Here is a 914,038-nt window from a genome sequence, read left to right on the forward strand (position 1 = left end):
CCGAGCACGCCACCGGGTTTGAGCACCTTGAAAAAGGCCTGGAACATCAGCGGCGCGGTGTCCGCCAGCACCCAGTTGTGCACGTTGCGAAAGGTCAACACGGTGTCCGCCGAGCCGGGTTGGCCGAAGGCCGGGGCTTTTGGGTCGAACTCAAGCACCCGGGCCTTGGCGTACTGCTCGGGAGCGGCGGCGAATTTGGCTTTCAGCTTCTCTTCATTCTTGCGCGCGTAATCACTGACCGTCGGTGCCTGGACGGCCGCGATGTACTGGCCATGGTCCTTGAGCAGCGGCGCGAGCAGTTCGCTGTACCAGCCGTTGCCGGGCGTGATTTCAACGACCGTCTGATTCGGCCCCAGGCCAAAGAACTGCAGGCCCTGCTGCGGATGACGATAGACATCGCGCGCGACGTTCTCCGGTGCGCGCCAACTGCCGGCCAATACCTTGGCGTACTGCTCGGCAGAGACGGTCGGCGTGGCGGAGTGGGCAAAAACAGGGGCGAGCAGAGCGGTCAGCGTCAAAGCCAGAAGAGCGGGTTTCATGGGGCGTCCTGAGCGAAGTCGAAGTCGACAGCGAGGCTAGCACGCAGCGTTCAGGGGCCGATCAAACTTTATCGAAGGTAGACCTGACCAACGGTTCTAAGCCCATGGCGATCATCGGTTTGCTGCGCGCATAACGGCTCAAGCGTTCGACCATGGCGTAGGGCATCGCTGGATCGAAGGTGAAGCCACGGCGCTCATAGAACCCGCGCAGGTCCGGATGGCAGAACAGCCACACCGGCAGCTCGACATCCTTGACCGCTGCAGCGATCAAGGCGGCGGCGACACCCTGTTCGCGACAGGCCGGATCGACAAACAAACCGGTCAGCCAATGCCCGCCGGCCACCGGGCGCAGGCATAGCGCCGCGATGATCTGGTCACGCCGGGCAACCCACAATTGTGCTTCGCGCACGGCTTTCATCGATGACTGGTGGGCGCGATAAAACTTGTTCATCAACGGCCATAACGGCTCATCGAGTCGGGAGTAATGGGTGCTTGGCATGGGACTAAACTGTTGGAGGGCAAGCGCGCGATTATAAAAGAACGCGCCCACCGGGAAAGGTGTATACCTGATCTCACATCCCTCGCGAGTGGAGTACGCATCATGTCCAAAGGTATGGAAGCAAAAAAAGAGCTGAAGAAAAAACCGGCAAAAACCGCCATTGAAAAACGCGCCGACAAGAAGGCCAAGAAACTGAACGTGTTCGGCCATTGATCCCCAGCACCTTGCGATCCCTGTAGGAGCTGCCGCAGGCTGCGATCTTTTGATCTTGCTTTTCAGCGATGCTGAAAAGGTCAAAAGATCGCAGCCTTCGGCAGCTCCTACACCGCTCAGCGTTGAAGCAACAAAATAATCTGCAAGAAATCCCGGCGTCGTTGCACAGAAGGGGACTGGTCCCCGATCCGAGCAACGCCATGCCCCATTATTTCGATGAAGCCCACCGAACAGAAATCGAAACCCTGCGCCAGCGCCTGACCGCCCGCACCGAGTGGCCGACCTGGTTGCTGTTGATCTGCGTATACAGCGCCTGGTTCACCATCGTTCTGAACAGCCAGGCACTGGGCCTGTGGTGGAGCACCCTGCTGTTGATTCCCGTGGTGGTGCTGTGGCTGTCGGTACAGCACGAGTTGCTGCACGGCCACCCGACCCGCTGGACTGCGCTGAACAAAGTCCTCGGCTACGCGCCGTTCGCCGTGTGGTATCCCTACACCCTGTATCGCGACAGCCATTTGCTGCATCACCGCGACGAAGACCTGACCCTCCCCGGTCGCGATCCGGAAAGCCGCTATCTGAGCATCGAGCAATGGCAGGGCAGTTCGTTGTTCGAACAGGGCTTGCACTGGCTGAACAAAACCGTGCTCGGTCGGTTCGCCATCGGTGCGCCGCTGGCCTTGCTGGGGCTGGCCCGGGAAGAACTGCAACGACTCAAGAGCGGCGAGCGGCAGGCCTGGCTGATGTGGCTCAGCCATGGCGCGCTGACCCTGTTGATGCTGCTGTTCATCGCGCGCTACAGCCTGGTGCCGGTGTGGCATTACCTGTTGCTGATCAGCGTCCCGGCACTGTCGATTGCGATGATTCGTTCCTACTATGAACACCGCCCCCACGCCGCGCCGGAACAGCGCACCGTACTCAACGAAGCGGCATGGCCCTGGCGCTGGTTGTTCCTCAACCTCAACCTGCATCTGGTGCATCACGATTTGCCGGGGTTGCCCTGGTACGACTTGCCCCGTGCCTATCAAGCGCGTCGCGAGCAATGGCTGGCGCGCAGTGGCGGGTTTCTGGTGCAGGGTTACGGGCAGTTGTGGCGGGAGAATGGCGTGAAGGCAATCGACAGCCCTCGGCATCCGTTTCATTGATTGCAAACACATTCCCCTGTAGGAGCGAGCCTGCTCGCGATGGCGTCAGGTCAGTCGACATCACTAGTGTCTGACGCGACGCTATCGCGAGCAGGCTCGCTCCTACAGGGAGATCTTCGTTGTATGGGAAAACCGTGATGACTCAACACCTCGCCGAACTGCTGATGTACGTCGCCCCCGAACCCATCCGCCAGGCTAACGAACGCTGGCTGGCGCTCATTCTCGAACGACTGGGCGCCACACGCCGCGACGCCGAGGGTTTGTCCTTGATGGACCTCTGGCTGTCACCGCACCTGCTGCTGACGCAAACCTGCGGCTATCCGTTGATGACCGCGCTGCGTGGCAAAGTCCGGGTGCTGGGACGCCCACGCTATGAACTGCCGGACAGCAGCGCCGGCAACCATTGCAGCCTGCTGCTCAGTCGCGCGGACGATCAGCGACGAACCCTCGCGGATTTTCAAGGCAGCCGAGGCGTGATCAATGGCGAGGATTCCAACAGCGGCATGAACCTGCTGCGTCAGCGCCTGGCGCCTTTGCAACGAGACGGCCGGTTCTTCACCCAGGTCGGCATCAGCGGCGGCCACCGCGAAAGCCTGCGTTGGTTGCGTGAAGACCTCGCCGACCTGGCGGCCATCGACAGCGTGACCTTCGCCTATCTCGCCCGTGATGCCGCAGAGGAGGTGGCCGGGTTGCGGGTGGTTGAGCGCAGTGCCATCAGCCCGACCTTGCCGTACATCACTGCTGCCAGTGTGAGTGATGAGCAGGCACAAGAGATTCGGCGGGTGATGAACCAGACCTTGGGCGAACTGCCGGAGGTGGCGCAGGTGCTTGGCTTGCGGGAGGTGTTGGCGGCCAGTGAAAGCGATTACCAGATCGTTGTGGATTACCAGCAACAAGCGCAAGCGTTGCGTTGGGTTTCGAAAGGTTGCAGTGACTGGACCATTTATCGCGGGCAACACAAACTTATATTCCATTAGTGAATATAAAAATGAATTTTAAATATTATTAATGAATAAGGCTCCTTGCTAGGATCGCGCCACCGGACGACCGGACATTCAGCGACCCTAACCTTTGGAGCCTCTATGTCCGGCACCGACTTTTCCCATTGCAATGACGTGGGCGGTTTGTTCCGCGCCCATTACCCCTGGCTGTGCGCCCGCTTGCGCCAGTACCTGGGCAGCGCTTGCAGCGTCGAAGACATCGCCGCCGACGCCTTCGTGCAATTGCTCGAAACCCCCGACCTGACATCGATCCGCGAACCGCGCGCCTTGCTCACCACCATCGCCCGGCGCCTGGTCTTTCAGTTGTGGCGCCGGCGCGATCTGGAGCGCCGGCACCTGGATCACCTGCAACAGCTGGATCAACCCACGGCACCGTCCCCCGAAGAACTGGCGCAACTGACCCAGGCCCTGCATGGCCTCGACCGCACATTGGCGCGCCTGCCGGGCAAGGTCAGGGCGACCTTTCTGCTGTCGCGGGTCGACGGCCTGACCTATCCGCAAATCGCCGCCGAGCTGGGCATTTCCCCGCGTTCGGTCAGCGTCTACATGACCCGTTCCGCGGCCTTGTGCGCCCGGCACAGCGCCAATCAGTTTTTGAACAACCCACTACAGAACAAGAGGTCCGCATGAAATCCATCAAAACCCTGCTCGGCAGTTCGCTGCTGGCCCTGAGCCTGATCGCTGGCCAGGCACCGGCAACGGAAAAAACCGCGCCCATCCACTTTGGCGACCTCACCTGGGAAAGCGGCAACCTCATCACCGAGATCCTGCGGCTGATCGTCGAGAAAGGTTACGGCTACCCCACCGATACCTTGCCGGGCAGCACGGTCAGCCTCGAAGCGGCGCTGGCCAAAAACGATATTCAAGTGATCGGCGAAGAGTGGGCCGGTCGCAGCCCGGCATGGGTCAAGGCCGCCGCCGAAGGCAAGGTGTTCGGCCTGGGTGATACGGTCAAGGGCGCGACCGAGGGCTGGTGGGTGCCGGAGTATGTGATCAAGGGCGACCCGGAGCGCGGCATCAAGCCGCTGGCGCCGGAGCTGAAATCCGTGGCCGACCTGACGAAGTACAAGGACGTGTTCCGCGACCCCGAAGACCCGAGCCGCGGGCGCTTCCTCAACAGCCCTACCGGCTGGACCTCGGAAATCGTCAACAGCCAGAAACTCAAGGCTTACGGCCTGACGCAAAGCTTCGTCAACTTCCGCACCGGTTCCGGCGCGGCGCTGGATGCCGAGGTGGCTTCTTCGATTCGTCGCGGCAAACCAGTGTTGTTCTACTACTGGTCGCCGACGCCGTTGCTGGGGCGCTTCAAGCTGGTGAAGCTGGAAGAACCGCCGTTCGATGCCGAAGCCTGGAAAACCCTGGCCGACGCCACCAACCCGAACCCCAGGGGCACCCGCTCGATGCCGGCCAGCCTGGCCATCGGCGTGTCCGCACCGTTCAAGACGCAGTACCCGGAGCTGGTGACGTTCTTCGAGAAGGTCGACCTGCCGATCGATCTGCTGAACCAGACCCTGGGGCAGATGAGCGAAAAGCGGCAGAAACCCCGTGAAGTGGCCGAAGCGTTCTTGCGTGAGCAGCCGCAGGTGTGGAAAGGCTGGGTGCCCGGGGAAGTGGCCAGCAAGGTGAGTGCAAGTCTGTAGTTCTGTGGTGCCTGTCAGATAGCTTTCGCGGGCAAGCCCGCTCCCACAGGATTTCCGAGGACCTGTGGGAGTGAGCCTGCTCGCGATTGGCCCAAAGCCTCCCCCCCTCCCCACGGCTGACGCCGTCTTCATATTCATTCTCAAACACTCATCCTAGAGCGATTTTGGATCCAACCGCTGAACCGATTTTGTCCTCAATACTGGCCGACTAGTGGCCTTGCTTAGCCATTACGCCTGTCTATGCTGATTCGTAACTAACTATGTCGGCCGCAATCGAGTGAATGGGATTGCGGCCACAAGAGTGCGCATATCAAGGCACCGACACTGAGCAAAATGGAGAGGTACGGAAAATGGAATTCGCTCATGAGCACGTTAGGGCTCGCCCGGTTCCGGGCTATCAAGAGACGGATGTCTTGATGAGGAAGTCGCGACAGGGACCCTCCGATTGAACATCAATTAATTACCTGACAAGTCCTTCCTTTGGAGGGGCGCGCGTACCTGTTCCTGGGAACGAAGTGGTGGATGTGAAAGACCCGTTACTTTCATTAGTCAAAAGACCGCGCTTGGGGTGATACGACCATGTTTAACCTGCATAACAAGGCTGACTTGCTGGAAATCGAACGCTCCGGCTGCGCGCTGGCCGAGGCCAATGCCAAGTTGGCGGCTATCGGTCGTTCGATGGCAATGATTGAGTTCACCCCCGAAGGCATCGTCATCGATGCCAATGAAAATTTTTGCAGGACCATGGGTTACAGCGCCGACGAAGTGCGCGGCAAGCATCACCGGATTTTCTGCGAGGAAGCGTTCTACCGCAGCGAGGAGTACGCCAAGTTGTGGCGTGATCTGGCGCGGGGCGAAGCGCTCAGCGGCACCTTTTTGCGCTTGAACAAGAGTGGCAGGGAGATCTGGCTCGAAGCCAGCTACATGCCGGTGCTTGGCCCTGACCGGCAAGTGCGCAGCGTGATCAAGGTGGCCACGGACATCACTGCCAGGGTCAACAAGGAACATGAAAACGAGGCCCGGCTCGCGGCCATCGGCCGCTCCATGGCGGTGATCGAGTTCACCCCGGACGGCAAGGTCATCACCGCCAACGAAAACTTCCTCAAGACCATGCACTACTCGCTCAACGAAGTGGTCGGGCAGCACCACAGCCTGTTCTGTCACCGGGCCGAAGCCGAGTCGACGAACTACAAGGCGTTTTGGGCCTCGCTCAACCGCGGCGAATACCACTCGCACCGTTTCGAGCGCAAAGACAAGCATGGGCATACGGTGTTCCTGGAAGCGTCCTACAACCCGTTGTTCGACGCCAAGGGCCGGCTGTACAAGGTGGTGAAGTTCGCCAGCGACATCACCAGCCAGATGACCACCCTGCAAACCGCTGCGGAGTCGGCCCATAGCACCTCGGTGCAAAACGACGTCTGCGCCCGCAAGGGCTCGGAAGTGGTGCAGCAAACGGTGCAGATCATCCAGGATATTTCCAGGGACCTGAATGAAGCCGCGCTGAGCATCGATGCGGTGAGCAAACAATCGGAGATCATCGGCACCATCGTGCAGACCATTCGCGGCATCGCCGATCAGACCAACCTGCTGGCGCTCAACGCCGCCATCGAAGCGGCCCGGGCCGGGGAGCACGGTCGAGGCTTTGCGGTGGTCGCCGATGAAGTGCGCAGCCTCGCCGCGCGCACGAGCCAGGCGACGGTGGAAATCGTCGATGTGGTGCGCAAGAACCACGATTTGTCGGTGAGTGCGGTGACGAGCATGCAGTCGAGTCTGAGCCGAACCGGGCTCGGGGTGGAACTGGCGAACGAGGCGGGGGAGGTGATCCTGGAGATTCAACAGGGCTCGCGGCATGTGGTGGATGCGATCAGCCAGTTCAACTCCACGTTACAGCTAAACTGAGCCTGTCTCAGAACCTGTGGGAGCGAGCCTGCTCGCGATGGTGTGTCAGCCGACATCAATGTTGCTGATCCACCATCGCGAGCAGGCTCGCTCCCACAAGGGTTCTGTACTACAAGGTCAGAGCGAAGCCAGGAATTTATCCACCACCTGAGCCTTGCCCTGATCGACGTCCTTTTGCGCTTTCTCGGCCTCTGCCATCTCTCGCTTGTCTTCCATGCGCTTGGCGATTTCCTCACCGATCGCCTGTTGCTTCTCCGGCGGCATCTTGTCGACTTCTTCCTGAGTCAGTCCCATTTCCTCGAGGATCGAATCGCGCATGCGCTGTTCCGGGGACTTGCTCATGTATTCCTTGAACTCGGAAGTGGCCGAGCCGTCCTTGATCCGATCCTTGACGTCATCCGGCAGTGGCGCATTGACGGCCTGCAGGTTCACGCGGGTCTTGGCGAATGCCTCGTCGACGTTGTCGCTGATGCGCGTGGCTTCGCTGACCTGTTGCGTGGCCTGCCCGGTGGCAGATTCCTGAACCTGAGACGCGGCCTGGGTGTTTTGCGCCTGCACGTTGTTTTGCAGAGCCTGGGTCAGGACGCTTTGCAGGCCGGCGGCAGCCTCGGCGGTGGGATCTTCACCGGGACGCTTGGGAAGTGGTGTAACCAGGTTTGTTTTTGCACTGACCAACATGATGAAAGCCCTTGTAGGTGATTGCGGTGCAGGGCTTTGAGCAAAGACTGTGCCTGGAAACAAAACTACATAAAAATCAGCCAGTTATCGCTTTTTTAACGAGCTCTCAAGTCAAAGAGGGGCAAACGCTTGCCGACGGACGGCAAAGGTTGCAGCGTTCAAGGCAGGCCATTGCAGCAATGTTTGAGAAAACCGGGCTGGGGTGCCAGGCGCTTGAAGTACTCATCGATGGCCGGGTAGTCGGAACGCTCCATCGGCGTCATCAGCCAGCGGTTGACCGACAGCCCGATGACAATGTCGGCCAGGGTGAACCTGGACCCGGCGACGTAGGCCTTGGTGGTCGCCAGTTGATGTTCGAGGATGCCCATTTTCTGGTTCCAGCCACGCACGCCGACTTCTATGCGATGCGGATCCTGGAACTCCGGGTCCTTGCGCACCAGCGCCATGAAGGCGTAGTTCCAGGAGGCGTTGAGGTCGGTGGCCTGCCAGTCGATCCACTGGTCCACCCGGGCACGGGCGGCCGGGTCGGTGGGCAGCAACTCGGCGTGGTGATGATGGTGCTTGCCGGCCAGGTAGCGGCAGATGGTATTGGACTCCCACAGCGGACCATTCTCATCGATGATCACCGGCACCTGGGCGTTGGGGTTGAAGCGCAGGAACTCGGGGCTGTGGGTCGAGGCAAAACCGCTGCCCCAATCCTCGCGCTCGTAAGTCAGGCCCAGGGCCTCGCAGGTCCACAGTACCTTGCGGACGTTGATCGACGAGGCTTTACCGAGGATTTTCAGTACATGTTCCATTGAACTGCTCCATTGCGAAGGGCCTACATGCAGTTAATTGTAGGAGCTGCCGCAGGCTGCGATGTGATCGTTCCCACGCACTGCGTGGGAATGCCTCAACGGACGCTCCGCGTTCGGCTCTGGATTGGGACGCGGAGCGTCCCCGGCTGCATTCCCACGCGGAACATGGGAACGAACAGAGCCTGCGACAGAGCCTACGTACTCTCCCGCACCTTCAACTCAAACCCCATGTCCTGCACCGGTTTGGCCACCGTGTTACCGGCCATCAGCGTCAGCATCTGCTCCGCCGCGCGACGGCCGATGGCTTCGCGCGGGGTGCTGATGCTGCTCAGGCGCGGCACCATGTGGGCCGAGGCGGGCAGGTCGTTGAAACCGAGAATCGCCACCTGTTCAGGGATCTTGATGCCGCAGCGCAGGGCTTCGAGCAGGGCGCCCTGGGCCAGGTCGTCGTTGCCGAAGAAGATCGCGTCGACATCCGGGTGATTGGCGATCATCTGCAGGAACAGCTCGCCGCCCAGGCCGACCGACGACGGGCGCGGTGTCAGCACTTCCAGGGCCGGGTCATACAGACCGGCCTTTTGCAGGGCGCGGCGGAAACCCTCACCGCGCAGCAATGTGCGCTGGTCCAGCTGCGCGCCGATGTAGGCCAGGCGCTTGCGGCCACGGGACAGCAGATGTTCGGCCGCCGTCTCGCCGGCAGCCAACTGCGAAAAGCCGACGCAATTCAAGCCCGCGGCGCTGTCCAGCTCCATCATGTACACGCATGGGATGTTGCTTGCTTCGATCATCCGCCGCGAACTTTCGGTGCGGTCGAAGCCGGTGAGCAGCAAGCCGCGAGGCTGATAGGCCATGTAGTTGCGCAGCAGGTTTTCTTCTTCATCGCGCGAATAGTGGAAGTTGCCGATCAGCACTTCGAAGCCCTTGGGGCGCAAAACCTGATGAATGGCTTCCAGGGTGTCGATGAACAGCAGGTTGGACAGCGAGGGCACCAAAACCACCACCGAATGGCCCTGGGCCGAGGCCAGGGCGCGGGCGGCGGAGTTGACCACGTAATTGAGTTCGCGGGCCGCGTTCTGCACTTTTTCCACAAGTTCCGTGGCCACCGTGCTCACGCCCCGCAAGGCTCGGGAGGCGGTGATCGGGCTGACGCCGGCGAGGCGCGCGACTTCGTTCAGGGTAGGGCGGCCAGTGGTGCGCGTATTTTTATCGTTCTTGGTTGAGGTCATCGACGGCTTGCCAAACAAAATACAAGGCACTAAGGTAGCGCTGTCTCGATGCAGCTGCAAATGCGTGAGCGAGGGTTTGCCTGATCCTCGCTTTTTGGCGTTGGGAACAAACATGCTGCAACCCACAAAATGACAAGAAAGGCGTCGGCAACTCCTGCTTTTGGTCTAGTGTCATAACTGGCAAAGGTAGCGCTGTCTGCGCGCTGAGGTGTTACATGAATCATCCCATCACCGCCCTGGTCATCATGGGCGTTGCCGGTTGCGGCAAGACGTGCGTCAGCGAGGCCCTGTGCCAGCTCAGCGGCGCCACTGCCATTGAAGGCGACTCTTTCCACCCTGCCGCCAATATCGAAAAGATGAGCGCGGGTATCCCCCTGAACGACGAAGACCGTGCCGGCTGGCTCGACAGCCTGTGCGATGAACTGCGCCGCATCGATGCCCTGGGCCAGCGCCCGGTGCTGACCTGCTCGGCCCTCAAGCACATTTACCGCGAGCGCCTGCGCAGTGCCTTGCCGGGCCTGGGCTTCGTGTTCCTGGAACTGACCCCTGAAGTGGCTGCGGACCGGGTTTCCCATCGTCCCGGCCATTTCATGCCGTCGACCCTGATCGACAGCCAGTTCGCCACCCTCGAATCCCCCGTCGGCGAGCCCTTGACCCTGGCTCTCGATGCGTCGACCCACAGCGTCGATCAGTTGGCGGTGCAAGCACACCACTGGTGGCTCGAGCACGGCCTGAAACGCGCCGGTTAAATTTTGCTTCAAGAGATAGCGCTGTCCTTATGGCTTTCGAATTACCCGCTTTAATAACAACAACAACCAGGAGACACCCCTAATGTTTGGCATGTCCCACGAGACGTTCCTGCTGCTCGACGCAGTGGTCACGGTGATCGGGCTTATCGTCCTGATCACCAAGTTCAAGTTTCACCCCTTCATTGCCCTGATCATTGCCGCCGCCTTCCTCGGGCTGACCTCCGGCATGCCGATCGGCACCATCATCAAGGCCTTCCAGGACGGCTTCGGCGGCGTGCTCGGTTTCGTCGGGATCATCCTCGCGCTGGGCACCATGCTCGGCAAAATGATGGCCGAGTCGGGCGGGGCGGATCAGATCGCCCAGACCCTGATCCGCGCCTTCGGCAAGGACAAGGTGCAGTGGGCGATGATGTTCGCCGCGTTCCTGGTGGGCATCCCGCTGTTCTTCGAAATCGGCTTCGTGCTGCTGATCCCGCTGGTGTTCATCGTCGCCCGGCGCACCGGCGTGTCGATCATCAAGATCGGTATCCCGCTGCTGGCCGGCCTGTCCGCCGTGCACGGCCTGGTGCCACCGCACCCGGGCCCGCTGCTGGCGATCGGCGTGTTCGGCGCCGACATCGGCAAGACCATTCTCTACGGCCTGATCGTGGCACTGCCAACGGCGATCATTGCCGGTCCGATCTTCGGTACCTTCATTGCCAAGCACATCCCCGGTCATCCGAACCAGGAACTGGTGGATCAACTGGCCCGTGAGTCGGATTCCGGCGATCTGCCAAGCTTCGGCATCACCCTGGTCACCGTGCTGTCGCCGGTGTTCCTGATGCTGCTCAAGACCTTTGCCGACGTGGTACTGCCGGACGGCAACTTCTTCCGCACCTTCATGGACCTGATCGGTCACCCGATCTCGGCATTGCTGCTGGCGTTGCTGCTGTCGCTGTACACCTTCGGCTACAAGCAGGGCATCGGCTCCCAGCAGATGCTCAAGTGGCTGGATGCGAGCCTGGCGCCAACCGCCGCGATCATCCTGATCATCGGTGCCGGCGGTGGCTTCAAGCAGATGCTGGTGACCAGCGGCGTGGGCGACGTGATCGGTCATATGGCTGTTGCCGCACAAATTTCGCCGATCCTGCTGGCCTGGCTGGTGGCTGCGGTAATCCGTATCGCTACCGGTTCGGCGACCGTGGCAACCATTACCGGCGCGGGCATCGTGGTGCCAGTTGTCGGGATGATTCCGGGCGTTAACCGCGAACTGCTGGTGCTGGCCACCGGTGCCGGTTCCCTGATCCTGTCCCACGTCAACGACGCCGGTTTCTGGCTGGTCAAGCAGTACTTCAACATGACCGTGGCAGAGACCTTCAAGACCTGGACGGCGATGGAGACCATTCTGTCGGTGGTGGGTCTGGGCTTTATTCTGTTGTTGTCGTTGTTCGTTTAACGACATTCGGCAGGCACAAAAAAACCGCAGCGATGCGGTTTTTTTGTGGGTGATGATCCCAGCATGAACGAGATCCATTGTGGGAGCGAGCCTGCTCGCGAAGAGGGCTTCACTTTCAACGAAGATGTTGAATGTGAGTGCGCATTCGCGAGCAGGCTCGCTCCCACAGTGTTTTGTGCTAAGCGCTGGTTTTCGGCGCCAACCCATCCGCCCGGAACATCCCGCGAATCCCGCGCACGGCCTGGCGAATCCGGTCCTGGTTTTCGATCAGGGCGAAGCGCACGTGGTCATCGCCGTACTCACCGAAACCCACGCCCGGCGAGACGCAGACCTTGGCTTCGGCCAGCAGTTTCTTGGCGAACTCCAGCGAGCCCAGGTGGGCATAGGCCTCGGGAATCTTGGCCCAGACATACATGGACGCCTTTGGGTTCTCGACCATCCAGCCCAGTTCATGCAGGCCCTTGACCAGCACGTTGCGCCGCTGCCGGTATTGCTCGGCGATGTCGCGCACGCATTGCTGGTCGCCTTCCAGCGCGGCAATCGCCGCGACCTGCAGCGGAGTGAAGGTGCCGTAGTCGTGGTAGCTCTTGATCCGCGCCAGGGCGTTGACCAGTTCCGGGTTGCCGACCATGAAACCGATGCGCCAGCCCGCCATGTTGTAGCTCTTGGACAGGGTGAAAAACTCCACCGCGATGTCCTTGGCGCCCGGCACCTGCATGATCGACGGGGCTTTCCAGCCGTCGTAGACGATGTCGGCGTAAGCCAGGTCATGCACCACCAGCACGTCGTACTGCTTGGCGAGGGCGATCACCCGCTCGAAGAAGTCCAGCTCCACGCACTGCGCGGTGGGGTTGGACGGGAAGCCGAGGATCATCATCTTCGGTTTCGGAATCGAGCCACGAATCGCCCGCTCCAGCTCGGCGAAGAAATCCACCCCCGGCACCAGCGGCACCGAACGCACCTGGGCGCCGGCAATCACGGCACCGTAGATGTGGATCGGGTAGCTAGGGTTGGGCACCAGCACCGTGTCGCCCTGGTCGAGGGTCGCCAGCATCAAGTGCGCCAGGCCTTCCTTGGAACCGATGGTGACAATGGCTTCGCTTTCCGGGTCGATGTCGACCTCGTAGCGATCCTTGTACCAGTTGGAAATCGCCCGACGCAGCCGCGGGATGCCCTTGGACGTCGAGTAGCCGTGGGTGTCTTCGCGCTGGGCGACGGTGACCAGTTTTTCGACGATGTGCGGCGGGGTGGCGCCGTCGGGGTTGCCCATGCTCAAGTCGATGATGTCTTCGCCACGACGACGGGCGGCCATCTTCAGCTCGGCTGTGATGTTGAAAACGTAAGGGGGGAGTCGATCTATGCGCGCAAAGCGGCGCGGCGAACCTTGTTCGGCCATTGTTGCCTCGATAACGTAAGCGCCCGGAACCGTCCGAGCGACGCTGGTCACTGCGGTGACCTGTGGCGGAATGTACGGGCAGCTGTGGCAGACTGTCCAGCCTCCATGTAAACAAATTTTTCCGAAGGAATTGGGTCGATGGAATTCACCAGTGGCTTCTTGCTGAGCCTTTCGCTGTGCCTGGACATTGGCGTGGCCAACATCGCCATGATCACCCTGGCGATGCAACGTGGCTATTTTCAAGGCTTCGCCCTGGGCCTGGGCACCTGCGTGGGCGACTTGGTCTACGCCGTGCTGGCGCTGGCCGGCATGACCGTCCTGCTGCAATACGAAACCGTGCGCTGGGTGCTGTGGATCGGTGGTTCGGCGTTGCTGGTGTATTTCGCGGCGAAGATGGTTTATTCGGCGATCCACCACGAAGCGCTGCTGGCCGAGACCGCCGAAGTGGGCCACAACTCCCATCGCAAGGAATTTTTCCGCGGGATCTTCCTCGCCATGTCGTCGCCCAGCGCGATCCTCTGGTTCGCCGCCGTGGGCGGCACGCTGATCGCCCGTTCCGGCGGTGGCGGCCCCTTGAGTTCGGCGTTGTTCCTCGGCGGGTTCCTCTGTGCCGGGCTGTTGTGGTGCGCCGGCCTGTGCTTCGCCGCGAGCCACGGCGGCAAGCTGCTGGGTGACAAGCTGCTGCGCTACTCCTACATGGCATCGGCGGCGATCTTCTGCTATTTCGCGGTGTACGTGATCCTATCTGGGTATAACGAGTTTTTCGGTGCCGCTGCCGTCGAGCAGTTGCACGCGCTGTAACTGGGCGAATCGGGTTTGGCTTCTATACTCCCAGCCGAACCCACTTTTACCTTCCAGGAGTAGCATCATGGATGAACAAAAAGGCTTCGAATTGTCGGAACCACGCTTCGAACACGGGCACTTTTTGCTGATTGCCGGTATGGGCGAGCGCTTCACCCAACAGACCATCCCGCGCATTCCCCAGCTCTGGGAGAAGCTCATGCCCCATCTGGGCCGGATACCGGGCCAGAAAGGCGAAGTGATGTACGGTGTCGGTTACAACTTCGATGGCGAGGGCGGTTTTGACTACATCGCCGGGGTCGAGATCAGCAAGCTCGACGACCTGCCCGACAGCTACCGCTGGGTGGAAATCCAGCCCCAGTACTACGCGGTGTTCGAGCACAAGGGGCCACTGACCACCCTGCCGCAGACCTTCCGCTATATTTGCGACACCTGGCTTCCGCAATCCGGGTACACGGCCACCGACGCCCCGGAGTTCGAGCGCTACAGCGAGGACTACAACCCGAAGCTGAACACCGGCAAGCTGGAAATCTGGTTGCCGATCAAACAATGACACCGGCGTGGAGAGGCGCCTCCACCGATTCGCCTCTCGATGTCACGCGGCCGCTGATTTAAGATCCCCAGCCTTTCCCCGCCGATTCCGAGCTGCCATGAACACCGTCATCCGCAACGTCACGCCTGCCGATCTGGACCGCTGCTACGCCATTGAAACCGTCTCTTACGAAGGCGACGAAGCCGCAACCTACGAGAAAATCGCCACCCGTATCGCCACCTGGCCCGAGGGTTTCATCGTGGCCGAAGTGGACGGCGTGGTTGCCGGTTTCATCAATTCCGGCGCGGCGTTCCAGGTGGAAATGTCCGACGAGGCGTTCAAGGAACTGATCGGCCACGACCCGGCAGGTCCCAATGTGGTGATCATGTCGGTGGTGGTGCACCCCGATTACCAGGGGCAGGGCCTGGCGAAACGGTTGATGGGTGAGTTCATCGAGCGCATGCGCGGCATGGGCAAGGCGACGATTCATCTGATGTGCAAGGAGCGGCATATTCCGTTGTATGCCGGATTCGGATTTGCCTACATCAAGCCTTCCGCCTCGGACCATGGCGGCATGGCTTGGCATGAGATGGTGCTGAAACTGTAAGAAATCTTTCAAACACTGAAGAACCCTGTGGGAGCGGGCTTGCCCGCGATGAGGGAGTCTCATTCAACAAAAATGTCGACTAAAAGTCCGCCATCGCGGGCAAGCCCGCTCCCACAGGGATAGTGTTGTGCCAGATATTTCAGTAGGGCTATGAGCCTCAGAAGCTCAGCCCCATCCGCCGCTCATACCCGATCCGCCCCTTGTACGCCTCGCCACTGTCGACAAAGCCATACCTGGCATACAGCGCAATCGCCGATTCATTGTCCGCATCCACCGACAACTCCAGCCCGCGTATTTCCGGCCAGGCCAGGCGTGCCGCTTCAGGCAGCGCTTGCAGGCAGGCCTTGCCATAGCCTTTGCCCTGAACCCGCTGGTCGACCTGCAGCGCATGCAGCGTGGCGCTATGCTCATTGGCCCATGCCGGCAACACCGGCGGGCGCTTGAGCAACAGGAACGCCACGGGAATGTCGTCCGCCAGCAGGGCGAATCCCTTGACGCCGGGGCCGGGGCGGGACAGCAAGGTGTGCAATGCACCGTGAATGTCCCCGGAGAACTTGATCTGCTCCGGGTGAACTTCGATCGCCTCGACCTGCTGGCGCTGCAACGCGGTCAGGCTTTCGTAGGGCACGAGTCGGGCTGCCATGGGAGTGTCCTTTTTCCTGCACGAATGAGTCTGCGATTCTAGCGATTGCAGCGGTTTGGATTATTTTTATTTCACCTGTCGATTAGCCGGATCGCCAGACGACTAAGGGTGTCTTCACATAAAAACCACGGAGAACCACCATGAGCGCAACCCATGAAATCCAGACCCTGATCGACACCTATCGCCAGGCGGTGGTCGCCAAGGATGTCGATAAAATCATGAGCTTCTATGGCGAGGACATCGTCTCCTACGACGCGGTCAAAGCCCTGCAATTTCGCGGCAAGGCTGCCTACCGTGCGCATTGGCAGGCCTGCATGGAAATGTGCCCGGGCCCGCACAAGTTCGACTTCGACCACATGAACATCGTCGCCGACGAACACATTGCCTTCGCCCACTGGCTGGCCCATTGCGGCGGCACCAACGACAAGGGCGAAACCCAGGCCTGCTGGATGCGCGTGACCGCCTGCTATCGACGCGAAGGCGGGCAATGGCGCATCGTCCACGAACACTGGTCGGCACCGTTCGACATGGAAAGCGGCGCGGCACTGTTCAATCTGCAACCTTAAGCTGAACCCTTCGGTCGGGAGAGCGCGATGAAATATCTATGCCTGGTCTACAGCGATGAGCGTCTGCTGCATTCGCTGCCGGAAAGCCCGAATGACGAGGAATGCATGGCCTATGCCGAATCGGTCCAGGGCAGTGGCCGGATGATCGCCGCCGAGGCGCTGGAGTCGGTGCAGACCGCTACCACCGTGCGCATGCGCAACGGCAAGTTGTCGATCACCGACGGCCCGTTTGCCGAAACCAAGGAGCAACTGGCCGGCTTCTACCTGATCGATGCCAGGGACCTGAACGAAGCCTTGCAGGTCGCTGGCGATATTCCGGCGGCCCGGGTTGGCAGTGTCGAAGTACGCCCCGTTCGCCAGTTGAATGTCTGACATGCCCGAGTCGGTGCAGGCGCGGGTCGAGCAGGTCTATCGCCAGGAGTCGCGGCGCATCCTGGCGACCCTGATCCGCCTGCTCGGCGATTTCGATCTCGCCGAAGAGGCCATGCACGAGGCGTTTTTCGTCGCGGTCGAGCGCTGGCAGCGCGACGGCGTGCCGGACAACCCGCGCACCTGGCTGGTGTCCACCGGGCGCTTCAAGGCTATCGATGTACTGCGACGGCGCGCCCGGTTCGCCGCCTCGCGCCCGCTGCTGATCGCGCAACTGGAGGCGCTGGAGCAGGCTGACTGGAGTGACGAAGATGTGGAAGACGATCGCCTGCGCCTGATCTTCACCTGTTGTCACCCGGCACTCGCGGCGGACGCCCAGGTGCCGTTGACCCTGCGTGAAGTCTGCGACCTGACCACGGAAGAAATCGCCCGGGCCTTTCTCTCGGCACCGGCCACCATCGCCCAGCGTATCGTGCGGGCCAAGGCGAAAATCCGCGACGCCAAAATCCCCTATCAGGTGCCGTCCCTGGCGGAATTGCCCGAACGCCTCGACAGCGTGTTGCGGGTGATTTACCTGGTGTTCAACGAAGGGTATTCGGCGTCCATTGGCGCGCAGGTCACCCGCGAGGAATTGACCCGTGAAGCGATCCGCCTCGGGCGATTGCTGATGGAGTTGCTGCCGGAGCCGGAGGTCATGGGGCTGCTGGCGCTGATGCTGCTGCACGAATCGCGACGGGTGGCCAGGACCAGTGCGAGCGGCGAGTTGATCTTGCTGGATGAACAGGATCGCACCTTGTGGGACAGCGAGATGATCGCCGAAGGCTGCGCGCTGGTGGAACGGGCGCTGGGCACCCGGCGGTTTGGCCCGTATTGCCTGCAAGCAGCGATCGCCGCGGTGCATGCCGAAGCGCCTTCGGTGGAGGAGACCGATTGGGTGCAGATCGTCGGGCTGTATGACGTGCTGCTGCGGGCGGTGCCGTCGCCGGTGATCGAACTGAATCGTGCGGCTGCAATGTCGAAACGCGACGGGCCGCTGGCGGGACTGGCGTTGGTCGAAGCCATTCTGCAGCGAGGTGAGCTGCGGGACTACCACCTGGCGCATTCGGCGCGGGCTGAGTTCTGTCGGCAGTTGGGCAGGGTGGAGCAGGCGCGAGCGGCCTATGAACGGGCGCTGGAGCTGACCCAGCAAGAGCCGGAGCGGCGGTTCATCGAGGCTCGGATCAAGGCGTTGGAGTGATGGGATCTTGCGGGCCGCATCGCGAGCAGGCTCGCTCCCACAATTGACCGGGTTGCCTGGAGGAACACGGTTCAATGTGGGAGCGGGCTTGCCCGCGAAGAGGCCAGCACATTCAACATCGTTGGCGACTGACACTCTGCCTTCGCGGGCAAGCCCGCTCCCACAGGGTTTGGGGGCAGCCGCAAAATATGTGTCCACGATCAATCACTGTGGGAGCGAGCCTGCTCGCGATTGGCCGCGCCGCTATTCCAGCATCTTGCCCAACAACCAGCTCCCCGCCGGCCCCGGCGGGTTCAACCGCGACCACAGCGCATCCACATACACGGTTTTCGGCCAGCCGCGTACCTGCAGTTCCTGCAACGATCCCGGCCCAAACCGTTCCACCAGCCAGCGCGGCAAAGGCGCCCAGCCAAACCCGCCTTGGGCCATCTCCAGCAGCATCAGGTAACTGGGCGCCGACCAGACGCGGCCCTTGGCCCGGCTTTCATAGGGATTGACGATGGTTGCCAAGCGCAATTCGCGATGCTGTTGCAGCACGTCCTGATCGATGTGTTTCAGCGTGGCCAACGGATGTGCGGGGGAGACGAACAGGGCGATTTCCGTGCGCTCGTCCACCGTTGAATTGACCAGATCCGGCGGGTAGCTGTCCTGCATCTCGGCAAAGGCCACATTCGCCCGGCCGCTCTGCACCAGCGCCACCAGGTCGTCGCATTCGGCGATCAGGCATTCGAGTTCCAGGTCCGGATATCGCTGCTCGAAGGCACTGAGCGCCGCTTCGAAACGGTCGGACTGATAGGTGTCGGACAGCGCCACCGTCAGCTTCGCCTCGACCCCTTGGGACAGTTGGCTGGCGGTCATTTCCAGACGACCGGTGGCGGCGAGGATGTCCTCGGCCCGCTGCAGCATCACGTGCCCGGCGGGGGTGAGGGTGGGTTTGCGGCTGCTGCGGTCGAACAGCTCCAGGTTCAGATCGATTTCCAGGCTGGACACCGCCGCGCTGATGGTCGACTGGCTACGGCCCAACTTGCGCGCCGCGGCGGAAAACGAGCCTTGGGTCGCGGCCTGGACGAACGCCTGCAACACTTCCTGGGACGCCATGAACTATCGCCTTGATCGATGGTTATTGGTTATGAAGTATCGGTGTGATGTCGGACCATGGCAACCACACTCACTCAAGGGAGTCGGTCATGACTGCCAACAAATCCATCACTGAACGTATTTTCCAGGCTATCGGTTTCGAACTGCTGGCCATCCTGATCTGTACCCCGTTGCTGGCGTGGATCATGGATAAACCGATGCTCGACATGGGCGTGGTGACGATCGCCATGGCAGCGCTGGCCCTGGCGTGGAACGTGATTTTCAACGGTTACTTTGACCGTGTGCTCAAGCGCTTCGCCATTGCCCACAACGCCTGGACGCGGGTGGTGCATGCGCTGTTGTTCGAAGGGGGGCTGGTTGCCCTGGGCGTGCCGCTGATTGCGTGGTGGCTGAACATCAGCCTGTTGGAGGCGTTTTTGCTGGATATCGGCGTGTTGTTGTTCTTCCTGCCGTACACCTACGTTTATCACTGGGTGTATGACGTGACGCGTGCCCGCATGGTCAACGCATAACCCTGTAGGAGCGAGCCTGCTCGCGATGGACTAGAGAACGCTGCGGGGTGTCAGGCTCCCAGCGTTATCGTTGACGACCATCGCGAGCAGGCTCGCTCCTACAGGTGATGAGTCAAAACAACTGAGTGAACAGCCAGTACAAACTGCCCGACAGCAAAATCGCCGCCGGCAAGGTCAGTACCCACGCCATCAACAGGTTGCGGATGGTCCTCATCTGCAAGCCACCGCCGTTGGCGACCATGGTCCCGGCCACGCCCGACGACAGCACGTGGGTGGTCGAGACCGGCAGGCCGAACATGTCGGCGGCACCGATGGTCAGCATGGCCACGGTTTCCGCCGAGGCGCCCTGGGCGTAGGTCAGGTGAGTCTTGCCGATTTTTTCACCGACCGTCACCACAATGCGCTTCCAGCCCACCATGGTGCCCAGCCCCAGCGCGATGGCCACGGCGATCTTCACCCACAACGGAATGAACCGGGTGGAGGCGTCGATCTGCTGCTTGAACAGCTGGAGCTTGCCAGCGGTATCCGCATCGAAATTGCCGACCTTGTTCTTGTCCATCAGGCGAATGGTTTCGCTGGTCAGGTACATGTCGTTACGCACGTTGCCCACGGCCTCGGCCGGCACTTTGGACAGCGATCCGTAACCCTTCACTTCGGCGCCGATGCTGCCGGTCAGCGCGGCGAGCGCCGGCACCAATTGCGGCGTCGCTTCCTTGCTGCGCACGTATTCGGACAACACCGGGCGTGGGTCGGCAGGGGCGGGTAGCGGTGCGCTTTTCACCAGCGCTTGCTGGGTGACTTCGGCCACGGCGGCGAACTGCAAGGCCTGATCGGCCGGCATGGTGCGGTTCAGCGCGTAAGCCATTGGCAACGTGCCGACCAGAATCAACATGATCAGGCCCATGCCTTTCTGGCCATCGTTGGAACCGTGGGCGAAGGACACGCCGGTGCAGGTCATGATCAGCAAACCGCGAATCCACCACGGCGGCGGCGTGTTGCCTTGCGGCTCCTTGTACAGCGCACGGTTCTTCACGAAAGCGCGCAGGGCCAGCAGCAACAGCGCGGCGCAGCCGAAGCCGACCAGCGGCGAAAGCAGCAGTGCATAGCCGATCTTGGTCGCCTGTGCCCAGTCCACGCCGCTGGTGCCGTCGCGTCCGTGCATCAGGGCATTGGCCACGCCGACACCAATGATCGAACCGATCAGGGTGTGCGACGACGAAGCCGGCAAACCCAGCCACCAGGTGCCGAGGTTCCACAGGATCGCGGCGATCAGCAGGGCGAAGATCATCGCGAAACCGGCGGACGAGCCGACCTGCAGGATCAGCTCCACGGGCAGCAGGGCGATGATGCCGAACGCCACCGCGCCGCTGGACAGCAGCACGCCGAGGAAGTTGAAGAACCCGGACCAGACCACCGCGAAATTCGGCGGCAGCGAATGGGTGTAGATCACCGTGGCCACGGCGTTGGCGGTGTCGTGGAAACCGTTGACGAACTCGAAGCCCAGGGCAATGACCAGGGCCACGCCAAGCAGCAGGAACGGCGTCCAGGTGGTCACCACCGTGCCGAGTTCGTTCATGTCGTGCATCAGGCTGTAGGCGGTAAACAACAGCCCCAGGGCCAGTACCGCGAAGAAAATCACGAAGGTGAGCAGGCCGGGTTTTTTATCCAGATGGGGCCTGCCACTGGCGACGGGCGCTTGGGCGGTGGAGAACGAAGGCGTAGCCATACCGGGCATTCCTGAGGAGGGAAGGGGTATCCGATATGATCATTGCGAAATGTTACAGCGAGGCTGTTCTGGGTCAGGGTTTGGGTCTTTTTTGGATCCGTTGATCCGAATCCACCACCCAATGCACCCCTGAAACCTGTGGGAGCGAGCTTGCTCGCGATGGCGGTATCACATTCAACATCTGTGTGTCTGACACGCCGCTATCGCGAGCAAGCTCGCTCCCACAGGATCTCAAGCAAGCTTAATAATCCCGCCGCTTGCGAAACGCCCAACGCCCGGCAATCACGGTAAAGGTCGCCACCAGCGCCACCAGAATCCAGAACCCTCCCGGATCCTGGGCCAGTGGCACCCCACCCACGTTCATGCCGAAAAAGCCGGCGATGATGTTGATCGGCAGCGCCAGCACCGTGACCACCGTCAGGGTGAACAGGGTGCGGTTGCTCTGCTCGTTGAGGTTGGCGGCGATTTCTTCCTGCAGCAGCTTGATGCGTTCACCGAGCGCCGTCAGGTCGTTGATGATCAGCGCGAACTCCTCGGTGGATTTGCGCAGTTCCTTGACGTCTTCCTTTTGCAGCCACGGCGGCGGGCGATTGAGCAGCCGCAGCAGCGAGCCCGGCTCCAGCGCCAGCAGGCGTTGCAGGCGCACCAGCACCCGGCGGTTGGCGCCCAGCTCCGCGCGGTTGGTCGATAACCGTTGCGACAGCAACTCGTCTTCCACCTGATCGACGCTCAGGCTGGTCTTGCGCACGATCTGGGTCAGTACTTCACCCTGATCGCGCAGCAGGTGTACCAGCAATTCCAGCGGTGAACGAAAGCGCTCGCCGGCCTTCACCGAGGAACGCAACTTGTCTACCGAGTGCAGCGGTTGCAGGCGCGCGCTGATGATCAACTTGCTGCGCACGCACACCCACAGCGTCGAGACATCGGACGAGACCATGCTGCTGAGGTTGAACACCACATCGTTAACCACCGCCAGCAGCGCCGAGTCGACATGTTCGATGCGCGTCGAACGCGAGCCTTCATGCAGGGCTTCGAAAAACTCGTCGGGCAATTCCAGATGGCTCTTCATCCAGCGTTCGCACGCGGCATGGGCGAGGTTCAGGTGCAGCCAGAGGAACTCGTCGCTGTCGTCCGGTTGTTGCAGGCACTGCAACGCCCTCGCCGAGTCGATTTCCTGACCGCGCTCACCGGGACGAAAACTGAACCCGTACAACAGGCCGAACAGGTCCGGGTCGCGATGGCTTTGATCGAGGCTGTGGTTCATGAGGACTCGCAAGGGGAGGCGCCTGTCGCGGTTTTTTTGGGGGTTCACTCGGGCCACATCATCGCAAGGCTGTTTGACGTATTTGTGACGGTTGCATGGCGGCCGACGGGTTTGTATCCGGGTTGAGGCCGAGTCGGTACACAGTCGATCTCAATTGCGGGCCGTGGGTGTCGATGATCAGGTCAACCTGAACCCGAAGCGGAGAACCACCATGGTCAGCATCACCAACATTTCGATCCCTCAAACCACGTTGAGCACATCGACCAGCGTCGCCAGCAGCACCAGCACTGAAGACACCACTGCAACGTCAGCCGCTGGCGCTTCCGGTGCGGCCGGCGCTGCTACCGATAGCACCAAGGCCATGGCGGGTGGCGCGCCTGCGTCCGGTGACAGCAGCGCCAGCAGCGACGAATCCGATGCGGTGAAAGAACTGCGCAAGCAGATCGCCGAGCTGCAAAAGCGACTGCAGGAACAACAGCAACAACTGCAAGCGGCCCAGGCCAAGCGCGAAGACGATGCGGCCAAGGCCAGCGAAGTGGCGGCGGCGCAGTCGCAGATCGCAGCGACTTCCGCCTCGTTGCAGACCGCTGCTGCGGCGTTGTTGCAGGCACTGACGGATTCCTCTTCCAGCACCTCGGGGACGTTGGTCAGCACATCCGCCTGATTCGTCATCCAGACGTGAAAAAGCCGCACGGTTCTTCAGTCGTGCGGCTTTTTTGGGGGGGCTCACTTGATGCTCAATACCTCACCGGTAGCGGCCAGGATGTCCACGTCCCACTTGGCGTTGTTCGCGTCACGTCCTTCCACTTCGTAGATGTAACCCTTGAGGCGATGCTCCAGTTGGGTTTCGGTAATCCGCGACCCCGGATGCAGCTTCAACGCGATTTGGCTCAGCTCTTCCAGGGGCTTGATCTTGCCTTCCTTGATCAGTTGAGGAATCTGGTGCAGCAGGACATCGTCTTCTTTGGCCTGGGCCAGACCGGCGGTGAGGGTCAGGGTTGCAGCGGCGAACAGGGAAGACAGGGTTTTCATGGGGTTCTTTCCTTGGATGAGTGAATCAAGAAGCCGCAAATTAATCACGGCAACTTAATCCACCCTTAAATGCCCTTTAACTGAATCAAAGACTTACAAACCTGTGGGCGAAAAAAAGCCGCACGATCGGACAATCGCGCGGCTTTTTGCTGTGTGTATCAGTGGTCTTTTTTGTTCTTCAGGACTTCGCCGGTGGCGGCGTTCAAGTCCACGTCCCATTCAACGCCTTGGGCGTCCTTCAACTCGACTTCGTATTCATAGAGAGTGGTGTGGTTGTCCAGGTCGCTATCAGTAATCGTGGCACCTGGGTGCAGCTTCATCACGATCTCGTTCAGTTCTTCCAGCGGCTTGATCTTGCCGTCCTTGACCAGTTGTGGGATCTGATCGACGGGAACATCCTTGGCCTGCGCCAGGCCGGCAGCGAGGGTCAGGGATGCAGCGGTGAACAGGGCGGTCAGGGCTTTCATGAGGTTCATTCCTTGGCTGTTTAAGTGAGGCTGATCTGTTTAAGTGAGTTCAGATTAGCGCTCGTAACTTAATCCACCCTTAAATCGTCAGCCCGTACCCCTGTAGGAGCGAGCCTGCTCGCGATGGACCTGAGAGCACCACGGGGTGTCAGGCTTCCCGCGTCATCGTTGACGACCATCGCGAGCAGGCTCGCTCCTACAGAAGATGATCAATACCCGTTGTTCTTCAACACCTGATCAACACTCGCCGCCGCCGGGCGTTTATAAAACTTCAACAACTCGCTGGCGCGGTTGGTGAAAATCCCGTCGACGCCGGCGTCCATGACCTTCTGGTAATCCACGGCCTCGTCGACGGTGTAGACGTGTACCAACAGGCCCTGATCGTGGGTGTACTGGTTCATCCACGGCTGCACCAGGTCCGCATAACTCTGGTCGCCACCCTGGGTCAGCGCGGCGGACGGCCCGGTGCCGATCGCGCCCTGGGCCTTGGCGTAGTCGACCCAGCGCTGGAATTCGGCTTTGTCCCGGGGCTGCTGTTTGGCGTAGTAGGCGGCTTTGTCCTTCTCGCCGGACTCGGCAAAGCTGGCCTTCGAGGCCGGCTCGATATTGCCTTCGCCAACCCACAGCAACAGGATCTTCGGCACCTTCGGCATTTCCTTTTGCAACAGCTCCAGGCTGCTCTTCTCGAAGGTCTGCAGGACCACCTTGCCTTTACCCTGACCGACCGCCAGCGCGCTTTTCCCCAATTTAGAACCGGCCGGACTCAGCCAGCCACGGTCCTGGAGTTTCGCCCGCAGATCACGCTCGATGCCGGGAAACTGCTTGGGCTCCTTGGTCTCGATGTACAGGCCCGGCTGGTGCAGCGGATTGCCCTGGGCGATGTCGATGATTTCATCGAGGGTCAGAATTTTCAGGCCGGCGAATGAAGGCCGTGCGCGATCCGGGTAGGCGTTGTTGAACCAGCTCCCGGCATCCAGGGTTTTCAGCTCGGCCATGGTGAAGGCATTGGCCGGGCTGTCCTTGCGCTCGGGGAATTTGCTCGCGACGTCGGTGGTGCGTTGCAGGTTGTTGTCATGCAGGGCGAACAGCACGCCGTCCTTGCTGCGCTGCAGGTCGAGCTCCAGGTAATCGGCGCCCAGGTCGCGGGCGGTCTTGTAGGCGGCAGCGGTGGATTCCGGGGCATCGTAGGAAGCACCTCGGTGAGCAATGACTGCCGGATGGGGGATGCCCAGGCGCGTTGCGACAGCGGCGGGATTGGGCGCGCTGGCGGCCAAAGCCTGAGTCTGGATTTGAGTCAGACCGAGCAACAGGCTCAGCAGCAAAGTGCGTGTAGTGAAGGTTGCGGGCATGGTCGAGATCCTTTCGCGAAACGTTCAAAGACGTCCCTTTTAGCAACTGAACGTGGCAGACGCTATCGCGAGACCGACATAAACCTGTTTAAAGCTGATGTTGATCAGGGCTTGTGTGCGCGGGTTTGCAGTAATCTGGGCCGCGATCATTTCCCCGGCAGAGGGAAAGTCATTCGCGGGCCCTGCGTGTAAACCAATGATCACTTTCCTGTGGGGTTGACCATGCGCATCACTTCCCAACTCATCTGCCAGGCTGCCGACGAACTCCAGGGTTTCGTCGGCCTCAATCGCAAGACCGGGCACTACATTGTGCGTTTCAGTGAAGACTCGTTCGGCATGGACGTGGCGGATGACGGCATCATTCCCGCCAGTGAATTCGTCTGGGCCGCCGGGCCCGAGTCCACCATGACCCTCAAGCGCGAGTTCATTCAGTTGTTGCTGGATCAGAACATCGATGAGCGGATCAACATCACCGAACCGCTGCGGGTGTACATGGAGCGGCGGGAAGTGCCGGAGATTTCGGCGGTGCGCAGGTTGGTGCGGGGCTGAGGGTTTGTGGTGTCTGTGATGGCCTCATCGCGAGCAGGCTCGCTCCCACAATGGACTGAGTTCCTCTGTAACTGTGGGAGCGAGCCTGCTCGCGATAGCGGTCCTGAGGCACCACAGAATCTACAACTTGAACTCATAAGCCCGCTCAACCCTGCACACCCGCGTCTGACACTGCGCATACCAGGTCGACCGCCCCCGCTCGCGAATCTCGGCGTGCTCAGGATGATGCTTCCACGCCAGAATCGCTTCCTCACTGGTCCAATACGACACAGTAATCCCCAACCCGTCTTCACCCCGCGCCGACTCCACGCCAAGAAACCCCGGTTGTTCACGCGCCAGCTCCACCATCCGCGCGGCCGCTTCGGCGTAACCCTGGTCACCCTCTGTACGCAGCGAGGTAAAGATCACGGCGTAATAGGGGGCCGGTGGCGTGCTGGCGATCATGACTGGCGCTCCACGCAGGCTTCGACCAAGGCCCGAACCAGCGGCGGCAAGGTGCCCTTGAGTGCCGCGCGTTCCGGCTGGAACAGGGTGGCAACGAAGAAGGGATGTCCCTTGAGCTCAATGGCTCGTAATCCCTGCGCCGAATCATGCCCCACAGGCTGTAGGTCGTATTCGAACAGTGCCTGCTCGAACGCCGGGTTCACACCATATCGGCAGCGATAGCCCTCACGAATCTCGGACGTTTCATACGCCTTGGCGATCAACGAACCGTCCAGTAGATGAATGCTGTCGACCGCTTCCACCAGCGAACAGGTGAGCGGCGTAATCAATGCGCGCTCAGCGTCTGGTGAGGTCTCGCCGTGCTCGGCATCCGCCCAGCCCAGCACGTTGCGCGCATATTCCAGCACCGCGTGCTGAAAACCACCGCAGGTGCCGAGGAAGGGGCGTTGCTGTTCGCGGGCAAATCGAATCGCCTGCAATGCGCCGTCCATGCTGCGATAAGGGCTGGCCGGCACGCACCAGAAGCCATCGTATTCATCGAGCGCGGTGCCGGCGTCGACGGTGTCGGTGCCCAGCCATTGTCCCTGCACGTTGCGGCCGCTGTATTCGGCAGCCATGCCGAGGGCGACGGGGATGGCCTGGTGGGCGGTGACGTGCGGGTCGTGATCGCCGATCAGAGCGATGCGAATGACGCGATTTTCCATGAGAGACCTCTGCGCTTGTTGATTCCCGAAGCCCACTATAGATTGGCGTCTGCGCAATCAATATGGGCATTTTCCCAAGTGATCAATGCACCGACGCACTATCGTCTGGATTACCCCGACCTCGCCCTGATCCTCGCGCTGGTGCGCGGCGGCTCTCTGGCTCGGGCCTCGCAGTTGCTGAAAGTGGATGTGTCGACGGTGTTTCGCGCCGTGCGTCGACTGGAAGGCGCGCTGGGCCAGCAATTATTCGAAAAAAGCCGTGCCGGTTACTTGCCGACGAGCCTTGCGCAGTCACTGGCCGGGCAGGCAGAACGGGCTGAACAGGCACTGGAAGCGGCGCGCATCGGGGTGGAGCAGGGCGGCGAAGTGATCAGCGGCACCGTGCGCCTGACCTGTACCGATTCGGTCCTGCAAGGTTTGCTGCTGCCGGCGCTGGCGCAGTTCATGCCGAACTATCCGGCGCTGACCATTGAGCTGTGCACCTCCAACGATTTTGCCAACCTCAGCCGTCGCGATGCCGATATCGCCCTGCGCCTGACCCGCACACCGCCTGAACATCTGGTGGGGCGTCGTCTGGCGGACATTGCCTATCGGGTATGCGCCAGTACGAGTTATCTGCAATCGGTCGATGCCCGGGACCTCGCCGCATTAACCTGGATCGCCCCGGATGACTTCCTGCCTGATCACCCGACCGTGGCCTGGCGCCGTCAAGCATTGCCGGGCGTCGTGCCGGGGTACCGCTGTAACAGCATGCTCTCGGTCACTGAACTGGTGCGAGCGGGGCTGGGCGTGGCGGCGTTGCCGGACTTCCTGATTGGCGAGGATTTACGAGCGCTGAGCGAGCCGCTGGACGGTTACGACACCGCGCTGTGGCTGCTGACTCGCCCGGATTGCCGCGCCTTGCGTTCGGTGGTGACGCTATTCGACGAGTTGGGGCGAGCATTGAGGTTGCCTTGATGTTGCCGTGATGTTGCCTTGAAGCTACTTGAGCTCTTCCTTGCGCACGAAATGCTGATGCATCTCCGAGGTCAACGTTTCGATGCGCTCGGTCAGTTCCTTGGTCATTTGCGTCAGGTGGGTGTTTTGTTCAAGCAGTTGCAACAGCTGCGCGGTGTTCTGCGCCGCCTGCACCTGGTGCTGACTGTTGATGGTCGCCAACTCTTCGCGGTGTCGCGCATCGGCTTCGGATTGGGCCTTGTCCCGCGCCGCCTGGCGGGTCTGGGCCAGCAGAATCAGTGGCGCGGCATACGCCGATTGCAGGCTGAACGCCAGGTTGAGCAGGATGAACGGGTAGACATCGAAATGGGTGACGCCGAACAGGTTAAGGCACACCCACACCACCACGACCACCGTTTGCGCGCCGAGAAAGGTCGGGGTGCCGAAGAATCGCGCAAAGGCTTCGGCCCGCAGGGCGAATTTGTCGGTGCCGAAGGTGGGGCCCAGGTGGGCATGAGGGTGAAGAAAACGCAGGTGGTCGACGGGAGTGTGGTCGTTGGTTTCGTGATTCATGATGATCTCTGAAGGTCGCCGGGACTGGGATTCACTATAGTCCGGCGTCAGTTTCATCCTGAAACACATTGGCCGCGCTGGATCTTAAGTAACCAGAGCGGCCCATCACTTCAAAAAGATTGTCATTTATTGCACTTGGTAGCAGGCCAGAAACATATCCAGTGCCGACTCCGCCACCTTGTCCCGCTCCTCGACTGGCAACCCCGGCATGCCCATGGAAATCTGCGGCCAGAAGGCGAAGGATTTGAGCAGGCCATGGATTTGCTGGGCGGCGAAGTCGGGGGCCACCGGCTTGAGCCGTCCATCGGCCTGGGCGGCTCGAATCCACACCGTCAGACCTTCTTCGTGTTCCCCCATGCGCGCCACCATGCTCTGTGCACGCTCGGGAGAATGGATAGCCGCAGCAATGGCCACCCGCGCCAGGTTGAGGAAATTTTCATCGTCGAGCATTTGCAGTTTTGCCAGCAACAGCGGGCGCAGCTGCTCGCGTAGCGGCAGATCAGGGCGATAAGGGGTCGTCTGCTCCGCCGTCACCCGAGCCCATAATTGATTGAGGATCTCGGCGAACAACTCTTCCTTGCTGGGGAAATGGTTGTACACCGTGCGCTTCGACACACCGGCTGTGGCGGCGATCTTGTCCATGCTGGTGATGTCGAAACCGTTGGCACGGAATTCGGCGATCGCGGCCTGAATGATCGCTTCGCGTTTACGGTCGGTGAGGCGCTGTGGAGCTGTCATAAATACGCTTCGGCAGGGTTGGAAGGAAAATTACACTAGGTAGTTTACTTGTGATCGTCTTTGATGCAACCTTGAAACTACACTGTGCAGTGTAATGTTTTGTTAATCCTGCGCAGCAAAAATTAGAGAGCTCGGCTGATGCGTGCGTGCCTTGGCCATTTATCCCCAAGAGTGAAACCGTGAAGCGCACGGTTTTTCTGGAGTCTTTCAGTCATGGCCCATACAACTTCCCCAGCCGATATCGCTGCCACACCTGAAGCTTCCCGTCACACAGAAGGGCAATTTCGCAACCATTCACCGGTGCAGCGCGAAGGCTTTCGTAAAACCTTGCGCATCCTGTGGAACGTGATCTTTCACAAACCCCGCGACACCCGTCCCAGCGCGCCGGTGCCGGTACAGCCACTGACACAAGCGGCGCTGATCGCCGCGCCGAACCACAGCGTCTATCGCCTCGGCCATTCCACCGTATTGCTCAAACTGCGCGACAAGTTCTGGATCACCGACCCGGTGTTCGCCGAGCGTGCCTCGCCGGTGCAATGGGCAGGTCCCAAGCGTTTTCACCAGCCCCCCATCAGTCTGGAACAACTGCCGCCGATTGAAGCGGTGATCCTGTCCCATGATCACTACGATCACCTGGACCACCAGGCGGTGCTGCAACTTGCCGACAAGACCAAGTACTTCCTCACCCCGTTGGGCGTGGGCGACACCCTGATCAAATGGGGGATCGACGCCAGCAAGGTCCGGCAGCTGGATTGGTGGCAAGGCACTGAAGTCGAGGGGCTGCGCTTCGTCGCCACGCCGTCGCAACACTTTTCCGGTCGTGGCCTGTTCGACGGCAACAGCACCCTCTGGGCTTCGTGGGTGATGATTGACGGTGACACGCGGATCTTCTTCAGCGGTGACAGCGGCTACTTCGACGGCTTCAAGCGCATCGGCGAACAGTACGGCCCGTTCGATCTGACCCTGATGGAAACCGGCGCCTACAACGTCGACTGGCCGCACGTGCACATGCAACCGGAACAAACACTGCAAGCGCACCTTGACCTCAAGGGCCGCTGGTTGCTGCCTATCCACAACGGCACCTTCGATTTGTCGATGCACGCCTGGTACGAACCTTTCGATCGCATCCTCGCCCTAGCCTGGGAACGCAGTGTGTCGATCACCACGCCGCAAATGGGCGAAGCCTTCAACCTGATGCACCCGCGAAGGGGCGAGGCGTGGTGGCTGGCGGTGGAACAAACGGTGTACGAGGACCAGAAGAGCATCGGTTGAGGCGGCTACAAGCAGTAATGAGCATTCATACGTGAAGCCGTGAGCGGGGATGACGGACAGTTTCCACCGCTTCGGTAGGCTGAACAGCGGGTGAAATCACTCACCCGTTTTCAGTCAAAAAGGATGTTCACATGGACGTAAAGTTGAACGGCTGCATGAAGCGGCTGACCGGGATTGCCCTGCTGTCGATGGTCGTGAGTGCAGCGACCGCTGCCCCCGAAACACGGCTGGAGTATTTGAGTGTCGATGAAATCAACCAGTGGATGGATCGCGGTCAACTGACTTCCGCCACGCTGGTACGGCACCTGCTACAGCGGGTCGAAAGGCTGGACAAAAACGGACCGGCGATCAACGCCATCATCGAACTCAACCCCGATGCCTTGGCCATGGCCCAGGCAATGGATCAGGAGCGAAAGGGCGGTTACATCCGCGGGCCGTTGCATGGCATTCCGGTATTGCTCAAAGACAATATCGACACCTCCGATCAGATGCAGACCAGCGCCGGCTCACTGGCCATGGTCGGTCAACCCGCCGCGCAGGATGCCTTCATCGTGCAGCGCCTCAGGGCGGCCGGGGCGGTGATTCTCGGCAAAACCAACCTCAGCGAATGGGCGGCCTTCCGCGACCCAGCTCTGCCCAGCGGGTGGAGCGGGCGCGGCGGGCAAACGAAAAATCCGCATCTGTTGAGTGGCGATCCGTGCGGTTCCAGTTCAGGCTCCGCAGCCGCCGTTGCCGCAGGTTTCGCACCGCTGAGTGTTGGAACCGAAACCTCTGGCTCGATCATCTGCCCGGCTTCCATGAACGGAGTGGTGGGTGTCAAACCCACGGTGGGATTGTTAAGCCGCAGCGGCATCATCCCCGTCACCCACAAACTGGATACACCCGGCCCCATGGCACGCACCGTTCGCGAGGCGGCCCTGCTGTTAAATGCCATGGCAGGGGACGATCCCGCCGATCCAGCGCAAAAGCCCCGGCAACTGAAAGGTGTGGATTACACCGCCTTGCTGCGCCCGGATGCCTTGGTCGGCAAGCGCATCGGCTACCCCGCCAAATTCGATCGCAGCGCGTTGCCACTCCTGACCGACCCCCAGTTTTCCCAAGCCCTGGAACGCATGCAGTCTGCCGGTGCAACCTTGATCCCCGTGGAACTGATTGACCCGGTTTTGGAGCGCGTAGAGGAGGCGTTTCAAATGGGGATCAAGCGAGACCTGCCTCGTTACCTTGCGACTCGTACCTCGATTCCTGCCCGGACAATGGAGGACCTTCTACTGTTCAATACCGGCAACGTCGAGGGGCACGGCCAGGACACGTTGATAGCGGCCAGCAAAGTTGTCTTTGATGAGCCAACCTACAACCAACTCTGGCAGAAAATTCAAAGCGAAAACGCCGCTGCCATCGATCAATTGCTGGTAACGCATCAGTTGGATGCCCTCGTATCAGACGTCGCTTCCCCGGCCATGAACGTCGCACCGCTGGCGGGATATCCCGGCATCATGGTGCCTTCCGGAATGGACGATGAAGGCGTCCCCACCTCGGTCTTCTTCTTCGGACCTCGGTGGAGCGATGCCAGGCTACTGGCGTTGGCTTACGGTTTTGAACAAGTCTCAAATGCGCGGCGGGCGCCTGCGTTCAAGCCGTAAAAAGAGGAAGCAACCGCCTCAGTTGAAAACCACTTCAAGACGGCCCTCTTTGCGTGAGCGGGGGGCCGATTTGACGACGATCTGCACGTCGCGCCCGAGCAACAGAAGGCACTCCATCATCTTGGCTTCACTGATTCCTCGAAACTTTCCACGCAACATCTCGGAAAGCTTGGGTTGCGACAGCCCCAGGATTTCCGATGCCTGAACCTGGGTCAAATGGCGGGCCTTGATGATTTCACCAATTTTTGCGGCCAGCTGGGATTTGACTCGCATTTCGCTGGCATTGGGTGTTCCTAGGTCTTGGTAGACGTTGCCGCTGCTCTCTTCGATTTCAACCATTTCTCAATCCTTTCGCATGATCCTGCGCTGCTTGAAGCCTCTTTTTGATCAGCTCGATGTCGCACTGCGCGGTCTTGATACCCGTAGTCGACTTTTTCTGAAAGCAGTGCAGAACATAAATGACGCTACCAAAACTGACCGTGTAAACGGCGCGGTAGGTGTTCGTATTGAAGTCCTCTATCAATTCAAGGACTCCAGCACTTCCGAAGCCCCTTAAAGGCTTGGCGTCCATATGTTTCTTACCGCTTTGCGCCAGATCGAGAGCGTGGCCAAAAACATCCTGTACATCTGCGGGCATCTGCTTGAGGTCTTTCTTGCTGCTTCCAACCCACAGGAGTGACTTCCTTGTACTCATGCGAAAATATACCTATTTAGGAATAATCGTCAATCGATGAGCTGTTTCACTCCACCATCGCAAAATCCGCCCGCCCCACCGGATTCGGCGTAGACCCCTTCACATTCATCCCACGCCCCGGCGCAAACCCCGGGAAGAACACCAACCCTTCCGCCTCAAACCGGTACGCCAACGCCAGCCGTGTGACATCCAGCACCTCACGCTTGGCTTCAAAACGTTCGATGGCTTCCACCGAAACCCCGGCCTCTCGGGACAACTCCTCCACACTCCAGCCCAGCATCGCTCGGGCCTGTGCGCAGTGGGTCGGGGTGAATTGGAAGAGGGCGATACGCTCCAGGGTGATTTTCATCGCTTGAGAGGCCATGGTGTTCTCCGGGCTCGGGGTGTCGATTCAAAATATACTGTGTTTTTGTACAGTTGTTTTGAGCGCGGATCAAATTGATTTTTCAGATCGCCCCATCTCTCCTGACGGGCGGTAGCGGCTCACAATGAGCGCCAGTGCGGCCCTACTTGCCTTCCAGGCCAGGCACCTCACGCACAATAAAATGATCCAGATTCTCGATATCCGCACTGAACACCCCAAACGTCTGCTCGGGGTTTTTCTTGCTCGGCACCTGCTTCAACGCCGGCGTCACGCCATAAAAGAAGCAATACAACTCCGCCTTACTGTCGATGGCGTGCTTGATCTCTTCCAGGAACGCCTTGCGCTTGCGATAGCCCTCGATCAACTTCTTGCTCAGGTAAACATTGACCGAATACGGCTTCTTCTCGAACCAGACCTTCTTCTCGAAATCGATGCGAAAACTCTGGGTGTAATCCTTGATCTCCTTGATCCGGCCCCAGTAAATCAGCCCCTTGTTGTCCTGCAGATACTCGATCTTCTTGAAGAACGCCCCGTAACTGGCCGTGTGCTCGCCAATCTTCAACGGCATGCGCTTGAGCAGTTCCCTGTCCTCGAAGTTCGAGACAAAACACTCCACGGGATGAGCGAACACACTGGTCTTGTCCGGCGCCGTTTCACGGCTCGGGTGCTCTATGTTGTCAGATGCAGAAACCGCCTTCGGCGCATCTCCTCCATCCTCTGCGACGACCGCAGGGCTCGACGGCTTGCGCACATACTGACGCCGAGTCAGCAGCAACTCCGACGGAAAATGCTCCTCACGCCCGTCATCCGTTTCCGCCTCCCCACCCGACGCCGACGCCTTGAGACTGGCATAAGGACAATCCGCCACATGCCGCGTGCCGGGCGTGTTCTTGAAGTGCGGAGTGCGAACGTAGTTCACGTTCTTGGCGTTGAACGTCGTCAACACATTCGCCGCATCGAATGCCGAACGACAGGCGTCGTTGGGGCACTGAAAATGTTCCTTGGCGGAATCGAAGGCGATGGTTTCATCGAAATTGAGATCGCGCACGTCGTAGATCGACAGTTTGGTGTCGAGGCTTAGGCAGTAGGCGAGGTCGAATTTCATGGCAGGGCTCGGGTCCTTGAGTGAGGAAGGGCTATTAATAGCGGGAGGGGCGGCGGGTTGCACTCAATGTTTTCAGCGCATCGCAAATCTGCAGCAAAGCCAAAACTTGTAGGAGCGAGCATGCTCGCGATTCCCAAGGTCAGCACAACGCCTCAGCCAGGCACTCATCCTGTGGCGAGGGGATTTATCCCCATTGGATGGCCGATTTGATATCAGAACCAAATAACCGCTGACTGTTGTTCAGGCAGCGGTTGTTTATTGGAGGGAACAGTCAGTACCCACGCACCACCCGTGTCACCTTCTGCCACCAGGATTCATGTCGATTAAAGGGATCCTCCGCCAACACACACGGCATATCCCGCAACCGAATCCAGGGCTCATCCTGCCAATGCAACATACAGAGCGACATCTTCGGCCAATCGAGCACGCTCAGCGTGGGACGCTCCACCATTCTCGATGGCCGTGCATCACGCAACGCAGGCACAACCTGATGCGTCAGCCATTCGCGCAGCAATCGATTCTCAGGACAGTAGTGATAAATCAACAACGCATACACGCCTGATTCGCTCACCATCAAGCGCTCTTTAGCAGCGCCGTAGATATCGACAAGCATCATTCGCCTCTGGTCCGCATCAAGCTTGCGCGTCATGCGCTCATCTAGGTGCTGACCCATCATCCGTCCCAGATCCTGCGCGCAGAACCAGGCCTGATTCTCTGAAAGAAAGGCATGCAGGTGGGCGTTGTGTCGAGTGAAGCGGGTAGGTTTGAGCAGTTCATGCATGGCGTGCCTCCAGGAGCGGAAGCACAAGGCTGGATCTACAGGTATGACGATTCACCTTCATCATGAAGGTCCGATAGTCAGGCATTTCCTTTACCTCTGGCTGCTTTCTTAGGGCATTCGTTAAGGGTGTCGGGAGCTAAGAAACCCACCAGAGACGGGCCGGACATATTCCCCTTTCGGGTCTTGTATTCGCCCACTCCCGACATAACGGGACTTTTTCGCAGACGTAGAGAAACCGCAGACGAAAAAAAGCCGCATGACTGTCGGGTGCGGAGGACCGCTCTGGTTTGTAGAGTTTCTTAGGCTCGTGAGCGAGGGTAAGTGGGCAAGGAGGCGTCGTCAACCTTCTGCTACCACTGCTACTCAGGAAACAAAATGAAATCTGGACAATTGCAGTGCGTAAATTATGCTGTTTTTATATACAGTGCTTGATCGTTATTGACTCCTTCTTGTCCCACTGTGTGTTGCCACGTTTCATATCATCACACGTAGGAAATTTCATTTACTTTGAGATTTACAGGGCTAGAATGGTGACCATTCGTCACAGCTTTGACCCAGAGGAATTCGGGCTCATGAACCTTTTTGAAACGCCGTCTTTTGACTTCACGAGTGAAACCAGTTTGGGTTCCCGTGAGCCGGACACTCACCCCATGACGGACCTGGAATTACTACACAAGCTTCTCGAGATTTACGATCAAGGCCAGCTTGCTGAAGTTCTTAACGATGTCAGCCCGACCCATTGGTGCCGTGAAACCATCAACCGTTGGGTCAAAGGCAAGGCCTCACCGAAGCTTTCTCATATTGAATTCACTCGCCTGGAAGCGTTACTGCCCAAGCGTTTGAATCACAAACCTTCTTTTACCTTCATCGACCTTTTTGCCGGCATCGGTGGCATCAGAAAAGGCTTTGAAGCTATCGGCGGTGAATGCCTTTTCACGTCTGAATGGAACAAGTACGCGGTCAAAACGTACAAGGCAAACCACTTCTGTGATCCGGTTCGCCATAGCTTTAATCTGGATATTCGCTCGGTCACTCTTTCAGACAAGCCTGAAATCAGTGACGAAGTTGCTTATCAGAATATTCGTCGTGAAATTCCTGATCACGATGTCTTGTTGGCGGGTTTTCCGTGCCAGCCATTCTCACTTGCAGGCGTTTCCAAAAAGAACTCCTTGGGCCGCAAGCACGGTTTTGAATGTGAAACCCAAGGCACTCTGTTTTTCGACGTGGCGCGCATTATTGCTGCAAAACGTCCAGCCGCATTTCTGCTCGAAAACGTTAAGAACCTGAAGAGCCACGACAAGGGCAATACCTTCCGGATCATCTGCGAAGCACTGGATGAGTTGGGTTATGAGGTTGCAGATGTAAACGCGCCAAAAGGTTCAGATCCCAAGGTTATCGATGCAAAACACTTTGTTCCGCAGCATCGCGAACGAATTGTTCTGGTTGGCTTCCGTCGTGATCTGAATGTCCACCAAGGCTTCACGTTGAGTGACATCAGCAAGCTGATACCCAAGCAACGGCCAAGCTTTGGTGATTTGCTTGATAAAGAAGTGGACGATAAGTACATCCTCACTCCGAAGCTTTGGGACTACCTCTACCGGTATGCCGAAAAGCATCGTGAGAAAGGAAATGGCTTTGGTTTTGGCTTAACCCGTCCTAACGATGTAGCTCGCACCCTCTCGGCCAGATACCACAAGGATGGGTCGGAGATTCTGGTTGACCGAGGGTTTGTGGATAGTCTGGATTTTGACAGTGAGCTGAATCAGCTCAATCGTCCGCGTAGATTGACTCCGCATGAGTGCTCACGCTTGATGGGATTCGATAAGCCAGGTGAAAGCAAATTCGTGATTCCTGTATCTGATACGCAAGCGTATCGTCAGTTTGGAAACTCGGTTGCCGTGCCTGTATTTGAGGCCGTGGCCCGCTTGATGAAGGATCGGATCCTGGTTGCAAAGGAAAAGATTGCTGACAAGGAGCGGCCACAATTGGAATTCGCTCTCCCGGAGTGACCCATACTGCTATCTAGACGTTGCTATACGAAGGCCTGAGTCATGACTCAGGCCTTCGTGCTTTTATAGAATTCTCGGCTTCGAGTGCTTTCCACTGCAGCAATTCTACGAGACTGTCGGATACACTTTTGTTTCGACTTCTAAATTGGTCAGTGATCCTACCCATGACAAGTTTACTGCAATGGATTGACGGCAAGAATCAAGCGGATTGGTGGATATACATAAAGCGCCTTTCGGCCAATGATACTGGGCTTACAGGTGGTCACGGGGTAGGTATCTATCTACCTAAAGCTGTCGTAGCTCAAGCGCTGCCTTCCATTTCCAACACCTCATCTCTGAACCCCGACTGCAATTTGACGACGCGAGTCACCTCGCACGGTTTTCCAGAGCAAACGCTAAGAGGTATCTATTACAACAACCGTCATTTTGATGGACCAGGGTCACGCAACGAACATCGTTTGACGAGATGGAATACAGACGTAAAAAACAATCCAGCTCAAGACCCGGAAAACACCGGAGCATTGGCAGTCTTCGCCTTCCATGTGCCTCATGCTGGCAGGGATGCGGAATTTTTGGATGTCTGGATATGCAAAAGCCTGGTAGAAGAAGATTTTTTTGAAAACAAGACGGGTGAAGTAATCCCTGGGACTCTGCTTTTTGAGCGGGGGGACCAGCTTTTTTCCGGTTTTGCTCAGAGCCCACCTGTGGAACCTAGCTGCGTAGAAATTCCGCCAGCGTGGGCCGACATTTTTCCTAGCGGTGAAGAGGTTATTGCCCATCTTCTTAAGGTTTTTCGCTCAGGTAAGACAACTCCCGACGAGCTAATCATCGAGCGGCGCGACAACGAGTACAAGCTTTTCCGTCAAATTGAGGAAATCCATATTTTGCACCAGGTGCAGAAAGGATTCGCTTCTGTCGATGAATTCATGCAAATGGCGAACTCCGTTAGTAATCGTCGAAAATCAAGATCGGGAAAGTCTTTAGAAATACATCTTGAGCATTTGTTTCGACAATTTGGCCTCTCGTCATTCAGTATTCAGTGCAAAACCGAGGGTAATAAAAAGCCTGATTTCATATTTCCTTCGTGTGCCGACTATCACGACCCATCATTCCCGGATGAAAATCTACGTATGCTGGCTGTCAAAACAACCTGTAAGGATCGCTGGCGTCAGGTTCTGAACGAAGCTAACAGGATAGAAAAAATTCATCTGTTCACGCTTCAAGAGGGAGTTTCTCCGCATCAGTTTGCCGAGATGACAAGCGAGAATGTTAAGTTGGTAGTTCCCAAGCCCTTGCACACGAAATATCCGGAGCAGTTGCGTGACAAGCTAATGAGCCTGGGCGATTTCATCTTGGAGGCGAAAAGCGTACGCTGAGGTTATTGTATTCGAAGGTTTCGGGGTTAGTCAGAATTCCTGGGTTAAGGCTATTAGCTGCGAGCTCTCAAATAGGTGCTGAATGATAGATGTCGTGGATAGTGTTACGAGATCACGAATGATGGCCGGTATTCTTGGTAAGGATACAAAGCCTGAAATAATCGTTCGACGTTATTTACATGCTTGCGGCTTCCGATACAGGCTTCATCGAAAAGACTTACCTGGGACGCCTGATTTGGTCTTGTCGAAATACAGGCTTGCTATTTTTGTGCACGGGTGCTTCTGGCATCGCCATCTAGGTTGCATATATGCGACTACTCCCGGCAATCGTCGGGAATTCTGGGAGGATAAATTAAATAAGAATGTACTAAGGGATCAAAAGCAAGTATCTCTACTGATCGAGAGAGGGTGGAGAGTTGTAATTGTCTGGGAGTGTGGGTTGAAACATTTGTCAGGCGAAATATCAACTTTGCAGGTGATGATTAAAGGTGCAAATGAAAGGTTTCAAGTTTGGCCGGAGAAACCTCCGAAAGTTAAGCTGTAAATCCGGCCTCTGTAATTTACTCAATACGATTTTCAATTAAATCCTTTGTGGTTAGGGTTGCGTTTAGCTCGCCATCCAATAGCTTAATTATTTTTGGGGCTAAAATATCTGTGCCTTCTGCATAGTTACCAATAACATGAAAGAAATTTCTAGGTATACGATAGTAACCAGTTTTATTGGATCCGTCATAAGAGGTTTTGGGCGGAGCCTCACTTAGTTTTCCGCGTAGTATTTCAGCTATTTTTTCTCGCGTTAAAACTGCTCCAATTACCAGTGTTTTCTTTCTTGCCTCTTCATCAACAAACAAATATCCGGGAGACTCCTGGTCGGACCAACGTGGCTTGACCAGAATAAGATGGAGTGTTTTCAATCCTTGGTCTGCAAGTAGTTTGATGATGTTGGCTTGACCTTCATTAATTCCGAAAGATAGGCAGAAGCGGTTTTCGGTTTTGTTGATTTGCTCAAAAAAATCATAGTTGTCTATTGGGTATTTATGTTTTAGCTCGAACTCCCAAAGCTTTCCCTTGTAACGAAAAATACGATCCAAATCCCATCCTGAGCGGAAAAATGGCTGAATTAGGTAGTTTTTGAAGACTCTTGGAAGTATTACGTCTCTAATTATTCTGTTTTTGTAGGCTGGCTGCAATTGCCCCAGTATTGAAGATAGTTGACGTCCATTGTTTTTAGAGTTGTCGCTAACCTGAGGGAACTTTATTTTTTTGGTTTCTATGATTTTTCGTTTGTTGCGTAAGTAATTTTGTAATGGAAGCCATTTTGTGTTGGAGGGCTTTTTTGCAAAGAATTTCATCTGATCTTCTTTGCAGATGTAGGTGGTGTTGGTACATCCTTGCGAAATTTTTTGGAGGGCTAAAATATAGTCGTCTATATTCGAGCTATCTCTATTCCATATAAAGCTGCAGTATTGTTCAAGATTGCTGCTTTGATTTCCTGGTACGCCTCTGGTTATTAGTGTGATGACATCCAGTATTTCAATTGAGTACGTTAGCGTGGGGTTTGTAATGAATTGTTCGGCCACATACTCAATGACCAGTCCTTCCAGAAGTTGGTGTTTTTCCCTAGTTAGAATTGAGTCTTCGCTAGTTAGGTCATTTAAATTTACTTCTTCTGGAAAATAACCTAGTGGGGTGTACTGAACGCAGCTTTCTTCGTTTGTTTTGAGTATCTCTTCGTTTTGCATGCGACGCGTTTTACCTTGAAAGCATGAACTGGATTTTCGTTTTGACACTGCATCCATTTCTGCTGAGATTGGTCAGATCTCCTAAGGTAGCGTATGGCCATTACTCCCGTCTAGGCCCATGCACGTATGAGGAAGCTGCTTTTATCCATTGGCTTGGTATGTATGCTGAGCGCGGAGTGTCCTCTTTAAGGCTCAGTCGGTTGTTTTGTTCAATACATAAGCGCTACGTTTATTCCGCTTGGGATTTTGTCCAAAAAAAAGGCTGCCATAGCAGGCAGCCTTTTGGGGGGGTGATGAAATTAATCAATCCCAGCTCAACGCCCCACCAGTCTGATACTCAATAACTCTCGTCTCAAAGAAGTTCTTCTCCTTCTTCAAGTCCATGATCTCGCTCATCCAAGGGAACGGGTTAGTGGTCCCTGGGTACTCTTCTTTCAAACCAATCTGGCTCAAACGACGGTTAGCGATGAACTTCAGGTAGTCCTCCATCATCGCCGCGTTCATGCCCAGTACGCCGCGAGGCATGGTGTCGCGGGCGTATTCGATTTCCAGTTGGGTGCCTTGCAGGATCATCTGGGTCGCTTCTTCCTTCATTTCGGCATCCCACAGGTGTGGGTTTTCGATTTTGATCTGGTTGATCACGTCGATACCGAAGTTCAGGTGCATGGATTCGTCGCGCAGGATGTATTGGAACTGCTCGGCGACGCCGGTCATTTTGTTGCGGCGGCCCATGGAGAGGATCTGGGTGAAGCCGCAGTAGAAGAAGATGCCTTCCAGAACGCAGTAGTAGGCGATCAGGTTGCGCAGCAGTTCCTTGTCGGTTTCGACGGTGCCGGTGGTGAATTTCGGATCGGAGATCGAACGGGTGTACTTGAGGCCCCAGGTGGCTTTTTTCGCGACCGATGGGATCTCGTGGTACATGTTGAAGATCTCGCCTTCATCCATGGCCAGCGATTCGATGCAGTACTGGTAGGCGTGGGTGTGGATCGCCTCTTCGAACGCCTGGCGCAGGATGTACTGGCGGCATTCCGGGTTGGTGATCAGGCGGTACACGGCCAGGACCAGATTGTTGGCAACCAGGGAGTCGGCGGTGGAGAAGAAGCCGAGGTTGCGCATCACGATGCGGCGCTCGTCGTCGGTCAGGCCTTCCGGGTTTTTCCAGAGGGCGATGTCGGCGGTCATGTTGACTTCTTGCGGCATCCAGTGGTTTGCGCAGCCGTCCAGGTACTTCTGCCAGGCCCAGTCGTACTTGAATGGCACGAGTTGGTTGAGGTCGGCGCGGCAGTTGATCATGCGCTTTTCGTCAACGGCGACACGGGCGGAGGCGCCTTCGAGTTCGGCGAGGCCTTCGGCGACGTCGAGCGAATCCAGGGCGGCCTTGGCGCGGGCAACGGCGGCGGAGTCAGAGGCGGTCACGGCGCGAGCTTCCAGGGCGGCGGCACCGCCGGCGCTGTCGAGACGGTCCATGGTGGCTTCGGCGGCATGGCCTGCGTTAGCGCTCTTGGCCACTACTTCCGTGTCTTCTTTGTCGAATTCGTCCCAGCTCAGCATGACGTGTCGTCTCCTGCGTGAGGGCCAGTTGCCCGTGTGAAATGGATGGTCTGTTTTTCACACGGCCGTACTGGCCGCGTTGGATAGCGTTTTTTGCAGCGGCACGCGCAGGCAAATAAACATAATTTTGTACGGGTTCCGAGAGCCTCTGAGGGGCGCAGAAATCGATGAGGACTCCGGCGTGGGCTTCAGACTGGCTGTCGTCCCTGTAAGGGAATATTGCAGGCCCGTTTAAGCCGGCATTATAGGGAAATTTTTCCGGCCGTGGTGGGGCGAATCCGCGCATGGAGCGGCCGAGAGGGGAGGTTTTTCGGCCAGAGCGAGGGTTTATGGGGCTTTGGCGGGAGAAGATTTTTTTTCGTAAAAATGGCTTGACTGCGCGATTGCTCAAAAAATGAGCGGAAAAAGGCATTTTTTACTACATCTTGTGTTTTGAATCGCTTTTCGACGACTCCAGACACAACTGAGCCCGACCGGAGCCGGGCTGAAATCGACCTCAAGCGTTGGACGCAAAGGTGGCCGATCCGGTGCAGTTTTGATCAGCCGCCGGAGCAGCCGTTACCCATGACGCTGTATCGCAGAATATGGCGCTGACCTTTGGAGTCGTCATAAACCATTTTCGCCGGGACTACTTCGCAAACATTCGGAACTTCGCTCATGGAGATAACTTTGGCGATGTCCAGGTTCATTGAGTAAGTGTATTCCTCGACGGCGGGTTGTTGCTGCGCGACATCAGTCTGAATCTCGTCTGCCATGGCGGTTGCGCACAGGCTAGTGAGGGCCAGAACCAATAAAGCTTTCATTTAATGTTTACCTTTTTGAGGGCGAAAGGGGTCACGCAACCTTTTTGGGGTTGCGTGTGTATCTGCACTACTTGGATTTGGGTTAACTGCCTTCGTGGGGGCTGTAACGTGTTAACTCGGTTGCCGGGTTGGCGAGGCAGATTTTAGGGGCGGGGGATACGTTCATATAGACGTGGTTCTGATAAACACTTTTGACAGATCCTGTAACAATCCCTGAATAACCTCTACTTCTGCAGGAACTCGCCCTGCTCGCGATGAACCCGAGGGCTGTGCGGGGTGTCAGGTTGGGCGCGTTATCGTTGACGACCATCGCGAGCAGGGCTCGCTCCTACAGGGGTTGTGGGGTGTTTGGCAGGGCGGCGCGGGAGTAATCAGGACAATTTGTACGGGCTTGTTACTACCATCGTCGAATGGTTCTATAGGCCCCGCCCGGCTAAAACAGGGGCCATACAAAAACAACTATTCCACCGAGGTAAGAAAGATGAGTGCGGCTTCTCTGTATCCCGTTCGTCCCGAGGTTCTGGCCAATACGCTGACTGATGAGGCGACCTACAAGGCCATGTACCAGCAGTCGGTCGTCAACCCGGACGGTTTCTGGCGCGAGCAAGCCAAGCGCCTCGACTGGATCAAGCCTTTCACCACGGTGAAGCAGACTTCCTTCGACGATCACCATGTCGATATCAAATGGTTCGCCGATGGCACCCTGAACGTTTCCTACAACTGCCTCGACCGTCATCTGGCCGAGCGCGGCGATCAAGTCGCAATCATCTGGGAAGGCGATGACCCTTCCGAAAGCCGCAATATCACCTACCGCGAACTGCATGAAGAAGTCTGCAAGTTCGCCAACGCCCTGCGTGGCCAGGACGTGCACCGCGGCGACGTGGTGACTATCTATATGCCGATGATTCCCGAAGCCGTGGTCGCCATGCTGGCCTGTACCCGGATCGGTGCGATTCACTCGGTCGTGTTCGGCGGTTTCTCGCCCGAAGCCCTGGCTGGCCGCATCATCGACTGCCGCTCGAAAGTGGTGATCACCGCCGACGAAGGCATTCGTGCCGGCAAGAAGATTTCGCTCAAGGCCAACGTCGACGACGCGCTGACCAACCCGGAAACCAGCAGCATCCAGAAAGTCATCGTGTGCAAGCGCACCGGTGGCGACATCAAGTGGAACCAGCATCGCGACATCTGGTACGAAGACCTGATGAAAGTGGCTGGCACCGTTTGCGCACCGAAAGAGATGGGCGCCGAAGAAGCGCTGTTCATCCTCTACACCTCCGGTTCCACCGGCAAGCCGAAGGGCGTGCAGCACACCACCGGCGGTTACCTGTTGTACGCGGCCATGACCCACGAGCGCGTGTTCGACTACCGTCCGGGTGAAGTCTACTGGTGCACCGCCGACGTCGGCTGGGTCACCGGCCACAGCTACATCGTCTACGGCCCGCTGGCCAACGGCGCGACCACTTTGTTGTTCGAAGGCGTGCCGAACTATCCGGACATCACCCGGGTGGCGAAGATCGTCGACAAGCACAAGGTCAACATCCTCTACACCGCGCCGACCGCGATCCGCGCCATGATGGCCCAGGGCACCGCGGCCGTTGAAGGCGCTGATGGCAGCAGCCTGCGCCTGCTCGGTTCGGTGGGCGAGCCGATCAACCCGGAAGCCTGGGACTGGTACTACAAAAACGTCGGCCAATCCCGTTGCCCGATCGTCGACACCTGGTGGCAGACCGAAACTGGCGGCAACATGATGAGCCCGCTGCCGGGCGCCCATGCCATGAAGCCGGGTTCTGCGGCGCGTCCGTTCTTCGGCGTGGTGCCGGCGCTGGTGGACAACCTGGGTAACATCATCGAAGGCGAGGCCGAGGGCAACCTGGTGATTCTCGATTCGTGGCCAGGCCAGGCGCGTACGCTGTACGGCGACCATGACCGCTTCGTCGATACCTATTTCAAGACCTTCCGTGGCATGTACTTCACCGGTGACGGCGCCCGTCGCGATGCCGATGGTTACTACTGGATTACCGGCCGTGTGGACGACGTGCTCAACGTTTCCGGCCACCGCATGGGTACAGCCGAGATCGAAAGTGCGATGGTCGCTCACCCGAAAGTCGCCGAGGCGGCGGTGGTAGGTGTGCCGCACGACATCAAGGGGCAGGGCATTTATGTCTACGTCACCCTGATCGCTGGCGAAGAGACAAGCGAGCAATTGCGTCTTGAGCTGAAGAACTGGGTGCGTAAAGAGATCGGTCCGATTGCTTCGCCGGATGTGATCCAGTGGGCGCCGGGGCTGCCGAAGACGCGTTCGGGCAAGATCATGCGCCGGATTCTGCGCAAGATTGCGACCGCTGAGTACGATGGGTTGGGTGATATCTCCACCCTGGCCGATCCGGGTGTGGTGCAGCATTTGATTGATACGCACAAGACGATGAATGTTGCGTAAGTAGCGTTTGGCGTCATCGAAGCCCTGCCAGGTGTTGCGCCTGGTGGGGCTTTTTGTTGCCACATAGATCGTTCCCACGCTCTGCGTGGGAATGCAGCCCGGGACGCTCTGCGTCCCAATTCACGAGCCGAACGCGGAGCGTCCGTTGAGGCATTCCCACGCAGAGCGTGGGAACGATCTATGTGGGCCAATAATTATCGACTTCCCCCGTAGGCGCTTTCCTACTGTTACCTGTCAGATCTCAAGTAACTGAATGTGTAACCGCTCCACGCCAATACGAGTCATTGGGAAACCCGACATCCCTTGTTCGGGGCAAAAAAGCACCTCAAAAAAATAACTCCCCACGCCAAGCTTGCCGGATTAGAAGGGTTTGCCAATAATAGGCCCGCAATTTGCTACATAGATCGGTTTACCCTCTTTTGCCTTTGCATGAATTTGCAGGGCTGTCAACGCGCTCAAACGGCTTTCTCGATGCTTCTGTAACTAGTTGTCGCATTGAAGAAATATCGGCCTCGGGCCTGTCGTTAGAATGCCGATCACTCGCTCGTCGTTGCCTGTGTTGAAAAATTGCGCAGGCTTCCTAGGACGGAGCAACACATTTCCGGTTCCACTCATTCGCATATTGGGCTGTCGCTCACTCTGCCGTTTTAGCCCTTTTCCGATGGAGTCCCAAGATGAAGAAACTCGTGCTGCTTGGCGCCCTGGCACTGTCCGTGCTGTCCCTGCCAACCTTCGCCGATGAAAAACCTCTGAAAATCGGTATCGAAGCGGCTTACCCTCCGTTCGCTTCCAAAGCGCCGGACGGCAGCATCGTTGGTTTTGACTACGACATCGGCAACGCCCTGTGCGAAGAGATGAAGGTCAAGTGCGTCTGGGTCGAGCAAGAGTTCGACGGTCTGATCCCTGCACTGAAAGTGCGCAAGATCGACGCCATCCTGTCGTCCATGTCGATCACTGAAGATCGCAAGAAGTCCGTGGACTTCACCAACAAGTACTACAACACCCCGGCTCGCCTGGTCATGAAGCAAGGCACTCAGGTCAGCGAAGGCCTGACCGAGCTCAAGGGCAAGAACATTGGCGTGCAGCGTGGTTCGATCCACGAGCGTTTCGCCCGCGAAGTCCTGGCTCCGCTGGGTGCCGAGATCAAGCCATACGGTTCGCAGAACGAAATTTATCTGGACGTGAGCGCCGGTCGCCTCGACGGCACCGTGGCAGACGCTACGCTGCTGGATGACGGCTTCCTGAAAACCGACGCCGGCAAAGGCTTCGCTTTCGTGGGTCCGGCCTTCACCGACGTCAAATACTTCGGCGACGGCGTAGGTATCGCAGTGCGCAAGGGCGACAAGGCTGAGCTGGACAAGCTCAACGCTGCCATCGCGGCCATCCGCGAAAACGGCAAGTACAAGCAAATCCAGGGCAAGTACTTCGCCTTCGATATCTACGGCAAGTAACACGCTCCGGCGACAAGTCCGAAATGGCGCAAGCAGCAGGATCACTGAGGTTTGCGCCATTTTTTCATCCCAACTTTCGAGGACCTGAATCATGTTGAAAGGCTACGGGGCTGTCATCCTCGATGGCGTTTGGCTGACGCTTCAGCTCGCCTTGTCGTCCATGGCTCTGGCCATCGTGCTGGGCCTGATCGGCGTGGCACTGCGTCTGTCGCCGGTGCGCTGGCTGGCCTGGCTGGGCGATCTGTATGCCACGGTGATCCGCGGGATTCCCGACCTGGTGCTGATCCTGCTGATCTTCTACGGCGGCCAGGACATGCTCAACCGCGTGGCGCCGATGCTGGGCTATGACGAGTACATCGACCTGAACCCGTTGGCCGCCGGTATCGGCACCCTGGGCTTCATCTTCGGCGCGTACCTGTCGGAGACCTTCCGTGGCGCGTTCATGGCGATCCCCAAGGGCCAGGCTGAAGCGGGCATGGCCTACGGCATGAGCCGTTTTCAGGTGTTCTTCCGGGTGATGGTGCCGCAGATGATTCGCCTGGCGATTCCCGGCTTCACCAACAACTGGCTGGTACTGACCAAGGCCACCGCGCTGATTTCGGTGGTGGGTCTGCAAGACATGATGTTCAAGGCCAAGCAGGCGGCCGACGCCACCCGTGAGCCTTTCACCTTCTTCCTTGCAGTGGCGGCGCTGTACCTGGTGATCACCAGTGTTTCGTTGCTGGCATTGCGTCACCTCGAGAAGCGCTACTCGGTAGGCGTAAGGGCGGCTGAGCTATGATCTTCGACTACAACGTCATCTGGGAGGCCCTGCCGCTGTACCTCGGCGGCTTGGTCACCACCCTCAAACTGCTCGCCCTGTCGCTGTTCTTCGGCTTGCTGTGTGCGTTGCCGCTGGGCTTGATGCGCGTTTCGAAAAACGCCGTGGTCAACATGACGGCGTGGCTCTACACCTACGTGATCCGCGGCACGCCGATGCTGGTGCAGCTGTTCTTGATCTACTACGGCCTGGCGCAATTCCAGGCCGTGCGCGAAAGCTTCATGTGGCCGTGGCTGTCCAGCGCGACCTTCTGCGCCTGCCTGGCCTTCGCGATCAACACCAGCGCCTACACCGCCGAGATCATTGCCGGCAGCCTGCGCGCCACGCCGAACGGCGAGATCGAAGCGGCCAAGGCCATGGGCATGTCGCGCTTCAAGATGTACAAGCGCATCCTGCTGCCGTCGGCACTGCGCCGCGCGCTGCCGCAGTACAGCAACGAAGTGATCATGATGCTGCAGACCACCAGTCTGGCGTCCATCGTGACCCTGATCGACATCACCGGTGCCGCGCGCACGGTCAACGCCCAGTTCTACCTGCCGTTCGAGGCGTACATCACCGCCGGCGTGTTCTACCTGTGCCTGACCTTCATTCTGGTGAAGCTGTTCAAACTGGCCGAGCGCCGCTGGCTGGGCTACCTGGCCCCGCGGAAGCACTGATATGGAACGCATCGATCACGCTTTGCCGTGGAGCCATCTGGGCAGCGAGCGCCATATTTCGGTGTTTCGCTTCGGCAGTGGCGAGCGCAAGGCCTACATCCAGGCCAGCCTGCACGCCGATGAACTGCCGGGCATGCGCACCGCCTGGGCGTTGAAAAAACGCCTGGCCGAACTCGAAGCCCAGGGCTTGCTCAACGGCGTGATTGAACTGGTGCCGGTGGCCAATCCACTGGGGCTGGGTCAACTGCTGCAAGGCAATCATCAAGGGCGTTTCGAGGCGGGCAGCGGCAAGAACTTCAACCGTGATTTCGTCGAGCTCAGTGCGCCGGTCGCACAGCAGCTCGATGGGCGTCTGGGTGACGATCCGCACGCCAACATCCGCTTGATCCGCCAGGCCATGAGCGATCATCTGGCCGCATTACCAGAGGCGAGCAGCCAGTTGCAGGGCATGCAACGCATCCTGCTCAGCCACGCCTGCACCGCCGACGTGGTGCTGGATCTGCATTGCGATGCCGAAGCGGCGCTGCACATGTATGCCTTGCCGCAACACTGGCCGCAGTGGCGCTCGCTGGCCGCGCATTTGAATGTGCGGGTCGGTCTGCTGGCGGAAGACTCCGGCGGCAGCTCCTTCGATGAAGCCTGCTCGTTGCCGTGGCTGCGCTTGTCGCGACTGTTCCCGAATGCACAGATTCCGCTGGCGTGCCTGGCGACCACCCTTGAATTGGGCGGTCAGGCCGACACCGGCCGCGAGGCGACCGAGGCCTGGGCAGAAGGCATTCTGGCGTTCCTCGCCGAGCAAGGTTTGATCAGCGGCGAATGGCCCAAGCCTGCGCAAGAGCCTTGCGAAGGCATGCCGTTCGAAGGTACCGAATTGCTGTTCGCGCCGCACCCTGGCGTGATCAGCTACTTGCGTAAACCCGGCGAGTGGATCGAAGCCGGTGACGAAATTTTCGAAGTGATCGATCCGCTGGCGGATCGGGTCAGCACGGTGTGTGCTGGTACGTCCGGGGTGCTGTTTGCCATTGAACGGCTGCGTTACGCCCAACCCGGTTTCTGGCTGGCCAAGGTGGCGGGGCGCGAAGCGCTGCGTCACGGGCGCTTGCTCAACGACTGACTGACTGCTTTTTGTGAGAACCGACCGCATGTACAAACTTGAAGTCCAAGACCTGCATAAACGCTATGGCAGTCACGAAGTGCTCAAGGGCGTGTCCCTGAAAGCGGCGGCTGGCGATGTGATCAGCATCATCGGCTCCAGTGGCTCCGGCAAAAGTACCTTCCTGCGTTGCATCAACCTGCTGGAGCAGCCGCACGCGGGCAAGATCCTGCTCAACAACGAAGAGCTGAAACTGGTGGCGAACAAGGACGGCGGGCTGAAGGCCGCCGACCCGAAACAGCTGCAGCGCATGCGTTCGCGCCTGTCGATGGTGTTCCAGCACTTCAACCTGTGGTCGCACATGACCGCCATGGAAAACATCATGGAAGCGCCGGTCCACGTGCTCGGCATGTCCAAGGCCGAAGCCCGTGAAAAGGCCGAGCTTTACCTGAACAAGGTGGGCGTGGCGCACCGCAAGGATGCCTACCCAGGACACATGTCCGGCGGTGAACAGCAGCGTGTGGCGATTGCCCGTGCACTGGCCATGGAGCCGGAAGTCATGCTGTTCGACGAACCGACCTCGGCACTGGATCCGGAGCTGGTGGGCGACGTGCTGAAAGTGATGCAGGCCCTGGCCCAGGAAGGCCGGACCATGGTGGTGGTGACTCACGAAATGGGCTTCGCCCGTGAAGTGTCGAACCAGCTGGTGTTCCTGCACAAAGGTGTGGTCGAGGAAAGCGGCAACCCGCGCGAAGTGCTGGTGAACCCGCAATCCGAACGCTTGCAGCAATTCCTCTCGGGTAGCCTCAAGTAATCAGGGCTGCCGCTGTGCACCCTGTAGGAGCGAGCTTGCTCGCGATCGCGAAATTTCAGTCACCACAAGCGTCGACTGACCTATTACTATCGCGAGCAAGCTCGCTCCTACAGGAAGTCTCCCACCAGCTGAACTTTTGCCGGTCTTGAGATTTGCGTTCATTTACGGGCTAGCATTGGCCCATGCCTTCATCACTGTTCTTCGCTTCGGATCGCTCGCCCATGACTGCCCATCGAATTGGTTTCCTGATTTGGCCCAGCACTAAAGCACTGACGCTTGCGCTGGCTGAGGAGGCCTTGCGTGTTGCCCAGCGTGTGCATCCGGAAGTGGTTTACGAACTGTCCTTCCTGCAAGCCGAAGCCCCGGTCGACGGCGCCTGGCAATTGCCGGGCGAGGCATGGACCGGCAAGCTCGAGAATTTCCAGAAACTGTTCCTGCTCGCCGACGAGCCGCCGACCACCCTGGCGCCCGCGCTCAGCACTGCCCTCAAGCAACTGGTGCGTGCCGGTTGCGTGATTGGTGGCCTGTCTGCCGGTGTCTATCCGTTGGCGCAACTGGGGTTGCTCGATGGTTATCGCGCGGCGGTGCACTGGCGTTGGCAGGACGATTTCGCCGAGCGTTTTCCGAAAGTCATCGCCACCAGCCATCTGTTCGATTGGGATCGTGATCGCCTGACCGCATGTGGTGGCATGTCGGTGCTCGATTTGTTGCTGGCGGTGCTGGCCCGGGATCACGGTGCGGAGTTGGCCGGTGCGGTTTCGGAAGAGTTGGTGGTCGAGCGTATTCGCGAAGGCGGCGAGCGTCAGCGTATCCCGCTGCAGAATCGCCTGGGCTCCAGCCATCCGAAACTCACCCAGGCGGTGCTGTTGATGGAAGCCAACATTGAAGAGCCTCTGACCACCGACGAAATCGCCCAGCACGTGTGCGTGTCCCGTCGCCAGCTGGAGCGGATCTTCAAGCAATACCTCAATCGCGTGCCCAGCCAGTACTACCTGGAACTGCGCCTGAACAAGGCCCGGCAGATGTTGATGCAAACCAGCAAGTCGATCATCCAGATCGGCCTGTCGTGCGGTTTCTCCTCGGGGCCGCATTTCTCCAGCGCCTACCGCAACTTCTTCGGCGCCACGCCGCGGGAAGATCGCAACCAACGGCGCAGCAGCAGCCCGTTCGAATTGTCTTCGGTGCCGTCCGAACGCGGCTAGCCGTCCCTCCCTGTAGGAGCTGCCGAAGGCTGCGATCTTTTGATCTTGCTTTTAAAGGTCAAAAGATCGCAGCCTCGTTTCACTCGACAGCTCCTACACAGCTCCTGCACCCTTCCTATAGAAGCTGGTAAATCAAATCCCTCCAAGCCTGCCGTTAACTGCTTCGTACAGTTAAACTGCGCCTTTGCGACCCTATATGTCGCATTGCCGTAAACCCGGGAAAAACCGGGGTTTGCGCTATAAGAAGTTGTCGCTTGGCGGCAAGGCCGGGCTGAAAACTGTCCTTACAATCCCCCCATCGCTCGCCAGTTTCAGGCGAGTGTTTTCTCTTCAGGAGACTCCGATGTCCGTTGAGCACGCTGCGGTAGAACGCGCCGATTTCGACCAGGTAATGGTTCCCAACTACGCGCCTGCCGCTTTCATTCCGGTCCGTGGCGCCGGTTCCCGCGTCTGGGACCAGTCCGGCCGCGAGCTGATCGACTTCGCCGGCGGGATTGCCGTAAACGTACTGGGCCACGCGCATCCGGCGCTGGTCGGTGCCTTGACCGAGCAAGCCAACAAGCTGTGGCACGTGTCCAACGTGTTCACCAATGAGCCGGCCCTGCGCCTGGCCCATAAGCTGGTTGATGCAACCTTTGCCGAGCGTGCCTTCTTCTGCAACTCCGGCGCCGAAGCCAACGAGGCCGCCTTCAAGCTGGCCCGTCGTGTCGGTTTCGACCGTTTCGGCAGCGAGAAGTACGAAATCATCGCCGCGCTCAACAGCTTCCACGGCCGCACCCTGTTCACCGTGAACGTCGGTGGCCAGTCGAAGTACTCCGACGGCTTCGGTCCGAAAATCACCGGTATCACCCACGTGCCGTACAACGATCTGGCCGCGCTGAAAGCTGCCATTTCCGACAAGACCTGCGCAGTGGTGCTGGAGCCGATCCAGGGCGAAAGCGGCGTGATCCCGGCCGAACTCGAATACCTGCAAGGTGCCCGCGAGCTGTGCACCGCGCACAACGCACTGCTGATCTTCGACGAAGTGCAAACCGGCATGGGCCGTACCGGCAAGCTGTTTGCCTACCAGCACTACGGCGTGATTCCGGACATCCTGACCAGCGCCAAGAGCCTGGGCGGCGGTTTCCCGATCGCGGCCATGCTGACCACCGAAGACCTGGCCAAGCACCTGGTCGTCGGCACCCACGGCACCACCTACGGCGGCAACCCGCTGGCGTGCGCCGTTGCCGGGGCGGTCATGGACGTGATCAACACCCCTGAAGTGCTGGCGGGCGTGAATGCCAAGCACGACAAGTTCAAGGCGCGCCTGGAGCAGATCGGCGAGAAGTACGGCCTGTTCACCCAGGTGCGTGGCCTGGGCCTGTTGATCGGTTGCGTGCTCAGCGATGCCTGGAAGGGCAAGGCCAAGGACATCTTCAACGCCGCTGAAAAAGAAGGCCTGATGGTGCTGCAAGCCGGTCCTGACGTGGTGCGTTTCGCGCCAAGCCTGGTGGTTGAAGACGCCGATATCGATGCCGGCCTGGACCGTTTCGAACGTGCCGCGGCAAAACTGACACAAGCCTGATAGACCCTTCGACGCCTGAGGATTCGGGCGTCGATCCAAATTTTGATACCGGTCCCGCTTTTCTGTAGGAGCGAGCCTGCTCGCGATGGTGTGTCAGTCGACATCATTGTTACTGATCCACCATCGCGAGCAGGCTCGCTCCTACAAGGGGCCGGCTTATTTTCCTCAAGAGTTGAAAAAGGAGTGACACCATGCTGGTGATGCGCCCCGCGCAAATGGCTGATCTGGGCGAGGTACAGCGTCTGGCTGCGGACAGCCCGATTGGTGTCACTTCCTTGCCGGATGACGTTGAACGCCTGAGCGACAAGATCGCCGCGAGCGAAGCCTCGTTCGCCGCCGAAGTCAGTTTCAACGGTGAAGAAAGCTATTTCTTCGTGCTCGAAGACACCGCCACCGGCAAACTCGTCGGTTGCTCGGCCATCGTGGCGTCGGCCGGTTATTCCGAGCCGTTCTACAGCTTTCGCAACGAGACCTTCGTGCACGCCTCCCGCGAGCTGAAGATTCACAACAAGATCCACGTGCTCTCCCAGTGCCACGACCTGACCGGCAACAGTTTGCTGACCAGTTTCTACGTGCAGCGCGAGTTGGTGGGTTCGCCGTGGGCCGAACTCAATTCCCGTGGGCGCCTGCTGTTCGTGGCCAGCCATCCGGAGCGCTTTGCCGATGCCGTGGTCACCGAGATCGTCGGTTACAGCGATGAAAACGGCGACTCGCCATTCTGGGATGCCATCGGCCGCAACTTCTTCGACCTCAACTACGCTGAAGCCGAGCGCCTGTGCGGTCTGAAGAGCCGTACCTTCCTGGCCGAGCTGATGCCGCACTACCCGATCTACGTGCCACTGCTGCCGGACTCCGCTCAGGAAGCCATGGGCCAGGTGCACCCGCGGGCGCAGATCACCTTCGACATCCTGATGCGCGAAGGCTTCGAGACCGATCACTACATCGACATCTTCGACGGCGGCCCGACCCTGCACGCCCGCGTTTCGGGGATCCGTTCGATCGCCCAGAGCCGCGTGGTGCCGGTGAAGATCGGCGAGCCGGCCAAAGGTGTCGGACGCCAGTACCTGGTGGCCAATGCACAGTTGCAGGATTACCGCGCCGTGTTGCTCGAGCTCGATTACGCGCCGGGCAAACCCGTGACTCTGGATCTGGAAGCCGCCGAAGCCCTGGGCGTCGGTGAAGGTGCCAGCGTGCGCCTGGTGGCGGTTTAAGGCCGGTCTGAAAGCATTCTGCAAAGCAGCGAAGTTTCGCGGGTGGCGTTGGCGGCCCGTTTGAGGAGATAGCATGATCGTTCGTCCCGTACGCAGCAGCGATTTACCCGCTCTGATCGACCTGGCCCGCAGCACCGGCACCGGCCTGACCACCTTGCCGGCCAACGAAGAGCGCCTGACCCATCGGGTCGGCTGGGCCGAGAAGACCTTCCGCGGCGAAGCCGGGCGGGGCGATGCGGACTACCTGTTCGTGCTCGAAGACGACGATGGCCGTGTGGTGGGGATTTCCGCGATCGCCGGTGCCGTCGGCCTGCGCGAGCCCTGGTACAACTTCCGCGTCGGTCTGACCGTCAGCGCTTCGCAAGAACTGAACATCTATCGTGAAATCCCTACGCTGTTCCTGGCCAACGACCTGACCGGCAATTCCGAGTTGTGCTCCTTGTTCCTGCACGCCGATTACCGCACGGGCCTCAACGGCCGCATGCTGTCCAAGGCGCGGATGCTGTTCATCGCCGAGTTCCCGCACCTGTTCGGCAACAAGATCATCGCCGAGATGCGCGGTGTGTCCGATGAAGCCGGGCGTTCGCCATTCTGGGAAAGCCTGGGTCGGCACTTCTTCAAGATGGAATTCAGCCAGGCCGACTACCTCACCGGCGTGGGCAACAAGGCGTTCATCGCCGAACTGATGCCGAAATTCCCGCTGTACACCTGCTTCCTGTCGCCGGATGCGCGCAACGTGATCGGCCAGGTCCACCCGGACACCGAGCCTGCGCTGTCGATGCTCAAGAGCGAAGGCTTCAGTTATCAGGGTTACGTCGATATTTTCGACGCGGGCCCGGCCATCGAGTGCGAAACCGGCAAGATCCGCGCGGTACGCGACAGCCAGGCGCTGGTGCTGGCCATCGGCACGCCGGGCGACGACGCCACGCCTTTCATTATTCATAACCGCAAGCGCGAAGACTGCCGCATCACCGCCGCACCCGCACGCTTCGCCGCGGGCACGCTGGTGGTCGATCCGCTGACCGCCAAACGTCTTCAACTCAACGCCGGCGATCAGGTGCGCGCCGTTCCGTTGTCCGCTGCTCGGGAGTCGAAATAATGAAGTCGCTATACATCGCAGGTGAATGGCTGGACGGTCAGGGCGAAGCCTTTGAGTCGTTGAACCCGGTGACCCAGCAAGTGCTGTGGGCCGGCAATGGCGCCACTGCCGCCCAGGTCGAGTCGGCCGTGCAGGCCGCGCGCCAGGCGTTTCCCGGCTGGGCCCGCCGCACCCTGGAAGAGCGTATTTCGGTGCTGGAAGCCTTTGCCGCAGCCCTGAAAAATCACGCGGACGAACTGGCTCGCACCATTGGTGAGGAAACCGGCAAACCCCTGTGGGAAGCGGCGACCGAAGTCACCAGCATGGTCAACAAGGTTGCGATCTCGGTGCAGAGCTACCGCGAACGTACCGGCGAGAAGAGCGGCCCGCTGGGCGACGCCACCGCTGTATTGCGTCACAAGCCCCATGGCGTGGTTGCTGTATTCGGTCCTTACAACTTCCCGGGTCACCTGCCCAACGGTCACATCGTCCCGGCGCTGCTGGCGGGTAACAGCGTGCTGTTCAAGCCAAGCGAGCTGACGCCGAAAGTCGCCGAGCTGACGGTCAAGTGCTGGATCGAGGCTGGCCTGCCGGCAGGTGTGCTGAACCTGCTGCAGGGCGCTCGCGAAACCGGTATCGCCCTGGCGGCGAATCCGGGAATCGACGGCCTGTTCTTCACCGGCTCGAGCCGCACCGGCAATCACCTGCACAATCAATTCGCCGGTCGTCCGGACAAGATCCTGGCGCTGGAAATGGGCGGCAACAACCCGCTGGTGGTCGATCAGGTCGCTGACGTGGATGCCGCTGTCTACACCATCATCCAGTCGGCGTTCATTTCCGCCGGTCAGCGCTGCACCTGCGCACGCCGCTTGCTGGTGCCGCAAGGCGCCTGGGGCGATGCGTTGCTGGCGCGGCTGGTGGCGGTCAGCTCGACCATCGACGTGGGTGCCTTCGATCAACAGCCGGCGCCGTTCATGGGTTCGGTGATTTCCCTCGGCGCGGCCAAGGCACTGATGGATGCCCAGGCGCATCTGCTGGCCAATGGCGCGGTGGCCTTGCTGGAAATGACCCAGCCTCAGGCTCAGGCGGCATTGCTGACCCCTGGCATTCTCGACGTGACCGCCGTGGCCGAGCGCCCGGATGAAGAGCTGTTCGGGCCATTGCTGCAAGTGATCCGCTACGCTGATTTCGAAGCGGCGATCGCTGAAGCCAACGACACGGCCTACGGCCTGGCCGCCGGCCTGCTGTCGGACTCCGAAGCGCGTTACCAGCAATTCTGGCTGGAAAGCCGCGCCGGCATCGTCAACTGGAACAAGCAACTGACCGGTGCCGCGAGCAGTGCACCGTTCGGCGGCGTCGGCGCCTCGGGCAACCATCGCGCCAGTGCCTACTACGCGGCCGATTACTGCGCATACCCGGTGGCTTCGCTGGAAACGCCGAACCTGGTGTTGCCATCGGCCCTGACGCCTGGCGTGAAGATGGCGTAATGCAAATCGCGAGCAGGCTCGCTCCCACAGGATTTGAGTAGTACACACAATTTGTGAACACCACCAAACCTGTGGGAGCGAGCTTGCTCGCGATGGCCGCGCCGCGGTCGCACTGAACAGTTACTTGATGCCTATAACAAACAGATTCTCGTGGAGCCTCGCTGATGAAATCCTATGAAGTCAATTTCGACGGTCTAGTGGGGCCGACCCATAACTACGGCGGTTTGTCCTACGGCAACGTCGCGTCCCAGAGCAACAGCCAGCAGGCGTCGAACCCCAAGGAAGCGGCGCTGCAGGGCCTGGCGAAAATGAAAGCGCTGATGGACATGGGCTTTCAGCAAGGCGTACTGGCCCCGCAGGAGCGTCCGGATGTGGCCGCACTGCGTCGCCTGGGCTTCAGTGGCACTGACGCGCAAGTGATTGAGCGCGCCGCCAAAGACGCAATGCCGCTGCTGGTCGCCAGCTGCTCGGCGTCGAGCATGTGGGTCGCCAACGCCGCCACCGTCAGCCCGAGTGCCGACACTGCGGACGGCCGCGTGCATTTCACCGCCGCCAACCTCAACTGCAAATACCACCGCAGCATCGAGCACCCGACCACCAGTCGCGTGCTGGGTGCGATGTTTGCCGACCAGAAGCACTTCGCTCATCACGCCGCCTTGCCGGCCGTGGCGCAGTTCGGTGACGAAGGCGCGGCCAACCACACCCGTTTCTGCCGTGAATACGGCGAAGCTGGCGTCGAGTTCTTCGTATTCGGTCGCAGCGCCTTCGACACCCGTTACCCGGCACCGCAGAAGTACCCGGCCCGCCAGACACTAGAAGCGTCCCAGGCAGTTGCCCGCCTGCACGGCCTGAAGGATGACGGTGTGGTCTATGCCCAGCAGAACCCGTCGGTGATCGACCAAGGTGTGTTCCACAACGACGTGATCGCCGTGGGTAATGGCGAAGTGCTGTTCTATCACGAGGATGCGTTCCTCGAGACCGACAAGATGCTGGCTGAGTTGCAGGCCAAGCTGGCCAAGGTCGGCGGGAAGTTCCAGTCGGTGTGCGTACCGCGTTCGGCGGTCAGCGTTGAAGACGCGGTCCGCTCCTACCTGTTCAACAGCCAATTGCTGACGCGTCCTGACGGCAGCATGCTGTTGATCGTGCCGGAAGAGTGCCGTGGCAACGAGCGTGTCTGGCAATACCTGCAGGGTCTGACCAGTTCCGGCGGCCTGATTCGCGAGGTCAAGGTTTTCGATCTCAAGCAAAGCATGCAGAACGGCGGTGGCCCGGCTTGCCTGCGACTGCGCGTGGCGCTCAATGAAACCGAACTGGCGGCGGTCAACCCAGGCGTTATCATGACGGCACCGTTGTACGGCACCCTGACCGAATGGGTTAACAAGCACTACCGCGACCGCATGACCGAAAACGATCTTGCGGACCCGCAATTGCTGCTTGAGTGCCGGACGGCACTGGATGAACTGACGCAAATCCTTAAACTGGGCGCGGTTTATCCATTCCAGATCAATTGATCGACGGCGCGCACCCGGGCCCGGGTGCGCGCCGGTTCATCTCCAATGAGAGCGTAATCACATGAGCGACAAACTGCAGCTGATCCTTGAAGACACCGACGGCACGCAACTGGAAACCTCCTGCACCCGCGTCGCGGTCATGTGGCAAGGCAAAGAGCTGTGGATCCAGCAGGATGGCCGCGGCCAGCTGCTGATCGGCGTGGACGTCGAAGAAGACGACGAAGAATACGCCAACCTGCTGTTGCGCCCATTGGCGACTAATCTGGTAAGTCTGCAACTGGAGATGGAACCGGCTGACCTCGAAGGCGATGACGGTCACGTTCACGGCCCGGATTGCAATCACGACCACTAAGGAAACCGCTCTATGCTCGCCCTCGGCAAACTGCTTGAACTGACCCTCGCCGGCCGCGAACCGGCGGAGAAGACTCAACTGACTGTCGAAGGCGTGCGCATGCGCTGGTTGAGCGAGGGTGCGCTGGAAGTGCGGCCACCCGAAGCTCGTGACAATGGCCTGGATCTGCTGCTGTCGGCAGGGATCCACGGCAACGAAACAGCACCGATCGAACTGCTCGACCGGCTGCTGCACGACATCGCTCGCGGCGATCTCAAGCCGCGTGCACGTATTCTGTTCCTGTTCGGCAACCCCGACGCCATTCGTCGCGGCGAACGCTTCGTCGAGCAGGACGTCAATCGGCTGTTCAACGGCCGTCACGAACAAAGCAGCGGCAACGAAGCCCTGCGCGCCTGCGAGCTGGAGCGGCTGGCCGCCAGTTTCTTCAGCCTGCCGGATCGCCAGCGCCTGCACTACGACCTGCACACGGCCATTCGTGGATCGAAAATCGAGCAGTTCGCCCTGTACCCCTGGAAGGAGGGGCGCCAGCACTCGCGCCAGGAACTGGCTCGCCTGCGCGCCGCCGGCATGGAGGCGGTGCTGCTGCAGAACAAGCCGTCCATCGTTTTCAGCTCCTACACCTACGACAAGCTGGGTGCCGAGTCCTTCACCCTGGAACTGGGCAAGGCGCGGCCTTTCGGGCAGAACGAGGGGGTCAACGTCTCGCTGCTGGAAAACCGCCTGAAACAGATCATCGAAGGCACCGAGCCGGAATTGACCGAGGCGGCGCTGGACGGCTTGCAGTTGTTCAGCGTGGCACGGGAAATCATCAAGCACAGCGACAGCTTCCGCCTGAACCTGCCGGCCGATATCGAGAATTTTTCGCAGCTGGACGTGGGTTACCTGCTGGCGGAAGACATCGCCAACACCCGCTGGATCATCGAGGAAGAGGGCGCCCGGATCATCTTCCCGAACCCCAAGGTGAAGAATGGCCTGCGGGCCGGCATCCTGGTCGTTCCGACCAGCGACGAAAACCTCGCCTGAGAGCAGCACATAACCAATGTGGGAGCGAGCCTGCTCGCGATAGCGGTTTATCAGTCGTCATAGATGTTGACTGGTAGGCCGTCATCGCGAGCAGGCTCGCTCCCACAGTTTTTTGCGGTGGTTAAACCGCTACCGCACGCGGCTCGGTGCGACGCAACGCGCGAATCTTGCTCAGCGTATCCGCACAGGTCCTCGCCGCTTCCTGACCTTTATGCACGAAATGCTCGAAGAAGAACTTGTGGTGTTCTTCACCGGCATGGAAGTGGTGCGGGGTCAGGGACACCGAGAACACCGGCACTTCGGTTTCCAGTTGAACCTGCATCAGGCCGCTGACCACCGACTGGGCAACGAATTCGTGGCGGTAGATCCCGCCGTCCACCACCAGGGCTGCGGCGACAATGCCGGCATAACGGCCAGTCTTGGCCAGCAACTTGGCGTGGAGGGGCATTTCAAAGGCGCCGCCGACTTCGAAGAAATCGATGTCGGACTCTTGATAACCCTGGGCAATCATCTCGCTGACGAAGCCTTTACGGCTCTGGTCAACAATATCCTTGTGCCAGCAGGCCTGAATGAACGCAACGCGCTCGCCCTGATGGTGTTTGCTTTTGCTGTCGATTGCGGTGGGTTGCATGTTCTGACTCCTGTTTGTGTGAAAAACAGGGCGTTATGAATCGAAGGGGATTTCAGGGTACGCACGCTCGCACGAATGCTGCTCACGGCCCATCGGCAACAATCCCGTTCTCTCTTCATCCGGACTATGACCGTCGGCCCCGGAATCACACCGGGTCTGCTGACCTTGCTGCCAGTCACCGCCGAAGCCGTGCCTTCACCAAGCGCTCGCGGGCTATGCGCATTGCGCGCAATTACCGCCGGTGGGGAGTTGCACCCCGCCCTGAGAACGTTTTGCCGCCAGAATGTTTGGCGGCGCAGCGTTTTTAACACATATTTCCTACCGGTGCATTGATGCTTTCAGATGATTGCCATCGACTTTTTCGCTGGATTAATCCGTCTTTTCCTTGCTCGAGGGTTGATTAATCATCGGCATGACCGCAGTAATTCTTTCCTGAAAGGGATTTCCCCCTGCTTACCGAGGCCAGATTCATGAGCGTTATCGATCTTCGCAGCGACACCGTCACCCAACCGTCCGCCGGAATGCTCGACGCGATGGCCACTGCGGCCACCGGGGACGACGTTTATGGCGAAGATCCGACGGTCAATCGACTGGAAGCCGAATTGGCCAAGCGCCTGGGTTTTGCCGCCGCGCTGTTTGTCCCGAGCGGAACCATGAGCAACCTGCTCGGCTTGATGGCCCATTGCGAGCGCGGTGACGAGTACATCGTCGGACAGCAGGCGCATACCTATAAATATGAAGGCGGTGGTGCGGCGGTGCTGGGTTCGATCCAGCCGCAGCCGCTGGAAGTGCAGGCCGATGGCTCGCTGGATCTGGAACAGGTCGCCGCGGCGATCAAGCCGGACGATTTCCACTTTGCCCGCACACGCCTGCTGGCGTTGGAAAACACCATGCAGGGCAAGGTTCTGCCGCTGGAATACCTGGCGCGTGCTCGCAGCTTTACCCGTGAGCACGGGCTGCAACTGCACCTGGATGGCGCGCGGCTGTATAACGCGGCGGTCAAGCTGGGGGTTGATGCGCGGGAGATTACCCGGCATTTCGATTCGGTCTCGGTGTGCCTGTCCAAAGGCCTCGGCGCGCCGGTCGGCTCGGTGCTGTGCGGTTCGGTGGAGTTGATCGCCAAGGCGCGGCGCCTGCGCAAGATGGTCGGTGGTGGCATGCGCCAGGCCGGGATCCTGGCAGCGGCAGGCCTTTATGCGCTGGATCACAACGTCCAGCGCCTGGCGGACGACCATGCCAATGCCCAACACCTGGCCGAAGGCCTGCGCGCGGCGGGTTATGAAGTCGAGCCGGTGCAGACCAACATGGTGTACGTGAACATCGGCGATAAGGCCCAGGCGCTCAAGGCGTATGCGGCCGAACGCGGTATCACCCTCAGCGCTGCCGCTCGTCTGCGGATGGTGACGCACATGGACGTCAGCCGTGATCAAATCGAGCAGGTCGTCGCGACATTCGTCGACTTTTCGCGTAAGTGATAGCGTTAGCACGCCAATTGACCGTTTCTATCGTATAAACACGCTGTACCCCGCGCGCAGGGCCGATATAATGCGGCCCTTTGCCGTCGTTTCGTCTGTGACGTTTCGAACAGGCCTTTGGCCGCAGCCTCCGTGGAAGAACCTAATGAAAAGCGCAGAAATCCGTGAAGCCTTCCTTCGCTTCTTCGAAGAGCAAGGCCACACCCGTGTAGCCTCCAGCTCTTTGATTCCGGGCAACGACCCAACCCTGCTGTTCACCAACGCGGGGATGAACCAGTTCAAGGACTGCTTCCTGGGCCAGGAAAAGCGCGCGTACACCCGCGCCGTCAGCAGCCAGAAATGCGTGCGCGCAGGCGGCAAGCACAACGACCTGGAAAACGTCGGCTATACCGCTCGTCACCACACTTTCTTCGAAATGCTGGGTAACTTCAGCTTCGGCGATTACTTCAAGCGTGACGCGATCACCTACGCCTGGACCTTCCTGACCTCCGACAAGTGGCTGAACCTGCCGAAGGAAAAGCTCTGGGTCACCGTCTACGCCAGCGATGACGAGGCGTACGACATCTGGACCAAGGAAATCGGCGTTCCGGCCGAGCGCATGGTCCGTATCGGCGACAACAAGGGCGCGCCATACGCGTCGGACAACTTCTGGACCATGGGCGACACCGGCCCGTGCGGTCCTTGCACCGAGATTTTCTACGATCACGGCGCCGACATCTGGGGTGGCCCACCGGGCTCGCCAGAAGAAGACGGCGACCGTTACATCGAAATCTGGAACAACGTATTCATGCAGTTCAACCGCACCGCCGATGGCGTGTTGCACCCGCTGCCAGCGCCGTCGGTGGACACCGGCATGGGCCTGGAGCGGATCAGTGCCGTGCTGCAGCACGTTCACTCGAACTATGAAATCGACCTGTTCCAGAGCCTGCTGAGCGCATCGGCCAAGGCCATCGGCTGCACCAACGACGCCCAGGCTTCCCTGAAAGTCGTGGCCGACCACATTCGTTCCTGCGGTTTCCTGATTGCCGACGGCGTGCTGCCTTCCAACGAAGGCCGCGGCTACGTGCTGCGCCGGATCATCCGTCGCGCCTGCCGTCACGGTAACAAGCTGGGCGCCAAGGGCAGCTTCTTCTACCAGATCGTTGCGGCCCTGGTCGCCGAGATGGGCGAAGCCTTCCCGGAGCTGAAATCCCAGCAGGCGCACATCGAGCGCGTACTGAAAGCCGAAGAAGAGCAGTTCGCCAAGACCCTGGAGCAGGGCCTGAAGATCCTCGAACAGGATCTGGCCGAGCTCAAGGGCGACGTGGTACCGGGCGACGTGGTGTTCAAACTCTACGACACCTACGGTTTCCCGATGGACCTGACCGGCGACATCGCTCGCGAGCGCAGCCTGACCATCGACGAAGAAGGTTTCGAGCGTGAAATGGAAGCCCAGCGCGTCCGTGCCCGCTCCGCCAGCTCTTTCGGCATGGACTACAACAGCCTGGTGAAGGTTGATGTCGATACCGAATTCACCGGTTACCACGCTACCAGCGGTTCGGCGAAAGTCGTTGCCATCTATAAAGACGGGCAGTCGGTCGACGTATTGAATGAAGGCGAAGAAGGCGTTGTCGTTCTGAACCAGACCCCGTTCTATGCCGAATCCGGTGGTCAGGTTGGCGACTGCGGTTATCTGCAGGCCGGCGCTTCGCGTTTCGACGTTCGCGACACCACCAAGACCGGCGGCGCATTCTTGCACCACGGCGTGTTGGCGTCGGGCAGCCTGTTGATCGGTGCCCCGGTGGAAACCCACGTCGAAGCCGACGTGCGTCACGCCACTTCGCTGAACCACTCGGCCACTCACTTGTTGCATGCCGCATTGCGCAAAGTGCTGGGTGATCACGTACAGCAGAAGGGCTCGCTGGTGGACAGTCAGCGTCTGCGCTTCGACTTCAGCCACTTCGAGGCGATCAAGCCTGAGCAGCTGAAAGCGCTGGAAGACATCGTCAACGCCGAGATCCGCAAGAACTCCGCCGTTGAAACCGAAGAAACCGATATCGATACCGCCAAGAAAAAAGGCGCCATGGCGCTGTTCGGCGAAAAATACGGCGACAGCGTACGTGTGCTGAGCATGGGCGGCGATTTCTCCGTCGAGCTGTGCGGCGGTATTCACGCCAAGCGTACCGGCGACATCGGCTTGCTGAAAATCATCAGCGAAGGCGGTGTGGCCTCTGGTGTACGTCGTATCGAGGCAGTCACCGGTGCCGCGGCACTGGCCTACTTGAATGCGGCGGAAGAGCAACTCAAGGAAGCGGCCAGCCTGGTCAAGGGCAGCCGCGACAACCTGATCGACAAACTGTCGGCTGTGCTGGAGCGCAACCGTCTGCTGGAGAAGCAACTCGAGCAGTTGCAGGCCAAGGCAGCCAGTGCGGCGGGCGACGATCTGTCGGCTTCCGCTCTGGACGTCAAGGGCGCGAAAGTCCTGGCGGCACGCCTGGATGGCCAGGATGGCAAGGCGCTGCTGGCGCTGGTCGATCAGTTGAAGAACAAACTCGGCCGCGCAGTGATCCTGCTCGGCAGTGTCCATGAGGATAAGGTCGTTCTGGTTGCAGGCGTAACCAAGGACCTGACTGGCCAACTCAAAGCCGGTGATTTGATGAAGCAAGCTGCTGCGGCAGTGGGCGGGAAGGGCGGAGGTCGTCCAGACATGGCGCAAGGCGGCGGTACCGACGCTGGCGCGCTGGATGCGGCACTGGCGCTGACCGTTCCATTTGTAGAGCAGGGTTTATAAGGCAGTGCCTCCGGCTCGCAGTCTAGTGGCGGGCCGGAACGCTGTTTGAGTGATTATTTGGGCGCCCTTCATGGGCAGAGGCGGCTTTGAAATGGCTTTGATCGTACAGAAATTTGGAGGCACCTCGGTCGGCACTGTCGAGAGAATCGAGCAGGTCGCCGACAAGGTTAAGAAATTCCGCGATGCCGGCGATGACCTGGTGGTTGTGCTGTCTGCAATGAGCGGCGAAACCAACCGTCTGATCGATCTGGCCAAGCAAATCAGTGGCGACGGCCAGCCGGTTCCGCGTGAACTGGATGTGATCGTGTCCACCGGTGAGCAGGTGACTATTGCCCTGTTGGCCATGGCGCTGATCAAGCGCGGTGTGCCAGCGGTGTCCTACACCGGCAACCAGGTTCGGATCCTGACGGATAGCGCGCACAATAAAGCGCGTATCTTGCAGATTGATGACCAGAAGATTCGCGGCGACCTGAAGGCTGGTCGCGTAGTCGTCGTCGCCGGTTTCCAGGGTGTTGATGAGCACGGCAACATCACCACCCTCGGTCGTGGCGGCTCCGACACCACCGGTGTGGCGCTGGCGGCGGCCTTGAAGGCTGACGAGTGCCAGATCTACACCGACGTCGATGGTGTCTACACCACCGACCCGCGCGTGGTGTCCGTGGCTCAGCGCCTGGACAAGATCACCTTCGAAGAGATGCTGGAAATGGCCAGCCTCGGTTCCAAGGTATTGCAGATCCGTGCGGTGGAATTCGCCGGCAAGTACAACGTCCCGCTGCGCGTACTGCACAGCTTCAAGGAGGGTCCGGGCACCCTCATTACTATTGATGAAGAGGAAACCATGGAACAGCCGATCATTTCCGGCATCGCCTTCAACCGCGATGAAGCCAAGCTGACCATCCGTGGCGTGCCAGACACCCCGGGCGTTGCGTTCAAGATTCTCGGCCCGATCAGCGCCGCGAACATCGAAGTCGACATGATCGTGCAGAACGTTGCGCACGATAACACCACCGACTTCACCTTCACTGTGCACCGCAATGACTACCAGGCCGCCCAGGGCGTGCTGGAAAACACCGCTCGCGAGATCGGTGCCCGTGAAGTCGTTGGCGACACCAAGATCGCCAAGGTGTCGATCGTCGGCGTTGGCATGCGTTCTCACGCAGGCGTAGCCAGCCGCATGTTCGAATCCCTGGCCAAGGAAAGCATCAACATCCAGATGATCTCGACTTCGGAAATCAAAGTCTCCGTAGTGATCGAAGAGAAGTACCTGGAACTGGCTGTGCGCGCCCTGCACACGGCTTTCGATCTGGATGCACCGGCCCGCCAGGGCGAGTGATGCATTTGCCAAAAGGCGCGGTCTGAACCGCGCCTTTTGTTTTTTTGAATGGCGTGACCCTCGAAGCTGTTCTTTTGCTCCCGTTAGTCAATACTCTGGCATGTAGGCCTCGACCGATTTGGTTGTAGGCTTTTTGCTTTTTTTTTGCAGACTGCTGTCCCTGAAATGAAATGCGTGAGGTGAAAGGTATGCTGATTTTGACTCGTCGCTGCGCAGAAAGCCTGATTATTGGTGATGGCGAAATCACCGTGACCGTGCTCGGCGTCAAAGGAAATCAAGTGCGTATCGGGGTCAACGCCCCGAAAGAGGTAGCTGTCCACCGTGAGGAAATCTACCTGCGGATCAAGAAAGAGAAGGACGAAGAACCAAGCCATTAATTTTTATCGTTTTTTATGTTTGCAAACGGGGAAGAAGCTGGTTAATATACGCCCCGTGTTGCGGAGAGCTGGCCGAGTGGCCGAAGGCGCTCCCCTGCTAAGGGAGTACACCTCAAAAGGGTGTCGGGGGTTCGAATCCCCCGTTCTCCGCCATTATTTTCGTAGTACGTTGTAATCTGGCTTCTTCGGTAAGTTGTTGAAATTACTAGAAAAAAGCGCTTTACAAACAGATTTAACGGCCTATAATGCGCGGCAACAAATGCACTCGTAGCTCAGCTGGATAGAGTACTCGGCTACGAACCGAGCGGTCACAGGTTCGAATCCTGTCGAGTGCACCATTTAAGAGTTGTTTATAGCGATATAAGTAACTCGGCTTCAGCCAGTTGTGGTCTGGTCTAAAAACACAAAATGCACTCGTAGCTCAGCTGGATAGAGTACTCGGCTACGAACCGAGCGGTCACAGGTTCGAATCCTGTCGAGTGCACCATACAACAGAAAGCCCGCATTTAATGCGGGCTTTTTGCCGTCTGGGATTTGGCTTTTCCTCTTGTACATCCTCTCTCATCGAATTCAATCTGTGCGCTACGTCCTCGCTTCGAGTCGTAGCGGTAGTGGGTGCTTGAATTCCGAATACTGATCTTGTCGGGCTTGCCGAGTGCGCTTTCTACATCTTGCTGACTCATGCCGGCGATGATCCGTTTGCTCATGATTGCTTCACGCCGCTCTCTGGCGCTGATCAGGTTTCCACAATTGTCTTGGGTCTGGCCCACAACAACTGGCTCTCGCCTGTTGGTGGTCGTGACTATTCTTTGGTGAGGCTCCGCTTCAGGCATCAGCGCTGTGATGGTGCTGCCTGGTGTGAAGGTTTGTATTACCTGCAGCGAGAGGTTTTCGTCGGTTGCGCAGCTCAGTGTGGTGAAGGTGATTTGCCCGCCGGCGGCCTCGCAACGATGAATAGTCGTGGCAATCGCCCAGTGCGGGCAGAGCAGGGTGATAAGGAAAAAATACTGTTTATTCGATGGCATCGAGCGTCCTCCGTGACGATTCTCCACAAGCGTAGCCGCCGTATTTTTCGAGGCGGTGTGCTTTCTTTTCAGGATGAGTCGTCGCAGTTTGAAGGATCAGAGCGATGCTCAGGTTTGTCCTGCAAGCGCTTGTTTCATCCGCGATTTTTTAACATTTAAAACCGTCAGGCGGTGTATCATTGCGCCCGTCAGCCCCGCCGGGGCTTGTGGAATACCTCCATGGACTTACCCAGTAGTTACTCAGTAAACAGTTTTTCCAATCACGAATTGACTGATTGATCCTTCCGGCGTGCTCCTCTGCTGGGAGTGGAGTTCGCCTATGTCTGAAATTGAAGTAAAAAAAACGCAGGAAAGCTTGCAGGACCGCCTCGCTCAAGTCATTGAGCTGTTGCAGCGTCAGCGAGTGGTCGAAGACCTGACTCACCGCCAGGAGGGCCCGCATCACGATCGGGTCGAGAACCTGGTCCACCGGCAAAATCTCGTCGAGCTGCAACGCAAGCTTGATGATCTGCACTCCGCCGACGTCGCCTATATCCTTGAAGCCTTGCCGCTGGACGATCGTCTGACGCTCTGGCAATTGGTCAAGGCTGACCGCGACGGCGACATCCTTCTTGAAGTATCCGACTCGGTCCGTGAAACCCTGATCGCCGACATGGACGATCACGAACTCCTGGCTGCGGCCAAGGACATGGACGCCGACGAACTTGCTGACCTGGCTTCCGAGCTGCCGCGAGATGTCGTTCACGAGTTGATGGAAACGCTGGACCAGCAGCAGCGCGAGCGTGTGCGTTCGGCTCTGTCTTATGACGAGGAGCAGGTCGGTGCGTTGATGGACTTCGAGATGGTGACGATCCGTGAGGATGTCAGTCTTGAAGTGGTATTGCGTTACTTGCGTCGTCTCAAGGAGCTTCCTGGTCATACCGACAAACTGTTCGTGGTCGATTACGACGGTGTCCTCAAGGGCGTGCTGCCGATCAAGCGCTTGCTGGTCAACGATCCGGAGAAACAGGTCTCTGAAGTCATGGCCAGCGACCCGGTGAGTTTTCATCCGGACGAAGAAGCCTATGATGCAGCGCAAGCGTTCGAGCGTTACGACCTTATTTCCGCTCCCGTGGTGGACAAGAACGGCAAGTTGATTGGTCGTCTGACCATCGATGAAATGGTCGACCTGATTCGTGAAGAGAGCGAAAGCGAAGTTCTCAACATGGCGGGTCTGCGCGAAGAGGAAGACATCTTCGCTTCGGTCTGGAAGTCGCTGCGCAACCGCTGGGCCTGGCTGGCAATCAACCTGATCACTGCGTTCGTCGCATCTCGGGTAATTGGCCTTTTTGAAGGATCCATCGAGAAGCTCGTAGCGCTTGCGGCATTGATGCCAATCGTTGCGGGAATTGGCGGTAATTCGGGTAACCAGACTATAACCATGATCGTTCGTGCCATGGCGCTGGACCAGGTAAGTACCGGTAATACGTCGCGGCTCATGCGTAAGGAGTTGGCGGTCGCGCTGATCAACGGCGTGATCTGGGGTGGGGTGATCGGAGTGGTTGCCTATCTGTTGTATGGCAGCTGGTCATTGGGTGTGGTGATGACGGCAGCCATGACTCTGAACTTGTTGCTTGCTGCATTGATGGGGGTTTTGATTCCGATGACGCTTGCGCGACTTGGGCGTGACCCGGCGATGGGCGCCAGTGTCATGATCACGGCGATGACTGATAGCGGTGGCTTCTTTATTTTCCTCGGGCTGGCGACGATATTCCTCCTCTAGGCCTTCTGCTTCAAAAACCCGCCAATTGGCGGGTTTTTTATGCTCGAATTTCAGGCAAAAAAAAGCCAGCGATTAGGCTGGCTTGAGCTTTCGTTGCGAATCAGGACGCGTCAGCGGCCATTTCGGCATCGTGAGCGATGAGAGAAACGAGAGCGTTTTGCTGGCGGTGAGAGAGTTGGCGGAAGCGTTGCAATAGTTCGCGTTCGTGCAATGAAAGCTCTGGGCTGTCCAGGCGCATGCTTAGTTCTTCGCCTAGAGCACCTTCCTGAATGAGGCTCTGCTCAAGACGCGCGATGATTTCGGAGTTCATGCTGCGGTGATGATTGCGAGCCACCTCGGCAATGCGTTCACGCATTCCGTCTGGCAGCCGTACGACGAACTTGTCAGCCGTGCGGCTGGAATAAACTGCCTGTTTCATTGGGCGCATATATTTAACCGGTTAGTTCAGGGAAGCGGTTCTCGGGATTGGCCGCAGGATGTCTGATACGACAAGCGCTACGGCCAAATGTTCAACCTGAATTGATCAAGGCCCGCATCATGCCTCAAAGTAGCCAGATCATTGGCGTCAATTCTGTGACAAATATTGAACTGGATAAAGGCGTTCTGCCAGCACCAATTATCAGAAATGCGGACTGGTTTGGAAAGCTGGTCCGGATCCGTGCTGCTGGTCGCATCCTTTGCCTGGCAGGGGTCACGCTATCTGAGGGTACGCCAAGCTTGCTCAATCATTGTTCCTTACCCTTACAGGATAGTGGCAAATTGCCGATTTGCTAGAGGCGGGTGCAATACAGGGGTATTTGGGGCTGCAGGCCGCTGGGGTAGGTGGAGGCGATTCCTGTGAAACAGCTGGATGTGGTCGCTTCACGACCTCGTGCGCATTTCCTACACTTAAAAAGCCTAAGGACGACATGACAAAGGCAGGCTTGCCCGTTAACATGCTCGCCGTCTATCGCTCTGCATGCCTTGCAGGCAATTAGTGTCTCAGTAGCTCAATTGGATAGAGCATCCCCCTCCTAAGGGGAAGGTTGGCAGTTCGAACCTGCCCTGGGACACCATCTAATTCAACGCTTTCAGCCAATATTGTCTATTGGTGAAACTAGCCGTGACAGCAGGGTGGCAGCATTGAGCATAAAACGCTGTTGCTAGCCACGCTTTCACAACCTATTTTCTGCGCTCGGGGCGGTTAGCTCGGGGACCAGGGTTAAACTTGGACTTTATTCCAAGGCGCGCTGCTGCAGTATCGGGAAAGGCCTCTGCCATCAAGTCTGTCGCAGCAACCAGCGTTTCAGTGCACCAGGTCATTAACTGCGACGTATAGCCTTTGTCGGTGTCATTCTCCAAGCCGGAGCCCCTGCCATTTGCCTCCATCCTGATGAAGGATATCGGGAGCACATGGGCATATTGCGACAAGAGATCCCAAATCGCGTAAAAGCTATTTTTCTCCCAGCCGGCCTTCTGAAGCAGTTCGTCTCTGCTTTGGATCGTCAAATTATCACCTGACAGGCATCTCTTCTGTGTCGGTGCGGGAAGCGCGGTGAACCACTTATTTGAGAGAAGGCGACCTCGAAGCTCTTCAGCGTCTACTTCCAGTTTCTTCACATCCTCTACAACGCCAGCATTCGTAAGCATTTTGATTCGGCGGGTACAGTCGTTGAGAAACATGACGTTTATCTTGGCTGACCATTCGACTTGGCTCCCCGGTTCCTCTATCAGGTATAGAAGCAGGAGATAGCCTTCAAGTATCGCTCTGCCATGGCCGGCAACATTCCCAAAATCCCAGTCAGTGAAATCTGCTCGAATCCACCGCGAGCGGGGAGCCGCGCAGATGATTGATTTGGCATGACTGCATAACCGAAGGAAAACATAGGTTGAGTGGCCTTTGTGTGCCACTACCTCCCTAACTCCAATCGATTGGCTAACTGCAATCGCCTCACAAGTTGCTGCGTCGAATGCTTTTAAGGCGTCGTTGTAAAATACATCTAGTGCCTTGTGTTCCAGTGGACGTTGCCGCTCGGTCATCGCTAGGTCGCTCTTCAGTTGGTTTCGGCCTCTTCAAATTCTGTTTGCAGAATCTCGAATTCGCAAAACTGTAGTGGTGGAGCAGTTGGCGTGCCTGGCCGCTGCACGTATGCCAAGGCCGGCTTCTAGTAGCTCAGTGACGCGCTTGTGCAGATCGGTGTCGACCGGTCGGCCCTGGTATTTGCCAGCAGCTTTTGCCTTCTCGATGCCTTGGGCCTGACGCTCCCGCCGCTGTTCGTAATCCTTGCGCGCAATGGCCGCCATCATCTCCACCAGCATCGAGTTGATCGCTCCCAGCATCCGTCCGGTGAATTCATCACCCTTGGTGTCCTGCATTCCCTGGTGGCTGGTTGGCAGGTCGAGCGCGACGATGCGCAATCCCTTGGAGTCGATCGCTGCCTTGAGCTTCTGCCAGTCCTCCACAGGAAGCCGTGAGAGCCGATCTATCGACTCCACCAGCAGCACGTCACCCTTGCGCGCATCTTTGAGCAGGCGCAGTAGCTCAGGCCGGTCGGCAGTGGCACCGCTGGCGTTCTCCAGGTACACGCTCGCGATGACCTTGTTGTGGTCCGTGGCGAACTGCTCAATCGAAGCTCGGGCGCGGTTGGCGTCCTGCTCGTCTGTTGATGCTCGGAGGTATGCGCGGATGAACATGATGTGCGTCCCGTATCAGTTTAAGTGTCTCACTAATACTGTTGCACTTTGAGTGTCACTTATCAAGCGAAAAGGTCAAATAAAACCTAATTAGGTCGTATCAGCTCGGGTATACCCATCCATTCCATAGACAGGATGGTGGCGAAACAGTAGCTTCAGCGATCAATTGATTGAAAATCCAACAAAGCAGGGAAAGTGCAGCAGATGACGACTTCCGCTTATCAAGAAAATCCTATTCGCTCCACCGTGCAACAAATGCTGAATATGCGGAGCATGAAGGAGTTTTCTACGGTGGCCCTCGCTGGGAATGACTCAGATGCGTTTGCTCGCGACAAAATTTTCGCAATTCTCCAAACGCTCAGTGACCTTCTGGAAAAAACGCCGGCTGAACTTGCAAGCGTTTCGGGAATGTCCACCATAAACACCCATCTGCAGGCTCCCCTGTCAGAAATGGTGAATTTTGTTGGGAACGCTAACGCCGGCCACCTCATCAATGCCGTTTCCCAGTTAGAGCAAAATGTGATGCCTTATTTTTGGGCATTTACACCACCTCTTCAAAAGCTTGCGAACACAACCCTTCCTGCTCTTCTAAAAAATCAGACTGAGTTTTCGCAAGCTGTGATTCGAGGGCTTAGTGAGCAGCGTGACCAGCTTGCGAAGAATTTAGATGCGGCCATCGAAAAAAGCGATGCGCTCACCAAAAAGCTCGATGATGCCAACGAAAGTGCCGCTAGAGAGCGGGCGGAAAGTGCCGCAGCCGTAGCTAAGCTTGAACAACTGTTTACCCAAGCTGAGGGGGCGCGCCAACTCGCGTTTGACACAGCACTTGCTGAGCAGCAGAGATTACACAAAGAGGAAATTGATCTCGAAGCGTCTGCAGCCAAAGACACTCTTGCGGAGCTAGGGGCATTTCGGGATGACGCCGCACGTATCGTGCAGGTAGTTGGCAATATTGGGGTAACGGGAAACTACCAGCGAATCGCTAATGCTGAAGCCGAAAGTGCAAACTTCTGGCGATGGGCAACCGTCTTGATTTTTGGGGCCGGTATCGGTATTGCGATCGCGACCTTTATTAAATTTTGGCATGAGCCTTTTTCGCAAGATACAGCGATATCTGTGTTAATCCGCTTGTTCTACGCAATTGTTATAACTTCACCAGCGATCTATACCGCGCGAGAATCTGCCCGCCATCGCACCAATGCTGATAGAGCCAGGCAGACGGAGTTGGAGCTTGCCTCTATTGGGCCATTCATTGAACTCCTACCAGAGGATAGCAAGGTTGCAATTCGTACCGGGCTAACTTCCAGTTATTTCGGTCGGACCACCGAGGCGCATACAGTCAGCAGTCCACTTGATCCTGAACACTTCAAGAACCTTGTCGAAGTATTGAAGGCGGTCAAACCTGGCTGAGAAAGCAGAGTGGCAAAAACGCCACGGTGTGTAGGTTTCAGCACGCGGTGTCGTTTTCGCCATTCCTTGAGATCAGCGCAACAACGCCTCCAGTCGACTCCGGATCTTGTCACCCTGGTTGGGCCACGCAGGCAGAATGAAATCTGGATGGGCGGGAATTTCCTCCAGTTGCGTGTTGAAGGTTCGACACGGCGCAGCCTCACCGTGCACACGCCCGGAGGTCACGGCTCGGTCGTATGCTGAAAGCTCCACGTAGGTAGCTCGCAGCGTGTCAACGGCTGCAAGCCAGGCAGCTGCTGCGACTTTGCGTTCGACTTGCAGTTGTTCCAAGGTTTTCATGGTTACGTCCTTTGGCTGCGAATTGTCGTTATCGACACGGGCAGCGGTTGAAAGTGTGCATTCCAAAATCATCACGCAGGCAAAGCCTCTGCCCAAGTACCAACCGAAACAACACTGGAACCGACCAGCATCTTTCCGTAAACAACGGGCACAGGCAGGCCCTGTTGCGTTGAGTTGAAGGCGCCATTGAACAGGTAGCTGGGTTTATTTTCGGTCGCCCCTTGGTCTTCCTGATTCTGCGTTTTTGGTGTCGGTGAAAGCATCTGCGCGACACCTCCGAGAACCATCCCGACACCCATACCAATCATCGCTCCACCGATTGGAGCGGCACCTCCAAAACTGAGGGTTGTGATGAAAGCGCCGGCAACGATCAATGCCACCCCTGTGACCACCTGCAGAATGGAGCTTTTACTGCCGGCGATAACCGGGACAATGCGTATCTCGGTCGTGCCGCTCAGGGTGAATTCGTTTTCACCGACATTCTCTCGGTTACGGAAAATGGCGTAACGAAGCCCCTTGCGGGCCGAGTCGCGAATGAAGTCTTCAAAGCCAGGAACAGTGTTCACCAAAGCGCTAAACGCTTCTCGAGTGGTGCCAGTCTCCAGCAATCGATCGAGCTTACGCCCAAATTTTTGAGCCAGACTGCCGGATAGGAGAATGCGAGTCATAGGTTGTTTGATGGTAGCGCTCATTGCAGCACCTCAAGAGTATTTACGTGAGGCTGGGCGTGGGCACTGTCACGCCCAGGCGGATAGCCAGAAGGGCCCGTGACATCAGCGCCTGATCGAGCTGCAGTTGTTCGCGCTTAGGGTCGTAGTTCCATATCCGGTCATAGATTCCTTGGTACGCCCGGGCGCCGCGGAACGTGCCGCGGAGCAGATCTGCCGAGACGCGCGCTTCTTCTTCGGTGAGAAAAGGGCCGTCGATGCTCACCTTCTCGCCATCGCGGACGTGCCGGACATCCCACACCAGGTACCCGGAATCAGGTCCCTTGGCCATGTGATGTGATTGAAACTGAGCTGTCTTACACGCCTCGGTGAAGCGTTCTTGGTAGCTGCTCAAGCTGAGGTGCTCGATAGGCTGCCGATGTTTGCCCGAAGTTGCTTAATTGCCATTGCAGAATTCTCCTGATGGGGGTCATGCCTCGGGTCGGCTGTGCTCAGCGGTGCGCTGCCTGCTCTTGCTCGATACGCTTGCGCATACCGGCGACTTGGCTAGGGGTGAAGCCGAAGATGTCGAAACCTACTTTCGCTGGCTCAAACGGTGAGCTGATGAGTGCACGGAGGGTGCCTTCGGCCTTCCAGCCAACCACGCGGGCGGCGATGCCGGCGAGATGGAACAGACCGCGCCTGGAGGTCTCGACCTGCTGGCGATCTAGGTCAATACGGGCTGCAGTGTCTGGGTCGGCGGTGCGCTTGGCTTCTTTCCACATCTCGCGCACGAACTTAGATTCATGATCCAGGATGGCCAGCGGAGCTGGAGCGCGGAGCAGAGCGACCATCAGTCGTTCATGCTTCGAGGTATCCGCCTGAACCTCATCAAGCAGCTGTGAGCGCTTCTTGCCCTCTAGAGAGCGCCACCAATCGCGGATTTCACGATCTTCGATGGCGGCCACTGTATGGCCCTGTTCAATGCTTGGAAGGGCGTACAGCTGGTTTTCCATGTTGTTGGTGGTGTTCTCGAACAGGCGGACCTGGCCAGCACCTGAGGCGATACGCCCAACAAGATCAGCCTTCACGGGGTCTGATTTCTGCTCAATGCCCAACGTTGAAAGGGTGCGGTCATCGCTGATTGACTTCAGCTTGGTCAAGGCCTCACCGACTATAGGGAGAGAGTTTTGGAATATCTGTAGGGGGTAAGAGGTCAGGTCGCCGTCAGTGATTACTGGAAGCTCGAAGCGGTAGCCGCCCAGTAGATTGACGACGGTCCCCTTGTCACTGCGTTCGATTTCAAAGCTCATAAGCTGAATCCCTTTAATTAACTGCTCGCGCTGATGGCTACAGGAAGCTGGAGGAGGGGTTTGTTCTCGACTAAGGCCACAAGCAAGGCGGCGGCCTGGAGATCGCCAGAGTCGGCAGCGGAGCGCAGTCGCCCCCAAGCGGCTTTGACTTCAGAAAGAGTCGGCTTGGTCTGGTGTCCACGGAGCTTGGTAGGGGTCGACATGATCTGTCCTCGGTTAGCTTTAAAAGCCGTTCGAGGATCACATTAGGCCTGATCTGATCGCATATCCAGTGCTTTTAGGGTGCACCTCAGGTGCTACACGTAACCGGATTAAATGGGACTGAAATTGTTGGTTCGCAGGGTAATTGGAGAGGTCTTTTTTGTTGCAGTAAGTCGGGTGTAGGCAAAATGATACGGTTGCCTAGAACAGTTACTCTTCAAAACAGCAAATTTAGCGAGTAACCCGATTTCGTCTGCCGCCAGGGCTGGCTAACGTTAGCTAACGTGGGGACGTTACTGATAGCAAGCAGACTTTCTTCAGAGGGTGTAATCGCTTGCGGGAACGAACTCCACTGCAACCCTGGTTGCCGGCGTGATGTTGTGGCTAGTGAGCTGTGGTGGGCGCCGGACGTACATATCCCCAGATTCCTTGGCTGCTTGCTCAATCAAATGAGCGGCTAGGACTAGATTGCCGCGCTCCTCGGCTTCCTCAACCATTCGCCCGAGTGCGCGCAGGCGATAAGCACGATTGGCAACGGGGATCTCAATCATCGCTTCGCGGAATCCTGCCCGGGTGTCCTCAAACATCGTCACCCAGCGCTTCGCCAGACCTTTACTGCAGCGCTTGGTGGGGTCGTGTGCCTCGACCTGCTGGCGCGACACCACAACGCCAAAGCACTGATGCACCGCGGTTGCGACCTGGGTTGGGGAATCGAAGCAGGCGAGCGCCTGGACGATGAAGGCTTTGATTTCGTTGTTGAGCGCGGCCATGGGCTGGAATCTGTCTAGGGTCTGTCAAGAATGTACCCTCATGGTTGCGCGAACCCTAGGCAAAGACAATCGAATAAGTGGCGCTATTTCGCACTTAGTTGAGATATTTCACTGTGCGATAGTATTTATGCAGGGTTTTTACCTGTCAGCGCATCGGAGATACACTCAAACCTGATCACATTCCCCGGAGAGCCCATGTCCATTATCGATTGCCCGTACCTGGATGAAGTGAAGGTGAACGTGCCGCCGGAGCTGGCACTGCTGATCGTGCGAAAGGCCGCAAAGCTCGCTGCTGACTTTGAGGAGCGCGCCCTGGATCAATTGACCAATGACGCGTTACGCGAGCTGCGCCGCGGCACTGACGCGCGGGTGATCTATCGCCAGTTGAGCCTCTGACAAAGGCGTGGTTCGCGCATAGGAGGGTGCGAACTTCGGTGCGAACCTCAGTCTTGGCTCGGGTCGTTCATCCATTGCGCGATTGCAGACTGGCGCCAAGCCACCGAGTTGGGGCCTATCTTGATCTGTTTTGGGAAGGTGCCTTCCCTGATCCGCCGATAAACCGTGTTTCGCCCTAGGCCGGTAATGTGGAGTACCTCGTCTAGGCGCAGGAAACGATCAATGCTCTCAGTCATATCTTGCCCTCGTCCCTAAGCGATCCCTGGCTCTAATGTTGGTTTATTTCGCGCTATGCGCCTTCAACCTAGCCAACCCCTGGTTGATATGTCCGGCGTTTTCGCCGATCACATCCAAGGCACTTCGAATATTGTCGCCAGCTTCGGCATTTCCCTGGCTTTCGGCCAACAACGTCAGCTCCATCAAAGCAGCCTCCAAAGCGAGCTGGTTTTGATACATGCGTTCAAGGACATCCGGGAGGGAGTATTCAGGGGAAGGCATCGCTTCGACTCCATTCGAGAAAATGAAAGCCTAGCAGGAAGGCTTCGGAAAGGAGGAGTGCGCCAGGGAAGTCAGTGGGTATCGCGGAAATCCTTCGCAACCGCCGCTAGTCGTTTCATCACTTTTTCGTTGCGAGCTTTGCTATGAGCGCCCGGATGAAGGAGGGCGATGAGGACATAGTGATCCTCATCTAACAGGCCATTCACATACACCAACGCTGCGTCCTTTGCTGGATCACCCGGGCATGTGCGGTCGTATTGTGGTTTGTTTTTTGGGAACACTAACGGGGGGATCGCAATATGAATATGCATCAAACAGGCAATAAACGCCTCGTACGGTTGGGTGTAAGAGGTGTCGCGACCAAAATAATCTGGAAGCATATTTCTGTTGGATGCTATGTATGTACGGAAATCTTCAAGGAGGTTTTTTTCAAGTGTCGGGTACTGGTCGAACACATCCTTAAAAAGGTCGTCGTATGTGTCGGAGCTATATTCGACAGTGATTGTCATACAGCGTCAGTTCACAAGCTGATGCAGGCGCTCTGTTGAAGCAGAAGCCAAGGCCTCCAGCCCTTTCATATCTATCGCGCTTTCGTAGACTTCAGGCACACGGGACATTTGCCTCAAAACCATAGAGTTTTGTGCCATACGAGACCTAGTGAGAGCCAGGTTTCTACGAAGTACGCTGAACTCGCCGCAGACGCTAGGGGCATTTGAGTACATGTCAGCTTTACTGTCTAGGAGTGACTCCAGAGTACGCAGCGCGCTCGCTATGTCGGAAAAGGGCTCATCCTCAATAGCATGACGCGGGGGTGTATTGTTGAGCATAGAGCGCCCAGCCTCGGCGGCGAGCTCGTTAAGCTCACCGAGAATCACAATCGCTTCTTTGATAGCAACTCTAATTTTCGCATCATCCGAGGATGCTTCCAGATCACTGCTCGAAGCTGCGGCAACTTGTGCGCACGACGACGACACATGCAAATAAAGAGAAAGCATGTCCTCTTTTGAATAATGGTCGTGGCGGTGGTGGTGTGGGGCGCGCTTCATGGTCGAAGCCCTCTAGGGCGTTTTCTCAGTCTGTTGGTGCTTGCGTTTGAAGTTGTCGTTTACGGTGACTCTATATCGTCTGACCAAATCTGCTACAAGATTGGTGCAAAATTTGGGTGCTATCCGTCTTTATCTGACGGATGGAAGCCCTAGCAATAACAGGGCCAATCATCGAATTTTCCTCTATCGGTGGAGGTCATTCGCTCTATTGACCAGTACGTTGAATCGCCCGGATTCACTAGACACCTTGCAAGCTCACTGCTCACTGCTCGACAGGCATTTTCAATCGGTGGAACCGCGCGATGCCTGGGGGGGTGTGTATAGCCATTGTTTAAGCGATGCCCAGGGGGGTGTGTATAGCCGGCGCAGCAGTCTATCCAGATAGGCCCTGATTGGCCGATTTCACATAGCTATATGTGTGGCATCGGCGCCACAGTGTGGCATTGCCACCACCCTGTTTGGGTGTGGTGACTGACTCCGCTCATTCATGGGGTGGCGTTTTCGCAGCCAGATATTGGTGTCAGGGATGGGATCTATTCATCGAACCTTGGAGAAGTCAGGCACCCACACTGGCGTCTCATCTACTTCTGCTACTGGCCCCTGCCCGGTTACGGCAAAGACAGTGACGCATGGCCAGCCACTTACCTTGATGGTGTGTCTGACTCCATTTGTTTTGAGGTTGCGGATCTGGCCTGCCTTGGTACGTGCCCCGGTCAATTCGCACACTTCATCGTGAGTCAGGAATTCGATCATGCGTTGCTCACTCATTCGCCAAAGTTGGACCTCTTAAGCTAGCAAAGCACGCGTTGACGTGAGCAATCAGATATTGAGTTTGGTTGACTGTGTCCCATCTCGGTAGGTCAGATGTCGTGGAACTATGTCTGGCCACCAGGGCGTGTCTTCGTGCGCTTGGGTTTACCCATGACCATAGCCAGCGCTTTTTCGAATGCATCTTTCGACTTTGCGTGAGGATCGATTACAGAAGCAGCTTTGCCCGGACCTTCCCAACTCGGCCGATTCATACTCAACCGCCTTGTCGCGGTGGCATCCGCAGTCCGCCGCTTGTCAATCGACGTGCTATCGACGTAGGCGTCTGCCCACTCGTCCAGCTCGATGCGATCGAACGCGACGCCCTGCTTTCCGATGGGGAATTCACGCACGTTCGGTCTGACCGTTTTGTTGAATTCGGCGCGGCACATGCCCAAATAGCCTGGCGCATCCATGAACCGGATGAACCGCGGCGTAATTCGAGAAGCCTTTGCTGCCGTTGCATTCCCCATGGCATTGATTCCAGTTGATGTAACACCCATTGGAGTAAGGGCTGATGGGTAATTCATGCGCGCACGTTTTATGGAAGAGGTGCGGCCCCCTCTAGCTCTGCAGCGAGCGCCCGCGGGATAAGTGGGTGGAGGTCGCACCAAGATGAAATCGTAACACCGCCTCAAAAGACTGGACCGCGATCCGCCCAGTGGCGACCACGCTTCGTGCACTGTGCGTGACAAGTCTGCGTGACGACTGCGCGAACTATTTCTAAATCCGGTGTTGCGTTACTAGTAACGCAGGTATATCTTTACCTCAACGTAACTAGTAACGGAGGGCGGAATGACAGACGACAACAAGCAGCCCCGCACAGCAGCAGATAGGCAGCGGGAATACAAGGAGCGACAGCGCGCCGCCGGCTACAAGCTGACAGCTATTTGGGTGCACGAAGCATCAGAAGCAGAAGGTAGGCAGGCAGCAATCGAGGGCAAGCCCTTGAAACCAGCGAAGGCGACAGACCCGTTAAGTTGGGCGATGGGTTGGATCAACGCGAAGAAGTAACCAGGATCAGAAGAGGTGCCAACCCGGTGCGCTAACACCGGGAAGGCGATCACACGACGAAACTTTGAGGTACACGTCATGCAACTCTACCAAAATGCCATCAACAGCTTTAACACGCAACAAATCCGCGCTCAGCAAGACTCCTTTTTCGTTGTGCGCTCGCTCCTACAGGGAGAGCAACAGTTCAGCTTCGGACTGACTGACGAAAGCGTAGCTAACGAGCTGGCAGGAATCCTTCGCAGCTTGCAAGGCCTCGATGTTGAGGTCAAATCGTTCGCACGCTGCCCGACTCAAGCAGGATCGGTTCGCTCCTTTGAATACCTGACCGAGATCACCCGCCAAATCCTCGATAGCACAGCAGGTGATCGTCAGCAGGGGCGCGCTTTCCTGGTGGCCTTCCTTGAACGCTTCAGTGCCAAGATGCCTGCCAAGGAGCTGAAGGCGATAACTGGTGCCGTAAATGTCCAGCCTCGCGGGCAAAACGTCGCCTGCCTACAGGCCTTCCGCGCTCGCGTAGGAGGTGCGAAATGAGCGCGAACGTCGCAATTCTATCGCGCAAGACCAAACGCTCAGTCGAGCTGCGTTCTAAGCCGCAGGAGAAAACTGCATGGGGCCGTCTACCTTTTGTTGGAAAAGACCACGGTCCTCGCCATTCCGACTGGGATGTTCCGTTGACCGGTGGATATTTCGGTGGCATCGAGGCAGGAAAGATCGTTGCGCGGATGTATCTCAAGTACCTGCGTGATGAGCGGGACAACCCAATCAGGCTTGGGACGACACATCTTCAAGGAATGCTTCTCGCGCTCAACGCCAAAGTACCGACGACGAAATCAGAGGAAGAATCGCTGCGCGGTCAGCGCGTGGGGTTTATTCATGAGCTTGGCACCTGGCTTGAGGCGGCTGTCAGCAGGCTCGGATCAAGTTTTGATGCGATTCCGGAGCGATCGTTTGTCCAGCAGGCGAACGCATCGCTAGCGAGTTCTGATGCGGCCTTCATGGCAGCCATCAGCGGTAGCGAGCGCCAAGCAGGGGGGGGGCAATGAACATAGTCGAGGCCATCAACCTTTCGGACGCCCAGCGTGCTGTGCTCGCAGAGCTGATCATCACGGAACAACGTCACGCTAGCCGCTGGTGGACGCACATGAACGAACTGCGGCGACGGAATGAGCTTCCCGACTGGGTAAAGGGGCAGGACGTTGGAAGCTCCCAGGATCACGATCTGTGGTGCGAGAGCCGTAAGGCTTTGAATCAGGCGCTTTTCGGTTCTGACGACCCTAGTGCCGATTGCCGGATCGAGGTAGAGGTGTAAGCCGGCAAGCAGCGAAAGGGCGCTCTCCGCAAGGACTGCGCCCTTTTCGTCTCACTCGGGATTTATCGGGCTCGGTACCGAATGTGTTGAAAGCTACACAGTGTGTTGATAACTACACGCTGGACCTTGCCCGTCACACTCCCTGCGCTAACTAAGAGCCGGAGCTTAAAGCCTGCTGGTATGGTAGATATCTATAAGGGTGTATTGATTCGATACAGGAAGAATTGATTTAGTGGTATTGATTCAATACGCGATGGGGGAGGCTCCAAACCATGCCGGACAAAACTGGACGGTGGAAATTCCTACGTGTATTGATTCGATACCGCTACGTGTATTGATTCGATACCGGAACAGTCTGAGTTCGCCAGATCCCTTACGGTTTTTGGTGGGGTGATGGTCGGGGAGATTTCGAGTTCTTTCCCTGGGCATTCATCAATTGCATACCACGAAAGCGCGTACAGAGCGCACCTTGATCCGTGGCGGGAGAAGTAGCTGGTTCGGGTCTGGATGATCCAGCCACCGGCCAGAAGATCAGTCAGCGCTTTTTGCAGAATGTTCGGAGAGCTAACCCCCCACTCTTTCGCCATCGTTCTTGTGGCTGACAGGTCGCCGTTGTTGTTGCCGTTGTACTGCATATGCAATTCCATCAGCACCCCCCTGGCGGTGAAGCTCAGCGCACGATAGGGGGCAGACTGCCCCATCTGCCACAGCATCATGGCAAACGGTTTCGCCTTGGGCTTAAACCCCTTTCTTTTTATCGCCATCAGCAGCTCACAGGCAGGCGTTGAGATGCGCGCAAATTTGCGCGCATCTCATACTGTTGAAGGGGGGGTTAGGACGCTTCTTGCATCAGGACGTATTTAGCAATCCTGTGCGGCGGCCGGCCTGGCTCTGTTGGTTGATATGTCCAGTGAGTGAGGATGTAGAAGCCGCGCTTTCGAAGTCGTCGGATCGTGCTGGGAGGCTGGACAATATCCAACTCCTGGGCCGCCTGGATGGATGAAATCGGGCCGTTTCGAAGCGCCTCGATCATTTTTCGGTCTTGCTCCGCTGAAGAATGACGTGTCATAGTTTGCCCTTCACTTGGTGCTATCCAATGTGTATTCGTTAAGGCGGTGCTCGAACACCGCCTTAGCGCTCTCTCTCCAGTTCCTCATTCCATTTTTGCTCGCGATCGAACTCATCGAGCGCCAACCTGCGCTGCGCGCTCGATCCACGCCTTGAGCTCTGTCATCAGGATCAAACGGCGACGGCCAAGCTTGAAAGCTTTTAGGTCTCCGGTTGCTATGAGCTCGTAAATACCCGACCGGGAGTGCCCAACGATCCGCGCCGCGTCCTCGACGCTGACTGAAAGCGGGGTGAACTGTTCTGCTTGATTCATAGGTTTTTTATCCTTGATCGACGGGGCGGACTGTACGATACTCGTCCGGACGTAAACATATTATTTGTAAGTAACATGATCTGCAAGCAAAAGGTTTGTAGACGCGGCGAGGCGGGTAAATGGCAAATCGTTCGAAGAAGGTCGTTTTATCAGTCCGGGTGGATCCCTACCTGAAGGCGGCGTTAGAGCTTTCGGCAGTGTCAAAGAACGAGAAGATCGTAAAGGTTCTGGAAACGTGTCTTGAGAGCGGGCTGAACGATCGGGAGATCCCCAATCCTTTCAAACCGAGAGACGCCAATCAGGAAAGGATCAGCTTCATGATCGCGTTTACTGCAATCTGGACTGAAAGTGAGGCTCTTTATAAATTGAGGGCGGGCGCACTCGGCCCAGGGTTCGCGGGGGAAGAACTCGCCACCGCTGCGATGCTTGTCCTAGGTGACAATTATTTCCGGGGGGATACTGACCTGTTCGGCGACCTGAACGGGGCTGCTAAGACCTTCGGGTTCACCCCGAAGACTCGCCCCATGGTCAACTTGCTCAGGGTGGAGGAGGAGTGGTCTGTAGTCGAGGAGTACGTGCGGTTTCTCGCCAACAACAAACCGCTCGCGCCGGATTACAAGGACTACAAGAGGATGCGAACCAACGCGGGCTAAATCAGCTCGACCGCAGCCGCCTTCGTTCCTGGCGCCAAGTGGGCATACCGAAGCGTCATCTTGATATCGGCGTGCCCCAACAGATCCCGTACCGTGTTGAGCGGTACGCCGGCCATTACTAAGCGTGACGCGAAGTCGTGACGCATATCATGCCAGCGGAAGCCTTCAATCTTGGCTCGCTCGAGTAGGTTGAGCCAAGCGCTCTTAATGTCCTCCAGGCGGCCGCCTGCCTGACTAGGGAAAACGTACCGAGACTTCCCGGCCTGCTTTTTCCAATCATCCAGTACGCCGAAGGCCTCCTTGTTCATCGGGATATGCCGTGTGTCGCTAGTCTTGGTGGTGGCGCCGGCGGCGGTGATCGTCTTTGTATGGAAATTCACCGCTGACCATTTCAAGTCGAACAGCTCGCCGCGTCTCATGCCTGTATTAAGCGACACTAGCACCATCGGCTTCAGATGATCGGTGAAGGGCAATTCCTGAAGGCACGGCATCAACTCCTTGCCGCGGTCTGCCCGCCACTTATTCGCAGTCTCGCGCTCGGCCCGGGCTTCGTCTTGGCGCGCGTCCAGCGCTTCACGCAGGCGCTTGGTCTCGTCAGCATCCAGATAGCGGACCAGCCCCATGGAGTCGACCTTGAGGGCCTTGAGCTTTTCCATCGGGTGAGAGCTGATGTACTCCCACTCAACAGCCCGGCTGAAGACCCCGCTAATTGAGCCCATCTTACGGTTGACCGTCGACGGCTTGTTGCCGGACTGCATCCATCCCGTGCGGATCTGGTCCAGGTCGCGGCCGGTGATGGCATCGATACGCTGAGCCATGATTGCGTTGAAGTTGTTGTCGAGCGTGTGCAGGGTTTTCTCATGCCCTTTATGATGGGTCTCGAACCAGGGCATATAGATGTCGTCGATGAACTGGCGCAGGGAGGGGAGGGTGGCGCCCTTACGGCCCTGCGTGATCGCCAGCGGCTCGCCATGTTCATGTGCGTCGGCCAAGTACCGGGCAGCCTCTGTGCGTGCTTGATCCAGCGTCATCACCCCGACGCGGCCAAGGGTGGCATTCTTGTTGCGCCCCCAGGTGACCATGTAAGACTTATGCCCGCTCGGCAGTACGCGGATGAATAGGCCTGGTTGCACAGTGTCATGCACCCGGTAGGCTTTGAGCTCAGTGGGTAGCCCGTTGATGAGCTTTTGGGTGATCTTCGTTTTCAAGCGATCCAGCTCCGTGACAGCACCGTGGCAGCAAAAAGAACTATACGGGGCCGTTTTTACGGACGCAACCGGACGAAAAGCCCAGTAAATAAGGGCTTCACCCAATCCTGGTGGCTTCTAAATTGACCCTCCTAAGGGGAAGGTTGGCAGTTCGAACCTGCCCTGGGACACCATCTTTCCGCAGTCTCCAATATCTCTCTCCTTGCATTCCTTACCCTGGGCGCCTCGATGCCTCTGAGTTGCTCCATCTATATATAGATGGAAGAGGGTGGTTTTCGGGTTTCTGCGAATTTTTGATAGAAGTATCAAATCAGTGCTTGACGGCAGATTCTGGAGGCCTATAATTCGCCCCACTTCCGGCGCAGTCGAAACGGAAAACTCCTTGGTAAACAATGAGTTACGCAGTTTTGATGGTCAGGTGCTTCAGTTCATTGAAGCCCGCAGGAAGTTGAAAAAGAGGTGTTGACAGCAGCGAGTAACGCTGTAGAATTCGCCTCCCGCTGACGAGAGATCGAAAGCGCAAGTGGTTGAAGTTGTTAAGGATTCCTTGAAAACTTCTGAAAATAATCACTTGACAGCAAATGAGGCTGCTGTAGAATGCGCGCCTCGGTTGAGCAAAGCGCTTAACCAACCGCTCTTTAACAACTGAATCAAGCAATTCGTGTGGGTGCTTGTGGTGTCAGACTGCTAGTCAACAGATTATCAGCATCACAAGTTACTCCGCGAGAAATCAAAGATGTAACCAACGATTGCTGAGCCAAGTTTAGGGTTTTCTCAAAACCCAAAGATGTTTGAACTGAAGAGTTTGATCATGGCTCAGATTGAACGCTGGCGGCAGGCCTAACACATGCAAGTCGAGCGGATGAAGAGAGCTTGCTCTCTGATTCAGCGGCGGACGGGTGAGTAATGCCTAGGAATCTGCCTGGTAGTGGGGGACAACGTTTCGAAAGGAACGCTAATACCGCATACGTCCTACGGGAGAAAGCAGGGGACCTTCGGGCCTTGCGCTATCAGATGAGCCTAGGTCGGATTAGCTAGTTGGTGAGGTAATGGCTCACCAAGGCGACGATCCGTAACTGGTCTGAGAGGATGATCAGTCACACTGGAACTGAGACACGGTCCAGACTCCTACGGGAGGCAGCAGTGGGGAATATTGGACAATGGGCGAAAGCCTGATCCAGCCATGCCGCGTGTGTGAAGAAGGTCTTCGGATTGTAAAGCACTTTAAGTTGGGAGGAAGGGCATTAACCTAATACGTTAGTGTTTTGACGTTACCGACAGAATAAGCACCGGCTAACTCTGTGCCAGCAGCCGCGGTAATACAGAGGGTGCAAGCGTTAATCGGAATTACTGGGCGTAAAGCGCGCGTAGGTGGTTTGTTAAGTTGGATGTGAAAGCCCCGGGCTCAACCTGGGAACTGCATTCAAAACTGACAAGCTAGAGTATGGTAGAGGGTGGTGGAATTTCCTGTGTAGCGGTGAAATGCGTAGATATAGGAAGGAACACCAGTGGCGAAGGCGACCACCTGGACTGATACTGACACTGAGGTGCGAAAGCGTGGGGAGCAAACAGGATTAGATACCCTGGTAGTCCACGCCGTAAACGATGTCAACTAGCCGTTGGGGACCTTGAGTCTTTAGTGGCGCAGCTAACGCATTAAGTTGACCGCCTGGGGAGTACGGCCGCAAGGTTAAAACTCAAATGAATTGACGGGGGCCCGCACAAGCGGTGGAGCATGTGGTTTAATTCGAAGCAACGCGAAGAACCTTACCAGGCCTTGACATCCAATGAACTTTCCAGAGATGGATTGGTGCCTTCGGGAACATTGAGACAGGTGCTGCATGGCTGTCGTCAGCTCGTGTCGTGAGATGTTGGGTTAAGTCCCGTAACGAGCGCAACCCTTGTCCTTAGTTACCAGCACGTAATGGTGGGCACTCTAAGGAGACTGCCGGTGACAAACCGGAGGAAGGTGGGGATGACGTCAAGTCATCATGGCCCTTACGGCCTGGGCTACACACGTGCTACAATGGTCGGTACAGAGGGTTGCCAAGCCGCGAGGTGGAGCTAATCCCACAAAACCGATCGTAGTCCGGATCGCAGTCTGCAACTCGACTGCGTGAAGTCGGAATCGCTAGTAATCGCGAATCAGAATGTCGCGGTGAATACGTTCCCGGGCCTTGTACACACCGCCCGTCACACCATGGGAGTGGGTTGCACCAGAAGTAGCTAGTCTAACCTTCGGGGGGACGGTTACCACGGTGTGATTCATGACTGGGGTGAAGTCGTAACAAGGTAGCCGTAGGGGAACCTGCGGCTGGATCACCTCCTTAATCGACGACTCAGCTGCGCCATAAGCTCCCACACGAATTGCTTGATTCATTGAAGAAGACGATAGAAGCAGCCCGAAATTGGGTCTGTAGCTCAGTTGGTTAGAGCGCACCCCTGATAAGGGTGAGGTCGGCAGTTCGAATCTGCCCAGACCCACCAATTTTGTGTGGGAAACGCCTGTAGAAATACGGGGCCATAGCTCAGCTGGGAGAGCGCCTGCCTTGCACGCAGGAGGTCAGCGGTTCGATCCCGCTTGGCTCCACCACTACTGCTTCTGACGTATAAAGCTTAGAAATGAGCATTCCATCGAAGGATGGTGAATGTTGATTTCTAGTCTTTGACTAGATCGTTCTTTAAAAATTTGGGTATGTGATAGAAAGATAGACTGAACGTTACTTTCACTGGTAACGGATCAGGCTAAGGTAAAATTTGTGAGTTGCTCTTAGAGCAATGCGAATTTTCGGCGAATGTCGTCTTCACAGTATAACCAGATTGCTTGGGGTTATATGGTCAAGTGAAGAAGCGCATACGGTGGATGCCTTGGCAGTCAGAGGCGATGAAAGACGTGGTAGCCTGCGAAAAGCTTCGGGGAGTCGGCAAACAGACTTTGATCCGGAGATGTCTGAATGGGGGAACCCAGCCATCATAAGATGGTTATCTTGTACTGAATACATAGGTGCAAGAGGCGAACCAGGGGAACTGAAACATCTAAGTACCCTGAGGAAAAGAAATCAACCGAGATTCCCTTAGTAGTGGCGAGCGAACGGGGACTAGCCCTTAAGTGGCTTTGAGATTAGCGGAACGCTCTGGAAAGTGCGGCCATAGTGGGTGATAGCCCTGTACGCGAAAGTCTCTTAGTCATGAAATCGAGTAGGACGGAGCACGAGAAACTTTGTCTGAATATGGGGGGACCATCCTCCAAGGCTAAATACTACTGACTGACCGATAGTGAACTAGTACCGTGAGGGAAAGGCGAAAAGAACCCCGGAGAGGGGAGTGAAATAGATCCTGAAACCGTATGCGTACAAGCAGTGGGAGCAGACTTTGTTCTGTGACTGCGTACCTTTTGTATAATGGGTCAGCGACTTATATTCAGTGGCGAGCTTAACCGAATAGGGGAGGCGTAGCGAAAGCGAGTCTTAATAGGGCGTTTAGTCGCTGGGTATAGACCCGAAACCGGGCGATCTATCCATGGGCAGGTTGAAGGTTAGGTAACACTGACTGGAGGACCGAACCGACTACCGTTGAAAAGTTAGCGGATGACCTGTGGATCGGAGTGAAAGGCTAATCAAGCTCGGAGATAGCTGGTTCTCCTCGAAAGCTATTTAGGTAGCGCCTCATGTATCACTGTAGGGGGTAGAGCACTGTTTCGGCTAGGGGGTCATCCCGACTTACCAAACCGATGCAAACTCCGAATACCTACAAGTGCCGAGCATGGGAGACACACGGCGGGTGCTAACGTCCGTCGTGAAAAGGGAAACAACCCAGACCGTCAGCTAAGGTCCCAAAGTTATGGTTAAGTGGGAAACGATGTGGGAAGGCTTAGACAGCTAGGAGGTTGGCTTAGAAGCAGCCACCCTTTAAAGAAAGCGTAATAGCTCACTAGTCGAGTCGGCCTGCGCGGAAGATGTAACGGGGCTCAAACCATACACCGAAGCTACGGGTATCATCTTCGGATGATGCGGTAGAGGAGCGTTCTGTAAGCCTGTGAAGGTGAGTTGAGAAGCTTGCTGGAGGTATCAGAAGTGCGAATGCTGACATGAGTAACGACAATGGGTGTGAAAAACACCCACGCCGAAAGACCAAGGTTTCCTGCGCAACGTTAATCGACGCAGGGTTAGTCGGTCCCTAAGGCGAGGCTGAAAAGCGTAGTCGATGGAAAACAGGTTAATATTCCTGTACTTCTGGTTATTGCGATGGAGGGACGGAGAAGGCTAGGCCAGCTTGGCGTTGGTTGTCCAAGTTTAAGGTGGTAGGCTGAAATCTTAGGTAAATCCGGGGTTTCAAGGCCGAGAGCTGATGACGAGTTACCCTTTGGGTGACGAAGTGGTTGATGCCATGCTTCCAAGAAAAGCTTCTAAGCTTCAGATAACCAGGAACCGTACCCCAAACCGACACAGGTGGTTGGGTAGAGAATACCAAGGCGCTTGAGAGAACTCGGGTGAAGGAACTAGGCAAAATGGCACCGTAACTTCGGGAGAAGGTGCGCCGGTGAGGGTGAAGCACTTGCTGCGTAAGCCCACGCCGGTCGAAGATACCAGGCCGCTGCGACTGTTTATTAAAAACACAGCACTCTGCAAACACGAAAGTGGACGTATAGGGTGTGACGCCTGCCCGGTGCCGGAAGGTTAATTGATGGGGTTAGCTAACGCGAAGCTCTTGATCGAAGCCCCGGTAAACGGCGGCCGTAACTATAACGGTCCTAAGGTAGCGAAATTCCTTGTCGGGTAAGTTCCGACCTGCACGAATGGCGTAACGATGGCGGCGCTGTCTCCACCCGAGACTCAGTGAAATTGAAATCGCTGTGAAGATGCAGTGTATCCGCGGCTAGACGGAAAGACCCCGTGAACCTTTACTATAGCTTTGCACTGGACTTTGAATTTGCTTGTGTAGGATAGGTGGGAGGCTTTGAAGCGTGGACGCCAGTTCGCGTGGAGCCATCCTTGAAATACCACCCTGGCAACTTTGAGGTTCTAACTCAGGTCCGTTATCCGGATCGAGGACAGTGTATGGTGGGTAGTTTGACTGGGGCGGTCTCCTCCTAAAGAGTAACGGAGGAGTACGAAGGTGCGCTCAGACCGGTCGGAAATCGGTCGTAGAGTATAAAGGCAAAAGCGCGCTTGACTGCGAGACAGACACGTCGAGCAGGTACGAAAGTAGGTCTTAGTGATCCGGTGGTTCTGTATGGAAGGGCCATCGCTCAACGGATAAAAGGTACTCCGGGGATAACAGGCTGATACCGCCCAAGAGTTCATATCGACGGCGGTGTTTGGCACCTCGATGTCGGCTCATCACATCCTGGGGCTGAAGCCGGTCCCAAGGGTATGGCTGTTCGCCATTTAAAGTGGTACGCGAGCTGGGTTTAGAACGTCGTGAGACAGTTCGGTCCCTATCTGCCGTGGACGTTTGAGATTTGAGAGGGGCTGCTCCTAGTACGAGAGGACCGGAGTGGACGAACCTCTGGTGTTCCGGTTGTCACGCCAGTGGCATTGCCGGGTAGCTATGTTCGGAAAAGATAACCGCTGAAAGCATCTAAGCGGGAAACTTGCCTCAAGATGAGATCTCACTGGAACCTTGAGTTCCCTGAAGGGCCGTCGAAGACTACGACGTTGATAGGTTGGGTGTGTAAGCGCTGTGAGGCGTTGAGCTAACCAATACTAATTGCCCGTGAGGCTTGACCATATAACACCCAAGCAATTTGCGAACTCGAAAGAGGCCAGATTGCGGTGTGTGAAGACGCAATGAACCGAAAGTTCGCACAACACACAAAGCTGTCACATACCCGATTCGCTGGAACGTCGATAGACGCGTCAGCTCAAGAATTTCTTGACGACCATAGAGCATTGGAACCACCTGATCCCATCCCGAACTCAGAAGTGAAACGATGCATCGCCGATGGTAGTGTGGGGTTTCCCCATGTGAGAGTAGGTCATCGTCAAGATTAAATTCCGAAACCCCAATTGCGAAAGCAGTTGGGGTTTTGTTTTTGCGCGCGAGAAAGTGGCGTGCTGAGATACTCATCTCCCTCCTTATCCAAGGCTCTATCGCAAGGCAAATAGCGCAATTACACATCTCTTGCTTCAAGAGAACGCTACCACTGGCCGATAACCATACAGTCACAGGGTCTTCAATTCTCGCAGCCTCTGTTCAAGAGAAATCGCTTGATAGCATGTGGCTACTAGCTATCATCTGCGCGCGTGAAGGGGCAGTGAAGCTGATCTTGTCCATCTAGTTGCCTTTCGGTTCTTCTTCTTAAATTGCCTGGAAATCTTCGATGCTGTCGTATCACCAAAAGAGTTTTCTGATCGTCGATGATTTTTCGGACTTCCGCAGCTCGGTAAGGTCCATGCTGCGCGAGCTGGGCGTCAAGGATGTGGATACTGCCGACACCGGAGAGCAGGCACTGAAAATGTGCTCGCAGAAATCCTACGATTTCATCCTGCAGGACTTCCACCTGGGGGATGGCAAGAAAAACGGTCAGCAGGTTCTCGAAGACCTGATGATTGAGAAGCTGATCAGCCATGAAAGTGTATTTGTCATGGTGACCGCCGAAACGAGTCAGGCCATGGTGCTTAGTGCGCTGGAGCACGAACCCGACGCGTATTTGACTAAGCCTTTCAACCGTTCCGGCCTGGCACAGCGTCTTGAACGCCTGGAGCAGCGCAAGACGTTGCTCAAGCCAATCCTGCAAGCCCTCGACCGGGGGAAGCCGGCTGAAGTGCTTAACGCTTGCATTGCACTGTGCAAACAAGACATCCGCTACTCGCCGCTGTGCCTGCGCTATCGCGCCGATGCACTACGCGACCTGAATCAGAATGAGGCGCTGGAGCGACTCTACGACAGCATCATTGCCGATCGACCTTTGCCCTGGGCGTTTGCCGGTTTGGGCAAGCTGTTGTTCAAGCGTGGGCAGGTTGCACAAGCTAAAGGCGTCTACGAAAAGGCGCTTAAAGTCTTTCCCATGATGCCGGCGCTCTACGATGGCATGGCGGATGTATTGGTGGCCGAAGGGGATACCAAGTCCGCACAGAAAGTATTGGAAGAGGCGATTCGCCTGTCGCCATTGGCGGTGCGACGCCAGGCTCAATTGGGCAAATTGGCGATGGCCAATGAAGACTTCGACACGGCCTCCAAAGCCTACCGACAGGCTGTTGCCCAAGGTGCTCAATCACGTTTCAAGGATGCCGAGAGTAATCTTGGGCTGGCTCATGCCTTGATCAGCAAAGGCAGCGAAAAAGGCCTGGATACCCGGACCCGGCTTGAAATCAATACAACGCTCAGTGCCGTGGCCAAGGAAAATCCTTCCGATCCCGGCTTGCAAATCCGTGCGCGCTTGATGAAAGCCACCAGTCTGTTGCTCAACGATGCCGAGACCGCTGAAAAACTCACCGAACAAGCGTTGTTGCGCCTCGATGGCATGGAGCAGTTCATGAGTGCCGAGGCGGCGTTGTTAGTCGCCAAACAATTGCAAATGCTCGGTCAGGCAGAAGCCGGTACTTCGATGCTGAAAAACTGCGTGGAAATTTACGGTGACGATCCGGCCGTGATGAAGGACATCGCCAAGCTGACGGATGACCCAAGCATTCTCAACTCCGGTAACGCTGCGGCCGACCTCAACCGTCAGGGCGTACGTGTCTACAAAACCGGCAATCTGGTCGAGGCCCGGGAAGTGTTCCGTAAAGCCCTGGCGATGCAGCCCAAGAACATCAGTATTGCATTGAACATGGCGCAATCGCTGTTGCATGGCACGGACACCAGCGTGCCATCGGCTGAGCTCGAAGAATGTCGAAAGTGCCTGAAAATGGTCGGTTTGATGCCCGACACCGATGCCCGTTATCCGCGCTATCAGAAGCTCAAAAGCAAGGCGTTTGGCGAATGAACGATAACCAGCAGTCCCTGGACTTCTCCACGGTGATCGCGTCCACCGTGCATGACATGAAGAATTCGTTGGCCATGCTGATGCAGGCCCACAGCCAATGGTTGGCGAGGTTGCCTGATCCGTCGAGGCATACCCCGGAACAAGGTGTGATCGAGTTCGAGTTCGCTCACCTCAACGGCATGCTTGTGCAGTTGCTGGGTTTGTACAAGTTGGGCGTGAATCAGATGCCTTTGCAGCCGGCCTATCACGAACTGGATGACTTCATCGAAGCACAACTTGCCTGTCATCAGGACGTATTCGCCAGTCGCGGTATCGCTGCGACTTTCGAGGTCGACCCATTGAGTCCGCTGGGTTTCTTCGATCGAGAGCTGATTGCTTCGGTTCTGGCAAACAGCATCAATAATGCCATTCGATATGCCCGTCATGCAGTCTTGATCAGCGTCAGCGATGAAGCCGGGCAGTTGGTGCTCACCATCAACGATGACGGCGAAGGCTACCCTGCCCAGATGATCGAGCATCAGTTGGATTATGTGCAGGGTATCAATCACAGCAGCGGGAGCACCGGCCTGGGACTTTATTTTGCTGGGCGGATAGCGGCATTGCATCAGCGCAACGGAGTCGTCGGGCGGACTGAGATCAGCAACGGTGGTCCTTTGGGCGGCGGTGTCTTCAGTATTTATCTGCCCTGATTTGTTTTTGCCAGGACTACAGTTTTTTGTTTGGCGCTGCTTGATATTCCGAACACGCGGAGCCTATTTTGTACGGGTGCCGTTCTCGGCACGCACAAAACAAGGATTGCGTCATGACTAGCGAAGGCCTGAGTTCAATTGCGCAGCGATTGGCGGGCATTGACGAGGTTGAATGCGTCACACCTGATTTGAACGGCGTGCCGCGGGGGAAAGTGATGACCGCCGAGGGTTTCCTCGAGGGACGTCGTTTGCAGATGGCGCGGGGTGTGCTGCTGCAATGCATCATGGGCGGATATCCGCCAGCACGCTTTTACGGCAGTGACGACGGCGATCTGGCGCTGGTGCCCGATCCGGCGCAAATCCATCGCTTGCCCTGGAGCAAGCAACCTCGTGCATTCGCCATTTGCGATGCGGACGAATTGAGCGGAGAAAGCTCCAATCTTTCGACTCGGGGCCAACTAAAAAGGGTACTCGGCCGGTACTCGGCTCTTGGTTTGACTCCGGTAGTGGCGACGGAGCTGGAGTTTTTTGTCTTCGCGCCCAACAGCGATCCGACTCAGCCTTTCCAGCCGCCAATTGGTCTGGATGGCCGTCGCGAAGACGGTCACTCGGCATTCAGTGTCAGCTCCAATAACGGTCTTCGGCCGTTTTTCAGTGAAGTCTACGAATGCATGGCCGCCTTGGGCTTGCCTCGCGATACCTTCATGCATGAGATGGGTGTCAGCCAATTCGAGATCAATCTGCTGCACGGTGATGCGCTTTTGCTGGCTGATCAGACGTTCCTGTTCAAGCATCTGCTCAAGGAAGTCGCGCTCAAGCACGGCCTGACCGTGGTTTGCATGGCCAAGCCATTGGCGCATACGCCCGGCAGCTCGATGCACATCCACCAAAGCGTCATCCAGACCGATAACGGGCTTAACGTGTTCAACGATGAGGCCGGGCAGCCAACCGCGACCTTCCGTCATTTCATCGCCGGCCAACAAGCCTGCATGGCGGATTTCACTGCGCTGTTTGCGCCGAATGTGAATTCATATCAGCGCTTGTGTCACCCCTACGCATCGCCGAATAATGCCTGCTGGTCCCATGACAATAGGGCAGCGGGTTTGCGCATTCCGGCCAGTTCGCCGGTTGCTCGTCGGGTCGAAAACCGCTTGCCGGGCGCCGACGCCAACCCGTATCTGGCGATTGCCGCCAGCCTGGCTGCGGGGCTATACGGTATCGAGCATAAACTGGAGCCAAGCGAGCCCATCCAGGGCGAATTCAAAGTGCCGGACGATCTTTCATTGCCCTGTACCTTGCATGCTGCTCTTGAGCGTCTGAAACGTAGCCAGTTGGCCAAGGAACTGTTCGGCAATGAATTCATCGAAGGTTACGTCGCTTCGAAGACCATGGAGTTGACTAGCTTCTTTGATGAAATTACTCCCTGGGAACGCCGTGTTCTGGCGGCCCAGGCCTGACGCAAAGTCTATAACGGTCTATCTTTTCGGTAGTCCGAATCTCACCGCAAGGAGCCGCTCGGAACGCCGATGCGCCAAATCTGGAAACCCTTTCGAGCGCTTTATTTCGCCTCGCTGATGATGTTGATCGGCTCCGGCTTGCTAAGTACTTACCTGGGCCTTCGTCTGGCGGCCGACCATGTCGACAGCCTGTGGGTCGGTGCGTTGATGGCAGCCAACTACTTTGGCCTGGTGCTGGGCGGCAAGATCGGTCACCGGTTGATCGCCAGGGTCGGGCACATTCGAGCCTATTCGGCCTGTGCCGGGATCGTCGGTGCGGCGGTACTCGGGCATGGACTGGTGGACTTTTTGCCCGCCTGGATATTTCTACGGGTGATAGTCGGCCTGGGCATGATGTGCCAGTACATGGTCATCGAGAGCTGGCTGAACGAGCAGGCCGAAGCGAGTCAGCGCGGCACGGTATTCAGTGGCTACATGATTGCTTCCTACCTTGGCCTGGTGCTGGGGCAGCTGATTCTGGTCATGCACCCTGGCCTGGGCCTGGAACTGCTGATGTTGGTCGCGTTGTGCTTTGCCCTGTGCCTGGTGCCAGTGGCGCTGACGCGTCGGATTCACCCGGCGCCGCTGCGACCGGCCCCCATGGAGCCGCGATTTTTCATCAAGCGCGTACCTCAATCGTTGAGCACCGTGCTCGGTGCAGGCCTGATCATCGGCTCCTTTTACGGTCTGGCGCCGCTGTATGCCTCGCAGCAGGGGTTATCCACGGAGCAGGTCGGTCTGTTCATGGGTAGCTGCATTTTTGCCGGCCTGGTGGTGCAGTGGCCATTGGGTTGGCTGTCCGATCGTTATGACCGGGCTGTGCTGATTCGCTGTTTTGCCGTGATCCTGGCATTGGCTGCCTTGCCCTTGGCGATCCTCAAGCAGGTGCCGCTGGAGGTGCTGTTCATCGCCGGCTTCATCTGTTCGCTGGTGAAGTTCTGCCTGTATCCGCTCGCTGTCGCATTCTCCAATGACCACGTCGAAGCTGATCGTCGGGTGTCCCTGACGGCGATGTTGTTGGTGACCTATGGTGTCGGCGCCAGTATCGGGCCGCTGGCCGCGGGCGTGCTCATGAAGATGTTTGGCAGCCACATGCTGTATGCTTTCTTCAGTTTCTTCGCCTTGGTACTGGTATGGCGAATTCGCCCGAAAGCCGTCACCAACCTGCATCAGGTGGACGACGCTCCGCTGCATCACGTGGCCATGCCGGACAGTATGTCGAGTTCGCCACTGGTGGCCTGCCTTGATCCGCGGGTCGACGAGCAGGTGGTTCATGATCAGATGCAAAGCCCGCCTTCTGAGCCGTCCCCCGAGTCGGAGCCACAATCCGATACACCGCCTGAGGAGCCGGATTCAGGTAGGGAACAAAGTTTGAACGAAGCCAGGCCATAAGCTTAAGGCATAAAAAAACGGGCAGTCACCGAAAGGGACTGCCCGTTTTTTTGACGCCCTGTTATCAGAAGTCGTCTTTGTCGAAGCGCCGTGCTTCACGTTGCAGCTGATAAACAAATCGCTCGACCTGCCGTTGCACCAGCCCGCTCATGTTGTGAAAGCGTACGCCGGCAAAGGTGGTGGAGATTTTTTCTTCGAAATGCAGGTAACGCAGTTCGACCGGTGCTGTCATCTTGCCGAAGGGCAGGGCGGCCGCGAAGCGATCATAGACCTGGCCCAACTGCAGGCTGCCGGTGATGTCGCCTGCAAAGCGCAATTTGCAACCGGTGGCCGAAATATCCAACAGCTTGCCGCTGATCGGCGCCTTGAGCTTTTCGCCATCCAGGTCGACGTCGACCAGTTGCGCCAGTTTCAAGGCTGCGCGGAATGCATTGCGGCGCTGGTGATAGATCACCTCATCCGGAAGCGTGCCACGGTAGCAGCGGGTACCACCGGATTCGTCGATGGTCATCGGCCCATTGCTTTCCCAGGCGATACGAACACCTTCGTGGAAGCCTTCGACCTTGAAGGGTTCGCCGGCCAGCAAGTAGCGTTCGCCATCGCGAGGAATCATTTCATCCAGGGCAATCATGTTGCTTTCGCGATCGATATCCACCAGATAGCTCTGGAAGCGCTGGCTGCGCTCGTGGAACGTAATGATCAGCGGGTCATGACTTTCTTGCAGCTGGCGAAGGTTGCCGGAGATTTCCAGGGGCGTGCTGAGCACCTTGGGTGGCTGCGGAGCATCGTCCGCATTTAAGGCAATGGACACGGTTAATCAATCTCCAGACAAATTTTGACTACGTCTAGCCAGCATTTTGCCAGCATGTTTCGCATCTTGATAGAGCGTGCTCATCGGCGGGGCTCAAGCCTGACTGAGCGGGCGCGGTTTCACAAGCTTGGAAAATGTTCCACTGGCATCATAGAGCGCTGGAGGTTCGCCGCCAGTAAGAATTTTCAGCTGGGTCGCCGTGGCGGCCTGCTGCACCAGGATCGACTGGCCATTATTGGCATTGGTGGCCTGGCATTGGGTCAGGAGCTCGTTCAGCACATCGCTTTGCGCCAGCAGGGATTCGCCAACGCTCGACTGGCTGGCCAGTTGCTCCAGGCCGCTGCGGTTGGTGGGCAGGTTGAGGCTGGCGAGGATTTCACTGCGTTTGCGGCCATGCTGTTCGAGCAAAATGATCAATGCCTGCTTCTGCGCCAGAATGCCTTCGAGCAGGTGCATGTCGCGACCGTGCAGGGCCAGGGATTCGGTACGCAATAACTCCAGCAGTTGTTGCGCTGGAGCAAAGTCGTCGGTGATCAGTTGCAGTAGATTTGTGTCGTGCATGGCTGGCCTTGGGTTTTAAGCGTCCAAAAGCCTGGCGCGGGCCGTAGCCTAGCGCTGGGCTTCGAAGTTGAGCAGTTTGCTGGCTACACGGTTGCTGTCGACTTTATAGCTGCCATCGGCAATCGCTGCTTTCAACTCGGCCACGCGGGCTTTGTCGACGACAGGCTGATCGCGCAGCGTATCAGTGACCTTCTGCAACTGTTGAGCCTCATTGCTGAGATGTACCGACTCCCCGACTGTAGCGGTCCCGGCCTGTTCGCTCGGGGTGTTCAGCGGCGCGGATTTGCCGCTTTCGGCAGTTTCCTTGGCAACGCTGGTACGTGTACTGCCGGTAAGTGACGAGGAGCTGTTCAAACGGCTGAAATCGATAACCATGATAAAAAACCTCTGGGAATTTGGACGCTTGCCATGTTTTCGGCCATTCCCTAAAAAACTTTAGGCTCATTTATCGAGAGCTTGCGCGCGCCAGCGCTTGCTCTGAATGGAGCACAGTTTAGGGAACAGACATGGTCAGCGCCACATCTTCACTCGCGGTAAATCCTGCATGGCCGTTTACATTGAAACCTCCACCTGCCCCGGAGCCGTGACTTGCGCCTTGATGACCCGCTGGGAATTGAGGTTTTTCACCCTGATCTGTTCGCTCATGCCGCCGTTGGCCAGCGCTTCGCCGGGCATTCGCACACTGAGCGTGCCGCTACGGGCGGTAATCACCACTTGATCACCCTTGCGAATAACTTCCGCCTGTTCGAGGTTCACCAGGGTGACGACCTGATCGGCGACCATTGGTCGGGTCAGTCGTTGCCCGATCGCCTGGTCCAGAGACGTCAGATAGCCCTGGCTGATTGCGCTGATATCGCGCTCACGCAAGATAACGTCGGCAGGTTCGACAATGCCGGTGCGCCGAAGCGCTCGGGTGGTGGTCACGACGTCGCGAAACAGCCGGACTTGAGCGGGTACGAAGACTGTCCAGGGGGACGAGCCTTCGCAGCGAACCTTGACCGTGACCCTACCCAAAGGCTTGGCGGGGCTCTCCAGTGAGGCTGTCAATTCCTTGTCGCACTGGGGCATGTGCATGCGCGGATCGAGTTGATTGACCTGGATCTCGTAGCGACCTTCGGTTTGACTGGTGGCCAGATAGTCCTCTACGGTGAATTCAAGAAAGCCCTGAGTGACGCCGATAAGCATGTCAGGCAAGGTAACCGTATCGGCAAGGGCGTGGCTGCCAGTGTTGAACAGGCAGGCAGCCGCCATCACCCCCATAAGTTTGCGGCAGGTTGTGGTCAAGCGTCGAAAAAACGTCGGTTCTGTGTTCATGGAAATATAAAAAGCAAGCGCCGTGCCGTTTACGGATGAAGGCGCGTCGCAACAAGTCAGCGTTGGTTTAGGAGTCTGGGCATGGCTGGTGTAATGGATTCGGTGAACCAGCGCACGCAACTGGTGGGGCAGAATCGCCTTGAGCTGTTGTTGTTCCGTCTCGACGGCCAACAGCTGTATGGGATCAACGTATTCAAGGTTCGGGAGGTGCTGCAATGCCCCCAACTGACGCTGATGCCCAAGTCCAGTCCCGTCGTGTGCGGTGTGGCAAATATTCGAGGGGCAACCATTCCGATCCTGGATCTGGCAATGGCAACCGGGTCCGGTGCCTTGAAGGACAAGAACAACCCGTTCGTGATCATCACGGAGTACAACACCAAGACCCAGGGTTTCCTGGTGCGCTCGGTGGAGCGCATCGTCAACATGAACTGGGAGGAGATTCATCCGCCACCCAAGGGTACCGGTCGCGACCACTACCTGACGGCTGTGACTCGCGTCGACAATCAGTTGGTCGAAATCATCGATGTGGAGAAGGTGCTGGCGGAAGTGGCGCCGACACCGGAGGCGATCTCTGTCGGCGTGGTGGATGTCGAAACCCAGCACAAGGCACTCTCGCTACGCGTGCTGACGGTCGATGACTCGTCGGTGGCACGCAAACAGGTCACGCGTTGCCTGCAAACCGTCGGCGTCGAAGTGGTGGCGTTGAACGATGGCAGGCAGGCGCTGGATTACCTGCGCAAACTGGTCGACGAAGGCAAGAAGCCCGAAGAAGAGTTCCTGATGATGATCTCCGACATCGAGATGCCGGAAATGGATGGATACACTCTGACGGCCGAGATCCGCAACGACCCGCGCATGCAAAAGCTTCATATCATCCTGCATACTTCGTTGTCGGGCGTGTTCAATCAGGCGATGGTCAAGAAGGTCGGTGCCGATGACTTCCTGGCCAAATTCCGTCCTGATGACCTGGCATCCCGGGTAGTCGACCGGATCAAAGCAGCAGACATCAGCTAGGGGCGTCCGGCCCCTGGCAGTCAACACGATTTATAGAGGCGGCAGCATTGTCTACGGGTAATTTGGATTTCGAACAGTTCCGGGTATTCCTGGAAAAAGCCTGTGGCATTTTGCTCGGTGAAAACAAGCAGTATCTGGTCTCAAGCCGTCTCAACAAGCTGATGGAACAGCAAGGTATCAAGTCCCTCGGCGAGTTGGTCCAGCGTATCCAGACTCAGCCGCGCAGCGGTTTGCGCGAGATGGTGGTGGATGCGATGACGACCAACGAAACCCTGTGGTTTCGTGACACCTATCCATTTGAAGTCTTGAAGAACAAGGTCCTGCCTGAGGCGATCAAGGCCAGTCCCGGTCAGCGTTTGCGCATCTGGTCGGCGGCCTGCTCGTCGGGTCAGGAGCCTTACTCGCTGTCGATGTCCATCGACGAATTCGAGCGGAGCAACGTCGGGCAGTTGAAGATGGGGGTGCAGATTGTTGCCACCGATCTGTCTGGCACCATGCTGACCAACTGCAAGACCGGCGAATACGACAGCCTGGCCATCGGTCGCGGCCTCTCGCCCGAGCGCCTGCAGCGTTATTTCGATCCGAAGGGGCCGGGCCGCTGGGTGATCAAGGCACCGATCAAGAGCCGGGTGGAGTTCCGCTCCTTTAACTTGCTGGACAGCTACGCCAGCCTTGGCAAGTTTGACATCGTGTTTTGCCGCAACGTCCTGATCTACTTCTCTGCCGAAGTGAAGAAGGACATTCTGTTGCGCATCCATAGCACGCTGAAGCCGGGTGGCTATCTGTTCCTTGGCGCTTCCGAAGCGCTGAACGGATTGCCGGATCATTACCAGATGGTCCAGTGCAGCCCGGGGATCATTTACCAGGCGAAGTGATGCAAAAACGGCGGTCATAAAAAACGGGAGTCCTTCGGGGCTCCTTTTTTTTGGCTGCCGCTTTTGCAGTGCCCAGTACATAGGGGCCTGGAGAAAGCGGCAGAAAAGCGGCATCCGGCGGAAACCGGTTGCCGCTTTTCTGGCATTGCCGCGCTGCCACAATCCGCAAAGCCCCGGATTATGGGCTTCGTTGGGTTTGGCATGACGCTTGCTAAGTTCATCGTACGAAAAATCAGGTCACCCGAAGGTTTCCCGACATGAGCATCAGCTTCGATAAAGCGCTCGGCATTCACGAAAAGGCTCTGGGCTTCCGCGCCCAGCGCGCTGAAGTGCTGGCCAACAACATTGCCAACGCCGACACCCCGAACTACAAGGCTCGGGATCTGGAGTTTTCGAAAGTGCTCGAGGCGCAGAACGATAAAGCCAGGAACGGCACGTTCGCCTTGAACATGACCAACAGCCGGCATATCGAAGCCGAGGGTCTCGGCAATGGCGACGAGTCGCTGATGTACCGCACGCCGATGCAACCGTCGATCGACCAGAACACCGTGGACGCCCAGCTTGAACAGTCGAACTACGCGGAAAACGCGATCAACTTCCAGGCCAGCTTCACCCTGCTCAACAGCAAATTCAAAGGGCTGATCTCAGCCCTGCGCGGAGAATAAGTCATGTCTCTATCCAGCGTTTTCAACATTGCCGGTAGCGGCATGAGTGCCCAGAACACTCGCTTGAACACCGTCGCTTCGAACATCGCCAACGCCGAGACGGTCTCGTCGAGCATCGACCAGACCTACCGCGCGCGTCACCCGGTGTTCGCCACCATGTTCCAGGGTGCCCAAAGTGGCGGTAGCGATTCGCTGTTCCAGAACCAGGAAGCCGCCGGTCAAGGCGTGCAGGTATTGGGCGTGGTCGAAGACCAGAGCAACCTTGAGGCGCGCTACGAGCCGAACCATCCGGCTGCCGATGCCAAGGGCTACGTCTACTACCCGAACGTCAACGTGGTGGAAGAAATGGCCGACATGATTTCCGCGAGTCGTTCGTTCCAGACCAACGCCGAAATGATGAACACCGCCAAAACCATGATGCAGAAGGTCCTGACCCTCGGTCAGTGATAAGGGGCGACTCAGATGAGTGTTTCCGATACCACCAGTGGTTTGTCGCTTAACGACATCCTGGCGAATTCCTCGGTCAAGACCAACACGGAAAAAGATAGCCTGGCATCCGCCGCGGGCAGTGCCACCGGCAAAAAGGCCCTGGGCAAGGATGCGTTCCTGCAGTTGCTGGTGACGCAACTGAAAAACCAGAACCCGCTGGAGCCTCAGGGCAACGGTGAGTTCGTGGCGCAGTTGGCGCAGTTCAGTAGCCTGGAAGGCATCACCACGCTCAACGATACCGTCAGCGGTATTGCCGGCACCTTCGGTTCATCCCAGGCATTGCAGGCCTCGTCTCTGGTGGGCCGCTCGGTCATCGCTCCGGGCGACAAGGCCGTGGTCGACACCACCAAGGGCATGACCGGATCGGTCGTGCTGCCGCAGTCTGTGGCGGAAACCACGGTGAAAATCACCGACAAGGATGGAAAAGTCATTCGCACTATCAGCCTGACCGATCAGAAAGCCGGCAACGCCAGCTTCACCTGGGACGGCAAGGACGATGCCGGCAACGTGGCCCCGACCGGTACTTATACCTTTGCCGCGTCGACCACTATCGATGATCAAAGCGTCGCGCTGATCACCAATCTGCCGGCAACCGTCAACAGCGTGACCATCAGCCAGACCGGCGGTGAGTTGATGCTCAATCTGGCCGGGCTGGGCAGTGTCGCCCTGTCCAAAGTGCAAACCATTGGTATATAGAGCCGACTAACCCGGCACAAAGGAGTGGAATATGTCTTTCAACATCGGCCTTAGCGGTCTCTATGCTGCCAACAAGCAACTGGACGTGACCGGCAACAACATCGCCAACGTAGCAACCACTGGCTTCAAATCGTCCCGTGCGGAATTCGAAGATGTGTACTCGGCGACCAAGCTGGGCTCGGGCAGCAAGACCACCGGTAGCGGTGTGCGCCTGGCCAACGTTTCCCAGCAGTTCACTCAGGGCGACATCAGCAACACCGGTAACGTGCTGGACATGGGCATCAACGGCTCCGGTTTCTTCGTGCTGAACAACAGCGGTTCGCTGTCCTACACCCGTGCCGGTACGTTCAAGGTCGACAAGGAAGGCTACGTCACCAACTCCGACGGCACCGCACGCCTGCAGGGTTATGGCGTGGATGCCAACGGCAAGATCGTCAATGGTGTGTTGACCGACCTGCGCATCGACACTTCCAACCTGGCGCCGAAATCGACGACCACCGTGTCGTCGACCATCAACCTGAACTCCACGGCTGCGATCATCGATCAGACTGTTGCGGCCAACAAGTTCGATCCAGCCAAGCCGGACACCTTTACCAAGCAGTTCAGTACCCCGATTTTCGACACTCAGGGTAACCAGCACACCATGGATCAGTACATGGTCAAAACAGGTCCGAACACCTGGGATACCTACACCCTGATCGATGGTCGCAACCCTAATGGCAGCGACCCTACCGCCGCCGCTACCCCACCGGTTCCGTCCACCATGACGTTCGATACCAGCGGTAAACTGGTTTCGGTGAGCACTCCAAACCCGCCGGGTGCTCCGGTGGTCAGCAGCGATCTGAAAATCACCAACTGGGTACCGGGCAAAGTCACCAATGGCGTATGGGCTGCCAACGGCGCTGCCGCTGACCCGGCCGGTGTAACCATCTCCATGGCCAACACTACCCAGTTCAACGCTGACACCGCGCGTTCGATTCCTGCGCAGAACGGCTACGCAACTGGCCAGATCACCAACCTGACCATCGACGGCAGCGGTGTGATGCTCGCCAACTTCAGTAACTACCAGACCAAGCCGATCGGTCAGCTGGCACTGGCCAGCTTCACCAACGAACAAGGCTTGCAGCCAGTGGGCGGTACCAGCTGGAAAGAAACCTACGCGTCGGGCATCCCGGGCTACGATGCGCCGGAAACCGGCACACTGGGTTCGATCCACTCCAACTCCCTGGAAGAATCGAACGTCAACGTAACCAACGAACTGGTCGACCTGATCAAGGCGCAGAGCAACTACCAGGCGAACGCCAAGACCATCTCCACTCAGAGCACTATCATGCAGACCATCATTCAGATGACCTGATGGCTGGTACTGCTGCATAAAAAGCCCCTCGCGAGAGGGGTTTTTTTATGGCTGTTAAAGATCGAAAGATCGCAGCCTCGTTTCACTCGACAGCTCCTACAGGGAATCGCATTTCAATGTAGGAGCTGTCGAGTGAAACGAGGCTGCGATCTCTTGATTTGAGGGGGAAAAAGAAAACCCCCGACCCATCCAGAGGATTGATCGGGGGTTTCGAGTCAGCGCCTTTCAGCGCTCACCGGCTCAGCTTATTGGCAAGCTTCGCAATCCGGCTCGTCGATGGCGCAGGCCTTTGGCACTGGAGCCGGGCCGGCTGGAGCGGTCGGAGCGGCCAGGACCGAGTCGTCACCGTGGTTGCCGCCGCTGGAAACAGCGTTCAGCTTGCCGGTGTTGATGGTCGACTTCTCGGTGCTGGTCGCGGCCAGGGCACGGAGGTAGTAAGTGGTTTTCAGGCCACGGTACCAAGCCATGCGGTAGGTCACGTCCAGCTTCTTGCCCGAAGCGCCAGCGATGTACAGGTTCAGCGACTGAGCCTGGTCGATCCACTTCTGACGACGGCTTGCCGCGTCGACGATCCACTTGGTGTCCACTTCGAAGGCAGTCGCGTAGAGCTCTTTGAGTTCTTGCGGGATGCGCTCGATCTGCTGCACGGAACCGTCGTAGTACTTCAGGTCGTTGATCATGACCGAGTCCCACAGACCGCGAGCCTTGAGGTCGCGAACCAGGTACGGGTTGATCACGGTGAATTCGCCCGACAGGTTCGATTTCACATAGAGGTTCTGGTAGGTCGGTTCGATCGACTGCGAAACGCCGGTGATGTTGGCGATGGTTGCGGTCGGTGCGATGGCCATGATGTTCGAGTTGCGGATACCTTTCTGTACACGGGCGCGAACCGGTGCCCAGTCCAGGGTTTCCTTCAGGTCGACATCGATGTACTTCTGGCCACGGGCTTCGATCAGGATCTGTTGCGAATCCAGCGGCAGGATGCCCTTGGACCACAGCGAGCCCTGGAAGGTCTCGTAGGCGCCGCGCTCGTCGGCCAGGTCGCAGGACGCCTGGATGGCGAAGTAGCTGACCGCTTCCATGGAAGTGTCGGCGAACTGCACGGCGGCATCGGAACCGTAAGGAATGTGCTGCAGGTACAGCGCGTCCTGGAAGCCCATGATGCCCAGACCGACCGGACGGTGCTTGAAGTTGGAGTTCTTCGCTTGTGGCACCGAGTAGTAGTTGATGTCGATCACGTTATCGAGCATGCGCACGGCGGTGTTCACGGTGCGTTGCAGCTTGGCGGTGTCGAGCTGGCCGTTGACGATGTGGTTCGGCAGGTTGATCGAGCCCAGGTTGCAAACGGCGATCTCGTCCTTGTTGGTGTTCAAGGTGATCTCGGTGCACAGGTTCGAGCTGTGAACCACGCCCACGTGCTGCTGAGGACTGCGCAGGTTGCACGGGTCCTTGAAGGTCAGCCATGGGTGGCCGGTTTCAAACAGCATGGACAGCATCTTGCGCCACAGGTCTTTGGCCTGGATGGTCTTGAACAGCTTGATCTTGCCCGGGTACTCGGTCAGGGCTTCGTAGTACTCGTAGCGCTCTTCGAAAGCCTTGCCGGTCAGGTCGTGCAGGTCCGGTACTTCGGATGGCGAGAACAGGGTCCACTTGCCGTCATCGAAGACACGCTTCATGAACAGGTCAGGGATCCAGTTGGCGGTGTTCATGTCGTGGGTACGACGACGGTCATCACCGGTGTTCTTGCGCAGCTCGATGAACTCTTCGATGTCCATGTGCCAGGTTTCCAGGTAGGCACACACAGCGCCTTTGCGCTTGCCACCCTGGTTAACGGCGACGGCGGTGTCGTTCACCACCTTCAGGAATGGAACGACGCCCTGGGATTTGCCGTTGGTGCCCTTGATGTACGAGCCCAGCGCGCGAACCGGCGTCCAGTCGTTACCCAGGCCACCGGCGAATTTCGACAGCATGGCGTTGTCGTGGATCGCGTGGTAGATGCCCGACAGGTCGTCCGGCACGGTGGTCAGGTAGCAGCTCGACAGCTGTGGACGCAGGGTGCCGGCGTTGAACAGGGTTGGAGTCGAAGCCATGTAGTCGAAGGACGACAACAGGTTGTAGAACTCGATGGCACGGGCTTCGCGGTCTTTCTCTTCGATCGCCAGGCCCATGGCCACGCGCATGAAGAAGATCTGCGGCAGTTCGAAACGCACGCCATCCTTGTGGATGAAGTAACGGTCGTACAGGGTTTGCAGGCCCAGGTAAGTGAACTGCTGGTCACGCTCGTGGTTGATCGCCTTGCCGAGTTTTTCCAGGTCGAAGCTGGCCAACTCAGGGTTCAGCAGCTCGTATTCCACACCCTTGGCGACGTAGGCAGGCAGGGCCTTGGCGTACAGGTCAGCCATTTCGTGGTGAGTGGCGCTCTCGGCGACGCCGAGGAAACCCAGGCCTTCGGCACGCAGGGTGTCCATCAGCAGGCGGGCGGTCACGAACGAGTAGTTCGGCTCACGCTCCACCAGGGTGCGGGCGGTCATTACCAGTGCGGTATTGACGTCGTTCAGGGCCACGCCGTCGTACAGGTTCTTCAGGGTTTCGCGCTGGATCAGGTCGCCGTCGACTTCTTCCAGGCCTTCGCACGCTTCGGTGACGATGGTGTTCAGGCGACCCATGTCCAGCGGTGCCAGGCTGCCGTCGGCGCGGGTGATGCGGATCGATGGGTGAGCGTTGACGGTTTCTTCGGCCGGGGAGTGCGCGGCGCGCTCCTTGGCGCGGGAGTCACGATAGATCACATAGTCGCGCGCGACTTTCTGCTCGCCGGCACGCATCAGGGCCAGTTCGACCTGGTCCTGGATTTCTTCGATGTGGATGGTGCCGCCCGATGGCATGCGACGCTTGAATGTGGCGGTGACCTGTTCGGTCAGGCGGGCAACGGTGTCGTGGATTCGCGACGAGGCAGCAGCGGTGCCGCCCTCAACTGCGAGAAACGCTTTGGTGATGGCGACGGTGATTTTGTCATCGGTGTAAGGAACGACAGTGCCGTTACGCTTGATCACGCGCAGTTGACCAGGCGCGGTGGCGGACAGATCCGAAGTCGAATCGGCGGCCTGCGGCAAGGTGCCCTGCGGGTTCTCGCGAGTTGTGTCGGTTTGCATGGGTGTCTCCACGTTCTCTATGTTTGTTTGGGCACCGTCAAGGTGCCCACCGTTCCGTCCTGAAGCACTACAACCGGCCAATGCCGGGCATAACAACTTCGGGACAGTAGGAAGGGTGCTATTGGGGCGCCGCTTCCATGCCGAAGTCTTTGGTCTCACGCCTTGGGCCTGAGACCGGGGTCCTTTCAGGTGACAGTTGGGACTGCAACACCCGTACCGTTTTCACCGCTCAGGGCCGAAATACAGTAGCCATCCGCGTGCGCGGTTTGGTCTTGCGAAAATACGTTTGGTTCAACCGGATAGTGGCAAGAAAAGCCCTTGAAATTGCGGTCCGGTTTGTGTTTGGTCTTTTGCGCAAAACCCTACATGTAGGGTTTTTTTGGCGCAGGGCTACAAGATAATGCGTTTTGGGGAGGGATTGCAACGTACTACCTGTGGATAAGCCTGTGCGTAAATTGTGTGTGAAAGAGCGAATCGGCGTGTAGGCCGCGATGCTGCTGGACCGGACTTTTTTTCAGCCTTTTTCTGCGATTGAAAACAGCCGGATGGATTTTTAAGGGCGCGAACCCTATCACAAAAAAACGCCATGTCCGAACGCATTTACCAGCTTGTGTTCTGCGCGGGCGACGTTTATACAATCGGCCAGCCCGTAGGAGATTTAACCTCTCAAAACATTACAAAAAGACGGGCAGATCCTTCCTTATTAGCGTTCTTGGCAAGTAGAGGTCACCCGTGGAGCAACAAGCCTGGCAGATATTGATTGTGGAGGACGATCAGCGTCTGGCCGATCTGACCCGTGATTATCTGCAAGCCAACGGCCTGCGCGTATCGATCGAGGGCGACGGTGCCCTGGCGGCGGCGCGCATCATCAAGGAGCAACCGGACCTGGTGATCCTCGACCTGATGCTCCCCGGTGAAGATGGCCTGAGCATTTGCCGCAAGGTCCGCGATCGTTATGACGGTCCGATCCTGATGCTCACCGCGCGTACCGACGACACCGACCAGATTCTCGGCCTCGACCTGGGCGCCGACGACTATGTGTGCAAACCGGTGCGTCCGCGACTACTGCTGGCGCGCATCCAGGCGCTGTTGCGCCGCAGCGAAACACCGGAAGTGGCCCCGGAAAAACTGCGGCGCCTGCAGTTCGGCCCATTGGTGGTGGATAGCGCCTTGCGCGAAGCCTGGCTCAACGACAACGGCATCGAGCTGACCAGCGCCGAGTTCGATTTACTCTGGCTGCTGGTTGCCAACGCCGGGCGCATTCTGTCCCGGGAAGAAATCTTCACCGCGCTTCGCGGTATCGGCTATGACGGCCAGGACCGCTCCATCGACGTGCGCATTTCGCGCATCCGCCCGAAAATCGGCGATGACCCGGACCATCCGCGGCTGATCAAGACCATCCGCAGCAAAGGCTATCTGTTTGTTCCCGAGGCCTGCGCAGACTCGTCCCTGTGAACTCGATCTTCCTGCGCATCTATGGCGGCATGTGCGCCGCGCTGATTCTGGTGGCGGTGCTCGGCGTGCTGGCGTTGCACATGCTCAATCAGGTGCGCGGCGAGCAGTACCGGGAACGCCTGGCCCATGGCACGTTCTCGCTGATGGCCGACAACCTGCAACCGATGACCCGGACCGAGCGCCAGCGTTCGCTGCTGGTATGGGAGCGGCTGCTGGGGATTCCGCTGGCGCTGAAAACCTTCAGCGAGACCGACCTCGACCTGACCCAGCGCACCCGTGTGCTGCGTGGCCAGGCGCTGGTGGAGCAGACCGGCCCGCATGCGGCGAGGGTCTATCGCCTGGTCAGCGACAAGGAACAACTCGTACTCACCGGCGACGTGCAACAGATCAGCGAGCAGTTGGCCCGGGCGACGATTTACCTGCTGGCCGACGAACTGGTGCGTTACCCCGTCGGCGAGCAGCCGGTACGGCTGGCGCAATTGAAGCAGGACAAGGGCTTTGGATTCGATTTGCGCCTGGTGACGGTGGAAGAAGCCGACATGGACGAAGACCAGAGCCGTCGCGTGTCCGAAGGCGACACGGTGATGGCGCTGGGCAAGGGGGGCGATTCGATCCGCGTGTTTGCGGGTATGGTTGGCACGCCGTGGGTGCTGGAAATCGGCCCGTTGTATCAGATGAATCCTTATCCGCCGGAGTGGCTGGTGCTGATCGCCGCGCTGGGCCTGACCCTGATCGGTCTGATCGTCTATCTGCTGGTGCGCCAATTGGAGCGCCGTCTGCGCGGTCTGGAAGCGGCGGCCACGCGTATCGCCAAGGGCAGCCTGGAAACTCGCGTGCCGGCGCGGGGGGCGGACTCCGTGGGGCGACTGGCATCGGCGTTCAATGGCATGGCCGAGCACCTGCAACAACTGCTGGCGATTCAGCGGGAACTGGTGCGTGCGGTGTCCCACGAATTGCGCACGCCAGTGGCGCGCTTGCGCTTTGGCCTGGAAATGATCGGTTCGGCCACCACCCCGCAGGCCCTGGAAAAATACTGCGAGAGCATGGACCACGACATCGAGGACCTCGACCGTCTTGTGGACGAAATGCTGACCTATGCGCGACTGGAACAAGGCTCGCCGGCCCTGAATTTTCAGCGCATCGACCTGGATGCCCTGGTCAATCAGGTGATCGAGGAACTGGCGCCGTTGCGCGTTGATATCACGGTGCAGCGAGGCTTGTGCCTGTCCGCCGCCGATTGCGACGACGCCTGGGTCGAGGCCGAGCCGCGCTACCTGCACCGGGCGCTGCAGAACCTCGTCAGCAACGCCATGCGCCACGCGCAATCACGGGTGACCATCAGCTATCAGGTGGGACAACAGCGTTGCCGGGTGGACGTTGAAGACGACGGGCCGGGCGTGCCGGAGATCGCCTGGGAAAAAATCTTCACCCCCTTCCTGCGCCTCGACGACAGCCGCACCCGTGCTTCGGGCGGGCATGGACTGGGCTTGTCCATTGTTCGACGCATCATTCATTGGCATGACGGCCGGGCATTGATCAGCAAGAGCAAAAGCCTGGGCGGGGCGTGTTTCAGCCTGAGTTGGCCGAGGAATCAGGAGAAGCGCTGAGATTGCTGTTGTGTTCGAAGGCCTTATCGCGAGCAGGCTCGCTCCCACACTGGAACTGTGTCATTCACAAATTTCCTGTGGGAGCGAGCCTGCTCGCGATGGGGCCGTCTCCAGCACCGAAAAATTCAGGCCTTGATACTCACCAGACTCAGCAACTGCCCATCCTGCACCCCGAACTGCGCCTCGAGCTCGGTGCCGTTTCGCCATTCACTGGACAGGTCGGTCAACAACCGCAACCGCACCTCGCCCGCCTCGGTCCACTCCAGCACTTCGGCGTGTTCAAAGTAGAAACGCTGTTGAACGATCGGATAGAGCGCCTTGAACAGGCTTTCCTTGACCGAGAAGGTCAGAGTCACCCATAGCGCCAGATGATCGCGCCGACCTGCCGCCATGCGCTGCAGTTCAGGTGCGGTGAGGATTTCCCCCGCCAGGCGTTCGGCGCGTTCGGCATTGAGCAGGTTTTCCAGGTCCATGCCCAGGCCGCGCCAATGGGCTTTCTTCGCGACGATGGCCGCGGCCCGGCCTGTGCTGTGGGTAATGGAGCCTGTGATATGTGCCGGCCAGACGGGAGCCCGGTCTTCGCCGATGGCCGGACTGAGGTTCAGGCCTTCCAACTGTTGCAACGCGGCCCGGGCGCAGATTCGCCCGGCGAGGAACTCGGCCTGTCGTTTGGCGACTGAGCGCTGAATACTCGCTGGCGCCTCGATGGCGCTGCTCTGGAAATCATCGCCGCGCAATTGCGAGGCATCGAAATGGGTACTCAGCAGAACCGTGTCGGGCAGCACAAACGGCAGCGGCCAGTGGGCATCGAGGGGCGTGCAGCAGGCGGGCAGGGCAGGTATGGGATTCATGTCGCGCATTTTGCCGGGTTGCCTCGTGGCTGGGTAGTGTCCGGGATTTTTGTGGCGCGGGTTGATTCAGCTCAGGTTCAGAGTGCGTTCAGGGGGAGTTCAGGGCCGGGTGCGTAATCTTGCCGCTACCGAAACGGCCTCTACCAACACGCGTATGGCGCATGAGGAAACTTCCTATGACTGGCTTGAAAAACCTGATTCTGGCATTCACCGTCCTGGGCGTCAGTGCAGCGGCCCATGCCGCCGACAGTAACTTCACCCGGCCTTCCACCGGACAGACCAGCAACAAGGCCAGAAAGTCCACCGTCCTGAACTACTCGAACGTGGGCGCAGTGGTCGCCGAAGACAGCGCCTGGGGCGCGCATCTGCCCCGACAGAACAGCCACGACGGTTATTACGCCACGTATGACAAAGTGTCGGTATCCCACAATGGCATTAAACTTTTCGAGCAGGACCTCATGGGCCGCTACGATTTAACGGGTATCAGAGAGCAGTCGTGAACATCGCCGGCAACTTATGCGTGGCATTGAATGATGCCTTTGAGAACATGCCCTTGAGAACGTTGCACCCCTGGAGCTGTTGATGTGCAGGAGAGCGTTATGAAACTGCTGGTCGTCGAAGATGAAGCGCTGTTGCGCCATCACCTGCAAACCCGCCTGACGGAAAGTGGTCACGTGGTCGAGTCCGTGGCCAACGCCGAGGAGGCGTTGTATCAGACCGAACAATTCAACCATGACCTGGCGGTAATTGATCTCGGCCTGCCGGGCATGAGCGGCCTGGATCTGATCCGCCAGTTGCGCTCGCGGGGCAAGACCTTTCCGATCCTGATCCTCACCGCGCGGGGTAACTGGCAAGACAAGGTCGAAGGCCTGGCCGCTGGTGCCGATGACTATGTGGTCAAACCGTTCCAGTTCGAAGAACTCGAAGCCCGGCTCAATGCCTTGTTGCGCCGCTCCAGCGGTTTCACCCAGTCGACCATCGTCGCCGGGCCGCTGGTCCTGGACCTCAATCGCAAACAGGCGTCCCTCGATGATCAGCCGCTGGCGCTGACCGCCTACGAATACCGCATCCTCGAATACCTGATGCGCCATCACCAGCAGGTTGTCGCCAAGGACCGCCTGATGGAGCAGCTTTATCCGGATGACGACGAGCGCGATCCGAATGTGATCGAAGTGCTGGTCGGCCGTCTGCGACGCAAACTCGAGGGGCCTGCCGGCTTCAAACCGATCGATACCGTTCGCGGCCTCGGCTATCTGTTCAATGAGCGCTGCACTTGATTCGCTCACTGCGCGTACGCCTGATGCTCGCCGCCACGATCCTGGCGGTGTTGTTCATGCTGGCGCTGCTGCCGGCGATGCAAGGCGCGTTCAGCCTGGCGTTGCAGGACTCCATCGAGCAGCGCCTGGCGTCCGACGTGACCACGTTGATCTCCGCCGCAAGGGTGGAGAACAACCATTTGCAGATGCCGGCACAACTGCCTGACGAACGCTTCAATCTCACCGACAGCCGACTGCTCGGCTACATCTACGACCGCGAAGGTCACCTGGTCTGGCGCTCCAGAGGTACCCAGGAAGAGAACATCAATTACAAACCCCGCTATGACGGACGCGGCAACGAGTTCGCCAGAATCCGCCAGCCCAATGGCCAGGAGTTTTTCGTCTACGACGTCGAGGTGAAGTTGCTCGGTGGCAAGAGCGCAGCGTTCAGCATCGTCGCCCTGCAACCGGTTCGCGAATACGAGGTGACCCTCGAAGGCCTGCGGGAAAACCTCTATCTGGGCTTTGGCGCAGCCTTGCTGGTGCTGCTGGCGCTGTTGTGGATCGGCTTGACCTGGGGTTTGCGCGCGTTGCGAAGGCTCAGTCAGGAGCTGGACGAAATCGAAAGTGGCGCCCGCGAAAGCCTCAGCGAACAGCACCCCCGCGAACTGCTGCGCCTGACCGGTTCACTGAACCGTTTGCTGCACAGCGAGCGCGAGCAGCGCAGCCGTTATCGCGATTCCCTCGACGATCTGGCGCACAGCCTGAAAACCCCGCTGGCGGTGCTGCAAGGTGTCAGCGAGGACATGGCTCAACGCCCCGAAAAACGCGACCAGGCCTGGGTTCTGCAAACCCAGATCGAACGCATGAGCCAGCAGATCAGCTATCAATTGCAGCGCGCCAGCCTGCGCAAGAGCGGTCTGGTGCGTCATCAGGTGCACTTGCGCCCGGTCTTGCAAAGCCTGTGCGACACCCTGGACAAGGTCTATCGTGACAAACGCGTGCGGGTGACGCTGGATCTGCCACAGGAGTGCTACGTGCCCATCGAGCAGGGCGCCTTGCTGGAAATGATGGGCAACCTGTTGGAGAACGCTTATCGGTTGTGCCTGGGCGAGGTGCGTATCAGCGTGCGGCAGACCCTGAGCGGCCTTGAGTTATGCGTCGAAGACGATGGCCCCGGCGTACCGCCCGACCAGCGTGCGCGAATCCTGCAAAGAGGTGAGCGGCTGGATCGCCAGCATCCCGGGCAAGGCATCGGCCTGGCGGTGGTCAAGGACATCATCGAAAGCTACAGCGCCAAGCTGACTTTGGGGGATTCACCCATGGGGGGCGCGGCGTTCAGGATTCATTTTCCGGTGGTTTAGAGTTGGTTTTCCGGACGCCATCGCGAGCAGGCTCGCTCCCACATTGGATTGCTGCCAGATCAAAAAATTGTGGGAGCGAGCCTGCTCGCGATGGGGGCGGCGAAAGTCGCGTGCCGGGTTAATTCTCCTGGGCCCTGTAGGCGCCAGGCGTAAGCCCCGTCCACTTCTTGAACGCCCGATGAAACGCCGACGGCTCGGAAAACCCCAGCTGCTCGGCGATCTGCTGCAAGGGCAAGTCGTTGCGACTCAGATGGTAGATCGCAATATCGCGGCGCAATTGATCCTTCAACTCCTGAAAACTGGTGCCTTCTTCGCGCAGATGCCGGCGCAGCGTCTGCGAACTGATGTGCAGGTGCGCAGCCACGGCGTCGAGGTCCGGCCAGGGTGAACTGTCGCGGCTGAGCAAGCGGCGCAGCTGGCTGCTCAGGCTATGGCCGTCATCCGGGCGCGATAACAGGTCGGCCGGCGAGCGTTCAAGGAAATGCTTGAGAGTGCGTTCGTCCTGCAGTAACGGCATGTTCAGGTAGCGGCTGTGAAACAGCAGGCTGCTCTGTGCAGTGCCGCTCTCGGGTTCGTTGAAAACCAGCGGGCACGAGAACAGCAAATCGTATTCGGCCCCGTGTTCCGGTCGCGGGTAGCTGAACGTGGCCTGCTCCAGGCGAATACGCTGGCCAATCAGCCAACTGCCGAACCGGTGCCAGGTGACCAGCAGACATTCGCTGAGAAAGTGATCCGGGTCCCAAAGCTGCGAATCATCCAGGCTCAGGCGGATCATTTCGTCTTCACGGGTCACCGTCAGGCGCGGGGCGTCAGGGAATAGGCTATAAAACATTAAGCCGCGGTTGAGCGCCTTTTCCAGGTTGCGGCAATGAATCACGGCATGACACATCATCGCGAAGCTGCCCGGAACGCTGCGGCCTTGCCCGAAACCCAGGTATTCGTCGTTCAGCGCAAGCCGGAGCGATTGCAGCAGTCGAGTGAATTGCTCCGGTGCGATGCGCGCCCGCGGCTCGTCGAGCAACTCGGGGCTGATCCCCAATTGCTGCAACAGGTCCGAATAGTCGTAGCCTTGCCGCTGTGCGCCGCGCAGGGCGGCGCGGGCGAAATGGCTGGCGATGGTGCGTTCGCGCATTAAAGGTCAATCCATCCACTGAGCGACGGATGGTAGCTGCGGTACGGAGCGGCGAACAAGGCGGATATCCGCCAAATTGCAGGATGCGTTCAGGGCAATGGGCGGAAATCCGCCACGATGTTGTAGCCGAGAGCAGGCAAGGAAAAACCTGCAACCCTTGATATCAAAAGGCTTGCAGGGATTTCGCGGAAGGTGGCACGGGCCTTGCGATACAACGGGCAGATGCCTGCCGTCGCGCAGCTCGAAAAAACAAATCCCTCCAGTGCAGGAGGGTTCGCAAATGAGGTCTCGTGGTCAACAGATGGATGTTGCCCACGCGCACTCTTGAGGAACTTTGCAATGACGACTCGTCAGCCACTGTACAAATCCCTGTATTTCCAGGTGATCGTCGCAATTGTCATCGGTATTTTGCTCGGTCACTACTATCCACAGCTCGGCGTGGCCGTGAAGCCGTTGGGTGACGGGTTCATCAAGCTGATCAAAATGATCATCGCTCCGATCATCTTCTGCACCGTCGTCAGCGGTATCGCTGGCATGCAGAACATGAAGTCGGTCGGCAAGACCGGCGGTTATGCACTCCTGTACTTCGAAATCGTTTCGACCATCGCGTTGCTGGTGGGCCTGATCGTGGTCAACATCGTGCAGCCAGGCGCTGGCATGCACATCGATGTGACCACCCTGGATGCCTCGAAAGTGGCGACCTACGTGGCACAAGGCGCTGATCAGAGCGTGATCGGCTTCCTGATGAACATCATCCCGGCCACCATCGTCGGCGCGTTCGCCACGGGCGACATCCTGCAAGTGCTGATGTTCTCGGTGATCTTCGGTTTCGCCCTGCATCGCCTGGGTGCCTACGGCAAGCCGCTGCTGGACTTCATCGATCGTTTTGCCCATGTGATGTTCAACATCATCAACATGATCATGAAGCTCGCGCCAATCGGTGCGTTCGGTGCCATGGCCTTCACCATCGGCGCCTACGGTGTCGGCTCGCTGGTGCAGCTGGGTCAACTGATGGCCTGCTTCTATATCACTTGCGTACTGTTCATCCTGATCGTGCTGGGCGGTATCGCCCGCGCGCACGGCTTCAGCGTGCTGAAAATGATCCGCTACATCCGTGAGGAACTGCTGATCGTACTGGGTACTTCCTCTTCGGAATCGGTGCTGCCACGCATGCTGATCAAGATGGAGCGCCTGGGTGCACAGAAATCCGTCGTGGGCCTGGTGATCCCGACCGGTTACTCGTTCAACCTCGACGGTACCGCGATCTACCTGACCATGGCGGCCGTGTTCATTGCCCAGGCCACTGACGCCCACATGGACATCACGCACCAGATCACCCTGCTGGTGGTACTGCTGCTGTCCTCCAAAGGCGCCGCGGGCGTGACCGGTTCGGGCTTCATCGTACTGGCCGCGACCCTGTCCGCCGTGGGCCACCTGCCGGTTGCCGGCCTGGCACTGATCCTGGGTATCGACCGCTTCATGTCCGAAGCCCGTGCCCTGACCAACCTGATCGGTAACGCCGTTGCCACCATCGTTGTGGCCAAGTGGGTGAAGGAACTGGACACCGACGTGCTGCAATCCGAGCTGGCCTCGGGCGGTCGCGGCATCGCCGACGAGCGCGCCGAAGACGGCCAGGAAGTGGCTCATACCCCAACTGCAAGCAGCGTCAAATAAGCTCCTGAAGTAAGTTTTGCTGTATGAAAAACCCGCTTCGGCGGGTTTTTTCTTGCCTTGGATTTGAGCGCAACGGTCAGCGCAACTGTCGCATAAGGTGATTGCTCCCGGGCGCTCGGCTGCCTAGGCTGGGGGATCGTTTAGGGAGAACACCCATGCTCGGTCCACTGGCATCACTCAAGGTTCTGGATTTCTCGACATTGCTGCCGGGGCCGTTTGCCTCGCTCTTGCTGGCGGACATGGGCGCCGAGGTGCTGCGCATCGAATCACCGACCCGGATGGACCTGCTGCGGGTGCTGCCGCCGCACGATCAGGGTGTGTCAGCCAGTCATGCCTACCTCAACCGCAACAAGCGCAGCCTGGCCCTGGACCTCAAGCAGCCCGAGGCGCTGGAGGTGATCAGGCAGTTGCTCCAGGACTACGACATTGTGCTGGAGCAGTTCCGCCCCGGCGTCATGGAGCGCCTGGGGCTGGGGTATGAAGCGCTGAAGGCGATCAATCCGAAGCTGATTTATGTGTCGATCACCGGCTATGGCCAGACCGGCCCTTACAAGGATCGCGCCGGCCATGACATCAATTACCTCGCGCTGGCCGGCCTATCGAGTTACACCGGCCGCGCCGACAGCGGGCCTCTGCCTTTGGGCGCGCAGGTGGCGGACGTCGCCGGCGGTTCACTGCACGGGGTGATTGGCCTGTTGGCGGCGGTGATCGCCCGACAGCAGACCGGGCAAGGGCAGCATCTGGATATCAGCATGACTGACTGCGCGTTCAGCCTGAACGCCATGGCGGGTGCCGGGTATCTGGCCTGTGGCATCGAGCCGGGCAGGGAAGACCAGGTGCTCAATGGCGGCAGCTTCTACGACTATTACCGCTCGCGGGATGGCCGCTGGTTATCGGTGGGCAGCCTGGAGCCGGATTTCATGAAGCAATTGTGCGTGGCCCTGGGCCTGGAAGAGCTGGCGGGCCTGGGCTTGTCGCCGCAACCGGCGCAGCAGAAGAAGCTCAAGGACGCCCTGAAGACTGAATTCGAGAAACATGACTTTGCCGAATTGTGCGCGCTGTTTGCCGAGCTGGATGCCTGCGTCGAGCCAGTGCTGAGTCTTGGCGAAGCGGTGCGCCATCCGCAGTTGCAGGCGCGGGAGCTGGTCACCCAAGTGCCTCGGGGTGACGGTTCGAGCCAGTCGCAGATGGCGTGCCCGTTGAAGTTTTCAGAGGGGTTGCCGCAGCCAAGGCATATTGGGGCGGCGTTGGGGGAGCATACGGATCAGGTGTTGGGGGAGTTGGGGTTCAGTGGGCAGCGGATTGAAGAGCTGCGGCGGGCCAAGGTGATTCTTTAGCGTCTTCAAGGGCCTCATCGCGAGCAGGCTCGCTCCCACAATGGTTCTACGCCGCACCAAAGATCCCCTGTAGGAGCGAGCTTGCTCGCGATGAGGCCAGTGCAGTCACCAAAAATCCTGCTACTCGACCCGCATCTCCCCACTGAACACCAGGGTACTGCGACACCGCCGACACAAATATCGCCGCCCCTGCCTCACCAGCCCGTGCCGCTGCGCTGAAAACGGGAAATCGCTGTCCGGGCAAGGGCATCTGTAGATATAGCGGGTCACGCTGCGACGCTTGACGTCGTAGGTATGGCAGCGATTGGGCGGCAGTTCGTACACGCCGCGCATGATCAATTGCCATTCTTCGCCGTGGGGCTGGATACGGTCGCCGAACAGTTGATGGGCGATCAGGTGCGCGACTTCGTGGGCCACGGTCTGCTTGAGGAAGTCTTCGGTGTTCTCCCGGTACAGCTGCGGATTGAAGCGCAGCAGGTTCTCGTGCAAATGCGCGACACCGGCTTTTTGCCCGCGCAGCTTGAGACTCACCACGGGGCGTTTGAAGGGTCGTTTGAAAAAGGATTCGGCTAGTTGGAAACAGTCTTCGACGCGGGTATTGAGTTGCTCGGGCATGCTTGATGGATCTCCAGAGACGTCGAGTATGCCGCAACCCTCGGCCCTTGCGAATTGGCCGTGCGCCGAATGGTCGTTGCCGTTTCTGTTACCCAGGCATTAAAAGGCCGCCTTGCGGCGGCCTGTGTCGGCAGATCTGATTTTAATGTTGATGCTAATTGGTATAGACCGGCCCCACGCCGAGTCCCCAGACAATAACGGTGAACGCCATGATGGCCACCAGCACCACCAGGCCTACGGCGAGTACCGAACTGGAAAACAGGAATCCCTCGTCAGATGGAATGTTCATGAAAGTCGGCAAGCCGACATACAACAGGTAGACCGTGTAGCAGATGGCCGCGGTACCGATGATCATCCCCAGCCACAAGTGCGGATACAGGGCCGCCAGACCACCAATGAACAGCGGAGTCGCGGTGTAGGTCGCAAACGCCACGCAGCGGGCCAGGCTCGGATTGGCGTCATAGGTGCGGGCCATCCAGTGAATGAACGCCCCCATCACCGCCACCCCGCCGAGCATTGCCAGGTACGACATGATCGACATCCATAGTGCGCTTTCCATCGTCAGCATCACGGGCGCTCGACTGCCGATGACCCAGCCGACCTGTGTGGTGCCGATAAACGCTGACACTGCCGGAATCGCCGCCAGAATCAGCGTGTGTGTCAGGTACATGTGGCTGATGCTTTCCTCCTGGTCGCCACGGATTTCTTTCCATTCCTGGTCAGGGTGGGTGAACAGTCCCACTACGTGATGGATCATGCCAGTCACTCCTCTTGTTTTACCGTCGCCCCCCAGTGGAGCGCCTACGGGCCAATGGCCAAGTACGTCATAGGTCTGGATTTGCGTGCGACCTTATGACGCAGTATAGGAAGGACTTAACCTCACAAGGTGAGGGGGCTTAGAGCAAATTGCGCTGTAAAAACCCGGGTTAATCGCAGTTACATCTGTAGGAGCTGCCGAAGGCTGCGATCTTTTGATCTTGTTTTTTAAAATCAAAAGATCGCAGCCTTCGGCAGCTCCTACAGGAATTGGATCAGTCAGGACGATTGGCGGTCCGTCAGGATGCTTCGCCATGAAGGTGTTTTTGCGTAAAATGCCCGCCTTTCGTCACACCTCACGGATTTCGCGTCATGGGCACTCTTACGGTCAACCAGAACAAACTGCAAAAGCGCCTTCGCCGCCAGGCCGGTGAGGCTGTCGCCGATTTCAACATGATTGAAGACGGCGACAAGGTCATGGTCTGCCTGTCCGGCGGCAAGGACAGCTACACCATGCTCGACGTGCTGATGCACTTGCAGAAGGTCGCGCCGATCAAGTTCGACATCGTGGCCGTGAACATGGACCAGAAGCAGCCGGGCTTCCCCGAGCACGTGCTGCCGGCCTACCTCAAAGAGCTGGGCATCGAATACCACATCGTCGAGAAAGACACTTACTCGGTGGTCAAGGAGCTGGTGCCCGAGGGCAAAACCACCTGCTCGCTGTGCTCGCGCCTGCGCCGTGGCACGCTTTACACCTTCGCCGATGAAATCGGTGCGACCAAAATGGCCCTGGGTCACCACCGCGACGACATCGTCGAAACCTTCTTCCTGAACATGTTCTTCAACGGTTCGCTCAAGGCCATGCCACCGAAACTGCGTGCAGACGATGGCCGCAACGTGGTGATCCGCCCGTTGGCCTACTGCAGCGAAAAAGACATCCAGGCCTATTCGGACTTCAAACAGTTCCCGATCATCCCGTGCAACCTCTGTGGTTCCCAGGAAAACCTGCAGCGTCAGGTGGTCAAGGAAATGCTCCTGGACTGGGAGCGCAAGAGCCCGGGCCGTACCGAGAGCATCTTCCGCAGCCTGCAGAACGTGAGCCCGTCGCAACTGGCGGACCGCAACCTGTTCGACTTCACCAATCTGCGGATCGACGAGACGGCAGCTTCGCGCTTCGTCAACGTGGTCAACCTTTAAACCCAATCACTGTGGGAGCGGGCTTGCTCGCGAATGCGGTAGTTCAGACAACAATGAGGTTGACTGATACACCGCTTTCGCGAGCAAGCCCGCTCCCACATTTGTTTTTTTACATCTGAGGAGAGGGCATGCGCGACTACAAGTGGCTGAACGAGTACTGCCTGAACCGCTTCGGTTCGGCGGCTGAACTGGAAGCCCATCTGCCCGTTCCGAAAACCACGGCGCAATTGCGCGACATCACCGACGACCGCTACCTGTCGACCATGGCGTTGCGGGTATTTCGCGCCGGCCTGAAACACAGTCTGGTGGACGCCAAGTGGCCCGCCTTCGAGGAAGTGTTCTTCAAGTTCGACCCGGAAAAAGTCGTGCTGATGAGTGCCGAACACCTGGAGCGGCTGATGCAGGATGCGCGAATCATCCGCCACCTGGGCAAGCTCAAGAGCGTGCCGCGCAATGCGCAGTTCGTGCTGGACGTGGCGCATGAAAAGGGCAGCTTCGGCGCGTTGCTCGCCGATTGGCCTGTGACGGATATCGTTGGCCTTTGGACCTTCCTGAAAAAGCGCGGCAGCCAATTGGGTGGCCTCTCGGCGCCACGCTTCTTGCGCATGGTCGGCAAGGACACCTTCGTGCCGAGTTACGATGTCGTCGCCGCTTTGAATGCACAGAACATCATCGACAAAGTGCCGAGCAGCCTGCGCGACCTGGCGTTGGTGCAGGATGTTTTCAACCAGTGGCACGAAGAAAGTGGCGGGCGGCCGATGAGCCAGATTTCGATGATGCTGGCGTACACCGTCAACCATTAAGACCGAGTCGCCCCCATCGCGGGCAAGCCCGCTCCCACAGGGGATTTGTGAACGACACGTATCCATTGTGTGAGCGAGCCTGCTCGCGATAGCGATTGATCAGGCGGCGGCAATTTCGCCTTCGCCTGCCAACTTGCGGTTCAACTGATGCCGCCAGCGCACATACAGCAGCGCCGAGCAGAACACCACCAGGCTCGCGGACATCTCCAGCAAACCGAACATCTGCCGATTCGGGTCGTATGCCGCCAATGCGCCCTTGATGAAATACAGATTCACCACAAAGCACATCCACGAATGCCCACGCGGGCTACCGGCGATCATGCCGGGCGCCAACAGCAGCAGCGGCACCAGCTCGATCAGCAAAATCACCCATGGCCGGGCGCCGTGCAGATCTGCGACCAGCAGATAGTAGATGCACAGCAAGCCCACCAGACCGAGAAAACACAGCAGGCTGATCACGCGCATGGCACGGACACGGGGTTCCAGCCATTCGATGGCGGGGAGGATCTTCGGCTTTCTGGCCACCCTCAGCCCTCCAGCTTCTGTGCGGTCTTGGCCAGGCGCATACCCAGTGCGCGGCACAGCGCCACTTCGTGGGAGTCCAGGCCACTTTTGCCATCGGCCCCGGCGTGATGGCTGGCGCCATAGGGCGTGCCGCCGCCCTGGGTTTCCAGCAGCGCCGATTCGCTGTACGGCAGGCCGGTGATCAGCATGCCGTGGTGCAGCAACGGCAACATCATCGACAGCAAGGTGGTTTCCTGGCCGCCGTGCAGGCTCGCGGTGGAGGTGAACACGCCAGCCGGTTTGCCCACCAGGGCACCGGTCAGCCACAGATTGCTGGTGCCGTCGAGGAAGTATTTGAGTGGCGCCGCCATGTTGCCGAAGCGGGTCGGGCTGCCCAGGGCCAGGCCGGCGCAGTTCTTCAGATCGTCGAGGCTGGCGTACAGCGGGCCTTCGTCGGGAATATCCGGCGACACGGCTTCGCATTCGGTGGAAATCGCCGGCACCGTGCGCAGCCGCGCTTCAAGGCCAGCCTGCTCCACGCCGCGGGCGATCTGCCGCGCCATTTCATTGGTCGAACCGCTGCGGCTGTAATACAGCACCAGAATGTACGGTGCACTCATGGCAGCAGTTCCAGGATCTGCTCCGGTGGACGGCCGATGATGGCTTTGTTGCCGACTGCCAAGATCGGTCGCTCCATGAGTTTCGGGTGGGCAGCGATGGCGGCGATCAATTGCGCTTCGCTGAGTGTGGTGTCCGCCAGGTTGAGTGTCTTGTACTCATCCTCGCCAGTGCGCAGCAGTTCCCGGGCGCCGATGCCCAGCTTGGCCAACAGGCTCTGGATTTGCGCGGCGTCCAGCGGGGTTTCCAGATAGCGGACCACGGTCGGGGCCAGGCCACGGGCTTCAAGCAGTTCGAGCGCACCCCGGGATTTCGAGCAGCGCGGGTTGTGATAAAGCGTCAGATCGGTCATGAGCGGGTCGCATGTTGTGTAAGGTGGCGGCTATTCTAACTGTGCAACGCGTAATCCAGAACCTTGGGAGGCAATGGGTCGCGGCAGTATTCTTTTTTCGACAAGGATCACGACATGGCAAGGCGACTGGCAGCGGCATTGGCGATCATCGGGGCTTTGATGCTGGCGGGGTGCGGTAACGATTACGGGATCGATCAGAACGGGCAGAAGGTCGCTGCCGATCGCCTGGACAAACAATGGCTGGTGCTCAATTACTGGGCCGAATGGTGCGGTCCGTGCCGAACCGAGATTCCGGAATTGAACCACCTGGCCGAGCAACTCAAGGACAGGAAGATCGGTGTGTTCGGGGTCAACTTCGACAACGTGCAGGGCGAAGAGCTGAAAAATGCCAGTGAGAAACTCGGGATCAAATTCACCGTGCTGGCGCAGGATCCTTCCGAACTGTTTGAACTGCCGCGCAGTGAGGCTTTGCCGGTGACCTACATCATCGATAACAAGGGCAAGGTGCGGGAACAGCTGATGGGCGAGCAGACGGCGGCGGGGGTGATGGCGAAGCTGGAGGCGTTGCAGGCTAAAAACTGAAGCAAAAGATCGCAGCCTTCGGCAATGCCTACAAAGGTGTACTTAAATCCCATGTAGGAGCTGCCGAAGGCTGCGATCTTTTCAGCGGATCAACCCTCTTCAAGCCACCAGCGCAGCGGCTTGCCTTCGGCGGGCCAGAAGCGCATCTGCTCGATGGACGAGACGTCCCAGCGCTGCACGTTTTCCAGGGCCTGCAGGAAGCGTTTTTCCTGCTCCATCAGCGCCGGTGCGCAGAGTTTGCGGGTGCTGCCGATTTTGCCGAAAGTCAGCTTGTTGCCTTCGAGCGTGTACGGCGCGAACCAGTGGTTGCAGCCGCCATTCCCGTAGGCGCGACCGTCTTCACCGAGGGTGATGGTCAGGTGGCTGTAATCCATCAGCGGGCGTTCGCCGATCCACTCCAGAATGTAACTGCGGTTCTGCTGCAATTGCACCGGTTCGGCGGCGCAGCCCATGAGGCCGGCACCTACCATCGCGGCCAGAGCTTGGTGTTTCATCACGCAGGCTCCTGGCATTTCGGGCACAGGTGTTTCTCGCCGACGGACTTCCAGCCCAGCTCGGCAATCCGCGCAGTGGCGGCGGGCTTTTCGGCCTTGTTACCCAGTTTGGCGTCGACCGCGAACTCGAAACTCAGCTCCTTGGCGCAGCTGTCGCAGTTCACCTGCCAGGTGTGGATTGCCAGCTCGCCGAACACCGGACCACTGGCTACCGCCACCCATTGGCCGGGCGGGTTGATCAAGTGGCGAACCGTTTCGACGGTCAGGCGCATGGACAAGTCTTTGGCACCTTTGAGGGTCACGACCAGCACGTCATTGTTGCGAATCGAGCCACCGTTGCCGGTGACTTGATAGCGCCCCGGCACCAGGGCGCGGCATTCAGTGAGGGTGTGTTGCGGGTTCATCAGGCTGTAGCGGAAATCGTGTTCGACCATGGGTCCTCCAAATATGCGCGATATGCTAGCACGGGCATACGAGCAGCATGGTGCGGGCACATGACCTTCGATCAGGTTCAGTTTACCGACCGACTCATGGCAAACTGCCTCTTTTGCACTGCTAAGGAACGGATATGGCGTTAATTGAGTGTTTTGAATGTAAGCAAAGCATCAGTTCAATGGCGCCAGCCTGCATTCATTGCGGTGCGCCAACGGGGACGGTGCAAGCTGCAAAGGCGAATGCAACGCAGCAGGAGGCGCCAATTTCCTTTGGGCGTTTACCCACCGATGAGAGCATTCCCCGGGTGAGCCCGGCGGCTTTCGGGCGCCGACGCAAGCCGGAGGCCGATACGGAGGTTGAACCGCAAGTCGAGGTCCCGGTTGCGGCGCCAACAGGGCCACGCCCGGTCGAGCTATGGCTGAAAATCATGGTGTTTTTGCTGCCACCGTTTTTCGTCTGGTTCCTGCTGCGCCCCGGGCATTCCAATCTGCAGCGCCTGATCGGTTTCGGCTGGCTGGGATTGATGATTGCGTTGTCCAGGGGCTGAAGGGATCAGCCCTCGACCTGACTCTGTACCGAACCGGCTGCCCAGCTCGCGATGTTCTGCAAGGTGGTCGCGGCAATCGCGCCCAGGGCTTCGCGGGTCAGGAAGGCCTGGTGCGCGGTGACTATCACGTTGGGAAAGGTCAGCAATCGCGCCAGGACATCGTCCTGCAGGGGCAGGTCGGAGCGGTCCTCGAAGAACAGTTGCGCTTCCTCTTCATAAACATCCAGCCCCAGATAACCCAGTTGCCCTTCCTTTAATGCGTCGATCAGCGCGGGTGTGTCCACCAGGCCGCCGCGGCCGGTGTTGATCAACATGGCCCCGGGTTGCATGTGCGCCAGCGATTGGCGGTTGATCAAGTGTTTGCTTTGCTCGTTGAGCGGGCAGTGCAGACTGATGATCTGCGATTCGGCCAGCAGTTGCGGCAAGTCCAGGTAACGGGCACCCAGCGCTTCGACCTGCGGGTTGGGATAAGGGTCATAGGCCAGCAACCGGCAGCCGAAGCCGTGCATGATTTTGGCGAAGGTGGCGCCGATCTGCCCGGTGCCGACCACACCGACGGTCTTGCCCACCAGATCGAAGCCGGTCAGCCCATGCAATGTAAAATCGCCTTCGCGGGTCCGGTTGTAGGCGCGGTGCAAGCGCCGGTTCAGCGCCAGGATCAGTGCCACCGCGTGCTCCGCCACCGCATGGGGCGAGTAGGCCGGTACCCGGACGATCGTCAGCCCCAGGCGTTTCGCCGTCGCGAGGTCGACATGGTTGTACCCGGCCGAGCGCAGGGCAATCAGTCGTGTACCGCCAGCGGCCAGGCGCTCCAGCACCGGGGCGCCGAGGTCATCATTGATGAAGGCGCAGACCACTTCGTGGTGTTCCGCCAGCGCCGCCGTATCCAGGCTCAGCCGTGCCGCTTGAAAGTGCAGTTCGATGCCGGGCGGCAGCTCGGCGGCGAGAAAACTGTCGCGGTCGTAGGTCTGGCTGCTGAAAAGAATGGTGCGCATGCGCTACTCCTGGAGCGTGAATCTTGAAGGCTACCCCAACCCTGTGGGAGCTGGCTTGCCAGCGAAGGCAACCTCAAGAACAACGCAAAATTTGAGGGCTCCATCGCTGGCAAGCCAGCTCCCACAGGGACTGTGGTGAGCTTAGCGCTTGGTATTCGCAGCGCCATTGCGCCAAATCAAGCATTGATCCGCGCCTGGGCAGCCAGGCGATTGATCGCCCGGTCGAGCTCTTCCAGGGCGCCGAAGGCCTTCGGGTCCTTTTGCTTGAGCAGGGTTTCGCTGCGCTGGCAGGCGGCGCGCAATTGCGGAACGCCACAATAGCGGGTGGCGCCGTGCAGACGATGAACCCGCTCGATCAAGGCGTTGTGGTCGTGGTTTTCCTGGGCCTGGCGGATCGCCTCACGGTCGGCCTCCAGCGATGCCAGCAGCATCGCCAGCATGTCCGCGGCCAGATCGGCCTTGCCGGCGGCCAGGCGCAACCCTTCTTCGTGATCCAGCACCTGCAAATCATAGGCGCCACCATGGCTGTCCCCCGGGCGTTCCGGGCTATGGTTGCGCAGCGCCAAGCCGCTCCACTTCAGCACCACTTGCGCCAGTTGCCGTTCGCTGATCGGTTTGGTCAGGTAGTCGTCCATGCCACTTTGCAGCAGCGCGCGTTTTTCATTGGCCATGGCGTGGGCGGTGAGGGCAACGATCGGCAGCGGCGTGCAATGCCGTTCGCTTTCCCAGAGGCGGATCGCTTCGGTGGTTTGGCGTCCGTCCATGCCGGGCATCTGCACGTCCATCAGCACCAGGTCGAAGGTCTCGTTCTGTACCGCCTTGATGGCGGCATATCCGCTTTCCACGGCCAGCACCTTGGCGCCCATGTCTTCGAGCAGGGTTTGTACCAGCATCAGGTTGGCCGGGTTGTCGTCGACGCAAAGTACCTTTGGTGCGCGGCTGGAGACCGGTTCGCCAGGCTCGGTGCGGGGCAGGCGCGGGTTGACCAGATCAGACAGTGCGCGTCGCAGTTTGCGGGTGCAGGCCGGTTTGGCCTGGAGCTGGCTGTGGGGGTTGGGGACCGAGAGGTGGAACAGTGTCTGTTCCGTGGTCGGGCACAGCACCAGCACTTTGCAGCCCAGGTGTTCGAGGTCCCAGATGTGCTGGTTGAGACGCTCCGGCGGCATGTCGTTACTGGTGACGCCCAGCACCGCCAGATCGATCGATTGATCGGTCTGATGGGCCGCGGTCACGCCATTGGCGAGGCCTTCCAGAGTGGCGAACGGGGCGACTGCCAGGCCGCAATCTTCCAGTTGATGCTGCAGCGCCTGGCGGGCCAGTTCGTGATTTTCCAGCACCGCCACGCGCCGTCCGGACAACGGCGGGCCGGGCAGGTCCTCGGGATCGTCGCGGGTCTTGGGCAGGCTCAGGCTGATCCAGAATTCCGAACCTTCGCCCGGCGTGCTGTCGACGCCGATCTCACCGCCCATCTGTTCGATCAGGCGCTTGGAAATCACCAGCCCCAGGCCGGTACCGCCGGGTTGCCGGGACAGCGAGTTGTCGGCCTGGCTGAACGCCTGGAACAGTGCGCGCACATCCTGGTTCGACAGGCCGATGCCGGTGTCCTGTATGCTGATGCGCAGTTGCACGCTGTCTTCGTGTTCTTCTTCCAGCATGGCGCGGGCGACGATGGTGCCTTCGCGGGTGAACTTGATCGCGTTACTGACCAGGTTGGTGAGGATCTGCTTGAGGCGCAACGGATCGCCCACCAGCGACAGCGGCGTGTCGCGGTACACCAGGCTGACCAGCTCCAGCTGCTTGGCGTGTGCGGCCGGGGCGAGGATGGTCAGGGTGTCCTGCAGCAGGTCGCGCAGGTTGAACGGAATATGGTCGAGCACCAGCTTGCCGGCCTCGATCTTCGAGAAGTCGAGGATCTCGTTGATGATCCCCAGCAGGCTGTCGGCGGACTTTTCGATGGTGCCCAGATAGTCGAGCTGGCGCGGGGTCAACTCGCTCTTTTGCAACAGATGGGTGAAACCGAGAATGCCATTGAGCGGCGTGCGGATCTCGTGGCTCATGTTGGCGAGGAATTCGGATTTGATCCGGCTCGCTTCCAGGGCTTCCTTGCGCGCCAGATCGAGCTCGATGTTCTGGATCTCGATGGTTTCCAGGTTCTGGCGCACGTCTTCGGTGGCCTGGTCGACACTGTGCTGCAATTCTTCCTGAGCGTTCTGCAGGGTGCCGGCCATGCGGTTGATGCCGGACGCCAGTTCATCCAGTTCCTGGCTGCCGAGGGGCGGCAGGCGGGTTTCCAGATGACCGTCCTTGAGCTGGGCCACGGCCTGCTTGATCTGGGTAATCGGTCGATTGATCGTGCGGCCCATGCGCAGGGCCAGCAACGCCGCGCCTCCAAGTCCCGCCAGGATCAGCATCATGCTGGCAAACAGACTGCGATAACCACGCAACAGCATGCTGCTGTGGGACAGCTCCAGTTCGACCCAGCCCAACAAGCGGTCGCTTTCCTCGGGAATGACATCGCCGGCCAGGTTGCGGTGCTTGCCGAACACCGGCAGCAGGTAGCGGGTTGCATCATTGCCGCTGCGGCTCAGCATCTGCGAACCTTCGCCCAGCGGTGCCTGATTGAGCATGATAGGCCCGGCGTGTGCCAGCAGCGTGCGGTCCGGCGCGAGGAAGGTCACGGCGCGCACGTCCGGTTGTTCCAGGGATTGGGTGGCAATGCGCTCCAGCAGTCCGGCGTTCCTGTGCCCCATGGCCGGCGCCACCAGGGGCGCCAGTTGCTCGGCGATCATCTGGCCGCGCTGCATGAGTTGGGCGTGCAAATCCGCTTGCTGCATCCAGGTGAAATAACCGCCCAGGACCAGCGCCATCAGACTGGTCGGCAACAGGGTCAGCAATAGCACGCGGCCTTTAATTCCCAGTTTCGTGAGCACGCATCTCTCCTGCATCCAGCTATCGATAGACCTGCGCATACGTCCGGTACGCACCATTTGCGCAGTGTAACGATTTGCAAGCGGGCAATCTTCGTAAAAATCGATCGCGTCATTCGTCGCCCGGATCAGCCGTTTCCTGCCGCGGTCGGCCCCTCGACTTGTCCCGCACCGCTCAATCTTGAATAATCGCCAACTGAGAATTATTTGCAGATACCCATGACTCCCATTACCGCCGGCCATCCCCGCATCCTTTCCATCGAAGACGACCTTGTGCTCGGTGCCTATGTCCACGAACATCTGGGCCGTAGCGGCTTCCAGGTGACCTGGTGCCAGAACGGCCAGGAAGGGCTGGAGGCTGCCCGCCGGCAACCTTTCGATGTGGTGCTGATGGACATTTTGCTCCCCGGCCTGGATGGCCTCTCGGTTCTGACACAACTGCGCCAGAGCCATTCGACCCCGGTGGTGCTGATGTCGGCGCTCGGTGCCGAGGCGGATCGCATCAGCGGTTTTCGCCTCGGCGCGGACGATTACCTGCCCAAGCCGTTCAGCATGGTCGAGTTGCGGGTACGCATTGAAGCGATTCTGCGTCGGGTGGCGCTCGATCGTCGGCCAATGCTCGGGGCCATCATCCCGGTGCTGGACAGCCTGCGTTTCGACGATGAACTGTTCGAGGTCTTTTATGGTGAGCAGGCGGCGGGTCTGACCCGTACCGAGTATCGATTGCTGGAGACCCTGAACCGCAACGACGATGAAGTCTTGAGCAAAGCCTTCCTTTATCAGCACGTCCTGCAGCGTGGCTACGCGGCCCATGACCGCAGCCTGGACATGCACATCAGCCAGATCCGTCGCAAGCTCAAGGCCATCGGCTACACCGAGCGCGAAGTGCGCACGGTCTGGGGCAAGGGCTACATCCTGAGTGCCGTCGATGAAATGTAATCTGCCGGGGCGGCACTCGCTGTTCTGGAAGCTCGCCTGCTTGCTGGTGGCGTTCTGTCTGCTGATGATCTGGCTGAGCTGGTCCTGGGGGCGCTACATGGAAGAGCGCAACCAGTTTCTTTCCGACGAGGCTCGCGGCACCCTGACGCGCTATGCCGCCGAAGCCGAACAGGCGTGGCGGCAGCGTCAGCGCGAGGGCGTCGATAGCTGGCTGCAAGGCATGCGGCATCGCGAAAAGAGTTGGGTCGGCGTCATCGGCGGTGATCTGCAGTCCCTGGGGAGCCAATCGCTCTCGGACAAGGACATCGAACACCTGACCTTCCTGCGCGGTCTGGATTGGCCCATCCACAAGAAAGGCCGGCCGTGGATGCGCGTGTCATTTCCCCGAGAACCCTCTGCCGGCAGCCTGGTGATCGAACTGCCCGAGCGCTTTGTGCCCGGGCGCTACCGAGTATTCTGGCGGGTCATTACCAATGGCGTGATTCCGGGGCTCTTCACTTTATTGTTGTGCGTCGGGCTGTACCGCTTGTTGGTGGTGCCGCTCAATCATCTGCGTGCGCAAGCCAATGCCTGGCGCGCCGACCAATTGAATGTGCGGTTATCCAGTCGCACCACCAATCGTGCCGATGAATTGGGCGAACTGGGCAGGGCGTTCGATCACATGTCCGAACGCCTGCAAAGCACCGTGGCGTTGCAACAGCAACTGCTTCGCGACCTGTCCCACGAATTGCGCACGCCGCTGAGTCGCCTGCGGGTGGCCAGTGAAAGCGAGCAGGATTTGCAAGCCCTGCGCGAGCGCATCGGCCGTGAGGTCGACGGCATGCAACGGTTGGTGGAGGACACCCTGCAACTGGCCTGGCTCGACACCGAACGCACCCGCTTGCCCGACGAAGCGATCCAGATCCAGGCCTTGTGGGAAATGCTCACGGAAAATGCCTGCTATGAAAGCTGTTGGCCAGACGGGCAACTGCAGTGTTCGGTGGATTCGTCCTGCTGGGTACGCGGCCATCTCAATACCCTGGCCCAGGCGCTGGAAAACATGCTGCGCAATGCGATCCGGCACTCGCCCAAGGGCGGCATGGTCACGCTTGGCGCAAAACGTGACGGCAAATACTGGCACCTGTGGCTGGAGGATCAGGGCGGTGGTGTGGCGGAAGCGGATCTGGAACGGATCTTCCTGCCTTTTACCCGACTCGATGGCTCGCGGCCGGGGGATGGCGGGTTTGGCTTGGGGTTGAGCATTGCGCGCAATGCGGTACAGCGACAAGGCGGGATGCTTTGGGCGCAGAACACCGGGAGCGGGTTGCGGATGAATATGCGGTTGGTGGCCGATGATACTGGCGACAGTGACGACGCCATCGCGAGCAGGCTCGCTCCAACAGTGGATGTGTGCCGACCACAGATAGTGTGAAAAACCAGAATTAGAATGTAGGAGCGAGCCTGTTTGCGAAGTGGGCTCTCATCCCTCATCGCACTGATTTTGCCAGCACGTTCCCGAGATTCTGTAGGGCATTTCCCAAAGGGTATCACCGGTAATTTCAAACATCCTTGGCGGCTTAAGCTCACGCTTTTGCTCATGTCCTAGGAGTCTTGCATGTCCGTATCCCAAGTGCCCGGCAGTACAACCGACGGCCGCTTCAATGAAGTGCTTGCCCTGATTCAAAGTTCCAGAAGGCAAGCGATGCAGGCGGTCAATACCCAACTGATCGACTTGTACTGGCAGGTTGGGGCTTATATCAGCCGCAAGCTGGAGAAAGCCGAATGGGGTGATTCGGTGGTGGGGCAATTGGCTGAGCATTTGGCTCAGACTCAACCGGGGCTGCGTGGTTTTACCCGGCCCAATCTGTTTCGCATGCGCCAGTTCTACGAGACTTACCGGGGCGACGAGAAAGTCTCACCGCTGGTGAGACAATTACCCTGGACCCATAATCTGGTCATCTTCAGCCAAAGCAAACTCCCGGAAGAGCGGGAGTTTTACTTGCGTATGGCTATCCAGGAAAAATGGTCCAAGCGCGAGCTGGAGCGCCAGTTCCAGTCGGCACTGTTTGAGCGCAGCATCACCCAGCCGGCCAAAGTCTCCGCAGTACTCAAACAAACACGCCCCTCAGCACTCGAGATATTCCGTGACGCCTACATGGTCGAGTTTCTCGACCTGCCCGGCGTTCACGCCGAAACCGACCTGCATCAGGGCTTGCTGGCGCGTCTCAAGGAGTTTTTGAGTGAGCTTGGCCGTGACTTCTGCTTCGTCGGCTCCGAGTACCCGGTGCAAGTCGGCGGACGTGATTTTGCGCTGGACTTGCTGTTCTTTCACCGCGGTCTCAACTGCCTGGTGGCGATCGAACTCAAGGTCGGGCGTTTCGAACCCGAGTATTTGGGCAAGCTGAATTTTTATCTGGAAGCCTTGGATCGCGACGAACGCAAACCTCATGAAAACCCAGCAATCGGTGTCTTGCTCTGTGCCAGCAAGGAGGACGAAGTCGTCGAGTACGCTCTAAACCGTAGCCTGTCGCCAGCGCTGATCGCGGAGTATCAGGTCCAATTGCCGGACAAACAGTTACTGCAAGCCAAGCTGCATGAGTTTTATGCCTTGAATGTCGCACAGGCAGAATAGGGCTGAATCAGCCGCTTATTCCGATAAGCCATAAGCATCACACTTTGCGTGATATGGGCTTGCGGGGTTTGCCGGTATGATAGGCGCCCCCGCAGTCTGGATTGCGAATTACGCCATGACCTTGCAGTACCCAACCATCGCCGATTGCGTCGGCAACACTCCGCTGGTCCGTTTGCAGCGCCTGGCTGGCGACACCAGCAATACCCTTTTGCTCAAGCTCGAAGGGAACAACCCGGCGGGTTCGGTCAAGGACCGTCCGGCGCTGTCGATGATCACCCGCGCCGAATTGCGTGGGCAGATCCGCCCCGGCGATACGCTGATCGAAGCGACCTCGGGTAATACCGGGATTGCGCTGGCCATGGCCGCCGCGATCAAGGGTTACAAGATGATCCTGATCATGCCGGACAACTCCAGCGCCGAGCGCAAGGCGGCGATGACTGCCTACGGTGCCGAGCTGATCCTGGTAACCCAGGAGCAGGGCATGGAAGGCGCCCGCGACCTGGCCCAGCATATGGAAGCCGAAGGCCGTGGCAAGGTGCTGGATCAGTTCGCCAACGGTGACAACCCGGAAGCGCACTACACCACCACTGGCCCGGAAATCTGGCGCCAGACCCAGGGCACCATCACCCATTTCGTCAGCTCTATGGGCACCACCGGTACCATCATGGGCGTTTCGCGCTACTTGAAAGAGCAGAACGAGAACGTGCAGATCATCGGTCTGCAACCCATGGAAGGTTCGGCGATCCCGGGCATCCGTCGCTGGCCTCAGGAATACCTGCCGAAGATTTACCAGGCCGATCGCGTGGACCGTATCGTCGACATGGCGCAAAGCGAAGCCGAGGACGTGACCCGTCGCCTGGCCCGCGAAGAAGGTATCTTCTGCGGCGTTTCCTCGGGCGGTGCCGTGGCGGGGATGTTGCGCCTGTCCAAAGAAGTTGAAAACGCGGTGATCGTCGCGATCATCTGCGACCGTGGCGACCGTTATCTGTCGACCGGCATTTTCGACGCGCCCAACTGATGGCCAAACATGAAAGAGGCCTGCGCTTCCAGCCCACCGGCGGCAGCAAGGCCCCGCAAATCCCGACCGGCAAAAAGCAGCGCCTGACCATCGAGCGCCTGGCGAATGACGGGCGCGGTATCGCGTTTTTCGAAGGCCGCACCTGGTTCGTCATCGGCGCATTGGCCGGTGAGGAGATCGAGGCGCGCGTGCTCGGAGCCCATGGCAAAGTCGTCGAAGCGCGTACCGAGCGGGTGTTCAAGGCCAGTGATCTGCGTCGCCCGGCACCGTGCGCCCATGCCGGTCGCTGCGGCGGATGCAGCGTGCAACATCTGCCGCACAGCGAACAGCTGGCGCTGAAGCAGCGCATGCTCGCCGAGCAATTGTCGAAGGTTGCCGGTGTCGAGCCTGAAGAATGGGCCGCACCTCTGAGCGGTCCGGAATTCGCTTATCGCCGTCGCGCCCGCGTAGCCGTGCGCTGGGACATGAAGGCGAAAAAGCTTGAAGTCGGTTTCCGTGCCGCCGGCAGCCAGGACATCGTCGCCATCGACGAATGCCCGGTGCTGGTGCAGCCCCTACAACCGATCATGACCCGCCTGCCGGAGATGCTGCGGCGCTTGAGCAAGCCTCAGGCGCTCGGCCATGTGGAGTTGTTCAGCGGCTCATCGCTGGCGGTGTTGCTGCGGCACATGGCGCCGTTGTCCGACGCCGACCTGACGATCCTCAAGGATTTCTGCGCCTTCCATCACGCCCAGCTGTGGCTTCACGGTGAAGGCGAGCCGCAACCGGTCGAGGCCGATCAAGCGTTGGGTTATCGCCTGGAACAGTGGAACCTGGAGCTGGCGTATCGCCCCGGGGATTTCGTCCAGGTCAATGCCGGCGTCAACGAGGCGATGGTGGCCCAGGCGTTGCATTGGCTGAAACCGACCGCAGATGAGCGGGTACTGGACTTGTTCTGTGGCTTGGGTAACTTCGCCTTGCCGCTGGCGCAAGCCGTTCGCGAAGTGGTCGCGGTGGAAGGCGTGCAGGTGATGGTCGAGCGGGCTGCCGCGAATGCCGTTAGCAACAATCTGCATAATGTGAAGTTTTTTCAGGCCGATTTATCCCAGCCTTTGACCGACGCCGAATGGGCGCGCGAAGGCTTTTGTGCGGTACTCTTGGACCCACCGCGTGACGGTGCTTTCGAGGTGGTGCGCAAGCTCAAGTCGCTGGGTGCCGAACGGCTGGTGTATGTGTCGTGCAACCCGGCAACTCTGGCGCGCGACACGGTCGAATTGATCAAGCAGGGCTACCGGTTAAAACGTGCCGGGATTCTCGATATGTTTCCTCAAACGGCGCATGTCGAAGCCATGGCGTTATTTGAAGCGAGCTAGGACGGCTCGTCTGGTCCGACTGACCCGCCCGTGCAGCCGCGTACCAGCCCGACGTGGGTGCACAGGCAACGAAGGTCAGCGATTTGACGCATTGAATCTGCGTCGTAGGGAAGGTAAGCAAGATGGTACAGGTGAGAGCACACCAGCCGATCAACACCGACGGCAGTATCAATCTCGAGGCTTGGCTCGATCATGCGGTCAGTGTCGATCTGGCACTGGATCGCGAAGCCTTGAAAGAGGCCTGCGAGTACGCTCGCGAGGCCGAACAACAAGCCAATGCGGCGAAGAATCTGTGGTCGGAAGGCAACTCGAGTTTCCGCACCGGTCTTGAAATCGCCGAGATTCTCGCCGACCTCAAACTCGATCAGGATTCGCTGGTCGCCGCGGTCCTGTACCGAGGCGTGCGCGAAGGCCAGATTGCATTGCCGGCAGTCAGCCAGCGTTTCGGTCCCGTGGTGGCCAAGCTCATCGATGGCGTGCAGCGCATGGCGGCGATCAGCGACAGTCTGAGCCCGCGCAAATCCATGGTGATGGGCACTCAGGGCCAGGTCGAAAACCTGCGCAAGATGCTCGTGGCCATGGTCGACGACGTTCGCGTTGCCCTGATCAAACTGGCCGAACGCACTTGCGCGATCCGCGCGGTGAAAACCGCCGATGACGAAAAACGCAACCGCGTGGCCCGTGAAGTCTTCGACATCTACGCGCCGCTCGCCCACCGCCTGGGTATCGGTCATATCAAATGGGAGCTGGAGGATTTGTCCTTCCGCTACCTTGAGCCGGATCAGTACAAACAGATCGCCAAGTTGCTCCACGAGCGGCGACTGGATCGCGAGCGCTTCATCAGCGACGTGATGAGCCAGCTGAAAAACGAACTGCAGGCCACCGGTGTCGAGGCGGACATCAGCGGTCGGGCCAAACACATCTATTCGATCTGGCGCAAAATGCAGCGCAAGGGTCTGGAGTTCAGCCAGATCTACGACGTGCGCGCCGTTCGCGTGCTGGTGCCGGAAATGCGCGACTGCTACACCGCGCTCGGCATCGTGCATACCTTGTGGCGCCATATCCCGAAAGAATTCGACGACTACATCGCCAACCCGAAAGAGAACGGCTACCGCTCGCTGCACACCGCGGTGATCGGCCCCGAGGGCAAGGTGCTGGAAGTGCAGATCCGCACCCACGCCATGCACGAGGAAGCCGAGCTGGGTGTTTGCGCGCACTGGCGCTACAAGGGCACCGACGTCAAGTCCGGCTCCAATCACTACGAAGAGAAAATCTCCTGGCTGCGTCAGGTGCTCGAGTGGCATGAAGAGCTGGGTGATATCGGTGGCCTGGCGGAACAGTTGCGGGTCGATATCGAACCTGATCGCGTCTACATCTTTACCCCGGACGGTCACGCTATCGACTTGCCGAAGGGCGCGACGCCGCTGGACTTCGCCTATCGCGTGCACACCGAGATCGGGCATAACTGCCGTGGCGCCAAGATCAACGGGCGCATCGTGCCGCTCAACTACAGCCTGCAAACCGGTGAACAGGTCGAGATCATCACCAGCAAGCACGGCACGCCAAGCCGCGACTGGCTGAACCCGAACCTGGGTTATGTCACCACGTCCCGGGCGCGGGCGAAGATCGTTCACTGGTTCAAGTTGCAGGCGCGTGATCAGAACGTCGCCGCCGGTAAAACCCTGCTGGAGCGTGAACTCAATCGCCTTGGTCTGCCAGCGGTGGATTTCGAAAAGCTGGCTGACAAGGCCAATATGAAAACCGCCGAGGACATGTTTGCCGCCCTCGGTGCCGGCGACTTGCGTCTGGCACAGCTGGTCAACCTGGCACAGCAACTGGTCGAGCCGGAGCGGGGCAACGAACAGCTGGAACTGATTCCACGCAAGGCCACCGGCTACAAGCCGGGCAAGCGTGGCGATATCCAGATCCAGGGCGTCGGCAACCTGATGACCCAGATGGCCGGCTGCTGCCAGCCGCTGCCGGGGGATGCGATCGTCGGCTACATCACCCAGGGCCGTGGCGTCAGCATCCACCGTCAGGACTGCGCTTCGGTGCTGCAACTGTCCGGGCGCGAGCCGGAACGCATCATCCAGGTCAGTTGGGGACCGGTGCCGGTGCTCACCTATCCGGTGGACATCGTCATTCGTGCCTACGACCGTTCCGGGCTGCTGCGAGACGTTTCCCAGGTGCTGCTCAACGAGCGGATCAACGTGCTGGCGGTCAACACCCGCTCGAACAAGGAGGACAACACGGCGTTGATGTCCCTGACCATCGAGATTCCGGGGCTGGATGCGCTGGGGCGGTTGCTGGGGCGGATTTCCCAATTGCCGAACATCATCGAAACGCGGCGTAACCGTACGCCGTGATGGCATGTTCAACACCGATCCACTGTGGGAGCGAGCTTGCTCGCGATGACGGTCTAACATTCAGCACTTACGTTTGCTGTCAGTCCGTTATCGCGAGCAGGCTCGCTCCCACAGGTTCTTGCAGAGTTCGATAAATGTATTCACTTGAAGACCTGCTGCACCTGATGAACCGCCTGCGCGACCCACAGTACGGTTGCCCGTGGGACATCAAGCAAACCTACGCCACCATCGTCCCGCACACCCTTGAAGAAGCCTACGAAGTCGCCGACGCCATCGAGCGTGGTGACTTCGATCACTTGCAGGGTGAGCTGGGCGATCTGTTGTTCCAGGTGGTGTATTACAGCCAGTTGGCCCGGGAAGAAGGTCGTTTCGAATTCGCCGGCGTGGTCGACAGCATTACCCGCAAACTGATCCGTCGTCATCCCCACGTATTCCCCACCGGTGATCTGTACGCGCCTTTGGATGTTCCGCGCCTGAACGAAGAGCAGGTCAAGCAGCGCTGGGAGGAGATCAAGGCTGAAGAGCGCGCCGAGAAATCCGAGGCACCGCAACAGCTGTCCCTGCTCGATGACGTTCCTGCCGCGCTGCCAGCGTTGTCTCGCTCGGCCAAGCTGCAAAAACGCGCAGGGCAGGTGGGGTTCGACTGGCCAGATGCCTTGCCGGTGCTGGACAAGGTCCGTGAAGAACTCGATGAAATACTTGAGGCGATGGCCGACAACGACCCGGCGGCGATTGCCGATGAAGTCGGCGACCTGCTGTTTTCCGTGGTCAATCTGGCGCGGCACCTCAAGGTCGACCCGGAAACCGCACTGCGTGGCGCCAACGGCAAGTTCGAGCGACGCTTCCGTTTTATCGAACAGGCATTGCGCGACACCCACCGTCCCATGGAAGATTGCACCCTCGAAGAGTTGGACGCCTTGTGGGGCGAAGCCAAACGCCAGGAAAAGAATGTGCCCAGCTGCGGTTGAGCAGTTGCCTAAGTGAGTAATAAGCACCATGAGCATTTCCCTTCGCGACCAGTTGCTCAAAGCAGGGCTGGTCAATCAGAAGCAGGCCAAGCAGGTCAGCAAAGAGAAGCAGAAACAACAGCGTCTGGCCCACAAGGGGCAGATCGAGCTGGATGACTCTCAGCAGCGCGCAGCCCAGGAGGCCCAGGCCGAGAAGGTCAAGCGCGATCAGGAGCTCAACCGCCAGCAGCAGGAAAAGGTTGAGGCCAAGGCTCGTGTCGCGCAGATCAAGCAGTTGATCGAAGCCACGCGTCTGCCGAAGCTGACGACCGAGGACTACTACAACTTCGTCGACGACAAGAAGGTCAAGCGCCTCTCCGTCAACCCGCTGATGCGTAACAAGCTGAGTAACGGTTCGCTGGCAATCGTGCACCATGCCGGCGGCTATGAAGTGATACCGCGAGAGGCAGCGCTGAAGATTCAGGAGCGCGACCCGCAGCGCATCGTGCAACTGAACGTCAAGACCGAAGAGGTCGCTGTCGAAGACGATCCGTACGCGGCCTACCAGATCCCGGATGATCTGATGTGGTAAGCCACGCAGGCTTGCAATAACGACAAACCCCGCTCATGGCGGGGTTTGTCGTTTTCAATGCTGTCATTGCGTATGTGGATGGCTCAGGCGGAGCGGCGTTCCCGTAGTTGCTCCAGCGTTTCCAGTTCGGCCTTGTAGTTTTGCGCGTCTTTCTCGGAATGGAACATCCCGACCAGCAGGTCCTGTTGGTACACATCCCAGATCCGGATACCGGCGGCTACACCCTCATGGGATTTATGTGAATCGTCGCGTTCAGTTACTTTTACAGTCATCTGCTAGCTCCAATCTCTCTGATATCTGCAGCAAGGCGTGTGCAGGACTCAGTTATAGATTTTGTTAGCCTGCTAAGTAAATGACTGAGATTGGAAAGGGTTTCTTGCAAAAATGGAAACAGTCCTGCAAGCCGCGAAATCCGCGACATTCAGTCGCATTGTGCTGGGTTCCATGACAAAAGCTTCATGTTCCGGACGAAGATCTTCGGGCAAAACACTGACCCTGTAGGAGCGAGCCTGCTCGCGATGAGGGCGTGCCAGTCGACATCAATGTTGGCTGATACATTCTCATCGCGAGCAGGCTCGCTCCCACAGTAGATTGTGTTTATGACCTACAAAAAAACGCCCCGAACCAGTCGGGGCGTTTTCATGTGCGGCGTATTGGCGGGGTATTACTTGCCCTGCCAGCGCTTCAGTACCAGGGTGGCGTTGGTGCCACCGAAGCCGAAGCTGTTGCTCATCACGGTGTCGATCTTGGCATTTTCCTGGGTCTTGGTCAGAACCGGCAGGTCAGCCACTTCAGGGTCCAGCTCGTCGATGTTGGCGGAGCCGGCAATGAAGTTGCCTTCCATCATCAGCATGCAGTAGATCGCTTCGTGAACGCCGGCGGCGCCCAGGGAGTGACCCGACAGGCTCTTGGTGGAGCTGATGGCCGGAGCCTTGTCGCCGAACACTTCACGCACACCTTTCATTTCCGCGACGTCGCCGACCGGGGTCGAAGTGCCGTGGGTGTTCAGGTAGTCGATCGGGGTATCGACGGTGGACAGCGCCTGCTGCATGCAGCGGATCGCGCCTTCGCCACTCGGGGCAACCATGTCGTAACCGTCGGAAGTCGCGCCGTAGCCGACGATTTCCGCGTAGATCTTCGCGCCACGGGCCAGAGCGTGTTCCAGCTCTTCAACCACGACCATGCCGCCACCGCCGGCAATGACGAAACCGTCACGGTCGGCGTCGTAGGCGCGGGAGGCTTGCTGCGGAGTGTCGTTGCGCTTGCTGGACAGGGCGCCCATGGCGTCGAACAGGAACGACTGGCTCCAGTGTTCTTCTTCACCGCCGCCGGCGAACACGATGTCCTGCTTGCCCATCTGGATCTGTTCCATGGCGGTACCGATGCAGTGAGCACTGGTGGCGCAGGCCGAAGCGATGGAGTAGTTCAGGCCCTTGATCTTGAACGGAGTGGCCAGGCAGGCGGAAACGGTGCTGCTCATGGTCCGCGTTACGCGGTATGGGCCGACGCGCTTGACGCCTTTCTCGCGCAGGATGTCCAGCGCTTCCATCTGGTTCAGCGTGGAGGCGCCACCGGAACCGGCGATCAGGCCGGTACGCGGGTTGGACACTTGCTCTTCGGTCAGGCCGGAGTCAGCGATGGCGTCTTTCATGGCCAGGTAGGCGTAAGCCGCTGCGTGGCCGACGAAGCGATAGATCTTGCGATCGATCAGTTCTTCAAGGTTGAGGTCAATGGAGCCGGAAACCTGGCTACGCAGACCCATTTCGGCATATTCCGGGTTGAACCGGATGCCAGGGCGGCTTGCACGCAGGTTAGCGGAGACGGTCTCTTTGTCATTGCCCAGGCACGAAACGATGCCCAGACCAGTGATAACGACGCGGCGCATGCGAATAACCCTTAGAAGTTGTCAGTGGAGGTGAACACGCCGACACGGAGGCCTTCGGCGGTGTAGATTTCGCGACCGTCGACAGTGACCGAACCATCGGCAATGGCCAGGTTCAGCTTGCCCTTCAGGACGCGCTTGATATGGATGTTGTAGGTGACTTTCTTGGCGGTCGGCAGGACCTGGCCGAAGAATTTCACTTCGCCCGAACCCAGGGCGCGACCGCGGCCTGGCAGGCCTTGCCAGCCGAGGAAGAAGCCGACCAGTTGCCACATGGCGTCGAGGCCCAGGCAGCCCGGCATTACCGGATCGCCTTCGAAATGGCAGGCGAAGAACCACAGGTCCGGATTGATATCCAGCTCGGCGACCAATTCACCTTTGCCGTACTTGCCACCCTCTTCGCTGATCAGGGTGATGCGATCAACCATCAGCATGTTCGGGGCGGGCAGTTGCGCGTTACCTGGGCCGAACAGCTCACCGCGACTGCAGCGCAGCAGGTCTTCCCGGGTAAAGGCGTTTTGTTTGGTCATGCGAGCTCCTCAATAGTCCCATGCGGCAGGTGGGGCAAATCTTCCCGGCCGATCGAAGCGTTCATGCCTCGAACCGGCAGCCTACTCATAGACTATTGCGTTGTAGTGAAAGTCACAGCACCAAGGACATGAATGTACACTTGTGCACTGAAATTTTTATTCAAGCCCCTTTTCGGGCCTGTTCGGGTGCCTAAGACTGCCGCACTTTCGCCTTTCACGCCAGTCGCAGATGCTCGAAAGGCCTGTACTACTGCACCCAGCGCTGCAGAATTTGCTGCAGGTCGGTACGTTTGAAGGGCTTGGCCAGATAATCGTTCATCCCCGCCGACAGACAGGCTTCGCGATCACCCTGCAGGGCATTGGCGGTCAGGGCAATAATAGGCAAGTGATTGCAGCCGGGTAGCCGGCGAATCTGCCGGGTGGCTTCGTAGCCGTCGACGACTGGCAGACGGCAGTCCATCAGAATCGCTTCAAACATCAGGCTCTCGGCACTCAGCACGGCCTGGGCGCCATCGGTGGCGACGCTGACGGTAAAACCGAGACTGCGCAACATGGCTTCGATGACAGTCTGGTTCACCGGGTTGTCTTCGACCAGCAACACATTGCGGCCTTCACCGTCACCATTGCCCGTCGGCGTGCGTGGCGTCAGTGATGGCAATGGTTGTTGATAGAGGGCCAGCGGAATTTCCAGGGTGAACACCGAGCCGCGGCCTTCTTCGCTCTGGGCACGCAGGGTGCCGCCCATGCGTTCGGCCAGGGTGCGAGCAATGGGCAGGCCAAGGCCGGTGCCGCCGTAACGTCTTGAAATAGAACTGTCGGCCTGCTGGAACGCGTTGAACATCAATTCCAGGCTCTCGGGTGCAATGCCGATCCCGCTGTCACGCACGCTGCAGGTGAACCACAACAATTCGTGATCCAGGGATTGCCACTGCGGCTCGATGGAGACGCGTCCCTGTTCGGTGAACTTCAGCGCGTTGCCAATCAGGTTCACCAGAATCTGCCGGATCCGCGTCGGATCGCCCTGGACCTGCAAGCCCTTCATGTCCTCCGGGATCAGCAATTGCAGATCGAGCCTGCGTTGTGCGGCGCTGTGGTGGAAGGACTGGGCGCAGGCACCGATCAGGTCGGCGAGGTTGAACGGAATGTGCTCCAGCTCCAGTTCCGAACGCTCGATGCGCGAGAAATCCAGAATATCGTTGATGACCTTGAGCAGATGTTCGGTGGACTCCGACGCCAGCGCCGCGTATTCGACCTGTTCCGGGGTCATCTCGGTGGTTTCCAGCAATTGCAGCATGCCCAGCACGCCATTCATCGGCGTGCGCAGCTCATGGCTCATCATGGCCAGGAAATCGGATTTGGCGTTGTTGGCCTTTTCCGCTTCTTCACGGGTCTGGATCAGTTGCGCCATGGCTTGTTGCTGTTCACGGCTGGCCTGTTCGAGACCCTTCGCCAGGTTATTGATGTGTTGTGACAGGGCGCCCAGTTCAGTGTCGTCGACAATGGGAAGCGGTGTTTTGTAGTGGCCTTCCTGGATCGCCTTGACCGCATTGCCGATGTCGCGGATCGGCTGCGACAGGCTCCCGGCCAGGCGCCGTGCCAGCACAAAGGTAAAGAGCAGGGCGAACAGCGCCAGAATCCCGGCCTTTAGCAGGATCTCCTGCTGGCGTTGGCTGAACGCGTCGCTGGACAGGCCAACGATTACCCGGCCCAGGTAGTCCTCGGCGGGAGCGGAACTGGTGGCGGTACTGCCCTGGAAAAAATCATTGTGCAGCGCGATTCGTTGCAAGCGCACCGGCGCCTGGAACACTTCGACCTGATGCGGGCGATTGTGGTTGGCCGAGGGTTGCTCGACATACACCAGAATCCGGTTGGCGTTGTCCTGGATTTCCAGAAAGCGCACGTTGGGCGTGGCCAGCGTCGCCTTGAGCAACGTTTCCAGCACTTCGTTGTTGCCGGAAATCACACCATATTCGGTAGCCGGAGCCAGTTGGTTGGCGATCAACTGGCCGGTGTGGTTGAGCTCCTGGCGCAAGTCCTGGATCCGCACGAAGGTAAAGAAGCTGATCAGCAGCAGTGTCAGCAGCAGGGCGGGGCCGAGGCTGATGAGCTGGGTCCGGGTATTGATGTCCCAGCGGCGACGGAAAGTCATGGGCGGCGTTCTCTTTCAGCCAACAGTGTTGCGACAGAGGTTTCGTTTATCTGTTCAATACCTAAGGAACGAGCCACCTGCGAGTTACTTGAAACCTTGAAGCGCGGCGGATAGTAAGTGCGTGGCCAGGTTGCCGGTGGCTGGTCGAGCAGGTCATCGAGAATGGCCAGCCAGTCGTCCTGATCGCTGTAGGTGCTGGCCAGACTACCAGCCCGGACGAACCCGGCATTGGGGCCGATCAACGCCAACTGTCGCGAATAGCTGCTCAGCAGCAGGTTTTTTGCCGTTTTCGGGTTGTACAGGTCAGGGTCATCCAGGCCCAGCAGCACATCGCTGCGGTTCAGCAAGGTTTGCAAGGGACGGCTGTCGTGGGTGTTGTCCCAGCGCTGGGTCACCACCTCGAAGCCCAGGGGATGAGCGGCCCGGCGCAGCTCTGTCAGCAGAAACTCGCTGTGATCGTCGTACAGCACGCCGATCCGTCTGGCCTGGGGCAGCAACGTCCGGGTCAGCTGCAACTGGCGCTCGAGCGGTGGATCGCTCCACAGCAGGCTGAGATAAGAAGGGTGCGTTTCGCCAAGGCGTTGTCGTGCTTGCAGGCGACTGATGCGCAACACCAGCGTCGCCGGGCCTTGATCGCTTTGCAGGCGCCAGTCGAGGCTTGGCAGGTCGAGGAGAATCAAGCGGATATCGGGTGCAAGTGCCGCTGGCGCTGGCAAGTCGGCCAGCGGCTGGAAACGCACCTGATCACCTGGGCGCAATTCGCGCAGAGCCTGCACGAAGGATTGCACGCTGGGGCTGTCTTCGACGCCGGTCAACAGGATGTCAGCCGCGTTGGCCGGCAGGCTGCTCAGCCAGCCGCTGATTGCCAGGCACAGCACGGCCAGCAGGTGCCAGACACCTGTCCTGTTGCGCGCCGGACAATGAACCATCTTAAAACGCCAGCTCCGCGCTGAAATACATGACCCGGCGTTCGTCGTAGTTGTTGTCGACGAAGGTGGTGGGCTGATGATCCAGGCGTTGCTGGATCACTCCGGCCAGTTCCAGGCTGGACTTGCCCAGGCCGATGCGTTTGGCGATGCGCGTGTCGACGCGTTCGAAGCGATAACCGTTGAGGGCATCGTCGCCATAGTAGAAGAGGGCGCTGTTCCAGCCATGGCCCCAATCGCGCAGCCAGCCAGCGGAACCGCTGTTTCGTGCGGTCTGTTGTGCATCCTGGGGATTACTCGCGTCGGCATCGACATAGGCGTAGGTCAGGCGCAGACGATCATTCTCGCCGACTCGCCAGTCGAGCTGGGTTTCGGCGCCGGAAAAGCGTGCGGTGTTGGCGTTGCTGGCAATGAACTGATTGTTGCGCAGCGGTTCGCTGATCATGCCGGTGATTTCGTCGTAGAACAGCTTCACATCGACTGCCAGCCCCCATTCGGCGAAGTAGCCGTTGTAACCCAGTTCCCGGGAGCGCATGTGTTCTTGATCGAGGTCGCCGGGGCCGCGGGTACTGACGAAATAGCGGGCGCTGGACTGGCCATAGGCCGCCGGTCGCAGATTGGTGACCTGGTAACTCCAGTTGACGCTGTTCTCGAACATGTCCGGCGAACGGATAGCTTCGGAATACACCGCGCGCAAGCCGTGGCGCGGGTTGATCAGGTAATTGACCGCCACCCGTGGGGTCAGCGAACTGCCAATCAACCGGGTGTCTTCGAACATGGCTCCGCCCTGCAACAACCAGTGCTCGCTGGCGCGCCATTCGAGTTGGCCGAACGCCCGCCAGGTGGTGTCGTCGAGGGTGCCATTGAAGTAGGTTTCGGAGTCCGCCCGGTCGTATCGGTAATTCAAGCCGCTGACCAGCCGCAGGCTGTCGGACAGGCTCAGGGTGTCCTGCAATTCAAGGTCGTAGCGTGATTCCCGGGTGCTTTGGTCGATGTTGCCGCAAACCGTCTGGCTGGTGCCGTTGCCCCACTGGTCGAGGACCTGGTTGGCCAATGCCTGTTGGGCCGGATCGCCCGCGGGCGCACCGGGGCCAATGAAGCGCTCGATGTTGCGCGCCAGACGCTCGGTGTAGTTCGGGTTGAGCTGCCAGAGCTGTGTCAGTTGCGGGCTGAACGATACCTCGGCGTCACAGGCGCGCCAGGTCTGCTGGCGGTCCCAATGCTGGGCCGAGCCCTGAATGTACAGGCTGTGATCGGGGTTGATGTCGAGGTTCCAGCGCAGCGAACCGGCGTAGTCCTTGGCGCTGACGTCGGAATTGTTCCCGGTGCTGGTAATCCCTGAGAACACCGGACGGTAGGTATAGGGGCGCTGGTTGCTGCCTTCCTTGGCGTTCAATTGCCAATCGATGCTCTGCCGTTCGTCGAGGGTCTGGCTGACGGCCAGATTGAAGCGGTTCAAGCGGCGGCTGTCGCGGTAATCGGCACCATTGCGGTCGGTGTCGAAACCGTCGTCCTGCTGCCCGGAAAGGGATAAGCGCAAATCACCGTCATCCCAACCCACGCCCTGGCTGGCATAGAAGTCGTCGATGCCGCGCTGGCCGCGCGTGACCTTCATCCGCGTACCGTGGCTGTCCGCCGGGTTGCGCGTGATGATGTTGACTACTGCCATCAATGCGTTGGCGCCATAGCTGACGGTGTTGGGACCACGGAAAACCTCGATCCGCTCGATATCCTCCATGGCCACTGGAATATCACTCCAGTCCACGGTGGAAAGGCCTGCGCGATAGACCGAACGACCATCGATCAGTACCTGCATGCGTCGCGCCTGGGTGGCATTGGTCCCGTGGTAGTTCACCGAGGCCTGATTTCCGCTGATGTTGCCGACCATCATGCCGGGCACCAGCCGCAGCACTTCGCTGATGTCTCGGGCGCCGCTGGCGGTAATCAAGGTGTTGTCGATCACCGTCATGCTTCCCGGCACCGCCGCCGGCGACTGTTTCAGGCGTGTGGCCGTCAGCACTTGTGGCAACGGATCACTGTCGAGAAACAAGTCGTCAGCCAGTACCGGCGAGCTGAGGAACAGCGCCAGTACCAGGGGGGAGCGGGGCGAGGGTGAATCCAGCGACACAACACATCCTTGTTATTGACAGATGGCGCGCATGTTAACCGAGCGGGGTCATATTTCCAGTCACGATGTCGGCACTTTCCACGGTTTTATTGAGCTTAATCGGTTCTGCAGCGGTAATTGATCCGGGGACTGGCCGCCACCGGGGCGCTCCGTATAATGCCGACATCGCCACTGGTATGGATTAACGGATTGCATATGACTGAACAGCGCCCGATTGCGGTTCTGGGAGGCGGAAGTTTTGGTACCGCCGTGGCTAACCTGCTGGCCGAAAACGGACATCAGGTCCTGCAGTGGATGCGTGATCCGGAACAGGCGGAAGCCATTCGGGTCAATCGCGAGAACCCGCGTTATCTCAAAGGCATCAAGGTTTTGCCGGGCGTGACCCCGGTGACAGACCTGCAAGCCACCCTCGAAGCCTGCGACCTGAACTTCGTCGCGCTGCCCTCCAGCGCGCTGCGATCGGTGCTGGCGCCGCACGCCGAGCGGCTGCGCGGCAAAATGCTGGTGAGCCTGACCAAGGGCATCGAAGCCCACACCTTCAAGCTCATGAGCCAGATCCTCGAAGAGATCGCCCCGCAGGCGCGCATCGGCGTGTTGTCCGGGCCGAACCTGGCCCGTGAAATCGCCGAGCACGCGCTGACGGCCACCGTGGTCGCCAGCGAAGACGAAGCACTCTGCGAGCGGGTACAAGCCGTACTGCACGGCCGTACGTTCCGCGTGTACGCCAGCGCCGACCGTTTTGGCGTCGAACTGGGCGGCGCGCTCAAGAACTGCTACGCGATCATCGCCGGCATGGCGGTCGCCCTGAACATGGGCGAAAACACCAAGAGCATGCTGATCACCCGGGCGCTGGCGGAGATGACCCGCTTCGCGGTGAATCAGGGCGCCAATCCGATGACCTTCCTGGGACTTGCGGGCGTGGGCGATTTGATCGTCACCTGTTCGTCGCCGAAAAGCCGGAATTACCAGGTCGGGTTCGCCCTCGGTCAGGGCCTGAGCCTGGAAGAGGCGGTCAATCGCCTGGGCGAAGTCGCCGAAGGCGTGAATACCCTCAAGGTGCTCAAGGCCAAGGCGCAGGAAGTGGGGGTCTACATGCCGCTGGTCGCCGGATTGCACGCGATTCTGTTCGAAGGGCGCACGCTTGAGCAGGTGATCGGGCTGCTGATGCGCGGCGAGCCGAAGACCGATGTCGACTTCATTTCCACCAGCGGTTTCAACTGAGCCCTCTAATTAACAGGAACGGAGCGAGACATGAGCGATCAAAAAGTGGAAGCCAAATACGAGTCCATTCTGTTGCGAGTGCTGTGGATGATCGTGTTTGTGCTGGTCTGGCAAGTAGCGCAGTTCATCCTGGGCGCCGTTGTGCTGGTGCAGTTGATCTATCGTTTGTTCTATGGCGCCCCGAGCGCCAGCCTGATGAATTTCGGCGACAGTCTGAGCCAGTTCCTGGCCCAGATCGGTCGGTTCGGCAGTTTTCACAGCGACCAGAAGCCTTGGCCGTTCGCCGATTGGCCTGCGCCGCGTACGCCGGAAGGTGAGGCACCGCACGTCGTGGCGCCAGCCCCGCATCCGGCCCGAGATGAGGAACCCAAGCTATGAAACTCTGGGTATTGCGTCATGGTGAAGCCGAACCACACGGTTCTCAGCCCCACGATTCACAGCGGGCGTTGACCGACCATGGTCGTGAAGAAGTGCTGCGCAGTGCTGCCCGGTTGATCGGACAGCCTGTCACCGCGATCTATTCCAGTCCTTATTTGCGAGCGCAGCAGACCGCGCAACTGGTGCGTGATGCCCTGGGCTTCGAGCCGGAGATCCGTACCGTCGATTGGCTGACCCCGGAAACCGATCCGGACAAGGTGGCCGAGCAACTGGTGTCGGTCAGCAATGTCCTGCTGGTCAGCCACAACCCGTTGGTGGGCAACCTGCTGAGCTACCTGCAGCATGGCGCCGGGCATCCACCGGAAAAGGTCAGCACCGCCGGCCTGGCCGAATTGAAGGGCGAGGAACTGCTGATCGGATCGATGAAGCTCAACAGCATCAAGCACCCGTAAACCTCTTCGCTTTTGTAGGAGCATGGCTTGCCCGCGATGGCGCGCTCAAGATCGCCATCGCGGGCAAGCCATGCTCCTGCAGGGATAGCGTCGTTTAAAAAATGTATGAAATAGCTAACCAAGCACTTGCTTGGTTGGCTACGCTTGCTCCACAACAAAAACAAAGGAGCGAGTCGCATGTCTGCTGCTTTTCGTTTGCCGCTGGACGTGTTCTACGAGCGTGAAGCTCGCCATCCCCGTCAGCGCTTCATGGTCCAGCCCATCGGCGGCGGTCAGGTCGAGACCCTGACCTGGGCCGATGTGGCTCATCAGGCCCGCTGCGCGGCGCACTGGTTGCGGTCCCGCGAATTGCCCCAAGGCAGTCATATCGCCCTGATTTCAAAAAACTGCGCGCACTGGATCATTGCCGACCTGGCGATCTGGATGGCGGGGCACGTTTCGGTGCCGCTGTACCCGAACCTGACGGCCGAATCCGTGGCCCAGGTGCTGGAGCATTCGGAAGCGGCGCTGGCCTTTATAGGCAAACTTGATGACTGGCCCGGCATGTCCCGCGGGGTCAGCCCTGACCTTGTGACCATCAGCCTGCCGCTGCATCCGCCAGGTGAGTTCGATTTCAGCTGGGACGATCTGCAACGCAGCTCGCCCATTCAAGACGATCCCCGGCCAGGCGCCGATCAACTGGCGACCATCATCTACACCTCCGGCACCACTGGCATGCCTAAGGGCGTGATGCACAGCTTCGGCAACCTGGGGTTCGCCACTTCCCGTGGCACGCAATTGTTCGGCCTGAATGAGTCGGATCGATTGCTGTCCTATTTGCCGCTGTGTCACGTCGCTGAGCGCATGTTCGTCGAATTGGCGGCTATCTACACCGGCCAAACCGTATTCTTTGCCGAAAGCCTCGACACCTTCCTGACCGACTTGCGCCGCGCGCGGCCGACGGCACTGTTTGGCGTGCCTCGTATCTGGACCAAGTTCCAGATGGGCGTGTACAGCAAGATCCCGGCAAAACGTCTCGATTTCCTGCTGGGCCTGCCGATCATCGGCAAGCGGGTCGGTCACAAAGTGCTGGCCGGGCTGGGGCTGGATGCTTTGCGGGTGGCCTTGTCCGGTGCGGCGCCAGTGCCACTGACCTTGTTGCGCTGGTATCAGAAACTCGGGCTCGACGTGCTGGAGGTTTATGGCATGACCGAAAGCTGCGGTTACTCGCACATTTGCCTGCCGGGCCAGTACAAGGAAGGATGGATCGGCAAGCCATGCCCTGAAGTTGAAGTGCGAATCGACGACTCGGGCGAGGTGCAGGTACGTAGCCACGCGACAATGCTCGGGTATTTCAAGGAACCGCAGAAAACCGCTGAGACCATCACCGAAGACGGCTTCCTGCGCACCGGTGACAAAGGTGAGGAGGACGCTGAAGGCAACCTGCGCCTGACCGGACGTCTGAAGGAAATCTTCAAGACCAGCAAAGGCAAGTACGTGGCCCCCGCGCCCATCGAAAATCGCCTGGCGGTGCATTCGCGCATCGAACAGGTGTGCGTGGTGGGGGATGGCCTGAGCGCGCCACTGGGCTTGTGCGTGCTATCGGCGGTGGGGCAGCAGGAGGCGCGCGCCGGGTTGCATTCAAGCCTGGAAAGGCTTCTGGAAGAGGTCAACAACGCCCTCGACAAACATGAGCGCCTGCGGCAACTGGTGGTGGTCAAGGACAGTTGGGCGGTGGAAAACGGCTTTCTGACACCCACGCTGAAGATCAAGCGCAACGTGATCGAAGCCGCCTACGGATCGCGCTTCGAAGAATGGAGCGCGCGCGGCGAAGCGGTGCTATGGCAGGATTGAGTCACGAATAAAACCAACAAGGAAAATCAGCGATGAGTCTGTGGCGCACCACTCCCAACATCGAACAGTTGAACGCATTCCAGAAAAACACCATCGGCGAAGTGCTGGACATTCGTTTCGAAGCCTTCGATGAAGAATCCCTGACCGCGAGCATGGTCATCGACCATCGCACCCACCAGCCCTATGGCCTGCTGCATGGCGGCGCCTCGGTGGTGCTGGCCGAGACCGTCGGTTCCATGGCCAGCTTCCTGTGCATCGACGCCAGCAAGTTTTACTGCGTTGGCCTGGAAATCAACGCCAACCATTTGCGCGGCTTGCGCAGCGGGCGGGTGACGGCGGTGGCCAGGGCGATTCACATTGGCCGTACCACCCACGTCTGGGATATCCGCCTGACCAGCGACGAGGGCAAGGCCAGCTGCGTGTCGCGATTGACCATGGCGGTGGTGCCGCTGGGTGAGAATCCGCCAGTGCGTTGAGCCCCGTACCTGTAGGAGCGAGCTCGCTCGCGATGGTCGTTAACGAAAACGCGAACTTTCTGAACCCCCGCGTTGACCGCGCCTCCATCGCGAGCGAGCTCGCTCCTACAGGGCAGGGATCGGTCATCACCATGGCGGGACTGTCATTATTCCTGTCAGTTACGGTCATTGCCGCAGGACGTGGTCTTACGGACAATCAACGCCTGTTCTCGCTCATGGATTTGCCGGTTATGTCGCAACAGATTTTTTTCGCCCACGCCAACGGTTTCCCTTCGGGCACCTATGGCAAGTTGTTCGCGGCGCTGGCGCCCGAGTATCAGGTGACGCATCTGGAGCAGCATGCCCATGACCCGCGTTTCCCGGCGGACGACAACTGGTACAACCTGGTGGATGAGCTGATCCATCACCTGCGCCAGCAATCGGAGCCCGTGTGGGGCGTTGGTCATTCCTTCGGTGGCGTACTGCACCTGCACGCGGCGTTGCGCTGCCCTGAGCTGTATCGCGGGGTGGTCATGCTCGATTCGCCGGTCCTGACTCGCGCCGATCAATGGGTCATCCGAGCCGCCAAGCGCTTCGGTTTCATCGATAAATTGACCCCGGCTGGCCGCACGCTGGGAAGACGGGAAGAGTTCGCCGACCTTGACAGCGCCCGGCGCTATTTCGCCGGCAAGACCCTGTTTCGTAGCTTCGACCCGGATTGTTTCGATGCCTACCTGCAACACGGTTTGCATCAGGTCGGTGACAAGCTGCGCCTGCGCTTCGACCCGGCTACGGAAATCAGCATCTATCGTGGCGTACCCCACACCAGCCCTGGCCGCCCCCGGCAATTGAAAGTGCCATTGGCGGTGGTGCGCGGGCACAAGAGCCGGGTGGTGATGCGTCATCACGCAAGCTCGGTCGGGCGCATGCCGCAGGGCGAGGCGCTGTCCATGCCCGGCGGCCATATGTTTCCCCTCGAACGCCCCCAGGACACGGCAGCGATGCTGAAAAAACTGTTCAGCCGCTGGGACGGTCGCCAACAGGATTGCGCATGAGCCATGTCGTCGAAGAAGTCCGCCTGAGCCTGCCGCATATCGAGTTGGCGGCACACCTGTTCGGCCCGGAAGACGGTTTGCCGGTCATCGCCCTGCATGGCTGGCTCGATAACGCCAACAGCTTCGCCCGGCTGGCGCCGAAGCTTAAGGGCCTGCGCATCATTGCCCTGGACATGGCCGGGCACGGTCACTCCGGGCACCGCCCGGTCGGTGCCGGCTATGCCATGTGGGATTACGCCCACGACGTACTGCAAGTCGCCGAGCAACTGGGTCTCAAGCGATTCGCGCTGTTGGGGCACTCCATGGGGGCGATCGCATCCCTGATCATCGCCGGGTCGTTTCCGGAACGTGTCACTCATCTGGCCTTGATCGATGGCGTGATCCCGCCTACCGACAAAGGCGAAAACGCTGCCGAGCGCATGGGCATGGCCCTGCAGGCGCAGCTGGACCTGCGGGAAAAACGCAAGCCGGTCTACAACACCCTCGAACGGGCAGTCGAGGCAAGAATGAAAGGGCTGGTGGCCGTCAGCCGTGAAGCCGCCGAACTGCTGGCACAACGTGGCCTGATGCCGGTGCCTGGCGGTTATACCTGGCGTACCGACAACCGCCTCACGCTGCCATCGCCGCTGCGTCTTACCACCGAGCAGGCCATGGCCTTCGTCCAGCGCATCGCTTGCCCTGCAAAACTGGTGGTGGCCGCCGACGGCATGCTCGCCAAACATCCCGAATTGCTGGAGCGTCTACCCTTTAGCCGTGAGCAGCTGCCAGGCGGCCATCATTTGCATCTGAATGACGAGCACGGTGCCGATCTTGTCGCAGACTGTTTCAATCGGTTCTTCGCCATTCCTTGACTTGCGCCGGGCAACTGTCGAGGCTGGGCGGCTGGAAATGGGAGACAACCATGATGGATCTGTACACCGCTGCGCCCCTCAATGATCACAAGGTCTCAATCGTGCTCGAGAAACTCGGCCAACCCTGCAGGGGCCGCGCCTTGAGTTTCGATGACGCTGCTGTCGTCAAGTTCGCCCACGCCATGCTGATCCAATGAGTCAGTCGATGCGATCTCTCAGTCTGCTGGCGCTGTTCAGTTTCAGTCCCTTGTTGTTTGCCGCCGATGTTCCAGGCAGCCAGGATCTGCCGATCGTGCCACGCATGGTCGATGCGCAGATCGTCGACTATCGCCCGGCTGTGGAACTGGAGCGGATTTATCCCCTCGGCTCTATCCGCAAGATCAGCGGCCAACTGCGATTCGACGGCCAGGTCAACGCCCGCGGCAACGCTACCTCGGTGACCTACGAGCTGCCGCCAGAACACTCCGCCATCGACGCCTTCACCGCCGCCCGCGAAGCCTTGCAGAAGCAGGAGGCCCAGTTGCTGTTCTGGTGCCAGGCCCGCGATTGCGGCGAAAGCAGCCTGTGGGCCAACGAAGTGTTCGGCAACTCCAAACTCTACGGCTCCGATAACGAGCAGGCTTACCTGCTGTTGCGCCTGGCGGCGCCGAAGGACAACACGCTGGTGGCGCTCTACAGCATCACCCGTGGCAATCGCAAAGCCTACCTGCACGTCGAACAGTTCGAGGCTTCGGCGCCGTTGGGCGATTTGCGACCAACGTCCGCCACCTTGTTGCGCGAACTCAAGAGCACCGGCGAACTGGATTTCCCAAAGCTCACCGACGCATCGGATGAAACCTGGCTACGCCTGATTTCCCGTGGCCTGAACCTGGACGCAACCTTGCGGGTCAGTATTTCCGGACCGAATGCCGAAGCCTGGCGTCAGGCCCTGATCGGGCAGGGCGTGCGTGCGGCACGAATGGAAACCGGCAGCGTCGAAGGCTCTGGCCTGCACTTCCAGCTGCTGCGATAACCATCAAAGGCGAACGCGTTCCGCGCGTTCGCCTATTCTTTTGCGGGCGGACTTTCCTCCCGGCTTTTTTCAGGACAATGGATGATCAATAACGATCGAATGTTGGTGCAGATCCTTCTTCTGGTGCTGTTCGGGGCGAGCGTATGGGTGATGGCGCCGTTCTGGTCGGCATTGTTCTGGGGCGCTGTACTGGCCTTTGCCAGTTGGCCGCTGATGCGTCTGCTGACCCGCTGGTTCAATGGGCGCGAATCCCTGGCCGCCGCCGTGTTGACCGTGGGCTGGATGGTACTGGTGGCGGCTCCCCTGGTTTGGCTGGGGTTCAACCTGGCCGATCATGTGCGTGATGCCACGGCGTTCATCAAGGATGTGCAGGTCGATGGCCTGCCGGAAGCTCCCGAATGGCTGGGTGGCATTCCGTTGGTGGGCAGGCGCCTGATGGAAATCTGGAACAGCATCGACCAGCAAGGCGCGGCCATGATGGTGTCGCTCAAACCTTATCTCGGGCAGGTCGGTAACTGGCTGCTGGCGCGCAGCGCACAGATTGGCGGTGGCGTTCTCGAGCTGACCCTGAGCATCGTTTTCGTGTTCTTTTTCTATCGCGACGGGCCGCGGCTGGCGGCTTTCGTCCATAGCCTGCTGGAGCGCCTGATCGGCGAACGTGCCGGTTATTACATCGAATTGGTGGCGGGTACCGTGCAACGGGTGGTGAACGGGGTGATCGGTACGGCTGCGGCCCAGGCGGTCCTGGCGCTGATCGGCTTCCTGATTGCCGGTGTACCGGGGGCCCTGGTACTCGGCATCGTGACCTTCATGCTCAGCCTGATTCCCATGGGGCCACCGCTGGTGTGGATTCCGGCCACGGCCTGGCTGGCCTGGAAAGGCGAATACGGGATGGCGGCGTTCCTCGGCATCTGGGGCACTTTCATCATCAGTGGCGTGGACAACGTGCTCAAGCCTTACCTGATCAGTCGCGGCGGGAACCTGCCACTGGTGATTGTGCTGCTGGGCGTGTTCGGCGGATTGCTTGCGTTTGGCTTCATCGGCCTGTTCATCGGGCCGACATTGCTGGCGGTGGCGTACAGTCTTCTGACCGACTGGAGCAAGAGTCAGGCGCGGGTCTGAGACCTTCGCTGACTTGAGAGGGGATCGCAGGAGGGTAATAAAACAGTCTCGCGTTGATCTGCCGGACGGATGATGGGGACCGTCAGACCAACGCCAGGCTGTAAAGGCGGCTCGGGCTTCCTTGCCCGAGTCGTGTAGCGGGTGAATCAGAACTTGGCTTCGGCATCCAGTTGCAGGGTGTTGATGTCCGAATCTTTCTTGTTGATGCTGGCGTTGGTCTGGTCGGAGGTCGCCATGAAGTAGGTGGCGCCCAGAGCGAAGTTTTTGTCCAGCTCGTAGCTCACTTTCAGCTTGCTGCCGCGCGAACCGGTAAAACCGTTGGCGAAGTCGGAGTCGGTGAAGGCACCCACCACCGAGTTACGCTGCACGTCGCGGTAGTTGTAGTCGATGGCGAAGCCATAGACCTTGGTCTTCACGCCAGTCAGCCAGCCAGTGTCCTGGTCGTTGCTGGCATCCTTGTTGTTGACGTACTGACCGTACAGCGAGAGCGGTACTGCCAGGCCGCCGATGTCGAGCTGACCAAAGCCTTCATACAGCTTGAACTGTTCGTTCGGGCTGTTGCCGTTGATGGCCAGTTGGCCCGGGATCACGCCGGCAACCGGAGTGATGTCGTCATCGTTGTCGTAGCCGTAGACGCTGCCACCCAGGGTCATTTTCAGGTTATCGGTGATAGCGAAGCGTGCGCCCAACTGACCGGCGTACAGACGCAGGTCGTGTTTGAACTGCACACCGTCGCCGTCGACGTTGTCCTTGAGGGTGTAGTGACCGGCGCTGCCGAACAGTTCGGTGCTGCCGCTCAGCGGGTACTTGTAAGAGAGGGACAGACCTTCCGGGCTGATGTCGCTATCCCAGATGATGTCGCCCATGCTCACCCATTGCTGTGGCATCTTGCCGCCAACGATGTGCAGGTTCTTGATCGCGTCGGGGTGGTAGTCGACGTAACCCTGGTCCAGCCAGATCTGCTTCTTGTCGAAGTAGTTGTCCAGGCTCTGGTTGGTGGAGCGAGGGTCGTCGTTGTTGCCGGTGGCGATACGGATACCGGTGTCGACTTGCGGGTTGATTTCGCTGTAGGCACCCAGGCGGGCACGAATGCGCTGGCGGTTCTGGTCTTTGTTGTTCGATACGCCGTCGTTTTGCACGGTTTCCTGACGGAAACGCACGTCGCCCTTGAATTGGGTCTTGGCAGCCCAGGCGAGCTTCTGGTCGAAAGTGCTCAGCTCATTGGTTTTCTTCGCAGTTGCTGCGATTTGCTCGTTGGTCTCTTGCTGAGCCTGGCGGGCGATCTGCTGTTCTTTCTGATCACGGGCCAGTTCGGCTTGCAGTTCGGTGTACTGAGCGTTGGTAATCGAGCCGTTAGCCTTGAGCATGTCGAGCAGTTTGGCGTCGACTGCGGCACTGGCCGGAACACTCATGGCCAACAGCAGGCCACCGCACAGGGCCGCCGCAGTTTTCGTGGAAGCAAGACGCATATCAATCTCCGAAGATGAGAGTGGATGGCTTGAGCCATCCAGGGCACAACCGACCATTGATGGACGGAAAACAGTGACCGGGTATAACCCGGCGCTCTAAAAACAGGCGCCAGTATCGCGATGGTTTATTACAGAGCAGTGGCAATGTGATGGCATGTCGATGACGATATGGAGTCGTCGCGAACTATTGAGCTAGAGCGTTGTCGTCGATTTTCGGGTGTGCAATGGATGGCGATAAGCGATACTCGCGGGGCTTTCACACCATGAATGAGTGAGGATGGTGATGCCGTTGCAACGCCTGCAAAGTCTGTCTGAAGTTGCCTCTGGAACATGGGATGCCCTGGTGCCCGAGGACCAACCGTTTCTGCGTCACGCCTTTCTGAGTGCGCTGGAAGACAGTGGCAGCGTGGGGGCTCATTCCGGCTGGCAAGCCGAGCATTTGCTGCATGTCGAAGGCGATCGACTGATCGCTGCATTGCCTGGTTATCGCAAATGGCATTCCTACGGCGAGTACGTGTTCGACCACGCCTGGGCCGATGCCTGTGAGCGCGCCGGGATCGATTACTACCCCAAGTTCCTGGCCGCCGTGCCGTTCAGCCCGGTCAGCGGCCCGCGCCTGTTGGCCGCCAGTGTCGAGGACGGTTTCGAGCTGCTCAAAAGCCTGCCGGGTTATCTGGAGATCGAACAACTCTCCAGCGCTCACATCAACTTCACCGATCCTTTCACCGATGCCGCATTGGCCGAGCAGCCGGGCTGGCTGCAACGCATCGGCTGTCAGTACCACTGGCAGAACCGCGGCTATCGGGATTTCCAGGATTTCCTCGATGCCTTGAGCTCGCGCAAACGCAAGCAGATGCGCAAGGAACGCGAGCAAGTGGCCGGGCAGGGTTTTGACTTCGAATGGCTGGAGGGGCGGCAACTGACCCAGGCGCAGTGGGATTTTGTCTACGCCTGCTACGCCAATACCTATGCAGTGCGTCGGCAGAGGCCTTATCTGACACGGGAATTTTTCAGCCTGCTGGCCGAGCGTATGCCGCAGTCGATTCGCGTGGTGCTGGCCAAGCAAGGCTCACGTCCGGTGGCGATGGCGTTCAGTCTGGTGGGGAGTGACAGTTTCTACGGTCGTTATTGGGGATGCCTGGCGGAGTTCGATCGCCTGCACTTCGAGACCTGTTTCTATCAGGGCATGGACTACGCGATCGCCAATGGTTTCCAGCGTTTTGATGCCGGTGCCCAGGGTGAGCATAAATTGATTCGCGGCTTTGAGCCGGTGATCACCCATTCCTGGCATTACCTGCGCCATCCGGGTTTGAAGGCTGCGGTCAAGGATTTCCTGCAGCAGGAGCGGGTGGGGGTGATGGCTTATGCCGAGGATGCGAGGACGGCGTTGCCTTATCGGCAATCCTGAACACTAGCCCCTGTAGGAGCGAGCCTTGCTCGCGATGAACCTGAGATCACCACGGGGTGTCAGGCACTGCGCGTCATCGTTGACGACCATCGCGAGCAGGCTCGCTCCTACATGGGCAAGGATCTGCAACTCAATCGATCCCGACAAACCCACCCGTCTGATGCTGCCACAACCGCGCATACAAACCGCCCAGCGCCAACAGTTCGGCGTGGCTGCCGGTTTCGGCGATCTTGCCGTTTTCCAGTACCACCAGCCGGTCCATCCGGGCGATGGTGGAAAGCCGGTGGGCGATGGCGATCACGGTCTTGCCCTGCATCAAGGTTTCCAGGCTTTCCTGGATCGCCGCTTCGACTTCCGAATCCAGTGCCGAGGTGGCTTCGTCCATGATCAGGATCGGCGCGTCCTTGAGCAGCACCCGGGCAATGGCGATCCGCTGGCGCTGACCGCCGGAGAGCTTCACCCCGCGCTCGCCGACATGGGCATCAAAGCCGATTCGGCCTTCGGCGTCCGACAGGGTCGGAATGAAACCGTCGGCCCGGGCTTTGTAAACCGCCTCCCAGAGTTCGGCTTCGGTGGCGTCGGGTTTGCCGTAAAGCAGGTTGTCGCGGATCGAGCGATGCAGCAGGGAGGTGTCCTGGGTGATCATGCCAATGCGTTCGCGCAGGCTTTCCTGGCTGACGTCGGCGATGTTCTGGCCGTCGATGAGAATGCACCCGCTTTCCACGTCATAGAGCCGTAACAGCAGATTCACCAGGGTCGATTTGCCGGCGCCGGACGGGCCGATCAGACCGATTTTTTCACCGGGCCTGATGGTCAGGTTGAGGTCGCCGATGACCCCGCTGTGTTTACCGTAGTGGAAGTCCACATGTTCAAAACGCACTTCGCCACGGCCCACTGCCAGCGGCTTGGCCTGGTCGCGGTCAGTGACGCTGACCGGTTGCGAAATGGTCTGCAGGCCGTCCTGCACCATACCGATGTTTTCGAAGATGCCGGTGACCACCCACATGATCCAGCCCGACATGTTGACGATGCGAATCACCAGCCCGGTGGCCAGGGCAATGGCGCCCACGCTGATCAACGACTGGCTCCACAGCCACAGGGCCAGGCCGGTGGTGCAGACGATCAGCAGGCCGTTCAGGCTGGTGATGACCACGTCCATGCTGGTGACCACACGGCCGGCCATCTGCGCTTTTTCGGTTTGTTCCTTGATGGCTTCGCGGGCGTATTGCTGTTCGTAGTTGGTGTGGGCAAACAGCTTCAACGTCGTGATGTTGGTGTAGCCGTCGACGATCCGCCCCATGAGTTTGGAGCGCGCATCGGAGGACCTCACGGAACGGTCCTTGACCCGTGGCACAAAGTAATAAAGCGAAGCGATGAACGAGGCGATCCAGGTCAGCAGGGGGATCATCAGGCGCCAGTCGGCTTCGGCGAACAGCACCAGCGAGCTGATGGCGTAGATCAGCACGTGCCACAGTGCGTCGACCGCCTGTACGGCGGAGTCGCGCAGGGAATTGCCGGTTTGCATGATGCGCTGGGCAATACGGCCGGCGAAGTCGTTCTGGAAAAAATTCAGGCTCTGCTTGAGCACGTAGCTGTGGTTTTGCCAGAGGATCATGCTGGTCATGCTGGGGCTGAGGGTCTGGTGCACCAGCAGGTCATGCAGGCCGACGAACACCGGACGCAGGATGAGTGCAACCACCACCATCCAGGTCAGTTCGAGGCCGTGTTCCTTGAAAAAGTCGGCGTTAGGTGTGCCTTGGGCCAGGTCGATGATGCGGCTCAGGTAGCTGAACAACGCCACTTCGACCAGCGCGGCGAACAGGCCGACGACCAGCAGGGCGGCGAAGCTGGGCCAGACCTGCTTGAGGTAATAGGTATAGAAAGGCCACACCCGATTCGGCGGCGCGGCTGTCGGGGCGTCGCGGAAGATATCGATCAGCTTTTCAAAACGGCGATAAAGCATCGGTTTTCCACCCGCGAACGGGCACTCCTTTAAACGGTTTGAGCGTTGCCGGAAATACCGGCAACGGCTCGGACATCCCTGTCCAGCTTAGTCTCAGTCGATGCGCTTGGCCGACTTGATGAACACCGGGTCGGCCGGCACGTCCTTCATGCCATTGCGCACGGTGGTTGGCGAATTGACGATGATGTCGACCACGTCCATGCCTTTGACGACTTTACCGAACACTGCGTAGCCGTCGCCCTGGTCGAGGAAATCGTTGTCCTTGACGTTGATGAAGAACTGGCTGGTGGCCGAATCCGGCACCGAGGTACGGGCCATCGACAGGGTGCCACGCACGTTGACCAAGCCATTGCTGTGCTCGTTCTTGATCGGCGCCTTGGTGTCTTTTTGCTGCATGGCCTGGGTGAAACCGCCGCCCTGGACCATGAAGCCCGGAATCACGCGGTGGAAAATCGTGTTGTTGTAGAAGCCGCTGTCCACGTAATCAAGGAAGTTCTTGGTACTGATCGGGGCCTTGACCGGGTCCAGTTCGATTTCGATCTGGCCGTTGGTGGTTTCCAGCAATACATGCGGCGCCTTGGCAGGCGTTGCCGCCATCAGGTTGGCGGCAAACAGTACGGAGCCAGCGGCGAGGGCGATTTTTTTCAGCATGGGTCAGTGATCCTGAGTGGAGTGGTGTCGACTGCGGTGAGGAATTCCAGCAGTGTCTGGTTGAAACGTTCGGGCTGGTCCAGCGGGGTGGCGTGACGCGAATCGGCGATCACCACCAGCCGCGCATCGGGCAGCAGTTTTACGTAATTCTCTTTCAGCGAGACCGGCGTGTAGTCACGGTCGGCGCTGACGACGAGGGTTGGACAGGACACCTTGGACAGTCGTTCCTGAACCCCCCAGCCAACGATGGCATTGAAGCTGGCGAGATAAGCATGTTTGTCGTTTTTTGCCCAGCGTTCGGCCATCTTTTCTCGCAAGTCCGCCTGTTCCGGTTTGGGGAACAATTTGCCGCCCAGGGCCTTGCCGATGGTGCGCAGGCTGAGGGCATGCATCAGGCTCCAGCGCTTGAACCACTGCCAGTAATCGTCGCGGCTGCGCAACTTGACCTCCGGCGCGCTGTTGACGATGCACAGGCTTTTGAGCAGTTGCGGCTGATCCACGCCCAACTGAAAACCGATCATGCCGCCCATGGACAGGCCCACGTAATGCACCTGGCCGAGGTTCAGGTGATCGATCAGCGCCACCAGGTCGGCGCTGAAGCCGGCGATGCTGTAGCGCTCGCGGGGCTTGTCGGAGCGCCCGTGGCCACGCACATCGGGGACGATCACCCGGTAACGGGCGGCCAGCGCGGGGATCTGTTTTTCCCAGTCCAGGGTGCTGGACCCCAGGCCGTGGACCAGCAGCAGCGGCGTGCCGTGGCCATATTCCTCATAGTGCAGGTTGCAACCTTCGTGTTCGAAATAGGCCATGCATACACTCCGTGTCAGGCTTGTTCAGGGGCGGCGAACGGTGCGTCCAGCGGCGCGGTGTCGAAGGTCCGCAGCAGTTCGATGAGAATCTGCGTGGCCGGCCCGAGGGGTTTGTCCTTGTTCGAGTACAGGTAAAAACTCGGGTTGCGGCTGCCGCCCTGATCCAACGGTAGCAGCTTGAGCGTACCTTCCTTGAGTTCTCGTTCGATCATGTGCCTTGGCAGCCAGGCGAAGCCCAGGCCGCTGCCGACGAAAGTCGCGGCGGTGGCCAGGCTGCCGACGGTCCAGCGTTGTTCGGCGCCCAGCCAGCCGACGTCCCGTGGTTGCTGGCGACCGGAGTCGCGGATCACCACCTGCAGCTGGCTTTCCAGGTCCTGGAAATTCAGCTCGCGATTGAGCCGATGCAACGGGTGTTCCGGATGGGCCACCGCGACAAACTCGACGTCGCTCAATTCCGCGCCCAGGTAGCCGGGAATGCTGAAACCGCTGATGGCCAGATCGGCCACGCCTTCGAGCAATACTTCTTCCACACCCGACAATACTTCCTCGCGCAGGCGCACGCGGCAGCCGCGGCTTTGGGGCATGAACGCGGTCAGCGCGCGGACGAGGCGGGCGCTGGGGTAGGCCGCGTCCACCACCAGTCGCACTTCGGCTTCCCAACCCTGCTCCATGTGGTGGGCCAGGTCTTCCAGTTGACTGGCCTGTTTCACCAGTTGCCGGGAGCGACGCAACAGCACGCCACCGGCTTCGGTGAGCACCGCCTTGCGCCCGTCGATGCGCAGCAGCGGAACGCCGAGCTGATCCTGCATGCGCGCCACGGTGTAGCTGACCGACGATTGCGAACGGTGCAGCGCCTCGGCGGCCTGGGCGAAACCACCGTGGTCGACCACGGCCTGAAGCGTTCGCCATTGATCAAGGGTCACGCGGGGCGCTTTCATGATGGGTTCCTCTTGTCCTAAGCTGCGCAGTTCTTAATTGGAGACTGCTGCATGAAAAAAATCCTGGGTGTCATGCTGGCGATGTTGCCGCTGACCGCGTTTGCCTACCCGATCGACGTACAAAAAGAACTCAATGGCCTGAAGATCGACTATTCCACCTACGCGACCGATTACGACATGGGCTCGATCACCGTGAACAACTATGGTGATGTCGCCGCCGACTGCGCGGTGGTGTTTCGCAATGGTCCTGAATCGCCAAAGACCCGCCGCATCAATCTGGCTGCCGGTAAAAGCGCCGACCTTTCCGCCAAGTTCAATCGCAAGATCATCAAGCTGTACATCAGCATGACCTGCAAGCCGCAATGACATCCAGCGGAGCAGGCTCGCCAGCCATGCTCCGCTTATAAACGAAATTATTGATCGGTTATAGCAGTTATTTGCGCTTTTTAATCGATATGACGATGTTTAACCTTCACTCCATCGACTTACAACATTCTCAGATGGAGCCTACATCCCATGTCACGCGTTCTGATCATCGAAAGCAGTGCCCGTCAGCAGGACTCGATTTCCCGTCAACTGACCCAGACCTTCATCAATCAGTGGAAAGCCGCGCATCCGCAGGACGAGATCACCGTTCGTGACCTGGCCGTCAACCCGGTGCCGCACCTGGACATCAACCTGCTCGGTGGCTGGATGAAACCCGCCGATCAGCGCAACGACATCGAACAGGTTTCCCTGGATCGCTCCAATCAACTGACCGATGAACTGCTGGCCGCCGACGTGCTGGTCATGGCCGCGCCGATGTACAACTTCGCGATTCCGAGCACCCTCAAGGCCTGGCTCGACCATGTGCTGCGTGCCGGCGTGACTTTCAAGTACACCGAAACCGGTCCACAGGGTTTGCTCAGCGGCAAGCGCGCCTACGTCCTGACCGCTCGCGGCGGGATCTACGCCGGCAGCACCGCGGATCACCAGGAACCTTACCTGCGCCAGGTCATGGGCTTCATCGGCATCCACGACGTGACGTTCATCCACGCCGAGGGCATGAACCTGGGCGGCGACTTCCAGGAGAAAGGCCTGAACCAGGCGAACGCCAGACTTTCCCAAGTAGCTTGACCTGTTAATCGCCAGATAATCACCGGATGGTCTAGTGACCTGGCGCAACCCTTCAAGCCTGTACGCGCATTGAATCTCCCCCTTGCACTTCTGCTCCTGAGTGCCCTGGCCCGATTGAACGCTTTAGCGAGATCGGGCTTTTTTTTGCCTGCATTTTGTTCGGTTGAAATCATTCCCTGTGGGAGCGACCCTGCTCGCGATGACGGAGTGTCAGTCGACAACGATGTTGACTGATCCACCGCTATCGCGAACAGGCTCGCTCCCACAAAAGGCTAAAACCCGCTATCGTCGCCGCCATTCGAAACGAGGCGAGCATGGGCTATCTACTTTTTGTCACGCTGATCCAGGCGTTTTCCTTCAGTTTGATCGGCGAGTACCTGGCCGGTCATGTCGACAGTTACTTCGCGGTGCTGGTGCGCGTGCTGCTGGCGGGGCTGGTGTTCATTCCGTTGACGCGCTGGCGTTCGGTGGAACCGGCCTTCATGCGCGGCATGCTGCTGATCGGCGCCTTGCAGTTCGGCGTGACCTACGTCTGCCTGTACCTGAGCTTTCGCGTGCTGACGGTCCCGGAAGTGTTGCTGTTCACCATTCTTACGCCGTTGCACGTGACCCTGATCGAGGACGCGCTGAACCGACGCTTCAATCCCTGGGCCTTGATCGCGGCGCTGGTGGCGGTCGCGGGGGCGGCGGTGATTCGCTACGACCGCATCAATCCCGACTTCTTCATGGGGTTCCTGTTGCTGCAGCTGGCCAACTTCACCTATGCCGCCGGGCAGGTGCTCTACAAGCATCTGGTGGCGCGGCATCCAAGCGACCTGCCGCACTATCGGCGCTTCGGCTATTTCTATCTGGGCGCGCTGGCGGTGGCATTGCCGGCATTCCTGTTGTTCGGCAAGCAGAACTTCCTACCCGAAGCACCGCTGCAATGGGGCGTCCTGCTGTTCCTCGGACTGGTCTCGACGGCGCTGGGGCTCTACTGGTGGAACAAGGGCGCCTGTCTGGTCAATGGCGGGACACTGGCGGTGATGAACAACCTGCATGTGCCGGTGGGGTTGCTGATCAATCTGCTGATCTGGAATCAGCACGAGGAATTGGGGCGGTTGCTGCTGGGCGGGTCGGTGATTCTGCTGGCGGTGTGGATCAGTCGGTTGGGTGTTCGCCAGGCCGCAATCGCACACTGAATTCCTGTAGGAGCGAGCTTGCTCGCGATAGCGGTGTGTCAGAAAAGATGATGTCGACTGACACTCAGCAATCGCGAGCAGGCTCGCTCCTACAGGAAAGTTATCGTCTTACATGATGTGTTTCTCGGGCTCGGGGATATGGCTCGCCCCCAGCACCGCCGGCAACAGCCCGGCCCGAAGATCCGTACCGCTGGGCTGCTGATAAAGGCTCAAGCCAAACTCCGGCAGTACCGCCAGCAGGTAATCGAAAATATCCCCCTGAATCCGCTCGTAATCGGCCCACGCCGTGGTGCGGGTGAAGCAGTAGATTTCCAGCGGGATGCCCTGGGCCGTGGTTTGCATCTGTCGGACCATGCAAGTCATGTTCGGCTGGACCTCCGGGTGGCTCTTCAGATACGCCAGCGCATAGGCACGGAACGTGCCGATATTGGTCATGCGTCGACGGTTGGCCGACATGGCCGCGACGTTGCCCTGAGCTTCGTTCCAGGCCTTGAGTTCGGCCTGTTTGCGGCTGATGTAGTCCGTCAGCAAGTGAACCTGGGACAGTTTCTGTTCTTCGTCATCGCGGATGAAGCGCACGCCGCTGGCGTCGATGAACAGGCTGCGCTTGATCCGTCGGCCACCGGACTGCTGCATGCCGCGCCAGTTCTTGAACGACTCGGACATCAGGCGCCAGGTCGGAATGGAAACGATGGTTTTATCGAAGTTCTGTACTTTCACCGTGTGCAGCGTGATGTCCACCACATCGCCGTCGGCGCCCACCTGGGGCATTTCGATCCAGTCGCCGACCCGCAGCATGTCATTGCTGGTCAGTTGCACGCTGGCGACGAACGACAGCAGCGTGTCCTTGTAGACCAACAGGATCACCGCCGACATGGCGCCAAGACCCGACAGCAACAACAACGGCGAGCGATCGATCAGCGTTGCGACGATGATGATCGCGCCAAACACGTACAAGACCATTTTCGCCAGTTGCACGTAGCCTTTGATCGAGCGGGTGCGGGCGTGTTCAGTGCGGGCGTAGATATCCAGCAAGGCATTGAGCAGGGCGCTGATGGACAGCACCAGAAACAGGATGGTGAATGCCAGTGCCACGTTGCCGAGGAAGATCAGCGCGGTTTTACTCAGCTCCGGCACCAGATGCAGGCCGAACTGGATCACCAGCGACGGCGTCATTTGTGCCAGGCGCTGAAACACCTTGTTGTGGCGAAAGTCGTTGATCCAGTGCAGGGCCGGCTGTCGGCCAAGCATTCGGCTCGAATGCAGAATCAGATAGCGAGCCACTCGTCCGAGCACCAGGGCAATCACCAGAAGCAGCATCAGTGCCAGGCTGGCATGCACGAGCGGATGCTGATCGAGGGCGCCCCAAAGGTCTTGGGCGTTGAGCCAGAGCTGTTTGATATCCATGGGTAGAATCGATTCTTCTGTAAGGCGCGACGGGCGATTAGAGCATTTAAGACACTTTGTATTACGTTCGATGACAAATCAGGCAACAAAAAAGCCACTGTTTGCTGCCGATTGCATAAAGAAACTCGGCCTTCGCGCTCGAAACCGTTACCCTATGCAGCTGATTTTTTGCATTTCTTCGAGGTAGCACCCGTGTTTTCCGAATTCGCCCTGCACGAACGCCTGCTCAAAGCCGTGGCCGAACTGAAATTTGTCGAGCCGACGCCTGTGCAAGCAGCGGCTATTCCGCTCGCGCTCCAGGGGCGTGACCTGCGGGTGACGGCGCAAACCGGTAGCGGCAAGACCGCGGCCTTTGTCCTGCCGATCCTCAACCGTCTGATCGGCCCGGCGAAAATCCGCGTCAGCATCAAGACCCTGATCCTGTTGCCGACCCGCGAACTGGCCCAGCAGACCTTGAAAGAAGTTGAACGCTTCTCGCAGTTCACCTTCATCAAGGCCGGCCTGATCACCGGCGGTGAAGACTTCAAGGTCCAGGCCGCCATGCTGCGCAAGGTGCCGGATATCCTGATCGGTACGCCGGGCCGGATGATCGAGCAACTGAACGCCGGCAATCTCGATTTGAAAGAAGTCGAAGTCCTGGTGCTCGACGAAGCCGACCGCATGCTCGACATGGGTTTCGCCGATGATGTGCAGCGTCTGGTGGACGAATGCCCGAACCGCCAGCAGACCATGCTGTTCTCCGCCACCACCGGTGGTTCGGGGCTGCGCGAAATGGTCGCCAAGGTCCTGAACAACCCCGAGCACCTGCAACTGAACGCGGTCAGCCAGCTGAACGAAACGACCCGTCAGCAAATCATCACCGCTGACCACAACCAGCACAAAGAACAGATCGTCAATTGGCTGCTGGCCAACGAGACCTATCAGAAGGCCATTATCTTCACCAACACCCGGGCCATGGCCGACCGCATCTACGGTCGTCTGGTGGCGCAGGAATACAAGGCGTTCGTACTGCACGGCGACAAGGACCAGAAAGATCGCAAGCTGGCGATCGACCGTCTGAAGCAGGGCGGGGTGAAGATCCTGGTGGCCACCGACGTTGCCGCCCGTGGCCTGGACGTCGACGGTCTGGATCTGGTGATCAACTTCGACATGCCACGCAGCGGTGACGAATATGTACACCGTATTGGTCGTACCGGTCGCGCCGGCAATGATGGCCTGGCCATCTCGCTGATCTGCCACGGTGACTGGAACCTGATGTCGAGCATCGAGCGCTACCTCAAGCAGAGCTTCGAGCGCCGTACCATCAAGGAAGTCAAAGGCACCTACGGCGGACCGAAAAAGGTCAAGGCCTCGGGCAAGGCCGCCGGCACCAAGAAGAAAAAGACCGACGTTAAGGGTGACAAGAAAAAAGTCGCCGCCAAGACTCCGACCAAGCGCAAGAGCGCCAACCGTCCGAAGGCCGAAGCGCCGTCGCTGGTCAGCAAGGACGGCATGGCCCCGCTCAAGCGTCGCAAGCCGCAGGCTCCAGCGGCGGAATAAACGCCCTGGCCAAAAAAATGCCCGTATCGCCAGATACGGGCATTTTTGTTTAGATGGCGCATAGCGCACAGGTAGTGACTGTCCATGCTGGTGATTTCCAACAACGTGCATCTGCCGGATGCCGAGATCGAGTTGACCGCCATTCGTGCCCAGGGCGCGGGTGGGCAGAACGTCAACAAGGTCTCCAGCGCCGTGCACTTGCGCTTCGACATCCCGGCCTCATCCTTGCCCGAGTTCTACAAGGAGCGGTTGCTGGCGCTGCGCGACACTCGCATCACCAGCGATGGCGTGTTGATCATCAAGGCCCAGCAATACCGGACCCAGGAGCAGAACCGCGCCGATGCGTTGCTGCGCCTGACCGAACTGATCCTCAGTGCCACCAAGGTCGAAAAGAAACGCCGCCCGACCAAGCCAACCCTCGGTTCGAAGACTCGCCGGCTCGAAGCCAAGAGCAAGCGCGGCAACATCAAGGCCGGGCGCGGCAAGGTGGATTTCTAGCGCGCGTCCCGAGCCTGGCGGTTCTTAGGCGCCTGCCGGTACAGGTAGATGCAGAGCATCAAGCTGCTGATTGCCGCCAGCGCGGCGAACAGGAAGATCGAGGCAAACCCGAACCCTGCAGCCACAGCCCCCGCCAATGGCCCGGTGATCCCCAGCGACAAGTCGATGAACAGCGAGTAAGCCCCGACCGCCGCGCCACGGCTGGAGGCGGGCACCAGGTTGACCGCTTCAACCCCCAATGCCGGAAACACCAGCGAGAAACCAAAGCCGCTCAGTGCTGCACCCGCCAGCGCCCAATGGGCATCCGGTGCCAGCCACAGCAGCAACAATCCGAGGGTTTCCACCGACAGGCAGGCAATCGCCACGCGAAAGCCGCCCAGGCGATTGATCAGGTTGCCGAACAACAGCCGCGCGCCAATGAAGCTGGCGCCGAACAGGCTCAGGCACAACACCGCGTTATCCCACTGCCGGGTGGCGTAATACAGGGTGATAAAGGTAGCGATGGTGCCGAAACCGATGGAGCCCAGCGCCAGGCCGCAGCCGTGGGGCAGCACTCGTCCGAGGACGTGGATGAACGGCAGGCGTTCGCCGGCGACGATGGGCGCCGCAGTCTTCGGCCAGGCCAGCAGCAGGCCGAACAGCGCCAGCAACACGATGCTCACACCCATGCTCCACAAGCCCAGTTGCCCGACCAGCCACACCCCCAGTGGCGCGCCGACTGCCAGTGCGCCGTAACTGGCGATGCCGTTCCAGGAAATGACCTTGGCAGTGTTCGCCGCTCCGACCCGGCCGATGCCCCAGCCAATCGAGCCGGAACCCACCAGGCTTTCCGCGCTGCCCAATACCAGTCGGCCGATGAACAGGCTGGCCAGGCTCAGCATTGGCAGGCTTTGGGTCCAGGCTGAAAGCAACATGAACACGCCGCTCAGGCCGCAGCCGGCCAGGCCGTACATCACCGCCAGCTTGCTGCCTTTGTTGTCGATGATCTTCCCGGCGTAGGGGCGGCTGAGAAGGGTGGCGAGGTATTGCACGCTGATCACCAGCCCGGCGATCACCGCGCCAAAGCCCAAGTCGCTGTGGACGTAACCCGGCAATACCGCCAGAGGAATGCCGATATTCAGGTAGCCGATAAAGGTAAACAGGACGATGGAGACAACTTGCAGCGTGACCGCCAGGGGGCGCTGGTTTTCAGACATGGGTAAAAGTCCACGATAAAGCAGGATTAGATAGGCTGCTTATGATAACGGCGCTGGCGTTCGTGGGTTGTGAAAAAGTAAAACTATTTGCCGGGCGGACCGCTCAGGGCTTTTCAGGTGCGACCAGTTGCGTGGTGACCAGTGCGGCCAACGCATTTTCCTCAGTGCCGAAACGGGCGAGCAAGGCGGCTTGTTTCTCGGGGGGGAGGCGATTCCAGATTTCGATCATTTTCTCGGCGGTGCCGATCAGAACGCTGGCTTGCGTTTCGCTGAAATCATCTGTCATGGGGGAATGCTCGGTTCAGGCAGTGTGGAAAGCGCATGTTAGCGCTTTCCACACGGTCTGTACGGCGGGTGTATCAGTCTTCGCTGTCAGCCTTGCGACTGTCGGTTGCTTCTTTTGGCTCGGGCTGTTGGGCGCCGGCTTGCTGCGTGGTCGTCTGCTCAGGTTCGTGCAGGCTTGGGAAGGGGAGATTAGGAATCTCGTGCATGGTTGCGCTCCTCGCTAAGTCTGTTGATAGATCTGGTAGATCCGCGCTTTCAAAAAGCCTGGCAAGGATACAGCACGGGAAATGACAAATAGACTTTATATCCATTTGTTTCGACGGATGGGGTTGTCTAGACAGGTAAGTAATAGCCACGCAGAAACAACTGTAGGAGCGAGCCTGCTCGCGATGGCGGTGTGTCAGTCGAATCAATCTGGACTGACACACCGCCATCGCGAGCAAGCTCGCTCCTACAGAGGTTCTACAGAGTGCTTGAGATTACTGGCAAACCTTGGCAATCGCCTCAGCCAGCAAATCCAGGCGCGTCGCATCAATCCCCGCCACGTTCGCCCGCCCGGTACCGACCATGTAGACGCTGTGATGCTCACGCAGTTGCTTGACCTGATCCGGCGTCAATCCGGTGTAGGAAAACATCCCGCGTTGCACGCCAATGTGCGCAAAGCGTTCGCGCAAGCCATGGGGCTCCAGGGCTTCGACCAGGCCGCTGCGCAGTTGGGCGATGCGCAGGCGCATGGTTTCCACTTCGTCGCTCCAGAGATTTTTCAGCTCCGGATCGCCAAGGATGGTCGCCACCACGGCGGCGCCATGGTCTGGCGGCGTCGACCACAGGTTGCGGGCGATGTTGGCCAGTTGGCTGCGAATATCCACCAGTTTGTCGGTGGTTTTTGCGCAGACAATCAGCGCGCCGGTACGGTCGCGGTACAGGCCGAAGTTCTTCGAGCAGGAACTGGTGATCAGCACTTCCGGCAACTGCGCGGCGAACAGCCGGGTCGACCAGGCGTCCTGCTCCAGGCCATCGCCAAAGCCCTGGTAGGCAAAGTCGATCAGCGGCAGCAGTTCGCGGCGACGCACCACTTCCAGCACCCGCTTCCAGTCGTCATGGGACAGATCGAAGCCGGTCGGGTTGTGACAGCAGGCGTGCAGCAAGACCACATCGCCCTTGGGCGCCTGACTGAGTGCCGCGAGCATCGCCTCGACATCGAGACGGTTGTCGCTGCTCACGTAGGGGTAATGGCTGACCTTGACCCCGGCTGCCGCGAAAATGGTTTCGTGGATCGGCCAGGTCGGATTGCTCAACCACACGCCACGGCCCGGCAGGCACTGGGCGATGAAGTCCGCGCTCAGGCGCAGCGCACCGGTGCCGCCCGGTGTCTGGGTGGCGCCGGCGCGGTTGTCGCGGATCAGCGGCGAGTCGGCACCGAGCACCAGCTCATTGATGACCTTGCCGAATGCCGGATCGCCATGCCCGCCGATGTAGATCTTGGTGGTCTGGCGTTCCACCAGGCGTGCCTCGGCCAGCTTCACCGATTGGGGAATCGGCGTCAGGCCCTGGGCGTCCTTGTAGACGCCCACGCCAAGGTCGAACTTGCGCGGGTTGGGGTCCTGCGCGTAGGCCTCCATCAGGCCGAGGATCGGATCGCCGGGTACTCGGCCGATGGCATCGAAATGCATTACTTGCGGCCCTCGGCGTCCTTGGCCACTTCGTCAGTGCGCGCGGCCATGATGAAGTCGTTGCGGTGTAGGCCCTTGATCGAGTGGCTCCACCAGGTCACGGTCACTTTGCCCCACTCGGTCAGCAGGCCCGGGTGGTGACCTTCGGCCTCGGAGATTTCGCCGACGGCGTTGGTGAACGCCAGGGCGTGCTTGAAATTCTTGAACAGGAAGACTTTTTCCAGCTGCATGATGCTGTCGCGTACTTCGATGTTCCAGTCCGGGATCTGCTTGATCAGGATCGGCAATTCTTCATCGCTGACCTGTGGAGCATCGGCGCGGCAGGCTTCGCAGTGGGCTTGGTTCAATGTGGACATGATGGATTCCTGAAATCGTATAAATGGATATCGACTGCCAGTGCTACCACGCTAAAGCAAAGCGTCGGTTCCTGACAGACTCACTTGATCGTAAAAGCTGCGGTTCAGGCGGCTTTTGGTTTTGGCGGAAATTTCGGCGCGTGCAGGCCCATCTGCATCGCTTGCTTGACCATGCCCATGATGTCTTCGTGGGCCAGGTCGAACAGGCGCTTGAGATCGGGCAGGACAAAGTACAGCGGCTGCAAAATGTCGATGCGGTACGGGGTGCGCATGCATTCCAGCGGGTCGAACGCCTGATGCTCGGGCTCGTCCGACAGGCAGTACACGGTTTCCTTCGGCGAAGACAGGATGCCGCCACCGTAGATGCGCTGGCCCTGCGGGGTATCGAGCAGGCCGAACTCGATGGTCATCCAGTACAGGCGCGCCAGATACACGCGCTCTTCCTTGGAGGCCTTGAGGCCGAGCTTGCCGTAGGTGTGGGTGAATTCGGCGAACCAGGGGTTGGTCAGCAGCGGGCAGTGGCCGAAGATCTCATGGAAAATGTCCGGCTCTTGCAGGTAATCCAGTTCTTCGCGAGTACGAATAAAGGTCGCGACCGGAAACTGCTTGCTGGCGAGCAATTCAAAAAAGGTCTGGAAAGGGATCAGTGCAGGAACGCGGGCAACCTGCCAGCCGGTGGTTTCACCGAGCACTTTGTTGATCTCGCCCAATTGCGGAATGCGGTCGTGGGGCAGACCGAGTTTTTCGATGCCGTCCAGGTATTCCTGGCACGCACGCCCTTTGATCACTTTCATTTGGCGAGTGATCAGCGTGTTCCATACCGCATGTTCTTCAGCGGTGTAGTCGATAAAACCATGCGCATCGGGCTCGCGAGCCACGTATTGCGTCTGCTTCATACTGCTCTCCTGCGGAGGGATTCGTTCTTGTTATGTGCTGCTATGGACCTAGAAATACCTCAAGGATCTCGGCTTTACAGCGGGTAGGGCGCGCCAGGCGCAGGAAAAGTCCTGCTTTTTCGTAAAGTTTTCGTTACGTTTGACAAGTTGTCGCGCAGAGGGTGCGATTGGCGTGTGGGAAAAGTGCTCCGGGTGTCACATAATCTTGACGACTAACTGAGCGCCTCGGCAGAAATAATCCCTGTAGGAGCGAGCCTGCTCGCGATGGAATCAAGGGCGACGCGTTTATTCAGGATTAACGCGTTTTCGTTAACGCCCATCGCGAGCAGGCTCGCTCCTACAGGTTGGGTGCTTCATTCACCGCTTTTTCGGGCCTTTTTATGCGTATCAAAGTCCACTGCCAGAACCGCATCGGCATCCTGCGCGACATCCTCAACCTGCTGGTGGAGTACGGCATCAACGTCGCTCGCGGTGAAGTGGGCGGTGAGCACGGTAATGCCATCTACCTGCACTGTCCGAACCTGATCAACATCCAGTTCCAGGCCCTGCGTCCGAAATTCGAAGCGATTGCCGGGGTCTTTGGCGTCAAGCGCGTAGGACTGATGCCCAGCGAGCGTCGGCATATGGAACTCAATGCCTTGCTGGGTGCCCTGGAGTTTCCGGTGCTGTCGATTGACATGGGTGGGTCCATCGTCGCGGCCAACCGCGCGGCGGCGCAGTTGCTCGGGGTGCGTGTCGATGAAGTGCCCGGCATTCCGCTGTCGCGTTATGCCGAAGATTTCGACTTGCCGGAGCTGGTGCGCGCCAACAAGTCGCGAATCAACGGGATGCGGGTCAAGGTCAAGGGCGATGTGTTTTTGGCCGACATCGCCCCGCTGCAATCGGAGCATGACGACAGCGAAGCCATGGCCGGCGCGGTGTTGACGCTGCACCGTGCCGATCGGGTGGGGGAGCGCATCTACAACGTGCGCAAACAGGAGCTGCGCGGCTTTGACAGCATCTTCCAAAGCTCCCGGGTGATGGCGTCGGTGGTGCGCGAGGCTCGGCGTATGGCTCCGCTCGATGCGCCGCTCTTGATAGAAGGCGAAACCGGTACCGGCAAAGAGTTGCTGGCGCGTGCCTGCCATCTGGCCAGCCCGCGCGGGCAATCACCGCTGATGGCGCTCAACTGCGCCGGCCTGCCGGAATCCATGGCTGAGACCGAACTGTTCGGCTACGGCCCCGGCGCCTTCGAAGGGGCGCGAGCCGAGGGCAAGCTCGGGCTGCTGGAGCTGACGGCGGGCGGTACGCTGTTTCTTGACGGCGTCGCAGAGATGAGTCCGCGCCTGCAGGTGAAATTGCTGCGTTTCCTGCAGGACGGTTGCTTCCGCCGTGTCGGCAGCGATGAGGAGGTCTACCTCGATGTGCGGGTGATCTGTGCGACCCAGGTCGATCTGTCGGAGTTGTGCGCCCGCGGCGAGTTTCGCCAGGACCTGTATCACCGCTTGAATGTGTTGTCTTTGCACATCCCGCCGCTGCGCGAATGCCTCGACGGTTTGCCGCCGCTGGTGGAGCACTTCCTCGATCAGGCCAGCCGCCAGATCGGCTGCCCGCTGCCCAAACTGGCCCCGGCGGCCATGGATCGTCTCAGCCACTACCACTGGCCGGGCAATGTCCGGCAACTGGAAAACGTGCTGTTCCAGGCGGTTTCCCTGTGCGACGGCGGGACCGTCAAGGCCGAGCACATTCGCCTGCCGGACTACGGCGCGCGCCAGCCCCTGGGGGATTTTTCCCTGGAGGGCAGCCTGGACGAGATTGTCGGTCGTTTCGAAAAAGCGGTGCTGGAAAGCCTGTATTCCGAGCACCCGAGCAGCCGGCAACTGGGCAAGCGGCTGGGGGTTTCCCATACCACCATTGCCAACAAGTTGCGTGAGTATGAGGTTGGCAAGACGGAGTCTTAGCGAAGGCTTGCTGCGTTTATACCGGCCTCATCGCGAGCAGGCTCGCTCCCACAGTGGATATGTGTCGCACTGAAGATCCCTGTAGGAGCGAGCCTGCTCGCGATAGCGGTAGAGGCCATTGCCGAGAGGCAAGCCTTGCCACCCACCGGCATGACACCGCCGGTTTTTCGTCTCTGACACATTTCCCAAATCCACTCCAACTCCCTCAAGTCCTTTGTTTGCCGGGCCTCGCGCCGCCAAAAACAAGTTGGTCTGCAAATTGCTTATGGCTCATCAGTACAGCAGTGGGCGGCAAACGTCCGGCAGGCAGAGGATAGATTGTGGACAAGTACCTTTATGTGGCAATGACCGGCGCCAGCCAGAATGCACTGGCGCAAAAGGCTCATGCCAACAACCTGGCGAACATCTCCACCAACGGTTTCCAGAAAGACCTGGAGCAGGCGCGTTCGATGCCGGTGTTCGGCGACAGCTTTCCGGCGCGTGCGTTTGCCATGTCCGAACGCCCGGCTACCGACTTTACCCCGGGCTCCCTGGTGGAAACCGGTCGTGACCTCGATGTCGCCGTGCAAGGCAGTGGCTGGATGGCGGTGCAGAACCCTGACGGCGGTGAAAGCTATGTGCGCACCGGCAGCCTGGTGATCGACGCACTGGGCGTGCTGCGCGCCGGCAACGGCATGCCGGTAATCGGCAATGGCGGCCCGATCGCCGTGCCACCCGAGCAACAGATCGAAGTCGGTGAGGACGGCACCATCAGCATTCGCTCGATGGGCGAGGATCCTCGCGTGATGGCGGAAGTCGACCGCATCAAGCTGGTCAACCCGGACTTCAAGAACATGACCAAGGGCCTGGACGGTTCGATCCACACCAAGGACGGCCAGCCTGCGCAAGCCGATGCCAACGTCAAGCTGGTGTCGGGTTTTCTCGAGTCGAGCAACGTCAATGCCGTGGACGAGATGACGTCGGTGCTGGCCCTGTCCAAGCAGTTCGAACTGCACGTCAAGATGATGAACACCGCCAAAGAAGACGACCAGGCCATGGCTCGGGTCTTGCAGATCAGCTAATTATCAGAACGTCGCGCCGTAAAACAGGCGCACGAGGAGAATCGAATGCTTCCGGCTCTATGGGTTGCCAAAACCGGTCTGTCCGCCCAGGACACCAACCTGACCACCATTTCCAACAACCTGGCCAACGTGTCGACCACGGGTTTCAAACGTGACCGCGCCGAGTTCCAGGACCTGCTGTACCAGATCAAACGCCAGCCTGGTGCCCAGTCGACCCAGGACAGCGAACTGCCGTCGGGCCTGCAAGTGGGTACCGGTGTACGCATCGTCGGCACCCAGAAAAACTTCACCGCCGGCAGCCTGCAAACCACCGAGCAGCCGCTGGACATGGCCATCGACGGTCGCGGTTTCTTCCAGATCCTGCAACCGGACGGCACCACGGCTTACACCCGTGACGGCACCTTCCACCTGGACTCCAACGGCCAGATCGTCAACGCCAGCGGTTTCGCCCTGCAGCCGGCCATCGTCATTCCGAACGATGCCCAGACCTTCACCGTGGGCAAGGACGGCACCGTGTCCATCACCGTGGCCGGCAACCCGGCTTCCCAGGTGATCGGCAACCTGCAAACCGCCGACTTCATCAACCCGGCCGGCCTGCAGGCCGTGGGCAGCAACCTGTTCCTGGAAACCGCCGCCAGTGGCGCGCCGGAAGTCGGCACCCCGGGCCTGGCCGGTTTCGGTACCACGCTGCAGAACACTCTGGAAACGTCCAACGTCAGCACCGTTGAGGAGATGGTCAACATGATCACCACCCAGCGCGCCTACGAGATGAACTCCAAGGTGATCTCCACCGCCGACCAGATGCTCTCGTTCGTTACGCAGAATCTGTAATCAAGTCTACAAGGGGCGGTCATCGGGCCGCCTGCTACACCGTGAGGTAAGGGTCATGAAACGCTTCGTCTCTGTTCTGGCATTGAGTGGGATCACCGCGCTTGCAGGCTGTGTGCCTGTGACGCCCAAACCCAATGACCCTTACTACGCCCCGGTGTTGCCGCGCACACCGCTGCCGGCTGCCGCGAACAACGGCTCGATCTACCAGGCCGGGTTTGAACAGAACCTCTATGGCGACCGCAAGGCGTTCCGGGTCGGTGACATCATCACCATTACCCTGAACGAGAAGACCCAGGCCAGCAAAAACGCCAACTCGCAAGTGGCCAAGAACAGCAAGACCGGCATCGGCCTGACGTCGTTGTTCGGTTCCACGCCCAACACCAACAACCCGTTCGGCAGTGGCGACCTGAGCCTGAGCGCCAGCTATGAAGGCGACCGCGCGACCAAGGGTGACAGCAAGGCGGCGCAGGGCAACACCCTGACCGGCTCGATCACCGTGACCGTCGCCGATGTGTTGCCCAACGGCATCATCGCGGTGCGTGGCGAGAAGTGGATGACCCTCAACACCGGTGACGAGCTGGTGCGCATTGCGGGTCTGGTTCGCGCCGATGACATCTCGACCGACAACACCGTGTCGTCGACCCGTGTCGCCGACGCACGCATTACCTACTCGGGTACCGGTTCGTTTGCCGATGCGAGTCAGCCAGGCTGGTTCGACCGTTTCTTCCTCAGCCCGCTGTTCCCTTTCTAGGTGGCTTTCCAGTTGAGCATGTTGAATTTCAGAAGACTCATGATGGCCGCCGTTCTGTTGTCGGCGGCCTTCAATGCCCAGGCCGAACGCCTGAAGGACATCGCCAGCATTTCCGGCGTGCGTTCCAACCAGTTGATCGGTTATGGCCTGGTGGTCGGGCTTAACGGTACCGGTGACCAGACGACCCAGACGCCGTTCACCCTGCAGACCTTCAACAACATGCTCTCGCAGTTCGGCATCAAGGTGCCGCCGGGTTCGGGCAACGTGCAGTTGAAAAACGTCGCGGCGGTGTCGGTCAGTGCCGATCTGCCGGCCTTCGCCAAGCCCGGTCAGCAGATCGACATCACCGTTTCGTCCATCGGTAACTCCAAGAGCCTGCGCGGCGGTACGTTGCTGCTGACACCCCTCAAGGGTATCGACGGCAACGTCTACGCAGTGGCCCAGGGCAACCTGGTGGTCGGCGGCTTCGATGCCGAAGGTCGCGACGGTTCGAAGATCACGGTCAACGTGCCGTCGGCCGGTCGCATCCCCGGTGGTGCGTCGGTCGAACGGGCGGTGCCGAGTGGCTTCAACCAGGGCAACAGCCTGACGCTGAACCTCAACCGTTCCGACTTCACCACCGCCAAGCGCATCGTCGACAAGATCAACGACATGCTCGGCCCGGGCGTGGCCCAGGCCATCGATGGCGGTTCGATTCGCGTGACCGCGCCACTGGATCCGAGCCAGCGTGTCGACTACCTGTCGGTCCTGGAAAACCTCGAAATCGATCCGGGCCAGGCGGTGGCGAAAGTCATCATCAACTCCCGTACCGGCACCATCGTGATCGGGCAGAACGTCAAGGTTTCGCCGGCCGCCGTGACCCACGGCAGCCTGACCGTGACCATTACCGAAGACCCGATCGTCAGCCAGCCGGGCCCACTGTCCAACGGGCAGACGGCGGTCGTGCCACGCTCGCGGGTCAACGCCCAGCAGGAAGCCAAGCCGATGTTCAAGTTCGGCCCCGGGACCACCCTCGACGAAATCGTGCGTGCGGTGAACCAGGTCGGCGCGGCGCCAGGTGACTTGATGGCGATCCTCGAAGCACTGAAACAGGCCGGCGCGCTGCAAGCCGACCTGATCGTGATCTGAGGACGGTTTACATGGATATGTACAAGAGCGGTCGGGTCAGCAGCAGCGATTCGGGTTCGTATTCCGACCTGAACCGGTTGAACCAGCTCAAGGTCGGCGACAAGAACAGCGACGCGAACATGCGCAAGGTTGCGCAGGAGTTCGAGTCGCTGTTCCTTGGCGAGATGCTCAAGTCCATGCGCTCGGCCACCGAAGCGCTGGGCAAGGACAATCCGATGAACACGCCGGAAGCCAAGCAGTACCAGGAAATGTACGACCAGCAGCTGGCCGTTTCCATGTCTCGCGAGGGTGGCGGTATCGGCCTGGCGGACGTGCTGATGCGCCAGATGTCGAAGAACAAGCCGCTGGCACCGGGCGAGGCCGCGGCCATGTCTGCGGCCAAGCAGGAAGCCGCCAAGGCTGCCGCGCAAACGCCAGTGGCGGCCGGCACGGTGGCCACCAACGGTCCGCTGTCGCGGGTCAATGGCGAGCGTCCGTTGTGGGCTTCGCGTTCGGTCCATGCACCGAGCGGCGAGGGCACGCACCGTAATGACATGGAGCTGATCAACCAGCGTCGTTTGGCCTTGCCGCCGAAGCTGGCCGATCGATTGCTGGCGGGCCTGGTGCCTTCGGCAACGACGAGCGCCAATACGACGGTTGCGGCGGTCAACAAGACTCAACTGCCGGAGCGCTTCACTACCACCGGTTCCGGCGCCTTGTACAACGGCGACTGGCTGGCGAACGCGCAAGCGGCGGCCAATGGCCCCCTGCAGATTTCGGGGCGCGCCATTGCACAAATTCCGCTGGCGCCGCCGAAGAAAGCCTTCAGCTCCGCCGACGAATTCGTCAACACCATGCTGCCGATGGCCAAGGAAGCCGCCGACCGCATCGGCGTCGATCCGCGTTACCTGGTGGCCCAGGCCGCGCTGGAAACCGGCTGGGGCAAATCGGTCATGCGCGCCCAGGACGGCAGCAGCAGTCACAACCTGTTCGGCATCAAGGCCGGCAACAGCTGGAAGGGTGATTCGGCGCGAGCGATCACCAGCGAATTCAGGAATGGCCAGATGGTCAAGGAGACGGCGGAGTTCCGCTCCTACGATTCTTACAAGGACAGCTTCCATGACCTTGTGACGCTGCTGCAAACCAACAATCGCTATCAAGATGTCGTGAAGTCGGCCGATAACCCGGAACAGTTTGTACGCGAGTTGCAAAAGGCCGGTTATGCGACCGACCCGAACTACGCGAGCAAGATTTCGCAGATAGCCAGGCAAATGACGAGTTACCAAAACTACGCCGCGGCGGGCGCCTCCACGACGCCTATATAGACACAAGGTATAAGGTCTGAATCATGAGTTTGCTCAACATCGGAATGTCGGGTCTGTCCGCTAGCCACGCCTCGTTGGTGACTACCGGTAATAACATTTCCAACGTCGACACCGTCGGGTACTCCCGCCAACAAACCGTACAGAACAGCAAGAACTCGATTCAGTACGGCAATGTGTTCATCGGGACCGGCACTACGCTGGCCGATGTGCGCCGGGTGTACAACAGCTACCTCGATTCGCAATTGCAGACCACCACTTCGCTCAACAGCGACGCCCAGGCGTATCTGGGGCAGGCCACCCAGGTCGACAAGCTGCTGTCCGACAGCGGCACCGGTGTGACCAAATCCCTGCAGGCGTTTTTCTCGTCCCTGCAAACCCTCGCCGCCAACTCCAATGACAACGCCGCGCGCCAGGCACTGCTGACCAATGCCCAGGGCCTGAGCAGTCGCTTCAACGCGATTTCCAAGCAACTTACCCAGCAGAACACCTACATCAACGATCAATTGGGTTCGATGGCCGACCAGGTCAACAAACTGGCGTCGACCGTTGCGGCCTACAACAAGAAAATCGCCGAAGTCAGCGGTTCGGGTGGCACGCCCAACGAACTGCTGGACCAGCGCAACGAAACCGTTCGCCAGCTCAGCGAGCTGGTAGGTGTCCAGGTTACTGACACCGAGGGGCGCCTCGACATCTACCTGGGCAGTGGCCAGCCACTGGTGGTCGGCGATACCGTCAATAAACTGCGTGTGGCGCCGGACCCCGCCGACCCGACCCGTTCCTCGATCATCATGGATCGCAACGGTTCGTCGATCGACATCACCAATGTGATGACCGGTGGCGAGATGGGCGGCCTGGTGCGTTATCGCAACGAAGTGCTGACACCTGCGGTCAACGGCCTGGGGCGTATCGCCATGGTTGTGGCCGATCAGGTCAACAAGCAGTTGGGCCAGGGCCTGGATCAGAACGGCAACTTCGGCGCGGCACTGTTCAACAACATCAACAGTGCGGCGGCCATCAGCCAGCGCAGCATTGCCAACGGCAACAACAACCCGGCTTCCGGCAACCTGAACGTCACCATCAATGACACCAGTAAAGTGCAGGCCAGCGACTATCAGGTCACCATCACGGCCACCGGTTACAACGTGCGTCGCCTGTCGGACAACACCGACATGGGTAACTTCGCCTTTGCTACGCCGCCTGCCGCTCAACCGGTCATCGATGGTTTCAGCCTGAGCATCAACTCCGGCACGGTCGCCGCTGGCGACAGCTTCAAGATTACCCCGACCCGCAGTTCCGCCGCGGACATGACCACGGTCATGACCGACACCAAGACCCTGGCCACGTCCGCTCCGCTGACGTCCACCAAGGCATCCGGCAATGACGGCACCGGTGCGGTCAGCCAGCCGAGCCTGAGCACCGCCCTGGATATTTACGACCCGGTGCAGCGTCTCGAAGTGCAGGGCGCGGTCAAGGCTTCGATGCCGGTTCGCCTGGTGATGACCAGTGCCAATGCCTACGAAGTCTTCGACTCCAAAGGCACCAGCATCGGCACCGGCAGCATCGTGCCTGGGCAGAACAACAATCTGAACATCGCCGTGCCTTACACAGATGCCGGTGGCAACGCCAAGTCCTTCAGCGTGGCGATGACCATCAGTGGCAGCCCGGCGTCGGGTGACAGTTTCAACATTGCCATGACGGCGGCTGACAGCACCGACAACCGCAACGCCCAGGCGTTGCTCGGCCTGCAATCGAAGGCCACCGTCGGCGCAACCGCCACCAGCCCGGGCGTCAGTTTCACTGATGCCTATGGCGGCCTGGTAACGACCGTGGGTTCCCTGACCAAACAGGGCCAACTGGATGCCACGGCCACCGACACCATCATGACCGGTGCGCGCGACGCCCGTGATTCGCTGTCGGGGGTCGACCTCGATGAAGAGGCGGGCAACCTGACCAAGTACCAGCAGTACTACACGGCGTCTTCGCAGATCATCAAGACTGCGCAGGAAATTTTCAGCACTCTGATCAATGCCCTTTAAGGAGCCGTAGAACATGCGTATTTCTACCGCACAGTATTACGCCGCTACGGCTGCCAACTATTCGCGCAACATGAACAACGTAGTGAAGACTGCCGAGCAGGCCAGCAGCGGGGTAAAACTCAACACCGCGGCGGACGATCCGGTGGGCGCGGCGCGTTTGCTGCAGCTTGAGCAGCAAAAAGCGCTGCTGGGTCAGTACACCACCAACATCAATGCGTTGAACACGGCTCAGGCGCAGGAAGAAAGCGTGCTGGACAGCATCAACAACGTGCTGCAGAAAGTCAGTGAGCTGACGGTGCGCGCCGGTGGCGGTTCGTTGAACGACGACGACCGCAAATCCATCTCGGCGGAGCTCAAGCAGTCCGAAGAACAGCTGCTGACCCTGATGAACAGCAAGGACGCCAACGGCAAGTACATTTTCTCCGGCGCCAGCAACAATACTCAGCCATTTGTAAAAAACAGCGATGGCACCTACAGCTATCAGGGCGACCAGACCCAGCTGGAGCTGAAAATCGGTGACTCGATGTCGCTGGGCTTGAACGACACCGGTTGGGAAGTCTTCCAGCAGGCTATCAATGCGGCCCGCAGCTCCACCACCATGACTGCGCCGCCGGTCGATGACGGGCGTGTGTCCTTGTCGCCGGGGCTGGTGAATTCCGGTCCGGCGTTCGACAGCAGTTTCCGCAACGGCCAGCCTTACACGTTGTCGTTTACCAGCAGTACCCAATATGTGATCACGGATTCCGCGGGTAATGACGTGACCGCTGAATCGACTGGGGGTGGCAAGTTCGATCCGAATGTGAAGGGCGGTTCCGACGTCAACTTCCGTGGTGTGACCTTTCAGCTGGATATCACCTACCAGGCTGGCGACAACCCCTCCGACACTGCAGCTTCTGACGCAGTGATCGCCGGTCACAGTTTCCAGCTGACGGCCAAGCCGGACAGCTTTGTGGCCAACCGGGCGCCGGGCAATACATCGACGGCGATCATTAGCCAGACTGCGGTGACCAACGCCGCCGACTACAAGAACTTTTTCCCGGAAGGCGGGGCGGTCTTGAAGTTCACCGGTCCGGGCACCTTCGAACTTTACGCGCGCCCGTTGACCAGCAGCAGTACGCCGGTCACGACCGGGACCGTGACGGCTGGCGTGGCCACGGCGGCCGGTGTCAGCTTCACCCTGGGTGGCACGCCGCCGACGCCGGCTGCAGGTGATCAGTTCGACATCGCGGTCAACACGCACCAGACCCAGAACGTGCTCGATACCATCAGCCAGTTGCGTGCGGCGCTCGATACCCCGGCCCAGGGTAAACCGGCCCAACAGCGTTTTCTGGAAGATACGATCGCTTCGTCCCTTGCCAACTTGAACAACTCCAAGAACCAGGTCGACCTGGCGCGGGGTGCGATCGGTGCACGGGGCAACGTGATGGACATGCAGACCGAGCAGAACACCAGCACCGGCCTGATCAACGAATCGACTACCAACTCGATCAAGAACACCGATCCGGCGGAAGTCCTGACCCGCCTGACGCTGCAACAGACCATGCTGCAGGCCGCGCAACTGGCATTCGCCAGGGTTTCCCAGTTGAGCCTGTTCAACAAGCTTTGAGTCGGTCCTGACCGCTCGCGGCCAGCCCCTTTAACAGGGGGCTGGCTTTTTTTTTGCGCCAATTTTGCCGCCAGCCAGCTCACATGATGGGCGCAATCCCCTGTAGGAGCTGTCGAGTGCAACGAGGCTGCGATCCTTTGATCTTAAAAACAGGATCAAAAGATCGCAGCCTGCGGCAGCTCCTACAGGGGATTTGCTTCGGGAAATTGACGGAATCCGGACCACAAAATCAAATAAAGCACTCTTCTCTGAGTGACCCGTCAGTCAAAACGCGCATCTTCACTGTATCCTGTCTGCGGGCGGTGAAGGTGTGAGGGGTGTTCAGGATCCTTTCCTGAGCCCCGATGTTGCTCTTCTGGGGGCCTGGCCCCGACTGTAGACGCCCTCGATTCAGCGAGCGGCGATGTTCAGCTGTTTATTATTGGGAAGCCATAAATGATTGGCATAAAAAATATAGCGAGTTACGTGCCGGCAGCCGGGATTGATAACTATGCCCAGGGTGCAAAGTTCGACAAGGACGAAACTTTTATCCTTGGCAAGATCGGTTCCGCGTTTTTGCCACGCATGGATGCTGATCAGGAAACCTCCGATCTGTGTGTCGAAGCAGCCAATGCGCTGTTCGCCGCCAATCCTGAACTCAAGCGCGAATCCATCGACTGCCTGATCGTCGTCACCCAGAACGGTGATGAAGAAGGATTGCCGCACACTGCTGCGATCGTTCAGGACAAACTGGGCCTGTCGACCCATGTTGCCGCTTTCGATATTTCCCTGGGCTGTTCCGGTTACGTCTACGGCCTCTACGCGATCAAGGGCTTCATGGAGGCGACCGGGCTGAAAAACGGCCTGCTGATCACCGCCGATCCCTATTCGAAGATCGTCGATCCGGAAGATCGCAACACCACCATGCTGTTCGGCGATGCCGCCACCGCCACCTGGATGGGCGAAAACGCCGTCTGGCAGCTGGGCAAGTCCAAGTTCGGCACAGACGGTTCCGGCGCGCCGCACCTGAAAGTCACTGACGGGGTGTTCTTCATGAACGGTCGTCAGGTCTTCAACTTTGCCTTGCTCAAGGTTCCGGCCCATCTGCACGAGCTGCTGGATGAGTCGAATCTGCAGGCGAGCGATATCAATGCCTTCTGCATTCACCAGGGCAGTGCGGCCATCGTCGATGCCGTGGCCCGCCGATTCGAAGAAGGCGAGCCGGAAAAATTCGTCAAGGACATGCTCGAAACCGGCAATACGGTTTCGTCGAGCATTCCACTGCTGTTGCAGAACCATGTGTTCGATTCGAAGTGGACGCGCGTAGCCATCAGCGGCTTTGGCGTGGGGCTTTCGTGGGGTTCGGCGATTCTCTACCGCGGCTGATCGACTCGATCGCAGCGGCAAAAAAACGCCCGGGAATTTCGATTCCCGGGCGTTTTGCTTTTTTTGACGCCGATTTTCTGGCTCTAAACCCTTGAAAACAAAGGGCTGGCACCCTGCCATTAAAAAATTCGAAAAAAGCCCTCAAGCAAACCGGTACCACGACGATAACTATTACGTAGGTTCTCTAGGCCAAACCCGACGGATGTCAGGGCCGGAAGCCGAAGTATCCATCCAACGAGGAATTCGTCATGGCTTTAACAGTAAACACCAACCTTGCTTCCTTGACCGTTCAGAACAACCTGAACAAAGCTTCCGGCAACCTGCAGACTTCGATGCAGCGCCTGTCCTCCGGCCTGCGTATCAACAGCGCTAAAGACGACGCTGCTGGCCTGCAAATTTCCAACCGTCTGACCAGCCAGATCAACGGCCTGGGCACTGCCATCAAAAACGCCGGTGACGGTATCTCCATCGCGCAAACTGCTGAAGGCGCGATGCAGGAATCCACCAACATTCTGCAAAAAATGCGTACTCTGGCCCTGTCGTCCGCCAACGGCTCGCCAAGCGATGACGACCGTAAGTCGAACAACGCTGAATACGCCGCTCTGACTGCCGAACTGACCCGTATCTCCACCACTACTACCTTCGGTGGTCGTAACCTGCTGGACGGTTCCTTCGGTACTACCCAGTTCCAGGTAGGCGCCAACTCCAACCAGACCATCAACATGACTCTGGGTGACGTATCGGCCAACAACATTGGCTCCCAGCAAGTGAAGAGCCAGGCGATCGTGCCTAACGCAACCGGCCTGGCTGGTGGCGCCCTGACTCTGGTAGGTGGTGGTCAGTCTGCTCCACTGACCATTGCCGCTGGTTCTTCGGCCAAGACTATCGCTTCGCAGATCAACACTGCAGCAGTTGGCGGCGTAACTGCCAGCGCCAGCACCGAAGCTAAATTCACCGTCGCCACCGCAGCGATCACCGGTTCGGCTACCGGTAGCGCCAACTTCAGCATCAACGTAGGCGGCGTAGCTGGCGTTGGTGGTACCACAGTGAACCTGGTGGGTGTGACCACCACCGGTGAACTGGCCGACCAACTGAAATCCAACGCTGCCAAACTGGGCATCAGCGTTAACTACGATGCCAAGGCCGGTACTCTGTCGGTTAAATCCGACACCGGCGAGAACATCGCGCTGAACACTGGTGACGCTGGTGCGATCGCTGGTATCACTATCGCGGCCAAAGACGGTGCCGGTGCCTTCGGCGCTGGTGTTGCTGCCGCTGCCGGTGTTATCCAGGTGACTGGTGCAGTTGCCCTGAACTCCGCCAACAGCTACTCGATGAGCGGTGCTGGTGTGACTGGTCTGTTCGGTGCCGGTACTGCTGTCAGCTCGGCCAAAACCACCGTTGCCAACACTGACGTGACCACTGCAGCCAACGCTCAGAACGCCATCGACGTGATCAGCCAGGCTATCTCGGCCATCGACTCCCAGCGTGCTGACCTCGGTGCGGTACAAAACCGTTTCGACAGCACCGTGGCTAACCTGCGCTCCATCTCGGACAACTCCACCGCTGCTCGTGGTGTGATCCAGGACGTTGACTTCGCGGCCGAAACTGCACAGCTGACCAAGCAACAAACCCTGCAACAGGCTTCCACTGCGATCCTGTCGCAAGCTAACCAGCTGCCATCGGCAGTACTGAAGCTGCTGGGTTAATTACAGCGCTCGGTAACTGACGGAAGGGCGCGTTTACGCGCCCTTTTGTCTTTTTCATGATCAGGAGATTAGGCATGGACATGAGCGTCAAGTTGAACCAGTCCTATCCTGCTGTTGCCCCACAAGGCGCAACGCCAGTTGTTACTGATAAAAAAGATCAGCCGAAAGCTGAAGCCGTTGCGGCATCGGGCTCCGAGCCCAAGCGCGACGAACTGCAAAAGGCTGTGACCGATATTCAGGAGTTCGTCCAGGCTGCCCAGCGCAATCTGGATTTTTCCATTGATGATTCCACTGGCCGGGTCGTGGTCAAGGTCATCGCCACCGAGACCGGTGACGTGATCCGTCAGATCCCGTCGGAAGCTGCACTGAAACTGGCCCAGAGTCTGTCGGACGCAAGCAGCTTGCTGTTTGACGACAAAGTCTGAGCTGGCATGAATTTTGTTGCTGACTGCGCTTGAGGCGCGATTCGTCAAGAAAGCAGCAGCCACTGCACAAGGAGATAGATGATGGCGGGTACAACGGTTAGCGGTATCGGTTCGAACATCGATACCCAGGCGATCGTGAAGTCTTTGGTGGACTCCGAAAGAGCGCCCAAGCAGACGCAGATCAACAACCAGACGCTGAAAGCGACTACCTCGCTGTCGTCTATCGGCAAAATCCAGGCGGCGCTGGATGCCTTCCGTGGCGCACTGGACAACATGAAGACCGCGTCCACGTTCAGCGGCTTGAGCGGTACGTCCTCGGATGAAAAAGTCGCGACAGTGACCACCGGCAACGGCGCGGCAGCGGGTAACTTCTCGCTGTTGGTCACGCAGTTGGCAACCGCGTCGAAGATTTCCACCAAGGTTTATACCGACGGTGCATCGTCGGTGGTCAACGCCGGTTCGACACCCACTACCCTGAGTATCAAGCAGGGCAGCAACACCTTCGATGTCAGCATTCCTGCTGGCGCGACCTTGCAGCAGGTTCGCGACTCGATCAACTCCCAGTATGCGAACCAGGGCCTGAGCGCCAACATTCTGACCGACGCCAACGGTTCTCGCATGGTGCTGACGTCCAGCACCACCGGTGTCGGTTCGGACCTTACCCTGACGGGTAATTCCGGTCTGGAAACCGGTACTTCGGTCCTGGCGACGCCACAGAACGCCAAGTACACACTCGACGGCGTGGCGATGGACTCCAAGAGCAATACCATTGCCGATGCAGTCAGCGGGATCACCCTCAAGCTGACAGGCGTTTCTCCGGTTCCGTCCGGCGGCGGTGCAGCGACCCCGGCAACGATTACCGTGTCTGCCAACAGTGCGACGCTGAAGTCTTCGGTCAAGGGGTTTATCGATACCTACAACGCCCTGATGAAGGCTGCCAACGCCGAGACCCAGGTCACGACCAATGCCGATGGCTCGATCACATCGGGTGCGCTCACAGGTGACGCTTCGCTGCGTTCCTTGATTTCGTCGGTGCGCACCGAACTGAACGCGATGGCTGGCACCGGCCAGATGAAGTCTCTCGCACAGTTTGGCGTCGAGACTGACCAGAAAACCGGTTTGTTGTCGATCGACGATAAGGTTTTCGATAGCGCGGCGCTCACCAATGCCGCCGATATCAACGGTATCTTTGCCGGCGATAACGGTTTGCTGGCGCGCATGAAGACGGCTACCGACAGCTATGCGCAGAAAACCACCGGGGTTTTTGCAGCGCGTTCAGCGAGTCTGAGTGACAGCCTGAACGACCTGAAGAAACAGCAGGATGCCCTCGATGCGCGGATGGCCTCCCTGCAAACCAGCCTGACTGCCAAGTACACGGCGATGGACTCCCTGGTTGCCAAGCTGCGGGCCCAGAGCGACAGCATCATGACCACGCTCAACGCGCTGAATAATCCGAAGTCGGATTGATCGGCACAAGGCATGAAAAAACCCAGGCCGTCTGTCGTGACAGTCCTGGGTTTTTTCATTGCTGGCGGGTCGTGGTTAAAGTTTTGTGTCGGCCCGTCGACATAAAGGTCAGAGCATTCTTATTTCCAGCAGTTGTCTGTCACGAGGTAGAAACATGAACCCCATGAGAGCCCTTCGCCAATACCAGAAGGTCAATTCCCATGCCCAGGTCTCTGAAGCCAGCCCACACCGCCTGGTGCAGATGCTGATGGAAGGCGGGCTGGATCGCATGGCCCAGGCCAAGGGCGCGCTGGAACGCGGTGATATCGCACTCAAGGGGTTGATGATGGGCAAGGCGGTCGACATCATCGTCGGCCTGCGTGACGGCTTGAACCCGGAAAAAACTGACGATCCCGCTTCTTTGCAGCAGCTCGACAATCTGTACGCCTACATGATGACTCGCCTGATGGAAGCCAACCGCGACAACAATGTGGCAATCATCGACGAAGTATCTGGCCTGCTGGAAACCCTCAAAAGCGGCTGGGATGCCATTGCCAATCAATAGGCTTCGAGCCTGAGGATGACGTCATGAGTCAAGCACTGCGGCGGATTGAAGAAACCCGCGAAGCCCTGATCGATGCACTGGCAGCGCGCAACTGGGATGCGATCGGTGAGCTGGATACGACCTGTCGCGAATGCGTCGACGAGGTGCTCAGTGAGGCACCGATCGACGAGGAGGCGGTGCGCAGCAATCTTGAGGAGTTGTTGGCGGTGTACAAGGACCTGCTGACAGCGACCATGGGCGAGCGCCAGGCTATCGTCGACGAGATGTCGCAGATCAACCAAGCACAAAAGGCGTCAAAGGTTTACCATCTGTTTGGTTAATTGACGCCAGTTAATCCAAACGTAGTGCGCCATAAATTTGACTGTGCACGGTTTTTTGACTTAACTAGTGGCTGTTCCAGATTTCAGTCGTCTTCAGGCATAGTTCGCCTGCAAGCGTTTAGCTTGCCCCAGCATTTTGGGCATTGAGTTGACTAGGGAAGTTGCTATTGCATGTGGCGTGAAACCAAAATTCTGCTGATAGATGACGATAGCGTCCGCCGCCGCGACCTGGCGGTGATTTTAAATTTTCTCGGCGAAGAAAATTTGCCCTGCGGTAGCCATGATTGGCAGCAGGCTGTCGGCTCTTTGTCATCCAGTCGTGAAGTAATCTGTGTCCTGATCGGGACGGTCAATGCTCCTGGCGCACTGTTGGGCTTGTTAAAGACACTCTCGACATGGGATGAGTTCCTTCCTGTTTTGCTGATGGGCGATAATTCTTCCATCGACCTGCCGGAAGACCAGCGTCGTCGCGTGCTTTCGACCCTCGAAATGCCGCCCAGCTACAGCAAATTGCTCGACTCCCTGCACCGTGCCCAGGTCTACCGCGAGATGTACGACCAGGCCCGCGAGCGCGGTCGTCATCGCGAACCCAATCTTTTCCGCAGCCTCGTCGGCACCAGCCGGGCGATCCAGCACGTGCGCCAGATGATGCAGCAGGTCGCCGATACCGACGCCAGCGTGTTGATCCTTGGCGAGTCCGGGACCGGCAAGGAAGTGGTTGCACGTAACCTGCACTATCACTCCAAGCGCCGCGAAGCACCGTTCGTTCCAGTGAACTGCGGGGCTATTCCGGCTGAACTGCTGGAAAGCGAATTGTTCGGTCACGAGAAGGGCGCCTTCACCGGGGCGATCACCAGCCGTGCCGGGCGTTTCGAACTGGCCAACGGCGGCACCCTGTTCCTCGACGAAATCGGCGATATGCCGCTGCCCATGCAGGTCAAGTTGCTGCGCGTCCTGCAGGAACGCACCTTCGAGCGCGTGGGCAGCAACAAGACCCAGAGCGTCGACGTGCGCATCATTGCGGCGACCCACAAGAATCTCGAAAGCATGATCGAGATCGGCACTTTCCGCGAAGACCTCTACTACCGCCTGAACGTGTTCCCGATCGAGATGGCGCCGCTGCGCGAGCGTGTCGAGGACATCCCGCTGCTGATGAACGAGTTGATCTCGCGCATGGAGCACGAGAAGCGCGGTTCGATCCGCTTCAACTCGGCGGCGATCATGTCCCTGTGCCGTCACGGCTGGCCGGGCAATGTCCGCGAACTGGCCAACCTGGTGGAACGCATGGCGATCATGCATCCGTACGGGGTGATTGGCGTGGTCGAGCTGCCGAAGAAATTCCGCTACGTCGATGATGAAGACGAGCAGATGGTCGACAGCCTGCGCAGCGATCTCGAAGAGCGGGTCGCCATCAATGGCCATAACCAGGACTACAGCGCCAGCGCGCTGTTGCCGCCGGAAGGGCTGGACCTGAAGGACTACCTCGGTGGTCTGGAGCAGGGCCTGATCCAGCAGGCGCTGGACGATGCCAACGGTATCGTGGCGCGCGCGGCCGAACGCCTGCGCATACGCCGAACCACGCTGGTGGAGAAGATGCGCAAGTACGGCATGAGCCGTCGTGATGGAGATGAACAGGCGGATGATTGACGCCTGTTTTTCAAGTCACTCATTTATAAGCGGTTTTTTTTAGGCACGGGTATTGCTACGCCCCTCGCAACGTTCCGTTTCACTGACGGTCAGCCACGCGAGAAAGTACGATGCCCCAAGCCGCCCAGATCTCTCCTGCTCCTGATGCCCTGGGGCACTCGTCGTCCGTAGAGCAGGCGAGCCGGCTTGGCCTCGAGCAGGCATTCGCCCTGTTCAACCAGATGTCCAGCCAACTGACCAGTTCCTACAGCATGCTCGAAGCGCGGGTCACCGAGCTTAAGGGCGAACTGGCCGTGGTCAGTGCTCAACGCATGCAGGAACTGGCGGAAAAAGAACGCCTGGCCAACCGCCTGCAGAATCTGCTCGACCTGTTGCCCGGTGGCGTCATCGTCATCGACGCCCAGGGCATCGTGCGCGAAGCCAACCCCGCGGCCTGTGAGCTGCTTGGCCTGCCTCTCGAAGGCGAGTTGTGGCGCCATGTGATTGCCCGTTGCTTTGCCCCCCGCGACGACGATGGCCATGAAGTGTCCCTCAAGGATGGCCGGCGCCTGTCGATTGCCACCCGTTCGCTGGATGCCGAGCCGGGCCAGCTCGTGCTCTTGAATGACCTGACTGAAACCCGTCACCTGCAGGATCAGCTGGCTCGCCATGAGCGCCTGTCGTCCCTCGGGCGCATGGTGGCCTCGCTGGCCCATCAGATTCGCACGCCGTTGTCCGCTGCCTTGCTCTACGCCAGTCATTTGACTGAGCAGGCATTGCCCGTCGAGACCCAGCAGCGTTTTGCCGGGCGCCTCAAGGAGCGTCTGCACGAGCTGGAGCATCAGGTGCGCGACATGCTGGTGTTCGCCCGTGGCGAACTGCCGTTGACCGACCGCATCACCCCCGGGCAGCTTCTGCAATCCTTGCAGGCGGCGGCCTTGCCCCATGTGCTGGACTTGTCCATCCGCTGGCAGTGCGACAGCCATGCCGGTGAGTTGCTGTGCAATCGCGACACGCTGGTCGGTGCCCTGCTCAATCTCGTCGAAAACGCCATTCAGGCCAGTGCCGGCGACGTGCGCCTGAAGGTGCATCTGTATACCCGCGACAACCAGTTGCGCGTGAGTGTCAGCGACAGCGGCAGCGGCATCGATAGCGCCGTGCTGGCGCGTCTGGGCGAGCCGTTTTTCACCACCAAGGCCACCGGGACCGGGCTCGGCCTGACGGTGGTCCAGGCGGTTGCCCGTGCTCATCAGGGCGAGTTGCGATTGCGCTCGCGACTCGGTCGCGGAACCTGCGCGCAGGTCATCCTGCCGCTTTTTTTTGATGAACTGCGTAGCGCTCAGGGAGCGGAGTGAACGTCATGGGCATCAAGGTTTTACTGGTCGAGGATGACCGCGCGTTACGCGAAGCACTGGCTGACACGCTGCTGCTCGCCGGCCACGATTACAAGGCTGTCGGTTCGGCGGAGGAGGCTCTGGCCACGGTCGAGGCCGAGGCGTTCAGCCTGGTGGTGAGCGACGTCAACATGCCGGGCATGGACGGTCATCAGCTGCTTGGCTTGCTGCGAGCGCGCCAGCCGCAATTGCCGGTGCTGCTGATGACGGCCCACGGTGCGGTGGAGCGGGCCGTGGATGCGATGCGTCAGGGCGCGGCGGATTATCTGGTCAAACCGTTCGAGCCCAAGGCCTTGCTCGATCTGGTCGCACGGCATGCGCTGGGTAGCCTCGGTGCCGCCGACAGCGAAGGGCCGGTGGCTGTCGAGCCCGCCAGTGCGCAACTGCTGGAGCTGGCCGCGCGGGTGGCCCGCAGTGATTCCACGGTGCTGATTTCCGGCGAGTCCGGGACCGGCAAGGAAGTGCTGGCGCGCTACATTCACCAGCACTCCCATCGCGCCAGCCAGCCGTTCATTGCGATCAACTGTGCAGCGATCCCGGACAACATGTTGGAAGCCACCCTGTTCGGTCATGAAAAAGGCTCGTTCACCGGCGCTATCGCAGCGCAGGCCGGCAAGTTCGAACAGGCCGACGGCGGCACTATCCTGCTCGACGAAATTTCCGAAATGCCCCTGGGCCTGCAAGCCAAATTGCTGCGTGTCCTGCAGGAGCGCGAGGTCGAACGGGTAGGGGCGCGCAAGCCGATCACCCTGGACATTCGCGTGGTCGCGACCACCAACCGCGACCTTGCCGCAGAAGTGGCGGCAGGGCGTTTCCGCGAAGACCTTTACTATCGCCTGTCGGTGTTTCCGCTGGCGTGGCGACCGCTGCGCGAACGGACCGCCGATATCCTGCCGCTGGCCGAGCGCCTGCTGGCCAAACACGTCAATAAAATGAAGCACGCCGCCGCGCGGTTGTCGCCGCAGGCGCAAGCCTGCCTGATCGGTTATCCGTGGCCGGGGAATGTGCGCGAGCTGGATAACGCGATTCAGCGCGCGTTGATCCTGCAGCAGGGCGGCTTGATTCAACCCCAGGATTTCTGCCTGGCCGGTCCGGTCGCCTGTGCGCCGTTGCCGTTGCCGGTGTCGGCACCGGCAGTTGCGCCTGTGCGGCCTGTGGAGGTCGAGGCCGAGTCGGCCGGGGCGCTGGGCGATGACCTGCGTCGCCGTGAATTCCAGATGATTATCGACACCCTGCGCTCCGAGCGCGGCCGGCGCAAGGAAGCCGCCGAGCGCTTGGGCATCAGCCCGCGCACCCTGCGCTACAAGCTGGCGCAGATGCGTGATGCAGGCATGGATGTGGAAGCCTATCTGTTTGCCACCTGACCCCGTAGGAGCGAGCTCTGCTCGCGATGGTCGTTAACGATGACACGGGATTTCAGTATGGGCGCGGTGTTCTTGAGTTCATCGCGAGCAAGGCTCGCTCCTACAGGGATCGAGATAGTGCAAACGTTTGTAAGGCTTTTCTGAAAAGGTGTCTGTGAGCTGGCACCCTTGTTGCTAATACCCTCGTACCCGCCGAGTGAGCGTCAAAAAATTGCGGGCCGACAATGACGTAGCGCGTCAACAGAGAGAAATCATGAGCCAAGGTATTGAATTCAACAGATTGATGCTGGACATGCGCGCCATGCAAATGGATGCCATGTCTGCGCCGAAATCGACTGCCGCCGTCCCTGAACTGAATGGCAGCAGCTTTTCCGACATGCTCGGTCAGGCCGTCAATAAAGTGAACGATACCCAGCAGGCCTCCAGTCAGTTGGCCAATGCCTTCGAGATCGGCAAGAGCGGCGTCGACCTGACGGACGTGATGATCTCCTCGCAGAAGGCCAGCGTGTCTTTCCAGGCATTGACCCAAGTGCGTAACAAGCTGGTTCAGGCCTACCAAGACATCATGCAGATGCCGGTTTAAGGACGAGATTGAGTCATGGCAGAAGCAGTCGCCGATAACGTTCCGGCCAAGACCACGCCGGCAGAGGGCAAGCCGCCGCTGTTCGGGTTGTCTTTCCTGGAAAACCTTTCCGAAATGACCATGCTGCGTCAGGTAGGCCTGTTGGTCGGCCTGGCCGCGAGCGTGGCGATTGGTTTTGCCGTGGTGCTGTGGTCCCAGCAGCCGGACTATCGTCCGCTGTACGGCAGCCTTGCCGGCATGGACGCGAAACAGGTCATGGACACCCTGGCTTCCGCCGATATTCCCTACAACGTCGAACCCAATTCCGGTGCCTTGCTGGTCAAGGCCGAAGACCTGTCCCGTGCACGCCTGAAACTGGCGGCCGCTGGTGTCACTCCCAGCGACGGCAACATCGGTTTCGAGATCCTCGACAAGGAGCAGGGCCTGGGTACCAGCCAGTTCATGGAAGCGACCCGTTATCGTCGTGGTCTGGAAGGTGAACTGGCGCGCACCATCTCCAGCCTGAACAACGTCAAGGGTGCCCGCGTGCACCTGGCGATTCCGAAGAGTTCGGTGTTCGTACGCGACGAGCGCAAGCCGAGTGCTTCGGTTCTGGTCGAGCTGTATTCCGGTCGCTCCCTGGAGCCGGGTCAGGTCGTGGCCATCATCAATCTGGTGGCGACCAGCGTTCCTGAACTGAGCAAGTCGCAGATCACCGTGGTCGACCAGAAGGGCAACCTGCTCTCCGACCAGGCGGAAAACTCCGAACTGACCATGGCCGGCAAGCAATTCGATTACAGCCGCCGCATGGAAAGCATGCTCACCCAGCGTGTGCACAACATCCTGCAACCGGTGCTGGGCAACGACCGCTACAAGGCTGAAGTCTCGGCCGACGTGGATTTCAGCGCCGTCGAGTCGACTTCCGAGCAGTTCAACCCGGACCAGCCGGCACTGCGCAGCGAACAGTCGGTCAACGAACAACGTACCGCCAGCAATGGCCCGCAAGGTGTGCCGGGTGCCCTGAGCAACCAGCCACCGTCGCCGGCTTCCGCGCCGCAAACCACCGGTGGCGCCGCCGCACCGGCAGGCATGGTGCAGCCAGGCCAGCCACTGGTTGATGCCAACGGCCAACAAATCATGGACCCGGCCACCGGTCAGCCGATGCTGGCACCGTACCCGGCGGACAAGCGTCAACAATCCACCAAGAACTTCGAACTCGACCGTTCCATCAGCCACACCAAGCAGCAGCAGGGCCGCTTGAATCGCCTGTCGGTGTCGGTGGTGGTAGACGATCAGGTCAAGGTCAACCCGGCCAACGGCGAAACCACCCGTGCGCCATGGAGCGCCGATGAATTGGCGCGCTTTACCCGCCTGGTGCAGGACGCGGTCGGTTTCGATGCCAGCCGTGGCGACAGTGTCAGCGTGATCAACATGCCGTTCTCTGCCGATCGCGGCGAAGTGATCGCCGACATTCCGTTCTATTCCCAGCCGTGGTTCTGGGACATCGTCAAGCAAGTGCTGGGTGTCCTGTTCATTCTGGTGCTGGTGTTCGGTGTGCTGCGCCCGGTGCTCAACAACATCACCGGTGGCGGCAAAGACAAGCAGCTGGCCGGCATTGGCAGCGATGTCGAGCTGGGTGGCATGGGCGGCCTGGACGGCGAGCTGGCCAACGATCGCGTCAGCCTCGGCGGCCCGACCAGCATCCTGTTGCCGAGCCCGAGCGAGGGCTATGATGCCCAACTGAACGCAATCAAGAGTCTGGTGGCAGAAGACCCGGGTCGTGTGGCCCAGGTCGTGAAAGAGTGGATTAACGCAGATGAGTGATAACCGAGCCGTTGCCGCCAAGCTGACCAAGGTCGACAAAGCCGCGATCCTGCTGCTGTCCCTTGGTTCTACAGACGCCGCCCAGGTGCTGCGCCACATGGGGCCCAAAGAGGTCCAGCGTGTGGGTGTGGCCATGGCCCAGATGGGGAACGTTCACCGCGAGCAGGTCGAGCAGGTGATGAGTGAGTTCGTCGACATCGTCGGCGATCAGACCAGCCTGGGCGTCGGCTCCGACGACTACGTGCGCAAGATGCTCACCCAGGCACTGGGCGAGGACAAGGCCAACGGCCTGATCGATCGCATCCTGCTGGGTGGCAACACCAGCGGCCTGGACAGCCTGAAATGGATGGAACCACGCGCCGTCGCCGACGTGATCCGCTACGAGCACCCGCAGATCCAGGCGATCGTGGTGGCGTATCTCGACCCGGACCAGGCCGGTGAAGTGCTGGGCAACTTCGACCACAAGGTGCGCCTGGACATCATCCTGCGGGTTTCCTCGCTCAACACCGTGCAGCCGGCGGCCCTGAAGGAACTCAACCAGATTCTCGAGAAGCAGTTCTCCGGCAACTCGAATGCCTCGCGCACCACCCTGGGCGGTATCAAGCGCGCGGCCGACATCATGAACTTTCTCGACAGCTCGATCGAAGGCCAGCTCATGGACTCGATCCGCGAAGTCGACGAAGACCTGTCCGGTCAGATCGAAGACCTCATGTTCGTGTTCAACAACCTGGCCGATGTCGACGACCGCGGTATCCAGGCACTGTTGCGCGAAGTGTCCTCCGACGTGCTGGTACTGGCCCTCAAGGGGTCGGACGAGAACGTCAAGGAGAAAATTTTCAAGAACATGTCCAAGCGTGCGGCCGAGCTGCTGCGCGACGACCTCGAAGCCAAGGGCCCGGTCCGCGTCAGCGACGTGGAGACCGCGCAGAAGGAAATCCTCACCATCGCCCGTCGTATGGCCGAAGCCGGAGAAATCGTACTCGGTGGCAAAGGCGGCGAGGAAATGATCTAACACCATGGCCAAGCATGACGATTTACCCACTGACCTGATCCGGGCCAGGGATGTCAGTGGTTTCGATACCTGGGCGCTGCCCAGCTTCGACCCGCCTGAACCCGAGCCGGAACCGGAGCCGGAACCCGAGCCGCCGGAAATCGAGGAAGTACCGCTGGAGGAAGTCCAGCCGCTGACCCTCGAAGAACTCGAAAGCATTCGCCAGGAGGCCTACAACGAAGGCTTCGCGGTCGGCGAGCGGGAAGGTTTCCACAGCACCACGCTCAAGGTCCGTCAGGAAGCGGAAGCCGCGCTGGCGCCCAAGCTTGCGGGGCTGGAGCAACTGATGACGCACCTGTTCGAGCCCATCGCCGAACAGGACACCCTGATTGAAAAGTCTTTGGTCGACCTGGTGCAGCACATCGCACGCCAGGTGATCCAGCGCGAACTGGCTATCGATTCGACCCAGATCGAACACGTCATGCGCGAAGCCCTCAAGCTCCTGCCGCTGGGCGTGGACAACGTGCGCCTGTACATCAATCCTCAGGATTTCGCCCAGGTCAAAGCCCTGCGCGAACGCCATGAGGAAACCTGGCGCATCGTCGAGGACGAATCGCTGCTGCCCGGCGGTTGCCGGGTCGAGACCGAGCACAGCCGTATCGATGCCACCGTGGAAACCCGGGTCGTGCGGGTGATGGACAAGCTGTTCGATCAACTCCACGAGCAGGCCTTGCACCCGGCCGCCCCCGACGTGACCCTGGACTTGCCGATCGACACCAAGCCTGCGGCTGCGGACATTCCCGATGCGCCTTGAACGCACCAGTTTTGCCAAGCGCCTGGGCAGCTATGCCGAGGTCACGCAACTGGAAGGCGCGCCGATCCTCGAAGGTCGCCTGCTGCGCATGGTCGGCCTGACCCTCGAAGCCGAAGGCTTGCGTGCCGCCATGGGCAGCCGCTGCATGGTCATCAACGACGACAGTTATCACCCGGTGCAGGTCGAAGCCGAAGTCATGGGCTTCTCCGGCAGCAAAGTGTTCCTGATGCCGGTCGGCAGCGTTGCCGGTATCGCCCCCGGCGCTCGCGTGGTGCCGCTGATGGAAAGCGGGCGCTTGCCGATGGGCATGAGCATGCTCGGACGGGTGCTCGATGGCGCCGGTCGCGCGCTCGATGGCAAGGGCGGCATGAAGGCCGAGGACTGGGTGCCGATGGACGGCCCGACCATCAACCCGCTCAAGCGTGAACCGATCAGCGAGCCGCTGGATGTGGGGATCCGCAGCATCAACGGTATGTTGACGGTCGGTCGCGGCCAGCGGCTCGGGCTGTTTGCCGGTACCGGCGTGGGTAAATCCGTGTTGCTGGGCATGATGACCCGCTTCACCGAGGCCGACATTATCGTCGTCGGGCTGATCGGTGAGCGGGGTCGTGAAGTTAAAGAGTTCATCGAGCACATCCTCGGTGAAGAAGGCCTCAAGCGTTCCGTGGTAGTGGCGTCGCCAGCGGACGATGCGCCGCTGATGCGCCTGCGTGCAGCCATGTACTGCACGCGCATCGCCGAGTATTTCCGCGACAAGGGCAAGAACGTCCTGTTGCTCATGGATTCCCTGACCCGTTTCGCCCAGGCCCAGCGGGAAATCGCCCTGGCCATCGGCGAGCCGCCGGCAACCAAGGGGTATCCGCCTTCGGTATTCGCCAAGTTGCCGAAACTGGTGGAGCGGGCCGGTAACGCCGAAAAGGGCGGTGGTTCGATCACCGCGTTCTACACCGTGCTGTCCGAAGGCGATGACCAGCAGGACCCGATTGCCGACTCCGCGCGAGGCGTGCTCGACGGGCACATCGTGCTGTCGCGGCGGCTGGCCGAGGAAGGTCACTACCCGGCCATCGATATCGAGGCGTCCATCAGCCGGGTCATGCCGGCGGTAGTATCGCCGGAGCACATGACCCGTGCGCAGTACTTCAAGCAGCTGTGGTCGCGCTATCAACAGAGTCGGGATCTGATCAGCGTCGGTGCCTATGTGGCCGGCGGCGATCGCGAAACCGACCTGGCGATTTCCCTGCAACCGCAACTGGTCAAATACCTGCGCCAGGGGCTCAACGACAGCATCAGCCTGGGCGAAAGCGAAGCGTACCTCGCGTCGATCTTCGCACCCGCGGCGGGCGGCTAACCGGCCATGGCCCAGACTCGCGCAGGGCGCCTGGCCCCCGTGGTGGAAATGGCCGAGAAGGCCGAGAAAACTGCGGTGCAGCGCCTGGGGCATTTCCAGGGGCAAGTGCGACTGGCCGAGAGCAAGCTGGCCGACCTCGAAGCCTTTCGCCTCGATTATCAAGAGCAGTGGATCGTGCGCGGCAGCGGTGGCGTATCGGGTCAGTGGCTGCTGGGTTACCAGGGCTTTCTGGCGCAGTTGGGCACGGCCATCGATCAGCAGCGCCAGAGCCTGGCCTGGCATCAGAACAACCTGAACAAGGCGCGGGAAACCTGGCAACAGGCGTTCGCCCGGGTCGAAGGTTTGCGCAAACTCGTGCAACGTTACGCGGATGAGGCCCGGGCGGTGGAGGACAAGCGCGAGCAGAAGCTGCTGGATGAGTTGTCCCAGCGCTTGCCGCGACAGGGTCAGTATTGATGAGTAATTCGATCCTGATGACCTGCCTTGCCGCAACCTTTACCAAATGCTACACCTTGTACAAGAAGGTTCACCAATGACAAGGAAGCCATGAAATGTCAGTCATTACCGAAGTTTCCCCCGATGGGCAAAAACTGACGATCTCGGTCAAGGGACGATTCGATTTCGCCAAACATCAGGAATTTCGCGAATCCTACGAGAGCAGGGATCTTTCCGAAGTCGTGATTGACCTGAGAGAGGCGACCTACCTCGACAGCTCCGCGTTGGGCATGTTGCTGCTGTTGCGTGACCACGCCGGCGGCGACGATTCCGATATTCGTGTCGTCAACAGCAGCTCCGACGTGAGAAAAATTCTCGCGATCTCCAATTTCGACAAGCTGTTCGACATCAGTTGAACGCCGTACAGGCTGCACTCGAACCACTGCGGATATTGATCGCCGAAGACAGCGCGGCCGATCGCATGCTGTTGTCGAGCATTGTCCGGCGCCAGGGGCATCAAGTGCTGACGGCGGCCAACGGTGCCGAAGCGGTCGAAGCGTTTCGTCAGCAGCGTCCGCAACTGGTGCTGATGGACGCGATGATGCCGGTGATGGATGGCTTCGAAGCGGCCCGGCAGATCAAGGAACTGGCCGGGGAAACCCTGGTGCCGATCATCTTCCTGACCTCCTTGTCCGAAAGCGAAGCCCTGGCCCGCTGCCTGGAGGTCGGGGGTGACGATTTTCTGGCGAAGCCCTACAACCAGGTGATCCTTGCCGCCAAGATCAAGGCGATGGATCGCTTGCGGCGGCTACAGGCAACCGTGCTACAGCAGCGTGACCAGATCGCACGACATCACGACTATCTGCTCAATGAGCAGCGGGTGGCCAAGGCGGTGTTCGACAAAGTGGCCCATTCCGGCTGCCTGAATGCCCCCAACATTCGCTACCTGCAATCACCCTACGCGCTGTTCAACGGCGATTTGTTGCTGGCCGCCTTCACACCCGCTGGCGACATGCACGTGCTGCTCGGCGATTTCACCGGCCACGGCTTGCCGGCGGCGGTCGGTGCGATGCCACTGGCCGAAGTGTTTTATGGCATGACCGCCAAGGGCTATGGCCTGGCGGAAACCCTGCGCGAGATGAATGCCAAGCTCAAGCGCATCCTGCCGGTGGACATGTTCTGTTGTGCGACGTTGTTGAACCTGAGTTTCCAGCGTCAGTCGGTGGAGGTCTGGAACGGCGGGATGCCCGATGGTTACCTGCACAGCATCGCCAACGGCGAACGCACGGCGTTGAAGGCCCGGCATTTGCCACTGGGCGTGTTGAGCCCGCAGACCTTCGATGACCGCACCGAAGTCTTTCCGATGGCGCGCGGGGACCGGGTGTTCCTGTTGTCCGACGGGGTGATCGATACCTGCGACGCCAACGAACAGCTGTTTGGCGTAGAGCGCTTGCAGCAGGTATTTGCCGCCAATCGCCAGCCAGATGCGTTGTTCGAGGACATCGAGCAGGCGCTCCGGGATTTTCGCGGCGAAGCCCGGGACGATGTCAGCATGGTCGAAATCAGCCTGCTGGACCCGACCCTGCTCAGTCCTCCGGCGCCGATCTATTCCGACAGCGGCCAGTCCTGCCCGCTGGACTGGTCGGTGAGTTTCGAATTTCGCGCATCGACGCTCAAGCGCTTCAATCCGCTGCCATACCTGTTGCAAATGCTGCTTGAGGTACACGGCCTGCGGGCGCAGAGCGGGGCGCTCTACAGCGTTCTTGCCGAGCTGTATTCCAATGCGCTGGAGCATGGCGTCCTGGGTCTGGATTCCAGCCTCAAGCGCGATGTCGCCGGGTTCGCCCGTTATTACCAGGAACGCAATGCGCGCCTGGAAGCGCTGCAGGACGGTTACGTGCGGGTGCATTTGCAGGTCTCGCCGCAAGGCGAGGGTGGTTGCCTGGTGATTCGCGTCGAGGACAGTGGCAAGGGTTTTGATGTCGAGCGTGTGATGCAGCGTCCGGTCGATCCAGTCCGTTTGTCGGGGCGCGGCGTCAGTCTGATCCGTCAGTTGGGGCGTAATGCCAGTTGGTCCGACGATGGTCGAAGTGCCCGCGTGGAGTTTTTCTGGGAGGCTCTGGCATAATCCGCGCATTCTTGATCAAGGAGTGAGCAAGTGGCTGACATACATCTTGACCCGGACGTGCTAAGCGCGTTGCGGGACGTCATGGAGGATGAGTTCTCGACATTGATCGATACCTTCCTCGCGGATTCCGAACAGCGGTTGCGGCAATTGGCTGTGGCTGTCGACGCCACGCAATTGCTGGAAGCCGCGCACAGCTTCAAGGGCAGCAGCAGCAACATGGGGGCGATTCGCCTCGCAGCGCTGTGTCATGACCTGGAGCACAGGGCAAAAGAGCGCAACCTTTCGGATATTGAGCCGCTGATCGCCGAGATCGGCCGCGAGTTCGCCTTTATCCGCCCCCTCTACGAGCAGGAACAACAGCGTTCGCTCTCTGCCATTGCGACCGTTCGGCCCTATTGATCGCGACCGGATAAAACTGGCGCGACCTTTGCAGAGAAGTCTCCCAACTGTACCTACGATCCCAGTGCAGCGGAGACCGTTAAATGCCCGTTACCCCCAATATTCTTCTTCAGGCTGCTGCGCAGACCAAGACTCAAGCCGGCAATGCCAACAGCAGTGCCAATTCCACGGCGCAGGCCGCAGAGCCCGGGGACAAGGCTGCAAGCTTCGCTCAGGTGTACGCCAAGCAGGCGCAGAACAAGCCCGCTTCAGCGGCTGACGGTTCGGCCAAACCGGTGCGTGACAAGGTTGCGGACAACGCCGGCAAGAAGGATGTTGTCGACGACAAGCCTGCCGCCGAAGAACCGGCGGTTGCCGATAGCGGCAAGTCCTTGCCCGCCGATAAGCCGGCGCAGACTGACGAGCAGGCCGCCAATGAAGAGGCGACGGACACCGCACAGCCACCTGTAGCCGATACCACGCCGATTGACCCGACGCTCGACCCTGCGTTGCTGCAGGCCGTGCAACCGACGGTCACTGTGCCCGCACCGGTCGCGCCGCCGGTGGTCGAGCCGCAGCCGGCACCGATTCAAGCCGCAGCTGTCACGGCAGTTCCCGTGCAGACAGTTACCGCCACCGACCCCGATTTCGACCCCGAAGCCGACCCGCTCGACGCACTGCCGGCAGTGCGCATGGCGATGGAGCAGAGTGGTCATGTGTCGGCGTCCAGCCAGGCGCAGCCCAAGGCCGCACCGACGCCTGCCCAGGCTCAGGCCGACGGCGAGCAGACCTCGGCGCAGAACTTTGCCGCCGGCATGGCCACCATGCTCGATGTGCAAACCAGCAAGGACAGCACCAGCCAGGGCGGCGACAAGGCCTTCAGCGGTCTGATCGACGACGGTCTCAAGGACCTGAAGTCCGCCAGCAGCGATACCCGTGTCGATGATTTCGCCAACCGCCTGTCGGCGCTGACGCAAGCGGCCACGCCGAAAACCGCCAATGCGCTGCCGGTCAATCAACCGATCGCCATGCATCAGAGCGGCTGGACCGAAGAGGTGGTGAACCGAGTCATGTACCTGTCCAGCGCCAATCTCAAGGCGGCGGACATCCAGTTGCAGCCGGCGGAGCTGGGGCGCCTGGATATTCGGGTGAACATGGTGCCGGACCAGCAGACCCAGGTGACCTTCATGAGCGCTCATCCCGGCGTTCGCGAAGCCCTGGACGGGCAAATGCATCGCTTGCGCGACATGTTCGCGCAGCAGGGCATGGGTCAGGTCGATGTCAATGTGTCCGACCAGTCCCGGGGTTCTCAGCAAGGGCAGGAGCAGGCGCAGCAGAGCCAAAATGGTCGAACCAATGCCAGTGGTGGTCGACTCGACTCGATGGATAACGAACTAAGCCCGGCCATTGCCGAAGTCGCCGCTCCGGTGACCAGCGTGATTGGCTCTAGCGCGGTCGATTATTACGCCTGATTTCGCGCTCCCACACAGCAATCCTGTGGGAGCGAGCCTGCTCGCGATAGCGGTCAATCAGTCACCTCTTCAGTGACTGACCGATCGCCTCGCGAGCAGGCTCGCTCCCACAGTAGTTTTGCGGCGCTAATTCCCTCCCGATCGTTCTGGCATAACACTTGCTCTTCCCTATCCGTGCGACTGTGAAACCCCGAATAGTGACGGATTATTGGCATGGCGAAGAGCGACGCAGCAGTAAAAGACCCCGCAACCAAAGGCAAACTCAAGCTGATAATCGTGATCGTAGTGGCCCTGCTGCTGGCGATCGGTTTGTCCGTGGGGGCGACCTGGTACTTCATGCACAGTGCTCAGAGCAAGCCGGCCCCGGCGGCCGAAGTGGCTCCGGTGGGCAAGCAGCCGGCGATTTTCGAGTCGATGGCGCCGGCGTTTGTCGCCAACTACAACCAGAACGGTCGTCAGCGCTACATGCAGGTGAGCATCACCATGCTCGGACGCAATCAGGCCGACCTGGATGCGCTCAAGGTTCATATGCCGGTGATCCGCAATAACCTGGTGATGCTGTTCTCCGGACAGGATTTCGCCACGCTCGCCTCGCCCGTAGGCCAGGAAATGCTGCGCCAGAAAGCCACGGCCAGCGTCCAGGAAGTGGCGCAGAAAGAACTCGGCAAAGTGGTTGTCGAACAGTTGCTCTTCACTAATTTCGTATTGCAGTAGGTACACGACATGGCCGTGCAGGACCTCCTGTCCCAGGACGAGATCGACGCGCTGTTGCATGGCGTGGACGATGGCCTGGTCCAGACCGATAACGTTGCCGAACCCGGCAGTGTCAAAAGCTACGACCTGACCAGCCAGGATCGCATCGTCCGCGGACGCATGCCGACCCTGGAGATGATCAACGAGCGTTTCGCCCGCTACACGCGCATCAGCATGTTCAACATGCTGCGTCGTTCGGCGGACGTGGCGGTCGGCGGTGTGCAGGTGATGAAGTTCGGCGAATACGTGCACTCGCTGTACGTGCCGACCAGCCTCAACCTGGTCAAGATCAAGCCGTTGCGCGGTACCGCGCTGTTCATTCTCGACGCCAAGCTGGTGTTCAAGCTGGTGGACAACTTCTTCGGCGGCGACGGCCGTCACGCGAAGATCGAAGGTCGTGAATTCACCCCGACCGAACTGCGTGTGGTGCGCATGGTGCTGGAGCAGGCCTTCATCGACTTGAAGGAAGCCTGGCAGGCGATCATGGAAGTCAACTTCGAGTACATCAACTCGGAAGTGAACCCGGCCATGGCCAACATCGTCGGCCCGAGCGAAGCCATTGTGGTGTCGACCTTCCACATCGAACTCGATGGCGGTGGCGGCGACCTGCACGTGACCATGCCGTACTCGATGATCGAGCCGGTGCGCGAAATGCTCGACGCCGGCTTCCAGTCCGATCTCGACGACCAGGACGAGCGCTGGGTCAACGCCCTGCGCCAGGACGTCATGGATGTCGATGTGCCGATTGGTGCAACGGTCGCCCGTCGCCAGTTGAAGCTGCGCGACATCCTGCACATGCAGCCGGGGGACATCATCCCGGTGGAAATGCCCGAAGACATGATCATGCGCGCCAACGGCGTGCCGGCCTTCAAGGTCAAGATGGGTTCGCACAAGGGCAACCTCGCGCTGCAAGTGATCGAGCCGATCGAGCGCCGTTGACCGGCGCATTACACATTCGTTTTTAACTGACGGCTTCCCCTTCAAAGGTGGCCTGCCGAGGACAAATTGATGACTGACGATATGAACAACGACCAGGCGCTGGCTGACGAGTGGGCTGCGGCCCTGGAAGAGTCCGGTGATGGCGGCCAGGCCGACATCGACGCACTGCTGGCGGCCGATGCGGGTATTTCCAGCTCGAACCGCGTACCCATGGAAGAGTTCGGCAGCGCGCCGAAAAGCAACGAGCCGGTGAGCATGGACGGTCCGAACCTGGACGTGATCCTCGATATTCCGGTGTCGATCTCCATGGAAGTGGGCAGCACCGACATCAACATCCGCAACCTGCTGCAGCTCAACCAGGGCTCGGTAATCGAGCTGGATCGCCTGGCCGGTGAGCCGCTGGACGTGCTGGTCAACGGCACGCTCATCGCCCATGGCGAAGTGGTGGTGGTCAACGAAAAGTTCGGCATTCGCCTGACTGACGTGATCAGCCCAAGCGAACGCATCAAGAAGCTGCGCTGAGTGAAAAAGCTTCTGGGTGTCTTGTCGGCGCTGGTATTGCCGTTGAGCGTATTGGCTGCGGAACCTGCTGCAACGACGGCAGCGACCACTGCCGTGACAGCTGCGCCTGTCGCCAGTAGTGGTGTTGCCGGGCAGCTGACACAGCTGGTGCTGGGCTTGTTGCTGGTGGTGGGGTTGATCTTCTTCCTCGCCTGGCTGTTGCGCCGGGTCCAGCAGGCAGGGCCGGCGGGCAAGGGGCAGGTGATCGAACTGATCGGCTCCCGTGCGCTTGGCCCGCGCGACCGCCTGGTGCTGGTGCAGGTGGGCAACGAGCAGATTCTGCTCGGCCTGAGCCCCGGCACCATCACCGCGCTGCATGTGCTCAAGGAGCCGGTGCAGGTCCCGGGCACCACCGAGAAAGCGACCCCCGAGTTTGCCCAGCGCCTGATGGAGCTGTTGGGCAAGGATCAGAAGGATAAGAAGTGATGGGTGCGTTACGCATCGTCTTGACGCTGGCCCTGATGCTGGCCGCGCCGCTGGCGTTCGCCGCCGATCCGTTGTCGATTCCGGCAATCACCCTGGGCACCAATGCACAGGGCGCGCAGGAATATTCGGTCAGCCTGCAAATCCTGCTGATCATGACCGCGCTGAGTTTCATCCCGGCGTTCGTCATGCTGATGACCAGCTTTACCCGGATCATCATCGTCTTCTCGATCCTGCGCCAGGCGCTGGGCCTGCAGCAGACGCCGTCGAACCAGATCCTCACGGGCATGGCGCTGTTCCTGACCTTGTTCATCATGGCCCCGGTGTTCGACCGGGTGAACCAGGATGCCTTGCAGCCGTATCTGGCGGAAAAGATGTCCGCCCAGGATGCGGTGGCCAAGGCCCAGGTGCCGATCAAGGACTTCATGCTCGCCCAGACCCGCACCAGCGATCTGGAGCTGTTCATGCGCCTGTCCAAGCGCACTGACATTGCGACCCCGGATCAGGCGCCGCTGACCATTCTGGTCCCGGCGTTCGTGACCTCCGAGCTCAAGACCGCGTTCCAGATCGGTTTCATGATCTTCATTCCGTTCCTGATCATCGACCTGGTAGTGGCTAGTATCTTGATGGCCATGGGTATGATGATGCTCTCGCCGCTGATCATTTCCCTGCCGTTCAAAATCATGCTGTTTGTGCTGGTGGATGGCTGGGCGCTGATCATCGGCACCCTGGCCAGCAGTTTCGGGGGTGTTTCGCCATGACGCCGGAAGTCGCCGTCGATATCTTTCGCGATGCCTTGTGGCTGACCACCCTGATGGTCGCGGTGCTGGTGATCCCGAGCCTGCTGGTCGGCCTGATCGTGGCGATGTTCCAGGCCGCCACCCAGATCAACGAACAGACCCTGAGCTTCCTGCCGCGCCTGCTGGTGATGCTGGTGACCCTGATCGTGGCCGGCCCGTGGCTGGTGCAGACCTTCATGGAATACATCCTGCAGCTTTACGGCAGCATTCCGCAGGTCATCGGCTAAGCCATGCCGTCGTTGCTGCAACTGACGGATACCCAGATCAGTACCTGGGTGGCGGCCTTCATGCTGCCGCTATTTCGCATCGGCGCCTTGCTGATGGTCATGCCGGTGTTCGGCACCTCGCTGGTGCCCAAGCGCATTCGTCTCTACTTCGCCCTGGCCATCACTGTGGTCCTGGCGCCCAGCCTGCCGCCCATGCCGCCGGTCAATGCCCTGGCGCTGAGCGGGTGGATGCTGATTGGCGAGCAGATTCTGATCGGCGCGATCCTCGGTTTCTCCCTGCAACTGTTCTTTCAGGCATTCGTGGTGGCGGGGCAGATCCTCGCGATCCAGATGGGCATGGGCTTTGCCTCGATGGTCGACCCGACCAACGGGGTGTCGGTCGCCGTAATCGGGCAGTTCTTCACCATGCTTGTGACCCTGATGTTCCTCGCGATGAATGGCCATCTGGTGGTGTTCGAAGTGCTCGCCGAGAGCTTCACCACGCTGCCGGTGGGCAGCGGCCTGATGACCAACCATTACTGGGAGCTGGCCGGCAAGCTCGGCTGGGTGCTGGGCGCGGCGCTGGTGCTGGTGCTGCCGGCGATCACCGCGCTGCTGGTGGTCAACATCGCGTTTGGCGTGATGACCCGGGCGGCGCCGCAATTGAACATTTTCTCCATCGGCTTCCCGCTGACCCTGGTGCTCGGCATGTTCATCATGTGGGTCGGGCTGGCGGACATTCTCAATCAGTATCAACCGCTGGCCACCGAGGCCCTGCAGTTTTTACGCGAACTGGCGAGGGCGAGCTGAGCCATGTCCGAGAGTGACAACGAAGACAAAACAGAAGACCCCACGGAGAAAAAGAAAAAGGACGCCCGTGAGAAGGGTGAGATTGCCCGTTCCAAGGAACTCAACACCCTGGCGATCATGCTCGCCGGTGCCAGTGCGCTGCTGATATTCGGCGGTGCCCTGGCGCAGGAAATGATGGACCTGATGCGGCTGAATTTCTCCCTGTCCCGGGACGTTGTGCTGGACCAGCGCCAGATGGGCATCTTTCTGCTGCACTCCGGGAAAATCGCGTTACTGGCGATTCAACCGGTGATGATCACCTTGCTGCTGGCCGCGTTGATCGGCCCGATTTCCCTGGGTGGCTGGCTGTTCTCCGCCGGCACCATGGCGCCCAAGTTCAGCCGCATGAACCCCGGCGCCGGCCTCAAGCGCATGTTCTCGACCAAGTCCGTGACTGAACTGCTGAAGGCCCTGGCAAAATTTTTCATCGTGCTGTTCGTGGCCCTGGTGGTGCTGTCCTCGGACATCGACGACCTGCTGCGCATCGCCCACGAACCCCTGGACCGGGCGATCACCCACAGCCTGCAAGTGGTCGGCTGGAGCACGCTGTGGATGGCGTGTGGCCTGATCATCATCGCCGCCGTGGATGTGCCGATTCAGCTGTGGGAAAGCATCAAGAAGCTGAAGATGACCAAGCAGGAAATCAAAGACGAGCACAAGGACCAGGAAGGGCGGCCGGAGGTCAAGCAACGGATTCGCCAGGTGCAGCGCGAAATCTCCCAGCGACGGATGATGGCGGCGGTCCCCCAGGCCGACGTGGTCATCACCAACCCGACTCACTATGCCGTCGCGCTCAAATACGACCCGGACAAGAGCGGCGCGCCGATGTTGGTCGCCAAGGGCAGCGACTTCCTGGCCCTGAAAATTCGCGAAATTGCCGCGGCCAATGAGATTCTGCTGCTGGAGTCGCCGGCGCTGGCGCGGTCGATTTATTACTCCACGGAGCTGGAGCAGGAAATCCCGGGCGGGTTGTACCTGGCAGTGGCGCAGGTGCTGGCGTATGTCTATCAGATTCGCCAGTACAAGGCGGGCAAGGGCAAGCGGCCTGATCCGTTGAAGGATGATTTGCCGATTCCGCCGGATTTGCGGCGCGATTCCTGATCTATTGGTTGGCAGTTCTGGCCTCATCGCGAGCAGGCTCGCTCCCACAGTGGATGTGTGTCGGCCTCGATCATTGTGGGAGCGAGCCTGCTCGCGATGAGGCCCGCCCAGGCCACACAAAACTGCTGGCAATCCCTTCTATTTCAACCCTCCACAAAAGTTGGAAAGCTTTTTGCAGTAGCCCCCGTGCGCCCGTTTCAGGCGTCAAAAGTTTGCTTTAAAGGCACGGGGATTACCGGTGGATCGCTCTCAGTTACTCAACAGTACACGCACGCACATGGCAGACCTCAGCCGAGGCAATCTGGGCGTGCCGCTGTTGCTGCTGGTCATGTTGGCGATGATGATGTTGCCGGTCCCGCCGTTCCTGCTGGACGTGTTTTTCACCTTCAACATCGCCCTGTCGATTGTCGTGCTGCTGGTCTGCGTGTACGCCTTGCGGCCGCTGGATTTCGCGGTGTTCCCCACCATTCTGCTGGTGGCGACCCTGTTGCGGCTGGCGCTGAACGTGGCCTCCACGCGGGTGGTGATGCTCCACGGCCAGGACGGTCACGCTGCCGCCGGCAAGGTGATCCAGGCCTTCGGTGAAGTGGTGATCGGCGGTAACTACGTGGTCGGTATCGTGGTGTTCGCGATCCTGATGATCATCAACTTCGTCGTGGTGACCAAGGGTGCCGGGCGAATTTCCGAGGTGAGCGCGCGCTTCACCCTCGATGCGATGCCCGGCAAGCAAATGGCGATCGACGCCGACCTCAACGCCGGTCTGATCGATCAAAACCAGGCCAAGACCCGTCGTGCGGAAGTTGCCCAGGAAGCCGAGTTCTACGGTTCCATGGACGGTGCCAGCAAGTTCGTGCGCGGTGACGCCATCGCCGGCCTGCTGATTCTGTTCATCAACCTGATCGGCGGCATGGCGGTCGGTATTTTCCAGCACAACATGACCTTCGCCGACGCCGGCAAGGTTTACGCGCTGTTGACCATCGGTGACGGTTTGGTGGCGCAATTGCCATCACTGCTGTTGTCCACCGCTGCAGCGATCATGGTGACCCGTGCTTCCGGTTCCGAAGACATGGGCAAGCAGATCAATCGCCAGATGTTCGCTTCGCCCAAGGCGCTCGCCGTGTCCGCTGGCCTGATGGCGGTGATGGGGCTGGTGCCGGGCATGCCGCACATCTCCTTCCTGAGCATGGCTGCCCTGGCGGCCGGTGGTGCCTACCTGTTCTGGCGTAAGCAGAACATGGTCAAGGTCCAGGCGCTGGAAGAGGTCAAGCGTCAGCAGGAACTGCTGCCATCGCCGGCCCGCGCCCAGGAAACCAAGGAGTTGGGCTGGGATGACGTGACGCCGATCGACATGATCGGCCTGGAAGTCGGCTACCGCCTGATTCCGCTGGTGGACCGCAATCAGGGTGGTCAACTGCTGGCGCGGATCAAGGGCGTGCGCAAGAAGCTGTCCCAGGACCTGGGCTTCCTGATGCCGACCGTGCACATCCGCGACAACCTCGACCTGGCGCCAAGCGCCTATCGCCTGACCCTGATGGGGGTGATCCTGGCCGAGGCGGAGATCTATCCGGACCGCGAGCTGGCGATCAACCCGGGCCAGGTCTACGGCACGCTCAACGGCATCACCGCCAAAGATCCGGCTTTCGGGCTGGAAGCAGTGTGGATCGAAATCAGCCAGCGTGCGCAGGCGCAATCGCTGGGCTACACCGTGGTCGATGCCAGTACCGTGGTCGCGACCCACTTGAACCAGATTCTGTACAAGCACTCCAGCGAGCTGATCGGCCACGAGGAAGTGCAGCAGTTGATGCAGTTGCTGGCGAAGAACTCGCCAAAGCTCGCCGAAGAGCTGGTGCCGGGCGTGCTGTCGCTGTCGCAACTGCTCAAGGTGCTGCAGGCGCTGCTGGCCGAACAGGTGCCGGTGCGCGACATCCGCAGCATTGCCGAAGCCATCGCGAACAACGCTTCCAAGAGTCAAGATACCGCCGCATTGGTGGCCGCCGTACGCGTCGGCGTATCCCGCGCAATCGTCCAAAGCATTGTAGGTACTGACTCGGAGCTCCCTGTCATCACGCTGGAGCCAAGGTTGGAACAAATATTGCTCAATAGTCTGCAGAAGGCAGGACAAGGCTCGGAAGAGGGCGTTCTGCTGGAGCCAAGCATGGCCGAGAAGCTGCAACGTTCGCTGATCGAAGCGGCGCAGCGTCAGGAGATGCAGGGTCAACCGGTGATTTTGCTGGTGGCCGGTCCGGTTCGCGCGATGCTCTCGCGTTTTGGCCGGCTGGCAGTGCCGGGCATCCATGTGTTGGCCTACCAGGAAATTCCGGACAACAAGCAAGTGACCATCGTTGCGACAGTAGGGCCCAACGGCTGAGGTAGTGGTTTATGCAAGTTAAGCGTTTTTTCGCCGCCGATATGCGTCAGGCCATGAAGCTGGTTCGTGATGAGCTGGGCGCTGAGGCCGCCATTATTGGCAACCGCCGGATCGCCGGTGGTGTCGAGCTGACGGCTGCCCTGGATTACAAGCTGTCGGCCCTGGCTCCGCGCGTTCCGAACATGGAACTCGAAGACGAGTTGCGCAAGACCCAGTCGCGGATCGTCACCGCCCAGGCTGAATTGAGCTTGCGCAGCGAAGGCGAGAGCGACAATGCGGTCAATCGCCAGCTGTTCGCCGGCCTGCCGCTGACCGCCGCCGAGCCGTTGATCGAACCGACCTACGCCGAACCGCGTCGCCCTGCGCCAGCGCCTGCCGCTGCGCCGGCCATCGACCAGCGCGTGTTCGATTCGATGCGTTCCGAGCTCAACGGCCTGCGCGAATTGCTGGAAGTACAGCTCGGCTCCCTGGCGTGGAATCAGCTGCAAGGCCGCCGTCCCGACCAGGCGAACCTGTGGCGCCGCCTGCAGCGCATCGGCTTGTCCGGTCCGTTGTCGCGGGACCTGCTGGCGATGATTACCGATATCGAAGAACCTCGTCAGGCCTGGCGCATGCTGCTGGCGCACCTGGCGCGAATGATTGCCACACCGGAAATCGAGCCGCTGGAAGAGGGCGGGGTGATTGCCATGGTCGGTCCTGCCGGCATGGGCAAGACCACGACCCTGGCCAAGCTGGCTGCCCGTTATGTGCTCAAGTACGGCGCGCAGAACATTGCGCTGGTGAGCATGGACAGCTATCGCATCGGTGCCCAGGAACAACTCAAGACCCTCGGTCGGATTCTCAACGTGTCGGTGACTCACGTCGATCCGGGTCAATCGCTGGTTCAGGCACTGGATCCACTGCTGCGCAAGCGCGTGGTGCTGATCGACACCGCAGGCCTTCAGGCCAGCGATCCAGCGCTGCGCATGCAACTCGAAAGCCTGGCCGGACGCGGCATTCGGTCGAAAAATTATCTGGTCCTGGCAACCACCAGCCAGAAGCAGGTTCTAACGGCTGCCTACCACAGTTACAAGCGCTGCGGGCTCGCGGGCTGCATCCTGACTAAACTGGATGAAACTGCAAGCCTGGGCGAGGTGTTGAGCCTGGCCATCAGCCATGAATTGCCGGTGGCCTACCTGACCGACGGCCCGCGGATCCCGGATGATTTGCATCTGCCGCGCCGCCATCAACTGGTCAGTCGCGCCGTCAGCGTGCAAATGCAGGAAGAGCCCAGCGAAGAAGCCATGGCCGACATGTTCGCTGATATCTACCACAGCCCGACCAAGCAGGTAGGCTGAGGTAAAAATGAATAGTTTTTGTACCTACATCGATGGTCTGCCACGCATTGTTCCGGTTGTGAACGCGCAGCCAGTAATGTGGCCTCCGTCTATGCAAGACAAGGTAAAGAAATAACATGGGCAGCATGCATCCCGTACAGGTGATCGCGGTGACCGGCGGCAAAGGTGGCGTCGGGAAAACTAACGTGTCAGTGAACTTGTCCCTGGCTTTAGCCGAGCTTGGCCGTCGCGTCATGCTGCTGGACGCCGACCTGGGGCTGGCGAACGTCGACGTTCTGCTGGGCCTGACCCCCAAACGCACCCTGGCCGACGTCATCGAAGGCCGCTGCGAGCTGCGCGACGTGCTGTTGCAGGGGCCAGGCGGCATCCGCATCGTTCCGGCCGCGTCCGGCACTCAGAGCATGGTTCATTTGAGCCCGGCGCAGCACGCCGGCCTGATCCAGGCTTTCAGCGACATCGGCGACAACCTCGATGTGCTGGTGATCGACACCGCTGCGGGTATTGGTGACTCGGTAGTCAGTTTCGTGCGTGCGGCGCAGGAAGTGTTGCTGGTGGTCTGCGACGAGCCGACCTCGATCACCGATGCCTACGCCTTGATCAAGCTGCTGAACCGCGACTACGGCATGAACCGTTTCCGCGTGCTGGCCAACATGGCCCAGAGCCCGCAGGAAGGTCGCAATCTGTTCGCCAAACTGACCAAGGTCACCGACCGTTTCCTCGACGTCGCCCTGCAATATGTTGGCGCGGTGCCTTACGACGAAAGCGTGCGCAAGGCCGTGCAGAAGCAGCGTGCCGTTTACGAAGCCTTCCCGCGTTCCAAGTGCTCGCTGGCGTTCAAGGCCATCGCGCAGAAGGTCGATACCTGGCCGCTGCCCGCCAACCCGCGCGGGCACCTGGAGTTTTTCGTCGAGCGCCTTGTGCAACAAACGGCAGGACCCGTGCTATGACAGCCAGCGGTTACAACCTCTACAAGAAGTCGGCGCGTGACGCGCAGTACGAGCTGATCGAGCGTTACGCGCCACTGGTCAAACGCATTGCCTACCACTTGCTGGCGCGTTTGCCGGCCAGTGTCCAGGTCGAAGATCTGATCCAGGCCGGGATGATCGGCCTGCTTGAAGTCTCGACCAAATACGACGCCAGCAAGGGCGCGAGTTTCGAGACCTACGCGGGCATCCGCATCCGTGGCGCCATGCTCGACGAGGTGCGCAAGGGGGACTGGGCGCCACGTTCGGTCCACCGCAATACCCGAATGGTCAGCGACGCCATTCGCGCGATTGAAGCTAAAACCGGCCGTGACGCTAAAGATCACGAGGTTGCGGCCGAACTCCAATTGAGCCTCGACGATTACTACGCAATTTTGAACGACACCCTGGGCAGCCGTTTATTCAGTTTCGACGACCTGTTGCAGGACGGCGAACACGAAGGGCTGCACGAGGATGGCGCCAGTGCTCATCTCGAGCCGTCGCGCGATCTGGAAGATGAACGCTTCCAGGCGGCGTTGGCGGATGCGATTGCCAATTTGCCGGAGCGTGAGCGACTGGTGTTGGCGCTGTACTACGACGAAGAGTTGAATCTCAAGGAAATCGGTGAGGTCCTGGGAGTCAGCGAGTCTCGGGTCAGCCAGTTACACAGCCAGTGCGCGGCCCGTTTGCGGGGGCGTTTGGGAGAGTGGCGAGCGCGCTGAAGGCAGTGTGGGGGCACTGCGACGTGGCTGGCGGGGTGATGAACCGCGCCGGTCTCGATCCGTTGTATCCCGGACAGTCATCGAGTGTTTGCCAGATTGATTGAAATGGCGCGTCCAGGTGCTGGGCGCGTTTTAGTCTGCTTGGAGGTCGAATTGGACAAGAACATGAAAATCCTCATCGTTGATGACTTCTCAACGATGCGGCGGATCATAAAAAACCTGTTGCGTGACCTTGGGTTCACCAACACGGTCGAGGCCGACGATGGCACTACCGCCATTCCGGTACTCAACAGCGGGAGCATCGACTTTCTGGTAACGGACTGGAACATGCCTGGCATGACCGGTATCGATCTGCTGCGCCACGTGCGCGCCGATGAAAAACTCAAGCACCTGCCAGTACTGATGGTGACTGCCGAAGCCAAGCGCGAGCAGATCATCGAAGCGGCCCAGGCCGGTGTTAACGGCTATGTCGTCAAACCCTTCACGGCCCAGGCGTTGAAAGAAAAAATCGAGAAGATTTTCGAACGCATTGGTTGAACTGCGCCACGGGGAAGCTATGGGACTTAACGAATCTTCGCAGGGCGATTTTGAATCGACCCTGAAAAAACACGCCGTCGAACTGGTCGCGAGCCTTGAAAAGGGCAGGTTCGGCGATGCTGTGCAATTGATCCATGAGCTCAATCAGACCCGTGACCGCGGCCTGTATCAGGAAGTGGGCAAGCTCACCCGCGAGCTGCATAGCGCGATCGTCAATTTCCAGATTGACCCGAACATGCCGCAAGCCGAAGAAGTGTCGCAGATCACTGATGCCACCGAGCGTCTGGGATATGTTGTGAAGCTGACCGAGGCCGCGGCGAACCGCACCATGGACCTGGTGGAAAACGCCACGCCGGTGGTCAACCGCCTGAGCGAAGACGCGCAGGCGTTGAGCACGGACTGGGGACGGTTCATGCGCCGCGAAGTCGGGGCTGAAGAGTTTCGCGAGCTGGCCCGGCGCGTCGACGCTTTCCTGACGCGCAGCAGCGAGGACGGTCGTGCGGTGTCGAGCAATCTCAACGACATCCTGCTGGCTCAGGATTACCAGGACCTCACAGGCCAGGTGATCAAGCGTGTGACCCAGCTGGTCACCGAAGTTGAAAGCAACTTGCTCAAGCTCGTGCTCATGGCCAGCCAGGTAGACCGCTTCGCGGGTATCGAACATGACCGTGCGGCGATGCTTGCAGAAAAAGATCCACAAAAACATCTCTCTCAGGGTGAAGGTCCGCAGATTCATGCCGATAAAAGAGAAGACGTTGTGTCCGGTCAGGACGATGTGGACGATTTGTTATCCAGCCTGGGTTTTTAGAAATTTAGAATTCCAGGTTTTTTGGGTTTTTAGACCTGTAGGAGCACACCATTAATGAGCTTCGGCGCCGATGAAGAGATCCTTCAGGATTTCCTGGTTGAGGCCGGCGAGATTCTAGAGCAACTGTCCGAGCAACTGGTCGAGCTGGAAAGCCGGCCGGACGATGCGGACCTGCTCAATGCAATTTTTCGCGGTTTTCACACTGTAAAAGGGGGCGCCGGCTTCCTTCAGCTCAACGAGCTGGTGGAGTGCTGTCACATCGCCGAGAACGTGTTCGACATTCTGCGCAAGGGTGAGCGTCGCGTTGATTCGGAACTGATGGACGTGGTTCTCGAAGCACTGGACGCGGTGAACAGCATGTTCGGCGAAGTCCGTGATCGCAGCCCGATCACCGCTGCCACGCCTGAACTGCTCGCAGCCCTGTCGCGCCTGGCTGAACCGCAAACCGCTGACGAAGTTGCCGCTGCTCCCGTGGTCGAAGTGGCCCCGGAGCCTGTCGCCGAAAGCGAATCGGCTGACATCACCGACAGCGAATTCGAACAACTGCTGGACTCGCTCAATGCCGTCAAGGCCCAGGCCGAGGCGCCAGCGGCTCCTGCTGCGCCTGCTGCTGCCGGCAATGAAGCGGCCAGCGATGAAATCACCGATGCAGAGTTCGAGTCCTTGCTCGATCAGCTGCACGGCAAGGGCCAGTTCGCCGTCGATTCGCTTTCCGCTGCGCCAGCCGCAACCCAGGAGCCCAAGCCTGAGGGCGATAGCTCCGACATTACCGACGACGAATTCGAAGCACTGCTCGACCAGTTGCACGGCAAGGGTAACTTCGCCGTCGAAGCGCTCGAGTCGGCCATTGCTTCGGTGCCGACGCCTGCGGCACCCACCGCTGCGGCGGCCGGTAGCGACCTGATCACCGATCACGAATTCGAATCGCTGCTCGACGAATTGCACGGCAAGGGCAAATTCACCGACGTCGCAGCGAAAACCGGAACCGCTTCCGTTGCCAGCGCACCCGCAGCAACGCCAGTGGCCAAGGCCGCTGCGCCGAAACCTGCGGCCAAGGCGCCTGAGCCGAAAGCCGAAACACCTGCACCGGCTGCCGCTGCTGCCGCCGCACCGGCTCCAGCCCGTGCACCGGCCACGCCACCGCCGGAAAAGCCGGCCAGCGAAGCCGAGACCACCGTGCGGGTCGATACCGCGCGTCTCGACGAAATCATGAACATGGTCGGCGAGCTGGTACTGGTGCGTAACCGCCTGGTCCGCCTGGGCCTCAACAGCGGCGACGAAGCCATGTCCAAGGCCGTGTCGAACCTCGACGTGGTCACCGCCGACCTGCAAACCGCGGTCATGAAGACCCGGATGCAACCGATCAAGAAGGTCTTCGGGCGCTTCCCGCGCCTGGTTCGCGACCTGGCTCGCCAGCTCAAGAAAGAGATCAACCTGGAGCTGGTCGGCGAAGAAACCGACCTCGACAAGAACCTGGTCGAGGCCCTGGCCGACCCGCTGGTGCACTTGGTGCGCAACGCAGTCGACCACGGCATCGAGTCGCCGGAAGAACGCGAAGCCTCGGGCAAGGCCCGTGGCGGCAAGGTGATCCTGGCCGCGGAACAGGAAGGCGATCACATCCTGCTGTCGATCTCCGATGACGGCAAGGGCATGGACCCGAACGTCCTGCGTTCCATCGCGGTGAAACGCGGTGTGATGGACAAGGACGCGGCCGATCGCCTGAGCGATACCGAGTGCTACAACCTGATTTTCGCCCCGGGCTTCTCGACCAAGACCGAGATCTCCGACGTGTCCGGCCGTGGCGTGGGCATGGACGTGGTGAAAACCAAGATTTCCCAGCTCAACGGCTCGATCAACATCTACTCGGCCAAGGGCCAGGGATCGAAGATCGTCATCAAGGTGCCGTTGACCCTGGCAATCATGCCGACCCTGATGGTCATGCTCGGCAACCAGGCGTTCGCGTTCCCGCTGGTGAACGTCAACGAAATCTTCCACCTCGACCTGTCGACCACCAACGTGGTGGATGGCCAGGAAGTGGTGATCGTGCGGGACAAGGCACTGCCATTGTTCTACCTCAAGCGCTGGCTGGTCAGCTCCGCCGCTCACGAAGAGCAGCGCGAAGGCCATGTGGTGATCCTTTCGGTGGGCACCCAGCGGATCGGCTTCGTCGTCGACCAACTGGTGGGCCAGGAAGAAGTGGTCATCAAGCCACTGGGCAAAATGCTCCAGGGAACTCCGGGCATGTCGGGCGCCACCATCACCGGTGACGGTCGCATCGCGCTGATTCTCGATGTTCCGAGCATGCTCAAGCGTTACGCCACGCGGCGTATTTGATTCTGGCGGGGCGGGGCGCCTCTGGCCCCGCTGCGTCTAACGGAGTGTTTATGGCAGTTAAAGTCCTGGTGGTGGATGATTCGGGGTTTTTCCGCCGCCGCGTCTCGGAAATTCTTTCAGCGGATTCCAATATCCAGGTCGTCGGTACGGCGACCAACGGAAAGGACGCGATCGATCAGGCGCTGGCCCTCAAGCCCGACGTGATCACGATGGACTACGAGATGCCGATGATGGACGGCATCACGGCGGTGCGGCACATCATGCAGCGCTGCCCGACCCCGGTCTTGATGTTCTCCTCGCTGACCCACGAAGGCGCGCGGGTGACCCTCGATGCGCTGGACGCCGGCGCGGTGGACTTCCTGCCGAAGAATTTCGAAGACATCTCGCGCAACCCCGAGAAGGTCAAGCAACTGCTGTGCGAGAAGATTCACAGCATCTCGCGCAGCAACCGTCGCCTGAGTTCCTACAGTGCCCCGGCGCCAGTGGCCGCTCCGGCCCCGACGCCTACCCCTTCAAGCATCGGCAGTTACGGGAGCACAGCCGCGCGACCGTCGCCTGTCCCGGCCCGTGCGCCAGCACCTGCGCATTCGCCTGCTTCGCCGGCGCCGAAACGCAAGGCCTACAAATTGGTAGCCATCGGTACATCCACTGGCGGCCCAGTTGCCCTGCAGCGGGTACTGACCCAGTTGCCGGCCAGTTTCCCGGCGCCGATCGTGCTGATCCAGCACATGCCCGCAGCCTTCACCAAGGCCTTCGCCGAACGCCTGGACAAGCTCTGCCGCATTTCGGTCAAGGAAGCCGAGGATGGCGACATCCTGCGTCCGGGCCTGGCGTTGCTGGCACCCGGTGGCAAGCAAATGATGATCGACGGCCGTGGCGCGGTGAAAATCCTGCCGGGCGACGAGCGTCTGAACTACAAGCCGTGCGTGGACATCACCTTCGGTTCGGCGGCCAAATCCTACGGTGACAAAGTTCTGGCGGTCGTGCTGACCGGCATGGGCGCCGACGGCCGTGAAGGCGCGCGCCTGCTCAAGCAGGGTGGCAGTGCAATCTGGGCCCAGGATGAGGCCAGCTGCGTGATCTACGGCATGCCGATGGCCATCGTCAAAGCCGAGCTCGCCGACGCGGTGTACAGCCTGGACGACATCGGCAAGCACCTGGTCGAGGCCTGTATCTGATGGACGTTCTCAGCCTTATCGGCATCATCATGGCCTTTGTCGCCATCATCGGCGGCAACTACCTCGAAGGCGGGCACCTCGGTGCCCTGGCCAACGGCCCGGCGGCCTTGATCGTATTGGGCGGGACCATCGGCGCGGCGCTGCTGCAATCGCCGATGAGCGCGTTCAAGCGTGCCATGCAAATCCTGGCGTGGATTCTGTTTCCGCCGCGCGTCGACCTGGCCGGTGGTATCGACCGCGTCGTCAACTGGAGCCTGACGGCGCGCAAGGAAGGCTTGCTCGGCCTGGAAGGCGTCGCCGATACCGAACCGGACAGCTACTCGCGCAAAGGCCTGCAACTGCTGGTCGATGGCGCCGAGCCGGAAGCCATCCGCAGCATTCTGGAAGTGGATTTCTACACCCAGGAAAGCCGCGACATCGAGGCGGCCAAGGTCTTCGAAAGCATGGGCGGCTATGCGCCGACCATCGGCATCATCGGTGCGGTGATGGGCCTGATTCACGTCATGGGCAACCTCGGCGATCCGTCGCAACTGGGTAACGGCATCGCCGTGGCCTTCGTCGCCACCATCTACGGTGTGGCCAGTGCCAACCTGGTGCTGCTGCCGATTGCCGCCAAACTCAAATCCATCGCATTGCGTCAGTCGCGTTATCGCGAAATGTTGCTGGAAGGCATTCTGTCGATCGCCGAAGGTGAAAACCCTCGCTCCATTGAGTTGAAGCTTCAGGGCTTCATGGATTAAGGGAATAACCTCATGGCACGTCGTCGCCAGCATGAAGAGCATGTAAACCATGAACGTTGGCTGGTTTCCTATGCCGACTTCATCACCTTGCTGTTCGCTTTTTTCGTTGTGATGTACTCCATTTCCTCGGTCAACGAAGGCAAGTACAAGATCATTTCCGAGGCGCTGATCGGGGTCTTCACCGATACCGATCGCGCCCTCAAGCCGATCCCCATCGGTGACGAGCGGCCGAAGACCGTGACCCCGGCCAAGCCGCTGGTCAAGGACAGCGATCAGGTCGATGCGGGGGTTGCCGGTTCCAGCGATCCGCTCAAGAGCATCGCCGATGACATCAGCGCGGCGTTCGGCGATTTGATCAGCTCCAACCAGATGACCGTGCGCGGCAACGAGTTGTGGGTCGAGATCGAACTCAATTCCAGCCTGTTGTTCGGCAGTGGCGATGCCATGCCCAGCGACATCGCGTTCAACATCATCGACAAGGTCGCGGCGATTCTGAAGCCGTTCGACAATCCGATTCACGTCGAAGGTTTTACCGACGACCAGCCGATTCGTACCGCGCAGTACCCGACCAACTGGGAGCTGTCCTCGGCCCGTTCGGCGAGCATTGTGCGCATGCTGGCCATGCAGGGGGTCAATCCCGGTCGCCTGGCGTCGGTGGGTTACGGTGAATTCCAGCCGGTGGCCAACAACGCCACGGCCGAGGGACGGGCGCGCAACCGGCGCGTGGTGCTGGTGGTGTCGCGCAATCTGGACGTGCGGCGCAGCCTGACCGGCACCGGTACCGCTCATACCACGCCGGATGCGGCATTGAAGCGTGCTGGCACACAAACTGCACCGACCACGGTCAAGTCGCCGGTACGCGAGAGCTCCGTCAATTCTCCGTCACCCGCATTAACACGTTGAGCTATTTCCCGGTCGATCCGGCCGGGAGGAACAATCCGAATGAGAGTCTGGGCAATCGCCAATCAAAAGGGTGGTGTCGGTAAAACCACTTCCTCCATCGCTTTAGCCGGTTTGCTGGCCGAGGCGGGCAAGCGCGTGGTCGTGGTCGACCTCGACCCTCATGGCTCCATGACCAGCTATTTCGGTTACGACCCCGACAGCCTGGAACACAGCAACTACGATCTGTTCCTGCACAAGGGCAACGTGCCCCAGGGCCTGCCCGGGCAATTGCTGCTGTCCACCAGCGACGAACGCATTTCGCTGTTGCCATCGAGTACCGCACTGGCAACCCTCGAACGCCAGTCGCCGGGCCAGAGTGGCCTGGGCCTGGTGATCGCCAAGAGCCTGGCGCAGCTGTGGCAGGACTTCGATTACGCGATCATCGACAGCCCGCCGTTGCTCGGCGTGCTGATGGTCAATGCCCTGGCGGCGAGCCAGCAACTGGTGATTCCGGTGCAGACCGAGCACCTGGCCGTCAAAGGCCTGGAGCGCATGGTCAACACGCTGGCGATGATCAACCGTTCGCGCAAGCAGTCCTTGCCGTTCACCATCGTGCCGACCCTGTTCGACCGTCGCACCCAGGCGTCCCTCGGCACCCTGCGTGTGCTGCGCGACAAGTTTCCAGAGGAAATCTGGCAAGGCTATATCCCGGTGGACACGCGCCTGCGCGATGCCAGCCGCGCCGGCCTGACACCTTCGCAATTCGACGGCAAGAGCCGTGGCGTTCTCGCCTACCGGGCACTGCTCAAGCAGCTGCTGGCGGCACAACTTGTCCCGCAGGTGGCGTGAGATGACTCCGATCCCTGTAGGAGCGAGCTCGCTCGCGATGGACGACAACGATAACGCGGGTTGTCTGGATAATCGCGTTTTCCGACAGTTTTTCGCGAGCAAGCTCGCTCCTACAGAAGCAGGGGCGTGCCCATGAACCATCCTTTGAAGACCACATCCCGCCCGCAACTGGCGCTGCAGTCCTATCTGGACAGCTTGCTGCAGGACGTGACTGAGGAATTGACGCTGCCACTAGAGGCAGCGGCCGAGGAAATTGCGGCTGAAGCGGTGTTGGACGAATTCCAGGCAGCGGTGCTTGAGGAGCAGGCCCGCGATGCCCGCACAGCGGCTGTTACAGCTGCGCCGGCAGCGGTAGCGCCCGCGAAGACGGCTCCCGTCGCCGTTATCGAAGCTGCGCCGCCGGTAATGGCCTCGATTTCCACGATCGCGCCGTTGCTCAAGGCGTTGGTGCCGCCACCTGTCGAGGTTGCGCCCCCACAGGAGCCCGCCGTCGCCGAGGTGCAGCCGGTACAGGAACCTGCGGTCATCGAGGTGGAGCAAACCCGGGTGCCGCCGGTGGTCGAAGTCCACTTGCCGCCAAGCAACACGCCCCCACCGGTGGAATCCGATGGACGCCCGAGCTGGGCCGCCGAACCGTTCGAATGTCTGCTGTTCGATGTCGCCGGGTTGACCCTGGCGGTTCCGCTGGTGTGCCTGGGGTCGATTTACCCCCTGGCCGGTCACGAGTTGACGCCGCTGTTCGGCCAGCCGGAGTGGTTCCTGGGCATCCTGCCGAGCCAGGCCGGCAACCTGAAGGTGCTCGACACTGCGCGCTGGGTGATGCCCGATCGTTATCGCGACGACTTCAAGCAGGGCCTGCAATACGTCATTTCGGTACAGGGCTACGAATGGGGGCTGGCGGTGCATCAGGTCAGCCGCTCGTTGCGCCTGGATCCGAACGAAATCAAATGGCGCAGCCACCGCGGTCAACGACCGTGGCTGGCGGGCACAGTGATCGAACACATGTGCGCGCTGCTGGATGTCTCCGCGCTGGCCGAGTTGATCGCCAGTGGTGGAGCAAAGCACATGGGCGGCGGCAAGCCGGTCCACAAACTGAAATGAAATTTGCAAGACAAACAGGCGACGGCATTCGAATGCCGCAGCACCGCACACACACCGCCAGGGCGGTTTTTCGAGGGGACAGGCTATGAATGACAAGGCGACGGCGGCAAAGGGTTCCGAAGATCCGATCCTGCAATGGGTGACCTTCAAGCTGGACAATGAAACCTACGGCATCAACGTGATGCGCGTTCAGGAAGTCCTGCGCTACACCGAAATCGCCCCGGTTCCGGGTGCGCCAAGCTACGTGCTGGGCATCATCAACCTGCGTGGCAACGTGGTCACCGTGATCGACACCCGCCAGCGCTTCGGCCTGATGAATGCCGAAATCAGCGACAACACCCGTATCGTCATCATCGAGGCCGACAAACAGGTTGTCGGGATCATGGTCGACAGCGTGGCCGAAGTGGTTTACCTGCGTCAGTCGGAAATCGAGACCGCGCCGAACGTCGGTAACGAAGAATCCGCCAAGTTCATCCAGGGCGTGTGCAACAAGAACAACGAACTGCTGATCCTTGTCGAACTGGACAAGATGATGAGCGAAGAAGAATGGTCGGAACTGGAGAGTATCTGATTGATCCTCGAGGTCGCGGTCATTGTCCTGTTCCTTTTCTGGGCAGGCACGCTGGCGATGTTTCTGGCGTACATCCGCAGTCAGAAACAGATCGCCGCGCAACAGGCCCAGGGCGAAGCGCTGCGTGATCAGCGCATCAAGGACCTGGGCAAACGCGTTGACGATTACCAGAACGGCAATGTCCGCATGGGCGAAGACCTGCACGAGCTCCGTGCCATTGTCGCGCCCCTGCCGGACAAGCTCGCCCAACTGGAACAGCGCGACCCCACCAGCCTCTCGTTCGCCCAGGCGGCACGACTGGTCGGGATGGGGGCAAGCGTCGACGAACTGACCCAGTCCTGCGGCTTGACCCAGGCTGAGGCGGAGTTGATGAGCAAGCTGCACAAGAACTGATTTTTGCAGTTCGGCTGAAATCGCTTTCGCGAGCAGGCTCGCTCCCACAATGGATCGGGGTGGACACAACATATGTGAACACCGCCAACTCCCTGTGGGAGCGAGCCTGCTCGCGATGGCGGTTTATCAGCCGCTACTGATGTCGAATGTGTCGGCCTCATCGCGGGCAAGTCGAATCGTCGCACCGCCGCTCCCACAGTATTGAAGGTGCTCACAAGTTCTATGAACACCCCCGACCCTGTGGGAGCGAGCCTGCTCGCGATGGCGTCCTGGAAGTCTCAGTAATCATCCCCGCGATCAGTAACATCCTTCTCGAGCATCGGCGCATCCAGATCCTGCCCCGCCGGGTACTTGCCCTTCAGGTTCCACGCAAACGCAATGATCTCCGCGATCGTGCGGTACAACTCCTCCGGAATACTGTCCCCCAGCTCCATGCGCGCCAGCAGCCTTACCAGCTCGGGGTTTTCGTAGATCGGCACTTCGTAGTCGCGAGCGATCCGCAGGATCTCTTCCGCCAATTCTTCGTCGCCCTTGGCGGTGAGGGTAGGGGCGTGGGTGCCGTCGTACTTGAGGGCGATGGCCTGGCGTGGGGTGTTGGGATTGTTCATGCGGTTTCGTCGACCCAGCGTTGTTCGAGGCGGGTTTGCGGGCCCTGGGGCGGTCTGCCCTGGTGGCAATCGAGGTCGCTGACGTTCAGGCCCGAGGCCAGCAGGCGTTGGCGCAGGGCGGCCAGGTTGTTTTCGATCAGGCTGGCGGTGTACGGCCGTTCCGCCCACAGCTGGCTGGACAGACTGCCGCGAATCAACTGCGCCTGAACCTGCAGCGGGCCCAATGGCTCCATGTCGAATGCCAGGTCAACGCGCCACAGTTGTTGCTTGGGCTCGCGCTCTTCGCGACGTTCCTGGGGTTGTTCCCGATCGGGCACTTCTTCGCGCTGGAACTTGATCTGCAAGGGCACGATGTCCTGCATGTTGCGCATCGGGATTTCCAGTTGCCAGGTGCTCACCAGGCGGCCATCGCTGGTCACGCCGGTCTGCTCCAGGCTCGACAATTGATGGCTTTGCAGGCGTGATACCGCGGCGGCAGCCAGGCGCAGCAGGTGTTCGAGGTCGTCTTCGCCCTCGGCGCTCTGCAACAGGCGCTCCGGTAGCGGGAAACTGGTGGGCGACGGTTTTGCGCTGACTTGCCCGAGCATGCCCAAGGCATTGCGCACGAAACTTGGCAGGGCCTGGGCCAGGGTGTTGGCGGCAATGATCGCGCTGAGATTGGTGCTGGCAGGCAGGTTCGGCGTCAGTTGCGCGATCAGCTTGAGCAGATCGGCTTTCATGTCCGGAGCGAGTGTCGGGTTCTGCCCGGCCAGCAGCTTGGTTTCGAGGAACGCGCCGCTGCCGGCCAGGGCCTGCAGCAGGCCTTTGGGGGTGCTCAGTTGTTGAACGTCCGGCAAGCCGGCGAGCAGTTTATCCACGGCGGCGCGCAGGTCGCTGGAGGTCTGGTTCGACGGCGGCAGGTCCTGCAGGAGCTTGAGCAAGCCATCCAGCGAACCCTGGCGGCTGGTCTGGCTGACCAGTTGCTGGGTCACCGCCAGTTGCTCCTGACGGCTGCTCAAGGGCACGAACTTCAGGGTCTGGGTGTCCTGCACCTGGGCGCTGAGCAGGGTGCCGATGCGCAGGGGCTGCGGGCTGTCGATGCTCAATGTGCTACCGCTCAAGGCGGTGTTGAGCAGGCTCACCATCGAGCGAAACACCGTCGGTTGCCCCGGCACTTGCGGCAGCACCTGGGAGGTCAGCACTTTGCCCTGCAACAGGGTGCCGACCGGCAGTTGCGCGGTGTCGAGTCGGGTGAGGGTGGCGACGCTGGAAGCGATGGCCTGTTGCACGGTGATGGCCAGGTTGCCCGCCGAAGGCTGGGTGACCGCGACGCTGGTGCCCAGGGCCAATGGCTGATTGCTGGTGGCCTGCACCGTGGTCTGGCGCCCGCTGTCCAGAGTGACCTTGAGCAGCAGCTCGAAGGTCTGGTCCGCCTGCTTGAGCGACAGCACTTCGGCCCTGGCGGTCTGGCCGGCGTTGATCAGGCCCTCGATGGGGGTCAGCAGCTTGAGCAACTCACCACTGACCGCCAGCGGACGCGTGGTCGCCGTGGGTGTTTGCGGTAGCGGGAGGATGTTCATTTCGCCTGTCATACGCGGTCACAACCTTGGGAAAATGCGCTCTTTGGAGTAGGAAATGGCATGTATAATGCCGCGCGGTTGTATACAGGGTGCCCGAGACATTGCAATTATTTGACGCAGGTCTCTCGCTCGGGTGGCCAATACATCTATTCTGCATCTCTTTAACGGCCGCGCCAGAGCCGACTTGAACCGTATAAGGCCCGTGAACCCTTGACCAGTCCTGTCCTGCAAACCGTTGCCCTTGCCTGCGAGCGAGACCTTCGGCTGCTTTTTGAAAATCTCGATTTGAGACTGGCCAGTGGCGAAATGATTCAAATCAGCGGCCCTAACGGCAGTGGCAAGACCAGCCTGCTGCGCCTTCTGTCGGGGCTGATGCACCCGACCGCCGGTGAAGTACTGCTCAATGGCCAGCCGCTGCACGAACAACACACGGAGCTGGCGCGCAATCTGTTGTGGATCGGCCACGCCGCCGGGATCAAGGATTTGCTGACCCCGGAAGAGAACCTCAGCTGGCTTTGCGCCCTGCATCAACCGGCCTCCCATGCAGCGATCCGACAAGCCCTTGAGGCGGTCGGATTGCGCGGTTTCGAAGATGTTCCGTGTCACACCCTGTCCGCTGGCCAGCAGCGTCGCGTCGCACTGGCGCGTTTGTATCTGGACAGTCCGCCGTTGTGGATTCTCGACGAGCCGTTCACCGCCCTCGACAAGCAAGGCGTGGCCCAGCTTGAAGAACACCTGGCCGCTCACTGCGAACGGGGCGGCATGGTGGTCTTGACCACTCACCACACGCTGAGCCGGATGCCGGCCGGTTACCGTGACATCGATCTGGGGAAATGGGCCGTATGAGTGTTTTCGGCCTGTTGGTCGCCCGTGAGGCCCGTTTGCTGTTCCGCCGTCCGGCGGAGCTGGCCAATCCGCTGGTGTTCTTTGCGATTGTGGTATCGCTGTTCCCGCTGGCGGTCGGCCCCGAGTCTCAATTGTTGCAAACCTTGTCTCCAGGGCTGGTCTGGGTGGCGGCGCTTTTATCGGTCCTGCTCTCGCTGGACGGGCTTTTCCGCAGTGATTTCGAGGATGGATCGCTGGAACAGTGGGTCCTTTCGCCGCACCCCCTGGCTCTTCTGGTATTGGCCAAGGTGCTGGCACACTGGGCTTTTTCCGGCCTGGCACTGGTTTTGCTCGCACCTTTGCTGGCGTTGATGCTCGGTTTGCCTGCCGCCTGTCTGCCGGTGTTGCTGCTTTCGCTGTTGCTGGGTACACCGGTGCTGAGCCTGCTCGGTGCGGTGGGCGCGGCGTTGACTGTCGGTTTGAAGCGCGGTGGCCTGTTGCTGGCGTTGCTGATTCTGCCGTTGTACATCCCGGTGTTGATCCTGGGCAGTGGCGCCTTGCAGGCGGCCCTGCAGGGCATGCCGGCGACCGGTTATCTGTTGTGGCTTGGTAGCCTGACCGCCCTGGCGATAACCCTGACACCCTTTGCAATAGCCGCTGGCCTGAAGATCAGCGTCGGCGAATAATGAGGTCTGGTTAAATTTTGACCAGTAAAGACCCTTTGGCTGCCTCGTGATAACGAGCGGCAACCGTGATGGAAACAGTAATGAACTGGACCTGGTTTCATAAGCTCGGCTCACCCAAGTGGTTTTACGGCATCAGCGGCAAAATGCTGCCGTGGCTGAGCATTGCAGCCTTGCTGCTGATCGGCATTGGCGTAGTCTGGGGCCTGGCCTTCGCGCCGCCCGACTATCAGCAGGGCAACAGCTTTCGCATCATTTATATTCACGTTCCGGCCGCCATGCTGGCGCAGTCCATCTACGTGATGCTGGCTGTGTGCGGTGTCGTCGGGCTGGTGTGGAAAATGAAACTGGCCGATGTCGCCCTGCAATGCGCAGCCCCCATCGGTGCCTGGATGACGGCGGTCGCCCTGGTCACCGGCGCGATCTGGGGCAAGCCGACCTGGGGTTCGTGGTGGGTCTGGGATGCACGACTAACGTCCATGCTGATCCTGCTGTTTCTGTACTTCGGTGTCATTGCACTGGGCAACGCCATCAGCAATCGTGACAGCGCGGCCAAGGCTTGCGCGGTGCTGGCCATTGTCGGCGTGATCAACATCCCGATCATCAAATACTCGGTGGAGTGGTGGAACACCCTGCACCAGGGCGCGACCTTTACCCTCACCGAAAAGCCTGCGATGCCCGCCGAGATGTGGCTGCCGCTGCTGCTGACGGCGCTGGGGTTCTACTGTTTCTTCGGCGCGGTGCTGCTGCTGCGCATGCGTCTCGAAGTGCTCAAGCGCGAGGCGCGGGCCAGTTGGGTCAAGGCCGAAGTGGAAAACAGCCTGGAGGTCGCTCGATGAGTTTTGCTTCATTCGGCGACTTCCTCGCCATGGGCCATCACGGCCTGTATGTCTGGTCGGCCTATGGCATCTGCCTGGTGGTGCTGGCCCTCAACGTGGCGGCGCCGATCCTGGCCCGCAAGCGGTATCTGCAACAAGAGGCGCGTCGTCTGCGCCGGGAGAACGGCAAGTGAATCCGCTGCGTAAAAAGCGTCTTACCATCATTCTCGCGATCCTGGTCGGGGTCGGCGCTGCCGTCGGCCTGGCCCTGAGCGCCCTGCAGCAAAACATCAACCTGTTTTACACGCCGACCCAGATCGCCAACGGCGAAGCGCCCCATGACACGCGTATCCGCGCCGGTGGCATGGTCGAGAAGGGTTCGCTGCAACGCTCCAGCGATTCGCTGGACGTGAAGTTCGTCGTCACCGACTTCAACAAATCCGTGACCATCAGCTATCGCGGCATCCTCCCGGACCTGTTCCGCGAAGGGCAGGGCATCGTCGCCCTGGGCAAGCTCAATGCCGATGGCGTGGTAGTGGCCGACGAAGTGCTGGCCAAGCACGACGAGAAGTACATGCCCCCGGAAGTGACCAAGGCGTTGAAAGACAGTGGTCAATCCGCTCCCACACCCGCGAAGGAGGGTTGATCCATGACTTCCGGCATTTTCATTCCGGAGCTTGGCCATCTGGCCATGATTCTGGCGCTGTGTTTTGCCCTGGTTCAGGCCGTGGTGCCGTTGCTCGGCGCCTGGCGCGGTGACCGTTTGTGGATGAGCCTGGCCCAGCCGGCCGCGTGGGGTCAGTTCGCATTCCTGCTGTTCGCCTTCGGTAGCCTGACTTACGCCTTCGTTACCGATGATTTCTCCGTCGCTTACGTGGCCAGCAACTCCAACAGCGCCTTGCCGTGGTACTACAAATTCAGCGCCGTGTGGGGCGCCCACGAAGGTTCGTTGCTGCTCTGGGCGTTGATCCTCGGTGGCTGGACCTTCGCGGTGTCGGTGTTCTCCCGGCAGTTGCCGCAGGTGATGCTGGCGCGGGTGCTGGCGGTCATGGGCATGATCAGCACCGGCTTCCTGCTGTTCCTGATCCTCACCTCCAACCCGTTCTCACGCATCCTGCCGCAGATTCCCGCTGACGGTCGCGACCTCAACCCGTTGCTGCAAGACATCGGCCTGATCGTGCATCCACCGATGCTGTACATGGGCTATGTCGGCTTCTCCGTGGCCTTTGCCTTCGCCATCGCCGCTTTGCTCGGCGGTCGCCTGGATGCGGCCTGGGCGCGCTGGTCGCGTCCGTGGACCATCGTTGCCTGGGCCTTCCTCGGCATCGGTATCACCCTCGGCTCCTGGTGGGCCTACTACGAGCTCGGCTGGGGCGGCTGGTGGTTCTGGGACCCGGTGGAAAACGCTTCCTTCATGCCATGGCTGGTGGGCACCGCGCTGATCCACTCGCTGGCGGTCACGGAAAAACGCGGGGTGTTCAAGAGCTGGACCGTGTTGCTGGCCATCGCCGCGTTTTCACTCAGCCTGCTGGGCACCTTCCTCGTGCGTTCCGGCGTGCTGACGTCGGTTCACGCATTCGCCTCCGACCCCGAGCGTGGCGTGTTCATCCTGATTTTCCTGCTGTTCGTGGTGGGTGGTTCGCTGACGCTGTTCGCCCTGCGCGCACCGGTGGTCAAGAGCCAGGTCGGCTTCAACCTCTGGTCCCGGGAAACCCTGTTGCTGGGCAACAACCTGGTGCTGGTGGTGGCAGCGTCGATGATCCTGCTCGGCACCCTGTATCCGCTGATTCTGGATGCGATGACCGGCGCCAAGCTGTCGGTGGGCCCGCCTTACTTCAACGCGCTGTTCATTCCGTTGATGGCCTTGTTGATGGTGGTGATGGCGGTCGGCGTGATCGTGCGCTGGAAAGACACCCCGGTGAAATGGCTGATGAGCATGCTGACCCCGGTATTGCTCGGCAGCGTCGCCATGGCCGTGGTGGCCGGCGTCGCTTACGGCGACTTCAACTGGGCGGTGCTCGCGACCTTCCTGCTCGCGGCCTGGGTGTTGCTGGCCGGTGTGCGAGACATCTTCGACAAGACCCGCCACAAAGGCCTGGTCAAGGGCCTGCCGACCCTGACCCGCAGCTATTGGGGCATGCAACTGGCACACCTGGGCATCGCGGTCTGCGCCCTGGGTGTGGTGCTGTCGAGCCAGAACAGTGCCGAGCGCGACCTGCGCCTGGCGCCGGGCGAATCCATGGACCTGGCCGGTTATCACTTTGTGTTCGAAGGCGCCAAGCACTTCGAAGGCCCGAACTTCACCTCCGACAAGGGCACCATCCGGGTGATCCGCGATGGCAAGGAAGTCACCGTACTGCATCCGGAAAAACGCCTCTACACCGTGCAAAACTCGGTGATGACCGAAGCCGGAATCGACGCCGGTTTCACCCGTGACCTTTATGTCGCGCTGGGCGAACCACTGGGCGACGGCGCCTGGGCGGTGCGGGTGCACGTCAAGCCGTTCGTGCGCTGGATCTGGTTCGGCGGGTTGCTCACCGGCCTTGGCGGCTTGTTGGCAGCGCTGGATCGGCGTTATCGGGTCAAGGTAACAAGCCGCGTGCGTGAAGCACTGGGCATGAGTGGAGCCACTGCATGAAACGTTGGTTGATGCTGTTGCCACTGGCGATTTTCCTGGTGGTCGCTGTTTTCCTGTATCGCGGTCTGTACCTGGATCCGGCCGAGTTGCCCTCGGCGATGATCGGCAAACCCTTCCCCGAGTTTTCCTTGCCGGCGGTGCAGGGCGACAAGACCCTGACCCGCGCCGATATCCTCGGCAAACCGGCCCTGGTCAACGTCTGGGGTACCTGGTGCATTTCCTGCCGGGTCGAGCATCCGGTGCTGAACAAGCTGGCCGAGAAGGGCGTGGTGATCTACGGCATCAACTACAAGGACGTCAACGCCGACGCCTTGAAGTGGCTGAGCGAATTCCACAACCCCTATCAACTGGACATCCGCGACGACGCCGGCACCCTGGGCTTGAACCTGGGTGTGTACGGCGCTCCGGAAACCTTCTTCATCGACGCCAAGGGCATCATTCGCGACAAGTTCGTCGGGGTGATCGACGAGCAGGTCTGGCGGGAAAAACTGGCGGCCAAGTACCAGGCGCTGGCCGATGAGGCCAAGCCATGAAGCGCTGGCTCGCTGCTGTAGTCCTGGGCTTGAGCCTGGCCGGCGTGGCCCACGCGGCCATCGATACCTATGAGTTCGCCAAAGAAGGCGATCGCGAGCGGTTTCGCGAGCTGACCAAGGAGCTGCGCTGCCCCAAGTGCCAGAACCAGGACATCGCCGATTCCAACGCCCCGATCGCCGCCGACCTGCGCAAAGAGATCTACCGCATGCTCGGCGAGGGCAAGGACAACCAGCAGATCATCGACTTCATGGTCGATCGCTACGGTGACTTCGTCCGCTACAAACCGGCCCTGAACGCCAAGACCGCAGTGCTCTGGTTCGGCCCCGCCGGCTTGCTGCTGGGCGGCTTGGTAGTCATTGCCGTGATCGTCCGCCGGCGTCGCGCACAACGCGCGCAAACCCCGGGCTCGCTTTCTGCCGAGGAGCGCAAGCGCCTCGACCAACTGTTGGATAAAAACCAAGAATGATTGATTTCTGGCTCGCTGCAGGTCTGCTGCTTCTGGTGGCCCTGAGTTTTCTGCTGATCCCCGTCCTGCGTCATCGTCGCGCCCAGCTCGAAGAGGATCGTACTGCCCTGAACGTGGCGCTGTATCAGGAGCGCGTGGCTGAGTTGCAGGCTCAGCAGGAAGAGGGTGTGCTCGATGCCGCGCAGATGGATGCCGGTCGTGCCGAAGCCGCCCGTGAACTGTTGGCCGACACCGAAGGCGCCGCCGCGCCGCGGGTCTCGCGCCTGGGCAAGCCGGCGCCGTTGCTGGCGGCGATCCTGGTGCCGGTACTGGGCCTGGGCTTGTATCTGCATTTCGGTGCCAGCGACAAAGTCGAGCTGACCCGGGAATTCTCCCACGCGCCAAAATCGATGGAAGAAATGACCCAGCGCCTCGAGCGCGCGGTCGCGGCACAGCCGGAATCCGCCGAAGCGCTGTACTTCCTCGGTCGTACTTACATGACCGAGGAGCGTCCGGCAGACGCCGCGAAGATCTTCGAGCGCACGGTCAACCTGGCCGGGCGCCAGCCTGAGCTGTTGGGGCAGTGGGCCCAGGCCCTGTATTTCGCCGATGGCAAGAAATGGTCGGAGCAGATTCAGGCGCTGACCGATGAAGCGCTGAAGGCTGACCCGAAAGAAGTGACCAGCCTGGGCCTGTTGGGCATCGCCGCGTTCGAAGGGCAGCGTTATCAGGACGCCATCGATTACTGGAATCGCTTGCTGGAGCAACTGCCGCCGGAGGACAAGTCGCGTATCGCCTTGCAGGGCGGCATTACCCGCGCCACCGAGAAGCTGGTGGCCAGCGGCGGCAAAGTGGCCCCAGCCGCAGCGCCGGCACCGGCGGTGGCCAAGTCTGGTGCGTTGCTCAAGGTCCAGGTAAGTCTGGCGGCGGATCTGAAGGCCAAGGTCCAGCCGGGTGACAGCGTGTTCATTTTCGCCCGTGCGACCTCCGGCCCGCCCGCGCCGCTGGCGGCCAAGCGCCTGACCGTGGCCGACCTGCCGGCGACCGTCGAATTGGGCGATGCCGATGCAATGATGCCGCAGTTGAAACTGTCGAACTTCCCTGAAGTCCAACTGGTTGCGCGCATCTCCCGTGCCGGGCAACCGACGGCAGGCGAGTGGATCGGACGCAGCCAGCCGCTGGCCAGCAGCACCACCGCGCCGCAAACACTGACCATCGACAGCCCGGACAAATGACAGGAAACACCACCATGACCGCCATCGCTCGTATCACCTTGCTCAGTGTCGTTTTAGGACTGAGCGCCTGTGCGGTCCAGCAACCGGAAACGACGCATCTGCCGCCGATCCCGCCGACCCAGCCCAAGCCCACGCCGTCGACCTCGCCGAGCCCAAGCAAACCGAGCATTCCAGCCAAGCCCGCCAAGCCGCTGCCGCGCACCTCGGCGAGCTTCGCGCCGCCGCCGGGAGGCAACAGCCATTGGGATCCGAAGCTGGGTGTCTATGTGCTTGAAGACCAGCCCAACACCTTCTACCGCCAGCGCACCTACTACCGCTGGAACAACGGCTGGAGCCGCTCGATCAGCCCGAAAGGGCCGTGGGAAGAGACTGACATCCACGGCGTGCCGGGTGGTCTTGGACGACAGTTCGGGCAGTAAGACAAAAGGCGACCTTCGAGGTCGTCTTTTTTTGGGCGGATAAAAACGATGAAATCCCTGTAGGAGCGAGCCTGCTCGCGAAAAACGTCCAGGCAACGCGGTCATTCATACAGCGCGCGTTATCGTTGACGTCCATCGCGAGCAGGCTCGCTCCTACAGGGGATTGGGGTATCCGCGAAAGTCAGGTCGTTTTTCGAGGCGCGCCGATCCAGTGGATCGCCAGTGCGATGAGCCCAAGCGCGACACCAAACACAACGATCCCGGACCAACCATAGCGAGTCATCAACCAACCACTGACCGCCGCACCCACCGCGCCCCCGAAGAAGGTCGCCGTCATGTACAGGCTGTTGATCCGTCCCTGGGCTTTCGGGTCGACCGCGAAGGCCCGTGTCTGGTTGGACACCAACCCTGATTGCACGCCGATGTCCAGCACGATCACCCCAAGCACCAGCAACGCCAGCGAGGTTTGCGCACCGGCCAGCAGCAGATAGGCCAGTGTGACGATGCCGATGCTGGCGCCGATCACACGGCGTGAACCCAGGCGGTCGGTGGCCCGGCCACCGAGGGACGCCGCGAGGGCACCCGCCGCGCCGATGATGCCGAAGCCGCCGGCCCAGGCACTGCCCAGCTGGAATGGACCATTGGCCAGCAGCGCCGCCAGGTTCACCCAAAAGGCGTTGAAACAGGCCCACAACAGCGCCTGGACGATCATCGACTGGCGAATCGGCGCATTGTCACGCATCAGCGGCCACAGTGAGGCGAGCAGGCGCGGGTAAGAAAGGTTGGTGCTCGGCACGCCCTGGGGCAGCAGTGCGGCCGCGGCGATCCACACCGGAATCATGAACGCCGCTTCCACGCCATACACCGCGCGCCAACCCCAGGTGTCACCCACCACACCGGCGATGGTGCGCCCGAGCAGGATGCCGACCATGATGCCGCTGACCACCGTGCCGACGTTGCGCCCACGTTCGCTGGGCCTGGACATGACCGCAGCGAACGGCACCAGTTGCTGCGGCACGCAACTGACGATGCCGAGGCCGAACGACGCGGCGATCAAACTGCCGACGCTGGGCGAGACGGCTGCCGCAATGGCAAGGCAGAAGGCCAGGGCAATTTGCCCGAGCACCAGCTTGCGCCGATCAAAACGGTCGCCCATGGGCAGCAGCAACGCCAGCCCGGTGGCGAAACCCAACAGTGCCGCGCCCGCCACCAGGTCGACAGTCGTCAGGTCGAGCCCCAGGTCCGCAGCGATCAACGGCAGGATCGGCTGGGTGCAGTAAATGTTGGTGATCACCGCGCCGGCGATGATCGCCATCATGATGATCTTCCCGCGTGACGCCAGCGCGGGCGCGTTCTCGGCGTTCGACGGGCTTTCGGAGGATAGGGGCAGGGCGCTCACGGCACTCTCCTTGAGGGTTGGCTTCCGGCAAGTGCGACGGGATATCGCGCGCGGGACTTGAGTGCCCAACCTTACGCATTCGCATAAATGGGGATAATCCCCTAGGATCGGGAATCATCCTTCCATAATTTGATAGAGCGCCATGAACCGTCTTGAATCCATGTCTGTGCTGATCGCCGTGGTCGACTCTGGCAGCCTGTCGGGCGCCGCGCGCAGGCTCGGCATGCCGCTGGCCACCGTCAGCCGCAAGGTGGCGGAGCTCGAATCGCACCTCAACACCCGCCTGCTGCATCGCACCACCCGGCAACTGTCGCTGACCGAAGCCGGCGCTTCTTATGTGGCGGCGTGCAGACGCATTCTCGAAGACATCGGTGAAGCCGAGCGCGCGGCGACCGGCGAATACGCCTCGCCCAAAGGTGAGCTGGTGGTCACGGCGCCAGTGGTGTTCGGGCGCCTGCATCTGGTGCCGGTGGTGGCCGAATTTCTTGCGCACTATCCCGAGATCGAGGTCAACCTGATGCTCACCGATCGCGTGGTGCATCTGATGGAAGAGCACTGCGACGCTGCGGTGCGCATTGGCGAGCTGCCCGACAGCTCGCTCATGGCCACGCAGGTGGGAGCGGTACGCCGCGTGGTCTGCGCCAGCCCCGATTACCTGGCGACCCACGGTGTGCCCGCGCGGCCTGAGGATCTGGCCGGGCACGCCTGCATCACCTTCGAAGTCCTGGAGTCTGTCGGCGCCTGGGTGTTCGACACGGGCAAGTCGCAGACGTCCGTGCGGGTGCGTTCGCGACTGGCGGTCAATACGGCGGAAGCGGCCATCGACGCGGCGATGCTCGGAGTGGGCGTGATACGGGTGTTGTCCTATCAGGTTGCGCAGGCCTTGGGCAAAAACGCGTTGAAGGTGGTGCTTGAACCTTACGAGTCGGCGCCGTTGCCGGTCAGCCTGGTGCATAAGGGGCAAACCCCGCTGCCTCTGAAGTTGCGTGCGTTCCTGGATTTCGTGGCACCGCGATTGCGTGCACGCGTTCCCCTGTAGGAGCGAGCATGCTCGCGATGATTTCAGATGCACCGCGTTTCTCCAGGCAGGGCGCGTCATCGTTGACCTCCATCGCGAGCAGGCTCGCTCCCACAATGGAGCGCATTCGCCAATCCACAGGCAGCGATCTCCTCAACCTTTCACAAAACCTTCATCAAATAGTTAATCCAGCGACATGTGCGAGTCATAGGGCTGACACAGCCCGTGCCTAAAGTCGGTTGAAATCAAATGCGGCCATGGACGGCCGTTCAACCAGACAGAGAAGCCCATGAACGCAGCTATCCATGTCGATCATCTGAACAAGACCTTTGCGCGTAAAACCGCACTGGTCGACCTCGAACTAACCATCGCGGCCGGTGAGATGGTCGCGCTGATCGGCGCGTCCGGCTCTGGCAAATCCACCCTGTTGCGCCACCTCGCGGGCCTGGCCTGTTGCGATCGCAATAATGGCGGCAGCGTCAAGGTGCTGGGGCGGGAAGTGCAGGCCAGCGGACGGCTCAATGGCAAGGTACGGCGCCTGCGCGCCGACATCGGCTACATTTTCCAGCAGTTCAACCTGGTCAATCGCCTGAGCGTGCTCGACAACGTGCTGCTCGGTTGTCTGGGGCGCATGCCGCGCTGGCGCGGCAACCTGAGCCTGTTCAATGCCGAGGAAAAACAGTTCGCCCTGGAGTCCCTGGACCGCGTTGGCCTGGCGGATCTGGCGGCGCAGCGCGCTTCGACCCTGTCCGGCGGCCAGCAGCAGCGCGTGGCGATTGCCCGGGCGCTGACCCAGCGGGCCGAAGTGATTCTGGCGGATGAACCTATTGCCTCGCTCGACCCCGAGTCGGCGCGCAAGGTCATGGAAATCCTCGCCGACATCAATCGCCGTGACGGCAAGACCGTCGTGGTCACCCTGCATCAGGTCGACTACGCCGCCCGATATTGCCCGCGTGCCGTGGCGCTCAAGGGCGGGCGCATTCATTTCGACGGCCGCGCCGCCGAGCTGAGCAGCCATTTCCTCAACGATTTGTATGGTGCCGACATCGACACCAGCCTGATGTGTGCCGACCAGCTTCGCCCCGTCGAAGCGCTCCCCCGATTGGTCATGGCACGCGCATAACCCTCCCAACTCCCAACCGTTCACCCTCAGGAAGCCCTTCCATGTTGAACCGTATCGGTCGTGTTTTTGCTGGCGCAGCAGTGCTCGCCAGCTGTGTACTGGGCACCGCCCAGGCAGAAGAAAAAGCCATCAACTTCGGCATCATGTCCACCGAGTCGTCGCAGAACCTCAAGAGCATCTGGCAACCGTTTCTCGATGACATGCAGAAGAAAACCGGGCTGAAGGTCAACGCCACCTTCGCCTCCGACTATGCCGGCCTGATCCAGGGCATGCGTTTCAACAAGGTCGACGTCGCCTGGCTGGGCAACAAGGCCGCCATCGAAGCGGTGGACCGCTCCAATGGTGAAATCTTCGCCCAGACCGCTGCCGCCAGTGGCGCAGCCGGCTACTGGAGCGTGTTGATCGCGCGCAAGGACAGCCCGATCAACTCCGTCGACGACATGCTGAAAAACGCCAAGACCCTGACCTTCGGCAACGGTGACCCGAACTCCACTTCCGGCTACCTGGTACCGGGCTACTACGTGTTCGCCAAGAACAACGTTGATCCGGCCACCGCGTTCAAGCGCACGCTCAACTCCAGCCATGAAGTCAACGCCCTGAGCGTGGCCAAGGGGCAACTGGACGTGGCGACCTTCAACACCGAAAGCTGGGATCGCCTGGAAGTCACCCAGCCGGACAAGGCCGCGATGCTCAAGGTGATCTGGAAGTCGCCGCTGATCCCGGCCGACCCGCTGGTATGGAGCAAGGCCCTGAGCGACAGCGAGAAGCAGAAGATCCGCGATTTCATCTTCAGCTACGGCGACACCGACTCCGAGAAGGCGGTGCTCAAAGGCATGCAGCTGGGCAAATTCCTCAAGTCCAGCGACGACCAGTTGCTGCCGATCCGCCAGCTTGAGCTGTTCAAGCAACGCACCACGATCAATGCCGACACCAAGCTCGACGCGGCGGACAAGGCCAAGAAACTCGCCGACATCGACGCCGAGCTGGCCAAGCTGCAAGAGCGCATCACCTTGCTCGAAAAAACCGCCGACAAAAAATCCGCGGCCAACGGCTAACCCCTGTAGGAGCGAGCCTGCTCGCGATGAACGTAAGGACACCGCGTTTCTCCCGGTTTCCCGCGTCATCGTTGACGACCATCGCGAGCAGGCTCGCTCCTACAGGTTCTGCATTACGCCATTTAGAGAACCCTCATGACCACTCTTCAAGCTGAAGCTGTCGGCAAGCGCACCTGGCCGCAGTACGCCGGTTGGGGCCTGTTCCTGGTCCTGCTGGCCTGGGCCTGGCACGGCGCTGAAATGAATCCGATGGCGCTGTACCGCGACTCGGGAAACATGGCGACCTTCGCCGCGGACTTTTTCCCGCCCGACTTCCATGAATGGCGCGCCTATCTCAAGGAAATGATCATCACCGTACAAATTGCCCTCTGGGGCACGGTGCTGGCGATTGTCTGCTCGGTGCCGCTGGGCATCCTGTGTTCGGAAAACATTACCCCCTGGTGGATTCACCAACCGCTGCGCCGGGTGATGGACGCCTTCCGTTCGATCAACGAGATGGTCTTCGCCATGTTGTTCGTGGTGGCTGTCGGTCTTGGGCCATTTGCCGGTGTCCTGGCGCTGTGGATCAGCACCACCGGTGTGCTCGCCAAGCTGTTCGCCGAAGCCGTGGAAGCGATTGATCCGGGGCCCGTCGAAGGGGTTCGCGCCACCGGCGCCAGCGCCCTGCAGGAAGTGATCTACGGCGTGATCCCGCAAGTGATGCCGCTGTGGGTGTCCTACGCGCTCTACCGCTTCGAGGCCAACGTGCGCTCGGCGACGGTGGTGGGGATGGTCGGGGCTGGCGGCATTGGCGTGATCCTCTGGGAAAACATCCGCGCCTTCCAGTTCGTTCAGACCTGCGCCGTGCTGCTGGTGATCATCGTGGTCGTGAGCCTGATCGACATCCTCTCGCAACGCCTGCGCAAGCAGTTCATCTGACTTTTCGGAGGGGTGCCCGCGGGCGCTTTTTTTAAAGCATGCAGTTGTCTAGACAAGATGAGCCGGTGTACCGCGAACTCGCCGACATCCTGCGTCGGGAGCTGGCGAGCTACAGCGCCGGGGATTTCCTACCGGCGGAGGTGCAACTGGCCGAACGCTTCGGCGTCAACCGCCACACCTTGCGCCGCGCCATCGATGAACTGGTGTTCGAAGGCAGCCTGCTGCGCCGCCAGGGCAAGGGCACCCAGGTGTTGGAACGCCCGCTGATTTACCCGATGGCCGCCGACAGTGCCTACAGCCAGTCGTTGTCGGCCCAGGGGCTGGGTGTCGAGGCGGTGCTGCTCAAGCGCCGTTACTGCTTCGCCAGTCGCGAAGAGGCGGAGCATCTGGGCATCGCCGAGATGGCGCCGATGATCGAATTGCAGACCCTGCGCAAGCTCGACGGGCAACCGGTCAGCCTGATCCGTCATCGCTACTGCGCCAGCCATGCGCCGTTGCTGGCCGATTACACCGGAGGCTCCCTGCGCCAATACCTGAGCGAGCGGGACCTGCCGCTGACCCGCACCCAAAGCCTGATCGGCGCCCGCTTGCCCAACCGCGAAGAAGCCGCGCTGCTGATGATGCCCCGGCATTTGCCGGCCCTGAGTGTGTTCACCCTTTCCCGCGATCGCGATGGCCGTGCGGTGGAGCTCGCGCAGTCCACCAGCCGTTCCGATCGCTTCCAGTACCAGGTCGTCACCTGATGGAGAACCAACCGATGAACCCTGCTTCTCACACCGCCCGGCAGCACTGGATCGGCGTGCTGGCCCGCGCCTGTCGCAGCGAATTGCAGCCCCATGAAGCCGCGCTGCGCGATGTCGAATACCAACTGATCCGCGCCCCGGAAATCGGCATGACCCTGGTCCGTGGCCGCATGGGTGGCAACGGCGCGCCGTTCAACGTCGGCGAAATGAGCGTGACCCGCTGCGTGGTGCGCCTGGCCGATGGCCGTACCGGCTACAGCTATCTGGCCGGGCGCGACAAGGTCCACGCCGAACTGGCGGCGCTGGCCGACGCCCATTTGCAAGGCTCGCAACAGCGCCATTGGCTCGACCAGATGATCACGCCGCTGGTCAACGCCCAGGCCGAACGCCGCGCCCGGAAAGAGGCGGACACCGCCGCCACCAAAGTCGAATTCTTCACCCTCGTGCGAGGAGAAAACTGATGAGCGCACAGCTGTTGCAACCGGCGTTCGCCGACCCGGTGCTGGATGCCCAGCGCGGGTTTCGCGCAGCCCTCAAGGCCCTGGCCGGCCCGGGTGTGATCCAGACCCTGCACGCCACGCCGAGCCTCGAAGGCCTGGCTCCCGCGACCTACGCCCTGTGCCTGGCGCTGCTGGATGTGGACACGCCGCTGTGGCTGGCGCCGTCCTTCGACACGCCGCTGATACGCGCCAACCTGGCCTTCCATTGCGGTTGCCCGCTGACCGCCAATCGTGAAGACGCCCGCTTTGCCTTGCTCGCCGCCGACGATCTGCTCGACCTGGGCGGCTTCGACCATGGCAACGACCGCTACCCCGATCAGTCCTGCACCTTGCTGGTTCAACTGCCGAGCCTCGATGGCGGGGCAGGGCTGGCCTGGCATGGCCCGGGGATCGAGACCGAACACCGCGTCGCGCTGCCGGTGGCCGAGGGCTTCTGGGGCGAGCGTGAACGGCGCAATGAATTCCCCCGTGGACTGGACCTGTTTTTCACCGCCGGCCACGGCCTGATCGGCCTGCCGCGCAGCACTCGCATCACACAGGAGCGTGCCTGATGTACGTAGCCGTCAAGGGTGGCGAACAGGCCATCGACAATGCCCACCGTCTGCTGGCGAAAAAACGCCGGGGCGATACTTCGGTCACCGAATTGAGCGTCGAGCAGATCCGCCAGCAACTGCCGCTGGCGGTGGCGCGGGTGATGAGCGAGGGCTCGCTGTATGACGAAGAGCTCGCCGCGCTGGCGATCAAGCAAGCCGCGGGTGACCTGATTGAGGCGATCTTCCTGCTGCGTGCCTACCGCACCACGCTGCCGCGCTTCAGCCCGAGCCTGCCGGTCGACACCGCGAAGATGCAGCTCAGCCGCCGTATCTCCGCGACCTTCAAGGACCTGCCCGGCGGGCAACTGCTGGGGCCGACCTTCGACTACACCCATCGCCTGCTCGACTTTGCGCTGCTGGCCGAGGGTGAGTATCCGGGGCCGCAAACCAGCGAAAACGCCAGTGTCGAAGACTGCCCGCGAGTCCTCGGCCTGCTGGCGCAGGAAGGCTTGATCAAGACTGAATCGGACAACGGCGAAACGGTCGCAGACATCACCCGCGACCCGCTGGAGTTGCCCGCCAGCCGTGCCGAGCGCCTGCAGGCCCTGGCCCGTGGTGATGAAGGCTTCCTGCTGGCGCTGGGTTATTCGACCCAGCGCGGTTATGGCCGCAACCACCCGTTCGCCGGAGAAATCCGCATCGGCGACGTCGAGGTCTGGATCGATCCTGAAGAGCTGGGTTTCCCGATCTGCCTGGGCAGTATCGAAGTCACCGAGTGCGAGATGGTCAACCAGTTCGTCGGCTCGGCCACGGAGCTTGCGCAGTTCACCCGTGGCTACGGCCTGGCCTTCGGACATGCCGAGCGCAAGGCCATGGGGATGGCGCTGGTCGACCGCGCGCTGCGTGCCAGGGAATACAACGAAGAAATCGAATCCCCGGCGCAGCAGGAAGAATTCGTGCTGATGCACTGCGACAACGTCGAGGCTTCCGGCTTCGTCTCGCACCTCAAATTACCTCACTACGTGGACTTCCAGGCCGAACTGGAACTGATCCGCAAACTGCGCAAGCCTGCCGAGGGCAGCAACCATGAATGACCAGACCCAAGTGCCGGTCCGCGACGCCGCGTACAACTTCGCCTACCTCGATGAACAGACCAAACGCATGATTCGACGCGCCTTGCTCAAGGCGGTGGCGATCCCCGGTTACCAGGTGCCGTTCGGTGGCCGCGAGATGCCGTTGCCCTATGGCTGGGGCACCGGTGGCATGCAGCTGACCGCGGCGATTCTCGGTGATGATGACGTGCTCAAGGTGATCGACCAGGGCGCCGACGACACCACCAACGCCGTGTCGATCCGCCGTTTCTTCGCCCGTACCGCTGGCGTGGCCACCACTGAGGCGACGCCGGAAGCGACGGTGATCCAGACTCGTCACCGCATCCCGGAAACGCCGCTGCACGCCGACCAGATCATGGTCTATCAGGTGCCGATCCCTGAGCCGCTGCGCTTTATCGAACCCTCGGAAACCGAGACCCGGACCATGCACGCCCTCAACGATTACGGGGTGATGCACGTCAAGCTCTACGAGGACATCGCCACCTTCGGCCATATCGCCACCGCCTACGCCTACCCGGTGACGGTCGACGAGCGCTACGTGATGGACCCCTCGCCGATTCCCAAATTCGACAACCCGAAGCTCGACATGAGCCCGGCGCTGATGCTGTTCGGCGCCGGCCGCGAGAAGCGCCTGTATGCAGTACCGCCGTACACCCGCGTCACCAGCCTCGACTTCGAGGATCACCCTTTCCAGGTTCAGCAATGGGAAGAGAACTGCGCCATCTGTGGCAGCCACGACTCGTTCCTCGACGAGCTGATCATCGACGATGCCGGCACCCAGCGCTTCGTCTGTTCCGACACCTATTACTGCGCCCAGCGCGTCAGCCAGCAGGAGCAGGGCCAATGAACCAGGCGCTGAAAAACGATCTGTCCGTGTCCACCGAACCCTTGCTGCAAGTGCAGGACCTGTCGCTGTTGTACGGCCCGGAAAAGGGCTGTCAGGACGTCAGCTTCGACCTGTATCCCGGCGAAGTGCTGGGGATTGTCGGCGAGTCCGGTTCCGGCAAATCGACCCTGCTGTCGCTGCTCAGCGGCCGCTTGCCGCCGCAGCGTGGGCGCATCGGTTACCGCGACAAACAGGGCCAGTGGCTGGACCTGTACAGCGCCAGCGAAGCCGAGCGCCGCACCTTGCTGCGCACCGAATGGGGCTTCGTCGAACAGAACCCTCGGGACGGTTTGCGCATGGGGGTTTCCGCCGGCGCCAACATCGGCGAGCGGTTGATGGCTCAGGGCGTGCGCAATTACCAGCAACTGCGTGGCGCGGGCCTGGACTGGCTGAGCCAGGTGGAAATCGATCCGCAGCGCATCGACGACTTGCCCCGGACCTTTTCCGGCGGCATGCAGCAGCGCCTGCAAATCGCCCGCAACCTGGTGTCGAGCCCGCGCCTGGTGTTCATGGACGAGCCGACCGGCGGTCTCGATGTGTCGGTGCAGGCACGCCTGCTCGACCTGCTGCGTGGCCTGGTGCGCGAGCTGGACCTGGCGGTGGTGATCGTCACCCACGATCTGGCGGTGGCGCGGCTGCTGGCCGATCGCTTGATGGTGATGCGTCGTTCGCGGGTGGTGGAGACCGGTCTGACCGATCAGATCCTCGACGATCCGCAGCACCCTTATTCGCAACTGCTGGTGTCTTCGGTGTTGCAGCCGTGAAGCCCCGTCCAACTGTGGAAACCGAGCGATGAATACCTTGATCGAGGTCCGTGACCTCTCGAAAACCTTCACCCTGCACCAGCAGAACGGCGTGATCCTCAATGTGTTGCGCGGGGTGGATTTCAGTGTGGCGGGCGGCGAATGCCTGGTGCTGCACGGCCAGTCCGGCGCCGGCAAAAGCACTTTGCTGCGCACCCTGTACGGCAACTACCTGCCGGCGGGCGGCAGCATCCGCGTGCAGCACGACGGCCAGTGGCTGGAGCTGGTGGGCGCCGAGCCCCGGGACATTCTCCAGGTGCGCCAGCGCACCCTGGGTTATGTCAGCCAGTTCCTGCGGGTGATCCCGCGAGTGGCCTGCCTGGACGTGGTGATGGAGCCGGCCCTGGCCCGTGGCTGGTCGAAAGACCTGGCGCAATCGCGCGCCGAACTGCTGCTCAGCCGCCTGAACATCCCGCAACGCCTGTGGCAACTCTCGCCCAACACCTTCTCCGGTGGCGAGCAGCAGCGGGTCAACATCGCTCGCGGGTTCATGGTGGCCTGGCCGGTGATGTTGCTCGACGAGCCGACGGCCTCCCTCGACGACAGCAACCGCCAGGTGGTGCTGGAGCTGATGAACGAAGCCAAGCAAGCCGGTGCCGCGCTGATCGGCATCTTCCACGACCGCGTCGCCCGCGAGGCGGTTGCCGATCGCCATCTCGACATGACTCCCAGTGCTGTGAACGACAAGGAATACGCCGATGCCCGTTGAACAGATCCTCAGCAATGCCCAACTGGTCACCGCTGACCGCGTGTTCTACGGCACCGTGCTGCTGCGCGACGGCTTGATTGCCGACATTGCCGAAGGCCCCAGCCGCCTGCCCCAGGCCCAGGACCTCAATGGCGATTTCCTGCTGCCGGGGCTGGTGGAGCTGCACACCGACAACCTGGAAAAACACATGACCCCGCGCCCCGGCGTGGACTGGCCGTCGCGCCCGGCGGTGCTCAGCCACGATGCGCAGATCATCGCGGCGGGCATAACCACGGTGTTCGACGCGGTGTCCATCGGCGACGTGAACCCCAAGGGCAATCGCATGCAGAAACTGCCGGCGATGCTCGAAGCGATCTCCAGTGCCTCGGATGCCGGGCTGACCCGTGCCGAGCACCGCCTGCACCTGCGCTGCGAGCTGTGCCACCCGGACACCCTGAGCGTGTTCCGAGACCTGGTGGAGAACCCGCTGGTGCAACTGGTGTCGGTGATGGACCATTCGCCGGGTCAGCGCCAATTCGTGCTGGAGTCCAAGTACCGTGAGTACTACATGGGCAAGTACCACCTGACGACGACGCAGATGGACGAATTCATCACCTTGCAGATGGCCAACTCCCGCCAGTACAGCGATCGCTATCGCGCGGCGATCGTCGAGCATTGCCTGGCCCGTGGCCTGTCGGTGGCCAGCCATGACGACGCGACCCTGGCCCACGTCGAGGAGTCGGCGCGCTACGGCATGACCATTGCCGAGTTCCCGACCACCGTCGAGGCGGCGCGCGGTTGCAAGGAGCGGAACATGAAAGTGTTGATGGGCGCGCCGAACATCGTGCGCGGCGGATCGCACTCGGGTAACGTGGCCGCCGCCGAGCTGGCTGAACAAGGGCTGCTGGATATTTTGTCCAGCGACTACTACCCGGCGAGCCTCTTGCAGGCGGCATTTGCCCTGGCGGCGCAGAGCGAGCGTATCGACCTGGCCGAAGCGATGCGCATGGTCAGCCTGGCCCCGGCCAGCGCCGCCGGGCTCGACGATCGCGGGCAGATTGCCAAGGGTTTGCGTGCGGATCTGGTGCAGGCCCGCAGCCAGGACGGTTTGCCGGTGGTCCAGCAAGTATGGCGACAAGCGAAGAGGGTGTTTTGATGTCGGGCAGGTTGATCTATCTCATCGGGCCTTCAGGTTCGGGCAAGGACAGCCTGCTGGATGCCGCACGCACGCGGTTGGCCGAACGTGGCTGCCGCATCGTGCGGCGGGTCATCACCCGTTCGGCCGAAGCGGTGGGCGAGGCGGCGTTGGGCGTCAGCATGCAGCAGTTCACTGAAATGCAGGCCCAGGGTGCATTTGCCCTGAGCTGGCAGGCCAATGGACTGGCCTATGGCATCCCGAAGGAAATCGACGATTGGCTGGCGGCGGGGGACGACGTGCTGATCAATGGCTCGCGCGGGCATCTGCCGCAGACCCGCGAGCGCTATCCGAACGTGCTGGTGGTGTTGCTAACCGTGGATGAGGCGGTGTTGCGCCAACGCCTGCTGGCGCGGGGGCGTGAGTCCGTGGCGGAAATCGATCAGCGGCTGGCGCGCAATGCCCGCTTCGGTGAACGCCTGCTGGCCGAGGACCCGAGCGTGCATCTGCTCGACAACTCCGGGTCGCTGGAGCGGACGGTCGACCGCCTGCTGGCCTGCATCGACGAGCCGCCCCTATGCGCCTGACGCTGCTCGGCACCGGCGATGCCCGGCAGGTTCCCGTCTATGGTTGCGAATGCCAGGCCTGCGTTCGCGCTCACATCGATGAACGCTGGCGCCGACGCCCTTGCTGTGCGCTGATCGAATGCGGCGACCAGCGCTGGCTGATCGACAGCGGCCTGCTGGACCTCACCGAACGCTTCCCGCCGCGCAGTTTCAACGGCATCTTCCAGACCCACTACCACGCTGACCATGCCCAGGGTCTGCTGCATTTGCGTTGGGGTCAGGGCCTAGTGATTCCGGTGCACGGCCCGGCGGACCCGGAAGGCCTGGCGGACCTCTACAAGCATCCGGGCATCCTGGATTTCAGCCAGCCGTTCGAGGCTTTCGAGACCCGTCTCTTCGGCAGTTTGAGCGTTACAGCCCTGCCGCTGCTGCATTCCAAGCCGACCCTCGGCTATCTGCTGGAGGGCGATGGACGGCGCATCGCCTACCTGACCGACACAGTGGGCCTGCCACCGGACACCACGGCACGCTTGCAACGCGAGGCACTGGACTTGCTGGTCCTCGACTGCTCGATGCCACCGCAACCCCAGGCACCGCGCAATCACAATGACCTGAACCTGGCGCTGCAGTGCATTGAAGCCTTGCGACCACAGGCGGCGGTGTTGACCCATGTCGGGCATACGCTGGATGCGTGGCTGATGGAGCATCGCGGGGAGCTGCCGGGGAATGTCAGTGTGGGATTTGATGGGTGTGTGCTGTAGGCGGGACTGAAAGGCGACTGGATTCTGCGGATAAACTCGATCCCTTTGTAGGAGCGAGCCTGCTCGCGAAAAACCTGAGGAGAACGCGATCATTCAGACGGGGCGCGTAATCGTTGGCGTCCATCGCGAGCAAGCTTCGCTCCTACAGGTGGGATCAGACCTGCTCAGCCAATAATCCCTGCACATATTCAACGAACGCCCGCGCCTTGGCGCTGGCCATCCTGCCCGTGGGGAAAACCGCCCACAGGTCCTGATTCGGCAGCGTCCAGTCGGACATCACCTCCCTGACCGCACCGCTGGCCAGTTCCGGCGCGAACATCCATTCGGAAGCCATGACCAGCCCCTGATGTGCCAGCACCGCTGCACGCAGGCCTTCGGCGGCATTGACGCGGATTCGACCGCTCATCATCACCGATTGTTCTTCGCCGGCCTTCCTGAATGACCAACTGGCCCCGCCCCCCAAGGTGTAGACGATTGCCTGGTGCTGACTCAGATCGGCAGGGCAGGCGGGTTCGCCGTGTTTGTCGAAATAGGCGGGCGTGCCGAGCACCACGCGTCGGCATTCGGCAATCTTGCGGGCGGTGAGGCCGGAGTCGCTCAAGGTACCCAGGCGCAGCGCAACGTCGACGCCTTCTTCCACCAGATTGACGTAGCGATCATCGAGCATCAGGTCGATGTTGAGTTGCGGGTTCTGCTCCAGAAACGGCCCCAGGTGCGGCACGATGTGCTGTCGGCCGAAGGTCACGGCGGCACACACGCGCAGGTTGCCGCTCAGGCCGCTGGCCGAACCGCGTGCAGCGTTGTCGGCCTCATCGGCTTCTTCGATGGCGCGCTTGGCCCGCTCGAAAAACGCCAGCCCGGCCTCGGTAGGGGTGAGGCCACGGGTCGAGCGCAACAGCAGCCGCACAGCCAGCCGCGATTCGAGCTGCGCGATGGTTTTCGACACGGCGGGCTGACCAATCCCCAGGCGCCGGGCCGCCGCGGAAAACGAACCGGTTTCCACCACGTAGACGAAGGTTTCCATTGCGGCCAAACGATCCATCGAGAGTCCTTTTACAAACTGAAAGTTGCACAAACCATTGTAGGAGCGAGCCTGCTCGCGATGTGGCCGGCACATCCAGCATCTTAGTTGCCTGACACGCCGCTATCGCGAGCAGGCTCGCTCCCACATTGAATCGCGATCAAATGTGGGAGCGAGCCTGCTCGCGAAGCTTTTTGGGGGTTATGCAGTAGCCAGCGAACGCTTCTGCGAAACACTCAAAAACCGCACCAAGGCCACCAGCGGAAACACACTGCCCACCACCACGATCCACAACCAGCCGCCATGCTCATACACCGCACTGGCCACCGAAGAGCCGAAGGCGCCGCCGATGAAGATGCTGGTCATGTACAGCGCGTTCAGGCGGCTGCGGCTCTTGGCGTCGAGGGCGTAGACCGCGCGCTGGCCGAGGACCATGTTCATCTGCACGCAGAAATCCAGTACCACGCCGGTCACGGCCAGGCCGATGACGCTGTAGGCCGGATGAATGAAGGCGGGGAGGAAGCTCAGGCTGGCGAACAGCAGGGCCAGCAAGGACGCGATGCGGGTGTGGCCGGCGTCGGCCAGGCGACCGGCGATGGGCGCGGCGATGGCACCGATCGCTCCGACCAGCGCGAAAATCGCGATCTGCGATTGCGACAGGCCATGGTTACGCGCCAGCTCCAGTGGCACCGCGGTCCAGAACAGGCTGAAGGTGGCGAACATGCAACCCTGGTAGAACGCGCGCTGACGCAACACCGGTTGCTGGCGCAGCAGCGTCCACAGCGAGCCGAGCAATTGCCCGTAAGTCGCGCTGTGATCAGGCTGACGCTTGGGAATGGTCACCGCCACCACGATGCTGATCGCCACCATCAACAGCGCCGCGAAGATAAACATCGCGCGCCAGCCAAAGTGGTCGGCGATCACGCTGGACACCGGTCGCGCCAACAGAATGCCCAGCAGCAGCCCGCCCATGATCCCGCCGACCACCCGGCCACGAGATTCCTCCGGCGCCAGGTGAGCGGCCAGCGGAATCAGGATCTGCACCGACACCGAGCTGAAGCCCACCAGCAACGAAACCAGCAAAAACACATTCGGCTGATCGGTGAACGCTGCGCCCATCAGGCTGGCAATCGCCACCAGGTTGGTGATGATCATCAAGCGGCGGTTTTCCAGCAGGTCTCCTAGCGGCACCAGGAAGAAAAGTCCCAACGCGTAGCCGATCTGGGTCAGCGAAACGATGAAGCTGGCCAGGGTGTTGCTCAGGCCGACGTCCGGTGCGATCAGGCCGATGATTGGCTGGGCGTAATAGAGGTTGCCCACGATCGCACCGCAGCAGAAGGCGAACAGCAGCACCATGCCTCGGGTCATTGTTATGGTGCCGTGGGGCACCTGGGTCGCTGGATTCATAACGTGTCTCGCTGAGCTGAAGAGAATGCGTGCAGGCTAATGGCCCGACCGGTGCGGCAGAAGAGGGATTGGGGTGATAGCAGTCATTCCGTTGCGGAATGAGTGACGAACGTGCGTGCCGTTTGCCGGCGAGCGTTGCGTCGAAAAGTCGTGGGCCGATGATACATTCACTTACATCTTGTTCGATAGCGTGCTTATGTTCTCTTTCCCGTTTTCGTCACAGGCAGGCACTTCCATGAATGCGATGTTTCGTCTCCTCGTTCGCGGTGTTTCGCTGGTCACGCTGGTGGGCTTGTTCAGCGCCGGGCTGGCCCAGGCTGAAGAGGCACCGGCCATGCGGATTGGCGTACGCGGCGAAATTACCGGCGTGAGTCCCGACCTTCTGAAGGTCCACGTCAACAGCGGCGAGAACGTGGTGATCAACCTGACCCCGGACACCAAGGTCCGCGCCGTCACCCTGGCCAATATCGAAGACATCAAGCCTGGCAGCTACATCGGTTCGGCGGCCATTCCTCAAGAGGATGGCAGCCTCAAGGCGCTGGAGGTCCATGTTTTCCCGCCGGAGCTGGCGGGCAGCGGCGACGGTCACCGGCCCTTCGACCTGGTCAAGGGCAGCAGCATGACCAACGGCAGCGTCGGCGATCTGGTGGTCAGCAATGGCCGGGTGCTGACCGTCAACTACAAGGGCGGCCAGCAGAAAATACTGGTGCCGGAAGACGTGCCGATCGTCAACCTGGTGCCGGGGGATCGCAGCCTGCTGAAAGTGGGGGTGAAGATCGTCACCTTTGTCACCCGCAGCGCTGACGGCACGCTCACCGCGCAATCGATTTCCGCCGGCAAGGATGGCGTGACACCGCCGATGTGACCTGTGGGAGCGAGCCTGCTCGCGAAAGCGGGGTGCCAGTCGAATTCGATGTTGATTGGCACACCGCATTCGCGAGCAGGCTCGCTCCCACAAGGTACCTACCGACCATCCGAAGAAATGCCAGCTTTGCGGTGACGGCTAGAATCTACAGGGGGATCACTTCAACGCGTCCTTACAAAGCGGGAGTATCACGATGAAAATCGTATCTTCGCTGGCGTTGGTGGTAGCGGTTGGGACGATCTCCGGGTGCTCTACAGTGCCTGATCGCCAGGTCACCAACGTTCCCCTGAACGCTACACCCATCAATGCCGGGAAAATCGCCCGGCCCATCATGATGTCCGAAGGCAATGCAACGGTGTTCTGGTTCGCTGTCAGTGGCGAGAGCATGGGCAGCGCGCTGCCGGGTCGTTTGCTGGCTTACATCTATCCGGGCAGCTGTTCGAGCCTGGGGGCCAAGCCGGTCTATGACATGAACGACGGTCCGAATGCGCGATTCTATTCGCAGTCCTCGTACCAGTATTTCTGGAAGAGCGCACCGGTCGCCTACGAGACGCTTCGAGCGGGCGGCTATGCGTTGGTGGTGCGCGAAAGCCCGGCCGATGGTCACCAGGCGATTTTCTGCGGCAACCTGACCTGAAACACACACCAACACTGTGGGAGCGAGCCTGCTCGCGATGGACTCGAGAGCGCCGCATTTATTCAGAAAACACGCGTTATCGTTAACGCCCATCGCGAGCAGGCTCGCTCCTACAGGAGTTCGGCGTTTTACCGACAAAAAAGGCGACCTCTTCAGGTCGCCTTTTTCATTGCCGCTCAGTGCTTACTGGGCGTAAATCTGATCGAAAACCCCGCCATCATTGAAGTGGGTTTTCTGCACGGTACGCCAGTCGCCGAAGGTCTTCTCGACCGACAGGAAGTCCACTTTCGGAAAGCGGTCGGTGTACTTGACCAGTACCGCAGGATCCCGTGGGCGCAGGTAGTTGGCGGCGGCGATTTCCTGGCCTTCCGGCGACCACAGGTACTTCAGGTATTCCTCGGCGGCAGCGCGGGTGCCTTTCTTGTCGACCGACTTGTCGACCACCGACACCGGTGGCTCTGCTTCGGCGGAGACGCTTGGGTAGATCACTTCGAACTGGTCGCGGCCGAACTCGCGGGCAATCATTTCCGCTTCGTTTTCGAAGGTCACCAGCACGTCGCCGATCTGGTTGGTCATGAAGGTAGTGGTGGCGGCGCGGCCACCGGTATCGAGCACCGGCGCCTGCTTGAACAGCTTGCCGACGAATTCCTTGGCCTTGTTCTCGTCACCGCCGTTTTTCAGCACGTAGCCCCAGGCCGACAGGTAGGTGTAGCGACCGTTACCCGAGGTCTTCGGGTTCGGCACGACCACTTGCACGCCGTCCTTGAGCAGGTCCGGCCAATCCTTGAGGGCTTTCGGGTTGCCTTTGCGGACGATGAACACGGTGGCCGAGGTGAACGGCGCGCTGTTGTTCGGCAGGCGGGTGACCCAGTTGTCCGGAACCAGTTTGCCGTTGTCCGCCAGGGCGTTGATATCGGTGGCCATGTTCATGGTGATCACGTCAGCCGGCAGGCCGTCGATGACCGAGCGCGCCTGTTTGCTGGAGCCGCCGAAGGACATCTGCAGGGTGATGTTTTCGTTGTGCTCGGCTTGCCAGTGTTTCTGGAACGCAGTGTTGTAGTCCTTGTAGAAATCGCGCATCACGTCGTAGGAAACGTTGAGCAGGGTCGGTGCGGCCTGGGCCATGCTGGTCAGGGCCAGACCCGCGGCAAGGAGTGAGGCGCCAAAGATTTTTTTCACTGCGAATTCCTTGTTCTGTGTGTGTAGGAGCGAGCATGCTCGCGATGGACGTCAACGATAACGCTGGCAACCTGACACCCTGCGGTGTTCTGTCGTCCATCGCGAGCATGCTCGCTCCTACAGGTGATTTGTTTGTAGAGAGCGATACCATTTTGCCAGCGACTATAGCCGGGCACGCATAGTCATTTAAAGATTAAAAAGCTCTTTGCTTATTCCATTTTCTTGAACAGTGCATTGCCGCAGCGCGAGCAGAACGATGCTTCGTGTTCGTGACTGTTTTTCTTGCAGACCGGGCAGTCGTGTTGCAGTTGACCGCCGCGCATGGCGGTGGCCAGCTCGGCGGTAAAGATGCCGGTGGGCACGGCGATGATGGAGTAACCGGTGATCATCACCATCGAAGAGATCACTTGGCCCAATACGGTCTTGGGCACGATGTCGCCATAACCGACGGTCGTCAGCGTCACGATGGCCCAGTAGATGCCCTTGGGAATGCTGGTGAACCCGTGCTGCGGGCCTTCGACCACATACATCAGCGTGCCGAACACCGTGACCAGGGTGCAGACGCTGAGCAGGAACACGAGGATTTTCTGCTTGCTGCCGCGCAGGGCATCGAGCAGGTAGTGGGCCTGTTTGAGGTACGGACCGAGCTTGAGCACGCGGAAAATCCGCAGCATCCGGATGATCCGGATAATCAGCAGGTACTGGGCATCGGCGTAATAGAGGGCGAGGATGCCGGGCACGATGGCCAGCAAATCCACCATCCCGTAAAAACTGAAGGCATAGCGCAGCGGCTTGGGTGAGCAGTACAGGCGCAGGATGTACTCGCCAAGAAAGATGACCGTGAAACCCCACTCGATGTACGCCAGCACGTCGGCGTAGTTCTTGTGGACGGTGTCGATGCTGTCGAGCATCACGATCACCAGGCTGGCGAGGATGATCAACAGCAAAATGCCGTCGAAACGCCTGCCAGCCTTGGTGTCGGTCTGGAAAATCATGACGTAGAGCTGTTCACGCCAGTTTTTGCTGCTGTCCATGGATAACGCCTGACTCGAAGATCAGCGCAGCCTAGGTTGATTGTCCCCGTGAGCGCAAGGCGCGTTATCGACAGCGGTTTTGCCGAGCATCTGGATGCCGGTGCGGATCAGCCAGCAGGCGAGGATGAACGGTGCGGTCAGCGTGGCCAGGCCCAGGGCGGCGAACAGCGGCGTCAGCAACAGCGCCATGACGATGCCGACCAGTGGCAGCCAGGGATGCTGGCGTTGCGTGCTGAATGCCAGTGCGGCCAGCACCGCGTTGTAGCCGCCAAGGCCCTGCAGTGCAGTGCCTGTTTCGTGATGCAGCAGGCTGGAGCCCAGGCCGATGGCCGATGCCAGCAGCGCCCAGCCAAAGGCCCGGCGATCGGCGATCAGCAAACCGGCGGCAATCATCGCACCGGCCAACGGATGGTCGAGGAACATCACCTGGCCGATGCCCTTGAGCAGCGCGGCAAGCAGGTTCGTGGTGTTCAAGTCAATCAGGGGTGACGCTGTGGACGGTTCGGCAAAACACAGCAGCAACCAGCTCAGGCCCACGAACGGCGCGGTATAGGCGGGCACGCATTGATTGACGCGGGCGCGCTTGAGCCACTGCTGGGTGATGATCGCACTCAGGCCGCCGGCCGCCAGAATCAGCGGCGGCATCATGGCCGACCAGGGGAAATACAGGCTCAGCAGCAGGCCCAGCAGCACGCCGTTGTAGCTGAACAATCCAGCCTGGCGATCGGCCTTTGCATAGTTGCGCCGCTGTGCGGTGAGCAACCCGGCGACACCACCGAGCAACGCACCGCCAAGCAGCGCAGGCGCAGTGAACAGGATGGCTGACAGGCACAGCAGGCCGCAGAGCGGATGGCGCTGAAGGAATATTTGACTGAAGCCGTTGAGAAAGGCCTCGGCCCAGTCGGGGCAGTGGGTGTTGAAGTGATTGGCAGGCATGATGAAGTCTGGGGGCAGTGGAAAATCAAAGGTGTTGCACAAACTCTGTGGCGAGGGAGCTTGCTCCCGCCGGGCTGCGAAGCTGCCCCGAAATCGGTGAATGCGGTTTCTCTGTGGAACCCGTCATGCCGAAGCGACGACTGCTACGCAGTCGAGCGGGAGCAAACTCCCTCGCCACAGGTGTTATTGCTTAGATCAATGTTTCGATACGCAAGGAGTTAGTCGACCCAGGTTGCCCAAACGGCACACCCGCAGTGATCAATAACGTGTCGCCACGCTCGGCCATGCCCTGGGCCTGGGCAATTTCCAGCGCGGTGGAACACACTTCATCCACCTGACGCAGGCGATCATTGACCACCGAGTGCACGCCCCAGGCCACGGTCAGGCGGCGAGCGGTTTGCAGATTCGGCGTGAGGTTGAGGATCGGCACCGTCGGCCGTTCCCGCGCGGCGCGCAAGCTCGACGCGCCCGACTCGCTGTAATTGACCAGCACCGCCACCGGCAACACGTTGCTGATGCGGCGGATCGCGCAACTGATTGCATCGGACACCGTGGCTTCGGCTTTCGGCCGGCTGACGTCGAGCTGGGCCTGATAGTCCGGGCCGTTTTCCACCTGGCGGATGATCTTGCTCATCATCTGCACGGCTTCCAGCGGGTATTCGCCGGACGCGGTCTCCGCCGACAGCATCACGGCGTCGGCACCTTCGGCCACGGCGTTGGCCACGTCCGTGACTTCGGCGCGGGTCGGTGCCGGGGAGAAGCGCATGGATTCGAGCATCTGCGTCGCCACCACCACCGGTTTACCGAGCTGGCGGCAAGTGCCGATGATGTTCTTCTGGATCTGCGGCACGCTTTCGGCCGGTACTTCCACGCCCAGATCACCGCGGGCGACCATGATCGCGTCGCTCAATTCGGCGATCTCACGCAGTTGTTCGACGGCCGATGGCTTCTCGATCTTGGCCATCAGGAAGGCCTTGTCACCGATCAGCGTACGGGCCTCGCGGATGTCGTCCGGACGCTGCACGAACGACAGCGCCACCCAGTCCACACCCAGTTCCAGGCCGAAACTCAGGTCGCGGCGATCCTTGGCGGTCAGCGGGCTGAGGTCGAGCACCGCTTGCGGCACGTTCACGCCTTTACGGTCCGACAGTTCGCCGCCGTTGAGCACCGTGGTGTCGATGGCATCGGCGTATTTCGTCACCACGCGCAGGCGCAGTTTGCCGTCGTCCAGCAGCAGGTCCATGCCCGGCTCCAGCGCCGCGATGATTTCCGGATGCGGCAGATTGACCCGGCGCTCATCGCCCGGCGTTGCATCGAGGTCCAGGCGCAAAGCCTGACCGCGAACCAGCTGCACCTTGCCCTCGGCGAACTTGCCGACCCGCAGTTTCGGGCCTTGCAGGTCCATCAGGATGCCCAGCGGATAATTGAGCTGGCGCTCGACTTCGCGAATCCACTGGTAGCGCTGGGCGTGGTCGGCGTGATCGCCGTGGCTGAAGTTCAGGCGAAAGATGTTGACCCCGGCCTGCACCAGCTCACGAATGTCGTCGATTCCGCCAATGGCGGGGCCCAGCGTGGCGAGAATTTTGACTTTCTTATCAGGCGTCATGTTTAGGGCTCTCGAGAATCAGGATGGCGCGGAAGTCGTTGACGTTGGTGCGGGTCGGCTCGGTGACGATCAATGCATCCAGCGCCTGGAAGTAGCCATAGCCATTGTTGTTGTCCAGTTCGTCGCTGGCGCTCAGGCCCAGTGCGGCGGCGCGGGCGTAGCTGTCCGGGGTCATGATCGCGCCGGCGTTGTCTTCGGAGCCGTCGATACCATCGGTGTCACCGGCCAGCGCGTAGACACCGGGCAGGCCCTTGAGACTGTCGGTCAGGCTCAGCAGAAACTCGGCGTTGCGTCCGCCACGGCCATTGCCGCGCACGGTGACGGTGGTTTCGCCGCCCGACAGAATCACGCAGGGCGCGGCCAGGGGCTGGCCGTGCTGCACCACCTGACGGGCGATACCGGCGTGGACCTTCGCCACTTCGCGGGATTCACCTTCCAGGTCGCCGAGGATCAGCGGGCTGAACCCGGCCTGACGGCATTTCACCGCCGCCGCTTCCAGTGACTGTTGCGGGCGGGCGATCAACTGGAAGTGGCTGCGGGCCAAGCTCGGGTCGCCGGGTTTGACGGTTTCCGATTCCGGGTTTTGCAGCCAGGTGCGCACGGAGACGGGAACGTCGATGTTGTAGCGCTTGAGGATCGCCAGCGCTTCGGCCGAGGTGCTCGGGTCGGCCACGGTGGGACCGGAAGCGATGACCGTGGCGAGGTCGCCCGGTACATCGGAAATCGCATAGGTATAAACAGTGGCAGGCCAGCAGGCCTTGCCCAGGCGCCCGCCCTTGATCGCCGAGAGGTGCTTGCGCACGCAGTTCATCTCGCCGATGGTGGCGCCGGATTTGAGCAGGGCCTTGTTGATCGCCTGCTTGTCGGCCAGGGTGATGCCGGCGGCTGGCAGGGCCAGCAGCGCTGAACCGCCACCGGACAGCAGGAAGATCACGCGGTCGCTTTCCGTCAGGTTGCTGACCAGCTCGAATACGCGTTTGGCCACGGCCTGGCCGGCGGCGTCTGGCACGGGGTGCGCAGCCTCGACCACTTCGATTTTTTCGCAGGGGGCGCCGTGACCGTAACGCGTCACCACCAGACCGGACACTTCACCCTGCCAGCAGCGCTCGACCACCTGGGCCATGGCGGCCGCGGCCTTGCCGGCACCGATGACGATTACCCGACCGGTTCGATCGGCAGGCAGATGGGCTTCGAGGACTTGTTGCGGATGGGCCGCGTCGATGGCTGTGGCGAACAGCTCGCGCAGGAATTGTTGCGGATCGACCGACATGGCGGGCTCCCGGAATTCTTGTTATTTGAAGGGCAACTCGGGTTACCTGTGGGAGCGAGCCTGCTCGCGATGAAATCACCGAGGTGTACCTACCACACCTTGGTGCCTGAATCGCGAGCAGGCTCGCTCCCACAGGTTTGATGCAGGTTCGGGCAGGGCTTACTTCTTGTCGCGAATCGAGAAGTTCGCCATGTGTTCCAGGCCCTTGATCAGCGCCGAGTGGTCCCAGTTGCTGCCACCGATGGCCGCGCAGGTGCTGAACACTTGCTGGGCGTTGGCGGTGTTCGGCAGGTTGATGTTCAGTTCCTTGGCGCCTTGCAGGGCCAGGTTCAGGTCCTTCTGGTGCAGGCTGATGCGGAAGCCCGGATCGAAGGTGCCCTTGATCATGCGCTCGCCGTGCACTTCGAGGATCTTGGACGACGCGAAACCGCCCATCAGCGCTTCACGCACCTTGGCTGGATCGGCACCGTTTTTCGAAGCGAACAGCAGGGCTTCGGCCACGGCCTGGATGTTCAGCGCGACGATGATCTGGTTCGCCACTTTCGCGGTCTGACCGTCACCGTTGCCACCGACCAGGGTGATGTTCTTGCCCATGGCCTGGAACAGCGGCAGGGCGCGTTCGAAGGCATCGGCATCGCCGCCGACCATGATGCTCAGGGTCGCGGCCTTGGCGCCGACTTCACCGCCGGACACCGGTGCGTCGAGGTATTGCGCGCCTTTTTCGTTGATTTTCGCGGCGAAGGCTTTGGTCGCGGTGGGCGAGATCGAGCTCATGTCGATCACCACTTTGCCCTTGCCGATGCCGGCAGCGACGCCGTCGGCGCGGAACAGTACGTCATCGACCTGCGGGGTATCAGGGACCATGACGATGATGAATTCGGCTTCCTGGGCGACTTCCTTCGGGTTGGCCAGGGCGACGGCGCCAGCGGCGACCAGATCGGCTGGGGCAGCGTCGTGGTGCGCGGACAGGAACAGGCTGTGACCGGCTTTCTGCAGGTTCGCCGCCATTGGGTGGCCCATGATGCCGGTGCCGATGAATCCGATTTTAGCCATGAGAAAATCCTCTTGTTTTTGTGTTGCTGCTTATCTGTAGGAGCGAGCATGCTCGCGATGGACGTCAACGATAATGCGGGCCGTCTGATGCCCCGCGTTGTCTGGGCCTACATCGCGAGCATGCTCGCTCCTACAGGGAGCTGCGTTAGATCGCGTTATGGGTTTTGAGCCAGCCCAGACCCGCTTCGGTGGTGGTCAGTGGCTTGTATTCGCAGCCAACCCAACCCTGATAACCGATGCGGTCCAGGTGTTCGAACAGGAAGCGGTAGTTGATTTCACCGGTGCCTGGTTCGTTACGCCCCGGGTTGTCGGCCAACTGGATGTGGTTGATCTCGCCCAGGTGCGATTGCATGGTGCGGGCCAGGTCGCCCTCCATGATTTGCATGTGATAGATGTCGTATTGCAGGAACAGGTTGGCGCTGCCGACCTGCTCGCGAATCGACAGGGCTTGCGCCGTGTTGTTCAGGTAGAAGCCGGGGATGTCGCGGGTGTTGATCGCTTCCATCACCAGTTTGATGCCCGCTGCCTGCAGCTTGTCGGCCGCGTACTTGAGGTTGGCGACGAAGGTTTTTTCCACGGTGGCATCGTCGACGCCCTGTGGACGGATACCGGCCAGGCAGTTGACCTGGGTGTTGCCCAGCACTTGCGCGTAGGCGATGGCCAGATCGACACCGGCGCGGAACTCTTCAACCCGGTCCGGCAGGCACGCGATACCGCGCTCGCCCTTGGCCCAGTCGCCGGCCGGCAGGTTGAACAGCACTTGGGTCAGACCGTTGGCATCGAGCTTGGCCTTGATTTCAGCCGAGTTGAAATCGTACGGGAACAGGTATTCGACACCACTGAAGCCGGCCTTGGCGGCCGCTTCGAAACGGGCGAGAAAGTCCTGTTCGGTGAACAGCATGGACAGGTTGGCTGCGAAACGCGGCATGGTGGTCTCCTGTGAATATGTGCAGTCCCCCTGTAGGAGTGAGCCTGCTCGCGATAGCGGTGTGTCAGTCAACACGGATGTTGAATGTGCCGGCCTCATCGCGAGCAGGCTCGCTCCTACAGGGAGAGTGATCAGCTGTTAGTTAATCGAGCAACGAAATCGCAGTAGGCGCGTCGTTGCCGACCAGCGCCAGGTCTTCGAATTCGTTGACGGCGTTGATCTCGGTGCCCATGGAAATGTTGGTCACGCGCTCCAGAATAACCTCGACAATCACCGGAACCTTGAACTCTTCGATCATCTCTTGAGCCTTGCGCAGGGCAGGGGCGATGTCGGCAGGTTCGAACACACGCAGTGCCTTGCAACCCAGGCCCTCGGCAACCGCGACGTGATCGACGCCATAACCGTTGAGTTCCGGCGCGTTCAGGTTATCGAAGGACAGTTGTACGCAGTAGTCCATCTCGAAACCGCGCTGCGCCTGGCGAATCAGGCCCAGGTACGAGTTGTTCACCACGACATGGATGTACGGCAGCTTGAACTGCGCGCCCACTGCCAGCTCTTCGATCATGAACTGGAAGTCGTAGTCGCCCGACAGCGCGACAACTTTGCGGCTCGGATCAGCCTTGACCACGCCCAGCGCCGCCGGAATGGTCCAGCCCAACGGGCCCGCCTGGCCGCAGTTGATCCAGTGACGCGGCTTGTAGACGTGCAGGAACTGCGCGCCGGCAATCTGCGACAGGCCGATGGTGCTGACGTAGCAAGTGTCCTTGCCGAACACCTGGTTCATTTCTTCGTAAACGCGCTGCGGCTTGACCGGCACGTTGTCGAAGTGGGTCTTGCGCTGCAGGCTGGCTTTGCGCTGCTGGCAGTCTTGCAGCCAGGCACTGCGGTTTTTCAGCTTGCCGGCGGCTTGCCATTCGCGAGCGACTTCGAGGAACACGGTCAGCGCGGCAGCGGCGTCGGACACGATGCCCAGGTCCGGGGTGAACACGCGACCGATCTGGGTCGGTTCGATATCAACGTGAATGAACTTGCGGCCTTCGGTGTAGACGTCGACCGAACCGGTGTGACGGTTGGCCCAGCGGTTACCCACGCCCAGTACCAGGTCGGACTTGAGCAGGGTGGCGTTGCCGTAGCGGTGCGAAGTCTGCAGACCGACCATGCCGACCATCTGTGGGTGATCGTCAGGAATGGTGCCCCAGCCCATCAGGGTCGGGATGACCGGGATGCCGGTCAGCTCGGCGAATTCCACCAGCAGGTCGCTGGCGTCGGCATTGATGATGCCACCACCGGCCACCAGCAATGGGCGTTCGGCCTGATCGAGCATTGCCAGGGCTTTTTCCACCTGAACGCGGGTCGCGCTCGGCTTGGCCAGTGGCAGCGGCTGGTAGGCGTCGATATCGAATTCGATTTCCGCCATCTGTACGTCGAACGGCAGGTCGATCAGCACCGGGCCTGGACGGCCGGAGCGCATTTCATAGAAGGCTTTCTGGAACGCGTAAGGCACCTGGCCCGGCTCCAGAACGGTGGTCGCCCACTTGGTTACCGGCTTGACGATGCTGGTGATGTCGACAGCCTGGAAGTCTTCCTTGTGCAGACGGGCGCGGGGTGCCTGGCCGGTGATGCAAAGGATCGGGATCGAGTCGGCCGAGGCGCTGTAGAGCCCGGTGACCATGTCGGTGCCGGCAGGGCCGGAGGTGCCAATGCACACGCCGATGTTGCCGGCCTTGGTGCGGGTGTAGCCCTCGGCCATGTGCGACGCGCCTTCAACGTGTCGAGCGAGGACGTGATCGATGCCGCCGACCTTTTGCAGGGCGGAGTACAGCGGGTTGATGGCGGCACCGGGGATGCCAAAAGCGGTATCGACCCCTTCACGGCGCATCACCAGAACGGCGGCTTCGATTGCTCTCATTTTGCTCATGGTTTTGTGCCTCTTTACGTTTTGTAATTGTATACAAGTGGCTTTGCGCTGAGTGTATTCACGGTGGATGGCGCAGGTCAATCCATTTTCTCAAGCAACCGTTTCATTCGTCGGAAGCCCTATTCACTGTGGCTTTTCGTCGCATGTGGCGCTTTTCTAGAATTATTGTATACAAAAAAATAATTCATTGTGTTCTATTTGTCGCATCGGGCTGCGGCACAAAGAAGCAGCCCAACGGCTTTCCGAAAAACAAAATGAGGACGGCACCATGAGCGCTTTAACCTTGAAAGTCGCAGTCAAACTGGTCGACGAGGCCATCAACGCAGGGCGGGCAATCTCCGCTGCGCCCCTGACCATCGCGGTACTGGATGCCGGTGGGCACCTGGTTACCCTGCAGCGCGAAGACGGCGCCAGCCTGCTGCGTCCGCAAGTCGCCATCGGCAAGGCCTGGGGCGCCATCGCCCTGGGCAAGGGCTCACGCCTGCTGGCCCTGGACGCCCAACAACGCCCGGCCTTCATCGCCGCCTTGAACAGCCTGGGCCAGGGCAGCGTCGTGCCGGCACCGGGCGGCGTGCTGATTCGCGATCAGGCCGGGATTGTGCTGGGGGCGGTGGGGATCAGCGGGGATCTGTCGGATGTGGATGAGCAGTGTGCGATCAATGCGATCGAGGCGTTGGGGTTGAGGGCGGATGCGGGGGTTGTTGCTTGATCTTCAGCGACTGACTAACCGCTATCGCGAGCAGGCTCACTCCCACAGAAGTTTGCAGGCACAGAAGATCCACTGTGGGAGCGAGCCTGCTCGCGATAGCTATCTACCAGACACATCCAGCGAAAAGTCTGCCCCATCCTCTGGCAGACACAGGTCTAGCCTTTCATGAATTGATCATGAACCAGGCAAGGGAGTGTCTGATTTGCCAGCTTCTCATCGCTTGCGCACAGGCCGGTATGGCGAGTTGAACCGGATCTATCTGCTGACAACCAATACCTTCGAAAGAGAACCGGTATTTCAGGATTTTGTCCTGGGTCGGCTTATTGTTGATCAGTTTCGTCAAGCTCAGGACTCGCGCAGGGCAATTTCACTCGCTTGGGTAGTCATGCCCGATCACTTTCATTGGTTGATCGATCTGCAGCAAGGCTCACTGAGTGAGCTGATGCAAAGGGTCAAATCCCTGAGTACCAAAGCAGTGAACCTGTCTACTGGTCGCAAGATCAGTCTGTGGCAGCAAGGTTTTCATGATCGAGCACTGCGGCGGGAGGAGGATTTGGTGAAGCTGGCTCGGTATGTCGTGGCCAACCCACTGAGGGCTGGGCTGGTGGAGAAGCTTGGTGACTATCCGCTGTGGGATGCCATTTGGGTTTGAGCTGAAACCGAGTGGCATTCATCGCGAGCAGGCTCGCTCCCACAGGGGGAGGTGGGAAGCCCTTTGTGGGAGCGAGCCTGCTCGCGAATAGCCACACCGCGGTCTTTCAGTCTGGCTCACACCCCTTGAGCACCAACCGAGTGATCGTCTGCGCCGCCGCTTCATAATCCTCTTCATCCAGCCTGGCCTTGCCGGTAATGGCGGTGATCTGCCAGTCGAAGTCGGCGTAGGTCTGGGTCGCGGCCCAGATGCTGAACATCAGGTGATTGGGGTCGATGGGGGCGATCTGGCCGCGGTCGATCCAGGTCTGGATGCAGTCGATGTTGTGCTTGGCCTGGCTGTTGAGCTGTTCGACCAGGTCGGAGCTCAGGTGCGGTGCGCCGTGCATGATTTCGCTGGCAAATACCTTGGAAGCAAAAGGCAGATCGCGGGAAATACGGATTTTCGAGCGGATGTAGCCGCTCAGCACTTCGCTGGGCACACCGTCAGGATTGAACGGAGTCGAGGCCTGCAAAATAGGCTCGATGATGCTCTCCAGGACCTCGCGGTAGAGGTTTTCCTTGGATTTGAAGTAGTAGTAGACGTTGGGCTTGGGCAATCCCGCCTTGGCTGCGATGTCGCTGGTTTTGGTCGCAGCGAAGCCCTTGTCGGCAAATTCTTCACTGGCGGCACGCAGGATCAGTTGTTTGTTGCGCTCGCGGATGGTGCTCATAAACCAGGTGGTTCCTTGCCTGTTCTGGCGGTGGCGCATGGTAGCACCGGCCTTTGGCGGCGCTCAAGAATGCTCCGTGCGGCGCGCGGCCGCGCTATGCTGCACGGCATTCATTAAAGAAGGAAAACCGATTCATGGCAGGAAGCAGTTTGCTGGTGCTGATCGACGACATTGCAGCGGTGCTGGACGACGTTGCGTTGATGACCAAGATGGCCGCCAAGAAGACTGCCGGCGTATTGGGCGATGATTTGGCGCTCAATGCCCAGCAGGTCAGTGGCGTGCGGGCCGAACGGGAAATTCCGGTGGTCTGGGCGGTGGCCAAGGGTTCGTTCATCAACAAACTGATCCTTGTGCCGTCGGCATTGGCCATCAGCGCCTTCGTCCCGTGGCTGGTCACCCCCTTGCTGATGGTCGGCGGTGCGTACCTGTGCTTCGAAGGCTTCGAGAAACTGGCCCACAAGTTCCTGCACAGCAAGGCTGAGGATCAGGCCGAACATGCCGAGTTGGTGGAAGCCGTGGCCGACCCGGCGGTGGATCTGGTGGCCTTCGAAAAGGACAAGATCAAGGGCGCGATCCGTACCGACTTCATTCTCTCGGCGGAAATCATCGCCATCACGCTGGGTGTCGTGGCTGAATCGGCGCTTGCCCAGCAAGTCGTCGTGCTGTCCGGCATCGCCATCGTCATGACTATTGGGGTCTATGGCCTGGTAGCGGGTATCGTCAAGCTGGATGACCTCGGGTTGTGGCTGACACAAAAACCGGGGCAGATGGCCAAAAGCATCGGAAACGGGATTCTGCGTGCGGCGCCGTACATGATGAAAAGCCTGTCGGTGATCGGTACCGCGGCGATGTTCCTGGTGGGTGGCGGGATCCTGACCCACGGCGTGCCGGTGGTGCATCACTGGATCGAGAGTGTCAGCGCAGGGGCGGGCGGTGCCGGGTTTATCGTGCCGACGCTGCTAAACGCGGTGGCGGGGATTGTGGCGGGGGCAGTGGTGTTGGCGGGTGTGATGGTTGTTGGCAGGATCTGGAAGATCCTGAAAGGCTAAGGCCAACACATAACAAATGTGGGAGTGAGCCTGCTCGCGATGGGTCCGTAACAGTCAACACAGGTGTTGAATGTTACGGACCCATCGCGAGCAGGCTCGCTCCCACAGTTTTTTGTATCCGCTGGATTTACTCGGCAATCTGCAACTTGCGCGACTCGGTGTACACGTAGCGCACTTTCTCGTACTCGAACGGCGAGTTCAGCTGGCCGTAGCGGAAGCTGGTCTGATAGCGCTTGTCGATGCCACGCAGAATCCACACTTCCGGATGGTTGGAGCTGACTTCGGCCACATTGAGGAAGTTGATCGCGTTCTCGGCGGTGAAATCCACCACCAGCCCGCCCGTATCACGCAGGTTCGACGGGCCGAGGACCGGTAGCACGAAGTAGGCACCGGCGGGCACGCCATAGAAGCCCAGGGTCTGGCCAAAGTCCTCGTTCTGGCGCGGCAGGCCCATGGCGGTGGCCGGGTCCCAGAGGCCGGCGATGCCGATGGTGGTGTTGAGCAGCAGGCGCCCGGTGATTTCCATCGAGCGCTGGCCCTTGAACTGCAACAGGCTGTTCAGCAGGTTCGGCACATCACCCAGGTTGTTGAAGAAGTTGCTGACGCCGGTACGCACGAAGCTTGGCGTGACGTAGCGATAGCCGTTGACCACCGGCAGGAATACCCATTGGTCGAAACGGTAGTTGAAGTGGTAGACCCGGCGGTTCCATTCCTCCAGCGGGTCGTAGACGTTCAGCGCACTGAGCGTCGAACGCTCGAATTCACGCTGATCCAGCCCCGGGTTGAATTTCAGCTTGCTCAAGGGCTCCTTGAAGCCGTCGCTGTCGACGACCACCGGGGCGTTGGCTTTGCTGTTGTCGGCATTGGCAGCGGTTGCGCAGAGTAACGCGGCGATAAGCAGGAGGTATTTAGCCACGGAAGAACTCCAGCATGGCGTCGCTGTTGACGCGGTAGTTGAGGTTGCCGCAGTGACCGCCCAACGGGTAGACGGTCAGGCGATCGCCAAAGGTCTTGCGCAGGAAACCAAGGTCGCCCGGGCCGAGGATCACGTCGTCGGCGTTGTGCATGACCGCGATTTTCGGGCTGTTGTGCAGGTAATCCTCGAGTGCATACAGGCTCACCTGGTTGATCAGTTGCAGCAGGCTGCCGCCGTCGGTACGGGCGCGCCACATGGGGATGACCTGCTCGGTGATGTAGCAGTCGAAGTCACACTGCAGTGCCCGCTTGAGGTACGGCGTGAGGCTGGTGCCTTCGGTGATCGGGGTTTTCGGTGGCGTGATCAGCCCGCGGCGGTTGATCAGGTCCGAGGTGAAGGCGATGTCGGCCGCCGAGAAGCGGAACGAGGTGCCGATCAACATGGCCATCTGTTCGTTGGTCAGGTGTTGCTTGGACTGCTGGAAGTCGTAGAGCAGCGCGTCGTTGAGATCGATGTAGCCCTTCTGCTGGAAGTAGCGGGTCAGCTTGTTCAGCACCAGTTCATAGAAGGTGGTCGTATTGGTGATGCCCTTCACCTCTGTCTGCACCAGCTTGTCGAGATTGGTGATCGAGGTGTAGAGGTTCACCGGGGGGTTGAGCAGCAGGACTTTCTTGAAGTTGAAGCTGCGGCGGGTTTCGTCCAGGTGTGCGACGAATGCCGCATCCAGGGCGCCCAGGCTGTAGCCCGTCAGGTAGTAATCGGTGACCGGCAGTTTCGGGTTTTGCGCCCGCACGGCCTGCATCACCCGATACATGTCCTCGGCGTCATCCTTGGTGATGCCCGGCGTGGCAAAGCGCGACGCGGCGCTCATGAAGTCGAAGCTGGTGGGCGAAGACAGCTGCACCACATGGTAGCCAGCCTTGTAGTAAAGCTTTTTCAGGTATTCGTTCAGGCTGCTGTCATAGCGCGCACCGGTGCCGGCGATCAGGAAGATCAGCGGGGCAGGTTTGTCCTGGGTGGCGATGCGATAGGTGAGTTTTTTCACTGGCCAGAAGTTGTCCGGCAGTTCGAATTGACGCTCCGGGCGCAACGTGAGGCTGTGATCGGATTGATCGATGTCATCGTCCAGCGGCAAGTCCGGACGCAAATCCGGTGGTGTCGTGGCGATGGTCGCTTCAAACGGGTTGGTCAGGGGGTAGCCATAACCGGCGGCGTCGACATCAACCGCCAGTGCGGACGCACTCAGGATAAGGCCGCCAAACAGGGCGGCGAAGCGCAAGGAACGGAGCATGACTGAATCCCTTAAGAAAGGTGCCGTATGAAGTTCGCAGGCTATGACCACTGGATTTGCGCCAAAGTGCCACGCATCGGCACCAAACAGGCTTAATTCGGAGTAATAGTAGCTGGACGATACACTTTGCAGTGATTGAATGACCAGTTAACAGTTGTTAGTGCTTGCTTAAGGCTGGCGGGCGATTAAGCTGGCCGCCGTTTTTTCTAGTTGGAGCGTTTCATGTCCCGCCGAATGCCCGTGGTTCTTTTGCTCGTTTTGCTGCCGTTATGGCTGGCCGCCAGTTATGGCGCGCGTTATGGCTTCATGGAGGACGCGCAGTGGGTGGGCATCTGCGTCGATGAGGCGAGCCGCTGGGAATGCCTGGTCCGTTCGAACCTGGGGCTGATGATTCACTTCAATGTATTGGGCTGGAGTGCCCTGGCTGCTGCGGTGATCGGCTTTGTGCTGCCGGGGCGAGCAGGGTGGTGGCTGGCGTTGCTGTCGCTGGTACTCGGGTTTCCGGCGTTGGCGTTGTACAACACGACGCTGGCGGTGTTTGCGGTGGTGATTGCGGGGTTGCGGTTGGTTCGGGCGTCCCGTAGCGCCTGATAAACCGTCATCGCGGGCAAGCCTTGCTCCCACAGGAATGGTGTCGATCGCACAAAATGTGTGCGACTTAAATCCTGTGGGAGCAAGGCTTGCCCGCGAAGAGGCCGGCAAATTCCCTGAAGGCTTAAGCCTTGCGCACCCGCAAACTGCGCCACAACGCCGCCACCATCAACACACTCACCAGCGCCCAGCCCCAGGCCTGTTGGTTCTGCAGGCCTTCACGAAACAGCTGCGGCGCAATGCCGGCACCGATGATGAAGGTCAGCAGGGCGATTTCCCGGCGCGGTACGCTCACCGGACGGCACAGGTAGACCAGCGCCGGCACGATGAACGCCACACTCGGGAAGCTGCGATAGCGCGGGTCGAACACCAGTTCCAGCATGGTGACCGCCGCCGCAAAACCGGCCACTGCCAACAACCAGCCTGATCGGCGTTCGAACACATTGAATGCTCGCCCACGCCAACCTGTGCGGGGGCTCAACGTCAGTGCGGCGTGAGCCAGTATCAGCAGATTCAGCGCCGTGAGAATGGCGACCCACAGCCACTCACTGGTAAAGCGAGTGGTGACCCGCGCCAGATCACCCCATGCTCCCAGTGAGCAAGCCGCCAGGGCGCCCAGCAACGGCAACACCAGTGCCGCGCGAGTGCTGCGCACGCGACCGCCAAGGAACAGCGTGCCGAGGAAGATCAAGCCGCCGACCATCAGCCACTGCGACCAGTACGGCACGTTGGTGACCGGACCGGCCAGCACACCTTTGTCCTGGCGGTCTGCATCGAACAGACCCCAGTAGCCCCCGACCGCGCCTTCACTGGCACGTTTCCACGGCTGGTCGAAGGCCTCGATCAGGTTGTAGTGCCAGCCTTGTTCCTCGGCCATGGCGACAAAACCGCGAATGAACTTGGCCTCGTTGACCCGGCTCGGCAAGGCGGTTTCACGCTGGCGACCTTCGCTCGGCCAGCCGGTTTCACCGATCAGCACGTCCTTGGGAGCGAACTTGTTGCCGAACACCTGGCGTACCTGCGCCACATGTTGCAGGGCGGCATCGATGTTTGAAGGGTCGTCTTCCCAGTACGGCAGCAAGTGAATGGTCAGGAAGTCCACGGCCGGGGCGATCTCCGGGTGCTTGAGCCAGAACTCCCAGACATCGGCATACGTCACGGGTTGCTTAACCTGGCTTTTGACTTTATTGATCAGCCTGGCCAGTTGCGCGCCCGTGACTTCCTTGCGCAGCAGGGTTTCGTTGCCGACGATGACCGCCGTCACCACGTCAGGGTTGGCGTTGGCCGAGGCGATCAACAGATCGACTTCCTTTTCGGTGTCCACCGGGTTGCTGTTGACCCAGGCGCCGATCATCAGCTTCAACCCATGCTTGCGCGCCAGGTCGGGCAGGGCGTCGAGGCCGGTCATGGAATAGGTGCGGATGCACTGGAAACTTTTCGCCAGCAGCGCGAGGTCGGCGTCCATGCGCTCGGGGCGCAAGTTGAACGGCACATCGAACGGCGACTGGTCCTTGTCGAAGGGGGTGTAGGAGGCGCATTGCAGTTTATGCGTCGGGGTGGCGGCGTCCGGCAAAATCACCGGTTTGCCCAAGCCATACCAGAAGCCGCAAAGAGCAAAGAGCCCCAGCAGACAGGCAAACAGATAGGGGGCAAAAGGAAAGCGGGAGGTCACGGGCATGATCAGGCCGTCTGGGAACAAAGCGGCGCATGTTACCTGCATTTGCCGTGTGTCTGGAGGCCTGCATGATTTTGACATGCAAAGTTCGGGCGTGTTGCACGATGCAATTATATGGCGCGAGTTTAATGGCGTTCTGATGTCGTTTCTCGATGCCTTGAGGTCGCTGGCAGAGCAGGTCGCAATGACTGTCGGGTTGATTATCGAAGGCGTCAGTGCCCTCGTTGATAAATCGCGCTGATGAACGAAAGAGTTTGCGGTGGGCGTGATGGGGGCGCTGTGCACCATAACAATACGTTGACGCGACTCGGCATCCGCCGGGCGCAGCACTTTCGGGGAAGTAACGATGAAGATGCGACGACTTTTAGGCGCAGGTGCCGCTCTGGCACTTGCGATCGGTTCCACATTCGCCAGCGCCAAGGAAGTGACCATCGGTTACGTTGACGGCTGGTCCGACAGTGTCGCGACCACCCACGTGGCCGCTGAAGTAATCAAGCAGAAGCTCAATTACGACGTGAAGCTGCAAGCCGTTGCTACCGGGATCATGTGGCAGGGCGTGGCCACTGGCAAACTCGATGCCATGCTGTCCGCCTGGCTGCCGGTGACCCACGGTGATTACTGGGCCAAGAACAAGGATCAAGTCGTCGACTACGGTCCGAACTTCAAGGACGCGAAGATCGGTTTGATCGTGCCGGAGTACGTCAAGGCCAAGTCCATCGAAGATCTGAAAACCGACGACAGCTTCAAGAAGCGCATCGTTGGCATCGACGCCGGTTCAGGCGTGATGATCAAGACCGACCAGGCGATCAAGGACTATGACCTGACCGGCTATCAGAACAAAGCCAGTTCCGGCGCCGGCATGATTGCCGAGCTGACCCGTGCCGAGAAGAAAAACGAATCCATTGCCGTGACCGGCTGGGTGCCGCACTGGATGTTCGCCAAGTGGAAACTGCGCTTCCTCGACGACCCGAAAGGCGTGTATGGCGCGGCTGAAACCGTGAACAGCATCGGCAGCAAGGAGCTGGATACCAAGGCACCGGAAGTGGCCAAGTTCCTGAAAAACTTCCAGTGGGCTTCGAAGGATGAAATCGGCGAAGTCATGCTGGCGATCCAGGAAGGCGCCAAGCCTGAAGCCGCAGCGAAAGACTGGGTAGCCAAGCACCCTGAGCGCGTGGCTGACTGGACTAAATAAACCTCGGTTTATCGCTGTTCGCTTTTCCCTGTGGGAGCGAGCTTGCTCGCGATGGCGGTGTAACAGTCAACGATGATGTTGACGGTTATGGCCTCATCGCGAGCAGGCTCGCTCCCACAGTTGTTTATGGTGTGCTGGTAATTGGCGATTCTGTCATGTGGCTCTAAGACTAAGGTCGTCTGGAACCCGGCTCGCAGCCGCATAGAGTGGATACCGTTCCAACAATAATCTGTGCTGCGAGGATAAAAACAATGAACGACAGCATTTACCTCTCGATTCAAAATAGCCCGCGATTCAAGGAGCTGGTTGGCAAGAGGGAGCGATTCGCCTGGATTCTTTCGGCGATCATGCTAGGGCTTTACTCCGGATTCATCCTTCTGATTGCTTACGGTCCGCAGGTCCTGGGGGCGAAAATCGGCCCTGAGTCCTCGATTACCTGGGGCATACCGATCGGTGTCGGGCTGATTGTTTCGGCCTTCATCCTGACCGGCATTTACGTGCGACGCGCCAACGGCGAATTCGACGACCTGAACAATGCGATTCTCAAGGAGGCTCAGCAATGATCCGGCGTCTAATGGCTCTTCTGAGCATCGCAGCATTCGCACCTGGCGCCTGGGCGGCTGACGCCCTGACCGGCGCGGTGCAAAAACAACCGCTCAACGTTTCCGCGATCCTGATGTTTGTCGCTTTCGTCGGTGCGACCCTGTGCATCACCTACTGGGCTTCCAAGCGCAACAAGTCGGCAGCCGACTACTATGCGGCGGGCGGCAAGATCACCGGCTTCCAGAACGGCCTGGCGATCGCCGGTGACTACATGTCCGCTGCGTCCTTCCTGGGTATTTCCGCACTGGTGTTCACCTCCGGCTACGACGGCCTGATCTATTCGATCGGCTTCCTGGTGGGCTGGCCGATCATTCTGTTCCTGATCGCCGAACGCCTGCGTAACCTGGGCAAATACACCTTTGCCGACGTGGCGTCCTATCGCCTGGGCCAAACCCAGATCCGCTCGCTGTCCGCCTGCGGCTCCCTGGTGGTGGTGGCGTTCTACCTGATCGCCCAAATGGTCGGTGCCGGCAAGCTGATCCAGCTGCTGTTCGGCCTGGACTACCACGTTGCGGTGATTCTGGTCGGTATCCTGATGTGCCTCTATGTGTTGTTCGGCGGCATGCTGGCAACCACCTGGGTGCAAATCATCAAGGCTGTCCTGCTGCTGTCCGGCGCTTCCTTCATGGCGCTGATGGTGATGAAACACGTCAACTTCGACTTCAACATGCTGTTCTCCGAGGCGATCAAGGTTCACCCCAAAGGTGAGGCGATCATGAGCCCTGGCGGTCTGGTGAAAGACCCGATCTCCGCATTCTCCCTCGGCCTGGCGCTGATGTTCGGTACTGCCGGCCTGCCACACATCCTGATGCGCTTCTTCACCGTGAGTGACGCAAAGGAAGCCCGCAAGAGCGTGCTGTATGCAACTGGCTTCATCGGCTACTTCTATATCCTGACCTTCATCATCGGCTTCGGCGCGATTCTGCTGGTCAGCACCAACCCGGCCTTCAAAGATGCGGCTGGCGCACTGGTGGGCGGTAACAACATGGCGGCGGTGCACCTGGCCAATGCGGTCGGTGGCAGCATCTTCCTGGGCTTCATTTCCGCGGTAGCGTTCGCGACCATCCTGGCAGTGGTTGCCGGTCTGACCCTGGCCGGTGCCTCGGCGGTGTCCCATGACCTGTACGCCAGCGTGATCAAGAAAGGCAAGGCCAACGAGAAGGATGAGATCCGCGTCTCGAAAATCACCACTATTGCTCTGGCAATACTGGCGATTGCCCTGGGCATCCTGTTCGAAAGCCAGAACATCGCGTTCATGGTGGGCCTGGCATTCTCCATCGCGGCAAGCTGCAACTTCCCGGTCCTGCTGCTTTCCATGTACTGGAAGAAGCTGACCACCCGTGGGGCGATGATCGGCGGCTGGATGGGCCTGGTGAGTGCGGTAGGGCTGATGGTCCTCGGCCCAACCATCTGGGTGCAGATTCTGCATCACGAGAAGGCTATCTTCCCGTATGAGTACCCGGCGCTGTTCTCGATGATCATTGCGTTCATCGGTATCTGGTTCTTCTCGATCACCGACAAGTCCACTGCGGCTGACAACGAGCGGGCGCTGTTCTTCCCGCAATTCGTTCGTTCGCAGACCGGTCTGGGGGCGAGTGGGGCGGTTTCGCACTAAGGCTCGATGCTTTTATATAGATAGCAGCGTTTAAAAAGATGCCCCGGTCGAGAGATTGGGGCATTTTTTATTGGGCGGTTATCGAACTGAATCTTGAGCAAAGACGATATACGGATGCTGCACGGGTAAATGCAGGTGCTGCCGAAGGCTGCGATCTGTTGATGTTCAAGGGCAAGATCTAAGGATCGCAGCCTTCGGTAGCTCCTGCAGATGGTGTAGAGGCTTCAATCGGGTCGGCAATTTGGCTCTCCCAAGGGCGCAACCAATAGCCGTTTGCTCCCAGGCGCCGCAAACAAAAACGGCCTCTATATAGAGGCCGTTTCCGGTGCAACTCAACACGCTACAGCAAGAAAGCTCTTACTTGCGGTCTTCCAGCTTGGTGATGTCACGCGACTCGTAGCCGGTGTACAGCTGGCGCGGGCGGCCAATCTTGTACGGGCTGGAGAGCATTTCTTTCCAGTGGGAGATCCAGCCGACGGTCCGCGCCAGGGCGAAGATCACGGTGAACATGCTGGTTGGAATGCCGATCGCCTTGAGGATGATCCCCGAGTAGAAGTCGACGTTCGGGTACAGCGAGCGCTCGATGAAGTACGGGTCGGTCAGGGCGATCTCTTCCAGGCGCATGGCCAGTTCGAGTTGCGGATCGTTCTGGATGCCCAGTTCCTTCAGCACTTCGTCGCAAGTCTTCTTCATGACGGTAGCGCGTGGGTCGCGATTTTTGTAAACGCGGTGACCGAAGCCCATCAACTTGAACGGATCGTTCTTGTCCTTGGCCTTGGCAATGAACTTGTCGATGTTCGAAACATCGCCGATTTCATCGAGCATGGTCAGTACGGCTTCGTTGGCGCCGCCGTGGGCAGGGCCCCACAGTGCAGCGATACCGGCGGCGATACAAGCGAACGGGTTGGCACCCGAGGAGCCCGCCAGACGCACGGTGGAAGTCGATGCGTTCTGCTCGTGGTCGGCGTGGAGGATGAAGATCCGGTCCATGGCCTTGGCGAGCACCGGGCTGATCGGTTTGATCTCGCACGGGGTGTTGAACATCATGTGCAGGAAGTTTTCCGCGTACGACAGGTCGTTGCGCGGGTACATCATGGGTTGGCCCATGGAGTACTTGTAAACCATCGCTGCCAGGGTCGGCATCTTGGCAACCAGGCGGATCGCGGAGATTTCGCGATGCTGCGGGTTATTGATGTCCAGGGAGTCGTGGTAGAAGGCCGAAAGGGCACCGACTACACCGCACATCACGGCCATTGGGTGAGCGTCACGGCGGAAGCCGTTGAAGAAGGTCTTCAGTTGCTCGTGAACCATGGTGTGGTTCTTGACGGTGCTGACGAACTGGGCCTTCTGCTCTGCCGTCGGCAGTTCGCCGTTGAGCAGCAGGTAGCAGGTTTCCAGGTAGTCCGACTTTTCAGCCAGCTGCTCGATCGGGTAGCCGCGATGCAGCAGGATGCCGTTGTCGCCATCAATATAGGTGATCTTCGACTCGCAGGAGGCGGTCGACATGAAACCAGGGTCAAAGGTGAAGCGGCCCGTGGCCGTCAGGCTCCGAACATCGATAACATCGGGACCAACGGTGCCGGTTAAAATGGGCAGCTCGACGGGGGCTGCGCCCTCGATGATCAACTGCGCTTTTTTGTCAGCCATGTGGCCTCCTATTCATGCTTGAAATCATCAGACAGACCCCCCACGCAGGGCCCGCACCACTATAGTGAGATAAATTTGAATGTCAATTTGCCTAAAGTCTTGCTCCAGAAGGCTTTAACCGCACTTTTTTCTCGAAATTGCCTGCCATTTACGCCTTTTATGCGAGTTGCGCAATGAGCCGTTTTGGGTAGGTATGTCCGTTGTCATTAGTAGCCTAACTGTCTATACTCGGCCACCGACCGCCAAGGGCTTTTGGGCTTGCTTTATTGGGGGTCGCCTCCCTGGGTGGTGGTTACCTGACCAGTGCACTCCCCAACAACTTTGCCCTGATTGTTAGGGGCTCTTCAGTGTGAAAAAAAAGCCGTGAAAAGCCAACGACCTGTAAACCTAGACCTAAGGACCATCAAACTCCCAGTCACTGCTTACACGTCCATTCTTCACCGTATCTCCGGTGTCATCCTCTTTGTCTGCCTTGCCATCATGCTTTATGCATTGGACAAGTCGCTGAGCTCCGAGGAAGGCTTCGGCCAGGTGAAAGCGTGTCTGACCAGTCCGCTAGCCAAGCTAGTGATTTGGGGCATCCTGTCCGCTCTGCTGTATCACCTGGTAGCCGGCGTGCGCCATTTGATCATGGACATGGGCATTGGCGAGACGCTGGAAGGCGGCAAGCTGGGCTCGAAAATCGTTATCGCCGTTTCCGTGGTGGTAATCGTTCTGGCAGGAGTTTGGATATGGTAACTAACGTCACGAACCTGTCGCGTTCGGGCCTCTATGACTGGATGGCGCAACGCGTTTCTGCGGTCGTTCTCGCGGCTTACTTCATTTTCCTGATCGGATACATCGTCGCCCACCCGGGCCTCGAGTACGCCCAATGGCATGAACTGTTCGCCAGCAACTGGATGCGTATCTTCAGCCTTCTGGCCCTCGTTGCCCTCGGCGCTCACGCCTGGGTCGGCATGTGGACCATCGCGACCGACTACCTGACGCCAATGGCGTTCGGCAAGTCCGCGACCGCTGTACGTTTCCTCTTCCAGGCAGTATGCGGCGTTGCGATGTTCGCTTACTTCGTCTGGGGTGTGCAGATTCTCTGGGGTATCTGAGTCATGGCTAACATTCCAACGATTTCTTTCGACGCCATCATCATTGGTGGTGGCGGCGCCGGCATGCGCGCAGCGCTGCAGCTGGCACAGGGCGGTCACAAGACTGCCGTGATCACCAAGGTGTTCCCGACCCGTTCGCACACCGTATCGGCACAGGGCGGCATCACTTGCGCCATCGCCTCGGCGGATCCGAACGATGACTGGCGCTGGCACATGTACGATACCGTCAAGGGTTCCGACTACATCGGTGACCAGGACGCTATCGAATATATGTGTCAGGAAGGCCCGGCCGCAGTTTTCGAACTGGACCACATGGGTCTGCCGTTCTCCCGTACCGAAACCGGCCGCATCTACCAGCGTCCGTTCGGCGGCCAGTCCAAGGACTACGGTAAAGGCGGCCAGGCTGCCCGTACCTGCGCGGCATCCGACCGCACCGGTCACGCTCTGCTGCACACCCTTTATCAGGGCAACCTGAAAGCCGGTACCACGTTCCTGAACGAGTACTACGCTGTCGACCTGGTGAAGAACGCACAAGGCGAGTTCGTCGGTGTGATCGCAATCTGCATCGAAACCGGCGAAACCACCTACATCCGCGCCAAGGCTACTGTTCTGGCGACCGGCGGTGCTGGCCGTATCTACGCTTCGACCACCAATGCCCTGATCAACACCGGTGACGGCGTCGGCATGGCTCTGCGTGCGGGCGTACCGGTACAAGACATCGAAATGTGGCAGTTCCACCCGACCGGCATCGCCGGCGCCGGTGTACTGGTAACCGAAGGTTGCCGTGGTGAAGGTGGTTACCTGATCAACAAGCACGGCGAGCGTTTCATGGAGCGTTATGCTCCGAACGCGAAAGACCTTGCCGGTCGTGACGTTGTTGCCCGTTCGATGGTTAAAGAAATCATCGCCGGCAACGGTTGCGGTCCGAATGGCGACCACGTGATGCTCAAGCTCGACCACCTGGGCGAGGAAGTGCTGCACAGCCGCCTGCCAGGCATCTGCGAACTGTCGAAAACCTTTGCTCACGTTGACCCGGTTGTTGCTCCGGTTCCGGTTGTTCCGACCTGCCACTACATGATGGGCGGCGTTGCCACCAACATTCATGGCCAGGCGATCACCCAGAACGGTGAAGGCGTGGACGAGATCATCCCTGGTCTGTTCGCTGTAGGTGAAGTGGCTTGCGTATCGGTTCACGGTGCCAACCGCCTCGGTGGTAACTCGCTGCTCGACCTGGTGGTATTCGGTCGCGCTGCCGGCCTGCACCTGGAAAAGGCGCTGACCGACGGCATCGAATACGACGATGCCACCGAAGCCGATATCGAAGCTGCCCTGGCTCGCCTGAACGCACTGAACAACCGTACCGATGGCGAAGACGTCGCTACCCTGCGTCGCGAGCTGCAAAGCTGCATGCAGAACTACTTCGGTGTGTTCCGTACCGGCGAATACATGCAGAAGGGTATTGCCCAGCTGGCCGATCTGCGCAAGCGCATCGCCAACGTCAAGATCAACGATAAGTCGCAGGCGTTCAACACTGCGCGTATCGAAGCTCTGGAACTGCAAAACCTGCTGGAAGTGGCTGAAGCTACCGCCATCGCTGCCGAAGTACGTAAAGAGTCCCGCGGTGCTCACGCCCGTGAAGACTTCGAAGACCGTGACGACGAAAACTGGCTGTGCCACACCCTGTACTTCCCGGGTGAGAAACGCGTTGCCAAGCGTGCCGTGAACTTCTCGCCGAAGACTGTTCCGACTTTCGAACCTAAAGTCCGGACTTATTAAGGGTGACCGCCATGTTGCAAGTCAGTGTTTATCGCTACAACCCTGATCAGGACGCTGCGCCGTTCATGCAGGAATTCCAGGTCGATACCGGTGGTAAAGACCTGATGGTGCTGGACGTGCTCGCGCTGATCAAAGAGCAGGACGAAGGTTTCTCCTATCGTCGCTCCTGCCGTGAAGGCGTTTGCGGCTCCGACGGCATGAACATCAACGGCAAGAACGGCCTGGCGTGCATCACGCCGCTGTCCGCTGTCGTAAAAGGTAACAAGTTGATCGTTCGTCCACTGCCAGGCTTGCCGGTTATCCGTGACCTGGTCGTCGATATGAGCATCTTCTACAAGCAATACGAGAAGGTTAAGCCATTCCTGCAGAACGACACGCCGGCCCCGGCCATCGAGCGTCTGCAGTCCCCTGAAGAGCGTGAAAAGCTCGACGGTCTGTACGAGTGCATCCTGTGCGCCTGCTGCTCGACCTCTTGCCCGTCCTTCTGGTGGAACCCGGACAAGTTCCTGGGCCCAGCTGCCCTGCTGCAAGCGTACCGCTTCCTGGCAGACAGCCGTGACACCAAGACTTCCGAGCGTCTGGCTTCGCTGGATGACCCGTTCAGCGTATTCCGCTGCCGCGGGATCATGAACTGCGTCAACGTATGTCCGAAAGGCCTGAACCCGACTAAGGCCATCGGTCACATCCGTAACATGCTGCTTTCGAGTGGCGTGTGATTCAGCTGCTGTAACCCAGCTGTTGTAAAGGTAGTACCGCTGTACCCGTAGATGCTACGGCGCAGGCTTCAACCGGCGCCGTAGTTTTAACCTGAGCAGTAGCCCAAAAGGCTGCAGCTCTTATTTTGAAGAAATGAGACAAGCAGGGGCATCCGGGCTGGTACCCGGACTATCAGCGTGATCCTAAGTGGCTTGTTTTGGTCGCTGCATTCGGACTTCTGCAAGTTTGCTCGGTGTCGACGCCGGTGGTGTTCCCCTAACCGAGGGTGACCAAGCATGCAAGAAAGCGTGATGCAGCGCATGTGGAACAGCGCCTACCTTTCCGGTAGTAACGCTGCCTATGTGGAAGAGCTTTATGAGCTCTACCTGCACGACCCTAACGCTGTGCCAGAAGAGTGGCGCACCTACTTCCAGAAGTTGCCAGCTGACGGCAACTCTGCCACCGATGTTTCGCACTCCACAATTCGCGATCATTTCGTGTTGCTGGCAAAGAACCAGCGCCGCGCCCAACCGGTTTCCGCCGGTAGCGTGAGCACTGAGCACGAGAAGAAGCAAGTTGAAGTGCTGCGATTGATCCAGGCCTACCGTATGCGTGGCCACCAGGCAGCCCAGCTTGACCCGCTGGGACTGTGGCAGCGTACTGCACCTGCAGACCTGTCGATCAATCATTACGGCTTGACCAATGCCGATCTTGATACGACCTTCCGTGCCGGCGACCTGTTCATCGGCAAAGAGGAAGCGAGCCTACGCGAAATTCACGAAGCGTTGCAGCAGACATATTGCCGCACCATCGGCGCTGAATTTACGCACATCACCGAATCCGAGCAGCGCCAGTGGTTCCAGCAGCGTCTGGAAAGCGTACGCGGCCGTCCGACTTATTCCGCGGACATCAAGGGCCACCTGCTCGAGCGCGTGACTGCAGCTGAAGGCCTGGAAAAATACCTGGGCACCAAATACCCGGGCACCAAGCGTTTCGGTCTGGAAGGCGGCGAAAGCCTGATTCCGATGCTTGACGAGCTGATCCAGCGTTCCGGTTCCTACGGCACCAAGGAAATCGTCATCGGCATGGCCCACCGTGGCCGTCTGAACGTGCTGGTCAACACCTTCGGCAAGAACCCGCGCGAGCTGTTCGACGAGTTCGAAGGCAAGAAGAAGGTCGAGCTGGGTTCCGGTGACGTTAAGTATCACCAGGGCTTCTCCTCCAACGTCATGACCACCGGCGGTGAAGTTCACCTGGCCATGGCCTTTAACCCGTCCCACCTGGAAATCGTTTCGCCAGTGGTCGAGGGTTCGGTCCGTGCCCGCCAGGATCGTCGCAACGATTCCACCGGTGAGAAGGTTCTGCCGATCTCCATCCACGGTGACGCGGCATTCGCCGGTCAAGGCGTGGTGATGGAAACCTTCCAGATGTCGCAAACCCGCGGTTTCAAGACCGGCGGCACCGTGCACATCGTGGTCAACAACCAGGTTGGTTTCACCATCAGCAACCCGCTGGACTCGCGTTCCACCGAGTACGCCACCGACGTCGCGAAAATGATCCAGGCGCCGATCCTCCATGTAAATGGTGATGATCCGGAAGCCGTACTGTTCGTGACCCAGCTGGCCATCGATTACCGCATGCAGTTCAAGCGTGACGTCGTGATCGACCTGGTCTGCTACCGTCGTCGTGGCCACAACGAGGCCGACGAGCCAAGCGGCACCCAGCCACTGATGTATCAGCAGATCACCAAGCAGCGCACTACCCGTGAGCTGTATGCCGATCGTCTGACCCAGAGCGGTGTGTTGGACGTTGCGCGTGTTCAGGCGAAAGTCGACGAATACCGCAATGCGCTGGACAACGGTCTGCACGTAGTGAAAAGCCTGGTCAAGGAACCGAACAAAGAGCTGTTCGTGGACTGGCGTCCGTATCTGGGCCACGCCTGGACTGCGCGTCACGATACTCGCTTCGACCTCAAGACCTTGCAGGAACTGTCCGCCAAGCTGCTGGAAGTTCCGGAAGGCTTCGTGGTCCAGCGTCAGGTTGCCAAGATCTACGAAGACCGTCAGAAGATGCAAGCCGGCGGCCTGCCGATCAACTGGGGTTACGCTGAAACCATGGCGTACGCGACCCTGGCGTTCGAAGGTCACCCGATCCGCATGACTGGCCAGGACATCGGCCGCGGTACGTTCTCGCACCGTCATGCCGTGTTGCACAACCAGAAGGACGCGGGCACCTACATCCCGCTGCAGAACCTGTACGACGGTCAGCCACGCTTCGACCTGTACGACTCGTTCCTGTCCGAAGAAGCGGTGCTGGCGTTCGAGTACGGTTACTCGACCACCACGCCGAATGCCCTGGTTATCTGGGAAGCCCAGTTCGGCGACTTCGCCAACGGTGCCCAGGTGGTTATTGACCAGTTCATCACCAGTGGCGAGCACAAGTGGGGCCGTCTGTGCGGTCTGACCATGCTGCTGCCGCACGGTTATGAAGGTCAGGGTCCGGAGCACTCCTCGGCTCGTCTGGAGCGTTACCTGCAGCTGTGCGCCGAGCACAACATCCAGGTATGCATGCCGACCACGCCGGCTCAGATCTACCACTTGCTGCGCCGTCAGGTGATTCGCCCGCTGCGCAAACCACTGGTAGTCCTGACTCCGAAGTCGCTGTTGCGCCACAAACTGGCTATCTCGACGCTGGAAGATCTGGCCGAAGGTTCGTTCCAGACCGTTATCCCGGAAATCGATGCCCTGGACCCGAAAAAGGTCGAGCGCATTGTTCTGTGTAGCGGCAAGGTCTACTACGACCTGCTGGAAAAACGTCGTGCCGAAGGCCGTGACGATATCGCCATCGTGCGTATCGAGCAGCTGTACCCATTCCCTGAGGACGACTTGAAAGAAGTCCTGGCTCCTTACACCAACGCCAAGCATGCCGTTTGGTGCCAGGAAGAGCCGATGAACCAGGGTGCGTGGTACTGCAGCCAACACCACTTGCGTCGTAGCGTCGCTAACCTCAACAAGTCTCTCGTACTCGAGTACGCGGGCCGTGAGGCTTCCGCCGCACCTGCATGTGGTTACGCATCGATGCACGCCGAGCAGCAGGAACAACTGCTGCAAGACGCCTTTACTGTTTAACGCCTTCGCGCACCTGAAACCGAATTTAAGGAACCACAGACAATGGCTATCGAGATCAAAGCCCCCACTTTCCCGGAATCGGTTGCCGACGGCACCGTTGCCACCTGGCACAAAAAGCCGGGCGAAGCCGTCAAGCGTGACGAGCTGATCGTCGACATCGAAACCGACAAGGTTGTACTGGAAGTGTTGGCCACGGCTGACGGCGTTCTGGGCGCTATCGTCAAGAACGAAGGCGACACCGTCCTGTCCGACGAAGTACTGGGCTCGATCGTTGAAGGTGGCGCTGCCGCCGCAGCGCCTGCTGCTGCACCGGCCGCCGCTCAGGCTGCTGCTCCTGCTGCCGACGGCGAAGACGATCCTGTTGCTGCACCGGCTGCTCGCAAGCTGGCTGAAGAAAACGGCATCAACATCGCTTCCGTTGCCGGTACCGGCAAAGGCGGTCGTGTGACCAAGGAAGACGTGGTAGCAGCCGTTGCCGCCAAGAAAGCCGCTCCAGCTGCCGCGCCTGCCAAGGCTGCTGCACCTGCCGCTGCCGCTCCGGTATTCGCTGCGGGTGACCGCGTTGAAAAACGCGTTCCAATGACCCGTCTGCGTGCCAAGGTTGCCGAGCGTCTGGTTGAAGCTCAATCGAACATGGCGATGCTGACCACTTTCAACGAAGTCGACATGACCGAAGTCATGGCCCTGCGTTCGAAGTACAAGGATCTGTTCGAGAAGTCCCACAACGGCGTGCGCCTGGGCTTCATGTCGTTCTTCGTGAAAGCGGCCACCGAAGCGCTGAAGCGCTTCCCGGCTGTCAACGCGTCGATCGACGGTGCCGACATCGTTTACCACGGCTACGCCGACATCGGTGTTGCCGTGTCCAGCGACCGCGGCCTGGTTGTACCGGTTCTGCGTAACGCCGAACTGATGAGCCTGGCTGAAATCGAAGGCGGCATCGCGACTTTCGGCAAGAAAGCCCGTGACGGCAAACTGTCGATGGAAGAAATGACCGGCGGTACGTTCACCATCACCAACGGCGGTACTTTCGGCTCGATGATGTCGACCCCGATCGTCAACCCGCCGCAGGCCGCAATTCTGGGCATGCACAACATCATCCAGCGTCCTATGGCAATCAACGGCCAGGTCGTTATCCGTCCGATGATGTACCTGGCACTGTCCTACGATCACCGTCTGATCGATGGCAAAGAAGCTGTAACCTTCCTGGTGACCATCAAGAACCTGCTGGAAGATCCGGCTCGTCTGTTGCTGGATATCTGATAGAAGCAGCCCCGAGCTGCAAGCTTCAAGCTGCCTGAAATGGCAGCCTGGCTTGCAGCTTGCGGCTTGAAGCTTTTCGCTAAAGAGGATTTTTTGAATGTCGCAGAAATTTGACGTAGTCGTAATCGGTGCGGGCCCTGGCGGCTACGTTGCCGCCATCAAGGCCGCGCAGCTGGGTCTTTCCACTGCCTGCATCGAGAAGTACACCGATGGCGAGGGCAAACTGGCCCTGGGCGGCACCTGCCTGAACGTCGGCTGCATTCCATCCAAGGCGCTGCTGGACAGCTCCTGGAAATACAAGGAAGCGAAAGAGAGCTTCAACGTCCATGGTATCTCCACCGGCGAAGTCAAGATGGACGTCGCTGCGATGGTTGGCCGCAAGGCAGGCATCGTCAAGAACCTGACCGGCGGCGTTGCCACCCTGTTCAAGGCCAACGGCGTTACTTCGATCCAGGGCCACGGCAAGCTGCTGGCTGGCAAGAAAGTCGAAGTCACCAAGCCTGACGGTTCGGTCGAAGTCATCGAAGCCGAGAACGTGATCCTGGCTTCCGGTTCCCGTCCAATCGACATCCCGCCTGCGCCTGTTGACCAGAAAGTCATCGTCGACTCCACCGGCGCCCTGGAATTCCAGACCGTGCCTAAGCGTCTGGGCGTGATCGGCGCTGGCGTCATCGGCCTGGAACTTGGTTCGGTATGGTCGCGTCTGGGTGCGGAAGTGACTGTCCTGGAAGCCCTGGACACCTTCCTGATGGCAGCTGACACCGCTGTTTCCAAGGAAGCGCTGAAAACCCTGACCAAACAGGGCCTGGACATCAAGCTGGGCGCTCGCGTGACCGGTTCCAAAGTGAACGGCGACGAAGTCGTTGTTAACTACACCGATGCCAACGGCGAACAGACCATCACTTTCGACAAGCTGATCGTAGCCGTTGGTCGCCGTCCGGTGACCACTGATCTGCTGGCCGCCGACAGTGGCGTGACCATCGACGAGCGTGGTTTCGTGTTCGTTGACGACCACTGCGCGACCAGCGTACCGGGCGTCTACGCCATCGGTGACGTGGTTCGCGGCATGATGCTGGCGCACAAGGCGTCGGAAGAGGGCATCATGGTTGTCGAGCGCATCAAGGGCCACAAAGCCCAGATGAACTATGACCTGATCCCTTCGGTTATTTATACTCACCCGGAAATCGCGTGGGTCGGTAAAACCGAACAGGCCTTGAAAGCTGAAGGCGTTGAAGTTAACGTCGGCACCTTCCCGTTCGCAGCATCCGGTCGTGCAATGGCCGCCAACGATACCGGTGGTTTCGTCAAGGTCATCGCCGATGCCAAGACTGACCGTGTATTGGGCGTTCATGTCATTGGCCCGAGCGCTGCAGAACTGGTTCAGCAAGGCGCGATCGCGATGGAATTCGGCACCAGCGCTGAAGACCTGGGCATGATGGTTTTCTCCCATCCGACCCTGTCCGAAGCCTTGCACGAAGCAGCTTTGGCAGTGAATGGCGGCGCCATCCACATCGCCAACCGCAAGAAGCGTTAAGACACAATAAGAAACCACGGCGGTATCGGCCCGTCGTGAGCCTTGCCTGCAAGACTCACCGCGGAATGTCCGCTGGACGCAGCCTTGCGTAGCTGTACCGGGTATCCGGAAAAGCTGCGCAAGCAGCAGTCACAGGTGGTGCGGCACTGATTTAGTGCAGCACCGAATGCGCAGTACCTAACGAAGACGGTAATAAGCATGAATCTTCACGAGTATCAGGGTAAGCAGCTGTTCGCTGAGTACGGCCTGCCAGTATCCAAAGGCTACGCGGTAGACACCCCGGAAGCAGCAGCAGAAGCTTGCGACAAAATCGGCGGCAGCGAGTGGGTTGTCAAAGCCCAGGTCCACGCTGGTGGTCGCGGTAAAGCGGGCGGCGTAAAGCTGGTTCGCAACAAAGAAGACGCCAAAGCCTTCGCACAGCAGTGGCTGGGCAAGCGTCTGGTGACTTACCAGACTGACGCCAACGGTCAGCCAGTCACCAAGATCCTGGTTGAATCGTGCACTGATATCGCTAAAGAGCTGTACCTGGGCGCTGTCGTCGACCGTTCGAGCCGTCGCATCGTGTTCATGGCTTCCACCGAAGGTGGCGTGGACATCGAGAAAATCGCTCACGACACTCCAGAAAAAATTCTGAAAGCCACTATCGATCCACTGGTTGGCGCTCAGCCATTCCAGGGTCGCGAGCTGGCGTTCCAACTGGGTCTGGAAGGCAAGCAAGTTGCCCAGTTCGCCAAGATCTTCGTTGGTCTGGCCAAACTGTTCCAGGATCACGATCTGGCCCTGCTGGAAGTGAACCCGCTGGTGATCAAGGCTGACGGCGATCTGCACTGCCTGGACGCCAAGATCAACATCGACGCCAACGCCATGTACCGTCAGCCTAAGCTGAAGACTTTCCACGATCCGTCGCAAGACGATCCGCGCGAAGCGCACGCTGCCAAGTTCGAACTGAACTACGTAGCACTGGAAGGCAACATCGGTTGCATGGTCAACGGTGCTGGCCTGGCCATGGGTACCATGGACATCGTCAACCTGCACGGCGGCAAGCCAGCCAACTTCCTCGACGTGGGCGGCGGTGCTACCAAAGAACGCGTTACCGAAGCATTCAAGATCATTCTGTCCGACACCAACGTCGCTGCAGTACTGGTTAACATCTTCGGCGGCATCGTTCGTTGCGACATGATTGCCGAAGGCATCATCGGTGCAGTGAAAGAAGTCGGCGTGAAAATCCCGGTTGTTGTTCGCCTTGAAGGCAACAACGCTGAGCTGGGCGCTAAAGTACTGGCAGAAAGCGGTTTGAACATCATCGCTGCTACCAGCCTGACCGACGCTGCTCAACAAGTTGTCAAAGCTGCGGAGGGCAAATAATGAGCGTCCTGATCAATAAAGACACCAAAGTTATCTGCCAGGGTATTACCGGTTCGCAAGGTAGTTTCCACACCCAGCAAGCCATCGAGTACGGCACCAAGATGGTTGGTGGTGTAACTCCAGGCAAAGGCGGCACCGAGCACCTGGGTCTGCCAGTGTTCAACACCGTGAAAGACGCCGTAGCTGCCACTGGCGCTACCGCCAGCGTGATCTACGTTCCGGCTCCTTTCTGCAAGGACTCGATCCTGGAAGCTGCTTTCGGCGGCATCAAGCTGATCGTCTGCATCACCGAAGGCATTCCTACCCTGGACATGCTGGACGCTAAAGTTAAGTGCGACGAGCTGGGTGTTACCCTGATCGGCCCTAACTGCCCAGGCGTGATCACTCCAGGCGAATGCAAGATCGGCATCATGCCAGGTCACATTCACTTGCCAGGCAAGGTCGGTATCGTTTCCCGTTCCGGCACCCTGACCTACGAAGCTGTGAAGCAGACTACTGACGCCGGTTTCGGTCAGTCGACTTGCGTCGGCATCGGTGGTGACCCGATCCCGGGTTCGAACTTCATCGACATCCTGAAGCTGTTCCAGGAAGACCCGAAGACCGAAGCGATCGTGATGATCGGTGAGATCGGCGGTTCGGCTGAAGAAGAAGCGGCTGCCTACATCAAGGCAAACGTAACCAAGCCGGTTGTTTCCTACATCGCTGGTGTGACTGCTCCTCCGGGCAAGCGCATGGGCCATGCTGGCGCAATCATCTCTGGCGGCAAAGGCACTGCAGACGAGAAATTCGCTGCTCTGCAAGACGCAGGCGTAAAAACCGTGCGTTCGCTGGCAGACATCGGCAAGGCCCTGGCCGAGCTGACTGGTTGGGAAGTCAAGTAAGCCTCGCGCTTAGCTGACTCTTCACCAAACAAAGGCCACCTTCGGGTGGCCTTTGTCGTTTTCGGGGTTTGAGATGGCAGGGCGGACGCCATCGCTGGCAGGCCCGCTCCCACAGGGATTTGTGGCGCCCATGAAATCTGACTTGCGCAGCAATGCCCGTGGGAGCGAGCTTGCTTGCGATGCCGGACTTACAGGCACCCATCATTTACATGCGAAAACGCGACACAAAAATGTCGTAGATCGGATAGTTCGCCCTCCAACAGTGCGTTTGTCGGACAAATTCGTTAGGCTACGCGCCATTTTTGCGTCCGTCGCCCACAAGGCAGCAACGCGCTAAAGGGTCAGTCCCATACGGACCGGCAGCATTTCCCTCACCCATAAGGGAAACCCCTCTCTAAATTCCGATTCAGTAGTGTGGTATTTCCTTAATGAAAGTGTTGAAAGGCCAGGACATCCTGGCACTTGGTTTTATGACGTTTGCCCTGTTCGTCGGGGCCGGCAACATCATCTTCCCGCCTATCGTCGGTTTGCAGTCCGGGCCTAATGTCTGGATGGCGGCGCTGGGCTTTCTGGTCACGGCAGTGGGACTGCCGGTGGTCACCGTCGTAGCGCTGGCCAAAGTCGGTGGCGCCATGGACGCCTTGAGCAGCCCGATCGGCAAGCTGGCGGGTGGTCTGTTGGCCGCTGCCTGTTACCTCGCTGTCGGCCCTCTGTTTGCCACGCCGCGCACCGCGACCGTGTCGTTCGAAGTGGGTCTGGCTCCGCTGACCGGTGAAAGCCCGTTGGCGCTGTTCCTGTACAGCTCGGTGTATTTCCTGCTGGTGTTCTTCATCTCGCTCTATCCGGGCCGCCTGCTGGACACTGTGGGGCGTTTCCTCGCGCCACTGAAAATCATTGCCCTGGCAGTATTGGGTATCGCGGCATTCGCCTTGCCGGCGGGTGATATCGGTCAGGCAACGCCTGAATACGTGGCCGCACCGTTTTCCCAGGGGTTCATCAATGGTTACCTGACCATGGATACCCTCGGCGCACTGGTGTTTGGCATTGTGATCGTCAACGCCATCCGCTCCCGGGGCGTTGAATCGCCAGCGCTGATCACGCGCTACGCGATCATCGCCGGACTGATTGCCGGTGTGGGTCTGGCGCTGGTGTACATCAGCCTGTTCCGTCTCGGTTCGGGCAGCCACGAAGTGGCCGTTGGCGCGACCAATGGCGCGGCGGTATTGCACGCTTATGTGCAGCACACCTTCGGTTCGCTGGGCAGTGGCTTCCTCGCGGTGCTGATCTCCCTGGCGTGCCTGGTGACGGCAGTAGGCCTGACCTGTGCCTGCGCCGAGTACTTCAGTCGCGTACTGCCACTGTCGTACAAGACGCTGGTGATCATCCTGGCTGCGTTCTCCCTGCTGGTGTCCAACCTGGGCCTGACCAAGCTGATCGCGTTCTCGATCCCGGTACTGACTGCAATCTACCCGCCTTGCATCGCCCTGGTTGCCCTGAGCTTCTGCAAGGACTTCTGGCATGAACAAGGCCGCATCGTTGGCCCGGTGATGCTGGTGTCTTTCGTCTTCGGTCTGATCGATGCGCTCAAGGGTGCCGGTCTGGCGGAGTGGATGCCGGCGCAGTTGGCTCACCTGCCGCTGAGCGATCAAGGCCTGGCGTGGCTGGTGCCATCGGTGATGACCCTGGTGGTCGCCGTGGTCTGCGATCGCCTGCTGGGCAAGCGCGAAGAAGTGCTGGCTTAAATGCTTCTACGGCCCGTCACAAGCGGGCCGATCAGGCAAAAAAGAAAATGCCCCGTATCCATCGATACGGGGCATTTTTTATGGGCGTTTGGCAGTGTCTTTTTCCTTAAGCTAGCGTCGAAGCATTGCGAAAATCCCATGTGGGAGCGAGCCTGCTCGCGAAGGCGGCATTAAATTCAACAGGTGTGTTGGATGATCCAGCGCAATCGCGAGCAGGCTCGCTCCCACAGTTTTGCCTTTCCTTGTCATCAAAAGGACCTGCATGTCGTTCATCCAAGCCAACCTGATCCACATCCTTGCCGCGTTCTGGTTTGTCATCTGCTGGGGCGGTTACACCCGCTATGCGACCTGGAAAGGCCGCGATACTGCCTGCCTGGCCAGCGTCCTGCATCTGTACCGCGAGGACTGGATGCGCCGCATGCTGCTGCGTGACAACCGCATCGCCGATGCCAGCGTGATCGGCAACCTGGAGCGCAACGCTTCCTTCTTCGCCTCCAGCACCCTGATTATCCTGGCTGGCATCCTGACGGTGCTTGGGTCGTCCGAACGGGCGGTGTCGCTGCTGGCGGATATCCCGATGGTGCAACAGGCGACCCAGGGCATGTCGGAAATCAAGTTGCTGTGCCTGGCGCTGGTGTTCGTCTACGCCTTCTTTACCTTCAGCTGGTGCATGCGCCAGTACAACTTCGCCGCGATTCTGGTGGGTTCGGCGCCGATGGCCGGTGAGCGACATGTGTCCGAGCTGGAGCGCAAGGCCTTCGCCGCCCGCGCTGCGCGGGTCATCTCCATGGCGGCCAACCAGTTCAACTTTGGCCTGCGTTCCTATTACTTCGGTATGAGCATGCTCGCCTGGTTTGTCAGCCCCTGGTTGTTCATGTTGATGAGCGCCGGAGTGGTGTTCGTGTTGTATCGGCGCGAGTTTCATTCCGACGTTCTCGACGTGATGGTCTATACCCCTACAGAGGCGCCATTGCCCGAGGTAAATAAAGAGGCCGCTTGATGAGTATCCCGTTCTGGTGTGTGTTTATCAGTGCACTGCTGATTTACGTGGCGCGCATGCCCGTTACCAAGGCAATGAAAGAGCAGGGTGGTTACAACAATCACTTGCCACGCCAACAACAGGGGCAACTCACAGGTTTTGGCGCCCGTGCGCTGGCAGCACATCAGAATAGTTTCGAGGCGTTCATCCTGTTTGCGGTGGGTGTCTTGATGGCGCATACCACGCAAACGGCGGGATGGCTCATCGATCTGCTGGCCATCATCTTTGTCATCGCGCGAATTATCTATTTGCTGTGTTACTGGAAAGATCTGACCTGGCAGCGCAGCCTGGTATGGCTGGTTGGATTTATCTGTTCGCTACTGTTGATGATTAGTCCGACTTTTCGCACGATTTTGCTCTAAGGCGGGATGGCAAACAAAATGGCAGGCAAAAGAAAACCCGCACTTGGCGGGTTTTCTTTTATCACGCTAAAAACCGAATTAGTTCTTAGGTGCTTCCGGCGCGGCTTCTTTTGCCGCTGCTTCGTTCGATTCAGCCTGAGCTTTGGCTGCTTCGGCGTTTTCTTTTGCCGCGTCGTTCACTTTATCCTGAGCTTTGCTCATGTCTTGCTGAGCTTGCTCAGCATGTTTGTTGGCTTCTTGAGCTTTGTCCTCGGATTTTTTATCGCAGGCAGCGAGACCGAGGGAAGCGGTCAACATCAAGGCAATAGCTAAAGTCTTACGCATGGGGTGTTTCTCCTGATGAAAATAACAACTGGTCTTTCGAGCACGAGCCAAGGGGTTAAGTTCCACAAATGCTTGAGATATATAAGTTTGTTCTAACGCGGAACTTTTACGCGAACCGCTACTTCATTCAGTAAGTATTCAAAAAGAGCTTTATCAGATGGCTGAAAACCCTGTTTTTGAGCGCGCAATACGATTCATGTCTGCCCTGCGTCATTGTCAGGTCCTCGGATTGCGTGTTCACAGCGCCAGCAATGAGGGACTGACCGTCGTTCTTCCATATAGCCAGCAGATCGTTGGAAACCCGAATACGGGGGTGATCCATGGCGGCGCACTGACCACGCTGATGGATACTGCCTGTGGGATGTCCACGCTCTGTGTTCTGCCGGAATTCGAAGTCTGCCCGACCCTCGATCTGCGCATCGACTACATGCACGCCGCCGAACCCCATAAGGACGTGTACGGTTTCGCCCAGTGCTATCGGGTGACTACCGACGTGATCTTCGCCCGCGGCTTTGCCTATCAGGACGATCCCGAACAACCGATTGCCCATGTGGTCGGCACGTTCATGCGGATGGGTAAGGGCATCAAGGGCACCAAAGGCTTTGGTGGCGCCATCGCCGGAGGTGCGAAATGACGGACGGTTTCCAAGAGCAATTGCGACAGGCCCATGAGCAGGGCGACTACGCCCCGCTGCTGCAGCTGATTCCCTACGCCACGCTGATCGGCGTCGAATGTTCGCGGGTGGGGGATGAATTGCTGTTTCGCCTGCCGGCCAACAAGGACAACATCGGCAATCCGCTGTTGCCCGCGATCCATGGCGGCGTGATTGCCGGCTTCATGGAGCTGGCTGCGGCCCTGCATCTGCTGATTACCACCGGCTCGCCCGGCGTGCCGAAAATTATCGACTTTTCCCTCGATTACCTGCGTGCCGGGCAATTCCGCGATACCTGGGCCCGATGCCAGGTGTGCCGTCAGGGTCGCCGGGTGGGCAACGTCGCAATTACGGCCTGGCAAAGTACGGAAGCTGAGCCCATTGCCACGGCCAGGGCGCATTTCAAACTTGAGGAGCCCTTGAAATCCTGAACGCAGCCCCCAACTCTCATGACAACCCGCCGCTGACCCCAATGGTCGCGGCTTATGCCATCTGATTGGAGTTTGATGACCATGAGTGTGGAAACTCAAAAGGAAACCCTGGGCTTCCAGACCGAGGTAAAGCAGCTGCTGCACCTCATGATCCATTCGCTGTATTCCAACAAGGAAATCTTCCTTCGCGAACTGATCTCGAACGCCTCTGACGCAGTAGACAAATTACGTTTCGAAGCGCTGGCCAAGCCTGAATTGCTGGAAGGTGGCGCCGAACTGAAAATCCGTGTGAGCTTCGACAAGGACGCCAAGACCGTCACTCTCGAAGACAACGGCATCGGCATGAGCCGTGAAGATGTAATCACCCACCTGGGTACCATCGCCAAGTCCGGCACCGCCGATTTCATGAAAAACCTGTCGGGCGACCAGAAGAAGGATTCGCACCTGATCGGTCAGTTCGGCGTGGGCTTCTATTCCGCGTTCATCGTTGCCGACAAGGTTGACGTGTTCAGCCGCCGTGCCGGCAGCCCGGCCAGCGAAGGTGTGCACTGGTCGTCCAAAGGCGAGGGCGAATTCGAAGTCGCCACCATCGACAAGGCTGACCGCGGTACCCGTATCGTTCTGCACCTGAAGTCCGGCGAAGACGAATTCGCCGACGGCTGGCGCCTGCGCAACATCATCAAGAAGTACTCAGACCACATCGCCTTGCCGATCGAGTTGCCAAAAGAAGCGACAGCCGTCGAAGGTGAAGAAAAGCCTGCGCTGGAATGGGAAACCGTCAACCGCGCCAGCGCCCTGTGGACCCGTCCTCGCACTGAAGTGAAGGACGAGGAATACCAGGAGTTCTACAAGCACATCGCCCACGACTTCGAAAACCCGCTGAGCTGGAGCCACAACAAGGTCGAAGGCAAGCTGGAATACAGCTCGCTGCTGTACGTACCGGCCCGTGCACCGTTCGACCTGTACCAGCGTGAAGCGCCGAAAGGCCTGAAGCTCTACGTGCAGCGCGTGTTTGTCATGGATCAGGCCGAGTCGTTCCTGCCGCTGTACCTGCGCTTCATCAAGGGCGTGGTCGATTCCAACGACCTGTCGCTGAACGTGTCGCGGGAAATCCTGCAGAAAGACCCGATCATCGACTCCATGAAGTCGGCACTGACCAAGCGCGTGTTGGACATGCTGGAGAAGCTGGCGAAGAACGAGCCTGAGCAGTACAAGGGCTTCTGGAAGAACTTCGGTCAGGTCATGAAAGAAGGCCCGGCGGAAGACTTCGCCAACAAGGAAAAAATTGCCGGCCTGCTGCGTTTCGCGTCGACCAACGGCGATGAAGGCGAGCAAGTGGTCGGTCTGGCTGAATACCTGGCTCGCGCCAAGGAAGGCCAGGACAAGATCTACTACCTGACCGGCGAAACCTACGCCCAGGTCAAAAACAGCCCGCACCTGGAAGTCTTCCGCAAGAAAGGCATCGAAGTGCTGCTGCTGACCGACCGCATCGACGAGTGGCTGATGAGCTACCTCAGCGAGTTCGACGGCAAGAGCTTTGTCGACGTGGCGCGCGGTGACCTGGACCTGGGCAACCTGGATTCGGAAGAAGACAAGAAGGCTGCTGAAGAAGTGGCCAAGTCCAAGGAAGGTCTGGTGGAGCGTCTCAAGACCGCACTGGGCGAATCCGTTGCCGAAGTACGGGTTTCCCATCGCCTGACCGATTCGCCGGCGATCCTGGCCATCGGCGAGCAGGACCTGGGCCTGCAAATGCGTCAGATCCTGGAGGCCAGCGGGCAGAAGGTGCCGGATTCGAAGCCGATCTTCGAATTCAACCCGAGCCACCCGCTGATCGAGAAGCTGGACAACGAGCAGAGTGACGAGCGCTTCGGCGACCTGTCGCACATTCTGTTCGATCAGGCGGCCCTGGCGGCCGGCGACAGCCTGAAAGACCCGGCGGGCTATGTCCGTCGGCTGAACAAGCTGTTGGTTGAACTGTCGGTTTAACTACGTTCTGGAAAAACCCGCTTCGGCGGGTTTTTTCATTCTGGTGTTTAACAATCAGGAGTCAGAAATGAGCCAAATCACTGTACGTTCCGTTGCCTACCAGATTGACGGCCAACCCTACGAAAGCCGCTTGGCGTTCGACGCCGACCATAAGGGCGCGCGCCCGGGTCTGTTGATGGCGCCAAACTGGATGGGCGTCGGCGCGGGTGCCGAGGAGATCGCCAAGTCTGTCGCCGCCAAGGGCTATGTCGTGTTGATCGCGGATATCTACGGGCAATCGGTGCGTCCGCAGAACAACGACGAGGCGGGCGCTGCGATGATGCCGCTGAAGAATGACCGCGCGTTGCTGCGCAAGCGCATGCAGGCGGCTTTCGAGCAGTTGCAGAAGCAGGGCGAGGTTGCCGTCGATACCTCGAAACTGGCGACCTTCGGTTTCTGCTTTGGTGGCTGCTGTGCTTTGGAACTCGCGCGTACCGGTGCTCCGGTGAAAGCCGCGGTCTCGTTCCATGGCACCCTCGATACCCCGAATCCGGCCGATGCGAACAACATCAAAGGCAAGGTCCTGGTACTGCACGGTGCGTCCGATCCATTGGTGCCTAAGGAGCAGTTGCCGGCGTTCGAGGATGAAATGAATGCCGCCGGCGTGGATTGGCAGTTGCTCAGCTACGGCGGTGCGTTCCACTCGTTCACTGACCCGCACGCCAAGGTGCCGGGCATGATGATGTACGACGCCAAGGTTGCCGCACGGGCGTTTACGTCGATGCACAACCTGCTGGATGAAGTATTCAAGGGCTGATTGCGGCTTTTGCCGTGCATTTGTCTTCGCTAGTGCCGGCCTCATCGCGAGCAGGCTCGCTCCCACAATGGAATGCGTTTCCCTGTGGGAGCGAGCCTGCTCGCGAAGACGGTGTAACTGAAAAAGAAGAGCTTAAGGCAGTTCAATCCGCTCAACTTCCCCCGGCACCTTCGGCCAATCTCCGGCCGCCCAGCGCCTGCGCGCTTCGTCTATCTTTGCCGGATCGCTCGAGACAAAATTCCAGTTGATTCGCCGCGGACCGTCCAGCGGTGCACCACCAAACAGCACTGCATGACTGTCGCTATCGGCGGACAAAGTCATCTCTTCCCCGGGCGGCAGTACCACCAGGTCGTGGGGTTCGATCGGCTCGCCATTGAGTTGTACCTCGCCACTGAGCACATACAGCGCACGTTCTTCATGCTCGGTGGGAATCAGCAGGGTCGTTGCCGTCTGCAGGTGCAGTTCGGCGTACAGCGTAGGAGAAAGCACCGGCACCGGCGATTCCAGGCAAAAGCCTGACCCGGCGATCATCCGGATCTTCACCCCAAGGTTCTCAATGACCGGCAGCGTGGCTGCAGGATGGTGGCTGTAGTGGCCGGGACCCTGTTCCTGGTCCTTGGGGGAGGCCAGCCAGATTTGCAGGCCATGCATCGTGAATTCGCGGCCTTTGAGGGCTTCGGGTGTGCGTTCGACATGGGCAATGGCGCTGCCGGCGGTCATCCAGCTGACATCCCCGGGGTTGACCACCTGGTCCGAGCCCAGGCTGTCCTTGTGCTGGAGTTGCCCTTCGAAGAGGTAGGTCAGCGTGGACAGGCCGATATGCGGATGCTGACGGATGTTCATGCCATCGCCTGCGGCATAGCGGGTCTGCAGCATGTGGTCGAAAAACACGAAAGGCCCGACATTGCGGCATTTGGCTGACGGCAACGGGCGAAGAATCGGCTGGCCCTCGACATCTTCTGCGCGGGGGCGGATCACGAGCGGAGTGTTCATGGTGCATTCCAGGCTGAGCGGGTGATGCGGTCGAGCATAACCCGCTTGTGCCGCTGTTGCCGCTATTGGCTGAACGCACCTTCGCAAAGATGGGTTTCGATGCTGACTTCGCTGGTGGTCATCAGTTTGTGGATCGGGCAGCGGTCGGCCACGCGGTGAAGTTCGTCGCGCTGGGCGTCGGTGAGTACGCCTTTGAGGGTCAGTTTTACGTGCAGTGCGTATTTGCCTTTTTGCTCCTGGCTGTTGTCGCGTGTGACCTCGACGCCAACGCCGGTCAGCGGGATGTCCTTCTTCTTGGCGTACAGCTTCAGGGTCAAGGCCTTGCAGGCGCCCAGTGCGGCATCGAAGTAGTCGTGCGGCTCTGGCGCCGAGCCTTCACCACCAGCACTGGCGGGGACGTCGGCAAAGAGTTCGTGGTCATCGATTTGCACACTGTGACGAAAACCTTCGGCGGAGACGGTGTTGACGGTAACAGTCATGGGAAACCTCGCAGACAACAGGAAGCGTCATTCGATCAAAAAAGACCATGAAGGTATAGAGCATTGCCCGTGTAGCGCGTTCCACTTTCTTTCCCGAGTTACGGGCGAAAAAAAGCCCCGCGTCAGCGAGGCTCTTTCATGTCTTGGCGGATCAGCTGCCTTTGACAGTCTTGCCGTTGACCTTGCCGTCCAGGAGCATGATGTTGTACTCCTTGCCGTCGGTTTCGACCTGTTGCAGGCGAACCAGCAGGTAGTCCCAGTCCTTGGCGAACCACAGCACTGTAATGCGCTTGCTTTGTGTCGGGTCGCGCACGCGCTCGACCTTGATCGCGTCGATCTGGCCAGCCTTGGTGTCGACTTTTTCCGAGCCCAGCACGCGGAAGTCATAGGTATCGACTTCGCCATCATCGACCACCTGATAGCTCATGCTTTTCTTGCCGGCAGCCACGTCATGTTGAAGGGCAAGCTGGTAGGTGGATTTGTCGACCATGCCGCGGTTGAGCGGAATGTTCACCGCGTCGCCACGGTCTGTGCCGGTCACCTTCTTGGCGTTCCAGTCGAAGTCCAGGTCGGCTTTCTTGGCTTTGCCCAGGCCGCCACGCTCGAAGTGGTAGGACTGCGGCAGCAGGGTGTCCTTGTCGACGGTCAGGGTGCTTTCTTCAGTCAGGCTGGCGATCATCATCGAAGCCTTGAAGCTGAGTTTCCAGGTGCCGTTGGCTTCCTTGGTCAGGCTGCGTTCGGCGGTGCCGCTCATGGGCAACTGCTTCCAGTCGGCGGTGTAGCTGGCGGAGAAGGGTTGAAGGTCTGCTGCCTGTGCGAAGGGCAGGGCAAGCAGCGCGCAAGCGAAGAGCAGGGCACGACGCATAAAATCTCCTAGGTTCGTATCAAGTGGCCACTGGCCGCGAGTAACTGTCCATCCAGTAAAGCACCTTGATCGCCAAGTGATAACCGGCCTTCGGCAAACCAGCGGACGGCCATCGGGTAGATCAGATGTTCCTGAACATGGACTCGCTGCGCCAGGCTTTGCGGCGAGTCGTGCAACTCTACCGGTATTACTGCCTGTACGACCAGTGGTCCGCCATCGAGTTCCTCGGTGACGAAGTGCACGGAACAGCCATGTTCCACGTCGCCAGCTTCCAGCGCGCGCTGATGCGTGTGTAACCCTTTGTATTTGGGTAGCAGCGAGGGATGGATATTGAGCAGGCGACCCTGATAGTGGCGTACGAAATCCGCGCTGAGAATGCGCATGAAACCGGCCAGTACCACGAGTTTGGGATTGAACGCGTCGATCAGTTCGATCAGCGCGGCATCGAAGGCCTCGCGGCCATCGAATGCCTTGTGATCCAGGGTGCGGGTGTCGATACCCGCGTCCCTGGCGCGTTGCAGACCGTAGGCGTCGGCGCGGTTGGAAATCACCGCGGCGATGCGGACCGGGCTGTCACCGGTCCGCGTGCTGTCGATCAGGGCCTGCAAGTTACTGCCGGTGCCGGACAACAGCACCACGACATCACAGGTCTGGCTCATCAATGAGCCTTGAGGTTCTTCAGTTCGACCTGGGCCGCGCCTTCGGCAGCGGTGGCGATCTGGCCGATGACCCATGGCTGCTCGCCAGCGTCGCGCAGCACTTTCAGGGAGGCTTCAACGTGCTCCTGAGCCACGCAGATGACCATGCCCACGCCGCAGTTCAGTACGCGGTGCATTTCGTTCTCTTCGACGTTGCCTTTCTCTTGCAGCCAGTCGAACACCGCCGGGCGGGTCCAGCTCGCCACGTCGACCACCGCTTGTGCGCCTTTTGGCAGTACGCGCGGGATGTTGTCCAGCAGGCCGCCACCGGTGATGTGGGCCATGGCTTTGACAGCGCCGGTTTCCTTGATCAGCTTGAGCAGCGGCTTGACGTAGATGCGGGTCGGAGCCATCAGCAGGTCGGTCAGCGGTTTGCCGTCGAGCTGGGTGTTTTCGATGTCGGCGCCGGACACTTCGATGATCTTGCGGATCAGCGAGTAACCGTTGGAGTGCGGGCCGGAGGACGGCAGGGCAAGCAGGGCATCGCCGGCAGCCACTTTGGAGCCGTCGATGATTTCGGATTTTTCCACGACGCCAACGCAGAAGCCGGCCAGGTCGTAGTCTTCGCCTTCGTACATGCCAGGCATTTCAGCGGTTTCGCCACCGACCAGGGAGCAGCCGGACAGCTCGCAGCCTGCGCCGATGCCGGTCACGACCTGAGCGGCGGTGTCGACGTTCAGTTTGCCGGTGGCGTAGTAGTCGAGGAAGAACAGTGGCTCGGCGCCGCACACCACCAGGTCGTTGACGCACATGGCGACCAGATCGATACCGATGCTGTCGTGCTTGTTCAGGTTCAGTGCCAGGCGCAGCTTGGTGCCCACGCCGTCAGTGCCGGAAACCAGTACAGGTTGCTTGTAGCCGGCCGGGATTTCGCAGAGGGCGCCAAAACCGCCCAGGCCGCCCATGACTTCCGGGCGCGCAGTGCGCTTGGCGACGCTCTTGATGCGTTCGACCAATGCTTCACCGGCGTCGATGTCTACACCGGCGTCCTTGTAGCTCAGGGAGGGTTGCTTGCTCATGATCCAGGCCTTTAGGGGGAATTTCTGGGTAACGACCGAGTCCAGCGGGGCCGCCGAAATCGACGTGGGCGATTGCCTCACGCGAATTTCGAAAGTGCCCGGCTGTTGCCGGTCTGCGAAGGCGCGCGATTTTATCAGGCTTGAAGGGCAGCGGCCATCCTCACGCCGACGGCAGGGGCATATCAGCTTAAAAAAACCGTCATGCGCGCTCGATGGTGGCATCCTGCAGGCCTGCGTAGAGTAACGCCGTTAAGCGTCTATCGTTATGACAGTGCGAAAACTTACCCAGCACGTGTGAATGTTTTGCGTCCGGCCATGGTCACAGCCTTGCTCGAACGTCTTCATGCGGTCTGTTCCAGCCGCTCTTGTCGTCAGGAATCTTCCATGCGTTTTTGTAAATTCTTGTTTGTGGGCTGTCTGTCATTGGTCAGCCTGGTCAGTCAGGCAGAGACTGTCAAAGGTCTTTATCAGGTGCGCGAGCCCGTCAACGGCCAATCACCGGAAGAACGTGATCAAGCGACTCAGCGCGCCCTCGATACGCTGGTGCTGCGGCTGACCGGCGACCCCAAGGCAGCGCAAAGCCCGGGGCTGGCGGCGATTCGCAAGGATCCGCAGCAAATCATCAGTCAGTTCGGCTACGACGCCGGGCCGCCGGAAGTGTTGAAAGTCGATTTCGATCCAGGCACCACCGAACAGGCGTTGCGCCGTGCCGGACTGGCCATGTGGGGCGCCAATCGGCCATCGATTCTCGGTTGGTGGCTGAACGACAGCACCGATGGTTCAAGCCTGGTGGGGGATGGCCAGGCCAGTGCGGCGCCGTTGCGTCGTGCGGCGCAACACCGTGGCTTGCCGCTGCGCTTGCCGTTGGCGGATCTGAATGAACAGATCGTCGCCACTGCGCCGAATCTGGAAAGTGCGGACCCGGCGCCGCTGCGCACGGCGTCGGACCGTTACAATGCCGACGCCTTGCTGGCAGTGCATGCCCGCGAAGAAGGCGGGAAGTGGCAAGCCAAATGGCGTTTGTGGCTGGGCGATCAAAAAGAGGCGGGCACCGCCGAAGGGGCTGATCAGGCAGCAGTGGCCGATGCGGTGATGCTGGCGGTCAACGAGCGACTGGCGCCGCGCTTTGTCGCCCGGCCCGGGGCTTCGACTCAGCAATTGCTGGAGGTTCAAGGCATGAACCTTGAGCGCTATGCGACCCTTGGGCGCTTGCTGGAACCCTTTAACGGGCGGCCGCAAAGTGTGGATGGCGACAAGATCCTGTACCGGGTCAATGGCAGTACCGACCAGTTGCGGGCGCAATTGTCGCTGGCGAAGCTGCAGGAAGTGGCGGCACCCGCTGCTGCTCCCGCACCTGCTGCACCGGCGGCCGACGGCTCGACCCCTGCCGCAGCGCCCGCACCGGCGCCGGCAGCTACGCCAGCGCTGCATTTTCGCTGGTAGTTTTTCTTTCTATATATAGAAGCAATGGAGTGGTTCATGGCCGATACGCGGCGTTGGTTCTGGTTGGGTGGAGTGGTTCTGCTCTGCGCGTTCATCTGGCTGTTGCATCCGATTCTGTCGCCGTTCCTGGTGGCGCTGTTGCTGGCTTATCTGTTCGACCCCCTGGTGGATCGGCTGGAGAGGGCCGGGTTGTCTCGCACCCTGGGTGTGGTCGCGGTGTTCGCGCTGTTCACCCTGATCTTCACCGCGCTGTTGTTGGTCCTGGTGCCGATGCTCGCCAAGCAATTGTTCCGTTTGTATGAGCTGGCGCCGCAGATGCTCGATTGGCTGCAGCACACGGCATTGCCATGGGCGCAATCGAAATTCGGCTTGTCGGAAGGGTTCTGGAAGTTTGACAAGCTCAAGGCCGCCATCAGCGAACACATGGGGCAGACCACCGATATCGTCGGCGTGGTGCTGACCCAGGCGACGGCTTCCGGCCTGGCCCTGATGGCCTGGCTGGCGAACCTGGTATTGATACCCGTGGTGAGTTTCTACTTGCTGCGCGATTGGGACGTAATGATGGCCAAGTTGCGCAGCCTGCTGCCCCGCGATCGCGAGGAGCGCGCGGTGTCACTGGCCGGCGAATGCCATGAAGTGCTCGGGGCCTTCGTGCGCGGACAGTTGATGGTGATGGTGGCGTTGGGCGTGATCTACGCCGCGGGCCTGATGCTGGTGGGGCTGGAGTTGGGCTTGTTGATCGGCCTGATTGCCGGCCTGGCGGCGATCGTGCCTTACATGGGCTTTGTCATCGGTATCGGCGCGGCCCTGATCGCGGGCCTGTTTCAGTTTGGTGGCGATCTGTACCCGATGGTTGGCATCGTTGCGGTGTTCATGGTCGGGCAGGCGCTGGAAGGAATGGTGCTGACGCCCTTGCTGGTGGGGGATCGTATCGGTTTGCATCCGGTAGCGGTGATCTTCGCGATCCTGGCCGGCGGTGAGCTGTTCGGCTTTACCGGCATCCTGCTGGCGCTGCCGGTGGCGGCGGTAATCATGGTGCTGGTGCGCCATGTGCACGATTTGTACAAGGATTCCGATATCTACAGTGGCGTTGACGAGCCGGAGCTTTAGGTTGGCTGATGCACGACCCGGATCAATGCCGGGTTGATGCCGGTACCGCCAGAGAATCTGTCATAAAACCGGGGCGCCAACGCAAACCTTTGATTTTGCTTGTGGTGTGTCGCATTGTGCGGTCGGCTTCACGGGTATAAACTTCGCAAACTTTACACAGAGGCCACTAACGGTTCCTTGGGAACTGTACAGTCAGCATGAAACCGATTCAGCTGCCCCTAGGTGTGCGTCTGCGTGACGACGCCACCTTCATCAACTACTACCCAGGCGCCAATGCCGCTGCACTCGGCTATGTCGAGCGACTGTGCGAAGCCGACGCCGGCTGGACCGAAAGCCTGATTTACCTCTGGGGCAAGCACGGCGTAGGGCGTACTCATCTGTTGCAGGCCGCTTGCTTGCGTTTCGAGCAGATGGGGGAGCCTGCGGTTTACCTGCCGCTGGCCGAGTTGATGGATCGCGGCGTGGAAATCCTCGATCACCTGGAACAGTACGAACTGGTTTGCCTGGATGATCTGCAGGCGGTGGCAGGCAAGGCTGACTGGGAGGAGGCGCTGTTCCATCTGTTCAATCGCCTGCGTGACAGCGGTCGGCGTTTGCTGATTGCCGCCTCGACCTCTCCGCGCGAGTTGCCAGTGAAGCTGGCAGACCTCAAGTCCCGCCTGACCCTGGCATTGATCTTCCAGATGCGCCCGCTCTCCGATGAAGACAAATTGCGCGCCCTGCAATTGCGCGCATCCCGTCGCGGCCTGCACCTGACCGACGAAGTCGGGCATTTTATTTTGACCCGCGGCACCCGCAGCATGAGTGCGCTGTTCGAGTTGCTGGAACGCCTCGATCAGGCTTCCCTTCAAGCGCAGCGCAAGCTGACCATTCCCTTCCTGAAAGAAACCCTGGGCTGGTAACAAGGCCCGATAAATCGCGGGCTGTAGCGCGGTTTGGCATATTTCAGGCGCCAGAAAATGCGCTTTCCTGCACGGTGCAGGCCGCGTGAACGATCAAAATGGGCTTAAGCGCTTAGATGTCACCGGGAAAACGATAAGTCACAAAAAGTTCGATTGAATTTGCAAATGAGTTTGATAGCGGGCATAGTCTCGGCTTCTTTACAACTATCAGCCACGGTCGTGCCCATGCTAAATCGCTTCGCACCCCTCGTGCCTCTCGCACTCGTTACCCTGTTGTTCGGTTGCGCTGCCCACACGCCAGTGTCTCAGCAAGCGCCACAGCAGGTTCAAAACTCTGTTACTGCCCAGTCTTCCGTCCGTTATCAAGACTCTCTTTACCAGGACGAAGTGGCCACCGAAAAAGAACTGGCCGCTTTTGCTGACGGCAAGTCCTACCAGCTGCCTGCCCTGGCCGACAGCATCCTCGAACGCGGCATGTCCCTGATCGGTACCCGTTACCGTTTCGGCGGCACCTCTGAAGCCGGTTTCGATTGCAGCGGTTTCATCGGTTACCTGTTCCGTGAAGAAGCGGGCATGAACCTGCCACGCTCGACCCGCGAAATGATTAACGTGGATGCTCCGCTGGTTTCGCGCAACAAGCTCAAGCCGGGCGATCTGCTGTTCTTCGCAACTTCCGGCCGTCGCAATCGTGTCAGCCACGCAGGTATCTACCTGGGCGACAACCAGTTCATCCATTCCAGCAGCCGCCGTAGTGGTGGTGTGCGGATCGATAGCCTGGGCGACAGCTACTGGAGCAAATCCTTCATCGAAGCCAAGCGCGCACTCGCGATGGCGCCTGCCGCGACTCCGGAAATCGTCACGGCGCGCAAGTAAGCGGACAATCTGTAAGGCGAACTTAAAGTCTTACTTGAAGTTTGCCGCATAAGCGCTAGAATTCTGATCCATGAATGATGGCAAACCGCCTGCGTGACGCGCAGGCGGTTTTCTTTTCTGCGTCGTTGCAGAAAAAAGCCGCAGCCAGATCAGGATGCTCTGCTTATGTCGACGTCGGCCCGCCTCGCAATCATGTTCTTCGCCGCGCTGCTCAGCGCGTGTGCCAGTCGTACACCGCCACCTGCGCCGGTGGTACGCGCTCCCATCGTTTTCGGCCCCTCACAGGCGTTTTCCCCTGAAGCGGAAGATGTGCTGTTCCGTGCGCTCGGTCTTGTCGGCACGCCCTATCGCTGGGGTGGCAATACGCCGGATTCCGGGTTCGATTGCAGCGGGCTGATCGGCTATGTCTACCGTGATGTCACTGGTATTTCCCTGCCGCGCACCACACGGGAAATGATCAGCATGCAAGCGGCCGATGTCGGCAAGGAAGGCCTGCAGACCGGTGACCTGGTGTTTTTCGCCACCAATGGCGGCTCGCAGGTCAGCCACGCGGGCATCTACGTCGGCGAAGGCCGCTTCGTCCACGCACCCGCCACGGGTGGTACGGTGAAGCTCGACAGCCTGTCCAAGGCCTATTGGCAGAAAGCCTACCTGAGCGCCAAGCGCGTCCTGCAACCGGAGCATCTGGCGCGTAATCCCTGATAGCTGGAGGGTGTGGTCATGACCGCTCGCACGCTCAATCTCGACGATTCGCTCTATCAGTACCTGCTGGATGTATCCCTGCGCGAAACCCCCTTGCTCAAGCGCTTGCGTGACGAAACCCAGGCGTTGCCCAACGCGCGCTGGCAGGTGGCGCCGGAGCAGGGGCAGTTTCTTGCGTTGCTGGTAAAACTCACGGGCGCCAGGCGTGTGCTCGAAGTCGGCACCTTCACCGGATACAGCGCACTGTGCATGGCGGCGGCATTGCCGGACGGCGGGTCGTTGATCTGCTGTGACATTGCCGGCGACTACAACGCCACCGCGCGGCGTTACTGGCAGGAAGCCGGCCTGGCCGATCGCATCGACCTGCGCCTGGCGCCAGCGTTGGAGACCCTGGGCAAGCTGGATCAGCCAGGTCAGTTCGACCTGGTGTTCATCGATGCCGACAAGGCCAACTATCCGGCCTATCTCGAGCATGCGCTGCGCCTGTTGCGCGCGGGCGGCCTGGCGGTGTTCGACAACACCCTGTGGAGTGGGCGGGTGCTTGAGGACAATCCCGAGAGTGCAGACACCCGTGCCATCCAGGCGCTCAATAGTGCGTTGAAGGATGATGTGCGGGTGGACCTGTCGTTGTTGCCGTTGGGTGATGGTCTCACGCTCTGCCGTAAACGCTGATCCCCTGTAGGAGCGAGCTTGCTCGCGATAGCTGTGTGTCAGACAACATTGATGTTGAATGTGCCGGCCTCTTCGCGAGCAGGCTCGCTCCTACAGTGTCGGGTGTTGCTATTGGGTTGCCGACACCCGCCAAACCTTGTTCCCCACATCATCCGCCACCAGCAGGTCTCCCTGCCGGTCAATCACCACGCCCACGGGGCGGCCCATGGCTTCTTCCTTGTCATTGAGGAAGCCGGTGAGCACATCCACCGGCTGCCCGACCGGTTTGCCGGCGCTGAAGGGCACGAAGATCACTTTGTAGCCACTGTGCGGCTTGCGGTTCCATGACCCGTGCTGGCCGATGAACGCGCCTTCCTTGAACTGCGGCGGCAAGCGGTTGCCTTCGGCAAAGGCCAGGCCCAGCGAAGCCGTGTGCGGGCCGACTGCATAGTCCGGGGCAATGGCCTTGGCCACCAGTTGCGGATTTTGTGGCTCGACGCGTACGTCGACGTGCTGGCCGTAGTAGCTGAACGGCCAGCCATAAAACCCGCCGTCCTTCACGGAAGTGATGTAGTCGGGCACCAGGTCGCTGCCGATTTCATCCCGTTCATTGACCGCGGTCCACAGCGCGCCGCTCGATGGCTCCCAGGCCAGGCCGTTGGGGTTGCGAATGCCCGAAGCGAAGATGCGGTGGTTGCCGGTGGCGCGATCCACTTCCCAGATCGCCGCACGACCTTCTTCCTGATCAAGACCGTTTTCGCCGACATTGCTGTTGGAGCCGACGGTGACGTACAGCTTGCTGCCGTCCTTGCTGGCGATGACATTTTTCGTCCAGTGGTGATTCAGCGTGCCACCCGGCAGGTCGACGACCTTGATGGGCGGCGACTTGATGGCGGTGTCGCCGTTCTCATAGTGAAAGCGCAACAGGCGATCGGTATCGGCGACGTACAGGTCATTGCCGACCAGCGTCATGCCGAAGGGCGAATTGAGGTTTTCCAGGAACACCGTGCGGGTTTCGGCGATGCCGTCGTGGTCGCTGTCGCGCAGCAGGGTGATGCGGTTCGGGCTTGGCGTGCCGGCTCCGGCGCGGCTCATGACTTTCTTGGTGATCCAGCCCTTGATGCCTTTGTTGTCGTCGGGCTTGGGCGGGGCGTTGGTTTCGGCGACCAGTATGTCGCCGTTGGGCAGTACATAGAGCCAGCGCGGATGATCGAGGCCTTCGGCGAATGCGGCCACCTGCGTGCCGCTGGCGGCGACCGGTTTGGCGCCTTGCGGCCAGCCGATGGCCGGGGCGATGTTCATCGTCGGAAACAGGGTCTTGTTCGGTTCCGGCAGCCTGGGCGTCGGCCCGGTGCTGTCGGAGACTTGCAGGCGGGAGGTTTCACCGCAGGCGGCGAGCCCGCAGGCGAAACCGAGGACGAAAACGAGCTGGAGCTTGCGCATGCTGATCTTCCCTCTGAACGCAATGACCTGATCAGTAGAGAAGCGCAGGCGCGCGATGGTTCAACTGGTCAGCTTCGCGCCTCCTTGAGCAGCATGGCGATGCCGGGATGATACTGACCCGCTTCGTTATGCAACTTGCGATAGGCGTACGGGAAATACCAGGCCACGGCGCAGGTGTGCTCCTTTTGCAGGTCGTCGACCATGTCCTGCAGTTCTTCCGGGGTGGCGCTGTGCTGGGTTTTCTGCGGCGCGACGAACAGGCAGCCGAGTTTCAGGTCGCTGGCATAGCTGATCCGCTTGGCGCTGCTGGTAATGTCATGCAGGGGTTGAGTCAGGTTCAGGTAATTGACCCGTGGCCAGCGTTGGGTGGCCTGCAGCCAGGCGCGGGCTTCGGGCGTGGCGATGAACAGGTCGGCGCGACCATTGCGCTCGCCTTCTTCGATCTGTTTGCGGGTGGGCGATTGTTCCAGGGTGATGATCTCGGCCATCCACGCGGCCGCGCTGAGCAGCCCGAGATTGGCTTTTTCGTCCAGCCAGTAGGGCGTTTCGCTGTCGCCACGGATGGCGTTGTAGCGATCGATACAGTCAAACCAGCGCTCCAGCACCGGCCGCAGGAATTCCAGCTTCGGGTTGCTGATGATCATGCCTTGCATGGGGCTCACCTTTTTATTGTGATGTGAGTTATGGCTCTTTGATATCACTGCTGACAGTGTGGCACAAGTTTGACGTCAGAATATTGAGCAGCAGTCGATATTCCGGGAGATTCCAGGTGCAGGAGCCCGGCTTTAATTGACGCTCCACCCCCAACCCTCTAACCTTCGCCGCTTGTTTCAGGTGCTCTGTGGCCTTGGTCGACAGAGTGAAACAGGGAAGCCGGTGAGTGACCGATGCGATGCATCGAGGTTTGCGATCCCGGCGCTGCCCCCGCAACGGTAAATGAGATAAAGACTGTGCCTTGAGCCACTGTGTCGACAGACATGGGAAGGCGCGCAGTCAGGCATACGCCGCTCATGAGCCCGGAGACCGGCCTGATCCATCCCAGTGGCATCACGGTGGGCGATGCCAGGCTTCCTGCCAGCTATTCCTGTGCCTGCCCGCCGTTATTCCTGCCTCAACGGAGAGCTCCCCATGACTGAATCCCCTGATCGTGACGAACGTCATCTGGCGCGCATGCTGCGCAAAAAAGCCGTGATCGACGAACGCATCGCCAACTCCCCGAACGAATGTGGCCTGTTGCTGGTGCTGACCGGCAACGGCAAAGGCAAGAGCAGCTCGGCGTTCGGCATGCTCGCCCGCTCCCTGGGCCATGGCATGCAGTGCGGCGTGGTGCAGTTCATCAAGGGCCGCAACAGCACGGGCGAGGAATTGTTTTTCCGCCGCTTCCCCGAGCAGGTGCGTTTTCATGTGATGGGCGAGGGCTTCACTTGGGAAACCCAGGACCGCCAGCGTGACATCGCCGCCGCCGAAGCCGCCTGGGCCGTTTCGCAGGAACTGCTGCGCGATCCCGCCATCGGCCTGGTAGTGCTGGACGAATTGAACATCGCCCTCAAGCACGGTTACCTCGATCTCGACCAGGTGCTCAGCGATCTGCAGGCCCGCCCGCCCATGCAGCACGTGGTGGTCACCGGTCGCGGCGCCAAGCCCGAGATGATCGAACTGGCCGACACCGTCACCGAAATGGGCATGATCAAGCACGCTTTCCAGGCCGGTATCAAGGCGCAAAAAGGCGTCGAACTGTGAGTCAGCCTCGTCATTGCCCGGCGGTATTGATTGCCGCGCCGGCCTCCGGTCAGGGCAAGACCACCGTCACCGCCGCGCTGGCCCGCTTGCACCGCAATCAGGGGCGCAAGGTTCGCGTGTTCAAATGTGGCCCGGACTTTCTCGACCCGATGATTCTCGAGCGCGCCAGCGGTGCGCCGGTGTATCAGCTGGACATGTGGATGGTCGGCGAGCAGGAAAGCCGTCGCTTGTTGTGGGAAGCCGCAGGCGATGCCGACCTGATCCTGATCGAAGGGGTGATGGGCCTGTTCGACGGCACGCCTTCCAGCGCGGACCTGGCGCGGCACTTCGGTGTGCCGGTGCTGGCTGTCATCGACGGCACCGCCATGGCCCAGACCTTCGGCGCACTCGCGCTGGGGTTGGCGCGTTATCAAGTGGATCTGCCGTTTGCCGGCGTGCTGGCCAACCGCGTTGGCACTTTGCGTCACGCCCAGTTGCTCGAAGGCAGCCTGACCGAAGGCCTGCGCTGGTATGGCGCCTTGTCCCGGGAAACCGGGATCGAATTGCCGAGCCGGCATCTGGGCCTGGTGCAAGCCAGTGAATTGAACGATCTGGACCTGCGCCTCGATGCAGCGGCCGAAGCCCTGGCCAGCAGCTGTGAAGTCGCGCTGCCGCCAGCGGTGGAGTTTGACGCGCCTGAAGTGATCGCTGCCGAACCGCTGCTCGCCGGTGTTCGAATCGCCGTGGCCCGGGACGAAGCATTTGCCTTTACCTATGGGGCCAGCCTCGATCTGTTGCGGGCGATGGGTGCCGAACTGCGGTTTTTCTCGCCGATCCGCGATGCCGAATTACCGGAAGCCGACAGCTTGTACCTGCCGGGTGGTTATCCGGAATTGCACCATGTGGCGCTGGCGCAAAACACTTCGATGCTCAACGCGATCCGCGCGCACCATGCGGCGGGAAAACCGCTGCTGGCCGAGTGCGGCGGCATGCTCTATCTGCTTGACTCGCTGACCGATGTCGAAGGCACTCGCGCTGAACTGGTGGGATTGCTGGCCGGCGATGCAGTGATGCAGAAACGCCTGGCCGCGCTGGCGTTGCAGGCGGTTGAACTGCCGGAAGGTTCGCTGCGCGGGCACACCTACCACCATTCCCTGACCACCACCGAACTGACGCCGATCGTCCGCGGCCTGAGCCCTAACGGTGGGCGTGGGGCGGAGGCGGTTTATCGCGAGGGGCGGATGACGGCTTCGTATGTGCATTTTTATTTTCCGTCCAATCCGTCGGCGATTGCCGCGTTGTTAGCGCCTGACCATAAGGACGCCTTCGCGAGCAAGCTCGCTCCCACATTTGAAGGTGTGCGGCCTGAAGAAATGCAATCCCCTGTAGGAGCGAGCCTGCTCGCGAAGAGGCCATGACTGACAACTCATTCAGTCAGGCCGAACGCGCAGCGGTCTACCGAGCCATCGCCGAACGCCGCGACATGCGCCACTTCAGCGGCGGCACGGTCGAGCCCGAAATGCTCCAGCGCCTGCTCGAAGCCGCGCATCAGGCGCCGAGCGTCGGCCTGATGCAGCCCTGGCGTTTCATTCGCATCAGCGACCGAGCCTTGCGCGGCAAGATCCAGGCACTGGTGGAAGAAGAACGCATCCGCACCGCCGAAGCCCTCGGCGAGCGCAGCGACGAATTCATGCAGCTTAAGGTCGAAGGTATCCGTGATTGCGCCGAAGTGTTGGTGGCCGCGCTGATGGATGATCGTGAACGGCATATCTTTGGTCGGCGCACCCTGCCGGAAATGGACATGGCTTCGTTGTCCTGCGCAATCCAGAACCTGTGGCTGGCGTCCCGCGCCGAAGGCCTGGGGATGGGCTGGGTGTCGCTGTTCGAGCCGCAAGCATTGGCCGACCTGTTGGGTTTGCCAGCCGGCGCCAAGCCGTTGGCCATTTTGTGCCTGGGGCCGGTCAAGGAATTTTATCCGGCGCCGATGTTGGTGCTCGAAGGCTGGGCGCAAGCGCGTCCGCTGAGCGAACTGTTATTTGAGAATCATTGGGGAGAGCGCGCATGAGTGTGGCGTTGTTGAGTGCCGCCGCAGTAGCGCTGGATGCGCTGTTGGGCGAGCCCAAGCGCTGGCATCCGCTGGTAGCGTTCGGCCGATTTGCCGAGCGTATCGAGCAACGTTTCAACGGCGGCGGTCGCGGTTGGCGCAGCCACGGTGTCACCGCCTGGGTGATTGCAGTGTTGCCGCTGACCTTGTTGGCCACGGCGTTTTCCTGGGCACCTTATGTCGGCTGGATCGTCGAGATACTCGCGCTGTATTGCGCCCTCGGCATGCGCAGCCTGGGCGAGCACGTCGAGCCTGTGGCCAGGGCGTTGCGCAGCGATGATCTTGAAGAAGCGCGCCAACGTGTCAGTTACCTGGTCAGCCGCAAAACCAGCGAGCTGGATAAAACCGAAGTCGCCCGTGCCGCCACCGAGTCGGTGCTGGAAAACGGCAGTGACGCGGTGTTCGCCGCCTTGTTCTGGTTTGCCGTGGCCGGTGCGCCCGGCGTGGTGCTCTACCGTTTGAGCAATACCCTGGATGCAATGTGGGGCTATCGCAACGAACGCTTCGAACGTTTCGGCTGGGCGGCGGCAAAGATCGACGATGTACTCAACTACATTCCTGCGCGCCTGGTGGCATTGACCTACGCGCTGCTGGGCAAGACCCGTCCGGCGTTGAAATGCTGGCGCACCCAGGGCCCGACCTGGGACAGCCCCAATGCCGGTCCGGTGATGGCCGCCGGTGCCGGTGCCCTGGGTGTCGAACTGGGCGGGCCGGCGATTTATCACGGCGAGCTGCATGAGCGTCCGCAACTGGGCGAAGGCGCTCCGGCGGACGCCGACTCCATCGACCGCGGCTGGCAATTGGTCCAGCGCGGGGTATGGTTATGGCTGCTGATTCTCTGCGTGGGAGCTGAATTCTATGCTTGAACACGGTGGACGGTTGCGCAAGGCGGCGCTCGAATACGGCATCGAGGAAGCCGACTGGCTTGATCTGTCCAGCGGCCTGGCACCCTGGCCGTTTCCGGTTCCTGATATCCCGCTGCGAGCCTGGGCGCGCCTGCCGGAAACCGATGACGGCCTGGAACAGGCTGCCTGCGATTACTACGGCACCCTGCAAGCGTTGCCGGTGGCCGGATCGCAAATGGCAATCCAGTTGCTGCCGCGCCTGCGTCGGGCCGGCAAGGTCGGCGTGCTCTCGCCCTGTTACGCCGAACATGCCGAAGCCTGGCGTCGCAACGGCTATATCGTGCGCGAAGTGCTGGAGCAGGAAGTCGACTTCTTCCTCGACAGCCTCGATGTGCTGGTGGTGGTCAATCCGAACAATCCCACGGGCCTGAGCCTGACGCCCGCCCGCTTGCTCGACTGGCATTCGCGACTGGCCCAGCGCGGTGGCTGGCTGGTGGTGGATGAAGCCTTCATGGACAACACGCCGCACCTGAGTGTGGCGCCGTTTGCCCATCAGGTGGGGTTGATCGTGCTGCGTTCCTTCGGCAAGTTTTTCGGTCTGGCCGGGGTGCGGCTGGGGTTCGTGCTGGCCGAGCGCAAGTTGCTCAAGCTGCTCGCCGAGCAGGTCGGGCCGTGGGCCGTGAGCGGTCCGACCCGGGTACTGGGCCAGGCTTGCCTGCGCGATACCGATGGGCATGTGCGGCAACGCCTGCGCGCCGAAGAAGCCAGTGAGCGGCTGGCGTCGTTGCTCGAACAGCACGGCCTCAAGCCCCAGGGCGGTTGTGCCTTGTTCCAGTGGCTGGTCACCGAGCGCGCCGAGCAATTGCATGAGTTCATGGCCCGGCGCGGCATTCTCCTGCGGCTGTTCACTCAAACCAGCAGCCTGCGTTTTGGCCTGCCGGGCGAAGACGCCGATTGGGCGCGTCTGACCGCGGCGCTGGAAGCCTTCACCAAGGACATTTCATGAGCACGTTGATGGTGCAGGGCACCACTTCCGATGCCGGCAAAAGCACATTGGTGACGGCGCTGTGTCGCTGGGCCACGCGCCAGGGCGTGAGCGTGGTGCCATTCAAACCGCAGAACATGGCGCTCAACAGCGCCGTGACAGCCGACGGCGGCGAGATCGGTCGCGCCCAGGCGGTGCAGGCACAGGCCGCGTATCTCGAACCGCACACGGACATGAACCCGGTGCTGCTCAAACCCAACAGCGATACCGGTGCCCAGGTGATCATCCATGGCCGTGCGGTCACGACCATGAATGCCGTGGCGTATCACGACTACAAGTCCATCGCCATGCAAGCGGTGCTGGCCTCCCATGCAAGGCTGAGCGCGGCCTATCCGCTGGTGATGGTCGAAGGTGCGGGCTCGCCGGCCGAGATCAATCTGCGTGCTGGCGATATCGCCAACATGGGGTTCGCCGAAGCGGTGGATTGCCCGGTGGTGCTGATCGCCGACATCAACCGCGGCGGGGTGTTTGCGCATCTGGTGGGCACTCTGGAGCTGCTGTCGCCAAGCGAGCAGGCGCGGGTCAAGGGCTTCATCATCAACCGTTTTCGCGGCGATATCGCCTTGCTGCAACCGGGCCTGGACTGGCTGGAGCAGCGCACGGGCAAGCCGGTGATCGGCGTGTTGCCCTACGTGATGGATCTGCATCTGGAAGCCGAGGACGGCATCGATCAGCGCCAGGCCGACAAGGCCGAGCAAGTGCTGAAAGTGGTGGTGCCGGTGTTGCCGCGCATCAGCAACCATACCGATTTCGATCCGCTGCGCCTGCATCCGCAAGTTGACCTGCAATTCATTGGCCCTGGCCAGGCGATCCCCGCGGCCGATCTGATCATCCTTCCCGGCTCGAAAAGCGTGCGCAGCGACCTCGCGTATCTGCGGGCCAATGGCTGGGAAACCGCGATCACCCGTCATCTGCGGTATGGAGGCAAGCTGCTGGGTATCTGCGGTGGCCTGCAGATGCTCGGTGAGCAGGTGCATGACCCGTTGGGCCTCGAAGGTGCAGCGGGTTCCAGTGCCGGCCTGGGGTTGCTGGCGTTCGAGACCGTGCTTGAGCAAGAGAAGCAACTGCGCAATGTGCGCGGGCGCCTGGCCCTGGAGAATGCCGAGGTCAGCGGTTATGAAATCCATGCTGGCGTGACCACCGGCCCGGCGCTGGAAAGCGCCGCGGTGCAGCTCGATGACGGTCGTTGCGATGGTGCGCAGAGCGCCGACGGGCAGATTCTCGGCACCTATCTGCATGGCCTGTTCGAATCGCCGGCGGCCTGTGGCGCGCTATTGAGCTGGGCGGGTTTGTCGGATGTGCAGGAGGTGGATTACCACGGGCTGCGCGAGCGGGATATCGAGCGGTTGGCGGATCTGGTGGAGAAGCATCTGGATACCGGGCTGTTGCGTGAGCTCTGTGGGATTTGAGATGGCTGCACTGGCCCCATCGCGGGCAAGCCTGCTCCCACAGACTCTGCGATTGGACAAAAATCTGTGAGCAGCCTTGATCCTTGTGGGAGCGGGCTTGCCCGCGATGAGGCCAGATGTCACACCGTAGATTTAAGGACTAAACCATGCTCCAACTGATCCTCGGCGGCGCCCGCTCCGGCAAGAGTCGCCTGGCTGAGAAACTGGCAACAGAAAGCCTGCTCCCGGTGACTTACATCGCCACCAGCCAACCCCTGGACGGCGAAATGAACGAACGGGTCGCCCATCATCGTGCCCGGCGTCCGGCTGAGTGGGGCTTGATCGAAGAACCTCTGCAACTGGCCCGCGTGCTGCGCGAACACGCTCGCGTCGATCACTGCCTGTTGGTGGATTGCCTGACCCTGTGGCTGACCAACCTGCTGATGCTCGATGACAACCAGCGCCTGAATGCCGAGCGCGATGCCCTGCTAGAAAGCCTGGCGTCGCTGCCGGGGGAAATCATTTTTGTCAGCAACGAGACCGGAATGGGTGTCGTGCCGCTGGGCGAATTGACTCGCCGCTACGTCGATGAAGCCGGTTGGCTGCATCAAGCTCTGGCCGAGCGTTGCCAGCGGGTCGTCCTGACCGTTGCCGGCCTGCCCCTGACTCTGAAAGGAACCGCGTTATGACTCAATCCTGGTGGCTGAACCCGTGCAAAACCATCGACGCCCAGGCGTTCGAACAGGCGCAGGCCCGGCAACAGCAACTGACCAAACCGGCCGGCTCCCTCGGTCAGCTGGAGTCGGTGGCGGTGCAGCTGGCGGGTTTGCAGGGGCAGATCAAGCCAAGTCTGGAACAGGTGTGGATCGCGATTTTTGCCGGCGACCATGGCGTGGTCGTCGAAGGGGTATCAGCGTTTCCCCAGGAAGTCACCGGGCAGATGCTGCATAACTTCGTCAACGGCGGCGCGGCGATCAGTGTCTTGGCACGGCAGTTGGGCGCGTCCCTCGAAGTGGTCGATCTGGGCACGGTCACGCCGTCCTTGAGCCTGCCGGGAGTGCGTCACTTGAACGTCGGCCCGGGCACGGCGAATTTCGTCCAGGGGCCGGCGATGACCGTCGCTCAGGGCGAACTGGCGCTGGAAGGTGGTCGTGACAGCGTGCTGCGAGCCAAAGCTGCCGGTGCGCAATTGTTTATCGGTGGTGAGATGGGCATTGGCAACACCACCGCCGCCAGCGCCCTGGCCTGTGCCTTGCTGGATTGCCCGGTGGTGCACTTGACCGGGCCGGGCACGGGATTGAACGCGGCGGGGGTCAGTCACAAGGCGCTGGTGATCGAGCGTGCGCTGGCGCTGCATGCAGCCCAACGCGGCGATGCCCTGCAAACACTGTTCAACCTGGGCGGTTTCGAGATCGCCGCATTGGTCGGTGCCTATCTGGCCTGTGCCCAGGAAGGCATCGCGGTGCTGGTGGACGGCTTTATCTGCAGCGTCGCGGCACTGGTCGCGGTGAGTCTGAATCCGCAATGCCGGCCGTGGCTGTTGTTCGGTCATCGTGGTGCCGAGCCGGGGCACCGGCATGTGCTTGAAACCCTGAACGCCGAGCCGCTGCTCGATCTGGGCTTGCGTCTGGGCGAGGGCAGCGGCGCGGCGCTGGCGGTGCCGCTGCTGCGCCTGGCTTGTGACCTGCACGGGCAGATGGCGACGTTCGCTGAAGCCGCGGTTGCGGATCGTCCGGCATGACCTTGCGCCTGGATCTGCTGCGTCACGGTGAGACCGAACTCGGCGGTGGCCTGCGTGGCAGCCTCGATGATGCGTTGACCGAAAAGGGCTGGCAGCAGATGCGAGCGGCGGTGATGGCGCAGGGGCCTTGGGACCGTCTGGTCAGCTCACCGTTGCAGCGCTGTGCGCGGTTCGCTGAAGAACTCGCGGGGCAATCGGGCTTGCCGCTGGAGTGCGACCGCAATCTGCAAGAACTGCATTTCGGCACCTGGGAAGGGCAGAGCGCTGCGGCGCTGATGGAAACCGACGCGCAGGCATTGGGCCTGTTCTGGGCTGATCCTTATTCGTTTACCCCGCCTGAAGGCGAGCCAGTGGCGGATTTTTCGCTGCGAGTGCTGACGGCATTGGCGCGTTTGCACGCCGCATACGACGGTCAGCGAGTGCTGCTGATCAGCCATGGGGGTGTCATGCGTCTGTTGCTGGCCCACGCGCGGGGCTTGCCCCGTGAGCAATTGCTCAACGTCGAAGTCGGGCATGGGGCGCTGGTTTCGCTCGCGGTCGAGGCCAATGGATTGATCAGGGAAGTGCTCTGACCATGCTGCCGTTCTGGATCGCCCTGCAATTTCTGAGCAGCCTGCCGATTCGCCTGCCGGGCATGCCAACGCCGCAGGAACTGGGGCGTTCGCTGCTGTTCTATCCGCTGGTGGGGCTGTTGTTCGGCGGGATTCTGTGGGGGCTCGACTGGCTGTTGCTGGGGACGCCGCTGTTGCTGCACGCCGCTTTGTTGCTGACGGTTTGGGTGTTGCTCAGTGGCGCGCTGCACCTGGATGGCCTGGCCGACAGCGCCGATGCCTGGCTCGGCGGATTCGGCGACCGTGAACGCACGCTGACCATCATGAAAGACCCGCGCAGCGGGCCGATCGCGGTGGTCACACTGGTGTTGGTGTTGTTGCTGAAATTCTGTGCCTTGCTGGCGCTGATTGAGCAGCAGCATGCCGTGGCGCTGATCATCGTTCCATTGCTGGGACGCAGCGCGCTGTTGGGGTTGTTCCTGACCACGCCTTATGTGCGCCCGGGGGGATTGGGGCAGGCGTTGGCCGATCATCTTCCGCGGTTGGCGGGCAAACAGGTGTTGGCGGTCAGTGGGTTGGCCTGTGTGTTGATCGCGGGCGTCAGCGGTGTTGTTGCCGTGGTGCTGGCGGGGCTGGTGTTCGTCTGGCTGAGGCAAGTGATGCTGCGGCGCTTGGGCGGCACGACCGGCGATACAGCGGGGGCGTTGCTGGAGTTGCTGGAAGTGGCGGTGCTGGTGGGGCTGGCGCTTACCCTGTAGGAGCGAGCCTGCTCGCGATCGTCGTCAACGATAACGTTGTCTGCCTGACACCCTGCGGTGTTTTGTCGTCCATCGCGAGCAGGCTCGCTCCTACAGGGGTTCGGTGTAACATAAATTTGCATTCCCTTAATCGCGGGTATATACACGCACCATGCTCGACTCCCAATGTTTATGCATCAACCTGCGTCGCGCCGCCCGTGGCGTCAGCAGGCACTACGACGGCGCTCTCGATGGCTTCGGGATCAACGTTGCGCAGTATTCTTTGCTGTGCAATCTGCAGCGTCTGGACCAGCCGAGCATTTCCACCCTGGCCGAAGCCATGGGCCTGGATCGCAGCACGTTGGGGCGCAATCTGCGGGTGCTGGAGGGCGAGGGGCTGGTCAGGCTGGTCGAAGGCGAAGACATGCGCAACCGCATCGTCCAGCTGACCGATGCCGGGGCCGATCGCTTGAAGGCGGCATTGCCGGCCTGGGAAGCGGCACAACAGCGACTGGTTGATCGCCTGGGTGCCGAAAAGCGCGAAATGTTACTCAAGCTGCTGGACGAACTGGCATGAGGCCGGTTTGTTCGATTTCAAGCGGGTATATACCCGCGATCGGAGAACAACAATGACATCGATGTGGCGTACATGCGGTTGGGTCCTGCTGGGGAGTGCGCTGATCCTGGCGTTGTCCCTGGGGGTACGACATGGCTTTGGCCTGTTCCTGGCGCCGATGAGTGCCGAGTTCGGCTGGGGGCGTGAAGTCTTCGCCTTTGCCATCGCCCTGCAGAACCTGATCTGGGGCCTTGCGCAACCCTTTACCGGTGCGCTGGCCGACCGTTTCGGCGCGGCGAAAGTGGTGCTCATCGGTGGCGTGCTGTACGCCCTGGGCCTGATTTTCATGGGTATGTCGGATTCGGCGGTGACCCTGTCCCTGAGTGCCGGGCTGTTGATCGGCATCGGTCTGTCCGGTACGTCGTTCTCAGTGATCCTCGGCGTGGTCGGGCGAGCGGTGCCGCCGGAAAAGCGCAGCATGGGCATGGGGATCGCCAGTGCCGCCGGCTCCTTCGGTCAGTTCGCCATGTTGCCGGGCACGCTGGGGTTGATCGGCTGGCTTGGCTGGTCCGCCGCCTTGCTGGCGCTGGGCCTGCTGGTGGCGCTGATCGTGCCGCTGGTGAGCATGCTCAAGGACAAACCCCTGCCGGTGCAGGGCCATGAGCAAACCTTGTCCGAAGCCCTGCGCGAGGCCTGTTCCCATTCGGGGTTCTGGCTGCTGGCGTTCGGCTTTTTCGTCTGCGGTTTCCAGGTGGTGTTCATCGGCGTGCATCTGCCGGCGTACCTGGTGGATCAGCATCTGCCGGCGACCGTCGGCACCACGGTGCTGGCACTGATCGGCCTGTTCAACATCTTCGGCACCTACACCGCGGGCTGGTTGGGTGGGCGCATGTCCAAGCCGCGGTTGCTCACCGCGTTGTATTTGCTGCGGGCGGTGGTGATTGCCTTGTTCCTGTGGGCACCCGTGACCACGACCACTGCATATCTGTTCGGCATGGCCATGGGCTTCCTGTGGCTGTCGACGGTGCCACTGACCAATGGCACCGTCGCGACCTTGTTCGGTGTGCGAAACCTGTCCATGCTCGGTGGCATCGTGTTCCTCTTCCATCAGCTTGGTTCGTTCCTCGGCGGCTGGTTGGGCGGGGTGGTGTATGACCGGACCGGGAACTATGACTTGATCTGGCAAGTAGCGATTCTCTTGAGCCTGATGGCCGCTGCCCTGAACTGGCCAGTGCGGGAGCGTCCGGTGGCGCGCCTGCAAACGCAGATGAGCGCGACATGAACCGACTCTGGCCGCAAATCGTCGTTCTTGCGATCGGTGCCTTGCTGCTGGCCCTGGCATGGTGGGGCTGGCATCAGGGCGGGCTGGCGTTGATGCAGTTGGGCATGAGCACTTGCTAGTCGACCGCTTGCTCGCAGAACAGAAGGGCGAGTAACTTCGCCCCTGACGATTGCTCACAAGGAAGCACCGATATGCTGATGCGCTGGTTGGCGGTTCCCGCGTTACTGGCAGCCTTTACCGGGTTGGCTCAAGCAGAAGAGTGTCCGCCGTTGCTGCAAGGCTCATTGCCGAAGTTGCGGGCCAATGAATCCATCGATCTGTGCCAGCGCTTTGCCGGCAAACCGCTAGTGGTGGTCAATACCGCCAGCTTCTGTGGCTTCGCGCCGCAGTTCAAAAGCCTTGAGGCGTTGAACCAGCGTTTCAAGGATCAGGGGCTGGAGGTGATCGGTGTGCCGTCCAATGACTTCAAGCAGGAGTCCAAGGACGGTGCCGAGACGGCGAAGGTTTGCTACGTGAACTACGGTGTGACGTTCACCATGACCGATCCGCAGAAAGTCCGCGGCGACGACGCCACGCATCTGTTCAAGGTGCTGGCCGAGCAGAGCAGCGCGCCGAAGTGGAATTTCTACAAGTACGTGGTGGACCGGCAGGGCAAAGTCATCGCCAATTTCTCCAGCCTGACCAAGCCGGACGATCCCGAGTTCATTGCCGCAGTGGAGAAAGCCCTGGCTTCCACACCATGATCTGACGCGCAGGATCCCTTGTAGGAGCTGCCGAAGGCTGCGATCTTTTGATCTTGCTCCCAGATATCAAGATCAAAAGATCGCAGCCTTCGGCAGCTCCTACAGGGTTCCGCGTAGACCGGAATCAATGAAAAAGCCCCGGCTCTATGGCAGAGCCGGGGCTTTTTTGATTCAGCTGGCGAGCCATTCAGGCTCGCCGGGTTTCATCAGAAGCGGTAGGTAGCACCGATACCGAAACCGTTCGCCCAGTTTTCATACTTGGCGCTGTAGGCCTGACGACCGTTGTTGTCGTTGACCTTGACGTCCTCTTCCTTCAGGTAGGAGTAGGCCACGTCAATGGTCAGGTCGTCGGTCGGGCTCCAGCCGGCGCCCAGGCTGAAGACCGTGCGGTCGCCAGTCGGGATGCGTGGCGAGCGGTTTGTGTTGTTGGTCGGTGCCTGGTCGACGGACAGACCGGTACGCAGTACCCACTGCTTGTTCAGCTGGTACGAAGCGCCGATGGCGTGTGCCCAGGTGTCGTGCCAGTTCTGCTCTTCGGTGATGGTGCCGAAGCCGCGAGCGGCCAGTGCGGCCGGAACACCTTCGTTCTCGACGGAGATTTCTTTCAGGCGGCTCCAGCGAGTCCAGGTGCTGCCTGCGTACAGGGTCCACTGGTCGTTCAGCTGATGAGTCACGGAGAAGTCAACCGACTCAGGCGTCGTGATGTCGAGCGAGGCATCGAACTTCTGGTTCGGGTTCTGGCCCAGCGCGGCGAGCAGGCCGTAGTTGACCTTGGTGTCACCTTCGAGCTTGTACTTCACTTTCGAGTGGTAGGTCAGGCCGACGCGGGTGCTGTCCAGGGCCTGAATCATGATACCGATGTTGTAACCGACAGCGGTGTCGTCGCCCTTGATCTTGACGTTGCCGTCCGGAGCCAGCGGGTTCAGGGACAGTTTCGATTCCAGGGTACCGTCGATACGGTTGATGGTCGGACCGAAACCGATCGACACCTTGTCGTTGAAGGCGTAGCTGACGGTTGGCTGCAGGGTCACGACTTGCACTTCGCTCTTGCTGCCGAAGTAACGGCCGGCGAAGCCGTTCTCGTAATCGGTCACCAGGCCGAACGGCGCGTAGACGCCGAAACCGAATGCCCACTGGTCATCGATCGGCTTGACGTAGTAGCCCATCGGCACGCCCATGAACGGAACCATGTCACCTTTGTTGGTGCCACCGTTCGGACGGGAGCTGGCATCGCTGATATCGGTGTGCGCGTCGATGAATGCAACACCGCCGGTTACTTGTTCGCGCTTGAGGCGAGACATGCCGGCAGGGTTGCCAAATACTGTGGATGCGTCGTCGGCAGAAGAAGATCGCCCGGCAAAACCTGTCCCCATACCGCTGATGCTTTGTTCGTTGAGGGCGAAGCCACTTGCGAAAATCTGGGAAGAGGCCATGGCAACGGCCAGGCTAATGGTGGTTTTGAGCATTACTTTTTTCATTATTAGAACTCCTGGTGATCACCGGGGCGAAAATTACCAACATTTTCGTCCCAGCGCTATAGGCCGAATCGCTTGATTTAGAGCGGTTTTGTAGGACAATCCGACCAGATTCGCCGCCCAATGTGCGAACTTTGGATCCAGATGGGATCAGCAGGCTACCTGATTCAGCGGTGAAACACAGGTCTGCCAGGCGTAGGTGAAGTCTCTGAGGCGTCCTTGCGGCTGGAAGGTCTGGCGCCAGATGCGAGCCATTCCCAACAGATCGTCGGCTTCGGGGAGGGGAGTGTTCTGTTCTTCGACCAGCAGCCAGGCAATGGCTGTGGCATAACGCAGGTTTACGGTGAGTTCCAGGTGTGGGCCACTGAGAAAGGCATGTTGGCTGGCCAGGCCACGCACCAGGCTGGCGCGTTCGGGGTCGAGTGCCAGGTAGTGGTCCCAGAGAGCTTGATGGCGGGGTTCGGCGATGCGATACAAGCCGTGTCCACGGCGGTCGTGCAGTGCTGAGCCAAGGGCCGACTGGCTGGCGGCAATCCCCACTAAAAGGGCCTCCGCAGTTGCGCTATGGCGTCCTAAGTAGATCAAGGTCGGACGGATCACATAGCGGCACAGTTCGCTGGCAGCGATACCCATAAAACCCTCGAAACTCGAAATGGTCGGCGATGCCTGAACGCAGGAGCTTGGCAGCAGTGGATCGACTCAGGCTCGCCGGAAGCGGCTCAGGCCGCTTGAGTTGAAGTGTAGTGTCATATTCGGCGCGTAAAGGCCTGTTTTTAAAATATTTCCGGCTTCCAGTTATAACCGTTATATCGGTTGGTGCTTAGCCCTGGACGCCGCAGCGAAAAAATCCAGGCAACAAAAAGCCCCGCTTTTTGAGCGGGGCCTTGATGTTTCAGCCTTGCCGGCGTGTCAGGCAACCAGGGCCTGACGGGTACGTTCGATCACGGCCTGCAGCGGTTCGGCGCTGGAGTATTGATCGGGGTACAGGCGTTCGCTGTGACGGGCGATGCCGTGTTCGTTTACCAGGGTGAAGCTGAAGCAGCCTTTGCGAGCGGCCATGATCAGGCAGTTCATCGGTGCAAAAGCGTTGGTCAGGGTACGGATGGCATCCTGTGCATGGATTTGAGTAGACATAGTCATGGTGTTCCTACAAGCGACACGGATAAGAGCCGTGCAAAATTAAAACGTTCCAGTAACGTCGGCCACCATTGGTCGAACGAAGAACCCGACTGGAACAAAGCAGCCAGTTTGAAGCGCTGATTAAATTGGCGCGCTTGGGCTGGCAGGTAGGTACTTAGGAGGGCAGGCAACACATCAAGGGCAGAGGTTCTGGGCCCGGGGTGAAGATCCTGATCAATTTGCAGGTTGGTTCGGTCAGAGTAAGCGAGCCTGGCAACACCCTTTGCATTCGATTCAAAGGCTGTGCTGACGCAGGATTTACCTGGAAACCATCGAGGCGGTCGATCCCGCTTGTTCGGTGCAAGGCTTCACTTGGAGAAGGCTTACCGGGGAGATTGTTCGACCGGAATTGATTTTCAGCTTGGTACTAACGGCGCGGATACTAGCGGATTGTATTGGGGAAGGGAAGTGTGCTAGCCAAAAATGTTACCGATGGTTCGATTTTCACCCGCGTGAAATTCGCTTGCCGGGTGCCATGCACACCGCAGCGACGCCCTGAATTGGGTCGCTATCCGACCGGCGGTAGGGCTGATTCTAACTTCTGGAGGGGGCTGGATCGCGGGTTTGCCCGGGGTTATCCCCAGGCAGGGAGACCGAATGCGTCGAAAAAGTGCAGCGATATAACCGCCAGGAAGGTACTTGTGCACATTATTTGCGCGGTCTGTCACACCACTGTCATCCAGCCTTCAAGCGCGGTGGGTGCCTGTAACCAAAATTTAAGTCAATGAAAAACATCGCTTTTTTTAGCTGGTGAAAAAATCATCAGTTTGAGCGCAGGCCCCATTCCACAGGGCTTTGCGGGACTTCAGGGTCGGTTGTCCACTGAGTTATCCACAGCTTCTGTGGATTGTCCCGAGCGCTTGCTCTAGCACGGGCGTGCCGGGATTTTTTCACCTTTACCTGTAAGAAAAAAAGAGTAGAGTGGCGCGCCCCGCGATCTGCCCACAGTGCTTTATGAAGTTTCGTACATCATCCGTTTCCTCCCCCGCAAAAAGTTCCGTTGTCGCCCCCACCAAACGCTTTTCGATGCGCGTCGCCGAGTGGCTTTTGGACAGTCCGCGCCTGGGCGAAAACACCAGCGTCAAACACATCGCCGGCCGATTGCTCAAGCAACCGGCGCGTGAAGGGATCGTGGCTGCGCAAAGCCGCCTCGGTCAGTTGATGTGCCGCGAGTGCGGGAATGCCAGGGACCGTCGGATCGGCCAGGACCTGCTGCGCCAGGCCGCTCGGGCCGGGGATCAGCGTGCCCAGCAGGAATTGGGCCTGATCGAAGACTGAGCTGTCCAAGACCTTACGCCTTGGTTAACCTTCAGGCTTTATTCCAAACGCAGGAATCGCTATGGCTATGGACTTGACCAGCGCATTGCTCGGTCTGGCGGGCGCTGCTCTGCCGTTACTGATATTGGCCTGGCAACTTCAGCGCAAGACCGGTACCGCGCAGGCCGAGGTGGCGCTGCTGGAAGAGCGGCTGGCCATGGCGCAACTGACGCAGGATGGCTTAAACGCACAACTGGAAGCCGGGCGCGATGAAATCGCCGATCTTGGCCAGGCTAACGCCGCCAAGCAGGCTGACCTGGCGGCCATGCGCCGTGAAGTCGAACTGCTGCAAATCGAACGGGACGATGCCCGCGATGCCGCCCATGCCTGGAACATCGAGCGAGCAGGCAAAGAGGCCGAGTTGCGTCGCCTGGACGCCCAGGCCGCTTCACTCAAGGCCGAGCTGCGCGAGCAGCAGGAAAGCCATCAGCAACGCCTCAACGACCTGCAGGGTTCTCGCGACGAACTGCGGGCGCAGTTCGCCGAACTGGCGGGGAAAATCTTCGATGAGCGTGAGCAGCGTTTTGCCGAGACCAGTCAACAGCGCCTGGGGCAGTTGCTCGATCCGTTGAAGGAACGCATCCAGTCCTTCGAAAAGCGCGTCGAGGAAAGTTATCAGGCCGAAGCCCGGGAGCGCTTTTCCCTGGCCAAGGAGCTGGAGCGCTTGCAGCAACTCAATTTGCGCCTGAGCGATGAAGCCACCAACCTGACCCGCGCCCTCAAGGGCCAGAAAACCCAGGGTAACTGGGGCGAACTGATCCTGGAGCGGGTGCTCGAACATGCAGGCCTGGAGAAGGGCCGCGAATATCAGACCCAGGTCAATCTCAAGGGCCCGGACGGCGAGCGCTTCCAGCCGGACGTGATCATTTATCTGCCTGGCGACAAGCAGGTGGTGGTCGACTCCAAGGTCAGTCTCACGGCCTATCAGCAATACGTGGCGGCTGACGACGAAGGCATCCGCCAGATCGCGATCAAACAGCACGTACTGTCACTGCGCAGCCACGTCAAAGGCCTGGCCGGCAAGGATTACAAACGCCTCGACGGCCTGCACAGCCTGGATTTCGTCCTGCTGTTCGTGCCAATCGAAGCCGCGTTTTCCGCCGCCCTGCAAGCCGAGCCGACCCTGTTCCAGGAAGCGTTCGACCGCAACATCGTGATCGTCAGCCCGACCACCTTGCTGGCGACCCTGCGGGTGATCGACAGCCTGTGGAAGCAGGAGCGGCAAAGCCAGAACGCCCGGGAAATCGCCGAGCGTGCCGGGTGGCTGTACGACAAATTCGTGTTGTTTATTCAGGATCTGGATGAAGTCGGCAATCGCCTGCAGCAACTGGATAAAGCCTACAGCGCTGCACGCAACAAGCTGACAGAAGGCCGCGGCAACCTGGTCAGCCGCAGCGAGCAGCTGAAGTTGCTGGGCGCGCGGGCGAGCAAGAGTCTGCCGGCGGATTTGCTGGAGCGGGCGATGACCGATGTCGATGGGTTGGTCGAGTTGCCGGAGTAACCCGAAAAGCTTCGCGAGCAGGCTCGCTCCCACAAGGGAATGCGATCAAATGTGGGAGCGAGCCTGCTCGCGAAGGCGTCAGATGTGTCACTACATGTCTGATGCCGGCATCATTACAACGGCAAATGCCGACTCAACAATGCCCGCAACGCCGCTGGCCTCACCGGTTTTGCCAGGTAATCCAGCCCCGCCGCGTGCACCTGGGCCATGGTTTCCGGCCGCCCATCGGCGCTGATCACCACGCCCGGCACCGGCTCGCCCAATCGGGTGCGCAGCCAGGCCATCAGGTCGGTGCCGGTTTCGCCATCGTCCAGGTGGTAATCCACCAGCGCCAATTGTGGCCGTAGCCCGTCACCGAGCAGCGCCGCGCACTCCTCGCGATTGCGTGCGGTCCAGACCTGGCAACCCCAGCGCGTCAGCAAACTGTTCATGCCGATCAGGATGCTGTCCTCGTTGTCGATGCACAGCACCTGCGCACCACCAAGCAGTTTGCCGTTGAGTTCAGCAGCCTTGGTCGGCAGCGCGGCGGCCGCCTTGGCCAGTGGCACGCGAATGCTGAACACGCTGCCACGCCCCGGCCATGAACGTACGCGCAAGGTGTGTCCCAGCACGCGGCACAAGCCGTCGGCAATCGCCAGGCCCAGGCCGAGGCCTTTCTCCGCGCGGGTCTGATGGCTGTCGAGGCGTTTGAATTCTTCGAAAATGACCTGTTGCTTGTCTTCCGGAATGCCCGGCCCACGGTCCCAGACTTCCAGGGACAACTGGCCCTGATGGCGGCGAACACCCAGCAGCACCGGGCCCTTTGCGTAGCGGAAGGCGTTGGTCAGGAAGTTTTGCAGGATCCGCCGCAAGAGTTTGATATCGCTTTCGATGCGCAGGGTGCTGCCCCGGACGCGGAACTCCAGGCCCTGATCCCGCGCCAGCGCCTTGAATTCGGCACCGAGAGTGTCGAACAGCTCATTGAGCGCGAACGGCTTGATGTCTGGATTGATCTTGCCGTTTTCCAGTCGGGAAATATCCAGCAGGTCACTGATCAGGTCTTCGGCTGAACGCAGCGAACTGTCCAGGTGCTGCACCAGTTTTTGCGCCTCGCTGGACAGGCCATCTTCCTGGTGATTCAGCGCGGCGGAGAACAGCCGCGCCGCATTCAAAGGCTGCATCAAGTCATGGCTGACCGCCGCCAGGAAGCGGGTTTTCGACTGGTTGGCCGCCTCGGCGGTGCCCTTGGCTTCGGTCAGGGCGACGTTGAGTTGCGACAGTTCACGGGTCCGCTCGGCCACGCGCTGCTCAAGGCTTTCGTTGGCTTCAGTCAGTGCCTGCTCGGCTTCGCGGAACGGGGTGATGTCGGTGAAACTCATGACGAAACCGCCGCCGGGCATCGGGTTGCCGATCAGTTCGATCACTCGGCCATTGGGGAACAGGCGTTCGGAGGTATGCGCGCGACCCTGGCGCATCCAGTGCAGGCGGCGAGCGACGTGTACTTCGGCTTCGCCGGGGCCGCACAAACCGCGCTCGGCATTGTGGCGGATGATGTCGGCAATCGGTCGGCCGACGCTGATCAAGCCATCCGGGTAGTTGAACAGCTCCAGGTAACGACGGTTCCAGGCCACCAGTTTCAGCGACTGGTCGACCACGCTGATGCCCTGGCTGATGTTCTCGATGGCCCCTTGCAGCAGTGCACGGTTGAATTGCAGGACTTCGGAGGCTTCGTCGGCGATACGCACGACGTCCTCCAGTTGCATCTCCCGACCTTCGATCGCGGCTTTTACCACTGCACGGGTCGACGAAGCGCCCAGCACACCGGCCAGCAAGCGCTCAGTGTGGGCGATCCATTCACTGTCGGCGTTCTGGTTCGGGTTGAAGCCTTTGCCCTGGCGGTAGGCGAAGCGGATGAAGCTCTGGCGCGCGCGCTCCTCACCCACGAAGCGTGCGGCCAGTTGCAGCAGGTCGTCGATCTGCACCGCCAGCATGGAGCGGGCGCTGGGGCGGGCACTGATTTCCTGGCCGATGAAACGACCGGCCTGCCAGTGTTCCGACACCCGCGTACGCGACAGCACCGAGACCCAGGCGAACAGCGTGAAGTTGCCGGCCAAAGACAGCACCACGCCCTGGGTCAGCGGGGTGATTGGCAGGTTCATCGGATTGCTGTGCAACCAGGCCAGGCCGGGGAAACTGCTCAGGGGCAAACCGAGGCTATGGGCCGCAATCGGCAGGATCAGGGTGTAGAACCAGAGGAATGTCCCGGCGGCGAGGCCGGCGAATACACCGCGACGATTGGCCTGTTTCCAGTACAACGCACCGAGCATGGCCGGCGCCAGCTGGGTGACGGCGGCGAAGGCGATCTGGCCAATGGTCGCCAGGCTCGCGGTCGAGCCCAGCAGGCGATAGCTGACATAGGCCAGCAACAGGATCACCACGATGGTCACGCGGCGCACCGACAACATCCACTGTCGGAACACTTCGAACGGACGCTCGGCATTGTTGCGGCGCAACAGCCACGGCAGCAGCATATCGTTGGAGACCATGGTCGACAGCGCAACACACTCCACGATCACCATGCCGGTGGCCGCCGACGCGCCGCCGATAAAAGCCAGCAACGCCAGGGCAGGGTGGGCCTGGGCCAGCGGCAGGCTGATCACGAACGAGTCCGGCAGCACCGAGCTTGGCAGCAGCATCTGGCCCGCCAGGGCGATGGGCACGACGAACAAGGCCGCCAGAGCGAGGTAAGCGGGAAACACCCATTTGGCCAAGCGCAAATCCTGGGGTTCGATGTTTTCCACCACGGTCATTTGGAACTGTCGTGGCAGGCAGATGATTGCCATCATCGCCACCCCGGTCTGCACCACCATGGAGGGCCAGTTGACGGTTTCCTTCCAGTACTGCTCCAGTCGCGGGGCGAGCATCGCCTGGTTGAACAGGTCATCGAAACCGTCATACAGGCCGTAGGTCACGTAGGCCCCGACGGCCAGGAAGGCGAACAGCTTCACCAGGGATTCGAAGGCAATCGCCAGCACCATGCCACGGTGGTGTTCGGTGGCATCGAGGTTGCGCGTACCGAAAACGATGGTGAACAGTGCCAGCACCAGCGACACCACCAGGGCAGTGTCCTGGGCGCGAACGCCCATGGCATCGGCACCTGCGCCAATCAGCAGGTTGACCCCCAGCACGATTCCCTTGAGCTGCAATGCGATGTAAGGCAGCACACCGACCAGGCAGATCAGCGCCACCACCACCGCCAGCGACTGGGATTTGCCATAGCGCGCGGCGATGAAGTCGGCGATGGAGGTGATGTTCTCCTGCTTGCTGATCATCACCATTTTTTGCAGGACCCAGGGCGCAGCGATCAGCAACAGGATCGGCCCGAGGTAGATCGGCAGGAAGGACCAGAGCTGTTCGGCCGCCTGGCCCACTGCGCCGAAGAAGGTCCAGCTGGTGCAATAGACCGCCAGCGACAGGCTGTACACCCAGGCACGCATCCGTGGCGGCAAAGGCGCGCTGCGACGGTCGCCGTAAAAGGCGATGGCGAACATGATGGCCATATAGGCCAGGGCGACGGCGGCAATCAACCCGCTGGACAGCGACATGGGAACTCCAGATAACCAAAGGCGCCCGGGCCTCCCGCCCGGACACACACAGTCTCGCACGATGACAGGGGTTAGTCAGTGTCGACCAAGGTCGTGGCGTGGCGGGGTGTCGCAGGTTTGAAGTCAGTCGGATTTTCGTCGTGAATAAGGCCCTTTTCGCGAGCAGGCTCGCTCCCACAATGGATCTTTGCAGTAGCGCAAATCCCTGTGGGAGCGAGCTTGCTCGCGATGGGGCCCTTACGGTTTCAACGCTATCTCGATCAACCGATGCAACTCCTCGACCTGCATCGGCGCTTCGGAAAACAGGATGCGAAACACGATGGGCGCGGCCACCAGGTTGATCAGCCGATCGACATGGGGCCGGGGTTCATCCGGGTAACGATCGAGGATCACCTGCAATTGCCCGCCAATGATCGTCGCGCAATAGCTCGGCTTCAGGCTGGCCTGTATGTCGCGCAGCATGTTGCGTCCCGGTGCCGAACTCATTTCGTCCAGATACTGCTCCGCCCAGGCCCGTACATCACCCGACAGGCTGCCGGTGTTGACCGACTCGGTTTCCGGTTGCAGGCGCGCGAGCGCAACGTCGGCCAGCAGCGCCGCCAGGTCACCCCAGCGCCGGTAGATGGTCGAGGGCGTGACCCCGGCCCGCGCGGCGATCTGCGGCACAGTCACGGTAGCGCGGTCCTGCTCCTCGAGCAGTTCGCGCACGGCAGCGTGGATCGATTCCTGGACCCGGGCGCTTCGTCCGCCTGGGCGTAAAGAGGGAGCAGTCATTCGGTATTTCCTGTTTCGCGCCGGAGTTTGCGGCAATGCAACACCGGTCCTGAAAAGCCATGGAGGGGACCTTAACACAAAGAATTTGCTTTAAGCGCACAGCAGTAGCACACTCCGCAAAAGCAAAAAGTTAGCTTTTGCGGAGTCTACCCATGTCCCTTGCTCATTCGAACCGTGCCAGCCTGTGGTTTCTGGCTATCACCTTACTCAGTTTTCTGGCGGCTTCCACCGCGCCGACGCCTCTGTATCACCTGTATCAGGAGCAACTGCACTTCTCGGCGGCGATCCTGACCCTGATCTTCGGTGTGTATGCCCTCAGTCTGCTGGTGGCGCTGCTGATGGTCGGTTCGCTGTCGGATTATCTGGGGCGCAAGCCGGTGATATTCACGGCGGTGCTGCTCAACAGTGTGGCAATGCTGCTGTTCATCTACGCCGACAACGTCGCCTGGCTGATCAGCGCCCGGGTGCTGCAAGGTTTTGCCACCGGCATGGCCACTGCGGTGTTGAGCGCGACGCTGCTGGACACCGACCGCCAGCAGGGGCCGCTGATCAATAGCGTGGCACCCCTGATAGGCATGGCGCTGGGTGGATTGGGTTGCGGCCTGCTGGCCGAGTTTGCACCGGCGCCGTTGCACCTGACCTACTGGCTACTGCTGGCGCTGTTTGTGATGCAAGCCCTGTACGTCTGGCGTTTGCCCGAAAGCGTCTCGCCACAGCCCGGTGCGTGGTCGTCGCTCAAGCCTACCCTGCATGTGCCGGTGCAGGCGCGTTCGACCTTGTTGCGGTTGCTGCCGCTCAACACGGCGACCTGGGCACTCGGCGGCTTCTTCGCCTCCCTGGCACCCTCGCTGGTGCGTGCGGCGACAGGCTCGACGTCGAACCTGATCGGCGGATCGACCGTGGCGACCTTGACCATGACCGGCGCCCTGATGATTTTCACCTTGCGCAATCGGCCGGCTGCCCTGGGACTTCGAATAGGTGCCAGCTCGCTGCCGCTGGGTGTCATCTTGATCCTGATCGGCGTACACAGCGCCAGTCTGGCAGTGTTTTTCATTGGCACACTCATCGCCGGTTGTGGCTTCGGCGCCGGTTTCCTCGGTACGGTACGCACCCTGGTTCCACTGGCGTTGCCCCATGAGCGGGCCGGATTGATGTCGGCGTATTACGTGCTCAGTTACCTGGCGTTCTGCCTGCCTTCCTTGCTGGCCGGCAATCTCTCCCGCACGTTGGGCCTGGTAACGACCACCGATGGTTATGCCGGAGTGCTGATCGTTCTGTCCCTTGGCGCGTTGCTGGCGATGATGCGCCAGCGCGCTGGCAATGTTTGCAGTGCGGCTGGTTGACCCTGGAGTGCGGCGCTCGATCAAGTCGTCGCGTTTTGCCCGGGGTAACTATTATCTATTAAATAGATAACAGTTAGAGATATTACCCGTTATATCGATATTCGATTCGGATCTATGATGGGATCCACCTCACAAGAGGACAGGAGCCCGCCATGACTTGCCCCAATGCCGCCAAACCCGGCTTCAAGCCATTCACTCATCTGCAACACCCGCGCGAAGTGATTCGTCAGTTCACTCCCAACTGGTTCGCCGCCACCATGGGCACGGGTGTCCTGGCTTTGGCCCTGGCGCAGTTGCCGGTTGCCAACCCGCTTTTACGCGCCCTTGCCGAAGGCCTCTGGCAGTTCAATATCCTGCTGTTCCTGTTGTTCACAGTGCTGTACGCGGCGCGTTGGGTCCTGTTTTTCGATGAGGCGCGGCGGATTTTCGGCCACTCCACGGTCTCGATGTTTTTCGGCACCATCCCCATGGGGCTGGCGACCATCATCAATGGCTTTCTGGTGTTCGGCCTGCCGCGTTGGGGCGAGGGCGTGATTGCCCTGGCCGAAGCCTTGTGGTGGCTGGATGTGGCGCTGTCCCTGGCCTGTGGGGTGCTGATTCCCTACATGATGTTCACCCGCCAGGAGCACAGCATCGACCAGATGACCGCCGTGTGGCTGTTGCCAGTGGTGGCGGCGGAAGTGGCGGCCGCCAGCGGTGGCCTGCTGGCGCCGCATCTGGCCGACGCCCACGCGCAGTTGGTGATGCTGGTAACCAGCTACGTGCTCTGGGCATTTTCCTTACCTGTGGCGTTCAGCATTCTGACGATTCTGTTGTTGCGCATGGCCCTGCATAAACTGCCCCACGAAAACATGGCCGCTTCCAGCTGGCTGGCCCTGGGTCCTATCGGCACGGGGGCGCTGGGCATGTTGCTGTTGGGTGCCGACGCGCCGGCAATCTTCGACGCCAATGGTTTGCAAGGCGTCGGCGAAATCGCTGCCGGAACCGGACTGGTCGCCGGCATCACGCTGTGGGGTTTTGGCCTGTGGTGGATGCTGATGGCTGTGTTGATCACCCTGCGCTATCTGCGCGCCGGCATTCCTTTCAATCTCGGCTGGTGGGGTTTCACTTTCCCGTTGGGCGTCTATTCTCTGGCGACGCTGAAACTGGCCAGTACGTTGCACCTGACGTTTTTCAGCGCCTTCGGTTGTGTGCTGGTGAGCTTGCTGGCGGTGATGTGGCTGATCGTTGGCAAGCGCACGCTGCAGGGCGCGTGGCGCGGCGAGCTGTTCGTCTCGCCCTGCATTGCAGGATTGAAGAAATAACCGTCCCGGATTGGGTAATGTGTGGCCTGGATCGGCGTGGAGCGTTCCAATCAACGTAACCACTCAATACATGCAGGCCTCTCACTACCTCGATCAGGGACACATGGACGATGAGTCACCCCTCACAATTCAACTTGCTGCGCACCCGGCGTTTTCTGCCGTTCTTCGTGACCCAGTCACTGGGTGCGTTCAACGACAACATCTTCAAGCAGTCGTTGATCCTGGCCATCCTGTACAAGCTCGCGATCGAAGGTGACCGCTCGATCTGGGTCAACCTGTGCGCGCTGTTGTTCATCCTGCCGTTCTTTCTGTTTTCGGCATTGGCCGGACAGTTCGGGGAAAAGTTCGCCAAGGATGCGCTGATTCGTCTGATCAAACTCGGCGAAATCGCCATCATGGCGGTCGGCGCAGTCGGTTTCATGTTCGATCACCTGTCACTGATGCTGGTGGCGCTGTTTGCCATGGGCACCCACTCGGCGCTGTTCGGGCCGGTGAAGTACTCGATCCTGCCCCAGGCCCTGCATGAAGACGAGCTGGTCGGTGGCAACGGTCTGGTGGAAATGGGCACCTTCCTGGCGATCCTGGCGGGGACCATTGGCGCGGGGATCATGATGTCCTCCAGTCATTACGCGCCGGTGGTGTCCACCGCGATCATCGGCATCGCCGTGCTCGGCTACCTGGCCAGCCGCGGGATTCCGCGGGCGGCGGCAGCTTCGCCGAAAATGCGACTGAACTGGAACATCTTCAGCCAGTCCTGGGCCACGCTGAAACTAGGCCTTGGGCAAACCCCGGCGGTGTCGCGCTCGATTGTCGGCAACTCCTGGTTCTGGTTTGTCGGGGCGATTTATCTGACGCAGATCCCGGCGTATGCCAAGGAATGGATGCACGGCGACGAAACCGTGGTGACCCTGATTCTGACGGTGTTTTCGGTCGGTATCGCCGTGGGGTCGATGCTCTGCGAAAGACTGTCCGGGCGCAAAGTCGAAATCGGCCTGGTGCCGTTCGGCTCATTTGGCCTGACTGTGTTTGGCCTGTTGCTGTGGTGGCACTCCGGTGGAGTTCCGGACAGCGCAGCCGGGCATGGCTGGATCGAGATACTCGGGTTTGGCCACGCTTGGCTGGTGCTAATCGACATCCTTGGCCTGGGTGTATTCGGTGGTTTCTATATCGTGCCGCTGTATGCACTGATCCAGTCGCGCACCGCCGAAAACGAGCGGGCGCGGGTGATCGCCGCCAACAACATTCTCAACGCGCTGTTCATGGTGGTCTCGGCGATTGTCTCGATCATTCTGCTGAGCATGGTCAAGCTGTCGATCCCACAGCTGTTCCTCGTGGTGTCGTTGCTGAACATCGGCGTCAACGCCTACATCTTCAAAATCGTCCCCGAATTCACCATGCGTTTCATGATCTGGCTGCTCAGCCATTCCATGTACCGGGTGGAGCATCGCAACTTGCAACTGATCCCCGATGAAGGTGCGGCGTTGCTGGTGTGCAACCACGTGTCGTTTGTCGATGCCTTGTTGATCAGCGGCGCGGTGCGTAGGCCGATTCGCTTCGTCATGTACTACAAGATCTACAACCTGCCGGTGCTGAACTTTATCTTTCGCACCGCGGGGGCGATTCCGATTGCGGGGCGTCAGGAAGATATCCAGATCTACGAACAAGCCTTCACGCGCATTGCCCGCTATCTGAAGGACGGCGAGCTGGTGTGCATTTTCCCCGAGGGGAAATTGACCGCCGATGGTGAAATCAACGAGTTCAAGGGCGGGCTGACGCGGATTCTCGAGGAGACGCCTGTGCCGGTTATTCCATTGGCATTGCAGGGGTTGTGGGGGAGTTTCTTCAGCCGCGATCCGGCCAAGGGGCTGTTTCGTCGGTTGTGGTCGCGGGTGACTGTGGTGGCGGGGGAGGCGGTAGCTGTCGAGGCGGCGCAGCCGGCCAGATTGCAGCAGCTGGTGGGGGATTTGCGGGGCACTGTTAGATAGTCGGTGACAATTCGGGCCTCATCGCGGGCAAGCCCGGCTCCCACAGGTTATGGGGTGTGACACATATTGTGAGCACACCATCAAGCCCTGTGGGAGCCGGGCTTGCCCACGATGGCGTCAGTGGCCTAGGCGCTGGCCTTGAGCCCAACCAACCCGGCAACAATCAACGCGACACTGGCCAACCGCACCAGTGCCATCGACTCGCCAAACAGGATAATCCCGGCAATCACCGTCCCCACGGCACCCACTCCCGTCCAGATGGCATAGGCCGTGCCCAGCGGCAATTCCTTCATGGCAAGGCCCAGCAGGCCAAGGCTGATGGCCATGGCCGCGACGGTGAGGGCAGTGGGCAGTGGACGGCTGAATCCGTCGGTGTACTTGAGGCCGACGGCCCAGCCGACTTCGAACAGGCCGGCGAAAAACAGAATGATCCAGGACATGAGAGACCTCCATCGATTGACGGGGTCGTCCCCAGATTAATGACTCGATCGAGCCGCGGGGTCGTCCCCGCGTTGCGCAATATAGTGCCCAGCATTAATCCGGGGATCAAGTTTCGGATTTAGTCGGTGGCGTGCTGCGCAGCGATTTCCCGGTCCTGTTTCTCGCTCATGCGGCGGAAGTACGTCGACAGCAGCGCACCGGAAATGTTGTGCCAGACACTGAACAACGCGCTGGGCACTGCCGCCAGCGGCGAAAAGTGTGCGCTGGCCAGTGCGGCACCGAGCCCCGAGTTCTGCATGCCGACTTCCAGGGCCAGGGATTTGCGCTGGGCCAGTGGCAGTTTGAACAGGCGGCCGGTGAAGTAACCCAGCAGATAACCGAAGCTGTTATGCAACATGACCACGGCCATGATCAGCAGGCCGGATTCGGCAATTTTCGTCTGGCTGGCGGCTACTACGGCGGTGACGATGATCACGATGCTCACCACCGACACCAGCGGCAGCACCTCCACAGCGTGGCGAACACGCTCACCGAGCAGGCGCTGAGCCACGACGCCCAGCACGATCGGCAGCAGCACCACTTGCAGGATCGACCAGAACAATTCCATGAACGAAACCGGCAGCCAGGCCGACGCCAGCAGCCAGATCAGCGCCGGGGTCAGCAGCGGGGCGAGGAGGGTGGTCACGGCAGCGATGGCCACTGACAGCGCCAGGTCACCGCGGGCCAGCCAGGTCATCACGTTCGACGAGGTGCCGCTTGGGCAGCAACCGACCAGGATCACACCGACGGCGATCTCCGGTGGCAAATGGAAAGCCTGGCAAAGCAGCCACGCCACACCGGGCATGATCACGAAATGCGCAACCACGCCCAAGGCCACGCGCCACGGATGGCGGGCGACTTCGGCGAAGTCTTCGAGTTTGAGCGTCAGGCCCATGCCGAACATCACCACGCCCAGCAGCGGCACGATGGCGCCCTTGAGGCCAATGAACCAGGCCGGTTGCAGGAATGCCACGACGGCGAAAATCAGAACCCAGTAAGCGAAAGTGTTGCCGACAAAACGGCTCAGTGCTGCCAATGCACGCATGGCTTGATCCTTGTTATGTGAAAAGCGTTAGGGAGCTAAGCATACGCTGCTTACAAAAAAGATCGCAGCCTGAGGCAGTTCCAGCAGGGAAAAGTGAATCCCTATATAGGAGCTGTCGCAGGCTGCGATCTTTTTCAAACGCCAAGGATCAAGGCAATCAGATGCCCTGCGGCGTCTCCTCGCCACCCAACGCTTCAACCAGCGCCGGCAGGAAATCACCGAAGGTCAGCATCATCAGGGTGAAGCTGGCATCCAATTGGCCCAGGGCTTCGTCGCCGCCGTCCTGTTCGGCCTGGTCTTGCAGCAGGTCTTCGAACTTCAGGCGCTTGACCACCATCTTGTCGTCGAGGACGAAGGACAGCTTGTCCTGCCAGGCCAGCGACAGCTGAGTGACCACTTTGCCGGTGCTCAGGTGCAGCTGGATTTCTTCGCTGGTCAGGTCCTGGCGCTTGCAACGCACGATGCCGCCATCTTCGTGGGTGTCGCGCAGTTCGCACTCGTCCAGTACGAAGAAATCGTCCGCGGCTTTCTGAGTGGTGACCCACTCGGTCATGGTCGCGGTCGGCGCCATTTTCACGGTCAGCGGACGTACCGGCAGGGTGCCGATGACTTCACGCAGGGTGGACAGCAGGTCTTCGGCGCGTTTAGGGCTGGCCGAGTTGACCAGGATCAGGCCCTGTTTCGGCGCGATGGCGGCAAAGGTCGACGAGCGACGGATAAAGGCACGCGGCAGGAAGGCCTGGATGATTTCATCCTTGATCTGGTCGCGTTCCTTTTTATAGACCTTGCGCATTTGCTCGGCTTCGATCTCTTCGACCTTTTCCTTCACGGCGTCACGCACAACGCTACCCGGCAGGATGCGTTCTTCCTTGCGCGCGCTGACCAGCAGGAAGTCACCGCTGACATGCACCAGGGGCGCATCTTCGCCCTTGCCGAAGGGGGCGACGAAACCGTAGGTGGTCAACTCCTGGCTTGCACATGGGCGCGCCAGTTTGGTGGCCAGTGCAGATTCCAACGCCTCGGCATCAACAGGCAGATCTTGGGTCAGGCGATAGATAAGCAGGTTCTTGAACCACATGGGGTGACTCTCTCCTTTATACAAAGGGGGGCATTATTGTCTTCGCCGTGCCATAGGCCAACCCTTCTCTAAGCCTTTGGAAGGCATGAAAAAATTAATTGAAAAAGTGCTTGCCAGAGGTAGGGTCGCTCCGTAGAATGCGCGCCACACCGAACGTGAAGGGTGATTAGCTCAGCTGGGAGAGCGTCTGCCTTACAAGCAGAATGTCGGCGGTTCGATCCCGTCATCACCCACCATTCGCATTCAGTGTTACGCGCAGCGGTAGTTCAGTCGGTTAGAATACCGGCCTGTCACGCCGGGGGTCGCGGGTTCGAGTCCCGTCCGCTGCGCCATATTCGGTAACCTGGAACACTGAACGCCAGGTCACCACGGAAAAGCCCGCTGAAGCGGGCTTTTTTCTGTCTGAAGTTTGACTGTTGTATCTGCAGGACGTGTCGTTTCACCGGTTTTCAGATTTTTTTGAAAAATTTATCAATTAAATCAACACTTTACGAAAACATGTGGCATAATGCGCCCCGCAACGAAGGTAAAGGGTGATTAGCTCAGCTGGGAGAGCGTCTGCCTTACAAGCAGAATGTCGGCGGTTCGATCCCGTCATCACCCACCACTTTCAACGCTACGCGCAGCGGTAGTTCAGTCGGTTAGAATACCGGCCTGTCACGCCGGGGGTCGCGGGTTCGAGTCCCGTCCGCTGCGCCATATTCGGTAACCTGGAACACTGAACGCCAGGTCACCACACGGAAAGCCCGCCTAGTGCGGGCTTTTTGTCGTCTGCAGTTTGGCAATTTCAGCCCTTGTAGGAGCGAGCCTGCTCGCGATGATCGTCAACGATAACGCGGGAAACCTGAAACCCCGCGTTGTTCTCAGATTCTTCGCGAGCAGGCTCGCTCCTACAGTTCGGCATTGCGGGCGTGTCGGTAATCGCTGACAGCCTCGTACACCGCTTTGCGCAACCGGTTGATACCGCCAATGGGGCGATGTGCTTCGATCCCGAACCAGGGATTGAACGACAGGTTGTCGCATTGCAGGTTCAGCGCTGGCGTGTCGAAGTCCTGGGCCGGCAATGTGATCCGGGCAACCGTCTGAAACGGCGCATCACTCTCACGCCACTCGATACTGGTGTCCTCGATCGGCATGTATTTGTTCGCGTCCTGGCGCTGGATCTGCAAGACGAAGCACGCCGGCGTACGGTCTGTGGATAACTGCTGGTTCAACGCACTGCGTAAAAAGTTCGGCAGCTTGCGGTTTTGCGCTGCAAGCGTGTAAGCCGGGCAGCTATCCGGATCGGGCATTACCCTGAATTTCACATTGGCCTCACCGAACTTGTAGGGCGACACTGAAAAGTAGGTCGTCTGAGTCGGGCTCGCCGGGGCAGGGGACAGCGTGGCCAGGGCGATGAACAAATGACGAACCTGCCAGTCGCGCGGGTCCCAGCCCGGAAAAAACGCCATGAGCTTTTTACCGTCTGCCTGCGCCGCGACATTCTGACGATACTCGGCGACATCGCTGACGAAGAAGTTCGGATGACTGAACATCACGAAATCCTGTTCGTTTCGCTGCGATTGATCGCCCAGCAGTTGCTTGCCCGGCACATCGTGCAGCTTGATGGCCATGCCCCGGGCATCACGGATGCTGTCGAACTGCGGGTAGGCGTTGCCGTTGGACAGGCGCATGGTTGCCTGCCAGGTTTTCCCCGGCTCACTGAACACACCCTGGCGCAGCTCGCCCGGCAGATCCGGCAGCACCTGTACTTGCGCCTTCACACAGCCGTGGGCCTTGGCGTGGGCATCGCGTAAATAGCGGGTATTTTCCCGATGCTGGTCGACGATGCGCACGGCGGTCTGAATGATTCCCTGAGTCATGGCCGCCTCGCCCTCGGGAATCAATTCCTGTGCCGATACCGGGCCCTGGTGCTGCCAGGCGAACCACGCCGAGGCCAGCCCCCAGCCCAGCAGTCCAAGCCCCAGCAACCAGAGCAATGTCTTGCCGAGAAAGGCACCCAGGCGCAGCCAAAGGGTCTTCAGCATGGGGCAGTCCTTTTGCAGTGTTCAAAGGTCATGGCAGTTGCGATTCCAGCGGGCCGCCCAGCACCTTCAGATACTCCAGCAACGCCCAGCGCTCCTGCGGTTGCAACAGGCGACCGATCACCCCGTTGCCGAGCTTGCCGGCGCGGAATTCGTGACCGCTGTTGTGGTTACCGGTAATGCGCGTGTCGAACTGGAAGCCATTGGTAAAGGCTTCGGTGCGATAGCCCAGGTGCTGCGGGTCATATTCGAAGGTGCCTTTATAGAAGGTCGTCGCGCGTTCATCCTGCGGCGAGAGCAATTGATAAAGGCTCGGCACCGAGCCGTTGTGCAGAAACGGCGCGGTTGCCCACGCGCCTGCCAAGGGGCGAGCCTTGTAGGCGCGCAATTCGCGAACACCGATCGGCAGGCCGAACCCATCCATCTCCGGTCGCTCGGCCGGGGTGATGCCCGCTTCGCGATACGCGCGGTTCTCGACAAAGGCTGTGACATAGGCCAGCCCCTTGGCCACCGACATCTGACTCAGATCCAGCGGCGCGGTGGGCTTGGGCTCGACGTCGAGGTTTACCAGGTCCTTTTGATTCCATTGCAGCGAAGTCAGATCGAAGCGGTGGTCGGCGATATTGTCGGCGGCGCCCGGGTCGGTGCCGATGAACTCCACCGGGAGCATTTTCAGGTGCTGTACGTATCGCCCTTCCTCTTGGGTCACGCGGGGTACGTGGCAGCCGGCGCAGTTTTCGCTGAACAGCGTGCGACCTTTGGCGGCCAGGGGTTTGTCGACGGCGCCCAGCAGGGCTTCTGGCCAGGCGGGCGGTTCCAGGCGCTGGAGTGTTTGTTCGATCAGGTGCAAATCGCGCACTCGAACGCTTGACGGGTAACGGTCATCGCCCATCAGGGGTTGTCTGTTTTTATCGAAAAAATTCAGAGTGGCGCCTACACCCAGGGCTTCACCGATGTTGCGCGCCATGGGCTGCTTGGCGGAGCCATTCCATTGCACCCATTCGAATGTCCACATGTCCCAGAGTTGCGGATAGTCGACGGGGGCGTTGGCCACGCGATAGTTGACGGGGGAAATGGCATCGCCGAAGGTGGCGTTGGCGATGCGTCCGAAGGCGTCGGTCCGTCCCGGGCCTTCTTCGGTCGGGTAGAGCCCGCGGTGGGTATCGTTCCACGCCACTTTCAGGAAGGTATCCAGGGAGCGTTTGAATTCCTTTCGCAGTTGCTCATGGCGGACTTCGTAGTCGGAGCCCAAAACCTTGCGAGCAAAACGCTCGAATTTCCATGGGTTGTAGTAAGTCGAAACCAGGCTTGCGACCAATGCCTGTCCGAAACTTCCACCTTTGAGCGTAGGAACACTGGACGGCAAAACGTGCTGCGCAGAACCGCCATCGATACGCACTGCCTGACCTTTGAAACGCAACTCTCCGGTGTGGCAGGCGGCGCAAGTAATATCCAGAAAAGTATCCGTGCCGCCGGGATTTTGATGGCGGGCGAAGCCGACCGGCAAATTGCCGGGATTGTTCGCGGTGGGTTTTTGGCTGGGGTCGATCAGGAAACCGAAACGCGCCAGGTACTCCGGCGCCGCAAAGCGTTCTTGCGAGAACGGCAGTTCAAGCTCCGTGAACCAGTCATAACGCAAGCCTTTGACCTGCGTGCCCTGAGGAGTGAAGTAATAGGTCTGGCGGTCGTCCGCGCTCCACTGATCCAGGTAATGCACCTGCTGCACCGGGGACCAGAGCGGTAGTTTCGGGTTGGCGACGTAATACAGAACCACTGCCAGAGCCACGCCCAGCAGCACAACAATCAGGATCAGCAAGCGGAAGAAGAGGCGCAAGATGAACATCCTTGTCGATTTATTCTTCCGTTATGCCTGAGCGTTTAATGAGCGGCAAGTGGCCATCACGCCAGATTTACGGGCTGCGCAAACTTTGTGCGCAAGAGTCAGATGACAGAAGTTTCATCATCTACACTGCGAAAAGCGTTTAAACACCTGAACTTATCGCAAATATCCGGCTCTCATGCCGGTAGCCATTGGTCGTGGCCGCCTGATAAGCTCGCGACTTTACTCGATTGCCCTTTAGGCGAATGAACAAGGAAATAGCATGAAACAGCATCGGTTGGCGGCGGCGGTGGCCCTGGTTAGCCTGGTACTCGCGGGTTGCGACTCGCAAACCAGCGTAGAGCTCAAAACCCCGGCGCAAAAAGCTTCCTACGGCATTGGCCTGAACATGGGCAAGAGCCTGGCTCAGGAAGGCATGGATGACCTGGATTCCAAAGCCGTAGCCCAGGGCATCGAAGATGCCGTCGGCAAGAAAGAGCAGAAGCTCAAAGACGAAGAGCTGGTTGAAGCCTTCGCTGCGCTGCAAAAGCGTGCCGAAGAGCGCATGGCCAAAATGAGCGAAGAGTCGGCAGCTGCCGGCAAGAAATTCCTCGAAGAAAACGGCAAGAAAGCCGGTGTCGTGACCACCGCTTCCGGCCTGCAGTACGAAGTGGAAAAGAAAGCCGATGGCGCCCAGCCAAAGCCGACTGACGTGGTGACTGTTCACTACACCGGCAAGCTGACCAATGGCACCGTTTTCGACAGCTCCGTCGAGCGCGGCAGCCCGATCGATCTGCCGGTCAGCGGTGTGATTCCGGGTTGGGTCGAAGGCCTGCAACTGATGCACGTCGGCGAGAAGTACAAGCTGTACATTCCTAGCGAACTGGCCTACGGCGCGCAAAGCCCAAGCCCGGCAATCCCGGCCAACTCGGTGCTGGTATTCGACCTGGAACTGCTGGCGATCAAGGATCCAGCAAAAGAAGAAGCCGCCAAGTAATCAGCGACAACTTCAAAACAACGCCTCGCACATGCGGGGCGTTGTTGCATCTGGCGTTCATCACGGGTAAACAAAACGAACAGATGCTGTAGGTCGCAGTCTTAGCCTTTGTAGGACTGGGGTAACCGCGACGGACCTCCAAGTCAATGAAATATTGGGTTTTTTTTGATGAGTAAAAAACGCCCGATCTAAGCTCAGCCCTTGTGTAACGGGGCTTTCAGCCATGAAAAGCAGCTCTGTTCACAAGGTTATCCACAATTTGTGTGGATAACATTTCCGCGGGAGGATCCCATGAAAGCACCCTGGAATTTTGCGCGTTTCCTGCCAATGGCCGGACGCCTGCTGGCACGTGGGCGCTTGCCGACCCTGTTGTTCGCCGTGGCCGCCAAAGGTGCCAGCCAGGGCAATCGGCTGGGCAAGCTCAAGGACGATCTGCGCCTGCTGCAGGCACTCTGCCTTGCTTACTGGCGCGGTGAGTATCGCGCGATCAGTCCCAAGGCGATCGTCTCGGTGGTGGCGGGGTTGATGTACTTCCTGAGTCCGGTGGATGCGATTCCGGATTTCCTGCCCCTGTTCGGCATGCTTGATGACATAGCCGTGCTGGGCTGGCTGATGAAAGTTTTGGACGACGAACTCAATGCCTTCCGGATCTGGCGCAAGCGTCAGGCGCCAGAGAAGCTCGTCCTGGTCGAGCGCCTGCCTGCCACCCCCGAACAACTCCAACTTCAGGGGCCGAAAAAGCGCTAAGTCGGCCAAACTCCATCCATAGATAGATACCCCCCGCGACCTTAGCCGCTGTTAGGATTACACTTCTAAGGAAAAGTGCCGACTCGCTAAGTGTTTTTGTCCTACGGGGTAGTCATGGATATTCAGATAATTACACGCGAAGGCGAACCCGAATATGCGGTTCTGCCGTGGGCTCAGTACCAGGCTCTACTCAAAGCTGCAGGCATCAATGAAACACCGTCGCGTCCGGCCCCGGCGCCGCTTGCGACAACACAGGACCCGATTCTTCCAGGTCTTGATCAACTCCGCAGTTTGCGCGAAGGAAAGGGCATCGCCATCGAGGCGCTCGCCCGCACGGTAGGCATCAGCCCGTCTTATCTGGCCATGATCGAAAGTGGCGAGCGTCAGCCCGACGCCGCGATTCGCCGCAGCCTGGCCTGGGAATTGACGGTGCCAGGGTGGAGGGATGAATTGTGAGCGTACGCATCAGTCGTCAACACTGGGACGGATTGCTGGGCGAGCTGGATCAGGCGCGCCGTCAGCGTCACCTCCTGACTTATCGGGCGTTGCTTGAGCGTTTGCAGCTGCCTACGCCCGCCATGCAAACCTTGACGGCCGCGCTTGAGCATCTGGCGGCGCTGGACGCCAGGGCCGAGCAACCCTTGCGCAGTTCATTGGTGATCAGCCAGGGGGCCAGTCGCCTGCCACGTACGGGTTTCTTTGAATGTGTCGAGCGCCTCGGGCGATTTTCCGGGCCGTCCGATGGGGTCGCGGCGGCGTCCTGGCATGCTTCGGAAGTGGTGCGGGTGTTCGAGTACGAGTACCCCGAGTCGGCGGAGGCCTGAGTGTTTTTCCGACTCAAGGCACGGGTCAGTTACTGGCTGGCGCGCAGACTGTTTCACTGGCCATGGTTTGTGAAACAGCCCCGGGGCTGGAGCTGGCTCGAAGGCCAGTTCGCCCGTATGGCGAACCTGGGCGATGTCGACGCCCAGAGCTTCTATGGCCACATCCTGACCTTCCGCGGCGTCGGGCTGGGCGCGCGGGAAGAGGGCATTCGCTTGCTGCGCCTGGCGGCATTGGCCGGTGATGGCAGGGCGGCCTATCAAGTGGGGGTGATCAGCCTCGCGGGAAGTCCGGGCAAAGCGCCCGACCCGGGGGAAGCGGCGCGCTTCTGGGGCATCGCCGCGAAAGCAGGGCATCCGCTGGCGCAGATCAAACTTCAGGAACTCGCGGGTCGCGATTCGATGAAGTGATAGTGACGTCACTGACCGAGCTTCAGTGAGTCATCAGAACAAGGGCATTTGTGTTGTTTGCGCGGGCCTCTTCGCGGGCAAGCCACGCTCCCACAGGTTATGTGTTGATTGTGATTCTTGAGCACGACACAAAACCTGTGGGAGCGAGCTTGCTCGCGATGGCGTCGGGTCAGTCACCGATGCCCTGTCAGTAACTCAACCGCAGGCTCCGGCGCCACCAGGCTATCAATCACATGCACGCTATACCCCGGCACATTCTTCGCGTGATGTTTGGCCTGGGATGCCATTTCTGCCAAGTGGCTGGCATCGATGCTTGTGCAGGCATCGGGACGCAACAGCACCACGCCGATGGACAGCGATAGCAGCGGGAACTCCTGACGCACGCCCTGGCGGTTGGGGGCGATGAAGCAGCCGGCTTCGAGATGTTCGCTGCGGTAGAAGCGTCGGCACTGGCTCTGGAAGTCGTCCAGCAGCTGGTTCAAACGTTTGCGCCAGTCTTCCGGCCCGAGCACCAACAGGAAATCATCACCGCCGATATGGCCGACGAAGTCGCGGGACGGGTCGACTCGATCGTTCAGGCATTGCGCCAGACACAGCAGGACTTCATCCCCGCGACCATAGCCATAGATGTCGTTGAAGGGTTTGAAGCTGTCGATGTCGACGTAGCAGATCACCGACTCGCGTTGCTGTTGCAGCAGCCGCGTCAGGCATTGCTGGATCGGCACATTGCCCGGCAACAGGGTCAAGGGGTTGGCATAGCGGGCCTGCTGGATTTTCAGTTCGGTAATCAGCTTGAGCACATCAATCACCCGCCCCAGGCCCAGGTAGCTGCCGTTGAGGGTGATGATGAAATCTTCTTCGATGCGTTGCCGGGCGCGGCTGGTGATCAGGCGGCTGACCTGTTGCAGCGACTGGCTCATCTCGACGGCGAGGAAATCATCGCTCATCAGGCGGCTGATGGGTTTGCGCGCAAACAGGTCGGTGGCAAACGGCTTGAGCAGGGCGTCCGAGAGTGAATGCCGATGGACGATGCCACAGGGTTGGCCGTGCTCGTCCAGCACCGCCAGCGAGTTCAGGTTGGCCTGGCGGCGGAAGGCTTCCAGGACACTGGCGGTCGGGGTTTCGCGGCCCACTGCAGGCTGGTCGTTGAGCAGGGCGCTGAGGTCGCTGGCTTCGTCGTTCAAAACGACCGCAGAGCTGTCCTGCCTCGGCATCAGGGTGCGCGCATCCCGTGGCGGATGCTCTTGCGGGCGACAGAGCAAATAGCCTTGGACCAGATCAACGCCCATCTCCATCAGCACCGCCAGTTCTTCCGGCAATTCGATACCTTCGGCAATCACCTGCGCCCGCGAAGCCTTGGCGATTTGCAGGATCGAGCCGACGAATTCGCGTTTGAGTGCGTCCTGGTGAATGCCATCGATGAAGTGTCGATCGATCTTCACGTAATCCGGGCGCAATTCGGACCACAGGCGCAAGCTCGAATAACCAGCACCCAGGTCGTCCAGAGCAATGGAAAACCCCATCGCCCGGTAGTGATGCAGCGCGGTTTGCAGCAACTGGAAGTCGTCGATTGGCGTCTGTTCGGTGAGTTCAATGACCACCTGGCTTGGTGGAATACCGAAGTCTTGCAGCAGTTGCAGGGTCCGGCCCGGCTGATGCGCCGATTCGAGCAGGGATTCCGGGGACACGTTGAGGAACAGCTTGCCGGGTAGTTGCTGTTCGTTGAATCGGCGGCAGGCGCTCTGCCGGCAGGCGATTTCCAGCTCGCTCAAGCGACCGGCCTGGCGGGCAACGGCGAACAGGGCGATGGGGGAGTGCAGCGGGCTGTTGGACGGGCCACGGCTGAGGGCTTCGTAACCGAGAATTTCTCGCTCGGAGAGGCTGATGATGGGCTGGAACAGGCTGTGCAAACCGCCTTGAGTCAGAATTGAGCTCAACGCACTCAGCTGTTCGGTTGTGGTCATGGCGTTCTCTGGCGATAAAAAAAGGACTGGGCGGGCTCCTGGTAAGAGAGCACGCCCAGTCCTTTATTTCACGACAGGATGATGACTGTTTGATGACGATCAGCGGAGCGTCAGCATTAAATTGCCATCACTTGCCGGTCGCCAATCAGTGCTTGGCCACCGCGCTATTGAGCTTCAGGTAATCCAGCAGGATGCGCCCGGTTTCGCTCAGGTAGGCGTCGTCTTCCGGCTTGAGCTTGTCCGGCTCGGCCGCAGCGGCGTCTTCGTCTTCTTTCTTCAGTTCCTTGAGCGGCTCTTCGCCCTTGGCCTTGCGACGGATGTTCTCCATGGCCAGCTGCTTGGCTTCGATGTCGGCGTGTTGTGCGCGACGATCGGCTTCATTGAGGCTGACGGTTTTTTCGGTCATCAGCTTCTGCGCCAGGGCCAGCTTGTCGCGGATGAAGACGAACTCCGCATCCTTGGCCGTACGCAGGTCATGCTCGGACTTGAGCTGGGCAATGTACGGTTTGAACGGGTCGACCGCAGGCTTGATCGCCGCGCGGATGGTGTCCCACGGCATGGCTTCCGGCAGGGCGCTTTCGCCGATTTCCTTGGTGTCGATGATCGACGGGTAATCGATGTCCGGCAGTACACCCTGATGCTGGGTGCTCTGGCCGGAAACCCGGTAGAACTTGGCCAAGGTCAGTTTCAGCTCGCCATGGTTCAGCGGCTGGATGGTCTGCACGGTGCCCTTGCCGAAGGTCTGGCCGCCGATGATCAGTGCACGGTGGTAGTCCTGCATGGCGCCGGCGAAAATTTCCGAAGCCGAGGCGGACAGGCGGTTGACCAGCAACGCCATCGGGCCTTTGTAGAACGCGCCTGGGTTTTCATCTTCCAGCACATCGACACGGCCATCGGCGTTACGCACCAGGACGGTCGGGCCTTTGTCGATAAACAGGCTGGTCAGCTCGGTGGCTTCCTGCAAGGAGCCGCCGCCGTTGTTACGCAGGTCGATGACCACGCCGTCGACTTTCTCTTTCTGCAGCTCGGTCAGCAGCTTCTTCACGTCACGGGTGGTGCTCTTGTAATCCGGGTCACCGGCACGGAACGCCTTGAAGTCCAGATAGAAGGCCGGGATCTCGATGATGCCGAGCTTGTAGTCCTTGCCATCCTGCTTGAGGTTGAGGACCGACTTCTGCACCGCCTGGTCTTCGAGCTTCACCGCTTCGCGAGTGATCGGCACGATCTTGCTGGTCTGGTCGTTCGGCGCGTTGCTGGCCGGAATCACTTCCAGGCGCACCACGGTGCCTTTCGGGCCGCGGATCAGCTTGACCACTTCGTCCAGGCGCCAGCCCACCACATCGACCATCTCTTTGTTGCCCTGGGCAACGCCGATGATCTTGTCGGCCGGAGCGACCTGTTTGGTCTTGTCCGCCGGGCCTGCCGGCACCAGGCGCACGATCTTCACTTGATCGTTATCGTTCTGCAACACGGCGCCGATGCCCTCCAGGGACAGGCTCATGTTGATGTCGAAGTTTTCCGCGTTATCCGGCGACAGATAGTTGGTGTGCGGGTCGTAGGACATGGCGAAGGTGTTGATGTACGCCTGGAAGATGTCCTCGGCGCGAGTCTGGTCCAGGCGCGCCAACTGGTTCTTGTAGCGCTTGGTCAGGGTTTCCTGGATCTGCTTGGTGTCCTTGCCGGCGATCTTCTGGCGCAGGACCTCGTCCTTGACGCGCTTGCGCCACAGGTCGTCGAGTTCAGCAGTGGATTTGAGCCAAGGGGCATCCTTGCGGTCGATCAGCAAGGTTTCCTTGGTGGTGAAGTCGATCTTGTCGACGCCTTTGTTCAGCTCGGCAAGGGCGAAGTCCAGACGCGCCTTGACGCGGTCCAGGTAGCGCTTGTAGATGGTGAACCCGGCGTTGAGGTCGCCGCTTTTGAGGAAGTCGTCGAACTGGGTTTTCCACTTGTCGAATTCGGCGATGTCGCTGGCCATGAAATAGCTGCGCGACGGATCGAGCAATTTCAGGTAGCTGTCATAGATGATCACCGAGCGCGCATCGTCGAGCGGCGGTTTGCTGTAGTGGTGGCGCTTGAGCAGTTCCACGACATTCAGACTGGCAATGACTTCGTCGCGATCAGGCTGGAGCTTGTCCCAACTGTTGGCGGCAAAGGAGTTGCTCGACAACGGCAGCATGCCGATACCGATGAAAAGGGCGAGGGCAGTGCTGGGGAACAAACGCTTCATGTTGATTCGACGCGGGGACAATTGATAACGCATATTAGGCCGTCTTTGAAGTCGCCGGTTCCACAAGAGCCGGTCGCATAATGCAAAAAGCCCGGCGCTAGCGCTTCGGGCTCAGTCCAGACTCACTATGGAGGCACTGTGAAAGCATTGCAAGGCGTTGACGGTCAAGTGGCGTGGGTAGAACAGCCCAGTCCTGCATGTGATGTAGGGCAAGTTCGCATACGAGTGGCGGCTGCGGGACTCAATCGCGCCGATTTGTTGCAGAAGGCCGGTCTGTATCCGCCACCACCGGGGGCCAGTCAGGTGCTCGGTCTAGAGTGTTCGGGGGTGATCAGCGAGGTCGGGCCGGGCTCTTCCTGGCAGGTGGGAGATCGGGTTTGCGCCTTGCTGGCCGGGGGCGGGATGGCCGAAGAGGTGGTTGTCGACGGACGGCACGTGCTGCCGGTTCCCGACGAAATGTCGTTGGCTGAAGCCGCTGCCGTGCCGGAAGTTTATGCCACCGTCTGGCTGAATCTGTTTCAACTGGCCGCGCTCAAACCGGGTGAAAAAGTACTCCTGCATGCCGGGGCAAGTGGAATCGGTTCAGCCGCCATTCAGCTGTGCAAGGCCTTTGGTAACCCGTGCTGGGTCAGCGTCGGTTCCGCGGACCGCCTGGCCTACTGCGAAGCGCTCGGCGCCCAGGGGGGCGTGGTACGCACCGACGACCTGGAGCGCCTGCGTGACCTGGGGCCGTTCGATGTCATTCTCGACCCGGTGGGCGGCAACTACGCGGCACTGAACCTGAAACTGCTGGCCGGTGACGGTCGTTGGGTGCTGATCGGTTTGATGGGCGGCCGTGAGGCCACGCTGGACCTGGCGCAGGTGCTGGCCAAGCGTGTGCAGTTGCTGGGCTCGACCTTGCGCAGCCGTAGCGATCAGTTCAAGGCGGATCTGTTCAGCGATCTGAGCCAGCACGTGTGGCCGCTGTTTGCCGAAAAACGCCTGAGCCCGCAACTGGCCAAGACCTTCCCGATCAAGGATGCGGAAGCGGCGTTTGCGGAGTTGGCGAGTAACAAGGTGGCGGGGAAGGTGGTGCTCTTGATTGATGAGAGCCTGACCTGACACCACAAAACCCTGTGGGAGCGGGCTTGCTCGCGAAGGCGGTGTGTCATTCAACAGATGTGTTGAAGATAAGACCGCTTTCGCGGGCAAGCCCGCTCCCACAGGGGATCTCGGTTACTTCCAGAGATGGATCGGCCAGCCGGCCTTTTCAGCCTGTTCGCGCAACACCGGATCCGGATTGACCACGTGCGGGTAATCCACCTTCAGCAGCAACGGCAAATCATTGCGTGAGTCGGAGTAGAAGCTCGCGCCCTCCAGGTTTTCCTCTTCCGCATCCAGCCACTCCAGCAGCCGGGTGATCTTGCCTTCGCGGTAGGTCAGGGTGCCGACGGTGTTGCCGGTGTAAACCCCGTGCGCCACTTCCAGGTCGATTCCGAGAATCTCGTCGATTCCCAGGCGTTCGGCGATCGGTGCCACCAGATGGGTGCCCGAGGCCGAGATCACCAGGATGCGGTCGCCGGCCTTGCGGTGAGCAGCGATGGCCTTGGTGGCGTCGCTGAAGATGATCGGCTCGATAAAGTCCTCGACCCAGGGGCCGACCAAATGCTCGACCTCGGCGGGTGTGCGACCGATCAAGGGTTCCAGGCTGAAGGCCATGTAGTCCTCCATCGCCAGATGCCCCCTGCCGTAGGCATCCATCAGTTCCTTGTCGCGACGCAGGAAGGATTCGCCGTCGACCCAGCCAAGGCGGACCATCTGTTCGCTCCACAGCGACGCGCAATCGCCGTGGATCAGGGTTTCATCCAGATCAAAAATTGCCAGGGCCATCAGTGCAGTTCTCTCTTCAACGTCAGCGAAGCCATCAGGCTACCTCACGCAGGGCTGTTGGATCGATGGAAAGTGCCAGGCGCTGACCATCGGGATGCAGATCGGCGCCCGAACGGTTAAGCACGTCCACCACCAATTCCACGCCCCGGGCTTCGACCCGGTAACGGATCACGTTGCCCAGCAGGCTGTGACTGCGAATCTGGGCGTCCATCTCGCCGTTCAAACTCAGTTGAATGGCCTCCGGACGAATCGCAATGCGATGGTTGATCGGGCGCTGCAGCAGTTTCGTCGCGCTCTCGGCGTCCAGCAGGTTGTAGTTGCCGATGAAGCCGGCGGCGAACACATCCACAGGAGCGGTGTAGAGCGTTTCGGCGTCGCCGCTTTGTACGATTTTTCCCTGATTCATCAGGAAAATCCGGTCAGACATCGTCAGGGCTTCTTCCTGATCGTGTGTGACGAAAATCGTGGTCAGGCCGAGTTCGCGCTGGATCTGGCGGATCTGTTCGCGCAAGTGCTTGCGAATCCGCGCATCGAGGGCCGACAGCGGTTCATCCAGCAGCAACAATCGTGGGCGGGTCACCAGAGAGCGGGCGAGGGCCACGCGCTGGCACTGACCGCCGGACATTTGATGGGGATAGCGGGCGGCAAAATCCTGCAGCTCCACCAGTCGCAGCACCTCGGCCACGCGTTTCTGGCTGTCGTCGGCGTTGACCTTCTGCATGCGCAAACCGAAGGCAACGTTTTGCTCGACGGTCATGTTGGGGAACAGCGCATAGCTCTGGAACACCATGCCGATCCCGCGCTTCTGCGGGCTCAAGGGCACGATATCGACGCCGTCGAGCAGGATCTTGCCGCCGTCCACCGGCGTCAGCCCGGCGATGCAGCGCAGTAGCGTGGATTTACCGCAACCGGACGGGCCGAGCAGGGTGACGAATTCGCCTTTCTGGATCTCGCAGTTGATGTCGCTGAACACCGTGGTGCCGGCGTAATTCTTTTGTAGATGTTGGACGCTGACATAGCTCATTCGCTTTTGTCCTTGTTCAAGATATTGGCCGCCCAGGTCATAACCAGCACAAAGAAGAAGTAGGAAATCACCAGTGCACTGGTGAAGTGACCGCTGCTGTTGCGCATGTTGTTGAGGTAGACCTGCAGGGTTTCGTAACGGGTGCCGACGAGGATGTTGGCGAACACGAACTCACCGAACAGGAACGAGAACGACAGCAGCAATGCCACCATCAGGCCCTTGCGCAGGTTCGGCAGCACCACCAGGATCGCCGCCTGGAAGGTGCTGGCACCGAGCAGTTGGGCCGCGTCCATCAGGTCGCGCAGGTTGATCGCTTGCAGGTTATTGGTGATCGCCCGGTACATGAACGGCAGCGCCACGGTGAAGTAGCAGCCGATCAGGATCCAAGGCGTACCGACCATGGCGAACGGCCCGGAACCGTAGAGCTGCAGCAGGCCCACCGACGACACCACTGGCGGCACCGCAAAGGGCAGCAGGATCAGGATGTTCATCAGCGCATCGAGTTTCGGGAAGTGGTAATGCACCACGAACAGCAGCGGCAGTATCAGGACGACCGACAGAATCAGCGCGCCGACGCAGACCAGCAGCGACTGGCCGAAAGCGTTCAGAAAGCGCGGGTCACTCCACAGCTGCACATACCATTTGATGCTGAAGCCGCTGGGCAGGATGGTTGCCGACCAACTGCTGGAAATCGAATAGATGAAGGTGCCGAGCAGCGGAAGCAGCAGGATGGCGAACAGCAGATAGACCACTACCCGGTGATAGATACCGACGGGGCCCAATTCAGCGCGAGACATGGTAGCTCCTCTTCAGCAGCAGCTGATGCACGACGGTCACCAGGGTCATCAACGCCACCAACACCACGGCCAGGGCGCTGGCCAGGTTCGGGTTCAGGGAAATATCACCCGAGACCATCGCCGCGATACGGATCGGCATCACGTTGAAATTGCCGGTGGTCAGGGCATACACCGTGGCGTAGGCGCCAAGGGCGTTGGCCAGCAGGATCACGAAGGTGCCAAGCAGCGCGGGAGTCAGTACCGGCAGGCCGATGTGGCGCCAGAACTGCCAGCCGTTCGCGCCCAGCAAGGCGGCGGACTCACGCCAGTCTTCACGCAAGGCGTCGAAAGCCGGGTAGAGCAGCAACACGCCAAGGGGAATCTGAAAGTAGGTGTAGAGAATGATCACCCCGGTTTTCGAATACAGGTTGAAGTCCTGAATGATCCCGGCCTGCTTGAGCATGATGGTGAAGCTGCCGTTGAAGCCCAGCAGGATGATGAACGCGAACGCCAGGGGCACGCCGGCGAAATTGCTGGTCATGTTGGCGAAGGCGTTGACGAAGTTGCGCAGTTTCGAGTCGACCCGGCGCAGGGAGTAGGCGCCGAGTACCGCGATGATGATGCCGAACACGCTGGACCAGAAACTGATCTCAAGGCTGTACTGGATCGCCTGCAGATAGAACTTGGAGCTGAAAATCTTGCTGAAGTTGGCGATACCCCAGCCGAACTCTTCCGACTCCAGGCTGTTGATCATCACCCATACCAGCGGGGCGATTTCGAACACGATGAAGAACAGTGCGAAGGGCACCAGGCACAAGGCTGCCAGCCATTTGCCGCGGGTCATGGCATTCACTTGAGCAGCTCCCGGCACACGGGTTTGTCGTGGGGCACGCCCAGCAGTTCGCAGACAGTACCGCAGATTTCGGTCTGTTTCGGTGCGGCGCCAGCATCCAGGCTGAAGGCGTCGCCAAGTACGAACAGCGGCACTTCACGCTCTTCGGGCAACAGGCCGTTATGGGAGCGGTCGTTGTTCATGCCGTGGTCGGCGGTCACCAGGACCTGATAACCGGCGTCGAGCCAGCCTTGCAGATAGTCGGCGATGATGATGTCCGCCGAGCGCGCGCTGTTGCGGTACTGCGGGGTGTCGAGGCCGTGCTTGTGCCCGGCGTCGTCGATATTCATGGGGTGCACCAGCAGGAAGTTCGGCGCGTGGCGCAGGCGCAGGTTCTCCGCGTCGGCAAACAGGTGCGAATCGGGGTAGTGATCGCTCCAGTAGAAGTGTCCGTGCTGGATCGGCAGTTGCGGGTTATCGGTGTGACGATCCCGGGCTGCCACGAATGGCGAGCGGTTGTACAACTCACTGACCCAGTGATAGGCCGCCGCAGCGGTTGTAAGGCCCGCGTCGGTGGCGTAGTGATAAATGCTGCGCTGGTTGGACAGGCGCGAGATGTTGTTGTGCACGATGCCGCTTTCGATCGGTGTAACGCCGGTCAGGATGCATTCGTAAAGCGGTCGGGACAGGGCCGGCAATTCGCACTCCAGTTTGTAGAGCGCTGCGCGTCCTGCGCCGACATAAGCCTGCAGGTGCCCCATGGCGTGGCGGGCGACCTGGTAATTGAGGCCGTCGAGCACGACAAGGATGACGTTGTGCTTCATAGGGGCAAAAACTCCACGAAACTCGGGTTTATCTCGGTCCACTGTGGGAGCGAGCCTGCTCGCGATGAGGGACTGTCAGTCAACATAAAGGTTGAATGTCAGATCTCTATCGCGAGCAGGCTCGCTCCCACACTGGATTCCCAGCGTTTGTGCTACAGCGTCATTTCATCTCGACAATGACTTCTTCGTTCCACTTCTGAGGCAGCGCCTTGGAGGTCTTCTCCCACGCATCTGCGTCCTTGATCGGGGTGACCTTCTTGTACTGCTCGTTCGGCAGCAGCTTGGCCTTGACCTCGGCCGGCAGGGTCAGGTGATCGGCACGGATAGGACGGGCGTTACCCTTGGCCAGGTTGATCTGGCCGGCGTCGCTGAAGATATATTCGCGGGCCAGCTTGGCGGCGTTCGGGTTCTTGGCGTACTTGTTGATGATGGTGGTGTAGCCGGAAATCACCGAGCCATCGGACGGGATCAGCACCACATAGTCATCCGGGTTGGCCATCTTGGCCTTGTAGCTCAGGCCGTTGAAGTCCCAGACCACGCCGACTTCGATCTCGCCTTTTTCCATGGTGGCGATGGTTGGGTTGGCCATCGACAGGCGACCTTGCTTGGCGATATCGGCAAACAATTTCAGCGCGGGATCGATGTTTTTCTCGTCGCCACCGTTGGCCAGTGCCGCGGCGAGAACGCCGTTGGCAGCCTGGGCGGCGGTGCTCACGTCACCGATGGAAACCTTGTATTTCCCGCCCTTCAGGTCAGCCCACTTGGTTGGAGCTTCGGAACCGTGCAGCAGCTTCTTGTTGACGATAAAGGCGATGGTGCCGGTGTAGGCCAGGGCCCAGTGACCGTCCTGGTCTTTGGCCCAGGTCGGTACCTGGTCCCAGGTGGATGGCTTGTAGGGCTGGGTCACACCCTGTTTCGTCGCGATCGGGCCGAAGGCGGCACCGACGTCGCCGATGTCGGCGCTGGCGTTGTCTTTTTCCGCGGCGAACTTGGCGATTTCCTGGGCCGAGCTCATGTCGGTGTCGATGTGTTTCAAGCCGTAGTTCTTGGCCAGATCGGCCCAAGTGTCTTTCCAGTTGGCCCAGTCATCGGGCATGCCGACGCTGTTGACTGCGCCTTCCGCTTTCGCGGCGGCTTCCAGGGTTTTCAAATCATCAGCCGCCATGGCGGCGGTGCACATGGCAATGGTCGAGCCTAACAGTGATGCCAGGAAAAACTTTTTCATTCCAAAGCTCCTTGGGTCGTGTTCAACGCTGCGATTGCGGTTTGTGGTTGGTCTAGGTCAGCAATACCTGAGCCAATCTAAGGGCCCTCGATGACACTTTGATGTCGTTCGTCGCCCGAACTGGCTTTTATTTGCCCGGCATTGGCGGGTGTCCGGTAAGCGTAGACCATCGGCAAACGCCCGCTGCGCAAGGGACTTGGCCGGGGTATTGCAGGTCCGGGAACGCTCCGGGCGCACGACCGTTCGGTCGCTTGTCATCTCACAGTCATCTGCACTGCCTACGCTTGCAGGATGCTTAAGGAGCCCGTTTTTCGTGCGGTTCTGCCCTGAAATCGTGCTGGTCTAGTCCAGATAGGTAATGTTGATGCGTGATGAGGCAACAAAAGCGGTGACCGCCATTGGCCAGGTGTTGCAGGAGCAGCTCGATCACGGGCTGCTGGCACCCGGCAGCAAACTGCCGGCCGAGCGCAAGCTCAGTGAGTTGTTCGGGACTACGCGCATTACCGTGCGCGAGGCTTTATTGCAGTTGGAGGCCCAGGGGCAGATTTATCGCGAAGAGCGGCGTGGCTGGTTCGTTTCGCCGCCGCGCCTGGCCTACAACCTGATGCAGCGCAGCCACTTTCACGCGATGGTCAGCGCCCAGGGGCGAGTGCCGTCCACCGAGGTGATTTCTGCGCGGTTGCAGCCGGCCTCGGCGGCGGTCTGTGCCTGGTTGCAGTTACCGGCGCTGTCGAGCGTGATTCAGATCTGCCGTTCCCGGCGCATCGATGGGCGATTGGTGCTGTACGTCGAGCACTATCTGAACCCGCAGTATTTTCCGGGGATTCTTGAGTTCGATCTGAATCAGTCGATCACCGAGCTCTATGCGCGGCATTACGACCTGCATTACGGACGGGTGCGTTTCGAGATCGTGCCGACGGCCTTGTCAGTGGACGCGGCCGCGGCATTACGGGTGTCGGTGGGTAGCCCGGGGTTGAGCATTGCGCGGGTCAATTACGATCAGCACGAGCGGTTGATCGACTGCGACCTGGAGTTCTGGCGCCACGATGCGATTCATGTCGGTGTGGATGTGGTCTGATCCGCTCCGCCACCGGCGGTGATGACCTGCACGCTCATCCGCGGCGTCGCCAGGTCCATCCCGGCCTCATCCAGATGCCGTTTCAGCGACAGGTTGAAGGCCCGGGAAACCTCCCACTGCTTGATCGGCGCAGTCTTGAAGCGGGCGCGCAGGATAGCGTTGCCGGATTCGAAACTTTCCACCCCCTGAATCTCCAGCGGCGACCAGATATTGCGGCGTTGCAGCGGATCGGTGCGCATTTTCTGGCCGACGTCCCGCATCAGCTTGATGGCACTGTCGATGTCCATGCTCGCCGGCACGGCCACGCGGAAGATCGCGTAGCCGAATTCCCGGGAGTAGTTCTTGATGCTTTTGATTTCGCTGAACGGGATGGTATGGACGATGCCGTCGATGTCCCGCAGGCGCACGGTGCGAATGGTCAGGCCTTCGACGGTGCCCAGGTGGCCGCCGACGTCCACGTAGTCGTCGATGGCCAGGGAGTCTTCGATGATGATGAACAGCCCGGTGATCAGGTCGGCTACCAGCGATTGCGCGCCGAAACCGATGGCCAGACCGATCACGCCGGCACCGGCCAGCAGTGGCGTGACGTTCATGCCCATGTTCGCCAGGGCGACGATCAGCGCGATGATGAAAATCGCCACGAACAACACGTTGCGAATCAGCGGCATCATGGTTTGCGCGCGGGCGTTGGCCAGGCCCTTGCGCGAGCGGGTGAGGGCGTGATGCACGGCGGTGTCGCTGAGAATCCAGATCAGCCAGGCAAAGATCAGTGTGCCGCCCAGGCTGAACAGCTTGACGCTGATTTCATGCCCTTCGCCTTCGGTGAAGCGAATCAGCGACATGCCCCAGACCCTCAGGCCGAGTTCGATGAAGGCCAGCCAGACCACCAGGTGGGCGAGGGTGTAGAAGAAGCTTTTCAGCCGTTCGGAATACAGCGCGTGGCGCTTCACGCCGCGATGGGGCTTGAGGGCATGGCGGCGGACCAGGCCGTTGATGACCATGCACAACACCAGCAGCACGGTGCAGATCAGCGACTGGCGCAGGGCGGTGCTGGTATCGCCGGCCGAGACGAAGGTGGCGAATAGCGAGATACCCACCAGTACCAATGCCGGTACGAACCAGAAGGTGCCGAGGATTTCGATGCTGTCGCTCAGCGCGCGGCGGGTCAGGCGCCGGGACAACGGCTGGTTGCGGATCAGGTGAGCAATCGGGCGGCGGAAGCGCAGGATGAACAGTCCCGTGGACAGCGCCGCCAGAACATTGGCCGCAGTCGCGGCAGTATGCGCCAGATGCACACCCAGGCTGTTGACCAGGCGCGGGTCGTTCAAGGCTTCGCCGAACGCGGCGAAGCTGCCGATCAGCCACAGTGGGTGAAAGGCCTGATGGCGCAGGATGTACAGGGCGCGGTGGCGGTGCGGGCCGTCGAGCAGGGAAAAGGCGATCACACAGATCGCCGAAAAACAGGTGCCGACCACCAGGGCGTAAGCCAGCACCATGGCCAGGCTCTTGCCCAGCGACGAGGGCAAGGCGTAGCTCAGGTAGACAGTGATGACCAGCGCGATCAGCCACGGGCCGAGCTTGCGCAGGGCGAAACGCAGCATGTCCAGGGCCCGGGGATGTTGCGGCAGCTCTTCGGTCAGGCCGAAACGCATGCGTACTCGGTGGCCGATCCAGATCAGCGCCGCCGCCAGCAGGCTCCAGACCATCAGGATCATGGCAAAGGCAAAGATGATGGGCAGCCATTCGTTGGCCGGCAATATCAGGGCGTTCAGCTCGTCCCGGGCCAGGCCGAATTCGTCGGACCAGCGCATGAGTGGGCTATCGGCCCCGGTGAATTGTTTTTCGAAGTTGGCCAGCGTTCCGCCGATCAGGCCCAGCACGCCCTCTTCGGTAGTTGGCTGGGCCTTTTTCGTGGCGTCGCGCAGTTTCTTCAAGTCCGCCAGCAGCTTGGTGCGCTGCTGGTCGTTCTCCAGTGACTTGATCACTTCATCCAGGGATTGCCCGAGGGGTTCCTGTGCCTGCGGCTGGGTATTGGCCGAACTGTTGAGCAGGCTCGGCAAACCGGCCGCCTGGGCAGGCGCCATCGACAGCAGTGTCATCAGGCCGATGAGGAAAAAGCACGGTAGGGCGAACAGACGGGCGAGCACTGGGCGGTCAACCTCGGAGTGAGCGGGTCGACCGAGTGTACGAGCCCGTCAAAATCAATGCGAGTCAGGCGAGGATTTATTCGTTGAGCTTGGCGAGGATCTTGATCACGACGGTGGCGAGGATCGTCAGCATGCCGATCCACATGGCGAACACACCGGCGTTCTTGTCGCGGAAGTTGAAGCCGATCGCCAGCAGGATCATTCCGGCGAGAATCGGGATCAGCATGGCATTGAAGGTGGACATCGAAATCATGGCGACTGCCTTGTCGGAGGGGGTATTTAAAGTCTAGGTGGCTTTGAGTGACTTGTAGGAGCGAGCTTGCTCGCGATGGACTTCAGGGCTCCGCGTTTATCCTGAAAACACGCGTAATCGTTGGCGTCCATCGCGAGCAGGCTCGCTCCTACAGGGGGGGTTACGGCAATTCGCGGCAGGCGTAGAACGCGCTCAGCACTTTGACCAGGTGGGCCAGGTCATGGCTGCCGCACAGCTCGCGGATCGAGTGCATGGCGAACGTCGGCAGGCCGATGTCCACGGTGCGCACGCCCAGGTGACTGGCGGTGATCGGGCCGATGGTCGAGCCGCAGCCCATGTCGCTGCGCACCACGAAGCTCTGCACCGGCACTTCTTCGGCCATGCACAGGTGACGGAAGAAGCCGGCGGTTTCGCTGTTGGTGGCGTAGCGCTGGTTGCTGTTGACCTTGATCACCGGGCCGGCGTTGAGTTTCGGGCCGTGGTTGGCGTCGTGCTTCTCGGCGTAGTTGGGGTGTACGCCGTGGGCATTGTCGGCCGAGACCAGCAGGGATTTCTGAATGGTGCGCACGAACTCGTCACCTTCAGGCAGCAGGCGGCGCAGCGTCTGCTCCAGCATCGGGCCGTCGGCGCCACATGCCGAGCATGAACCGACTTCCTCGTGGTCATTGCACACCAGCACGCAGGTTTCGTCGGTGTCGGCGGTGAGCAGCGCCTGCAGGCCGGCGTAGCACGACAGCAGGTTGTCCAGGCGCGCGCCGGCAATGAAGTCGCCGTGCAGGCCGATGACGGCAGCGCTTTGGGTGTCGTAGAAGCTCAGCTCGTAATCCAGCACCACGTCGGCGTTAAGGCCGTGTTCACGGGCGAGCTGGTCGGTGATCACGGCGCGGAAATCCACGCGCTCGTCGCCGGCGAATTGCGCGAGCACCGGCGGCAGCTCGGTTTGCGCGTTGATCGCCCAGCCCATGTTGGCTTCACGATTGAGGTGAATGGCCAGGTTCGGGATGATCGCGATTGGTGCCTTGAAGTCGATCAACTGGCTTTCGACCTTGCCGTCGCGGCGGAAGGTCACGCGGCCGGCCAGCGACAGATCGCGGTCGAACCAGGGGGCCAGCAGCGCGCCACCATAGACTTCGACGCCCAGTTGCCAGAAACCCTGGCGTTGCAGTTCCGGTTGGGGCTTGACCCGCAGGCACGGGCTGTCGGTGTGGGCGCCGACCAGGCGAATCCCGCCGTGCAGGGGCGAGTGACGGCCCATTTTGATCGCGACGATGGAGGAGTCGTTACGGGTGACGTAGTAGCGGCCATTGGCTTCGGTATGCCATGGCTCACGCTCGTCGAGACGTTGATAACCCGCCGCTTCCAGACGCTGAACAAGGCTGGCGGTGGCATGGAACGGGGTAGGGGAGGCCTTGAGGAAGTCGATCAGGCCTTGGTTCAACTCTTCGCGCATAAGTAGCTCCAGACAGCAATGGCGCCAGTTTAACGTATTGACGGCAGTCGGGGGCAGGACTGTTCCTGTGGGAGCGAGCCTGCTCGCGATAGCGGTGTGTCAGGCGACATCGATGGTGCCTGGTGCGGCCTTATCGCGAGCAGGCTCGCTCCTACAGGGTTTTTTGTGTGTCGCTTAGAACGGAGCAGGGCACTCGAAGCGCAGGCGTTCGCCGCTTTGCGGGTGGGTGAAGCTGAGCATGCTGGCGTGCAGGCACAGCCGTGGCCAGGCGGCGAGGGCCTGTTCGTGGGCGTACAGTCCGTCGCCCAGCAACGGATGACCGATGGACAGCATGTGCACGCGCAATTGGTGCGAGCGGCCGGTGATCGGCGTGAGTTCCACGCGGCACCAGTCGCCGCAACGTTCCAGCACCCGCCAGAAGGTCAGGGCGTTTTTGCCGAATTCATGGTCGACCACATGCCGAGGCTTGGTCGGCGGGTCGTAGCGCAATGGCAAGTCGATGCTGCCGCTGTCCAGCTCGGGTTGGCCCCAGCACAGTGCGATGTAGGCTTTTTCGGTTTCGCGGTCGTGGAACTGCCGGGACAGCTCACGGTGCGTATCGGGATCCCGGGCCAGCAGGATGATGCCGGAGGTTTCCCAGTCCAGCCGATGGACGATGAGCGCGTCCGGGTAGCCGTTTTCCTGCAGGCGGGTAATCAGGCAGTCCTTGTTGTCGTCCGCCCGGCCAGGGACGGAAAGCAACAGGGTCGGTTTGTTCACCACCAGAATGGCGGCGTCCTGATAAATGATGTGGACGTTGGACAACGGCATTAAAACAGCCTCGTAACAAACGCCAACGGCGGCTGTAGGAGCGAGCTTGCTCGCGATGGAGTGTCAGCAAAATCAATGTGGCTGACACACCTTCGCGAGCAAGCTCGCCCCTACAACCGCCGTGGCTCCAGCCGGATCGACTCAGCGATCTGGCAGGGTGATATTGAGTTCCAGAATCGAGCAGCTGCCCTGGCTTTCCAGTGCGACATGCACGTCATCGGTACCGATATTGACGTACTTGCGGATCACCTCGACCAGTTCCTTCTGCAAGGCTGGCAGGTAGTCCGGGGTGCTGCGTTGGCCGCGTTCGTGCGCCACGATGATCTGTAGACGCTCTTTCGCTACCGACGCGGTGCTTTGCTTTTTGTTGGCACGAAAGAAGTCAAAAAGGTTCATTGCTTAGTTGCCTCCAAACAGGCGCTCGAAGAATCCCTTCTTCTGTACATCGAGGAATCGATGATCCACGGTCTTGCCCAGCAGGCGATCAACGGTATCGCTGTAGGCCTGGCCGGCATCGCTCTGGTCGTCGAGGATCACCGGAACGCCCTGGTTGGATGCCTTGAGCACCGCCTGGGATTCGGGGATCACGCCGAGCAGGGTCACCGAGAGGATTTCCTTGACGTCTTCTACGCCGAGCATTTCGCCTTTGCTCACACGCTCCGGGTGGTAACGGGTAATCAGCAGGTGTTCCTTGATCGGGTCTTCGCCGCGTTCGGCGCGACGGGACTTGCTGGCCAGCAGGCCGAGCATGCGGTCGGAGTCACGGACCGAGGACACTTCAGGGTTGGTCACGACGATCGCTTCATCGGCGAAGTACATGGCCAGGTGGGCGCCTTTCTCGATGCCCGCCGGGGAGTCGCAGACCACGAACTCGAAGTCTTCCTTGAGTTGCATCAGGACTTTTTCCACGCCTTCGACGGTCAGCGCGTCTTTGTCGCGGGTCTGGCTGGCGGCCAGCACGTAGAGGTTTTCCAGGCGCTTGTCCTTGATCAGGGCCTGCTGCAGGTTGGCTTCGCCGTTGACGACGTTGACGAAGTCGTACACCACACGGCGCTCGCAACCCATGATCAGGTCGAGGTTACGCAAACCGACGTCGAAGTCGACGATCACTGTTTTGTGGCCGCGCAGAGCGAGGCCGGTACCGATGGCGGCGCTGGTGGTGGTCTTACCCACACCACCCTTGCCGGATGTAACCACGAGAATCTTGGCCAAGGTGTTTCACCCCTAATGAAAAAGGACTTTTAGCCCCTGAAAAACATCTCTTTAAAACAACTGCAGTCGAACAGCCTTGGCTGGAATTCGGTTTTGGGCGGTGTTTACGTCCGGTAAACACTGCTTTTGGCCTGTTTCCTACTTCGTTTGAGCCACTTTCGCTACGTTTTAGAGATGTTTGGAAAATGCGGCAGTATCCGTTAAAGACGAATGATGTTCAACACATCGCCCGACAGGCTGACCTGCACGCCCGAACCCCATAAAGGGTCGCGGCGCAGATCTTCGGAGACCTTGTAATGACCGGCGATGGAAACCAGTTCAGCGCTCATTTGCTGACAGAAAATCCTGGCTTTCGTGTCGCCCTTGACCCCGGCCAGCACACGACCACGCATGGGGCCGTATACATGGATGTTGCCATCGGCGAGAAGTTCCGCCCCCGGGCTGACCGAGGAGATCACCACCAGGTCGCTGCCCTGGGCATAGATCTGCTGGCCACCACGTACTGGCGAAGTGATGATTTTTGTCGGCTTGATCGTGGGTTCCGGCGGCTTTTCCGGTTTTTTCGCGACGGTGCCTTCGTTCAGGTCCAGGGCGCGCTCACGGGCGCCGGACGGCGGCAATACCGGCAGGTCGACGGCAATGGCGGCGGCGATGTCTTCGATGCGGCTGGCACGGATGGCCAGGGTGCGCAGGCCGTGCTGGCGGCACACGCGCATCAGGCCTGGCAGATCGATCACGCCTTCGCTGGCCGGCAGTTTGTCCAGGGCCAGGACCAGCGGTGCATTGCTGAAAAAACCAGGTGCCTGGGCTACCTTGGCGGCCAATTGCCGGTCGAGGCCCTCGAGGTCGTTACGGGCCAGTTCCAGCACGGTAATGGCCAGCATGCTGCCCTTCAGCTGGAACACGGGGTCCTGGTCTTGCGGTTCGGTTTGGCTCATGGTCGGCATACAACGACTTGTCACTAAAAGTGCCCAGACTTATAACGAGATCGCCCGCAGGCCGCAAGCCGGGTCGAACGATGTAGAATGCGCGGCCATTGTCTTTATGGAAGCTTTAATGGATCGCCCGCAGTTTCGCGCAACCTTTCTATCTCCACGTTTCTGGCCGCTGTGGTGTGGCCTTGGGCTGTTGTGGCTGATCGTCCAGTTGCCTTATCCGGCATTGCTGTGGATCGGTCGCGCCCTGGGTGCCTTGATGTATCGGGCCGCCGGCGACCGACGGCGCATCGCCAAGCGCAACCTGGAGTTGTGTTTCCCTGAAAAGTCCGCTGCCGAGCGCAAGCGCCTGCTCAAGGAAAACTTCGCTTCCACCGGCATCGCTTTCTTTGAAATGGCCATGAGCTGGTGGTGGTCCCGGGAGCGCCTGGCCAAACTGGCCCACGTCGAAGGGCTGGAGCATTTGCAACAGGCCCAGCGCGAAGGCAAGGGCGTGATCCTGATGGCCGTGCACTTCACCACCCTGGAAATCGGCGCCGCCCTTCTTGGCCAGCAGCACACCATCGACGGCATGTACCGCGAGCACAAGAACCCGTTGTTCGACTACGTCCAGCGCCAGGGGCGCGAGCGGCACAATCTCGACTCGCTGGCGGTGGAGCGCGAGGACGTGCGTGGCATGCTCAAGTTGCTGCGCGCCGGCCGGGCGATCTGGTATGCACCGGACCAGGACTACGGCGCCAAGCAAAGCATTTTCGTGCCGCTGTTCGGCATTCAGGCGGCCACCGTCACCGCCACCAGCAAGTTCGCGCGTCTGGGCAAGGCGCTGGTGGTGCCGTTCACCCAGGAACGCCTGGCGGACGGCAGTGGTTATCGGCTGGTGATCCATGCGCCGCTCGAAGGTTTCCCCGGTGAAACCGAAGAAGAAGACTGCCTGCGCATCAACCAGTGGATTGAAGGCGTGTTGCGCGATTGCCCGGAGCAATACCTGTGGGCCCATCGCCGTTTCAAGAGCCGTCCACCCGGCGAGCCCAAGCTGTACGCCAAGCGCGGTTGAACAACCGAACCCTGTAGGAGCGAGCATGCTCGCGATGGTGGTGAACGATAGCGCGGGGCGCCTGACACCCCTCGGTGTTTTCACGACCATCGCGAGCAGGCTCGCTCCTACAGGGAACGGAAAATCCCATCAAATAGCATGGAGCGTTGTGTATGAGTCCCGCTGAACCGGTTACAGGTTTGATTCTTTCCGGCGGCGGGGCTCGGGCGGCCTATCAGGTCGGTGTGCTGGCGGCGATTGCCGAGCTGCTGCCGATGGGCGCCGACAATCCATTCCCGGTGATCGTCGGCACCTCCGCCGGGGCGATCAATGCGGTCAGCCTGGCCAGCGGTGCCATGGATTTTCGCGCCGCGATCGAGCGCCTGACCGCCTTCTGGCAGGGCTTTCGCAGTCATCTGGTGTTGCGCAGTGATTGGCCCGGGGTGATCCGCCAGGCCAGTCGTTTTGTCGGTCACAGCCTGCTGGGCCTTGGCGCCCAGGTGCCGGTGGCGTTGGTCGACAGTTCGCCCCTGCGCGAATTGCTCAACGACAAGCTGCACATGAACGGCATCGCCGAAGCCATCGCCCGCCAGCAGTTGCATGCGGTGGCTGTCACCGCGTTTGGCTACGAATCCGGTCAGGCGGTGACCTTCTACCAGGGCACCGGCACCATCCACGATTGGCTGCGCCATCGCCGCATTGGTGTCCCGGCGCAATTGTCCGTTGAACACCTGCTCGCCAGTTCGGCGATTCCGTTGCTGTTCGCCCCGGTGAAAATCGGCGAAGAATTTTTCGGCGATGGCGCAGTGCGCCAGTCGGCACCGATCAGCCCGGCGCTGCACCTGGGGGCGAGCCGCGTGCTGGTGGTGGGGGTCAGTGGCAACCCGCGGGGCATCGATCCGGAGCAGCCGCTGCAACGGTCCTGGACCGGGCAGCAACCGACCCTGGCGCAGATCGGTGGGCACATGCTCAACAGCACCTTCATTGACAGCCTGGAAAGCGATATCGAGCTGTTGCAGCGTTTGAATCAGTTCAGCCACCTCATGCCCGCGGGCACGCCGATTCGTACCCTGGGCGTGGCGCCGGTGGAGGTGCTGGTGATTTCGCCGAGCCAGCCGATCGACGAGATTGCCGCACGCCATCGTCATGAATTGCCGGCAGCGTTGCGCCTGTTCCTGCGCGGCCCGGGGGCGACCAGGACGAGTGGGGCGGGGGTGTTGAGCTATTTGCTGTTCGAGGCGGGGTATTGCAGCGAGCTGATCGATCTGGGGCGGCGCGATGCGCTGGCCAAGAAGGATGAGCTGTGCCGGTTTCTAGGCCTGGCGGAGCCTTTGGTGTTGGCTTGATGTTGGTGGTGCGGCAATCGCGAGCAGGCTCGCTCCCACAGGGGATCTTCAGCACGACAAAGATCAACTGTGGGAGCGAGCCTGCTCGCGATGGCGTCCTGAAGGACGCCACATCAATCAAAAATCAGAAGTGCACCTTGACCAGGAAGCTGGTCACGCTCTGATCGGTCTTGAAGCCCTGGCTGTCTTCGATACCGTACTTGTTCTTCCAGTAGTCGTACTCGACACCCACGTACAGCTGCTTCTCGCCCAGGTTCAACGCCTTGCCCAGGTCGTACTTGATCTGTGGGTTGAAGTGCAGGTTGGCGTGGTATTCGCCCTTGCTGTTCACGTCGTTGTCGACCACCCAGTCCATGAAACCGTCGATCAGCACGTTCGAGTCGCCCACCGGGATGGTGTAGGACCAGACCGGGGTGACTTGCCAGATGTTGTCGCCCGGACGGTCGCCTTCGGTGTGACGGTTGTAGAAGTTCAGCTGGAAGTAGTCGAAGCCCGGGATGGCCAGATCGAAGCCAGGGCCGATCAGGTAGGACTCGGTATCGTCTTCACCGAACTCGTAGGTCATGGCCAGCAGCACGTCCTTGATCGGGCCGAACTCCAGCTTCTGGTCGAAGATCTTGCCGAACGACAGGCGCGGGCTGAACTCGCCGTAGTAGGTGTTCTCGCCGGCGAAGGCGTCTTCCTTGCCGTTGTAGAAGATCTTGTCGATGAAGAAGAAGTTGTCGCCGTATTTCCAGCCATCGGCGTGTTCGAAGGTCACGGTCTGCTGAATGCGCGGATTGACCTGGAAGTCCTTGCCATAGAGGTAGGTCAGGCTGTTGTTCTGCCATTGCAGCAAGTCGCCTGCCATGGCCTGACCCCCTGCCAGCATCGATCCCGCCAGCATCAGGCTAGTGCACGTGCGTTTCATTCGGTTGCTCCCAAAAAGTAGTGGTTCACGATTTTTTTAAGGTCGACGCTCTGGTGTGGCGCCTTTTTCTGTAGCTGTTAAAAAATCATCCAATCGGTCAGCTTGAGTGCTGTCAGCCAGCGCTGCACCAAGGTTTCGAAAACAAAAAAACTCCCGCTCGGCTGCCCTGGAGCAGTCGATTGAGAGGGTTTTGGGGATGCCTTGGTACCGTCCAGAGCCGGGATAAGTTGGCTTTCTGGTCAGGAATTAAATCCGGGCTTTTTTTTAAAGCGGATTCAGGCGGCCGCGGAGAATACTGACTCCTCGGCCAGGTCTCAAGTGCTGCGCAACCGCACACCGACGACAGGCTTGGGGCACGGTTGCGGTTCATCTTAGAAATGCACCTTCACCAGCAGGCTGGTGGTGTTTTCGTTGGTGTCGAGGTTGCGGTTGTTCTCGATGCCGTATTTGTCCTTCCAGTAGCTGTATTCGATGCCGGCATACACCTGCTTCTCGCGCCAGCCCAGGGCTTTGCCCAGGTCATATTTGATCTGCGGGTTGAAGTGCAGGTTGGCGTGATAGGTGCCGTGGGAGTTCTGGTCGTTGTCCGTGACCCAGTCGATGTAGCCATCGATCAACAGACTCGAATTGCCCAGCGGCAGGGTGTAGGACCAGGCCGGCGTGATCTGCCACACGCCATCGCCGGGACGCGAGCCTTCGGTGAAGCGCTGGTAGATGTTCAGGGTGACAAAGTTGAAGCCAGGCACCTTGAGGTCAAAGCCCGGACCGATCAGATAGGCCTCGGTGTCGTCTTCGCCATTCTCGTAGGTCATGGCGAGCAACACGTCCTTGATCGGGCCCAGCTCCAGTTTCCGGTCGAAGATCTTGCCGAACGACAGGCGCGGGCTGAACTCGCCGTAATAGGCGTGCACGCCTTTGTTCCGGTCTTTCTCGCCGTTGTAGTAGGTGCTGTCGATGAACATGAAGTTGTCGCCGTACTTCCAGCGATCGGCGTGCTCGAAGGTCACCGTTTGCTGGATCGACGGGTTGACCGCGAAATCCTTGCCGTACAGGTAACTCAGGCTGTTGGTCTGCCACAGCAGTAAATCCCCGGCCATGGCCTGGCCGGCGGCCAGGAGTCCAGCGCCCAACAGCATGCTTGTCTGTGTCCGAATCATCTGTTGCTCCTTCTTGTTTTTATTTTTGCGAGGCGCAGGCAACCCCAAACCCTGTAGGAGCGAGCCTGCTCGCGATGGTCGTCAACGATTACGCGTGTTATCTGGATAAACGCGGTGTTCTCGGGTTCATCGCGAGCAGGCTCGCTCCTACAAAGGGTTGTGCGTTTCTGTCTTAGTGGGCGTGGCAGTCGTTGGCCGCGGCGCGTTCGCGCCCGCCGAGAATGTTGAACAGCAGGTTCAGCGACAGGGCGCTGAGGGTGGCCATGGCGATGCCGCTGTGGGTGATGGGGCTCATCCACAGGGGCAGGTGGGCGAAAAACTCCGGACGCACCACCGGGATCAGGCCCATGCCGATGCTCACCGCCACCAGCAACTGGTTGCGACGGTCACCGATATCGGTTTCCTGGAGAATCTTGATCCCGGTGGCGGCGACCATGCCAAACATCGCAATCGCCGCGCCGCCCAGTACCGCCGGTGGAATCGAGGCCACCAGGAACGCGGCCTTGGGCAGCAGGCTCAGGACGATCAGCAAGCCGCCGGCAACGATGGTCACCGAGCGGCAGCGCACGCCGGTCATCTGCACCAGGCCGATGTTCTGGGCGAACGAGGAATGGGTGAAGGTGTTGAAGAAACCGGCGAAGAACGAAGCGCCGGCGTCGCACAGCAAGCCGCGACGCAGCATGCGCGGGCAGACTTCCTGGCCGGTGATCTTGCCCAGCGCCAGGAACATCCCGGTGGACTCGACGAAAATGATCACCACCACCAGGCACATCGAAAGGATTGGCGCCAATTCGAACTTCGGCATGCCGAAATGCAGCGGGGTGACGAATTGCAGCCAGGGCGCGTTGCTCATGCCACTGAGGTCGACCATGCCGATCAGGCCGCAGAGCACATAGCCCAGGCACATGCCGATCAGTACGGAAATGTTGACCCAGAAACCGCGCATGAAGCGGTGCACCAACAGGATGGTGCCCAGCACCAGTGCGGCAATGGTCAGGTAGATCGGTGAGCCGAACTGCGCGGCCTGGGCGCCGCCGCCGGCCCAGTTCACGGCCACGGGAAACAGCGACAGGCCGATCGAGGTGATGACTGTGCCGGTCACCAGTGGCGGGAAGAAACGTACGACCTTGGACATGAACGGCGCGATCAGCATGCCGAAGAACCCGGCGGCGATGGTGGCGCCGAAGATCCCTTGCAGGCCGACGCCGGGCATCCCCGCCATTGCCACCATGCTGCCGACGGCGGCAAAACTGGCGCCCATCATCACCGGCATGCGGATGCCCATGGGGCCGATGCCCAGCGATTGCACGATGGTGGCGATGCCGGCGACCAGCAGGTCGGCGTTGATCAGGAAGGCGATTTCTTCACGACTCAGGCCAGCGGCCTGTCCGATGATCAGCGGCACCGCGATGGCTCCGCCGTACATCAGCAGAACGTGTTGCAGGCCAACCAGGATCAGTTGCAAGAGGGGTAAACGCTGAATGGCGGGTGCGTCGGGGATGCGTGCTTGGGATAGCTCGGACATGCAACACCTCGGATCTTTTTTATTCTTGTGATTATTTGCAGCACGTTTCCCTGTGGGAGCGGGCTTGCTCGCGAAGAGGTCATTGGACTCAACATCACTGTTGACTGACCCGACGCTTTCGCGGGCAAGCCCGCTCCCACAGGGGATTGCGTTGTACCTGTGTGAGGGGGCTTGGCCGCGATGTTTTGCTACTTAATTGGTCGGAGCACCCTGAACGATCCAGGCGCCGATCAGGTCGCGTTCCTGCTGGGTCATCTGGGTGATGTTGCCCAGCGGCATGATCTGGGTGGCGACGGCTTGGGCCTGGATCCGTGCAGCGTTCTGGCGGATCTGCTCAGGCGTGTCGAACATCACACCGGCCGGGGCCGCGCTGAACAGCGGGCTGGTCGGTTTGGCGGAGTGGCAGACGGCGCAACGTTCCTGGATCACGCTGTGGACCTTGTCGAAGCCGGGACCGGCATTGGACGCTTGCGCCGGTGCAGCGGCAGGCGCTTCTGCGGGTTTGGCTTCAGCTGGCTTGAGTCCGCCACCCAATGCGGTTTCCGGCAGCGGCTGGTACTCGATCGCCGCTGGAGCCTTGGCCACTTCAGGAGCACTGGACATCGGCTTCGGACCGGACACGTAGGCCAGGCAGATCATGCCCACCGCTGCCACTGGCAGGGTCCAGGCGAACTTGTGGCTGTCGTGACGGGTGTTGAAGTAGTGACGCACCAGCACCGCCAGTACCGCGATCCCGGCCAGGATCAGCCAGTTGTACTGGCTGCCGTAGGTGCTCGGGAAGTGGTTGCTGATCATGATGAACAGCACCGGCAGGGTGAAGTAGTTGTTGTGACGCGAACGCAGCAGGCCTTTGGCTGGCAGCGCAGGGTCCGGCGTGCGGTTCTCGGCGATGGCCGCGACCAGTGCCCGTTGCGCCGGCATGATGATGCGGAACACGTTGCCGACCATGATGGTGCCGATAAGCGCGCCGACGTGCAGGTACGCACCACGGCCGCTGAACACCTTGCTGAAGCCATAGGCCGCGCCAATGATCAGCACGAACAGGATTGCACCCAGCAGGGCAGGGTGTTTGCCAAGGGCGGAGTCGCAGAGGAAGGAGTAGACGAACCAGCCGATGAACAGCGAGCCCAGACCGATGGCCACGCCTTCAGGGCCGCTCAGGGTGCTGCCCGGAGCCAGCAGGTAGAGCGTCGGGTTGGAGTAGAACACCACGCACAGCAGCGCGATACCCGACATCCAGGTGAAGTAGGCTTCCCATTTGAACCAGTGCAGGTTGTCCGGCATGGTCGGTGGAGCCAGTTTGTATTTTTCCAGGTGATAGATGCCGCCGCCATGGATCGCCCACAGATCACCGGCCAGACCGTTTTTCGGATTGACCCGATTGAGGTTGTTTTCCAGCCAGACGAAATAGAACGACGCGCCGATCCAGGCCACACCGGTAATCATATGAACCCAGCGCACGCTCAGGTTCAGCCATTCCAACAGATGTGCTTCCACAGTCTTTACCTCTCGCCCGTCACGCTTATTGTCGCGTGATCGGACCTTCTCTTATTGGTGGGGGGCGAGGATCAAACGCTCATCCTCTTTGAAAAAATGCTCATCGCAGTTATTGCCTGTGCCACTGCGATCAACCACCAGGAAGTCATCCCGCTTTTCGATCGTCAGCACCGGGTGGTGCCAGACGCCGCGATGGTAATTGATGCCCTGCCTGCCGTTGGTGACGAAGGCGCGGACCAAGCCTGATACAGGTACATCGCCAAGTGGCGCGACCACGATCAGAAAGGGGTTGCCGAGCAGCGGAATGAAAGCCTGGCTGCCCAGCGGATGGCGCTCCAGCATGCTCACGGTCAGCGGCATGTCCTGCGCGTCGGCGCGGAAGATGCTGATGATCGCGTTGTCCTCAGGCGTAGCGGTTTGCACCGTCGCCAGTTTGTGGAAGCGCATGGTCGAACCGTTGTTGATCATGAAGTGATCGCTGCCGTCGGTTTCGATCACGTCACCGAAAGGGGCGAAGGCTTCTTTGGTCAGCGGTTCAATCGTCAGTGTGCGCATGCTGTTCTTTTCCGAATTCTGTGTTGTTTGATCTGCATTTGTGGCGAGGGAGCTTGCTCCCGCTGGAGTGCGCAGCACTCCCATTTCTTTTTAAACAAAGAGCGGGGCCGCTTCGCGACCCAGCGGCAGCAAGCTCCCTCGCCACAGGTTCAGCCTTATTTAGCGACCTTGCCCAGTACGCGCAGGCGGCTCACACCACCATCCGGGAACACGTTCAGGCGGATGTGGGTGATCGGGCCCAGCGCCTTGATCTGCTCGGCGAAGGTGTGTTCGGCGTGCATTTCCAGCTTCTGGCTTGGCAGCAGTTCGCGCCAGAACAGCGACTGGGTTTCGATCTGGCTGTCGGTACCGCCTTTGACGAAGGCACCCTGGATCGAGCAGCTGTCCGGGTAGTTGCCCTTGAAGTGCAGGGTGTCGACGATGACTTTCTCGACTTCACCGGCATGGCCCAGGGCGACGATCACCCAGTCATTGCCAGGCGTGCGACGACGCGCGGTTTCCCAGCCGTCGCCCATGTTGATGCCACGGCCAGGGTTGAGGATGTTGCTCATGCGGCCGAAGTGTTCGTCGGAGCAGGCCAGGGCGCGACCACCGTTCAGGGCAGCAGCCAGGTCGACCTGTTCGTTGTCGCCCACAGCGGACCAGTCGCGGAACGGTACGCCGTACACGCGCAGACGGGCCACGCCGCCATCCGGGTAGATGTTGAAGCGCAGGTGGCTGAAGGCCTGGTCGTTTTTGATTTCGTGGTAGTGGTGGCTGTTGCCTTGCAGCTCGACGGCCGACAGCACTTCTACCCACTGGGTGTTTTCGTTCGGCTCGCCTTCGGCCAGGAAGCAGGCTTCCAGGGAAGCCGATGGCGGGAAGTTGCCGGTGAAGAATGAAGTGTCGATGTCCACGCCCTTGATCGAACCCGGTACGCCCAGGCGGATCACAGCGCTGTCATAGCCTTCGAAGCGCTTGCGGCGCGACTCCCAGCCATCCATCCACTTGCCGTTGTCATCGAACACGCCCTCCTTCCACACGGCCGGGGTCGGTTGGAACAGACGGTTGGCGTCTGCGAACCAGTCATCGGTGACCGAGATGATTTTGGTGCCCAAGCGGGCGTCGGCCAGGTTGACGAACTTCTCGAAAGGTACGGCGTAAGCTTTCATTCTTCTTGTCTGCCTTTAATAAGTTGGCTTGGGATGCTCTCGGGGCCCTGGGTTCGTTCGGCGTTCTTGAATGAACTCGGGCCAGGATCGCTATAGGGTCAGTAATCGGAACAGGGCGATCTTGTTGATCTCCGCCAGCGCGCACTTGAACTCGGTGTCGACCGTGTTGTGGATGCGCGTTTCGAACGCTGCGAGGATCTGATGCCGGTTGCTGCCTTTTACCGCCATGATGAAGGGAAACTTGAACTTGGCCTTGTAGGCGTCGTTCAGCTCGGTGAAGCGCTGGAACTCTTCGGCCGTGCATTGGTGAATACCGGCGCCAGCCTGTTCATTGGTGCTGGCTTCGGTCAACTGGCCCTGGACGGCGGCTTTGCCGGCCAGGTCCGGGTGAGCGTTGATCAGGGCCAGCTGGCTGGCATGATCGGCGCTCAACAGGATGTCGCTCATGCGCTGGTGCAGGGTTTCGATCTCGTCGATCGAAGCGTCCTGGCCCAGGTCGAAGGCCTTTTCGGCCACCCATGGCGAATGTTCGTAGATGTCGGCGAAGGCTTTGACGAAGGCGTCGCGGCTCAGGGTCGAGGGTTTTACGGTTTGAAAGGTGCTCATTTGGCAGCCCCTTGGTACGGGTGGGTTTCGTGCCAGTGGCGCGCGATGTCGACGCGACGGCTGAACCACACCTGTTCATGACTTTTAGCGTATTCGATAAAGCGCTTGAGCGAAGCCAGACGCGCCGGACGGCCGATCAGGCGGCAGTGCAGGCCGATCGACAGCATCTTCGGTGCATCGGCGCCTTCGGCGTAGAGCACGTCGAACGCATCCTTGAGGTATTCGAAGAAATCGTCGCCCTTGTTGAAACCCTGGACCTGGGTGAAGCGCATGTCGTTGGTGTCCAGGGTGTACGGGATCACCAAGTGCGGCTTGCCGGTCGGGTTGTTCGGTTCCCAGTAGGGCAGGTCGTCGTCATAGGTGTCGCTGTCGTAGAGGAAACCGCCTTCTTCCATCACCAGGCGACGGGTGTTCGGGCCGGTGCGACCGGTGTACCAGCCCAGCGGACGCTCGCCAGTGATTTCGGTGAGGATGCGGATCGCTTCGAGCATGTGCTCGCGTTCCTGGGTTTCGTCCATGTACTGATAGTCGATCCAGCGATAGCCGTGGCTGCAGATCTCATGGCCGGCATCGACCATGGCGCGGATCACGTCCGGGTGACGCTGGGCGGCCATGGCCACGGCGAAGATGGTCAGCGGAATGTCGAATTCCTTGAACAGCTTGAGAATCCGCCAGACACCGGCGCGGCTGCCATACTCGTAGAGCGATTCCATGCTCATGTTGCGCGCGCCTTGCAATGGCTGCGCCGCGACCATTTCCGAGAGGAAGGCTTCGGATTCCTTGTCACCGTGCAGAATGTTGCGTTCGCCGCCTTCTTCGTAATTGAGTACGAAGGACAGGGCGATGCGGGCATTGCCCGGCCAGTGTGGGTGCGGAGGGTTACTGCCGTAACCGGTCAGGTCGCGTGGGTAGTCAGCGCTCACTGCAGTCTTCCTTCTTATTCGTGGCTTTTTGCAAAGTCAGGGTTGGCGTGGCGTGCCTGCGAATGAGAAGTCAGGCTGGCGTCACAGCGATGGGCTGATTGTATACAACTTTATATTCACTTTGTAAGCCTGAATTTTTGCATTTTTCGCTAACGGTCATCTTTCCGTGTTATTCGGAGGGGTGTGCAAGAAATCTGCCTATCTGGTCAGCTAAAGGTGGCAGGGTTCAGATAGCGTGTGCTTTGTCGGAAAACCGCCGTGGGATCGCTGGATCGCGATGCCACTGGTAAATATGTTGTTTTTATTGTGTACAATTTTTTTGAAAAGTGTCTTAATCAGTCGCTCGCCGCAGCTTTTCGTGTTCCGAAACGGTGCGGTCTCCTTTTCAACTGACTTCGGGAGGCGCGAGGTCTGACTGCTGAACGCAGGCAGGCGCGCAGAATCAATGGGACGTTTGACTACACACGTTTTGGACGCTGCACACGGTTGCCCGGGCAGCTCGATCAAGGTCGAGCTGTACCGCGTTGAAGGTTCGCAACTGGAATTGGTCGCCACTGCGACAACCAACAGCGATGGCCGTGTCGATGCACCGCTGTTGCAAGGCGATGACTACCGCACCGGGGTTTATCAGGTTCAGTTCCATGCGGGCGATTACTACCGCGCCCGTGGCGTTCAACTGCCCGAGCCTGCGTTCCTGGATGTGGTGGTGCTGCGTTTCGGCATTTCGGCAGAGCAGGATCACTATCACGTGCCACTGTTGATTTCGCCCTACAGCTATTCCACCTACCGCGGCAGCTGATCCCCCAAGCAGCTGCCTCACCCTGGAAGCGACTGCGCATATAGCTTCTTTGGTCTTTCGCCCGCTCACACTGCGGGCTTTTTTTCGCCTGTAGGAGCGAGCTTGCTCGCGATGGAGGTCCAGACAACGCGGTAACTCAGACCGCAGCGTTATCGTTGACGTCCATCGCGAGCAAGCTCGCTCCTACAATTCTTAACGGCTCAGAAGAGAAGCAGCCCCCGCGCCACTGAACAACCCGGCACTGATCCGGTTGAACCAGCTCTGCCCCTTGCCGCTACGCAGATACCGCGCCGCGCCATGGGCGCCCAGGCCATAGGCAACCTTGCACAGCAGATCGAGCACGGTCCAGGTCGCGATCATCACCAGCAACTGTGGCAGGAACGCTTGTTCGGCGTTCAGGAACTGCGGCAGGAACGCGGCGAAAAACAGGATGTCCTTGGGATTGCTCGCACCCAGCACGAACGCCCGCCCGAACAGTGCGCGAAAGCGCGGCAGCGGCGCAGCCTGAGGCACTTCGGCGCCGTGGGAAGGCTGGCGCGATTGCTGCCAGCTCTGCCAGGCGAGGTAGAACAGGTACAGCGCACCGACGATTTTCAACACGCTGAACAGCTGCTCCGAGGCCAGCAGCAACGCACCCAACCCCAGGGCGGAAGCACTCAGCAGGCAGATCGAGGCAAACACGCCCCCGAGAAATGCCGGGTAGGAACGGCGCAACCCGTAATTCAGGCTGTTACTGATCATCAGCAAGGACAGGGGCCCCGGGATCAGGATCACAACCAACGCAGCGCCGCTGAACAGCAGCCAGGTTTCCAGACTCATCACTTTCCTCCATTTGCACAAAAGCCTCACCCGACGGGGTGAGGCTGTTTTGAATCCTGTTCCGTTTACAAGAAGATGAACTTGGCGATGAAGATCGCGCAGAGCACCCACAGGCTGACGGAAATTTCCTTGTACTTGCCGGTACCGGCCTTCAGCGCCACGTAGGTGATGAAGCCCAGCGCGATACCGTCGGCGACCGAGAAGGTCAGCGGCATCATGATCGCGGTGACGATCGCCGGAATGCTGTCGGTGGCTTCGTCCCATTCAATGTGGGCCATGCCGCCCATCATCAGCATGGCCACGTAGATCAGTGCACCGGCGGTGGCGTAGGCAGGAATCATCCCGGCCAGCGGAGCGAAGAACATGGCTGCGATAAATAGCACGCCCACGGTCACGGCGGTGAGGCCAGTGCGACCACCTGCGGCGACGCCCGCGGCACTTTCCACATAGCTTGTCACTGGCGGAACACCGACCACCGCACCGAACACGCTGGAGGCGCTGTCGGCCTTCATTGCGCGGGAAAGGTTTTCGATCCGACCGTCAGCGCCCACCAGGTTGGCGCGCTGGGCCACACCCATCAGGGTGCCGGCGGTGTCGAACATGTGTACGAAGAGGAAAGCCAGCACCACACTGATCATGCTGACGTTGAACACGCCGGCGACATTCATGGCCATCCAGGTCGGGGCCAGGCTCGGCGGGGCCGACATGATCCCTTCGTAATGCACCAGGCCCAGGCCCCAACCGGCCAGGGTCACGGTAATGATGCTGATGAGGATCGCACCGAAGACCTTGTGATAGCTGAGGATCGCGATCATCAGGAAGCATACGGCGGCGAGCAGCGGGCCAGGTTCGCGCAGGGAACCGAGCTTGATCAGGGTTGCCGGGCTATCGACGACGATGCCCGCGGTTTTCAAGCCGATCAGCCCCAGGAACAGGCCCACGCCGGCACCCATGGCGAAGCGCAGGCTGACTGGGATGCTGTTGAGCAGCCATTCACGAATCCTGGAAAAGGTCAGGATCATGAACAACACACCCGAGACGAACACCGCGCCGAGGGCGGTTTCCCAGTTGTAGCCCATGGTGCCGACCACGGTGTAGGTGAAGAACGCGTTCAAGCCCATGCCCGGCGCCAGGCCGACTGGCCAGTTGGCGTACAGGCCCATGAGCAGGCACCCCAGCGCGGCGGCGATGCAGGTGGCGACGAAGGCGGCGCCATGATCGATGCCCGCGTCCGCCATGATGTTGGGGTTGACGAAGATGATGTAAGCCATCGTGATGAAGGTTGTCAGACCGGCAATCAGCTCGGTCTTCACCGTGGTGCCATGCAAGCTGAGTTTAAAGATGCGCTCCAGCCAGCCATTGCGTAGAGGCGGCGAGAGATCCAGCGTCGATGCTTCGGATTTGCGGCTTTCCACAGCGAGTACTCCTCAAGAGTTTTATTTTTATTTCCAGGGCCGGATCCGAGAGGGGTGGCAGCGGCCCTTTGAGGTGCTTGCGAATTTGTTGACTCATTGGTCAGAAACTCGCACGAAGTGGATTATGCTTTTGTATACAAAGAAAGCAAATAATGTTTTTGATTTTGTAGACGAAAAGTTTGGCAATCGGGATATATCGCCTGACAGGACGCCATCGCGGGTAAGCCACGCTCCCACAGGTTTTGTGCCGTTCGCTGACCTTGTGAACGACGAAGACCCTGTGGGAGCGTGGCTTGCCCGCGATGACTGACTTAAGGGCCGGTAATTTTTACTGGCTTTCCCCCAATGCCAGATTCACCGCCAGCCAGCCATTCACCGCTGCTTCCCCGGCTTCGGCAAACACTCGCTCCAGCAACTTCACCTGCTCACGGCGCAGAGCCTGTTCAAACCGCGCGCCCTCATCGGTCAGTTCCAGCAGCCGTTTTCGCTTGTCCGTCTCGGACGCGACGCTGTTCACCAGGTGCATTTCCAGCAACTGGCGCAGCGGCATGTTCAGCGCCTGCTTGGTTACGCCGAGCAGTTCCAGCAGCTCCTTGACGCTGAGGTTCGGGTAACGGGCGACGAAAAACACGATGCGTTGATGCACCCGGCTCAAGCCGCGGCGCTCGAGCATTTCGTCGGCCTTGGCGGTGAAGGCCTGGTAGCCGAAGAAAAACGCTTCCATGGCCTGTTGCTGGGAATTCGGGTTTTTAAGGTCAAGCATGTTGACGTATCCGCTCGGGCTGTCGTAATTTCGGTCAACAAGTTTGACTCATTTTCCTCTGGCCTCGCTACCGGTGATCCCCATGGCTTTTTCCGAACGTGTCTCGCGCCTCAAAAGTTCTCTGATCCGTGAAATCCTCGCCGCGGCCCAGCGCCCGCAAGTGATGTCATTTGCCGGAGGCTTGCCCGCCGAAGCCATGTTGCCCAAGGTCGAGTGGGCGGATATGCCGGTAGCCATGGGCCAATACGGCATGAGCGAAGGTGAGCCGGCCTTGCGTGAGGCCCTGGCGGCCGAGGCGCGGGCCTTGGGTTTGCCGTGCAAGGCGAGCCAGGTGCTGGTGGTCAGCGGCTCCCAGCAAACCCTTGATCTGGCGGCCAAGCTCTACATCGACAAAGGCACCGAAATTGTCCTCGAGGCCCCGACTTACCTGGCAGCGTTGCAGATTTTCCAGCTGTTCGGTGCCGATTGCCTCACCGTACCGCTGGAGTCCGATGGACCGAACCTGGCGCAATTGCGCGCCTGCCTGGAGCAACACCGCCCGGCGTTCATCTACCTGATCCCGACTTTCCAGAACCCGTCGGCCGTGCGTTACAGCGAGGCCAAGCGCGAGGCCGTGGCGGCTTTGCTCGATGAGTTTGGCGTGACCTTGATCGAAGATGAGCCTTACCGCGAATTGACCTTCGATGGCGGCAGCGCCAGACCGATTGCCGGCCGCCTGAAAAAATCCAGCTGGATTTACACCGGCACCGTCTCGAAAACCCTGTTGCCGGGGTTGCGCGTGGGTTACCTGATCGCCAGCCCGGATTTGTTCCCGCACTTGCTCAAGCTCAAGCAGTCGGCGGACCTGCACACCAATCGGGTCGGCCAATGGCAGGCACTGCAATGGATCGGCAGCGAGTCCTATCGGCAGCACCTGAGTGAGCTGCGTGACTTTTATCGGGTACGACGCGATGCGTTTCAGGCGGCGCTGGAAACGCACTTTTCCGATCTGGCGGATTGGAACATGCCACAGGGCGGGCTGTTTTTCTGGCTGACACTCAAGCAACCGCTGGACACCCGGACCCTGCTGAATGGGGCGTTGGCCAATGATGTGGCGTTCATGCCGGGCGAGCCGTTCTTTCCGGAGCCGGATAACCACCATGGGCATCTGCGCCTGAATTTCAGCCACATCGACCCGGCACGGCTGGATGAAGGGCTTGGGCGATTGGCGGCTGTGGTGCGACAGGCTCAGGCGGCGAAAGCGGCGTGAGGGGAGGGTAGAAACAAATAAACCGGCCATTGGGCCGGTTTATTTTTGTCCGAAGACTCTCGGTGTCTGTTCTGGCTTCATCGCGAGTAGGCTCGCTCCCACAGTTGATCGTATTCCAATGTGGGAGCGAGCTTGCTCGCGATGAGGCCATCAATCACACCACCAAACCATCAGGCAGCAGCAAAACGCTTATCCAGATAATCAATGATCACCTTGGACTCATACATCCAGGTGGTCTTTCCATCTTCTTCGATACGCAGGCACGGCACCTTGATCTTGCCGCCTTGCTCCAGCAGGGTCTGGCGATCCTGTTCGTTGTTCTTCGCATCACGCAACGCCACCGGCACGTTCAGGCGACGCAGGGTACGGCGGGTTTTCACGCAGAACGGGCAGGCGTGGAACTGGTACAGGGTCAGGCCCTTGGCGGCGGCTTCGACCTGGGCCTGAGCGGCGGCGGGGCGCTGCTTCTTGCCGGGACGGGTGAGGAAGTCGATGAAGATGATCAGTTGGCCGAGGCCGACACGAAGCGCTTTGACTAACACGTTACAAGCCTCACGGGGCAAATGAAGAAAGGCGCGCAGCTTACCTGATTTTTCTCAGGCGAAAAAAAACCGGCGATGAATGCCGGTTTTTCTTGTCGTGCGAATTACTTGATCAGGCTGAGAAATTCGCTGCGGGTCGCGGCGTTCTCGCGGAACTCACCGAGCATCACCGAGGTGATCATCGACGAATTCTGCTTTTCCACACCGCGCATCATCATGCACATGTGCTTGGCCTCGATCACCACCGCGACGCCCAGGGCACCGGTTACCTGCTGGACCGCATCGGCGATCTGGCGGCTGAGGTTTTCCTGGATCTGCAGGCGGCGGGCGTACATATCGACGATCCGTGCGACTTTCGACAAGCCCAGCACCTTGCCGCTCGGGATGTAGGCGACGTGGGCCTTGCCGATGAATGGCAGCAGGTGGTGTTCGCACAACGAGTAGAGCTCGATGTCCTTGACCAGCACCATTTCGCTGTTGTCGGAGCTGAACAAGGCACCGTTGGTGACTTCTTCAAGCGTTTGTTCGTAACCGCGGCAGAGGTACTTCATGGCTTTGGCGGCACGTTTTGGCGTGTCGAGCAGGCCTTCGCGGGAGACGTCCTCGCCCAATTGGCCGAGGATCGCGGTGTAATTCTGTTCCAGGGACATGAAACTACCTGTGGGATTTTACGCAAAGAACAAGGGTACGGTGGCGGACACGGCGCTGCAAGCGCGACGCATCAGCTTTACTCGTCGCGACCTTCCATCATGGTGCGTTTGAGCATCACATAAACCGCGCCGGCACCGCCGTGTTTCGCCTGGCAAGAGGTGAAGCCCAGCACCTGAGGATGCTGGCGCAGCCAGGTGTTGACGTGGCTTTTGATCATCGGCCGCTTGCCGTCCAGGCGCACGGCCTTGCCGTGGGTGACGCGCACGCAGCGGATTTCGAATCGGGTCGCTTCTGCCAGGAAAGCCCACAGGGTTTCCCGGGCCTTTTCCACGCTCATGCCGTGCAGGTCGAGACTGCCTTCGAACGGAATCTGCCCGACCTTGAGCTTGCGCATCTGGCTTTCCTGCACGCCGTCACGTGCCCACATCAGCTCGTCTTCAGGCCCGACGTCGATGACGAACTGATCGGACAGCCCGTCAACAGTGGTGGTATCAGCGCGCACGGTGGCGGCCTGGCGCAGCTTGGCAATCTGTGCGCGGTCAGCTTTGGGTTTGCCGGTTTCGGCGCGATCATGCTTGATCGGCTTGACGCCTTGGATCGCGCTTTTGAACAGGGAAAAATCGTCGTCTTGCATGTCAGCCTCCGCGAAGGGCGGCCAGTTTACCCAACTCGAAGCAAATGGGCGCGCGACAAAACGCGCGGCGTTCAATGCAGGCCCGGGTCTCAGTCGTGTTTTTTCATCAGGTGCGGCGACATGTTCAGCTCTCGCGACTGCCGCGAGCGGCGTCGGCAGCGGCGCCACAACCAGACGCCGATGTACAGCACTAACAGGCCGATCACCAGGATCACCGCCGCGCCGGCACGGTTGGTGTTCAACTCGCCCAGGGCTTGGGCGTGGCCCAGCAGTGCGGCGACGCCGGCCATGGCGAGCAGCACTCCGCAGGTAGCCAGCAGCGCGGCGAATGCCGCGCCGATTCGAAAACGCCAGTTGCGCTGGCCCTTGGGGCGCAGGCGGCGAGCGTCAAAACCATCGGATAACTTCATTCCGACCTTCCTCAGTGGGTATCGGCCCTTCGACCGGAAGTTGACCGGGTTGTTCCTGAGGCTAAGACAATTACAACTAATGGGAGGCTTTTGCGGATGAGCGGCGCATGGGCCGCTCATTGATCGTGGGTCAAACCAGGTCGTTGGTCTGGGCTACGGCAGCAAAGTTGTCCGCCATGATTGCCATTTCAGTCTGTTGCACATGCTCGGCGCTCAGTACACCGCCTTTGTAGGGCAGGTCGCGGGTGGCGCAGGCGTCTTCCACGAGTGTGCAGCGGAAACCCAGGTTTTTCGCCGCCCGTACCGTGGTGCTGACACTGGAATGGCTCATGAAGCCACACACCACCAGGTCCACCGAACCCAGGTCTTCCAGGCGTTTTTTCAGATCGGTGCCATGGAAGGCGCTCGGCAGGATCTTTTCAATCTTGATTTCGCCGGCGAGGGGCTCCAGCCCCGGAATGAATTGCCCGCGCTCGCCGCGAGGGTCGAACAGGCCACCGACGGTGCCGAGGTGGCTGACATGCACGATCGGCCGACCGGCCGCACGGGCGGCAGTCACCAATTGTTTGATGTTCGCAACCGCCGCATCCATGCCGCTCAGGGCCAGGGGGCCGCTGAGGTACTCTTTCTGGGCATCGATGATGATCAGGGTTGCATGACTCAGTTTGGCCGCTGCATAACCGCGGCCGCTGAGTTGAAACATCGTTTGTGGAACGGACATTCTGGGGCTCCTTGGAGTGGGGCTTTTGCGCCATTGTCCTCTGGCTGAGCGCTTCTGTGAATCGCTACCATCGTAGGCACCGTCGTTACTGGCGTGCAGCGTTGTCAAGTGGTCCGTTTTGTTCAATAGCAAGCTGAAAAAAGAGATTAGTCCTACATCGGCTCCGGTGTTTTCCCGCATCGTCGTCGCGGCGACGTTTGACTGATAGAATCGCCCGTCGATTTTTCTGGAGTTTGCCGTCGTGATCACTTCCCGCCTTCGTACCCTGCGTGACCATATCCGTTGGGCCGTCAGCCGCTTCCATGGGGAGGATCTGTTTTTCGGCCATGGCACCGACAATGCCTGGGACGAAGCCCGCCAACTGGTGTTGGGGGCGCTGCATTTGCCATGGGAGATCGCTGACAGCTACCTCGACTGCAATCTGGAAGAAGACGAAGTCGCGCACTTGCAGCTATTGCTCAAGCGCCGCATCGAAGAGCGCGTGCCGACCGCCTACCTGCTGGGCGAAGCCTGGTTCTGCGGCCTGTCCTTCATCGTCGATGAGCGCGTGCTGATCCCGCGCTCGCCGATTGGCGAGTTGATCGAAAACCGTTTTACCCCTTGGCTGGGCACCGAGCCTGCACGAATCCTCGACCTGTGCACCGGCTCGGGCTGCATCGGTATCGCCTGCGCCTACGAGTTCCAGGACGCCGAAGTGGTACTGGCCGACCTGTCGTTCGAAGCGCTGGAAGTGGCCAACCAGAACATTGAGCGCCATGGCGTCGACACGCGGGTCTACACGGTACAGGGCGATGGTTTCGATGGCTTGCCGGGGCAGCGCTTCGACCTGATCGTGTCGAACCCGCCGTACGTCGACGCCGAAGATTTCGCCGACATGCCGGACGAGTACCAGCACGAACCGGAACTGGGCCTGGCCTGCGGTGACGATGGTTTGAACCTGGTGCGGCGCATGCTCGCCGAAGCGGCGGATCACCTGACCGAGAAGGGCTTGTTGATTGTCGAGGTGGGCAACAGCCAGGTACACGTTGAAGCGCTGTACCCGGAAGTCGATTTCGCCTGGCTGGAGTTCGAGCGCGGCGGGCATGGCGTGTTCATGTTGACGGCCGAGCAGTGCCGGGATCATCAGGCGCTCTTCGCTTCCCGCGTCTGACCTTTAAAACTCATCGCGAGCAGGCTCGCTCCCACAGGGTTCGGTGTCGTACACAAGAACTGTGGGAGCGAGCCTGCTCGCGATAGCCGCACATCGGTCTCAAGCAGTTACCGGTGCGTCGCAATCCAGATCAACAACCCCGCCTGAAACACCGCAAACGCCACCAGACAGGTAATGGTGAACCGCAACCCCGCGTCTTCACGCTTGTACTTGCTGACTTTCTCTTCGTGCTTCTTCAGTTTGACTTCCTGTTCGGCCAGGTTCTGCTCAGCCTGCTGGAGCATCTGCGCCGCTTCGAGAATTTCCACGACCTGCAGTTTTTCCGTGTTCCAGTCGCCCAACAGGTCGCCGACCTGCACCTCTTTGACGCTGCCTTTCAGATGCTGGGCGTCGGCGTACACCACATCGAAGCCGTGGACCCGCAGAAAGTGGTCGCGGCGCAGGCGCGTGTCTTCGTTCAGCGCGTCCTTATTGTTCAGGTCGGTGCCGTCGACGGTGTAGCCGGGCCAGCGTTTCTTCGCCCAGTTGATACCCTGCGCCGCCATGAACCGGCCGATGCCGCGGTTCAGCGGCTCGATCTGCAGGCCGCTGTCCGGGCCGAAATGCACGCGTTTTTCCGTGTGGTCGACCCACACGTCCAGATGATTCTGCTCCTTGCGTACCCGCTGGCCCGGCAGGGTGATGGTCATGCGCATCAGGCTGCGCTGTTTGTCATTGCGTTCGGCGTAACCGAACTCGACAAAGCGCAGGGGCCGCCCACCGGTGTTGCGATCGGTCTGCAATGGCGCCAGGCGGAGCATCTTGTGGTGCTCGACGTGGACGTCCGCCCATGGCAGCTCGACCGCTGGCGGTGCTTCTTTTTCAGCGGTGGTGTCGGGTGTAGTCGGGGTATCAGTCATAACGGCGAGATCCTGTCCAAGCTCAGCTCATCGCCAGCACGTGCGCTGGCGACAATGGCTTATCGGCCGTTTTGTGCAGAACTGGAGAGCAAACAGCGCTTAACTGGAGCGAAGTCCGTCAATAAACCCGAGGATTCGCGTGCCCAGTTCCGCCGCCAGTGGCAAATTCGGATCTTTGTAGGACGCCAACTGACGTTTGACATCGTTGGGCACGATGCGCAGGACATGGTTCATGCCCTCGATCAGCGCCAGTTCGGCATCCGGTTTGGCCGCCTTGAGATGCCGGGCGTCTTCGACCCCGACCTGGATATCGTTGCTGCCCTGGATGATCAGCGCCGGCATTTTCAAGCGGGCGAAGGCCGCCGCCGGGTCCTGGCGAAACAGCGAAATCAGGTACGGCTGCACGCTCGGACGGAAAATCACCTGAAGGGGCGGCGGCACGTTGTCGTCGGTTTTCCCGGCCTTGAGGCTGTCGAGCAGCTCGTTGCTGCGCAGCATCAGCGCCGGCGGCAGGCTGCGGGCCAGTTGCTGGCGCAATACCTGATCGATTGGCCGTGCGCTGCCGGACATGGAGATCACCGCTGCCGCATCGACGTCCGGCGCGGCGAGGGTGGCGATCAACGCGCCCTCGCTGTGTCCGAGCAGGATCAGCTGACCAAAGCGCGGATCGGCCTTGAGTTTGCGGCCCCAGGCTTCGGCGTCGGCCACATACTTTTCAACCGTCAGGTTGCGCTCGTCCGGGGTGGCCGCCAGGCTGGCCGCCACGCCGCGCTTGTCGTAACGCACGCTGGCGATGTTGTGCTTGGCCAGTACCCATGCCAGGCGTTTGAGGCTGTCAGTGCGCCCGCCGTCGGGGTTATTGCCGTCGCGATCCGTGGGGCCGGAGCCGGAAATGATCAGCACAACCGGTACCGGTGTGTCGGATTTGGGCAGCAGCAGCGAGCCGAAAAGCTCGCCGTTGCCGGTGTCCAGGGTGACAGGCCGTTGCAGCACGGTGGCCTGGGCGAAGCCGGTAAACAAGGTCAGGGTCAAGAGCAAAACTCGAAGCATCATCACGCCATCATCCACACGATGCCGGTTTGACTCGCAGGCACCCATAAGGTTCGAGGATGAACTACTTGGGTAGCCTGCGTATACTGGCGCGCATTACGTATTTGGGTTCGATTTCACGGAGCGTCCTGCATGTCCGGCAATACCTACGGCAAGCTGTTCACTGTCACCACCGCGGGCGAAAGCCATGGCCCGGCGTTGGTCGCCATTGTCGATGGCTGCCCGCCGGGCCTCGAGATTTCCCTGGAGGATCTGCAGCGTGACCTGGACCGGCGCAAGCCCGGCACCAGCCGTCACACCACCCAGCGCCAGGAAGCCGATGAGGTCGAAATCCTCTCCGGCGTGTTCGAAGGTCGCACCACCGGCTGCTCTATCGGCCTGTTGATCCGCAACACCGACCAGAAGTCCAAGGACTACTCGGCGATCAAGGATCTGTTCCGTCCCGCCCACGCCGACTACACCTATCACCACAAATACGGCGAGCGCGATTACCGCGGCGGCGGTCGCAGCTCGGCCCGGGAAACCGCCATGCGCGTGGCGGCTGGCGCCATCGCCAAGAAGTACCTGGCTACCCTGGGCATCGTCATTCGCGGTTACATGAGCCAGCTGGGCCCGATCGAAATCCCGTTCAAGACCTGGGATTCGGTGGAACAGAACGCTTTCTTCAGCCCGGATCCGGACAAAGTGCCGGAGCTGGAAGCCTACATGGACCAGTTGCGCCGCGACCAGGATTCGGTCGGCGCGAAGATCACCGTGGTGGCCGAGGGCGTTATGCCGGGCCTGGGCGAGCCGATTTTCGATCGCCTCGATGCGGAACTGGCCCACGCACTGATGAGCATCAATGCGGTCAAGGGCGTGGAAATCGGTGCCGGCTTCGCCTGCGTTGCCCAGCGCGGCACCGAGCATCGCGATGAGCTGACCCCGGAAGGCTTCCTCAGCAACAACGCTGGCGGCATCCTCGGTGGTATTTCCTCCGGCCAGCCAATCGTTGCCCATCTGGCGCTGAAACCGACCTCGAGCATCACCACCCCGGGTCGTTCCATCGACATCAACGGCAACCCGGTGGAGGTCATCACCAAGGGCCGTCACGACCCATGCGTGGGCATCCGTGCCACGCCGATTGCCGAAGCGATGATGGCGATCGTGCTGATGGATCACCTGTTGCGCCACCGTGGGCAAAATGCCGATGTGCGCGTGAGCACTCCGGTGCTGGGCCAGCTCTGAATGGCTGACCTGAAAAACGCCGCAGTCTGATGGCTGCGGCGCTTCCGTACTGGCGGCTCTCCAGTTTCTATCTGTTTTATTTCGCCTTGCTCGGTTCGACGGCGCCGTTTCTGGCGTTGTATTTCGATCACCTGGGTTTTACCGCCGCGCGCATCGGTGAACTGGTGGCGATCCCGATGCTGATGCGTTGCGTGGCGCCGAACATCTGGGGCTGGCTCGGTGACTACACTGGCCGGCGCCTGGCCATCGTGCGCTTCGGCGCGATCTGCACATTGCTGACCTTCTCGCTGATTTTCGTCAGCAAGACCTACGCCTGGCTGGCGATGGTCATGGCCTTGCACGCGTTCTTCTGGCACGCGGTATTGCCGCAGTTCGAGGTCATCACCCTGGCGCATTTGCAGGGGCAGACCTCGCGCTACAGCCAGATTCGCCTGTGGGGCTCCATCGGTTTCATCATCACCGTGGTCGCGCTCGGTCGGTTGTTCGAGTGGCTGAGCCTGGACATCTACCCGGCGGCGCTGGTGTTGATCATGGCCGGCATCGTCCTGAGCAGCCTGTGGGTGCCCAACGCCCAGCCGCCCCAGGGCACGCGGTTGGCGGGAGAGGGCTTCCTCGCCCAGTTGCGCAGCCCCGGCGTGCTGGCGTTTTACGCCTGCGTGGCGCTGATGCAGATGAGCCACGGCCCGTATTACACCTTCCTGACCCTGCACCTTGAGCGCCTGGGTTACAGCCGTGGGGTGATCGGCATGCTCTGGGCCGTTGGCGTGGTGGCCGAGGTGTTGATGTTCATGGCCATGAGCCGGATTCTCGCGCGCTTTTCCCTGCGTCGAGTGTTGCTGGCGAGTTTTCTGCTGGCGGCGCTGCGCTGGTTGCTGCTCGGTTCCCTGGCCGAATATCTCTGGGTGCTGCTGTTTGCCCAAGTGCTGCACGCAGCGACCTTCGGCAGTTTTCACGCCGCTGCCATTTCTTTCGTGCAACGTAGTTTCGGTGCGCGCCAGCAAGGGCAGGGCCAGGCGTTGTATGCCGCACTGGCCGGCACCGGCGGTGCAATGGGCGCGTTGTACTCCGGCTACAGCTGGAATGCCCTCGGCGCGGCATGGACCTTTAGTATTGCCAGTCTCGCAGCCGTCGCGGCTGCCGTTATCATTGCCACACGTATGCAAGAGGACAGGCCATGAGCCTTACCCGTGAACACCTCGCCCAGGAAATCATCGACGCCGGGCGTTTTCTGTATGGCCGCGGCTGGTCGCCGGCCACCAGCAGCAATTATTCGACGCGACTGTCGCCGACCGAAGCCCTGCTGACGGTATCGGGCAAGCACAAGGGCCAGTTGGGCCTCGACGATGTGCTCGCCACGGACCTCGCCGGCAATAGCCTGGAACCGGGCAAGAAACCTTCCGCCGAAACCCTGCTGCACACGCAGCTCTACAGCTGGCGCGCAGAGATCGGTGCGGTGCTGCACACCCACTCTGTGAATGCCACGGTGCTGTCGCGCCTGACACCGGCCGATTTCATTGAGTTCGAAGACTACGAACTGCAAAAAGCCTTCAGCGGCGTGTCGACCCACGAATCCCGGGTACGGGTGCCGATTTTCGACAACGACCAGGACATTGCGCGCCTCGCCGCCAAGGTTCAGCCTTGGCTCGACGCCCATCCCGATTGCGTCGGCTACCTGATTCGCGGCCACGGTCTCTACACCTGGGGCGCGCGCATGAGCGACGCGTTGCGGCAGATCGAGGCCTTCGAATTCTTGTTCGAATGCGAGTTGAAGACTCGCAGCGTATTGAACCGTTAACGGCAGACTTCACAAGTCGCCCATTGCCTGATGCAGCGCTGCGCCCGACCGGTGTCCACAAACCGGACGGCGCGGCCGATACCGAGGAATCGCCCCATGAGCAGCCTGTCCGTTTATCACGTCTCCAGCCCTGAAATCCCCAACAAGGTGCTGACCCATTTCGAAGACATCGCCTCGACCCTGGCCGAGCAGGGCGTGCGCTTCGACCGCTGGCAAGCGGCCGCGAAGATCCAGCCCGGCGCCAGCCAGGAAGAAGTGATCGCGGCTTACCGGACGCAAATCGATCAGTTGATGACCGAACGCGGCTACATCACGGTCGACGTCATCAGCCTCAACAGCGATCACCCGCAGAAAGCCGAATTGCGCGCCAAGTTCCTCGATGAACACCGCCATGGCGAAGACGAAGTACGCTTTTTCGTGGCCGGGCGCGGCTTGTTCACCCTGCACATCGACGACTACGTCTACGCCGTGCTCTGTGAAAAGAACGATCTGATCTCGGTTCCGGCCGGCACCAAACACTGGTTCGACATGGGCGAACACCCGCATTTCGTGGCGATCCGCCTGTTCAACAACCCGGAAGGCTGGGTGGCGAATTTCACCGGCGAAGACATCGCCAGCCAATTCCCGCGTCTTGAGGACTGAGTCGATGCCGATCAAAGCGATTCTCACCGACATCGAAGGCACCACCAGCGCGGTGAGTTTTGTGTTCGACGTGCTGTTTCCCTACGCCGCCAAACATCTGCCGGACTTCGTTCGTCAGCAGGCCGGGCGTGCCGATGTGGCCGAACAGCTGGACGCGGTGCGCCGGGACAACCATGAGCCCGATGCCGACGTGGAGCGTGTGATCGAGATCCTGCTGGGCTGGATCGCCGAAGACCGCAAGGCCACGCCGCTCAAGGCGTTACAGGGGATGGTCTGGGAGCAGGGTTATCAGGCCGGGCAACTCAAGGGCCACGTGTACCCCGATGCCGTTGAAGCGCTCAAGCGCTGGTACCAGGACGGTTATCAGCTGTTCGTGTATTCCTCGGGTTCGATCCAGGCGCAGAAACTGATTTTCGGCTGCTCGGAGGCGGGGGACCTGACACCGCTGTTCAGCGGCTATTTCGACACCACGTCGGGACCCAAGCGCGAGGCGCAGTCCTACGCCAACATCACTCAGGCGATCGGGCTTGAGGCGTCGCAGATACTGTTCCTGTCGGACATCGTCGAAGAGCTGGATGCGGCGCGTACAGCGGGAGTGGCCACTTGCGGGCTGGCCCGTGAGGGCGGGGAACTGGCGGGGCATGTCACTGTGGACAGTTTTGCCCGCATAGATCCCACCACTTTCTAAACAACAGAAACCCTGTAGGAGCGAGCCTGCTCGCGATGGTCGTGAACGATAACGCTGGAGACCTGATGCCCAGCGGCGTTTTCGAGACCATCGCGAGCAGGCTCGCTCCTACAGGGAAATAATATTTATGCCGAATGATAAGTCGGCAACGCAAACCGTTGCTGGCTCTGCAACATCGAAATCTGTGGCAACTCGCTGGCTTGCTCGGCGAGGTCGCGGCGGATGGCGCTGATGACCCATGTCAGTTGATCGCCATTGTGCAACTGCTGATAGGAAATCGAGCGTTTGAAGACTCTGTCTTCGGAGCCACGCAATGTCAGCAGGATCCCGCCATCCGGGCGAGGTTGCGTGGTGACTTCGAAGTTGGAAAACAACGATGCAAATTTTTCCTGGATCAGGTTCATGTCTTTCAGCTCCGTGATGACTTGAATGGCAAGCATGTCCAGAGCGTTGCAGTGATTGTGCCAGCATCCGTGATCAACAAAAAACGTTTAAAAACAGTAAGTTATGTTTATGGTTGATTTTTGCTTTCGTGCAATTTGCAAGAATGGCTATCGTGCATCCTGCATTTTGCGAGGTTCTCGGCGGTTCGGTTGAACCATTTGAAGCGCCGGCGCTCACGATCTCCAACACCGCTGTTGCGGATACAAAACATTTCAAAAACCGCGTGTACAGCTCAAGAACCGTTGACGTATTTTCGGGCTTCCATCAGCGCCGCCCGACAATAAGAAGATCGAACGGGAGCAACCATGAGCCGCACGTCAAGCGACACGATTACCTGGAGCATGATGCTCCGCAAGCTGCCGTCGATTGCCAAGGCCTTGCCGCGGGTGGTCAAAGGCATGCAGGTTGCCAACGTCAAGGACCCGACCCAGCCGTGTGGCCTGGCCTGGAGTTTCGAACAGGCAACCCTGCGTAACCCCGATGGCCCGGCACTGCTGCACGATGCGCTTTCGCTCAGTTATACACAGGTCAACCAGTGGGCCAATCGCATCGCCCATCACCTGATCGACCAAGGCATCGGCAAGGGCGATGTGGTGGCGGTGTTCATCGAGAACCGCCCGGAGCTGCTGGTGACGATACTGGCGGTGGCCAAGGTCGGCGCCATCAGTGCCTTGCTCAACACCTCGCAGACCCGCGACACCCTTGTCCATAGCCTGAACCTGGTGGCGCCGGCCGCCATTGTCGTCGGCGAGGAGTTGATCCCGACGTTTCTGGCGGTGCGCGACCAAGTGTCGATCCCGGCAGGGCACTGCTGGTTCGTTGCCGATCAGAACACCTACGACCATCCGGGCATTGCCCCCGAAGGCTTCATCAATCTGATATCGGCCAGCATTGACGGCCCGGACGACAACCCGGCCAGCAGCCAGCAGATTTTCTTCGACGACCCTTGTTTCTATATCTACACCTCGGGCACGACCGGCTTGCCCAAGGCCGGGGTGTTCAAACACGGTCGCTGGATGCGCAGCTTCGCCAGTTTCGGGATGGTCGCGCTGGATATGCGCCCGACCGACATCGTTTATTGCACCTTGCCGCTGTATCACGCCACCGGCCTTTGTGTGTGCTGGGGCTCGGCCATCAGCGGCGCGTCGGGGTTTGCCCTGCGTCGCAAATTCAGCGCCAGCCACTTCTGGAGCGACGTGCGCAAATACCGCGCGACCACCCTGGGTTACGTCGGCGAATTGTGCCGTTATCTGGTGGATCAACCGCCCAGTGCGGATGACGACCGGCACACTGTGACCAAGATGATCGGCAATGGTCTGCGCCCCGGCGCGTGGCGTGAGTTCAAGACGCGTTTTGGCGTAAAGCACATTTGTGAGCTGTATGCCGCCAGCGACGGCAATATCGGTTTCACCAACATCCTGAATTTCGACAACACGGTGGGCTTTTCCCTGATGTCCTGGGAGTTGGTCGCCTACGACCATGACAGTGGCGCGCCGATCCGTGCTGCCAATGGTTTGATGCGCAAGGTCGGTAAAGGCGAGCAGGGGCTGTTGTTGGCGAGGATCGACGACAAGGCGCCGCTGGATGGCTACACCGACCCGCAGAAAACCGAGAAAGTCGTGCTTCATGATGTGTTCGTGAAGGGCGACCGTTACTTCAACACCGGCGACTTGCTGCGCAACATCGGTTTCGGCCACGCGCAATTCGTCGATCGCCTGGGCGATACCTACCGCTGGAAGGGGGAAAACGTCTCGACCACCGAAGTCGAGAACACGCTCCTCAAGCATCCGCAGATCTCCGAGGCGGTGGCCTATGGCGTGGAAATCCGCAACACCAATGGCCGTGCGGGGATGGCGGCGATCACGCCCGCCGAATCCCTCGCGACCCTGGATTTCAGTGCGTTGCTGGCATTTCTGCGACAACAGCTGCCGGCCTATGCGGTGCCGCTGTTTCTGCGGGTGAAGCTGAAAATGGAGACTACCGGGACCTTCAAATACCAGAAAACCCGGCTCAAGGACGAAGCGTTCGACCCGGGCCGCACCGGTGATGACCCGATCTACGCCTGGTTGCCGGGCACTGATACCTACGTGCAGGTCACCGAGCAATTGCTGTCGGAAATTCAGGGCGGCCTCTATCGTTATTGAGAGTCGTCATTGAATTTGGCTATGGCCGCATATCGGAAAAAACAAGTGACAGGCCTGGGGCTGCTCGGGAAACTATCGGTTTTCCGAATGACAGAACCTGGAGTGTCCAATGTCTGACCAAAGCCGCCAGATGACCCCCGAAGAAGCTGCCGAGTTTGCCGAACAGGTATTCAACAAGGCGCGGGAGGGCGATGCGGCCATGATGGCTGCGCTGCTGAGCAAAGGCCTGCCGCCGAACCTGCGCAATCACAAGGGCGACACCATGCTGATGCTGGCCGCGTACCACGGCCACGTGGACACCGTGAAAGTCCTGCTCGAACACAAGGCCGACCCGGAAATCCGCAACGACAACGGCCAGAGCCCGATTGCCGGTGCAGCCTTCAAGGGTGACCTGGCGGTGGTCACGGTGCTGGTTGAAGGTGGCGCCCAGGTAGACGGTTCATCGTTCGACGGCCGTACTGCACTGATGATGGCGGCCATGTTCAACCGCGTGGCCATTGTCGACTACCTGATCAGCAAAGGCGCCGATCCGAAAGCCAAGGATGCCAATGGCCTGACGGCGCTGGATGCGGCCAGGACCATGGGGGCTAACGATACCGTTGCGCAGCTGGAAAAATTGCCGGGTTGATCGCCTGTCGCTGATCTCTGTGGCGAGGGAGCTTGCTCCCGCTCGACTGCGAAGCAGTCGTAAAGCTGATAAACGCGGTAAACCTGAATAATCACGAACGTTGGTTTCAGGGCCGCTTTGCAGCCCAACGGGAGCAAGCTCCCTCGCCACAGGGTCCGCAGCGACTGCTAGATGCGTTATCCTTCGCGCCCTCAAAATTCCCTCGCTACAGGATCTGCCCCATGAAAGCCGCACTCGTCGAACTCATCAGCAAAATCAGCTCCGGGTGCATGGGTGAAGATGAAATCCTCAAGGTCGCTGACGAAGCGGCCCAGGCTTATGCGGACCCCGAGGCCTTTCTGAGCGCCAACCCGGACATCAATTACGACGACACCTTCCCGATTCCGCTGGGGGAGTGGGTGGTCGTGGGCAGTCTTCCCGAGACCGTGCTGTTCCAGGCTGACACCTATATGGATCTGTTCGCCCAGATCGTCGCCTCTTTTGGCCCGGGCGTGGAGTTCAACCTCAAGCCCAAGCAACTGGCCAAGACCGAGGCCCTGACCGCGCTCAATCGCATCCAGGTGCAAATGAGCAGCCTGAGCAAGGAAAACGGCGGCTACACGCTGATGAACATCAGCCAGTTGCTCGACGACGAACTGCAGATGGTCCTGGTCTACGGCAACGACGTGCCACGGGTGCTCGAGTTGTGCGCGCAGGTCGGCATCGCAGCGGCACCTGCCCTGGAAGCCCTGAAAGTGGCGATCCACGTCTGAGGCGACAAAGCTGTCAAAAAAACGGAACCCTGGGCAGGGCCGGCTATCCTAAGGGGCATACCACTCTCTGGGAGCATCACCATGGGTTCCACGTTCAACAGCCTGGTTGGCCTGATCATTCTTGCCCTGGATATCTGGGCAATCATCAATGTGCTCAAAAGTGGCGCGGAAACCGGGATGAAAGTCCTCTGGGTGCTGTTGATTGCGTTGCTGCCGGTTCTGGGCCTGATCATCTGGGCCATTGCCGGGCCGAGGGGTGATGTGAGGATCTGACTGCTTTCTCCTTGTGGGAGCGAGCCTGCTCGCGAAAGCGGTATGTCAATCTATCCATGTTGAATGTGTCACCGTCATCGCGAGCAGGCTCGCTCCCACATCGTTCCGTGCGTACTCGGTCATGAAGGTTCGACCTGTCATCTCCCGCGACGTAGAATGCGCGCCTTTCCCGGGCAATCGAGGCATTCGATTGGCCTTCATGGGCGGGTAACCGTCCGTTGCCACCGCATTCATCGGAGCACTTCCCATGAGCATCACCCCCACCAACGACTACCTGGAAACCCTTTACGAAGGCTACGGCCAGCGTTTTCGCATGGACAAACTCCTGCACGAAGTGCGCACCGAACACCAACATCTGGTGATTTTCGAAAACCCGCGCATGGGCCGGGTCATGGCGCTGGACGGTGTGATCCAGACCACCGAAGCCGACGAATTCATCTACCACGAGATGCTCACCCACGTGCCGATCCTGGCGCACGGCAACGCCAAGCGCGTATTGATCATTGGCGGCGGCGACGGCGGCATGCTGCGTGAAGTAACCAAGCACGCCAGCGTCGAGCACATCACCATGGTCGAGATCGACGGCACCGTGGTCGACATGTGCAAGCAGTTCCTGCCCAATCACTCCAATGGCGCCTACGATGATCCGCGCCTGAACCTGGTGATCGACGACGGCATGCGTTTCGTCGCCACCACCACCGAAAAATTCGACGTGATCATTTCCGACTCCACCGATCCGATCGGCCCGGGCGAAGTGCTGTTTTCGGAAAACTTCTACCAGGCGTGCCATCGCTGCCTGAACGAAGGCGGCATCCTGGTGACGCAAAACGGCACGCCGTTCATGCAGATCGAAGAAGTCAAAACCACCGCCGGTCGTCTGCGTAGCCTGTTTGCCGATTGGCACTTCTACCAGGCCGCGGTGCCGACCTATATCGGCGGCTCGATGACCTTCGCCTGGGGTTCGACCAATACCGCTTATCGCAAGTTGACTCGCGAAACCCTGCAACAGCGTTTCGCGGGCAGCGGCATCGTCACGCGCTACTACAATCCGGAGATCCACATCGGCGCCTTCGCCTTGCCGCAGTACGTTCTGCAGGCCGTGAACAAGCCGGGCAACGATTGATTTACACCACCTTGTAGGAGCGAGCCTGCTCGCGATGGACGCCAACGATAACGCGGGATGCCTGAATGCCCGCGGTGCCGAGGTTTCCATCGCGAGCAAGTTAAAATTCTTTTCATCCCAACACGTAGTACTGCGTTTGAACGATCACCCAGAGCAAAAGTCCAGATAGGTGTGAACCCATTTGCGGGTTTTTACGAGGAGGCTCCGATGTCAAAGTGGAAAGTCACTTTCGTTGATGATCATGGTGAAACGATCAATGAAGTCTTCGAGTGCGAGGCACGCCCGAACAACGAGCAGGCCGCCAAACTCATCAAGGAACGGCTCCTCCCTGTCGCCGCCAAGCTGGATTTGAACGATCTGGAAGGGCGAACCGCTGATGCCAGCGTCAAAGAACTCAAGTCCCAGAACAGCATTCAAATCCTCGGCATCACGCCAATCTGAACACTTCCTGACACATTCTCATCCAGGCCTTGGCAGCGCCTCTATCCTGGGGCTACTCTGCAATCGAGATCAGCGAACGGATCGCTAAGGTCTGGTCTTGTCAGCTACATGCTTGTTTCCCGCCGGCACATCGGTGCCGAACCGCCCGCACCCACGGTTGCGTGCGCAGGGAGTACGGAAAGTCTATCCATCGGTTTTTTGAGGAGGACGTTTCATGAGCACAGCCTATCAAGAAGACATCAGCAGCAGCGTGCTGCGCCGCATGAAAGAAGGCGGTTTCGATTTTTCACGGTTCCACCCCATCGAGTTCTACGCAATTTTCCCGGACGAGGAGCGGGCACGCAGGGCAGCGCGTCATTTTCATCATGGTGAATCCCTCAATTCGCAAATCAGTGTGCGTGACGACGGTGCCTGGGCACTGGAGCTGAGCAAGGTCATGTACGCCACCTACGACGAGATCGGCGACTTCGAGCAGGGTTTCGAAGCGGTGGTCGAGCCATTGGGCGGCATTATTGAGGGCTGGGGTGTGAAACAGGAGGTACGAGGGCGACTCGCATAACCTTATGAACAGTAACAATCGCTATCGCGGCTGACTTTCGGGTCGGCCGTTTTGTTTTCTGCGGATGCAAAACGGTTCAACCAGGCAAAAAAAAGCCACCTGAGCGGGTGGCTGAAAGGTAAGACCGGAAAGGAGGGAAACCGGTCGGGAGTTCGATGACCGGGCTGCCTGGGCAGCCGTTGCAGATAGGGAGCCGTCACCTTCGTCGCCTTGGCACTGACGAAGTTTTTTCAGCGGATGCGCGGATTATCCACAGCGCTGACCGGGTGGTGAAATCAACTCTGACTATGCAGGCGATAGGCAAACTGTGCGGGGATCGGTTACGGCTTGAGCTTGCGTCCAGCCATATGCTTCAAATACCCCACCAGCATCTCCAGATCCTCATCCGGCAACACCTCGGCCGAAAACCCGGGCATCTTCGCCTGGGGCCACTGACGCAAGCTCTGCGGATCACGGATGTAGCGCTTGAGGAAGTCCGCGCCAAAGTACTCGGTGGGGTTGTACGGAATATTCAAGTCCGGCCCGAACTGCGAATCCCCGGCCCCGTTCAATCGATGGCACGCCAGGCAGTTCTTCTGAAACAGGGCAAAGCCCTTGTTCACCGGGTCATGCGCCTTCAAGGCCGGATCAGGCAGCAGGACAGGGAAGCGCTCCGCGACCGGCGCCATGCGCTTGATGCTGGCGACTTCGAACGGCCATTGTTCCGGGCTGATGTTGCCCGCCCGCGGATCGGTCCACACCAGGTAGAACGGCCCGGCGCTGTGCTTGCCTTCCGACAGCGGTGGCCACGGCTTGGCCGGGTCTTCGATCGCCAGCCAGGCCCGCGCGCCCTGAGTGTTGAGCAAGGGTGCGGCCGACAATTCCGCAGCAAAACCATCCAGCGCAACCGCCTGCAAATGATCCTCGGGTTTCACGTCCGTCAACAATGCCGACATTGGCACCGCGCGGTAGCTCATGTCGCGTTTGTAGGAAACATCGTTGGGGATGCTGATGGTCTGGGCCTGAGGGTGCTTGAGCAGTTCCTCGGTTTGCCAGGTGCGACTGTTCGCGCCCAGCTCAAGGTTTAGCTGTGCGGCATATAGAGGCGTGCTGAGCAGCAGGGCCCCGAACACAATGAGCGTTTTCAAAATGATCGCCGTCCATGTCGTGGAAGTGCCGCAAAGGTTGGCACAGCCACGCTGGCTCGGGTAGCGAGCCAGTCACATTTTTGTTGTGGCGATATACAAGTCTGGTGCCGTGGTTTTCACAAATCGACTAGCCGAGCACCCTGGTCAGGTTCGGCAGGATCAACAACAGTGTAGTGGCAAAGAGAATGAGACCCGCTTGACGAACTTTCGATTGTTTGAACATGGCTGACCGCCTTCTTTTTGTTATTTCCTGATGCCTGCCTGCATATCTCCATGTCGGCAAACGATGCACTTCCTGTATGAACGACCGTCTCGGCAAAACCCGACGACAACTTCGTACACCTTCACCTTAGAGCCCGCGTCACTCGTGATTTAGATCCATTTAGTATGGTGTTCTGACTTCTTGCTATTAAAACGGCATGAGGCCTATTGCCAGCTTCTTGGGCGGCCTTTTGCTAGACACTTGCGCGTCAAAAAACGGTTTGCCCGGTTGTTGACGACCGTCCGTCTGAGCGTGAGCGTCAATGCCGGTGAGCGTTGCGGTCATTGAATCGGCAGTGACTCGGAATAAGGTGAAAGCTCCATAAAAGTGCAACAAAACCAATAACAACAAGATCGAGGACGTCATGACCCAAGCGTTGATTTTCGATGCGTTACGCACGCCCCGTGGCAAAGGCAAGGCCGATGGCGCCTTGCACAGTGTCAAGCCGGTGAACCTGGTGGCCGGGTTGCTCGGCGCGCTGCAAAAGCGAACCGACCTCGATACCAGTCAGGTCGATGATGTGGTGCTTGGCTGCGTGACCCCCGTCGGCGATCAAGGCGCCGACATCGCGAAAACCGCCGCTCAGGTGGCGGACTGGGATGTCAGCGTGGCCGGGGTGCAAATCAACCGTTTCTGCGCATCGGGACTGGAAGCGGTGAACCTTGGGGCGATGAAAGTGCGCTCCGGTTTCGAAGACCTGGTGGTGGTCGGCGGCGTCGAGTCGATGTCACGTGTACCCATGGGCAGCGACGGCGGGGCCTGGGCACTGGACCCGGAAACCAACCTGCACAGCCATTTCACCCCGCAGGGCGTGGGTGCCGACCTGATCGCTACTCTCGAAGGCTTCAGCCGTCAGGACGTCGATGCCTATGCGCTGCACTCGCAGCAAAAAGCCGCGCGAGCGCGGGCCGATGGCTCGTTCAACAAGTCGCTGGTGCCGGTCCGAGATCAGAACGGCATCATCCTGCTCGATCACGATGAGTTCATTCGCGCCGATTCGACCCTCGAAGGCCTGGGCAAGCTCAAGCCGAGTTTCGAAATGATCGGGCAAATGGGCTTCGACGCCACCGCGCTTCGGGTCTACAGCCATGTCGAGCGAATCCATCACGTTCACACCCCTGGCAACAGTTCCGGGATTGTCGATGGCGCGGCCTTGATGTTGATCGGCTCCGAGGCCAAGGGCCAGGCGCTGGGCCTGCGACCACGGGCGCGGATCGTCGCCACGGCGGTGACCAGCACCGACCCGACCATCATGCTCACCGGTCCGGCACCGGCCACCCGCAAGGCGCTGGCGAAGGCCGGCCTGCGGGTTGAAGACATCGACCTGTTCGAGGTCAACGAGGCGTTTGCCTCGGTGGTCCTGAAATTCATCAAGGACATGGCCGTCGACCCGGACAAGGTCAACGTCAACGGCGGCTCGATCGCCATGGGTCACCCTCTGGGCGCTACTGGCTGCGCGATTCTCGGCACTTTGCTCGATGAGCTGGAAAACCGGCACCTGCGTTACGGCCTCGCGACCCTGTGCGTCGGCGGCGGCATGGGCATTGCCACCATCATCGAACGCCTCTGAGCCAGACATTCAAGGAAACCTTTCATGACCCAAGCCATTCGTTACGAAAAGGGCCAGGACCGGATCGTCGTCCTGACCATCGACATGCCCGGCCAGAGCGCCAACACCATGAACGCGGTGTACCGCGAGGCCATGGCTGACTGTGTCGCGCGCCTGGTGGCCGACACGCAGGACATTGCCGGCGTCATCATCACTTCGGCGAAAAAAACCTTCTTCGCCGGCGGTGACCTCAATGAATTGATCAAGGTCGGCAAACCCGAAGCCAAAGCCTTCTACGACATGGTTCTGAGCCTCAAAGGGCAATTGCGCACCCTGGAAACCCTCGGCAAACCGGTGGTCGCGGCGATCAACGGCGCGGCACTGGGCGGGGGCTGGGAAATCTGTCTGGCCTGTCATCACCGGGTGGCGCTGGACAACTCGTCGGTGCAGCTCGGTCTGCCGGAAGTGACCCTCGGTCTGCTGCCGGGCGGTGGCGGCGTGGTGCGCATGGTGCGTTTGCTCGGCCTGGAAAAGGCTTTGCCGTATCTGCTCGAAGGGAAAAAACTGCGGCCGCAACAGGCGCTGCAGGCGGGGCTGATCGATGAACTGGCGGCGGATCACGATGAGCTGCTGGCCAAGGCGCGAGCCTGGATTCAGGCCAACCCGACGGCCGTGCAGCGTTGGGATGTAAAGGGTTACCAGATTCCTGGCGGTACGCCGTCGAACCCGAAAGTCGCGCAGATGCTGGCCATCGCGCCATCGATCCTGCGCAGCAAAACCCAAGGCTGCATGCCCGCCCCGGAGAAGATCCTGTGTGCCGCCGTGGAAGGTGCCCAAGTGGATTTCGACACGGCGCACCTGATCGAAACCCGTTATTTCACCGAACTGACCACCGGCCAGGTGTCGAAGAACCTGATCGGCACCTTCTGGTTCCAGCTCAACGAAATCAATGCCGGTGGTTCGCGGCCACAGGGGTTCGCTCCCCATGTGACTAAAAAGGTCGGCGTACTCGGTGCGGGGATGATGGGCGCGGGCATTGCCTTTGTCAGCGCATTGGCCGGTATCGAGGTTGTACTCAAGGACATCACCCTGGCTGCGGCCGAGAAGGGCAAGGCGCACTCAGCGGCACTGCTGGACAAAAATGTGGCGCGCGGGCAGATGAGCGCCGAACAACGCGAAGCCGTGCTGGCTCGCATCCAGACCACCGAACACGATGCCGACCTGGCCGATTGCGACCTGATCATCGAGGCGGTGTTCGAGGACCGTGAGCTGAAGGCCAGGGTGTCGCTGGCCGCGCAACAAATCGTCGGTGCGGACGCGGTGATCGCCTCAAACACTTCGACCCTGCCGATCAGCGGCCTGGCCAGGGCGGTGCCGGACCAGAGCAAGTTCATCGGCCTGCATTTTTTCAGTCCTGTGGAAAAGATGCCGTTGGTGGAAATCATCAAGGGCACTAACACCAGCGACGAAACCCTGGCTCGCGGCTTCGATTTCGTCCTGCAAATCAGGAAAACACCGATTGTGGTCAACGACAGTCGGGGGTTTTTCACGTCACGGGTATTCGGCACCTTTACCAACGAAGGCATTGCGATGTTGGGCGAGGGTGTGAGTGCGGCGATGATCGAGGCCGAGGCGCGCAAGGCTGGGATGCCCGTCGGGCCGCTGGCGATCTCCGATGAAGTATCCCTGAGCCTCATGAGCCACATCCGTCAGCAAACCGCCCGGGATTTGCAGGCCGAGGGCAAGCCGCTGGTCGAGCATCCGGCGTTCGCCGTGATTGATCTGATGCTCAACGAATACAAGCGTGCAGGTCGGGCAGCGGGGGGCGGTTTCTATGAATATCCCGCCGGCGCCCAGAAGCATCTGTGGCCGGAATTGAAAACCCGTTTTGAAAAGGTCGATGGGCAGATTTCACCGAAGGACGTGCGTGATCGCCTGCTGTTCGTGCAAGCCATCGAGACGGTGCGCTGTGTGGAGGAGGGGGTGTTGACGTCGACCGCCGATGCCAACGTCGGCTCGGTGTTCGGTATCGGTTTCGCCGCCTGGACCGGCGGCGCGCTGCAGTTTATCAATCAATACGGGGTCAAGGACTTCGTCGCCCGCGCCCAGTATCTGGCCGGGCAATACGGCGAACGCTTCGCACCACCGGCCTTGTTGCTGGAGAAAGCCGAAAAAGGGGAGGTGTTTTAGGGATAGATGACGCATCTCGGGGCTTGCCTTGTCGCAGTGTTAGAGGCAGGCTCTGGGGTGTGCATTATTCCCATCACGTGTCAGGTATTTTTTATGTCGTTACGCATCTGCATTCTGGAAACCGACAACCTGCGTCCGGAATTGGTCGACCAATATCAGGGCTACGGGCAGATGTTCAAACGCCTGTTTTCGCAGCAACCCATTGCCGCCGATTTCACCATCTATAACGTGGTTCAGGGTGACTATCCGGGCGACGACGAGACCTTCGACGCCTACCTGGTCACCGGCAGCAAAGCCGATTCCTTCGGTACCGACCCATGGATCCAGACCCTCAAGCAATACCTGCTGACCCGCTATGAGCGGGGCGACAAGCTGCTGGGTGTCTGCTTCGGCCATCAGTTGCTGGCGCTGTTGCTCGGTGGCAAGAGCGAACGGGCGACCCAGGGCTGGGGTGTCGGTACCCACAAGTACAAAATGGCCGCCAAGGCGCCATGGATGAGCCCGGTGCGTGAAGAGCTGACGTTGCTGATCAGCCATCAGGACCAGGTGACCTCACTGCCGGAAAACGCCACGGTGATTGCATCCAGCGATTTCTGCCCGTTCGCCGCGTACCACATCAACGATCAGGTGCTGTGCTTCCAGGGCCATCCGGAGTTCATTCACGATTACTCCCGAGCCTTGCTGGACATTCGTCAGCAAGCGCTGGGCGAGCAGGTGTATTCGAAAGGGATTGCCAGCCTGGACAGTGAACATCACGGCACCACGGTGGCTGAGTGGATGATGCGGTTTGTGGCGCATAAACCAGAGACGGCTTAAACGTCTCCTGTAGGAGCGAGCTTGCTCGCGATGGTCGTCAACGATAATGCGGGAAGCCTGATGCCCCGCGGTGTTTTTGCGTTCATCGCGAGCAGGCTCGCTCCTACAGGTTGTATTTTTACAACCACCCCGACCTCTTGAAGCTCGCCCACAAACTCACGCATCCCACCGCAATTACCCCCAGCACCCCGAAATATCCGTAGTGCCAGCTCAGCTCCGGCATGTCCTGGAAGTTCATCCCGTAGATACCGGCAATGGCCGTGGGAAACGCCAGGATCGCCGCCCAGGCTGCAAACTTGCGCTGTACCGCACTTTGCCGTGAGGCCTCCAGCAACACACCGACCTCAATGGTCTGGCTGGCGATCTCTGCCAGGGTAGTCAGGTCCTCCAGCTGCCGCTTGACGTGAATCTGCACGTCACGGAAGTACGGGCGCATGTTCTTGTCGATGAATGGAAAGCTCAGGCGCTGCAGTTCTTCGCCGATCTCCACCATCGGCGCCGCATAACGGCGCAAGCGCAGTACATCGCGACGCAGGCCGTGAAGTTTCTGGATATCGCACTCGTTCAGCGCGCCGTACATGACGTTGTGTTCCAGCTCATCAATCTCGGCATGTATCGCTTCGCCCATCGGCTGGTAGTTTTCAATTACGAAGTCGAGGATGGCATAGAGTACGAAATCTTCCCCGTGCTCCAGCAACAGCGGACGCGCCTCACAGCGCTGTCGGACATGGGCGTAGGACGCCGAGTGGCCGTTGCGCGCGGTAATGATGTAGCCGTTGCCAGCAAAGATATGCGTCTCGATGAACTGGATTTTGCCTTCTTCCCGGATAGGGGAGTACGTGACGATGAACAGCGCGTCGCCAAAGGTTTCCAGTTTGGGCCTGCTGTGTTTTTCCAGGGCGTCTTCGATGGCCAGTTCGTGCAGGTTGAACTGGCGTTGCAGGTTGAACAGTTCCTCGGCGTTCGGCTCTTCGAGGCCGATCCAGACAAAGTGGCCAGGCTTTGCGGCCCAGGCCGCGCCTTCATCGAGAGTGATATTGGTGACTTTCTTACCAGCGCTGTAAACCGCAGCAGCAACAACTCGACCCATGATCTTGGTTCACTTCTTATTGGCAGGTATGCGTTAGCGAAAGGGCAGTTAGTCAGTAGCTTAGCCATGTCTATTGCTTGAGAGTCGGCAAAATATGCAGAGTTCTCCGGCAAAAGAAAACCCGCACAAGGCGGGTTTCATGTTCAGGCGGCTTGGAGTTGCCGGTCCATGGAATCGATGCATTCGCGCATCTGCTCCTGGCACCGGGCAATCAACATTGGCATGTCATCCATGCTCAAACCCGCGGTCGGTATCGCCGGCAGCGAGCGAATCAGAATTTTCCCGCTGCGCCAGCGGTTCAATCGCATGTGATTGACGTAACTGCTGACACATACCGGGACGATGGGTACCCCGGCCGCAATGGCCATCTGAAAGGCACCCTTTTTGAACGGCAACAATTCCTTGCCCAGATTGCGCGTGCCTTCGGGAAAGACCCAGATCGAAGTGTCCTGGTTTTGCAGGGTATGGGTGGTGGTCAGCATCGACTGGCGCGCCTTCTGCGCATTGCCGCGGTCGATCAGCACATTGCCGGCCAGCCAGAACAACTGACCGAACAATGGCACCCATTTCAGGCTCTTTTTACCGATGCACACGGTACGGCGGGGGACGACGTTACCGAATACGAACAAATCGTAGTTGGACTGGTGGTTGGCAATGATGACGCAGCTGTCAGGCTTATCCATCAACGGGCCGACGTCGGCCTTCACCCGCAAACGCAAAATACACATCGCTGGCCAGGCATAAAGGCGGGCGCACAGACGACTGTTATCCGGATTGAACGGGCGGCACAGGCCGAGCACCACGCCCAGCACACCTGCGACGATAAAGTGCAGGCCCATCAATGACATACGTAAAGCAAACAGCATTTTCAGGCCCCACCGGGACAAAAGGTGGCGCAGTGTACGGATGTGCACTGTTTTCGGCAATTGCCGCTCAATATGTGGGAGATGGCCGATGTTTAAGCATTTGTGTCTGACTGATCGGTCAGGCGCATGCCAGAGCGGCTACCGACTTTTCCACAGGCCTCGTACGAAAAAGCCCGGCACGATGGCCGGGCTTTTCGTTGTCGCAGGCTTGGGCTTAACCCAGGTGCTCCTGATCCGCGATGATCGCGTTGTCCAGGGTGTCCAGCAGCGCCTTGCGTACTTTCAACTTGGTGTTCTTTAGGGCCGTCATGTTGATCTTTTTCAACTGGCGAGCCGCGGCCAGCGCCGTACTTTGGAGTTCTTCCGCTGATACCACTACGTCAAGGAAGCCGGCATCCACGGCGCTTTGCGGGTTGAACATTTCACCGTTGATCACCGAGCGGTGGAACGCAGACTTGCGCAGGCGATCACGGGCCAGTTCGATACCGGCGTGGTGCATGGTCATGCCGATCTGTACTTCGTTCAGGCCGATGCTGAACGGACCGTCGACACCGATGCGGTAGTCCGCCGACAACAGCAGGAAAGCACCCTTGGCCACCGCGTGGCCGGGGCAGGCGACAATCACCGGGAAAGGGTGCGACAACAGGCGACGGGCCAGGGTCGAACCGGAGGTGACCAGGGACACGGCTTCCTTCGGGCCCGAAGTCATGACTTTCAAATCGTAACCGCCCGAGAGGATTCCCGGCTGGCCGGTCATGATGACCACCGCGCGATCCGTCACCGCCTGATCCAGTGCAGCGTTGAAAGCTGCAATCACGTCCGGGGAGATGGCGTTGACCTTGCCGTTGCTCAGGGTCAGGGTCGCGATACCGTCTTCGAGGTGGTAGGAAATCAACTCACTCATGACGCAAATCCTTTCAATAAAGATGGGCAGACGTTACCCAGCGCCACTGGCAAGGTAAAGCGCCATGACTGACCCATCAGTCACCCTTTGCCTGGCCTCCCGTCGTAGCCCTCCACGCTGGCGGCGCATTGCCCTCTATATACAGGCGTGCGGTAAACCAGAGATTGGCCGGTTTGCCATCGCCTGATCGGCCCGAAACGGCGAATTGCGTTAAGCGCATGAAAATTCTGAAAAAATGTTTGCCATCGGAAAAGCTTTCGACTACATTAGCGCGCCTCGACAGACAGAACATGTTTGAAGAGATACGGTGAAGTGTCCGAGTGGCTTAAGGAGCACGCCTGGAAAGTGTGTATACAGGAAACTGTATCGAGAGTTCGAATCTCTCCTTCACCGCCAAATTCGATGTAAACAAAACCCTTGGTTTCGAGAGAAGCCAGGGGTTTTGTGCTTTCTGGTGGTCGATTTCTTACCGATTGCCGCAGTGACGTCTGTCACTTCGCTGTTGATCAAGCTGATACTTCTTTCAACACGGCGCTTGCCGCTCTTCAACCCACTTTCAACGCAAACAGGAATGCAATGATCACGACCACGACCCACGCTATCGAAGGCCGGCAAATCACCGCCTACCTGGACATTGTCAGCGCCGAGTCGGTGCAGGGCATCAACGTTATTCGCGATGTGTTTGCCGGAATGCGGGATTTTTTCGGCGGGCGCTCCCAGACATTGGAGCGTGCATTGAAGGAAGCGCGTATCCAGGCCACTGACGAGATCAAGGAGCGGGCGCGGGCACTCCAGGCGGATGCGGTGGTAGGGCTCGATTACGAGATCAGCATGCCGGCCGGGAAGGGCGGTATGGTCGTGGTTTTTGTGACCGGAACGGTGGTGAAACTGAGGTAACTGCAGCGGTCCATTCGTCGGGCCTTAGGAAATATGAATAACAAGTCCGGTAATGACCGGCTAGTCTCAAAACCCTTGGTGATCGATATGGTTCGGGCAAGGGGGCTTGCCGGTGTCGATCCCGCTTTGGAAGAAGGGGGTGATGAAATGGTTGATCCGTATGTTGAAGACGATGGCGCAGAATTTCCGATCAACAATTTCGTCCAGTGTGGGCAGACCGTGTACGTTGCAAGCTTCGGCGAGGGTCAGGTTGAAGTCCGCAGGATCAAGACCCAGGCGAGCCGAATGCTGAAGGGGAAATTTCTTCCCAAAGTGACGGCACCCGTCAGGAAATAAATGTGGATTGCATCAACAAGCCCCGCCATCGAGCGGGGTTTTTTGTGCCCGAATTTCCGTGCATCAGGATTGTGTGAATGAATTTTTAACCTGGCTGGTTTTTCACAGAGTTTTCACAAGTGCGTACGTAGGCTGAGCTCATCCGTTAGAAAGCAACACCCTGCCCGTTCCCCAGCGGGCTTTTTTTTGCCTGTCATAAAACCTTTTCGATAAAAACTGTCCAACCGTCGCCGATAACGAGGTTGCGCACGCGCATGTCTGGACTTTGTCTGCTTTAAAGCATTCAATCCCGACCCTTTTGATTTTCATCCCTATTTTTTGAGGTTTTTGTCATGCGTTTCACACTGCCTGCTTTGGTTCTGGGTCTTCTGGTCGCTCAAGGCGCGATGGCTGGCGACGGCACTGCCGCAATCGGCGGTGGTTTGGGCGGTGCGCTGGGTAACGTTGTGGGCCAGAGCATGGGCGGCAGCACCGGTGCAGCCATTGGTGCTGGCGTAGCAGGCGCAGCCGGTAGTGCTGTTGCTGCCAAGAAAGGTCACCGTACCAGCGCTGCAATCGGTGGTGGCGTGGGTGCCGCTGGTGGTTCGGTCATCGGCAACAGCCTGGGTGGCAAGACCGGTTCGACTATCGGTGCTGGCCTGGGTGGCGCATTGGGCGGCGGCGTGGGCAGCAACCTGGCCAATGGTCACAAGCGTCACTGATTTCGAGCGATCTGCTGATCGAATCAAAGCAAATGCCCGAATCGCAAGATTCGGGCATTTTTCTTTTTGTGCTGCCTGAAAAGTCTGGAGCGGTGTTGTGCGTCATTCTTGACACTGTCCGGTCAGCTTCTCTAGGATGCTGCTCATGCGCCGATTTAAACAGCTACTTGCGGGGCGCCAGGTGACTCGAACAGTCGCCGTAGAAGCCGAAACCGGGCTTCGAAATACCGCTAAAGCGCTGGTTCGGTGTTGCCTCTCACCTGCCATGCAGACTTTTGAGGCAGAGACACGACACAATGAATGCACTAAGCCCTGTTGTACGTCCCGCGCCGATCACGGCACATCTCACCCAGCGCAATCCAAAAATCCTGCTTGGCGGTAAACACCAGCCGACGCTTTTGCGTTATCTCGACGGTTGGCCACGTCGTACCGGTGGGCCGGCAGCCTTCCTGATTCAGTTTGTCGAAGACGGTGAGTCGCTCGCGCGCTTTGCCAGCGACAGCTTTGACCTGGCGGTGATTCAATCCCCCAGCGCCGAAGACGCGCCAGAGGTCATCAGGCAACTGGTCCGTGTTGCCCGACAAGGGTTGATTACCCGTCGCTGAGTAGCGCTTTTGCTTACCCGTTGACGTTCACCACAACCCGTCCGCGCACTTCGCCGGCCAACAGTTGATTGGCGGTGTGGATGACTTCGTCCAAGGCGACTTCCCGGGTGATTTCTTTCAGCATGGAAAGATCAAGATCCCGGGCCAGGCGACTCCAGGCTTCCAATCGATCTTTGCGCGGGCGCATCACGCTGTCGATTCCGGCCAGCGTCACGCCCCGCAAGATGAATGGGGCAACACTGGCGGGGAAGTCCATGCCTTGGGCCAGCCCGCAGGCGGCGACAGTGCCACCATATCGGGTGCTGGCACAGACATTGGCCAGGGTATGGCTGCCCACTGAATCTATGGCGCCGGCCCAGCGTTCTTTTGTCAGCGGGCGACCCGGCTCGCTGAGTATTGCGCGGTCTATGATTTCGGACGCACCGAGCTTTTTCAGGTAGTCCGTTTCCTCAAGGCGGCCGGTTGAGGCAACTACTGTGTAACCCAGGCTGGAGAGGAGGGCGATGGAGAAACTGCCGACCCCGCCATTGGCTCCGGTGACCAGTATTTCGCCCTTGTCTGGCGTGACGCCATTGCGCTCCAGGGCGAGCACCGAAAGCATGGCGGTATAACCTGCGGTCCCGATGGCCATGGCTTGCTGAGCTGTGAAACCGTTCGGCAATGGAATCAGCCAGTCGCCATTCAATCTGGCCATCTGGGACAGCCCGCCCCAGTGCCCTTCACCGACCCCCCAGCCATTGAGCAATACGCTGTCTCCCGCCTTGAAGTCGGGGTGGCTGCTGTGTTCGACGGTTCCCGCCAGATCGATACCCGGCACCATCGGAAAGGTACGCACTACCGGGCTTTTGCCAGTGATGGCCAGTGCGTCCTTGTAGTTGAGCGTGCTGCAGGCCACGCGCACCGAGACATCGCCTGATGGCAGTTGCGATTCCTCCAGTTGTGCAATACGTGCGCGGTTACCGGTGTCGTCTTTTTCAATCAGGATCGCATTGAACATGGTTTTTCCTCTATTGGACCGACCGTCTAGTAATTGCAAAAAATTATTAGACTGATCGTCTCTAATGTCAACCCATGAAGTGACCAGCGATGATTATCAACACCTGTCGCGCTGGCCTTCCGGCCACCGGGGGGCAGATGGAGAATTGACTGGTTGCCTGATCAGGAGCGGTTCAAATATGGTTACCCGATGTAGTCGCCAGTGAGCATTCAGCTTTGAGTACGAACATCATTACAAAGGAAGGTCATGAAGCTCTGAAGCAGGAGCTTGACTATCTGTGGCGAGAAAAACGTCCCGATACCACACGTAAAGTGACCTGGGCCGCGTCGCTGGGTGATCGCAGTGAAAATGCGGACTATCAGTACAACAAGAAGCTGCTGCGGGAAATTGACCGGCGTGTACGTTACCTGCGCAAGCGTCTTGAGGATGTGCGAGTCGTTGCCTATTCACCCGAGCAGGAAGGGAAAGTCTTTTTCGGAGCCTGGGTCGAGATCGAAAACGAGGCGGGGGAGATCAAGAAGTTCAGGATCGTGGGGTACGACGAAATTTATGGCCGCAACGATTACATTTCCATCGATTCGCCGATGGCTCGCGCGCTTTTGAAGAAAGAAGTTGGCGATGAAGCGATCGTGCAGACCCCCAGCGGGGAAGTGTTGTGGTGGATCAACGAGATTTTTTACGAAGCAAAGTAGGGTTGTTCCAGGCTGGTGTGCATCCGCGCTTCACCTTCATGGGGGTCCGCGCGGGGTGCAGAGGACGATAACTTTCGAGTCTTCAGCCCTCCCGTAAAACTGTCAGGGGACTGGCATTCAGCGCACGGCGAGTGCCGAACACGCCGGCCCCGCCAATCAGCACCGCACCGATCAATGGCAGCATCAACAGCCATGGGTGCGGATGCCAGGGCAGATCCAGCGCATAGCGGTAGAGCACCAGGCTCACGACTTCCGAGCCCAGCGCCGCCAGCAAGCCGCTGACCGCACCCAGCAAACCGAACTCGATTCGCCGGGCCTTGACCAGCAATTGACGCTCCGCGCCCAGCGCCCGCAACAACGCGCCTTGGCGGATGCGCTCATCGAGCGTCGCCTGCAATCCGGAAAACAACACGGCCATGCCCGCTGCCAGGACAAACAACAGCACATACTCCACCGCCAGGGTGACCTGGGCGAGGATGCTACGCAGCTGCGCCAGCAAAGCCTCGACTTGCAGAATGGTGACCGCCGGAAAGCTGCGGGACAGTTCGACGATCTGCTGATCATGACCGGCCGACAGATAAAAGCTGGTCAGGTAGGTCGCCGGCAGATCTCTCAGCGTGCCCGGCTGGAAGATCATGAAGAAGTTCGGCTGGAAATTGTCCCAGTTGATATCGCGCAGGCTGGTGACTTTCGCTTCGCGGTTGACTCCACCGACGGTGAAGACCAGATGATCGCCCAGCTTTAGTTTCAGGCTTTCCGCGACCTTGCCTTCGACCGACACGCCAGGAATTTCATCGGGCGGCTGCTCGGACCACCAGTTGCCAGCGGTAATCCTGTTCCCCGCAGGCAAGTCCGCAGCCCAGGTCAGGCTCAGGTCGCGCTGGATTGCGCGGTCGCCCGCCGATTCCTTGGTGACGATTTGCTGCACCGGTTCGCCATTGATGCTGATCAGGCGTCCCGGCACTACCGGGTACAGCGGTGCCGATTGCGCCGAGAGTGAAATCAGGCGATCGATGAACGCCTGCTTGTCTGCTGGCAGGATGTTCAGCGCGAAATAGTTCGGGGCGTTTTTCGGCAGCTGGTTCTGCCAGGTGTCCAGCAACTCGCCACGCAACAGGGCGATCAATGCCATCGACAGCAGGATCAGGCCGAATGCCAGGGCTTGTCCCGCGGCTGCCAGTGGATGACGCAGTAATTGACCCAGCCCGAGGCGCCATGGCAACGAAGCCCGGGCGAGCAAGCGTCGCAGGCTTTTGAGCAGCAGCAATAGCAAGCTGCCCAGCACGAGTGCCGCGATCACACCGCCGCCGAGCAGTGCGAAGGTCAGCACCAGGTCCAGGCTCAAGCGCCACATGATCAGGCCGAGGGCGCCCAGTGCTGCGCCGTAGATCATCCAGGTGCTGGAAGGAATCGGCAGCAGATCCCGGCGCAATACCCGAAGGGGTGGAACCCGGCCCAACGCTGCCAGTGGCGGCAAGGCGAAGCCGGCCAATGCGACCAACCCGGTGCCGATCCCGGCGATGGCGGGAAACAGGCCACCCGGTGGTACGTCGCTGGGCAGCAAGTCATGCAGCAGGGCAAACAGTCCCAGTTGCGCCAGCCAGCCAATAAAGGCTCCAGTGATGCTGGCGAGCAATCCCAGAACGGTCAGCTGCAAACTGAACAGGACCATGGTTTCCCGGCGGGACAATCCAAGGCAGCGCAACAGGGCGCTGGCATCGAATCGGCGCGTGGCAAAGCGCGTCGCCGACAGGGCCACGGCGACACCGGCCAGTAACACCGCCACCAGGCTCGCCATGTTCAGATAACGCTCGGCCTTGCCCAGGGCACCACCAATCTGCCGGTTGCCATCGCGGGCATCCTGAATGCGCTGGTTGGGCGCCAGGCCAGGCTTGATCAATTGGCGATAGGTTTCCAGAGCCGACGCACTGCCGCGCCAGAGTTCGCGGTAACTGACCCGGCTGCCGGGTTGTACCACGCCGGTGGCGGCGAGATCGTCGAGGTTGATCAGTACGCGTGGCGTCAGGCTGTAGAAGTTACCGGCGCGGTCGGGTTCGTAGGTCAGTACTCGCGTCAGGGTCAGGGTTTTCATTCCGACATCGATGCTGTCGCCGATCTTCAGGTCAAGCGCGGTCAGCAACCGACCCTCGACCCAGGCTTCACCGGGTTTCGGTCCGCCTCCGGACTCCTCCGGGGCGAACGGGGCGGGGGCGCTTTTCAGTTCGCCGCGCAGCGGGTAGATGGCATCGGCGGCCTTGATGCTGGACAACTGAATGCCGTTGTCGGTGGCGATGACACTGGAGAATTCCACGACTTGCGCATGTTCGAGCCCCAGTTCGGTGCCGCTTTTAATCTGTTCGGGGCGGGCCGGCGAGCTGCCTTCCAGCAGCAGGTCCGCGCCCAGGAACTCGGTGGCGCGCAGCATCATGGCGCCGTTGAGGCGGGCACCGAAGTAACCAATGGCGGTACTCGCCGCCACCGCCACGAGCAAGGCGAAGAACAACACACGCAATTCACCGGCGCGGGCATCGCGCAGCAATTGGCGAATGGCAAGACTGAACAGGCGTAACAGCGGCAAGCGTGCCATCAAGGCTCCAGTGGGGCGACCAGCAGGCCGGCTTCAAGGCGGATCAGGCGCTTGCAGCGATGTGCCAGGCGCTCATCGTGAGTGACCAGCACCAGGGTCGTGCCGCGTTCCTTGTTGAGTTCGAACAACAGATCGCTGATGCGCTCGCCGGTGTGGCTGTCGAGGTTGCCGGTGGGTTCGTCGGCGAACAGCACGTCGGGTTCGGCGGCAAACGCCCGGGCAATCGCTACACGTTGCTGTTCGCCGCCTGATAGCTGGCGCGGCGAGTGGGTCAGGCGCTGGCCGAGGCCGACCCGTTGCAGCAATTCGGTGGCGCGTCCACGGGCGTCTTTGCGGCCGTCGAGCTCCAGGGGCAGCATGACGTTCTCCAGAGCATTGAGACTGTCGAGCAACTGGAAGGACTGAAAGACAAAGCCGACGTGCTCGGCGCGGATGCGTGCACGCTGGTCCTCGTCGAGATTGCTCAGGCCCTGCCCGGCCAGGGTGACTTCGCCACTACTCGGCAGGTCGAGGCCGGCGAGCAGTCCCAGCAGGGTGGATTTGCCGGAGCCTGAGGCACCGACGATGGCCAGGCTGTCGCCCTTGTTCAGTTGCAGGCTGAGTTCGTGCAGGATGGTCAGTTCACCTTCCGCGCTGGGAACCACTTTGCTAAGGTTCTTCGCGGTGAGAATGCTTGCGCCCATGGAGAATCCGATGCGTGTGTGGTTTTTGAGTGCTGGCCTGGCCTTGATGTGCATGGCCCAGAACGCAGCGGCGGGTACAGTCCTGATCGTTGGCGATAGTATCAGCGCCGGTTTCGGGCTGGATACCCGGCTGGGGTGGGTGTCGTTGCTGGAGGAGCGGCTCAAGCGCGAAGGTTTTGACGATAAAGTGGTCAATGCATCCATCAGCGGCGACACCAGTGCCGGAGGCCAGGCGCGGCTGCCGGCGCTGCTTGCAGAGCACAAGCCGGAGCTGGTCATCCTTGAGCTGGGTGGCAATGACGGGTTGCGCGGACTGCTGCCAACGCAATTGCAACAAAATCTTGCTTCGATGATCGACAGCTCCCGCGCCAGTGGCGCCAAGGTGCTGTTGCTCGGCATGCAGTTACCTCCCAACTATGGTGCTCGCTACACCAAGGCATTCGCTGAAGTCTTCAGCAATGTCGCCAGCGAGAAAAACATCCCGCTGGTGCCATTTTTCCTCGACGGCGTGGGCGGTCATCCCGACCTGATGCAGGCCGACGGCATCCACCCGGCGGCCGGGGCTCAGGACAAGTTGCTGGAAAATGTCTGGCCTACCTTAAAACCGCTGTTATGACACTTTTCTAGGCGCGGGCTTTCGGCTAATGTGGCGCCCCCGATTTGGAGCCCCCGATGCCGCGTCCCGCCTGGTCACTTTTTTCCTACCAACTGATCGAGCCTGACGAACAGCTGGATCTGTTCGCCTGCCAGGAAGTGCGGGTTCATCTGGTGACCCGACAGCTCGAGCTTGGCGGCTCAGCAGACCGGACCTTGTGCGGTAGCCTGTTGCCGGCACAGCCACGCTGGTCGAGCGTCGATCGCCGGGTGTTCCAGGACCACCGTCTGTGCTCGTTGTGCCGGGCCATCCTCGAGTCGCAAAAGCGCGGCACTTCGCCGATCTGGCCAGAACTGCGGTTCGAACTGTAGAAACTGCCGCAGGTTCGGTCCGCGTTCGGACGATCTTTTCCCTGCATGGCACGCTCTATCGGTGCAGTTCCCCGAAATAACAGATGGCGGTGTACAATCCGATTCTTATACCTCTGTTGATCATGCGAAGGATTTTCCGGATGTTGCCGCGCTTTCCTGCCGTCACCCGCTGCCTGTCTCTTGCCGCCCTGTGTGTGGCCGGTCCCGTTGCTGCTTTGGAGTTTCCCCTGCCTCCGCCTGGTGAAGACATCATCGGCCAGGTGCAGGTGATCAAGGCCAAGTACGAAGATACCTTCGCCGACCTGGGCACCACTTACGATCTGGGCTACTCGGAAATGGTCGCGGCCAATCCGGGTGTCGATGCCTGGTTGCCGGGCGCCGGCACTGAAATCGTGTTGCCGACCCGCTTCATCCTGCCGCCGGGCCCCCGTGAAGGCATCGTCATCAACCTGGCTGAATACCGCCTCTACTACTATCCGAAAGGCCGGAACGTGGTGTACACCTTCCCGCTGGGTATCGGTCGTGAAGGCTGGGGCTCGCCGATTGCCCACACCACGATCACCGCCAAGACGCCGAACCCAACCTGGACACCGCCAGCGTCGATCAAGGCCGAGCATGCCGCCGATGGCGATCCGTTGCCCAACGTGGTGCCGGCCGGTCCGGATAACCCACTGGGGCCGTTCAAGTTCACCCTGGGCACTCCGGGTTACCTGATTCATGGCTCGAACAAGAAGTTTGGTATCGGCATGCGCACCAGCCACGGCTGCTTCCGCATGTTCAATAACAACGTTCTGGAAATGGCCGGCATGGTGCCGGTTGGCACCTCGGTACGCATCATTAACGACCCGTACAAGTTTGGTGTGAGTGGCGGCAAGGTTTATCTGGAGGCGCACACTCCACTGGACGACAAGGGCAACCCGTCGGTGGTCGACAAGCACACCTCCGTGATCAACGCCATGCTCAAGCGTGAAGACATCACCAACAACCTGCGCATGAACTGGGATGTAGTGCGTGACGTGGTCGCCGCTGAAGATGGTTTGCCGGTGGAAATCGCGGTACCGAACACCGCCGCTCCGATGGTGAGCAGTGCACCGCTGGATCCGCTGCAGTAACGATTGAAAAGAACCCGCCGATGCTTGCCGCATCGGCGGGTTTTTTTATGCCTGCACGAAAAGGCGGCAATAAAAAAGCCGACCCAAGAATGGGTCGGCTTGATAACAATCCCGAAGGATTATTACTTGCGGCTAGCTTTTTCCAGCATGCGCAGAGCACGCTCGTTAGCTTCGTCAGCAGTTTGCTGTGCTTTTTGAGCAGCAGCCAGAGCTTCGTCAGCTTTACGGTAAGCTTCGTCTGCACGAGCTTGGGCGCGAGCTGCTGCGTCTTCAGTAGCGGTCAGACGTGCTTCGGTTTCTTTCGATGCGCTGCTGCAACCGGTAGCCAGAACTGCGGCCAGAGCCAGAGCAGAGAATTTCAGAACGTTGTTCATCGTGTTCCCCTTCAAGGACTTTCAATTAAGTGGCTTTCTCCTCCGATTGAGGAAATAGCCGGCGTACATACTACCCATTACTTGTCGTAAGTAAACTCACATAAAGCAGGAAGCCAAAAAAATTGTAGGCGTTGATTCTTTTTCGAGCAACTTTTAACTGCGTTGTTTAAAAAATATTCAGCTGGGAGCCCCGAGATGAGCGAGCCGACGAGAAAAAGTTCCCCACGTAAACAGCTGTTTTTCCGGTCTTTACTAAAGTGTGTCTAGATGGATTCGTCTACACTTTCGTTCGGATTTTGCGCGATGCCTCTCATATCTTTCTGCATGTACTGGTGACTTTAAACACGGGGGCTCGTCTTAAGTCTCAACATCCGGCAATGATCAGGCTGTCGACCTTGGGTGACTCTCGGTCGAGCCGTTCCTGCGTAGCCCGGAGCAGCACCCGCCAACCCGGCCGATGACGAGCGCACCTTGAGCATTTTTGCCAATGGTGCCTACTATTTGTACGTGCTCGGTTGCGCGAGATCGGTGTAGCTCTTCTCGGTGTCCATTCAGGCACGGGGTGGCGTAGTTGTTCCTTCGCCGGGAAAACATCGGTAAGGTAGGGGTCGGAATTCAAGACCCGCGAGGAGTAGTGATGAGCGAGGCGTTGTCCATCCACCATGACCAGGCTGGTCATCAGTTCGAGACCAATGTGGACGGTCATCGTGCCTACCTGACTTATATGGATCTGGGGAAACAGACCCTGGATATCTACCGCACATTTGTGCCCAACGCATTACGCGGTCGCGGCATTGCCGCAGCACTGACCGAGAAGGCGCTGGAGTATGCCGAGGAAATGGGCTACACCGTCATCCCATCGTGCTCTTACGTCGAGCGCTACATGGAGCGGCACCAGCGGCACGCGGCCAAGCTGAGCCAGTGATCTTCAGCAAAACGAACACATAAAAAAACGCCGGGCTTGCCCGGCGTTTTTTTGTCTGCTTTTTTTGCCTTTGCGGCGATCAGGTGCGATCGCGCTTGGGCAGGACATCCTTGAGCTTGGCGTGCATGCTGCGCAAGGTGTTCTCTGTAGCTGTCCAGTCGATGCAGGCATCGGTGATCGACACGCCGTATTGCAGGTCGGCAAGGTCTTTCGGGATGGCCTGGCAGCCCCAGTTCAGGTGGCTTTCGACCATCAGGCCGATGATCGACTGGTTGCCTTCGAGGATCTGGTTGGCGACGTTCTCCATCACCAGCGGCTGCAAGGCCGGATCCTTGTTCGAGTTGGCGTGACTGCAATCGACCATGATGTTCGGTTTGATCTTCGCCTTGTTCAGTGCCTGCTCGCAGAGCGCGACGCTTACCGAGTCGTAGTTCGGCTTGCCGTTGCCGCCGCGCAGCACGACGTGACCGTAGGCGTTGCCCTTGGTGGTCACGATCGACACGCCACCTTCCTGGTTGATACCCAGGAAGCGGTGAGGGCTGGAAACCGATTGCAGGGCGTTGATGGCCACGGTCAGGCCGCCGTCGGTACCGTTCTTGAAGCCGACTGCCGAGGACAGGCCTGAAGCCATTTCACGGTGGGTCTGGGATTCGGTGGTACGCGCGCCGATGGCTGACCAGCTGATCAGGTCCTGCAAATATTGCGGGGAGATCGGGTCGAGGGCTTCAGTAGCGGTTGGCAGGCCCATTTCGGCCAGGTCCAGCAGCAACTGACGCCCGATGTGCAGACCGTCCTGGATCTTGAACGAGTCGTCCAGATACGGGTCGTTGATCAAGCCTTTCCAGCCGACGGTGGTGCGTGGCTTCTCGAAATACACGCGCATCACCAGATACAGGGTATCGGACACTTCCGCGGCGAGAACCTTCAGGCGCTCGGCGTATTCGTGGGCGGCCTTGATGTCGTGGATCGAGCAAGGCCCGATGACCACGAACAGGCGGTGGTCGGTGCCATCAAGAATGTTGCGAATGACTTCGCGGCCCTTGGTGACGGTGCGCAGTGCGGCGTCGCTCAGAGGGATGTCACGCTTGAGCTGATCGGGGGTGATCAGCGTCTCGTTGGAGGAGACGTTCAGGTCGTTGATCGGTAAATCAGCCATCGTTTACTCGTCAGGTCACGGGTGCAGGCCGCCAGCGAACCCGCGCGGCGGAGCACAGCAAATTAAGCGCGTCGGGGAGCCGAACCTTAGCGCGTTACACCGTGGCTCGACAATGGGCAGACGCCGGTTTAGGCGGCTTTGACCATGAGTTTTCGCCCTTCGGCAGGCAAACCGACATCAATGCCTATTCGAGCACGGGTTGTGCAAACGCCTTGCGCACTGTTTCGTGGGAAAACTCGTCGGCATGTTCCTGGACCCATTCCAGCGCCCGCGCCTGGACTTCCTGCAGGTCATCGTGGACGTCGTGCTGGCGGCAGTAGCGCTCTATCCGGCATACCTGTTCGCCCATCCGGGCGCTGAACAGCGTCTGTTCGTCGACGAAGGCAATGCCCACCAGATAGCCATGCTTTCGGCGCAGGCACCAGGCCACATAGCCCAGGAAGCGCATATCGGGGTTCAGGGTCGGCATGCGCACTTCCAGCGCAGTACCGTGGCGCCAGGCACGGTGATAATTGCAAGCCACGCCCCCGAGGCTGATAGTGTGCAGCTGTTGCCGTGAAATGCATTCGGGTTTGAGTAGCGTTAATTCCACGGGTACATCGTCAGGATGAGGAATAAAACGTCCCATGAACACGGACTCCATGTGTCGGCCATCTGACATTATTTCCCCCAGTATAGTGGTCGAATTGGAACTGACCGATTTTGACGCCGACCAGCGGCTACTGACGATGAACGGCGTGTCGCTGGTGATATTCACCAGTGTCGGCTGTTCAAGTTGCCGTTTTGCCCGCGAACAATTGCCGACGCTCGATCTGGCGGTCGATCGACTGTGCTGGATCGATGCCGGGAACAACGGCGGGCTGGTCGAGCGTTACCAGGTCTTTCATTTGCCGGCGCTCTTTGTGGTGCGTGACGGTGAGTTCTTTGGAGCATTGCATTCGCGCCTGACCGCTACCGAACTCAATCGGGCGATCCGTCAGGCACTGAGTCGAACAGCAGAGGAGTTGCCATGATGGGGGCAGTTGCCAAACCGACAATCGGTATTATCGGGACCGGTGCAATCGGTGGTTTCTACGGGTTGATGCTGGCGCGTGCCGGGTTCGATGTGCATTTTCTGTTGCGCAGCGAATTCTCCGCAGTAGCCGAACGCGGGCTGCAGTTGCACAGTGCGGTGCATGGTGCGCTGTCGCTGAATCCGGTGCAGGCCTATTCGGCGGCCGAAGACATGCCGCCTTGCGACTGGCTACTGGTAGGGGCAAAAACCTCCAGCAACGCGGACCTGGCCCCCGTCATCCTTCAGGCTGCGGCGCCGAATGCCAAGGTGCTGCTGTTGCAGAACGGCCTTGACGTTGAAGACAGCCTGCGTGAGCTGTTGCCCGATTCGCTGCATGTGCTGGGTGGCCTCTGCTATATCTGCGTCCACCGCGAAGCACCCGGGGTTATCACTCATCAGGCGCTGGGCGCGGTGCATGTCGGCTACCACAGCGGTCCGGCCGCCGACGCAGTGCAGCGCACTGCGATTGTCGAGGAAGGTGTCGGGCTGTTCCGCAGCGCCGGTATCGATTCCCAGGCCATGGCGAACCTGCATCAGGCGCGTTGGCTGAAACTGGTCTGGAATATTCCCTACAACGGCCTGTCGGTGTTGCTGGGGGCGAGCACCACGCCGTTGATGGCCGATGCCGATAGTCGTGAGCTGATCAAGGCGCTGATGGCCGAGGTGGTCCAGGGTGCCATTGCCTGCGGCCACGAGGTGCCGGCCGGTTATGCCGAGCATTTGTTCATGATGACCGAGAAAATGCCTGACTACTGGCCGAGCATGTACCACGATCATTTGCACAAGCGCCCGCTGGAGCTGGACGCCATTTACGCCCGGCCACTGGCGGCGGCAAAGGCCGCGGGCTGCGAACTGCCGAGAATCGAGGCCTTGTATCGCAGTCTGGGTTTCATTGATCGACGCAACAGATAAGTCGATTCATCCAAGGGGGAAATGCATGGCGAAGACTATCGACGACAAACTGGTGCTGGCGATTTCTTCGCGGGCATTGTTCGATCTGAGTGAAAGCCACAAGGTTTATCTGTCCAGTGGCGTTGAGGCCTACCGGCAGTACCAGATCGAACACGAAGACGAGATTCTCGAACCCGGCGATGCCTTCCCACTGGTGCAGAAACTCCTCAACCTCAATGCCCACCTCGGCCGCGCCCGGGTCGAGGTGATCCTGGTGTCGCGCAACAGCGCCGACACCGGCCTGCGGGTGTTCAATTCGATCGATCACTATGGGCTGGCCATTTCCCGCGCGGCATTCGTCGGCGGGCGCAGCCCTTATCCTTATCTCAAGGCTTTTGGCTGCGATCTGTTTCTGTCGACCCATGCAGAAGATGTGCGCAGCGCGCTGGACGCCGGCTTTGCTGCGGCGACCATTCTGTCGGGGGGCGCCAGCCGGGCCGCCAGCGATGAATTGCGCATCGCTTTCGACGGCGATGCGGTGCTGTTTTCCGATGAGTCCGAACGCGTGTATCAGGCCGGTGGCCTGGAGGCGTTTCAGGCCAAGGAACGCGAAGCAGCCCGTGAACCGCTGCGCGGCGGTCCTTTCAAGGGTTTCCTCGCGGCCCTCAATCTGCTGCAGCGCGAGTTTCCCGATGGCGCCTGCCCGATCCGCACGGCACTGGTCACTGCCCGCTCGGCTCCGGCTCACGAGCGGGTGATCCGCACTTTGCGCGAATGGGATATCCGACTGGATGAGTCGCTGTTTCTCGGAGGCCTGACCAAGTCAGCCTTTCTCGAAGCCTTCGCCGCCGATGTGTTTTTCGATGACCAGGCCGGTCATTGCGAGTTGGCCCGGGAGGTCGTCGCCACCGGTCATGTGCCCCATGGCATAAGCAACGAGCAAAAGGTTTAAGCCCGCCGATCAACGTGTTGCGCCAAACGTCGTACTCGCCAAGGCACTGCTAAGCTGAATCAATCTCCGCCATGTTGGCATTCGAGGAGGTCATATGATTCGCTCGATGCTCTATGCCACTGACCTCGGCCTGTACGCCCCCGTGGTGATGCAACACGCCCTGGAACTGGCACGGACATTCAATGCCGACCTGTACGTGGTGCATGCGGTTGAACCCATGGGGCTGTTTGCCGAATCGGTGCTGCAGAGTTATCTGGATGAGCAGGCGCTGAACGAATTTCACAGCCAGGGTCTGAATACGGTAATCGCCAATATCGAACAGCGCGTTCTGGACAGTTTTCGGGAGGAATTGGGAGAAGAGGGCGAGCATGACCTGGAGCGGATTCAGGCGGTTCGGGTGCTGCAGGGCGACCCGGCGCAGGTGATTCTGGACCAGGCGCAGAAACTCTCGGTGGATTTACTGATCGTAGGTAGCCATAGCCATGGTGCTGGTGCGGAAACGCCTTTGGGCCGGACCGCAGCGCGTGTGTTGCAACTGTCAAAGGTGCCGGTTTACCTGGTGCCGCTGGTGCAACGTCGTCGCCAGGGGGATCGCTAGAACACGAATAGTGGCATTCTGATAAAAAGTTCTAGATTTATTCTTCAAACCATTCATATAGTTATATACCGTCGCTGATGCCCGTGGCGTCTATCTGCTTTGAGGGATTCATATGAAGCTTCAACAATTGCGCTACATCTGGGAAGTGGCGCACCACGACCTCAACGTTTCCGCTACAGCCCAAAGCCTTTACACCTCGCAACCGGGCATCAGCAAACAGATCCGCCTGCTGGAAGATGAACTGGGCGTCGAAGTTTTCGCCCGCAGCGGCAAGCACCTGACCCGTGTCACCCCGGCAGGCGAGCGCATCATCACCACAGCCGGCGAGATCCTGCGCAAGGTCGAAAGCATCAAGCAGATCGCACAGGAATTCTCCAACGAGAAGAAAGGCACCCTGTCGATCGCCACCACTCACACCCAGGCGCGCTATGCGCTGCCACCGGTGATCAGCAATTTCATCAAGCAGTACCCGGACGTTGCCCTGCACATGCACCAGGGCTCACCGATGCAGATCGCCGAAATGGCGGCTGATGGCACCGTGGATTTCGCCATCGCCACCGAAGCGCTGGAACTGTTCGGCGATCTGGTGATGATGCCGTGCTATCGCTGGAACCGCTGCGTCGTAGTACCTCAGGGCCACCCGTTGACCAAGCTGTCGAAGCTGACTCTCGAAGCGCTGGCCGAATACCCGATCGTGACTTATGTGTTCGGTTTCACCGGCCGCTCGAAACTCGACGAAGCCTTCAGCCACCGTGGCCTGACGCCAAAGGTGGTGTTCACCGCGGCCGACGCCGACGTGATCAAGACTTACGTTCGCCTGGGCCTGGGCGTGGGCATCGTGGCGAAAATGGCGGTGGATACCAAGCTCGATAGCGACCTGGTCGTACTCGATGCCAGCGAGTTGTTCGAATCGAGCATCACCAAGATCGGTTTCCGTCGCGGCACGTTCCTGCGGGGCTTCATGTGCGATTTCATCGAGAAGTTCGCTCCGCACCTGACCCGCGAAGTGATGGCCAAGGCCATCCAGTGCCACAACAAGCAGGAGCTGGAAGAGCTGTTCGACGGCGTCGAACTGCCCGTCCATTAATCTTTCCTAGACGACCTCGGTGACAGCAAACTGTTGCCGAGTGCCCGCCACCAGAATCTCCACCTCATCACCTTCGAACTTGCCCAGCAGGCTCTTGCCCAGCGGTGAGCGCGGGGTGATGACGGTAATGGGTTGCCCCACCAGCTCCACCTTCAGGCCTGCCGCGTCTGGCGCCAGAAACAGCCACTGCTCACGACCCTGTTCGTCTTCCAGGCCCAACAGCGCACCAACCTCAATCCCGCGCCGGTCGTCATAGGGGCGCAGTATCAGGTTCTGGCAGAGCGCCAGGGACTGACGAATTTCCTCCACCCGCCTGGCTTGGCCGGCAGCCAGATAGGACGCCTCGAGTCCCAGGGTGTCGTATTTGTTTTCGGCGATGTTTTCTTCGTGAGTCGCGGTTTCGTAGGCGGTCAGCGCTGCGCGTTCGGCAATGTCGAGATCGATGCGCAGCTTGTCGAGAATCAATTGGTGAACGGTTTGCTTATTCATGATCAATCGCAGAATTGCAGGACATTGGCGCGGCTTTTCTCGCTGGGCGCCGTCTGGTCCTGCTGCAGCCAGAACTGGCATTTTGGATTCGACAGGTTACGGTTACTGCTACGCGCCTGATCAAGCCGTTGCGCCTGTTCGCTTTTACGCAGGTTCTCTTCGTATTGTTCGAACAGCGGGCTCTGGGGCGGAATATCAGGCACCTGTTGCACCACGGGCGGGTTGGCCAGTTGCTGCACCGCCTGGGCCACAGGCGCCAGTTGTTCGTTGAACAAAAAGCGTGAGGCGATCCAGCAGGTCAGGGCGATCGCAAGGAACCCCAGCCACAAGCCGAGGGCGATGCTGCCGGTCAGTTGTGCGGCATTGAGCTGGATGGGCAACGGGCGGCGCGGGTTGGGACGGTAGGGCATGACTGCCTCCTGGCGGTGGGTCGCGGGCAAATGCGATTGTCGCAGAAAGATTAATCGTCGTCGGCTCTTCTGTAGGGGGGAATTTATGCGGACAATCGCTGCCTTTGCCAACGGGAGCCTGGAATGTCTGAACTGCCTCAAATGAAAAAAACCAGGCGCTGGGATATTTTTTGCACCGTAGTCGACAACTTTGGTGACATCGGCGTGACCTGGCGCCTGGCACGGCAGCTGGTTGCCGAGCATGACGTGGCCGTGCGGTTGTGGGTGGATGATTTGCGCGCTTTCGAACGCATGTGCCCGGAGATTGGTATCCATATCGACCAGCAATGGCAGCAGGGCGTCGAGGTGCGTCACTGGGGCGCCGAATGGCAGCCTGTCGAAGCGGCGGATGTGGTGATCGCAGCGTTTGCCTGCCAGTTGCCGAGTGCCTATATGGACGCCATGGCCGCGCGGGAGAAGGCGCCGCTGTGGATGAATCTGGATTACCTGAGTGCCGAGGACTGGGTGATCGGCTGCCACGGCTTGCCGTCGGTGAAGTACCGGCATGTGCAGAAGTTCTTCTTCTTTCCGGGCTTCCGCCAGGGTACCGGGGGATTGCTGCGTGAACGCGGGTTGCTCGAAAGGCGTCAGAAGTTTCAGCAAGATCCCGAGGCTCAGCGAACTTTCCTGCAGGGGCTGGGGGTGGATCGTGCCCCGGGCTCACAGCTGATTTCGTTGTTTGCCTACGAAAATGCGGGACTTGCCAGTTGGCTGGACGCGCTGGCGAGCGATTCGACGCCGACGCATCTTTTGGTCCCGGAGGGGCGGATCCTGGGTGATGTCGAGCGCTGGCTCGGGGTGAGCGACCTGACGGCCGGTGCCGTGCATGTGCGCGATGGCCTGACCATCCAGGTGCTGCCGTTCGTCCGACAGGACCAGTATGACCAGTTGCTGTGGTGTTGCGATTTCAATGCCGTGCGCGGCGAGGACTCGTTTGTCCGTGCCCAGTGGGCGAGCCGGCCGTTGCTCTGGCACATCTATCAGCAGGAAGAAGACGTCCATCTGGACAAGCTTGAAGCCTTCCTCACGCTCTATGTGAAGGACCTTTCGGCACCTGCGCGGGAGGCGATCAGCGGTTTATGGCGAGCGTGGAACGCTGGCGAAAAAATGACCGACCACTGGCATTCGACCCGCAAACACTGGCCAGAGCTGCAAAAACACGCCGAAACCTGGTGTCTGGAACGGGCCTCCCAGGCCGATCTCGCCGCGGCGCTGGTACAGTTTTATGTAAATTGGCTATGATACGCGGCCTAGATTTTTGTAAATCCCATCCAAATTCGGATATTCGCAATGAAAACTGGTAAAGAACTCAAACCCGGTACCGTGCTGCGTATCGACAACGATCCATGGCTGGTTCAAAAAGCTGAATTCACCAAGTCGGGCCGTAACAGCGCGATCATGAAGACCAAGCTGAAGAACCTGCTGACCGGCTACAAGACCGAAACCGTTTACGGTGCGGACGACAAGCTGGACGACGTGATCCTGGATCGCAAAGAAGCGACCCTGTCGTTCATCAGCGGTGACTCCTACACGTTCATGGACACCACCGACTACACCATGTACGAGCTGAACGCTGAAGACATCGAAGCCGTTCTGCCGTTCATCGAAGAAGGCATGACCGACGTTTGCGAAGCCGTGTTCTTCGAAGGCCGTCTGGTTTCCGTAGAGCTGCCGACCACCATCGTGCGTCAGGTTGCCTACACCGAAGGTTCCGCTCGCGGCGACACTTCCGGCAAGGTAATGAAGCCTGCCAAACTGAAGAACGGTACCGAGCTGTCGGTTGCTGACTTCATCGAAATCGACGACATGATCGAGATCGATACCCGCGAAGGCGGTTCCTACAAAGGCCGTGCTAAATAAGCACTGCTTGAGGAATGAAAAAGCCCGACCATTGAGTCGGGCTTTTTTGTGCCTGCAAAAAACATTTCTCCCCCTGTAGGAGCGAGCCTGCTCGCGATGGGCGCCCGGAAAACGCGGGCATTCAGATATCCCGCGTTATCGTTAACGACCATCGCGAGCAGGCTCGCTCCTACAGGGTGTGCGTTATTTCTTCAGGTGTTCCTTGAGTTCTTGCGAAGCCTGCAACATCGCCGAACGCACCGCCGGCACCTGGCTCACCACGTTGAGCAAACCGTAGTCGTGGATCATGCCGTTGTAGCGAACCGAGGTCACCGGCACGCCGGCTTCGTCCAGTTTGCGGGCGTAGGCTTCACCTTCGTCACGCAGTACATCCGCACCGGCGGTCTGCACCAGTGCCGGTGGCAGGCCCTTGAGTTGCGCTTGGGTTGCCCGCAGCGGTGAGGCATAGATCTCGTTACGCTGATTGGCGTCCGTGGTGTAGTTGTCCCAGAACCACTTCATCATGTTGCGGGTGAGGAAGTGCCCCTCGGCGTACTGGTTGTAGGAACCGGTGTCGAAGTTGGCATCGGTCACCGGCCACAGCAGTACCTGGAACTTGATCGCCGGTGTGCCTTTGTCTTTGGCCATCAGCGCAACCACTGCCGCCATGTTGCCGCCCACGCTGTTGCCGGCCACGGCCAGGCGCTTGCCGTCGACGTTGATCTCTTTGCCGTGCTCAGCCACCCATTTGGTTGCTGCGTAGGCCTGGTTGATCGCCACCGGGTAATGCGCTTCCGGCGACGGGGTGTAGTTGACGAAAACCGCCGCTGCGCCCGAACCCGTCACCAGGTCACGAACCAGTCGCTCGTGGGTCGGGAAATCTCCCAATACCCAGCCGCCGCCGTGGAAGAACATGAACACCGGCAACTCGCCCTTGACCCCGGCTGGCCGGACGATGGTCAGGTTCAGCGGTTGGCCATCGACCTGGATGGTCTTCTGGCTGACATCGGCTTTCGGCAGCGTCAGCTTCACCCCCGACTGCGCGCCCACCAGCACGGCGCGCGCATCTTTGGGTGTCATCTGTTCCATCGGTTTGCCAGTGCCGGCGTTCAACACGTCGAGAAATGCCTGGGTGTTGTGTTCAACGTCGCCGGCGAATGCGCTGTGGACGGACAGAGCGAGAAGGGTACCGGTCAAGACTTTGCTGAAAGTGTTCATGTTCATTTCCTGTTCGGGCCTGGTTGGACAGCGAAGTTAGACAGTCACGTGCAGGCGCACATCGACGTTGCCGCGGGTGGCGTTGGAGTACGGGCAGACCTGGTGGGCTGCGTCGACCAGGCTTTGTGCATCGGCTTGTTCAAGGCCCGGCAGGCTGATGTGCAGGTCGATGTCCAGGCCGAAACCGCCAGGGATCTGGCCGATGCCGACGTGGGCAGTGATCGAGGCATCGCTCGGGATGCTGCGCTTGGTCTGGCTGGCGACGAACTTCAGGGCGCCGATGAAGCAGGCGGAGTAGCCGGCGGCGAACAGTTGCTCAGGGTTGGTTGCCGCACCGCCAGCACCGCCGAGTTCTTTCGGGGTGGCGAGTTTGACGTCGAGAATGTTGTCACTGGAAATCGCACGACCGTCACGGCCACCGGTGGAAGTTGCGATTGCGGTGTAGAGAGTTTGCATGGTGAAAGCCTCGTTCGGGTTTGATTGATTTGCGCTAAATGTTTGCGCGCTAACTGAGTGCGAATTAAATGTAACGCGCTAATATTTAGTGCGCAATATAAATTTTCGAAAAAATTCGAGACAAGCTGACTGCGCAGCCACCTGATTGGGTTGTAAGTATTGAGTTAGAGCTGTTCAGGCAAGATTGTCGGCAGCAGATTTTTTTACCGACGATAGAAACTGTAGGAGCGAGCCTGCTCGCGAAAAGCCTGAGAGCACTGAGGTGAATCAGCCTTCCCGGGTAATCGTTGACCACCATCGCGAGCAGGGCTCGCTCCTACAGGAGATATGAGGTGGCCTTGAGATCAGAGGCTGTCTTGCAGATGCCGACGCAGCTCTTGCAGCTCCGCCTGCAGCGCCTGCAATCGCTCCAGCGTCATGCCGCTGGCACCGAGGATGCACTGGGGGATTCCCCGTGCCTTGTCCCGCAAACTGCGGCCTTGCTCGGTGAGTTCGACGAGCACCACGCGCTCGTCTTCACGGCTGCGGGTGCGGCTGAGCAGGCCTTCGGCTTCCAGGCGTTTGAGTAGCGGCGTGAGCGAGCCGGGGTCGGTCAGCAACCGCGCGCTGATTTCGCCTACAGTCAAACCATCCTGTTCCCACAGCACCATCATCGCCAAGTACTGTGGATAAGTCAGGCCCAGCGTCTGCAACAGTGGCTTGTAGACCTTGGTCATCATCAGTGAAGTGGAATGCAGGGCGAAGCAGGCCTGGTTGTCCAGAAGCAGGTCGTCGCAGTTATCCGGGGTGTCGCGTTCGGTGGTCATTTCGAAGCCTTGATCAGTGATCGTCATGAATCTAGCGGGCAAATCTTTAATGCGCCAGACAATTCCAGACTAGTGGCGATTCAGATGAGACTGCAGCACCAGGTCCCACGGCGGGATCGGGCTGAATCTGGTTTTCAGGTATTCCAGCAACAATCGGCTGCGGGCAACGGGTTGTTGTTTCAAGCGCAAGGCATAGATCCCGGCGCTTTCCGGTTTGGGCAGGCCGTTTTCGCAGAACAGCGGCAACAGTTCGCCTCGCAGCAGGTATTCGCTGGCCAGCCAGGTGGGCAGGTGCGCAATGCCCAGCCCGGCCAATGCGCCGAAGACCAGGGCTTCGGCATTGTTGGCACTCATGCGGATGCGCGACGGACGATGCAGTTGCATCTGGCCCTCTCGCTCGAAGCGCCAGGCGAAGGGCGGGGCCAGGCCATCCCAGTCGACGCCGTCGTGCTCGATGAGCTGTCCCGGTTCGCTCGGCATGCCCCGACGTCGCAGATAGTCGGGACTGGCGCAGGCGATTCGCACCAAACTCGCCAGCGGCGTAGCCACCAGCCGGGTATCGGCCAATTGCCCGGCGCGCAGCACCAGATCGACCTTGCCCAGGTTCAGGCCCTGCATGTCGATAAAACTGTCGATCAGGTGCAGTTGCACATCAAGGCCTGGATAGAGCACCAGAAAATCGGCGATCGCCGGCGCCAGATGCCGTCGACCGAACGCTGCCGGCGCATCCACCCGAATCAAGCCCTCGGGCGCACTACTCAAGGACACCGCCTCGGCCCGGGCCAGGCGCAGTTCCTCGACAATCCGCCGGGCCCGTTCGGCAAAGGCCAGACCTGCAGGCGTTGCGCGCACCGCATGGGTGCTGCGAATGAACAACTGGCTGCCGACGGCGCTTTCGAGGCTGTCGATCCGCCGCGCCACCGCCGAAGGCGTCAGCGGATGGCGCCGCGAGGCGGCGGAAAAACTGCCGGTTTCCAGTACATCCAGAAACAGTCCCAGTTGATCGGTCAGTTGATTGGGATTCATGTCGCGCTCTTTGCTTGTGCGGGTTTGGCATAGCCATTGTGCGTTGCTGTGCGTTTCCCCGCCATAACCAACTGCGTAGGATGAATTCCCTGACCTGACGAGAGAAATGCCGTGATTGAGTTTTTGATGTATCTGGTTTTCGGCGCTGCCCTGGGCACTCTGGGCGGCATCTTCGGAATCGGCGGCGGCCTGATCGCCATCCCGCTGCTGGGCGTATTGTGCGGTCTGGATCAGCAGATCGCCCAAGGCACGGCACTGGTGATGGTGGTACCCAACGTCATGCTGGCGCTGTGGCGCTATCACCAGCGCATTCGCATCGAAATGCGTCATGCCCTGCCTCTGGCGTCCATGGGCTTCTGCTTTGCCTGGTTTGGCTCAATCTGGGCGGTGGGTATCGACGCGCAAACCATGCGTATCGGCTTCGTTGCGTTCCTTGTCGCGCTTTCGGCCTATAACCTGGTGCGCATGTTCGGCGCCCGTACACCGGCGTCGGCGCAGATGAGGTATTCGTGGCCATGGCTGGGCGTGCTCGGTGCCGCATCCGGCACCATGGGCGGGTTGTTTGGCGTAGGCGGGGCGGTCGTGGCGACGCCGGTGTTGACCAGCCTGTTCGGCACCACGCAAGTGGTCGCCCAAGGCCTGTCACTGGCGCTGGCGTTGCCCAGTACCAGTGTCACGCTAGTCACCTATGCCGTGCACCATCAGGTGCACTGGATGATTGGCATACCGTTGGCGATCGGCGGCCTGCTGAGCATCAGTTGGGGGGTGAAGATCGCCCACGCCATGCCGGAGCGCGTGCTGCGCTCATTGTTCTGCGGCTTTCTGGTGATCTGCGCGGTGATGCTCGCCTTTAAAGTTTGAAGCCATCGACGATATGTTCGGCCAGGCATTCGGTGATCGGCGACGGGTTGTGCAGATTGCGCACCAGCATGATGCTGGCCTCAGGCAATACGGGCAGCTCTTCGGCTTCACCGAGGATGCGCATGTCGGGGGTGATCAGGCTTTCCAGTTGCGCGGTCACCGCAAGGCCGGCGCTGACCACCGCCATGATCGCCGACAGGCTGTCACTGTTATAGGCCACGCGGTAATCACGGCCGATCGCATCCAGGGCGTTGCAGGCCCACATCCGGCAGAAACAATCACTGTTGAACATCGCCAGCGGCAACGGTGTTTGCTCATGGGCGCTGTAGCATTGCGCCTCGGCCCAGACAAAACGTTCCTTGCGCAACAACTGGCCGATTTCGCTGCCCGGCTCGCGGGTGACGATCGACAGGTCCAGGTCCTGGCGCATCAGCAATTGTTTTGATGATTCGCAGTGCACCTCGATCTGGATCAGCGGGTAGGACTGGGCAAAGCGCCGCAGGATCCCGGGCAGGAATCGCATCACGTAATCGTCTGGCGTGCCGATGCGCACGGTCCCGATCATGTCCGGTTCGCGCAAGGTGTTGAACACTTCACTGTGCAGCTTGAGGATGCGCCGCGCGTAGCCAAGCAGTACCTGGCCTTCGGCGGTGAGCCGCACTTGCCGGCCGTCGCGCTGGAAAAGCTGGCGCTGCAAGACGTCCTCTTCCAGCCGTTTCATCTGCATGCTCACTGCCGACTGGGTGCGATGAACCAGTTCGCCGGCGCGGGTAAAGCCACCCTGGTCGGCGATCGCGACGAAGGTGCGCAGCACTTCGGTATCGATAGTCGGGTAGCTCGACATGTATCAATCTCCGAGATGTTTGCCATCAGAAACATTTGTTGGATTGATCTTAGACCTGGCGAGAGACTGGAGCCATCCAAACGGAGGGCAACAAGATGAAAGGTCAACATGAGTTTCAAGCTGCGGAAAAACACTCGGTTCATCTGATTTCCGATCTGCTGCACAAGGTCAGCCGCTGGTACGAGCTGCATCGCGAGCGCGAACTGCTGGCAAGCCTGAGCGACGAAGCATTGAAGGACATCGGTATGAGTCGGGCGGATGTGGAGTTCGAGTCGGTCAAGCCATTCTGGAACGACCCAATGCATAAATGAGTTATCCACAACTACACAAACCAACTTCCGGTGAGGTAGGTTGCGAGCAGACAAGGAGATGCTCATGCCCGCAACACAGTCCTTATCTCTCAAACAGGCTCGGCGTCTGGCGCTGGCTGCCCAAGGGTTCAACGGGCGCCAGCCGCCAGCGACGATCAAAGCGCTTCAACTCAACCGGCTGATCGAACGGCTGGGCATCCTGCAGATCGATTCCGTCAATGCACTGGTGCGTTCGCACTACCTTCCGCTGTTTTCCCGTCTCGGTAACTATTCCAGCGATTTGCTCGACCAGGCGGCCTGGAGTCAGGGCCGGCGTCGCACGTTATTCGAATACTGGGGCCATGAGGCCTCGCTGATGCCCCTGTCGCTGTACCCGCTGATGCGTTGGCGCATGCAGCGCGCGACCCGGGGCGAAGACATCTATCAACAACTGGCGCGTTTCGGTCGTGAGCAGCAGGACACGATTCGCCGGGTCCTGGCCTGCGTTCAGGAACAGGGCGCGCTGGGTGCCGGCAGCCTGTCGACGCGTCAGGAGCGGGCCGGGCCCTGGTGGGACTGGAGCGCGGAAAAGCACGCGCTGGAATGGTTGTTTGCCGCCGGTGAAGTGACAGTCGCCGGGCGGCGCGGGTTCGAGCGGCTCTATGATCTGCCGGAGCGAGTGATCCCCTCGGAGATCCTCGCACAACCGCTGCTCGACGAGGCTGAGGCCCAGCGCGGTTTGCTGCTGCATGCCGTGGCTGCCTTGGGCGCGGGGACCGAGAAGGATCTGCGTGACTACTTTCGTTTGAATCCCGCGGACAGTCGGCCGCGTCTCGAAGAACTGGTCGAGGCGGGCGAGTTACTCGTGTGTGAAGTTCAAGGCTGGCGGCAACCGGCCTACTGCCTGCCCGACGCCAGTGCGCCGCGCAAGGTCTCGGCCAGCGCGTTGCTTTCGCCTTTCGATTCGCTGATCTGGGAGCGCAGCCGCACTGAGCGCCTGTTCGATTTTCGCTATCGGCTGGAGATTTACACGCCGCAGCACAAGCGGGTGTATGGCTATTACGTGTTGCCGTTCCTGCACAACGAGCGGATTGCCGCGCGGGTCGATCTGCGTGCCGAACGCGCTGCCGGGCAGTTGGCGGTGCATGCGGTGCATGAGGAAGAGCCGGGGCTGGATGAGGAGGGGATGCTGGCGCTGGCGGTCAATTTGCGGCGGATGGCGGATTGGTTGGGGTTGGAGCGGGTGCAGTTGAACTGTCCTCGGGCGAGTGCGGCGCGGTTGCGGGTGGCTTTGGCACAGATCGAGGGTGCCTGAACGGGCGCTATCGCGAGCAGGCTCGCTCCCACAGTTGACCGAGTGCGATTCAATGTGGGAGCGAGCCTGCTCGCGATGGGGGCGATGGGACTTAGCGCCGAACCTGCTTCAAAGTCTCGGCAATCAAAAACGCGAGTTCCAGCGACTGATCGGCATTCATCCGCGGGTCGCAATGTGTGTGATAGCGATCCGACAGGCCATCCTCGGTAATCGGTCGCGCACCGCCGATACACTCGGTCACGTTCTGCCCGGTCATCTCGATGTGAATGCCGCCGGCATAGCTGCCTTCCGCCTGGTGCACCTGGAAGAACTGCTTCACTTCGCCAAGAATCTGCGCGAAATCCCGGGTCTTGTAGCCGCTGCTGGCCTTGATGGTGTTGCCGTGCATCGGGTCCGAGCTCCACAGCACTTGCTTGCCTTCACGCTGCACGGTGCGGATCAGTTGCGGCAGGTGATCGCCGACCTTGTTCGCGCCCATCCGCGCAATCAGGTTCAGGCGGCCCGGGTCGTTGTCCGGGTTGAGTATGTCGATCAGGCGGATCAGGTCATCAGGGTTCATGCTCGGGCCGACCTTGACCCCGATCGGGTTGTTCACCCCGCGCAGGAATTCGACATGGGCGCCGTCGAGCTGGCGGGTGCGGTCGCCGATCCACAGCATGTGGGCCGAGCAATCGTAGTAATCGTTGGTCAGGCTGTCGCGACGCACGAAAGCTTCTTCGTAGTTCAGCAGCAGCGCTTCATGGGCGGTGAAGAAGCTGGTTTCGCGCAATTGCGGCGAACTGTCCATGCCACAGGCGCGCATGAAGGCCAGGGTTTCGTCGATGCGATCGGCCAGGTGGCTGTATTTCTCGGCCAGCGCGGAGTTGGCGATGAAATCCAGGTTCCACTTGTGCACCTGATGCAGGTCGGCAAACCCGCCCTGGGCGAAAGCGCGCAGCAGGTTCAGGGTGGCGGTGGACTGGTGATAGGACTGCAGCAAGCGCTCCGGGTCCGGCACTCGGCTTTTTTCATCGAAACCGATGCCGTTGACGATATCGCCCCGGTAGGCCGGCAGGGTCACGCCATCGATGGTTTCGTCATTGGCCGAGCGCGGCTTGGCGAATTGCCCGGCCATGCGTCCGACCTTGACCACCGGGCAACCGGCGGCAAAGGTCATGACAATCGCCATTTGCAGCAGCACCTTGAAGGTGTCGCGGATTTTCGCGGCGGAGAACTCGGCGAAGCTTTCGGCGCAATCGCCACCCTGCAACAGAAACGCGCGACCCTGGGTCACTTCGGCAAACTGACGGCGCAATTCCCGGGCTTCACCGGCAAACACCAGTGGCGGATAGCTGGCCAGGGTCTGCTCGACGTGCTGCAAATGCGCGGCATCAGGGTATTGGGGTTGTTGCTGGATCGGCAGGGCGCGCCAGCTGTCAGGGCTCCAGGGTTGGCTCATCACGGTCTCTATTGTTTTACGCTCGGATGGTCATGTTATCAGCAATTAGTGCGTGACCTGCTCCCGTCGATTCGCGGACAATCGCGCCTTTGCCGCGCCCTGTTCGCGGTGCTATCGCGTCGTCGCTTTTCATATTGAAAGCGTGGTGACGATCAGGAGACGAAATGACTGAGGAACGCGTCGAGCATTTGCTCGCCGAGGTGCAGGACGAGTTTGGCGTAATTCGTGTGCTGGAAGTGGCTGACTACCGTTTTCTCGAATTCGGTGATGCCATCGAGCAAAGTTGCGTGTTCACGGCCGATCCGAGCTGGCTCGAATACGATTACACCCGGGCGATGCTCATCGGTGCGCTGTGCCACGAACAGCCGGAAAGCGCGCTGTTCCTCGGGCTCGGCGCCGGCACGCTGACTCAGGCCTGCCTCAAGTTCCTGCCGCTGGAAGATGTCGAAGCGATCGAGCTGCGTCCCGATGTGCCGCGCCTGGCAATCGAATACCTCGGGTTGGATGACGATCCGCGCCTGTACATTCGCGTTGGCGATGCCCTGGAGCTGCTCGACACCGCCGAGCCTGCGGACCTGATATTCGTCGACCTTTACACCGATGTCGGTCCGGGCGTCGGTCATTTGGCCTGGACCTTCCTGGAAAACTGCCAGAAACGCCTGAACCCGGGTGGCTGGCTGGTGATCAACCAATGGGCCACCGACGATGGAAAGCCCTTGGGCGCTGCGTTGTTGCGCGGGCTCTATCACCGGCATTACTGGGAGTTGCCGGTGAAGGAGGGCAACGTGATCCTGATCGTGCCTTCGGAGCTGGATCAGGAGCTGGACATGCAAGGCCTTATCGCTCGGGCCGAAGCCTTGGCGCCACGGTTGGGGTATTCATTGGATGCGCTGATCAAGGCGATTCGTCCGGCCACTTGATTGAGTTTTACTTCATGGCCTCATCGCGAGCAGGCTCGCTCCCACAGTTGAACTGCGATTCCTTGTGGGAGCGAGCCTGCTCGCGATGAGGCCTGCAAAGCCAACCCAAAATTAAAGCCCTTTGAAAACCCCAGGCCGCCGCTCCACCAGCGAGCGCACCCCCTCCCGGGCATCCTCACTGCTCAGCAGCTTCTTCACCAGCGCCGGCAATCCTTTGGCGGCAGCGGTTTCCCCTTCATAGCGCGCCTGTCGCGCCGACATCAGTGTGGCCTGGACCCCTAGCGGCGCCTGGCGTGCAATTCGCTCTGCCAACTCGATCGCCCTGGGCAGCAAATCCTCGCTGGCCATGACTTCCTGCACCAGGCCCAGGTGCAAGGCGTCGTGGGCATCGAATTCGTCGCCGGTCAGCATCCAGCGCATGGCATTGCCCCAGCCAGCCACCTGATGCAGGCGCAAGGTGGCGCCGCCGAAGGGAAAAATGCCGCGCTGCACTTCCATCTGGGCAAAGCGGGTATTGCTGGCGCACAGGTTGATATCGGCGGCCAGCATCAGTTCGATGCCAATGGTCAGGCAATAACCCTGGGCGGCGACGATCACCGGTTTGCTGACCCTGGGGCCGGCAAACACGCCCCATGGGTCGCAGCCGCCGGGCGGAGCTTGCCAGCCTTCGATCAGGGCCGCGCTGGCGCTCGCCAGATCCAGGCCTGCGGTGAAATGCTCACCGTGACCGAAGACCACCGCCACCCGCGCCTCGCTATCGGCTTCGAATTCGCCGTAGGCCAGGCTTAATCCGTTGAGCAGGTCCATGTCGAAGGCATTGCGCTTGGCGACCCGATCCAGGCCGATCAACAGGACGTGACCGCGTTTTTCACGGCTCACACGGCTGGCGTTGAGCTCATTCATGGCGCATTTCCTCGGATGGAGAGGGGAGTCGGACCGACGGTCCGCGCGTTCCGGGTGAACCGTTTTAGCGCTATCGCCCGCAGGGCAGGGCCTTTGAAAAATAGACGCTCGCACGACTATCCGCAAAGCGTGTGACAGAACGCCGTAGGCGGGAGTTTCACGTTAAAAAAAGCTCCCTTTTTCGGCAAATTCCGGTATAGTGCGCGCCGGTCTTTAACCGGGCCACGTTTAGGTAGCGCAATTCCCCGAAGTCAACTTCGGTTGCACGTTCGCTCTGCGAACTCTTCCTTGACGATTCTTTTCATTCATTCGTTTTCGCAAATCCCCGCCGACAAAGCTGCCAGGGCGACTCTTGAGTCTCAACACGGCATGCGCAGCTTTGGAGCATGGGTCTTTGCGGATGCACTTAGAGGCAGACCCATGACCCAGGAAATCGGCGGCTTCGCCGCTCTTGAACTTCATCCCAATATTGTCGCTGCAGTAGTCGCTACCGGCTATGAAGAGCCTTCGGCCATTCAGCAGCAGTCGATCCCGATCATTCTCGCCGGTCACGATATGATTGGTCAGGCGCAAACCGGTACCGGTAAAACCGCTGCCTTTGCCCTGCCTATCCTGCACCGCATTGATCCGTCCAAGCGCGAGCCGCAAGCTCTGATCCTGGCCCCAACTCGTGAGTTGGCGCTGCAAGTTGCAACCGCTTTCGAAACCTACGCCAAGCAAATGCCGGGCGTGACTGTTGTGGCTGTCTACGGCGGCGCGCCGATGGGCCCACAATTGAAAGCAATCCGTAATGGCGCACAGATCGTTGTCGCCACTCCGGGCCGTCTGTGCGACCACCTGCGTCGCGACGAAAAAGTACTGCAGACCGTGAACCACCTGGTTCTCGACGAAGCAGACGAAATGCTCAAGCTGGGCTTCATGGACGACCTGGAAGTCATCTTCAAGGCCATGCCGGAAACCCGTCAGACCGTATTGTTCTCGGCCACCTTGCCGCAGTCGATCCGTGCCATCGCCGAACGCCACCTGCGCGATCCGAAGCACGTGAAGATCCAGAGCAAGACCCAGACCGTTACCGCGATCGAGCAGGCTCACCTGCTGGTTCACGCAGACCAGAAGACTTCTGCCGTTCTCAGCTTGCTGGAAGTGGAAGATTTCGACGCGCTGATCATGTTCGTGCGTACCAAGCAAGCGACCCTGGACCTGGCCAGCGCCCTGGAAGCCAAAGGCTACAAAGCCGCTGCGCTGAACGGTGACATTGCCCAGAACCAGCGAGAGCGCGTGATCGACTCCCTCAAGGATGGCCGTCTGGACATCGTTGTGGCGACCGACGTTGCTGCTCGTGGCCTGGACGTACCGCGCATCACTCACGTATTCAACGTTGACATGCCGTACGACCCGGAATCCTACGTTCACCGTATCGGCCGTACCGGCCGTGCCGGTCGCGAAGGTCGTGCACTGCTGCTGGTGACTCCGCGTGAGCGCCGCATGCTGCAAGTGATCGAGCGTGTAACCGGTCAGAAGGTTGCTGAAGTTCGCCTGCCGGACGCTCAAGCGGTTCTGGATGCACGCATCAAGAAACTGACCAACAGCCTGTCGCCGCTGGTGGCCGATGCCGAATCGACTCACGGTGATCTGCTCGATCGCCTGACCGCCGACATCGGTTGCAGCCCGCGTGCCCTGGCCGCAGCCCTGCTGCGCAAGGCAACCAACGGTCAAGCGCTGAACCTGGCCGCTATCGAGAAAGAACGTCCGCTGGTGCCGAACAGTGCTCCGCGTGGCGATCGTCCAGAGCGTTCCGGTGATCGTCCTGAGCGTGGTGACCGCGAGCGTCGTGCTCCGATGCCGCTGGCCGAAGGTCGTGCTCGCTGCCGTACCGCGCTGGGTGCGCGTGATGGCATCGCTGCCAAGAACCTGCTGGGCGCCATCCTGAACGAAGGTGGTCTGGCGCGTGAAGCCATCGGTCGCATCCAGGTGCGTGACAGCTTCAGCCTCGTCGAGCTGCCGGAAGATGGTCTGGAGCGTCTGCTGACCAAACTGAAGGACACTCGTGTTGCTGGCAAGCAGTTGAAGCTGCGTCGCTACCGCGAAGATTGATCGGCTCTCGAGCTGATTGATCGATAAAAAAATCCCCGACTGGTTCGGGGATTTTTTTTGCCTGTTTTTCGCGTTCGGCCTGAAGGGCGCGACTCGGTTTGCGGTCAACCGAAGCGATAGATGTCCATGCCCAGCGCGCCCATGGTGAACCCCTTGTGGGCAACGCTGAACGCTCCACCGGCGCTGCGGGCAAAGTACAACGGCAGCAAATGCTCATCGCTGGGGTGGTTACGCACGGCGTTCGGCGCTTGCTGGCGATAGTCGTGCAGGGCGGCTTCATCGTTGGCCGCCAGTTTGTCGATCATCCAGTCGCGGAACACCTGGGCCCAGGGTTCGACGCTCTCGGGCCCGGCATGCCAGTCCAGCTCCCGCAGGTTGTGGGTAATGCTGCCCGAGCCAATCAACAGCACGTCTTGGCCGCGCAGGCTGGCCAAGGCGTGGCCGACACGGGTTTGCAGGGCAGGGCCGCCACGGGTTGGCAGGGAAACCTGGACAATCGGGATATCGGCTTGTGGATACATCAGTTTCAACGGCACCCAGACCCCATGGTCGAATGGTCGCTGCGTGTCGATACGTGCGGGCAGGTCTGCGGCATTCAGCAGTTCGACGACTTCCGCGGCGAGTCGAGGATCGCCGGGCGCGGGGTACTGCACTTCGAACAACGCTCTTGGAAAGCCGCCGAAGTCGTGCCAGGTCTCGGGTTTGGGATTGGCGCTGACCAGCAGTTCATGGCTTTCCCAGTGTGCGGAAACAATCACGATGGCCCTGGGCTTGGGTATTTGTGCCGCGAGGCGGGCAAGAGCCGGCCCGCTGGCACCGGGATCCAGGGCCAACATCGGGGAGCCATGGGATATGTACAGGCTGGGGAACATGAATGCGCTCCTGAGAGTTAAGATGCACCATCTTCAGTCAGATCATTGATCTAAATCTAATATAAGTTTTAGGGTGTTTTGATCGAATTTTGAGGTTATTTATGCAGCCGGAGTTTTGGCACAAGAAATGGGCGTCGAATCAGATCGGTTTTCACCTGCCGCAGGTGAACCCTTATCTGAAGCGGTTCTGGCAACAACTGGAACTGGAGGACAATGCTCGGGTGCTGGTGCCACTGTGTGGCAAGAGCCTGGATTTGTTGTGGCTGGCTCATCAGGGGCATGAAGTCCTCGGGGTCGAGTTGTCGGAGAAAGCCGTGGAGGATTTCTTCGCCGAACATGGCTTCGATCCTGCCGTCAGCGAGCAGGGGCCGTTCAAGGTCTATCGGGCAGGCTCGATTGAACTGTGGTGTGGCGATTTCTTCTCGCTGACAGCAGGCGATGTGGCTGATTGCTCCGCGCTCTATGATCGTGCCGCACTGATTGCGTTGCCGCCGGCGATGCGCGAGCGCTATGCGGATCATTTGAAACGGATATTGCCCAAGGAATCCCGCGGGCTGTTGATCACTCTGGATTACGACCAGGAACAAATGTCCGGACCGCCATTTGCCGTACTCGACGATGAGGTTCGGCGGTTGTTCGAAGCTTCGTGGGCATTGAAGATCCTGGAGGACCAGGATGTCCTGAGCGAGAGCGGGAAGTTTCTGGAGGCAGGTGTGACGCGGCTTGAGGAGCGGGTGTATCGGGTTTCCAGTCGCTAATTTGCGTTGATAGTTCTGGCCTCTTCGCGAGCAAGCCCGCTCCCACATTAGATCGCCTTCGTTCGGACGACTCGGTCAAATGTGGGAGCGGGCTTGCTCGCGAAGGGGCCGGGTTGGTCGACCAGAATTCAAGCAGATAAAAAAGGCCCGCATCGCTGCGGGCCTTTTTGTTTACTTCAGAACCTCTCAGCCCCGGCGACGCGCCAGTGCATCGATACGCTCTTCCAGCGGCGGGTGGCTCATGAACATGCGTGCCAACCCTTGTTTGATGCCACCGTTGATGCCGAAGGCATTCAGGGTGTCTGGCATGTGTACCGGCAGGCCCTGTTCCGCACGCAGGCGCTGCAAGGCGCCAATCATCGCGGCGGTACCGGCCAGGTTTGCTCCGGCTTCATCGGCGCGGAATTCCCGTTTGCGCGAGAACCACATGACGATGGCGCTGGCCAGAATTCCCAGGACCAGTTCGGCGAAGATGGTGGCCACGTAGTAGGCCATGCCCTGGCCTTCTTCGTTTTTGAAGATCACCTTGTCGACGAAGTTGCCGATGATCCGTGCAAAGAACATCACGAAGGTGTTCACCACACCCTGGATCAGCGCCAGGGTCACCATGTCGCCATTGGCCACATGGCCGATTTCGTGAGCCAGGACGGCTTTCACTTCATCCGGCGAGAAACGTTCGAGCAAGCCCTGGCTGACTGCGACCAGAGCATCGTTCTTGTTCCAGCCGGTGGCGAAGGCGTTTGCCTCGTAGGCCGGGAAAATCCCGACTTCAGGCATCTTGATCCCGGCTTCACGGGACAGTTGCTCAACGGTTTGCAGCAGCCATTGCTCGTGACGAGTACGTGGCTGAGTGATGATCTGCGTGCTGGTGCTCATCTTCGCCATCCACTTGGAGATGAACAGCGAGAACAGGGAACCGGCGAAACCAAAGACCGCACAGAAAATCAGCAGCTGATTGAGGTTGAGATCAACCCCGTTGGCCGCCATGAACCCGTTGAAGCCGAAAAGGCTCAGGGTGATGCTGGCAATCAGCACGACCGCAAGGTTAGTGGCCAAGAACAGCAGGATGCGCATCATGGTTGTAGAAATCTCCTTTTACTAAAGATGTAGCGTACTGCGGGGTATATAAGGTGATGCACCGGGGTATTCAACCGAGTGACTATTTCAAACTGTGTCCTACGGCAATAGCTTAGCTGCTTGCAGGACATTTCCGAGGTTTGGTTGGGACGGGATTGCAGTTCGATACGCTACCCGAGCCCTGTGATTGTTGGTCGCGGGCAGGCAGCGGGTTATCAGTCGAAGGGTAAAGCGGCGGGGCGTAAGCATTTGTTGCTGAATGAATCACCGTGCGACAGCGCATGGATGTCGCACGGTGACAGGTCGCTTACTGGCGATAGGACTTGAGGAAGTTGCCGATGCGTCCGATGGCCATTTCCAGATCATCCACTCGCGGCAGGGTCACGACGCGGAAGTGGTCCGGCCAAGGCCAGTTGAACGCCGTACCTTGCACGATCAGCAGCTTTTCGGAGAGCAGCAGGTCGAGGACGAACTTCTCGTCGTTGTGAATCGGGCAGACCTTCGGATCAATGCGCGGGAACGCATACAGCGCGCCCATCGGTTTGACGCAGCTGACGCCCGGAATGTCATTGAGCAATTCCCAGGTGCGATTGCGCTGTTCGAGCAGGCGCCCTGGCGGCAGCACCAGGTCATTGATGCTCTGATAGCCACCCAGCGCGGTCTGGATCGCGTGCTGGCTCGGCACGTTGGCACACAGGCGCATGTTGGCCAGCATGTCGATGCCTTCGATGTAGCTCTGGGCGTGGTGTTTCGGCCCGGAGATGGCAATCCAGCCGGAACGGAAACCGGCGACGCGATAGGATTTGGACAGGCCGTTGAAGGTCAGGCACAGCAGGTCCGGGGCCAGGGAGGCGGTGCAGATATGCACGGCATCGTCGTACAGGATCTTGTCGTAGATCTCGTCGGAGAACACCACCAGGTTGTGCTGGCGCGCCAGCTCCAGCATGCCCAGCAGGACTTCCTTGGAGTACACCGCGCCCGTCGGGTTGTTCGGGTTGATGATCACCAGCGCCTTGGTGTTCGGCGTGATCTTGGCCTTGATGTCGGCCAGGTCCGGCCACCAGTTGGCCTGCTCGTCGCACAGGTAATGCACCGGATTACCGCCAGACAGGCTCACCGCGGCGGTCCACAGCGGGTAGTCCGGCGCTGGCACCAGCACTTCGTCGCCGTTGTTGAGCAGGGCTTGCATCGACATCACGATCAGCTCGGAAACACCGTTGCCCAGGTAGATGTCTTCAATGCCGACACCCTCGACCTGCTTCTGCTGGTAGTACTGCATGACGGCCTTGCGCGCGCTGAACAGGCCCTTGGAGTCGCTGTAGCCCTGGGCGGTCGGCAGGTTGCGGATCACGTCCTGGAGGATTTCGTCCGGCGCTTCGAAACCAAAGGGCGCAGGGTTGCCGATGTTCAGCTTGAGGATGCGATGGCCTTCCTCTTCCAGGCGTTTGGCGTGCTTGAGCACTGGGCCGCGAATGTCATAGCAGACGTTGGCGAGCTTGTTCGATTTGCTGACCTGCATGGCGATGTGTTCCCGAAAATGAACGATCCAGGCGGCGTGTGAACAACCGTACTGGGAATCCTGCGTAATCTCACAGGCCTGACGCCTTGAGAGGCTGCACCGATAAATCCGTTTGAATGCGCGTGGTCCGGCTGCCAGACTGGCGTTTTGACGAGGCGCAATCATACGTGCCGCCCGATCCGTGGAAAAGGTACAGATCGGGCTTTTTCAGCCGCCGAGGTGTGATGATGGAAAAGTTGGAAAAAACCCTGGAAGAATGGAAGGCCATGCTCGACCCCGAGCAATACAACGTGTGCCGCCTCAAGGGCACCGAGCGCCCGTTCTCCGGTAAATACAACGACAGCAAGGTCGACGGTATCTACCACTGCATCTGCTGCAACGAGCCGTTGTTCGACTCCAAAACCAAGTTCGATTCCGGCTGCGGCTGGCCAAGCTTCTATGCGCCGATCGGCGACAGCGCCATGACTGAATTCCGCGACGTCAGCCACGGCATGATCCGCACAGAAGTGGTCTGCAGCAAATGTGACGCCCACCTGGGCCACGTATTCCCCGACGGCCCGCCGCCGACCGGCCTGCGTTACTGCATCAATTCGGTATGCCTGGACCTGGTGCCGCGCGGGTAATACACCCCCTGTAGGAGCGAGCTTGCTCGCGAGGGACGTTCAGGCACCGCGATCATTCAGAATGAGCGCGTTATCGTTGACGACCATCGCGAGCAGGCTCGCTCCTACACAGGGCAGTGTCCGATAATTTAAATTGCACACAATTCAATTGCTCGCTATCTTTGCTCCATTACCTTTAAACCGGAGCCCTCCTCATGAGCGACAACCTGCTGAGCATCCCTTGCACGACCATCAAGGGTGAGCAAAAGACCCTGGCGGACTTCGCCGGCAAGGCCGTGTTGGTGGTGAACACCGCCAGCAAATGCGGTTTCACTCCGCAATACAAAGGCCTCGAAGAGCTGTGGCAGACCTACAAGGACCAGGGCCTGGTGGTTCTTGGTTTCCCATGCAACCAGTTCGGCAAGCAGGAGCCGGGCAATGAAGGCGCCATCAGCGAGTTCTGTGAACTGAACTACGGCGTCAGCTTCCCGCTGTTCAAAAAGATCGAAGTCAATGGCACCGGTGCCCATCCGCTGTTCGTGCAACTGAAAAAGCGTGCCCCCGGCGTGCTCGGTTCCCAGGGCATCAAGTGGAACTTCACCAAGTTCCTGATTGGCAAGGATGGCCAACTGGTCAAGCGTTTCGCCCCGGCAACCAAGCCGCAGGATCTGAGCCGCGAGATCGAAGCCCTGCTCAAATGAACAGCTTGTCCGCCGACTCCCTGAACCTCGACAGTCAGCTGTGCTTCAAGCTGTACGCTGCTTCCCGGGCCGTGATCCGGGCCTACAAACCGATGCTCGACCAACTGGGCCTGACGTACCCGCAATACCTGGCGATGCTGGTGTTGTGGGAATGGCAGGACAGCGTGCCGGAACAACCGACCGTCAAGGCTCTGGGCGAGCGCCTGGTGCTGGACTCCGGGACGCTGACGCCATTGCTCAAGCGCCTTGAGCAATTGCAGCTGGTTCAGCGTCAACGTTCGGCGCGGGATGAGCGCGAGGTGCACTTGAGTCTGACGCCGAGTGGCCAGGCATTACGCGACCAGGTCGGCCCGCTGAAGGCTCGCCTGCTGTGCGACAGCGGGGTGGATCTGGATCGCCTGAATGAGCTGCGCGATGGCCTGGATCACCTGTTGGGGCAAATCAAGGCTCTGTCGTAACAGGAGCCCAGACATCCAGCAAAGCGGCCAGTTCTTCGCGTCGGAACGGTTTGGCCAGGTAGTCGTTCATGCCCGCAGCGCGGCAACGCTCGCGCTCCTCGGACATGGCATTGGCGGTCAGGGCAACGATCGGCAATTGCGGCCAGCGCCCGCTGCGGCGGATTTGCCGACTCGCCTCATAACCATCCATCACCGGCATGTTGCAGTCCATCAATACAAGGTCGAATTCGCTGTTTTCCAGTTGATCCAGTGCCTCGACGCCATGGGCGGCTACGATGACCTCGCAGCCGAGTTTGCCCAGCATGCCCTTCGCCACCAGTTGATTGACCGGGTTGTCCTCGACCAGCAGCACCCGCGCGCGGCGTTGCGGTGACTGGGCGTCGATCAGGGTTTCGCTGATCGTCAGAATCTCCGGTTGCAGGACGCGCCGCAGATTTTGGTAAAGCGCATTTCGCGCCAGGGGGCGGGCCTGCTGTTGCAAGGGGGCGAGCTCGCTCACTTGTTCACTGGGCAGGAAACTGCCGTATGCGGTCACCAGCAAAATCGGTGCGGTGATGGCGGGGCGCAGATTGAACAGGCATTCGGGGCAATCGGTGATCAGCACATCGGGATCCAGGCCGATCAGCGGGTCATCAATGGCACGCTGCTGATAGTCCACGCCCCAACCGGGCAATAGGCTGGACAACAGTTCCGCCAGGCCGCTGCTGGCGGAGGTTATGGCGATGACCTTGCCTCTCAAGGGCTGCGGGGCGACGGCCCGGGTATGGCGCGGCAATGGCAGTTCCGCGCAGAACTGGCTGCCGAAACCTGCTTCCGAGCTGATGCTCAGGCGGCCTTTCATGGCTTCGCAAAGGTTGTAGGTCAGGGCCAGACCCAGCCCCGTACCGCCGAATTGCCGGGTAATCCCGGCGCCGGCCTGGGTGAAGGGCTGGAAGATCTTGACTTGGGCGTCCTGGGGGATACCGATGCCGGTGTCGCAAACTTCGATTCTGACACCCTCGCCGAAAGTCGACAGACGCACATCGACTCGCCCGAAGCGGGTGAACTTGAGGGCATTGGACAGCAGGTTGCTGACGATCTGGCGCACCCGGGTCGGGTCACCGAGCACCAGGGCCGGAAACTGCGGATCAATCAGGCAGGTCAGCTCGACACTCGGCGCGGCATTTTGCGAAAGCAGGTTGGCGGTGTCTTCGATCAGCGAGCCGAGGTCGAACGGAATATGTTCGAGTTCGAGCTGACCGGCATCGAATTTCGAAAGGTCGAGAATATCGTTGAGCAATTCCACCAGCACCTTGCCCGAGTCATGGGCGATGGATAGCTGCTGCTGTTGCTCGGCATTCAACGGTCCGTCGAGTGACAGCGCGATCATCCCCAGCAGGCCGTTGAGGGGGGTACGGATTTCGTGGCTCATGTTGGCCAGGAACACCGAGCGTGCTTCGGCCATGTCCAGGGCGGTACTGCGGGCCGTTTCCAGTTCCTGATTGGATTGGCTGAGCCGGGCATTGATTGCCTTGAGTTCGGTGGTGCGCGCGGAGACGATGTTTTCCAGCTGACTGAGGTAATCGGTCAGGCGGTTTTCCGCGTTGCGTCGTTGCTGGATTTCAGTGGCGACATTCTCGAATTGCTGGTTGGCAACGGTCACCAGTACGCCAATCTCATCGTTGGCATGCCCTGGTGGACATTCCAGGGCCGTCGGTTCGAGGCTGCGTGAATCACGGCCGCTGAGTTCACGGATCACCCGCACCAGCGGCTTGGTCAGCATCACGTAGAACAGTGCCAGCAGGATGCCGGTCAGGATCAGGCTGCGGGCAAAGCCGTTGAGCAGCGTTACTTCGGCGCGACGCAGGAACCGATAACCAAAGGCGTAAGTGTCGACGTCCAATTGCAGGACGCCGAGGGATTCGTTGGGCAGGTGGTCCAGATAAAGGCGATCCTCGAACCGTCGGTCAGCGCCGAACAGCAAGTCGCTGAGCATGCGATAGCCGCTTTGCAGGCGAGGGCGTTTGACGTTGGCCAGCACGTTGCCGTTGTTGTCGGTCAGTTTCGCGCCGATGATCGCCGGTGAACGCAGCAGGCCGAGGGTCAGCTCCTGAGCCAGTTCGGCGTCGATGTTGTAGGCAATGCGAGAAGCGGGGTTGTGGCTGATTTCCAGCAAAGACAGGATTTCACGGTTGATGGAGGCGTCTTCACTGGCATAATCGATGCCTATTTGCAGCAGGCTGAGCAGCGTGCCCAGAATGAAACCCACCAGCACGGTAAGCCGGGCTTGCTTGTAGGACAGCCGGTTGGTGAATTTGATATCCATTGGGTGTTGGACCACTTCCGTTTCCCTTCGCTGCTCAAGCATAGCCGATCATGCATGGATGCCGATGTTCTCGCGGGCCGTTGAGCCGGGGGTTGTACAGAGGCTTTGTCCGGGCATCAAGCGCTGTGTGCTGTCGCTATATCACCATCATTACCGTGAACTTGCCCGAGGAAAAGACGTGGACTCCCGATTGAATGCTTTTCTTGAACGCGCCGACGCCGTTCTGGCCCGTATCGAACCGCTGTTGCCCACCCCTCGGCAAGCCATCGACTGGACGACCTGCCTGGCGGCACGCTGGCAGCGCGAAGGGCGCAGCGGTTATCTGCTGCCGCTGGAAGTCAGCCTCGACATGCGCCTGTCCGACCTGATCGGCGTCGATCGCCAAGTGGAGCAACTGGGCCGTAACACACAGCAATTTCTCGACGGCATGCCGGCCAACCACGCCTTGCTCTGGGGCTCGCGCGGTACCGGTAAATCTTCGCTGGTCCGCGCCTTGCTGGCCGAGCATGCCCAGGCAGGTTTGCGCCTGATCGAGATCGAACGCGACCACCTGGCAGACTTGCCACGGGTAGTCGAACAGATCGCAAAACTGCCGCAGCGTTTCGTGCTGTTCTGCGATGACCTGTCATTCGAGTCGGGCGAGGGCGATTATCGCGTGCTCAAAAGCGTACTCGACGGTTCCCTCGAACAGGCGCCAGACAACGTATTGCTGTACGCCACTTCCAACCGCCGCCACCTGGTGCCGGAAAAGGAAAGCGATAACGAAAACTGGAAACGGGTGGATGGTGAATTGCATCCCAGCGAAGCGGTGGAAGACAAGATCGCTCTGTCGGATCGCTTCGGCCTGTGGCTGTCGTTCTATCCGTTTACCCAGGAACACTTTCTCAACGTCGTCGAACACTGGATCGGTCAACTGGCCGACAAGGCCGGCCTTGAGTGGCAGCGTAGCGAAGAGCTGGACATCCTCGCGGTGCGCTGGGCTACCGGGCGCGGCAATCGCAACGGACGTTGCGCGTATCAATTTGCCCGCTATTGGGTCGGGCTGAAACTGTTGGAGCACAAGGCATGATCGATTTACAAAAGAGCGGCCAGGGCCTCGAAGGCTACGGCATGCTGCACGCGCAGCTGGAATCGCTGCTGGCGGACGAGCGGGATTTCATCGCCAACGCCGCGCAGTTTTCGGCATTTCTGTTCAATCAACTCGAAGACCTGAACTGGGCCGGTTTCTACCTCAACCGTAACGAAGAGCTGGTGCTGGGCCCGTTCCAGGGGCAGATCGCCTGCGTACGGATTCCCTTTGGTCGCGGCGTGTGCGGGACGGCGGCGGCGAGTTTGCAGACTCAGTTGGTCGAAGATGTTCACGCGTTTCCCGGGCATATCGCCTGCGACAGCGCGTCGAACAGCGAAATCGTGGTGCCGCTGGTCAAGGAGGGTCGTTTGATCGGCGTACTGGACCTCGACAGCCCGAAATTGGCGCGTTTTACCGCCGAGGATCAGGCCGGTATCGAGCAGCTGGCGGCGATTTTCCTGCGCCTGACCGATTGCTGATTGCCGGTTTTCGATCAAACCGCCAGGCCGGCTTTAATCAGCAGGCCTGACGGGTCTATCGCATCGATCTGCCGCGGGTCGAGGAAGCGTTCGGCGTACTGCCGATAGATGTGCGCTTCGATGAACAACCTGAACAACTGCGGATCGATGTGCGCATCCCGGCACATGAAGGCCATGATCCCCAGCGCCTCGCTCAACGACTTGGCCTTCTTGTAAGGCCGGTCGGCCGCGGTCAGGGCTTCGAAAATATCGGCAATCGCCATCATTCGTGCCGGCAGGCTCATTTCCTCGCGCTTCAAGCGTTTGGGGTAACCGGTACCGTCCATTTTTTCGTGATGGCCACCGGCAATTTCCGGCACGTTGCGCAGATGGGCGGGGAAGGGCAACTGATTGAGCATCAGGATTGTCTGCACGATATGGTGATTGATGATGTAGCGCTCTTCGCTCGTCAGGGTGCCGCGGGTGATGCTCAGGTTGTAGAGTTCTCCGCGGTTGTACTTGTAGCGCGGAACATCGAGTTTGAAGCCCCAGGGGTTATCCGGCGCGATCAGTTGGGTATCGGGGCGCTCGAACAGATGTTCGGCCTTGTCCGCCAACAGCCGTTCGGTGACTGGCAGTGTCGGTGCCGGGGTGCGAGCCTGGCGCTGGTTCTCTTCCCAGGAAACACCCAGGCGATCATCCAGGGTTCGCGTCCAGGTGCGCTCTGAAACGCTGCGCAGGCGCTGCAGATCGCCCTCGGCCATAGCCTCTCCGCCGAGATTGCAGCGGGCAACGAAGGCGAAATCATCGTCCAGTTCCTGGAGAGTGGCATCACGCAGTTGTGCCAGCGCTTGCTCATCGCCTCCCTGGGCAAGTGCTTGCCAGTAGCTGATCCACGCATCGCGCTTGAGCACCTCGAAACGGGTACGGATTTCGTGGATGCGATCGTTCAGGGTTTCCAGTTTGGTCGCTTTGTCCACGACGTATTCCGGGGTGGTGACCTTGCCGCAATCGTGCAGCCAGGCGGCGATGTGCAGTTCTTCCCATTCATCATCGCTGGGTTGATAGCCGCTGAAGGCTGGGTCTTTGCTGGCCGCCGCGGCCTGAGCGAGCATCAGCGTCAGCGCCGGTACCCGCTGGCAATGCCCGCCGGTGTAAGGACTCTTGGCGTCGATTGCTCCGGCCAGCAACTTGATGAACGACTCCATCAGATGCTTCTGGCGGGCACGCATGCGCTGGCTTTCGATACTCACCGCCGCCGCGCCGGACACGGCTTGCAGAAATGCGATCCGATCCGGACGCAGTTTTTCCAGATCATCCCGGGTGCCGCTGTCGGCCAGGAGGAACACCAGCAGACCGACGGTTTCGTTATGGCGATTGTGCAGGCGGATGCCAATCAGGTGCACCCGGGGGCATTCCAGCGCGAACAACACTTTTTGCAGGTCCCCTGCCTGTTCGAATCCCAGGTTGCTGACGACATTGTCGGCAGTCCACAACTGCTGCATCCAGGCCGGGCTTTGCGGGTTCTGAAGCTCGTGGGCCTGCAAGTCGAAAGACGACAGCGACTGCGCCTTGTCCTTGATCACCAGACCATAGGGTTCCATGCGATCGCCGTCACCTTCGCGCAAGTAAATCAGGCCGGCCTGGGCCTGGCCGATTTTCACGGTTTCAAACAGCACCCGTTCCAGCAGAGGGTCGAAACGGGTTTCGGCGCTCAGGCTGTCGGTGATCTGGAAGAAGCTCGCCAGGGTGTCTTTCATGCGCGCCATCGACACGCTCAGTTGGTCGACTTCGAGCACCGGGGAGCGACGAGAAAGGGGGGCGTTGAAATCGAAACTGCGTATTCCGTCCGCTTCCCGCACCAGCGCGCGCAAGGGCTTGACCAGGATTCGCGAGGTCAGCCAGCCAAGCGGAATGCACAGCAGCAGGATCGCCAAGGTAATCAGTGCTGCCTGCCAGCGCATGCGGTAGGCATCGACCAGCAATTCATCTTCAGGCACCAACATCGCCAGCTGCAGTCCATTGGGACCGCCTTCCTGCATGCTGCTGCGGGCGACAATCCATTGGCGGCCATCGGCATGCAGGCGATTGCGTTTATGTGGGCTGTTGAGCAGTGCGCCCAGGCTAGGGCTCAGGTCGGCTGCCTTGATCAGGCGAGCGGTCTGGTCGTCGATGATCAAGCGGCTGGCATCAGGGTAGGCAACGGCATTGCCTTGGGTATCGAACAGCACGATTTGGGTGGCGGGCGTCACCACATGTTTGGCCAGGGTGGCACTCAACTCGGCCAGGGTCAGGTCAGCGCCCATCACCACCTGCTCGTCACCGCGCCGGGCGAGGGTGGTCCCGACGTTATGGGTGGAGAAGAAAATGTAAGGCTCGGTGGTGATCTGGTCTTGACCACGGCTGGCGCTGGTAAACCAGGTGCGGCTGCGCGGGTCATAACTGTCATCGGGGTTGTCGTTGCGACTGATGAATGTCAGGTCCTGATCGAAAAACAGGGATTGGGAATGCGTCTGGCCGCTGCTGTTTCGCTCGATGCTCCAGACTTGATAAGCCGCTGATGGCGGCGCGTTGAGCAGCGTTTTCAAGGCGTCGGTTCGCAGCGGACGAACCATGAAAAAATCGCCACTGCTGTAGCCCAGATACAGCGACGCCAGGTCAGGGTTGTCGATGAGCGACTGGCTGAAGGGTTTGAGCAGCGTCAGGCGCTGCGCCAGGTCCGTTCCATGAACCGCCGGGTTCACGACTTGCAGGCTCAGCAGGTGGCGAATGGGTTCATAGGTGGCTTTCAGGTCCAGGCGCACATCCTGCTCGATGCGATCGAAGAGTTTCTCGCTGCTGGACAGGATGATCTGTGTGGATTGCTGGTAGTTGAAAATACCCAGCACTATCCCCGTCAACAAAAGCAGACAGGTAAACATCACACTGATGTGAACGTGCAGCGGAAACCGCCGTGGATCCGGACGCAGTGGGTCAGGCATGCAGGTCACTCCGTGATGGTTAACGCACTGCTCAGCGTCCAAGCATAGTTAAGCCTCTGTCGTTCCGCTTTTAACGTTGTCGCTGATTTTTTGCAGCAAAGCCTGGTCCAATTCCAGCAGCGCGCGCTCCACGGCTGCAGAGCATTCGGCCACCTGGTCGGGGTCAAAGGGCGCACGGCAAGTGATCTCGAGGGCTTCGCAGCTGTCGATCAGTCGAGAGGCCTGGACGATCCGGGCCGCACCCTTGATTTTGTGGGCGATGTCGATAAATGCCTGCGGTTCGGTGGTGCCGCGCAGGGCCAGCAATCCCTGGCGATCCTGGCGGTTGCTGTTGAGCAGTTCGGTCAACAGGCGCTGGTTCAATGCCGGGTTGCCTCCCGTCAGTTGCTGCAATCCTTCCTGGCTGAAGGCGGGTGAATGGACGGTCGGTGTCAGGCCTTCGAGCCAATGGCTCAGGGCCGTCAAGGTCAGGGGTTTGAACAGGCAGTCATCCATACCGGCGCGTTTGCAGCGCTGAACCTCTTCGGGTTGGGCATTGGCGGTAAAACCCAGGACAGTACAGGGCCGTTGCTGCGTCTGCTGTTCGTGTTGGCGAATGGCCCGGGACAGCTCATAGCCATTCATGACCGGCATATTGCAGTCGGCGATCACGAGGTCGAATACGTCGGCTTTCCACGTCTCGAATCCTTCCCGCCCGTCTGCTGCGCCACTGAATCGGTGGCCCAGAAACTCCAGTTGCTGGCACATGAGCAGACGGTTGGCCGCATGGTCATCTACCACCAGAACCTTCAATGGGGTGCTGGCTGCATGGATCGTCGTGTCGGTTTTCTCCACTCGGGATTCCCGTGACATCGCCGGTAGAAGCAGCGACAGCTGTACTCGCGTACCGACGCCGGGCTGACTGCTCAGTTGCAGGCTGCCGCCCATCCGTTCGCAAAGACTGCGGCTTATCACCAGACCCAGCCCGGTGCCACCCTGGGCGGTTTGCCCAGTGTTTTTGGCCTGGGCGAAAGGCTCGAACAGCCGTTGTTGATCCTGTGCACTGATTCCGATGCCGCTGTCCTCTACCTGCAGCTGCATCTGGACCTGATCGGGTTCGGTGGTCGGGCGCAACTCGACGCTGATCCTGACCCGGCCTTGTTCGGTAAATTTGATGGCATTGCTGACCAGGTTCGACAGCACCTGTTTGAAACGCAATGGATCGAGCAGGACGTCGACGGGAGGATTGATCGGGTTGAAGTCCAGCTGGAGTTCCAGGGCTTTCTGCCGTGCCAATCCATCGAAAATCCGTACCACGGACGCCACTGTTTCCTGTGGATTGACCCATTCCGGGCTCAGGCTCAGGTGCCCGGATTCGATGCGTGCGATGTCGAGTATGTCGCCGATCAGCTCCAGCAGATCCTTCGCCGAGTTGTACGCGACATCGATAGCGGGACGGTCCGGGTGTTGGCGCTCGATTCGCTTGAGCGTCAGTTCGAGCATGCCGATGATTGCATTCATCGGTGTGCGGATCTCGTGACTCATGGTCGCCAGAAACGTGCTCTTGGCCCGGTTGGCTTCATCGGCACGCTCTTTGGCGCAACGCAAGTCATCGAACAGTTGCCGGCGTTCGCTGATGTCGATCCAGCCACCGATGATGCCCTGGACTTCACCGCTCGAGTCTCGGTACGGAAGAATCCAGTGATAGATCGTCAGTCGGCGACCGCCGATGTGCATCGGGCGGTCGAGTATCAGCGGCGTGCCCTCGGCCACCACGCGCTGATAGTCGGCCTGATATTCCCGGGCTTCGAAAGCATTGCTCAGGGAATCCTCGATGACACTTTTGCCGATGACATCTTCGCGTCTGGCGTTGAAGGCTTGCAGGTAACTGTCGTTGCAGCTTTGCAGCAGACCCTGGCGGTCACGCACGTAAATTGGGTGAGGTGTACCGTTGACCAGCGAGCGCATGAACTCGAATTGATCGTTCAGGGCGCGTTCAGCGGCCTTGCGTTGATTGATCTGACGCCGCATGTAAGCGTTCCAGGCAACGGAAATCAGCAGCAGTACGCCGGCACCGATGGCGATTTGATAGAACAGCCGGTGATAGCGACGCCAGGTGTTTTGAGAAGAGGCCGAATAACCACGCCAGCGGCTGTTGATAATGCCCAGTTCTTCCGGCGAGATACTCAGTAGTGCCTTGTTGAGGATGTCATGCAGTTCTTTGGCCCCGCGGTGGGTTGCCAGGGAGAAAGCGGCTTGTTCGGTGCCGATGGTGGTACTGATCTGCAGGGTATGCTCGAACAGTCGTGAAGAGATGAAGTAATTGGCAATCACCAATGAGTTGACTGTGCCTTCTGCAAGGCCTTCGGCGAGCATTTCCACTGCACTGAAAGTGTCCGGGGTTTCAATAATCGTGATCAGCGGAAATTCGCGACGCAAAAAGGCCGTCAATGGATGCCCCTGAGCGATGGCCAGGCGTTTACCTTCAAGCTGTGTCAGGTTGGCCGGGCTGTCTTCGGCCTTGCGTGTCAGCAGTACGTAGGAGTTTTGCAGGTACGGTCGGCTGAAGTTGAGGAGGGTTTCCCGTGGCGCGCTGGGCAGCAGGGCGGCGATCAGATCGGCCTGATCGGCTTCGATGCGCTGGATCATGTCGCTGTCGCTGCGGCTGCGCTGGATGTCGAAGCGCAATCCGGTGCGCAACCTGATCAGTTCGAGCAAATCCGCAGCCACGCCACGAAAGTTACCCTCGCTGTCGAAAAAAGTGAGGGGTGCGAACGCTTCGTTCACCACCACGCGTACCACCGGATGTTGCGCCAGCCAGCGTTCCTCGCTGTAACTAAGCTCCAGTTTGTGATCGGTGAGCAGAATGTCACTGCCGGCACTCCAGCGCTTGGCGATGTTTTCTCGAACACCGGTGGGCACGGCCTCAAGTATTGCGTTGACGATGCCCAGCAGTTCGGGATTGTTCTTGCGCACCGCGAAACTGAAACCATGGGCTTCGTGTTTGCCAAAGCTGGCCATTCGGATGTTGTTCAGATACCCCTTGTTGATGATGTAGTGGGTAGAAATGGTGTCGCCGAGAAACACGTCAGCTTGATCGAAAGCCACGGCATTGATCGCATTCTGGTAGGACGGATACGAGGTGATGAGCGCCTTTGGATACAGAGCCTTGACTTCGTCCAGCGGCAAATAGTGATACACCATGCTCAGGCGCATGCCGGCAAGGCCATCGGTCAGGGAGCGGGATTCGCCTTCACGGGTCACCAACACTGGTTGATCCACGGCGTAGGGCAGGGACAGGACAATTTCGCTACTGCGCGCCTCGAACCCGTTGGCCGTACCCAACAGATCGACTTCACCCTTTTCAAGCGCTTCGATGGCGGCTCCCCGGGACGCGAAGCGCTGGACTTTGATGGGTAAATCGGTGGCATTGCCGATGATACCCGCGTAGTCGGCGGTGAACCCCTCGTAATCGCGGCCGCTGAGGGTCAGGTCAAAGGGCGGGTAGTCCGGTGCGGAAGTGCCCAGGATCAGTTCGTGTTTGTTCTTCAGCCAGCGCTTTTGTCCGGTATCCAGCTGAATGTCCAGTTTTCCGGCCGTTGAGCGACTGAGCAAATCGTAGTTTTCACTGTGCTGTGCTGCGAACGATGAGCTGCTCAGGCAAAGGCCAACGGCAATCAGTATCAGATAATCCATTGCGCGACTGGGCATCCTGTCTCTCATACGAGTGCGTTGCGTTTTGCCATTTCGATGAGTTCAACCAGAGACTTGGCTTTAAGTTTCTGCATGAGTCGCTTTTTGTAAGTGCTTACGGTTTTGTTGCTCAGGAACATGCCTTTGGCGATTTCCTTGTTGGTACGGCCTTGTGCAAAAAGTTGCAGTACCATCAGTTCCCGGTCGTTGACCGATTTGAACAGTTCCAGTTCGGCACATCGGGCTTCGTCGCCGCGAACGGGATTCAATGCTTCGCTGGGAAAGTAGTTGTAACCTGACAAAACGGCTTTGATGGCGCTGACCAGTTCGCTCAGATCTTCCTGTTTACAAACATATCCGGACGCGCCGGATTGCATGCAACGAATACCGAAGAGTGTCGGGCACTGTGCTGTCAGTACCAATGTTTTCAAGGGTGTGCTCATTGCGTTGAAACGGGCCAGTACTTCCAGACCATCGAGCTTGGGAATGCTGATGTCGAGAATGACCAGGTCCGGCATGCATTCGCGGACCATCTGCATGGCATCGACCCCGTTGTCGGTTTCACCGATGACTTTGTAACCCTCGTGTTCAAGCAGCATACGAACTGCAAGTCGGATGACAGGGTGATCGTCGACAATAAAAACGGAGTTCATAATAAAGTCCCATGCGAGCTGTAATAAAGCGCGCACCTTAGCTCAGATAGTTGGTGTGACGTATGAACTGGCTTACCTGTAGTGGCAAAATAGGATAATTCCTACAAGCAAAAAAGAATAGGATTACGCTTCAACTAGGTTTTTTTACGTGGGGAAGTAAGTTTGGTGTGTAGGTGGTTGGGGTGTTTGTAAGTTTATTTAAGTTGTTATTATTTCTGTGAAGTTGATTTTCTTGCGGTATTTTTAATGGGATCGAAGTCAATAGTTGTATGAATTCGTCGTGTTTCAGTGGCTTTATCAAATATCCCAATAATGGGAGATCGTGAGTAGCTGCCATGTCTTCAAGTCTATCCAGCTCAGTTGATGTCAGGCTGCTCAGCAAGATTGCCTGTTTGATCATTCCACGCTGACTGGCGAATTTGACCAGTTCAATACCCGAGAGGTCAGGCAAGCATTGATCGCACAAAAGAATGTCGAAAGGTTGCTCAGCCCTAAACATCTGCGCCAACGCACCTTGGGCACAGTCGGTTGTAGTTAACCGATTAAAACCATAACTTTCGAGTAGATATTGAGTTGCCTTTAGCTGAAACGGATGGTCTTCCACCAGCAAGATGCGCAAATTGTCTTTGATCATATTTTTATGCATCTTTTTTGAGCAAAGGAGGCGCGATTGTTTCGCTTCGAAAACCGGCAATCGATCAGTTGAGGCGACATCACTTGTAGGGCGATTCAGCGAGCGTTGAATGCCACCGGTGTTTTGAGGGCTGATCGGCCATTGCAGTGGCGTAATGGCCGATCAGCAGGCGCTCATCAGCGGCTGGAGCGCCCCGTCATTTCCAGCGCCATGTCGCTGGCATAGCTGTCTGTCATGCCGGCGATGAAGTCGATCATGCGCAGGAACGATGCATGCAATGAACCGTGCGGATCCGGAGCATTGTTGCCCAGCAGATCGAGAATCCGCCGACTCTTGAAGGATGGGGTGCGACCGTTGTGTTGTTCCACCGCCGCGCCACAGAAAGCGTTGAGCAGAATTTCCAGGGTGGTGTAGGCACCGATTTCGTGCAGGGTCTTGCGTTTGTCCTGGAAGATTTTTTTGCGCGCCATATCCTTTGCATTGAGGACGCAACGTTTGGCCGGGCCGTGCATGTGTTCCACCAGGTCGCCGGGCAGCGCGCCGGCCAGCAACACGTCTTGCTGCTCGACGAAGGCGCGCGCCGCGGCATTGGTCAGGTGTTCAATGGCTTTGCCACGCAGAATGGCCAGTTTTCGCCGGCGAGAATCCCCGGGACCGAGCTGCCGATAGGTTTCCGGCAGATCGTCTCCCACCAGGTCCAAAAGCAAGGACTCCACTTCGCTGTATTCGAGCAGGGCCATTTCCAGGCCATCTTCGAGATCAATCAACGCGTAGCAGATATCGTCGGCGGCCTCCATCAGGTAAACCAGCGGATGGCGCGCCCAGCGCTGATCTTCAAGTTGCGGCAGGCCGAGCTTGTGGGCGATTTGCTCCAGCAGCGGCAGTTCGCTCTGGTAGCAGCCGAATTTGTGTTTCTTGTACCCCAGCGAGTCGGCGTGCCTCGCCGTCCAGGGATATTTCAGGTAGGTGCCGAGGGTGGCATAGGTCAGTCGGGTGCCGCCCTCGAACTGGTGATATTCCAGCTGGGTCAGTACCCGAAAGCCCTGGGCGTTGCCTTCGAAGTTAAGGAAGTCATTGCGCTCGGCTTCGCTCATGGCATCCAGCCAGCCCCGGCCGGCGGCTTGCTGGAACCAGTGGCGAATCGCATCTTCGCCGGAGTGACCGAACGGTGGGTTGCCAATGTCATGGGCCAGACAGGCCGACTGCACCACCATTCCCAGGTCGCCGGGTTCGCACCAGTCGGGGAGGGCGCTGCGGATGGTCTCGCCGACGCGCATGCCCAGCGATCGGCCGACGCAACTGACTTCCAGCGAGTGAGTCAGGCGCGTGTGGATATGATCGTTGCTGGAGACCGGATGCACCTGGGTCTTGCGCCCGAGACGACGAAACGCGCCCGAGAAAATGATGCGGTCATGGTCTTTGTGAAAAGGACTGCGGCCGAGTTCTTGCGAGCTGTGCAGAGGCTTTCCGAGGCGTTCACGGGTAAGCAGGGTGTGCCAATCCAAGGCGGGTCTCTCCGTCGGGGGACTTGAGTTCCTAGCTTCCCGGTTCGCATCCTGACCTGCAAGGGAAACTGCAGCTACTGTCCGGGTCGCCGCACAGGGATGAACCCCTTGATCAAGAGGTTCATCCCGTGGGTTTTCGCAGGAATGGAGCCAGAAAGTGACGGCTCAGGGTTTGCGCGAAGAGCCCTGCATCACCAGTTTGATCAGCGGTCCCAGCGTCGCACCGAGACGAACCAGGCGGATCAGGCCGCTGGTACCGCCACTCTTGGCACCTTTGCCGGTGAGAAAGCCCAACAGTGTGACCGCGGCCACGCCCCACAGTGGAGCGTGCTTGATGCCGAGACCTTCGTGCAGGCTTTGCGTCATCCCGCGAACACGCTGCAAGGGTTGCAACAGTTGCGCGGACTCGTGGCGGATTTCCTGGCGATGCATTTCCATGCGCAAGCGGATCAACGCCTTGCGCATTTCGATGCGCGAGCTGTTGCGAGGCAGTTCAGGCAGGTTCATGGCAGCAGTCGCTCCCGGTCGTTGGACAGTTCTTCCAGCGTGCCATGGAAGGGCGAGGATTCATCGAAAATCGCCGCTCTCAAGCGAAGGCCGCAGAAGATCGCCGCCAGGGTATAGAAGACGCAAAGACCGATGATGGCCGCCAGGCGATAGGTGTCCCAGAACAGGATCATCACCAGCGTCGACAATCCCACCAGCAACAAGAGGGCAAACACCAGGGCCAGGCCTGCGAACAAAAGCAGGCTGACGGTGCGGGCCTTTTGTTCCTGCAGTTCTATGCCGAACAACTCGACATGACTGTGCAGCAACCCGAGAAAGGCGGCGCCGAGGCGTCGCGATGAGGAACTGGCGCTCGATGCGGACGAGCCGAAATCTTCAGTCGCCATAATCAGCGCCGGGTTGCCAGCAGACCGAGCAGGAAACCCACACCGGCGGCGATGCCGACCGATTGCCATGGGTTGGCCTGAACATAGTCTTCGGTCGCGGTGACAGCGGCTTGGCCACGCTCGCGTAAAGAATCCTCGGTCAGCTTCAAGGTTTCCCGAGCCCGCAGCAGGCTCTCATGGATCTGCCCGCGCAACTCGTCAGCCTGGTCACCCGCCAGGGACGCCGTATGTTCCAGCAACCGCTCGGTGTCGCTGACCAGTGTCTGAAAGTCGTTCATCAGGATTTCTTGAGCAGTCTTTGCCTTGGTGCTGGCCATTGGTGATCTCCATGGGTGGCGTCTGAAAGGTTCGAGTATGAGCCTTGTGCGAAGGTTCAGTACAAATGACTGGTACAACTTTTGCTGTGTCGTGGTGCGTCAGCCTGCGCCGTTGCGCCGATGCTGGGCATGATTTACGTAAAACCCTGATTGCAGCAATCAAAAACCGAACAAAAGAAACGGTTGTGATTGGCCTTGACGAACCCTGTGCGCCAAAGCGGTTCATCAGGCGTGATGCCCTGGATGCCAGGCGTCACAACTTGGTGCATGGATTGCCCGCGCGAACTGCTTTGGTGCTCTTTTTGCCTTAAGGTCTGCCTAATCCATGGAAAACCTGCAAAGCGCTGTGGACAGCCTGGTCCATAGCTCCAATACGTTGTTCATTTTGATCGGTGCGGTCATGGTCCTGGCCATGCACGCCGGTTTTGCCTTCCTTGAGGTCGGTACGGTTCGCCAGAAAAACCAGGTCAACGCGCTGTCCAAGATCCTCAGTGACTTCGCCGTTTCGACGCTGGCCTACTTCTTTATAGGCTATTGGATTTCCTATGGGGTGACCTTCATGCAGCCGGCGGCGGTGATCAACGTCGATCACGGTTATGGGCTGGTAAAGTTTTTCTTCCTGCTGACCTTCGCCGCGGCCATTCCGGCGATCATTTCCGGTGGCATCGCCGAGCGTGCGCGATTCGTTCCGCAGTTGTGCGCGACTGCATTGATCGTGGCGTTCATCTATCCGTTCTTCGAAGGCATGGTCTGGAACGGCAACTTTGGCCTGCAAGCCTGGTTGCTCGTGCATTTCGGCGCGGGTTTCCATGACTTTGCCGGCTCGGTGGTCGTGCATGCCATGGGCGGCTGGCTGGCGCTGGCGGCGGTACTGCTGCTTGGCCCGCGCAATGGTCGCTACCGCGAAGGCCGTCTGGTGGCATTCGCACCGTCGAGCATTCCGTTTCTGGCGCTGGGGTCGTGGATCCTGATCGTCGGCTGGTTCGGTTTCAACGTGATGAGCGCGCAAACCCTGCAAGGCGTCAGCGGGCTGGTGGCGGTGAATTCGTTGATGGCCATGGTCGGCGGCACCATGGCGGCCCTTATCGTCGGGCGCAATGACCCGGGCTTCCTGCATAACGGCCCGCTGGCCGGGCTGGTGGCCATCTGTGCCGGCTCCGACTTGATGCATCCCGTGGGTGCGCTGGTGACCGGGGCGATTGCCGGGGCGCTGTTCGTCTGGTGCTTTACCGCCGCTCAAGGCAAATGGCACATCGACGATGTGCTGGGTGTCTGGCCGTTGCATGGCCTGTGCGGTGTGTGGGGCGGAATCGCCTGCGGCATCTTCGGCCAGAGTGCATTGGGCGGGTTGGGCGGGGTGAGTCTGATCAGCCAGTTGATCGGCACGGGATTGGGCGTGGTGGTGGCATTTGTCGGGGGCCATGCCGTGTATGGCACGATCAAGGCATTCCACGGCCTGCGTCTGAGCCAGGAAGAAGAGTATTACGGCGCGGACCTGTCGATACACAAGATCGGCGCGGTCAGCCAGGACTGAGTGACCGCCGGCCGGGCGCTCGACGACTTTTCAGGGCAGGCCTAGAATAGTCACTTATTTTTTGTGGTTGAGCGCTCATGCCTCCTGAATGTCAGCTGTTCGGCACCTTGGGGTGCCATCTCTGTGAAGTGGCCGAAGCCCTGCTGATGGAGTTCGTCGAGCGCGGCCTGCTGGTGGAGCTGGTGGACATCACCGACGACGAAACCTGGTTCCAGGCCTACAGCCTGCGGATTCCGGTCTTGCGTCGGGTGGATACCGGAGCTGAGCTGGGCTGGCCTTTCGGTTCCGACGATGTAGTGAGTTTTCTGCGTTGAACCTCTCGTGATGACCGCTGCGCCGGTCGAACTTTGCGATTGATCCTATTGGCTTAACCGTTGCGATTCGGATACTGTATGCGCATACAGTTATTCGGATTGCGCACCGCTGTTCCTGGATTCAGGGGCCAGCGGTTCGGTCCGGGCGCAAGAGGGTTGAATCGTGGTCAATGTCGAACAGTTGAAGAGCAGCGTGAACCGGATGTCGGTGGACGTGGTCCGCGAGGCGGTCCTGGAGTTGCGTCTGGACGGTCTGGTAACGGAGGGCAAGACGCCTTTCAACAAACTGCATTTCAATACCTGTTTCGCTGAAATCGAAGCCTTGTTCCAGCGCGCCGGCTATCACCGGCAGCTGGACGTGGTGGGCTATCAGGGCCTGTTGTACGCCTTGTATGACCCGGGGCGCTGGGAGGCGGTCGACGTACTGCGCTGGCTGAAGGAGTACACCGAGGCCGCGGCGCGCACACCGATACCGGCTTGAGATTCTCCGCTAGGTTCACTCGCGCCGCTGTTGGATAATGCCGCTCTGCCTTGAGATTTAGAGCTTTCGTATGTCCAGTCCATCTTTTTCCGCTGCACACAGCCAGGCCAGCACACTCTGTTTGCCGCCTGGCTCGTGGCAGACCGTTTTCGATTGCCTGTGCGAGCACTTCAGCGCCATCGGTCGTGAACAATGGCTGGATCGATTCGCCCGAGGCCGTGTGCTTGATGGGCAAGGTTCCCCCATCCCGCTGGACCTGCCCTACAGGCAAGGCCTGCGCATTCACTATTTTCGCGAAGTCCCGGACGAGAAGCCGATCCCGGTGCTCGAGTCGATCCTGTATGCGGACGAACATCTGGTGGTGGCGGACAAACCGCATTTTCTGCCCGTGACGCCTTCGGGTGGATATGTCGAACAGACGTTGCTAAGGCGCCTGATACGTCGCCTGGATAACCCCAATCTCGTGCCGTTGCATCGCATTGACCGGCATACGGCGGGGCTGGTGCTGTTTTCGGCCAATCCTCAAACCCGTTCGGCCTATCAGTCGTTGTTCCCCACCCGGCAAATCGAAAAGCGCTATGAGGCCATCGCCCGGGCATTGCCAGAACATTCGTTTCCCCTGGTGCATAAAAGCCGACTCATCAAGGGCGAGCCGTTCTTCCGCATGCAGGAGGGGCCGGGGACACCGAATTCCGAGACGCTCGTCGAGGTCAGAGAGCGGAACGATGAGTTGTGGCGCTATGCGCTGTACCCGGTGACGGGCAGGCAGCATCAGTTGCGGGTACACATGACCGCGTTGGGCGCGAGCATCTGTAACGACCCGTTTTATCCACAGGTCCTCAAGGATGCGCAGGACGACTACGCTAATCCCCTGAAGCTGTTGGCCCAGGGATTGACGTTCGTGGACCCGGTCACGGGGCAGGAAAGAACGTTCGAGAGTGCGATCACCCTGCAGTGGTAAGCAAGGGGGCCCTCTGATTCATGCGGGGTTCGAATAAATCGAATTTATGATCAGCTTTGCAGTCATTTGAACAGGCCCCTTGAGGGTGGCGTTCAAAGAACTCGGTATAGCAGCCAGATTCTTCGGCGGCTCCGAGACCTTCCATGCAAGGAGATACCCATGAAACGTACCGTTTTCGCTGGAATGTTCATTTGCGCAGCAATGTTGGCCTCTCCCGTATTTGCCGCAGACCACGACCTTTGCATGATCAAGCTGCAGGAACTCAAGGACAAGGTAACCACCCTGCCGGCCACCTCCGAAAATACCACCATGGAAGTCAAACGCCTTCAGGCCAGCGCGGAAGCGGCAAACGCTGCCAACGACGACAAAAAATGCATCACCGAAGCCACGCAGGCAATCACCCGCGTGGACAAGCTGGCGAAAGAGCCGAACCCGTAGTTTGCGTCACCCGGAAAAGCAAATGCCCCGACAAGTCGGGGCATTTTCGTATCCGGTAGTCGCCGCGCGGATTACAACTCTTTAACGGTGCGAACCTGATCCTTGTTGATGCGGGTCTGCTTGCCGTCCAGTTGTTCGAATTCGTAGAAGCCCGAATCCTTGTCATAGCTTGGCGTGTCGACAGCCTGGATCTCGCGACCGTCATTCAAGGTGATCACTGCAGGCGATGAGCAACCGGCGAGGGTAGCGAGGACCAGAGCGAGCATGAAAGTGGCCAGGGTCCGTTGAGTCATGGTGTGTCTCCGAAATGAATTCTTTGGTTACTGAACTTCAGACGTGTGCAGCGCGTGCAAGTTCCTCGGTGCGGTCAGTCTGACACAGTGTTGTGCGCGCTTAACAGTTCCGGCGTGTTGAGGTTGGCCAGTCGCGGGTCGTTGTCAGGGCACTGCAATGCCGTGGCGCCGAGCTGGCGCATGAGTCGTCCGGGGCTGCGTTCACCCTGTTGCCAGGCGTTTTCGAAATCATCGCGAAGTGCCACGGGAATGACGCAGAGCAGGGGCTCCCAATGACCGTCATGGCGCAGCATCAGCGGCTTGTCCGGATTAAGGTTGGCGGCTTCGCGCATGCTGGCGATCAGGGCCTCGTCGACACGGGGCACATCGCAAGGCAGGACCAGCATATGGGTATGTCGAGCCACTTTCAGGCCCGCTCGAATGCCGGCCAGTGGCCCTGGAAAATCGCCTTCGTCGTCGTGAACCAACTGGTCGGCGTAGGGCGCGTATTTTTCCAGGTTGCGGTTGCAGGAAATGATCAAGTCATCGCTCACCCCACGCGTCTTGCGATGCAGGTGAGCAATCAGCGGTTCGCCGTGCCATTGCACCAGACCTTTATCCTGGCCGCCCATGCGTTGGCCGCGGCCACCTGCCAGGAGCAGAATGGAACAGAGGGGCAAATGATTCGACGTCATGGCGGGTTTCCATTGAGCAGGGTGGAGCGGCGAGAAAATGGGGCGCTGTGATATAACACCGGGCTGTTTCTCCTACAACTGGATGAGCCTATGACAACCAAGGCTGAAGTACCTTTCGCACCGCTAAACATCGCAGTTCTGACGGTCAGCGACACCCGAACCCTGGAAACCGACACTTCAGGCCAGGTCTTCGTCGACCGCTTGACCGCCGCCGGTCATAACCTGGCTTCCCGGGTCTTGCTCAAAGATGATCTCTATAAAATCCGTGCGCAAGTCGCCAACTGGATTGCCGACGACGTCGTGCAGGTGGTGTTGATCACCGGCGGTACCGGCTTCACCGGACGCGACAGTACGCCGGAAGCGGTGGCCTGCCTGCTCGACAAGCAAGTGGATGGCTTTGGCGAGCTGTTCCGGCAGATTTCGGTAGCCGACATTGGCACTTCAACCGTTCAATCGCGCGCACTGGCGGGGTTGGCCAATGGCACGCTGGTCTGCTGCTTGCCGGGTTCGACCAATGCCGTACGTACGGGTTGGGACGGCATCCTTGCCGAGCAGCTCGACTCGCGGCATCGCCCATGCAATTTCGTGACTCACCTGAAACAGGCGGCTCCCTGTGAATCCCGCGGGTAAGCCGGGCAAGACCGGCAGCCTGATGCCGGTCGAGGTCGCGCTCGCACGTTTGCTGGACATGGCCGAAGCCTCAAGGATTGTCGAGCGTGAGCGCTTGCCGCTGGCGCAAATCCAGGGGCGTGTGCTGGCTGAAGACCTCTTGTCGACCCTCGACCTGCCACCGTGGCCCAACAGTGCCATGGACGGGTATGCCCTGCGCGTGACCGACTGGACCGGCGAGCCGCTGGCTGTCAGCCAGAAGATTTTTGCCGGGCAGGCGCCTGACGCTTTGCAGCCTGGCACCTGTGCCCGGATCTTCACCGGCGCCCCTGTTCCCGCCGGCGCCGATTGCGTCGAAATGCAGGAAAACGCCGAAGTCCAGGCGGACGGACGAGTGCGATTCACCGAGACCCTGAAGCCTGGGCAAAACATTCGCCCACAAGGACAGGAGGCCACGGTCGGTGAACTGATTCTGTCGGCAGGTACGGTTCTGGGACCAATCGAACTGGGCCTGGCGGCCTCGCTTGGTTGTGCCGAACTGGAGGTGATCCGTCGGGTGCGGGTTGCGGTGCTGTCCACCGGAGACGAGTTGATCGAACCGGGGCAGGCGCTCGGCCCCGGGCAGATCTATAACAGCAATCGTGTGTTGCTCTGCAGCTGGTTGCAGCGCCTGGGCTGTGAAGTGATCGACGCCGGCATTCTTCCGGACAATCTGGACACCACCCGTGCGCGGCTTGGCGAGTTAAAAAATGTCGACCTGATTCTTTCCACCGGTGGCGTATCGGTCGGTGAGGCTGACTTCCTGGGCATCGCCTTGCGGGAGGAGGGTGAGCTGAGTTTGTGGAAGCTCGCCATCAAACCCGGAAAACCGCTGACGTTCGGGCATTTTCGCGGCGTACCGGTCATCGGCTTGCCCGGTAACCCGGCATCGACACTGGTGACGTTCGCCTTGTTGGCCAGACCCTATCTGTTGCGTCGCCAGGGTGTACAACAGGTGGAACCGCTGAAGATCCAGGTGCCGGCCGGATTCGACTGGCCCGTGGCGGGCAATCGACGTGAGTACTTGCGTGGTCGCCTCGAAAACGGACGGGCAATCATCTACAGAAATCAGAGTTCCGGTGTGTTGCGCAGCGCCGCCTGGGCCGATGGACTGGTTGAAGTGTTGGAAGATCGCACGCTGCTAGCCGGTGATGCGGTGTATTTCATTCCACTAAGTGAAGTGCTGTAAATGCTGTAACTGTAGGAGCGAGCACGCTCGCGATGGAGGACAACGATAACGCGGGGTATCTGAATGCCCGCGTTGTCTGGACTAGCATCGCGAGCATGCTCGCTCCTACATGTTTTTTTGGGGGGCGCTCAATGCGCCAACAGCAGTGTCACAAGCTGATCGAAACGGCTATTGGCAATCCAGCCCAGCAGGCCGAGTAGCACCACCGTTCCCCCAACGGTATAGGCAAGGCGATGCTTGATGGACCTGACTTCGTTGCGCACGTTTTCCATGTCTTTGCGGATGTACTTGAGGTGGGCTTCCAGCTCAACGACACGAGGTTCCATATCAACTTCTCCTGGATGTTTTGTTCTGTGGAAGGCTGAAAAATCCGGACACCAAAGTGTACGAGTCCCTCCTGATGGTCAATTAAGCCGATTCCTCATGTTTTGTAAGAAAAATCCTGTCGTCTAAGGCTCAAGCGTGCGCGAAGGAAAATAATTCGGCAGGCATCGACTTTTCTCACGCAGTACGGGGTCAACATCTCTCATGTGGTACTAAAACGGAGAGGGACGACACATGAGCGAACGCAAGGCATTGTTGATTCTGCATGGCAAGCAGGCGCTCAACGAGGAGGTCCGGGCGGCCGTCGAAAGCAAGCGCCAACAAGGTTGGGAGCTGGCTGTCCGGCTGACGTGGGAGACGGGCGACGCTCAACGTTTGGTGGATGAGGCACTGGCGGCGGGCTATGGGCAAATCGTCGCCGGAGGTGGTGACGGCACGCTGCGTGATATTGCCGAAGCGATGTCCGCCAAATCGACGCAAGCCAGCCTGGTGCTGATGCCGCTGGGAACCGCCAACGATTTTGCCCGTGCAGCCGGTGTGCCTCTGGAGCCTGCCCAGGCGCTGGATTTACTGGACATTGAGCCCGTTGCCATCGATCTGGGGGAGGTTGGCGGGCAGGTGTTTCTGAACATGGCCACGGGCGGCTTTGGCAGTCAGGTCACGGCCAACACCTCCGAGGATCTGAAAAAGGTCCTGGGCGGCGCCGCGTATCTGTTCACCGGATTGTCACGCTTCAGCGAACTGCACGCAGCCTACGGTGAGTTGCAGGGACCTGATTTTCACTGGAGCGGTGATCTGCTGGCCCTGGGCATTGGCAATGGTCGCCAGGCAGGTGGCGGACATGTGTTATGTCCACAGGCGCTGGCCGATGACGGGTTGCTCGATATCAGTATTTTGCCGGCGCCGCAGGAAGTGGTCGGTACCTTGAAAAACATCCTGGCCGACGGCTTCGGTATCGACAGCATGTTCGTGCGAGCCCGGCTGCCATGGGTCGAGATCAAGGTCTCCGAAGGCCTTTACATCAACCTCGATGGCGAGCCGCTGGAGGGTGACAGTCTGCGTTTCTCGGCAAGACCGGCAGCCCTGCGCGTGCATTTGCCGGAAGACTCGCCGCTGTTGAGCGCGACGGGCTCTTGAGTACCAAGGGGGCTCAGTCAGTCATCCAGGCTGATGATCTGCTCGCGTACGGCGAACAACACCAGACCCGCCACATCGAAAATCTGCAGGCGCTTCATGATTTGCGAGCGATGGGTTTCGACGGTCTTGACGCTCAGGCCCAGGCCATTGGCGATTTCCCGGGTGGATTTGCCGCGAACGATCAAGCGCAGGATTTCCAGCTGACGGGCCGTCAGGTTGTGTGTGTCCGAGGGTTCTGGTGCGGTCTGGGTCCGGGTCAGTGCCTGAGTGATGACGGTGTGGGCAATGGCCGGGCTCAGATAGCGTTCGTTGTTGCGCAAGGCTTCCAGCGCATGTTCCAGCTCGGTCGCGGTCGTGTCCTTGAGCAGATAACCATGGGCCCCGGATTCCAGGGCCTGCATGATCAGGGCCGGGTCGGTATGCATCGACAGGATCAACACTTTGCTGTGCGGGCGGATGCGCTTGAGTTGCTGCAGCGCCTCAAGGCCACCGGTCTGCTTCATGGAGATGTCCAGCAGCACGATATCCGGAGACAGGTGTTCGACCATGGCAAGCAGCTGCGAGCCGTCGTTGGCCTCGCCGATGACGGCATAGCCAGGAAGATCCATCACCAGGGCGCGCACGCCAGCCCTGATCAGCGAGTGGTCATCCACCAGAAGTAAGTTACAAGTCAATGCATAACCTTATTCGTACTGGCCCGTTCAAGCGCGCGGGGCGCCCAGGGGAAGAGAGCTTCGATTTGAGTGCCTTTGCCGGGTTCGCTGGTGACGGTCAGCGTACCGCCCAACTGATTGATCCGCTCCGACATCCCGGCCATTCCGCGCTGCCCCTCACGGCCCGGGTCCGTAGCGGGTGCGAAACCCTGGCCGTCGTCACGAATCGACAGGGACAGGCCCTGGGGCAAACGCTGCACGCACACCAGCAGATTCTGCGCCTCGGCGTGCCGCAGCATATTGGTGACCGCTTCCTGGGTAATGCGAAACGCCGCCACGGCCATTTCTTCCGGAATCCCGGTCAGGCGCTGGTGACATTCCAGGCTCCAGTGCACGGAAGTATTGGCCAGCGTCTTGAGTAGATGCGCACGCAGGCTGGCTTCGAGTCCGAGGCTGGTCAACTGCCGTGGATTGAGGATGGCCGATACATCCCGGACCTTGGCCAGGGTTTCTTCCAGCGTGTCGCACAGGACGGCGCATTGTCCCTGGAGCTCTTCGGGCATTCGCCGCTTGAGCCAGGCACTTTGCAGTTTCGCAGCGGTCAGCAACTGACCGATATCGTCATGCAGTTCGCGGCTGAGCCGATGGCGTTCGTTTTCCTGAACCTCAAGCAAGCGATCGGCCAGTTCCTGCGGCTGAAACTTGATCGACTTGCGCGACAGCCGATATTGCACCCAGACACAACTCAAGGCCGCAACGTTGAGTATCAGCAAACCCAGCGGCAGGGGAATCGAAAGGCCATAGATCAGCAGGCTGCCCAGGGTCGAGCAGGCGCATAGCGAAAGCGTGAACCGACGCGCGTTTTCTCGTGAAGGTGGCCACGTGGCGATTGATTTGAGGTTGGCGTACATAACGGATGGAGCCAATGAATATGCGCTGCGGGCAGGCTGGTCATGGGGCTGACGAGCCTCTGTTTGTAAAGTTGTACAGCAACGTGAGTGACGCATGGTTTTGTATAAGAAAAACCGGCCGGAAAGTTGTTCGGGCCAGTGGAAATCATACGGCCTTTAATTGGCGTCAACTAATGGGCGGCATAATACCACTTAAGATACCGTTGGTCGCGTACGGGATATGTGTCCTGGAAGTCAGGAAACAGTGTGGTATTCACACTGGGAAAGTGGGGTTATCGTCGGCGTAAAGAGTCTATTTACCGTAAAACCTGGTGTTCTAGTGCCAGGTTAACCCCTGTTCGAGACAGGCATTTAGTTGCCTTAAAGAAGAGTTGTTATTTGCATGGGGTCGTAAATGGATAAGCAGTATTCAATTGCGACATGAGTGCAGCCAATTAACTGCGTACTAGTGTCAATAAATGTGAAATACGACACGGTTCTTCGGGTTCAGGCCTGACGCTCCAGATAGGGAACCACGGTGAAAGGCTTGGAATTGACCGGTGGTTGAAACTGATGGTGGCCTACCTGGAAGGCAAAGGCTTCGATCAGGGTCGTCTGCTCGCTTTCATCGAGGCTCAACTGGCCGGTGTTCTGGTCGATCAGTTCAAGTTGCCAGGCAATCAGCGTAAGGCAGTCCTTGAGTGCACTCAGGGCCTCGTCGTGCAGGTCCATGTGGCTCTGTGCATGGTTGAGCAGGCTATGGATGTGCAGGGAGAATTCCGAGACGGCCGCCAGTGCCAGGGCATCCGCCTTGCTGGCCAGTTTGAGCAGGGTACTGAGCATGCAATCGATTGCGTCCCTGTCATTGCTGATCAGTTGCAGATGGCTCAAACATTCCTCGGTCTTGGCCAGGAGCGATTCGGCTTCGATGAGAAACTCCGGGACCCGCTTCGCCCACTCTTTACGATTGTCCGGCATGCTTATCTCCACAACGTCATGACTAGTGAGGGGATGTCGTGTGTGTCGACGAGAACGTTGGGCGTTCCTACGTCTGCGTTTCGTCGTGCAATCGCATTCCGCCCGGCGTTGGCACAGGCTGCGGAATTAATTGGGAGGGTAAAGGGCTGCTGCCCCGCGATCGCACACAAAAGCCTGACTCCATTCATGCAATGAGAATGGCGTCACATTAATGGCTATTGGATATTGCGAATATCAGGTTGCACCTGATTGTTGCTCAGGGAATCCCTTACGCAGCGGAACCTATTGCGCAAACTATGGTCGCGTCGCAGATAATGTAGCAGATGAAATCACAACGCCAGTAAAGCATGATGTTAATGTGACATCAACGTTTGGACATGGCATTTTGAACGGGGTCAAGGTCTTGCGATTACAGCCGATAACCTCCTATTCGTGAATTCATCAGTACAAAGCCCAGGAGTCATTGATGGCCGGCATTCTTGATACGGTAGACCAACGTACGCAACTGGTGGGTGAGAATCGTCTGGAAATTCTCATGTTTCGCCTGGCCGGACGCCAATTGTTCGCAATCAACGTGTTCAAAGTGCAGGAAGTCCTGCAGCTGCCAAAACTGACCCTGATGCCGCAACGTCACCCGTTTGTCTGCGGTGTGGTCAACCTGCGCGGCCAGACGCTGCCGGTGATCGACTTGTCCCAGGCCATCGGCATGCGCCCGCTGGTACCGGGCCCGAACAGCACAATAATCGTCACCGAGTACAACCGTTCCGTGCAGGCGTTCCTGGTCGGTGGCGTGGACCGTATCGTCAACATGAACTGGGAAGCGATTCTGCCGCCACCGGGCAGCGCCGGTCGCCAGCACTACCTGACCGCCATCAGCAAGGTCGACGACCAGTTGGTGGAAATCATCGACGTGGAAAAAGTCCTGGCGGAGATCGTGCCTTACAACGCCAAGGTGTCCCGCGAAAAACTGGCCGACCCGGTGCTCGAACGTGCCCGTGGCCGTGAAGTACTGCTGGTGGATGACTCCAATGTGGCACTGGCGCAACTGCGCGATACCCTGGGTCAGCTGGGCGTGAAAATGCACATCGCCAGCGATGGTTTGAAGGCGCTGAACATGCTCAAGGCCTGGGCAGACAGCGGCGTCGACATGACCGAAAAACTGCTGATGGTGTTTACCGATGCGGAAATGCCGGAAATGGACGGCTATCGCCTGACCACGGAAATCCGCAACGATCCACGCCTGCGTGGCCTTTACGTGGTGCTGCACACCTCCTTGTCCGGCAGTTTCAACGACTCGATGGTCAAGAAGGTCGGCTGCGACAACTTCCTCTCCAAATTCCAGCCGGACAAACTGGTGGATGTGGTGCGTCAGCGTCTGATGCTGGACGCTGTGCCCGCCTGAGAGTGATGTGATCCCTGTGGGAGCGAGCCTGCTCGCGATGGTCGTCAACGATAACTCGGGCCACTTGAAAGCCCGTGTTGTTCGGACGTTCTTCGCGAGCAGGCTCGCTCCCACGGTTTTTGCTCTTTGATTCGGCGTTAAAGCTCGTATAGGGTGGCTTTTTTGTCCTTCAGGGAGCTGGCCATGCTGCGTCTGAGCGCGCTTTATCGTTATCCGTTGAAATCCGGCAAGGGCGAGGCTTTGCAGCAGATCGGCCTCGACAAACTGGGGCTGGACGGCGATCGACGCTGGATGCTGGTGGACGAGGCCAGCGGGCGCTTCCTGACCCAGCGGGCGGTGGCGCAGATGAGCCAGCTGTCGGCGTTGTGGAATGCCGAGGGCGGCTTGACCCTCCAGGCCCCTGGCCACTCAGCGATCGATATCGCCTTGCCCGGCAATGAGGCCGAGCTTCGCGGCGTGACCATCTGGCGTGACACCTTGCGGGTTCCGGATGCTGGCGATGCCGCCGCTGCCTGGGTCAGCCAGTTCATCGGCAAGCCTACGCGGCTGGTGCAGATTCCGCTGGAACGTGCCCGCACCACTGAGGCGGGCTTCGGCAAGGACGACGATCAGGTGGCGTTTGCCGATGGTTTCCCGCTGCTGCTGATCGGCCAGGCGTCCCTGGAGGATCTGTCGCAACGGGTCGGTCGCCCGCTGGAAATGCTGCGTTTCAGGCCGAACCTGGTGATCGAGGGCAGTGAAGCCTTTGCCGAGGACAGCTGGAAGCGCATTCGCATCGGCGAGGTCGAGTTTCGGGTGGTCAAGTCCTGCTCGCGTTGCATCCTCACCACCATCGACCCGCAAACCGGTGAGCGTAGCGCCGATCGCGAACCCCTGGCTACCTTGCAGAAGTACCGTGCCGAGGCCGATGGCGCGATGTTCGGGCAGAACCTGGTCAACGATGGCAGCGGCCGGCTCGAAGTAGGCATGCCGGTGACCGTACTGGAATAAATGCCCTTGAAACAAAATGCCCGTGTCCTTGGACACGGGCATTTTTTTACGCCATGAAAACCCGGGGTTTTAGCCGCGGTATTCGCACAGGTAAGCGGTATCGACGGCGACTTTCAGCTGGAACTTGCTGTTGGCTGGCACGTTGAACTGGCTGCCGGCGGCGAAGGTTTGCCAATCGCTGCTTTCCGGCAGCTTGACGGTCAGGGCGCCGGACACCACGTGCATGATTTCACGCTGGCTGGTGCCGAATTCATATTCGCCCGGAGCCATGACGCCGATGGTCGCCGGACCTTCAGCGGTGCCAAAGGCGATCGACTTGACGGTGCCGTCGAAGTACTCGTTGACTTTAAACATGGGCGATTCCTCGAAAAGGGCTAAAAAGGGCCGGCCAGTATGCACAAGGGGGGCGGCGTCGTCACCTCTCCAAAGGGGGGAGAATCTGCGGCAGCAGACGAGCCGTATTGCGCGCATCCTCCAGCGCCCGGTGCTGCTGCCCGCTGAATTGCAGGCCGGCCAGTTGCAGCGCGCCATTGAGTCCCAGCGGGCGGTCCAGGCGGCGAGCCTTGGCGAAGCGCTGTTTGAGGTTGATGTGCGGTGTGCGGCTCAGCAGGCTGTCGAGTTGCAGTTGCTGCCATTCCTGAATGAGCTGCTTGCGATCGTAGTCGCCCCAGCTGACCCAGCCTTCCAGTGGTGAAGGATGCTGCCCGAGCCACTGTTCGAACGAAGGCCAGATTTCGCTCAGTGTCTGCGCCGAATCGACATCGGCCTGGGAGATGTGAGTCAGGGCCCGGCAAAAGGGCGTCAGCAGTGGCCTTCGCAATGGCCGCACAAAGCACTGGAAGTGGTCGACTTCGCGGCCTTTGCGGTCCACCAGGGTGGCACCGATCTCGATGATTTCCATTTCCGTGACAGGCCAGCCACCCTCATCGGTGGTGGCTTCCAGATCAATGACCAGCCAGTGAGGCATTGCAGGGTTTCCCGGTATCCGCGTCTTGATGGGTTTGAGCGTAGCCAAACCCGGCGGTTCCGCCCAGCGGCTTATTCGACCTCCAGCAAAATCTGCCGGCTCTTGACCTGATCGCCGACCTGCACCTGCAAGCGCTTGAGGACGCCGTCGATGCCCGCCTTCAGCGGATGCTCCATTTTCATCGCCTCCAGCACCACCAGCAATTGCCCCTTGCTGACCGCGCTGCCCTCGTTGACCAGCACATCGACGATCGCCCCGTCCATCGGCGCCTTGAGGGTGCCGCTGCTGACACCGGCCTGGCTGCTGACCAGCACCTGGGTGCGATCTTCCAGGCACAAGCTTCCCGGGCGGGTAAACAGGCAAACTTGCCCGGCCTGCAGGCGGAAGGCATGGCGTTGCCTGATGCCGTCGATTTCCAGGGTTGCATGGTGTCCATCGCAATCGATGATCTTCAGCTCAAGGCTGCGGCTGTCGACCCCAATCCTGTAGGCTTCGCCGGGCACCGCATGCAACGACACCGACCATTGCTGATCATCCAGCCCAAGGCGGTAGTGCAACGGCACGCTGGCGTTGTTGCGCCAACCGGCCAGCGGGCCGCGATGTGCCTGAGCCGATGCCTGGTAGAGCAGGGCGGCGGCAATCGCCAGTTCTTCCGCGCTGGGTACATGTGGATGCAGGCAGGGATGGTCGGCGAAGTGTTGTGCGATGAACGCGGTGCTGAATTGTCCGTCGATGAATTGTGGGTGCTGCAACAGGCTGGCGAGCAGACGCTGATTGCTCTGCACCCCCAGCAACACGCTGTCCTCTACGGCTCGCAGCAACTTGCGCCGGGCCTCTTCGCGGGTGGCGCCGTGAGCAATCAGCTTGCCCAGCATCGGGTCGTAGAACGGGCTGACAACTGAGCCTTCGATCAGGCCATGGTCGATCCGCACGCCGTTGTTCAGCGCAGGTTCCCAGGCGTCGATGCGCCCGGTCTGAGGCAGGAAACCCCGGGCCGGGTCTTCGGCATACAGGCGCACTTCCATGGCATGCCCGTTGAGTTGTACCTGCTCCTGACGCAGCGGCAGCGGTTGCCCTTCGGCAATGTTCAACTGCCAGGCCACCAGGTCCAGGCCGGTGATCAGTTCGGTCACCGGGTGCTCTACCTGCAGGCGGGTGTTCATCTCCAGGAAGTAAAACTCGCCGCGGGCATCCAGCAGGAATTCCACGGTGCCGGCGCCGACATAGTTCACCGCACGACCGGCCTTGAGTGCCGCTTCACCCATGGCCTGGCGCAACGCCTCGGTCATGACCGGGCAGGGCGCTTCCTCGATGACTTTCTGATGGCGGCGCTGGATCGAACAATCGCGCTCGCCGAGGTAGATCAGATTGCCGTGTTGGTCGCCAAACAGTTGAACCTCGACATGCCTCGGTTCGATCAATGCCTGCTCAAGGATCAGTTCGTCGCTGCCAAAACCGTGCAGGGCTTCGGAACGTGCGGTGCGGATCTGTTCCAGCAAGTCAGCGGCATCGTGCACCAGGCGCATGCCGCGCCCGCCACCGCCGGCACTGGCCTTGATCATCAGCGGATAGCCGATGCGCCCGGCCTCCCGGCTGAGCGTCGCGTCGTCCTGTTCGGCGCCCTGATAACCGCGGATGCACGGCACGCCGGCGTCGATCATGGCGATTTTCGACAGGCGTTTGCTGCCCATCAATTCGATGGCTTCGGCACCGGGACCGATGAAGGTGATGCCGGCAGCCTGGCAAGCGCGGGCGAAATCGGCGTTTTCCGAGAGAAAGCCATAGCCCGGATGGATCGCGTCGGCGCCTGTGCGGCGAGCCGCGTCGATGATCGCCGGGATGTTCAGGTAAGACTGTTGCACCGCCGAGGTGCCGATGTGCACGGCTTCGTCGGCCATTTGCACATGCAGCGCATCGGCATCGGCGTCGCTGAACACGGCGACGGTGCGATAGCCCAGGGCCTGGGCGGTGCGCTGGATGCGGCAGGCGATTTCACCGCGGTTGGCGATGAGGATTTTGCTGAAGCCGGGCATGGGTTGTTCCCCTGGTATTTTGCGGTGAAGGTGAAGGTGAAGGCCTCATCGCGAGCAGGCTCGCTCCCACAGGTTTTGTGAACGGCACAGACCTCTGTGGGAGCGAGCCTGCTCGCGATGCTTTTATGGAGCCCACCCCGGTTTTCTTTTTTGCACAAAGGCCATGGTCCCCTCGACACCCTCAGCCCCGGTCACCGCTTCGCTGAACCACTCAGCCGCTTGATCCAGCAACTCACCCGACGGCTGTACCGCACTGGCCAACAGCAATTTCTTGGTCGCCGCATTCGCTTGCGGCGCACAACACAGCACATGGGCCAGCACCTCATCGAGGCGCTCGGCCAATGCTTGCGGATCATGTTCGACGAAGTGCACCAGACCCATTCGCCGCGCCTGAGTGCCATCGAAGCGGGCCGCCGTCAGGGCCAGGCGCCGGGCCTGGGTCAGGCCGATGCGCTGGACCACGAACGGCGCGATCTGCGCCGGCAACAGGCCGAGACTGGTTTCCGGCAGGCCGAATTGCGCCTGATGATCGGCAAGGGCGATATCACTGACGCAGGCCAGGCCAAAGCCGCCGCCCAGCACCGCGCCCTGCAGCACAGTGATCACCACTTGCGGCGCGTGCTGGGTTTCTTCCAGCAGGGCGCCGAACGCACGGTTCAATTCGCGGTACGCCGTCGCGCCCTGGGCGCGGGCGTTGGCCATGTCCTTGATGTCGCCGCCCGCACAGAAGTGGCCGTCGGCACCGCTGATCACCAGCGCGCGAACAGCGCGGTCATCACGCACCGCCGCCAGCACCGCGCGCAGTTCGCCGACCATCTCCAGGCTCATCGCGTTGCGGCTTTGCGGGCGATTGAGGGTGATGTGCAGCACGCCGTTGTGCGGCTCCAGCAGCAAGGTCTGGCAAACCGGCAGGCTGCTCATTTCCTTTTCCCCGGCAGGATGCCCATGAGTTTGCAGATGATCCCCAGCATGATTTCGTCGGCACCGCCGCCGATCGACACCAGCCTCACATCACGGTAGGCGCGGGCCACCGGGTTGTCCCACATGAAACCCATGCCGCCCCAGTATTGCAGGCAACTGTCGGTCACTTCGCGACCCAGCCGACCGGCCTTGAGCTTGGCCATGGAGGCCAGGCGGGTGACGTCCTGGCCTTTGACGTATTGCTCGGTGGCCTGATAGACCAGCGCGCGCAGGCATTCGATTTCGGTCTGCAACTCGGCCAGGCGGAAGTGAATGACCTGGTTGTCGATCAGCGCGCTGCCGAAGGTCTTGCGCTCCTTGCAGTACTCGATGGTGCTGTCGACGCAATATTCCAGGCCCTTGATCATGTTCGCCGCGCCGAACAGGCGTTCTTCCTGGAACTGCAGCATCTGCATCATGAACCCCGCGCCTTCATGGCCGATGCGGTTGCGCTGCGGCACGCGCACGTTGTCGAAAAACACCTGGGCGGTTTCAGAACTGCGCATGCCGAGCTTGTCCAGGTGCGAGCTGAGGCTGATGCCCGGTGTGTTCATCGGCACCATGATCAGCGACTTGTTGATGTGCGGCTTGTCGTCGGAGGTGTTGGCCAGCAGGCAGATGAAGTCGGCACTGGGCGAGTTGGTGATCCACATCTTGCTGCCGTTGATCACGTAGTCGTCGCCGTCCTTGCGCGCGGTGGTTTTCAACCCGGCCACGTCGGAACCGGCACCCACTTCGGAGACGCCGATGCAGCCGACCTGCTCGCCAGTGATCGCCGGACGCAGGAACTCGTCGCGCAATTCATCGGAGCCGAAGCGTGCCAGGGCCGGGGTGCACATGTCGGTCTGCACGCCGATGGACATCGGGATGCCGCCGCAATGAATGGTGCCGAACTCTTCGGCGGCGACGATCGAGTAGCTGTAGTCCAGGCCCATGCCGCCGAATTTTTCCGGTTTGGAAATACCCAGCAGACCCAGCTCGCCGGCTTTGCGGAAAATCTCGTGGATCGGAAAGCGCCCGGCCTTTTCCCATTCTTCGACATGAGGATTGATCTCGTGATCGACGAATTGGCGGACGGTGCGGCGCAGTGCTTCGTGTTCCTGGGTGAAGATCATTTTTATTGTTCTCCTGACGAACCCGCTCGTTCCCACGCTCTGCGTGGGAATGCCTCAATGGACGCTCTGCGTCCGCTTTTGGGACGCAAAGCGTCCCGGGCTGCATTCCCACGCAGAGCGTGGGAACGATCAAACTAAAAACGCGCTACACCAAAACTGTTGGCTTGCAGCGGCCGCACCTCGGCCTCGTGACAGATATCCAGCAGGTAACCGAGCAGGGTCCGGGTATCGCGCGGATCGATCAGGCCGTCGTCCCACAGGTTGGCGCTGCCGTAGAGCGCGGTGGATTGGGCATCGAGTTTCTGCGCGGTGACCTGTTCCAGCATGTCGAGCATTTTCGGGTCGGGCACCAGGCCGTCCTTGGCCTGTTTGGCCTCGGTGACAATGCGCAGCACCTTGCCGGCCTGGGCACCGCCCATCACCGCGGTGCGGCTGTTGGGCCAGGCGAAGATGAAGCGCGGGTCGAGGCCACGGCCGCACATCGCGTAATTGCCGGCGCCATAGGAGCCGCCGACGACAATGGTGAGTTTCGGCACCCGGGCATTGGCCACCGCCTGGATCATCTTGGCGCCGTGCTTGATCACACCTTGCTGTTCCGATTCGGTGCCGACCATGAAACCGGTGGTGTTGTGGAAAAACAGCAACGGGGTCTGGCTCTGGTCGCACAGTTGAATGAACTGTGCCGCCTTGCTCGCGCCCTTGGGCGTGATCGGGCCGTTGTTGCCGATGAAGCCGCAGGTGCGTCCGTGGATTTTCAGGTGACCACAAACGGTCTGTTGATCGAACTCGTTCTTGAAGTCGAGAAAGTTCGAGCCGTCGGCGATACGGGCGATGATTTCCCGCACGTCATAGGGTTTTTTCGGATCGTCCGGGATCAGCCCCAGCAGTTCATCGACGGGGTAGAGGGGATCTTGCCATTGCGCCTGGGCCACCGGCGGCAACTGCTCGTTCCAGGACAGCAGGCTGACGATCTCGCGCACCTGACGCACACCATCGGCATCGTTTTCGGCCAGGTACTCGGCGGTGCCGGCGAGCTGCGCGTGCATCTCGGCGCCACCGAGTTCTTCATCCGTGGCGATTTCGCCGGTGGCCGCCTTGAGCAATGGGGGGCCGGCGAGGAACAATTTGGCCTTGCCGCGCACCACCACCACGTAGTCCGACAGCCCCGGCTGATAAGCGCCGCCCGCCGTGGCCGAGCCATGCACCACGGTAATCTGCGGCAGGCCCATGGCCGACATCCGCGCCTGATTGGCAAAGCTGCGCGCGCCTTCGACGAAAATCTCCGCCGCGTAGTTGAGGTTGGCGCCACCGCTTTCGGCGAGGGTGATCACCGGCAGTTTGTTTTCCATGGCGATCTGTTGCAGTCGCAGGGACTTTTTCAGGCCGCTGGGGGAAATGGTCCCGCCCTTGATCGCGCTGTTGTTCGCCACGATCAGCGCCCGCACTCCGGACACGTAGCCGATCCCGGCGATCAGCCCGCCGCCGGCGGAACTGCCGTCCTTGTCGTCGTGCAGTTTGTAGCCGGCCAGGCTGGCCAGTTCGAGGAACGGTGCGCCAGGGTCCAGCAGCAGATTGAGGCGTTCGCGAGGCAGCAACTGCCCGCGCTTATCGAATTTGCCTTTGGCTTCGGCGGCCTTGTCCAGCAGGTTCTGTTCAAGTGCCTGGACCTGTTCGATCGCGGACAGCATCGCCTCCCGATTGCGGGCGAACTGTTCGCTGTGGGGATCGAGTTGCGACTGAATCACCGGCATGGGTTATTCCTTGTCCTTGAGCACTTCAGGAAGGTACGCACGGTGGAAGCCGTTGTACGACACGCTGTTGGTCGCCTTGTGAATCGGCCACGCCCGCCCGCCGAGGCTGGCGGCGCCATCGATGCGCAAGGTGCTGCCGCTGATGAAGGCCGCTGCCGGGCTGAGCAGGAAAACAATCGCCGCGCTGACTTCCGATTCGGTGCCGATGCGCTTGAGCGGCACATGCTCGCGCAAGGTCGGGATCACCGCCTTAAAGGCGCCTTCGTAGGTGTCCATGCCGCTGGAGGCGACCCAGCCCGGCGCCACGGCGTTCACCCGCACCCCGGCGTAACCCCATTCGAAGGCGGCGGTCTTGGTCAGGTTGTCCATGCCCGAACGCGCAGCACCGGAGTGACCCATGCCGGGCATACCGCTCCACATGTCAGCGAGCATGTTGACGATGGCGCCGCCGTGCTTGCTCATGGACTGGTTGAACACTTCCCGGGCCATGAGGAAACCGCCCACCAGGTTGGTGCGCACCACGGTTTCAAAACCCTTCTGGTTGATCGAGGCCAATGGTGACGGGTACTGCCCGCCGGCGTTGTTGACCAGGCCATGAATCGGCCCGTACTTGCGCACCAGTTCGCCGACCAGGTGCGTCACCGCCTCTTCATCGCGGATATCGCAGGTACTCCAGTCGGCCTTGCCACCGTCTTCGGCAATTTCGGCAGCGACGGTTTTCAACTTGTCGGCCTTGCGTCCCAACAGGATCACATGGGCGCCGAGGGCCGCCAGTTCGTGGGCGGTGCAGCGGCCTATGCCACTGCCGCCACCGGTGACGATGATCGTTTGACCGGCGAACAGATCGGCTTTGAAAATCGAATCGTAGGCCATGACGGCAGTCCTCTAGTTGACCTGGTCGGCGATGCGCTGGGGCACCGGAATCTGGATTTCCAGCAACTGCTGGGCGAAGGCCTTGCCCTGCGGGTCGATGCGCAGGCTGGCGACACCGCCGCCGCCCAGGGCGTTTTCCAGCAGGAAGTTCAGGCTGTGGGTGGCGGGCAAATACCAGCGCTCGACGCGCCCGAACACAGGGTCGAGGACGTGGCTCATCCAGTCGACGATCACTGCCGGTGTCAGCGCCTCGGCGATCCACGGCAGGAATTCGGGCTCGCGGGCCATGACCCCGATGTTGCTGTGGTTGCCCTTGTCGCCGGAACGGGCCACCGCGAGCTTGATCAGCGCGACACTGGCATCGGCGCGCTCGGTGGGTTTGGGGGGATCGACGGGAGCGGGCAGGTCGTCGGGATCGAGCGCATCGACGGCAGGCAGGGCGCAGGGGAAGCGCTGGCCGTTGATATCAATGTCCAACGCGCAGGCGTTTTTGTCGATGAGGAACGAGAACAGGCGGATCAGCGGATACACCGTCGGCCGCCCGCCGACAATCCCGGTCAGCCCCGGCGCCATGCCGGTGGCGGCCTGGGCGATTTCCCGGGAGAACAGCACCAGTGCCCGCTTGTCCGGATGCCGCACCGCCAGCTTGATGACCACTTCGCGGCTGTCCTGGCGCTGGCCATGAGGGCCATAGGTGGCCTCGCTGCCCAGCAGTTCGATGCTCACATCGGTATAGGGCGCCCAACCGTTGCGGGTGAAGAGTTCCGAGGTCTTGTTGATGATCGCCTGGCTGACGCGGCGGGCCTTGTCCACCGCATCGATGCCGGCGATCAAGCAACTGGCGGTGCATTTGAAGCCATCGGGAAAGGTTGCGCTGACCTTGTATTGATCGGTCGGCGGCAAGCCTCTGGCACCGTGCACCCGCACCGCGTTTTTACCCTGGGGCACCAGCTTGACCTGGGTGAAATCGCAGACCACATCGGGCAGCAGATAGGCCCGTGGATCGCCGATTTCATAGAGCATTTGTTCGCCCACGGTCAGCGGCGTGACCAGGCCGCCGGAACCTTCGGGCTTGCTGACGACGAACTGGCTGTCGGCGCTGACTTCGACGATGGGGAAACCGATGTGTTCGTAGTCGGGCACATCGCGCCAGTCGGTGAAATTGCCCCCGGTGCATTGCGCGCCGCATTCGATGATATGGCCGGCCAGCGCCGCCTGGGCCAGCTTGTCGTAGTCATGCCAGGACCAGCCGAACTCATGTACCAGCGCGGCGCTGACCACGGCGCTGTCGACCACGCGCCCGGTAATCACGATGTCGGCACCCAGGTGCAGGGCCTGGACGATGCCTGGCGCGCCGAGGTAGGCGTTGGTCGAGACGCACATGGGCGGCAGGGGCGCGCCGCTGAACATTTCATGAATCCCACGGGTACTCAGCTGTTTGAACTGCGGTTGCAGGTCATCGCCCAGCAGCACGGCGATCTTCAGGGCGACTCCGGCCTTGTCGCAGGCCGCTTGCAGGGCGGCGGCGCAGGCCTGTGGGTTGACCCCGCCGGCATTGCTGATCACGCGGATCTTTTGCTCGGCGAGCTGGACGAGCAGGGGGCTCAGGACTTCGACGAAGTCGCTGGCATAACCGGCCTGGGGATCTTTCATCCGCGCACCGGCCATGATCGACAGGGTGATTTCCGCCAGATAATCGAACACCAGGTAGTCCAGGCGTCCGCCGTCCACCAGTTGCGCGGCGGCGGTCGAGGTGTCGCCCCAGAACGCGCTGGCGCAACCGATGCGAATGGTTTTGGGCGCAGTCAATTCCATAACCCTCTCCGACAGAAGTGTTTCGAGACTACCAAGCAAGCGCTTGGTTTGTAAACGTTGGAAATACTTTCTGCCCGAGCGCTTGCTTGGTTGCCAATGCCAGCTTAAATTGCCCGCGCAAGTCCGCTGTTTTAGCGGTGATCGGCGTTGGTGATGGATCGACTGTAGGAGAGAACGGGTGGACGAGCAAAAAGCCCTGAGGGTCATGCGCGAATTGGTCGACAACGGCCAGTTGACCGATCCGGACAGCGCCCGTGGCAAGCTGCTGCAAGTGGCCGCCCACCTGTTTCGTAACAAAGGCTACGAGCGCACCACCGTGCGTGATCTGGCCGGCGCCGTGGGCATTCAGTCGGGCAGCATCTTCCACCACTTCAAGAGCAAGGACGAAATCCTGCGTGCGGTGATGGAAGAGACCATTCGCTACAACACCGCGCTGATGCGTGCGGCCATCGCCGAAGCCGAGAGCGTGCGCGAGCGGGTATTGGCGCTGATCCGCTGCGAATTGCAGTCGATCATGGGTGGCAGCGGCGAGGCCATGGCAGTGCTGGTCTACGAATGGCGTTCGCTGTCCGAAGATGGCCAAGAAAAAGTCCTGGCCTTGCGCGATATCTATGAAGACATCTGGCTGCAGGTGCTGGGCGAGGCCAAGAGTGCCGGTTTCATCCGCGGTGATGTGTTCATCACCCGGCGCTTCCTCACCGGGGCGCTGTCCTGGACCACTACCTGGTTTCGCGCCGGTGGCAGCATGAGCCTGGATCAGCTGGCCGACGAGGCGCTGATTCTGGTGCTGGAGGAAAAACAATAACTGCGTGTCGATGGGCAGGAAACTGGCTAACTGGGCGAAACCGCCTAGCTTGAATGCAACGACGCAGTATTTGGGGAGTGAGTAGTTTTGATGTCTTCGCCAATTCGGACGGCTTCGGGTCTTTTGCTGGCGCTGCTTGCGGCGTCATGGGTGTTGCCATCCCAGGCTGCGCAACTGGTGCGCATCGGCGCCGCGCATTTTCCCCCCTATACCGTGCGCCCGGAAAACGGTGCCGACACTGGCCTGCTGCCGCAACTGGTGGAGGCGCTCAATACCTCGCAAAGCGACTATCAATTCGTGCTGGTGCCTACCTCCATCCCCCGGCGTTTTGGTGATTTCAAACAGGGCCGGATTGACATGGCGATCTTCGAAAACCCTGCCTGGGGCTGGAAGGATATCCCCCACACCGACGTCGACATGGGCCTGGAAGACGCCGAGATTTTCGTCGCGCAACGCCGGCCCGAAAACCAGCCGGCGCGCCAGCAGGACTATTTCGCTGACCTGACGGGCAAGCGTCTGGCGCTGTTCAGTGGCTATCACTATGAGTTCGCCCACTTCAACGCCGACCCCAAATACCTCGCCACCACCTACAACGCCACGCTGACCTACTCCCATGACAGCAACCTGTTGATGGTGCTGCGCGGTCGCGCCGACATCGCCCTGGTCACGCGCTCCTACCTGAGCGACTACTTTCTGCGCAACCTGAAGGTCGCTGACGAGTTGCTGGTGTCCGATCGCATCGATCAGGTTTATCACCACTACGCCATCCTGCGTCCCGCCTCGCCGATCTCGGGCGAGGCCTTCGGGCACCTGCTGCAAGGGCTGCGGGACAACGGCCAGATGCTGAAGATTTTCGATCCGTACAAGATCGCGGTCGTGCCGGTCCCGCATTGATCGATCCAATTAATGTGGGAGCGAGCCTGCTCGCGAAAAACGCCAGAACAACGCGGTTCTTCAGAAAGGGCGCGTTATCGTTGACGCCAATCGCGAGCAGGCTCGCTCCCACAAGGGAATCGAGGCGCAATGCCTCGCTCGGTTTCTCTTAAATTTCTTGCCCCGGCTCACGTCCCATCGTTGAACTGTCGACGATTATCGTGAGCCCCATCCATGTCCAATCCGAATGACCTGACGACTCTCGACTTACCCACAGGCCACCGTCTTGTAGCCGATCAAAGCGCAAGCCGCCTGAGCCTCAGCCTTGATGATCAACCGCTGATCCAGCTGCGCGTGACCCGTGATCCCGAATGGCAACTGCAACTGGAAGAAGCCAGCGATCCCCCTTCCGGCCAGGGCATTTGGGCAGCCTGTTATTGGCTGTTCGCCCGCGACCCGGCCTGCCAGCAGCTGAACTTGCAGTTGGCTGAAGCACCGACCGAATCCCTGCTCGGCGGCTTGCTGATCCCCACGCAATTGCCTGGTGAATATCGTTGCGAGCGTGCGCTGTTCTGGCAGTTGCCGCAGCCCTGGTCGGGGCAATCGTTGACCGCGTGTTATCCACAGCAGATGGTCATCACCGGTGGCAAGCGTCATCCGCTGCGGCCGATCAAGCCGCAGGGTGAGGTGTATCGGCGTTTCGATACACGCCTGGGGATGTGGGTTTCCTTGCGCACGCTGGATATCGACCTCGATCTGGCGCGCTTCAATCGCTGGCAGAACAACCCGCGGGTCGCGAGTTTCTGGCAGGAGGAGGGCAGCCTCGAACAGCACCGCGAGTACCTGGGCAAACTCCAGGCCGATCCTCACACCCTGACGCTGATCGGTTGTTTCGACGATCAACCCTTCGCCTACTTCGAAGCCTACTGGGCCAAGGAGGACCGGATTTCACCTTTCTACGACGTCGCCGATTACGACCGTGGCATTCACATGCTGGTCGGTGAGGAAAACCACCGCGGCCCGCACAAGGTGGCGAGCTGGTTGTCGGCATTGACCCATTACCTGTTTCTCGACGACCCGCGCACTCAGCGAGTGGTCGCCGAGCCTCGCGCCGACAACGCGAAGATGATCGGCTACATGCAGGGGCAGCGTTTTCACTGCGAGAAAGAGTTCGACTTTCCGCACAAGCGTGCGGCGTTGATGGTGCTGGGGCGTGAGCGGTTTTTTGAGCGGTGCGGGTTGGCTTGATGCTTGGGACTCAAGGTCTTTGTTGATCTTGAGTCCGTCATCGCGAGCAGGCTCGCTCCCACATTGAATCTCCTGTGGGCACACAATTTGTGAACCACACAGATCAAATGTGGGAGCGAGCTTGCTCGCGATTGGGGGCGATGAAGTGTCAGATCCTACCGGCGGGCTGCGGCATCCGCACGACTGCCCGACACCTTGCGGCAATGCACCAGCGCATCGCGAATCATGAAGTTCACCAGGGTCGGCGAGACGCCGAGTTCCTTGGCGATGTCCTTCTGCGGCACGCCATGCAGGCGGTACATCTCGAAGGCGTAGCGGGTCCGGCTCGGCAGCTCGCTGAGGGCGTCGGCGATGTGTTCCAGAGTGGAGAAATTGATGTGCGACGTTTCCGGTGACGCCCCCTGAATCACCACGTTCAAGCCTTCCTCTTCCGGCCCCGAATACTTCAGTTCCAGTGCCTGCTTGCGGTAGTGATCGATCGCCAGGTTACGCACGATCTGGAACAGATAGCTGAGCTGGGCCTTGAACGAGGAGGTGATCTGCGGCGCCGATTGCAGGCGGAAAAAAGCGTCCTGCACCACGTCTTCGGCACGCGAGCGACAGCCGGTGATGCGCGCTGCAATCTTGACCAGAATCAGTCGATTGTCGACGAATGTCTGAAGTAGCGGCAAATCGCACCTGCTTGTGGACGCCCGTTCCGTCATGGAAAGCTCCGTCATGGAAATCACCCTTGCCAAATTGGTTGGTCGGACGGCGAGAAGGCCGGGCCGTCCGTCACATCGAGCGACAAATTAGGCTTAATGATAATGATTGTCAATTGAGAAAGAGAACTAATGCGCCGCGAAGGTGCAAAGTGAGAACGACGACACGCGAACGCTCTGCGATGCCGTCCCCAGCCCGATTGCCGACCAGGCCCGCCGACTAATTATTTGCAGATGTCATCCGTTCTCATTGGTGAATGGCACAGCCCAAACCACATAACCCTGTGGGAGCGAGCCTGCTCGCGATGGTCGTCAACGATCACGATGGATGCCTGACACCCCGCGGCGTTCTCCGGTTTTTCGCGAGCAGGCTCGCTCCCACAGGGATCTCGTGACATGCCAAAACCGATTTCATTTGCAAGCCGAATTCAGGCAGGAAACCTCATGACCGACGCGTTCGAACTCCCCAGCACAATGGTCCAAGCCCTCCAGCGCCGCGCGGCCCGGACGCCGGATCGGGTGGCCTTGCGGTTTCTCGCCGAAACCCCGGATCAGGCTGTGGTACTCAGTTATCGCGAACTGGACCTGCGCGCGCGGACGATTGCCGGCGCCTTGCAGGCCCAGGCCGGTTTCGGCGATCGCGCGGTCCTGCTGTTTCCCAGTGGCCCGGATTACGTCGCGGCGTTTTTCGGTTGCCTGTATGCCGGTGTGATCGCCGTGCCGGCTTATCCGCCGGAGTCGGCCAAGCGTCATCACCAGGAGCGTTTGCTGTCGATCATTGGCGATGCCGAACCGCGCCTGCTGCTGACCAGCGCCGACTTGCGCGACGCTTTGCTGCAGATCGAAGGCGCGCCGTCGCTGCTGTGCGTCGATACCCTCGACAGCGCGCTGGCCGAACGCTGGGTTGCGCCGGACGTGCAAGGCGATGACATTGCCTTCCTGCAATACACCTCCGGTTCCACCGCATTGCCCAAAGGCGTGCAAGTCAGTCACGGCAACCTGGTGGCCAACGAACAGTTGATTCGCCACGGATTCGGCATCGACCTCAACCCCGACGACGTGATCGTCAGCTGGCTGCCGCTGTACCACGACATGGGCCTGATCGGCGGCCTGTTGCAGCCGATTTTCAGCGGCGTGCCCTGTGTGTTGATGTCGCCGGCGTACTTCCTCGGTCGGCCGCTGCGCTGGCTGGAAGCGATCAGCGAATACGGCGGCACCATCAGCGGCGGGCCGGATTTTGCCTATCGCCTGTGCAGCGAGCGGGTCAGCGAGTCGGCGCTGGAACGGCTCGACCTGAGCGGCTGGCGCGTGGCCTATTCCGGCTCCGAGCCGATTCGCCTCGACACCCTGACGCGCTTCGCCGAGAAATTCGCCGCCTGTGGTTTCACTGACGAAAGCTTCATGGCGTCCTACGGGCTGGCCGAAGCCACGCTGTTCGTGGCGGGCACGCCGCGCGGCCAGGGCATCGGCAACCTGCGTGTCGATGACCAGGCCCTGGCGCAGAACCGCGTCGCGCAAGGCGAAGGCAGCGCGATCATGAGCTGCGGCATTTGCCAGCCCGATCATGGGGTGCTGATCGTCGACCCTGCTTCACTCAGCGAACTGGCGGACAACGTCGTCGGCGAAGTCTGGGCCAGCGGGCCGAGCATTGCCCTGGGCTACTGGCGCAACCCCGAAGCGTCGGCCAAGACCTTTATCCAGCACGCCGGCCGGACCTGGTTACGCACGGGCGACCTGGGCTTCATGCGTGACGGTGAGCTGTTCATCACCGGGCGCCTGAAAGACATGCTGATCGTGCGCGGGCACAACCTTTATCCACAGGACATCGAGCAAACCGTCGAGCGTGAAGTGGAAGTGGTGCGCAAGGGACGCGTCGCTGCGTTCGCCGTCAACCAGGGCGGTGAGGAAGTCATCGGCATCGCTGCGGAAATCAGCCGCAGCGTGCAGAGAATCCTGCCACCCGAGGCGCTGATCAAAGCCATCCGCCAGGCCGTGGCCGAGGCCTGCCAACAGGCACCGAGCGTGGTGGTGCTGCTCAATCCCGGCGCCTTGCCCAAGACCTCCAGCGGCAAATTGCAACGCGCGGCTTGCCGCCTGCGCCTGGCCGATGGCAGCCTCGACAGCTACGCGGTTTTCCCTTCGGCCAGCGATGAGCTGACCACCCAAAACGCACCGGCATCGGAACTGCAAAACCTGATCGCCAATGTTTGGTGCGAGCAGTTGCAGGTGAAACAGGTGGGCGCCGACGATCACTTCTTTTTGCTCGGCGGCAACTCAATCGCGGCTACCCAGGTGGTGGCGCGACTGCGTGAAACCCTGGGGCTGGAGCTGAACCTGCGCCTGCTGTTCGAAGCGCCAACCCTGGCCGCGTTCGCTGACGTGGTGGCCCGGCAGCAACAGGACGGTGGCAGCCCGCAAGGGGAAATCGTTGCCTTGTCGCGCAGCGAGCCGATGCCGCAATCCCTGGCGCAAAACCGCCTGTGGATCACCTGGCAACTGGATCCCCACAGCAGCGCCTACAACATTCCCGGGGCCCTGCGCCTGCGGGGCGAACTGGACGAAGACGCCTTGCGCGCCAGTTTCCAGCAGCTGATCGAGCGCCATGAATCCCTGCGCACACGCTTCTTCGAACGTGACGGCGTGGCGTTGCAACAAGTGCTGGCGGCCGGCGAATTCAACCTGCAATCGATCGACATCAGCGACCTGCCGGCAGCCGAGCGCGAGGCCCGCGCGCAGCAGATTCGCGAGGATGAAGCCCGCACCCAGTTCGACCTGGAGAAAGGCCCGCTGCTGTGGGTGACCCTGGTGCGTCTCGACGATGAAGAGCACCAACTGCTGGTGACCATGCACCACATCATCGCCGACGGCTGGTCGCTGAATGTGCTGATCGATGAGTTCTCCCGGCTGTACGCGGCGGCGACTCAAGGGCAATCGGCAACGCTCGCGGCATTGCCCACGCAATATGCCGACTACGGCAGCTGGCAGCGCCAATGGCTGGCGCAGGGCGAGGGTGAGCGCCAACTGGCCTATTGGAAAGATCGCCTGGGCGATGAGTTGCCGACCCTGGACCTGGCCACGGATCACCCGCGTTCGGCACAACAGCAACGCAACGCCGCGCGGCATACGGTGCGCCTGGCCGCGCCCCTGAGCGAGGCCATCCGCCGAACTGCCCAGGCCCATGAATCGACCGCTTTCATGTTGCTGCTCGCAGCGTTCCAGACCCTGTTGCATCGCTACAGCGGTCAGCGTGACATCCGTGTCGGCGTGCCGAATGCCAACCGCCCGCGCCTGGAAACCCAGGGCCTGATCGGCTTCTTCATCAACACCCAGGTGCTGCGTGCCGAGCTGGATTCGCGCTTGCCATTCAGTCAGTTGCTGCGACAAACCCGCGAGGCGGCGCTGGGGGCGCAGGCGCATCAGGATCTGCCGTTCGAACAATTGCTCGAAGCCTTCCCGCAAGCCCGGGAACAGGGTTTGTTCCAGGTGATGTTCAACCACCAGCAGCGCGACCTTGGCGCCCTGAAGCGCCTGCCGGGGCTGCTGGCCGAAGAGCTGCCGTGGCACAGCCGCGAAGCCAAGTTCGATCTGCAATTGCACAGCGAAGAAGATCGCAACGGACGCCTGACATTGTCCTTCGATTACGCCGACGAACTGTTCGACAGTGCGACCATCGAGCGTCTCGTCGCGCATTTCAGCCAGCTGCTGCAAGCCGTATGCGAGCAACCGGGCACCGCCCTCGGAGACCTGCCATTGCTGACCGCAAGGGAACAGGATCAGCAGCACGCCTGGAGCGTGGCGCCTAGTGAGCCGGCGAAGCAGTGGCTGCCCGAGCTGCTCACCGAACAGGCGCACCAGACCCCGGAACGCACTGCGCTGCTCTGGGAGGGGGGCCGCCTGAGCTTCGGCGAACTGCACACCCAGGCCAATCGCCTGGCCCATTACCTGCGCGACAAAGGCGTCGGCCCGGACGTCTGCGTGGCCATCGCCTGCGAGCGTTCGCCGGCCTTGATGATCGGCCTGCTGGCAATCATCAAGGCCGGCGGCGCCTATGTACCGCTGGATCCGGATTACCCCGCCGATCGCCTGGCCTACATGCTCAAGGACAGCGGCGTCGAGTTGCTGCTGACCCAGACCTCATTGCTCGAACGCCTGCCGGCAACGGACGGCGTCAGTGTGATTGCCATGGACACGCTGCATCTGGACAGCTGGCCGTGCCAGGCACCGGGCCTGCATTTGCATGGCGATAACCTGGCCTACGTGATCTACACCTCCGGCTCCACCGGCCAGCCCAAAGGTGTCGGCAACACCCACGCAGCGCTGGCCGAGCGCCTGCAATGGATGCAGGACGGCTATCGCCTGAACGACAGCGATGTGCTGATGCAGAAGGCGCCGATCAGTTTCGACGTTTCGGTGTGGGAGTGCTTCTGGCCGCTGATCACCGGGGCACGCCTGCTGCTCGCCGGGCCTGGCGAGCACCGCGATCCCCATCGCATCGCGCAGCTGGTCCGGGAACACGGCGTGACCACGCTGCACTTCGTGCCCGCGCTGCTTTCGTTGTTCATCGACGAACCGCTGAGCGCCGAGTGCACCAGCCTGCGCCGGTTGTTCTCCGGTGGCGAAGCCCTGCCGGCGGAACTGCGCAATCGCGTGCTGGCGCAACTGCCGGAGGTACAGTTGCACAACCGTTATGGCCCGACCGAAACCGCGATCAACGTTACCCACTGGCACTGCTCCAGCGCCGACGGCGAGCGTTCGCCGATTGGCCGGCCACTGGGCAACGTGATCTGCCGGGTACTGGACAGTGACTTGAATCCGCTTCCGGCCGGCGTGCCCGGCGAGCTGTGCATCAGCGGCATTGGTCTGGCCCGCGGCTACCTCGGGCGTCCGGCGCTGACTGCCGAGCGCTTCGTGGTCGATCCCTTGGGCGAGCAGGGCGCGCGCCTGTATCGCACCGGCGACCGCGCGCGCTGGACCGCCGATGGCGTGATCGAATACCTCGGTCGTCTCGATCAGCAGGTCAAGCTGCGCGGCTTCCGTGTGGAACCGGAAGAAATCGAAGCGCGCCTGCTGGCCCAGGACGGCGTGGCCCAGGCCGTGGTGCTGGTGCGGGAAACCCTGGCCGGTGCACAGCTGATCGGTTACTACACCGCCACCGACGCCAGTGAACCGGAAGACGCTCAAACCGCCCGCCTGAAAACCGCGCTGGCCAGCGAGCTGCCGGAATACATGGTCCCCGCGCAGCTTGTGTGCATGATGCAAATGCCCCTGAGCCCCAGCGGCAAACTTGACCGCCGCGCCTTGCCGGAACCGCAATGGCAGGTGCGCGAACACGTCGAACCGGTGACTGAGTTGCAGCAACAGATCGCCGGCATCTGGCGCGAGGTGCTGGGACTGGCGCAAGTCGGCCTGGACGATGATTTTTTCGCCCTTGGCGGCCACTCGCTTTTGGCCACGCAAATCATTTCCCGCACCCGTCAGGCCTGCGACGTCGAGCTGCCGTTGCGTGCCCTGTTCGAGCACAGTGAACTGGGCGCCTTTGCCGAGCAGATCCGCCTGATCCAGGCCAGCGGTCATACCAACAAGCAGCCGCCCATCGAGGCCGTCGACCGCAGCCAGCCGGTGCCGCTGTCCTACTCCCAGCAGCGCATGTGGTTCCTCTGGCAAATGGAGCCGGACAGCCCGGCCTATAACGTCGGCGGCATGGCGCGCCTGCGCGGGGTGCTGGATGTCGGGTGTTTCGAGGCGGCGTTGCAGGCGCTGATCCTGCGTCACGAAACCCTGCGCACCACCTTCCCGAGCGTCGACGGTGTGGCCCGCCAGCAGGTGCATGCCGAGACCGGCCTGCGCCTGGACTGGAAGGATTTCTCGAGCCTGGCCCCGGACCTGCGCGAGCAGCGGGTGCAGCAACTGGCCGATGAGCAGGCGCACCTGCCGTTCGATCTTGAAAGTGGTCCGCTGCTGCGCGCCTGCCTGGTCAAGACCGCCGGGCAGGAACACTACTTTGTGCTGACCCTGCACCACATCGTCACCGAAGGCTGGGCGATGGACATTTTTGCCCGGGAGCTCAGCGCGCTGTACGAGGCTTTCGTCGACGGCCGAGAATCGCCATTGCCAGTGCTGCCGGTGCAATACCTGGATTACAGCGTCTGGCAGCGCCAGTGGCTGGAGTCCGGTGAGCGTCAGCGCCAGCTCGATTACTGGACCGCGCAGCTGGGCCGCGAACACCCGCTGCTGGAGTTGCCCGGCGACCGTCCCCGCCCGCCAGTGCAAAGCCATCAGGGCGAGCTGTACCGTTTCGACCTGAGCGACGAACTGGCGGCCCGGGTCCGTGCCTTCAATGCCCAACAGGGGCTGACCCTGTTCATGACCATGACCGCCGCGCTGGCCGTGCTGCTGTACCGCTACAGCGGCCAGACTGACCTGCGCATCGGTGCACCGGTGGCCAACCGCATCCGTCCGGAAAGCGAAGGGCTGATCGGTGCGTTCCTCAATACCCAGGTGCTGCGTTGCCAGCTCGATGGGCAGATGTCCGTCGGCGAACTGTTCGAGCAGGTGCGCCACACCGTGATCGAAGGCCAGTCCCATCAGGACCTGCCGTTCGATCATCTGGTGGAGGCTTTGCAGCCACCGCGCAGCGCCGCCTACAACCCGCTGTTCCAGGTGATGTGCAACGTGCAGCGCTGGGAATTCCAGCAGAGCCGCACCCTGGCCGGCATGACGGTCGAGTACCTGGTCAACGATGCCCGTGCGACCAAGTTCGACCTCAACCTGGAAGTCACCGATCTCGACCACCGCCTGGGTTGCTGCCTGACCTACAGCACCGATCTGTTCGATGAGCCGCGCATCGCGCGCATGGCCGGGCATTGGCGCAATCTGCTGGAGGCGCTGACCGCCAATCCGCAGCAGCGTCTGAGCGAGTTGCCGTTGCTTGACGCCAGCGAACAACAGAAGCTGCTCGACAGCCTCGGTGTCGAGCCGGGCGAGCATCGCCTCGACCAATGCATCCACCAGCTGTTCTCCGAGCAGGCGCTGCTGCGCAAGGACGCACCGGCCCTGACCTTCGCCGGCCAGACCTTGAGCTACGCCGAACTCGACAGCCGCGCCAATCGCCTGGCCCGGGTGCTGCGCGAGCGGGGTGTCGGCCCGCAGGTTCGCGTGGGTCTGGCGCTGGAACGTTCCCTGGAGATGGTCGTCGGCCTGCTGGCGATCCTCAAGGCTGGCGGCGCCTACGTGCCGCTGGACCCGGAATACCCGCTCGATCGCCTGCATTACATGATCGAGGACAGTGGCATCGGCCTGCTGCTCAGTGACCGGGCGATGTTTGCCGCATTGGGCGAACTGCCGGCGAACGTCGGCAGTTGGTGCCTGGAAGACGACAGCCCGGAGCTGGCGAATTACGCGGCGTCTGAGCTGCCCTTCATCAGTCTGCCGCAGCATCAGGCCTACCTGATCTATACCTCGGGCTCCACCGGCAAACCCAAGGGCGTGGTGGTGTCCCACGGCGAAATCGCCATGCACTGCCGCGCCGTGATCGAGCGCTTCGGCATGCGCGCCGATGATTGCGAACTGCATTTCTATTCGATCAACTTCGACGCCGCCACCGAGCGTCTGCTGGTGCCGCTGCTCAGCGGTGCACAGGTGGTGTTGCGTGCGCAGGGGCAGTGGGATGCCGAGGAAATCTGCGCACTGATCCGTCGTCACGGCATCAACATTCTCGGCTTCACGCCGAGCTATGGCAGCCAGTTGGCGCAATGGCTGGCGACGCAGAATGAAGTCCTGCCGGTGCGCATGATCATCACCGGCGGCGAAGCACTGACCGGCGAGCACTTGCAGCGGATCCGCGCGGCGTTCGAGCCGAGCCTGTTTTTCAACGCCTACGGCCCGACCGAAACGGTGGTCATGCCGCTGGCCAGCCTGGCGCCGCCAGTCGTGGAAGAGGGCGCCGGCAGCGTGCCGATCGGCAGCGTGATCGGTGACCGCGTGGCCTACATCCTCGACACCGACCTGGCGCTGGTGCCGCAAGGCGCGACCGGCGAGTTGTACGTCGGCGGCGCCGGCCTGGCCCAGGGGTATCACCAGCGCCCGGGGCTGAGCGCCGAGCGCTTCGTCGCCGACCCGTTCGCCAGCAACGGCGGGCGCCTGTACCGCACCGGCGACCTGGTGCGCCAGCGTGCCGATGGTCTGGTGGAATACCTGGGGCGGATCGACCATCAAGTGAAAATCCGTGGCTTCCGCATTGAACTGGGGGAAATCGAAACCTGCCTGCTGGAGCACGAGTCGGTGCGCGAGGCGGTGGTACTGGCGCTCGATACCCCGAGCGGCAAGCAACTGGCGGGCTATCTGGTCTGCGATGTCGACGGCCAGGATGAAGCTGTATTGCGCGAGGCGCTCAAGTCGCACCTCAAGGCGCAACTACCGGATTACATGGTGCCCGCCCACCTGATCCTGCTGGCCAGCATGCCGCTGACCGCCAATGGCAAGCTCGACCGCCGGGCGTTGCCGGCACCGGACCCGGAACTGAACCGTCAGCAGTACGTGGCGCCGAGCAATGAGCTTGAGCTGACGCTGGCGCAGATCTGGTGCGAAGTGCTGAACGTCGAACAGGTCGGCCTCAACGACAACTTCTTCGAACTGGGTGGCGACTCGATCCTGTCGATTCAGGTGGTCAGCCGTGCGCGGCAGCAGGGCATCCATTTCAGCCCGCGGGACCTGTTCCAGCACCAGACCGTGCAGACCCTTGCCGCCGTGGCGACCCGCACCGAGCAGGTCACCGCAGAGCAAGGCCTGGTTTCGGGCGAATCGCGCCTGACCCCAATCCAGCACTGGTTCTTCGACACCGACATCCCGCAGCGCCAACACTGGAACCAGGCGTTGTCGCTGAAGCCGACCGTTGTACTGGAGCCCCATCGCCTGGAGCAGGCGCTGCTGGCGGTGATCGAACAGCACGATGCCTTGCGTCTGCGTTTCAGCGAAGTCGCCGGTCAATGGCAGGCCGAGTATCAGGCGCTGTCCGATGCGCCGGTGTTGTGGCAGGTGCGGGTGCCTTCCATGGACAAATGCACCGCGCTGTTCGCCGATGCCCAGCGCAGCCTCGACCTCGAAGAGGGCCCGCTGATGCGCGTGCTGCTGGTCGATGGGCCGCAAGCACAGCAACGGCTGTTCATCGCCATTCACCACTTGGTGGTGGACGGGGTGTCGTGGCGGGTGCTGTTGGATGATCTGCAAACCGCGTATCGCCAGCTCGATGCACAGCAACCGGTGCAACTGCCGGCGAAAACCAGCGCGTTCAAGGATTGGGCGGTACGCTTGCAGGCCTATGCCGGTAGCGAGTCCCTGCGTGAAGAGTTGAGCTGGTGGCAGACGCAGCTGGCGGGGCCGAGCGTTGAATTGCCCTGCGAGCGCCCGGACGGTGGCCGGCAGAATCGCCATGCGCAGACGGTCAGTGTGCGCCTGGACAGCGAACGCACCCGACAATTGCTGCAGCAGGCGCCGAGCGCCTATCGCACTCAGGTCAACGACCTGCTGTTGACCGCACTGGCGCGGGTGCTGTGCCGCTGGAGCGGTCACGAATCGGCGCTGATTCAACTGGAAGGCCATGGCCGCGAAGCGCTGTTCGACGAGATCGATCTGACCCGCACGGTCGGCTGGTTCACCAGCGCTTATCCCCTGCGCCTCAGCCCGCACAACATCGAAGAAGCAGCCGGGCAGGGCGCCTCCATCAAGGCGATCAAGGAGCAACTGCGGGCGGTGCCGCACAAGGGCCTGGGGTATGGCGTGCTGCGTTATCTGGCCGATGAGGCGTGTCGCCGGGGCATGGCGGCGTTGCCGGTGGCGTCGGTTACCTTCAATTACCTTGGCCAGTTCGACCAGAGCTTCGGCGCCGATGCGTTGTTCCTGCCGTTGGACGAGAACATCGGCGCGGCCCACGATCCTCGGGCGCCGTTGCCCAATGAGTTGAGCGTCGACGGGCAGGTCTACGGCGGTGAACTGGTGCTGCGCTGGACCTTCAGCGCCGAGCGCTTTGATCCGCAGACCATCGGCGATCTGGCCGACGCCTATGTCGGCGAGCTGCAAAGCCTGATCGCCCATTGCCTGCGCGACGATGCCGGTGGCCTGACGCCGTCGGACTTCCCGCTGGCGAAACTGAACCAGGGGCAACTGGATGCGCTGCCGGTGCCGGCGGCTGCCATCGAGGACGTCTACCCGCTGACCCCGATGCAGGAAGGCATGCTGCTGCACACCTTGCTGGAGCCGGGCACCGGCCTCTACTACATGCAGGACCGCTATCGCATCAACAGCGAACTCGATCCCCAGCGTTTCGCCCAGGCCTGGCAGGCGGTGGTTGCCCGTCACGAAGCCTTGCGTGCGTCGTTCTGCTGGAACGTCGGCGAAGACATGCTGCAGGTTATCCACAAGCCGGGCAGCACGCCGATCGAATACCTGGACTGGAGTGCAATCGCCGACGCCGAGCAGGAACCGAAGCTGCAAACCCTGCTCAAGACCGAGCGCGAAGCCGGGTTCGATCTGCTCAACCAGGCACCGTTCCACCTGCGCCTGATCAAGGTCGGCGCGGCGCGCTACTGGTTCATGATGAGCAACCACCACATCCTCATCGATGCCTGGTGCCGTTCGCTGTTGATGAACGACTTCTTCGAGATCTACATGGCCCTGGGCGAAGGTCGCGAAGCCCGATTGGCGGTGCCGCCGCGTTATCGCGACTACATCGGCTGGCTGCAACGCCAGAGCCTGGACAACGCTCGGCAGTGGTGGAAAACCAATTTGCAGGGCTTCGAGCGGACCACACCGATTCCGAGCGACCGGCCGTTCCTGCGCGAGCACGCCGGCGACAGCGGCGGCATGATCGTCGGCGACCGCTACACCCGGCTCGACGTGCGTGACGGTGCGCGCCTGCGCGAACTGGCGCAGGCCCATCAACTGACCATCAACACCTTCGCCCAGGCGGCGTGGGCCTTGGTGTTGCGGCGCCTGAGCGGGGATCGCGACGTGCTGTTCGGCGTCACGGTGGCCGGGCGCCCGGTGGAGATGCCGCACATGCAGCGCACCGTCGGCCTGTTCATCAACAGCATCGCGTTGCGGGTCAAGCTGCCCGAGGACGATCAGCGTTGCAGCGTGCGCCAGTGGCTGACGCAACTGCTCGACGGCAACATGCAGCTGCGCGAGTACGAGTACCTGCCGCTGGTGAGCATTCAGGAACAGAGCGAGCTGCCCAAGGGCCAGCCGCTGTTCGACAGCCTGTTCGTGTTCGAAAACGCCCCGGTGGAAGTCTCGGTGCTGGACCGCGCGCAAAGCCTCAATGCCACCTCGGATTCCGGGCGCACCCACACCAACTTCCCGCTGACGGCGGTGTGCTACCCGGGGGATGACCTGGGCTTGCACCTGTCCTACGACCAGCGTTATTTCGACGAATCCACGGTCGAGTGCATGCTCGGCGAATTCAAGCGCCTGCTGCTGGCGCTGGTCGAGGGCTTCCATGGCGACATGGCCGACCTGCCGTTGCTGGCGGCCGAGGAACGGGACTTCCTGATCCATGGCTGCAACCAGAGCGAGCGCGATTACCCGCTGGACCAGAGTTACGTGGCGCTGTTTGAGGCGCAGGTGGCCGAGCATCCACAGCGGATTGCTGCGAGCTGTCTGGATCAGCAGCACAGCTACTTCGAACTCAATCAGCGCAGTAACCGTCTCGGTCACGCCTTGATTGCGGCCGGTGTCGGGCTCGATCAACCGGTGGCGCTGCTGGCGGAACGCAGCCTTGATCTGCTGGGCATGATCATTGGCAGCTTCAAGGCCGGAGCAGGTTATCTGCCGCTGGATCCGGGGCTGCCGGGCCCGCGCCTGAGCCGTATCATCGACCTCAGCCGCACGCCGCTGCTGGTCTGCACCCAGGCTTGTCGCGAGCAGGCACTGGCGCTGCTGGAGGAGTGTGGTTGCGTTAACCGACCTCGCTTGTTGGTGTGGGAAGAGGTGCAGGCGAGCGCTGTGTCGGTGGCCAATCCAGGGATCTACAGCGGGCCGGACAACCTGGCCTATGTGATCTACACCTCCGGTTCCACCGGCTTGCCCAAGGGGGTGATGGTCGAGCAGCGCGGCATGCTCAACAACCAGTTGAGCAAGGTGCCGTACCTGGACCTGAGCGAGGCGGATGTGATCGCCCAGACCGCGTCGCAAAGCTTCGATATTTCCGTGTGGCAGTTCCTCGCCGCGCCGTTGTTCGGCGCGCGGGTGGACATCGTGCCGAACACCATCGCCCACGACCCGCAGGGCTTGTTGGCCCATGTGCAGAGCCAGGGCATCACGGTGCTGGAAAGCGTGCCGTCGCTGATCCAGGGCATGCTGGCCCAGGAGCGCATGAGCCTCGACGGCCTGCGCTGGATGCTGCCGACCGGTGAGGCCATGCCGCCGGAGCTGGCGCACCAGTGGCTGCTGCGTTATCCACAGATCGGGCTGGTGAATGCCTATGGTCCGGCGGAATGCTCCGACGACGTGGCGTTCTTCCGCGTCGACATGGCTTCGACTCGCGGCAGTTACCTGCCGATCGGTACGCCGACTGATAACAATCAGTTGTATCTGCTCGATGGCGCGCTGGAACTGGTGCCATTGGGCGCGGTGGGCGAGTTGTGCGTCGCCGGCACCGGGGTCGGGCGTGGTTACGTCAGCGACCCGCTGCGCACCGCCCCGGTGTTCGTGCCCAATCCGTTCGGCGCACCGGGCGAGCGCCTGTATCGCACCGGTGATCTGGCGCGCCGTCGCAGCGACGGCGTGCTGGAGTACGTCGGCCGGGTCGACCATCAGGTGAAGATCCGCGGCTACCGCATCGAACTGGGGGAAATCGAAGCGCGCCTGCACGAGCAAGCGCAGGTTCGCGATGCCGCGGTCGGGGTACAGGAAGGCGTGAATGGCAAGCACCTGGTGGGTTATCTGGTGGCGAGCGATTCAGCGCTCAATCCATCCGAGTGCCTGGACCGCATCAAGCAACGCCTGCGCACCGAACTGCCGGAATACATGGTGCCGCTGCACTGGTTGTGGCTCGACAAACTGCCGCTCAACGCCAACGGCAAACTGGATCGCAAGGCCCTGCCGGCGCTGGAGATCGGTCAGTTGCAGAGCCAGGACTATCAAGCGCCGCGCAGTGAGCTGGAACAGACGCTGGCCGCGATCTGGAGCGAGGTGTTGAAGGTGGAGAAGGTCGGCATTCGCGACAACTTCTTCGAACTGGGCGGGCATTCGCTGCTGGCCACGCAAATCGCCTCGCGGGTGCAGAAGACGCTGCAACGGGACGTGCCGCTGCGGGCGATGTTCGAGTGCAGTACGGTGGAGGAACTGGCCGGGTACATCGAAGGATTGGTGGCTGGTGATATCACCGAGGAGAAGGCGGGTCGGTTGAATGATTTGATGGCGGAGCTGGAGGGGCTTTGACAGGCAGAACCTGTGGGAGCGAGCCTGCTCGCGATGGCGGAGTGTCAGTCACCGTCAATGCTGAATGTGACGGCCTCATCGCGAGCAGGCTCGCTCCCACAGTGGAAATGTGTTCGCAGTCCAAATGTGGGAGCGGGCTTGCCCGCGAAGGCGTCATCAGGGACACATGCATTCGTGCGATTGACTGCGACACATCAGCCGCTCAATCTTCCCGCTCCATTTTTCAAACGGAGCCACGCCGATGCCTTTCGTAACCATCGACGGACAACCTCTTCACTACCTCGACCAAGGCACCGGCCCGGCTGTCTTGCTGGCCGGCAGTTACCTGTGGGACCAGGCCATGTGGGCGCCGCAAATTGCCGCATTGTCGCAACACCATCGGGTTATCGCCCTGGACCTGTGGGGCCACGGCGAATCGGGGGCGCTGCCGGCCGGCACGACTTCGCTGGACGATATTGCACGGCAAGCCCTGGCGTTGCTCGATCACCTGGATATCGACCGCGTGACGTTGGTCGGCCTGTCTGTCGGCGGCATGTGGGGTGTGCGGCTGGCACTGTCGGCACCGCAGCGGCTCAACGGGCTGGTGTTGATGGACACCTATGTTGGTGTCGAGCCGGAACAGACCCGCCAGTACTACTTCTCTCTGTTCAAGATGATCGAAGACACCGGCGTGATCGCTCCACAGTTGCTGGACATCGTGGTGCCGATCTTCTTCCGTCCGGGTATCGATCCGCAGTCGGCGCTTTACCAGGACTTCCGCGCCAAACTGGCTGCGCTGCCACCTGAGCGCCTGCGAGAAAGCATCGTGCCGATGGGGCGGATTACCTTTGGCCGCGATGATCTGCTGCCGCGTCTGGGCGAACTGGATGCCGCGACCACGCTGGTGATCTGTGGTGATCAGGACAAGCCACGGCCGCCTTCGGAGGCACGGGAAATGGCGCAGTTGATCGGTTGCCCATGCGTGCTGGTACCGGAGGCCGGGCATATTTCCAATCTGGAGAATCCGGGGTTTGTCACCCAGGCGCTGCTGGCATTCTTGTCCGAGCGCAATCCGGCATAAACCTGTAGGAGCGAGCTCGCTCGCGATGAACACAAGAACACCACGGGGAATCAGGCCGCCAGCGTTATCGTTGGCGACCATCGCGAGCGAGCTCGCTCCTACAGGTATTGCGCCTTATTTAGGCCCGAGAATTTTCGCCAGTTTGTCCGGCGACGGCGCTCCCTGCTGCTGTTGCAGTTCACCCTTGCTGTCCATGTAGAAGATCGCCGGCGTGGCCTGCAGTTCCAGGTCGTCCATCAACTGCATGTTGGCGGCGAGCTTGGCCTGTACCTCCGGTGGCACCTCCTTCAATGGTTTGAGCGAGCTGCCCTTGCCGGCGGATTCGTGGTCTTGCAGGGCCTTTTGCGGGTCCTTGGCGGCGAGCAGGGCGGCGGATTTGCCGGGGCTGTCCTCGCGGATGATGCCGACCATGATGTGCCGCAACTGCACCTTGCCGGCCTTGACCCAGGGGCGTGCCTGTTCCCAGAACATGTTGCAGTAAGGACAGTTCGGGTCGCTGAACAGATACACCACGCGCGGCGCATCCTTGCTGCCATCGGCAATCCAGTTGCTCGCTTCCATCTTGCCCCAGACTTCCTTGGACATCGGCGCGTACACCAGCTTTTGCAAAGGCGCGCTGCTCAGGTCGTTGCCCTCGGCGTCGTACAGGTTGCCGAGCAATACATGCTTGCCATCCGGCGTCAGGTACAGCGCCATGCCGCGATTCTGGTACTGCGCGGCGTAACCGCGCAGGCCATCGGGGGCATCGAACTGGCCGACGATTTTTGCGCCCTTGGCCTCGATCTGCTTGATCGCAGCGGGCAACTCTTCGGCCTGCACCGACGGCAGGTGCAGCAGGGCGGCACCCAGGCTCAGGGTCAGCAGGTGGCGGAGGCGGGGCATGGCAGTTTCCTTGAAGAGGTGGCAGGTGCGGAGTCGAAGTTTTCCAGGGCGCGGGCAAGACTTGCTTGTGACAGTTCGCCCAGATGACTGCCCAGCAGGCGACCGTCCGGGCTGTAAAACAGTGTAGTCGGCAAGGCCATGGAGCCGACGGCCTGGCCCAGGCGACCGCTGCCGTCGAACAGCACGTTGGACAGGCTCAGGCCCTGGGTTTCCAGAAAGGTGGCGACGCTTTGCATGCTTTCGGCCTGATTGACGAACAGGAACGTCAGGTCCGGGCGCTGTTGCTGGGCCTTCTCCAGGACCGGCATTTCCCGGCGGCAGGGCGGGCACCAGGTGGCCCATAGATTGATCACCAGCGGGCCACCCTTGTAATCGGCCAGTTGCACGGTTTCACCGGCGGCATTGCGCAGGGTGATTTCCGGCAGGCGGGTGCCTTGTTCATAAATTGCCAGGGAGTACGTCGCCAGCAGCCAGAACGCCAGGCCGCTGGCCACGCCAAAGCCCAACGGACGGCGCAGGCCCGGACGCCGCCAGCCCCGGTACAGCGTGGCAATCACCAGTGCGATGACCCCGGGCCAGGCGAGGAAGCCGCCGTCACGCAGGTCGATGATCTGCCAGAGATCGTTGTGGTAATGGGTCCAGTAAACGGCGACAAAAGCGATCCGCGCCGCCAGCATGCCGATCAGGAACAGCCCGAACAGTACCGACTCGGGGTTCTCGCCCCCGCGCCTGGCCACCCGCCAACCGACAAACGTCGCCAGCGCCAGGGCACTGATCAGCAGCAGATGGTTGAGCGCGATGGCAAAGGTGCCGAGGGTGAAGGTCAGCATTAACGGGCGTCTCGGGTGGTGGCCCAGCGTTGCAGGAACGCCTCGGCATCGACTTCACCGGTGATGCGCTGGCTGCGACGCTCGACGCCGTCGGTGCCGATCCACAGCAGGCTCGGGGGGCCCGGCACTTTGTAACGGCCCAGCAGTTCGCGGCTGGCGGCATTGTCGGCGGTGACGTCCAGCCGCAGCAAACGTACGTCGCTCAGGGCCTGGAGCACGTTGGCCTTGTTGAACACCTGCTTTTCCATGACCTTGCACGACACGCACCAGTCGGCGTAGTAGTCCAGCAGCACCCACTGGCCCTGTGCTTGTGCGGCGTCGAGTTCCCGTTGCAGGACCGCGGGGTCCTTGATCGTGGTGAAGGCGTCATGGCCGGTCGGCGTTGCGGCGACGGCAGTGCTGGAGGCGCGGAACACCTGCAACGGCTTGAACAGATCGTCGCTGCCACCCGCTGCACCGATCACCAGCAGGCTGCCCCACAGGCCGAGCAACAACGCGCTGGCGCCGAACAGATGCGCAATGCGTCCGAAACCCTCCGACTGCTTCCAGGCGCTATAGGCCGCGATCAACAACAATGCGCCACACAAGCCAACCCACAGGGACTCATCCAGTACCGGGCGCAGCAACAGCAATGCGGTGGCCAGGAACAGGAAGCCGAAGATGCCCTTGACCAGGTTCATCCAGGCGCCGGGTTTGGGCAGGAACCGATTGCCGACCGTCACCAGCAGCAACAGCGGCATGCCGATACCGATGCCCAGCGCGAACAGAATCAGCCCGCCGTGTACTGCGTTACCACTTTGCGCGATGTAGAGCAGCGCGCCGGCCAACGGCGCGGTCATGCACGGGCCGACCAGCAGACCGGACAAGGCTCCCAGTACGCCGGCGCCGACCAGGCTGCCGCCGCGCTGGTTGCGCGAGACATTTTCCAGCCGGTCACGCACGGCCACCGGCAGTTGCAGTTCGAAGTAGCCGAACATGGGCAACGCCAACAGCACGAAAATCGCCGCGAAACTGCCCAGCAGCCAAGGGTTTTGCAAGAGCGCCTGCAGGTTGGCGCCCAGCAGGGCCGCCAGTACGCCCATCGCCGCGTACACCAGCGCCATGCTCACCACATAGCTGCCAGCCAGGGCGAAGCCGCGCTTGGGCGAGGCGCCACTGCCGACGATCAACCCGGCCAGAATCGGCAACATGGGCAGCGAACACGGGGTGAAGGCCAACAGCAGCCCGAGACCGAAGAACACCAGCAGGCTCCAGCCCAATGCCCGCTGCGCAAGGCCGCTGGCCAGGGCCTGATCCTGTGCCTGGGCCGTTGTGGACAGATCAGCCTGGCCGCCCAGATCGACGACCTGTGTCTGCGGGGGATAACACAAACCTGCATCGGCGCAACCCTGGAAACCTACCTTGATCTGGCCGGTCGCGCCTTTGGGAATCTTCAGCTCCAGGCCCTGGCGATACACCTGCTGTTCGCCGAAGAACTCGTCGCTGTGGGCTTCACCCTCCGGCAGCGCCGGGTGCTGATCGTCGGGCAGGCCATCGAACTTCAATCGCTTCTGATACAGGTAGTAGCCGTCGGCAATTTGCCAGTACAGCTGCATTTCCCCGGAATCGAGGCGCTCGGAGGTGAAGACGAATGCTTTTGCGACGGGCAGGAAGTCGGGTTTGTTTTCGAACGGATTGCTCCCGGCCTGGGCCAGGCCCGATATCAGCAGAGCGAAGAGGAGAAGCAGATGACGCATGGAAAAGCCTTATTCCTTTGCAAGTGAGGTGCACAATGGGCGGTGTCGATTAACCGATGATTAACCCCGCAAGCCCTGTGGCCGGCCTGTGGTGGTGTCGCTTGCGGCATAATGTCCGCTTAATCGGTCAACGGCCTAATCAGCAATATTTACACGAGGCTCCCCATGCACGTACTGGTTTGCGAAGACGATGAGTTGATCGCCAGCGGCATCGTCGCCGGCCTGACCGCCCAGGGCCTGACCGTGGAACACGTGGCCACGGCGTCCGCGGCCCGGGCCATGCTCAAGGTGGCGGAATTCGACGTGATGGTACTCGACCTCGGCCTGCCTGATGAAGACGGCCTGAAGTTGCTTCAGCAATTGCGCCACAACGGTCTGGAGTTGCCGGTGCTGATCCTCACGGCCCGGGACTCGGTCACCGACCGCGTCGACGGCTTGCAGGCCGGCGCCGATGACTACCTGTTGAAGCCTTTCGACCTGCGCGAACTGGCCGCGCGCCTGCACACCCTGTTGCGACGGGTGGCGGGGCGCAGCGTCAACCTGATCGAGCACGGCGCCCTGACCTACGACCCGAGCAGCCGCGAAACCACCCTCGCCGGGCAGCCGGTGGACCTTTCCCGCCGCGAACAATCGCTGTTGCAGGCCCTGCTGCATAACCGGGGCCGGGTGTTGTCCAGCGAGCAGCTCAAGGACAGCGTCTACGGTTTCAACGACGAGCTGGAGAGCAACGCCCTCAACGTCCATATCCATCACCTGCGGCGCAAACTCGGCAATGGCATTGTCGAGACCGTGCGCGGCCTGGGTTATCGCCTGGGCCCGGCCGATGGGGGAGATCAAACCAAGTGATGAGTCTGCGTTTGCGCCTGAGCCTGGTGCTCGGGGGCGCGTTTGCGCTGATCTGGGCACTGGCCGCAGCCTGGATGCTCAGCGACCTGCGCAATCAGATGATGTTTTCCCTCGACCAGCGCCTGGTGGCGTCGGCGCGGATGGTCGCCGGGTTGATGGAGCAGTTGCCGCCGTTGCCGAACAAGGGCGAGGGCACGCATTTCAGTGCCGAACAACTCAATCTTCCCGGGGGCATGGCCTGCCAGGTCAGCTCATTGCGCGGGGAAATCCTCGCCCGCAGCCACGCCGATCCGGGGCAACCCCTGGAAGCGGAGATAATGGGCTTCCACGATCAGATGATCGATGGTGCGCCATGGCGCAGTTTTACCCTGGCCCGCGGCGATCTGCGGATCACCACGGCCGATCGGCAGATCGAGCGCGAAGCCCTGAACATGTCGATCCTGCTGGCGGCTTCGGTGCCGGTGGGGGTGGCGTTGCTCGGTTGCCTGTGCCTGCTGTGGCTTGGCATTGGCCAGGGGCTGGCGCCGCTCAACCGCATGCGCGATGCCTTGATGCGCCGCAGTCCCGACTCGCTTGAACCGTTGCAAGTCCAGCCGTTGCCCAGCGAATTGCAGCCGTTGCTTGAGACGCAGAACCAGCTGTTCCAGCGCATCGGCAAGACCATCGAGCGTGAGCGCCGGCTGACAGGGGACGCGGCCCACGAATTGCGCAGCCCGCTGACGGCGATCAAGACCCACCTGCAAGTGGCGCGCATGACCGACGGCGCGGCCCGTGATCAATCCCTGGCCCGGGCCGAGGAGGGCGCCGACCGACTGCACCGCACACTTGAGCAATTGCTGTTGCTGGCGCGGGTCGAGGGCAGCCTGTCGTTCGATGACGGCGTGCAGTGCAGCGCCGAACAGGTGGCGAAACTGGCGATCCAGGACACTGCCGGCGGTGATCGCCAGCGCATCAGGTTCAACGTCCCGGCCAGGTTCTCCCACGCGCCGGTGCAAATGCCCTCGGTGCTGTCGATTGCCGCGCTGCGCAACTTGCTGGACAACGCCTTGCGCCATACGCCCGGTGACGGGCCGGTGGAGTTGAGCCTGCAAACCACCGGTAATCGTGTGCAGTTCGTGGTTCGCGATCACGGGCCGGGGATTGCCGCCGACGATCTGCAGCATTTGACCCAGCGTTTCTGGCGCAATGGACAGAGCACGGGTTGTGGCCTTGGCCTGGCGATTGTTCAGGCGATTGTCCAGCGCTGTGGTTGCACCCTGCATTTCGACAGCCGGCCGGATGGGTTGCGGGTTGAGCTGACCATGCCGTTGCAGCCAGCCTGACCAATCCCACAAACCTTATATTCCCGAACCCTGTAGGAGCGAGCCTGCTCGCGAAAAACGTCCATGCAACGCGTTCATTCAGACACCACGCGTGATCGTTGACGTCCATCGCGAGCAGGCTCGCTCCTACACATCAGCTGTAACTTCTCTACATTGGCTGCCCCAATCCTGCGCGTCTATCGTTCCTCACTCTCAACGGATTGAGGTAACGGCGCCATGGATGACCCGATACAAACCTGCAAGGCAACGCCCGCCGATGCCGGCATCATCAGCCGCATCATTGACCGCTCGATCCGCGTCGGTTGCGCTCGCGACCACCGCAACCAACCGCAAACCCTCGCCGCCTGGACCCGCAACACCACCAACGAACATATCCGGCATTGGCTCACGGACCCGCGGCTGTACCTGAATGTCGCCCTGTTGCAGAACAAGCCGATCGGCGTCGCGATGGCCTCGACCTGCGGCAAGCTGGCGTTCTGTTATGTGCAACCGGAATGGTTTCGCCGTGGCGCCGGGCAGGCCCTGGTGCGGGATCTTGAAGGCTGGTTGATCGATCAGGGCCTGCAACGGGTACGGCTTCACTGTACCCGCTCCGGTGAGCTGTTTTACCGGCATCTGGGTTATCAGCCCTGTGCCCGGGCGTTCATGGTCGCCGGGCTTGAGGCCGTTCCCATGCAAAAAGACCTGGCATTACCTTCATAAAAAGCCGACCGAGGGTCTAAATCCTCGCGGCGCTGGTGCGTTTCCAGAACAGGAAAATCGGCAAGTGCGCCCCGTGACGGGAGCGCTATCTCGCCGGTGTGCAGTTTTGGTCACTATCGCAGCGTATTGAGGTTCGAGAGATGTCAGTCGCCACCAGCCGGATCGAAGATCGGGTCAGCCCGAGCGAAACGCTTTATGAGTTCAACGAATCGCCATTGCTGGCCCGTCAAAGCCAGCAGGAATCCAACGCCCGCAGTTACCCCCGGCGCATTCCCCTGGCGCTGAAGCGGGCCAGGGGCATTCATGTCGAAGATGTCGAGGGCCGGCGTTTCATCGATTGCCTGGCCGGCGCCGGCACGCTGGCCCTGGGGCATAACCATCCGGTGGTGATCGAAGCCATCCAGCAAGTGCTGGCCGATGAATTGCCGCTGCACACCCTGGACCTGACGACGCCGGTGAAGGACCGGTTCGTGCAGGATCTGTTCGCTCTGTTGCCACCGGCACTGGCCGCGCAGGCGAAGATCCAGTTCTGTGGCCCCACCGGTACCGATGCCGTGGAAGCCGCCTTGAAACTGGTACGTACCGCCACCGGTCGCAGCACGGTGCTGTCGTTCCAGGGCGGTTACCACGGCATGAGCCAGGGCGCGCTGAGCCTGATGGGCAGCCTGGGGCCCAAAAAACCTTTGGGGGCTTTGCTGAGCAATGGCGTGCAGTTCATGCCGTACCCCTATGACTACCGCTGCCCGTTCGGACTGGGTGGCGAGCAAGGGGTGAAAGCCAGCCTCAATTATCTGGAGAATCTGCTTAACGATCCCGAGGCCGGCGTGCAGTTGCCAGCGGCGGTCATCGTTGAAGTGGTGCAGGGCGAGGGCGGGGTGATTCCGGCGGACCTGGCCTGGCTGCGTGGCTTGCGCCGGATCACCGAGAAGGCCGGCGTGGCCTTGATCGTCGATGAAATCCAGAGTGGCTTTGGCCGTACCGGCAAGATGTTCGCCTTCGAACACGCCGGAATCATCCCCGATGTGGTGGTGATGTCCAAGGCCATCGGCGGCAGCCTGCCACTGGCGGTGGTGGTCTATCGCGACTGGCTCGACACCTGGCTGCCGGGCGCCCATGCCGGGACTTTCCGTGGCAACCAGATGGCCATGGCCGCCGGCTCCGCAGTGATGCGCTACCTGACCGAACACAAGGTCTGCGAACACGTCGCCGCCATGGGCGAGCGCCTGAGCGGGCATTTGCGTGCGCTGCAGCAGGACTTCCCGCAACTGGGCGACATTCGCGGTCGTGGCTTGATGATCGGCGTGGAACTGGTCGACCCGACCGGCGCGCTGGATGCCCTGGGCCATCCACCGATGTTTGCGCGCCTGGCACCGCTGGTGCAGCGTGAATGCCTCAAGCGCGGCCTGATCCTCGAGTTGGGCGGTCGGCAAGGTGGCGTGGTGCGCTTCCTGCCTCCGCTGGTGATCAGCGCTGCGCAAATCGACGAGGTCGCCGGGATTTTCGGCAGGGCTTTGGCCGCTGCCACCGCCAGCCTCTAAATTTCCAAGGCCTTCGAACGTTCCTTCTACATACCGGCTGCACGCGCCGTGCAGCCCACCTTACAGTGATGGAGAAACAGCATGACGTCAGTATTCGACCGCGAGGACATCCTCTTTCAGGTCGTGGTCAACCATGAAGAGCAATACTCGATCTGGCCCGACTACAAAGCCGTGCCGCAAGGCTGGCGCATCGTGGGCAAGAGCGGCCTGAAGAAGGAATGCCTGGCCTACATCGAGGAAACCTGGACCGACATGCGTCCGCTGAGCCTGCGGCAGAAAATGGATGAGCAGGCGGCTGTGGCGCACTGATCGTTCGGGAATGAAAAGCCCGCTGAACCGGTGATGGTCAGCGGGCTTTTTCATGCCTGGAGGACAACGCAGTCCCTGTAGGAGCGAGCCTGCTCGCGATGAGGTCAGCGCATTCAAGATGGATGTTGGCTGACACTCCGCCATCGCGAGCAAGCTCGCTCCCACAGGGTTATGGGGGCTGGCTTTAGGCCCCGCTCAATCCCTTAATGACCAAATCCACATTCCCCTCCAGCTCCGCTACCGGATCCTCGGCATCGGTGCTCAACACCACCAATCGACACCCACCCTGGCTGATCGCAGCCTTCACCGCGTCCGAAGGCTGTCGATGATGCAACACCAGCGCCACATCATTGTCCTTGAGCGTCGTGCTCAAGGCCTTCAACGCCTCAGGCGTCCATTCGGCATCCGCTCGTGCATCCAGGCCGATCAGTTCGAGGTTGAGGCCGCCGATCAGATATCCGAAGTGATCGCTGAGGCTCATCACGCTGAGGTTGTCCGCAGCAGCCAGTCGCGCTTCGCTGTCGGCGCTGAGTTTGAGCAGGCGTTGCTTGAGTGCCGCCAGGTTAGCCTCGATCGCCGGCTTGGCCGCAGGCGCCAGGCGCACCAGGTCGGCGGCCATCACGTCAGCCATGCGTCCCATGTTGTTGCTGGCCAGCCATGGCTGACTGTTCAAGCCGTCGACTTTGTTACCCGGCTGCACCGCGATACCGGGCAGGGCGCCGTCCACCGGGCGGGCGGCGTCGACTTCGACGATGCGGATGTTGCTGCGTCGTGCCATCGGGTACAGCGGATCGTCCGGCCACAACGAGCGCAGACCGATGACGGCGTCGGCTGCGGTCGCCAGACTGGCCAGCGCCGGTGCGCCACGCCCGGTGAAGTAAGCGCTCTGGCGGCTGCCGGGCAGGTTGGCTGGCGCCGCGCGTTCGAGGCTGACATCGGTGCCCTTGAGCAACACTTGGCCCAAGCCATAGGTCACTGGTAGCGAAGCCAGCACATGCAGCGGCTTTGCGTTGTCGGCACAGGCGTTGGCGGTCAACCCGCAGAGGGCGATCGCCAGGGTCAGTTGTCGCAGAGAAAAAGACATTTATCCAAGGTTCCCTTTCAGGCTGGGTACGACGCCGCGCGCGATGGCGGCTAGGGCGAAGGTGATACCCGCCATCAGAATAATGGCGGCACCGGATGGAATCGGCAGGTCGAAGACGATGGGCGCAAGAATGCCGCACAGGGTACTCACCGTAGCGATCAGCACCGAACACCAGAAAAAGCCCTTCAGCGACTGGCTGAGCAGGCGTGCCGCCGCGGCCGGAATCACCAGCAGGGCGCCCACCAGGATTGCGCCGATGACTTTTACCGCGGCCACGGTGATCAGGGTCACCAGAATCACGAACAGGTAATCCAGCGTCTTGACCGCCACACCGCGCACCGCCGCCAGTTGCGGGTTGAAACTGGCGAGCATGATGCGGTTGTACAGCGGCAGGGCCAATGCCATGACCAGCGAGCCAACGATCGCCAGTACCAGCAGGTCATTGCCATTGACCGTCAGCACTGAGCCGAACAGCACGTTTTCCAGAATGTGCACATTGATCTTGCCCGCCAGAATCAGCAGCAGGCTGGCGCCCAGCGCCAGGGACACCGAGAGGAAGACGCCGATCAGGGTGTCCGGCGCCAGACCGGTGCGGTTGCGCAAGTAGTTGAGCAGGATGCCGAACAGCAGGCAGTAGCCGAACAGGCTGCCGTACGGCCCGGTGTAGGGTTCGCCGAGCAGAATGCCGATGGCCACGCCGGTCAGCGCCGCATGGCCCACCGCTTCGGAGAAAAACGCGAAGCGCTTGACCACCACCAGCGTGCCGAGACCGCCCAGCACCGGGCCGATCAACAGCCCGGCCAGCAGCGCGTTCACCACAAATCCATAGGCCAGCGCCTCGGGCAGATAACCCGACGAGGCCCAGCCCTGGATCATCAATCGAAAGGCTTCGTAGCTCATCAGGCAAGGCTCCTTGGCTGGGTCGAAAACAGGCTGAGCAGGCGTTCGGGGGTCAGCGCCTGTTGCGGTGTGGCGTCGAACAGCACCCGACGATTGAGTCCGGTGACGTGATCCGCCAGGCGCCCGACCGCTTCCAGGTCGTGCTCGATCCACAGCACGGTGATGCCCGCTGCCCACCAGTCGCCGAGCAGGCGTTCGAACACCTGGATACCGGCCTCGTCGAGGGCCGACATCGGCTCATCCAGCACCAGCAATTGCGGGCTCGGAATCAAACCTTGCGCCAGCAGTACCCGCTGGCGTTCGCCTCCGGACAGTGCACCCATGCGTCGCTTGCGTTTGTCCTGCATGCCGACCCGTTCCAGCGCCTCGCCGATCGCTGTGGCGTAGTGCTTGCTCAAACCGAGGAACGCCGGGCGCCGCTGGCACATGGCAGCCATGAAATCGTCGACGGTCATCGGCAGTCCGCGATCGAACTCCAGGGCTTGGGGTACGTACCCGATGGTGCCCGGCTCGCCTTGCCATTGCAGGCTCAGGCGGCCCTGATGCGGCATCTGTCCGAGCAGGGTCTTGATCAGCGAACTCTTGCCGCCACCGTTGGGGCCGACCAGCGCATGCACGCTGCCGGGGCGGACCTGGAAAGTGACGTTATCGAGGATTGTCGTGCGGCCGAGGGTCAGGCTGACATCGATGAAGTCGAGAGTCGGACCTTGTGGGAGCGGGCCTGCTCGCGAATGCAGAGTGTCATTCGACATCGATGTTGACTGATCGGACGCCATCGCGAGCAGGCTCGCTCCCACAGGGGATTGGGTGTCGGGCAGGATGGTTTCTTTCGAGGTCATGCACCTGACTCCTGAATCGCCCGCACCACGGTGTTGAGGTTCCCGGTCATTTCCTTTTCGTATTTGTCGGAGGTGTATTCGCCGTAGGAAATGTGCGACAGCGGGTAGAGCTTCACCCCGGATTCACGCTGGATGGTGTCGACATAAGTGGACGGGAAATCCATCTCCGAGAAGATCACCTTCACGTCCAGTTCGCGCAGTTGGTCGATGGTCTTTTTCAGCTGGCTGGGGCTCGGCTCGATGCCGTGGGCCGGTTCGACCACGGCGGTGACCTCCAGGCCGAATTCGCGCAGCAGGTAGTCATAGGCCGCGTGCACCGTGGCCACGCGCAGTTCGGCGTTCGGTGCCTGGGTCAGCTTTGCCAGGGCATCGGCGCGCATCTTGCGCAGGCGCTTGCCGTAGGCGCGGGCGTTTTCGGTGTAGGTCCTGGCATTGGCTGGATCGAGCTTGCCCAGTTCCCGGGCGATGTTGTTGACCTGGGCAATCGAGGCACTGATCGACAGGAAGGTATGCGGGTTGACCACCTTGCCGGCACCGCGCGCGGCAATCCCGGTGGCGGCCAGCAGCGGCACGTTTTCGTTGGCTTCGATCACCTTGATGTCCGGGGTTTCGCTGGCGGCGATCATGCGGTCGGCGAAGTCGTCATGACCGACGCCGTTGAGCACGATCACATCCAGCCCGCTGATGCGCTTGATGTCTTCGGCCCGTGGCTCGTAGGCGTGGGGGTTGAACCCGGCGGGAATCAGCGGCACCACGTCGGCCTTGTCGCCGACGATGTTGGCGACATAGCTGTAATAAGGATGCAGGGTGATGCCGATGCGCAGGCGCTTGGCTTCGTCGGCGCAGGCCATGCTGGTCATCAGGCAGGCAATCAGGCCGACCAGCATGGGGCGCAAAACAGAGCGTAGAGATGAAATGGGCATGGGAAAGCGGTCTTCTCTTGAATGAAGGCGAAGGTTCAGTGCCGGTGCTGGCGGGTCACGCCGGCATCGAATTGCGCGACGATCTGCTGCCAGCCGGCGCCTTCGAGCGCGGCATCGGTCAGATCAATCGGGGCCTTGATGCCTGCGGCGCGGCTGAGCCAGATGTCCGGCGCATCGCCCTCAGTGCTCAGGCGCATGAGGAATGAGCCGGCGACGGCAGGCGTCTGGCTCTGGCCGAAGTAAGCCCTGGCGTCGAGCAGTTGCCAGGCATGACCGCCACGACTCATGGAGCTGGCGTCCCGGGCGAACGGCGCGAAGCCTTCATCGGCCAGGGCTTCAGGTGTCGGCAAGCTGGTTTGTTCCTGCCGCAGCAACTGAATTTCATCCAGCGTCACCCGCAGATCGGCATAGATGCCTTGCTCGGAAGCGCTCAGATCACGGCGGGCATCCAGTTGATGGCTGTTCACCTGGGTCACGTCCTCTGACTCGTGGCGCCAGGCGACCACCGAGCCGGCAATCGCCAGGATCATCAGGCACAACAACAGCACGTAGAGGGTTTCATGGCCGGCGCCGGCCGGGCGTACGACTTGCGTGATCGGGCTGGTCATGGGCTTTTGATATCCGCCTGGTCGATTTCGACGACGTGGCCGGGGCCGGCATCGAACAGCACATAGAACTCGGCACCGGGTTTCTTGAACGTCAGGGTGGAGTCGGTGCCGAGCTTGCCCGGTAGCAGGATGGTTTCGTCATAGCCGATGACATCGAGGGTCACCCCCGGCGCGCCGCTACCGTCGGAGAAACCGCCGGTGCACTTGATCTGCTCGGCGTCGATGGCCTTGCATTCGCACATAGGGTTGTGGGCCAGGGCGCTGGCGCTGAAACCGGCGCAGAGCACCAGCAACGCGGCGCTCAGTGGATGAGTGACCTTGATCATGGTTTGCCTCCTTGAGTGGTCAGCCAGGCGAGGGTGGCGGGGGAGGCCTGGCTTAGAGGAATGGATGTCTGATGCATGGAGCCATCCCAGCCTTCCATGGTTATCCACAGCTCGGCGTCGGCGCGGGTCTTCTCCGGGACTGGCAACATCGCGCCCATGCGATACGGCGTGCCGAAGAAAATCACCCCGGCGGCGCGCAGGCTGCGGGGTTTGCCGATGCGCAGATAGGTGGCCTTGACCTGCTCGCGGCAGCTGTCGCACAGCGCCGCATTGAAGCTTTTCATGTAGCCGGCCGGGCCATCGAGCAGCGGTGCTTCGTTGCGCAATTCGGCCAGACGCAAGCTCCACGGTCCGACCTGAAGCTCAGCGATTTCCCGCTCGCCCAGACCGGTATCGCCGCGAAACAGCGCGGCGTCGGCGAAGTACTTGGGCATGAAGCCCAACGGCACCAGTAACAGCAGGACGTTGATGTGGAAGCGCCACTTGTACCAGTAGCGGCTAAGCGTTGAAGGCGATTTTTCAGTGATGACTTGGCTCATTGGCTGACCTCCGCGGATTCACGGCGGCTGGCCTTGGCAGACTCGTGGTGTGGGCGTTTGTGGCTGCGCTTCAGGGCATTGGCGCTGGCCAGCGCGGTGCGTTTGGTCCAGATCAACAGGCCACTGAGGACCATCATGCTCAGCAGCAGGCCGAAGAAGAACCAGATCAACTTGATCCAGATCCCGCCGAAATCGCCGGTGTGCAGCGGGCGCATGGATTCGGTCACGAACTCCATGCTCGAGCGGTCCGAGAGCAGGCGCGTGGCGGCGATCTCGCCGGTGTAGGGGTTGATGTCGGCGGTCTGGTACATCAGCGGATACCAGCTGCGACCACCCACCGACAGGTAGCTGTAGGCATTGGCCGGCAGGCTGACAAAACTCTCGTCCAGCCCGGGGATGCGCGCTCGGGCCTGCTGGATCGCGGCGTCCAGGCTGATCATCGGCACCGGCGAGCCATCGGCGCTCAGGGGCACGCTTTCGCGGGGGACCACGGCGGCCACCGGGGCGGTGGAGATGGAAATCTGGTTGTCGAAGAGGAAGGCCTGGATCAGGAACCAGCAACTGGTGACTGAAATCACCGCGATGAACCAGATCGACCAGATGCCGCACAGGCGGTGGAAATCCCCCCAGAAAATCCGTGCCCCATGGCGAATGCGCAGGGTCGGACGCAGGAAGCCTTTCCAGAAACGCTTGTAGACCACAAGCCCGGTCACCAGCGATGCCAGCAACGGCAGGCTGAGGAACGACACCAGGTACCAGCCCCAGCTGTAGCCATTGGTGAACGGCACCAGCCACCAACCGTGGAGGGCGCGGGTGAAGGCCTTGAAATTGAATTGCGGCGCGGGGCCCTGGATCACGCCGGTGTAAGGATTGACGTACACCGTCACCGAGCGTCCGTCGGGGTAGCTGACCTCCACATCCAGGGCAAAGTGCGATTCATCCGGGCGGTTGATGCCCTCGACCAGAGTGTCGGGTTCGGCCTTTTTGATCGCGGCGACGACCTGGTCATAGCTCAGGCGCGGTGCATCGTCCGATGGCGGGCTGGCGCGCATTTGCGGGTTGGCCAGCCAGACGATTTCCTGGCTGACCACCGCCAGGGTCCCGGTCACGCAGACGATCAGGACGAAAAACCAGATCGGCAGCGCCAGCCAGCTATGGACCAGGAACCAGAGTTTGGAGCGGGATTTCTTCGACATGCTAAAGGGTCTTATATCGATGAAAAGGCCTCTGCTACGGGCTTCGCAGCGATGAGGTCGATCAACGGCCCGGTCGTGGCTTTTGCCTGTGCGAACGGACTGCATCTATATAGGACGGATGAGCACCCGAAATCCCGAAGGGTGAGATGAAAGAAAATGTTTCGTATTTCGACCGATGAACTGCCATCGCGAGCAGGCTCGCTCCCACAGGAGATCTTCTGTGAACCGGATCTACTGTAGGAGCGAGCCTGCTCGCGATAGGGCCCGCTCAAACACCAAAGGTCTCAACCCTGCTGAAACATCTCCCTGGCCCGCTGCTCGATCTGCTCCTGAGTCAGATCTTCCTTGCGCGTGGCCAGAAACCACAGATGGCCATAGGGGTCTTTCAGAGTCCCCGAACGGTCGCCATAGAACTGATCCTTGACCTCCGACACCACGATGCCACCGGCGGCAATCGCCTGTTGATAGGACTTGTCGACGTCGGTCACATACAAATGCAGGCCTACCGATGGCGATTGCTCCGGATTGCGCAGCGGCCCCTGATCGCATGGCGTGCCCAGCATGATCGGGCAGTCGCCGATGCGCAGTTCGGCGTGGCCGATGCCGCCGTCGGGCATGGACAGGCGCATGACTTCAACGGCGCCGAAGGCTTTCTTGTAGAACTCGATGGCCTCGGCCGCTTTGGCAATGCCCAGGTACGGGGTGATGCTGTGATAACCCTCTGGAATCGGTTTGACGCTCATGATGCTTCTCCCTGTTCTTGTGAGTTGAAGACCGCTCTCCAGCCGAACAAGTGTAGGAGCTGCCGAAGGCTGCGATCTTTTGATTTTGATCTTTGCCATTGGTCAAGTTCACAAAAAGATCGCAGCCTGCTGTGCAGGTTTAGCCAGCTCCTACAGGGGGCTGCGGTGTCCGTGAGTCAACAGCAAAGCAACAGATTGTCCCGGCTTCGGCAGTGCCGAAACTTGCAAAAACCGCCGAAACCCCCGAAAACACTGCGCCACGCACTCAGGCACAGAAGCTGCAATGACCCTTGATAAACACCGTTATCGAGAGTCCCGTATGTCTGCCTTGCCCCCATCTGCCGTTTATCCGATCAACCCGCCAGCCGCCCATCGCATTGCCGACGAAGCCGAAGCGCTGCGCGTCGCCGCGCAAGTCGCCGCTGTCCTCCTGGAGCAGGACGCCGAACGCGACCGCACCCGCCAGGTGCCCGCCGAGATCGTCGACCTGTATTCCAACAGTGGCCTGTGGGGCATCACCGTGCCCCGGGAATTCGGCGGTGCACAGGTGTCCTACGCGGTGCTGGCGCAGGTCATTGCGATCATCTCCGCCGCGGATCCGTCCCTGGGGCAGATCCCGCAAAACCACTATTGCCTGCTGGAAGATATTCGCCTGCAAGGCACGCCCGAGCAGCAAGCGCATTTCTTCGCCCTGGCGCTGCAAGGCCACCGCTTTGCCAACGCCCTGTCGGAAACCGGCGGCAAGAATGTGCAGGACATCCAGGCGACCATCCGCCGTTACGGCGACGGTTATGTGATCAACGGCCGCAAGGGCTACTGCACCGGTTCGCTGTATGCCCACTGGCTGGCGGTGCTGGCGCTGGATGAAGAGCAAAAGGGCCAGTTGGCTTTCGTCGAACGCAGCACCAAGGGATTGGTCGTTGTCGACGACTGGGACAGCATCGGCCAGCGCACCACCTCCAGCGGCACGGTGCTGGCGGACAATCTGCACGTCCTGGCTTTCAACCTGTTCCCCACTTATCGTTCCTATGAAAGCCCGACCCTCGCCGGCCCCTTCGCTCAACTGACCACCGCCGCCATCGATGCCGGCATTGCCCGCGCCGCGTTGCGCGACACCATCGCCTTCGTCCGGCAGTTCGCCCGCCCGTGGATCGACGCAGGGGTGGACAAGGCCAGCGAAGATCCGCTGACCATCATTCAGGTCGGTGGCCTGGAGATTCGCCTGGAAGCCGCCGAAGCCCTGCTGGAACGGGCCGGTCGCGCGCTGGACGCGGCACGCCCGGCACCGGACGAAGACACGGTTGCCCACGCTTCATTGGCCGTAGCCAAGGCCAAAGTGCTGACCACCGAAATCGCGATTGAAGCGACCAACAAACTGTTCGAGCTCGGCGGTACCCGCTCGACCCTGAAGAAGCACAACTTCGACCGTCACTGGCGCAACGCCCGGGTGCATACCCTGCACGATCCGGTGCGCTGGAAGTACCACGTGGTCGGCAACTGGCTACTCAACGGCGTGAAACCGCCGCGCCACGATTGGTCGTGATCATGGCCGAATTGTTCAAGAACATTTATTGGGCCGACATAGGCCAGGCCTGCCTCGACACCCTGAGCATGCTCGGCGCGGCCCTCGGTTTCACCGTGCTGCTGGGGTTGCCGTTGGGCGTGCTGCTGTTCCTCACCGGCAAGCGCCAGTTGCATGAAGCGGTCGGGGTTTATCGGGTGTTGTCGGTGATCGTGAACATGCTGCGTTCGCTGCCGTTCATCATTTTGCTGATCGTACTGATCCCCCTGACCACCGTGCTGGTCGGCACTTCGCTGGGCGTGCCGGGGACCATTCCGCCGCTGGTGGTGGGTTGCACACCATTCTTTGCGCGGCTGGTGGAAACCGCCCTGCGTGAAGTCGATCGCGGGGTGGTGGAGGCGACCCAGGCCATGGGCGCCAGCACCTGGCAAATCATCCACTACACGCTATTGCCCGAAGCCCGGGGAGGGCTGTTGGCGGCGATCACGGTGACCGCGATCGTGCTGGTGGATTACACGGCGATGGCCGGGGTGATCGGCGGTGGTGGCCTGGGCGACCTGGCGATCCGCTATGGCTATCAGCGATTCCAGACCGACGTGATGGTGGTCACCGTGGTGTTGCTGCTGGTGCTGGTGCAGGCCCTGCAAATGAGCGGTGACCGGCTGGTGGCGCGCTACAGCCACCGCTGAAGACTCGATGCCTTTCCATTTAAAAGAATCAAAAATCCGGCCCTACGTCCGCCCCACGACGGCCACTCAAATCTGCCTAGGAGCACAGCATGAAAAAGACCCTGGCCGTTCTGGCTGCCTTGATTTCGTTGAGCGTTCACGCCAATGAAAAACTCACCGTCGGCGCCACCCCGGTTCCGCACGCGGAGATCCTTGAATTCGTCAAACCGACCCTGGCCAAGGAAGGCGTGGACCTGGACATCAAGGTCTTCACCGATTTCATCCAGCCCAATCAGCAGTTGGCGCTGAAGAACCTCGATGCCAACTATTACCAGTACCGGCCGTTCCTCGATGACTACAACAAGACCCGACACACCGATCTGGTGCCGGTGGTTGGCGTGCACATCGAGCCGTTCGGGGCCTATTCGACCAAAATCAAGAACATTGCCGAGTTGAAGGACGGCGCCACCGTGTCGATCCCCAATGACCCGGTGAACACCGGCCGCGCGCTGGTGTTGTTGCACGAAGCGGGGCTGATCAAGCTCAAGGACCCGAGCAACACCCTGGCCACACAACGGGACATCGCCGAGAACCCCAAGCACCTGAAAATCCGTGAACTGGAAGGCGCGTTGCTGGCCCGTTCGGTGAGCCAGGTGGACCTGGCGTTCGTGTTCGCCAACTACGCGCTGGAGGCCGGAATCGACACCAACAGTGCGTTGATCGTCGAGAAGGGCAAGAGCCTGTACGTGGAGTTTCTGGTCGCGCGGCCAGACAACATCAACGACCCGGGCTTGCAGAAACTGGCCAAGGCGTTGAATTCCGATGATGTGCGGCAGTTCATCCTGACCCGATACAAAGGGCAGATTGCGCCGGGGTTCTGATTTTTCGTTGACCTTGAGGACGCCATCGCGGGCAAGCCCTGCTCCTACAGGTTTCGAGCCGTTTGTGATTAATGCGAACGACACAAATCCTGTAGGAGCAAGGCTTGCCCGCGATGGGCGCACCGCTTACTTCGGATCAGCCCCCGCTTCCAGCAGCTGCGCCCCCGGCCCCTGTTCCCCCAGCACATCCCCGAAATTGCGCAACGGACACGCCTCCATCGAAAGGCACCCGCAGCCAATGCAGCCATTGAGCTTGTCGCGCAACAGCGTCAACTGGCGGATCCGCTCATCCAGATCCCGGCTCCACTGCTCCGATAACATTTTCCAGTCCGCCGCCGTCGGTGCGCGATTGTCCGGCAAGGTCTTGAGTGCCTCGCCGATCTCGGCCAGGGGAATGCCCAGGCGTTGGGCGACCTTGATCAACGCCACCCGGCGCAACACCTCCCGGGGATAACGTCGCTGGTTGCCCTGATTGCGGCTGCTTTTGATCAAGCCCTTGGACTCATAAAAATGCAGCGCCGTGACCGCCACGCCGCTGCGCGCCGCCAGTTGGCCGACGGTGAGTTCTTTATTCAGGTGTTCCGGGCTGATCATGTGCAAAAAGCTCCTTGACCTCTAGTTAACTAGAGGTTTTAACCTGCACGCCTTCGGATCGCAAGATCCGTCCTACAGGTAGCGGGGGAGTTTTCATGCAGGCGCCGGAGAAAAATCGCAGTTTCACCCAGTTGATCGAATTCGAAATCGAACCCCATCAGCAACAGGCGCTGGTGACGGCGTTATCGCAGCAGACCGAGCGCCTGGCCCAGCGCTACAGCGGTTTTCTGAGTGCCAGCATCCAGGCCAGCGACGATGGCCGGCGGGTGCTCAATTATCTGCAGTGGCAAACCCGCGAGGCCGGGGAGGCCGCGTTTCAGGGCTTTGAAAGCGGCGAACAGGATTTCTGGCAGTTGATCCGTGCCCATCAGGCAAAAACCGTGACCTTCGGCTCGTTCCAGGTGCTGCACAGCCTGGAACTCAGCCACGACCAGGCATTGCACTGCAATCTGGTGCACTGAGGCTTAGATCGATAGCTGCATCAAACGCTCGCCCAGCAGGTTTTCCGTGGGACGCCGTTTGTTGACCGCCAGTTCGCCGATCTTGATCAGGCGCGTGCGGGTGACGTTGCGGCTCAGTCCCAGCAACGCGGCGGTGTGTACCTGGTTGTAGTGGCTGAAGCGATAAGCCGCCCGCAGCAAGGCGTCTTCGACCTTCTCGTGCAAGGCGCCGGCCTGTTCTTCGAACAACTTCTGAAAGGCCCGATCCAGCAGCGCTTCGGCGCAGTTGTCGATCTGTGCGTGAGAATCGTCCGGGCGCTCGATGCGCAGGTTCGACAGCCGCAAGTCATCGCGCTCGATCACGCCGTTGCGGCAAATCAGCAGGGTGTGATGAATGACGTTTTCCAGCTCGCGAATATTGCCCGGCCAGCTGTAGCTGCGCAGTTTCAGCTCGGCTTCCTTGCTGAGGGTGATGGTGCCGTATCCGAGGCGCTGACTGTAGACGTCGATGAAGTGACGGGTCAGCGGCAGGATGTCGCCCGGACGATCACGCAACGGGTTCAACTCGAGGCTGACCACGTCGAGCCGGTAGTACAGGTCTTCGCGAAAATGCCCGGCGTTGATGGCTTTTTCCAGCTGCACGTTGGTGGCGGCCAGCACCCGCACATTGATCGGAATGCTTTTGCGCGACCCCAGGCGCACCACTTCCCGCTCCTGCAGCACCCGCAGCAATTTGACCTGGATCGCCATCGGCAAATCGCCGATTTCATCGAGGAACAGGGTGCCGCCGTCCGCCTCTTCGAACCAGCCGGCCTTGGCACTCAGGGCGCCGGTGAACGCACCTTTTTCATGGCCGAACAATTCGGCCTCGACCAGGGATTCGGAAAACGCGCCGCAGTTCACCGCCACGAACGGGCGGTTGCGGCGGGCGCTGAGGTTATGGATATGCCTGGCAACCAGTTCCTTGCCGGTGCCGGTTTCGCCAATGATCAGTACGCTGGCTTCACTCGGCGCGACTTGTTGCAGGTGCGCGAGCAAGGCCTGGGATTTGGGGTCTTCGAACACTTGCGCCGTGGCGCGGATCGAAGTGGCCAGGGCGGGCGAGGGCGGTAAGGTCAGCAGTTGCATGGGGCAGGCTCCTTGTAGGGCAGGCTATGAATCGAAAGTCGGAATCGGCAGGGCCTGGTTCAGCGCCCGGTCATCCAGCTCCTGGAGCTTGTAATCCAGCGGGTCGTGCAGAGCCTGCGCAGATTGCGCAGTGGCGCGAGTTATAAAGCTTCTCTGTTATTCCGTAAAATAAGTTAAATAAATATTTATATGTATTTATGGAATATAAGAGGGTGGCATTAGGAAATCTCGATAGCGACTATCGAGAGTGATGATTTCTGCCCATCCGGACGCGCGGGTAGCCTGTGTTCATTGCCCCGAACCCAGATCGCCAGGACGCCAGACATGAAAACCCTGATCACCGCTTCCCTGCTGCTGAGCCTTTCCGTTCTCGCCGGATGTGCCAGCCATGTTTCCCCGGAACTGCGGCCCTACACCGCTGAGGAAACCCGTGAACTGGCGCTGGAAGCCTTGAATCGCCGGGGTTTGTCCTTCGATGAATACCACGCGAAAAAAGCTGAATTGCTGGGTCAGCCACAGAAAAACTTTGGCTTTGACAAGCAGGGCGAAATGAACGCCGAGCGAACTGTACAGCTGCACGGTCGCGCCAGCTGATCGAAAACTGTACTGCTCAAATTTTCGCCTAACTGTCCATGGGTTTCCCCAGGGGTGTGCGATAGGGTCAATACCTGACCGACCCTGACGGACTGCCACCCATGACGCTCTCACTCGATCTGCTGCTGGGCTTCGCCCTGTTTGCCCTGGTCACCTCGATCACGCCAGGCCCGAATAACACGATGTTGCTGGCATCCGGCGTGAACTTCGGCTTTAACCGCACAATCCCCCATATGCTCGGCATCTCCTGCGGCTTCTTCGCGCTGGTCGTGGCGGTCGGTTTTGGCCTGGGCGCGGTGTTCCAGACTTACCCGGTGCTCTACACCGTGCTGCGTTACGTCGGTGCGGCGTATTTGCTGTATCTGGCGTGGAAAATCGCTCATTCCGGGCCGGTGTCCGACAGTCAGAAGGGTGAAGGCAAACCGATCAGCTACCTGGGCGCCGCTGCGTTTCAATGGGTCAACCCCAAGGCCTGGATCATGGCCATCGGCGCCATCAGCACTTACACGCCGATGCAGGGTTACTTCACTAATGTGATCGTGATTGCCGCCGTGTTCGCGCTGATCAACCTGCCGAGCGTCGGGCTCTGGGCCGCCTGCGGCACGCTGTTGCGCAATGTATTGAAGGATCGACGCTGGTTGCGCCTGTTCAACTGGGGCATGGCCGCGTTGCTGGTAGCTTCGCTGTATCCGATCCTGCACGAAAGCTTTAGCTGACTCATTGCTTCATCCGGTTGCCCGATGCCTGTTAAGCTGGCTTTTCAGGAGCGTACCTACGCACTTTTAATGAAGCTGGACTTCTTTAACGGCATCCGATCAGGTATTGGTAACGTTCTGAAATCGCGACGCAGCTCACAAGGCTGCGTTTTGGCGTTTGCAGTGATGAGCCTCCTGACCCCGGAACACGCTCTGCGAGTCATTTATGAATAAACGTCCGTTGTATTTCGACTACGCCGCCACCACGCCGGTGGATGAGCGAGTCATCAAGGTCATGGTCGAGTGTCTGGGCTTCAGCGGCAATTTCGGCAATCCCGCCTCAAGCTCCCATGCGTTCGGCCAGCAGGCCCGGCAGTCGGTCGAGCTGGCGCGGCGCCAGGTCGCTGAACTGGTGGGCGCCCTCCCGGCGCAGATCGTCTGGACCAGTGGCGCCACCGAATCCAACAACCTCGCCCTCAAGGGTGTCGCCCAGGCCCGCGGCGTTGCCGGCGGCCACATCATCACCAGCCAGATCGAACACAAGGCCATCCTCGATACCGCCCGGCAATTGCAGGAGGCCGGTATCGAGGTGACCTGGCTGGAGCCCGACGCCGATGGCCTGATTACCCCGCGAGCGGTCAGCGAGGCGATGCGCGAAGACACCTTCCTGGTGTCGCTGATGCTGGTCAACAACGAGCTGGGCACGGTCAACGACATTCCGGCCATCGGCCAGGTGGTGCGTGATCGCCAGGCGCTGTTCCACGTCGACGCGGCCCAAGGGGCTGGCAAAGTGGCGATCGACCTGACGCAATGGCCAGTGGACCTGATGTCCTTTTCCGCACACAAACTCTACGGCCCCAAGGGCATCGGCGCGTTGTATGTCGGCCCGCGGGCCCAGCAGCGTTTGCTGGCGCAAATTCACGGTGGCGGCCACGAGGGCGGTTTGCGCTCCGGCACCCTGGCGACCCACCAGATCGTGGCCATGGGCGAGGCCTTCGCGCTGGCGTCGGCTGCATTCGATGAAGAAAAGGCCAGAATCGTCGCATTGCGTGAGCGCCTGCTCGATCAATTGCTCGGCATGCCGGGCGTGCGTCTCAATGGCAGTGCCGAGCAACGCATCCCGCATACCCTGAGCCTGACCTTCAATGACGGCGAATTCAATTCGACGGCTTTGCAGGCGCAGATCGCGTTTTCCGCGACCTCGGCCTGCAACTCGGCAAGCAATGCGCCATCCCATGTGTTGCTGGCTTTGGGGCATGACGCCCGTTCGGCCAGTCGCACCATCCGCTTGAGCCTGGGACGGTTCACCACCGAGCAGGATATCGATCAAGCGGCACAACTGATTAAAGCCGCCTGCGCCAGTGCTCCGGCATTCTGGCAATAGGCAACGGCGCTGATCGGCGCCAACACAACAACACAACAATGATGAGTGGTTAGCAGGAGTTACGATGAGTACGCAGTCTTCGATCAACGGATCGGTGCCCCAGCGCCTGGCGCAAACCCGTGAACTGATGAACCGGGAGGGCATTCATGCGCTGCTGGTGCCGTCGGCCGACCCGCACCTGTCCGAATACCTGCCGGGCTACTGGCAAGGGCGCCAATGGTTGTCGGGCTTCCATGGTTCGGTCGGCACCCTGATCGTGACCCCGGAGTTTGCCGGTGTCTGGGCCGACAGCCGTTACTGGGAGCAGGCGACCAAGGAACTCAAAGGCAGCGGCATCGAGCTGGTCAAGCTGCAGCCGGGCCAACCGAGCCCGCTGGATTGGCTGGCCGAGCAAACTCCGGAAGGCGGCGTCGTCGCGGTCGATGGTGCGGTGATGGCCGTGGCCTCTGCGCGCACCCTGGGCAGCAAGCTGGAGGAGCGCGGCGCGCGCCTGCGCACTGACATCGACCTGTTGAACGAAGTCTGGAGCGATCGCCCGATTCTGCCGAATGAGCCGGTTTACGAGCACCTGGCACCGCAAGCCACCGTCAGCCGCGGCGAAAAACTCGCCAAGCTGCGCGAAACCTTGCAGGCACGGGGCGCCGACTGGCATTTCATTGCCACCCTCGATGACATTGCCTGGCTGTTCAACCTGCGCGGCGGCGATGTGTCGTTCAACCCGGTATTCGTGTCCTTCGCCCTGATCAGCCAGCAGCAGGCAACGCTGTTCGTGGCGCTGAGCAAGGTCGATGCGAAACTGCGCGCGATCCTGGAGCAGGACGGCGTGACGTTGCGCGATTACAGCGAAGTGGCGGCGGCCCTGAAGGCTGTGCCAGGCGGAGCGAGCCTGCTGGTCGATCCGGCTCGTGTGACCGCGGGACTGCTGGATAACCTTGAAAGCGGCGTCAAGCTGGTAGATGGCTTGAACCCGACGACATTGGCCAAATCGCAGAAGAGCCTGGCCGATGCCGAGCACATTCGTCAGGCCATGGAGCAGGACGGCGCGGCACTCTGCGAGTTCTTCACCTGGCTCGACTCGGCGCTGGGCCGTGAGCGCATCACCGAGCTGACCATCGACGAAAAACTCACCGCCGCGCGCGAGCGTCGTCCGGGTTATGTGTCGCTGAGCTTCAACACCATTGCCGCCTATAACGCCAACGGCGCCATGCCGCACTACCACGCCACTGAAGAAGAGCACGCGGTGATCGAGGGCGACGGCCTGTTGCTGATCGACTCCGGCGGCCAGTACCTGGGCGGCACCACCGATATCACTCGGATGGTGGCGGTGGGTACGCCGACCGAAGAGCAGAAGCGCGATTGCACTCGCGTCCTCAAGGGCGTGATCGCCTTGTCTCGCGCGCGGTTCCCCAAAGGCATCCTGTCGCCGCTGCTCGACGCCATCGCCCGCGCTCCGATCTGGGCCGATAACGTCGACTATGGCCACGGCACCGGTCACGGCGTCGGCTACTTCCTCAATGTTCACGAAGGCCCGCAAGTCATCGCCTATCAAGCCGCACCAGCGCCGCAAACCGCGATGCAGCCCGGCATGATCACCTCCATCGAACCGGGTACCTACCGTCCGGGCCGCTGGGGCGTGCGTATCGAGAACCTGGCGATGAACCGCGAGGCAGGCAGTAGCGAGTTCGGCGAGTTCCTGAAATTCGAAACGCTGACCTTGTGCCCGATCGACACCCGCTGCCTGATTCCTTCGCTGCTCAGCGAAGAGGAAAAGCAGTGGTTCAACGCTTACCACGCCGAGGTGCGTGAACGCTTGAGCCCACTGCTTGAGGGTGCCGCTCTTGAGTGGTTGAACACTCGCACCGCGGCTATTTGATCGGATGGAGTTCGGGCGCTGATTCCAGCGCCTGACTCATGTAATCGACAAAGGCTTTGACTCTGGCGGATTGGCGACGATTCGCCGGGGACACGGCATATATTGGCAGTGATTGCGCAACGTAATCCTGCAGGATCGCTGTCACTCTTCCCGCTTTCAGATCCTTGCTGAACAGCCACACCGGCGATAGCGCAATTCCCAATCCTCCCAACACCATCTCGCGAATCGCTTCGGAGTTGTTGCTTTGCGCGTTGCCTTTGATCCGCACCTCATGCCCCTCATACGTCCATAGATTCTGGCTGCTCAGCAGATTGAACAGCAGGCAGTTGTGCCCCCTGAGATCTTCGGGCGTCCGGGGTTGGCCGTGTCGGGCCAGGTATTGGGGCGCGGCGACGGTGACCCGGTGGGTCGTGCCGACATGGCGGGCGATCAAGCCGCTGTCGTTCAGCGCGCCGATGCGGAATGTGACATCCAGGCCTTCGCTGACCAGGTCCTGGTTCTGATCGCTCAGTTGCAGGTCGACCTGAACGTCCGGATAGCGGGTGAGGAACTCCGTCAGGCGCGGGGCAATCTGCAAGCGTCCGAAGCTGACCGAGGAGCCGATTCTCAGTGGTCCGGCGATGGATTCGCGGCCGGACTGGAAGCTATGTTCGGCGGCATCCACGGCGGCGAGGATGTGCCGGCACTCGTTGTAATAGCGCTGGCCTTCATCGGTCAGGGACAGCTTGCGAGTGCTACGGGCAATCAGCTTTCCCCCCAGTTGAGCTTCCAGCGCACGCAGCACTTTGCTGATGGTGGGCTGGCTGGTCTGCAGCTCACGGGCGACGGCGGAAAAGCTGCCGCGTTCGACCACGCGCACGAAGACGGCCATTGCATTGAGTTTATCCACAGCGTCTCTCATTCATGCCAAATGGGCATGTTTACTATAGCGATATGGCGTCTTATCGGCATGAGTGGGTGGGCGCAAGATCGGTCCTGCTTCTTCATCTGACCGGAATAATCGAAATGACTGACTCACTGCAAATGCGTGCGCTGATTGTTGAATCGGCCAATGTTCCGTTTCACCTGGCTTCCATAGATCGACCGGCACCTGGGGCAGGGCAGGTCCTGGTACGGATCGCTGCCAGCGGAGTGAACCCGTTGGACGGAAAAATCCGCGCTGGCCAGGCCGGCCATGCGCGTCAGCCTCTGCCGGCAGTGTTGGGTATGGACCTGGCGGGAGTCGTGGATGCAGTGGGCGAAGGTGTTAGTGGCTGGGCGCCGGGCGATGAGGTCTACGCGATGGCCACGGGGATTGGTGGGGCCCAGGGTTCTCTGGCGGAATACGCGGTGGTCGATGCGCGGCTGCTGGCCCGCAAGCCAGGCAATCTGAGCATGCGTGAAGCGGCAGGTTTGCCGCTGGTGCTGATTACCGCGTGGGAAGGGTTGGTTGACCGCGCGCGAGTGCGTGCTGGGCAGAAAGTGTTGATTCACGGCGGGGCGGGCGGTGTCGGGCATGTCGCTGTGCAAATCGCTGGCGCATTCGGAGCCGAGGTGTTTGCCACGGGCTCTGCACGAAACCGGGGAATCATCGAGGGTCTGGGGGCGACCTTTATCGATTACGGCCTATCGTCAGTCGAGGACTATGTGGGCGAGCATACGGGCGGGGAGGGCTTCGATATTGTCTATGACACGGTGGGTGGTGAAACCCTGGATGCGTCATTCAAGGCTGCGCGGGTGTACTACGGTCATGTGGTGAGTTGCCTGGGATGGGGGCAGCACAGTCTCGCGCCACTTTCATTTCGTGGGGCGACCTATTCCGGAGTCTTCACTTTGTTGCCGTTGCTGACCGGCCAGGGGCGTGAACATCATGGGGAGATACTGAGTCAGGCGGCACGTCTGATCGAGGCGGGCAAGCTCAAACCGATTGTCGATCCGCACCGGTTCACCCTGGATACCGCCGAGGCCGCCCATGAGCTGCTCAAGTCGGGCGCAGCACAGGGGCGGTTGGTGATCGAGATTTAACTCAGGGCCTGGCGAACGAAGTCCAGACGGTCCTGGCCGAAGAAAAGCTCGTCATCGACAAACATGCTGGGGGCGCCGAAAACACCGCGCCGGACGGCTTTTTCGGTGTTGTCCTTGAGTGCGGCCTTGATGTTCTCATCGGCCGTCAGGGCGAGTATTTCGTGGGGATCGAAACCGTTGTCCGTCAACACTGCCGCCACGGTTGCCGGGTCATCGAGGCTTTGGCCTTCAACCCACAGGGCCTTGAACAGGCAATCGATGAACGCTGGAAAACGCTCGGGATGGTGCAGTTGTATGCCGGTGACGGCGCGCATCAGCGTCAGGGTGTTGATCGGGAAATTTCGAGTGTACTTCAGGGGTACGCCGTAACGCCGGGCATACCGGTCGAGGTCCTGAAGCATGTATCGGCCTTTGGCCGGGATGGTCACCGGGGAGGCGTTGCCGGTGGCTTTGAAGACACCGCCTAGCAGGATCGGGATGTAGAGCAACTGGCTGTTGGTTTGCTCACAGATCTTGGGTAGCTGGGTGTACGCCAGGTAGGTGGCAGGGCTGCCCAGGTCAAAATAGAACTCCACGGTTTTGCTCATGGTCGATGCGCTCTACTTATTGTTGTCGGGAGTGCTTGCCAGCGTTCGCTCCAGGGGCGCAGGTCCGGGCACCTGACGCAGCGCCTCAGATCATTTGCAGATGACGATCATGCTGCGGCTGGTATAGCCAGCCGGGTTGAGGCCGAACGGATAATCGCCTGGTTCCTCAACGGCATCCCCTGACTTGGCGATGACCTTGTAGCCCTTGGGAGCGCACGAATTGGCGGCACTGCTGTAGCACTTGTCCCAAGAGGATGAGAGGCCGGAGCAGTTGATGTGTAGCCCTTTCTTGCCGTGTTTGGTCGTGGTCTTGGAGGTCGCCGCACATCCCGCAACTGCAAGTACGGCGATCAATATCAAAATTCGTTTCATTGCTTTCCTTGGTGCATTTCCGGATCTGACGCCCGGTCTCGCAGTATTCGCTTTTCGTATGAAGCGTTCTGATATCCCTATCCTGAAAATCCATGTCTGACACTGGGTTGCGGACCTAAACATGGCCTAAATGAACGGCAAATGCCAGCACCTCTTCAAATCTTGCGTTAATCCGCCGCAATTGCAGGCTTTGCGGCACCTCCCATGGTCATGGTGGCGCCAACGGATGCCAGAATGATGCAAAGGATAGCCATCCACTGTGACAGGGAGAGGTATTCATGAAGAAACAGCAGGCCTGACAGCGCGCCAAAGGCGGGTTCTATGCTCATCAAGGTGCCGAAGGTTCTGGCCGGTATGCGGGTGAGGGCGACCATCTCCAGGGTATAGGGGAGTGCCGTGGACAGGATGGCGACACCGATGGCCACCGGGATCAAGGATGGCGTCAGCAGTGCGGTACCCGCATGCACGATGCCGATGGGGGCTACGAACAGCGCGGCAATCATCACACCCAGCGCGGCTGTCTGAACGCCATGATCTGCGCCGGCCTTTTGGCCGAAAAGAATGTACAGCGCCCAGCAGACTCCCGCGCCCAACGCGTATCCCGCACCGAGAGGATCGATAGCTGCCGTTGTCGCCCCTGTCGGTATCAGCAACAGCAAGCCGACCGCCGCCAGGGCAATCCACAGAAAGTCGATCGCCCGCCGTGACGCGTAAATGGCGACGGCCAGGGGGCCGGTGAACTCCAGAGCTACCGCGATACCCAGGGGGATGGTTTGCAGGGACATATAGAAGAGGAAGTTCATGCCCCCCAATGCCATGCCGTAGATGATGACCGTGCGCAAAGACTTGGCGGTGAGCTTCGCCCGCCAGGGGCGCAGTATCACCAGCATGATCACGCTCGCAAAGATCAGGCGCAGGGTTGTGGTGCCCTGGGCGCCGATCACCGGGAACATGCTTTTGGCCAGGGAGGCTCCGGACTGAATCGATGCCATGGCTATTAATAGTAGGCCAACCGAAAACAGGGTCGAGGCAAGGCTGCGAGGCTGATCATTCATTGAGAGGCATCGTCCGAAGTAGGGAGCTTGGTCTATAGATCTTGGTATTGGGCAATATACTGCGCAATCGTCGCAGGCGCGTCTATATATAAGGGCGAATTTGTTCTTGCTGATAGAAATATCAAATCAGTGCTTGACGGCAGATTCTGGAGGCCTATAATTCGCCCCACTTCCGGCGCAGTCGAAACGGAAAACTCCTTGGTAAACAATGAGTTACGCAGTTTTGACGGTCAGGTGCTTCAGTTCATCGAAGCCCGCAGGAAGTTGAAAAAGAGGTGTTGACAGCAGCGAGTAACGCTGTAGAATTCGCCTCCCGCTGACGAGAGATCGAAAGCGCAAGTGGTTGAAGTTGTTAGGGATTCCTTGAAAGCTTCTGAAAATAATCACTTGACAGCAAATGAGGCTGCTGTAGAATGCGCGCCTCGGTTGAGCAAAGCGCTTAACCAACCGCTCTTTAACAACTGAATCAAGCAATTCGTGTGGGTGCTTGTGGTGTCAGACTGCTAGTCAACAGATTATCAGCATCACAAGTTACTCCGCGAGAAATCAAAGATGTAACCAACGATTGCTGAGCCAAGTTTAGGGTTTTCTCAAAACCCAAAGATGTTTGAACTGAAGAGTTTGATCATGGCTCAGATTGAACGCTGGCGGCAGGCCTAACACATGCAAGTCGAGCGGATGAAGAGAGCTTGCTCTCTGATTCAGCGGCGGACGGGTGAGTAATGCCTAGGAATCTGCCTGGTAGTGGGGGACAACGTTTCGAAAGGAACGCTAATACCGCATACGTCCTACGGGAGAAAGCAGGGGACCTTCGGGCCTTGCGCTATCAGATGAGCCTAGGTCGGATTAGCTAGTTGGTGAGGTAATGGCTCACCAAGGCGACGATCCGTAACTGGTCTGAGAGGATGATCAGTCACACTGGAACTGAGACACGGTCCAGACTCCTACGGGAGGCAGCAGTGGGGAATATTGGACAATGGGCGAAAGCCTGATCCAGCCATGCCGCGTGTGTGAAGAAGGTCTTCGGATTGTAAAGCACTTTAAGTTGGGAGGAAGGGCATTAACCTAATACGTTAGTGTTTTGACGTTACCGACAGAATAAGCACCGGCTAACTCTGTGCCAGCAGCCGCGGTAATACAGAGGGTGCAAGCGTTAATCGGAATTACTGGGCGTAAAGCGCGCGTAGGTGGTTTGTTAAGTTGGATGTGAAAGCCCCGGGCTCAACCTGGGAACTGCATTCAAAACTGACAAGCTAGAGTATGGTAGAGGGTGGTGGAATTTCCTGTGTAGCGGTGAAATGCGTAGATATAGGAAGGAACACCAGTGGCGAAGGCGACCACCTGGACTGATACTGACACTGAGGTGCGAAAGCGTGGGGAGCAAACAGGATTAGATACCCTGGTAGTCCACGCCGTAAACGATGTCAACTAGCCGTTGGGGACCTTGAGTCTTTAGTGGCGCAGCTAACGCATTAAGTTGACCGCCTGGGGAGTACGGCCGCAAGGTTAAAACTCAAATGAATTGACGGGGGCCCGCACAAGCGGTGGAGCATGTGGTTTAATTCGAAGCAACGCGAAGAACCTTACCAGGCCTTGACATCCAATGAACTTTCCAGAGATGGATTGGTGCCTTCGGGAACATTGAGACAGGTGCTGCATGGCTGTCGTCAGCTCGTGTCGTGAGATGTTGGGTTAAGTCCCGTAACGAGCGCAACCCTTGTCCTTAGTTACCAGCACGTAATGGTGGGCACTCTAAGGAGACTGCCGGTGACAAACCGGAGGAAGGTGGGGATGACGTCAAGTCATCATGGCCCTTACGGCCTGGGCTACACACGTGCTACAATGGTCGGTACAGAGGGTTGCCAAGCCGCGAGGTGGAGCTAATCCCACAAAACCGATCGTAGTCCGGATCGCAGTCTGCAACTCGACTGCGTGAAGTCGGAATCGCTAGTAATCGCGAATCAGAATGTCGCGGTGAATACGTTCCCGGGCCTTGTACACACCGCCCGTCACACCATGGGAGTGGGTTGCACCAGAAGTAGCTAGTCTAACCTTCGGGGGGACGGTTACCACGGTGTGATTCATGACTGGGGTGAAGTCGTAACAAGGTAGCCGTAGGGGAACCTGCGGCTGGATCACCTCCTTAATCGACGACTCAGCTGCGCCATAAGCTCCCACACGAATTGCTTGATTCATTGAAGAAGACGATAGAAGCAGCCCGAAATTGGGTCTGTAGCTCAGTTGGTTAGAGCGCACCCCTGATAAGGGTGAGGTCGGCAGTTCGAATCTGCCCAGACCCACCAATTTTGTGTGGGAAACGCCTGTAGAAATACGGGGCCATAGCTCAGCTGGGAGAGCGCCTGCCTTGCACGCAGGAGGTCAGCGGTTCGATCCCGCTTGGCTCCACCACTACTGCTTCTGACGTATAAAGCTTAGAAATGAGCATTCCATCGAAGGATGGTGAATGTTGATTTCTAGTCTTTGACTAGATCGTTCTTTAAAAATTTGGGTATGTGATAGAAAGATAGACTGAACGTTACTTTCACTGGTAACGGATCAGGCTAAGGTAAAATTTGTGAGTTGCTCTTAGAGCAATGCGAATTTTCGGCGAATGTCGTCTTCACAGTATAACCAGATTGCTTGGGGTTATATGGTCAAGTGAAGAAGCGCATACGGTGGATGCCTTGGCAGTCAGAGGCGATGAAAGACGTGGTAGCCTGCGAAAAGCTTCGGGGAGTCGGCAAACAGACTTTGATCCGGAGATGTCTGAATGGGGGAACCCAGCCATCATAAGATGGTTATCTTGTACTGAATACATAGGTGCAAGAGGCGAACCAGGGGAACTGAAACATCTAAGTACCCTGAGGAAAAGAAATCAACCGAGATTCCCTTAGTAGTGGCGAGCGAACGGGGACTAGCCCTTAAGTGGCTTTGAGATTAGCGGAACGCTCTGGAAAGTGCGGCCATAGTGGGTGATAGCCCTGTACGCGAAAGTCTCTTAGTCATGAAATCGAGTAGGACGGAGCACGAGAAACTTTGTCTGAATATGGGGGGACCATCCTCCAAGGCTAAATACTACTGACTGACCGATAGTGAACTAGTACCGTGAGGGAAAGGCGAAAAGAACCCCGGAGAGGGGAGTGAAATAGATCCTGAAACCGTATGCGTACAAGCAGTGGGAGCAGACTTTGTTCTGTGACTGCGTACCTTTTGTATAATGGGTCAGCGACTTATATTCAGTGGCGAGCTTAACCGAATAGGGGAGGCGTAGCGAAAGCGAGTCTTAATAGGGCGTTTAGTCGCTGGGTATAGACCCGAAACCGGGCGATCTATCCATGGGCAGGTTGAAGGTTAGGTAACACTGACTGGAGGACCGAACCGACTACCGTTGAAAAGTTAGCGGATGACCTGTGGATCGGAGTGAAAGGCTAATCAAGCTCGGAGATAGCTGGTTCTCCTCGAAAGCTATTTAGGTAGCGCCTCATGTATCACTGTAGGGGGTAGAGCACTGTTTCGGCTAGGGGGTCATCCCGACTTACCAAACCGATGCAAACTCCGAATACCTACAAGTGCCGAGCATGGGAGACACACGGCGGGTGCTAACGTCCGTCGTGAAAAGGGAAACAACCCAGACCGTCAGCTAAGGTCCCAAAGTTATGGTTAAGTGGGAAACGATGTGGGAAGGCTTAGACAGCTAGGAGGTTGGCTTAGAAGCAGCCACCCTTTAAAGAAAGCGTAATAGCTCACTAGTCGAGTCGGCCTGCGCGGAAGATGTAACGGGGCTCAAACCATACACCGAAGCTACGGGTATCATCTTCGGATGATGCGGTAGAGGAGCGTTCTGTAAGCCTGTGAAGGTGAGTTGAGAAGCTTGCTGGAGGTATCAGAAGTGCGAATGCTGACATGAGTAACGACAATGGGTGTGAAAAACACCCACGCCGAAAGACCAAGGTTTCCTGCGCAACGTTAATCGACGCAGGGTTAGTCGGTCCCTAAGGCGAGGCTGAAAAGCGTAGTCGATGGAAAACAGGTTAATATTCCTGTACTTCTGGTTATTGCGATGGAGGGACGGAGAAGGCTAGGCCAGCTTGGCGTTGGTTGTCCAAGTTTAAGGTGGTAGGCTGAAATCTTAGGTAAATCCGGGGTTTCAAGGCCGAGAGCTGATGACGAGTTACCCTTTGGGTGACGAAGTGGTTGATGCCATGCTTCCAAGAAAAGCTTCTAAGCTTCAGATAACCAGGAACCGTACCCCAAACCGACACAGGTGGTTGGGTAGAGAATACCAAGGCGCTTGAGAGAACTCGGGTGAAGGAACTAGGCAAAATGGCACCGTAACTTCGGGAGAAGGTGCGCCGGTGAGGGTGAAGCACTTGCTGCGTAAGCCCACGCCGGTCGAAGATACCAGGCCGCTGCGACTGTTTATTAAAAACACAGCACTCTGCAAACACGAAAGTGGACGTATAGGGTGTGACGCCTGCCCGGTGCCGGAAGGTTAATTGATGGGGTTAGCTAACGCGAAGCTCTTGATCGAAGCCCCGGTAAACGGCGGCCGTAACTATAACGGTCCTAAGGTAGCGAAATTCCTTGTCGGGTAAGTTCCGACCTGCACGAATGGCGTAACGATGGCGGCGCTGTCTCCACCCGAGACTCAGTGAAATTGAAATCGCTGTGAAGATGCAGTGTATCCGCGGCTAGACGGAAAGACCCCGTGAACCTTTACTATAGCTTTGCACTGGACTTTGAATTTGCTTGTGTAGGATAGGTGGGAGGCTTTGAAGCGTGGACGCCAGTTCGCGTGGAGCCATCCTTGAAATACCACCCTGGCAACTTTGAGGTTCTAACTCAGGTCCGTTATCCGGATCGAGGACAGTGTATGGTGGGTAGTTTGACTGGGGCGGTCTCCTCCTAAAGAGTAACGGAGGAGTACGAAGGTGCGCTCAGACCGGTCGGAAATCGGTCGTAGAGTATAAAGGCAAAAGCGCGCTTGACTGCGAGACAGACACGTCGAGCAGGTACGAAAGTAGGTCTTAGTGATCCGGTGGTTCTGTATGGAAGGGCCATCGCTCAACGGATAAAAGGTACTCCGGGGATAACAGGCTGATACCGCCCAAGAGTTCATATCGACGGCGGTGTTTGGCACCTCGATGTCGGCTCATCACATCCTGGGGCTGAAGCCGGTCCCAAGGGTATGGCTGTTCGCCATTTAAAGTGGTACGCGAGCTGGGTTTAGAACGTCGTGAGACAGTTCGGTCCCTATCTGCCGTGGACGTTTGAGATTTGAGAGGGGCTGCTCCTAGTACGAGAGGACCGGAGTGGACGAACCTCTGGTGTTCCGGTTGTCACGCCAGTGGCATTGCCGGGTAGCTATGTTCGGAAAAGATAACCGCTGAAAGCATCTAAGCGGGAAACTTGCCTCAAGATGAGATCTCACTGGAACCTTGAGTTCCCTGAAGGGCCGTCGAAGACTACGACGTTGATAGGTTGGGTGTGTAAGCGCTGTGAGGCGTTGAGCTAACCAATACTAATTGCCCGTGAGGCTTGACCATATAACACCCAAGCAATTTGCGAACTCGAAAGAGGCCAGATTGCGGTGTGTGAAGACGCAATGAACCGAAAGTTCGCACAACACACAAAGCTGTCACATACCCGATTCGCTGGAACGTCGATAGACGCGTCAGCTCAAGAATTTCTTGACGACCATAGAGCATTGGAACCACCTGATCCCATCCCGAACTCAGAAGTGAAACGATGCATCGCCGATGGTAGTGTGGGGTTTCCCCATGTGAGAGTAGGTCATCGTCAAGATTAAATTCCGAAACCCCAATTGCGAAAGCAGTTGGGGTTTTGTTTTTGCGCGCGAAAAAAGTGGCGTGCTGAAAAGGACAGCCCGATGGCTGTCCCTACACATCAAAATCCTCAGTGAAACTTCGGCAGTACGTGTTCCGCAATCTCTTCAATAATCTCCCCGACCGGACGCTCGCTACGACGCAGATGCAGACCCACGTGCTGTACCCCTGCTTCACGCAGCGCCTGAAGTTCATCAATCAGCGCCAGACGCCCAGTACTGCCACCGAAATGAATACGCCGCATCGGTGCATGGGGATTGGCCGCCAGATCCAGATGAACAAAGCTGATGTAGGGTTTGTTGCCGCCCACCTCACGCCATAACCCCACTCGGCGACGATGCTCATCCGGCGTGCCGGGATAAGCGAGCCAGCCATCCATGTGCTGCCCAATCCACGCCGGAGATTGCTGGCCAAGACCCGCCACCAGCAAGGGCGCCGACTGCTCTCGCTCAGGAAGCAGACGCGCACCCTGAGGCAAGCGGTCGTCGCCCTGGCTGCGCAGCAACTCAACGGTCTCACGGAAGATTTCCCCGCGCTGATCGTAATCCACGCCAAACAATGGATATTCCATCGGGCGGTCACCACTGGCCACGCCCAGAAGCAGGCGCCCATCACTCAGCTCGTCGATACTGTTGGCCGATTTGAGGGTCAACCAGGGCTGACGCAGCGGAAGTACAACCGCCGCCGTACCCAGCATGATGTTCTCGGTAATCCCGGCCAGATATCCCAGGTACGAAAACGTCTCGAACACCTGCGCGGCATCGCCGAAGTGAGGGTCGTACACCGGCACATCGCGCACCCACAAGGCGCGGAACCCGGATTGGTCGGCCAGGCGGGCCAAAGTGGCGTGCTGTTTCAGGTCGGGCACGCCAAAGGGGCGGTTCTCGGCAACCCGTCGCCGCTGACCATCACTGGACCAGTCGTTATCAAGCGGCAGTTCCAGTCCGATGGAAAACCCATTCGAACCCAATAAACGTTGAAATCGTGGATGCATGGCAACTCTCCCAATAAAACATGCACCGAGTATCTACAGCCCGATCACCCGGAAAAATGCATGAATGGGAATATCAATCTTGAGTGAAACGCACGAATCCGCGACCAAGATGAAAAACTCTTCACCCCCCACGACCGCCGTTGGAGGAAGTTGGACTCAATTGACCGGTCAGTTTTTGATAGGGTGCAGCTCGTTTTTTAAGGACTGATTTGCGGTCCTCGGATCTGCACCGTCTTTTCAAAGAGTTGCCCAGGAAATGCCCGAAGCGATACCGATCAAAGACCACGAAAAAGAGACGCGCCTGGTCAACAAAAGGCTGATGGCCTGCGCCTTGTTCGTTGTCGCCATCACCTGTGCGCTGGTGGTGCGCATGTATGTCCTGCAGGTGGTCGAGTTCGACTATCACTCCACGATTTCCGAAAACAACCGCGTCCATGTCCTGCCGATCCCGCCTACCCGCGGCCTGATCTATGACCGCAATGGCGTGGTGCTCGCGGACAACCGGCCCAGCTACAACCTGACCATCACCCGCGAACGAGCAACCGACGTCAAGCAAGAGCTGGACGAAGTGGTCAACCTGCTGCACCTGCCGGCTGAAGATCGCGCTCTGTTCGACAAGGCGATGAAACAGGCCCGGCACCCGTTCGTGCCGGTGACGCTGTTCTACGAATTGACGGAAGAACAGATCGCGGTGTTGGCGGTCAATGAGTTCCGTTTGCCAGGCATTGATGTCGAACCACAGTTCGTTCGCCACTATCCGTTGGGCGAGCACTTTGCTCATTCGATCGGCTACGTCGGACGTATCAACGAGAAAGAATCCAAGGCGCTGGATTCCGTCGAATACCGAGGCACGCAATCGATCGGCAAGACCGGCATCGAGAAATTCTACGAGTCGGAGCTGCACGGGCATGTCGGTTACGAGGAAGTCGAGACCAACGCCCAGGGCCGCGTGCTGCGAGTGCTCAAGCACACTGACCCGATTCCCGGCAAAAACATTGTCCTGAGCCTCGACGTCAAACTTCAGGAGGCGGCAGAGCAGGCCCTTGGCGATCGTCGTGGCTCGGTGGTCGCGCTTGATCCGTCGACCGGCGAAGTGCTGGCCATGGTCAGCAAGCCAAGTTTCGATCCGAACCTGTTCGTGACCGGCATCAGCTTCAAGGAGTACGCGGCGCTGCACGATTCGATCGATCGGCCGCTGTTCAACCGTGTGCTGCGCGGGCTCTATGCCCCAGGCTCGACCATCAAGCCGGAAGTCGCCATTGCCGGCCTGGACGCGGGCATCGTCACGCCGCAAACCCGGGTTTTCGATCCGGGCTACTACCAGCTCCCCGATTACGATCACAAGTACCGCAACTGGAACCACAGCGGCGATGGCTGGGTGGACATGGACGCGGCGATCATGCGTTCCAACGACACCTACTTTTACGATCTGGCCCACAAATTGGGAATTGATCGCCTGCATGACTACATGGCGATGTTCGGCCTGGGTGAGAAAGTCTCCTTGGACATGTACGAAGAATCCCCAGGTCTCATGCCATCCCAGGCCTGGAAGCGCGCCACACGTCGCCAGGCGTGGTTCCCGGGCGAGACGGTGATCCTGGGCATCGGTCAGGGCTACATGCAGGTCACGCCTCTGCAACTGGCCCAGGCCACGGCGCTGATTGCCAACAAAGGCGTGTGGAACCGCCCGCACCTGGCGCAGACCGTGGATGGCGTAGCGCCGGTGGACGAGCATCCGATGCCGAACATTCTGCTCAAGGATCCCCGCGACTGGGAGCAGGTCAACCACGGCATGCAGATGGTGATGCACGATGCCCGCGGGATTGCCCGGGCGGCAGCGGCGGGGGCGCAGTACCGCATCGCGGGCAAGAGCGGTACGGCGCAAGTGGTGGCGATCAAGCAGGGCGAGCGCTACAACCGCGAGAAAACCCGCGAGCGCAACCGCGACAATGCCTTGTTCGTCGGCTTCGCTCCGGCGGAACATCCGAAGATCGTGATTTCGGTGATGATCGAAAACGGTGAGGCCGGTGGCCGCGTCGCCGGTCCCGTGGTGCGGCAGATCATGGACGCCTGGCTACTCGACCAGGACGGCCACCTGAAGCCGCAATACGCCGCCCCGACCAAGGCCCCGGGCGATCCTCACGTGTAACTCTGCAAAGGCTTCACAGCACAGGCTCACGAATGCTGAGCATGTGCTGGAAGCTTTCCAGGAAGACCGTCTCGGCCTGGCTCATTTTCTGTTCGCGATTCCACAGCAGCTGGATATCGAAATCCACTACGCCGTTTTCCGGCGGTAACGGCCACAGCAGACCCTGTTCGACATCCCGGCGCACCAGGTGTGTGGGCAGGCAGCCAATGCCGTAACCGGCACAGATCAGGCGGTAAATTTCTTCGAAACTGGTGGATGACGCGACGATCTTGCCGGTGAAGCCTTGCTGGTCGCGAAACAGTGTCAGGGGGGAAAGATTGCCGCCCAGTTGATCGCTGGTGAAGCTCACGAAGTTTTCCGCCGCCAGCTCTTCCAGCGTCAGATTCTCCTGCCCGAACAGCCGATGACGCTGACCGCAGAAGTAGGCATAGGTCTCGCGAAACAACACCCTTTGCTCCAGTCGCGGCTGCGGCAGCCGGCACAGGCCGACACCAATGGTCGCGGTCTTTTGCAGCAGCGAACTGATTATGTTCGAACTGCCCATCACCTCGACTTCCAGCTCGATTTTCGGGTGGGTTTCATGGAAGTCGGCAAGGAATTCATCGTAGTGCCGCGCCTGCACACCACTGACGGTGAGGATGCGGATCTTGCCCACCACGTCATCATGGCGACTCTCCACCACGGTGCCCAAGCGCGAAATATCCCCGTAGATATCCGCCGCGATGCGCAGCACTTCCTCCCCGGTTTCCGTCAGGTCAAAGCGCCGCCCGCTGCGGGCGATCAACACGCATTCCAGCTGTTCCTCGAGGCGCTTCAATGCCTGGCTGACCGCCGACTGCGTGATATGCAGCCGTGCGGCGGCGCGGCTCATGCTGCCTTCCTGGCCGATGACCAGATAGGTGCGCAGCAGGTTCCAGTCGAGTCGGTCATTCAGAAAGCGCCGGCCGACCCAAGGGTTAGAGGTGGAAGACATAAAAATCCATGTAGTAGCAGAGCTAATAGTAAAGATAAGGATTTGAAAATTGACTAATCCTGGCACGGAAGCGATAAAGCCCACAAGCGCCACAGAGCGCAACCGTCACAGCCTTAGCACCTGCCCAAAACTACAAGTACACAGGGTCCTTGCATGCACACTACCCCCCAACCGCGCCGAGCCGCGGCCGCCGCCTTCATTGGCACGACCATCGAGTTCTACGATTTCTACATCTACGCCACTGCGGCGGCGCTGGTACTCGGGCAAGTGTTCTTCCCCAGCAGCGACCCGGTGATGAGTACCCTGGCGGCCTTCGGCAGTTTCGCTGTCGGCTTCATTGCCCGTCCCATGGCCGGGATGGTGTTCGGACATTTGGGCGATCGTCTCGGCCGCAAGAAAATGCTGCTGGTGACCATGGCCCTGATGGGGATCGCGACGGCGGGCATTGGCATGTTGCCCAGCTACGCCAGCGTCGGCATCTGGGCGCCGATCGGCTTGATTGTGCTGCGGCTGATCCAGGGGATTTCCGTGGGCGGCGAGTGGGGCGGTGCGGTGCTGATGGCCAGCGAACACGCGCCGGCCAAACGCAAGACGTTCTACGCATCCTTCGCCCAACTCGGCAGTCCCGCCGGTCTGCTGCTGGCCTTGATCGCCTTCCGCCTGGTGACCTCCCTCGAGCCGGATGAATTCCTCGCCTGGGGCTGGCGTCTGCCGTTCCTCTTCAGCGGCGTCTTGATGATGGTCGGGCTGTTGATCCGTTCCGGGGTTCATGAGTCGCCGGAGTTCGCCAAGGCCCAGGACAACAACGAAACCGCCAAATACCCGGTCATGGACGTGATCCGTACCTGCTGGCGGCAGATCCTGTTTGCCGCGGCGGCGGTGACCATCGGCTCGGCCGGCTTCTTCTTCACCAACACTTTCATGATCACTTACGTGACCCAGTACCAGGGCATCGCGCGCTCGACGATTCTCGATTGCCTGTTCCTGGTGACCGTGATCCAGCTGCTCTCGCAACCGGTCTCGGCGCTGCTGGCCGAACGCATCGGCGAAGACCGTTTTCTCAAACTGGTTGCGCTGCTGTGCATGGTCACGCCGTACCCGATGTTCCTGCTGGTGGGCACGCAAAACATTCTGTTGATGACCCTCGGCATCGCCATGGCCGTGGTGATTCTCTCGGCGCTGTACGCGGTGATCGCCGGCTACATGACCCAGGCCTTCCCGGTGCATCTGCGCTACTCGGGCATTTCCATCGCTTACCAACTGGCTTGCGCCGTGGCCGGTGGCACCACGCCGCTGATCGGCACGCTGCTGGCCAGCAAGTTTTCCGGACAATGGTTGCCGCTGGCGGTGTTCTTCACCTTGCTCTCGGCCCTGTCCCTGATCGGTGTTTGCGGCCTGGCCCGCCTGCGCGCCAACCCGGTCGTCACCCATGCTGCTAAAGAGGTGTATTCGTGAGTAAACCCGCACACATTGACCCGGTCGAATGGCAAGCCCGTTGCGAACTGGCGGCGCTGTATCGCCTGGTCGCGCACTTTCGCATGACCGACCTGATCGACACCCACATCACCCTGCGCATACCGGGGCCGGAGCACCATTTTCTGATCAACCGCTATGGGGTGATCTTCGACCGCATGCGCGCCTCGGATCTGGTGCGTATCGACCAGGAGGGGCGCGTGGTGGATCCGGAGTACGCCGGGCATCGGGTCAACGCCGCCGGCTTCGTGATTCATTCGGCGATTCACATGGCGCGCCCGGATCTGAACTGCGTGATCCACACCCACACCGCCGCCGGCATGGCCGTCGCGGCACAGAAGCAGGGCCTGTTGCCGATCACTCAGCACGCGCTGAAGTTCTACGACAAGTTGGCCTATCACACCTATGAAGGCATCGCGTTGTCGCTGGATGAGCGAGAGCGCCTGATCGCCGACCTCGGCCCGCATCGGGCGATGATCCTGCGCAATCACGGCTTGCTGGTGGGGGGCTCGAGCGTGGCCCAGGCGTTCCAGGAAATCCACTTTCTGGAGCGTGCCTGCCAGGCCCAGGTACAGGCACTGGCCGGTGGTTCGGCCTTGCATTACCCGTCGCCGGAAGTCTGCGCACACACCGCCGAACAGTTTGATCGTGATGAGCAGGACAACATCATCGACCTGGCCTGGGAGGCCGCTCTGACCCTGATCGAATCCCAGCGTGAGTCCTATCAGTCATGAACACAGTGGTCCTGCTGTCCCGCGATAACTTGCTGCTCAAACAGCTGCAGGCCGCATTCGCCCGCAGTGCGCCGCAACTCACCACTGTGTTGGCCGATGATCCGCGGGCGGTCAATGCACAAATGGCCGCGTGCTGGTTTCCACTGCCGGGCAGCCTGGCGGCATTGCCCAGCCTGCAGGTGATTCATTCGGTGGCCGCCGGTATCGATCATCTGGAGCACGATCCGTCCTGCCCGGACTTGCCGATCTGCCGCGTCGTCGACCCCGGCCATCGCCAGGGCATGACCGAGTATGTGCGCTGGGCGGTGATTCACTATCACCGTGGCTTTGACCAGGTGTTGTCGCAACAACGGCAACAGCACTGGGAGCGGCCGCTGCAACGGGCGGCGGGGCAGTTCAAGGTCGGCGTGATGGGGCTCGGTTCGCTGGGCAGCGCGATTGCCCTGGACCTGGCGGCTGCGGGTTACGACGTGCGTGGCTGGGCTCGACGCAGCAAGGATTTGCCGGGTGTAAAGACCTTCGCCGGCGCGGAACAACTGCACGGGTTTCTCGATGGCGTGGAGTTGCTGATCAACCTGCTGCCACTGACCAGCGAAACCCGCGGCATTCTCGGGCGAGACACTTTCGAGCAACTGGCCAACGGCGCTGCACTGGTCAATTGCGGGCGCGGCGGGCATCTGAATATCGATGACCTCGAACAGGCACTCAAGCGTGGACAACTGCGCGGTGCCTTGCTGGATGTCTTCGAGCAGGAACCGCTGCCGGTCGACCACCGACTCTGGACGATGCCCGGCGTGACCATCACCCCGCACATGGCTTCGGCGGCCTCCCATGACTGCATCGCCGAACAAGTGGCGGAAAACTTCCGCCGCCTGAATGCCGGCGAGCCGTTATTGAACTGTGCCGACCGCTTATTGGGATATTGAACCAACACGCAAAAACCCTGTAGGAGCGAGCCTGCTCGCGATGGACTCAAGAGCGCTGCGTTTAACCGGTAAACACGCGTAATCGTTAACGACCATCGCGAGCAGTCGAGCGTCGACCGGCTGCTCCTACATGAACAGCACCACCCGTACGAACCAGCCATAACAACAAACTTCGCCTCAACGATTTACTGCCAGTTCAAAACAATTAAATAAATTCCTGGAGACAGTGATGAGCGATCTATCGTCCGCAGAAAAGTCCGGCGCACCACCGGAAGTTGCCATCAGCATGAAGAAAGTCGCGGTGGCGAGCGTCATCGGCACCACCGTGGAGTGGTACGACTTGTTCGTGTTTGCCACGGCGTCGGCGCTGGTGTTCAACAAAGTGTTCTTCCCGGATTTCGTGCCGCTGATCGGTACCCTTCTGGCCTTCGGCACCTTCGCTTCGGCGTATCTGGCGCGGATTGTCGGCGCGGCGCTGTTCGGGCATTTCGGCGACCGCCTGGGGCGCAAGTCGATGCTGTTGATTTCGTTGTTGACCATGGGTGCGGCGACCTTCGCCATCGGCTTGTTGCCGGACTTCGCCACCATCGGTATCTGGGCGCCGATCCTGTTGTTGCTATTGCGCGTGGTGCAGGGCCTGGCACTGGGCGGCGAGTGGGGCGGGGCGGTGTTGATGGCGGTGGAACATGCGCCAGCCAACAAGCGTGGCCTGTACGGTTCCTGGGTGCAGATCGGCGTGCCCGCCGGGACCCTGATCGCCAACCTGGCCTTCCTGTTGATCGCGGCCTGCATGTCCCCTGAAGACCTGTTGGCCTGGGGCTGGCGCATTCCGTTCCTGGCCAGCGTGCTGCTGATCGCCGTCGGGTTGTACATCCGCCTGAACATCTCGGAAACCCCGGCCTTCAACAAGGTCAAGGAAGCCGACGTGCAGGTGAAAATGCCCCTGGCCGAAGTGTTCCGCAAGTACTGGAAGCAAGTGCTGCTGGGCGGGATCGCCACCATGTCCACCGGTGCTTCGTTCAACATCATCGTCGCTTTCGGCCTGACCTACGGCACGCAGAATCTCGGCTTCAGCCGCAGCGTGATGCTCGGTGTGGTGTTGCTGTCCTGCGCCTGGTGCATCGTCATGTTGCCGGTGTTCGGCGCACTCTCGGACCGCGTCGGGCGCAAACCGATCATCGTCGGCGGCATCCTGGCCGAAGCCCTGGTCGCGTTCCCGATGTTCTGGTTGATGGACACCAAAGAGCTGTCGATGGTGGTCTTCGGTTACCTGTTGCTGATGACCGCATTCGCCGCCAACTACGGACCGATCGCCACCTTTCTCGCCGAACTGTTCGGCACGCGGGTGCGTTACTCCGGTTTGTCGATCAGCTACATGCTGTCCGGTCTGCTCGGCAGCGCCGCCACGCCCATTGTCACCACCGCCTTGCTGGCCGCTACGGGCAAAGGCTCCTCGGTGGCCTGGTACATGATCGGCGCGGCACTGATTTCCCTGGTGGCGCTGTTGCTGTTGACCGAGACCTTCAAGCAGGACATCAGCGAAATCCCCGGCGCGGTCGCCAACGACGACGCGACCCTGAACAAACCTTTCAAATCGGCAGCAGCCTGACCCAAGGAGTACATCGGCATGCGCAGAATTCAATCGGCCCCGGGCTACATCGGCCCGGTCGGCCCTTACTCTCAGGCCGTGGTCAGTGGTCACCTGGTGTTCACCGCCGGGCAGATTCCGGCCCGGAACAACCTCGACGAGCAGCCCGCGGATTTTCCCGAACAGGTGCGGCAAACCTTGCGCAACCTGGAGGCGATCCTGATCGAAGCCGGCTCCGGTTTCAGCCATGTGATCAAGGTCAACGCCTACCTGACCGATCCGGCGCAACTGGAGCCGTTCAACGCGGTGTATCGCGAGTTCCTCGGCCACGCGCCCCCGGCGCGCACCACGGTATGCGTGGCGCTGTGGGGTGTTTCGCTGGAGATCGACTGTGTCGCCGAATTGATTCACAAGGAGCCGCAACATGGATGAGTCGCAACTGATCGAACAACTCAAGGCGGTTAGCTTTCCGACCCTGGGGCATTTTCTCGAAGAGGGTTTTGCCGACCCGCAATTGCGCGCCATGGTGCCCAACGTGAAAGTGGTCGGGCGCGCGTTGACCCTGAAACTCAATGGGGCCGACGCCATCGCCGTCAATCAGGCCCTGGCGCAAATCAGGCCGGGCGATGTGCTGGTGATCGATACCGGCGGCGATCATCGCCACGCCCCAGTGGGTGCGGTCACCAGTTGCGCCGCACGTTGCGCGGGTGCGGTGGCGATTGTGGTCGACGGTGCTGTGACCGACCTGCTGGAACTGCGCGAGGGCGGGCTGCCGGTGTTCGCCCGTGGCACCAGCCTGTTGACCACCAAGCAGTACGGACGCGGCGATAGCCTGATCAATCAGCCCGTGCACTGTTCGGGGGTGACGGTGCAGGCGGGGGATTGGGTGTTGGCCGACGACAATGGTGTGCTGTTTCTCGACATGGCATCGGCGACCCGCGTCATCGAACAGGCGTTGGCCTCCGATCGCGCCGAGCCGCGCCTGCTCGAACGCCTGCGGGCAGGCGAGCCGGTGGCGCAAGTGTTGCGCGTCTAATCCGTCAGCCGTTGCTGCAGACTTTCGAGAAAGATCGTCTCGGCACGGCTCATGCGCTGCTCGCGGTTCCATAGCAAATGAATGTCCACATCGGCAATTCCTTCGTGGGGCGGCAGGCGCCAGAGCAGTCCGGCGTCGACATCGGCCGCCACCACGTGCTCGGGCAGGCAGCCGATACCGAAGCCGGCGATCACCAGTCGCCGGACTTCCTCCAGGCTCGGCGATGACGCGACGATGCGTCCGCTGAAGCCCTGCTGATCGCGAAAGATCGTCAGCGGCGAGAGCATGCCGCCGATCTGGTCGCTGGTGAAACTGACGAAATTTTCCTTCTGCAAATCCCCTTCGGCGACGTTCTGCCGGCCGAACATCGCATGGTGCTTGCCGCAGAAAAACGCATAGCGCTGCCGCAGGAACAGACGCTGTTCCAGGCGCGGTTGCGGGCGTCGATTGAGGCTCAGGCCAAGGGTCGCGGTTTTTTCCTGGAGGGCGCTGACGATGTCGGAACTGCGCATCACCTCCACTTCCAGATCGACCCGCGGGTGCTGGCGGTGAAAGTCGGCGAGGAAGTCATCGAAGCGTTCGGAGTAGATCCGGCTGATGATCAGCAGGCGCACCTTGCCGATCACCTCGTCGGCCGGCAGTTCCAGCGCGCTGCTGACCTGGGACATCTGCCCATAGATCTCGCCGGCCAAAGCGAAGATCTGCTCACCGGCTTCGGTCAGGGCAAAACGGGGACCGCGGCGAGCAATCAGTTGCCGGCCCAGTTGTTCCTCCAGTCGTTTGAGCGCCTGGCTCACCGCCGGCTGTGTCAGGTGCAGGCGGGCGGCGGCGCGGCTGATGCTCAGCTCCTGGCCGATCACGCGAAAGGTGCGCAGCAGGTTCCAGTCCAGGCGGTCATTGAGCAGGCGTTGCATAGGCGATCATCGAAAAGTGGGAAATGAAAAAGACCCCGACCCGTTGCAAGTCCACGGTCGGGGTCCGGTATCGGGAGTTGGATCCTAGCATTGTCAGGCGGGCAGCACAGAATGCAAACGGGATGGCTCAGTTGGTGACCAGCAGTTCCGGGCCGAGGTAGGCATTGATCTGATCGATATCGTCGTCGCCCAGGCTGCCCACCGACGAGGCCAGGCGCAGGCGCGACATCAGGTAGCGCAACTTGGCCTCGAACAGATCGTGCCTTGCCACGAACAGCAGCTCTTCGGCATTGAGAACGTCCGAGTTGGTGCTGGTGCCGCCTTCCTTGAAGCCCTTGCGGGTCGAGGCCAGTGAGCGTTCGTTGGACAGTACGGCCTTCTCCAGTGCACGAACCCGCTTGGCACCACTCTGCACACCGGCATATTCGCGGGTGGTTCCGGAGATGACTTCCTGGCGGGTGGCGTCGAGTTCGTCCTGGGCCTTGTAGCTGTTGGCGGCGGCCTGACGCGTCAGCGCGCTGACACCGCCACCGGCGAACAGCGGGAAATTCACTTCCAGCCCGACCGAGCCATAGTGGTTGCGTTGATTCAATTCGGACAGCGACTGGCTCTCGCCTGCGGTGTAGCCGGCAATGAAATCCAGTGTCGGCCAGTGCCCGGCCTTGGCGCGATTCACTTCTTCTTCGGCCAGGTTCTGACTGTAGCGACGTGCATGGATCAGCGGGCTATCGGCCTGGGCCTTGACCAGCCAGTCCTGCAGGTTGCTCGGCATCAGCGGTGGGGTATCGAAGCCTGGCTGCAGGGTGTTCAGCGATTCGGGCGTTTCACCGATGTATTCCTCCAGCTTGCGGCTCGCGTTGACCAGGTTGTCCTGCGCTTCGATCAGCTCGGCGTCCGCGAGGTCGCGGCGCGCGGTCGACTCGTCGACGTCGGTGATGGTGCCGGCGCCCAGTTCCTGGCGCCGTTTGGCCGAGGCCAGTTGCTCCTCGAAAGCGTTGAGCTTGGACTTGGCCAGGGTGATGGTTTCACTGGCCAGGAGCACGTCGAAATAGGCTTGGGCCAGGCGCACCGCAGCGTCCTGGCTCTTGGCATCGAACACCGCGACGCTGTAGTCGGCACGTTGCTGACCCTGGCGGTACTCGGACATTTTCTGCTTGTTGAACAGCGGTTGGCGCAAGCGCAGGTTGGCGCCCCGGGAGTCGTAGTCCAGATCGTTAGTGACGCCGTTCTGGCGTTGCGAGCCGTTGACCTTGTTGTTGTAGGCCGAGGCATTGATCTGCGGCAGCAGGCCGGCGGTGCCGATCGCGCGGTTTTCCGCACCGGCTTCCTTTTCATGCACGGCGGCCTGGTAGATGGGACCCTGGAACTGCAACAGATCCCAGGCTTGCTTGAGGTCCATGGCACCGGCTGGCAGGGACAGTCCCAGCAGGCAGAAAAGCAGGCAATGACGGTCCATCTCATTGTTCCTTGAAAGAGCTGTCCACACGTTCGAGCATTGGTTTGAGAAGATAGCTCATCAAGTTGCGTTCGCCAGTCTTGATGGTGACGCTGGCGGGCATGCCGGGGCGAATGTGATTGCTGCCCAGCAGGCTCATGCCATCGGGCGTGACTTCCACCTGTGCCAGATAGAAGGGTTGCTTGCTTTCCTCATCCATCAGACGGTCGGCGGAGATGGTCTTCACACGCCCGGGAATGTTTGGCGTGCGGGCATGGTTGAACGCCGGGAAGGAGATGTCCACGTCCAGGCCGGGGACCATCTTGTCGATGGCCTGCACGGGTATCATCGCGTCGACCTGCAGCGGCTCGTTCACCGGCACGATCTCCATGATCTTGAAGCCCGGCTGAATGATCCCGCCGACGGTGGCAATGCTCAGGGACTGGACCATGCCATCGATGGGCGAACGAATCACCGTGTGGGTCACTTCATAGTCCAGCGCGCGCAAGCGGTCGGCCAGGGTGGTGTTTTCCTTGGCGGTGTCGGTCAGCTGCGATTCGACTTCCTTCAGGTAATCGTGCTGGCGCTGCAAAATGCGCAGCTTGATTTCGGTGGTCTGGCTGCGCACGCGAGCGATGTTGTTGAGGTTCTCGGCCTGGTTGGCGGAGAGGTCGGCATTGCTGCGCTCCAGCTCAAGCAGGCGGTTGCGCGGCACATAGCCTTCGGCCGCCAGCACGCGGGTGCCTTGCAGTTCCTGGTTGAGAAAGTTGATCTGCGAGGCCCGGGCGCCATAGACCTGCTGCAAGCCCTTGAGCTGCACCGCCGACGCCGCGAGGTTTTCCTTGAGGATGCTGATTTCGCCAGCCAGACCTGCGCGCCGGGTATCCAGCAGGCGCTGTTGCAAGTCCATGGCGGCGATCAGCCGATGGTCATCCCTGAAACGGCTGAGCAGCTCGGGGTCGTAGCTTACCTCGTCGCGATCGTCGCGTTCCGCTTCCAGGCGGTTTTCCACGGTCTTGCTGACAATGTACTGCGCGCTGATCGCGCCCTGTTCGGCAATGGCCCGCAAGGAATCGAGGCGTACCACCTCCTGACCCTTTTTCACCACATCGCCTTCGCGCACGAGGATGGCTTCCACGGTTCCGCCGGAGAGGTGCTGCACGGCCTTGCGATTGCTGGTGACTTTGACCGTGCCGGTGGCGACCACGCCTGCATCCAGCGGCGCCAGGCATGACCAGAGCAGGAAGCCGCCGAAGCCGGCAATCACCAGCCACATGCCCCACAGTGCAGGTCTCGCCGCGTCCAGGTCCACCAGGGGCTTGGTGTCGGATGGAATCATTTCGGTGTGTTGGCTCATCTGCATGATCGGTCACTCCCGTGCTTTGGCCGAGGCCAGCGGAGTAGGTGCAGACGCAGGCATCACACTGGCCTTGCGCAGCGCGGTGAATACTTCGTCGCGCGTACCGAGCATCTGCACACCGCCATCGCGCAGCATCAGCACCTTGTCGACGGCGCAGAGTACGTTGGGGCGGTGGGAAATCAGAATGACGGTGGCGCCGCGGTTCTTGAGTTCGGCCAGTGCGTCGACCAGGGCTTTTTCACCGACGTCATCGAGGTTGGCGTTCGGTTCGTCGAGCACGATCAGGTTGGGTTCGCCATACAGTGCGCGGGCCAGGGCAATGCGCTGCTTCTGGCCACCGGACAGCGGGCTGCCATCGGTGCTCAGGCGAGTGTCATAGCCTTGTGGAAAACGCAGGATCATCTCGTGCACGCCAGTGGTCTTGGCGGCGCGGATGACCGCGTCGCTGTCCACTTCACCGAAGCGCGCGATGTTGTCGGCGATGGTGCCTTCGAACAGCTCCACGTCCTGTGGCAGGTAGCCGAGCCAGGGGCCCAGTTCGCCCTTGTTCCAGTTGAAGATGTCCGCGCCGTCCAGGCGTACCTTGCCGGCCTGTGCCGGCCACACGCCAACCAGCAGGCGGGCGAGGGTGGATTTGCCCGAGGCGGATGGGCCGATGACGCCAAGGCTTTCGCCCGGCACCAGGCTGACGCTGACCCCGCGCAGAATGGTGGTGTTGGTACCGGGGGCGCCGGCAAACACATTCTCCACCGCGACCATGCCCTGCGGACGTTGCAACGACATGCTCGGCGGCCGGCGTGGATACTCGAACAGCATGTCGTTGAGCCGGCCCCAGGCCGAACGACAGCCGAGCAATTGCTTCCACGAGGCGATGACCTGTTCCACCGGCCCTAGGGCGCGGCCGGTCAGGATCGAGCAGGCAATCATCATCCCCGGGGTGATCTTGCCTTCGATCGCCAGCAGCGCACCGGCACCTAGGATCAGCGACTGCAAGGTGATCCGCACGAAGCGCCCGGTGCTGCTGATCAACGCGGCGCGATCGGAAGCCAGGGTCTGCATTTCCAGAATGCGCAGATGACTTTGGTACCAGCGCTTGCTGATCGACGGCAGCATGCCCATGGCCTCGATGACCTCGGCATTGCGCAGGTTGTTGTTGGCATAGAGGGAAGAGGAGAGGGAGGCCTGGTTGGCTTCGGCCAGTGGTTTCTGCGTGGCTTTTTCGGTGAGCCAGGCCAGGCCCACCAGAATCATCGAGCCGATCATCGTGAGCAACCCGAGCAGCGGGTGGATCAGGTAGGCGACCAGCAGGTAAATGGGTGTCCAGGGTGCATCGAAGAACGCGAACAGGGAGTTGCCGGTGAGGAACTGGCGAACCTGCGACAGGTCTTGCAGGGCCTGGGCCGGGTTACCTCCGGCGCGGCTGAGGTTGCGCTCAAATGCGGCGGTGAAGATGCGTCGGTTGAGTTCCATGTCGAGGCAGTTGCCGACCCGGATCAGCACGCGGGTGCGGACCATTTCCAGTGTCGACATCAGCAGGAACAGACCGATCACCAGCACGGTCAGCATCGTCAGCGTCGTAACGTTGCGACTGACCAGGGCCCGATCATAGACCTGCAACATGTACACGGCGGGTGTCAGCATCATGATGTTGATGACGCCACTGAACGCTGCCAGCGAGTAAAAACTGCGGCGCAGGCGAAAGAGCGCATCGGCAATTTCGGAGCGGGTGCTCGGTGGCTTCTGCATGTGACTCACCCCTCATCAAAAAGCCAGCTGTTCTTGCCGTGCAACAGCTAACAGATGTCAAAAGTAATTCCTTCTCATTCAGGTCGCTCTGACGGCGAAGCTCTGAAATGTCTGCGTTGCTCCCATATGCTGGAGCGTAGTTCCGGCGCGATAGTCTGAAATATCTTTTCGCTCTAACGCTGCTCACAACTTTCTATAAGTCTTTTGAAAACAGCTATTTGTCTGACTTGATGCCGATCGTCAGGTTTTGCGTCATTGGATTGACATTCCTTTGCTATAGAACTTTAGTCTTAGGTGTTGGGAGAGCCATCCGCCCGAAGCCTGCCATCTGTTTGGCAACGCAAGGCGAGGTGTTTTTTCCGCGGGAGCAGAACATGTCGATCATTTCGTTCGTTCGCAGAGTGAAGGGGCTTTTCAGCAGGTTCGCCTTTACTTCCCGTTTCCATGGCCCGCCAAGGGGCCGAGTTCGCTTTGCCTGATCGCTAAGCGAACGCTTCTTTTTACGAATTCCAGGCGTGTATTCCGGGTGCCCGTTGAGGGCTTTCCCGCGACAGCTGTCGCCTAAAGATTGATCACGAAAATAACAAGCCGGCACCGACCGGGTACGGGACGTTAATTCGTCCCGTGCCCTTTTCCCGGATTCAGCGAGGGCAAGCAAAATGGCCAACTTCAGCAAGGCGGACCTGGAATTCATCCTCAAGCAGATCTTCATCGCGGAGGCTCATGCCCGAGGCGAAGATCTCACAGATCTGCTGCCCAACAGTCAGGTGCCATGGGGCCTTCGGACTGTCGATGGCAGCTACAACAACCTGGTGAACGGGCAGAGCGAGTTCGGTGCCTCGGACAACTCCTTCCTGCGCCTGCTCGACCCCCAGTACCAGAGTGCGGCTTACGCGGGTACCGGCAACGTGGTCGACCCGATGCCACGGATCATCAGTAACCTGATCGTCGATCAGACTTCCAATAACCCGGCGGCAGTCGCGGCCAACGGCGGCGCACCCGCGGTGATCAGCCCGGGCCTGGATGGCATATTCGGCACGGCCGACGACAAGCCCGTGTTCTTGATCCCCAACCAGTCGCCGGACGTCGGCCTGACTGCCAGTTTCAACTCGTGGATGACCTTCTTCGGCCAGTTCTTCGATCACGGCCTGGACCTGGTGACCAAGAGCGCCACCGCCATCGTGTTCGTTCCGCTGCAGCCGGACGATCCGTTGTTCGTTCCGGGCAGCCCGACCAACTTCATGGTGCTGTCACGCGCGACCAACCTGCCGGGAGCGGATGGCATTGTCGGCACGGCCGACGACATTCGTGGGCAAACAAACACCACCTCGCCCTTCGTGGACCAGAGCCAGACCTACAGCTCGCACCCCTCGCATCAGGTATTCCTGCGCGAGTACGTGCTCAACGCGGCAGGCGATCCCGTTGCAACCGGGCGCCTGATTACCAACCGCGATCTAGGGCCCGACGGCAAGTTCGGCACGGCCGATGATGGCGACGGCGAAAATGGCGGCATGGCCACCTGGGCCGTGGTCAAGGCGCAGGCCCGGGACATCCTGGGTATCAACCTGACCGACGCCGATGTGCATAACGTGCCATTGCTGGCCACCGACGAGTACGGCAACTTCATCCGCGGCCCCGGCGGCATGCCGCAGGTGGTGATGAAAGGGGCGGACGGTATCGGCGGCACCGCGGATGACTTCCTGGCCGAAGGCAACCTGCTCGCACCGATCAGCCTGGCCAACGCCGTGAGCACCGGGCATGGCTTCCTCGACGACATCGCCCACAATGCCGCGCCGGTCATCGTCGGTGGGGTTCTGCAGGCCGATGGCGACGCGCTTGTCGGCAATAGCCAGGATACCGACGGGGCTGGCAACAACCTGACCTATGACAACGAACTGCTCGACGCCCACTACATAGCCGGTGACGGCCGGGCCAACGAAAACATCGGCCTGACCACCGTGCACCATGTGTTCCACTCCGAACACAACCGCCTGGTCCAGCAAACCAAGGACACCCTGCTGGCCGCTGGTGACCTGGCCTTCCTCAACGAGTGGCTGATCGACGATGTCACCGCCATTCCGACCACACCCGCCGGCATCGCCGCGCTGCATTGGGACGGCGAACGCCTGTTCCAGGCGGCCAAGTTCGGTACCGAGATGCAGTATCAACACCTGGTGTTCGAAGAGTTCGGCCGCACCATTCAGCCACAGATCGACGAATTCCTTGCACCCAACGGCTATGACACCTCGATCAACCCGGCCATCCTCGCCGAGTTCGCCCACGTGGTGTACCGCTTCGGTCACTCGATGCTGACCGAGACCGTGGATCGTTTCGACCCCGAGTTCAATCCGCTGCTCACCGATCCGAACAACCCGGATTCGCAACTGGGCCTGATCGCCGCCTTCCTCAACCCGCTGGCGTTCGCCGGTAGCGGGGCGACCGCGGACGAAGCCGCAGGGGCAATCATTCGCGGTGCGACCCGTCAGGTCGGCAACGAGATCGACGAGTTCGTCACCGAGGCGTTGCGCAACAACCTGCTCGGCCTGCCACTCGACCTGCCGGCGCTGAACCTGGCCCGTGGTCGCGACACCGGCATTCCCACCTTGAATGAAGCGCGCCGTGAGTTCTATGCAATGACCGGCGACAGCCAACTCAAGCCTTACATCAGTTGGGTTGACCTGGCGGAACACCTTAAACACCCCGAGTCGCTGATCAACTTCGTCGCGGCCTACGGCGTCCATGTGGCATTGAATGCAGTTGATGTCGATACGGTCGCCGAGCGGCGTGCGGTTGCCGCTGCCCTGGTGCTTGGCGGCACTGCGGTGATCAATGCCGGGACTGCCCAAGAGCGTATTTTCACCGCCGATAATGCGGATCGCCTGGCCTTCCTCAACAGCACGGGCACCTACGCCATGGTTGGTGGTATCACCACAACGGGCGTCGACAACATCGACCTGTGGGTCGGTGGCCTGGCCGAGCAGAAAATGCCGTTCGGCGGCATGCTCGGTTCGACCTTCAACTTCGTGTTCGAAACCCAGATGGAGGCGTTGCAGAACGGCGACCGGTTCTACTACCTGTCGCGTACCGCGGGCCTGGACTTCGGCGCCGAGCTTGAGAACAACTCCTTTGCCAAGTTGATCATGCTCAACACCGATGTAGTCCACCTGTCGAACACCGTGTTCCTGACACCGACCTTCACCCTGGAAGTGGATCCGACCAAGCAATTCACTGGCCTGGGCGCTGACGGTCGCGCCGATCCAACCGGTGGCCTGGAGATCAATGGCGTCGAAATCGTGCCGCTGGTGATCCGCGACAACCCCGACACCCCCGGTACGGATACCAACTTCCTGCATTACACCGGTGAAGACCATGTCGTGCTCGGCGGCACCGCCGGCAATGACATCATCATTTCCGGTGACGGCGACGACACCTTGTATGGTGATGCGGGCAACGACCGCCTCGAAGGCGGTGCCGGTAACGATGCGGTACTGGGTGGCGACGGCGATGACATCATCACCGACTCGTTCGGTGACAACCGTCTGGAAGGCAACGGCGGCAACGACGTGATCATCGCCGGTAGCATGCTGGCGGCGGGCAACCTGATCCTGGGCGGCGACGGCCAGGACTTTATCGTCACCACCGAAGACATCACCACCACCTTCGGTGGCAAGGGTGACGACTTCATCCTGGGTGCCAAGACCAACCTGCCACCGACCGGTAACGAAGGTGATGACTGGATCGAGAAGGGGACCCAGGACGGTGCGCCTGGCGATAACTTCTCGCCACTGCTCAATGACGATGTGATCGGCAACGACATCTTCGTCGGCGGCGGTGGCTTCGATGAAATGATCGGCGAGGGTGGCGATGACATCTTTGTCGGCAGCGATGCCCAGGACAAGATGGACGGTATGTCCGGTTTCGACTGGGTGACCTACAAAAATGACAAGGTCGGCGTGACTGTCGACCTGAGCCTGGCCGCGCTGGCGCAGCCACACGGCAATGCGCCAAACCAGAACGCCGGGGTGTTCAATCCGGTCGGCGCCTCGCCGGCCTCGATCCTCGACCGTTTTGCCGAGGTCGAAGGGGTGTCCGGTTCGCAATTCGGCGATGTGCTCAAGGGCGATGATGTCGATGCGGTCACCATCGTCAACCACGGTGGTGCCACGGGCAGTGCGCTGACCAATCCGGCACTGATCCGCGGCCTGCAGCAGTTCCTGGCCGATGCCGGTCTGCCCACCACCGGTTTTGCCACGGGCAACATTCTGCTGGGCGGCAATGGCAGCGACCTGATCGAAGGTCGTGGTGGCGATGACCTGATCGACGGTGACAAATGGCTCAACGTCAGGATTGCGGTCTATGCCCCGACCGACGTCAACCATACCGGTCCGGAGATCGCCTCGTTCGACAGCATGGAAGATATGATCTCGCTCATGCTGAACGGCACCTATAACCCCGGCCAGCTCAAGGCCGTGCGGGAAATCCTGCCCGGTACCTCGACGGGCGGGGCGGCGTTCGACACCGCCATTTACTCCGGGGTTCAGTCCGAGTACGTGGTAACGCGTGACAACCGCGGTACGATCAATGATGTGACGGACGATGTGTGGACAGTGGCAGACACCGTCGCAGGTCGCGATGGCACCGATACCCTGCTGCATATCGAACGCCTGCAATTCGCCGATGTTCAGCAAGTGCTGGTGACGGGGCTCAATGCCCAGCCGGCTGGCAGACCGACCATCACCGATTCAACCCCGGCCAGTCCGATAACGGTGGGCGACATGCTGACCGTCAGCGTCGCCGGCGTGACCGATGCCAACAACATCGGGGTGGGTAACCCATCGGGCAACCTCAACAACTCCTCGGTGTCCTACTACTGGCAGTTCGAGGCCGATCCGGGCAGCGGTGTGTTCGAAGACATCATCCTGCTGCCGGCCGGTGACCTGGCGTTCCAGAGCGCCGACGGCACTTCGTTCAAGGTCTCTCCAGACCTTGCCGGGTTGTCGTTGCGGGTCAAGGCGATCTACCAGGATGCCCATGGCACCACTGAAATCGTGTTCTCTCAACCGACCGCCGCGGTAGTACCCGGCGCACCGGTTGTGCCAACGACGCCGACGGCAGTCGTCGACGCCAGCGAAGGTGGCGCGGGGCTGCACATGGTTCGCTCCGACCTCAACTTCATCCTCGACCAGATCAAGATTGCCGAGGCTGAAGCGTCCGGTCAGAGTCTCCTCTCGCTGATCCCGAACATCCGCGCGCCATTGGGCCTGCGCACGGTCGACGGGTCGAACAACAACCTGATGAACCTCAACGGCAACGACCACACCGAGTTCGGTGCCGCCGATAACGTCTTCCCGCGCTTGAGCGATCCGGTGCTCAACCCGGCGCAGCTGGGAACCACCTATGCGTCGAACTCTGGCCTGGTGATTGACTCGCAGCCGCGCACCATCAGTAACCTGATCGTCGACCAGACGGCGCACAACCCGGCGGCCTATGCCACGGCATACGACCCCGGTGCGGACGGTGTCCTCAACTTCGGCATACCGGCCGGACAACCGGGTAATGACGACGTGCTCAAGGATGGCGTACGGATAGTCACAAGCCCGGGCCTGGATGGTCAGTTCGGTACCGCCGACGACCGCGATGTGTACATGTTCGAGAACACCACGGCGGATGCGGGCCTGTCCGCACCGTTCAACGCCTGGATGACCTTCTTCGGGCAGTTCTTCGATCATGGTCTGGACCTGGTCACCAAAGGCGGCTCGGGCACTGTCTTCATCCCGCTGCAAGAGGATGATCCGCTGTTCGTGCCTGGCAGCCCAACCAACTTCATGGTGCTGACCCGCGCGACCAACCGGCCAGGGGCCGACGGGGTTCTCGGTACGGCCGACGACATCCATGAGCACACCAACACCACCACGCCGTTCGTGGACCAGAACCAGACCTACAGCTCGCATCCGTCGCACCAGGTGTTCCTGCGTGGATACGCGATAGTTGATGGCGCCCCTGTAGCGACCGGCAAGCTGATCACCAACCGTGACCTGGGGGGCGATGGCAAGTTTGGTACCGCAGACGACACCGAGATCGGTGGCATGGCCACCTGGAAAGTGGTCAAGGCGCAGGCCCGTGACATTCTGGGCATCAACCTTACCGATGCCGATATCGACAGCGGTCCGCTGCTGGCGACTGACGCCTATGGCAACTTCCTCAAGGGGCCGCATGGCTTCCCGCAAGTTGTCATTCGGCTCAATAACGGCGCCGACGGCATTGCCGGTACCAACGACGACGTCACGACCCTGGTCGAAGGCAATCCAAGCAGTCCGGTAAGCCTCACCAACGCAGTACGCACCGGCCATGCCTTCCTCAACGACATCGCCCACAATGCCGTGCCGGTCATCTCCGGCGGGGTGCTGCAGCCTGATGGCGACACGCTTGTCGGCAATTCGCAGCCAACTGACCAGCAAGGGAACAACACGAGCTACGACAACGAACTGCTGGATGCGCACTACATCGCCGGCGACGGCCGGGTCAACGAGAACATCGGCCTGACCGCGGTGCATGCGATCTTCCACTCCGAGCACAACCGGCTGGTGGCCCAGACCAAGGATACCGTGCTCGATTCCCACGACCTGGCATTCCTCAACGAGTGGCTGCTCAAAGATGTGACCGCGCTGCCAGTCACCCAGGCCGAAATCGATGCGCTGGTGTGGAATGGCGAGCGCTTGTTCCAGGCTGCCAAGTTCGGTACCGAGATGCAGTACCAACACCTGGTGTTCGAGGAATTTGCGCGGACCATCCAGCCCAACGTCGACCTGTTCTTCGCACCGACCCAGGTCTACGACGTCGACCTCGACCCTTCGATCGTCGCCGAGTTTGCCCATACCGTGTACCGGTTCGGCCACTCGATGCTGACCGAGACCGTCGATCGCTTCGACGTGAACTTCGACGTGATCGGCGATCCGAACAGCGCCAATCCCGATCAGCAACTGGGCTTGATCGCGGCGTTCCTCAATCCGCTGGCGTACGCCGCCAGTGGCGTGACGCCAGAGGACGCCACCAGTGCGATTGTGCGTGGGGTAACGCGTCAGGCCGGTAACGAAATCGACGAGTTCGTCACCGAGGCGCTGCGCAACAACCTGTTGGGCCTGCCACTCGATCTGCCGGCGATCAACATCGCCCGTGGCCGCGATGTGGGGATTCCTTCGCTCAACGCGTTCCGCCGCGACATCTACAGCCAGACCGGTGACACCCAGATGAAGCCGTACACCAGCTGGGTCGACCTGGTGCAGCACCTCAAACATCCGGAGTCGTTGATCAACTTCATCGCGGCCTACGGCACGCACGGCACCATCACCGGGGCGACCACCCTGGAAGGCAAACGCGCCGCAGCGATCATGCTGGTGTTCGGTGATGGTGGCGTCAATGAACCGGCTGACCGCCTGGACTTCCTCAATGGCACCGGTGCCTGGGCCAACGTAACGCGGGCCGGCAAGGATGGCGTGCTGGGTACTGCCGACGACCTCAAGGGCGTGACGATCACCGGTGTCGATGCTATCGACATGTGGATCGGCGGCCTGGCCGAGGAGAAAACCCCGTTCGGCGGCATGCTCGGCACGACTTTCAACTTCGTGTTCGAGAACCAGCTGGAAAAACTGCAGGACGGCGACCGCTTCTACTACCTGGAACGTACCGCTGGCCTGTCGATGAATGCCGAGCTTGAAAGCAACTCGTTCGCCAAGCTGATCATGGCCAACACCTCGGCCACGCACTTGCCGGGCTTGGTGTTCTCGGATCCGGCGTTCTATCTGGAAAGGGACCAGAGCAAGCAGTTCAACGAAGGCCTGGGCAACGCCGATCCGCTTGGCGAGAACGGCGAGCAGGTGGTGTTCCGCAACAACCCGCTGACCGTGGGACCGGACACCAACTACATCCATTACACGGGTGAAGAGCACATCGTGCTGGGCGGTACCAACGATGCGGACATCCTGGTCTCCGGTGGAGGCGACGACACGGTCTGGGGCGATGGCGGCAACGATCGCATCGAAGGCGGTGACGGCAACGACCAGCTGCGTGGCGGTGCCGGCGACGACATCATCACCGACAAGGGTGGCGACGATAACATCCAGGGTGGCGACGGCAACGACGTGCTGCACGGCGGTAACGGCATCAACCTGATCATTGGCGGTTTCGGCAACGACTTCATCGTGACCGGTGAGGACGCCTCCGAAGCGATTGGCGGCCAGGGCAACGACTTCATCCTGGGCAGCAAGGCCAACGAACAGGACATGGGTAACGAAGGCGACGACTGGATCGAGAAGGGTACTTCGGACGGTGCACCTGGCGACAACTTCGATCCGGCGGGCAACGACCCGATCATCGGCAACGATGTCTTCATCGGCGGCAACGAGAACGACAAGTTCAACGGTGAAGGCGGCGACGACATCATGGTCGGCAGCCTCGGCATGGGCGACCGCTACATCGGCGGCTCCGGCTATGACTGGGCGACCTTCAAGGACCTCGCCCAGGGCGTGACCGTCGATTACAGCGACCGCTTCTTCGATGTACCGAAGGTGCCGGGTTCGGGTGCTTCGGCGCTGGTGCGGTTCGACATCATGGAAGGTCTGTCGGGCTCGGCGCACGGTGACTTCCTGCGCGGCGATAACGAAGATGCAACGTCGCTACCGACCGCAGGTGCCACCGGCAGTGTGCTGACCAACATCAGCCTGATCAATGGCCTGTCGAGCCTGCTGCCAGCCGGCGCGACGTTCTTCGACGGTGGCAACATCATCCTCGGTGGCAGCGGCAGCGACCTGATCGAAGGTCGCGGCGGTGACGACATCATCGACGGTGACAAGTGGCTGAACGTACGCATCAGCGTGCGGCAAAACATTGATGGCACCGGCCCGGAAATCGCCTCGTTCAACAGCATGGAGCCGATGGTGCCGCTGATGCTCAACGGTACCTACAACCCCGGCCAACTGGTCATCGTGCGGGAGATCCTGACCGGCAACGACCGCTACGACACCGCGCTGTATTCCGGTAATGCCGATGAGTATCAGGTTACCGTGCAGGGCAACACCGTCATCGTCACCGACACGGTCGTCGGGCGTGATGGCGTCGATCGCCTGACCGGCGTCGAACGGCTGCAGTTCGCAGACCGTGCGCAGGCCTCTGGCGTAGGCACCGCTGTCAACGTCGGCCCGACAGGGAATCTGGCGATCCTCGACGATGCCACCGGCGTGCGGGACGATACGCCAGTCGCCGGCCAGCTGCTGCGGGTCAGCAACCTGTCGGTGCGCGACGCGGACAACGTCACGGCGGCCAACCCGACCGGTGCGGTTACCGGTCCCGTGGCCTACTACTGGCAGGTTGAAAACATCGCCGGTTCCGGCGTCTATGAAGACATCACCTTTGTCGCCGCTGGCGAGGTATCGCGGGCGATCGGCACCACCTATCGGGTGGCGGATGATGTGGCAGGCCTGAACATCCGCGTGCGGGCGGTGTATCAGGATGCCAAGGGCACGCTGGAGATCGTCGACTCCAGGCCTAACAGCGCGGCGTCCGCACCGCCCACCGTGACGGGGCTGGCGGCGCAGAACCAGGTGTTGACCGTTAATCCGGCCACCATCGTCGACGTCGATGGCCTGAGTAATCCGCAGTTCACCTTCCAGTGGCAGATGACCAACGGGGTGACCTTCGTCAACATCCCCGGTGCCACCAACACCACGCTCGCGCTCACCCAGGCTCAGGTCGGCAATCAGGTGCGTGTGGTGGTCAGCTATGTGGATAACTTCGGTGTGCACGAAACCGTTCCATCGGATGCAACCGATCCGGTGGCCAACGTCAACGATGCACCGACAGGCTTGCCGCTGATCAGCGATACCACGCCGGATCAAGGCCAAGTGCTGACCGCAGTGACCACAGGGATTGCTGATGTTGACGGGCTCGGAACCTTCAGCTTCCAATGGCAGCAAGGTACCGGCGGCACCTTCACCAACATCCCAGGCGCGACCAACGCGACCTTCACCCCGGGTTCGGCGCAGGGCAACCTGCAACTGCGGGTGATCGTGCGCTACACCGACGCCTTCGGCACGCTGGAGACGCTGACTTCTGTGGCAACGGCGGCGGTAGTGGTACCGGCAGGTTTGATACTGACGGGCACCAATGCGGCCAACGTCCTCACCGGTGGCGCGGGCGCGGATGTGATCAATGGCCTGGGTGGCAACGATACGCTCAGTGGCCTGGGCGGCAATGACCAGCTGTTTGGCGGTGCCGGCGCCGATACCCTCAACGGTGGAGACGACAACGACATCCTCAATGGCGAGGATGGCAACGACGTCCTCAACGGCGGGCTTGGCGCAGATGCCATGAACGGCGGTGCCGGCAACGACACCTTCGTGGTGGACAACGTCGGTGACACTGTCGTCGAGGCGCTCAATGGCGGTACCGATCTGGTGCAAACCAGCCTGTCGAGCTACCTGCTCGGTGCCAACGTCGAGAACCTGACCTTTACTGGCACCGGCAACTTCACCGGCAACGGTAATGCGTTGGCCAACACCATCACTGGCGGGGCCGGCAACGACCTGCTCAATGGCGGTGCGGGTGCCGACCGGCTGGTGGGACTGGCCGGCGACGACACCTACATCGTCGATAACGGCGCCGATGTGGTGGTCGAAGCGGCGGGTGGCGGTACGGATACCGTGCAGACGACGCTGGGCAACTACTCGCTGACCGCGAATGTCGAGAACCTGACCTACACCGGTGCCGGCAACTTCGTCGGCAGCGGCAACGGGTCGAACAACATCATCATCTCCGGGGCAGGCAACGATAACCTCAGTGGTGGTGGCGGCAACGACATCCTCAACGGCAATGCCGGCAGTGACACGCTCAACGGCGACGGCGGTAACGACCAACTGTTGGGCGGCCTCGGCCTGGATACCCTGAACGGCGGCGCAGGCGATGACAGCCTCGACGGCGGTGACGGGGACGATGCATTGAACGGTGACGGCGGTAACGACCAACTGCTGGGCGGTCTGGGTAATGACAACCTGGATGGCGGAGCCGGTGTCGATTCGCTCGACGGTGGTGCCGGCAACGACACGTTGCTCGGTGGTGCCGGTGACGACACCTTGTTGGGTGGCATCGGCAATGACTTCATCGACGGCGGAGCCGGTAACGATAGAGTCACCGGTGGTGCCGGGAACGATACGATGGTTGCCAGCACTGGCAACGATATCTTCGTGTTCTCGGCAGGCTTCGGTACCGATCAGCTGATCGGCTTCGACGCCAACCCGGCGGGAGGCCAGGATCGGCTCGATGTGACCGCGCTCAACATCACCGCTGCGAACTTTGCAGCCAACGTTACCGTCACCGATGTCGGTGCCGATACCTTGCTCAGTTTCGCAGGGGCAACGGACACCATCCGTCTGGTCGGTGTGGGCGATGCAACCACCGTGAACGCCACAGACTTCATCCTGGCAACATGAGGACTTGAGCGGCACTGTCGCACATGGTGTGTATAAAAGAGGGGAGGGCATGGGATGCCCTCCCTTTTTTTGCTTGCATTCGCCGGAGCGCAACGATAGATAGTTTCGCTTTCCTGAACAGGCGCAGACTCCCGGCATGCCCGACGATTTCCCAAGCCCGCTTCCCTGGCGGACTTTGTCCATGCTCGCCAGAACGATCGGGCGTCACGCACCTTGCGCGCTGTCCGTTGCGGCCATGCTGTTGCTGGCGGCCTGCGTGTCCGTCCCGGCTCCCGGCGAACGCCGCCAGGCCGCGGTTGCGCTGGTGCAAGCCCGGCATTGGCACGGCGTTGACCTCGCGACATCAACCTTCAACCTGCAAGCCTTCATTCCCGACACTTTCGATAAAGACCCGCATCTGACGGTTTATCTCGAAGGCGATGGTTTTGCCTGGGTCAGCGCCAGCCAGCCGTCCAGCGATCCAACACCCGTGAACCCGGTTGCCTTGCGCATGGCACTGGCACAGCCTGCGGGGAACGCGGCCTACCTGGCGCGCCCCTGCCAGTACCTTGCAGATCAGGGCAACTGTCGCCAGCGCTACTGGACCCATGCACGCTTCGCCGAAGAAGTGGTCGCCAGTTTCGACCAGGCTGTCGACCAACTCAAAGCACAGGCAGGTGCCCGGCGCTTGACCCTGGTCGGCTATTCCGGCGGAGGCGCGCTGGCCCTGTTGCTGGCCGCGCGGCGTGACGATGTGCAAAACATCATCACGGTGGCCGGCAATCTCGACCCGGCGGCGTGGGCCGAATACCACCACGTCAGCCCGCTGGACGGGTCCCTCAACCCGGTAGGGCAACGGGCGACATTGGCCAGGATCCCGCAGGTACACCTGAGCGGCGCGAACGACAACGTGATCCCCTCGGTGTTGACGACGGGATTCGTCGCCGCTTATCCCAAGGCGAGCCCGGCCAGTGTCAGGGTCATTCCCGGCTACACCCACCAATGCTGCTGGGCGCAGGATTGGCCGCAGCTTTGGCTGCAACTGCAAGACGTCGATTCCGACTGAACACGTTCTCCCGGAACTGCGTAGGAGCTGTCGAGTGAAACGAGGCTGCGATCTTTTGATCTTGCCTTTAAAAACAAAATCAAAAGATCGCAGCCTCGGTTCCCTCGACAGCTCCTACAGGTGTGCGACAACCCGGCATCCATGCAGGGTTGTCCAGGCAGCGTTTTAGAACGCCCAACGCGCTTTGATCGACGCCCCCTGATTGAGGTAGTCGCTGCGCGACTCGGCGTCGTAGCGCAGGCTGACTTCGGTGCCGTTGTCCAGGGTATGGCTCAGGCCCAGGCCGGCGCGTCCCAGCCACGGACTTGGATCGAGGCCACGGGTGGTGAAGACGCCTGTTGGGGAACCGGCGTAGGCGGACGAAATCGACGTTTGCTCGTTGATCACGTCGTAACCGGCACCCAGGTTGGCACTCAGGACCGTGTTACTGCCCAGACTGTAGTTGAGCTTGCCATCGACGCTGAAGATCAGCTCCTCGGCATCACGGCTGTCCACGTCCAGGTTCAGGGCGCCTGCACCTTTCTCGTGGTAGGCCTCGTCACCGATCCAGGTGTAGTCAGCGCGTACCGACGGCACGAAAGTCAACGTCTCGGAGAAGCGCAGCGTGTGGCCAAGGCCCAGGCCCGCGTGGGCGCTGTAGCTGTCGTAGTCGGCCTTGGCGGTCGCATCGGCGAATGGCATGTGACGCTTGCCTTCGTTGCGGTTCTGGCCGGCGTCGACCTGGAAGTTCAGCTCGGTGTCCGGGGTCAGGGCGTAGCTGCCGTAGCCGATCAACTGGAAGGTGTCGATCTGTGCATCTTGCGGGGCGATGCGCGAGTCGCTGTCGACATTGGTTTTCGCGTACGCAAAGGCGATGCCCAGGCGCGTTTGTTCGGTAAATGCACCATCGACACCAATGGCCAGGCCCTGGGTGTCGGCATCGAAACCGGAGATCCCGCTGCGCTCGCTTTGATCGGCCCAGGAACCGAAGGTCTTGATCCAGGCGTTGTCCTGCGCCACGGGCTCATCACCGGAAGACAGGCCGCTGTTGCTGCCCTGGCGAGCCTGGATCACCCGATTGATCCCCGACAGTGTGCTGCTGGTGGCGCTGTTGATGCCACCGGTCAACAGCGGCAGGGTCTGGGTGACCGCATCGGACACTTGCTGTTCGGTGGTCAGGCCGACGAAGTGGCTGGCCAGTTCCCCGGACGGGTTTTGCGCAAAGCTCTGGTCCAGCGCGCGGGCCGCCGGGCCGGCCGGGGTGTTGCCTAGATGATTGACCACTTGTTCGGCACTGGTGCCCCCCGATGGCGGATTGCTCACGTCCGGAGGGTTGCTCACATCAGGAGGGTTGCTCACATCAGGAGGATTGCCGGTGTCCGGTGGGGTCTGGGCCGCCGCGACCATTGTCAGGTCGATGGCGTTGCCGTTCTTGACCGCGCCGAAATCGAACAGCACAGAGTTGTCACTGACGGCGAAAGTGCCGTTGCTGACCAGCGTCTGGGCGCTCAATACGTTGGCCAGTCGCGAAGTATTGAAGCGGGTATCGGCAGGAGTGACGTCGACTATGACTTTGGCGTTGTCAGCCAGCGTCGCGATGCCGTCCACGACCAGCTTGCCGTAGGACGTATCGCTGGCCGCGCCGATTTTCAACGCACCGCTGTCGCTCTGGACGTAGTTGCCGTGAATGGTCGCCGTGGTGTCGGCATTGGGAGCCACGCCGAGCACGCCGTTGTTCTGGAAGGTGCCGATGGTGAACGCTTCGCCGCCGCGCAGGGTGTAAGTAGCGTTCTGGCGCAGCAGCACATTGGTGTCCGGGGCATTGACCGCACCGATGAAGCGGGCAGTGTCGTTGCCGTCGATCGCGATCGTGCCCAGCCCGCCTTCGAAATTGTTGCTGGCATCGATGGCATAGGTACTGCCACTGATGGTGCCGCTGTTGACGATGGAGGTGACGACCGAGCTGTTGGTGATCAGGATGCCGGGACCTGCGCTTGCGCTGATCGTCGCGCCTGCGTCGTTGATGATGCTGCGAACCGAGGCTGAGCTGACCTTCACGCCATTGGACGTACCGGCGATGGTGCCGCTGTTATGGATATCACCGCTGACCGAGGCCCTGCTGACGGTCAGCGCCGAGTTACCGGTGATGGAGCCTGACGCACGGTTGATGAGGTCGCCGTTGACCGTGGACATATCCGCGCTGAAGCCCGCCTGGGTGCCGCTGATGATACCGCTGTTGTCCAGCCCGCCGATCGTTGCCAGGCTCGAGCCCGACTCGGACTGGAGCATGGCGATGCCGATGTTGCCGGTGATGCTGCCGGCATTGTCGATGACGCCGGCCACATTCGCGCCTTCGAAGATAACGATGCCCGAAATATCGCCCGAGATCGTGCCGTCAACGGTGTTGGTGAGGTTGCCGCTGATGGTACCGAGGGCCACGCCGATGCCATAGCCGCCATGGATCGTGCCGCTGTTGGTCAGGCTGCCGAGGGTGGCATTGCTGAAGACAGCGATGGCCGCGCCGTAGGCATAGGGGGACGTTATCTGGCCCGCGTTGTTGAGGCTCCCCAGGGTCAGGCCTGTACCTGAGTACCCGTAGAGCTGGATGCCTCCGTAGTAGCCGCTGATGACGCCACTGCTCTGGTTGTTGATGGCCGTTGCGCTACCGCCACTGATGGAAATGGCGTAGTTGCCGGTCGATGTGATGGTGCCCGCGTTGTCCAGCGTGCCCCAGTTCATCGGGGGGCTCAGGACACTGACCGCCGAACCCGTGCTGACATTGATCGTGCCGCCCGAGGCGACATTCAGGTCCGCGGCTGGGGCAATCCAGCAGGTTGTGGTTCGGGTCGCTCCCGCAGCAATGTCGGTGCAGGGCGCAACCGCCAGTGCCGGTGTGGCCGCCGACAGCAAGCCGGCCCCCGCGCCGGCCAGCAACAGACGCCCGGCGCTAAGTTTTCCCCGGGCGCAGGCAAGTTCGTCAACCACCACGAACGCTTGGCGCGTGTGGCTCCAGATAATACGAAAGGCTTTGTTCATTTAACTCCCGCGTGGCCTCTTTGGGCCCTGTTTGACAGATCGCGCAAATCTACCGAAGAGTCGGTAAACGAGACTGAGCAAATCTGAGCGCCGGTTCTGGTCGTTGCCGGCCGCTGGTAGGATGCGCGCGAACCTGCGCCGGGAGCCCACACGTGCATTACCTGATCATCGAGAACGCCTTGCCACCGCCATTGCTGGCAGACATCCGCCAGGCGATAGCCCAGGGGCCTTTCAGCGACGGCAAGCTCACCGCCAACGGCATGGCCCGCGAGGCCAAGCACAACCTGCAACTCGATCAACAGGTGCACGGCGCGCTGCTCGATCGCATCGCCCGCGTTCTGCTGGAGCAACCGGCGTTGCAGGCTTTCGCCATCCCCAGGCATGTAGGGCGCCCGCTGATCAATCGCTATGAGCCCGGCATGACCTACGGCCTGCATGTCGACGGTGCATTCATGGGGGAGCTGCGTGCCGATATTTCCTACACGCTATTTCTTGAAGACCCGGCCGGTTATGAGGGCGGTGAGTTGGTGATCAACCATCAGTCGCAGAACTTCAGCTTCAAGCTGGCCGCCGGCAGCCTGCTGCTTTACCCCAACGACTGCCTGCACGAAGTACGGCCGGTGACCCAGGGCGTGCGGCACGCGGCGGCCGGCTGGATTCAGAGCCGCATCCGCAGCGCCGAACACCGGGAGATCCTTGGCAAATTGAGCGTCGTGCCCCAGCACCTTGGCCGGGACGAGCAATACCAGGCGCTGGCCCTGCAAACCACCGAATGCGTCCAGCGCTTGATGCGGATGTGGGGTGACTAGGTCTGGATGCTAGGCCTGGATGCTGGCGGGGGCGTAGAAACAGAAGCCGACGTTGCGCAGGGTCTTGATCGGCAGCGTCTGGCCCGAGCATTCCTCGATGTTGCGACGCAGGCGCCGCATCTGCGAGTCGAGTCGCCGCTGGTCATAGCTCAGGTAATCCTGGTCCAGCGCCTCGATCACGCTCTGGCGGCTGACATTGTTGCCGGCCTGGCTCATCAGGCAGCGCAATACCAACAGGTCCTGCTGGGACAGGCGCACCGGCCCGCTGCCCGGCACCTGCAAGCGCCGGGGCCCGGGTTCGAGCAACCAGCGCTCTTCGCTGCGGCCAAGGTTCAAGCGCCAGCGCAGTGATTCCAGCACCGCCGCCAACTCATCCAGATCGCAACCCTTGCTCAGGAAATGATCGGCGCCGTGACTCAAGGCCGCGACCTTGCAGGAAACGTCCACACGGGCGCTCAACACCACGATGCCCAGTCGATGCCCGGCCTGGCGCAAACGGCGGATCAACTTGAGCCCGTCGCCATCAGGCAGGCTCGGATCAATGATCGCCATGGGATGCAGCTGGGCATCGAAGCATTGCTCGAACGCCGCCAGGCTTTGCACCGTCGTGGTGATGTAGCCGTTTCGCCCAAGAAACTCACTGAGCTCCATGGCCTGTACGGGGTCTTGTTCTAGGAGGATCAGATGGGTCATGGCACGACTATATCAATGAGCCATCATTGGCGGCGAGTCTTTACCCATCAGCCACTTGGGATTTCCGACGGAGTGAACGGAGGCTGCGTCGCCTGGGGTCGCGGGATTCCAGATTATAAATCTGACTAATACTCCGAATAACAAATAGAAAATTGACTAATCATCGCCTCGGGACGAAAAATCCTCCCCAGACCGGCGCCGCAGAGCGCCCCGGATTTGCCGTTTCTCTCCTGCCAAAAAAACAACTCAAGGAGCCCGACCCATGAAGCCTCACGCTTCGTCCCAGCCGCGCCGTGCGGCCGCCGCTGCCTTTATTGGCACCATGATCGAGTGGTACGACTTTTACATCTACGCCACTGCCGCCGCGCTGGTGTTCGGTGCGCTGTTCTTTCCTTCCGACGATCCGCTGTTCAGCACCATGGCCGCCTTCGGCACCTTCGCCGTGGGCTTTTTTGCGCGGCCGTTGGGCGGGATTGTCTTCGGCCATATCGGCGACCGCATCGGGCGCAAGAAGTCGTTGATCATCACCCTGTTGATGATGGGCGTGGTCACCGTGTGCATCGGTCTGCTGCCGACCTACGCGCAGATCGGCGCCACCGCTCCGGTGCTGCTGATTGTGCTGCGCATCGTCCAGGGCATCGCCGTTGGTGGCGAGTGGGGCGGGGCGGTGTTGATGGCCGGCGAGCATGCACCCAAGGGCCGGCGCAATTTCTTCGCCTCGTTCGCGCAACTGGGCAGTCCGGCCGGCTTGATCCTGTCGCTGCTGGCGTTCAGTGCCGTCACCCGCTTGCCGGAAGAAGACCTGATGAGCTGGGGCTGGCGCCTGCCGTTCCTCGCCAGTTCGCTGTTGCTGCTGGTGGGCCTGGCGATTCGCCTGGGGGTCAATGAATCGCCGGAGTTTCTCGCCAGCCGCGAACAGGCGATCAAAAACACCCGCAAGGAGCAGGCGCCGGTGATGGAAGTGCTGCGCACTGCATGGCGCCCGCTGTTGCTGTGCATTGGCGCCAACACCCTGGGCATCGCCGGGGTGTATTTCACCAACACCTTCATGATTGCCTACACCACCCAGCAACTGGCGCTGCCGCGTTCGCTGATCCTTGAGTGCCTGTTCTTCGTCGCGATCATCCAGTTCTGCATCCAGCCGGTGGCGGCGTGGATCGCCGAAAAAATCGGCGCGACCCGTTTCCTGTGCCTGGTGTCGCTGCTGGCCATGGCCTCGCCGTATCCGATGTTCGTGCTGGTGAGCTCGGCCCAGGCGCCGCTGATCATCCTCGGCATCGCCCTGGCGGTGGTGTGCATGGCGTCGTTCTATGCGGTGATCGCCGGTTACGTCAGCGGCATGTTCGAAACCCGGGTGCGCTACACCGCGATTTCCCTGGCGTATCAGATTTGCGGCGCGGTGGCCGGCGGCCTGACGCCGCTGATCGGCACGATGCTGGCGCACAAGTTCGCCGGGCAGTGGTGGCCGATGGCGGTGTTCTACAGCCTGATCGCCGCGACTTCGCTGCTGTGTGTCCTGTCCCTTGCCCGTCGCCACGCCAGCGCTGAACGCGTCGAATTGGCCCGTGCCTAACCCTGATTTTCCTGGAGAAACCCATGTTGAAGATTAATGGCGAACGCCTCTGGGCGAGCCTGATGGCCATGGCCGAAATCGGCGCCACTACCCGTGGCGGCAGCTGCCGCCTGGCCCTGAGCGATGAAGACAAGGCCGGTCGCGAACTGTTTGCCCACTGGTGCCGTGAAGCCGGCATGACCCTGAGCGTGGATGCCATCGGCAACCTGTTCGCCCGCCGCGCCGGCACCGATCCGGACGCCGCGCCGGTGATGATGGGCAGCCATTTGGACACCCAGCCCGAAGGCGGGCGGTTCGATGGCGTGTACGGCGTGCTCGCCGGCCTGGAAGTGGTGCGTTGCCTCAACGACCTGGGGATCCAGACCCGCAAGCCGCTGGAAGTGGCGGTGTGGACCAACGAAGAGGGCGCACGCTTCACCCCGGCGATGTTCGGCTCGGCGGTGTTCACCGGGATCATGGATCTGGACAAGGCGCTGGCGGTGCGAGATGTGGATGGCATCAGCGTCGCCGACGAATTGCAGCGCACCGGCTATGCCGGCAAGCGGCCGCTGGGCGGCGCGGTGGATGCCTATTTCGAAGCGCACATCGAACAGGGGCCGATCCTTGAAGACAACGCCAAGAGCATCGGCGTGGTCAGCGGCGGCCAGGCGATTCGCTGGCTGGACGTGCGCGTGGAAGGCATGGCCGCCCACGCCGGTACGACGCCGATGCCGCTGCGCAAGGACGCCCTGTATGGCGTGGCGCGGATGATTCAGGCCATCGAAGGCCTGGCGGCGGATTTCGCCCCCGAAGGCCTGACCACCGTGGGCGAACTGAGCATCAACAAGTCATCGCGCAACACCATTCCGGGGCTGGTGAACTTCACCGTCGATCTGCGTCACCACCGCGATGACGCCATCGCCGCCATGGAACAACAGGTGCGTGCGCGACTGCAGGCCATTGCCGACGGCCGCGACCTGAAACTGACCATCACCCCGCACTGGATCAGCCCGGCCACGCCGTTCGACCCCGAATGCGTGGCGGCGGTGCAGCAGGCGGTGGATGCCCTGGGCTACGCTCAGCAATCGATCGTCAGCGGCGCAGGACATGACGCAATCCATCTGGCGCGGTTCTGCCCGACGGCCATGGTGTTCATTCCGTGTGTGGGCGGCCTGAGCCATAACGAAGCCGAGGATGTGCTGCCGGAAGATGTGCGCCAGGGCACCGATGTGCTGCTCAACGCCGTACTGGCCCGCGCCGAAAAAGCCAACTGACCACAAATATCCCCCTGTGGGAGCGAGCCTGCTCGCGAAAGCGGTGTGTCAAACAACATTGATGTCGACTGACACACCCTCTTCGCGAGCAGGCTCGCTCCCACAGTAGAACGGGCTCCTGACAGGTATTGACGTTATGCGCAGTTTTTTCCACCCCGAACAATTGCTCCACCATCCACGCAGCTACTACTCCCGCGGCCAGATGCGCACCCCGCAGGAAGTGCCGGAGCGTGCCCAGCGGCTGGTGCAGGCGTCCCATGCATTGGGTTTCAAGGTCGAGCAACCGGCCGACGCCGGGCTCGATCCACTGCTGGCGGTGCACGGCGCGCCGTACCTGGCATTCCTGCAGGAAGCCCACAAGCGCTGGAAGGAAGTCCCCGAAGACTGGGGCGATGAGGTGATGTCGAACATCTTCGTGCGTGAGCCCAACGCCCTGCGCGGCATTCTGGCACAGGCCGCGCGCTACCTGGCCGACGGCAGTTGCCCGGTGGGCGAGCAGACCTGGCGCTCGGCCTACTGGTCGGCCCAAAGTGCAATCGCCGGCGCCAAGGCGTTACTCGATGGCGAACCCGCCGCCTATGCCCTGTGCCGTCCGCCGGGCCACCACGCCCGAGCCGAAGCGGCGGGGGGCTTCTGTTATGTGAACAACGCGGCGGTGGCGGCGCAGGTGCTGCGCGGCAAATTCGCCCGGGTGGCGGTGCTCGATACCGACATGCATCACGGCCAGGGCATCCAGGAAATCTTCTACGACCGCGACGATGTGCTCTATGTCTCGGTGCACGGCGATCCGACCAACTTCTATCCAGGGGTCGCCGGCTTCAATGATGAGCGCGGCGTCGGCGCGGGCGAGGGCTTCAACCTCAACCTGCCGATGGCCCATGTTGCCAGTGAGGCGGATTTCCTCGGGCAACTGGATGTCGCCTTGCAGGCCGTGACCGATTTCGGCGCCGAGGTGCTGGTGCTGTCGCTGGGCTTCGATATCTACGAGCTGGACCCGCAGAGCAAGGTGGCGGTGACCCGCGAAGGCTTCGCCACGCTCGGCGAGCGGATTCGCAGCCTCGGCTTGCCGTGCCTGATCGTGCAGGAGGGCGGGTATCACCTGGAGAGCCTGGAGGACAATGCGCGGGCGTTTTTTGTGAATCCTGAGGTGTGGCAGCGCTGATTTTGCGGTGTCTTTGAGGTCCCCTTCGCGAGCAGGCTCGCTCCCACAGTGCATCGGGTGAACCATGGATCTGTGGTCAATGCTTTACCTGTGGGAGCGAGCCTGCTCGCGAAGAACGATAACGCGGTCCATCCAATGGAACACAAGCGCCGTAAGGCACTTGCCATCGCCCTGACGTTAACGTCAAGATGGCTCCACAGCGCCGACATATAAAGTAACGGCGCAGGGCGGACGACCCGGAGCGCTTGATGACGCTAATAAAAACAAACTCCCCCAAATTGCACCGCGAAGCCCGGCTGGCCCGGGAAAAACTGCACCTGGAAGGCGAAGTGCCGGACGGCGTGCTGCGCGCGGAAATCGATGCTTCGTGGCGACGCAGCCTCAGCCATGGCGTGCATTTCAATGCCAAGCATGAGCTGGCGCTGGAATCGGGCGCCAGCCTGGACGTGTTGCTGGCCAGCAACCGCCTGCTGATCGACGCCGCGTTGCCCTCCATCGATTACCTGGCCGAACGCCAGGGCAAGGAAGGGCTGATCATCCTCGCCAACTCCGATGCCACCATCCTCGCCGTCGAAGGACGCGCCGACCGCCTCAAGGGCAGCGGCCTGCAGGACATCACCCTGGGTGCCTGCTGGAGCGAAGCCGCCCGTGGCACCAATGCCCTGGGCACCGCATTGGTGGAAGCCCGGCCGACCCTGATCGATTGCGGCGAACATTACCTGGACCGCCTCAGCGATTTTTCCTGCACCTCGGTGCCGATCCATTGCCCGCAGGGCGAGATCCTCGGCGTACTCGACCTGACCCGCGAGGGCCCGCTGGGCCGTGCCCACGACAGCACCGCGCTGCTGGCCATGGCGGTCAGCCAGATCGAAAGCCGGGTGTTCAACGCCAGTTATCCGGACGAAATCGTCCTGGCGTTCCACAGCCGTCGCCAATACCTCGAATCCCCGTGGCAGGGCCTGTTGGCGGTGAGCCTCGGCGGGCAAATCCTCGCGGTCAGTGCCCAGGCCTGCCAGTTGCTGCATGCCGAGCGCTCGACGCTGGTCGGCAGGCGCTGCGAAGAGTTTCTCGGGGTCGATGGCCTGCAACTGCTGGCGCGCCTGCATCAGGGCGGCGCCGGCAGCCTGCAGACCGCCAAGGGCGAGTTCTTCTACAAAACCCTGCGCGCGCCGCAGCGGACGCTAAACGTCGGGACGGCAATTCGCACCCCGGCCAAGACCACCAAGGTCGCGCCACCGGACCTCGAATCGCTGGCCGGCAGCAACGAGCGTTATGCCCGGGCCCTGCGCATGGCCCGCCAGGGCCTGGCCAACCAGCTGCCGGTATTGCTGCTGGGCGAAACCGGCACCGGCAAGGAAGTCATCGCCCGGGCCCTGCACATGGCCGGCAGCCGCAGCGACAAACCCTTCGTCGCGGTGAACTGTGCGGCGATCCCCGAAGGCCTGATCGAGTCCGAATTGTTCGGCTACCGCGAGGGCGCGTTCACCGGCTCGCGCCGGGGCGGCATGATCGGTCGCCTGCAACAGGCCCACGGCGGCACGCTGTTCCTCGATGAAATCGGCGACATGCCGCTGGCCCTGCAAGCCCGGCTGCTGCGGGTGTTGCAGGACCGCAAGGTCGCGCCGCTGGGCGCCGGCGAAGAACAGGACATCGACGTTGCGCTGATCTGCGCCACCCACCGCGACCTCAAGCGTCTGGTGGAAGACAAGCACTTTCGCGAAGACCTGTTCTATCGCGTCAACGGCATCAGCGTGATGCTGCCAGCCCTGCGCGAGCGCGAGGATTTCACCGCGCTGGTCGGTCGCCTGCTGGCCCGGCTCGAGGCGCCGACGGTGGTTCTGCACGACGATCTGGGCCGCCTGCTCGGCAACTATCACTGGCCGGGCAACATCCGCCAACTGGAGATGGTCCTGCGCACCGCGCTGGCCATGCGCGAGCCGGGAGAAACCGTGCTCACCCTCGATCACTTGCCCGACAGCATGCTCGACGAGCTGACCGCGACCGAGCGTCCGCAGTCCGGCAGCATCCGCGAAAACGAACTGGAGATGATTCGCCAGTCTCTGGACAACCATCAGGGCAACGTCTCGGCCGCCGCCGACGCCCTGGGCATCAGTCGCGCGACCCTGTATCGCAAGCTCAAACAGTTGCGTTCGTGATGCGCCGCCTGATCGTTCGGCTGATCGACAGCCAGAACCCCGAAGCCCTGCAGGCCTCGCTGCACTGGCTTTACAGTTTCGTGCGGCCCCATCGACTGGCGATTGCCGGGCTGCTCGGGCTTTCGGTCTGCGCCTCGGCCCTGGTGCTGGTGCAGCCATGGCTGACCAAGATGCTGATCGACGATGGCCTGCTGGCGCGCAATTTCCCGATGCTGGTGCTGATGGCCGGGCTGATGATCGTCGCCGGGCTGTTGGGCACGGCGCTGTCGGGGATCAACCGCTACCTTCACACGCGCCTGTCCGGGCGCATGTTGTTTGCCCTGCGCGATGACCTCTATCGGCATTTACAAACCCTGTCGCCGAGCTTCTACGGCCAGCGGCGCATTGGCGACCTGATGTCGCGCCTGGATGGCGACGTCGCGGAGATCCAGCGCTTTGCCGTGGACTCGCTGTTCTCGGCGGTGTCCAGCGTGATCGGCCTGGTGGTGGCGGTGGCGATGCTGTTGACCCTGTCCTGGAAGCTGTCGCTGCTGGCGCTGGTGCTGATCCCCCTCGACGTGCTCTGGCTGCGCTGGATGCGGCGCAAGGTCGAGCGTGACGTGCGGCAGTTGCGCGAACGTTCGGCGGACATGTCGTCGTTCATGGTCGAGACCCTGCCGGTGATGAAATTCATCCAGTCCGCCGGCCAGCAACAACGCGAAGCGCGGCGCCTGGAGAGCCTGGGCCAGGGCTACATGAGCCAGTTGCTACGCCTGCAAGTCACCGAGTTTTTCACCCAGGCCGTACCGGGCACGCTGACTTCGTTGTCCCGGGCCTGCGCTTTTTTGATCGGCGGTTACTGGGTAGTGCAGGGCACCTGGCAACTGGGCGCGCTGATCGCGTTTTCCACCTACCTGGGCATGGCCGTGGGGCCGGTTCAGAGCCTGCTCGGGCTTTATGTGGCGATCCAGCGCATGACCGTCAGCCTCGGGCGGGTGATGGAGTTGCGCGGCGAACAGCCGACCGTACTTTCGCCCGACTCGCCACAACCGATGCCGGGCTCTGGCGAACTGCGTTTTGATGACGTGCACTTCAGCCATCCCGGTCGCTCGACCACCCTGCGCGGTATCGAGGCGCGGATTCCCTACGGTTTGAAAGTCGCCCTGAGCGGCGGCTCCGGCGTCGGCAAATCGACCCTGATCGACCTGCTGCAACGCCACCACGACCCGCAGTCAGGCCGCGTGTTGCTGGGCGAAGTGGATGTGCGCGAGCTGGATCTGTTCCAGCTGCGCCGACGCATCGCCGTGGTCAGTCAGGACATCGTGCTGTTCCGTGGCAGCCTCGCCGACAACCTGGCCTATGCAGTGCCGGACGCCAGTCGCGAAGCAATTGCCGAAGTGGCGCGCCTGGCACAGCTCGACAGCTTGATCGCCTCCTTGCCCGAAGGCCTCGACAGCCCGCTGGGCGAGCGCGGCCAGCAGTTGTCCGGCGGGCAGAAACAGCGCATCGCCATCGCCCGCGCGCTGTTGCAGGACCCTTTGATTCTGGTGCTCGACGAAGCCACCTCGGCGGTGGATGAAGCCACCGAGCGCGAAGTGATCGAGGCCATCGACCGTCTGTTTGCCGGGCGCACGCGGATCCTCATCAGCCACCGTCCCTCGACCCTGGCCGATGCCGACCTGCGTTTCGAATTGCTCGACGGCGTGCTGATCTCGAAAACGGTGCTGCATGAAGCCTGAGCTGCATGAAACGCCGCCGCATGAAAAACCAGAGCTGCGTATTGGCGTGGTGGACAGCGGCCATTCGGCGGCACAGCGGGTGCAGGTGATCGGCGGGCGGCGCTTTTCCCTGGTGGAGGACGGGCTCGCCGAAAGCGACTTGCGCGACGATCCGCTGGGCCACGGCAGTGCGGTCATCGAAGCCATCAGCCGGCGTGCACCCTCGGCGCTGTTTTGCGTGGCCCAGGTGTTCGACCAGCGTGGCGTCACCAGTGCCCTGCAAATCGCCACGGCGATTGACTGGCTGGTGGCGCAGGACGTGCGTTTGATCAACCTGAGCCTTGGCCTGCGCCAGGATCGCAGCCTGTTGCGCGCCGCTTGCGCAGCGGCGGTGGAGCGCGGTGTCTTGCTTTGCGCGTCGAGCCCGGCGCAAGGCGAAGGGGTGTACCCGGCGAGTTATCCACAGGTGCTGCGGGTGACCGGCGACGCGCGCTGCGCCGAACTCGAATGGTCATGGCTCAACAGCGCCCAGGCGGATTTTGCCGCCTGTGTGCACGGCACTTATCCGGGGCAGTCCGGTGCCAGCCTCGGTTGTGCGGCGTTGAGCGGGCACATCGCGGCGTTCCTGGTGGAGCAGCCGGAGGCGAGCAACCAACAGGTCATCGAGTATCTGCGGCAGAACGCCCGTTACCGTGGCCCTGAACGGCGCTTCGGGCCATGACCGCGATTGTCATTCTCGGCGCCGGACCTGCGGGCGCGGCGGTGGCGCTGGGGCTGCGCCGGCTCGGTTATGCGGTCACGCTGGTCAGCGAATGGCGGCGCTTTGCCGCGCTGGAAGGGGTGTCCCTGCGAGTGCTGGAGGCATTGCGCGGCGCCGGTCTGCATCAGGCGCTGTCGGAAGCGACCTTGCCCTCTCAAAGGCAGGTGAACTGGAACGGCCAGCAACATGCGCAGAACGTCGAGTTTCTGCTGGATCGCCCGACCTTCGATCGCGGCCTGCGGGAAGCTCTGCGCGTGGCAGGGGTCGAGCTGATCGAAGGCCGGGTGCTGTCGGTGCAGACTTCCACCACCGGCCATCGCATCGAGATCGACGGGCGTGAAGCACTGGTCGCGGACTTTCTGGTGGAGGCTCGCGGGCGCCAGGCGCCGGCCCTCGGCAAAGGCTTGCGTGGGCCGGAAACGGTGAGCCTGCTCAATCGCTGGCAAGGCACCCCGGGCGCCACCGCCAGTGCCGTGGAAAGCCTCGCGGACGGCTGGGCGTGGATGGCGCGCCGGGCCGACGGCCAGTGTTATTGGCAATGGACGGTGGACGTGGCCAGCGCCGAATTGCCGGGCAAGGCTCAGCTACTCGAATACTGTCGCCAGCGGCGCCAGGCATCGACGCTGGCCCAGGACTTTTTCGGCGGCGAGCCCGAGCTTGACCTGCAACTGCATGCCCGCAGCAGCACGGCGATCCTGAGCCCGCAGGTGTGCGGCGATAACTGGATTCGGGTGGGCGACGCGGCGATGGCGGTGGACCCGCTGTCGGGCAACGGCATCTTTCAATCACTGTCTTCGGCGTTGCAGGCCCCGACCGTGATCAACACCTTGCTGTGCAAGCCCGAGCGAGCGGCGCTGGCCCGGCGTTTTCACCAGCAACGGGTGGAGCAGCTGTTCCTGCGGTTCGCGCGCATTGGCCGGGATTTCTATGCCGATGAGCAGCGCTGGCTGGATCAGCCGTTCTGGCAGGCGCGACGGCAATGGCCGGATGCGGAGGTGGCGCATGCCGAGGCGGATTTCGCCGCACTGCGGATCGAGCGGGCGCCGGTGTTGCGCGACGGGTTTGTCGATGAGGCCGACGTGGTGATCACGGCGGATCAGCCGTTGGGGATCTGGCATGTGCAGGGGGTGGAGCTGGCGCCGTTGGTGCGCAGGTTGATGTGCCGTGAACCGGCGGAGCAGGTGTTGGCGGGGTTGACGGTGGAGCAGGGGAGGATGGTCAGGAGCTGGTTGTTGGCTCAGGGTTTCAAGCCCTGAGCCTTGTGTCGGCAGTTCTGGCCTCATCGCGAGCAGGCTCGCTCCCACAGTAGTTTTGTGTTGATCACAAATCCCCTGTGGGAGCGAGCCTGCTCGCGATGGCGGCCGGGAGGACGCCGCCAATTACAACTTGATCAACACCGACTTCAACTCGGTGTAATGCTCAATCGCCGCATACCCCATCTCGCGCCCAACCCCCGACATCTTGTACCCGCCAAACGGTAGCGCCGGGTCCAGCGCGCTGTGGCAGTTGACCCATACCGAACCGGACTTGATCCGCGGAATCATGCGATGCACCGCTGCCAAATCATTGGACCAGATACTCGCGCCCAGGCCGTAGGGGCTGTCGTTGGCCAGGCGCAGTGCCTCGGCTTCGTCATCGAACGGAATCGCCACCAGCACCGGGCCGAAGATTTCTTCCTGCACCAGCGAATGCTTCTGGTCGACGTCGACAATCACCGTCGGCTTGACGAAAAAGCCCGGCCCGAATTGCTCGCCACCGCAGGCGATGGTCGCGCCGCTTTCCCGGCCCTTCTCGATGTAGCCGTAGACCCGCTCCTGCTGGCGCGCGGAAATCAGCGGCCCCATCTCGACGCTCGGGTCCAGGCCGTTGCCGAGTTTCATCGCATTGGCGATACCCGCAATATCCGCCACCACATTGTCGAAATGCTTGCGCTGCACGTACAGGCGCGAACCGGCGCAGCAGACCTGGCCCTGGTTGAAGAAAATCGCACTGGCGGCACCGGCCGCGGCGCTTTGCAGATCGGCGTCGGCCATGACGATGGTCGGCGATTTGCCGCCCAGCTCCAGGGTGACGCGGGTCATGGAGTCCATGGCGATCTTGCCGATCTGCTTGCCCACGGCGGTGGAGCCGGTGAAGGTCAGCTTGTCCACCAGCGGGTTGTGGGTCAGGGCGGAACCTGCGGTGATGCCGGTGCCGGTGACGACGTTGAACACCCCTTCGGGGTAGCCCGCTTCCAGCACCAGCTCGGCGAGTTTGAGCGCGGTCAGCGGGGTTTCGTCGGCGGGCTTGAGCACCACGGTGCAACCGGTGGCCAGCGCCGGGCCGAGTTTCCAGCAGGCCAGCAGCAGCGGGAAGTTCCAGGCGACGATGGCACCGACCACGCCCACCGCTTCGCGACGGATGAAACTGTGGAACTGGTCGTTGGGCATCAAGGGCGCGGAGACGTCGACCGTGGAACCTTCGATCTTGGTCGCCCAGCCCGCCATGTAACGCAGAAAGTCGATGGACAGCTGCACGTCCATCACCTGGGCGACGGCGGCGCTCTTGCCGTTGTTCAGGCATTCCAGTTGCGCCAGCAGCTCGGCATCGCGCTGCATCAGGTCGGCGAGTTTCCACAACAGGTTCTGCCGCTCACGGGGACGGATGCGGGTCCAGGCCGAATCATCGAACGCCTGGCGCGCGGCGAGCACCGCCCGATCGACATCCTCCGGCGTGGCCCGTGGCACGACGCACAGCACTTCACCGGTGGCCGGGTTATGCAGGGGCATGGTCTGGCCGTCGGCGGCCTCGACCCATTCACCGCCAATGAGCATGCGCGGGGCGCGCTGGATAAACGCCGAAGTGGCGGGAAGCAGGTTTGGGAGCGACATGTTGAAACCTCGTCTTGTTCGTGTGCCGAGGTCTTTCGCAATGGCTGTGCCAGTTTGGCTTGTGGCTTGGTTTAGTGGGGTTCGATGGTGGGAGTGGGGATTTGAGGCGGGCCTGATTGTCGCAATCTGAGACGTGGGTGAGACATTCGTTTCAGTCGGTTTCCCTATGGAGTGTGTGGTTTGTGTGTACATATCCGTTGCTGCGGTAACGGCTGCTTATGGTTCCGCCCTTACGGCGGGTTACTTGGAAAAGCGCCAAGTAACCAAGCGCTTTTATCCCCTGACGTACGGTGCCTCGCCCAGGCTCGGCATACCTTCGCTCCGGCATTCATCCGGGCGCATCGCCTCCGGTTTGCTTCGCTGCACCTCCTCTCGATGTGTGCGGCTTCGCCGCACGGCGCTACGCGCCTGCCCCCCGGATGAACGCCTCCGCTCAGCCTTCCGACGGGGCAGATCAAAATCAAAAGCAAACGAGGCGAGCTAACGCTCGGCCTGATGGTTGGCGCGGTTCACTGTAGGAGCTGCCGAAGGCTGCGATCTTTTGATCTTGCTTTTGAAAATCAAAAGATCGCAGCCTCGTTTCACTCGACAGCTCCTACAGGTCCGCAGGTGGACGCATACCTGTGGGAGCTGGCTTGCCAGCGATTACGGCCCGACAGCCGACCTGATTTCACGGATGCCCCCAATCCCCTGTGGGAGCGAGCCTGCTCGCGAAGGCGGCCTGACAGCCGACCCGATTTCACGGATGTACTTGATCCCTTGTGGGAGCGGGCTTGCCCGCGATGGCGGCCTGGCAGCCAACCTGATTTCACGGATGTACTCGATCCCTTGTGGGAGCGGGCTTGCCCGCGAAGGCGGCCCGACAGCCGACCCGATTTCACGGCTGTACCCAATCCCCTGTAGGAGCGAGCCTGCTCGCGATGGTCGTCAACGATAACGTTGGCTGCCTGACACCCCGCGGCGTCCTCTCGTCCATCGCGAGCAAGCTCGCTCCTACACGGGACCCGCGCAATCAGGCCGGCCGGTCGGCCGCCTCGCTTTGGCTTTTGATTTTGATCTGCCCCGTCGGAAGGCCGAGTGGAGGTGTTCATCCGGGGGGAGGGCGCGCAGCGCCGTGCGGCGAAGCCGCACACATCGAGAGGAGGTGCAGCGAAGCAAACCGGAGGCGATGCCCCCGGATGAATACCGGAGCGAGGGAACCCTGAGCCTAAGCGAAGGGCCGTACGTCAGGGGATAAAAGCGCTTGGTTACTTGGCGCTTTTCCAAGTAACCCGCCGTAAGGGCGGAACCATAAGCAGCCATCACCAAAAAAACGGATATGCACACCGAACCCAACCCAACCCAATCCGCCCATCCCCCACAAACTGCCCAAAATGATAGGTGGTCATCCCCCCTCACCAACCCTCACCTATGCTCGTCTCAGAGTGAAACAGTTGTCGCGAAATTAAACGTGGAATGCCGTTAACGTTTACGTCAAAACCCCGGCAATTACCCACAACCCATTGATTCAAAGAAACATTCTCAAGCTGGCACGCTCCGTGTATTGCTCATCGCAGACGTTTCTCTTGCCTCCGCCAGCGGTTCGCCGTTGACGGCAGAAACCAAAAAAACGATCAGCAACAAAAATAAGAAAGCACCGTGCGAGGTTCGACGTTGATGAAGAGAAAACTCCGATCAGGCCTGAGTGTCAGTCTGCTGGCCGTGGCCGCCTGTGTGGCGCTGCATTCGCCTGACAGCCTGGCAGCCCGCGACGCCCAGACCATCCTCAAGGAAACCTGTCAGGGCTGTCACACCCCCGAAGCCAATAACGCCCTCAGCCGCATCAGCCACCAGCGCAAGACGCCGGAAGGCTGGCTGATGAGCATTGCGCGCATGCAGACCATGCACGGTTTGCAGATCAGCGATGAAGATCGCCGCACGCTGGTCAAGTACCTGGCCGACACCCAGGGCCTGGCGCCCAGCGAAACCGATGGCGTGCGCTACGCCATGGAGCGCCGGCTCAACACCGTGGAAAAATTCGACGACCAGACCAGCCAGATGTGCGGCCGCTGCCACTCCGGTGCGCGGGTTGCGCTGCAACGCCGTCCGGCCCAGGAATGGGAGCGTCTGGTGAACTTCCACCTCGGCCAATGGCCGTCGCTGGAATACCAGGCCCTGGCCCGTGACCGCGACTGGTTCGATATCGCCCGCAAAGAGATGGTGCCGCTGTTGGCCAAGCGTTATCCGCTGGACAACCCGGCCTGGAAAAAATGGCTGGGCACCGCGCCGAAAAGCGAGGCGCTGGTGGGTGACTGGAGCTTCAGCGGCCACCTGCCGGGCAAAGGCGAGCTGGCCGGCATCATGAGCGTAACCGCCGACGGTAGCGACACCTTCAAGGTCAGCGTCAAGGGCCAGTACGCCGACGGTACGCCGTTCAACGGCGACGGCAGCGCGATTGTCTACACCGGCTACGAATGGCGCGGCAATGTGACCATCGACGGCGTGACCATGCGCCAGGTGTTCGCCGCCCAGGGCAACGCCATGCAGGGCCGGATGTTCGAGGCCGAGCATGACGAGCGTGGCCTGGACTTCGTAGCTGCCAAGCAGGGTTCCCAGCGTTTGCTGGCCGTGCAGCCGGGCTACCTGAAAGTCGGCAGCGAAACCGAGGTGACCCTGATCGGCAGCGGCCTGGCCGGCAAGCCGAACTTCGGCAAGGGCGTGGAGGTGGTGCAAGTCGTCTCCCAGAGCCCGGAACAGATCAAAGTCAAACTCAAGGCGGCCGCCAATGCCCAGCCGGGCCTGCGCGCGGTCACCGTCGGTGCGCTGAAAGGCCCGAGCCTGTCGGTCTACAGCAAGATCGATGCAGTCAAGGTGGTGCCGGAATTCTCGGTGGCGCGGATCGGCGAGGGCGGTGGTTCGACGCCGAAAGTCCAGGGTCGCTTCGACGCCGAAGCCTGGGGCAAGGGCGCCGATGGCAAGCCTTATCGCATTGGCGTATTCCCGGCGCAGTGGAAGGTCGAGGCCTTCGACGACCGCGCCAAGGAAGACGAAGACGTCAAGTACGCGGGCACCATGCAGGCCGACGCGGGCGTGTTCACCCCGGGCGATGCCGGGCCGAACCCTGCGCGCAAAATGTCCACTAACAATGCCGGCAACCTCAAGGTGATCGCCGCCGTCGACGACGCAGGGAAATCCCTGACCGGCGAAGGCCACATGATCGTGACCGTGCAACGCTGGAACAACCCACCCATTCCATAAGTTGCTTGATCGCTTGACCGATCCAGACACTTTTCGGAATGACCGCAAGCCCCACCAAGCGGGGCCTGCACAGGAGGTTTGCCATGGGCGCAATTTTGAATCTGGTCGAACGCAACCTGCACGAAGTGCAGGTCGACGCCGACCGCATGCTGTTCCACATCCCCAGCAGTTCGCTGTTCGCCAGCGATGAACTGACGGGCACCATCATCGACACCTTGCGTGGCCCCGGCTGTTCCTCGGACGACCTGATCCAGCGCCTGGCCGCGCGCTTCAACGGCGAAGAAATCACCGAGACCCTGCGCGAACTGATGGCCCTGGAACTGGTCAGCGACGGCTCGCCACTGACCCCGGACATCGCCACCAAGCGCGTCGAGCGCACCGCGATCAACACCGTGGTGCTCAACGTCAACACCGGCTGCAACCTAAGCTGCACCTACTGCTACAAGGAAGACCTCGACAAGCCATCGGCCGGCAAGAAGATGGACGTCGAAACCGCTATCGCGTCGGTGGAAATGCTACTCAAGGAGTCCCCGGACGAAGAACGTTTCACCGTGGTGTTCTTCGGCGGCGAGCCTTTGAGCAATCGCAAGTTGATCGAGTACATGGTCGATTACTGCGAAAAACGCTTTGCCGAAGCGGGCAAGTTCGTCGAATTCGTGATGACCACCAACGCCACGCTGCTCACCGAAGAAACCGTGGACTACCTCAACGCCCACCGTTTCGGGCTGTCGGTGAGCATCGACGGGCCGAAAACCGTGCACGACCGCAACCGCATCACCGTGGGCGGGCAGGGCACTTATGACGTGGTGCGGCGCAAGGCCGAGATGCTGCTGTCACGCTACAACAGCCGTCCGGTGGGCGCCCGGGTGACCCTGACCACCGGCGTCACCGACGTCGAAACCATCTGGGATCACCTGTTCAACGAACTGGGTTTTGCCGAAGTCGGCTTTGCCCCGGTGACTTCTGGCGACATCAGCAGCTTCAACCTCACCAGCGATGAACTGGTGCAGGTCTTCGCCAACATGAAGGCCCTCGGTCGGCGCTACCTGGAAGCGGCACTGGAGCACCGCAACATCGGCTTCTCCAACCTGCACCAGTTGATCACCGACATCCACGAAGGCCACAAGAAGGCGCTGCCCTGCGGCGCTGGCCTGAAGATGCTGGCGGTGGACCACAAGGGCGAGCTGAACCTGTGCCACCGCTTCACTGGCTCGTCGATGCCGACCTTCGGCAACGTCCACAGTGGCGTGAAGCAGGTGGAGTTGAACGACTTCCTGTCCCAGCGCCTGGACCGTACCAACACCGGTTGCAACGACTGCCAGATCCGCAACCTGTGCTCCGGCGGCTGCTACCACGAGAGCTACGCCCGCTACGGCGACCCGACGCACCCGACTTATCACTACTGCGAACTGATGCGTGACTGGGTCGACTTCGGCATCGAGGTCTACACCCGGATCATGGCCAATAACCCTGCGTTCATCAGCAGCTACATCACTCCGCGCAAGGCTCACTGATATGAAACATCTCAAGGCAATCAATAACAAAGCGTTGAAGCTGGATCAGGCCGCGGACGAGAACCGCATCGAAGAAGTGGTGGCCATGAGCTCCGTGGCGGGCTGTGCCTCGACCACCGACCCGGGCTGGGAAATCGATGCGTTCGGCGGTGTGTCGTCGCTGTGCCAGCCGATGGAAGCCGACCTGTATGGCTGCTCCGACCCTTGCTGGTGGCCGGCCCAGGTGCCGGACATGATGAGCACCTACCCGGACTGGAACAAGGATGCGCAGGCGTCCAACGACAACTGGCGAAACCTCGGCACTGTCTTCCCGAAAGACAAGTGATCAGACAGAAGAAGGATTCCAGCATGCACAGCATCAAAGCCTGCGGCCTGGCCGCGTTCGCCGTCCTGAGTACTTTTTCGCTCAGTGTCCTGGCTGATGAAAACACTGCGTTGCAAGACGGTCACGAGTACATGTTGACCACCAACTACCCGAACAACCTGAACGTGATCGACCTGGCCACCGATACGGTGTTCAAGACCTGCAAGATGCCCGATGCCTTCGGCCCCGGCACCGTGCAGCTGTCGCCGGATCGCAAGACCGCCTATGTGCTGAACAATCACTATGCGGATGTCTACGGCGTCGAACTGGACAGCTGCAAGCAGGTGTTCCACGCCAGCATCACCCAGAAGCCGGGGGAAAAGGCCAAGTCGATGTTCGCCTTCACCCTCAGCCACGACGGCAAGGAACTGTTCACCATCGCCAACCCGACGTTGATGATGAACGACCACTACGAGGTGCAGCAGCCGCGGCTCGATGTGTACAAGACCGACGCCGGCATGGACGCCAAGCCGGTGCGCAGCTTCCCGGCGCCGCGCCAGCTGACCATCATGCAGAGCGGTGACGACGGCACCTTGTATGTGGCGGGGGCGGATATCTACAAGGTCAACGTGCAGACCGGCAAGTTCGACGTGCTGATCCCCAGCCGTCACTGGAAACGGGCCAACTACGCGGCTCCCGACGTGCTCTACGTGTGGAACCAGCAGACCTATCGCCATGACTTCTCGCTGCTCTACACCACCGCGAAGTTCAAGGACAAGAAACAGGACCCGGCCACTGCCGACTACCTGTACGGCCTGTTCAGCGTGGACCTCAAGACCGGCAAGACCGAAACCACCGACTTCGGCCCCCTGACGGAAATCTACTTCAGCGGCATGCGCTCGCCCAAGGACCCGAACCTGATGTTCGGCGTGCTTAACCGCCTGGCCAAGTACGACATCAAGGAGAAAAAGATGCTGCAGGCGGCGACGCTTGATCACTCCTACTACTGCATTTCCTTCAACAAGGACGGCAGCAAGATCTACCTGGCCGGGACCTTCAACGACGTGGCGATCTTCGACGCCGACAGCCTCAAACAGATCGGCAGCATCAAAATGCCGGGCGGGGACATGGCGATTACCACGGCGCAGGTTTTTGTGCGGTAATTTGCGGCGTCTGCACTGACGCCATCGCGAGCAGGCTCGCTCCTACAGTTGACCGTGTTGCCTGGACGGGCGCGGTCTAATGTGGGAGCGGGCTTGCTCGCGAAGGGGTCGGTACATCCGATACATCTTCAGTGGCTGGAATGCCGTCTTCGCGAGCAGGCTCGCTCCTACAGTTGACCGTGTTGCCTGGACGGGCGCGGTCTAATGTGGGAGCGAGCCTGCTCGCGATGAGGCCCTCAAAAACACCGAAGAATCAAACCCCCGGCACCGGACAACCCAAATCCCCCTCCTGGCACTTCAGGTAAGTCTTGAACGTCTCGACCCGGGCCTTGGTCAATTGCGTCACGCAATTGCCGTAGATCAACGGATAAACACTTCCGCCGCCCACCCCTGAGGCCGAGAACTCGCACTCGGCATCGCGAAACGCAAGCCACGAGCGCTGGGCCTTGAGCAGCAATTTCTTGCCGTCGGGATTGCCCTTGAGCCGCGTAGTGATCTGCTGGTACAGCGCATTCAACTCCTTGTCCGCCGCAGCGTGCTGCTGCGCCGCGCACTGATTCATGGTTGTCTGATCGGTGGCGTTTTCGCAGTCCAGGGCATGGGCCAGCGGGGTGAACATCAAGGGTATCAGGGCCAGAAGAATGCGTGCATGCATGGGGAAACTCACTGTAAGGGATGAAGTCCAGAGGCAGTGTAGTGAAGCTGAAAGCGCCGCAAAGGTCACGATTACGACAACTGACACCCCATTCATACAACTTTCGGGCTGGACATGTGGTCTTACAGGCCTACTGTTGTTCAGTACAGGAGGTGACGTATGAAACCAGTACCCAATAGTTTTGAGCGCAAAATAATACTCAAATCGCCGCGCTCCCATGTCTGGCGTGCCCTGGTCGACGCGGAGGCGTTCGGTCAGTGGTTCGGCGTGGCGCTCGAAGGCAGGCGGTTCATTGCCGGCGAGTGGACCCAGGGGCAGGTCACGTACCCAGGTTACGAACACGTGCTGTGGAACGTGCTGGTGGAGCGGGTCGAGCCGCAGCAGCTGTTTTCCTTTCGCTGGCACCCCTATGCGGTGAATCCGAAGATCGACTACTCACAGGAACCGACCACCCTGGTCAAATTCGAGCTGGAAGACACCACTGGCGGCACGCTGCTCAAGGTGTCCGAATCAGGGTTTGCGCACATTCCCGATATACGCCAGAAGGAAGCCTATTACATGGACAGCCGTGGCTGGGAAGAGCAACTGGGCCGGCTCGAGCACTTTCTCGCCGAAAGCGCCAAGGCCCGCGAGCGTGAGAATGAATGACCGGTCCAGGGGTTTCGGAAGAAGCGCTATAGCGAATGTCTTACACGTGATGGCACTTTTATCTTCTGTTACAAATTGGATCCGATGCGTATTCTGGCCCCATCCACTGAAGCACAGGGAGTGCTCAAGATCATGGATGATCGGCCATATGCATGGATTGCTGTCGACAGGGAGTCGTAATGGTCGTGGAAGAACCCGCTTCGGCGGGTTTTTTTATGGGCGCCTGAAAAGTGCGACGCACCAGAAAAACTGTAGGAGCGAGCATGCTCGCGATGGTCGTCAACGATAACGCTGGCAGCCTGACACCCCGCGGTGTTCTGGCGTCCATCGCGAGCATGCTCGCTCCTACAGGGGTTAGCGTTCGAGTTTCGCCGCCGCGCGCTCGGTGATTTCCCCACGCAATTTCAACGAACTGGCGGAGCGTTGACGAGCCTCCTGCAGAACCCCGGCCGGCGCGGTTTCCGGGCTGCCGGCGTTGAATGGCGGGGCCGGTGCGTATTCCAGCTGCAATTGCACCAGCTCGGCGGTGTCCCGGTCGAACAGTTCGGCAGCCAGGGTCAGGGCAAAGTCGATACCCGCCGTGATGCCACCTCCGGTCAGCAGATTGCCGTCGCGCACGACTCGATCCTTCACCGCAATCGCCCCCAAAGGCGCCAGCAACTCGTGATAGGCCCAGTGGGTGGTGGCCCGTTTGCCCTTGAGCAGGCCGGCCGCGCCGAGCACCAGCGCCCCGGTGCACACCGAGGTGACATAACGCGCCGTCGCCGCCTGGGCCTTGAGGAACGCCAGGGTCTCGTCATCTTCCATCAGCGGCCCGACCCCGCTGCCACCGGGCACGCAGATCACATCCAGCTTCGGGCAATCATCGAAAGTGGTGGTCGGTTTGAGCACCAGGCCGGTACTGGCGGAGACGGGCACCAGATCCTTCCAGACCAGATGCACCTTCACATCCGGCAGCGACGCCAGCACGTCGTATGGGCCGGTCAGGTCGAGTTGCTGCACCTGTGGAAACAACAGAAAGCCGATCTGCAAGGTCATGGTGTTTTTCTCCTGAAGTGGGTGGACAAATTCACTGTAGGCGTCCAGGATTTGGCGTATACGCCAATAACCCCACGAATTACGCCAAAATGTCGAAAACCATCCATGTACTGGCGTTCGCCAATGTGCAATTGCTCGATGTCACCGGCCCCTTGCAGGTGTTCGCCTCGGCCAACGACATCGCCCGCCAGCAGGGCCTGCCCGCGCCCTATGCGCCGTCGGTGATTGCCAGCGGCGGCGGGGCGGTGATGTCGTCGGCGGGCCTGGCGATGCTGGCCGAACCCTTGCCGGAGCAGGGCAGCGATACCCTGATCATCGCCGGAGGCTGGGGCGTTTATGCAGCCGCGCAGGACCCGGCACTGGTGACCTGGGTGCGCGAGCATGGGGTGCAATGTCGGCGAGTGGCATCGGTGTGCACCGGAGCGTTTTTGCTGGCGGCCAGCGGTTGGCTCGATGGCCGGCGCGTGGTGACCCACTGGACCCGCTGCGAGCAACTGGCGCAGCAGCATCCGCAATTACAGGTCGAGCCCAATCCGATTTTCATCAACGACGGTCCGGTCTGGACCTCGGCCGGGGTCACCGCCGGCATCGACCTGGCACTGGCGATGGTCGAGGAGGACCTTGGTCGCAACATGGCCCTGGAAGTCGCCCGGCAATTGGTGGTGTTTCTCAAACGGCCCGGCGGCCAGTCGCAGTTCAGCGTGACCCTGTCCTTGCAGCACGAAGGCAACCGTTTCGACGAACTTCATGCCTGGATCAGCGAAAACCTCACCAAGGACCTGGGTATTCCCACCCTGGCCCTGCAGGCTGGCATGAGTGAACGCAGTTTCGTGCGTCACTACCGCGCCGACACCGGCCAGACCCCGGCCCGGGCCATCGAACTGATTCGCGTCGAGACCGCGCGCCGCCTGCTCGGCGACACCGGCCTGCCAATCAAGCGGGTCGCCGTGCAATGCGGCTTCGGCAGCGAAGAAACCCTGCGCCGCAGTTTCCTGCGGGCCATGGGCGTGACGCCGCAGGCCTATCGGGAACGGTTTTCCGTCAGCGCCGAAGCAGATCCAGCAATGCCTTGAGCGTGGCCTCGGGCGCTTCTTCGGGAATGTTGTGGCCGACACCCGCCAGCACCCTACGCTCGTAAGACCCGGTGAAGTGCTCGATGTCGTCGTCGATCTCCGGCGCCGGGCCAACGCCATCGTCGGCGCCGCACAGGGAAATCGTCGGCACGCTGATCGAAGGTTGTCGGGTCAGGGCTTCTTCCATCCAATCCAGCGCGGGATCGCCGGGCATATACATGAACCGGTGCCGGTACGAGTGAATCACCACCTCGACAAAATCCGGGTTGTCGAAGGCCGGTGCCGTAAGCGGGTACAACTCGGGCCCTCTGGTCCAGGTCGGCGACCACAATTTCCAGAGCAACGCACACAACTCCCGGCGATTCTCCGTCAGGCCGGCAACGCCGCGCGGGGTGTGGAAATAGTACTGGTACCACAGGCGATGTTCGGTTTCCGGTGCCCGTGGCCGGGTCGAACGGGGAATGTCCTGCAAGTTGTAGCCATCGCCCGTCACCAGGCAACGCACCCGCTGTGGCCATAGCGCTGCCACGATGCACGCCGCCCGACCGCCCCAGTCGTAGCCACAGAGCGCTGCCTGTTCAATGGAAAGGGCATCCATCAGGTCGAGCAAATCCTGGGCAAGGGCGGCTTGCTGGCCGGAGCGCAGCGTGTAGTCGCTGTTGAAACGGGTCGGGCCATAACCGCGCAAATACGGAACGATCACGCGGTAGCCCTCGGCGGCGAGGGCCGGAGCGACCTCGTCGTAGGCGCGAGGGGAGTAGGGGAAGCCGTGAAGCAAAATCACCGGCTCGCCGCTGCTGGGGCCGTGTTCCTCGTAGGCCACGTTGAGTAGCGATGTGCGGACGGTTTGTATCGGGTGTTCAGCCACGGCAGGCTCCTGATTTTAAGACCTGTGAAAGACTAGCCCAAGGGGCAACATTCCGGTTCAACGACTTACGCCTTCGCCACCGGATTGAACTACTTCGCCCGATCCGGGGTAAGGGGGTACCTGCATTTTTCTGCGATTTCTGTCTACACAGACCTCTGGCTTACGGCTGCCAGAAACTCTTCTCCCCACTCAACTTCCGATCCAGAAAACACGCTGCGCTGATCAGCGCCAGGTGCGTCAGCGCTTGCGGGGTGTTGCCCATGTGCCGTCCATGGCTGTCGAATTCCTCGGCATACAGTCCCAACGGATTGGCGTAGCGCAGCAGTTGCTCGAACTCCAGATGTGCCTTTTCCACCCGGCCGGCGCGGGCCAGGCATTCGACGTACCAGAAGGAGCATGCGGCGAACGCGCCTTCGGTGCCGGGCAGGCCGTCGATGTGGGTGTGTTCGTTGCGATAGCGGTAAACCATGCCGTCGCGCACCAGGTTTTTTTCGATGGCGTCGAGGGTGGCGAGCCAGCGTGGGTCCTTGGCGCTGACGAAACGCACCAGCGGCATCAGCAGCATTGAACCGTCCAGGCCAGTGCCGCCGATGTGCTGGACAAAATGCCCGCGTTCTTCGTCCCAGAAGTTGTCCCAGATGTCGGCATAAATCGCCTGGCGGGTTTGGTCCCAGCGGGCGAACGGCGCGGGCAGCGAGCGCTTGGAGGCGAGGCGGATCGCCCGGTCCAGTGCCACCCAGCACATCAGGCGCGAGTGCAGGAAGTGATGTTGCTCGCCGCGCATTTCCCAGATCCCGACGTCTTCCTGCTGCCAGGTCTCGCACACCTGATCGACCACCTCCACCGTGTGCCTCCAGCCCTCATGGGAAATGGCTTCGCCGTACTTGTTGACCAGGTAAACCGCGTCCATCAGCTCGCCGAAGATGTCGAGCTGAACCTGTGAATAAGCCTGGTTGCCGATGCGTACCGGTGTCGCGCCGCCGTGGCCTGTCAGGTGCGCGAGTTCGATTTCAGGCAATTCCTGACGGCCGTCGATACCGTAGAGGATGTTGAGTTTCATGGCCTTGCCGCGACAGTCACTGACCCGCCCGCGCAGCCAGCGCATGTAGGCATTGGCCTCTTCGACGAAGCCCAGGCGCATGAAGGCGTAGACGGTGAACGAGGCGTCGCGGATCCAGGTATAGCGATAGTCCCAATTGCGTTCGCCGCCGACCGTTTCCGGCAGGCCGAAGGTCGCGGCGGCGAGGATCGCCCCGTGTTTGCGCGAGGTCAGCAGCTTCATCGCCAGCGCCGAGCGGTTGACCATTTCCCGCCAGCGACCGCGATAGTTGGACTGGCCGATCCAGTCGCGCCAGAACTTCAGCGTGCGTTCCAGGCACAACCCGGCGGCGCCGTCCTTGAAGCGTGGATCGTCGACGGCACCGAGCAGGAATTCGGCGCTCTGGTCCTGTTCCAGGGTGAATTCGGCGATGGCGGCGCTGCCGTCGATCTTCATGGGTTGGTCCGATGCCAAGCGCAGGGATGGCTGGCCGATGGCTTCGAAAATGACGTCGCTGCCGTTGCTGCGGGCACGGGTCTGGGCGCGCGCATAGTCATGACGCACGGCACAACGCATATGGAAGGTCGCCTTGCCACTGACCAGCCGCACCCGACGCATCAGCACCGGCAAATCATCTTCGCTGTCGCCAATGGGCAGCAGGTCGGTGATTTCGACCACGGCCCGGTCGCTGAGCCAGCGGGTTTGCAGCACATTGGTGTCGGGCAGGTAGATCTGCTCGCGGCGCGCGTCCGGCAGGTCCGGGGACAGCTGGAAGATGCCGGCTTCGGGGGTGTCCAGCAGCGAACAGAAAATCGACGGGCTGTCGAATTCCGGCCAGCAGAAAAAATCCACGCTGCCCTTGTCATTGACCAGCGCGGCACTGCGCATGTCGCCGATGATGCCGTGGGCGTCGATGGGGCTTTGGCGTTCGGGGTGGTGGTCGGGCATGGGTGCTGGGCTCCGAGAACTGTGCGCTTGATCAGAGGACTGGCTTGAGGGGCGTGGAGTTCATTTGTCTGGAGGTACAAGGTGGCTTTACCGGCCTCATCGCGAGCAGGCTCGCTCCCACATCTGTCCTGTGTACGCTGGCCATTGTGGGAGCGAGCCTGCTCGCGATGGGGCCTTCACATTCACCCAACAATTTGCTGCTTTCCCCGCTACCAGCCTTATGGCAACTTGCACGCCCTTATCGAGGCCAGCACCCATGGCAAACCCCTACCGCGAACTGTTCAAGGCCCCTGGCAGCCGAGCCTTCGTGCTCGCCGGAATGATCGCGCGCATGCCGGTTTCCATGACCGGCATCGGCCTGATCACCATGCTCTCGCAGTTGCAGGGTGGGTACGGTCTGGCGGGGGCGGTGGCGGCGACCTTTGCCCTGGCCACGGCGTTTTGCGCGCCGCAGGTGTCGCGGCTGGTGGACCGTTTCGGCCAGGGGCGGATTCTGCCGGTGGCAGCAATGGTCGGCGGCGGCGCGTTGCTGATGGTGTTGCTCTGCACCCGGTTGCAGGCTCCAACTTGGACGCTGTTCCTGTTCGCCGCCATCGCCGGCTGCATGCCGAGCATGTCGGCGATGGTGCGGGCGCGCTGGACCGAGCTGTATCGCGGTCAGCCGCAACTGCAAACCGCCTATGCCCTGGAATCGGTGCTGGACGAGGTCTGCTTTATTGTCGGCCCGCCGTTGTCGGTGGGCCTGTGCGTGGTGGCGTTTCCCGAGGCCGGGCCGCTGGCGGCATTGCTGATGCTGGCTATCGGTGTCACGGCGTTTGTCCTGCAACGCAGCACCGAGCCGCCGGTACATCTCCATGAAGAACATCATTCGGGTTCGATCATCCGCTCAGTGGACATCCAGCTGCTGCTGTTGCTGATGGTCGCCATGGGCACCATTGTCGGCGTGGTAGACGTGGTCAGCGTGGCGTTCGCCCAGCAACAGGGCCAGCCGGCCGCGGCGAGCATCGTGTTGTCGGTGTACGCCATCGGTTCCTGCCTGGCCGGGCTGGCCTTCGGCGCACTGCGCTCGAAAGTGCCGCTGCCGCGCCTGTTTCTCTATGGCGGGGTGGCGACGGCGGTGACCACCTTGCCGCTGCTGCTGGCGACGAACATTCTCGGGTTGTCGCTGGCGGTGTTCGTGGCCGGGCTGTTTTTCGCCCCGACCCTGATCGTTGCCATGGCGCTGGTGGAACAGATCGTACCGCCGGCCAAGCTCACCGAAGGTTTGACCTGGCTGGTCACCGGCTTGAGCATTGGCGTGGCAATCGGTGCGGCCAGTTCCGGGTGGCTGGTGGATGCGTTGGGTGCCCGTAGCGGGTTTTGGGTGGCGATTGCGGCGGGGGTCGTCGTTTTGGGTTCGGCCATACAAAGCTATCGCCATCTGAAATGATCAAAGACCTGTAGGAGCGAGCATGCTCGCGATGGACTGGAGAACGCCGTGGGGTGTCAGGCATCCATCATTATCGTTGGCGACCATCGCGAGCAGGCTCGCTCCTACAGGGTTTTGTGGACGACTAATTTTTTGAGTGGCCCATCCGTTCCCCCATACAGACAACCTACAAGGAAAGCCCGGTGACCCAGCTGACATTGCTGTGCCTGCCTTATTCAGGCGCGAGCGCCATGGTTTACAGCCGCTGGCGCAACAAACTGCCGCAATGGCTGAAATTGCAGCCGGTCGAGCTGCCGGGGCGAGGGGCGCGGTTCGGCGAGCCGCTGCACACCGACATGCGCCGGCTGGCGCTGCAACTGGCGCAGGAACAAAAAGCCACCCTCAAGGCACCGTATGCCTTGTTCGGCCATAGCCTCGGTGCGTTGCTGGCCTGCGAGATGGCCCATGCCTTCCGTTCGCTGGGTTGCCCGGAGCCTGTGGCGCTCTTCGCCTCGGGCACCGCCGCGCCGACCCTGCGTGCCGATTACGATCGCGGTTTCGCCGAGCCCAAGACCGATGCCGAGCTGATCGAGCAACTGCGTACGCTCAACGGCACCAGCGAGGAAGTGCTGGCCAACCAGGAACTGATGAGCCTGACCTTGCCCATCCTGCGCGCCGACTTCCAGTTGTGCGGGCGCTTCGAGCCCGTGCAGCGCCCGTTGCTCAACTGCCCCGTGCACGTGCTCGGCGGCAAGGCCGACCGCGCCACCACCGAGCAGTTGATCGGCTGGAGCAAGGAAACCCGTGGCAGCTTTTCCGTGGACATGCTCGGCGGCGGGCATTTCTTCATTCATGAACATGAGGCCAAGGTGCTCAAGGTGATCAAGGATCAGCTTGAGATTCATCATCGGCGGCATGCGATGGCGGTGAGTGCCTGACAATCCGCGACGCCCCCTGTAGGAGCGAGCCTGCTCGCGATAGCGGTATGTCAGTCAACATCACTGTTGAATGATGAACCGCTATCGCGAGCAGGCTCGCTCCTACAGTGTTTTTCATCCTTCTGTTTTCCGCGCTCCACCTCCCACCTGACAGTTGTTCTCATTCGCTAATTTTTCCGGTCTGCATTCGTTCTATAGGGACGACGTGCCTTTGTGCTTCCCGCCACTGATCCGGATACCCAGAAATGAATGCTGAAGACTCCTTGAAACTTGCTCGCCGGTTTATCGGGTTGCCCCTGGAAAAGCGCCAGATGTTCCTTGCGGCCTTGCACAAGGAGGGCGTGGATTTTGCCCGGTTTCCGATCCCCGCAGGCGTCGACACCGAGGATCGCCAGGCACTGTCCTGTGCCCAGCAGCGCATGTGGTTTCTCTGGCAACTGGACCCGCACAGCGGCGCCTACAACCTGCCGGGCGCGGTGCGCCTGACCGGGCGCCTGAACCTGACGGCGCTGGAGCAGGGCTTTGCCAGCCTGGTGGCGCGTCATGAGACCCTGCGCACGGTGTTTGCCCGGCAGGCCGACGACAGCCTGTTGCAGGTGCCGGCCACCGCGCCTTTGCTGATCGATCACGTGGACTTCAGCGCCATGCCGCCCAGCGAGCACGAACAGGCCGTCGCCCAGGCCGCCGAAGAGCAATCGGTGCTGCCCTTCGATCTGGGCAGCGGGCCGCTGCTGCGGGTCACCTTGCTCAAGCTCGCCGAACAGGAACATGTGTTGCTGCTGACCCTGCACCACATCGTCTCCGATGGCTGGTCGATGAACGTGCTGATCGACGAATTCATCCGCTGCTACGACGCCTTCGATGCCGGCATGCAACCACAACTGCCGCCGCTGCCGATCCAGTACAGCGACTACGCCCTATGGCAGCGTCGCTGGCTGGAGGCCGGCGAGCAGGCGCGCCAACTCGACTACTGGCAGGCGCAACTGGGTAGCGAACATCCGGTGCTGGAACTGCCCACCGACCACCCGCGTCCGGCGATGCCGAGCTATCGCGGCACCCGCTACGAGTTCGCCGTCGACAGCCAGTTGGCCGAACAGCTGCGGACCACGGCGCAACAGCACAACATCACCTTGTTCATGCTGCTGCTCGGCGCCTTCAACGTGCTGCTGCACCGCTATACCGGGCAGCGCGACATCCGCGTCGGCGTGCCGATCGCCAACCGCAACCGCAGCGAAGTCGAAGGCCTGATCGGTTTCTTCGTCAACACCCAGGTATTGCGCACCCAACTGGACGGCCAGACCCGGGTCGACGAGTTGCTGCAACAGGTCAAGGAGACCGCCCTCGGCGCCCAGGCCCACCAGGAATTGCCGTTCGAGCGTCTGGTGGAAGCCTTGAAACTGGAGCGCAGCCTCAGCCACACGCCGCTGTTCCAGGTGATGTACAACCACCAGCCGCAGGTGGCGGACATTTCCACCGTCACCACCGAGTCCGGTTTGGCGCTTGGCGTGATCGAGTGGCAAGGGCGCACCACCCAGTTCGACTTGACGCTGGATACGTACGAGAAGGGTGGCAAGCTGCACGCCGCACTGACCTACGCCAACGACCTGTTCGACGCCGCGACCATCGCGCGCATGGCGCAGCACTGGACGCATGTGCTGCAAGGCATGGTCAGCGATGCCTCGCAGCGCATCAGCGACCTGCCGTTGCTGGAGCAGGCGGTATACCAGTGCATCGTCCATGACTGGAACCGCGCCGATGAACCCTTCGCGCAGGATCTGTGCATTCATCAGCTGATCGCCCGGCAGGCCGGCGCGACCCCGGATGCGTTGGCCGCGACCTTCGGCCAGCAACAGCTGACCTACCGCGAACTCGACGCACGGGCCAACCGCCTGGCACACAAGCTGATCGAACTGGGCGTCGGCCCGGAAGTGCGGGTCGGCGTGGCCATGCAGCGTTCCGAGCAACTGCTGGTGGCCTTGCTGGCGGTGCTCAAGGCCGGGGGTGCCTATGTGCCGCTCGACCCGGACTACCCGGCCGAGCGCGTCGCCTACATGCTCGAAGACAGCCGCGCCCTGGTACTGCTGAGCGAAAAAGCTGTGGCCGCCACCCTGTCCGTGCCGCACGACACGACCCTGTTGCTTCTGGACAGCCTCTCGCTGGACGCATACCCGGCCGGCGCCCCGACCACCCGCGTCACACCGGACAACCTCGCTTATGTGATCTACACCTCCGGTTCCACCGGCAAGCCCAAGGGTGTGGCCATCGCCCACCGCAACGTGCTGGCGCTGATCGACTGGTCGCGGTCGGTGTACAGCCGCGATGACATCCAGGGCGTGCTGGCCTCGACCTCGGTGTGCTTCGACCTGTCGGTGTGGGAGCTGTTCGTGACCCTGGCCAACGGTGGCTCGGTGATCATCGCCCGCAATGCCCTGGAACTGCCGCTGCTGCCGGCCCGGGATCAGGTGCGCCTGATCAACACCGTGCCGTCGGCGATCAATGCCTTGCAGCGCGACGGGCAGATCCCGCCGAGCGTGCGCATCATCAATCTGGCCGGCGAGCCGCTGAAGCAAAGCCTGGTGGATGCCCTGTATCAACAGTCGACCGTCGAGCATGTCTACGACCTCTACGGCCCCTCGGAAGACACCACCTATTCGACCTGGACCCGTCGCGAAGCCGGCGGCCGCGCCAACATCGGCCGCCCGCTCAAGCACACCGCCAGCTACCTGCTGGACGCCGACCTGCAACCGGTGCCGCAGGGCGTGTCCGCCGAGCTGTACCTGAGCGGCGCCGGTATCACCCGTGGTTACCTGGCGCGGCCCGGCCTGACCGCCGAGAAGTACGTGCCGAACCCGTTTTCCAGCACCGGCGAGCGCCTGTACCGCACGGGCGACCTGACCCGCTATCAGGCCGACGGCACCCTGCAATACGTCGGTCGCATCGACCATCAGGTCAAGGTGCGTGGTTTCCGTATCGAGCTGGGGGAAATCGAAGCGCGGCTGCTGCAACAGGACGCAGTGCGCGAACTGACGGTATTGGCACAGGACGGCGCCAGCGGTCAGCAACTGGTGGCCTACATCGTGCCGAGCGATCGGGCATTGCTGGATGACGTCGACGCACAAACGACTCAACGGGAAATCCTCAAGGCAGCCTTGCGACAGCACCTGCCGGACTACATGGTCCCGGCGTACCTGCTGTTCCTCGAACACTTGCCCCTGACCCCCAACGGCAAACTCGACCGCAAGGCCCTGCCGGCGGTTGACGGCACTACGCAACAGCGGGAACACGTCGCACCGCGCAGCGAACTGGAAAAGTCCCTCGCGGCGATCTGGCTGGAAGTGCTGTCCATCGACAACGTCGGCCTGGAAGACAACTTCTTCGAGCTGGGCGGTGATTCCATCGTGTCCATGCTAGTGGTCAGCCGCGCCCGCCAGGCCGGGATCGTGTTGAGCCCCAAGGACCTGTTCCAGCATCAGACCATCCGCAGCCTGGCCCAGGCCGCTCGCAGCGGCGAGCAATCGTCCATCGAGCAAGGTCCGGCCCACGGCGCGGTGGCGCTGGCGCCGGTGCAACAGTGGTTCTTCGAACAGGCCATTCCCCAGCGTCAGCACTGGAACCAGTCGCTGCTGCTGGTGCCGCGCGAGCCGCTGGACATCGAGGCGCTGGAGCGCGCCTTGTCACAACTGTTGAGCCAACACGACAGCCTGCGCCTGCGTTATCAACAGGCCGACGGCGGCTGGCAGCAAGCCTATGCCGCGCCGACTACCGACTCGGTGTTGTGGAGTCGTGCAGCGTCATCGGTCGAAGCGCTCAACACTTTGTGCGATGAGGCCCAGCGCAGTCTCGACCTGCAGAACGGTCCGTTGTTGCGGGCCTTGCATGTCAGCATGGCCGACGGCAGCGAGCGTTTGCTGCTGGTGGTCCATCACCTGGCGGTGGACGGCGTGTCCTGGCGCGTGTTGCTGGAAGACCTTCAGCAGTTCTACAACGGCGCCGCCGCGCCTGCGAAAACCAGCAGCTACCAGCGCTGGGTCGCGCGTTTGCAGGGTCACCTGAGCACCTTTGAACAGAGCCTCGATAACTGGCAGGCGCAACTGCAAGACGCACCGGCCGACCTGCCGTGCGAGCGCCCGGAAGGTGCGCTGGAAAACCGTTTCGAACACAAGCTCGAAATCAGGCTCGACAGCGAACAGACCCGCAAGCTGCTGCAACAGGCCCCGGCGGCCTATCGCACCCAGGTCAATGATTTGCTGTTGACCGCCCTGGCTCGCGCCGTCTGCCTCTGGAGCGGGCAGGGCAGCACGCTGATCCAGCTCGAAGGCCATGGTCGCGAAGACCTGTTCGAAGACGTCGACCTGACCCGCACGGTCGGATGGTTCACCAGCCTGTTCCCGGTCAACCTCAAGCCCGCCGCCGATCTTGGCGCGTCGATCAAATCCATCAAGGAACAGTTGCGAGCCGTGCCGGACAAGGGCCTGGGTTATGGCGCGCTGCGCTACCTGGGCAGTGCGCAGACCCGTGCCGGTCTGGCGGCGTTGCCGCAGCCGCGCATCACCTTCAACTACCTGGGGCAGTTCGACCGTCAATTCGATGAGGGCGCGCTGTTCACGCCCTCCACCGAAGGCAATGGCATCGCCCAGGATCCGTCGGCACCGCTGGGCAACTGGCTGGTGGTCGAAGGCCAGGTCTACGGCGGCGAACTGTCCCTGAGCTGGGGCTTCAGCCGCGAGATGTTCGACAGCGCGACTATCCAGTGTCTGGCCGACGATTACGCCCGGGAGTTGAACGCACTGATCGAGCACTGCTGCGCCCTGGAAGCACCGCAAGCCACGCCATCGGACTTCCCGCTGGCGCGCATCAGCCAGGCGCAACTCGACGGCCTGCCGCTGGACATCGCCCGGCTCGAAGATCTGTATCCGCTGTCGCCGATGCAGCAGGGCATGCTGTTCCATACCCTCTACGAACCCCAGGTGGGCGCCTATATCAGCCAGTTGCGCCTGGACATCGGCGGGCTGAACACCGAGCGTTTCGCCAGCGCCTGGCAAGCGGCGCTTGAGCGGCATGAGATCCTGCGCAGCAGCTTCCACTGGCAAGGCCTCGACACCGCGCATCAGGCGATTGCCCGGCACGTCGAGTTGCCCCTCGAAGTGCTGGACGCCACCGACACCGACGCGCTGGCCGATGCCGAACGCGCGCAAGGTTTCGAGCTGGGTGTGGCGCCACTGCTGCGCTTGAAGCTGGTGCGCACCGGCGCCAACGACTGGCACCTGATCTACACCAGCCACCACATCCTGATGGACGGCTGGAGCAACGCGCAGTTGCTGTCCGAAGTGATCCAGCACTACGCCGCCGGGCAGTCGCTGCCGGCACCCGGCGGACACTACCGCGATTACCTGGGCTGGTTGCAGCAGCAATCGGCCGAGGCCGGCGAGCAATTCTGGAAAGCCGCGCTGGCGCCGCTGGAGGCACCGACCTTGCTGGCCGAAGCCCTGCGTCCACCGGTTGGCATCCAGGGCAATGCAGAACATCGCGTCAGCCTCGAGAGCAGCGCGACCCAACGCCTGGCCGAGTTCTCCCGGCAGCAGAAAGTCACCCTCAACACCCTGCTGCAAGCGGCGTGGAGCCTCTTGCTGCATCGCTACACCGGCCAGGATTGCGTGGTGTTCGGCGCCACCGTGGCCGGCCGTTCGGCGCCGTTGCCGGGGATCGAGGAACAGCTCGGCCTGTTCATCAACACCCTGCCGCTGGTGTGCGCGATCAAGCCGGACCAGAGCGTCAGTCAGTGGCTGGACGAACTGCAAGGGCTGAACCTGGCCATGCGCGAGTTCGAGCATGTGCCGCTGTACGACATTCAGGGCTGGGCGCAGCAACAGGGTTCTGTGTTGTTCGACAGCCTGCTGGTGTTCGAAAACTTCCCCGTCGCCCAAGCGCTGAAGCAGGGCGCGCCGGCGGGGCTGTCGTTCGGCAACCTGCACAACCACGAACGCACCCACTATCCGCTGACCCTCGGTATCGAATTGGGCGAAGGCCTGGGGCTGGATTTCAGCTATGACACCGCGCGCTTCAGCGCCGCGCAGATCGCTCGACTGTCGGCCAACCTGCAGCACCTGCTGACGCAACTGGTGACGTCGCCGCAGGCCGCATTGGGCTCGCTGGAACTGCTCGACGACGATGGCAAAAACGCGGTGCTCGCGATCAGCCAGCCACCGGCGATTGAGTTATCCACAACGCTTCTGGCCCACGAACGAATCGCCGCCCAAGCCGCTGCCACGCCGGACGCACTGGCGTTGCAGGTCGATGGCCATTCCCTCAGCTACGGCCAACTGAATGCGCAAGCCGACCGCCTGGCCCAGCGCCTGATCGACCACGGCGCCGGTCCCGGCAAGCGTATCGGCCTGGCCGTGCGTCGCGGTCCGCAGCTGATCGTCAGCTTGCTGGCCGTGCTGAAAAGCGGCGCCGCCTACGTACCCCTCGACCCGAAATACCCAACCGAACGCCTGGCCTACATGATCGACGACAGCCGCCTCGACCTGCTGCTGCACGAGTCCGGCCTGCTCGAAGATATTCAAGGCGTATCCCGCCTAACCCTCGAAGACACCACACCCCCTGTGGCCACCCCTGTGGGAGCAAAGCTTGCTCGCGATAGCGTTCTCCCCGCCGCCGAAGATCTCGCCTACATCATCTACACCTCCGGCTCCACCGGCCAACCCAAAGGCGTCGCCATCACCCACGGCGCCCTGCGCGAGTTCTGCGAGACCGCCGCCGACTACTCGGTGCTCACATCCAAAGACCGCGTCCTGCAATTCGCCACCTTCAGCTTCGATGGCTTCGTCGAACAATGCTTCCCGGCGCTGTGCGTCGGCGCGGCGTTGATCATGCGTGGCGATGACCTGTGGGACGTTGGCCGACTGGCTGCGGAAATCGTTGAGCAAGGCGTCACTGTGGCCGATTTGCCGGCCGCCTACTGGTTCCTCCTCGCCCGGGAATGCGCCGGCGCAGTGGTGCGAAACCTCGGCAATCTGCGTCAGGTCCACGTCGGCGGCGAAGCCATGTCGGTGGAAGGCCTGCGCCTGTGGCATCAGGCCGGCCTCGGCCACGTGCGCCTGCTCAACACCTACGGCCCGACCGAGGCCACGGTGGTGTCCAGCGTGCACGACTGCCAGTTGAGCGATGCCAGCGATGCCTTCGGCATTCCGATCGGCCGCGCCATCGCCGGGCGTTCGCTGCACGTGCTGGACGCGGCAGGCCAGCTGATGCCGGCCGAGGGTGTCGGCGAACTGTGCATCGGCGCGCCGGCCTGCCTGGCGCAAAGCTATTTCGACCGCCCGGCACTGACCGCCGAGCGCTTCCTGCCGGACCCGTTTTCTCCCGAGCCGGGGGCGCGGCTGTACCGCAGTGGCGACCTGGCGCGCTACAACGCGGACGGCAATCTGGAATACGTCGGGCGCATCGACCATCAGGTGAAAATCCGCGGTTTCCGTATCGAAATGGGCGAAATCGAAGCCTGCCTGCAAGCCCGGGATGAAGTGCGGGAAGCCGCCGTCATCGCCCAGGATGGCACGCAACTGGTGGCGTACATCGTCGCCAGTGGTGCAGTGGCTTCAGCAACGGAGTATCTGGAAGGCCTCAAAACGGCAATGCGCCAATCCTTGCCGGACTACATGGTGCCCAGCCACCTGGTCCTGCTGGACAAGCTGCCGCTGAACAACAACGGCAAACTCGACCGCAAGGCCCTGCCACGGGCCGAGGCGGCAACGACTCAACGCGACTTCGTGGCCCCGGCACCCGGGCTGGAAACGCAACTGGCGCAGATCTGGCAAGCCGTGTTGCAGGTCGAGCAAGTGGGCCGCGACGACAACTTCTTCGCCTTGGGCGGCCATTCGTTGCTGGTGCTGCAAGTGATCTCCCGCGTGCGCCAGCAATTGCAGATCGAGCTGTCGGTGAGCAGCCTGTTCACCGCCGCGAATCTGCAGGTATTTGCCGAGCGTGCCGCGCAAGCGACGGCCAGCGCTCAACCGCTGCTGCAACGCGTAGCGGACGATCAGCCACGGATCCTGTCCTACGCCCAGCAACGCCAGTGGATTCTCTGGCAACTGGACCCGCACAGCGCGGCCTACAACATTCCGGCGGCGTTGCGCCTCAAGGGCCCGCTGAACCGCGACGCCCTGCGCAAAGCCTTTGCGCAGTTGCAGGTGCGCCACGAAACCCTGCGCACCACCTTCGAACAGGACGGTCAGCAGGCGCGGCCGGTGGTGCACGTCGAACTGCCGATGCAATTCAACGAACGGTCAATCGCTGAGTCAGCGATCAACGGCGCCGTGGCCGAAGCCATTGCCCAACCGTTCGACCTGCGCAACGGCCCGCTGTGGCGTGCATGGCTGCTGCAAGTCGGCGCCGAGGACCATGTGCTGGTGCTCACCGTGCACCACATCGCCGCCGATGGCTGGTCGATGCAGGTGATGGTCGACGAGTTCAGCGCCCTGTATCAGGCCGCCGTGACAGGCAGCGCTGCCAACCTCGCGGCACTGCCGGTGGCCTACAGCGACTACGCCCGCTGGCAGCGCGACTGGCTGGAAGCCGGGGAGGGCGCACGCCAGTTGGCCTGGTGGCGCGAGCAATTGCAGGGCAGCCAGGCACCGCTGGAGTTGCCCAGCGAACTGAGCCGTCCGGCCCGTCGCAACGGGCGCGGCGCCAGCCTGACGCTGAACGTGGATCGCCCGTTGCTGGCCGGCTTGCGCGCGAGGGCGCAGGAACAGCAGGTGACGCTGTTCATGCTGTTGCTGGCCAGTTTCCAGACTGTGTTGCATCGCCAGAGCGGGCAATCGGGCATCAGCGTCGGCGTGCCGAGCGCCGGCCGTTCGCGCCTGGAAACCGAAGGCCTGATCGGCTTCTTCATCAACACCCAGGTGCTGCGCACTGAGATCGACGGGCAGCAGCCGTTCAGCACCTTGCTGCAACAGGTCAAACGCACCGCGCTGGCAGCACAGGCCCATCAGGACCTGCCATTCGAGCAACTGGTCGACGCCTTGCAGCCGGACCGCAGCCTCAACCACAGCCCGTTGTTCCAGGTGCTCTACAACCACCAGCAGCAACTGGGGGCCAGCGTCGAGCGCAACGTGGCGGGCTTGCAGGTCGAGCGTCTGCATTGGCAGCAGCACGCTGCGCAATTCGATCTGGTGCTCGATACCCAGGAGCAGGGTGATGTACTGGATGCCAGCCTGAGCTACGCCACCGATCTGTACGACGAGGCCTCGATGCAGCGCCTCGCCGAGCAGTGGCTGAACCTGCTGCGCGGGGTGGTCGCCGATCCGGGGCAGCGCGTCGCCGAATTGCCTTTGCTGCAAACGCCGCAATACGAGGGACTGATCCAGCACTGGAACCCGGCGTTTCAGGCGCAACCCGCCTCGCCAACCTTGCATCAGCTGTTCGAAGCCCAGGCCGCACAACGGCCGACCGCCATCGCCCTGAGCTACGAAGGCGAGCACCTGAGCTACGCCGCCCTCAACGCCCAGGCCAACCGCCTGGCGCGCAAGCTGCGCGAGCAGGGCGTCGGCCCGGAAGTGCGGGCGGGCATCGCCACCGAGCGGGCGATGCCGCTGGTGGTCGGTTTGCTGGCGATTCTCAAGGCTGGTGGCGCCTACGTGCCGCTGGACCCGCATTACCCGGCCGAGCGCCTGAGCTACATGATCGAAGACAGCGGCATCGCGTTGCTGTTGACCCAAACTCATCTGATCGATGGCCTGCCGGCCCGCGATGGCTTGCAGGTGCTGGACCTGACGTCCTTGCAACTGGACAGCTACGACAGCGTCAACCTGCCAACCCTGTCGACCCCGGACAACCTCGCCTACGTGATCTACACCTCCGGTTCCACCGGGCGACCTAAGGGCGCATTGCTCAGCCATGGCAACGTCGGGCGTCTGCTGTCCGCCACCGCCGCCGAATTCAATTTCGATGCGGACGATGTCTGGACCCTGTTCCATTCCTGTGCCTTTGATTTCTCGGTGTGGGAACTGTTCGGCGCGCTATGCACCGGCGGGCGCCTGGTGATCGTGCCGTACTACATCAGCCGCGAGCCGCAGGCGTTCCACCGCCTGCTCTGCGATGAAGGGGTGACGGTGTTGAACCAGACCCCGACCGCGTTCCGCCAGCTGCTGCCAATTGCCTGCGCCAGCCCGCAGAACCTGGCGCTGCGCCAGGTGATTTTCGGTGGCGAGGCGCTGGAAGTGGCCAGCCTGCGGCCATGGTTCGAACGCTTCGGCGACCAGCAGCCCACCCTGGTGAACATGTACGGCATCACCGAAACCACGGTGCACGTGACCTACCGCGCGATCCGCCGGGCCGACCTCGATGGCAAGGCGCAGAGCCCCATCGGCCTGCCGATCCGTGACCTGCGCTGGTACTTGCTCGACAGCCAGTTGCAACCGGTGCCGGTGGGGGTCGCGGGTGAGTTGTATATCGCCGGTGCCGGTCTGGCGCGGGGTTATCACGGGCGTTTCGGCCTGACCGCCGAGCGTTTTGTGCCGAGCCCGTTCGAGCCCTCCCAGCGCCTGTATCGCAGCGGCGACCTGGCGCGCCAGCGCGGCGACGGCAGCATCGATTACCTCGGCCGTATCGACCAGCAAGTGAAGATTCGCGGCTTCCGCATCGAACTGGGCGAGATCGAAGCGGCGCTGCTCGCACAACCGGGCGTGCGTCAGGCAGTGATCAGCGTGCACACCGGCGACGGCGGGCCGCAGCTCTGTGCCTACGTGGTGGCCGAGCAGGCCCCGAGCGACCCGATCAGCTGGCGCGACAATCTGCGAGCCGCGCTCAAGGTCGAGCTGCCGGACTACATGGTGCCCAGCCACTGGCTGCTGCTCGATGACCTGCCGCTGACCGGCAACGGCAAGCTCGACCGCAAGGCCCTGCCGCTGCCGGATGCCGAGGACTGGCAGCGTCCGTTCGAAGCCCCCGAGGGCGAGCTGGAACAGCAACTGGCCGCGATTTGGGCCGAGGTGCTGGGCGTGGCGCGGATCGGCCGGCGCGACAACTTCTTCGAATTGGGCGGGCATTCGCTGCTCGCCGCCCAGGCCAGCGCCCGGGTGGAACTGCAACTGGGCATCGAGCTGCCGCTGCGCGCGCTGTTCGAAACCCATGACCTTCAGGCTTATGCCGCCCTGGCCGGGCAACAGGCCCCGACTGACAACGATGCCCGTCTGGATGCGCTTGAGTCGCTCCTCGACGAGATGGAGATCAACTGATGGAACACACCACCGCCATGCGTATCGCCACCCGCTTCGCCGGCCTGCCCGCCGACAAGCGCCGCGAATTTCTGACACGCATGCAGGAGCAGGGCGTGAGCTTCGGCCAACTGCCGATTCCGCCCGCCACCGAGCCGCAAGCGAGCTTCGAACTGTCCTACGCGCAGCAGCGCCAGTGGTTCCTCTGGCAGATCGATCAACAGGGCAGCGCCTACAACATTCCTGCGGTTCTGCGCCTGCACGGCGCGCTGAACCTGGCTGCGCTGCAACAGAGTTTCGACGTGCTGCTGGAGCGGCACCAGAGCTTGCGCAGCCGTTTTGTCGAGGACGATGGCCAGGTGATGCAGACACTGGCCTCGTGCGCCTCGTTGTCCATCGAACAGCATGATTTGCGCGACCTGCCGCAGCCTTTCGAATCGGCGATGAAAGAAGTCGAAGCGCACATCGCCCGGCCGTTCGATCTGCAGCACGGCCCGCTGCTGCGCGTCAGCCTGCTGCAACTGGATTTTGATGACCACGTGCTGGTGCTGACCCTGCACCACATCGTCACCGACGGCTGGTCCATGGGCGTGCTGGTCGAGGAGTTTTCCCGTCTGTATGCCGCTCACTGCCAGGGGCAGAGCGCTGAGCTTGAAGCCTTGCCGATCCAGTATTCGGACTACGCCGCCTGGCAGAAGCGCTGGATGGAAGCGGGGGAGCTGGAGCGCCAGTTGAACTGGTGGAAGGAAAAGCTCGGCAGCGAACAGCCGTTGCTGGAATTGCCCACCGATCGTCCACGCCCCGCGCAACCGAGCCAGCAGGGGGCGCGGCTGGACTTTGCCCTGGATAACGCACTCTCCAGCGGCCTGATGGCCCTGGCCAAACAGCGCGGTGTCACGCCCTTCATGCTGTTGCTGGCGAGCTTCCAGGCCCTGTTGTACCGCTACAGCGGCCAGTCCGACCTGCGCATCGGCGTCCCCATCGGCAACCGCAACCGCACGGAAACCCGAGGCCTGATCGGCTTCTTCGTCAACACCCAGGTGATGCGCGCCGAGCTGGACGGACGGCTTGCTTTCGACAAGCTGCTGGAGCAGACCCGCGCCGCGTCGCTGGATGCCCAGGCCTATCAGGACCTGCCGTTCGAGCGCCTGGTGCAGGCGCTGCAAGGCGAGCGCAGCCTGAGCCACAGTCCGCTGTTCCAGGTGATGTTCAACCACCAGCAAGCGCGGCCGGCGGCGGTCAGCGGCTTGCTCGCGGGCCTGCGCGTCGAAGCGCTGAACGCCACCGCGCCGACCACCCAGTTCGACCTGCAACTGGACACCCAGGAAGAGGGCGACAACCTGTTCGCCAGCCTGACCTACGCCACCGATTTGTTCGACGCCGAGCGCATCGAGTGTATGGCTCGCCATTGGCGCAACCTGTTGGCCGGCGTATTGGCCAACCCGCAAACCCTGATTGCCGAACTGCCGTTGCTGGACGCTGACGAACGCCTGCGCATCCTCGACGACCTCAACGACACCGCCACCAGCTATCCGGGCGAAGTCTGCGTGCAACGGCATTTCGAAGAGCGTGTTGTTGAAGATCCTGAGGCGACGGCCTTGGTTTTTCAGGGCCAGAGCCTGAGCTACGCCGAGCTGAACCTGCGCGCCAACCGCTTGGCCCATCACCTGCGCGCCCAGGGTGTCGGCCCGGAAGTGATCGTGGGGATTGCCTGCGAGCGCTCCTTTGAAATGGTCGTCGGCCTGCTGGCGATCCTCAAGGCCGGCGGCGCCTATGTGCCGCTGGACCCGGAATACCCGCTGGATCGCCTGAGCTACATGATCGAGGACAGCGGCATTTCGCTGTTGCTGACCCAGCAACATCTGCTGGCGCAACTGCCGACACCGGACAGCGTGCGCACCCTGTGCCTGCACAACGACGCCCACTGGCTGAGCGAGCTGCCAGGGACTGACCCTGTCAATCTGGCGGTGGCGGAAAACCTCGCCTACATGATTTACACCTCCGGCTCCACCGGCAAACCCAAGGGTGCCGGCAACCGCCATGTGGCACTGCACAACCGCCTGGAGTGGATGCAAGCCGCCTACAACTTGCAGCCTGCGGACCGCGTGCTGCAAAAAACGCCGTTCAGTTTCGACGTGTCTGTGTGGGAGTTCTTCTGGCCGCTGATGAAAGGCGCGACCCTGGTCATTGCAGCGCCGGGTGAACACCGCGATCCGCAACGCCTTGCCGCGCTGATCGTCGAGCAGACGATCACCACGCTGCACTTCGTGCCGTCGATGCTCCAGGCGTTCATCGCAGCCGACGAAGCACAGGCCTGCACCTCGCTGACCCGGATCATTTGCAGCGGCGAAGCGCTGCCGATGGAACTGCAACGCCAGACTTTGCGCAGCCTGCCGCAAGCCAATCTGTACAACCTCTATGGCCCGACCGAAGCGGCTATCGACGTCACCCACTGGACCTGTGTGGAGGAGGGCCGCGACAGCGTGCCGATCGGTCGGCCGATCGCCAACCTGCGCACCCTGATCCTCGACAGCGAATTGCAACCCTTGCCGCTGGGTGCGGTGGGTGAGCTGTATCTGGGCGGCGTCGGTCTGGCCCGTGGTTACCACAGTCGTGGCGCGCTGACTGCTGAGCGTTTCGTGGTCGATCCGTTCGGCAGCGGCGAACGCCTGTACCGCACCGGTGACCTGGCGCGCTACCGAGCCGATGGCGCCATCGACTACTGCGGGCGCATCGACCATCAGGTGAAGATTCGCGGCCTGCGCATCGAACTGGGTGAGATCGAAGCGCGCCTGCAAGAACATGCCGAGGTGCAGGAAGCCGTGGTGCTGGCCCTCGACGGCCCGAGCGGCAAGCAACTGGTGGCCTACGTCGTGCCGCAGGATCGTGCTCTGGTGATGGCCGATGCCGGGCAACAGGGCCTCTGGCGCGAAACCCTGAAAACTCATCTGCTCGGCAGCCTGCCGGATTACATGGTGCCGGCGCAGACCGTGCTGATCGAGCAGATGCCCCTGAGCCCCAACGGCAAACTGGAGCGCAAGCGCCTGCCGGCACCGACCGCGCAGGTCAGCCAGCGCGCCTTCGAGGCGCCACGCACCGCACACGAGCAAGTGCTGGCGCAGATCTGGCAGGACGTCCTGGGCGTCGAGCAGGTGGGGCGCCAGGACAATTTCTTCGAGCTGGGCGGCGACTCGATCATTTCGATCCAGGTGGTCAGCCGTGCCCGTCGCGCCGGCCTGAGCCTGCAACCGCGGGATCTGTTCCAGCAACAAACCCTGCAAGCCCTGGCCGCTGTCGTGAAAGAGCAAGCCGCACCGCTGGCACAACAAGGGCCGGTGGATGGTGTGCAAAAGCTCACGCCGATCCAGCGCTGGTTCTTCGAAGAACCGATCCCGCAACGCGCCCACTGGAACCAAGCAGTGCTGCTGACGCCACGGGAAGCCCTCGACTTGCCGCGCCTGCAAGGTGCCCTGCAACGCCTGCTCAAGCAGCACGATGCATTGCGCCTGCGCTTCAGTCAGGTCGACGGCCAATGGTCGGCGCGGTATGTCGGCGCCGACAGTGCCGACGTGATCGACATGCTCTGGACCGCCCGTGTCGCCAGCGATGCCTCGCTGGAGTCGGTGTGCGATGAAGCCCAGCGCAGCCTCAGCCTGCAAGACGGACCGCTGCTGCGGGTGGCGCTGATCGCCCAGGCCGATGGCTCGCAACGCCTGTTGCTGGTGATTCACCACCTGGCCGTGGACGGGGTGTCCTGGCGGGTGTTGCTGGAGGATTTGCAGGCTGCCTATCACGGGCAGGAACTGCCGGCAAAGACCAGCGCCTTCCAGGCCTGGGCTGACAAGCTCGATGCCTATGCACATTCCGAAGGGGCCGCTAATGAGTTGAGCTGGTGGCAGGACCAGTTGTCCAGTGCCAGCGATTCGCTGCCGGCGGCCAATGCGCAGGCCAGTCAGGCCGGGCATCTGCGCCAAGGCGTGAGCATCGGCCTGGATCGAGAGCAAACAACCCGGCTGCTGCAACAGGTTCCGGCGATCTACCGCACTCAAGTGAACGACCTGCTGCTGACCGCGTTGGCCCGCACCCTCAGCCGCTGGACCGGCAACGAATCCGCGCTGATCCAACTCGAAGGCCATGGTCGCGAGGAGCTGTTCGACGACATCGACCTGACTCGCACCGTCGGCTGGTTCTCCAGCCTGTTCCCGGTGCGCCTGACACCCACTGCCGACCTCGGCGGTTCGATCAAGGCCATCAAGCAGCAACTGCGGGAAATCCCCGGCAAAGGCCTGGGCTACGGCCTGCTGCGCTATATGGGCGATGCCACGGCGCAAGCGGCGCTGGCCGCATTGCCGCAGGCGCGGGTGACCTTCAACTACCTCGGCCAGTTCGATCAGAGCTTTGCCGAGGACGCGCTGTTCACTCCTGCGAAAGAGTCCAGCGGCGCCGCGCAATCGGCGGATGCACCGTTGCCCAACTGGCTGTCGGTGGACGGTCAGGTGTATGGCGGCGAACTGAAACTCGACTGGACCTTCAGCCGCGAATGCTTCGAGCGCAGTGAGATCGAAACCCTGGCGGCGGATTTCCGCACTGAATTGCTCGCGCTGATCGAGCATTGCCTGAGCGAGGGCGCGGGTGGCGTGACCCCGGCGGATTTCCCGCTGGCGCGTTTGAATCAGGCGCAGCTCGACAGTCTGCCGGTGCCACCTGCGCAGATCGAAGACCTGTATCCGCTGTCACCGATGCAGGCCGGTCTGTTGTTCCACAGCCTCTACGAATCCGCCGCCGGCGCCTACGTGAACCAGCTCAGTGTCGAAGCCCGCGGTCTGGATGCCGAGCGCCTGGGCCGTGCCTGGCAGGCGGTGCTCGACAATCACGCGATCCTGCGCAGCAGTTTCCACTTCCCGGAAGGTTTCGAGGCGCCGATGCAACTGGTGCACCGTCAGCTGCCGCTGCCGTTCTCATGCCTGGACTGGCGCCACCGCGACGATCAAGCCCAGGCGCTGGCTCAACTGATCGACAGCGAACGCCTGCAACTGGACCCGAGCCGCGCGCCGCTGATGCGCCTGACGCTGGTGCGTCTGGACGAAGAGCGCCAGCAACTGATCTACACCCACCATCACCTGCTGCTCGATGGCTGGAGTAATTCGCTGCTGCTCAGTGAAGTGCTGCAGCGTTACGCCGGGCAAGAAGTGCAGGCGCCTACCGGGCGTTTCGCCGATTACGTCGGCTGGCTGCAACGTCAGGATGCCGAGGCCGACGAGCTGTTCTGGCGCGAGCAACTGGCGAGCCTCGACAACCCGACGCTGCTGGCCCAAAGCCTGGGGTATCACCAGCGGCTGTCGGACTCGGAGTTTGCCGATCATCGCCAGACCTTCGATGTCGCCACCACCCAGCGCTTCAGCGACTTTGCCCGCCAGCAAAAAGTGACCCTCAATACGCTGGTGCAAGGCGCCTGGGCGCTGTTGCTGCAACGCTACAGCGGCCAACGCAGCGTGGCGTTCGGCGCCACGGTGGCGGGGCGCCCGGTGGATTTGCCGGGGGCAGAAAGCCAGCTTGGCCTGTTCATCAACACCTTGCCGGTGATCAGCAGCCCCGACGCGGTGGAAAGCGTCGAGCAATGGTTGAGCCGTTTGCAGGCGCAGAACCTGGAGCTGCGCGAGCACGAATTCACCGCGCTGGGCGACATTCAGCGCTGGGCCGGGCGTGCCGGCGAGCCGCTGTTCGACAGCCTGCTGGTGTTCGAAAACTTCCCGGTGGCCGAAGCGCTGCAACAGGGCGCACCGGCGGGCTTGAGCTTCTCCATCCCGCAGAACCACGAACGCACCAACTTCCCGCTGACCATTGCAGCCACGGCGGAAACCCGGTTGAGCCTGAACTGGAGCTACCAGTGCAGCCACTTCAGCGGCGATGCCATTGTGCGCATGAGCGAACATCTGGCCGCGCTGCTGGATGCGATGGTCGCCGCGCCACAGTCGGCCTTGAGTGAGCTGGACCTGCTGACCGCAGCGGAGCGAGCGCAGCAGTTGATCGAATGGAACCCGGCGTTCACCGTCGAGCAGAACCCGCTGTGCGTGCATCAACTGATCGAAGCCCAGGCCGAGATTCGACCGGATGCCACGGCGCTGATCTTCAACGATCTGGAACTGAGCTTCGACCAGCTCAACCGTCGCGCCAACCAGTTGGCCCATCGCCTGCGCGCACTGGGCATCGGCCCGGAAGTGCGGGTCGGTCTGGCGATGCAGCGCTCGCCGGAAATGATCATCGGCCTGCTGGCGATCCTCAAGGCCGGCGGCGCCTACGTGCCACTGGACCCGGCCTATCCGGCGGACCGCTTGCGTTACCTGATGGAAGACAGCGGCATTTCCCTGTTGGTCAGCCAATCCTGGCTGCGGGAAAAACTGCCGCTGCCTGAAGGCCTGTCGGTGCTGGACATCGACTGTGAGCCGCTGGCGGCCATGGCCGAGACCAACCCGGTCAACCTGACCTGCGGCGACAACCTTGCCTACCTGATCTACACCTCAGGCTCCACCGGCCGGCCGAAAGGCGTCAGCGTGGCCCACGGTCCGCTGGCCATGCACTGCGTGAAGATCGGCGAGCTGTACGGCATGACCCCGGACGACCGCGAACTGCAATTCGCCTCGATTAGCTTCGACGGCGCCCACGAACGCTGGCTGACGCCGCTGGTGTTCGGGGCGGCGGTGATGCCCCGCGACGACGAGTTGTGGAGCGTGGAACGCACCTGCGCCGAGATTGAAAAACACCGCATCACCATCGCCTGTTTCACCCCGACCTACCTGGGGCAAATCGCCGATTTCATGGGCGAAGCCGGGCGCGACCTGCCGATCCGTTCCTACACACCATGCGGCGAGGGGATGGCCAAGCATGCGTTTGACGAAGTGCAGCAGGTGCTGCAACCCAAGCGCCTGATCAACGGCTATGGCCCGACCGAAACGGTGATCACCCCGCTGATCTGGCTGGCCTACCCGGACACCGAGTTCGACTCGGCCTTCATGCCGATTGGCCGGCCGGTGGGCAATCGCAGCGCCTACATTCTCGACGGTGGCTTGCAGCCGCTGCCGGTGGGCGTGGCGGGCGAGTTGTACCTGGGCGGCGAGGGCGTGGCCCGTGGGTATCACCAGCGTCCGGACCTGACCGCCGAACGCTTTGTGCCCGATCCGTTCGTGCCCGGCGGGCGCCTGTATCGCAGCGGCGACCTCGCACGGTTCCGTGCCGATGGCGTCGTTGAATACCTTGGCCGTATCGATCAGCAGGTGAAGATTCGCGGTTTCCGTATCGAACTCGGCGAAATCGAAGCCTGTCTGGTCGAGCACCAAGGCGTGCGCGAAGCCTTTGTCATCGACCGTGAAGGCCCGGTGGGCCGTCAATTGGTCGGCTACGTGGTGCCTCGCGATCCGTTGGCCGATGAGCAGGACCTGCGTGACGCGTTGACGGCGCACCTGCGCAGCCGTTTGCCGGCGCACATGCTGCCGGCGCATCTGATGTGCCTGGCGGCGTTGCCACTGACGCCCAATGGCAAGCTGGATCGTCAGGGCTTGCCGGCACCTGAAGCGACTCGCCAGCGTGAGGATCAGGTGGCTGCCGCGTCGCCTGCCGAAGCGCTGCTGGTGGAGATCTGGAAAGAGCTGCTGGGCCTGGATTCGGTGGGCGTCACCGAGAACTTCTTCGAACTGGGCGGTGACTCGATCATCTCCTTGCAAGCGGTGAGCCGTGCAGGGCGGCGCGGGCTGGTGTTCAGTCCCAAGCAATTGTTCGAGCAGCAGACTATTCGTGCCCTTGCTTCGGTAGCCGACATCCGTGAAGCAGCAGTGTTGGAAGCACCGAAGGTTGAGGCTTTTGCGCTGGTTTCGCACATCGATGGTGCTGCCCGCGAAGGCCTGCAAGACCTTTATCCGCTGTCGCCGATGCAGCAGGGCATGTTGTTCCACTGCCTCGATTCGCCGGAGCTCAACCCCTACGTCAACCAGTTGAGCGTCGAGGTGGACGGCTTGCAGGTGCCGCGTTTCCGTGCGGCCTGGCAGTCGTTGATCGAGCGCCATGAAGTGCTGCGCGCGGCGTTCCGCTGGCGCGACGGTCTGGCCGATCCGCTGCAGGCGGTGTTCGCCGAGGTCGAGTTGCCGATCGAAGAGCTCGACTGGCGTGAGCGCACGAACACCGAACAGGCGCTGCATAAACTGGCGCAGGCCGAGCAGGCCAGGGGCTTCGACCTGAGTTGCCCGCCGCTGATGCGCTTCGTACTGGTGCGCCTGGGTGTAGACCGATACCAGATGATCTGGGTCTACCATCACCTGCTGCTCGATGGCTGGAGTGCGTCGCGCCTGTTGGGCGAGATGCTGCGCCTGTACCACCACGACAGCCTGCCGGCACTGACGGGGCGTTATGCCGACTACATCGCCTGGCTGCAACGCCAGGACGCTGCCCGGGCCGAAGGCTTCTGGCGCGAGCGCCTGGCTTTGCTGGAGGCGCCGACCATTCTGGCCAAGGCCTCCGGAGCCGCGGGTTCCGGCCACGGCGTGATGTACAGCGACCTCGACGCCGAGGCCACGGGCAAGCTGCAACGTTTCGCCAGGCGCCAGCGCGTGACCCTCAACACCCTGGTCCAAGGCGCCTGGCTGTTGCTGCTGCAACGTCACAGCGGTCAGCGCAGCGTCGCATTCGGGGCCACGGTGGCGGGGCGTCCGACCGGGCTGGCCGGTGCCCAGGACATGCTCGGCCTGTTCATCAACACCTTGCCGGTGATCCAGACCCTCGACCCGCAGCAACCGCTCGGCGAGTGGCTGCGTGAATTGCAGGACTACAACCTGAGCGTGCGCGACTACGAGCACACGCCGCTGTCCGATATCCAGCGCTGGGCCGGGCAGGGTGGCCAGGGCCTGTTCGACAGCATCATCGTCTTCGAAAACCACCCGGTGGACCGCGCACTCAAAGGCGGCGAGGAAGGCGAGCTGCGCTTTGCCGACGTCGGCAGCGGTGGCGTGACCAACTTCCCGATGGACTTGATGGTCAGCGCCAACGATGAAGGTCTGGAGGTGGAGTACCTGTACCTGCGTGATCGCTTCAGCGACGTGGAAGTCGAGCGCATTCGTGCGCAGCTGGAAGGCTTGCTGCGTGTCTTGCCGGAAGACGCTGACTGTCTGCTGGGCAATATCGGGCTGCCCGAGGCGCGCTTGAGCCTCCCGCGGGCCTGCGACGATCAAGCGGATTTGCTGCACAGCTTCAATCGGAATGTGATTGCGCAGCCGCAGAAAATCGCCTTGCTCTGTGAGGACCGCGAGGTCAGTTATGCGCAGCTTGAGGTGCAAGCCAATGCTCTGGCACAACAGCTGATCGCCCGTGGCATGGGTGCCGAAAGCCTGGTGGCGGTGGCGTTGCCGCGTTCCGAACGCACGATTGTCGCGTTCCTCGCGGTGCTCAAGGCCGGTGCGGCCTATCTGCCGCTGGACCTTGCGTACCCGGCCGAGCGACTGGCGTACATGCTCGGCGATTCGGCGGCGAGCCTGCTGATTTGCGACAGCGATCTGGGTGGGCGCCTGCCGCTGGCCGGCAGTCCGCCGCGTCTGCTGCTCGATCAGTTGACTGTTGCCGATGGCGCTGAATGCCCGGTTGCCAAGCCGTTGCCGGGGCATCTCGCCTATCTGATCTACACCTCCGGCTCCACCGGCCAACCCAAGGGCGTGGCCGTGGCGCGAGGACCGATTGCCCGGCACTGCCGCGGCATCATCGACCTCTACGAACTGGCCCCGCAAAGCCGCGAACTGCATTTCATGTCGTTCGCCTTCGACGGTGCCCAGGAGCGTTGGCTCAGCGTGCTGCTGGCCGGTGGCAGTCTGGTGATCCGCGAAGACAACCTGTGGACGCCTGAGCAAACCCTTCAAGTGCTGCATCGCCACAACGTCACCGTGGCCTGCTTCCCGCCGGCGTACCTGCAACAGATGGCCGAGGTGGCCGAGCGCCTGGGCAATCCGCCGGCGGTGCAGGTGTACTGCTTTGGCGGCGATGCGGTGCCGGATGCCAGCTTCGAGCAGGTCAAGCGCGCCTTGCGCCCGCAGCGGCTGGTCAACGGCTACGGCCCGACCGAAACCGTGGTCACACCGCTGCTGTGGCGGGCCGAGGCCAGCGAAAGTTGCGAGGCGGCCTACGCGCCGATTGGACGTGGCGTGGCGGGCCGTGGCCTGTACATCCTCGACGCCGATCTCAATCCGTTGCCGGTGGGTGTCAGCGGCGAGCTGTACCTGGGCGGCGAATGCCTGGCCCGTGGTTATCACCAGCGCCCGGGCCTGAGTGCCGAACGTTTCATCCCCGACCCGTTCGAGGCCGGTGGCCGCATGTACCGCACCGGTGACCTGGTGCGCCAGCGTGAATGCGGCTTGATCGATTACCTCGGCCGCCTCGATCAGCAAGTGAAGATTCGTGGGTTCCGCATCGAATTGGGCGAGATCGAAGCGCGCCTGCGTGAGTGCGCTGGCGTGCAGGATGCCGCCGTGGTGGTGCACGACACGCCGACTGGCAAGCAGCTTGTCGGGTACGTCGTTGCAATGGGCTCGAATGGGCTGGACCGACGCCTGAAGGCCGAGCTGCAAGCACAGCTGCCGGACTACATGGTGCCGGCGCGGATCCTGGTGCTGGAGCGCTTCCCGCTGTCGGCCAACGGCAAGCTCGACCGTCGCGCGCTGCCGCAGCCGGAATGGGCGCCGGGTGGTTATCGCGCGCCGCGCAACGCCCTGGAAACCGCGCTGGTGGCGATCTGGCAAGAGGTGCTCGGCGTGCCGCAGGTGGGCATCGACGACAACTTCTTCGAACTGGGCGGCGATTCGTTGCAGGTGCTCAAGGTCATCTCCCGGGTGCGCAGCCAGCCGCAACTGGGCTTCGAATTGAAGCTGAGGGACCTGATGCAGAAACCCTGCATCGCCGAACTCAGCGGCTATCAGGCTGCCGAGACTGCGAGCGCGCCGGACCCGTTGCTGGCCTTGAATGGCCGGGTCGCCAACGTGCCGGCGCTGTTCTGCCTGCACGCCGGTTTCGGCACGGTGTTCGACTACGAGCCGCTGGCGCGACGCCTGGAAGGTCGGCGCACGGTGTACGGCCTGCAATGCCGGATGCTGCTCGATCCGCAATGGCAGGATGAGTCGCTGCTGACCATGGCGCAGGCCTATGCGCAGCGGATTCGTGCACAGCAACCGCAAGGGCCGTACTACTTGCTGGGCTGGTCGCTGGGTGGTGCGTTGACCCAACTGGTGGCCCATGAGCTGGAGTCGCAAGGTCAGGCGGTGGCCTTTGCCGGGCTGGTCGACAGCTACGTGGCGGGCACGGCGGAGGCGGGGGACTGGCGTGAGGATCTGGCGGACTTCCTGAAGTTTGTCCTTGGTCAACCGTTTGAACAGGCACAGGCGCTGATTGCCGAAAAAGCCGCCGGCCTGAACGAGCGCAAAGGCGCCTCGGCGGTGATTGCCGCGGCCATGCACGGCGGCAATGGCCACGCAGCGCTGGGGGCGAGCGAACTGACGCAGATCTTCGCCACCGGTTCAGCGCTCAAGCAACTGGCCCTGGCGCAACGGCGACTGCCTAAGGTGCAGGTCGCGGCGCATCGCTGGTGGGTGGCCGGACGTGAGGATGAGCGTCGGGTGTTCGAGGCGCAGGTCGGGCATCACGGGGTGGATCGTTTGTTGGCCGGTGGGCATTACGAGTTGCTGCGGGGTGATGAGTTGCTGGGTCAGTTGGAGGACCTGCTGGAGCACCGCCTGATTACCGCATAACCACACACCCCCTGTAGGAGCGAGCCTGCTCGCGATGAGGGCCTGCCAGTCGACATCAACGTTGGCTGGCAGTCCGCTATCGCGAGCAGGCTCGCTCCTACAGGTTTTGTGCCGGTTTCAAGATTGATTTTCGACCTCTTTGTGTAAAAGGATTCCCCCCATGGCCGTACTGCCAGAACTTGAAGCTTTCCTCGAACTCGCCGAGTTCGGCCGTCTCACCGGCAAAAGCCGCCCCATGCACGAACAAACCCCACAACAGGCGCGGATTGACTTCGAAGCCGCTTCAGGCTTCCTCGACGTGACGCTGGATCACATCGCCTGCGAAAACTTCACCATCCCCGCCCGCGACGGTCATAGCCTGCCCGCGCGCCTGTATCGCAACGGCCAGGCGGTCGACGGCCTGCAACCGGTGATGCTGTATTTCCACGGTGGCGGCTACGTGGTCGGCAGCCTCGATTCCCATGACGCGCTGTGCCGTCGCCTCGCGGCGCAGGGCGGCTTCGCCCTGCTGACCGTGGATTACCGCCTGGCGCCGGAATGGAAATTCCCCACCCCGGTTCAGGACGCCTGCGACGCCGGCAACTGGCTGGTACGCGTAGGCGCGACCCACGGCCTGGATGCGTCACGGGTGGCACTGGCCGGCGACAGTGTCGGCGCCACCCTGGCCACGGTGCTGTCGCTGATCGCCGTACGCCAACCCCAGGAACTGGCCCTCAAACCCAAGGCCCAACTGCTGGTCTACCCCGTCACCGACGCTACCACCCACCGCACCTCCCACCGCGATTTCGCCGAAGGGTACCTGCTCGAAACCCCGACCCTGGACTGGTTCTACGCCCACTACGCCCGCACGTCTGCGGATTTGGCCGACTGGCGCTGCTCGCCGTTGCTGGCCGACGATCTGTCGGGCGTGGCCCCGGCGCTGGTGTACCTGGCCGGGCATGATCCGTTGCATGACGAAGGGCTGGCGTATGCCGAGCGGCTGCGGGCGGCGGGGAATGAGGTGACGTTGCTGGAGCAGCCGGGCATGACCCATGACTTCTTGCGCATGGCGGGGTTGTTGGGGGAGGTGGAGGGGATTCACCGGGAAGTGGCGGGGTGGGTGCGTACGCGGTTGTGAAGTAAACGGAAGATCAAAAGATCGCAGCCTGCGGCAGCTCCTACAGGGGACTACGTACTCTTTGTAGGAGCTGCCGCAGGCTGCGATCTTTTTGGTGAGGCCACTGTCGCCATCGCGAGCAGGCTCGCTCCCACAATTGATCTGCATTGAGCCGGGACTTTGCATTCACTGGCAATCCCCTGTGGGAGCGAGCCTGCTCGCGATGCGGTCTCTGTTCGGAGTGTTTGTTTAACGGCCGTCAGCGTTACTTCATGAAAGCCACAGTTTCTTGCGTCGTTGCCTACGGTTACGCCAGAATCCGCCGGCTTGTGCGCCTTGGGGCCGGGTTTTATCGTTTGCCGGTCGCTGAAAAAGACAGCGATCGGGTTTGGTAGCCCGTCCTTCATATGGCGCACAGCGTCACCTTTTAATGGTGACCATGCGCAGGGCACCCTCGGGTGCGCCGGGTTTGCCATATGGGCCGGTCTACCAACCTTCGTATGGTCACCACCCTTCGTTTGGTAGCGAGGGTGATGGCTCCATCAGTCCCATATGGAGTTACATCGATGTTCAAGCCAACACCCAATCCCCCGGAAACCGACTCGGCCACGCCTTTCGACCGCATCCCCTCAGCCGCCGACATCAACGCCACCCCCCGCACACTCGACACCACCTTCATCGTCAACCCCGACCTCGACACCCAAGCCCTGCTGGCCCATGCCTGTGAGTCGCTGGCTTCGGCCAATGTCATGACCCTGGATCTGGCAGATCGCATGGAGGGGACGGGGCGCAATACGCTGCTCGGGATTGCGCAGGTCATCATGTTGGGGGAGCTGGCGGTGAATCGGGCGCTGGATCGGATTGAATCGCCGGATTAGAAGATCAAAAGATCGCAGCCTGCGGCAGCTCCTACAGAGGAATGCCTACATCTGTAGGAGCTGCCGCAGGCTGCGATCTTTTTGGTGAGGCCACTATCGCCATCGCGAGCAGGCTCGCTCCCACAATTGATCTTCAGTGAATCCGGAATTTGCATTCACTGAAGACCCACTGTAGGAGCGAGCCTGCTCGCGATGGCGGCATCACAATCACCGCAAATCCCACAGACAAAAAAATGCCCGCATCTCACGACACGGGCATTTTCATTTCAGCTCAACCGACTCAGAAGTCGTACTTCGCCGTCAGCTGGAAGTTGCGCGGCTCGCCGTAGAAGGTGGTGCCGAAGTTGCCAAGGCCCGTCAGGTACTGCTTGTCGAAGATGTTGTTGGCGTTGGCGGTGAAGCTCAGGTGTTCGTCGTACTGAAAGCGCGTCATCAGGTCGACGAGGGTGTAGCCGCCTTGCTTGAGGTTGACGGTGGCGCCCTGGCCGCTGCCATCGACGCTCGGGTTGAAGGTCTGGCCGTAGAACGCGCTCTGCCAGCTGACGCCGCCACCGACGGTGAACTGGTCCAGCGCGCCGGGCAGGCGGTAGGTGGTGAAGGTGCGGATCACGTGTTCCGGCTTGGTGGTGGCCAGCGGGAAGCCGAAGATGCGCTGTTCGTCCTTGTCACGGGTACGGGCGTAGGTATAGCCCGCCGACAGGTTCCAGCCTTCGGCCAGTTCGCCGGCCATTTCCAGTTCCACGCCGTTGGTGGTGGCGCCGGAGGTTGGCTTGTAGACGTCTTGCCCTGTGGTGGTGTCGGTGGTGACGTACTGGGCGACGTTGTCCTGTTCGATGCGGAAGAAGGCCAGGCTGGCGTTCAGCTTGCCTTCGAAGTAGGCCGCTTTCAGACCGGTCTCGTAGGCGTTGCCTTCCACCGGTTCCAGGGTCTTGCCGCTGGCGTCCTTGTAGATCTGCGGCTGGTAGATGCTGGTGTAGCTGGCGTAGACCGAGTAGGTATTGTCCAGGTCGTAGACCACACCGGCGTAAGGCGTGACCACGCCGTGTTCCTTGTAGCTGGCATGGGTGTCGGCAAGGTTGGCGCCCGGATAGTAGGTGTAGTCCTCGTTGTACTTGTAGGTGCTCACGCGGCCACCGAGGATGAACGACAGATCATCGGTCGGGCGCAGACGCGTAGCCAGGTAGGCGCCGTTCTGGCTCTGGGTGCGCTCGTACTTGCCGTTCTTCGGGAACTCCTGTTTGGCCAGATGGCCTTCCCAGTCGAAGATGTTGCCCGGCACCAGCTGGGAGGCGCTGGTGTCGTAGGTCGCACCGGTCTGCCGGGAATGGGAGGTCATGAAACCTGCCACCAGTTCATGCTCGCGACCGCCCAGGGTGAACGGGCCGGAGACGTTGATGTCAGCGGTGTTCTGTACGCGATGGCCCTCCCAGCGACCCCAGTAGAAGAACATGCCTTCGCCGGTGGCGCGGTCCGGGTTGCCGCCGCTGGCCGAGGCCAGTTGGGTGTCGTGGTCGGTGGTTTTCTGGTCGAGGCTGAACTTGAGTTTCCAGTCGTTGGCCAGCGCCTGTTCCAGGGACGCGAAGTAGGTGGTGCTGTCGAAATCACGACGGCTCCAGTCGGCGCCCGGGTTGAAGCTGCGGGAGAAATCGGTGCGGCCACCGTCGGAAAAGAACGGCGAGTTGCCCGTCCAGGAGCTGCCGCGCGGCGTGGCGCTGGATTTGTCCACGCCGAGGGTCAGCAGGGTGTCGTCGGTCAGGTCGGCTTCGAGAATCCCGTAGTACAGGTCTTTCTTCTGGCTGTAGTGATCGATGTACGAATCCTTGTCCTGATAGGCGCCGACGAAGCGACCGCGTACGTTGCCGGTTTCGGTCAGCGAACCGGAGATGTCGCCTTCGGTGCGGTAGTTGTCCCAGGAACCGACGGTGCCGCTGACCGAGGCCTTGAAGTCCTTGGTCGGCTTCTTGCGCACCAGGTTGACGGTGGCGGACGGATCGCCGGCACCGGTCATCAGGCCGGTCGCGCCCTTGATGACTTCGACGCGGTCCAGGCTGGCGGCGTCGTCGCTGTTGTTCGGGTTTTCCCCGTAGACACCGTCGTAAGGGATGTTGACGCCATCGTATTGAAAGTTGGTGATGGCAAAGCCACGGGCGGAAAACTCGGTACGGTCACTGTCGTACTTTTGCATGGTGACGCCCGGCGTGTTGCGCAGGACATCACCCACGCTCTTTGCGCCCTGGTCGTCCATCAATTGCCGGGTCACCACGGTCACCGATTGCGGGGTTTCGCGGATGGTCAGCGGCAGCTTGGTGGCGGTGGTCGTGGCGCCGGTGGTGTAGGAACCGGTGTCCTCGGTGACCAGGCCCAGGGCCTGGCCGGAAATGGTGGTCGCGCCCAGTTGCAGGCTCGAACCGCCACCGGAAATCAGGGTCACGCTGTTGCCGTTGATCTGGAACGAAATGCCGGTGCCCTTGAGCATCTCGGCCAGGGCCGCGGAAGGCTCCAGGGAACCTGACACCGCACGGGACTTGATACCGGCGACCTGGTCCGGGCTGTAGAGGATCTGCAGGTTGGTCTGCATGCCCAGCTCGGTCAGCGCGCTGGACAGCGGCTGCACGGCGATACTCACGTTGACCGGTGCTGCGTTGGCCATCGTGCTCCCCAGCAAGGTGGCGGTCAGCAAAACGCTGGTCAACAGGGTTCGATGCAGAGAAGGGCGCTGTACGGCCAGCGCGAGAGGTGTGCGGCGTGGAAGGGATCGCATTACTTGCCTGTGCTCCTGGAAAAGTGTCGTGCAGAGTTTTTGTTAATAGGAATGATTATTAAGACGGGGCGTTGGCTGGAAACCGGAAAAGAAATTTCAGAAACTTGCGCATTACCTGTAGGAGCGAGCCTGCTCGCGATGGCGGTGGATCAGTCGCCTTCAATGTTGAAAGTGCTGGCCCTATCGCGAGCAGGCTCGCTCCCACAGGTGAGTGGCGTGATCAGGCGGGTGTCAGCTCCGTGACCACCCGGCCTCTTTCCATGCGCACCAACTGATCCGCCACATCGAAATACCGGTCATCGTGGGAGATCACGATGATGGTCTTGCCCAGGCGTTTGAGGTCCGGCAGCAGCTCGGTGTAGAAGATGCGGCGGAAGGTCGGGTCCTGGTCGGCGGCCCATTCGTCGAACACCAGCACCGGGCGTTCTTCCAGCCAGGCGTTGACCAGCGCCAGGCGCTTGCGCTGGCCGGTGGAGAGGTCGGTGGTGGTGAAGCTGCCGTCCTTGACGCTGACCTTGTGCGCGATTTCCAGGCGTTGCAGGTATTTGTTCGCGTCTTGCGGGATGTGGGTGTCGCCCTGGACCACGTCGTCGAACAGGTAGTAGTCGGCGAAGATGGTGGTGAACAACTGGCGATAGTCGTCGCGGTTGTGCGCGTCGATGGCTTGGCCGTTGACGCGGATCTGCCCGTGTTGCGGCGTGTACAGGCCCAGCAGCAACTTGATCAGCGTCGTCTTGCCGCAACCGTTCTCGCCGACGATGAACGTGATGTCGCCCTGCTTGATCGACAGGTTGACCGGCCCCAGCTGGAACGGCGCGGCACCGTCCACCGAGGGGAAGGCGTAGTGCACGTCCGCCAGTTGCAGCTCTTGCACGACGGGTTTGGCATTGCCTTTGTCGCTGAGCAGCAGGTGCGGTTCAGGGGTAGAAAATTGCTCGGACAGTTCGGCGATACGGCGAAAGGCAATCTGCGCGCGGCTGACGATGGGCAGGGTGCTGATCAAGTGTTCCAGCGGGCCTTTCATGTACAGCAGCACCAGCACGAAACCGCTCATGACGGTTTTGTCGGCGCTCGGCCAGAAGGTTTGCAGCGCCAGGGCCAGGCCGATCACCACGAAGAACAGCATCGAGCCGAAGGTCTTGGCGATGACGAAGGTGTTGATCGAGCGCACCTGGGTGTTGCAGATGAATTCGGCAGTGCCCTTGATCCCGGAGGTGAACATGCGCTGGCGGCGAGGGCGGTGGATGCGCAGTTCCTTGGCGCCTTCGGCGATGGCGTTGTAGTGCTTTTGCAGTTCGTCCTCGGCCTCCCGGGCGGCCATGAAACCCTGCACGCCCTTGCTCTGGGCATAGGCCTGGATGGCAGTGCCGATCAGGATCGCGGCAACCATGATCAGGAACATCGGCCACGACAGGAGCGCCAGGTAACCCATGCAGCCCAGGGTCACGGTGATGGAAATCGCCAGCGGCGCGAAGGCGAAGGCGAAGTCGCTGATGGTGTCGACGTCGTGGGTCAGCACCGGGATCAGGCGGTGGCTGCGATAGCGCTCGATCTGTTCGATCGGCGCCGAGAGTACCTTCTCGCCCAGCTGTTTGCGCAGCCTGGCGATGATGTGTTGGCCGACGTAGTTGGTGCCGATGTCCGAGCAGATCGAACTGGCCAGCGCCAGCAGGCACAGCCCGGCGAACAGCGCGACCACACCCTGGGTCAGGCCGCTTTCGGCGTGCAGGGCTTCGTTGATGGTCGCCAGCAGCACCGTGACGCTCAGGCCACCGACCATGCCCAGGACGATGGACGCGGTGACGATGAGTCGAAAGGGTTTGAGCAGGGCGAACAATTCGCCGATGGCGCCTCGGGTGGGCTGGGTCATGGAAGACAGTTCCTTGGGTCGGAAGGCAGATACCCAGTAGAACGTCTGGTTGCGGGGTTAATTTAGAGGGTGTTACCAACCCCTGTAGGAGCGAGCATGCTCGCGATGGTCGTCAACGATAACGCGGGGTGCCTGACTCCCCGCGGTGCCTGGGCGTCCATCGCGAGCATGCTCGCTCCTACAGGGGGACGGGGGTGCTTTAGAGATCACGCACTACGCGAAAGCCCATCCAGTCGCCACGCTCTTGCGGGTACTGGCTGTTGCGGTTGCCGGAACGGGAGAACACCGGCGCTTCGCCCCAGTCGTTGCCACGGATGCGCACGGCTTCGCAGTTGGGTTCCAGCCAGGCGCTGCCGTCGGTGGGGGCGCCGACGTAGTCGGGGTGTTCGCAATCCTCGACCCACTCGTAGACGTTGCCGTGCATGTCGTACATGCCGAAGGCGTTGGGCGGGTAGCTGCCCACGGGCGAGCTGTAGCTGTAGCCATCCGCCGGGCCGTAGGTATTGGCATGCCTGGCGATGCTGTATTCCTTGCCCTCATCGAACGGGAAGGGGAACGGCCCCTTGGTGCCGCCACGGGCGGCGTATTCGCGCTGGGCTTCGCTGACCATGTGGTACTGCTGCCCGGTCTTTTTCGACAGCCAGGCGACGTAGTGCTTCACGTCGTCGAAGTTCATGCACACCGCCGGCTGGCGCGGGCTCTGCGGGTAGCGCGGTTTGCTGGCGATGCACTCGCGGCCCGGGCGGGTATCGCCATTGGCGATGGTCACGCCGCTCTCCTTGAGGTAGCTGTCCCACTCGCCGGTGGTGATTTGGAAACGGCTCATGGCAAAGGGTTTGGCGAAGGTCACGTCATGCATCGGGCCTTCATCGGGCTCGCGGCCGACTTCGTCGTCGGGGGTGCCCATGGTGAACGTGCCGGCGGGCAGCACGACCATTTCGGGGCAGTTGCGGCAGTCCTTGAAGACCTTGCCCGGTGGGGGCGGGGTGGCGGCTTGTGCAGTAGTCGACAGGAAGGCAACCGCAAGGGCGGAGAAGGTCAACGAATAAAGGGTCATGAGTCATCTCGATTAAATGATACGACCCCTGTAGGAGCGAGCCTGCTCGCGATGGACGTCAACGATGACGCGGGGTGTCTGACTCTCCGCGGTGTTCCGGCGACCATCGCGAGCAGGCTCGCTCCTACAGGGGGTAGCGGCGCTATGCGATCTTGTTTAGCAGGGCCATGAAGCGGTCGATTTCGCTTTCGCTGTTGAGCAGGCCCGGGGCGATGCGCACCACGGGGCCGGCGTCGCGCTCCACCGCATCGCAGACCACGCGGTGTTGCATCAGGCCGCTGGCGACTTTCTCGCAGTCCTGCTGCTTGACCCGGAAGAAGGTGAAACCGGCGGACAGCTGCGGGCTTTGCGGCGTCACCAGTTCGATCCGTGATTGCTCCAGCAGGCGGTTCTTGGCGTAGGTGTTGAGTGCGTGGATGCGCGCTTGCACCTCGGCCTTGCCCAGGTCCAGGTGCAGGTGCAGCTTGAAGGCTTCGTCCGCTGCCCAGCGATATTCGAAACTGTGGTAGCCACCGGGGGTCATGATGGTCGAAAAGGTGGTGGCTTCGGAGAAGGTCGGAATGATCGGCGTGACGTCCTTGACCTCGGCCGAGCGGGCACAAACGATCCCGGTGCCGCGAGGGCCGAACATCCATTTGTGGGTGCCGGCGATGAAGAAGTCGCAGTGCATCTCGGGAAAGTCGAGGTTCTCGACGCCGAAACCGTGCACCCCGTCGACCACATACAGGATGCGGTCCTTCTCATCGCGCTTGCGGTTCAACTCCTCGACCAGCTTGCCGATTTCGCCGATGGGCAGCTTCACGCCACTGCCCGATTGCACCCAGGTCATGCCCAGTACGCGGGTCTCGGGGCGAATGCCCTTGGTGATGGAACCTAGCACTTCATCCACGGAAATATCGCGGCTGTTCTCGAACAGCTTGAGCTTGCGCACCTTCGTGCCTTGCCGCTGCTGGCGGTATTCCAGGGTGTAATTGGTGGAGTAATGCTCGTGTTCGCTGACGAGGATTTCCTGATCCGCGCGCACATGGATGCCGCCGTAGATTATCGCCAGGCCTTCGGTGGTGCTGCCGGTGAGGGCGATCTGCTCAGGCGTTGCGTTGAGGTAACGAGCGGCCCAGACCCGCACGTTGTGCTCGCGTTTTTCGGTTTCCTGCAGGTCCCAGTCCATGGCGCGGCCGGGGTTGCGGTCGATGTTGGCGCGGTGCATGTCGATGGCGTTGCGCACCGGTGTCGGGTGCGAAGTCACCAGGAAGTTGGCGAAGTGCAGGTAGTCCGGGTCCTGGTTGAACAGCTGGCGTAATTGCGCCCATTTGCCCTTGGGTAACGACGGCGGATTGCTGGCCAATGCCGGCAGATTCACGCCGGCAGTCAGGGGCAGGCCGGCGGCGAGAATGCCGGCCTGTTTGAGGAATGAACGACGGTTGGTCATGGCTTGGGGTTCGCTTGGCAAAAGGGGCTTCAGTTTTTGGCGACGGGCCGGGCGGACTTCTCGACCTGGTCCCAGACCCGCAGGAAGTTGCCGCCCCAGAGCTTGGCGATGTCCGCTTCGCTGTAGCCACGGCTGATCAGTTCGGCGGTCACGTTGCGCACTTCACTGACGTCTTTCCAGCCGTCGAGGCCGCCGCCGTCGTTGAAGTCCGAACTGATGCCGACATGGTCGATGCCGATTTTCTTCACCGCGTAATCAATCGCGTCGCCGTAGTCCTTGAGGGTGGCCTTGGGTTCTTCGTCGACGATGGCGTAGAGCTGGCTGGCGTACTCGCCAAAACGCTGCTCGGGCCACACGGTGATGATCGGGTCGCCCGGCATCAAGGCCATTTCCAGGCCTTGCAGCGGTTGCAGGTCGAAGCGCGCGCGCAGGGCGTTGAGCTTGTCCTGGGTGGCCTGGCTCAACGGCTTGATATAGGTGGGGAAGCCGACAATCTGCACCACGCCGCCGCTGTCCTTGATCAGCTGCATTTCGTGATCGCTCAGGTTGCGCGGGATGTCCACCAGGCCACGGGGCGCGGAGTGGGAAGCGACCATCGGCGTGCGGCTCAGGCGGGCGACCTGTTCCAGGGCCTTGGTCGACATCTGCGAGACGTCGATGATCACCCCGAGATCGTTGAGGCGATGCACCGCCTGCCTGCCGATCTCTGAAAGGCCGCCGAGGGCGTCCCGGGAATCGTTGAAGAACGGCAATGGCCGCGACGAATCGGCCCAGGCGTTGTTGCCCACATAGCTGAAGCCGAACATGCGCATGCCCCGGGCCGCCCATTTGTCCAGGGCGTTGAGGTCGTTGCCCAGCGGGTAGGCGTTGAGCATGCTCATGAAAATCGCGAACTTGCCTTCGCCGTGCAGGCGGCGAAAGTCCTCGGGGGTGTAGGCGATGGCGACCTGGTTGGGGTAGTCACGGACCAGGGCGCTGATGATCTTGTAGCGGGTTTCCTGCTCGAAGCGCGCTTCTTCGATGAACCCGGCGGTAGGGCGGTGCGGCGCGTTGGGGCCGTTCCAGATTTCCGGCCAGCCGAAGATCGTCAACGCCGCGCCGGACAGGCGCCCACGCCCGGTCTTGACCAGGTCGAACTGGCCGCTGCCGTCCTTGTCTGCCTCGTTGCCGGCGGTGCCGAAGTCCATGGGCACGGTGATGTGGCTGTCGAACGAGAGCAGGCGTTCATGCAGTTCATCGGCCTGCTTCATCACCTTGACCGGATAACCGGGGTTGCCTTTGAACCAGTAGTCCCAGGCCGCGAAGCCTGCCCCGGCGCTGATCGCCAGGGCCAGCGGCAGGCCGATGAAAAGAGCCTTTTTCGAGCGTGGTTTTGTCATTGCCGTCTCAGTCAGTTCGCCGCCCGGTTGTGGGCGTAGGGGGCTTTGCTATCTGGGATGGACGAGTCAGTGGGGGAGGAATTTAGTGTTTGTGCCGACGCCATCGCGAGCAGGCTCGCTCCCACAGGGGATCTTCAGTGTTCACTCGGTCAATGTGGGAGCGAGCCTGCTCGCGATGCTCTTTAAATTTCGGGGGGCAACAAACGTTCTAGCTGGGATAAAGCCTGCTCCATGGCTGACACAGGTAGGGCAATGACGATTTCTCGACGATGGTTCATGGCGGGCCTGGCGCTGACCGGCGCGGCGGTGCCTGCGGCCTTTTATGGGCATCGCCAATGGACGAAACCGGACCCGACGATCACCCCCGGCGAAGCGACCTTCGATGTCGCGGACGTGGCCGGCCAGCGTCTGGCCGATTCGCTGCGCGGGGTCTGGCAGATCCGTTTCGAAGGGCGCGATGCCGGGCTTGAAGGCTTGCCCACGGACGGCCTGGAAGTGTTTCTCGACATAGGCCACAAGGGTCGCGGGCTGATCGGCTTTCTCGATACCGCCGAGCGTTTGCGTTCCAGTGAAGCGCCACGTTTTCGGGTGCTCGGCGATCTGGCCGGGGCCAAATCGGCGCAATTGAGTTGGCGGTTGCTCAGCGCCAATGGCAGCTGCGACTACGAATTCAGCATGGCGCTGGACGAAGTCTGGGCCACATTCGGCAACGCCGGCAGCGGCTCGTTGAGCGGGCGGGTGCTGGATCTGGATCGGCCGTTGATGCTGACCGCCCAGGACAATCGCTTTATCGCCGTCAAGCGGGTATTCCCCGAAGCGCGAGAGCGCACCGGGCTGGGCGCGCCGTTGCTGGCCTGGCTGACGTCCGCCGAGCATCGTCTGTTTCACCAGCTCTGGCATGCGTCCAGGGACAAATGGCACACCTTGCCCGAAGACAAGCGCGACGCCTTGCGCGGCATCGGCTGGCAGCCCGGCCCCAGGGGCAAGGAGCGGGATGCCCGTGGCGCGCGCAAGGACCGCAATGGCTCGGGCGTGGATTTTTTCTTCATGCACCGGCACATGTTGGGCACCGCGCGTTCGATGCAGGATTTGCCCTCGTGGACGCAATTTCCCTTGCCGCAACCGGAGCTGGCGAGGGATCGCACTGGCTTCGCCAATTACTTCGACAACCACGACGGTACCGCGCTGCCTCCGACCTGGCTGGCCGAAGACGATGACGAGTACTCGCAGTGGGTCAGCGACATCAAGACCGCCGAGACCTATCACAGCAATTTCCAGGTCTGGGAGTCGCAGTACCGCGACCCGCGTTATCTGTCGAAGTTGACCTTGGGGCAGTTTGGTTCAGAGGTGGAGCTGGGGCTGCACGACTGGTTGCACATGCGCTGGGCCTCGGTACCTCGCGATCCGTCCAATGGCCAGCCGGTGCCGTTCGCCCGTGATCCATCGGACTTTTCCGCGCGCTGGTTCGCGCCGGAAAACGACTTCCTCGGCGACCCGTTTTCGTCCCATGTCAGCCCGGTGTTCTGGCACTTCCACGGCTGGATCGACGACCGCCTGGAAGACTGGTTCCGTGCCCATGAGCGCTTTCATCCGGGGGAGGTCAGCCGGCTTGAAGTCAACGGCGTGCCGTGGTTCGCCCCGGGACGCTGGGTTGAAGTCGACGACCCGTGGCTGGGACCGGACACCCATGGTTGCAGCACCACGCCGGGGTTGCAGGCGGGGCGGTCGGTGGAAATGGACCCGGAGACCATGAAGCTGGCGCTGCGGATTACCTTTGGCGAGGATGAAAAGAAGCTCGAGGATCTGTTCAGGAAGGTGCCGCAGCGGCCTTGGTATGCGCGGAATCTGAAGGCCAAGGCTTAAAGCAAGAGATCGCAGCCTCGTTTCCCTCGATAGTTCCTACAGGGAATCTGCGGCGCCCGCGAATTCCGTGGGCGGGTCTCACCACTGATCGGAAAGGCCAGTCGGACTGTTATTTCTGTCAGTAGTCATCGAGCCTTTCATGAGGCTTGATGTTTCTCATCGCTGCACAATCCTGTGGATTTGGCGAAAACCCTGTGCCGTTCAACCCCGTGGAAGGACATCTGTCATGACTTCAACAACAAGCAGTTCCGGGTTCGTCGAATTCGAGTCACTCCCTGAACCGAGGATTTTTTTTGTCGGGACTCAAGCGACATATGAGGTTTCCGGCGTTTTTTTTCCGGCTCTTTTCAAGTTGAACCCCAATGGCCTTGTAGTGGGCATGGATAACATTGACGGAATGGAAGATGGCGGAGAAATCCACCTGTGTTTGAGCAGTGAGCAGGGCACGACCAGTATCGTTCACTTTTATGATGAGGAAGATGACTATCAGGGTGTTGGCGTGACGAAAGAACAAGCCCTGGTCCATCAAGGTCAACAAGTAACTGTGACCTATACCGCGTTCATTGGAGGAGTAGGCTGGCCTTCCTTAACCGCTCAATTCACCATTGCTACAGATAACCTGGACCTTGAAAAACTTCCTCATGTTTTGCCCCTTGATGCACAAAACAATGTTCTGAAGCTTCATTTAATTGAGGCTCAAGGGGGCGCCAGATTTCAAATTCCTCCAATCGAAGGTATACATCGCGGGACTCAAATGACAGTTACGCTGTTTAGCGGAAGTTTGCAGTTCACCGTCGGTCGGGTTATTTCGACGACACCGGCGGTGGGACTTAAGCTCCTGGTTCCTTTTCATCAGGCCGCAGCATTTTTGGGGCGGGAGGTTTCTTATTCCTATGCAATTCAGTTGCTGCCAGATGTTGTTTATAACCGTCTAGCTCCTGGCACTTTCATCGTTGAGCCTTAATCAGCCTGCTGCCGACAGATCGCTTATTTCTCCGGGGTAACCGGATTCAGGTATCGCGTCCGGTTCCTTCAATCGATTGCCATCCCCCTCCCAACGCCTTGTACAACGCAATACTCGCCTGTAACCGCGCCAACCGCAGCTGCACATTCAAATCCTGCGCCGCATACAGCGTGCGCTGTGTCTCCAGTACCGTCAGCAAATCCTCGGCGCCGGCCTGATAACGGCTTTGCGCAATGTCAAACGCCGTCTGCGCCTGGCGCAATTCCTCGCCTTGCCACTGCCGCTGTTCATCCAGCCCGCGAATGCTGTTCAGGGCTTTTTCCACGTCGGCAAAGCCGTTGATGATCGCGCCGCGATAGGTTTCCAGCAGTTCCTGCTGGCGGGCCACGGCCTTGTCGCGTTCGGCCCCCAGGCGACCGTTGTTGAACACCGGCGCCAGCAGCCCGGCGGTGAGATTGTAGAAAGGGCTGCGCAGGATATCGCTGGCGCGGTCGGCGCCGGAGCCGATTTCCGCGGTGAGGGTCAGGGTCGGCAGCATGGCGGCGCGAGCCACGGTGACGTCGGCCTGGGCGGCGGCCAGTTCGGCTTCGGCCCTGGCGATGTCCGGGCGACGGCTGAGCAGTTGGCTGGGCACGCCGGCGTCAATGGCCGGCCACGAAAACTGATCGAAGCGTTCCTGGCCCAGGGGCAGTTCCTGTAACGGTCGGCCGAGCAGGGCGGCGAGGCTGATCTGCGCTTCCCGGGCCTGTTGCTGCACCAGCGGCAATTGTCGTTGCTGCGCCGCCACCAGGCTTTTCTGTTGCGCCAGTTCCAGGGCCGTCGCCGAGCCTGAATCAAAGCGGGTCTGCACCAGCTTCAAAACGTTTTGCGCATTGGCCAGGTTCAGCTCGGCAATGCGGCTCTGCTCCTGTAGCGACAACGCTTGCGCATAGGTATTGGCGACGCCGCTGAGCAAGGTCAACTCCACCGTCGCCCGGTCGAATTCGCTGGCTTGCAAGGCGAACTGCGCACTGTCGCGGGAGGCGCGCTGGCCGCCCCAGAAATCGATTTCATAACTGGCAGTGAGGTTGGCGGTGAAGTAGTCCACCGCGTCGTTATCGCTGTCGGCATCGAGTTGGCTATAGCCATTGCCGCGCAGCAACTTCTGCCGGTTGGCGTTCAACCCGGCCTCGACCTCCGGCAGTTGCGAGCCACCGGCAACCACCGTTTCGGCCTGTGCCTGTCGGACTCGGGCAATGGCGGCAGCCAGGTCATGACTGCCGAGCCGGGCCTGTTCCACCAGACGCTCCAGCTGCGGGCTGCCGAAGCGGGTCCACCATTGCGCGTTGCCGGGCATGGCATTCTGGGTGTGCGGCGATTGCCAGGAAGAGGGCGGGACGATGCCGCCGTCCGGACGCTGGGCAGGTGTGCCACAGGCGCCGAGCAGCAGGCAGAGGGTCAGCAAACTCAGTTGCGGCTTCATCGAAAAATCATTCACTGGTCAGGGCCGTCACCGGATCGAGTCGGGCAGCTTTGCGGGCCGGCATGAAGCCGAAAACAACACCGGTGACCAGCGCGCAACCGAACGCGCCCAGCACCGCTATCAGGGAAAACGCGACGGCGACTTCGCTGAGGATCAGCACGCCGCCGACGATCAGCGCCAGGGCGATCCCGGTCAGCCCGCCGACCACCGAGAGCATCACCGCTTCGGTGAGGAACTGGCGCAGGATGTCCCGCTGGCGGGCGCCGGTGGCCATGCGGATGCCGATCTCGCGGGTCCGTTCGCGCACGGTCATGAGCATGATGTTCATCACTCCGATACCGCCCACCAGCAGCGAAATCGCCGCAATGGAACCGAGCATCAGCGACAGGGTGTTTTGCGTGCGCGCTTCGGCCTGGATCATCGCCGCGTTGTTGGTCAGTTCGAAATCCTTCTTGCCGTTGTGCAGGCGCAGCATCAGCTGTTCGATCGCGTGCTCGGTCTCTTTGACCTTGCGTGCATCGGCGGCGGCAATCGCGATGTACTCGGGATTGTGGCTGCCAAACAGCCGCACACTCGCCGCGGAGTAGGGGATGGCGATGCGGTCGTCGCTGTCGGAGTCGCCGGAGCTGGCGCCTTTTTCCGCCAGCACGCCCACCACCTGGAACGGCACGTTCTCAATCAGGATGTACTGGCCGATGGGGTTGGCCACGTCCTTGAGCAATTTGGTGCGCACCTTGTGCCCGATCACGGCCACCGCCGCGGCGTTCTGTTCGTCGGTCTCGGTGAAGTAGCTGCCTTCGACCACCGGCCAGTTGAAGATCGCCGGGAAGTTAGTGTCGTTGCCACCGACATAGCTCAGGTGATCGAGGTTGCCGAAACGCACCCCGGCTTCCTGGCCGTTGACCGGCATGATCCGCATCACCTGCGGCAGGCTGCCCACCGCCCTGACCTCATCCAGGGTGATGATGCCCAGTGGCGTTCGCGGGTTGGGCGCCGAGCCGCTGAGGTAAATGATGTTGGAACCGAAGGCGCCCATCTGCGCCATGACCTGGCGCTTGCTGCCCTCGCCAACGGCGAGCATCACCACCACCGAAGCCACGCCGATGATGATCCCGAGCAAGGTCAGCGCGGTGCGGAACTTGTTGATCCACATCACCCGCCAGGCCGCCTGCACCGCATCGACCAGTTCGCCTTTCCAGGCGCCGTTGGCTTGCGCGCCTTCACTCAGGCGCTTGCGCAGGTCCACTGCCTGCAAGGCGCCGGCATTGGCCGAGTGCTGTACGGCGGGATTGTCCCGGGCGCTGTCGCTGATGATCAGGCCGTCGCGGATCTCGATGATGCGCTTGGCCCGCGCCGCGACTTCGCGGTCGTGGGTGATCAGGATGACCACATGGCCCTGGCACGCCAGTTCGTCGAGCAGCGCCATGACTTCCTTGCCGCTGTGGCTGTCGAGGGCGCCGGTGGGTTCGTCGGCGAGAATGATGTGGCCGCCGTTCATCAAGGCGCGGGCGATGGACACCCGTTGCTGCTGGCCACCGGAAAGCTGGTGCGGACGGTTGGCGGTGCGGGTGGCCAGGCCCAGGCGATCGAGCAGGGCGGCGGCGCGGGTGTGGCGTTCGGCGGCCGGGGTGCCGGCGTAGATCGCCGGCATCTCGACGTTTTCCTGGGCCGAGCCGGACGGGATCAGGTGGTAGCCCTGGAACACGAAGCCGAAGGCTTCACGGCGCAGCCACGCCAGCTCATCACTGTCCAGGGCGGCGACGTTTTCCCCGGCGAAGCGGTACTCGCCCGAGGTCGGGCGGTCGAGGCAGCCGAGGATGTTCATCAGGGTCGACTTGCCGGAACCGGAGGCGCCGACGATCGCCACGAACTCGCCGGCATGGATCGACAGGTCGATCCCGCGCAGCACGTGAACTTCAGGGGCGTCGCCACCGCCGTAAGCCTTGCGGATGTCCGACAGTTCGATCAGGGGCGTGTGCATTCAACCGCCACTCCCGTCGGCCGGGCCGATCAACAGGTGATCGCCTTCCTGCAGGCCGTCGAGGATCTGCACCCGCAGACGATCGCTGATGCCGGTGCGCACGGCGCGCTGTTCGACGTTGCCGTTTTGCGCGACCACTTGTGCCGTCTGTTGGTCGTCCCGGGCGCCGGCCTGCAAAGCGGCAAGCGGTGCGGTCAGCACGTTCTGCGCCTGATCGGCGACGAAAAACACCTGGGCGGTCATCTCGGCCATCAGCGCATTGTCGGCGTTGTCGACGTCCAGCAGCACGGTGTACAGCACTACCCGGGCGCTGCCGCTCTTGCTCGAACTGGCGGGGCTGCCGCCGCCCTGGCTGGCTTGATCGAGGGGTTTGGGCGGCACCGGCAGAATCTGCCGCACGGTGCTTTTCCAGCGCCGGGTGCCGCCGCTGAGGGTGGTGAACCAGGCGTTCATGCCGGGTTTGACGTGGCCGATGTCGGCTTCGGAAACCTCGGCCCACACGGTCATCGGCGACAGCCTGGCGATGCGCAGGATCAGCGGTGTCTGCTGCTGGGCATTGAGGGTCTGGCCCTCGCGGGCGTCGAGGGCGACCACGGTGCCGGACATCGGCGCGTAGATCCGCGTGTAACCGAGTTCGGCCTGATCACTGCGCAGGCTGGCCTGGGCCTGGCGGATCTGTGCCTGGAACATGTCGATGCGCGCCTGGGTGGCGCGCAGTTCGGCCTGGGCGGTCTGCACATCCTCTTCACGGGTGGCGCCGCCCGCCTTGAGGTTCTGTTGGCGCTGGAATTTCTGCCGCGCCAGTTCGTGCAACGCGCGCTGCTCTTCGAGCTGCGCCTTGAGGTTTTCAATGGAAAAACGCCCCGCGTCGAGCTTGGCCTGTTGCGTGGACGGATCGATTTCCACCAGCAGCTGGCCTTCTTTTACCACGTCGCCGACTTCCACATGGATCTTGTGGATCTGCCCGGACGCCTGGGCGCCGACATCGACATAGCGCCGCGGTTGCAGGGTGCCCAGGGCGGTGACGCTGCTTTCGATATCGCCACGGCTGACTTGCACGGTGGCGAACCGGTCGCGACCGGGCGGGATGAATTGCCAGGCGGCGACGGCGACAACGGGGATCAGGCTGAGTGCTACAAGCAGGGCGCGTCGGGTCTGACGGGGACGTTTCATGCAGGGTTCCAGAACGGGTGGACACTGCCGTGGAGTTGGCAGGGACGGGGAGCTGTCCTGTAAACGATGGATGGGGTGGGGAATTTAGGTTTGGAAATAGGGTGCAACAGCAACTGTGGGAGCGAGCTTGCTCGCGAAGGCGGCCTTCGGGCCGACCTGGCTTTTGTTGACTGAGTACATATCCATTGCTTTGGTAACGGCGACCTATGGTTTCGCCCTTACGGCGAGTCACTTTTAACAAACGCCCGGAGTGCCGGCCCAGTTAAAAGTAACCAAAAACGCTCGCCCCGGCGTCCGGCCCCTCGCTAAAGCTCGGCGTTCCTTCGCTGCGGCATTCATCCGGGGGCATCGCCTCCGGTTTGCTTCGCTGCACCTCCTCTCGATGTGTGCGGCTTCGCCGCACGGCGCTACGCGCCTTCCCCCCGGATGAACGCCTCCACTCAGCCTGCCGAAGGGGCGGGTGGATCAAGATCAAAAGCCGCCGAGGCGAGCTACCGCTCGGCCTGATGGTTGGCGCGGTTCTCTGTAGGAACTGCCGAAGGCTGCGATCTTTTGATCTTGCTATTGAAAATCAAAAGATCGCAGCCTCGTTGCACTCGACAGCTCCTACAGGTCCGCAGGTGGACGCCTACCTGTGGGAGCTGACTTGTCGGGTCGCCGCATCGCAGCGAAGGCGGCCTTACAGCCGACCTGATTTCACGGATGTACTCGATCCCCTGTGGGAGCGAGCCTGCTCGCGAAGGCGGCCTGACAGCCGACCTGATTTCACGGATGCACTCGATCTCTTGTGGGAGCGGGCTTGCTCGCGAAGGCGGCCTGACAGCCGACCCGATTTCACGGGTGTCCCCAATCCCCTGTGGGAGCGGGCTTGCTCGCGAAGGCGGCCTGACAGTCGACCTGATTTCACGGATGCCCCCAATCCCCTGTAGGAGCGAGCCTGCTCGCGATGGTCGTCAACGATAACGCTGGCAGCCTGACACCCCGCGGTGTCCTGGCGTCCATCGCGAGCAGGCTCGCTCCTACACGGAACCAGCGCAATCAGGCCGGCCGGTCGGCCGCCTTGCTTTTGATTTTGATCTGCCCCGTCGGAGGGAGGGAACCCTGAGCCTAAGCGAAGGGCCGTACGTCAGGGGATAAAAGCGCTTGGTTACTTGGCGCTTTTCCAAGTAACCCGCCGTAAGGGCGGAACCTTAAGCAGCCGTTACCAAAAAAATGGATATGTACCCGATCAACAAAAGCCAGGTCGGCTACCAGGCCGCCTAGTGACTATTTATCGGGCAATACAAAGCAACGCTTTAAATCTACATGAGAATTACTATAAATTACGCGCCTCAAACTGCCACTATCGTGCCACTGCCTGTTTTCGGGCCGATCGGTCGGCTCAAGGACAGAAACCGCACCCGTGCGGACGGGAGTCATGTTGGAAAACTACTATCGCGAGCTGGTGTGTTTCCTCAACGCCAGGCTCGGCAACCGCGAGGTGGCCGAAGATGTGGTGCATGACGCTTATGTGCGCGTACTGGAGCGCTCCAGCGACACGCCGATCGAGCAGCCCCGGGCATTCCTTTATCGCACGGCACTGAATCTGGTGATCGACGATCACCGGCGCAATGCCCTGCGCCAGTCCGAGCCACTGGATGTGCTCGACACCGAAGAGCGTTATTTCAGTCCCTCGCCTTTGAGCAACCTCGACCATGGTCAGCGCCTGGAGATGCTCCAGCGCGCCCTGGCGGAACTGCCCAGGTTGTGCCGCGAGAGTTTCATGCTGCGCAAACTCGAAGGCCTGTCGCACCCCGAGATCGCCGAACGCCTGGGGATTTCCAGGGCACTGGTGGAGAAACACATCGTCAATGCGATGAAGCATTGCCGGGTGCGGATGCGCCAATGGGATGGCCATTGACGCCGCCCGGTTTGTGAAAAGTTCGTTAAATTTTATTTCACTGTCCTCGTTCCCTTCATCAGACGACTTGCTGTCCTGCTCCGAGGCCGGTCAGGTCACTTAGGTTTATTCCCCGCCGCAAGGGGGTTCATCCAGAGGACACTGGAAATGACACAGGCAATTGCATCGCCCATCGTTCACGACCTGATCGGCGTCGGTTTCGGCCCTTCGAACCTGGCACTGGCCATCGCCCTGCAGGAGCGCGGCCCGACCCATGGCGAGCTGGATGTGCTGTTTCTCGACAAGCAGGCCAACTACAGCTGGCACGGCAACACCCTGTCGACCCAGAGCGAGCTGCAGATTTCCTTTCTCAAGGACCTGGTGACCCTGCGCAACCCGACCAGCCCTTACTCCTTCGTCAATTACCTCAAGGCCCACGGTCGCCTGGTGGACTTCATCAACCTGGGCACCTTCTATCCGTGCCGCATGGAGTACAACGACTACCTGCGCTGGGTCGCCGCAAAGTTCGAAAGCCAGAGCCGCTATGGTGAAGAAGTGCTGACCATCGAACCGGTGCTGCACAACCATCAGGTCGAGGCGCTGCGGGTAATTTCCCGCGATGGCGCCGGTCACCAGCATGTGCGCACCACCCGCTCGGTGGTGGTCAGTGCCGGCGGTACCCCACGCATTCCCGAAGCGTTCAAGGCGCTCAAGGATGACGCTCGCGTGTTCCACCATTCGCAATACCTAGCGAAGATGGCCAGGCAGCCTTGCGTGAACAATCAACCGATGAGCATCGCGATCATCGGCGGCGGGCAGAGCGCGGCGGAGGCCTTCATCGACCTGAACGACAGCTTCCCGTCGGTGCAGGTGGACATGATCCTGCGTGGCTCGGCGCTCAAGCCGGCGGACGACAGCCCGTTCGTCAACGAGGTGTTTTCACCGGAGTTCACGGACCTGGTGTTCAACCAGCACAGCAGCGAGCGCGAGCGTCTGGTCAACGAGTACCACAACACCAACTACTCGGTGGTGGACATCGATCTGATCGAACGCATCTACGGCATTTTCTACCGGCAGAAAGTGTCGGGCATTGCGCGCCATGTGTTCCGCACCCTGACCACTGTCGAGAAAGCCACCGCCACCGAACGCGGCATCGAACTGGCGGTGCGCAACAACGCCACCGGCGAGGTGACGATTCGGCATTACGATGCGGTGGTGCTGGCCACCGGTTACGAACGGCAGATGCACCGCAAACTGCTGGCGCCGCTGGAACAGTACCTGGGTGATTTCGAGGTCGACCGCCACTACAAACTGATCACCGACGAGCGCTGCAAGGCCGGCATTTATATGCAGGGCTTCTGCCAGGCCAGCCACGGTTTGAGCGACACCTTGCTGTCGATCCTGCCGATTCGTGCCGATGAGATTGCCGGGTCCTTGTATGACCATGGCAGGAAGCGGGGGCATGGTCGTTCGGTGGTGGATTTGTTGTTGGCGACTGCCAGCTGACATTTTCTGCGACTGGTCCATCGTCATCGCGAGCAGGCTCGCTCCCACATTAGCCCTGTGTACTCAGGTCCATTGTGGGAGCGAGCCTGCTCGCGATGGGGCCTTTGAAAACACCCAAAAGCTTCAATCCTGAACCCTTCCTGAAGAACCCCGCGATTCCCCCGTCACACCCCGTTACAGCGTTTACTCTCCAAATACCGGGGCGTAAGCTTCGCGCGTTTTCATCAATAGCGGAGACCCACAGTGGGTACTTGTTCGAGTGACAGTAGTCGGCCGGTTTCGATAACCGGCACCCATTCGGCCAGATAACGCGCAGTCCTTCCTGTGCCGTTGTCTCGCCGTAAAGCGAGCAGCGGCATCCCGATCACGGCCAATTCCGGCCTGTGTCCCGACGTCCTCTCATCGACGCTGAACCGTGCGTGATGTTCGACTTGTGGTCGTCATCGCGGCGCACCGACACGCCTGCTCGACGGTTTCCCGGCTGATCCTGGGGGAACTGCCATGAACCTGACCCTGCTCAAGGAATTCTTCGCCGGATTCCTGCGTACCCGCCACATCGCCCGGCACTTCCGTCGCCTGGCGTTGCTGGAAAATTTCACCGACACCACGGTCAGTCGCGAGGTGCCGCCGACCCTGGCGCAGACCCTGGTCAGCGCTGCCGGCAGCGACGCCGGGCCATTGCTCGCCCGCCTGGGCAGCCACACCGACGGCTTGAGCGATGAGGAAGCCGCAGCGCTGCGCGAGCAGTTCGGCCTCAACGAGGTCGAGCACGAACAGCCGCTGCCGTGGTGGACCCATCTGTGGCACTGCTACAAGAACCCCTTCAACCTGCTGCTGACCTTGCTGGCCGTCATCTCCTGGCTGACCGAAGACCTGAAGGCGGCCATCGTGATTTTTTCCATGGTGGTGCTCTCGACCCTGCTGCGCTTCTGGCAGGAGAGCAAATCCAACCAGGCCGCCGACGCACTCAAGGCGATGGTGAGCAACACCGCGACCGTGCTGCGCCGGGACCTGCAAGGCAACAGCGCCCAGCGCCTGGAACTGCCGATCAAGCAATTGGTGCCGGGGGACCTGATCGTGCTGTCGGCGGGTGACATGATCCCTGCCGATTGCCGGGTGCTCAGCGCCAAGGACCTGTTCGTCAGCCAGGCGGCGATGACGGGTGAATCGATGCCGGTGGAAAAGTTTCCCCGCCAGCAGGACCGCGAGACCCTCAACCCGCTGGACCTGGACAACATTCTGTTCATGGGGACCAATGTGGTTTCCGGTACGGCCATGGCGCTGATTCTCACCACCGGCAACGACACCTATTTCGGTGCGCTGGCGCAGCGGGTGGGGGCCACCGATCGCGAGCCGACCTCGTTCCAGAACGGGGTCAACAAAGTCAGCTGGCTGTTGATCCGCTTCATGTTCGTCATGGCGCCGCTGGTGCTGTTCATCAACGGCTTCACCAAGGGTGACTGGACCCAGGCGCTGCTGTTCGCGCTGTCGATTGCCGTGGGCCTGACCCCGGAAATGCTGCCGATGATCGTCACCTCGACCCTGGCCAAGGGTGCGGTGTTCCTGTCACGCAAAAAGGTCATCGTCAAACGCCTGGACGCGATCCAGAACTTCGGCGCCATGGACGTGTTGTGCACCGACAAGACTGGCACCCTGACCCAGGACAGGATCTTTCTGGCGCGCAACGTCGACGTCTGGGGCAACGACTCAGACGACGTGCTGGAAATGGCCTACCTCAACAGCTACTACCAGACTGGCCTGAAAAACCTGTTGGACGTAGCGGTGCTCGAGCACGTGGAAGTCCATCGCGAGTTGAAGGTGGGCACGGCGTTTCGCAAGGTCGACGAAATTCCGTTCGACTTCACTCGCCGGCGCATGTCGGTGGTGGTCGCCGAACGCGAGCAACCGCACCTGTTGATCTGCAAAGGGGCGGTGGAAGAGGTGTTGGCGGTGTGCACCCGGGTGCGCCACGGTGCGGTGGATGAGGTGCTGAGCGAAGAACTCCTGGCGCGGATTCGCCAGGTCACTGCCACCTTCAACGCCGAAGGGCTGAGGGTGGTGGCGGTGGCCGCGCGGCCCATGCTCGAAAGTCGTGACGCCTACAGCCTGGCGGATGAACAGCAACTGACGCTGATCGGCTATGTGGCATTCCTAGATCCACCCAAGGAAAGCACCGCGCCGGCGCTCAAGGCCCTGGCCGAACACGGGGTGGCGGTGAAAGTGCTGACCGGTGACAACGAACTGGTGACCGCGAAGATCTGCCGCGAAGTCGGCCTGGAACAACAGGGCCTGCTGCTGGGCAACGACGTCGAGCGCATGAGCGACGCGCAACTGGCGGTGGCGGTGGAACACACCAACGTCTTTGCCAAACTCACGCCGTCGCACAAGGAGCGCATCGTGCGCCTACTCAAGGGCAACGGGCATGTGGTCGGGTTCATGGGCGACGGCATCAACGACGCGCCGGCCCTGCGCACCGCCGACATCGGCATTTCGGTGGACAGCGCCGTGGACATTGCCAAGGAAGCAGCGGACATCATCCTCCTGGAGAAGAGCCTGATGGTGCTGGAGGAGGGCGTGCTGGAGGGGCGGCGCACCTTCGCCAACATGCTCAAGTACATCAAGATGACCGCCAGTTCCAACTTCGGCAACGTGTTCTCGGTGCTGGTGGCCAGTGCGTTCATTCCGTTCCTGCCGATGCTGCCGATGCACCTGCTGGTGCAGAACCTGCTCTATGACATTTCCCAGATCGCCATCCCGTTCGACAACGTCGACGCCGACATGCTGAAACAACCGCAACGCTGGCAACCGGCGGATGTCGGGCGGTTCATGCTGTTTTTCGGGCCGATCAGTTCGGTGTTCGATATCACCACCTTCGCCCTGATGTGGTACGTGTTCGACGCCAACACCCCGGACCACCAGACCCTGTTCCAGTCCGGCTGGTTCATGGTGGGGCTGCTGACCCAGACGCTGATCGTGCACATGATTCGCACCCCGAAAGTGCCGTTCCTGCAAAGCCGTGCGGCGACGCCATTGATGGTGATGACCGGGATCATCATGGCCGTGGGGATTTTCCTGCCCATGGGACCGTTGGCGCACTACTTCAAACTGCAGGCGTTGCCGTCTTTGTACTTTGTGTTCCTGCCGGTGATCCTGCTGGCGTACATGGGCCTGACCCAGGCGGTGAAGGGGTTCTACATTCGGCGGTTTGGCTGGCAGTGATCCCCTGTGGGAGCGAGCCTGCTCGCGATGGAGGTCAACGATAACGCGGGCTGTCTGAAAGGACGCGGCGCCCGGGCGTTTTTCGCGAGCAGGCTCGCTCCCACGATGATCCCATTCAGGCGAAGCATCGCGTCCAGATGAGGGGGTGGCATTTCGGAAAAGTCCTACAGAAAGCCCCGGGTCTCTTCCGTAGCCTTGCGCGCCTCATCAATCGGACTCGCTACGGAGGCCATGTTGCCCAATTCATTACGCATCCTGGTCGCGGACGAACAGCACTTCAATCGGCTGCGGATCGAGCGCGGGTTCAATCAGCTCGGCTGCTTCGCGGTGGCGCCCGTGCAAAGCCTGGAAGAGCTGCTGACCCTGGTGGAATACGCCAGCGAGCCCTTCGACCTGCTGGTGGTCAACGCGGCCCTGGCGGGCGGCAAGCTGGACCTGCTGGGTTTTTGCCTCGACAACACCCAGCTCAAGCGCGTTTTGATCTATGACGGCCAGCAGGCGCGTCTGCCCGCAATCCCCACGGAAAAGCCGCGAAAGGTCCAGGTGAGTCACGCCGTGCTGCCGGATCTGCGGCTGATGGAAGGGATGATCCAGTGGCCGATCGCCGCGTCGGTCGGGGCCAACCATTCGTCCGGACTGTCATTTCTGTCAGGTAGTTCGCTGCGCTGATCCGTGCAAAAGTCATTGCGCAGCCGCTGCGTTTAATCCGGGCCTTGCCCACTTGTCGTGTTTTTGCTCAGGAAGTTGCCATGAGAACAGCGTTCGTTGTGGACGATCATCCGGTGATTCTCGGCGCCGTCAAAATCGTACTCAAGGAGGAGGGATTCCAGCGCATCCTCGAAGCTCACAGTGGCAATGAAGTCCTGCCCATGATCCGCGAGCACAAGCCCGACCTCGTGGTACTGGATCTGAACCTGCCATCGCTCGATGGGCTCGAGGTGCTGGCGCGGATCAAGGCAGCTGACATGGGGTGTCGGGTGGTGGTCTTCACCTCCCAGGAACCGCTGTTCTATCAGGATCGATGCATGCGCGCCGGGGCGGCGGCTTACGTCGCCAAGACCAACAACCTGAAGCATCTGCAAAAAGCCATCCATGCGGTGATGGCCGGCTACACCTATTTCGCGCAGCTCCCCTCCAGCTCGGTGTTGACGGACCCATTTCAGCGCAGCGAAAGGCAGATGATCAATCAGCTGTCGGACCGTGAGCTCACCATCCTCCAGCATCTGGCCCGGGGTATCAGCAACAAGCAAATCGCCGCCGTCCTGCATTTGAGCCACAAGACCGTCAGTACTTATAAAACCCGCCTGATCGAAAAGCTCAACGTGGAGTCATCGGTCCACCTGCGTGATCTTGCCCTGCGTCATCATCTGATCTGAATGAAGCCCCTTCGACACTTGTACCGCCTGATCCTGCTGCTCCCATTGCTCTGTTTTTGGGCGATGAATGTCGGCGCGCAGCCACAGGCACTGGGCTTGTTGGGGCGCTCGAGCGTGGATGGCTACAGCGTCAGGCTGTCGGCGAGCGATTGGCGCTGGTTGCGGCAAAAGGAGCGCCTGACGCTGGCCGTCTCTGCCCCGGATTACCCACCCTTCGACATCACCACCAGCGGTAACACCCTGGAGGGGATGACCGCCGATTATGTCGGTCTGCTCCGGCAACTGTTGCGCGTCGAGATTGACGTTCAGCGCTTCGGTTCGCGAGAGGAAGCGGTCCAGGCGCTCAAGCTGGGGGCGGTGGACCTGCTGGGCACGGCCAACAGCTATGAAGCCCAGGACCCGCAACTGCAGATGTCCAGCGCTTATGCGGTTGATCAACCGGTGTTGGTGACCCGCACCGACTCCTCCCGGCTGCCGGACCCGGCGCTGGCCGGCAAGCGCCTGGCGATGCTCTACCACTATTTGCCTGAACAAAAGGTGCGGCAGTTCTATTCCCAGGCCCGGGTCCAGCTATTCCCCTCGACGCTGGCGGCGGTGGGGGCGGTGGCGTTCGGTCAGGCCGACGTCTACCTGGGCGATGCGATCAGCGCCCACTACCTGATCCGCAAAAACTACCTCAACAACGTTCAACTGGCCGACTTCTCGCTCATGGAGTCGGGGCGTTTTGCCTTTGCCATTGCCGGCGACAACAACCTTTTGCTGCGCATCGTCAATCAGGCGCTGGCGGTGATTCCGGCCAACGAGCAGATGAACATTCTGCGCCGCTGGGGGGCGGGCGACGTGTCGATGCCCGGCACGCAATCGCTGCAATTGAGCGTGGCCGAGCAACGCTGGCTCGATGAGCACCCCCGGGTACGCGTGGCGATCAACAGCAATATCGCGCCGATCACCTTTATCGACGGCGATGGCAAGTTTCGCGGCATCGGCGTCGATGTGCTGGCGAAAATCAGCCTGCGCACCGGGCTGCAATTCGATATCCGCGCCATGTCGTCCGTGGCCGATATGGTCAAGGCCATCAAGAGTGGCGAAATCGATGTGCTGGCCGGCATCGGCCTGAGTTCCCAGCGCGAGGAGGACCTGCTGTTTACCCGGCCCTTCCTGACCAGCCCTTCGGTGCTGGTGACCCGCGTGGCACCCGACAGCCCCAGGGTCCTCGATGAGATGAGCGGAAAAACCCTGGCCCTGACCCAGGGCAATATCGCCGGCGAATTCGTGCGCCAACACTTCCCGCTGATTCGTGGCATGGATGCGCCCCTGTCGGCCGATGCCATGGAAATGGTCGCCCAGGGCAAGGCCGACGGCAGTATCAACTCGCTGATCAGCGCCCGTTACCTGATTTCCCGGCAGTACCGCGATCGCCTGCAAGTGAGCAGTACGGTGGGCACCGATCCGGCGCGCAGTACCTTGGCCACCAATCGCCAGGCCACCGAGTTGCACTCGATCCTCGACAAGGCGTTGTTGAGCATCCCTCCCGAAGAAATCGAAGAACTGACGTTGCCCTGGCGCAACGATCTGATGGTGGAGCAAAGCTACTGGCTGCGTCATCGGCAGGCGATCCTTCAGGGATTCGTCGCTGCCGGCGTTCTATTGATGCTCGCCTTGAGTGCGATGGCCTGGCAGCGGCGGCAGATCCGCCAGCGCCAGCAATGGCTGCGCCAATTGCAGGAAGCCAAGGACGCCGCCGACGATGCCAATCGGGCCAAGACCACTTTCCTGGCGACCATGAGCCATGAGATCCGCACGCCGATGAACGCCCTGATCGGCATGCTGGAACTGGCGCTGAAACGGGCTGATGAAGGGCTGATCGACCGCGGGGCCATCGAAGTGGCGTCCAATGCCGGGCAACAGCTGCTGGGCCTGATCGGCGATATTCTCGACATTGCGCGGATCGAATCCGGGCATCTGTCGCTGGCACCGGAGCGAGCCAATTTGCAAGCGCTGGTGCTGTCGGTGAGCCGCGTCTTCGAAGGCCTGGCACGGCAGAAAAACCTGCAGTGGCGGGTCGAGGTGGGTGCGCACAGCGACTGCGACGTGCTGATCGATCCCACGCGTTTCAAGCAGGTGCTGTCCAATCTGTTGAGTAATGCCATCAAGTTCACCGAACACGGCGAAATCAGTCTGAAAGTGCAGGTGGTGCCCGCGCCGCTGGATCGGGTGGCGGTCAGCCTGTGCATCGAGGACAGTGGCATCGGCATCAGCGCCGTTGACCAGCAACGCCTGTTCAGCCCCTTCGTACAGGCCGGCAATAACCCGCAGTCAAGCCGGCAGGGTTCCGGCCTGGGGCTGGTGATCAGCCGTACCCTGTGCGAAATGATGGGCGGCTCGCTCACGCTCGACAGCGCGCTGGGGCGCGGAACGCGGGTGGAGATCGGGCTGGAGCTGGCGGCGTTGCCGGCGCTTGCCCATGCTGATCCGTCGCCGGGCGAGTCGCTCAAGACCCGGTCGCTGAAGATTCTGGTGGTCGACGATTACCCGGCCAATCGCCTGTTGCTTTCACGGCAGCTGGGTTACCTGGGGCATCAGGTCGAGGTCGCGCAGGATGGTCAGCAAGGCTTCGGACAATGGCGCGCACAGGCCTTCGATCTGGTGATTACCGACTGCAACATGCCAGTGGTCAGTGGCTATGAGCTGGCGACCGCGATCCGCAAGGCGGAACGCTTAGACCGGACGCAGCCGACGGTGATTCTGGGCTTCACCGCCAATGCGCAGCCGGAGGCGAAAAAGCGTTGCCTTGAGGCCGGCATGGATGACTGTCTGTTCAAGCCGATTCGCTTGGTCGACCTGAGCGCATGGCTGGCGGCGAAATTTCCGGGGCATGTTAGTGAGGTGCCGGACAACGCCGAAATCGATCTGAGCGGGCTGCGGCACTTCACCGGCGCCGATGATGAGCTGATCACCCAGTTGTTGCATGACCTGATGGTGACCAACCGCGAGGACCGCGAGCGTTTGCTGCAAGCCCATGCCAGTGGCGAGCGCCACGGTTTGCAGGAGCTGGCGCACCGCATCAAGGGCGGGGCGCAGATGGTCCGGGCGCTGAATCTGGTCGAGTGTTGCGAACGGTTGGAGCGGGCCTGCCGTCAGGACGACAGCTCACTGATCGACGCTGCCGTCGATCAGTTGCGGCAGGCCATGACCCGCCTGGATCAAAGCCTCGGGCAGGGCCCGGCCTCTGGTTAATCCCAGATCGGCGCGATGCCTTGCGGGCTGGTCAGGCGATGACCGCGATCGAGGCCGGCGATCAGCGCCATGTCCGCGTCGCTCAACTTCAAGGCGCAGGCCTTGAGGTTGCTGGCCAGGTTGGCGCGTTTGGTCGAGGAAGGAATCACCGCATATTCCGACTGCATGGCCCAGGCCAGGGTCACTTGTGCCGGGGTGGCCTGCAGGCGGTCGGCGATCTGCGCGATGACCGGGTCCTTGAGCACTTCGCCGTAGGCCAGGGTCATGTACGAGGTGATGTGGATGCCCTGGCTGTGCGCGAACTCGATCACCTTGCGGTTTTGCAGGTACGGATGCAGTTCGATCTGATTGGTGGCGATGTTTTCTGCACCGACGGCGGCGATGGCCTGTTTCATCAGGTCGACGGTGAAGTTCGACACGCCGATCTGCCGGGTCAGGCCCAGGCGTTTGGCTTCGAGCAGGGCGCCCATGAATTCGGCGACCGGCACCTGGTCCTGGGGCGAGGGCCAGTGGATCAGGGTCAGGTCCAGGTAATCGGTGCGCAGTTTTTGCAGGCTTTCTTTCAGGCTTTCGATCAGCCGATCGCCGGCGAAGTTGGCGACCCAGATCTTGCTGGTGATGAACAGTTCTTCGCGGGCGATGCCGCTGGAGGCGATGGCCTCGCCGACCTCGGCTTCGTTCTCATAGATTTGTGCGGTGTCGATGGCGCGGTAGCCCAGTTCCAGGCCGGTGCTGACCGAATCGATCACCACCTGGCCTTGCAGGCGAAAGGTACCCAGGCCGAATGCGGGAATAGACATCAATGACTCCAGAGGTTGCAGTGGGAATGGGCGGCAGTATCGGCGCCGGCCTGCATGAGAAAAACCGCTGGATGGGCAAAGCAATGTTTACCGCAGGTCAAGAATCCGGGGGGAGGCTGGAATATTGATGGTGCCCGGTCTGACGCCATCGCGGGCAAGCCCGCTCCCACAATGATCACTGTCGTTCACAAATGCTGTGGACGCTGTAAATCCCTGTGGGAGCGGGCTTGCCCGCGATGGGGGCGACTCGGTTTAGCGCGGCTCAAGAATCATGCAGGTGGTGGTCCCGGTCGCATACAGCCGACCGTCCACATCATAAATCCGCCCCTCGGCCAACGCCGTCGAGCGTCCCAGGTGCACAATCTTGCCCTCGGCCCGAATCGGTCCGCTGGCGCTGTTCAAGGCCCGGACATAACTGATGCGCAGATCCAGGGTGGTATAGCCCTGGCCCTTTTTCAGCTGCGTGTGAATCGCGCAACCCATGCATGAATCCAGCAGTGTCGCGGCATAGCCGCCATGGACGGTGCCCAGGGGGTTGTAGTGCCGCGCATCCGGCGTGCCCTGGAAGATGAACAGCCCGGCGGACCATTGGATCGGGATGAAATCCATCAGGGCGCCGATCGGCGGCGAGGGCAGTTCACCGCTGCCGATGCCATCGAAAAACTCGGCGGGGGACAGCGCGCTGACTTCGGCCAGGGGCAAACTGCCAGGCCCGGCCAGGCGGGCGCGCATGGCTTGTTCTTCGGCGATCCATTGGGCGAGCGTGGTCTCGCGGTTGGGGCTTTGCATGTTCGGGGCCTCGCGTGTGAACAAATATTATGAATGTAATCCTTCTCGATATTATGCTCGAAATAAAATCCTCGCCAGCCCCGTTGATCATCGTTCTCCAGATGGAACGCTCAGGCCGGTTTTTGCTGTCTAGTGCCGGCATACCGCCCGTCTTAAGCTGTGCTCATGGCTTCACTCATGATTTGGAGACTCAATGAAAAACATCATCGGTATCTACACCAGCCCGCGCGGGCATTGGGTCGGCGACGGTTTTCCGGTTCGCACGCTGTTTTCCTACGACAACCTGGGCCAGCACATCAGCCCGTTCCTGCTGCTGGATCACGCCGGCCCCGCGCACTTCACCCCGACCACCGAGCGGCGGGGCGTTGGCGAGCACCCGCACCGCGGGTTCGAAACAGTGACCATCGTCTATGAGGGCGAAGTGGAGCATCGTGACTCCACCGGTAGCGGCGGCAAAATCGGACCCGGCGATGTGCAATGGATGACGGCGGCCTCAGGGATAATTCATGAAGAGTTCCACTCCGAAGACTTCGCCAGAAGCGGCGGCAGCCTCGAGATGGTTCAGCTGTGGGTCAACCTGCCAGCCAAAGACAAAATGGCCGATGCCGGTTACCAGGGCATTCTCGATGGCGATATTCCGCGCATTGCCCTCAAAGACGGTGCCGGCAGTTTGCGGCTGATCGCCGGTGAGTTCGACGGCCAGCGCGGGCCTGCGCGCACCTTCACACCGATCGATGTCTGGGATTTGCGCCTCAATGCCGGCAAGTTGCTCACCCTCGATCTGCATGAAGGGCGCAACACGGCGCTGGTGGTCCTGCGCGGTTCGGTCCGGATTAATGACCAGGAGTCGGCGGGGCAGGGCCAGTTGGCACTGTTCGAACGCGACGGCGACCGACTGACCCTCCAGGCCAGCGAAGACGCCGTGGTGCTGTTGCTCAGCGGTGAACCGATCGACGAGCCCATCGTCGGCCATGGCCCGTTCGTGATGAACACCGAGCAGGAAATCCACCAGGCCTTCGCCGACTACCAGTCCGGGCGTTTTGGCCGGATGCAGGGTTGATCCCAACGCAGGTCAACTGTAGGAGCGAGCCTGCTCGCGATGGCGGTCTGAAATTCAACACCTTTGTTGTCTGACACACAGCTATCGCGAGCAGGCTCGCTCCTACAGGGTTTTTGCGTTATCCACACGATCGTGTGATTCCCGCCAAATCAATTGCTCCTACACTGTGGCCAATGTGTGAGATCTTTTGTCCATCTTCCTGTGCTGGAGTTGCTTGATGCTGTCGTTGCTCGCCGAACACCCGCTGATCTGTGCCCTGATCCTGCTCGTGATCGACCTGGTGTTGTGGCGCTTTGTCGGGGCCAGCCACCACAACTGGAAGATCCTGGTACGGCTGGTGATTTTCGCGCTGTACAGCCTGCTGCTGTTCAACGAAGGCCTGAGCCCGATGGAGCCCGCGCCCTGGGTGGATAACGTGCCATTGAACCTGGCGGCCACCGGCCTGCAGATCGGTTGGTGGCTGTTCGCCGCACGGACCCTGACGGTGCTGATCGGCGCCGTGATGATGCAGCGGGTGGGGCACACCGGGCGCCTGTTGCAGGACCTGCTCGGTGCGGTGATTTTCCTGGTCGCGGTGATCGCGTCCATGGCCTACGTGCTCAATCTGCCGGTCAAGGGTGTGCTGGCCACGTCCGGCGCCCTGGCGATCATCGTCGGCCTGGCGCTGCAAAGCACCCTCAGCGACGTGTTTTCCGGGATCGTCCTCAACACCACCAAGCCTTATCAACTGGATGACTGGATTGCCATCGACGGCACCGAAGGCCGGGTCATCGACATCGACTGGCGCGCCACGCGGTTGCAGACGTCCCAGGGCAGCATGATCGTGATTCCCAATTCGCTGGCAGCCAAGGCCAAGATCACCAACTTCAGCCGGCCCAGCGACATGTTTGGCCTGTCGGTCTGTTTGCAGGTCAGCCCCCACGTGCGGCCGCAAACCGTGATCGATGCCCTGGAGCGGGCGATGCAGGGCTGCCGCACGATGCTGAGTTCGCCCGGGCCGAAAGTGGCGCTCAAAAGCTCCAGCGCCGCGGGTGCGGAATATGAAATCAGCGGTTTTGTCGCGGCGATGAGCGAAAAGCGCTCGGTGCGCAACCAGCTGTTCGATCTGGCGTATCGGCACTTGAAGGCCGCCGGGGTGGAGTTGTTGTCGAACGTGGAGCCCAATCCGCAGAGTGACAACTCACGGCCACGGGCACTGCTGGAGAGTTCGCCGATCTTCTCGACGTTGCGCCAGGAAGAGAAAGAAACCTTCAGCCAGAACATGAACCTGCAGACCTTCCGCGCCGGCGAGACGATCCTGGCGGCGGGGGAGGTGAGTCATCACTTGTTCATCATCGAGTCCGGCGTGGTGTCGGTGACATTGAACGTGCACGGCTCGCTCATCGAAACCGGGCGCATGGGGCCGGGTGAGGTGATCGGCGAAGCGGGGATCCTGACCGACAGCTCGTCCAAGGCCGAATTCAGCGCCAAGACCTTTTGCTCGCTGTATCGCATTGAAGAGGGTTATCTCAAACCTTGCCTGGATGCCCGCCAGGACATCAATGAAGCCATGAAAACCCTGCTGGATTTTCGCTTGCACAAAGTACAGGCGCTGACTGAGGAAGTGCCGGTGGTGGTGCGCAAGAAAGGGTTTTTCCAGTGGCTGCTCAAGCGCGCAAGTTGAGTTTGTCAGCAGCGCTGATCATCACAGGCTGACGCATCAGGCCCTCGGTTCGACCGACAGCCAATAGCGGGTCATGTGGCTGATGTTCAATGGCAGGGTATCGCTGAGCAGGCGCAGGCTGGCGTCGGTGTCGCGCAGGGAAAACGCTCCCGAGACCCGCAGTGCGGCGACATCCGGATGGCAGCGCAGCACGCCCGGGCGGTAGCGGCTCAACTCGCCGAGCAACTGGTCCAGGCGCATGTTGTTGGCCAACAGCATGCCTTTGTCCCAGGCCACGGCCGCGGTGTCGAACGATTGTGCGGCGTCCAGACGGCTTTGGGTGAAGCTCTGGCGCTGGCCGGCGTTCAGGGTCGAACTCTGTTGCAGCAACTGCGGCGTGATCACCGCTTGCCCTTCCAGGATGGACACGTGGCTGCGGGCGCCTTCGGTACGCACGCAGAACCGGGTGTCCAGCGCTCGCAAGCTGCCCTGTGGCGTTTCGACGATAAAGGGGCGCGCGCCCAGGTCTGGCGCGGTACGGATCAGCACCTCGCCGTCGAGCAACAGCACGCGCCGCTCGGTGGTGTTGAAGGCAATGTTCACCGCGCTGTCGGTGTTGAGCAGCAACTGGCTGCCATCGGGCAATTGCAGGTTCTTCTGCTCGCCCACGGCGGTGCGCTGATCGGCGGTCCACTGTTCCCAAGGCAGATGCTGCGAGGCGAAACCCAGGGGACCTGCCATCAGCAACAGGCCCATGCGGGTGAGGGTCTGGCGACGGGTGAGGCCATCCTTGCGCGAGGCCCGTTGCCAGGCCTGGGCATGTTCGAGGCTGCGACTGCGCCACTGGGCGATGGCCTGGTGATCGGCGGCGGTGGCGGTACCGGAATGCAACTGCACCAGCCAGTCGGCGGCTTCACCGAGAATCTGTGGGTTGATCATCGGCGAATTCATCAGGCGACGCTCTTCATCAGGCAACGCTCAGGCAGGCAATGAACGCCGCGCGCATGTGGCGCTTGATGGTGATCAGCGAGACATTCAGGCGGGTGGCGATCTGCGCGTAGGTCAGGCCTTCGATCTGCGACAGCAGAAACGTATCGCGGGTCGCTGCCGGCAGTTCCCGCAGCAGCGCCTCGATGCGCCACAGGGTTTCGAGGATCAGCAGGCGGGTTTCCGGCGACGGCACTTCGGCCACCGGCAGATGGGCGATGGTGTCCAGGTAGGCGCGCTCGATGTCCTGGCGGCGCCAGCGGTCGATCACCAGGCCCTTGGCAATGTGCGTCAGCAGCGCCCGCGGTTCGCTGCCCAGCGGCTTGACCACCTGGCGCGTCAACAGCCGCAGGAAGGTATCGTGGGCCAGGTCGGCGGCATCGCAGCGGTTACCCAGTTTGCGGTGCAACCATCCCTGCAGCCACCCGTGGTGCTCGCTGTAGAGGTTATGGACTTGCTGGTTCAGGGACTGATCGGCGGACGACATGGCGGGCAGATACTCGACTCACTCGACTCGTGCATCCTGCGTGAGTGTAATTAAGAATTGATCGCATTCTAGTGGCCATCAGTGATTGATGGCAATTCTCATTACGGATTTTTTTCACAGGCCCCGCAGTGGCCTACTCGTCTTCCCGAGGATTGGATATTTGTGTAAATCGCCGGCGGGACTAACGTAGTGACACACACACACCACTTGCCCTGGAGCACCTAAATGCAACCGCGCATCGACTTCTACACCGCTTCCCCTGACGCTCTCAAAGCCATGATTGCCCTGGAAACCGCCGTCTCCAAGCTGCCGCTGGAAAAGCCGCTGATCGAACTGGTCAAGCTGCGTGCTTCGCAAATCAACGGCTGCGCCTTCTGCATCGACATGCACACCGCCGATGCCCTCAAGGCTGGCGAAACCACCCGTCGCCTGTTCGCCGTAACCGCCTGGCGTGAAGCACCGTTCTTCACCGACCGCGAACGCGCCGCGCTGCTGTGGACCGAAACCCTGACCCAACTGAGCCTGACCCACGCCCCGGACGAAGACTACGCAGCGGTCGCCGCACAATTCTCGCCAAAGGAAATGGTCGACCTGACCGTGGCGATCAGCACCATCAACAGCTGGAACCGCCTGGCCGTGGGCTTCCGCAAGACTCCGCAAGCCTGATAGCCCCCCAATCAACTGTAGGAGCGAGCCGAGCCCTGATCTTGCGGTATCCCCCAGTCACTGTGGGAGCGAGCTTGCTCGCGATAGCGGCCTATCAGTCAATACGTTGTCGACTGGACGGACGTCATCGCGAGCAAGCTCGCTCCTACAGGGGGGGGGGGGGCAGGTTTGAGATCCGGACTCAGTGAGCATCCGCACTCGGCGCGGCCGGTGGTTGTACCTTGCGCATCAGGGGCACCATCGCCGTGGCGATGATGAAGCAGACCATGATCATCAGGAACGCATCGCCGTAGGTCTGCGTCTGAGCTTCGCGGAAGGTCAGCTGCCATAGCTGATGCAGGCTGGCGGTGACGCCGGTATCGCCGCTCTGGCCCAGAGCGGCGAAGTTGTTGCCGACCTGGGACAGCCACTGGTTGAGGGCCTCGTTGGTGCTGTTGAGGTTCTCCGCCAGACGGGTGAAGTGCAGGTTGGTGCGATCGTTGAGGATGGTGGCGCAGGCGGCGATGCCGATGGCGCCGCCCAGGTTGCGCATCAGGTTGAACAACCCCGAGGCATGTTTGAGCCGCGCCGGTGCCAGCCCGCCCAGGGTCAGGGTCACCGTTGGCGGTACCGCCAGTTGCTGGGCGATGCCGCGCAAGGCTTGCGGCAACATCAATTCCTTGGCCCCCCAGTCATGGGTGATCGGGCTGAAATCCCACATCGACAGGGCGAACAGGCCCAGGCCGGTCATCATGATCCAGCGCAGATCGATGCGGTTGGCCAGAAAGGCGTACAGCGGAATTGCCATGAGCTGGAACACGCCGGTGGAGAAAATCGCCAGACCAATGTCCAGCGCGCCATAGCCACGCACCCGGCCGAGAAACAGCGGCGTCAGGTAAATGGTGGCGAACAGGCCGATGCCGGTGACGAACGAGAAGAAACAGCCGAGGGCGAAGTTGCGGTCTTTCAAGGCGCGCAGATCGACGATCGGGTTGGCCACGTACAGGGTCCGGCCGATGAAGGCCAGGCCGGCCAGGCCGCTGATCCACGCGGTGGTCAGGATCGTGCTGTCGCTGAACCAGTTCCAGCGCGGACCTTCTTCGAGGGTGTATTCCAGGCAGCCGAGGAACAAGGCCAGGAACACCATGCTTATATAGTCGGCGCCCTTGAGCAGCGACAGTTCCGGCTGGTCGATCTTGACCAGCATCGGCACCGCCACGGCAACGAATATGCCGGGGACCAGGTTGATGTAGAACAACCAGTGCCAGGACGAAATATCGGTGATCCAGCCACCAATGACCGGCCCCAGTGTCGGTGCCAGCGAGGCCACCGCGCCGATGGTGGCGGCGGCGATCACCCGTTGCTTGCCGCTGAAAAACACGAAGGCCGTGGTGAACACCATCGGGATCATCGAGCCGCCGAGAAACCCTTGCAGGGCGCGAAAGGCAATCATGCTCTGGATGTTCCAGGCCAGGCCGCACAGCAGGCTGGTCAGGGTGAACCCCACCGCTGATGCGCAAAACAGCCAGCGCGTCGAAAACACCCGGGAGAGCCAGCCGGACAGCGGGATCACGATGATTTCGGCGATCAGGTAGCTGGTTTGCACCCAGGCGGTTTCGTCGGTGCCTGCGGACAGTCCGCCGCCGATGTCGCGCAGCGAAGCCGAGACAATCTGGATATCCAGCAGCGCAATGAACATGCCGATGCACATGGTGGCGAAGGCGAAGACCTTGGTTCCCGTGGTCATGCTCGCGGCATTGAATGGTTGCGCGGGGGCGGCGAGGGCGCGGCTCATGGCGCGCTGGCCACGGCAGGCGCATCCGGCGCTTTGCGGGTGTCCACTTCAGCGGTGACCGACAGGCCCGGACGCAGGTGACCGAGCACGCTGTCGGCAGGGTCCAGGTGAATGCGCACCGGTACCCGCTGCACGATCTTGGTGAAGTTGCCGGTGGCGTTCTCCGGTGGCAGCACGCTGAACTGCGAACCGCTGGCCGGCGCCAGGCTGTCGAGATGGCCGTGGAATTCCTGGCCCGAAAGCACGTCGGCATGAATCACCACGCGCTGCCCCGGCACCATGCGCGCCAGTTGGTCTTCCTTGAAGTTGGCATCGACCCACAAGCCGCTGCTCGGTACCACCGAGAGCATTTGCGAACCGGCCTGGGCGTAGGCGCCGACACGCGCGCGGCGATTGCCGATCACACCATCAACCGGGGCCCGCAGTTCGGTGTAGCCGACGTTCAACTGCGCCAGGTCGCGCTCGGCTTTCGCTTGAATCAACGCGGCGCGGGCCTGTTGTTTCTGTGTGGCGATCACGTTCAGCTGCCGTTGCGAGGCCACCAGTTCGGCTTGGGCGCGGGCGCTCAGCGCTGAAGCCGTCTTGAAAGTGGCATTGGCCCGCTGCGCGCTTTCCACCGAGACGGCGTTGGTGCTGACCAGTTTTTTGTAGCGCGCATCGTCATCCCGGGAACGGGCGGTTTCGGCGCCGGCGGCATCGATGCCGGCGCGGGCCTGACCGATGACGGCCTGTTGCAGCTGTTCGGTGGCATCGAGGTTGGCGAGCAGGGCTTCCTGCGCCGCCACCGCGCCTTCGGCCTTGGCCAGGTTGGCGCGGTAATCCCGGGAATCGAGGCGGATCAGCACATCGCCGGCCTTGACCTTCTGGTTGTCGGTCACCAGCACTTCTTCTATATAGCCGGAGACTTTCGGTCCGATCACCGTCACGTCGCCACCGATGTAGGCGTCGTCGGTTTCCTCGATAAAGCGGCCAGTGCTCCACCAATGGGCGCCATACACACCGGCCAGCACCAATGCAGCGATGCCGACGGTTGGCAGGAGCAGGCGTTTGAGCAGGGGAGGCTTGGGGGTGGTCACGGGGACCGCCAGGTCGGGCTCAACGGAGGGCATGCTGGTCATGGGGATTTCCTGTAGGAAACGGCATTTAATTACGTACGTAATATGACGCATGTCATATTTAGTGGCAATTTATTTTTGCTGCCGGTCGTCAGGAACTATCCCGGCCAGTCGCCGGGGGTTGTGCCGGTCATGCTCTTGAAGAAGGCGATAAATGCGCTATCGCTGGCGAACCCCAGTTCGAAGGCGCTGTAGCCAATGTTGCGCCCGGTGGACAGCAATTCGATGGCGCGCATCAAGCGCCACTGTTGGCGCCATTGCTGATAACTCATTCCGGTTTCGCGCTGGAAGATCCGGCCTATGGTTCGACCGCTGGCGCCAATCTGTTCCTGCAGCACCTGAAGTTGCGGTGGCAATTGCTCCAGGCGGGCGAGCAGCGGGGCCAGGCGTTTATCCGTGGGCAAGGGCAGCAGCATGGGTTGCCGGGCCGCGTCGCGGATTTCGTTCAGGCACAGTCCGAGCAGATGGGGGTAATTGCCTTGTTGCCAATCGATGTCGAAGTCGGCATGGGCGATCGCTTCCAGCACAGCTCGCAGCAAGGGGCTGACCTCTATCACGCAGACCTGCTGCGGCAAGTTTGCGCACAAGGCGGGCGTCAGGTAGATGGAGCGATAATCGACGCTGTGCTGCATGACCGCCCGGTGGGCAATGCCCGGCGCAATCCACGCCGCGCGCGAGGGTGGCAACAAGCACAGCTGCTGCGCCAGGGTTATGCGTGTGCAACCCTGGCGGGTCAATAGCAACTGCCCGCGTCGATGGTGGTGGGTTCCGGAGTCGTGATCGCCCAGGGTCGCGGCAATCCCGATAATCGGGGCATCAAAACTGTCGGGGTCGAAGGGGGCGTGGGAGTCCAGCCAGGCCATGGTTTGTCCGATTTGCGCGATAAAATGTCAGGATTTCGATAATACGCCAGTCACGACTTCTTAAGCTGCGAGGCAGTTTTCTGAGGAGTGAATTGGTCATGATGGGTAAGAAGTTCCTCGGCCTGGCGATTGCCCTGCTGATGTTTCCGCAGATTGCGCAAACCCTTTACAGCCCGGCGCTAACGGATATCGGTCATGCTTTTGCCGTCGGCCCGCAACAAGTAGCGCAGACCCTGTCGGTGTTTTTTCTGGCGTTTGCATTGGGCGTGGTGGCGTGGGGGCGGTTGTGTGACCTGATTGGACGGCGCCCGGCGATGCTTGGCGGATTGGCGCTGTACATCGGCGCTTCGATGCTGGCGCTCGGTGCCGGTACCTTCGATGCGCTGTTGATCGCCCAGGCGCTCGGCGCGTTCGGGGCTGCCGTGGGGTCGGTCGTCACACAGACCGTGCTTCGCGATCGTTTCCAGGGAGCGGATCTGGCAAAAGTGTTTTCGCTGATGGGGATCGCGCTGGCAGCCAGCCCGGCCATCGGTCTTTTTACTGGGGCGAGCCTGGTATATGCCTTCGGTTATCGAGGCGGACTGGGCTGTTTGTTACTCATCTCGCTGACACTGTGGCTCTGGTGCATGTGGGACTTGCCGGAAACCCGGCCGCAAGAGGTGAAGGCAGCAGCGCTGCTCGAGACGCTGTGGACAATGCTGTGTGACCTCCGTATCTGGCGCTCGACGCTCCTGGTGGCCCTGTTCAACATTGCTCTGTTCAGCTACTACAGCCTTGGCCCGTTCGTATTTGAGCAACTTGGTTTGAGCACGCAAGGGTTCGGCTACAGCGGCGTCATCCTGGCCCTGGGTTCGGGGCTCGGTGCCTGGTTCAACAGGAGGCTGCTTCAACGGGGGCTTCGCGGGGCGCAACTTGTTCAGATGGCGTCGGCGCTCATGCTGGTGGGGGCCAGCGGTGTGTGGATCCTGGAACGAAGTGTTTTGTTCGTGTTGCCGATGTTGTTGGTGGTGCTGGCATTCGGCATGGCGATTCCAAACATCCTGGGTGCGGCACTGATCCATTATGGCGATCGGCTGGGCACCGCCGGTGCGCTGTTCGGTTTGCTCTATTACTTGTTGATCGGTGGCGGGTTGATGCTGGTGTCTTGGGGGCAGGCGTTAGGGGAGACATTGATGCTGTGCGGTGCAGCGGCTTTATTGCTCTGTGGCACAAACCGCTAAGCCATCAACGCTGAACATCCGTGGCGGGGGCGAGCCGGCGCGCTCCCGCCTTTGATCACTGTCGCTGCTTATTGGCTCGCCAACCGCGCACTGGCCATTGCCAAGCCATCCTTGCCATCGCGGCTGCTGACCCCGGAAAGCCAGGCCTCCAGCACCGCCGGATTAGCCTTCAGCCACGCCTTGGCCGCCGCCCTCGGTTTCTGGTTCTGGTTCAACACCGCATCCATCAGCTGGTTCTCCATGGCCAGGCTGAACTCCATGTTTTGCAGGAGCTTGCCGACGTTGCTGCATTCGGTGAGGTAGCCCTTGCGTACGTTGGTGTAGACCGTGGCCTGGCCGAAGTTCGGGCCGAAGTAGTCGTCACCGCCGCTGAGGTACTTCATCTTGTTGCGGGTATTCATCGGGTGCGGTTCCCAGGCCAGGAACACCATCCATTCGTTCTTGCGTGTGGTGCGTTTGAGTTGTGAGAGCATCGCCGCTTCGCTGGATTCGACGATCTTGAAATCCTTCAGGCCGAAGGCGTCCTTGTCGATCATGGTCTGGATCAGCCGGTTGCCGTCGTTGCCCGGTTCAATGCCGTATAGCTGACCGTTGAGTTTGTCCTTGAATTTGGCGATGTCGGCGAAGTCGTGCAGCCCGGCGTCGTACACGTAGTCGGGCACCGCCAGGGTGTATTTGGCGCCGTGCAGGTTGGCGCGCACGGTTTCCACGGTGCCGGCGTCGCGGTAGGGCTTGATGTCGTTTTCGGTGGTGGGCATCCAGTTGCCGAGGAACACGTCCAGTTCCTTGCCGGACGACAGGGCGCGGTAGGTCACCGGGATCGACAGCAAGGTGGTCTTGGTTTTGTAGCCCAGGGATTCCAGCACCTCGCTGGCCACGGCGGTGGTCACGGTGATGTCGGTCCAGCCGACATCGGAGAAGCGCACCGTGGCGCAGGATTCCGGTTCGGCGGCTTGGGTGAGCAACGGGATACTGAGGGATGCAAGCAAGAGCAAGGCTTTCATGGATCGACTCCTCAAGGTAAACGTCGGCAGCGGTTTGGGGTGTCACGGTCTTGTTGTTATGGGTAATGCAAAAATGCCTCTGATGAAGACGCGCAATTGTGGCGAGCGAGCTTGCTCGCGCTCGGCTGCGAAGCAGTCGTAAATCCTGACAACCTTGTCTGACTGAAAGAGCGCAGGGGGCCGCTTCGCAGCCCGGCGCGAGCAAGCTCGCTCGCCACAGGTTTGTGTGTGGTCAATTGGCCTACTCGATACCAAACCAGTTCAGCGCCGCCGGTTCGGTGTTGAGGTAGATGTGCTTGAGCTCGGTGAACTCATCGAGGCCCGCCCGCGACAGTTCGCGACCGATGCCGCTGGACTTGTAGCCGCCCCAGGGCGCCTGGGGGAAGGCGGCGTTGTAGTCGTTGATCCACAAGGTGCCGACCCGCAGGCGCCGGGCCATGCGATGCGCCTTGCCGATGTCCCTGGTCCAGACCCCGGCCGCCAGGCCGAACGGTGTGTCGTTGGCCAGGCGCAGCGCCTGGGCTTCGTTGCTGAAGCGCTCGACGGTGATCACCGGGCCGAAGATTTCTTCCCGGGCGATGTGCATGTCGGCGGTGACGTTGCCGAGCAGGGTGGGCGACAGCCAGAAGCCGCGGTCGAATTGCGCGGGGATAGTCCCACCGGCCAGCAGGGTCGCGCCCTGTTCGAGGGCGCCGCCAATCATCGTCAGGATTTGGTCGCGGTGACCGGCGCTGATCAGCGGGCCCATTTGCGTCGACTGATCGAGGCCATTGCCCAGGCGAATCTTCAGGATCCGCTGCTGCAAGGCTTCGACAAAACGGTCATGAATGCTGTCTTCGAGCAACAGGCGCGAGCCGGCCGAGCAGATTTGCCCGGCATTGAAAAACACCGCGTTCAGCGCCTGATCCAGCGCCACCTCGAAATCGGCGTCGGCAAACACGATGTTCGGGTTCTTGCCCCCCAGTTCCAGGGCCACGCGCTTGAAGTTGCCGCTGGCGGCGCGCATCACCTTGCCGCCGGCAACGGCGCCACCGGTCAGCGACACCAGGTCCACGTCGTGGCTGGCCGCGAGCACTTCACCGACATCCCCGTCGCCGCACAACAGATTGAATACCCCGTCGGGCAAACCGGCTTGTGCCAGCAGGACGGTTAAGCGATGGGCCGTCATCGGCGTCAGGCTGCTGGGCTTGAACACCACGGTATTGCCGGCGGCCAGGGCCGGGGCGATTTTCCACACCGCTTGCAGCAGCGGGTAGTTCCAGGGTGCGATCAAGCCGCACACGCCCACGGGCTCGCGCTGGTTGAAGCTGATCACGTGGGCCGGGGCGTGGCTGTTGACGCTGGCGCTTTCGCTTTCCAGCAAGGCGGCGTAGTAGCGGAAGGTCGCTACCACGTTGCCGATATCCGCGAGGCTTTCGCCCAGGGTTTTACCGGCGTTGAGGGTTTCCAGGCGCGCCAGGTGCTCGGCGTCCTGTTCGATCAGAGCGGCGATTTTCTGCAGAAGTTGCGCGCGTTCGGTCACCGCCATTGTTGGCCAGGGACCCTCGTCGAAGGCTCGTCGCGCGGCGCTGATGGCCCGTTGTGCGTCAATGGCATCGGTGACGGCCACCTGTGCCAGTACTTCTTCAGTGGCGGGGTTGATCACATCGCGATACTGCGGCACCTGTGGCGCTTGCCAATTCCCCGCGATGAACAATCGAATCTGCAGCATGGGCGTCTCCAGCCAAGTGGGTCGTGGTCGTCACTATGGAGGTGCGCGCGGGGTGGCTCTTGATCAAACGCGGCATAAGCGCGCCGTTTTCTCACGGTCCAGGCGCTGCGAAATAACGGCAGCCGGTGTCGTTTCCCGTCAAGCAGGCGCAGATCGTCTCTCTACACTGCCAGGCATCCGATCAACCTCTGTGGAGTACGGGATGAGTCAATCCGTTGAGCAACTGAGAATCCGCCTGGCCTGCGCGTTTCGCTGGGCCGCGCGGCTGAACCTGCACGAATCCATCGCCAATCACTTCAGCGTGGCGGTGTCGGGGGACGGCCGGGAATTTTTGATCAACCCCTACGGCAAGCATTTCTCGCGGATCAGGGCCAGCGATCTGCTGCTGGTCAATGCCGATGAGCCGGCCAGCCTCGACCGCCCGGACGCGCCCGACATTACCGCCTGGGCCTTGCACAGCGCCTTGCACCGCAATCAGCCCCATGCCCGCTGCATCCTGCATACCCATTCGAAATATGCGACGGCATTGGCCTGCTTGGCAGACTCGCGGCTGCCGCCCATCGAGCAGAACTGCATGCGCTTTTTCGAGCGGGTGGTGATCGATGAGGGGTTCGACGGCATGGGCCTGGGGGACGAGGCCGAGCGGGTCAGCCGTCTGCTGGGGGACAAGCCGATCCTGCTGATGGGCAATCACGGCGTGCTGGTGGCGGCGCCGAGCATCGCCCAGGCGTTCGATGATCTGTATTACTTCGAGCGGGCCTGCGAGACCTACATCACTGCGCTGTCCACCGGTCGCGAACTACGGATCGCCAGCGACGCCATCGCGCGCAAGACCTGCCGGCAATGGCTCGACTACCCGGGCTTTGCCGACAAGCATTTCAATGCGCTGATGGGCATTCTCGATGAGGAAGAACCGGGCTATCGCCTGTGAAATCACTCCGCCTCGGCCGGCCGTTGCTCCTTGCGCAGCGGCTGGCGCATCACCGGGGCGGTCCAGACCTGGCTGCGGTCTTCGCTGGGCGGGCAGCCGAAGCGGGCGCGGTAGGTGCGGGAGAAGTGCTCCAGCGAGCCGAAGCCTGAACAGGCCGCCACCTGCGCCACGCTCAGGCGGGTCTGTTGCAGCAGGCTGTGGGCCCTGGCCAGACGCAGGGTGAGGTAGTACTTGAGCGGCGACAGGCCGGTCTGATGCTTGAACTGGCGCTCCAGTTGCCGGCGCGACAGCCCGACCTGACCGGCAATCGCCTCGCAATCGAGGGGTTCCTCCAGCGCCTGTTCCATCAACTGCACTGCCCGGCGAATCTTGTTGCCGTATAGCCCGGTGTTGGTCAGGCCGCCGTCGAGCTGGTTGTCCGCGGGCGCCCGCACCTGGCCCATCAACAGGTGCATGCCGATTTCCCGCGCCAGTTCGCTGTCGATGCTCTGGCCGATCCAGCCCAGCAACATGTCCAGGGTGGTGGTGGCGCCGGCGCAGGTCAGGCGCTGGCGTTCCAGGGTGTAGAGCTGCGGCTTGGCGTGGACCCGTGGGTAGCTTTCCTGGAAACCCTGCAGATTGTCCCAGTGCACGGCGGCTTCGTAGCCATCGAGCACGCCAGCGGCGGCCAGCAGCTCGGTGCCGGTTTCCACGCCCATCAACACCGCGCCGAACAGCGCCTGTTTGCGCAGCCAGCTTTTGAGCGCGAGGTTGCGGCTGTGTTTGTGCACATCGAAACTGGCGATCACCAGGCACGCATCGAAACCCTGGTCGGCCTTCAAGCCGTCGTTGGCGACGGTGGTCAGGCCGTTGCTGGCCTGCACCGGTTCGCCGTCCAGCGACAGCAGCGACCACTGGAACAGCTGGCGCTGGGTCAGCCAGTTGGCAATGGCCAGCGGCTCCAGCACCGCGGCCAGACCGAAGTTGGAAAACGACGGCAACAGCAACACCGCCACGCGCAACGGCGCGACATCGTCGCGCCGCCAGGTGAAACGGGTTTCTGCATTACTGCACGACTGATTGCTCATGACTGATCTCTATCGTTGCCGTGTCTGCCATTGTGGGTGAGTCCAGACCGCTGCAAGGCTGCGTGGCAGTGGCAGCTTGCCGCGAATCATATCGCTGGCCTTCTCCGCGATCATCACCGTCGGAGCGTTGGTGTTGCCGCTGACTATCACCGGCATGATCGAGGCGTCCACCACCCGCAAACCCTGCAGGCCATGCACGCGCAATTGCGGGTCGACCACCGCTTCGGCGTCGCTCGCCGGGCCCATTTTGCAAGTACCGCTGGCATGGTAGCCGGTTTCCGTGACTTGCCTGGCCCAGGCATCCAGCGCTTCGTCACTTTGCGCGTGCGGGCCGGGCACCAGTTCCTCGCCCCGGAACGCGGCCATGGCTGGTTGCCCGATGATCTCGCGCACCAGCCTGGCACCTGCGCGCATGTCGGCTCGATCCTGCTCGGTTTTCAGGTAATTGAACAGGATGCGCGGTGGCTGCCTGGGGTCGGCGCTGTTGAGCGTGACACTGCCCAGGCTGGTGGGGCGCATCAGGTCGATGTGGATCTGGAACGCGTGGCTGGGCACCAGGTCGACACTGCCGGGTTTCACCGCCAGTGGCATGAAGGTCAATTGCAGGTCGGGATGCTCGACCCCGGCCCGGGAACGGATGAACGCCCCCGCTTCGAAGTGATTGCTCGCCGCCGGGCCGTCATGGGTGGCGAACCAGCGGGCGCCGATCCACCATTTGCCCGGCGCGGTGGTCCAGGGGTACAGCGACACCGGTTTTTTGCACAGGTACTGCACGACGGTGTCGGGGTGGTCGTTGAGGCGACGGCCGACACCGGGCAGGTCCTGTTTGACGCTGATGCCCAGGTCGCGCAGTTCTGAAGCCGGGCCTACGCCCGAGAGCAACAGCAGTTGCGGCGAATTGATCGCGCCGGCGGTCAACAGCACTTCGCGCCGTGCAAGGGCCTGGTGGATTTCGCCATTCTGTTCGTACTCGATGCCGATGGCGCGCTGGCCGTCGAACAGGATGCGCAACGCAAGGGCATCGGTGCTCACCCGCACGTTGCCCCGGCCCAGCGCTTCGCTCAGATAACCCCGCGAGGTGCTCCAGCGACGACCGTTGCGGGTGGTGCGATCCACCGGGCCGAAGGCTTCCTGGCGATAACCGTTGAGGTCGTCGCTCAAGCCATACCCGGCCTCGGCACCGGCCTTCAGAAACGCCGCGCACAAGGGTGTTTCCACGTTGCCGGGGGTGACGTGCAGATGTCCGGCCGCACCGCGGTAATCGTCTTCGCCGTCGGCATGGGCCTGGGCCCGTTTGAAGTACGGCAAGACGTCCTGATAGCTCCAGCCCGTGCAGCCCTGTTCGGCCCAGGCGTCGTAGTCCCGGGCATGGCCACGGATGTAGACCATGCCGTTGATCGACGAGGAACCGCCCAGGGTCCGGCCGCGCGGCGTGCCGATGCGGCGGCCGTCCAGCCAGGGCTCGGGTTCGGAGCTGTAGCTCCAGTTGTAGCGCGTGCCACCGACCACCAGCCCGACCGCCGACGGCATGTCGATGGTCCAGCTCTTGTCCGCGGGGCCGGCTTCCAGCAGCAGGATTTGCAGCGCCGGGTCTTCACCCAGACGGTTGGCCAGCACGCAGCCAGCGGACCCAGCGCCCACGATCAGGTAATCAAACTCATGGTTGGCCATGGTTCGTTTTGCTCCATAAATGAAGGGTCACAACACAGATCCCCTGTAGGAGCGAGCCTGCTCGCGATGGGGTCGATACATTCAATATCGATGTGCCTGACCCACCGCCATCGCGAGCAGGCTCGCTCCTACAGGGATTGTGGTTGGCTCAGATCGACGATTGCCCATGAATCCCGTTAAACACCAACCGATGGAAGTGATGCACCAGATGCTCGCTTTCATTGCTGCGCTGGGCATCGATCATGTAGCGGCCCTGGTCGTAGCCCAGCGAACGCAGGCCTTTTTGCACCGAGATGTTCAGGGCGATGTCTTCCGGCCCCAGGTCCTCGTTCATCCACTTCATGCATTGCTCGCTGACCTTCGCGGTCTCGGCGTTGCTGGAGTAGTAGCCGAAGCGCAATAGCGAGCGCTCGGCGTCCAGCGGAATCATGATGAACGAGCCCAAAAACTCCGAGAACGGGAAGGTGTAGAAGGTGTTGTTCGGCCACATGCCGATGTTGAAGAAGCATTCGTCCGGGTTCAGATCCTTGCGCAGCGGCACGCCATAGGCTTCGGTCACCGTGAGGTTGGCCGGGGCGATGTAGGTCCACCAGTTGTCGCGTTTGGTCAACTGGTAGCCCTTGAAGTCGATGAGTTTGGCCAGGTCGATATGGCACGGCCCCGACAGCTTGAAGTGATAGCCCTCGATGGAGTTGTCCATGATCACCTTCCAGTTGGCCGGCACGATCACGTCCTGTTCTTCGATCAGGCGCATGTTGGCCAGGTCCGGAAACACCCGGCGCATTTCTTCGTCGGCACCGGGGAACAAATCCCGCAGTGAAGGTGCCTTCGGGTCGAGGTTGAAATAGATGAAGCCGCCCATTTCCTCGGTGCGGATTTGCGGGATGTTGAACTGCTGCAGCTCGAAGTTCTTCATCTTCTCGCAGCGGGGCGCGCTGCGCAGGCTGCCGTCCATTTCGTAGCACCAGGAGTGATAGGCGCAACGCACCACGCCCCCGGTGGTGCCGCGACGCTCTTCAAGCAGGCGATTGCCGCGATGCTGGCAGACGTTGTGGAAGGCATGAATCTGCCCCTGCCGATTTTTCGCCACCACCACGCTCTGGTCGAACAGATCCGTCACCACATACTGCCCAGGCTCGGCGAACTCACTGACGTGCCCGGCCACATGCCAGGCATGCATGAAAATGTTGTCGCGCTCGGCCTTGAACAGGGTCTCGTCGTAGAAATAGCGCGAGGGCAGGGTGAACGCTTCTTCCGGATCCTGGTGATCCCAGCCTTCGATCGAGCTGTGTGATTTGAGGTTCTGGACAGTGTGCATCGGACGATCTCCTCGGTCTGGCGCCGCACGGTACGGCTTGTGTTGTGGGACCTAATCTAGGGGGCGCGGAGGAGGGGGGATTGATGGAAAGCGACCAGTTGCGCGGTGAAAACATCAAGGCGAGGTACGCATAAAAGCGAAAAGATCGCAGCCTTCGGCAGCTCCTGCATTTGGAATGCGCCCTCCTGTAGGCGCTGCCGAAGGCTGCGATCCTTTGATCTTGATTCAAGTCAAAATGACAGCATTTTGTCAGAATGACTCGTTGTCAATTTGACATGGTTAGTCGTAACCAGCTGATATTTATAGATTTAGTAATTGGCATATTTCGTGAAATGCCCAGTGCACTAAACCCGAAGCAGGAGAGTCCCATGACCCGTTCCATTGCTCTTGGCTTCACGTTCGGTTTTTTGCTTTCCCCGCTGTGCATGGCCGATCAGGTCGTGCGCGAGGTGTCGGATACCAGCGCCGGCAAAGGCTACGGTGCCCTGACTGGTTTGATGGTCGGTGCCGTTGGCGGCCCGGTGGGAGCTTTGGTGGGAGCCGGTGCCGGATTCTTCGCCGGTGGCTCGGTGCAGCAAGCGGCAGGTCTCTCGCAGACCGCTTACGAAGTGAAGGACACGCAGGGTGAAATCAGTACGGTTCGCTCACCCAATGCCCATTTCGAGCCGGGTCAGCAGGTGACTCGCCAGGGGCCGCGACTGGTGCCTCAAGTCAGTTGAGTCGTCGACAGCAGTTTTACCATTTTCCCTTTGATGGGCAGGCGAGCCGCACCTCGTTTGCCCTTTTTTTTCACGAAAATTCGGGGCGCACCCTGTAGGAGCTGCCGCAGGCTGCGATCTTTTGATTTTGCCCTTGAAAAGATCGCAGCCTCGTTGCACTCGACAGCTCCTACAGAATATCTACAGGGCTATATCGGCTCTGTCAGGCGCGTTCGAAAATCGCCGCAATCCCCTGACCACCACCAATGCACATGGTCACCAGCGCATAACGGCCGTTGGTGCGGTGCAGTTCGTGGATGGCCTTGGTGGCGATGATGGTGCCGGTTGCGCCGACCGGGTGGCCCAGGGCGATGCCGGAGCCGTTCGGGTTGACCTTGGCCGGGTCCAGATCCAGCTCCTGGCTGACGGCACAGGCCTGGGCGGCGAAGGCGATGTTGGCTTCAATCACGTCCATGTCGGCGACGGTCAGGCCGGCGCGCTTGAGGGCCAGGCGGGTGGCCGGGATCGGGCCCAGGCCCATCAGTTCCGGTTCGACGCCGGCGTGGGCGTAGCTGACCAGGCGCGCCATCGGACGCAGGTTGTTGGCCTGCACCGCGTTGCCGGTGGCCATGACCAGCGCGGCGGCGCCGTCGTTCAGGCCCGAAGCGTTGCCGGCGGTGACCGAACCGTCCTTCTTGAACGCCGGCTTCATGGCCGCCAGTTGCTCCAGGGAGGTCGCGCGCGGGTGTTCATCGACGTTGAACAACTGGGTGCCTTTGCGACCCTGGATTTCTACCGTGGCGATCTGATCAACGAAATAGCCGTTGGCAATCGCGTGGGCTGCGCGCTTCTGGTCTTCCAGGGCCAGGGCGTCCTGCATCTCACGGGTGATGCCGTTGCGCGCGGCGACGTTCTCGGCGGTGATGCCCATGTGGATCGACTGGAACGGGTCATGCAGGATGCCCAGCATGTAGTCGATGGCCTGGATGTTGCCCATGCGCGCGCCCCAACGGGCTGCCGGCATCAGGTACGGGCCACGGCTCATGGACTCGGCACCGGCGCCGATGGCGATTTCGGCGTCGCCCAGCAGCAGGGTTTGCGCGGCGCTGACAATCGCTTGCAGGCCGGAGCCGCACAGGCGGTTGACGTTATAGGCCGGGGTTTCCTTGGGGATGCCGGCGTTCATCGCGGCAACGCGGGAGAGGTAGGCATCGCGGGTTTCGGTAGGGATCACGTTGCCCATCACCAGATGGCCAACCAGCGCCGGATCCACGGCGGCGCGTTGCAGGGCGGCCTTGATCGCGGTGGTCGCGAGGTCGACGGGCGGCACGTCCTTGAGCGAGCCGCCGAAGGAACCGATGGCGGTACGGGCGGCGCTGACGACGAAGATTTCCGGGGTGTTCATGACGGGTTTCCTTTCGGGATTTACTTATCTGTACTGCGATTGAGCAGTGCGTTCAAGGCGGTTTTGGCTTCAGTGCTGTTCAGGCGCTGAATGAACAATTGGTTTTCTTCACGCAGGGTGGCTTGCAGTTCGGCCATGCCGGCCTGCTTCATCAGTTGCCGGGACTCAAGCAAGGCCTGACGGGGCATCGCCAGCAGGCGCCGGGCGACTTTTTCCGCTGCCGCCAGGCATTGTTCGCCGTCGTCGAAGGCTTCGTTGGCCAGGCCCCATGCCACAGCATCCTCGCCATTGAAGCCGTCGCCCAGTAACAGCAGGCGCGCGGCGCGGGCCTGACCGAGCAGGCGCGGCAACAGCAGGCTGGCGCCGAACTCCGGGCACAGGCCAATGTTGACGAACGGCATGCGCAGCTTGGCGTTGCGCGTTACCAGCACCTGATCGCAATGCAGCAGCAGGGTGGTGCCGATGCCGATGGCCGCACCGCACACCGCGGCGATCAGTGGCTTTCGCAGATGGGTCACGGCGCGCATCAGGCGGAAGGCCGGGCTGTCCAGATGGGTCGGCGGCGCTTGCAGGAAGTCCACCAGGTCGTTACCACTGGTAAAGCAGCTCGGGCCACCGGTCAGGATGATGACCCCGATGTCCGGGTTCTCGTCGGCGGCGAACAGCAGATCGGCCAGCCGCGTGTACATCGCATTGGTCAGGGCGTTGAGCTTGTCCGGGCGGTCGATGGTTAGCGTCAGCACGCCATCGCTCAATTGTTGTTTGATCAGGTCGGTCATCGAAGGCGCCTGCTGGGTCGGTTTGGCGGCCACTTTAAGCGCCGGGCAAACCCCGCCGCTATGACAAAACGGGTCAACAGCCCTGATGCTTTTTGCCATGTCGCAGGTCGACACACCCATTCGGGGTATGGCTTCACCCCGCGAATCGCCCAATAGTAGGTTCATCCGCTCATCCAGAGCCGAACTCGCTCGATAAGGTGAATGTGCAATGCGCAAGACACTGAAGGTGATTTCCAGTCTGTTTGTTGTTTCGTTGGTCATCAATGCCCAGGCCGCCCAAGTGGACGACAGCAAAACGCTGCGGCTCTATAACTGGACGGACTACATCGGCGAGAAGACGCTGGCGAATTTCGAGAAAGAAACCGGCATCAAAGTCATTTATGACACCTTCGACGCCTATGAAACGGTGCAGGCAAAACTGCTGACCGGCCACTCCGGCTACGACCTGATCGTCCTGAACGCCTCCCTCGCGCCACCTTTGATCAAGGCCAAGGTGTTCCAGCCGCTGGACAAGAAACTGCTGCCGGGCTGGAGCAATCTCGACCCCAAAGTCCTGCAGGACCTGCAAGGCTACGACCCGGGCACCACTTACTCGGCGCCCTATACCTGGGGCAGCAACGGGATCACCTACAACGTCGACAAGATCAAGGAACGCATGCCGGACGCGCCGATCGGCTCGCTGGCGATGATTTTCGATCCGAAGATCGTCTCCAAATTCGCCGACTGCGGCGTCACCCTGCTGGATGCGCCCACCGAGGTCATTCCGCTGGCGCTCAAGTACCTGGGCCGTGACCCGCGAAGTGCCGCGCCCGAAGACCTCAAGGCCGCCCAGGATGTGCTGCTGTCGGTGCGGCCGTACATCCGCAAATTCGACTCGGTCAACTACCTGACCAGCCTGCCCAACGGCGATGTGTGCATGGCCATGACCTGGTCCGGCGACTACGCCACCGCCATGGCCCGTGCCGAAGAGGCCAAGAAGCAGATCAACCTGGCCTACTTCATTCCCAAGGAAGGCTCGCTGATCTGGTTCGACAACATGTACATCCCGGTCGACGCGCCCCACGTGGCCAACGCCCACAAGTTTCTCGAGTACCTGATGCAACCCCAGGTGATGGCCGATGTGAGCGACTACATCAACTACGCCAACAGCAACGCGGCCGCAACGCCGCTGCTCAATGCCAGTGTGCGAGATAACCCGGCGATCTATCCCGATGAAGACGTGCGTCAACGGCTCTTCCCGCAGAAAACCCAGGACGCGAAAGACATGCGCGCCATTACGCGGGTCTGGAGCACGGTGAAGAGCGGGATCTGATCGTCCAATTGTTCAGTTTGAGGTTTTTGTATGGCTACTCCAATCAAGGCTACCCCACTCAAGAAAGCGTTTTCGCAGGCTGAAGAAGCCGCGCTGGTCAAGGCCGACAAGGCCCACCACATGCACGGCTACCACATGTTCGACGAGCACGCCGAGCAAGGCTCCCTGAACATCGTCGCCGGCGACGGCGCCTACATCTATGACACCCAGGGCAACCGCTTCCTCGATGCCGTGGGCGGCATGTGGTGCACCAACATCGGCCTGGGGCGTGAGGAAATGGCCGAAGCCATTGCCGATCAGGTACGGCAGCTGGCGTATTCGAATCCGTTTTCCGACATGTCGAACAACGTGGCGATCCAGCTGTGCGAAAAGCTCGCCAGCCTGGCGCCGGGCGATCTTGATCATGTGTTCCTCACCACCGGCGGCTCCACCGCGGTCGACACCGCCTATCGCCTGATCCAGTACTACCAGAACTGCCGTGGCAAGACGGAGAAGAAGCACGTCATCGCCCGTTTCAACGCCTATCACGGCTCCACCACGCTGACCATGTCGATCGGCAACAAGGCCGCCGACCGGGTGCCGGAGTTCGATTACGCCAACCCGCTGATCCACCACGTTTCCAACCCCAACCCCTACCGTGCACCGGAGGGGATGGACGAGGCGCAGTTCCTCGAATTCCTGATCAAGGAATTCGAAGACAAGATCCTCTCGATTGGCGCGGACAAGGTGGCCGGGTTCTTCGCCGAGCCGGTGATGGGCTCGGGCGGGGTGATCATTCCGCCCAAGGGTTACCTCAAGCGCATGTGGGAGGTGTGCCAGCGCTACGACATCCTGTTCGTCGCCGACGAGGTGGTGACGTCGTTCGGGCGCCTGGGCAAGTTCTTCGCTTCCAAAGAGGTGTTCGACGTGCAGCCGGACATCATCACCACCGCCAAGGGCCTGACCTCGGCCTATCTGCCGCTGGGCGCCTGCATCTTTTCCGATCGCATCTGGAAGGTGATTGCGGAACCGGGCACGGGCCGCTGCTTCACCCACGGCTTCACCTACAGCGGCCATCCGGTGTGCTGCACGGCAGCGCTGAAGAACATCGAGATCATCGAACGGGAAAACCTGCTGGCCCATGTCGACGATGTTGGCGGCTACCTGGAGCAACGCCTGGCCACGCTGCGGGATCTGCCGCTGGTGGGGGATGTGCGCTGCCTGAAGTTGATGGCCTGCGTGGAGTTCGTCGCTGATAAACGCACCAAGACGTTGTTCGCCGACGAGATCAACATCGGCGAGAAAATCCACGTGCGGGCCCAGGCCCGGGGCTTGCTGGTGCGGCCTATCATGCACCTCAACGTGATGTCGCCGCCGCTGATCCTGACTTATGCACAGGTGGACGAGATCGTCGAGATCCTGCGCGAGTGCATCCTGGAAGTGGCGGCCGAGCTTTCCGCGAGCGGCCAGTACGCCGGCCAATGACTTCATCCGTCAGGCTTTTACCAACGGCCCGCTCTCCCGCTAGACTGCGGGGCATGAGCAAACCAAACGACGATACGCTGATCGCGATGCCCTTCGGGGCATTGCACAAATGGCATGGGGGAATGCGCGAGGCATTCGCCCATATCGATGAGCCCGACGCCCTGCAATACCTGGCGTCGGCGTTGGCGCAACTGGTGTCCATCGAATCGATGATGATCAGCCTGGAACGCAAGGACCGCCCGCCGCAATTGCTGCACCAGCGCGGCATCGCCCAGGAGTATCAGGTCTCGATTCTCGAGCGCTATTTTTCCGGCGGCTACTTGCTCGACCCGTTCTGCCTGGCGGTGGAGCAGGGGTTGGCGCAAGGCTTCTATCACCTGGAAGAAATCGCCCCGGACAACTTCTTCGACAGCGACTATTACAAGACTTACTACCTGAATGCGGGCTGCTCGGAAGACAGCTACTACATCGTCGACACCGGCAATGACACCAAGATCTCCGTCAGCCTGTACCAGGGTTTCGGCGGTGAATGCCTGCGGGTCGACCAACTGAACCTGCTGCGCGCCGTCGAACCGCTGGTGCGCGAATTCGTCAGCGAATTCAGCCGGCGGGGCCTGCTGCGCAATAGCGAGATCCAGTGCAATCACGAACAAGACCAGCGCGATGACCTCAAGCATCGGGTGCAATCGGCGTTCGAACAGTTCGGCAGTGATTTGCTCACCGAACGCGAGCGGGAAGTGGCACACATGGTCCTGCGAGGTCACTCGGTGAAATCCACGGCCAGCGAGATGAACATCTCCCCGGAAACCGTGCGCATGCACCGCAAGAATCTGTACCTGAAGCTGGAAGTGGGATCGCAGTCGGAGTTGTTTGCGCTGTTTATCGAGTGGTTGCGCGGGCACTGATGGCCTGACACAACCGATAACCCTGTAGGAGCGAGCCTGCTCGCGAAAAACGCCCAGACGACGCGTTCAGTCAGGCAGCCCGCGTTATCGTTGACCTCCATCGCGAGCAGGCTCGCTCCTACAGGGGTTAGTCAGCGTGTTCGTAACCGTCGCCCGACCACATCCAGCACATCACAGCCATCGCGCAACGGGATGGCGCAGAGCAATGAAAAGTCGCTGAGGATGAAGGAATCGCACTCGATCGAACCGCGCATGGACAGGTTTTCCAGTACCTGGGTGACAGCGCGGATTCGGTAATTGGCGGCGTCCATCAGAATGTCGAGTGGGGCGTGGGTGTCGACGAAGAGGGTAGGCATATCGGTGCAGTTGCCGGTCAATGCCATGAAGCGGTTGTCGGGGTGAGGGGTTGGTTTTTCGTAGGGGGGATCGGGATGAATGGTTTTCATGGTTTCTAACTCGGGGAGAGAATACGGAGCTGCCGAAAGCCTTCCTACGGGCCAGGGTGGCAGCCATGTACGGGGTAGGAAAATCGAGCCCGAGAACCTCGACCACGCCGAAGCGTGCCCGTACATAGCCGCCGCAGCTGATAGTACGGACGCATTTGAACGGCCGCAAACCAGGTAACTGGCGCCAACATAGTTCTCGGAAATCTCGAGGTTCCTACACCCCACCACTGAATTTCAGTGACCCCAAAAGACTATCGATTGAGCACCTTCCAAACCAGTTCACGCAAATCGCCACATTTCGAAGGAAATCTCCGAAGACCTTGCCCAGAAATGTCCTAGGACTTGTCCAATTGGCATCTGTCAAAAGGGAGCGGTGGAGGGTGGGTGAGGGACAGCGGGCATGACTGCAGTCTAGGAAAAACAGAAATGTCCTACGCCAATTGACACCCGGACCACCTCAACCCCTGTAGGAGCGAGCATGCTCGCGATGGCCTTCAACGATGACGCTGGATGCCTGATACCCCGCGGCGATCTCCGGTTCATCGCGAGCATGCTCGCTCCTACAGTGGTTTTTTGGTTGGCCGAAAATTTGTGACCACACCAGAAAACTGTAGGAGCAAAGCTTGCTCGCGAAGACGGCCGCACATTCAACATCTTCTTTGAATGTGAAGGCCCCATCGCGGGCAAGCCCGCTCCCACAGGGTAATTGGTCGGGCACAAAATTTGTGGCCACCGAAAAACCTGTGGGAGCGGGCTTGCCCGCGATGAGGCCATTACATCCGACAGCAATGCCGGATGAGGATCAGTCTTCGCGCTTCACCACCAGGGTCAGAATGTCATAGCTGGCCACCAGTTCACCCAGCTGGTTGGTGACTTCCACGTCCCACGCCACCACCCCTTGCGGGACGCCTTGCGGGCTCTTTTTGCCCTGGTCGATTTTGCGTTTGCAGGTCAGGCGGGCCTGGATGGTGTCGCCGATGCCCACCGGGTTGATGAAGCGCAGGGTGTCGAGGCCGTAGTTGGCCAGGACCGGGCCGACGCCAGGGGAGACGAACAGGCCTGCCGCCGCCGACAGCACGAAGTAGCCGTGGGCGATGCGCTTGCCGAATTGCGATTCCTTGGCCGCGATGTCGTCGAAGTGCATGTAGAAGTGGTCGCCCGACAGGCAGCCGAAGTTCACCAGGTCGGCTTCGGTGACGGTGCGACGGTGGGTCAGCAGCGACTCGCCGATCTGCAGGTCCTGGAAGTAGCGACGGAACGGGTGCACTTCGGTTTCGATGACCTTGGCGCCACGTACGTATTCGCCGGTGACCGCTGCCAGCATGGTTGGCGAACCTTGTACCGCCGCGCGTTGCAGGTAGTGCTTCACGGCGCGCAGGCCGCCGAGTTCTTCACCGCCGCCGGCACGACCCGGGCCGCCGTGCTTGAGTTGTGGCAGCGGCGAGCCGTGACCGGTGGATTCGCCGGCGCAGTTGCGGTCCAGTACCAGCAGACGGCCGTGCAATGCAGCGGCCACCGGAACGGCTTTGGCCGCGACTTGTGGATCTTTGGTGACCAGGCTGGCCACCAGGCTACCCTTGCCGCGAGCGGCCAGTGCCAGTGCTTCGTCCAGATCGTCGTAAGCCATCAGGGTGCTGACCGGGCCGAAGGCCTCGATGTCGTGGGCGCCGCCTTCAGCGTGCGGATCGCGGGCCTGCAACAGGGTCGGGGCGAAGAACGCGCCCTTGTCGACGTTCTCGCCACGCGGCTCGAAGCCGTCACGGGCACCGAACAGCAGGTCGCTGCTCTGCAACAGCATTTCCAGGCGCTCGGCCACGTCTTTCTGCTGATCGTGGGACGCCAGCGCGCCCATGCGCACGCCTTCCACCGACGGGTCACCGACCACGACTTTGGCCAGGCGGTCACGCAGGCGCGTGGCGACAGCATCAATGTGCTTGGCCGGGACGATGGCGCGGCGGATGGCGGTGCACTTCTGCCCGGCCTTGGTGGTCATTTCCCGGGCGACTTCCTTGATGAACAGCTCGAACTCTTCGTCATCCGGGGTGACGTCCGGGGCGAGGATCGCGCAATTCAGGGAGTCGGCTTCGGCGGTGAACGGCACCGAGTTGCGGATCAGGTTCGGGTTGACCCGCAGCTTGGCCGCGGTGTCGGCGGAACCGGTGAAGGTCACCACGTCCTGGCCTTGCAGGCGATCGAGCAGGTCACCGGTGCCGCCGATGATCAGCTGCAGGCTGCCGGCCGGCAACAGGCCGGATTCGTCCATCAGGCGCACTACGGCTTCGGTCAGGTAGCTGGTGGCGCTGGCTGGCTTGACGATGCACGGCATGCCGGCAAGGAAGCTCGGGGCGAATTTTTCCAACATGCCCCAGATCGGGAAGTTGAAGGCGTTGATGTGCACCGCAACGCCACCGCGCGGGACCAGGATGTGGGTGCCGGCGAAGGTGCCCATCTTGCTCAGTTGCAGCGCCGGGCCTTCGTGGACCACGTTGCCCGACGGCAGCTCGCGGGAACCGAGGCTGGCGTAGGTGAACAGCGTGCTGTTGCCGCCTTCGATGTCGATCCAGCTGTCGGCACGGGTCGCGCCGCTGTGGTGGGAAATCGCGTAGAGCTGTTCCTTGCGCTCGGCCAGGTACAGGGCCAGGGCTTTCAGACGCTGAGCACGCTGTTGAAAGTCCAGCGCCATCAGGCCGCTGACGCCCTGGCGGCGACCGTGTTCGATGGCTTCGGCGAAGTCCGGACGCTCTTCGTGGGTGCGTGCAATTTCATGGCCGTCGATGGCGCTGCGCAGGATTTGTGCGCCTTGGTGGCCGATCCAGCGGCCGGCGATGAAGCTTTGCAGGGTAGGGGCAGACATCAGGATGACTCCGGGTTTGGTCAGTGTCTGGCGCGGGATCAGCCGCGCCGGTCAAAAGGATCAGTGCTGGCTGGCGCCCGAGGCGCCGATGCCGGTCATGGAACGGATGAATTGCGCCAGGTAACGGCCGCGCTCGAGGGCGGCCCGTGGCGAACGGTCGGTGACGGAAAACAGCCAGGCGCTGAAGAAGGCCAGGCTCATGGAAAACAGGGCCGGGTTGGAATACGGGAACAGCGCCTTGTCGTGATGCATGACGTTGACCCACACCGCCGGGCTGAGCACCAGCAGCACGATCGCCGAGACCAGGCCGGCCAGGCTGCCCAGCACCGCGCCGCGGGTGGTCAGGCCCTTCCAGTACATCGAAAGGAACAGCACCGGGAAATTCACTGAGGCGGCGATGGCCAGCACCAGCCCGGAAAGGAAGGCAATGTTCTGCGATTCGAACAGCAGGCCGAGGATGATCGCCAGCACCCCGATGCACAGGGTGGCGATGCGCGACATGCGCATTTCCTGTTGCTCGCTGGCCTGGCCCTTGCGGATCACGCAGGCATACAGGTCGTGGGACACCGCCGAGGCGCCGGACAGCGCCAGCCCGGCGACCACCGCCAGAATGGTGGCGAAGGCCACCGCCGAAATGAAGCCGAGGAACAGGTTGCCGCCCACCGCCTGGGCCAGGTGCACGGCGACCATGTTGCCGCCGCCGATGATCGCGCCGCTGGCGTCGCGGTACGACGGGTCGGTGCCCACCATGACGATGGCGCCGAAGCCGACGACGATCAGCAGCAGGTAGAAGTAGCCGATGAAACCGGTGGCGTAGAACACGCTCTTGCGGGCTTCCTTGGCGTCGCTGACAGTGAAGAAACGCATCAGGATGTGCGGCAGGCCGGCGGTGCCGAACATCATGCCCAGCCCCAGGGAAATCGCGTCAATCGGGTTGGACAACAGGCCGCCGGGCGCCATGATTGCGCTGCCCTTGGCGTGCACGGCGGTGGCGCCGGCGAACATCGCTTCGGTGCTGAAACCGAAATACTTGAGCACCATGAAGGCCATGAAACTGGTGCCGAACAGCAGCATCACCGCCTTGATGATCTGCACCCAGGTGGTGGCGAGCATGCCGCCGAAAGTCACGTAGAACACCATCAGCACGCCGACCAGCATTACTGCGTAGAGGTAGTCGATGCCGAACAGCAATTCGATCAGCTTGCCGGCGCCGACCATCTGCGCCACCAGGTACATCAGGGCCACGGTCAGGGTGCCGAAGGCCGAGGTCAGGCGCACCGGGGTCTGTTCCAGGCGATAGGAGACCACGTCGGCGAAGGTGTACTTGCCCAGGTTGCGCAGGCGCTCGGCGATCAGGAACAGGATGATCGGCCAGCCGGCCAGTACGCCCAGAGCGTAGAGCAGACCGTCGTAGCCGTTGAGGAACATCATCGCGGAAATGCCGAGGAACGAGGCAGCGGAGATCATGTCGCCGGCAATCGCCAGGCCGTTCTGGAAGCCGGTCATGCCGCCGCCGGCGGTATAGAAATCACTGGTCGAACGGGTACGCATGGCCGCCCAGCGAGTCACGCCGAGGGTGAACAGCACGAACACCAGGAACATGCCGATGGCGTTCCAGTTCAAGGGGCGAGCGGCGCCTTCGGCGGCAACGGCAAGGTCGGTAACCACTGCCAGCGGCAGCAGGAACAGGGCAAGAAGGCGGCTCATCGGGCGCACTCCTGCTTGAGTTTGTCGTTCAGCGGATCGATCACGTTGTTGGCGCGATAGACATAGAAACCGGTCAGCGCAAAGGCCAGCACCACCATCACCACACCCACCAGCATGCCCACGGTGGTCACGCCGCCACTCAGGGACTGGCCGAGGGTAGCCGGGGAGAACGCCACCAACAGGACAAAACCGAAATAGATCACCAGCATGATCAGCGACAGCGACCAGTAGAGCTTCTGCTTGCGGCGCACCAGCTGGATGAAGTCGGGGTGCTGGCGGATGAGTTCTATGTCTTGGGGGCTCATGGGGGGGTGTCCTTTGTTGTTTTTGTTGTTGCCCCTGTAGGAGCGAGCATGCTCGCGATGGTCGTCAACGATGACACGGGGTGCCTGATACCCCGCGGCGATCTCCGGTTCATCGCGAGCATGCTCGCTCCTACAGGGGGGTGTAGACGGTTTAGAGTTGATCGAAGTCCAGCACCACCTTGTCGGTGATAGGGAAGGCCTGGCACGACAGGACGTAGCCGGCGGCGACTTCGTAGTCTTCCAGGGCGTGGTTGCTGTCCATTTCCACTTCGCCTTCGATGACCTTGCACTTGCAGGTCGAGCACACGCCGGCCTTGCACGAGTAAGGCAGTTCGGCGCCGATGGCGTTGCCGGCGTCGAGGATGCTCTGGCTGTTGCGCGGCAGGTCGAAGGCCATGGCACGGCCGTCGCTGATCACGGTGATCTGGCTGACCGCCGAATCCACCTGGCGGGCGGCCTCACGGGCTTCGCGTTTCTGCTGGCTGCCGGCGACGGCGAACAGTTCGAAATGAATGCGCTCGGGCGCCATGCCCTTGGCTTTCAGGCTGTCGCGCACGGTCTCGGTCATTTCCTGCGGACCGCAGATGAAGGCGGCGTCGAGGGCTTTGACGTCGAGCCAGCGGCTGAACAGCTGCTCGCATTTCTCGGCGTTGATCCGGCCGTTGTACAGGTCCACGTCCTGCTGCTCGCGGCTGAACACGAAGATCAGGTTCAGGCGTTGCAGATAACGGTTTTTCAAGTCTTCCAGCTGTTCGCGAAACAGTGCGCCGGAGCTGGAGCGGTTGCCGTACAGCAGGGTGACGCGGCTGTGGGGCTCGGTTTCCAGGGTGGTCTTGATGATCGACAGGATCGGCGTGATGCCGCTGCCGGCCGCGACGGCCAGGTAGTTGCCGTGGCGAGTCGGGTCCAGCTCCACGCTGAAATGCCCGGCCGGCGGCATGACTTCCAGGGTGTGCCCGGCTTTCAGTTGTTCGTTGGCGAAGGCGGAGAAACGACCACCGGCCACACGTTTGACCGCGACGCGCAGCTCACCGTCGTTGACGCCGGTGCAGATCGAGTACGAACGGCGTACTTCTTCGCCGTCCAGCTGGGTGCGCACTACCAGGTGCTGGCCCTGGGTGAAGTGGAAACTGTCCTGCAGGTCCTGCGGGATCTCGAAGGCGATGGACACCGCGTCACGGGTCTCGGTACGCACATCCTTGATGGTCAGGCTGTGAAATTTACTCATTCTTGTTCTCCAGCTGGGACGGCCGATCGCCGCTCAGATGCACTTGAAATAGTCGAACGGTTCCCGGCAATCGACGCAGCGATACAGCGCCTTGCACGCGGTGGAGCCGAACTCGCTGAGGACCTCGGTGTGGGCGCTGCCGCATTGCGGGCAGACCACCACCGGGCTCTCGCCGAGCAGGCTGCGTTTGCTGGTGCTGCCCTGGGGCGGCGCGATGCCGTAGGCGCGCAGGCGCTCACGGCCGCTGGCGCTGATCCAGTCGGTGGTCCAGGCCGGGGTCAGGCGGCGTTCCAGGTTGGGTGCCTGGAAACCGGCCTGCTCCAGCGCGTCGCGGATATCGCTCTCGATCACTTCGGTGGCAGGGCAGCCGGAGTAGGTCGGCGTGACCACCACGTGCAAGTGGCCGGCCTGCCAGTCCAGATCGCGCACGATGCCCAGGTCCACCACGCTGACCACCGGCACTTCCGGGTCCATGACCTCGGACAGGATCGCCCAGGCGGCAGCCAGGTCGGTCGGTTGCACCGGCCGGGCGCCGAGGTCGCTGGCGATCAGATCACCAGGTTGCATCGGGGTACGCTCGTGGCAGGAACTGCATTTCGGCCAGCAGAATCCCCAGGTGTTCGGTGTGCAGGCCTTTGCGCGCATTCAGGTAGAAATAGCTTGGCGCGGCCGGCACGGGCAGGGTGGCGCTGGCGAAAATTTCGTTGACCTTCTCTTGCCAGGCAGCGGCGACCGTGGCGATGTCCGGGGTGATGCCGGCTTCGCACAGGCGCTGTTCGCTGTCATCGGCGGCGATCAGTTCCACGGTGAAACGCCACACTTCCGGGATGGCCGCGAGCATGCGCTTGTGGCTTTCCTCGGTGCCGTCGCCCAGGCGCTCGACCCACTCGCCGGAGCGGCGCAGGTGATAGGTGACTTCCTTCACGGCCTTGGCGGCGATGCCGGCGATGCGCTCATCGCTGGATTGAGTCAGGCCCTTGAGTACTTCCAGGTGCCAGGCGTCGTACAGGAACTGCTTGAGCATGGTGACCGCGAAGTCGCCGTTGGGTTGTTCCACCAGCAGCAGGTTGCGGTAGGCGCGCTCGTCGCGGCGGAACGCCAGGTGATCGGCGTCACGGCCGTCGCCCAGCAGTTCGGCGGCGTAGTCCAGCCAGTTGCGGGCCTGGCCGACGAGGTCCAGGCCGACGTTCATCAGCGCCAGCTCTTCTTCCAGGGCCGGGGCCTTGCCGCACCACTGGCACAGGCGCTGGCCCTGGATCAGGGCGCTGTCGCCCAGGCGCAGCAGGTATTCGATCAGATCGGTCTTGTTGTTCATGGTCGACCTCACATGTGCCCGACTTCGGCCGGCAGCTCGTAGAAGCTGGCATGGCGGTAAACTTTGTCGTCCGACGGGTCGAACAGCGGGTCTTTTTCATCCGGCGACGAAGCGGTGATCAGCGCCGATGGCACGACCCACAGGCTCACGCCTTCGCTGCGACGGGTGTAGAGCTCGCGCGCGTTCTCGATGGCCATGGTGGTGTCGGCGGCATGCACGCTGCCGACGTGCTTGTGGTTGAGGCCGTGCTTGCTGCGCACGAAGACTTCGAAGAGGGTCCACTCGGACATTTCAGTTACTCCACATCAGGTGGCCGGATCAGGCGGCGTTCTTGTTTTGTTTTTTGCGGGCGTGGGCGACAGCGGCTTCGCGGACCCAGGCACCGTCTTCAATCGCCTTGCGGCGGGTGGCGACGCGTTCGGTGTTGCACGGGCCGTTGCCCTTGAGCACTTCGTAGAATTCGTCCCACTGGATCTGGCCGAAGTCGTAGTGGCCGGTTTCGGCGTTCCACTTCAGGTCCGGGTCGGGGCAGGTGCAGCCGAGCAATTCCAGCTGCGGGATGGTCTGGTCGATGAAACGCTGGCGCAGTTCGTCGTTGCTCTGGCGCTTGATCTTCCAGGCCATGGATTGCGCGCTGTTCGGCGAGTGTTCGTCGCTCGGGCCGAACATCATCAGCGACGGCCACCACAGGCGGTTGATCGCGTCCTGCACCATGTCTTTTTGCGCCTGGGTACCGTGACGCATCATGGTCAGGAGGATTTCGTAGCCCTGGCGCTGGTGGAAGCTCTCTTCCTTGCAGATGCGGATCATCGCCCGCGAGTACGGGCCGTAGGAGGTGCGCTGCAGCACCACCTGGTTGACGATCGCCGCACCGTCCACCAGCCAGCCCACCGCGCCCATGTCGGCCCAGTTCAGCGTCGGGTAGTTGAAGATGCTCGAATACTTGGCTTTACCGCTGTGCAGCTTGTCGATTTCTGTATCGCGATCAGCGCCCAGGGTTTCCATGGCGCTGTACAGGTACAGGCCGTGACCGGCTTCGTCCTGGATCTTGGCCATCAGTTGCAGTTTGCGTTTGAGCGTTGGCGCACGGGTGACCCAGTTGCCTTCGGGCAGCATGCCGACGATCTCGGAGTGAGCGTGCTGGGAAATCTGCCGGATCAAGGTCTGCCGGTAGGCATCTGGCATCCAGTTCTTGGCTTCGATCTTGATTTCTGAATCGATTTTTTCCTGGAAGGCGCGTTCCTGTTCGGACATTTCCGACAGGTCCTTGATGCGCTTGACTCCGGTTTCTACAAGCTGTGCGTACATTTCGGTCTCCGGCCTCTTTTTTGTTCAGGGGCATTTCGAGGGCATGGAGAACTTTATAAGCGATACAGAAATTAATATCAAACAGAAAATATCGTGTCGTATGTATTTTTGTATCGCTTCAGACGTATGGAAGGGCGGGTTGGGGTTTCTGGACAGGGTGGTGGCACCTTAGTAGCATCCGCCGCAGACGGATCTTTCCCTTTTCAACGCCAGCCGGCGGGCCTCTCAAGGAGTCGAAATGCACGAATTCACCCATGGCGATACTAAGGTCGCGTTCACGGTGCTGAGCGGTGAGGTGCTGGGCAGCGAAAAGCTGAGCGAGACGCGGATCACTACGACAGGTGGGGGCGCAACGGCCGGCAGCGTTGGCGCCAATGGGCAACCGGTGCGGATCAACTCCGAGTCGATCATCAACCATGAGTTCTGGATCCGCACACCCGACGGGGTCGAGCACGATGTGAAATTACGCGGGGTGGATATTCCCCTGCGCGCAGGTCAGCAGGTTTCGTTGTTCAGCGCCTTGCGCAAGGATGGCAAGGCACCTGTTCACGCCGTGCTGCAAAACCATTCGGCGGCCAAGCGCTGGGTGATGCGTGACGGCGAGGCGCTGAACAAGGAATTGGGGTTGGTGGACTTCAAGTGGAGCTCGTTGTGGATTGCGCTCCTTCTGTGGATCGCCGTCAGCTTTGCTTCACCGGCGCTGGGCTTTTTCGCGGTCATTGCCTACATCTGTTACCAGTGCTACCAGGCCTCGAAGCGCAAGAAGCTGATGGTCAGCGCTTTGAATGCCTTTCTCGACAAGCTGAGCCCCTTGGCGGCCAATCGCGCGCAACCGCAAGCCAATCCGTTTGAAGCCATGCTGAAGGCTACGGGCATTGACCTGTCCGAAGCCCAGGTTCAGACGATCTCGATGCAGTTTGAACTTCCAGTTCAGGTTGAAACCCCGACCCAGGTGCAGACCCCCGCCGAGGAGCAGCCCTCCGCCGCGAAGCAAAACACGGCGCTGGACAGCGAGGGTGTGCGCAGAGCGTTGTCGCGCAAGGGTTGATCAAATGAGGCGGGTTTGAGGCATGAATCGCTCGCTGCAAAGTAAATTTTCAAGGGACGGAAATGGACAAGTTCATCTACGACAACGTGGTGATTGAATTCTGGAGCAGGCACGGAGAGATCGTCAGTCGGGAGAGGCGCGCCGAGCCGGTCGATTTCGAGATAGAGGATGAGTACTGGGTCCGAACACTTGAGGGCGAGGAACTGCAAGTCGTCTTCAATAACGCGGACTTCCGCTATCGCAAAGGTGATCAGGTCGACTTGGTCTATGCCGCCAGTCCGAGCGATGACGATGGAGAGTGTGCCCTTGTGGTCAATCACACCCTTGGGCAATCCGCCACATTGTTGGATGCCGAGTACGTTGGCGAAGGGCGCCTCGTACCCATATCCGGTGGCAAGCTGATCTGGATCGGTTTGACGATGACCGCCGTCGCGACCTGGTTAGTCGGGGCATGGGGATTGCCAACAGGGTGGATTTTTTACCAGCTCGTACGCGCCGAGGAAGCCAGGCGCAGCAAAAACATGATCCGCCAGCTGGACGCTCATATGGGGATGCTGGCCGAATCGCTTTCGCGCCAGGAAAAGCGAGTGGATATCAAGGGCGCGCTGGCGCGTAACCTCTGAGCTCCCACAGAAGCAGATCAGGCGCGTCTCCACAGATTCAGCCTGACTTCATCCCGAATATCGGAGCAGGCCCGGATAAGGCGACCGACATCCTCATCGGTCAGGCCACTGTTGAGTGACAGTCGCATCAATGAGCGGTTGAGCCCGGTTGCGGGTGCGCAGAAGACCGAGCCGAATATGCCTCGCGCCTGCCCAACGCTGTTTGACGCGTCCGACCGAGTGAGTCTCGATTTGTGACCGAACAAAGTCAGGTAGTCCGGCGTCTTCGGTTTGGGCGGGTTCTGGCGGGATTGATTCCGGCATGGATGACTCCTTTTGCGGAGTGATCGGTTGTTAGCGCACTAAAACCCCGGCCGAGTTCCTTGGCTACTGTCAGAGTTGACAGTTTTGCGGTGCAAGCGATGGATGGCGTTGCCCGATCCATTGTAGGAGCGAGCCTGCTCGCGATGAACCTGAGATCGCCGCGGGGTGTCAGGCAACCAGCGTCATCGTTAACGACCATCGCGAGCAGGCTCGCTCCCACAGGGGGCAGGCAGGGCAGGGAAGGGGCAAAAAAAACCCCGCATCAGCGGGGCTCAAAGGGGTGCAGCAGTCATGCTTTAGGGCGTTTGTCCACAACGTGGCAGGCCTTGCCCTCGGATCGCTTGATCGAGTGGAAAGGCTGCAACACGATCCGCGTACTGATCCCGATGTAGGTCTTGATGTGCTTGCTCAGCTCGCCGCACACGGCTTTTTGCTGGTCATCGGTCAGGTGCTGGTGCTCGGCCTTGAGCTCTACGTGCACGTCGACGCTGTCCAGGTTGCCGTTGCGGTGCAGGTGGATCTCGTAGCACTCGGCAAGTTGTTTGATTTTCAGCACCTGCTCTTCGATCTGCGTCGGGAACACGTTGACGCCACGGATGATCAGCATGTCGTCGCTGCGTCCGGTGATCTTGTCGATGCGGCGCATTGGCCGTGCGGTACCCGGCAGCAGACGCGTCAGATCGCGGGTGCGGTAACGGATCATCGGCAGGGCTTCTTTGCTCAGGGAGGTGAACACCAGTTCGCCCATCTGGCCGTCCGGCAACACTTCGCCGGTGATCGGGTCGATGATTTCCGGGTAGAAGTGGTCTTCCCAGATGGTCGGGCCGTCCTTGGTCTCGGCGCATTCCATGGCGACGCCCGGGCCCATGATTTCCGAGAGGCCGTAGATGTCCAGGGCGGTGATGCCCATGCGCGCCTCGATGGCGCTGCGCAGTTCGGCGGTCCACGGCTCGGCGCCGAAGATGCCCAGGCGCAGGGCCAGCTTGTGCGGGTCGATGCCCTGGCGCTCGATTTCATCGGCGATGTTGAGCATGTAGGACGGCGTGACCATGATGATGTCCGGCTGGAAATCCTTGATCAGCTGCACTTGTTTTTCAGTCTGGCCGCCGGACATCGGGATCACGGTGCAACCCAGGCGCTCGGCGCCGTAGTGCGCGCCCAGGCCGCCGGTGAACAGGCCGTAGCCATAGGAAATATGGACTTTGTCGCCACGACGGCCACCGGCTGCGCGAATCGAACGGGCCACGACGTTGGCCCAGGTATCGATGTCGTTCTGGGTGTAGCCGACCACGGTCGGTTTGCCGGTGGTGCCGCTGGAAGCGTGCAGGCGCACGATCTCGTTCATCGGCACGGCGAACATGCCGTAGGGGTAGTTGTCGCGCAGGTCGGACTTGGTGGTGAACGGGAACTTCGCCAGGTCCTCCAGGGACTTGATGTCGTCCGGATGTACGCCCAGTTCATCGAAACGCTGACGGTACAGCGGCACGTTGTTATAGGCGTGGTTCAGGCTCCAGCGCAGGCGGTCCAGCTGATGTGAACGCAGTTCGTCGACGCTGGCGGTTTCCAGCGGGTCCAGCACAGGATCGAGCACGGATTGGGAAATAGGCATGTTCATGGTTTCACTCGAATTGTTTTTGTGTTCCAGCCCTTTTGCACAAGGGCTTTGAGTGCATGACCCAAGGATACCTCTCGGCTCCCTGGGAATCGCGATTCTTTAGTGGGATAGACGCTCAATGATCAGCGCGATCCCCTGGCCAACGCCGATGCACATGGTGCACAGGGCGTAACGGCCATTGCGTTCTTCCAGCTCGTGCAGGGCGGTGGTCACCAGACGCGCGCCGCTCATGCCCAGCGGATGGCCCAGGGCAATGGCGCCGCCGTTGGGGTTGACCCGTGGATCGGTGTCGCTCAAACCCAGTTCACGCAGCACCGCCAGACCCTGGGCGGCGAAGGCTTCGTTGAGCTCGATGATGTCCATGTCCGCCAGGCTCAGGTTGGCCAGTTCCAGCACCTTGCGGGTCGCCGGTACCGGGCCGATGCCCATGATCCGTGGTTCAACGCCGGCGGTCGCCATCGCCACCACGCGTCCGCGGGCTTTCAGGCCGTGGCGCTTGGCGGCTTCAGGGCTGGCCAGCAGCAGGGCGCAGGCACCGTCGTTGACGCCCGAGGCGTTGCCGGCGGTGATGCTGCCGCCTTCGCGGAACGGCGTGCCCAGTTTGGCCAGTTGCTCCAGGGTGGTGTCGCCGCGCGGGTGTTCATCCTGTTCGACAATTTTGGCCGGGCCTTTGCGCTGTGGGATTTCCACCGCGACGATTTCCTTGGCCAGGCGTCCGTTGGCCTGTGCGGCGGCAGCGCGTTGCTGGCTGCGCAGGGCGAAAGCGTCCTGATCGGCCCGGGAGATGTTGAACTGTTCGGCGACGTTTTCCGCGGTTTCCGGCATCGAATCAATGCCGAAGCCTTTTTTCATCAGCGGATTGACGAAGCGCCAGCCGATGGTGGTGTCGAAGATTTCCGCCTGGCGGGAAAACGCCTGCTCGGCCTTGCCCATCACCATCGGTGCGCGGGACATCGATTCCACGCCGCCCACCAGCATCAGGCCGGCCTCGCCACTGCGGATCGCCCGTGCTGCGGTGCCCACTGCGTCCAGCCCCGAACCGCACAGGCGGTTGAGGGTGGTGCCCGGTACGCTGACCGGCAACCCGGCCAGCAAGGCCGACATGCGTGCGACGTTACGGTTGTCTTCGCCGGCCTGGTTGGCGCAGCCGTAGATCACGTCGTCGACCTGGCTCCAGTCCACATTCGGGTGGCGGCGCATCAACTCACGCATCGGCACCGCGCCGAGGTCGTCGGCACGCACGCTGCTCAGGACTCCGGCGTAGCGGCCGATGGGCGTGCGTACCGCGTCGATAATCAGGGCGTCATTCATTCGGGGTCTCCTGCGTCAGCACCGGGCCGCGCACTTTGTAGGATTTGCCGTGGAACAGGGCGATCAACTGGCCCTGCTGGTTTTCAATGCGTACGTCGTAGTTGCCGGTGCGACCGGAGCGGCTCTGCTCGATGCAGTCGGCACTGAGCGTGTCGCCCAGGCGGGCCGGGGCGACGTAGTCGATGCTGCAACCGATGGCCACCGTGGCTTCGTTGTAGCTGTTGCAGGCAAAGGCGAAGGCCGAGTCGGCGAGGGCAAACAGGTAGCCGCCGTGGCAGGTGCCGTGGCCCTGGACCATGTCGGCGCGCACGGTCATGCCCACGCGAGCGGTGCCGGGGCCGGCGGACAGCAGGCGCATGCCCATGGCCTGGCTGGCGTTGTCGCGCTGGAACAGCGACTGCGCACACTCGCTGGCCAGGGTCATGGCTTCATGATTAGTCATGGAAGTTTCTCCCTTCGGCTACGCGACGGCGCAACAGCAGCGAGGGCCGGTAGCGCTCTTCGCCGTAAGCGGCTTGCAGGTTGTCCAGCGTGGCGAGGATGTGCGGCAGGCCGACGGCATCGGCCCAGGCCAGCGGGCCCTGCGGATAATTGACCCCGGCGCGCATGGCCAGATCGATGTCGGCAGCCGAAGCCACGCCTTGCAGCAGGGCATCGGCGGCTTCGTTGGCGAGCATGGCCACGGTGCGCAGCACGGCCAGGGCCGGACTGTCGCTGAGCAGGCTGACCTTGAGGCCGGCCTGTTGCAGCAAGGCGACACCCTGTTCGAGGGCCAGTGGGTCGATGCCGGCCGCATGGCTGATGGCGATGCGTTTGGCATTGGCGTAGTCGAAAGCCAGATCCAGCAGGATCAGGTTGCGCAGGCCGTCTTCCTTGGCGCGCTGGCAGGCCATGCGCCCGTCGCTCAAGGCCAGTACCGCATCACCGACCCGCAGCAAGCCACGGCCGTCGCGCTGGATGACGTTGACGCCTTGTTCGCGCAGGCGCGACAGCAAACCTTGGGCGATACCCAAATCGCCTTCGGCGACACAGCTTTCCACGCTGGCGTTGCTGGTGATTTCGCTCGCCGGCGGACGTTCTGCGCCCTGAGCGTAGGAATAGAAACCCTGGCCGCTCTTGCGACCGAAACGACCGCCGTCCACCAGCTCCTTCTGGATCAGCGAAGGCTGGAAGCGGGTGTCCTGGTAGTAGGCGTCGAACACCGAGCAGGTCACGGCATAGTTGACGTCGTGGCCGATCAGGTCGGTCAGCTCGAACGCGCCCATGGCAAAGCCACCGGCCTCGCGCATCAGTGCATCCAGGGTCGGGCAATCGGCAGCGCCTTCCTGCAACAGGCGCAGGCTTTCGGCGTAGAACGGCCGGGCCACGCGGTTGACGATGAAGCCGGGCGTGGAGCGGGTGTGCACCGGTTTCTTGCCCCAAGCCTTGGCGGTGTCGTACAGGCATTCGGCCAATGCCGGATCGCTGGCCAGGCCGGAGACGATTTCCACCAGCGCCATGACCGGCGCCGGGTTGAAGAAGTGCAGGCCGAGCAGGCGCTGCGGGCGCTTCAGCTGCGCGGCGATGCTGGTGATCGACAGCGACGAGGTGTTGCTGGCCAGGATGCAGTGCTCGCCGCAGATGTCTTCCAGCTGGCGGAACAGTGCGCGCTTGACCTCAAGGTTCTCGACGATGGCTTCGATGATCAGATCGCAATCGGCCAGGGCTTCGATCGCTTCCACCGCTTGCAGGCGGGCAATGGTCGCGCTGCGCGATTCGGCGGACAGCTTGCCGCTTTCGACGCGCTTGCCCAGTTGCCGGTCAATGCCTTCGATGGCCTGGGCGGCAGCGCCGGGACGATTGTCCAACAGCAATACCGGATGGCCGGCCTGCGCCGCGACCTGGGCAATGCCGGCACCCATGGCGCCAGCGCCGATCACGGCGATGCGTTCAGTTTTATTCAATGCGGTCATGACTCAGCGTCCCTTGAAGCTTGGGGTGCGTTTTTCCATGAAGGCGCTGACGCCTTCGCGGTAGTCCTCGCTGCGCCCGGCCAGGCGTTGCAGGTCGCGCTCGAGTTCCAGCTGTTCGTCGAAGCTGTTGCTCATGCTGGCGTTGAGGCTGCGCTTGATCAGGGCCAGGCCGTAGGTCGGCTGGGTGGCCAGGTGTTGCGCGAGCTTGAGCGCTTCGTCGCGCAGTTCGGCGTCGTCCACGCAGCGGTAGATCAGGCCCCATTGTTCGGCCTGTTCGGCGGTCAGGCGGTTGCCGAGCAAGGCCAGGGCCTTGGCGCGGGCCATGCCCACCAGGCGCGGCAGGGTCCAGGTGCCGCCGGAATCAGGGATCAGGCCGATCTTGCAGAAGGCCTGGATGAAGCTGGCCGAACGTGCGGCGAGTACCAGGTCGCAGGCCAGGGGAATGTTGGCGCCGGCACCGGCAGCCACGCCGTTGACCGCGCAAATCACGGGCATCGGCAGGTCGCGCAGTTGACGGATCAGCGGGTTGTAGAATTTCTCGATGGACTCGCCCAGGTCCGGCACGGCGGCGCCCGGCGCGACGTTGCGGTCGCTCAGGTCTTGGCCTGCGCAGAAGCCACGGCCTTCACCGGTCAGCAGCAGTACGCGCACGTCCGGGTTCTGGCGCACCTGTTTCAGCGCTTCTTTGACTTCGCCATGCATCTGGGTGTTGAAGCTGTTGAGCTGGTCCGGACGATTGAGGCTCAGCAGGGCGACGCCAGCGTCGATGGAAAACAGGATGTGTTCGAAGTTCATGTTGTGGGCGCTCTCTGAGAGGTCGTTCGAATTCGGTGTTCTGGGGCCGGATTACTGGCCAGTGAAGGTCGGCGTGCGCTTTTCCTGGAACGCCGCGATGCCTTCATTACGGTCGCGGGTGCCGGCCAGCACGGTGAATGCGTGGCGCTCGAAACGCAGGCCGCTGGCCAGGTCGGTGTCCATGGCCTTGAGCAGGGCTTCCTTGGCCAGGCGGACTGCCAGTGGCGCCTTGGCGGCAATCTGGCGGGCGACCTGCAGGGCGCGTTCGACGGTGAATTCCGGTTGCGTGACTTCGCTGACCAGGCCGGCGCGCTGCGCCTGGCGGGCATCGATCGGCTCGCCGGTGAGCACCATCTGCATGGCCATGGATTTGCCAACGGCGCGCAGCAGGCGCTGGGTGCCACCAGCGCCGGGCATGATCCCGAGGTTGATTTCCGGCTGGCCGAAGCGCGCGTCTTCGCCGGCAATGATGATGTCGGCGTGCATCGCCAGTTCGCAGCCGCCGCCCAGAGCGAAGCCGTTGACGGCGGCGATCAGCGGTTTGTTGAAGCGGGTGATGGCCTGCCAGGACGCCTGGCGCGGGTCGTCGAGGATGCCGACCAGGTCGCGCTCGGCCATTTCCTTGATGTCGGCACCGGCGGCAAACGCCTTGCGGCTGCCGGTGATGACCACGGCGCGGGTGTCGGGGTCGGCCTGGGCGACGGCGAGTTCGTCCGCCAGTTCGCCCAGCAATTGGGTGTTCAGGGCATTGAGCGCTTGCGGGCGCTGCAGGGTAATCAGGCGCACGCCAGTGTCGAGCGTTTCGACGGTCAGGGTTTGAGGCACGGCGGTTGCCCTCAGGGTGTACGCACGGCGGTAATGCCGGCTTGTTATTGGATCGGCCGCAGGGGCCGGTTTTGCCGGAGTATACCTGCAACGTGATACGCAAATGCAATACAAAAATTGATTTGATGTGTCCTATTGTCGGATTTGTAGTTTTCCGTGGTCTGCTTCAGGTGATCGGTTGCGAGGGTATTTACCCTGTATTTATTGGCTTTATCGGCGTTCCAGAGCGGTTGATGACGGTGGCGGCCCGAGGGCTTTTCAAGTGATACGCTTTTTTGTCTTTGTGCTGGTAAAAGCGATGTGATACAAAATGAGTCAATATTTGCATCGCTTTGTGAAGGAAGCCGCCATGACCTGCTACAGCCTCGATGGCCTGACCCCGGTGATCGACCCCACTGCTTATGTGCACCCGACCGCCGTGCTGATCGGTGACGTCATCATCGGGCCGCATTGCTATGTAGGGCCGCTGGCGAGCCTGCGCGGTGACTTCGGGCGGATCGTGCTGGAAGAGGGCGCCAACCTGCAGGACACCTGCGTGATGCACGGTTTCCCCGACAGTGACACGGTGGTCGAGCGCAACGGCCATATCGGCCATGGCGCGGTGTTGCACGGTTGCCGGATCGGCGCCGACGCGCTGGTGGGCATGAATGCGGTGGTGATGGACAACGCGCGCATCGGCCCGCGCTCCTTCGTTTCGGCGGCGGCGTTCGTCAAGGCGGGTTTCGAATGCCCCGAGCAGTCGCTGGTGATGGGCGCGCCGGCCAGTATCAAGCGCACCCTCAGCGATCAGGAAGTGGCGTGGAAACAGGCCGGCACCCGTGAGTATCAGGAGCTGGCCAAGCGTTGCCTCACGCAGATGCAGGAGTGTGAGCCGCTGGCGGAGCCGGAAGCGGATCGACCGCGTATGAGTGACCGTGGGTTGCGACCCAAGGGCAGCACCTTGTGAACACCATCCCACTGTAGGAGCGAGCCTGCTCGCGATAGCGGTCTGACATTCAACATTGAATGTGACTGAAACACCGCAATCGCGAGCAGGCTCACTCCTACAAGGGATTGGGATTAACCCCTTTGCTTTCGGTATATTCCTTTTCTTTTTTCAGCCCGGTACGCCCATGTCGTCCCTGACACCTTTGAACCATCTGATTACGCGCTTCCAGGAACAGACGCCCATCCGCGCCAGTTCCCTGATCATCACGCTGTACGGTGATGCCATCGAGCCCCATGGCGGGACCGTGTGGCTGGGCAGCCTGATTCAATTGCTTGAACCGATCGGCATCAACGAGCGGCTGATCCGTACTTCGATTTTCCGCCTGACCAAGGAAGGCTGGCTGACCGCCGAGAAAGTCGGCCGGCGCAGCTACTACAGCCTCACTGGCACCGGCCGCCGGCGTTTCGACAAGGCGTTCAAGCGGGTCTACAGCACCACTATGCCGGCCTGGGATGGTTCCTGGTGCCTGGTGATGCTGTCGCAGCTGACCCAGGACAAGCGCAAGCAAGTGCGCGAAGAGCTGGAATGGCAAGGTTTTGGTGCAATTTCGCCGGTGGTGCTGGCCTGTCCGCGCAGTGATCGCAACGACGTCAACGCAACGTTGCTCGATCTTGGCGCCCAGGAAGAAACCATCGTCTTCGAAACCACCGCCCAGGACGTGCTGGCGTCCAAGGCCCTGCGCCTGCAAGTGCGCGAGAGCTGGAACATCGAAGAACTGGCGACCCACTACAGCGAGTTCATTCAATTGTTCCGACCGCTCTGGCAAGCGCTTCGCGAGCAGGAAAACCTGCAACCGTCGGACTGCTTCCTGGCACGGATTCTGCTGATTCACGAATACCGCAAACTGCTGCTGCGCGATCCGCAATTGCCGGACGAACTGTTGCCCGGCGACTGGGAAGGTCGGGCGGCCCGGCAGTTGTGCCGCAATATTTACCGGTTGATTTACGCCAAGGCCGAGGAATGGCTGAACAGCGCACTGGAAACCGCCGATGGTCCGTTGCCGGATGTGGGCGAGAGTTTTTACCGACGTTTTGGCGGGTTGAAGTAACCCGTCGCCGGTCAGGGAGAGTCGCTGTTCAGGAGAACCCGTGTTTTGACGTAGACAATAAAAACAAAGCCTGCGTGAGAGGCCTGCCATGATTTCAACAACCGCACAGCGCCAGGATGGGTTCGATCAATGGATCCATCAGATCAACCAGATCTGTGGCGCCTTCAACGCCAAACCCCTGGGCAGCGAATTTTCCGGACAGATCCGGGAATACCGCAGCGATGCCTTGAAGCTCAGTTTCGTCGATGTCTGCCAGGCGCGGCTGTACCGCACCCCGCAGGAAGTCGCGGCGGGCGAGGGCGGCAAGTACTTCGCGGTGTTCCAGCTCGACGGCACCGCGGGCATGGCCCAGGGCGATGACAAGGTGCTGCTGTCCGCCGGTGACATCACCCTGATCGACGCTTCGCGGCCCAGCGATTTCACCTACAGCGAAAACTCCCGGCAGTTGTCGCTGATCCTGCCTTATCAGCTGGTGGAGCAGACCCTGCGCTTCAATCAGGTCAAGTGCGGCCACCGGATTGCCGGGACTTCGCCCATCGCCATGCTCTCGCACCGCCTGATCCTCGAAGCCACGCGCCAACCGGACATGAGCCGCCTGGAGAGCGAGGCGACCCTGGAGGCGCTGGTCAGTCTGTTGCGTCCGGCGATCAGCCAGACCGACGACTGCACGGACCTGCACGAACGCACTTTCCGCAAGACCCTGAGTTTCATCGATCAGCACATCCGCTCCGAAGAGCTGTGCCCGGAATGGCTGGCGCGTGAAGTCGGCATGTCGACCCGTGGCCTGTACCGGATGTTCGCCAAAAAAGGCCTGGTGGTGGCGCGCTACATCAAGAACCGTCGCCTGGACCTGTGCGCCGAATCGCTGCGCCAGGCGGGCAAAGAGCAGAAGTTGTCGGTGCTGGGGTATTCGTGGGGCTTTTCCGATTCGAGCTACTTTTCCACCGCCTTCAAATCGCGCTTCGGCATCGCGCCGGGGGAGTATCGCAAGCAGCATGCTTGAGGTATTGACTGAACACTATCTACCTCTGTAGGAGCGAGCCTGCTCGCGATAGCGGTGTATCAGTCGAAAGAGATGTTGACTGACACTCCGCCATCGCGAGCAGGCTCGCTCCTACAGGGGGCAGGTGCCTGGCCAAAAATTCAGGCACCGTTTTTGAGCAACTGGCTCAACGCCTCCAGTTCACTTTTCTCGACATCGGAAACCAGCACGAAGCGCAGGTGGTTTGCCTGCCAGGACACGACGTTGAAGCCGCGAATCGACTCGCTCTGTCGCGCTTTGTCGGCCTCCGGCGTGGGCAGGATGAACACGTTGATGATGTGCTTGTTGCGCCCATAGCTCAGCGCCGCGGTGCTCTGGTGTTGCAGGTAATCCAGGCGCCCGCCCAGCAAGGGAAAACCCTGTTCCCGGTAATCGAATACCGGCGGCGAGAAATCCAGCTTGCCGGTGAACCAGGGCTTGACGGTGTGGCGGTCGGACGACACCACATCGTTCAGATGTTCGCCCATCAACGAGCGCACATGACTGGAAACCGCCTCATCCATCAACGGCTGTTCGCTGCCTGGCGTCGCCACATAGAGCATCACCGCCAGGGCCAGCGCCGTCGTGGAAAACGCCGGGGCGAACCAGTTTCGCCAACGCTCGATGAAACCGGGTTCTGGCGGCTCGGCGGGGAATACACCCGCGGCCAGCGATGCCGGCGCCCTGTAATACACCGCGCTTTGCTTCACGCCGGCCATCAGTCGCTTCGCCTGATCATGCAGGTGCGCACACTCGGCACACGCCGCCAAATGCCCGGCCACATTCGCCGCAGTCGGCGGATCGAGTTCCTTGTCCAGATAGCCATGTATCAGGGTCTGGCAAACCGTGCAGTCGAGTTCATTCATGATCGTGCAACTTCAGTAATTCGAGCTTGAGCATGGCGCGTGCCCTGGCCAGTCTCGACATGACGGTACCGATGGGGATGTCGACCACCAGGGCGATGTCCTTGTAGGGCATGTCTTCGAGCTCCTTGAGAACAATCACCTCACGAAAGCCTGGCGGCAGGGCACACAAGGCCTGCTGGATCAACGCGGCGTTTTCCGTGTGAATGGCCAGCAGTTCCGGGGTCTGGCTGTGGCTCGGTGTCTCGTCGTCTTCGGAAGATTCGTCGCCCAGAGACACCCAATGGCGTCCTGCCGTGGCCTTGAGCCAGGTGTAGCTTTCGTTGCGCACGATGGTCAGGAACCAGGCCTTGGCATTGCCACCGTCGAAGCGCTGCGAAAACCTGAAGGCGCGCAAGGCGCTTTCCTGCACGACGTCATGCGCTGCGCTGTCCTGGCCGGTGAGCCAGCGCGCGAGGTTGTAGGCGGCGTCCAGGTGGGGCGCAAACAGTTCCTCGAATCGCTTCATAGTGGTTTCCGCACTTTCCCACCTCTATAACTGCGCCGGGTTGCGTTTTATTCCCTGGAAAAAATGTTTTTTTCCACCGGGAATAAAGACCCGTCCCACAAGGTTTTACCTCGTGTCAGTTGCATCACTGTAGATCGCCTGCGAGGAAATACCGATGGACATGCATTCAAAACACCAACGACGTGTCGACGGCCCATTGAACCCGGACCGCCGCACACTCCTCAAGTGTTCGGCCTGGGCGGGGGCGGGCGTGATCTGGGCGCTGTCCGGCGGTATTCCGCGGGCTTTCGCCCTGGATAGCGCGGGCAATGTTTCCGACCCCAAGGCTTTAGCCAGCACCTTCCACTTCGTGCAGATCAGCGACTCGCATATTGGCTTTAACAAGGAAGCCAACCCGGAACCGGTCAAGACCTTGCAGGTGGCTATCGACAGGGTCATCGCACTGCCCAAGCCGCCGTCGCTGATCCTCCACACTGGCGACATCACCCACCTGTCCAAGGCCGAAGAATTCGACACCGCCGCCCAATTGCTCAAGGCGCTGCCGGCTACGGTGCACTACGTACCGGGCGAGCACGACACCCTCGACGAAGGGGGCGGCAAGCTCTATCTGGAGCGTTACGGCAAGGGCACCAAGGGCAACGGCTGGTACAGCTTCGATGACCATGGCGTGCACTTCATTGCCCTGGTGAATGTCTTCAATTTCCAGGCAGGCCATGAAGCGACCCTTGGCGCCGAGCAACTGGCCTGGCTGGCCGATGATTTACTCGCGGTGAGCAGCAGCACGCCGATTGTGGTGTTTACCCATATTCCGTTGTGGACGATTTACCAGCCCTGGGGCTGGGGCACCGAGGATGGCGACCAGGCGATTGCCCTGCTGCGCAAGTACGGTTCGGTGACGGTGTTGAATGGGCATATCCACCAGGTCATCCAGAAGGTCGAAGGCAATATCACCTTTCATACGGCGCGCGGCACGGCTTATCCACAACCGGCACCCGGCGCGGCACCGTCGCCGGGGCCTATGACGGTGGCGGCGGATCAATTGCGCAATTACCTGGGCGTCACTGATGTGCGGGCGACCCAGGGCGAGCATCCGCTGGCGCTGATCGATTCGACACTGGTCTAGGGGAGGGGGTGAGGATGAAAACGCGATTGCTGGCGCTTGCCTGCCTGATGCTGTCGATGCCGGTGTGGGCCAATGAAGTGAAGATCGATATCAAGGAATTCATGTTCGGACCCAAGGATTTGACCATCGCCCCGGGGACCCGGGTGACCTGGGTGAATGACGATGAAATCCCGCACACAGTGGCCGAAACCCACAAGCTGTTTCGCTCCGCGGCCCTGGATACCGGGGACAGTTACTCCTGGGTGTTCAACACGCCGGGGGAGTTTGAGTATTTCTGTTCGCTGCATCCGCAGATGATCGGGAAGATTATTGTCGGCCCGTAGAAAATCTGTGAGGTGAAACAACCTGTGGGAGCGAGCCTGCTCGCGATTGCCGAGTGTCAGTCGACATCTTTGTCGTCTGATACACCGCTATCGCGAGCAGGCTCGCTCCCACAGGTTTTGTATGTGCCGCTTATTTCGGTGCGTTGAGGTTCAGCGTCGGCGTTTCATCAAAGAAGTTCCAAGGCTTGAGCAGCACATGCACCCACTCGGTCGGCATGATCGGCCACTCTTCGGCACGGGCGATATGGGTGGTGCCGGTGGTCAGCCAGACCACATCGTCGGTGTTCTCGATGGAGTGGTTGTCCTGGGTGAACTGCCCCAGGCCCGAGTCCTTGTCCGAGCGGTTCGGGTATTTGCCTTCCGGGTACTTCTCTTCAGGGTTGTACTGGGTCACCCACAGTTGTTTGTCCATGAAGCTCAGGCGGTGGTAAAGCCATTCGTCCTTGCCGAAGTTGGCACCCTTGGCCACCGGGTGCGTGCCGCCGGCATAAGGAATCAACTGGTAGGACACCGGGTTGCCGACCTTGTTTTCCTTGCTGAAGTTGGTCAGCAGGCGCACGGTCGACGGGTCGAATTTCTGTGCGGCCTGTTGCTCGGTGCTCACCACCTTGGTTTCGGTCTGCATGGTGCTGGTACGCGGACCGCCACGGTCGTTGGGCAGCACCACCGGGTTCACTTCCACCAGCGAGTTGCTTTCGCCGTCCACGTCCATGTCCAGGCGGAAGTTATAGATGTGCTGGTGCGTGGTGCCGACGATGTTGTGGTCCAGCAGAGTGCCGTAGCGCGTGTCTTCCTTGGCGGTTTCTTCGTGCATGGTCTTGGACTTCACGCCCTTGACCGCTTCGATCCCGGTGGCGCCGGCGTCGATGCCGATGGTGCCGTTCTGCTGGAAGACCCAGTCGAAGATGTAGTCGTAGTTGCCGACGGTGCTGATCCAGCGCACCACCAGTTCACGGCGTTCGGTGCTGAGGTTGGGCTGGCCCATTTCCTGGTGCTTGTACTCGGGGCCGGCATAGCGCTCGAACACCGCCATGGCGTGGGGGATTTTGGTCGGCGCGCCGGTGTAGTCGGCGATGGTCGCGTCCAGCAGCACGGCGTTTTCCGGGGCGTCTTTGCCTCGGGCGATCGGCGAGGTGAGGGTGCCCATGCCGTAGTCGCCGGAATCGAGGTAAGCCTTGAAGTACCAGCCGACGTCCGGGTCGCCGTAAGGCACGATCATGCCGCCCAGCGAACCCTCGTACATGATCTTGCGTTTCTTGCCCTTGTCGTCGTAGGTGACGGTGGACAGGATCGGGCCGACGCGCGAATCGAGGCGCACGTGGAAGTCCCAGTTCTGCCAGTGAATGCTGTAGCCGCTGATGGTGTAGTTCTTGCCCTCGGGCTCGGTGATTTCCAGCGGCTTGACCGCCACGCCCTTGCGCCCGCGTCCGTCATAGGGCGTCGGTTTCATCGGCACCGGGATCAGCGCTTCGTCTTCGATCTTGATCAGCTTCTTCTGCTCCAGATCGACAATCGCCACCAGGCCTTCGATCGGGTGCGCCCAGTAGTTGCCGTCTCCAACATCGAGGTAGCTGACGATCTTCAGCAGGCGCTTGTCCTGGGCCAGGCCGTCCTTGCCGTCGAAGTAGCCGACGGTCAATGGCGTGGCGACCACTTTCTTCACATCGTTGATGCCGCGCTTGGCCAGGGCCTGGGCGTATTCCGGGCTGGTTTCGACCGCATTTTGCACGGTGGCGAAGTCGTCCAGCAGCACCATGCCGTGGGCGCCTTCAATCGGCTTCCAGGATTTGAGTTGCTTGCTGTCCAGATCCACCAGCGCTTCGATCACGTGCTTGCCGTCCAGCACCACGATGGAAGCCTCACGCGGCTGGGCGACGTTCTGCCCGGTAAAGACGAAGTTCCACATCTGGTCCTTCGGCGGTTCCTTGACCGAGACTTCGGTGAAGCGGAAGCCCGGCTTGTAGTTTTCGGATTTCTTGACGATGTCCACCGCCGTGGTGATTTCGTCGGCACTCAAGGGGTTGAGCGGGTTGGGGCGGGTTTCCACGACGAAGGTCGTGTCCAGGCCTGACTGGAACACCTGGTTGATGAAGTCCTTGGACATGAATGCGGTCTTGTCCTTGAACACCACCGGCACTGTCAGCTCGATGCGCTTGCCGTTGAGCATGGCCACTTTGCTGTTCGGCTTGACCTTCAGGTAGACACCGTCCTTGGCAATGGTGAACACGTTGGCGTAGTCATCCCACTTCACCGTGGCGCCAAACTCCTCGAGGCCCGCCTGCAGCGGCACCATTTCCGCGTGGCCGCCGTGGGCCTGGGCATTGCCCGCCCAGAAAGGCAGGCCGAGGGTGCCCAGGGTGATGGCCAGGGCAAGCCGGGCCAATGGTTTTCTTTTTATTGATTTCAGGGAGGTGAACATTCTGGGTTCCTTCGGAAAATCCGGTGTCAGGCATGCCAGCACTTTGCTACAGCCGGTGGATGGCTGCATTTGAATGGCTGCCAGAATCCTTCGGATTCGTGCCTGAAGCAACTTTTCCGCTGAACGGTTCAGCCACGCGCGCCCGGCGATCGATGCACTTTTCAGGTGTTCGGATTGTTTGATGTTGAAAGTAAATAGTGAATTAGTCGTATGAATTCAATTAAGTACGGCTGTCGTTGAGTGGTTACAGCTTCAAATTATTGTTAGTGGCCTTCATTTTTTTTGCATTGATCAGCCGCGCCACTGGACGGTTGCGCTTGCAAGGTTTCCATCAATTTTTTTGCGCTAAATGCTCATCAATATTCATTACGGCTGGGTAAATGCCTGGGGATATGCTCGTGATCGATGTTTCAGGAGTCGATTGTCGTGAGCGAATTAGTCAAGCACGAAACCATCAACCTGCTTCAGGAATTGCTCGAAGCAGAACGCGCCGGCGCACGGCTGGCAACGGAAACACTGAAAGAGGCGACCGAAGAACAGCAGCAAATGCTGTTGAATAAGATTCAGAAGGGCGAGGCAGAAAGTTGCCGACGGATACGCGACTGCATCAAGTATCTGGGCGGCGTGCCCAGTGCGGGTGTCGGCGAGTTTTATAACAAGGCCATGGCCATTGAAGATATCGTCGATCGATTGTTTTTTATCGACAGAGGGCAGCGCTGGGTCATCAAGAAACTCAACTCAAACCTCGCGCTTATTCCCGAGAAGTTTGTTCGCAAAGAACTGGAAAACGTCCTCAAGATTCATGTGCTCAATAGCGATGCGTTCAATCTTCACATGCCTTTTGTAGGCGCTGTCGAGTGCAACGAGGCTGCGATCTTTTGACTTTATAAAAGCAAGATCAAAAGATCGCAGCCTGCGGCAGCTCCTACGGGGTGGAGGGGTGGTGCCAAATCCATTTTGGCAGCGGACGGGAAGTCATTGCTTCCAGTTAATACGAAGCATTACTATTCACGCCCCGTTTACGCAGCACACCGCAATGACCCTCAAGTTGCCCCGCAGACACGGCTTTTTCGAGCACTACGAAGAGTTGGTCGGGACCTGGACCCGTCGCCTGAGAAACCGCTCGCAGGCCGAGGATCTGGCTCACGACACCTTTGTGCGCGTGCTCGAATCCGATTCGGCGGTGGTCCAGCAACCGCGTGCGTATCTGCACCAGACTGCGCGCAATATCGCGGTGGATGCTTACAGGCGTGAGGATCGGCGTGAGGATCGACGGGGCGCCATGGAGTCAGAGGCGATTGATCTCAGTGTGTCGTCATCCGGCGACCCGGAGCACTACATGCATGCGATCCAATTGGCTGACTCCATCGAACGAGCGCTCACGGAGCTGCCGATCAACTGCCGCAAGGTGTTTGTCTGGCAGAAGATCGAAGGCCTGACCCAGGCGGAAATCGCCGAACGCCTGGGGCTGTCCAGGAATATGGTGGAAAAGTATATGATCCGCACGCTGCGGCATCTGCGAGACCGCCTTGAAGGACTGCAATAATGACGTGCAGTGCTTTTCCCGGACGCCACCGAAGGCCGGTCTTTCATACCTTTTCACCCCCAGCCAAACAGGAACTTCCATGATGGATACTCGTGATTGTGCGTGCGGGCAAACAACAGTTCGCGATGAAGCGGCGCGGTGGTTTGTGCGTTTGCAGGAAGCTGCCGTCGATGTCGACGCGCGTCGCCAATTTGAAATCTGGCTGGACGAACACCCCCAACACCGAACCGAATTCGAATGTCTCCAGGGCGTGTGGAAAGCCGCCGACCTGGTGCCGTCGGCGCGTCTGTTGGCCCTGTGTGAAGAGCCGCCTGTGCGCCACAAACGCCGGCCCATCCTGCGTTATGCGGTGGCCGCCAGTGTGGTGGCGGTGGCGCTGGGCCTGGGGCTCTTCAGCGGCTTGAACCAACCCTCGCCGTACACGGCAGAGTTTTCCACCGCCTTGGGCGAGCGTCGCCACGTGGCATTGCCGGACGGTTCGGTGGTGGACCTGGACAGCCGCAGCCGCATCCAGGTGCGCTTTGAAAAGAACCGGCGCGGCATCGAGCTGACTGAAGGCGAAGCGATGTTCAGCGTCCAGCACGACAGCAGCCGGCCGTTTGTGGTCGAAGCCGGAAGCGGCAAGGTCACGGTCACCGGCACGCGCTTCGATGTGCGTCGCGGCAGCGCCGACACGCGGGTCGTGGTGGAGGAGGGCACGGTGAAAGTCCAGGGGCGCTCGGCGGCCGACAATGACTTCATCAGCCTGACCGCGGGCCTGGGCACCCATGTCGATGCCCAGGGCCGAGTCGCGGCCGCCTACGCCGTCAATCCGGCGGAACTGACGGCCTGGCGCAGCGGCAAGCTGGTGTTCAACAACGCCAGCCTGAGCGAGGTCGCCGAGCAAGTGTCGCGTTATCGGGACAAGCCACTGAAGGTCGCAAGCGCCACGGTGGGCAATCTGCGCCTGACCAGCGTATTCAAGTCCGACAACACCGATGCGCTGCTCAAGGCCTTGCCGAGCATCCTGCCGGTGGCCGTTCGCACCCTCGATGACGGCAGCCAGGAAATAATTTCAAAATAAAATTCAGGTTTTTTTCGAGTTCATCGTCTTCCTGTTCAACTGCAACTGGTTTGCATTAACAAGCGCACACTCTTGCGATCCACAGGAATACGTTCGACGTGAAAAAATCCACCGCTCTTACCCCGACCTTCCCTTGGTTGCCGCTGGCGCTCGCGCTGGCGGTCAACGTTGCTGTGCCTGCGGCATTCGCTGCCGACGCCATTCATATCCAGGCGCAACCATTGGGTCAGGCCTTGACTCAGCTGGGCCAGCAAACCTCGTTGCAGGTGTTTTTCAGCCCTGAACTGGTCGCCGGCAAGCAAGCCCCGGCGGTGGATGGCAATCTCTCGCCGGAAGAGGCGCTGCGCCAGTTGCTGCAAGGCAGCGGCCTGCAATATTCGATCGATGAGGGTTCGGTGACCCTGATGGCGGCGCCGACCCAGGCTTCCAACGGTCCGCTGGAACTGGGCGCGACTGACATCAAGGTGGTCGGCGACTGGCTCGACGATGCCGATGCCGCGCTGGTACAGAACCACCCTGGCGCGCGTACCGTGATCCGCCGTGAAGCCATGGTCGAGCAGGGCGCGATGAATGTCGGCGATGTGTTGAAGCGCGTACCGGGTGTGCAGGTGCAGGACGCCAACGGCACCGGCGGCAGTGACATTTCCCTCAACGTCGGCGTGCGCGGCCTGACCTCGCGCCTGTCGCCTCGCTCCACCATCCTGATCGATGGCGTGCCGGCGGCCTTCGCCCCGTACGGCCAGCCTCAGCTGTCCATGGCGCCGATCTCCTCCGGCAACCTCGACAGCATCGACGTGGTGCGCGGCGCCGGCTCCGTGCGTTATGGACCGCAGAACGTGGGGGGCGTGATCAACTTCGTGACCCGTGCCATTCCGGAAAAAGCCTCGGCTGAAATCGGCACCACCCTGGAAACTTCCCAGCACGGTGGCTGGAAGCACATCGATACCGCGTTCATGGGCGGCACCGCCGACAATGGCATGGGCGTGGCGTTGTTGTATTCCGGCGTGAACGGCAACGGTTACCGTGAGCGCAACAACGGCAACGACATCGACGATGTGCTCCTCAAGACCCACTGGGCACCCACCGACGTCGACGATTTCAGCCTGAATTTTCACTACTACGACGCCAGCGCCGACATGCCCGGCGGCCTGACCCAGGCCCAGTACGACGCCGATCCGTTCCAGTCCGACCGTAACAACGACAACTTCAGCGGCCGCCGCAAGGATGTGTCGTTCAAGTGGATCCGGCAGCTCGACGACCGTACCCAGGCCGAAGTGCTGACCTACTACACCGATAGCTTTCGTGGCAGCAACATCGCCGCCCGCGACCAGAAGACCCTCGGCTCGTTTCCGCGCACCTACTACACCTATGGCATCGAACCGCGGGTGTCCCACGTGTTCGACGTCGGCCCGACCACCCAGGAAGTCAGCGTCGGTTATCGCTACCTGAAGGAAGGCATGCACGAGCAAGCCAGCCGCCTGGCACTGAACAGCGCCAACGAACCGGTGGTGACCAAGACGTCGGACGGCCATGTGTACCAGGACCGTACCGGTGGTACTGAAGCCCACGCGGCCTATATCGACAACAAAATCGATGTCGGCAACTGGACCATCACCCCGGGTGTGCGCTTCGAACATATCCAGACCGAATGGCACGACCGCCCGGTGCTCGACACCGCCGGCAAGCCGGTGCCGGAAAAACGCCGCAGTATAGAAAGCAACGAGCCGCTGCCGGCGCTAAGCGTCATGTATCACATGTCTGAAGCCTGGAAGCTGTTCGCCAACTACGAAACCTCGTTTGGTGCCCTGCAGTACTTCCAGCTCGGCCAGGGCGGCGTGGGTAACGAAACGGCCAACGGCCTGGAGCCGGAAAAGGCCAAGACCTACGAGATCGGTACGCGCTACAACGATGATGTGTGGGGCGGTGAAGTGACGCTGTTCTACATCGACTTCGACAAAGAGCTGCAGTACATCAGCAACGATGCGGGCTGGACCAACCTGGGCGCGACTACCCACCGTGGTATCGAGACCTCGGTGCACTACGACCTGGCGGCACTGGATCCGCGTCTGGAAGGCCTGACCGCCAATGCCGGGTTCACTTACACCCGCGCCGTGTATGAAGGGGACATTCCGGACTTCAAGGGCCGCGACCTGCCGTTCTACTCGCGTCAGGTGGCGACTGTCGGCCTGCGTTACGACATCAACCGCTGGACTTACAACGTCGATGGGTTTGCCCAGTCGCAGCAGCGTTCGCCGGGTGTTGCGGTCAACGCCGACGGCAGCTTCAGCAACAACTACATCACTCAAGGCACTGCCGATGGCCAGTACGGCGACATTCCGGGTTACGTGACCTGGAACGTGCGTGGCGGCTATGACTTCGGGCCTTCGGTGTCGAACCTGAAAGTGGGCGCCGGGGTGAAGAACATCTTCGACAAGCAGTACTTCACCCGTTCCAGCGACAACAACTCGGGCATGTACGTTGGCGCACCGCGCACGTTCTTCGTGCAGGCCAGCGTCGGGTTCTGATAGACCGGGGTGACCGCATTCGCGAGCAGGCTCGCTCCCACAGGTTTTATGGATGACATGAATCCCCTGTGGGAGCGAGCCTGCTCGCGATGGACGCAAGGACACCGCGGGGAGTCAGGCTGTCTGTGTCATCGTTGACCACCATCGCGAGCATGCTCGCTCCTACACCTTCAAGACTTTCCCGCCAATCGCCACCGCGATCAGCAGCAACGCCATCAGCGCAAAGGCAAAACTCAAACTCGCGCCATGGGCGATGAAGCCGATCACCGCAGGCCCGGCGAGAATGCCCGCATAACCCAGGGTGGTAATGGCCGGCACGGCGATGCTTTCCGGCATGACCGTCTGCTTGCCCACCGCCGTATAAAGCACCGGCACGATGTTCGAGCAGCCGGCACCCAGCAGGGCATAGCCCACCAGCGCCATTTGCCAGCTCGGGACGAAGGTTGCCAGGCACAGGCCAAACGCCGCCGTCAGGCCACCGAAGACCATCACCCGCGTCGCGCCCAGTCGGCGCACGATCGAATCACCGGTCAAGCGCCCCGCGGTCATGGTCAGCGCGAACGCCGCATATCCCAATCCGGCATAGGCCGTGTCGATCCCGCGTTCCTGCGCCAGGAACACCGCGCTCCAGTCCAGCGCCGCCCCTTCGGCGAGGAACACGATGAAGCACATGCCGCCGATGAACAGCACGATGCCGTGGGGCACGGCGAACGCCGGTCCCGAACTCTCGCTGGCGTAGGGCAGCAGGTGTGGTGCCGCCTTCGCCAGCGCGACCAGCAACAACACGATCACCACCAGCGTGGCGCCCAGCGGCGAAAGCCCAAGGCCGAGCAAGCCACTGACACCCGCCGCGCCGACGATCCCGCCGAGGCTGAACATGCCATGGAAGCCCGACATCATGTTTTTGCCGCTGGCCCGCTCGACGATCACCGCTTGCAGGTTGACCGTCGAATCCACCGTGCCCAGGCCTGCGCCGAAGATGAACAACGCCGCGATCAGCGCCGCAGACGACGACACTGTCGCCAGCAGCGGCAGGGCGATACAGATCAGCAGGGTGCCGGCGGTCGCCACCCTGCGGCAACCGAAGCGCGTGGCGAGGATCCCGGCCAGGGGCATCGCCAGGATCGATCCCACCCCGAGGCACAACAGCAACAGGCCGAGGGTGCCTTCGTCCAGCCCGGCGCGGGCCTTGGCGTACGGGACCAGCGGAGCCCACGCGGCAATGCCGGCCCCGGCGATGAAAAAGGCGACGCGCGTGGACATCTGCTCCAGGCGCCCCGGCACAAAAGAGGTCTGGGTGTTGAGGTTGGTCATATCAATCCTTGGCATAAAACGTCGCGTCCATAAGGGACAGTGATCGGCCGGCGAGGTTTCGATCAGCGTCCGCACATCCTTGCACAGCCCGACGCTGATTCGCGATATGGTTTCGCGATAGGTTGAGGCTCAACGATCATTCCAGCAGGGAGGGCGCCATGGCGCAGAAGTACGACGCACGAGGCAATATCTACATGGTGGTGGCGCCACAAGACTTGCGCCACAGCGGTATCGCCTTGCCCGAACAGGCCGGCGAGGCAGCGCAAAGCCGAGAATCCTGGGCGCTGGCAGCGATCGAAGCGTGCTGCTCCTGGGCCCCGGGCACGCAGCCGGCCGGCAGCAAGGAACATTGCAGCGATGGTTTGCTGGTCGGCCCGTTCCAGTCGTCGCCGCCCTTTGATCTGCTGATCGTGAACACCGACGGCACCCTGGCCGAGCGCAGTGGCAACGGCCTGACGATTTTTTCCCAGGCGCTCAGCGACCAGGGGCTTTTGCCGACCGACGAGGCGTGTCTGCACAGGGTCCATCACGACAAGACTGATGTAGTCTCACCGGGGGTGGCATCGGTGAAAGCGGCGCAGGTCGAGGGCGTGAGCGGGTTTTGGCTGGACCTCGGCAAACCGGGATTCGGGCCGGACGCGGTCAGCGCTCACGGCGTTGAAAGCGTGGTGTTCAACGGCCGCGAGCTCAGTCATGTGCAGCCGTTGGCGTCACTGAATGCGGCATGGTCGCGCAGCCAGTTCGCTCGGGTTGGCAATCCGCATTGCGTGACACTGGTCGATAGCGTCGAAGCCCTGCCGAGCAATGAGCAGATGCGCGAGCCGGTGTTGGGCGACGGCTTGACCCGCATTGCCTATGCCATGCCGGCGGGTGCCGGACGGCCGTGCCCGGCGGGGATCAACCTGCAATGGGCGACGCATGATGCGGGGCAGCGGCTGATTGCGCGCGTGTTTGAACGGGGCGAAGGCCCGACCGCGTCCTCGGGCACCAGCGCCACGGCGGTAGCCTGCGCCGCTTGGCGGGTGGGCTGGGTGAAAGCTGGGGAAGTGAAGGTGGTGATGCCCGGTGGGACGGCGCCGATCTTGCTGGAGGAAGAGCAGGGGGAATTGAGTCGGGTCAGCTTGTTTGGTACGGCGCGGTTGGTGGGGTGAATTCGAAATAGCTATCGCGAGCAGGCTCGCTCCCACAGGGGGATTGTGATCGAAACATAACCACTGTGGGAGCGAGCCTGCTCGCGAAGGGGCCAAGCCAGACGATGCAGATTTCAGCTCAGACCACCGAACTCCACCACCGGCATCGTCCGCTTCATCAACACCTTGCCTCCACGAATCGAATACAGCGGCAACCCCTGGCTGCGGATCACCTCGTAATCGCTGGGCGCCGAGAGGATCAGCAGATTCGCCGGCCGTCCCGCTTCCAGGCCGTAGCGATCGCCCAGGGCCATGGCCTTGGCGCTGTTGTCGGTGACCAGGTCCAGCGCGCTTTGCAGGTTGCGGTAGCCGAGCATGTGGCAAATGTGCAGGCCGGCTTCCAGGACCCGCAGGATGTTGCCGTTACCCAGGGGATACCAGGGGTCGACGATCGAATCCTGGCCGAAGCACACGTTCATGCCCGCTTCGAGCAACTCGTTGACCCGGGTCACGCCTCGGCGTTTCGGGAAGTTGTCGAAACGTCCCTGCAGGTGAATGCTTTCGGTGGGGCAGGAGACAAAACTGATGCCCGAATGCCCGAGCAGGCGGAACAGTTTCGCGCAATAGGCGTTGTCGTAGGAGCCCATGGCCGTGGTGTGGCTGGCAGTGACGCGAGAGCCCATGTCGCGGCTGCGCGCTTCCTCGGCCAGGACTTCGAGAAAGCGTGAGTGCGGATCGTCGGTTTCATCGCAGTGCACATCCACCAGGCAACCGGTGCGCTCGGCCAGGTCCATCAGGAACTTCACCGAACTGACGCCCTGGTCGCGGGTGTACTCGAAATGCGGAATACCGCCGACCACATCCGCACCCATGCGGATTGCTTCTTTCATCAAGTCCCGGCCATTGCGGTAGGACTCGATGCCTTCCTGGGGGAACGCGACGATTTGCATGTCCACCAGATGGCGGCTTTCCTCGCGCACTTCGAGCATCGCCTTCAAGGCGGTCAACTGCGGGTCGGTGACATCGACGTGGGTGCGCACGTGCTGGATGCCGTGGGCGGCGAGGCTCTGCAGGGTTTTCCTGGCGCGGGCCTTGGTGTCTTCGGGGGTGATGGTCGCCTTGCGCTCACCCCAGCACTCGATGCCCTCGAACAACGTACCGCTCATGTTCCAGCGCGGCTCGCCGGCGGTGAGGGTGGCGTCGAGGTGGATGTGCGGCTCGACGAAGGGCGGCACCACGAGATTGCCGCCGGCGTCCAGATCGTCGGGCCCCAGGGTCGGGGCTTCGGTCTGCCGGGCGATGTTGCGGATCAGGCCGTTTTCCAGGTGCAACTCGTGCAGACCTTCCTGATTACGCAACCGGGCGTTGATGATGAGCATCGGGAGAGTCCTTTTTCGGAATGTGTAGGCGATACCTCTAAGTTAGCTTGGTAGCGACAGTCCTCGCCAGTACGCAGTTCAAATGTAGGAGCGAGCCTGCTCGCGATGGCGGCATCACATCCAACATCTATTTGACTGGCCTACCGCTATCGCGAGCAGGCTCGCTCCTACAGTGGATTGGGTCTGGTCAGGGGGATTTTGAGTTGGGCAAAAAGCGCAGTAGCGCGGCAACGATAGCCTCAGGCGCATCCTCCTGAACCAGATGCCCTGCATGGGCGATGGCGTGGAATTGCGAGCCGGGAATCATTCGGTGCAGCGCGTGCCCGCGTTCGATGGGGATCCACTGATCGTCTTCGCCCCACAGAATCTGCACCGGACAGCGGATGCCGGGATACAGCGCTTCGACTTCGCGGGTATAGCGCTCGCCCATCTGCGCGATTTGCCGATAGAACGCCGCTTGCCCCGGATCGCCCAGCCACGGCTGTACGTAGGGGGCGAGTTCGTCGTCGGGGATTTGCCGGTGGATCGCCCCGCGAATATAGGTCGGCACGATCACCCGCTGGATGTAGTCGGGCAGGCCGCTGAAGGCCGCTTCGTGCTGGCGCACATGCTGCACGAACGGCGAGCCCCAGGGCGACAGCGCGACCGGGTCGATCAGGGTCAGGCTGCGGTAATTTCGGCCATTCAACAGGTGTGTGCGCAGTACGGTGGCACCGCCGAAGTCGTGGGCCACCACGTCGGGGCACTCCAGCCCCCAGTGTTCCAGCAGCTGCGCCAGCAACTCGTTCTGCACGCCCAGGGAAACATCGCCTTCGGCCTTTTCCGATTGCCCATAACCCAGCAGATCGAAGTAATGCACCCGATGGGTGGCTACGAAGTGCGGCGCGATACGGTGCCAGACATAAGACGAGAAGGGTGTGCCGTGCACGAACACTAACGGCGGCCCGTCGCCCCGTACGGCGTAGCGAACGTCGCTACCGTTGAAGCGATAGGTCTGAGCCAGCGGCCAGTCAGTCATGGGCGTGTCCTCTTGGCGATGGAAGCCAAAAAGCATAGGCATAAAAAAACAGCCGATGAAGGCTGTACTCTTTTTACCTGACAAAACGCAGGTCCCCCTGTAGGAGCGAGCCTGCTCGCGATGGAGTGTCAGCTACGCAAGTGTCGCCTGACACACCATCGCGAGCAGGCTCGCTCCTACAGGGGCAGTGTTGACTGTTTATTCGCCGCGATAGATGCAACCGCTGGTGCAGGTCTCGTGGATGCGGATTGCGCTCAGTTCCGGCAGCAGGGGCTTGAGTTCGGCCCAGATGAATTTGGCCAGCACTTCGCTGGTCGGGTTTTCAAGGCCGGGAATGTCGTTCAGGTAGTTGTGGTCCAGGCGCTCGTACAGCGGCTTGAAGATCGCCTTGATCTCGGAGAAGTCGCGGATCCAGCCGGTGTGCGGATCGATATCGCCACTCAGGTGAATCGCCACCTTGAACGAGTGACCGTGCAGGCGCCCGCACTTGTGGCCGTCCGGGACGTGGGGCAGGCGGTGGGCGGATTCGAACGTAAATTCCTTGAAGATTTCCACAGTGTTTTCAGCTCTGTTGAGGTGGCGATCGCCGCGGCGACGCTGGGGCAAATTTGACAGGCGGCGAGTTTAACAGTTTGTCCTGACTAAAGGGTCAGCAAGCGCTCGCCAAGGCGACCGTTGGCGACCAGTTCGAGAAATTCATCCCCCAGCCGGCGGCTTTCATCCATCGTGGTGCGCCAGTATTTCTGCCGGCTCGGGGCGTCGCCCATGAAGCGCTTGAAGTCGTTGCGGTCCGGTAGTTTGCCGTAGGGCAGGCGTGCCAGGTATTCCTTCGAGGGGGCCAGCAGCAACACGTTCTGCAGGCGCGTCGGGCAGGCGCGGCGCCAGGGCAGGGTTTTGTCGAACCAGCCGGGAATTACCCGGTCGGTGAAGTGCGGGTAGAGCACGATGTCGTTGCCGCTGTAGGGCAGGTCCAGGTGATAGTCCAGCAGGCCGCCGTCGCGGAACGTGCCGGCGCCGGCTCCCGGCAGGTCGCGCACGCCTTCCATCACCATCGGGATCGAGCCCGAGGCGAGCAGGGCCTGGCGCAGGTTGCCGGTGTCCAGGGCGACGAAGCGCGATGGGAAGTCGTGCAGCGCATCCACCGGCGGCGCCAGGCGCGGGTCGTGGATGATCAGCCGCTCGAAGTGCCTCGCCAGCCGGGCGCGACCGCGCAGGTTGTCGGCGATCACCGACGACAGGCCCAGGCCCAGGCGGCCGCGATGATCGTGCGCCAGCAGGCCGTGGCTTTTGACCACCATGATGTTCAGGCGGTAATGGGCATTGTCGAGCAGGGCGGCGTCACGGCCGTCGAGCAGGTCATCGAGCATGCGCCGCGAGCTCTGGCTGATCTGCGCCATGGTCACGCCCTTGGCGAAGTTCTGCTCGGTGTACAGGTGGCCGAGCCGACGTATGCCCTCGGCGGCGTCCGGCAGGCAGGCGCTGGCGAAGCGCCAGGAGCCGACCGACGCACCAATCAGCGAGCGTTCCCGTGGCGCCGACGGCAGCCATTCGCCGAACAGCGCCAGGTCCAGCCCTTGAATCCCCAGCGCCTTGGGGCCCCCGGCGGCACCGGGCAGCGTGCCGACATCGGCGGCGCGCAGGCCGTTTTCCCGAATGCGCGCAAAGGCGCGCGGGCCGGCCTTGATCGTCAGGGAGGGGTATTTGATGTGGATGGCGGTCATACCGGTCTCGAATGTGGCAAGCGGGCGGGATTATAAACGGGTTCTTTGAGGGTATGAATTCAATGTAGGAGCGAGCCTGCTCGCGATGAGGTCAGCACATTCAACATCGATGTTGACGGTCAGATCGCCATCGCGAGCAGGCTCGCTCCCACAGGGGTTGGGTGTCACCAATGATGGCCATTCAGTTTCAATTAAGTTCGGATCGCTAAGGTGGCGGCCATGGAAAAACCCCAGAAATCCGGACTCTTCTCATGAAAATCCTGGCCACCCTGTTCATCGTGTTCACCCTTTTCGGCTTGACTGCCAATCTTGGCCATACCCGGGACCTGCGCTCCGATGAAGCCCGTCAATTGGTCGAGGCTGGTACCATTGTGCCGATCGAAAAGGTCGAGGCCGTGGCCATGGCCAGGCATCCGGGGTCGCGGATCATCGAAACCGAATTGAAAAAACGGTACGGGGTCTACCTGTACCGGATCGAGTTGTCCGACCCGCAAGGCGTGGAGTGGGAGCTTGAGCTGGACGCGGCCGACGGGCTGTTGCGCAAGGATCATCAGGATAATTAATGAAATCGTTTTTGCCCCATTCATCCGCGCGCGCCGTGGGCTGCCTGGCCCTGGTGCTGGTTGCATTCTGCCCGGTGGCCGTGGCCCGGGACCTCGATCAGGACGAGGCCCTGCGCCTGCGCCAGCAGGGCGTGATACTGCCGCTGGAGCAAGTGCTGCACAACGCGCTGGATCGTTATCCGGGGGCCAAACTGCTGGAAGCCGAGCTGGAAGAGAAGCACGGCGTCTATATGTATGAAGTCGAGCTGCTGACCACCGAAGGTGTCGTGCGTGAGCTTGATCTCGACGCCACCACCGGCCGTTTACTCAAAGACAAGGAAGATTGACCGATGCGTTTGCTCCTGGTGGAGGATCACGTACCCCTCGCGGATGAACTCAAGACCGGCCTCAATCGCCAGGGCTACGCCGTCGACTGGCTGGCCGACGGTCGCGACGCGGTGTATCAGGGCAGCAGCGAACCCTATGACCTGATCATTCTCGACCTCGGCCTGCCGGGGTTGCCGGGGCTTGAAGTGCTGGCCCAGTGGCGAGCGGGTGGGCTGGGCACGCCGGTGCTGATCCTCACGGCCCGCGATTCCTGGGCCGAGCGCATCGAAGGGCTCAAGGCCGGCGCAGACGATTACCTGACCAAGCCTTTTCATCCGGAAGAATTGCACTTGCGGGTCCAGGCGCTGTTGCGCCGCTCCCACGGCCAGGTCAATCAACCCACCCTCAAGTCCGCGGGGTTGCAACTCGATGAGGGGCGTCAATGCGTGACCCGCGATGGCGCGGACATTCAGCTGACCGCCGCGGAGTTTCGTCTGCTGCGCTATTTCATGCTGCACCCGCAGCAGATCCTCTCCAAAAGCCACCTCGCCGAACACCTGTACGACGGTGAGACCGAGCGCGACTCCAACGTACTGGAAGTCCACGTCAATCACTTGCGCCGCAAACTGGGGCGCAGCGTGATCGAAACCCGCCGTGGCCAGGGTTACCTGTTCGGCGGGCAAGCTCAGTGAAATCGATCCAGCGCCGTTTGAGCCTGGGCCTGATCAGCGTGATGGTGGTGGTCGGCCTGATCCTGGCGCAAACCAGCCTGTGGCTGTTCGAAATGGGCCTGCAACGCTACCTCGAAGCCGGGCTGCGCAACGACAGCGAAAACCTGCTGGTGGCACTGGTGCGCGGCCCTCAGGGTTTGCAACTGGACGAGCGCCACCTGTCGCCGGCCTATCAACGGCCGTTTTCCGGTCATTACTTTCGCATCGATTTTGCCGACAGCCATTGGCGATCCCGCTCGCTGTGGGACCAGGAGCTGCCGCAGCTGGAGCGGCCGGGGCTGGACAGCAACCTGCAATTGGGCCCGGAAGGCCAGCAATTGCTGGTGCTGCGTTCCGATTACCGGCGCCTGGGCCAGTCGATCTCCATCAGCGTGGCACAGGACTACACCCCGGTTCGCGAGAGCTTCCGGCGCATGCAGCAGATCGGCCTGGGGCTGGGGCTGGCGGGCTTGCTGCTTATCCTGGTGCTGCAACGGATCACCGTGCGCCGCGCCTTGCGGCCACTGGAAAAGGCACGGGAGCAGATCGCCCAGTTGCAGCAGGGGCAACGTTCGCAACTCGATGACCGGGTGCCGGTGGAGCTGGAACCGCTGGTGGCGCAGATCAACCATTTGCTGGCCCACACCGAAGACAGCCTCAAGCGTTCGCGCAATGCCCTGGGCAACCTCGGCCACGCCCTGAAAACCCCGTTGGCGGTGCTGTTGAGCCTGGCTTCAAGCGAGCAGCTCGATGCGCACCCGCAATTGCGCAAGATCCTCAAGGCGCAACTGGCGCAGGTCCAGCAGCGGCTCAACCGCGAACTCAATCGGGCGCGGTTGTCCGGCGATGCATTGCCGGGGGCCTTGTTCGACTGCGACGCCGAACTGCCGGGGTTGCTGGCGACCCTGAACATGATCCACGGCGAACACCTGGACCTGAGCTACCGCTGCCCGGCCGGCCTGCAATTGCCGTGGGATCGCGAAGACTTGCTGGAATTGCTCGGCAACCTGCTGGACAACGCCTGCAAATGGGCGGATGCCGAAGTGCGCTTGAGCGTGGTCGAGACCGTAGATGGGTTTGAGCTGAGCATCGAGGACGACGGGCCGGGCATTCCCGAAGACCGCCGCGACCAGGTGTGCAGCCGCGGTACCCGGCTGGATGAACAGACCGACGGACATGGGCTGGGCCTGGGCATCGTGAGGGATATCGTCGATACCTGGGGTGGGAAGCTGAGCTTGCTGGAGAGCGAGTGGGGTGGGTTGAAGGTGTTGATCGAATTGCCCAAGCGCACCTGAAGGCACACCGCAAACCCTGTAGGAGCGAGCAGGCTCGCTCCTACAGTGGGTAGTAAGTATCTGCCTCAGGTGTGATGAATCTCCCGATCCTTGGTTTCCGGCATGAAGAAAATCCCCAGGACCGCCGTCATCACCGCAATCACGATCGGGTACCACAGCCCGTAGTAGATATCCCCCGTGGCCGCGACCATGGCGAAGGCCACGGTCGGCAGGAAGCCGCCGAACCAGCCATTGCCGATGTGGTAGGGCAGCGACATCGAGGTGTAGCGGATGCGCGCCGGGAACAGTTCCACCAGCCAGGCGGCGATCGGGCCGTAGACCATGGTCACGTAGATCACCAGGATCGTCAGGAACAACAGCACCATCGGGTAGTTGGTCTTGGCCGGGTCCGCTTTCTCGGGGTAGCCGGCTTCCTTCAGGCCGGTGGCGAGAGAGGCGGTGAAGGCGTCGTTTTTGGTCTTGAAGTCCGCAGCCGGCATGCCGGTGCCTTCGAAGCTTTCAACGACCTTATCGCCGATACGTACCTGCGCCACGGTGCCTGGCTCGGCCTTCACGTTCTCATAGGGGATGGCGCGCTTGGCGAGGAGGGTCTTGGCCAGGTCGCAGGAACTGGTGAATTTGGCCTTGCCCACCGGGTCGAACTGGAACGAGCACTGGCCGGGATCGGCAATCACCTTGACCGGGTTCTTCTCCTGGGCGACGAACACGTCGGGGTTACCGTACTGGGTCAGCGCGTGGAAGATCGGGAAGTAGGTCACCGCCGCCAGGATACAGCCGGCCATGATGATCGGCTTGCGACCGATGCGGTCGGACAGGCTGCCGAAAATCACGAAGAACGGCGTACCGATCAACAGCGAACCGGCGATCAGCAGGTTGGCGGTCTGTGGATCGATCTTCAACGTCTGCAGCAGGAAGAACAGCGCATAGAACTGCCCGGTGTACCACACCACGGCCTGACCGGCGGTGCCGCCGAGCAGCGCCATGATCACGATCTTGAGGTTGTCCCAGCGGGCGAAGGATTCGGTCAGCGGCGCCTTGGATGCCTTACCTTCGGCCTTCATTTTCATGAACACCGGCGACTCGTTCAGTTGCAGGCGGATGTACACCGAGACAATCAGCAGCAGGATCGACAGCAGGAACGGAATCCGCCAGCCCCAGGCCTCGAAGGCTTCAGTGCCAAGCGCGGTACGGCAGGCCAGAATCACCAGCAGCGACAGAAACAGGCCAAGGGTCGCGGTGGTCTGGATCCATGAGGTGAAGTAACCCCGTTTGCCTTTGGGCGCATGCTCTGCCACATAGGTCGCCGCCCCACCGTATTCGCCGCCCAGGGCCAGGCCCTGCAACAGGCGCAGAGTGATCAGGATGATCGGCGCCGCGACGCCGATAGTCGCGTAACCGGGCAAAAAGCCCACTATCGCCGTGGACACACCCATGATCACGATGGTGATGAGGAAGGTGTGCTTGCGCCCGATCATGTCGCCCAGGCGACCGAACACAATGGCGCCAAAGGGCCGCACGGCGAAGCCTGCGGCGAACGCGAGCAGGGCGAAGATGAAGGAGGTGGTTTCATTGACGCCGGCGAAGAAGTGCTTGGCGATGATCGCGGCGAGGGAGCCGTACAGATAGAAGTCATACCATTCGAACACAGTGCCCAGCGAGGACGCGAATATGACCTTTCGCTCCTCCCGGGTGACCCCGTGGTTGGGCGTGCTGCCCATGGTAGTGCCGCTGATTGTCGCCATGAGATTTCTCCGTTTTTTCTTGTTTTCGGCCGGAGCACCTCTCAATTGTTGCCGCACTCTGGCCCTGGGGACTGCGCGAAACATGGACACAAGCTGACGGCCTCGCATCGCTGCAAGGTCTCTAGAAGCATAATCGGCTTTACACAGATATCCACTCGCCATCACGGCAGGTGCAGAACTTGTAGGAGCGAGCTTGCTCGCGATAGTGGTGTATCAGCCAGCACATGCATCAACTGACACACCGCTATCGCGGGCAAGCCCGCTCCCACAGGGTTTCATGGGTGGCGGGAGAGGGGTCACACGCGGAACTGATCCATCAGGCTCTGCTGATGATTGGCCAGGCAGTTGAGCGACTGGCTCACCCGCGCCGATTCATTGGCCTGGCCCGACAGCGACTCGGTTACATCGCGAATGGTCGCCACGTTGTTGTTGATCTCCTCGGCCACCGCGCTCTGTTCCTCGGCGGCACTGGCGATCTGCAGGTTCATGTCGCTGATGACCGTCACCGCCTCGCCGATCTGGCGCAGGGCCGTCACGGCCTGGCCGACCTGCTCGACGCTGCCCTGGGCCTGGCGATGGCTGTTGCCCATCGACCCCACCACATCCTGGGTGCCGCTCTGCAACTGCTCGATCACCAGGCGGGTTTCCTCTACCGATTCCTGGGTGCGGCGCGCCAGGTTGCGCACTTCATCGGCCACCACGGCAAAGCCGCGCCCGGCCTCGCCGGCACGGGCCGCTTCAATGGCGGCGTTGAGGGCCAGCAGGTTGGTCTGTTCGGCGATGGCGCGGATCACTTCCAGTACCGAGCCAATTTTCTCGCTGTTGGCGGCCAGGCCTTCGACCTGGATCATCGCCGCGCTCATGTCGGCGGCCAGGTTGTCGATGCTGGCGGTGGTGCGGTCGATCACGGTCAGGCCCTGGCGGGTGGCCTGGTCGGCATCCCGCGCGGCCTGTGCCGCCTGGGCGGCGCTGCGGGCGACGTCCTGGGCGGTGGCGCTCATTTCGTGGGATGCGGTGGCGACCTGATCCACCTGGCGATATTGCTGTTCCATGCCGGCGCTGGTCTGGGTGGCGATGGCGGAGGACTGGTCGGCGGTGCCGCGGGCGTCCTGCACCGAGCGTTTGACCTCGGCGATGATCGGTTGCAGCTTGTCGAGGAAACGGTTGAACCAGCCGGCCAGTTGGCCCAGTTCATCCCGTTTGTCGTAGGCCAGGCGGCGGGTCAGGTCACCTTCGCCGCTGGCGATGTCTTCGAGCATGTGCGCCACGCCAAGAATCGGCTTGGTCACGCTGCGGGCCATCAGCCACACCAGCAGCAGGCCAATCAGCGCGGCCAGCACGCCGAGGCCGAGTTCGGTCAGGGTGCCGGCCGTGTTGCTTTCATCCAGTTGTTTTTTCAACGTCTCGGCGGGGCCGACCAGGACTTTTTCCGGCACGTCGAGCAACACGCCCCAGGTCTTTCCGCCGGGAATCGGCTGGAACGGCGCCAGCACCTTGAGCTGCTGATCGCTGTGCAGGCTGGTGGTCTTGCCGATGCTGGCGAGCATGCGCATCAGTTCCGCACCGTTGTGCTGGTCCACCGCTTCCAGGCGCTGGCTGAGTTTGCCGGCATCCGGGCTGTAGCCGGCGAGCAGGCCGGCGGGGCTGACGATACTCACGCTGGTCTGGCCGTCGTAGAGCTTCTTGCTGGCGCTTTGGCTGAGCGCTTGCAGGCTGTTGAGGTTGATGTCCACCGACAACGAAGCGATGACCTTGCCGTTGACCACCAGCGGGAAAACGATGCTGGTCATCAATACGTTCTGGCCGTCGATCACATAGAAGTACGGCTCGATCACGCAGGGTTTGAGGGTGGCGCGCGGGCAGGTGAACCAGGCGTTGGCCGCTTCGCCGCTGGGGCCGGTGCTGGTGTCGGCGATGTCTTTTTCCGGCAGCGGCATGGACGTCAGCTTGCCCGGCGTCGGCTGCGACCAGTACAGGGCAAAGCGGCCCTTTTCATTGCTGCCGATTTCGCTCTGGTCGGCGAACAGCTCGTCCTTGCCGTCCAGTGCATTGGGTTCGAACACCAGGGACAGGCCGAGCAGCTCCGGGTTGGCCTGCAGCGCCGAGCGAACCTGGCGGGTCAGGTCTTCGCGCAGGTCGAAGGCGTCGAGAAAGCGCTTTTCGGCCTGATCGCGCAGAAACAGCACCTGGCGCGAAAAGCCGTGGCCATATTGATAGGCATCCATGAACTGCTGGCGAATGTTCAGCGCCTGGTTTTCGCCCTGGGATTCGATCCGCGCCTGGGCCGCTTCAGTCAGCATCTCCATGCTCGAGGCTTTCACCAGCTCGGAGCTGTGCTCCATGCGATACAGCGAAAGACCCACCAGCAAGGTCACGATACCCGCCAGGCAAAGCCCGGCCAGCAGGGTGATCTTCCATTGAATGGAAAGTTGTCTGAGCGACATGGAGACGTCCTTATTCGATAAATATCTGAGACTTTGCACTGTAGCGGCCGGGATCCGGCTTTCTTTATCCCGTCTATCGGCTTCGATTCCCCTGTAGGAGCGAGCCTGCTCGCGATGGTCGTCAACGATGACGCGGGGAGCCGGAATGCCCGCGGTGCCTGGTCGTGCATCGCGAGCAGGCTCGCTCCTACAGGTATTCACATGCAGTTACATATCCACAGGGCCCGCGCGCTTTGACACGGCGGTGACTGTGCGGCACAGTGCGCGCCCTCTAATAAAACCCATTCCTTAAATCCGCTGGCGGCTCTTCGCAGACTGCCGGACGGAGTCTTTTCGTTTGTCTCGAGGTAATGAAATGAATGCAGTGATTGCCGCGGTCGGCATCATGCTGATACTCAGTCTGTCCCGCGTGCACGTGGTTATCGCGTTGATCGTGGGCGCGCTGGTGGGCGGTTTGACCGGCGGCCTGGGCATCGAGGCGACGCTCAAGGCCTTCAACAACGGCCTGGGTGGCGGGGCCACGGTGGCGTTGTCCTATGCGTTGCTTGGTGCGTTCGCCGTGGCAATTGCCAAGTCCGGCCTGGCCCACGCCCTGGCCGACAAGGCGCTGGCGCTGGTGGATCGCCAGCACGCCACGGGCGGCGGCCAGGTCAAATGGCTGCTGATCGGCCTGCTGTGGGTGGTGGCCATCGCTTCACAGAACATCCTGCCGATACATATCGCCTTTATTCCGTTGCTGGTGCCGCCGCTTTTATATGTGCTGACCCGCTTGCAGCTGGACCGCCGACTGATCGCCTGTGTGATCACCTTCGGCCTGATCACCCCGTACATGTTCCTGCCGGTGGGCTTCGGCAACATCTTTCTCAATGAAATCCTGCTGGCCAACGTGGCCCGCAGCGGCGTGGACATCAGCGGCATCAACGTCACCCACGCCATGGGCATTCCGGCGCTGGGCATGCTGGTCGGGCTCGGGGTGGCGTTTATCAGCTACCGCAAAAAGCGGGTCTATGACCTGGCGAAGATCGAGCAGGTCGAACAGGTGGCGGTGCAATACAACCCGCTGAGCCTGATGGTGGCGCTGATGGCCATCGGCGCGGCGTTCATTATTCAGTTGCTGCTCGATTCGATGATCATCGGCGCGCTGGCCGGCTTCCTGATCTTTTCGCTGTCGGGCATCGTCAAGTGGCGTGACACCGACGATCTGTTCACCGAAGGCATGAAAATGATGGCGATGATCGGCTTCATCATGATTGCCGCCTCCGGGTTTGGTGAGGTGATCAAGGCGACCGGGGAAGTGCAGACGCTGGTTGAAGCCTCCGCCTCGTGGATCGACCACAGCAAGGCCATCGGCGCGCTGATGATGTTGCTGGTGGGGCTGCTCGTGACCATGGGCATCGGCTCGTCGTTTTCCACGGTGCCGATCCTGGCGGTGATTTTCGTGCCGCTGTGCGTGCAGCTGGGTTTCAGCCCGATCGCCATCGTGTGCATCGTCGGCACCGCCGGCGCCTTGGGCGATGCGGGCTCACCCGCCTCGGACTCGACCCTCGGCCCGACCTCCGGCCTGAACATCGACGGCCAGCATCACCACATCTGGGACACCGTGGTCCCGACCTTCCTGCATTACAACCTGCCGTTGCTGGCGTTTGGCTGGATTGCCGCGATGGTCCTCTGAGCCAGGGTTTTCCCCTCTGTGGGAGCGAGCCTGCTCGCGATGGTGTATCAGCTACACAGGTGTCGACTGACACTCCATCGCGAGCAGGCTCGCTCCCACAGTCAACAGCGTTCAACTTTTGACCTGGCGTGCCGTTAAAGCCTTTACCCACGCCAATAAAACCAAAAGAGTGAACACCATGCGCATGAGCCTGAAGGCCAAAGTCCTGTCCCTTGCCGTCCTGCCGGTGCTGCTCTTTGCGCTGGTCATCAGCCTGACCACGCTGTTCATCCTGCAGGGCCAGGCGCGTCACGAAGTCGAGCAAACCCGCGAGCGCCTGCTCAGCGATGCCAAGGCCACCCTGCAAAGTTACGTGGCCGTGGCCATGACCACCATCAAGCCGCTGTACGACGCTGCCGCGCAAGGTGATAACGCGGCGCGGGCCCAGGCGATCAAGCTGCTGTCGAACATCAAGTACGGCAAGGAAGGCTACTTCTTCGGCTACGACTCCGAGACCGTGCGCCTGTTCAAGGCCAATGATCCGGAGGGCGTGGGCAAGAGCTTCAAGGACAATCGCGACCCGAACGGCGTGTACGTCAACCGCGACCTGGTGAAAGTCGCCAAGGACGGGACCCATTACCTGCAATACAGCTCGCCGCTGCCGGGGAATGCGCAAGTGCTGGTGCCGAAACTCGGCTACACCGAGTACCTGGCGAAGTGGGACATGGCGGTCGGTACCTCGGTCAACCTCGACGGCATCGAGGCGCAAGTGGCCGCCGTCCAGGCCCAGGTGCAGGAACGCATGCAGGGCGTGGTGCTGAGCATCGTCGGTGTGGCGCTGGTGGTGCTGTTGCTGATCGCCGCGGCGGGGATGCTGCTGGCCAACACCATTCTGCGTCCGCTGAACCTGATGAAGGCCAACCTGGACGACATCGCGGCGGGCGAGGGCGACCTGACCCGTCGCCTGACCATCACCAGCCACGATGAGCTTGGGGAACTTGCCGGATCGTTCAACCGGTTCGTCGACAAGATCCACGGCCTGGTGCGCCAGATCAGCGAAATGACCACGCAACTGACCGGGCTGGTGCATCAGGTCTCCGACCAGGCCCAGCGTTCGGACCAGGCCATGGAGCGCCAGCGTCACGAAACCGATCAGGTCGCCACGGCCATCAATGAAATGTCCGCCGCCGCCCAGGAAGTGGCCAAGAGTGCGCAAAACGCGGCGGTCGCCGCCCAGCAGACCGATGAAGAAGGCCAGGCCGCCAAGCGCGTGGTAGCCGGCAGCATCGAGAAGATTCATGCCCTGGTCGACGACATTCGCAGCAGCGGCGTGTCCCTCGATAGCCTGCAAAAGGACGTGTCGTCGATTGTCAGCGTACTCGGGGTGATTCGTTCGATTGCCGAACAGACCAACCTGCTGGCGCTCAATGCCGCGATCGAAGCGGCCCGCGCCGGTGAGGCCGGGCGTGGTTTTGCGGTGGTGGCCGATGAAGTGCGCGCACTGGCCAGCCGCACGCAAATCAGCACCCAGGAAATCCAGGGCATGATCGACCGCCTGCAGGCGGGCACTCAGTCGGCGGTGGAAGCCATGCGCCGTTCCAGCGAAGCCGGTGACGGCACCTCGGCCCAGGCCAACGAAGCCGGCGCGTCCCTGGACACCATGGCGCAGCTGATCGCCACCATCAATTCGATGAACGCCCAGATCGCCAGCGCCGCCGAAGAACAGACCGCCGTGGCCGAAGAGATCAATCGCAGCGTGCATCAGATTGCGGTGGCGGTGGACAACGTGGCCGATGAGACCCAGCAGGGCGCGCAAACCTCCAGGAGCCTGGCGGATCTGGGACAGCGGCTGGGCGGGTTGGTGGGGCAGTTCCGCATCTGACGGACACCACTGCCCTTGTGGGAGCGAGCCTGCTCGCGATGGTCGTGAACGATAACGCGCAGTTCCGGATGCACAGCGGCGTTCTCGGGTCTATCGCGAGCAAGCTTTGCTCCTACACTGGTAGGACGGGTTGTTTGTTCGGCCCCCGACGACCGCCACGAAAGGAGTCAACGCCATGACCGATGACCGTAAGTGTGATTGTCCAAAATGCAACTGCAAGCTCGGCGAGCATCCGGTTGTGCGTCACGGCAAGCACTATTGCTGTGAAGCCTGCGCCAAGCACCACGAACACGGTGAAGAGTGTGCCCATCAAGGCTGCAAGTGCGCCCACTGAACCGGCTTGACCTTGTAGGAGCTGTCGAGTGCAACGAGGCTGCGATCTTTTAAAGAGCAAGATCAAAAGATCGCAGCCTGCGGCAGCTCCTGCAAGGTTCAAATCGGCTCAGTTCGCCGACCGCCATTTGACGTTTTCCACGCCGAACTTTTCAGCCATCGGTTTGCTGGTCTTTTGCACCTTCTCCCGACCGAAGCGCGGGATCCTGCCAACGCCCGCGTCGCAGCTTGCCCAGTGCCAGGCTTCGGCGTTGTCCATTTTATCCAGTCGAATAATGAACGACTTGGGCTCGCCATGAAGGGTGTACTCGATGACGAAGAGTTTTGCGTTGTTCATATGGCCCCTGATCCTCCCTGTTGTACATAAACGGATCGCGCGCCTTGCCAAAAATTCAGTCGGATTGTCAGGCGGTGGCGATCGCTGGCGGCAGATGTAACGGCTGGTTACCATGGGGCGTCCTCCCAGCCCCAATGATCATTGACCATGGCCCTTGCCGCCCCGCCTGACTTGAGTGATACCGATGTGCCCGTGCAACCGCTGGCGCGGACCTATCCGCGCGGGTTGTTCATCGAGCCGCACGAACACGACTGGGGGCAGTTGCTGTATGCGATGAGCGGGGTGATGTGGGTCGAGACGCCCTTCGAGGCGCTGGTGGTGCCGCCGCAACGGGCGGTGTGGCTGCCACCCGGCGTGCCCCACGGGATTCGCGTGGTCTCGGACCTGCAGATGCGCAATATCTACCTGCGGCCTGCGCTGGCAGCCACCCTCGACAGCAGCGTGCAGGTGATTGAAGTGGGCGGGCTGTTGCGCGAGCTGATCGTCAGCCTGGTGGAGCAGGGCGATGACGGGGCACCGGAGTATTACGACGCCTTGGTCGGGCTGGCGCTGCTGGAGCTCAAGCGGGCCAGGCGCTCGCAGATGAAAATCCCGCTGCCGGACAACTCCGACCGACGCTTGATGAACCTGTGCCAGGCGGTCATGGATCAGCCATCGCTGGACATTCCGTTCGAGCAACACGCGGAACATGCCGGCGCCAGCGTGCGCACCCTGGCGCGGTTGTTCAAGGAAGGCCTGGGCATGGGGTTCGCCGAGTGGCGGCGCCAGGTGCAGTTGGCAACGGCGGCGGCCGAGTTGATCCAGGGCGTGCCGGTCAGTGCCATCGCCCGGGAACTGGGCTATTCCCCCAGCAGCTTCAGCGACATGTTTCGCCGGGAGCTGGGGGTTGCGCCCTCACAATTTTCCACCACCTCCCTGTAGGAGCGAGCCTGCTCGCGATGGACTCAAGCGCGCCGCGTTAATTCAGCAAACACGCGTTATCGTTAACGTCCATCGCGAGCAAGCTCGCTCCTACAGGTTTCATGTGTTCAGGGCGGTTTGGCCGAAATTCAGAAGCACTTGGCCGGTGTCCGCATTCAGCGCTCCCTAGACTGGCGGCATCTCTCAACTGCCCACGGAGCCTGCCATGAGCTACTTCATTTCGCTGGTCATCGGTCTTGGCGTCGGCCTGCTGTACGGCGCCCTGGATTTTCGTTCCCCCGCACCACCGGCCGTCGCGCTGATCGGCCTGCTCGGCATGCTGGCCGGCGAAAAACTGTGGCCGATGGGCCGGCAGTTGGTCGCCGGCTGGATCTCCTGAACCCCTTTGTCGATTGGATGAACCCCTCATGAAAGCACTGCAGTTCGATAAAACCGGCGATCTCTCGGCCCTGCGCTACGTCGATGTGCCAACCCCCGTACCCGGCGCCGATGAAGTGCTGGTGGAAATCAAGGCCGCCGGCCTGAACCCCAGCGATGTGAAGAACGTGCTGGGACGCTTTCCCTACACCACCTTGCCGCGGATTCCCGGTCGCGATTTTGCAGGGATCGTCGTCGAAGGCCCGCAAGCGCTGCTGGGCCAGCAGGTCTGGGGCACCGGTCGTGAACTGGGCTTTTTCGCCGATGGTTCCCATGCGCAGTTCGTCAAGCTGCCGGCCAATGGCGTCGCGCTCAAACCCACGCACTTGAGTTTCGCCCAAGCCGCCAGCCTCGGCGTGCCTTACACCACGGCCTGGGATGCTCTGGAGCGCAGCCTGGTGACGGCGCAAACCCGTTTGCTGGTGATCGGCGGCGGCGCAGTGGGCAGTGCCGCACTCGCGCTGGCGAAAGTGCGTGGCGCCCAGGTGCTGGCGGCGGCGCGCCGGCCCGAGCAGGTCCAGGCCTTGCAGGATCAGGGTTATCAGACCCTGCAACTGGATAAGCCCGAGGACCTCGGCGCCCGGGTGAATGCGGTGTTCAGCGGTGGCGCCGATGTGATTTTCGACACCACCGGCTTCTGGCTGCCGGCGTCGGTGGCGGCGCTGGCCACCTTCGGCCGCATCGCCATCATCGCCGCACCGGTGGACGGCATGGTGCAACTGCCGGCCCTGGCGCTGTATCGCAAGGGCGGTTCGGTGGTGGGCATCAACTCGTTGCTCTACGGCGTACAGGCCTGCGCGGCGATGCTCGATCAGTTCGGCAAATTCTTCGATCAGGACCTGTTGCCGCTGCCGCAAGGGTTGTTCGAATCGCCCCTGGCCGAAGGGCTGGAGCGCTATGCCGAGGTGAATCAGGGCAGTGGTGAGAAGGTCATTCTGTTGCCCTGATCTCCGGCACCACCTCCCCCTGTAGGAGCTGCCGCAGGCTGCGATCTTTTGATTTTGATTTTGAAAAGCAAGATCAAGAGATCGCAGCCTCGTTGCACTCGACAGCTCCTACACAAGCGTAAACCCCCGCAAACACTGGGCCCTGAGCCCTACCTCACAAAAGTATTAGCACCATTTAATGCGTGCCCCATCACAGACCCTCTACTACCGTGTGTCAGGAATGAAACGGTATCCGGGTAGTAGCAGTCTCGAATCCAGCCTCAACAAGCCACCGTTATTGCTGCACACCCTTCATGGATTGAAGTGGTTTTGCCACGAAAGGAGCTCCTGTGGACGCAAGGTTCGGTATTGCCCTCATTTCGCGTGTTTCCCCTCTTTCCCTTGCCGTGCAATTGAGTCTCGGGCTTACCCTCGGTGCGCTCAGTCCACAGGCATTCGCCACCTGTTCCGCAGCCGGCTCGACCATCACCTGCTCCGGCGTACCGACCCTGCCGCTGTTTCTCAACGACTTCAGCAGCGCCACCAGTGGCCTGACGGTCAACGTCACCAACGGCGCGCAGATGAACGCCACCCTGGGCGGCAAGGTGATCAACCTGACCGGGGCCAACATCAACCTGAACAACTCCGGCACCCTCGACCCTGCGCTGCTGGGGCTGGTGTCGATACTCAGTGGGGCTGCGTTCATCGGCACCGGCGCCACCAGCACGGTCAGCATTGTCAACAACACCACGGGGATCATTCGCGGCACCGGCATGTTGCTCGGCCTCAACCTGACCAGCATCGACGGTCTGGGGATTGCCGTGAACAACTCGGTGTCGGGCACTACGACCATCACCAACGACGGCACCATCACCTCCACCGGATTGTCGGTGGGCGGGATCACCCTGGCCGATACGCCAGTGGTCGGGGTGTATGGCGGCTCGCAAGTCAACATGACCAACAGTGCCAGCGGTACGATCAACGGTCGGGTGGCGTTCGAGACGTCCGTGGCGGGCAACACCTTCACCAACGCCGGTAACATCACTGGCGGCGTGTCGATGGGGGCGGGCAGCACCAACACTTTCTACGCGATCACAGGCTCCAGCGTTAACGTCGGCGACGGTGTGCAAGTGTCCGTCGGCCTCGGTGGCCTGATCGGCATCAACCTGACCTTCGCCCCGACCGGGACGATCGATGGCGGCGCGGCCGGTACCAACACGCTGATCCTGCAAAACCCGATCGGCCTCGGCGGTGGCACCACCGGGACCGGCACGGCGTCCAGCGCGACGTACGTCAACTTCAACAATCTGACCCTCAACAGCGGCACCTGGACCTTGCAGGGACCCTTGGTCAGCGGTGCGACCACGCTCAATGGCGGTGTCGCGCAGTTCAACGACAACGCGGCGTTCGGCAGCGGTGTGCTGACGTCCAACGGCGGTATTCTCCAGGCCAGCAATGCCGGTTTGACGCTGGCCAACCAGATCAATCTTGGCGCCAGCGGCCTGACCCTGCAGGGCATCAACGGCATGACCCTCAACGGGGTGATTTCCGGCACGGGCGGCCTGACCAAGATCGGCAGCGGCCAGATCAACCTCAACGGCATCAACACCTACACCGGCAACACCGTGCTCAACGGCGGTGTGGTGCTGGTGGGCAACAATCAGGCGTTCAGCACCGGCGGCATCACCGTTGGTGGCTCTTCGAGCATCTCGGCGACGGCGCCGATTTCGCTGGCTAACGCGATCACGCTCAACAGCACCCTGACCGCGACAGGCACCGGTGCGCTGACCCTGGGTGGAGTGATCAGCGGCGCCAGCAACCTGACCAAAACCGGCAGCGGCAGTCTGACCCTCAACGGCAGCAACACCTACTCCGGGATCACCAGCCTCAGCGCCGGGACCTTGCGTGTCGGCAACAACAACGCCCTGGGCACCGGGGTGCTCAACACCAGCAACGGCACCAGCCTCGACAGCACTGGTAACGTGACCCTGGCCAACAACGTCGGCATCACCGGTGCGTTGAACGTGCTCGGCAGCAATGCCCTGACCCTGGCCGGCATCGTGTCCGGCACCGGCGCAATCACCAAAAGCGGCAGCGCCAGCCTGACCCTGACCGGCAACAACACCAACAGCGGCACCACCGCGCTCAACGGCGGTAGCTTGTTCGTTGGCAGCAACACCGCACTCGGCACGGGCGCGTTGAACGCAGCGGCCGGCACCACGCTGGATGCGACCACCGCCGTGACCCTGGCCAACGCGGTTGCGCTGGCAGGCGGGCTGACCATCGGCGGCACCCAGGCGCTGGGCTTGAGCGGCGTCATCAGCGGCGCCGGCAACCTGATCAAGGGCGGCACCGCGAACCTGACCCTCAGCGGCAACAACACCTTCTCCGGCGGCACCGCGCTGAATAGCGGGACGCTGATCGTCGGCTCCAACACCTCGCTCGGTACCGGCGCACTGACCACGGCGGCGGGCACCACCCTCGACGCCAGCACCACCGTGGCGCTGAGCAACGCGGTCGCCCTCGGCGGCAACCTGAACATCGCCGGCAACGCCAACCTGACCCTTGGCGGCGTGGTCAGCGGCAGCGGCGGGCTGACCAAGAACGGGGCGGCCAACCTGATTCTCAACGGCGCCAACACCTTCAGCGGCGGCGCCACCCTCAACGCCGGGACCCTGACCGTCGGCAACGCCGCCGCACTTGGCAGCGGCGACCTGACCGTCGCCAATGCTGCGACCCTCGACAGCAACACCTCGGTCATCCTGAACAACAACGTCGCCCTCAACGGCAACCTGGCCATCGGCGGCAGCAACGGCATGATCCTGGGCGGCGTGCTCAGCGGCGCCAGTCAGTTGATCAAGAACGGCACCGCCAACCTGACCCTCAACGGCGTCAACACCTTTACCGGCGGCACCGCGCTCAACGCCGGCAGCCTGACCGTCGGCAATGGCGCGGCACTCGGCACCGGCACGCTGACCGTGGGCGGTGCGGGCGGCACGCTCAACAGCAGCGCCGATGTGACGCTGAACAACGACATCGCCCTTAACGCCAACCTCACCGCCGGCGGCGCCAACCCGCTGACCCTTGGCGGCGTGATCAGCGGTGGCAGCAACCTGATCAAGACGGGTTCCTCGACTCTGACCCTGACCGGCAACAACACCTATACCGGCGCTACGTCGCTGAATGCCGGGACATTGGTCGTCGGCTCCAACACCGCCCTCGGCACCGGCATCCTCAACGCTGGCAACGGCACCACGCTGGACGCCAGCACCGCGACCAGCCTGGCCAACAACGTCAACCTCGGCGGCAACGTGACCATCGGCGGCAGCAACGCGCTGACCCTCGCGGGTGTGGTCTCCGGGGTCGGCGGCCTGACCAAGAGCGGCCCCGCCGACCTGATCCTCAACGGCGCCAACACCTACTTCGGCAACACCGCGCTGAACGTCGGCAAGCTGATCGTCGGCAGCAACACTGCGCTGGGCAGCGGTGCGCTGAACGCGGCGGCCGGTACCACGCTGGATACCAACACTGCCGTCACCCTGGGCAATCAGGTCAACCTCGCCGGGGCCTTGAACATCGGCGGCAGCGCCGACCTGACCCTCACCGGAACCGTCGCCGGCGCCGGCAGCCTGGTGAAAAACGGCGCGGCCAACCTGAGCCTCAATGGCACCAATACCTACGTCGGCGGCACCACGCTCAACGCCGGCACCCTGACCCTCGGCAACAGCGGGGCACTGGGCACCGGTGCCTTGACCGTTGGCGGTGCGGCCACCCTGGACAGCAGTTCGCCGCTGGTCAGCCTGAGCAACGCGGTCGTGTTCAATGCGGCGCTGAGCGTCGGCGGCACCCAGGACCTGACCCTCGGTGGCGTGATCAGCGGCGCCGGCCAGTTGATCAAGAACGGCGCAGCCAACCTGACCGTCAACGGCACCAACACCTTCAGCGGTGGCACCACCCTCAACGCCGGCACCCTGACCCTGGGCGCGCCCGGTTCGCTGGGCAGTGGCGCCTTGACCGTCGGCGGCGCTTCGACGCTGGATACCAGCACCGGCATGACCGTCGGCAATAACATCACCCTGAGTGCCGGCCTGACCCTGGGCGGCAGCAATACCCTGAACCTCAGCGGCGTGATCGATGGCGCCGGCAGCCTGACCAAGGACGGCTTTGGCGATCTGACGCTCAGCGGCAACAACACCTTCACCGGTGCGCTGAACATCGCCTCCGGTAGCGTCACCACCGTGAGCAGCGGGGCGCTCGGCAACACCTCCGGCGCCAATATCAGCGCCGGTGCCGGTCTCTTTCTCAACAGCAGCGCCAACCTCAACGGGCTGAGCGGCAGCGGCAGTGTGCAGATCGCCGGCGGCAATACCCTGACCGTGGGCGGCGTGAGCAATACCAGCACCTTCGACGGCGACCTCGGTGGCAGCGGTGCCCTGACCAAAGTCGGTGCCGGGACCCTGAACCTCACTGGCACCAACGGCATCACCGGCAACACCACCGTCAATGGCGGTACGCTGAATCTCACCGGTTCCCTGGCCAGTTCACAGGTCAACGTCAACAACGGCGCCACCGTGACGGGTACCGGTTCGGCACTGGGCGTGATGACCATCAACAGCGGCGGTCATCTGGCGCTGTCCTCGGGCAATACCCTGTCGGCCTCGTCGCTGATCCTCACGGCCAACAGCAATGTCGACGCGAGCCTCGCCACGCCATCGACCACATCGCTGATGAACATCGGCGGCAACCTGACCCTCGACGGTAACCTCAACGTCACCGATGCCGGCGGCTTCGGCGTGGGTGTCTATCGCTTGTTCAACTACATCGGTGCGCTGACCGACAACGGCCTGACCGTGGCCGGTGTACCGGTGGGTTATGGCCTCGGCGACATCCTCGTGCAGACCTTGGGTAATCAGGTGAATCTGGTGGTGTCGGCGCCGAACACCAACCTGCGCTTCTGGGACGGCAGCCAGACGATCGCCAATGGCACAGTGGATGGCGGCAGCGGCACCTGGAGTGTCGGCGGCACCAACTGGACCAATTCCAGTGGCACGGTGAACCAGATCTGGGCCGGCGACTTCGCGGTGTTCCAGGGCACGGCGGGCACGGTGTCGGTCAACGGCTCGCAACTGTTCACCGGGATGCAGTTCCTCACCGATGGCTACAACGTGGTGAACGGCACGTCGGGACTTCTGACCGCCGTCAACGGCACCGGCGGCACCACGGCGATGCGGGTCGATCCGGGCGTGACCGCCACGGTCGGCGTGAACATCGACGGCAGCGGCATTCTCAACAAACTCGACAGCGGCACCCTGGTGCTCAACGGCGCCAACAGCTACACCGGCGGCACTCAACTCGATGGCGGCACTCTGGTGGTCGGCAGCAATACCGCGCTGGGCGACGGTGAGCTGATCGCCAATGCCGGCACGCAACTGGACAGCAACACGGCCGTCACCCTGGATAACGATGCGACGTTCAACGGCAACCTCACTGTGCTCGGTAGCAACGACCTGACCCTCAACGGGGTGATCGGTGGCACCGGTGGGCTGATCAAGAACGGCACGGCCAGCCTGACCCTCGGCGGCAACAACGCCTTCCTCGGGCCGGTGGCACTCAATGCGGGTGGGTTGATTCTGGCGTCGAACAGCGCGCTGGGCTCGGCCACCCTGAATGCGGCGAACGGCACCACCCTGGATGCCAGCGGCGTCGTCAGTGTGGGCAACGCCATCAATCTGGCAGGCAACCTCGGCATCGTCGGCAGCAACGACCTGGCACTGAGCGGGGCCATCAACGGCGCCGGCAGCTTGACCAAGAACGGCGCAGCCGACCTGACCCTGAGCGGCGCCAACAACTTCCTCGGTGGCATCACCCTCAATGCCGGCTCCCTGACCGCCGGCAGCAACGGCGCCCTCGGCCTGGGCAACCTGACTGTGGCCGGAGCGTCGTCGCTGGACAGCAACACCTCGGTGTCGCTTGGCAACAATGTGGTGCTCAACGCCAACCTGACCAACACCGGCACCAGCGACCTGGCCCTCAGCGGCGTGGTCAGCGGCAGCGGCGGGCTGATCAAGGACGGCGCTTCCAACCTGATCCTCAGTGGCATCAACACCTACAGCGGCGGCACCACGCTGAACGCCGGCACAGTGACCCTCGGCACCTCGTCGAGCCTGGGCTCCGGTGCGCTCACCGTGGCCGGCGCTTCGACCTTGGACACCAGCGCGCCGCTGGTGCTGGCCAACAACCTCACTATCAATGACAACCTGAGCGTGGCCGGTAACAACAACCTGACCCTGGGCGGCGTGATCGCCGGGGCCGGCACCCTGACCAAGAACGGTCTGGCCGACCTGACGCTGTCCGGGAACAACAGCTTCAGCGGCACCTTCGACGTGCAGTCCGGCAGCCTGACCACCCTGGGCAATTCGGCGCTGGGCAGCAACGCCGGGGTCAATCTCGCCGGCGGTGCAACGTTGAATCTTGGCGGTTCGGGCAGCCTCGCCAGCCTGACCGGCAGCGGCACTGCGTTGATCGGCGGCGGTAATACGCTGAGCATCGGCGGCAACAACGCCAGCAGCATTTTCGATGGTGTGCTCACCGGAACGGGCGAGCTGAACAAACTCGGCAGCGGCACCCTGACCCTGAACGGCATCAACAGCCTGACCGGCAATACCACGGTCAACGCCGGCACCCTGAGCGTCGATGGTTCGCTGGACAGCGCCAGCGTGCTGGTCAACAGCGGTGGCACCCTGACCGGCGGCGGCACGCTCGGCGGGGCAGTGACCGTGGCGGATGGCGGTCATCTGGCCGGCGCCACCGGCAGCACCTTGTCGGTGAATTCGCTGGTGTTCAACGCCAACTCAAACTTTGATGTCGGCCTCGGCACACCGGTCTCCGGTGGCGGCAATGCACTGGTCGATGTCGGCGGCAACCTGACCCTCGACGGTACGCTCAACGTCAGCGACATCGGCGGCTTCGGCAGCGGCGTGTATCGGTTGATCGACTACACCGGCGGCCTGACCGACAACGGCATGTTGATCGGCACCGTGCCGGGCAGCGTCACTCCGGGCGACCTGACCCTGCAAACCGCGCTGGCCAACCAGATCAACCTGCTGGTCACCGCTCCGGGCGTCACCGTGCAGTTCTGGGACGGCAACCAACTGGTCGCCAACGGTTCTGTCGATGGCGGCAGTGGCACCTGGGGCACGGGCATAACCAACTGGACTGACGTCAACGGCACGACCAATCAGGGTTGGAGCAACAGTTTTGCGGTGTTCCAGGGGGCGGCAGGCACCGTCACCGTCAACGGCGCGCAAACCATCACCGGCATGCAGTTCGTCACCGATGGCTACAACCTGCAAAACGGCACCGGCGGGTCATTGAATCTGGTCAACGGCTCGCTGGGTAACGCAAGCGTGCGGGTCGACCCTAATGCCACCGCGACCATTGGCGTAGCGCTCAACGGCGCCGGCACCCTGGGCAAATACGACACCGGCACCCTGGTGCTCAACGCGGCCAATGGCTACACCGGCGGCACCGCGCTCAACGGCGGCAAGATTGTGGTCGGCAACAATGCGGCACTGGGCACCGGTGTATTGACCGCCGCCAACGGCACCGCGCTGGACAGCAACACCGCCGTCAACCTGGCCAACGATGTGGTGCTCAATGGCGGACTCACCGTCGCCGGCTCCAATGCGTTGACCCTCGGCGGTGTGGTCAGCGGCAGCGGCAGCCTGATCAAGACTGGCGCATCGAGCCTGACCCTCAACGGCAGCAACACTTACAGCGGCGGTACCCAGCTGTCCGGCGGTTCGCTGATCCTGGGCAACAACAGCGCGATCAGCAGCGGCGCCCTCAGTGTGCTGGGCAACGGCACTCTCGACAGCACCTCTGCGCTGCAACTGGCCAATGCCATCAACCTGGGCGCGCAACTGACCCTGGCCGGCAACCAGGACACCACGCTGATCGGCGCGATCACCGGCAGTGGCAGCCTGGTGAAAAACGGCAGCGGCGACCTGTTGCTCAGCGGTGCCAACACCTACAGCGGCGGCACCACATTGAATGGCGGCAGCACCCGTGGCGACACCAGCAGCCTGCAAGGGGCGATCGTCAACAACGCGGCCCTGACCTTCGAGCAGAACAGCGATGGCAGCTACACCGGCAACCTGACAGGCACTGGAGCCTTGAGCAAAACCGGCACCGGCGTGTTGCTGCTGACCGGCAACAACACCTTCACCGGCAATACCGCTGTGCAGGCCGGCACGCTGACCGTCAATGGTGTACTCAACAGCGCCAGCGTGAATGTTGCCAGTGGGGCGAAGATCGGCGGCAGCGGCCAGCTCGGCGGCACCGTGCAACTGGCCAGCGGTGCGACGCTGACCGGCGGCGGCACTGCAACACCGTTGTCAGTCGGTTCATTGGCGTTGTCCTCGGGCACCAACCTGGATTTCAGCCTCGGCTCGGCGGCCAGTTCCACAACCGTGGTCAATGTGGCTGGCAACCTGACCCTCGACGGCACGCTGAACATCAGCAATGCCGGCGGCTTCGGCACCGGGGTCTATCAACTGTTCCGCTACGGCGGCAGCCTGACCGACAACGGCCTGGTCTACGGCAGCCTGCCGGTGTCGGCGGCGAACCTGACCCTGCAAACCGCATTGGCCAACCAGATCAACCTGCTGGTGCAAGGCGCGCCCGGAGAAGTGCAGTTCTGGAATGGCGGCAACACCAACCCCAACGGCACCATCGGCGGTGGCAGCGGCGTCTGGGGCCCGGGCACCGTCTGGACCGACCCGACCGGCACCCAGGCGCTGGCCTCCAACGGGCAGTTCGCGGTGTTCGGCGGGCAAGGCGGCACCGTGACGGTGGTGGGCAACCAGAGCTTCACCGGCCTGCAATTCCTCGACAACGGTTACAGCCTGGTGCCGGGCGCGGGCGGCACTTTGACGCCGGTCAACGGTCCGGACGGCAGCCTGGCGCCCGTGCGGGTCAATGCCGGGGTGAGCACCGAAATTGCCGTGCCGCTGGTGGGCAGCGGCGGTATCGAGAAACTCGACTCGGGCACCCTGATCCTCAGTGGCGCCAATACCTACAGCGGTGGCACCACGGTCAGCGGCGGTACGCTGATCGGGAATACCACCAGCCTGCAAGGCAACATCCTCGACAACGCCTTGTTGGTGTTCCAGCAAAATGCCGACGGTCAGTTCAACGGCGTGCTCAGCGGCACCGGAGCGCTGGCCAAGCGCGGTGGCGGCACCTTGTTGCTGACCGGCACCCAGCCGTTCAGTGGCGCGGTGGCGGTGGACCAGGGCGTGTTGCAGGTCGGCAGTCGCGCGGCACCGGCATCGCTGGCCGGGCAGGTGACCGTGGCCAACGGCGCGGCCCTCAGCGGCAATGGCAGCGTCGGTTCGGTGGTCAACCACGGTGTCGTTTCGTCGGGCGCGGCAGCGGGCAACTTGAGCGTGGCCGGCAACCTCACCAACGCCGCCGACGGCGTGCTGGCCCTGACTGTCAGCTCGCCAGACGCCACGCCGCTGGTGGTCGGCGGCACCGCCAGCCTTGGCGGCGGCTTGCAGGTGAACAACCTGGTGCCATTGACCGGCACCGCCGTGTATTCGCTGATCACCGCGGGCGGTGGCGTCAGCGGGACATTCAGCAGCACCAACCTGCCGTCGTATGCGTTCTACGACACCGCGCTGGTGTACGACCCCAACCAGGTGTCCCTGGCGGTCAATCGCAACGAGTACTCGTTCGCCGATGTCGCCGCCACCGACAACCAGCGTGGCACGGCCTCGGCGCTGAGTAGCAACGGTCCGGATGGCCTGGCGTTGCGCAGACAGATCCTCGGCCTCGACGTCGCCGGTGCCCGGGCGGCCTATGACAGCCTGTCCGGGGAAATCCACGCCAGCACCGCCAGCACGATCCTCGAGGATTCGCGCTACATCCGCGACGCGGTCAACGACCGCATGCGTCAACCCTCGTGCAGCGGTCCGGACGATCCGCGCCGGGCCCTGGCACCCAGCGACAACCAGCTGAGCAGCAACGGTTGCCATGGGGAAATGGTCGGCTGGATACGCGCACTCGGCGCCTGGGGCGACGCGGACGGTGACAGCAACAGTGCCAGCCTGGATCGCAACCTCAGCGGCTTCATGCTCGGCACCGACAAGCAGCTCGACGACCAGTGGCGTGCGGGCATGGCCGCCGGCTACACCCGCAGCGACATCGATGCCCATGACCGGCGTTCGGACGCCACGGTCGAGAGCTACCACCTGGCGGCGTACCTCAACTCGCAGTTCGATGCCCTGGCGGTACGCCTCGGCGCGGCCTACAGCTGGCACGACATCGAGACCAAGCGCGACGTCAGTGTCGGCACCTACAACGACCGCCTGAAGGCTCATTACGATGCACGCAGCGCCCAGGTGTTCGGCGAGGTCGGCTACACCGTCCAAGCCGCTGGCATTGCCCTGGAACCGTTCGCCGGCCTGGCCTACGTCAACTACGACAGCGACACCGCCCACGAAAAAGGTGGCATGGGGCGCTTGAAGGCCGATGCCGATCAGGACATCACCTTTTCCACCCTGGGCGTGCGTGCCGGCAAGGTCATCACCCTCGACAATGGCGGGCAATTCACCCCGCGCGCGGCCATCGGCTGGCGCCATGCCTTCGGCGACACCAAGCCCGATGCCGACCTGACCTTCATCGACGGTGGCGCTTCGTTCAGCACCCAGGGCGTACCGATTGCCGAAGACAGCGCCCTGATCGAAGCGGGCGTGGACTTCCAGATCAGCCCGAGCGCAAAACTGGGCATCGGTTACTCGGGACAGGTGTCGAGCAAAAACGAAGATCATGCGATGACCATCAGCTTCAGCATGGGCTTCTGATCGTGCATTTGTGGGAGCGAGCCTGCTCGCGATGGGCTGGAAGGCACCGCTGGGTACCAGGCTCCCAGCGTTATCGTTAACGACCATCGCGAGCAGGCTCGCTCCTACAGGGCTAGAATCGGCACCATCGATTACGTGAGGTGCCCCACATGAGCGAACCGATCCGCCTGACCCAATACAGCCACGGCGCTGGTTGCGGCTGCAAGATTTCCCCCCAGGTGCTGGAAGTGATTCTGGCCGGCAGCGGGGCGCAGAACCTGGACCCCAGGCTCTGGGTCGGCAACGCCTCGCGTGACGACGCGGCGGTCTATTCGATCGATGAAGAGCGCGGCGTGGTCTCGACCACCGACTTTTTCATGCCGATCGTCGACGATCCCTTCGATTTCGGCCGTATCGCCGCCACCAATGCCATCAGCGACATCTACGCGATGGGCGGCGATCCGTTGATGGCGATTGCGATTCTCGGCTGGCCGGTCAACGTGCTGGCCCCGGAGATTGCCCGCGAAGTGATTCGCGGCGGCCGTGCGGTGTGTGACGAGGCGGGCATTCCCCTGGCTGGCGGGCACTCCATCGACGCCCCGGAACCGATCTTCGGCCTGGCCGTGACCGGGCTGGTGGAAAAGCGCCACATGAAGCGCAACGACACCGCCACCGCCGGGTGCCGGCTGTACCTGACCAAGCCCCTGGGCATCGGCATCCTCACCACCGCCGAGAAGAAAGGCAAATTGCGCAACGCCGACATCGGACTGGCCCGCGACTGGATGTGCACCTTGAACAAACCCGGCAGCCGCTTCGGCAAACTCGCCGGCGTGACCGCGATGACCGACGTCACCGGTTTCGGCCTGCTGGGGCATCTGGTGGAAATGGCCGACGGCAGCCACCTCACCGCGCGGATCCGCTACGACCAGGTGCCGCGCCTGCCGGGTGTCGAGTATTACCTCGAACAGGGCTGCATCCCGGGCGGGACGCTGCGCAATTTCGACAGCTACGCCAGCAAGATCGGGCGCCTGCAAGAGCTGCACAAACGCGTGCTGTGCGATCCGCAGACCAGCGGCGGCCTGCTGGTCGCCGTCACTGCCGAAGGCAACGACGAGTTCCTGGCCCTGGCAAGGGACCTGGGTCTGGCGCTGGAACCCATCGGCGAACTGGTGGAGCGACAGAGCCACGCGGTCGAGGTGTCTTGATGTCTGTCGACTGCAGTGATTACCGCGACATCTTCCTCAACGTTCGGCCGATGATGGATGCCCGTGCGCCGATCGAGTTTGCCAAGGGGGCGTTTCCCGGCGTGGTCAACCTGCCGCTGATGAACGACCACGAGCGGCAACGCATCGGCACCTGTTTCAAGCAACACGGCCAGCAGGCCGCCATCGAGCTGGGGCATCAACTGGTGTCCGGCCACATCAAGGCCGAGCGCATCCAGGCCTGGGCCGATTTCGCCCGGGCCCATCCCGACGGCTATTTGTACTGTTTTCGCGGCGGCCTGCGCTCGCAGATCGTCCAGCAGTGGCTCAAGACCGAAGCCGGCATCGACTATCCACGGGTTGCCGGCGGCTACAAGGCGATGCGTAACTTTTTGATCGATACCCTCGATCAGGCGGTTGCCCAATGCGATTTCGTGCTGCTGGGCGGCATGACCGGCACCGGCAAGACCGACGTGCTGACGCAGTTGAGCAATAGCCTGGACCTTGAAGGCCACGCCAATCACCGTGGATCCAGTTTCGGCAAGCGGGCTACCGGCCAACCCTCCAACATCGACTTCGAGAACCGCCTGGCGGTGGACCTGCTGAAAAAACGCGCCCACGGCATCGAACAGTTCGTGCTCGAAGACGAAAACCGCGCCATTGGCAGTTGCGCACTGCCGTTGCCGCTGTATCAGGGCATGCAGCAGTTTCCGATGGTCTGGCTCGAAGACACCCTGCAAGGGCGGGTTGAGCGGATTTTGCGGGACTATGTGGTGGACCTGTGTGCCGAGTTCATCCGGGTGCATGGCGACGAAGGCTTCGCGCTGTTTTGCGAACGCATGCTGGCAAGCCTGAACAACCTGTACAAACGTCTGGGCGGCGAGCGGCATTCGCGGATGCTGCTGTTGATGGAAGAGGCCCTGGCGGAGCAGGGGCGCAGCGGCGCGGTGGATCTGCACCGGGGCTGGATCGAGGGGCTGCTGGTTGAGTATTACGATCCGATGTATGCGTTTCAGCGCGAGAAGAAGGGCGTGCGGATCGAGTTTGCGGGGGAGCGGGGGGCGGTGCTGGAGTATTTGCGCGGGCGGGTGAGTCAGAAGGTTTGATAGCGGTCTTGCCGGCCTCATCGCGAGCAGGCTCGCTCCCACAGTTGATCAGCATTGCTCACAAGATTTGTGTCCACTGAAAATCCATTGTGGGAGCGAGCCTGCTCGCGATGAGGCCCGCTCAGACACCACACAACTCAGGTCGGGCAAGTCTCCCGCCCATTATCCAGCCCCTGCTTGTAGCTCTGGCTTTTCAGGCTGGCCTTGCCGTTGTGCCAGGTCAGGGTCAGCACGTACAGCGAATCGTAGTCGCTGGATTCCCAATCCTCGGTGATCTTCTGCTTCTTGCCGACGGCTTCGCCCGCGACCTTGTTGATCAGTTCCGGCAGATAACCATGGGACCAGGCGGTGTAGATCACCGAGTTGTGGTACTTGTCGTGGAGCAGTTCATCGGCCAGGTCGCTGGTGTCGTTGGCCGAGAAGTTGATGTTCACCGGCAGGCCGAGCTTGATCGCACTGGGGCTGATGGTCATCAGGGGGCGGATGTAGCTGTAGGAGTTGTCCAGCTCGCCTTCCTCGACATTGCGGGTCGGGTTGGCGGCAAAGACATAGTCGGCCTTGCCGAACTTTTCCGGCAGCAGGGTCGCCAGGTCGATGGCGCGGTTCAGGCCCTGGCAATTGAGCTGGCCCAGGCCGCCGGCGGGTTTTTCCGCGTGGCGCAAAAATACCAGCGTCTGCGTGCCGTCCACTGGGGCGGCGCTTACCCGGGATTCCAGCAACATGAACAGCGCGCTGACTGCCAGCAGGGCGGGCAGGAATATGTAGGCGCGATGCTTGAAGCGATTGGCGAGTTTCAGGAAATTCGTCATGGAAAATAGGGTTCTTCAGCATATGGGTTAAGGCTGACAAACCTTTACACCGCGACTTTTGCGCGTCGGGTGATTTCCATGTCGTAAAACCGGTCCGTTTTCAAAGGGTTAGTGCTCAGAGTCCCTTGAAGCCCATTGGTTCGATTCCGGCCATGGCGAAAAGCCATTTGCCAGCAACCTTGAATGGGTCGTCCCGAAGGTTATCGACAACATGTTGCGAATTGATGGACACAGTACATTGAAGGGGGCGCAAGGCCAGTGATCTCTTTTGATCTCCACCATCAGCGAGATTGATGGTACCGGGGGTCGCACCCGGGGTTATCTGCATTATCATCGCCACTCTCACTTTCCCGTGGACTTGCCCATGACCGATCTGTCTGCATTCCCCATCACCCAGAAATGGCCGGCGAACAATCCGGAGTGGATTCAGCTGTATTCCCTGCCGACCCCCAACGGCGTCAAGGTCTCGATCATGCTCGAAGAGATCGGCCTGCCGTACGAGCCGCACCGCGTAGCGTTCGACACCAACGATCAGATGACCCCGCAGTTCCTGTCGTTGAGCCCCAACAACAAGATCCCGGCGATCCTCGATCCCCACGGTCCGGGTGGCCAGCCGTTGCCGCTGTTCGAGTCCGGCGCCATTCTGATTTACCTGGCCGAAAAGACCGGGCAACTGTTGCCGCAGGACGCCGCCGCGCGCTACGAAACCATCCAGTGGCTGATGTTCCAGATGGGCGGGATCGGCCCGATGTTCGGCCAGCTCGGCTTCTTCAACAAATTCGCCGGCAAGGACTACGAAGACAAGCGTCCACGGGACCGCTACGTCGAAGAAAGCAAACGCCTGCTCGGCGTGCTCAACAAGCGCCTGGAAGGCCGTGACTGGGTCATGGGCGAGCACTACACCATCGCGGACATCGCGATCTTCCCGTGGGTGCGTAACCTGATCGGCTTCTACGAGGCCGGTGAGCTGGTGGGGATCCAGAATTTCCCGAACGTCACGCGAGTGCTGGATCGCTTCCTGTCGCGGCCGGCGGTGAAGCGCGGGTTGGAAATTCCGAAACCGATTTCCAACTGACACACCACAAAACCCTGTGGGAGCGAGCCTGCTCGCGAAGACGGCCTGACATTCAACATTTATGTTGGCTGACACACCGCCTCGCGAGCAGGCTCGCTCCCACAGGTTCTGCATTTATATCGCTACCCGATTTTCAGGAATACCCCATGTCCAGCCAGTTCCCCGAAGCACGTCCACGCCGTCTGCGCCGCAATGCGAGCCTGCGCAGCCTGTTCCAGGAAGCCGAGTTCAGTCTGAACGACCTGGTCCTGCCGATTTTCGTCGAAGAAGGAATCGATGATTTCGTGCCGATCAAAAGCATGCCCGGGGTGATGCGTATTCCGGAGTCGAAGCTGGCCGGCGAGATCGAGCGTTATGCCCGGGCCGGGATCAAGTCGGTGATGACCTTTGGCGTGTCCCACCATCTGGACGCCAACGGCAGCGACACCTGGAGAGAGAACGGCCTGGTGTCGCGCATGTCGCGGATCGCCAAGGACGCGGTGCCGGAAATGATCGTCATGTCCGACACCTGCTTCTGTGAGTACACCGACCACGGCCATTGTGGCGTGCTGCACAACCACGAGGTCGACAACGACCAGACCCTGGTCAATCTGGGCAAACAGGCGGTGGCGGCTGCCCGTGCCGGCGCCGATGTGATCGCGCCGTCTGCCGCCATGGACGGTCAGGTCCAGGCCATTCGCAAGGCGCTGGATCAGGCCGGCTTCACCCAGACCGCGATCATGGCCTATTCGACCAAATTCGCCTCGGCGCTCTACGGCCCGTTCCGCGAAGCCGGCGGCAGCGCGCTCAAGGGCGATCGCAAAAGCTACCAGATGAACCCGATGAACCGCCGCGAAGCGGTACGCGAATCGCTGCTGGACGAACAGGAAGGCGCCGATGCGCTGATGGTCAAGCCGGCCGGTGCCTACCTGGACATCATCCGCGACATCCGCGAAGCCTCGCGCCTGCCGCTGTCGGCGTATCAGGTCAGCGGCGAGTACGCGATGATCAAGTTCGCCGCCCAGGCTGGCGCCATCGATGAGGATCGCGTGGTGCGCGAAAGCCTCGGGGCGATCAAGCGGGCAGGGGCGGACCTGATCTTCACCTACTTTGCGATGGACCTGGCGCTGGCCGGGATCTAAAAACACCAGCCCCTTGTAGGAGCGAGCTTGCTCGCGATAGCGGTCTGTCATTCAACATTTCTGTTGTCTGATACACCGTCATCGCGAGCAGGCTCGCTCCTACAGGGGATTTTTGTGGCCTCAGGCGCGGCCAAAAAACGGCCGTATCCCGTGATCCCGGAAATACCGCTCGATCACCTTCGGGTCCGAGCTGTTGTCGGCAATCGCCACATAGGTATCCGGCCGCAACAGATAAAACCCGTTGCGCCCAAGACCTGCGGTCTCGAACGCCGGGCGCCAGTCGAACACATGCAGCGGTAAATGATGTTCATTGCACCAGGCGATCATCTCGTCGCTGGTGTCGCCGTACACATGCACCTGCCAGCCCGGACACTTCAGTGATTCGAAATTGTCCCCCTCGCCATCGTGCGCCCAGGGCAGGCGGTCGCCGCCATGCACCTGCCCGGCGACGCCCGCGCTCAAGGGCATGCCACGGTAGTTCAGGGTGATCTGCGACACCGTGCGGAACAGGAACTCCCGCGAGGTTTCGAACGAGGCCATTTTCGGTAGCAGAAACGGCGCCAGGCGCGTGCGCAGCAGGTCGGCCAGGCGTCCCTCGGCGGTGATGAAGGTGAAGACACGGTCGGTGGTGGCCACCAGTTTGCGGGCAAAGGCGATGCGCTCGATTTCGTAGGTGGCGAGCAGTTTTGCCTCGGCGCCGCCGCTCAACACGGCGGCCAGTTTCCACGCCAGGTTGATCGCATCGCCGATCCCGGTGTTCATGCCCTGGCCGCCGGCGGGGCTGTGTACATGGGCGGCATCGCCCAGCAGAAACGCCCGCCCGGTGCGAAAGTGATCCGCCACCCGATGATGCACGCGGTAGGTCGAGAACCAGTTCAACTGCTCGATCTTCACCTTCATATTGTTGATGGCCCGGCTACTGACATCCTCGAATTGCAGGGTCTCGGCATGCTCGGCGCGTTCGTCCCGGACTGTGCCGATCAGGCGCGCACGGCCTTGACCGGCCAGGGGGAACACAGCAATGAAGTCCGCCTCGTCGAGATCCACGTGCAGTTCGCCATTGAACGTCGGGCCGCTGGCCTGCACATCGGCGACATAGAAAATCTGCTGATAGGTGCCACCGGGAAATCCGGTGTCCAGGGTCTTGCGCACGATGGAACGGGCACCGTCGCAACCGGCCAGGTAACAGGCCTGGCAGATTTCCTGCTGGCCGTCGGGCAGAAGCAGGGTGGCGGTGATGTCATCGCCGGTTTCCTCGAACCCCAGCAGTTCGGTGTTGCGCTCCACCGTAATGCCGAAGGTTTCCAGGCGCTCGATCAGCAGCCGTTCGTGTTGGTCCTGGGGGTAGATTTCGAGAAACGCGTAGGGGGTCAGGCCCTCGCCGACCCGGGACAGCGGCAACCGCGCCACCGCCTCACCCTTGACCCAGAAATTGGCCGCCGCCACGCGATGGCCGTTTTGCACCACGGCATCGGCGAGGTCGAGCTGGCGATACAGCTCCAGCGTACGCGCCTGCACCGCCAGCGCCCGGGATGTGGTGCCGGGGGTCGAAGTCTTGTCGATGATACGCACCCGAATGCCCAGTTTGCTCAGCCACAGCGCCAACACCAGCCCGGTCGGGCCGGCGCCGACGATCAACACGTCGCTACGGTGCATGGTCCTGCTCCCTCCTTTTGCGGGTGCTGCAAGTATGGTTCAGGCTGGCAGGGCGGCCAGGTGCGCCGCCAAACGGAATTTGCACGGTCACTGTAGGAGCGAGCTCGCTCGCGATGGACGTCAACGATAACGCGGGCATCCTGATTCTCCGCGGTGTTCTTGCGTCCATCGCGAGCATGCTCGCTCCTACAGGGAGCAGAGGAACGGCGGTTGTGGGCCATGGTCATAGCCATTGCCATGCCATCGGCCTTAAGGTTGATCCGGCGCATCGAACGACAAGGAGCCCCATGCAAGCCCATCGATTGACCCTGAGCATCGCCGCGTTGCTGGTGCTGGCCGGTTGCGGCAGTCAGCGGACCCAGGAACCTGCGCCGCGCAGCCCCGCCGAGGTCAAGGCGGAGATCCTGCGCCTGTTGCCGGCGAAAACCACCGATCGCCAGGGTTGGGCCACGGATATCCAGGCCGCCTTTGCCGCACAGGACATTGCGCCGACCACGCAGAACCTGTGTGCGGTGCTGGCCGTTACCGAGCAGGAGTCGACGTTTCAGGCCGATCCCACCGTGCCGGGCCTGGGCAAGATCGCCCGTGACGAGATCGACCGCCGGGCAGCCAAGGCGCACATTCCGGGTCTGTTGGTCAGCGGCGCGCTGCAGGTGAGTTCGCCCAATGGCAAAAGCTACAGCGACCGGCTGAATGCGGCGCGCAGTGAAAAGGAGCTGAGCGGGATATTCGACGACTTCATCGGCATGGTGCCGATGGGCCAGACCCTGTTCGGCGGCTTCAACCCGGTGCACACCGGCGGGCCGATGCAGGTCAGCATCGACTTCGCCGAGAAACAGGCGAAAAACTATCCCTACCCGGTGGACGGCTCGATTCGCCGCGAAGTCTTTACCCGTCGCGGCGGCATGTACTTCGGCATCGCGCATTTGCTCGGTTACCCGGTGAGTTACCCGCAACCGCTGTACCGCTTTGCCGATTTCAACGCCGGCTGGTACGCCAGCCGCAATGCTGCGTTCCAGGCCGCTGTGAGCCGGGCTTCGGGCATACCGCTGGCGCTGGACGGCGATCTGGTCAGTTATGGTTCGATCCTGCCGGGCTCCACGGAGCGGGCCGTGCGTGCCCTCGGCAAGCAATTGGATATGCGCAACACCACGATCAGGGACCAGTTGGAGGAGGGCAACAGCCTGGCGTTCGAGAACAGCGATCTGTACCAGCGCGTCTTCGCCCTGGCCGATAAGGCGCAAGGCCGGCCTATGCCCCGTGCAGTACTGCCCGGGATCGTGCTGCAAAGTCCGAAAATCACCCGAAAGCTCACGACGGCGTGGTTTGCCAAGCGGGTCGATGAGCGTTATCAGCGCTGCTTGGCGCGGGCCGGTTAGGAACAAAAGATCGCAGCCTTCGGCAGCTCCTACATTGGAATGCGTACATCCTGTAGGAGCTGCCGAAGGCTGCGATCTTTTCGAGCGGCCACGCACCTCTTTATCGCAGGCATGAAAAAACCCGGCTGATCAGACCGGGCTTTTTGTGGGTGTTGCGGTGAAGCGAAGGGCTTAGGCGACAGTGTTGCCATGCAGGCGGTCGGAACCATCGGCAGCGACGGTGTTGCCTTGCAGGCGGTCGGAACCATCGGCGGCGACGGTGTTGCCTTGCAGGCGGTCGGAGCCATCGGCGGCTACGGTGTTGCCTTGCAAGCGGTCAGAGCCATCGGCGGCGACGGTGTTGCCTTGCAGGCGATCGGAGCCGTCAGCGGCCACTTCGTTGCCTTTCAAACGATCCGAACCATCGGCAGCTACTGCGTTACGTTTTTCCAGCAGACGATCGGCGCCACCTTCTGCAACACGATTCTGTTGCAGGCGATCGGAACCACCTTCAGCCACACGGCTTTCGATCAGACGATCCGAGCCGCCTTCAGCGACTACGGGTTGAACGGAGGTAGCGGCAAAAGCGTTAACTGCGAAAACCGAGAAAGCGATGCTGAGGATGGTTTGGCGTTTCATGATCGTGTGCTCCGGGGTGTTCTAGGTTGGTATGGAGCAATTGTTACCCCGCAGGCTTTTCAACAGAACTTGATTGACGTGATTGCGAACATCGACGGCATTGATAGAACGAGCGGCGCACCGCTCGTGGCTCTGATGATGGGATCAGTACCTGTAGGAGCGAGCCTGCTCGCGATGGACGTCAACGATAACGCGGGCTGTCTGGAGAAATACGGTGTATTGACGATCATCGCGAGCAGGCTCGCTCCCACAGGGGGATTGGCTGTGTACCCAAATTCCCAGTTCGGCACAGAACACTGTAGGAGCGAGCCTGCTCGCGATGGACGTCAACGATGACGCGGGCTGTCTGGAGAAATGCGGTGTATTGACGATCATCGCGAGCAGGCTCGCTCCCACAGGGGGATTGGCTGTGTGCCCAAATTCCCAGTTCGGCACAGAACACTGTGGGAGCGAGCCTGCTCGCGATGGCCGTCAACGATGACGCGGGCTGTCTGGAGAAATGCGGTGTATTGACGATCATCGCGAGCAGGCTCGCTCCCACAGGGGGATTGGCTGTGTACCCAAATTCCCGGTTCGACACAGAACACTGTAGGAGCGAGCCTGCTCGCGATGGCCGTCAACGATGACGCGGGCTGTCTGGGAGAAATGCGGTGTATTGACGATCATCGCGAGCAGGCTCGCTCCCACAGGGGGATTGGCTGTGTACCCAAATTCCCGGTTCGACACAGAACACTGTAGGAGCGAGCCTGCTCGCGATGGCCGTCAACGATGACGCGGGCTGTCTGGAGAAATGCGGTGTATTGACGATCATCGCGAGCAGGCTCGCTCCCACAGGGGGATTGGCTGTGTACCCAAATTCCCACGGTCAGGCTGATGATGCAGTCGTCGGACGGCCACGGCGTTGTCGGTGGCGGCTTCTACACTGGATAGCTGGCGCGAGCCATCGCAAGGAGATGGGTATGTATCAGCTCTACGGTTATCAAAACTCTGGCGCCGCGGCGATCGAGGCGGCGCTGGTGCTGTGCAAGGTTGCCTTTCGCTTCATCGATGTCGAATCGTCCACCGAAGCCGCCCAGGAGCTGAGCCAGCTCAACCCGCTCAAGCAGATCCCGACCCTGCGCCTGCCGGACGGCAGCATCCTGACCGAGAGCGCGGCGATCCTGATTCACCTGGGGCTGGCATTTCCAGGCTCGAAGTTGCTGCCGGACAACCCCGTCGATCGCGACCAGGCCATACGCGGCATGATCTACATCGCGACCAATGCCTACGCCGCTATCGGTGTCATCGACTACCCGGAACGCTGGCTGGCCAACGCGGATGAAGCTTCGCGGCAAAACCTGATCGCCGGCGGCCGCGCGCGCTTGCATCGGAGTTGGGAGGTATTTGCCGATGAGTTTTCGGCGGAGCTGTATCTGGATGACGACACACCCGGCGCACTGGATGTGCTGGCGGCGGTGATATCGCGGTGGGCGGGGAGCCGGGAGCATTTGCGACGTACCCGGCCGGGGTTTTCCGCCTGGCTGGAACGCATTGACCGTCACCCGACACTGGCGCCGGTCTTTGCCCGGCATTGGCCGGCTGCCTGAACACATCCTCCTTGTGGGAGCGAGCCTGCTCGCGATGGAGTGTCAGTCAAAGTAGTGCCAACTGATACCCCATCGCGAGCAGGCTCGCTCCCACAAAGGGAAAGGTCTTGTGCCGGGGTTATTCCCCGCGAATGTACTGCTCTAATTGATGAATCAGCGCGGCCTGTTCGGCGAGGGCTTCCTTGACCAGGTCGCCGATGGACAGCAAGCCGATCAGCTTGCCGTTTTCCACCACCGGCAGGTGGCGCAGGCGTCTGTCGGACATGATGCCCAGGCAGGTATCGACAGTCTGGTGGGTGTCCACGGTAATCACTGGCGAGACCATGATGTCGCGCACTGGCGTGCCTACCGACGAGCGCCCGTGCAGCACCAGTTTGCGCGCATAGTCGCGTTCACTGATGATGCCCAGCACCTCTTCATCCTTTACCACCAGCAAGGCGCCGACGTTCTTCTCGGCCATCTTCATCAGCGCTTCGAGCACCATGTGATCGGGATCGATCTGGTGCACGGTCTGGTTCTTTTGGTCTTTCAACTTGAGCAGCTGCGCGACGGTTTTCATGGCGGTTTCCCGGGAGGTTTGTCGTTGTTCTTGAAGAATCGTAGACCCGGGCGCTCAGGGCAAGGGCGAAAGCGGCAGATAACGCACAAAAAACGTCATTCGGCGGTTTTTCTTCTGCAAACCTCATCCATTACCTCTGTAGGAGCGAGCCTGCTCGCGATGGCGTCAAGTCAGTCGACGCGGATGTTGAATGTCAGCCCTCATCGCGAGCAGGCTCGCTCCCACAGAGATCACATCCACTTCTCGTTGAGCGCGTAGAATCAACATCCTGAATCAATGTTGAGGTTTGCAGTGGTGGATTTACCCCAGGGCTTTGTCCTGACCCGGCATTGGCGCGACACCCCGACGGGGACGGAAGTCGAGTTCTGGCTGGCGACCGACAGCGGTCCCCGGCGCCTGCGCCTGCCTCATCAGCCTTCGGTGGCGTTCATTCCGGCCAGCCAGCGCGAGCAGGCCGAGGCCTTGTTGCAGGATGAAAAGAACGTCGAGCTCAAGCCCCTGGCCCTGCAGGATTTCGAGCACCGCCCGGTACTCGGTCTGTATTGCCGGCAGCACGGGCAATTGATGCGTCTGGAAACCACGCTACGCCGGGCCGGGGTCGAGGTGTACGAAGCTGACGTGCGCCCGCCGGAACGCTACCTGATGGAGCGCTTCATCACCGCGCCCGTGCGTTTCAGTGGCACCCCGGTAGATGGCGACCTGCTGCTCGACGCGCAGCTCAAGCCCGATCCGCACTACCGGCCCCAGCTCAGGCTCGTCTCCCTGGACATCGAAACCACGGCCCAGGGCGATCTGTATTCCATCGCCCTGGAGGGCTGCGGCGAGCGTCAGGTGTACATGCTCGGCCCGGCCAATGGCGACGACAGTGCGGTGGATTTCCAGCTTGAATACTGCGGGTCGCGCACCGTACTGCTGAAGAAGCTCAATGAGTGGTTCGCCCGTTTTGACCCCGACGCGATCATTGGCTGGAACCTCGTGCAGTTCGACCTGCGGGTGCTGCACGAGCATGCCCGGCGCCTGGCCGTACCGCTGAAACTGGGGCGTGGCGGCGAGGAAATGCAGTGGCGCGAACACGGCAACGGTAACCACTACTTTGCCTCAGCCGCCGGTCGGCTGATCATCGACGGCATCGAAGCGCTGCGTTCGGCGACCTGGAGTTTCCCCTCGTTCAGCCTGGAAAACGTTGCGAAAACCCTGCTGGGGGAAGGCAAGTCCATCGACAACCCGTACCAGCGCATGGATGAAATCAACCGCATGTTCGCCGAGGACAAGCCGGCGCTGGCCAAATACAACCTCAAGGATTGCGAACTGGTCACACGGATTTTCGCCAAGACCGAATTGCTGAAATTCCTCCTGGAGCGAGCCAGCGTCACCGGTTTGCCCGTGGACCGCATGGGCGGCTCGGTGGCAGCGTTCACCCATCTCTACATGCCCTTGATGCATCGCCAGGGCTTCGTTGCCCCCAACCTGGGCGGCAAACCGCCGCAAGCCAGCCCCGGCGGCTTCGTCATGGATTCGCAACCGGGCCTCTACGAATCGGTGCTGGTGTTCGACTACAAGAGCCTCTACCCGTCGATCATCCGCACCTTCCTCATCGACCCGGTGGGCCTGATCGAAGGGCTCGAACATCCCGACGACGCCCACTCGGTGCCGGGCTTTCGCGGCGCACGGTTTTCCCGCACCCGGCATTGCCTGCCAGCCATCGTCGCCCGGGTCGCCGAAGGCCGGGAAGTCGCCAAGCGCGAGCACAACGCGCCGCTCTCCCAGGCGCTGAAGATCATCATGAACGCCTTCTACGGGGTGCTGGGCTCCAGCGGCTGCCGCTTCTTCGATACGCGCCTGGCCTCGTCCATCACCTTGCGGGGGCACGAGATCATGCTGCGCACCCGCCAGTTGATCGAAGATCAGGGGCATACGGTGATCTACGGCGACACCGACTCGACCTTCGTCTGGCTGCGTCGCGCCCATGGCCAGCAAGAAGCCGCGCAGATCGGCCGTGCGCTGGTGGACCATGTCAATCAGTGGTGGCGCGAGCATGTGCGGCGGCAATACGGTCTGGAAAGCGCGCTGGAGTTGCAGTACGAAACCCACTACAAGCGCTTTCTGATGCCGACCATTCGCGGGGCGGAGGAGGGCAGCAAGAAGCGTTATGCGGGGTTGGTCACCCGTGCCGACGGCACCGACGAGATGGTCTACAAGGGCCTGGAAACCGTGCGCACCGACTGGTCGCTACTGGCGCGGCAGTTCCAGCAGGAGCTGTATTCGCTGATCTTTCATCGCAAGCCTTATCAGGACTATGTGCGCCAATACGTGCGCAAGACCCTGGCGGGCGAGTTCGACGACCGTCTGATCTACCGCAAGCGCCTGCGCCGCACCCTCGACGATTACCAGCGCAACGTCCCGCCCCACGTGCGCGCGGCGCGGATCGCCGACGATTACAACGACCTGCAGGGCCGTCCGCGGCAATACCAGAACGGCGGCTGGATCAGCTACGTGATCACGGTCGCGGGCCCCGAACCGCTGGAGATCCGCAGCGCCCCCATCGATTACGACCACTACATCACCCGGCAGCTGCAACCGGTGGCGGATGCGATTCTGCCGTTTGTCGACGATGACTTCTCAACCCTGGTTGGGGGGCAACTGGGCCTGTTTTGAGTCCAGCAGCGACAGGGTCCAGTCGTCCAGGATGCCGTGGAAGTACTGGTTCAAGGCTTGATGAAACAGACTGTCTTCAGGCGCGACCTGGGCGAACAGGGTCATCGACGAGTGAAACTTCAGGTCATCGGGGTGGCCGAAGATCGCCGCCACCGAGCGCTGCTGGATGTTCAGCACTTCCTGGGTGCAGATGCGCAGCCGGGCACCCAGCAGGGGATGTTCCAGGTAGGCCAGCGCTTCCTCCCGGGAGCGGATCGCGTAGCGTTTGGACATGTCACTGTCACCCAGCCCGGCGAACTGCGGGAAGACGAACCACATCCAGTGACTGCGCTTGTGGCCGGCGTCCAGTTCGGCCTGGACCCGGTCGAACACCGGGTCCTGCGCCTGGATAAAGCGTTGCAGGTTGAAGGCGTCTTGTTGATCGGTGCTTCTCATGACGAAGCCCTCTGACACGAATGCTGTCAAGGTGATGGGTATCCGGGCGATGGCTCAGACCATGGCCAACCGCTGCTTGCGTTTTGGCGCGTGAAACGCTTGGTCCAGCGCCTCCAGATCCCCGGCTTGAAGTTGCAGCCCGGCAGCCTGGGCGTTGAGCCGCACGTGCGCGGGAAGGGTCGCCTTGGGGATGGCGATCACACCTTTGTGCCGCAGCAGCCAGGCCAGCGCTACCTGCGCCGGTGTCGCGCCATGTCGCTCGGCGACCTGCCTGAGCGTGGCGTTGTCCAGCATCTGCCCACCCTGGCCAATCGGGCAGTAAGCCATGACGGGCATTGCGCGTTGCTGACACCAGGGCAGCAGATCAAATTCTATCCCTCGCGACTCCAGGTTGTAGAGCACCTGATTGGTGGCGCAGGCCGGCTCGCCCAGTTCCAGCAAGTCATCGACATCGAAATTGGACACGCCCCAGCGGCCGATCTTGCCCGCTGTGCGCAGGCGCTCGAACGCTTCGACGGTTTCCTCCAGCGGGTACTGACCGCGCCAGTGCAACAGGTATAGATCAATGTAGTCGGTATCGAGCCTGCGCAGGCTGCGTTCGCAAGCCTGGGGAATGCCTTTGCGGCTGGCGTTGTGCGGGTAGACCTTGCTGACCAGGAACACCTTGTCGCGCTGACCATTGATGGCGTCCGCCACCACTTGCTCGGCGCCGCCTTCGGCATACATCTCGGCGGTGTCGATCAGGGTCATGCCCAGCTCGATCCCCAGGCGCAGCGCCGCCACTTCGTCTTTGTGCCGGGAGCGGTCCTCGCCCATTTGCCAGGTGCCCTGACCGATGACAGGCACCTGGATGCCGGCCAGTTGTTCGGTTCGCATGCTCGACTCCTTCTGATCGTTATTGCGGTTGGCAACAGGATAGTCGCTTGGGCTCCCACGCCGCCAAACTGTAGGAGCGAGCATGCTCGCGATGGACGCAAGCACACCGCGGGTATTCAGGATGCCAGCGTTATCGTTGACGACCATCGCGAGCATGCTCGCTCCTACAGGTAGAGCCTGCCGGTGATCGATTGATCCCCGCCCAAACTGCACTTTTTCCAACTGACCGGCTCTATCCATAGCCGTTGCGGCGAAACCCGCCGCACAGGAATGTGTCAGCCCAATCGCATATGGTTCGAGCGTTGCCCACAATTTTTACCCGAGTTCGCCTGTTGGCCGGGCTGTTGCTGCTCTGCGCCAGCGGTTGCAGCCACCAGCCCGGCAACGATCTGTTCAGCCAGCTTCGCGAAGGAAAACCCCAGGAGTTTTTGCAAACCAGTGTCGATCGCATGGCCACCCTGGCGATGCGTGACAACCTCGACAGCCTTTATCTGCTGATGAACAAGCTCTACCTGCGCAATCCCGACGAGTTGAAAAAATCCGGGTTCCTCGATGCCCGCACCGCAGGCAAGCAGGTGCGCATGGCGATCGAACAGCAACAGCCGTTACCGACCCTGGGCGGCAAGAAAGACCTGGCGGCGTTGCGCTTCGCCATGAGCCCGGAGTTCCTCGGCGACCGGGTCGGGGCGTTCATCTATGCCATTGGAAGCATGCTGGTCACGGCCCACGGCAATCGCCTGGAGTTCTACATGACGGACGAGATCAACCCGACCTTCGTCAACAACGCCGCGCGCAATATCGAAATCGCCACCTGGATCCTGAGCCAGCGGCAGAACAAGGATGGCCAGCCCATGCTGTTCTCCAACGAAATTTCGGAGGAGGGCAGCAACCTGAGCTTTGCCGTGGAGTTCGGCAAGATCGTCGCCCGACTGGACCTGCTGACCCGGATGCTTGACGAACGTTATCGGCGGATCGGCCTGAATTATGCGCAGAGCCTGTTGTTCCTCAACTTCCTTCCCGTCCAGTAAACACTCCACAAATCCCCTGTAGGAGCGAGCCTGCTCGCGATGGCGTTGTGTCAGTCGCTTCATGTGTTGACTGACACGCCCTCATCGCGAGCAGGCTCGCTCCCACAGAGGTAGACAGTGTTAATGGCATAAAGATAGATCGCATCGATATAAGTAGTTATAAGAAAAATCGCTATGCTGCGGGCCAGATTTTTCGTGCGATCTTTGTGGGCGTCTCAATGGATTTAGTGAACATCGGGTTGATCGTGGCCGGGCTGGCAGTCGGCTTTATCGTCGGCATGACTGGCGTGGGTGGCGGGTCATTGATGACTCCGATCCTGTTGGCGTTCGGCATCAACCCGGCAACGGCGGTCGGCACCGATCTGCTGTACGCAGCCATCACCAAGTCCAGCGGTGTGCTGGTTCACAAGAAGAACAACAACATCGACTGGGCGATCACCGGCTGGCTGACCTTGGGCAGCGTGCCTGCGGTGGCGTTGACCCTGTGGTTCCTGAGCAGCCTGAACGAAGCGCCGGATGCGATGAATGCGATCATCAAGCAGGCCTTGGGCTTCGTCCTGTTTGCCACGGCACTGGCGATCCTGTTCAAGAAACGCCTGCTGGATTTCGCCCACAAACGCGCCGGCGGCAAGTACAACCCCAGCGGTTCGCGCCTTAATTTCCTCACCGTGATTACCGGACTGGTGCTCGGCACCATGGTCGCCCTGACCTCCATCGGCGCCGGCGCCCTGGGCACCGTGGCCTTGTTCATTCTCTATCCGCTGCTGCCGACCCGCCGCCTGGTGGGCACGGAAATCGCCCACGCCGTGCCCCTGACCCTGGTCGCAGGCCTGGGCCACGCGAGCATGGGCAACATGGATTGGCATGTGCTGGGTTACCTGCTGGTGGGTTCGTTGCCGGGGATTTACCTGGGCAGCCACTTGACCGGTCGTGTCTCCGATGAGCTGCTGCGTCCCTGCCTTGCGACCATGCTTGTATTGATCGGTTACAAGCTGGCGTTCTGATTCCAGCGCGCCACTCTCGCTTCATTCGCGGGTGAATATTTCCAGCAGATGACCGTCCGGGTCATCGAAATACACCCGCTGTCTTCCTGCCTCTCCACAGATTTTCCCCCCGGCCGTTCCGACGGTCGAGATGGCGCCTGCCTGTTGCGCAATAACCGCCCTGACCTAAGCTTTGGACAAGGCGAGATACATTTGCGAAGCGTCACCCGGAACGAACGCCGCAATGCGCAATCATTAGAGCGTGGAAATCAAAAGGAGATGCGCATGCTCATCAGGTCACTGACCCTGGCTACTCTGCTGGCTTTCGCTGGCCCACTATTGGCCAACGATGGCGATTCACCGTTGGATGTCAATAAAGGCCTGTACCGCCCCCTGGTTGTCATTGCCTCAAGCACCGTGGACCCGGTCTGGGTGAGCCTGAAAAAGGCGCTGGAGGACCCGGCCAATAAACAGGGAGTGACGGAGCGCAATATCAAGGTCTATAGCGTGCTGAACATGTCGGGGCAGCTCGACGGCAAGGATCTCGGTCAACAGGACACCATGGCCTTGATCCGTTCGCTGAAGCTGGGGGCCGGGGCCTTGCCGAAAGTGATTCTGTTGGGCAAGGACGGCGAGAAAAAGCTCGAAAGCTCGGGGGAAGAATCGAAGTCGGTGGACCTGAAGAAAATCTTCGCCACCATCGACGCGTTGCCGGCGGCAGAGAAGGAAATGGCGGCACCCACTCCGCCACCGGTCACTGCCGAGGTAGCGCCGCCGGCGGCCAAGGGCGGCAAGAATGCCAAACCCGCGAAGCCGGCCAAGCCCGCCAAGCCCGCCAAGCCGCCTGAGCAGCCGGATGATTGAGCGGTCAATGACTTTCCCTGTAGGAGCGAGCCTGCTCGCGATGAGGTTTTGACAGTCGACGTTTGCTTCGCCTGTTACTCCGCCATCGCGAGCAGGCTCGCTCCTACAGTTTTTGTGCCCGTCCTTGTTTACCAGTTGTAGCGGTAACCCACAGACACCGCCCACGGCTGTTCGATATCACTGCCCTTGGTGTACCCGCCCTCGACATAGAAGTTGTGCTTCTCGGCCGCAGCCACCAACACCCCGCCACCCATCTCAGCCCGTGACCCCGGCAAATCACTGTCGAGTTTCGCGCCGCTGACTTTCACCCGGCTGTCACCGGCATGCTCGGTGATCCAGGTGGCCTTGGCGTAGGGTTTGACCTTCACGCCGTTATCCAGCTGCAGATCGCGTCCGAACATCCCGCCGATGCGGCTTTGCACCGAGGTCATTGCCTGCTGTTCGACGCTCAGGCCGTTGCTGGCGGTGTAGCTGCCCTTGCTGATGCGCGCCATTTGCACGCCGGCTTGCGGCTCGACGAACCAGTCCTGGCCCAGGTCGATGTGTTTGCCCACTTGCACGTCGGCGCTTACCGCGTGGTTCTTGTAGCTGGCCTTGATCTTGTGACCCAGGTTGCTGGTGATATTGATTTCGTTGTCCAGGCGGCTGTATTTCAGGGCGCTGTCGACATACAGCCCACTGTGGTTCAGATAGCTGGCATAGCCACCGAGGGTGATGCTGTCGATCGTGCCTTTGCTGGCCTCGCCGAAATCCTGGCGTCCCTGGCCCTGGCCAAGCAGCCCACCCACGTAGAGGGTGCCGTCAGCGAAGGGCAGGGCTTTATCGGCACCGATTTCCATGCCGTTCACTTGTTGCTGGAAAGCCCGGCTGGTGCCGGTGTCCAGGCGTTGTTCGGTGCCGTAGGCGCGGGTCCAGAGCCCGCCGCGGTCCTTGCCCGAACGCAGGTCGCCGAAGTGCCCCGTGGTGGCGTTCATCTGCGCACCCACCAACGCCGCGGCGGCCGCCTGGTTACCCAGCGCCGCGTTGGCGCCCTTGCTCAGGGTTTCGGCTTGCGGGCGATGGCTTGGCTGCGGCGGATTGTCGGGCTCAGCAGGAGCCACAGGAAAAACCGGGGGGACTGGGTCAGCAGAATCAGTCGGTTCCTGTGGTTCGTGCGTCTGATCCGGCACCTCGACCTCGGCGAGATTGGCCAGATACCAATCGTCACCCTGGCGTTGCAGCTGGTAGCGATAGGCACCGGCATCCACGGTCTGGCCATAGAGGCTGAATTGGCCGTTGCCGCCATTGCCGTCCACCAGCATCAGTTTCTGCAATGGGCCACTGGGCGCATTCCCCGAATCAGCCACCACCAGCGTGTGCATGTCGCTGATCTGGCCTTGCACCTGCAACAGGTCGCCTTGCAGGGCGGCCAGGTCAGTGTTCATCAGGAAGCTGCCGTTGCCGGTCAATGGGCCTTTGATGGCCAGGGTATGAAAGCCGTTGATGGCCGGGTCGGCGAAGTTGACCTGACCGTCGACATGGGTGTTGAAGCCAAGGGTTGCGTCACCCTTGAGTTGCAGCAGGCCACCCTGATTGATTCGGGTTTCACTGGCGACGGCCTGGTCGGCCATGACCATCAGGCCGCCCTGATTGACGGTGGTGTCATGGACGATGGTGCCTGCCGCGACATCCAACTGACCGCCCTGATTGACCAGGGTGCCAGTGATGGCACCGCGATCGAAGACCGACAGCAAGCCACCTTCATTGACGGTCGTGCGTTCGGCCTGGCCGTCCTGATAGACACTCATCTGGCTGGCGTTGACGAGGGTGTCGCGGGCCTGGCCTTGCATGGACACGAACATCCCGCCGCCATTGAGCCGGGTGTCGCTGGCCGTGCCGGTTTGCGATATGTCGAGAAAGCCATCATTGACTGTGGTGCCAAAAGCGGTGGCCGAGCCCAGGACCACCATCTGGCCGCCATTCACCACGGTGTCGTACGCCGAGGAAGTGTCGTTCAGGTTCAGCCATCCATTGCCCGACAGCGTGGTCCTGAGCGTCTGGCCAGCGTCCCAGGCATTGATGACCCCGTTGCTCACCTGGCTGTCGATGACTGTGCCGCCGGTACCGACGTTCAGCGTGCTGCCGTCGTTCAGCAAAAGATTGGTCTGGGTGGAGGTCTGGCAATTGAGTGTGTCGCAGCTGCCCGCGAACGACTTGCCAGGCACCGCGCACATCAGCAGCAAGGCGCTTGAGACCGAAACCCGCGAAAATCGCAAACCAACCTTGAGCATTTGAAACCACCGAGTGCATGGGAAAGTGGCGCGAATTTTCCGTATGCAGGGGGTGGGGGTAACGCGGCTGTTTCCTAATCTCTTGTGGGAAGCTTCCTACAAATCAGGGGTCGATGTGGCTGCGAATACTGTCCTGAAGGCAGGTCATTTGCTGGCTGAAGGCCGCAACCAGACGGTTGAGCTCTTGGCCGGGCGCTTGCGCTTCGCAGGCTTTTTCCAGCGCTTCGCAAGCGATGATCAAAGGCATCGCATGGATGATCCGTGCACTGCCGAGGATCTTGTGGCAACGACGTTGCACCGCCATCCAGTCGCCTGCCGCCTGTAGAGATTGCAGGGCGTCGAAGTCTTCCTGATTGGTACGCAGCACCGTCGTCAGCAACTGGCGGTTCATCGCCTCATCGCCTGCCGTAATCTCTCGGACTTTGCCGATGTCGAAACAGGCTGGCACATCACGCCCGTTTTGTTCGGCCTGCTGTAAATAGCGTTCAAGGGCCGCACGAGTCAGCGGTTTGAACAGGCAGTCATTCATCCCGGCCTCGATACACCGCTGTACTTCCTCAGGCTGCGCATTGGCGGTCAACCCCAGCACATGGGTGGCGGGGCGTCCTTCACGCGCTTCGATGGCTCGCAAGCGACGGGTCATCTGCTCGCCACTCATCTGCGGCATGTTGCTGTCGGTCATGACGTAATCGAAGGTTTCCTGTTCCCACACACGCAAACCTTCGACACCGTTCTGCGCGCAGCGTACCCGCATGCCCAGGGATTCCAGTTGCCGTTGCAACACCATGCGATTGAACGCGTGATCCTCGACGATCAGGATGCTGCGCTCGGGCAGGCTGACGACCTGTTCGGCCTCCGGTGACGGCGTGGCCTCGTCTTCGGCCATGGCGACAATGCCGAGGGTCAAGGTGAAACAGGACCCGTGCCCCGGTTCACTGGTACAGGTCAGCTGGCCGCCCATCAGCTGCGTCAGTTGCTGACAGATGGCCAGGCCCAGGCCGGTGCCAATCTGCACCTCGGTATCGTTGGCGTCGAACTGGGTGTAAGGCTGGAACAGACGCTGGCGCTGCTGCGCGTTCATGCCGATGCCGGTGTCCTGTACGCGAAGGTGCAGAAGCTCGGGCTGGTGTTCGGGGCTAAGTGTCAGTTCGACACTGACCTGACCCTTGGGGGTGAACTTGATCGCGTTGCTGATCAGGTTCGACACGATCTGCCGGAACCGCAGCGAGTCCAGCGCCACGGCGATGTCCGGGCCGTTGTTGACGAAGCTCAGCGCCACGTCTTTCTGCCGGGCCAGGCTGGCGAAACCCTGGATCACCGTGTTGACCAAGCGCGCGGGATGGCAGGCGCCGCTGCGCAGTTCGAACTTGCCGGACTCGATTTTCGACAGGTCGAGAATCTCGCCGATCAGCTCCATCATGCCGCCGGCGGATTTCTGCGCGATGTCGATCAGCTCACTGTCGGGGCGCTGGTCGCGCAACAGTTCGAGCACACCGATCAGGGCGCTCATGGGCGTGCGGATTTCGTGGCTCATCACCGCCAGAAAGTGGCTTTTGCCGCGATTGGCCGCTTCGGCCAGGTCCTTGGCCTGGTGCAAGGCGTGTTGCAGGTGTTGCTGTTCGGTGAGGTCGATCCAGCCGCCGATGACGCCAGTCATGGTGCCGTCGGAATCGCGGTAGGGTAGGGCCCAGTGGTAGATGTGGTAAGTCTTGTCCTTGACCGTCATCGCGAAGTTGTCGAAGGACGGTTCGCCACTGGCGAGGGTGGCGCGATGGATACGCTTGTAACTGTGAGCCACCTCCAAGGGCAGAATGTTCGCTTCGATCAGCCCTTTGTTCAGGACCTGGTCGAGTTCGACTTCCATGACTTGCAGGTAGGCGCGATTGCAGGTCAGCAACAGTCCCTGGCGATCGCGCACGTAAATTGGATGCGGCGTGCCATCCACCAGCACCTTCATGAACACCAGTTGGTCGTTCAAGGCTTTCTGGGCTTTCTGCCGCTCGGCGATCTGCCGGCGCAACCCCAGGTTCCACGCCAGAAATACCAGGACCACCACCACCAACCCCAGCACCGCCCGGTAGAACCAGTTTTTGTAGGCGTTCCAGCCACCCTGGCTTTCCTGCGGGTCTTGCCAGCGGGTGGCCAGTTCGGTGAGCTGGTCAGGGCTGATGTCGAGCAATGCCTTGTTGAGGATCGAGATCAGTTCGGTGTTTTGATGGCCGCTGGCGAAACTGATCAGCGCAGGCTGGGCACCAATCACCGAATCGATTTGCAGGCGCCCACGGAAAAACCGGTCGATCAGGTAGGTGGCGCCCAGTTGCGGCTGAATGACGCCATCGACGTCGCCCTCGGCGAGCAATTCATAGGATTCGATGGGGGCGTCGACTTCCACCCGTTGAATATCCGGCCACTCTCGCTCCAGCCAATTGCCGGCGGCCGAGCCTTTGATGATCGCCACGCGCCGGCCCTTGAGGCCGGTCAGGCCCGTGTGTTCGGGCTGGGTGCGCGTTGCCAGCACAAAGGGGTTCATCACATAGGGCCGGGAGAACGACAGGCTGGCCTCCCGGGGTTCGCTGTAGGTCAGCGCGCCAATGATGCTCGGCGGGTCACGCTGCACCCGGCTGGCCATGGCGTCGACGGAAGTGATCTTGACCGGGCGGAAAACCAGCCCCGTGCGATCGTTGATCGACTCCAGCACATCCGCCGCCATTCCCCGCAGTTGCCCGTCGGCATTGAAGAAGCTGAAGGGCGAGTACAGGTCGTTGGCCAGCACATCGATGTACGGATGATCCTTGATCCATTGCTGCTCCGACGGGGTCAACTGCAATCGGCTGTAACCCAGCTTCGGATTGTCGCCAATGCCCCAGCGCCGGGCGATCACGGCGCCTTCCTGGGGTGAAATCTTCGACAGGGCGTTGTTGAGCAGGGTACGCAACTGCTCGTCCCGGGCTCGTACGGCAAAGCCGAAGCCCAGCCCCTCGGAGTCACGCTGAATGGTCTGCTTCAGGCTCTGCTGATAATTGCGTTCGAGCATGTACTGCGCGGAAATCGCGTCGGTCAGCAACACGGTGCCTTCGCCATAAGCCACCAGACCCAGCCCTTGCATGGTCGATAGCACCGGCTTGACTGTCAGTTCCGGGAACAACGCGGTCACGCGCTCCTGGGTGATCCAGTCCGGATCGAACAGCACCGTGGTGCCCGTCGGCGGCCGGTCATTTGGCCAATGGGTGCCGAATCGGCTGACCAATACCGCCTGATCGTAGGCATAGGGAGCGCTCAGCAGCAGATCGGCATGGCTCTCTTCAAGGCGGTTGATCCGCGGGACCAGGTCTATTTCATTGTGTTGAAGGGCGGCCAGGGCCTGTGCCTGGCTGGCGTAGCGTTCGATCTGCAGGCGTACCCCCAATCCCCGGGCCAGCACATCGAGGTAGTCTGCGGACAAACCTTCGTAATCGTTCTTGTTGGCCGTCATGTCCAGCGGTGGCCGGTCGGGCAGGTACACGCCAACCCGCAGCACCGCCTTGTGTGCCAGCCATTGGCGCTGCGCCGGATTGAGCGTCAGGCTGACGTTGCTGTCGGCGGCACGGCTGACCAGCGACAGCGGTTCGGCGGGGGCCTGCAATGACACCAGCAGCAGCGCGGCCAGCAGTATTCGTCCGAGGGTCATGACGATTCAGACCAGGTCATTGCGCTTGGCGAATTCAATCAGCTCCAACAGCGTCGACACATTGAGTTTCTGCATCAGGCGGGTTTTGTAGGTGCTGACCGTCTTGTTGCTCAGCAACATGTCATCGGCGATTTCCTTGTTGCTCTTGCCCAGTGCCAGGCCGTGCAACACCTTGAGTTCGCGCCGCGAAACGCCGCTGAGCAACTGCGCATCGTCCTGGGCGAAATCGTTTTTGCGTACGGAGTTGAGGGTACCGATGGGGAACCAGGTCTTGCCGCCGGCAACGGCCTTGAGGGCGCTGGCGATCTCCGATGGATCGTCGATTTTCGACAGGAACGCCGCCGCGCCGGCGCGAATGCACTGCGCGGCGTAGGCCTGGCTTTTCAGCCCGGTGTGCACCAGCACGTGGGCTGCACTGCCGCCGATGCGCAACCGGTCGATCACCGCCATGCCATCGAGCTGCGGAATGTCGAGGTCGAGCACAATCGCATCGGGCTTGAGCTCGAACGCCTTGCTCAAGGCATCCACGCCGTTATCGCACTCGCCGACAATCTCATGGCCTTCACGGGCCAGAATCATCCCGATCGCCATGCGCACTACCGCGTGGTCATCGACCAACAGCACTTTCATGGATCAGTCCTCATGCCCTGTTTCAGCATAGTCCCTGGGCTGAAAGGGGCTTTCAGGGGGCGATGCGTGGCGGGGTGGATTAAAAAGGGCGGGATCGTACGCGGTTTGGACGAGGGGGGTGAAAGGGGCGGTGGCACAGGAGTGGCGCTTGGCTTTTTGGCAAGCGCACAACGTTGCTTGTTGCTGCTCGACATTGTGGGAGCGAGCCTGCTCGCGATGAGGCCCTCACATTCGACATCTGCGTCGACGGTCAGACCGCTATCGCGAGCAGGCTCGCTCCCACAGGTGAGTTGCTTCAATTTACTTGGTCAGTGCACTCAGGATCGCATCAGCCACTTTCACCCGCTCCGGGTTCGGGTAGTTCTTGTTGGCCAGGATCACGATGCCGATGTCTTTCGCGGGCACATAGGCCACGTAGGCGCCGAAGCCGCCGGTGGAGCCGGTCTTGTTGAACAGTGCGTCCTGCCGGGGTGCCTGTGGCGGGTTGTTCCACTGCACTTCATGGGGTTCGTACGCCATCTGCGCGGAGTTGCCCGCCAACAGGGTGTCTAGCTTGACCGGGTAGGGGTAGGACTCCCAGCCCAGGCCCTGGGTCATGTCGCCGACCCTGTAGTAGCCGGTGTGGGTGGTGGCAATGGCCTGCTGCATGGGTTTTTCCAGCTTCGCCGGCTGCATGTTCGCCTGAACGTAGCGGATCATGTCCGCCGCGCTGGTTTTCACCCCGTAAGCCTCCGAGTCCAGTGCGCCCGGACCGACCCGTACCGGTTTGTCATCCTTGTTGTAGCCCTGTGCGTAAAGGCCCATCTGGTCCTGCGGCACCTTGAGGTAGGTGTGTTTCAGGCCGAGTTTGGGCAGCAGGGTGTTTTCCATGGCCTCATCGAACGGCGTGCCCAGGCTTTGCGCGGCCAGATAACCGAACAGGCCCAGGCTCGGGTTGGAGTACTGGCGATGGCTGCCCGGTGCGTAGGTCGGTTTCCAGTGCTGGAAATAGCCGAGCATCTTGTCCGGCGCATCGAACTCGTCGGGGAATTGCAGCGGCAGTCCGCCCGGTGTGTAGGTGCCCAGTTGCAGCACGCTGATGTTGTCGAACGCACTGCCGCGCAATGCGGGCAGGATCTGGCTGGCCTTGGCTGAAAGGTCCAGCTTGCCACTGGCCTGTGCGTAGGCGGCGAGGGTGGCGGTGAAGGTTTTGCTCACCGAGCCGATTTCGAACAGGGTGTTTTCGCTGACGGCGTTGCCGGTTTCTTTTGAAGCGATACCGTAGTTAAAGTAATGGGGTTGGCCTTTCACGGTGATGGCAATCGCCACGCCGGGGATCTGCTGCTGTTGCATCACCGGTTTCATGGCCGCATCGACGATGCCTTGCAGGTGGTCGTCCGCCATGCATTGGCTGGCGCCGAGTGAAAGCAGCAAAGCACTGCAGGCCGCTAGCTTGTTCAGGTTGGTATGAGACATCACGCAATCACTTCCATGAGTTGTCAGGGGACTAACCGCTGCACGCCGAGCGGTTTTTCAATAGGGCCACGGTTGGGCGAAGGCAAATCTATGCAGTCTTTCGAGGCTGAACAACCGATGATATTTTGCACGAGCCATTAGAAAAATTATGGAGTAGGCATGATCCGTCCTCAATTACCGCTCAATGCCTTGCGCGCCTTCGAGGCGTCGGCGCGGCACTTGAGTTTTACCCGGGCGGCGGTGGAGCTGTGCGTCACCCAGGCGGCGGTGAGCCATCAGGTCAAGAGCCTGGAGTCGCAGTTGGGCGTGGCCCTGTTCAAGCGCCTGCCCCGCGGGCTGATGCTGACCCGGGAAGGAGAAACCCTGCTGCCGGTGCTGCGCGAGAGTTTCGACCGCATCGCCGAAACCCTGGGGTGTTTTCAGGGCGGTCATTTGCGTGAAGTGTTGACGGTCGGGGCGGTGGGGACCTTCGCGGTGGGCTGGTTGTTGCCGCGATTGGCGGACTTTCAGGCGAAACATCCGTTCATAGATTTGCGCCTGTCGACCCATAACAACCGGGTGGACGTAGCCGCCGAAGGGCTGGATTACGCCATTCGATTTGGCGCCGGTGCCTGGCATGGTATCGAGGCCGTGCGATTGATTGAGGCGCCGCTGTCGGTGTTGTGCACGGCGGATATCGCCCGGCAACTGCGCGAGCCGGCGGATATGTTGCAGCAGACGCTGTTGCGTTCCTATCGCGCGGATGAGTGGCCGGAGTGGTTCCAGGCGGCCGGGCTGGCGAACCTGGCGGTGTCGCCCAGAAGCATTGTCTTCGACTCGTCACTGGCGATGATGGAGGCGGCCCTGCAAGGCGCGGGCGTGGCGCTGGCGCCGCCGTTGATGTTCTCGCGGCAGTTGGCTGTGGGGGGGATTGAGCAGCCTTTCCCGATTCACATCACCACTGGTAGTTACTGGCTGACCCGATTGCAGTCGCGGGCTGAAACGTCGGCGATGGCGGCGTTCAAGGGTTGGCTGCTGCAAGCGGCACAACCGGGTTAACCGGAGCCCTTCTCCTGTGGGAGCGAGCCTGCTCGCGATGCGATATCACATTCAACACGGATGTTGACTGGCAGGCCGCTATCGCGAGCAGGCTCGCTCCCACAGGTTTGTCCAGTTTCGATAGAACTAGCGCACCAGACACGGCCGCTTGTTATCGAACTTCCAGCCCGGAATCAGGAGCTGCATCGCCACGCTGTCATCCCGTGCCCCCAGGCCCATGCCTTTGTACAGTTCATGGGCCCTGGCCAGTTGGTCCATATCCAGCTCGACCCCCAGCCCCGGTTTTTGCGGCACCTGCACGCAACCGTCGACGATTTGCAGCGGTGCCTTGGTCAGGCGCTGGCCGTCCTGCCAGATCCAGTGGGTGTCGATGGCGGTGATCTCGCCCGGCGCGGCGGCCGCGACGTGGGTGAACATGGCCAGGGAAATGTCGAAGTGGTTATTGGAGTGCGAACCCCAGGTCAGGCCCCATTCGTGGCACATCTGCGCGACGCGTACCGAACCCTGCATCGTCCAGAAATGCGGGTCGGCCAATGGGATGTCGACCGATTGCAGCTGGATCGCGTGGCCCATTTCCCGCCAGTCGGTGGCGATCATGTTGGTCGCGGTTTTCAGGCCCGTGGCCCGGCGGAACTCGGCCATGACTTCGCGACCCGAGTAGCCGTTTTCCGCACCGCAAGGGTCTTCCGCATAGGCCAGCACCTTGTGCTGGTCGCGGCACAAACGGATGGCTTCCTTGAGTGACCAGGCGCCATTCGGGTCGAGGGTGATGCGCGCATCGGGGAAGCGTTCGGCGAGGGCGGTGACCGCTTCGATTTCCGCGTCGCCACTGAGCACGCCACCCTTGAGCTTGAAGTCCTTGAAGCCATAACGCGCATGGGCGGCTTCGGCGAGGCGCACCACGGCGTCGGCGGTCATGGCCTTTTCGTGACGCACGCGGAACCAGTCGTTGTCGGCATCCGCTTCGCTGCGGTAAGCGAGGTCGGTTTGCTGGCGGTCGCCGACATAGAACAGGTAGCCGAGCATTTTCACTTCATCGCGCTGCTGGCCTTCACCGAGCAGGGCCGCGACCGGCACCTCCAGGTGCTGGCCGAGCAGGTCGAGCAGCGCGGCCTCAAGGCCGGTCACCGCGTGAATGGTGATGCGCAGGTCGAAGGTCTGCAGGCCACGGCCGCCGGCATCGCGGTCGGCGAAGGTCTGGCGCACCTGGTTGAGAATCTTCTGGTAGGTGCCGATCGGGCTGCCGACCACCAGGCTGCGGGCATCTTCGAGGGTCTGGCGGATGCGTTCGCCACCGGGTACTTCGCCGACGCCGGTGTGGCCGGCGTTGTCCCTGAGAATCACGATGTTGCGGGTGAAAAACGGGCCGTGGGCGCCGCTCAGGTTGAGCAGCATGCCGTCGTGGCCGGCCACCGGGACGACTTCCATGCTGGTGATGATCGGGGCTTTGGCGGTTTCGTGCGGGGTCATGTTCTTGTCCTTCTCAAAAGCGGAATTCAGGCGTGATTCGTCGCAGGGGTAGCCGTGGCAATGGCTGGTGCGGTTTTGGGTTTGTTACGGGCGGCGAAGACGATGATCGCGGCAATGATCGAGGTCGCGGCCAGGCCATACAGGCCGCCCTGGATGGAACCGGTGCGTTCTTCCAGCAGGCCGAAGGTGGTGGGGGCTACGAAGCCGCCAAGGTTGCCCACCGAGTTGATCAGCGCGATGACGCCGGCGGCGATCCGTGCATCCAGATAGGCCTGGGGGATGGGCCAGAACAGCGACGAGGCCGATTTGAAACCCAGTGCGGCAAAGCAGATCGCGACGAAGGCGAAGATCGGCCCGCCGGTGGTCGACATGAACATTCCGGCGGCAGCGATCAGCAGGGCGCCGGCGACCCAGGCTTGCTGGTGCTTCCATTTGGCCGACAGGGTGGCGAAGGCGTACATGCCGACAATCGACAGCAACCACGGGATCGAGTTGAACATCCCGACCTGGAAATCGCTCAGGTCGCCCATCTTCTTGATGATGCTCGGCAGCCAGAAGGTGGCGGCGTAGATGGTCAGTTGAATGAAGAAGTAGATCACGCAGAACAGGATGATCTGCCGATCCTTGAGCAGTTTGCCCAGGGTGGCCTTGACTGGCGTCGCGGCCTCGCGGGCGGCCTGCTCGGCGTCGATGGCCTTGACCAGCGCGTCCTGTTCGTCGCGGCTCAGCCATTTGGCGTCGTGAGGCTTGGAGTCCAGCCAGAACCAGACAAAGAAGCACAGGCCCACCGAGAACATGCCCTCGATGAAGTACATCCATTGCCAGCCGTGCATGCCCAGCCCGTTGATTTGCAGGAGCAGGCCGGACAACGGGCCGGAAATCAGCGAAGCGAACGCCGAGCCGCTGAGGAAAATCGCGATCGCCTTGCCGCGTTCCGCTCCGGGCAACCAGCGGGTGAAGTAGTAGATCACCCCGGGAAAGAACCCTGCTTCAGCCACGCCCAGCAGAAATCGCAGGATGTAGAAGTGGGTTTCGTTCTGGATGAAGGCCATGGCGGCGGCCACCAGCCCCCAGGTCAGCATGATGCGGGTCAGCCAGATACGGGCGCCGACTTTTTGCAGAAGGATGTTGGAGGGGACTTCGAAGAGCGCGTAACCGATGAAGAACAGGCCGGCACCGAGGCCGTAGGCGGCAGCGCCGATGCCCAGGTCGTGCTCCATGTGGGCGCGGACGAAACCGATGTTCACCCGGTCAATGTAATTGACGATGAACATGATGACGAACAACGGCAGGACGTGGCGTTTGACTTTCGAGATCGCGGATTGCAGGGCCGAATCGGCACCGTTTTCCATCGCGGAGTTGGGTGTATTCACTGCGTTTTCTCCCACTGATTATTTTTATGCGGGGTGAGGCGGGTGCTGCGTGTTGATAGACATCATACAACTACGTTTTTTCACAACGCAACTGCCTATGGCCAACAAAATCGCCATGATTAGCCAGTTTATTATTCTGTTTCTGGTTTGGTCAGGCTTCAAAAGGGAGTGTCTTTGCAGCACTTGTTGAGTGTTGTCATACAAGTTGAGTGTTGTTTTTCGAGATTAAGAGCGGGCGCAGTGCTACGATTTCGCCAGCGCCGCCTTTGGATGATTGCCATGCAAGAAGACCTCGACCTGCCTGCCCGCAAGCGCAGCCACAATCTGGCCCACGATCTGGTGACCAAGCTGACCGAGCGCATCCTGCTCGGGCAGATGCTGCCCGGCGACAAGCTGCCGTCAGAGAACAGCATCGTTCAGGAGCATGGGGTCAGTCGCACAGTCGTGCGCGAGGCGATCTCCAAATTGCAGGCCTCGGGGCTGGTGGAAACCCGTCACGGCATCGGTACTTTCGTGCTGGAGCGCGCGCCGGAGCAGGGGCTGCGGCTGAATGTCGATACCGCGCTGGGGGTGCGCAGCATCCTCGAACTGCGCATGGGCCTGGAAACCCAGGCCGCGGCGCTGGCCGCCAGCCGTCGCACCGAGCAGCAACTGGCACAGATGCGCCAGGCGCTGGACGACTATCAAAGCCTGTTGGCCAACAATGACAGTTGTGTCGAGGCCGACCGGCGTTTTCATCTATTGATCGCTGAGGCCACCGGTAACCTGTGCTTCACCGAAATCATGCAGCACCTGGGCAATGCGATGATTCCGCGCACCCGGGTCAACGCGGCTGAACGTGGGGCGGTGGATCTGAGCAAGCTCGGGCAACTGGCCAATCTCGAACATGAGGCGATCCTCAATGCCATCAAGCGCCAGGATCCCGATGCGGCGCGGGCGGCGATGTGGTTGCACCTGACCAACAGCCGGGATCGGTTTTCGCCGACTTGATGGCGGTCACACCGTATATCCCCTGTGGGAGCGAGCCTGCTCGCGATGGCGGAGTGTCAGGCAGCATCAATGCTGAATGTTCCGACCCCATCGCGAGCAGGATCGCTCCCACAGGGGGATTTCATTGATTACGCATTTGCCACCCGAACCCCCGGCCGCCGCTCCAGGTTCAACGCCAGCACACTGATCAACACCACCACGCCACCCACCGCCACCATCAAGGTCGGTCGCTCCCCCAGCGTCACCGATGCAATCGCCATCGCCGTCGGCGGCACCAGGTAAAGCGTCATCGTCGCCCGGCTCAGGTCCACGTGGGCCAGCACATAGGCCCACGCCAGATAGGCCAGGGCACTCGGGAAAATCCCCAATGCAACGACCGCGAACTGCGCGGGCAATGACGCATTGACGACTTGATCCACCAGGCCCGGCAGGAAAACCAGCAGCAATGCGGTGCCGGACCAGACCGTGTAGCACACGAGCGTCAGCCCGTCATAACGCCCGCTGTGATGTTTTTGCAGGGCGAAGTACAGGCTCCAGGACAACGCCGCCAACAGGATCAGCAAGCCATGGGCATCGATGCTGCCCAGGCCATGGTCGCCCGCAACCACAATCAGCACACCCAGCAAGCCGAGGATCACGCAGCCCCAGCGCCACAGGCTGATGCGGTCCTTGAACACAAACCGCGCCAGCAGGGTGCTGAACAGCGGCGTCGTCTGTGCCAGTACGCTCGATGCGCCGGCGCTGACGCCCTGCTGGCCGAAGTTGATCGCCACGTGGTGCAGGCTCACCGCAAAGAACCCCAGCGCCATCAGCAGCGGCACATCGCGAAGGCTGGGCAGGCGAATGCCCTTCAACAGCGCCACCACGGCCATGAATGCCGACGCCAGCAGAAAGCGCGCCAGCGCCAGGTGCACCGGATCGTAGGCCTGCAGGCCGATGTGAATGCCGCTCGGGGAATAGCCCCAGCACACAACGACGAAGGTCATGGCCAGGATGATTTTCAAGGGGGAAACGGGGGAGGGCGTCAGGGCGTTCATGGGCGTGCACCGGATGGCTGATGCACGGAGTATCGGAACTCGAATCATTCGCCACAACTGACTTATACTGCGCGAACCGTTCACTTTGAGTGATGTATATGGAGCTGGCGCAGATTCGCATGTTCAAGACTGTCGCCGAGGTCGGCAGCATTGCCCGCGCGGCCGAGGTGCTGCATTGCGTGCCGTCGAACATCACGGCGCGAATCAAGGCGCTGGAAGCGGAGTTGGGTGTGGCGTTGTTTCTGCGTGAGGGACGCGGTCTGCGCATCAGCCCGTCGGGCCAGACTTTTCTGGCCTACGCCGCGAAAATCCTCGCCCTGACGGCCGAAGCCAAGCGCGCGGTGGACCCGTCCGCCGAACCGTCCGGGCCGTTGCGCATTGGTGCCATCGAGTCTTCGGCCACCGGTCGCCTGCCGCGCTTGCTGGCGAAATTCCACAAGCGTTACCCGGCGGTGGCGCTGGAACTGACCACCGGCACCTGGGGCCAATTGCTCGATGACACCCTGAGCCATCGCCTCGACGGCGCGATTGTGGCGGTGGATGTCGAGCGCTCGCACCTCAAGCGCACACCGATGTACCGCGAGGACCTGTTGCTGATCGCCTCGACCTCACTGGGGCCGGTGCGCGACATGACGGATTTGCAGGACAAGACCGTGTTCATGTGGCCCCAGGGCTGTCCGTACCGTGCGGCGCTGGAGCATTGGCTGTTGCGCCAGGGCCAGGCGCTGCCGATTGTCAGTCTGGCCAGTTATGGTGCGATTGTCGGTTGCGTCAGCGCCGGGGCCGGCGTGGCGTTGGTGCCCAAGGGCGTGTTCGATCAATACGCCAAGGGGGCGGGCTGCGTGGGGTATGAGTTTCCCGAACTGACGGCCATCGACAACCTGTTCTACTGGCACGAAAACGCCGGGGTGCACCCGGCGCGGGAAGCGTTTGTGGCGATGTTGCGTGAGGAATTCGCCTGAGAGCGACACGATCCCTGTAGGAGCAAGGCTTGCCCGCGATGGCGATCTTGAGGACGCCATCGCGGGCAAGCCTTGCTCCCACAGGTCGCAGTGTTTTTATGTTGCATTCACATCCCGCATCAACAACCCGAAATTCAAATCCACCGCATCCGGTATCGGCAGATAAACCGTATGCCCATCCCCCGGCGCCACGTCGACAGGTTCGCCCTTGGCGTTGTACAGCTGATGCAGATCGAAGTGGAAGTTGCCCTTGGGTGTCATCAATTCCATGTGATCGCCCAGGGCAAAGCGGTTTTTCACCTTCACTTCCGCCAGCCGATCCCGCCGCTCGCCGGTCAGTTCGCCAACGAACTGCTGCCGTTCCGACACCGAACTGCCGTTTTGGTAGTTCTGATACTCGTCATGCACGTGCCGGCGCAGGAAGCCCTCGGTGTATCCGCGCTGGGCGAGGGATTCGAGGTCGGTCATGAGGTTGCGGTCAAACTCGCGACCCGCCACCGCGTCGTCGATTGCCCGGCGATAGACCTGGGTGGTCCGCGCGCAATAGAAATGCGATTTGGTCCGCCCCTCGATCTTCAGTGAATGCACGCCCATCTGCGTCAAACGTTCGACATGCTGCACGGCGCGCAGGTCCTTGGCGTTCATGATGTAGGTGCCGTGTTCATCTTCGAAAGCCGGCATCAGCTCGTCGGGGCGATTGGCTTCCTGCAACAGGAACAGCTGCTCGGTCGGTGCTCCGATGCCCAGGGTCGGCTCCGGCTGATACTGCTGGACGATCTCGCCGAGCAGGTCTTGCGTGGCCTCCTGCGCCGAGTATTTCCAGCGGCAGGCATTGGTGCAGCTGCCCTGGTTGGCATCGCGTTTGTTCATGTAGCCCGATAGCAGGCAGCGACCGGAATAGGCCATGCACAGCGCGCCATGGACGAACACCTCCAGCTCCATCGCCGGCACCTGTTGGCGGATTTCAGCGATTTCCTCCAGGGACAACTCCCGCGACAGGATGATCCGGCTCAGGCCCTGTTGCTGCCAGAACTCGACGCTCGCCCAATTCACCGTGTTGGCCTGCACCGACAGGTGAATCGGCGTCTGCGGGTAGTGCCGGCGCACCAACATGATCAGCCCGGGGTCGGACATGATCAGCGCATCGGGCGCCATGGCGATGATCGGCGCCAGGTCCTTGAGGAAGGTTTTGAGCTTGGCATTGTGCGGCGCGATGTTGACCACCACGTAGAAACGCTTGCCCTGGGCCTGTGCCTCGCGGATCCCGAGGGCGAGGTTGGCATGGTCGAATTCGTTGTTGCGCACCCGCAGGCTGTAGCGCGGCTGGCCGGCGTACACGGCATCGGCGCCGTAGGCGAAGGCATAACGCATGTTTTTCAGGGTGCCGGCAGGGGCGAGCAATTCGGGGGCAATGAGCTTCATGGCGGGTGTGGTCGCAAAAGTCGCGCAGGGTATACGCCTTGCCCCGGGGATTTATTGATCTGGATCTATGCTTGATGCACAAATCGATGGCACTCGCGCGAGCCGTTGTGGCCTAAGCATCAGGGCGGACATTCGCGTCCCGGCGCACTGGCATGGATCGGACATGAACGAAGAGAGCGTGCAAGACAAATCGCTGACGATTCTGCTGGGCGTGGTGAGCATTGCCTTCATCTGGATCCTGTTGCCGTTCTACGGCGCTGTGTTCTGGGCGGTGATCCTCGGCATCCTGTTCGCGCCCATGCAGCGCCGCTTGCAACTCAAGCTTGGCTGGCAGCGCAACCTGACGTCGCTACTCACGTTGAGCATCTGCCTGGTGATCGCGATCCTGCCGGTGATTGTCCTCGGCATCTTCCTGGTTCAGGAGGGGGCCGCGGTCTACAAAAGCATCGAAAGCGGCGAACTGGACATCGCCGGGTATGTCGCGCAGTTCAAGCACAGCTTGCCGCCGTACTTCCAGCATTTGATGGATCGCTTCGGGCTGGGCGGGTTGGAGGGGATGCGGGAGAAGATCATCAAGAGCTCGGTTGCCGGGGGACAAACGCTGGCGACCCAGGCCTTCAGCTTCGGCCAGGGCACGTTCGAGTTCATCGTCAGCTTTTTCATCATGCTGTACCTGTTGTTCTTTTTCCTGCGCGACGGCGCCGAGCTCGCACGCAAGGTGCGCGCCGCCATCCCGCTGGAAGAACAGCAGAAGCGTCGGTTACAGCTCAAGTTCAACCGGGTGGTGCGGGCCACGGTGAAAGGCAACCTGCTGGTGGCAATCACCCAAGGCGCGCTGGGCGGTCTGATTTTCTGGTTTCTGGACATCCCCAGCGCGTTGCTCTGGGCGGTGTTGATGGCATTTTTGTCGCTGTTGCCAGCGGTCGGCGCGGGGATTGTCTGGGCGCCGGTGGCGGCGTTTTTCCTGTTCACCGGTGCGGTCTGGCAAGGCGTGGTGCTGGGTTTGTTCGGGGTGTTCGTGATCGGCCTGGTGGATAACGTGCTGCGCCCGATCCTGGTGGGCAAGGATACGAAGATGCCGGATTACCTGATCCTGATCTCGACCCTTGGCGGCCTGGCGGTGTTCGGGCTCAACGGGTTTGTCATCGGCCCATTGATCGCGGCGCTGTTCATGTCCAGTTGGGACATTTTCCTCGAAACCAAACCTCGGGTTCAGCTGCCTTAGGCGCTGAGCTTGCCTGAGTGGTCCTGGGCATAGCGTTGCGACATGGCCTGGGCCGCCGGCAGCGAAGTGAGCGGACCACTGATCTGCTCGCCATCGAGCACCAGATACCAGCAGGCAAGCAGCCCGGAAGCCCTGAGAGGAGCGGGAACGGCACTGCCGATTACGGACATGATCTGAACTTGAGACATCATAGGAACCTCCATCAATCTATGGAGATACCTTACGAGGGTGGCGAATTTTCCGACAATCACCGTTTTCGATAGTGGTCATTGATGGCGTTGAGTCCAATTGACCGTCCGTCGTTCAGTCCACCACCTGATCGAGCATGTGCACCACTTCCCGCTCGCTGAGCAGGCCTTTTTGCACCAGGTTCTGGGTCAGCAGCGCGAGGAACTTGGCGCTGCGGTGGCCTTCCAGTTGCTTGAGCTCGGTGAGGGTGTTGTACACCTTGCTCGAGGTGCACAGGCCGACGATGCGGTGCGGGTTCTGCGTGGGCATGGGGGCGTCCTTGTTGTGAATACCTGTTGTTGGCGGACAGGTTCAAGCTTGCGGCTCTGACATGACATAAATATGTCTGTTTTGCGCATTTTTGCCCGCCTGCACAGCCGGGACTGTCCCGATAGCGACACCGACGAGATTTATCCAGACTTCCACCGACGAACGGCTACTACATCTGTAGGAGCGAGCCTGCTCGCGATGGTCGCCCAGTCAACGCGGGCATTCAGATTGCCCGCGTTATCGTTAACGGCCATCGCGAGCAAGCTCGCTCCTACAGGGAGCAGGGTGTTTTGGAGAAAATCGCAGGCATGAAAAAGCCCCGCTTTCGGCGGGGCTTTTCGAGCCTGTTACCAGCGACCATAACCGTGGCCATGGCCGTAATAGTAGCCGCGGGGCGGTCCGTAGTAGACCGGGGCCGGGCGGTAGTAGATCGGCTGTTGCACGTACACCGGGGCCGGCTGGTAATAAACCGGTGGCGGCGGTGCGTAGTAGACCGGTGGTGGCGGGGCGTAGACCGGTTGGGCATAGACCGGTTGTGGCGCGACATACACGGGTCGATTGGCGTTGATCAGGGCCGAGCCGACGATGGCCGTACCCACGATCGCTCCAAATACCGCCGCGTCATTGCCACCACCATGGGCTTGCGCCTGCCCTGTGATAGCCAGAGCACCGATCAGCAGAGCAACTGTGGGGACTTTACGGATCATGATAATTCCTCGGTTCTTCGACCCGGCGCTTGTGTCTGCAATAGACCCAAGGATTGTCGCGGGGATACTACTAAGACAGCATTTTTTGGAAAATCAGCACAGCCGCTGGGTAAATTTTGTGTAAGGTCTGTACCGGCTCGTTTACCGATGTTTAATCCGGCCTGCGGGCACAGGAATATGATCGATCAGAACACGATGGCCGGCTAATCCCGTCCATCCGAAAGTGCATTGCAAGGAGATTCACATGCAGATGAACCCCAACCGAGACACTCAACTATGCATGTCGCTCTCCGGGCGCCCTGGCAATTTTGGCCTGCGGTTTCACAATCACCTGTATGAACAACTGGGCCTGAACTTCTACTACAAGGCGTTCAGCAGCAAGGACTTGCCGGGCGCGGTGGGCGGCATTCGCGCCCTGGGGATTCGCGGCTGCGGCGTGTCGATGCCGTTCAAGGAAGCCTGCATCCCGCTGGTCGACGAACTGGACGCCTCGGCCGCCGCCATTCAATCGATCAACACCATCGTCAATACCGACGGCCATCTGAAGGCCTACAACACCGACTACATTGCCGTCGCTCAACTGCTGGAGACCCACGCGGTGCCCAAGGACACCACGTTCGCCCTGCGTGGCAGCGGCGGCATGGGCAAGGCCGTGGCCAGCGCCTTGCGTGACGGCGGCTACAAGAACGGCCTGATCGTGGCCCGGAACGAGACGGCAGGCCGTGCCCTGGCCGATTCACTGGGTTACGAGTGGCAAGCAGAACTCGGTGCCCGGCGCCCGCAGATGCTGGTCAACGTGACCCCGGTGGGCATGGATGGCGGACCGGAAGCCGGTCAACTGGCATTCGAGGCCGACGTTATCAAAGCGGCGGACATCATCTTCGATGTGGTGGCGATTCCCTCGGAAACGCCGATGATCGTGCGCGCTAGAACCGAGGGCAAAAAGGTGATTACCGGGCTGGAGGTGATTGCAATCCAGGCGCTGGAGCAATTTGTGCTGTACACCGGCGTTCGTCCCACGCAGGAGCAGTTTCAGGCGGCGGTGGCGTTTGCCCGGGGTTGATCGCTACTGAAGATCTTTTGATTTTGCCCTTGCCTATACTGCTGGCCTCCAACAGCAACCACCATGACCGAGGTTTGCCATGCATCCCCCGATTCTCAATCTGGATCAAGTCGTACTCGAACCGCTACCCGAGGCGTTCGCCCCGACCGGGGAGACCGCCGGTCGCTATCAACAGCGCCAGGCGCGCATCGGTCAGCAACTGGGCGCGCAGAAGCTCGGTTATCGCCTGTATGCGCTGGAACCGGGGATGCGCGGCAGTCCGTTTCACAGTCATCGGGTGAACGAAGAAATGTTCTACGTCGTGGCCGGGGAGGGTGAAGTGCGCTTGGGCGCCGAGCGTTTTGCGATCCGCGCCGGTGACGTGATCGCCTGTCCGCCGGGTGGCCCGGAACAGGCGCACCAGATCATCAATACCAGCAACGCCGAGCTGCGCTATCTGGCGATCAGCACCCAGCAGTCACCGGAGATCTGCGAGTACCCGGACTCTGGAAAATATGCGGTGATGGATGATTTCAAGGTCGATGCCCAGGGCAATGCCTCGGGTTTTGTCGCCGTGGCCCGGCAGGCGGATGGGGTGGATTATTGGGAGGGTGAGTAAGTGACACCATAAACCCACTGTGGGAGCGAGCCTGCTCGCGATGGCGGTGGCACATTCGAAATCGATGTGACTGACAGACCGCTTTCGCGAGCAGGCTCGCTCCCACATTTGTTCCTGTGTTGTCTGGTTATTCCAACCGCGCCAACCGCTCCTCCAGCGCCGCAATCCGCGCCTCCAGCTCTTCGATCCGCTCCAGCGAAACACCGCTGCCACCACTACGCTCCACCGGGTTCTGGCGCGCAGCCAGGATCGCTTCGATATCCGCCGGATCCCCCAGGGCATGGGTATAGCGGTCTTCACGCTGGCCCGCCTGGCGCGCAATCAACACCGCCAGGCCTCGGGCAATCAAGCGCTCCAGCTGATGCACCACCTGTTCGGTATCTTCGAATTCATGCATGCGCCCGCTGCGTGTCAGCAGTTCATTGACCGTCTGCGGGCCACGCAAAAACATCAATCCGGTCAGGATCACCTGGGCCGGCACCAGTTCCAGCGCCTTGTCGACCTTGTGTTCCCAACGGTCGGCGCGGCTGCCCATCACCAGCTTGGCAAAACCGCGCCCTTCGAGGGCGCGCAGGCTCTGGCCGACCTGGCCCGGGGTCAGGTTCATCACCGGTTCCCGGCTGGTTTTCTGGTTGCAGGCGATCACCAGCGCATTGAGGGTCAGCGGATAGGATTCCGGGCTGGTGGCCTGTTTTTCGATCAAGGAACCCAGAATGCGGATTTCGGTGCTGTTCAGGCGTGGTTCGTCGAAGGTCGTTTCTTGCTCGCTCATGGTTCTGCGTCCTTAGCGGATTCACGTTTTTCGCTGTCGTGGATGCACTTTAGATTGACGCGCGGCAATGGCAATACAAATCGTTGCACCACGTGACCGTTTGCGCTGGAAACCTGAATGAAGCCTGAACGAATTGTTAACAACATTTTTACATTTTGCCGGGCACCGTATGCGGCGGGCTGCGCTCAGTAGCTTTTCATCATTGGATGCCGCGTTTCTCGCGCATCGACAACGTCACCGACTTTATTTTTGGGATATGGGGCAAGGCATGGGACTGGCGTTGTTTTGGGCCCGGCACAATGTGCTGGTCGAGGTGCATGTTTCATGACTGTTCTGGTCACCGGCGCCGCCGGATTCATCGGTTTTCATGTCGCCAGGCGTTTGTGCCTGGACGGTCATGACGTCGTCGGTATCGACAACCTCAACGACTATTACGACGTCACGCTCAAGCAGGCGCGGCTCAAGGAGCTTGAGAGCCTGCCGGGCTTTCGCTTCCGGAAAATGGACATCGTCGACAAGCCGGCGTTGCTGGAGCTGTTTGGCGAGCACGCGTTCAGCGAAGTGGTGCACCTGGCCGCCCAGGCCGGCGTGCGCTATTCCCTGGACAACCCCGATGTCTATGGCCAGTCGAACCTGGTGGGTTTCCTCAATGTGCTGGAAGCCTGCCGCCATCATCGTCCCAAGCATTTGATCTACGCCTCCAGCAGCTCGGTGTATGGCAGCAACAGCAAGCTGCCGTTCAGCGTCGAGGACCCCGTCGAGCACCCGATTTCGCTATACGCGGCCACCAAGCGCGCCAATGAACTGCTGGCCGACAGTTATTGCCACCTGTACGGCCTCAAGGCCACTGGCCTGCGCTTCTTCACCGTCTACGGGCCCTGGGGCCGGCCGGACATGGCGCTGTTCAAGTTCACCGAGGCGATCCTCAAGGGCCAGCCCATCGACGTCTACAACCAGGGCGAGATGGCGCGGGACTTCACCTACATCGACGACATCGTCGAAAGCATCGCCCGCCTGCGTTCAAAGCCACCCGTACCAACCGGGGCCGGCGAGGGCGTGAACCGTCTGTTCAACATCGGCCGCGGCCAACCGGTGGCGCTGCTGGATTTTGTCGACTGCCTGGAAGCCGCACTGGACCGCCAGGCCGTGCGCAACTACCTGCCGTTGCAGGCCGGCGATGTGGTCCGGACCTGGGCCGATGTCTCGGCGCTGACGCAGTGGATTGATTTCAGCCCGCAAGTGCCCGTCGCGACGGGTGTGGCGGAGTTTGTGAAGTGGTATCGACAGTTTTATCGGGCTTGAAGCATTCGCCTCTGATAATGAACAAGCAAAAGGCGAGGGGGACTCCATGAGCCAGGACATTTTTGTATCCGTATTGATTCCAGCGAAAAACGAAGCGAACAACCTCAGGCCTTTGCTCGAGGAAATCCGCGTGGCCATGGCCGACGAGGCCTACGAGATCATCGTGGTCGATGACGGCAGCACCGATACGACCCTGCAGGAACTGCGGCAGATCAGAAGCAACGGCCTGAGTGCCTTGCGCATCCTGCACCACGAGCGTTCGCTGGGGCAGAGCACTTCGCTGTACCACGCCGCGCGGGAGGCTCGCGGGCAATGGCTGGCGACCCTCGACGGCGACGGGCAAAACGACCCGGCGGACATCCCCGGGATGCTGGCACTGGTGCGCGGCAGCACCGATGTGCAGTTGGTCGCCGGGCACCGGGTGAACCGCCGCGACACGGCCAGCAAGCGCTGGGCCTCGCGTTTCGCCAACGGCCTGCGCAGCCGCCTGCTCAAGGACTCCACCCCGGACACCGGTTGCGGCCTGAAGCTGATCGAACGCGCGGCATTTCTGCGCCTTCCGTATTTCGACCACATGCATCGCTACATTCCGGCGTTGATCCAGCGTCACAACGGCCGAATGATCGTGCACCCGGTCAACCACCGGCCGCGCACCGCCGGGGTCTCCAAATACGGCAACATTGACCGCGCCCTGGTGGGGATTCTCGATTTGATGGGGGTGTGGTGGCTGATCAAGCGTACGCGCCTCAATACTATCGCACAGGAGATTGAAGGATGACCATGACCCGTGAAGCCCTGTGGCTGATGGTCGGTTTTATCGGCCAGATCGCCTTTACCGGCCGATTCGTCCTGCAATGGCTGTACAGCGAATACAAAAAACGCAGCGTGATCCCCACCAGTTTCTGGTACCTGAGCATCGTCGGCAGCACCTTGCTGCTGGCGTACGCCATTTATCGGGAAGACCCGGTGTTCATTGCCGGTCAGGCCTTCGGTTCGATCGTGTATTTGCGCAACCTGCAATTGATTGCCAAAAGCCGGAAACTCGAGGAATAAACCATGCGCCGCACCTTATCGCCCAGGGTCGAATGCCTGGGCCTGATGCTGCTCGCCCTGCTGTTGGTGGGCGCGGGCCTGGGGCTGCGTCAGGCACAGAACGTCGATGAGGAACGTTTCCTCGGCGTGGCCCTGGAAATGCTGCATCACGGCTCATGGCTGATTCCCCATCGCGCCGGGGAAATCTACGGCGACAAGCCGCCGATCTTCATGTGGACGGTGGCGTTTTTTGCCTGGCTGACCGGCAAACCTCAACTGGCCTTGTACATTCCGGGGCTGTTTTCGGCGGTGACCGTCACGGGCCTGGTCTACGACCTGGGGCGTCGCCTGTGGACCCCGCGTATCGGGCGCATCGCTGCACTGCTGTACCTGGCCACCTACCAGACCTACAGCATCCTGCGCACCGGGCAGATCGACAGTTTCCTGATCCTGTTCACCAGCCTGGGCCTGTACGGTTTGGCGCGGCATCTGCTGCTGGGGCCGGCATGGCGCTGGTTCTATGTCGGCTGCGCGGCCATGGGTATCGGCGTGATCACCAAGGGCGTGGGTTTTCTGCCGGCGCTGCTGCTGATTCCCTATGCCTACGCGGTGCGCAAGGATTGGCCGGGTGTGGTGGCGATGCCGGGACAGGCGCGCAAGTGGCTGCTCGGATTGCTGGTGATGCTCGCGGCCATCGGCATCTGGTTGCTGCCACTGGCCTTGTCCATTGTGCTGAACGGCGGCGCTGACGAAATCGCCTACGCGCGGGAAATCCTCCTGCGCCAGACCGCCGGACGCTACGCCGCGTCGTGGGACCACCGCGAACCGTTCTGGTACTTCTTCACCAACGTCATCCCGCAGTACTGGCTGCCGTTGGTGCTGGCGTTGCCATGGCTGGTGCCGGCCTGGCACCGGCAGTTGAAAAAGCGTGACGGCCGGTTGCTGGTGCTGCTCGGCTGGGTCGCGCTGGTGGTGCTGTTTTTCTGCATCAGCGCCGGCAAGCGCAAGTTGTACATCTACCCGGCGCTACCTGCGCTGGTGCTGGCGGCCGCGCCGCTGATCCCCTGGTTGTTGCAACGCTGGTTTAAATCGCGCCCGCGCCTGCGGCGGGTCTTCCCGGCACTGGTCGCAGGCTGGTTCGCGCTGTGGTTCGCCCGTGGCTTCATCGAGCCGGTCAGTGATGGCGCCAATCCCCATGAAGCAATCATGGCGCAGGCCGCGACCATGACCCATGGCGCAGACCTGGTGCTGGTCAACTGGCGCGAGGGGCACTGGCTGTTCGCTCGTCAACCGATCGTGCACTTCGGCATGGCGGATTCCACCGTCGAGCAAGCGGCGCAATGGCTGCGCGAGAATCCCAAGGCTTATGCCCTGGTCCCGGACGAGTTGCTGGGCCAGTGCTTCAACCCCCAGGCCGCCCATGAACTGGGTGAAACCTCCCGCGCAGAGTGGTCGATTGTCGGGGCCGATGCGGATAACGGCCAATGCCATCCAGGCAAGCCGGAGCATGTCTATCGTTTCGATTGGGGCCGGGAAAAAGCATGAGCAAAGCAAGGAAAGCCCTTTTTCTGACTGTCGTTATTGCCCTGGTACTGGTTTTCGCCACGGGTGCGCGCTCTGTCTTGCACAAGCAGCTGTACGGACACTTGCACAACAAGTGGGTGGGCAATCAGGCGCCTGACAAAAACATCTGGCTGCCGGACTACAAGCCGACTATCCAGGCCAAGCCTGTTGAGGGCATCAATAATCTGTCGGGCATCGCCTACGATTTTGACAAGGATCGCCTGCTGGGGATTACCAATGGCGCGCCGATGGAAATTCTGGTGATCAGCCGTGACGGTGATCTGGTCGATCGCTACCCGCTGATTGGTTTCGAAGACACCGAGGGTATCGCCTACATCGGCGGCGGGCGGGTGGTGATCGCCGATGAGCGATTGCAGCAGCTGGACATCGTCACCTTGCCTGAAACCCCCGGGCCCATTCATGTGGAACAGGCACAGTTTGTCGCCGTCGGCGTGAACCTCAGCGAACACAACAAAGGGTTCGAGGGCGTGGCGTATGACGCGGCCAATGATCGGGTGTTCGCCATCAAGGAACGTGACCCGCGCCAGTTGTACTCGATCACCGGCATGCTGGCCTCAATCGGTGGCCCGCTGCAGATCCGCATCAAGGACCTGACGTCCTGGGTCGATCGCAGCGTCTTCAGCCGGGACCTCTCCGAGGGCTACTACGATCCGAAGACGGGCCACCTTCTGTTGCTCAGCGATGAGTCCGCCAACATCACCGAAGTCGATGACAAGGGGGACTTCGTCAGCATTCTTTCCCTGCGCCACGAGGCCGGCGACCTTAAACGTAGCGTGCCGCAGGCCGAGGGCATGACTATGGATACCGATGGCGAACTGTACGTCGTCAGCGAACCCAATCTGTTCTATCGGTTCACCAAATCGAGGAACACTCAGGTCGCACATGTGGAGAAGCCCTGATGAGATTGAGCCTGAGTCATTTATCCAATCGCAATGTCGCCTTGCTCGCGGCCTTGGCAATTGCCTTGCTGTTTTTCTGGGGGCTGGGCAGCGTACCGTTCCTCAGTGTCAACGAGGCCCGCAGGGCGGTCACAGTACGCGAAATGCGTGAGGCGGGGAGCTGGCTTCTGCCTTACATGAATGGCGATTTGTACCTGTCCAAGCCGCCGTTGTTCTATTGGGTCGGCCTGGTCTCCAGCGCCGTGTTGGGCACCTTGTCGGAGTGGAGCGTGCGCCTGCCGTCGGCGCTGGCGGCGGCTTTGTGCTGCATTGTCACTTATCTGTGGGGTGTCAGGCAGGCGGGGCGTCAGGCCGGTTTGTTCGCGGTGGTGTTTCTGGCGGCCAACGGCGCGTTCAGCCTGTTCGCCCGCCGTTCGGAAATTGAAATGCTGCTGACCCTGCTGTGTTTCGGTGCGTTGCTGGCGGCCTGGCGTTTCATTTTCCTGGAGGGCGGGCGTGTGTGGAGCCGGCTCAGCTACGTGCTCGTGGGCTGCGCACTGCTGACCAAAGGCCCGGTCTGCCTGCTGTGGGTGACCGCGCCGATTCTGGCTTACGCGCTGATCTATCGCGATGCCCGGGCCAAAGCCTACTTGTGTGACGGTTGGGGCTGGCTGATTGCCGTGGCGCTGGGCAGCTCCTGGTACGTGGCCGTGTCCCTGAATCAGGGCTGGGGCATCTGGGCGTCGATCATCAACGAAGACATCGTGAAGAAGATCGATGGGCAAGGCGCCGAGGCTTGGTACGCCTATCTGTTGTACCTGGCTGGTGATTTCTTTCCGTTCTGGCTGATCGTGTTCGTCCAGCCACGCAGGTTCTGGGCGATGATCCGCTCGAATCGCGCGGCCGCCATGCTGTTGTGTTGCAGCCTGCTGCCGCTGCTGGTGTTTTCCCTGTTCACCGAAAAACACGGCAAATACCTATTGCCGGTTTACCCGTCCATGGCGTTGCTGCTGGCCATGCACTGGTCGGCGGTGCTCGATGACATGAAGGGGCGCTGGCGTACTGTTCTTGTCGTCGTGCCCTGCGTGATGCTCGTCGGGTTCCTGGTGTTCTACATGTTCGTCGAAGCGCGGGTGCTGTCGCACCGTGTCGGTGGCCTGGAGCAGGTCGCCACGCTGGCCAACGGGCAACCGGGTCAGAAGGCCTACACGGTCGGCGAGCCGGATATCCGCCTGGTCTATTACATGGGACGGCCGGTAGCACCGCTGACGGATGCCCAGTTGCAAGCCGGCTCCCGTCCGGCAGGGCTGCTGTTCGTGCAGGAACCCCTCGACCCGCAACTGCAAGGCCTGGACGCGTGCAAGGTCGGGGAAATCAGCCCGTACCTCAAGCCCGGCCGTGCAGCGCTCCTTGTGCACATGGGCGATCAGTGCCGCTGACCGGTTGCACATCGCCCGTTCGGACTAGGCAAGGCTAACGATTCTGCCGCATCCGGGCGGCGCCAAACTTCATGCTCAAAGGGGCGTCGCGCAACGCGCGCCCCATCCAACGAGCAGAAGGCGCCGCGATGGAGTTTGCATTCAGCGACGAACAGGAAATGATCCGCGCATCGGCCGAGGGCTTCCTTGCCGATGTCTCGGATTCCAGCGCCGTGCGAGCGGCCATGGTCAGTGAACGGGGTTTCGATGAAGCCCTCTGGCAACGCCTGTGCCAGGAAATGTACTGGCCGGCGATCCATATTCCCGAAGTTTACGGCGGTCTTGGCCTGGGGTTTGTCGAACTGGCGATCCTCCTGGAACAGATGGGCCGGCGGTTGCTGTGCTCGCCGTTTTTTGCCACCGCCTGCATGGCCACGCCGGCGTTGTTGCTGGTGGGCAATGAGCAACACAAGCAGCGCTGGCTGCCATCGATTGCCGACGGCAGCCTGACCGCGACCCTGGCCTTCAGCAGCGCCAATGGCTGGGCGGCCGACGATGTGCAGGCCACGGTGGTGGCCGAGGGCGAAGGTTTTGTCCTCGACGGCACCCTCAAGCATGTGCTCGACGGCCACGGCGCCGACCTGCTGATCATTGCCGCACGGGCTCCCGGTTCCAGCGGTGAAGCGGGCATCAGCCTGTTTGCCGTCAAGGCCGACCGGGCCGGTATCGAACGGCAAATGCTGCCGACCATGGACCAGACCCGACGCCAGGCTCGGATTCAGCTCAAGGGCCTTTACCTTGAAGCGGACTGCCTGCTGGGCGAGTGGGGCCAGGGCTGGGCGGTTCTGGAGCAGGTCCTGCAACTGGCCTGCGTTGGCCTTGCCGCCGAGCAGACCGGCGGTGCGCAACAGGTGCTCGACCTCAGCGTGGCCTACATGCAGGAGCGCCAGCAGTTCGGCCGTCCCATCGCCAGTTTCCAGGCCCTCAAACACCGCGCCGCCGACATGATGCTGCAAGTCGAATGCGCGCGTTCGGCCAGCTATTACGCGGCGTGCGTGGCCCAGGAAGTCCTCGACCCCGAAGGCGATCCGCAGGTCGCCGCCGAACTGCCACTGGCGGCGGCACTGGCCAAGGCGCAGTGCTCGGAAAGCTACTTCCACTGCGCCTCCGAGTCGATCCAGTTGCACGGCGGCGTCGGTTTCACCTGGGAATACGACCCGCACCTCTACTTCAAGCGCGCCCGCGCCAGCGAAAGCTTCCTCGGGCTACCGGCCTGGCATCGCGAGCGGATTGCCGCGGTGATTCTCGGGGAGCAGCCATGAAAATCAGTTTCAGCGAACAGGACGAATGCTTCCGCAAGGAAGTCGCCGACTGGATGAGCGCCAACCTCTGTGGCGAATTCGAACCCCTGCGGTTTCGCGGCGGACCGGGGGACGAGCACATGTTTCCCGAAGAGCGCAAAGCCTGGGAACGCAAACTCGCCGAGGGCGGCTGGACCTGTGTCGGCTGGGCGCCGGAGCACGGCGGGCGCGGCCTGTCGATCACCCGGCAAGTGATTTTCCACGAAGAGTACGCCCGCGCCGGCGGTCCTGGGCGCATGGGGCATATCGGCGAAGGCCTGGCCGGGCCGACCATCGCCGCATTCGGTACGGTGGAGCAGCAACAGCGCTTCTTGCCGGGGATCGTCCGCGGCAGCGAGTTCTGGTGCCAGGGCTATTCCGAGCCGGGTGCGGGGTCGGACCTGGCCAACGTCAAGACCCGCGCCGTGCTGGATGAAGAGAGCGGCCAGTGGCTGATCAACGGCCAGAAAGTCTGGACCTCCCTGGCCCACGAGTCGGACTGGTGCTTTGTCATCGCCCGCACCGAGCCGGGCAGCGTTGGCCACCGTGGCCTGTCGTTCCTGCTGGTGCCCATGGCCCAGGCGCAAATTACCGTGCGGCCCATCGAGCAACTGACCGGCACCTCGGAATTCAACGAAGTGTTCTTCGACGATGCCCGCACCGACGCCGCCAACATCATCGGCGCGCCGGGGGAGGGCTGGAAGATTGCCATGGCGTTGCTGGGGTTCGAGCGCGGCGTGTCGACTCTTGGCCAGCAGATGCAGTTTCAGAACGAGCTGGACGAAATCATCGCCATCGCCAGATCCAACGGCGCAGACCGCGACCCGATCCTGCGCCAGCGCCTGGCCGAAGCCTGGAGCGGGCTGCGGATCATGCGCTACAACTCGTTGCGCATGCTCTCGGGCAGCCAGGACGGCTCACTGCGCAAGGAGGCGACCATCTACAAGCTGTTCTGGTCGACCTGGCACGCCAGCCTCGGCAAGTTGGCGATGGATGTGCTCGGCGCCGAGGCGGAATTACTCGAAGCCGCGCCTTACCAACTGACCCGCTTGCAGTCGCTGTACCTGTTCAGCCGCGCCGACACCCTCTACGGCGGCAGCAACGAAATCCAGCGCAACATCATCGCCGAGCGTGCCCTGGGCATGCCCAAAGAGCCGCGTCCGCGCGCCTGAAAGGAGAGAGTTCATGTCTGTACCTCAATATGTTGAAGGTCGCGGCCTGCTGCGCGGCAAGTCGCTGCTGATCACTGCGGCGGCCGGCGCCGGGATCGGTTTTTCCGCCGCTCTGCGTGCCGCCGAAGAAGGCTGCCGTGCGCTGATGATCAGCGATATCCACGAAGGCCGGCTGGCCGAAGCGGTGCTGAAAATCCGCCAGGCCACGGGGCTGCAACAGGTGTTCGGCCAGGAGTGCAACGTCACCGATGAAGCCCAGGTGCAGCAGCTGGTCGCCAGCGCCGAGCGCGACCTGCAAGGCGTCGACGTGTTGATCAACAACGCAGGCCTCGGCGGCTCGCGTTTGCTGGTGGACATGCCTGACGAGGAGTGGAACCGGGTCATCGATGTGACGCTCACCGGCACCATGCGCATGACCCGCGCCATGCTGCCGAAGATGATGGAGCGCCGTGCCGGGGTCATCGTCAACAACGCCTCGGTGCTGGGCTGGCGCGCGCAGAAAGAACAGTCGCACTACGCCGCCGCCAAGGCCGGCGTGATGGCCTTGACCCGTTGCGCGGCGGTCGAGGCCGCCGACCATGGCATCCGCATCAACGCGGTCAGCCCGAGCATCGCCCTGCACGATTTCCTGCGCAAATCCGCCCCCCAAGCGGTGCTCGACCAGCTGGCGGCCAATGAAGCGTTCGGCCGTGCCGCCGAGGTCTGGGAAGTGGCCAACGTGATGATGTTCCTGGCCAGCGACTACAGCTCCTACATGACCGGCGAAGTGTTGTCGGTGTCCAGCCAGAGGGCTTGAACATGCCACGTATTTTCGACACGCCGATGGCCTTGTTCGAGGCGGTCGGCCAGGCGCTGGGTGCCAGCGACTGGCTGCTGCTGGATCAGGATCGGATCAACCTGTTTGCCGACGCCACCGGCGATCACCAGTGGATTCACGTCGATCCGGTGAAGGCAGCGAATGGGCCTTTCGGCACCTGCATCGCCCACGGCTACCTGAGCCTGTCGCTGGTCAATCTGTTCCTGCCGCAGATCGTCGAGGTCCGTGGCCTGGCCATGGGCGTCAATTACGGCTGCGAGCGGGTGCGTTTTCCCGCTGTTGTGCGCGCAGGTTCCAGGGTTCGCGGCAGCGCGCAGTTGATGGCGGTGGAAGAGGTCAAGGGCGGCGTGCAGGCGACCATTCGAGTCAGTGTCGAGATCGAAGGCGAGGAGCGCCCCGGCTGCGTGGTCGACACCATCAGCCGCTATTACCCCGCCTGAGCCAGTCAGCAGAATTTTTGAGGAATTGAACATGAAAGAAGCCGTCATCGTTTCCACCGCCCGCACGCCCATCGGCAAGGCCTTTCGCGGCGCGTTCAACGACACCGAAGCGCCGCAACTGGGTGGCCATGTGGTGCGCGAGGCCGTGCGTCGGGCCGGTATCGAACCAGGGGAAGTGGACGATGTGATCATCGGCGCCGCCGCCCAGCAAGGCACGCAGTCTTACAACCTGGGGCGCCTGTGTGCGATCGCCGGCGGCTTGCCGACCTCCGTGGCGGGGATGGCGGTGGAGCGCCAGTGTTCGTCGGGCCTGATGAGCATCGCCATGGCCGCCAAGGGCATCATGTGCGACGAGATCGACATCGCCGTGGCCGGTGGACTGGAGTCGATTTCCCTGGTGCAGAACAAGCACAAGAACCTCTACCGCAACCAGTCGAGTTCGGTGATCGATCTGGATCCGCATGCGTATATCCCGATGATCGAAACCGCCGAGATCGTCAGCGCACGCTACGGTATCTCCCGCGAGGAACAGGACGAATACAGCTACCAGAGCCAGCTGCGCACCGCCCAGGCACAGAGCGCCGGGCGCTTCGACCGTGAGCTGGCGGCGCTGACCAGTCGCCAGGCGATCTTCGACAAGGCCACGGGTGAAACCCGTCATGAACTCGTCACCCTGCAACGCGACGAGTGCAACCGCGTCGACACCACGCTGCAAAGCCTCAACGCGCTGGAGCCGGTGTGGCCGGGCGGCCAGTGGAGTGACAAGGGCCGTTTCATCACGGCGGGCAACGCTTCGCAGCTGTCCGACGGCGCATCGGCGTCGGTGTTGATGAGCGCGAAAATGGCCGAGAAGCGTGGCCTGGAGCCCTTGGGTATCTACCGTGGCATGGCGGTGGCGGGCTGCAATTCCGACGAGATGGGCATTGGTCCGGTGTATGCCATCCCGAAGCTGCTCAAGCGCCACGGCCTGACCATGGAGCACATCGGCCTGTGGGAGCTGAACGAGGCCCTTGCCTGTCAGGTCCTGTATTGCCGCGACACCCTGGGGATTCCCGCCGAGCGCCTGAACGTCAACGGCGGGGCGATTGCCATCGGCCATCCGTTCGGCATGTCCGGGGCGCGCATGGTCGGTCATGCGTTGATCGAAGGCCAGCGTCGAGGGGTGCGTTACGTGGTGGTGAGCATGTGCATTGGCGGTGGCATGGGCGCGGCCGCATTGTTCGAGGTGGTCTGAATGATCGGTGCAGAACAGATCCAGGCGACCATGGCGCGCTATGTGGAGTTGGTGGATGCCGGCGATATCGACGGCATCCTCGGGCTGTATGCCGGGGACGCGACGGTCGAAGACCCGGTTGGCCAGGCACCCTTGCAGGGCATCGACGCTATCGAGCGTTTCTACCGGCAAGGGCTGGGCGCGATGAAAGTCTCGGCGACCCGCACAGGTCCCGTGCGCGCGACCTCCAACGGTTGCGGCGCAATGCCGTTCCGGGTCGACATGGAGTGGGGCGGGCAGCCGTGTTCGCTGCATGTGATTGACGTGATGGAGTTCGATGACAGCGGCAAGATTTGTTCGATGAAAGCTTATTGGAGCGAGGTCAACCTCGGCCCTCGGGCCTGATAACTGTGGGAGCGAGCCTGCTCGCGATGGCGGTGCATCAGGCGACATCAATGTTGAATTTGCCGGCCTCATCGCGAGCAGGCTCGCTCCCACAGGGTTCAGCGTCGATTCCAGATTCAATGGTCGGCACAAATCAACTGTGGGAGCGAGCCTGCTCGCGATGGCGGTGCATCAGGCGACATCAATGTTGAATTTGCCGGCCTCATCGCGAGCAGGCTCGCTCCCACAGGGTTTAGCGTCGATTCCAGTTTCAATGGTCGGCACAAATCAATTGTGGGAGCGAGCCTGCTCGCGATGGCGGTGCATCAGGCGACATCAATGTTGAATTTGCCGGCCTCATCGCGAGCAGGCTCGCTCCCACAGGGTTCAGCGTCGATTCCAGATTCAATGGTCGGCACAAATCAACTGTGGGAGCGAGCCTGCTCGCGATGGCGGTGCATCAGGCGACATCGATGTTGAATGTGCCGGCCTCATCGCGAGCAGGCTCGCTCCCACAGGGTTTAGCGTCGATTCCAGTTTCAATGGTCGGCACAAATCAATTGTGGGAGCGAGCCTGCTCGCGATGGCGGTGCATCAGGCGACATCAATGTTGAATGTGCCGGCCTCATCGCGAGCAAGCCCGCTCCCACAGGGTTTAGCGTCGATACCAGTTTCAATGGTCGATGCAAATCAACTGTGGGAGCGAGCCTGCTCGCGATGGCGGTGCATCAGGCGACATCAATGTTGAATGTGCCGGCCTCATCGCGAGCAAGCCCGCTCCCACAGGGTTTAGCGTCGATACCAGTTTCAATGGTCGATGCAAATCAACTGTGGGAGCGAGCCTGCTCGCGATGGCGGTGCATCAGGCGACATCGATGCTGAATGTGCCGGCCTCATCGCGAGCAGGCTCGCTCCCACAGGGGAAAGTGTTCACGAAGCCGAGTTCAGTGTCCGTCCCTGGATCAGATCTGGGTTCTGGGTTCGACCGGTTTCGTAGTAGGCCTTGAGATTCTCGGCAATCTGCCGCACCACCTTGTCGAAGGCCTTGCCCAGCAATCTTTCCATCAGCCTGCCACCGCGCAGGCTGTAGTGCATTTGCAGGGTGATGCGCGTCCCGTTGCCTTGCGGTTGCAGCCCGTAGCTGAAACTCGCCTGGCGAAACGGAAAGGGCGAGTCATTGCCGCCCTTGTGTAGCCGCAGTTCGAACCCTGCGCCTTCGCGCCACTGAACCACGCTTTCATCCAGGTACTGACCGCCCTTGCGCAACACCCGGCGGCTGGCGCCGACGCCTTCCCGGGCGCCGGGGTGGAATTGGCAACCGGTCAGCCCCGGCACGTAGTGCGGGGCCAGGCTCAGGTCGCGGAGTTTTGCCCAGGCAGCTGGCAGGTTGAGGTCAAGCAGGACGCTGTGGCTGGCGATTGCAGGCATATTGGCGCTCCGGTTGGTCAATGGGCTTTTTGAAAAGATCGCAGCCTTTGGCAGCTCCTACAGGGTGTACATATTCCAATGTAGGAGCTGCCGCAGGCTGCGATCTTTTCAGATTTTGGCGGCATCGAGAAACGCAGGTCGTTCGCCGCCGCCGTGCACAGCAATGTCTGCACCGCTGACATAGCGGGCCAATGGCGAGGCCAGGTACAGGCAGGTATCGCCGATGTCCTCGGGATTGGCCAGGCGCTGCAACGGGATGGTCGCGGCTACCCGCGCAATGCCCTCCCGGTCGCCATAATGCATGGCCGCCTGCTCGGTGAGAATCAGCCCGGCGGTCACCGCATTGACCCGCACCTTCGGCGCCCATTCCACCGCCAGCGAGCTGGTCAGGTTGAGCAGCCCGGCCTTGGCCGCGCCGTAAGCCGCGGTGCCGGGGGAGGGGCGGGTGGCGCTGACGCTGCAAATGTTGATGATCGCGCCACCGTCGACCTGGGCCTGCATCACCCGGTTGGCCTGCTGGCAGAGGTTGAGCGGGGCGATCAGGTTCAGGCGAATGATCGACTCGCTGAAACGCGGCGAGGCCGTCGCGGCATCGGCATTCGGCGAGCCGCCGGCATTGTTGACCAGCACATCGAGGCGGCCGAAGCGCTCGACGATGCTTTCGATCAATCGCCCGGACTGCTCGACATCCCGCAGATCGCAAGGCACGAACAGCGCCTCACGCCCGCCGCTGGCCGGCAGGGTAACCGGGGCTTCGCGACCGCAGATCACCACCTCGGCGCCGCAGTCCAGAAAGCGCTGGCTGATGCCGCGACCCACCCCTTTGCCACCGCCGGTGACCAGTACCGTTTTGCCGCGAAAGTCCATCGGATCAAGCATGGGATGCCTCGTGTTGTCGCTCGGAAATGCAGTCGATGCTAGGGCTGCATGAGCCGCCGGCCTACGTCCGATAGGACTAGAACCTGTGACCACCCCCCAAACACTGTAGGAGCGAGCATGCTCGCGATGGACTCAAGAACACCGCGGGGTGTCAGGGCTCCCGCGTCATCGTTGACGACCATCGCGAGCAGGCTCGCTCCTACAGGTTCAGCGGCCATCAGCATCATCCGCAGCCAACAAAAAACACTGTGGGAGCGAGCTTGCTCGCGATGGCGGAGTGTCAGGCGCCACAAGTGCTGAATGTGCCAGCCCAATCGCGAGCAGGCTCGCTCCTACAGGGAGGGCAGGTAGTCCTGTCGGACGATGTTGACTGTCCGGGCCCTCGGAATAATCCGGCGACAACAACAGGCCGGGAGGACACCTTATGGGCGCTTCAGCGCAGGGGCACTTCGTTACGCTGCCGGATGGTTTGCAGCTGCACTACTTGGATAACGGCAGGCAAGACACCGGCAGCGGCGAGCCGGTGATTTTCATCCACGGCAGCGGGCCGGGCGCCAGCGGTCACAGCAACTTCAAGCAGAACTACCCGGTGTTCGCCGAAGCCGGCTACCGCGTCATCGTCCCGGATCTGCCGGGCTACGGTGCCTCGGACAAGCCCGACACTCTCTACACCCTCGACTTTTTCGTCAGCGCCCTGAGCGGTCTGCTCGACGCCCTGGATATCCAGCGCTGCGTCCTGGTCGGCAATTCCCTGGGCGGTGCGATCGCGATCAAGCTGGCCCTCGACCAGCCGCAACGGGTCAGCCGCCTGGTGCTGATGGCGCCCGGCGGCCTGATGGAGAAGGAGCAGTATTACCTGCAAATGGAAGGCATCCAGAAAATGGGCGCCGCCTTCACCAAGGGTGAGCTGAACGATGCGGCGGGCATGCGTCGCCTGCTGGCGCTGCAACTGTTCGACGCCACTCTGATTAGCGACGAAACGGTCAACGAACGGGTGGCCGTGGTGCAACAACAACCGGTGTGCGTGCTGTCGACCATGCAGGTGCCGAACATGACCTCGCGCCTGGCCGAGCTGCAATGCCCGATCCTCGGTTTCTGGGGCATGAACGATAAATTCTGCCCTTCCTCGGGGGCGCAAACCATGCTCGAACACTGCTCGTGCATCCGCTTCGTGATGCTCAGCGAATGCGGGCACTGGGTCCAGGTCGAGCATCGAGATTTGTTCAATCGCCAGTGCCTGGCTTTTCTTCAGGAGGCCCGCGGATGAGCGTGCAATTGCGTCGTGAATTCGGCGAAGAGCTTTACCAGGCGCTGCTCAGCGGCACCACACTGGCGCCCCTGACCGAGCGTTGGCCGGCGATCAGCATCGAGGATGCCTACCACATTTCCCTGTACGCCATTGAGCGGCGGGTGGCCGCCGGCGACCAGATCGTTGGCAAGAAAATCGGCGTCACCTCGGTGGCGGTCCAGCAGATGCTCAACGTGCATCAGCCGGATTTCGGTTTCATCACCCGGCAGATGGCCTTCGCCGATGACGCGCGGATTTCCCTGTCGGCCAACAAGCTGATCCAGCCCCGGGCCGAAGGCGAGATCGCCTTCAAGCTCAAACGCGATCTGGTCGGCCCCGGCATCACCGAAGCCGATGTGCTCGATGCCACCGAGTACGTGATGCCGTGCTTCGAAATCGTCGACTCGCGGATTCACGAGTGGCGCATTCGCATCCAGGACACCGTCGCCGACAACGCTTCCTGCGGCGTGTTTGTGCTGGGCGACAGCCAGGCCGACCCCCGGGAACTGGACTTGCCCAACCTGCGCATGCGCGTGTCGAAAAACGGTGAGCCCCTCAGTGAAGGGCTTGGCTCGGCAGTGCAGGGCAATCCGCTGACGGCCGTGGCCTGGCTGGCCAACACCCTGGGCGCGTTCGGCATTCCGTTCAAGGCCGGGGAAATCATTTTGTCCGGCTCCCTGGTGCCGCTGGAACCGGCCCGTACCGGCGACCGTTTTGAATTGACCATCGATGGCCTGGGCAGTGCCCGGGTGTCCTTCTGCGCCTGACTTGTGGGGTTTTAACCGGATGAGCAAGAAACTCAGAGCGGCCATTATCGGCCCGGGCAATATCGGCACCGACCTGCTGATGAAAATGTATCGATCGGAGTGGATCGAACCGGTGTGGATGGTCGGCGTCGACCCGCAATCGGAGGGCCTCAAGCGCGCTCGGGAGATGGGTGTGAAGACCACTGCCGAGGGCGTCGACGGCTTGTTGCCCCACGTCCTGGACGATGACATTCGCATCGCCTTCGATGCCACCTCGGCCTACGTGCATGCCGAAAACAGCCGCAAGCTCAACGAGCTCGGGGTGATCATGGTTGACCTCACGCCGGCGGCCATCGGTCCGTTCTGCGTGCCGCCGGTCAATCTCAAGGAGCACGCATCGAGCCTGGCGATGAACGTCAACATGGTCACCTGCGGTGGCCAGGCGACCATCCCGATGGTGGCGGCGGTGTCGCGGGTGCAGCCGGTGAGCTACGGCGAAATCGTCGCCACGGTGTCGTCCGGTTCGGTCGGCCCCGGCACACGGCAGAACATCGATGAGTTCACCCGCACCACGGCAGGAGCGGTGGAGCAGATCGGCGGCGCCCGGCGCGGCAAGGCGATCATCGTGATCAACCCGGCCGAGCCGCCCTTGATGATGCGCGACACCATCCATTGTCTGACTGACGACGAACCAAACCAGGACGCGATCCGCACCTCGGTGTTGCAGATGGTTCGTGAGGTGCAGCGCTATGTGCCCGGCTACAAGCTGATCAACGGGCCGGTGTTCGACGGGCGCAAGGTGTCGATCTTCATCGAGGTCGAGGGCCTGGGCGATTTCCTGCCCAAGTCCGCCGGCAACCTCGACATCATGACCGCCGCCGGTTTGCGCACCGCCGAGATGTTCGCCGAAGAAGCCCACAAGGGCACCCTGCAACTGCCTGTCCGTTGAGTGGAGAATCCCGATGAATTTGCAAGGTAAGCGCGTCCGTCTGCACGACATGAGCCTGCGCGACGGCATGCACGCCAAACAGCACCAGATCAGCCTGGAACAGATGATCGCCGTGGCCACCGGTCTCGATGCGGCCGGCGTGCCGCTGATCGAAATCACCCATGGCGATGGCCTGGGCGGTGCTTCGCTGAACTACGGCTTCCCCGCCCATAGCGACGAAGAATATTTCGCCGCGGTGATCCCGAAGATGAAGCAGGCCAAGGTCTCGGCGCTGCTGTTGCCGGGGATCGGCACCCTCGACCATCTGAAAATGGCCCATGAACATGGGGTCTCGACCATTCGCGTGGCCACCCACTGTACTGAGGCGGACGTTTCCGGCCAGCACATCGGCATGGCGGCGAAGATGGGCCTGGACACCGTCGGTTTCCTGATGATGGCGCACATGGTCAGCGCGGAAAAACTGCTGGAGCAGGCGCGGTTGATGGAGAGCTACGGCGCCAACTGCATCTACTGCACCGACTCGGCGGGCTACATGCTGCCCGATGAAGTGACGCAGAAAATCGGTGCCCTGCGCGCCGGGCTCAATGCCGGGACCGAAGTCGGTTTCCACGGCCACCACAACATGGGCATGGCCATCGCCAACTCCTTGGCCGCGATCGAGGCCGGCGCGGCGCGGATTGACGGCTCGGTGGCGGGGCTTGGTGCGGGGGCCGGCAATACGCCGCTGGAAGTGTTCGTGGCGGTGCTGGAGCGCATGGGGGTCAACAGTGGCGTCGATCTGTACCGGATCATGGACGTGGCCGAAGACCTGGTGGTGCCGATGATGGACGAGCCGATTCGCCTCGACCGCGATGCGCTGACCCTGGGTTACGCCGGGGTCTACAGTTCCTTCCTGCTGTTCGCCAAGCGTGCCGAACAGAAATACGGCATCGCCGCCCGCGAGCTGCTGGTGGAGCTGGGGCGTCGAGGTACCGTGGGTGGTCAGGAAGACATGATCGAAGACCTGGCGCTGACCCTGTCGCGGTCGCGGGGTGTGTTGCCGACCTGATCCTCGCGGCGAATGAAAAACCACCGATGATCCGGTGGTTTTTTTATGCCCGTGATCTTGCCGCTCAAGGCAGCAGATTGCGCACCAGCGGCGGGTAGCAGTTCATCGCGTTGCTCGAACAGCTGAAATACGCCGTGGCCGGTCGATAGGCCTCATTCTTGAACAGTTGGCACAGGCTGGCGGAACTGCCGGCGCAGACGATGATGAACAGGGCGCAAGTGGCTTTACGCATGACAGCCTCGGTACGGTTTTATTGTTGTAGAGGCAGGGTATTGCCGGGGAGGGGCGCAGGCTTCGTCCGAATGGACTAGCCGATCAAACCGACATTGCACAGATCCAATGTGGGAGCGGGCTTGCCCGCGATGGCGGAGTGTCCGGCGCCATTGATTTTGGATGTGCCGGCCCTATCGCGAGCAGGCTCGCTCCCACATTGGTTTTTTGTTGGCCGCAGAATTGGCGTACAGCCGCTGAACCTGTGGGAGCGAGCCTGCTCGCGATGGCGGAACATCAGGCTCCATTGATTTTGGATGTGCCGGCCCTGTCGCGAGCAGGCTCACTCCCACAGTGGTTTTTTGTTGGCCGCAGAATTGGCGTACAGCCACTGAACCTGTGGGAGCGAGCCTGCTCGCGATGGCGGAGTGTCCGGCGCCATTGATTTTGGATGTGCCGGCCCTATCGCGAGCAGGCTCGCTCCCACATTGGTTTTTTTTTGGCCGCAGAATTTGCGTACAGCCACTGAACCTGTGGGAGCGAGCCTGCTCGCGATGGCGGAGTGTCAGGCACCATTGATTTTGGATGTGCCGGCCCTATCGCGAGCAGGCTCGCTCCCACATTGGTTTTTTTTTGGCCGCAGAATTTGCGTACAGCCACTGAACCTGTGGGAGCGAGCCTGCTCGCGATGGCGGAGTGTCAGGCACCATTGATTTTGGATGTGCCGGCCCTATCGCGAGCAGGCTCGCACCCACAGTGGTTTTTTGTTGGCCGCAGAATTTGCGTACAGCCACTGAACCTGTGGGAGCGAGCCTGCTCGCGATGGCGGAGTGTCCGGCGCCATTGATTTTGGATGTGCCGGCCCTATCGCGAGCAGGCTCGCTCCCACATTGGTTTTTTGTTGGCCGCAGAATTGGCGTACAGCCACTGAACCTGTGGGAGCGAGCCTGCTCGCGATGGCGGAACATCAGGCTCCATTGATTTTGGATGTGGCGGTTTTATTGCGCTGAGCCAGCGCCCCCATGGCCATGAACAGGGCGGCAATGGCTCTGGCTTCGTTGAGTTCGCCGCAGGCGACGAGGGCGGGGATTTCGGCCAGGGGGACCCGCAGGCATTCCAGGGCTTCGGGTTCGTCGCCTTGCAGTTGGCAGGGGCTCAAGTGTTCGGCCAGCACCACCCGGTAGCGGTGACACAGGTGCCCCGGCGCCAGTGTCAGCTCGCCCAGGTCGGTGAGCTGTGCGGCGCGCAGTCCGACTTCTTCGCCCAGCTCGCGCTGCGCGGCCTGCAGGTAATCTTCGTCGGGTTCGGCGCCGCCCTTGGGCAGGCCGAGAATGGTATTTTCCACGCCGACCGCATACTCGCGCACCAGCAGCACATGTGCAGGATCCGGCATCGCTACCAGCATCACCGAGCGATACCCGGTACCGCGCAGGCGTTCATAGACCCGTCGCTGGCCGTTGCTGAATTGCAGGTGCAAGGCTTCGATCTGGAAGTGGCCGCTCTCTGCCAGCAGTTCGGTCTTGAGGATGGTTGGACAATGGCGCATGGGTCAGGCCCCCGTTTGGGATAACGACACTGTGCGCCGTACAAAAGCGGCCGCCATCGTCCGAGCGGACGAGGGCGGCGATGGGAGGAGGGTGGCGGTTAGCCGAGGGTCGCCACGCTGCGCAGGATCAGGCGCACCAGCATGGTCTGGCGGGTCACGCCGGTCTTGGAGAAGGTCGAGCGCAAATGCGCCCGCGAGGTGTTGCGGCTGATGCCCAGCTCTTCCGATGCTTCGTCCAGGGTCAGGCCGTTGGCCAACAGCATCGCCAGCTGGGTTTCCGCCGGGGTGAAGTCGAACAGCGCCCGGACGATCTCCTGGGGCGCGGTGGATTGCTGCTCGGGATCGCTGATGAAAATCGCCACCGTCGGGCACTGCTTGCCTTCGCTCCAGTCGGCCAACGGCACCGAGCGCACGATGATCCCAAGGTCGGCCTTGCCTGATGGCCGTTGCACGCGCATGGCTTCGACCACCGACGGGTTGCTGCGTTTCTGCGACAGCAGCGACTGCTTGACCAGGCGCCGGAACTCCTGGGTGTCACGGGCGGTGCCGACTTGTAAACCGTCGTTGACCAGCTTGATGCCGTCCTTTTCCGCAATCAGCCGGTCGGCGACCTGATTGGTCTGCAGCACCTTGCCCGCCTCATCGAGAATGATCGTGCCCACCGCCATCTGATTCACCGCACCGGCGTAGAGGTTGCGCTCGGCTTCGATGCGGTTGAGTTGCATGTGGATCTTGATCGAGCGTTCCAAATGCGGAATGAAATGCGTCAGCAAGGCCTTTTCTTCGTTGCCGAAGGGCTTTTCGTCACGCCCGCGGCTGATGCGAATCCGGCACTGCGCGCCGTCGCTGGTGTTGATGTCGGCACCGAGGATGTGGAACACGTCCACAGGTTCAAGGAAATTCTTGTAGAACTCCGACTGCTGCCAGTCGGCATTGGAGACGAACTCGGCCAGGGTGACCACCTGTCGGTTGGGCAGGTCGACAAAGGGGTCGAGGCTGAAAAAATGCGTGTTGTACGACGCGGTCGCCTCGGTCGAGGTGCCGGTGGTGTTGACCATCAGGCCGTCCACGTGGGCGCTGGGCGGACGCAGGATGAAGGTCACGTACTTGCTTTGCAGGTACACGTTGAGCTGATTGAGAAAGGTCGCCCATGGAATGGTTTCCAGCGGGCCCTGATAAAGGTTGCCGATCAAATCACTGAACGTATCGAGGCAGAGGCTTTGTTGCATAGGTAAAACCATTTTTATTATTAGCGTTGGCGGTGGCCGAGAATAAGCGCCGTGATCGACTCCTTGCAACGCTGGGGCCCTGTGCCTGACGGGCGGCTGCCGGTCAGGCCACTGGAGCGCGAAGGGCCGCGATTCAGGCCCGTTCGCAGGCGCGCACGACAAACTTCTTGTGCTCGGCCACATCCGCCGACAGCGCGGCGACGTCGGTGTAGAACTGCTCGTACCAGCGGCGCAACTGATAGACCGGGCCATCGCCGTCGCACAGCAGCGGGTTGTCGACACGGGTCTTGCTGTGCCAGATCGCCACGTCTTCGTAGAAAGCCGCCTGTGCCTGCTGCACGTAGGCTTTGGCCATCGCCTGGTTCTGTTCTTCGCTCAAGCCCGGGATCTTCTTCACCAGCACGCCATAGCGCAGGGTGAAACTGTCCAGGTCGATCGGCACGTGGCAGTTGAGCAGGATCGAATGAATCGGCTGGCCGTTCATCGCGCCGGTCATCTCGGTGATCTGGTAGGCCGGGCCGAAGTAGGTGGCCTCGGTGCTGAGCACGCTGTCACCGGACAGGCGCTCGCTGCGGGCCTTCATGATCTGGGTGGCCAGGTGGCCTTCGAAGACGTTGATGAACTCGTCGACCGGCGCGCCATGCACGGTGCCGAAATGCGCCATGTCGGCGATGTTGTCGATCAGTTCGCGGCAGTTGGTGCCGATCTGCAATTCGGCGACTTCCCAGGCGGCCCATTCGTCGCTGAAGCAGGCATCGATGCGCGGGATGCGTTGCTCGGGCAGTGGCGGGTTGCCTTCCGGGTCGTTCCAGACGAACAGCAACTGGTTTTCTTCCATGATCGGCCAGCTTTTGATTTTGGCCCGTGGCGGAATGCGCTTGGCATAGGGAATGTCATCGCACACTCCGTTGGCACCCCAGCGCCAGGCATGGAACGGGCAGCGGATCGAGTTGCCTTCGACGCAACCTGTGCTCAGGTCCGCGCCCATGTGCGGGCAGTAGCCATCGAGGATATGCAGCTCGCCGTCTTCACCCTGGAAGGCCACCAGCCGGGTGCCGAACACCTCCAGGCGATGCGCCTTGCCGTCGCGGTATTGCGCGGCCAGGCCCAGGCAGTGCCAGCCACGGGCGTAGCGGTCTTCCAGCAGTTTGGCTTCGATGCGGTGCAGGGTACTCATCTTATTATTCTCCCAAGGGATCACGGGTTTGGCGCATGTAACGGATTCTGCCGCCCCTGTAAAAGCGGGCATCGTCTGAATGGACGATGGCCGGCAAACCCCGGCCCGCTCTACTGGCGCCATTGGACCCATGGCAGGAGTTGGCGATGAGTAATGAACTAGGGCCGGTGGCGGTGATTACCGGGGCCGCCAGCGGCATCGGCCGTGGCCTGGCACAACATGCGGCGGGGCTGGGCATGCGCCTGGTGCTGGCGGATCGGGATGCGTCGGGCGTGCAGGCCCTGTGCGAGCAATTGAATGCTGCCGGTGGCCGGGCGATTGCCTGTGTCACCGATGTCGGCGATGTGCGGCAGGTCGAGCGCTTGCGCGACCGGGCCGTCGAGCAGTTTGGCGGGGTGGACCTGCTGTTCAACAACGCCGGCGTGATGCAGACCGGCTTCAGCTGGGAAATTACCGAAGCGCAATGGCAACGGATGCTCGACGTCAACCTGGGCGGGGTGATCAATGGTATCCGCACGTTCATGCCGCTATTGCTGAGCCAGGGCCGGGCCGCGCATGTGGTTAACACCGCATCGCTGGCCGGGATCGTCAGCAGCCCGCTGATGGCGCCCTACAACGTGACCAAGCAGGCGGTGGTCGCGCTCAGCGAAACCCTGCATTACGAACTGGCCATGCTCGGCTCGCCGGTGACGGTTTCGGTGCTGTGCCCGGGGCCGGTGGCCAGTGAAATCATGGCCTCGAACCAGGTCGCGGACACAGCCGGTGCGTCATTCAACCAGTTGCTGGACAGCACCATTCGCCAGGGCATGACACCGGCTGAACTGGCCGCCCAGGTGTTCGCCGCCATCGAGGAAAAACGCTTCTGGATCCTGCCCCACAAAGGGTTCAAGCCGGCCCTGGAGCGCCGGGTGCACAGCATCCTGCAAGAGACCAACCCACAGTTCCAAATGACCGATGTAGAGGACGATGCCCATGCCGCTGGATAAACAGATCGCGACGGTGCTTCAGCCATTTCGCGACATGCCGCAGCCCGACTTCAGCCAGGTGGACGCCGTGCAGTACCGGCAATTTTCCGACAACCTGCTGCCGACCATTTCCGGCGATCCGATGATCGAGGTGCGAGACCTGCGGGTGCCCGGCGCGGACGGCGAACTGGATGCACGGCTGTATCGACCCGTGGAGGAGGACAATCTGCCGCTGCTGGTGTTTTTCCACGGTGGCGGTTTTGTCATGGGCAATCTCGATACCCACGACAATCTCTGCCGCTCGCTGGCCCGTCAGGCGGAGGCGGTGGTGGTGTCCGTGGCTTATCGGCTGGCCCCCGAACATCACTTCCCTGCAGCGCCGCTCGATTGTTATGCCGCCACCTGCTGGCTGGTCGACAATGCCGCCGCCCTGGGCGTTGATGGCAGTCGGCTGGCGTTGGCCGGGGACAGTGCCGGCGGCAACCTGGCGCTGGCGGTCAGCCGATTGGCGGCGCAGCGGCAGGGGCCGAAGATCAGTTATCAGTGCCTGTTCTATCCGGTCACCGATGCCCGTTGCGACAGCCAGTCCTATGAGGACTTCGCCGAGGGCTATTTGCTCAGCAGCGCGATGATGTACTGGTTCTGGCAGCAGTATCTGCAGGACACCGGGCAGGGGGATGATCCCCTGGCCTCCCCCTTGCGCGCCGACTCATTGGCGGGCTTGCCGCCGACGACGCTGATCAGCGCTGAATTCGACCCCTTGCGCGACGAGGGCGAGGCCTTCGCCCGGCGTTTGCTGGCGGCGGGGATCGCGGTGCGGGTGCAACGCTGCGAAGGCATGGTTCACGGTTTCATCAGCATGGCGCCTTTTGTCGAGAAGGCGGCACAGGCGTTGTCCGACGCGGCGGCCGACCTGCGCAGGGCACTCAATTGAACGGCGCGGCGCAGGTGGTTTTCGACAGCGTACCGCGGTTGATCGAGGCCATTGCCGGCGGGCAAATGGTGGTCATCACCGACGACGAAAACAACGGTGAAGGCTCATTGCTGATGGCCGCCGAGCATGCCGGGGCCGACGCGGTCACCTTTATGGCGGTACAGGCCCGGGGCCTGATCTGCCTGGCGCTGACCGAGCAACGTTGCCGCGCGCTGGGGCTGGACCTGATGGTGCCCAACTCCCGGGCCCGGCATGGGGTGGGCTTTACCCGTTCCATCGAAGCGGCGACCGGGGTGTCCACCGGCATTTCGGCGGCGGATCGGGCGCGTTCGATTCAGGTGGCGGTCGATCCGGCCAGCGGTCCGGCGGATCTGGTGCAGCCGGGGCATATCTTTCCGGTGCAGGCGCTGCCTGGCGGTGTGATGCAACGTGCCGGGCATGTGGAGGCCGCGTGCGATCTCACACGTCTGGCGGGCCTGCAACCGGCGGCCACCCTGGTGGGGATTCTCAACGAAGAGGGCGAGCTGGCCCGTGGTGCCGAGCTGCACGCGTTTGCCCGTCGTAATGAGTTGCGCATCGGCAGCGTTGCCGACCTGATCCACTACCGCATCCTTCATGAAGGCACGATTGAGCGTGGCGGCGAGTATCCGCTGCACACCCGCCACGGCGAGTTCCGCGTGACGACCTATCAGGACACCTATCAAGGTGCACTGCACCTGGCACTGGTCAAGGGCCGGATCGACAGCACCCAGCCGGTTCTGGTGCGGGTGCAAAGCATCGAGACCTTGCGTGACGCCCTGGGCTGCGAAAGCGAAGGCGGGCCGCAGCAATGGACGCTGGAGCGTTCGCTGGCGAGCATTGCAGAGGCGGGTTGTGGTGTGCTGGTGCTGTTGGCGCAAAAGGAAACCGCCGACGGCGTGCTCGAACAATTGCGCCAAAGCAGCGGCGGCAAACCTCGCCCCCCACAGTTTCCGCAACGTACCCTGGGCATCGGCGCCCAGATCCTGCGCGACCAGAACGTACGCAAAATGCGCCTGATGAGTTCGCCCGTGCCCTACAAGGCGGTGTCCGGGTTTGATCTGGAAGTCTCCGAGTTCGTACCGTACCAACCCGAAACCTGAGTCAAATACAAAACCTGTGGGAGCGAGCCTGCTCGCGATGGCGGAGTATCAGGCACCATTGATGTTGAATGTGCCGGCCTCATCGCGAGCAAGCTCGCTCCTACAGGGGACTTGTTACTTCAATTGAATAATTGGTTGATGGAAAAATATTCGGCTATTGCATAAAGCTGACAGGTAAAAAGTTACTGTTGGATAGTCTGCTGAATCAGAAAGGTTGGTTGTAATTAATGTTGTTAAACAGAATAAGTTAGTTCGGTGGCTTTTGAATGAGCTACTGGAATTAGCTGTTGATACTTCCATGGAGTTGGGAGTTTCAAGACAAACAAGGAGAGTTGAAATATGGAACTGCGTATATCGCAAACAGAGAATGGTTTTGAAAGTGCCATGGAAGCAGGGCAGGTGATGGATGTCCTCGCCGCTAATCCATTCACTACACCGCGCTATAACACCTTTGTGATCAGATCACCCGATTCGCCGTTCGGCCTGGTGGCGAAATTGTACGAAAAGGCCTGGCAGCAACCAGCAATTCTGGCCTGGATCAAGGAAGCGGGTATCAACCTGGCCACGGTATCTGTTCGTCACGGGCAAATTTGCGCAAGCGTGACCAGGGACGGGAATACTTCCACGCAGCGTTTTACCAACCAAAGTGATGGCTGGGGATGGGAGCAGGACCAGATCGTCGATGCCGCGGGAAGACTCGACCCGAAGGGCATCGGGCTTTCCTTTCCCGGCATGACAGGGGCTCCGGGGGAGCAGTCGCCGCGCCACAAAAGTTACCCTTACGAAGTCGTGTTGGCCTTTTACGGATACACGCCACCCACGACGCAGCAGGAAGCGACGACGATCGCTCTGCATATTCGCGGCAATGGCAAGGATTTCCTGCTGTTTACCTTGCTATCGGGTGCGCTGGTGCCCATGGCATCGCACGACCGGGAGCTTCGGGCAGGACTCGAAAATCGAATGCAAGCCATTGGTAACCAGAACAATCGCTACAAGCTCAGGCAGGCGCTGGCGGAAATTGCCCGCGACGGTAGCGTGGCGACGGACATAAAGGGACGGGCGCGGCGCATTGATCTGGATCCCGCGTCTTCCTTCGCCAAAACCGGCCGCGAATCTCGTGACGACGGGACAGTCGTGCTCGCTGACTTGCTGACGTATCAAGACCCTTCATCACCTCTTCCTGCCACTGATGCACAGGTAAACGATGTCCTCAGGCGCCTGAGCCATGGCGTTCCGGCGGCTTCCCGGCTGGGTGACTATCGACGGCTGCCGCAGAGGGAACCAACGGCGCAAGACTGGAGAAAGATGGCAGCGGTGATGGGTGATTTTTTCTCCGAGCATTCATTGCCCTGTATGGACTACCTCGGCGAAACAGTCATTTCAGGCAAGACAGAAAGCGAGCTTCGCGCAACACCGGATTTGTTGTTGGAAAAGATACTCAACTCGCCCAGATCGCAGCGGTTGGCGAAGAAACTCTTGAGTGCCATCGGATGGTACGGCGGGTCTGGTGAGGAAAGGACATCGCGCTCCGTCAGTGAAAAGCTTTTGCTGCTGGCGTTGATCCGTTACATGGATTCAACCTCGACGGACGTGGGGATAACGGATGGATGGTTGCGCGGGGATCTTCAGAGGAAGTCCTATACAGAGATACGCAACGAGTTCGAGGCGCATCTGCTGAGCGTCGGCAAAGCGAGCGCAGCATCCGCGCCTCTGGTCGCGCATGCTCTGCTGGCCAGTGTGTCGCCGGACCTTCTGGTTCGAGATGTACCCGGGGCGCTTGCGTTCCGTTCTCACGGTTGGGTGGTGTTCAGGCAAGGTGTAGAGCTTGCGGAGTTCCTGGCGCCGGGCTCATCGCGAAGCATGGGGTACGAGCAATTGATCAGCCTCGCGACAGAGCCGGCTGCCTCTGAAAGCGTCAGCCAGTTCATGGCATCAGCGGCCATCGCCCCGGTTCTTGAATGGGCATTGGCAAACGGCGTTCTTTGGCTGGATAAAGCGGGGGCACCATCGTCCAAAGACATCGATAGGGCAATCGATGCCTATCACGCGTGGGGAAGTTCGTTGCAGAAGGCGATCACCACGCTCCACACGAAATTTTCCTGGAAAGATGTGTCGAGAGAAACGCTGACATCATGCCTTGGCTTCAATGGTTTGGGTTATTCGGATGCTGACCAATTTGAGGGCATGTACCTGAGGCCTGAAAAGGATCCCCGGGGCAATCTAAGCGATATTCCGATTTTGGCGTCCTGGAAGGGATATCACATTCTGGACGTTTATATGTCGGGAGGCCTCAAGGATCCTTCTGAATGGGTAATCCATTCATCTGCAACTCGCAGGCTCAAAGGAATTTGGGGCGTGTTCCGCAGTGGTAAAAAAAGCGTTACGGATATTGAAACTTTGAAGGAAGATAAAGTTGACCCCTATATAGAAGATTATGTGGGCAGCGTGGGTACTGTTATATCCAAGTCATTTGTCCAGTGTTCGACGGAAGATAGACAGTTTTTAGCTTACGGCAACTTGAAGTTCTATCGCCCGAAGGACAAGGCCGTTGACAAGGATATCGCTTTTCGGATTGAAGCGTCCTATGGCGCAAAGACAAGAGACTATGCCATTCAAACTAAAGATATGGCTATTCGACGCCTGCAAGACTCTCGGAGTTCAGAGCATGATTTTGAATATATAAGCGCTCTGTCCACGACCATTTTTGACCTGCCGATTGACGCGGTACCTTCTCATGATGATTTTGAGAGCCGGGCGAGAATAATCGCGGATTACATACTTCCAAAAGATCAGTTTCGCGCTTTCGTGATCGGGGAGACGGCACTGGAACGCGATATCACGGGAGAAAACAGCACCCGGCGGATTGTCCGTGTGGTGGTTGATATATTCAATCCGGTCGCCTGGTATGAGGATCTCAAATCAGATAACAGACTCACTCGGGTATTTGGCGGGCTGGGCTTTGTGGGGTTCGCCGGAGGGATATTCGGCCCGGCAATTGCCGGTGCCAAAGGCAGTATTGCGGTTGCTCGCGCGGGTGCAACGTTGCGCATTTCCATGCCGCAGGTTGGCAAGTTGCTGGGAAAGTCGGCTGTTTCGATGATTGCCAGCTTGAATCCCGCTGACGGTGTGGGAACGATTGTTCAAGGCGTATGGAAGCTGGGTTCGAAGGCGGTAGTTGGACTGACTGGTGCAGCTCGCTCATTGGCACTGCGAGGCGCCGAGGCGTTCAAGAGTCTTCGGGGGATCCGTCCGGACGACACGGTTGCTCTGTTGAGGAACATGGAAACGGACCCTGGCCGGGTCAGCGCAAAACAGATAGTCGACGGCATGCCCAATGTCTCTGTCGGCCAGAATGCGATGGGCAACAGTTACCTGCTGGATGCTCCCAGCGGCCGGCTGTTCGGTCCCCGGCTGGCGAAAATAAGCCACGACGGCAGATTGTCCAGCCAGGTGCATGACACGATTGCTGTGCAGCAAGTGCAGGGGCGTTACGTCATCGCGGATCAAAATCCCTGGCCGGCGAAGAGTTGGCTGATTGACAAGCATACGCATTCGATGACCCTCACGTCCGAGGGTCTGGTCGTCGCAAATTATCGCCTTGATGATGGCTCGCTACTTTTTCGGGAAGTCGATAAGGCGAACGGTGCGCGCCCGACCAGGACGCTCGAGATTGTCCCATGCCGTTCGAAGCGACAAATCGAACTTGTTCCTTGTGCTACGGACTTGCGCAGTTTTCAGACGAAAAATTTCACGACAGAGATCAATTTTGATCGCAAGGACTATATGCCGTGGTTTGGTCAGGCGCGTTTTACATCTGCCCCGGGAAGCTTTGCCTTTGTCTGCGAAGGAAAGATTTACACAGGAAAAAATCGAGTTTTGGAGCCTGTGGCGGCGAATGAAATCGAGAGCCTGGGCTCCGATATTTCGCCAATTTACCGTGACCAGATCAGCGCGACGATCATGGGGGGGAGCCCGGACTTCAAGCAGATCAGAATCACTGAAGGCATTGACGCGAGAATTCCCGATACCCGCGAGATCAGTGCCTTCCTTGCTGAGCATGGCGACACCGGAAAACCGTGGATCGTCACGGAGGCGGACACCGGCAAGTTTTACTTCGGGGAAGTGCCCGCCGATGGGCCTGTAACGATGAAGCGTGTCGACATCGAGGACGATGTGTTGGACGGATCGAGGCCTCCTGAGACTGACGAGGAAGAGCTTGCCGTGGCCATGCGAGGTGCTCTGAACGCCAATGCACATTATCGGATGTTTCCGAATACCGTCGTTCTCGAAAACAGCTTCGATAAACTGGAAAAACTGCTCCTGGAAAACAGCATTCCGGACTATCTGCTCGGCAGAGGGAGCCGATTCAAGTACGACACGACGGATGCGCAGGCGATCATGTACGCCGTACGCCCTCGCGTAGCCTTCAATACCTATATCGATGAGCGCCTGGCCTGGCCGGCAAGTCTTCCGGTTGATCCGCACGTTCTGGAGGCAAACAGCAAGTTCTTCGCGGATGCACTCAACAAGCTCCTCAAAAAAAACGCCACATTCTCCCCGACGGACTTCGTCACCGCGCGGGGCGCCCGTAGTGCAGTGCAACGACTGCGGGCAGCGAACGACGGGAAAGATTCGGCCGTTGCCTGGGTGCGGCTCGCCGACGGCAAGACCGAGGTGCATTACGCTGGATTCGATTTGCTCGACACTGCGCAGAGCGATGGACAACGCTGGTTATCGGCTGAGCGCCTTGCGGGAGAACCCTACGTAGATGCCCAGGGATTGTCTCTGCCAACGCTTGCAGAAGGGAGCAGCAGCGCAGCGATGGTGGGCTCGCCCAGTGTGGAAAGCCGGATCATCAACAGCATCCTCCACGATCATCCAGCACCCGGCACAGTGGTCCAGGCCAAGGTGTGGGTAGCTGGGACCCGTGACCCCGCGTCCCCGTTTTTCTATCAGGCGTTTGATAACCCCGGTGTGCAACTGCGAGTCCACGACCCGGCGTCCAACCTGTTGATGGCGGATATAGAGCAGATGCGCCGGATCACGCCGAAGAGCTGGAAAGCCACGGACAAATCAACGCTGCCAGCAGGTGTCGAGTCGGCTATCGATGACGACCTGGCCTTTGCCGGAGGCGTTCCCTATGTGTACACCTGGAAGGACGGGCGCAAGTCCTACGTAGCCTGGGTCCCGGAAGAGAAAACCTTGTTCTTGCGTGAAGGCGACGGTTCGAGTTGGTACGTACCGGAAAGATACGACTACCAGGAAATTGATACGTGGCGAACGCCCCAGGGGACAGAACCGACGGTCAATTCATTCGATGTTGCCTTGGGGCGCAATGACCTCTTTCCTGAGCGGCTGGAGCGCGCGAAGCAGGGGATCAGGGATGGCGTTCTTCTCCCGCCGGTCGCCATCAGTTCCATTGGAGAAGGCAAGTTCGTCATCAGGGATGGCAATCATCGATTGCAGGCAGCCAGGGAACTGGGCTTGCAAAAGGTGCCTTATCGCCTCGTGGATTGAATGATGACGGCGGCTTAGTCACCGATGATCAACTGTGGGAGCGAGCCTGCTCGCGAAAAACATCCGGACACCGCGAGCATTCAGGCAGCACGCGCCATCCTTGACGTCCATCGCGAGCGGGCTCGCCCCTGCAGGTTCTGCGCTTTAAGGTTTCACCCCTTTCAACATCTCCTTCGCCTGCTCCTGCACGGCATCCGGCGCGGTCATGTTGCCGTCGATCACGGTGACCACCGCATGTCCCTGCCACAACTGGTACGCATCGGCCTTCTGCTGGGCGGCCGTGGGTGCGGCGGGAGGGGCCAGGTTGACGTGGACTGTGCCGTCGGTGCCGCGCTGGGCGGTGAAGTTCACTCGGTCCCAGTTGCCGATCGGGGCGAAGCTCAGGCCTTTGACTTCGCTGGGTGGCAGGGGCGGGTAGTTGAGGTTCAGGCCGCTGGTGCCTGGCAGGCCGAGTATGTTCAGCCCGCACTGCTGCTTGCTGCTGGCGCAGGCTTTTCTGGCGTCGGCGCCGGCGCGGCTTGCGTGGTCGATGACGTTCACCGCAAACCGCGCCGTATCGTCCATTGCCCCGAGGGTCTTGCGATAACCGGCCTGCTGGTCGCGCATGATCAGGTCCATGTCGATGGCCGTGGACACCGCCACCGCCGGAATCCCCTTGAACATCGCCCGTACCGCTGCGTTGAGGGTGCCGGACATCTGCGTCAGCGGGCCGACGTTTTCGCCGAAGTTGCTCCCCGACACCACCAGGTCCGGCGGCGAGTCCTTGAGGATCACATCCAGGCCGACATTGACCGCGTCCACCGGCGTGCCGATGGCCGAGGTCTTGCCGGCCGGTGCGGCATAACCCTGGGGTGGTCCGACGCAGAATTTTCCTGGCGCCAGTTCGGTCACCGCCAGGGCCTGGCCGGGGATCACTACGCTGGCGGCACTGATGCCGCTGCTGTCGTTCAACGGGCCAACCAGCGTCACCTGATGCCCGGCGGCCGTCAGGGCGCGGTACATCGCGTCGATGCCGGGCGCACGGCAGCCATCGTCGTTGGTCAGCAGGATGTTCAGGGCATTGGCCTGAAGTGATAGGCCGACGCCGGCCACGGCGAGGGCGGCAGTGAGCAGTTTGTTCATAAGAAAGGTCCTTGATGCAGCGATAAAAAGTGCAGCATAAAAAAGCCCCGACCGAATGCATCGGTCGGGGCGTGGTGGATTTTAGCGGGTGCCGAGTTTGCGCAGGTTGCCGGGGGTGAATTCGTCATCGGTGAAGTTGGTGGCGTTGAGCTTCGCCGGTTTTTGATCGATCAACATCCGGTCCACCAGATAGGAACCAGCGATCAAGTCGTGGTAGATCCCCAGGCGGGCGTGGTAACGCTGCATCTCGTAGGCGTAGATCGAGGTCTGCATGTTGGTGCGCCACAGTTGCCCACGGCTGTCGTAGTTATCCGCCAGGGTCGCGGCCCAGGTGTCTTCGTCCAGGTACATCACGCGCTTGGCGTACACATGGCGGGCACCTTCCTTGAGGGTTGCCTGCAGCACCCAGACCCGGTGTTTTTCATAGCGCATGTATTGCGGATCGACGTGGCCGGTGGTGTCGAGGATCTGCTCGGTGCTCACGCTCGGATCGTCGATCTTGTAGTTGTGGTACGGAATGTAGATTTCCTTCTTGCCGACGATGGTCCAGTTGTAGCGGTCCGGCGCACCGTTGAACAAGCGGTCCTCGTCGTACACCCGGAAGCCACCGGCACCGGTCGGCGAGTCGTAGCCCACGGTCGGCGCGCGGCGTACCCGACGCTGGCCCGGGCTGTACTGCCAGGCCTGGCGCGGCGAGGCGGTGGGGTTGATGAACTCGTGGCCGACCACGATCTCGCCCTTCTTGCGCACCGGTTCCAGGGTGGTGATCAGGAAGTTGGTGAGGATGCCATTGGACGACTCCAGGGTTTTATTCGGATCGGACCAGAGGGAGAAGATCTTGTAGTTGACCTCTTCGATCACCCGCTCCTTGTTGGAGTACACCACCGCCTGCCGGTAGTTGGCTTCCTCGGCGGCGGCGCGGCCGGCGAGGGTGTGGTTGAACATCAACTCGCTGCCGTTTTTCGGGATCGGGAAGGGCGAACCGGCCCAGGCGTTTTTGGTGTCGTTGTTGTCGTTGTCCAGTTCGGCGGTGAGCGCGTTTTTCTTCACCGCCTCCACCAGTTTCGGATCGACGCGGAAGTCGCGGTGGCTCGGATAGACCGGGATCTTGAAGGTCTCGGGATAACGCTTGAGCAGCGCCTTCTGGCCATCGGTGAGGTTGGCGGCGTACTTGTCCATGTTCTTGGCGTCGATCACGAACAGCGGTTTTTCCGCGGCGTACGGGTCCGGGTAGGGGGAGCCCGGGCCGTCGAATTTCAGGCCCGGTGGCAGGCCGAGCCATTTGCCGCTCCAGGCCGGGATGCTGCCGTCGGCGTTGCCGGCCTTTTCCGCGCCCATCGGGGTCAGGTCCTGGCCCAGGCGGGCGGCTTCCTGTTCGCTGACCTTGGCCTGCGCCAGGCCGCTGCCGAGCAGGCCGACGGTCAAGGCCGTGGACAATAAGGTTTGGGTGAATCTGGACATGCTGTGCTCCTCCGATTGGGGAATCAGAACCGGTACTTGAAGTTGAGCGCGACGTTGTCGCGGTCGGCCAACGGGCTGTTGTTGGCGTTGCCCAGGTAGGCGTTGTAGCGCGCCTCGACGGTGAAGTTGCCCAGGTAGCGCCACGAGCTGCCGATGCTGGCGCGATCGTCGCCCTGGCCTGCGTTGATCGAGCCCACCAGGGCACTGTCGTGTTGGGCGGCGGTGCTGTAGGTCACGGGCACCGACATGTCCCAACCGCTGAACACGTTGTTGTAATCAAGGTTCACCTGCACCGTGTAGCCCCAGGCATCGCGGTCGTAGACCAGGCTGTCGGTGCCCGGCAGGGTGAAGCCGGGTGCCACGGTGACCGGGGCGGATTTGTCGTTGCTGAGCACGGTGTTGTAGACCAGCTCGCCGGTCAGGGTGGTGTTGTCGGCAAAGGCGGTCGGGCCCACCACGTAGATCGCCGAGGTCTGCGCCTGCAGGACTTCGCCGCGCACGGGGCTGGAGAAACCGTTGTTTACCATCACCGGCGCGCCGTCGCGGTAGCTGACCTCACCGGCCCAGCTCACGTCGCCCAGCACCGTGGAGAAGCTGGCGCCGTACTGGTCGATGTTGTCGAAGTACACGGCGCGGTAGTGGCCCAGGTCCGACTGGAAGTCCAGCGACGGGGTCTTGTCGTGGTAACGCGAGTAGTAGATGCCGAACTCGGTGTTGTTCAGCGATTCGGCGGCATAGGTGAACGCCAGACCGTACTGGCCGCTGTTGCTCGGCTTGTCGTCGCCCAGGCGAGTGAGGAAGCCGGTGGCGTCGTTGAAGCCGCCCTCGTCGATGAAGTCGGTGGTGGAGAAATAACTGCCCACGCCGAACAGCTCGGTCTTCTCCCACTTGTATTGGTAGTAGGCCTGCACATCCAGGCTGTCGGTCAGGCTGAACTGGGTGAACAGTTGGCCGACCGGTAGCAGGATTTCCTTGACCTCCACGCCAGGGGTCGTGGCCTTGGTTGCGTCCACCGGGCTTTGCGCTGCGGAAATGCCCGGATAGAACAGGCTCTCACCCCAACTCACCACCTGATTACCCAGGCGCGCATTGAGGTTGTGCCCGCTCAAATCCCAGGTGCCGTAGGCGTAGTAATCGAGCATGCGCAGTTCATCGCGGTGCTGGTCGATGGTGTCCTGGGAGAACCGATCCGGCCGGCTGCAATGCCCGCCGGCGAAGCAGTTCGAGGTGCCGGTGTCATTGTCGTTGCCGCGGTCGTAGACGTTGTCGTAGAAACCGGTACCGCGCAGGAATACCCCGTAATCCTGGCGCCACTGGATGTTGGCTTCGGTGAGGAAACCGGCGCGGTTGTTGATCAGGCTGTTCCTGTCGAAGGCGTTGTCGCCGTCGTTGCCGTTGGCATTGGCCACCAGCTTGTGATCGCGCGATTCGGTGCGCCACGCCAGGCTATAGGTCAGCGTGGTGTCCCAGTCGATGCTCAGGTCATCGCTGGGCGTAAACTTCATGGCGTTGACCTGCGTGCTCAGCCCGCCCGCCAGCAACAGCAGGGCCAGCCGGGTGCGCGGGTGCAGCGATTGTGGGGCGATTATTGTTTTTATCATGTCGTCCTCATGCCCAGGCCGGGGCTTTCCCGACCTGCATTTCTGGGGGTGATGGGTGCTGTGGGCGACTATGGAGTCACGACTTGCGCGCAACATCGTCCAAGCGGACTAAGCGATTTGCGGGGGGATTCGGAGGTGACCTGTCTGTTGCTGACCGGGTACATATCCATTGCTGCGGTAACGGCCACTTATGGTTTCGCCCTGACGGTCGACTCCCTTTGGCAAACGCCCCAAAGGAAGCAAAGGTCTCGCCCCGGCGTCCGGCCCCTCGCTGGGGCTCGGGGTTCCTTCGCTGCGGCATTCATCCGGGGGCATCGCCTCCGGTTTGCTTCGCTGCACCTCCTCTCGATGTGTGCGGCTTCGCCGCACGGCGCTACGCGCCTGCCCCCCGGATAAACGCCTCCACTCAGCCTCCCGAAGGGGCGGGTGAATCAAGATCAAAAGCTTGCAGGCGAGCTAACGCTCGGCCTGATGGTTGACGCGGTTCTTTGTAGGAGCTGCCGAAGGCTGCGATCTTTTGATCTTGCTTCTGAAAATCAAAAGATCGCAGCCTCGTTTCACTCGACAGCTCCTACAGGTCCGCAGGTGGACGCATACCTGTGGGAGCTGGCTTGCCAGCGATGGCGGCCTTACAGCCCACTTGATTTCACTGCTGTCCCCAATCCCCTATGGGAGCGAGCCTGCTCGCGAAGGCGGCCTGACAGTCGACCTGATTTCACGGATGCCCCCAATCCCCTGTGAGAGCGGACTTGCTCGCGAAGGCGGCCTGACAGTCGACTCGATTTCACGGATGTCCCCAATCCCCTGTAGGAGCGAGCTTGCTCGCGATGGTCGTCAACGATAACGCTGGCTGCCTGACACCCCGCGGCGTCCTCTCGTCCATCGCGAGCAAGCTCGCTCCTACACGGGACCCGCGCAATCAGGCCGGCCGGTCGGCCGCCTCGCTTTTGATTTTGATCTGCCCCGTCGGAAGGCCGAGTGGAGGTGTTCATCCGGGGGGAAGGCGCGCAGCGCCGTGCGGCGCAGCCGCACACATCGAGAGGAGGTGCAGCGAAGCAAACCGGAGGCGATGCCCCCGGATGAATACCGGAGCGAGGGTATGCCGAGCCTAGGCGAGGCACCGTACGTCAGGGGATAAAAGCGCTTGGTTACTTGGCGCTTTTCCAAGTAACCCGCCGTAAGGGCGGAACCTTAAGTGGCCGTTACCGCAGAAATGGATATGTACACCTGAACGAGCATGGCCGGCTGTCAGGCCGCCATCGCGAGCAGGCTCGCTCCCACAGGGAAACGGGGGATCAGCCAGCGTTGCCTTAGTCCCATCGGACGATGAACCGCCGACGTACGCGGCGAACAATCCCGAGACCGACTGCACCGGGCAAAGATCCGGCAGCGGCGGTTTCTGCCTGATGGGCGCTGAACAAGGGTGATCGCATGAACGCTGCCGGGATCAAATGGGACGAGTGTTGTGATGTGCTGGTGATTGGCTCGGGAGCCGGGGGCATGACCGCTGCGTTGCGTGCCCATGACCTGGGTCTGAATGCGCTGCTGATCGAGAAAAGCGGCGAGTATGGCGGCACCTCCGCGGTGTCCGGCGGTGGTATCTGGATCCCCGACAATCACCGGATCGAGGCCCTGGGCGGCAGCGATTCGGCGGCCGAAGCGATTGCCTACATCCGCGCGGTGACCCATGGCGAAATCAACGACGGGCGCATCGAGGCCTACGTCGAGCATGGCCGGGAAATGGTCGAATACCTGGAGCGTCACACCCGGGTGCGTTTCGAGGCGCAACCGCGTTACGCCGATTACTACCCGGAAGTCGAGGGTGGCAAACCGGGTTATCGCTCCATGGACCCGCAACCCTTCGACGCCGCCGAACTCGGTGAAGAATTCCTGCGCATGCGCGCGCCGTCTCCCGGCACCCTGATGATGGGGCGCATGGCGATGACCATGAAAGAGGCGCAAGTGCTGCTGTGTCGTGGCCCCGGTTGGCTGATCCTGACCCTGCGGGTGATGTGGCGCTACTGGCGTGATCGCGCGGGGCGACGCCTGTCGCGGCGTGACCGCTATCTGACCCTGGGCAATGCCTTGATCGGAGCCTTGCGCTGTTCGTTGCAGGATCGCGGCAAGTCGTTGTGGTTGAACTGTGCGCTGGAAGAACTGCTGCTGGTCGGTGGCCGGGTCGGCGGTGCGCGAGTCAATCGCAACGGGCAGTTGCTCAACGTCAAGGCACGCTACGGGGTGATCATCGCCGCCGGTGGTTTCGAGCGGAACCAGGCGATGCGCGAGCAGTATTTGCCACAGCCATCACAGGCCGACTGGAGTGCCACACCGCCGCACAATACCGGCGACGGCATTCGCGCCGGCCAAGCCATCGGTGCGCAAACCGCGCTGATGGAACACAGCTGGTGGGCGCCCACCACCCATGTGCGGGGCGAGGAAAAACAACGGGCCTTGTTCGTTGAACGCACGTTGCCGGGGTGCGTGATGGTCAACGCGGCGGGCGAGCGTTTCGTCAACGAAGCCGCGCCCTACACCGATATCGTCTACGCCATGTACGCGAATAATCGTGACGGTGCCGCGAGCGTGCCGTGCTGGATGGTGTTCGACGCCGAGTTCCGCCGCAAATACCCCTGCGGAGCGTTGTTGCCGGGTTATGCCCAGCGCGATTGGCAATTGCCCGAGCACCTGCGCGATTACTTTTACAAGGCCGCGAGTCTTGAAGAGCTGGCGCGAGTAATCGGCGTCGATGCCCAGGGGCTCACGCGCACCGTGCAGCGTTTCAACGGCATGGCAGTGCGCGGTGTCGACGAGGACTTTCACAAGGGCGAGTCGCTGTTCGATCGCTATTACGGCGACCCGAATGTGCAGCCCAATCCGTGCCTGGCGCCGCTGCTCAAGGGGCCGTTCTACGCGGTGCGCATCGACGCCGGGGACATCGGCACCAAGGGTGGTTTGCTCACCGACGTGCATGCACGTGTGCTGCACGAAGACGGCCAGCCGATCGATGGCCTGTACGCCATTGGCAACAGCGCCGCGTCGATGATGGGGCGCACCTATCCGGGCGCCGGTTCGACCATCGGCCCGGCCATGACCTTCGGTTACCTGGCGGCCAATCACATCAAAGGCCAGAGCGAAAACGCTTCGGCGAAAACCTTGTTCGGGAGCGTCGAATGAACCATCAATCTGCACAGATTGCCGTGGTCACCGGTGCCAGTCGTGGCGTCGGCCGGGGTATCGCCCTGGCGTTGGGCGCGGCGGGCATGACGGTGTATGTCACCGGTCGCGCCCCGGAGCACGGCGGGTCGAATCTCTATGGGCAGGCCCTGCGCGGTTCCCTTGAAGACACGGCGGCCGCCATTACTGCGTCCGGCGGGCGGGGCATTGCGGTGGTCTGCGACCATGCTGACGATGCTCAGGTCCATGCCTTGTTCGCCCGTGTCGAGCAGGAGTGCGGGCGCCTGGATCTGCTAGTGAACAATGTGGCCTTTATCCATGACCAACTGATCGAGCCGGGCCCGTTCTGGGCCAAGCCGTTGGAGCTGGTGGGGATTATCGATGTGGGCCTGCGTTCGGCGTACATCGCCAGCTATTACGCTGCGCCGTTGTTGCTGCGCAGTGCGCAGGGGCTGGTCTGTTTTACCTCGTCGTTCGGTGCCGGGTGCTACATGCACGGGCCGGCGTACGGCGCGCAGAAGGCGGGTGTCGACAAGCTGGCGGCCGATATGGCGGTGGATTTCGAGGGGCAGGGGGTGGCGGCCTTGTCGTTGTGGCTGGGGCCGCAATTGACCGAGCGTACGAAGATTGCCGGTGAGCAGCACGGCGAGCAGTACCAGGCGTTCCTGGCCGATGCCGAAACCCCGCAGTTCAATGGCCGGGTGATTCATGCGTTGCTCAATGATCCGCAGTTGATGACGTTCTCGGGGCAGACCCTGATCACCGCCGAAATCGCCCCCGGCTACGGCATCAGCGAAGCCCAGGGCCGCCAGCCACCGCCCCACCGACCCCTGCTGGGCGAACCGCGCCGACAGCATCCGGCACGGGTAGTCTGATTCAAGACCTACATCAAACCCTGTGGGAGCGGGCTTGCTCGCGAAGAGGGAGTATCAGCGACATATATGTTGACCGACACTCCGCATTCGCGAGCAGGCCCGCTCCCACAGGGATTGATGGTGAACACAAGATCCGGAAACACCCCAAATCCCCTGTAGGAGCGAGCCTGCTCGCGATAGCGGAGTGTCAGCCACAGCATTGTTGATTGACCTGACGCCATCGCGAGCAAGCCCGCTCCCACAGATGATTGGCGGTGAACACAAGATCCGGAAACACCCCAAGTCCCTTGTAGGAGCGAGCTTGCTCGCGATGAGGCCGGCACATTCAACATCGATATTGCCCGCCAGTCAGCCATCGCGAGCAAGCTCGCTCCTACAGGGTTTGTGATTAGCTCTCGGGCATCAACGCCCACTCGCGTAGCACATTCTTGGTCACTTTCCCCGCCGCATTCAGCGGCATGCTGTCCAGCACCTGTACCCGACGCGGCACCTTGTAGTTGGCCATCTGCTCACGGCACCAGGCGAGGAAGCGGGTCTGTTCGATTTCGATTCCCGGTGCCGGCAGCAGGAAGGCCATGGCCACCTCACCCATGCGCTCATCGGGAATACCGATCACCGCGGCCTGGGCCACGCCGGGATAGGTCAGCAGGCACTGCTCGATTTCCGCCGGGTACACGTTGAAGCCGCCGGTGATGAACATGTCCTTGAGGCGATCGGTGATGCGCAGGTAACCCTGTTCATCGAGCAGGCCGATGTCGCCGGTGTGCAGCCAGCCGTCAGCGTCGAGCACCTCCTGGCTGGCCTGGAGATTGTTGAAGTAGCCCTGCATCAGGTTGTAGCCGCGCACCTGGATTTCGCCGGGGACGCTGGCGGGCTGGGGGCGGCCGTTGCTGCCGACGCAGCGAACTTCCACCCCCGGCATCGCCCGGCCGCTGGTGTTGGCGACCGTTTCCGCACTATCACCAGAACGGCAAATCGTGGCGAAACCACAGACCTCGGTGAGGCCGTAGGCGGTGACGATGGTGGCGAAGCCCAGTTCGTCGCCCATACGCTGGATCATTTCCACGGGAATGGCCGCGGCGCCGGTTACCGCTACCCGCAATGAGCTCAAGTCGAAATCGCCGCGCTGCGGATGGGCCAGCAGCGACTGATACAGCGTCGGCGGGCCGGGCAATACCGTGATGCGCTCGCGCTGCACGCATTCGAGCACCGCCTGCACGTCGAAGACCTGCTGCGGCAGGATCGTGCAACCGCGCATCAGCGCCGCCAGCCAGCCGGCCTTGTAGCCGAAGGAGTGGAAGAACGGGTTGACGATCAGGTAGCGATCGCCTTCACGCAGGCCGACGATCTCGCTCCAGTCGCGCACGATGCGCAGGTTCTGCCCGTGACTGGTCATCACGCCTTTGGGTTTGCCGGTGGTGCCCGAGGTGAACAGCACATCGGACAGGGTCTGCGGGCCGACGCTCTGTTCGCGGCTGCGCAGGGCCAGCTGCGGCACGTCGGTCGCCAGGTCCATGAACCTGTCCCAACCCAGGGTGCCCGCTCCCGCGTTGCGCAAACTGACGATATGGCGCAGCTGCGGCAAGTCTTCGCCGACCAGCATGCCCGGATAGTCCACGCCGAGGAATTCACCGATGGCGAACAGCACGCAGGCACCGCTCTCGCGCAGGATGTAGCCGGCCTCGCTGCCCTTCATGCGGGTGTTGAGCGGCACCAGCGCGGCGCCGACACTTTGCAGCGCCCCGGCGGCGACGATCCATTCCCACAGATTGGGCGCCCAGATCGCCACCCGGTCGCCGACCTGGACATCCAGCGCCAGCAGGGCGCGGGCGGCCTGTCGGCGCAACTGGTCGAGTTCCCGGTAACTGATGACGCGGCCAGCGTCCTCGATGGCGGGGTGGTCGCCGTAGGTTTGGGCCGTGTTGGCGAACAATTGAGCGAAGGTCAGAGCTGTAGCGACAGGCGGCATGGGGCCTCCCCGGTTGGAAGACAAATACGGAAAAGGGAGTGGGCCGGGCAGGGCGCCCGGCCGGATGGCGGGTTACGCGGCAGGCGGGGCGAAACGGCGACCGGCGGAGAAACCACCGTCCACGGCGATCATCTGGCCGCTGACAAAGGATGCCTCGTCGGACGCCAGGAACAGCGCGACGTTGGCCACTTCTTCCGGTTGCCCGGAGCGGCTGAGCATGTGCTGCGAGGCGAAGAAGGCGTGGAACGCATCATTGTCACGGACCATGCTGGTCATCGGCGTTTCGATCAGGCCGGGGCACAGGCCGTTGACGCGGATGTTGGCGTAGCCGTAGTCGATGGCCATCGAGCGGGTCAGCTGGTTGATGCCGCCCTTGGACACGTTGTACGCCACGTTGCCGTCGCAGCCTTGCAGGCCGAAGATCGAACCGACGTTGATGATCGAACCGCTGCGCTGCTCGACCATCGGGGCCAGGGCGTACTTGCTGGTGAGCATGCTGCCGGTCAGGTTGATGTCCATCACCCGTTGCCAGTTGGCGGTGGTGGTCTGGGTCACGCTGCCCTGGTCGGCGACGCCAGCGGCGTTGACCAGCACGTCGATGCGCCCGAAGCGGCTGACGACTTCCTGCATGACCTGCTGCACCTGCGCTTCATCGCGCACATCCAGGGTCATGAACAGGCCGGGGAAATCCGCCGGCGCGCTGCCGATGTCCAGGCCGATCACTTGTGCGCCTTCGGCGGCGAAACGGCGCACGCAGGCCAGGCCGATCCCCGAAGCGCCGCCGGTAACCACCGCGACCTTGTTCTGCAAACGAGCCATAACTGCACCTCTTTATTGTTGTAGGGCTAATGCTGTGGCTGAGTCTAACCGCAGACCGGGCCGACATGATCGTCCGTTGAGACTAGGGCGACGGAGCGCGGTCACCTGTGGGAGCGAGCCTGCTCGCGATAGCGGTGTGTCAGCCACATCATGGTTGGCTGGTCTGACGGCATCGCGAGCAGGCTCGCTCCCACAGGTGGTTGGCGGTGAACAAAAGAACCTCAAACACCACAAGTCTCTGTGGGAGCGAGCCTGCTCGCGATAGCGATGTGTCAGCTACATCATTGTTGGCTGGTCTGACGCTATCGCGAGCAGGCTCGCTCCTACAGGGGGTAGGGTTCAATCAGGGAATTTCAGGCGTACCCGGGCGCCGGTCGGGCGGCTCTGGCAAGCCAGGGTCCAGCCTTCTTCCAGTTCCCTGGGGCTCAGCACGTCGTTGCGCGCCAATCGGGTTTCGCCCTCCTGGACCACGCACATGCAGGCGCCGCAAAAGCCTTCCTCGCACGACGACGGCACATCCAGGCCGGCGGCCTTGCAGCTTTGCAGCAGGGTGTCGCCGGGGCGGCAGGGGATTTCGTGTTGCTGGCCATCGAGTTCGACGATCAGCGCCTCGCAGTGCGAGTCCATGGCGGCGGTCCGTGCCACGGCTTCTTCGGCCAGCAGCTCGTCGGGGTCCGGCGGTGAGACGAAACGTTCGACGTGAATGCTTTCCGCTGCTTCACCCAGCGCCAGCAAGGTGCGCTCCACGGTGTCCATGAACGGCCCCGGCCCGCAGATGAAATACTCACCGCCGGCCAGGTCGCGCATCAAATGACGAACCTGGGCATCGCCGAGGAAACCCTGGACCGAATCGAGGGCATGCACCACGTGCAGTTGATCAGGATGCGCCTTGATCAACTGCCGCAGCTCGTCCTTGAAAATCACCGAGGTTTCGTCGCGGTTGGCGTAGATCAAGGTGATCGGTCGCCGGCTGGCGTGCAGCACCGACTTGAGAATCGAGAACACCGGGGTGATGCCCGAGCCGCCACCGAACAGCACCAGCGGCTTGCCGGTCTCCGCCGGCTGCCGCTCGTCCAGGCAGAAGTGCCCGGCCGGTGGCAGCACTTCCAGCCAGTCACCGACCTGTACTTCGTTCATCCAGTTCGACACCCGGCCACCGTCGACCCGTTTGACCGTGACCTTGGGCAGCGCGTCCGCAAGGGGCGAGCTGGCCATGGAATAGCAGCGGGTCAACAGTTTGCCGCCCAGGGGCACGCGAAAACTCAGGAACTGGCCCGGTTTGTAGCGAAAGCGCTCACGCAGGTTGGGCGGTATATCCAGCACCAGCGAGCGCGCGTCGACGGTCTCGTCGATCACCGCGCACACCTGCAATGAATAGCTACCCGTCGACGATTCGGCCGGTGTCAGGTTCTGCTGTTGCGTGCCCATGTTCACCTCGACCTCAGAGCCCGCTGATCAACTGCGCGTTGTCGACGCGGATCTCGGCACCGTTGACGAAGCGCGACTCGTCCGTGGCGAGGAACAGCACCACGTTGGCAATGTCCCGTGGCGCGGCCATGCGGTTCATCGGGTCCTGGTCCAGCGCTTCCTGGGGGATCGCCTGCCCGCCGGCCAATGCCTGGGTCATCGGCGTGTTGACGCCGTCCGGGTGCACGCTGTTGCAACGGATGCGGTAGCCCTGTTGCTTGCAGTGCAGGGCAATGGAACGGGTCATCGCCGCCACGGCGCCCTTGGACGCCGAGTAGGCGCAGAACATCGGCATCGCGCCCAATGCTGCGACCGACGACATGTTGATGATCGAACCGCCACCGTTTTCCTTCATGGCCTGGATCGCGTACTTGCAGCCCAGGAAGTAGCCGTCGCCGTTGATCTTCTGCACCTTCTGCCACAGTTCCAGGGTGGTGTCTTCGATGCTGCCCAGGGCGAGGATCGCGGCGTTGTTGACCAGCACATCGAGGCGGCCGAAGTGTTCCACCGTGGTTTTCACCACGTTCTGCCAGTCGCTTTCGCTGGCAATGTCATGACGGATGAACAGCGCATTGGCGCCGATTTCGGCGGCCACCTGGCGACCGGTTTCCTCGTTGAGGTCGGTCAATACCACCTTGGCGCCTTCGCGGGCCAGCAGCAGGGCGTCTTCGCGACCGATGCCGCTGGCGGCGCCGGTGATGATGCAGACTTTGCCTTCTACACGTTGCATTGTTGTTCTCCTGAGCGTGTGGTTTGAAGTGCGGCTTGATTGGCCACGTGGGCCGCAGCCCGGCGACCGGAATAGATACAGTCGGCCAGCGACAGGCCGGAGACATAAAGGTTGGAAGCGACCCCAACGGCGTTGCGTCCGGCGCTGTACAGGCCAGCAATGGGCTTGCCTGCGTGATCGAGTACCCGACCGCTGCCTTCGCAGACTTTCAGCCCGCCCAGGGTGATGACCGGGCAGGGAAACAGGCGGCTGGCGAAGGACAGGTCCAGGGCGTACCACGGGCCTTGTTCGAGGTTGGCGAGCATGCCTGCGGACTTGCTGAACTCATCGGCGACCTCGCCCCGCGCCGCGCGGCTGTAGCGTTCGACGCTTTGGCGCAACAGTTCCGGCGGCAGATTGCAGCGCCTGGCCAAGCCGGCGAGGCTGTTGTCGCGTTTGGCGTTGAACAGCAGATTGAGCAGCACCGGCAGGCGCTGGAAGTTCCAGACCTTGCCCGGCCCGATCTGGCGCAACGCCTCGCGTACCAGTGCCCGGTTGAGAATCAGAATGGCGCGGCCGTCCTGTTCTTCGACCATGGCGTGGCCGAGGGTCGCGCCGTAGATTTCTTCGTTGGCGTAACGCTCGCCCCGGGCATTGACGATCAGCCCCCGGGCCCAGGCCAGCGGCGGGTTGATAAAGCGCCAGGCACTGACCTTGTCCATGCGCGCAACGCCGCCACCGGCGCTCTGGCCGAGGGCGATGCCGCTGCCGTTGCAACCGGTGGCGCCCAACGGCAGACCGGCGAGGTACTGCGGCGCGTGCCGGCGCACCAGTTCGCGGTTGAAGATAAAGCCGCCACTGCTCAGCAGCACCGCCTGTTCGGCGCGGATCAGCAGGCGCTCTGCGCTGCTCTGTTCGATGCGTTGCTGACGGGCGCGCAAGCGGTCGGCCAGGGCCGGCGCGTACATATGGAGGGCGCTGGCCCAGCGTGACAGGCGAGCATGCCGTTTCGCGGCGGGGCTGCCCGCTGGCAGTTGCCAGGCTTCGACGCCAATGACCCGGTCATTGAGGTCGAGCACCAGCCGCCGTACTTCGCATTGGCTGCGCAGGCGGGTGCCCTGGCGCAGGGCGCTGGCCTTGAGCGCGGCGAACAGGCTGGCCCCGGACATGCCCGGGCCCTTGGTGCGATGGCCGCGAGGCGCCGGCTTGGCGTGGACGGCATAGGCCGGCACGGCTTCGTTGCCCGAGTAGTAGAGGTAGTAGCGGTCGCTGGGGTATGAGGTCTTGTGCGGGGGCACGCTGGCCTCGAAGGCTGCTCCCTGGCGTTCCAGCCAGGCCAGTTGTTCAGTGCTGCCTTCGCAGAAATCCCTGAGGGTTTCAGGGCTGACGGCATCGCCGACTTCCTGGCGCAGGTAATCGAACATGGCCTGGCTGGTGTCATCGTAACCCGCCTGGCGTTGATACGGCGTGCCACCGCCGGCATACACCACGCCACCGCTGAGCGCCGTGGCGCCGCCTCCGCTGAAGCGATCCACGGCCAGCACCGCCAGCCCGCGATTGGTCGCTTCGATAGCGGCACAGGCACCAGCGCCGCCGAAACCGACCACCAGCAGGTCGCAACGCTCGTCCCAGGGCAATTGGTCGGCGCTGTTCACTCGCAACGCCGTCAACCCGTTCAGGCCATTCATGCCGGGGCCTCAGCCGGCGACAGCGAAGGAGGGGGTGGGCTTGGCGGTGGTGGTGTAGCTGCCGTCGAGGTAGACCAGCGGGGTGATTTGGTCACTGGTGTGAATCTGCAGGATGCGCCCGATGAAGACGGTGTGGGTGCCGTAGCTGAAGTGGCCGTCCTGGCGGCACAGGATCGCCGACTGCGCGTCACCCAGGTACGGAATGCCGCCGGCGCTGGTCAGCCAGTTGCCCCGGTCGAAACGGGCCTCGCCCTTGATCGCGCCGCTGCACAGGTGCGCCAGGTCCTGTTGTTCGACGCCCAGGATGTTCACGCAGAAGTCCGCGCCGGTCGCCAGTGCGGCGTGGGGCGAGGCGGTCTTGTTCACGCAGATGAGCAACGACGGTGGTTCGGTGCTCAGCGAATCGACGGCCGTGGCGGCCATGGCGAAACGCTCGGAGCCGTTGCTGGTGCTGATGATGGTGACGGACTTGGCCAGGCGACGCATGGCCTGGAGCATGTCGGCTTTGAGGTTGTTGTCGTTCATCGCGCTGGGCCTTTTGGTTGGGCTTTGGGGTTTGATGAATTCTTGCGCTGGCGTGTGTCTTGAACATCGTCCGAGGGGACTAGGCCTTGGCGGCCTCTGGGCCGACCAGGCTTTGGTTGGGGTTGGGTGTATATCCGTTTCTTCGGTGATGGCTGCTGGCGGTTTCGCCCTTACGGCGAGTCCCTTTTGGCAAACGCCCCAAAAGGAACCAAAAGGTCTTGCCCCGGCGTCCGGCCCCTCGCTGGGGCTCGGGGTTCCTTCGCTGCGGCATTCATCCGGGGGCATCGCCTCCGGTTTGCTTCGCTGCACCTCCTCTCGATGTGTGCGGCTGCGCCGCACGGCGCTACGCGCCTTCCCCCCGGATGAACGCCTCCACTCAGCCTGCCGAAGGGGCGGGTGAATCAAGATCAAAAGCTTGCAGGCGAGCTAACGCTCGGCCTGATGGTTGGCGCGGTTTCCTGTAGGAGCTGCTGAAGGCTGCGATCTTTTGATCTTGCTTTTGAAAATCAAAAGATCGCAGCCTCGTTGCACTCGACAGCTCCTACAGGTCCGCAGGTGGACGCCTACCTGTGGGAGCTGGCTTGATCGCGATGGCGGCCTGACAGCCGACCTGATTTCACGGATGTCCCCGTTCCCCTGTGGGAGCTGGCTTGCCAGCGATGGCGGCCTGGCAGCCAACCTGGCAAGCTTTTGATCTTGATTCACCCGCCCCTTCGGGAGGCGATGCCCCCGGATGAATGCCGCAGCGAAGGAACGCCGAGCCTCAGCGAGGGGCCGGACGCCGGGGCGAGACCTTTGCTTCCTTTGGGGCGTTTGCCAAAGGGAGTCGACCGTCAGGGCGAAACCATAAGTGGCCGTTACCGCAGCAATGGATATGTACTCAGTCAACAAAAGCCAGGTCGGCTGACACGACGCCATCGCGAGCAAGCTCGCTCCTACAGGGATTGGGTACATCCGCTAAATCACGTCGCCTGACACATTTCACGGATGTACTCGATCCCTTGTGGGAACGGGCTTGCTCGCGAAGGCGGCCTGGCAGCCGACCTGATTTCACGGATGTACTCGATCCCTTGTGGGAGCGGGCTTGCTCGCGAAGACGGCCTGACAGCCGACCTGATTTCACGGCTGTACCCAATCCCCTGTAGGAGCGAGCCTGCTCGCGATGGTCGTCAACGATAACGCTGGCAGCCTGACCCCCCCGCGGCGTTCTGTCGTCCATCGCGAGCACGCTCGCTCCTACAGGGAACCGCGCCAACCATCAGGCCGAGCGGTAGCTCGCCTCGCCTCGCTTTTGATTTTGATCTGCCCCGTCGGAAGGCCGAGTGGAGGTGTTCATCCGGGGGGAGGGCGCGTAGCGCCGTGCGGCGAAGCCGCACACATCGAGAGGAGGTGCAGCGAAGCAAACCGGAGGCGATGCCCCCGGATGAATACCGGAGCGAGGGTATGCCGAGCCTAGGCGAGGCACCGTACGTCAGGGGATAAAAGCGCTTGGTTACTTGGCGCTTTTCCAAGTAACCCGCCGTAAGGGCGGAACCCTAAGCGGCCGTTACCGCAGTAATGGATATGTACACAAGAAGAAGCCAGCCATCGCGAGCAAGCTCGCTCCCACAGGGATATACGGCGCCGAGCGCATGGTCCGTTTGAGGGATGCCCACCCAACCGCGCATTGCTTGAATGCCAGGGTAGGGGCGCTACATCCGCCCCGCTGCACGCGCGCCCCGGCGGACGGGGTGGACAAAGGAGGACAATAAAAATGCTCAACCAAGACCTGATTCGCCAGCGTCTGAGCCAACGTGCCCGTGAGTTGGTGCCGATCCTGCGTGAACGCGCTTTGAGTGCCGCGCAGGCAGGTGTGTTGCCTGAAGAGACCTTGAAGGATTTCCACGACGCCGGCTTTTTCCGCATTCTCCAGCCGTCGCGCTGGGAGGGTTATGAACTGGAGCCCAGGGATTTCTTCGATGTGCAGATGACCCTGGCCGAAGGCTGCATGTCGTCGGCCTGGGTGCTGGGGGTGGTGGCGATCCATAACTGGCAGCTGGCGCTGTTCGATGATCGTGCGGCGCAGGATGTCTGGGGCAGTGATTCCAGTGTGCTGATCTCCTCGTCCTATATGCCGGTGGGCAAGGTCGAGCGGGTCGAGGGCGGGTTCAGATTGAGCGGGCGTTGGGGGTTTTCCTCCGGCAGCAAGCATTGCCAATGGGTGTTCCTCGGTGCGCTGGTGCCGCCGGAGGAGGCCGGTGGTGCGCCGGATTATCGAACGTTCCTGGTGCCGCGCGCCGACTACAAGATTGTCGATAACTGGAACGTCATGGGCCTGGAGGCCACCGGTTCCCACGACATTCTGGTGGAGAATGCCTTCGTTCCCGAGTACCGCACCCATCGTGCGCTCGACGGTTTCATGCAGAACAGCCCGGGCAACGCGGTGAATACCGCGTCCTTGTTCCGCTTGCCGTTCGGGCAGATTTTCGTACGTGCTGTTTCGTCTTCCGCCATCGGCGCCCTGCAGGGTGCGGTGGATCAGTTCGTCGAGCACAACCGCGCCCGGGTCGGGATCAACGACGGGCGCAAGATGGTCCAGGACCCGGCGGCGCAATCGGCACTGGCCAGTGCCATGGTATGCGTCGACGAGTGCAAGACAGTGCTGCACCGCAACTTCGCCCTGATGCTGGAGCGGGCGCAGAAAGACCAGCCGTTGAGCATGCCCGAGCGGGTGAAGATGCGTTACGACTCGGCGCTGGTCGCCGACAAGTGCGCCAAGGCCGTCGGGGATCTGATGTTCAACAGCGGCGCTTCGACGATCTTTCGCAGCCACCCGATCAACCGTGCCTTCCGCGACATCCACACCGGTCGTGCCCACGTCGCCAACAGCCCGGCCAAGTACGCCTGGAACCTCGGCGGGGTGAGCATGGGCCAGGACAGCAGTGACTTTTTCCTTTGACCCGCTCCCTGTTTTTCCAGAAGGCGGCTAGTCCGTTTGCGTGATTCCGGCGTGCCGCCAATGCCCGAGCATTGGCGGCAAGGCACAGGTCTCTGGCGCCGACTGCGCATCCAAATAAGCACAAGGATCAACCATGAAATTTTCCCTGATTTACGAAGCCCAGACGGTGGACTCCAGCCGTGAAGGCGACCGCAAGATTTTCGAAGACACCGTCGAGCAAGCGGTGCTGGCCGACAAGCTCGGCTTCGACACTTTCTGGTGTGTGGAACACACGGCGCTGAGCAACTACTCGCACATGTCGGCACCGGAAACCATGCTGGCTTTCGTCGCCGGCAAGACCGAGCGCATCGGCATCGGCCATGGCGTGGTCTGCTTGCCGCCGGCGATGAACCATCCGGTCAAGGTGGCGGAGCGCATCGCCACCCTCGACCTGCTCTCCAAGGGCCGTGTGCACTTCGGCGTCGGCAAGGGCGGCACGCAGCAGGAAGCGGGCACTTTCGGCTACGACCTTTCGACCTTGCAGCCGCAGATCGACGAGATGATGTACCTGATCCCGAAAATGTTCGTGTATGACGAGATCGAACATCAGGGCGATTTCGTGCAAATCCCCAAGCGCCCGATCCATCCGAAGCCGTATCAGGATCCGCACCCGCCGATGTACCTGGCGTGCACCAACAACGAGTCGCTGAAAAACGCCGGCAGCCGCGGCATGGGCGCTCTGGTGCTGGGCTTCGGTGGTCCGGAAGAAATCGCCAAGAAGGTCGAGGTGTATCACCAGTCCTGGGACAACCGTGATGTGAAGCATCAGGTGGGTTTCCGCCCCAACCGTCACATCGCAGCCCTGTGCCCGGCGATCGTGCTGGAAGACAACGCCGAGGCCCGTCGCATCGGCATCCGTGGCCAGCGCTATTTCATGGAGTCCCTGGGCTACTGGTACGGCGGCGGCGAGCGTCCGGATCCGGAGAAGTGGAAGGACGACACCTTCGTCGATGGCAACGGCCAGAGCGTGATCAAGTCGCGCTTCGCCTCCGAGGAAGTCAGCGTCGACTTCTCCGACCCGACCATGGCCATGATGAACCCCAACCATGCCTACGGCACCGTCGAGGATTGCATCGGCTACGTACAACGCCTGATCGATGCCGGCGCCGACGAAATCCTCTTCATCTGCCAGATGGGCACGGTGCCGCAGTGGGCGCAACTTGAAACCCTGAAAAACATCGGCGAGAAAGTGATTCCGCATTTTCGCAAGGGTTGAGTAATCCCTGTGGGAGCGAGCCTGCTCGCGATGGCGGTGTGTCAGACAACATCAATGTTGACTGACACACCGCCATCGCGGGCAAGCCCGCTCCCACAGGTTTTGTGCTATTCGCCGAAATTGCATCCGCCACAGGCACCTGTGGGAGCTGGCTTGCCAGCGAAGAGGGCGGCACATTCAAAGTGGATGTTGACTGACACACCGCCTTCGCGAGCAGGCTCGCTCCCACAGGTTTTGTGTCGTATGCGGACTTTGCATCCGCCACAGAATCCTGTGGGAGCTGGCTTGCCAGCGAAGAGGGCGGCACATTCAGAGTGGATGTTGACTGACAGACTGCCTTCGCGAGCAGGCTCGCTCCCACAGGTTTTTGGGTTGTTTAAAAGTTGTCGGTGTTACTTGATGAAAGCTACAAAATCTTGCGGCGCTGCCTACAGCTACGCCAGAATCCGCCGGCTTGTGCGCCCTGGACCCCCTCGGTAACTTGATTCGCGTCACTGCCCATCAGTGATCGGGTTTAGTCGCCCGGGGTGATGAAGCGCATTAGCACGTCATGCAGTCAGGCCATTTCATGCCTGTACTTAATGGTAGCTGTGCGCAGGGCGCCCTCGGGCGCGCCGGATTCGTCTCCCCCGGTCGACTAACCTGCGTACAGCTGCCACCCCTTGTTTAGTCGCAAGTTGGTGACGGCTCCAATTTCTGGAGATTGAACTATGAAAAAGCCTTCACCCAATCCGCCCGAAACCGAACACACCCCCTCATACGCCGACATCCGCGCCAGACCGCGCAAACCTTCCACGATGTACACCCTCAACCCCGAACTCGATGCCCACTCCTTGCTCGGTGACGCCTGCGAATCCCTGGCCTCGGCCCACGTCATGACCCTCGATCTGGCCGATCGCACCGAAGGCCCCAACCGCCATTTCCTGCTGGGCATCGCCCAGATCATCATGCTCGGCGAACTCTCGGTGAACCGCGCATTGGATCAGCTACACCCACCTGAATAGCTGCAAACACCACCCCTGTAGGAGCGAGCCTGCTCGCGATGGTCGTCAACGATGACGCTGGCTGTCTGATGCCTCGCGGTGTCTGGTCTTCCATCGCGAGCAGGCTCGCTCCTACAGGGTTTTGTATGCGTCCTGCCGTTGTTTTCCGCTAGTCCCATCGGACGATGTTGCCCCTCCCCGAACCCGCTTGAATAGCCGTACATAAAGTCTCCCCCGGCAGCCGCCGAAGGGCGGCAGGCCTTGAGCAAAACGAGGAGTGCATCCATGGATATCCGTGGTCTGGGTTACGTCACCCTGTTGTCCGGCGACCTGGCGCAATGGCGTCACTACGCAAGTCAGGTGCTGGGCATGATGGTGGTCGACGGCGCTGACGATGAGCGCCTGTACCTGAAGATGGACGAGCGTCATTACCGCATTCTGGTCGAGAAAAGTGCGCAGGACGGTTTCGGTGCCTGCGGCTGGGAAGTGGCGGGCAAGGCGGCGCTGGAACAGGCGGTCAGCGAGTTGCAACAGGCCGATGTGCAAGTGACCCGTGGCACAAGTGCCGAAGCCGAGCTGCGCAAGGTCCAGGAGCTGGTGCACTTCAGCGATCCGGATGGCAATCGCCACGAACTGTTCTGGGGGCCGTTGCAGGACTTCGCCCGTTTCGTCTCGCCGGTCGGGGTCAAGGGTTTCGTCACCAACGATCTGGGCATGGGCCATGTGGTCCTGCCGGCTCCGAGCTTCGAGCGCTGCCGGGATTTCTACGAGCAAGTGCTCGGATTCGGCCTGTCGGACCTGATGAAAGTGCGCTTCACCCCCGATCCGGCCGAGCCGCAAAAACGCATTCACTTCCTGCACTGCAACAACGGCCGTCACCACTCCCTGGCGATTTTCGAGTGCCCGATGCCCCACGGTTGCGTGCACATGATGGTCGAGGTCAACGCGCTGGACGAAGTGGGCCGCGCCCTGGACCGCGTGCACGCCAACGGCGTGAAGCTGTCGGCGACCCTCGGCCAGCACACCAACGACCAGATGATTTCTTTCTATATCAAGACCCCGTCCGGGTTTGACCTGGAGTACGGCTGCGACGGCCTGGTGGTCGATTGGGACCGCCACACGCCATTTGAAAGCACCGTGGTCAGCCACTGGGGCCACGACTTCAGTGTCGGTCGCCAATGAGGAACATGACGTTGGACAAGCAAATGACTACTGCCGAGATCGTCGGCCAACTTCGCGACGGCATGACCATCGGCATCGGTGGCTGGGGCCCGCGACGCAAGCCCATGGCGCTGGTGCGCGAGATCCTGCGCTCGGACCTCAAGGAGCTGACTGTTGTTGCGTACGGGGGGGCGGATGTCGGCATGCTCTGTGCCGCCGGCAAGATCAAGAAACTGATATTCGCCTTCGTCTCCCTGGACTTCATTCCACTGGAGCCGTACTTCCGCAAGGCTCGCCAGGAGGCGGCGCTGGAGGTGATGGAGATCGATGAAGGCATGCTCCTGCTCGGCTTGCGGGCGGCGGCGATGCAGGTGCCGTTCATTCCGACGGCGGTGGGCCTGGGCACCGATGTGCTGCGCCACAACCCGCAGATCAAAGTGATTGCCTCGCCCTATGCCGACGGCAAGGACTGGGTGGCCATGCCGGCGCTCAAGCTCGATGCGGCGCTGGTGCATGTCGACCGCGCCGACAAGCGTGGCGTGTGCCAGATCTCGGGTCCCGATCACTACATGGACGACCTGTTCGTCCGCGCCGCGACCCACAGCTACGTGACTTGCGACGAACTGGTGGACAGCGACTATTTCCATCAGGACACCGCCCACGCCCACCAGGTGTTCTGGGAACGCAACCTGACCACCGCCGTGGCCCACGTGCCGGGCGGTGCGCATCCGTCTTCCTGTGCGCCGCTGTACGGTTTCGACGTGGCCCACTTCAAGGCCTACAACGACACGGTCCAGGCCGCGGATGGCTGGCAGGGCTATGTGCGCGACTACGTCGACTGCACCCACGAACAGTACCTGGACAAGGTCGGCGGCCTGGCTGCGATCCGCCAACTGCCGTTGCCGATTTTCTGAGGGAGCCTTGCCATGAGCACTACCACTTACAGCCTCGCCGAACTGATGATCTGCGCCGCCGCCGAAGCCTGGCGCGACGATGGCGAGGTATTGGCCAGCGGCATCGGGGTGATCCCGCGCCTGGCCGCTTCCTTGAGCATGCTCACCAGCAACCGGCAATTGCTGATGACCGACTCCGAAGCCTACATGGTCGCCGAACCTGTGCCGCTCGGCGGGCGCAACGGCTATGAACCCAAGCGCGACAGCTGGATGGGTTTCTCGCGGATTTTCGACAACGTCTGGGGCGGCAAGCGCCATGCGCTGGTCGGCCCGACCCAGATCGACCGTTTCGGCCAGGCGAACATTTCCTGCATCGGCGACTACGCCAAGCCCAAGGCGCAGATGCTCGGGGTGCGCGGCTTTCCCGGCAACTCGATCAGCCACGCCAACTCGTTCTGCGTGCCCAGCCACAACCGCCGGGTGTTCGTCGAAGGCGAGGTCGATATGGTCGCCTCGGTCGGCTACAACCCGGCCCGCCTGGCGCGCGGCTGGTCGCTGGACGACATCGACATCCGCCTGATCATCACCGATTTGTGTGTGCTGGATTTCCAGGGGCCGCAACGGCAGATGCGCATCCGTTCGCTGCACCCCGGCGTGACGGTGGCGCAGGTTCAGGACAACACCGGCTTTGAGCTGCACGTGCCGGATGACTGCCCGACCACCGCCGCACCGGCGGCCGAGCAATTGCAGCTGATCCAGCGCCTGGACCCGCACAACCTGCGTGCCCTGCAATTGAAAGACAACCCGCCAGGCCAGCGCTGAGCAACGCCGTTCCGGAGAAAAGTGATGGCTGAAGATAACGATAAAAACCAGGCCGAGGTGGTGCTTTACGAAGTGCGCGGCGCGGTGGCCCTGGTCACCATGAACCGCCCCGAATACCACAACGCGCAGAACTCGCGGATGACCTATGCGCTGGACGCAGCCTTTCGCCGCGCCTGCGACGACGATGAGGTGAAGGTCATTGTGCTGCGCGGCGCCGGCAAGCATTTCTCCGCCGGGCATGACATCGGTACCCCGGGCCGCGACGTCGACCAGAGCTTCGACCGCGCCAGCCTGTGGTACGACCATGTGAACAAACCGGGCGGCGAGTTTCTCTATGCCCGCGAACAAGAGGTCTACCTGGGCATGTGCCGCCGCTGGCGGGAAATGCCCAAGCCGACCATCGCCATGGTCCAGGGCGCGTGCATTGCCGGCGGGCTGATGCTGGCCTGGGTCTGCGACCTGATCGTCGCCAGCGAGGACGCGTACTTCGCCGACCCGGTGGTGCGCATGGGCATTCCTGGCGTCGAGTATTTCGCCCATGTGCATGAACTCAATCCGCGCATCGCCAAGGAGTTTTTGTTCCTCGGCGAACGCATGCCGGCGCCACGGGCCTATCAGATGGGCATGCTCAATCGGGTGGTGGCGCGCGACGAGCTGGAACAACAGACCCTCGACATCGCCGGGCGCATCGCGCAGATGCCGCGCCTGGGCCTGCAACTGAGCAAGCAGGCGGTGAACAACGCCGAAGACCTGATGGGCAAGCGCGCGACCATGGACATGGTGTTCGGCCTGCATCATTTCGCCCATGCCCACAACGAACTGGTGTCCGGCGATCGGCTCGGCGGTTACGACGCGCGCGCCATGGCCAGCTCCCAGCGCAAGTCGGGCGAGGCATGAGCATGGCGATCTCGTTGAATACCCGTTTGACCGAACTGTTGGGCTGCCGCTACCCGATCATCCAGACCGCCATGGGCTGGGTGGCCGATCCGAAACTGGTGGCGGCCACGGGCAATGCCGGGGGCTTCGGTTTTCTCGCCGGAGCCACCATCGAACCGCAACAGATGGAAGCGGCGATCCTCGAAACCCGGCGCCTGACCGATCAACCCTTCGGTGTGAATTTCCACATGTATCAGGCCAACGCCGGCGAAATCGTCGAGTTGGTGTTGCGCCACAAAGTCCGGGCGGTCAGTTACAGCCGCTCGCCCGGCAAGCAGATGATCAGCCGGCTGAAGGATGCCGGTGTGGTGTGCATCCCTACGGTGGGCGCGCTCAAGCATGCGCAGAAAGCCGTGGAGATGGGCGCCGATGCGGTGACCGTGCAAGGCGGCGAGGGCGGCGGGCATACCGGTTCGGTGCCGACTTCGCTGTTGCTCGATCAGGTGGTCAACGCCGTGTCGGTGCCCGTGGTGGCGGCCGGCGGTTTCAAGGACGGCAAGGGGCTGGTGTCGGCCCTGGCTTTTGGCGCCGAAGGCATTGCCATGGGCACGCGCTTTTTGATGTGCGCCGACAGCCCGGTGCCACAGGCGACCCTGGCCCGCTACCTGGCGGTCAGGGACCCGGCGGCGATCATCATCAGCCGCGCCATCGACGGCATGCCACAACGAATGATCCGCAACGAATTGCTCGACCGCCTGGAAAACAGCGGCGGGCTCAAGCGCCTGTTGCTGGCGGTGCAGAGTGGCCTGGCGTATCGCCGCCACACCGGCACCAGCCTGCTGCAACTGCTGGGCAGCGCCTTGAAGATGCGCGGCAGCGGTGAGCTGAGCGCCGCGCAAAGCATCATGGCCGCCAACGCACCGATGGTGATCCAGAAAGCCATGGTCGACGGGCAACCGGCCGCCGGGGTGCTGCCCGCCGGGCAGATCGCCGCCTCCATCGACAGCTTGCCCAGCTGCGCCCAATTGATTGAACAGATCGTCCGCGACGCCGAAGCGCGCCTGGGCGAACTGTGCCGCCGTGTGTCGTGAAGGGGCCATCTATTGTGAAAGAAGTCATGAAACCATTTAGCGTCAGTATCGATAACGGCATTGCCGAACTGGTGTTCGACCGTCCTCCGGTCAACGCCTTCAACAGCCAGGGCTGGGCCGACATCGCCAGCGAGATCGAAAACCTCGGTCGCCACCGCGACGTGCGAGTGATCGTGATTCGCGCCGAAGGGCGCGGTTTCTGCGCGGGCGTCGACATCAAGGAACTGGCCGCCGACGGCAACCTGATCGTCGCGGTGAACAAGGGCAACTACGACAGCTTCAAGGCCATCCATCGCAACCCGAAACCGGTGATCGTCGCGGTGCACGGCTTCGTGCTCGGTGGCGGGATCGGCATCTGCGGCGCCGCCGACATTCTGGTGGCGTCCGAGTGCGCGACCTTCGGCGTGCCGGAAGTGGATCGTGGCGCCATGGGCGGCGGCGCGCATTTGCAGCGCCTGTTCCCGGTGCAGAAGGTGCGGCACATGTACTTCACCGGTGAGCCGATCAGCGCTGCCGAAGCCTGGCGCCTGGGCGCGGTGGAGCAGGTGGTCAAGCGCGAGGACTTGCGCGAAACCGCCTTGCAGATCGCCCGCACCATCGCCGCCAAGAGCCCGGGCATGATCAGCCTGGCCAAGGAAGCGCTGACCGGCATCGAAGACGGCAATCTGGAAGACAAATACCGCTGGGAGCAGGGCTTCACCCTTGAAGCCTATCGCTCGCTGGACTCTCAGGAAGCACGCGACTCGTTCGTCGAGAAACGCGATGCCCGATTCAACGGCTGAAGGCACCTCCATGGACCTGACCTATACCCCGGCCCAGCAGGCTTTTCGCGCCGAAGCGCGAGCCTGGCTTGAGGCCAACGTACCGAGTGAACCGCTGCAATCGTTCGACACCGAACAGGGCTTTGCCGAGCACCGCGCCTGGGAAGCCAAACTCAATGAAGGCCGTTGGGGCATGGTTACCTGGCCGACTGAACTCGGCGGGCGCGGTTGCGACCTGATCGAGTGGCTGATTTTCGAAGAGGAGTACTACCGTTCCGGGGCCCCGGCGCGGGTCAACCAGAACGGTATTTTCCTGCTCGGCCCGACCTTGATGGAATACGGCAGCCAGGAGCAGAAGGCGCGCTTTTTGCCGCGCATGGCCACCGGCGAAGACATCTGGGCCCAGGCCTGGTCTGAGCCGGGCGCCGGTTCGGACATGGCGGCGATTCGCTCCCGGGCCGAACGGGTGGGCGACCATTATGTGATCAATGGCCAGAAAACCTGGTCGACCCGCGCGGTCTGGGCCGACTGGGCATTCGGCATTTTCCGCACCGATCCGCAGTCCCAGCGCCATCACGGCCTGACGTTCATCCTGCTGCCGCTGGACACGCCAGGCATCACCGTGCGGCCGATCCCGCAGCTCAACGGCTTGCCGGGCTTCGCCGAAATCTTCTTCGACGACGTCAAGGTCCCGGTGGAAAACGCCCTCGGCGGCGAAGGCATGGGCTGGCATGTGGCGATGTCCACCGCCGGCTTCGAACGCGGGTTGTTGCTACGCTCACCGGCGCGTTTCCAGGAAACCGCGCGGCGCCTGGTGCAGCTGTACCAGGCCAACCGTGAGTACGCCGATCGCGACCCGGCCATCGGTGAGGCCGTGATGCGTGCCTGGCTCGACGCCGAGGCCTACACCCTGAACACCTACATGACCGCTTCGCAACTGGTGCAGGGCGGCAAGATCGGTCCGGAATCCTCGACCAACAAGATCTTCTGGTCGGAGCTCGACCAACGCATGCACGACACCGCCATGAGCATCCTCGGCCTGCGCGGCGAGCTGCTGCCCGAGGCGCCGGCGGCCGGTGATGTCGGCCACTGGCTGGACGGTTTCCTGTTTGCCCAGGCGGGGCCGATCTACGCCGGCACCAACGAGATCCAGCGCAACATCATTGCCGAACGCATGCTCGGCATGCCGCGGGCCTGAGGAATAGAACATGGACTTTAGTTTCAGCCGCGACCAATTGCTGTTTCAGGACAACGTGCGCAGCTTTTTGATCAACGAAGTGACGCCGGAACGCATTCGTGACCTGTGGCTTAGCGACAACGGCCGCAGCGAGGCGCTGTGGGACCAGTTGGTGGAACTGGGCCTGACCGCCCTGACCGTGCCCGAGGCCCAGGAGGGCATGGGCCTGAATGAACTGGACTTCATTCTGATCGCCCAGGAATGCGGGTACGCCGGCCTGCCCGAACCGCTGGTGGAAACCATGCTGGTGGGGGTGCCGATGCTCGCCGCCCTCGATGAGCGCCATGCAGCCCTCAAGCAAGACTGGCTGAGCCGGGTGGCCGAGGGCAGGGCGCGACTGGCGATTGCCGAGCCGGGCAACCCGCTGGTCAGCGATGCCCATGTCGCCGACTTGCTGTTGCTCGCCCATGGCGACGAGGTGCACGCGCTGGAGCACAGCGCGGTGGAGCTGATCCGCAACGAGTCGGTCGACCCCAGCCGCCAGTTGTTCCAGGTGCAATGGACGCCGACGGCGGCCACCTGCGTCGCCAGTGGCGAACAGGGCCGACGCTTGTGGGCGCAGGCCTTCAACCGGGGCGCCCTCGGCAGTGCCGCGCAGTTGCTGGGCCTGGCCAAGCGCATGGTCGACCTGGCGGTGGATTACACGTTTGAACGCAAGCAGTTCGGCAAACCGGTGGGCTCGTTCCAGGCGGTCAAGCACCTGATGGCCAATGTCGCGGTGCAGATCGAGTTCGCCAAGGGCCCGTTGTATCGCGCTGCCCATGCCGTCGCCGAACAGCGACCGGGGCAGGACGTGCTGGTGTCCCACGCCAAGCTGGCAACGGCGGAGGCGGCGATGCTCGCGGCGAAGAACAGCATCCAGGCCCACGGGGCCATGGGGTACACCTGGGAAGTCGACCTGCATCTGTTCATGAAACGCGCCTGGGCGCTGGACAAGGTCTGGGGCGATCGCGGGCTGCACAAGGGGCGGATTCGCGCGGCGCTGTTCGATGGCAATCCTGCGCTGGGGGCCGGCAGTACCTTCTGACGGCACCTGTTTCAGGTGAATACCTACTGTGGGAGCGAGCCTGCTCGCGATTGAGGTGTGTCAGCCAACACAGATGTTGAAGGTCAGACCGCTATCGCGAGCAGGCTCGCTCCCACAGGTTTTCACTGAGTTCATTTTTTCTTACCGAGGTAGACCATGCCTGAAGCCTACATAGTCGACGCCCTGCGCACGCCCACCGGGCGGCGCAAGGGTGGTCTGAGCCATATTCACGCCGCTGACCTGGGCGCCCATGTATTGCGTGCGCTGGTCGAGCGCAACGATATTCCCGACGACGATTACGACGATGTGATCTTCGGCTGCGTCGACACCATCGGCCCGCTGGCCGGGGACATCGCCCGCACCAGCTGGCTGGCCGCCGGTCTGTCGCAAGCGGTGCCCGGCACCACCATCGACCGCCAGTGCGGCTCGTCCCAGCAAGCGGTGCACTTCGCGGCCCAGGCGGTGATGAGCGGCACCCAGGATGTGGTGGTGGCAGGTGGCGTGCAGACCATGACCCAGATCCCGATTTCCTCGGCGATGATCGCCGCCGAGCCACTGGGCTTCAACGACCCGTTCAGCGGCTCCGAAGGCTGGGTTCGTCGTTATGGCGCGCAGCCACCGACGCAGTTCCGTTCGGCGCAGATGATCGCCGAGAAGTGGGACCTGTCCCGTGCCGAGCTGGAAGCCTATTCGCTGGAGTCCCATCAGCGCGCGTTGCGGGCCATCGCCCAGGGCAACTTCAACCGCGAGATCGTGCCGCTGGCCGGTTTGCGCCATGACGAAACTCCGCGCCAGACCAGCCTGGAAAAAATGGCCGAGCTGGAATTCCTGTTCGGTTGCGACCGGGTGACCGCTGCGGTGTCCAGCCAGACCTGCGATGCGGCCAGCGCGATGCTGATCGTCTCCGAGGCGGCGCTCAAGCGCTACGGCCTGACGCCGCGGGCACGGATCCACCACATCAGTGTGCGCGCCGAAGACCCGATCTGGATGCTCACCGCGCCGATCCCGGCCACCGCTTACGCGCTCAAGCGCGCCGGGATGAAACTCGAAGACATCGACCGCGTGGAAATCAACGAAGCCTTCGCCTCGGTGGCCATGGCCTGGTTGAAGGAAACCGGCTACCCCCACGAACGGACCAACGTCAACGGCGGCGCGATTGCCCTCGGCCATCCACTGGGCGCCACCGGCACCCGCTTGATGTGCAGCCTGCTGCATGAACTGGAACGCAGCGGCGGGCGCTATGGGTTGCAGACCATGTGCGAAGGCGGCGGCCAGGCGAACGTGACGATTATTGAGCGCTTGTAAGCGCAACCGATTTCAAGCAACACCCCGACCCTGTAGGAGCGAGCCTGCTCGCGATGACGGTGTGTCCGTCACATGGATGTTGGATGTGCCGCCGCTATCGCGAGCAGGCTCGCTCCTACAGGGCACCGAGTCGAATAGTGATGAATGTGAAGGAATAACCGCATGAAAATCTGTGAAAACCGCGTCGTGATCATCACCGGTGCCGGCGGTGGCCTGGGCCGGGCCTATGCCATGGCGTTCGCCGCCGAGGGGGCGAAAGTGGTGGTCAACGACATCAACCGCGAAGCGGCGCTGGCGGTGGTCGGCGAGATCCTCGGGCAGGGCGGCAGTGCCGTGGCCAACAGCGATGACATCACCGGCTATGACTCGGCGGGGCTGATCGTGCGTCAGGCGATTGAAACCTTCGGTGGCCTGGACGTGGTGGTCAACAATGCCGGCATCTGCCGCGACCGCATGTTCGCCAGCCTCACGGAGGCCGATTGGGACGCAGTGGTGGCGGTGCATCTGAAGGGCCATTTCTGCATCGCCAGCCACGCCACCCAGTACTGGCGCGAACAGGCCAAGGGCGGGGCGAAGGTCGATGCGCGGATCATCAACACCAGTTCCGGCGCCGGTCTGCAGGGCTCCATCGGCCAGTCCAACTATGCGGCGGCCAAGGGTGGCATTGCCGCGCTGACGCTGGTGCAGGCTGCCGAACTGCGGCGTTACAGGATTACCGTCAACGCCTTGGCCCCGGCCGCGCGCACCGGCATGACCGAGCAAGTGTTCGCCGAAACCATGAAAAAACCGGAGGAGGGGTTCGACTACTTCGCCCCGGAAAACGTCGCCCCGCTGGTGGTATGGCTCGGGTCCGAGGCGTCCGGCGATGTCACCGGGCAGATGTTCGAGGTCGAGGGTGGCAAGTTGTCGATTGCCGACGGCTGGCGCCGTGGGCCGCAGCTGGACCGCCAGGGCCGCTGGGCGGTGGGCGAGATGGGCGAGGCCGTGGCGCAGTTGATGACGCAAGCGGTTCCGGCGGCCAAGGTGTACGGCAGCTGAAAAAGACCCGTCTCGTGAGGGCCGCGCATGGCTATAATCGGCCGACTATGCGATCCCCTGTAGGCGCGAGCCTGCTCGCGATGGTCGTCAACGATAACGCGGGCTGTCTGATTACCCGCGGTGTCTGGTCGTTCATCGCGAGCAGGCTCGCTCCTACAGGTGGCCGATGTTTCCCTCCCGTCACCACACGAGACCTGTCATGACCATTTCCCTGTACGACGCTTCCGTCCCTGTTTTCCAGCAAATGCTCAACGCCCTGAGCGATGTGCTGAAAAAGGCCGAAGCGCACGCCACCGCAAAAAACATCGACCCGAACGCCTTCCTGCAAGCCCGTCTGTACCCGGACATGTTCCCGCTGGTGCGTCAGGTGCAGATCGCCGTGGACTTCGCCAAAGGTGTTTCTTCGCGTCTGGCCGAAGTTGAAGTACCGAAGTACGACGACACCGAAACCACCTTCGCCGAGCTGCAAGCGCTGCTGACCAAGGTTCTGGCTTACATCGGCGAGATCAAGCCTGAGCAGATCAACGGCAAGGAAGGCATCGAGATCGTGACTCGTCCGGGCACCCCTAAAGAGAAGCGTTTCTCCGGCCAGGCTTACCTGCTGACCTACGGCCTGCCGCAATTCTTCTTCCACGTCACCACCGCTTATGCGCTGCTGCGTCACAACGGCGTGGAAGTGGGCAAGCGTGATTACATGGGCGCGTTCTAAACCGCCCCATCTTCTGTAGGAGCGAGCATGCTCGCGATGGTCGTCAACGATGGCGCGGGATTCCTGAAAGCCCGCGGTGTTCTTGAGTTCATCGCGAGCATGCTCGCTCCTACAAGGGCATCTGCCCTGGGGTTCCAGCCAACGATTTGCAGGTTCGTGCAACCCTGTACGGACACACTCTGTTAAGCTTCGCCATCCTCATTTTCATGTTCCAGTGAGCCTTCGGGCTATCGCTGGTGTTGTCGTTTTCTGGAGTTCTGCATGCTGTTGCCCGTTTTTCTGTTGTCGGCCGCCGGTTTTACGGTGCTGACCACGGAGTTCATCATCGTCGGCCTGTTGCCGGCCATCGCCCGTGACCTCGACGTCAGCATCCCGCAAGCGGGTTTGCTGGTGACCCTGTTCGCCTTCACTGTCGCCGCGTTCGGGCCGTTCCTGACCGCGTACTTCGCCCGTTTCGAGCGGCGCAAGCTGTTTATCTCGGTGCTGATCATGTTCGGCCTGGCCAACACCCTGGCGGCGCTGGCACCGAACATCTGGGTGATGGCATTTGCGCGGCTGATTCCGGCCTTGGGCTTGCCGGTGTTCTGGGCGCTGGCCAGCGAGACCGCGGTGGACATCGTCGGCCCGGATTACGCCGGCCGCGCCATCGCCAAGATCGGCTTCGGTATTGTCTGCGCCACGGTGTTCGGCATTCCGGTGGGCACGCTGATTTCCGATGCGTTCGGCTGGCGCAGTGCCTTCGCCATTCTTGCGTTCATTGCCTTTGCCAAGGCGCTGCTGCTGTTTATCTATTTGCCGAAAACCAACCTGCATCAGCATCAGGTCAGCTTCCGCTCGCAATTCAAGATCCTGCGCAGCCCTCTGATGGTGGGGCATGTACTGCTGTCGATCATCGTGTTCAGCGGCATGTTCACCGCCTACACCTATCTGGCGGACATCCTTGAGCGCCTCGCCGGGCTCGACGGCACGGTGGTCGGCTGGTGCCTGATGGGCTTCGGCGCGGTGGGGCTGATCGGCAACTCCCTGGGCGGTCGCGCGGTGGACCGGCATCCGCTGGTGGCTTCGATGATGTTCTGCGCCTTCATGATCGCCGGCCTGGTGGCGCTGGTGCCGAACATCCATTCGCCCTACGGGCTGGCAGCGGCGATGGGCATCTGGGGCATTACTCAGGCGGCGCTGTTCCTGGTCAGCCATGTGCGCCTGATGAAGGCCGCGCCGGAAGCGCCGGCGTTCGCCGCGTCGCTGAACATCGCCGGGGCCAATCTGGGGATCGGCCTGGGGGCCATGATCGGCGGCCGGGTGATCGACAGCGTCGGCCTGCAGGGCCTGGGGTTCGCCGCCGCCGGATTGATCCTGGCCTCGATCCTGTTGGCCATTGCGTTGATGACCTTCAAGCCCCGGGAAGCGCTCACAGCGCTGTAAACAGCTCGCGTCGGGCACCCTCGGTAATGGCGACAATGCCAGGGTGCTTGACCTTGCGTTCCACCGAAATGGCGTAGAACGACTCGCTCACCGCGTCGGTCTGGCCAATCACCTCCACGCCCATCTGGCGTTTCACTTCGTCGGCAATCACGCTGGGGCCGATGAAGATCCCGCTGCCGGATTGGCCGAAGGCCTGCATCAAGGCACTGTCATCGAACTCGCCGACAATCTGCGGCTGAATCTGCTGTTCGGCGAACCAGCGCTGCAGGCGGCTGCGCACCACGGTTTCCGCCCCGGGAATCAGCAATGGCGCGCCATGCAGGCTGCGGGGGAAGTCCTGGCCGTAACGCGCCGCCAACTCTGCCGTGGCGAAGAAGCTGATGCCGCATTCGCCGAGCTTCTGGCTGTAGCCCTTGATATCCAGGTGCGATGGCATGGGGCTGTCGGAAATCACCAAGTCCAGGCGCTGGATGGCCAGGTCGGCCAACAGGCGTTCCAACTTGTCTTCGCGACAAGTGATGCGCAGGGGGTCGGTCAATTCCATGGTTGGCGCAATCAGGCGGTAGACGATGGACTTGGGCACCACGTCGGCCACGCCGACCCGGAACAGAATCTGCTGTTCATTGGGGCGAGCGCGCAGCATCAACTCCAGTTCGCCACCCAGCTGAAACATTTGTTCGGCGTAGGGCAGGGTTTGCCGCCCGGCTTCGGTGAGCTCCAGCTGGCGTCCGACACGGCGGAACAGTTCGATGCCATAGGTTTGTTCGAGCAGTGAAATCTGCCCGCTGATGGTCTGGGGCGTCAGGTTCAACTGCTCGCAGGCGCGCACGATGCTGCCGGTCTTGGCGACCACCCAGAAGTAGTGCAGTTGTCGGTAATTGAGCATGTGGGTGAAATCCCCAGTTCACATGAATAGTGTATGTTCGTAAAAACCGAAGTATAACCGCCAAAAATACGAATTTTCCTGAAGTGTTCATCTCCCTAGAATGCGTCGCTATCAACGGGCCATCGCAGCGGCCCGTTCGTTCTATCGAGGAAAACATCATGAAGCTTAAAACCACGGCACTGCTGATAGCGTCTTTACTGGTGCTGGCTGGTTGTGACCAGGCCGAAAAGAGCGCTCAGCAACTGATGGGCAAGGCTGCCGAGAGCGCCAAGCAAGCCATCGACGACACCCACAAGGCCGCCGAGCAGGCGCTCAGCGACGCCACCAGTGGTTTGACCGGCAAAAAAGAATCGGCGGAAAAAGACTCGGATAAAAACAAGTCTGCCTCCCAGGAAATCTAAACCGTCTACAACGAGTCAGGACTGACCCATGGAATACCTTTTACAGTTAGCCGCCAGCCCCACCGCGTGGGTTGCCCTGGCCACCCTGGTGGTGATGGAGATCGTGCTCGGCATCGATAACCTGATCTTCATCTCGATCCTGACCAACAAACTGCCCGAGCAGCACCGGCAGAAGGCACGGCGAATCGGTATCGGCATGGCCCTGATCCTGCGCCTGGGCCTACTGAGCACCATCGCGTTCATAGTCCAGCTGACGGAACCTGTGATCGAGATTTTCGGCCAGGCGTTCTCCTGGAAGGACATGATCCTGATCGCCGGCGGCCTGTTCCTGTTGTGGAAAGCCACTACCGAGATCCATCACAGCATGGACCCGGCACCGGAAGATCCGACGTCGAAAACCTCGACCGTAACCCTGGGTTTTGCCGCCGCGATCGGCCAGATCCTGATGCTGGACATGGTGTTCTCCATCGACAGCATCATTACCGCCGTCGGCATGACCGAGCATTTGCCGATCATGATCATCGCGGTGGTGGTGTCGGTACTGGTGATGTTGCTGGCGGCTGATCCACTGGCCAAGTTCATCAACGACAACCCGACCGTGGTGATGCTGGCCCTGGGCTTCTTGATCATGATCGGCATGACGCTGATCGCCGAAGGCTTCGGCGCCCACGTACCGAAAGGCTACGTTTATGCGGCGATGGCGTTCTCGGCGGCGATTGAGGTGTTGAACATGATGTCCCGCAGGGCCAAGCAGAAACACCTGGCTGCGCAGGCATAACCTGCAGCTGAACGAAACGGCCGCCTGCTCTCGAAAGAAAGCAGGCGGCCGTTTTTATTTGGAAGCTTGAAAGTGCTCGTCAGTGGGCGGCGGCATGACGCGTGGCGGTTTTTTCGCTCTGTACCTGTTTGGTCGGTTGAACAGGGTGGTGGTGGCGGCGGGCAATGCGCAGAACGCCCCACAACATGGCGGCGGCAACGGCCAGCCAGCCGGAAATCAACATCACAATTGTCATTGCCAGGCTCATCGATGCCTCCTCTTTGCCCTGCGGCGGGCACACACAGCTTGCAAGTGACAGTCTAGTCGCTACCTTGTTTCAGGCTATTGACCGAAGGTCGACTGTGACCAACCAGTTCGCTCTATCGAAAGCCGTGGACTACTGGTTAAGGCTATACCGACGTCGCTGGGCGTCCTATGATCCACAGCCAAGCCGGGAAGCGGATTGCCTGGCATCTGAACAAGAGAGTGATGATGGTGCGGGTAATTTCTCGGATTCTTTCAGCGGCGGTCATCGTCGGTTGCGTCGCCGGCCTGGCCGGTTGCGCCGGCAGCGTTTCGCCGCAGATCAAGCGTCTGCCGGAGCGAGTCGAGCTCAGTGGCAGGTTCTATCGCGGCGTCTCCAACCAGAGCGGGCCGCAGGTGTTGGCGAGCATGTTGTCCCAGCAGGGCATCGTGATCACGCCGGGGCTGCTGGACAAACCCTTGCACTTGCCGGGCGGCGAGGCTCAGCTGCAGCAAAACATGCAGAACCTGGCCCGGGAATACGGAATGATGGTCTATCCCCTGGACAGCAATCTGCCTGCCTTGCTGACCCAGGTGGCGGCGGGTTATCCGGTGATGGTGCGCTTTACCGAAGGCTCGGCGCTTTGGGCCGAACCCCGTTACGCGATCCTGTCCGGGTATAACCGCCAGAAGCAGACCGTGCTCCTGCGCGCGGGTATGGAGCAGCGATTGCTGATGAGTTTTGGCTCGTTCGAATCGGCGTTCAAGGATGCCGGGGGATGGGCGGTGTTGATTCAGGCGCCGACGCAAATCCCGGCCGAAGTCGATCAACAGCGTTGGCTCAAGGCCGCCAATGATCTGGCTCAGGCAGGCCAGGAGCAGGCGGCGGCGAAGGCGAAAAAGGCTTTGGGCGCGCAGTAGGCCCGTTCGTCATCTGGCACGCACCGCCGGGCGTTCAAGGTATCTGATGTACTAGGTTCCAGACCCCACGGAGGTGCGTATGTCTACCGATTCGAGTTTCAACGACAAACGTCCGGAAACTGTTCCGACGACGCCTGAGGAGAGTGTCGATCCGGTGATGGATCCGGATAGCCCGTTGCGTGATCCGCTGGCTCGGCCTGCCGTGGCACCCGGGGAACACCCGAAAGCCTGGAACGATCCGAGCAAGGGGGATGGCATTCCCGATGATGATCAGATGCCGTTGCCCAATGATTGAGCGATCCAATAAAAAACCCCGACTGGTCGGGGTTTTTTATGGCGGTTGTTTTATTACTTGGAAGCTCTTTTTACTTTGAAGCTCTTTTTTACTTTGAAGCTTCGACTACACCACTTTGGCGATGCTTGAGGTTCTTGTCCGATTTGTATTGCAGGGCAACGGAAGGCACGTCAGCGCTGCGGCCGGTTTCGACCCAATTGCGCAGGCGGGTGGCATCGGCAAAGTGGGTGTACTTGCCGTAAGCGTCGAGAATGACCATCGCCACCTTGCGGTCGCCCATGTGCGTCACCAGGACCAGGCAGTGGCCGGCTTCATTGGTGAAACCGGTTTTCGTCAGCTCGATGTTCCAGTTCGGCTTGTTGACCAGGTGGTCGGTGTTACGAAAGCCCAGGCTGTAGTTGGGCTTGCGGAACGACACGGTTTTTTCCTTGGTGGTGCTCAGCTGCGTCAGTAGCGGGTGCTTGTGCGCGGCGATCAGCAGTTTGCTCAAGTCGCGGGCGGTGGAGACGTTGCGCGGCGACAGGCCGGTCGGCTCGACGAAATGGGTGTTGGTCATGCCCAGCGCCTTGGCCTTGGCATTCATCGCGGCGATGAACGCGGCGTAACCACCCGGATAATGGTGCGCCAGACTCGCGGCTGCACGGTTCTCAGACGACATCAGCGCAATCAACAGCATTTCGCGGCGGGGCATTTCGCTTTTGAGCTTGACCCGGGAAAACACGCCCTTCATTTCCGGGGTGTTGCTGATGTCGATGTTGATGTACTCATCCATGTTCTGATTGGCTTCAACCACAACCAGGCCGGTCATCAGCTTGCTGACGGAAGCGATGGGGACAACCACGTCGGGATTGTTGGCATAGATGACTTTGTTGGTCTGCATATCCAGCAGCAACGTGCTGCCGGAAGCGAGCTTGAGCTTCGAGTTGTCTCGAGGTGCGGCGGTGGTTTCGCCGGCGATGGCAAGAGGCGTGATGAAAGTCCCTGTAAGTGCAAAAACTAGGCTCAGGATGGAAAGACGGATTTTCACGCTGGCAGACTCATAAAGTGTTGATACGCCGTTATGTAACGGGCTATTTCGTAAAAGCGCGACATTCTGGAGTATGGCTGAATAACTGTCGATGGTTGTTCGAGGGTGACGTGAAAGTCCTTGGGAACATGAAAAAAATGTCACTTTCCGGCGGATGGTCATTGCGGTTGAGCGGACAAAAAAGAACCCCGCCATGGGCGGGGTTTCCTGTGTCGCTGACTAACTGAGCAACAGGCTTCAGCTGTGCAAAGTTTCAGCGGCGTACAGCGTGTTTTCCAGCAGGCAGGCACGGGTCATCGGGCCTACGCCACCTGGCACCGGCGTGATCCAGCTGGCGCGGGGCAGGGCGGTTTCGTAAATGACGTCGCCGACGAGCTTGCCATCGTCCTGACGGTTGATGCCGACGTCGATCACGATCGCGCCTTCCTTGATCCACTCACCCTTGACCAGGCCAGGCTTGCCGGCAGCCACGACGACCAGGTCGGCACGACCGACGTGACCGGCCAGATCCTTGGTGAAGCGGTGGGTGACGGTAACGGTGCAACCCGCCAGCAACAGTTCCATCGCCATCGGCCGGCCGACAATGTTGGACGCGCCGACAACCACTGCATTCATCCCGTACAGATCGGCACCGGTGCTTTCCAGCAGGGTCATGATGCCTTTTGGGGTGCATGGGCGCAGCAGCGGAATACGCTGGGCCAGGCGACCGACGTTATAAGGGTGGAAACCGTCGACGTCTTTGTCCGGACGAATGCGCTCGAGCAATTTCGAGGCATCCAGGTGCTCGGGGAGGGGAAGCTGCAACAGAACGCCGTCGATTGCCGGGTCGTCATTGAGGCGATCGATCAGATCGGCCAGCGCTTCTTGAGTGGTTTCGGAAGGCAGGTCATAAGCTTGGGAAAGGAAGCCGACCTCTTCACAGTCTTTACGCTTGTGCGAGACATAAACCTGAGAGGCAGGATCGCTGCCGACCAGGATCACCGCGAGGCCTGGCGTGCGCAAGCCTTGCTGGCGACGCTCGGTGACGCGTTGGGCGATCTGCTGGCGCAGGCTGGCGGCGATCGATTTGCCGTCGATTAGTTGTGCAGTCATTGCGCGTGATTAACCATCGAGAGGGGAAAAAAAGAGAACGCATTCTCGCATGTCATGCGGTGAGGGCAAAGGCGCTTGGTCTGCAAATTCCCCTAACTCCTTTAATTAAATGAATTTTTTTCAAAAAGGATTTGACGACCTACAGGTGGCTCTATACTATTCGTCGCACTTGTCGGGCACAGCCTAGCACTGGTTAAGAAGGTCAAGCGGAATCAAGGTTCTGCGAGGCTGGAAAGCATTTAGTTTGTAGTCCTTCAAGGGTACAGATTAATAAGGCGCCCGTAGCTCAGCTGGATAGAGCATCCGCCTTCTAAGCGGATGGTCGCAGGTTCGAGTCCTGCCGGGTGCGCCATTAGGCAGCATTGGCACAAGTAGCGCGATATGGTGGGCGTAGCTCAGTTGGTAGAGCACGGGATTGTGACTCCCGTTGTCGTGGGTTCGATCCCCATCGTCCACCCCATATTTCGAAAGGCGCCAGATTTAACGGTCTGGCGCCTTTGCTTTAAAAGCTTCAACTCGCGGATGTGGTGGAATTGGTAGACACACTGGATTTAGGTTCCAGCGCCGCGAGGCGTAAGAGTTCGAGTCTCTTCATCCGCACCAAATAAAGCTTCATGCATGCCAAGCAGCATGGTTGGGGCTTAACAAAGAAGTTGTTTGGCTTCTTTGACACGCAATATGGTGGGCGTAGCTCAGTTGGTAGAGCACGGGATTGTGACTCCCGTTGTCGTGGGTTCGATCCCCATCGTCCACCCCATATTCCGAAAGGCGCCAGATTTAACAGTCTGGCGCCTTTTTTGTTTCAGTGGTTCGAGTTTCGGCGACTGCTGGTCAGGGGTCGCAGGGCGGGGCGTTTCGTCGTATTTATGTTTCTCGATGATGCCGCGCTGTCCGCCGGCTTGCTCGCAAGTCCGGCTGTCAGGGAGATGATCGGCAACCGCTTCTATATATAGAAAGGTTGGCGCAGAGCCCTGGCATGATTGGCTGTATTTGCCACCGGGGCGAGGTGCATCCGTGCATTCGCACCTATAAATTGCCTGCTGCGTTTTTACCCGTTTTCAGTAGGGTGACTTCTTGAGTTTGACCCACTAGAATGCATGCCCTTGATTCTGGGGTCGGAAACGGCCGGCTAACGTCTGTGCAACGAGGAATATCCATGCAAGTTTCTGTTGAAAATACTTCTGCTCTTGAGCGCCGCATGAGCATCACCGTGCCGGCTGAGCGCATCGAGACTCAGGTCAACAAGCGTCTGCAGCAGACTGCCCAAAAGGCCAAGATTGCTGGCTTCCGTCCAGGCAAAGTGCCAATGAGCGAAATCAAGCGTCGTTTCGGCGCTGAAGCTCGCCAGGAAGCTGTAGGCGACGTGATCCAGTCTTCCTTCTACGAAGCAGTGGTCGAGCAAAAGCTGAACCCGGCTGGTTCGCCGTCGATCGAGCCAAAATCCCTGGAAGCGGGCAAGGACCTGGAATACGTTGCCGTATTCGAAGTGTTCCCTGAGTTCACCGTTGCCGGTTTCGAGGGTATCAACGTAGAGCGCCTGAGCGCCAACGTTGAAGATGCCGATCTGGACAAGATGCTGGACATCCTGCGCAAGCAGAACACCCGTTTCGAAGTCGCTGATCGCGCCGCTCAGAACGAAGACCAACTGAACATCGATTTCGTTGGCAAGGTCGACGGCGAAGTATTCGCTGGCGGTTCCGCCAAGGGTACCCAGCTGGTTCTGGGTTCCGGCCGCATGATCCCAGGCTTCGAAGACGGTCTGGTTGGCGCTAAAGCCGGCGAAGAGCGTGTTCTGAACCTGACCTTCCCTGAGGACTACCAGAACCTCGACCTGGCTGGCAAAACCGCTGAGTTCACCGTGACCGTGAACACTGTTTCCGAGCCAAAACTGCCAGAGCTGAACGAAGAGTTCTTCGCTCAATTCGGCATCAAGGAAAGCGGTATCGATGGTTTCCGCACCGAAGTTCGCAAGAACATGGAGCGCGAACTGCGTCAGGCCATCAAGTCCAAGGTCAAGAATCAGGTAATGGACGGTCTGCTGGCCACCAACCCGATCGAAGTGCCGAAGGCTCTGCTGTCCAACGAAGTTGACCGTCTGCGCGTACAGGCTGTTCAACAGTTCGGTGGCAACATCAAGCCTGACCAACTGCCGGCCGAGCTGTTCGAAGAGCAAGCCAAGCGTCGCGTTGTGCTGGGTCTGATCGTGGCTGAAGTGGTCAAGCAATTCGACCTCAAGCCTGACGAAACCCGCGTTCGCGAAATGATCCAGGAAATGGCTTCGGCTTACCAAGAGCCTGAGCAAGTAGTGTCCTGGTACTACAAGAACGACCAGCAACTGAACGAAGTCCGTTCGGTTGTGCTGGAAGAGCAAGTTGTGGATACTGTTCTGCAGAAAGCTAGCGTGACCGACAAATCGGTCTCTTACGAAGAAGCGGTCAAGCCGGTAGAAGCTCCAAAAGCCGACTGATTGTTCCAGCGTTAAGAAGTACACACCATAAGCCAGCATTCGTGCTGGCTTATGCGTTTTCAAGACCTAACTATTTTGGGAGTGACTGCAGAGCATGTTCCGTAATTCGTATATTCAGCAGAACTCTGATATCCAGGCCGCAGGCGGCCTGGTCCCTATGGTTGTCGAGCAATCTGCTCGTGGCGAGCGCGCCTACGACATCTATTCGCGCCTTCTCAAGGAGCGAGTGATCTTTCTGGTGGGTCCTGTAGAGGACTACATGGCCAACCTGATCTGTGCGCAACTGCTGTTCCTTGAAGCGGAAAACCCGGACAAGGATATCCATCTCTATATCAACTCCCCGGGCGGTTCGGTGACCGCCGGCATGTCGATCTACGACACCATGCAGTTCATCAAGCCCAACGTGTCGACCACCTGTATCGGTCAGGCATGCAGCATGGGCGCGTTCCTGCTGACGGCCGGTGCTCCTGGCAAGCGTTACTGCCTGCCAAACTCCCGTGTGATGATTCACCAGCCGCTGGGCGGTTTCCAGGGCCAGGCTTCGGATATCGAAATCCACGCCAAGGAAATCCTGTTCATTCGCGAGCGCCTCAATACGCTGATGGCCAAGCACAGCGGGCGCACCCTTGAAGAAATCGAGCGCGATACCAACCGCGATAATTTCATGAGTGCAGAAGCCGCACGTGAATACGGCCTGATCGATGAAGTGATCACCCAGCGCCCAGCTTAAAATAAGCAGCTCAAAATAAGGCTGGTCGGCTTATCCGATCACCAGCGGGCTTGAAAAAGCCCGCAATAGCCTTCATCTTGTGTTGCAAGCCTATCGGATTTGGATCGAACGAATGACTGACACCCGCAACGGCGAGGACAACGGCAAGCTGCTCTATTGCTCCTTCTGTGGCAAAAGCCAGCATGAAGTACGCAAATTGATTGCCGGCCCCTCGGTCTTTATCTGCGACGAGTGCGTCGACCTGTGCAATGACATCATCCGTGAGGAGGTGCAGGAAGCACAGGCCGAGAGCAGCGCGCATAAATTGCCTTCGCCTAAAGAAATCAGCGGCATCCTTGATCAATACGTGATTGGTCAGGAACGTGCCAAAAAGGTTCTGGCCGTAGCGGTGTACAACCACTACAAGCGCCTGAATCAACGTGACAAAAAGGCTGACGACGTCGAACTCGGCAAGAGCAACATCTTGCTGATCGGCCCGACAGGCTCGGGTAAAACCCTGCTTGCCGAAACTCTGGCTCGCTTGCTGAATGTTCCGTTCACCATCGCCGACGCAACCACCCTCACCGAGGCCGGTTACGTGGGTGAAGATGTCGAGAACATTATTCAGAAGCTGCTGCAGAAATGTGACTACGATGTGGAAAAGGCCCAGATGGGCATTGTCTACATCGACGAGATCGACAAGATCTCGCGCAAATCTGACAACCCGTCCATCACCCGGGATGTTTCCGGTGAAGGCGTGCAGCAGGCCCTGCTCAAGTTGATCGAAGGTACGGTCGCTTCCGTTCCGCCTCAGGGTGGTCGCAAGCATCCGCAGCAGGAATTCCTTCAGGTCGACACCCGTAACATCCTGTTCATCTGCGGTGGTGCATTCTCCGGTCTGGAGAAAGTCATTCAGAACCGTTCCACCAAGGGTGGCATCGGTTTCAACGCGGAAGTGCGCAGCAAGGAAGAAGGCAAGAAAGTCGGTGAGTCCCTGCGTGAAGTCGAGCCTGACGATCTGGTCAAGTTCGGTCTGATCCCGGAATTCGTCGGTCGTCTGCCGGTTCTTGCCACGCTGGACGAGCTTGATGAGGCTGCTTTGATGCAGATTCTCACCGAGCCGAAAAATGCTCTGACCAAGCAATATGCCAAGTTGTTCGAGATGGAAGGTGTGGACCTGGAATTCCGTTCCGACGCACTGAAGTCCGTCGCCAAGCGCGCACTGGAACGCAAAACCGGTGCCCGTGGGCTGCGTTCGATTCTCGAAGGTGTGTTGCTCGACACTATGTATGAAATCCCATCGCAATCCGATGTGAGTAAAGTAGTGATCGATGAAAGCGTTATAGAAGGCAAGTCTCAGCCATTGTTCATCTACGAGAACAATGAGAAACCTGCCAAGGCCGCGCCAGACGCCTAAGCGTCGCGCAGTCGGTATAAAGAAGGGGCCTTAGGGCCCCTTTGCTTTTGTGGGCACGAGGTGCCTGTGAGGGGCGCTCAGGCAGTTGACTGTTTTCTCGAGCGGCCACAGGTTCGGCCCGTGATCGGACAATCTTTCAAGTCGTTTTTTTATCCGCTTGTTTTTTTTGAAACTAGCCCCCATCTTGGTTTCACGCTTAATTCCATCTGTTTCCGGCCCTAGGGCCGCCGTAGAGGCGAAATCATGAAGTCAACCATCGAATTGCCTCTCCTGCCATTGCGTGATGTCGTGGTTTATCCGCACATGGTTATCCCGCTGTTCGTGGGGCGCGAGAAATCCATCGAAGCCCTCGAGGCCGCGATGACGGGCGACAAGCAGATTCTTCTGCTGGCTCAGAGAAACCCTGCTGACGATGATCCCGGTGAAGACGCACTGTATCGCGTGGGTACGATTGCTACCGTTCTGCAGCTGCTGAAGCTGCCTGACGGCACGGTAAAGGTTCTGGTCGAAGGCGAGCAGCGGGGCACCGTTGAGCGCTTCAGCGAAGTCGACGGCCATTGCCGTGCCGAAGTCTCGTTGATCGACGAAGTCGACGCGCCTGAGCGCGAGTCGGAAGTGTTTGTGCGTAGCCTGCTGTCGCAGTTCGAGCAATATGTGCAACTGGGCAAGAAAGTCCCGGCCGAGGTCCTGTCGTCGCTCAACAGCATCGACGAGCCTGGGCGTCTGGTAGACACGATGGCCGCGCATATGGCGCTGAAAATCGAGCAGAAGCAGGAAATTCTCGAAATCATCGATTTGTCGGCCCGGGTCGAGCACGTCCTGGCGTTGCTGGATGCCGAGATCGATTTGCTGCAGGTTGAAAAACGCATTCGTGGTCGTGTCAAAAAGCAAATGGAGCGCAGTCAGCGCGAGTACTACCTGAATGAGCAGATGAAGGCCATTCAGAAAGAGCTCGGCGACAGCGACGAAGGGCACAACGAAGTCGAAGAGCTGAAAAAGCGTATCGATGCCGCTGGCCTGCCAAAAGATGCGCTGGCCAAGGCTACGGCCGAGCTGAACAAGCTCAAGCAAATGTCGCCGATGTCCGCTGAAGCGACCGTGGTACGGTCCTACATCGACTGGCTGGTTCAGGTGCCTTGGAAGGCTCAGAGCAAGGTTCGCCTGGATCTGACGCGGGCAGAAGATATTCTCGATGCCGACCACTATGGGCTGGAAGAAGTCAAAGAGCGGATCCTCGAATATCTCGCCGTACAAAAGCGTGTGAAGAAAATTCGTGGTCCGGTGTTGTGCCTTGTAGGTCCACCAGGGGTGGGTAAAACCTCTCTGGCGGAGTCGATTGCACACGCCACCAACCGCAAATTCGTGCGTATGGCCCTCGGTGGTGTGCGTGATGAAGCGGAAATTCGTGGTCATCGCCGTACTTACATCGGGTCTATGCCAGGAAGATTGATTCAAAAGATGACAAAAGTGGGTGTCCGCAACCCGCTGTTCCTGCTCGATGAAATCGACAAGATGGGCAGCGATATGCGCGGCGATCCGGCGTCGGCGTTGCTGGAAGTGCTCGATCCCGAGCAGAACCACAACTTCAACGACCACTATCTGGAGGTCGACTACGACCTGTCGGATGTGATGTTCCTCTGCACCTCGAACTCCATGAACATTCCACCGGCGCTGCTGGACCGGATGGAAGTGATTCGTCTGCCTGGCTACACCGAAGACGAGAAGATCAACATCGCCGTCAAATACCTTTCGCCCAAGCAAATCCAGGCTAACGGCCTGAAAAAAGGCGAACTGGAATTCGACGAGGAAGCGATCCGCGACATCATTCGCTACTACACCCGCGAAGCCGGTGTGCGTGGCCTGGAGCGCCAGATTGCCAAGGTCTGCCGCAAGGCCGTCAAGGAGCATGCACTGGAAAAACGCTTCTCGGTTAAAGTCACTGCAGACGATCTGGAGCACTACCTGGGCGTGCGTAAATTCCGCTACGGCCTGGCAGAACAACAGGACCAGATTGGTCAGGTAACCGGTCTGGCCTGGACTCAGGTGGGTGGCGAATTGCTGACCATCGAGGCCGCTGTGGTGCCGGGCAAAGGCCAGTTGATCAAGACGGGTTCCTTGGGTGACGTGATGGTCGAGTCGATCACCGCGGCCCAGACCGTTGTGCGTAGCCGCGCGAAGAGCCTGGGGATTCCCCTGGACTTCCACGAGAAGCGCGACACCCACATCCACATGCCGGAAGGGGCAACGCCGAAAGACGGTCCTAGCGCGGGTGTAGGCATGTGCACGGCGCTGGTCTCGGCATTGACCGGCATTCCTGTGCGTGCGGACGTGGCCATGACCGGTGAAATCACTTTGCGTGGCCAAGTATTGGCGATTGGTGGTTTGAAGGAAAAACTGCTCGCTGCTCACCGCGGTGGAATCAAGACTGTGATCATTCCCGAAGAGAATGTTCGTGATCTGAAGGAAATTCCTGACAATATCAAGCAAGATCTCCAGATTAAACCGGTTAAATGGATTGACGAGGTCCTGCAAATTGCGCTGCAATACGCGCCGGAGCCCTTGCCGGATGTGGCTCCGGAGATTGTCGCGAAGGATGAAAAACGCGAGTCCGATTCCAAGGAAAGAATTAGCACGCATTAGTACGTATTTGCCTGGGGGGCTTGTTGACAGTTTTTTAGAGCCCTTGTTATAAAGCGGCTCTTAAGTGTCTGTAGGCCATTCAGCACTCGTTTTTGCTTTCACCAAAAAAACTTAGAATCATACTCAAATAGATATAAGGGGACTTAGAGTGAACAAGTCGGAACTGATTGATGCTATCGCTGCATCCGCTGATATCCCGAAAGCTGCTGCTGGCCGTGCGCTGGACGCTGTAATCGAATCCGTCACTGGCGCTCTCAAGGCTGGCGACTCCGTTGTTCTGGTTGGTTTCGGTACTTTCTCCGTAACTGATCGTCCTGCTCGCATTGGTCGTAACCCACAGACCGGTAAGACGCTGGAAATCGCGGCAGCCAAAAAACCAGGTTTCAAAGCCGGTAAAGCACTGAAAGAAGCTGTCAACTAAGTTCGATTCAGTTTTTTGCCTGTCCGGGTCGGGGTCATGCCTGACCTGGCAGCGGAGCGGTAGTCCAGTCGGCAGGTCGCCGGTCCGAGACGCCGAGACTCCCAGGTTGGAGTCAACGGTCCGCTCCGCCAGTTACGAGAAGGCGCATCCTCGGATGCGCCTTTCTTCTATCCGGATTCTACCCACGCTCCACGGTTGCCTAATTTTTGAAGTTCAACCGTTTTTGGGGGACGCATGCTGCAGAACATCAGGGACAATTCACAAGGCTGGATTGCCAAGACCATTATCGGGGTCATCGTTGTACTGATGGCCTTGACCGGTTTCGACGCCATTTTCAAAGCCACGACGCATCAGAACGAAGCGGCGAAGGTCAATGGCGATGAGATCAGCCAGAACGAGCTGAGCCAGGCGGTCGATATGCAACGCCGCCAACTCATGCAACAGCTGGGCAAGGATTTCGATGCCTCCTTGCTCGATGAAAAGATGCTGCGCGAATCGGCGCTCAAGGGCCTGATCGATCGCAAGCTGCTGCTGCAAGGCGCACAAAGCTCCAAATTCGCTTTCTCCGAAGGGGCTCTGGACCAGGTCATCCTGCAAACGCCTGAGTTCCAGGTGGATGGCAAGTTCAGTCCTGAGCGTTTCGATCAGGTGATTCGTCAACTCGGTTACAGCCGTATGCAGTTCCGCCAGATGCTGGCTCAGGAAATGCTGATCGGCCAACTGCGCGCCGGTCTGGCGGGTAGCGGTTTTGTCACCGATGCACAGGTTCTGGCCTTCGCCCGTCTGGAAAAACAGACCCGCGATTTCGCTTCCCTGACCATCAAGGCTGACCCTGCAGCGGTGAAACTGACCGATGATGAAGTCAAAGCCTATTACGACGAACACGCCAAGGAATTCATGACGCCGGATCAGGTGGTCATCGATTACCTGGAGTTGAAGAAGGCCTCCTTCTTCGATCAGGTCAGCGTCAAGGACGAAGACCTGCAAGCGGCGTATCAGAAAGAAATCGCCAACCTGTCCGAGCAACGCCGGGCTGCGCACATTCTGATCGAAGTGAACGACAAGACCACCGAAGCGCAAGCCAAGGCCAAGATCGAAGACATCCAGGCCCGCCTGGCCAAAGGCGAGCAGTTCGAGGCCCTGGCCAAGGAGTTCTCCCAGGATCCGGGTTCGGCGAACAATGGTGGTGACCTTGGCTACGCAGGCCCTGGCGTCTATGACCCTGCCTTCGAAAAAGCCCTGTACTCGCTGGCCAAGGATCAGGTTTCCGAGCCGGTTCGCACTGACTTCGGTTTCCACCTGATCAAGCTGTTGGGTGTGGAAGCGCCTGAAGTGCCGACTTTCGCCAGCCTGAAAGACAAGCTGACTCGCGAAATGAAGGCTCAACAGGTTGAACAGCGTTTCGTCGAAGCGACCAAGCAACTGGAAGATGCCTCGTTCGAAGCCTCCGATCTGGCGCAACCGGCGCAAGACCTGAAGCTGACCGTTCACACGTCCAAGCCTTTCGGTCGTGACGGTGGTGAAGGCATCGCAGCCAACCGTGCCGTGATCACCGCGGCGTTCAGCCCGGAAGTGCTGGATGAGGGTGCCAACAGCACCGCCATCGAGCTGGACCCTGAGACCGTTGTGGTATTGCGCGCCAAGGAGCACCTCAAGCCTGCGCAACTGCCGCTGGAAAGCGTGGCGGGTCCGATTCGCGAGCAATTGGCCAAGGAGCACGCCAGTGCTGCCGCCAAGACCAAGGCTGACGAGCTGATAGCCAGCCTGCGCGATGGCAAGACTGCGCTGAACGCAGCGATTGACGGCCAGAACTGGAAGGTCACCGAAGCAGCCACCCGCGCTCAGGAAGGGGTTGACCCAACCGTGCTGCAAGCGCTGTTCCGCATGCCAAAGCCTGCCGCCAAGGACAAGCCGACGTTCACCAGCGTGACCCTGCCTGATGGCAGCCTGATGATCGTTCGTCTGAACGGCGTCAACGAAGCCGCAGCGCCGACTGAAGAAGAGAAGGCTCAATACCGTCGCTTCCTCGCTTCGCGCGTTGGCCAGCAAGACTTTGCGGCTTACCGCAAGCAGCTGGAAAGCGAGGCGGACATCAAGCGCTACTGATGTCAGCTTGAAATCTCGCGTTACACAAGGACCCCGGCCAGCCAGCCGGGGTTTTTTATTGCCGAAAGCCCGACAGACGCGAGGGATTTTTCCCAAATAACGGAGTCAACACACCTGTAACTGGTTTAAGACACAATCGATGCGACGCTAAGCATCGATCTGTTGCACAATACGCCCCGAACCGTTTTCATCAGGATGTTCAATGTTTAAATCATTTCCCATGCGTGTTGCCGGGTTGGCGCTGGTGCTGGCCGCTGCCGCCGGGTGCTCGTCGAAGAAAACCGCCATCTACGAGCATGAGAACTTCGACGATTCCGGAACCTTCTCCCGCAATTACCCTGTAACCGATGCGCAGAGCTGTGAAGCCGCTCGCAGGGCGCTGCTGAGCCAGGGCTACATCATCACCAGCAGTGATCCGAAACTGGTCAGCGGGCACAAGAGCTTCCAGCAGACCGGCGAAACCCACATGGAAATCAGCTTCAGTGTGGTTTGTGCCGAAGACGGCAGCGCCGGGCACCACGCCACGGTGTTTGCCAACGCCCTTCAGGACCAGTATGCGCTGAAGAAGACCAATAACTCCGCCAGCCTCGGTGTAGGCGTGCTGGGGTCGGTATCGATGCCGATCGGTTCGTCGGACGATTCGATGGTCAAGGTCGCGAGCGAAACCGTCTCGTCGTCCAAGTTCTACGAGCGTTTCTTCGCGCTGGTGGAAGTGTTCCTGCCCAAGGAAGCAAAAGAAGCGGCGCATATTCCCGACAAGCCGAAAGCCGATCTGGGCATGCCGGAGCCGCAGGCAGCACCAGCTCCCGCATCGCTGGCTCCGGAGAGTGCTGCGCAGCCCGCCCCGGCTGCACAAGCGACACCAGCGCCTGCCGAAGTCATGCCAACGGCGTCCGAGCCGGTAGCTCCGCCGCCGGAAGCCGCACCGATTACCGCGACCCCGAGCGCAGAGCCGGTACCTGTCACGGAAACGATCACGCCGCCAGCCAACCCGACCAACATTCCGCCGCCTTCAGAGCCGATCCAGGCCATGCCGATCACCGGCCAGTGATGGCGTAGCGGGGCCGGTCGAATCCGCGCCGGTCCCTTGGAATCAAGAAAGCTTGATCCGCATCAATCAGCCCGCAGTCCTGCGTGTTGTTTCGAAAAAATCCTTCGATAAATTTTTGATCGCCTGCTACGTTTTAAACAGTAGCGACGAAGTGCTGTGCCCACGTCATTTTTCTTTCACGCGGGCACTTTATGCTCAAAGCGCTGGTCAGTTATTCAGACTATTTAAACGAGTGGTGGGGGATTCAAAATGGACGACTATCAAGAAGAACTGCTCGAGTACCAGGCATTTGAACTGGACCCGCTGGAGCCAGCCGAAGACGCCACTGAGCTCTGATACTTCAAGCGTGCAACTTCAGGCGGATTGCCTGTGACTACGGCGAAACTCGCCCGGTGTCTGGTCCATCCAGCGTTTGAAAGCGCGTTGAAATGCTTCGGCTGAGGCAAACCCCAGCAGATAGGCAATTTCACCGAACGCCAATTCCGTATCGCGAATGTAGGTCATGGCCAGGTCGCGACGGGTGTCATTGAGAATCGCGCGATACTGCGTGCCTTCCTCGGCCAGTTTGCGGCGAAGCGTCCAGACGGGCAGCTTCAGGCGAGCCGCCACTTCTTCCAGGTCGGGTTCCCGACCACCGTTGAGCAACGGCCCCAACAGCTGAGTGATGCGTTCACGCAGGCTGCGGGTGCGTGTCAGTTGTTCCAGTTCCCGTTCACACAACTTGATCAGAAGACGCCAGGTGCTGGGGCAATGCTGTGGATTGCGCTGGGCGAGGCTGGCCAGGCTGAGGCGCAACTGATTGTGTTCGGCGCCAAATTGAATCGGGCAATCGCCCAGTACGTCGTAGGCGGCGTGGTAGTCGGGTTGCTCGAATTCGATATCGATGCGCTCTGCGCGCAGTGCAGTGGGGCTCACGCTGGACAGCTGGTTCAGCCAGCCGGCGATGATCGAGTCCACCACGAAGCGGTTGTAACTGTTGTAGGGGCTGATGGAATAGAAGCGCAGCCAGGCGCCCTGAGCGTCTTCGTGAAAGCTCGATTGGCCACGATAGTTGGAGCCATACAGCGCCTCGAAGCGAATCAGGCAGCGCGCCGCCTCGCGCACGGTTGGCGCCTGGGCGGCGGTCACTCCGGCCAGGCCGGCCTGACTCAGGCGACTGAGTTGCCCCATGCGCAAGCCGAGCGCCGGGTCATTGGTCAACGCAATGGCACTGTGCCCCAGGCGCATGTAGCGCGGAATCGACAGTCGCGCACCGGCCTCGCTCAGGCGGGCGGCATCGAGGCCGTACTGTTCCAGCAAAGGTTGCGGGTCGACCCCATGGCTGCGCACGGCGTCCGCCAGGCTGTGAACAAAGCCCACCGAGAGATCGCCCAAGCGCATCGGCTGCGGTTTCATGGCCTACAACCAGAGGTTCAGCAGACGCGCACCACGGGCGTTACCGTCGGCGAAGTGCTGGCCGTTGCTGGTGAGAAAGCTCTGGCCGGCGCTGGTCTGGTCCCAGAATTGCCCGCGCAGGAACACGCTCATGCCGGCGATTGCCTGGCTGGAGGGGGATTGACTGGTCAGGGTCAGGCGGTGCCAGGCCTGACCCTCGCTGAGCTCGCCGGCCTTGAGGCTGACGGAGTCGGGGGTCTTTGAGCCCTTGTAGCCGCGCCAGGGTTGATCCCAGATGCCACGGCCAGTGACGAATGCCGGGACCGCGACGATCCGTGCCTGCTGCTCGTCGAGCTTGCGGTAGTTTTCCGGGTACCAACTGTCGTTGCCGATCAACACGCCCAGGCGTCCGGCCGGGGTGTCGACGACGTTGAGTGTGTGCTCGCCATTGGCCTTGATCCCGTCCTGCTGTTCGAAAACCGGGTGCATCTGCCGCTGGGGTTGGCCGATTGGCACGCCGTCGCGACTGAATACAACGCTGCTGTTGTACAGCGCGCCACGGCCGATTTTCAGGGTGCCATCGATGATGCTTGGCTCCGGCAAAACAATGGAGCCCGCCACCAGCGTTACGCGAAACTCTTTTGCCAGGCCGCCGAACAACGCCTGATATTCCTTGGCCATGCCCTTGGCCTTCATGCGCAGGTGAGCGTCATCCAGGCGACTGCCGCCTTCGGCGCTGATCAGTGCGCGCACAAACTTCAATGGATTGCTCACGGCCAGCCAGTTCATGGCTTCCTTGAGGGTGGTGGCCTGGTAGAGCTCATCCTTTTCGCCACTGACCATCATCCAGGTGCCGATGTGCTCGGGCAGGACGACGATGGTTTTCTCGTTCAGCAGGCCCTGTTCCTGGGCTTTTTGCAGATAGGCCGCGAGTTTGCGATGCAGGCGCTCAGAGCTTTGATAGTCGGTGGGGAACAGTTCGGGCTGGATGCCCAGCAGGTTGCCACGGTCGGCGGGTGTGCCCTGATCGATGGCCAGGTCGATCCGCAGGTCGGACAGGTAATGACCCGCCGGGCGATCCGCGGCCCACATTGCGTAGGTCGTCAGGGCGGCGATCAATGCCATGGAGAAAGTCAGGTACAGAAATTTGCGCATGGGAAAGCAGTCGACAGCCTTGTACAGGATTCATGATTCGGCATTCGGAATGGAATCGAGGCTACGGTAAAACCACGGTTCGGGGCTAGATAAACGTGTTTTTTTTGATTTTTTTTAACGTTTTTTACTGAACGATGGGACGCGAGAGGCGCGATGAAGTTCATCTGGCTCGTCATGGGCAGGTGTGCCGAATTCGTCATCGCACCGGCGTAAAGCGATCAAGCCAGGGCGGCGGGAGTGCGCCAGTCTGCAGGGTCTGTTCAAGGAGTGGATTATGATCCGACTGACCCTGGCCGAAGCTCGCGAGCTGGCCGAATCGATCTTGCTGCACAACGGTTTCAACCTGGCCCACGCGCAGGCGGTCACCGCCACGGTGATAGCCGGCGAACGCGATGGCTGCGCCTCCCACGGCCTGTACCGGGTTCTGGGCTGCGTGAACTCGCTCAGGGCCGGCAAAGTGGCGGCCGATGCCGAGCCGCTGGTGATCGATCAAGCGCCTTCGATCGTGCGTGTCGATGCCTTGGGTGGCTTCTCCCAACTGGCGTTCCAGGCCGGGCTGCCGTTGCTGATGGAGAAAACCCGGGCAAATGGCATAGCCGCGCTGGCGATCAACCGTTGCGTGCATTTCTCCGCGCTGTGGGTGGAGGTCGAGCAACTGACTGCGGCCGGTCTCGTGGCGCTGGCGTGCAATCCCAGTCACGCCTGGGTCGCACCGGCCGGTGGCCACAAGCCGGTGTTCGGCACCAATCCGATTGCGTTCGGCTGGCCACGTCCCGGCAAGGATCCGTTCGTGTTCGACTTCGCCACCAGCGCGATTGCCCGGGGTGATATCGAACTGCATAGGCGAGCCGGCAAGGCGATTCCCGAGGGCTGGGGTGTGGACGCGCAGGGGCAGCCGAGCACCGATGCCAACGTGGTGCTCGATGCCGGCGCGATGCTGACGTTCGGCGGGCACAAGGGCTCGGCGCTGGCGGCGATGGTGGAGTTGATCGCCGGGCCGTTGATCGGCGACCTGACCAGTGCCGAATCACTGGCCTTCGATGCCGGCAGCAAATCGTCGCCGTACCATGGCGAGCTGATCATCGCCTTCGATCCCAAGCGCTTTCTAGGTGACGCCAGCGAGCAGCACTTGGCGCGCGCGGAAGTTCTGTTCGAGAGCATTCAGGGACAGGGTGCACGGTTGCCATCGCAGCGGCGTTACGAGGCGCGAGTGCGGAGTCTGGAGGAGGGCGTGCAGATTCCCGAGGCGTTGTACAACGACCTGAAGGCTTTGCTGGGATAAGACTATCGGTAGTAGAAGAGCGCGCCACCGATATATCGGTGGCGCTTTTTTTACAGCGGATCGCGTTGACTGACACCATCCACCAATCGAGCGATGCCCAGCGGGTTGGCGTTTTTCAGCGGGTCGGGCAGCAGCCCATCGGGGCAGTTCTGGTAACACACCGGGCGCAGGAAACGCTCGATGGCCAGGCTGCCGACCGAGGTGCCACGGGCATCGGAGGTCGCCGGGTAAGGCCCGCCATGCACCATGGCATCGCAGACTTCGACGCCGGTGGGGTAGCCATTGAACAGCACCCGGCCGACTTTCTGTTCCAGTAGTGGCAGCAGCCCGAAGTGACGTTGCAAGTCGCCAGCCTCGGCGATCAGCGTCGCCGTGAGTTGCCCATGCAAGCTGCTCAAGGCACGGCGCAGCTCGGCCTCGTCAGCGACTTCCACCAGCACCGTCGCCGGCCCGAACACTTCTTCCTGCAACAGCGGATTGCTCTCGAGCAACAGGCTGACGTCGGCCTTGAACAGTTGCGGTTGTGCCTGCGTACCCTGTTGTTCGCGCCCGGCCAGATGCTCGACACCCGCTTGCGCGTGCAAGGCCTGCACGCCCTTGGCATAGCTGGTGAGCGTGCCCTGATTGAGCATGCTCTGCGCCGGTTGCCCGGCCATCAGCGCGCTCAGCGACGCGGTAAAGGCGCTGAAAGCGGGGGAGCGAATGCCGATCACCAAGCCCGGATTGGTGCAGAACTGGCCACAGCCGAGCACCACGGAGGCGGCGAGTTCGCCAGCGATTTTCTCGCCACGCAACTGCAGTGCCTCGGGCAACACCACCACCGGATTGATGCTGCTCATCTCCGCGAACACCGGGATCGGCTGGGGCCGTGCGGCGGCCATGTCGCACAACGCGCGCCCACCCTTGAGCGAACCGGTAAAGCCCACGGCCTGGATCGCCGGATGCTTGACCAAGGCTTCACCCACTCCCGCCCCGTAGATCATGTTGAAGACGCCCTTGGGCATGTCGGTTTGCTCGGCGGCGCGGATGATCGCGTCGGCCACGCGCTCGGCAGTCGCCATGTGCCCGCTGTGCGCCTTGAACACCACCGGGCAGCCGGCGGCCAGTGCGGCTGCGGTATCGCCACCGGCAGTGGAGAAGGCCAGCGGGAAGTTGCTCGCACCGAAAACCGCGACCGGTCCGACACCGATCCGATATTGGCGCAGGTCGACCCGTGGCAACGGCTGGCGCTCGGGCAGGGCGCGGTCGATGCGCGCCCCATAAAAATCGCCGCGACGCAGGACCTGGGCAAACAGGCGCATCTGGTTGGCGGTACGCGCGCGTTCACCCTGGATGCGTGCGGTCGGCAGTGCCGTCTCCCGGGTTACCAGAGCCACGAATTCATCGTCCAGCGCCTCCAGCTGCGTGGCGATGGCGTCGAGAAACTCGGCACGGCGGCTGGCCGGGAGCGAACGGAATATTGGGTAGGCGTCGGCGGCGGCGAGGGCGGCGGCGTCGACTTCGTCCAGGGTGGCCTGCATGAAGGACCAGGGCAGCGCTTCACCGCTGGTGGCATCAAAGCTACGCACGATGAGGCTGCCAGCGGCGCTGCGCGCACCGCCAATGTAGTTGTGTCCGATGATCTCGGGCATGAAAAACTCCTGACGGAAGGTGGGGAGGCGGGTCAGGCCAGTGAATCGCCGCGGCGCGTGGCAATCGGCTCGGCGCCGTTGTGGGCGGCGACGCGGGCGGCGGCTTCGCTGTCGACCAGATGCAGCGACTTGCCACGGGTTTCCCGGGTCAGGCCGACGGCGACGATGGAGATCAGCGACGCACCGACCAGGTAGAACGCGATGGGTGTCGAGCTGTGGTACTTGTTGAGCAGGGTGATCGCAATCAACGGTGCGAGTGAGCCGGCGAAGATTGGCGCCACCTGGTAGCACAGTGACAACGCGGTGTAGCGCACATGGGTCGGGAACATTTCGGCCATTAGCGCCGAGTAGGGCGCATAGGTCATGGACTCGATGGCCAGGCCCAAAGTGATGGCGGCCATGATCAGCCAGTTGTTGCCGGTGTCCATCATGGGAAAGCCGACGAAGCCCCAGAACGCGGTGAGCACCGCGCCGACCAGGTACACCGGTTTGCGCCCGACCAGATCCGACAGATAACCCATCAGCGGAATCATGAAGAAGTGCAGCAGGTGGGCGCCGAACATCAGCAGCAGGATTTGCGAGGTGTCCTTGTTCACCACCAGTTTCAGGTAGGTGATCGAGAAGGTGACGACGGTGTAGTAGAGGATGTTTTCGGCAAACCGCGCGCCGATTCCCACCAGCACCGAGCGCCAGTGATGGCGCAGCACCTCGACCACGCCCAGCTGTTGCTGATGGACGTGTGCCTGACGGGCCTGGGCCTGTTTGAAGATGGGGGCGTCATCGACGCTGGTGCGAATCCAGTAGCCGATCAACACGACGACGGCCGAGAACCAGAACGCCACGCGCCAGCCCCAGGCGAGGAACTGCTCCTCCGACAGATTCGACGACAACAGCAGCAAGGCCACCGTCGCCACCAGGTTCCCCGCCGGTACCCCGGCTTGCGGCCAACTGGCCCAAAAGCCACGGCGGTTATCCGGGCAGTGTTCGGACACCAACAGAATCGCACCGCCCCATTCGCCACCGAAGGCAAAGCCCTGGATCAGTCGCAGCAGCACCAGCAGCACCGGAGCGGCGTAGCCGATCTCGTTGAAGCCGGGCAGGCAGCCCATCAGGAAGGTGGTGATGCCGACCACCACCAGACTCAGTTGCAGCAGACGCTTGCGCCCGAACTTGTCGCCGTAGTGACCGAACACCAGGCCACCGAGCGGACGGGCGAGAAAGCCCACGGCATACAGGGCGAAGGCGGCGATGATGCCGTCGATGGCGCTGCCGGTCTGGCGGAAGAACAACTGGCCGAAGACCAGGGCCGAGGCGGTGCCATAAAGGAAGAATTCATACCATTCGGCGACGGTGCCGGCCATGGCGGCGGCCACGACACGCTTGAGTCCCGACGGTGTGGTTGCGCTTTGCGGGTGTTGAGTGTTGGACATGCTGACGTTTCCTGTAGAGGCGCAAAAACAGGCAGCCGGGCCGGGTCCGCGAAGACCCGCCCGGCAATCACTCAGAGACCGACGTCCGGCAGTTGCGGACGGTTGGCCAGGGCCTTGGCCATGATCTGCTCGACGAACACCCGATCGGCTTCCGGCAGGGCCAGGCGTGGCGGACGGGTCAGCGCGCTGCCGCGACCGGCGATGGCTTCGCACAACTTGATGCACTGCACCAGGTCGGCACGGGCGTCGAGGTGCAGGATCGGCATCAGCCATTCGTAGATCGGCATGGCTTCGGCGAAGCGTCCGGCCTTGGCCAGGCGGAAGATGGTCTCGCCTTCTTTCGGGAATACGTTGGACATGCCCGACACCCAGCCCTCGGCGCCCACGGCGATGCTTTCGAGCACCACGTCATCGAGGCCGGCGAACAGCACGAAACGGTCGCCCACTTCATTGCGCACGTCGATGAAGCGCCGGGTGTCACCCGAGGAATCCTTGAAGCACACCACGTTGTCGCAGTCGGCCAGGGAAATCAGGATGTCCGGGGTAACGTCGTTTTTATAGATCGGCGGGTTGTTGTAGACCATCAACGGCACGTCGGCATTTTTCGCCACGTAGCGGTAGTGCTCGGCGGTTTCGAACGGCTTGGAACCGTAGACCAGCGCCGGCATCAGCATCACGCCATCGACACCGACCTTGCGCACGGCGTTGGCCACCTTGGCCGCTTGCACGCTGGTGAACTCGGCCACGCCGCAAATCACCGGCACCCGACCACGGGAGGCATCGACCGCGACTTCGGTCACGGCGATTTTTTCTTCAGCGGTCAGCGAGGTGTTTTCACCCACCGAGCCACACACCACCAGGCCGGAGACGCCGTCACGAATGACGTTGGAAATCACCTGATGGGTCTTGTCCAGGTTGATGGAAAAGTCATCGTTGAATTGAGTGGTCACTGCGGGGAAGACGCCACTCCAGTTAATACGCTTGCTCATTGTTGCCTCCAGGGGTTTGCTAAATGGGTTAATTGTATTTCGTATACGATATTTAAAATGACAACACTTGGCGAATGCTTTTTTGGGTTTTTCAGGGTTTTTATTGGCCGTTGGTCCGGGTGTTCAGGGAAGTCACTGCGCAGCAGATGGGTCAGGCCCCAGGCCAGGTGTCCGACAGTCGATAGCCTTGTGGCCATGGATCGCTCGGATCGAGCAGCAGTTGGTGGGTGCCGGTGATCCAGGCCCGGCCGGAAATGCAGGGGTAGATCGCAAGACGACCGGCCACTTCGGTCAGTGAGTCAATGCGACAGTGAAACTCCGAGCCGATGATCGAGCGCCCGATGAAGCGTTCGCCAACCTGCATCAATCCCTTGGCCTGCAACACCGCCATGCGCGCCGAGCAGCCCGTGCCGGTCGGTGAGCGGTCGATTTTGCCCGGTTGAATCACCACCGCGTTGGCGCCGGTGGCGATGCCGTTTTCATACGCGATGGGCGCCGCGATCTGGCAGAAGGAAATGTGCGACCACTCGGGGTTCAGCGGATGGGTGAAGCCCAACTGCTCATTGGCCGCACGGGTGATTTTCAGCCCGACCGCCACCAGGTCGGCGGCCTCATCGGGGCGGATCGAAAAGCCCAGGCCCTTGGCGTCGGCGATCACGAAACTGTCGCCGCCATAGGCGGTATCGACCTTGAGCGAACCGAGGCCTTCCACTTCGATCCACGCGTCCAGGCGATCGGCGAAGGAGGGCACGTTTTTCACCTCCACCCGCTGGACCTTGCCGTCACGACAATCGGCCACGGCCTCGATCAGGCCGCCGGGGGCTTCGAGCACCAGCCGGGTTTGCGGTTCGGTCATTGGCAGGATGCCGGTGTCGAGCAACACGGTGGCCACGCACAATGAATTGGAGCCGGACATCGGCGGCGTGTCCGCCGGCTCCATGATGATCCAGGCCATCTGTGCCCGTGGGTCCTTGGCCGGCACCAGCAGGTTGACGTGGCGGAACACCCCGCCACGGGGTTCGTTGAGCACGAAGTTGCGCAGGGTTTCATCCCGTGCGATCCAGCGCGATTGTTCCCAGACGGTGTCGCCGGGCGGTGGGGCGACACCGCCGACGATCACGTCGCCGACTTCACCTTCGGCGTGGCAGCTGACTACATGAACTACTTTCGATGAGCGCATTGTTCCCTCCTTGTGTTGTCTGTCAGGGCCTCATCGCGGGCAAGCCCGCTCCCACAGGGGTCTGTGTTGGATGTTGATGTTGCATCCACCGCCAGTCCTTGTGGGAGCGGGCTTGCCCGCGATGGGGCCATCAGTTATTTCACCGACTTCAGAAACGCCGCAGTCTCGGCCTGCAGCGGATTGCCAATCACCTGGTCTGGCGAGCCGATCTCGTGCACCAGGCCGTTGCGAAAGAACGCCACGCGGTCGGACACGTCCCGGGCAAAGCGGATCTCGTGCGTTACCAGCACCATGGTCATGCCGTCTTCGGCGAGCATGCGCATGGTGTCCAGCACTTCGCCGACCAGTTGCGGGTCGAGGGCCGAGGTGGCTTCGTCGAACAACATATAGTCCGGCGACATGGCCAGGGCGCGGGCAATGGCCATGCGTTGTTGCTGGCCGCCCGAGAGTTTGCCGGGGAACACCTTGAGCTTGTCGCCCAGACCCACGTGGGTCAGTTGTTGCACCGCCAGTTCCTCGGCTTCGGCCTTGCTCTTGCCCAGCACCTTGCGTGGCGCCAGCATCACGTTTTCGAGCACGGTCAGGTGCGGGAAGGCGTTCCATTGCTGGAACACGATGCCGATCCTCTGCCGCAGGCGATTGAGGTCGGTGCCGCGCTGGTGCACCTCGACGCCGTCCACGCGGATGTTGCCTTTCTGGATCGGCTCCAGGCCGTTGATGCACATCAGCAGGGTCGACTTGCCAGAGCCTGAGCCGCCGATGATGGAGACCACTTCGCCCTTGTCCACCGTCAGGCTGACACCCTTGACCACATCCAGGTCGCCAAAGGATTTGTGTACGTTTTCGATCTCAATCATTTTCTTGCCACCTTCTTTCCAGACGAGCGCCGAGGCGTGCGACCACCAGGCTCATGACGTAGTAGATGAGGCCCGCAATGCACAGCACCAGCAGCGGTTCCTGAATGCGGGTCACGATGGTTTGCGAGGCGCGCAGCAATTCGACGATGCCGATCCACATCACCAGCGCGGTGTCTTTCATGACGCCCAGGACCAGGTTCAGCCAGCCGGGGAAGGCCACTCGGGTGGCGATCGGCAGGACGATCCATCGCAGGTCCTGGAAGAAACTCAGGCCCAGCGAACGACTGGCCCGGCGCAGGGTGGGCGGCACCGAGAGCACGCCGCCGCGCACGATCTCGGTGAAGTACGCCGCGGCGTAGACCCCGAGTACGATGCAACCGACACTGAAGGCGCTGATGTTCAGCCCGACGATGCTTTTGAGTGAATTGAACAGCACGAACTGGATCAGCAGCGGCACGCTGCGAAACACATCCAGCACCCAGGCCAGTGGCAGGGTCAGCCGTGGCAACAGGGCGCGCAGCAACCCGAACAGCAGCCCCACGAGCGTGCCGAGCAGGATGGCCCAGCAGGTCAGTTGCAGCGTGACCCAGGCGCCGTTGAGCAGGAACATCAGATCGTTCCAGGAAAAGCTGGTGGAAAACATGGTCACGTCCTCAGTAACGGAACAGGCGCCAGGCCATTAGCCGGGCCGTCGCGACGATCGCCTTGGCGATCAGGTAGTACAGCACCGCGGCGATGGTGAAATATTCGAAGGAGCGGAAGGTCTTGACGTTGTAGTCCTGGGTCACGCCAGTGAGGTCGTTGTTGAGCCCGACAATCACCCCCAGCGACGTCATTAGCACCGCCCAGACCATCTGGTTGCTCAGCGGGTAGAACACGATCCGCAACAGCTGCGGCACCACGATCATCCGGTAAGCCTGGAAGGCGCTCATGCCCAGCGAGCGCGCGGCCCGCACTTGGGTGCCGGGCACGGCCTTGAGCCCGCCGCGAAAGTTTTCCGCCAGGTAGCCGGCGTTGTTGAAAGTGATCCCGGCGAGCAGGGCGAACCAGGAGCTGACGTGCAGGCCCATCGAACCCAGGCCGAAATACAACACGTAGATCTGGAACAGCGACGGGGTGTTGCGGGCAATCGACACCCAGCCGTTGCCGATACCGCGCAGCAGCGGGTGCCGGGTTTCGCGCATGACCGTCAGGGCCAGGGCGATCAGAACGCCGAAAATCATCGACAGTGCGGCGGTCTCGAACGTGACCCAGGCACCGGCGAGCATGTCCGGCAAGGCGCGCAGGGTGGCGCGCCATTGGAAGGTGTAATCAAACATGCGCGGGAGTCTCCATCGGCAGGGCAGGTTGCAACCAGGTCGGCAGGCGCCCGCTGGCGCTGCCAGTGCAGGCGGCATCGACGCATTCGGCGAGGCTGGCGAAGTGCACCGTGCGCCCCACCAAACCCGGTGCGTAATGGGCGTACTTGCCCGAGTTGGTCATCAGAGTGGTAGCGGCCGGCGGGATCACCGGTTCGCCGAGCATGCACCAGCAGGTGTCGGTCACCAGCGTGGCGCCGAAGGCTTTGATCTCGCCGATGTGCCCGGCTGCGCGCGCCTGTTCCAGCACCGCACGACCGCAGGTAATGGCCAGCACCACTTCTGGATGTTTGCGCCGGCCACGGCACAGGCGTGCGAGGTGGGCGAATTCGCCAAGAGAGAAATGCGGGTTACCCAGAGAGACCACGTCCACCCGGTTGTCCCGGGCGCTGTTGAGTTCACGCCAGCTCAGCAACAGGTCCGTCAAGCGGATCCTGTGCACGGGCAGCGCAGTGTCCGACGCCTGCACCTGCGACGGGTCGAGTGCTTCGGGGGTGATCCCGGCGATGTGGAACAGTGGCGCGGCGGAGGTGGTGGCAAACGCCGCACCGAAGGCCTTCAGGTCATCCAGATCCGGCTGCTGCTTCTCCAGCCCGAGCACCAGCGGGATCCGGCTGCCGGCGAGGCCGCCGATGTGGTAACCGAGCAAGGGGTAGAACGCATCGTCGAGCTCACCCAACGGCGGTAACTCGATCAGCAGTTGCGCCTTGCGTTGTGCGTCCAGATGGCAACCGATCAGGGGCGCGCGGCCTGTCAGGGCGATGCAGATATCCAGGTAGTCCGGGTACTTGAGGGTGCGGGCGCCGAGCACGCTGTTGGCGTAGACCACCGCGTTGGATTCGGCCCAGACGATCTGCTCGCCGGCCTTCGGCGCGCTGTCGAGCAAGTAGGGAGCACAGGTGAAACTGAGCTGCGCGCCCATCGCCATGTAGGCGTCACCCAAGGCACTGGCCGGTTCACCAAGCGCCGGGTCGATGCCCAACTCGCGCCAGCGGCGCTGGTCCACGGAAATCGAATTGAGGGTGGTGGGGACGCGAACCTTCGCGCCCCATTGCACCAGTTGTTCGGCAAAACGCAGGCTCGCGGGGCCGGTGTAAATGCAGCCGTCGATATGGGCCTGGGTGACATCCACCAGACGCGGGGCGCCTTGAATGTCAGCCATGCGCAGGACGATCTGCATCGCCATCTGCGCGGCCTTGCCCGACTGCCCATCGAGCAGCGCGCGGTCCGATTCGGTGAGTTCGATGAGGTTATGGGCTTCGCGGGTGGGCAACGGCTCGTTGGCTGCCTGCCAGGTATCGACAGGCATCTGATCGAATACCCGCAATGCGGCATTTTCGACGCGGGCGAAAGCCCCGCCGCGCAAGGCGGCGAAGGCCTCCCGGCCGATGCACAGCACCGGCAGGGAACGCTCGAAAATGGTCTGTGCCACCAGCACGCCCAGGGTCAGGATCTCATCGGCTTCGACCAGTACCAGCGCGGCCGGCGCATGACCGTTGCTGATCAGTTCCATCAGCACACTGCTGCCGGTACAGGACCCGCGGCCGCCGGGAATGGCCAGCACACGACCGGCCAGGTGTTGGCCGCTCAGCGAATGATGACGGTCGATGACTTCGCCACTGAACGGGTCGACTCCGCCCCAGAAGCTTAAGCCCACATCGGCGAACAGCAGTTCGCCCTGGGCGCAGCCCGCCACCAGGCTACGACCGGTGAGAGCAGTGGATCCAGGCATGCCGGGCATCTCAGTAGTAGACCTTCGGCACGGTCAGGTCAGTCGGCGGGATTTCGGTACCGACCCATTTGGTGAACAACTCGTTGTAACGACCGCTGCGCACCTGCTGATTGACGAACAGGTTGAGGTAGTTGAGCAGGCCGTACTCGCTGCGTTTGGCGCCCAGGGACACATAGTCGATGGTGTACGGCGCGTTGCCGGCGACTTTGAGGTTTTTGTATTTGCCCGACTTGATCGTCGCGGCGGCGACCGTATTGGTCACCACCGTGGCGTCGATGTGACCCTGGGCCACCGCCAGCAGCGTGTCGTTTTGCGACTGGTAGGCACGGAAGGAACCACTTCCCCATTTCTTCACATCGGCTTCCAGGGCGATGGCTTCAAAGGTGCCGCTGGTGTTGCCCAGGGCCTTGCCCTTGAGGTCGTTGAAGTTGTTGATGCCGGTGTTGTCGCGGGTCAGCACAACCATCTGGAAGGCGAAGTAGGGCACGGTCAGGCCGACGGTCTTGGCCCGTTCGAGGGTGTCGGAGGTGGAGGCGACGATCACGTCGGCGCGCCCGGAGATCAGCGCCGGAATGCGGTCGGGGAACGGCGTTTCTACCACTTCGGCCTCAACGCCGAGGATCTTCGCCAGGTCGTTGCAATAGTCCACGTCGAAACCGGCGGGGCTGTTGCTCGCATCACGAAAGCCCATGGGCGGGAAGTCCAGGGTCACGGCGCAGCGCAGCTTGCCTGAACCGATGATGTCGTCGAGCTTGTCGGCATGCGCGGTGGCGATGAAGGAGGTACTGAGAACAGCGCTGAGGGCTACGGCAAATACGGGGTTTTTCATAGAGGCCTCGTGATGGGAAAGTGCTGTTAGATATCGTATTGAGGATTTCGTATACGATATTAATTGTTAGCAATGAGCGTGCCGATATTTTTTTTCCTGCTGAAATTCCAGCCAGCCCTTGAGTCAGGGCGGTTTAGGGCAAGGACGCAAAAGAAGTGGCGCGATGGCGCGAAACGCAGGGTGTTACGGAAGGGAGCAGGGCGCGTGTGAAGCGCCCCTTAACGGAACATTTTTACCGACGCCCTTCCCGGTACTGGCTCGGCGAGAGACTGGTCAGTGCGCGGAACTGACGGCTGAACGCACTGTGGTCGGTGTAACCGCAACGCAGGGCGATTTCAGTGATGGGCAGGTCGGTGTCCAGCAACAGCCGCGAACCTTCTTCGAGGCGGGACTTGTGGATCATCTGCCGTGGCGTGAGCTGGAACACCCGTTTGCAATGGCGCTCCAGTTGCGCCACGGAAAACCCGGCAATCGCAGTCAGTTCGGCAAGGCTGATCGGCCGGGCGAAATGGCGCCGGATATGCGCGTCCACCGCGGCGAGTTTCTGGAATGCCGGATGATTGGACTGGGGCAGCTGCAGATCCCGCGAGATCCCGGCGAGACCGACAATCCGCCCTTGATCATCCTGCAGGGCGAGCTTATGGGTCAGGCACCAGACCGGCTGGTTTCCCAGGTACAGGTGCAGCTCCAGTTGATCGGCCAGTTCGCGGCCGGTGGACAGCACGCGCCGATCCTGTTCGGTGTACAGCGGCCCGAAGCGTGCGGGGAAGACCTGGTCGGCGGTGAGCCCGAGCAATTGTTCGCTGCGCTTGAAACCGCAGCGCAAGGCCAGCGTCTGGTTGACGAAAACGTAGCGGGCCTGGCTGTCCTTGATGAAAAACACCACGTCCGACAGGGTGTCGAGCAGCGTCGCGATGGGCTGCAGGCTGCTCAGCAGGGTGGGCAGGTCACAGGGTTTGAAGGCATTGAGTGACGGGAACATGGGGTTGGGGCCTGGGGGCGACACCGGGATCATAAAGACTCGCGGGCTTGGCCGGAACCCTGGTTTTTTTTGACCGAGTACATATCCATTTCTGCGGTAACGGCTGCTTATGGTTCCGCCCTTACGGCGGGTTACTTGGAAGAGCGCCAAGTAACCAAACGCTTGATCCCCTGACGTACGGTGCCTCGCCCAGGCTCGGCATACCTTCGCTGCGGCATTCATCCGGGGGCATCGCCTCCGGTTTGCTTCGCTGCACCTCCTCTCGATGTGTGCGGCTGCGCCGCACGGCGCTACGCGCCTGCCCCCCGGATGAACGCCTCCGCTCAGCCTTCCGACGGGGCAGATCAAAATCAAAAGCAGGCGAGGCGAGCTAACGCTCGGCCTGATGGTTGGCGCGGTTCCCTGTAGGAGCTGCCGAAGGCTGCGATCTTTTGATCTTGCTTTTGAAAATCAAAAGATCGCAGCCTCGTTTCACTCGACAGCTCCTACAGGTCCCTTGCAGATAGGCACATGCCTGTGGGAGCTGGCTTGTCGGGTCGCCGCATCGCAGCGAAGGCGGCCTGACAGCCCACCTGATTTCACGGATGCCCCCAATCCCCTGTAGGAGCGAGCTTGCTCGCGATGGTCGTCAACGATAACGCTGGCAGCCTGACCCCCCGCGGCGTTCTGTCGTCCATCGCGAGCAGGCTCGCTCCTACAGGGAACCGCGCCAACCATCAGGCCGAGCGGTAGCTCGCCTCGCCTGCTTTTGATTTTGATCTGCCCCGTCGGAAGGCCGAGTGGAGGTGTTCATCCGGGGGGAGGGCGCACAGCGCCGTGCGGCGAAGCCGCACACATCGAGAGGAGGTGCAGCGAAGCAAACCGGAGGCGATGCCCCCGGATGAATACCGGAGGGAGGGAACCCTGAGCCTAAGCGAAGGGCCGTACGTCAGGGGATAAAAGCGCTTGGTTACTTGGCGCTTTTCCAAGTAACCCGCCGTAAGGGCGGAACCCTAAGTGGCCGTTACCGCAGAAATGGATATGTACGCCTGAAAGAGCATGGTCGGCTGGCAGGCCGCCATCGCGAGCAGGCTCGCTCCTACAGAGGTCGGAGGCATCCTTCAAGCCGGCGGCGTGTCATCCACACACAACAACGTTTCAATCCGAGCCGGACTAAACGGCGGCCTCGGCACCGACGGCTGCCAGTCAAACAGATACTGCAAGGCCCCACCACACACCCGCCCCTGACAGGCCCCCATGCCACAGCGACTGGCCAGCTTGGCCTGGCGCCAGTCCGGGTGCCCGGCGATCGCGGCGTAGGGGACATCTTCGCAGCGACAGACCAACGTATCGGCCCGCGCCAAATCCTTGAGCTGCGGATCAAGCCTGAACGCGCTGTTCAACGCCCTGGCAAAGCCCTGCCAGCGCGCCCGACGTGGCCACAGCTGTCGGGCCGCCGCAGTGTTACCGACAGCGGCGAGACCTGCGATTGCGCCTTCGACCAGTGCCAGTTCACTGCCGCCAAAACCGGTGCATTCACCGGCCGCAAAGAGATTCCCCTGGCTCGTCGCTTGCCAGGCATCGACCGCGAGCGCTGAGTCTACGAGTGCGCAGCCCAGCGCCTGGCCAAGCTGTGTATTGGGAATCAGGCCGAAACCACAGGCCAGGCGATCACAGGCCAGCTCGACGATTTTGCCTTGCTGGCGCAGGCGCACGGCCTCCAGCCGATCATTGCCCAAGGCTTCGACAACCTGAGTGCCTGCGCGGTACTGGCGGTCGAACAGGGTCAAAGATTGCAGCAACTTGCCCGGCCAGCGTGGCAGTTGCAGGGCGAACCCGGCGATCGCGAGCGCAGTGGCCTGTTCGGCGATGCGCAGCACCTGGGCGCCGTTATGTTTCGCGGTGGCGGCGCTGGCCAGCAGCAAGGGCCCGCTGCCGGCGATAACGATGCGCTCGCCCTGCACCGGCAAGCCACCCTTGATCAGCGCCTGAAGTCCCCCGGCCCCGGTGACGCCCGGCAATGTCCAGCCGGGGAAGGGCAGCAGCAATTCGCGAGCACCGGTGCACAGAATCAGTTTGTCGTAGTCGATCAACCAGCCGTGATCGGCGTCTTCCACCAGCAACTGGTTGGGCGCAGGACAGGCGATCACCCGGGTGCCCGGGTGGTGGCGGATATTGCTGCAGGCGTGCAGGCGTTCACGCAGCTGCCGCGCAAGATTTGGCAGACTGGCTTGCGGCCCGTCGCGCCAGATCTGCCCGCCCGACAGCGGGTTGTCGTCGAGCAGCACGATGCGCGCGCCACTAGAGGCGGCGGCGAGGGCGGCACTCATCCCGGCAGGGCCGGCACCAATGATCAACAGGTCGGCGTATTGGTTCATGGTCGGGTCTGCACCTGCATGTCGTTCTCGCACAGGGTCTGGCATGCCAGCCGGCGACGGCCGTTGATGGTCACCCGGCATTCCTGGCAAATGCCCATGCCGCACAGCGGTGCGCGTCGCTGGCCGCTGACCGAGGTGCGACTGCAACCGTCACCGCCCTGGGCCAGTGCCGCAGCGACCGTCGTGCCTTCGGCCACCCGCAGGGCACGACCGTCCAGGATCAAGTCAGGCATAGACGGCCTCCCCGAGAAAACGTTGCGGTAGATAGGGTTGCGCCGCCAGTGGCGGCGTCTCGCCGAATAATTGCGCAACCAGCAAATCGGCGGTGCCGGGGGCGGTGGTGACGCCAAGTCCTTCGTGACCGACGGCCAGCCACAGGCCCTTGCGTTGTGGATGCTGGCCCACCAGCGGCAGACCGTCGGGGCTGGCGGCGCGAAAACCGGTCCAGGCGCGGATGCCGTTGAGCTGCGCCAGGCCCGGCATGTACTCGGTGGCGCGCTTGAGCATTTTCGCCAGCATCCAGCCTTCGACCTGCGGATCGGTGGTGCCGAATTGCCGCGAGGCGCCGATGAACAATTGCCCGGTGGGGCGCGGCTGGATATTACAGGCAGTCGACGGCCCCGTGGCGTTGTGGGCACTGGTCACATAGCCCAGTTCCACCAGCGTGTGGGTGACCTTGCCGGGGTAGCGATCGGTGATCAACAGGTGGCCTTTTTTCGGCTCGATCGGCAATTCCGGGCACAGCTCGGTGGCCTGGATGCCGTTGGCCAGGATGACCACCTCGGCGTGCAGCCACTGGCCGTCGTCGAGGCGCACGCGGTTGCCGTCGACTTCACTGACCCGTGCCCGTCGTTGTTCGATGTTGGCGCTGTCGAGCATCCAGCTGGCCGTCTCCGGGGCGTACAGAATGCCGTCGCCGTTGATCAACAAGCCGCCTTCGAGGTCTTCGCGCAACGCCGGCTCGCGGCTGTGCAAGGCTCGGCGGGCGACCAACTCGCAGGCCACGCCCTGGGCCTGCAGGTTCAGGTATTTGCTTTCGGCCACGGCCATTTCTTCGGCATTGGCCGCCAGCCACAAGGTGCCATTGCTGCGGTACGCGCAGCCGTTGGGCAGGTCGGGCGCCTGTTCGCGCCAGCGTTGCAGCGAGTATTGACTCAGGGCCAGTTCGGCCGGGTTGTCATCCAGCACCAGCAGGTGCCCCATGCCCGCCGCCGTCGCACCGTGCAGCCCGGCGTCCAGCACCAGCACGCGCAAGCCGCGCCGGGCCAGCGCCTGGGTACAAGCGGCGCCGATGATGCCGGCACCGATCACGATCACATCGGCCGCCTGGCCCCGGTTCATGGGCGAATGCCCCAGGCGAACGGGTCGTCCTGTTCGATGATCAGACTGGCCTCGGCGCTGATGAAGGCGCGGCCGCGAATCGTCGGCACGATGCGCTCGCCTTGCCCTTCTTGCCATTCATAGGAGCCTTCGAACTCGCTGCCAATCACGCTGGCCTGGCGCCAGATCTGCCCCGGCTGCAATTTGTCATCGGCCGCCAGGCACGCCAGTTTTGCGCTGGTGCCGGTGCCGCAGGGTGAACGGTCGTACGCCTTGCCGGGGCAGAGCACGAAATTGCGGCTGTCGGCCTGGGCGTCGTCGGCGAACAGTTCGACATGGTCAATCAACCCGCCGTCTTCCCCGCGTATTCCCTGATCCTCCAGTGCCTGCTGCACGGCGTAGGTGTAGGCGGTCAGCGCATCGAGGTTGTCGCCAGCGACCCGCAGGCCATGCCCGGCGATGAGGAAAAACCAGTTGCCGCCCCAGGCGATGTCACCGACCACCTCGCCGATCCCCGGCACCTGTAACGCGACCGCCTTGCGATAGCGGTAGGCCGGCACGTTGCGCACGCTGACCGAGTGATCCGGATGCAGGGTTGCCTGTACCGTGCCCACCGGCGTTTCGATGCTGTGCACACCCGGACCGATCTTGCCCAGATGCGCCAGTGAGGCCACCAGGCCAATGGTGCCGTGGCCGCACATGCCGAGGTAGCCGGTGTTGTTGAAGAAAATCACTCCGGCGCAGGCGCTCGGGTCGACTGGCTCGCACAACAGGGCGCCCACCAGCACGTCGCTGCCCCGTGGTTCGAGTACGCAGGCGGCGCGCCAATGGTCATGTTTGTCAGCCAGCTGCTGTCGACGCTCGGCCATGCTGCCGGTGCCCAGGTCGGGAAAGCCGGCGGTCACCAGGCGGGTAGGTTCGCCGCCGGTGTGGGAGTCAATCACGGTGATGCGTTTCATGAAGGCCACGTCCGTTCAGATGAGTGAACGCAAGAGTGGCCCGGGCGGGGCGTGGGCGGCTTGATGGTTTTATTCTGTGCCGATGACGAAATCGGCACAGTGCCAAAAGCGGTCAGTGATGGTGGGGCAGGTGCTCGAACAGGGTCTTGCAGACGCCGGCGATGTGCTCGTCAAGCAGCTTCACCGCCCGGTCGACGTCGCCGGCGCGACAGGCGGCGATGATCTCCCGGTGTTCGTGGTCGGCGCGTTCCTTGCCGGCCGAAAGGCTCATCTGCATGCGCAGGTAACGTTCCAGCTTGTCGTTGACCGACCGGATCAGGCCCACCAGAAACGGGCGCTGCGCCGGTTCGTAGAGGCAGGCGTGCAGTTCCCAGTTGAGCTCTGCCCAGCGGCCGACGTCATCCTCGCCGACGAATTCCTGGCAGATGCTCTCGGCGCGGGCGAAGGTGGTTTCGGTCATGTTCGGAATGGCCAGGCGCAGCACCTTGTCTTCGAGCAGCATGCGTACTTCGAACATCTGCGCCAGTTCCGCATCGGACACCCGCGTGACCATCGCCCCGCGATTACGCTGGAACATCACCAGGCCTTCGGCTTCCAGGCGCTTGAGGGCCTCGCGCACGGGGATCTTGCTGACGTTGAACTGCCGGGCGATATCGTCCTGGCGAATCGGTTCGTCCTCGGCGAAATGCCCGGCGACGATGGCATCGCGCAGATGGCGGGTAATGATTTCCGATGTCGAAGGGGCATTGCCCAGGTCGGGGGCATTGAATTTGGGTAGGGTCACGGCGGCGGTCGTTCGGAGTTATTTGGCGATATGGTATACGAATTTGCGGGCGCCACTCACTGCGCCCGAGCGGTTGCCCGACAGCTAGCTGCACAATTGGATCATTAACTTGTAAGTTTCGGTCATTGAGGCGTCTTCGGACTGCTCATAATCTGTTACGCATGACTGAGGGGTGCCGCAGAGCGCCCGCATTTTTCCGTGATCGCTGTTTGTGGAGCTACCGATGACCGCCGCTCATTATCCGAACCTGCTGGCCCCGCTGGACCTGGGTTTCACCACGCTGCGCAACCGTACCCTGATGGGCTCGATGCACACCGGCCTTGAAGAAAAGCCTGGCGGTTTCGAACGCATGGCGGCGTATTTCGCCGAACGTGCCCGTGGTGGTGTCGGCCTGATGGTCACCGGTGGTATCGGCCCGAACGACGAGGGTGGCGTGTACTCCGGCGCAGCCAAGCTGACCACCGAGGAAGAAGCGCTCAAGCACCAGATCGTGACCCGCGCGGTACACGAGGCGGGCGGCAAGATCTGCATGCAGATCCTGCACGCCGGTCGTTATGCCTACAGCCCCAAGCAGGTCGCGCCAAGCGCCATCCAGGCGCCGATCAACCCGTTCAAGCCCAAGGAGCTGGACGAGGAAGGCATCGAGAAACAGATCCGCGATTTCGTCACCTGCTCGACCCTGGCGCAACAGGCCGAGTACGACGGCGTGGAAATCATGGGTTCGGAAGGTTATTTCATTAACCAGTTCCTCGCCGCCCACACCAACCACCGCACCGACCGCTGGGGCGGCAGCTACGAGAACCGTATGCGCCTGCCGGTGGAAATCGTGCGCCGGGTGCGTGAAGCGGTCGGCCCGAACTTCATCATTATTTTCCGCCTGTCGATGCTCGACCTGGTGGAAGGCGGCAGCACCTGGGACGAAATCGTGCAGCTGGCCAAGGCCATCGAGAAGGCCGGCGCGACCATCATCAATACCGGTATCGGCTGGCACGAAGCGCGAATTCCGACCATCGCCACCAAGGTTCCCCGTGCCGCGTTCAGCAAGGTCACGGCCAAGCTACGCGGCGAGGTGAGCATCCCGCTGATCACCACCAACCGGATCAACACCCCGGAAGTCGCCGAGCAGATCCTGGCCGAAGGCGATGCCGACATGGTGTCCATGGCGCGGCCGTTCCTGGCCGATCCGGACTTCGTCAACAAGGCGGCTGAAGGTCGTGCCGACGAAATCAACACCTGCATCGGCTGCAACCAGGCCTGCCTGGACCACACCTTCGGCGGCAAGCTGACCACCTGCCTGGTAAACCCGCGGGCCTGCCACGAAACCGAGCTTAATTACCTGCCGGTGCAGCAACTGAAGAAGATCGCCGTGGTTGGCGCCGGCCCCGCCGGCCTGTCCGCCGCGACGGTTGCCGCCGAACGTGGCCATCAGGTGACGCTGTTTGATTCGGCCAGTGAGATCGGCGGCCAGTTCAACGTCGCCAAGCGCGTGCCGGGCAAGGAAGAGTTCTACGAAACCCTGCGCTATTTCGGCCGCAAATTGCAGACCACCAACGTCGAGGTGTGCCTGAACACCCGCGTGGATGTGGCTGCGCTGATCGAGGGCGGCTTCGACGAAATCATCCTGGCCACCGGCATTGCGCCACGGGTACCGGCCATTCCCGGTGTCGAGAATGCCAAGGTGCTGAGCTACCTGGACGTGCTGCTCGAGCGCAAGCCGGTGGGCAAGCGCGTGGCGGTGATCGGTGCTGGCGGTATCGGTTTCGACGTCTCGGAATTCCTCGTTCACCAGGGCCAGGCCACCAGCCTGAACCGTGATGAGTTCTGGAAGGAGTGGGGCATCGATACACACCTGGAAGCCCGTGGCGGTGTGGCCGGGATCAAGGCGACGCCCCATGCTCCGGCCCGCGAAGTCTTCCTGCTGCAACGCAAGAAATCCAAGGTCGGCGACGGCCTGGGCAAGACCACCGGCTGGATTCACCGCACCGGTCTGAAGAACAAGCAGGTGCAGATGCTCAACAGCGTCGAGTACCTGAAGATCGATGACGACGGCCTGCACATCCGCATCGGCGAAGCCGGCGAGCCTCAGGTGCTGCCGGTGGACAACATCGTGATCTGCGCCGGGCAGGATCCGTTGCGCGAATTGCAGGAAGGCCTGGTGGCGGCGGGGCAGAACGTGCACCTGATCGGCGGCGCGGATGTCGCGGCGGAGCTGGATGCCAAGCGGGCGATCAATCAGGGTTCGCGGTTGGCGGCCGGGTTGTAACAGCAGGTCCTGTGGCGAGGGAGCTTGCTCCCGCTGGAGGCCGAAGGACTCCCGTTTTGCGGCCGCTTCGCAGCCGAGCGGGAGCAAGCTCCCTCGCCACAAAGGGCTGTTAAGATGCTGGCTCTTTACTCAGAGCCGGCATCGATGCTTCTCCCTCCCTCCGACTGGCTACCCAAAGCCCCCCTCGAACCCCTCCCTCTCGACTGGCTCAAAACCGCCGGCATCGAAGTCGCGATCCTGCGCCTGGACCGGATCGACCCGCTGATCAGCGGCAACAAATGGTTCAAGCTGATCGAACACCTCAAGGCCGCCGAGCGATCCGGCGCCGAAGGCATCATCAGCCTGGGTGGCGCGCACTCCAATCACCTTCATGCGCTGGCCGCGGCCGGCAAACGCTTGGGTTTTGCCACGGTCGGCCTGCTGCGCGGGCATCCGCAGCAAACCCCCACGGTCGAGGATTTGCAGGCGTTCGGCATGCAGTTGCACTGGCTCGGCTACGGCGGTTATCGGGCGCGGCATGAAGCGGGCTTCTGGGAGCCATGGCGCAGCCGATACCCGACGCTGCACCCCGTACCCGAAGGGGGCGGCGGCTTGCCCGGCGCTCGTGGTTGCGTGCAATTGAAGGCACAGGTTCACCAGCAATTGAAGGATGTGAACTGGAGCGACTACGACGCCTGGTGGCTGGCCTGCGGAACCGGCACCACTCTTGCCGGCCTGGTGCTGGCCGAGGCTGGCGATCGCCCGGTCTGCGGCGCGTTGGCGGTGCCTGGCGATCATGGGGTGGTGCAGCAGGTCGAGCGGATTTTGCAGGAGGCGGGTGTGGCTCATTCGGCTTATGAGCTGTTCGATGCCAGCCGAGGGGGCTTTGCCAAGGTCGATCCGCTGTTGCTCGAATTCATCGAACAGACCGAACACGCCAGCGGCGTACCCCTTGAACCTTTGTACACCGGCAAGGCGCTGATGGCGCTCAAGCAGCAAGTCGAGGCGGGGAAGTTTGCCCCGGGTACGCGGCTGATATTCGTGCATACCGGTGGCTTACAGGGGCGTCGGGGGTTCACCCCCAAACAACTGTAGGAGCGAGCCTGCTCACGATGCGGTGGCACATCCAATATTGATGTGTCAGACAAACCGCTATCGCGAGCAGGCTCGCTCCTACAGTTGGGATTCTCTGGAATCAGATATTGCGGTTCACCCGCTTGGGCATCATCCGCAACAAGGTGTTATCACCCACCACGTAATGGTGATACAGCGCAGCCACCGCATGCAGGCCGATCAGCCAGTAGCCGATGGTGCCGGCGAGTTCGTGCCATTCCTGCAGTTGCTTGGCGAAGGCCTTGTCTTCGGCCATCAGCATCGGCAGATCGACGCCGTAGAACATCACTTGATTGCCTTTGGCGCTGGTGGTCAGCCATCCGAGAATCGGTGTGGCGATCATGAACAGGTACAGCGCCCAGTGCATCAGTTTGGCCAGCGTCGTCTGCCATTGAGGCGATGCCGGGAAAATCTGTGGCGCCGGGCCGAAAGTGCGGGCGAACAAGCGAAGCCAGACCAGGACAAACACCGTCAGGCCGAGCATGAAGTGCGACTCCACGATCAAGGTTCGACCGCCACTGCCCTTGGGGAACATCCCGCGCAACTCGATGCAGGCGTAAACCAGCGCCAGCAGGACCAGCATCAACCAGTGCAGCGTGATCGATACGGTGCTGTAGCGTGATTCGGAGTTTTTCCATGGCATTTCGCGTTTCCTCACAGGTCAGGTCAAGCCACCGTTCCTGGCTGACGGTGTGCTTTAACTGTAATCCTGTTTCAACGGCTTTGCCTCGGGCTGTTTAACGCTGAATGCGCTGTTCAGGTAATTGACAGGAAGATGCGTTTGCGACCCTGTAGGAGCGAGCATGCTCGCGATGGGCGAAAGGACAACGCGGGGCATCAGGCAGCCAGCGTTATCGTTGACGTCCATCGCGAGCAGGCTCGCTCCTACAGGGAGGCAGTGTTCGGTCAGTTGGCTTGTGGCATCTCACCACGGGCCAGGCGCTGGTTGATGTCGGCGATCACTGCCGGCAAGTCGGTGATGGTGTCGATCATGTAGTGCGGACGCGAGCCTTCGAACAGCTTGTGGATGCGCTTGCGCTCGCTGTCCAGCGTGGCGCTGTCCAGGGCGCGGAAGCCTTCGTAGTCCAGGCCCAGGGCGTTGCCGGAGCAGATCAGGGCCACGGTCCACATGCCGGCGCGGCGACCTTCGAGAATGCCTGGCACGGTGTCGTCGATCTTCACGCAAGCGGCGACGTCGTCGATGCCCAGGGCGATCACGTTGGCCAATGCCTGGGCCGGCCATGGGCGGCCGTTCGGCACTTCATCGGTGGCCACCACGTGGTCGGCCACGTAGCCGTTGGTAGCGGCCAGTTCCACGACCTTGTCCATGACCTGTTTCGGGTAGCCGGAGCAGGAGCCGATCTTGATCCCTTGCTGGCGCAGGTTGGCGATGGTGTCCAGCGCGCCCGGAATCAGCGCCGAGTGTTCGGCGATTTTTTCGATCTGCAGCGGCATGAAGCGCTGGTAGATCGCGGTGACGTCATCGTCGGTCGGGGTGCGGCCGAACACCTTGCGGTAACGCTCGGCGACTTCCGGCAGGTTGCACAGGGTACGGATGTGGTCCCACTTGCCCATGCCCATCGGGCCACGGGCTTCTTCGATGGACACCTGGACGTCGAATTCGGCGAAGGCCTCGACGAAGATCTGGGTTGGCGCGAAAGAACCGAAGTCGACGACGGTGCCGGCCCAGTCGAGGATGGCGGCTTGCAGTTGGGTTGGGTTTGCGTAGTTCATGGTTTCTGAATTCCTGAGAAAAAACTGGCTATTAAGGAGCAGCTTTTTGTGGGAGCGAGCCTGCTCGCGATGAGGCCCGGCCAGTCGACATCAATGGTGAATGTCAGACCGCAATCGCGAGCAGGCTCGCTCCCACAGGGGAAAGGGGGGCTTAGATTTCAAGCACTTCCATCTCACGCAACACTTCGCCGATGGCCGCCACGGCTTCGCGCATCGCCGCCGGTTGCACGTGACCGATGCAGCCGACGCGGAAGGTTTCGACCTGGGTCAGTTTGCCGGGGTAGAGGATGTAGCCCTTGGCCTTGACCCGCTCGTAGAACTCCTTGAACTGGTAGCGCGGATCTTTCGGTGCATGGAAGGTGGCGATGATCGGTGCCTGGATGGCGGCCGGCAGGAAGCTGCGCAGGCCCAGCTTGCCCATCTCTTCCATCAGCGCCTGGCAGTTGGCGGCATAACGCGCATGCCGCGCCGGCAGGCCGCCTTCTTCGTTGTACTGCAGCAGGGCTTCGTGCAGCGCCGCGACCACGTGGGTCGGCGGGGTGAAGCGCCACTGACCGGTTTTCTGCATGTAGGCGTGCTGGTCGAACAGATCCATCGCCAGCGAGTGCGAGTTGCCGGCGGCTGCGGCCAGAGATTGCTTGTTGGCAAACACAAACCCCATGCCCGGTACGCCTTCCAGGCATTTGCCGGAAGCGGCGATCAAGGCGTCGAACGGAATCTGTTGCGCATCGACCGGCAGGGCACCAAAGGAGCTCATGGCATCGATGATCAGACGCTTGCCGTGCTGCTGCACGACCTGGGCGATTTCCGGCAGCGGGTTGAGGATGCCGGTGCTGGTTTCGCAGTGGATCAGCGCGATATGAGTGATGCCGGTATCGGCGCGCAACAGGCGGTCGACGTCCGCTGCGGTGGTCGGTTCGTCTTCGGCGGTTTCGAAGGTGCTGAAAGAGCGCCCGAGCACTTCGCAGATTTTCGCCAGGCGCTTGCCATAGGCACCGTTGATCAGCACCAGGACTTTGCCGTCGCGCGGCACCAGGGTGCCGATCGCTGCTTCCACCGCGAAGGTGCCGCTGCCTTGCAGGGGGACGCAGTAGTGGCTGGCGGCGCCGTTGATGATCGCCAGCAGTTGTTCGCACAGGCTGGCGGTCAGTTGGTTGAAGCGGTCATCCCATGAACCCCAGTCAACCATCATCGCCTGACGGGTGCGGGCGGACGTGGTCAACGGGCCGGGGGTGAGCAGGATGGGTGCGGCAATACTCATTCTCGTGTCCTCGCAATCGATGGGATGAAGCTACGGGGCTTAAATTGCAATTTGCCGAGTTATCAATCAAATTGTTTGTTGTTATTCCAGCCATCAGTAGGACTTATTCATGAACCTGTTTCAGCTACGCGCCTTCGATGCCGTGGCCCGGGAGGGCAGCTTCACCCGGGCGGCCGCGCGCCTGTTCATCAGCCAGCCGGCCGTGACCGGACACATCAAGGCGCTGGAGGAGCACTACCAGATCACCCTGTTGCGCCGCACCGCGCGACGGGTGGAATTGACGGAAGAGGGCACCAAGCTGGCGGCGATCACCCGGGCGATGTTCGGCCTGGCCGAAGAAGCGCAGGTGATGCTGGAAGCGAATCGGCAGTTGCTCACCGGGCGTCTGGAAGTCGCGGCGGACGGACCGCACATGGTCATGCCGATGCTGGCGAGCCTGCGGGCGCGCTACCCGGGGATCACCGTGAACCTGCGCCTGGGCAACGCTCAGGAAACCCTCGCGGCGCTGTTGTCCGAGCATGCCGACGTGGCGGTGCTGACCGAGGTCGAGCCGCGTAAGGGCCTGCATTTGCAAGCCCTGAGCGAGTCACGCATTTGTGCGCTGGTGCCGGACGGCCATCCGTGGGCGAGCAAGACCCGAGGGGTGCCGCTCAAGGACCTGGATCAGGTGATCATGGTCTTGCGTGAACCGAGTTCAATCACCCGGCGCACCTTCGACGAGGCCTGCGCCCAGGCCAATGTGAACCCCCGGGTGCTGCTGGAGCTGGACAGTCGGGAAGCGGTGACCGAGGCGGTGGCGGCGGAGCTGGGGGTGGGGGTGGTGTCGTCGGTGGAAGTCAGCCATGACCCGCGGGTGGCGGCGGTGCCGATCATCGGCGAGGGGCTGGTGAACCGGCACATGATGGGGTGCATGGAGCGGCGGCGGGATTTGCGCCTGATACAGGCGTTTTTCGGCTTGGCGCCGAATTCAGGCTAATCACTGACACCCTGTAGGAGCTGCCGAAGGCTGCGATCTTTTGATCTGATCGTTCCCACGCTCCGCGTGGGAATGCAGCCCGGGACGCTCCGCGTCCCATCCAGAGCCGAACGCGGAGCGTCCGTTGAGGCATTCCCACGCAGAGCGTGGGAACGATCAGTGGGGGAGGCTCTCGCGCACCATCTCCAGAAACGTCGCCACAATCCGCCGCGAACTCTGCTCGCGCAAGCACACCAGCGTCTCGGTCAATCGCCGCTTGCAATCGGTAATCGGCAACGCGCACACCCTGGAGTCCGAACCGAACTCGGCCGCGGACACCACCCCGACACCGATCCCCACCACCACCGCCTCACGCGCCGCTTCCCGACCTTCGACCTGAATCGCCGGACGGATACGAAACCCGGCGCCGGCCATTTCTTCTTCCAGGGTCTGGCGGGTCACCGAGCCGATTTCCCGCAGTACCAACGGCGTGTCGTCGAGGTCGGCCAGGCAGATGGATTCGCGGTCGGCCCAGGGGTGGTTGCGTGAAACGAATGCCACCATCGGGTCATTGCGCAGCGGCAGGGAGATCAGGCGTTCGTCGCTGACCTCGCGGCCCAGCAGCGCCAGGTCGGCCTGGTAGTTGAAGAGCCGGAACAGCGATTCATCGGTGTTGCCGGTTTCGATCTTCACGCTGATGCCGGGGTAGCGCTCGCAGAAGCGGGCGATCTGCGGCAGCACATGCACCGGGGCGTCTACCGCCAGAATCAGGCTGCCGGTTTGCAAGGCCTGGGAATCCTGCAACAGTTCCTGGGCCTCGGCTTCGATCACGAACAGCTTCTGGGTGACGCCCAGCAGGCGCTCCCCCAGATCCGTCAGGCGCACCGAGCGTTTGTTGCGGTGGAACAGCAGCACCCCGTAGCGCTCTTCGAGTTTGCGCACCTGATCGGAAATCGCCGGCTGGGTAAGGAACAGCCGTTCGGCGGCTTTGGTGAAGCTTCCGTAGACGGCCACGGCGTGGAAAGCCTTGAGCTGAGCGTGGGAAACCGACATCGAACCTCCAGTAACAAGCTGAGCTTATTTTGGAAATACGATAAATCGATTTCACTTATTAATCAGTAATTGTTTTGATCCGCTCCAGCCCCGCTGACTGGTCAGTCGAACAGCCTCGGGAGCCATGAGCCTGTACGTGCATTAACAGGACTCATCTGACCGGTATCCGCCATAGGGACAGGGCGATATCGCAGTGCTCAACAATAAAAACACAGGCGTTTTCTTCCAATTCTGCCGGCACACTCACACCCTGAGGTCAGAACCACAATGAACAAGCACATCGGCACCATCAAGCGTTGGCGCGTGCAGATCTTCGCGATCACCTGGCTCGCCTACGCCGCTTTCTACTTCACCCGCAAAGCGTTTTCCGTCGCAAAACTGGGGATCGGCGAAGACCCGACCTTCATGCTCGACAAAATGGCCATGGCCAACCTCGACGCCATCTACCTGACCGCCTACGCCGTCGGCCAATTCACCTGGGGCATCCTCGCCGACCGTTTCGGACCGCGAGTGGTGGTGCTGGGCGGCTTGCTGATATCGGCGGCGGCTGCATTGGTGATGGGCAGTTTCGCGACCTTGCCGATCTTCGCCACCTGCATGCTGATCCAGGGGCTGGCGCAGTCCACGGGCTGGTCGGGGCTGTGCAAGAACCTCGGCAGTTTCTTTCCCGCCCAACAACGCGGGCGGGTGTTGGGCCTGTGGAGTTCCTGCTACGCGTTCGGCGGTCTGGTGGCGTCGCCATTCGCCGGATGGTGGGCCTATACGCTGATCGGTTCCTGGCATGCAGCGTTCATTTCCAGTGCGGCGGTGGTCGGGCTCGTCGCCGTGCTGTTTTTTATTTTCCAGCGCAACAAACCGGAAGACGTGGGATTGCCTGCCGTCGAGCCGGAACCCGAGTTGACCGCTGAAGAGGCCCACGCCCAAAGCAAGATCAGCGTGCTGGAGCCTTTGAAGGAAATCCTGCGCAACCGCACCGTGCTGATTCTCGGCCTCGCCTATTTCATGCTCAAGCCGGCGCGCTACGCGATTCTGCTGTGGGGCCCGGTGATCGTGTTCGAACAGATGCCCTCGGTGGGCAAGGTGGGTGCGGCGATCATTCCCACCGCATTCGAACTGGCCGGGTTGCTGGGGCCGATCCTGATCGGGCTGGCTTCGGACAAACTGTTCGGTGCCCGGCGCATGCCGGCCTGCGTGATCAGCCTGCTGGCGCTGACCCTGTCGCTGGCCTTTTTCATGGGCGCGCTGCATACCGGTAGCGTGGCGCTGGTGGTGGCGCTGCTGTTTGTCATGGGCCTGACCCTGTATGGACCGGACTCGATGATCAGCGGCGCGGCCGCCATCGATTTCGGCACCGCCAAGGCGGGCGCCACGGCGGCGGGCTTCGTCAACGGCTGCGGTTCGGTCGGGGCGATTCTCGGCGGTTTGCTGCCGGGGTATTTCGACACTGTCACCGTATTCATCGTCTTTGCCGGCTGCGCGATGTTCTCCGCGCTGGTGCTGATCCCGCACTGGAACAGCCGCCCCGGTGGCCTGAAAACCAATTACCCGTTCGTGCCCAACCGGCCGATGACCGTAAAACCCCTGCGTACCTGAACCCAAGTCCTGCGCCGCCTGCTGCGGATGCGGCAGGCTGGCGTGTGGACATCTGACCGGAGATCGACCCCATGAGACCCTTTTGGCTGGACCAGGCCCTGAAGGCTGAAACGTCCGAAAGCTGCCCGCCACTGCAAGGCGATGCCCGCGCCGACGTGTGCATTGTCGGCGGCGGCTACACCGGGTTGTGGACCGCGATCATGCTCAAGGAGCAGAACCCCGAACTGGATGTGCTGCTGATCGAAGCAGACATCTGCGGCGCCGGTGCCAGCGGGCGCAACGGTGGTTGCGCACTGTCTTGGTCGGCCAAGTATTTCACTTTGGAGCGGCTGTTCGGCGTTGAAGAAGCGGTGCGCCTGGTCAAGGAATCCGAGCGCAGCATCCACGCCATCGGCGCCTTCTGCGAGCAGTACGGGGTGGATGCCGACTACCGCCTCGATGGCACCCTCTACACCGCGACCAATCGCGCCCAGGTGGGCTCGACCGACGCGGTGATCGCGGCGCTGGAGCGCCAGGGCATCAACTCGTTCACCCAGCGCCCGCTGGCGGATGTGCAGCGCATGGCCGGTTCCAGCAAGCATTTGGAAGGCTGGTTTTCCCCGGCGGCCGCCAGCGTGCAACCGGGCAAACTGGTGCGAGGTTTGCGCCGGGTGGCCCTGCAGCTGGGGGTGAAAATTCATGAAAACACCGCCATGACCGGGCTGGAGGAAGGCAAGCCGGCGGGGATTCAAACCGCAAACGGCACGGTTCGCGCCGATCGCGTGGTGCTGGCGATGAACGCCTGGATGGCCCGGGCCTTTCCACAGTTCGAACGCAGCGTGGCGATCGTTTCCAGCGACATGGCGATCACCGAACCGCGGCCCGACCTGCTCAACGAAATCGGCTTGACCAGCGGCGTCACCGTGCTCGATTCGCGGATTTTCGTGCACTACTACCACAACACCCCGGACGGCCGGATCATGCTCGGCAAGGGCGGCAATACCTTTGCCTACGGCGGTCGCATGTTGCCGGTGTTTGATCAGCCATCGCCTTACGCCGGCCTGTTGCGCAACAGCCTGACGGATTTCTTCCCGGCCTTTGCCGACGTCAAGGTCGAGGCGACCTGGAACGGACCTTCCGATCGATCGGTCACCGGGCTGCCGTTCTTCGGCCAGATGAGTGCCAGTGGCAACGTGTTCTACGGTTTCGGTTACTCCGGCAGCGGCGTCGGGCCGTGCCACATGGGCGGGCAGATTCTGGCTTCGATGGTTCAGGGCCTGGACAACCCCTGGACCCGTTCGCCCCTGGTGAACGGGCCGCTGGGTTTCTTCCCGCCGGAACCGATTCGTTACCTCGGTTCGTTGATGGTGCGCAACGCCATCCGCCGCAAGGAGCGCGCCGAGGACCACGGACGCAGGCCACGGCACCTGGACGTACGCCTGGCGAAATTCGCCGCGGCGGCGGGCAAGGCCGATAAAGGTTGAAGCTCAGGAGTCCGCAGGCCTGATCAACCAGTCGAGCAGCAGGCGGGTATCGTTGCGTGGCTCCGGGGTGCGGACCGGGCGAGGAGTTTGGCGCTGCGCCAGGCTTGCACAGAACACCGGTCGGTCGGGGTCGCCATCGAGGAAACTCACCAGCCCGTCGCTGCCGGCCAGTGGCATTTGCGTCGGATCCACAAGGTTGTCCATTGTGGCCAGGGCAACCGGTATCCAGACACCGCCGCCCGCATCGGGATCGTGTTGCGGTGTCGGCCACAAACGGACCTGTATCCGGCCTCGATCATCCAGCACCGTCGGCTGGCCGGCCACGCCACACACGCGGGCGGGCTGGTAACCGGGAATGTTCGGCCGGCGCTGAACGGGCTCGGGGCGGAACACCGTCGACCAGGGCATGGCGGTGAATTGATTGCGGTAATTCGGCGTCAGGTCAGGCCCGTCTGCCACCGGGCTCGCCGCCTCATGCCGCGCCTGGGTCACCAGCCACTGATCGTTGAACGGCGCCAGCGGATGCCCGGCCACCTGCACGATATGAGCACTGCGCAGCTGCCGATGATTGCTTTGACCGTGGATCTGCACCTGCCGGCAACGCATGCGCTCCAGCTGCCGGCGAGCAAGCTGATCGCGGTGGCGCTGTTCGATGCCAGGACGCGGCACCAGTGGCATTGATGGATCTAGGGGGTGATTGGCCGCGCTGTCATCGCCGGCAACGGCGCCTCGTTCGTGGGTATCCAGATGCGGTGACAAGGCGGGCGCATCATGGCGCTGGAACAGTTCACTGATGGTTGGAGGGCTGCCGGCCTTGGGCCTTTCGTTATCGAACGGCATCAACAGCGGTTCCTGGGGGAAACTCAGGCAGTCTTCGGCGAACACCAGCACATGGGCGTCGCGATGATGCTCGAAGTGATAGTGAATGCCTTCTTCCGCGCACAGCCGTTGCAGCAGGGCCAGGTCGGTTTCCTCGTATTGAATGCAGAAGGGCCGTAGTGGGTAGTGCCCGGTCGGCAGTTCAAAGCGGTAGCTGCTGTCGGGCAGCCCATGCTCCTTGAGCAACTGGCGCAGGATCATCGGCACACTGAGGCGCTCGAAGACCCGCCGGGGCCTGTGTCTGTCCAGTGCCAGCAGTTCGGGCACCAGCACCAGTTTGTAGGCAACCTGATACGACCCGCGAAGTTCACGGCTGACGCTATGCAGCACGCCGTGAAAACCTGCGCCATGACCCAGATCCAGATGTGCCGGGCGTTGCAGCAGGGCGTCCAGGGGCATGGCCGGTGTCAGGCCAAGTGCTTCGATGTCGAAGCGGTAGGGGTGATTGAGGGCTTCGTGCCCGCGAAATTGCAGGACCTGCAAACTCAAGTCGCTGCCTGGGAGGGTCAGGGTAAGAGGACTTTCCTTGTCGTTATGCATCGAGCGCGCTTCTGCTACGGAGGACGGGCCAAGAGGGTACGAAACCCCGGCCGGTTGTAGTCACCTCGATTCGAATATTCAGAATTGCCCTACAAGGGCTGTTGAAGTTGTCGACAGGACGCGAGAATTTTTGGTCGATTGCCAACTTTAGGCCGTATAAACTTGGCGCCATGCGTCGGCCAATAGATGTTTCGGCGCCACAGACAAGAGAGTGAGTAATGGGCGCACAGTGGAAGGTTAAACACAAAGAAGCGGCAGCCAATGCCAAGGGCAAGATCTTCGGCAAACTGGTGAAGGAAATCACCATTGCTGCGCGCAACGGCGCTGATACTGCCACCAACGCGCACCTGCGCCTGGTGGTTGAACAGGCCAAGAAAGCTTCGATGCCCAAGGAAACCCTGGACCGTGCCATCAAGAAAGGCGCAGGTCTGCTGGGCGAGACCGTGCAATACCATCGCGTGACCTATGAAGGTTTTGCCCCGCATCAGGTGCCGGTGATCATTGAGTGCGTGACTGACAACATCAACCGTACCGTTGCCGAAATCCGCGTTGCATTCCGCAAAGGCCAGTTGGGCGCTTCCGGTTCGGTGGCGTGGGACTTCAACCACGTCGGCATGATCGAAGCCTCGCCGGACACCCCGGACGCCGATCCGGAAATGGCCGCCATCGAGGCGGGTGCCCAGGATTTCGAGCCGGGCGAAGAGGGCGCAACCCTGTTCCTGACCGACCCTACGGATCTGGATGCCGTGCAAAAGGCCTTGCCTGAGCAAGGTTTCACCGTGCTGTCGGCCAAGCTGGGCTACCAGCCGAAGAACCCGGTCAGTGGTCTGAGCGATGAGCAGATGGCTGAAGTCGAAGCTTTCCTGGAAGGCCTCGATAACCATGATGACGTGCAGGAAATGTTTGTCGGTCTGGCTGGTTAATCTGTTTCTTCAGTAACGCCCTCATCGCGGGCAAGCCCGCTCCCACAGGTTTTGTGTCGGTCACAGGTGATGTGGACGACGCAGGACCCTGTGGGAGCGAGCTTGCTCGCGATTGACCGCGCAGCGGTCACCTGGCATTCAACGCCCGAACAACCTCTTCGAACCCCGGCCGCGCCAGCACATCCGGCTGACAGCAGCGCTGCTGCAACCCTTCCAGCTCCACCCGAGCCTCATCGCTCAGACCCGAGTCGATCCGCTCCAGCAATTCCCCCAGCAGTATCCCGAACGCCCGTACTTCGATCCGTTGCAGCGCCCGGCTTTCAAGGCTGTCGGTGGTGGCGTGGAAAGACGCCCCGCCAAAGTCGCCCAGCAAGCAATCGCCCTGTGCATTCCACAGGATGTTGTGGCCATAGAGGTCGCCATGGGTGATGCCTTGCGCGTGCAAGTGCCCGGCCACCGAGGCAATGCCACGGGCAATGCGCAGCGCAACGTCGGCACTGAAGCGGGTGTCCTCGGCGTAGACGTCCCGGCTGCAGGACGCAAGGCTCGGCAACGCGGCGAGGTTGCGAAACTCGGGCTCGATCAGTTGCATCACCAGCCCGGCCGTTCGCTGCGGGTGATCGATGATCTGCCCTTCAATGCGAATCAGGTTGGGATGCAGGCCTGCGCAAATGCAGGCGTTCATTTCGTGCAGGGGCGAGCCGTCGCTGGTCATTTCGCCCTTGTAGAGTTTGACGGCCACGGAGGTGGTGGGTTGGCCCGGTTTTGCCCAGGTCGCTCGATGGATCACGCCCGAAGCGCCTTGGCCGAGTTGCTGCTCAAGTTGCAATTGCGACCAGGGGATTGGCGTCGTGGCCTGCAGCTCGGCTTCGGTTTCCAGCGGGTTACCGGCGTAGGCCAGCCAGCTCAGGCTCGGCAGGGACAGCAGCCATTGCGGCAGTTCGGTCAATTGGTTGGCGGCGATGCGCAGCAGTTCGAGTCGATGGCAATGACGCAGACTTTCCGGCAGCTGCCGCAGGCGGTTGCCCGCGAGCATGAGTTTTTGCAGATGGGGGCGCTCACCCAATTCGCTCGGCAGGGATTCGATGCAGTTATCGGTCAGGATCAACCAGCGCAACAAGGGCGGTAGCGCCGCGCCCGGCACGTGCTTGATGCGGTTGGCCTTGAAGCCGACCATGGTCAGCGCCGCGCATTGGCCGATGCAGGCGGGCAGTTCGGTGAACCGGTTGTCCGAGCAGAACAGCACGCGTAAACGGCTCAGCCGGTGCAGGTCATCCGGCAGGCAGCTCAAGGCATTGCCGGTGAGGTTGAGCACTTCCAGAGTGTCCGCCAGATCGAAGATCTCCCGGGGAAACTCGGTCAGGCCGCAGCTCAGGTCCAGGCGTGTGATGCCCGCCAGTGAGCCGGCGCGCAGTTGGGCAAGGGTATGCATGAAGAGGGTTCGCTGTTGATCGAATGAATGGGCGGCATGATAGCTGGAAAGCTTCTGCGTCTGTCAGGTTGCCATCGCGAGCAAGCTCGCTCCCACAGGGACCTGCGTCGTACACATCATCTGTGACCGACACAAAACCTGTGGGAGCGAGCCTGCTCGCGATGGGGCCGGCAGCCGCACTGAAGGCCGCCAGTCAGACCGCTTCCCGAACTTCCACCAACTGCCCCAACCGACTGCGCGTTCGCGCAAGGTCGATGGCATCGCCGCCCAGGCTTTCGCGCAGCGAGCGCTGGCCGAGCAGGGTCAGGTGCTTGTCCTGGTCGTACAGCACGTCCACCAGATTGATGAAGCGCTGCTGGGCGGCCACCGAACAGTCGGCCAGGTTGGGCAGGTCGTCGATGATCCAGTGATCGAAGCGCCGGCACAGTTCCAGGTAATCCATGACCGCCGTGGGTTGGTCGCACAGGTCGGTGAAGTTGAAACCGATGGTCCGTCCTTCGCAGTAGCGGGCTGGCAGGTGGCGGGTGCCGACCGGCAGGGCAATGGCCGGGGTGTCGATGGCCGGCAGGTTCGAGGCGTGGCGTTGCGCCGGGGTCGCGGGCCAGACGTACTGCCCCTGGGTGAACAGCTGCTGTGCGTGGGTCCGGGCCTGGCTGCGGTAGTCATGGGGGCCGCCGACCTCCATCACCTGCATGCGCGCATTGATCAGGTCGATCACCGGCTTGAAGCGCGCGTGGTACAGCGGGTTGGGCAACAAGCCTTCCGGCGGGTAATTGGAGGTGACCAGCAGCAAGATGCCGCGGCGGAACAAGGCCTTGAACAGCCGCGTGATCAACATCGCATCGCCGATGTCATGGACGTGGAATTCGTCGAAGCACAGCACCCGGCACTCGTGCAGCAATTCGTCGAGGGTGCTCGCCAGGGCGTCCGGCTGATCGCGATGGAAAAACATGCCCTGGTGCAACCGGGCAAAGAATTCGTGGAAGTGCAGGCGCTGTTTTTCCGCCAACGGGATGGCCTGGAAGAAACCGTCCAGCAGCCAGCTTTTGCCGCGGCCCACCGCGCCATGCAGATAGAGCCCCGGCATGGTTTTGGCCCCGGCACCGAGCAGCGTCGTGGCGTGCTGGGCCATGCAATCGATCACCCGTTGCTGGCTGTGACTGAGGGTGTAGCCCTGGGAATGGGCCTTGTGGTGAAAGTAATCATGAATGACCCGACCGCTCGCGGCGCTGGGAGCCGATGTTGTCGGCGCCTTGCCAAAAAGGCGGCGCAACGATGGCCAGCGCGGTGTGAGTCGCGAACGCTTGGGCGGTCGTAATGCCACTGTGATATCACCCCGTTTTCTTCAGGCAGGCTCCTTGAGCCGCGGCGGCATAGTGTAACCAGTGGGGGGAATTTGCTTCCAGTTGTGTCGACGGATACTGGGCGGTATTAGACAAAATACTGCGGCATGTACAGCTTATTACCCGTCGCTAGCCCGAGACTTCCAGCAATGGACCTCGCGAAGTCCCTGTTTAGTCGTGGATCCAATTTCCTGGTCATCGCTGGCGATTTTCAGACGCGTTGCTAACCTCAGTCCTACAAGACACCCCGCAAAAAGGAATGGGGCCGTGAAAGGACGTGTGGTATTGGCAGTCTTGGGTCCAGGGCACAGCGCAGCGAAAGTGGTGCCAGGCGCAGCGATGTCGGTGCTCAGCGCAGCGCTGATGGCGTTCAGCGCAACAGTGTCGGCCACCGAACTCCAGGTTCAGGTGCGGGTCGACGTGCAGCGCGGCTGTCAATTGGTCGGGCAACAACGCGAGGCCGGCGTCGAGCAACTGGGTGTACTGGACTTCGGCAGCACCGCGCGCCTGGATAACCCCGCCGGGCCGCTGGGTGCGGCATTGACCAGCGGGCGCTTGCCACGGCTGGAGTGCAACCCCGATACCCCCTATCAATTACGCGTTGACGGCGGCCTGCACGGTGGCGTCGGCGACGTGCGTTACATGGCAGGCAACGCCGGGCACGGCAAACCCATTCCCTATCGGCTCTATCAGGACCCGGCGCGACGCATTCCACTGGCGGTGGATGTGCCGGTGAGTGGTCGCGTGCCGGATACCGGTTCCGTGGATTTGCCGTTGTATGCCCGCATCGAACTCCTGGCGCAGGTACCTGGGGTCGGTGGTTATTCGGACGTGGTGAAGGTGACCGTAACCTGGTGATTGCAAAGGCGACCCGATGGACTCGGGTTGTACAGGGAAGGGAGCGTTCGCGAACGCCACTTCATTGATCCTGAAGGAGTTGGGATTGGCGTGATGACGATATACAGCAAGGTGTTTGCCGCAAGCGTGCTGACGCTGCTGGCCGGTATCGCGCAAGCGGCGGTCAGCGGGCAGATCCACGCACGCTTGACGCTCATTGCCGGCTGCGAAGTGACCAACGCAGGCACTGATAGCGAAAGCCCGGTCAGCGCCCTTGGCACCCTGGATTTCGGCCAGCAGGGCCCGACATGGAGCGCCCCGATCAAGGCCAGCCTCGGCGATGAAGCCAGCGGCAAGTTGAATGTGGCCTGCAACCCCTCGGTCACCGGTTTCACCGTCTCCATCGATGGCGGCACCCACGGCGACGGCACCACCCGGCGCCTGAGCAATGGCCGCCAGACCATTCCCTATCAATTGTTCCTCGATGCCTCCGGCAGCCAGAGCTACAGCATCGGCCAACAACACAATTTCGCCGTCACCAGCGGGGCGCGGATACCGATTCCGGTATTCGGCTCGGTGGTGGCGAACACCCGCGCGTTACCGGCCGGGGTCTACACCGACACCCTGACGGTGACGCTGGACTGGTAACCCCTTGGAGGAAGGACACCATGCGTACGTTTGCATCAAGGATAGGTTTGCCGTTGCTCGGCCTGACGCTGGCCAGTGGTGTGCAGGCGGCAACCACGGTCACCGGCCAGATCACCTCCAGCCTGATCCTCATCAGCAGTTGCCAGGTCAACGGTGGCGGCGGCTCCAGCAACCTGAACTTCGGTGCCCTGAACTTCGGTACCGCCAACAGCCTGTTCACCTCCGCTAGCGGACAAGTGTTGGGCGGTGGCGGCGGGGCGCTGTCGATTCTCTGCTCGGCCGGCACCACGCCGACGGTCAAGGTGCGCGCCGGCGCCCATGACGGACAGTCGGCGGGCGGGACGCGGGCGCTGTACGACGGGGTCGCCAACTATGTGCCTTACGACCTGTACACCGACGCCGGGCACTCACAGCTGCTGGCCATTGACGGGGTGATCAACCTTGCCCCCAGCACCGGCGTGGCGCAGACCGTGAACATCTACGGCCAGGCGCTGGGCAAGGCGGGGCTGCCGGCGGGCACCTACACCGACACCATTTCCGTCGAACTGACGTTCTAGGGCCATGTATCGCCCTGGCTGTGCGCTGCTGTTGCTGATGTGTGCGGGCAGCGTGCCCGGGCCATTGTCGGCGGCCACCAGCCAGAGCTTCCAGGTCAGTGCCACCGTCACGCCGGGGTGCCTGGTGGTCGGTGGCGTGTCCAGTTACGGCAGCCTGAATTTCGGCAGCCGTTCGGCATTGGCCACCGGTACGGTGCAAGTGGTGCTGACCGGCGGCGTGCAATTGCAGTGCACGCCTGGGGTGACCCTGAACATGAGTGTCGATGGCGGCCAGTACAACAGCGGTGGGCGGCACATGCAGCTCACCACTGGCAGCAACCGGGTGGCGTACCAGTTGTTTCGCGATGCGGCGTACAGCCAGAGCCTGGGGATCGGCCAAAGCGTGGCGGTGGCCTACAGCGATGCGAACAACATCAGCCTGCCGATCTACGGCCAGGTGCAATTACCGGGCAATCAACCCGGGGGGACATACAGCGATGTGCTGCAGGTGCAGCTGTCGTGGTAACGGGATGATCGGATCATAAGGAGATGGCACATGCATTCACCTTCAGGGCGACTTTCGCTCGTGCGTCACGCGCTGCTGGCGCTGCTGTGGCTGGGGGCGGCCAGGGCACAGGCGGCAAGTTCAGTGCTGATCTGGCCGATCGATCCGGTGCTGGAAGCCGATCAACAGGCCAGCGCCCTGTGGCTGGAGAATCGTGGCAACGAGACCGCCAACCTGCAGATCCGCGTGTTCGCCTGGAGCCAGAGCGGCTTCAGCGATCAGTATCAGAACCAGCGCGACGTGATCGGCAGCCCGCCGGTGGCGAAGATCGAGCCGGGCCAGAAGCAACTGGTGCGTCTGACCCGGACGAAAGAAATCCCCCCGGGGCAGGAACTGGCCTATCGCATCATCATCGATGAAATCCCGTCGGCGAAGCCGCCTGTGGCGGAGGATGGCAAGACCGCCGCGGCGATTCGCTTCCAGATGCGCTATTCGGTGCCGCTGTTCGCCTATGGCGCGGGCCTTTGGAGCAAGGAAGACACCACGCGCCCGCGCGATCCCAAGGGCATTGGCCTGCCGGACCTGAGCTGGCGCACGGTGGCGGTGGACGGGCGGCCTTATGTCGAGGTGCGCAATCAGGGCGCGGTGCACGCGCGATTGACCGATGTGGCGCTCAAGCAGGGCGGCCAGACCAGACCGCTGGTGGAAGGGTTGCTGGGCTATGTGTTGCCGGGCGCCATCATGCGCTGGCCCGCGCCTGGCCCGGTGGCGGGTGAGTCGGGGTTGCAGGTACGGGTCAATGGCGCGGCGCAGGTGCAGAGTATCGCGCCGGCACGCTGAGGTTTAAGCGCTGGGTCAGGCGCTTTTTGTGGCGAGGGAGCTTGCTCCCGCCGGGCTGCGAAGCGGCCCCGAATCCAGAATGCACCTTTTGCCGGGTACACCGCGTCGTATGGATTGGCGACTGCTTCGCAGTCGAGCGGGAGCGAGCTCCCTCGCCACAGTAGACCCTGAAATTGCGCCAAGTCGCGGTCAGGAGTTGTAAGGAGGACAAGGTCCATTGACGGACAAAAAGCGGTAATGAGCCAGGGTAGGGCTCGCAGTTTGCAGCGTCCGTTGTGGGTCGTTGGCTGTGCCTGTTGCCTGGCATTCGTTCATCACGCGCAGGCCGGTGACTTGCCGCCTCCGCCCAGCGGCATGGAGGCTGTTGCCGATGCGCAGCTGTTTCTGGAACTGGTGGTCAACCAGATGAACACCGGACGGGTCGTGGCGGTGGAACAGCGCAACGGGCAGTTCTTCATCCCTGCCAGCGCGTTGCGTGACACCGGCATGAAACTGCCGCCGGACACGGGCGCGGAAGTCGGCCTCGACCAGCTGCCGGGGCTGCACAGCGAGTACGACAGCAACGCTCAGCGGCTGCTGCTCGACGTACCGCCGGACTGGCTGCCCGAGCAGTTCATCGGCCGGCGCGAGGTCTATCCGCGCACCGAGGCGTTGAGCAGTTTCGGCGCCTTGCTCAACTATGACCTGTACCTCAACGACACCGACGATGCCGGCACGTACCTGGCGGCGTGGAACGAGGTCCGGCTGTTTGACAGCTGGGGCACGCTGTCCAATACCGGGCAATATCGCCGCACCCTGTCCGGGGATGAGCTGGGCACGCTGAATAATCGTTACCTGCGCTATGACACCACCTGGCGTTACTCCGACGATGACCGAATGCTGACCTACGAGGCCGGTGACCTGGTCAGCGGCGCCTTGCCCTGGAGCAGTTCGGTTCGCCTGGGCGGGGTGCAGTTGTCGCGGGATTTCGGCGTGCGCCCGGACCTGGTGACCTATCCCTTGCCGCAATTCGCCGGGGAAGCCGCGGTGCCGTCCTCGGTGGACCTGTTCATCAACGGCTACAAATCCAGCAGCGCCGATTTGCAGCCAGGGCCCTACACCCTGACCAATATCCCGTTCATCAACGGTGCCGGCGAAGCCGTGGTGGTGACCACCGACGCACTGGGGCGCCAGGTCTCCACCACCGTGCCGTTCTACGTCACCAGCAGTTTGCTGCAAAAGGGTCTGTCGGACTTTTCCGTGGCGGCGGGCACCCTGCGCCAGGACTACGGCCTGCGGGATTTCAGCTACGGCCCCGGCGTCACCTCCGGCAGCCTGCGTTATGGCCTGAGTGACCATTTCACCCTGGAAAGCCACGCCGAAGCCTCCGATTCCCTGACCCTCGGCGGCATCGGCGGCAACGTGCGCCTGGGCAATTACGGCGTGCTCAACAGCGCCGTCAGCCAAAGCCGTTTCGAAGGCGAAAGCGGGCAGCAACTGAGCCTCGGCTACCAGTACAGCAACCAGCGCTACAGCTTCTCCTGGCAGCGCCTGCAACGGCGCGATCAATACGCGGACCTGACGCTGGTCGACACGCCCTACGTGACCCTCAGCAAGCGCAGTGAACAGGCGACTCTGAGCCTCAACCTCGACGAGTGGGGCAGCCTCGGCGCGGGCTACTTCGACGTGCGCGCGGCGGACGATTCGCGGACCCGACTGCTCAACCTGACGTGGAGCAAACCCTTGTGGCGCAGCACCAGTTTCTACCTGTCGGCCAACCGCGAGATCGGCGACAGCAACTGGGCGGTGCAGGCGCAACTGGTGATTCCGTTCGACCTGCGCGGCAGCCTGGCCATCAGCAGCGAGCGCAGCAAAAGCGGGCAGAGCCAGCAACGGATCAACTACAGCCGCGCCGTACCGACCGAGGGCGGGGTGGGCTTCAATCTCGGCTACGCCAAGGGCGACGGGCCGGATTATCGTCAGGCCGATCTGACCTGGCGCCTGCAATCGGTGCAGTTGCAGGCCGGGGTCTACGGCACGAGCGAGGCTGAACCCGCTGGGCCGATGCCAGCGGTTCGCTGGTGTGGATGGACCGTCAGCTGTTCGCCGCCAATCGCATCGACGATGCATTCGTGGTGGTCAGCACCGATGGCTACGCCGACGTGCCGGTGCGCTACGAAAACCAGCCCGTCGGCCAGACCGATAAAAACGGCCACCTGCTAGTGCCCTGGAGCAGCGCCTACTACCGCGGCAAGTACGAAATCGACCCGTTGAACCTGCCAGCCAACGTGCGCAGCCCGAACGTCGAACAACGCATCGCGGTCAGGCGCGGCAGCGGTTACTTGCTGGAGTTTCCATTGAGCCGAGTGATCGCCGCGAGCATCGTGCTGGTGGACGCCCGGCAGCAGGAACTGCCCCTGGGCAGCGCCGTGGTGCATGAGCAGAGCGGCACGCAGACGGTGGTGGGCTGGGACGGTCTGGTGTACCTGGAGAACCTGCAACAACAGAACGATCTGCGGGTGACACTGGCCGATGGCAAAACCTGTCACGTGCAGTTCAGCGCCGACCTGAAGCAGGATCAGGTGCCCCTGATCGGGCCGTTGGTGTGTCAATGAATGCGCTGAAGATTCTGCTGCCGTTGGCGCTGTGGCTGCCCGGGTCGGCCTGGGCCCTGTGCTCGGTGGTCAGCACGACGCCAGTCGGCTTCGGTTTACTGAGTTCGATTGCCGTGCGCACCACATCGCAACCCGGCTCCACGCTCAATGGCGGCTTGAGCTGCACCGGCTCGTTGCTGACATTGCTGAGCAGCAACGATCACTTCTGGGCCACCGTCACTTCGACGCAAAGCGGTTTGCTCGGGCCCTCCGGCGATGTCATCGGCTACACGATTTACGCCAACAACAGCACCAGCTACCCGCTGACTCGCGGCACCGCTTACGACTTCGCGCGCAACGGCATCATCGATGCACTGGGCCTGCTCGGCGGCACGGTGCCGAAAACCGTGCCGCTGTATTTCGGCACCACCATCGGCAGCAACGTGGCTGCCGGGGTCTACACCGAGACCCTGAGCATTTTCTGGAACTGGAACTATTGCTCGGGCATCGGCGTTGGCGGCCTTTGCCTGGGACGCGACATCGCCAGCGGCACCACGACCCTGACGGTCAACCTGACCGTGGCGAACGACTGCACGATCACCGCGCCGAACATCGCCTTCGGCAGCGCACCGGTGGTCAGCGCCTTTGCTCCTGTGACCGGGCAGACCATCAACCTGGCCTGCACCAAGGGCAGCGCCTACACCGTTGGCCTGAGCGATGGCCAGAACGCCGTCAGTGTCGGCGGGCGGCGGCGGATGATTTCCGGCAGCAATTATCTGGCCTACGACATCTTCAAAAGTGCCGGAACCACGCGTTGGGGAAGTGTGGGCGGCGCGCGCCGGGCCAGCTCGGATGCCGAGATCAATCCGGGGAACGGGTTGGGGACGGGGAGCCAGGTGTTCAACTACAACGCGAAGATTTACACCGACCAGGCCACGCCGCCGGCAGGGACGTATCTGGACAGCGTGGTGCTGGATGTGGGGTTTTGAAGGCAGGCACCCTGATTTTCCAGACGCCCTCGATCCCCTGTAGGAGCGAGCCTGCTCGCGAAAAACGTCCGGGTAACGCGTTCATTCAGACAGGGCGCGTTATCGTTGACGTCCATCGCGAGCAGGCTCGCTCCTACAGGGATATGCGTCGTTTGTGGCAGTGATCTACCGCTCGATACTCCGGTTCCACCGCGCATTCCATTCCGGGCGCTGTTCGTTGACCTGATCCCAATCCACCGCAATCGCCGTCTGCAGGTACTGCTTCATCGCCTCGACCTGGCCACGGGTGCGGTCGCTGGTCGGGGTGTTCGGGTTGGACGGGATCTGGTCGCCATCTTCCAGCGCAGTGGCCTGGGCTTCAGGGGACAGCAGGAAGGCAGCGAGTTTTTGCGCCAGTTCCGGCTGGGTGTTGTTGGCGATGGTGCATTCGGCGACGTTGAGCACCACGGCGCCTTCCTTGGGTTGGGCGTATTCCACCGGCATGCCCTTGAGCTTCAGAGCGGTGACCTGGGTCGGGGTCAGCGGGAACAGCGCGGCTTCGTCGGTCTGGAGCATTTCGGAGATTTTCGCCGAGCTCGGAATGTACTCCAGCACGTTGCGCCCGACGCTGTTCGGCCAGGCCTTGAAGCCCGGTTCGACGTTGGTTTCGCTGCCGCCCTGAATCCGGTTGAACATCAGGAAACCGTGCAGGCCGAAGGTGGAGGACGCCATCGACTGGAACACCACCTTGTCCTTGAAGCGCGGGTCGGCCATGTCCATCCAGGAGGTCGGCGCGCTCCAGCCTTTTTCCTTGAACAGGCGGGTGTTGTAGGCCAGCCCGGTGACGCCGAGGCTGACGGCCACCGCCTGATCCTTGATCCGTCCCTTGGCCGGGATCTGCGCCAGGGTCGGGTTGTCTTCGAGCTTGTCGCACAGGCCCATGCCGATGGCGCGATACATGATTCCGTCGTCGAGGAACATCACGTGCATCTGCGGATTGCCCTTGCTGGCCTGGACCTTGGCCAGGATATCGGCGGAGGTGCCGGGCACGATCACCACCTTGACGTTGTTGGCCTTTTCGAAAGCCGGCAGCACCTTGTCGGCGTAAAGCCGCTCCATGGTCCCGCCGTTCATGCCCAGGTAAAGCGTCGGCTCGGCGTGGGCCGAAGTGACGGCGAGCAGGGCGCTCATGCAGGACAAACCGAGCAGAGCAGTGCGTTTGACGTTATTCATTGGCGACCTTCCTCTATCAAGCTACGGAGATGGACTGAAACCGGGTGATGGAAAACGCATCCAGCGGCGTCTTTGACGCGCCGCTACAGATGATCTCGGTGAGCGCCTGGCCCACCGCCGGGCCGATCTGGAAACCGGCGCCGGCAAAGCCGAACGCATGCAACAGACCGGGTTGGGTACGGCTGTGGCCGATCACCGGCTGGCGATCGGGCAGATAACCTTCGGTGCCGCTCCAGGTACGAATGGCCTGGGCACCTTCAAGAAACGGGTAGAGCTCGACGGCCTGGCGCAGGATTTCCAATACCGCACCTTGACCGGGGCGGGCGCGGGCGTCGTCGAGGGCAAAGCCCTGGCCGCCGCCCAATACGCAATTGCCCCGCGCGACCTGGCGCGCGTAGATGCCGCCGCCTTCGACGCCGGTGCTGGCATCCATCACCAGCGGCAGCGGTTCGGTGACCAGCATCGCCGGGTGCCCGGAATGCATCGGCACCGGCTCGCCGAATTGCGCGGCGAGGGTGCCGGCCCAGGCGCCGGCGCAGTTCAACAGCCAGGGCGCGTGCAGCTCCAGGCCGGTTTGCGTGCGCACGCGAAAGCGCTGGCCGTCGTGCTCCACCGCCGTGACCGCGCATTGTTCGTGTACCTGCACGCCATGGTGCCGCGCCGCCCGGGCAAACGCCGGGGACACAAGCCTGGGGTTGGCGTGGCCGTCATCCGGGCAATACGAGGCACCCACTGCCACCTCGCCGACCCACGGGAAACGTGCGCGCAGCTGCTTGCGATCAAGCACCTGCAAGTCGAGGCCGAAGCCCTGGCTGCTGTCGGCATAGTCCTGCAGGGCATGCAAATCGCTGAGGCTACGTGCGAGTTTGAGGTGACCGCTGCGCTGGTATTCGCCGTCGATGCCGATCAATTGCGGCAGTTGCCCCCAGATGGCGTGAGAGCGTTGCGACAGCGGCAGTTGCGACAACGGTCGGCCCTGACGGCGCACGCCGCCATAGTTCACGCCGCTGGAATGCGAACCGCAGAAGTCCCGTTCCAGCAGCACCACGCGCCGGCCGGCCATGCCGAGAAACAGCGCCGCCGAAGCGCCGACGATGCCGCCGCCAATGATCACTGCGTCGACTTCGATCATGCTTCGATCTCCAGGCCAAAAGGCAGCGGCTTGATCGGCGCCTGGGCCCGCAGCCGCCCGATCTCGGACACCGCGCGATGGCTCTGGCAGGCAATGATTTCCGCGGCGGCGGCGCCGCACATGCGGCCCTGGCAGCGACCCATGCCGACCCGGCAATGGGCCTTGACCCGATTGATTTCCCAGTGGCCTTCGCGCACCACCTGGCGAATGTCACCGGCGCGGACCTCTTCGCAGCGGCAGACCATCACGTCGTCGGCGATTTCGGCGGCCCAGCCCTCGGGGAAGGCAAAGGCGCGCTCCAGGCCCTGGCGAAAATCGCCGATGCGTTGCAGTGCCTGTTCCAGTTGCTCGGCACGTTCTGGCGGGATCAGGTAGCCGATGTCTTCCAGCAGCGCCAGGGCGGCACGCTCGCCGGCCATTTCCGCGGCGTCGGCGCCCATGATCCCTGCGCCGTCACCGGCCAGGTAGACCTCGGCGACGCTGCTGCGCCCGGCATCGTCCCGTTGCGGCAGCCAGGCGCGGTTGAGCGGGTTCCAGGCGAATTCGCAGCCGAGCAGGTCGGCGAGCTGGGTTTCGCTGCGCAGGCCGTGGGCGAAGGCGACGGCATCGCAGTCCAGTCGGTGCTGGTTTTTTGCGTCGCACCAGGACAGCGCTTGTACGCGGTCCGTACCCTCGACGGTTTTCAGGGTTGCCCCTTGATGCACCGGGATGCCATGGGCGGTGAGCCAGCCTCGGTAATAGATGCCTTTGGCCAGTGTGGCAGGTTGCGCCAGCAGGCCGGGCAGGGCGCGGGCCTGGGCGCTGAAGGGTGAGCTGTCGAGCACCGCGACCACCTTCGCCCCGGCCTTGGCGTACTGATAGGCAACCAGGTACAGCAACGGACCGCTGCCGGCGAACACCACGCGCTCGCCGATGGCGCAGCCCTGGAACTTCAGGGCGATCTGCGCCGCGCCGAGGCTGTAGACGCCGGGCAGGGTCCAGCCGGGCACCGGCAGAATCCGGTCGGTGGCGCCGGTGGCGACGATCACCCGGGAAAACTCCAGCCGCGCGGCACACCCCTCGTGCAAGGTGTCGAGGGCACCGTCCTCGGCGTTCCACACCAGCGTGTCGGGGCGATAGTCGAGCTGCTCGCGCAGCTCGTCGATGGTCTGGTGCAGGGCGTTGGCCTTGCGTGCTTCGAAGCCATACAACTTGACCGGCGAGCGTTTGAAATTGGCCGGCTGGCGCCGATAAATCTGCCCGCCACCGCGCGCGGCTTCATCCAGCAACACCGGAGTGACACCGTGGCTCACCAGCGTCTGCGCGGCACGAATACCAGCGGGACCGGCACCGATGATGACGACAGGCTTCATGCGCACCTCATTTCTGATGGACACAAAGTCCCTGTGGGAGCGAGCTTGCTTGCGATGAGGGCGGCACAGGCAATATCGGTGGTGACAGACAGACCGCTATCGCGAGCAAGCTCGCTCCTACAGTGGATCGGTGATTGCCGGAGTTTTTGTGGTCGACGCAGCCCCCCTGTGGGAGCGAGCTTGCTCGCGATGACGGCGGCACAGGCAATATCGGTGGTGACAGACAGACCGCTATCGCGAGCAGGCTCGCTCCTACAGTGGATCGGTGATTGCCGCAGTTTTTGTGGTCGACGCAGACCCCCTGTAGGAGCGAGCTTGCTCGCGATGAGGGCGGCACAGGCAACAACAGTGGTGGCTGACAGACCGCTATCGCGAGCAAGCTCGCTCCTACAGTGGATCGGTGATTGCCGCAGTTTTTGTGGTCGACGCAGAACCCCTGTAGGAGCGAGCTTGCTCGCGATGACGGCGGCACAGGCAATATCGGTGGTGACAGACAGACCGCTATCGCGAGCAGGCTCGCTCCCACAGGGGATCGGTGATTGCCGCATTTTTTGTGGTCGACGCAGAACCCCTGTAGGAGCGAGCTTGCTCGCGATGACGGCGGCACAGGCGATATCGGTGGTGACAGGCAGACCGCTATCGCGAGCAAGCTCGCTCCCACAGGGGATCGGGTTTGTGCAGATGGAATTCAGGTTCATATCGATCGCCCCGGCTCGCGGTTGATCTGTTGTCCGGCTTCAAGCAGGGTCGAGCAGGCGCGCACCCGGCGGCCGTCGCCCAGGCGAACCCAGCAGTCCTGGCAGGCGCCCATCAGGCAGAAGCCGGCGCGGGGTTCGGCGCTGAAGTCGCTGCCGCGCAGGTGTTCGCTGCTGGTCAACACCGCCGTCAGCACGGTGTCGCCCAGCAAACCGCGGGCGGGTTGGCCGTCGAGGGTAAAGTCCAGGGCCGGGCGGTCGCCTTCGGCCAGTCGTTTCAGCAGAGCCATGGCGCCCTCATTGTTTGCCCACCAGGACCCGATCCAGGCCGTAGACCCGATCGAGCAGAATCATGGTCAGCGCGGTCAGCGCGATCACCAGTGCCGACACCGCTGCCATCATCGGATCGATGGACTCGGTGGCGTAGACGTACATGCGTACCGGCAAGGTCTGCGTGGCCGGCGAGGTGACGAAGATCGACAGCGTGACTTCGTCGAAACTGTTGATGAACGCCAGCAGCCAGCCCCCGGCGACCCCCGGCAGAATCATCGGCAGGGTGATCTGGCGAAACAGCGTGAAGCGCCCGGCCCCCAACGATTGCGCGGCGTGTTCGGCACTGCGGTCCAGGCCGATGGCCGAGGCCAGCACCAGCCGCAGCACGTACGGGGTGATCACCAGCACATGGGCGAAGATCAGCCAGGCGAAGCTTCCGTTGACCCCCATCAGCGCGAACAGGCGCAGCAACGCCACCCCCAGCACCAGGTGCGGAATGATGATCGGCGACAGAAACAGCCCGTTGAAGAAACCCCGGCCGGGGAATTCGAAGCGGGTGATCGCCAGCGCCGCCGGCACCGCGATCAAGGTGGCCAGCGAGGCCGCGCTGAACGCCAGGATCAGGCTGTTGTAGAACGCATCGACAAAGTCGGCACGCTCGAACACGGCGCGGAACCAGCGCAGGGAAAAATTACTGGTCGGAAGGCTCAGGGTGTTCTCCGGGGTGAAGGCGACAAGGCACACCACCACCAGCGGCGCAAGCATGAACACCACCACCAGCGCATGAAAAAACAGGGCGAAAGGACCGTTCCTGGACATGGCGAATTACCCCAATGACTTCTTGTAGCGGCCTTCGATCATGCGGTTCCACGACAGCATGATCAGCAGGTTGATGAGCAACAGGGCGACGGCGATGGCGGCACCCATGGGCCAGTTGAGTTCCGACAGGTACTGGTCGTAGATCAGCGTGGCGACCATCTTCAGGCGGCGTCCGCCGAGCAGACCGGGAATGGCGAAGGAGCTGGCGGCGAGGCCGAACACGATCAGGGTGCCGGAGAGGATCCCCGGCATGATCTGCGGCAACACCACCTGGCGTATCACCGTGAAGTGGCTGGCGCCCAGCGACATCGCAGCCTGCGGGCCTGCCGGATCGAGCTTCTGCAACGAGGTCCAGACCGGAATGATCATGAACGGCAGCATCACGTGCACCAGCGCAATCACCACGGCGAACGGCGTGTACAACAGCTTCATCGGCGAGCCGCCGAGGGCTTGCAGCACCTGGTTGACCAGGCCGTCGGCACCGAGCAACAGGCTCCAGCCGAAGGCGCGCACCACCACCGAAATCAGCAGCGGGGTGAGGATCAGAATCAGGAAGATCGAGCGCCACGGGGTGCCCATGCGGCTGAGGATGTAGGCCTCGGGCACGCCGATCAGCACGCAGAGCACCGTGGTCAGCGCGCTGATCCACAGGGTGCGCAGGAAGATCTCGTAGAAGTACGGATCGCCCAGCAGGCTGCCGTAATGCTCGGCGGTATAGGCATCGGCGTTGATGCCCGAGCCGTAGTCGAAGACGTTGAACGACAGCACCAGGGTCAGCAACAGCGGAATCACCAGCAGACTGACGTACAGCGCCAGGGCCGGTGCCGACAGCCAGTAACCCTGGCGCCCCTGGCGGATGGCGGCGAGGGTGCTCATGCCGTCACCTCATCGATGCTCAGCACCCGCAAGAGTGTCGCATCCCAATCCAGGCCTACTGCCGTGCCTTCGTTCAGCGGCGCCGAGCCGTCGTTGCGACGCACCACGCACAGCTCGCCGAGACTCGTCGACACGCCGTACAGCCACTGGCTGCCGAGGAAGAAGCGGCTGCTGATTTTGCCTTGCAGGCGACCGGCACCCGCCTCACGCAGATCGATCTTTTCCGGGCGCAGGCTCAGGGTCAGCTCACCGGCGCCATAGGTGCACACCTGCACCACGCCAGCGTTGTCGCGTTCGCCGGGCAGCAGATTGGCCTTGCCGACGAAGCCGGAGATGAACTCGGTGCGCGGGTGTTCGTAGAGGGTGTAAGGCGCGTCGATTTGAGTGATGCGCCCGGCCTGCATCACCACCACGCGGTCGCTGATCGACAGGGCTTCGGACTGGTCGTGGGTGACCATCAGCGTGGTGATGCCCACTTCACGCTGGATGCGGCGGATCTCGAATTGCATCTCTTCGCGCAGGTTGGCGTCGAGGTTGGACAGCGGTTCATCGAGCAGCAGCACCGGCGGCTGGATCACCAGCGCTCGGGCCAGGGCGACACGCTGGCGCTGGCCACCGGACAACTCCCGTGGATAACGCTCGGCGTGCTGGTGCAGGCGCACCAGTTTGAGTACCCGATCCACCCGCTGCTGGATTTCGGCGTTCGGCACCTTGCGCATGCGCAGGCCGAAGGCAACGTTGTCCTTGACGGTCATGTGCGGGAACAGTGCATAGCTCTGGAACACCACGCCCAGGCCTCGGCTGGCGGGCTTGGCGTGGGTGATGTCGCGACCGTCCAGCACGATGCGCCCGCTGGTGACTTCGACGAAGCCGGCGATCATTTGCAGGGTGGTGGTCTTGCCGCATCCGGAGGGGCCGAGCAGGGAAACGAATTCACCTTTCTCGACCGAAAGATCAGTGGCTACCACGGCGTCGATTTCACCGTAGCGTTTGCCAAGTTTCTGAAGTTGCAAAAAAGCCATGACTGCGCCTCCACCTGAGATTGTTATGCGCAGCCTGGGGCGCGCTTTTTTGTATGGGCAGATACGAAAAAATGTTTGCGGGGTGCGTTGGCGCTCGACTTGAGTCGGCTGCCGCTGTTGTTCGAATCGCCCCTGTCTGGACGCAGATTAGGACGAAGACTAGGATGGGCTCAATGACCTATTTCACTGAATCGATGACTATTTTCAGTTTCATTCGGTGAGTAAATTAATCATAGGGAAATCCCATGTCAGATTCCATTGAGCGGAATGAAAACAAAAATGAAGTTGGTGTGGGCGCCGTCTCGCGGCTGTTTGCCGTGTTGCGGGCGCTGGGCGACACGGTCGAGGGCGGCGAGCGGGTGACGCAGCTGGCGCAACAGATCGGTTTGTCGCAGCCGACGACCCATCGCTTGCTGCGCAGCCTGATGGACGAGGGCATGGTCGAGCAGGACGCGCGCAGCAAGCGCTACCGCCTGAGCCTTGATTTCTTCGCCCTCGCTGCCCGTGCAGGCAATAGCGGCAACCTGCGCGAACTGGTGCGCCCGTCGCTGCTGCGGCTGTCGGCGTCCCTGGGGGATTCGCTGTTTCTACTGGCGCGCAGCGGCTTCGATGCGATCTGCCTGGATCGCAGTGAAGGGCCGTTTCCGATCCGTACCTTTACCGGTGACATCGGCGGGCGGGTGGCGCTGGGCGTGGGCCAGGGCAGCCTGGCGATCCTGGCGTTCCTGCCGGAGGAAGAGCGCGACACGGTGATCCACTACAACTTGCCGCGGCTCAAGGATTTCCATCTGTATGACGAGGTTTTCCTGCGCTCGGAAGTCGAGAATGTGCGCAAGCTCGGCTACGCCGGACGCAACACCGGGGTGTTGCAGGGCATGGCCGGGGTGGCGGTGCCGATCCTCGACCGCGAAGGCCGGGCGGTGGCGGCGCTGAGCGTGGCGACCGTGACCGATCGCCTGGGCCCGGATCGCCTGCCGACGGTGGTGGAGATGCTCAAGCGCGAAGCGGCGTCGATCGGGCCGAGGATCAATCCGTTCGATCCGTTGTTGCGGCGGCCTTCGCAGGTGTTCGGCCAGAATTGAAATCTACACAAATCCCCTGTGGGAGCGAGCCTGCTCGCGATTGCGGTGTGCCAGGCAACATAAATGTCGACTGACACTCCGTCATCGCGAGCAGGCTCGCTCCCACAGGGGAGGACGGTGATCAGAATCGAGTGGTTTGTCTCAACATCCGCGCCGCCGGCGTATCCGTCGGGCTGACCATCGCATAGTTGTAGCCGCCACCCGACCAGTACTCGGCCTGCAAGCCACCGTCGCTGCGACTGCCCCTTGGCAGCATGAAGTTCTTCGGTCCCGGCGGGCGCACGTAGAAGCTGATCTTGTTGCCGCCCTGGTTCTCGTACACCACCATTGCCGCCGGCCCCTGTTCGGTGCTGAGCAGGCGGCCGCTCACCGGTTTGAACCCGGCGCCGCTCAGGTCCGGCAGGCGATTGGCCTGGGTGAAATAGCGGTCGAGCCAACCCTGCATGTCACCGTTTTCGCCGGCCTTGTAGTCCGCCGGCAACAGCCCCTGCTCGGCAATCAGGCGGTAAGCCTGCATCGCATCGGCCATCGGTTGCGCGGTGCTGAGCAGGGTCATTTCCCGGGCCTGCCAGCCGCTGAAACCACCCACGCTGACGGCGATCAGCAGCACGGCGGCGCTGGCCAGGTGGCGTCGGGACTGGCTCTTGAGGCGTCGGCGGATCTGCAGCGGATCGAGGTCTGGATTGGCCGGTTGCTGCAAGGCGCCGCTCAGGGCCGCGCGCAGTTGCTGGGCGTCCTGTTGCCAGGCCCGTACCTGTGCAGCTGTCTGCGGATTGCTGGCGAGAAAGGTTTCCACGAGTTGTCGGTCGGCATCGCTGAGTTGATGGTCGACATAAGCGTGCAGGTCGCGCTCGCTGGGGGGCATGCTGATCATTTGAGTCTCCGCAGGGCAGGGCGGGTGATTTCGCCATCGCTGAGTTGGCGCAGGGCCTGACGGGCCCGGGACAGGCGGGACATCACGGTGCCGGTGGGTACGTCGAGAATCTCGGCGACCTCTTTGTAACTCAGGCCTTCCACCGACACCCACAGCAGCAGCGCGCGCTGTTCGGTGGGTAGCTGGTCGAAGGCATTGAGGGTCGATTGGGCGATGACGGTACGTTCCACCGAAGGCTGCGCATCATCGCGCCCGGTAAAGAATTCGAGCATCCGTGCATAGCGCCGGGAGCGGCGGTGAGCGTCGAGAAACTGTCGATACAGAATCGCGAACAACCAGGCGCGCAAGTCGCCTTCGGGACGTTTATCGCCCCAACTCGACAACGCCCGCTCCAGACACGACTGCACCAGATCGTCGGCGCTGCTGGAATTGCGCGTCAGCGATACGGCGAAGCGGCGCAATCTGGGAATGATTTCTCTCAGTTGTTCGTCGATATCGTTCATGAATTTCTGGTTACTCACTACGCTTTGAACCAGGAAGACGCCCGGCATTCGAGGTTATTCCACGCCCGAAAAAATAAATACCGGGCGATGGAATAAACCGCCGTGGGGTTCGTCTGCTTGATTCTTCTCACTTGTGGCCGATGGCCCTGGAGTCTTTCATGGTAGATCGATCATCACCGCCACCCTTGAGTGCCGCCAGCCGGATACTGCGTCTGGCGGGCATTGCCGTGGTCGTCGCCGTCGTGGCCGGGGCCTTTGCCTACGTCAACGGCTCCCTTGACCCACAGCGGCTGACCCCGAAAAAACTGGTCAACGTGCTGGAAACCAATAACGGTGTGCACCCCGGATTCCGCCGCAATCACGCCAAGGGTGTGTGCGTGATCGGCCATTTCGAGAGCAGTGGCGAGGCGCGCAGTTATTCCACCGCGCAGGTTTTCAACGAAGCGCGCACGCCAGTGGTCGGCCGATTGGCTTTGCCGCCGGGCAATCCCTACGCGCCGGATAACGCCATTCCAATCCGCAGCATGGCGCTTCGCTTCACCCAGGCCAACGGCCAACAGTGGCGGACCGGGATGAACAGCATGCCGGTGTTCCCGGTGGGCACGCCCGAGGCGTTCTATCAGTTGCAGCAGGCGCAGTCGCCGCTGCCCTCGACCGGCAAGCCGGACCCGGCGGCAGTGCCGGCATTCTTCGGTTCGCACCCGGAAGCCGCGCCGTTCCTGGCCTGGGTCAAAACCGCGAAACCTTCGGCCAGCTATGTGACGGAAACCTATAACAGCGTCAACGCGTTTTACCTGGTCAACGCCGCCGGGCAAAAGCAGGCCGTACGCTGGAACATGGTGCCGCAGGCGGTGGATGCACCGGGGGCGACCGCGCCAGAGGGTAGCGATTTTCTCGAAAAAGACCTGGTGCAGCGCATCGCCGCCAGCCCATTGCGTTGGCAGCTGATGATCACCTTGGCCAATCCCGGGGATCCGGTGAACGACGCCAGCAAGGCCTGGCCCGAAGGGCGCAAGGTACTGAACGCCGGCACCCTGGTGCTGGAAAGCGTGCAGCCGCAACTCAGCGGAGAGTGCCGCGACATCAACTATGACCCGCTGGTGTTGCCGGCCGGCATCGAAGGTTCCGACGATCCGTTGCTGGCCGCGCGTTCAGCCGCCTACGCCACTTCTTACCTGCGTCGCACCAGCGAAGTCAGCCAATTGCCCGCCGCCAAACAGGAGGCCCAGCAATGAGCACCCAACCCAACCATTTCGCTCCCCTGGCGCGCCTGCTGCACTGGCTGATGGCGCTGATGATCATCGCCATGCTGTTTATCGGCGCGGGCATGGTCGCCTCGGTCTCCGAACGCCATGAATGGCTGATCAACCTGCACAAGCCTTTGGGCGTGGCGATTCTGTTGTTGGCGATCGTGCGCCTGGTCGTGCGCTTCTCCACGCGCCAGCCACCGTTGCCGGCGGACCTGCCGACCTGGCAAGTGCTGGCGGCCAAGGCCTCCCATGTCCTGCTCTATGTCTTGATGCTGGTATTGCCGCTGCTGGGCTGGGCGATGATTTCCGCGTCCGGTGAACCGGTGATGCTCAGCAGTTCGCTGCAACTGCCCTCCATCGTGGCGGCGAATGCACAGCTGTTCGCCTTCCTGCGCAAGGCCCATGGGTATCTGGCGTATCTGCTGTTTCTGACGGTGTTGCTGCATCTGGCGGCGGCGCTGTTCCATGGCTGGATACGCCGTGATGATGTGCTGGACAGCATGTTGCGGGGTAAGGATCGCGGTTGATTTTGTGATGTGAGAGCACTGATAGCACCTGTGTACCTGTCAACTTTGACAGTATCGCTTCCCTGAAAAAGCACGTTCAATGCTTACAGACTGCAGTGACCCGGACGAGGCCAGTCGAACAGCAATGATCGTGTCATTCAAGGAGACGAACCATGTTCAGAACTACAGAAGTACGATTCATGTGGCGTGTTTTTTCTGCGCTTTCGCTTTTGTCCTCGGCTGTGTTGCTTGGTGCCTGTACACATGCACCGACGCTTGACTCCGGAGAGCCGGAAAGTTGGGTTGTCGAGAGTGTCGTCAGCAAGTCCACAGCCGATTTGTATGCGGAATTGGTTAAGCCGGCCGTTTTTGAACGTTCAAACTCAAAGGTAATTAATGGGTATACCATCGAAAGCGGCAAACTTCGGATGCCGGATAACTCCGAAGGTGCATTAGTAACGGTTCGTTCGCCTGATGGAGGGTTGACCGCCTTCATCAACAAGCCGGGGAAGAGCGGTTCATTGTACGTTGATAGCAAGGGAGTAAGCAGTTTCATTCCTTTGTCTATCGCTGAAAGCGATATTGAAGATGCTGTTCCCAATCCGGATGAGAAGGTCGCCACAGCATCTGTGAAGTCGGCTGTAACGGAATCCTACGTTGTTGATTTATTTATGGGGTATTCGAAGTCCGGTGTTGATCGGGCGGGCGGAGATGCGATGAGGGACGCATTGGCTAAAGTCGAATTTCTTAACTTGGCCCTTCGCAATTCATTGGTACCTAATGTTTCATTTAAGTTGGTTGGCATTCAAATTGTGGAACCGGATTATCAGGTAACCGATGAAACTCTCAACCGACTACCAACAATTTTTTCCGAGGGTATAGCGAGTACTGATCCAGACATGTTCTACGGCAATTTTGGGTCTTTCTCACCCGGTGGACCTGCCGGATTAGCTTGGATGCCCGGTCGTTATGGCATAGCGATCTCACACGATTTTTATGTATTTGCTCATGAGATGGGGCACAGTGCAGGCAGTCATCACTGCAATGATGGAACGAATAATTATCGATTTGGCTATTTCAATGGTAAGTCAGGAAGTTTTTATGTGGCGGAAACAGGCAAGCTTATTATTCGAATCCTGTGCTCAAAGACGAACACGGCCTGCCACGAGGAAATGCTGTAACTGCCGATACCGCTCGAGTCTGGCGCGAGAATGCCCAACGACTTTCCGGTTATGCGCCCTCCTTTGACGGAGAACGTATGATTCTGGCCGGTGTTGGCAATGAGGTATCAGCTCTGTTGACGATCCCCAGACAGCCAACAGAGACTGACCGGGCGGCAGGTGTGCTTGCCTACAATGAGGATGAAGGTCCGGTGTATTTCGAGGGGTCCAGCGCCGGAAATCCGACACATCTGACTGCGACACTTTCCGATAGCTCAGGAGCACCGCACAAGGTCACTTTGCTTGGTCAGAAATCCGTGGGAACGTGCGTGCGGGGTGCTTTGAATAGACTGACATCCTGTGTGAATGGCTGGGATATGCATGTATGGCTTACATACGTAGCGTCTCTCAACCCTACCTTGCCCAAGGGTACGTATACAGGAGAAATTCGGCTGAAGGCGATGAGTGGGGGCGGGAGTTGGTCGCGGCCAATTAGAGTGGCAGTCTCTGTTTACAAAGAATAAAAATTTACAGATGGTTTCGGAACACTGAAACGAATGTAAAAACTATGCCCTGTTCCCAGGGCATAGTGTCTTGTTTTCATTCAGCGCAGCGCATCGATCATTTCCGCCACCGTCGTCAACACATCCTTGCCCAACTGCTTGGAACGCTTGCCCGACCAGCCGGTCAGCGGGTTCGGGTGGTCGTCGTGGTCCTTGAAGGGCATTTCCAGGGTCAGGGACAGGCAGTCGAACTTCTGGCCAACGGCGTTGCAGGCCAGGGTCATGTTGGCTTTGCCCGGCTCGTCGCGGGTGTAGCCGTATTTGGTCTGGAAGTCCTTGGTGGTGTGCTTCAGGTGGTTGCGGAACTGCTCTTCGAGTTTGGCGATCCGTGGCGTGTAGCCCGGATTGCCTTCGCAAGCGGCGGTGAAGACGTGGGGGATTTCCTCGTCGCCGTGGGCGTCGATGAACATATCCACGCCATACTTTTCCATCTGCTGCTGGACGAAAAAGACTTCCGGGCTGATCTCCGGGCTGGCGTTCTGCCAGGCGCGGTTCAGGTCCTGGCCCATGGCGTTGGTGCGCAGGTGACCGTGGAAGGCGCCATCGGGGTTCATGTTCGGCACCAGGTACAGGTCGGCGCTGTCCAGCAGTTTGTTGAGTACCGGGTCGTCGTGCCGTTCCAGGCGCTCGATTATGCCTTCCATGAACCACTCGGCCATGTGCTCGCCGGGGTGTTGCTGGGCAATGATCCACACCTTGCGCCGGCCTTCGGCGCCCGTGCCTTTGCGCAGCAACTGAATGTCACGACCTTCGACGCTCTTGCCGGTGGCCAGCAGTTCGGTGCCGGCCTTGGTCAGCGCCTGCTCGATCAGCCAGTCGTGGCGGCCACGGCTGTAGGGTTCGAAGTAGGCGAACCAGGCGTGGGTTTGCGTGGCTTCGAGGCAGAAGCGCAGGCAGTCGCCTTCGAAAATGGTCGGGACCTGGAACCAGTTGACGTGATCGTAGGAGGCTCGGGCCTGATAGCCGTCCCAGGCCTTGTTGTACGAGGACTGGCTGGCATTGTTCAGGCGAAACCAGTGTTCCTGGCCGACATGCAGGCCGCTGGCCTTGAAGTGGAACCACTGGAAATGGTTGCTCTTGGTATCGGGGCGGATCGCCAGCAGCGGCTTGAGCGGGTCGCTGAGGTCGATGACCTGGATGTTGCCGCTGTCGAAGTTGGCAGTGATATCAAGGGAGGATTTGGCCACGGTGGGGGTTCCTGATTGGATTTTTATGGCGGCTACTTTACACGCAAGGGAAGGGGGCTGGCAGCGGAGAAAAAACGGTTCACCTGCCTGTGGCGAATTGGCCCCGCCGCCCGACCCCTGGCGCAAAGTTCATGTCACAGCATAGCCATTGGCCGTGTTACCCCTCGCACCCTTTTGTGGCGGGCTGGTTACAGCTTGGGGCATTTCAACCCGCTGCCGTCAGGTAGCGCTGGCCGGGCCAATGCGACCCTGTTCTCGATTAAGTCAATCCAATCAACCACCTGCGTGTCGTGAATGAAATCTGGCATGCAAAGTGCTTTTTTGGCTTTATGGATAATTGGATACAAAAATACAAAAGGTGCATCTGATGAAATTCGCTCCCGCCTACACCGAGCGCCAACCGGTGACCGCCGAGGAAGAGGCTTACAACTTTCTGCTGGAAGCCATTTGCAAGGGCCGTTACCGCACCGGTGAGCGATTGATTGCCGAGGACATCGCCGGGGAAATCGGCATGAGCCGCATGCCGGTGCGCGAAGCGTTCCGGCGCCTGGATGCCGACGGCCTGGTCACGCTGCGGCCCAATCGCGGCGCCATCGTCCGTGGCCTGAACGTCGATGAAATGCGTGAAGTGTTCGAGATGCGCAGCGCCCTGGAAGGTCTCGCCATTCGTGTTGCCGTGACGAAGATGACGGAGCGCCATTTCAGCCATCTGGAACGCCTGCTCGACGAGATGGACGACTACCGCGAAGACGGCGCCGAGTGGGTCAGCCGGCATCGCGCCTTTCATGAATACCTGTGCAGCCTGAGCGAGCGTCCGCGCCTGATGCGGCAGATTTCGGCGCTGTATTCGGTGATCGAGCCGCACATGCGCCTGTGGCTGCAACACGCCGACAAGCCCCGCAGCGCCCGGGAAGAGCATGCCTCGATTGTCGAGGCGCTGCGCAGCGGTGACCCGGAAAAAGCGGCGGCGGTGGTGTGCGAGCACATCGAAGGCACCATCCCGCGGCTCATTCAGTTTCTCGAGGCTCATCAATAAAGAGCTCGTCAAAACAAAACCCACCGATAGAAGAACAACCAGCCAACTGGAGTCATGCACCATGCACAAGCCTTGCGCGTTAGTTGCCGTGTTCACCCTGAGTCTGTGTTCGCAATGGGCATTCGCCGCCCCCGAGTTACCCGAGCGACTGAGCAAGAGCGAGAAAATCGTCTATTGCTCGGGCATGGACTCGCCACCGCTGGTGTCGTTCGACATGAAGCAGAAACCGGTCGGGCTGCAGGTCGACATGGGGGAAGCCATCGCCAAGCGCCTGGGGGACAAGAAGGTCGAATGGCGCATCTCGCCTTTTGCCGGATTGATCCCGGCACTGCTGGCGCAACAGTGCGACATGATCGTCGATCAGTTGTTCGATAAACCCGAGCGCCGTGAAGTGATCGACATCGTCAACTTCATGTACTCCAGCCAATCGATCGTGGTGCCCAAGGGCAACCCGAAATCGGTGAATACCCTGGAAGACCTGTCCGGGCTCAAGGTGGCGGTGAGCAACGGTTCGACCATCCGTGTGCTGTTGGGCAAGGAAAACGAAAAACTCGAAGCGGCGGGCAAGGCGCCGATGAAACTGGTGGTGTACAACGTCGACGCCGACGCATTCCAGGCCTTGCGCATCAATCAGGTGGACGCGTTCGGCACCACGGTCGAGTCCGCCGGCCACTATCAGCAACTGGCGCCGGACCTGTTCCAGTCGGCGGTGCCGGCATTCAATCGCATCCTCACCGGCTTTGGCGTGCGCAAGAGCGATCCACAGCTGACGGTGGCGTTGACCGAAGTCCTGCAAGGCATGCGCGCCGATGGCAGTTACACCGCGCTCCTCAGTAAATGGCATGTCGACAGCGACAAACTGGACTGAGGGCCAAGCGGATGAATTTCAATTGGGATGTGTTCTGGCAATACCTGTTGCAACCCAGCGATGTGTACCTGACGGGGCTGTGGCTGACTTGCCTGATCAGCGTGTCGGCGATGTTGCTCGGTTGTGTGTTGGGGCTGATCGCCGCCCTGATGAAGCTGTCGAGTAACCCGCTGCTGCAATACCCGGTGCGCTTTTATGTCTGGCTGATGCGCGGCACGCCGCTGCTGGTGCAGATCGTGTTTTTGTACACGGCGTTGGCGGCGGGCGGGATTTTCCGCTTCGAAGACCTGGACCTTGGCTGGATCGTCGTGCCCGGCAACATCCAGGCGGCGATCATCGCCCTGGGTCTCAATGAAGGCGCGTACATGGCCGAGATCATCCGTGCCGGCATCGGTGCGGTGGACAAGGGCCAGTACGAAGCCGGGCGTTCGCTGGGCATGACCTTTCCCAAGCTGATGCGGCGAGTGGTGCTGCCCCAGGCCTTCCGGGTGATCGTGCCGCCGCTGGGCAACGAGTTCAATGTGATGCTGAAAAACACCACGCTGGTCAGTGTGATCGGGGTTCAGGAACTGCTGCTCAGTACGCAAATGGTGACGTCGGCGACATTCCGGGTGTTCGAGTTGTACCTGGTGGTGGCCATCTACTTCCTCGCCCTGACCACGCTCTGGGGCTTCTTCCAGCGCTGGCTCGAGGCGCGCTTCGGTCAGTCTGATCGCCCGGCACCGGCCGCCAGTCGCCTGTTCGGGCGCAGCACCATGAAACTGTTGAGGGGGCGTTGAGATGGCGCACATGAGCGAAGAACTGGTCATCGAAGCACTGGACATTCACAAGTCGTTCGGTGATCTGCAGATTCTCAAGGGCATTTCCCTGCAAGTACGGCGCGGTGAAGTGGTGGTGCTGATCGGTGCATCCGGCTCCGGCAAGACCACCTTCATCCGCTGCATCAACCTGCTGGAGGACATCCAGTGCGGGCAGATCCGCGTCGCCGGCCAGCCGATGGGCTATCGCACCCGTGCCGATGGCAGCCTGGCCCGGGATTCGGAGCGCAACATCGCCCGCCAGCGCCGGGACATCGGCATGGTGTTCCAGCGCTTCAATCTGTTCCCGCACATGACCGCGCTGGAAAACATCATCGAGGCGCCCATCCATGTGCTTGGCGTGCCTCGCGCGGCGGCGGTGGAGCAGGCGCGGGCATTGCTCAAGCGCGTCGGGCTGGCGGAAAAGGCCGATCACTACCCGTCGATGTTGTCCGGTGGCCAGCAGCAGCGGGTCGCCATCGCCCGGGCCTTGGCCATGAAACCCCAGGCGATGCTGTTCGATGAACCTACCAGCGCCCTTGACCCGGAGACGGTGGGCGAGGTGCTGCAGGTCATGAAGGAGCTGGCCGAGGAGGGCATGACCATGGTCGTGGTCACCCACGAAATGGGGTTTGCCCGGGAAGTGGCCGACCGGGTCGTGGTGCTCGATCAGGGCGAACTGATCGAGCAGGGCCCGCCCGAGCAGATCTTCAGCCAGCCCAGCCATGCCCGTACCCGGGCGTTTCTCAGCCGCGTGTTGTGAACCCGTCAAAAAATTGTGTGAGTCCTGCCATGTTCAAATTTTCTGCCCATGAGTACCCCTACGCCTCACAACGTCAAAGTGTCTTCGCCAAGCGCGGCATGGTCGCCGCCTCGCAGCCGCTGGCCGCAGAAGCCGGAATCGAGATCATACGTCGCGGCGGTAACGCCATCGATGCGGCCATCGCCACGGCTGCGGCGCTGACGGTGGTCGAGCCCACCGGCTGCGGTATTGGCGGTGATGCTTTCGCGCTGGTCTGGACGCAAAACAAACTGCACGGGTTGAACGCCAACGGCGCCGCCCCGCAGGCCTTGAGCATCGAGGCGGTAAAAGCCGCCGGCCATGAAAAGATGCCATTGCACGGCTGGACGCCGGTGACCGTTCCGGGCTGCCCGTCGGCCTGGGCGGAGCTGTCTTCGCGTTTTGGTCGATTGCCATTTGCCGAATTGCTGCAACCGGCCATCAGCCTGGCCCGGGACGGATTTCCCGTGTCACCGGTGGTTGCCTTGCAGTGGCAGACCGCGCTGGAGGATTTCACTCCTGATCGCAGCGAGGTGCTGGAAAGCTGGTTCGACACCTTTCTGATCGACGGCCGCGCGCCCCGTGCCGGCGAGCTGTTCCGCAACCCGGCCCAGGCGCGAACCCTGAGTGAGCTGGCGGCCACCGGTTGTGAAAGCTTCTATCGTGGCGACCTGGCGCAGCGACTGGATGCGCACTCGCGCGCCACCGGTGGCTATCTGCGTGCCAGTGATTTGCAGGACTACCGCGCGCAATGGGTCGAGCCGATCAAGGTCAACTATCGCGGGGTCGATGTCTGGGAGATTCCACCGAGCGGCCAGGGGCTGGTGGCGTTGATGACGTTGAAGATCCTTGAAGGCTTCGATTTCGATCATCGTGACAGCCAGCAGACCTGGCACCGTCAGCTCGAGGCCATGAAGCTCGCCTACTGCGACGGCTTGCACTACATCACGGACCCGGAGCACATGCGGGTCGCCGTCGAAGACTTGCTCAGTGACCACTACGCGGCCCATCGGCGGGCGCAAATCACAGAGCAGGCCGTGGCTCCAAAGCCAGGCGATCCGCATGCCAGCGGTACGGTCTACCTGGCTACCGCCGACGCCGAAGGCAACATGGTGTCATTCATCCAGAGCAACTATCACGGTTTCGGTTCCGGCGTTGTCCTGCCCGACAGCGGTATCGCCCTGCAAAACCGTGGTGAGGAATTCAGTCTCGATCCCGGGCACTCCAATTGCCTGGCGCCGGGCAAAAAGACTTTCCATACCATCATTCCGGGGTTCCTCAGCAAAGACGGTGTGGCGATGGGGCCTTTTGGCGTGATGGGCGGCTACATGCAACCGCAAGGGCATGTGCAGATGGTGATGAACCTGGTGGATTTCGGGCTCAACCCGCAAGCGGCCCTGGACGCGCCGCGCTGGCAATGGCTGGGTGGGCTGAAGGTTGGTATCGAACAAAACGCTTCACGAGACATGGCTGCGGCGCTGGCGCGTCGTGGGCATGGAGTGGAGGTCGTGTGCGATCTCACCAGTTACGGGCGCGGGCAAATCATCCTGCGTGATCCTGAAACCGGAGTGCTTTGCGGCGGGACGGAGCCGCGGGCGGATTCGCATATTGCGGTGTATTGAGAGAAGGGGAGGCGGCGGGGGGCGTTGTGTCGTCGCCTGCCTTGCTTCGACAACGCCGAGGCAGCGCGGGGGCGTCCTCCCTGACGCCGAAGCAGCTTAGAGATTATGCGATTGATTCTCAAGTGCTATTTGCCATTACTTTGCCTCTGCGTTTCGAGGCTTGTCTTGCCAACAAAAAATCTTTTGATATGATCCGCGCGCATCGAATTTGCGGCACCCAAAGACTTCATTAGCCTGAAGCCATAAGCCAGAAAACTGGCAAAAAAAGACCCGGCAAAAAGCCGGGTCAAAAACCGTGATTAGCCTGATGAGGAGATAGTCCAAGAGTCCGACCTAAGGTCCCTTGGTCCATCACTGATCTCGCGACCAGTTGTTGCAATAATAATCATTCTCGTTTGCAAGTCAAACGTTTTTATGTGCGCGATTGGAAAATTCTTTCCAGTCCTCTGTTGTCGTTCCTTCGCTTCAAACGTTCTGATGCCTCTCCAGTGCCCGATCCACCATGGCTTTGGCCATGTCGATCATGTGCACCACCGAAAAAGCCAGGTCCCGATTCGAGCCCTGCAATTGCCGGGCGGATTCACCGGCCGTTGCGGCCGCACAGCGCATCAGGTCCGTGGCATGCACCAGCGCCTCTTCGCTGCTGACATTGCGGTTCACATCGAAGAAGCGTACTTCGCCTGCTTCTTCCGCAACGGCCGGTTTCAGGTAGTAGTCCAGTGCGCGCTGGGCGGCGGCGCAACCCTGGGCAGACGTCAGGGAGGTGTCAATCTGGATGTCAGGCAAATGGTCGGTGGGATGGGTCATGGTGATGGCAAGCTCCGTGTTAGATTCAGATCCGTGAACTCATACTAGTACGATATGTATTTGTGACCATGTTTGAAATACTACATTTTGTGTTTTGCTGGCATGGACCGACCCCGTATGGTGCCGCGCATGGATAAATGGATTGAATTGGTCAAGGCCAAGATGAGTGAACTCAAGGTCACTCAGGAAGTGCTCGCCGACCGCCTCGGGATGTCCCAGGGCGGCGTCGGCCACTGGCTCAACAAACGCCGCGAACCGGGCATCGAGGACATGAACCGGGTGTTGAAAGCCCTGGGAATGGATTTTCTCGAAGTGGCACTGGTGATTCGCGAGCCTTCGAACACGCCGGATGACGGGATTGCCCTGACGCAAAAGTACAACCCGTACTTCCGCTACCCGGTCAGCGACTGGCGGGAAACCGGGGAAGTGCGTGATGGCGAGCGGGCGCAGTATCGTTACGAGCTGTCCGACTATCACGCCCGTGGCGCGGCTTTCTGGCTGACGGTTGCGGGGGATGCGATGACCGCGCCCAGCGGCCCGAGCATTGCCGAGGGCATGTTGATCCTGGTGGATCCGGACATTGAGGCCGAGCCTGGAAAACTGGTGATCGCCCAGTGGCCGAGCAGCAGCGAGGCGATTTTTCGCAAGTTGATCGAAGAGGGCGGGCAGCGTTACCTGGTCCCGCTCAATCCGACCTATCCGAAGGCCCTGTTCACCGAGGAGTGCCGAATCATCGGCGTGGTGGTTCAGGCAACCGCCAAGTTCTGATCAGATCGGTCCTCGCATCCTGCAGGACCGATCCTTGTTTCACGCCTCTTCGAATTCGACCAGCGCACTGCCTTCGCTGACCATCTCGCCTTCCTGGCAATACAGCGCCTTGATCACCCCGGCCTGGGGCGCGCGAATGCTGTGCTCCATCTTCATCGCTTCCAGCACCACCAGTTGCGCCCCGGCTTCGACCGATTGCCCGGCCTCCACCAGCACCCGCACGATGCTGCCGTTCATGGGGGCGGTCAGCCCGCCGTGATGGCTGTGACTGGCTTCAACGGCGCTGATCGGGTCGTAGGACTCGATGCGGCGCAGTTCACCGTCCCATTGCAGGTATACAAAGTCACCGCGACGGATCGCCCGGTGCTGGCGACGTACGCCGTCGTGCTCGGTCAGCAACTGTTCGCCCTTGAGTTGTCCGCTGTGAGCCGCAGGCGCGCCCAGGGTCAAGGCGCGGTCCTGGCCTTCACAACTCAGGTGCAGGGTGATCTGCGCGGGCAGGCCGGCACGGAAACCATTGCCGATCGCCCACGGCGAACTCAGGTCATCGCTACGTGGCGCCTTGTGCTGGCTCTGGGCGAAGGCCTGGGCGGCGGCTTGCCAGAATTCATCGCTCAGTTGCGCAGGAGCCGGCAGCAGCTGGTCCTGGAAGCGCGGGATGAAACCGGTGTCCAGTTCGGCGGCGGCAAACGCCGGATGCGCAATGATCCGGCGCAGGAAGTTGATGTTGGTCTTCAGACCGCCAATGGCGAACTCGTCGAGCATGCTCAGCAGGCGCAAGCGTGCCTGTTCACGGTCCTCGCCCCAGGCAATCAGCTTGCCGAGCATCGGGTCGTAGAAGGGCGAAATCTCGTCACCTTCTTCGACACCGCTGTCCACCCGCCGACCGGCGCCCGGCGCGGATTCGCGATACAACTCCAGGCGACCGGTGGCCGGCAGGAAGTCATTGCCCGGATCTTCGGCATACAGCCGTACTTCGATCGCATGGCCGACCAGCGGCACCTGATCCTGCGTCATCGGCAGCGCTTCGCCACGGGCCACGCGGATCTGCCAGGCCACCAGGTCGAGACCGGTGATGGCTTCGGTGACCGGGTGTTCGACCTGCAGGCGGGTGTTCATCTCCATGAAGAAGAACTCGCCACGGGCGTCCAGCAGGAACTCCACGGTGCCGGCGCCGACATAGCCGATGGCCTGCGCCGAACGCACGGCCGCTTCGCCCATGGCCCGGCGCAGTTCCGGGCTCAGGCCTGGCGCGGGGGCTTCTTCGACGACTTTCTGGTGCCGGCGCTGAATCGAGCAGTCGCGTTCGTTGAGGTACAGGCAGTTGCCGTGTTGGTCGGCGAACACCTGGATTTCCACGTGGCGCGGCTTGAGCAGGTATTTCTCCACCAGCATCCGCGAATCGCCGAACGACGACAGGGCTTCACGCTGGGCCGAGGCCAGTGCTTCGGCCAATTGGCTGACGTCTTCGACCACCTTCATGCCCTTACCACCGCCACCGGCCGTGGCCTTGAGCAGCACCGGGTAACCGATGCGTTCGCAGGCGTCGCGGAAGGTGTCCAGGTCCTGGGCCTCGCCGTGGTAACCCGGCACCAGCGGCACGCCGGCGGTTTCCATCAGGGCCTTGGCCGCGGATTTGCTGCCCATGGCGTCGATGGCCGAGGCGGGCGGGCCGAGGAAAATCAGGCCGGCGGCTTCGATCGCGCGGGCAAATCCGGCGTTCTCCGACAGGAAGCCATAACCGGGGTGGATCGCCTGGGCGCCGCTGGCCTTGGCCGCTGCAATCAGTTTGTCGATCTGCAGGTAGCTGTCGGCGGCCTTGCTGCCGCCCAAGTCAACGCGGATATCGGCTTCGCGACTGTGGCGGGCATCACGGTCGGTGGCGCTGTGCACGGCCACGGTGGTCATGCCCAGGGACTTGGCGGTCCGCATCACGCGGCAAGCGATTTCGCCGCGGTTGGCCACCAGCAGGGTAGTGAGGACGGGGGCGCTCATCAACGCGGCTCCTTGGTGGTGTTATTGGCTTGCCAGCTCGGCGGACGTTTTTGCAGGAAGGCACGCAGACCTTCCTGGCCTTCGGGGCTGACGCGGATGCGGGCGATGGCGTTTTCGGTGTAGCGACGCAGGGCCGGCAGCAGCGAGCCGTCGCCGACTTCACGCAGCAAGTCCTTGCTGACGCGCATGGCCGCCGGGCTGTTGAGCAGCAGGTTGTCGATCCACTGCTCGACCTTTTGCTCCAGGTCGGCCAACGGATAGCTCTCCGAGAGCAGGCCCAGTTCCCGTGCCCGTTGCCCGCTGAAACGTTCGGCGGTCAAGGCATAGCGGCGGGTGGCGCGCTCGCCCATGGCTTGCACCACGAACGGGCTGATCACCGCCGGCGCCAGGCCGATGCGCACTTCCGACAGACAGAACTGCGCGTCATCGGCACCGATGGCCATGTCGCAGCAACTGATCAGGCCCAGCGCGCCGCCGAAGGCCGCACCCTGTACCACGGCCAGGGTCGGGACCTTCAGCTTGGCCAGGTTGTACATCAACTCGGCCAGTTCCCGGGCGTCGTCGAGGTTGGTCTGGTAATCGAGTTCGGCCGATTGCTGCATCCACGCCAAGTCAGCGCCGGCGCTGAAATGCTTGCCGCGACCGCGCACCAGCAAAAAGCGCAGGCTCGGATCGCTGGAAACCTGGTCCAGCGCCAGGATCAGTTCGCGGATCATTTCGGCGTTGAACGCGTTGTTCTTTTCTTCGCGGCTGAGCCACAGGGTCGCAAAGCCCCGTGGATCGCTCAGCAGTTCGAGGGTGTTGAAGTCGCTCATATTCTTCCGTTCTCCACGGTCTTGTGGGAGCGGGCTTGCTCGCGAAGAACGATAACGCGGTGCATCAGATAAACCGCGGTGAATCCTTCGCGAGCAAGCCCGCTCCCACAAAAAATCACATCCGGAACACGCCGAAGCGGCTCGGTTCGATTGGCGCGTTCAGCGACGCCGACAAGGCCAGCCCCAGGACATCGCGGGTCTGCGCCGGGTCAATGACACCGTCGTCCCACAAGCGAGCGCTGGAGTAGTAGGGATGGCCCTGTTCTTCGTACTGGTCGAGGATCGGTTGCTTGATCTGGGCTTCCTGCTCGGCGCTGAAACCCTGGCCACCGCGCTCGGCCTGCTCGCGCTTGACCTGCACCAGTACGCCGGCGGCCTGTTCGGCGCCCATCACGCCGATGCGCGCATTCGGCCACATCCACAGGAAGCGCGGATCGTAGGCCCGGCCGCACATGCCGTAGTTACCGGCGCCGAAGCTGCCGCCGATGATCACGGTGAACTTGGGCACCTTGGCGCAGGCCACGGCTGTCACCAGCTTCGCACCGTGCTTGGCGATGCCGCCGGCCTCGTATTTCTGGCCGACCATGAAGCCGGTGATGTTTTGCAGGAACAGCAACGGAATGCCGCGCTGGCAGGCCAGTTCGATGAAGTGCGCGCCTTTCTGCGCGGCTTCGGCGAAGAGGATGCCGTTGTTGGCGAGGATCGCGATCGGGTAGCCGTGCAGGTAGGCGAAGCCGCACACCAGGGTGGTGCCGAACAGGGCCTTGAACTCATCGAACACCGAACCGTCCACCAGCCGCGCGATCACTTCACGCACGTCGAACGGTTGCTTGGCATCGGCCGGAACCACACCGTACAACTCGTCGCTGCTGTAGAGCGGGGCGATGGGCGTGCGTTGCTGGACTTCGCCGAGTTTGTGCCAGTTGAGGTTGGCGACGCTGCGGCGGGCCAGGGCCAGGGCGTGTTCATCGCTCTCGGCATAGTGGTCGGCGACGCCGGAAATCTTGCAGTGCACATCTGCACCGCCCAGATCTTCGGCGCTGACCACTTCACCGGTCGCGGCTTTCACCAGCGGCGGGCCGGCGAGGAAAATCGTCGCCTGTTCGCGGACCATGATGGTTTCGTCGGCCATCGCCGGCACATAAGCACCGCCGGCGGTGCAGGAACCCATGACCACGGCAATCTGCGGGATGCCCATGGCGCTCATGTTGGCCTGGTTGAAGAAGATCCGGCCAAAGTGTTCGCGGTCGGGAAACACTTCATCCTGGCGCGGCAGGTTGGCGCCACCGGAGTCCACCAGATAGATGCACGGCAAGCGGTTCTGCTGGGCGATGGTCTGGGCGCGCAGGTGTTTTTTCACGGTCAGCGGGTAGTACGAGCCGCCTTTTACCGTGGCATCGTTGGCGACGATCATGCATTCGATGCCTTCCACGCGGCCGATCCCGGCAATCACACCCGCGGCGGGTACGTCTTCGCCGTACACCTCGTAGGCCGCCAGCTGGCTCATCTCCAGAAACGGCGAACCCGGATCGAGCAAGCGATTGATGCGCTCACGGGGCAGCAACTTGCCCCGCGAGGTGTGGCGTTCTTGCGCTTTCGGACCGCCACCCTGCTGCACCTGGGCGAGCAGGGTGTGCAGGGCGTCGACCTGTTTGAGCATCGCCGCGCTGTTGACGGCGAATTCCGCTGAACGAGGGTTGAGCTGGGTATGCAGGGTAGCCATGGGCAGCTCCGTTTAGCGGGTTTCGTTGAACAGTTCGCGACCGATCAGCATGCGACGGATCTCACTGGTGCCGGCGCCGATTTCGTACAGCTTGGCGTCACGCAGCAGACGACCGGCCGGGAATTCGTTGATGTAGCCGTTGCCGCCGAGAATCTGGATCGCGTCGAGGGCCATTTGCGTGGCACGTTCGGCGCTGTAGAGGATCACACCGGCGGCGTCCTTGCGGGTGGTCTCGCCGCGTTCGCAGGCCTGGGCCACCGCATACAGATAGGCGCGGCTGGCGTTGAGCTGGGTGTACATGTCGGCGACCTTGCCCTGGATCAGCTGGAACTCGCCGATGCTCTGGCCGAACTGCTTGCGGTCGTGGATGTAAGGCACGATCAGGTCCATGCAGGCCTGCATGATCCCGGTCGGGCCGCCG

General features: G+C 61.0%; 801 protein-coding genes, 17 tRNA genes, 6 rRNA genes, 11 pseudogenes and 2 riboswitches (2 of these 837 only partly in view). Of the genes and pseudogenes, 484 read left to right on the plus strand and 351 right to left on the minus strand.

The features are described 5' to 3' along the window. Together ABTV29_RS06185 and ABTV29_RS06190 are read right to left on the minus strand one after the other, a co-directional pair. Positions 1–539 carry the 5' portion of a class I SAM-dependent methyltransferase gene (locus ABTV29_RS06185; RefSeq protein WP_433769280.1) on the minus strand. Its footprint begins 280 nt before the window's first position, so the window shows 539 of its 819 coding nt (coding positions 1–539); it begins with the start codon at positions 537–539; its stop codon lies beyond the left edge, outside the window. Positions 540–600: 61 nt separating this feature from the next. Then, positions 601–1,038 carry a GNAT family N-acetyltransferase gene (locus ABTV29_RS06190; protein ID WP_433769281.1) on the minus strand — a complete coding sequence of 146 codons (438 nt, stop codon included), beginning with the start codon at positions 1,036–1,038 and terminating at the stop codon, positions 601–603. A gap of 413 nt (positions 1,039–1,451) precedes the next feature. Between ABTV29_RS06190 and ABTV29_RS06195 the strand changes: the two genes are divergently transcribed. The 6 genes and pseudogenes from ABTV29_RS06195 to ABTV29_RS06220 all read left to right on the plus strand — a co-directional run. Further along, positions 1,452–2,393 carry a fatty acid desaturase gene (locus tag ABTV29_RS06195; protein ID WP_433769282.1) on the plus strand — a complete coding sequence of 314 codons (942 nt, stop codon included), beginning with the start codon at positions 1,452–1,454 and terminating at the stop codon, positions 2,391–2,393. Positions 2,394–2,530: 137 nt separating this feature from the next. After that, a complete protein-coding gene (locus tag ABTV29_RS06200; protein ID WP_433769283.1) occupies positions 2,531–3,370 on the plus strand; it encodes a phosphate/phosphite/phosphonate ABC transporter substrate-binding protein in 840 nt (279 codons plus the stop codon). A gap of 105 nt (positions 3,371–3,475) precedes the next feature. Further along, positions 3,476–4,024 carry a sigma-70 family RNA polymerase sigma factor gene (locus ABTV29_RS06205; RefSeq protein ID WP_433769284.1) on the plus strand — a complete coding sequence of 183 codons (549 nt, stop codon included), beginning with the start codon at positions 3,476–3,478 and terminating at the stop codon, positions 4,022–4,024. After that, a complete protein-coding gene (locus ABTV29_RS06210) occupies positions 4,021–5,034 on the plus strand; it encodes an ABC transporter substrate-binding protein (protein ID WP_433769285.1) in 1,014 nt (337 codons plus the stop codon). The genes ABTV29_RS06205 and ABTV29_RS06210 overlap by 4 nt, the downstream gene beginning before the upstream one ends. Positions 5,035–5,718: 684 nt before the next feature. Then, a pseudogene (locus ABTV29_RS06215) lies at positions 5,719–6,339 on the plus strand (PAS domain-containing protein); the annotation flags it as partial. A gap of 177 nt (positions 6,340–6,516) precedes the next feature. Continuing rightward, positions 6,517–6,933 (plus strand): annotated as a pseudogene (locus ABTV29_RS06220) (methyl-accepting chemotaxis protein); the annotation flags it as partial. 117 nt (positions 6,934–7,050) lie between these two features. On the opposite strand, the gene ABTV29_RS06225 reads toward ABTV29_RS06220, so the two are convergent. From ABTV29_RS06225 to ABTV29_RS06235, 3 genes are all read right to left on the minus strand, one after another. Continuing rightward, positions 7,051–7,611: a hypothetical protein gene (locus ABTV29_RS06225; RefSeq protein ID WP_433769286.1), complete on the minus strand. Its 561-nt coding sequence runs from the start codon at positions 7,609–7,611 to the stop codon at positions 7,051–7,053. Between the two features lie 158 nt (positions 7,612–7,769). Then, positions 7,770–8,408, minus strand: a complete 639-nt coding sequence (locus ABTV29_RS06230) for a glutathione S-transferase family protein (protein WP_433769287.1) — start codon at positions 8,406–8,408, stop codon at positions 7,770–7,772. A gap of 194 nt (positions 8,409–8,602) precedes the next feature. Beyond that, positions 8,603–9,634 carry a LacI family DNA-binding transcriptional regulator gene (locus ABTV29_RS06235; protein WP_433769288.1) on the minus strand — a complete coding sequence of 344 codons (1,032 nt, stop codon included), beginning with the start codon at positions 9,632–9,634 and terminating at the stop codon, positions 8,603–8,605. A 215-nt stretch (positions 9,635–9,849) separates the two neighbouring features. Between ABTV29_RS06235 and ABTV29_RS06240 the strand changes: the two genes are divergently transcribed. Both ABTV29_RS06240 and ABTV29_RS06245 read left to right on the plus strand, forming a co-directional pair. Continuing rightward, a complete protein-coding gene (locus ABTV29_RS06240; RefSeq protein ID WP_433769289.1) occupies positions 9,850–10,383 on the plus strand; it encodes a gluconokinase in 534 nt (177 codons plus the stop codon). An 82-nt stretch (positions 10,384–10,465) separates the two neighbouring features. Beyond that, positions 10,466–11,818 (plus strand): GntP family permease, encoded by a 1,353-nt coding sequence (locus ABTV29_RS06245; RefSeq protein ID WP_433769290.1) that lies wholly within the window; start codon positions 10,466–10,468, stop codon positions 11,816–11,818. A 178-nt stretch (positions 11,819–11,996) separates the two neighbouring features. Here the strand turns inward: ABTV29_RS06245 and alaC are convergent, their stop codons facing one another. Beyond that, a complete protein-coding gene (alaC, locus tag ABTV29_RS06250; RefSeq protein ID WP_433769291.1) occupies positions 11,997–13,214 on the minus strand; it encodes an alanine transaminase in 1,218 nt (405 codons plus the stop codon). Between the two features lie 138 nt (positions 13,215–13,352). Between alaC and ABTV29_RS06255 the strand changes: the two genes are divergently transcribed. The 3 genes from ABTV29_RS06255 to ABTV29_RS06265 all read left to right on the plus strand — a co-directional run bounded on the left by ABTV29_RS06255 (position 13,353) and on the right by ABTV29_RS06265 (position 15,154). After that, on the plus strand, positions 13,353–14,015 hold the full coding sequence (locus ABTV29_RS06255) for a LysE family translocator (protein ID WP_433769292.1): 663 nt from the start codon (positions 13,353–13,355) through the stop codon (positions 14,013–14,015). Positions 14,016–14,082: 67 nt separating this feature from the next. Next, positions 14,083–14,568 (plus strand): GyrI-like domain-containing protein, encoded by a 486-nt coding sequence (locus ABTV29_RS06260; RefSeq protein WP_433769293.1) that lies wholly within the window; start codon positions 14,083–14,085, stop codon positions 14,566–14,568. A gap of 97 nt (positions 14,569–14,665) precedes the next feature. Beyond that, positions 14,666–15,154, plus strand: coding sequence for a GNAT family N-acetyltransferase (locus tag ABTV29_RS06265; protein ID WP_433769294.1), 489 nt, complete (start codon positions 14,666–14,668; stop codon positions 15,152–15,154). 157 nt (positions 15,155–15,311) lie between these two features. Here ABTV29_RS06265 and ABTV29_RS06270 read toward each other — a convergent pair whose 3' ends face one another. After that, positions 15,312–15,797 carry a GNAT family N-acetyltransferase gene (locus tag ABTV29_RS06270; protein WP_433769295.1) on the minus strand — a complete coding sequence of 162 codons (486 nt, stop codon included), beginning with the start codon at positions 15,795–15,797 and terminating at the stop codon, positions 15,312–15,314. Positions 15,798–15,937: 140 nt separating this feature from the next. Here ABTV29_RS06270 and ABTV29_RS06275 point away from each other — a divergent pair, with 140 nt between their 5' ends. Genes ABTV29_RS06275 through ABTV29_RS06285 form a run of 3 tightly spaced genes read left to right on the plus strand, consistent with a single transcriptional unit; the run spans position 15,938 to position 17,969 of the window. Continuing rightward, complete coding sequence (locus tag ABTV29_RS06275) at positions 15,938–16,363, plus strand: YybH family protein (RefSeq protein WP_433769296.1); 426 nt, start codon at positions 15,938–15,940, stop codon at positions 16,361–16,363. A 27-nt stretch (positions 16,364–16,390) separates the two neighbouring features. Further along, positions 16,391–16,735, plus strand: a complete 345-nt coding sequence (locus tag ABTV29_RS06280) for a YciI family protein (protein ID WP_433769297.1) — start codon at positions 16,391–16,393, stop codon at positions 16,733–16,735. 1 nt (position 16,736) lies between these two features. Continuing rightward, entirely contained in the window at positions 16,737–17,969 is a 1,233-nt protein-coding gene (locus ABTV29_RS06285) for an RNA polymerase sigma factor (protein WP_433769298.1), read from the plus strand. Between the two features lie 243 nt (positions 17,970–18,212). On the opposite strand, the gene ABTV29_RS06290 is transcribed toward ABTV29_RS06285, so the two are convergent. Continuing rightward, the gene (locus ABTV29_RS06290; RefSeq protein WP_433769299.1) at positions 18,213–19,067 is read right to left on the minus strand and encodes a LysR family transcriptional regulator; all 855 of its coding nucleotides are present in this window, start codon (positions 19,065–19,067) and stop codon (positions 18,213–18,215) included. Between the two features lie 89 nt (positions 19,068–19,156). On the opposite strand from ABTV29_RS06290, the gene ABTV29_RS06295 reads away from it, so the two are divergent. After that, positions 19,157–19,579, plus strand: coding sequence for a multidrug/biocide efflux PACE transporter (locus tag ABTV29_RS06295; RefSeq protein ID WP_433769300.1), 423 nt, complete (start codon positions 19,157–19,159; stop codon positions 19,577–19,579). Positions 19,580–19,691: 112 nt separating this feature from the next. Here the strand turns inward: ABTV29_RS06295 and ABTV29_RS06300 are convergent, their stop codons facing one another. Next, the gene (locus tag ABTV29_RS06300; protein ID WP_433769301.1) at positions 19,692–21,305 is read right to left on the minus strand and encodes an inorganic phosphate transporter; all 1,614 of its coding nucleotides are present in this window, start codon (positions 21,303–21,305) and stop codon (positions 19,692–19,694) included. Positions 21,306–21,546: 241 nt separating this feature from the next. Continuing rightward, a complete protein-coding gene (locus ABTV29_RS06305) occupies positions 21,547–22,569 on the minus strand; it encodes a transporter (protein WP_433769302.1) in 1,023 nt (340 codons plus the stop codon). A 211-nt stretch (positions 22,570–22,780) separates the two neighbouring features. Between ABTV29_RS06305 and ABTV29_RS06310 the strand changes: the two genes are divergently transcribed. Beyond that, positions 22,781–23,233: a hypothetical protein gene (locus tag ABTV29_RS06310; RefSeq protein WP_433769303.1), complete on the plus strand. Its 453-nt coding sequence runs from the start codon at positions 22,781–22,783 to the stop codon at positions 23,231–23,233. Positions 23,234–23,295: 62 nt separating this feature from the next. Here the strand turns inward: ABTV29_RS06310 and ABTV29_RS06315 are convergent, their stop codons facing one another. The 3 genes from ABTV29_RS06315 to ABTV29_RS06325 form a co-directional block, all read right to left on the minus strand. Beyond that, positions 23,296–23,601 carry a PepSY domain-containing protein gene (locus tag ABTV29_RS06315; RefSeq protein WP_433769304.1) on the minus strand — a complete coding sequence of 102 codons (306 nt, stop codon included), beginning with the start codon at positions 23,599–23,601 and terminating at the stop codon, positions 23,296–23,298. 158 nt (positions 23,602–23,759) lie between these two features. Beyond that, the gene (locus ABTV29_RS06320; RefSeq protein WP_433769305.1) at positions 23,760–24,068 is read right to left on the minus strand and encodes a PepSY domain-containing protein; all 309 of its coding nucleotides are present in this window, start codon (positions 24,066–24,068) and stop codon (positions 23,760–23,762) included. A 209-nt stretch (positions 24,069–24,277) separates the two neighbouring features. After that, complete coding sequence (locus tag ABTV29_RS06325; protein WP_433769306.1) at positions 24,278–25,417, minus strand: glycerophosphodiester phosphodiesterase; 1,140 nt, start codon at positions 25,415–25,417, stop codon at positions 24,278–24,280. A 222-nt stretch (positions 25,418–25,639) separates the two neighbouring features. Here ABTV29_RS06325 and ABTV29_RS06330 point away from each other — a divergent pair, with 222 nt between their 5' ends. Beyond that, positions 25,640–25,966 (plus strand): DUF2025 family protein, encoded by a 327-nt coding sequence (locus ABTV29_RS06330; protein ID WP_433769307.1) that lies wholly within the window; start codon positions 25,640–25,642, stop codon positions 25,964–25,966. Positions 25,967–26,086: 120 nt separating this feature from the next. On the opposite strand, the gene ABTV29_RS06335 is transcribed toward ABTV29_RS06330, so the two are convergent. Together ABTV29_RS06335 and ABTV29_RS06340 are read right to left on the minus strand one after the other, a co-directional pair. Beyond that, complete coding sequence (locus tag ABTV29_RS06335) at positions 26,087–26,410, minus strand: antibiotic biosynthesis monooxygenase family protein (RefSeq protein ID WP_433769308.1); 324 nt, start codon at positions 26,408–26,410, stop codon at positions 26,087–26,089. Next, positions 26,407–27,114: a CTP synthase C-terminal region-related (seleno)protein gene (locus ABTV29_RS06340; protein WP_433769309.1), complete on the minus strand. Its 708-nt coding sequence runs from the start codon at positions 27,112–27,114 to the stop codon at positions 26,407–26,409. Before ABTV29_RS06340 ends, ABTV29_RS06335 begins: the two co-directional genes overlap by 4 nt. Positions 27,115–27,129: 15 nt before the next feature. Between ABTV29_RS06340 and ABTV29_RS06345 the strand changes: the two genes are divergently transcribed. Beyond that, on the plus strand, positions 27,130–28,071 hold the full coding sequence (locus tag ABTV29_RS06345; RefSeq protein WP_433769310.1) for a LysR family transcriptional regulator: 942 nt from the start codon (positions 27,130–27,132) through the stop codon (positions 28,069–28,071). 24 nt (positions 28,072–28,095) lie between these two features. On the opposite strand, the gene ABTV29_RS06350 is transcribed toward ABTV29_RS06345, so the two are convergent. Continuing rightward, complete coding sequence (locus tag ABTV29_RS06350) at positions 28,096–28,623, minus strand: DUF1003 domain-containing protein (RefSeq protein WP_433769311.1); 528 nt, start codon at positions 28,621–28,623, stop codon at positions 28,096–28,098. A gap of 126 nt (positions 28,624–28,749) precedes the next feature. After that, positions 28,750–29,361, minus strand: a complete 612-nt coding sequence (locus ABTV29_RS06355) for a TetR/AcrR family transcriptional regulator (protein ID WP_433769312.1) — start codon at positions 29,359–29,361, stop codon at positions 28,750–28,752. A 213-nt stretch (positions 29,362–29,574) separates the two neighbouring features. On the opposite strand from ABTV29_RS06355, the gene ABTV29_RS06360 reads away from it, so the two are divergent. Both ABTV29_RS06360 and ABTV29_RS06365 read left to right on the plus strand, forming a co-directional pair. Next, the gene (locus ABTV29_RS06360; protein ID WP_433769313.1) at positions 29,575–30,633 is read left to right on the plus strand and encodes an MBL fold metallo-hydrolase; all 1,059 of its coding nucleotides are present in this window, start codon (positions 29,575–29,577) and stop codon (positions 30,631–30,633) included. Positions 30,634–30,764: 131 nt separating this feature from the next. Next, the gene (locus ABTV29_RS06365; protein WP_433769314.1) at positions 30,765–32,273 is read left to right on the plus strand and encodes an amidase family protein; all 1,509 of its coding nucleotides are present in this window, start codon (positions 30,765–30,767) and stop codon (positions 32,271–32,273) included. A gap of 18 nt (positions 32,274–32,291) precedes the next feature. Here the strand turns inward: ABTV29_RS06365 and ABTV29_RS06370 are convergent, their stop codons facing one another. The 5 genes from ABTV29_RS06370 to ABTV29_RS06390 all read right to left on the minus strand — a co-directional run bounded on the left by ABTV29_RS06370 (position 32,292) and on the right by ABTV29_RS06390 (position 35,217). Continuing rightward, complete coding sequence (locus ABTV29_RS06370; RefSeq protein ID WP_433769315.1) at positions 32,292–32,612, minus strand: helix-turn-helix domain-containing protein; 321 nt, start codon at positions 32,610–32,612, stop codon at positions 32,292–32,294. Further along, a complete protein-coding gene (locus ABTV29_RS06375) occupies positions 32,605–32,910 on the minus strand; it encodes a type II toxin-antitoxin system RelE/ParE family toxin (RefSeq protein WP_433771765.1) in 306 nt (101 codons plus the stop codon). Before ABTV29_RS06375 ends, ABTV29_RS06370 begins: the two co-directional genes overlap by 8 nt. A 103-nt stretch (positions 32,911–33,013) precedes the next feature. After that, positions 33,014–33,331 carry an XRE family transcriptional regulator gene (locus ABTV29_RS06380; protein ID WP_433769316.1) on the minus strand — a complete coding sequence of 106 codons (318 nt, stop codon included), beginning with the start codon at positions 33,329–33,331 and terminating at the stop codon, positions 33,014–33,016. A gap of 142 nt (positions 33,332–33,473) precedes the next feature. Next, positions 33,474–34,436, minus strand: a complete 963-nt coding sequence (locus ABTV29_RS06385) for a hypothetical protein (RefSeq protein WP_433769317.1) — start codon at positions 34,434–34,436, stop codon at positions 33,474–33,476. 271 nt (positions 34,437–34,707) lie between these two features. Next, entirely contained in the window at positions 34,708–35,217 is a 510-nt protein-coding gene (locus ABTV29_RS06390; protein WP_433769318.1) for a BRO-N domain-containing protein, read from the minus strand. Positions 35,218–35,789: 572 nt separating this feature from the next. Between ABTV29_RS06390 and dcm the strand changes: the two genes are divergently transcribed. The 3 genes from dcm to ABTV29_RS06405 all read left to right on the plus strand — a co-directional run bounded on the left by dcm (position 35,790) and on the right by ABTV29_RS06405 (position 39,146). Continuing rightward, positions 35,790–37,226: a DNA (cytosine-5-)-methyltransferase gene (dcm, locus tag ABTV29_RS06395; protein WP_433769319.1), complete on the plus strand. Its 1,437-nt coding sequence runs from the start codon at positions 35,790–35,792 to the stop codon at positions 37,224–37,226. Between the two features lie 164 nt (positions 37,227–37,390). Next, the gene (locus ABTV29_RS06400) at positions 37,391–38,602 is read left to right on the plus strand and encodes a type II restriction endonuclease (RefSeq protein WP_433769320.1); all 1,212 of its coding nucleotides are present in this window, start codon (positions 37,391–37,393) and stop codon (positions 38,600–38,602) included. Between the two features lie 121 nt (positions 38,603–38,723). After that, the gene (locus ABTV29_RS06405) at positions 38,724–39,146 is read left to right on the plus strand and encodes a very short patch repair endonuclease (RefSeq protein ID WP_433771768.1); all 423 of its coding nucleotides are present in this window, start codon (positions 38,724–38,726) and stop codon (positions 39,144–39,146) included. Between the two features lie 16 nt (positions 39,147–39,162). Here ABTV29_RS06405 and ABTV29_RS06410 read toward each other — a convergent pair whose 3' ends face one another. The 3 genes from ABTV29_RS06410 to ABTV29_RS06420 all read right to left on the minus strand — a co-directional run bounded on the left by ABTV29_RS06410 (position 39,163) and on the right by ABTV29_RS06420 (position 42,698). Continuing rightward, positions 39,163–40,344, minus strand: a complete 1,182-nt coding sequence (locus ABTV29_RS06410; protein WP_433769321.1) for a hypothetical protein — start codon at positions 40,342–40,344, stop codon at positions 39,163–39,165. A gap of 303 nt (positions 40,345–40,647) precedes the next feature. After that, positions 40,648–41,895, minus strand: a complete 1,248-nt coding sequence (locus ABTV29_RS06415; protein WP_433769322.1) for a ribonucleotide-diphosphate reductase subunit beta — start codon at positions 41,893–41,895, stop codon at positions 40,648–40,650. A 539-nt stretch (positions 41,896–42,434) separates the two neighbouring features. Further along, complete coding sequence (locus ABTV29_RS06420) at positions 42,435–42,698, minus strand: DUF2790 domain-containing protein (protein ID WP_433769323.1); 264 nt, start codon at positions 42,696–42,698, stop codon at positions 42,435–42,437. A gap of 481 nt (positions 42,699–43,179) precedes the next feature. Here ABTV29_RS06420 and acs point away from each other — a divergent pair, with 481 nt between their 5' ends. The 14 genes from acs to astE all read left to right on the plus strand — a co-directional run bounded on the left by acs (position 43,180) and on the right by astE (position 59,397). Further along, a complete protein-coding gene (gene acs / locus ABTV29_RS06425) occupies positions 43,180–45,135 on the plus strand; it encodes an acetate--CoA ligase (protein WP_433769324.1) in 1,956 nt (651 codons plus the stop codon). 674 nt (positions 45,136–45,809) lie between these two features. Beyond that, positions 45,810–46,586, plus strand: a complete 777-nt coding sequence (locus ABTV29_RS06430; protein ID WP_433769325.1) for an ABC transporter substrate-binding protein — start codon at positions 45,810–45,812, stop codon at positions 46,584–46,586. Positions 46,587–46,677: 91 nt separating this feature from the next. Continuing rightward, positions 46,678–47,367: an ABC transporter permease gene (locus tag ABTV29_RS06435; protein WP_110964517.1), complete on the plus strand. Its 690-nt coding sequence runs from the start codon at positions 46,678–46,680 to the stop codon at positions 47,365–47,367. Then, the gene (locus ABTV29_RS06440; RefSeq protein ID WP_110964516.1) at positions 47,364–48,062 is read left to right on the plus strand and encodes an ABC transporter permease; all 699 of its coding nucleotides are present in this window, start codon (positions 47,364–47,366) and stop codon (positions 48,060–48,062) included. Before ABTV29_RS06435 ends, ABTV29_RS06440 begins: the two co-directional genes overlap by 4 nt. 1 nt (position 48,063) lies before the next feature. Beyond that, positions 48,064–49,176 carry a M14 family metallopeptidase gene (locus ABTV29_RS06445; protein WP_433769326.1) on the plus strand — a complete coding sequence of 371 codons (1,113 nt, stop codon included), beginning with the start codon at positions 48,064–48,066 and terminating at the stop codon, positions 49,174–49,176. Positions 49,177–49,204: 28 nt separating this feature from the next. Further along, positions 49,205–49,969: an ABC transporter ATP-binding protein gene (locus ABTV29_RS06450; protein ID WP_433769327.1), complete on the plus strand. Its 765-nt coding sequence runs from the start codon at positions 49,205–49,207 to the stop codon at positions 49,967–49,969. Positions 49,970–50,190: 221 nt separating this feature from the next. After that, positions 50,191–51,171: a transcriptional regulator ArgR gene (gene argR, locus ABTV29_RS06455; RefSeq protein WP_433769328.1), complete on the plus strand. Its 981-nt coding sequence runs from the start codon at positions 50,191–50,193 to the stop codon at positions 51,169–51,171. Positions 51,172–51,514: 343 nt separating this feature from the next. After that, complete coding sequence (locus tag ABTV29_RS06460) at positions 51,515–52,735, plus strand: aspartate aminotransferase family protein (RefSeq protein WP_433769329.1); 1,221 nt, start codon at positions 51,515–51,517, stop codon at positions 52,733–52,735. 191 nt (positions 52,736–52,926) lie between these two features. Further along, on the plus strand, positions 52,927–53,946 hold the full coding sequence (aruF, locus tag ABTV29_RS06465) for an arginine/ornithine succinyltransferase subunit alpha (RefSeq protein ID WP_433769330.1): 1,020 nt from the start codon (positions 52,927–52,929) through the stop codon (positions 53,944–53,946). Between the two features lie 73 nt (positions 53,947–54,019). Beyond that, complete coding sequence (astA, locus tag ABTV29_RS06470; protein WP_433769331.1) at positions 54,020–55,045, plus strand: arginine N-succinyltransferase; 1,026 nt, start codon at positions 54,020–54,022, stop codon at positions 55,043–55,045. Beyond that, the gene (gene astD, locus ABTV29_RS06475) at positions 55,042–56,511 is read left to right on the plus strand and encodes a succinylglutamate-semialdehyde dehydrogenase (protein ID WP_433771770.1); all 1,470 of its coding nucleotides are present in this window, start codon (positions 55,042–55,044) and stop codon (positions 56,509–56,511) included. Before astA ends, astD begins: the two co-directional genes overlap by 4 nt. A gap of 164 nt (positions 56,512–56,675) precedes the next feature. Then, on the plus strand, positions 56,676–58,022 hold the full coding sequence (gene astB / locus ABTV29_RS06480; RefSeq protein WP_433769332.1) for an N-succinylarginine dihydrolase: 1,347 nt from the start codon (positions 56,676–56,678) through the stop codon (positions 58,020–58,022). A 61-nt stretch (positions 58,023–58,083) separates the two neighbouring features. After that, positions 58,084–58,374, plus strand: a complete 291-nt coding sequence (locus tag ABTV29_RS06485; RefSeq protein ID WP_433769333.1) for a topoisomerase II — start codon at positions 58,084–58,086, stop codon at positions 58,372–58,374. A 12-nt stretch (positions 58,375–58,386) separates the two neighbouring features. Then, a complete protein-coding gene (gene astE, locus ABTV29_RS06490) occupies positions 58,387–59,397 on the plus strand; it encodes a succinylglutamate desuccinylase (RefSeq protein WP_433769334.1) in 1,011 nt (336 codons plus the stop codon). 121 nt (positions 59,398–59,518) lie between these two features. Here astE and ABTV29_RS06495 read toward each other — a convergent pair whose 3' ends face one another. Beyond that, the gene (locus ABTV29_RS06495; protein ID WP_433769335.1) at positions 59,519–60,028 is read right to left on the minus strand and encodes a 6,7-dimethyl-8-ribityllumazine synthase; all 510 of its coding nucleotides are present in this window, start codon (positions 60,026–60,028) and stop codon (positions 59,519–59,521) included. Positions 60,029–60,130: 102 nt separating this feature from the next. Continuing rightward, a riboswitch (FMN riboswitch) is annotated at positions 60,131–60,301 on the minus strand. 197 nt (positions 60,302–60,498) lie between these two features. On the opposite strand from ABTV29_RS06495, the gene ltaE reads away from it, so the two are divergent. The 7 genes from ltaE to ABTV29_RS06530 all read left to right on the plus strand — a co-directional run bounded on the left by ltaE (position 60,499) and on the right by ABTV29_RS06530 (position 66,470). Further along, positions 60,499–61,503, plus strand: coding sequence for a low-specificity L-threonine aldolase (ltaE, locus tag ABTV29_RS06500; protein ID WP_433769336.1), 1,005 nt, complete (start codon positions 60,499–60,501; stop codon positions 61,501–61,503). Positions 61,504–61,648: 145 nt separating this feature from the next. Beyond that, on the plus strand, positions 61,649–64,273 hold the full coding sequence (gene alaS, locus ABTV29_RS06505; RefSeq protein ID WP_433769337.1) for an alanine--tRNA ligase: 2,625 nt from the start codon (positions 61,649–61,651) through the stop codon (positions 64,271–64,273). Positions 64,274–64,364: 91 nt separating this feature from the next. Beyond that, a complete protein-coding gene (locus tag ABTV29_RS06510; RefSeq protein ID WP_077045934.1) occupies positions 64,365–65,606 on the plus strand; it encodes an aspartate kinase in 1,242 nt (413 codons plus the stop codon). A gap of 188 nt (positions 65,607–65,794) precedes the next feature. Further along, a complete protein-coding gene (gene csrA, locus ABTV29_RS06515; RefSeq protein ID WP_002554426.1) occupies positions 65,795–65,983 on the plus strand; it encodes a carbon storage regulator CsrA in 189 nt (62 codons plus the stop codon). A 62-nt stretch (positions 65,984–66,045) separates the two neighbouring features. After that, positions 66,046–66,136: transfer RNA gene (locus ABTV29_RS06520), tRNA-Ser, on the plus strand. 108 nt (positions 66,137–66,244) lie between these two features. Continuing rightward, positions 66,245–66,321, plus strand: a tRNA-Arg gene (locus tag ABTV29_RS06525). A 72-nt stretch (positions 66,322–66,393) separates the two neighbouring features. Further along, positions 66,394–66,470 (plus strand) — tRNA-Arg (locus tag ABTV29_RS06530). A 19-nt stretch (positions 66,471–66,489) separates the two neighbouring features. Here the strand turns inward: ABTV29_RS06530 and ABTV29_RS06535 are convergent. Further along, positions 66,490–67,008 carry a cell envelope protein SmpA gene (locus ABTV29_RS06535; protein ID WP_433769338.1) on the minus strand — a complete coding sequence of 173 codons (519 nt, stop codon included), beginning with the start codon at positions 67,006–67,008 and terminating at the stop codon, positions 66,490–66,492. Between the two features lie 319 nt (positions 67,009–67,327). On the opposite strand from ABTV29_RS06535, the gene mgtE reads away from it, so the two are divergent. Further along, positions 67,328–68,770, plus strand: coding sequence for a magnesium transporter (gene mgtE, locus ABTV29_RS06540; RefSeq protein WP_433769339.1), 1,443 nt, complete (start codon positions 67,328–67,330; stop codon positions 68,768–68,770). Between the two features lie 100 nt (positions 68,771–68,870). Here mgtE and ABTV29_RS06545 read toward each other — a convergent pair whose 3' ends face one another. Further along, positions 68,871–69,197 (minus strand): Arc family DNA-binding protein, encoded by a 327-nt coding sequence (locus ABTV29_RS06545; protein ID WP_175379575.1) that lies wholly within the window; start codon positions 69,195–69,197, stop codon positions 68,871–68,873. Positions 69,198–69,748: 551 nt separating this feature from the next. Between ABTV29_RS06545 and ABTV29_RS06550 the strand changes: the two genes are divergently transcribed. Further along, positions 69,749–69,825, plus strand: a tRNA-Arg gene (locus ABTV29_RS06550). A gap of 106 nt (positions 69,826–69,931) precedes the next feature. On the opposite strand, the gene ABTV29_RS06555 is transcribed toward ABTV29_RS06550, so the two are convergent. Together ABTV29_RS06555 and ABTV29_RS06560 are read right to left on the minus strand one after the other, a co-directional pair. Next, on the minus strand, positions 69,932–70,789 hold the full coding sequence (locus ABTV29_RS06555; RefSeq protein WP_433769340.1) for a hypothetical protein: 858 nt from the start codon (positions 70,787–70,789) through the stop codon (positions 69,932–69,934). A gap of 33 nt (positions 70,790–70,822) precedes the next feature. Continuing rightward, complete coding sequence (locus ABTV29_RS06560; protein WP_433769341.1) at positions 70,823–71,443, minus strand: recombinase family protein; 621 nt, start codon at positions 71,441–71,443, stop codon at positions 70,823–70,825. A 204-nt stretch (positions 71,444–71,647) separates the two neighbouring features. Between ABTV29_RS06560 and ABTV29_RS06565 the strand changes: the two genes are divergently transcribed. Then, positions 71,648–72,853 carry a hypothetical protein gene (locus ABTV29_RS06565; protein WP_433769342.1) on the plus strand — a complete coding sequence of 402 codons (1,206 nt, stop codon included), beginning with the start codon at positions 71,648–71,650 and terminating at the stop codon, positions 72,851–72,853. A 72-nt stretch (positions 72,854–72,925) separates the two neighbouring features. Here ABTV29_RS06565 and ABTV29_RS06570 read toward each other — a convergent pair whose 3' ends face one another. The 5 genes from ABTV29_RS06570 to ABTV29_RS06590 all read right to left on the minus strand — a co-directional run bounded on the left by ABTV29_RS06570 (position 72,926) and on the right by ABTV29_RS06590 (position 76,123). After that, positions 72,926–73,192 (minus strand): hypothetical protein, encoded by a 267-nt coding sequence (locus tag ABTV29_RS06570; RefSeq protein ID WP_433769343.1) that lies wholly within the window; start codon positions 73,190–73,192, stop codon positions 72,926–72,928. 71 nt (positions 73,193–73,263) lie between these two features. After that, the gene (locus tag ABTV29_RS06575; RefSeq protein ID WP_433769344.1) at positions 73,264–73,884 is read right to left on the minus strand and encodes a tail assembly protein; all 621 of its coding nucleotides are present in this window, start codon (positions 73,882–73,884) and stop codon (positions 73,264–73,266) included. Between the two features lie 19 nt (positions 73,885–73,903). After that, positions 73,904–74,191 carry a hypothetical protein gene (locus ABTV29_RS06580; RefSeq protein ID WP_433771772.1) on the minus strand — a complete coding sequence of 96 codons (288 nt, stop codon included), beginning with the start codon at positions 74,189–74,191 and terminating at the stop codon, positions 73,904–73,906. Between the two features lie 160 nt (positions 74,192–74,351). Next, entirely contained in the window at positions 74,352–75,152 is an 801-nt protein-coding gene (locus ABTV29_RS06585; protein WP_433769345.1) for a hypothetical protein, read from the minus strand. Positions 75,153–75,670: 518 nt separating this feature from the next. Then, positions 75,671–76,123: a DUF2280 domain-containing protein gene (locus ABTV29_RS06590; protein WP_433769346.1), complete on the minus strand. Its 453-nt coding sequence runs from the start codon at positions 76,121–76,123 to the stop codon at positions 75,671–75,673. 195 nt (positions 76,124–76,318) lie between these two features. Between ABTV29_RS06590 and ABTV29_RS06595 the strand changes: the two genes are divergently transcribed. After that, positions 76,319–76,519 (plus strand): hypothetical protein, encoded by a 201-nt coding sequence (locus ABTV29_RS06595; RefSeq protein ID WP_433769347.1) that lies wholly within the window; start codon positions 76,319–76,321, stop codon positions 76,517–76,519. 47 nt (positions 76,520–76,566) lie between these two features. Here ABTV29_RS06595 and ABTV29_RS06600 read toward each other — a convergent pair whose 3' ends face one another. The 6 genes from ABTV29_RS06600 to ABTV29_RS06625 all read right to left on the minus strand — a co-directional run bounded on the left by ABTV29_RS06600 (position 76,567) and on the right by ABTV29_RS06625 (position 79,343). Beyond that, on the minus strand, positions 76,567–76,755 hold the full coding sequence (locus ABTV29_RS06600) for a helix-turn-helix transcriptional regulator (protein WP_433769348.1): 189 nt from the start codon (positions 76,753–76,755) through the stop codon (positions 76,567–76,569). A 43-nt stretch (positions 76,756–76,798) separates the two neighbouring features. Beyond that, positions 76,799–77,017, minus strand: a complete 219-nt coding sequence (locus ABTV29_RS06605) for a hypothetical protein (protein WP_433769349.1) — start codon at positions 77,015–77,017, stop codon at positions 76,799–76,801. Positions 77,018–77,088: 71 nt separating this feature from the next. Beyond that, positions 77,089–77,526 (minus strand): type II toxin-antitoxin system YafO family toxin, encoded by a 438-nt coding sequence (locus ABTV29_RS06610; RefSeq protein WP_433769350.1) that lies wholly within the window; start codon positions 77,524–77,526, stop codon positions 77,089–77,091. A gap of 6 nt (positions 77,527–77,532) precedes the next feature. Further along, positions 77,533–78,063 carry a hypothetical protein gene (locus tag ABTV29_RS06615; RefSeq protein WP_433769351.1) on the minus strand — a complete coding sequence of 177 codons (531 nt, stop codon included), beginning with the start codon at positions 78,061–78,063 and terminating at the stop codon, positions 77,533–77,535. 537 nt (positions 78,064–78,600) lie between these two features. Beyond that, a complete protein-coding gene (locus tag ABTV29_RS06620; RefSeq protein WP_433769352.1) occupies positions 78,601–78,816 on the minus strand; it encodes a DUF4224 domain-containing protein in 216 nt (71 codons plus the stop codon). Between the two features lie 122 nt (positions 78,817–78,938). Then, on the minus strand, positions 78,939–79,343 hold the full coding sequence (locus ABTV29_RS06625; RefSeq protein WP_433771774.1) for a hypothetical protein: 405 nt from the start codon (positions 79,341–79,343) through the stop codon (positions 78,939–78,941). A gap of 322 nt (positions 79,344–79,665) precedes the next feature. On the opposite strand from ABTV29_RS06625, the gene ABTV29_RS06630 reads away from it, so the two are divergent. The 4 genes from ABTV29_RS06630 to ABTV29_RS06645 all read left to right on the plus strand — a co-directional run bounded on the left by ABTV29_RS06630 (position 79,666) and on the right by ABTV29_RS06645 (position 81,193). Further along, positions 79,666–79,884, plus strand: coding sequence for a hypothetical protein (locus ABTV29_RS06630; protein WP_433769353.1), 219 nt, complete (start codon positions 79,666–79,668; stop codon positions 79,882–79,884). Between the two features lie 78 nt (positions 79,885–79,962). Beyond that, a complete protein-coding gene (locus ABTV29_RS06635; protein WP_433769354.1) occupies positions 79,963–80,415 on the plus strand; it encodes a hypothetical protein in 453 nt (150 codons plus the stop codon). Continuing rightward, on the plus strand, positions 80,412–80,927 hold the full coding sequence (locus ABTV29_RS06640) for a hypothetical protein (RefSeq protein WP_433769355.1): 516 nt from the start codon (positions 80,412–80,414) through the stop codon (positions 80,925–80,927). Before ABTV29_RS06635 ends, ABTV29_RS06640 begins: the two co-directional genes overlap by 4 nt. Next, positions 80,924–81,193 carry a hypothetical protein gene (locus ABTV29_RS06645; protein WP_433769356.1) on the plus strand — a complete coding sequence of 90 codons (270 nt, stop codon included), beginning with the start codon at positions 80,924–80,926 and terminating at the stop codon, positions 81,191–81,193. The genes ABTV29_RS06640 and ABTV29_RS06645 overlap by 4 nt, the downstream gene beginning before the upstream one ends. A 302-nt stretch (positions 81,194–81,495) precedes the next feature. Here the strand turns inward: ABTV29_RS06645 and ABTV29_RS06650 are convergent, their stop codons facing one another. The 3 genes from ABTV29_RS06650 to ABTV29_RS06660 form a co-directional block, all read right to left on the minus strand. Then, the gene (locus ABTV29_RS06650; RefSeq protein WP_433769357.1) at positions 81,496–81,957 is read right to left on the minus strand and encodes a hypothetical protein; all 462 of its coding nucleotides are present in this window, start codon (positions 81,955–81,957) and stop codon (positions 81,496–81,498) included. 68 nt (positions 81,958–82,025) lie between these two features. Further along, the gene (locus ABTV29_RS06655; protein ID WP_433769358.1) at positions 82,026–82,262 is read right to left on the minus strand and encodes a helix-turn-helix domain-containing protein; all 237 of its coding nucleotides are present in this window, start codon (positions 82,260–82,262) and stop codon (positions 82,026–82,028) included. Between the two features lie 111 nt (positions 82,263–82,373). Further along, positions 82,374–82,574, minus strand: coding sequence for a helix-turn-helix domain-containing protein (locus tag ABTV29_RS06660; RefSeq protein ID WP_433769359.1), 201 nt, complete (start codon positions 82,572–82,574; stop codon positions 82,374–82,376). Between the two features lie 119 nt (positions 82,575–82,693). On the opposite strand from ABTV29_RS06660, the gene ABTV29_RS06665 reads away from it, so the two are divergent. Next, positions 82,694–83,227, plus strand: coding sequence for a hypothetical protein (locus ABTV29_RS06665; protein WP_433769360.1), 534 nt, complete (start codon positions 82,694–82,696; stop codon positions 83,225–83,227). Here ABTV29_RS06665 and ABTV29_RS06670 read toward each other — a convergent pair. Next, complete coding sequence (locus tag ABTV29_RS06670) at positions 83,224–84,435, minus strand: phage integrase (protein WP_433769361.1); 1,212 nt, start codon at positions 84,433–84,435, stop codon at positions 83,224–83,226. The two genes, ABTV29_RS06665 and ABTV29_RS06670, sit on opposite strands and share 4 nt — an antisense overlap. Positions 84,436–85,228: 793 nt before the next feature. Between ABTV29_RS06670 and ABTV29_RS06675 the strand changes: the two genes are divergently transcribed. The 9 genes from ABTV29_RS06675 to ABTV29_RS06715 all read left to right on the plus strand — a co-directional run bounded on the left by ABTV29_RS06675 (position 85,229) and on the right by ABTV29_RS06715 (position 95,939). Then, positions 85,229–86,765, plus strand: a 16S ribosomal RNA gene (locus ABTV29_RS06675). Between the two features lie 80 nt (positions 86,766–86,845). Next, a tRNA-Ile gene (locus ABTV29_RS06680) sits at positions 86,846–86,922 on the plus strand. Between the two features lie 30 nt (positions 86,923–86,952). Next, positions 86,953–87,028: transfer RNA gene (locus ABTV29_RS06685), tRNA-Ala, on the plus strand. A gap of 243 nt (positions 87,029–87,271) precedes the next feature. After that, positions 87,272–90,165, plus strand: a 23S ribosomal RNA gene (locus ABTV29_RS06690). Between the two features lie 143 nt (positions 90,166–90,308). Beyond that, a 5S ribosomal RNA gene (gene rrf / locus ABTV29_RS06695) occupies positions 90,309–90,424 on the plus strand. The 16S, 23S and 5S rRNA genes sit together here with 2 tRNA genes alongside, the layout of an rRNA operon. 333 nt (positions 90,425–90,757) lie before the next feature. Continuing rightward, positions 90,758–92,362, plus strand: a complete 1,605-nt coding sequence (locus ABTV29_RS06700; RefSeq protein WP_433769362.1) for a response regulator — start codon at positions 90,758–90,760, stop codon at positions 92,360–92,362. Then, a complete protein-coding gene (locus tag ABTV29_RS06705) occupies positions 92,359–93,051 on the plus strand; it encodes a sensor histidine kinase (RefSeq protein ID WP_433769363.1) in 693 nt (230 codons plus the stop codon). Before ABTV29_RS06700 ends, ABTV29_RS06705 begins: the two co-directional genes overlap by 4 nt. A gap of 215 nt (positions 93,052–93,266) precedes the next feature. After that, positions 93,267–94,508 carry a glutamine synthetase family protein gene (locus tag ABTV29_RS06710; protein ID WP_433771776.1) on the plus strand — a complete coding sequence of 414 codons (1,242 nt, stop codon included), beginning with the start codon at positions 93,267–93,269 and terminating at the stop codon, positions 94,506–94,508. Between the two features lie 69 nt (positions 94,509–94,577). After that, positions 94,578–95,939 carry an MFS transporter gene (locus ABTV29_RS06715; protein WP_433769364.1) on the plus strand — a complete coding sequence of 454 codons (1,362 nt, stop codon included), beginning with the start codon at positions 94,578–94,580 and terminating at the stop codon, positions 95,937–95,939. Between the two features lie 64 nt (positions 95,940–96,003). Here the strand turns inward: ABTV29_RS06715 and ABTV29_RS06720 are convergent, their stop codons facing one another. The 4 genes from ABTV29_RS06720 to flgA all read right to left on the minus strand — a co-directional run bounded on the left by ABTV29_RS06720 (position 96,004) and on the right by flgA (position 98,625). After that, entirely contained in the window at positions 96,004–96,750 is a 747-nt protein-coding gene (locus ABTV29_RS06720) for a flagellar brake protein (RefSeq protein ID WP_433769365.1), read from the minus strand. Between the two features lie 93 nt (positions 96,751–96,843). After that, positions 96,844–97,311, minus strand: a complete 468-nt coding sequence (locus tag ABTV29_RS06725) for a flagella synthesis protein FlgN (RefSeq protein WP_433769366.1) — start codon at positions 97,309–97,311, stop codon at positions 96,844–96,846. 48 nt (positions 97,312–97,359) lie between these two features. After that, positions 97,360–97,686 carry a flagellar biosynthesis anti-sigma factor FlgM gene (gene flgM / locus ABTV29_RS06730; RefSeq protein WP_433769367.1) on the minus strand — a complete coding sequence of 109 codons (327 nt, stop codon included), beginning with the start codon at positions 97,684–97,686 and terminating at the stop codon, positions 97,360–97,362. 177 nt (positions 97,687–97,863) lie between these two features. Beyond that, a complete protein-coding gene (gene flgA, locus ABTV29_RS06735) occupies positions 97,864–98,625 on the minus strand; it encodes a flagellar basal body P-ring formation chaperone FlgA (protein WP_433769368.1) in 762 nt (253 codons plus the stop codon). A gap of 81 nt (positions 98,626–98,706) precedes the next feature. Here flgA and ABTV29_RS06740 point away from each other — a divergent pair, with 81 nt between their 5' ends. The 6 genes from ABTV29_RS06740 (at position 98,707) to flgE (ending at position 103,721) form a co-directional block, all read left to right on the plus strand. Further along, positions 98,707–99,639 carry a chemotaxis protein CheV gene (locus tag ABTV29_RS06740; RefSeq protein WP_015096472.1) on the plus strand — a complete coding sequence of 311 codons (933 nt, stop codon included), beginning with the start codon at positions 98,707–98,709 and terminating at the stop codon, positions 99,637–99,639. A 47-nt stretch (positions 99,640–99,686) separates the two neighbouring features. Beyond that, positions 99,687–100,514, plus strand: coding sequence for a protein-glutamate O-methyltransferase CheR (gene cheR, locus ABTV29_RS06745; protein ID WP_433769369.1), 828 nt, complete (start codon positions 99,687–99,689; stop codon positions 100,512–100,514). A 257-nt stretch (positions 100,515–100,771) separates the two neighbouring features. Next, a complete protein-coding gene (gene flgB / locus ABTV29_RS06750; protein WP_433769370.1) occupies positions 100,772–101,179 on the plus strand; it encodes a flagellar basal body rod protein FlgB in 408 nt (135 codons plus the stop codon). 3 nt (positions 101,180–101,182) lie between these two features. Beyond that, the gene (gene flgC, locus ABTV29_RS06755) at positions 101,183–101,626 is read left to right on the plus strand and encodes a flagellar basal body rod protein FlgC (protein WP_110964487.1); all 444 of its coding nucleotides are present in this window, start codon (positions 101,183–101,185) and stop codon (positions 101,624–101,626) included. A 15-nt stretch (positions 101,627–101,641) separates the two neighbouring features. Further along, on the plus strand, positions 101,642–102,364 hold the full coding sequence (gene flgD / locus ABTV29_RS06760; protein WP_433769371.1) for a flagellar hook assembly protein FlgD: 723 nt from the start codon (positions 101,642–101,644) through the stop codon (positions 102,362–102,364). A 31-nt stretch (positions 102,365–102,395) separates the two neighbouring features. Beyond that, complete coding sequence (flgE, locus tag ABTV29_RS06765; RefSeq protein ID WP_433769372.1) at positions 102,396–103,721, plus strand: flagellar hook protein FlgE; 1,326 nt, start codon at positions 102,396–102,398, stop codon at positions 103,719–103,721. A 245-nt stretch (positions 103,722–103,966) separates the two neighbouring features. Here the strand turns inward: flgE and ABTV29_RS06770 are convergent, their stop codons facing one another. Next, entirely contained in the window at positions 103,967–106,870 is a 2,904-nt protein-coding gene (locus ABTV29_RS06770; protein WP_433769373.1) for a ribonucleoside-diphosphate reductase subunit alpha, read from the minus strand. Positions 106,871–107,602: 732 nt separating this feature from the next. Between ABTV29_RS06770 and ABTV29_RS06775 the strand changes: the two genes are divergently transcribed. Together ABTV29_RS06775 and ABTV29_RS06780 are read left to right on the plus strand one after the other, a co-directional pair. Continuing rightward, on the plus strand, positions 107,603–108,325 hold the full coding sequence (locus tag ABTV29_RS06775; protein WP_433769374.1) for a response regulator: 723 nt from the start codon (positions 107,603–107,605) through the stop codon (positions 108,323–108,325). Then, positions 108,322–109,932, plus strand: a complete 1,611-nt coding sequence (locus ABTV29_RS06780) for an ATP-binding protein (protein ID WP_433769375.1) — start codon at positions 108,322–108,324, stop codon at positions 109,930–109,932. The genes ABTV29_RS06775 and ABTV29_RS06780 overlap by 4 nt, the downstream gene beginning before the upstream one ends. Positions 109,933–110,057: 125 nt before the next feature. On the opposite strand, the gene ABTV29_RS06785 is transcribed toward ABTV29_RS06780, so the two are convergent. Then, positions 110,058–110,783 (minus strand): 4'-phosphopantetheinyl transferase family protein, encoded by a 726-nt coding sequence (locus ABTV29_RS06785; RefSeq protein ID WP_433769376.1) that lies wholly within the window; start codon positions 110,781–110,783, stop codon positions 110,058–110,060. 176 nt (positions 110,784–110,959) lie between these two features. Here ABTV29_RS06785 and ABTV29_RS06790 point away from each other — a divergent pair, with 176 nt between their 5' ends. The 3 genes from ABTV29_RS06790 to ABTV29_RS06800 all read left to right on the plus strand — a co-directional run bounded on the left by ABTV29_RS06790 (position 110,960) and on the right by ABTV29_RS06800 (position 113,403). Beyond that, positions 110,960–111,283, plus strand: coding sequence for a hypothetical protein (locus ABTV29_RS06790; RefSeq protein WP_433769377.1), 324 nt, complete (start codon positions 110,960–110,962; stop codon positions 111,281–111,283). Between the two features lie 99 nt (positions 111,284–111,382). Beyond that, a complete protein-coding gene (locus ABTV29_RS06795; protein ID WP_110964479.1) occupies positions 111,383–112,060 on the plus strand; it encodes a response regulator transcription factor in 678 nt (225 codons plus the stop codon). Further along, positions 112,057–113,403, plus strand: coding sequence for an ATP-binding protein (locus ABTV29_RS06800; protein WP_433769378.1), 1,347 nt, complete (start codon positions 112,057–112,059; stop codon positions 113,401–113,403). Before ABTV29_RS06795 ends, ABTV29_RS06800 begins: the two co-directional genes overlap by 4 nt. Positions 113,404–113,521: 118 nt before the next feature. Here the strand turns inward: ABTV29_RS06800 and ABTV29_RS06805 are convergent, their stop codons facing one another. Then, positions 113,522–114,535, minus strand: coding sequence for an AraC family transcriptional regulator (locus ABTV29_RS06805; RefSeq protein ID WP_433769379.1), 1,014 nt, complete (start codon positions 114,533–114,535; stop codon positions 113,522–113,524). A gap of 339 nt (positions 114,536–114,874) precedes the next feature. Between ABTV29_RS06805 and ABTV29_RS06810 the strand changes: the two genes are divergently transcribed. After that, positions 114,875–116,209: a dicarboxylate/amino acid:cation symporter gene (locus ABTV29_RS06810; RefSeq protein ID WP_433769380.1), complete on the plus strand. Its 1,335-nt coding sequence runs from the start codon at positions 114,875–114,877 to the stop codon at positions 116,207–116,209. 155 nt (positions 116,210–116,364) lie between these two features. Then, positions 116,365–117,546, plus strand: a complete 1,182-nt coding sequence (locus tag ABTV29_RS06815) for a CaiB/BaiF CoA transferase family protein (protein WP_433769381.1) — start codon at positions 116,365–116,367, stop codon at positions 117,544–117,546. A gap of 120 nt (positions 117,547–117,666) precedes the next feature. Here the strand turns inward: ABTV29_RS06815 and ABTV29_RS06820 are convergent, their stop codons facing one another. Both ABTV29_RS06820 and ABTV29_RS06825 read right to left on the minus strand, forming a co-directional pair. Then, positions 117,667–118,161, minus strand: a complete 495-nt coding sequence (locus ABTV29_RS06820) for a SprT family zinc-dependent metalloprotease (RefSeq protein ID WP_433769382.1) — start codon at positions 118,159–118,161, stop codon at positions 117,667–117,669. Between the two features lie 154 nt (positions 118,162–118,315). Next, positions 118,316–118,918 carry a Yip1 family protein gene (locus tag ABTV29_RS06825; protein ID WP_433769383.1) on the minus strand — a complete coding sequence of 201 codons (603 nt, stop codon included), beginning with the start codon at positions 118,916–118,918 and terminating at the stop codon, positions 118,316–118,318. A gap of 371 nt (positions 118,919–119,289) precedes the next feature. On the opposite strand from ABTV29_RS06825, the gene ttcA reads away from it, so the two are divergent. Together ttcA and ABTV29_RS06835 are read left to right on the plus strand one after the other, a co-directional pair. Next, positions 119,290–120,114, plus strand: coding sequence for a tRNA 2-thiocytidine(32) synthetase TtcA (gene ttcA / locus ABTV29_RS06830; protein ID WP_433769384.1), 825 nt, complete (start codon positions 119,290–119,292; stop codon positions 120,112–120,114). Between the two features lie 128 nt (positions 120,115–120,242). Then, positions 120,243–120,917 carry a DNA-3-methyladenine glycosylase I gene (locus ABTV29_RS06835; RefSeq protein WP_433769385.1) on the plus strand — a complete coding sequence of 225 codons (675 nt, stop codon included), beginning with the start codon at positions 120,243–120,245 and terminating at the stop codon, positions 120,915–120,917. Between the two features lie 99 nt (positions 120,918–121,016). Here the strand turns inward: ABTV29_RS06835 and ABTV29_RS06840 are convergent, their stop codons facing one another. Genes ABTV29_RS06840 through arsC form a run of 3 tightly spaced genes read right to left on the minus strand, consistent with a single transcriptional unit; the run spans position 121,017 to position 122,391 of the window. Next, positions 121,017–121,442, minus strand: a complete 426-nt coding sequence (locus ABTV29_RS06840) for a DUF2069 domain-containing protein (RefSeq protein WP_433769386.1) — start codon at positions 121,440–121,442, stop codon at positions 121,017–121,019. Positions 121,443–121,444: 2 nt separating this feature from the next. Next, positions 121,445–122,041, minus strand: a complete 597-nt coding sequence (wrbA, locus tag ABTV29_RS06845) for an NAD(P)H:quinone oxidoreductase (protein WP_433769387.1) — start codon at positions 122,039–122,041, stop codon at positions 121,445–121,447. After that, a complete protein-coding gene (gene arsC / locus ABTV29_RS06850) occupies positions 122,038–122,391 on the minus strand; it encodes an arsenate reductase (glutaredoxin) (protein ID WP_433769388.1) in 354 nt (117 codons plus the stop codon). Before arsC ends, wrbA begins: the two co-directional genes overlap by 4 nt. Positions 122,392–122,505: 114 nt before the next feature. On the opposite strand from arsC, the gene ABTV29_RS06855 reads away from it, so the two are divergent. Beyond that, entirely contained in the window at positions 122,506–122,973 is a 468-nt protein-coding gene (locus ABTV29_RS06855; RefSeq protein ID WP_433769389.1) for a TlpA disulfide reductase family protein, read from the plus strand. Between the two features lie 89 nt (positions 122,974–123,062). Here ABTV29_RS06855 and ABTV29_RS06860 read toward each other — a convergent pair whose 3' ends face one another. Both ABTV29_RS06860 and ABTV29_RS06865 read right to left on the minus strand, forming a co-directional pair. Continuing rightward, positions 123,063–123,467 (minus strand): META domain-containing protein, encoded by a 405-nt coding sequence (locus ABTV29_RS06860; protein WP_433769390.1) that lies wholly within the window; start codon positions 123,465–123,467, stop codon positions 123,063–123,065. Further along, positions 123,467–123,901: a hypothetical protein gene (locus ABTV29_RS06865; protein WP_084321985.1), complete on the minus strand. Its 435-nt coding sequence runs from the start codon at positions 123,899–123,901 to the stop codon at positions 123,467–123,469. Before ABTV29_RS06865 ends, ABTV29_RS06860 begins: the two co-directional genes overlap by 1 nt. A gap of 134 nt (positions 123,902–124,035) precedes the next feature. On the opposite strand from ABTV29_RS06865, the gene ABTV29_RS06870 reads away from it, so the two are divergent. Continuing rightward, positions 124,036–124,449 carry a hypothetical protein gene (locus tag ABTV29_RS06870; protein WP_433769391.1) on the plus strand — a complete coding sequence of 138 codons (414 nt, stop codon included), beginning with the start codon at positions 124,036–124,038 and terminating at the stop codon, positions 124,447–124,449. A gap of 5 nt (positions 124,450–124,454) precedes the next feature. Here the strand turns inward: ABTV29_RS06870 and ABTV29_RS06875 are convergent, their stop codons facing one another. Next, positions 124,455–125,444: a 2-hydroxyacid dehydrogenase gene (locus ABTV29_RS06875; RefSeq protein ID WP_433769392.1), complete on the minus strand. Its 990-nt coding sequence runs from the start codon at positions 125,442–125,444 to the stop codon at positions 124,455–124,457. Positions 125,445–125,620: 176 nt separating this feature from the next. After that, on the minus strand, positions 125,621–128,374 hold the full coding sequence (locus tag ABTV29_RS06880) for a response regulator (RefSeq protein ID WP_433769393.1): 2,754 nt from the start codon (positions 128,372–128,374) through the stop codon (positions 125,621–125,623). A 216-nt stretch (positions 128,375–128,590) separates the two neighbouring features. Between ABTV29_RS06880 and ABTV29_RS06885 the strand changes: the two genes are divergently transcribed. The 8 genes from ABTV29_RS06885 (at position 128,591) to ABTV29_RS06920 (ending at position 138,196) form a co-directional block, all read left to right on the plus strand. Next, positions 128,591–129,310 (plus strand): response regulator transcription factor, encoded by a 720-nt coding sequence (locus ABTV29_RS06885; RefSeq protein WP_433769394.1) that lies wholly within the window; start codon positions 128,591–128,593, stop codon positions 129,308–129,310. Further along, a complete protein-coding gene (locus ABTV29_RS06890) occupies positions 129,300–130,721 on the plus strand; it encodes a histidine kinase sensor domain-containing protein (protein WP_433769395.1) in 1,422 nt (473 codons plus the stop codon). The genes ABTV29_RS06885 and ABTV29_RS06890 overlap by 11 nt, the downstream gene beginning before the upstream one ends. A 183-nt stretch (positions 130,722–130,904) precedes the next feature. Further along, positions 130,905–131,921 carry a PDDEXK nuclease domain-containing protein gene (locus ABTV29_RS06895; RefSeq protein ID WP_433769396.1) on the plus strand — a complete coding sequence of 339 codons (1,017 nt, stop codon included), beginning with the start codon at positions 130,905–130,907 and terminating at the stop codon, positions 131,919–131,921. 115 nt (positions 131,922–132,036) lie between these two features. Continuing rightward, the gene (cysM, locus tag ABTV29_RS06900) at positions 132,037–132,939 is read left to right on the plus strand and encodes a cysteine synthase CysM (RefSeq protein WP_433769397.1); all 903 of its coding nucleotides are present in this window, start codon (positions 132,037–132,039) and stop codon (positions 132,937–132,939) included. Further along, positions 132,939–134,291, plus strand: coding sequence for a 23S rRNA (uracil(1939)-C(5))-methyltransferase RlmD (gene rlmD / locus ABTV29_RS06905; RefSeq protein WP_433769398.1), 1,353 nt, complete (start codon positions 132,939–132,941; stop codon positions 134,289–134,291). Before cysM ends, rlmD begins: the two co-directional genes overlap by 1 nt. Positions 134,292–134,413: 122 nt before the next feature. Continuing rightward, positions 134,414–136,657 carry a GTP diphosphokinase gene (gene relA, locus ABTV29_RS06910; RefSeq protein ID WP_433769399.1) on the plus strand — a complete coding sequence of 748 codons (2,244 nt, stop codon included), beginning with the start codon at positions 134,414–134,416 and terminating at the stop codon, positions 136,655–136,657. A gap of 134 nt (positions 136,658–136,791) precedes the next feature. After that, entirely contained in the window at positions 136,792–137,625 is an 834-nt protein-coding gene (gene mazG, locus ABTV29_RS06915) for a nucleoside triphosphate pyrophosphohydrolase (RefSeq protein WP_433769400.1), read from the plus strand. Between the two features lie 28 nt (positions 137,626–137,653). Continuing rightward, positions 137,654–138,196, plus strand: coding sequence for a DUF2058 domain-containing protein (locus ABTV29_RS06920; protein ID WP_433769401.1), 543 nt, complete (start codon positions 137,654–137,656; stop codon positions 138,194–138,196). 83 nt (positions 138,197–138,279) lie between these two features. On the opposite strand, the gene ABTV29_RS06925 is transcribed toward ABTV29_RS06920, so the two are convergent. From ABTV29_RS06925 to ABTV29_RS06950, 6 genes are all read right to left on the minus strand, one after another. Continuing rightward, positions 138,280–138,468, minus strand: a complete 189-nt coding sequence (locus ABTV29_RS06925; RefSeq protein WP_433769402.1) for a hypothetical protein — start codon at positions 138,466–138,468, stop codon at positions 138,280–138,282. A 392-nt stretch (positions 138,469–138,860) separates the two neighbouring features. Further along, positions 138,861–140,081 (minus strand): beta-ketoacyl-ACP synthase I, encoded by a 1,221-nt coding sequence (gene fabB / locus ABTV29_RS06930; RefSeq protein WP_207266678.1) that lies wholly within the window; start codon positions 140,079–140,081, stop codon positions 138,861–138,863. A gap of 11 nt (positions 140,082–140,092) precedes the next feature. Further along, positions 140,093–140,608: a 3-hydroxyacyl-[acyl-carrier-protein] dehydratase FabA gene (fabA, locus tag ABTV29_RS06935; protein WP_003227150.1), complete on the minus strand. Its 516-nt coding sequence runs from the start codon at positions 140,606–140,608 to the stop codon at positions 140,093–140,095. Positions 140,609–140,855: 247 nt separating this feature from the next. Further along, on the minus strand, positions 140,856–142,757 hold the full coding sequence (locus tag ABTV29_RS06940) for an ATP-binding protein (RefSeq protein WP_433769403.1): 1,902 nt from the start codon (positions 142,755–142,757) through the stop codon (positions 140,856–140,858). After that, on the minus strand, positions 142,754–143,686 hold the full coding sequence (locus ABTV29_RS06945) for an ABC transporter substrate-binding protein (RefSeq protein WP_433769404.1): 933 nt from the start codon (positions 143,684–143,686) through the stop codon (positions 142,754–142,756). The genes ABTV29_RS06940 and ABTV29_RS06945 overlap by 4 nt, the downstream gene beginning before the upstream one ends. Position 143,687: 1 nt before the next feature. Further along, positions 143,688–145,811 carry a TonB-dependent receptor plug domain-containing protein gene (locus ABTV29_RS06950; protein WP_433769405.1) on the minus strand — a complete coding sequence of 708 codons (2,124 nt, stop codon included), beginning with the start codon at positions 145,809–145,811 and terminating at the stop codon, positions 143,688–143,690. 195 nt (positions 145,812–146,006) lie between these two features. Between ABTV29_RS06950 and ABTV29_RS06955 the strand changes: the two genes are divergently transcribed. The 10 genes from ABTV29_RS06955 to ABTV29_RS07000 all read left to right on the plus strand — a co-directional run bounded on the left by ABTV29_RS06955 (position 146,007) and on the right by ABTV29_RS07000 (position 154,190). Then, entirely contained in the window at positions 146,007–147,032 is a 1,026-nt protein-coding gene (locus tag ABTV29_RS06955; RefSeq protein ID WP_433769406.1) for an NAD(P)H-dependent glycerol-3-phosphate dehydrogenase, read from the plus strand. 30 nt (positions 147,033–147,062) lie between these two features. After that, entirely contained in the window at positions 147,063–147,410 is a 348-nt protein-coding gene (locus ABTV29_RS06960; RefSeq protein ID WP_433769407.1) for a DUF4389 domain-containing protein, read from the plus strand. Further along, complete coding sequence (sixA, locus tag ABTV29_RS06965; protein ID WP_433769408.1) at positions 147,407–147,862, plus strand: phosphohistidine phosphatase SixA; 456 nt, start codon at positions 147,407–147,409, stop codon at positions 147,860–147,862. Before ABTV29_RS06960 ends, sixA begins: the two co-directional genes overlap by 4 nt. A gap of 177 nt (positions 147,863–148,039) precedes the next feature. Next, positions 148,040–149,695 (plus strand): AMP-binding protein, encoded by a 1,656-nt coding sequence (locus tag ABTV29_RS06970; protein WP_433769409.1) that lies wholly within the window; start codon positions 148,040–148,042, stop codon positions 149,693–149,695. 32 nt (positions 149,696–149,727) lie between these two features. Then, positions 149,728–150,171 carry a hotdog fold thioesterase gene (locus tag ABTV29_RS06975; protein WP_433769410.1) on the plus strand — a complete coding sequence of 148 codons (444 nt, stop codon included), beginning with the start codon at positions 149,728–149,730 and terminating at the stop codon, positions 150,169–150,171. Positions 150,172–150,401: 230 nt separating this feature from the next. Further along, positions 150,402–151,205, plus strand: coding sequence for an alpha/beta fold hydrolase (locus tag ABTV29_RS06980; RefSeq protein ID WP_433769411.1), 804 nt, complete (start codon positions 150,402–150,404; stop codon positions 151,203–151,205). Continuing rightward, complete coding sequence (locus ABTV29_RS06985) at positions 151,202–152,056, plus strand: alpha/beta hydrolase (protein ID WP_433769412.1); 855 nt, start codon at positions 151,202–151,204, stop codon at positions 152,054–152,056. The genes ABTV29_RS06980 and ABTV29_RS06985 overlap by 4 nt, the downstream gene beginning before the upstream one ends. Before the next feature lie 50 nt (positions 152,057–152,106). Beyond that, the gene (locus tag ABTV29_RS06990) at positions 152,107–152,253 is read left to right on the plus strand and encodes a hypothetical protein (protein ID WP_433769413.1); all 147 of its coding nucleotides are present in this window, start codon (positions 152,107–152,109) and stop codon (positions 152,251–152,253) included. 8 nt (positions 152,254–152,261) lie between these two features. Then, positions 152,262–153,068, plus strand: a complete 807-nt coding sequence (locus ABTV29_RS06995) for a DUF4892 domain-containing protein (RefSeq protein ID WP_433769414.1) — start codon at positions 152,262–152,264, stop codon at positions 153,066–153,068. Positions 153,069–153,149: 81 nt separating this feature from the next. Beyond that, positions 153,150–154,190 carry an AI-2E family transporter gene (locus ABTV29_RS07000; protein WP_433769415.1) on the plus strand — a complete coding sequence of 347 codons (1,041 nt, stop codon included), beginning with the start codon at positions 153,150–153,152 and terminating at the stop codon, positions 154,188–154,190. 146 nt (positions 154,191–154,336) lie between these two features. On the opposite strand, the gene ABTV29_RS07005 is transcribed toward ABTV29_RS07000, so the two are convergent. Then, positions 154,337–155,659: a putative porin gene (locus ABTV29_RS07005; protein WP_433769416.1), complete on the minus strand. Its 1,323-nt coding sequence runs from the start codon at positions 155,657–155,659 to the stop codon at positions 154,337–154,339. A 283-nt stretch (positions 155,660–155,942) separates the two neighbouring features. Here ABTV29_RS07005 and ABTV29_RS07010 point away from each other — a divergent pair, with 283 nt between their 5' ends. Further along, positions 155,943–157,067 (plus strand): GNAT family N-acetyltransferase, encoded by a 1,125-nt coding sequence (locus ABTV29_RS07010; RefSeq protein ID WP_433769417.1) that lies wholly within the window; start codon positions 155,943–155,945, stop codon positions 157,065–157,067. A 130-nt stretch (positions 157,068–157,197) separates the two neighbouring features. On the opposite strand, the gene ABTV29_RS07015 is transcribed toward ABTV29_RS07010, so the two are convergent. The 4 genes and pseudogenes from ABTV29_RS07015 to ABTV29_RS07030 all read right to left on the minus strand — a co-directional run bounded on the left by ABTV29_RS07015 (position 157,198) and on the right by ABTV29_RS07030 (position 161,428). After that, positions 157,198–159,030, minus strand: a complete 1,833-nt coding sequence (locus ABTV29_RS07015) for an ABC transporter ATP-binding protein (RefSeq protein ID WP_433769418.1) — start codon at positions 159,028–159,030, stop codon at positions 157,198–157,200. A 93-nt stretch (positions 159,031–159,123) separates the two neighbouring features. Next, positions 159,124–159,681 (minus strand): peptidylprolyl isomerase, encoded by a 558-nt coding sequence (locus ABTV29_RS07020; RefSeq protein WP_433769419.1) that lies wholly within the window; start codon positions 159,679–159,681, stop codon positions 159,124–159,126. A gap of 3 nt (positions 159,682–159,684) precedes the next feature. Continuing rightward, positions 159,685–160,490 (minus strand): annotated as a pseudogene (locus ABTV29_RS07025) (alpha/beta fold hydrolase). A 14-nt stretch (positions 160,491–160,504) separates the two neighbouring features. Next, on the minus strand, positions 160,505–161,428 hold the full coding sequence (locus tag ABTV29_RS07030; RefSeq protein WP_110964427.1) for a LysR family transcriptional regulator: 924 nt from the start codon (positions 161,426–161,428) through the stop codon (positions 160,505–160,507). A 51-nt stretch (positions 161,429–161,479) separates the two neighbouring features. Here ABTV29_RS07030 and ABTV29_RS07035 point away from each other — a divergent pair, with 51 nt between their 5' ends. The 3 genes from ABTV29_RS07035 to ABTV29_RS07045 all read left to right on the plus strand — a co-directional run bounded on the left by ABTV29_RS07035 (position 161,480) and on the right by ABTV29_RS07045 (position 163,725). After that, positions 161,480–161,794: a 3-phosphoglycerate kinase gene (locus tag ABTV29_RS07035; protein ID WP_433769420.1), complete on the plus strand. Its 315-nt coding sequence runs from the start codon at positions 161,480–161,482 to the stop codon at positions 161,792–161,794. Between the two features lie 150 nt (positions 161,795–161,944). Then, the gene (locus tag ABTV29_RS07040) at positions 161,945–162,544 is read left to right on the plus strand and encodes an FMN-dependent NADH-azoreductase (RefSeq protein ID WP_433769421.1); all 600 of its coding nucleotides are present in this window, start codon (positions 161,945–161,947) and stop codon (positions 162,542–162,544) included. Positions 162,545–162,858: 314 nt separating this feature from the next. After that, entirely contained in the window at positions 162,859–163,725 is an 867-nt protein-coding gene (locus ABTV29_RS07045) for a carboxylate/amino acid/amine transporter (RefSeq protein WP_433769422.1), read from the plus strand. Positions 163,726–163,833: 108 nt separating this feature from the next. Here ABTV29_RS07045 and ABTV29_RS07050 read toward each other — a convergent pair whose 3' ends face one another. Further along, complete coding sequence (locus tag ABTV29_RS07050) at positions 163,834–165,132, minus strand: mechanosensitive ion channel family protein (protein ID WP_433769423.1); 1,299 nt, start codon at positions 165,130–165,132, stop codon at positions 163,834–163,836. Between the two features lie 192 nt (positions 165,133–165,324). On the opposite strand from ABTV29_RS07050, the gene ABTV29_RS07055 reads away from it, so the two are divergent. Together ABTV29_RS07055 and arfB are read left to right on the plus strand one after the other, a co-directional pair. Continuing rightward, a complete protein-coding gene (locus tag ABTV29_RS07055) occupies positions 165,325–166,671 on the plus strand; it encodes a DEAD/DEAH box helicase (protein WP_433769424.1) in 1,347 nt (448 codons plus the stop codon). Positions 166,672–166,755: 84 nt separating this feature from the next. Next, on the plus strand, positions 166,756–167,169 hold the full coding sequence (arfB, locus tag ABTV29_RS07060) for an alternative ribosome rescue aminoacyl-tRNA hydrolase ArfB (protein WP_433769425.1): 414 nt from the start codon (positions 166,756–166,758) through the stop codon (positions 167,167–167,169). On the opposite strand, the gene ABTV29_RS07065 is transcribed toward arfB, so the two are convergent. From ABTV29_RS07065 to phhA, 6 genes are all read right to left on the minus strand, one after another. Further along, on the minus strand, positions 167,166–168,365 hold the full coding sequence (locus ABTV29_RS07065) for an MFS transporter (RefSeq protein ID WP_433769426.1): 1,200 nt from the start codon (positions 168,363–168,365) through the stop codon (positions 167,166–167,168). The two genes, arfB and ABTV29_RS07065, sit on opposite strands and share 4 nt — an antisense overlap. A 103-nt stretch (positions 168,366–168,468) precedes the next feature. Next, positions 168,469–168,651, minus strand: a complete 183-nt coding sequence (locus ABTV29_RS07070) for a hypothetical protein (RefSeq protein ID WP_433769427.1) — start codon at positions 168,649–168,651, stop codon at positions 168,469–168,471. Positions 168,652–168,724: 73 nt separating this feature from the next. Further along, positions 168,725–168,856 (minus strand): hypothetical protein, encoded by a 132-nt coding sequence (locus ABTV29_RS07075; RefSeq protein ID WP_256345623.1) that lies wholly within the window; start codon positions 168,854–168,856, stop codon positions 168,725–168,727. Positions 168,857–169,129: 273 nt separating this feature from the next. Next, entirely contained in the window at positions 169,130–170,323 is a 1,194-nt protein-coding gene (locus tag ABTV29_RS07080) for an amino acid aminotransferase (protein WP_433769428.1), read from the minus strand. Further along, on the minus strand, positions 170,323–170,679 hold the full coding sequence (locus ABTV29_RS07085) for a 4a-hydroxytetrahydrobiopterin dehydratase (RefSeq protein WP_007975310.1): 357 nt from the start codon (positions 170,677–170,679) through the stop codon (positions 170,323–170,325). The genes ABTV29_RS07080 and ABTV29_RS07085 overlap by 1 nt, the downstream gene beginning before the upstream one ends. 104 nt (positions 170,680–170,783) lie before the next feature. After that, complete coding sequence (gene phhA, locus ABTV29_RS07090) at positions 170,784–171,575, minus strand: phenylalanine 4-monooxygenase (protein ID WP_433769429.1); 792 nt, start codon at positions 171,573–171,575, stop codon at positions 170,784–170,786. Positions 171,576–171,955: 380 nt separating this feature from the next. On the opposite strand from phhA, the gene ABTV29_RS07095 reads away from it, so the two are divergent. The 49 genes from ABTV29_RS07095 to ABTV29_RS07335 all read left to right on the plus strand — a co-directional run bounded on the left by ABTV29_RS07095 (position 171,956) and on the right by ABTV29_RS07335 (position 222,812). After that, a complete protein-coding gene (locus ABTV29_RS07095) occupies positions 171,956–173,515 on the plus strand; it encodes a sigma-54-dependent transcriptional regulator (RefSeq protein WP_433769430.1) in 1,560 nt (519 codons plus the stop codon). Positions 173,516–173,835: 320 nt separating this feature from the next. After that, complete coding sequence (locus tag ABTV29_RS07100; protein ID WP_433769431.1) at positions 173,836–174,576, plus strand: flagellar basal body rod protein FlgF; 741 nt, start codon at positions 173,836–173,838, stop codon at positions 174,574–174,576. Between the two features lie 45 nt (positions 174,577–174,621). Then, on the plus strand, positions 174,622–175,407 hold the full coding sequence (gene flgG, locus ABTV29_RS07105) for a flagellar basal-body rod protein FlgG (protein ID WP_433769432.1): 786 nt from the start codon (positions 174,622–174,624) through the stop codon (positions 175,405–175,407). A 55-nt stretch (positions 175,408–175,462) separates the two neighbouring features. Continuing rightward, the gene (flgH, locus tag ABTV29_RS07110; protein WP_433769433.1) at positions 175,463–176,158 is read left to right on the plus strand and encodes a flagellar basal body L-ring protein FlgH; all 696 of its coding nucleotides are present in this window, start codon (positions 175,463–175,465) and stop codon (positions 176,156–176,158) included. An 18-nt stretch (positions 176,159–176,176) separates the two neighbouring features. After that, positions 176,177–177,286 carry a flagellar basal body P-ring protein FlgI gene (locus tag ABTV29_RS07115; protein WP_433771778.1) on the plus strand — a complete coding sequence of 370 codons (1,110 nt, stop codon included), beginning with the start codon at positions 176,177–176,179 and terminating at the stop codon, positions 177,284–177,286. Positions 177,287–177,297: 11 nt separating this feature from the next. After that, on the plus strand, positions 177,298–178,590 hold the full coding sequence (flgJ, locus tag ABTV29_RS07120; RefSeq protein WP_433769434.1) for a flagellar assembly peptidoglycan hydrolase FlgJ: 1,293 nt from the start codon (positions 177,298–177,300) through the stop codon (positions 178,588–178,590). A 23-nt stretch (positions 178,591–178,613) separates the two neighbouring features. Next, positions 178,614–180,626, plus strand: a complete 2,013-nt coding sequence (flgK, locus tag ABTV29_RS07125; protein ID WP_433769435.1) for a flagellar hook-associated protein FlgK — start codon at positions 178,614–178,616, stop codon at positions 180,624–180,626. A gap of 13 nt (positions 180,627–180,639) precedes the next feature. Next, positions 180,640–182,232: a flagellar hook-associated protein 3 gene (locus ABTV29_RS07130; RefSeq protein WP_433769436.1), complete on the plus strand. Its 1,593-nt coding sequence runs from the start codon at positions 180,640–180,642 to the stop codon at positions 182,230–182,232. A gap of 435 nt (positions 182,233–182,667) precedes the next feature. Continuing rightward, positions 182,668–183,597 (plus strand): ketoacyl-ACP synthase III, encoded by a 930-nt coding sequence (locus tag ABTV29_RS07135; protein ID WP_433769437.1) that lies wholly within the window; start codon positions 182,668–182,670, stop codon positions 183,595–183,597. A gap of 248 nt (positions 183,598–183,845) precedes the next feature. Beyond that, complete coding sequence (locus tag ABTV29_RS07140; RefSeq protein ID WP_433769438.1) at positions 183,846–185,306, plus strand: flagellin; 1,461 nt, start codon at positions 183,846–183,848, stop codon at positions 185,304–185,306. Positions 185,307–185,380: 74 nt separating this feature from the next. Continuing rightward, a complete protein-coding gene (locus tag ABTV29_RS07145; protein ID WP_433769439.1) occupies positions 185,381–185,731 on the plus strand; it encodes a flagellar protein FlaG in 351 nt (116 codons plus the stop codon). A gap of 81 nt (positions 185,732–185,812) precedes the next feature. Then, the gene (gene fliD / locus ABTV29_RS07150) at positions 185,813–187,198 is read left to right on the plus strand and encodes a flagellar filament capping protein FliD (RefSeq protein ID WP_433771780.1); all 1,386 of its coding nucleotides are present in this window, start codon (positions 185,813–185,815) and stop codon (positions 187,196–187,198) included. A gap of 154 nt (positions 187,199–187,352) precedes the next feature. Next, positions 187,353–187,742 carry a flagellar export chaperone FliS gene (fliS, locus tag ABTV29_RS07155; protein ID WP_433769440.1) on the plus strand — a complete coding sequence of 130 codons (390 nt, stop codon included), beginning with the start codon at positions 187,353–187,355 and terminating at the stop codon, positions 187,740–187,742. A 23-nt stretch (positions 187,743–187,765) separates the two neighbouring features. Next, a complete protein-coding gene (fliT, locus tag ABTV29_RS07160; protein WP_433769441.1) occupies positions 187,766–188,062 on the plus strand; it encodes a flagellar protein FliT in 297 nt (98 codons plus the stop codon). Positions 188,063–188,233: 171 nt separating this feature from the next. Continuing rightward, positions 188,234–189,709 (plus strand): sigma-54 dependent transcriptional regulator, encoded by a 1,476-nt coding sequence (locus tag ABTV29_RS07165; protein WP_433769442.1) that lies wholly within the window; start codon positions 188,234–188,236, stop codon positions 189,707–189,709. Positions 189,710–189,819: 110 nt separating this feature from the next. Further along, on the plus strand, positions 189,820–191,043 hold the full coding sequence (locus ABTV29_RS07170; RefSeq protein ID WP_433769443.1) for a sensor histidine kinase: 1,224 nt from the start codon (positions 189,820–189,822) through the stop codon (positions 191,041–191,043). A 5-nt stretch (positions 191,044–191,048) separates the two neighbouring features. Next, positions 191,049–192,446, plus strand: a complete 1,398-nt coding sequence (fleR, locus tag ABTV29_RS07175) for a sigma-54-dependent response regulator transcription factor FleR (RefSeq protein ID WP_433769444.1) — start codon at positions 191,049–191,051, stop codon at positions 192,444–192,446. A gap of 253 nt (positions 192,447–192,699) precedes the next feature. Continuing rightward, the gene (fliE, locus tag ABTV29_RS07180) at positions 192,700–193,029 is read left to right on the plus strand and encodes a flagellar hook-basal body complex protein FliE (RefSeq protein WP_175389139.1); all 330 of its coding nucleotides are present in this window, start codon (positions 192,700–192,702) and stop codon (positions 193,027–193,029) included. Positions 193,030–193,044: 15 nt separating this feature from the next. Continuing rightward, entirely contained in the window at positions 193,045–194,832 is a 1,788-nt protein-coding gene (gene fliF, locus ABTV29_RS07185) for a flagellar basal-body MS-ring/collar protein FliF (RefSeq protein ID WP_433769445.1), read from the plus strand. Beyond that, complete coding sequence (gene fliG / locus ABTV29_RS07190) at positions 194,825–195,844, plus strand: flagellar motor switch protein FliG (protein ID WP_095195723.1); 1,020 nt, start codon at positions 194,825–194,827, stop codon at positions 195,842–195,844. Before fliF ends, fliG begins: the two co-directional genes overlap by 8 nt. Positions 195,845–195,848: 4 nt before the next feature. After that, positions 195,849–196,637 (plus strand): flagellar assembly protein FliH, encoded by a 789-nt coding sequence (gene fliH / locus ABTV29_RS07195; RefSeq protein ID WP_433769446.1) that lies wholly within the window; start codon positions 195,849–195,851, stop codon positions 196,635–196,637. Then, positions 196,627–197,985 (plus strand): flagellar protein export ATPase FliI, encoded by a 1,359-nt coding sequence (gene fliI, locus ABTV29_RS07200; RefSeq protein WP_433769447.1) that lies wholly within the window; start codon positions 196,627–196,629, stop codon positions 197,983–197,985. The genes fliH and fliI overlap by 11 nt, the downstream gene beginning before the upstream one ends. 6 nt (positions 197,986–197,991) lie before the next feature. Next, the gene (gene fliJ / locus ABTV29_RS07205) at positions 197,992–198,441 is read left to right on the plus strand and encodes a flagellar export protein FliJ (protein WP_433769448.1); all 450 of its coding nucleotides are present in this window, start codon (positions 197,992–197,994) and stop codon (positions 198,439–198,441) included. A 95-nt stretch (positions 198,442–198,536) separates the two neighbouring features. Further along, positions 198,537–198,836, plus strand: coding sequence for an STAS domain-containing protein (locus ABTV29_RS07210; RefSeq protein ID WP_433769449.1), 300 nt, complete (start codon positions 198,537–198,539; stop codon positions 198,834–198,836). Between the two features lie 65 nt (positions 198,837–198,901). Next, positions 198,902–200,548, plus strand: coding sequence for an ATP-binding SpoIIE family protein phosphatase (locus ABTV29_RS07215; protein ID WP_433771782.1), 1,647 nt, complete (start codon positions 198,902–198,904; stop codon positions 200,546–200,548). Between the two features lie 30 nt (positions 200,549–200,578). After that, the gene (locus ABTV29_RS07220) at positions 200,579–200,947 is read left to right on the plus strand and encodes an Hpt domain-containing protein (protein WP_433769450.1); all 369 of its coding nucleotides are present in this window, start codon (positions 200,579–200,581) and stop codon (positions 200,945–200,947) included. Positions 200,948–201,030: 83 nt separating this feature from the next. Further along, positions 201,031–202,398 (plus strand): flagellar hook-length control protein FliK, encoded by a 1,368-nt coding sequence (locus ABTV29_RS07225; RefSeq protein WP_433769451.1) that lies wholly within the window; start codon positions 201,031–201,033, stop codon positions 202,396–202,398. A 213-nt stretch (positions 202,399–202,611) separates the two neighbouring features. Continuing rightward, positions 202,612–203,112: a flagellar basal body-associated protein FliL gene (gene fliL, locus ABTV29_RS07230; protein ID WP_433769452.1), complete on the plus strand. Its 501-nt coding sequence runs from the start codon at positions 202,612–202,614 to the stop codon at positions 203,110–203,112. Positions 203,113–203,121: 9 nt separating this feature from the next. Beyond that, positions 203,122–204,090, plus strand: a complete 969-nt coding sequence (gene fliM / locus ABTV29_RS07235) for a flagellar motor switch protein FliM (RefSeq protein ID WP_433769453.1) — start codon at positions 203,122–203,124, stop codon at positions 204,088–204,090. Between the two features lie 69 nt (positions 204,091–204,159). Next, positions 204,160–204,612 (plus strand): flagellar motor switch protein FliN, encoded by a 453-nt coding sequence (fliN, locus tag ABTV29_RS07240; protein ID WP_433769454.1) that lies wholly within the window; start codon positions 204,160–204,162, stop codon positions 204,610–204,612. Next, positions 204,613–205,077 carry a flagellar biosynthetic protein FliO gene (gene fliO, locus ABTV29_RS07245; RefSeq protein ID WP_433769455.1) on the plus strand — a complete coding sequence of 155 codons (465 nt, stop codon included), beginning with the start codon at positions 204,613–204,615 and terminating at the stop codon, positions 205,075–205,077. It abuts the gene before it with no gap. After that, positions 205,077–205,835 carry a flagellar type III secretion system pore protein FliP gene (gene fliP, locus ABTV29_RS07250; RefSeq protein WP_110964384.1) on the plus strand — a complete coding sequence of 253 codons (759 nt, stop codon included), beginning with the start codon at positions 205,077–205,079 and terminating at the stop codon, positions 205,833–205,835. The genes fliO and fliP overlap by 1 nt, the downstream gene beginning before the upstream one ends. After that, positions 205,832–206,101, plus strand: a complete 270-nt coding sequence (fliQ, locus tag ABTV29_RS07255; protein WP_433769456.1) for a flagellar biosynthesis protein FliQ — start codon at positions 205,832–205,834, stop codon at positions 206,099–206,101. Before fliP ends, fliQ begins: the two co-directional genes overlap by 4 nt. A gap of 3 nt (positions 206,102–206,104) precedes the next feature. Continuing rightward, positions 206,105–206,890 carry a flagellar biosynthetic protein FliR gene (fliR, locus tag ABTV29_RS07260; protein ID WP_433769457.1) on the plus strand — a complete coding sequence of 262 codons (786 nt, stop codon included), beginning with the start codon at positions 206,105–206,107 and terminating at the stop codon, positions 206,888–206,890. A 3-nt stretch (positions 206,891–206,893) separates the two neighbouring features. Beyond that, entirely contained in the window at positions 206,894–208,030 is a 1,137-nt protein-coding gene (gene flhB / locus ABTV29_RS07265; protein ID WP_433769458.1) for a flagellar biosynthesis protein FlhB, read from the plus strand. A 277-nt stretch (positions 208,031–208,307) separates the two neighbouring features. Next, complete coding sequence (gene flhA / locus ABTV29_RS07270) at positions 208,308–210,398, plus strand: flagellar biosynthesis protein FlhA (RefSeq protein ID WP_433769459.1); 2,091 nt, start codon at positions 208,308–208,310, stop codon at positions 210,396–210,398. 11 nt (positions 210,399–210,409) lie between these two features. Beyond that, entirely contained in the window at positions 210,410–211,735 is a 1,326-nt protein-coding gene (flhF, locus tag ABTV29_RS07275) for a flagellar biosynthesis protein FlhF (protein ID WP_433769460.1), read from the plus strand. A 116-nt stretch (positions 211,736–211,851) separates the two neighbouring features. Then, positions 211,852–212,682: a flagellar synthesis regulator FleN gene (fleN, locus tag ABTV29_RS07280; RefSeq protein ID WP_008001746.1), complete on the plus strand. Its 831-nt coding sequence runs from the start codon at positions 211,852–211,854 to the stop codon at positions 212,680–212,682. Continuing rightward, the gene (fliA, locus tag ABTV29_RS07285) at positions 212,679–213,419 is read left to right on the plus strand and encodes an RNA polymerase sigma factor FliA (RefSeq protein WP_077045792.1); all 741 of its coding nucleotides are present in this window, start codon (positions 212,679–212,681) and stop codon (positions 213,417–213,419) included. Before fleN ends, fliA begins: the two co-directional genes overlap by 4 nt. 165 nt (positions 213,420–213,584) lie before the next feature. After that, positions 213,585–213,956 carry a chemotaxis response regulator CheY gene (locus tag ABTV29_RS07290; RefSeq protein WP_003183998.1) on the plus strand — a complete coding sequence of 124 codons (372 nt, stop codon included), beginning with the start codon at positions 213,585–213,587 and terminating at the stop codon, positions 213,954–213,956. A gap of 19 nt (positions 213,957–213,975) precedes the next feature. Beyond that, positions 213,976–214,764 (plus strand): protein phosphatase CheZ, encoded by a 789-nt coding sequence (locus ABTV29_RS07295; RefSeq protein WP_433769461.1) that lies wholly within the window; start codon positions 213,976–213,978, stop codon positions 214,762–214,764. Positions 214,765–214,818: 54 nt separating this feature from the next. Next, the gene (locus ABTV29_RS07300) at positions 214,819–217,098 is read left to right on the plus strand and encodes a chemotaxis protein CheA (RefSeq protein WP_433769462.1); all 2,280 of its coding nucleotides are present in this window, start codon (positions 214,819–214,821) and stop codon (positions 217,096–217,098) included. Positions 217,099–217,148: 50 nt separating this feature from the next. Beyond that, on the plus strand, positions 217,149–218,276 hold the full coding sequence (locus tag ABTV29_RS07305) for a protein-glutamate methylesterase/protein-glutamine glutaminase (RefSeq protein ID WP_433769463.1): 1,128 nt from the start codon (positions 217,149–217,151) through the stop codon (positions 218,274–218,276). Continuing rightward, complete coding sequence (locus ABTV29_RS07310; protein WP_110964366.1) at positions 218,276–219,016, plus strand: flagellar motor protein; 741 nt, start codon at positions 218,276–218,278, stop codon at positions 219,014–219,016. Before ABTV29_RS07305 ends, ABTV29_RS07310 begins: the two co-directional genes overlap by 1 nt. A gap of 12 nt (positions 219,017–219,028) precedes the next feature. Continuing rightward, positions 219,029–219,919, plus strand: coding sequence for a flagellar motor protein MotD (motD, locus tag ABTV29_RS07315; protein ID WP_433769464.1), 891 nt, complete (start codon positions 219,029–219,031; stop codon positions 219,917–219,919). A 39-nt stretch (positions 219,920–219,958) separates the two neighbouring features. Next, complete coding sequence (locus tag ABTV29_RS07320; protein ID WP_433769465.1) at positions 219,959–220,747, plus strand: ParA family protein; 789 nt, start codon at positions 219,959–219,961, stop codon at positions 220,745–220,747. Positions 220,748–220,879: 132 nt separating this feature from the next. Further along, entirely contained in the window at positions 220,880–221,848 is a 969-nt protein-coding gene (locus ABTV29_RS07325) for a CheW domain-containing protein (protein WP_433769466.1), read from the plus strand. A gap of 85 nt (positions 221,849–221,933) precedes the next feature. Then, positions 221,934–222,419 carry a chemotaxis protein CheW gene (locus ABTV29_RS07330; RefSeq protein WP_007980742.1) on the plus strand — a complete coding sequence of 162 codons (486 nt, stop codon included), beginning with the start codon at positions 221,934–221,936 and terminating at the stop codon, positions 222,417–222,419. Then, positions 222,420–222,812 carry a DUF2802 domain-containing protein gene (locus ABTV29_RS07335; RefSeq protein ID WP_433769467.1) on the plus strand — a complete coding sequence of 131 codons (393 nt, stop codon included), beginning with the start codon at positions 222,420–222,422 and terminating at the stop codon, positions 222,810–222,812. A 278-nt stretch (positions 222,813–223,090) separates the two neighbouring features. On the opposite strand, the gene ABTV29_RS07340 is transcribed toward ABTV29_RS07335, so the two are convergent. Next, positions 223,091–223,420 carry an EscU/YscU/HrcU family type III secretion system export apparatus switch protein gene (locus ABTV29_RS07340; RefSeq protein ID WP_433769468.1) on the minus strand — a complete coding sequence of 110 codons (330 nt, stop codon included), beginning with the start codon at positions 223,418–223,420 and terminating at the stop codon, positions 223,091–223,093. After that, entirely contained in the window at positions 223,417–224,991 is a 1,575-nt protein-coding gene (locus tag ABTV29_RS07345; RefSeq protein ID WP_433769469.1) for a flagellar hook-length control protein FliK, read from the minus strand. Before ABTV29_RS07345 ends, ABTV29_RS07340 begins: the two co-directional genes overlap by 4 nt. A 198-nt stretch (positions 224,992–225,189) precedes the next feature. On the opposite strand from ABTV29_RS07345, the gene ccmA reads away from it, so the two are divergent. From ccmA to ABTV29_RS07395, 10 genes are all read left to right on the plus strand, one after another. Beyond that, the gene (gene ccmA / locus ABTV29_RS07350) at positions 225,190–225,825 is read left to right on the plus strand and encodes a cytochrome c biogenesis heme-transporting ATPase CcmA (RefSeq protein ID WP_433769470.1); all 636 of its coding nucleotides are present in this window, start codon (positions 225,190–225,192) and stop codon (positions 225,823–225,825) included. After that, on the plus strand, positions 225,822–226,490 hold the full coding sequence (gene ccmB / locus ABTV29_RS07355) for a heme exporter protein CcmB (protein ID WP_007980754.1): 669 nt from the start codon (positions 225,822–225,824) through the stop codon (positions 226,488–226,490). The genes ccmA and ccmB overlap by 4 nt, the downstream gene beginning before the upstream one ends. An 80-nt stretch (positions 226,491–226,570) precedes the next feature. Continuing rightward, positions 226,571–227,326: a heme ABC transporter permease gene (locus tag ABTV29_RS07360; RefSeq protein ID WP_433769471.1), complete on the plus strand. Its 756-nt coding sequence runs from the start codon at positions 226,571–226,573 to the stop codon at positions 227,324–227,326. Then, a complete protein-coding gene (gene ccmD, locus ABTV29_RS07365; protein WP_110964356.1) occupies positions 227,323–227,499 on the plus strand; it encodes a heme exporter protein CcmD in 177 nt (58 codons plus the stop codon). Before ABTV29_RS07360 ends, ccmD begins: the two co-directional genes overlap by 4 nt. Then, a complete protein-coding gene (gene ccmE, locus ABTV29_RS07370) occupies positions 227,496–227,951 on the plus strand; it encodes a cytochrome c maturation protein CcmE (protein ID WP_433769472.1) in 456 nt (151 codons plus the stop codon). The genes ccmD and ccmE overlap by 4 nt, the downstream gene beginning before the upstream one ends. Before the next feature lie 3 nt (positions 227,952–227,954). Further along, positions 227,955–229,943 carry a heme lyase CcmF/NrfE family subunit gene (locus ABTV29_RS07375; protein WP_433769473.1) on the plus strand — a complete coding sequence of 663 codons (1,989 nt, stop codon included), beginning with the start codon at positions 227,955–227,957 and terminating at the stop codon, positions 229,941–229,943. Next, entirely contained in the window at positions 229,940–230,476 is a 537-nt protein-coding gene (locus tag ABTV29_RS07380) for a DsbE family thiol:disulfide interchange protein (protein ID WP_433769474.1), read from the plus strand. Before ABTV29_RS07375 ends, ABTV29_RS07380 begins: the two co-directional genes overlap by 4 nt. Further along, the gene (locus ABTV29_RS07385; protein WP_433769475.1) at positions 230,473–230,943 is read left to right on the plus strand and encodes a cytochrome c-type biogenesis protein; all 471 of its coding nucleotides are present in this window, start codon (positions 230,473–230,475) and stop codon (positions 230,941–230,943) included. Before ABTV29_RS07380 ends, ABTV29_RS07385 begins: the two co-directional genes overlap by 4 nt. After that, a complete protein-coding gene (gene ccmI / locus ABTV29_RS07390; RefSeq protein ID WP_433769476.1) occupies positions 230,940–232,157 on the plus strand; it encodes a c-type cytochrome biogenesis protein CcmI in 1,218 nt (405 codons plus the stop codon). Before ABTV29_RS07385 ends, ccmI begins: the two co-directional genes overlap by 4 nt. 14 nt (positions 232,158–232,171) lie before the next feature. Beyond that, positions 232,172–232,576, plus strand: coding sequence for a hypothetical protein (locus tag ABTV29_RS07395; protein ID WP_433769477.1), 405 nt, complete (start codon positions 232,172–232,174; stop codon positions 232,574–232,576). 181 nt (positions 232,577–232,757) lie between these two features. Here the strand turns inward: ABTV29_RS07395 and ABTV29_RS07400 are convergent, their stop codons facing one another. After that, positions 232,758–233,975, minus strand: coding sequence for an MFS transporter (locus ABTV29_RS07400; protein ID WP_433769478.1), 1,218 nt, complete (start codon positions 233,973–233,975; stop codon positions 232,758–232,760). Positions 233,976–234,117: 142 nt separating this feature from the next. Here ABTV29_RS07400 and ABTV29_RS07405 point away from each other — a divergent pair, with 142 nt between their 5' ends. The 14 genes from ABTV29_RS07405 (at position 234,118) to phnP (ending at position 245,816) form a co-directional block, all read left to right on the plus strand. Beyond that, the gene (locus tag ABTV29_RS07405; protein ID WP_433769479.1) at positions 234,118–235,014 is read left to right on the plus strand and encodes a LysR family transcriptional regulator; all 897 of its coding nucleotides are present in this window, start codon (positions 234,118–234,120) and stop codon (positions 235,012–235,014) included. Between the two features lie 268 nt (positions 235,015–235,282). Beyond that, entirely contained in the window at positions 235,283–236,116 is an 834-nt protein-coding gene (phnC, locus tag ABTV29_RS07410) for a phosphonate ABC transporter ATP-binding protein (RefSeq protein ID WP_433769480.1), read from the plus strand. 41 nt (positions 236,117–236,157) lie between these two features. Further along, a complete protein-coding gene (phnD, locus tag ABTV29_RS07415) occupies positions 236,158–237,171 on the plus strand; it encodes a phosphonate ABC transporter substrate-binding protein (RefSeq protein ID WP_433769481.1) in 1,014 nt (337 codons plus the stop codon). A 135-nt stretch (positions 237,172–237,306) separates the two neighbouring features. Then, complete coding sequence (gene phnE / locus ABTV29_RS07420) at positions 237,307–238,089, plus strand: phosphonate ABC transporter, permease protein PhnE (RefSeq protein ID WP_433769482.1); 783 nt, start codon at positions 237,307–237,309, stop codon at positions 238,087–238,089. Positions 238,090–238,127: 38 nt separating this feature from the next. Next, a complete protein-coding gene (gene phnF / locus ABTV29_RS07425; RefSeq protein WP_433769483.1) occupies positions 238,128–238,832 on the plus strand; it encodes a phosphonate metabolism transcriptional regulator PhnF in 705 nt (234 codons plus the stop codon). Between the two features lie 14 nt (positions 238,833–238,846). Then, positions 238,847–239,293 (plus strand): phosphonate C-P lyase system protein PhnG, encoded by a 447-nt coding sequence (gene phnG, locus ABTV29_RS07430; protein ID WP_433769484.1) that lies wholly within the window; start codon positions 238,847–238,849, stop codon positions 239,291–239,293. After that, positions 239,293–239,883, plus strand: coding sequence for a phosphonate C-P lyase system protein PhnH (gene phnH / locus ABTV29_RS07435; RefSeq protein WP_433769485.1), 591 nt, complete (start codon positions 239,293–239,295; stop codon positions 239,881–239,883). The genes phnG and phnH overlap by 1 nt, the downstream gene beginning before the upstream one ends. Further along, positions 239,883–240,959 carry a carbon-phosphorus lyase complex subunit PhnI gene (locus ABTV29_RS07440; RefSeq protein ID WP_433769486.1) on the plus strand — a complete coding sequence of 359 codons (1,077 nt, stop codon included), beginning with the start codon at positions 239,883–239,885 and terminating at the stop codon, positions 240,957–240,959. Before phnH ends, ABTV29_RS07440 begins: the two co-directional genes overlap by 1 nt. After that, complete coding sequence (locus tag ABTV29_RS07445) at positions 240,952–241,824, plus strand: alpha-D-ribose 1-methylphosphonate 5-phosphate C-P-lyase PhnJ (RefSeq protein ID WP_433769487.1); 873 nt, start codon at positions 240,952–240,954, stop codon at positions 241,822–241,824. The genes ABTV29_RS07440 and ABTV29_RS07445 overlap by 8 nt, the downstream gene beginning before the upstream one ends. Continuing rightward, positions 241,821–242,627, plus strand: a complete 807-nt coding sequence (gene phnK, locus ABTV29_RS07450; protein WP_433769488.1) for a phosphonate C-P lyase system protein PhnK — start codon at positions 241,821–241,823, stop codon at positions 242,625–242,627. The genes ABTV29_RS07445 and phnK overlap by 4 nt, the downstream gene beginning before the upstream one ends. Positions 242,628–242,655: 28 nt before the next feature. Beyond that, positions 242,656–243,375 (plus strand): phosphonate C-P lyase system protein PhnL, encoded by a 720-nt coding sequence (phnL, locus tag ABTV29_RS07455; RefSeq protein WP_433769489.1) that lies wholly within the window; start codon positions 242,656–242,658, stop codon positions 243,373–243,375. Continuing rightward, complete coding sequence (locus ABTV29_RS07460) at positions 243,365–244,510, plus strand: alpha-D-ribose 1-methylphosphonate 5-triphosphate diphosphatase (RefSeq protein ID WP_433769490.1); 1,146 nt, start codon at positions 243,365–243,367, stop codon at positions 244,508–244,510. The genes phnL and ABTV29_RS07460 overlap by 11 nt, the downstream gene beginning before the upstream one ends. Further along, entirely contained in the window at positions 244,510–245,076 is a 567-nt protein-coding gene (gene phnN / locus ABTV29_RS07465) for a phosphonate metabolism protein/1,5-bisphosphokinase (PRPP-forming) PhnN (RefSeq protein ID WP_433769491.1), read from the plus strand. The genes ABTV29_RS07460 and phnN overlap by 1 nt, the downstream gene beginning before the upstream one ends. Next, positions 245,067–245,816 carry a phosphonate metabolism protein PhnP gene (gene phnP / locus ABTV29_RS07470; RefSeq protein WP_433769492.1) on the plus strand — a complete coding sequence of 250 codons (750 nt, stop codon included), beginning with the start codon at positions 245,067–245,069 and terminating at the stop codon, positions 245,814–245,816. Before phnN ends, phnP begins: the two co-directional genes overlap by 10 nt. 154 nt (positions 245,817–245,970) lie before the next feature. Here the strand turns inward: phnP and ABTV29_RS07475 are convergent, their stop codons facing one another. Both ABTV29_RS07475 and ABTV29_RS07480 read right to left on the minus strand, forming a co-directional pair. Continuing rightward, complete coding sequence (locus ABTV29_RS07475) at positions 245,971–246,858, minus strand: LysR family transcriptional regulator (protein ID WP_433769493.1); 888 nt, start codon at positions 246,856–246,858, stop codon at positions 245,971–245,973. A 180-nt stretch (positions 246,859–247,038) separates the two neighbouring features. Beyond that, positions 247,039–248,244 (minus strand): MFS transporter, encoded by a 1,206-nt coding sequence (locus tag ABTV29_RS07480; protein WP_433769494.1) that lies wholly within the window; start codon positions 248,242–248,244, stop codon positions 247,039–247,041. Between the two features lie 235 nt (positions 248,245–248,479). On the opposite strand from ABTV29_RS07480, the gene ABTV29_RS07485 reads away from it, so the two are divergent. After that, positions 248,480–249,109: a hypothetical protein gene (locus ABTV29_RS07485; RefSeq protein ID WP_433769495.1), complete on the plus strand. Its 630-nt coding sequence runs from the start codon at positions 248,480–248,482 to the stop codon at positions 249,107–249,109. A gap of 193 nt (positions 249,110–249,302) precedes the next feature. After that, positions 249,303–249,746 carry a hypothetical protein gene (locus ABTV29_RS07490; protein ID WP_433769496.1) on the plus strand — a complete coding sequence of 148 codons (444 nt, stop codon included), beginning with the start codon at positions 249,303–249,305 and terminating at the stop codon, positions 249,744–249,746. A gap of 183 nt (positions 249,747–249,929) precedes the next feature. On the opposite strand, the gene ABTV29_RS07495 is transcribed toward ABTV29_RS07490, so the two are convergent. From ABTV29_RS07495 to gcl, 8 genes are all read right to left on the minus strand, one after another. After that, entirely contained in the window at positions 249,930–250,925 is a 996-nt protein-coding gene (locus tag ABTV29_RS07495) for a sulfate ABC transporter substrate-binding protein (protein WP_433769497.1), read from the minus strand. Positions 250,926–251,134: 209 nt separating this feature from the next. Beyond that, positions 251,135–251,959, minus strand: coding sequence for an ion transporter (locus ABTV29_RS07500; protein WP_433769498.1), 825 nt, complete (start codon positions 251,957–251,959; stop codon positions 251,135–251,137). 21 nt (positions 251,960–251,980) lie between these two features. Then, positions 251,981–252,895: an urea transporter gene (locus ABTV29_RS07505; protein ID WP_433769499.1), complete on the minus strand. Its 915-nt coding sequence runs from the start codon at positions 252,893–252,895 to the stop codon at positions 251,981–251,983. A 190-nt stretch (positions 252,896–253,085) separates the two neighbouring features. Continuing rightward, entirely contained in the window at positions 253,086–254,501 is a 1,416-nt protein-coding gene (gene pyk, locus ABTV29_RS07510) for a pyruvate kinase (RefSeq protein ID WP_433769500.1), read from the minus strand. After that, positions 254,491–255,771 carry a glycerate kinase type-2 family protein gene (locus ABTV29_RS07515; protein WP_433769501.1) on the minus strand — a complete coding sequence of 427 codons (1,281 nt, stop codon included), beginning with the start codon at positions 255,769–255,771 and terminating at the stop codon, positions 254,491–254,493. Before ABTV29_RS07515 ends, pyk begins: the two co-directional genes overlap by 11 nt. Positions 255,772–255,930: 159 nt before the next feature. Beyond that, positions 255,931–256,824: a 2-hydroxy-3-oxopropionate reductase gene (locus ABTV29_RS07520; protein ID WP_085648499.1), complete on the minus strand. Its 894-nt coding sequence runs from the start codon at positions 256,822–256,824 to the stop codon at positions 255,931–255,933. Between the two features lie 145 nt (positions 256,825–256,969). Continuing rightward, a complete protein-coding gene (hyi, locus tag ABTV29_RS07525; RefSeq protein ID WP_433769502.1) occupies positions 256,970–257,752 on the minus strand; it encodes a hydroxypyruvate isomerase in 783 nt (260 codons plus the stop codon). 142 nt (positions 257,753–257,894) lie between these two features. Then, positions 257,895–259,670, minus strand: a complete 1,776-nt coding sequence (gene gcl / locus ABTV29_RS07530; RefSeq protein ID WP_433769503.1) for a glyoxylate carboligase — start codon at positions 259,668–259,670, stop codon at positions 257,895–257,897. Between the two features lie 268 nt (positions 259,671–259,938). Between gcl and ABTV29_RS07535 the strand changes: the two genes are divergently transcribed. Together ABTV29_RS07535 and ABTV29_RS07540 are read left to right on the plus strand one after the other, a co-directional pair. Next, positions 259,939–260,379, plus strand: a complete 441-nt coding sequence (locus ABTV29_RS07535) for a GlcG/HbpS family heme-binding protein (protein WP_433769504.1) — start codon at positions 259,939–259,941, stop codon at positions 260,377–260,379. A gap of 193 nt (positions 260,380–260,572) precedes the next feature. Next, entirely contained in the window at positions 260,573–261,031 is a 459-nt protein-coding gene (locus ABTV29_RS07540) for an REP-associated tyrosine transposase (protein WP_433769505.1), read from the plus strand. Positions 261,032–261,137: 106 nt separating this feature from the next. On the opposite strand, the gene ABTV29_RS07545 is transcribed toward ABTV29_RS07540, so the two are convergent. After that, positions 261,138–261,743: a TetR/AcrR family transcriptional regulator gene (locus ABTV29_RS07545; RefSeq protein WP_433769506.1), complete on the minus strand. Its 606-nt coding sequence runs from the start codon at positions 261,741–261,743 to the stop codon at positions 261,138–261,140. A gap of 134 nt (positions 261,744–261,877) precedes the next feature. On the opposite strand from ABTV29_RS07545, the gene ABTV29_RS07550 reads away from it, so the two are divergent. Continuing rightward, entirely contained in the window at positions 261,878–262,792 is a 915-nt protein-coding gene (locus ABTV29_RS07550; RefSeq protein WP_433769507.1) for a DUF808 domain-containing protein, read from the plus strand. A gap of 127 nt (positions 262,793–262,919) precedes the next feature. On the opposite strand, the gene ABTV29_RS07555 is transcribed toward ABTV29_RS07550, so the two are convergent. Both ABTV29_RS07555 and ABTV29_RS07560 read right to left on the minus strand, forming a co-directional pair. After that, positions 262,920–263,708, minus strand: a complete 789-nt coding sequence (locus ABTV29_RS07555) for an MlaA family lipoprotein (RefSeq protein WP_433769508.1) — start codon at positions 263,706–263,708, stop codon at positions 262,920–262,922. Next, positions 263,701–264,999: a serine/threonine protein kinase gene (locus ABTV29_RS07560; RefSeq protein WP_433769509.1), complete on the minus strand. Its 1,299-nt coding sequence runs from the start codon at positions 264,997–264,999 to the stop codon at positions 263,701–263,703. Before ABTV29_RS07560 ends, ABTV29_RS07555 begins: the two co-directional genes overlap by 8 nt. 222 nt (positions 265,000–265,221) lie before the next feature. Between ABTV29_RS07560 and ABTV29_RS07565 the strand changes: the two genes are divergently transcribed. Further along, entirely contained in the window at positions 265,222–265,590 is a 369-nt protein-coding gene (locus tag ABTV29_RS07565) for a hypothetical protein (RefSeq protein WP_433769510.1), read from the plus strand. Positions 265,591–265,714: 124 nt separating this feature from the next. On the opposite strand, the gene ABTV29_RS07570 is transcribed toward ABTV29_RS07565, so the two are convergent. Beyond that, on the minus strand, positions 265,715–267,310 hold the full coding sequence (locus ABTV29_RS07570) for a beta (1-6) glucans synthase (RefSeq protein WP_433769511.1): 1,596 nt from the start codon (positions 267,308–267,310) through the stop codon (positions 265,715–265,717). Here ABTV29_RS07570 and ABTV29_RS07575 point away from each other — a divergent pair. The 4 genes from ABTV29_RS07575 (at position 267,267) to ABTV29_RS07590 (ending at position 270,675) form a co-directional block, all read left to right on the plus strand. Then, positions 267,267–267,506, plus strand: a complete 240-nt coding sequence (locus ABTV29_RS07575) for a hypothetical protein (protein WP_433769512.1) — start codon at positions 267,267–267,269, stop codon at positions 267,504–267,506. The two genes, ABTV29_RS07570 and ABTV29_RS07575, sit on opposite strands and share 44 nt — an antisense overlap. 105 nt (positions 267,507–267,611) lie before the next feature. Beyond that, positions 267,612–268,457: a glycine betaine ABC transporter substrate-binding protein gene (locus tag ABTV29_RS07580; protein ID WP_433769513.1), complete on the plus strand. Its 846-nt coding sequence runs from the start codon at positions 267,612–267,614 to the stop codon at positions 268,455–268,457. A 251-nt stretch (positions 268,458–268,708) separates the two neighbouring features. Then, a complete protein-coding gene (locus tag ABTV29_RS07585) occupies positions 268,709–269,020 on the plus strand; it encodes a DUF485 domain-containing protein (RefSeq protein WP_433769514.1) in 312 nt (103 codons plus the stop codon). Further along, the gene (locus ABTV29_RS07590) at positions 269,017–270,675 is read left to right on the plus strand and encodes a cation acetate symporter (protein WP_433769515.1); all 1,659 of its coding nucleotides are present in this window, start codon (positions 269,017–269,019) and stop codon (positions 270,673–270,675) included. The genes ABTV29_RS07585 and ABTV29_RS07590 overlap by 4 nt, the downstream gene beginning before the upstream one ends. Positions 270,676–271,032: 357 nt before the next feature. Here the strand turns inward: ABTV29_RS07590 and gltA are convergent, their stop codons facing one another. Beyond that, complete coding sequence (gene gltA, locus ABTV29_RS07595) at positions 271,033–272,322, minus strand: citrate synthase (protein ID WP_433769516.1); 1,290 nt, start codon at positions 272,320–272,322, stop codon at positions 271,033–271,035. A gap of 363 nt (positions 272,323–272,685) precedes the next feature. On the opposite strand from gltA, the gene sdhC reads away from it, so the two are divergent. The 12 genes from sdhC (at position 272,686) to ABTV29_RS07655 (ending at position 287,205) form a co-directional block, all read left to right on the plus strand. Beyond that, entirely contained in the window at positions 272,686–273,060 is a 375-nt protein-coding gene (gene sdhC, locus ABTV29_RS07600; protein ID WP_016773673.1) for a succinate dehydrogenase, cytochrome b556 subunit, read from the plus strand. Then, entirely contained in the window at positions 273,054–273,422 is a 369-nt protein-coding gene (sdhD, locus tag ABTV29_RS07605; RefSeq protein WP_175379128.1) for a succinate dehydrogenase, hydrophobic membrane anchor protein, read from the plus strand. The genes sdhC and sdhD overlap by 7 nt, the downstream gene beginning before the upstream one ends. A 3-nt stretch (positions 273,423–273,425) precedes the next feature. Further along, a complete protein-coding gene (gene sdhA / locus ABTV29_RS07610; protein WP_433769517.1) occupies positions 273,426–275,198 on the plus strand; it encodes a succinate dehydrogenase flavoprotein subunit in 1,773 nt (590 codons plus the stop codon). Positions 275,199–275,209: 11 nt separating this feature from the next. Continuing rightward, entirely contained in the window at positions 275,210–275,914 is a 705-nt protein-coding gene (locus ABTV29_RS07615) for a succinate dehydrogenase iron-sulfur subunit (protein WP_007959035.1), read from the plus strand. A 276-nt stretch (positions 275,915–276,190) separates the two neighbouring features. Continuing rightward, complete coding sequence (locus ABTV29_RS07620; protein ID WP_433769518.1) at positions 276,191–279,022, plus strand: 2-oxoglutarate dehydrogenase E1 component; 2,832 nt, start codon at positions 276,191–276,193, stop codon at positions 279,020–279,022. Positions 279,023–279,064: 42 nt separating this feature from the next. Then, the gene (gene odhB, locus ABTV29_RS07625; protein WP_433769519.1) at positions 279,065–280,282 is read left to right on the plus strand and encodes a 2-oxoglutarate dehydrogenase complex dihydrolipoyllysine-residue succinyltransferase; all 1,218 of its coding nucleotides are present in this window, start codon (positions 279,065–279,067) and stop codon (positions 280,280–280,282) included. Positions 280,283–280,379: 97 nt separating this feature from the next. After that, positions 280,380–281,816 (plus strand): dihydrolipoyl dehydrogenase, encoded by a 1,437-nt coding sequence (lpdA, locus tag ABTV29_RS07630; protein WP_110964309.1) that lies wholly within the window; start codon positions 280,380–280,382, stop codon positions 281,814–281,816. Between the two features lie 198 nt (positions 281,817–282,014). Next, positions 282,015–283,181 carry an ADP-forming succinate--CoA ligase subunit beta gene (gene sucC, locus ABTV29_RS07635; RefSeq protein WP_224537129.1) on the plus strand — a complete coding sequence of 389 codons (1,167 nt, stop codon included), beginning with the start codon at positions 282,015–282,017 and terminating at the stop codon, positions 283,179–283,181. Continuing rightward, positions 283,181–284,062 carry a succinate--CoA ligase subunit alpha gene (gene sucD, locus ABTV29_RS07640; RefSeq protein ID WP_085723285.1) on the plus strand — a complete coding sequence of 294 codons (882 nt, stop codon included), beginning with the start codon at positions 283,181–283,183 and terminating at the stop codon, positions 284,060–284,062. The genes sucC and sucD overlap by 1 nt, the downstream gene beginning before the upstream one ends. Before the next feature lie 428 nt (positions 284,063–284,490). Next, positions 284,491–285,804, plus strand: coding sequence for a branched-chain amino acid transport system II carrier protein (gene brnQ / locus ABTV29_RS07645; RefSeq protein WP_433769520.1), 1,314 nt, complete (start codon positions 284,491–284,493; stop codon positions 285,802–285,804). A gap of 262 nt (positions 285,805–286,066) precedes the next feature. Then, the gene (locus ABTV29_RS07650; RefSeq protein ID WP_433769521.1) at positions 286,067–286,804 is read left to right on the plus strand and encodes a DUF599 domain-containing protein; all 738 of its coding nucleotides are present in this window, start codon (positions 286,067–286,069) and stop codon (positions 286,802–286,804) included. Beyond that, entirely contained in the window at positions 286,804–287,205 is a 402-nt protein-coding gene (locus ABTV29_RS07655) for an MAPEG family protein (protein WP_433769522.1), read from the plus strand. The genes ABTV29_RS07650 and ABTV29_RS07655 overlap by 1 nt, the downstream gene beginning before the upstream one ends. Positions 287,206–287,283: 78 nt before the next feature. Here the strand turns inward: ABTV29_RS07655 and ABTV29_RS07660 are convergent, their stop codons facing one another. After that, a complete protein-coding gene (locus tag ABTV29_RS07660; protein WP_110964304.1) occupies positions 287,284–287,529 on the minus strand; it encodes a hypothetical protein in 246 nt (81 codons plus the stop codon). Positions 287,530–287,686: 157 nt separating this feature from the next. On the opposite strand from ABTV29_RS07660, the gene ABTV29_RS07665 reads away from it, so the two are divergent. From ABTV29_RS07665 to ABTV29_RS07680, 4 genes are all read left to right on the plus strand, one after another. Continuing rightward, positions 287,687–288,163: a PaaI family thioesterase gene (locus ABTV29_RS07665; protein WP_433769523.1), complete on the plus strand. Its 477-nt coding sequence runs from the start codon at positions 287,687–287,689 to the stop codon at positions 288,161–288,163. Next, positions 288,160–288,612, plus strand: coding sequence for a PaaI family thioesterase (locus ABTV29_RS07670; RefSeq protein WP_433769524.1), 453 nt, complete (start codon positions 288,160–288,162; stop codon positions 288,610–288,612). Before ABTV29_RS07665 ends, ABTV29_RS07670 begins: the two co-directional genes overlap by 4 nt. Positions 288,613–288,693: 81 nt before the next feature. After that, entirely contained in the window at positions 288,694–290,598 is a 1,905-nt protein-coding gene (htpG, locus tag ABTV29_RS07675) for a molecular chaperone HtpG (RefSeq protein WP_433769525.1), read from the plus strand. 67 nt (positions 290,599–290,665) lie between these two features. Further along, positions 290,666–291,394, plus strand: a complete 729-nt coding sequence (locus ABTV29_RS07680) for a dienelactone hydrolase family protein (protein WP_433769526.1) — start codon at positions 290,666–290,668, stop codon at positions 291,392–291,394. A 132-nt stretch (positions 291,395–291,526) separates the two neighbouring features. Here ABTV29_RS07680 and ABTV29_RS07685 read toward each other — a convergent pair whose 3' ends face one another. From ABTV29_RS07685 to purM, 5 genes are all read right to left on the minus strand, one after another. Beyond that, on the minus strand, positions 291,527–292,387 hold the full coding sequence (locus tag ABTV29_RS07685) for a pirin family protein (protein ID WP_433769527.1): 861 nt from the start codon (positions 292,385–292,387) through the stop codon (positions 291,527–291,529). A gap of 62 nt (positions 292,388–292,449) precedes the next feature. Then, positions 292,450–292,866, minus strand: a complete 417-nt coding sequence (locus ABTV29_RS07690) for an OsmC family protein (protein WP_433769528.1) — start codon at positions 292,864–292,866, stop codon at positions 292,450–292,452. A 151-nt stretch (positions 292,867–293,017) separates the two neighbouring features. Then, positions 293,018–293,731: a DUF3108 domain-containing protein gene (locus ABTV29_RS07695; protein ID WP_433769529.1), complete on the minus strand. Its 714-nt coding sequence runs from the start codon at positions 293,729–293,731 to the stop codon at positions 293,018–293,020. Between the two features lie 8 nt (positions 293,732–293,739). Then, a complete protein-coding gene (gene purN, locus ABTV29_RS07700; protein ID WP_433769530.1) occupies positions 293,740–294,390 on the minus strand; it encodes a phosphoribosylglycinamide formyltransferase in 651 nt (216 codons plus the stop codon). Continuing rightward, complete coding sequence (purM, locus tag ABTV29_RS07705) at positions 294,390–295,448, minus strand: phosphoribosylformylglycinamidine cyclo-ligase (RefSeq protein WP_433769531.1); 1,059 nt, start codon at positions 295,446–295,448, stop codon at positions 294,390–294,392. The genes purN and purM overlap by 1 nt, the downstream gene beginning before the upstream one ends. A 384-nt stretch (positions 295,449–295,832) precedes the next feature. On the opposite strand from purM, the gene ABTV29_RS07710 reads away from it, so the two are divergent. The 6 genes from ABTV29_RS07710 to ABTV29_RS07735 all read left to right on the plus strand — a co-directional run bounded on the left by ABTV29_RS07710 (position 295,833) and on the right by ABTV29_RS07735 (position 301,150). Then, complete coding sequence (locus tag ABTV29_RS07710; protein ID WP_433769532.1) at positions 295,833–296,891, plus strand: DUF2066 domain-containing protein; 1,059 nt, start codon at positions 295,833–295,835, stop codon at positions 296,889–296,891. A 36-nt stretch (positions 296,892–296,927) separates the two neighbouring features. After that, positions 296,928–298,001: an AI-2E family transporter gene (locus tag ABTV29_RS07715; protein WP_433769533.1), complete on the plus strand. Its 1,074-nt coding sequence runs from the start codon at positions 296,928–296,930 to the stop codon at positions 297,999–298,001. A 197-nt stretch (positions 298,002–298,198) separates the two neighbouring features. Further along, positions 298,199–298,903 (plus strand): DnaA regulatory inactivator Hda, encoded by a 705-nt coding sequence (hda, locus tag ABTV29_RS07720; protein ID WP_433769534.1) that lies wholly within the window; start codon positions 298,199–298,201, stop codon positions 298,901–298,903. Positions 298,904–299,128: 225 nt separating this feature from the next. Next, positions 299,129–299,776, plus strand: a complete 648-nt coding sequence (locus ABTV29_RS07725) for a C40 family peptidase (protein WP_433769535.1) — start codon at positions 299,129–299,131, stop codon at positions 299,774–299,776. A 165-nt stretch (positions 299,777–299,941) separates the two neighbouring features. After that, positions 299,942–300,478 carry a C40 family peptidase gene (locus ABTV29_RS07730; protein ID WP_433769536.1) on the plus strand — a complete coding sequence of 179 codons (537 nt, stop codon included), beginning with the start codon at positions 299,942–299,944 and terminating at the stop codon, positions 300,476–300,478. 18 nt (positions 300,479–300,496) lie between these two features. Beyond that, positions 300,497–301,150, plus strand: coding sequence for an O-methyltransferase (locus tag ABTV29_RS07735; RefSeq protein ID WP_433769537.1), 654 nt, complete (start codon positions 300,497–300,499; stop codon positions 301,148–301,150). 108 nt (positions 301,151–301,258) lie between these two features. On the opposite strand, the gene ABTV29_RS07740 is transcribed toward ABTV29_RS07735, so the two are convergent. Beyond that, the gene (locus ABTV29_RS07740) at positions 301,259–302,572 is read right to left on the minus strand and encodes a PQQ-dependent sugar dehydrogenase (RefSeq protein WP_433769538.1); all 1,314 of its coding nucleotides are present in this window, start codon (positions 302,570–302,572) and stop codon (positions 301,259–301,261) included. Positions 302,573–302,640: 68 nt separating this feature from the next. Then, positions 302,641–303,225 (minus strand): hypothetical protein, encoded by a 585-nt coding sequence (locus ABTV29_RS07745; protein ID WP_433769539.1) that lies wholly within the window; start codon positions 303,223–303,225, stop codon positions 302,641–302,643. A gap of 162 nt (positions 303,226–303,387) precedes the next feature. Then, positions 303,388–303,618: riboswitch (cobalamin riboswitch) on the plus strand. 82 nt (positions 303,619–303,700) lie between these two features. Between ABTV29_RS07745 and cobO the strand changes: the two genes are divergently transcribed. The 14 genes from cobO (at position 303,701) to ABTV29_RS07815 (ending at position 315,283) form a co-directional block, all read left to right on the plus strand. Then, the gene (cobO, locus tag ABTV29_RS07750) at positions 303,701–304,312 is read left to right on the plus strand and encodes a cob(I)yrinic acid a,c-diamide adenosyltransferase (RefSeq protein WP_433769540.1); all 612 of its coding nucleotides are present in this window, start codon (positions 303,701–303,703) and stop codon (positions 304,310–304,312) included. Next, positions 304,309–305,709 carry a cobyrinate a,c-diamide synthase gene (locus tag ABTV29_RS07755; protein ID WP_433769541.1) on the plus strand — a complete coding sequence of 467 codons (1,401 nt, stop codon included), beginning with the start codon at positions 304,309–304,311 and terminating at the stop codon, positions 305,707–305,709. Before cobO ends, ABTV29_RS07755 begins: the two co-directional genes overlap by 4 nt. After that, positions 305,706–306,356, plus strand: a complete 651-nt coding sequence (bluB, locus tag ABTV29_RS07760) for a 5,6-dimethylbenzimidazole synthase (protein ID WP_433769542.1) — start codon at positions 305,706–305,708, stop codon at positions 306,354–306,356. Before ABTV29_RS07755 ends, bluB begins: the two co-directional genes overlap by 4 nt. Next, positions 306,353–307,261 carry an adenosylcobinamide-phosphate synthase CbiB gene (cbiB, locus tag ABTV29_RS07765; protein WP_433769543.1) on the plus strand — a complete coding sequence of 303 codons (909 nt, stop codon included), beginning with the start codon at positions 306,353–306,355 and terminating at the stop codon, positions 307,259–307,261. Before bluB ends, cbiB begins: the two co-directional genes overlap by 4 nt. Continuing rightward, positions 307,254–308,246, plus strand: a complete 993-nt coding sequence (cobD, locus tag ABTV29_RS07770) for a threonine-phosphate decarboxylase CobD (protein WP_433769544.1) — start codon at positions 307,254–307,256, stop codon at positions 308,244–308,246. Before cbiB ends, cobD begins: the two co-directional genes overlap by 8 nt. Continuing rightward, a complete protein-coding gene (locus tag ABTV29_RS07775; protein WP_433769545.1) occupies positions 308,243–309,694 on the plus strand; it encodes a cobyric acid synthase in 1,452 nt (483 codons plus the stop codon). Before cobD ends, ABTV29_RS07775 begins: the two co-directional genes overlap by 4 nt. 146 nt (positions 309,695–309,840) lie before the next feature. Beyond that, positions 309,841–310,362, plus strand: coding sequence for a bifunctional adenosylcobinamide kinase/adenosylcobinamide-phosphate guanylyltransferase (gene cobU / locus ABTV29_RS07780; RefSeq protein WP_433769546.1), 522 nt, complete (start codon positions 309,841–309,843; stop codon positions 310,360–310,362). Beyond that, entirely contained in the window at positions 310,359–311,414 is a 1,056-nt protein-coding gene (gene cobT / locus ABTV29_RS07785) for a nicotinate-nucleotide--dimethylbenzimidazole phosphoribosyltransferase (protein ID WP_433769547.1), read from the plus strand. Before cobU ends, cobT begins: the two co-directional genes overlap by 4 nt. Further along, positions 311,411–311,986, plus strand: a complete 576-nt coding sequence (gene cobC / locus ABTV29_RS07790) for an alpha-ribazole phosphatase family protein (protein ID WP_433769548.1) — start codon at positions 311,411–311,413, stop codon at positions 311,984–311,986. Before cobT ends, cobC begins: the two co-directional genes overlap by 4 nt. Positions 311,987–311,988: 2 nt before the next feature. After that, the gene (locus tag ABTV29_RS07795) at positions 311,989–312,723 is read left to right on the plus strand and encodes an adenosylcobinamide-GDP ribazoletransferase (protein ID WP_433769549.1); all 735 of its coding nucleotides are present in this window, start codon (positions 311,989–311,991) and stop codon (positions 312,721–312,723) included. A 151-nt stretch (positions 312,724–312,874) separates the two neighbouring features. Beyond that, a complete protein-coding gene (locus tag ABTV29_RS07800; protein WP_433769550.1) occupies positions 312,875–313,279 on the plus strand; it encodes a MarR family winged helix-turn-helix transcriptional regulator in 405 nt (134 codons plus the stop codon). Between the two features lie 52 nt (positions 313,280–313,331). Next, positions 313,332–314,540: an MFS transporter gene (locus ABTV29_RS07805; protein ID WP_433769551.1), complete on the plus strand. Its 1,209-nt coding sequence runs from the start codon at positions 313,332–313,334 to the stop codon at positions 314,538–314,540. Next, the gene (locus ABTV29_RS07810) at positions 314,537–314,659 is read left to right on the plus strand and encodes a hypothetical protein (RefSeq protein ID WP_433769552.1); all 123 of its coding nucleotides are present in this window, start codon (positions 314,537–314,539) and stop codon (positions 314,657–314,659) included. Before ABTV29_RS07805 ends, ABTV29_RS07810 begins: the two co-directional genes overlap by 4 nt. 72 nt (positions 314,660–314,731) lie before the next feature. Beyond that, entirely contained in the window at positions 314,732–315,283 is a 552-nt protein-coding gene (locus tag ABTV29_RS07815) for a glutathione peroxidase (RefSeq protein WP_433769553.1), read from the plus strand. A gap of 206 nt (positions 315,284–315,489) precedes the next feature. Here the strand turns inward: ABTV29_RS07815 and ABTV29_RS07820 are convergent, their stop codons facing one another. From ABTV29_RS07820 to ABTV29_RS07830, 3 genes are all read right to left on the minus strand, one after another. Next, positions 315,490–316,761 (minus strand): OmpP1/FadL family transporter, encoded by a 1,272-nt coding sequence (locus tag ABTV29_RS07820; RefSeq protein WP_433769554.1) that lies wholly within the window; start codon positions 316,759–316,761, stop codon positions 315,490–315,492. A gap of 147 nt (positions 316,762–316,908) precedes the next feature. Continuing rightward, positions 316,909–317,391, minus strand: a complete 483-nt coding sequence (locus tag ABTV29_RS07825) for a hypothetical protein (RefSeq protein ID WP_433769555.1) — start codon at positions 317,389–317,391, stop codon at positions 316,909–316,911. Positions 317,392–317,667: 276 nt separating this feature from the next. Continuing rightward, positions 317,668–317,892, minus strand: coding sequence for a hypothetical protein (locus ABTV29_RS07830; protein ID WP_003204606.1), 225 nt, complete (start codon positions 317,890–317,892; stop codon positions 317,668–317,670). Between the two features lie 999 nt (positions 317,893–318,891). On the opposite strand from ABTV29_RS07830, the gene ABTV29_RS07835 reads away from it, so the two are divergent. Both ABTV29_RS07835 and rmuC read left to right on the plus strand, forming a co-directional pair. Continuing rightward, positions 318,892–319,215: a sel1 repeat family protein gene (locus ABTV29_RS07835; protein ID WP_433769556.1), complete on the plus strand. Its 324-nt coding sequence runs from the start codon at positions 318,892–318,894 to the stop codon at positions 319,213–319,215. Positions 319,216–319,390: 175 nt separating this feature from the next. Then, on the plus strand, positions 319,391–320,755 hold the full coding sequence (gene rmuC, locus ABTV29_RS07840; RefSeq protein ID WP_433771783.1) for a DNA recombination protein RmuC: 1,365 nt from the start codon (positions 319,391–319,393) through the stop codon (positions 320,753–320,755). 113 nt (positions 320,756–320,868) lie between these two features. Here rmuC and ABTV29_RS07845 read toward each other — a convergent pair whose 3' ends face one another. Beyond that, positions 320,869–324,339: a hybrid sensor histidine kinase/response regulator gene (locus ABTV29_RS07845; RefSeq protein WP_433769557.1), complete on the minus strand. Its 3,471-nt coding sequence runs from the start codon at positions 324,337–324,339 to the stop codon at positions 320,869–320,871. Positions 324,340–324,576: 237 nt separating this feature from the next. Continuing rightward, the gene (locus tag ABTV29_RS07850) at positions 324,577–325,113 is read right to left on the minus strand and encodes a TetR/AcrR family transcriptional regulator (RefSeq protein WP_433769558.1); all 537 of its coding nucleotides are present in this window, start codon (positions 325,111–325,113) and stop codon (positions 324,577–324,579) included. A 152-nt stretch (positions 325,114–325,265) separates the two neighbouring features. Between ABTV29_RS07850 and ABTV29_RS07855 the strand changes: the two genes are divergently transcribed. From ABTV29_RS07855 to ABTV29_RS07865, 3 genes are all read left to right on the plus strand, one after another. Beyond that, a complete protein-coding gene (locus tag ABTV29_RS07855) occupies positions 325,266–326,456 on the plus strand; it encodes an MFS transporter (RefSeq protein WP_433769559.1) in 1,191 nt (396 codons plus the stop codon). Positions 326,457–326,608: 152 nt separating this feature from the next. Beyond that, complete coding sequence (locus tag ABTV29_RS07860; RefSeq protein ID WP_433769560.1) at positions 326,609–327,760, plus strand: TDT family transporter; 1,152 nt, start codon at positions 326,609–326,611, stop codon at positions 327,758–327,760. Between the two features lie 110 nt (positions 327,761–327,870). After that, positions 327,871–329,745, plus strand: coding sequence for an MFS transporter (locus ABTV29_RS07865; RefSeq protein ID WP_433769561.1), 1,875 nt, complete (start codon positions 327,871–327,873; stop codon positions 329,743–329,745). 125 nt (positions 329,746–329,870) lie between these two features. On the opposite strand, the gene sugE is transcribed toward ABTV29_RS07865, so the two are convergent. The 3 genes from sugE to rdgC all read right to left on the minus strand — a co-directional run bounded on the left by sugE (position 329,871) and on the right by rdgC (position 332,348). Next, positions 329,871–330,185 carry a quaternary ammonium compound efflux SMR transporter SugE gene (gene sugE / locus ABTV29_RS07870; RefSeq protein ID WP_433769562.1) on the minus strand — a complete coding sequence of 105 codons (315 nt, stop codon included), beginning with the start codon at positions 330,183–330,185 and terminating at the stop codon, positions 329,871–329,873. 119 nt (positions 330,186–330,304) lie between these two features. Then, positions 330,305–331,270 (minus strand): bile acid:sodium symporter family protein, encoded by a 966-nt coding sequence (locus tag ABTV29_RS07875; protein ID WP_433769563.1) that lies wholly within the window; start codon positions 331,268–331,270, stop codon positions 330,305–330,307. A gap of 157 nt (positions 331,271–331,427) precedes the next feature. Then, entirely contained in the window at positions 331,428–332,348 is a 921-nt protein-coding gene (gene rdgC / locus ABTV29_RS07880; protein ID WP_110964265.1) for a recombination-associated protein RdgC, read from the minus strand. Positions 332,349–332,508: 160 nt separating this feature from the next. Between rdgC and ABTV29_RS07885 the strand changes: the two genes are divergently transcribed. From ABTV29_RS07885 to ABTV29_RS07900, 4 genes are all read left to right on the plus strand, one after another. Then, positions 332,509–332,584: transfer RNA gene (locus tag ABTV29_RS07885), tRNA-Val, on the plus strand. Between the two features lie 19 nt (positions 332,585–332,603). After that, positions 332,604–332,680: transfer RNA gene (locus ABTV29_RS07890), tRNA-Asp, on the plus strand. 199 nt (positions 332,681–332,879) lie between these two features. Further along, positions 332,880–332,955, plus strand: a tRNA-Val gene (locus ABTV29_RS07895). A 15-nt stretch (positions 332,956–332,970) separates the two neighbouring features. Beyond that, positions 332,971–333,047: transfer RNA gene (locus ABTV29_RS07900), tRNA-Asp, on the plus strand. A gap of 191 nt (positions 333,048–333,238) precedes the next feature. Here the strand turns inward: ABTV29_RS07900 and ABTV29_RS07905 are convergent. After that, positions 333,239–334,375, minus strand: coding sequence for a catalase family protein (locus ABTV29_RS07905; protein WP_433769564.1), 1,137 nt, complete (start codon positions 334,373–334,375; stop codon positions 333,239–333,241). A 28-nt stretch (positions 334,376–334,403) separates the two neighbouring features. Next, entirely contained in the window at positions 334,404–336,206 is a 1,803-nt protein-coding gene (locus ABTV29_RS07910) for a di-heme-cytochrome C peroxidase (RefSeq protein ID WP_433769565.1), read from the minus strand. A 268-nt stretch (positions 336,207–336,474) separates the two neighbouring features. Between ABTV29_RS07910 and ABTV29_RS07915 the strand changes: the two genes are divergently transcribed. From ABTV29_RS07915 to ABTV29_RS07935, 5 genes are all read left to right on the plus strand, one after another. Further along, a complete protein-coding gene (locus tag ABTV29_RS07915) occupies positions 336,475–337,188 on the plus strand; it encodes an FKBP-type peptidyl-prolyl cis-trans isomerase (protein WP_175389327.1) in 714 nt (237 codons plus the stop codon). Between the two features lie 291 nt (positions 337,189–337,479). Then, positions 337,480–337,935: a YkvA family protein gene (locus ABTV29_RS07920; protein ID WP_433769566.1), complete on the plus strand. Its 456-nt coding sequence runs from the start codon at positions 337,480–337,482 to the stop codon at positions 337,933–337,935. Between the two features lie 114 nt (positions 337,936–338,049). Further along, entirely contained in the window at positions 338,050–338,391 is a 342-nt protein-coding gene (locus ABTV29_RS07925; protein WP_433769567.1) for a helix-turn-helix domain-containing protein, read from the plus strand. Next, positions 338,388–338,759, plus strand: a complete 372-nt coding sequence (locus ABTV29_RS07930; RefSeq protein ID WP_007898892.1) for a hypothetical protein — start codon at positions 338,388–338,390, stop codon at positions 338,757–338,759. Before ABTV29_RS07925 ends, ABTV29_RS07930 begins: the two co-directional genes overlap by 4 nt. Continuing rightward, positions 338,760–339,167 (plus strand): sel1 repeat family protein, encoded by a 408-nt coding sequence (locus tag ABTV29_RS07935; RefSeq protein WP_433769568.1) that lies wholly within the window; start codon positions 338,760–338,762, stop codon positions 339,165–339,167. It abuts the gene before it with no gap. 173 nt (positions 339,168–339,340) lie between these two features. Here the strand turns inward: ABTV29_RS07935 and ABTV29_RS07940 are convergent, their stop codons facing one another. Then, positions 339,341–341,131 (minus strand): bifunctional diguanylate cyclase/phosphodiesterase, encoded by a 1,791-nt coding sequence (locus ABTV29_RS07940; protein ID WP_433769569.1) that lies wholly within the window; start codon positions 341,129–341,131, stop codon positions 339,341–339,343. A gap of 145 nt (positions 341,132–341,276) precedes the next feature. Beyond that, positions 341,277–343,358: a carboxy terminal-processing peptidase gene (locus ABTV29_RS07945; RefSeq protein ID WP_433769570.1), complete on the minus strand. Its 2,082-nt coding sequence runs from the start codon at positions 343,356–343,358 to the stop codon at positions 341,277–341,279. 138 nt (positions 343,359–343,496) lie between these two features. Here ABTV29_RS07945 and ABTV29_RS07950 point away from each other — a divergent pair, with 138 nt between their 5' ends. Further along, complete coding sequence (locus ABTV29_RS07950) at positions 343,497–344,459, plus strand: zinc-binding dehydrogenase (RefSeq protein WP_433769571.1); 963 nt, start codon at positions 343,497–343,499, stop codon at positions 344,457–344,459. Positions 344,460–344,573: 114 nt separating this feature from the next. On the opposite strand, the gene ABTV29_RS07955 is transcribed toward ABTV29_RS07950, so the two are convergent. The 6 genes from ABTV29_RS07955 to ABTV29_RS07980 form a co-directional block, all read right to left on the minus strand. Then, positions 344,574–345,227, minus strand: a complete 654-nt coding sequence (locus ABTV29_RS07955; RefSeq protein WP_433769572.1) for an HAD family hydrolase — start codon at positions 345,225–345,227, stop codon at positions 344,574–344,576. Positions 345,228–345,261: 34 nt separating this feature from the next. Then, positions 345,262–346,251 carry an ABC transporter ATP-binding protein gene (locus tag ABTV29_RS07960; RefSeq protein ID WP_433769573.1) on the minus strand — a complete coding sequence of 330 codons (990 nt, stop codon included), beginning with the start codon at positions 346,249–346,251 and terminating at the stop codon, positions 345,262–345,264. Further along, a complete protein-coding gene (locus ABTV29_RS07965; RefSeq protein WP_433769574.1) occupies positions 346,248–347,048 on the minus strand; it encodes an ABC transporter permease in 801 nt (266 codons plus the stop codon). The genes ABTV29_RS07960 and ABTV29_RS07965 overlap by 4 nt, the downstream gene beginning before the upstream one ends. Beyond that, positions 347,035–347,871 (minus strand): ABC transporter permease, encoded by an 837-nt coding sequence (locus ABTV29_RS07970; protein WP_433771785.1) that lies wholly within the window; start codon positions 347,869–347,871, stop codon positions 347,035–347,037. Before ABTV29_RS07970 ends, ABTV29_RS07965 begins: the two co-directional genes overlap by 14 nt. 5 nt (positions 347,872–347,876) lie before the next feature. Continuing rightward, entirely contained in the window at positions 347,877–348,683 is an 807-nt protein-coding gene (locus tag ABTV29_RS07975) for an alkaline phosphatase family protein (RefSeq protein ID WP_433769575.1), read from the minus strand. Positions 348,684–348,843: 160 nt separating this feature from the next. Further along, a complete protein-coding gene (locus tag ABTV29_RS07980) occupies positions 348,844–349,908 on the minus strand; it encodes an ABC transporter substrate-binding protein (RefSeq protein ID WP_433769576.1) in 1,065 nt (354 codons plus the stop codon). A gap of 364 nt (positions 349,909–350,272) precedes the next feature. Here ABTV29_RS07980 and ABTV29_RS07985 point away from each other — a divergent pair, with 364 nt between their 5' ends. Continuing rightward, positions 350,273–350,986: a UTRA domain-containing protein gene (locus ABTV29_RS07985; RefSeq protein WP_433769577.1), complete on the plus strand. Its 714-nt coding sequence runs from the start codon at positions 350,273–350,275 to the stop codon at positions 350,984–350,986. Here the strand turns inward: ABTV29_RS07985 and ABTV29_RS07990 are convergent. The 7 genes from ABTV29_RS07990 to minC form a co-directional block, all read right to left on the minus strand. After that, positions 350,962–353,133 carry a mechanosensitive ion channel family protein gene (locus ABTV29_RS07990; protein ID WP_433769578.1) on the minus strand — a complete coding sequence of 724 codons (2,172 nt, stop codon included), beginning with the start codon at positions 353,131–353,133 and terminating at the stop codon, positions 350,962–350,964. The two genes, ABTV29_RS07985 and ABTV29_RS07990, sit on opposite strands and share 25 nt — an antisense overlap. Positions 353,134–353,209: 76 nt before the next feature. Further along, positions 353,210–353,386 carry a hypothetical protein gene (locus ABTV29_RS07995; protein WP_433769579.1) on the minus strand — a complete coding sequence of 59 codons (177 nt, stop codon included), beginning with the start codon at positions 353,384–353,386 and terminating at the stop codon, positions 353,210–353,212. A gap of 160 nt (positions 353,387–353,546) precedes the next feature. Next, complete coding sequence (locus ABTV29_RS08000; RefSeq protein WP_150772629.1) at positions 353,547–354,836, minus strand: M18 family aminopeptidase; 1,290 nt, start codon at positions 354,834–354,836, stop codon at positions 353,547–353,549. A gap of 174 nt (positions 354,837–355,010) precedes the next feature. Then, complete coding sequence (locus ABTV29_RS08005) at positions 355,011–355,646, minus strand: RluA family pseudouridine synthase (protein WP_433769580.1); 636 nt, start codon at positions 355,644–355,646, stop codon at positions 355,011–355,013. Positions 355,647–355,787: 141 nt separating this feature from the next. Continuing rightward, entirely contained in the window at positions 355,788–356,042 is a 255-nt protein-coding gene (gene minE, locus ABTV29_RS08010) for a cell division topological specificity factor MinE (protein ID WP_110964248.1), read from the minus strand. 3 nt (positions 356,043–356,045) lie between these two features. Next, complete coding sequence (gene minD / locus ABTV29_RS08015) at positions 356,046–356,858, minus strand: septum site-determining protein MinD (RefSeq protein ID WP_007974946.1); 813 nt, start codon at positions 356,856–356,858, stop codon at positions 356,046–356,048. 200 nt (positions 356,859–357,058) lie between these two features. Beyond that, entirely contained in the window at positions 357,059–357,796 is a 738-nt protein-coding gene (gene minC / locus ABTV29_RS08020) for a septum site-determining protein MinC (RefSeq protein ID WP_433769581.1), read from the minus strand. Positions 357,797–357,914: 118 nt separating this feature from the next. On the opposite strand from minC, the gene ABTV29_RS08025 reads away from it, so the two are divergent. After that, the gene (locus ABTV29_RS08025) at positions 357,915–358,847 is read left to right on the plus strand and encodes a lipid A biosynthesis lauroyl acyltransferase (protein ID WP_433769582.1); all 933 of its coding nucleotides are present in this window, start codon (positions 357,915–357,917) and stop codon (positions 358,845–358,847) included. Between the two features lie 152 nt (positions 358,848–358,999). Continuing rightward, on the plus strand, positions 359,000–360,172 hold the full coding sequence (locus ABTV29_RS08030; protein WP_433769583.1) for a patatin-like phospholipase family protein: 1,173 nt from the start codon (positions 359,000–359,002) through the stop codon (positions 360,170–360,172). A gap of 124 nt (positions 360,173–360,296) precedes the next feature. Here the strand turns inward: ABTV29_RS08030 and ABTV29_RS08035 are convergent, their stop codons facing one another. The 8 genes from ABTV29_RS08035 to puuE all read right to left on the minus strand — a co-directional run bounded on the left by ABTV29_RS08035 (position 360,297) and on the right by puuE (position 368,496). Then, positions 360,297–361,082 (minus strand): outer membrane protein OmpK, encoded by a 786-nt coding sequence (locus ABTV29_RS08035; protein WP_433769584.1) that lies wholly within the window; start codon positions 361,080–361,082, stop codon positions 360,297–360,299. A gap of 371 nt (positions 361,083–361,453) precedes the next feature. After that, entirely contained in the window at positions 361,454–362,239 is a 786-nt protein-coding gene (locus tag ABTV29_RS08040; RefSeq protein ID WP_433769585.1) for an outer membrane protein OmpK, read from the minus strand. 172 nt (positions 362,240–362,411) lie between these two features. Beyond that, a complete protein-coding gene (locus ABTV29_RS08045; protein WP_433769586.1) occupies positions 362,412–363,764 on the minus strand; it encodes a nucleobase:cation symporter-2 family protein in 1,353 nt (450 codons plus the stop codon). A gap of 192 nt (positions 363,765–363,956) precedes the next feature. Next, complete coding sequence (locus ABTV29_RS08050) at positions 363,957–365,261, minus strand: urate hydroxylase PuuD (protein ID WP_433769587.1); 1,305 nt, start codon at positions 365,259–365,261, stop codon at positions 363,957–363,959. A 51-nt stretch (positions 365,262–365,312) separates the two neighbouring features. Next, positions 365,313–365,816: an ureidoglycolate lyase gene (locus tag ABTV29_RS08055; protein ID WP_077044671.1), complete on the minus strand. Its 504-nt coding sequence runs from the start codon at positions 365,814–365,816 to the stop codon at positions 365,313–365,315. A 155-nt stretch (positions 365,817–365,971) separates the two neighbouring features. Further along, the gene (gene alc, locus ABTV29_RS08060; RefSeq protein ID WP_433769588.1) at positions 365,972–366,967 is read right to left on the minus strand and encodes an allantoicase; all 996 of its coding nucleotides are present in this window, start codon (positions 366,965–366,967) and stop codon (positions 365,972–365,974) included. 90 nt (positions 366,968–367,057) lie between these two features. Then, positions 367,058–367,573 (minus strand): 2-oxo-4-hydroxy-4-carboxy-5-ureidoimidazoline decarboxylase, encoded by a 516-nt coding sequence (gene uraD, locus ABTV29_RS08065; RefSeq protein WP_433769589.1) that lies wholly within the window; start codon positions 367,571–367,573, stop codon positions 367,058–367,060. Next, entirely contained in the window at positions 367,570–368,496 is a 927-nt protein-coding gene (gene puuE, locus ABTV29_RS08070) for an allantoinase PuuE (protein ID WP_433769590.1), read from the minus strand. Before puuE ends, uraD begins: the two co-directional genes overlap by 4 nt. A 445-nt stretch (positions 368,497–368,941) precedes the next feature. Here puuE and uraH point away from each other — a divergent pair, with 445 nt between their 5' ends. Beyond that, positions 368,942–369,295: a hydroxyisourate hydrolase gene (gene uraH, locus ABTV29_RS08075; protein WP_095196830.1), complete on the plus strand. Its 354-nt coding sequence runs from the start codon at positions 368,942–368,944 to the stop codon at positions 369,293–369,295. A gap of 192 nt (positions 369,296–369,487) precedes the next feature. Here uraH and ABTV29_RS08080 read toward each other — a convergent pair whose 3' ends face one another. The 3 genes from ABTV29_RS08080 to ABTV29_RS08090 all read right to left on the minus strand — a co-directional run bounded on the left by ABTV29_RS08080 (position 369,488) and on the right by ABTV29_RS08090 (position 372,292). Then, positions 369,488–370,114 (minus strand): LysE family translocator, encoded by a 627-nt coding sequence (locus tag ABTV29_RS08080; RefSeq protein WP_433769591.1) that lies wholly within the window; start codon positions 370,112–370,114, stop codon positions 369,488–369,490. Positions 370,115–370,179: 65 nt separating this feature from the next. After that, on the minus strand, positions 370,180–371,529 hold the full coding sequence (locus ABTV29_RS08085; protein WP_085716882.1) for an NCS2 family permease: 1,350 nt from the start codon (positions 371,527–371,529) through the stop codon (positions 370,180–370,182). Positions 371,530–371,857: 328 nt separating this feature from the next. Next, the gene (locus ABTV29_RS08090) at positions 371,858–372,292 is read right to left on the minus strand and encodes a MarR family winged helix-turn-helix transcriptional regulator (protein WP_433769592.1); all 435 of its coding nucleotides are present in this window, start codon (positions 372,290–372,292) and stop codon (positions 371,858–371,860) included. 82 nt (positions 372,293–372,374) lie between these two features. On the opposite strand from ABTV29_RS08090, the gene ABTV29_RS08095 reads away from it, so the two are divergent. Then, complete coding sequence (locus ABTV29_RS08095; RefSeq protein WP_433769593.1) at positions 372,375–373,541, plus strand: PLP-dependent aminotransferase family protein; 1,167 nt, start codon at positions 372,375–372,377, stop codon at positions 373,539–373,541. Positions 373,542–373,711: 170 nt separating this feature from the next. Here the strand turns inward: ABTV29_RS08095 and ABTV29_RS08100 are convergent, their stop codons facing one another. The 5 genes from ABTV29_RS08100 to ABTV29_RS08120 form a co-directional block, all read right to left on the minus strand. Beyond that, positions 373,712–374,083, minus strand: coding sequence for a glutathione S-transferase N-terminal domain-containing protein (locus ABTV29_RS08100; protein ID WP_433769594.1), 372 nt, complete (start codon positions 374,081–374,083; stop codon positions 373,712–373,714). 104 nt (positions 374,084–374,187) lie between these two features. Beyond that, entirely contained in the window at positions 374,188–374,733 is a 546-nt protein-coding gene (gene folE / locus ABTV29_RS08105) for a GTP cyclohydrolase I FolE (RefSeq protein ID WP_110964232.1), read from the minus strand. 77 nt (positions 374,734–374,810) lie between these two features. Continuing rightward, complete coding sequence (locus ABTV29_RS08110; RefSeq protein ID WP_433769595.1) at positions 374,811–375,368, minus strand: Smr/MutS family protein; 558 nt, start codon at positions 375,366–375,368, stop codon at positions 374,811–374,813. A gap of 89 nt (positions 375,369–375,457) precedes the next feature. Continuing rightward, positions 375,458–375,778 (minus strand): hypothetical protein, encoded by a 321-nt coding sequence (locus ABTV29_RS08115; protein WP_433769596.1) that lies wholly within the window; start codon positions 375,776–375,778, stop codon positions 375,458–375,460. Positions 375,779–375,908: 130 nt separating this feature from the next. Then, positions 375,909–376,499, minus strand: a complete 591-nt coding sequence (locus ABTV29_RS08120) for a cysteine hydrolase family protein (protein ID WP_433769597.1) — start codon at positions 376,497–376,499, stop codon at positions 375,909–375,911. Between the two features lie 241 nt (positions 376,500–376,740). On the opposite strand from ABTV29_RS08120, the gene prmB reads away from it, so the two are divergent. Next, positions 376,741–377,649, plus strand: a complete 909-nt coding sequence (gene prmB / locus ABTV29_RS08125; RefSeq protein ID WP_433769598.1) for a 50S ribosomal protein L3 N(5)-glutamine methyltransferase — start codon at positions 376,741–376,743, stop codon at positions 377,647–377,649. Positions 377,650–377,756: 107 nt separating this feature from the next. Here prmB and ABTV29_RS08130 read toward each other — a convergent pair whose 3' ends face one another. Further along, entirely contained in the window at positions 377,757–378,548 is a 792-nt protein-coding gene (locus ABTV29_RS08130) for a hypothetical protein (protein ID WP_110964227.1), read from the minus strand. Positions 378,549–378,647: 99 nt separating this feature from the next. Then, positions 378,648–379,646 carry an alpha/beta hydrolase gene (locus ABTV29_RS08135; protein WP_433769599.1) on the minus strand — a complete coding sequence of 333 codons (999 nt, stop codon included), beginning with the start codon at positions 379,644–379,646 and terminating at the stop codon, positions 378,648–378,650. A gap of 84 nt (positions 379,647–379,730) precedes the next feature. On the opposite strand from ABTV29_RS08135, the gene aroC reads away from it, so the two are divergent. From aroC to mtnC, 5 genes are all read left to right on the plus strand, one after another. Then, complete coding sequence (aroC, locus tag ABTV29_RS08140) at positions 379,731–380,822, plus strand: chorismate synthase (protein WP_433769600.1); 1,092 nt, start codon at positions 379,731–379,733, stop codon at positions 380,820–380,822. A 29-nt stretch (positions 380,823–380,851) separates the two neighbouring features. Further along, positions 380,852–382,000, plus strand: coding sequence for an MFS transporter (locus ABTV29_RS08145; protein WP_433769601.1), 1,149 nt, complete (start codon positions 380,852–380,854; stop codon positions 381,998–382,000). Beyond that, a complete protein-coding gene (locus ABTV29_RS08150) occupies positions 381,997–382,617 on the plus strand; it encodes a methylthioribulose 1-phosphate dehydratase (protein ID WP_433769602.1) in 621 nt (206 codons plus the stop codon). The genes ABTV29_RS08145 and ABTV29_RS08150 overlap by 4 nt, the downstream gene beginning before the upstream one ends. 96 nt (positions 382,618–382,713) lie before the next feature. Further along, entirely contained in the window at positions 382,714–383,259 is a 546-nt protein-coding gene (locus ABTV29_RS08155; RefSeq protein WP_433769603.1) for a 1,2-dihydroxy-3-keto-5-methylthiopentene dioxygenase, read from the plus strand. 4 nt (positions 383,260–383,263) lie between these two features. Beyond that, positions 383,264–383,947 (plus strand): acireductone synthase, encoded by a 684-nt coding sequence (gene mtnC, locus ABTV29_RS08160; RefSeq protein WP_433769604.1) that lies wholly within the window; start codon positions 383,264–383,266, stop codon positions 383,945–383,947. Positions 383,948–384,072: 125 nt separating this feature from the next. Here the strand turns inward: mtnC and ABTV29_RS08165 are convergent, their stop codons facing one another. Then, a complete protein-coding gene (locus tag ABTV29_RS08165; protein WP_433771787.1) occupies positions 384,073–384,351 on the minus strand; it encodes a DUF3509 domain-containing protein in 279 nt (92 codons plus the stop codon). A gap of 345 nt (positions 384,352–384,696) precedes the next feature. Here ABTV29_RS08165 and ABTV29_RS08170 point away from each other — a divergent pair, with 345 nt between their 5' ends. The 7 genes from ABTV29_RS08170 (at position 384,697) to ABTV29_RS08200 (ending at position 390,311) form a co-directional block, all read left to right on the plus strand. After that, entirely contained in the window at positions 384,697–386,535 is a 1,839-nt protein-coding gene (locus tag ABTV29_RS08170) for a long-chain-acyl-CoA synthetase (RefSeq protein WP_433769605.1), read from the plus strand. A 109-nt stretch (positions 386,536–386,644) separates the two neighbouring features. After that, a complete protein-coding gene (locus tag ABTV29_RS08175; RefSeq protein ID WP_433769606.1) occupies positions 386,645–387,163 on the plus strand; it encodes an ankyrin repeat domain-containing protein in 519 nt (172 codons plus the stop codon). Between the two features lie 221 nt (positions 387,164–387,384). Beyond that, positions 387,385–387,915: a hypothetical protein gene (locus ABTV29_RS08180; protein WP_433769607.1), complete on the plus strand. Its 531-nt coding sequence runs from the start codon at positions 387,385–387,387 to the stop codon at positions 387,913–387,915. Between the two features lie 81 nt (positions 387,916–387,996). Further along, positions 387,997–388,188 (plus strand): PLDc N-terminal domain-containing protein, encoded by a 192-nt coding sequence (locus ABTV29_RS08185; RefSeq protein ID WP_433769608.1) that lies wholly within the window; start codon positions 387,997–387,999, stop codon positions 388,186–388,188. 247 nt (positions 388,189–388,435) lie between these two features. After that, the gene (gene speE, locus ABTV29_RS08190; RefSeq protein WP_433769609.1) at positions 388,436–389,311 is read left to right on the plus strand and encodes a polyamine aminopropyltransferase; all 876 of its coding nucleotides are present in this window, start codon (positions 388,436–388,438) and stop codon (positions 389,309–389,311) included. Positions 389,312–389,518: 207 nt separating this feature from the next. Next, positions 389,519–389,752 carry a hypothetical protein gene (locus ABTV29_RS08195; RefSeq protein ID WP_433769610.1) on the plus strand — a complete coding sequence of 78 codons (234 nt, stop codon included), beginning with the start codon at positions 389,519–389,521 and terminating at the stop codon, positions 389,750–389,752. Positions 389,753–389,966: 214 nt separating this feature from the next. Beyond that, complete coding sequence (locus tag ABTV29_RS08200) at positions 389,967–390,311, plus strand: ribonuclease E inhibitor RraB (protein WP_433769611.1); 345 nt, start codon at positions 389,967–389,969, stop codon at positions 390,309–390,311. 320 nt (positions 390,312–390,631) lie between these two features. Here ABTV29_RS08200 and ABTV29_RS08205 read toward each other — a convergent pair. Then, positions 390,632–391,454: pseudogene (locus ABTV29_RS08205) on the minus strand (c-type cytochrome). Positions 391,455–392,064: 610 nt separating this feature from the next. On the opposite strand from ABTV29_RS08205, the gene ABTV29_RS08210 reads away from it, so the two are divergent. The 3 genes from ABTV29_RS08210 to ABTV29_RS08220 all read left to right on the plus strand — a co-directional run bounded on the left by ABTV29_RS08210 (position 392,065) and on the right by ABTV29_RS08220 (position 396,255). After that, entirely contained in the window at positions 392,065–393,270 is a 1,206-nt protein-coding gene (locus ABTV29_RS08210; RefSeq protein WP_433769612.1) for an acetyl-CoA C-acetyltransferase, read from the plus strand. A gap of 24 nt (positions 393,271–393,294) precedes the next feature. Further along, positions 393,295–395,439 (plus strand): 3-hydroxyacyl-CoA dehydrogenase NAD-binding domain-containing protein, encoded by a 2,145-nt coding sequence (locus ABTV29_RS08215; protein ID WP_433769613.1) that lies wholly within the window; start codon positions 393,295–393,297, stop codon positions 395,437–395,439. Positions 395,440–395,532: 93 nt separating this feature from the next. After that, positions 395,533–396,255: an amidotransferase gene (locus tag ABTV29_RS08220; protein WP_433769614.1), complete on the plus strand. Its 723-nt coding sequence runs from the start codon at positions 395,533–395,535 to the stop codon at positions 396,253–396,255. Positions 396,256–396,373: 118 nt separating this feature from the next. On the opposite strand, the gene ABTV29_RS08225 is transcribed toward ABTV29_RS08220, so the two are convergent. The 3 genes from ABTV29_RS08225 to ABTV29_RS08235 form a co-directional block, all read right to left on the minus strand. Further along, positions 396,374–397,345: a magnesium and cobalt transport protein CorA gene (locus tag ABTV29_RS08225; protein ID WP_433769615.1), complete on the minus strand. Its 972-nt coding sequence runs from the start codon at positions 397,343–397,345 to the stop codon at positions 396,374–396,376. Positions 397,346–397,488: 143 nt separating this feature from the next. Next, positions 397,489–398,211: a lysophospholipid acyltransferase family protein gene (locus tag ABTV29_RS08230; RefSeq protein ID WP_433769616.1), complete on the minus strand. Its 723-nt coding sequence runs from the start codon at positions 398,209–398,211 to the stop codon at positions 397,489–397,491. 214 nt (positions 398,212–398,425) lie between these two features. Then, positions 398,426–399,115 carry a crotonase/enoyl-CoA hydratase family protein gene (locus tag ABTV29_RS08235; protein ID WP_433769617.1) on the minus strand — a complete coding sequence of 230 codons (690 nt, stop codon included), beginning with the start codon at positions 399,113–399,115 and terminating at the stop codon, positions 398,426–398,428. A 306-nt stretch (positions 399,116–399,421) separates the two neighbouring features. Here ABTV29_RS08235 and ABTV29_RS08240 point away from each other — a divergent pair. The 5 genes from ABTV29_RS08240 (at position 399,422) to ABTV29_RS08260 (ending at position 401,654) form a co-directional block, all read left to right on the plus strand. Further along, positions 399,422–399,511, plus strand: a tRNA-Ser gene (locus tag ABTV29_RS08240). A 180-nt stretch (positions 399,512–399,691) separates the two neighbouring features. After that, a complete protein-coding gene (locus ABTV29_RS08245) occupies positions 399,692–400,012 on the plus strand; it encodes a YbjQ family protein (protein WP_433769618.1) in 321 nt (106 codons plus the stop codon). 147 nt (positions 400,013–400,159) lie between these two features. Continuing rightward, entirely contained in the window at positions 400,160–400,348 is a 189-nt protein-coding gene (locus ABTV29_RS08250) for a hypothetical protein (protein WP_433771789.1), read from the plus strand. 332 nt (positions 400,349–400,680) lie between these two features. Next, positions 400,681–401,049 carry a bacteriocin gene (locus tag ABTV29_RS08255; protein WP_096509750.1) on the plus strand — a complete coding sequence of 123 codons (369 nt, stop codon included), beginning with the start codon at positions 400,681–400,683 and terminating at the stop codon, positions 401,047–401,049. 296 nt (positions 401,050–401,345) lie between these two features. After that, positions 401,346–401,654 carry a class I SAM-dependent methyltransferase gene (locus ABTV29_RS08260; RefSeq protein WP_433769619.1) on the plus strand — a complete coding sequence of 103 codons (309 nt, stop codon included), beginning with the start codon at positions 401,346–401,348 and terminating at the stop codon, positions 401,652–401,654. A 13-nt stretch (positions 401,655–401,667) separates the two neighbouring features. Here ABTV29_RS08260 and acuI read toward each other — a convergent pair whose 3' ends face one another. Continuing rightward, positions 401,668–402,651 carry an acrylyl-CoA reductase (NADPH) gene (acuI, locus tag ABTV29_RS08265; RefSeq protein ID WP_433769620.1) on the minus strand — a complete coding sequence of 328 codons (984 nt, stop codon included), beginning with the start codon at positions 402,649–402,651 and terminating at the stop codon, positions 401,668–401,670. 215 nt (positions 402,652–402,866) lie between these two features. Here acuI and greB point away from each other — a divergent pair, with 215 nt between their 5' ends. Then, positions 402,867–403,343: a transcription elongation factor GreB gene (gene greB, locus ABTV29_RS08270; protein WP_433769621.1), complete on the plus strand. Its 477-nt coding sequence runs from the start codon at positions 402,867–402,869 to the stop codon at positions 403,341–403,343. An 82-nt stretch (positions 403,344–403,425) separates the two neighbouring features. Here the strand turns inward: greB and ABTV29_RS08275 are convergent, their stop codons facing one another. Then, positions 403,426–405,930 carry an ABC transporter permease gene (locus tag ABTV29_RS08275; protein ID WP_433769622.1) on the minus strand — a complete coding sequence of 835 codons (2,505 nt, stop codon included), beginning with the start codon at positions 405,928–405,930 and terminating at the stop codon, positions 403,426–403,428. Next, on the minus strand, positions 405,930–406,613 hold the full coding sequence (locus ABTV29_RS08280; protein ID WP_433769623.1) for an ABC transporter ATP-binding protein: 684 nt from the start codon (positions 406,611–406,613) through the stop codon (positions 405,930–405,932). Before ABTV29_RS08280 ends, ABTV29_RS08275 begins: the two co-directional genes overlap by 1 nt. A gap of 10 nt (positions 406,614–406,623) precedes the next feature. Here ABTV29_RS08280 and ABTV29_RS08285 point away from each other — a divergent pair, with 10 nt between their 5' ends. The 3 genes from ABTV29_RS08285 (at position 406,624) to ABTV29_RS08295 (ending at position 408,691) form a co-directional block, all read left to right on the plus strand. After that, a complete protein-coding gene (locus ABTV29_RS08285) occupies positions 406,624–407,229 on the plus strand; it encodes an arylesterase (protein ID WP_433769624.1) in 606 nt (201 codons plus the stop codon). Between the two features lie 56 nt (positions 407,230–407,285). Then, the gene (locus ABTV29_RS08290) at positions 407,286–407,579 is read left to right on the plus strand and encodes a hypothetical protein (protein WP_077044623.1); all 294 of its coding nucleotides are present in this window, start codon (positions 407,286–407,288) and stop codon (positions 407,577–407,579) included. Positions 407,580–407,719: 140 nt separating this feature from the next. Beyond that, positions 407,720–408,691 (plus strand): L,D-transpeptidase family protein, encoded by a 972-nt coding sequence (locus ABTV29_RS08295; RefSeq protein WP_433769625.1) that lies wholly within the window; start codon positions 407,720–407,722, stop codon positions 408,689–408,691. A gap of 122 nt (positions 408,692–408,813) precedes the next feature. Here the strand turns inward: ABTV29_RS08295 and oprI are convergent, their stop codons facing one another. Continuing rightward, entirely contained in the window at positions 408,814–409,065 is a 252-nt protein-coding gene (oprI, locus tag ABTV29_RS08300) for an outer membrane lipoprotei OprI (RefSeq protein WP_011335311.1), read from the minus strand. A 637-nt stretch (positions 409,066–409,702) separates the two neighbouring features. Here oprI and ABTV29_RS08305 point away from each other — a divergent pair. Then, positions 409,703–409,990 carry a GNAT family N-acetyltransferase gene (locus ABTV29_RS08305; protein ID WP_008057026.1) on the plus strand — a complete coding sequence of 96 codons (288 nt, stop codon included), beginning with the start codon at positions 409,703–409,705 and terminating at the stop codon, positions 409,988–409,990. Between the two features lie 79 nt (positions 409,991–410,069). Here ABTV29_RS08305 and ABTV29_RS08310 read toward each other — a convergent pair whose 3' ends face one another. Then, positions 410,070–411,146, minus strand: coding sequence for a 3-deoxy-7-phosphoheptulonate synthase (locus tag ABTV29_RS08310; protein ID WP_224537252.1), 1,077 nt, complete (start codon positions 411,144–411,146; stop codon positions 410,070–410,072). A gap of 184 nt (positions 411,147–411,330) precedes the next feature. Next, positions 411,331–411,774 carry a PilZ domain-containing protein gene (locus ABTV29_RS08315; RefSeq protein ID WP_433769626.1) on the minus strand — a complete coding sequence of 148 codons (444 nt, stop codon included), beginning with the start codon at positions 411,772–411,774 and terminating at the stop codon, positions 411,331–411,333. Between ABTV29_RS08315 and ABTV29_RS08320 the strand changes: the two genes are divergently transcribed. The 5 genes from ABTV29_RS08320 (at position 411,773) to cysB (ending at position 415,728) form a co-directional block, all read left to right on the plus strand. Continuing rightward, positions 411,773–412,159: a thioredoxin family protein gene (locus tag ABTV29_RS08320; protein ID WP_433769627.1), complete on the plus strand. Its 387-nt coding sequence runs from the start codon at positions 411,773–411,775 to the stop codon at positions 412,157–412,159. The two genes, ABTV29_RS08315 and ABTV29_RS08320, sit on opposite strands and share 2 nt — an antisense overlap. Further along, the gene (locus ABTV29_RS08325; protein WP_433769628.1) at positions 412,156–413,112 is read left to right on the plus strand and encodes a putative 2-dehydropantoate 2-reductase; all 957 of its coding nucleotides are present in this window, start codon (positions 412,156–412,158) and stop codon (positions 413,110–413,112) included. The genes ABTV29_RS08320 and ABTV29_RS08325 overlap by 4 nt, the downstream gene beginning before the upstream one ends. A 25-nt stretch (positions 413,113–413,137) precedes the next feature. Next, positions 413,138–414,043, plus strand: coding sequence for a 5'-nucleotidase (locus tag ABTV29_RS08330; protein ID WP_110964196.1), 906 nt, complete (start codon positions 413,138–413,140; stop codon positions 414,041–414,043). A gap of 94 nt (positions 414,044–414,137) precedes the next feature. Then, entirely contained in the window at positions 414,138–414,641 is a 504-nt protein-coding gene (locus tag ABTV29_RS08335) for a universal stress protein (protein WP_224537242.1), read from the plus strand. A gap of 112 nt (positions 414,642–414,753) precedes the next feature. Then, positions 414,754–415,728, plus strand: coding sequence for an HTH-type transcriptional regulator CysB (cysB, locus tag ABTV29_RS08340; protein ID WP_007899921.1), 975 nt, complete (start codon positions 414,754–414,756; stop codon positions 415,726–415,728). 6 nt (positions 415,729–415,734) lie between these two features. Here the strand turns inward: cysB and ABTV29_RS08345 are convergent, their stop codons facing one another. Both ABTV29_RS08345 and ABTV29_RS08350 read right to left on the minus strand, forming a co-directional pair. After that, positions 415,735–416,217 (minus strand): GreA/GreB family elongation factor, encoded by a 483-nt coding sequence (locus ABTV29_RS08345; RefSeq protein ID WP_433769629.1) that lies wholly within the window; start codon positions 416,215–416,217, stop codon positions 415,735–415,737. Positions 416,218–416,219: 2 nt separating this feature from the next. Next, positions 416,220–416,627, minus strand: coding sequence for a hypothetical protein (locus ABTV29_RS08350; protein ID WP_433769630.1), 408 nt, complete (start codon positions 416,625–416,627; stop codon positions 416,220–416,222). Positions 416,628–416,750: 123 nt separating this feature from the next. Between ABTV29_RS08350 and earP the strand changes: the two genes are divergently transcribed. Both earP and ABTV29_RS08360 read left to right on the plus strand, forming a co-directional pair. Beyond that, positions 416,751–417,908 carry an elongation factor P maturation arginine rhamnosyltransferase EarP gene (earP, locus tag ABTV29_RS08355; protein WP_433769631.1) on the plus strand — a complete coding sequence of 386 codons (1,158 nt, stop codon included), beginning with the start codon at positions 416,751–416,753 and terminating at the stop codon, positions 417,906–417,908. A gap of 48 nt (positions 417,909–417,956) precedes the next feature. Beyond that, a complete protein-coding gene (locus tag ABTV29_RS08360) occupies positions 417,957–418,526 on the plus strand; it encodes an elongation factor P (protein ID WP_110964190.1) in 570 nt (189 codons plus the stop codon). Positions 418,527–418,709: 183 nt separating this feature from the next. On the opposite strand, the gene ABTV29_RS08365 is transcribed toward ABTV29_RS08360, so the two are convergent. The 4 genes from ABTV29_RS08365 to ABTV29_RS08380 form a co-directional block, all read right to left on the minus strand. Then, a complete protein-coding gene (locus ABTV29_RS08365; RefSeq protein WP_433769632.1) occupies positions 418,710–419,723 on the minus strand; it encodes an alpha/beta hydrolase in 1,014 nt (337 codons plus the stop codon). Positions 419,724–419,759: 36 nt separating this feature from the next. After that, the gene (locus ABTV29_RS08370; RefSeq protein WP_110964188.1) at positions 419,760–420,179 is read right to left on the minus strand and encodes an organic hydroperoxide resistance protein; all 420 of its coding nucleotides are present in this window, start codon (positions 420,177–420,179) and stop codon (positions 419,760–419,762) included. Positions 420,180–420,523: 344 nt separating this feature from the next. Continuing rightward, a complete protein-coding gene (locus ABTV29_RS08375) occupies positions 420,524–420,985 on the minus strand; it encodes a MarR family winged helix-turn-helix transcriptional regulator (protein WP_433771791.1) in 462 nt (153 codons plus the stop codon). Between the two features lie 69 nt (positions 420,986–421,054). Beyond that, positions 421,055–422,011 carry a LysR family transcriptional regulator gene (locus ABTV29_RS08380; protein WP_433769633.1) on the minus strand — a complete coding sequence of 319 codons (957 nt, stop codon included), beginning with the start codon at positions 422,009–422,011 and terminating at the stop codon, positions 421,055–421,057. A gap of 126 nt (positions 422,012–422,137) precedes the next feature. On the opposite strand from ABTV29_RS08380, the gene ABTV29_RS08385 reads away from it, so the two are divergent. Continuing rightward, positions 422,138–422,872, plus strand: a complete 735-nt coding sequence (locus ABTV29_RS08385) for a sulfite exporter TauE/SafE family protein (protein WP_433771793.1) — start codon at positions 422,138–422,140, stop codon at positions 422,870–422,872. Here ABTV29_RS08385 and ABTV29_RS08390 read toward each other — a convergent pair. Next, a complete protein-coding gene (locus ABTV29_RS08390) occupies positions 422,862–423,716 on the minus strand; it encodes a LysR substrate-binding domain-containing protein (protein ID WP_433769634.1) in 855 nt (284 codons plus the stop codon). The genes ABTV29_RS08385 and ABTV29_RS08390 overlap by 11 nt on opposite strands. 95 nt (positions 423,717–423,811) lie before the next feature. On the opposite strand from ABTV29_RS08390, the gene ABTV29_RS08395 reads away from it, so the two are divergent. Both ABTV29_RS08395 and ABTV29_RS08400 read left to right on the plus strand, forming a co-directional pair. Next, positions 423,812–424,027, plus strand: a complete 216-nt coding sequence (locus ABTV29_RS08395; protein ID WP_433769635.1) for a DUF1127 domain-containing protein — start codon at positions 423,812–423,814, stop codon at positions 424,025–424,027. Between the two features lie 64 nt (positions 424,028–424,091). Next, positions 424,092–425,321 (plus strand): winged helix-turn-helix domain-containing protein, encoded by a 1,230-nt coding sequence (locus ABTV29_RS08400; protein WP_433769636.1) that lies wholly within the window; start codon positions 424,092–424,094, stop codon positions 425,319–425,321. A 91-nt stretch (positions 425,322–425,412) separates the two neighbouring features. On the opposite strand, the gene ABTV29_RS08405 is transcribed toward ABTV29_RS08400, so the two are convergent. Further along, positions 425,413–426,759 (minus strand): class II 3-deoxy-7-phosphoheptulonate synthase, encoded by a 1,347-nt coding sequence (locus ABTV29_RS08405; protein ID WP_433769637.1) that lies wholly within the window; start codon positions 426,757–426,759, stop codon positions 425,413–425,415. Positions 426,760–426,923: 164 nt separating this feature from the next. Here ABTV29_RS08405 and ABTV29_RS08410 point away from each other — a divergent pair, with 164 nt between their 5' ends. Then, the gene (locus ABTV29_RS08410; RefSeq protein ID WP_433769638.1) at positions 426,924–427,679 is read left to right on the plus strand and encodes a spermidine synthase; all 756 of its coding nucleotides are present in this window, start codon (positions 426,924–426,926) and stop codon (positions 427,677–427,679) included. 111 nt (positions 427,680–427,790) lie between these two features. On the opposite strand, the gene ABTV29_RS08415 is transcribed toward ABTV29_RS08410, so the two are convergent. After that, on the minus strand, positions 427,791–428,582 hold the full coding sequence (locus ABTV29_RS08415) for a crotonase/enoyl-CoA hydratase family protein (protein ID WP_433769639.1): 792 nt from the start codon (positions 428,580–428,582) through the stop codon (positions 427,791–427,793). Positions 428,583–428,968: 386 nt separating this feature from the next. On the opposite strand from ABTV29_RS08415, the pseudogene ABTV29_RS08420 reads away from it, so the two are divergent. After that, positions 428,969–430,676, plus strand: a pseudogene (locus tag ABTV29_RS08420) (DEAD/DEAH box helicase). A 104-nt stretch (positions 430,677–430,780) separates the two neighbouring features. On the opposite strand, the gene ABTV29_RS08425 reads toward ABTV29_RS08420, so the two are convergent. Next, positions 430,781–431,548, minus strand: a complete 768-nt coding sequence (locus tag ABTV29_RS08425) for a DODA-type extradiol aromatic ring-opening family dioxygenase (RefSeq protein ID WP_433769640.1) — start codon at positions 431,546–431,548, stop codon at positions 430,781–430,783. A 101-nt stretch (positions 431,549–431,649) separates the two neighbouring features. Between ABTV29_RS08425 and ABTV29_RS08430 the strand changes: the two genes are divergently transcribed. Beyond that, on the plus strand, positions 431,650–432,306 hold the full coding sequence (locus ABTV29_RS08430) for a thiopurine S-methyltransferase (protein ID WP_433769641.1): 657 nt from the start codon (positions 431,650–431,652) through the stop codon (positions 432,304–432,306). 186 nt (positions 432,307–432,492) lie between these two features. Here ABTV29_RS08430 and htpX read toward each other — a convergent pair whose 3' ends face one another. Continuing rightward, on the minus strand, positions 432,493–433,383 hold the full coding sequence (gene htpX / locus ABTV29_RS08435; protein ID WP_110964176.1) for a protease HtpX: 891 nt from the start codon (positions 433,381–433,383) through the stop codon (positions 432,493–432,495). A gap of 307 nt (positions 433,384–433,690) precedes the next feature. Beyond that, positions 433,691–434,902 (minus strand): pyridoxal phosphate-dependent aminotransferase, encoded by a 1,212-nt coding sequence (locus ABTV29_RS08440; RefSeq protein ID WP_110964175.1) that lies wholly within the window; start codon positions 434,900–434,902, stop codon positions 433,691–433,693. A gap of 227 nt (positions 434,903–435,129) precedes the next feature. On the opposite strand from ABTV29_RS08440, the gene msrB reads away from it, so the two are divergent. From msrB to ABTV29_RS08455, 3 genes are all read left to right on the plus strand, one after another. Then, complete coding sequence (gene msrB / locus ABTV29_RS08445; RefSeq protein ID WP_433769642.1) at positions 435,130–435,525, plus strand: peptide-methionine (R)-S-oxide reductase MsrB; 396 nt, start codon at positions 435,130–435,132, stop codon at positions 435,523–435,525. A 194-nt stretch (positions 435,526–435,719) separates the two neighbouring features. Continuing rightward, positions 435,720–436,205, plus strand: a complete 486-nt coding sequence (locus ABTV29_RS08450) for a glutathione peroxidase (RefSeq protein ID WP_175376994.1) — start codon at positions 435,720–435,722, stop codon at positions 436,203–436,205. Beyond that, on the plus strand, positions 436,202–436,663 hold the full coding sequence (locus tag ABTV29_RS08455) for a MarR family winged helix-turn-helix transcriptional regulator (protein WP_433769643.1): 462 nt from the start codon (positions 436,202–436,204) through the stop codon (positions 436,661–436,663). The genes ABTV29_RS08450 and ABTV29_RS08455 overlap by 4 nt, the downstream gene beginning before the upstream one ends. Here ABTV29_RS08455 and ABTV29_RS08460 read toward each other — a convergent pair. After that, positions 436,647–439,010: a response regulator gene (locus ABTV29_RS08460; RefSeq protein ID WP_433769644.1), complete on the minus strand. Its 2,364-nt coding sequence runs from the start codon at positions 439,008–439,010 to the stop codon at positions 436,647–436,649. The two genes, ABTV29_RS08455 and ABTV29_RS08460, sit on opposite strands and share 17 nt — an antisense overlap. A 136-nt stretch (positions 439,011–439,146) precedes the next feature. Here ABTV29_RS08460 and ABTV29_RS08465 point away from each other — a divergent pair, with 136 nt between their 5' ends. Both ABTV29_RS08465 and ABTV29_RS08470 read left to right on the plus strand, forming a co-directional pair. Beyond that, entirely contained in the window at positions 439,147–440,037 is an 891-nt protein-coding gene (locus ABTV29_RS08465) for an ATP-binding protein (RefSeq protein ID WP_433769645.1), read from the plus strand. Beyond that, positions 440,034–440,516 carry a GAF domain-containing protein gene (locus tag ABTV29_RS08470; protein WP_433769646.1) on the plus strand — a complete coding sequence of 161 codons (483 nt, stop codon included), beginning with the start codon at positions 440,034–440,036 and terminating at the stop codon, positions 440,514–440,516. Before ABTV29_RS08465 ends, ABTV29_RS08470 begins: the two co-directional genes overlap by 4 nt. A 14-nt stretch (positions 440,517–440,530) precedes the next feature. On the opposite strand, the gene ABTV29_RS08475 is transcribed toward ABTV29_RS08470, so the two are convergent. The 8 genes and pseudogenes from ABTV29_RS08475 to ABTV29_RS08510 all read right to left on the minus strand — a co-directional run bounded on the left by ABTV29_RS08475 (position 440,531) and on the right by ABTV29_RS08510 (position 451,150). Further along, positions 440,531–443,476: an HD domain-containing phosphohydrolase gene (locus tag ABTV29_RS08475; protein WP_433769647.1), complete on the minus strand. Its 2,946-nt coding sequence runs from the start codon at positions 443,474–443,476 to the stop codon at positions 440,531–440,533. A gap of 48 nt (positions 443,477–443,524) precedes the next feature. Beyond that, a complete protein-coding gene (locus ABTV29_RS08480; protein ID WP_433769648.1) occupies positions 443,525–447,166 on the minus strand; it encodes a transporter substrate-binding domain-containing protein in 3,642 nt (1,213 codons plus the stop codon). An 8-nt stretch (positions 447,167–447,174) separates the two neighbouring features. After that, on the minus strand, positions 447,175–447,801 hold the full coding sequence (locus ABTV29_RS08485; protein WP_433769649.1) for a response regulator: 627 nt from the start codon (positions 447,799–447,801) through the stop codon (positions 447,175–447,177). Positions 447,802–448,048: 247 nt separating this feature from the next. Then, positions 448,049–448,435: pseudogene (locus ABTV29_RS08490) on the minus strand (response regulator); the annotation flags it as partial. A 176-nt stretch (positions 448,436–448,611) separates the two neighbouring features. Then, positions 448,612–449,940 carry a deoxyguanosinetriphosphate triphosphohydrolase gene (locus ABTV29_RS08495; protein WP_433769650.1) on the minus strand — a complete coding sequence of 443 codons (1,329 nt, stop codon included), beginning with the start codon at positions 449,938–449,940 and terminating at the stop codon, positions 448,612–448,614. Between the two features lie 165 nt (positions 449,941–450,105). After that, entirely contained in the window at positions 450,106–450,447 is a 342-nt protein-coding gene (locus tag ABTV29_RS08500; RefSeq protein ID WP_433769651.1) for a hypothetical protein, read from the minus strand. Further along, positions 450,444–450,833: a phage holin family protein gene (locus tag ABTV29_RS08505; protein ID WP_433769652.1), complete on the minus strand. Its 390-nt coding sequence runs from the start codon at positions 450,831–450,833 to the stop codon at positions 450,444–450,446. Before ABTV29_RS08505 ends, ABTV29_RS08500 begins: the two co-directional genes overlap by 4 nt. Before the next feature lie 2 nt (positions 450,834–450,835). Next, complete coding sequence (locus ABTV29_RS08510) at positions 450,836–451,150, minus strand: DUF883 family protein (RefSeq protein ID WP_433769653.1); 315 nt, start codon at positions 451,148–451,150, stop codon at positions 450,836–450,838. A 65-nt stretch (positions 451,151–451,215) separates the two neighbouring features. On the opposite strand from ABTV29_RS08510, the gene ABTV29_RS08515 reads away from it, so the two are divergent. The 6 genes from ABTV29_RS08515 to ABTV29_RS08540 all read left to right on the plus strand — a co-directional run bounded on the left by ABTV29_RS08515 (position 451,216) and on the right by ABTV29_RS08540 (position 454,878). Continuing rightward, positions 451,216–451,461, plus strand: coding sequence for a hypothetical protein (locus ABTV29_RS08515; protein ID WP_433769654.1), 246 nt, complete (start codon positions 451,216–451,218; stop codon positions 451,459–451,461). 14 nt (positions 451,462–451,475) lie between these two features. Next, positions 451,476–452,684 (plus strand): ammonium transporter, encoded by a 1,209-nt coding sequence (locus tag ABTV29_RS08520; protein WP_433769655.1) that lies wholly within the window; start codon positions 451,476–451,478, stop codon positions 452,682–452,684. A gap of 77 nt (positions 452,685–452,761) precedes the next feature. After that, entirely contained in the window at positions 452,762–452,998 is a 237-nt protein-coding gene (locus ABTV29_RS08525; RefSeq protein ID WP_433769656.1) for a glutaredoxin family protein, read from the plus strand. 163 nt (positions 452,999–453,161) lie between these two features. Continuing rightward, a complete protein-coding gene (locus ABTV29_RS08530; protein ID WP_137807279.1) occupies positions 453,162–453,479 on the plus strand; it encodes a transcriptional regulator in 318 nt (105 codons plus the stop codon). A gap of 70 nt (positions 453,480–453,549) precedes the next feature. Then, positions 453,550–454,440: a pseudouridine synthase gene (locus ABTV29_RS08535; RefSeq protein WP_433769657.1), complete on the plus strand. Its 891-nt coding sequence runs from the start codon at positions 453,550–453,552 to the stop codon at positions 454,438–454,440. A 159-nt stretch (positions 454,441–454,599) separates the two neighbouring features. After that, positions 454,600–454,878: a hypothetical protein gene (locus ABTV29_RS08540; RefSeq protein ID WP_433769658.1), complete on the plus strand. Its 279-nt coding sequence runs from the start codon at positions 454,600–454,602 to the stop codon at positions 454,876–454,878. Positions 454,879–454,949: 71 nt separating this feature from the next. Here the strand turns inward: ABTV29_RS08540 and ABTV29_RS08545 are convergent, their stop codons facing one another. Both ABTV29_RS08545 and mobA read right to left on the minus strand, forming a co-directional pair. Then, entirely contained in the window at positions 454,950–455,171 is a 222-nt protein-coding gene (locus ABTV29_RS08545) for a YgdI/YgdR family lipoprotein (RefSeq protein ID WP_433769659.1), read from the minus strand. A gap of 74 nt (positions 455,172–455,245) precedes the next feature. Next, entirely contained in the window at positions 455,246–455,845 is a 600-nt protein-coding gene (gene mobA, locus ABTV29_RS08550; RefSeq protein WP_433769660.1) for a molybdenum cofactor guanylyltransferase MobA, read from the minus strand. 90 nt (positions 455,846–455,935) lie between these two features. Here mobA and moaB point away from each other — a divergent pair, with 90 nt between their 5' ends. Next, a complete protein-coding gene (gene moaB / locus ABTV29_RS08555; protein ID WP_110964153.1) occupies positions 455,936–456,475 on the plus strand; it encodes a molybdenum cofactor biosynthesis protein B in 540 nt (179 codons plus the stop codon). Beyond that, complete coding sequence (locus ABTV29_RS08560; protein ID WP_433769661.1) at positions 456,459–457,682, plus strand: molybdopterin molybdotransferase MoeA; 1,224 nt, start codon at positions 456,459–456,461, stop codon at positions 457,680–457,682. The genes moaB and ABTV29_RS08560 overlap by 17 nt, the downstream gene beginning before the upstream one ends. 128 nt (positions 457,683–457,810) lie before the next feature. On the opposite strand, the pseudogene ABTV29_RS08565 reads toward ABTV29_RS08560, so the two are convergent. Continuing rightward, positions 457,811–458,029, minus strand: a pseudogene (locus ABTV29_RS08565) (hypothetical protein); the annotation flags it as partial. Positions 458,030–458,240: 211 nt separating this feature from the next. Between ABTV29_RS08565 and yegS the strand changes: the two are divergent. Next, the gene (gene yegS / locus ABTV29_RS08570; protein WP_433769662.1) at positions 458,241–459,143 is read left to right on the plus strand and encodes a lipid kinase YegS; all 903 of its coding nucleotides are present in this window, start codon (positions 458,241–458,243) and stop codon (positions 459,141–459,143) included. A 17-nt stretch (positions 459,144–459,160) separates the two neighbouring features. Here the strand turns inward: yegS and ABTV29_RS08575 are convergent, their stop codons facing one another. The 3 genes from ABTV29_RS08575 to ABTV29_RS08585 form a co-directional block, all read right to left on the minus strand. Next, entirely contained in the window at positions 459,161–459,817 is a 657-nt protein-coding gene (locus ABTV29_RS08575) for a response regulator (RefSeq protein ID WP_433769663.1), read from the minus strand. After that, positions 459,814–460,707, minus strand: a complete 894-nt coding sequence (locus ABTV29_RS08580) for a sensor histidine kinase (RefSeq protein WP_433769664.1) — start codon at positions 460,705–460,707, stop codon at positions 459,814–459,816. Before ABTV29_RS08580 ends, ABTV29_RS08575 begins: the two co-directional genes overlap by 4 nt. Before the next feature lie 486 nt (positions 460,708–461,193). Beyond that, positions 461,194–461,664: a hypothetical protein gene (locus tag ABTV29_RS08585; protein WP_433769665.1), complete on the minus strand. Its 471-nt coding sequence runs from the start codon at positions 461,662–461,664 to the stop codon at positions 461,194–461,196. 466 nt (positions 461,665–462,130) lie between these two features. On the opposite strand from ABTV29_RS08585, the gene ABTV29_RS08590 reads away from it, so the two are divergent. Together ABTV29_RS08590 and ABTV29_RS08595 are read left to right on the plus strand one after the other, a co-directional pair. Beyond that, positions 462,131–463,066, plus strand: coding sequence for a chemotaxis protein CheV (locus ABTV29_RS08590; RefSeq protein ID WP_110964146.1), 936 nt, complete (start codon positions 462,131–462,133; stop codon positions 463,064–463,066). Between the two features lie 183 nt (positions 463,067–463,249). Continuing rightward, positions 463,250–464,056 carry an MOSC domain-containing protein gene (locus ABTV29_RS08595; protein WP_433769666.1) on the plus strand — a complete coding sequence of 269 codons (807 nt, stop codon included), beginning with the start codon at positions 463,250–463,252 and terminating at the stop codon, positions 464,054–464,056. Positions 464,057–464,125: 69 nt separating this feature from the next. Here the strand turns inward: ABTV29_RS08595 and ABTV29_RS08600 are convergent, their stop codons facing one another. From ABTV29_RS08600 to ABTV29_RS08635, 8 genes are all read right to left on the minus strand, one after another. Further along, positions 464,126–464,410: a pyrimidine/purine nucleoside phosphorylase gene (locus ABTV29_RS08600; protein ID WP_110964144.1), complete on the minus strand. Its 285-nt coding sequence runs from the start codon at positions 464,408–464,410 to the stop codon at positions 464,126–464,128. 61 nt (positions 464,411–464,471) lie between these two features. Then, positions 464,472–465,023 (minus strand): exonuclease domain-containing protein, encoded by a 552-nt coding sequence (locus tag ABTV29_RS08605; protein WP_433769667.1) that lies wholly within the window; start codon positions 465,021–465,023, stop codon positions 464,472–464,474. A gap of 71 nt (positions 465,024–465,094) precedes the next feature. Then, positions 465,095–467,056 carry an acetyl/propionyl/methylcrotonyl-CoA carboxylase subunit alpha gene (locus ABTV29_RS08610; RefSeq protein WP_433769668.1) on the minus strand — a complete coding sequence of 654 codons (1,962 nt, stop codon included), beginning with the start codon at positions 467,054–467,056 and terminating at the stop codon, positions 465,095–465,097. Between the two features lie 123 nt (positions 467,057–467,179). Continuing rightward, entirely contained in the window at positions 467,180–467,977 is a 798-nt protein-coding gene (locus tag ABTV29_RS08615) for an enoyl-CoA hydratase/isomerase family protein (RefSeq protein ID WP_433769669.1), read from the minus strand. Then, positions 467,974–469,131 carry a citronellyl-CoA dehydrogenase gene (gene atuD / locus ABTV29_RS08620; protein WP_433769670.1) on the minus strand — a complete coding sequence of 386 codons (1,158 nt, stop codon included), beginning with the start codon at positions 469,129–469,131 and terminating at the stop codon, positions 467,974–467,976. The genes ABTV29_RS08615 and atuD overlap by 4 nt, the downstream gene beginning before the upstream one ends. 134 nt (positions 469,132–469,265) lie before the next feature. Next, entirely contained in the window at positions 469,266–470,882 is a 1,617-nt protein-coding gene (atuC, locus tag ABTV29_RS08625; protein WP_433769671.1) for a geranyl-CoA carboxylase subunit beta, read from the minus strand. Between the two features lie 3 nt (positions 470,883–470,885). Next, entirely contained in the window at positions 470,886–471,755 is an 870-nt protein-coding gene (locus ABTV29_RS08630) for an SDR family oxidoreductase (protein ID WP_433769672.1), read from the minus strand. A 12-nt stretch (positions 471,756–471,767) separates the two neighbouring features. Beyond that, positions 471,768–473,570, minus strand: a complete 1,803-nt coding sequence (locus ABTV29_RS08635) for an acyclic terpene utilization AtuA family protein (protein ID WP_433769673.1) — start codon at positions 473,568–473,570, stop codon at positions 471,768–471,770. A 178-nt stretch (positions 473,571–473,748) separates the two neighbouring features. Here ABTV29_RS08635 and ABTV29_RS08640 point away from each other — a divergent pair, with 178 nt between their 5' ends. The 3 genes from ABTV29_RS08640 (at position 473,749) to ABTV29_RS08650 (ending at position 476,496) form a co-directional block, all read left to right on the plus strand. Beyond that, a complete protein-coding gene (locus tag ABTV29_RS08640) occupies positions 473,749–474,375 on the plus strand; it encodes a TetR/AcrR family transcriptional regulator (RefSeq protein ID WP_433769674.1) in 627 nt (208 codons plus the stop codon). A 90-nt stretch (positions 474,376–474,465) separates the two neighbouring features. Beyond that, on the plus strand, positions 474,466–475,269 hold the full coding sequence (locus ABTV29_RS08645; protein WP_433769675.1) for a substrate-binding periplasmic protein: 804 nt from the start codon (positions 474,466–474,468) through the stop codon (positions 475,267–475,269). Between the two features lie 213 nt (positions 475,270–475,482). Continuing rightward, on the plus strand, positions 475,483–476,496 hold the full coding sequence (locus ABTV29_RS08650) for a GNAT family N-acetyltransferase (protein ID WP_433769676.1): 1,014 nt from the start codon (positions 475,483–475,485) through the stop codon (positions 476,494–476,496). Between the two features lie 155 nt (positions 476,497–476,651). Here ABTV29_RS08650 and ABTV29_RS08655 read toward each other — a convergent pair whose 3' ends face one another. Further along, entirely contained in the window at positions 476,652–477,200 is a 549-nt protein-coding gene (locus ABTV29_RS08655; protein WP_433771795.1) for an RNA polymerase factor sigma-70, read from the minus strand. A 441-nt stretch (positions 477,201–477,641) separates the two neighbouring features. Between ABTV29_RS08655 and ABTV29_RS08660 the strand changes: the two genes are divergently transcribed. Then, on the plus strand, positions 477,642–490,631 hold the full coding sequence (locus ABTV29_RS08660; RefSeq protein ID WP_433769677.1) for a non-ribosomal peptide synthetase: 12,990 nt from the start codon (positions 477,642–477,644) through the stop codon (positions 490,629–490,631). A gap of 241 nt (positions 490,632–490,872) precedes the next feature. Beyond that, positions 490,873–491,691, plus strand: coding sequence for an alpha/beta fold hydrolase (locus tag ABTV29_RS08665; protein WP_433769678.1), 819 nt, complete (start codon positions 490,873–490,875; stop codon positions 491,689–491,691). A gap of 114 nt (positions 491,692–491,805) precedes the next feature. On the opposite strand, the gene dsbG is transcribed toward ABTV29_RS08665, so the two are convergent. The 3 genes from dsbG to dsbD are packed head-to-tail and all read right to left on the minus strand — an operon-like array spanning position 491,806 to position 495,139. Further along, complete coding sequence (dsbG, locus tag ABTV29_RS08670) at positions 491,806–492,573, minus strand: thiol:disulfide interchange protein DsbG (RefSeq protein ID WP_433769679.1); 768 nt, start codon at positions 492,571–492,573, stop codon at positions 491,806–491,808. After that, positions 492,549–493,403 carry a prolipoprotein diacylglyceryl transferase family protein gene (locus ABTV29_RS08675; protein WP_433769680.1) on the minus strand — a complete coding sequence of 285 codons (855 nt, stop codon included), beginning with the start codon at positions 493,401–493,403 and terminating at the stop codon, positions 492,549–492,551. Before ABTV29_RS08675 ends, dsbG begins: the two co-directional genes overlap by 25 nt. Next, positions 493,403–495,139 carry a protein-disulfide reductase DsbD gene (dsbD, locus tag ABTV29_RS08680; RefSeq protein ID WP_433769681.1) on the minus strand — a complete coding sequence of 579 codons (1,737 nt, stop codon included), beginning with the start codon at positions 495,137–495,139 and terminating at the stop codon, positions 493,403–493,405. The genes ABTV29_RS08675 and dsbD overlap by 1 nt, the downstream gene beginning before the upstream one ends. Before the next feature lie 165 nt (positions 495,140–495,304). Between dsbD and ABTV29_RS08685 the strand changes: the two genes are divergently transcribed. The 5 genes from ABTV29_RS08685 to ABTV29_RS08705 all read left to right on the plus strand — a co-directional run bounded on the left by ABTV29_RS08685 (position 495,305) and on the right by ABTV29_RS08705 (position 499,856). Continuing rightward, on the plus strand, positions 495,305–495,985 hold the full coding sequence (locus ABTV29_RS08685) for a response regulator (RefSeq protein WP_433769682.1): 681 nt from the start codon (positions 495,305–495,307) through the stop codon (positions 495,983–495,985). Then, complete coding sequence (locus ABTV29_RS08690) at positions 495,982–497,307, plus strand: ATP-binding protein (protein WP_433769683.1); 1,326 nt, start codon at positions 495,982–495,984, stop codon at positions 497,305–497,307. Before ABTV29_RS08685 ends, ABTV29_RS08690 begins: the two co-directional genes overlap by 4 nt. Positions 497,308–497,523: 216 nt before the next feature. Beyond that, positions 497,524–498,009: a GNAT family N-acetyltransferase gene (locus ABTV29_RS08695; protein ID WP_433769684.1), complete on the plus strand. Its 486-nt coding sequence runs from the start codon at positions 497,524–497,526 to the stop codon at positions 498,007–498,009. A gap of 140 nt (positions 498,010–498,149) precedes the next feature. After that, positions 498,150–499,547 carry an aspartate aminotransferase family protein gene (locus tag ABTV29_RS08700; protein WP_433769685.1) on the plus strand — a complete coding sequence of 466 codons (1,398 nt, stop codon included), beginning with the start codon at positions 498,150–498,152 and terminating at the stop codon, positions 499,545–499,547. 81 nt (positions 499,548–499,628) lie between these two features. Next, the gene (locus ABTV29_RS08705) at positions 499,629–499,856 is read left to right on the plus strand and encodes an MbtH family protein (protein ID WP_433769686.1); all 228 of its coding nucleotides are present in this window, start codon (positions 499,629–499,631) and stop codon (positions 499,854–499,856) included. 184 nt (positions 499,857–500,040) lie between these two features. Here ABTV29_RS08705 and ABTV29_RS08710 read toward each other — a convergent pair whose 3' ends face one another. From ABTV29_RS08710 to ABTV29_RS08750, 9 genes are all read right to left on the minus strand, one after another. Then, positions 500,041–500,940 carry a metal ABC transporter substrate-binding protein gene (locus ABTV29_RS08710; protein WP_433769687.1) on the minus strand — a complete coding sequence of 300 codons (900 nt, stop codon included), beginning with the start codon at positions 500,938–500,940 and terminating at the stop codon, positions 500,041–500,043. Next, complete coding sequence (locus ABTV29_RS08715; protein WP_433769688.1) at positions 500,941–501,840, minus strand: metal ABC transporter permease; 900 nt, start codon at positions 501,838–501,840, stop codon at positions 500,941–500,943. Next, on the minus strand, positions 501,840–502,679 hold the full coding sequence (locus ABTV29_RS08720; protein WP_433769689.1) for a metal ABC transporter ATP-binding protein: 840 nt from the start codon (positions 502,677–502,679) through the stop codon (positions 501,840–501,842). Before ABTV29_RS08720 ends, ABTV29_RS08715 begins: the two co-directional genes overlap by 1 nt. After that, positions 502,676–503,566 carry a metal ABC transporter substrate-binding protein gene (locus ABTV29_RS08725; protein WP_433771797.1) on the minus strand — a complete coding sequence of 297 codons (891 nt, stop codon included), beginning with the start codon at positions 503,564–503,566 and terminating at the stop codon, positions 502,676–502,678. The genes ABTV29_RS08720 and ABTV29_RS08725 overlap by 4 nt, the downstream gene beginning before the upstream one ends. A gap of 71 nt (positions 503,567–503,637) precedes the next feature. Further along, a complete protein-coding gene (locus ABTV29_RS08730; protein ID WP_433769690.1) occupies positions 503,638–504,210 on the minus strand; it encodes a DUF6162 family protein in 573 nt (190 codons plus the stop codon). Then, positions 504,207–504,536 (minus strand): hypothetical protein, encoded by a 330-nt coding sequence (locus ABTV29_RS08735; protein WP_433769691.1) that lies wholly within the window; start codon positions 504,534–504,536, stop codon positions 504,207–504,209. Before ABTV29_RS08735 ends, ABTV29_RS08730 begins: the two co-directional genes overlap by 4 nt. After that, entirely contained in the window at positions 504,533–505,075 is a 543-nt protein-coding gene (locus ABTV29_RS08740) for a thiamine pyrophosphate-binding protein (RefSeq protein WP_433769692.1), read from the minus strand. Before ABTV29_RS08740 ends, ABTV29_RS08735 begins: the two co-directional genes overlap by 4 nt. Next, on the minus strand, positions 505,072–506,271 hold the full coding sequence (locus ABTV29_RS08745) for a PepSY-associated TM helix domain-containing protein (RefSeq protein ID WP_433769693.1): 1,200 nt from the start codon (positions 506,269–506,271) through the stop codon (positions 505,072–505,074). Before ABTV29_RS08745 ends, ABTV29_RS08740 begins: the two co-directional genes overlap by 4 nt. Before the next feature lie 284 nt (positions 506,272–506,555). Further along, entirely contained in the window at positions 506,556–507,014 is a 459-nt protein-coding gene (locus ABTV29_RS08750) for a VOC family protein (protein WP_433769694.1), read from the minus strand. Between the two features lie 319 nt (positions 507,015–507,333). On the opposite strand from ABTV29_RS08750, the gene ABTV29_RS08755 reads away from it, so the two are divergent. The 3 genes from ABTV29_RS08755 to ABTV29_RS08765 all read left to right on the plus strand — a co-directional run bounded on the left by ABTV29_RS08755 (position 507,334) and on the right by ABTV29_RS08765 (position 510,085). After that, on the plus strand, positions 507,334–508,557 hold the full coding sequence (locus ABTV29_RS08755; protein WP_433769695.1) for an SfnB family sulfur acquisition oxidoreductase: 1,224 nt from the start codon (positions 507,334–507,336) through the stop codon (positions 508,555–508,557). A gap of 2 nt (positions 508,558–508,559) precedes the next feature. Then, positions 508,560–509,225 (plus strand): methionine ABC transporter permease, encoded by a 666-nt coding sequence (locus ABTV29_RS08760; protein WP_433769696.1) that lies wholly within the window; start codon positions 508,560–508,562, stop codon positions 509,223–509,225. A gap of 89 nt (positions 509,226–509,314) precedes the next feature. After that, a complete protein-coding gene (locus ABTV29_RS08765) occupies positions 509,315–510,085 on the plus strand; it encodes a MetQ/NlpA family ABC transporter substrate-binding protein (RefSeq protein WP_427576671.1) in 771 nt (256 codons plus the stop codon). 126 nt (positions 510,086–510,211) lie between these two features. Here the strand turns inward: ABTV29_RS08765 and soxR are convergent, their stop codons facing one another. Continuing rightward, positions 510,212–510,679: a redox-sensitive transcriptional activator SoxR gene (gene soxR / locus ABTV29_RS08770; protein WP_433769697.1), complete on the minus strand. Its 468-nt coding sequence runs from the start codon at positions 510,677–510,679 to the stop codon at positions 510,212–510,214. Positions 510,680–510,774: 95 nt separating this feature from the next. On the opposite strand from soxR, the gene ABTV29_RS08775 reads away from it, so the two are divergent. Beyond that, positions 510,775–511,140, plus strand: coding sequence for an antibiotic biosynthesis monooxygenase (locus ABTV29_RS08775; RefSeq protein ID WP_433769698.1), 366 nt, complete (start codon positions 510,775–510,777; stop codon positions 511,138–511,140). A 3-nt stretch (positions 511,141–511,143) separates the two neighbouring features. On the opposite strand, the gene ABTV29_RS08780 is transcribed toward ABTV29_RS08775, so the two are convergent. Further along, complete coding sequence (locus ABTV29_RS08780; protein WP_433769699.1) at positions 511,144–512,247, minus strand: sigma-54 interaction domain-containing protein; 1,104 nt, start codon at positions 512,245–512,247, stop codon at positions 511,144–511,146. A 324-nt stretch (positions 512,248–512,571) separates the two neighbouring features. Between ABTV29_RS08780 and ABTV29_RS08785 the strand changes: the two genes are divergently transcribed. From ABTV29_RS08785 to ABTV29_RS08800, 4 genes are all read left to right on the plus strand, one after another. Continuing rightward, on the plus strand, positions 512,572–512,841 hold the full coding sequence (locus ABTV29_RS08785) for a hypothetical protein (protein WP_433769700.1): 270 nt from the start codon (positions 512,572–512,574) through the stop codon (positions 512,839–512,841). A 101-nt stretch (positions 512,842–512,942) separates the two neighbouring features. Further along, entirely contained in the window at positions 512,943–513,557 is a 615-nt protein-coding gene (locus ABTV29_RS08790) for a LysE family translocator (protein WP_433769701.1), read from the plus strand. 205 nt (positions 513,558–513,762) lie between these two features. Continuing rightward, on the plus strand, positions 513,763–514,920 hold the full coding sequence (locus ABTV29_RS08795; protein WP_433769702.1) for an aminotransferase class V-fold PLP-dependent enzyme: 1,158 nt from the start codon (positions 513,763–513,765) through the stop codon (positions 514,918–514,920). Positions 514,921–514,984: 64 nt separating this feature from the next. After that, entirely contained in the window at positions 514,985–516,793 is a 1,809-nt protein-coding gene (locus tag ABTV29_RS08800; protein ID WP_433769703.1) for an aminopeptidase P family protein, read from the plus strand. On the opposite strand, the gene ABTV29_RS08805 is transcribed toward ABTV29_RS08800, so the two are convergent. Then, entirely contained in the window at positions 516,786–517,694 is a 909-nt protein-coding gene (locus tag ABTV29_RS08805; protein WP_433769704.1) for a LysR family transcriptional regulator, read from the minus strand. The two genes, ABTV29_RS08800 and ABTV29_RS08805, sit on opposite strands and share 8 nt — an antisense overlap. Before the next feature lie 104 nt (positions 517,695–517,798). Between ABTV29_RS08805 and ABTV29_RS08810 the strand changes: the two genes are divergently transcribed. Then, on the plus strand, positions 517,799–518,797 hold the full coding sequence (locus ABTV29_RS08810) for a zinc-dependent alcohol dehydrogenase family protein (protein ID WP_433769705.1): 999 nt from the start codon (positions 517,799–517,801) through the stop codon (positions 518,795–518,797). Here ABTV29_RS08810 and ABTV29_RS08815 read toward each other — a convergent pair. The 3 genes from ABTV29_RS08815 to rhtA form a co-directional block, all read right to left on the minus strand. Continuing rightward, positions 518,794–519,384 (minus strand): 2-hydroxychromene-2-carboxylate isomerase, encoded by a 591-nt coding sequence (locus ABTV29_RS08815; protein ID WP_433769706.1) that lies wholly within the window; start codon positions 519,382–519,384, stop codon positions 518,794–518,796. The two genes, ABTV29_RS08810 and ABTV29_RS08815, sit on opposite strands and share 4 nt — an antisense overlap. A gap of 90 nt (positions 519,385–519,474) precedes the next feature. After that, positions 519,475–519,756, minus strand: a complete 282-nt coding sequence (locus tag ABTV29_RS08820; RefSeq protein ID WP_433769707.1) for a hypothetical protein — start codon at positions 519,754–519,756, stop codon at positions 519,475–519,477. A gap of 167 nt (positions 519,757–519,923) precedes the next feature. After that, positions 519,924–520,811, minus strand: a complete 888-nt coding sequence (rhtA, locus tag ABTV29_RS08825) for a threonine/homoserine exporter RhtA (protein WP_433769708.1) — start codon at positions 520,809–520,811, stop codon at positions 519,924–519,926. 609 nt (positions 520,812–521,420) lie between these two features. On the opposite strand from rhtA, the gene ABTV29_RS08830 reads away from it, so the two are divergent. From ABTV29_RS08830 to rrf (ABTV29_RS08850), 5 genes are all read left to right on the plus strand, one after another. Beyond that, positions 521,421–522,957 (plus strand): 16S ribosomal RNA (locus tag ABTV29_RS08830). Between the two features lie 80 nt (positions 522,958–523,037). Next, positions 523,038–523,114, plus strand: a tRNA-Ile gene (locus ABTV29_RS08835). A gap of 30 nt (positions 523,115–523,144) precedes the next feature. Beyond that, positions 523,145–523,220, plus strand: a tRNA-Ala gene (locus ABTV29_RS08840). 243 nt (positions 523,221–523,463) lie between these two features. Beyond that, positions 523,464–526,357: ribosomal RNA gene (locus ABTV29_RS08845) — 23S ribosomal RNA — on the plus strand. A gap of 143 nt (positions 526,358–526,500) precedes the next feature. Continuing rightward, positions 526,501–526,616 (plus strand): 5S ribosomal RNA (gene rrf / locus ABTV29_RS08850). Between the two features lie 111 nt (positions 526,617–526,727). Here the strand turns inward: rrf (ABTV29_RS08850) and ABTV29_RS08855 are convergent. Then, the gene (locus ABTV29_RS08855) at positions 526,728–527,651 is read right to left on the minus strand and encodes a TIGR03571 family LLM class oxidoreductase (RefSeq protein WP_433769709.1); all 924 of its coding nucleotides are present in this window, start codon (positions 527,649–527,651) and stop codon (positions 526,728–526,730) included. Positions 527,652–527,907: 256 nt separating this feature from the next. On the opposite strand from ABTV29_RS08855, the gene mrdA reads away from it, so the two are divergent. Next, a complete protein-coding gene (mrdA, locus tag ABTV29_RS08860; RefSeq protein ID WP_433769710.1) occupies positions 527,908–529,800 on the plus strand; it encodes a penicillin-binding protein 2 in 1,893 nt (630 codons plus the stop codon). A 13-nt stretch (positions 529,801–529,813) separates the two neighbouring features. Here mrdA and ABTV29_RS08865 read toward each other — a convergent pair whose 3' ends face one another. After that, positions 529,814–530,773, minus strand: a complete 960-nt coding sequence (locus tag ABTV29_RS08865; RefSeq protein ID WP_433769711.1) for a LysR family transcriptional regulator — start codon at positions 530,771–530,773, stop codon at positions 529,814–529,816. A 153-nt stretch (positions 530,774–530,926) separates the two neighbouring features. Between ABTV29_RS08865 and ABTV29_RS08870 the strand changes: the two genes are divergently transcribed. From ABTV29_RS08870 to ABTV29_RS08895, 6 genes are all read left to right on the plus strand, one after another. Further along, on the plus strand, positions 530,927–532,228 hold the full coding sequence (locus ABTV29_RS08870; protein WP_433769712.1) for an MFS transporter: 1,302 nt from the start codon (positions 530,927–530,929) through the stop codon (positions 532,226–532,228). Beyond that, positions 532,225–532,980: a class II aldolase/adducin family protein gene (locus ABTV29_RS08875; RefSeq protein WP_433769713.1), complete on the plus strand. Its 756-nt coding sequence runs from the start codon at positions 532,225–532,227 to the stop codon at positions 532,978–532,980. The genes ABTV29_RS08870 and ABTV29_RS08875 overlap by 4 nt, the downstream gene beginning before the upstream one ends. Beyond that, positions 532,977–533,906: a 2-hydroxyacid dehydrogenase gene (locus ABTV29_RS08880; protein ID WP_433769714.1), complete on the plus strand. Its 930-nt coding sequence runs from the start codon at positions 532,977–532,979 to the stop codon at positions 533,904–533,906. Before ABTV29_RS08875 ends, ABTV29_RS08880 begins: the two co-directional genes overlap by 4 nt. Positions 533,907–534,135: 229 nt before the next feature. Continuing rightward, positions 534,136–535,515, plus strand: a complete 1,380-nt coding sequence (locus ABTV29_RS08885) for an MFS transporter (RefSeq protein WP_433769715.1) — start codon at positions 534,136–534,138, stop codon at positions 535,513–535,515. 18 nt (positions 535,516–535,533) lie between these two features. Continuing rightward, the gene (locus ABTV29_RS08890) at positions 535,534–535,926 is read left to right on the plus strand and encodes a RidA family protein (RefSeq protein ID WP_433769716.1); all 393 of its coding nucleotides are present in this window, start codon (positions 535,534–535,536) and stop codon (positions 535,924–535,926) included. Then, positions 535,919–536,530, plus strand: a complete 612-nt coding sequence (locus ABTV29_RS08895; protein WP_433769717.1) for an RraA family protein — start codon at positions 535,919–535,921, stop codon at positions 536,528–536,530. Before ABTV29_RS08890 ends, ABTV29_RS08895 begins: the two co-directional genes overlap by 8 nt. Here the strand turns inward: ABTV29_RS08895 and ABTV29_RS08900 are convergent. From ABTV29_RS08900 to ABTV29_RS08915, 4 genes are all read right to left on the minus strand, one after another. Then, a complete protein-coding gene (locus ABTV29_RS08900) occupies positions 536,527–537,444 on the minus strand; it encodes a LysR family transcriptional regulator (protein ID WP_433769718.1) in 918 nt (305 codons plus the stop codon). The genes ABTV29_RS08895 and ABTV29_RS08900 overlap by 4 nt on opposite strands. Before the next feature lie 127 nt (positions 537,445–537,571). Beyond that, positions 537,572–538,900 (minus strand): TolC family outer membrane protein, encoded by a 1,329-nt coding sequence (locus ABTV29_RS08905; RefSeq protein WP_433769719.1) that lies wholly within the window; start codon positions 538,898–538,900, stop codon positions 537,572–537,574. Between the two features lies 1 nt (position 538,901). Next, complete coding sequence (locus ABTV29_RS08910; RefSeq protein WP_433769720.1) at positions 538,902–540,242, minus strand: HlyD family type I secretion periplasmic adaptor subunit; 1,341 nt, start codon at positions 540,240–540,242, stop codon at positions 538,902–538,904. 6 nt (positions 540,243–540,248) lie between these two features. After that, a complete protein-coding gene (locus tag ABTV29_RS08915; RefSeq protein ID WP_433769721.1) occupies positions 540,249–541,985 on the minus strand; it encodes a type I secretion system permease/ATPase in 1,737 nt (578 codons plus the stop codon). A gap of 659 nt (positions 541,986–542,644) precedes the next feature. Between ABTV29_RS08915 and ABTV29_RS08920 the strand changes: the two genes are divergently transcribed. Together ABTV29_RS08920 and ABTV29_RS08925 are read left to right on the plus strand one after the other, a co-directional pair. After that, entirely contained in the window at positions 542,645–553,465 is a 10,821-nt protein-coding gene (locus ABTV29_RS08920) for a peroxidase family protein (RefSeq protein WP_433769722.1), read from the plus strand. 181 nt (positions 553,466–553,646) lie between these two features. Beyond that, positions 553,647–554,510, plus strand: a complete 864-nt coding sequence (locus tag ABTV29_RS08925; RefSeq protein WP_433769723.1) for an alpha/beta fold hydrolase — start codon at positions 553,647–553,649, stop codon at positions 554,508–554,510. 165 nt (positions 554,511–554,675) lie between these two features. Here the strand turns inward: ABTV29_RS08925 and ABTV29_RS08930 are convergent, their stop codons facing one another. Continuing rightward, complete coding sequence (locus ABTV29_RS08930) at positions 554,676–557,525, minus strand: autotransporter domain-containing protein (RefSeq protein ID WP_433769724.1); 2,850 nt, start codon at positions 557,523–557,525, stop codon at positions 554,676–554,678. A gap of 152 nt (positions 557,526–557,677) precedes the next feature. Between ABTV29_RS08930 and ABTV29_RS08935 the strand changes: the two genes are divergently transcribed. Further along, positions 557,678–558,334 (plus strand): Fe2+-dependent dioxygenase, encoded by a 657-nt coding sequence (locus tag ABTV29_RS08935; protein WP_433769725.1) that lies wholly within the window; start codon positions 557,678–557,680, stop codon positions 558,332–558,334. Between the two features lie 9 nt (positions 558,335–558,343). On the opposite strand, the gene ABTV29_RS08940 is transcribed toward ABTV29_RS08935, so the two are convergent. Continuing rightward, on the minus strand, positions 558,344–559,027 hold the full coding sequence (locus tag ABTV29_RS08940; RefSeq protein WP_433769726.1) for a response regulator transcription factor: 684 nt from the start codon (positions 559,025–559,027) through the stop codon (positions 558,344–558,346). A 262-nt stretch (positions 559,028–559,289) separates the two neighbouring features. Between ABTV29_RS08940 and ABTV29_RS08945 the strand changes: the two genes are divergently transcribed. The 7 genes from ABTV29_RS08945 to qhpG all read left to right on the plus strand — a co-directional run bounded on the left by ABTV29_RS08945 (position 559,290) and on the right by qhpG (position 568,884). Next, complete coding sequence (locus tag ABTV29_RS08945; RefSeq protein WP_433769727.1) at positions 559,290–560,600, plus strand: MFS transporter; 1,311 nt, start codon at positions 559,290–559,292, stop codon at positions 560,598–560,600. Positions 560,601–560,623: 23 nt separating this feature from the next. Then, positions 560,624–561,853 (plus strand): Zn-dependent hydrolase, encoded by a 1,230-nt coding sequence (locus ABTV29_RS08950; protein ID WP_433769728.1) that lies wholly within the window; start codon positions 560,624–560,626, stop codon positions 561,851–561,853. Between the two features lie 136 nt (positions 561,854–561,989). Continuing rightward, a complete protein-coding gene (locus ABTV29_RS08955) occupies positions 561,990–563,015 on the plus strand; it encodes a histone deacetylase family protein (protein WP_433769729.1) in 1,026 nt (341 codons plus the stop codon). Positions 563,016–563,263: 248 nt separating this feature from the next. Then, positions 563,264–565,171 carry a sigma-54-dependent Fis family transcriptional regulator gene (locus tag ABTV29_RS08960; RefSeq protein ID WP_433769730.1) on the plus strand — a complete coding sequence of 636 codons (1,908 nt, stop codon included), beginning with the start codon at positions 563,264–563,266 and terminating at the stop codon, positions 565,169–565,171. Beyond that, a complete protein-coding gene (locus tag ABTV29_RS08965) occupies positions 565,171–566,889 on the plus strand; it encodes an ABC transporter ATP-binding protein (protein WP_433769731.1) in 1,719 nt (572 codons plus the stop codon). The genes ABTV29_RS08960 and ABTV29_RS08965 overlap by 1 nt, the downstream gene beginning before the upstream one ends. Beyond that, positions 566,879–567,589: a subtilisin-like serine protease QhpE gene (gene qhpE, locus ABTV29_RS08970; protein WP_433769732.1), complete on the plus strand. Its 711-nt coding sequence runs from the start codon at positions 566,879–566,881 to the stop codon at positions 567,587–567,589. Before ABTV29_RS08965 ends, qhpE begins: the two co-directional genes overlap by 11 nt. Continuing rightward, positions 567,586–568,884, plus strand: coding sequence for a flavin-dependent monooxygenase QhpG (qhpG, locus tag ABTV29_RS08975; RefSeq protein ID WP_433769733.1), 1,299 nt, complete (start codon positions 567,586–567,588; stop codon positions 568,882–568,884). The genes qhpE and qhpG overlap by 4 nt, the downstream gene beginning before the upstream one ends. A gap of 123 nt (positions 568,885–569,007) precedes the next feature. On the opposite strand, the gene ABTV29_RS08980 is transcribed toward qhpG, so the two are convergent. Next, positions 569,008–570,498 (minus strand): aldehyde dehydrogenase family protein, encoded by a 1,491-nt coding sequence (locus tag ABTV29_RS08980; protein WP_433769734.1) that lies wholly within the window; start codon positions 570,496–570,498, stop codon positions 569,008–569,010. A 1,656-nt stretch (positions 570,499–572,154) separates the two neighbouring features. On the opposite strand from ABTV29_RS08980, the gene peaA reads away from it, so the two are divergent. From peaA to peaD, 4 genes are all read left to right on the plus strand, one after another. Continuing rightward, positions 572,155–573,735: a quinohemoprotein amine dehydrogenase subunit alpha gene (peaA, locus tag ABTV29_RS08985; protein WP_433769735.1), complete on the plus strand. Its 1,581-nt coding sequence runs from the start codon at positions 572,155–572,157 to the stop codon at positions 573,733–573,735. 83 nt (positions 573,736–573,818) lie between these two features. After that, positions 573,819–575,249, plus strand: coding sequence for a quinohemoprotein amine dehydrogenase maturation protein (gene peaB, locus ABTV29_RS08990; RefSeq protein WP_433769736.1), 1,431 nt, complete (start codon positions 573,819–573,821; stop codon positions 575,247–575,249). Between the two features lies 1 nt (position 575,250). Beyond that, on the plus strand, positions 575,251–575,574 hold the full coding sequence (qhpC, locus tag ABTV29_RS08995; protein WP_008016081.1) for a quinohemoprotein amine dehydrogenase subunit gamma: 324 nt from the start codon (positions 575,251–575,253) through the stop codon (positions 575,572–575,574). Between the two features lie 23 nt (positions 575,575–575,597). Further along, the gene (peaD, locus tag ABTV29_RS09000) at positions 575,598–576,716 is read left to right on the plus strand and encodes a quinohemoprotein amine dehydrogenase subunit beta (protein ID WP_433769737.1); all 1,119 of its coding nucleotides are present in this window, start codon (positions 575,598–575,600) and stop codon (positions 576,714–576,716) included. A 253-nt stretch (positions 576,717–576,969) separates the two neighbouring features. Here peaD and ABTV29_RS09005 read toward each other — a convergent pair whose 3' ends face one another. Next, positions 576,970–577,371 carry a lysozyme inhibitor LprI family protein gene (locus tag ABTV29_RS09005; RefSeq protein WP_433769738.1) on the minus strand — a complete coding sequence of 134 codons (402 nt, stop codon included), beginning with the start codon at positions 577,369–577,371 and terminating at the stop codon, positions 576,970–576,972. 159 nt (positions 577,372–577,530) lie between these two features. Between ABTV29_RS09005 and ABTV29_RS09010 the strand changes: the two genes are divergently transcribed. Continuing rightward, entirely contained in the window at positions 577,531–578,019 is a 489-nt protein-coding gene (locus ABTV29_RS09010; protein ID WP_433769739.1) for an SRPBCC family protein, read from the plus strand. Between the two features lie 354 nt (positions 578,020–578,373). Here ABTV29_RS09010 and inhA read toward each other — a convergent pair whose 3' ends face one another. Then, positions 578,374–579,057, minus strand: coding sequence for an isonitrile hydratase (gene inhA / locus ABTV29_RS09015; protein WP_433769740.1), 684 nt, complete (start codon positions 579,055–579,057; stop codon positions 578,374–578,376). 89 nt (positions 579,058–579,146) lie between these two features. Between inhA and ABTV29_RS09020 the strand changes: the two genes are divergently transcribed. Then, entirely contained in the window at positions 579,147–580,130 is a 984-nt protein-coding gene (locus tag ABTV29_RS09020) for a GlxA family transcriptional regulator (RefSeq protein WP_433769741.1), read from the plus strand. On the opposite strand, the gene ABTV29_RS09025 is transcribed toward ABTV29_RS09020, so the two are convergent. Further along, entirely contained in the window at positions 580,099–580,998 is a 900-nt protein-coding gene (locus ABTV29_RS09025; RefSeq protein WP_433769742.1) for an alpha/beta fold hydrolase, read from the minus strand. The genes ABTV29_RS09020 and ABTV29_RS09025 overlap by 32 nt on opposite strands. A gap of 160 nt (positions 580,999–581,158) precedes the next feature. After that, a complete protein-coding gene (locus tag ABTV29_RS09030; protein WP_433769743.1) occupies positions 581,159–582,985 on the minus strand; it encodes a glycoside hydrolase family 15 protein in 1,827 nt (608 codons plus the stop codon). 256 nt (positions 582,986–583,241) lie between these two features. Here ABTV29_RS09030 and ABTV29_RS09035 point away from each other — a divergent pair, with 256 nt between their 5' ends. The 6 genes from ABTV29_RS09035 (at position 583,242) to ABTV29_RS09060 (ending at position 610,292) form a co-directional block, all read left to right on the plus strand. Continuing rightward, positions 583,242–584,414: an MFS transporter gene (locus ABTV29_RS09035; protein ID WP_433769744.1), complete on the plus strand. Its 1,173-nt coding sequence runs from the start codon at positions 583,242–583,244 to the stop codon at positions 584,412–584,414. A 182-nt stretch (positions 584,415–584,596) separates the two neighbouring features. Next, positions 584,597–585,331, plus strand: a complete 735-nt coding sequence (locus ABTV29_RS09040; RefSeq protein WP_433769745.1) for a thioesterase II family protein — start codon at positions 584,597–584,599, stop codon at positions 585,329–585,331. Positions 585,332–585,576: 245 nt separating this feature from the next. Further along, a complete protein-coding gene (locus ABTV29_RS09045) occupies positions 585,577–596,568 on the plus strand; it encodes an amino acid adenylation domain-containing protein (RefSeq protein WP_433769746.1) in 10,992 nt (3,663 codons plus the stop codon). Continuing rightward, positions 596,568–608,318 carry a non-ribosomal peptide synthase/polyketide synthase gene (locus tag ABTV29_RS09050; RefSeq protein WP_433769747.1) on the plus strand — a complete coding sequence of 3,917 codons (11,751 nt, stop codon included), beginning with the start codon at positions 596,568–596,570 and terminating at the stop codon, positions 608,316–608,318. Before ABTV29_RS09045 ends, ABTV29_RS09050 begins: the two co-directional genes overlap by 1 nt. A 160-nt stretch (positions 608,319–608,478) precedes the next feature. Further along, positions 608,479–609,435, plus strand: a complete 957-nt coding sequence (locus tag ABTV29_RS09055) for an alpha/beta hydrolase (protein ID WP_433769748.1) — start codon at positions 608,479–608,481, stop codon at positions 609,433–609,435. Positions 609,436–609,980: 545 nt separating this feature from the next. Next, a complete protein-coding gene (locus ABTV29_RS09060; RefSeq protein ID WP_433769749.1) occupies positions 609,981–610,292 on the plus strand; it encodes a DUF6124 family protein in 312 nt (103 codons plus the stop codon). Between the two features lie 280 nt (positions 610,293–610,572). On the opposite strand, the gene ABTV29_RS09065 is transcribed toward ABTV29_RS09060, so the two are convergent. The 5 genes from ABTV29_RS09065 to pvdM all read right to left on the minus strand — a co-directional run bounded on the left by ABTV29_RS09065 (position 610,573) and on the right by pvdM (position 618,788). Beyond that, a complete protein-coding gene (locus ABTV29_RS09065) occupies positions 610,573–613,053 on the minus strand; it encodes a TonB-dependent siderophore receptor (protein WP_433769750.1) in 2,481 nt (826 codons plus the stop codon). A 220-nt stretch (positions 613,054–613,273) separates the two neighbouring features. Next, positions 613,274–614,923 carry a cyclic peptide export ABC transporter gene (locus ABTV29_RS09070; protein ID WP_433769751.1) on the minus strand — a complete coding sequence of 550 codons (1,650 nt, stop codon included), beginning with the start codon at positions 614,921–614,923 and terminating at the stop codon, positions 613,274–613,276. 199 nt (positions 614,924–615,122) lie between these two features. Then, positions 615,123–615,980, minus strand: a complete 858-nt coding sequence (pvdO, locus tag ABTV29_RS09075) for a dihydropyoverdine dehydrogenase (RefSeq protein WP_433769752.1) — start codon at positions 615,978–615,980, stop codon at positions 615,123–615,125. A gap of 142 nt (positions 615,981–616,122) precedes the next feature. After that, positions 616,123–617,409 carry an aminotransferase class V-fold PLP-dependent enzyme gene (locus ABTV29_RS09080; RefSeq protein WP_433769753.1) on the minus strand — a complete coding sequence of 429 codons (1,287 nt, stop codon included), beginning with the start codon at positions 617,407–617,409 and terminating at the stop codon, positions 616,123–616,125. A gap of 29 nt (positions 617,410–617,438) precedes the next feature. Next, positions 617,439–618,788 (minus strand): pyoverdine-tailoring dipeptidase-like protein PvdM, encoded by a 1,350-nt coding sequence (gene pvdM / locus ABTV29_RS09085; RefSeq protein WP_433769754.1) that lies wholly within the window; start codon positions 618,786–618,788, stop codon positions 617,439–617,441. Positions 618,789–619,040: 252 nt separating this feature from the next. On the opposite strand from pvdM, the gene pvdP reads away from it, so the two are divergent. Then, a complete protein-coding gene (pvdP, locus tag ABTV29_RS09090) occupies positions 619,041–620,651 on the plus strand; it encodes a pyoverdine maturation tyrosinase PvdP (RefSeq protein ID WP_433769755.1) in 1,611 nt (536 codons plus the stop codon). A 226-nt stretch (positions 620,652–620,877) separates the two neighbouring features. After that, positions 620,878–621,615 carry a hypothetical protein gene (locus ABTV29_RS09095; protein ID WP_433769756.1) on the plus strand — a complete coding sequence of 246 codons (738 nt, stop codon included), beginning with the start codon at positions 620,878–620,880 and terminating at the stop codon, positions 621,613–621,615. A 46-nt stretch (positions 621,616–621,661) separates the two neighbouring features. Here ABTV29_RS09095 and ABTV29_RS09100 read toward each other — a convergent pair whose 3' ends face one another. Genes ABTV29_RS09100 through ABTV29_RS09110 form a run of 3 tightly spaced genes read right to left on the minus strand, consistent with a single transcriptional unit; the run spans position 621,662 to position 626,231 of the window. Continuing rightward, the gene (locus tag ABTV29_RS09100) at positions 621,662–623,077 is read right to left on the minus strand and encodes an efflux transporter outer membrane subunit (protein WP_433769757.1); all 1,416 of its coding nucleotides are present in this window, start codon (positions 623,075–623,077) and stop codon (positions 621,662–621,664) included. Between the two features lie 7 nt (positions 623,078–623,084). After that, a complete protein-coding gene (locus ABTV29_RS09105) occupies positions 623,085–625,058 on the minus strand; it encodes a MacB family efflux pump subunit (protein ID WP_433769758.1) in 1,974 nt (657 codons plus the stop codon). Continuing rightward, positions 625,059–626,231 (minus strand): efflux RND transporter periplasmic adaptor subunit, encoded by a 1,173-nt coding sequence (locus tag ABTV29_RS09110; RefSeq protein WP_433769759.1) that lies wholly within the window; start codon positions 626,229–626,231, stop codon positions 625,059–625,061. A gap of 1,417 nt (positions 626,232–627,648) precedes the next feature. On the opposite strand from ABTV29_RS09110, the gene ABTV29_RS09115 reads away from it, so the two are divergent. The 6 genes from ABTV29_RS09115 to ABTV29_RS09140 all read left to right on the plus strand — a co-directional run bounded on the left by ABTV29_RS09115 (position 627,649) and on the right by ABTV29_RS09140 (position 637,448). Beyond that, positions 627,649–628,131 (plus strand): sigma-70 family RNA polymerase sigma factor, encoded by a 483-nt coding sequence (locus ABTV29_RS09115; protein ID WP_433769760.1) that lies wholly within the window; start codon positions 627,649–627,651, stop codon positions 628,129–628,131. Positions 628,132–628,278: 147 nt separating this feature from the next. After that, positions 628,279–629,616, plus strand: a complete 1,338-nt coding sequence (locus ABTV29_RS09120; protein WP_433769761.1) for a lysine N(6)-hydroxylase/L-ornithine N(5)-oxygenase family protein — start codon at positions 628,279–628,281, stop codon at positions 629,614–629,616. A gap of 501 nt (positions 629,617–630,117) precedes the next feature. Further along, a complete protein-coding gene (mgtA, locus tag ABTV29_RS09125) occupies positions 630,118–632,835 on the plus strand; it encodes a magnesium-translocating P-type ATPase (RefSeq protein WP_433769762.1) in 2,718 nt (905 codons plus the stop codon). Between the two features lie 231 nt (positions 632,836–633,066). Further along, entirely contained in the window at positions 633,067–633,504 is a 438-nt protein-coding gene (locus tag ABTV29_RS09130) for a response regulator (protein WP_433769763.1), read from the plus strand. Between the two features lie 80 nt (positions 633,505–633,584). Then, on the plus strand, positions 633,585–634,211 hold the full coding sequence (locus ABTV29_RS09135; protein ID WP_433769764.1) for a response regulator: 627 nt from the start codon (positions 633,585–633,587) through the stop codon (positions 634,209–634,211). After that, entirely contained in the window at positions 634,212–637,448 is a 3,237-nt protein-coding gene (locus ABTV29_RS09140) for a transporter substrate-binding domain-containing protein (RefSeq protein ID WP_433769765.1), read from the plus strand. Here ABTV29_RS09140 and dkgB read toward each other — a convergent pair. Continuing rightward, positions 637,445–638,248 (minus strand): 2,5-didehydrogluconate reductase DkgB, encoded by an 804-nt coding sequence (dkgB, locus tag ABTV29_RS09145; RefSeq protein ID WP_433769766.1) that lies wholly within the window; start codon positions 638,246–638,248, stop codon positions 637,445–637,447. The genes ABTV29_RS09140 and dkgB overlap by 4 nt on opposite strands. Positions 638,249–638,500: 252 nt before the next feature. After that, entirely contained in the window at positions 638,501–639,037 is a 537-nt protein-coding gene (locus ABTV29_RS09150) for a PaaI family thioesterase (RefSeq protein ID WP_433769767.1), read from the minus strand. A 193-nt stretch (positions 639,038–639,230) separates the two neighbouring features. Here ABTV29_RS09150 and ABTV29_RS09155 point away from each other — a divergent pair, with 193 nt between their 5' ends. Continuing rightward, complete coding sequence (locus ABTV29_RS09155) at positions 639,231–640,097, plus strand: pirin family protein (RefSeq protein WP_433769768.1); 867 nt, start codon at positions 639,231–639,233, stop codon at positions 640,095–640,097. Between the two features lie 217 nt (positions 640,098–640,314). After that, complete coding sequence (locus tag ABTV29_RS09160; protein ID WP_433769769.1) at positions 640,315–641,760, plus strand: mechanosensitive ion channel domain-containing protein; 1,446 nt, start codon at positions 640,315–640,317, stop codon at positions 641,758–641,760. A gap of 36 nt (positions 641,761–641,796) precedes the next feature. Here the strand turns inward: ABTV29_RS09160 and ABTV29_RS09165 are convergent, their stop codons facing one another. Both ABTV29_RS09165 and ABTV29_RS09170 read right to left on the minus strand, forming a co-directional pair. Next, complete coding sequence (locus tag ABTV29_RS09165) at positions 641,797–642,690, minus strand: FecR domain-containing protein (RefSeq protein ID WP_433769770.1); 894 nt, start codon at positions 642,688–642,690, stop codon at positions 641,797–641,799. 16 nt (positions 642,691–642,706) lie between these two features. Then, on the minus strand, positions 642,707–643,213 hold the full coding sequence (locus ABTV29_RS09170; RefSeq protein WP_433769771.1) for a sigma-70 family RNA polymerase sigma factor: 507 nt from the start codon (positions 643,211–643,213) through the stop codon (positions 642,707–642,709). Positions 643,214–643,438: 225 nt separating this feature from the next. Between ABTV29_RS09170 and ABTV29_RS09175 the strand changes: the two genes are divergently transcribed. Beyond that, positions 643,439–643,879 carry a carboxymuconolactone decarboxylase family protein gene (locus ABTV29_RS09175; RefSeq protein WP_110964052.1) on the plus strand — a complete coding sequence of 147 codons (441 nt, stop codon included), beginning with the start codon at positions 643,439–643,441 and terminating at the stop codon, positions 643,877–643,879. 181 nt (positions 643,880–644,060) lie between these two features. Here the strand turns inward: ABTV29_RS09175 and ABTV29_RS09180 are convergent, their stop codons facing one another. The 3 genes from ABTV29_RS09180 to ABTV29_RS09190 form a co-directional block, all read right to left on the minus strand. Continuing rightward, positions 644,061–645,653, minus strand: a complete 1,593-nt coding sequence (locus ABTV29_RS09180; RefSeq protein ID WP_433769772.1) for a DHA2 family efflux MFS transporter permease subunit — start codon at positions 645,651–645,653, stop codon at positions 644,061–644,063. Beyond that, positions 645,650–646,771 (minus strand): HlyD family secretion protein, encoded by a 1,122-nt coding sequence (locus ABTV29_RS09185; protein ID WP_433769773.1) that lies wholly within the window; start codon positions 646,769–646,771, stop codon positions 645,650–645,652. Before ABTV29_RS09185 ends, ABTV29_RS09180 begins: the two co-directional genes overlap by 4 nt. 95 nt (positions 646,772–646,866) lie before the next feature. Continuing rightward, positions 646,867–647,631: an AraC family transcriptional regulator gene (locus tag ABTV29_RS09190; RefSeq protein ID WP_433769774.1), complete on the minus strand. Its 765-nt coding sequence runs from the start codon at positions 647,629–647,631 to the stop codon at positions 646,867–646,869. A 98-nt stretch (positions 647,632–647,729) separates the two neighbouring features. Between ABTV29_RS09190 and ABTV29_RS09195 the strand changes: the two genes are divergently transcribed. After that, positions 647,730–648,851: an MFS transporter gene (locus ABTV29_RS09195; protein WP_433769775.1), complete on the plus strand. Its 1,122-nt coding sequence runs from the start codon at positions 647,730–647,732 to the stop codon at positions 648,849–648,851. Positions 648,852–648,919: 68 nt separating this feature from the next. Here ABTV29_RS09195 and ABTV29_RS09200 read toward each other — a convergent pair whose 3' ends face one another. Together ABTV29_RS09200 and ABTV29_RS09205 are read right to left on the minus strand one after the other, a co-directional pair. Then, positions 648,920–649,855, minus strand: a complete 936-nt coding sequence (locus ABTV29_RS09200; RefSeq protein WP_433769776.1) for a choline ABC transporter substrate-binding protein — start codon at positions 649,853–649,855, stop codon at positions 648,920–648,922. A gap of 241 nt (positions 649,856–650,096) precedes the next feature. Next, entirely contained in the window at positions 650,097–651,566 is a 1,470-nt protein-coding gene (locus ABTV29_RS09205) for an aldehyde dehydrogenase family protein (RefSeq protein WP_433769777.1), read from the minus strand. Between the two features lie 202 nt (positions 651,567–651,768). Between ABTV29_RS09205 and ABTV29_RS09210 the strand changes: the two genes are divergently transcribed. Next, positions 651,769–652,497 (plus strand): class II aldolase and adducin N-terminal domain-containing protein, encoded by a 729-nt coding sequence (locus ABTV29_RS09210; RefSeq protein WP_433769778.1) that lies wholly within the window; start codon positions 651,769–651,771, stop codon positions 652,495–652,497. A gap of 2 nt (positions 652,498–652,499) precedes the next feature. Here the strand turns inward: ABTV29_RS09210 and ABTV29_RS09215 are convergent, their stop codons facing one another. The 3 genes from ABTV29_RS09215 to ABTV29_RS09225 form a co-directional block, all read right to left on the minus strand. Next, positions 652,500–653,564: a GlxA family transcriptional regulator gene (locus tag ABTV29_RS09215; protein WP_433769779.1), complete on the minus strand. Its 1,065-nt coding sequence runs from the start codon at positions 653,562–653,564 to the stop codon at positions 652,500–652,502. Between the two features lie 9 nt (positions 653,565–653,573). Next, a complete protein-coding gene (locus ABTV29_RS09220) occupies positions 653,574–655,235 on the minus strand; it encodes a choline dehydrogenase (RefSeq protein ID WP_433769780.1) in 1,662 nt (553 codons plus the stop codon). Positions 655,236–655,383: 148 nt separating this feature from the next. After that, complete coding sequence (locus tag ABTV29_RS09225) at positions 655,384–656,553, minus strand: aromatic ring-hydroxylating oxygenase subunit alpha (RefSeq protein WP_433769781.1); 1,170 nt, start codon at positions 656,551–656,553, stop codon at positions 655,384–655,386. 368 nt (positions 656,554–656,921) lie between these two features. Between ABTV29_RS09225 and ABTV29_RS09230 the strand changes: the two genes are divergently transcribed. Beyond that, positions 656,922–657,272: a hypothetical protein gene (locus ABTV29_RS09230; protein WP_433769782.1), complete on the plus strand. Its 351-nt coding sequence runs from the start codon at positions 656,922–656,924 to the stop codon at positions 657,270–657,272. A gap of 202 nt (positions 657,273–657,474) precedes the next feature. Here the strand turns inward: ABTV29_RS09230 and ABTV29_RS09235 are convergent, their stop codons facing one another. Further along, positions 657,475–658,656 carry an acetyl-CoA C-acyltransferase family protein gene (locus tag ABTV29_RS09235; protein WP_433769783.1) on the minus strand — a complete coding sequence of 394 codons (1,182 nt, stop codon included), beginning with the start codon at positions 658,654–658,656 and terminating at the stop codon, positions 657,475–657,477. A gap of 20 nt (positions 658,657–658,676) precedes the next feature. Further along, on the minus strand, positions 658,677–659,435 hold the full coding sequence (locus tag ABTV29_RS09240) for an enoyl-CoA hydratase (RefSeq protein ID WP_433771799.1): 759 nt from the start codon (positions 659,433–659,435) through the stop codon (positions 658,677–658,679). A 208-nt stretch (positions 659,436–659,643) separates the two neighbouring features. Between ABTV29_RS09240 and ABTV29_RS09245 the strand changes: the two genes are divergently transcribed. From ABTV29_RS09245 to ABTV29_RS09255, 3 genes are read left to right on the plus strand one after another with little or no spacing between them, the layout of a single operon-like run. Further along, the gene (locus tag ABTV29_RS09245) at positions 659,644–660,747 is read left to right on the plus strand and encodes a polyamine ABC transporter substrate-binding protein (RefSeq protein ID WP_433769784.1); all 1,104 of its coding nucleotides are present in this window, start codon (positions 659,644–659,646) and stop codon (positions 660,745–660,747) included. A 30-nt stretch (positions 660,748–660,777) separates the two neighbouring features. Beyond that, on the plus strand, positions 660,778–662,211 hold the full coding sequence (locus ABTV29_RS09250; protein WP_433769785.1) for an aminotransferase: 1,434 nt from the start codon (positions 660,778–660,780) through the stop codon (positions 662,209–662,211). After that, positions 662,208–663,116, plus strand: coding sequence for a helix-turn-helix domain-containing protein (locus ABTV29_RS09255; protein ID WP_433769786.1), 909 nt, complete (start codon positions 662,208–662,210; stop codon positions 663,114–663,116). Before ABTV29_RS09250 ends, ABTV29_RS09255 begins: the two co-directional genes overlap by 4 nt. Positions 663,117–663,247: 131 nt before the next feature. Here the strand turns inward: ABTV29_RS09255 and ABTV29_RS09260 are convergent, their stop codons facing one another. From ABTV29_RS09260 to paaA, 9 genes are all read right to left on the minus strand, one after another. Then, positions 663,248–663,562: a hypothetical protein gene (locus tag ABTV29_RS09260; RefSeq protein ID WP_433769787.1), complete on the minus strand. Its 315-nt coding sequence runs from the start codon at positions 663,560–663,562 to the stop codon at positions 663,248–663,250. 802 nt (positions 663,563–664,364) lie between these two features. Next, positions 664,365–666,419: a phenylacetic acid degradation bifunctional protein PaaZ gene (gene paaZ, locus ABTV29_RS09265; protein WP_433771801.1), complete on the minus strand. Its 2,055-nt coding sequence runs from the start codon at positions 666,417–666,419 to the stop codon at positions 664,365–664,367. A 57-nt stretch (positions 666,420–666,476) separates the two neighbouring features. Further along, a complete protein-coding gene (locus ABTV29_RS09270) occupies positions 666,477–668,123 on the minus strand; it encodes a cation acetate symporter (RefSeq protein WP_433769788.1) in 1,647 nt (548 codons plus the stop codon). Continuing rightward, positions 668,120–668,428: a DUF485 domain-containing protein gene (locus ABTV29_RS09275; RefSeq protein ID WP_433769789.1), complete on the minus strand. Its 309-nt coding sequence runs from the start codon at positions 668,426–668,428 to the stop codon at positions 668,120–668,122. Before ABTV29_RS09275 ends, ABTV29_RS09270 begins: the two co-directional genes overlap by 4 nt. 151 nt (positions 668,429–668,579) lie before the next feature. Then, complete coding sequence (gene paaE / locus ABTV29_RS09280) at positions 668,580–669,656, minus strand: 1,2-phenylacetyl-CoA epoxidase subunit PaaE (protein WP_433769790.1); 1,077 nt, start codon at positions 669,654–669,656, stop codon at positions 668,580–668,582. Positions 669,657–669,689: 33 nt separating this feature from the next. After that, positions 669,690–670,223 carry a 1,2-phenylacetyl-CoA epoxidase subunit PaaD gene (gene paaD / locus ABTV29_RS09285; protein ID WP_433769791.1) on the minus strand — a complete coding sequence of 178 codons (534 nt, stop codon included), beginning with the start codon at positions 670,221–670,223 and terminating at the stop codon, positions 669,690–669,692. Further along, on the minus strand, positions 670,210–670,971 hold the full coding sequence (paaC, locus tag ABTV29_RS09290) for a 1,2-phenylacetyl-CoA epoxidase subunit PaaC (protein WP_433769792.1): 762 nt from the start codon (positions 670,969–670,971) through the stop codon (positions 670,210–670,212). Before paaC ends, paaD begins: the two co-directional genes overlap by 14 nt. An 8-nt stretch (positions 670,972–670,979) precedes the next feature. Then, positions 670,980–671,261: a 1,2-phenylacetyl-CoA epoxidase subunit PaaB gene (gene paaB, locus ABTV29_RS09295; RefSeq protein WP_007943393.1), complete on the minus strand. Its 282-nt coding sequence runs from the start codon at positions 671,259–671,261 to the stop codon at positions 670,980–670,982. 28 nt (positions 671,262–671,289) lie between these two features. After that, positions 671,290–672,279 carry a 1,2-phenylacetyl-CoA epoxidase subunit PaaA gene (paaA, locus tag ABTV29_RS09300; RefSeq protein ID WP_433769793.1) on the minus strand — a complete coding sequence of 330 codons (990 nt, stop codon included), beginning with the start codon at positions 672,277–672,279 and terminating at the stop codon, positions 671,290–671,292. A gap of 238 nt (positions 672,280–672,517) precedes the next feature. Here paaA and ABTV29_RS09305 point away from each other — a divergent pair, with 238 nt between their 5' ends. After that, positions 672,518–673,327 (plus strand): hypothetical protein, encoded by an 810-nt coding sequence (locus ABTV29_RS09305; RefSeq protein WP_433769794.1) that lies wholly within the window; start codon positions 672,518–672,520, stop codon positions 673,325–673,327. Between the two features lie 62 nt (positions 673,328–673,389). Continuing rightward, positions 673,390–673,950, plus strand: coding sequence for a hypothetical protein (locus tag ABTV29_RS09310; protein WP_433769795.1), 561 nt, complete (start codon positions 673,390–673,392; stop codon positions 673,948–673,950). A 592-nt stretch (positions 673,951–674,542) separates the two neighbouring features. Here the strand turns inward: ABTV29_RS09310 and paaK are convergent. The 6 genes from paaK to paaF all read right to left on the minus strand — a co-directional run bounded on the left by paaK (position 674,543) and on the right by paaF (position 680,751). After that, a complete protein-coding gene (gene paaK, locus ABTV29_RS09315) occupies positions 674,543–675,868 on the minus strand; it encodes a phenylacetate--CoA ligase PaaK (RefSeq protein ID WP_433769796.1) in 1,326 nt (441 codons plus the stop codon). A gap of 99 nt (positions 675,869–675,967) precedes the next feature. Further along, entirely contained in the window at positions 675,968–677,179 is a 1,212-nt protein-coding gene (gene pcaF, locus ABTV29_RS09320; RefSeq protein WP_433769797.1) for a 3-oxoadipyl-CoA thiolase, read from the minus strand. Beyond that, positions 677,172–677,621, minus strand: coding sequence for a hydroxyphenylacetyl-CoA thioesterase PaaI (paaI, locus tag ABTV29_RS09325; RefSeq protein ID WP_433769798.1), 450 nt, complete (start codon positions 677,619–677,621; stop codon positions 677,172–677,174). The genes pcaF and paaI overlap by 8 nt, the downstream gene beginning before the upstream one ends. Further along, a complete protein-coding gene (gene paaH / locus ABTV29_RS09330) occupies positions 677,614–679,131 on the minus strand; it encodes a 3-hydroxyacyl-CoA dehydrogenase PaaH (RefSeq protein ID WP_433769799.1) in 1,518 nt (505 codons plus the stop codon). Before paaH ends, paaI begins: the two co-directional genes overlap by 8 nt. 3 nt (positions 679,132–679,134) lie before the next feature. Beyond that, positions 679,135–679,926: a 2-(1,2-epoxy-1,2-dihydrophenyl)acetyl-CoA isomerase PaaG gene (gene paaG, locus ABTV29_RS09335; protein ID WP_433769800.1), complete on the minus strand. Its 792-nt coding sequence runs from the start codon at positions 679,924–679,926 to the stop codon at positions 679,135–679,137. 51 nt (positions 679,927–679,977) lie between these two features. Continuing rightward, the gene (paaF, locus tag ABTV29_RS09340) at positions 679,978–680,751 is read right to left on the minus strand and encodes a 2,3-dehydroadipyl-CoA hydratase PaaF (RefSeq protein WP_433769801.1); all 774 of its coding nucleotides are present in this window, start codon (positions 680,749–680,751) and stop codon (positions 679,978–679,980) included. A gap of 349 nt (positions 680,752–681,100) precedes the next feature. Between paaF and paaY the strand changes: the two genes are divergently transcribed. The 3 genes from paaY (at position 681,101) to feaR (ending at position 683,790) form a co-directional block, all read left to right on the plus strand. Then, the gene (gene paaY / locus ABTV29_RS09345; RefSeq protein WP_433771803.1) at positions 681,101–681,697 is read left to right on the plus strand and encodes a phenylacetic acid degradation protein PaaY; all 597 of its coding nucleotides are present in this window, start codon (positions 681,101–681,103) and stop codon (positions 681,695–681,697) included. Between the two features lie 166 nt (positions 681,698–681,863). Beyond that, positions 681,864–682,787, plus strand: a complete 924-nt coding sequence (gene paaX / locus ABTV29_RS09350) for a phenylacetic acid degradation operon negative regulatory protein PaaX (protein ID WP_433769802.1) — start codon at positions 681,864–681,866, stop codon at positions 682,785–682,787. An 88-nt stretch (positions 682,788–682,875) separates the two neighbouring features. After that, complete coding sequence (gene feaR, locus ABTV29_RS09355; protein ID WP_433769803.1) at positions 682,876–683,790, plus strand: transcriptional regulator FeaR; 915 nt, start codon at positions 682,876–682,878, stop codon at positions 683,788–683,790. A gap of 140 nt (positions 683,791–683,930) precedes the next feature. Here feaR and ABTV29_RS09360 read toward each other — a convergent pair whose 3' ends face one another. Then, the gene (locus ABTV29_RS09360; protein ID WP_433769804.1) at positions 683,931–684,674 is read right to left on the minus strand and encodes an anti-sigma factor family protein; all 744 of its coding nucleotides are present in this window, start codon (positions 684,672–684,674) and stop codon (positions 683,931–683,933) included. Continuing rightward, the gene (locus ABTV29_RS09365; protein WP_433769805.1) at positions 684,667–685,179 is read right to left on the minus strand and encodes a sigma-70 family RNA polymerase sigma factor; all 513 of its coding nucleotides are present in this window, start codon (positions 685,177–685,179) and stop codon (positions 684,667–684,669) included. Before ABTV29_RS09365 ends, ABTV29_RS09360 begins: the two co-directional genes overlap by 8 nt. Positions 685,180–685,333: 154 nt before the next feature. Here ABTV29_RS09365 and ABTV29_RS09370 point away from each other — a divergent pair, with 154 nt between their 5' ends. Together ABTV29_RS09370 and ABTV29_RS09375 are read left to right on the plus strand one after the other, a co-directional pair. Next, on the plus strand, positions 685,334–686,302 hold the full coding sequence (locus tag ABTV29_RS09370) for a metallophosphoesterase family protein (protein ID WP_433769806.1): 969 nt from the start codon (positions 685,334–685,336) through the stop codon (positions 686,300–686,302). Between the two features lie 14 nt (positions 686,303–686,316). Beyond that, positions 686,317–686,625 carry a cupredoxin domain-containing protein gene (locus ABTV29_RS09375; protein WP_433769807.1) on the plus strand — a complete coding sequence of 103 codons (309 nt, stop codon included), beginning with the start codon at positions 686,317–686,319 and terminating at the stop codon, positions 686,623–686,625. Between the two features lie 130 nt (positions 686,626–686,755). Here the strand turns inward: ABTV29_RS09375 and tynA are convergent, their stop codons facing one another. Further along, complete coding sequence (gene tynA, locus ABTV29_RS09380) at positions 686,756–689,044, minus strand: primary-amine oxidase (RefSeq protein WP_433769808.1); 2,289 nt, start codon at positions 689,042–689,044, stop codon at positions 686,756–686,758. 426 nt (positions 689,045–689,470) lie between these two features. Here tynA and ABTV29_RS09385 point away from each other — a divergent pair, with 426 nt between their 5' ends. The 4 genes from ABTV29_RS09385 (at position 689,471) to ABTV29_RS09400 (ending at position 694,178) form a co-directional block, all read left to right on the plus strand. Beyond that, a complete protein-coding gene (locus ABTV29_RS09385) occupies positions 689,471–689,926 on the plus strand; it encodes a DUF6306 domain-containing protein (protein WP_433769809.1) in 456 nt (151 codons plus the stop codon). 154 nt (positions 689,927–690,080) lie between these two features. After that, positions 690,081–690,590 (plus strand): sigma-70 family RNA polymerase sigma factor, encoded by a 510-nt coding sequence (locus tag ABTV29_RS09390; RefSeq protein ID WP_433769810.1) that lies wholly within the window; start codon positions 690,081–690,083, stop codon positions 690,588–690,590. A gap of 79 nt (positions 690,591–690,669) precedes the next feature. Next, on the plus strand, positions 690,670–691,653 hold the full coding sequence (locus ABTV29_RS09395; RefSeq protein WP_433769811.1) for a FecR family protein: 984 nt from the start codon (positions 690,670–690,672) through the stop codon (positions 691,651–691,653). Positions 691,654–691,751: 98 nt separating this feature from the next. Then, complete coding sequence (locus ABTV29_RS09400) at positions 691,752–694,178, plus strand: TonB-dependent siderophore receptor (protein WP_433769812.1); 2,427 nt, start codon at positions 691,752–691,754, stop codon at positions 694,176–694,178. A gap of 162 nt (positions 694,179–694,340) precedes the next feature. On the opposite strand, the gene ABTV29_RS09405 is transcribed toward ABTV29_RS09400, so the two are convergent. Next, positions 694,341–695,492 (minus strand): MFS transporter, encoded by a 1,152-nt coding sequence (locus ABTV29_RS09405; RefSeq protein WP_433769813.1) that lies wholly within the window; start codon positions 695,490–695,492, stop codon positions 694,341–694,343. 158 nt (positions 695,493–695,650) lie between these two features. Here ABTV29_RS09405 and ABTV29_RS09410 point away from each other — a divergent pair, with 158 nt between their 5' ends. Continuing rightward, positions 695,651–696,643 carry a diaminopimelate epimerase gene (locus tag ABTV29_RS09410; RefSeq protein WP_433769814.1) on the plus strand — a complete coding sequence of 331 codons (993 nt, stop codon included), beginning with the start codon at positions 695,651–695,653 and terminating at the stop codon, positions 696,641–696,643. Positions 696,644–696,756: 113 nt separating this feature from the next. On the opposite strand, the gene codA is transcribed toward ABTV29_RS09410, so the two are convergent. The 4 genes from codA to ABTV29_RS09430 all read right to left on the minus strand — a co-directional run bounded on the left by codA (position 696,757) and on the right by ABTV29_RS09430 (position 700,740). After that, entirely contained in the window at positions 696,757–698,001 is a 1,245-nt protein-coding gene (codA, locus tag ABTV29_RS09415) for a cytosine deaminase (RefSeq protein WP_433769815.1), read from the minus strand. Between the two features lie 187 nt (positions 698,002–698,188). Continuing rightward, complete coding sequence (locus ABTV29_RS09420; protein WP_433769816.1) at positions 698,189–699,019, minus strand: alpha/beta fold hydrolase; 831 nt, start codon at positions 699,017–699,019, stop codon at positions 698,189–698,191. A 198-nt stretch (positions 699,020–699,217) separates the two neighbouring features. Continuing rightward, entirely contained in the window at positions 699,218–699,574 is a 357-nt protein-coding gene (queD, locus tag ABTV29_RS09425) for a 6-carboxytetrahydropterin synthase QueD (RefSeq protein ID WP_047527439.1), read from the minus strand. Between the two features lie 86 nt (positions 699,575–699,660). After that, a complete protein-coding gene (locus ABTV29_RS09430; protein WP_433769817.1) occupies positions 699,661–700,740 on the minus strand; it encodes a patatin-like phospholipase family protein in 1,080 nt (359 codons plus the stop codon). Positions 700,741–700,991: 251 nt separating this feature from the next. Between ABTV29_RS09430 and ABTV29_RS09435 the strand changes: the two genes are divergently transcribed. The 4 genes from ABTV29_RS09435 to ABTV29_RS09450 are packed head-to-tail and all read left to right on the plus strand — an operon-like array spanning position 700,992 to position 703,614. Beyond that, complete coding sequence (locus tag ABTV29_RS09435; RefSeq protein ID WP_433769818.1) at positions 700,992–701,303, plus strand: PepSY domain-containing protein; 312 nt, start codon at positions 700,992–700,994, stop codon at positions 701,301–701,303. Beyond that, positions 701,303–701,629, plus strand: a complete 327-nt coding sequence (locus ABTV29_RS09440) for a PepSY domain-containing protein (RefSeq protein WP_433769819.1) — start codon at positions 701,303–701,305, stop codon at positions 701,627–701,629. The genes ABTV29_RS09435 and ABTV29_RS09440 overlap by 1 nt, the downstream gene beginning before the upstream one ends. Positions 701,630–701,632: 3 nt before the next feature. Continuing rightward, positions 701,633–702,301: a response regulator transcription factor gene (locus tag ABTV29_RS09445; RefSeq protein ID WP_433769820.1), complete on the plus strand. Its 669-nt coding sequence runs from the start codon at positions 701,633–701,635 to the stop codon at positions 702,299–702,301. After that, a complete protein-coding gene (locus tag ABTV29_RS09450; RefSeq protein ID WP_433769821.1) occupies positions 702,298–703,614 on the plus strand; it encodes a sensor histidine kinase in 1,317 nt (438 codons plus the stop codon). Before ABTV29_RS09445 ends, ABTV29_RS09450 begins: the two co-directional genes overlap by 4 nt. A gap of 65 nt (positions 703,615–703,679) precedes the next feature. Here ABTV29_RS09450 and ABTV29_RS09455 read toward each other — a convergent pair whose 3' ends face one another. From ABTV29_RS09455 to ABTV29_RS09465, 3 genes and pseudogenes are all read right to left on the minus strand, one after another. Then, positions 703,680–705,356: an MFS transporter gene (locus tag ABTV29_RS09455; RefSeq protein WP_433769822.1), complete on the minus strand. Its 1,677-nt coding sequence runs from the start codon at positions 705,354–705,356 to the stop codon at positions 703,680–703,682. A gap of 296 nt (positions 705,357–705,652) precedes the next feature. Then, positions 705,653–706,408: a methyl-accepting chemotaxis protein gene (locus ABTV29_RS09460; RefSeq protein WP_433771805.1), complete on the minus strand. Its 756-nt coding sequence runs from the start codon at positions 706,406–706,408 to the stop codon at positions 705,653–705,655. A gap of 150 nt (positions 706,409–706,558) precedes the next feature. After that, a pseudogene (locus ABTV29_RS09465) lies at positions 706,559–707,800 on the minus strand (PDC sensor domain-containing protein); the annotation flags it as partial. A gap of 355 nt (positions 707,801–708,155) precedes the next feature. Between ABTV29_RS09465 and ABTV29_RS09470 the strand changes: the two are divergent. The 4 genes and pseudogenes from ABTV29_RS09470 to ABTV29_RS09485 all read left to right on the plus strand — a co-directional run bounded on the left by ABTV29_RS09470 (position 708,156) and on the right by ABTV29_RS09485 (position 711,667). Further along, on the plus strand, positions 708,156–709,472 hold the full coding sequence (locus ABTV29_RS09470; RefSeq protein ID WP_433769823.1) for a Na+/H+ antiporter family protein: 1,317 nt from the start codon (positions 708,156–708,158) through the stop codon (positions 709,470–709,472). Positions 709,473–709,656: 184 nt separating this feature from the next. After that, positions 709,657–710,427, plus strand: a pseudogene (locus ABTV29_RS09475) (cache domain-containing protein); the annotation flags it as partial. A gap of 315 nt (positions 710,428–710,742) precedes the next feature. Beyond that, positions 710,743–711,333, plus strand: a pseudogene (locus tag ABTV29_RS09480) (methyl-accepting chemotaxis protein); the annotation flags it as partial. A 175-nt stretch (positions 711,334–711,508) separates the two neighbouring features. After that, on the plus strand, positions 711,509–711,667 hold the full coding sequence (locus ABTV29_RS09485; RefSeq protein ID WP_110963984.1) for a metallothionein: 159 nt from the start codon (positions 711,509–711,511) through the stop codon (positions 711,665–711,667). Between the two features lie 108 nt (positions 711,668–711,775). On the opposite strand, the gene ABTV29_RS09490 is transcribed toward ABTV29_RS09485, so the two are convergent. Beyond that, positions 711,776–712,003, minus strand: coding sequence for a DUF6555 family protein (locus tag ABTV29_RS09490; protein WP_433769824.1), 228 nt, complete (start codon positions 712,001–712,003; stop codon positions 711,776–711,778). Positions 712,004–712,150: 147 nt separating this feature from the next. Between ABTV29_RS09490 and ABTV29_RS09495 the strand changes: the two genes are divergently transcribed. The 6 genes from ABTV29_RS09495 to mnmH all read left to right on the plus strand — a co-directional run bounded on the left by ABTV29_RS09495 (position 712,151) and on the right by mnmH (position 727,422). Continuing rightward, positions 712,151–712,924 carry an AraC family transcriptional regulator gene (locus tag ABTV29_RS09495; RefSeq protein ID WP_433769825.1) on the plus strand — a complete coding sequence of 258 codons (774 nt, stop codon included), beginning with the start codon at positions 712,151–712,153 and terminating at the stop codon, positions 712,922–712,924. A gap of 205 nt (positions 712,925–713,129) precedes the next feature. Then, positions 713,130–713,303, plus strand: coding sequence for a DUF1427 family protein (locus tag ABTV29_RS09500; RefSeq protein WP_110963981.1), 174 nt, complete (start codon positions 713,130–713,132; stop codon positions 713,301–713,303). A 28-nt stretch (positions 713,304–713,331) separates the two neighbouring features. After that, positions 713,332–714,288, plus strand: a complete 957-nt coding sequence (locus tag ABTV29_RS09505; protein WP_433769826.1) for a quinone oxidoreductase family protein — start codon at positions 713,332–713,334, stop codon at positions 714,286–714,288. Between the two features lie 329 nt (positions 714,289–714,617). Continuing rightward, positions 714,618–725,135 (plus strand): autotransporter-associated beta strand repeat-containing protein, encoded by a 10,518-nt coding sequence (locus ABTV29_RS09510; protein ID WP_433769827.1) that lies wholly within the window; start codon positions 714,618–714,620, stop codon positions 725,133–725,135. Between the two features lie 149 nt (positions 725,136–725,284). Beyond that, positions 725,285–726,319, plus strand: coding sequence for a selenide, water dikinase SelD (gene selD, locus ABTV29_RS09515; RefSeq protein WP_433769828.1), 1,035 nt, complete (start codon positions 725,285–725,287; stop codon positions 726,317–726,319). Continuing rightward, a complete protein-coding gene (gene mnmH / locus ABTV29_RS09520; RefSeq protein WP_433769829.1) occupies positions 726,319–727,422 on the plus strand; it encodes a tRNA 2-selenouridine(34) synthase MnmH in 1,104 nt (367 codons plus the stop codon). Before selD ends, mnmH begins: the two co-directional genes overlap by 1 nt. A gap of 137 nt (positions 727,423–727,559) precedes the next feature. Here mnmH and ABTV29_RS09525 read toward each other — a convergent pair whose 3' ends face one another. After that, complete coding sequence (locus ABTV29_RS09525) at positions 727,560–728,231, minus strand: histidine phosphatase family protein (RefSeq protein WP_433769830.1); 672 nt, start codon at positions 728,229–728,231, stop codon at positions 727,560–727,562. 364 nt (positions 728,232–728,595) lie between these two features. Between ABTV29_RS09525 and ABTV29_RS09530 the strand changes: the two genes are divergently transcribed. Together ABTV29_RS09530 and hemB are read left to right on the plus strand one after the other, a co-directional pair. Beyond that, on the plus strand, positions 728,596–729,306 hold the full coding sequence (locus ABTV29_RS09530; protein ID WP_433769831.1) for a glutathione S-transferase family protein: 711 nt from the start codon (positions 728,596–728,598) through the stop codon (positions 729,304–729,306). Positions 729,307–729,452: 146 nt separating this feature from the next. Beyond that, positions 729,453–730,427, plus strand: a complete 975-nt coding sequence (gene hemB / locus ABTV29_RS09535) for a porphobilinogen synthase (RefSeq protein WP_433769832.1) — start codon at positions 729,453–729,455, stop codon at positions 730,425–730,427. Between the two features lie 120 nt (positions 730,428–730,547). Here the strand turns inward: hemB and ABTV29_RS09540 are convergent, their stop codons facing one another. Next, the gene (locus tag ABTV29_RS09540) at positions 730,548–732,083 is read right to left on the minus strand and encodes an FAD-dependent oxidoreductase (protein ID WP_433769833.1); all 1,536 of its coding nucleotides are present in this window, start codon (positions 732,081–732,083) and stop codon (positions 730,548–730,550) included. A gap of 287 nt (positions 732,084–732,370) precedes the next feature. Between ABTV29_RS09540 and ABTV29_RS09545 the strand changes: the two genes are divergently transcribed. Continuing rightward, positions 732,371–733,462, plus strand: coding sequence for a DUF1615 domain-containing protein (locus tag ABTV29_RS09545; protein ID WP_433769834.1), 1,092 nt, complete (start codon positions 732,371–732,373; stop codon positions 733,460–733,462). Positions 733,463–733,633: 171 nt separating this feature from the next. Here ABTV29_RS09545 and ABTV29_RS09550 read toward each other — a convergent pair whose 3' ends face one another. After that, a complete protein-coding gene (locus ABTV29_RS09550; RefSeq protein ID WP_433769835.1) occupies positions 733,634–734,080 on the minus strand; it encodes a hypothetical protein in 447 nt (148 codons plus the stop codon). Positions 734,081–735,039: 959 nt separating this feature from the next. Between ABTV29_RS09550 and ABTV29_RS09555 the strand changes: the two genes are divergently transcribed. Next, the gene (locus ABTV29_RS09555) at positions 735,040–735,666 is read left to right on the plus strand and encodes a glutathione S-transferase family protein (RefSeq protein ID WP_433769836.1); all 627 of its coding nucleotides are present in this window, start codon (positions 735,040–735,042) and stop codon (positions 735,664–735,666) included. A 118-nt stretch (positions 735,667–735,784) separates the two neighbouring features. Here the strand turns inward: ABTV29_RS09555 and ABTV29_RS09560 are convergent, their stop codons facing one another. Further along, entirely contained in the window at positions 735,785–736,225 is a 441-nt protein-coding gene (locus ABTV29_RS09560) for a CBS domain-containing protein (RefSeq protein WP_433769837.1), read from the minus strand. Positions 736,226–736,519: 294 nt separating this feature from the next. Between ABTV29_RS09560 and ABTV29_RS09565 the strand changes: the two genes are divergently transcribed. Next, positions 736,520–738,880 carry a DNA polymerase II gene (locus ABTV29_RS09565; RefSeq protein ID WP_433769838.1) on the plus strand — a complete coding sequence of 787 codons (2,361 nt, stop codon included), beginning with the start codon at positions 736,520–736,522 and terminating at the stop codon, positions 738,878–738,880. Here ABTV29_RS09565 and ABTV29_RS09570 read toward each other — a convergent pair. Together ABTV29_RS09570 and ABTV29_RS09575 are read right to left on the minus strand one after the other, a co-directional pair. Next, complete coding sequence (locus ABTV29_RS09570; RefSeq protein ID WP_433769839.1) at positions 738,845–739,315, minus strand: DUF1810 domain-containing protein; 471 nt, start codon at positions 739,313–739,315, stop codon at positions 738,845–738,847. The two genes, ABTV29_RS09565 and ABTV29_RS09570, sit on opposite strands and share 36 nt — an antisense overlap. Before the next feature lie 54 nt (positions 739,316–739,369). Further along, the gene (locus tag ABTV29_RS09575) at positions 739,370–740,191 is read right to left on the minus strand and encodes an aldo/keto reductase (RefSeq protein WP_433769840.1); all 822 of its coding nucleotides are present in this window, start codon (positions 740,189–740,191) and stop codon (positions 739,370–739,372) included. Between the two features lie 290 nt (positions 740,192–740,481). Here ABTV29_RS09575 and ABTV29_RS09580 point away from each other — a divergent pair, with 290 nt between their 5' ends. The 3 genes from ABTV29_RS09580 to ABTV29_RS09590 all read left to right on the plus strand — a co-directional run bounded on the left by ABTV29_RS09580 (position 740,482) and on the right by ABTV29_RS09590 (position 743,066). Next, the gene (locus tag ABTV29_RS09580) at positions 740,482–741,219 is read left to right on the plus strand and encodes a hypothetical protein (RefSeq protein WP_433769841.1); all 738 of its coding nucleotides are present in this window, start codon (positions 740,482–740,484) and stop codon (positions 741,217–741,219) included. A 218-nt stretch (positions 741,220–741,437) separates the two neighbouring features. Continuing rightward, a complete protein-coding gene (locus ABTV29_RS09585; RefSeq protein WP_433769842.1) occupies positions 741,438–742,223 on the plus strand; it encodes a sulfite exporter TauE/SafE family protein in 786 nt (261 codons plus the stop codon). Between the two features lie 264 nt (positions 742,224–742,487). Continuing rightward, positions 742,488–743,066, plus strand: a complete 579-nt coding sequence (locus ABTV29_RS09590; protein WP_433769843.1) for a DUF4174 domain-containing protein — start codon at positions 742,488–742,490, stop codon at positions 743,064–743,066. A 128-nt stretch (positions 743,067–743,194) separates the two neighbouring features. On the opposite strand, the gene ABTV29_RS09595 is transcribed toward ABTV29_RS09590, so the two are convergent. The 4 genes from ABTV29_RS09595 to ampC all read right to left on the minus strand — a co-directional run bounded on the left by ABTV29_RS09595 (position 743,195) and on the right by ampC (position 751,088). Then, the gene (locus tag ABTV29_RS09595) at positions 743,195–745,336 is read right to left on the minus strand and encodes an autotransporter outer membrane beta-barrel domain-containing protein (RefSeq protein WP_433769844.1); all 2,142 of its coding nucleotides are present in this window, start codon (positions 745,334–745,336) and stop codon (positions 743,195–743,197) included. 103 nt (positions 745,337–745,439) lie between these two features. Next, positions 745,440–749,003 carry an ATP-binding protein gene (locus ABTV29_RS09600; RefSeq protein ID WP_433769845.1) on the minus strand — a complete coding sequence of 1,188 codons (3,564 nt, stop codon included), beginning with the start codon at positions 749,001–749,003 and terminating at the stop codon, positions 745,440–745,442. A 6-nt stretch (positions 749,004–749,009) separates the two neighbouring features. Beyond that, positions 749,010–749,633: a response regulator gene (locus tag ABTV29_RS09605; protein ID WP_433769846.1), complete on the minus strand. Its 624-nt coding sequence runs from the start codon at positions 749,631–749,633 to the stop codon at positions 749,010–749,012. Positions 749,634–749,933: 300 nt separating this feature from the next. After that, on the minus strand, positions 749,934–751,088 hold the full coding sequence (gene ampC / locus ABTV29_RS09610; RefSeq protein ID WP_433769847.1) for a class C beta-lactamase: 1,155 nt from the start codon (positions 751,086–751,088) through the stop codon (positions 749,934–749,936). Positions 751,089–751,247: 159 nt separating this feature from the next. Here ampC and ABTV29_RS09615 point away from each other — a divergent pair, with 159 nt between their 5' ends. After that, a complete protein-coding gene (locus tag ABTV29_RS09615; protein WP_433769848.1) occupies positions 751,248–752,126 on the plus strand; it encodes a LysR family transcriptional regulator in 879 nt (292 codons plus the stop codon). A gap of 126 nt (positions 752,127–752,252) precedes the next feature. On the opposite strand, the gene gudD is transcribed toward ABTV29_RS09615, so the two are convergent. Together gudD and ABTV29_RS09625 are read right to left on the minus strand one after the other, a co-directional pair. After that, entirely contained in the window at positions 752,253–753,596 is a 1,344-nt protein-coding gene (gene gudD, locus ABTV29_RS09620; RefSeq protein ID WP_433769849.1) for a glucarate dehydratase, read from the minus strand. Positions 753,597–753,622: 26 nt separating this feature from the next. Then, complete coding sequence (locus ABTV29_RS09625) at positions 753,623–754,948, minus strand: MFS transporter (protein WP_433771807.1); 1,326 nt, start codon at positions 754,946–754,948, stop codon at positions 753,623–753,625. 300 nt (positions 754,949–755,248) lie between these two features. Between ABTV29_RS09625 and ABTV29_RS09630 the strand changes: the two genes are divergently transcribed. Beyond that, positions 755,249–755,959 (plus strand): FadR/GntR family transcriptional regulator, encoded by a 711-nt coding sequence (locus ABTV29_RS09630; protein ID WP_433769850.1) that lies wholly within the window; start codon positions 755,249–755,251, stop codon positions 755,957–755,959. 128 nt (positions 755,960–756,087) lie between these two features. Here the strand turns inward: ABTV29_RS09630 and ABTV29_RS09635 are convergent, their stop codons facing one another. After that, complete coding sequence (locus tag ABTV29_RS09635; RefSeq protein WP_433769851.1) at positions 756,088–756,996, minus strand: DMT family transporter; 909 nt, start codon at positions 756,994–756,996, stop codon at positions 756,088–756,090. Between the two features lie 98 nt (positions 756,997–757,094). Here ABTV29_RS09635 and ABTV29_RS09640 point away from each other — a divergent pair, with 98 nt between their 5' ends. Then, positions 757,095–757,958, plus strand: coding sequence for a LysR family transcriptional regulator (locus ABTV29_RS09640; RefSeq protein ID WP_433769852.1), 864 nt, complete (start codon positions 757,095–757,097; stop codon positions 757,956–757,958). 96 nt (positions 757,959–758,054) lie between these two features. On the opposite strand, the gene yegQ is transcribed toward ABTV29_RS09640, so the two are convergent. Then, a complete protein-coding gene (gene yegQ / locus ABTV29_RS09645; RefSeq protein WP_433769853.1) occupies positions 758,055–759,380 on the minus strand; it encodes a tRNA 5-hydroxyuridine modification protein YegQ in 1,326 nt (441 codons plus the stop codon). A gap of 163 nt (positions 759,381–759,543) precedes the next feature. Between yegQ and ABTV29_RS09650 the strand changes: the two genes are divergently transcribed. Continuing rightward, the gene (locus tag ABTV29_RS09650) at positions 759,544–760,605 is read left to right on the plus strand and encodes an AI-2E family transporter (RefSeq protein WP_433769854.1); all 1,062 of its coding nucleotides are present in this window, start codon (positions 759,544–759,546) and stop codon (positions 760,603–760,605) included. Here ABTV29_RS09650 and ABTV29_RS09655 read toward each other — a convergent pair. The 3 genes from ABTV29_RS09655 to ABTV29_RS09665 form a co-directional block, all read right to left on the minus strand. After that, positions 760,602–760,793 carry a hypothetical protein gene (locus ABTV29_RS09655; protein WP_433771809.1) on the minus strand — a complete coding sequence of 64 codons (192 nt, stop codon included), beginning with the start codon at positions 760,791–760,793 and terminating at the stop codon, positions 760,602–760,604. The two genes, ABTV29_RS09650 and ABTV29_RS09655, sit on opposite strands and share 4 nt — an antisense overlap. Before the next feature lie 115 nt (positions 760,794–760,908). Beyond that, positions 760,909–761,103 (minus strand): hypothetical protein, encoded by a 195-nt coding sequence (locus ABTV29_RS09660; protein WP_433769855.1) that lies wholly within the window; start codon positions 761,101–761,103, stop codon positions 760,909–760,911. Positions 761,104–761,450: 347 nt separating this feature from the next. Then, positions 761,451–761,810, minus strand: coding sequence for a hypothetical protein (locus ABTV29_RS09665; RefSeq protein ID WP_433769856.1), 360 nt, complete (start codon positions 761,808–761,810; stop codon positions 761,451–761,453). A 244-nt stretch (positions 761,811–762,054) separates the two neighbouring features. Between ABTV29_RS09665 and ABTV29_RS09670 the strand changes: the two genes are divergently transcribed. Next, positions 762,055–762,873 carry a shikimate 5-dehydrogenase gene (locus ABTV29_RS09670; RefSeq protein WP_433769857.1) on the plus strand — a complete coding sequence of 273 codons (819 nt, stop codon included), beginning with the start codon at positions 762,055–762,057 and terminating at the stop codon, positions 762,871–762,873. A 79-nt stretch (positions 762,874–762,952) separates the two neighbouring features. Beyond that, positions 762,953–763,471: a cupin domain-containing protein gene (locus tag ABTV29_RS09675; protein ID WP_433769858.1), complete on the plus strand. Its 519-nt coding sequence runs from the start codon at positions 762,953–762,955 to the stop codon at positions 763,469–763,471. Positions 763,472–763,598: 127 nt separating this feature from the next. Here the strand turns inward: ABTV29_RS09675 and ABTV29_RS09680 are convergent, their stop codons facing one another. Next, positions 763,599–764,243, minus strand: coding sequence for a YceH family protein (locus ABTV29_RS09680; RefSeq protein ID WP_433769859.1), 645 nt, complete (start codon positions 764,241–764,243; stop codon positions 763,599–763,601). Positions 764,244–764,567: 324 nt separating this feature from the next. On the opposite strand from ABTV29_RS09680, the gene ABTV29_RS09685 reads away from it, so the two are divergent. From ABTV29_RS09685 to ABTV29_RS09740, 12 genes are all read left to right on the plus strand, one after another. Further along, positions 764,568–765,545, plus strand: a complete 978-nt coding sequence (locus tag ABTV29_RS09685) for an NAD-dependent epimerase/dehydratase family protein (protein WP_433769860.1) — start codon at positions 764,568–764,570, stop codon at positions 765,543–765,545. A gap of 46 nt (positions 765,546–765,591) precedes the next feature. Continuing rightward, the gene (locus tag ABTV29_RS09690; protein ID WP_433769861.1) at positions 765,592–766,323 is read left to right on the plus strand and encodes a glycosyltransferase; all 732 of its coding nucleotides are present in this window, start codon (positions 765,592–765,594) and stop codon (positions 766,321–766,323) included. Further along, positions 766,320–766,598 (plus strand): lipid-A-disaccharide synthase N-terminal domain-containing protein, encoded by a 279-nt coding sequence (locus ABTV29_RS09695; protein WP_433769862.1) that lies wholly within the window; start codon positions 766,320–766,322, stop codon positions 766,596–766,598. Before ABTV29_RS09690 ends, ABTV29_RS09695 begins: the two co-directional genes overlap by 4 nt. A gap of 3 nt (positions 766,599–766,601) precedes the next feature. Next, positions 766,602–768,122, plus strand: coding sequence for an ArnT family glycosyltransferase (locus ABTV29_RS09700; protein ID WP_433769863.1), 1,521 nt, complete (start codon positions 766,602–766,604; stop codon positions 768,120–768,122). Beyond that, positions 768,119–769,060, plus strand: coding sequence for an SdiA-regulated domain-containing protein (locus ABTV29_RS09705; protein WP_433769864.1), 942 nt, complete (start codon positions 768,119–768,121; stop codon positions 769,058–769,060). Before ABTV29_RS09700 ends, ABTV29_RS09705 begins: the two co-directional genes overlap by 4 nt. Beyond that, on the plus strand, positions 769,060–770,478 hold the full coding sequence (locus tag ABTV29_RS09710; protein WP_433769865.1) for an ArnT family glycosyltransferase: 1,419 nt from the start codon (positions 769,060–769,062) through the stop codon (positions 770,476–770,478). The genes ABTV29_RS09705 and ABTV29_RS09710 overlap by 1 nt, the downstream gene beginning before the upstream one ends. Before the next feature lie 128 nt (positions 770,479–770,606). Then, complete coding sequence (locus tag ABTV29_RS09715) at positions 770,607–771,779, plus strand: acyl-CoA dehydrogenase family protein (RefSeq protein WP_433769866.1); 1,173 nt, start codon at positions 770,607–770,609, stop codon at positions 771,777–771,779. Next, positions 771,776–772,969, plus strand: coding sequence for an acyl-CoA dehydrogenase family protein (locus ABTV29_RS09720; protein ID WP_433769867.1), 1,194 nt, complete (start codon positions 771,776–771,778; stop codon positions 772,967–772,969). Before ABTV29_RS09715 ends, ABTV29_RS09720 begins: the two co-directional genes overlap by 4 nt. Before the next feature lie 13 nt (positions 772,970–772,982). Next, entirely contained in the window at positions 772,983–773,765 is a 783-nt protein-coding gene (locus ABTV29_RS09725) for an SDR family oxidoreductase (protein WP_433769868.1), read from the plus strand. Positions 773,766–773,767: 2 nt separating this feature from the next. Then, positions 773,768–774,226 carry a MaoC family dehydratase gene (locus ABTV29_RS09730; protein WP_433769869.1) on the plus strand — a complete coding sequence of 153 codons (459 nt, stop codon included), beginning with the start codon at positions 773,768–773,770 and terminating at the stop codon, positions 774,224–774,226. A 31-nt stretch (positions 774,227–774,257) separates the two neighbouring features. Further along, a complete protein-coding gene (locus tag ABTV29_RS09735) occupies positions 774,258–775,460 on the plus strand; it encodes an acetyl-CoA C-acyltransferase (RefSeq protein ID WP_433769870.1) in 1,203 nt (400 codons plus the stop codon). Beyond that, positions 775,461–775,844, plus strand: a complete 384-nt coding sequence (locus ABTV29_RS09740; protein WP_433769871.1) for a steroid Delta-isomerase — start codon at positions 775,461–775,463, stop codon at positions 775,842–775,844. It begins immediately after the preceding gene. A 909-nt stretch (positions 775,845–776,753) separates the two neighbouring features. Here the strand turns inward: ABTV29_RS09740 and ABTV29_RS09745 are convergent. Both ABTV29_RS09745 and ABTV29_RS09750 read right to left on the minus strand, forming a co-directional pair. Beyond that, a complete protein-coding gene (locus ABTV29_RS09745) occupies positions 776,754–777,251 on the minus strand; it encodes an SRPBCC family protein (RefSeq protein WP_433769872.1) in 498 nt (165 codons plus the stop codon). 108 nt (positions 777,252–777,359) lie between these two features. Then, the gene (locus ABTV29_RS09750) at positions 777,360–778,130 is read right to left on the minus strand and encodes an SDR family oxidoreductase (RefSeq protein WP_433769873.1); all 771 of its coding nucleotides are present in this window, start codon (positions 778,128–778,130) and stop codon (positions 777,360–777,362) included. Between the two features lie 424 nt (positions 778,131–778,554). Here ABTV29_RS09750 and ABTV29_RS09755 point away from each other — a divergent pair, with 424 nt between their 5' ends. The 4 genes from ABTV29_RS09755 to dmpG are packed head-to-tail and all read left to right on the plus strand — an operon-like array spanning position 778,555 to position 782,161. After that, positions 778,555–779,397, plus strand: coding sequence for an alpha/beta fold hydrolase (locus ABTV29_RS09755; protein WP_433769874.1), 843 nt, complete (start codon positions 778,555–778,557; stop codon positions 779,395–779,397). Then, complete coding sequence (locus ABTV29_RS09760) at positions 779,394–780,185, plus strand: fumarylacetoacetate hydrolase family protein (protein WP_433769875.1); 792 nt, start codon at positions 779,394–779,396, stop codon at positions 780,183–780,185. Before ABTV29_RS09755 ends, ABTV29_RS09760 begins: the two co-directional genes overlap by 4 nt. A gap of 19 nt (positions 780,186–780,204) precedes the next feature. Further along, complete coding sequence (locus ABTV29_RS09765) at positions 780,205–781,113, plus strand: acetaldehyde dehydrogenase (acetylating) (protein WP_433769876.1); 909 nt, start codon at positions 780,205–780,207, stop codon at positions 781,111–781,113. A gap of 13 nt (positions 781,114–781,126) precedes the next feature. Beyond that, on the plus strand, positions 781,127–782,161 hold the full coding sequence (gene dmpG, locus ABTV29_RS09770; protein WP_433769877.1) for a 4-hydroxy-2-oxovalerate aldolase: 1,035 nt from the start codon (positions 781,127–781,129) through the stop codon (positions 782,159–782,161). Positions 782,162–782,225: 64 nt separating this feature from the next. On the opposite strand, the gene ABTV29_RS09775 is transcribed toward dmpG, so the two are convergent. From ABTV29_RS09775 to ABTV29_RS09790, 4 genes are all read right to left on the minus strand, one after another. Continuing rightward, a complete protein-coding gene (locus tag ABTV29_RS09775) occupies positions 782,226–782,393 on the minus strand; it encodes a hypothetical protein (RefSeq protein WP_433769878.1) in 168 nt (55 codons plus the stop codon). 945 nt (positions 782,394–783,338) lie between these two features. Continuing rightward, positions 783,339–783,917 carry an ADP compounds hydrolase NudE gene (gene nudE, locus ABTV29_RS09780; RefSeq protein ID WP_433769879.1) on the minus strand — a complete coding sequence of 193 codons (579 nt, stop codon included), beginning with the start codon at positions 783,915–783,917 and terminating at the stop codon, positions 783,339–783,341. 98 nt (positions 783,918–784,015) lie between these two features. Then, a complete protein-coding gene (locus ABTV29_RS09785; protein WP_433769880.1) occupies positions 784,016–785,146 on the minus strand; it encodes a helix-turn-helix transcriptional regulator in 1,131 nt (376 codons plus the stop codon). Positions 785,147–785,279: 133 nt separating this feature from the next. After that, complete coding sequence (locus ABTV29_RS09790; protein WP_433769881.1) at positions 785,280–786,323, minus strand: Rieske 2Fe-2S domain-containing protein; 1,044 nt, start codon at positions 786,321–786,323, stop codon at positions 785,280–785,282. 146 nt (positions 786,324–786,469) lie between these two features. On the opposite strand from ABTV29_RS09790, the gene ABTV29_RS09795 reads away from it, so the two are divergent. The 4 genes from ABTV29_RS09795 (at position 786,470) to ABTV29_RS09810 (ending at position 794,860) form a co-directional block, all read left to right on the plus strand. Beyond that, complete coding sequence (locus tag ABTV29_RS09795; RefSeq protein ID WP_433769882.1) at positions 786,470–787,309, plus strand: SDR family NAD(P)-dependent oxidoreductase; 840 nt, start codon at positions 786,470–786,472, stop codon at positions 787,307–787,309. Continuing rightward, positions 787,296–788,222, plus strand: coding sequence for an alpha/beta hydrolase (locus ABTV29_RS09800; protein WP_433769883.1), 927 nt, complete (start codon positions 787,296–787,298; stop codon positions 788,220–788,222). The genes ABTV29_RS09795 and ABTV29_RS09800 overlap by 14 nt, the downstream gene beginning before the upstream one ends. A 65-nt stretch (positions 788,223–788,287) precedes the next feature. Then, positions 788,288–789,343: a 3,4-dihydroxy-2-butanone-4-phosphate synthase gene (locus ABTV29_RS09805; protein WP_433771811.1), complete on the plus strand. Its 1,056-nt coding sequence runs from the start codon at positions 788,288–788,290 to the stop codon at positions 789,341–789,343. A 339-nt stretch (positions 789,344–789,682) separates the two neighbouring features. Further along, entirely contained in the window at positions 789,683–794,860 is a 5,178-nt protein-coding gene (locus ABTV29_RS09810; protein WP_433769884.1) for a ParB N-terminal domain-containing protein, read from the plus strand. A gap of 144 nt (positions 794,861–795,004) precedes the next feature. Here ABTV29_RS09810 and surE read toward each other — a convergent pair whose 3' ends face one another. The 3 genes from surE to ABTV29_RS09825 all read right to left on the minus strand — a co-directional run bounded on the left by surE (position 795,005) and on the right by ABTV29_RS09825 (position 799,044). Beyond that, positions 795,005–795,982, minus strand: coding sequence for a 5'/3'-nucleotidase SurE (surE, locus tag ABTV29_RS09815; protein WP_433769885.1), 978 nt, complete (start codon positions 795,980–795,982; stop codon positions 795,005–795,007). A gap of 81 nt (positions 795,983–796,063) precedes the next feature. After that, a complete protein-coding gene (locus tag ABTV29_RS09820) occupies positions 796,064–797,443 on the minus strand; it encodes a DUF1329 domain-containing protein (RefSeq protein WP_433769886.1) in 1,380 nt (459 codons plus the stop codon). A gap of 23 nt (positions 797,444–797,466) precedes the next feature. Next, entirely contained in the window at positions 797,467–799,044 is a 1,578-nt protein-coding gene (locus ABTV29_RS09825) for a DUF1302 domain-containing protein (protein ID WP_433769887.1), read from the minus strand. Positions 799,045–800,475: 1,431 nt separating this feature from the next. On the opposite strand from ABTV29_RS09825, the gene ABTV29_RS09830 reads away from it, so the two are divergent. Beyond that, a complete protein-coding gene (locus ABTV29_RS09830; protein WP_433769888.1) occupies positions 800,476–802,218 on the plus strand; it encodes an FAD-binding protein in 1,743 nt (580 codons plus the stop codon). After that, positions 802,215–803,093, plus strand: coding sequence for an SDR family NAD(P)-dependent oxidoreductase (locus ABTV29_RS09835; RefSeq protein ID WP_433769889.1), 879 nt, complete (start codon positions 802,215–802,217; stop codon positions 803,091–803,093). The genes ABTV29_RS09830 and ABTV29_RS09835 overlap by 4 nt, the downstream gene beginning before the upstream one ends. 388 nt (positions 803,094–803,481) lie before the next feature. Here the strand turns inward: ABTV29_RS09835 and ABTV29_RS09840 are convergent, their stop codons facing one another. The 6 genes from ABTV29_RS09840 to ABTV29_RS09865 all read right to left on the minus strand — a co-directional run bounded on the left by ABTV29_RS09840 (position 803,482) and on the right by ABTV29_RS09865 (position 810,270). After that, positions 803,482–805,062 carry a FadD3 family acyl-CoA ligase gene (locus ABTV29_RS09840; RefSeq protein WP_433769890.1) on the minus strand — a complete coding sequence of 527 codons (1,581 nt, stop codon included), beginning with the start codon at positions 805,060–805,062 and terminating at the stop codon, positions 803,482–803,484. Between the two features lie 72 nt (positions 805,063–805,134). After that, positions 805,135–805,881 carry an SDR family NAD(P)-dependent oxidoreductase gene (locus tag ABTV29_RS09845; protein WP_433769891.1) on the minus strand — a complete coding sequence of 249 codons (747 nt, stop codon included), beginning with the start codon at positions 805,879–805,881 and terminating at the stop codon, positions 805,135–805,137. A 339-nt stretch (positions 805,882–806,220) separates the two neighbouring features. After that, entirely contained in the window at positions 806,221–807,309 is a 1,089-nt protein-coding gene (locus ABTV29_RS09850; protein ID WP_433769892.1) for a 2Fe-2S iron-sulfur cluster-binding protein, read from the minus strand. 13 nt (positions 807,310–807,322) lie between these two features. Beyond that, entirely contained in the window at positions 807,323–808,078 is a 756-nt protein-coding gene (locus ABTV29_RS09855) for a glucose 1-dehydrogenase (protein WP_433769893.1), read from the minus strand. After that, positions 808,066–809,745, minus strand: a complete 1,680-nt coding sequence (locus ABTV29_RS09860) for an FAD-binding protein (protein ID WP_433769894.1) — start codon at positions 809,743–809,745, stop codon at positions 808,066–808,068. The genes ABTV29_RS09855 and ABTV29_RS09860 overlap by 13 nt, the downstream gene beginning before the upstream one ends. 9 nt (positions 809,746–809,754) lie before the next feature. Continuing rightward, a complete protein-coding gene (locus ABTV29_RS09865; protein WP_433769895.1) occupies positions 809,755–810,270 on the minus strand; it encodes a flavin reductase family protein in 516 nt (171 codons plus the stop codon). A 1,753-nt stretch (positions 810,271–812,023) separates the two neighbouring features. Between ABTV29_RS09865 and ABTV29_RS09870 the strand changes: the two genes are divergently transcribed. The 15 genes from ABTV29_RS09870 (at position 812,024) to ABTV29_RS09940 (ending at position 827,788) form a co-directional block, all read left to right on the plus strand. After that, a complete protein-coding gene (locus ABTV29_RS09870) occupies positions 812,024–813,208 on the plus strand; it encodes a flavin-dependent monooxygenase (protein WP_433769896.1) in 1,185 nt (394 codons plus the stop codon). 133 nt (positions 813,209–813,341) lie between these two features. Next, positions 813,342–814,463 (plus strand): LLM class flavin-dependent oxidoreductase, encoded by a 1,122-nt coding sequence (locus tag ABTV29_RS09875; RefSeq protein ID WP_433769897.1) that lies wholly within the window; start codon positions 813,342–813,344, stop codon positions 814,461–814,463. 710 nt (positions 814,464–815,173) lie between these two features. Next, positions 815,174–815,467 (plus strand): DUF6124 family protein, encoded by a 294-nt coding sequence (locus ABTV29_RS09880; RefSeq protein WP_433769898.1) that lies wholly within the window; start codon positions 815,174–815,176, stop codon positions 815,465–815,467. A gap of 264 nt (positions 815,468–815,731) precedes the next feature. Continuing rightward, positions 815,732–816,628, plus strand: coding sequence for a VOC family protein (locus ABTV29_RS09885; protein ID WP_433769899.1), 897 nt, complete (start codon positions 815,732–815,734; stop codon positions 816,626–816,628). Positions 816,629–816,639: 11 nt separating this feature from the next. Further along, the gene (locus ABTV29_RS09890; protein ID WP_433771813.1) at positions 816,640–817,521 is read left to right on the plus strand and encodes a CoA transferase subunit A; all 882 of its coding nucleotides are present in this window, start codon (positions 816,640–816,642) and stop codon (positions 817,519–817,521) included. Positions 817,522–817,533: 12 nt separating this feature from the next. Further along, positions 817,534–818,322, plus strand: a complete 789-nt coding sequence (locus ABTV29_RS09895; RefSeq protein WP_433769900.1) for a CoA-transferase subunit beta — start codon at positions 817,534–817,536, stop codon at positions 818,320–818,322. A gap of 24 nt (positions 818,323–818,346) precedes the next feature. Continuing rightward, positions 818,347–819,219, plus strand: a complete 873-nt coding sequence (locus tag ABTV29_RS09900; RefSeq protein WP_433769901.1) for an enoyl-CoA hydratase — start codon at positions 818,347–818,349, stop codon at positions 819,217–819,219. A 2-nt stretch (positions 819,220–819,221) separates the two neighbouring features. After that, positions 819,222–820,289: an NAD(P)H-dependent flavin oxidoreductase gene (locus tag ABTV29_RS09905; protein WP_433769902.1), complete on the plus strand. Its 1,068-nt coding sequence runs from the start codon at positions 819,222–819,224 to the stop codon at positions 820,287–820,289. Positions 820,290–820,315: 26 nt separating this feature from the next. Continuing rightward, entirely contained in the window at positions 820,316–821,071 is a 756-nt protein-coding gene (locus ABTV29_RS09910) for an enoyl-CoA hydratase family protein (RefSeq protein WP_433769903.1), read from the plus strand. Positions 821,072–821,081: 10 nt separating this feature from the next. Beyond that, positions 821,082–822,248 (plus strand): acyl-CoA dehydrogenase family protein, encoded by a 1,167-nt coding sequence (locus ABTV29_RS09915; protein WP_433771815.1) that lies wholly within the window; start codon positions 821,082–821,084, stop codon positions 822,246–822,248. A gap of 10 nt (positions 822,249–822,258) precedes the next feature. Further along, positions 822,259–823,314, plus strand: coding sequence for an acyl-CoA dehydrogenase family protein (locus tag ABTV29_RS09920; protein ID WP_433769904.1), 1,056 nt, complete (start codon positions 822,259–822,261; stop codon positions 823,312–823,314). Positions 823,315–823,470: 156 nt separating this feature from the next. After that, complete coding sequence (locus tag ABTV29_RS09925; protein ID WP_433769905.1) at positions 823,471–824,619, plus strand: acetyl-CoA C-acetyltransferase; 1,149 nt, start codon at positions 823,471–823,473, stop codon at positions 824,617–824,619. 162 nt (positions 824,620–824,781) lie between these two features. Further along, positions 824,782–825,657: an SDR family oxidoreductase gene (locus ABTV29_RS09930; protein ID WP_433769906.1), complete on the plus strand. Its 876-nt coding sequence runs from the start codon at positions 824,782–824,784 to the stop codon at positions 825,655–825,657. A gap of 199 nt (positions 825,658–825,856) precedes the next feature. Further along, on the plus strand, positions 825,857–826,366 hold the full coding sequence (locus ABTV29_RS09935) for a DUF1993 domain-containing protein (protein ID WP_433769907.1): 510 nt from the start codon (positions 825,857–825,859) through the stop codon (positions 826,364–826,366). Between the two features lie 261 nt (positions 826,367–826,627). Beyond that, positions 826,628–827,788: an MFS transporter gene (locus ABTV29_RS09940; protein ID WP_433769908.1), complete on the plus strand. Its 1,161-nt coding sequence runs from the start codon at positions 826,628–826,630 to the stop codon at positions 827,786–827,788. Here the strand turns inward: ABTV29_RS09940 and nhaR are convergent. Then, the gene (gene nhaR, locus ABTV29_RS09945; RefSeq protein ID WP_433769909.1) at positions 827,775–828,674 is read right to left on the minus strand and encodes a transcriptional activator NhaR; all 900 of its coding nucleotides are present in this window, start codon (positions 828,672–828,674) and stop codon (positions 827,775–827,777) included. The genes ABTV29_RS09940 and nhaR overlap by 14 nt on opposite strands. Before the next feature lie 158 nt (positions 828,675–828,832). Between nhaR and ABTV29_RS09950 the strand changes: the two genes are divergently transcribed. Both ABTV29_RS09950 and ABTV29_RS09955 read left to right on the plus strand, forming a co-directional pair. After that, entirely contained in the window at positions 828,833–829,075 is a 243-nt protein-coding gene (locus ABTV29_RS09950; protein WP_433769910.1) for a hypothetical protein, read from the plus strand. A gap of 28 nt (positions 829,076–829,103) precedes the next feature. Further along, positions 829,104–829,853, plus strand: a complete 750-nt coding sequence (locus tag ABTV29_RS09955) for a TerC family protein (RefSeq protein WP_433769911.1) — start codon at positions 829,104–829,106, stop codon at positions 829,851–829,853. A 79-nt stretch (positions 829,854–829,932) separates the two neighbouring features. On the opposite strand, the gene ABTV29_RS09960 is transcribed toward ABTV29_RS09955, so the two are convergent. Then, the gene (locus ABTV29_RS09960) at positions 829,933–830,100 is read right to left on the minus strand and encodes a hypothetical protein (RefSeq protein ID WP_433769912.1); all 168 of its coding nucleotides are present in this window, start codon (positions 830,098–830,100) and stop codon (positions 829,933–829,935) included. 167 nt (positions 830,101–830,267) lie between these two features. Between ABTV29_RS09960 and ABTV29_RS09965 the strand changes: the two genes are divergently transcribed. After that, positions 830,268–830,996, plus strand: a complete 729-nt coding sequence (locus ABTV29_RS09965; RefSeq protein ID WP_433769913.1) for a peptidase C39 family protein — start codon at positions 830,268–830,270, stop codon at positions 830,994–830,996. Positions 830,997–831,075: 79 nt separating this feature from the next. Next, on the plus strand, positions 831,076–831,291 hold the full coding sequence (locus ABTV29_RS09970) for a hypothetical protein (RefSeq protein ID WP_433769914.1): 216 nt from the start codon (positions 831,076–831,078) through the stop codon (positions 831,289–831,291). Positions 831,292–831,379: 88 nt separating this feature from the next. On the opposite strand, the gene pbpG is transcribed toward ABTV29_RS09970, so the two are convergent. Then, entirely contained in the window at positions 831,380–832,318 is a 939-nt protein-coding gene (gene pbpG / locus ABTV29_RS09975; RefSeq protein WP_433769915.1) for a D-alanyl-D-alanine endopeptidase, read from the minus strand. Positions 832,319–832,555: 237 nt separating this feature from the next. Then, entirely contained in the window at positions 832,556–833,410 is an 855-nt protein-coding gene (gene folD / locus ABTV29_RS09980; RefSeq protein WP_433769916.1) for a bifunctional methylenetetrahydrofolate dehydrogenase/methenyltetrahydrofolate cyclohydrolase FolD, read from the minus strand. Between the two features lie 275 nt (positions 833,411–833,685). On the opposite strand from folD, the gene ABTV29_RS09985 reads away from it, so the two are divergent. The 12 genes from ABTV29_RS09985 to ABTV29_RS10040 all read left to right on the plus strand — a co-directional run bounded on the left by ABTV29_RS09985 (position 833,686) and on the right by ABTV29_RS10040 (position 844,594). Next, positions 833,686–833,762: transfer RNA gene (locus tag ABTV29_RS09985), tRNA-Arg, on the plus strand. A 32-nt stretch (positions 833,763–833,794) separates the two neighbouring features. Continuing rightward, positions 833,795–833,870, plus strand: a tRNA-His gene (locus ABTV29_RS09990). A gap of 58 nt (positions 833,871–833,928) precedes the next feature. Beyond that, positions 833,929–834,013, plus strand: a tRNA-Leu gene (locus ABTV29_RS09995). A 78-nt stretch (positions 834,014–834,091) separates the two neighbouring features. Continuing rightward, positions 834,092–834,167, plus strand: a tRNA-His gene (locus ABTV29_RS10000). Between the two features lie 399 nt (positions 834,168–834,566). After that, positions 834,567–835,877 (plus strand): trigger factor, encoded by a 1,311-nt coding sequence (tig, locus tag ABTV29_RS10005; RefSeq protein ID WP_433769917.1) that lies wholly within the window; start codon positions 834,567–834,569, stop codon positions 835,875–835,877. Between the two features lie 94 nt (positions 835,878–835,971). Then, positions 835,972–836,607, plus strand: coding sequence for an ATP-dependent Clp endopeptidase proteolytic subunit ClpP (gene clpP / locus ABTV29_RS10010; protein ID WP_008034105.1), 636 nt, complete (start codon positions 835,972–835,974; stop codon positions 836,605–836,607). Between the two features lie 112 nt (positions 836,608–836,719). Next, positions 836,720–838,003, plus strand: a complete 1,284-nt coding sequence (clpX, locus tag ABTV29_RS10015) for an ATP-dependent Clp protease ATP-binding subunit ClpX (protein ID WP_110963885.1) — start codon at positions 836,720–836,722, stop codon at positions 838,001–838,003. Between the two features lie 243 nt (positions 838,004–838,246). After that, positions 838,247–840,643, plus strand: a complete 2,397-nt coding sequence (gene lon / locus ABTV29_RS10020; RefSeq protein ID WP_110963884.1) for an endopeptidase La — start codon at positions 838,247–838,249, stop codon at positions 840,641–840,643. A gap of 148 nt (positions 840,644–840,791) precedes the next feature. Then, complete coding sequence (locus ABTV29_RS10025; protein WP_002552737.1) at positions 840,792–841,064, plus strand: HU family DNA-binding protein; 273 nt, start codon at positions 840,792–840,794, stop codon at positions 841,062–841,064. 234 nt (positions 841,065–841,298) lie between these two features. After that, positions 841,299–843,170: a SurA N-terminal domain-containing protein gene (locus ABTV29_RS10030; RefSeq protein ID WP_433769918.1), complete on the plus strand. Its 1,872-nt coding sequence runs from the start codon at positions 841,299–841,301 to the stop codon at positions 843,168–843,170. Positions 843,171–843,372: 202 nt separating this feature from the next. Next, positions 843,373–844,221 (plus strand): DUF2242 domain-containing protein, encoded by an 849-nt coding sequence (locus tag ABTV29_RS10035; RefSeq protein WP_433769919.1) that lies wholly within the window; start codon positions 843,373–843,375, stop codon positions 844,219–844,221. 52 nt (positions 844,222–844,273) lie between these two features. Continuing rightward, the gene (locus ABTV29_RS10040; protein ID WP_433769920.1) at positions 844,274–844,594 is read left to right on the plus strand and encodes a hypothetical protein; all 321 of its coding nucleotides are present in this window, start codon (positions 844,274–844,276) and stop codon (positions 844,592–844,594) included. Here the strand turns inward: ABTV29_RS10040 and ABTV29_RS10045 are convergent. Both ABTV29_RS10045 and ABTV29_RS10050 read right to left on the minus strand, forming a co-directional pair. Beyond that, positions 844,576–845,616, minus strand: a complete 1,041-nt coding sequence (locus tag ABTV29_RS10045; RefSeq protein ID WP_433769921.1) for an AraC family transcriptional regulator — start codon at positions 845,614–845,616, stop codon at positions 844,576–844,578. The two genes, ABTV29_RS10040 and ABTV29_RS10045, sit on opposite strands and share 19 nt — an antisense overlap. A gap of 3 nt (positions 845,617–845,619) precedes the next feature. After that, positions 845,620–846,750, minus strand: a complete 1,131-nt coding sequence (locus ABTV29_RS10050; protein ID WP_433769922.1) for a nitrilase-related carbon-nitrogen hydrolase — start codon at positions 846,748–846,750, stop codon at positions 845,620–845,622. Between the two features lie 274 nt (positions 846,751–847,024). Here ABTV29_RS10050 and ABTV29_RS10055 point away from each other — a divergent pair, with 274 nt between their 5' ends. Continuing rightward, entirely contained in the window at positions 847,025–848,032 is a 1,008-nt protein-coding gene (locus ABTV29_RS10055; RefSeq protein ID WP_433769923.1) for an Ldh family oxidoreductase, read from the plus strand. Positions 848,033–848,082: 50 nt separating this feature from the next. Here the strand turns inward: ABTV29_RS10055 and ABTV29_RS10060 are convergent, their stop codons facing one another. From ABTV29_RS10060 to ABTV29_RS10130, 15 genes are all read right to left on the minus strand, one after another. After that, on the minus strand, positions 848,083–849,663 hold the full coding sequence (locus ABTV29_RS10060; protein ID WP_433769924.1) for an aldehyde dehydrogenase (NADP(+)): 1,581 nt from the start codon (positions 849,661–849,663) through the stop codon (positions 848,083–848,085). A 32-nt stretch (positions 849,664–849,695) separates the two neighbouring features. Further along, on the minus strand, positions 849,696–851,093 hold the full coding sequence (abaF, locus tag ABTV29_RS10065; RefSeq protein ID WP_433769925.1) for a fosfomycin efflux MFS transporter AbaF: 1,398 nt from the start codon (positions 851,091–851,093) through the stop codon (positions 849,696–849,698). A 71-nt stretch (positions 851,094–851,164) separates the two neighbouring features. Next, a complete protein-coding gene (locus ABTV29_RS10070; RefSeq protein ID WP_007944309.1) occupies positions 851,165–852,082 on the minus strand; it encodes a dihydrodipicolinate synthase family protein in 918 nt (305 codons plus the stop codon). Positions 852,083–852,233: 151 nt separating this feature from the next. Continuing rightward, positions 852,234–853,262, minus strand: coding sequence for a trans-3-hydroxy-L-proline dehydratase (locus ABTV29_RS10075; RefSeq protein ID WP_433769926.1), 1,029 nt, complete (start codon positions 853,260–853,262; stop codon positions 852,234–852,236). 134 nt (positions 853,263–853,396) lie between these two features. Next, complete coding sequence (locus tag ABTV29_RS10080; protein ID WP_110963875.1) at positions 853,397–854,119, minus strand: amino acid ABC transporter ATP-binding protein; 723 nt, start codon at positions 854,117–854,119, stop codon at positions 853,397–853,399. After that, the gene (locus ABTV29_RS10085) at positions 854,112–854,762 is read right to left on the minus strand and encodes an amino acid ABC transporter permease (RefSeq protein WP_433769927.1); all 651 of its coding nucleotides are present in this window, start codon (positions 854,760–854,762) and stop codon (positions 854,112–854,114) included. Before ABTV29_RS10085 ends, ABTV29_RS10080 begins: the two co-directional genes overlap by 8 nt. A gap of 10 nt (positions 854,763–854,772) precedes the next feature. Beyond that, a complete protein-coding gene (locus tag ABTV29_RS10090) occupies positions 854,773–855,438 on the minus strand; it encodes an amino acid ABC transporter permease (protein WP_433769928.1) in 666 nt (221 codons plus the stop codon). Further along, positions 855,431–857,209, minus strand: a complete 1,779-nt coding sequence (gene lhpI, locus ABTV29_RS10095; protein WP_433769929.1) for a cis-3-hydroxy-L-proline dehydratase — start codon at positions 857,207–857,209, stop codon at positions 855,431–855,433. The genes ABTV29_RS10090 and lhpI overlap by 8 nt, the downstream gene beginning before the upstream one ends. Positions 857,210–857,219: 10 nt before the next feature. Further along, positions 857,220–858,038, minus strand: a complete 819-nt coding sequence (locus tag ABTV29_RS10100) for a transporter substrate-binding domain-containing protein (RefSeq protein WP_433769930.1) — start codon at positions 858,036–858,038, stop codon at positions 857,220–857,222. Positions 858,039–858,270: 232 nt separating this feature from the next. Next, the gene (locus ABTV29_RS10105) at positions 858,271–859,020 is read right to left on the minus strand and encodes a helix-turn-helix domain-containing protein (RefSeq protein ID WP_433769931.1); all 750 of its coding nucleotides are present in this window, start codon (positions 859,018–859,020) and stop codon (positions 858,271–858,273) included. A gap of 1,100 nt (positions 859,021–860,120) precedes the next feature. After that, positions 860,121–861,377, minus strand: a complete 1,257-nt coding sequence (locus ABTV29_RS10110) for an FAD-dependent oxidoreductase (RefSeq protein WP_433769932.1) — start codon at positions 861,375–861,377, stop codon at positions 860,121–860,123. Then, positions 861,374–861,610, minus strand: coding sequence for a 2Fe-2S iron-sulfur cluster-binding protein (locus ABTV29_RS10115; RefSeq protein WP_433769933.1), 237 nt, complete (start codon positions 861,608–861,610; stop codon positions 861,374–861,376). The genes ABTV29_RS10110 and ABTV29_RS10115 overlap by 4 nt, the downstream gene beginning before the upstream one ends. Beyond that, positions 861,603–862,718, minus strand: coding sequence for an NAD(P)/FAD-dependent oxidoreductase (locus ABTV29_RS10120; protein WP_433769934.1), 1,116 nt, complete (start codon positions 862,716–862,718; stop codon positions 861,603–861,605). The genes ABTV29_RS10115 and ABTV29_RS10120 overlap by 8 nt, the downstream gene beginning before the upstream one ends. Next, a complete protein-coding gene (locus ABTV29_RS10125; protein WP_433769935.1) occupies positions 862,715–863,656 on the minus strand; it encodes a 4-hydroxyproline epimerase in 942 nt (313 codons plus the stop codon). Before ABTV29_RS10125 ends, ABTV29_RS10120 begins: the two co-directional genes overlap by 4 nt. Before the next feature lie 112 nt (positions 863,657–863,768). Beyond that, entirely contained in the window at positions 863,769–864,440 is a 672-nt protein-coding gene (locus ABTV29_RS10130) for a GntR family transcriptional regulator (protein WP_433769936.1), read from the minus strand. A gap of 223 nt (positions 864,441–864,663) precedes the next feature. Between ABTV29_RS10130 and ABTV29_RS10135 the strand changes: the two genes are divergently transcribed. Further along, positions 864,664–866,703, plus strand: coding sequence for an FAD-dependent oxidoreductase (locus ABTV29_RS10135; RefSeq protein ID WP_433769937.1), 2,040 nt, complete (start codon positions 864,664–864,666; stop codon positions 866,701–866,703). 144 nt (positions 866,704–866,847) lie between these two features. Then, the gene (locus ABTV29_RS10140; protein ID WP_433769938.1) at positions 866,848–867,777 is read left to right on the plus strand and encodes a 1-aminocyclopropane-1-carboxylate deaminase/D-cysteine desulfhydrase; all 930 of its coding nucleotides are present in this window, start codon (positions 866,848–866,850) and stop codon (positions 867,775–867,777) included. Positions 867,778–867,877: 100 nt separating this feature from the next. Here the strand turns inward: ABTV29_RS10140 and ABTV29_RS10145 are convergent, their stop codons facing one another. From ABTV29_RS10145 to ABTV29_RS10155, 3 genes are all read right to left on the minus strand, one after another. Beyond that, positions 867,878–868,438 (minus strand): cytochrome b, encoded by a 561-nt coding sequence (locus tag ABTV29_RS10145; protein ID WP_433769939.1) that lies wholly within the window; start codon positions 868,436–868,438, stop codon positions 867,878–867,880. A gap of 263 nt (positions 868,439–868,701) precedes the next feature. Further along, positions 868,702–869,529, minus strand: coding sequence for a phosphonoacetaldehyde hydrolase (phnX, locus tag ABTV29_RS10150; protein WP_433769940.1), 828 nt, complete (start codon positions 869,527–869,529; stop codon positions 868,702–868,704). 151 nt (positions 869,530–869,680) lie between these two features. Then, positions 869,681–870,790, minus strand: a complete 1,110-nt coding sequence (locus tag ABTV29_RS10155) for a 2-aminoethylphosphonate--pyruvate transaminase (RefSeq protein WP_433769941.1) — start codon at positions 870,788–870,790, stop codon at positions 869,681–869,683. Between the two features lie 109 nt (positions 870,791–870,899). Here ABTV29_RS10155 and ABTV29_RS10160 point away from each other — a divergent pair, with 109 nt between their 5' ends. After that, the gene (locus tag ABTV29_RS10160) at positions 870,900–871,766 is read left to right on the plus strand and encodes a LysR substrate-binding domain-containing protein (RefSeq protein ID WP_433769942.1); all 867 of its coding nucleotides are present in this window, start codon (positions 870,900–870,902) and stop codon (positions 871,764–871,766) included. A gap of 156 nt (positions 871,767–871,922) precedes the next feature. On the opposite strand, the gene ABTV29_RS10165 is transcribed toward ABTV29_RS10160, so the two are convergent. After that, the gene (locus ABTV29_RS10165) at positions 871,923–872,798 is read right to left on the minus strand and encodes a LysR family transcriptional regulator (RefSeq protein ID WP_433769943.1); all 876 of its coding nucleotides are present in this window, start codon (positions 872,796–872,798) and stop codon (positions 871,923–871,925) included. 267 nt (positions 872,799–873,065) lie between these two features. On the opposite strand from ABTV29_RS10165, the gene ABTV29_RS10170 reads away from it, so the two are divergent. Beyond that, on the plus strand, positions 873,066–874,391 hold the full coding sequence (locus tag ABTV29_RS10170) for an MFS transporter (protein ID WP_433769944.1): 1,326 nt from the start codon (positions 873,066–873,068) through the stop codon (positions 874,389–874,391). Between the two features lie 71 nt (positions 874,392–874,462). Beyond that, complete coding sequence (locus tag ABTV29_RS10175; RefSeq protein WP_433769945.1) at positions 874,463–875,854, plus strand: FAD-dependent oxidoreductase; 1,392 nt, start codon at positions 874,463–874,465, stop codon at positions 875,852–875,854. Positions 875,855–875,857: 3 nt separating this feature from the next. Here the strand turns inward: ABTV29_RS10175 and ABTV29_RS10180 are convergent, their stop codons facing one another. After that, positions 875,858–877,273 (minus strand): type VI secretion system Vgr family protein, encoded by a 1,416-nt coding sequence (locus ABTV29_RS10180; protein ID WP_433769946.1) that lies wholly within the window; start codon positions 877,271–877,273, stop codon positions 875,858–875,860. Between the two features lie 218 nt (positions 877,274–877,491). Here ABTV29_RS10180 and ABTV29_RS10185 point away from each other — a divergent pair, with 218 nt between their 5' ends. Then, positions 877,492–878,196, plus strand: a complete 705-nt coding sequence (locus ABTV29_RS10185) for a YebC/PmpR family DNA-binding transcriptional regulator (protein WP_433769947.1) — start codon at positions 877,492–877,494, stop codon at positions 878,194–878,196. Between the two features lie 127 nt (positions 878,197–878,323). Here the strand turns inward: ABTV29_RS10185 and ABTV29_RS10190 are convergent, their stop codons facing one another. Continuing rightward, entirely contained in the window at positions 878,324–879,628 is a 1,305-nt protein-coding gene (locus ABTV29_RS10190; RefSeq protein WP_433769948.1) for a leucine-rich repeat-containing protein kinase family protein, read from the minus strand. Between the two features lie 193 nt (positions 879,629–879,821). After that, positions 879,822–880,952 carry a cell division protein ZapE gene (gene zapE / locus ABTV29_RS10195; RefSeq protein WP_433769949.1) on the minus strand — a complete coding sequence of 377 codons (1,131 nt, stop codon included), beginning with the start codon at positions 880,950–880,952 and terminating at the stop codon, positions 879,822–879,824. 358 nt (positions 880,953–881,310) lie between these two features. Between zapE and ABTV29_RS10200 the strand changes: the two genes are divergently transcribed. The 7 genes and pseudogenes from ABTV29_RS10200 to ABTV29_RS10230 all read left to right on the plus strand — a co-directional run bounded on the left by ABTV29_RS10200 (position 881,311) and on the right by ABTV29_RS10230 (position 887,899). Then, complete coding sequence (locus tag ABTV29_RS10200) at positions 881,311–881,829, plus strand: Csu type fimbrial protein (protein ID WP_433771817.1); 519 nt, start codon at positions 881,311–881,313, stop codon at positions 881,827–881,829. A 93-nt stretch (positions 881,830–881,922) separates the two neighbouring features. Beyond that, on the plus strand, positions 881,923–882,456 hold the full coding sequence (locus ABTV29_RS10205) for a Csu type fimbrial protein (RefSeq protein ID WP_433771818.1): 534 nt from the start codon (positions 881,923–881,925) through the stop codon (positions 882,454–882,456). A gap of 20 nt (positions 882,457–882,476) precedes the next feature. Continuing rightward, on the plus strand, positions 882,477–883,013 hold the full coding sequence (locus tag ABTV29_RS10210; RefSeq protein ID WP_433769950.1) for a Csu type fimbrial protein: 537 nt from the start codon (positions 882,477–882,479) through the stop codon (positions 883,011–883,013). Between the two features lie 4 nt (positions 883,014–883,017). Then, positions 883,018–883,518, plus strand: coding sequence for a Csu type fimbrial protein (locus tag ABTV29_RS10215; protein ID WP_433769951.1), 501 nt, complete (start codon positions 883,018–883,020; stop codon positions 883,516–883,518). A 30-nt stretch (positions 883,519–883,548) separates the two neighbouring features. Next, positions 883,549–884,337, plus strand: a complete 789-nt coding sequence (locus ABTV29_RS10220) for a fimbrial biogenesis chaperone (RefSeq protein WP_433769952.1) — start codon at positions 883,549–883,551, stop codon at positions 884,335–884,337. 237 nt (positions 884,338–884,574) lie between these two features. Continuing rightward, positions 884,575–886,931, plus strand: a pseudogene (locus ABTV29_RS10225) (fimbria/pilus outer membrane usher protein). Continuing rightward, positions 886,928–887,899 carry a Csu type fimbrial protein gene (locus ABTV29_RS10230; protein ID WP_433769953.1) on the plus strand — a complete coding sequence of 324 codons (972 nt, stop codon included), beginning with the start codon at positions 886,928–886,930 and terminating at the stop codon, positions 887,897–887,899. Before ABTV29_RS10225 ends, ABTV29_RS10230 begins: the two are co-directional and overlap by 4 nt. 165 nt (positions 887,900–888,064) lie before the next feature. On the opposite strand, the gene ABTV29_RS10235 is transcribed toward ABTV29_RS10230, so the two are convergent. From ABTV29_RS10235 to ABTV29_RS10265, 7 genes are all read right to left on the minus strand, one after another. Further along, positions 888,065–889,111, minus strand: coding sequence for an ABC transporter substrate-binding protein (locus ABTV29_RS10235; RefSeq protein WP_433769954.1), 1,047 nt, complete (start codon positions 889,109–889,111; stop codon positions 888,065–888,067). Between the two features lie 16 nt (positions 889,112–889,127). Continuing rightward, positions 889,128–890,243, minus strand: a complete 1,116-nt coding sequence (locus tag ABTV29_RS10240) for an NAD(P)/FAD-dependent oxidoreductase (protein ID WP_433769955.1) — start codon at positions 890,241–890,243, stop codon at positions 889,128–889,130. After that, the gene (locus tag ABTV29_RS10245) at positions 890,240–891,595 is read right to left on the minus strand and encodes an FAD-dependent oxidoreductase (RefSeq protein WP_433769956.1); all 1,356 of its coding nucleotides are present in this window, start codon (positions 891,593–891,595) and stop codon (positions 890,240–890,242) included. Before ABTV29_RS10245 ends, ABTV29_RS10240 begins: the two co-directional genes overlap by 4 nt. A gap of 694 nt (positions 891,596–892,289) precedes the next feature. Then, a complete protein-coding gene (locus ABTV29_RS10250) occupies positions 892,290–892,580 on the minus strand; it encodes a (2Fe-2S)-binding protein (protein WP_433769957.1) in 291 nt (96 codons plus the stop codon). 7 nt (positions 892,581–892,587) lie between these two features. Continuing rightward, on the minus strand, positions 892,588–893,382 hold the full coding sequence (locus ABTV29_RS10255) for an ABC transporter permease (RefSeq protein ID WP_433769958.1): 795 nt from the start codon (positions 893,380–893,382) through the stop codon (positions 892,588–892,590). Positions 893,383–893,388: 6 nt separating this feature from the next. Next, the gene (locus ABTV29_RS10260) at positions 893,389–894,258 is read right to left on the minus strand and encodes an ABC transporter permease (protein ID WP_433769959.1); all 870 of its coding nucleotides are present in this window, start codon (positions 894,256–894,258) and stop codon (positions 893,389–893,391) included. Further along, positions 894,255–895,280 (minus strand): ABC transporter ATP-binding protein, encoded by a 1,026-nt coding sequence (locus ABTV29_RS10265; protein ID WP_433769960.1) that lies wholly within the window; start codon positions 895,278–895,280, stop codon positions 894,255–894,257. The genes ABTV29_RS10260 and ABTV29_RS10265 overlap by 4 nt, the downstream gene beginning before the upstream one ends. Before the next feature lie 245 nt (positions 895,281–895,525). Between ABTV29_RS10265 and ABTV29_RS10270 the strand changes: the two genes are divergently transcribed. Then, entirely contained in the window at positions 895,526–896,362 is an 837-nt protein-coding gene (locus tag ABTV29_RS10270; protein WP_433769961.1) for an IclR family transcriptional regulator, read from the plus strand. Positions 896,363–896,483: 121 nt separating this feature from the next. On the opposite strand, the gene ABTV29_RS10275 is transcribed toward ABTV29_RS10270, so the two are convergent. Continuing rightward, a complete protein-coding gene (locus ABTV29_RS10275) occupies positions 896,484–897,236 on the minus strand; it encodes an anti-sigma factor family protein (RefSeq protein ID WP_433769962.1) in 753 nt (250 codons plus the stop codon). Beyond that, complete coding sequence (locus ABTV29_RS10280; protein ID WP_128607806.1) at positions 897,233–897,739, minus strand: sigma-70 family RNA polymerase sigma factor; 507 nt, start codon at positions 897,737–897,739, stop codon at positions 897,233–897,235. Before ABTV29_RS10280 ends, ABTV29_RS10275 begins: the two co-directional genes overlap by 4 nt. A gap of 158 nt (positions 897,740–897,897) precedes the next feature. Here ABTV29_RS10280 and ABTV29_RS10285 point away from each other — a divergent pair, with 158 nt between their 5' ends. From ABTV29_RS10285 to ABTV29_RS10295, 3 genes are all read left to right on the plus strand, one after another. After that, positions 897,898–898,974, plus strand: a complete 1,077-nt coding sequence (locus tag ABTV29_RS10285) for a catalase family peroxidase (protein ID WP_433769963.1) — start codon at positions 897,898–897,900, stop codon at positions 898,972–898,974. Continuing rightward, positions 898,971–899,516 (plus strand): cytochrome b, encoded by a 546-nt coding sequence (locus tag ABTV29_RS10290; protein ID WP_433769964.1) that lies wholly within the window; start codon positions 898,971–898,973, stop codon positions 899,514–899,516. Before ABTV29_RS10285 ends, ABTV29_RS10290 begins: the two co-directional genes overlap by 4 nt. Before the next feature lie 152 nt (positions 899,517–899,668). Further along, a complete protein-coding gene (locus tag ABTV29_RS10295; protein WP_433769965.1) occupies positions 899,669–900,676 on the plus strand; it encodes a M12 family metallo-peptidase in 1,008 nt (335 codons plus the stop codon). Between the two features lie 583 nt (positions 900,677–901,259). Here ABTV29_RS10295 and ABTV29_RS10300 read toward each other — a convergent pair. Further along, positions 901,260–902,405 carry a M14 family metallopeptidase gene (locus tag ABTV29_RS10300; protein ID WP_433769966.1) on the minus strand — a complete coding sequence of 382 codons (1,146 nt, stop codon included), beginning with the start codon at positions 902,403–902,405 and terminating at the stop codon, positions 901,260–901,262. Positions 902,406–902,772: 367 nt separating this feature from the next. On the opposite strand from ABTV29_RS10300, the gene ABTV29_RS10305 reads away from it, so the two are divergent. From ABTV29_RS10305 to ABTV29_RS10325, 5 genes are all read left to right on the plus strand, one after another. Beyond that, positions 902,773–903,441 (plus strand): GntR family transcriptional regulator, encoded by a 669-nt coding sequence (locus tag ABTV29_RS10305; RefSeq protein WP_433769967.1) that lies wholly within the window; start codon positions 902,773–902,775, stop codon positions 903,439–903,441. 61 nt (positions 903,442–903,502) lie between these two features. Then, the gene (locus ABTV29_RS10310; protein WP_433769968.1) at positions 903,503–904,309 is read left to right on the plus strand and encodes an ABC transporter substrate-binding protein; all 807 of its coding nucleotides are present in this window, start codon (positions 903,503–903,505) and stop codon (positions 904,307–904,309) included. 11 nt (positions 904,310–904,320) lie between these two features. Next, positions 904,321–905,088 carry an amino acid ABC transporter permease gene (locus ABTV29_RS10315; RefSeq protein ID WP_433769969.1) on the plus strand — a complete coding sequence of 256 codons (768 nt, stop codon included), beginning with the start codon at positions 904,321–904,323 and terminating at the stop codon, positions 905,086–905,088. Between the two features lies 1 nt (position 905,089). Beyond that, positions 905,090–905,869, plus strand: coding sequence for an amino acid ABC transporter ATP-binding protein (locus ABTV29_RS10320; RefSeq protein WP_433769970.1), 780 nt, complete (start codon positions 905,090–905,092; stop codon positions 905,867–905,869). 29 nt (positions 905,870–905,898) lie between these two features. Next, a complete protein-coding gene (locus ABTV29_RS10325; protein WP_433769971.1) occupies positions 905,899–907,509 on the plus strand; it encodes a gamma-glutamyltransferase family protein in 1,611 nt (536 codons plus the stop codon). A gap of 465 nt (positions 907,510–907,974) precedes the next feature. Here the strand turns inward: ABTV29_RS10325 and ABTV29_RS10330 are convergent, their stop codons facing one another. Next, positions 907,975–908,316 (minus strand): DUF6124 family protein, encoded by a 342-nt coding sequence (locus ABTV29_RS10330; protein WP_433769972.1) that lies wholly within the window; start codon positions 908,314–908,316, stop codon positions 907,975–907,977. A 129-nt stretch (positions 908,317–908,445) separates the two neighbouring features. Between ABTV29_RS10330 and ABTV29_RS10335 the strand changes: the two genes are divergently transcribed. Continuing rightward, entirely contained in the window at positions 908,446–909,084 is a 639-nt protein-coding gene (locus ABTV29_RS10335) for a LexA family protein (RefSeq protein ID WP_433769973.1), read from the plus strand. Positions 909,085–909,123: 39 nt separating this feature from the next. Here ABTV29_RS10335 and ABTV29_RS10340 read toward each other — a convergent pair whose 3' ends face one another. The 4 genes from ABTV29_RS10340 to ABTV29_RS10355 form a co-directional block, all read right to left on the minus strand. Next, positions 909,124–911,079 carry an acetyl/propionyl/methylcrotonyl-CoA carboxylase subunit alpha gene (locus tag ABTV29_RS10340; RefSeq protein ID WP_433769974.1) on the minus strand — a complete coding sequence of 652 codons (1,956 nt, stop codon included), beginning with the start codon at positions 911,077–911,079 and terminating at the stop codon, positions 909,124–909,126. Then, the gene (locus tag ABTV29_RS10345; protein WP_433769975.1) at positions 911,079–911,894 is read right to left on the minus strand and encodes a gamma-carboxygeranoyl-CoA hydratase; all 816 of its coding nucleotides are present in this window, start codon (positions 911,892–911,894) and stop codon (positions 911,079–911,081) included. Before ABTV29_RS10345 ends, ABTV29_RS10340 begins: the two co-directional genes overlap by 1 nt. A 115-nt stretch (positions 911,895–912,009) precedes the next feature. Continuing rightward, positions 912,010–913,617: a carboxyl transferase domain-containing protein gene (locus ABTV29_RS10350; RefSeq protein WP_433769976.1), complete on the minus strand. Its 1,608-nt coding sequence runs from the start codon at positions 913,615–913,617 to the stop codon at positions 912,010–912,012. Positions 913,618–913,629: 12 nt separating this feature from the next. Further along, positions 913,630–914,038, minus strand: partial view of an isovaleryl-CoA dehydrogenase gene (locus ABTV29_RS10355; protein WP_433769977.1) — the 3' end only. It continues 755 nt past the right edge of the window; 409 of the gene's 1,164 nt are visible here — the last part of the coding sequence; the start codon falls outside the window, past its right edge; its stop codon occupies positions 913,630–913,632.

This window comes from Pseudomonas putida (assembly GCF_050989985.1).
In the GTDB taxonomy this organism is placed as follows: domain Bacteria; phylum Pseudomonadota; class Gammaproteobacteria; order Pseudomonadales; family Pseudomonadaceae; genus Aquipseudomonas; species Aquipseudomonas putida_AI.

Excerpts from the sequence above, each read along its gene's own strand:
- ABTV29_RS06190 (WP_433769281.1), bottom strand. The coding sequence starts at position 1,038 with ATGCCAAGCACCCATTACTCCCGACTCGATGAGCCGTTATGGCCGTTG.
- ABTV29_RS06195 (WP_433769282.1), top strand. The coding sequence starts at position 1,452 with ATGCCCCATTATTTCGATGAAGCCCACCGAACAGAAATCGAAACCCTG.
- ABTV29_RS06200 (WP_433769283.1), top strand. The coding sequence starts at position 2,531 with ATGACTCAACACCTCGCCGAACTGCTGATGTACGTCGCCCCCGAACCC.
- ABTV29_RS06205 (WP_433769284.1), top strand. The coding sequence starts at position 3,476 with ATGTCCGGCACCGACTTTTCCCATTGCAATGACGTGGGCGGTTTGTTC.
- ABTV29_RS06210 (WP_433769285.1), top strand. The coding sequence starts at position 4,021 with ATGAAATCCATCAAAACCCTGCTCGGCAGTTCGCTGCTGGCCCTGAGC.
- ABTV29_RS06225 (WP_433769286.1), bottom strand. The coding sequence starts at position 7,611 with ATGTTGGTCAGTGCAAAAACAAACCTGGTTACACCACTTCCCAAGCGT.
- ABTV29_RS06230 (WP_433769287.1), bottom strand. The coding sequence starts at position 8,408 with ATGGAACATGTACTGAAAATCCTCGGTAAAGCCTCGTCGATCAACGTC.
- ABTV29_RS06235 (WP_433769288.1), bottom strand. The coding sequence starts at position 9,634 with ATGACCTCAACCAAGAACGATAAAAATACGCGCACCACTGGCCGCCCT.
- ABTV29_RS06240 (WP_433769289.1), top strand. The coding sequence starts at position 9,850 with ATGAATCATCCCATCACCGCCCTGGTCATCATGGGCGTTGCCGGTTGC.
- ABTV29_RS06245 (WP_433769290.1), top strand. The coding sequence starts at position 10,466 with ATGTTTGGCATGTCCCACGAGACGTTCCTGCTGCTCGACGCAGTGGTC.
- alaC (WP_433769291.1), bottom strand. The coding sequence starts at position 13,214 with ATGGCCGAACAAGGTTCGCCGCGCCGCTTTGCGCGCATAGATCGACTC.
- ABTV29_RS06255 (WP_433769292.1), top strand. The coding sequence starts at position 13,353 with ATGGAATTCACCAGTGGCTTCTTGCTGAGCCTTTCGCTGTGCCTGGAC.
- ABTV29_RS06260 (WP_433769293.1), top strand. The coding sequence starts at position 14,083 with ATGGATGAACAAAAAGGCTTCGAATTGTCGGAACCACGCTTCGAACAC.
- ABTV29_RS06265 (WP_433769294.1), top strand. The coding sequence starts at position 14,666 with ATGAACACCGTCATCCGCAACGTCACGCCTGCCGATCTGGACCGCTGC.
- ABTV29_RS06270 (WP_433769295.1), bottom strand. The coding sequence starts at position 15,797 with ATGGCAGCCCGACTCGTGCCCTACGAAAGCCTGACCGCGTTGCAGCGC.
- ABTV29_RS06275 (WP_433769296.1), top strand. The coding sequence starts at position 15,938 with ATGAGCGCAACCCATGAAATCCAGACCCTGATCGACACCTATCGCCAG.
- ABTV29_RS06280 (WP_433769297.1), top strand. The coding sequence starts at position 16,391 with ATGAAATATCTATGCCTGGTCTACAGCGATGAGCGTCTGCTGCATTCG.
- ABTV29_RS06285 (WP_433769298.1), top strand. The coding sequence starts at position 16,737 with ATGCCCGAGTCGGTGCAGGCGCGGGTCGAGCAGGTCTATCGCCAGGAG.
- ABTV29_RS06290 (WP_433769299.1), bottom strand. The coding sequence starts at position 19,067 with ATGGCGTCCCAGGAAGTGTTGCAGGCGTTCGTCCAGGCCGCGACCCAA.
- ABTV29_RS06295 (WP_433769300.1), top strand. The coding sequence starts at position 19,157 with ATGACTGCCAACAAATCCATCACTGAACGTATTTTCCAGGCTATCGGT.
- ABTV29_RS06300 (WP_433769301.1), bottom strand. The coding sequence starts at position 21,305 with ATGGCTACGCCTTCGTTCTCCACCGCCCAAGCGCCCGTCGCCAGTGGC.
- ABTV29_RS06305 (WP_433769302.1), bottom strand. The coding sequence starts at position 22,569 with ATGAACCACAGCCTCGATCAAAGCCATCGCGACCCGGACCTGTTCGGC.
- ABTV29_RS06310 (WP_433769303.1), top strand. The coding sequence starts at position 22,781 with ATGGTCAGCATCACCAACATTTCGATCCCTCAAACCACGTTGAGCACA.
- ABTV29_RS06315 (WP_433769304.1), bottom strand. The coding sequence starts at position 23,601 with ATGAAAACCCTGTCTTCCCTGTTCGCCGCTGCAACCCTGACCCTCACC.
- ABTV29_RS06320 (WP_433769305.1), bottom strand. The coding sequence starts at position 24,068 with ATGAAAGCCCTGACCGCCCTGTTCACCGCTGCATCCCTGACCCTCGCT.
- ABTV29_RS06325 (WP_433769306.1), bottom strand. The coding sequence starts at position 25,417 with ATGCCCGCAACCTTCACTACACGCACTTTGCTGCTGAGCCTGTTGCTC.
- ABTV29_RS06330 (WP_433769307.1), top strand. The coding sequence starts at position 25,640 with ATGCGCATCACTTCCCAACTCATCTGCCAGGCTGCCGACGAACTCCAG.
- ABTV29_RS06335 (WP_433769308.1), bottom strand. The coding sequence starts at position 26,410 with ATGATCGCCAGCACGCCACCGGCCCCCTATTACGCCGTGATCTTTACC.
- ABTV29_RS06340 (WP_433769309.1), bottom strand. The coding sequence starts at position 27,114 with ATGGAAAATCGCGTCATTCGCATCGCTCTGATCGGCGATCACGACCCG.
- ABTV29_RS06350 (WP_433769311.1), bottom strand. The coding sequence starts at position 28,623 with ATGAATCACGAAACCAACGACCACACTCCCGTCGACCACCTGCGTTTT.
- ABTV29_RS06355 (WP_433769312.1), bottom strand. The coding sequence starts at position 29,361 with ATGACAGCTCCACAGCGCCTCACCGACCGTAAACGCGAAGCGATCATT.
- ABTV29_RS06360 (WP_433769313.1), top strand. The coding sequence starts at position 29,575 with ATGGCCCATACAACTTCCCCAGCCGATATCGCTGCCACACCTGAAGCT.
- ABTV29_RS06365 (WP_433769314.1), top strand. The coding sequence starts at position 30,765 with ATGGACGTAAAGTTGAACGGCTGCATGAAGCGGCTGACCGGGATTGCC.
- ABTV29_RS06370 (WP_433769315.1), bottom strand. The coding sequence starts at position 32,612 with ATGGTTGAAATCGAAGAGAGCAGCGGCAACGTCTACCAAGACCTAGGA.
- ABTV29_RS06375 (WP_433771765.1), bottom strand. The coding sequence starts at position 32,910 with ATGCCCGCAGATGTACAGGATGTTTTTGGCCACGCTCTCGATCTGGCG.
- ABTV29_RS06380 (WP_433769316.1), bottom strand. The coding sequence starts at position 33,331 with ATGGCCTCTCAAGCGATGAAAATCACCCTGGAGCGTATCGCCCTCTTC.
- ABTV29_RS06385 (WP_433769317.1), bottom strand. The coding sequence starts at position 34,436 with ATGAAATTCGACCTCGCCTACTGCCTAAGCCTCGACACCAAACTGTCG.
- ABTV29_RS06390 (WP_433769318.1), bottom strand. The coding sequence starts at position 35,217 with ATGCATGAACTGCTCAAACCTACCCGCTTCACTCGACACAACGCCCAC.
- dcm (WP_433769319.1), top strand. The coding sequence starts at position 35,790 with ATGAACCTTTTTGAAACGCCGTCTTTTGACTTCACGAGTGAAACCAGT.
- ABTV29_RS06400 (WP_433769320.1), top strand. The coding sequence starts at position 37,391 with ATGACAAGTTTACTGCAATGGATTGACGGCAAGAATCAAGCGGATTGG.
- ABTV29_RS06405 (WP_433771768.1), top strand. The coding sequence starts at position 38,724 with ATGGCCGGTATTCTTGGTAAGGATACAAAGCCTGAAATAATCGTTCGA.
- ABTV29_RS06410 (WP_433769321.1), bottom strand. The coding sequence starts at position 40,344 with ATGCAAAACGAAGAGATACTCAAAACAAACGAAGAAAGCTGCGTTCAG.
- ABTV29_RS06415 (WP_433769322.1), bottom strand. The coding sequence starts at position 41,895 with ATGCTGAGCTGGGACGAATTCGACAAAGAAGACACGGAAGTAGTGGCC.
- ABTV29_RS06420 (WP_433769323.1), bottom strand. The coding sequence starts at position 42,698 with ATGAAAGCTTTATTGGTTCTGGCCCTCACTAGCCTGTGCGCAACCGCC.
- acs (WP_433769324.1), top strand. The coding sequence starts at position 43,180 with ATGAGTGCGGCTTCTCTGTATCCCGTTCGTCCCGAGGTTCTGGCCAAT.
- ABTV29_RS06430 (WP_433769325.1), top strand. The coding sequence starts at position 45,810 with ATGAAGAAACTCGTGCTGCTTGGCGCCCTGGCACTGTCCGTGCTGTCC.
- ABTV29_RS06435 (WP_110964517.1), top strand. The coding sequence starts at position 46,678 with ATGTTGAAAGGCTACGGGGCTGTCATCCTCGATGGCGTTTGGCTGACG.
- ABTV29_RS06440 (WP_110964516.1), top strand. The coding sequence starts at position 47,364 with ATGATCTTCGACTACAACGTCATCTGGGAGGCCCTGCCGCTGTACCTC.
- ABTV29_RS06445 (WP_433769326.1), top strand. The coding sequence starts at position 48,064 with ATGGAACGCATCGATCACGCTTTGCCGTGGAGCCATCTGGGCAGCGAG.
- ABTV29_RS06450 (WP_433769327.1), top strand. The coding sequence starts at position 49,205 with ATGTACAAACTTGAAGTCCAAGACCTGCATAAACGCTATGGCAGTCAC.
- argR (WP_433769328.1), top strand. The coding sequence starts at position 50,191 with ATGACTGCCCATCGAATTGGTTTCCTGATTTGGCCCAGCACTAAAGCA.
- ABTV29_RS06460 (WP_433769329.1), top strand. The coding sequence starts at position 51,515 with ATGTCCGTTGAGCACGCTGCGGTAGAACGCGCCGATTTCGACCAGGTA.
- aruF (WP_433769330.1), top strand. The coding sequence starts at position 52,927 with ATGCTGGTGATGCGCCCCGCGCAAATGGCTGATCTGGGCGAGGTACAG.
- astA (WP_433769331.1), top strand. The coding sequence starts at position 54,020 with ATGATCGTTCGTCCCGTACGCAGCAGCGATTTACCCGCTCTGATCGAC.
- astB (WP_433769332.1), top strand. The coding sequence starts at position 56,676 with ATGAAATCCTATGAAGTCAATTTCGACGGTCTAGTGGGGCCGACCCAT.
- ABTV29_RS06485 (WP_433769333.1), top strand. The coding sequence starts at position 58,084 with ATGAGCGACAAACTGCAGCTGATCCTTGAAGACACCGACGGCACGCAA.
- astE (WP_433769334.1), top strand. The coding sequence starts at position 58,387 with ATGCTCGCCCTCGGCAAACTGCTTGAACTGACCCTCGCCGGCCGCGAA.
- ABTV29_RS06495 (WP_433769335.1), bottom strand. The coding sequence starts at position 60,028 with ATGCAACCCACCGCAATCGACAGCAAAAGCAAACACCATCAGGGCGAG.
- ltaE (WP_433769336.1), top strand. The coding sequence starts at position 60,499 with ATGAGCGTTATCGATCTTCGCAGCGACACCGTCACCCAACCGTCCGCC.
- alaS (WP_433769337.1), top strand. The coding sequence starts at position 61,649 with ATGAAAAGCGCAGAAATCCGTGAAGCCTTCCTTCGCTTCTTCGAAGAG.
- ABTV29_RS06510 (WP_077045934.1), top strand. The coding sequence starts at position 64,365 with ATGGCTTTGATCGTACAGAAATTTGGAGGCACCTCGGTCGGCACTGTC.
- csrA (WP_002554426.1), top strand. The coding sequence starts at position 65,795 with ATGCTGATTTTGACTCGTCGCTGCGCAGAAAGCCTGATTATTGGTGAT.
- ABTV29_RS06535 (WP_433769338.1), bottom strand. The coding sequence starts at position 67,008 with ATGCCATCGAATAAACAGTATTTTTTCCTTATCACCCTGCTCTGCCCG.
- mgtE (WP_433769339.1), top strand. The coding sequence starts at position 67,328 with ATGTCTGAAATTGAAGTAAAAAAAACGCAGGAAAGCTTGCAGGACCGC.
- ABTV29_RS06545 (WP_175379575.1), bottom strand. The coding sequence starts at position 69,197 with ATGCGCCCAATGAAACAGGCAGTTTATTCCAGCCGCACGGCTGACAAG.
- ABTV29_RS06555 (WP_433769340.1), bottom strand. The coding sequence starts at position 70,789 with ATGACCGAGCGGCAACGTCCACTGGAACACAAGGCACTAGATGTATTT.
- ABTV29_RS06560 (WP_433769341.1), bottom strand. The coding sequence starts at position 71,443 with ATGTTCATCCGCGCATACCTCCGAGCATCAACAGACGAGCAGGACGCC.
- ABTV29_RS06565 (WP_433769342.1), top strand. The coding sequence starts at position 71,648 with ATGACGACTTCCGCTTATCAAGAAAATCCTATTCGCTCCACCGTGCAA.
- ABTV29_RS06570 (WP_433769343.1), bottom strand. The coding sequence starts at position 73,192 with ATGAAAACCTTGGAACAACTGCAAGTCGAACGCAAAGTCGCAGCAGCT.
- ABTV29_RS06575 (WP_433769344.1), bottom strand. The coding sequence starts at position 73,884 with ATGAGCGCTACCATCAAACAACCTATGACTCGCATTCTCCTATCCGGC.
- ABTV29_RS06580 (WP_433771772.1), bottom strand. The coding sequence starts at position 74,191 with ATGGCCAAGGGACCTGATTCCGGGTACCTGGTGTGGGATGTCCGGCAC.
- ABTV29_RS06585 (WP_433769345.1), bottom strand. The coding sequence starts at position 75,152 with ATGAGCTTTGAAATCGAACGCAGTGACAAGGGGACCGTCGTCAATCTA.
- ABTV29_RS06590 (WP_433769346.1), bottom strand. The coding sequence starts at position 76,123 with ATGGCCGCGCTCAACAACGAAATCAAAGCCTTCATCGTCCAGGCGCTC.
- ABTV29_RS06595 (WP_433769347.1), top strand. The coding sequence starts at position 76,319 with ATGTCCATTATCGATTGCCCGTACCTGGATGAAGTGAAGGTGAACGTG.
- ABTV29_RS06600 (WP_433769348.1), bottom strand. The coding sequence starts at position 76,755 with ATGACTGAGAGCATTGATCGTTTCCTGCGCCTAGACGAGGTACTCCAC.
- ABTV29_RS06605 (WP_433769349.1), bottom strand. The coding sequence starts at position 77,017 with ATGCCTTCCCCTGAATACTCCCTCCCGGATGTCCTTGAACGCATGTAT.
- ABTV29_RS06610 (WP_433769350.1), bottom strand. The coding sequence starts at position 77,526 with ATGACAATCACTGTCGAATATAGCTCCGACACATACGACGACCTTTTT.
- ABTV29_RS06615 (WP_433769351.1), bottom strand. The coding sequence starts at position 78,063 with ATGAAGCGCGCCCCACACCACCACCGCCACGACCATTATTCAAAAGAG.
- ABTV29_RS06620 (WP_433769352.1), bottom strand. The coding sequence starts at position 78,816 with ATGATCGAATTCCTGACTCACGATGAAGTGTGCGAATTGACCGGGGCA.
- ABTV29_RS06625 (WP_433771774.1), bottom strand. The coding sequence starts at position 79,343 with ATGGGGAATGCAACGGCAGCAAAGGCTTCTCGAATTACGCCGCGGTTC.
- ABTV29_RS06630 (WP_433769353.1), top strand. The coding sequence starts at position 79,666 with ATGACAGACGACAACAAGCAGCCCCGCACAGCAGCAGATAGGCAGCGG.
- ABTV29_RS06635 (WP_433769354.1), top strand. The coding sequence starts at position 79,963 with ATGCAACTCTACCAAAATGCCATCAACAGCTTTAACACGCAACAAATC.
- ABTV29_RS06640 (WP_433769355.1), top strand. The coding sequence starts at position 80,412 with ATGAGCGCGAACGTCGCAATTCTATCGCGCAAGACCAAACGCTCAGTC.
- ABTV29_RS06645 (WP_433769356.1), top strand. The coding sequence starts at position 80,924 with ATGAACATAGTCGAGGCCATCAACCTTTCGGACGCCCAGCGTGCTGTG.
- ABTV29_RS06650 (WP_433769357.1), bottom strand. The coding sequence starts at position 81,957 with ATGGCGATAAAAAGAAAGGGGTTTAAGCCCAAGGCGAAACCGTTTGCC.
- ABTV29_RS06655 (WP_433769358.1), bottom strand. The coding sequence starts at position 82,262 with ATGACACGTCATTCTTCAGCGGAGCAAGACCGAAAAATGATCGAGGCG.
- ABTV29_RS06660 (WP_433769359.1), bottom strand. The coding sequence starts at position 82,574 with ATGAATCAAGCAGAACAGTTCACCCCGCTTTCAGTCAGCGTCGAGGAC.
- ABTV29_RS06665 (WP_433769360.1), top strand. The coding sequence starts at position 82,694 with ATGGCAAATCGTTCGAAGAAGGTCGTTTTATCAGTCCGGGTGGATCCC.
- ABTV29_RS06700 (WP_433769362.1), top strand. The coding sequence starts at position 90,758 with ATGCTGTCGTATCACCAAAAGAGTTTTCTGATCGTCGATGATTTTTCG.
- ABTV29_RS06705 (WP_433769363.1), top strand. The coding sequence starts at position 92,359 with ATGAACGATAACCAGCAGTCCCTGGACTTCTCCACGGTGATCGCGTCC.
- ABTV29_RS06710 (WP_433771776.1), top strand. The coding sequence starts at position 93,267 with ATGACCGCCGAGGGTTTCCTCGAGGGACGTCGTTTGCAGATGGCGCGG.
- ABTV29_RS06715 (WP_433769364.1), top strand. The coding sequence starts at position 94,578 with ATGCGCCAAATCTGGAAACCCTTTCGAGCGCTTTATTTCGCCTCGCTG.
- ABTV29_RS06725 (WP_433769366.1), bottom strand. The coding sequence starts at position 97,311 with ATGCACGACACAAATCTACTGCAACTGATCACCGACGACTTTGCTCCA.
- flgM (WP_433769367.1), bottom strand. The coding sequence starts at position 97,686 with ATGGTTATCGATTTCAGCCGTTTGAACAGCTCCTCGTCACTTACCGGC.
- flgA (WP_433769368.1), bottom strand. The coding sequence starts at position 98,625 with ATGAACACAGAACCGACGTTTTTTCGACGCTTGACCACAACCTGCCGC.
- ABTV29_RS06740 (WP_015096472.1), top strand. The coding sequence starts at position 98,707 with ATGGCTGGTGTAATGGATTCGGTGAACCAGCGCACGCAACTGGTGGGG.
- flgB (WP_433769370.1), top strand. The coding sequence starts at position 100,772 with ATGAGCATCAGCTTCGATAAAGCGCTCGGCATTCACGAAAAGGCTCTG.
- flgC (WP_110964487.1), top strand. The coding sequence starts at position 101,183 with ATGTCTCTATCCAGCGTTTTCAACATTGCCGGTAGCGGCATGAGTGCC.
- flgD (WP_433769371.1), top strand. The coding sequence starts at position 101,642 with ATGAGTGTTTCCGATACCACCAGTGGTTTGTCGCTTAACGACATCCTG.
- flgE (WP_433769372.1), top strand. The coding sequence starts at position 102,396 with ATGTCTTTCAACATCGGCCTTAGCGGTCTCTATGCTGCCAACAAGCAA.
- ABTV29_RS06770 (WP_433769373.1), bottom strand. The coding sequence starts at position 106,870 with ATGCAAACCGACACAACTCGCGAGAACCCGCAGGGCACCTTGCCGCAG.
- ABTV29_RS06785 (WP_433769376.1), bottom strand. The coding sequence starts at position 110,783 with ATGAATCCCATACCTGCCCTGCCCGCCTGCTGCACGCCCCTCGATGCC.
- ABTV29_RS06790 (WP_433769377.1), top strand. The coding sequence starts at position 110,960 with ATGACTGGCTTGAAAAACCTGATTCTGGCATTCACCGTCCTGGGCGTC.
- ABTV29_RS06795 (WP_110964479.1), top strand. The coding sequence starts at position 111,383 with ATGAAACTGCTGGTCGTCGAAGATGAAGCGCTGTTGCGCCATCACCTG.
- ABTV29_RS06805 (WP_433769379.1), bottom strand. The coding sequence starts at position 114,535 with ATGCGCGAACGCACCATCGCCAGCCATTTCGCCCGCGCCGCCCTGCGC.
- ABTV29_RS06810 (WP_433769380.1), top strand. The coding sequence starts at position 114,875 with ATGACGACTCGTCAGCCACTGTACAAATCCCTGTATTTCCAGGTGATC.
- ABTV29_RS06815 (WP_433769381.1), top strand. The coding sequence starts at position 116,365 with ATGCTCGGTCCACTGGCATCACTCAAGGTTCTGGATTTCTCGACATTG.
- ABTV29_RS06820 (WP_433769382.1), bottom strand. The coding sequence starts at position 118,161 with ATGCCCGAGCAACTCAATACCCGCGTCGAAGACTGTTTCCAACTAGCC.
- ABTV29_RS06825 (WP_433769383.1), bottom strand. The coding sequence starts at position 118,918 with ATGATCCATCACGTAGTGGGACTGTTCACCCACCCTGACCAGGAATGG.
- ttcA (WP_433769384.1), top strand. The coding sequence starts at position 119,290 with ATGGGCACTCTTACGGTCAACCAGAACAAACTGCAAAAGCGCCTTCGC.
- ABTV29_RS06835 (WP_433769385.1), top strand. The coding sequence starts at position 120,243 with ATGCGCGACTACAAGTGGCTGAACGAGTACTGCCTGAACCGCTTCGGT.
- wrbA (WP_433769387.1), bottom strand. The coding sequence starts at position 122,041 with ATGAGTGCACCGTACATTCTGGTGCTGTATTACAGCCGCAGCGGTTCG.
- arsC (WP_433769388.1), bottom strand. The coding sequence starts at position 122,391 with ATGACCGATCTGACGCTTTATCACAACCCGCGCTGCTCGAAATCCCGG.
- ABTV29_RS06855 (WP_433769389.1), top strand. The coding sequence starts at position 122,506 with ATGGCAAGGCGACTGGCAGCGGCATTGGCGATCATCGGGGCTTTGATG.
- ABTV29_RS06860 (WP_433769390.1), bottom strand. The coding sequence starts at position 123,467 with ATGAAACACCAAGCTCTGGCCGCGATGGTAGGTGCCGGCCTCATGGGC.
- ABTV29_RS06865 (WP_084321985.1), bottom strand. The coding sequence starts at position 123,901 with ATGGTCGAACACGATTTCCGCTACAGCCTGATGAACCCGCAACACACC.
- ABTV29_RS06870 (WP_433769391.1), top strand. The coding sequence starts at position 124,036 with ATGGCGTTAATTGAGTGTTTTGAATGTAAGCAAAGCATCAGTTCAATG.
- ABTV29_RS06875 (WP_433769392.1), bottom strand. The coding sequence starts at position 125,444 with ATGCGCACCATTCTTTTCAGCAGCCAGACCTACGACCGCGACAGTTTT.
- ABTV29_RS06885 (WP_433769394.1), top strand. The coding sequence starts at position 128,591 with ATGACTCCCATTACCGCCGGCCATCCCCGCATCCTTTCCATCGAAGAC.
- ABTV29_RS06890 (WP_433769395.1), top strand. The coding sequence starts at position 129,300 with ATGAAATGTAATCTGCCGGGGCGGCACTCGCTGTTCTGGAAGCTCGCC.
- ABTV29_RS06895 (WP_433769396.1), top strand. The coding sequence starts at position 130,905 with ATGTCCGTATCCCAAGTGCCCGGCAGTACAACCGACGGCCGCTTCAAT.
- cysM (WP_433769397.1), top strand. The coding sequence starts at position 132,037 with ATGACCTTGCAGTACCCAACCATCGCCGATTGCGTCGGCAACACTCCG.
- rlmD (WP_433769398.1), top strand. The coding sequence starts at position 132,939 with ATGGCCAAACATGAAAGAGGCCTGCGCTTCCAGCCCACCGGCGGCAGC.
- relA (WP_433769399.1), top strand. The coding sequence starts at position 134,414 with ATGGTACAGGTGAGAGCACACCAGCCGATCAACACCGACGGCAGTATC.
- mazG (WP_433769400.1), top strand. The coding sequence starts at position 136,792 with ATGTATTCACTTGAAGACCTGCTGCACCTGATGAACCGCCTGCGCGAC.
- ABTV29_RS06920 (WP_433769401.1), top strand. The coding sequence starts at position 137,654 with ATGAGCATTTCCCTTCGCGACCAGTTGCTCAAAGCAGGGCTGGTCAAT.
- ABTV29_RS06925 (WP_433769402.1), bottom strand. The coding sequence starts at position 138,468 with ATGACTGTAAAAGTAACTGAACGCGACGATTCACATAAATCCCATGAG.
- fabB (WP_207266678.1), bottom strand. The coding sequence starts at position 140,081 with ATGCGCCGCGTCGTTATCACTGGTCTGGGCATCGTTTCGTGCCTGGGC.
- fabA (WP_003227150.1), bottom strand. The coding sequence starts at position 140,608 with ATGACCAAACAAAACGCCTTTACCCGGGAAGACCTGCTGCGCTGCAGT.
- ABTV29_RS06940 (WP_433769403.1), bottom strand. The coding sequence starts at position 142,757 with ATGACTTTCCGTCGCCGCTGGGACATCAATACCCGGACCCAGCTCATC.
- ABTV29_RS06945 (WP_433769404.1), bottom strand. The coding sequence starts at position 143,686 with ATGGTTCATTGTCCGGCGCGCAACAGGACAGGTGTCTGGCACCTGCTG.
- ABTV29_RS06955 (WP_433769406.1), top strand. The coding sequence starts at position 146,007 with ATGACTGAACAGCGCCCGATTGCGGTTCTGGGAGGCGGAAGTTTTGGT.
- ABTV29_RS06960 (WP_433769407.1), top strand. The coding sequence starts at position 147,063 with ATGAGCGATCAAAAAGTGGAAGCCAAATACGAGTCCATTCTGTTGCGA.
- sixA (WP_433769408.1), top strand. The coding sequence starts at position 147,407 with ATGAAACTCTGGGTATTGCGTCATGGTGAAGCCGAACCACACGGTTCT.
- ABTV29_RS06970 (WP_433769409.1), top strand. The coding sequence starts at position 148,040 with ATGTCTGCTGCTTTTCGTTTGCCGCTGGACGTGTTCTACGAGCGTGAA.
- ABTV29_RS06975 (WP_433769410.1), top strand. The coding sequence starts at position 149,728 with ATGAGTCTGTGGCGCACCACTCCCAACATCGAACAGTTGAACGCATTC.
- ABTV29_RS06980 (WP_433769411.1), top strand. The coding sequence starts at position 150,402 with ATGTCGCAACAGATTTTTTTCGCCCACGCCAACGGTTTCCCTTCGGGC.
- ABTV29_RS06985 (WP_433769412.1), top strand. The coding sequence starts at position 151,202 with ATGAGCCATGTCGTCGAAGAAGTCCGCCTGAGCCTGCCGCATATCGAG.
- ABTV29_RS06990 (WP_433769413.1), top strand. The coding sequence starts at position 152,107 with ATGATGGATCTGTACACCGCTGCGCCCCTCAATGATCACAAGGTCTCA.
- ABTV29_RS06995 (WP_433769414.1), top strand. The coding sequence starts at position 152,262 with ATGCGATCTCTCAGTCTGCTGGCGCTGTTCAGTTTCAGTCCCTTGTTG.
- ABTV29_RS07000 (WP_433769415.1), top strand. The coding sequence starts at position 153,150 with ATGATCAATAACGATCGAATGTTGGTGCAGATCCTTCTTCTGGTGCTG.
- ABTV29_RS07005 (WP_433769416.1), bottom strand. The coding sequence starts at position 155,659 with ATGCGTCTTGCTTCCACGAAAACTGCGGCGGCCCTGTGCGGTGGCCTG.
- ABTV29_RS07010 (WP_433769417.1), top strand. The coding sequence starts at position 155,943 with ATGCCGTTGCAACGCCTGCAAAGTCTGTCTGAAGTTGCCTCTGGAACA.
- ABTV29_RS07015 (WP_433769418.1), bottom strand. The coding sequence starts at position 159,030 with ATGCTTTATCGCCGTTTTGAAAAGCTGATCGATATCTTCCGCGACGCC.
- ABTV29_RS07020 (WP_433769419.1), bottom strand. The coding sequence starts at position 159,681 with ATGCTGAAAAAAATCGCCCTCGCCGCTGGCTCCGTACTGTTTGCCGCC.
- ABTV29_RS07030 (WP_110964427.1), bottom strand. The coding sequence starts at position 161,428 with ATGAAAGCGCCCCGCGTGACCCTTGATCAATGGCGAACGCTTCAGGCC.
- ABTV29_RS07035 (WP_433769420.1), top strand. The coding sequence starts at position 161,480 with ATGAAAAAAATCCTGGGTGTCATGCTGGCGATGTTGCCGCTGACCGCG.
- ABTV29_RS07040 (WP_433769421.1), top strand. The coding sequence starts at position 161,945 with ATGTCACGCGTTCTGATCATCGAAAGCAGTGCCCGTCAGCAGGACTCG.
- ABTV29_RS07045 (WP_433769422.1), top strand. The coding sequence starts at position 162,859 with ATGGGCTATCTACTTTTTGTCACGCTGATCCAGGCGTTTTCCTTCAGT.
- ABTV29_RS07050 (WP_433769423.1), bottom strand. The coding sequence starts at position 165,132 with ATGGATATCAAACAGCTCTGGCTCAACGCCCAAGACCTTTGGGGCGCC.
- arfB (WP_433769425.1), top strand. The coding sequence starts at position 166,756 with ATGCTGGTGATTTCCAACAACGTGCATCTGCCGGATGCCGAGATCGAG.
- ABTV29_RS07065 (WP_433769426.1), bottom strand. The coding sequence starts at position 168,365 with ATGTCTGAAAACCAGCGCCCCCTGGCGGTCACGCTGCAAGTTGTCTCC.
- ABTV29_RS07070 (WP_433769427.1), bottom strand. The coding sequence starts at position 168,651 with ATGACAGATGATTTCAGCGAAACGCAAGCCAGCGTTCTGATCGGCACC.
- ABTV29_RS07075 (WP_256345623.1), bottom strand. The coding sequence starts at position 168,856 with ATGCACGAGATTCCTAATCTCCCCTTCCCAAGCCTGCACGAACCTGAG.
- ABTV29_RS07080 (WP_433769428.1), bottom strand. The coding sequence starts at position 170,323 with ATGCATTTCGATGCCATCGGCCGAGTACCCGGCGATCCGATCCTCGGC.
- ABTV29_RS07085 (WP_007975310.1), bottom strand. The coding sequence starts at position 170,679 with ATGTCCACATTGAACCAAGCCCACTGCGAAGCCTGCCGCGCCGATGCT.
- phhA (WP_433769429.1), bottom strand. The coding sequence starts at position 171,575 with ATGAAGCAGACGCAATACGTGGCTCGCGAGCCCGATGCGCATGGTTTT.
- ABTV29_RS07095 (WP_433769430.1), top strand. The coding sequence starts at position 171,956 with ATGCGTATCAAAGTCCACTGCCAGAACCGCATCGGCATCCTGCGCGAC.
- flgG (WP_433769432.1), top strand. The coding sequence starts at position 174,622 with ATGCTTCCGGCTCTATGGGTTGCCAAAACCGGTCTGTCCGCCCAGGAC.
- flgH (WP_433769433.1), top strand. The coding sequence starts at position 175,463 with ATGAAACGCTTCGTCTCTGTTCTGGCATTGAGTGGGATCACCGCGCTT.
- ABTV29_RS07115 (WP_433771778.1), top strand. The coding sequence starts at position 176,177 with ATGTTGAATTTCAGAAGACTCATGATGGCCGCCGTTCTGTTGTCGGCG.
- flgJ (WP_433769434.1), top strand. The coding sequence starts at position 177,298 with ATGGATATGTACAAGAGCGGTCGGGTCAGCAGCAGCGATTCGGGTTCG.
- flgK (WP_433769435.1), top strand. The coding sequence starts at position 178,614 with ATGAGTTTGCTCAACATCGGAATGTCGGGTCTGTCCGCTAGCCACGCC.
- ABTV29_RS07130 (WP_433769436.1), top strand. The coding sequence starts at position 180,640 with ATGCGTATTTCTACCGCACAGTATTACGCCGCTACGGCTGCCAACTAT.
- ABTV29_RS07135 (WP_433769437.1), top strand. The coding sequence starts at position 182,668 with ATGATTGGCATAAAAAATATAGCGAGTTACGTGCCGGCAGCCGGGATT.
- ABTV29_RS07140 (WP_433769438.1), top strand. The coding sequence starts at position 183,846 with ATGGCTTTAACAGTAAACACCAACCTTGCTTCCTTGACCGTTCAGAAC.
- ABTV29_RS07145 (WP_433769439.1), top strand. The coding sequence starts at position 185,381 with ATGGACATGAGCGTCAAGTTGAACCAGTCCTATCCTGCTGTTGCCCCA.
- fliD (WP_433771780.1), top strand. The coding sequence starts at position 185,813 with ATGGCGGGTACAACGGTTAGCGGTATCGGTTCGAACATCGATACCCAG.
- fliS (WP_433769440.1), top strand. The coding sequence starts at position 187,353 with ATGAACCCCATGAGAGCCCTTCGCCAATACCAGAAGGTCAATTCCCAT.
- fliT (WP_433769441.1), top strand. The coding sequence starts at position 187,766 with ATGAGTCAAGCACTGCGGCGGATTGAAGAAACCCGCGAAGCCCTGATC.
- ABTV29_RS07165 (WP_433769442.1), top strand. The coding sequence starts at position 188,234 with ATGTGGCGTGAAACCAAAATTCTGCTGATAGATGACGATAGCGTCCGC.
- ABTV29_RS07170 (WP_433769443.1), top strand. The coding sequence starts at position 189,820 with ATGCCCCAAGCCGCCCAGATCTCTCCTGCTCCTGATGCCCTGGGGCAC.
- fleR (WP_433769444.1), top strand. The coding sequence starts at position 191,049 with ATGGGCATCAAGGTTTTACTGGTCGAGGATGACCGCGCGTTACGCGAA.
- fliE (WP_175389139.1), top strand. The coding sequence starts at position 192,700 with ATGAGCCAAGGTATTGAATTCAACAGATTGATGCTGGACATGCGCGCC.
- fliF (WP_433769445.1), top strand. The coding sequence starts at position 193,045 with ATGGCAGAAGCAGTCGCCGATAACGTTCCGGCCAAGACCACGCCGGCA.
- fliG (WP_095195723.1), top strand. The coding sequence starts at position 194,825 with ATGAGTGATAACCGAGCCGTTGCCGCCAAGCTGACCAAGGTCGACAAA.
- fliH (WP_433769446.1), top strand. The coding sequence starts at position 195,849 with ATGGCCAAGCATGACGATTTACCCACTGACCTGATCCGGGCCAGGGAT.
- fliI (WP_433769447.1), top strand. The coding sequence starts at position 196,627 with ATGCGCCTTGAACGCACCAGTTTTGCCAAGCGCCTGGGCAGCTATGCC.
- fliJ (WP_433769448.1), top strand. The coding sequence starts at position 197,992 with ATGGCCCAGACTCGCGCAGGGCGCCTGGCCCCCGTGGTGGAAATGGCC.
- ABTV29_RS07210 (WP_433769449.1), top strand. The coding sequence starts at position 198,537 with ATGTCAGTCATTACCGAAGTTTCCCCCGATGGGCAAAAACTGACGATC.
- ABTV29_RS07215 (WP_433771782.1), top strand. The coding sequence starts at position 198,902 with ATGCTGTTGTCGAGCATTGTCCGGCGCCAGGGGCATCAAGTGCTGACG.
- ABTV29_RS07225 (WP_433769451.1), top strand. The coding sequence starts at position 201,031 with ATGCCCGTTACCCCCAATATTCTTCTTCAGGCTGCTGCGCAGACCAAG.
- fliL (WP_433769452.1), top strand. The coding sequence starts at position 202,612 with ATGGCGAAGAGCGACGCAGCAGTAAAAGACCCCGCAACCAAAGGCAAA.
- fliM (WP_433769453.1), top strand. The coding sequence starts at position 203,122 with ATGGCCGTGCAGGACCTCCTGTCCCAGGACGAGATCGACGCGCTGTTG.
- fliN (WP_433769454.1), top strand. The coding sequence starts at position 204,160 with ATGACTGACGATATGAACAACGACCAGGCGCTGGCTGACGAGTGGGCT.
- fliP (WP_110964384.1), top strand. The coding sequence starts at position 205,077 with ATGGGTGCGTTACGCATCGTCTTGACGCTGGCCCTGATGCTGGCCGCG.
- fliQ (WP_433769456.1), top strand. The coding sequence starts at position 205,832 with ATGACGCCGGAAGTCGCCGTCGATATCTTTCGCGATGCCTTGTGGCTG.
- fliR (WP_433769457.1), top strand. The coding sequence starts at position 206,105 with ATGCCGTCGTTGCTGCAACTGACGGATACCCAGATCAGTACCTGGGTG.
- flhB (WP_433769458.1), top strand. The coding sequence starts at position 206,894 with ATGTCCGAGAGTGACAACGAAGACAAAACAGAAGACCCCACGGAGAAA.
- flhA (WP_433769459.1), top strand. The coding sequence starts at position 208,308 with ATGGCAGACCTCAGCCGAGGCAATCTGGGCGTGCCGCTGTTGCTGCTG.
- flhF (WP_433769460.1), top strand. The coding sequence starts at position 210,410 with ATGCAAGTTAAGCGTTTTTTCGCCGCCGATATGCGTCAGGCCATGAAG.
- fleN (WP_008001746.1), top strand. The coding sequence starts at position 211,852 with ATGGGCAGCATGCATCCCGTACAGGTGATCGCGGTGACCGGCGGCAAA.
- fliA (WP_077045792.1), top strand. The coding sequence starts at position 212,679 with ATGACAGCCAGCGGTTACAACCTCTACAAGAAGTCGGCGCGTGACGCG.
- ABTV29_RS07290 (WP_003183998.1), top strand. The coding sequence starts at position 213,585 with ATGAAAATCCTCATCGTTGATGACTTCTCAACGATGCGGCGGATCATA.
- ABTV29_RS07295 (WP_433769461.1), top strand. The coding sequence starts at position 213,976 with ATGGGACTTAACGAATCTTCGCAGGGCGATTTTGAATCGACCCTGAAA.
- ABTV29_RS07300 (WP_433769462.1), top strand. The coding sequence starts at position 214,819 with ATGAGCTTCGGCGCCGATGAAGAGATCCTTCAGGATTTCCTGGTTGAG.
- ABTV29_RS07305 (WP_433769463.1), top strand. The coding sequence starts at position 217,149 with ATGGCAGTTAAAGTCCTGGTGGTGGATGATTCGGGGTTTTTCCGCCGC.
- ABTV29_RS07310 (WP_110964366.1), top strand. The coding sequence starts at position 218,276 with ATGGACGTTCTCAGCCTTATCGGCATCATCATGGCCTTTGTCGCCATC.
- motD (WP_433769464.1), top strand. The coding sequence starts at position 219,029 with ATGGCACGTCGTCGCCAGCATGAAGAGCATGTAAACCATGAACGTTGG.
- ABTV29_RS07320 (WP_433769465.1), top strand. The coding sequence starts at position 219,959 with ATGAGAGTCTGGGCAATCGCCAATCAAAAGGGTGGTGTCGGTAAAACC.
- ABTV29_RS07325 (WP_433769466.1), top strand. The coding sequence starts at position 220,880 with ATGAACCATCCTTTGAAGACCACATCCCGCCCGCAACTGGCGCTGCAG.
- ABTV29_RS07330 (WP_007980742.1), top strand. The coding sequence starts at position 221,934 with ATGAATGACAAGGCGACGGCGGCAAAGGGTTCCGAAGATCCGATCCTG.
- ABTV29_RS07340 (WP_433769468.1), bottom strand. The coding sequence starts at position 223,420 with ATGAACAATCCCAACACCCCACGCCAGGCCATCGCCCTCAAGTACGAC.
- ABTV29_RS07345 (WP_433769469.1), bottom strand. The coding sequence starts at position 224,991 with ATGACAGGCGAAATGAACATCCTCCCGCTACCGCAAACACCCACGGCG.
- ccmB (WP_007980754.1), top strand. The coding sequence starts at position 225,822 with ATGAGTGTTTTCGGCCTGTTGGTCGCCCGTGAGGCCCGTTTGCTGTTC.
- ABTV29_RS07360 (WP_433769471.1), top strand. The coding sequence starts at position 226,571 with ATGAACTGGACCTGGTTTCATAAGCTCGGCTCACCCAAGTGGTTTTAC.
- ccmD (WP_110964356.1), top strand. The coding sequence starts at position 227,323 with ATGAGTTTTGCTTCATTCGGCGACTTCCTCGCCATGGGCCATCACGGC.
- ABTV29_RS07375 (WP_433769473.1), top strand. The coding sequence starts at position 227,955 with ATGACTTCCGGCATTTTCATTCCGGAGCTTGGCCATCTGGCCATGATT.
- ABTV29_RS07380 (WP_433769474.1), top strand. The coding sequence starts at position 229,940 with ATGAAACGTTGGTTGATGCTGTTGCCACTGGCGATTTTCCTGGTGGTC.
- ABTV29_RS07385 (WP_433769475.1), top strand. The coding sequence starts at position 230,473 with ATGAAGCGCTGGCTCGCTGCTGTAGTCCTGGGCTTGAGCCTGGCCGGC.
- ccmI (WP_433769476.1), top strand. The coding sequence starts at position 230,940 with ATGATTGATTTCTGGCTCGCTGCAGGTCTGCTGCTTCTGGTGGCCCTG.
- ABTV29_RS07395 (WP_433769477.1), top strand. The coding sequence starts at position 232,172 with ATGACCGCCATCGCTCGTATCACCTTGCTCAGTGTCGTTTTAGGACTG.
- ABTV29_RS07405 (WP_433769479.1), top strand. The coding sequence starts at position 234,118 with ATGAACCGTCTTGAATCCATGTCTGTGCTGATCGCCGTGGTCGACTCT.
- phnC (WP_433769480.1), top strand. The coding sequence starts at position 235,283 with ATGAACGCAGCTATCCATGTCGATCATCTGAACAAGACCTTTGCGCGT.
- phnD (WP_433769481.1), top strand. The coding sequence starts at position 236,158 with ATGTTGAACCGTATCGGTCGTGTTTTTGCTGGCGCAGCAGTGCTCGCC.
- phnE (WP_433769482.1), top strand. The coding sequence starts at position 237,307 with ATGACCACTCTTCAAGCTGAAGCTGTCGGCAAGCGCACCTGGCCGCAG.
- phnF (WP_433769483.1), top strand. The coding sequence starts at position 238,128 with ATGCAGTTGTCTAGACAAGATGAGCCGGTGTACCGCGAACTCGCCGAC.
- phnG (WP_433769484.1), top strand. The coding sequence starts at position 238,847 with ATGAACCCTGCTTCTCACACCGCCCGGCAGCACTGGATCGGCGTGCTG.
- phnH (WP_433769485.1), top strand. The coding sequence starts at position 239,293 with ATGAGCGCACAGCTGTTGCAACCGGCGTTCGCCGACCCGGTGCTGGAT.
- ABTV29_RS07440 (WP_433769486.1), top strand. The coding sequence starts at position 239,883 with ATGTACGTAGCCGTCAAGGGTGGCGAACAGGCCATCGACAATGCCCAC.
- ABTV29_RS07445 (WP_433769487.1), top strand. The coding sequence starts at position 240,952 with ATGAATGACCAGACCCAAGTGCCGGTCCGCGACGCCGCGTACAACTTC.
- phnK (WP_433769488.1), top strand. The coding sequence starts at position 241,821 with ATGAACCAGGCGCTGAAAAACGATCTGTCCGTGTCCACCGAACCCTTG.
- phnL (WP_433769489.1), top strand. The coding sequence starts at position 242,656 with ATGAATACCTTGATCGAGGTCCGTGACCTCTCGAAAACCTTCACCCTG.
- ABTV29_RS07460 (WP_433769490.1), top strand. The coding sequence starts at position 243,365 with ATGCCCGTTGAACAGATCCTCAGCAATGCCCAACTGGTCACCGCTGAC.
- phnN (WP_433769491.1), top strand. The coding sequence starts at position 244,510 with ATGTCGGGCAGGTTGATCTATCTCATCGGGCCTTCAGGTTCGGGCAAG.
- phnP (WP_433769492.1), top strand. The coding sequence starts at position 245,067 with ATGCGCCTGACGCTGCTCGGCACCGGCGATGCCCGGCAGGTTCCCGTC.
- ABTV29_RS07475 (WP_433769493.1), bottom strand. The coding sequence starts at position 246,858 with ATGGATCGTTTGGCCGCAATGGAAACCTTCGTCTACGTGGTGGAAACC.
- ABTV29_RS07480 (WP_433769494.1), bottom strand. The coding sequence starts at position 248,244 with ATGAATCCAGCGACCCAGGTGCCCCACGGCACCATAACAATGACCCGA.
- ABTV29_RS07485 (WP_433769495.1), top strand. The coding sequence starts at position 248,480 with ATGAATGCGATGTTTCGTCTCCTCGTTCGCGGTGTTTCGCTGGTCACG.
- ABTV29_RS07490 (WP_433769496.1), top strand. The coding sequence starts at position 249,303 with ATGAAAATCGTATCTTCGCTGGCGTTGGTGGTAGCGGTTGGGACGATC.
- ABTV29_RS07500 (WP_433769498.1), bottom strand. The coding sequence starts at position 251,959 with ATGGACAGCAGCAAAAACTGGCGTGAACAGCTCTACGTCATGATTTTC.
- ABTV29_RS07505 (WP_433769499.1), bottom strand. The coding sequence starts at position 252,895 with ATGCCTGCCAATCACTTCAACACCCACTGCCCCGACTGGGCCGAGGCC.
- pyk (WP_433769500.1), bottom strand. The coding sequence starts at position 254,501 with ATGACGCCTGATAAGAAAGTCAAAATTCTCGCCACGCTGGGCCCCGCC.
- ABTV29_RS07515 (WP_433769501.1), bottom strand. The coding sequence starts at position 255,771 with ATGTCGGTCGATCCGCAACAATTCCTGCGCGAGCTGTTCGCCACAGCC.
- ABTV29_RS07520 (WP_085648499.1), bottom strand. The coding sequence starts at position 256,824 with ATGGCTAAAATCGGATTCATCGGCACCGGCATCATGGGCCACCCAATG.
- hyi (WP_433769502.1), bottom strand. The coding sequence starts at position 257,752 with ATGCCGCGTTTCGCAGCCAACCTGTCCATGCTGTTCACCGAACAGGAC.
- gcl (WP_433769503.1), bottom strand. The coding sequence starts at position 259,670 with ATGAGCAAAATGAGAGCAATCGAAGCCGCCGTTCTGGTGATGCGCCGT.
- ABTV29_RS07535 (WP_433769504.1), top strand. The coding sequence starts at position 259,939 with ATGAGCGCTTTAACCTTGAAAGTCGCAGTCAAACTGGTCGACGAGGCC.
- ABTV29_RS07545 (WP_433769506.1), bottom strand. The coding sequence starts at position 261,743 with ATGAGCACCATCCGCGAGCGCAACAAACAACTGATCCTGCGTGCCGCC.
- ABTV29_RS07550 (WP_433769507.1), top strand. The coding sequence starts at position 261,878 with ATGGCAGGAAGCAGTTTGCTGGTGCTGATCGACGACATTGCAGCGGTG.
- ABTV29_RS07560 (WP_433769509.1), bottom strand. The coding sequence starts at position 264,999 with ATGCTCCGTTCCTTGCGCTTCGCCGCCCTGTTTGGCGGCCTTATCCTG.
- ABTV29_RS07565 (WP_433769510.1), top strand. The coding sequence starts at position 265,222 with ATGTCCCGCCGAATGCCCGTGGTTCTTTTGCTCGTTTTGCTGCCGTTA.
- ABTV29_RS07575 (WP_433769512.1), top strand. The coding sequence starts at position 267,267 with ATGATCAGGCCGTCTGGGAACAAAGCGGCGCATGTTACCTGCATTTGC.
- ABTV29_RS07570 (WP_433769511.1), bottom strand. The coding sequence starts at position 267,310 with ATGCAGGTAACATGCGCCGCTTTGTTCCCAGACGGCCTGATCATGCCC.
- ABTV29_RS07580 (WP_433769513.1), top strand. The coding sequence starts at position 267,612 with ATGAAGATGCGACGACTTTTAGGCGCAGGTGCCGCTCTGGCACTTGCG.
- ABTV29_RS07585 (WP_433769514.1), top strand. The coding sequence starts at position 268,709 with ATGAACGACAGCATTTACCTCTCGATTCAAAATAGCCCGCGATTCAAG.
- ABTV29_RS07590 (WP_433769515.1), top strand. The coding sequence starts at position 269,017 with ATGATCCGGCGTCTAATGGCTCTTCTGAGCATCGCAGCATTCGCACCT.
- gltA (WP_433769516.1), bottom strand. The coding sequence starts at position 272,322 with ATGGCTGACAAAAAAGCGCAGTTGATCATCGAGGGCGCAGCCCCCGTC.
- sdhD (WP_175379128.1), top strand. The coding sequence starts at position 273,054 with ATGGTAACTAACGTCACGAACCTGTCGCGTTCGGGCCTCTATGACTGG.
- sdhA (WP_433769517.1), top strand. The coding sequence starts at position 273,426 with ATGGCTAACATTCCAACGATTTCTTTCGACGCCATCATCATTGGTGGT.
- ABTV29_RS07615 (WP_007959035.1), top strand. The coding sequence starts at position 275,210 with ATGTTGCAAGTCAGTGTTTATCGCTACAACCCTGATCAGGACGCTGCG.
- ABTV29_RS07620 (WP_433769518.1), top strand. The coding sequence starts at position 276,191 with ATGCAAGAAAGCGTGATGCAGCGCATGTGGAACAGCGCCTACCTTTCC.
- odhB (WP_433769519.1), top strand. The coding sequence starts at position 279,065 with ATGGCTATCGAGATCAAAGCCCCCACTTTCCCGGAATCGGTTGCCGAC.
- lpdA (WP_110964309.1), top strand. The coding sequence starts at position 280,380 with ATGTCGCAGAAATTTGACGTAGTCGTAATCGGTGCGGGCCCTGGCGGC.
- sucC (WP_224537129.1), top strand. The coding sequence starts at position 282,015 with ATGAATCTTCACGAGTATCAGGGTAAGCAGCTGTTCGCTGAGTACGGC.
- sucD (WP_085723285.1), top strand. The coding sequence starts at position 283,181 with ATGAGCGTCCTGATCAATAAAGACACCAAAGTTATCTGCCAGGGTATT.
- brnQ (WP_433769520.1), top strand. The coding sequence starts at position 284,491 with ATGAAAGTGTTGAAAGGCCAGGACATCCTGGCACTTGGTTTTATGACG.
- ABTV29_RS07650 (WP_433769521.1), top strand. The coding sequence starts at position 286,067 with ATGTCGTTCATCCAAGCCAACCTGATCCACATCCTTGCCGCGTTCTGG.
- ABTV29_RS07655 (WP_433769522.1), top strand. The coding sequence starts at position 286,804 with ATGAGTATCCCGTTCTGGTGTGTGTTTATCAGTGCACTGCTGATTTAC.
- ABTV29_RS07660 (WP_110964304.1), bottom strand. The coding sequence starts at position 287,529 with ATGCGTAAGACTTTAGCTATTGCCTTGATGTTGACCGCTTCCCTCGGT.
- ABTV29_RS07665 (WP_433769523.1), top strand. The coding sequence starts at position 287,687 with ATGGCTGAAAACCCTGTTTTTGAGCGCGCAATACGATTCATGTCTGCC.
- ABTV29_RS07670 (WP_433769524.1), top strand. The coding sequence starts at position 288,160 with ATGACGGACGGTTTCCAAGAGCAATTGCGACAGGCCCATGAGCAGGGC.
- htpG (WP_433769525.1), top strand. The coding sequence starts at position 288,694 with ATGAGTGTGGAAACTCAAAAGGAAACCCTGGGCTTCCAGACCGAGGTA.
- ABTV29_RS07680 (WP_433769526.1), top strand. The coding sequence starts at position 290,666 with ATGAGCCAAATCACTGTACGTTCCGTTGCCTACCAGATTGACGGCCAA.
- ABTV29_RS07685 (WP_433769527.1), bottom strand. The coding sequence starts at position 292,387 with ATGAACACTCCGCTCGTGATCCGCCCCCGCGCAGAAGATGTCGAGGGC.
- ABTV29_RS07690 (WP_433769528.1), bottom strand. The coding sequence starts at position 292,866 with ATGACTGTTACCGTCAACACCGTCTCCGCCGAAGGTTTTCGTCACAGT.
- ABTV29_RS07695 (WP_433769529.1), bottom strand. The coding sequence starts at position 293,731 with ATGCGTCGTGCCCTGCTCTTCGCTTGCGCGCTGCTTGCCCTGCCCTTC.
- purN (WP_433769530.1), bottom strand. The coding sequence starts at position 294,390 with ATGAGCCAGACCTGTGATGTCGTGGTGCTGTTGTCCGGCACCGGCAGT.
- purM (WP_433769531.1), bottom strand. The coding sequence starts at position 295,448 with ATGAGCAAGCAACCCTCCCTGAGCTACAAGGACGCCGGTGTAGACATC.
- ABTV29_RS07710 (WP_433769532.1), top strand. The coding sequence starts at position 295,833 with ATGCGTTTTTGTAAATTCTTGTTTGTGGGCTGTCTGTCATTGGTCAGC.
- ABTV29_RS07715 (WP_433769533.1), top strand. The coding sequence starts at position 296,928 with ATGGCCGATACGCGGCGTTGGTTCTGGTTGGGTGGAGTGGTTCTGCTC.
- hda (WP_433769534.1), top strand. The coding sequence starts at position 298,199 with ATGAAACCGATTCAGCTGCCCCTAGGTGTGCGTCTGCGTGACGACGCC.
- ABTV29_RS07725 (WP_433769535.1), top strand. The coding sequence starts at position 299,129 with ATGCTAAATCGCTTCGCACCCCTCGTGCCTCTCGCACTCGTTACCCTG.
- ABTV29_RS07730 (WP_433769536.1), top strand. The coding sequence starts at position 299,942 with ATGTCGACGTCGGCCCGCCTCGCAATCATGTTCTTCGCCGCGCTGCTC.
- ABTV29_RS07735 (WP_433769537.1), top strand. The coding sequence starts at position 300,497 with ATGACCGCTCGCACGCTCAATCTCGACGATTCGCTCTATCAGTACCTG.
- ABTV29_RS07740 (WP_433769538.1), bottom strand. The coding sequence starts at position 302,572 with ATGCGCAAGCTCCAGCTCGTTTTCGTCCTCGGTTTCGCCTGCGGGCTC.
- ABTV29_RS07745 (WP_433769539.1), bottom strand. The coding sequence starts at position 303,225 with ATGCAAGGCATGATCATCAGCAACCCGAAGCTGGAATTCCTGCGGCCG.
- cobO (WP_433769540.1), top strand. The coding sequence starts at position 303,701 with ATGACTGAATCCCCTGATCGTGACGAACGTCATCTGGCGCGCATGCTG.
- bluB (WP_433769542.1), top strand. The coding sequence starts at position 305,706 with ATGACTGACAACTCATTCAGTCAGGCCGAACGCGCAGCGGTCTACCGA.
- cbiB (WP_433769543.1), top strand. The coding sequence starts at position 306,353 with ATGAGTGTGGCGTTGTTGAGTGCCGCCGCAGTAGCGCTGGATGCGCTG.
- cobD (WP_433769544.1), top strand. The coding sequence starts at position 307,254 with ATGCTTGAACACGGTGGACGGTTGCGCAAGGCGGCGCTCGAATACGGC.
- ABTV29_RS07775 (WP_433769545.1), top strand. The coding sequence starts at position 308,243 with ATGAGCACGTTGATGGTGCAGGGCACCACTTCCGATGCCGGCAAAAGC.
- cobU (WP_433769546.1), top strand. The coding sequence starts at position 309,841 with ATGCTCCAACTGATCCTCGGCGGCGCCCGCTCCGGCAAGAGTCGCCTG.
- cobT (WP_433769547.1), top strand. The coding sequence starts at position 310,359 with ATGACTCAATCCTGGTGGCTGAACCCGTGCAAAACCATCGACGCCCAG.
- cobC (WP_433769548.1), top strand. The coding sequence starts at position 311,411 with ATGACCTTGCGCCTGGATCTGCTGCGTCACGGTGAGACCGAACTCGGC.
- ABTV29_RS07795 (WP_433769549.1), top strand. The coding sequence starts at position 311,989 with ATGCTGCCGTTCTGGATCGCCCTGCAATTTCTGAGCAGCCTGCCGATT.
- ABTV29_RS07800 (WP_433769550.1), top strand. The coding sequence starts at position 312,875 with ATGCTCGACTCCCAATGTTTATGCATCAACCTGCGTCGCGCCGCCCGT.
- ABTV29_RS07805 (WP_433769551.1), top strand. The coding sequence starts at position 313,332 with ATGACATCGATGTGGCGTACATGCGGTTGGGTCCTGCTGGGGAGTGCG.
- ABTV29_RS07810 (WP_433769552.1), top strand. The coding sequence starts at position 314,537 with ATGAACCGACTCTGGCCGCAAATCGTCGTTCTTGCGATCGGTGCCTTG.
- ABTV29_RS07815 (WP_433769553.1), top strand. The coding sequence starts at position 314,732 with ATGCTGATGCGCTGGTTGGCGGTTCCCGCGTTACTGGCAGCCTTTACC.
- ABTV29_RS07820 (WP_433769554.1), bottom strand. The coding sequence starts at position 316,761 with ATGAAAAAAGTAATGCTCAAAACCACCATTAGCCTGGCCGTTGCCATG.
- ABTV29_RS07825 (WP_433769555.1), bottom strand. The coding sequence starts at position 317,391 with ATGGGTATCGCTGCCAGCGAACTGTGCCGCTATGTGATCCGTCCGACC.
- ABTV29_RS07830 (WP_003204606.1), bottom strand. The coding sequence starts at position 317,892 with ATGTCTACTCAAATCCATGCACAGGATGCCATCCGTACCCTGACCAAC.
- ABTV29_RS07835 (WP_433769556.1), top strand. The coding sequence starts at position 318,892 with ATGAAGTTTCGTACATCATCCGTTTCCTCCCCCGCAAAAAGTTCCGTT.
- ABTV29_RS07845 (WP_433769557.1), bottom strand. The coding sequence starts at position 324,339 with ATGTCGCTGTCCAGCGGGTTGATTGCCGCCGTCGCCCTGGCCTATATG.
- ABTV29_RS07850 (WP_433769558.1), bottom strand. The coding sequence starts at position 325,113 with ATGACTGCTCCCTCTTTACGCCCAGGCGGACGAAGCGCCCGGGTCCAG.
- ABTV29_RS07855 (WP_433769559.1), top strand. The coding sequence starts at position 325,266 with ATGTCCCTTGCTCATTCGAACCGTGCCAGCCTGTGGTTTCTGGCTATC.
- ABTV29_RS07860 (WP_433769560.1), top strand. The coding sequence starts at position 326,609 with ATGACTTGCCCCAATGCCGCCAAACCCGGCTTCAAGCCATTCACTCAT.
- ABTV29_RS07865 (WP_433769561.1), top strand. The coding sequence starts at position 327,871 with ATGAGTCACCCCTCACAATTCAACTTGCTGCGCACCCGGCGTTTTCTG.
- sugE (WP_433769562.1), bottom strand. The coding sequence starts at position 330,185 with ATGTCCTGGATCATTCTGTTTTTCGCCGGCCTGTTCGAAGTCGGCTGG.
- ABTV29_RS07875 (WP_433769563.1), bottom strand. The coding sequence starts at position 331,270 with ATGCGTGCATTGGCAGCACTGAGCCGTTTTGTCGGCAACACTTTCGCT.
- rdgC (WP_110964265.1), bottom strand. The coding sequence starts at position 332,348 with ATGTGGTTCAAGAACCTGCTTATCTATCGCCTGACCCAAGATCTGCCT.
- ABTV29_RS07905 (WP_433769564.1), bottom strand. The coding sequence starts at position 334,375 with ATGCTGAAGACCCTTTGGCTGCGCCTGGGTGCCTTTCTCGGCAAGACA.
- ABTV29_RS07915 (WP_175389327.1), top strand. The coding sequence starts at position 336,475 with ATGAAACAGCATCGGTTGGCGGCGGCGGTGGCCCTGGTTAGCCTGGTA.
- ABTV29_RS07920 (WP_433769566.1), top strand. The coding sequence starts at position 337,480 with ATGAAAGCACCCTGGAATTTTGCGCGTTTCCTGCCAATGGCCGGACGC.
- ABTV29_RS07925 (WP_433769567.1), top strand. The coding sequence starts at position 338,050 with ATGGATATTCAGATAATTACACGCGAAGGCGAACCCGAATATGCGGTT.
- ABTV29_RS07940 (WP_433769569.1), bottom strand. The coding sequence starts at position 341,131 with ATGACCACAACCGAACAGCTGAGTGCGTTGAGCTCAATTCTGACTCAA.
- ABTV29_RS07945 (WP_433769570.1), bottom strand. The coding sequence starts at position 343,358 with ATGAAGCGTTTGTTCCCCAGCACTGCCCTCGCCCTTTTCATCGGTATC.
- ABTV29_RS07955 (WP_433769572.1), bottom strand. The coding sequence starts at position 345,227 with ATGGCCCTGGCAATTTTTGATCTGGATGAAACCCTGATCCACGGCGAT.
- ABTV29_RS07960 (WP_433769573.1), bottom strand. The coding sequence starts at position 346,251 with ATGAGCTATGTCAGCGTCCAACATCTACAAAAGAATTACGCCGGCACC.
- ABTV29_RS07965 (WP_433769574.1), bottom strand. The coding sequence starts at position 347,048 with ATGTCTCGCGCTGAATTGGGCCCCGTCGGTATCTATCACCGGGTAGTG.
- ABTV29_RS07970 (WP_433771785.1), bottom strand. The coding sequence starts at position 347,871 with ATGACCCGCGGCAAATGGCTGGCAGCCTTGTGCCTGGTGCCCTTCGCA.
- ABTV29_RS07975 (WP_433769575.1), bottom strand. The coding sequence starts at position 348,683 with ATGAAGCACAACGTCATCCTTGTCGTGCTCGACGGCCTCAATTACCAG.
- ABTV29_RS07980 (WP_433769576.1), bottom strand. The coding sequence starts at position 349,908 with ATGAAAAAGTTTTTCCTGGCATCACTGTTAGGCTCGACCATTGCCATG.
- ABTV29_RS07985 (WP_433769577.1), top strand. The coding sequence starts at position 350,273 with ATGCGTGATGAGGCAACAAAAGCGGTGACCGCCATTGGCCAGGTGTTG.
- ABTV29_RS07995 (WP_433769579.1), bottom strand. The coding sequence starts at position 353,386 with ATGATTTCGATGTCCACCTTCAATGCCATGCTGATCCCGATTCTCGCC.
- ABTV29_RS08000 (WP_150772629.1), bottom strand. The coding sequence starts at position 354,836 with ATGCGCGAAGAGTTGAACCAAGGCCTGATCGACTTCCTCAAGGCCTCC.
- ABTV29_RS08005 (WP_433769580.1), bottom strand. The coding sequence starts at position 355,646 with ATGCCGTTGTCCAACGTCCACATCATTTATCAGGACGCCGCCATTCTG.
- minE (WP_110964248.1), bottom strand. The coding sequence starts at position 356,042 with ATGAACCTTTTTGACTTCTTTCGTGCCAACAAAAAGCAAAGCACCGCG.
- minC (WP_433769581.1), bottom strand. The coding sequence starts at position 357,796 with ATGAGCCAAACCGAACCGCAAGACCAGGACCCCGTGTTCCAGCTGAAG.
- ABTV29_RS08025 (WP_433769582.1), top strand. The coding sequence starts at position 357,915 with ATGGATCGCCCGCAGTTTCGCGCAACCTTTCTATCTCCACGTTTCTGG.
- ABTV29_RS08030 (WP_433769583.1), top strand. The coding sequence starts at position 359,000 with ATGAGTCCCGCTGAACCGGTTACAGGTTTGATTCTTTCCGGCGGCGGG.
- ABTV29_RS08035 (WP_433769584.1), bottom strand. The coding sequence starts at position 361,082 with ATGAAACGCACGTGCACTAGCCTGATGCTGGCGGGATCGATGCTGGCA.
- ABTV29_RS08040 (WP_433769585.1), bottom strand. The coding sequence starts at position 362,239 with ATGATTCGGACACAGACAAGCATGCTGTTGGGCGCTGGACTCCTGGCC.
- ABTV29_RS08045 (WP_433769586.1), bottom strand. The coding sequence starts at position 363,764 with ATGTCCGAGCTATCCCAAGCACGCATCCCCGACGCACCCGCCATTCAG.
- ABTV29_RS08055 (WP_077044671.1), bottom strand. The coding sequence starts at position 365,816 with ATGCGCACACTGACGATTGAACCGCTGACCAAAGAAGCCTTCGCCCCT.
- alc (WP_433769588.1), bottom strand. The coding sequence starts at position 366,967 with ATGAAAGCTTACGCCGTACCTTTCGAGAAGTTCGTCAACCTGGCCGAC.
- uraD (WP_433769589.1), bottom strand. The coding sequence starts at position 367,573 with ATGAGCACCTTTCAAACCGTAAAACCCTCGACCCTGAGCCGCGACGCC.
- uraH (WP_095196830.1), top strand. The coding sequence starts at position 368,942 with ATGGGACGTTTGACTACACACGTTTTGGACGCTGCACACGGTTGCCCG.
- ABTV29_RS08080 (WP_433769591.1), bottom strand. The coding sequence starts at position 370,114 with ATGAGTCTGGAAACCTGGCTGCTGTTCAGCGGCGCTGCGTTGGTTGTG.
- ABTV29_RS08090 (WP_433769592.1), bottom strand. The coding sequence starts at position 372,292 with ATGCTTGACCTTAAAAACCCGAATTCCCAGCAACAGGCCATGGAAGCG.
- ABTV29_RS08095 (WP_433769593.1), top strand. The coding sequence starts at position 372,375 with ATGGCTTTTTCCGAACGTGTCTCGCGCCTCAAAAGTTCTCTGATCCGT.
- folE (WP_110964232.1), bottom strand. The coding sequence starts at position 374,733 with ATGTCCCTGGAACAGAATTACACCGCGATCCTCGGCCAATTGGGCGAG.
- ABTV29_RS08110 (WP_433769595.1), bottom strand. The coding sequence starts at position 375,368 with ATGCAAGACGACGATTTTTCCCTGTTCAAAAGCGCGATCCAAGGCGTC.
- ABTV29_RS08115 (WP_433769596.1), bottom strand. The coding sequence starts at position 375,778 with ATGAAGTTATCCGATGGTTTTGACGCTCGCCGCCTGCGCCCCAAGGGC.
- ABTV29_RS08120 (WP_433769597.1), bottom strand. The coding sequence starts at position 376,499 with ATGTCCGTTCCACAAACGATGTTTCAACTCAGCGGCCGCGGTTATGCA.
- ABTV29_RS08130 (WP_110964227.1), bottom strand. The coding sequence starts at position 378,548 with ATGACTGATACCCCGACTACACCCGACACCACCGCTGAAAAAGAAGCA.
- ABTV29_RS08135 (WP_433769599.1), bottom strand. The coding sequence starts at position 379,646 with ATGGGTGCCTGCGAGTCAAACCGGCATCGTGTGGATGATGGCGTGATG.
- aroC (WP_433769600.1), top strand. The coding sequence starts at position 379,731 with ATGTCCGGCAATACCTACGGCAAGCTGTTCACTGTCACCACCGCGGGC.
- ABTV29_RS08145 (WP_433769601.1), top strand. The coding sequence starts at position 380,852 with ATGGCTGCGGCGCTTCCGTACTGGCGGCTCTCCAGTTTCTATCTGTTT.
- ABTV29_RS08150 (WP_433769602.1), top strand. The coding sequence starts at position 381,997 with ATGAGCCTTACCCGTGAACACCTCGCCCAGGAAATCATCGACGCCGGG.
- ABTV29_RS08155 (WP_433769603.1), top strand. The coding sequence starts at position 382,714 with ATGAGCAGCCTGTCCGTTTATCACGTCTCCAGCCCTGAAATCCCCAAC.
- mtnC (WP_433769604.1), top strand. The coding sequence starts at position 383,264 with ATGCCGATCAAAGCGATTCTCACCGACATCGAAGGCACCACCAGCGCG.
- ABTV29_RS08165 (WP_433771787.1), bottom strand. The coding sequence starts at position 384,351 with ATGAACCTGATCCAGGAAAAATTTGCATCGTTGTTTTCCAACTTCGAA.
- ABTV29_RS08170 (WP_433769605.1), top strand. The coding sequence starts at position 384,697 with ATGAGCCGCACGTCAAGCGACACGATTACCTGGAGCATGATGCTCCGC.
- ABTV29_RS08175 (WP_433769606.1), top strand. The coding sequence starts at position 386,645 with ATGTCTGACCAAAGCCGCCAGATGACCCCCGAAGAAGCTGCCGAGTTT.
- ABTV29_RS08180 (WP_433769607.1), top strand. The coding sequence starts at position 387,385 with ATGAAAGCCGCACTCGTCGAACTCATCAGCAAAATCAGCTCCGGGTGC.
- ABTV29_RS08185 (WP_433769608.1), top strand. The coding sequence starts at position 387,997 with ATGGGTTCCACGTTCAACAGCCTGGTTGGCCTGATCATTCTTGCCCTG.
- speE (WP_433769609.1), top strand. The coding sequence starts at position 388,436 with ATGAGCATCACCCCCACCAACGACTACCTGGAAACCCTTTACGAAGGC.
- ABTV29_RS08195 (WP_433769610.1), top strand. The coding sequence starts at position 389,519 with ATGTCAAAGTGGAAAGTCACTTTCGTTGATGATCATGGTGAAACGATC.
- ABTV29_RS08200 (WP_433769611.1), top strand. The coding sequence starts at position 389,967 with ATGAGCACAGCCTATCAAGAAGACATCAGCAGCAGCGTGCTGCGCCGC.
- ABTV29_RS08210 (WP_433769612.1), top strand. The coding sequence starts at position 392,065 with ATGACCCAAGCGTTGATTTTCGATGCGTTACGCACGCCCCGTGGCAAA.
- ABTV29_RS08215 (WP_433769613.1), top strand. The coding sequence starts at position 393,295 with ATGACCCAAGCCATTCGTTACGAAAAGGGCCAGGACCGGATCGTCGTC.
- ABTV29_RS08220 (WP_433769614.1), top strand. The coding sequence starts at position 395,533 with ATGTCGTTACGCATCTGCATTCTGGAAACCGACAACCTGCGTCCGGAA.
- ABTV29_RS08225 (WP_433769615.1), bottom strand. The coding sequence starts at position 397,345 with ATGGGTCGAGTTGTTGCTGCTGCGGTTTACAGCGCTGGTAAGAAAGTC.
- ABTV29_RS08230 (WP_433769616.1), bottom strand. The coding sequence starts at position 398,211 with ATGCTGTTTGCTTTACGTATGTCATTGATGGGCCTGCACTTTATCGTC.
- ABTV29_RS08235 (WP_433769617.1), bottom strand. The coding sequence starts at position 399,115 with ATGAGTGAGTTGATTTCCTACCACCTCGAAGACGGTATCGCGACCCTG.
- ABTV29_RS08245 (WP_433769618.1), top strand. The coding sequence starts at position 399,692 with ATGATCACGACCACGACCCACGCTATCGAAGGCCGGCAAATCACCGCC.
- ABTV29_RS08250 (WP_433771789.1), top strand. The coding sequence starts at position 400,160 with ATGGTTGATCCGTATGTTGAAGACGATGGCGCAGAATTTCCGATCAAC.
- ABTV29_RS08255 (WP_096509750.1), top strand. The coding sequence starts at position 400,681 with ATGCGTTTCACACTGCCTGCTTTGGTTCTGGGTCTTCTGGTCGCTCAA.
- ABTV29_RS08260 (WP_433769619.1), top strand. The coding sequence starts at position 401,346 with ATGAATGCACTAAGCCCTGTTGTACGTCCCGCGCCGATCACGGCACAT.
- acuI (WP_433769620.1), bottom strand. The coding sequence starts at position 402,651 with ATGTTCAATGCGATCCTGATTGAAAAAGACGACACCGGTAACCGCGCA.
- ABTV29_RS08275 (WP_433769622.1), bottom strand. The coding sequence starts at position 405,930 with ATGGCACGCTTGCCGCTGTTACGCCTGTTCAGTCTTGCCATTCGCCAA.
- ABTV29_RS08280 (WP_433769623.1), bottom strand. The coding sequence starts at position 406,613 with ATGGGCGCAAGCATTCTCACCGCGAAGAACCTTAGCAAAGTGGTTCCC.
- ABTV29_RS08285 (WP_433769624.1), top strand. The coding sequence starts at position 406,624 with ATGCGTGTGTGGTTTTTGAGTGCTGGCCTGGCCTTGATGTGCATGGCC.
- ABTV29_RS08290 (WP_077044623.1), top strand. The coding sequence starts at position 407,286 with ATGCCGCGTCCCGCCTGGTCACTTTTTTCCTACCAACTGATCGAGCCT.
- ABTV29_RS08295 (WP_433769625.1), top strand. The coding sequence starts at position 407,720 with ATGTTGCCGCGCTTTCCTGCCGTCACCCGCTGCCTGTCTCTTGCCGCC.
- oprI (WP_011335311.1), bottom strand. The coding sequence starts at position 409,065 with ATGAACAACGTTCTGAAATTCTCTGCTCTGGCTCTGGCCGCAGTTCTG.
- ABTV29_RS08305 (WP_008057026.1), top strand. The coding sequence starts at position 409,703 with ATGAGCGAGGCGTTGTCCATCCACCATGACCAGGCTGGTCATCAGTTC.
- ABTV29_RS08310 (WP_224537252.1), bottom strand. The coding sequence starts at position 411,146 with ATGGCTGATTTACCGATCAACGACCTGAACGTCTCCTCCAACGAGACG.
- ABTV29_RS08320 (WP_433769627.1), top strand. The coding sequence starts at position 411,773 with ATGAACACGGACTCCATGTGTCGGCCATCTGACATTATTTCCCCCAGT.
- ABTV29_RS08315 (WP_433769626.1), bottom strand. The coding sequence starts at position 411,774 with ATGGGACGTTTTATTCCTCATCCTGACGATGTACCCGTGGAATTAACG.
- ABTV29_RS08325 (WP_433769628.1), top strand. The coding sequence starts at position 412,156 with ATGATGGGGGCAGTTGCCAAACCGACAATCGGTATTATCGGGACCGGT.
- ABTV29_RS08330 (WP_110964196.1), top strand. The coding sequence starts at position 413,138 with ATGGCGAAGACTATCGACGACAAACTGGTGCTGGCGATTTCTTCGCGG.
- ABTV29_RS08335 (WP_224537242.1), top strand. The coding sequence starts at position 414,138 with ATGATTCGCTCGATGCTCTATGCCACTGACCTCGGCCTGTACGCCCCC.
- cysB (WP_007899921.1), top strand. The coding sequence starts at position 414,754 with ATGAAGCTTCAACAATTGCGCTACATCTGGGAAGTGGCGCACCACGAC.
- ABTV29_RS08345 (WP_433769629.1), bottom strand. The coding sequence starts at position 416,217 with ATGAATAAGCAAACCGTTCACCAATTGATTCTCGACAAGCTGCGCATC.
- ABTV29_RS08350 (WP_433769630.1), bottom strand. The coding sequence starts at position 416,627 with ATGCCCTACCGTCCCAACCCGCGCCGCCCGTTGCCCATCCAGCTCAAT.
- earP (WP_433769631.1), top strand. The coding sequence starts at position 416,751 with ATGTCTGAACTGCCTCAAATGAAAAAAACCAGGCGCTGGGATATTTTT.
- ABTV29_RS08360 (WP_110964190.1), top strand. The coding sequence starts at position 417,957 with ATGAAAACTGGTAAAGAACTCAAACCCGGTACCGTGCTGCGTATCGAC.
- ABTV29_RS08365 (WP_433769632.1), bottom strand. The coding sequence starts at position 419,723 with ATGAACACTTTCAGCAAAGTCTTGACCGGTACCCTTCTCGCTCTGTCC.
- ABTV29_RS08370 (WP_110964188.1), bottom strand. The coding sequence starts at position 420,179 with ATGCAAACTCTCTACACCGCAATCGCAACTTCCACCGGTGGCCGTGAC.
- ABTV29_RS08375 (WP_433771791.1), bottom strand. The coding sequence starts at position 420,985 with ATGACCACCGAACGCGACACCCCGGATAACTGCGACGACCTGCTTCTG.
- ABTV29_RS08380 (WP_433769633.1), bottom strand. The coding sequence starts at position 422,011 with ATGAATCCCAATCAACTGACCGATCAACTGGGACTGTTTCTGGATGTA.
- ABTV29_RS08385 (WP_433771793.1), top strand. The coding sequence starts at position 422,138 with ATGTATCTGGTTTTCGGCGCTGCCCTGGGCACTCTGGGCGGCATCTTC.
- ABTV29_RS08390 (WP_433769634.1), bottom strand. The coding sequence starts at position 423,716 with ATGTCGAGCTACCCGACTATCGATACCGAAGTGCTGCGCACCTTCGTC.
- ABTV29_RS08395 (WP_433769635.1), top strand. The coding sequence starts at position 423,812 with ATGAAAGGTCAACATGAGTTTCAAGCTGCGGAAAAACACTCGGTTCAT.
- ABTV29_RS08400 (WP_433769636.1), top strand. The coding sequence starts at position 424,092 with ATGCCCGCAACACAGTCCTTATCTCTCAAACAGGCTCGGCGTCTGGCG.
- ABTV29_RS08405 (WP_433769637.1), bottom strand. The coding sequence starts at position 426,759 with ATGAGCCAACCCTGGAGCCCTGACAGCTGGCGCGCCCTGCCGATCCAG.
- ABTV29_RS08410 (WP_433769638.1), top strand. The coding sequence starts at position 426,924 with ATGACTGAGGAACGCGTCGAGCATTTGCTCGCCGAGGTGCAGGACGAG.
- ABTV29_RS08415 (WP_433769639.1), bottom strand. The coding sequence starts at position 428,582 with ATGAATGAGCTCAACGCCAGCCGTGTGAGCCGTGAAAAACGCGGTCAC.
- ABTV29_RS08425 (WP_433769640.1), bottom strand. The coding sequence starts at position 431,548 with ATGTTCCCCAGCCTGTACATATCCCATGGCTCCCCGATGTTGGCCCTG.
- ABTV29_RS08430 (WP_433769641.1), top strand. The coding sequence starts at position 431,650 with ATGCAGCCGGAGTTTTGGCACAAGAAATGGGCGTCGAATCAGATCGGT.
- htpX (WP_110964176.1), bottom strand. The coding sequence starts at position 433,383 with ATGATGCGCATCCTGCTGTTCTTGGCCACTAACCTTGCGGTCGTGCTG.
- ABTV29_RS08440 (WP_110964175.1), bottom strand. The coding sequence starts at position 434,902 with ATGCAGGTCAGCAAATCGAACAAGCTCGCCAACGTCTGCTATGACATT.
- msrB (WP_433769642.1), top strand. The coding sequence starts at position 435,130 with ATGGAAAAGTTGGAAAAAACCCTGGAAGAATGGAAGGCCATGCTCGAC.
- ABTV29_RS08450 (WP_175376994.1), top strand. The coding sequence starts at position 435,720 with ATGAGCGACAACCTGCTGAGCATCCCTTGCACGACCATCAAGGGTGAG.
- ABTV29_RS08455 (WP_433769643.1), top strand. The coding sequence starts at position 436,202 with ATGAACAGCTTGTCCGCCGACTCCCTGAACCTCGACAGTCAGCTGTGC.
- ABTV29_RS08460 (WP_433769644.1), bottom strand. The coding sequence starts at position 439,010 with ATGCTTGAGCAGCGAAGGGAAACGGAAGTGGTCCAACACCCAATGGAT.
- ABTV29_RS08470 (WP_433769646.1), top strand. The coding sequence starts at position 440,034 with ATGATCGATTTACAAAAGAGCGGCCAGGGCCTCGAAGGCTACGGCATG.
- ABTV29_RS08475 (WP_433769647.1), bottom strand. The coding sequence starts at position 443,476 with ATGCCTGACCCACTGCGTCCGGATCCACGGCGGTTTCCGCTGCACGTT.
- ABTV29_RS08480 (WP_433769648.1), bottom strand. The coding sequence starts at position 447,166 with ATGCCCAGTCGCGCAATGGATTATCTGATACTGATTGCCGTTGGCCTT.
- ABTV29_RS08485 (WP_433769649.1), bottom strand. The coding sequence starts at position 447,801 with ATGAACTCCGTTTTTATTGTCGACGATCACCCTGTCATCCGACTTGCA.
- ABTV29_RS08500 (WP_433769651.1), bottom strand. The coding sequence starts at position 450,447 with ATGAACCTGCCTGAACTGCCTCGCAACAGCTCGCGCATCGAAATGCGC.
- ABTV29_RS08505 (WP_433769652.1), bottom strand. The coding sequence starts at position 450,833 with ATGGCGACTGAAGATTTCGGCTCGTCCGCATCGAGCGCCAGTTCCTCA.
- ABTV29_RS08510 (WP_433769653.1), bottom strand. The coding sequence starts at position 451,150 with ATGGCCAGCACCAAGGCAAAGACTGCTCAAGAAATCCTGATGAACGAC.
- ABTV29_RS08515 (WP_433769654.1), top strand. The coding sequence starts at position 451,216 with ATGACTGGTACAACTTTTGCTGTGTCGTGGTGCGTCAGCCTGCGCCGT.
- ABTV29_RS08520 (WP_433769655.1), top strand. The coding sequence starts at position 451,476 with ATGGAAAACCTGCAAAGCGCTGTGGACAGCCTGGTCCATAGCTCCAAT.
- ABTV29_RS08525 (WP_433769656.1), top strand. The coding sequence starts at position 452,762 with ATGCCTCCTGAATGTCAGCTGTTCGGCACCTTGGGGTGCCATCTCTGT.
- ABTV29_RS08535 (WP_433769657.1), top strand. The coding sequence starts at position 453,550 with ATGTCCAGTCCATCTTTTTCCGCTGCACACAGCCAGGCCAGCACACTC.
- ABTV29_RS08540 (WP_433769658.1), top strand. The coding sequence starts at position 454,600 with ATGAAACGTACCGTTTTCGCTGGAATGTTCATTTGCGCAGCAATGTTG.
- ABTV29_RS08545 (WP_433769659.1), bottom strand. The coding sequence starts at position 455,171 with ATGACTCAACGGACCCTGGCCACTTTCATGCTCGCTCTGGTCCTCGCT.
- mobA (WP_433769660.1), bottom strand. The coding sequence starts at position 455,845 with ATGACGTCGAATCATTTGCCCCTCTGTTCCATTCTGCTCCTGGCAGGT.
- moaB (WP_110964153.1), top strand. The coding sequence starts at position 455,936 with ATGACAACCAAGGCTGAAGTACCTTTCGCACCGCTAAACATCGCAGTT.
- yegS (WP_433769662.1), top strand. The coding sequence starts at position 458,241 with ATGAGCGAACGCAAGGCATTGTTGATTCTGCATGGCAAGCAGGCGCTC.
- ABTV29_RS08580 (WP_433769664.1), bottom strand. The coding sequence starts at position 460,707 with ATGTACGCCAACCTCAAATCAATCGCCACGTGGCCACCTTCACGAGAA.
- ABTV29_RS08585 (WP_433769665.1), bottom strand. The coding sequence starts at position 461,664 with ATGCCGGACAATCGTAAAGAGTGGGCGAAGCGGGTCCCGGAGTTTCTC.
- ABTV29_RS08590 (WP_110964146.1), top strand. The coding sequence starts at position 462,131 with ATGGCCGGCATTCTTGATACGGTAGACCAACGTACGCAACTGGTGGGT.
- ABTV29_RS08595 (WP_433769666.1), top strand. The coding sequence starts at position 463,250 with ATGCTGCGTCTGAGCGCGCTTTATCGTTATCCGTTGAAATCCGGCAAG.
- ABTV29_RS08600 (WP_110964144.1), bottom strand. The coding sequence starts at position 464,410 with ATGTTTAAAGTCAACGAGTACTTCGACGGCACCGTCAAGTCGATCGCC.
- ABTV29_RS08605 (WP_433769667.1), bottom strand. The coding sequence starts at position 465,023 with ATGCCTCACTGGCTGGTCATTGATCTGGAAGCCACCACCGATGAGGGT.
- ABTV29_RS08610 (WP_433769668.1), bottom strand. The coding sequence starts at position 467,056 with ATGCCCGGCTTCAGCAAAATCCTCATCGCCAACCGCGGTGAAATCGCC.
- ABTV29_RS08615 (WP_433769669.1), bottom strand. The coding sequence starts at position 467,977 with ATGAGCAGCCTGCCGGTTTGCCAGACCTTGCTGCTGGAGCCGCACAAC.
- atuD (WP_433769670.1), bottom strand. The coding sequence starts at position 469,131 with ATGATCTTCACCCAGGAACACGAAGCACTGCGCCGCACCGTCCGCCAA.
- atuC (WP_433769671.1), bottom strand. The coding sequence starts at position 470,882 with ATGCCGGTGATTCAGTCGCAACTCGATCCCCACAGCGAACAGTTCGCC.
- ABTV29_RS08630 (WP_433769672.1), bottom strand. The coding sequence starts at position 471,755 with ATGGCCTACGATTCGATTTTCAAAGCCGATCTGTTCGCCGGTCAAACG.
- ABTV29_RS08635 (WP_433769673.1), bottom strand. The coding sequence starts at position 473,570 with ATGGAATTGACTGCGCCCAAAACCATTCGCATCGGTTGCGCCAGCGCG.
- ABTV29_RS08645 (WP_433769675.1), top strand. The coding sequence starts at position 474,466 with ATGTCTTCGCCAATTCGGACGGCTTCGGGTCTTTTGCTGGCGCTGCTT.
- ABTV29_RS08650 (WP_433769676.1), top strand. The coding sequence starts at position 475,483 with ATGTCCAATCCGAATGACCTGACGACTCTCGACTTACCCACAGGCCAC.
- ABTV29_RS08655 (WP_433771795.1), bottom strand. The coding sequence starts at position 477,200 with ATGACGGAACGGGCGTCCACAAGCAGGTGCGATTTGCCGCTACTTCAG.
- ABTV29_RS08660 (WP_433769677.1), top strand. The coding sequence starts at position 477,642 with ATGACCGACGCGTTCGAACTCCCCAGCACAATGGTCCAAGCCCTCCAG.
- ABTV29_RS08665 (WP_433769678.1), top strand. The coding sequence starts at position 490,873 with ATGCCTTTCGTAACCATCGACGGACAACCTCTTCACTACCTCGACCAA.
- dsbG (WP_433769679.1), bottom strand. The coding sequence starts at position 492,573 with ATGCCCCGCCTCCGCCACCTGCTGACCCTGAGCCTGGGTGCCGCCCTG.
- ABTV29_RS08675 (WP_433769680.1), bottom strand. The coding sequence starts at position 493,403 with ATGCTGACCTTCACCCTCGGCACCTTTGCCATCGCGCTCAACCATCTG.
- dsbD (WP_433769681.1), bottom strand. The coding sequence starts at position 495,139 with ATGCGTCATCTGCTTCTCCTCTTCGCTCTGCTGATATCGGGCCTGGCC.
- ABTV29_RS08685 (WP_433769682.1), top strand. The coding sequence starts at position 495,305 with ATGCACGTACTGGTTTGCGAAGACGATGAGTTGATCGCCAGCGGCATC.
- ABTV29_RS08695 (WP_433769684.1), top strand. The coding sequence starts at position 497,524 with ATGGATGACCCGATACAAACCTGCAAGGCAACGCCCGCCGATGCCGGC.
- ABTV29_RS08700 (WP_433769685.1), top strand. The coding sequence starts at position 498,150 with ATGTCAGTCGCCACCAGCCGGATCGAAGATCGGGTCAGCCCGAGCGAA.
- ABTV29_RS08705 (WP_433769686.1), top strand. The coding sequence starts at position 499,629 with ATGACGTCAGTATTCGACCGCGAGGACATCCTCTTTCAGGTCGTGGTC.
- ABTV29_RS08710 (WP_433769687.1), bottom strand. The coding sequence starts at position 500,940 with ATGTCTTTTTCTCTGCGACAACTGACCCTGGCGATCGCCCTCTGCGGG.
- ABTV29_RS08715 (WP_433769688.1), bottom strand. The coding sequence starts at position 501,840 with ATGAGCTACGAAGCCTTTCGATTGATGATCCAGGGCTGGGCCTCGTCG.
- ABTV29_RS08720 (WP_433769689.1), bottom strand. The coding sequence starts at position 502,679 with ATGACCTCGAAAGAAACCATCCTGCCCGACACCCAATCCCCTGTGGGA.
- ABTV29_RS08725 (WP_433771797.1), bottom strand. The coding sequence starts at position 503,566 with ATGCTGGTCGGCCTGATTGCCTGCCTGATGACCAGCATGGCCTGCGCC.
- ABTV29_RS08730 (WP_433769690.1), bottom strand. The coding sequence starts at position 504,210 with ATGACCAGCCCGATCACGCAAGTCGTACGCCCGGCCGGCGCCGGCCAT.
- ABTV29_RS08735 (WP_433769691.1), bottom strand. The coding sequence starts at position 504,536 with ATGATCAAGGTCACTCATCCACTGAGCGCCGCGTTGCTGGTGCTCTGC.
- ABTV29_RS08740 (WP_433769692.1), bottom strand. The coding sequence starts at position 505,075 with ATGAGCCAAGTCATCACTGAAAAATCGCCTTCAACGCTTAGCCGCTAC.
- ABTV29_RS08745 (WP_433769693.1), bottom strand. The coding sequence starts at position 506,271 with ATGTCGAAGAAATCCCGCTCCAAACTCTGGTTCCTGGTCCATAGCTGG.
- ABTV29_RS08750 (WP_433769694.1), bottom strand. The coding sequence starts at position 507,014 with ATGAGCGTCAAACCGATTCCAGAGGGTTATCACAGCATCACCCCGTAC.
- ABTV29_RS08755 (WP_433769695.1), top strand. The coding sequence starts at position 507,334 with ATGTCTGCCTTGCCCCCATCTGCCGTTTATCCGATCAACCCGCCAGCC.
- ABTV29_RS08760 (WP_433769696.1), top strand. The coding sequence starts at position 508,560 with ATGGCCGAATTGTTCAAGAACATTTATTGGGCCGACATAGGCCAGGCC.
- ABTV29_RS08765 (WP_427576671.1), top strand. The coding sequence starts at position 509,315 with ATGAAAAAGACCCTGGCCGTTCTGGCTGCCTTGATTTCGTTGAGCGTT.
- soxR (WP_433769697.1), bottom strand. The coding sequence starts at position 510,679 with ATGATCAGCCCGGAACACCTGAATAAAGAACTCACCGTCGGCCAACTG.
- ABTV29_RS08775 (WP_433769698.1), top strand. The coding sequence starts at position 510,775 with ATGCAGGCGCCGGAGAAAAATCGCAGTTTCACCCAGTTGATCGAATTC.
- ABTV29_RS08780 (WP_433769699.1), bottom strand. The coding sequence starts at position 512,247 with ATGCAACTGCTGACCTTACCGCCCTCGCCCGCCCTGGCCACTTCGATC.
- ABTV29_RS08785 (WP_433769700.1), top strand. The coding sequence starts at position 512,572 with ATGAAAACCCTGATCACCGCTTCCCTGCTGCTGAGCCTTTCCGTTCTC.
- ABTV29_RS08790 (WP_433769701.1), top strand. The coding sequence starts at position 512,943 with ATGACGCTCTCACTCGATCTGCTGCTGGGCTTCGCCCTGTTTGCCCTG.
- ABTV29_RS08795 (WP_433769702.1), top strand. The coding sequence starts at position 513,763 with ATGAATAAACGTCCGTTGTATTTCGACTACGCCGCCACCACGCCGGTG.
- ABTV29_RS08800 (WP_433769703.1), top strand. The coding sequence starts at position 514,985 with ATGAGTACGCAGTCTTCGATCAACGGATCGGTGCCCCAGCGCCTGGCG.
- ABTV29_RS08805 (WP_433769704.1), bottom strand. The coding sequence starts at position 517,694 with ATGAGAGACGCTGTGGATAAACTCAATGCAATGGCCGTCTTCGTGCGC.
- ABTV29_RS08810 (WP_433769705.1), top strand. The coding sequence starts at position 517,799 with ATGACTGACTCACTGCAAATGCGTGCGCTGATTGTTGAATCGGCCAAT.
- ABTV29_RS08815 (WP_433769706.1), bottom strand. The coding sequence starts at position 519,384 with ATGAGCAAAACCGTGGAGTTCTATTTTGACCTGGGCAGCCCTGCCACC.
- ABTV29_RS08820 (WP_433769707.1), bottom strand. The coding sequence starts at position 519,756 with ATGAAACGAATTTTGATATTGATCGCCGTACTTGCAGTTGCGGGATGT.
- rhtA (WP_433769708.1), bottom strand. The coding sequence starts at position 520,811 with ATGAATGATCAGCCTCGCAGCCTTGCCTCGACCCTGTTTTCGGTTGGC.
- ABTV29_RS08855 (WP_433769709.1), bottom strand. The coding sequence starts at position 527,651 with ATGCATCCACGATTTCAACGTTTATTGGGTTCGAATGGGTTTTCCATC.
- mrdA (WP_433769710.1), top strand. The coding sequence starts at position 527,908 with ATGCCCGAAGCGATACCGATCAAAGACCACGAAAAAGAGACGCGCCTG.
- ABTV29_RS08865 (WP_433769711.1), bottom strand. The coding sequence starts at position 530,773 with ATGTCTTCCACCTCTAACCCTTGGGTCGGCCGGCGCTTTCTGAATGAC.
- ABTV29_RS08870 (WP_433769712.1), top strand. The coding sequence starts at position 530,927 with ATGCACACTACCCCCCAACCGCGCCGAGCCGCGGCCGCCGCCTTCATT.
- ABTV29_RS08880 (WP_433769714.1), top strand. The coding sequence starts at position 532,977 with ATGAACACAGTGGTCCTGCTGTCCCGCGATAACTTGCTGCTCAAACAG.
- ABTV29_RS08885 (WP_433769715.1), top strand. The coding sequence starts at position 534,136 with ATGAGCGATCTATCGTCCGCAGAAAAGTCCGGCGCACCACCGGAAGTT.
- ABTV29_RS08890 (WP_433769716.1), top strand. The coding sequence starts at position 535,534 with ATGCGCAGAATTCAATCGGCCCCGGGCTACATCGGCCCGGTCGGCCCT.
- ABTV29_RS08895 (WP_433769717.1), top strand. The coding sequence starts at position 535,919 with ATGGATGAGTCGCAACTGATCGAACAACTCAAGGCGGTTAGCTTTCCG.
- ABTV29_RS08900 (WP_433769718.1), bottom strand. The coding sequence starts at position 537,444 with ATGCAACGCCTGCTCAATGACCGCCTGGACTGGAACCTGCTGCGCACC.
- ABTV29_RS08905 (WP_433769719.1), bottom strand. The coding sequence starts at position 538,900 with ATGGACCGTCATTGCCTGCTTTTCTGCCTGCTGGGACTGTCCCTGCCA.
- ABTV29_RS08910 (WP_433769720.1), bottom strand. The coding sequence starts at position 540,242 with ATGCAGATGAGCCAACACACCGAAATGATTCCATCCGACACCAAGCCC.
- ABTV29_RS08915 (WP_433769721.1), bottom strand. The coding sequence starts at position 541,985 with ATGCAGAAGCCACCGAGCACCCGCTCCGAAATTGCCGATGCGCTCTTT.
- ABTV29_RS08920 (WP_433769722.1), top strand. The coding sequence starts at position 542,645 with ATGGCCAACTTCAGCAAGGCGGACCTGGAATTCATCCTCAAGCAGATC.
- ABTV29_RS08925 (WP_433769723.1), top strand. The coding sequence starts at position 553,647 with ATGCTCGCCAGAACGATCGGGCGTCACGCACCTTGCGCGCTGTCCGTT.
- ABTV29_RS08930 (WP_433769724.1), bottom strand. The coding sequence starts at position 557,525 with ATGAACAAAGCCTTTCGTATTATCTGGAGCCACACGCGCCAAGCGTTC.
- ABTV29_RS08940 (WP_433769726.1), bottom strand. The coding sequence starts at position 559,027 with ATGACCCATCTGATCCTCCTAGAACAAGACCCCGTACAGGCCATGGAG.
- ABTV29_RS08945 (WP_433769727.1), top strand. The coding sequence starts at position 559,290 with ATGAAGCCTCACGCTTCGTCCCAGCCGCGCCGTGCGGCCGCCGCTGCC.
- ABTV29_RS08950 (WP_433769728.1), top strand. The coding sequence starts at position 560,624 with ATGTTGAAGATTAATGGCGAACGCCTCTGGGCGAGCCTGATGGCCATG.
- ABTV29_RS08955 (WP_433769729.1), top strand. The coding sequence starts at position 561,990 with ATGCGCAGTTTTTTCCACCCCGAACAATTGCTCCACCATCCACGCAGC.
- ABTV29_RS08960 (WP_433769730.1), top strand. The coding sequence starts at position 563,264 with ATGACGCTAATAAAAACAAACTCCCCCAAATTGCACCGCGAAGCCCGG.
- ABTV29_RS08965 (WP_433769731.1), top strand. The coding sequence starts at position 565,171 with ATGCGCCGCCTGATCGTTCGGCTGATCGACAGCCAGAACCCCGAAGCC.
- qhpE (WP_433769732.1), top strand. The coding sequence starts at position 566,879 with ATGAAGCCTGAGCTGCATGAAACGCCGCCGCATGAAAAACCAGAGCTG.
- qhpG (WP_433769733.1), top strand. The coding sequence starts at position 567,586 with ATGACCGCGATTGTCATTCTCGGCGCCGGACCTGCGGGCGCGGCGGTG.
- ABTV29_RS08980 (WP_433769734.1), bottom strand. The coding sequence starts at position 570,498 with ATGTCGCTCCCAAACCTGCTTCCCGCCACTTCGGCGTTTATCCAGCGC.
- peaA (WP_433769735.1), top strand. The coding sequence starts at position 572,155 with ATGAAGAGAAAACTCCGATCAGGCCTGAGTGTCAGTCTGCTGGCCGTG.
- peaB (WP_433769736.1), top strand. The coding sequence starts at position 573,819 with ATGGGCGCAATTTTGAATCTGGTCGAACGCAACCTGCACGAAGTGCAG.
- qhpC (WP_008016081.1), top strand. The coding sequence starts at position 575,251 with ATGAAACATCTCAAGGCAATCAATAACAAAGCGTTGAAGCTGGATCAG.
- peaD (WP_433769737.1), top strand. The coding sequence starts at position 575,598 with ATGCACAGCATCAAAGCCTGCGGCCTGGCCGCGTTCGCCGTCCTGAGT.
- ABTV29_RS09005 (WP_433769738.1), bottom strand. The coding sequence starts at position 577,371 with ATGCATGCACGCATTCTTCTGGCCCTGATACCCTTGATGTTCACCCCG.
- ABTV29_RS09010 (WP_433769739.1), top strand. The coding sequence starts at position 577,531 with ATGAAACCAGTACCCAATAGTTTTGAGCGCAAAATAATACTCAAATCG.
- inhA (WP_433769740.1), bottom strand. The coding sequence starts at position 579,057 with ATGACCTTGCAGATCGGCTTTCTGTTGTTTCCACAGGTGCAGCAACTC.
- ABTV29_RS09020 (WP_433769741.1), top strand. The coding sequence starts at position 579,147 with ATGTCGAAAACCATCCATGTACTGGCGTTCGCCAATGTGCAATTGCTC.
- ABTV29_RS09030 (WP_433769743.1), bottom strand. The coding sequence starts at position 582,985 with ATGCCCGACCACCACCCCGAACGCCAAAGCCCCATCGACGCCCACGGC.
- ABTV29_RS09035 (WP_433769744.1), top strand. The coding sequence starts at position 583,242 with ATGGCAAACCCCTACCGCGAACTGTTCAAGGCCCCTGGCAGCCGAGCC.
- ABTV29_RS09045 (WP_433769746.1), top strand. The coding sequence starts at position 585,577 with ATGAATGCTGAAGACTCCTTGAAACTTGCTCGCCGGTTTATCGGGTTG.
- ABTV29_RS09050 (WP_433769747.1), top strand. The coding sequence starts at position 596,568 with ATGGAACACACCACCGCCATGCGTATCGCCACCCGCTTCGCCGGCCTG.
- ABTV29_RS09055 (WP_433769748.1), top strand. The coding sequence starts at position 608,479 with ATGGCCGTACTGCCAGAACTTGAAGCTTTCCTCGAACTCGCCGAGTTC.
- ABTV29_RS09060 (WP_433769749.1), top strand. The coding sequence starts at position 609,981 with ATGTTCAAGCCAACACCCAATCCCCCGGAAACCGACTCGGCCACGCCT.
- ABTV29_RS09065 (WP_433769750.1), bottom strand. The coding sequence starts at position 613,053 with ATGCGATCCCTTCCACGCCGCACACCTCTCGCGCTGGCCGTACAGCGC.
- ABTV29_RS09070 (WP_433769751.1), bottom strand. The coding sequence starts at position 614,923 with ATGACCCAGCCCACCCGAGGCGCCATCGGCGAATTGTTCGCCCTGCTC.
- pvdO (WP_433769752.1), bottom strand. The coding sequence starts at position 615,980 with ATGACCCTTTATTCGTTGACCTTCTCCGCCCTTGCGGTTGCCTTCCTG.
- ABTV29_RS09080 (WP_433769753.1), bottom strand. The coding sequence starts at position 617,409 with ATGACCAACCGTCGTTCATTCCTCAAACAGGCCGGCATTCTCGCCGCC.
- pvdM (WP_433769754.1), bottom strand. The coding sequence starts at position 618,788 with ATGACAAAACCACGCTCGAAAAAGGCTCTTTTCATCGGCCTGCCGCTG.
- pvdP (WP_433769755.1), top strand. The coding sequence starts at position 619,041 with ATGACGATTTCTCGACGATGGTTCATGGCGGGCCTGGCGCTGACCGGC.
- ABTV29_RS09095 (WP_433769756.1), top strand. The coding sequence starts at position 620,878 with ATGACTTCAACAACAAGCAGTTCCGGGTTCGTCGAATTCGAGTCACTC.
- ABTV29_RS09100 (WP_433769757.1), bottom strand. The coding sequence starts at position 623,077 with ATGAAGCCGCAACTGAGTTTGCTGACCCTCTGCCTGCTGCTCGGCGCC.
- ABTV29_RS09105 (WP_433769758.1), bottom strand. The coding sequence starts at position 625,058 with ATGCACACGCCCCTGATCGAACTGTCGGACATCCGCAAGGCTTACGGC.
- ABTV29_RS09110 (WP_433769759.1), bottom strand. The coding sequence starts at position 626,231 with ATGAAACGTCCCCGTCAGACCCGACGCGCCCTGCTTGTAGCACTCAGC.
- ABTV29_RS09115 (WP_433769760.1), top strand. The coding sequence starts at position 627,649 with ATGTTGGAAAACTACTATCGCGAGCTGGTGTGTTTCCTCAACGCCAGG.
- ABTV29_RS09120 (WP_433769761.1), top strand. The coding sequence starts at position 628,279 with ATGACACAGGCAATTGCATCGCCCATCGTTCACGACCTGATCGGCGTC.
- mgtA (WP_433769762.1), top strand. The coding sequence starts at position 630,118 with ATGAACCTGACCCTGCTCAAGGAATTCTTCGCCGGATTCCTGCGTACC.
- ABTV29_RS09130 (WP_433769763.1), top strand. The coding sequence starts at position 633,067 with ATGTTGCCCAATTCATTACGCATCCTGGTCGCGGACGAACAGCACTTC.
- ABTV29_RS09135 (WP_433769764.1), top strand. The coding sequence starts at position 633,585 with ATGAGAACAGCGTTCGTTGTGGACGATCATCCGGTGATTCTCGGCGCC.
- ABTV29_RS09140 (WP_433769765.1), top strand. The coding sequence starts at position 634,212 with ATGAAGCCCCTTCGACACTTGTACCGCCTGATCCTGCTGCTCCCATTG.
- dkgB (WP_433769766.1), bottom strand. The coding sequence starts at position 638,248 with ATGTCTATTCCCGCATTCGGCCTGGGTACCTTTCGCCTGCAAGGCCAG.
- ABTV29_RS09150 (WP_433769767.1), bottom strand. The coding sequence starts at position 639,037 with ATGCAAAGCCCCAACCGCGAGACCACGCTCGCCCAATGGATCGCCGAA.
- ABTV29_RS09155 (WP_433769768.1), top strand. The coding sequence starts at position 639,231 with ATGAAAAACATCATCGGTATCTACACCAGCCCGCGCGGGCATTGGGTC.
- ABTV29_RS09160 (WP_433769769.1), top strand. The coding sequence starts at position 640,315 with ATGCTGTCGTTGCTCGCCGAACACCCGCTGATCTGTGCCCTGATCCTG.
- ABTV29_RS09165 (WP_433769770.1), bottom strand. The coding sequence starts at position 642,690 with ATGAATTCGCCGATGATCAACCCACAGATTCTCGGTGAAGCCGCCGAC.
- ABTV29_RS09170 (WP_433769771.1), bottom strand. The coding sequence starts at position 643,213 with ATGTCGTCCGCCGATCAGTCCCTGAACCAGCAAGTCCATAACCTCTAC.
- ABTV29_RS09175 (WP_110964052.1), top strand. The coding sequence starts at position 643,439 with ATGCAACCGCGCATCGACTTCTACACCGCTTCCCCTGACGCTCTCAAA.
- ABTV29_RS09180 (WP_433769772.1), bottom strand. The coding sequence starts at position 645,653 with ATGAGCCGCGCCCTCGCCGCCCCCGCGCAACCATTCAATGCCGCGAGC.
- ABTV29_RS09185 (WP_433769773.1), bottom strand. The coding sequence starts at position 646,771 with ATGACCAGCATGCCCTCCGTTGAGCCCGACCTGGCGGTCCCCGTGACC.
- ABTV29_RS09190 (WP_433769774.1), bottom strand. The coding sequence starts at position 647,631 with ATGGCCTGGCTGGACTCCCACGCCCCCTTCGACCCCGACAGTTTTGAT.
- ABTV29_RS09195 (WP_433769775.1), top strand. The coding sequence starts at position 647,730 with ATGATGGGTAAGAAGTTCCTCGGCCTGGCGATTGCCCTGCTGATGTTT.
- ABTV29_RS09200 (WP_433769776.1), bottom strand. The coding sequence starts at position 649,855 with ATGAAAGCCTTGCTCTTGCTTGCATCCCTCAGTATCCCGTTGCTCACC.
- ABTV29_RS09205 (WP_433769777.1), bottom strand. The coding sequence starts at position 651,566 with ATGCTGCAGATTCGATTGTTCATCGCGGGGAATTGGCAAGCGCCACAG.
- ABTV29_RS09210 (WP_433769778.1), top strand. The coding sequence starts at position 651,769 with ATGAGTCAATCCGTTGAGCAACTGAGAATCCGCCTGGCCTGCGCGTTT.
- ABTV29_RS09215 (WP_433769779.1), bottom strand. The coding sequence starts at position 653,564 with ATGAGCAATCAGTCGTGCAGTAATGCAGAAACCCGTTTCACCTGGCGG.
- ABTV29_RS09220 (WP_433769780.1), bottom strand. The coding sequence starts at position 655,235 with ATGGCCAACCATGAGTTTGATTACCTGATCGTGGGCGCTGGGTCCGCT.
- ABTV29_RS09225 (WP_433769781.1), bottom strand. The coding sequence starts at position 656,553 with ATGCACACTGTCCAGAACCTCAAATCACACAGCTCGATCGAAGGCTGG.
- ABTV29_RS09230 (WP_433769782.1), top strand. The coding sequence starts at position 656,922 with ATGACCCGTTCCATTGCTCTTGGCTTCACGTTCGGTTTTTTGCTTTCC.
- ABTV29_RS09235 (WP_433769783.1), bottom strand. The coding sequence starts at position 658,656 with ATGAACACCCCGGAAATCTTCGTCGTCAGCGCCGCCCGTACCGCCATC.
- ABTV29_RS09240 (WP_433771799.1), bottom strand. The coding sequence starts at position 659,435 with ATGACCGACCTGATCAAACAACAATTGAGCGATGGCGTGCTGACGCTA.
- ABTV29_RS09245 (WP_433769784.1), top strand. The coding sequence starts at position 659,644 with ATGCGCAAGACACTGAAGGTGATTTCCAGTCTGTTTGTTGTTTCGTTG.
- ABTV29_RS09250 (WP_433769785.1), top strand. The coding sequence starts at position 660,778 with ATGGCTACTCCAATCAAGGCTACCCCACTCAAGAAAGCGTTTTCGCAG.
- ABTV29_RS09255 (WP_433769786.1), top strand. The coding sequence starts at position 662,208 with ATGACTTCATCCGTCAGGCTTTTACCAACGGCCCGCTCTCCCGCTAGA.
- ABTV29_RS09260 (WP_433769787.1), bottom strand. The coding sequence starts at position 663,562 with ATGAAAACCATTCATCCCGATCCCCCCTACGAAAAACCAACCCCTCAC.
- ABTV29_RS09270 (WP_433769788.1), bottom strand. The coding sequence starts at position 668,123 with ATGAGCCGCCTTCTTGCCCTGTTCCTGCTGCCGCTGGCAGTGGTTACC.
- ABTV29_RS09275 (WP_433769789.1), bottom strand. The coding sequence starts at position 668,428 with ATGAGCCCCCAAGACATAGAACTCATCCGCCAGCACCCCGACTTCATC.
- paaE (WP_433769790.1), bottom strand. The coding sequence starts at position 669,656 with ATGAGTAAATTTCACAGCCTGACCATCAAGGATGTGCGTACCGAGACC.
- paaD (WP_433769791.1), bottom strand. The coding sequence starts at position 670,223 with ATGCAACCTGGTGATCTGATCGCCAGCGACCTCGGCGCCCGGCCGGTG.
- paaC (WP_433769792.1), bottom strand. The coding sequence starts at position 670,971 with ATGAACAACAAGACCGATCTGATCGAATACCTGCTGCGCCTGGGCGAC.
- paaB (WP_007943393.1), bottom strand. The coding sequence starts at position 671,261 with ATGTCCGAGTGGACCCTCTTCGAAGTCTTCGTGCGCAGCAAGCACGGC.
- paaA (WP_433769793.1), bottom strand. The coding sequence starts at position 672,279 with ATGTACGCACAGCTTGTAGAAACCGGAGTCAAGCGCATCAAGGACCTG.
- ABTV29_RS09305 (WP_433769794.1), top strand. The coding sequence starts at position 672,518 with ATGCACGAATTCACCCATGGCGATACTAAGGTCGCGTTCACGGTGCTG.
- ABTV29_RS09310 (WP_433769795.1), top strand. The coding sequence starts at position 673,390 with ATGGACAAGTTCATCTACGACAACGTGGTGATTGAATTCTGGAGCAGG.
- paaK (WP_433769796.1), bottom strand. The coding sequence starts at position 675,868 with ATGAACATGCCTATTTCCCAATCCGTGCTCGATCCTGTGCTGGACCCG.
- pcaF (WP_433769797.1), bottom strand. The coding sequence starts at position 677,179 with ATGAATGACGCCCTGATTATCGACGCGGTACGCACGCCCATCGGCCGC.
- paaI (WP_433769798.1), bottom strand. The coding sequence starts at position 677,621 with ATGACTAATCATGAAGCCATGACCCTGGCCAGCGAGTGTGCGCAGTCG.
- paaH (WP_433769799.1), bottom strand. The coding sequence starts at position 679,131 with ATGACCGCATTGAATAAAACTGAACGCATCGCCGTGATCGGCGCTGGC.
- paaG (WP_433769800.1), bottom strand. The coding sequence starts at position 679,926 with ATGAACTTCGAACACATCCTGTTTTCCATCGACGCTGGCGTCGCCCTG.
- paaY (WP_433771803.1), top strand. The coding sequence starts at position 681,101 with ATGACCTGCTACAGCCTCGATGGCCTGACCCCGGTGATCGACCCCACT.
- paaX (WP_433769802.1), top strand. The coding sequence starts at position 681,864 with ATGTCGTCCCTGACACCTTTGAACCATCTGATTACGCGCTTCCAGGAA.
- feaR (WP_433769803.1), top strand. The coding sequence starts at position 682,876 with ATGATTTCAACAACCGCACAGCGCCAGGATGGGTTCGATCAATGGATC.
- ABTV29_RS09360 (WP_433769804.1), bottom strand. The coding sequence starts at position 684,674 with ATGAATGAACTCGACTGCACGGTTTGCCAGACCCTGATACATGGCTAT.
- ABTV29_RS09365 (WP_433769805.1), bottom strand. The coding sequence starts at position 685,179 with ATGAAGCGATTCGAGGAACTGTTTGCGCCCCACCTGGACGCCGCCTAC.
- ABTV29_RS09370 (WP_433769806.1), top strand. The coding sequence starts at position 685,334 with ATGGACATGCATTCAAAACACCAACGACGTGTCGACGGCCCATTGAAC.
- ABTV29_RS09375 (WP_433769807.1), top strand. The coding sequence starts at position 686,317 with ATGAAAACGCGATTGCTGGCGCTTGCCTGCCTGATGCTGTCGATGCCG.
- tynA (WP_433769808.1), bottom strand. The coding sequence starts at position 689,044 with ATGTTCACCTCCCTGAAATCAATAAAAAGAAAACCATTGGCCCGGCTT.
- ABTV29_RS09390 (WP_433769810.1), top strand. The coding sequence starts at position 690,081 with ATGACCCTCAAGTTGCCCCGCAGACACGGCTTTTTCGAGCACTACGAA.
- ABTV29_RS09395 (WP_433769811.1), top strand. The coding sequence starts at position 690,670 with ATGATGGATACTCGTGATTGTGCGTGCGGGCAAACAACAGTTCGCGAT.
- ABTV29_RS09405 (WP_433769813.1), bottom strand. The coding sequence starts at position 695,492 with ATGACCAACCTCAACACCCAGACCTCTTTTGTGCCGGGGCGCCTGGAG.
- ABTV29_RS09410 (WP_433769814.1), top strand. The coding sequence starts at position 695,651 with ATGGCGCAGAAGTACGACGCACGAGGCAATATCTACATGGTGGTGGCG.
- codA (WP_433769815.1), bottom strand. The coding sequence starts at position 698,001 with ATGCTCATCATCAACGCCCGGTTGCGTAATCAGGAAGGTCTGCACGAG.
- ABTV29_RS09420 (WP_433769816.1), bottom strand. The coding sequence starts at position 699,019 with ATGACTGACTGGCCGCTGGCTCAGACCTATCGCTTCAACGGTAGCGAC.
- ABTV29_RS09430 (WP_433769817.1), bottom strand. The coding sequence starts at position 700,740 with ATGACCGCCATCCACATCAAATACCCCTCCCTGACGATCAAGGCCGGC.
- ABTV29_RS09435 (WP_433769818.1), top strand. The coding sequence starts at position 700,992 with ATGAAAATCCTGGCCACCCTGTTCATCGTGTTCACCCTTTTCGGCTTG.
- ABTV29_RS09440 (WP_433769819.1), top strand. The coding sequence starts at position 701,303 with ATGAAATCGTTTTTGCCCCATTCATCCGCGCGCGCCGTGGGCTGCCTG.
- ABTV29_RS09445 (WP_433769820.1), top strand. The coding sequence starts at position 701,633 with ATGCGTTTGCTCCTGGTGGAGGATCACGTACCCCTCGCGGATGAACTC.
- ABTV29_RS09455 (WP_433769822.1), bottom strand. The coding sequence starts at position 705,356 with ATGGCGACAATCAGCGGCACTACCATGGGCAGCACGCCCAACCACGGG.
- ABTV29_RS09460 (WP_433771805.1), bottom strand. The coding sequence starts at position 706,408 with ATGGAACAGCAATATCGCCAGGTGGATCAGGTCGCCACCGCATCCCAC.
- ABTV29_RS09470 (WP_433769823.1), top strand. The coding sequence starts at position 708,156 with ATGAATGCAGTGATTGCCGCGGTCGGCATCATGCTGATACTCAGTCTG.
- ABTV29_RS09485 (WP_110963984.1), top strand. The coding sequence starts at position 711,509 with ATGACCGATGACCGTAAGTGTGATTGTCCAAAATGCAACTGCAAGCTC.
- ABTV29_RS09490 (WP_433769824.1), bottom strand. The coding sequence starts at position 712,003 with ATGAACAACGCAAAACTCTTCGTCATCGAGTACACCCTTCATGGCGAG.
- ABTV29_RS09495 (WP_433769825.1), top strand. The coding sequence starts at position 712,151 with ATGGCCCTTGCCGCCCCGCCTGACTTGAGTGATACCGATGTGCCCGTG.
- ABTV29_RS09500 (WP_110963981.1), top strand. The coding sequence starts at position 713,130 with ATGAGCTACTTCATTTCGCTGGTCATCGGTCTTGGCGTCGGCCTGCTG.
- ABTV29_RS09505 (WP_433769826.1), top strand. The coding sequence starts at position 713,332 with ATGAAAGCACTGCAGTTCGATAAAACCGGCGATCTCTCGGCCCTGCGC.
- selD (WP_433769828.1), top strand. The coding sequence starts at position 725,285 with ATGAGCGAACCGATCCGCCTGACCCAATACAGCCACGGCGCTGGTTGC.
- mnmH (WP_433769829.1), top strand. The coding sequence starts at position 726,319 with ATGTCTGTCGACTGCAGTGATTACCGCGACATCTTCCTCAACGTTCGG.
- ABTV29_RS09525 (WP_433769830.1), bottom strand. The coding sequence starts at position 728,231 with ATGACGAATTTCCTGAAACTCGCCAATCGCTTCAAGCATCGCGCCTAC.
- ABTV29_RS09530 (WP_433769831.1), top strand. The coding sequence starts at position 728,596 with ATGACCGATCTGTCTGCATTCCCCATCACCCAGAAATGGCCGGCGAAC.
- hemB (WP_433769832.1), top strand. The coding sequence starts at position 729,453 with ATGTCCAGCCAGTTCCCCGAAGCACGTCCACGCCGTCTGCGCCGCAAT.
- ABTV29_RS09540 (WP_433769833.1), bottom strand. The coding sequence starts at position 732,083 with ATGCACCGTAGCGACGTGTTGATCGTCGGCGCCGGCCCGACCGGGCTG.
- ABTV29_RS09545 (WP_433769834.1), top strand. The coding sequence starts at position 732,371 with ATGCAAGCCCATCGATTGACCCTGAGCATCGCCGCGTTGCTGGTGCTG.
- ABTV29_RS09550 (WP_433769835.1), bottom strand. The coding sequence starts at position 734,080 with ATGAAACGCCAAACCATCCTCAGCATCGCTTTCTCGGTTTTCGCAGTT.
- ABTV29_RS09555 (WP_433769836.1), top strand. The coding sequence starts at position 735,040 with ATGTATCAGCTCTACGGTTATCAAAACTCTGGCGCCGCGGCGATCGAG.
- ABTV29_RS09560 (WP_433769837.1), bottom strand. The coding sequence starts at position 736,225 with ATGAAAACCGTCGCGCAGCTGCTCAAGTTGAAAGACCAAAAGAACCAG.
- ABTV29_RS09570 (WP_433769839.1), bottom strand. The coding sequence starts at position 739,315 with ATGAGAAGCACCGATCAACAAGACGCCTTCAACCTGCAACGCTTTATC.
- ABTV29_RS09575 (WP_433769840.1), bottom strand. The coding sequence starts at position 740,191 with ATGCGAACCGAACAACTGGCCGGCATCCAGGTGCCTGTCATCGGTCAG.
- ABTV29_RS09580 (WP_433769841.1), top strand. The coding sequence starts at position 740,482 with ATGGTTCGAGCGTTGCCCACAATTTTTACCCGAGTTCGCCTGTTGGCC.
- ABTV29_RS09585 (WP_433769842.1), top strand. The coding sequence starts at position 741,438 with ATGGATTTAGTGAACATCGGGTTGATCGTGGCCGGGCTGGCAGTCGGC.
- ABTV29_RS09590 (WP_433769843.1), top strand. The coding sequence starts at position 742,488 with ATGCTCATCAGGTCACTGACCCTGGCTACTCTGCTGGCTTTCGCTGGC.
- ABTV29_RS09595 (WP_433769844.1), bottom strand. The coding sequence starts at position 745,336 with ATGCTCAAGGTTGGTTTGCGATTTTCGCGGGTTTCGGTCTCAAGCGCC.
- ABTV29_RS09600 (WP_433769845.1), bottom strand. The coding sequence starts at position 749,003 with ATGACCCTCGGACGAATACTGCTGGCCGCGCTGCTGCTGGTGTCATTG.
- ABTV29_RS09605 (WP_433769846.1), bottom strand. The coding sequence starts at position 749,633 with ATGAAAGTGCTGTTGGTCGATGACCACGCGGTAGTGCGCATGGCGATC.
- ampC (WP_433769847.1), bottom strand. The coding sequence starts at position 751,088 with ATGTCTCATACCAACCTGAACAAGCTAGCGGCCTGCAGTGCTTTGCTG.
- ABTV29_RS09615 (WP_433769848.1), top strand. The coding sequence starts at position 751,248 with ATGATCCGTCCTCAATTACCGCTCAATGCCTTGCGCGCCTTCGAGGCG.
- gudD (WP_433769849.1), bottom strand. The coding sequence starts at position 753,596 with ATGACCCCGCACGAAACCGCCAAAGCCCCGATCATCACCAGCATGGAA.
- ABTV29_RS09625 (WP_433771807.1), bottom strand. The coding sequence starts at position 754,948 with ATGGAAAACGGTGCCGATTCGGCCCTGCAATCCGCGATCTCGAAAGTC.
- ABTV29_RS09630 (WP_433769850.1), top strand. The coding sequence starts at position 755,249 with ATGCAAGAAGACCTCGACCTGCCTGCCCGCAAGCGCAGCCACAATCTG.
- ABTV29_RS09635 (WP_433769851.1), bottom strand. The coding sequence starts at position 756,996 with ATGAACGCCCTGACGCCCTCCCCCGTTTCCCCCTTGAAAATCATCCTG.
- ABTV29_RS09640 (WP_433769852.1), top strand. The coding sequence starts at position 757,095 with ATGGAGCTGGCGCAGATTCGCATGTTCAAGACTGTCGCCGAGGTCGGC.
- yegQ (WP_433769853.1), bottom strand. The coding sequence starts at position 759,380 with ATGAAGCTCATTGCCCCCGAATTGCTCGCCCCTGCCGGCACCCTGAAA.
- ABTV29_RS09650 (WP_433769854.1), top strand. The coding sequence starts at position 759,544 with ATGAACGAAGAGAGCGTGCAAGACAAATCGCTGACGATTCTGCTGGGC.
- ABTV29_RS09655 (WP_433771809.1), bottom strand. The coding sequence starts at position 760,793 with ATGTCTCAAGTTCAGATCATGTCCGTAATCGGCAGTGCCGTTCCCGCT.
- ABTV29_RS09660 (WP_433769855.1), bottom strand. The coding sequence starts at position 761,103 with ATGCCCACGCAGAACCCGCACCGCATCGTCGGCCTGTGCACCTCGAGC.
- ABTV29_RS09665 (WP_433769856.1), bottom strand. The coding sequence starts at position 761,810 with ATGATCCGTAAAGTCCCCACAGTTGCTCTGCTGATCGGTGCTCTGGCT.
- ABTV29_RS09670 (WP_433769857.1), top strand. The coding sequence starts at position 762,055 with ATGCAGATGAACCCCAACCGAGACACTCAACTATGCATGTCGCTCTCC.
- ABTV29_RS09675 (WP_433769858.1), top strand. The coding sequence starts at position 762,953 with ATGCATCCCCCGATTCTCAATCTGGATCAAGTCGTACTCGAACCGCTA.
- ABTV29_RS09680 (WP_433769859.1), bottom strand. The coding sequence starts at position 764,243 with ATGAGCGAGCAAGAAACGACCTTCGACGAACCACGCCTGAACAGCACC.
- ABTV29_RS09685 (WP_433769860.1), top strand. The coding sequence starts at position 764,568 with ATGACTGTTCTGGTCACCGGCGCCGCCGGATTCATCGGTTTTCATGTC.
- ABTV29_RS09690 (WP_433769861.1), top strand. The coding sequence starts at position 765,592 with ATGAGCCAGGACATTTTTGTATCCGTATTGATTCCAGCGAAAAACGAA.
- ABTV29_RS09695 (WP_433769862.1), top strand. The coding sequence starts at position 766,320 with ATGACCATGACCCGTGAAGCCCTGTGGCTGATGGTCGGTTTTATCGGC.
- ABTV29_RS09700 (WP_433769863.1), top strand. The coding sequence starts at position 766,602 with ATGCGCCGCACCTTATCGCCCAGGGTCGAATGCCTGGGCCTGATGCTG.
- ABTV29_RS09705 (WP_433769864.1), top strand. The coding sequence starts at position 768,119 with ATGAGCAAAGCAAGGAAAGCCCTTTTTCTGACTGTCGTTATTGCCCTG.
- ABTV29_RS09710 (WP_433769865.1), top strand. The coding sequence starts at position 769,060 with ATGAGATTGAGCCTGAGTCATTTATCCAATCGCAATGTCGCCTTGCTC.
- ABTV29_RS09715 (WP_433769866.1), top strand. The coding sequence starts at position 770,607 with ATGGAGTTTGCATTCAGCGACGAACAGGAAATGATCCGCGCATCGGCC.
- ABTV29_RS09720 (WP_433769867.1), top strand. The coding sequence starts at position 771,776 with ATGAAAATCAGTTTCAGCGAACAGGACGAATGCTTCCGCAAGGAAGTC.
- ABTV29_RS09725 (WP_433769868.1), top strand. The coding sequence starts at position 772,983 with ATGTCTGTACCTCAATATGTTGAAGGTCGCGGCCTGCTGCGCGGCAAG.
- ABTV29_RS09730 (WP_433769869.1), top strand. The coding sequence starts at position 773,768 with ATGCCACGTATTTTCGACACGCCGATGGCCTTGTTCGAGGCGGTCGGC.
- ABTV29_RS09735 (WP_433769870.1), top strand. The coding sequence starts at position 774,258 with ATGAAAGAAGCCGTCATCGTTTCCACCGCCCGCACGCCCATCGGCAAG.
- ABTV29_RS09740 (WP_433769871.1), top strand. The coding sequence starts at position 775,461 with ATGATCGGTGCAGAACAGATCCAGGCGACCATGGCGCGCTATGTGGAG.
- ABTV29_RS09745 (WP_433769872.1), bottom strand. The coding sequence starts at position 777,251 with ATGCCTGCAATCGCCAGCCACAGCGTCCTGCTTGACCTCAACCTGCCA.
- ABTV29_RS09750 (WP_433769873.1), bottom strand. The coding sequence starts at position 778,130 with ATGCTTGATCCGATGGACTTTCGCGGCAAAACGGTACTGGTCACCGGC.
- ABTV29_RS09755 (WP_433769874.1), top strand. The coding sequence starts at position 778,555 with ATGGGCGCTTCAGCGCAGGGGCACTTCGTTACGCTGCCGGATGGTTTG.
- ABTV29_RS09760 (WP_433769875.1), top strand. The coding sequence starts at position 779,394 with ATGAGCGTGCAATTGCGTCGTGAATTCGGCGAAGAGCTTTACCAGGCG.
- ABTV29_RS09765 (WP_433769876.1), top strand. The coding sequence starts at position 780,205 with ATGAGCAAGAAACTCAGAGCGGCCATTATCGGCCCGGGCAATATCGGC.
- dmpG (WP_433769877.1), top strand. The coding sequence starts at position 781,127 with ATGAATTTGCAAGGTAAGCGCGTCCGTCTGCACGACATGAGCCTGCGC.
- ABTV29_RS09775 (WP_433769878.1), bottom strand. The coding sequence starts at position 782,393 with ATGCGTAAAGCCACTTGCGCCCTGTTCATCATCGTCTGCGCCGGCAGT.
- nudE (WP_433769879.1), bottom strand. The coding sequence starts at position 783,917 with ATGCGCCATTGTCCAACCATCCTCAAGACCGAACTGCTGGCAGAGAGC.
- ABTV29_RS09785 (WP_433769880.1), bottom strand. The coding sequence starts at position 785,146 with ATGCAACAAAGCCTCTGCCTCGATACGTTCAGTGATTTGATCGGCAAC.
- ABTV29_RS09790 (WP_433769881.1), bottom strand. The coding sequence starts at position 786,323 with ATGAGTACCCTGCACCGCATCGAAGCCAAACTGCTGGAAGACCGCTAC.
- ABTV29_RS09795 (WP_433769882.1), top strand. The coding sequence starts at position 786,470 with ATGAGTAATGAACTAGGGCCGGTGGCGGTGATTACCGGGGCCGCCAGC.
- ABTV29_RS09800 (WP_433769883.1), top strand. The coding sequence starts at position 787,296 with ATGCCGCTGGATAAACAGATCGCGACGGTGCTTCAGCCATTTCGCGAC.
- ABTV29_RS09805 (WP_433771811.1), top strand. The coding sequence starts at position 788,288 with ATGGTGGTCATCACCGACGACGAAAACAACGGTGAAGGCTCATTGCTG.
- ABTV29_RS09810 (WP_433769884.1), top strand. The coding sequence starts at position 789,683 with ATGGAACTGCGTATATCGCAAACAGAGAATGGTTTTGAAAGTGCCATG.
- surE (WP_433769885.1), bottom strand. The coding sequence starts at position 795,982 with ATGAACAAACTGCTCACTGCCGCCCTCGCCGTGGCCGGCGTCGGCCTA.
- ABTV29_RS09820 (WP_433769886.1), bottom strand. The coding sequence starts at position 797,443 with ATGTCCAGATTCACCCAAACCTTATTGTCCACGGCCTTGACCGTCGGC.
- ABTV29_RS09825 (WP_433769887.1), bottom strand. The coding sequence starts at position 799,044 with ATGATAAAAACAATAATCGCCCCACAATCGCTGCACCCGCGCACCCGG.
- ABTV29_RS09830 (WP_433769888.1), top strand. The coding sequence starts at position 800,476 with ATGAACGCTGCCGGGATCAAATGGGACGAGTGTTGTGATGTGCTGGTG.
- ABTV29_RS09835 (WP_433769889.1), top strand. The coding sequence starts at position 802,215 with ATGAACCATCAATCTGCACAGATTGCCGTGGTCACCGGTGCCAGTCGT.
- ABTV29_RS09840 (WP_433769890.1), bottom strand. The coding sequence starts at position 805,062 with ATGCCGCCTGTCGCTACAGCTCTGACCTTCGCTCAATTGTTCGCCAAC.
- ABTV29_RS09845 (WP_433769891.1), bottom strand. The coding sequence starts at position 805,881 with ATGGCTCGTTTGCAGAACAAGGTCGCGGTGGTTACCGGCGGCGCTTCG.
- ABTV29_RS09850 (WP_433769892.1), bottom strand. The coding sequence starts at position 807,309 with ATGGGCACGCAACAGCAGAACCTGACACCGGCCGAATCGTCGACGGGT.
- ABTV29_RS09855 (WP_433769893.1), bottom strand. The coding sequence starts at position 808,078 with ATGCAACGTGTAGAAGGCAAAGTCTGCATCATCACCGGCGCCGCCAGC.
- ABTV29_RS09860 (WP_433769894.1), bottom strand. The coding sequence starts at position 809,745 with ATGAATGGCCTGAACGGGTTGACGGCGTTGCGAGTGAACAGCGCCGAC.
- ABTV29_RS09865 (WP_433769895.1), bottom strand. The coding sequence starts at position 810,270 with ATGAACGACAACAACCTCAAAGCCGACATGCTCCAGGCCATGCGTCGC.
- ABTV29_RS09870 (WP_433769896.1), top strand. The coding sequence starts at position 812,024 with ATGCTCAACCAAGACCTGATTCGCCAGCGTCTGAGCCAACGTGCCCGT.
- ABTV29_RS09875 (WP_433769897.1), top strand. The coding sequence starts at position 813,342 with ATGAAATTTTCCCTGATTTACGAAGCCCAGACGGTGGACTCCAGCCGT.
- ABTV29_RS09880 (WP_433769898.1), top strand. The coding sequence starts at position 815,174 with ATGAAAAAGCCTTCACCCAATCCGCCCGAAACCGAACACACCCCCTCA.
- ABTV29_RS09885 (WP_433769899.1), top strand. The coding sequence starts at position 815,732 with ATGGATATCCGTGGTCTGGGTTACGTCACCCTGTTGTCCGGCGACCTG.
- ABTV29_RS09895 (WP_433769900.1), top strand. The coding sequence starts at position 817,534 with ATGAGCACTACCACTTACAGCCTCGCCGAACTGATGATCTGCGCCGCC.
- ABTV29_RS09900 (WP_433769901.1), top strand. The coding sequence starts at position 818,347 with ATGGCTGAAGATAACGATAAAAACCAGGCCGAGGTGGTGCTTTACGAA.
- ABTV29_RS09905 (WP_433769902.1), top strand. The coding sequence starts at position 819,222 with ATGGCGATCTCGTTGAATACCCGTTTGACCGAACTGTTGGGCTGCCGC.
- ABTV29_RS09910 (WP_433769903.1), top strand. The coding sequence starts at position 820,316 with ATGAAACCATTTAGCGTCAGTATCGATAACGGCATTGCCGAACTGGTG.
- ABTV29_RS09915 (WP_433771815.1), top strand. The coding sequence starts at position 821,082 with ATGGACCTGACCTATACCCCGGCCCAGCAGGCTTTTCGCGCCGAAGCG.
- ABTV29_RS09920 (WP_433769904.1), top strand. The coding sequence starts at position 822,259 with ATGGACTTTAGTTTCAGCCGCGACCAATTGCTGTTTCAGGACAACGTG.
- ABTV29_RS09925 (WP_433769905.1), top strand. The coding sequence starts at position 823,471 with ATGCCTGAAGCCTACATAGTCGACGCCCTGCGCACGCCCACCGGGCGG.
- ABTV29_RS09930 (WP_433769906.1), top strand. The coding sequence starts at position 824,782 with ATGAAAATCTGTGAAAACCGCGTCGTGATCATCACCGGTGCCGGCGGT.
- ABTV29_RS09935 (WP_433769907.1), top strand. The coding sequence starts at position 825,857 with ATGACCATTTCCCTGTACGACGCTTCCGTCCCTGTTTTCCAGCAAATG.
- ABTV29_RS09940 (WP_433769908.1), top strand. The coding sequence starts at position 826,628 with ATGCTGTTGCCCGTTTTTCTGTTGTCGGCCGCCGGTTTTACGGTGCTG.
- nhaR (WP_433769909.1), bottom strand. The coding sequence starts at position 828,674 with ATGCTCAATTACCGACAACTGCACTACTTCTGGGTGGTCGCCAAGACC.
- ABTV29_RS09950 (WP_433769910.1), top strand. The coding sequence starts at position 828,833 with ATGAAGCTTAAAACCACGGCACTGCTGATAGCGTCTTTACTGGTGCTG.
- ABTV29_RS09955 (WP_433769911.1), top strand. The coding sequence starts at position 829,104 with ATGGAATACCTTTTACAGTTAGCCGCCAGCCCCACCGCGTGGGTTGCC.
- ABTV29_RS09960 (WP_433769912.1), bottom strand. The coding sequence starts at position 830,100 with ATGAGCCTGGCAATGACAATTGTGATGTTGATTTCCGGCTGGCTGGCC.
- ABTV29_RS09965 (WP_433769913.1), top strand. The coding sequence starts at position 830,268 with ATGATCCACAGCCAAGCCGGGAAGCGGATTGCCTGGCATCTGAACAAG.
- ABTV29_RS09970 (WP_433769914.1), top strand. The coding sequence starts at position 831,076 with ATGTCTACCGATTCGAGTTTCAACGACAAACGTCCGGAAACTGTTCCG.
- folD (WP_433769916.1), bottom strand. The coding sequence starts at position 833,410 with ATGACTGCACAACTAATCGACGGCAAATCGATCGCCGCCAGCCTGCGC.
- tig (WP_433769917.1), top strand. The coding sequence starts at position 834,567 with ATGCAAGTTTCTGTTGAAAATACTTCTGCTCTTGAGCGCCGCATGAGC.
- clpP (WP_008034105.1), top strand. The coding sequence starts at position 835,972 with ATGTTCCGTAATTCGTATATTCAGCAGAACTCTGATATCCAGGCCGCA.
- clpX (WP_110963885.1), top strand. The coding sequence starts at position 836,720 with ATGACTGACACCCGCAACGGCGAGGACAACGGCAAGCTGCTCTATTGC.
- lon (WP_110963884.1), top strand. The coding sequence starts at position 838,247 with ATGAAGTCAACCATCGAATTGCCTCTCCTGCCATTGCGTGATGTCGTG.
- ABTV29_RS10030 (WP_433769918.1), top strand. The coding sequence starts at position 841,299 with ATGCTGCAGAACATCAGGGACAATTCACAAGGCTGGATTGCCAAGACC.
- ABTV29_RS10035 (WP_433769919.1), top strand. The coding sequence starts at position 843,373 with ATGTTTAAATCATTTCCCATGCGTGTTGCCGGGTTGGCGCTGGTGCTG.
- ABTV29_RS10045 (WP_433769921.1), bottom strand. The coding sequence starts at position 845,616 with ATGAAACCGCAGCCGATGCGCTTGGGCGATCTCTCGGTGGGCTTTGTT.
- ABTV29_RS10050 (WP_433769922.1), bottom strand. The coding sequence starts at position 846,750 with ATGCGCAAATTTCTGTACCTGACTTTCTCCATGGCATTGATCGCCGCC.
- ABTV29_RS10055 (WP_433769923.1), top strand. The coding sequence starts at position 847,025 with ATGATCCGACTGACCCTGGCCGAAGCTCGCGAGCTGGCCGAATCGATC.
- ABTV29_RS10060 (WP_433769924.1), bottom strand. The coding sequence starts at position 849,663 with ATGCCCGAGATCATCGGACACAACTACATTGGCGGTGCGCGCAGCGCC.
- abaF (WP_433769925.1), bottom strand. The coding sequence starts at position 851,093 with ATGTCCAACACTCAACACCCGCAAAGCGCAACCACACCGTCGGGACTC.
- ABTV29_RS10070 (WP_007944309.1), bottom strand. The coding sequence starts at position 852,082 with ATGAGCAAGCGTATTAACTGGAGTGGCGTCTTCCCCGCAGTGACCACT.
- ABTV29_RS10075 (WP_433769926.1), bottom strand. The coding sequence starts at position 853,262 with ATGCGCTCATCGAAAGTAGTTCATGTAGTCAGCTGCCACGCCGAAGGT.
- ABTV29_RS10080 (WP_110963875.1), bottom strand. The coding sequence starts at position 854,119 with ATGATTGAGATCGAAAACGTACACAAATCCTTTGGCGACCTGGATGTG.
- ABTV29_RS10085 (WP_433769927.1), bottom strand. The coding sequence starts at position 854,762 with ATGTTTTCCACCAGCTTTTCCTGGAACGATCTGATGTTCCTGCTCAAC.
- ABTV29_RS10090 (WP_433769928.1), bottom strand. The coding sequence starts at position 855,438 with ATGTTTGATTACACCTTCCAATGGCGCGCCACCCTGCGCGCCTTGCCG.
- lhpI (WP_433769929.1), bottom strand. The coding sequence starts at position 857,209 with ATGCCTGGATCCACTGCTCTCACCGGTCGTAGCCTGGTGGCGGGCTGC.
- ABTV29_RS10100 (WP_433769930.1), bottom strand. The coding sequence starts at position 858,038 with ATGAAAAACCCCGTATTTGCCGTAGCCCTCAGCGCTGTTCTCAGTACC.
- ABTV29_RS10105 (WP_433769931.1), bottom strand. The coding sequence starts at position 859,020 with ATGTTCCCGTCACTCAATGCCTTCAAACCCTGTGACCTGCCCACCCTG.
- ABTV29_RS10110 (WP_433769932.1), bottom strand. The coding sequence starts at position 861,377 with ATGAACCAATACGCCGACCTGTTGATCATTGGTGCCGGCCCTGCCGGG.
- ABTV29_RS10115 (WP_433769933.1), bottom strand. The coding sequence starts at position 861,610 with ATGCCTGACTTGATCCTGGACGGTCGTGCCCTGCGGGTGGCCGAAGGC.
- ABTV29_RS10120 (WP_433769934.1), bottom strand. The coding sequence starts at position 862,718 with ATGAACCGGGGCCAGGCGGCCGATGTGATCGTGATCGGTGCCGGCATC.
- ABTV29_RS10125 (WP_433769935.1), bottom strand. The coding sequence starts at position 863,656 with ATGAAACGCATCACCGTGATTGACTCCCACACCGGCGGCGAACCTACC.
- ABTV29_RS10135 (WP_433769937.1), top strand. The coding sequence starts at position 864,664 with ATGACCGCCGCTCATTATCCGAACCTGCTGGCCCCGCTGGACCTGGGT.
- ABTV29_RS10140 (WP_433769938.1), top strand. The coding sequence starts at position 866,848 with ATGCTTCTCCCTCCCTCCGACTGGCTACCCAAAGCCCCCCTCGAACCC.
- ABTV29_RS10145 (WP_433769939.1), bottom strand. The coding sequence starts at position 868,438 with ATGCCATGGAAAAACTCCGAATCACGCTACAGCACCGTATCGATCACG.
- phnX (WP_433769940.1), bottom strand. The coding sequence starts at position 869,529 with ATGAACTACGCAAACCCAACCCAACTGCAAGCCGCCATCCTCGACTGG.
- ABTV29_RS10155 (WP_433769941.1), bottom strand. The coding sequence starts at position 870,790 with ATGAGTATTGCCGCACCCATCCTGCTCACCCCCGGCCCGTTGACCACG.
- ABTV29_RS10160 (WP_433769942.1), top strand. The coding sequence starts at position 870,900 with ATGAACCTGTTTCAGCTACGCGCCTTCGATGCCGTGGCCCGGGAGGGC.
- ABTV29_RS10165 (WP_433769943.1), bottom strand. The coding sequence starts at position 872,798 with ATGTCGGTTTCCCACGCTCAGCTCAAGGCTTTCCACGCCGTGGCCGTC.
- ABTV29_RS10170 (WP_433769944.1), top strand. The coding sequence starts at position 873,066 with ATGAACAAGCACATCGGCACCATCAAGCGTTGGCGCGTGCAGATCTTC.
- ABTV29_RS10175 (WP_433769945.1), top strand. The coding sequence starts at position 874,463 with ATGAGACCCTTTTGGCTGGACCAGGCCCTGAAGGCTGAAACGTCCGAA.
- ABTV29_RS10180 (WP_433769946.1), bottom strand. The coding sequence starts at position 877,273 with ATGCATAACGACAAGGAAAGTCCTCTTACCCTGACCCTCCCAGGCAGC.
- ABTV29_RS10185 (WP_433769947.1), top strand. The coding sequence starts at position 877,492 with ATGGGCGCACAGTGGAAGGTTAAACACAAAGAAGCGGCAGCCAATGCC.
- ABTV29_RS10190 (WP_433769948.1), bottom strand. The coding sequence starts at position 879,628 with ATGCATACCCTTGCCCAACTGCGCGCCGGCTCACTGGCGGGCATCACA.
- ABTV29_RS10200 (WP_433771817.1), top strand. The coding sequence starts at position 881,311 with ATGTCGGTGCTCAGCGCAGCGCTGATGGCGTTCAGCGCAACAGTGTCG.
- ABTV29_RS10205 (WP_433771818.1), top strand. The coding sequence starts at position 881,923 with ATGACGATATACAGCAAGGTGTTTGCCGCAAGCGTGCTGACGCTGCTG.
- ABTV29_RS10210 (WP_433769950.1), top strand. The coding sequence starts at position 882,477 with ATGCGTACGTTTGCATCAAGGATAGGTTTGCCGTTGCTCGGCCTGACG.
- ABTV29_RS10215 (WP_433769951.1), top strand. The coding sequence starts at position 883,018 with ATGTATCGCCCTGGCTGTGCGCTGCTGTTGCTGATGTGTGCGGGCAGC.
- ABTV29_RS10220 (WP_433769952.1), top strand. The coding sequence starts at position 883,549 with ATGCATTCACCTTCAGGGCGACTTTCGCTCGTGCGTCACGCGCTGCTG.
- ABTV29_RS10230 (WP_433769953.1), top strand. The coding sequence starts at position 886,928 with ATGAATGCGCTGAAGATTCTGCTGCCGTTGGCGCTGTGGCTGCCCGGG.
- ABTV29_RS10235 (WP_433769954.1), bottom strand. The coding sequence starts at position 889,111 with ATGAATAACGTCAAACGCACTGCTCTGCTCGGTTTGTCCTGCATGAGC.
- ABTV29_RS10240 (WP_433769955.1), bottom strand. The coding sequence starts at position 890,243 with ATGATCGAAGTCGACGCAGTGATCATTGGCGGCGGCATCGTCGGCGCT.
- ABTV29_RS10245 (WP_433769956.1), bottom strand. The coding sequence starts at position 891,595 with ATGAAGCCTGTCGTCATCATCGGTGCCGGTCCCGCTGGTATTCGTGCC.
- ABTV29_RS10250 (WP_433769957.1), bottom strand. The coding sequence starts at position 892,580 with ATGGCTCTGCTGAAACGACTGGCCGAAGGCGACCGCCCGGCCCTGGAC.
- ABTV29_RS10255 (WP_433769958.1), bottom strand. The coding sequence starts at position 893,382 with ATGTCCAGGAACGGTCCTTTCGCCCTGTTTTTTCATGCGCTGGTGGTG.
- ABTV29_RS10260 (WP_433769959.1), bottom strand. The coding sequence starts at position 894,258 with ATGAGCACCCTCGCCGCCATCCGCCAGGGGCGCCAGGGTTACTGGCTG.
- ABTV29_RS10265 (WP_433769960.1), bottom strand. The coding sequence starts at position 895,280 with ATGGCTTTTTTGCAACTTCAGAAACTTGGCAAACGCTACGGTGAAATC.
- ABTV29_RS10270 (WP_433769961.1), top strand. The coding sequence starts at position 895,526 with ATGTCAGATTCCATTGAGCGGAATGAAAACAAAAATGAAGTTGGTGTG.
- ABTV29_RS10275 (WP_433769962.1), bottom strand. The coding sequence starts at position 897,236 with ATGATCAGCATGCCCCCCAGCGAGCGCGACCTGCACGCTTATGTCGAC.
- ABTV29_RS10280 (WP_128607806.1), bottom strand. The coding sequence starts at position 897,739 with ATGAACGATATCGACGAACAACTGAGAGAAATCATTCCCAGATTGCGC.
- ABTV29_RS10285 (WP_433769963.1), top strand. The coding sequence starts at position 897,898 with ATGGTAGATCGATCATCACCGCCACCCTTGAGTGCCGCCAGCCGGATA.
- ABTV29_RS10290 (WP_433769964.1), top strand. The coding sequence starts at position 898,971 with ATGAGCACCCAACCCAACCATTTCGCTCCCCTGGCGCGCCTGCTGCAC.
- ABTV29_RS10295 (WP_433769965.1), top strand. The coding sequence starts at position 899,669 with ATGTTCAGAACTACAGAAGTACGATTCATGTGGCGTGTTTTTTCTGCG.
- ABTV29_RS10305 (WP_433769967.1), top strand. The coding sequence starts at position 902,773 with ATGAAATTCGCTCCCGCCTACACCGAGCGCCAACCGGTGACCGCCGAG.
- ABTV29_RS10310 (WP_433769968.1), top strand. The coding sequence starts at position 903,503 with ATGCACAAGCCTTGCGCGTTAGTTGCCGTGTTCACCCTGAGTCTGTGT.
- ABTV29_RS10315 (WP_433769969.1), top strand. The coding sequence starts at position 904,321 with ATGAATTTCAATTGGGATGTGTTCTGGCAATACCTGTTGCAACCCAGC.
- ABTV29_RS10320 (WP_433769970.1), top strand. The coding sequence starts at position 905,090 with ATGGCGCACATGAGCGAAGAACTGGTCATCGAAGCACTGGACATTCAC.
- ABTV29_RS10325 (WP_433769971.1), top strand. The coding sequence starts at position 905,899 with ATGTTCAAATTTTCTGCCCATGAGTACCCCTACGCCTCACAACGTCAA.
- ABTV29_RS10330 (WP_433769972.1), bottom strand. The coding sequence starts at position 908,316 with ATGACCCATCCCACCGACCATTTGCCTGACATCCAGATTGACACCTCC.
- ABTV29_RS10335 (WP_433769973.1), top strand. The coding sequence starts at position 908,446 with ATGGATAAATGGATTGAATTGGTCAAGGCCAAGATGAGTGAACTCAAG.
- ABTV29_RS10340 (WP_433769974.1), bottom strand. The coding sequence starts at position 911,079 with ATGAGCGCCCCCGTCCTCACTACCCTGCTGGTGGCCAACCGCGGCGAA.
- ABTV29_RS10345 (WP_433769975.1), bottom strand. The coding sequence starts at position 911,894 with ATGAGCGACTTCAACACCCTCGAACTGCTGAGCGATCCACGGGGCTTT.
- ABTV29_RS10350 (WP_433769976.1), bottom strand. The coding sequence starts at position 913,617 with ATGGCTACCCTGCATACCCAGCTCAACCCTCGTTCAGCGGAATTCGCC.